This window comes from Morganella morganii, assembly GCF_019242955.1.
GTDB classification, from domain to species: domain Bacteria; phylum Pseudomonadota; class Gammaproteobacteria; order Enterobacterales; family Enterobacteriaceae; genus Morganella; species Morganella sibonii.
The window spans coordinates 1903155-2825900 of the sequence record NZ_CP066129.1 but is presented as its reverse complement, the minus strand read 5'-3'; the positions used below and the strand labels follow the sequence as shown (position 1 = coordinate 2825900).

The 922746-nt window shown below is 49.6% G+C and carries 899 protein-coding genes, 6 tRNA genes, 17 pseudogenes and 1 other annotated feature (2 of these 923 running past the window's edge); of the genes and pseudogenes, 527 read left to right on the top strand and 395 right to left on the bottom strand.

What is annotated here, in order from left to right:
* Positions 1-31, top strand: partial view of a YybH family protein gene (locus JC793_RS13385; protein WP_218426406.1) — the 3' portion only. The gene continues 590 nt to the left of window position 1, outside the view; the window shows 31 of its 621 coding nt (coding positions 591-621); the start codon falls outside the window, past its left edge; the stop codon is at positions 29-31.
* Between the two features lie 153 nt (positions 32-184).
* On the opposite strand, the gene JC793_RS13380 is transcribed toward JC793_RS13385, so the two are convergent.
* The 4 genes from JC793_RS13380 to ydeE all read right to left on the bottom strand — a co-directional run bounded on the left by JC793_RS13380 (position 185) and on the right by ydeE (position 4939).
* On the bottom strand, positions 185-1117 hold the full coding sequence (locus JC793_RS13380; protein WP_218426405.1) for a fatty acid desaturase family protein: 933 nt from the start codon (positions 1115-1117) through the stop codon (positions 185-187).
* Positions 1117-2463, bottom strand: coding sequence for a B12-binding domain-containing radical SAM protein (locus JC793_RS13375; protein WP_247717254.1), 1347 nt, complete (start codon positions 2461-2463; stop codon positions 1117-1119). Before JC793_RS13375 ends, JC793_RS13380 begins: the two co-directional genes overlap by 1 nt.
* 82 nt (positions 2464-2545) lie before the next feature.
* Entirely contained in the window at positions 2546-3583 is a 1038-nt protein-coding gene (locus tag JC793_RS13370) for a methyltransferase (RefSeq protein WP_218426404.1), read from the bottom strand.
* A gap of 174 nt (positions 3584-3757) precedes the next feature.
* A complete protein-coding gene (gene ydeE, locus JC793_RS13365) occupies positions 3758-4939 on the bottom strand; it encodes an efflux MFS transporter YdeE (protein ID WP_166708194.1) in 1182 nt (393 codons plus the stop codon).
* Between the two features lie 406 nt (positions 4940-5345).
* Between ydeE and JC793_RS13360 the strand changes: the two genes are divergently transcribed.
* A complete protein-coding gene (locus tag JC793_RS13360; RefSeq protein WP_218426403.1) occupies positions 5346-6002 on the top strand; it encodes a hypothetical protein in 657 nt (218 codons plus the stop codon).
* Between the two features lie 57 nt (positions 6003-6059).
* Here the strand turns inward: JC793_RS13360 and rcnR are convergent, their stop codons facing one another.
* On the bottom strand, positions 6060-6332 hold the full coding sequence (gene rcnR, locus JC793_RS13355) for a Ni(II)/Co(II)-binding transcriptional repressor RcnR (RefSeq protein WP_004238006.1): 273 nt from the start codon (positions 6330-6332) through the stop codon (positions 6060-6062).
* A gap of 142 nt (positions 6333-6474) precedes the next feature.
* On the opposite strand from rcnR, the gene JC793_RS13350 reads away from it, so the two are divergent.
* The 3 genes from JC793_RS13350 (at position 6475) to JC793_RS13340 (ending at position 8646) form a co-directional block, all read left to right on the top strand.
* Complete coding sequence (locus JC793_RS13350; RefSeq protein ID WP_218426402.1) at positions 6475-7320, top strand: nickel/cobalt efflux transporter; 846 nt, start codon at positions 6475-6477, stop codon at positions 7318-7320.
* 251 nt (positions 7321-7571) lie between these two features.
* Complete coding sequence (cspE, locus tag JC793_RS13345; protein ID WP_046894884.1) at positions 7572-7784, top strand: transcription antiterminator/RNA stability regulator CspE; 213 nt, start codon at positions 7572-7574, stop codon at positions 7782-7784.
* Between the two features lie 127 nt (positions 7785-7911).
* Complete coding sequence (locus JC793_RS13340) at positions 7912-8646, top strand: class I SAM-dependent methyltransferase (protein WP_218426401.1); 735 nt, start codon at positions 7912-7914, stop codon at positions 8644-8646.
* 28 nt (positions 8647-8674) lie between these two features.
* Here JC793_RS13340 and JC793_RS13335 read toward each other — a convergent pair whose 3' ends face one another.
* Positions 8675-9226, bottom strand: coding sequence for a DedA family protein (locus JC793_RS13335; protein WP_218426400.1), 552 nt, complete (start codon positions 9224-9226; stop codon positions 8675-8677).
* 12 nt (positions 9227-9238) lie between these two features.
* Positions 9239-9916, bottom strand: coding sequence for a DUF1345 domain-containing protein (locus tag JC793_RS13330; RefSeq protein ID WP_046894887.1), 678 nt, complete (start codon positions 9914-9916; stop codon positions 9239-9241).
* A 125-nt stretch (positions 9917-10041) separates the two neighbouring features.
* Between JC793_RS13330 and JC793_RS13325 the strand changes: the two genes are divergently transcribed.
* The 4 genes from JC793_RS13325 to JC793_RS13310 all read left to right on the top strand — a co-directional run bounded on the left by JC793_RS13325 (position 10042) and on the right by JC793_RS13310 (position 13083).
* A complete protein-coding gene (locus tag JC793_RS13325) occupies positions 10042-10794 on the top strand; it encodes a TSUP family transporter (protein ID WP_243846837.1) in 753 nt (250 codons plus the stop codon).
* Positions 10795-10808: 14 nt separating this feature from the next.
* Entirely contained in the window at positions 10809-11243 is a 435-nt protein-coding gene (locus JC793_RS13320) for a hypothetical protein (protein ID WP_218426399.1), read from the top strand.
* Between the two features lie 438 nt (positions 11244-11681).
* The gene (locus JC793_RS13315) at positions 11682-12158 is read left to right on the top strand and encodes a cold-shock protein (protein WP_046894891.1); all 477 of its coding nucleotides are present in this window, start codon (positions 11682-11684) and stop codon (positions 12156-12158) included.
* Positions 12159-12618: 460 nt separating this feature from the next.
* Positions 12619-13083 carry an OB-fold protein gene (locus JC793_RS13310; RefSeq protein ID WP_218426398.1) on the top strand — a complete coding sequence of 155 codons (465 nt, stop codon included), beginning with the start codon at positions 12619-12621 and terminating at the stop codon, positions 13081-13083.
* A gap of 280 nt (positions 13084-13363) precedes the next feature.
* Here JC793_RS13310 and JC793_RS13305 read toward each other — a convergent pair.
* The 4 genes and pseudogenes from JC793_RS13305 to JC793_RS13290 all read right to left on the bottom strand — a co-directional run bounded on the left by JC793_RS13305 (position 13364) and on the right by JC793_RS13290 (position 16463).
* A pseudogene (locus JC793_RS13305) lies at positions 13364-13976 on the bottom strand (pyridoxamine 5'-phosphate oxidase family protein).
* Between the two features lie 310 nt (positions 13977-14286).
* Positions 14287-14363, bottom strand: a tRNA-Pro gene (locus JC793_RS13300).
* Positions 14364-14438: 75 nt separating this feature from the next.
* Entirely contained in the window at positions 14439-16208 is a 1770-nt protein-coding gene (gene yejM / locus JC793_RS13295) for an LPS biosynthesis-modulating metalloenzyme YejM (protein ID WP_218426397.1), read from the bottom strand.
* A 27-nt stretch (positions 16209-16235) separates the two neighbouring features.
* Complete coding sequence (locus JC793_RS13290; RefSeq protein ID WP_046894895.1) at positions 16236-16463, bottom strand: YejL family protein; 228 nt, start codon at positions 16461-16463, stop codon at positions 16236-16238.
* 232 nt (positions 16464-16695) lie between these two features.
* Between JC793_RS13290 and yejK the strand changes: the two genes are divergently transcribed.
* Positions 16696-17700 (top strand): nucleoid-associated protein YejK, encoded by a 1005-nt coding sequence (yejK, locus tag JC793_RS13285; RefSeq protein ID WP_025152633.1) that lies wholly within the window; start codon positions 16696-16698, stop codon positions 17698-17700.
* A 217-nt stretch (positions 17701-17917) separates the two neighbouring features.
* Positions 17918-18691: a hypothetical protein gene (locus JC793_RS13280; RefSeq protein WP_218426396.1), complete on the top strand. Its 774-nt coding sequence runs from the start codon at positions 17918-17920 to the stop codon at positions 18689-18691.
* Positions 18692-18725: 34 nt separating this feature from the next.
* Here JC793_RS13280 and JC793_RS13275 read toward each other — a convergent pair whose 3' ends face one another.
* From JC793_RS13275 to JC793_RS13240, 8 genes are all read right to left on the bottom strand, one after another.
* Positions 18726-18944, bottom strand: a complete 219-nt coding sequence (locus tag JC793_RS13275; protein ID WP_045138417.1) for an ogr/Delta-like zinc finger family protein — start codon at positions 18942-18944, stop codon at positions 18726-18728.
* An 82-nt stretch (positions 18945-19026) separates the two neighbouring features.
* Entirely contained in the window at positions 19027-20136 is a 1110-nt protein-coding gene (locus JC793_RS13270; protein WP_218426395.1) for a phage late control D family protein, read from the bottom strand.
* Complete coding sequence (locus tag JC793_RS13265) at positions 20133-20615, bottom strand: phage tail protein (RefSeq protein ID WP_036415915.1); 483 nt, start codon at positions 20613-20615, stop codon at positions 20133-20135. Before JC793_RS13265 ends, JC793_RS13270 begins: the two co-directional genes overlap by 4 nt.
* Positions 20616-20623: 8 nt before the next feature.
* Positions 20624-23437 (bottom strand): phage tail tape measure protein, encoded by a 2814-nt coding sequence (locus JC793_RS13260; RefSeq protein ID WP_218426394.1) that lies wholly within the window; start codon positions 23435-23437, stop codon positions 20624-20626.
* Positions 23434-23550 (bottom strand): GpE family phage tail protein, encoded by a 117-nt coding sequence (locus JC793_RS13255; RefSeq protein ID WP_052927965.1) that lies wholly within the window; start codon positions 23548-23550, stop codon positions 23434-23436. The genes JC793_RS13260 and JC793_RS13255 overlap by 4 nt, the downstream gene beginning before the upstream one ends.
* 14 nt (positions 23551-23564) lie before the next feature.
* Positions 23565-23873 (bottom strand): phage tail assembly protein, encoded by a 309-nt coding sequence (locus tag JC793_RS13250; protein WP_218426393.1) that lies wholly within the window; start codon positions 23871-23873, stop codon positions 23565-23567.
* Between the two features lie 14 nt (positions 23874-23887).
* Positions 23888-24403 (bottom strand): phage major tail tube protein, encoded by a 516-nt coding sequence (locus tag JC793_RS13245; protein ID WP_218426392.1) that lies wholly within the window; start codon positions 24401-24403, stop codon positions 23888-23890.
* Positions 24404-24405: 2 nt separating this feature from the next.
* Positions 24406-25578, bottom strand: coding sequence for a phage tail sheath protein (locus JC793_RS13240; protein WP_218426391.1), 1173 nt, complete (start codon positions 25576-25578; stop codon positions 24406-24408).
* Between the two features lie 171 nt (positions 25579-25749).
* On the opposite strand from JC793_RS13240, the gene JC793_RS13235 reads away from it, so the two are divergent.
* The gene (locus JC793_RS13235; protein WP_218426390.1) at positions 25750-26748 is read left to right on the top strand and encodes an acyltransferase family protein; all 999 of its coding nucleotides are present in this window, start codon (positions 25750-25752) and stop codon (positions 26746-26748) included.
* A gap of 14 nt (positions 26749-26762) precedes the next feature.
* On the opposite strand, the gene JC793_RS13230 is transcribed toward JC793_RS13235, so the two are convergent.
* The 16 genes from JC793_RS13230 to JC793_RS13155 form a co-directional block, all read right to left on the bottom strand.
* Complete coding sequence (locus JC793_RS13230; protein ID WP_218426389.1) at positions 26763-27308, bottom strand: tail fiber assembly protein; 546 nt, start codon at positions 27306-27308, stop codon at positions 26763-26765.
* Positions 27309-27312: 4 nt separating this feature from the next.
* The gene (locus JC793_RS19645) at positions 27313-28665 is read right to left on the bottom strand and encodes a phage tail protein (protein WP_247717253.1); all 1353 of its coding nucleotides are present in this window, start codon (positions 28663-28665) and stop codon (positions 27313-27315) included.
* Positions 28662-29270, bottom strand: a complete 609-nt coding sequence (locus tag JC793_RS13220; protein WP_218426388.1) for a phage tail protein I — start codon at positions 29268-29270, stop codon at positions 28662-28664. The genes JC793_RS19645 and JC793_RS13220 overlap by 4 nt, the downstream gene beginning before the upstream one ends.
* Positions 29263-30171, bottom strand: a complete 909-nt coding sequence (locus JC793_RS13215) for a baseplate assembly protein (protein WP_218426387.1) — start codon at positions 30169-30171, stop codon at positions 29263-29265. The genes JC793_RS13220 and JC793_RS13215 overlap by 8 nt, the downstream gene beginning before the upstream one ends.
* Positions 30172-30173: 2 nt before the next feature.
* Positions 30174-30515: a GPW/gp25 family protein gene (locus JC793_RS13210; RefSeq protein ID WP_218426386.1), complete on the bottom strand. Its 342-nt coding sequence runs from the start codon at positions 30513-30515 to the stop codon at positions 30174-30176.
* Positions 30512-31150 carry a phage baseplate assembly protein V gene (locus JC793_RS13205; protein WP_218426385.1) on the bottom strand — a complete coding sequence of 213 codons (639 nt, stop codon included), beginning with the start codon at positions 31148-31150 and terminating at the stop codon, positions 30512-30514. Before JC793_RS13205 ends, JC793_RS13210 begins: the two co-directional genes overlap by 4 nt.
* 69 nt (positions 31151-31219) lie before the next feature.
* The gene (locus JC793_RS13200) at positions 31220-31837 is read right to left on the bottom strand and encodes a phage virion morphogenesis protein (RefSeq protein WP_218426384.1); all 618 of its coding nucleotides are present in this window, start codon (positions 31835-31837) and stop codon (positions 31220-31222) included.
* Positions 31824-32261 (bottom strand): phage tail protein, encoded by a 438-nt coding sequence (locus tag JC793_RS13195; RefSeq protein WP_218426383.1) that lies wholly within the window; start codon positions 32259-32261, stop codon positions 31824-31826. The genes JC793_RS13200 and JC793_RS13195 overlap by 14 nt, the downstream gene beginning before the upstream one ends.
* A complete protein-coding gene (locus JC793_RS13190) occupies positions 32239-32787 on the bottom strand; it encodes a DUF2570 domain-containing protein (protein ID WP_218426382.1) in 549 nt (182 codons plus the stop codon). The genes JC793_RS13195 and JC793_RS13190 overlap by 23 nt, the downstream gene beginning before the upstream one ends.
* Positions 32784-33209 (bottom strand): structural protein, encoded by a 426-nt coding sequence (locus tag JC793_RS13185; RefSeq protein WP_218426381.1) that lies wholly within the window; start codon positions 33207-33209, stop codon positions 32784-32786. Before JC793_RS13185 ends, JC793_RS13190 begins: the two co-directional genes overlap by 4 nt.
* Positions 33210-33212: 3 nt before the next feature.
* Positions 33213-33530, bottom strand: coding sequence for a phage holin, lambda family (locus JC793_RS13180; protein ID WP_171819740.1), 318 nt, complete (start codon positions 33528-33530; stop codon positions 33213-33215).
* 20 nt (positions 33531-33550) lie between these two features.
* Positions 33551-33754 (bottom strand): tail protein X, encoded by a 204-nt coding sequence (locus tag JC793_RS13175; protein WP_052925957.1) that lies wholly within the window; start codon positions 33752-33754, stop codon positions 33551-33553.
* Positions 33751-34215, bottom strand: a complete 465-nt coding sequence (locus tag JC793_RS13170; protein WP_218426380.1) for a head completion/stabilization protein — start codon at positions 34213-34215, stop codon at positions 33751-33753. The genes JC793_RS13175 and JC793_RS13170 overlap by 4 nt, the downstream gene beginning before the upstream one ends.
* A 48-nt stretch (positions 34216-34263) precedes the next feature.
* Positions 34264-34977, bottom strand: a complete 714-nt coding sequence (gpM, locus tag JC793_RS13165) for a phage terminase small subunit (RefSeq protein WP_218426379.1) — start codon at positions 34975-34977, stop codon at positions 34264-34266.
* A complete protein-coding gene (locus JC793_RS13160) occupies positions 34977-36065 on the bottom strand; it encodes a phage major capsid protein, P2 family (protein WP_101924432.1) in 1089 nt (362 codons plus the stop codon). The genes gpM and JC793_RS13160 overlap by 1 nt, the downstream gene beginning before the upstream one ends.
* 31 nt (positions 36066-36096) lie before the next feature.
* On the bottom strand, positions 36097-36936 hold the full coding sequence (locus JC793_RS13155; RefSeq protein ID WP_218426378.1) for a GPO family capsid scaffolding protein: 840 nt from the start codon (positions 36934-36936) through the stop codon (positions 36097-36099).
* A 153-nt stretch (positions 36937-37089) separates the two neighbouring features.
* Here JC793_RS13155 and JC793_RS13150 point away from each other — a divergent pair, with 153 nt between their 5' ends.
* The 5 genes from JC793_RS13150 to JC793_RS13130 all read left to right on the top strand — a co-directional run bounded on the left by JC793_RS13150 (position 37090) and on the right by JC793_RS13130 (position 43109).
* On the top strand, positions 37090-38847 hold the full coding sequence (locus JC793_RS13150; RefSeq protein ID WP_218426377.1) for a terminase ATPase subunit family protein: 1758 nt from the start codon (positions 37090-37092) through the stop codon (positions 38845-38847).
* Positions 38847-39866: a phage portal protein gene (locus tag JC793_RS13145; RefSeq protein WP_218426376.1), complete on the top strand. Its 1020-nt coding sequence runs from the start codon at positions 38847-38849 to the stop codon at positions 39864-39866. The genes JC793_RS13150 and JC793_RS13145 overlap by 1 nt, the downstream gene beginning before the upstream one ends.
* An 826-nt stretch (positions 39867-40692) precedes the next feature.
* Complete coding sequence (locus JC793_RS13140; RefSeq protein ID WP_218426375.1) at positions 40693-41532, top strand: TIR domain-containing protein; 840 nt, start codon at positions 40693-40695, stop codon at positions 41530-41532.
* Positions 41533-41662: 130 nt separating this feature from the next.
* Positions 41663-42217 (top strand): TIR domain-containing protein, encoded by a 555-nt coding sequence (locus tag JC793_RS13135; RefSeq protein ID WP_247717252.1) that lies wholly within the window; start codon positions 41663-41665, stop codon positions 42215-42217.
* Positions 42218-42272: 55 nt separating this feature from the next.
* The gene (locus JC793_RS13130) at positions 42273-43109 is read left to right on the top strand and encodes a macro domain-containing protein (RefSeq protein WP_218426374.1); all 837 of its coding nucleotides are present in this window, start codon (positions 42273-42275) and stop codon (positions 43107-43109) included.
* Positions 43110-43241: 132 nt separating this feature from the next.
* Here JC793_RS13130 and JC793_RS13125 read toward each other — a convergent pair whose 3' ends face one another.
* The 8 genes from JC793_RS13125 to JC793_RS13090 form a co-directional block, all read right to left on the bottom strand.
* A complete protein-coding gene (locus JC793_RS13125) occupies positions 43242-45545 on the bottom strand; it encodes a replication endonuclease (RefSeq protein WP_218426373.1) in 2304 nt (767 codons plus the stop codon).
* Positions 45542-45865, bottom strand: a complete 324-nt coding sequence (locus JC793_RS13120) for a DUF5405 family protein (RefSeq protein ID WP_218426372.1) — start codon at positions 45863-45865, stop codon at positions 45542-45544. The genes JC793_RS13125 and JC793_RS13120 overlap by 4 nt, the downstream gene beginning before the upstream one ends.
* A complete protein-coding gene (locus JC793_RS13115; RefSeq protein ID WP_218426371.1) occupies positions 45862-46674 on the bottom strand; it encodes a Dam family site-specific DNA-(adenine-N6)-methyltransferase in 813 nt (270 codons plus the stop codon). Before JC793_RS13115 ends, JC793_RS13120 begins: the two co-directional genes overlap by 4 nt.
* Before the next feature lie 96 nt (positions 46675-46770).
* Complete coding sequence (locus JC793_RS13110; protein ID WP_218426370.1) at positions 46771-47346, bottom strand: hypothetical protein; 576 nt, start codon at positions 47344-47346, stop codon at positions 46771-46773.
* Between the two features lies 1 nt (position 47347).
* Positions 47348-47569, bottom strand: a complete 222-nt coding sequence (locus JC793_RS13105) for a TraR/DksA family transcriptional regulator (protein WP_218426369.1) — start codon at positions 47567-47569, stop codon at positions 47348-47350.
* Complete coding sequence (locus JC793_RS13100) at positions 47562-47783, bottom strand: DUF2732 family protein (RefSeq protein ID WP_045138030.1); 222 nt, start codon at positions 47781-47783, stop codon at positions 47562-47564. The genes JC793_RS13105 and JC793_RS13100 overlap by 8 nt, the downstream gene beginning before the upstream one ends.
* Before the next feature lie 68 nt (positions 47784-47851).
* Complete coding sequence (locus JC793_RS13095; RefSeq protein ID WP_218426368.1) at positions 47852-48247, bottom strand: DUF5347 family protein; 396 nt, start codon at positions 48245-48247, stop codon at positions 47852-47854.
* Positions 48248-48465: 218 nt separating this feature from the next.
* Entirely contained in the window at positions 48466-48762 is a 297-nt protein-coding gene (locus JC793_RS13090) for a Cox family DNA-binding protein (RefSeq protein WP_218426367.1), read from the bottom strand.
* 102 nt (positions 48763-48864) lie between these two features.
* Between JC793_RS13090 and JC793_RS13085 the strand changes: the two genes are divergently transcribed.
* Both JC793_RS13085 and JC793_RS13080 read left to right on the top strand, forming a co-directional pair.
* On the top strand, positions 48865-49164 hold the full coding sequence (locus JC793_RS13085; protein WP_052925942.1) for a helix-turn-helix transcriptional regulator: 300 nt from the start codon (positions 48865-48867) through the stop codon (positions 49162-49164).
* Positions 49165-49230: 66 nt separating this feature from the next.
* On the top strand, positions 49231-50211 hold the full coding sequence (locus JC793_RS13080) for a phage integrase (RefSeq protein ID WP_045138027.1): 981 nt from the start codon (positions 49231-49233) through the stop codon (positions 50209-50211).
* 177 nt (positions 50212-50388) lie between these two features.
* On the opposite strand, the gene rplY is transcribed toward JC793_RS13080, so the two are convergent.
* Both rplY and radD read right to left on the bottom strand, forming a co-directional pair.
* Positions 50389-50670, bottom strand: coding sequence for a 50S ribosomal protein L25 (rplY, locus tag JC793_RS13075; RefSeq protein ID WP_046894897.1), 282 nt, complete (start codon positions 50668-50670; stop codon positions 50389-50391).
* Positions 50671-50842: 172 nt separating this feature from the next.
* Entirely contained in the window at positions 50843-52603 is a 1761-nt protein-coding gene (gene radD / locus JC793_RS13070) for a DNA repair helicase RadD (RefSeq protein ID WP_166708182.1), read from the bottom strand.
* A gap of 232 nt (positions 52604-52835) precedes the next feature.
* Here radD and rsuA point away from each other — a divergent pair, with 232 nt between their 5' ends.
* The 3 genes from rsuA (at position 52836) to JC793_RS13055 (ending at position 55609) form a co-directional block, all read left to right on the top strand.
* A complete protein-coding gene (gene rsuA, locus JC793_RS13065; protein WP_166708181.1) occupies positions 52836-53531 on the top strand; it encodes a 16S rRNA pseudouridine(516) synthase RsuA in 696 nt (231 codons plus the stop codon).
* A gap of 36 nt (positions 53532-53567) precedes the next feature.
* Entirely contained in the window at positions 53568-54752 is a 1185-nt protein-coding gene (locus JC793_RS13060) for a Bcr/CflA family multidrug efflux MFS transporter (protein WP_046894900.1), read from the top strand.
* 512 nt (positions 54753-55264) lie between these two features.
* Entirely contained in the window at positions 55265-55609 is a 345-nt protein-coding gene (locus JC793_RS13055) for a YejG family protein (protein ID WP_046894901.1), read from the top strand.
* Positions 55610-55722: 113 nt separating this feature from the next.
* On the opposite strand, the gene mepS is transcribed toward JC793_RS13055, so the two are convergent.
* Together mepS and JC793_RS13045 are read right to left on the bottom strand one after the other, a co-directional pair.
* A complete protein-coding gene (gene mepS / locus JC793_RS13050; RefSeq protein ID WP_107678733.1) occupies positions 55723-56277 on the bottom strand; it encodes a bifunctional murein DD-endopeptidase/murein LD-carboxypeptidase in 555 nt (184 codons plus the stop codon).
* A 327-nt stretch (positions 56278-56604) separates the two neighbouring features.
* Positions 56605-57324 carry a phosphatase PAP2 family protein gene (locus tag JC793_RS13045; RefSeq protein WP_166708180.1) on the bottom strand — a complete coding sequence of 240 codons (720 nt, stop codon included), beginning with the start codon at positions 57322-57324 and terminating at the stop codon, positions 56605-56607.
* A gap of 358 nt (positions 57325-57682) precedes the next feature.
* Here JC793_RS13045 and JC793_RS13040 point away from each other — a divergent pair, with 358 nt between their 5' ends.
* Complete coding sequence (locus JC793_RS13040; protein ID WP_046894903.1) at positions 57683-58012, top strand: type 1 fimbrial protein; 330 nt, start codon at positions 57683-57685, stop codon at positions 58010-58012.
* A 177-nt stretch (positions 58013-58189) separates the two neighbouring features.
* Positions 58190-58528 carry a type 1 fimbrial protein gene (locus JC793_RS13035; RefSeq protein ID WP_218426366.1) on the top strand — a complete coding sequence of 113 codons (339 nt, stop codon included), beginning with the start codon at positions 58190-58192 and terminating at the stop codon, positions 58526-58528.
* Positions 58529-58618: 90 nt separating this feature from the next.
* Here the strand turns inward: JC793_RS13035 and yeiP are convergent, their stop codons facing one another.
* From yeiP to JC793_RS13020, 3 genes are all read right to left on the bottom strand, one after another.
* Positions 58619-59191, bottom strand: coding sequence for an elongation factor P-like protein YeiP (gene yeiP, locus JC793_RS13030; protein WP_046894905.1), 573 nt, complete (start codon positions 59189-59191; stop codon positions 58619-58621).
* Between the two features lie 151 nt (positions 59192-59342).
* Positions 59343-60590 carry a tryptophan permease gene (gene mtr / locus JC793_RS13025; protein WP_218426365.1) on the bottom strand — a complete coding sequence of 416 codons (1248 nt, stop codon included), beginning with the start codon at positions 60588-60590 and terminating at the stop codon, positions 59343-59345.
* 157 nt (positions 60591-60747) lie between these two features.
* Entirely contained in the window at positions 60748-61170 is a 423-nt protein-coding gene (locus tag JC793_RS13020; RefSeq protein WP_218426364.1) for a nucleotide triphosphate diphosphatase NUDT15, read from the bottom strand.
* A gap of 238 nt (positions 61171-61408) precedes the next feature.
* Between JC793_RS13020 and fruK the strand changes: the two genes are divergently transcribed.
* Complete coding sequence (gene fruK / locus JC793_RS13015) at positions 61409-62347, top strand: 1-phosphofructokinase (RefSeq protein WP_046894908.1); 939 nt, start codon at positions 61409-61411, stop codon at positions 62345-62347.
* A gap of 6 nt (positions 62348-62353) precedes the next feature.
* On the opposite strand, the gene nfo is transcribed toward fruK, so the two are convergent.
* Together nfo and JC793_RS13005 are read right to left on the bottom strand one after the other, a co-directional pair.
* The gene (gene nfo / locus JC793_RS13010) at positions 62354-63196 is read right to left on the bottom strand and encodes a deoxyribonuclease IV (RefSeq protein WP_218426363.1); all 843 of its coding nucleotides are present in this window, start codon (positions 63194-63196) and stop codon (positions 62354-62356) included.
* A gap of 106 nt (positions 63197-63302) precedes the next feature.
* Positions 63303-64391 (bottom strand): YeiH family protein, encoded by a 1089-nt coding sequence (locus JC793_RS13005; protein WP_046894910.1) that lies wholly within the window; start codon positions 64389-64391, stop codon positions 63303-63305.
* Between the two features lie 181 nt (positions 64392-64572).
* Between JC793_RS13005 and yieE the strand changes: the two genes are divergently transcribed.
* From yieE to JC793_RS12955, 10 genes are all read left to right on the top strand, one after another.
* Positions 64573-65439, top strand: a complete 867-nt coding sequence (gene yieE / locus JC793_RS13000) for a DNA-binding transcriptional regulator YeiE (RefSeq protein ID WP_046894911.1) — start codon at positions 64573-64575, stop codon at positions 65437-65439.
* A 187-nt stretch (positions 65440-65626) separates the two neighbouring features.
* A complete protein-coding gene (locus JC793_RS12995; protein ID WP_166708176.1) occupies positions 65627-67108 on the top strand; it encodes an amino acid permease in 1482 nt (493 codons plus the stop codon).
* A gap of 335 nt (positions 67109-67443) precedes the next feature.
* Positions 67444-68535 (top strand): ABC transporter substrate-binding protein, encoded by a 1092-nt coding sequence (locus JC793_RS12990; protein WP_208323379.1) that lies wholly within the window; start codon positions 67444-67446, stop codon positions 68533-68535.
* A 28-nt stretch (positions 68536-68563) separates the two neighbouring features.
* Positions 68564-69661, top strand: coding sequence for a FecCD family ABC transporter permease (locus tag JC793_RS12985; protein WP_046894914.1), 1098 nt, complete (start codon positions 68564-68566; stop codon positions 69659-69661).
* Between the two features lies 1 nt (position 69662).
* Positions 69663-70481, top strand: a complete 819-nt coding sequence (locus tag JC793_RS12980; RefSeq protein WP_052925936.1) for an ABC transporter ATP-binding protein — start codon at positions 69663-69665, stop codon at positions 70479-70481.
* A gap of 277 nt (positions 70482-70758) precedes the next feature.
* Complete coding sequence (locus JC793_RS12975) at positions 70759-72732, top strand: ligand-gated channel protein (protein ID WP_218426362.1); 1974 nt, start codon at positions 70759-70761, stop codon at positions 72730-72732.
* A 582-nt stretch (positions 72733-73314) separates the two neighbouring features.
* Positions 73315-74694, top strand: coding sequence for an APC family permease (locus JC793_RS12970; RefSeq protein WP_046894917.1), 1380 nt, complete (start codon positions 73315-73317; stop codon positions 74692-74694).
* A gap of 131 nt (positions 74695-74825) precedes the next feature.
* Positions 74826-75611, top strand: a complete 786-nt coding sequence (locus JC793_RS12965) for a sulfite exporter TauE/SafE family protein (protein WP_166708174.1) — start codon at positions 74826-74828, stop codon at positions 75609-75611.
* 112 nt (positions 75612-75723) lie between these two features.
* A complete protein-coding gene (dld, locus tag JC793_RS12960) occupies positions 75724-77469 on the top strand; it encodes a D-lactate dehydrogenase (protein ID WP_112549516.1) in 1746 nt (581 codons plus the stop codon).
* 139 nt (positions 77470-77608) lie between these two features.
* Complete coding sequence (locus tag JC793_RS12955; RefSeq protein ID WP_046894920.1) at positions 77609-77905, top strand: hypothetical protein; 297 nt, start codon at positions 77609-77611, stop codon at positions 77903-77905.
* A 39-nt stretch (positions 77906-77944) separates the two neighbouring features.
* Here JC793_RS12955 and sbcB read toward each other — a convergent pair whose 3' ends face one another.
* Complete coding sequence (gene sbcB, locus JC793_RS12950; protein ID WP_218426361.1) at positions 77945-79363, bottom strand: exodeoxyribonuclease I; 1419 nt, start codon at positions 79361-79363, stop codon at positions 77945-77947.
* A 277-nt stretch (positions 79364-79640) separates the two neighbouring features.
* On the opposite strand from sbcB, the gene tmaR reads away from it, so the two are divergent.
* Positions 79641-79967, top strand: coding sequence for a PTS system regulator TmaR (gene tmaR, locus JC793_RS12945; RefSeq protein WP_025154524.1), 327 nt, complete (start codon positions 79641-79643; stop codon positions 79965-79967).
* Between the two features lie 52 nt (positions 79968-80019).
* Here tmaR and JC793_RS12940 read toward each other — a convergent pair whose 3' ends face one another.
* The 3 genes from JC793_RS12940 to rne all read right to left on the bottom strand — a co-directional run bounded on the left by JC793_RS12940 (position 80020) and on the right by rne (position 84316).
* On the bottom strand, positions 80020-80364 hold the full coding sequence (locus JC793_RS12940) for a type II toxin-antitoxin system YafO family toxin (RefSeq protein WP_348770438.1): 345 nt from the start codon (positions 80362-80364) through the stop codon (positions 80020-80022).
* Between the two features lie 47 nt (positions 80365-80411).
* Positions 80412-81023 (bottom strand): iron-sulfur cluster assembly scaffold protein SufA, encoded by a 612-nt coding sequence (locus JC793_RS12935; RefSeq protein ID WP_218426360.1) that lies wholly within the window; start codon positions 81021-81023, stop codon positions 80412-80414.
* 164 nt (positions 81024-81187) lie between these two features.
* Entirely contained in the window at positions 81188-84316 is a 3129-nt protein-coding gene (gene rne / locus JC793_RS12930) for a ribonuclease E (protein WP_218426359.1), read from the bottom strand.
* A 533-nt stretch (positions 84317-84849) separates the two neighbouring features.
* Between rne and rluC the strand changes: the two genes are divergently transcribed.
* The gene (gene rluC, locus JC793_RS12925; protein ID WP_046894923.1) at positions 84850-85809 is read left to right on the top strand and encodes a 23S rRNA pseudouridine(955/2504/2580) synthase RluC; all 960 of its coding nucleotides are present in this window, start codon (positions 84850-84852) and stop codon (positions 85807-85809) included.
* Between the two features lie 82 nt (positions 85810-85891).
* Here rluC and JC793_RS12920 read toward each other — a convergent pair whose 3' ends face one another.
* Positions 85892-86218, bottom strand: a complete 327-nt coding sequence (locus tag JC793_RS12920) for a hypothetical protein (RefSeq protein ID WP_046894924.1) — start codon at positions 86216-86218, stop codon at positions 85892-85894.
* Between the two features lie 39 nt (positions 86219-86257).
* On the bottom strand, positions 86258-86848 hold the full coding sequence (locus JC793_RS12915) for a Maf family protein (RefSeq protein ID WP_046894925.1): 591 nt from the start codon (positions 86846-86848) through the stop codon (positions 86258-86260).
* A gap of 154 nt (positions 86849-87002) precedes the next feature.
* Between JC793_RS12915 and yceD the strand changes: the two genes are divergently transcribed.
* From yceD to umoD, 20 genes are all read left to right on the top strand, one after another.
* Entirely contained in the window at positions 87003-87527 is a 525-nt protein-coding gene (gene yceD, locus JC793_RS12910) for a 23S rRNA accumulation protein YceD (protein WP_052925930.1), read from the top strand.
* Between the two features lie 12 nt (positions 87528-87539).
* The gene (rpmF, locus tag JC793_RS12905) at positions 87540-87710 is read left to right on the top strand and encodes a 50S ribosomal protein L32 (protein WP_004240653.1); all 171 of its coding nucleotides are present in this window, start codon (positions 87540-87542) and stop codon (positions 87708-87710) included.
* Positions 87711-87737: 27 nt separating this feature from the next.
* The gene (gene plsX / locus JC793_RS12900; protein ID WP_166708168.1) at positions 87738-88784 is read left to right on the top strand and encodes a phosphate acyltransferase PlsX; all 1047 of its coding nucleotides are present in this window, start codon (positions 87738-87740) and stop codon (positions 88782-88784) included.
* 5 nt (positions 88785-88789) lie between these two features.
* Positions 88790-89743 carry a beta-ketoacyl-ACP synthase III gene (locus JC793_RS12895; RefSeq protein WP_046894928.1) on the top strand — a complete coding sequence of 318 codons (954 nt, stop codon included), beginning with the start codon at positions 88790-88792 and terminating at the stop codon, positions 89741-89743.
* A gap of 19 nt (positions 89744-89762) precedes the next feature.
* Complete coding sequence (gene fabD, locus JC793_RS12890) at positions 89763-90695, top strand: ACP S-malonyltransferase (RefSeq protein WP_166708166.1); 933 nt, start codon at positions 89763-89765, stop codon at positions 90693-90695.
* Positions 90696-90702: 7 nt separating this feature from the next.
* Positions 90703-91437, top strand: coding sequence for a 3-oxoacyl-ACP reductase FabG (gene fabG, locus JC793_RS12885; RefSeq protein WP_166709001.1), 735 nt, complete (start codon positions 90703-90705; stop codon positions 91435-91437).
* Positions 91438-91592: 155 nt separating this feature from the next.
* The gene (acpP, locus tag JC793_RS12880; protein WP_004238075.1) at positions 91593-91829 is read left to right on the top strand and encodes an acyl carrier protein; all 237 of its coding nucleotides are present in this window, start codon (positions 91593-91595) and stop codon (positions 91827-91829) included.
* A gap of 65 nt (positions 91830-91894) precedes the next feature.
* Positions 91895-93139, top strand: coding sequence for a beta-ketoacyl-ACP synthase II (gene fabF / locus JC793_RS12875; protein WP_046894930.1), 1245 nt, complete (start codon positions 91895-91897; stop codon positions 93137-93139).
* A gap of 160 nt (positions 93140-93299) precedes the next feature.
* The gene (gene pabC / locus JC793_RS12870) at positions 93300-94139 is read left to right on the top strand and encodes an aminodeoxychorismate lyase (protein ID WP_166708165.1); all 840 of its coding nucleotides are present in this window, start codon (positions 93300-93302) and stop codon (positions 94137-94139) included.
* A gap of 20 nt (positions 94140-94159) precedes the next feature.
* Entirely contained in the window at positions 94160-95182 is a 1023-nt protein-coding gene (gene mltG / locus JC793_RS12865) for an endolytic transglycosylase MltG (protein WP_046894932.1), read from the top strand.
* Positions 95179-95817, top strand: coding sequence for a dTMP kinase (gene tmk, locus JC793_RS12860; protein ID WP_166708164.1), 639 nt, complete (start codon positions 95179-95181; stop codon positions 95815-95817). The genes mltG and tmk overlap by 4 nt, the downstream gene beginning before the upstream one ends.
* Positions 95817-96815, top strand: coding sequence for a DNA polymerase III subunit delta' (holB, locus tag JC793_RS12855; RefSeq protein WP_218426358.1), 999 nt, complete (start codon positions 95817-95819; stop codon positions 96813-96815). The genes tmk and holB overlap by 1 nt, the downstream gene beginning before the upstream one ends.
* Positions 96816-96825: 10 nt before the next feature.
* A complete protein-coding gene (locus tag JC793_RS12850; RefSeq protein WP_046894935.1) occupies positions 96826-97605 on the top strand; it encodes a metal-dependent hydrolase in 780 nt (259 codons plus the stop codon).
* Positions 97606-97648: 43 nt separating this feature from the next.
* Positions 97649-97999, top strand: coding sequence for a purine nucleoside phosphoramidase (gene hinT, locus JC793_RS12845; protein ID WP_046894936.1), 351 nt, complete (start codon positions 97649-97651; stop codon positions 97997-97999).
* 21 nt (positions 98000-98020) lie between these two features.
* The gene (gene lpoB, locus JC793_RS12840; protein WP_107678714.1) at positions 98021-98605 is read left to right on the top strand and encodes a penicillin-binding protein activator LpoB; all 585 of its coding nucleotides are present in this window, start codon (positions 98021-98023) and stop codon (positions 98603-98605) included.
* On the top strand, positions 98595-99437 hold the full coding sequence (locus JC793_RS12835) for a protein kinase family protein (RefSeq protein WP_166708162.1): 843 nt from the start codon (positions 98595-98597) through the stop codon (positions 99435-99437). Before lpoB ends, JC793_RS12835 begins: the two co-directional genes overlap by 11 nt.
* Before the next feature lie 18 nt (positions 99438-99455).
* Positions 99456-100478: a beta-N-acetylhexosaminidase gene (nagZ, locus tag JC793_RS12830; protein ID WP_166708161.1), complete on the top strand. Its 1023-nt coding sequence runs from the start codon at positions 99456-99458 to the stop codon at positions 100476-100478.
* A complete protein-coding gene (gene ycfP / locus JC793_RS12825) occupies positions 100475-101023 on the top strand; it encodes an alpha/beta hydrolase YcfP (protein ID WP_218426357.1) in 549 nt (182 codons plus the stop codon). The genes nagZ and ycfP overlap by 4 nt, the downstream gene beginning before the upstream one ends.
* Before the next feature lie 434 nt (positions 101024-101457).
* A complete protein-coding gene (locus JC793_RS12820; RefSeq protein WP_107678711.1) occupies positions 101458-102762 on the top strand; it encodes an NAD(P)/FAD-dependent oxidoreductase in 1305 nt (434 codons plus the stop codon).
* A gap of 399 nt (positions 102763-103161) precedes the next feature.
* Positions 103162-103650: a UmoD family flagellar biogenesis regulator gene (gene umoD, locus JC793_RS12815; protein WP_107678710.1), complete on the top strand. Its 489-nt coding sequence runs from the start codon at positions 103162-103164 to the stop codon at positions 103648-103650.
* 81 nt (positions 103651-103731) lie between these two features.
* Here umoD and JC793_RS12810 read toward each other — a convergent pair whose 3' ends face one another.
* On the bottom strand, positions 103732-104901 hold the full coding sequence (locus JC793_RS12810) for a pyridoxal phosphate-dependent aminotransferase (protein ID WP_218426356.1): 1170 nt from the start codon (positions 104899-104901) through the stop codon (positions 103732-103734).
* A 168-nt stretch (positions 104902-105069) separates the two neighbouring features.
* Positions 105070-108510, bottom strand: coding sequence for a transcription-repair coupling factor (gene mfd / locus JC793_RS12805; RefSeq protein WP_218428439.1), 3441 nt, complete (start codon positions 108508-108510; stop codon positions 105070-105072).
* A gap of 239 nt (positions 108511-108749) precedes the next feature.
* On the opposite strand from mfd, the gene lolC reads away from it, so the two are divergent.
* The 9 genes from lolC (at position 108750) to JC793_RS12760 (ending at position 119160) form a co-directional block, all read left to right on the top strand.
* A complete protein-coding gene (lolC, locus tag JC793_RS12800) occupies positions 108750-109952 on the top strand; it encodes a lipoprotein-releasing ABC transporter permease subunit LolC (RefSeq protein WP_046894944.1) in 1203 nt (400 codons plus the stop codon).
* Positions 109945-110640, top strand: coding sequence for a lipoprotein-releasing ABC transporter ATP-binding protein LolD (lolD, locus tag JC793_RS12795; RefSeq protein WP_218426355.1), 696 nt, complete (start codon positions 109945-109947; stop codon positions 110638-110640). Before lolC ends, lolD begins: the two co-directional genes overlap by 8 nt.
* The gene (lolE, locus tag JC793_RS12790; protein WP_046894946.1) at positions 110637-111884 is read left to right on the top strand and encodes a lipoprotein-releasing ABC transporter permease subunit LolE; all 1248 of its coding nucleotides are present in this window, start codon (positions 110637-110639) and stop codon (positions 111882-111884) included. Before lolD ends, lolE begins: the two co-directional genes overlap by 4 nt.
* 114 nt (positions 111885-111998) lie before the next feature.
* The gene (gene cobB, locus JC793_RS12785; RefSeq protein WP_052925968.1) at positions 111999-112847 is read left to right on the top strand and encodes a Sir2 family NAD+-dependent deacetylase; all 849 of its coding nucleotides are present in this window, start codon (positions 111999-112001) and stop codon (positions 112845-112847) included.
* Positions 112848-112898: 51 nt separating this feature from the next.
* On the top strand, positions 112899-114131 hold the full coding sequence (gene pepT / locus JC793_RS12780; RefSeq protein ID WP_182107949.1) for a peptidase T: 1233 nt from the start codon (positions 112899-112901) through the stop codon (positions 114129-114131).
* A gap of 264 nt (positions 114132-114395) precedes the next feature.
* Complete coding sequence (locus tag JC793_RS12775; RefSeq protein ID WP_218426354.1) at positions 114396-114968, top strand: fimbrial protein; 573 nt, start codon at positions 114396-114398, stop codon at positions 114966-114968.
* A 157-nt stretch (positions 114969-115125) separates the two neighbouring features.
* Positions 115126-115686 carry a fimbrial biogenesis chaperone gene (locus tag JC793_RS12770; protein ID WP_247717250.1) on the top strand — a complete coding sequence of 187 codons (561 nt, stop codon included), beginning with the start codon at positions 115126-115128 and terminating at the stop codon, positions 115684-115686.
* Positions 115687-115817: 131 nt separating this feature from the next.
* The gene (locus JC793_RS12765) at positions 115818-118097 is read left to right on the top strand and encodes a fimbria/pilus outer membrane usher protein (protein ID WP_247717249.1); all 2280 of its coding nucleotides are present in this window, start codon (positions 115818-115820) and stop codon (positions 118095-118097) included.
* A gap of 7 nt (positions 118098-118104) precedes the next feature.
* A complete protein-coding gene (locus tag JC793_RS12760) occupies positions 118105-119160 on the top strand; it encodes a fimbrial protein (RefSeq protein WP_247717248.1) in 1056 nt (351 codons plus the stop codon).
* Between the two features lie 63 nt (positions 119161-119223).
* Here JC793_RS12760 and JC793_RS12755 read toward each other — a convergent pair whose 3' ends face one another.
* From JC793_RS12755 to rluE, 8 genes are all read right to left on the bottom strand, one after another.
* Complete coding sequence (locus JC793_RS12755; RefSeq protein ID WP_218426352.1) at positions 119224-120345, bottom strand: ribosomal protein uL16 3-hydroxylase; 1122 nt, start codon at positions 120343-120345, stop codon at positions 119224-119226.
* Positions 120346-120456: 111 nt separating this feature from the next.
* The gene (gene phoQ, locus JC793_RS12750; protein ID WP_046894952.1) at positions 120457-121926 is read right to left on the bottom strand and encodes a two-component system sensor histidine kinase PhoQ; all 1470 of its coding nucleotides are present in this window, start codon (positions 121924-121926) and stop codon (positions 120457-120459) included.
* A 32-nt stretch (positions 121927-121958) separates the two neighbouring features.
* Positions 121959-122633: a two-component system response regulator PhoP gene (gene phoP, locus JC793_RS12745; protein WP_046894953.1), complete on the bottom strand. Its 675-nt coding sequence runs from the start codon at positions 122631-122633 to the stop codon at positions 121959-121961.
* A gap of 173 nt (positions 122634-122806) precedes the next feature.
* Positions 122807-124174 (bottom strand): adenylosuccinate lyase, encoded by a 1368-nt coding sequence (gene purB, locus JC793_RS12740; RefSeq protein WP_218426351.1) that lies wholly within the window; start codon positions 124172-124174, stop codon positions 122807-122809.
* 21 nt (positions 124175-124195) lie between these two features.
* The gene (hflD, locus tag JC793_RS12735; protein WP_046894955.1) at positions 124196-124825 is read right to left on the bottom strand and encodes a high frequency lysogenization protein HflD; all 630 of its coding nucleotides are present in this window, start codon (positions 124823-124825) and stop codon (positions 124196-124198) included.
* A 2-nt stretch (positions 124826-124827) separates the two neighbouring features.
* Positions 124828-125931, bottom strand: a complete 1104-nt coding sequence (gene mnmA / locus JC793_RS12730) for a tRNA 2-thiouridine(34) synthase MnmA (RefSeq protein WP_004238115.1) — start codon at positions 125929-125931, stop codon at positions 124828-124830.
* A gap of 171 nt (positions 125932-126102) precedes the next feature.
* The gene (locus tag JC793_RS12725; RefSeq protein ID WP_046894956.1) at positions 126103-126570 is read right to left on the bottom strand and encodes an NUDIX domain-containing protein; all 468 of its coding nucleotides are present in this window, start codon (positions 126568-126570) and stop codon (positions 126103-126105) included.
* Positions 126560-127132, bottom strand: coding sequence for a 23S rRNA pseudouridine(2457) synthase RluE (gene rluE / locus JC793_RS12720; protein ID WP_247717373.1), 573 nt, complete (start codon positions 127130-127132; stop codon positions 126560-126562). The genes JC793_RS12725 and rluE overlap by 11 nt, the downstream gene beginning before the upstream one ends.
* A gap of 215 nt (positions 127133-127347) precedes the next feature.
* Here rluE and icd point away from each other — a divergent pair, with 215 nt between their 5' ends.
* Positions 127348-128601, top strand: coding sequence for an NADP-dependent isocitrate dehydrogenase (icd, locus tag JC793_RS12715; protein ID WP_046894958.1), 1254 nt, complete (start codon positions 127348-127350; stop codon positions 128599-128601).
* Between the two features lie 275 nt (positions 128602-128876).
* Here the strand turns inward: icd and JC793_RS12710 are convergent, their stop codons facing one another.
* The 6 genes from JC793_RS12710 to JC793_RS12685 all read right to left on the bottom strand — a co-directional run bounded on the left by JC793_RS12710 (position 128877) and on the right by JC793_RS12685 (position 134390).
* The gene (locus JC793_RS12710) at positions 128877-129632 is read right to left on the bottom strand and encodes a hypothetical protein (RefSeq protein WP_218426350.1); all 756 of its coding nucleotides are present in this window, start codon (positions 129630-129632) and stop codon (positions 128877-128879) included.
* On the bottom strand, positions 129629-131269 hold the full coding sequence (locus JC793_RS12705) for an RNA-directed DNA polymerase (protein WP_247717247.1): 1641 nt from the start codon (positions 131267-131269) through the stop codon (positions 129629-129631). Before JC793_RS12705 ends, JC793_RS12710 begins: the two co-directional genes overlap by 4 nt.
* A 458-nt stretch (positions 131270-131727) precedes the next feature.
* Positions 131728-132861 carry a site-specific integrase gene (locus JC793_RS12700; protein WP_218426349.1) on the bottom strand — a complete coding sequence of 378 codons (1134 nt, stop codon included), beginning with the start codon at positions 132859-132861 and terminating at the stop codon, positions 131728-131730.
* Positions 132836-133087 carry an excisionase gene (locus tag JC793_RS12695; RefSeq protein ID WP_071992669.1) on the bottom strand — a complete coding sequence of 84 codons (252 nt, stop codon included), beginning with the start codon at positions 133085-133087 and terminating at the stop codon, positions 132836-132838. The genes JC793_RS12700 and JC793_RS12695 overlap by 26 nt, the downstream gene beginning before the upstream one ends.
* 292 nt (positions 133088-133379) lie before the next feature.
* Positions 133380-133589 (bottom strand): hypothetical protein, encoded by a 210-nt coding sequence (locus JC793_RS12690; protein ID WP_218426348.1) that lies wholly within the window; start codon positions 133587-133589, stop codon positions 133380-133382.
* A 114-nt stretch (positions 133590-133703) separates the two neighbouring features.
* Positions 133704-134390: a LexA family transcriptional regulator gene (locus tag JC793_RS12685; protein ID WP_247717246.1), complete on the bottom strand. Its 687-nt coding sequence runs from the start codon at positions 134388-134390 to the stop codon at positions 133704-133706.
* Between the two features lie 103 nt (positions 134391-134493).
* Between JC793_RS12685 and JC793_RS12680 the strand changes: the two genes are divergently transcribed.
* From JC793_RS12680 to JC793_RS12640, 10 genes and pseudogenes are all read left to right on the top strand, one after another.
* Positions 134494-134739, top strand: a complete 246-nt coding sequence (locus tag JC793_RS12680; RefSeq protein WP_111759650.1) for a transcriptional regulator — start codon at positions 134494-134496, stop codon at positions 134737-134739.
* A 38-nt stretch (positions 134740-134777) separates the two neighbouring features.
* On the top strand, positions 134778-135233 hold the full coding sequence (locus tag JC793_RS12675; protein ID WP_025155134.1) for a YmfL family putative regulatory protein: 456 nt from the start codon (positions 134778-134780) through the stop codon (positions 135231-135233).
* Positions 135234-135296: 63 nt separating this feature from the next.
* Positions 135297-135488: a hypothetical protein gene (locus JC793_RS12670; protein WP_036422703.1), complete on the top strand. Its 192-nt coding sequence runs from the start codon at positions 135297-135299 to the stop codon at positions 135486-135488.
* Positions 135485-135673 carry a DUF4222 domain-containing protein gene (locus tag JC793_RS12665; RefSeq protein WP_218426346.1) on the top strand — a complete coding sequence of 63 codons (189 nt, stop codon included), beginning with the start codon at positions 135485-135487 and terminating at the stop codon, positions 135671-135673. Before JC793_RS12670 ends, JC793_RS12665 begins: the two co-directional genes overlap by 4 nt.
* Entirely contained in the window at positions 135670-136557 is an 888-nt protein-coding gene (locus tag JC793_RS12660) for a helix-turn-helix domain-containing protein (RefSeq protein WP_218426345.1), read from the top strand. The genes JC793_RS12665 and JC793_RS12660 overlap by 4 nt, the downstream gene beginning before the upstream one ends.
* Positions 136554-136802, top strand: a complete 249-nt coding sequence (locus tag JC793_RS12655) for a hypothetical protein (protein ID WP_218426344.1) — start codon at positions 136554-136556, stop codon at positions 136800-136802. Before JC793_RS12660 ends, JC793_RS12655 begins: the two co-directional genes overlap by 4 nt.
* A pseudogene (locus tag JC793_RS12650) lies at positions 136802-137806 on the top strand (DNA cytosine methyltransferase); the annotation flags it as partial. The gene JC793_RS12655 and the pseudogene JC793_RS12650, both read left to right, overlap by 1 nt.
* A gap of 84 nt (positions 137807-137890) precedes the next feature.
* Positions 137891-138538, top strand: a complete 648-nt coding sequence (locus tag JC793_RS19635; RefSeq protein WP_282102753.1) for a phage N-6-adenine-methyltransferase — start codon at positions 137891-137893, stop codon at positions 138536-138538.
* On the top strand, positions 138538-139554 hold the full coding sequence (locus tag JC793_RS12645) for a DUF968 domain-containing protein (protein WP_218426343.1): 1017 nt from the start codon (positions 138538-138540) through the stop codon (positions 139552-139554). The genes JC793_RS19635 and JC793_RS12645 overlap by 1 nt, the downstream gene beginning before the upstream one ends.
* 30 nt (positions 139555-139584) lie before the next feature.
* Positions 139585-140025: an antiterminator Q family protein gene (locus JC793_RS12640; protein WP_218426342.1), complete on the top strand. Its 441-nt coding sequence runs from the start codon at positions 139585-139587 to the stop codon at positions 140023-140025.
* A gap of 488 nt (positions 140026-140513) precedes the next feature.
* Here JC793_RS12640 and JC793_RS12635 read toward each other — a convergent pair whose 3' ends face one another.
* Positions 140514-140657 carry a hypothetical protein gene (locus tag JC793_RS12635; protein ID WP_218426341.1) on the bottom strand — a complete coding sequence of 48 codons (144 nt, stop codon included), beginning with the start codon at positions 140655-140657 and terminating at the stop codon, positions 140514-140516.
* A 704-nt stretch (positions 140658-141361) separates the two neighbouring features.
* On the opposite strand from JC793_RS12635, the gene JC793_RS12630 reads away from it, so the two are divergent.
* From JC793_RS12630 to JC793_RS12615, 4 genes are read left to right on the top strand one after another with little or no spacing between them, the layout of a single operon-like run.
* Positions 141362-141553, top strand: a complete 192-nt coding sequence (locus JC793_RS12630; protein ID WP_218426340.1) for a phage holin family protein — start codon at positions 141362-141364, stop codon at positions 141551-141553.
* Complete coding sequence (locus JC793_RS12625; protein ID WP_218426339.1) at positions 141546-142022, top strand: lysozyme; 477 nt, start codon at positions 141546-141548, stop codon at positions 142020-142022. The genes JC793_RS12630 and JC793_RS12625 overlap by 8 nt, the downstream gene beginning before the upstream one ends.
* On the top strand, positions 142022-142162 hold the full coding sequence (locus tag JC793_RS12620) for a hypothetical protein (RefSeq protein WP_193829441.1): 141 nt from the start codon (positions 142022-142024) through the stop codon (positions 142160-142162). The genes JC793_RS12625 and JC793_RS12620 overlap by 1 nt, the downstream gene beginning before the upstream one ends.
* On the top strand, positions 142159-142686 hold the full coding sequence (locus JC793_RS12615; protein WP_247717245.1) for a hypothetical protein: 528 nt from the start codon (positions 142159-142161) through the stop codon (positions 142684-142686). Before JC793_RS12620 ends, JC793_RS12615 begins: the two co-directional genes overlap by 4 nt.
* Positions 142687-142735: 49 nt before the next feature.
* Here JC793_RS12615 and JC793_RS12610 read toward each other — a convergent pair whose 3' ends face one another.
* A complete protein-coding gene (locus JC793_RS12610) occupies positions 142736-143314 on the bottom strand; it encodes a hypothetical protein (RefSeq protein ID WP_218426338.1) in 579 nt (192 codons plus the stop codon).
* Positions 143315-143546: 232 nt separating this feature from the next.
* On the opposite strand from JC793_RS12610, the gene JC793_RS12605 reads away from it, so the two are divergent.
* The 25 genes from JC793_RS12605 to JC793_RS12485 all read left to right on the top strand — a co-directional run bounded on the left by JC793_RS12605 (position 143547) and on the right by JC793_RS12485 (position 164593).
* Positions 143547-143900: an HNH endonuclease gene (locus tag JC793_RS12605; protein ID WP_218426337.1), complete on the top strand. Its 354-nt coding sequence runs from the start codon at positions 143547-143549 to the stop codon at positions 143898-143900.
* Between the two features lie 145 nt (positions 143901-144045).
* Entirely contained in the window at positions 144046-144516 is a 471-nt protein-coding gene (locus JC793_RS12600; RefSeq protein ID WP_218426336.1) for a phage terminase small subunit P27 family, read from the top strand.
* A 3-nt stretch (positions 144517-144519) separates the two neighbouring features.
* The gene (locus JC793_RS12595; protein WP_218426335.1) at positions 144520-146250 is read left to right on the top strand and encodes a terminase large subunit; all 1731 of its coding nucleotides are present in this window, start codon (positions 144520-144522) and stop codon (positions 146248-146250) included.
* 9 nt (positions 146251-146259) lie between these two features.
* A complete protein-coding gene (locus tag JC793_RS12590; protein ID WP_024473752.1) occupies positions 146260-146439 on the top strand; it encodes a hypothetical protein in 180 nt (59 codons plus the stop codon).
* On the top strand, positions 146439-147659 hold the full coding sequence (locus JC793_RS12585) for a phage portal protein (protein ID WP_218426334.1): 1221 nt from the start codon (positions 146439-146441) through the stop codon (positions 147657-147659). The genes JC793_RS12590 and JC793_RS12585 overlap by 1 nt, the downstream gene beginning before the upstream one ends.
* Positions 147649-148299 (top strand): HK97 family phage prohead protease, encoded by a 651-nt coding sequence (locus tag JC793_RS12580; protein WP_218428429.1) that lies wholly within the window; start codon positions 147649-147651, stop codon positions 148297-148299. The genes JC793_RS12585 and JC793_RS12580 overlap by 11 nt, the downstream gene beginning before the upstream one ends.
* Before the next feature lie 9 nt (positions 148300-148308).
* Positions 148309-149520: a phage major capsid protein gene (locus JC793_RS12575; RefSeq protein WP_218426333.1), complete on the top strand. Its 1212-nt coding sequence runs from the start codon at positions 148309-148311 to the stop codon at positions 149518-149520.
* A 41-nt stretch (positions 149521-149561) separates the two neighbouring features.
* Entirely contained in the window at positions 149562-149867 is a 306-nt protein-coding gene (locus tag JC793_RS12570; RefSeq protein WP_218426332.1) for a head-tail connector protein, read from the top strand.
* Positions 149867-150193 (top strand): phage head closure protein, encoded by a 327-nt coding sequence (locus JC793_RS12565; protein ID WP_126323663.1) that lies wholly within the window; start codon positions 149867-149869, stop codon positions 150191-150193. Before JC793_RS12570 ends, JC793_RS12565 begins: the two co-directional genes overlap by 1 nt.
* Positions 150180-150569, top strand: a complete 390-nt coding sequence (locus JC793_RS12560) for a hypothetical protein (protein WP_218426331.1) — start codon at positions 150180-150182, stop codon at positions 150567-150569. Before JC793_RS12565 ends, JC793_RS12560 begins: the two co-directional genes overlap by 14 nt.
* Positions 150569-150967: an HK97-gp10 family putative phage morphogenesis protein gene (locus JC793_RS12555; protein WP_218428427.1), complete on the top strand. Its 399-nt coding sequence runs from the start codon at positions 150569-150571 to the stop codon at positions 150965-150967. The genes JC793_RS12560 and JC793_RS12555 overlap by 1 nt, the downstream gene beginning before the upstream one ends.
* Positions 150968-150977: 10 nt before the next feature.
* Positions 150978-151460, top strand: a complete 483-nt coding sequence (locus tag JC793_RS12550) for a major tail shaft subunit (protein WP_036424883.1) — start codon at positions 150978-150980, stop codon at positions 151458-151460.
* Complete coding sequence (locus tag JC793_RS12545; RefSeq protein WP_036424891.1) at positions 151460-151810, top strand: phage tail protein; 351 nt, start codon at positions 151460-151462, stop codon at positions 151808-151810. The genes JC793_RS12550 and JC793_RS12545 overlap by 1 nt, the downstream gene beginning before the upstream one ends.
* An 11-nt stretch (positions 151811-151821) precedes the next feature.
* Positions 151822-152049, top strand: a complete 228-nt coding sequence (locus tag JC793_RS12540) for a hypothetical protein (RefSeq protein ID WP_036424893.1) — start codon at positions 151822-151824, stop codon at positions 152047-152049.
* Positions 152050-155352, top strand: coding sequence for a phage tail tape measure protein (locus JC793_RS12535; RefSeq protein ID WP_218426330.1), 3303 nt, complete (start codon positions 152050-152052; stop codon positions 155350-155352).
* Positions 155349-155684, top strand: a complete 336-nt coding sequence (locus tag JC793_RS12530) for a phage tail protein (RefSeq protein WP_218426329.1) — start codon at positions 155349-155351, stop codon at positions 155682-155684. The genes JC793_RS12535 and JC793_RS12530 overlap by 4 nt, the downstream gene beginning before the upstream one ends.
* Positions 155681-156439 carry a phage minor tail protein L gene (locus JC793_RS12525; protein ID WP_218426328.1) on the top strand — a complete coding sequence of 253 codons (759 nt, stop codon included), beginning with the start codon at positions 155681-155683 and terminating at the stop codon, positions 156437-156439. The genes JC793_RS12530 and JC793_RS12525 overlap by 4 nt, the downstream gene beginning before the upstream one ends.
* Positions 156440-156441: 2 nt before the next feature.
* A complete protein-coding gene (locus JC793_RS12520; protein WP_218428426.1) occupies positions 156442-157146 on the top strand; it encodes a C40 family peptidase in 705 nt (234 codons plus the stop codon).
* A 52-nt stretch (positions 157147-157198) separates the two neighbouring features.
* Positions 157199-157780, top strand: coding sequence for a zinc ribbon domain-containing protein (locus JC793_RS12515; RefSeq protein WP_218426327.1), 582 nt, complete (start codon positions 157199-157201; stop codon positions 157778-157780).
* Between the two features lie 32 nt (positions 157781-157812).
* The gene (locus JC793_RS12510) at positions 157813-158424 is read left to right on the top strand and encodes a tail assembly protein (RefSeq protein WP_218426326.1); all 612 of its coding nucleotides are present in this window, start codon (positions 157813-157815) and stop codon (positions 158422-158424) included.
* Positions 158425-158456: 32 nt separating this feature from the next.
* Entirely contained in the window at positions 158457-161636 is a 3180-nt protein-coding gene (locus JC793_RS12505) for a TipJ family phage tail tip protein (protein WP_218426325.1), read from the top strand.
* A 5-nt stretch (positions 161637-161641) separates the two neighbouring features.
* Positions 161642-161923, top strand: a complete 282-nt coding sequence (locus JC793_RS12500; RefSeq protein WP_218426324.1) for a hypothetical protein — start codon at positions 161642-161644, stop codon at positions 161921-161923.
* 241 nt (positions 161924-162164) lie between these two features.
* The gene (locus JC793_RS12495) at positions 162165-162848 is read left to right on the top strand and encodes a hypothetical protein (RefSeq protein WP_218426323.1); all 684 of its coding nucleotides are present in this window, start codon (positions 162165-162167) and stop codon (positions 162846-162848) included.
* A 53-nt stretch (positions 162849-162901) separates the two neighbouring features.
* Positions 162902-163834, top strand: a complete 933-nt coding sequence (locus JC793_RS12490) for a hypothetical protein (RefSeq protein WP_218426322.1) — start codon at positions 162902-162904, stop codon at positions 163832-163834.
* A 225-nt stretch (positions 163835-164059) separates the two neighbouring features.
* Positions 164060-164593, top strand: a complete 534-nt coding sequence (locus JC793_RS12485; RefSeq protein WP_218426321.1) for a phage tail fiber protein — start codon at positions 164060-164062, stop codon at positions 164591-164593.
* Between the two features lie 96 nt (positions 164594-164689).
* Here the strand turns inward: JC793_RS12485 and JC793_RS12480 are convergent, their stop codons facing one another.
* Positions 164690-165463, bottom strand: coding sequence for a hypothetical protein (locus JC793_RS12480; protein ID WP_218426320.1), 774 nt, complete (start codon positions 165461-165463; stop codon positions 164690-164692).
* A 17-nt stretch (positions 165464-165480) separates the two neighbouring features.
* Positions 165481-166530, bottom strand: coding sequence for a hypothetical protein (locus tag JC793_RS12475; RefSeq protein WP_218426319.1), 1050 nt, complete (start codon positions 166528-166530; stop codon positions 165481-165483).
* Positions 166531-166976: 446 nt separating this feature from the next.
* On the opposite strand from JC793_RS12475, the gene umuD reads away from it, so the two are divergent.
* The 3 genes and pseudogenes from umuD to JC793_RS12460 all read left to right on the top strand — a co-directional run.
* Positions 166977-167393, top strand: coding sequence for a translesion error-prone DNA polymerase V autoproteolytic subunit (umuD, locus tag JC793_RS12470; protein ID WP_218426318.1), 417 nt, complete (start codon positions 166977-166979; stop codon positions 167391-167393).
* On the top strand, positions 167393-168655 hold the full coding sequence (umuC, locus tag JC793_RS12465) for a translesion error-prone DNA polymerase V subunit UmuC (protein WP_218426317.1): 1263 nt from the start codon (positions 167393-167395) through the stop codon (positions 168653-168655). Before umuD ends, umuC begins: the two co-directional genes overlap by 1 nt.
* Before the next feature lie 198 nt (positions 168656-168853).
* Positions 168854-169021, top strand: a pseudogene (locus JC793_RS12460) (isocitrate/isopropylmalate family dehydrogenase); the annotation flags it as partial.
* A gap of 250 nt (positions 169022-169271) precedes the next feature.
* Here the strand turns inward: JC793_RS12460 and JC793_RS12455 are convergent.
* Positions 169272-170465 (bottom strand): MFS transporter, encoded by a 1194-nt coding sequence (locus tag JC793_RS12455; protein WP_072868877.1) that lies wholly within the window; start codon positions 170463-170465, stop codon positions 169272-169274.
* A gap of 141 nt (positions 170466-170606) precedes the next feature.
* Positions 170607-171743, bottom strand: coding sequence for an alpha/beta hydrolase (locus JC793_RS12450; RefSeq protein WP_218426316.1), 1137 nt, complete (start codon positions 171741-171743; stop codon positions 170607-170609).
* A gap of 173 nt (positions 171744-171916) precedes the next feature.
* Here JC793_RS12450 and JC793_RS12445 point away from each other — a divergent pair, with 173 nt between their 5' ends.
* A complete protein-coding gene (locus JC793_RS12445; RefSeq protein ID WP_096747033.1) occupies positions 171917-172801 on the top strand; it encodes a LysR family transcriptional regulator in 885 nt (294 codons plus the stop codon).
* Positions 172802-172912: 111 nt separating this feature from the next.
* On the opposite strand, the gene JC793_RS12440 is transcribed toward JC793_RS12445, so the two are convergent.
* The 3 genes from JC793_RS12440 to JC793_RS12430 all read right to left on the bottom strand — a co-directional run bounded on the left by JC793_RS12440 (position 172913) and on the right by JC793_RS12430 (position 174553).
* Complete coding sequence (locus JC793_RS12440) at positions 172913-174040, bottom strand: site-specific integrase (RefSeq protein ID WP_218426315.1); 1128 nt, start codon at positions 174038-174040, stop codon at positions 172913-172915.
* Complete coding sequence (locus tag JC793_RS12435; RefSeq protein WP_071997735.1) at positions 174021-174263, bottom strand: excisionase; 243 nt, start codon at positions 174261-174263, stop codon at positions 174021-174023. The genes JC793_RS12440 and JC793_RS12435 overlap by 20 nt, the downstream gene beginning before the upstream one ends.
* Positions 174264-174325: 62 nt before the next feature.
* Positions 174326-174553: a hypothetical protein gene (locus JC793_RS12430; RefSeq protein WP_015422824.1), complete on the bottom strand. Its 228-nt coding sequence runs from the start codon at positions 174551-174553 to the stop codon at positions 174326-174328.
* A gap of 487 nt (positions 174554-175040) precedes the next feature.
* Between JC793_RS12430 and JC793_RS12425 the strand changes: the two genes are divergently transcribed.
* A complete protein-coding gene (locus tag JC793_RS12425) occupies positions 175041-175529 on the top strand; it encodes a hypothetical protein (protein ID WP_109882391.1) in 489 nt (162 codons plus the stop codon).
* 225 nt (positions 175530-175754) lie between these two features.
* On the opposite strand, the gene JC793_RS12420 is transcribed toward JC793_RS12425, so the two are convergent.
* Positions 175755-175967, bottom strand: coding sequence for a hypothetical protein (locus tag JC793_RS12420; protein WP_218426314.1), 213 nt, complete (start codon positions 175965-175967; stop codon positions 175755-175757).
* A 157-nt stretch (positions 175968-176124) separates the two neighbouring features.
* Positions 176125-176772 carry a LexA family protein gene (locus JC793_RS12415; protein ID WP_218426313.1) on the bottom strand — a complete coding sequence of 216 codons (648 nt, stop codon included), beginning with the start codon at positions 176770-176772 and terminating at the stop codon, positions 176125-176127.
* Between the two features lie 101 nt (positions 176773-176873).
* Between JC793_RS12415 and JC793_RS12410 the strand changes: the two genes are divergently transcribed.
* The 11 genes and pseudogenes from JC793_RS12410 to ymcF (JC793_RS19630) form a co-directional block, all read left to right on the top strand.
* Positions 176874-177074 (top strand): Cro/CI family transcriptional regulator, encoded by a 201-nt coding sequence (locus tag JC793_RS12410; protein ID WP_218426312.1) that lies wholly within the window; start codon positions 176874-176876, stop codon positions 177072-177074.
* A gap of 29 nt (positions 177075-177103) precedes the next feature.
* A complete protein-coding gene (locus tag JC793_RS12405) occupies positions 177104-177568 on the top strand; it encodes a YmfL family putative regulatory protein (RefSeq protein ID WP_218426311.1) in 465 nt (154 codons plus the stop codon).
* 63 nt (positions 177569-177631) lie between these two features.
* Entirely contained in the window at positions 177632-177832 is a 201-nt protein-coding gene (locus tag JC793_RS12400) for a hypothetical protein (RefSeq protein ID WP_148042439.1), read from the top strand.
* The gene (locus JC793_RS12395; RefSeq protein ID WP_046025054.1) at positions 177825-178019 is read left to right on the top strand and encodes a DUF4222 domain-containing protein; all 195 of its coding nucleotides are present in this window, start codon (positions 177825-177827) and stop codon (positions 178017-178019) included. Before JC793_RS12400 ends, JC793_RS12395 begins: the two co-directional genes overlap by 8 nt.
* Positions 178016-178900, top strand: a complete 885-nt coding sequence (locus JC793_RS12390) for a helix-turn-helix domain-containing protein (RefSeq protein WP_214188554.1) — start codon at positions 178016-178018, stop codon at positions 178898-178900. The genes JC793_RS12395 and JC793_RS12390 overlap by 4 nt, the downstream gene beginning before the upstream one ends.
* Complete coding sequence (locus tag JC793_RS12385) at positions 178900-179295, top strand: SGNH/GDSL hydrolase family protein (protein WP_218426310.1); 396 nt, start codon at positions 178900-178902, stop codon at positions 179293-179295. Before JC793_RS12390 ends, JC793_RS12385 begins: the two co-directional genes overlap by 1 nt.
* A 42-nt stretch (positions 179296-179337) precedes the next feature.
* On the top strand, positions 179338-180129 hold the full coding sequence (locus JC793_RS12380) for a KilA-N domain-containing protein (RefSeq protein ID WP_109882464.1): 792 nt from the start codon (positions 179338-179340) through the stop codon (positions 180127-180129).
* On the top strand, positions 180129-181145 hold the full coding sequence (locus JC793_RS12375; RefSeq protein WP_218426309.1) for a DUF968 domain-containing protein: 1017 nt from the start codon (positions 180129-180131) through the stop codon (positions 181143-181145). Before JC793_RS12380 ends, JC793_RS12375 begins: the two co-directional genes overlap by 1 nt.
* 30 nt (positions 181146-181175) lie before the next feature.
* Positions 181176-181613: an antiterminator Q family protein gene (locus tag JC793_RS12370; protein WP_087769948.1), complete on the top strand. Its 438-nt coding sequence runs from the start codon at positions 181176-181178 to the stop codon at positions 181611-181613.
* Between the two features lie 376 nt (positions 181614-181989).
* On the top strand, positions 181990-182202 hold the full coding sequence (cspE, locus tag JC793_RS12365) for a transcription antiterminator/RNA stability regulator CspE (RefSeq protein ID WP_046025049.1): 213 nt from the start codon (positions 181990-181992) through the stop codon (positions 182200-182202).
* Positions 182186-182332 (top strand): annotated as a pseudogene (gene ymcF, locus JC793_RS19630) (cold shock small protein YmcF); the annotation flags it as partial. The gene cspE (JC793_RS12365) and the pseudogene ymcF (JC793_RS19630), both read left to right, overlap by 17 nt.
* A gap of 924 nt (positions 182333-183256) precedes the next feature.
* Here the strand turns inward: ymcF (JC793_RS19630) and JC793_RS12360 are convergent.
* Positions 183257-183838 (bottom strand): cytochrome b/b6 domain-containing protein, encoded by a 582-nt coding sequence (locus tag JC793_RS12360; protein ID WP_046894999.1) that lies wholly within the window; start codon positions 183836-183838, stop codon positions 183257-183259.
* Between the two features lie 808 nt (positions 183839-184646).
* On the opposite strand from JC793_RS12360, the gene JC793_RS12355 reads away from it, so the two are divergent.
* A complete protein-coding gene (locus JC793_RS12355; protein ID WP_247717244.1) occupies positions 184647-185264 on the top strand; it encodes a DNA methyltransferase in 618 nt (205 codons plus the stop codon).
* Here JC793_RS12355 and JC793_RS12350 read toward each other — a convergent pair.
* Positions 185216-185533: a hypothetical protein gene (locus tag JC793_RS12350; protein ID WP_107678686.1), complete on the bottom strand. Its 318-nt coding sequence runs from the start codon at positions 185531-185533 to the stop codon at positions 185216-185218. The two genes, JC793_RS12355 and JC793_RS12350, sit on opposite strands and share 49 nt — an antisense overlap.
* Positions 185534-186203: 670 nt before the next feature.
* On the opposite strand from JC793_RS12350, the gene JC793_RS12345 reads away from it, so the two are divergent.
* The 29 genes from JC793_RS12345 (at position 186204) to JC793_RS19625 (ending at position 208649) form a co-directional block, all read left to right on the top strand.
* On the top strand, positions 186204-186395 hold the full coding sequence (locus JC793_RS12345; protein ID WP_004240322.1) for a phage holin family protein: 192 nt from the start codon (positions 186204-186206) through the stop codon (positions 186393-186395).
* The gene (locus tag JC793_RS12340; RefSeq protein WP_111759703.1) at positions 186388-186864 is read left to right on the top strand and encodes a lysozyme; all 477 of its coding nucleotides are present in this window, start codon (positions 186388-186390) and stop codon (positions 186862-186864) included. The genes JC793_RS12345 and JC793_RS12340 overlap by 8 nt, the downstream gene beginning before the upstream one ends.
* Positions 186846-187004: a hypothetical protein gene (locus JC793_RS12335; protein WP_181257571.1), complete on the top strand. Its 159-nt coding sequence runs from the start codon at positions 186846-186848 to the stop codon at positions 187002-187004. The genes JC793_RS12340 and JC793_RS12335 overlap by 19 nt, the downstream gene beginning before the upstream one ends.
* Positions 187001-187378 (top strand): hypothetical protein, encoded by a 378-nt coding sequence (locus JC793_RS12330; RefSeq protein WP_107678684.1) that lies wholly within the window; start codon positions 187001-187003, stop codon positions 187376-187378. Before JC793_RS12335 ends, JC793_RS12330 begins: the two co-directional genes overlap by 4 nt.
* Positions 187296-187529, top strand: a complete 234-nt coding sequence (lysC, locus tag JC793_RS19830; RefSeq protein WP_431739788.1) for an Rz1-like lysis system protein LysC — start codon at positions 187296-187298, stop codon at positions 187527-187529. The genes JC793_RS12330 and lysC (JC793_RS19830) overlap by 83 nt, the downstream gene beginning before the upstream one ends.
* A gap of 454 nt (positions 187530-187983) precedes the next feature.
* Positions 187984-188295 (top strand): hypothetical protein, encoded by a 312-nt coding sequence (locus JC793_RS12325; protein WP_107678682.1) that lies wholly within the window; start codon positions 187984-187986, stop codon positions 188293-188295.
* 44 nt (positions 188296-188339) lie between these two features.
* On the top strand, positions 188340-188693 hold the full coding sequence (locus JC793_RS12320) for an HNH endonuclease (protein WP_107678681.1): 354 nt from the start codon (positions 188340-188342) through the stop codon (positions 188691-188693).
* Positions 188694-188839: 146 nt separating this feature from the next.
* Positions 188840-189313 carry a phage terminase small subunit P27 family gene (locus JC793_RS12315; protein WP_046025040.1) on the top strand — a complete coding sequence of 158 codons (474 nt, stop codon included), beginning with the start codon at positions 188840-188842 and terminating at the stop codon, positions 189311-189313.
* 3 nt (positions 189314-189316) lie between these two features.
* Positions 189317-191047 (top strand): terminase large subunit, encoded by a 1731-nt coding sequence (locus tag JC793_RS12310; RefSeq protein WP_218426308.1) that lies wholly within the window; start codon positions 189317-189319, stop codon positions 191045-191047.
* Positions 191044-191205, top strand: a complete 162-nt coding sequence (locus tag JC793_RS12305; protein WP_218426307.1) for a hypothetical protein — start codon at positions 191044-191046, stop codon at positions 191203-191205. The genes JC793_RS12310 and JC793_RS12305 overlap by 4 nt, the downstream gene beginning before the upstream one ends.
* The gene (locus tag JC793_RS12300; protein WP_218426306.1) at positions 191195-192418 is read left to right on the top strand and encodes a phage portal protein; all 1224 of its coding nucleotides are present in this window, start codon (positions 191195-191197) and stop codon (positions 192416-192418) included. Before JC793_RS12305 ends, JC793_RS12300 begins: the two co-directional genes overlap by 11 nt.
* Positions 192408-193016, top strand: a complete 609-nt coding sequence (locus JC793_RS12295; RefSeq protein WP_004239758.1) for an HK97 family phage prohead protease — start codon at positions 192408-192410, stop codon at positions 193014-193016. The genes JC793_RS12300 and JC793_RS12295 overlap by 11 nt, the downstream gene beginning before the upstream one ends.
* 9 nt (positions 193017-193025) lie before the next feature.
* Entirely contained in the window at positions 193026-194243 is a 1218-nt protein-coding gene (locus JC793_RS12290; protein WP_186749078.1) for a phage major capsid protein, read from the top strand.
* A gap of 86 nt (positions 194244-194329) precedes the next feature.
* Positions 194330-194632 carry a head-tail connector protein gene (locus JC793_RS12285; RefSeq protein WP_004239763.1) on the top strand — a complete coding sequence of 101 codons (303 nt, stop codon included), beginning with the start codon at positions 194330-194332 and terminating at the stop codon, positions 194630-194632.
* Between the two features lie 10 nt (positions 194633-194642).
* Complete coding sequence (locus JC793_RS12280) at positions 194643-194966, top strand: phage head closure protein (RefSeq protein ID WP_186749077.1); 324 nt, start codon at positions 194643-194645, stop codon at positions 194964-194966.
* Positions 194959-195408 (top strand): HK97-gp10 family putative phage morphogenesis protein, encoded by a 450-nt coding sequence (locus JC793_RS12275; RefSeq protein ID WP_218426305.1) that lies wholly within the window; start codon positions 194959-194961, stop codon positions 195406-195408. Before JC793_RS12280 ends, JC793_RS12275 begins: the two co-directional genes overlap by 8 nt.
* Entirely contained in the window at positions 195405-195740 is a 336-nt protein-coding gene (locus JC793_RS12270; protein ID WP_025154456.1) for a hypothetical protein, read from the top strand. Before JC793_RS12275 ends, JC793_RS12270 begins: the two co-directional genes overlap by 4 nt.
* Before the next feature lie 59 nt (positions 195741-195799).
* Complete coding sequence (locus JC793_RS12265) at positions 195800-196267, top strand: phage tail tube protein (protein ID WP_098935582.1); 468 nt, start codon at positions 195800-195802, stop codon at positions 196265-196267.
* 69 nt (positions 196268-196336) lie between these two features.
* Positions 196337-196654 carry a phage tail assembly chaperone gene (locus tag JC793_RS12260; RefSeq protein ID WP_046025123.1) on the top strand — a complete coding sequence of 106 codons (318 nt, stop codon included), beginning with the start codon at positions 196337-196339 and terminating at the stop codon, positions 196652-196654.
* Positions 196655-196677: 23 nt separating this feature from the next.
* Positions 196678-196950: a phage tail assembly protein T gene (locus JC793_RS12255; protein WP_416381810.1), complete on the top strand. Its 273-nt coding sequence runs from the start codon at positions 196678-196680 to the stop codon at positions 196948-196950.
* 25 nt (positions 196951-196975) lie between these two features.
* Positions 196976-200236: a phage tail tape measure protein gene (locus JC793_RS12250; RefSeq protein ID WP_218426304.1), complete on the top strand. Its 3261-nt coding sequence runs from the start codon at positions 196976-196978 to the stop codon at positions 200234-200236.
* On the top strand, positions 200233-200568 hold the full coding sequence (locus JC793_RS12245) for a phage tail protein (protein WP_182090130.1): 336 nt from the start codon (positions 200233-200235) through the stop codon (positions 200566-200568). Before JC793_RS12250 ends, JC793_RS12245 begins: the two co-directional genes overlap by 4 nt.
* The gene (locus JC793_RS12240; protein WP_218426303.1) at positions 200565-201323 is read left to right on the top strand and encodes a phage minor tail protein L; all 759 of its coding nucleotides are present in this window, start codon (positions 200565-200567) and stop codon (positions 201321-201323) included. Before JC793_RS12245 ends, JC793_RS12240 begins: the two co-directional genes overlap by 4 nt.
* Before the next feature lie 2 nt (positions 201324-201325).
* A complete protein-coding gene (locus JC793_RS12235) occupies positions 201326-202027 on the top strand; it encodes a C40 family peptidase (RefSeq protein WP_218428424.1) in 702 nt (233 codons plus the stop codon).
* A 32-nt stretch (positions 202028-202059) separates the two neighbouring features.
* On the top strand, positions 202060-202662 hold the full coding sequence (locus JC793_RS12230; RefSeq protein WP_049245947.1) for a tail assembly protein: 603 nt from the start codon (positions 202060-202062) through the stop codon (positions 202660-202662).
* A 33-nt stretch (positions 202663-202695) separates the two neighbouring features.
* A complete protein-coding gene (locus JC793_RS12225) occupies positions 202696-205866 on the top strand; it encodes a TipJ family phage tail tip protein (RefSeq protein WP_218426302.1) in 3171 nt (1056 codons plus the stop codon).
* Positions 205867-205883: 17 nt separating this feature from the next.
* Entirely contained in the window at positions 205884-206207 is a 324-nt protein-coding gene (locus tag JC793_RS12220) for a hypothetical protein (protein ID WP_218426301.1), read from the top strand.
* 2 nt (positions 206208-206209) lie between these two features.
* Complete coding sequence (locus tag JC793_RS12215; protein WP_218426300.1) at positions 206210-206878, top strand: hypothetical protein; 669 nt, start codon at positions 206210-206212, stop codon at positions 206876-206878.
* Between the two features lie 55 nt (positions 206879-206933).
* Positions 206934-208649, top strand: a complete 1716-nt coding sequence (locus tag JC793_RS19625; RefSeq protein ID WP_247717243.1) for a phage tail fiber protein — start codon at positions 206934-206936, stop codon at positions 208647-208649.
* A gap of 105 nt (positions 208650-208754) precedes the next feature.
* Here the strand turns inward: JC793_RS19625 and JC793_RS12205 are convergent, their stop codons facing one another.
* Positions 208755-209156: a hypothetical protein gene (locus JC793_RS12205; RefSeq protein ID WP_218426299.1), complete on the bottom strand. Its 402-nt coding sequence runs from the start codon at positions 209154-209156 to the stop codon at positions 208755-208757.
* A 225-nt stretch (positions 209157-209381) separates the two neighbouring features.
* On the bottom strand, positions 209382-210458 hold the full coding sequence (locus JC793_RS12200; protein ID WP_218426298.1) for a hypothetical protein: 1077 nt from the start codon (positions 210456-210458) through the stop codon (positions 209382-209384).
* A gap of 235 nt (positions 210459-210693) precedes the next feature.
* On the opposite strand from JC793_RS12200, the gene JC793_RS12195 reads away from it, so the two are divergent.
* Both JC793_RS12195 and JC793_RS12190 read left to right on the top strand, forming a co-directional pair.
* Complete coding sequence (locus JC793_RS12195; RefSeq protein WP_218426297.1) at positions 210694-211050, top strand: MmcQ/YjbR family DNA-binding protein; 357 nt, start codon at positions 210694-210696, stop codon at positions 211048-211050.
* 213 nt (positions 211051-211263) lie between these two features.
* Positions 211264-211722 (top strand): Hsp20 family protein, encoded by a 459-nt coding sequence (locus tag JC793_RS12190; protein WP_218426296.1) that lies wholly within the window; start codon positions 211264-211266, stop codon positions 211720-211722.
* 392 nt (positions 211723-212114) lie between these two features.
* Here JC793_RS12190 and JC793_RS12185 read toward each other — a convergent pair whose 3' ends face one another.
* Entirely contained in the window at positions 212115-212321 is a 207-nt protein-coding gene (locus JC793_RS12185) for a thiamine biosynthesis protein ApbE (protein ID WP_166708145.1), read from the bottom strand.
* Between the two features lie 245 nt (positions 212322-212566).
* On the bottom strand, positions 212567-212947 hold the full coding sequence (locus JC793_RS12180; RefSeq protein ID WP_218426295.1) for a winged helix-turn-helix transcriptional regulator: 381 nt from the start codon (positions 212945-212947) through the stop codon (positions 212567-212569).
* Positions 212948-213036: 89 nt separating this feature from the next.
* Between JC793_RS12180 and JC793_RS12175 the strand changes: the two genes are divergently transcribed.
* The 6 genes from JC793_RS12175 (at position 213037) to JC793_RS12150 (ending at position 217991) form a co-directional block, all read left to right on the top strand.
* Positions 213037-213885: an SDR family oxidoreductase gene (locus tag JC793_RS12175; protein WP_218426294.1), complete on the top strand. Its 849-nt coding sequence runs from the start codon at positions 213037-213039 to the stop codon at positions 213883-213885.
* A 417-nt stretch (positions 213886-214302) separates the two neighbouring features.
* Positions 214303-214575: a helix-turn-helix domain-containing protein gene (locus JC793_RS12170; protein WP_247716637.1), complete on the top strand. Its 273-nt coding sequence runs from the start codon at positions 214303-214305 to the stop codon at positions 214573-214575.
* Positions 214576-215072: 497 nt separating this feature from the next.
* On the top strand, positions 215073-216119 hold the full coding sequence (locus tag JC793_RS12165; RefSeq protein ID WP_218426293.1) for an ABC transporter substrate-binding protein: 1047 nt from the start codon (positions 215073-215075) through the stop codon (positions 216117-216119).
* Positions 216119-216832 carry a substrate-binding domain-containing protein gene (locus tag JC793_RS12160; RefSeq protein WP_218426292.1) on the top strand — a complete coding sequence of 238 codons (714 nt, stop codon included), beginning with the start codon at positions 216119-216121 and terminating at the stop codon, positions 216830-216832. The genes JC793_RS12165 and JC793_RS12160 overlap by 1 nt, the downstream gene beginning before the upstream one ends.
* A gap of 102 nt (positions 216833-216934) precedes the next feature.
* Entirely contained in the window at positions 216935-217498 is a 564-nt protein-coding gene (locus JC793_RS12155; RefSeq protein WP_218426291.1) for an RBBP9/YdeN family alpha/beta hydrolase, read from the top strand.
* A 34-nt stretch (positions 217499-217532) separates the two neighbouring features.
* Complete coding sequence (locus JC793_RS12150; RefSeq protein WP_218426290.1) at positions 217533-217991, top strand: NUDIX hydrolase; 459 nt, start codon at positions 217533-217535, stop codon at positions 217989-217991.
* Between the two features lie 97 nt (positions 217992-218088).
* Here the strand turns inward: JC793_RS12150 and JC793_RS12145 are convergent, their stop codons facing one another.
* On the bottom strand, positions 218089-218388 hold the full coding sequence (locus JC793_RS12145) for a hypothetical protein (protein ID WP_166708140.1): 300 nt from the start codon (positions 218386-218388) through the stop codon (positions 218089-218091).
* 282 nt (positions 218389-218670) lie between these two features.
* Here JC793_RS12145 and JC793_RS12140 point away from each other — a divergent pair, with 282 nt between their 5' ends.
* The 7 genes and pseudogenes from JC793_RS12140 (at position 218671) to JC793_RS12110 (ending at position 223250) form a co-directional block, all read left to right on the top strand.
* A complete protein-coding gene (locus JC793_RS12140; protein ID WP_218426289.1) occupies positions 218671-219006 on the top strand; it encodes a metalloregulator ArsR/SmtB family transcription factor in 336 nt (111 codons plus the stop codon).
* 108 nt (positions 219007-219114) lie between these two features.
* Positions 219115-220403 (top strand): annotated as a pseudogene (locus JC793_RS12135) (arsenic transporter).
* Between the two features lie 213 nt (positions 220404-220616).
* Positions 220617-221012, top strand: coding sequence for a hypothetical protein (locus JC793_RS19620; protein ID WP_247717242.1), 396 nt, complete (start codon positions 220617-220619; stop codon positions 221010-221012).
* 166 nt (positions 221013-221178) lie between these two features.
* A complete protein-coding gene (locus tag JC793_RS12125; RefSeq protein WP_046893968.1) occupies positions 221179-221400 on the top strand; it encodes an HP1242/YdcH family protein in 222 nt (73 codons plus the stop codon).
* A gap of 88 nt (positions 221401-221488) precedes the next feature.
* Positions 221489-221959 carry a GNAT family N-acetyltransferase gene (locus JC793_RS12120; RefSeq protein WP_247717241.1) on the top strand — a complete coding sequence of 157 codons (471 nt, stop codon included), beginning with the start codon at positions 221489-221491 and terminating at the stop codon, positions 221957-221959.
* A gap of 120 nt (positions 221960-222079) precedes the next feature.
* Positions 222080-222271, top strand: a complete 192-nt coding sequence (locus JC793_RS12115; protein WP_046893969.1) for a YegP family protein — start codon at positions 222080-222082, stop codon at positions 222269-222271.
* Positions 222272-222443: 172 nt separating this feature from the next.
* Positions 222444-223250: a sulfite exporter TauE/SafE family protein gene (locus JC793_RS12110; RefSeq protein ID WP_247717240.1), complete on the top strand. Its 807-nt coding sequence runs from the start codon at positions 222444-222446 to the stop codon at positions 223248-223250.
* A 362-nt stretch (positions 223251-223612) separates the two neighbouring features.
* Here the strand turns inward: JC793_RS12110 and JC793_RS12105 are convergent, their stop codons facing one another.
* From JC793_RS12105 to JC793_RS12095, 3 genes are all read right to left on the bottom strand, one after another.
* The gene (locus tag JC793_RS12105) at positions 223613-223831 is read right to left on the bottom strand and encodes a hypothetical protein (RefSeq protein ID WP_218426286.1); all 219 of its coding nucleotides are present in this window, start codon (positions 223829-223831) and stop codon (positions 223613-223615) included.
* A gap of 245 nt (positions 223832-224076) precedes the next feature.
* Positions 224077-224247, bottom strand: a complete 171-nt coding sequence (locus tag JC793_RS12100; RefSeq protein WP_181257579.1) for a hypothetical protein — start codon at positions 224245-224247, stop codon at positions 224077-224079.
* Between the two features lie 173 nt (positions 224248-224420).
* On the bottom strand, positions 224421-224855 hold the full coding sequence (locus JC793_RS12095) for a hypothetical protein (RefSeq protein ID WP_218426285.1): 435 nt from the start codon (positions 224853-224855) through the stop codon (positions 224421-224423).
* A gap of 164 nt (positions 224856-225019) precedes the next feature.
* On the opposite strand from JC793_RS12095, the gene JC793_RS12090 reads away from it, so the two are divergent.
* Positions 225020-226291 carry a M24 family metallopeptidase gene (locus tag JC793_RS12090; RefSeq protein WP_112549531.1) on the top strand — a complete coding sequence of 424 codons (1272 nt, stop codon included), beginning with the start codon at positions 225020-225022 and terminating at the stop codon, positions 226289-226291.
* A 33-nt stretch (positions 226292-226324) separates the two neighbouring features.
* Entirely contained in the window at positions 226325-226987 is a 663-nt protein-coding gene (locus JC793_RS12085; RefSeq protein ID WP_247717239.1) for a CerR family C-terminal domain-containing protein, read from the top strand.
* 44 nt (positions 226988-227031) lie between these two features.
* On the opposite strand, the gene nlpA is transcribed toward JC793_RS12085, so the two are convergent.
* The gene (gene nlpA, locus JC793_RS12080; RefSeq protein WP_107678919.1) at positions 227032-227847 is read right to left on the bottom strand and encodes a lipoprotein NlpA; all 816 of its coding nucleotides are present in this window, start codon (positions 227845-227847) and stop codon (positions 227032-227034) included.
* Positions 227848-228313: 466 nt separating this feature from the next.
* On the opposite strand from nlpA, the gene JC793_RS12075 reads away from it, so the two are divergent.
* Entirely contained in the window at positions 228314-228529 is a 216-nt protein-coding gene (locus JC793_RS12075) for a hypothetical protein (protein WP_247717238.1), read from the top strand.
* A 41-nt stretch (positions 228530-228570) separates the two neighbouring features.
* On the opposite strand, the gene JC793_RS12070 is transcribed toward JC793_RS12075, so the two are convergent.
* Together JC793_RS12070 and JC793_RS12065 are read right to left on the bottom strand one after the other, a co-directional pair.
* A complete protein-coding gene (locus JC793_RS12070) occupies positions 228571-228903 on the bottom strand; it encodes a hypothetical protein (RefSeq protein ID WP_247717237.1) in 333 nt (110 codons plus the stop codon).
* 144 nt (positions 228904-229047) lie between these two features.
* The gene (locus JC793_RS12065; protein WP_052927002.1) at positions 229048-229755 is read right to left on the bottom strand and encodes a LexA family protein; all 708 of its coding nucleotides are present in this window, start codon (positions 229753-229755) and stop codon (positions 229048-229050) included.
* Between the two features lie 874 nt (positions 229756-230629).
* Here JC793_RS12065 and JC793_RS12060 point away from each other — a divergent pair.
* Genes JC793_RS12060 through lysC (JC793_RS12040) form a run of 5 tightly spaced genes read left to right on the top strand, consistent with a single transcriptional unit; the run spans position 230630 to position 231967 of the window.
* Positions 230630-230821, top strand: a complete 192-nt coding sequence (locus JC793_RS12060) for a phage holin family protein (protein WP_046893979.1) — start codon at positions 230630-230632, stop codon at positions 230819-230821.
* Positions 230814-231290 (top strand): lysozyme, encoded by a 477-nt coding sequence (locus JC793_RS12055; protein ID WP_112549535.1) that lies wholly within the window; start codon positions 230814-230816, stop codon positions 231288-231290. The genes JC793_RS12060 and JC793_RS12055 overlap by 8 nt, the downstream gene beginning before the upstream one ends.
* Complete coding sequence (locus tag JC793_RS12050) at positions 231272-231430, top strand: hypothetical protein (RefSeq protein ID WP_166708131.1); 159 nt, start codon at positions 231272-231274, stop codon at positions 231428-231430. Before JC793_RS12055 ends, JC793_RS12050 begins: the two co-directional genes overlap by 19 nt.
* A complete protein-coding gene (locus tag JC793_RS12045; protein ID WP_166708130.1) occupies positions 231427-231804 on the top strand; it encodes a hypothetical protein in 378 nt (125 codons plus the stop codon). The genes JC793_RS12050 and JC793_RS12045 overlap by 4 nt, the downstream gene beginning before the upstream one ends.
* Complete coding sequence (lysC, locus tag JC793_RS12040) at positions 231767-231967, top strand: Rz1-like lysis system protein LysC (protein WP_218426283.1); 201 nt, start codon at positions 231767-231769, stop codon at positions 231965-231967. The genes JC793_RS12045 and lysC (JC793_RS12040) overlap by 38 nt, the downstream gene beginning before the upstream one ends.
* 819 nt (positions 231968-232786) lie before the next feature.
* On the opposite strand, the gene JC793_RS12035 is transcribed toward lysC (JC793_RS12040), so the two are convergent.
* Positions 232787-232861, bottom strand: a tRNA-Arg gene (locus tag JC793_RS12035).
* A 197-nt stretch (positions 232862-233058) separates the two neighbouring features.
* Complete coding sequence (gene dsdC / locus JC793_RS12030; RefSeq protein ID WP_218426282.1) at positions 233059-234018, bottom strand: DNA-binding transcriptional regulator DsdC; 960 nt, start codon at positions 234016-234018, stop codon at positions 233059-233061.
* A gap of 218 nt (positions 234019-234236) precedes the next feature.
* On the opposite strand from dsdC, the gene dsdX reads away from it, so the two are divergent.
* Positions 234237-235574: a D-serine transporter DsdX gene (gene dsdX / locus JC793_RS12025; protein WP_052927009.1), complete on the top strand. Its 1338-nt coding sequence runs from the start codon at positions 234237-234239 to the stop codon at positions 235572-235574.
* 12 nt (positions 235575-235586) lie between these two features.
* Entirely contained in the window at positions 235587-236921 is a 1335-nt protein-coding gene (gene dsdA / locus JC793_RS12020; protein WP_218428418.1) for a D-serine ammonia-lyase, read from the top strand.
* A 65-nt stretch (positions 236922-236986) separates the two neighbouring features.
* Here the strand turns inward: dsdA and proC are convergent, their stop codons facing one another.
* On the bottom strand, positions 236987-237796 hold the full coding sequence (proC, locus tag JC793_RS12015) for a pyrroline-5-carboxylate reductase (RefSeq protein ID WP_218426281.1): 810 nt from the start codon (positions 237794-237796) through the stop codon (positions 236987-236989).
* 182 nt (positions 237797-237978) lie between these two features.
* Between proC and mlaA the strand changes: the two genes are divergently transcribed.
* On the top strand, positions 237979-238737 hold the full coding sequence (mlaA, locus tag JC793_RS12010) for a phospholipid-binding lipoprotein MlaA (RefSeq protein WP_052927011.1): 759 nt from the start codon (positions 237979-237981) through the stop codon (positions 238735-238737).
* Between the two features lie 72 nt (positions 238738-238809).
* Here the strand turns inward: mlaA and fadL are convergent, their stop codons facing one another.
* The gene (fadL, locus tag JC793_RS12005) at positions 238810-240150 is read right to left on the bottom strand and encodes a long-chain fatty acid transporter FadL (protein WP_218426280.1); all 1341 of its coding nucleotides are present in this window, start codon (positions 240148-240150) and stop codon (positions 238810-238812) included.
* 393 nt (positions 240151-240543) lie between these two features.
* Between fadL and JC793_RS12000 the strand changes: the two genes are divergently transcribed.
* From JC793_RS12000 to sixA, 4 genes are all read left to right on the top strand, one after another.
* Complete coding sequence (locus JC793_RS12000) at positions 240544-240786, top strand: YfcZ/YiiS family protein (protein ID WP_247717086.1); 243 nt, start codon at positions 240544-240546, stop codon at positions 240784-240786.
* Between the two features lie 211 nt (positions 240787-240997).
* Complete coding sequence (gene fadI / locus JC793_RS11995) at positions 240998-242290, top strand: acetyl-CoA C-acyltransferase FadI (protein WP_218426279.1); 1293 nt, start codon at positions 240998-241000, stop codon at positions 242288-242290.
* A 12-nt stretch (positions 242291-242302) separates the two neighbouring features.
* The gene (gene fadJ, locus JC793_RS11990) at positions 242303-244456 is read left to right on the top strand and encodes a fatty acid oxidation complex subunit alpha FadJ (protein ID WP_218426278.1); all 2154 of its coding nucleotides are present in this window, start codon (positions 242303-242305) and stop codon (positions 244454-244456) included.
* A gap of 235 nt (positions 244457-244691) precedes the next feature.
* On the top strand, positions 244692-245162 hold the full coding sequence (gene sixA / locus JC793_RS11985) for a phosphohistidine phosphatase SixA (protein ID WP_112550617.1): 471 nt from the start codon (positions 244692-244694) through the stop codon (positions 245160-245162).
* Here the strand turns inward: sixA and smrB are convergent, their stop codons facing one another.
* Positions 245163-245708 (bottom strand): endonuclease SmrB, encoded by a 546-nt coding sequence (gene smrB, locus JC793_RS11980; RefSeq protein WP_218426277.1) that lies wholly within the window; start codon positions 245706-245708, stop codon positions 245163-245165.
* A 194-nt stretch (positions 245709-245902) separates the two neighbouring features.
* Between smrB and prmB the strand changes: the two genes are divergently transcribed.
* The 7 genes from prmB (at position 245903) to JC793_RS11945 (ending at position 250927) form a co-directional block, all read left to right on the top strand.
* Positions 245903-246832 (top strand): 50S ribosomal protein L3 N(5)-glutamine methyltransferase, encoded by a 930-nt coding sequence (gene prmB / locus JC793_RS11975; RefSeq protein WP_046893992.1) that lies wholly within the window; start codon positions 245903-245905, stop codon positions 246830-246832.
* A gap of 79 nt (positions 246833-246911) precedes the next feature.
* Positions 246912-248000, top strand: coding sequence for a chorismate synthase (gene aroC, locus JC793_RS11970; protein ID WP_052927016.1), 1089 nt, complete (start codon positions 246912-246914; stop codon positions 247998-248000).
* A 52-nt stretch (positions 248001-248052) separates the two neighbouring features.
* Complete coding sequence (locus JC793_RS11965; protein WP_046893994.1) at positions 248053-248853, top strand: sulfite exporter TauE/SafE family protein; 801 nt, start codon at positions 248053-248055, stop codon at positions 248851-248853.
* Between the two features lie 25 nt (positions 248854-248878).
* A complete protein-coding gene (locus JC793_RS11960) occupies positions 248879-249430 on the top strand; it encodes an elongation factor P hydroxylase (protein WP_046893995.1) in 552 nt (183 codons plus the stop codon).
* Positions 249431-249466: 36 nt separating this feature from the next.
* Entirely contained in the window at positions 249467-249748 is a 282-nt protein-coding gene (locus JC793_RS11955; RefSeq protein ID WP_046893996.1) for a YfcL family protein, read from the top strand.
* Positions 249745-250272: a GNAT family N-acetyltransferase gene (locus JC793_RS11950; protein ID WP_218426276.1), complete on the top strand. Its 528-nt coding sequence runs from the start codon at positions 249745-249747 to the stop codon at positions 250270-250272. Before JC793_RS11955 ends, JC793_RS11950 begins: the two co-directional genes overlap by 4 nt.
* 391 nt (positions 250273-250663) lie before the next feature.
* The gene (locus JC793_RS11945; protein ID WP_046893998.1) at positions 250664-250927 is read left to right on the top strand and encodes a hypothetical protein; all 264 of its coding nucleotides are present in this window, start codon (positions 250664-250666) and stop codon (positions 250925-250927) included.
* A gap of 96 nt (positions 250928-251023) precedes the next feature.
* On the opposite strand, the gene glsA is transcribed toward JC793_RS11945, so the two are convergent.
* Both glsA and mnmC read right to left on the bottom strand, forming a co-directional pair.
* The gene (glsA, locus tag JC793_RS11940) at positions 251024-252061 is read right to left on the bottom strand and encodes a glutaminase A (RefSeq protein ID WP_218426275.1); all 1038 of its coding nucleotides are present in this window, start codon (positions 252059-252061) and stop codon (positions 251024-251026) included.
* A gap of 244 nt (positions 252062-252305) precedes the next feature.
* Positions 252306-254333, bottom strand: coding sequence for a bifunctional tRNA (5-methylaminomethyl-2-thiouridine)(34)-methyltransferase MnmC2/FAD-dependent 5-carboxymethylaminomethyl-2-thiouridine(34) oxidoreductase MnmC1 (gene mnmC / locus JC793_RS11935; RefSeq protein ID WP_218426274.1), 2028 nt, complete (start codon positions 254331-254333; stop codon positions 252306-252308).
* A gap of 195 nt (positions 254334-254528) precedes the next feature.
* Here mnmC and fabB point away from each other — a divergent pair, with 195 nt between their 5' ends.
* The 3 genes from fabB (at position 254529) to JC793_RS11920 (ending at position 257568) form a co-directional block, all read left to right on the top strand.
* Positions 254529-255743, top strand: a complete 1215-nt coding sequence (gene fabB / locus JC793_RS11930; RefSeq protein ID WP_107678898.1) for a beta-ketoacyl-ACP synthase I — start codon at positions 254529-254531, stop codon at positions 255741-255743.
* A 118-nt stretch (positions 255744-255861) separates the two neighbouring features.
* Entirely contained in the window at positions 255862-256131 is a 270-nt protein-coding gene (locus tag JC793_RS11925; RefSeq protein WP_045138115.1) for a YjbD family protein, read from the top strand.
* A 201-nt stretch (positions 256132-256332) separates the two neighbouring features.
* Positions 256333-257568: a colicin-like pore-forming protein gene (locus JC793_RS11920; RefSeq protein ID WP_218426273.1), complete on the top strand. Its 1236-nt coding sequence runs from the start codon at positions 256333-256335 to the stop codon at positions 257566-257568.
* 20 nt (positions 257569-257588) lie between these two features.
* Here JC793_RS11920 and JC793_RS19900 read toward each other — a convergent pair whose 3' ends face one another.
* Positions 257589-257897, bottom strand: coding sequence for a colicin E1 family microcin immunity protein (locus JC793_RS19900; RefSeq protein WP_489886181.1), 309 nt, complete (start codon positions 257895-257897; stop codon positions 257589-257591).
* A gap of 298 nt (positions 257898-258195) precedes the next feature.
* On the bottom strand, positions 258196-259125 hold the full coding sequence (locus JC793_RS11915; protein WP_218426272.1) for a DMT family transporter: 930 nt from the start codon (positions 259123-259125) through the stop codon (positions 258196-258198).
* Positions 259126-259226: 101 nt separating this feature from the next.
* Between JC793_RS11915 and JC793_RS11910 the strand changes: the two genes are divergently transcribed.
* The 11 genes from JC793_RS11910 to JC793_RS11860 all read left to right on the top strand — a co-directional run bounded on the left by JC793_RS11910 (position 259227) and on the right by JC793_RS11860 (position 269751).
* Positions 259227-260003, top strand: a complete 777-nt coding sequence (locus tag JC793_RS11910) for an AraC family transcriptional regulator (RefSeq protein ID WP_054426298.1) — start codon at positions 259227-259229, stop codon at positions 260001-260003.
* A 145-nt stretch (positions 260004-260148) separates the two neighbouring features.
* Entirely contained in the window at positions 260149-261279 is a 1131-nt protein-coding gene (gene pdxB / locus JC793_RS11905; RefSeq protein WP_218426271.1) for a 4-phosphoerythronate dehydrogenase PdxB, read from the top strand.
* Between the two features lie 80 nt (positions 261280-261359).
* Positions 261360-262370 (top strand): aspartate-semialdehyde dehydrogenase, encoded by a 1011-nt coding sequence (locus JC793_RS11900; protein ID WP_182106706.1) that lies wholly within the window; start codon positions 261360-261362, stop codon positions 262368-262370.
* Positions 262370-263191, top strand: a complete 822-nt coding sequence (truA, locus tag JC793_RS11895) for a tRNA pseudouridine(38-40) synthase TruA (RefSeq protein ID WP_052927026.1) — start codon at positions 262370-262372, stop codon at positions 263189-263191. The genes JC793_RS11900 and truA overlap by 1 nt, the downstream gene beginning before the upstream one ends.
* Positions 263192-263236: 45 nt before the next feature.
* The gene (locus JC793_RS11890; RefSeq protein WP_166708114.1) at positions 263237-263908 is read left to right on the top strand and encodes a DedA family protein; all 672 of its coding nucleotides are present in this window, start codon (positions 263237-263239) and stop codon (positions 263906-263908) included.
* 101 nt (positions 263909-264009) lie between these two features.
* On the top strand, positions 264010-264960 hold the full coding sequence (gene accD / locus JC793_RS11885) for an acetyl-CoA carboxylase, carboxyltransferase subunit beta (protein WP_218426270.1): 951 nt from the start codon (positions 264010-264012) through the stop codon (positions 264958-264960).
* Complete coding sequence (gene folC, locus JC793_RS11880; protein ID WP_218426269.1) at positions 264953-266251, top strand: bifunctional tetrahydrofolate synthase/dihydrofolate synthase; 1299 nt, start codon at positions 264953-264955, stop codon at positions 266249-266251. Before accD ends, folC begins: the two co-directional genes overlap by 8 nt.
* Positions 266241-266915 carry a cell division protein DedD gene (dedD, locus tag JC793_RS11875; protein WP_166708112.1) on the top strand — a complete coding sequence of 225 codons (675 nt, stop codon included), beginning with the start codon at positions 266241-266243 and terminating at the stop codon, positions 266913-266915. Before folC ends, dedD begins: the two co-directional genes overlap by 11 nt.
* Positions 266916-267094: 179 nt before the next feature.
* Positions 267095-267601: a colicin V production protein gene (gene cvpA, locus JC793_RS11870; RefSeq protein WP_004235126.1), complete on the top strand. Its 507-nt coding sequence runs from the start codon at positions 267095-267097 to the stop codon at positions 267599-267601.
* Between the two features lie 15 nt (positions 267602-267616).
* Positions 267617-269134, top strand: coding sequence for an amidophosphoribosyltransferase (gene purF, locus JC793_RS11865; protein WP_046893326.1), 1518 nt, complete (start codon positions 267617-267619; stop codon positions 269132-269134).
* A gap of 23 nt (positions 269135-269157) precedes the next feature.
* Complete coding sequence (locus tag JC793_RS11860) at positions 269158-269751, top strand: UbiX family flavin prenyltransferase (RefSeq protein WP_218426268.1); 594 nt, start codon at positions 269158-269160, stop codon at positions 269749-269751.
* Between the two features lie 40 nt (positions 269752-269791).
* Here the strand turns inward: JC793_RS11860 and JC793_RS11855 are convergent, their stop codons facing one another.
* Positions 269792-270703 (bottom strand): TIGR01777 family oxidoreductase, encoded by a 912-nt coding sequence (locus JC793_RS11855; protein WP_218426267.1) that lies wholly within the window; start codon positions 270701-270703, stop codon positions 269792-269794.
* Positions 270704-270962: 259 nt separating this feature from the next.
* On the opposite strand from JC793_RS11855, the gene yfcD reads away from it, so the two are divergent.
* The 6 genes from yfcD (at position 270963) to JC793_RS11825 (ending at position 277067) form a co-directional block, all read left to right on the top strand.
* Positions 270963-271538: an NUDIX hydrolase YfcD gene (gene yfcD / locus JC793_RS11850; protein WP_166708110.1), complete on the top strand. Its 576-nt coding sequence runs from the start codon at positions 270963-270965 to the stop codon at positions 271536-271538.
* Between the two features lie 403 nt (positions 271539-271941).
* Entirely contained in the window at positions 271942-274023 is a 2082-nt protein-coding gene (locus JC793_RS11845) for a M48 family metalloprotease (protein ID WP_218426266.1), read from the top strand.
* 121 nt (positions 274024-274144) lie between these two features.
* Positions 274145-274840, top strand: coding sequence for an RraA family protein (locus JC793_RS11840; protein WP_218426265.1), 696 nt, complete (start codon positions 274145-274147; stop codon positions 274838-274840).
* Between the two features lie 19 nt (positions 274841-274859).
* Positions 274860-275384 (top strand): type 2 periplasmic-binding domain-containing protein, encoded by a 525-nt coding sequence (locus JC793_RS11835; protein ID WP_218426264.1) that lies wholly within the window; start codon positions 274860-274862, stop codon positions 275382-275384.
* Between the two features lie 24 nt (positions 275385-275408).
* On the top strand, positions 275409-275807 hold the full coding sequence (locus JC793_RS11830; protein WP_218426263.1) for a cupin domain-containing protein: 399 nt from the start codon (positions 275409-275411) through the stop codon (positions 275805-275807).
* 21 nt (positions 275808-275828) lie between these two features.
* Positions 275829-277067 (top strand): 3-deoxy-7-phosphoheptulonate synthase, encoded by a 1239-nt coding sequence (locus tag JC793_RS11825; RefSeq protein WP_218426262.1) that lies wholly within the window; start codon positions 275829-275831, stop codon positions 277065-277067.
* Between the two features lie 62 nt (positions 277068-277129).
* On the opposite strand, the gene pta is transcribed toward JC793_RS11825, so the two are convergent.
* On the bottom strand, positions 277130-279277 hold the full coding sequence (gene pta / locus JC793_RS11820; RefSeq protein WP_182106726.1) for a phosphate acetyltransferase: 2148 nt from the start codon (positions 279275-279277) through the stop codon (positions 277130-277132).
* Positions 279278-279349: 72 nt separating this feature from the next.
* Positions 279350-280552, bottom strand: coding sequence for an acetate kinase (locus JC793_RS11815; RefSeq protein WP_046893317.1), 1203 nt, complete (start codon positions 280550-280552; stop codon positions 279350-279352).
* A gap of 367 nt (positions 280553-280919) precedes the next feature.
* Here JC793_RS11815 and yfbV point away from each other — a divergent pair, with 367 nt between their 5' ends.
* The 4 genes from yfbV (at position 280920) to JC793_RS11795 (ending at position 284732) form a co-directional block, all read left to right on the top strand.
* The gene (gene yfbV / locus JC793_RS11810; RefSeq protein ID WP_218426261.1) at positions 280920-281375 is read left to right on the top strand and encodes a terminus macrodomain insulation protein YfbV; all 456 of its coding nucleotides are present in this window, start codon (positions 280920-280922) and stop codon (positions 281373-281375) included.
* Between the two features lie 214 nt (positions 281376-281589).
* The gene (locus JC793_RS11805; protein WP_046893316.1) at positions 281590-282084 is read left to right on the top strand and encodes a YfbU family protein; all 495 of its coding nucleotides are present in this window, start codon (positions 281590-281592) and stop codon (positions 282082-282084) included.
* A 29-nt stretch (positions 282085-282113) separates the two neighbouring features.
* Positions 282114-282782: a sugar phosphatase gene (locus tag JC793_RS11800; protein ID WP_166708104.1), complete on the top strand. Its 669-nt coding sequence runs from the start codon at positions 282114-282116 to the stop codon at positions 282780-282782.
* Between the two features lie 120 nt (positions 282783-282902).
* Positions 282903-284732, top strand: coding sequence for an SLC13 family permease (locus tag JC793_RS11795; RefSeq protein WP_046893344.1), 1830 nt, complete (start codon positions 282903-282905; stop codon positions 284730-284732).
* Here JC793_RS11795 and JC793_RS11790 read toward each other — a convergent pair.
* From JC793_RS11790 to JC793_RS11780, 3 genes are all read right to left on the bottom strand, one after another.
* Positions 284715-285098, bottom strand: coding sequence for a nuclear transport factor 2 family protein (locus tag JC793_RS11790; protein ID WP_218426260.1), 384 nt, complete (start codon positions 285096-285098; stop codon positions 284715-284717). The two genes, JC793_RS11795 and JC793_RS11790, sit on opposite strands and share 18 nt — an antisense overlap.
* An 18-nt stretch (positions 285099-285116) precedes the next feature.
* Positions 285117-285698, bottom strand: coding sequence for a 5'-deoxynucleotidase (yfbR, locus tag JC793_RS11785; protein ID WP_004235147.1), 582 nt, complete (start codon positions 285696-285698; stop codon positions 285117-285119).
* A 114-nt stretch (positions 285699-285812) separates the two neighbouring features.
* Complete coding sequence (locus tag JC793_RS11780) at positions 285813-287027, bottom strand: pyridoxal phosphate-dependent aminotransferase (RefSeq protein ID WP_046893313.1); 1215 nt, start codon at positions 287025-287027, stop codon at positions 285813-285815.
* Between the two features lie 739 nt (positions 287028-287766).
* On the opposite strand from JC793_RS11780, the gene hexA reads away from it, so the two are divergent.
* The 14 genes from hexA (at position 287767) to nuoN (ending at position 304275) form a co-directional block, all read left to right on the top strand.
* On the top strand, positions 287767-288678 hold the full coding sequence (gene hexA, locus JC793_RS11775) for a transcriptional regulator HexA (RefSeq protein WP_046893312.1): 912 nt from the start codon (positions 287767-287769) through the stop codon (positions 288676-288678).
* Between the two features lie 677 nt (positions 288679-289355).
* Complete coding sequence (locus JC793_RS11770) at positions 289356-289802, top strand: NADH-quinone oxidoreductase subunit A (protein ID WP_046893311.1); 447 nt, start codon at positions 289356-289358, stop codon at positions 289800-289802.
* Positions 289803-289820: 18 nt separating this feature from the next.
* Positions 289821-290495: a NuoB/complex I 20 kDa subunit family protein gene (locus tag JC793_RS11765; protein WP_046893310.1), complete on the top strand. Its 675-nt coding sequence runs from the start codon at positions 289821-289823 to the stop codon at positions 290493-290495.
* Between the two features lie 78 nt (positions 290496-290573).
* Positions 290574-292370, top strand: a complete 1797-nt coding sequence (gene nuoC / locus JC793_RS11760; RefSeq protein WP_025154951.1) for an NADH-quinone oxidoreductase subunit C/D — start codon at positions 290574-290576, stop codon at positions 292368-292370.
* A 2-nt stretch (positions 292371-292372) separates the two neighbouring features.
* The gene (nuoE, locus tag JC793_RS11755; RefSeq protein WP_004235157.1) at positions 292373-292921 is read left to right on the top strand and encodes an NADH-quinone oxidoreductase subunit NuoE; all 549 of its coding nucleotides are present in this window, start codon (positions 292373-292375) and stop codon (positions 292919-292921) included.
* Positions 292918-294270, top strand: coding sequence for an NADH-quinone oxidoreductase subunit NuoF (nuoF, locus tag JC793_RS11750; RefSeq protein WP_046893309.1), 1353 nt, complete (start codon positions 292918-292920; stop codon positions 294268-294270). The genes nuoE and nuoF overlap by 4 nt, the downstream gene beginning before the upstream one ends.
* A 50-nt stretch (positions 294271-294320) precedes the next feature.
* Complete coding sequence (gene nuoG, locus JC793_RS11745; RefSeq protein ID WP_218426259.1) at positions 294321-297053, top strand: NADH-quinone oxidoreductase subunit NuoG; 2733 nt, start codon at positions 294321-294323, stop codon at positions 297051-297053.
* Positions 297050-298027 (top strand): NADH-quinone oxidoreductase subunit NuoH, encoded by a 978-nt coding sequence (gene nuoH, locus JC793_RS11740; protein WP_107678884.1) that lies wholly within the window; start codon positions 297050-297052, stop codon positions 298025-298027. The genes nuoG and nuoH overlap by 4 nt, the downstream gene beginning before the upstream one ends.
* A gap of 14 nt (positions 298028-298041) precedes the next feature.
* Entirely contained in the window at positions 298042-298584 is a 543-nt protein-coding gene (gene nuoI, locus JC793_RS11735; protein ID WP_046893306.1) for an NADH-quinone oxidoreductase subunit NuoI, read from the top strand.
* A 13-nt stretch (positions 298585-298597) separates the two neighbouring features.
* Positions 298598-299134 carry an NADH-quinone oxidoreductase subunit J gene (gene nuoJ / locus JC793_RS11730; protein WP_218426258.1) on the top strand — a complete coding sequence of 179 codons (537 nt, stop codon included), beginning with the start codon at positions 298598-298600 and terminating at the stop codon, positions 299132-299134.
* A complete protein-coding gene (nuoK, locus tag JC793_RS11725) occupies positions 299131-299433 on the top strand; it encodes an NADH-quinone oxidoreductase subunit NuoK (protein ID WP_004235168.1) in 303 nt (100 codons plus the stop codon). The genes nuoJ and nuoK overlap by 4 nt, the downstream gene beginning before the upstream one ends.
* Positions 299430-301271 (top strand): NADH-quinone oxidoreductase subunit L, encoded by a 1842-nt coding sequence (nuoL, locus tag JC793_RS11720; RefSeq protein ID WP_182106736.1) that lies wholly within the window; start codon positions 299430-299432, stop codon positions 301269-301271. Before nuoK ends, nuoL begins: the two co-directional genes overlap by 4 nt.
* 19 nt (positions 301272-301290) lie before the next feature.
* Positions 301291-302811: an NADH-quinone oxidoreductase subunit M gene (nuoM, locus tag JC793_RS11715; RefSeq protein ID WP_218426257.1), complete on the top strand. Its 1521-nt coding sequence runs from the start codon at positions 301291-301293 to the stop codon at positions 302809-302811.
* Positions 302812-302817: 6 nt separating this feature from the next.
* On the top strand, positions 302818-304275 hold the full coding sequence (gene nuoN, locus JC793_RS11710) for an NADH-quinone oxidoreductase subunit NuoN (RefSeq protein WP_218426256.1): 1458 nt from the start codon (positions 302818-302820) through the stop codon (positions 304273-304275).
* Positions 304276-304351: 76 nt separating this feature from the next.
* Here the strand turns inward: nuoN and JC793_RS11705 are convergent, their stop codons facing one another.
* Positions 304352-305338: an alpha-xenorhabdolysin family binary toxin subunit B gene (locus JC793_RS11705; protein ID WP_166708098.1), complete on the bottom strand. Its 987-nt coding sequence runs from the start codon at positions 305336-305338 to the stop codon at positions 304352-304354.
* 13 nt (positions 305339-305351) lie between these two features.
* A complete protein-coding gene (locus tag JC793_RS11700; RefSeq protein WP_218426255.1) occupies positions 305352-306551 on the bottom strand; it encodes an alpha-xenorhabdolysin family binary toxin subunit A in 1200 nt (399 codons plus the stop codon).
* Positions 306552-306735: 184 nt separating this feature from the next.
* Here JC793_RS11700 and JC793_RS11695 point away from each other — a divergent pair, with 184 nt between their 5' ends.
* From JC793_RS11695 to menE, 6 genes are all read left to right on the top strand, one after another.
* Positions 306736-308067, top strand: coding sequence for an isochorismate synthase (locus tag JC793_RS11695; RefSeq protein ID WP_218426254.1), 1332 nt, complete (start codon positions 306736-306738; stop codon positions 308065-308067).
* Positions 308068-308193: 126 nt separating this feature from the next.
* Entirely contained in the window at positions 308194-309864 is a 1671-nt protein-coding gene (gene menD / locus JC793_RS11690; protein WP_218426253.1) for a 2-succinyl-5-enolpyruvyl-6-hydroxy-3-cyclohexene-1-carboxylic-acid synthase, read from the top strand.
* The gene (menH, locus tag JC793_RS11685; protein WP_218426252.1) at positions 309861-310634 is read left to right on the top strand and encodes a 2-succinyl-6-hydroxy-2,4-cyclohexadiene-1-carboxylate synthase; all 774 of its coding nucleotides are present in this window, start codon (positions 309861-309863) and stop codon (positions 310632-310634) included. The genes menD and menH overlap by 4 nt, the downstream gene beginning before the upstream one ends.
* Before the next feature lie 14 nt (positions 310635-310648).
* Entirely contained in the window at positions 310649-311506 is an 858-nt protein-coding gene (menB, locus tag JC793_RS11680; protein WP_004235182.1) for a 1,4-dihydroxy-2-naphthoyl-CoA synthase, read from the top strand.
* Positions 311506-312477, top strand: a complete 972-nt coding sequence (gene menC, locus JC793_RS11675) for an o-succinylbenzoate synthase (protein ID WP_166708092.1) — start codon at positions 311506-311508, stop codon at positions 312475-312477. The genes menB and menC overlap by 1 nt, the downstream gene beginning before the upstream one ends.
* Positions 312477-313868: an o-succinylbenzoate--CoA ligase gene (menE, locus tag JC793_RS11670; protein WP_218426251.1), complete on the top strand. Its 1392-nt coding sequence runs from the start codon at positions 312477-312479 to the stop codon at positions 313866-313868. Before menC ends, menE begins: the two co-directional genes overlap by 1 nt.
* Before the next feature lie 61 nt (positions 313869-313929).
* Here menE and JC793_RS11665 read toward each other — a convergent pair whose 3' ends face one another.
* A complete protein-coding gene (locus tag JC793_RS11665) occupies positions 313930-315372 on the bottom strand; it encodes a catalase (RefSeq protein WP_218426250.1) in 1443 nt (480 codons plus the stop codon).
* 297 nt (positions 315373-315669) lie between these two features.
* On the opposite strand from JC793_RS11665, the gene JC793_RS11660 reads away from it, so the two are divergent.
* Entirely contained in the window at positions 315670-316209 is a 540-nt protein-coding gene (locus JC793_RS11660) for a YfaZ family outer membrane protein (RefSeq protein ID WP_046893342.1), read from the top strand.
* 227 nt (positions 316210-316436) lie between these two features.
* Here the strand turns inward: JC793_RS11660 and satP are convergent, their stop codons facing one another.
* Positions 316437-317006 (bottom strand): acetate uptake transporter, encoded by a 570-nt coding sequence (satP, locus tag JC793_RS11655; protein WP_046893294.1) that lies wholly within the window; start codon positions 317004-317006, stop codon positions 316437-316439.
* Positions 317007-317919: 913 nt separating this feature from the next.
* Between satP and JC793_RS11650 the strand changes: the two genes are divergently transcribed.
* Positions 317920-318120: a hypothetical protein gene (locus tag JC793_RS11650; RefSeq protein WP_004235196.1), complete on the top strand. Its 201-nt coding sequence runs from the start codon at positions 317920-317922 to the stop codon at positions 318118-318120.
* Positions 318121-318272: 152 nt separating this feature from the next.
* Complete coding sequence (locus JC793_RS11645) at positions 318273-318461, top strand: hypothetical protein (protein ID WP_166708090.1); 189 nt, start codon at positions 318273-318275, stop codon at positions 318459-318461.
* 6 nt (positions 318462-318467) lie between these two features.
* Here the strand turns inward: JC793_RS11645 and JC793_RS19615 are convergent, their stop codons facing one another.
* Positions 318468-318530, bottom strand: a complete 63-nt coding sequence (locus tag JC793_RS19615; RefSeq protein WP_489886180.1) for a GhoT/OrtT family toxin — start codon at positions 318528-318530, stop codon at positions 318468-318470.
* Positions 318531-319714: 1184 nt separating this feature from the next.
* On the opposite strand from JC793_RS19615, the gene JC793_RS11635 reads away from it, so the two are divergent.
* The gene (locus tag JC793_RS11635; protein WP_054425894.1) at positions 319715-321169 is read left to right on the top strand and encodes an alanine/glycine:cation symporter family protein; all 1455 of its coding nucleotides are present in this window, start codon (positions 319715-319717) and stop codon (positions 321167-321169) included.
* Between the two features lie 163 nt (positions 321170-321332).
* On the top strand, positions 321333-321983 hold the full coding sequence (locus JC793_RS11630) for a CatB-related O-acetyltransferase (protein ID WP_218426249.1): 651 nt from the start codon (positions 321333-321335) through the stop codon (positions 321981-321983).
* Positions 321984-322018: 35 nt separating this feature from the next.
* On the opposite strand, the gene JC793_RS11625 is transcribed toward JC793_RS11630, so the two are convergent.
* Positions 322019-322630 (bottom strand): glutathione S-transferase family protein, encoded by a 612-nt coding sequence (locus tag JC793_RS11625; protein ID WP_218426248.1) that lies wholly within the window; start codon positions 322628-322630, stop codon positions 322019-322021.
* A 193-nt stretch (positions 322631-322823) separates the two neighbouring features.
* Here JC793_RS11625 and JC793_RS11620 point away from each other — a divergent pair, with 193 nt between their 5' ends.
* Complete coding sequence (locus tag JC793_RS11620) at positions 322824-323657, top strand: N-acetylmuramoyl-L-alanine amidase (RefSeq protein WP_218426247.1); 834 nt, start codon at positions 322824-322826, stop codon at positions 323655-323657.
* Between the two features lie 82 nt (positions 323658-323739).
* Complete coding sequence (locus JC793_RS11615) at positions 323740-324426, top strand: ankyrin repeat domain-containing protein (protein WP_218426246.1); 687 nt, start codon at positions 323740-323742, stop codon at positions 324424-324426.
* A 72-nt stretch (positions 324427-324498) separates the two neighbouring features.
* Here JC793_RS11615 and brnQ read toward each other — a convergent pair whose 3' ends face one another.
* From brnQ to JC793_RS11600, 3 genes are all read right to left on the bottom strand, one after another.
* Positions 324499-325821: a branched-chain amino acid transport system II carrier protein gene (gene brnQ, locus JC793_RS11610; RefSeq protein WP_218426245.1), complete on the bottom strand. Its 1323-nt coding sequence runs from the start codon at positions 325819-325821 to the stop codon at positions 324499-324501.
* A 157-nt stretch (positions 325822-325978) separates the two neighbouring features.
* Positions 325979-326785 (bottom strand): sugar-phosphatase, encoded by an 807-nt coding sequence (gene yidA, locus JC793_RS11605; RefSeq protein ID WP_218426244.1) that lies wholly within the window; start codon positions 326783-326785, stop codon positions 325979-325981.
* Positions 326786-326919: 134 nt separating this feature from the next.
* A complete protein-coding gene (locus tag JC793_RS11600; protein ID WP_046893286.1) occupies positions 326920-327303 on the bottom strand; it encodes a helix-turn-helix domain-containing protein in 384 nt (127 codons plus the stop codon).
* A gap of 206 nt (positions 327304-327509) precedes the next feature.
* Here JC793_RS11600 and mgrB point away from each other — a divergent pair, with 206 nt between their 5' ends.
* Both mgrB and JC793_RS11590 read left to right on the top strand, forming a co-directional pair.
* Positions 327510-327656 (top strand): PhoP/PhoQ regulatory lipoprotein MgrB, encoded by a 147-nt coding sequence (gene mgrB, locus JC793_RS11595; protein WP_025154858.1) that lies wholly within the window; start codon positions 327510-327512, stop codon positions 327654-327656.
* A 139-nt stretch (positions 327657-327795) separates the two neighbouring features.
* Positions 327796-329196: an amino acid permease gene (locus JC793_RS11590; protein WP_107678867.1), complete on the top strand. Its 1401-nt coding sequence runs from the start codon at positions 327796-327798 to the stop codon at positions 329194-329196.
* 63 nt (positions 329197-329259) lie between these two features.
* On the opposite strand, the gene pagP is transcribed toward JC793_RS11590, so the two are convergent.
* Complete coding sequence (pagP, locus tag JC793_RS11585) at positions 329260-329865, bottom strand: lipid IV(A) palmitoyltransferase PagP (protein WP_046893284.1); 606 nt, start codon at positions 329863-329865, stop codon at positions 329260-329262.
* 479 nt (positions 329866-330344) lie between these two features.
* On the opposite strand from pagP, the gene cspE (JC793_RS11580) reads away from it, so the two are divergent.
* The 3 genes from cspE (JC793_RS11580) (at position 330345) to rluF (ending at position 332517) form a co-directional block, all read left to right on the top strand.
* Positions 330345-330554: a transcription antiterminator/RNA stability regulator CspE gene (gene cspE, locus JC793_RS11580; protein WP_004239901.1), complete on the top strand. Its 210-nt coding sequence runs from the start codon at positions 330345-330347 to the stop codon at positions 330552-330554.
* A gap of 220 nt (positions 330555-330774) precedes the next feature.
* Positions 330775-331572: a bifunctional hydroxymethylpyrimidine kinase/phosphomethylpyrimidine kinase gene (thiD, locus tag JC793_RS11575; protein WP_230061137.1), complete on the top strand. Its 798-nt coding sequence runs from the start codon at positions 330775-330777 to the stop codon at positions 331570-331572.
* A gap of 48 nt (positions 331573-331620) precedes the next feature.
* Complete coding sequence (gene rluF / locus JC793_RS11570) at positions 331621-332517, top strand: 23S rRNA pseudouridine(2604) synthase RluF (RefSeq protein ID WP_166708084.1); 897 nt, start codon at positions 331621-331623, stop codon at positions 332515-332517.
* A gap of 206 nt (positions 332518-332723) precedes the next feature.
* Here the strand turns inward: rluF and fbaB are convergent, their stop codons facing one another.
* The 3 genes from fbaB to trhP all read right to left on the bottom strand — a co-directional run bounded on the left by fbaB (position 332724) and on the right by trhP (position 336364).
* On the bottom strand, positions 332724-333773 hold the full coding sequence (fbaB, locus tag JC793_RS11565) for a class I fructose-bisphosphate aldolase (RefSeq protein ID WP_004235228.1): 1050 nt from the start codon (positions 333771-333773) through the stop codon (positions 332724-332726).
* Positions 333774-333836: 63 nt separating this feature from the next.
* Complete coding sequence (gene yegS, locus JC793_RS11560) at positions 333837-334730, bottom strand: lipid kinase YegS (protein ID WP_218426243.1); 894 nt, start codon at positions 334728-334730, stop codon at positions 333837-333839.
* Between the two features lie 248 nt (positions 334731-334978).
* Positions 334979-336364 (bottom strand): prephenate-dependent tRNA uridine(34) hydroxylase TrhP, encoded by a 1386-nt coding sequence (gene trhP / locus JC793_RS11555; protein ID WP_046893279.1) that lies wholly within the window; start codon positions 336362-336364, stop codon positions 334979-334981.
* Positions 336365-336582: 218 nt separating this feature from the next.
* Here trhP and JC793_RS11550 point away from each other — a divergent pair, with 218 nt between their 5' ends.
* Complete coding sequence (locus tag JC793_RS11550; protein WP_166708082.1) at positions 336583-337344, top strand: hypothetical protein; 762 nt, start codon at positions 336583-336585, stop codon at positions 337342-337344.
* Positions 337345-337567: 223 nt separating this feature from the next.
* Here the strand turns inward: JC793_RS11550 and baeR are convergent, their stop codons facing one another.
* The 5 genes from baeR to JC793_RS11525 are packed head-to-tail and all read right to left on the bottom strand — an operon-like array spanning position 337568 to position 347106.
* Positions 337568-338287, bottom strand: a complete 720-nt coding sequence (gene baeR / locus JC793_RS11545; RefSeq protein WP_218426242.1) for an envelope stress response regulator BaeR — start codon at positions 338285-338287, stop codon at positions 337568-337570.
* 14 nt (positions 338288-338301) lie between these two features.
* Complete coding sequence (gene baeS, locus JC793_RS11540; RefSeq protein ID WP_218426241.1) at positions 338302-339663, bottom strand: envelope stress sensor histidine kinase BaeS; 1362 nt, start codon at positions 339661-339663, stop codon at positions 338302-338304.
* The gene (mdtC, locus tag JC793_RS11535; RefSeq protein ID WP_046893275.1) at positions 339660-342752 is read right to left on the bottom strand and encodes a multidrug efflux RND transporter permease subunit MdtC; all 3093 of its coding nucleotides are present in this window, start codon (positions 342750-342752) and stop codon (positions 339660-339662) included. The genes baeS and mdtC overlap by 4 nt, the downstream gene beginning before the upstream one ends.
* Positions 342749-345889, bottom strand: a complete 3141-nt coding sequence (locus JC793_RS11530; RefSeq protein WP_046893274.1) for an MdtB/MuxB family multidrug efflux RND transporter permease subunit — start codon at positions 345887-345889, stop codon at positions 342749-342751. The genes mdtC and JC793_RS11530 overlap by 4 nt, the downstream gene beginning before the upstream one ends.
* Positions 345889-347106, bottom strand: a complete 1218-nt coding sequence (locus JC793_RS11525) for an MdtA/MuxA family multidrug efflux RND transporter periplasmic adaptor subunit (protein WP_218426240.1) — start codon at positions 347104-347106, stop codon at positions 345889-345891. The genes JC793_RS11530 and JC793_RS11525 overlap by 1 nt, the downstream gene beginning before the upstream one ends.
* 288 nt (positions 347107-347394) lie before the next feature.
* On the opposite strand from JC793_RS11525, the gene JC793_RS11520 reads away from it, so the two are divergent.
* Positions 347395-347754: a hypothetical protein gene (locus tag JC793_RS11520; protein WP_004235239.1), complete on the top strand. Its 360-nt coding sequence runs from the start codon at positions 347395-347397 to the stop codon at positions 347752-347754.
* A gap of 49 nt (positions 347755-347803) precedes the next feature.
* Here the strand turns inward: JC793_RS11520 and phoC are convergent, their stop codons facing one another.
* Positions 347804-348553: an acid phosphatase PhoC gene (gene phoC / locus JC793_RS11515; protein WP_166708078.1), complete on the bottom strand. Its 750-nt coding sequence runs from the start codon at positions 348551-348553 to the stop codon at positions 347804-347806.
* A 401-nt stretch (positions 348554-348954) separates the two neighbouring features.
* On the opposite strand from phoC, the gene JC793_RS11510 reads away from it, so the two are divergent.
* On the top strand, positions 348955-349377 hold the full coding sequence (locus tag JC793_RS11510; protein WP_166708077.1) for a DoxX family protein: 423 nt from the start codon (positions 348955-348957) through the stop codon (positions 349375-349377).
* A gap of 70 nt (positions 349378-349447) precedes the next feature.
* Here JC793_RS11510 and JC793_RS11505 read toward each other — a convergent pair whose 3' ends face one another.
* The 5 genes and pseudogenes from JC793_RS11505 to speG form a co-directional block, all read right to left on the bottom strand.
* A complete protein-coding gene (locus JC793_RS11505) occupies positions 349448-350797 on the bottom strand; it encodes an MFS transporter (RefSeq protein WP_054424029.1) in 1350 nt (449 codons plus the stop codon).
* Between the two features lie 671 nt (positions 350798-351468).
* A pseudogene (gene mgtE, locus JC793_RS11500) lies at positions 351469-352933 on the bottom strand (magnesium transporter).
* A 57-nt stretch (positions 352934-352990) separates the two neighbouring features.
* Positions 352991-354523, bottom strand: coding sequence for an exopolyphosphatase (ppx, locus tag JC793_RS11495; protein WP_182106786.1), 1533 nt, complete (start codon positions 354521-354523; stop codon positions 352991-352993).
* A gap of 11 nt (positions 354524-354534) precedes the next feature.
* Complete coding sequence (gene ppk1, locus JC793_RS11490; RefSeq protein WP_107678855.1) at positions 354535-356607, bottom strand: polyphosphate kinase 1; 2073 nt, start codon at positions 356605-356607, stop codon at positions 354535-354537.
* Between the two features lie 54 nt (positions 356608-356661).
* The gene (gene speG, locus JC793_RS11485) at positions 356662-357264 is read right to left on the bottom strand and encodes a spermidine N1-acetyltransferase (RefSeq protein WP_218426239.1); all 603 of its coding nucleotides are present in this window, start codon (positions 357262-357264) and stop codon (positions 356662-356664) included.
* 205 nt (positions 357265-357469) lie between these two features.
* Between speG and JC793_RS11480 the strand changes: the two genes are divergently transcribed.
* On the top strand, positions 357470-357772 hold the full coding sequence (locus JC793_RS11480) for a helix-hairpin-helix domain-containing protein (protein WP_218426238.1): 303 nt from the start codon (positions 357470-357472) through the stop codon (positions 357770-357772).
* Here JC793_RS11480 and JC793_RS11475 read toward each other — a convergent pair whose 3' ends face one another.
* The 4 genes from JC793_RS11475 to purM form a co-directional block, all read right to left on the bottom strand.
* On the bottom strand, positions 357773-358378 hold the full coding sequence (locus JC793_RS11475; protein ID WP_046893264.1) for a DUF4276 family protein: 606 nt from the start codon (positions 358376-358378) through the stop codon (positions 357773-357775).
* A gap of 3 nt (positions 358379-358381) precedes the next feature.
* Complete coding sequence (locus JC793_RS11470) at positions 358382-359515, bottom strand: AAA family ATPase (RefSeq protein WP_046893263.1); 1134 nt, start codon at positions 359513-359515, stop codon at positions 358382-358384.
* Positions 359516-359748: 233 nt separating this feature from the next.
* Positions 359749-360387, bottom strand: coding sequence for a phosphoribosylglycinamide formyltransferase (gene purN, locus JC793_RS11465; RefSeq protein ID WP_218426237.1), 639 nt, complete (start codon positions 360385-360387; stop codon positions 359749-359751).
* The gene (gene purM, locus JC793_RS11460; RefSeq protein WP_166708071.1) at positions 360387-361427 is read right to left on the bottom strand and encodes a phosphoribosylformylglycinamidine cyclo-ligase; all 1041 of its coding nucleotides are present in this window, start codon (positions 361425-361427) and stop codon (positions 360387-360389) included. The genes purN and purM overlap by 1 nt, the downstream gene beginning before the upstream one ends.
* A gap of 253 nt (positions 361428-361680) precedes the next feature.
* Here purM and upp point away from each other — a divergent pair, with 253 nt between their 5' ends.
* On the top strand, positions 361681-362307 hold the full coding sequence (gene upp / locus JC793_RS11455; protein WP_046893261.1) for a uracil phosphoribosyltransferase: 627 nt from the start codon (positions 361681-361683) through the stop codon (positions 362305-362307).
* Positions 362308-362375: 68 nt separating this feature from the next.
* On the top strand, positions 362376-363668 hold the full coding sequence (gene uraA / locus JC793_RS11450) for a uracil permease (RefSeq protein ID WP_046893260.1): 1293 nt from the start codon (positions 362376-362378) through the stop codon (positions 363666-363668).
* A gap of 45 nt (positions 363669-363713) precedes the next feature.
* Here the strand turns inward: uraA and JC793_RS11445 are convergent, their stop codons facing one another.
* The 3 genes from JC793_RS11445 to JC793_RS11435 form a co-directional block, all read right to left on the bottom strand.
* Positions 363714-364640, bottom strand: a complete 927-nt coding sequence (locus JC793_RS11445; protein ID WP_218426236.1) for a two-partner secretion domain-containing protein — start codon at positions 364638-364640, stop codon at positions 363714-363716.
* A gap of 93 nt (positions 364641-364733) precedes the next feature.
* Positions 364734-365504: a two-partner secretion domain-containing protein gene (locus tag JC793_RS11440; protein ID WP_218426235.1), complete on the bottom strand. Its 771-nt coding sequence runs from the start codon at positions 365502-365504 to the stop codon at positions 364734-364736.
* Positions 365505-365642: 138 nt separating this feature from the next.
* The gene (locus JC793_RS11435) at positions 365643-366461 is read right to left on the bottom strand and encodes a two-partner secretion domain-containing protein (RefSeq protein ID WP_218426234.1); all 819 of its coding nucleotides are present in this window, start codon (positions 366459-366461) and stop codon (positions 365643-365645) included.
* Positions 366462-367251: 790 nt separating this feature from the next.
* Here JC793_RS11435 and hda point away from each other — a divergent pair.
* Entirely contained in the window at positions 367252-367968 is a 717-nt protein-coding gene (gene hda / locus JC793_RS11430) for a DnaA inactivator Hda (RefSeq protein WP_112550905.1), read from the top strand.
* A 3-nt stretch (positions 367969-367971) separates the two neighbouring features.
* Here the strand turns inward: hda and JC793_RS11425 are convergent, their stop codons facing one another.
* The 7 genes from JC793_RS11425 to bepA all read right to left on the bottom strand — a co-directional run bounded on the left by JC793_RS11425 (position 367972) and on the right by bepA (position 374884).
* On the bottom strand, positions 367972-368364 hold the full coding sequence (locus JC793_RS11425) for a hypothetical protein (RefSeq protein ID WP_166708066.1): 393 nt from the start codon (positions 368362-368364) through the stop codon (positions 367972-367974).
* Positions 368357-369688: a dual specificity protein phosphatase family protein gene (locus JC793_RS11420; protein WP_218426233.1), complete on the bottom strand. Its 1332-nt coding sequence runs from the start codon at positions 369686-369688 to the stop codon at positions 368357-368359. Before JC793_RS11420 ends, JC793_RS11425 begins: the two co-directional genes overlap by 8 nt.
* 68 nt (positions 369689-369756) lie before the next feature.
* Complete coding sequence (locus tag JC793_RS11415; RefSeq protein WP_218426232.1) at positions 369757-371523, bottom strand: bifunctional alpha/beta hydrolase/class I SAM-dependent methyltransferase; 1767 nt, start codon at positions 371521-371523, stop codon at positions 369757-369759.
* A gap of 2 nt (positions 371524-371525) precedes the next feature.
* A complete protein-coding gene (locus JC793_RS11410; protein WP_218426231.1) occupies positions 371526-372155 on the bottom strand; it encodes a CDP-alcohol phosphatidyltransferase family protein in 630 nt (209 codons plus the stop codon).
* Between the two features lie 191 nt (positions 372156-372346).
* Positions 372347-372910 (bottom strand): two-partner secretion domain-containing protein, encoded by a 564-nt coding sequence (locus tag JC793_RS11405; RefSeq protein WP_218426230.1) that lies wholly within the window; start codon positions 372908-372910, stop codon positions 372347-372349.
* Positions 372911-373055: 145 nt separating this feature from the next.
* Positions 373056-373409: an arsenate reductase (glutaredoxin) gene (gene arsC / locus JC793_RS11400; protein ID WP_166708061.1), complete on the bottom strand. Its 354-nt coding sequence runs from the start codon at positions 373407-373409 to the stop codon at positions 373056-373058.
* Between the two features lie 11 nt (positions 373410-373420).
* On the bottom strand, positions 373421-374884 hold the full coding sequence (gene bepA, locus JC793_RS11395) for a beta-barrel assembly-enhancing protease (protein WP_107678846.1): 1464 nt from the start codon (positions 374882-374884) through the stop codon (positions 373421-373423).
* Between the two features lie 136 nt (positions 374885-375020).
* Between bepA and JC793_RS11390 the strand changes: the two genes are divergently transcribed.
* A complete protein-coding gene (locus JC793_RS11390) occupies positions 375021-376115 on the top strand; it encodes an AI-2E family transporter (protein ID WP_218426229.1) in 1095 nt (364 codons plus the stop codon).
* Between the two features lie 85 nt (positions 376116-376200).
* Here the strand turns inward: JC793_RS11390 and JC793_RS11385 are convergent, their stop codons facing one another.
* Positions 376201-377505 carry a filamentous hemagglutinin N-terminal domain-containing protein gene (locus tag JC793_RS11385; protein WP_247717370.1) on the bottom strand — a complete coding sequence of 435 codons (1305 nt, stop codon included), beginning with the start codon at positions 377503-377505 and terminating at the stop codon, positions 376201-376203.
* On the opposite strand from JC793_RS11385, the gene JC793_RS19610 reads away from it, so the two are divergent.
* Entirely contained in the window at positions 377459-377749 is a 291-nt protein-coding gene (locus JC793_RS19610; protein ID WP_247717377.1) for a hypothetical protein, read from the top strand. The genes JC793_RS11385 and JC793_RS19610 overlap by 47 nt on opposite strands.
* 63 nt (positions 377750-377812) lie before the next feature.
* Here the strand turns inward: JC793_RS19610 and bcp are convergent, their stop codons facing one another.
* Both bcp and JC793_RS11375 read right to left on the bottom strand, forming a co-directional pair.
* Positions 377813-378283 (bottom strand): thioredoxin-dependent thiol peroxidase, encoded by a 471-nt coding sequence (bcp, locus tag JC793_RS11380; protein WP_166708058.1) that lies wholly within the window; start codon positions 378281-378283, stop codon positions 377813-377815.
* A gap of 38 nt (positions 378284-378321) precedes the next feature.
* Positions 378322-378864: an ACT domain-containing protein gene (locus JC793_RS11375; protein ID WP_218426227.1), complete on the bottom strand. Its 543-nt coding sequence runs from the start codon at positions 378862-378864 to the stop codon at positions 378322-378324.
* 317 nt (positions 378865-379181) lie between these two features.
* On the opposite strand from JC793_RS11375, the gene dapA reads away from it, so the two are divergent.
* From dapA to JC793_RS11360, 3 genes are all read left to right on the top strand, one after another.
* Positions 379182-380081, top strand: coding sequence for a 4-hydroxy-tetrahydrodipicolinate synthase (gene dapA, locus JC793_RS11370; protein ID WP_046893247.1), 900 nt, complete (start codon positions 379182-379184; stop codon positions 380079-380081).
* A gap of 17 nt (positions 380082-380098) precedes the next feature.
* Positions 380099-381148: an outer membrane protein assembly factor BamC gene (gene bamC / locus JC793_RS11365; protein ID WP_166708056.1), complete on the top strand. Its 1050-nt coding sequence runs from the start codon at positions 380099-380101 to the stop codon at positions 381146-381148.
* A 276-nt stretch (positions 381149-381424) separates the two neighbouring features.
* The gene (locus tag JC793_RS11360; protein WP_218426226.1) at positions 381425-382447 is read left to right on the top strand and encodes a glycosyltransferase; all 1023 of its coding nucleotides are present in this window, start codon (positions 381425-381427) and stop codon (positions 382445-382447) included.
* A 185-nt stretch (positions 382448-382632) separates the two neighbouring features.
* Here the strand turns inward: JC793_RS11360 and JC793_RS11355 are convergent, their stop codons facing one another.
* On the bottom strand, positions 382633-383787 hold the full coding sequence (locus tag JC793_RS11355) for an MFS transporter (RefSeq protein WP_218426225.1): 1155 nt from the start codon (positions 383785-383787) through the stop codon (positions 382633-382635).
* 51 nt (positions 383788-383838) lie between these two features.
* Complete coding sequence (locus JC793_RS11350) at positions 383839-384636, bottom strand: inositol monophosphatase family protein (RefSeq protein WP_218426224.1); 798 nt, start codon at positions 384634-384636, stop codon at positions 383839-383841.
* Positions 384637-384722: 86 nt separating this feature from the next.
* Between JC793_RS11350 and JC793_RS11345 the strand changes: the two genes are divergently transcribed.
* The 5 genes from JC793_RS11345 (at position 384723) to JC793_RS11325 (ending at position 389995) form a co-directional block, all read left to right on the top strand.
* Positions 384723-385493 carry a DeoR/GlpR family DNA-binding transcription regulator gene (locus tag JC793_RS11345; RefSeq protein ID WP_218426223.1) on the top strand — a complete coding sequence of 257 codons (771 nt, stop codon included), beginning with the start codon at positions 384723-384725 and terminating at the stop codon, positions 385491-385493.
* 165 nt (positions 385494-385658) lie between these two features.
* On the top strand, positions 385659-386372 hold the full coding sequence (gene purC, locus JC793_RS11340; protein ID WP_052927072.1) for a phosphoribosylaminoimidazolesuccinocarboxamide synthase: 714 nt from the start codon (positions 385659-385661) through the stop codon (positions 386370-386372).
* Between the two features lie 163 nt (positions 386373-386535).
* Complete coding sequence (ypfJ, locus tag JC793_RS11335; RefSeq protein ID WP_218426222.1) at positions 386536-387423, top strand: KPN_02809 family neutral zinc metallopeptidase; 888 nt, start codon at positions 386536-386538, stop codon at positions 387421-387423.
* Between the two features lie 103 nt (positions 387424-387526).
* Complete coding sequence (locus tag JC793_RS11330; RefSeq protein WP_046893238.1) at positions 387527-387979, top strand: DUF441 domain-containing protein; 453 nt, start codon at positions 387527-387529, stop codon at positions 387977-387979.
* A 9-nt stretch (positions 387980-387988) separates the two neighbouring features.
* Positions 387989-389995, top strand: a complete 2007-nt coding sequence (locus JC793_RS11325) for a tRNA(Met) cytidine acetyltransferase TmcA (protein WP_218426221.1) — start codon at positions 387989-387991, stop codon at positions 389993-389995.
* On the opposite strand, the gene JC793_RS11320 is transcribed toward JC793_RS11325, so the two are convergent.
* Positions 389982-390179 (bottom strand): YpfN family protein, encoded by a 198-nt coding sequence (locus tag JC793_RS11320; protein ID WP_046893236.1) that lies wholly within the window; start codon positions 390177-390179, stop codon positions 389982-389984. The genes JC793_RS11325 and JC793_RS11320 overlap by 14 nt on opposite strands.
* A 797-nt stretch (positions 390180-390976) precedes the next feature.
* Here JC793_RS11320 and JC793_RS11315 point away from each other — a divergent pair.
* The 14 genes from JC793_RS11315 to lpxL all read left to right on the top strand — a co-directional run bounded on the left by JC793_RS11315 (position 390977) and on the right by lpxL (position 402141).
* Positions 390977-391495, top strand: a complete 519-nt coding sequence (locus JC793_RS11315; RefSeq protein WP_218426220.1) for an Hcp family type VI secretion system effector — start codon at positions 390977-390979, stop codon at positions 391493-391495.
* Between the two features lie 101 nt (positions 391496-391596).
* Positions 391597-393600, top strand: a complete 2004-nt coding sequence (locus JC793_RS11310; protein WP_218426219.1) for a type VI secretion system Vgr family protein — start codon at positions 391597-391599, stop codon at positions 393598-393600.
* Complete coding sequence (locus JC793_RS11305) at positions 393587-394393, top strand: DUF4123 domain-containing protein (protein ID WP_166708048.1); 807 nt, start codon at positions 393587-393589, stop codon at positions 394391-394393. The genes JC793_RS11310 and JC793_RS11305 overlap by 14 nt, the downstream gene beginning before the upstream one ends.
* A 191-nt stretch (positions 394394-394584) precedes the next feature.
* Entirely contained in the window at positions 394585-396159 is a 1575-nt protein-coding gene (locus tag JC793_RS11300; protein ID WP_218426218.1) for an S-type pyocin domain-containing protein, read from the top strand.
* Entirely contained in the window at positions 396156-396452 is a 297-nt protein-coding gene (locus tag JC793_RS11295) for a hypothetical protein (RefSeq protein WP_247717236.1), read from the top strand. The genes JC793_RS11300 and JC793_RS11295 overlap by 4 nt, the downstream gene beginning before the upstream one ends.
* Positions 396453-396706: 254 nt before the next feature.
* Positions 396707-397405 carry an S-type pyocin domain-containing protein gene (locus JC793_RS11290; RefSeq protein ID WP_218426217.1) on the top strand — a complete coding sequence of 233 codons (699 nt, stop codon included), beginning with the start codon at positions 396707-396709 and terminating at the stop codon, positions 397403-397405.
* Positions 397402-397905 (top strand): hypothetical protein, encoded by a 504-nt coding sequence (locus tag JC793_RS11285; RefSeq protein ID WP_218426216.1) that lies wholly within the window; start codon positions 397402-397404, stop codon positions 397903-397905. Before JC793_RS11290 ends, JC793_RS11285 begins: the two co-directional genes overlap by 4 nt.
* A gap of 218 nt (positions 397906-398123) precedes the next feature.
* Positions 398124-398696, top strand: coding sequence for an S-type pyocin domain-containing protein (locus JC793_RS11280; protein WP_218426215.1), 573 nt, complete (start codon positions 398124-398126; stop codon positions 398694-398696).
* Positions 398689-399009, top strand: coding sequence for a hypothetical protein (locus JC793_RS11275; RefSeq protein ID WP_218426214.1), 321 nt, complete (start codon positions 398689-398691; stop codon positions 399007-399009). Before JC793_RS11280 ends, JC793_RS11275 begins: the two co-directional genes overlap by 8 nt.
* Positions 399010-399168: 159 nt before the next feature.
* The gene (locus JC793_RS19745) at positions 399169-399291 is read left to right on the top strand and encodes a hypothetical protein (RefSeq protein ID WP_282102733.1); all 123 of its coding nucleotides are present in this window, start codon (positions 399169-399171) and stop codon (positions 399289-399291) included.
* Positions 399292-399372: 81 nt separating this feature from the next.
* Positions 399373-399759, top strand: a complete 387-nt coding sequence (locus JC793_RS11270; protein ID WP_218426213.1) for a hypothetical protein — start codon at positions 399373-399375, stop codon at positions 399757-399759.
* A gap of 1013 nt (positions 399760-400772) precedes the next feature.
* Complete coding sequence (gene cspE, locus JC793_RS11265; RefSeq protein WP_107679770.1) at positions 400773-400985, top strand: transcription antiterminator/RNA stability regulator CspE; 213 nt, start codon at positions 400773-400775, stop codon at positions 400983-400985.
* A 9-nt stretch (positions 400986-400994) separates the two neighbouring features.
* A complete protein-coding gene (ymcF, locus tag JC793_RS19605; RefSeq protein WP_375546406.1) occupies positions 400995-401135 on the top strand; it encodes a cold shock small protein YmcF in 141 nt (46 codons plus the stop codon).
* A gap of 76 nt (positions 401136-401211) precedes the next feature.
* A complete protein-coding gene (gene lpxL, locus JC793_RS11260) occupies positions 401212-402141 on the top strand; it encodes an LpxL/LpxP family Kdo(2)-lipid IV(A) lauroyl/palmitoleoyl acyltransferase (protein ID WP_218426212.1) in 930 nt (309 codons plus the stop codon).
* Positions 402142-402390: 249 nt separating this feature from the next.
* Here the strand turns inward: lpxL and JC793_RS19740 are convergent, their stop codons facing one another.
* Positions 402391-402513 (bottom strand): hypothetical protein, encoded by a 123-nt coding sequence (locus JC793_RS19740; RefSeq protein ID WP_282102732.1) that lies wholly within the window; start codon positions 402511-402513, stop codon positions 402391-402393.
* 522 nt (positions 402514-403035) lie between these two features.
* Between JC793_RS19740 and mdlC the strand changes: the two genes are divergently transcribed.
* Positions 403036-404664, top strand: coding sequence for a benzoylformate decarboxylase (gene mdlC, locus JC793_RS11255; RefSeq protein ID WP_218426211.1), 1629 nt, complete (start codon positions 403036-403038; stop codon positions 404662-404664).
* A 184-nt stretch (positions 404665-404848) separates the two neighbouring features.
* Entirely contained in the window at positions 404849-405262 is a 414-nt protein-coding gene (locus tag JC793_RS11250; protein WP_052926815.1) for a DUF454 family protein, read from the top strand.
* On the opposite strand, the gene JC793_RS11245 is transcribed toward JC793_RS11250, so the two are convergent.
* The 3 genes from JC793_RS11245 to JC793_RS11235 are packed head-to-tail and all read right to left on the bottom strand — an operon-like array spanning position 405259 to position 407456.
* The gene (locus tag JC793_RS11245; RefSeq protein ID WP_218426210.1) at positions 405259-405936 is read right to left on the bottom strand and encodes a M15 family metallopeptidase; all 678 of its coding nucleotides are present in this window, start codon (positions 405934-405936) and stop codon (positions 405259-405261) included. The two genes, JC793_RS11250 and JC793_RS11245, sit on opposite strands and share 4 nt — an antisense overlap.
* Positions 405933-407063, bottom strand: coding sequence for a succinyl-diaminopimelate desuccinylase (gene dapE / locus JC793_RS11240; protein ID WP_218426209.1), 1131 nt, complete (start codon positions 407061-407063; stop codon positions 405933-405935). The genes JC793_RS11245 and dapE overlap by 4 nt, the downstream gene beginning before the upstream one ends.
* Positions 407064-407078: 15 nt before the next feature.
* A complete protein-coding gene (locus JC793_RS11235) occupies positions 407079-407456 on the bottom strand; it encodes an ArsC family reductase (protein ID WP_166708990.1) in 378 nt (125 codons plus the stop codon).
* A gap of 162 nt (positions 407457-407618) precedes the next feature.
* On the opposite strand from JC793_RS11235, the gene JC793_RS11230 reads away from it, so the two are divergent.
* Positions 407619-408176, top strand: coding sequence for a hypothetical protein (locus JC793_RS11230; RefSeq protein ID WP_046893587.1), 558 nt, complete (start codon positions 407619-407621; stop codon positions 408174-408176).
* 29 nt (positions 408177-408205) lie between these two features.
* On the opposite strand, the gene JC793_RS11225 is transcribed toward JC793_RS11230, so the two are convergent.
* Entirely contained in the window at positions 408206-408835 is a 630-nt protein-coding gene (locus tag JC793_RS11225) for a LuxR C-terminal-related transcriptional regulator (protein WP_046893586.1), read from the bottom strand.
* 453 nt (positions 408836-409288) lie between these two features.
* On the opposite strand from JC793_RS11225, the gene maeB reads away from it, so the two are divergent.
* From maeB to htpX, 3 genes are all read left to right on the top strand, one after another.
* On the top strand, positions 409289-411568 hold the full coding sequence (gene maeB, locus JC793_RS11220) for an NADP-dependent oxaloacetate-decarboxylating malate dehydrogenase (protein WP_218426208.1): 2280 nt from the start codon (positions 409289-409291) through the stop codon (positions 411566-411568).
* A gap of 52 nt (positions 411569-411620) precedes the next feature.
* Positions 411621-412010: a VOC family protein gene (locus tag JC793_RS11215; protein WP_218426207.1), complete on the top strand. Its 390-nt coding sequence runs from the start codon at positions 411621-411623 to the stop codon at positions 412008-412010.
* Between the two features lie 341 nt (positions 412011-412351).
* Entirely contained in the window at positions 412352-413233 is an 882-nt protein-coding gene (gene htpX / locus JC793_RS11210; RefSeq protein WP_046893583.1) for a protease HtpX, read from the top strand.
* Between the two features lie 151 nt (positions 413234-413384).
* Here the strand turns inward: htpX and JC793_RS11205 are convergent, their stop codons facing one another.
* From JC793_RS11205 to hxpB, 3 genes are all read right to left on the bottom strand, one after another.
* Positions 413385-414779 (bottom strand): L-cystine transporter, encoded by a 1395-nt coding sequence (locus tag JC793_RS11205; protein ID WP_046893582.1) that lies wholly within the window; start codon positions 414777-414779, stop codon positions 413385-413387.
* A gap of 234 nt (positions 414780-415013) precedes the next feature.
* A complete protein-coding gene (locus JC793_RS11200) occupies positions 415014-415571 on the bottom strand; it encodes a metal-dependent hydrolase (RefSeq protein ID WP_046893581.1) in 558 nt (185 codons plus the stop codon).
* A 220-nt stretch (positions 415572-415791) separates the two neighbouring features.
* Positions 415792-416457: a hexitol phosphatase HxpB gene (hxpB, locus tag JC793_RS11195; RefSeq protein ID WP_046893580.1), complete on the bottom strand. Its 666-nt coding sequence runs from the start codon at positions 416455-416457 to the stop codon at positions 415792-415794.
* Between the two features lie 180 nt (positions 416458-416637).
* Between hxpB and JC793_RS11190 the strand changes: the two genes are divergently transcribed.
* Positions 416638-417177, top strand: a complete 540-nt coding sequence (locus tag JC793_RS11190; protein ID WP_046893579.1) for a YniB family protein — start codon at positions 416638-416640, stop codon at positions 417175-417177.
* A gap of 68 nt (positions 417178-417245) precedes the next feature.
* On the opposite strand, the gene JC793_RS11185 is transcribed toward JC793_RS11190, so the two are convergent.
* From JC793_RS11185 to JC793_RS11165, 5 genes are all read right to left on the bottom strand, one after another.
* Positions 417246-418109: a fructosamine kinase family protein gene (locus JC793_RS11185; RefSeq protein WP_046893578.1), complete on the bottom strand. Its 864-nt coding sequence runs from the start codon at positions 418107-418109 to the stop codon at positions 417246-417248.
* Positions 418110-418303: 194 nt separating this feature from the next.
* On the bottom strand, positions 418304-419158 hold the full coding sequence (locus tag JC793_RS11180; protein WP_218426206.1) for a metal ABC transporter permease: 855 nt from the start codon (positions 419156-419158) through the stop codon (positions 418304-418306).
* Positions 419155-420030 (bottom strand): metal ABC transporter permease, encoded by an 876-nt coding sequence (locus JC793_RS11175; RefSeq protein ID WP_218426205.1) that lies wholly within the window; start codon positions 420028-420030, stop codon positions 419155-419157. The genes JC793_RS11180 and JC793_RS11175 overlap by 4 nt, the downstream gene beginning before the upstream one ends.
* Positions 420027-420911, bottom strand: coding sequence for a manganese/iron ABC transporter ATP-binding protein (locus JC793_RS11170; RefSeq protein WP_218426204.1), 885 nt, complete (start codon positions 420909-420911; stop codon positions 420027-420029). Before JC793_RS11170 ends, JC793_RS11175 begins: the two co-directional genes overlap by 4 nt.
* Complete coding sequence (locus JC793_RS11165) at positions 420908-421837, bottom strand: metal ABC transporter substrate-binding protein (protein WP_247717235.1); 930 nt, start codon at positions 421835-421837, stop codon at positions 420908-420910. Before JC793_RS11165 ends, JC793_RS11170 begins: the two co-directional genes overlap by 4 nt.
* Positions 421838-422074: 237 nt before the next feature.
* Here JC793_RS11165 and JC793_RS11160 point away from each other — a divergent pair, with 237 nt between their 5' ends.
* The gene (locus JC793_RS11160) at positions 422075-422761 is read left to right on the top strand and encodes a transglycosylase SLT domain-containing protein (protein ID WP_218426203.1); all 687 of its coding nucleotides are present in this window, start codon (positions 422075-422077) and stop codon (positions 422759-422761) included.
* Here JC793_RS11160 and JC793_RS11155 read toward each other — a convergent pair.
* Complete coding sequence (locus JC793_RS11155) at positions 422734-422886, bottom strand: hypothetical protein (protein ID WP_218426202.1); 153 nt, start codon at positions 422884-422886, stop codon at positions 422734-422736. The two genes, JC793_RS11160 and JC793_RS11155, sit on opposite strands and share 28 nt — an antisense overlap.
* A 688-nt stretch (positions 422887-423574) precedes the next feature.
* Between JC793_RS11155 and thrS the strand changes: the two genes are divergently transcribed.
* From thrS to lplA, 19 genes and pseudogenes are all read left to right on the top strand, one after another.
* Complete coding sequence (gene thrS, locus JC793_RS11150; protein WP_218426201.1) at positions 423575-425506, top strand: threonine--tRNA ligase; 1932 nt, start codon at positions 423575-423577, stop codon at positions 425504-425506.
* Between the two features lie 3 nt (positions 425507-425509).
* A complete protein-coding gene (gene infC / locus JC793_RS11145; protein ID WP_072056868.1) occupies positions 425510-426049 on the top strand; it encodes a translation initiation factor IF-3 in 540 nt (179 codons plus the stop codon).
* A gap of 91 nt (positions 426050-426140) precedes the next feature.
* Entirely contained in the window at positions 426141-426338 is a 198-nt protein-coding gene (gene rpmI, locus JC793_RS11140; RefSeq protein ID WP_004235358.1) for a 50S ribosomal protein L35, read from the top strand.
* A gap of 40 nt (positions 426339-426378) precedes the next feature.
* Positions 426379-426735 carry a 50S ribosomal protein L20 gene (gene rplT, locus JC793_RS11135; protein ID WP_004235362.1) on the top strand — a complete coding sequence of 119 codons (357 nt, stop codon included), beginning with the start codon at positions 426379-426381 and terminating at the stop codon, positions 426733-426735.
* A 142-nt stretch (positions 426736-426877) separates the two neighbouring features.
* Positions 426878-427003, top strand: a sequence feature (Phe leader region).
* Positions 427004-427099: 96 nt separating this feature from the next.
* Positions 427100-428083, top strand: coding sequence for a phenylalanine--tRNA ligase subunit alpha (gene pheS / locus JC793_RS11130; protein WP_052926825.1), 984 nt, complete (start codon positions 427100-427102; stop codon positions 428081-428083).
* Between the two features lie 14 nt (positions 428084-428097).
* Entirely contained in the window at positions 428098-430485 is a 2388-nt protein-coding gene (gene pheT / locus JC793_RS11125; RefSeq protein WP_218426200.1) for a phenylalanine--tRNA ligase subunit beta, read from the top strand.
* A gap of 4 nt (positions 430486-430489) precedes the next feature.
* The gene (ihfA, locus tag JC793_RS11120; RefSeq protein WP_004235369.1) at positions 430490-430786 is read left to right on the top strand and encodes an integration host factor subunit alpha; all 297 of its coding nucleotides are present in this window, start codon (positions 430490-430492) and stop codon (positions 430784-430786) included.
* Positions 430787-430897: 111 nt separating this feature from the next.
* Positions 430898-431908 (top strand): vitamin B12 ABC transporter permease BtuC, encoded by a 1011-nt coding sequence (gene btuC / locus JC793_RS11115; protein WP_072125171.1) that lies wholly within the window; start codon positions 430898-430900, stop codon positions 431906-431908.
* A complete protein-coding gene (locus JC793_RS11110; RefSeq protein WP_218426199.1) occupies positions 431908-432681 on the top strand; it encodes a vitamin B12 ABC transporter ATP-binding protein BtuD in 774 nt (257 codons plus the stop codon). Before btuC ends, JC793_RS11110 begins: the two co-directional genes overlap by 1 nt.
* Positions 432682-432824: 143 nt before the next feature.
* The gene (arnB, locus tag JC793_RS11105; protein WP_208323166.1) at positions 432825-433970 is read left to right on the top strand and encodes a UDP-4-amino-4-deoxy-L-arabinose aminotransferase; all 1146 of its coding nucleotides are present in this window, start codon (positions 432825-432827) and stop codon (positions 433968-433970) included.
* Entirely contained in the window at positions 433971-434960 is a 990-nt protein-coding gene (arnC, locus tag JC793_RS11100) for an undecaprenyl-phosphate 4-deoxy-4-formamido-L-arabinose transferase (protein WP_218426198.1), read from the top strand. It abuts the gene before it with no gap.
* Positions 434960-436945 carry a bifunctional UDP-4-amino-4-deoxy-L-arabinose formyltransferase/UDP-glucuronic acid oxidase ArnA gene (gene arnA, locus JC793_RS11095; protein WP_218426197.1) on the top strand — a complete coding sequence of 662 codons (1986 nt, stop codon included), beginning with the start codon at positions 434960-434962 and terminating at the stop codon, positions 436943-436945. Before arnC ends, arnA begins: the two co-directional genes overlap by 1 nt.
* Positions 436945-437838, top strand: coding sequence for a 4-deoxy-4-formamido-L-arabinose-phosphoundecaprenol deformylase (arnD, locus tag JC793_RS11090; protein ID WP_107679755.1), 894 nt, complete (start codon positions 436945-436947; stop codon positions 437836-437838). The genes arnA and arnD overlap by 1 nt, the downstream gene beginning before the upstream one ends.
* 6 nt (positions 437839-437844) lie before the next feature.
* On the top strand, positions 437845-439506 hold the full coding sequence (arnT, locus tag JC793_RS11085) for a lipid IV(A) 4-amino-4-deoxy-L-arabinosyltransferase (RefSeq protein ID WP_166708029.1): 1662 nt from the start codon (positions 437845-437847) through the stop codon (positions 439504-439506).
* 6 nt (positions 439507-439512) lie between these two features.
* Entirely contained in the window at positions 439513-439863 is a 351-nt protein-coding gene (gene arnE, locus JC793_RS11080; RefSeq protein WP_218428412.1) for a 4-amino-4-deoxy-L-arabinose-phosphoundecaprenol flippase subunit ArnE, read from the top strand.
* Positions 439860-440255, top strand: a complete 396-nt coding sequence (arnF, locus tag JC793_RS11075) for a 4-amino-4-deoxy-L-arabinose-phosphoundecaprenol flippase subunit ArnF (RefSeq protein WP_218428410.1) — start codon at positions 439860-439862, stop codon at positions 440253-440255. The genes arnE and arnF overlap by 4 nt, the downstream gene beginning before the upstream one ends.
* A gap of 195 nt (positions 440256-440450) precedes the next feature.
* Positions 440451-442148: a lipid IV(A) 4-amino-4-deoxy-L-arabinosyltransferase gene (arnT, locus tag JC793_RS11070; protein WP_218426196.1), complete on the top strand. Its 1698-nt coding sequence runs from the start codon at positions 440451-440453 to the stop codon at positions 442146-442148.
* Positions 442149-442239: 91 nt separating this feature from the next.
* On the top strand, positions 442240-442725 hold the full coding sequence (locus tag JC793_RS11065; RefSeq protein ID WP_052926832.1) for a C40 family peptidase: 486 nt from the start codon (positions 442240-442242) through the stop codon (positions 442723-442725).
* 56 nt (positions 442726-442781) lie between these two features.
* Positions 442782-443799, top strand: a pseudogene (lplA, locus tag JC793_RS11060) (lipoate--protein ligase).
* A 51-nt stretch (positions 443800-443850) separates the two neighbouring features.
* Here lplA and JC793_RS11055 read toward each other — a convergent pair.
* Positions 443851-444219, bottom strand: coding sequence for a helix-turn-helix domain-containing protein (locus JC793_RS11055; RefSeq protein ID WP_004235398.1), 369 nt, complete (start codon positions 444217-444219; stop codon positions 443851-443853).
* 241 nt (positions 444220-444460) lie between these two features.
* Here JC793_RS11055 and JC793_RS11050 point away from each other — a divergent pair, with 241 nt between their 5' ends.
* Positions 444461-445087: a hypothetical protein gene (locus JC793_RS11050; RefSeq protein ID WP_243846823.1), complete on the top strand. Its 627-nt coding sequence runs from the start codon at positions 444461-444463 to the stop codon at positions 445085-445087.
* On the opposite strand, the gene JC793_RS11045 is transcribed toward JC793_RS11050, so the two are convergent.
* From JC793_RS11045 to ppsR, 7 genes are all read right to left on the bottom strand, one after another.
* A complete protein-coding gene (locus JC793_RS11045; protein WP_218426195.1) occupies positions 445084-445884 on the bottom strand; it encodes a heme ABC transporter ATP-binding protein in 801 nt (266 codons plus the stop codon). The genes JC793_RS11050 and JC793_RS11045 overlap by 4 nt on opposite strands.
* Before the next feature lies 1 nt (position 445885).
* A complete protein-coding gene (locus JC793_RS11040; RefSeq protein WP_112550736.1) occupies positions 445886-446878 on the bottom strand; it encodes a FecCD family ABC transporter permease in 993 nt (330 codons plus the stop codon).
* Positions 446875-447702, bottom strand: a complete 828-nt coding sequence (locus JC793_RS11035) for a heme/hemin ABC transporter substrate-binding protein (protein WP_218426194.1) — start codon at positions 447700-447702, stop codon at positions 446875-446877. Before JC793_RS11035 ends, JC793_RS11040 begins: the two co-directional genes overlap by 4 nt.
* Entirely contained in the window at positions 447699-448766 is a 1068-nt protein-coding gene (locus JC793_RS11030; RefSeq protein WP_182106895.1) for a hemin-degrading factor, read from the bottom strand. Before JC793_RS11030 ends, JC793_RS11035 begins: the two co-directional genes overlap by 4 nt.
* A gap of 107 nt (positions 448767-448873) precedes the next feature.
* Entirely contained in the window at positions 448874-449062 is a 189-nt protein-coding gene (gene hemP / locus JC793_RS11025) for a hemin uptake protein HemP (protein ID WP_046893622.1), read from the bottom strand.
* Between the two features lie 362 nt (positions 449063-449424).
* The gene (locus JC793_RS11020; RefSeq protein WP_046893553.1) at positions 449425-450474 is read right to left on the bottom strand and encodes a 3-deoxy-7-phosphoheptulonate synthase; all 1050 of its coding nucleotides are present in this window, start codon (positions 450472-450474) and stop codon (positions 449425-449427) included.
* A 146-nt stretch (positions 450475-450620) separates the two neighbouring features.
* Positions 450621-451484 (bottom strand): posphoenolpyruvate synthetase regulatory kinase/phosphorylase PpsR, encoded by an 864-nt coding sequence (gene ppsR, locus JC793_RS11015; protein WP_046893552.1) that lies wholly within the window; start codon positions 451482-451484, stop codon positions 450621-450623.
* Positions 451485-451702: 218 nt separating this feature from the next.
* On the opposite strand from ppsR, the gene ppsA reads away from it, so the two are divergent.
* The gene (gene ppsA / locus JC793_RS11010) at positions 451703-454081 is read left to right on the top strand and encodes a phosphoenolpyruvate synthase (protein ID WP_046893551.1); all 2379 of its coding nucleotides are present in this window, start codon (positions 451703-451705) and stop codon (positions 454079-454081) included.
* Between the two features lie 474 nt (positions 454082-454555).
* Here ppsA and ydiK read toward each other — a convergent pair whose 3' ends face one another.
* A complete protein-coding gene (ydiK, locus tag JC793_RS11005; RefSeq protein ID WP_052927527.1) occupies positions 454556-455671 on the bottom strand; it encodes an AI-2E family transporter YdiK in 1116 nt (371 codons plus the stop codon).
* Between the two features lie 209 nt (positions 455672-455880).
* On the opposite strand from ydiK, the gene ydiJ reads away from it, so the two are divergent.
* The 9 genes and pseudogenes from ydiJ to JC793_RS10960 all read left to right on the top strand — a co-directional run bounded on the left by ydiJ (position 455881) and on the right by JC793_RS10960 (position 466554).
* A complete protein-coding gene (gene ydiJ, locus JC793_RS11000; protein WP_218426193.1) occupies positions 455881-458949 on the top strand; it encodes a D-2-hydroxyglutarate dehydrogenase YdiJ in 3069 nt (1022 codons plus the stop codon).
* Positions 458950-458984: 35 nt separating this feature from the next.
* Positions 458985-459410 carry a hotdog fold thioesterase gene (locus JC793_RS10995; protein WP_046893549.1) on the top strand — a complete coding sequence of 142 codons (426 nt, stop codon included), beginning with the start codon at positions 458985-458987 and terminating at the stop codon, positions 459408-459410.
* 338 nt (positions 459411-459748) lie between these two features.
* Positions 459749-460129, top strand: coding sequence for a Fe-S cluster assembly scaffold SufA (gene sufA / locus JC793_RS10990; protein WP_127376853.1), 381 nt, complete (start codon positions 459749-459751; stop codon positions 460127-460129).
* 15 nt (positions 460130-460144) lie between these two features.
* Positions 460145-461629 (top strand): Fe-S cluster assembly protein SufB, encoded by a 1485-nt coding sequence (gene sufB / locus JC793_RS10985; protein ID WP_166708011.1) that lies wholly within the window; start codon positions 460145-460147, stop codon positions 461627-461629.
* A 51-nt stretch (positions 461630-461680) separates the two neighbouring features.
* On the top strand, positions 461681-462427 hold the full coding sequence (sufC, locus tag JC793_RS10980) for a Fe-S cluster assembly ATPase SufC (protein WP_046893546.1): 747 nt from the start codon (positions 461681-461683) through the stop codon (positions 462425-462427).
* Positions 462402-463709, top strand: a complete 1308-nt coding sequence (gene sufD, locus JC793_RS10975; RefSeq protein WP_218426192.1) for a Fe-S cluster assembly protein SufD — start codon at positions 462402-462404, stop codon at positions 463707-463709. The genes sufC and sufD overlap by 26 nt, the downstream gene beginning before the upstream one ends.
* Positions 463706-464945: pseudogene (gene sufS, locus JC793_RS10970) on the top strand (cysteine desulfurase SufS). Before sufD ends, sufS begins: the two are co-directional and overlap by 4 nt.
* Positions 464946-464953: 8 nt before the next feature.
* Positions 464954-465373 carry a cysteine desulfuration protein SufE gene (sufE, locus tag JC793_RS10965; protein ID WP_046893543.1) on the top strand — a complete coding sequence of 140 codons (420 nt, stop codon included), beginning with the start codon at positions 464954-464956 and terminating at the stop codon, positions 465371-465373.
* 98 nt (positions 465374-465471) lie between these two features.
* Positions 465472-466554 (top strand): L,D-transpeptidase family protein, encoded by a 1083-nt coding sequence (locus JC793_RS10960; protein WP_218426191.1) that lies wholly within the window; start codon positions 465472-465474, stop codon positions 466552-466554.
* Positions 466555-466710: 156 nt separating this feature from the next.
* Here the strand turns inward: JC793_RS10960 and JC793_RS10955 are convergent, their stop codons facing one another.
* From JC793_RS10955 to JC793_RS10935, 5 genes are all read right to left on the bottom strand, one after another.
* Entirely contained in the window at positions 466711-466947 is a 237-nt protein-coding gene (locus JC793_RS10955) for a major outer membrane lipoprotein (RefSeq protein ID WP_004239093.1), read from the bottom strand.
* Between the two features lie 325 nt (positions 466948-467272).
* Positions 467273-468685 (bottom strand): pyruvate kinase PykF, encoded by a 1413-nt coding sequence (gene pykF, locus JC793_RS10950; RefSeq protein WP_166708002.1) that lies wholly within the window; start codon positions 468683-468685, stop codon positions 467273-467275.
* Positions 468686-469074: 389 nt separating this feature from the next.
* A tRNA-Val gene (locus JC793_RS10945) sits at positions 469075-469151 on the bottom strand.
* Between the two features lie 29 nt (positions 469152-469180).
* Positions 469181-469257: transfer RNA gene (locus JC793_RS10940), tRNA-Val, on the bottom strand.
* A gap of 145 nt (positions 469258-469402) precedes the next feature.
* Positions 469403-470776, bottom strand: a complete 1374-nt coding sequence (locus JC793_RS10935) for an MATE family efflux transporter (protein WP_218426190.1) — start codon at positions 470774-470776, stop codon at positions 469403-469405.
* Between the two features lie 212 nt (positions 470777-470988).
* Here JC793_RS10935 and JC793_RS10930 point away from each other — a divergent pair, with 212 nt between their 5' ends.
* On the top strand, positions 470989-471654 hold the full coding sequence (locus tag JC793_RS10930; RefSeq protein WP_166707999.1) for a riboflavin synthase subunit alpha: 666 nt from the start codon (positions 470989-470991) through the stop codon (positions 471652-471654).
* A gap of 109 nt (positions 471655-471763) precedes the next feature.
* On the opposite strand, the gene cfa is transcribed toward JC793_RS10930, so the two are convergent.
* Positions 471764-472927 carry a cyclopropane fatty acyl phospholipid synthase gene (gene cfa, locus JC793_RS10925; RefSeq protein ID WP_046893539.1) on the bottom strand — a complete coding sequence of 388 codons (1164 nt, stop codon included), beginning with the start codon at positions 472925-472927 and terminating at the stop codon, positions 471764-471766.
* A gap of 265 nt (positions 472928-473192) precedes the next feature.
* Positions 473193-474347, bottom strand: a complete 1155-nt coding sequence (gene punC / locus JC793_RS10920) for a purine nucleoside transporter PunC (protein ID WP_046893619.1) — start codon at positions 474345-474347, stop codon at positions 473193-473195.
* A gap of 178 nt (positions 474348-474525) precedes the next feature.
* On the opposite strand from punC, the gene punR reads away from it, so the two are divergent.
* Positions 474526-475428, top strand: a complete 903-nt coding sequence (punR, locus tag JC793_RS10915) for a DNA-binding transcriptional activator PunR (protein WP_046893538.1) — start codon at positions 474526-474528, stop codon at positions 475426-475428.
* A gap of 3 nt (positions 475429-475431) precedes the next feature.
* Here punR and purR read toward each other — a convergent pair whose 3' ends face one another.
* Positions 475432-476457 carry an HTH-type transcriptional repressor PurR gene (purR, locus tag JC793_RS10910; protein ID WP_046893537.1) on the bottom strand — a complete coding sequence of 342 codons (1026 nt, stop codon included), beginning with the start codon at positions 476455-476457 and terminating at the stop codon, positions 475432-475434.
* Positions 476458-476733: 276 nt separating this feature from the next.
* Here purR and cydH point away from each other — a divergent pair, with 276 nt between their 5' ends.
* The gene (cydH, locus tag JC793_RS19825) at positions 476734-476817 is read left to right on the top strand and encodes a cytochrome bd-I oxidase subunit CydH (protein ID WP_107679736.1); all 84 of its coding nucleotides are present in this window, start codon (positions 476734-476736) and stop codon (positions 476815-476817) included.
* A 111-nt stretch (positions 476818-476928) separates the two neighbouring features.
* Here the strand turns inward: cydH and sodB are convergent, their stop codons facing one another.
* The gene (gene sodB / locus JC793_RS10900) at positions 476929-477507 is read right to left on the bottom strand and encodes a superoxide dismutase [Fe] (protein ID WP_046893536.1); all 579 of its coding nucleotides are present in this window, start codon (positions 477505-477507) and stop codon (positions 476929-476931) included.
* 390 nt (positions 477508-477897) lie between these two features.
* On the opposite strand from sodB, the gene JC793_RS10895 reads away from it, so the two are divergent.
* The gene (locus tag JC793_RS10895) at positions 477898-478161 is read left to right on the top strand and encodes a hypothetical protein (protein ID WP_247717234.1); all 264 of its coding nucleotides are present in this window, start codon (positions 477898-477900) and stop codon (positions 478159-478161) included.
* A gap of 126 nt (positions 478162-478287) precedes the next feature.
* A complete protein-coding gene (locus tag JC793_RS10890; protein WP_054425183.1) occupies positions 478288-478827 on the top strand; it encodes a DUF2058 domain-containing protein in 540 nt (179 codons plus the stop codon).
* A gap of 24 nt (positions 478828-478851) precedes the next feature.
* Here the strand turns inward: JC793_RS10890 and JC793_RS10885 are convergent, their stop codons facing one another.
* Positions 478852-479550 carry an RluA family pseudouridine synthase gene (locus JC793_RS10885; protein WP_218426189.1) on the bottom strand — a complete coding sequence of 233 codons (699 nt, stop codon included), beginning with the start codon at positions 479548-479550 and terminating at the stop codon, positions 478852-478854.
* Positions 479551-479730: 180 nt separating this feature from the next.
* On the opposite strand from JC793_RS10885, the gene JC793_RS10880 reads away from it, so the two are divergent.
* Positions 479731-480126 carry an anti-virulence regulator CigR family protein gene (locus JC793_RS10880; RefSeq protein WP_243847026.1) on the top strand — a complete coding sequence of 132 codons (396 nt, stop codon included), beginning with the start codon at positions 479731-479733 and terminating at the stop codon, positions 480124-480126.
* 67 nt (positions 480127-480193) lie between these two features.
* Here JC793_RS10880 and rhtB read toward each other — a convergent pair whose 3' ends face one another.
* On the bottom strand, positions 480194-480814 hold the full coding sequence (rhtB, locus tag JC793_RS10875) for a homoserine/homoserine lactone efflux protein (protein WP_166707991.1): 621 nt from the start codon (positions 480812-480814) through the stop codon (positions 480194-480196).
* A gap of 339 nt (positions 480815-481153) precedes the next feature.
* Here rhtB and JC793_RS10870 point away from each other — a divergent pair, with 339 nt between their 5' ends.
* Together JC793_RS10870 and JC793_RS10865 are read left to right on the top strand one after the other, a co-directional pair.
* Complete coding sequence (locus JC793_RS10870; protein ID WP_107679729.1) at positions 481154-481495, top strand: Grx4 family monothiol glutaredoxin; 342 nt, start codon at positions 481154-481156, stop codon at positions 481493-481495.
* 242 nt (positions 481496-481737) lie between these two features.
* A complete protein-coding gene (locus JC793_RS10865) occupies positions 481738-482412 on the top strand; it encodes a hypothetical protein (protein ID WP_218426188.1) in 675 nt (224 codons plus the stop codon).
* A 42-nt stretch (positions 482413-482454) separates the two neighbouring features.
* On the opposite strand, the gene rnt is transcribed toward JC793_RS10865, so the two are convergent.
* Both rnt and gloA read right to left on the bottom strand, forming a co-directional pair.
* Positions 482455-483099 carry a ribonuclease T gene (gene rnt / locus JC793_RS10860; RefSeq protein WP_166707988.1) on the bottom strand — a complete coding sequence of 215 codons (645 nt, stop codon included), beginning with the start codon at positions 483097-483099 and terminating at the stop codon, positions 482455-482457.
* Between the two features lie 119 nt (positions 483100-483218).
* On the bottom strand, positions 483219-483626 hold the full coding sequence (gloA, locus tag JC793_RS10855; RefSeq protein WP_218426187.1) for a lactoylglutathione lyase: 408 nt from the start codon (positions 483624-483626) through the stop codon (positions 483219-483221).
* 152 nt (positions 483627-483778) lie between these two features.
* Here gloA and JC793_RS10850 point away from each other — a divergent pair, with 152 nt between their 5' ends.
* Positions 483779-484015 carry a DUF1289 domain-containing protein gene (locus tag JC793_RS10850; protein WP_046893528.1) on the top strand — a complete coding sequence of 79 codons (237 nt, stop codon included), beginning with the start codon at positions 483779-483781 and terminating at the stop codon, positions 484013-484015.
* Positions 484016-484531: 516 nt separating this feature from the next.
* Positions 484532-484966 (top strand): transcriptional regulator SlyA, encoded by a 435-nt coding sequence (slyA, locus tag JC793_RS10845; RefSeq protein WP_046893527.1) that lies wholly within the window; start codon positions 484532-484534, stop codon positions 484964-484966.
* Between the two features lie 59 nt (positions 484967-485025).
* On the opposite strand, the gene JC793_RS10840 is transcribed toward slyA, so the two are convergent.
* A complete protein-coding gene (locus tag JC793_RS10840; protein ID WP_046893526.1) occupies positions 485026-485493 on the bottom strand; it encodes an outer membrane lipoprotein in 468 nt (155 codons plus the stop codon).
* A 320-nt stretch (positions 485494-485813) separates the two neighbouring features.
* Here JC793_RS10840 and anmK point away from each other — a divergent pair, with 320 nt between their 5' ends.
* The 4 genes from anmK to pdxY all read left to right on the top strand — a co-directional run bounded on the left by anmK (position 485814) and on the right by pdxY (position 490021).
* Positions 485814-486932, top strand: coding sequence for an anhydro-N-acetylmuramic acid kinase (anmK, locus tag JC793_RS10835; protein ID WP_218426186.1), 1119 nt, complete (start codon positions 485814-485816; stop codon positions 486930-486932).
* Positions 486933-486979: 47 nt separating this feature from the next.
* Complete coding sequence (gene pdxH, locus JC793_RS10830; RefSeq protein WP_046893524.1) at positions 486980-487630, top strand: pyridoxamine 5'-phosphate oxidase; 651 nt, start codon at positions 486980-486982, stop codon at positions 487628-487630.
* Positions 487631-487765: 135 nt separating this feature from the next.
* A complete protein-coding gene (tyrS, locus tag JC793_RS10825) occupies positions 487766-489040 on the top strand; it encodes a tyrosine--tRNA ligase (protein WP_166707983.1) in 1275 nt (424 codons plus the stop codon).
* A gap of 114 nt (positions 489041-489154) precedes the next feature.
* Complete coding sequence (pdxY, locus tag JC793_RS10820) at positions 489155-490021, top strand: pyridoxal kinase PdxY (protein WP_218426185.1); 867 nt, start codon at positions 489155-489157, stop codon at positions 490019-490021.
* A gap of 76 nt (positions 490022-490097) precedes the next feature.
* On the opposite strand, the gene gstA is transcribed toward pdxY, so the two are convergent.
* Positions 490098-490703 (bottom strand): glutathione transferase GstA, encoded by a 606-nt coding sequence (gene gstA / locus JC793_RS10815; protein ID WP_052927539.1) that lies wholly within the window; start codon positions 490701-490703, stop codon positions 490098-490100.
* Positions 490704-490900: 197 nt separating this feature from the next.
* On the opposite strand from gstA, the gene JC793_RS10810 reads away from it, so the two are divergent.
* Entirely contained in the window at positions 490901-491824 is a 924-nt protein-coding gene (locus JC793_RS10810; protein WP_112550728.1) for a Gfo/Idh/MocA family protein, read from the top strand.
* A gap of 188 nt (positions 491825-492012) precedes the next feature.
* Here the strand turns inward: JC793_RS10810 and fabI are convergent, their stop codons facing one another.
* The 7 genes from fabI to pspF all read right to left on the bottom strand — a co-directional run bounded on the left by fabI (position 492013) and on the right by pspF (position 499326).
* Positions 492013-492801, bottom strand: coding sequence for an enoyl-ACP reductase FabI (gene fabI, locus JC793_RS10805; RefSeq protein WP_046893519.1), 789 nt, complete (start codon positions 492799-492801; stop codon positions 492013-492015).
* A 138-nt stretch (positions 492802-492939) separates the two neighbouring features.
* Positions 492940-493749: a putrescine export ABC transporter ATP-binding protein SapF gene (sapF, locus tag JC793_RS10800; RefSeq protein ID WP_046893518.1), complete on the bottom strand. Its 810-nt coding sequence runs from the start codon at positions 493747-493749 to the stop codon at positions 492940-492942.
* Positions 493749-494741, bottom strand: a complete 993-nt coding sequence (sapD, locus tag JC793_RS10795) for a putrescine export ABC transporter ATP-binding protein SapD (RefSeq protein ID WP_046893517.1) — start codon at positions 494739-494741, stop codon at positions 493749-493751. Before sapD ends, sapF begins: the two co-directional genes overlap by 1 nt.
* A complete protein-coding gene (sapC, locus tag JC793_RS10790) occupies positions 494741-495631 on the bottom strand; it encodes a putrescine export ABC transporter permease SapC (protein ID WP_046893516.1) in 891 nt (296 codons plus the stop codon). The genes sapD and sapC overlap by 1 nt, the downstream gene beginning before the upstream one ends.
* A complete protein-coding gene (sapB, locus tag JC793_RS10785; protein ID WP_046893515.1) occupies positions 495618-496583 on the bottom strand; it encodes a putrescine export ABC transporter permease SapB in 966 nt (321 codons plus the stop codon). Before sapB ends, sapC begins: the two co-directional genes overlap by 14 nt.
* Entirely contained in the window at positions 496580-498268 is a 1689-nt protein-coding gene (gene sapA, locus JC793_RS10780) for an ABC transporter substrate-binding protein SapA (protein WP_166707978.1), read from the bottom strand. Before sapA ends, sapB begins: the two co-directional genes overlap by 4 nt.
* 71 nt (positions 498269-498339) lie before the next feature.
* On the bottom strand, positions 498340-499326 hold the full coding sequence (gene pspF, locus JC793_RS10775; protein WP_218426184.1) for a phage shock protein operon transcriptional activator: 987 nt from the start codon (positions 499324-499326) through the stop codon (positions 498340-498342).
* Positions 499327-499499: 173 nt separating this feature from the next.
* On the opposite strand from pspF, the gene pspA reads away from it, so the two are divergent.
* The 7 genes from pspA to tyrR all read left to right on the top strand — a co-directional run bounded on the left by pspA (position 499500) and on the right by tyrR (position 505418).
* Entirely contained in the window at positions 499500-500174 is a 675-nt protein-coding gene (gene pspA, locus JC793_RS10770) for a phage shock protein PspA (protein ID WP_046893513.1), read from the top strand.
* Between the two features lie 45 nt (positions 500175-500219).
* Positions 500220-500441 (top strand): envelope stress response membrane protein PspB, encoded by a 222-nt coding sequence (pspB, locus tag JC793_RS10765; RefSeq protein WP_024473219.1) that lies wholly within the window; start codon positions 500220-500222, stop codon positions 500439-500441.
* Complete coding sequence (gene pspC, locus JC793_RS10760; protein ID WP_046893512.1) at positions 500441-500794, top strand: envelope stress response membrane protein PspC; 354 nt, start codon at positions 500441-500443, stop codon at positions 500792-500794. The genes pspB and pspC overlap by 1 nt, the downstream gene beginning before the upstream one ends.
* 20 nt (positions 500795-500814) lie before the next feature.
* On the top strand, positions 500815-501051 hold the full coding sequence (locus JC793_RS10755; protein ID WP_166707976.1) for a phage shock protein PspD: 237 nt from the start codon (positions 500815-500817) through the stop codon (positions 501049-501051).
* Complete coding sequence (locus JC793_RS10750) at positions 501032-502429, top strand: YcjX family GTP-binding protein (RefSeq protein WP_218426183.1); 1398 nt, start codon at positions 501032-501034, stop codon at positions 502427-502429. Before JC793_RS10755 ends, JC793_RS10750 begins: the two co-directional genes overlap by 20 nt.
* Entirely contained in the window at positions 502426-503496 is a 1071-nt protein-coding gene (locus JC793_RS10745) for a YcjF family protein (protein ID WP_218426182.1), read from the top strand. Before JC793_RS10750 ends, JC793_RS10745 begins: the two co-directional genes overlap by 4 nt.
* Before the next feature lie 335 nt (positions 503497-503831).
* A complete protein-coding gene (tyrR, locus tag JC793_RS10740; protein WP_046893508.1) occupies positions 503832-505418 on the top strand; it encodes a transcriptional regulator TyrR in 1587 nt (528 codons plus the stop codon).
* Between the two features lie 70 nt (positions 505419-505488).
* On the opposite strand, the gene tpx is transcribed toward tyrR, so the two are convergent.
* A complete protein-coding gene (gene tpx / locus JC793_RS10735; protein WP_052927546.1) occupies positions 505489-505992 on the bottom strand; it encodes a thiol peroxidase in 504 nt (167 codons plus the stop codon).
* Positions 505993-506154: 162 nt separating this feature from the next.
* Here tpx and JC793_RS10730 point away from each other — a divergent pair, with 162 nt between their 5' ends.
* Positions 506155-507789, top strand: a complete 1635-nt coding sequence (locus JC793_RS10730; RefSeq protein WP_218426181.1) for a peptide ABC transporter substrate-binding protein — start codon at positions 506155-506157, stop codon at positions 507787-507789.
* An 85-nt stretch (positions 507790-507874) separates the two neighbouring features.
* On the top strand, positions 507875-508858 hold the full coding sequence (zntB, locus tag JC793_RS10725) for a zinc transporter ZntB (protein WP_046893505.1): 984 nt from the start codon (positions 507875-507877) through the stop codon (positions 508856-508858).
* Positions 508859-509154: 296 nt separating this feature from the next.
* On the opposite strand, the gene ttcA is transcribed toward zntB, so the two are convergent.
* The 4 genes from ttcA to JC793_RS10705 all read right to left on the bottom strand — a co-directional run bounded on the left by ttcA (position 509155) and on the right by JC793_RS10705 (position 512312).
* Complete coding sequence (ttcA, locus tag JC793_RS10720) at positions 509155-510081, bottom strand: tRNA 2-thiocytidine(32) synthetase TtcA (RefSeq protein WP_218426180.1); 927 nt, start codon at positions 510079-510081, stop codon at positions 509155-509157.
* Positions 510082-510268: 187 nt separating this feature from the next.
* Complete coding sequence (locus tag JC793_RS10715) at positions 510269-510610, bottom strand: helix-turn-helix domain-containing protein (protein WP_218426179.1); 342 nt, start codon at positions 510608-510610, stop codon at positions 510269-510271.
* 44 nt (positions 510611-510654) lie between these two features.
* Entirely contained in the window at positions 510655-511032 is a 378-nt protein-coding gene (locus JC793_RS10710) for a helix-turn-helix domain-containing protein (protein WP_071243245.1), read from the bottom strand.
* A 935-nt stretch (positions 511033-511967) separates the two neighbouring features.
* Complete coding sequence (locus JC793_RS10705) at positions 511968-512312, bottom strand: hypothetical protein (RefSeq protein WP_218426178.1); 345 nt, start codon at positions 512310-512312, stop codon at positions 511968-511970.
* Positions 512313-512785: 473 nt separating this feature from the next.
* Here JC793_RS10705 and JC793_RS10700 point away from each other — a divergent pair, with 473 nt between their 5' ends.
* Positions 512786-513385, top strand: coding sequence for a pentapeptide repeat-containing protein (locus JC793_RS10700; RefSeq protein WP_218426177.1), 600 nt, complete (start codon positions 512786-512788; stop codon positions 513383-513385).
* A gap of 200 nt (positions 513386-513585) precedes the next feature.
* Positions 513586-514113, top strand: coding sequence for a hypothetical protein (locus tag JC793_RS10695; RefSeq protein ID WP_247717233.1), 528 nt, complete (start codon positions 513586-513588; stop codon positions 514111-514113).
* 38 nt (positions 514114-514151) lie between these two features.
* Here JC793_RS10695 and JC793_RS10690 read toward each other — a convergent pair whose 3' ends face one another.
* Positions 514152-514718 (bottom strand): class IV adenylate cyclase, encoded by a 567-nt coding sequence (locus JC793_RS10690; RefSeq protein WP_166707969.1) that lies wholly within the window; start codon positions 514716-514718, stop codon positions 514152-514154.
* 185 nt (positions 514719-514903) lie between these two features.
* Between JC793_RS10690 and JC793_RS10685 the strand changes: the two genes are divergently transcribed.
* Both JC793_RS10685 and JC793_RS10680 read left to right on the top strand, forming a co-directional pair.
* Positions 514904-516196: an HAD family hydrolase gene (locus JC793_RS10685; protein WP_218426175.1), complete on the top strand. Its 1293-nt coding sequence runs from the start codon at positions 514904-514906 to the stop codon at positions 516194-516196.
* A 97-nt stretch (positions 516197-516293) separates the two neighbouring features.
* Positions 516294-516497, top strand: a complete 204-nt coding sequence (locus JC793_RS10680) for a hypothetical protein (protein ID WP_107679709.1) — start codon at positions 516294-516296, stop codon at positions 516495-516497.
* Between the two features lie 52 nt (positions 516498-516549).
* On the opposite strand, the gene JC793_RS10675 is transcribed toward JC793_RS10680, so the two are convergent.
* On the bottom strand, positions 516550-518118 hold the full coding sequence (locus JC793_RS10675; protein ID WP_218426174.1) for an ATP-binding cassette domain-containing protein: 1569 nt from the start codon (positions 518116-518118) through the stop codon (positions 516550-516552).
* A gap of 359 nt (positions 518119-518477) precedes the next feature.
* On the opposite strand from JC793_RS10675, the gene JC793_RS10670 reads away from it, so the two are divergent.
* From JC793_RS10670 to JC793_RS10655, 4 genes are all read left to right on the top strand, one after another.
* The gene (locus tag JC793_RS10670; protein WP_247717232.1) at positions 518478-518921 is read left to right on the top strand and encodes a hypothetical protein; all 444 of its coding nucleotides are present in this window, start codon (positions 518478-518480) and stop codon (positions 518919-518921) included.
* Positions 518922-519045: 124 nt separating this feature from the next.
* Positions 519046-520266: a sugar transporter gene (locus tag JC793_RS10665; RefSeq protein ID WP_218426173.1), complete on the top strand. Its 1221-nt coding sequence runs from the start codon at positions 519046-519048 to the stop codon at positions 520264-520266.
* A 95-nt stretch (positions 520267-520361) separates the two neighbouring features.
* Positions 520362-520694 carry an SMR family transporter gene (locus JC793_RS10660; RefSeq protein ID WP_107679706.1) on the top strand — a complete coding sequence of 111 codons (333 nt, stop codon included), beginning with the start codon at positions 520362-520364 and terminating at the stop codon, positions 520692-520694.
* Positions 520695-520723: 29 nt separating this feature from the next.
* Complete coding sequence (locus JC793_RS10655; RefSeq protein ID WP_218426172.1) at positions 520724-521029, top strand: putative hemolysin; 306 nt, start codon at positions 520724-520726, stop codon at positions 521027-521029.
* A gap of 55 nt (positions 521030-521084) precedes the next feature.
* Here JC793_RS10655 and dsbB read toward each other — a convergent pair whose 3' ends face one another.
* Entirely contained in the window at positions 521085-521615 is a 531-nt protein-coding gene (gene dsbB / locus JC793_RS10650) for a disulfide bond formation protein DsbB (protein ID WP_107679704.1), read from the bottom strand.
* A 158-nt stretch (positions 521616-521773) separates the two neighbouring features.
* Complete coding sequence (gene nhaB / locus JC793_RS10645; protein WP_166707963.1) at positions 521774-523321, bottom strand: sodium/proton antiporter NhaB; 1548 nt, start codon at positions 523319-523321, stop codon at positions 521774-521776.
* Positions 523322-523562: 241 nt separating this feature from the next.
* On the opposite strand from nhaB, the gene fadR reads away from it, so the two are divergent.
* Positions 523563-524276 carry a fatty acid metabolism transcriptional regulator FadR gene (fadR, locus tag JC793_RS10640; RefSeq protein WP_046893491.1) on the top strand — a complete coding sequence of 238 codons (714 nt, stop codon included), beginning with the start codon at positions 523563-523565 and terminating at the stop codon, positions 524274-524276.
* A gap of 59 nt (positions 524277-524335) precedes the next feature.
* Here fadR and JC793_RS10635 read toward each other — a convergent pair whose 3' ends face one another.
* On the bottom strand, positions 524336-525193 hold the full coding sequence (locus tag JC793_RS10635; RefSeq protein WP_218426171.1) for an alpha/beta fold hydrolase: 858 nt from the start codon (positions 525191-525193) through the stop codon (positions 524336-524338).
* Positions 525194-525589: 396 nt separating this feature from the next.
* On the opposite strand from JC793_RS10635, the gene JC793_RS10630 reads away from it, so the two are divergent.
* The 5 genes from JC793_RS10630 to JC793_RS10610 all read left to right on the top strand — a co-directional run bounded on the left by JC793_RS10630 (position 525590) and on the right by JC793_RS10610 (position 531952).
* A complete protein-coding gene (locus JC793_RS10630; RefSeq protein WP_218426170.1) occupies positions 525590-526888 on the top strand; it encodes a D-amino acid dehydrogenase in 1299 nt (432 codons plus the stop codon).
* Positions 526889-526914: 26 nt separating this feature from the next.
* Positions 526915-527985: an alanine racemase gene (alr, locus tag JC793_RS10625; RefSeq protein ID WP_218426169.1), complete on the top strand. Its 1071-nt coding sequence runs from the start codon at positions 526915-526917 to the stop codon at positions 527983-527985.
* Between the two features lie 96 nt (positions 527986-528081).
* Complete coding sequence (hypF, locus tag JC793_RS10620) at positions 528082-530376, top strand: carbamoyltransferase HypF (protein WP_218428408.1); 2295 nt, start codon at positions 528082-528084, stop codon at positions 530374-530376.
* A 133-nt stretch (positions 530377-530509) separates the two neighbouring features.
* Entirely contained in the window at positions 530510-531268 is a 759-nt protein-coding gene (locus JC793_RS10615) for a MipA/OmpV family protein (RefSeq protein ID WP_046893486.1), read from the top strand.
* A 54-nt stretch (positions 531269-531322) separates the two neighbouring features.
* Positions 531323-531952: a YiiX family permuted papain-like enzyme gene (locus tag JC793_RS10610; RefSeq protein ID WP_182106978.1), complete on the top strand. Its 630-nt coding sequence runs from the start codon at positions 531323-531325 to the stop codon at positions 531950-531952.
* A gap of 35 nt (positions 531953-531987) precedes the next feature.
* Here the strand turns inward: JC793_RS10610 and JC793_RS10605 are convergent.
* The 4 genes and pseudogenes from JC793_RS10605 to gapA all read right to left on the bottom strand — a co-directional run.
* A pseudogene (locus JC793_RS10605) lies at positions 531988-532185 on the bottom strand (D-hexose-6-phosphate mutarotase); the annotation flags it as partial.
* 29 nt (positions 532186-532214) lie between these two features.
* The gene (locus tag JC793_RS10600) at positions 532215-533096 is read right to left on the bottom strand and encodes a D-hexose-6-phosphate mutarotase (protein ID WP_052927559.1); all 882 of its coding nucleotides are present in this window, start codon (positions 533094-533096) and stop codon (positions 532215-532217) included.
* 202 nt (positions 533097-533298) lie between these two features.
* A complete protein-coding gene (locus JC793_RS10595; RefSeq protein ID WP_218426168.1) occupies positions 533299-534117 on the bottom strand; it encodes a hypothetical protein in 819 nt (272 codons plus the stop codon).
* Positions 534118-534277: 160 nt separating this feature from the next.
* Complete coding sequence (gene gapA, locus JC793_RS10590; RefSeq protein WP_052927560.1) at positions 534278-535273, bottom strand: glyceraldehyde-3-phosphate dehydrogenase; 996 nt, start codon at positions 535271-535273, stop codon at positions 534278-534280.
* A gap of 329 nt (positions 535274-535602) precedes the next feature.
* Between gapA and msrB the strand changes: the two genes are divergently transcribed.
* On the top strand, positions 535603-536016 hold the full coding sequence (msrB, locus tag JC793_RS10585) for a peptide-methionine (R)-S-oxide reductase MsrB (protein WP_004235540.1): 414 nt from the start codon (positions 535603-535605) through the stop codon (positions 536014-536016).
* A gap of 104 nt (positions 536017-536120) precedes the next feature.
* Positions 536121-536396 (top strand): YeaC family protein, encoded by a 276-nt coding sequence (locus tag JC793_RS10580; protein WP_046893482.1) that lies wholly within the window; start codon positions 536121-536123, stop codon positions 536394-536396.
* Between the two features lie 42 nt (positions 536397-536438).
* Here the strand turns inward: JC793_RS10580 and pncA are convergent, their stop codons facing one another.
* The 3 genes from pncA to sppA all read right to left on the bottom strand — a co-directional run bounded on the left by pncA (position 536439) and on the right by sppA (position 540075).
* Entirely contained in the window at positions 536439-537077 is a 639-nt protein-coding gene (gene pncA, locus JC793_RS10575) for a bifunctional nicotinamidase/pyrazinamidase (RefSeq protein ID WP_218426167.1), read from the bottom strand.
* A 10-nt stretch (positions 537078-537087) separates the two neighbouring features.
* Entirely contained in the window at positions 537088-538107 is a 1020-nt protein-coding gene (ansA, locus tag JC793_RS10570) for an asparaginase (protein ID WP_046893480.1), read from the bottom strand.
* A 105-nt stretch (positions 538108-538212) separates the two neighbouring features.
* A complete protein-coding gene (sppA, locus tag JC793_RS10565; RefSeq protein WP_218426166.1) occupies positions 538213-540075 on the bottom strand; it encodes a signal peptide peptidase SppA in 1863 nt (620 codons plus the stop codon).
* 162 nt (positions 540076-540237) lie between these two features.
* On the opposite strand from sppA, the gene JC793_RS10560 reads away from it, so the two are divergent.
* Genes JC793_RS10560 through JC793_RS10550 form a run of 3 tightly spaced genes read left to right on the top strand, consistent with a single transcriptional unit; the run spans position 540238 to position 543828 of the window.
* Positions 540238-540789 carry an NAD(P)H nitroreductase gene (locus JC793_RS10560; protein ID WP_046893478.1) on the top strand — a complete coding sequence of 184 codons (552 nt, stop codon included), beginning with the start codon at positions 540238-540240 and terminating at the stop codon, positions 540787-540789.
* A 28-nt stretch (positions 540790-540817) separates the two neighbouring features.
* A complete protein-coding gene (selD, locus tag JC793_RS10555; RefSeq protein ID WP_431739819.1) occupies positions 540818-541861 on the top strand; it encodes a selenide, water dikinase SelD in 1044 nt (347 codons plus the stop codon).
* 2 nt (positions 541862-541863) lie between these two features.
* Positions 541864-543828 (top strand): DNA topoisomerase III, encoded by a 1965-nt coding sequence (locus JC793_RS10550; RefSeq protein WP_218426165.1) that lies wholly within the window; start codon positions 541864-541866, stop codon positions 543826-543828.
* A gap of 31 nt (positions 543829-543859) precedes the next feature.
* On the opposite strand, the gene xthA is transcribed toward JC793_RS10550, so the two are convergent.
* Entirely contained in the window at positions 543860-544669 is an 810-nt protein-coding gene (xthA, locus tag JC793_RS10545; protein WP_218426164.1) for an exodeoxyribonuclease III, read from the bottom strand.
* Between the two features lie 415 nt (positions 544670-545084).
* On the opposite strand from xthA, the gene JC793_RS10540 reads away from it, so the two are divergent.
* Complete coding sequence (locus JC793_RS10540; protein ID WP_218426163.1) at positions 545085-545948, top strand: helix-turn-helix domain-containing protein; 864 nt, start codon at positions 545085-545087, stop codon at positions 545946-545948.
* A 16-nt stretch (positions 545949-545964) separates the two neighbouring features.
* On the opposite strand, the gene JC793_RS10535 is transcribed toward JC793_RS10540, so the two are convergent.
* From JC793_RS10535 to JC793_RS10525, 3 genes are all read right to left on the bottom strand, one after another.
* Positions 545965-546049: transfer RNA gene (locus JC793_RS10535), tRNA-Tyr, on the bottom strand.
* A gap of 158 nt (positions 546050-546207) precedes the next feature.
* Positions 546208-547056 carry a formyltetrahydrofolate deformylase gene (purU, locus tag JC793_RS10530; RefSeq protein ID WP_046893474.1) on the bottom strand — a complete coding sequence of 283 codons (849 nt, stop codon included), beginning with the start codon at positions 547054-547056 and terminating at the stop codon, positions 546208-546210.
* A 65-nt stretch (positions 547057-547121) separates the two neighbouring features.
* A complete protein-coding gene (locus JC793_RS10525; RefSeq protein WP_218426162.1) occupies positions 547122-547598 on the bottom strand; it encodes a YchJ family metal-binding protein in 477 nt (158 codons plus the stop codon).
* A 168-nt stretch (positions 547599-547766) separates the two neighbouring features.
* On the opposite strand from JC793_RS10525, the gene rssB reads away from it, so the two are divergent.
* The 4 genes from rssB (at position 547767) to JC793_RS10505 (ending at position 552251) form a co-directional block, all read left to right on the top strand.
* Positions 547767-548795 (top strand): two-component system response regulator RssB, encoded by a 1029-nt coding sequence (gene rssB, locus JC793_RS10520; RefSeq protein WP_218426161.1) that lies wholly within the window; start codon positions 547767-547769, stop codon positions 548793-548795.
* A gap of 162 nt (positions 548796-548957) precedes the next feature.
* Positions 548958-549863, top strand: a complete 906-nt coding sequence (galU, locus tag JC793_RS10515; RefSeq protein ID WP_107680248.1) for a UTP--glucose-1-phosphate uridylyltransferase GalU — start codon at positions 548958-548960, stop codon at positions 549861-549863.
* Between the two features lie 22 nt (positions 549864-549885).
* Positions 549886-551229 carry a UDP-glucose dehydrogenase family protein gene (locus JC793_RS10510; protein ID WP_107680247.1) on the top strand — a complete coding sequence of 448 codons (1344 nt, stop codon included), beginning with the start codon at positions 549886-549888 and terminating at the stop codon, positions 551227-551229.
* 8 nt (positions 551230-551237) lie between these two features.
* Entirely contained in the window at positions 551238-552251 is a 1014-nt protein-coding gene (locus JC793_RS10505) for an NAD-dependent epimerase (protein ID WP_218426160.1), read from the top strand.
* 118 nt (positions 552252-552369) lie between these two features.
* On the opposite strand, the gene JC793_RS10500 is transcribed toward JC793_RS10505, so the two are convergent.
* Positions 552370-552780, bottom strand: coding sequence for an H-NS family histone-like protein (locus tag JC793_RS10500; protein WP_046893468.1), 411 nt, complete (start codon positions 552778-552780; stop codon positions 552370-552372).
* A gap of 499 nt (positions 552781-553279) precedes the next feature.
* Here JC793_RS10500 and JC793_RS10495 point away from each other — a divergent pair, with 499 nt between their 5' ends.
* Positions 553280-553882: a thymidine kinase gene (locus JC793_RS10495; protein ID WP_112550031.1), complete on the top strand. Its 603-nt coding sequence runs from the start codon at positions 553280-553282 to the stop codon at positions 553880-553882.
* Between the two features lie 350 nt (positions 553883-554232).
* On the opposite strand, the gene adhE is transcribed toward JC793_RS10495, so the two are convergent.
* A complete protein-coding gene (gene adhE / locus JC793_RS10490) occupies positions 554233-556893 on the bottom strand; it encodes a bifunctional acetaldehyde-CoA/alcohol dehydrogenase (protein WP_218426159.1) in 2661 nt (886 codons plus the stop codon).
* A 556-nt stretch (positions 556894-557449) separates the two neighbouring features.
* Here adhE and JC793_RS10485 point away from each other — a divergent pair.
* Complete coding sequence (locus JC793_RS10485; RefSeq protein ID WP_046893465.1) at positions 557450-558097, top strand: YchE family NAAT transporter; 648 nt, start codon at positions 557450-557452, stop codon at positions 558095-558097.
* A gap of 53 nt (positions 558098-558150) precedes the next feature.
* Here JC793_RS10485 and JC793_RS10480 read toward each other — a convergent pair whose 3' ends face one another.
* From JC793_RS10480 to JC793_RS10460, 5 genes are all read right to left on the bottom strand, one after another.
* A complete protein-coding gene (locus JC793_RS10480; protein WP_218426158.1) occupies positions 558151-558876 on the bottom strand; it encodes an ABC transporter ATP-binding protein in 726 nt (241 codons plus the stop codon).
* Positions 558863-559711 carry an ABC transporter ATP-binding protein gene (locus tag JC793_RS10475; protein ID WP_218426157.1) on the bottom strand — a complete coding sequence of 283 codons (849 nt, stop codon included), beginning with the start codon at positions 559709-559711 and terminating at the stop codon, positions 558863-558865. The genes JC793_RS10480 and JC793_RS10475 overlap by 14 nt, the downstream gene beginning before the upstream one ends.
* Positions 559704-560528, bottom strand: coding sequence for an ABC transporter permease (locus JC793_RS10470; RefSeq protein WP_046893462.1), 825 nt, complete (start codon positions 560526-560528; stop codon positions 559704-559706). Before JC793_RS10470 ends, JC793_RS10475 begins: the two co-directional genes overlap by 8 nt.
* Positions 560525-561571 carry an ABC transporter permease gene (locus tag JC793_RS10465; RefSeq protein WP_218426156.1) on the bottom strand — a complete coding sequence of 349 codons (1047 nt, stop codon included), beginning with the start codon at positions 561569-561571 and terminating at the stop codon, positions 560525-560527. The genes JC793_RS10470 and JC793_RS10465 overlap by 4 nt, the downstream gene beginning before the upstream one ends.
* A 79-nt stretch (positions 561572-561650) precedes the next feature.
* Positions 561651-563219, bottom strand: coding sequence for an ABC transporter substrate-binding protein (locus JC793_RS10460; RefSeq protein WP_218426155.1), 1569 nt, complete (start codon positions 563217-563219; stop codon positions 561651-561653).
* A gap of 739 nt (positions 563220-563958) precedes the next feature.
* On the opposite strand from JC793_RS10460, the gene JC793_RS10455 reads away from it, so the two are divergent.
* The 8 genes from JC793_RS10455 to JC793_RS10420 all read left to right on the top strand — a co-directional run bounded on the left by JC793_RS10455 (position 563959) and on the right by JC793_RS10420 (position 572297).
* Positions 563959-565590 (top strand): ABC transporter substrate-binding protein, encoded by a 1632-nt coding sequence (locus JC793_RS10455; RefSeq protein ID WP_218426154.1) that lies wholly within the window; start codon positions 563959-563961, stop codon positions 565588-565590.
* A 120-nt stretch (positions 565591-565710) separates the two neighbouring features.
* Positions 565711-567351, top strand: a complete 1641-nt coding sequence (gene oppA, locus JC793_RS10450; protein WP_046893612.1) for an oligopeptide ABC transporter substrate-binding protein OppA — start codon at positions 565711-565713, stop codon at positions 567349-567351.
* 78 nt (positions 567352-567429) lie between these two features.
* Positions 567430-568350, top strand: a complete 921-nt coding sequence (gene oppB, locus JC793_RS10445) for an oligopeptide ABC transporter permease OppB (RefSeq protein WP_107680240.1) — start codon at positions 567430-567432, stop codon at positions 568348-568350.
* 14 nt (positions 568351-568364) lie between these two features.
* Entirely contained in the window at positions 568365-569273 is a 909-nt protein-coding gene (oppC, locus tag JC793_RS10440) for an oligopeptide ABC transporter permease OppC (RefSeq protein WP_046893457.1), read from the top strand.
* A gap of 11 nt (positions 569274-569284) precedes the next feature.
* Complete coding sequence (locus JC793_RS10435; RefSeq protein ID WP_112549576.1) at positions 569285-570259, top strand: ABC transporter ATP-binding protein; 975 nt, start codon at positions 569285-569287, stop codon at positions 570257-570259.
* Complete coding sequence (oppF, locus tag JC793_RS10430) at positions 570259-571257, top strand: murein tripeptide/oligopeptide ABC transporter ATP binding protein OppF (protein WP_218426153.1); 999 nt, start codon at positions 570259-570261, stop codon at positions 571255-571257. Before JC793_RS10435 ends, oppF begins: the two co-directional genes overlap by 1 nt.
* 230 nt (positions 571258-571487) lie before the next feature.
* Positions 571488-571712, top strand: a complete 225-nt coding sequence (locus tag JC793_RS10425) for a hypothetical protein (RefSeq protein ID WP_046893454.1) — start codon at positions 571488-571490, stop codon at positions 571710-571712.
* A gap of 27 nt (positions 571713-571739) precedes the next feature.
* Positions 571740-572297, top strand: coding sequence for a helix-turn-helix transcriptional regulator (locus JC793_RS10420; RefSeq protein ID WP_218426152.1), 558 nt, complete (start codon positions 571740-571742; stop codon positions 572295-572297).
* A gap of 20 nt (positions 572298-572317) precedes the next feature.
* Here JC793_RS10420 and JC793_RS10415 read toward each other — a convergent pair whose 3' ends face one another.
* Positions 572318-572650: an HI1450 family dsDNA-mimic protein gene (locus tag JC793_RS10415; protein WP_046893452.1), complete on the bottom strand. Its 333-nt coding sequence runs from the start codon at positions 572648-572650 to the stop codon at positions 572318-572320.
* 68 nt (positions 572651-572718) lie between these two features.
* Positions 572719-574177 (bottom strand): annotated as a pseudogene (gene cls, locus JC793_RS10410) (cardiolipin synthase).
* 254 nt (positions 574178-574431) lie between these two features.
* On the opposite strand from cls, the gene JC793_RS10405 reads away from it, so the two are divergent.
* Entirely contained in the window at positions 574432-574611 is a 180-nt protein-coding gene (locus JC793_RS10405) for a YciY family protein (protein WP_046893450.1), read from the top strand.
* 118 nt (positions 574612-574729) lie between these two features.
* On the top strand, positions 574730-575464 hold the full coding sequence (locus tag JC793_RS10400) for a TonB family protein (RefSeq protein WP_166707940.1): 735 nt from the start codon (positions 574730-574732) through the stop codon (positions 575462-575464).
* 55 nt (positions 575465-575519) lie between these two features.
* On the opposite strand, the gene JC793_RS10395 is transcribed toward JC793_RS10400, so the two are convergent.
* The 4 genes from JC793_RS10395 to JC793_RS10380 form a co-directional block, all read right to left on the bottom strand.
* Entirely contained in the window at positions 575520-576302 is a 783-nt protein-coding gene (locus tag JC793_RS10395) for a bestrophin-like domain (protein WP_166707939.1), read from the bottom strand.
* 128 nt (positions 576303-576430) lie between these two features.
* On the bottom strand, positions 576431-577804 hold the full coding sequence (gene dbpA, locus JC793_RS10390; RefSeq protein ID WP_046893447.1) for an ATP-dependent RNA helicase DbpA: 1374 nt from the start codon (positions 577802-577804) through the stop codon (positions 576431-576433).
* Between the two features lie 136 nt (positions 577805-577940).
* Positions 577941-578381 carry an acyl-CoA thioester hydrolase YciA gene (gene yciA / locus JC793_RS10385; RefSeq protein ID WP_046893446.1) on the bottom strand — a complete coding sequence of 147 codons (441 nt, stop codon included), beginning with the start codon at positions 578379-578381 and terminating at the stop codon, positions 577941-577943.
* A 69-nt stretch (positions 578382-578450) separates the two neighbouring features.
* On the bottom strand, positions 578451-578990 hold the full coding sequence (locus JC793_RS10380) for a septation protein A (RefSeq protein WP_046893445.1): 540 nt from the start codon (positions 578988-578990) through the stop codon (positions 578451-578453).
* A gap of 217 nt (positions 578991-579207) precedes the next feature.
* On the opposite strand from JC793_RS10380, the gene JC793_RS10375 reads away from it, so the two are divergent.
* The gene (locus JC793_RS10375; RefSeq protein WP_247717230.1) at positions 579208-580965 is read left to right on the top strand and encodes a SulP family inorganic anion transporter; all 1758 of its coding nucleotides are present in this window, start codon (positions 579208-579210) and stop codon (positions 580963-580965) included.
* On the opposite strand, the gene qseC is transcribed toward JC793_RS10375, so the two are convergent.
* Both qseC and qseB read right to left on the bottom strand, forming a co-directional pair.
* Positions 580955-582301, bottom strand: a complete 1347-nt coding sequence (qseC, locus tag JC793_RS10370; RefSeq protein ID WP_218428403.1) for a quorum sensing histidine kinase QseC — start codon at positions 582299-582301, stop codon at positions 580955-580957. The genes JC793_RS10375 and qseC overlap by 11 nt on opposite strands.
* Positions 582288-582959 carry a quorum sensing response regulator transcription factor QseB gene (gene qseB, locus JC793_RS10365; protein ID WP_218426151.1) on the bottom strand — a complete coding sequence of 224 codons (672 nt, stop codon included), beginning with the start codon at positions 582957-582959 and terminating at the stop codon, positions 582288-582290. Before qseB ends, qseC begins: the two co-directional genes overlap by 14 nt.
* Positions 582960-584089: 1130 nt before the next feature.
* Here qseB and JC793_RS10360 point away from each other — a divergent pair.
* The 10 genes from JC793_RS10360 to JC793_RS10315 all read left to right on the top strand — a co-directional run bounded on the left by JC793_RS10360 (position 584090) and on the right by JC793_RS10315 (position 592357).
* The gene (locus JC793_RS10360; RefSeq protein WP_182105475.1) at positions 584090-584641 is read left to right on the top strand and encodes a fimbrial protein; all 552 of its coding nucleotides are present in this window, start codon (positions 584090-584092) and stop codon (positions 584639-584641) included.
* A 91-nt stretch (positions 584642-584732) separates the two neighbouring features.
* Positions 584733-585389, top strand: coding sequence for a fimbrial biogenesis chaperone (locus JC793_RS10355; RefSeq protein WP_348772312.1), 657 nt, complete (start codon positions 584733-584735; stop codon positions 585387-585389).
* A complete protein-coding gene (locus JC793_RS10350) occupies positions 585367-585936 on the top strand; it encodes a hypothetical protein (protein WP_218426149.1) in 570 nt (189 codons plus the stop codon). The genes JC793_RS10355 and JC793_RS10350 overlap by 23 nt, the downstream gene beginning before the upstream one ends.
* Before the next feature lie 3 nt (positions 585937-585939).
* On the top strand, positions 585940-586488 hold the full coding sequence (locus JC793_RS10345) for a fimbrial protein (protein ID WP_218426148.1): 549 nt from the start codon (positions 585940-585942) through the stop codon (positions 586486-586488).
* Positions 586489-586501: 13 nt separating this feature from the next.
* Complete coding sequence (locus JC793_RS10340; RefSeq protein ID WP_218426147.1) at positions 586502-587218, top strand: fimbrial biogenesis chaperone; 717 nt, start codon at positions 586502-586504, stop codon at positions 587216-587218.
* Positions 587219-587222: 4 nt separating this feature from the next.
* Complete coding sequence (locus JC793_RS10335; RefSeq protein WP_218426146.1) at positions 587223-587984, top strand: fimbrial biogenesis chaperone; 762 nt, start codon at positions 587223-587225, stop codon at positions 587982-587984.
* Between the two features lie 40 nt (positions 587985-588024).
* On the top strand, positions 588025-590583 hold the full coding sequence (locus JC793_RS10330) for a fimbria/pilus outer membrane usher protein (protein ID WP_218426145.1): 2559 nt from the start codon (positions 588025-588027) through the stop codon (positions 590581-590583).
* A gap of 48 nt (positions 590584-590631) precedes the next feature.
* Entirely contained in the window at positions 590632-591276 is a 645-nt protein-coding gene (locus tag JC793_RS10325) for a hypothetical protein (protein ID WP_218426144.1), read from the top strand.
* On the top strand, positions 591242-591769 hold the full coding sequence (locus tag JC793_RS10320; RefSeq protein WP_218426143.1) for a hypothetical protein: 528 nt from the start codon (positions 591242-591244) through the stop codon (positions 591767-591769). Before JC793_RS10325 ends, JC793_RS10320 begins: the two co-directional genes overlap by 35 nt.
* A 168-nt stretch (positions 591770-591937) precedes the next feature.
* The gene (locus tag JC793_RS10315) at positions 591938-592357 is read left to right on the top strand and encodes a YgiW/YdeI family stress tolerance OB fold protein (protein ID WP_348772300.1); all 420 of its coding nucleotides are present in this window, start codon (positions 591938-591940) and stop codon (positions 592355-592357) included.
* Positions 592358-592392: 35 nt separating this feature from the next.
* On the opposite strand, the gene JC793_RS10310 is transcribed toward JC793_RS10315, so the two are convergent.
* Both JC793_RS10310 and JC793_RS10305 read right to left on the bottom strand, forming a co-directional pair.
* The gene (locus JC793_RS10310) at positions 592393-593274 is read right to left on the bottom strand and encodes an aminoglycoside 6-adenylyltransferase (RefSeq protein ID WP_218426142.1); all 882 of its coding nucleotides are present in this window, start codon (positions 593272-593274) and stop codon (positions 592393-592395) included.
* Positions 593275-593283: 9 nt separating this feature from the next.
* Positions 593284-594060 (bottom strand): YciC family protein, encoded by a 777-nt coding sequence (locus tag JC793_RS10305; protein WP_166707928.1) that lies wholly within the window; start codon positions 594058-594060, stop codon positions 593284-593286.
* A 425-nt stretch (positions 594061-594485) separates the two neighbouring features.
* Here JC793_RS10305 and ompW point away from each other — a divergent pair, with 425 nt between their 5' ends.
* Entirely contained in the window at positions 594486-595121 is a 636-nt protein-coding gene (gene ompW, locus JC793_RS10300) for an outer membrane protein OmpW (protein WP_046893438.1), read from the top strand.
* A gap of 80 nt (positions 595122-595201) precedes the next feature.
* Here ompW and JC793_RS10295 read toward each other — a convergent pair whose 3' ends face one another.
* The 6 genes and pseudogenes from JC793_RS10295 to JC793_RS10265 all read right to left on the bottom strand — a co-directional run bounded on the left by JC793_RS10295 (position 595202) and on the right by JC793_RS10265 (position 602213).
* Positions 595202-595516 carry a BON domain-containing protein gene (locus JC793_RS10295; RefSeq protein WP_107680228.1) on the bottom strand — a complete coding sequence of 105 codons (315 nt, stop codon included), beginning with the start codon at positions 595514-595516 and terminating at the stop codon, positions 595202-595204.
* Positions 595517-595640: 124 nt separating this feature from the next.
* A pseudogene (trpA, locus tag JC793_RS10290) lies at positions 595641-596446 on the bottom strand (tryptophan synthase subunit alpha).
* Complete coding sequence (gene trpB, locus JC793_RS10285) at positions 596446-597636, bottom strand: tryptophan synthase subunit beta (RefSeq protein ID WP_052927582.1); 1191 nt, start codon at positions 597634-597636, stop codon at positions 596446-596448. Before trpB ends, trpA begins: the two are co-directional and overlap by 1 nt.
* Positions 597637-597669: 33 nt before the next feature.
* The gene (gene trpCF, locus JC793_RS10280; protein ID WP_218426141.1) at positions 597670-599037 is read right to left on the bottom strand and encodes a bifunctional indole-3-glycerol-phosphate synthase TrpC/phosphoribosylanthranilate isomerase TrpF; all 1368 of its coding nucleotides are present in this window, start codon (positions 599035-599037) and stop codon (positions 597670-597672) included.
* 3 nt (positions 599038-599040) lie between these two features.
* A pseudogene (trpD, locus tag JC793_RS19600) lies at positions 599041-600663 on the bottom strand (bifunctional anthranilate synthase glutamate amidotransferase component TrpG/anthranilate phosphoribosyltransferase TrpD).
* Positions 600663-602213, bottom strand: a complete 1551-nt coding sequence (locus JC793_RS10265; protein ID WP_166707924.1) for an anthranilate synthase component 1 — start codon at positions 602211-602213, stop codon at positions 600663-600665. Before JC793_RS10265 ends, trpD begins: the two are co-directional and overlap by 1 nt.
* A 337-nt stretch (positions 602214-602550) precedes the next feature.
* Here JC793_RS10265 and rnm point away from each other — a divergent pair, with 337 nt between their 5' ends.
* From rnm to JC793_RS10245, 4 genes are all read left to right on the top strand, one after another.
* Positions 602551-603420: an RNase RNM gene (gene rnm / locus JC793_RS10260; protein ID WP_218428399.1), complete on the top strand. Its 870-nt coding sequence runs from the start codon at positions 602551-602553 to the stop codon at positions 603418-603420.
* A gap of 13 nt (positions 603421-603433) precedes the next feature.
* The gene (locus JC793_RS10255; protein ID WP_054423742.1) at positions 603434-604054 is read left to right on the top strand and encodes an L-threonylcarbamoyladenylate synthase; all 621 of its coding nucleotides are present in this window, start codon (positions 603434-603436) and stop codon (positions 604052-604054) included.
* A 110-nt stretch (positions 604055-604164) separates the two neighbouring features.
* Positions 604165-605097: a 23S rRNA pseudouridine(2605) synthase RluB gene (rluB, locus tag JC793_RS10250; protein WP_046893429.1), complete on the top strand. Its 933-nt coding sequence runs from the start codon at positions 604165-604167 to the stop codon at positions 605095-605097.
* A gap of 189 nt (positions 605098-605286) precedes the next feature.
* Positions 605287-606234 carry a hypothetical protein gene (locus JC793_RS10245; protein ID WP_218426140.1) on the top strand — a complete coding sequence of 316 codons (948 nt, stop codon included), beginning with the start codon at positions 605287-605289 and terminating at the stop codon, positions 606232-606234.
* 15 nt (positions 606235-606249) lie between these two features.
* On the opposite strand, the gene JC793_RS10240 is transcribed toward JC793_RS10245, so the two are convergent.
* Positions 606250-607032, bottom strand: coding sequence for a YciK family oxidoreductase (locus tag JC793_RS10240; protein ID WP_218426139.1), 783 nt, complete (start codon positions 607030-607032; stop codon positions 606250-606252).
* A 179-nt stretch (positions 607033-607211) separates the two neighbouring features.
* Here JC793_RS10240 and sohB point away from each other — a divergent pair, with 179 nt between their 5' ends.
* On the top strand, positions 607212-608264 hold the full coding sequence (gene sohB, locus JC793_RS10235) for a protease SohB (protein ID WP_046893611.1): 1053 nt from the start codon (positions 607212-607214) through the stop codon (positions 608262-608264).
* Between the two features lie 87 nt (positions 608265-608351).
* Here the strand turns inward: sohB and JC793_RS10230 are convergent, their stop codons facing one another.
* On the bottom strand, positions 608352-608603 hold the full coding sequence (locus JC793_RS10230) for a YciN family protein (RefSeq protein WP_046893426.1): 252 nt from the start codon (positions 608601-608603) through the stop codon (positions 608352-608354).
* A gap of 287 nt (positions 608604-608890) precedes the next feature.
* Between JC793_RS10230 and topA the strand changes: the two genes are divergently transcribed.
* The 4 genes from topA to acnA all read left to right on the top strand — a co-directional run bounded on the left by topA (position 608891) and on the right by acnA (position 616071).
* Positions 608891-611479 carry a type I DNA topoisomerase gene (topA, locus tag JC793_RS10225; RefSeq protein ID WP_166707921.1) on the top strand — a complete coding sequence of 863 codons (2589 nt, stop codon included), beginning with the start codon at positions 608891-608893 and terminating at the stop codon, positions 611477-611479.
* Between the two features lie 368 nt (positions 611480-611847).
* Positions 611848-612822: an HTH-type transcriptional regulator CysB gene (gene cysB, locus JC793_RS10220; RefSeq protein ID WP_046893425.1), complete on the top strand. Its 975-nt coding sequence runs from the start codon at positions 611848-611850 to the stop codon at positions 612820-612822.
* A 22-nt stretch (positions 612823-612844) separates the two neighbouring features.
* A complete protein-coding gene (locus JC793_RS10215) occupies positions 612845-613252 on the top strand; it encodes a hypothetical protein (RefSeq protein WP_182108181.1) in 408 nt (135 codons plus the stop codon).
* A 146-nt stretch (positions 613253-613398) separates the two neighbouring features.
* Positions 613399-616071 carry an aconitate hydratase AcnA gene (gene acnA / locus JC793_RS10210; protein WP_218426138.1) on the top strand — a complete coding sequence of 891 codons (2673 nt, stop codon included), beginning with the start codon at positions 613399-613401 and terminating at the stop codon, positions 616069-616071.
* A 75-nt stretch (positions 616072-616146) separates the two neighbouring features.
* Here acnA and ribA read toward each other — a convergent pair whose 3' ends face one another.
* On the bottom strand, positions 616147-616755 hold the full coding sequence (ribA, locus tag JC793_RS10205; protein WP_024473150.1) for a GTP cyclohydrolase II: 609 nt from the start codon (positions 616753-616755) through the stop codon (positions 616147-616149).
* 200 nt (positions 616756-616955) lie between these two features.
* Here ribA and JC793_RS10200 point away from each other — a divergent pair, with 200 nt between their 5' ends.
* The 5 genes from JC793_RS10200 (at position 616956) to yciH (ending at position 620495) form a co-directional block, all read left to right on the top strand.
* On the top strand, positions 616956-617690 hold the full coding sequence (locus JC793_RS10200; protein WP_218426137.1) for a phosphatase PAP2 family protein: 735 nt from the start codon (positions 616956-616958) through the stop codon (positions 617688-617690).
* Between the two features lie 186 nt (positions 617691-617876).
* On the top strand, positions 617877-618182 hold the full coding sequence (locus JC793_RS10195; protein ID WP_015422730.1) for a LapA family protein: 306 nt from the start codon (positions 617877-617879) through the stop codon (positions 618180-618182).
* A 5-nt stretch (positions 618183-618187) separates the two neighbouring features.
* Positions 618188-619357 (top strand): lipopolysaccharide assembly protein LapB, encoded by a 1170-nt coding sequence (lapB, locus tag JC793_RS10190; protein WP_218426136.1) that lies wholly within the window; start codon positions 618188-618190, stop codon positions 619355-619357.
* Between the two features lie 78 nt (positions 619358-619435).
* Entirely contained in the window at positions 619436-620170 is a 735-nt protein-coding gene (gene pyrF / locus JC793_RS10185; RefSeq protein WP_218426135.1) for an orotidine-5'-phosphate decarboxylase, read from the top strand.
* A gap of 1 nt (position 620171) precedes the next feature.
* The gene (gene yciH, locus JC793_RS10180; RefSeq protein WP_046893419.1) at positions 620172-620495 is read left to right on the top strand and encodes a stress response translation initiation inhibitor YciH; all 324 of its coding nucleotides are present in this window, start codon (positions 620172-620174) and stop codon (positions 620493-620495) included.
* Between the two features lie 58 nt (positions 620496-620553).
* Here yciH and JC793_RS10175 read toward each other — a convergent pair whose 3' ends face one another.
* The 8 genes from JC793_RS10175 to rsxA form a co-directional block, all read right to left on the bottom strand.
* Positions 620554-622491: an exoribonuclease II gene (locus JC793_RS10175; RefSeq protein WP_166707870.1), complete on the bottom strand. Its 1938-nt coding sequence runs from the start codon at positions 622489-622491 to the stop codon at positions 620554-620556.
* Between the two features lie 101 nt (positions 622492-622592).
* Positions 622593-623234 (bottom strand): endonuclease III, encoded by a 642-nt coding sequence (gene nth / locus JC793_RS10170; RefSeq protein WP_218426134.1) that lies wholly within the window; start codon positions 623232-623234, stop codon positions 622593-622595.
* Between the two features lie 64 nt (positions 623235-623298).
* Positions 623299-624003, bottom strand: a complete 705-nt coding sequence (locus JC793_RS10165) for an electron transport complex subunit E (RefSeq protein ID WP_046893416.1) — start codon at positions 624001-624003, stop codon at positions 623299-623301.
* Positions 624003-624629 (bottom strand): electron transport complex subunit RsxG, encoded by a 627-nt coding sequence (gene rsxG / locus JC793_RS10160; protein ID WP_046893415.1) that lies wholly within the window; start codon positions 624627-624629, stop codon positions 624003-624005. The genes JC793_RS10165 and rsxG overlap by 1 nt, the downstream gene beginning before the upstream one ends.
* Entirely contained in the window at positions 624626-625720 is a 1095-nt protein-coding gene (gene rsxD, locus JC793_RS10155; RefSeq protein WP_218426133.1) for an electron transport complex subunit RsxD, read from the bottom strand. The genes rsxG and rsxD overlap by 4 nt, the downstream gene beginning before the upstream one ends.
* A 15-nt stretch (positions 625721-625735) precedes the next feature.
* Positions 625736-628186: an electron transport complex subunit RsxC gene (gene rsxC, locus JC793_RS10150; RefSeq protein ID WP_218426132.1), complete on the bottom strand. Its 2451-nt coding sequence runs from the start codon at positions 628184-628186 to the stop codon at positions 625736-625738.
* A 5-nt stretch (positions 628187-628191) separates the two neighbouring features.
* Positions 628192-628800 (bottom strand): electron transport complex subunit RsxB, encoded by a 609-nt coding sequence (gene rsxB / locus JC793_RS10145; RefSeq protein WP_046893412.1) that lies wholly within the window; start codon positions 628798-628800, stop codon positions 628192-628194.
* Complete coding sequence (rsxA, locus tag JC793_RS10140; protein WP_046893411.1) at positions 628800-629381, bottom strand: electron transport complex subunit RsxA; 582 nt, start codon at positions 629379-629381, stop codon at positions 628800-628802. Before rsxA ends, rsxB begins: the two co-directional genes overlap by 1 nt.
* 283 nt (positions 629382-629664) lie before the next feature.
* On the opposite strand from rsxA, the gene JC793_RS10135 reads away from it, so the two are divergent.
* Genes JC793_RS10135 through JC793_RS10125 form a run of 3 tightly spaced genes read left to right on the top strand, consistent with a single transcriptional unit; the run spans position 629665 to position 632883 of the window.
* Positions 629665-630705 (top strand): oxidoreductase, encoded by a 1041-nt coding sequence (locus JC793_RS10135; RefSeq protein ID WP_107680263.1) that lies wholly within the window; start codon positions 629665-629667, stop codon positions 630703-630705.
* Between the two features lie 43 nt (positions 630706-630748).
* Positions 630749-631738 carry a bile acid:sodium symporter family protein gene (locus JC793_RS10130; protein WP_046893409.1) on the top strand — a complete coding sequence of 330 codons (990 nt, stop codon included), beginning with the start codon at positions 630749-630751 and terminating at the stop codon, positions 631736-631738.
* Between the two features lie 2 nt (positions 631739-631740).
* On the top strand, positions 631741-632883 hold the full coding sequence (locus JC793_RS10125) for a TPM domain-containing protein (RefSeq protein ID WP_218426131.1): 1143 nt from the start codon (positions 631741-631743) through the stop codon (positions 632881-632883).
* Positions 632884-633025: 142 nt separating this feature from the next.
* Here the strand turns inward: JC793_RS10125 and JC793_RS10120 are convergent, their stop codons facing one another.
* From JC793_RS10120 to manA, 4 genes are all read right to left on the bottom strand, one after another.
* A complete protein-coding gene (locus tag JC793_RS10120; RefSeq protein ID WP_218426130.1) occupies positions 633026-635830 on the bottom strand; it encodes an RHS repeat protein in 2805 nt (934 codons plus the stop codon).
* Between the two features lie 283 nt (positions 635831-636113).
* The gene (gene add, locus JC793_RS10115) at positions 636114-637121 is read right to left on the bottom strand and encodes an adenosine deaminase (protein ID WP_218426129.1); all 1008 of its coding nucleotides are present in this window, start codon (positions 637119-637121) and stop codon (positions 636114-636116) included.
* A 77-nt stretch (positions 637122-637198) separates the two neighbouring features.
* A complete protein-coding gene (locus tag JC793_RS10110; RefSeq protein ID WP_218426128.1) occupies positions 637199-638797 on the bottom strand; it encodes a YdgA family protein in 1599 nt (532 codons plus the stop codon).
* 107 nt (positions 638798-638904) lie between these two features.
* Positions 638905-640080: a mannose-6-phosphate isomerase gene (gene manA / locus JC793_RS10105; RefSeq protein ID WP_218426127.1), complete on the bottom strand. Its 1176-nt coding sequence runs from the start codon at positions 640078-640080 to the stop codon at positions 638905-638907.
* 173 nt (positions 640081-640253) lie between these two features.
* Here manA and fumC point away from each other — a divergent pair, with 173 nt between their 5' ends.
* Positions 640254-641648 (top strand): class II fumarate hydratase, encoded by a 1395-nt coding sequence (fumC, locus tag JC793_RS10100; protein ID WP_107680268.1) that lies wholly within the window; start codon positions 640254-640256, stop codon positions 641646-641648.
* A gap of 58 nt (positions 641649-641706) precedes the next feature.
* Here the strand turns inward: fumC and tus are convergent, their stop codons facing one another.
* Together tus and JC793_RS10090 are read right to left on the bottom strand one after the other, a co-directional pair.
* A complete protein-coding gene (gene tus, locus JC793_RS10095) occupies positions 641707-642630 on the bottom strand; it encodes a DNA replication terminus site-binding protein (protein WP_243846809.1) in 924 nt (307 codons plus the stop codon).
* A 1713-nt stretch (positions 642631-644343) separates the two neighbouring features.
* A complete protein-coding gene (locus JC793_RS10090) occupies positions 644344-645597 on the bottom strand; it encodes an MFS transporter (RefSeq protein WP_218426126.1) in 1254 nt (417 codons plus the stop codon).
* A gap of 106 nt (positions 645598-645703) precedes the next feature.
* On the opposite strand from JC793_RS10090, the gene JC793_RS10085 reads away from it, so the two are divergent.
* The 4 genes and pseudogenes from JC793_RS10085 (at position 645704) to bioD (ending at position 649566) form a co-directional block, all read left to right on the top strand.
* A complete protein-coding gene (locus tag JC793_RS10085; protein ID WP_182108102.1) occupies positions 645704-646606 on the top strand; it encodes a LysR family transcriptional regulator in 903 nt (300 codons plus the stop codon).
* Positions 646607-646631: 25 nt separating this feature from the next.
* Entirely contained in the window at positions 646632-647402 is a 771-nt protein-coding gene (locus tag JC793_RS10080; protein WP_218426125.1) for an N-acetylmuramoyl-L-alanine amidase-like domain-containing protein, read from the top strand.
* Positions 647403-647500: 98 nt separating this feature from the next.
* Positions 647501-648701 (top strand): annotated as a pseudogene (gene mlc, locus JC793_RS10075) (sugar metabolism global transcriptional regulator Mlc).
* A gap of 175 nt (positions 648702-648876) precedes the next feature.
* A complete protein-coding gene (gene bioD / locus JC793_RS10070) occupies positions 648877-649566 on the top strand; it encodes a dethiobiotin synthase (RefSeq protein ID WP_107680273.1) in 690 nt (229 codons plus the stop codon).
* 231 nt (positions 649567-649797) lie between these two features.
* Here the strand turns inward: bioD and JC793_RS10065 are convergent, their stop codons facing one another.
* The 3 genes and pseudogenes from JC793_RS10065 to ydfG all read right to left on the bottom strand — a co-directional run bounded on the left by JC793_RS10065 (position 649798) and on the right by ydfG (position 651336).
* On the bottom strand, positions 649798-650031 hold the full coding sequence (locus tag JC793_RS10065) for a DUF1161 domain-containing protein (protein WP_046893398.1): 234 nt from the start codon (positions 650029-650031) through the stop codon (positions 649798-649800).
* Between the two features lie 19 nt (positions 650032-650050).
* Positions 650051-650416 carry a DUF1283 family protein gene (locus JC793_RS10060; RefSeq protein ID WP_218426124.1) on the bottom strand — a complete coding sequence of 122 codons (366 nt, stop codon included), beginning with the start codon at positions 650414-650416 and terminating at the stop codon, positions 650051-650053.
* Positions 650417-650585: 169 nt separating this feature from the next.
* A pseudogene (gene ydfG, locus JC793_RS10055) lies at positions 650586-651336 on the bottom strand (bifunctional NADP-dependent 3-hydroxy acid dehydrogenase/3-hydroxypropionate dehydrogenase YdfG).
* A 99-nt stretch (positions 651337-651435) separates the two neighbouring features.
* Between ydfG and JC793_RS10050 the strand changes: the two are divergent.
* A complete protein-coding gene (locus JC793_RS10050; RefSeq protein ID WP_218428397.1) occupies positions 651436-651942 on the top strand; it encodes a GFA family protein in 507 nt (168 codons plus the stop codon).
* A gap of 58 nt (positions 651943-652000) precedes the next feature.
* Here JC793_RS10050 and JC793_RS10045 read toward each other — a convergent pair whose 3' ends face one another.
* From JC793_RS10045 to prpB, 3 genes are read right to left on the bottom strand one after another with little or no spacing between them, the layout of a single operon-like run.
* The gene (locus JC793_RS10045; RefSeq protein WP_218426123.1) at positions 652001-653452 is read right to left on the bottom strand and encodes a bifunctional 2-methylcitrate dehydratase/aconitate hydratase; all 1452 of its coding nucleotides are present in this window, start codon (positions 653450-653452) and stop codon (positions 652001-652003) included.
* A 25-nt stretch (positions 653453-653477) separates the two neighbouring features.
* Complete coding sequence (gene prpC, locus JC793_RS10040; protein ID WP_166707857.1) at positions 653478-654641, bottom strand: bifunctional 2-methylcitrate synthase/citrate synthase; 1164 nt, start codon at positions 654639-654641, stop codon at positions 653478-653480.
* A gap of 60 nt (positions 654642-654701) precedes the next feature.
* Positions 654702-655586, bottom strand: coding sequence for a methylisocitrate lyase (gene prpB, locus JC793_RS10035; protein WP_046893394.1), 885 nt, complete (start codon positions 655584-655586; stop codon positions 654702-654704).
* A 273-nt stretch (positions 655587-655859) separates the two neighbouring features.
* Between prpB and prpR the strand changes: the two genes are divergently transcribed.
* From prpR to JC793_RS10015, 4 genes are all read left to right on the top strand, one after another.
* Positions 655860-657473 carry a propionate catabolism operon regulatory protein PrpR gene (prpR, locus tag JC793_RS10030; protein WP_112550441.1) on the top strand — a complete coding sequence of 538 codons (1614 nt, stop codon included), beginning with the start codon at positions 655860-655862 and terminating at the stop codon, positions 657471-657473.
* Between the two features lie 118 nt (positions 657474-657591).
* Positions 657592-658227, top strand: a complete 636-nt coding sequence (gene alkB, locus JC793_RS10025) for a DNA oxidative demethylase AlkB (protein WP_218426122.1) — start codon at positions 657592-657594, stop codon at positions 658225-658227.
* A 12-nt stretch (positions 658228-658239) separates the two neighbouring features.
* Complete coding sequence (gene ada, locus JC793_RS10020) at positions 658240-659322, top strand: bifunctional DNA-binding transcriptional regulator/O6-methylguanine-DNA methyltransferase Ada (protein WP_218426121.1); 1083 nt, start codon at positions 658240-658242, stop codon at positions 659320-659322.
* A 14-nt stretch (positions 659323-659336) separates the two neighbouring features.
* Positions 659337-660350, top strand: coding sequence for a hypothetical protein (locus tag JC793_RS10015; protein ID WP_218426120.1), 1014 nt, complete (start codon positions 659337-659339; stop codon positions 660348-660350).
* 53 nt (positions 660351-660403) lie between these two features.
* Here the strand turns inward: JC793_RS10015 and JC793_RS10010 are convergent, their stop codons facing one another.
* The 4 genes from JC793_RS10010 to JC793_RS09990 form a co-directional block, all read right to left on the bottom strand.
* Entirely contained in the window at positions 660404-662137 is a 1734-nt protein-coding gene (locus JC793_RS10010) for an ABC-F family ATP-binding cassette domain-containing protein (RefSeq protein WP_218426119.1), read from the bottom strand.
* 298 nt (positions 662138-662435) lie between these two features.
* Positions 662436-663479, bottom strand: coding sequence for a GNAT family N-acetyltransferase (locus JC793_RS19820; protein ID WP_431739818.1), 1044 nt, complete (start codon positions 663477-663479; stop codon positions 662436-662438).
* The gene (locus JC793_RS09995) at positions 663466-664512 is read right to left on the bottom strand and encodes an agmatine deiminase family protein (protein ID WP_218426118.1); all 1047 of its coding nucleotides are present in this window, start codon (positions 664510-664512) and stop codon (positions 663466-663468) included. Before JC793_RS09995 ends, JC793_RS19820 begins: the two co-directional genes overlap by 14 nt.
* Before the next feature lie 10 nt (positions 664513-664522).
* Positions 664523-665251: a GNAT family N-acetyltransferase gene (locus JC793_RS09990; RefSeq protein WP_247717228.1), complete on the bottom strand. Its 729-nt coding sequence runs from the start codon at positions 665249-665251 to the stop codon at positions 664523-664525.
* An 80-nt stretch (positions 665252-665331) separates the two neighbouring features.
* Here JC793_RS09990 and JC793_RS09985 point away from each other — a divergent pair, with 80 nt between their 5' ends.
* Positions 665332-665922, top strand: coding sequence for a TetR/AcrR family transcriptional regulator (locus tag JC793_RS09985; protein WP_218426117.1), 591 nt, complete (start codon positions 665332-665334; stop codon positions 665920-665922).
* Between the two features lies 1 nt (position 665923).
* On the opposite strand, the gene JC793_RS09980 is transcribed toward JC793_RS09985, so the two are convergent.
* The 3 genes from JC793_RS09980 to JC793_RS09970 are packed head-to-tail and all read right to left on the bottom strand — an operon-like array spanning position 665924 to position 667884.
* Positions 665924-666409: a GNAT family N-acetyltransferase gene (locus tag JC793_RS09980; RefSeq protein WP_218426116.1), complete on the bottom strand. Its 486-nt coding sequence runs from the start codon at positions 666407-666409 to the stop codon at positions 665924-665926.
* Positions 666406-666984 (bottom strand): TetR/AcrR family transcriptional regulator, encoded by a 579-nt coding sequence (locus JC793_RS09975; protein WP_218426115.1) that lies wholly within the window; start codon positions 666982-666984, stop codon positions 666406-666408. The genes JC793_RS09980 and JC793_RS09975 overlap by 4 nt, the downstream gene beginning before the upstream one ends.
* A 12-nt stretch (positions 666985-666996) precedes the next feature.
* Positions 666997-667884 (bottom strand): SDR family oxidoreductase, encoded by an 888-nt coding sequence (locus JC793_RS09970; protein WP_218426114.1) that lies wholly within the window; start codon positions 667882-667884, stop codon positions 666997-666999.
* A 162-nt stretch (positions 667885-668046) separates the two neighbouring features.
* Here JC793_RS09970 and JC793_RS09965 point away from each other — a divergent pair, with 162 nt between their 5' ends.
* On the top strand, positions 668047-668601 hold the full coding sequence (locus tag JC793_RS09965) for a dihydrofolate reductase family protein (RefSeq protein ID WP_218426113.1): 555 nt from the start codon (positions 668047-668049) through the stop codon (positions 668599-668601).
* Here the strand turns inward: JC793_RS09965 and JC793_RS09960 are convergent.
* Both JC793_RS09960 and JC793_RS09955 read right to left on the bottom strand, forming a co-directional pair.
* A complete protein-coding gene (locus JC793_RS09960; RefSeq protein ID WP_218426112.1) occupies positions 668583-669353 on the bottom strand; it encodes a class I SAM-dependent methyltransferase in 771 nt (256 codons plus the stop codon). The genes JC793_RS09965 and JC793_RS09960 overlap by 19 nt on opposite strands.
* Entirely contained in the window at positions 669353-670120 is a 768-nt protein-coding gene (locus tag JC793_RS09955) for a class I SAM-dependent methyltransferase (protein WP_218426111.1), read from the bottom strand. The genes JC793_RS09960 and JC793_RS09955 overlap by 1 nt, the downstream gene beginning before the upstream one ends.
* 163 nt (positions 670121-670283) lie before the next feature.
* On the opposite strand from JC793_RS09955, the gene JC793_RS09950 reads away from it, so the two are divergent.
* Complete coding sequence (locus tag JC793_RS09950) at positions 670284-671549, top strand: YnfA family protein (protein ID WP_218426110.1); 1266 nt, start codon at positions 670284-670286, stop codon at positions 671547-671549.
* Positions 671549-672856, top strand: coding sequence for a beta propeller repeat protein (locus JC793_RS09945; RefSeq protein WP_218426109.1), 1308 nt, complete (start codon positions 671549-671551; stop codon positions 672854-672856). Before JC793_RS09950 ends, JC793_RS09945 begins: the two co-directional genes overlap by 1 nt.
* A 42-nt stretch (positions 672857-672898) precedes the next feature.
* Here the strand turns inward: JC793_RS09945 and JC793_RS09940 are convergent, their stop codons facing one another.
* The 3 genes from JC793_RS09940 to JC793_RS09930 all read right to left on the bottom strand — a co-directional run bounded on the left by JC793_RS09940 (position 672899) and on the right by JC793_RS09930 (position 675304).
* On the bottom strand, positions 672899-674086 hold the full coding sequence (locus tag JC793_RS09940) for an MFS transporter (RefSeq protein ID WP_218426108.1): 1188 nt from the start codon (positions 674084-674086) through the stop codon (positions 672899-672901).
* Positions 674087-674177: 91 nt separating this feature from the next.
* Positions 674178-674600, bottom strand: coding sequence for a MerR family transcriptional regulator (locus JC793_RS09935; protein ID WP_054425746.1), 423 nt, complete (start codon positions 674598-674600; stop codon positions 674178-674180).
* Positions 674597-675304, bottom strand: a complete 708-nt coding sequence (locus JC793_RS09930; RefSeq protein ID WP_107680293.1) for a GNAT family N-acetyltransferase — start codon at positions 675302-675304, stop codon at positions 674597-674599. The genes JC793_RS09935 and JC793_RS09930 overlap by 4 nt, the downstream gene beginning before the upstream one ends.
* 577 nt (positions 675305-675881) lie before the next feature.
* On the opposite strand from JC793_RS09930, the gene JC793_RS09925 reads away from it, so the two are divergent.
* The 3 genes from JC793_RS09925 to JC793_RS09915 are packed head-to-tail and all read left to right on the top strand — an operon-like array spanning position 675882 to position 678553.
* Positions 675882-676811, top strand: a complete 930-nt coding sequence (locus JC793_RS09925; protein WP_247717227.1) for a FecCD family ABC transporter permease — start codon at positions 675882-675884, stop codon at positions 676809-676811.
* 1 nt (position 676812) lies between these two features.
* Positions 676813-677553, top strand: a complete 741-nt coding sequence (locus JC793_RS09920; protein ID WP_218426106.1) for an ABC transporter ATP-binding protein — start codon at positions 676813-676815, stop codon at positions 677551-677553.
* A gap of 13 nt (positions 677554-677566) precedes the next feature.
* A complete protein-coding gene (locus tag JC793_RS09915) occupies positions 677567-678553 on the top strand; it encodes an ABC transporter substrate-binding protein (RefSeq protein ID WP_218426105.1) in 987 nt (328 codons plus the stop codon).
* 62 nt (positions 678554-678615) lie between these two features.
* Here the strand turns inward: JC793_RS09915 and JC793_RS09910 are convergent, their stop codons facing one another.
* From JC793_RS09910 to JC793_RS09895, 4 genes are all read right to left on the bottom strand, one after another.
* Complete coding sequence (locus JC793_RS09910) at positions 678616-678927, bottom strand: AzlD domain-containing protein (protein WP_049245779.1); 312 nt, start codon at positions 678925-678927, stop codon at positions 678616-678618.
* Positions 678924-679631 carry an AzlC family ABC transporter permease gene (locus JC793_RS09905; RefSeq protein ID WP_166707836.1) on the bottom strand — a complete coding sequence of 236 codons (708 nt, stop codon included), beginning with the start codon at positions 679629-679631 and terminating at the stop codon, positions 678924-678926. Before JC793_RS09905 ends, JC793_RS09910 begins: the two co-directional genes overlap by 4 nt.
* A gap of 86 nt (positions 679632-679717) precedes the next feature.
* Positions 679718-680554: an AraC family transcriptional regulator gene (locus tag JC793_RS09900; RefSeq protein ID WP_052927628.1), complete on the bottom strand. Its 837-nt coding sequence runs from the start codon at positions 680552-680554 to the stop codon at positions 679718-679720.
* An 88-nt stretch (positions 680555-680642) separates the two neighbouring features.
* Complete coding sequence (locus tag JC793_RS09895) at positions 680643-681047, bottom strand: NUDIX hydrolase (protein WP_218426104.1); 405 nt, start codon at positions 681045-681047, stop codon at positions 680643-680645.
* A 214-nt stretch (positions 681048-681261) separates the two neighbouring features.
* Here JC793_RS09895 and JC793_RS09890 point away from each other — a divergent pair, with 214 nt between their 5' ends.
* Complete coding sequence (locus tag JC793_RS09890) at positions 681262-682437, top strand: MFS transporter (RefSeq protein ID WP_166707834.1); 1176 nt, start codon at positions 681262-681264, stop codon at positions 682435-682437.
* On the opposite strand, the gene JC793_RS09885 is transcribed toward JC793_RS09890, so the two are convergent.
* Positions 682434-683342 carry a LysR family transcriptional regulator gene (locus JC793_RS09885; protein ID WP_166707833.1) on the bottom strand — a complete coding sequence of 303 codons (909 nt, stop codon included), beginning with the start codon at positions 683340-683342 and terminating at the stop codon, positions 682434-682436. The genes JC793_RS09890 and JC793_RS09885 overlap by 4 nt on opposite strands.
* 100 nt (positions 683343-683442) lie before the next feature.
* Here JC793_RS09885 and JC793_RS09880 point away from each other — a divergent pair, with 100 nt between their 5' ends.
* The gene (locus JC793_RS09880; RefSeq protein ID WP_046893371.1) at positions 683443-684285 is read left to right on the top strand and encodes a PhzF family phenazine biosynthesis protein; all 843 of its coding nucleotides are present in this window, start codon (positions 683443-683445) and stop codon (positions 684283-684285) included.
* A gap of 27 nt (positions 684286-684312) precedes the next feature.
* Positions 684313-685170, top strand: coding sequence for a PhzF family phenazine biosynthesis protein (locus tag JC793_RS09875; RefSeq protein ID WP_166707832.1), 858 nt, complete (start codon positions 684313-684315; stop codon positions 685168-685170).
* A 34-nt stretch (positions 685171-685204) separates the two neighbouring features.
* Here the strand turns inward: JC793_RS09875 and JC793_RS09870 are convergent, their stop codons facing one another.
* On the bottom strand, positions 685205-685819 hold the full coding sequence (locus JC793_RS09870; protein WP_166707831.1) for a TetR/AcrR family transcriptional regulator: 615 nt from the start codon (positions 685817-685819) through the stop codon (positions 685205-685207).
* Between the two features lie 94 nt (positions 685820-685913).
* Here JC793_RS09870 and JC793_RS09865 point away from each other — a divergent pair, with 94 nt between their 5' ends.
* Positions 685914-686699 carry a DJ-1/PfpI family protein gene (locus JC793_RS09865; protein WP_218426103.1) on the top strand — a complete coding sequence of 262 codons (786 nt, stop codon included), beginning with the start codon at positions 685914-685916 and terminating at the stop codon, positions 686697-686699.
* On the opposite strand, the gene JC793_RS09860 is transcribed toward JC793_RS09865, so the two are convergent.
* The 4 genes from JC793_RS09860 to JC793_RS09845 form a co-directional block, all read right to left on the bottom strand.
* Complete coding sequence (locus JC793_RS09860; protein ID WP_218426102.1) at positions 686690-687757, bottom strand: alpha/beta hydrolase family protein; 1068 nt, start codon at positions 687755-687757, stop codon at positions 686690-686692. The genes JC793_RS09865 and JC793_RS09860 overlap by 10 nt on opposite strands.
* Before the next feature lie 4 nt (positions 687758-687761).
* Positions 687762-688223 carry a GNAT family N-acetyltransferase gene (locus tag JC793_RS09855; RefSeq protein WP_218426101.1) on the bottom strand — a complete coding sequence of 154 codons (462 nt, stop codon included), beginning with the start codon at positions 688221-688223 and terminating at the stop codon, positions 687762-687764.
* On the bottom strand, positions 688195-689490 hold the full coding sequence (locus JC793_RS09850; protein ID WP_247717226.1) for a serine hydrolase domain-containing protein: 1296 nt from the start codon (positions 689488-689490) through the stop codon (positions 688195-688197). The genes JC793_RS09855 and JC793_RS09850 overlap by 29 nt, the downstream gene beginning before the upstream one ends.
* Positions 689491-689604: 114 nt before the next feature.
* On the bottom strand, positions 689605-690507 hold the full coding sequence (locus tag JC793_RS09845; protein WP_046893366.1) for a LysR substrate-binding domain-containing protein: 903 nt from the start codon (positions 690505-690507) through the stop codon (positions 689605-689607).
* A gap of 117 nt (positions 690508-690624) precedes the next feature.
* Between JC793_RS09845 and JC793_RS09840 the strand changes: the two genes are divergently transcribed.
* Both JC793_RS09840 and pip read left to right on the top strand, forming a co-directional pair.
* Complete coding sequence (locus tag JC793_RS09840) at positions 690625-691812, top strand: MFS transporter (protein WP_218426100.1); 1188 nt, start codon at positions 690625-690627, stop codon at positions 691810-691812.
* 122 nt (positions 691813-691934) lie between these two features.
* Entirely contained in the window at positions 691935-692906 is a 972-nt protein-coding gene (gene pip / locus JC793_RS09835; protein ID WP_218426099.1) for a prolyl aminopeptidase, read from the top strand.
* A gap of 40 nt (positions 692907-692946) precedes the next feature.
* Here the strand turns inward: pip and JC793_RS09830 are convergent, their stop codons facing one another.
* Entirely contained in the window at positions 692947-693744 is a 798-nt protein-coding gene (locus JC793_RS09830; RefSeq protein WP_218426098.1) for a helix-turn-helix transcriptional regulator, read from the bottom strand.
* A gap of 134 nt (positions 693745-693878) precedes the next feature.
* On the opposite strand from JC793_RS09830, the gene JC793_RS09825 reads away from it, so the two are divergent.
* Both JC793_RS09825 and JC793_RS09820 read left to right on the top strand, forming a co-directional pair.
* The gene (locus JC793_RS09825) at positions 693879-695300 is read left to right on the top strand and encodes an MFS transporter (RefSeq protein WP_218426097.1); all 1422 of its coding nucleotides are present in this window, start codon (positions 693879-693881) and stop codon (positions 695298-695300) included.
* A gap of 108 nt (positions 695301-695408) precedes the next feature.
* Positions 695409-695807, top strand: a complete 399-nt coding sequence (locus JC793_RS09820) for a VOC family protein (RefSeq protein WP_431739817.1) — start codon at positions 695409-695411, stop codon at positions 695805-695807.
* Here the strand turns inward: JC793_RS09820 and JC793_RS09815 are convergent.
* A complete protein-coding gene (locus JC793_RS09815; RefSeq protein ID WP_218426096.1) occupies positions 695760-696980 on the bottom strand; it encodes an MFS transporter in 1221 nt (406 codons plus the stop codon). The genes JC793_RS09820 and JC793_RS09815 overlap by 48 nt on opposite strands.
* A gap of 96 nt (positions 696981-697076) precedes the next feature.
* On the opposite strand from JC793_RS09815, the gene JC793_RS09810 reads away from it, so the two are divergent.
* From JC793_RS09810 to JC793_RS09790, 5 genes are all read left to right on the top strand, one after another.
* Positions 697077-698024, top strand: a complete 948-nt coding sequence (locus tag JC793_RS09810) for a LysR family transcriptional regulator (RefSeq protein ID WP_046893360.1) — start codon at positions 697077-697079, stop codon at positions 698022-698024.
* 3 nt (positions 698025-698027) lie between these two features.
* Complete coding sequence (locus tag JC793_RS09805) at positions 698028-698486, top strand: nucleoside deaminase (RefSeq protein WP_166707822.1); 459 nt, start codon at positions 698028-698030, stop codon at positions 698484-698486.
* A 255-nt stretch (positions 698487-698741) separates the two neighbouring features.
* Entirely contained in the window at positions 698742-699890 is a 1149-nt protein-coding gene (locus JC793_RS09800; RefSeq protein WP_218426095.1) for an MFS transporter, read from the top strand.
* A 132-nt stretch (positions 699891-700022) separates the two neighbouring features.
* Positions 700023-702182: a TonB-dependent receptor gene (locus tag JC793_RS09795; protein ID WP_218426094.1), complete on the top strand. Its 2160-nt coding sequence runs from the start codon at positions 700023-700025 to the stop codon at positions 702180-702182.
* A gap of 13 nt (positions 702183-702195) precedes the next feature.
* The gene (locus tag JC793_RS09790) at positions 702196-703188 is read left to right on the top strand and encodes an ABC transporter substrate-binding protein (protein ID WP_218426093.1); all 993 of its coding nucleotides are present in this window, start codon (positions 702196-702198) and stop codon (positions 703186-703188) included.
* A 46-nt stretch (positions 703189-703234) separates the two neighbouring features.
* Here the strand turns inward: JC793_RS09790 and JC793_RS09785 are convergent, their stop codons facing one another.
* Positions 703235-704452, bottom strand: a complete 1218-nt coding sequence (locus tag JC793_RS09785; protein ID WP_218426092.1) for a hypothetical protein — start codon at positions 704450-704452, stop codon at positions 703235-703237.
* Between the two features lie 102 nt (positions 704453-704554).
* Positions 704555-705076 carry a GNAT family N-acetyltransferase gene (locus JC793_RS09780; RefSeq protein ID WP_218426091.1) on the bottom strand — a complete coding sequence of 174 codons (522 nt, stop codon included), beginning with the start codon at positions 705074-705076 and terminating at the stop codon, positions 704555-704557.
* 292 nt (positions 705077-705368) lie between these two features.
* On the opposite strand from JC793_RS09780, the gene JC793_RS09775 reads away from it, so the two are divergent.
* Positions 705369-705959, top strand: coding sequence for a phosphatase PAP2 family protein (locus JC793_RS09775; RefSeq protein WP_052927640.1), 591 nt, complete (start codon positions 705369-705371; stop codon positions 705957-705959).
* A 148-nt stretch (positions 705960-706107) separates the two neighbouring features.
* Here the strand turns inward: JC793_RS09775 and metC are convergent, their stop codons facing one another.
* Positions 706108-707283 carry a cystathionine beta-lyase gene (gene metC, locus JC793_RS09770; RefSeq protein WP_046893353.1) on the bottom strand — a complete coding sequence of 392 codons (1176 nt, stop codon included), beginning with the start codon at positions 707281-707283 and terminating at the stop codon, positions 706108-706110.
* Between the two features lie 40 nt (positions 707284-707323).
* On the bottom strand, positions 707324-708610 hold the full coding sequence (locus JC793_RS09765; RefSeq protein ID WP_166707816.1) for an amino acid permease: 1287 nt from the start codon (positions 708608-708610) through the stop codon (positions 707324-707326).
* 137 nt (positions 708611-708747) lie between these two features.
* On the opposite strand from JC793_RS09765, the gene JC793_RS09760 reads away from it, so the two are divergent.
* Positions 708748-709737, top strand: a complete 990-nt coding sequence (locus JC793_RS09760; protein ID WP_052927643.1) for a LysR family transcriptional regulator — start codon at positions 708748-708750, stop codon at positions 709735-709737.
* Here the strand turns inward: JC793_RS09760 and JC793_RS09755 are convergent.
* On the bottom strand, positions 709707-710360 hold the full coding sequence (locus JC793_RS09755) for a GNAT family N-acetyltransferase (RefSeq protein ID WP_218426090.1): 654 nt from the start codon (positions 710358-710360) through the stop codon (positions 709707-709709). The two genes, JC793_RS09760 and JC793_RS09755, sit on opposite strands and share 31 nt — an antisense overlap.
* 153 nt (positions 710361-710513) lie before the next feature.
* Here JC793_RS09755 and JC793_RS09750 point away from each other — a divergent pair, with 153 nt between their 5' ends.
* The 11 genes from JC793_RS09750 to JC793_RS09700 all read left to right on the top strand — a co-directional run bounded on the left by JC793_RS09750 (position 710514) and on the right by JC793_RS09700 (position 721232).
* A complete protein-coding gene (locus tag JC793_RS09750) occupies positions 710514-711101 on the top strand; it encodes an NUDIX hydrolase (RefSeq protein ID WP_218426089.1) in 588 nt (195 codons plus the stop codon).
* Complete coding sequence (locus tag JC793_RS09745) at positions 711098-711601, top strand: DUF4274 domain-containing protein (protein WP_218426088.1); 504 nt, start codon at positions 711098-711100, stop codon at positions 711599-711601. The genes JC793_RS09750 and JC793_RS09745 overlap by 4 nt, the downstream gene beginning before the upstream one ends.
* A 51-nt stretch (positions 711602-711652) precedes the next feature.
* Positions 711653-712195, top strand: coding sequence for a DUF3828 domain-containing protein (locus JC793_RS09740; RefSeq protein WP_243846801.1), 543 nt, complete (start codon positions 711653-711655; stop codon positions 712193-712195).
* Between the two features lie 588 nt (positions 712196-712783).
* Positions 712784-714778 (top strand): type VI secretion system Vgr family protein, encoded by a 1995-nt coding sequence (locus JC793_RS09735; protein ID WP_218426087.1) that lies wholly within the window; start codon positions 712784-712786, stop codon positions 714776-714778.
* Positions 714778-715578: a DUF4123 domain-containing protein gene (locus tag JC793_RS09730; RefSeq protein ID WP_218426086.1), complete on the top strand. Its 801-nt coding sequence runs from the start codon at positions 714778-714780 to the stop codon at positions 715576-715578. The genes JC793_RS09735 and JC793_RS09730 overlap by 1 nt, the downstream gene beginning before the upstream one ends.
* The gene (locus tag JC793_RS09725) at positions 715568-717502 is read left to right on the top strand and encodes a lipase family protein (RefSeq protein ID WP_218426085.1); all 1935 of its coding nucleotides are present in this window, start codon (positions 715568-715570) and stop codon (positions 717500-717502) included. The genes JC793_RS09730 and JC793_RS09725 overlap by 11 nt, the downstream gene beginning before the upstream one ends.
* Positions 717486-718268 carry a hypothetical protein gene (locus tag JC793_RS09720; protein WP_218426084.1) on the top strand — a complete coding sequence of 261 codons (783 nt, stop codon included), beginning with the start codon at positions 717486-717488 and terminating at the stop codon, positions 718266-718268. Before JC793_RS09725 ends, JC793_RS09720 begins: the two co-directional genes overlap by 17 nt.
* Positions 718269-718521: 253 nt before the next feature.
* Positions 718522-719055 (top strand): hypothetical protein, encoded by a 534-nt coding sequence (locus JC793_RS09715; RefSeq protein ID WP_218426083.1) that lies wholly within the window; start codon positions 718522-718524, stop codon positions 719053-719055.
* Positions 719056-719178: 123 nt separating this feature from the next.
* Entirely contained in the window at positions 719179-719448 is a 270-nt protein-coding gene (locus JC793_RS09710; protein WP_218426082.1) for a PAAR domain-containing protein, read from the top strand.
* 189 nt (positions 719449-719637) lie between these two features.
* Positions 719638-720543, top strand: coding sequence for a DMT family transporter (locus JC793_RS09705; RefSeq protein ID WP_166707807.1), 906 nt, complete (start codon positions 719638-719640; stop codon positions 720541-720543).
* Between the two features lie 197 nt (positions 720544-720740).
* Positions 720741-721232 (top strand): P-loop nucleotide/nucleoside kinase family protein, encoded by a 492-nt coding sequence (locus JC793_RS09700; protein WP_218426081.1) that lies wholly within the window; start codon positions 720741-720743, stop codon positions 721230-721232.
* Here JC793_RS09700 and JC793_RS09695 read toward each other — a convergent pair.
* Positions 721219-721839, bottom strand: coding sequence for a TetR/AcrR family transcriptional regulator (locus JC793_RS09695; protein WP_247709655.1), 621 nt, complete (start codon positions 721837-721839; stop codon positions 721219-721221). The genes JC793_RS09700 and JC793_RS09695 overlap by 14 nt on opposite strands.
* Before the next feature lie 173 nt (positions 721840-722012).
* Between JC793_RS09695 and sugE the strand changes: the two genes are divergently transcribed.
* Positions 722013-722333: a quaternary ammonium compound efflux SMR transporter SugE gene (gene sugE / locus JC793_RS09690; protein WP_107679160.1), complete on the top strand. Its 321-nt coding sequence runs from the start codon at positions 722013-722015 to the stop codon at positions 722331-722333.
* Between the two features lie 225 nt (positions 722334-722558).
* Here sugE and JC793_RS09685 read toward each other — a convergent pair whose 3' ends face one another.
* From JC793_RS09685 to JC793_RS09675, 3 genes are all read right to left on the bottom strand, one after another.
* The gene (locus JC793_RS09685; protein ID WP_004237600.1) at positions 722559-723014 is read right to left on the bottom strand and encodes an Lrp/AsnC family transcriptional regulator; all 456 of its coding nucleotides are present in this window, start codon (positions 723012-723014) and stop codon (positions 722559-722561) included.
* Positions 723015-723242: 228 nt separating this feature from the next.
* Complete coding sequence (locus JC793_RS09680) at positions 723243-724850, bottom strand: ABC-F family ATPase (protein WP_107679159.1); 1608 nt, start codon at positions 724848-724850, stop codon at positions 723243-723245.
* A 118-nt stretch (positions 724851-724968) separates the two neighbouring features.
* Positions 724969-725421, bottom strand: coding sequence for a hypothetical protein (locus JC793_RS09675; protein WP_218426080.1), 453 nt, complete (start codon positions 725419-725421; stop codon positions 724969-724971).
* A 115-nt stretch (positions 725422-725536) separates the two neighbouring features.
* Here JC793_RS09675 and JC793_RS09670 point away from each other — a divergent pair, with 115 nt between their 5' ends.
* The 15 genes from JC793_RS09670 (at position 725537) to JC793_RS09605 (ending at position 741312) form a co-directional block, all read left to right on the top strand.
* A complete protein-coding gene (locus JC793_RS09670) occupies positions 725537-726280 on the top strand; it encodes a DUF4184 family protein (RefSeq protein WP_218426079.1) in 744 nt (247 codons plus the stop codon).
* A gap of 63 nt (positions 726281-726343) precedes the next feature.
* Positions 726344-726808, top strand: coding sequence for a YaiI/YqxD family protein (locus JC793_RS09665; protein WP_218426078.1), 465 nt, complete (start codon positions 726344-726346; stop codon positions 726806-726808).
* A gap of 365 nt (positions 726809-727173) precedes the next feature.
* Positions 727174-728598 carry an NAD(P)/FAD-dependent oxidoreductase gene (locus JC793_RS09660; RefSeq protein ID WP_046892098.1) on the top strand — a complete coding sequence of 475 codons (1425 nt, stop codon included), beginning with the start codon at positions 727174-727176 and terminating at the stop codon, positions 728596-728598.
* A gap of 40 nt (positions 728599-728638) precedes the next feature.
* A complete protein-coding gene (locus JC793_RS09655; protein WP_046892099.1) occupies positions 728639-729127 on the top strand; it encodes a RidA family protein in 489 nt (162 codons plus the stop codon).
* Between the two features lie 552 nt (positions 729128-729679).
* A complete protein-coding gene (locus tag JC793_RS09650; protein WP_046895402.1) occupies positions 729680-730198 on the top strand; it encodes an Hcp family type VI secretion system effector in 519 nt (172 codons plus the stop codon).
* Between the two features lie 101 nt (positions 730199-730299).
* Positions 730300-732294 (top strand): type VI secretion system Vgr family protein, encoded by a 1995-nt coding sequence (locus tag JC793_RS09645; RefSeq protein ID WP_218426077.1) that lies wholly within the window; start codon positions 730300-730302, stop codon positions 732292-732294.
* Positions 732294-733094: a DUF4123 domain-containing protein gene (locus tag JC793_RS09640; RefSeq protein ID WP_218426076.1), complete on the top strand. Its 801-nt coding sequence runs from the start codon at positions 732294-732296 to the stop codon at positions 733092-733094. The genes JC793_RS09645 and JC793_RS09640 overlap by 1 nt, the downstream gene beginning before the upstream one ends.
* Positions 733084-734208 (top strand): lipase family protein, encoded by a 1125-nt coding sequence (locus JC793_RS19595; RefSeq protein WP_247717225.1) that lies wholly within the window; start codon positions 733084-733086, stop codon positions 734206-734208. Before JC793_RS09640 ends, JC793_RS19595 begins: the two co-directional genes overlap by 11 nt.
* A gap of 20 nt (positions 734209-734228) precedes the next feature.
* Positions 734229-734906, top strand: coding sequence for a hypothetical protein (locus tag JC793_RS19590; RefSeq protein WP_247717224.1), 678 nt, complete (start codon positions 734229-734231; stop codon positions 734904-734906).
* Complete coding sequence (locus JC793_RS09630; RefSeq protein WP_218426075.1) at positions 734887-735651, top strand: hypothetical protein; 765 nt, start codon at positions 734887-734889, stop codon at positions 735649-735651. The genes JC793_RS19590 and JC793_RS09630 overlap by 20 nt, the downstream gene beginning before the upstream one ends.
* A complete protein-coding gene (locus JC793_RS09625; protein ID WP_218426074.1) occupies positions 735632-736369 on the top strand; it encodes a hypothetical protein in 738 nt (245 codons plus the stop codon). Before JC793_RS09630 ends, JC793_RS09625 begins: the two co-directional genes overlap by 20 nt.
* Positions 736370-736594: 225 nt before the next feature.
* The gene (locus JC793_RS09620; protein WP_218426073.1) at positions 736595-737020 is read left to right on the top strand and encodes an STM0539 family protein; all 426 of its coding nucleotides are present in this window, start codon (positions 736595-736597) and stop codon (positions 737018-737020) included.
* Between the two features lie 409 nt (positions 737021-737429).
* Positions 737430-739817 carry a DMSO/selenate family reductase complex A subunit gene (locus JC793_RS09615; RefSeq protein ID WP_218426072.1) on the top strand — a complete coding sequence of 796 codons (2388 nt, stop codon included), beginning with the start codon at positions 737430-737432 and terminating at the stop codon, positions 739815-739817.
* Positions 739814-740443: a DMSO/selenate family reductase complex B subunit gene (locus JC793_RS09610; RefSeq protein WP_218426071.1), complete on the top strand. Its 630-nt coding sequence runs from the start codon at positions 739814-739816 to the stop codon at positions 740441-740443. Before JC793_RS09615 ends, JC793_RS09610 begins: the two co-directional genes overlap by 4 nt.
* Positions 740440-741312 carry a dimethyl sulfoxide reductase anchor subunit family protein gene (locus tag JC793_RS09605; protein ID WP_218426070.1) on the top strand — a complete coding sequence of 291 codons (873 nt, stop codon included), beginning with the start codon at positions 740440-740442 and terminating at the stop codon, positions 741310-741312. The genes JC793_RS09610 and JC793_RS09605 overlap by 4 nt, the downstream gene beginning before the upstream one ends.
* A gap of 192 nt (positions 741313-741504) precedes the next feature.
* Here the strand turns inward: JC793_RS09605 and JC793_RS09600 are convergent, their stop codons facing one another.
* From JC793_RS09600 to JC793_RS09575, 6 genes are all read right to left on the bottom strand, one after another.
* On the bottom strand, positions 741505-741918 hold the full coding sequence (locus tag JC793_RS09600; protein WP_218426069.1) for a hypothetical protein: 414 nt from the start codon (positions 741916-741918) through the stop codon (positions 741505-741507).
* 42 nt (positions 741919-741960) lie between these two features.
* Positions 741961-745047, bottom strand: coding sequence for an efflux RND transporter permease subunit (locus tag JC793_RS09595; protein ID WP_218426068.1), 3087 nt, complete (start codon positions 745045-745047; stop codon positions 741961-741963).
* Positions 745044-746141, bottom strand: coding sequence for an efflux RND transporter periplasmic adaptor subunit (locus JC793_RS09590; protein WP_218426067.1), 1098 nt, complete (start codon positions 746139-746141; stop codon positions 745044-745046). The genes JC793_RS09595 and JC793_RS09590 overlap by 4 nt, the downstream gene beginning before the upstream one ends.
* An 81-nt stretch (positions 746142-746222) precedes the next feature.
* Positions 746223-747326 carry a hypothetical protein gene (locus JC793_RS09585; RefSeq protein WP_218426066.1) on the bottom strand — a complete coding sequence of 368 codons (1104 nt, stop codon included), beginning with the start codon at positions 747324-747326 and terminating at the stop codon, positions 746223-746225.
* 17 nt (positions 747327-747343) lie between these two features.
* The gene (locus JC793_RS09580; protein ID WP_218426065.1) at positions 747344-748501 is read right to left on the bottom strand and encodes an ABC transporter substrate-binding protein; all 1158 of its coding nucleotides are present in this window, start codon (positions 748499-748501) and stop codon (positions 747344-747346) included.
* 13 nt (positions 748502-748514) lie between these two features.
* Positions 748515-750668, bottom strand: coding sequence for a TonB-dependent siderophore receptor (locus JC793_RS09575; RefSeq protein ID WP_218426064.1), 2154 nt, complete (start codon positions 750666-750668; stop codon positions 748515-748517).
* A gap of 162 nt (positions 750669-750830) precedes the next feature.
* On the opposite strand from JC793_RS09575, the gene JC793_RS09570 reads away from it, so the two are divergent.
* Positions 750831-751436 carry a rhomboid family intramembrane serine protease gene (locus JC793_RS09570; protein WP_218426063.1) on the top strand — a complete coding sequence of 202 codons (606 nt, stop codon included), beginning with the start codon at positions 750831-750833 and terminating at the stop codon, positions 751434-751436.
* 33 nt (positions 751437-751469) lie between these two features.
* Here the strand turns inward: JC793_RS09570 and JC793_RS09565 are convergent, their stop codons facing one another.
* On the bottom strand, positions 751470-751931 hold the full coding sequence (locus JC793_RS09565; RefSeq protein ID WP_166707793.1) for a YehS family protein: 462 nt from the start codon (positions 751929-751931) through the stop codon (positions 751470-751472).
* 140 nt (positions 751932-752071) lie between these two features.
* Here JC793_RS09565 and JC793_RS09560 point away from each other — a divergent pair, with 140 nt between their 5' ends.
* Both JC793_RS09560 and JC793_RS09555 read left to right on the top strand, forming a co-directional pair.
* Positions 752072-753469, top strand: coding sequence for an amidohydrolase (locus JC793_RS09560; RefSeq protein ID WP_054424882.1), 1398 nt, complete (start codon positions 752072-752074; stop codon positions 753467-753469).
* Complete coding sequence (locus JC793_RS09555; protein ID WP_218426062.1) at positions 753466-754296, top strand: HAD family hydrolase; 831 nt, start codon at positions 753466-753468, stop codon at positions 754294-754296. The genes JC793_RS09560 and JC793_RS09555 overlap by 4 nt, the downstream gene beginning before the upstream one ends.
* A 46-nt stretch (positions 754297-754342) precedes the next feature.
* On the opposite strand, the gene JC793_RS09550 is transcribed toward JC793_RS09555, so the two are convergent.
* From JC793_RS09550 to JC793_RS09540, 3 genes are all read right to left on the bottom strand, one after another.
* Positions 754343-754657, bottom strand: coding sequence for a DMT family transporter (locus tag JC793_RS09550; protein WP_218426061.1), 315 nt, complete (start codon positions 754655-754657; stop codon positions 754343-754345).
* Positions 754657-755328, bottom strand: a complete 672-nt coding sequence (locus JC793_RS09545) for a glutathione S-transferase family protein (protein WP_218426060.1) — start codon at positions 755326-755328, stop codon at positions 754657-754659. The genes JC793_RS09550 and JC793_RS09545 overlap by 1 nt, the downstream gene beginning before the upstream one ends.
* A 90-nt stretch (positions 755329-755418) precedes the next feature.
* On the bottom strand, positions 755419-755862 hold the full coding sequence (locus JC793_RS09540) for a MarR family winged helix-turn-helix transcriptional regulator (RefSeq protein ID WP_218426059.1): 444 nt from the start codon (positions 755860-755862) through the stop codon (positions 755419-755421).
* Positions 755863-756030: 168 nt separating this feature from the next.
* On the opposite strand from JC793_RS09540, the gene JC793_RS09535 reads away from it, so the two are divergent.
* The 4 genes from JC793_RS09535 to JC793_RS09520 all read left to right on the top strand — a co-directional run bounded on the left by JC793_RS09535 (position 756031) and on the right by JC793_RS09520 (position 760268).
* Positions 756031-756960: a Dyp-type peroxidase gene (locus tag JC793_RS09535; RefSeq protein ID WP_052927833.1), complete on the top strand. Its 930-nt coding sequence runs from the start codon at positions 756031-756033 to the stop codon at positions 756958-756960.
* A 132-nt stretch (positions 756961-757092) separates the two neighbouring features.
* Positions 757093-758445, top strand: coding sequence for a molecular chaperone (yegD, locus tag JC793_RS09530; RefSeq protein WP_218428310.1), 1353 nt, complete (start codon positions 757093-757095; stop codon positions 758443-758445).
* A 37-nt stretch (positions 758446-758482) separates the two neighbouring features.
* The gene (locus tag JC793_RS09525) at positions 758483-759079 is read left to right on the top strand and encodes a TetR/AcrR family transcriptional regulator (protein WP_218428308.1); all 597 of its coding nucleotides are present in this window, start codon (positions 758483-758485) and stop codon (positions 759077-759079) included.
* A 73-nt stretch (positions 759080-759152) separates the two neighbouring features.
* Positions 759153-760268: an alkene reductase gene (locus JC793_RS09520; protein WP_052927832.1), complete on the top strand. Its 1116-nt coding sequence runs from the start codon at positions 759153-759155 to the stop codon at positions 760266-760268.
* 38 nt (positions 760269-760306) lie between these two features.
* On the opposite strand, the gene JC793_RS09515 is transcribed toward JC793_RS09520, so the two are convergent.
* The 10 genes from JC793_RS09515 to JC793_RS09470 all read right to left on the bottom strand — a co-directional run bounded on the left by JC793_RS09515 (position 760307) and on the right by JC793_RS09470 (position 772137).
* On the bottom strand, positions 760307-761053 hold the full coding sequence (locus tag JC793_RS09515; RefSeq protein WP_218428307.1) for an ABC transporter ATP-binding protein: 747 nt from the start codon (positions 761051-761053) through the stop codon (positions 760307-760309).
* Positions 761050-762033 carry a FecCD family ABC transporter permease gene (locus JC793_RS09510; RefSeq protein ID WP_230058722.1) on the bottom strand — a complete coding sequence of 328 codons (984 nt, stop codon included), beginning with the start codon at positions 762031-762033 and terminating at the stop codon, positions 761050-761052. Before JC793_RS09510 ends, JC793_RS09515 begins: the two co-directional genes overlap by 4 nt.
* Complete coding sequence (locus JC793_RS09505) at positions 762030-762941, bottom strand: ABC transporter substrate-binding protein (protein WP_166707782.1); 912 nt, start codon at positions 762939-762941, stop codon at positions 762030-762032. Before JC793_RS09505 ends, JC793_RS09510 begins: the two co-directional genes overlap by 4 nt.
* 9 nt (positions 762942-762950) lie before the next feature.
* Entirely contained in the window at positions 762951-765101 is a 2151-nt protein-coding gene (locus tag JC793_RS09500; RefSeq protein ID WP_218428305.1) for a TonB-dependent receptor plug domain-containing protein, read from the bottom strand.
* Between the two features lie 305 nt (positions 765102-765406).
* A complete protein-coding gene (locus JC793_RS09495) occupies positions 765407-766183 on the bottom strand; it encodes a sugar isomerase domain-containing protein (RefSeq protein ID WP_218428303.1) in 777 nt (258 codons plus the stop codon).
* A 2-nt stretch (positions 766184-766185) separates the two neighbouring features.
* On the bottom strand, positions 766186-767334 hold the full coding sequence (locus JC793_RS09490; RefSeq protein ID WP_218428301.1) for an N-acetylglucosamine-6-phosphate deacetylase: 1149 nt from the start codon (positions 767332-767334) through the stop codon (positions 766186-766188).
* Positions 767328-768107 (bottom strand): glucosamine-6-phosphate deaminase, encoded by a 780-nt coding sequence (locus JC793_RS09485; protein WP_247717351.1) that lies wholly within the window; start codon positions 768105-768107, stop codon positions 767328-767330. The genes JC793_RS09490 and JC793_RS09485 overlap by 7 nt, the downstream gene beginning before the upstream one ends.
* On the bottom strand, positions 768097-769380 hold the full coding sequence (locus JC793_RS09480) for a hypothetical protein (protein WP_218428299.1): 1284 nt from the start codon (positions 769378-769380) through the stop codon (positions 768097-768099). Before JC793_RS09480 ends, JC793_RS09485 begins: the two co-directional genes overlap by 11 nt.
* Positions 769377-770645, bottom strand: a complete 1269-nt coding sequence (locus tag JC793_RS09475; protein ID WP_218428297.1) for an AGE family epimerase/isomerase — start codon at positions 770643-770645, stop codon at positions 769377-769379. The genes JC793_RS09480 and JC793_RS09475 overlap by 4 nt, the downstream gene beginning before the upstream one ends.
* 1 nt (position 770646) lies before the next feature.
* A complete protein-coding gene (locus JC793_RS09470) occupies positions 770647-772137 on the bottom strand; it encodes a sodium:solute symporter family protein (RefSeq protein WP_218428295.1) in 1491 nt (496 codons plus the stop codon).
* A 333-nt stretch (positions 772138-772470) separates the two neighbouring features.
* On the opposite strand from JC793_RS09470, the gene JC793_RS09465 reads away from it, so the two are divergent.
* Positions 772471-773622 carry an ROK family protein gene (locus tag JC793_RS09465; RefSeq protein ID WP_218428293.1) on the top strand — a complete coding sequence of 384 codons (1152 nt, stop codon included), beginning with the start codon at positions 772471-772473 and terminating at the stop codon, positions 773620-773622.
* Here JC793_RS09465 and JC793_RS09460 read toward each other — a convergent pair whose 3' ends face one another.
* The gene (locus JC793_RS09460; protein ID WP_052927821.1) at positions 773623-774153 is read right to left on the bottom strand and encodes a beta/gamma crystallin family protein; all 531 of its coding nucleotides are present in this window, start codon (positions 774151-774153) and stop codon (positions 773623-773625) included. It lies immediately after the preceding gene.
* Positions 774154-774360: 207 nt separating this feature from the next.
* On the opposite strand from JC793_RS09460, the gene JC793_RS09455 reads away from it, so the two are divergent.
* Positions 774361-775353 carry a YeeE/YedE family protein gene (locus JC793_RS09455; protein WP_218428291.1) on the top strand — a complete coding sequence of 331 codons (993 nt, stop codon included), beginning with the start codon at positions 774361-774363 and terminating at the stop codon, positions 775351-775353.
* 8 nt (positions 775354-775361) lie between these two features.
* Positions 775362-776732, top strand: coding sequence for a rhodanese-like domain-containing protein (locus JC793_RS09450; RefSeq protein ID WP_218428289.1), 1371 nt, complete (start codon positions 775362-775364; stop codon positions 776730-776732).
* Between the two features lie 56 nt (positions 776733-776788).
* Here JC793_RS09450 and JC793_RS09445 read toward each other — a convergent pair whose 3' ends face one another.
* Both JC793_RS09445 and JC793_RS09440 read right to left on the bottom strand, forming a co-directional pair.
* Positions 776789-777052, bottom strand: a complete 264-nt coding sequence (locus JC793_RS09445) for a VF530 family protein (RefSeq protein WP_107679124.1) — start codon at positions 777050-777052, stop codon at positions 776789-776791.
* 90 nt (positions 777053-777142) lie between these two features.
* A complete protein-coding gene (locus tag JC793_RS09440; RefSeq protein WP_166707771.1) occupies positions 777143-777613 on the bottom strand; it encodes a toxin-antitoxin system YwqK family antitoxin in 471 nt (156 codons plus the stop codon).
* Positions 777614-777884: 271 nt separating this feature from the next.
* Between JC793_RS09440 and JC793_RS09435 the strand changes: the two genes are divergently transcribed.
* The 3 genes from JC793_RS09435 to JC793_RS19585 all read left to right on the top strand — a co-directional run bounded on the left by JC793_RS09435 (position 777885) and on the right by JC793_RS19585 (position 780345).
* Positions 777885-778376, top strand: coding sequence for a hypothetical protein (locus JC793_RS09435; RefSeq protein WP_166707770.1), 492 nt, complete (start codon positions 777885-777887; stop codon positions 778374-778376).
* A 295-nt stretch (positions 778377-778671) separates the two neighbouring features.
* Positions 778672-779793: a ribosomal protein uL16 3-hydroxylase gene (locus JC793_RS09430; RefSeq protein ID WP_218428288.1), complete on the top strand. Its 1122-nt coding sequence runs from the start codon at positions 778672-778674 to the stop codon at positions 779791-779793.
* A gap of 144 nt (positions 779794-779937) precedes the next feature.
* Positions 779938-780345 (top strand): hypothetical protein, encoded by a 408-nt coding sequence (locus tag JC793_RS19585; protein ID WP_247717350.1) that lies wholly within the window; start codon positions 779938-779940, stop codon positions 780343-780345.
* 22 nt (positions 780346-780367) lie between these two features.
* On the opposite strand, the gene JC793_RS09420 is transcribed toward JC793_RS19585, so the two are convergent.
* The 3 genes from JC793_RS09420 to JC793_RS09410 form a co-directional block, all read right to left on the bottom strand.
* Entirely contained in the window at positions 780368-780844 is a 477-nt protein-coding gene (locus tag JC793_RS09420; RefSeq protein WP_218428286.1) for a GNAT family N-acetyltransferase, read from the bottom strand.
* 82 nt (positions 780845-780926) lie between these two features.
* Positions 780927-783623 carry a magnesium-translocating P-type ATPase gene (mgtA, locus tag JC793_RS09415; protein ID WP_218428285.1) on the bottom strand — a complete coding sequence of 899 codons (2697 nt, stop codon included), beginning with the start codon at positions 783621-783623 and terminating at the stop codon, positions 780927-780929.
* Between the two features lie 740 nt (positions 783624-784363).
* Complete coding sequence (locus JC793_RS09410) at positions 784364-785701, bottom strand: aminotransferase-like domain-containing protein (RefSeq protein ID WP_218428387.1); 1338 nt, start codon at positions 785699-785701, stop codon at positions 784364-784366.
* An 87-nt stretch (positions 785702-785788) separates the two neighbouring features.
* Here JC793_RS09410 and JC793_RS09405 point away from each other — a divergent pair, with 87 nt between their 5' ends.
* Together JC793_RS09405 and JC793_RS09400 are read left to right on the top strand one after the other, a co-directional pair.
* The gene (locus JC793_RS09405; RefSeq protein WP_218428283.1) at positions 785789-786673 is read left to right on the top strand and encodes a DMT family transporter; all 885 of its coding nucleotides are present in this window, start codon (positions 785789-785791) and stop codon (positions 786671-786673) included.
* 230 nt (positions 786674-786903) lie between these two features.
* Positions 786904-787772 (top strand): annotated as a pseudogene (locus JC793_RS09400) (YopJ/AvrA family T3SS effector serine/threonine acetyltransferase).
* Between the two features lie 225 nt (positions 787773-787997).
* On the opposite strand, the gene JC793_RS09395 reads toward JC793_RS09400, so the two are convergent.
* From JC793_RS09395 to malI, 9 genes are all read right to left on the bottom strand, one after another.
* A complete protein-coding gene (locus tag JC793_RS09395; protein ID WP_218428281.1) occupies positions 787998-789140 on the bottom strand; it encodes an MFS transporter in 1143 nt (380 codons plus the stop codon).
* Positions 789140-790063, bottom strand: coding sequence for an aKG-HExxH-type peptide beta-hydroxylase (locus JC793_RS09390; RefSeq protein ID WP_218428280.1), 924 nt, complete (start codon positions 790061-790063; stop codon positions 789140-789142). Before JC793_RS09390 ends, JC793_RS09395 begins: the two co-directional genes overlap by 1 nt.
* A 393-nt stretch (positions 790064-790456) precedes the next feature.
* A complete protein-coding gene (locus tag JC793_RS09385) occupies positions 790457-791482 on the bottom strand; it encodes a threonine aldolase family protein (RefSeq protein ID WP_218428278.1) in 1026 nt (341 codons plus the stop codon).
* 69 nt (positions 791483-791551) lie between these two features.
* Positions 791552-792208: a Crp/Fnr family transcriptional regulator gene (locus tag JC793_RS09380; RefSeq protein WP_046892142.1), complete on the bottom strand. Its 657-nt coding sequence runs from the start codon at positions 792206-792208 to the stop codon at positions 791552-791554.
* 124 nt (positions 792209-792332) lie between these two features.
* Positions 792333-793580 (bottom strand): adenosylhomocysteinase, encoded by a 1248-nt coding sequence (locus JC793_RS09375; RefSeq protein ID WP_166707760.1) that lies wholly within the window; start codon positions 793578-793580, stop codon positions 792333-792335.
* A gap of 119 nt (positions 793581-793699) precedes the next feature.
* The gene (locus JC793_RS09370) at positions 793700-794161 is read right to left on the bottom strand and encodes an NUDIX hydrolase (protein ID WP_166707759.1); all 462 of its coding nucleotides are present in this window, start codon (positions 794159-794161) and stop codon (positions 793700-793702) included.
* Between the two features lie 17 nt (positions 794162-794178).
* A complete protein-coding gene (locus JC793_RS09365; RefSeq protein WP_166707758.1) occupies positions 794179-795084 on the bottom strand; it encodes an AEC family transporter in 906 nt (301 codons plus the stop codon).
* A gap of 151 nt (positions 795085-795235) precedes the next feature.
* Complete coding sequence (locus JC793_RS09360) at positions 795236-795805, bottom strand: hypothetical protein (RefSeq protein ID WP_218428276.1); 570 nt, start codon at positions 795803-795805, stop codon at positions 795236-795238.
* A gap of 5 nt (positions 795806-795810) precedes the next feature.
* Positions 795811-796839: a Mal regulon transcriptional regulator MalI gene (gene malI / locus JC793_RS09355; RefSeq protein WP_218428274.1), complete on the bottom strand. Its 1029-nt coding sequence runs from the start codon at positions 796837-796839 to the stop codon at positions 795811-795813.
* Between the two features lie 195 nt (positions 796840-797034).
* On the opposite strand from malI, the gene malX reads away from it, so the two are divergent.
* Positions 797035-798651: a maltose/glucose-specific PTS transporter subunit IIBC gene (gene malX, locus JC793_RS09350; RefSeq protein WP_182107061.1), complete on the top strand. Its 1617-nt coding sequence runs from the start codon at positions 797035-797037 to the stop codon at positions 798649-798651.
* Between the two features lie 50 nt (positions 798652-798701).
* A complete protein-coding gene (locus JC793_RS09345) occupies positions 798702-799874 on the top strand; it encodes a MalY/PatB family protein (protein WP_218428273.1) in 1173 nt (390 codons plus the stop codon).
* Between the two features lie 37 nt (positions 799875-799911).
* Here the strand turns inward: JC793_RS09345 and JC793_RS09340 are convergent, their stop codons facing one another.
* The 3 genes from JC793_RS09340 to JC793_RS09330 all read right to left on the bottom strand — a co-directional run bounded on the left by JC793_RS09340 (position 799912) and on the right by JC793_RS09330 (position 802123).
* On the bottom strand, positions 799912-800076 hold the full coding sequence (locus JC793_RS09340) for a hypothetical protein (RefSeq protein WP_166707754.1): 165 nt from the start codon (positions 800074-800076) through the stop codon (positions 799912-799914).
* A gap of 1 nt (position 800077) precedes the next feature.
* Positions 800078-800872 carry a PadR family transcriptional regulator gene (locus tag JC793_RS09335; RefSeq protein ID WP_218428271.1) on the bottom strand — a complete coding sequence of 265 codons (795 nt, stop codon included), beginning with the start codon at positions 800870-800872 and terminating at the stop codon, positions 800078-800080.
* 240 nt (positions 800873-801112) lie between these two features.
* Positions 801113-802123, bottom strand: a complete 1011-nt coding sequence (locus JC793_RS09330) for an NAD(P)H-quinone oxidoreductase (protein WP_046892150.1) — start codon at positions 802121-802123, stop codon at positions 801113-801115.
* 495 nt (positions 802124-802618) lie between these two features.
* On the opposite strand from JC793_RS09330, the gene fnr reads away from it, so the two are divergent.
* Positions 802619-803377 carry a fumarate/nitrate reduction transcriptional regulator Fnr gene (fnr, locus tag JC793_RS09325; protein WP_004237544.1) on the top strand — a complete coding sequence of 253 codons (759 nt, stop codon included), beginning with the start codon at positions 802619-802621 and terminating at the stop codon, positions 803375-803377.
* A 143-nt stretch (positions 803378-803520) separates the two neighbouring features.
* Positions 803521-804468, top strand: a complete 948-nt coding sequence (uspE, locus tag JC793_RS09320) for a universal stress protein UspE (RefSeq protein ID WP_046892151.1) — start codon at positions 803521-803523, stop codon at positions 804466-804468.
* A gap of 58 nt (positions 804469-804526) precedes the next feature.
* Here the strand turns inward: uspE and JC793_RS09315 are convergent, their stop codons facing one another.
* The 3 genes from JC793_RS09315 to pntA form a co-directional block, all read right to left on the bottom strand.
* Positions 804527-804970, bottom strand: coding sequence for a YfjT/YkfB family phage-associated protein (locus tag JC793_RS09315; RefSeq protein ID WP_025153253.1), 444 nt, complete (start codon positions 804968-804970; stop codon positions 804527-804529).
* A gap of 79 nt (positions 804971-805049) precedes the next feature.
* Positions 805050-806441, bottom strand: coding sequence for a Re/Si-specific NAD(P)(+) transhydrogenase subunit beta (gene pntB / locus JC793_RS09310; RefSeq protein WP_046892650.1), 1392 nt, complete (start codon positions 806439-806441; stop codon positions 805050-805052).
* Positions 806442-806446: 5 nt separating this feature from the next.
* On the bottom strand, positions 806447-807976 hold the full coding sequence (gene pntA / locus JC793_RS09305) for a Re/Si-specific NAD(P)(+) transhydrogenase subunit alpha (RefSeq protein WP_218428269.1): 1530 nt from the start codon (positions 807974-807976) through the stop codon (positions 806447-806449).
* Between the two features lie 392 nt (positions 807977-808368).
* On the opposite strand from pntA, the gene ydgH reads away from it, so the two are divergent.
* Positions 808369-809325 carry a DUF1471 family protein YdgH gene (gene ydgH / locus JC793_RS09300; protein WP_052927805.1) on the top strand — a complete coding sequence of 319 codons (957 nt, stop codon included), beginning with the start codon at positions 808369-808371 and terminating at the stop codon, positions 809323-809325.
* Positions 809326-809590: 265 nt separating this feature from the next.
* Positions 809591-810982 carry an amino acid permease gene (locus JC793_RS09295; RefSeq protein ID WP_046892154.1) on the top strand — a complete coding sequence of 464 codons (1392 nt, stop codon included), beginning with the start codon at positions 809591-809593 and terminating at the stop codon, positions 810980-810982.
* A gap of 250 nt (positions 810983-811232) precedes the next feature.
* Here the strand turns inward: JC793_RS09295 and hrpA are convergent, their stop codons facing one another.
* The gene (gene hrpA, locus JC793_RS09290; protein WP_218428267.1) at positions 811233-815204 is read right to left on the bottom strand and encodes an ATP-dependent RNA helicase HrpA; all 3972 of its coding nucleotides are present in this window, start codon (positions 815202-815204) and stop codon (positions 811233-811235) included.
* Between the two features lie 186 nt (positions 815205-815390).
* Between hrpA and JC793_RS09285 the strand changes: the two genes are divergently transcribed.
* Positions 815391-815996, top strand: a complete 606-nt coding sequence (locus JC793_RS09285; RefSeq protein ID WP_046892156.1) for an FMN-dependent NADH-azoreductase — start codon at positions 815391-815393, stop codon at positions 815994-815996.
* An 86-nt stretch (positions 815997-816082) separates the two neighbouring features.
* Here JC793_RS09285 and JC793_RS09280 read toward each other — a convergent pair whose 3' ends face one another.
* From JC793_RS09280 to JC793_RS09270, 3 genes are read right to left on the bottom strand one after another with little or no spacing between them, the layout of a single operon-like run.
* A complete protein-coding gene (locus JC793_RS09280) occupies positions 816083-816421 on the bottom strand; it encodes a YdbL family probable chaperone protein (protein ID WP_046892157.1) in 339 nt (112 codons plus the stop codon).
* A gap of 8 nt (positions 816422-816429) precedes the next feature.
* Positions 816430-816621 carry a YnbE family lipoprotein gene (locus JC793_RS09275; RefSeq protein WP_004237534.1) on the bottom strand — a complete coding sequence of 64 codons (192 nt, stop codon included), beginning with the start codon at positions 816619-816621 and terminating at the stop codon, positions 816430-816432.
* A complete protein-coding gene (locus JC793_RS09270; RefSeq protein ID WP_218428266.1) occupies positions 816618-819248 on the bottom strand; it encodes a YdbH family protein in 2631 nt (876 codons plus the stop codon). Before JC793_RS09270 ends, JC793_RS09275 begins: the two co-directional genes overlap by 4 nt.
* Before the next feature lie 153 nt (positions 819249-819401).
* On the opposite strand from JC793_RS09270, the gene JC793_RS09265 reads away from it, so the two are divergent.
* The 3 genes from JC793_RS09265 (at position 819402) to JC793_RS09255 (ending at position 821851) form a co-directional block, all read left to right on the top strand.
* Positions 819402-820403, top strand: coding sequence for a 2-hydroxyacid dehydrogenase (locus JC793_RS09265; protein WP_046892159.1), 1002 nt, complete (start codon positions 819402-819404; stop codon positions 820401-820403).
* Positions 820404-820973: 570 nt separating this feature from the next.
* Complete coding sequence (locus JC793_RS09260; RefSeq protein ID WP_208323159.1) at positions 820974-821294, top strand: hypothetical protein; 321 nt, start codon at positions 820974-820976, stop codon at positions 821292-821294.
* 275 nt (positions 821295-821569) lie between these two features.
* Entirely contained in the window at positions 821570-821851 is a 282-nt protein-coding gene (locus JC793_RS09255; protein WP_218428264.1) for a hypothetical protein, read from the top strand.
* 1 nt (position 821852) lies between these two features.
* Here JC793_RS09255 and ytfE read toward each other — a convergent pair whose 3' ends face one another.
* Genes ytfE through norV form a run of 3 tightly spaced genes read right to left on the bottom strand, consistent with a single transcriptional unit; the run spans position 821853 to position 825188 of the window.
* Complete coding sequence (gene ytfE / locus JC793_RS09250; protein WP_046892160.1) at positions 821853-822515, bottom strand: iron-sulfur cluster repair protein YtfE; 663 nt, start codon at positions 822513-822515, stop codon at positions 821853-821855.
* Positions 822516-822552: 37 nt separating this feature from the next.
* A complete protein-coding gene (norW, locus tag JC793_RS09245; protein ID WP_218428262.1) occupies positions 822553-823689 on the bottom strand; it encodes an NADH:flavorubredoxin reductase NorW in 1137 nt (378 codons plus the stop codon).
* Positions 823686-825188: an anaerobic nitric oxide reductase flavorubredoxin gene (gene norV, locus JC793_RS09240; protein ID WP_218428260.1), complete on the bottom strand. Its 1503-nt coding sequence runs from the start codon at positions 825186-825188 to the stop codon at positions 823686-823688. Before norV ends, norW begins: the two co-directional genes overlap by 4 nt.
* A 179-nt stretch (positions 825189-825367) precedes the next feature.
* Here norV and norR point away from each other — a divergent pair, with 179 nt between their 5' ends.
* Positions 825368-826891, top strand: a complete 1524-nt coding sequence (gene norR / locus JC793_RS09235) for a nitric oxide reductase transcriptional regulator NorR (RefSeq protein WP_218428258.1) — start codon at positions 825368-825370, stop codon at positions 826889-826891.
* Between the two features lie 109 nt (positions 826892-827000).
* Complete coding sequence (locus JC793_RS09230; protein WP_218428257.1) at positions 827001-829040, top strand: TonB-dependent receptor family protein; 2040 nt, start codon at positions 827001-827003, stop codon at positions 829038-829040.
* Positions 829041-829258: 218 nt separating this feature from the next.
* Here JC793_RS09230 and JC793_RS09225 read toward each other — a convergent pair whose 3' ends face one another.
* On the bottom strand, positions 829259-829975 hold the full coding sequence (locus JC793_RS09225) for a Crp/Fnr family transcriptional regulator (RefSeq protein ID WP_046892165.1): 717 nt from the start codon (positions 829973-829975) through the stop codon (positions 829259-829261).
* 96 nt (positions 829976-830071) lie between these two features.
* On the opposite strand from JC793_RS09225, the gene JC793_RS09220 reads away from it, so the two are divergent.
* The 5 genes from JC793_RS09220 to JC793_RS09200 are packed head-to-tail and all read left to right on the top strand — an operon-like array spanning position 830072 to position 834070.
* On the top strand, positions 830072-831154 hold the full coding sequence (locus tag JC793_RS09220) for an ABC transporter substrate-binding protein (protein WP_218428255.1): 1083 nt from the start codon (positions 830072-830074) through the stop codon (positions 831152-831154).
* A complete protein-coding gene (locus JC793_RS09215) occupies positions 831154-832173 on the top strand; it encodes a FecCD family ABC transporter permease (RefSeq protein WP_046892653.1) in 1020 nt (339 codons plus the stop codon). The genes JC793_RS09220 and JC793_RS09215 overlap by 1 nt, the downstream gene beginning before the upstream one ends.
* Positions 832170-832910, top strand: a complete 741-nt coding sequence (locus JC793_RS09210) for an ABC transporter ATP-binding protein (RefSeq protein WP_166707742.1) — start codon at positions 832170-832172, stop codon at positions 832908-832910. The genes JC793_RS09215 and JC793_RS09210 overlap by 4 nt, the downstream gene beginning before the upstream one ends.
* A gap of 38 nt (positions 832911-832948) precedes the next feature.
* A complete protein-coding gene (locus JC793_RS09205; protein WP_054426332.1) occupies positions 832949-833296 on the top strand; it encodes a cupin domain-containing protein in 348 nt (115 codons plus the stop codon).
* 3 nt (positions 833297-833299) lie between these two features.
* Positions 833300-834070, top strand: a complete 771-nt coding sequence (locus tag JC793_RS09200) for a class I SAM-dependent methyltransferase (RefSeq protein WP_080947966.1) — start codon at positions 833300-833302, stop codon at positions 834068-834070.
* A gap of 78 nt (positions 834071-834148) precedes the next feature.
* Here JC793_RS09200 and JC793_RS09195 read toward each other — a convergent pair whose 3' ends face one another.
* From JC793_RS09195 to JC793_RS09170, 6 genes are all read right to left on the bottom strand, one after another.
* Positions 834149-834571 (bottom strand): putative T6SS immunity periplasmic lipoprotein, encoded by a 423-nt coding sequence (locus JC793_RS09195; protein ID WP_348772310.1) that lies wholly within the window; start codon positions 834569-834571, stop codon positions 834149-834151.
* A 7-nt stretch (positions 834572-834578) separates the two neighbouring features.
* Positions 834579-835136, bottom strand: a complete 558-nt coding sequence (locus JC793_RS09190; RefSeq protein WP_046892170.1) for an eCIS core domain-containing protein — start codon at positions 835134-835136, stop codon at positions 834579-834581.
* Positions 835137-835320: 184 nt separating this feature from the next.
* Entirely contained in the window at positions 835321-835767 is a 447-nt protein-coding gene (gene ycgN, locus JC793_RS09185) for a cysteine cluster protein YcgN (protein ID WP_046892171.1), read from the bottom strand.
* Positions 835768-835801: 34 nt separating this feature from the next.
* Positions 835802-836458: a fumarylacetoacetate hydrolase family protein gene (locus JC793_RS09180; protein ID WP_046892172.1), complete on the bottom strand. Its 657-nt coding sequence runs from the start codon at positions 836456-836458 to the stop codon at positions 835802-835804.
* Positions 836459-836492: 34 nt separating this feature from the next.
* A complete protein-coding gene (locus JC793_RS09175; protein WP_218428252.1) occupies positions 836493-837587 on the bottom strand; it encodes a lytic murein transglycosylase in 1095 nt (364 codons plus the stop codon).
* A 37-nt stretch (positions 837588-837624) separates the two neighbouring features.
* The gene (locus JC793_RS09170) at positions 837625-837909 is read right to left on the bottom strand and encodes a YcgL domain-containing protein (protein WP_046892174.1); all 285 of its coding nucleotides are present in this window, start codon (positions 837907-837909) and stop codon (positions 837625-837627) included.
* A gap of 159 nt (positions 837910-838068) precedes the next feature.
* On the opposite strand from JC793_RS09170, the gene minC reads away from it, so the two are divergent.
* From minC to minE, 3 genes are read left to right on the top strand one after another with little or no spacing between them, the layout of a single operon-like run.
* Complete coding sequence (minC, locus tag JC793_RS09165) at positions 838069-838779, top strand: septum site-determining protein MinC (RefSeq protein ID WP_046892175.1); 711 nt, start codon at positions 838069-838071, stop codon at positions 838777-838779.
* Positions 838780-838801: 22 nt separating this feature from the next.
* A complete protein-coding gene (gene minD / locus JC793_RS09160) occupies positions 838802-839614 on the top strand; it encodes a septum site-determining protein MinD (protein WP_166707736.1) in 813 nt (270 codons plus the stop codon).
* 3 nt (positions 839615-839617) lie between these two features.
* Complete coding sequence (minE, locus tag JC793_RS09155) at positions 839618-839905, top strand: cell division topological specificity factor MinE (protein WP_046892177.1); 288 nt, start codon at positions 839618-839620, stop codon at positions 839903-839905.
* A gap of 57 nt (positions 839906-839962) precedes the next feature.
* Here minE and rnd read toward each other — a convergent pair whose 3' ends face one another.
* The 4 genes from rnd to JC793_RS09135 all read right to left on the bottom strand — a co-directional run bounded on the left by rnd (position 839963) and on the right by JC793_RS09135 (position 845994).
* Positions 839963-841108, bottom strand: coding sequence for a ribonuclease D (rnd, locus tag JC793_RS09150; protein WP_218428250.1), 1146 nt, complete (start codon positions 841106-841108; stop codon positions 839963-839965).
* A gap of 151 nt (positions 841109-841259) precedes the next feature.
* Positions 841260-842951, bottom strand: a complete 1692-nt coding sequence (fadD, locus tag JC793_RS09145; RefSeq protein WP_166707734.1) for a long-chain-fatty-acid--CoA ligase FadD — start codon at positions 842949-842951, stop codon at positions 841260-841262.
* A gap of 304 nt (positions 842952-843255) precedes the next feature.
* The gene (locus tag JC793_RS09140) at positions 843256-843846 is read right to left on the bottom strand and encodes a Slp family lipoprotein (RefSeq protein WP_046892180.1); all 591 of its coding nucleotides are present in this window, start codon (positions 843844-843846) and stop codon (positions 843256-843258) included.
* Positions 843847-843978: 132 nt separating this feature from the next.
* Entirely contained in the window at positions 843979-845994 is a 2016-nt protein-coding gene (locus JC793_RS09135) for an autotransporter domain-containing protein (protein WP_218428248.1), read from the bottom strand.
* Positions 845995-847939: 1945 nt separating this feature from the next.
* Between JC793_RS09135 and JC793_RS09130 the strand changes: the two genes are divergently transcribed.
* The 7 genes from JC793_RS09130 to JC793_RS09100 all read left to right on the top strand — a co-directional run bounded on the left by JC793_RS09130 (position 847940) and on the right by JC793_RS09100 (position 859650).
* Positions 847940-850621 (top strand): BapA/Bap/LapF family prefix-like domain-containing protein, encoded by a 2682-nt coding sequence (locus tag JC793_RS09130; RefSeq protein WP_218428246.1) that lies wholly within the window; start codon positions 847940-847942, stop codon positions 850619-850621.
* Positions 850622-850684: 63 nt separating this feature from the next.
* Complete coding sequence (locus tag JC793_RS09125; RefSeq protein WP_166707731.1) at positions 850685-852271, top strand: TolC family outer membrane protein; 1587 nt, start codon at positions 850685-850687, stop codon at positions 852269-852271.
* Positions 852272-852285: 14 nt separating this feature from the next.
* The gene (locus JC793_RS09120) at positions 852286-854430 is read left to right on the top strand and encodes a type I secretion system permease/ATPase (RefSeq protein WP_247717349.1); all 2145 of its coding nucleotides are present in this window, start codon (positions 852286-852288) and stop codon (positions 854428-854430) included.
* Between the two features lie 11 nt (positions 854431-854441).
* Positions 854442-855695: an HlyD family type I secretion periplasmic adaptor subunit gene (locus tag JC793_RS09115; RefSeq protein ID WP_107679084.1), complete on the top strand. Its 1254-nt coding sequence runs from the start codon at positions 854442-854444 to the stop codon at positions 855693-855695.
* Between the two features lie 52 nt (positions 855696-855747).
* Entirely contained in the window at positions 855748-856170 is a 423-nt protein-coding gene (locus JC793_RS09110; protein ID WP_348772311.1) for a phage tail assembly chaperone, read from the top strand.
* A gap of 380 nt (positions 856171-856550) precedes the next feature.
* Positions 856551-858191: a phage tail family protein gene (locus JC793_RS09105; protein ID WP_218428242.1), complete on the top strand. Its 1641-nt coding sequence runs from the start codon at positions 856551-856553 to the stop codon at positions 858189-858191.
* Positions 858145-859650, top strand: coding sequence for a phage tail protein (locus JC793_RS09100; RefSeq protein ID WP_218428240.1), 1506 nt, complete (start codon positions 858145-858147; stop codon positions 859648-859650). The genes JC793_RS09105 and JC793_RS09100 overlap by 47 nt, the downstream gene beginning before the upstream one ends.
* Positions 859651-859890: 240 nt before the next feature.
* On the opposite strand, the gene tsaB is transcribed toward JC793_RS09100, so the two are convergent.
* Positions 859891-860592: a tRNA (adenosine(37)-N6)-threonylcarbamoyltransferase complex dimerization subunit type 1 TsaB gene (gene tsaB / locus JC793_RS09095; RefSeq protein WP_218428239.1), complete on the bottom strand. Its 702-nt coding sequence runs from the start codon at positions 860590-860592 to the stop codon at positions 859891-859893.
* An 84-nt stretch (positions 860593-860676) separates the two neighbouring features.
* Positions 860677-862602 carry a DNA repair helicase YoaA gene (gene yoaA / locus JC793_RS09090; RefSeq protein ID WP_218428237.1) on the bottom strand — a complete coding sequence of 642 codons (1926 nt, stop codon included), beginning with the start codon at positions 862600-862602 and terminating at the stop codon, positions 860677-860679.
* Positions 862603-862702: 100 nt separating this feature from the next.
* Here yoaA and JC793_RS09085 point away from each other — a divergent pair, with 100 nt between their 5' ends.
* Positions 862703-863047, top strand: a complete 345-nt coding sequence (locus JC793_RS09085; RefSeq protein WP_004237501.1) for a RidA family protein — start codon at positions 862703-862705, stop codon at positions 863045-863047.
* A gap of 167 nt (positions 863048-863214) precedes the next feature.
* Here the strand turns inward: JC793_RS09085 and lsrK are convergent, their stop codons facing one another.
* Both lsrK and lsrR read right to left on the bottom strand, forming a co-directional pair.
* Positions 863215-864810 carry an autoinducer-2 kinase gene (gene lsrK / locus JC793_RS09080; protein ID WP_182107907.1) on the bottom strand — a complete coding sequence of 532 codons (1596 nt, stop codon included), beginning with the start codon at positions 864808-864810 and terminating at the stop codon, positions 863215-863217.
* Positions 864811-864912: 102 nt separating this feature from the next.
* Positions 864913-865863, bottom strand: coding sequence for a transcriptional regulator LsrR (gene lsrR / locus JC793_RS09075; protein WP_046892655.1), 951 nt, complete (start codon positions 865861-865863; stop codon positions 864913-864915).
* A 307-nt stretch (positions 865864-866170) separates the two neighbouring features.
* Here lsrR and lsrA point away from each other — a divergent pair, with 307 nt between their 5' ends.
* The 6 genes from lsrA to lsrG all read left to right on the top strand — a co-directional run bounded on the left by lsrA (position 866171) and on the right by lsrG (position 872040).
* Positions 866171-867733: an autoinducer 2 ABC transporter ATP-binding protein LsrA gene (gene lsrA, locus JC793_RS09070; protein ID WP_107679078.1), complete on the top strand. Its 1563-nt coding sequence runs from the start codon at positions 866171-866173 to the stop codon at positions 867731-867733.
* The gene (gene lsrC / locus JC793_RS09065; RefSeq protein WP_046892191.1) at positions 867727-868731 is read left to right on the top strand and encodes an autoinducer 2 ABC transporter permease LsrC; all 1005 of its coding nucleotides are present in this window, start codon (positions 867727-867729) and stop codon (positions 868729-868731) included. Before lsrA ends, lsrC begins: the two co-directional genes overlap by 7 nt.
* The gene (lsrD, locus tag JC793_RS09060; RefSeq protein ID WP_107679076.1) at positions 868728-869732 is read left to right on the top strand and encodes an autoinducer 2 ABC transporter permease LsrD; all 1005 of its coding nucleotides are present in this window, start codon (positions 868728-868730) and stop codon (positions 869730-869732) included. The genes lsrC and lsrD overlap by 4 nt, the downstream gene beginning before the upstream one ends.
* A gap of 41 nt (positions 869733-869773) precedes the next feature.
* A complete protein-coding gene (gene lsrB, locus JC793_RS09055) occupies positions 869774-870790 on the top strand; it encodes an autoinducer 2 ABC transporter substrate-binding protein LsrB (protein WP_107679167.1) in 1017 nt (338 codons plus the stop codon).
* A gap of 65 nt (positions 870791-870855) precedes the next feature.
* On the top strand, positions 870856-871737 hold the full coding sequence (gene lsrF, locus JC793_RS09050; RefSeq protein WP_218428235.1) for a 3-hydroxy-5-phosphonooxypentane-2,4-dione thiolase: 882 nt from the start codon (positions 870856-870858) through the stop codon (positions 871735-871737).
* Between the two features lie 3 nt (positions 871738-871740).
* Positions 871741-872040, top strand: a complete 300-nt coding sequence (gene lsrG / locus JC793_RS09045) for a (4S)-4-hydroxy-5-phosphonooxypentane-2,3-dione isomerase (protein ID WP_004239424.1) — start codon at positions 871741-871743, stop codon at positions 872038-872040.
* A gap of 184 nt (positions 872041-872224) precedes the next feature.
* On the opposite strand, the gene JC793_RS09040 is transcribed toward lsrG, so the two are convergent.
* The gene (locus JC793_RS09040) at positions 872225-872515 is read right to left on the bottom strand and encodes a hypothetical protein (protein WP_166708966.1); all 291 of its coding nucleotides are present in this window, start codon (positions 872513-872515) and stop codon (positions 872225-872227) included.
* Between the two features lie 282 nt (positions 872516-872797).
* Between JC793_RS09040 and JC793_RS09035 the strand changes: the two genes are divergently transcribed.
* The gene (locus tag JC793_RS09035; protein ID WP_218428233.1) at positions 872798-873655 is read left to right on the top strand and encodes a hypothetical protein; all 858 of its coding nucleotides are present in this window, start codon (positions 872798-872800) and stop codon (positions 873653-873655) included.
* Between the two features lie 27 nt (positions 873656-873682).
* Here JC793_RS09035 and msrQ read toward each other — a convergent pair whose 3' ends face one another.
* From msrQ to zwf, 10 genes are all read right to left on the bottom strand, one after another.
* Positions 873683-874297 (bottom strand): protein-methionine-sulfoxide reductase heme-binding subunit MsrQ, encoded by a 615-nt coding sequence (msrQ, locus tag JC793_RS09030; protein WP_218428232.1) that lies wholly within the window; start codon positions 874295-874297, stop codon positions 873683-873685.
* Positions 874297-875301, bottom strand: coding sequence for a protein-methionine-sulfoxide reductase catalytic subunit MsrP (gene msrP, locus JC793_RS09025; RefSeq protein WP_046892197.1), 1005 nt, complete (start codon positions 875299-875301; stop codon positions 874297-874299). Before msrP ends, msrQ begins: the two co-directional genes overlap by 1 nt.
* A 96-nt stretch (positions 875302-875397) precedes the next feature.
* Entirely contained in the window at positions 875398-876774 is a 1377-nt protein-coding gene (locus tag JC793_RS09020; protein ID WP_218428230.1) for an ATP-binding protein, read from the bottom strand.
* Positions 876771-877439, bottom strand: a complete 669-nt coding sequence (locus JC793_RS09015) for a heavy metal response regulator transcription factor (protein WP_214095261.1) — start codon at positions 877437-877439, stop codon at positions 876771-876773. The genes JC793_RS09020 and JC793_RS09015 overlap by 4 nt, the downstream gene beginning before the upstream one ends.
* Before the next feature lie 118 nt (positions 877440-877557).
* The gene (locus JC793_RS09010; protein ID WP_218428228.1) at positions 877558-878490 is read right to left on the bottom strand and encodes a nucleoside hydrolase; all 933 of its coding nucleotides are present in this window, start codon (positions 878488-878490) and stop codon (positions 877558-877560) included.
* Between the two features lie 50 nt (positions 878491-878540).
* On the bottom strand, positions 878541-879734 hold the full coding sequence (locus tag JC793_RS09005) for a NupC/NupG family nucleoside CNT transporter (protein WP_107679069.1): 1194 nt from the start codon (positions 879732-879734) through the stop codon (positions 878541-878543).
* Between the two features lie 55 nt (positions 879735-879789).
* Positions 879790-880989 (bottom strand): PfkB family carbohydrate kinase, encoded by a 1200-nt coding sequence (locus JC793_RS09000; protein ID WP_166707719.1) that lies wholly within the window; start codon positions 880987-880989, stop codon positions 879790-879792.
* Between the two features lie 324 nt (positions 880990-881313).
* On the bottom strand, positions 881314-881646 hold the full coding sequence (gene mdtI, locus JC793_RS08995) for a multidrug/spermidine efflux SMR transporter subunit MdtI (RefSeq protein ID WP_166707718.1): 333 nt from the start codon (positions 881644-881646) through the stop codon (positions 881314-881316).
* A 1-nt stretch (position 881647) separates the two neighbouring features.
* On the bottom strand, positions 881648-882037 hold the full coding sequence (mdtJ, locus tag JC793_RS08990; RefSeq protein ID WP_166707717.1) for a multidrug/spermidine efflux SMR transporter subunit MdtJ: 390 nt from the start codon (positions 882035-882037) through the stop codon (positions 881648-881650).
* Positions 882038-882544: 507 nt separating this feature from the next.
* Complete coding sequence (zwf, locus tag JC793_RS08985) at positions 882545-884020, bottom strand: glucose-6-phosphate dehydrogenase (RefSeq protein ID WP_166707716.1); 1476 nt, start codon at positions 884018-884020, stop codon at positions 882545-882547.
* Between the two features lie 330 nt (positions 884021-884350).
* Between zwf and JC793_RS08980 the strand changes: the two are divergent.
* Positions 884351-885200: pseudogene (locus JC793_RS08980) on the top strand (MurR/RpiR family transcriptional regulator).
* Between the two features lie 253 nt (positions 885201-885453).
* Positions 885454-886896 carry a pyruvate kinase gene (pyk, locus tag JC793_RS08975; RefSeq protein ID WP_218428226.1) on the top strand — a complete coding sequence of 481 codons (1443 nt, stop codon included), beginning with the start codon at positions 885454-885456 and terminating at the stop codon, positions 886894-886896.
* A gap of 99 nt (positions 886897-886995) precedes the next feature.
* On the opposite strand, the gene eruA is transcribed toward pyk, so the two are convergent.
* The 4 genes from eruA to znuA all read right to left on the bottom strand — a co-directional run bounded on the left by eruA (position 886996) and on the right by znuA (position 894933).
* On the bottom strand, positions 886996-891030 hold the full coding sequence (eruA, locus tag JC793_RS08970; RefSeq protein ID WP_218428224.1) for an NACHT domain-containing antiphage protein EruA: 4035 nt from the start codon (positions 891028-891030) through the stop codon (positions 886996-886998).
* A 455-nt stretch (positions 891031-891485) separates the two neighbouring features.
* On the bottom strand, positions 891486-892466 hold the full coding sequence (lpxM, locus tag JC793_RS08965) for a lauroyl-Kdo(2)-lipid IV(A) myristoyltransferase (RefSeq protein WP_166707712.1): 981 nt from the start codon (positions 892464-892466) through the stop codon (positions 891486-891488).
* Between the two features lie 159 nt (positions 892467-892625).
* Entirely contained in the window at positions 892626-893996 is a 1371-nt protein-coding gene (gene mepM / locus JC793_RS08960) for a murein DD-endopeptidase MepM (RefSeq protein ID WP_218428385.1), read from the bottom strand.
* A 25-nt stretch (positions 893997-894021) separates the two neighbouring features.
* Complete coding sequence (znuA, locus tag JC793_RS08955; RefSeq protein ID WP_166707711.1) at positions 894022-894933, bottom strand: zinc ABC transporter substrate-binding protein ZnuA; 912 nt, start codon at positions 894931-894933, stop codon at positions 894022-894024.
* 76 nt (positions 894934-895009) lie between these two features.
* On the opposite strand from znuA, the gene znuC reads away from it, so the two are divergent.
* Complete coding sequence (gene znuC, locus JC793_RS08950; RefSeq protein ID WP_218428222.1) at positions 895010-895819, top strand: zinc ABC transporter ATP-binding protein ZnuC; 810 nt, start codon at positions 895010-895012, stop codon at positions 895817-895819.
* Entirely contained in the window at positions 895812-896597 is a 786-nt protein-coding gene (gene znuB, locus JC793_RS08945) for a zinc ABC transporter permease subunit ZnuB (protein WP_036414719.1), read from the top strand. The genes znuC and znuB overlap by 8 nt, the downstream gene beginning before the upstream one ends.
* Positions 896598-896692: 95 nt before the next feature.
* Here znuB and JC793_RS08940 read toward each other — a convergent pair whose 3' ends face one another.
* The 7 genes from JC793_RS08940 to aspS form a co-directional block, all read right to left on the bottom strand.
* Positions 896693-897427, bottom strand: a complete 735-nt coding sequence (locus JC793_RS08940) for a type 1 glutamine amidotransferase (protein WP_218428220.1) — start codon at positions 897425-897427, stop codon at positions 896693-896695.
* Positions 897428-897638: 211 nt separating this feature from the next.
* Positions 897639-898649, bottom strand: coding sequence for a Holliday junction branch migration DNA helicase RuvB (gene ruvB, locus JC793_RS08935; protein WP_052927480.1), 1011 nt, complete (start codon positions 898647-898649; stop codon positions 897639-897641).
* Between the two features lie 37 nt (positions 898650-898686).
* Complete coding sequence (gene ruvA / locus JC793_RS08930) at positions 898687-899301, bottom strand: Holliday junction branch migration protein RuvA (protein ID WP_046892214.1); 615 nt, start codon at positions 899299-899301, stop codon at positions 898687-898689.
* A 99-nt stretch (positions 899302-899400) separates the two neighbouring features.
* Complete coding sequence (ruvC, locus tag JC793_RS08925; protein ID WP_004237294.1) at positions 899401-899925, bottom strand: crossover junction endodeoxyribonuclease RuvC; 525 nt, start codon at positions 899923-899925, stop codon at positions 899401-899403.
* A gap of 89 nt (positions 899926-900014) precedes the next feature.
* Positions 900015-900758, bottom strand: a complete 744-nt coding sequence (locus JC793_RS08920; RefSeq protein ID WP_046892215.1) for a YebC/PmpR family DNA-binding transcriptional regulator — start codon at positions 900756-900758, stop codon at positions 900015-900017.
* A 51-nt stretch (positions 900759-900809) separates the two neighbouring features.
* The gene (gene nudB, locus JC793_RS08915) at positions 900810-901262 is read right to left on the bottom strand and encodes a dihydroneopterin triphosphate diphosphatase (RefSeq protein WP_046892216.1); all 453 of its coding nucleotides are present in this window, start codon (positions 901260-901262) and stop codon (positions 900810-900812) included.
* A gap of 5 nt (positions 901263-901267) precedes the next feature.
* On the bottom strand, positions 901268-903037 hold the full coding sequence (aspS, locus tag JC793_RS08910; RefSeq protein ID WP_166707707.1) for an aspartate--tRNA ligase: 1770 nt from the start codon (positions 903035-903037) through the stop codon (positions 901268-901270).
* A 257-nt stretch (positions 903038-903294) separates the two neighbouring features.
* On the opposite strand from aspS, the gene JC793_RS08905 reads away from it, so the two are divergent.
* The 4 genes and pseudogenes from JC793_RS08905 to JC793_RS08890 all read left to right on the top strand — a co-directional run bounded on the left by JC793_RS08905 (position 903295) and on the right by JC793_RS08890 (position 905956).
* A complete protein-coding gene (locus JC793_RS08905; protein WP_046892218.1) occupies positions 903295-903693 on the top strand; it encodes an MAPEG family protein in 399 nt (132 codons plus the stop codon).
* A gap of 84 nt (positions 903694-903777) precedes the next feature.
* Positions 903778-904543 (top strand): annotated as a pseudogene (cmoA, locus tag JC793_RS08900) (carboxy-S-adenosyl-L-methionine synthase CmoA).
* The gene (cmoB, locus tag JC793_RS08895; protein WP_218428219.1) at positions 904536-905510 is read left to right on the top strand and encodes a tRNA 5-methoxyuridine(34)/uridine 5-oxyacetic acid(34) synthase CmoB; all 975 of its coding nucleotides are present in this window, start codon (positions 904536-904538) and stop codon (positions 905508-905510) included. Before cmoA ends, cmoB begins: the two are co-directional and overlap by 8 nt.
* Before the next feature lie 119 nt (positions 905511-905629).
* Positions 905630-905956 (top strand): hypothetical protein, encoded by a 327-nt coding sequence (locus JC793_RS08890; protein ID WP_218428217.1) that lies wholly within the window; start codon positions 905630-905632, stop codon positions 905954-905956.
* Between the two features lie 60 nt (positions 905957-906016).
* Here JC793_RS08890 and cutC read toward each other — a convergent pair whose 3' ends face one another.
* Positions 906017-906769: a copper homeostasis protein CutC gene (gene cutC, locus JC793_RS08885; protein ID WP_218428215.1), complete on the bottom strand. Its 753-nt coding sequence runs from the start codon at positions 906767-906769 to the stop codon at positions 906017-906019.
* 161 nt (positions 906770-906930) lie between these two features.
* The gene (locus tag JC793_RS08880) at positions 906931-907485 is read right to left on the bottom strand and encodes a VOC family protein (RefSeq protein WP_218428213.1); all 555 of its coding nucleotides are present in this window, start codon (positions 907483-907485) and stop codon (positions 906931-906933) included.
* Between the two features lie 168 nt (positions 907486-907653).
* On the opposite strand from JC793_RS08880, the gene argS reads away from it, so the two are divergent.
* A complete protein-coding gene (gene argS / locus JC793_RS08875) occupies positions 907654-909384 on the top strand; it encodes an arginine--tRNA ligase (protein WP_218428211.1) in 1731 nt (576 codons plus the stop codon).
* A 73-nt stretch (positions 909385-909457) separates the two neighbouring features.
* Here argS and JC793_RS08870 read toward each other — a convergent pair whose 3' ends face one another.
* Entirely contained in the window at positions 909458-910333 is an 876-nt protein-coding gene (locus JC793_RS08870) for a leucine-rich repeat domain-containing protein (RefSeq protein ID WP_218428209.1), read from the bottom strand.
* Between the two features lie 166 nt (positions 910334-910499).
* On the opposite strand from JC793_RS08870, the gene JC793_RS08865 reads away from it, so the two are divergent.
* The gene (locus JC793_RS08865; RefSeq protein WP_218428208.1) at positions 910500-911192 is read left to right on the top strand and encodes a hypothetical protein; all 693 of its coding nucleotides are present in this window, start codon (positions 910500-910502) and stop codon (positions 911190-911192) included.
* 63 nt (positions 911193-911255) lie between these two features.
* Here the strand turns inward: JC793_RS08865 and uhpC are convergent, their stop codons facing one another.
* The 3 genes from uhpC to rimJ form a co-directional block, all read right to left on the bottom strand.
* The gene (uhpC, locus tag JC793_RS08860; RefSeq protein ID WP_218428206.1) at positions 911256-912602 is read right to left on the bottom strand and encodes an MFS transporter family glucose-6-phosphate receptor UhpC; all 1347 of its coding nucleotides are present in this window, start codon (positions 912600-912602) and stop codon (positions 911256-911258) included.
* 511 nt (positions 912603-913113) lie between these two features.
* Entirely contained in the window at positions 913114-914649 is a 1536-nt protein-coding gene (gene murJ, locus JC793_RS08855) for a murein biosynthesis integral membrane protein MurJ (RefSeq protein WP_218428204.1), read from the bottom strand.
* A gap of 74 nt (positions 914650-914723) precedes the next feature.
* Entirely contained in the window at positions 914724-915308 is a 585-nt protein-coding gene (rimJ, locus tag JC793_RS08850) for a ribosomal protein S5-alanine N-acetyltransferase (RefSeq protein ID WP_046892661.1), read from the bottom strand.
* A gap of 167 nt (positions 915309-915475) precedes the next feature.
* On the opposite strand from rimJ, the gene mdtH reads away from it, so the two are divergent.
* The 3 genes from mdtH to JC793_RS08835 all read left to right on the top strand — a co-directional run bounded on the left by mdtH (position 915476) and on the right by JC793_RS08835 (position 918983).
* Positions 915476-916675: a multidrug efflux MFS transporter MdtH gene (gene mdtH, locus JC793_RS08845; protein ID WP_052927473.1), complete on the top strand. Its 1200-nt coding sequence runs from the start codon at positions 915476-915478 to the stop codon at positions 916673-916675.
* A gap of 64 nt (positions 916676-916739) precedes the next feature.
* Positions 916740-917297 carry a lipoprotein gene (locus tag JC793_RS08840; RefSeq protein WP_046892226.1) on the top strand — a complete coding sequence of 186 codons (558 nt, stop codon included), beginning with the start codon at positions 916740-916742 and terminating at the stop codon, positions 917295-917297.
* Positions 917298-917669: 372 nt separating this feature from the next.
* Positions 917670-918983 carry a CitMHS family transporter gene (locus tag JC793_RS08835; protein WP_166707697.1) on the top strand — a complete coding sequence of 438 codons (1314 nt, stop codon included), beginning with the start codon at positions 917670-917672 and terminating at the stop codon, positions 918981-918983.
* A 62-nt stretch (positions 918984-919045) separates the two neighbouring features.
* Here the strand turns inward: JC793_RS08835 and JC793_RS08830 are convergent, their stop codons facing one another.
* Together JC793_RS08830 and ghrA are read right to left on the bottom strand one after the other, a co-directional pair.
* Positions 919046-919606: a TorD/DmsD family molecular chaperone gene (locus tag JC793_RS08830; protein WP_166707696.1), complete on the bottom strand. Its 561-nt coding sequence runs from the start codon at positions 919604-919606 to the stop codon at positions 919046-919048.
* Between the two features lie 63 nt (positions 919607-919669).
* Complete coding sequence (gene ghrA / locus JC793_RS08825; RefSeq protein ID WP_166707695.1) at positions 919670-920611, bottom strand: glyoxylate/hydroxypyruvate reductase GhrA; 942 nt, start codon at positions 920609-920611, stop codon at positions 919670-919672.
* 336 nt (positions 920612-920947) lie between these two features.
* Between ghrA and JC793_RS08820 the strand changes: the two genes are divergently transcribed.
* Positions 920948-921037: transfer RNA gene (locus JC793_RS08820), tRNA-Ser, on the top strand.
* A gap of 268 nt (positions 921038-921305) precedes the next feature.
* Positions 921306-922746: the 5' portion of a C4-dicarboxylic acid transporter DauA gene (gene dauA / locus JC793_RS08815; protein ID WP_046892230.1), read on the top strand. The gene runs 281 nt beyond the window's last position; the window shows 1441 of its 1722 coding nt (coding positions 1-1441); its start codon is at positions 921306-921308; its stop codon lies beyond the right edge, outside the window.

Here is a 922746-nt window from a genome sequence, read left to right as displayed (position 1 = left end):
ACCGCAGGCAGACGCCGGGAAGAAACAATAGTTTAATAAAAAAGCAGGTTATGTCGCTCGCCGGGTAACGGGCAGGTGAACGAAAAGCATGCGCGTCATGGATGACGCGCCTGAGCTTACAGGGATGTATTTACAGCGACTTTTCGTTTTGCCCGTTATCAGACGTTTCACGGACTGACAGAAATCACCGTCTTTTTTCTTCTTCCGGCGGAAATACAAAATTCAGATCTGCCGGTGCTCCCATCTGCGGTGCAGGCCGCACGCCATAGCGCCACATAGTGAAATAGACACGCCAGAAAGTCGGACGCGGCTGGTCATCCACCAGCGACGGCAGTTCATACCACGGTGCCTGCGGGTGCTGGTGGTGAGCGAGATGGCAGTGATAATTCAGTGCCAGCCAGCGGGAAACCGGCAGTACTTTCAGGTTCCACGCACCGTTCATCACATCGCGGGGGCTCCAGGCGTGATCCGCATATTGCAGTGCTGACCAGTGCAGTGCAAAAGCCCACAGGCAGAGCAGATAACCGGTCACACTTAAGTCCAGCACCCAAAACAGCAATGCCTGCCAGAGAAACGCACCGAGCAGTTCACTCCAGATGGTCAGCGGCGGCAGTTTTGCCAGTTCCGGGACTTGTGAGCCGAATCCCAGCGCCGGTGCGATTTTAGTGACAAACAGCCGGGAGCGGTAGACGCCCGGTGCAATAAACCAGATCAGATTACCCAGCAGCACACAAAAATAGTACAGCCCGAGCAGATTTCCGCCGTACATCCAGACATTACGCAGCCAGCGCGGCTGGCCCGGCAGATAATAATCATACAGCTCTTTATCTGTCCGGTTATTTTTATGGTGATTCAGGTGTGCGCGGCGTTGCAGGGTAAAGGAGGTCGGAAATGCCCATGCGGCAATAATCCCGATAGCCCGGTTACCGGCAGCAGAGCGGGCGGCCACGCCATGTACCGCTTCATGCAGAATGGCAAACGGCATATTGTTGATCAGCATAAAACCGATCAGCGCGGGCAGGGCATAATACCAGGCGAGGTGACTGACTCCCCATAAACAGGCCGCTGCTGCGGTCATCGAAAAAATCAGCAGAATACTGTTGAGTAAAAGACGCATCAGTCTGTTTTCCTTGTGTTATTTATCACTACTGCCGGGTTGAACAACCCGGTTTTTTCATGGCGTAACCGGCGGGCATACAGCCGGAAGCCCAGATTGGCCGCCAGACGGATAAAACGGCAGCCCGGGCGGCGGAATACCCGGCGCAGAATGGCTGTCAGGCGGTATGTTTCCCGCCAGGCTTCGTGCAGCAGGGATTGCAGGGTTTCCGGTGACATATTTTGCGGCTGAAAAACCACATGTTCGTTGTCATACAGACTCAGATCCTGCGTGATTAACCGGTTTTCTTCTGCCATCCTTTGCCACAGACGCGTACCCGGCAGCGGTGTGAGGACGGAAAAACGTACCAGATCCAGCCCGAGGCTGGGGATCTGCCGTATCGTGTCACGGATACTTTCCGGTGTATCTTCATCAAACCCGAGCACAAAACAGCCGAGTGCGGCAATCCGGTTATCGCGCAGCCGCCGGATCTGACGGCGGTATTCACTGACCTGGTTACAATTCTTGCCGGTGGCCGCCATGGTGTGCTGACTGAGGTTTTCCAGCCCGATAAGCAACCCTTCACAGCCGCTGTCACGCAGCGCCCGGAATACCTCGTCGTCATCTGTCACATTCAGCGTCGCCAGTCCTGACCAGCGGATTTTCAGCGGAATCAGCGCCCGGAACAGTTCCAGGCTGTACTGCCGGTTGGCATACAGGTTCGGATCGATAAATATCCAGCGGCGTTTGCCGCTTTGCTTTATTTCATCAATGACTTCGGCGACCGGACGTGCCGTGCCTTTTCGTCCCCACTGATGTTGCACAGAACAGAATTCACAGGCGAGCGGACAGCCCCGGTCAGCAATAATGGTGGCAATATTCATATAGGCGCGGGGTGGCAGCAGATCACGGTGCGGTACCGGCCCCGGCAGAAAGCCGCGTTCCGGCCGGTGCTGATAGCGCGGTTGCGGATGTCCGTCAGCCATGTCCTGCAAAAACTGCGGCCAGATATATTCACCGGCACCGATCAGTACGGTATCCGCATGCTGTGAGGCTTCATCGGGCTGCAATGTGGCATGTGCGCCACCCATTGCGGTCCTTGCCCCGCATTCACGCCAGTAGCTGCACAGCGCATAAGCCCGGGGAGAGGAGGAGGCTGTGGCGGTGACCACCACGAGATCAAAATCTCCGGTGGTGACGGGCGGGGAAACGCCTTCATCACAGAGGGTCAGTTGCACATTCAGGTGTGGGGGAACCAGAGCGGCGAGGGTGATAAGCGTCAGCGGGGCATAGCTGATCGCCACGGAAAATGCACTTTTCCGGTAGCGGTAAGTCCTGTCAAACGGCAAAATCAGTAATATTCGCACCGGTGCTTCCTGCTCCGCAGATGACATATGGTCTTTCACAATGGCACAGCACGCACCGGGACGCACTGTGCCGGATCAAAGATCAGGCCGTAACGACCTCAAGGACAGAGATATAGCATTCTGTCGGGATGAGACGGTTTATTTTCAGTCCGGCTTCAGCCAGCAGTGCCTCAAATTCCGGAATTGTGCGCTCACCACCACCGGGCAGAATAGCCATACAAAGTATCCCCATACCGTAATGGGCTGACGGGTTGGTTTCCGGATGCACAATGGATTCGATAATCAGCAGTTTACTGTCCGGTTTCATGGCGTTGCGGCAATTTTTCAGTACGGCGAGGGCATTGGTATCATCCTGATTAAAAATGACTTTTTTCAGCAGATACATATCCGCCTGCGGCACGGATTTAAAAAAATCACCGCCGTTCAGCGACCAGCGGGAATCATCCCCCAGCTGAGACAGATATTTATCTGATACCACATGCGGGCTGTCAAACAGGGTGGCGGTCAGTGTCGGGTCACTGCGTAAAATCCGCAGCAGCAGAGAACCTTCACCGCCACCGATATCGGCGATATGACACGCTGACGGGAAGTTATAAGCCCAGGTCACAAAATAGTTTTCCATCTCCGACAGGGCGGACATCCCGGACGGGAAATTATAGCTGTCGTCACAGTTGGGTTTGGTGGCCTGATATTCATAGAAGGTTTTGCCGAACAGTTTTTTAAAGTTCAGTTCGCCCCGGACCGATTCATTAAGCTGACCGATGGTTGACCAGTACGTATTGTCAGTCAGTGTCAGTACCGCATCCCGCTGTGAACAGGGGTGATCCCTGCGGAGAAATTCCGCATCAGGAGAAAGCCGGTAATCATCATTACCTGTACCGGTGAAAATACCGTTCAGCGCCAGCATCCGCAGTATACGGCGCAGATTATCCGGGTCCGAGCCGGTGCGTTCTGCCAGTACAGCGACAGAGAGCGGGCCGTCAGCCAGATGGTCGGCAATATTCAGCTCTGCCGCAACCCGCAGACAACCGGGCAGCGCCAGCCCGAGGGTGGCATTCAGGATACGGATGACGGATTGCTCTTCCGCCGGACTCATCAAATCCGGTTCAGTATAAGACATAGCGGTAACTCCTTTCAGACATGAAATAACAGGACTGGTCAGAGTGCCTGCTGAGGCATACAGCACTCTCTATGTTAAGTGAAACTAAACAATAGAGGGAGGATAGCTCAGCAGCAGGAAATTACCGTATCGGAATATGAAGTATTATTAATTAATGATAAGTTAATCAACTATTCAGTTGTGAATGAATCTGTTTCTGCTGATCCGCAGACCCCGCATCATACATAACCAGGCGCAGGCCGAAACCCCGATCAGCAGCAGCCACAGGGTGTTTGGCGGGAAATAGGTCAGCACACCACCGGTGAGCAGCGGGTTAAATGCACCGCCGAGCCAGCCGAGGGATTGTGCGGAAAAGTAACTGGATTTCATGCCGTCGGGAGCAATGTTATCGATCAGCATATATTCTCCCGGTGCATAAATCAGTTCGCCGAGAGTAAAGACAAAAGCGGCCAATCCCCAGAAGACAAGATTACTGCCTGACATCATAAATCCGGCGAGTCCGCCCATAAAAAAGAGAGTACCGAGTGTCATCAGTTTTTGCAGATTTTCCGTGCTGATCCGGCGGCCGACCATGTATTGCAGTGAAACCACAACGGCAGCATTGACCGGCAGAACCACACCGATCACCTTTTCCGCCAGCGTGGAATCAGCCACTGTCAGAACATACTGGGAAATACAGGCGGAAAACGAACCGAACACCAGTGAGCCCATAAAAGCAGATAGCGTGAACCAGAGCAGCGCTTTATCGTGCAGCATCACAGAAGGCTGCCAGGCAGTGCTGTTGCTGCCGGAGGCGGAAGGCGGCACACTGCGGACAAAGCGCTGAATAAAGAATATCGGAAATGAGGCGGTACAGGCTGCCAGCCAGAACGGCAGATCTGCACTGTACATCAGCAGTCCGGTACCGATTGGCGGGCCGACAGTCCAGCCCATATTGACGAAGGTATAGTTCAGGGAAAAAACTTTGGTTTTACGTGCGGGCGGCAGCGTATCGGCGAAATAGGCTTTCAGCACTGTGGCAAATACAGAATAGGCGCAGTTAATCAGTGAAAAGAAGACGACGACCAGCGCGATATTGTGTGTCAGCGGAATGGCAATAAAACCAGCGATATAAACCACAATTGCCATCAGCATATAACGCTTTTTATCAAATTTATCGGCAATAATGCCAAAGCCAAGACTGAACAGTACACCGGTTGTCAGGGCGACAGTCAGTGCAACCCCCACCTGATCTACCGCCATGCCATACTGCCGGCTGAGATAAATCGCCATAAACGGGATAGTGGCACCCCGTCCGATAGTAATTAAAAATGAGGAAGCGAGCAGAGCAATAGTGGAACGGGTGGCGGCTTGCATGGTGACATTCTCAGTATTTTTATTTTAATTGTAATATTCACGTAATCAATATCATGCAAATCCGGCGCTGTACAGTGCCTTCAGGTCGTGGCAGCACAGTGTGCACCGGTCGTTTTCACAACCCGTCTGAAACCATATTGACCGGCGTTAAACTGTCCGCGAAGTTCTGTCAGTGTTTTTATCTCCTGCCTCCGCTTTATAAAGAATAGTCCTGGTTAGTAATACCCAGGTTTTTTATACGCTATTATTTTCTGCGGATGACAACGGTATTTTTATACCGGCAAAAATATTAAAAATGTGTCACCGGGTACCGGCAGATAGTGTTGTTGTCTTTATTTCAGGCAGAAAAAATTTGTTTTGTTTCCGGCATTGAGTCAGGAGTCAATATTTTAACAAGGGGATATCAATGCGGGATTTTGATGAGATATCCGGTCAATACAGCGATTTTAACTCTCCGCTCAGCGACGGGGAATTTTTTGCAATACCGGCGGAGGCTGACTTACCGGAAGGTGTAAAACCGGTGATTGATGTATCTGCCGGGCTGTGTATCGGTTATTTGTACGGGATGAATCAAACTTATCATCTTTATGATATCAGAGGACATTATCAGGCGATGTATGTGTTACCGCAGGGATCAGCATTATTTGACCCGCTGGATCTCCTTCTGGTCAGCGGTGTTGTGACCGGACCGGGCGGGCAGGCCGCTTTTCTGACTCGTAACGGTACGACCAGGATAGTCCGCAGCGGCAGTTCAGTACTGAATATACAGATGATCCCGGCACTGAAGAGCAGGCTGAATCCGGATAGTTCAGAAAAGGTAAAATATTCGCTTCCGGCAGCTCGTGCCATGGCAGACAGAAGTCGTTATATTCCTGATTATATTATAAAAACAACCATTAAAAATGGTAATAAAACTAAATTAACCACAGAAAAAAATGAAGAAGACCCGCTTATCTGTTTGCTGAAAATTAAAAAATACAGTCATAACGGGCAGTATCAGGACATAAGCCTGAGGGTTATTTTTGATGCAGGGAAAAAAATGATAAAAGAATTTAATTATTAAATGATGGTTAATTTGCCGGCGGTGATGACTGTTACACATCACCGTTATTTTCCCGTATTACTTAATATAAGAATCCAGCACTTTCAGGACAATATCCAGGTCACCCTGACGCTTTTCCTCATCTTCCTCATGGACCACGTGTTCAATCAGATGGCCTTTAATTACTTCCCGCATTAATCCGTTTACCGCCCCCCGGATAGCCGCAATTTGTTGCAGTACAGCGGAGCACTCATGTGGTTCATCAAGCATTTTTTTCAGTGAGTTGACCTGCCCCTGAATTTTACTGGCGCGGTTCTGAAGTTTCTGTCTGTCCCTGATGGTATGTGACATGGCAACCCCGTGAAATAAGGTGAAAAGAAAGTGACCGGCAAAATAGTAGCATCTCCTTGGTACAAAGAGGTAGTGTAATTATACTGGGGGGGAGTATACTGCGGTCATGCTTTCTTCATTATGAAAACAGGGAATACACGTCATGACTGATTTTTCCGCTCTGTTACAGCAGGGTAATGCCTGGCTTTTTATTCCCGGCGCGATTGCGCTGGGCGCGTTGCACGGCCTGGAGCCGGGGCACTCAAAAACCATGATGGCTGCTTTTATTATTGCGGTAAAAGGGACGGTCAGACAGGCAGTGATGCTCGGCCTGGCAGCGACGTTATCACATACGCTGATTGTCTGGCTGATTGCTCTCGGCGGGATGTATATCAGTACCCGCTTTACACCGGAAGCGGTAGAGCCGTGGCTGCAGATGGTATCGGCGGTGATTATTCTGGCAACGGCATTCTGGATGTTTATGCGGACATATCGTGGTGAAAAAAACTGGCTGACGGAAATACAGCAGGAAAATCATACGCATCATCACGATCACGACCACGGTCACGACCACGGTCACGTCCATCACGATCACGACCATCACCACGACAACCATCATGATGATGAATATCAGGATGCTCATGCCAGAGCGCATGCCCGTGAAATCAAAACCCGTTTTACCGGCGGTAAAGCCACAAACAGTCAGGTTTTGCTGTTCGGGTTGACCGGAGGGTTAATTCCGTGCCCGGCGGCGATTACGGTTCTGCTGATTTGTCTTCAGCTGAAAGCTTTTACCTTGGGGGCAACTATGGTGCTCAGTTTCAGTATCGGACTGGCACTGACACTGGTTACTGTCGGTGTGGTGACTGCCGTGGGTTTACGCCAGGTCAGCCGCCGCTGGCAGGGGCTGGGCGATATTGCCAAAAAAGCACCGTATTTCTCAGCGGCGCTGATTGCACTGGTCGGGCTTTACATGGGGATTCACGGCTATATGGGGCTGGCAGAGTGATGTCATTACTGTGCTGTATTTTGAGATAAATAAAAAAGAGCTTGCCGGATAACAAAATATATGGCTTAATATCGGCATTGGTTTGGAAGTACAGACCTATTTATGTCAGTCCGATTTTAAGTTGTTCTCCGTCAAGCGTTATCCAAGATACCACTTCATAGCGAATTCCTTCTGATAGTTCCCATAAGTAAAAACGTAATCAAACCGCTTATATGCCCTACGGCAACAAAATTTATTAAAGGAAATTCAATATGTCTGCAACAATTACTGGTACCGTAAAATGGTTTAACGATGATAAAGGTTTTGGCTTTATCACTCCTGCTGACGGCAGCAAAGACGTGTTTGTTCACTTCTCTGCAATCCAGAGCGACAACTTCAAATCTCTGGCAGAAGGCCAGCAGGTTTCTTTCACCATCGAAAATGGTATGAAAGGCCCGGCTGCGGCTAACGTGGTTGCACTGTAATCACTGCTGCTCAGGCACAGATTTTAAAAACCTCACTCCGGTGAGGTTTTTTTATGTCCGGAAAACAGACAGTGGCGAAAATAAGGAAATTATGAATATAATTTGCTCATAATTTAAGGGGTAATTTATGTCTCAAAATATTTATGATAATCCGGATTTTTTTGCCGGTTATGCCACGCTGCCACGTTCAGCAGAAGGGCTGGATGGTGCACCGGAATGGACTGCTATGCAGGAATTGCTGCCGTCACTGACCGGAAAATCGGTTATCGACCTGGGCTGCGGGTATGGCTGGTTCTGCCGCTGGGCAAGAGCACAGGGAGCAGCCCGGGTAACCGGTTTTGATCTGTCAGAGAAAATGCTGGCCAAAGCGGCGTCGATGACCTCTGATTCGGAGATTACCTACCTGCGGGCTGATCTTGAGACATTATCATTACCTGCCACACAAAGTGATGTGATTTACAGCTCTTTGGCGCTGCATTATGTGCACGATATCCCGGCACTTTTTGCCACGCTGTATCAGGCTCTGGTCCCGGGCGGTAATCTGGTTTTCTCCGCAGAACACCCGATTTACACAGCTCCCGTTATTCAAAACTGGTGTACTGACAGTGCCGGTAATAAAGCCTGGCCGGTCAATCAGTATCAGCAGGAAGGCGTCAGGCTCAGCAACTGGTTTGCTGACGGGGTGGAAAAACAGCACCGAAAATTATCCACCTGGATAAATATGCTGATTGCCGCCGGATTTGAAATCCGCGGGATAAATGAGTGGGGACCATCAGCAGAACAAATTGCCGCCAATCCGGCACTGGATGAAGAAAAAGAACGGCCGATGATCTTTCTGCTTAGTGCCCGCAAGCCGGAATAACGGCGGACGGGCAGGTCAGTGCCGGATTTTACAGTTTTAACTTGTGCTTTCTTATCAGCATAAACAGACCGGCAACTGCCGCGAGGATAAGGAACCAGGCCAGGTAAGTATGCAGCGGCAGGGCAAGGATTGCGGCGCTGATAAAATATCCGGCAGACACAATGACACTTCCCCATATTGCCCCGCCGAGAATATTCAGCACAAAAAATTTCAGCGGATTAATACCGGCGGCACCGATAATTACGGGGCCGATCGTTCTTAATCCGTACGCAAAACGGACTCCGATAATGACCAGATTTTCGCGGCGGTGAATAATCCGTTGCAGGCGGGCTATTTTGTCCGTGTGTTTATGAATTCGGGGCAGTATCCGGTTTCCGGCAAAATAGCCGGTCATGAACAGAAGGTTATCACTGATAATTCCGCCCAGTGCGGCTGCCAGCATCACTTTCGGGTAGGATAATAACTGATGGTGTGCTGCGATGCCGGATAAAAATGCGGCGGTTTCCCCTTCGATCATTGTACCGAAAAAGGTTGCCCAATAGCCGTATTCTGAAATCCAGTGCGACAGCAATGTATCCATCAGCGGTCCCGTTTAAAATAAACCGGCAGAAATATTAATGCATAATCCCAATATCGCCATATTAAAAATAAAGGAGACAATGGATTGCATTAATACAGCACGGCGCATCGGTGAAGAGGCAATTTCCACATCTGCTGTTTGTGAAGCGACAGCAATCGTAAATGAAAAATACATAAAATCAGAGTAGCCCGGTTCAGCGGGTTTGTCCGGAAATAATAACCACGGGGTATCCTGCTGCGGATTATTGTAATAAAGATGTGCGTAGTGCATGGTAAATCCGGCCGGCAATAACAGCCATGAAGAAACTAATGTGGATGCCGTCAAAATATACTGAACGGCTTTATCATTGCCGGTCAGATTACCGTGTCCGCCGAGAGCAAAAAAGAGCACCAGTAAACTGACACAACACCCGGCAAGCAGGAAAAACATCACCATACGGGCACTTTCATCCTCAATTTTGGTCAGCTTACGGATATCTTTTACTTTTTTATTGATGATCCGTTCAAAGAGAAATAACAGATATATCCAGGAAAATGCATTCCAGCTGAGGATCAGGCACATCAGTGCGCTTTGCACAGGCAGCAGTGCAAAAAATGTCACAAATGCGACCAGCAGGGAGATAATAAAACGCGGACGCGAGTGAAAAGCATGTCGAAAAATATGAGTAATGCGAATACCGTAGCGCAACATATTAGTACCCTGTTTAGTATGATGACGAGTTATTATACCAAATATCCGGCAGCAGGGGCGGTATCACTTTTTCAGGTGTGTGCTTTTTATATACTGATTATCCCTATAATTTAAAGTGTCTTTCCATGAGCATAACATTTCTTATTGTCATGTTTTTTGTTGCCGTGGCTGCCGGATTTATCAATGTGGTGTCCGGCGGCGGTGGTTTTCTTTCTATTACGGCGCTTCTGATCTCCGGGTTACCGCCTGCTAACGCGTTGGCAACAAATAAGATGCAGGCATTGGGTAGTTCATTAACATCCGGAATTTATTTTTTACGTCAGGGGCGGATTGATTTAAAAAATAACAAATGGGTATTTATTACCACTTTTTTTGGTGCCGCAGCGGGAACGATTTTTGTGCAGTTTATTGATCCGACTTTTCTGAAAAAATTACTGCCGGGATTAATTATCGGGGTCACGCTGTACTTTATTTTTGCCCCTGATATCACTAAATCCAAAGAAAAACAGCGTGTTTCTTTTTTCATGTTTTCATTTATCTGCGGCGGTGGTGTCGGGTTTTATGACGGATTTTTAGGTGCCGGTGCCGGGACATTTTATACCATCAGTTATATGCTGCTGTTAGGATACAGGATCGATAAAGCACAGATTCACTCTAATTTTCTGAACCTGGCCTCCAATACCTCATCCGTTATCTTTTTTATCGCCGGGGGTAAAATGATGTGGTCGCTGGGATTGCTGATGTTTGCCGGACAGGCTATCGGGGCGCGGCTGGGAGCCGGGGTTGTGCTGAGTTCCGGACTGAAAGTGATAAAACCGATGATTATTCTGGTTTCTGCCGGGATCAGTACCAAAATGTTATTTGATATGTATTTTTAACAGGGAACAGGACAATGATGAACAATGTCATTATCAAAGCAGGGATGTTATTTTTTTCTCTCTTTCTTTTCAGTTCTGCACAGGCAGATACAGCAACAACAGGTAAAAAAACGGCCGGAGAATACGATGCACTTCAGGCGATGATCATTAAAAATGAAAGTCAGCTGCTGCCTATCCGGTTTGATGTTTATACCCTTCTGACGGAAGTCACCCGTGAGAATAACGTGATTATCCTGAATTATCAGGTTACCGGATTGCCGCCTGAATTATTCAGAGAAGAGCAGGCGATAAATAAAATGCAGGGCATCCTGACAGGAAAATATTGTCAGGATTCAGCGATCATGCGGTTATGGCAACTGGCATTTCCCGCCGGGCTGCAGCATAACTATTTTTCGGGCGGAACCCGGGTTATGCAGATAAATCTCAAACCATCAGATTGCCGGGCGTAAATTTGTCCGGTTGTTTTTCTGTATCACTGTAAAATTTAATAATCATTTTGCGGTTATAGCGGGGCGGTGCAGGCGGACATCTTATTTTCCGCAGCACCCGTATGGCATCCCGTGCGGTACATTTATCATCACAGGTGTTTTGGGTTATTTTTACCGGATAGGCTCTTCCGGCCGTATCTGTCCGGTAAATAAGATGAATTTCACCGTCGCCGGGTTGCCCGGCAATATCTTCGGGGGTTAGCTGCCCGCTGTATTTGCACTGCCCGATCGCGGTAATATCAATTTTCGCCTGTGCGGCAGACGTGGTTATTTTTTATCCATTGATACCCCGGTAAGCATCATAATGACAGCTCAGACCAAAGGCGTGGTCTGCGCAGGCATTGTGTTCTATACTGCGCGCTGTAACAACTCAGAAGATAATTGATTAAGCAGGTGGTAATGGCGATGAACGGAACAATCACAACGTGGTTTGAAGATAAGGGTTTTGGGTTTATCAAAGATGAAAACGGTGATAACCGTTATTTTCATGTGGTTAAGGTCGCCAATCCTGACCTGATTAAGAAAAATGCCGCCGTGACATTTGAGCCCACTACCAATAACAAAGGGCTGTCAGCCTATGCGGTAAAAGTGGTACCGGAAAGTAAATACATTTTTATCGCCGGCGAGCGTATTAAACTGACAGCCATTAAATCTTTCGTGGTCTACAGCGAAGAAGAAGCAAATACCGGGATTGATAAAGATAATGTGGTTCTGTCTGTCGGAATACTGATGAACAGTATCAGACCAAAATCCGACGCTCCGGCTGAAACACGCACACTGAAAAAACTGGCGATAACCACACAACACGGAACCACACTGATTTTTTCAGAAGATGAAATAGATATTGATGAAACGGTGAAAATGCTTAAGGTGTGATTGTCTGCAGATGACAGGTACAAAAAAACCAACCGCAGCAGGTTGGTTTTCTTAAACCGGCTAAAGCCGAAATCCAAACAGACCGCTCCGGCGGTTTTTTTGTACCCGGAGCTCAGATATCAGCAATCAATTTTATAAAACTCTGTAAACGTCACTTATGAGTAGTGCTGATAGAAATTTATATAAGTTTTACACGTTTACGCTTTATACACATGAAGAAAGAATGATGATAATAGTGTATCTGAAAAACTATCCTTCTTAATAATAGTCAACTTCCGGGCTGGCAGGATTTTTCTTATTTTAAATAACCGGATGAAACGCTACAATTTTAGGAGATTTTTTTGTTTATCTTGTTTGAATATGATTTTTAAATAAAAATACGCTCATAAATGATATCGGTGAGCCGACTTATTTAATTAATGAATTTATTGTTAAGGTTGTGTTTTATAAAGGGATTTATATGAAAAACAAAATATTGCTGCTGACCATAATTACATTATTATCGGGATGCAAAATAAATGACGCTATTCGCTCAGTTAATAGTGCTGTAAACCAAATATCCCCTTCGGTGGATTCAACAGTAATTAAAACTACTTATTCAGAAGTATGTAAGGACTTTGATGATAATGAAATATCAGCGAAGCAAAAATGGAGAGGGAAGTGGGTCATCTTCGAAGGAAAGGTGAACACTATCACAAGTTTAGAAGAGGTAGTCAGATATGATCTCTATAAACCAACTCCGCCTAAAGTGGTCGCTATTAAATTTAATAATAAAGATGCTGCCTCATATACGTTAAAACCAAGTGAAGAAAAGAATGTTCTTAAAATTAAAAAAGGACAAACTGCAAAAATAAAAGGTGAGATTACGGATATCACCGATGCACTTGGTTGCCTGATTCTCTTGGATAATGGAACAATTCAGTAGTTAGCAGTGTAAGTTAATGCTGTCCATATACAGAGAGTGAAGAAAGGGAAAAGGTCAGAAGATAAAAAAAGCCCGGTAATCAACCGGGCAAATAAATTAATGCAATAAAGTAGTACTAGGTGGCAGGTAATATATTCGATATGAGTTAAATGAATCCTGAACAGAACGTTACTAATAGCGGTGAATAATACTTTTGCAGACATTTTTAATGCAAATATTAAAATAAAGAAAAATCAAGCTATTGATTTTTTACTTTACCAATAATCCTACCCTGTACTATTCAGTACAGGGTTTTCGCTATCCGTGACGGCAGCTCTGCATCATACGCATCACCATCGAATTCGTCACGGCTGATGGATTTGAGAATCTGCCCCGGTGGCGGAATTTTTCCCTTTTCTGCCGGATATTTACTCTGCCACAATCCGGAGCGGATCAGGGCACGTCCGCACTGAAAAAAGACCCGTTCCACACGGATACGCAGTACCGAACGTGGCAGTACACCGTTTACACTGAATTGTGCCAGAATCTCTGAATCAATGATAATTTCCGCTGTACCGTTGATACGCAGGGTTTCGTTTACTTCTGGTATCAGAAGTAGTAATGCAATCTGATTGTTTTCCAGCAGGTTACGCATACTGTCAATACGGTTATTTCCGCGCCGGTCTGGTAACAACAGTGTATGCTCATCTTCAATCACTAAAAATCCCGGTGCATCCCCCGGGGGAAACATCCATCCCATCGGAGCCGCAGGTAGCAATTGCCAGAAATGGTGAGGATTCAATATAAGGCCGGTACAGAGGGTGAATATAATTCACTTCTTTCAATAAAGAGGCTTCTGCCGGTTTACCGTAAAGTGCTTCAAGCTCTTCTGTGTTTTTGATTTTGTTCGTCATACCGCTATCTCCGGTTCAGTGCTGACCGTGTTTACTTTAAGCCGGCTGACTAATCAAATAATGAAGATTACATTAATTCGGATCATCCCCCTTGTCCGTTTTTTTGCTCATAGCGGACCATGCAGCGACAGCTGGTACAAAATGAAGCGTGAAATGCTGTCACCGGCATACACAATTTTAGTCAGCAGCCGGTGGGAAAGGGTGAAATCGCAGCTGTATTCAGTCGGTGGTTTTACCATTATTTTACCATCGGTATTTTGACAGGCACAAAAAAACCAACCCTAACAGGTTGGTTTTCTTATAAAAATGCTGGTCGGCATGACAGGATTTGAACCTGCGACCCCCGACACCCCATGACGGTGCGCTACCAAGCTGCGCTACATGCCGAATGATGTCTATACTACTGTTTTCTTTGATTAAAGCAAGACAGAGCTGTCCGGTTGTGCTTTTTTTATCCTGCCGTTAATGGGTATCGATAAAGCGCTTCTGCTCTGTAAGAACCTGCAGCAATTCAGCCATATCCGGCTTGGCGTTACGGATTTTTTCATCATCCTCACCAAAGCGCTGATATTTGCCCTGGGATGTCAGCAGCGATGCTGTGTCCGGTTTGATAATCACCAGATTGCTGTTATCCCCGGTAAATATCCAGGGCTTACGCCGTACAGCAGTGAAGAGGTCATCTCCCTGTGTGTATTCTCCGGGCGGGTTACTGACGTGCAGCAGGCGCTGCATCAGGGTTGCCATAATATCCGGGTGTGCGGTCAGTTTGCTGATGGTTTGCGCTGGTGTATCCGGCCAGTGAACGATCAGCGGAACGCGCAACTGGTCACGGTTAAATTTACCGTCAGTAACCCAGTTATCCTGCAGTTTTTCCACGCTGTCACCGGTACCGGCGGTGATGACGATAACGGTTTTATCCCACTCGCCGCGTACACGGATATCCTGAATCAGTGCGTCCAGCGTGTTATCAATATTTGTCATATCCGGGGCGGAATGACCGTCCGGTAACGGGGTGCTGAGGTTAATCAGCGCAAACCACGGCTGATCTTTACGGGTCTGTTTCAGCCAGAGTGACCAGCGTTCTGCCACATCCGCAGAGGCGGTGGCTGTCCCGCGGTTGTCCTGCCCGTCACGCAGCGGCGGCAGGCTGTAATCCGCCAGCAGGGCATAGCGGAAGAGCGGGGAGGCAAAGTTTTCCGTTGAGAAGAATCCGGTCTGATAATTCTGCGCACTCAGTGCAGACATCAGTGCAGACGGGATACGTCCGTTCAGGATGCCGTCATAATAGGTACCGGAAATGCCGTAATAGAGCCCGAATTGTGCCCGTTCCGGATTGATTTCACTGCTGTAGTGCTGTGTGAATTGCGTGCTTTCCTGTGCAAACCGGTTCAGATTCGGCATTGCCTTATCAATATCTTCCCGGCTCAGCGAGGTGAGGGTGATAAGCAGTAAATTGTAGCCGCTGCCGCTGTCTGCATAGGTCAGTTTGTTGATCGGGTATTCAACACCCTGCGCGGTCGGGTCGCCGTGCAGCAACAGTTGCTGTTCATAACTGGTGCTGTCGAGCAGGCCGTGACGCTCCAGGAATTTACGTGCCGTCATCGGATAAGACACCGGCAGGTTATAGCGCTGCATGGTGACCGGACGATAGAAATTAGCATCCGCCCAGATATACATAATATGGGAGGTAATAAAGGCGGTGATAAAGACCACTGCAACGGGTTTACCAAATTTTTGCCGGTTGAGGCTGCGCAGTTTCTGCCAGCTCCAGGTACCGAACAACATCTCGATCAGGAAAATGACCGGGATCGCAATAAAGATAAACTGCCAGCGCCGTGCCATTTCCCCCTGTTCCGGGTTGACGACAAGATCCCAGACAACCGGGTTTAAATGCAGGCGGAACTGTTCATAAATGCCGATATCAAACAGCAGCAGTGTCAGCCCCGCTGTACCGAGCGCGGCGGATAAAAAGCGCAGCAGCCGTTGTGACATCACCACAAACGTGAGCGGGAACACAATCAGCAGATACAGGGCGAAGGCCAGGAAACTGAAATGTCCCAGCCAGCTGGTGATGGCGTAAATACGGCCAATCAGGGTGTCCGGCCAGTCAGAAATAAACAGGTAACGGCTGCTGAGTGCGAGACTCAGCAGAATATTAAACAGGGTGAACCAGTGCCCCCAGCTTATCATCTGGGAGACTTTGTCACCGTATTTCGGACGATACGTTACCATAGAGTTTCGTCGTCAGCCGGAATGCGGTCAGTGCGCTTTATCTTCACTGACGGAAGATTGCAGGGCGCGGGCGAAGGATTCAGCAATATTTGCGCGTTGTGACGGCGCAACACTGGTATTGATGAGATTGGTCACCATATTTCCTAACACCATAAGAGAAAGGTCGGTCGGTGTCCGGTTTTTTTCCAGCACACTGACCAGCTCAGCCAGTAACTTTTCAACGTGTTCATCACTGTAGCGGGATGATTGCGGCATAAACGTAGATATCCTGATTGTACAAAGCTCTATATCATAACTGATGAGCGGCCGTATTTCTGCTTTTTGCGGAAAATTATTTCAATTATGGGTCCGGTTACGCAGGTAACCGGTCAATTTCAGTATGCGCGCCGCGGATTATCCTGTCTTGTCACATTCTCCTGTGAATGTGACTTGCGCACAGATTGCAACGATGTTTGAATACGCGCAAACGAGGCCGAAGGAGTTAAAGATGAGTCTGGATATCATTCAGATTGCGTTACATCAGCTGATTAAACGCGATGAACAGACACTGGAAGTGGTGCTGCGGGACACACCACTGGAAAAAACCGCCATTGTTGAGGAAATGATGGCTGAACTGCACCGGGTCTACAGCGCGAAAAGCAAAGCGTACGGTGTATTTAATGAAGAGAGCGAACTATCAGCGGCGCTGCGTCTGCAGCGGCAGGGGGAGGAAGAGTTTCATGCCTTTACCCGCGCGGCAACCGTACGCCTGAAGGATGAGCTGGCGAAATATCCGTTTGCCCAGGGCGGCGTGGTGTTATTTGCTCACTACCGTTATCTGGCGGTGGAATATCTGCTGGTGGCGGTACTCGACAACTGCCAGAGCATGCTGGTGAATGAGAGCCTGGAGCTCAACAGCACCCATTATCTGGATATCCCGCATGCGGATATCATTGCCCGCATTGATCTGACCGAATGGGAAACCAATCCGGAGTCCAGCCGTTACCTGACATTCCTTAAAGGTCGTGTCGGGCGTAAAGTGTCCGATTTCTTTATGGATTTTCTCGGTGCCGCTGAGGGCTTTAATGCCAAAATCCAGAACAAAGGATTGCTGCAGGCACTGGATGATTACTGTGAGGAAGCACAGGCGGATAAACAGGAGCGTCAGTCTTACCGCAAACAGGTATTTGATTACTGCACGGAGCAGTTGCAGAGCGGTGAAGAGATTCAGCTGACCGAACTGTCCGCAGAACTGCCGCCGCTGGGTGAGCAGAGTTTTGCGCAGTTTACACAGGAAAAAGAGTACGGTCTGGAAGACTCTTTCCCGGCTGATCGCAGCACATTGCGTCAGCTGACAAAATTTGCCGGCAGTGGCGGCGGGCTGACCATTAATTTTGATGCGATGTTGCTGGGTGAGCGGATTTTCTGGGATGCGGCCACGGATACCCTGACCATTAAAGGAACTCCGCCGAATCTGCGGGATCAGTTACAGCGCCGTGGTAATAAAGGGTAGTAAGGGCAGAAATAAATAACGCCGCAAAAGCGGCGTGTAAGTAGTGACTTATCTGCATGAAACAAAAGGATTTGTTTCTGGCGATGTCCACATCGCGACCACATTCGGCATTATATAGATCAAAGCCCCGATGTCTGGGGCTTTACTTTTCCACCTATCGCCTGTTCAATGAACCCCATCCTTGATTGTTTAACTTTTCTTAACCGATGGTGACTATATGGCTGATATTATTTTAGGCTTGGCGCTTCTTTCCCTTTTGGCTTTTGTTATCGGAATTATAAAACCGCAGATCGTAAAAATGCCAAACAGAAAAAAAGTGTCAATTTTTTATCTTGGTGGTTTTTTGGTCATGGCTATGATTGCCGGGGCGCTTTTCCCTGATGTAAAAAATGAGCCTCAGTCCTCACAGGAACAGCAGACGGAAAAGGTACCGGCTAAACCAGCAGAGACTGTATCGGTCGAATCTGCACAACAGGCTACCAATGCTCAGACATCTGTTGATAGTGATCTGTGCAAATCAGATTACAAAACTGCACTTGATGCATTCACCGATCTCGGTGATTACTATGCTGATAATAATTCATTGGAAATTATCAGTGAAGCCCCACTTCACATACGGCTTTCTAATTTAGCAGTACAGGGCGATCACCCTGATGTTAAAGAATTGATGGTAAAACGCGCCGTTATTTATGGGATATATCGGTCTTTCATTCATACAAATAAGGATGAAGTGACAGTTACCTCATACCTCATTGACATGAACAATAAGAAAAAATTACCCAGCTCACCAGAATACAGTGTGAAAATAACCAAAAAACAGGCTCTGGATATCATAAAAAAATATCTTCTGGTGCAGGATTACAGCGATTTAATTGCTAAGGATGGATATGGTTGTTCTTTCTCTGAAGATTTTAACCGGGTCAGATTTAACGATCAGAATGAAAATGAGTTTAACGCGTTCTTTAGTGACTTATCATCCGCAAAAAAATAATACGAACAGCCCCGGAATCCGGGGCTTTGTTTTATTAAAAACTGAGCGATACCTGCTTATTATCCCCGGGATGCGGAATAGCCGCTTCAATGAGATTAGGCTTTGTAATGAACCGCGAAAGAGATTCATGACTGACGAACGTTGCACCACAATTAATATTCATGCATTGGTTATAACGTTCTTTCGTTTCGGTGGTGACATCGCGGGAACTGCGGGTGCGGGCAAGTTCGCCGCAAAGAGGACATTTCATCATGATTGACTTACCTTTTATCATCATGTTGATATTGTAATAATTATAGCAATCACTGGTGATTTAATCAGTATTATTTTGAGTTTTATCCGTCACCCATTTCGACATCAGAGATTTTCACTTCAAATTCCAGTGCAGATGTAAACCCGCTGTCATTCAGGGAGTGCGACACTTTCGTCAGTATCCATTCTGCGCCGTCAATTTCCGGCTTAAATCCCTGAACTTTAACCGGCATTTCCGGGTAAATATCCGCCCGGCCTTTTGCCAGCTGGAGAGACAACGATGCAACGCCGCGCTGCATTTTTCCCCAGGCGGCTTTCGCTGCCCGTTCAGCATTATTTTTGTTCGCGTAAGTGTGTGAAAGCGTCAGCACATTCCCCTCGTCACCGACCAGATAATCCCCTTGCGGTTCATCCGGTTTTTTAATTTTCTCCGGGCTTTTCTTTTTGGTCTTCCGCTTGCGTTTAACTTTAACCTCGTCTTTTTTCTTCGGCTTGCGGGTGTTCAGCCATGAGGCGATAACGCCGGTGTATGCGCCACGGTCGGCCAGTGAAAAGCGGTAGCCGTCACCGACGGACCGGGTGATCAGCAGCGCCGGGATCAGTTTGCCGGACGCGGTTTTTCCGCTGCCCTGCGGCATAAACAGTAACTGGCCGTTTTTTATGGCCGCAACAGCTCCCTCCTGTTTGCCGAGCCGCGCCAGAAAGGAGCCGTCTGATTCGTTGGTCTGGTCGATATGGGCGATTTTAATCTCAGCGAGTTTCTTCTCGATCACCGGCTCTACGTTATTCCGCTTTGCAATGGTGGTGATGATGTCGCCCAGCGTTTTTTCGTGATAGGAAACCTCGCGCTTTGCGTTCAGTGACGAACGGAAATCCGCACTACGCCCGCGTATGGTCAGCTTGTCAGGCGGTCCGCTGTGCTCTATTTCATCAACGGTAAATTTACCCTTAAAAATCAGCGGTTCATTCTTCCAGCCTAAGTGCAGCGATAATACCTCGCCGCGCTTCGGCAGCATCATTTTGCCGTCGGCATCATCGATCTCAATGTCCAGCTGGTCGGCCTCAAATCCGCGGTTATCCGTCAGTGACAGGGAAATCAGCCGCCCCTGAATCCGCTCATTGATGTTGACGGACCCGGCGGAAAGCGAATATGCCGGGGCGCACTCGGTACCGGTGAGAAAAAAATCCGTCATGATAATAACCCTGTAATGCTGTCAGAAATTTTATTACCCATGCCGCTGATTGTGTCAGTCAGTGAGTCAAGCTGTGCGCTGATATCACCGAACATTTCAGACAGCGATTCATCAACGCGGGTGAGCTTGATGGTAAAATCTATCTTTCTGGCTGCACTGTCGTGGAAAAATTCACTTTTATTTTTGCTGATGGACTCAATAACATACATCCCGTAAATGGTTCCCTCGCCGCCGATAAACGACCAGGCTTTTCCGCTGTCGGCCATGGCTTCCAGCGCCATCATGGAAAACTTACCGCCGCTGATTTCCGGGCAGAGTGTGCCGGACAGGGTAATCGGATCATTGGACAGCCCCAAAAATTGCCAGGACGGACGCTTTCCGACCCGGCTGTTATACGCAAACCGGTATTGTTTTTCTTCCTGCATTCCCTGAAACGGCACGGTTCGCAGCTCAAACACGAACAGACCGAGTGCAGCCATCGCCATAATTAAAACTCCTCTGTGTCACTGTACCCGCTGCGGCGGCTGGCCTGCTGTCGGCGGGCGTGCGCATCCAGCTGGCGGGCAACCTCGCGGGCGATATCCTGTGCGGAATGCGCCGGTGTCGGGTAGATGTTGATGATCGGCGCGGCGTTCTGCTGTGACGAATACGCGCTGCTGACAGAACCGCCGGCGGTTTGTGCCGGTGCCGCCGCTATCGGCTGTGAAAGGGTGCTCAGTGCCAGCATTGCCAGTGCTGCCGTATTTTTCCGTCCGGTCACATTTGCCGGGCCGTCCACCACTTCCGGCCCGTTCTCACCAACAATACCCCACTGACCGCGCGGAATACGTCCGCCGGAATCATAAGCTCCGGCGTACTTTTTCGGCTGAATGCTCCAGTTGGCATTACGGATGCCGCCGGACATGGTGGTCTTCTGCGTGGCGTCCACGGCGTTAACAAATTTCGGGTCTTTTTTGGCTTCGATTAACCAGTCCGGCGTGAGGGCATCTTTTGCCATCTGTTTAAGTTCGCCGAACTTATTTTTTAACTCCGTCCATTTTTCGTTAATACCGTTGATAACGCTGTCTATCATGTCAGATGCGGCCTGCTTCATGGTGGCCGGGAGGTTCTGAATATCCGTGATGATTTGATCCCACTTGGTTTTGATGGTGGTTTTCACTGTTTCCCACAGATCTGACATGTATTTCCTGATGCCGTCCCAGTTTTTATAAATCAGTCCGACAAGAGTGTAGTTCAGGAAATAATTTTTTATTCCCTCCCATGCTCTGCTGATGATGTTGCTTATCCATTTCCATGCATCCGAACAGGCGTTATTGATACTTGTCCACATGTCGCTGAAATACGCAGATATAGAGTCACAGGCAGATGAAAATATCCGGACTGTACCCGCCCACATGTTTTTAACGAAAGCGGCGACAGTGTCCCAGTTTTTATATATCACATAGGCAAGCCCGGCGATCACGGCGGCGGCAAGAAACAGCGGGTTCGTCAGTAGGGCTTTGCCAACACCGAATAAGGCCATACCGACGGCTTTCAGCCCTTTAGCCAGCAGGCCAAACGCACCGGCACCCTTTATGCCGAGAACTGACATACTGAGTTTCAGCATTGCCACCGGGCCAAGCATCGCGGCCAGCATCAGAACAATCGCGCCGCCCACGGCGAGGATCACGCCCAGCGCCAGTGCAATTTTCGTCAGTGTGTTCGCCAGTTCCGGATTTCGTTTCGCCCAGTCCCCGACCTTACTGATAATCTCGGTAATGGATTTCGCGATATCCCGCAGCGGGCTGTCAACACCGCCGAATATCTGGATACCGACATCTTCCCATGCTGAGGTGAGGTTTTTTAAATCACCGTCAAGGTTATCGGTCATGGTATCGGCCACTTTCTGAGCTTCACCTTTGGCCGCTTTGACTTCGGCGATCATTTTTTGCAGCTCGCCGCTGCCTGCCTGGTCTGTCAGTACTGACAGGGCGGAGAATGCTTCCTCACCCGCAATGTGTTTGAAGTACCCGGCGCGTTGCGCGGTACCCATTTTCTTTGTCTTTTTATCCAGATCAGCAAGGATTTCAGGCAGGCCGCGTAAGTTGCCCTTGGCATCCCGTGTCTTGATGTTCAGTTCTTCCAGTGCGTCAGCGGCCTGTTTTGGCGGCTCAGCGAGGCGACCGAGAATGGATCGCAGACTGGTACCGGCCATACTGCCCTGAATACCGGCATCACCCAGCTTACCGGCGGCAACAGCGGCGGTTTCCAGATCCACACCCAGCCCGGATGCGACCGGCGCGACATATTTCATCGTGTCGCCCAACATATTCAGGTTGGTGTTTGACCGGGTAAAGGTGGCAACGAGCGTATCACTGACGCGGTTCATTTCGTCAGAGTTCAGCTTGAACCCGGTCAGGATGTTTGACCCGATATCGGCTGTGGTGGCAAGGTCGATATCACCGGCAAGTGACATTGACAGGGTGCCTTTCATAGCGTTCTGTATCTGCTCTGGTTTAAATCCGGCCATGGCATAGAATGACTGCCCCTGTGCCACTTCGTTTGCCGTGAATGCGGTAGTTGCCCCCAGTTGTCGCGCCTGTTCCCGCAGTGCTTTATACTCTTCCGAGTTTTTATCCAGCCGTGTTAATGCCTGCACTTTTGACATCCCGGTTTCAAACTCATAGCCCGGCGCCATAAATTTCTTCCCGGCATATAACGCTGCACCGCCGGTCGCCATCGCTGCCGCGCCGGTACCGGCCATTTTATTCCGGACATCCATCGTTTTCTGATAGCTGCCTTTGGCCGCTGCCATCCGGCGCTCTTGTTCGGCGCTGCGGCGCAGCTGCTGCTCCTGCCGTTGCAGTTGCTGAGTGGTGCGGGCAATGTCGCTGTTCAGGCGGCGCTGTGCCTGTCCGAGTTGGGTTGTCGAGATGCCGTTAGCCTGTAAGGCGGTGCGCTGTTGCTGGGTGGATCGCTGTAGTTGTTCAAACCGGTTTTTCAGTTGACCAGCTTCACGCTGCGCGCGCTTGAGTGCTTCTGCCTGTTGCCGGGTCGGATTGCCGGAGGCGTTCATTTCGCGGGCGAGGGCGGCGGCGCGTTGTGTTGCCGCCTGATAGGCCTGCTGGGTCTCGGTGAGTTGCTGTTTTGTTTTTCGGAAGCCGTCAATTTGTCCGGCCTGACGGTTCAGGTCTTTCAGTGCATCGCGGGACTGGCGGACAGCGCCCGCCAGTCGTTTGTTGGATTCCTGCGCACTGCGGAACGGCCGGGTTAATTTATCGACGGCATTTAACACGACCTGTAAACGGAGGTTTCTGCTCATTCACTGTTACCGCTGCGTTTGTAAGCGTGATAACGCCATTCAATTAATTCTGTCAGACTCATGTCCGCCGTGGCGGCAGGTGTCCAGTGAAAAATGGTGGCAATATCTGCCACCAAATCATCGACTGTCAGTCTTGGGGGTAATTGTTCTGCATCGACTTCGGCAGCAAAAAATTAACCACCTCGATTGACATATTGAGCAGGTCACCCGGCGTCATCGCACCGATTTCCGGCTTCGTCAGTGACGGGTCCGTGATACGCGGTAATACCTCGGTCATGGAGATGACATCCATTTCCATCAGTACCTGTAAACGGACACCACGCAATTCGCCGGTTTTAGGCTTGCGGACAGTGACACGGGTGATTTCTGTTTCACCGCGTTTGATGGGTTCATCCAGTTCAACAACCGCCGATGTTTTATTAACGTATTCAGTCATTTATATTTTTCCTGTTACAGCCCGATAGCGGCGCGTTGTTCTGCCAGACGGTCAACACCATCTACTTTTTCAACCATATTGACGACATCAATCTCAATGAGATCAGCACCGTTCCAGACCAGACGGTAATAGGTCGGTTTAAAGCTGAATTTCACCTGAGTGTTATCGCCCTGTTTGGCACTGCCCGGGTCGATTTCAGATAAACGCCCACGTACCACCACCTCACAGGCGGTTACCTCGCCGGTGTCGTCGCGCTGATAGGCCCCGGCAAATCGCAGCGGCACACCGTCAATTTCGGCAATGCCCCACTGCTTATAGAGTTGCGCTTCCATACCGCCGAGGGTCATTTCCATTCCCAGCGCATCATCTTCAAGCCCTAAATCAACGTGGGCGGCACCGTTCATGCCGCCTGCACGGTAGGCCTCAAGTTTGCGGGTCAGTTTTGGCAGGGTGATTTCTTCGGCTTTTCCCTGCCAGTTGTCGCCGTTAAAAAACATATTCATGTTTTTCAGTTTATGCGGTAAGGCCATGATTACCCCTTAATCTTTGATGCGAAATCCATCAGGTATCTGTCGGTGATACGCTGACGCAGTTTGATATTTTCAGCCGGTGGTACCGGTGTGTAGTCATAATCAATCGCTAACTGCCCGTCTTTCAGCTCTTCTTTGCTGTTGGCATCGGGATCAAACCAGCACTCACCGCCGAGTAAATAACCCTGAGTCGTCAGGCTGCGCATTTTGGCGTTGATACCGTCGATCATGTCTTTGACCAGTGTCGGGGTCATCGGTTTATCAACCGCCCACATGTGCGCCTCTGCCATGGTGTCGGCCAGTACCTGCGCGGTGCGGGTGTAGTTTTCAAAGGCAAACAGCGGATCATCGGAACAGGTGCGGGAACCCCAGAAACGAAAACCGTCTTCACGGATCAGGGTGGTGATGTCGTTTTCATTCAGCAGACCGGCGTCGGTTGCCGGGTCCTGCAATTCCCACGATACATCTGCGGAAATACCGGTTACACCATTTACCCCGATGTTTGACAGGGTTTTGTGCCAGCCGATTTCTTCGTCAATTTTTGCACGCAGTCCCAGCGCCCGCGCTGTTGCGTAAGCGGTGGCCTCTGCACTTTTGACGGAATCCCACGACAGAAAATCAGGGTAGATCAGCATCAGTTCACGCTGGCTGAAGTTTTTGCGGTAGTCCAGTACTTCCGGAATGGTCTGGCAGCCGTAGGCGCTGGCATAGGCAAATGCTCTCAGCGTCTGAGCAATTGGGACCAGTTTTGATGTGACCGCCTGCGTGTCATGCCCAGGAACACCAACAATACGCGGTTTAACACCGGTATGTGCTTTTGCGACGAGCAGTGCCTGCATGCCGGTTTTACGTCCGTCGTCCGTCGTGCCGCCGATAATATTTGAAGTGGTTTCGGCTTCGCTTTCACCCTGTTCAACGCGGACAACAACTGTTACCGGTTTTGTCTGGTCGCTGATTGCCTGGAGTGAGTGCGCCAGCGTGCCGGTATCCCCGGCCTTGCCGAGCGCGGAACGGATATCCGTCACCAGAACGGGTTTGTTCAGAGGGAATTGTTTTGCGTCCGCATCGTCAGCGGTACAGACCATGCCGACAATTGCCGTACTGACCGTGCGGATAGGGCGAGTGCCGTCATTAATTTCAATGACCCGCACGCCGTGATGATAATCTTGTGCCATAGAAAGAAGCTCCTCTTTTTGGTGCTTTCTATGGTGTTATTGATATGGCGTGATGTCGTGTTGTTGGTGTTGTAGGAGTGGGTTGTACAACAACGGGATCTTTCTTTTCAGACGGCAAGGCCAAGTGAATGGCGTTTGGCATATTCCTAGTGAAAGTTGATGAGGGTTTACGTGAATGACCGGCATTGTAATCTTCCTGAAAACCTTGGTTTTATCATCACCTATCTGCATAATAACTACATACTGGAAAAATGGATTCAAGCTATAATGATTGATAAAAATGCAACAATAAATGTAAAAGCTATTGCAATAATGATGGTTCTATTTGGACACTTGGTTGGAGCCAAGAGAACTGAGTTAAGTGGGGCATGGGAAATCATTGCAACGTGCGGTGTTGCTTTGTTCCTCTTTATATCTGGATATGGTTTGTATAAATCGTTTGAGTCAAAGGGGTTTCAAGGTTTTTGGGTAAGCAAATTTAAAAAAATTTATGTGCCGTTTGTTATAGCAACATTTTTTGTTGGTGGTTCTAGAGGATTTTGGGGCGATAGATGGTCAGAAATGCTAGAAACAGTCTTATTCCTAAACCTCAAACTTACCGTTGATGGCACAATGTGGTACATATATTACATTGTTATTTGGTATTTTGCTTTCTATCTGATATTTAGTTTATTAAAGACTAATTTATTGAGGTTAATGGTGTTAGCTGCATTATCCTTTGTGTTGTTTAATATACCTGAGCAATTAAGTGATACGTATCGAATAGCCATTCCGTTATTTCGCTGGCATGCATTTTCATTTACTATTGGCGTTGCAGTTGCAATGTTAAAGCCGATAAAAAGAAGTTGGCTTCTTATATTGGGATGCATTCTGTTTTTAATATTTTCATATCTGTTGAGTCGTTATTTATTCAATCGTGAATTGTTGGTTGCTACTGTTACTATATCTGCTCCAGCTATAATATTTATTGTGGCTGCGTTAAATATTCATATCAAACCATTAGCTTTTATTGGCGGGCTGAGTTATGAACTTTATCTTTTTGAGGGAGCTTTCCGGTGGAATACGTTTTCTCCTGATAAATTTTCAAGTGGCGTTATTTTTTTCCTGATAACACTATCATGCGCATATCTTTTAAAAGTATCACTTAAAAATATCAAGGCCCTAAATTAGGGCCTTGAAATACATTAATCATTTGGTGGCTTAGGCCACTGAATGTTTGATGTATTTGAAGTTTTTATATTTAAAATAACATCAAGATAATCCAGCCAGGCGTTTAACAGTACCTTTTCGTTTTCCATGATGCGACCAAGCGCAAGTTTTGTTTGCAGTATCTGTGTATTAGCGTTGACTTCTGAAATTAGATATTGTTTTTGAGCATCTGCAGCCGCGATATCAGCAGCCTTTTTTTCCGCCTTATCTGTCTCCCACTTTTTGCCGTTCCACTTCGGAAAATCTACACCCGGTGCAATAGTGGTTACATTGTCCGGTAGTTCACCCAATTCAATAATCTCAGATTTCTGCGCTGTGGTGGTGTTATATACTTTTTTTCCACGGTGATCAGGAACAAGAACCCACGTGCCATTCTGCTCACAAGGCCAGAATTCCGGCTGTGCTTCCGGTTTAACTCGCAGCGCATTAGCTGGCGCAAAGGAATTTTTGTTCGCATAATCAGACCCGGTGAACGGGTGTAACGGATGCTCATGGTTGAAATAATAATTAATCACAGTCATCTGATTACACTCCTAAGTAAATTGCGAGAGTTATACCGATATCGAGCGGTTTGAATTCCGGCCCGGTTGGAACCTGATTTGCGGCATTCAGTTCTACTGTATTTGTTTTTTGAAGCTCTGCGCCTGGTGGCAGGCCAACCGCCCCCGCAGTCGTACTGTATTCCCGTGTGGTTATTGCATCATTAGCCCCGCCCAGCGGCCACATAATTTCCGGTGAACCACCTCCGGAAGAAAATACCCTCTGCCTGAAATAAACGCCCCCCGTCAGGTTACGCATTTCATCCCGGATAACCGCTCCGGGGATCCGGCTGGTACCATTAACAGGCCGTAAAAATGGGGTGCGTCCGTCAGACTGTTTAATATTCGGAAGGTTTATTTTTCCTCCGGATTCAGATATTCCCCAGTCTGATTTTAATTGCGCCGGAAGTGATTTAAGCGCCTGCCCCTGCGGTGATGTAATATCAAAACGATCTCCGTTTACCGAATACCACTTAGCCGGTAGTTGTGTTGCTCTGTGTGGAAACTCTCCGAAAATACCAATTGGTGTTTTGTCAGATTCCAGCATTACCGGAATTCCGTTCACCGTTACTTTTTCTTCTACCCGTAAAGTGACATTCGTTTTTGTATTTGCGAAAGTAAGGCTGTTTGTTCCCTGCGACCCAAAACCGATATAGGCGATGCGGTCTCCTCCGGCCATAAATTCCATGTAATTCGCAGAATCTTTCTCCGGCGCCTCAAATACCAGCCCCCGTCCGTCATACTTAATTCGTACTACCCCTGTAATGCTACCGCCGGTTTTATCATATTTATTATTTAATCCCTCAGTGACCGATTTTTTTGTTGCATAAGTCTCGGCTGCTTTTTTCTCTGATGCCTGAATTGCGGCATCAATACTTTTTGTCACATACTCCCGCGTTGCCAGCACCACGGACGGATCGACTTTCAGGGTGATAGCCTGTGTGCTGCTGACCATCAGCACCATCTGAATAACCTGTGTTCGGCCAGATCCCTCCTGTAAATTCGGCTTGTAGGTTTCCGGGGCGTTGCCGACCGCTATCAGACCGCCGTTATCATCAAACAGGCCGATTTCACGGATAAACCAGCCGCCCTCATTTTCAGGGATCACCTGTTCGGCAATGATGAAATTCGGGTTTTTCTCGTCAATAGATACCTGATTGACTGCCGCCCGGCGGGTTTCGCGGATTAACTTTGTCTGTGCCGGGTCAGGAACCGGCAGCGTGCCGCCGCCGTCACCGACCGCCATAGCGGAAATATTCATCTGCGTACCCAGCGCGACAGCATTCGCCAGCTGTGCCGCGCCGTAGTTCGTCAGGATAGCGAAATACTTTGCTGTCATGGGTTTACTCTCACTTTATCAATGGTTATCAGGGCTGCGCCAAAATAGTCTGCGCTTTCCACCCGGACGGTTTCCGGGATATACGGATAAACAGTCAGCGTGTCGCCGGTATTGGTGGCGGCACCGCAGTAAAAATGTCCGGATGTACTCAGGTTGATAGACAACCCCAGCAGGTGACGGCTGACGGGTTTTGCGTCGAATATCAGGCGTTCAAGTTCGTAATAGGTTTCTTCTGTGATACCGCTTTCCGACACGCCTACCGTCAGGCGGAATGTCCCGTTCCGGTCACCGGTTTTCCACCACTCAGTAACGCTGATCAGATAACCCAGCGGTTCCACGACACGCCGCAGCGCCCCGATGGTGCCCTTATGTTTATGAACGAACATGGAGGATTGGATAACGTCCCTTTTTGTCCGCTCCGGCCAGTCAGCATCCCAGCGGTCAACCGACCACGCCCACGCCAGATACGGCAGCAGATGCACCGGACAGGTATCAGGATTGATCAGGGTTTTTATCGGTACCGGCACGCGCTGGATTTCTGCACAGGCTTCGGCGGCAGCAAGTTCCAGCGGGCTGGAACCGGTCGGCAGCAGGCGGCTACTCATCAGAACCCCCGACCGTGACGGTCACGTCGGTACAAAATGACGCCTGTGTATTACTGATCACGATATCTTTTGCCGGGCTGTTCAGTTCAACACGCTGAACCCCCTCAACATGCAGGGCGGCGTAAATGGCCGACAGCCGGATATCACGCCCGATGCGGTGCTGCTCTTTCACATACCGGGCGATCTGTTCACGGGCTGCGGCCTCAATCGGTTCGGATTCGGGTGTCGGGAACAGATACAGCACGGCTTCAACCGTATAATTCACAATTTCAACGGACTGCACGGTAACGCGGTCAGCCACCGGTCGCACATTCTCATCATTCAGCGCCTTATCAACGAGGGTCAGCAGCTCCGCCGGTGCGGTGCCGTCACCCTCGCGTGACAGCACACTGACGGTCACACAGGCAGGCTCCGGACTGATGGCCGAAGCATCCGCTACCAGCCCGGAAGCGCTGCGTGCATGAAAAACATAAGCGCCGACCGGCCCGGCAACACTCATCCCTTCAAACGCCTGCGGGATGCGCATCCGGAAATCAGAATCCGATTCATAAACGGCCGGCAGTGGCGGGATCACGGTGTCGTCAGCCTCCCGGATAACCAGCCGTGGCACGTTGTTGTTCGCGCCCAGCTGATCCAAATCTGCCCCGTAGGCATAAGCCACCATACAGGCGCGGGCGGCTTCATTGACGCGCTGGCGCAGCAGTAATTCCCGGTAGGCATTTTCCTGTAACAGCTTGGTCAGCGGCTCGGATTCCAGTTGCAGCACACGGGCGACCGGCTCCCGCTGTTCTTCCGGCAGTGCGGCCAGCAGTGCGGCTTTACGCTCAGTGAAAATCTGTTCGAAATCTAACGTTTCGAGCACGTCCGGCGGCGGTAACTGGCTGATGTCGATGGTTGGCATGATTACCTCAGTGGCACGGAAAATGAAAACGGCTGGCCGGTTCCGGCGTACACCCCGGACAGGTCGATCACAATGCTGCCCGGCTGCGGGGACGAAATTGTCAGTTGCTGAATCTGAATCCGCGGTTCCCAACGCAGCAGGGCGGAATAGCAGGCAGACATCAGTTGCAGCCGCAGCGCTTTGTTATCCGGCTGATCAGTCAGGCGGAACAGCAGGGTTCCGTAGGTGCGCCGGGCAATACGGGAACCGACCGGCGTCATCAGAATGTCGCGCACCGACTGGCGGAGATGCTCAATATCGGTGATACCGCTGCCGGTCAGGGCGTTAAATCCGTAATATTTCATTGCGGACCATCCGTCCGGCTTCCGCCGCGCTCTACGCCGCCGTGGTTATGTTTATCAATCACCACGCCGTTTGAGGAGAATGTCCCACCAGTGTGTTTAAAGCTGCCGGTCATCTCGCCGCCTTTCATTACGTTCAGCGTGGCGCAGGTCAGGTTGTCAGAGCAGATAACAGTCGGGGTGATAAACCGGATATTTTCACTGGCATTCACAATCACGACCGGCGAGGTCGCTGTGATACTTTCTCCGGCCTCAATTAATGCGGTTTTGATGCCGGTCGCAATCAGTGCGCCGGTCTCCGGTTCGTACTCGATAACCGCGCCGTCAGGGTAGGTAACGTGGTTTGCCGTCAGTGAGGTGGTCGGTTCGCTATGCTCATCAGAAAAAATTCCCGGCAGCACAACCGCCGTGGTCAGTTCGCCGCCGACAGAGAGGATCACCACCTGTTCACCGACAGACGGCATCCAACTGCTGCGGGCGGTTCCGGCACGCAGTGTCACAACCGGCAACCAGTCTGTTTCCAGATCGCCGGTCTGCACACGACAGCCGCGACCGGCCTTAACAGCGGTGACAACGCCGGTTCGGATAATATTTCTGATCAGGCGGAAGAGTTCCGCGATTTGGGTGTTTGCGCTCATGGGGACAGCCTGCCACCGAACCGGGGATTAATGCACCGGCTCCGTGTTGTATGTCCGTCAGATACAACATCAGGATGCGAGGAAGTCGATAATGGCCGCTTCAATCCGCCGGGCATCATCCGGCGAGAAGCCCAGCAGTTCACGCTGCGGATACTGAATATCAAGGTTGCGTAACCGTTCTTTCTGACCGAACTGGTGTACTGCGGCAATGTTAGCGGCGGCAGGGGCAAAGAAGATCGCCGCCTCGTTTTCATTGGAGAACACGCGCATATAACGGACGGTTGCCAGGCGTTTAAACATGCGGGTCTGTTTGCTTTTACCTTTGACTTTTATCCTGTCTTTTTTAATGGCCGTGAACCGCTGAATATCACCTTTGCGGAATGAGCGCTGCGCATTCTTATCAATGTCAGTGCCGGTGATCAGACGCTTGTTCTGCTGCCAGTTCTTCAGCCGCCGTTCGCGCCCGCGCCAGATAAAACGCATTTCCCGCTGTACGGTAATAAATTGTGCCTTACGCCGGGTATAGGCGCTGCCGTCCGGGTTTTTCTGTTCACGGATGCGGGCTATATGGCTTTTGCGCAGATCACGGACAATCGCCCGTGACAGCTTTTTCCGTTCGGCAGGACTGACCCGGGCCAGCAGCCCGGCGAGTTCATGATTCAGGGCATCAAGACTATTTTCTGACATTCAGGTATTCCCAGCTGTCCATCGGGTTTTCCGGCTCCGGCACCGCTTCAACGCGATACGCGCCGTCCTGTACAGAAACAATAATTCGCTCTGTCAGCTTCAGGTCAATGCTGATGTTGGCGGTCTGACTGTTGAGAATATCAGCCTCAAAGCGTATACCGTTGGCGCGTTTGTCCGGGTTGGCGAGAATATCCGGCTGGTGCTGTTTTACCCATTCGACCATCACGGCAAACACAATATTCTGATCACCGGGAAAGGCTTCAAGAATAATATTCAGGCTGTAAATGTATTCGTAGGAGAGCGACGGTTCATTGGTGGCAAAAATGCCGCCGTCATCCACGAACAGATACAGTTTTTCCGGGTTCTCTTTCAGGTACGGAATCTTCCGGCACAGGGTGTCTTTAATGCTGTTGAGTTTGTTCATGCTGTCTTGCCTTTTCGGCGGCGCGGATGCCGTCCAGTTGCGTGTTTGCCTCATCCAGATCCGCGATCAGCAAATCAATCCACAACGGCAGTTCGCAGTAAGTCAGAGTCCGGGCGGCAGGGACGGCGGCACCGGTTTTGTCAGCGAGTCCGGAAGCGGGGTGCATTGTGCGGGCACGTAGACGGTGCGTGTCGCGGAGCAGGCCGTCAGAAACAGCGTGAGGCACAGGCAGACCACAGGTCGGCGTGTTTTTAAGAATGGTGCGGTATTCAATCTGGCGCTCCTCCGAGGCGGCACGCTGCGTGATGTTATTCTGCGTTGCCGCCTGCGCTATCCGGTTAAAGCGGTTAAATTCAAATGACTGCGCGGCGATAATCCCGGCCTGCCGGTCGAGGTCTTTTTTCAGCGCAGCGTTTTCACCGGCCAGCCGTCCGGCTTTGTCGTAGTAATGCTTCAGGCTGAATGATAATAAGCCCGCAATCAGCAGGCTGAATAACAGCGTGATAATGCGGGCTTTGGTGGTCATAACAGTGCGTACGCCTTTTCAAATACAGCATCGGCGTATGGTTGTGAGGCATTTTCGACCTGAATGATGGCCTTTGCCATCGCGACAGTGGTGTTTTTGTCGTGCAGATCTAAACAGACATCACGGCGGAAGCCGGTCTCTTTACAGACGCGGGTAATATAGTTTTCAGTGTGATTATTATCCGCAGCCGGTGCCCAGCGTTCGATAATCTCTTCCACGGTATCAATTTTTCCGCATCCCATCCCCGGTTTTCCCTGGTATTTTGAGTAGGTGCGTAACAGTTTCATCAGGGCACGGAGGCCATATTCAGGCGAAATAAACGTACAAAACTGACTGTCAGTCTGTACACCGGCCAAACCCTGCCATTTCGATTTACTGTGCCGGATATTGCCCGGATTATTATTTCGGATACCTCGTGACATGAATCAGTCTCCCAGTCGTTTATTAATCATGCGGTGTGCAATGTCGCGTATCTTCTCAACACCTAAAAACCCGACCGCACCGCCAATCATGCCGCTGGCACCGTTCGGAATACCTATAAACTCCGCGCCGCTGATAATCGCCCATGACAGCGCACCGCACAGCAGGCATTCAGCCCACTTGTTTTTACGGGTGTCACCATCATAAATCAGGCACGCATAGCGGATGAAAATAGCTATCGCCACGCCGGACAGCTGCGGCCAGGCGTTTTTGAGTGTGTCGAGAATGTCAGCCCAGTGTTCTTTCATCGTTTTCATACCCATCCCCCTTTGTGGAGGTGTTATTAATCCCAAAGCCGGATCATTGTTTTTTGCGGCTGCTCCGCCACATCCGGCAGCTCAACCGGTGTCCCGTGCGGTAACACGGCACCGTGACCGGCAAGCCCCGGGTTCAGTTCCAGTGTCCGTTCAACGACACCGGCCGTCTGCCCGAGCACCCGGAAGCACAGGGCATCAAGGGTTTCCCCCTGTAACGCAAAGACGTTCATATCAGTTCACAGATGTTGTGCGATTCACCTTTGATACGCTGGATAGCCCACTGCATATCACGGTGCAGGTCATCCACCGTTTCACTCAGGGCGGCGGCTTTCTTTTCGCCGCTGTCGGTGGTGTCAGTGTCGCGGTAACGCTCAGTCAGTGTCGCTTTTGCCCCGCTGTATACCGCCCGGCGGTAAAGCAGCATCAGTTCACTGTCGTTATTGATGTGGTCGGCCGGTACCGCCTCCAGTGAGGCAAACCCGGCGGCAATCTGTGACTGTTTCCAGCCTGCCAGCTCGCAGTTGACTTCCGTTATGGCGTTGACCAGTGCGTGCCGTAACCGTTCTGTGGTCACTTTGCCGTCCGTCAGCATGGACTGCTGATAATTCCGCAGACTGATATCCGGGAAAAAATCCCCGCTGTTGAGTGTTTCGTCCGGTATGTCTGTTGTTTTGTCTGATGTGAAGTCCATCGGTTACCCCGTAAAAGGTGGGCGGTGGACAGCGGATAAGCCGGTCGGCTACTCCGCTGTGCCGCCCCGGCGCTGTGGCTCGTTCTGTTGTGCCGCGTCGCGTTCTTCCTGCTGTTTTGCGATCAGCTTTTCCAGCTGGCGCAAATCCTGCTTAACGCCGACACGGTCATATAATTCAAGTGCCCGTAACCATGAACAGGTGGCAGGCTGTAAATACCCGTCATCACGCTGTGCATAGCCCAGCCATTTCAGGAGATTTGCCCGGACCTGATCCGGCATGTCTTCTTCCCCGGTCAGGTTCAGGGTCCGGGTCAGCACATCCAGCGGTACCGGGGTTTTGGCGGCGTACAGCTTTTCCGCCATATCCGCGATTTCTTCCGCAATAGCACACCCGGTTGTCCGGGTGTGGTTTTCCGGCATTTTCAGGCCGTGGCGCAGGGCGTAGTCCGCAATATCCAGTGCGCCGTGAAAGTCTCCGGCATCAATCCGCCAGAGCATCACGCGCATCAGTACATCGTCCTGCTGCCCGCTGCCGGAAGCCAGAATGCCGCCGACCCACGGCGCGTAATTCGGCAGCATTTCCCGCTTCACAGCAGCTTTGCGCTCAAATGACTGGATGCGCTTCAGCCTGCGGCGGTCAGCGTTCATCATCAGTGTCATCTGTGTGTAAGCCGTGCCGGTCTGTGTCTGCGGGTTGCGCTGCTGTGCATCCTGCTGCGCACTGACCCGCATCACATGACGGCGGAAAATACTGCCGCCCATTATTCGCCGCCCTCTTTGCCTGTATCACCGGTGTCCGGCGTGTCCGGCTTTTGGGTGCCGTTCTGCATCTGAATGTTTTCGATCAGTGCGGTACCGCGATAATCCTCAACAACATAGGCCTCATTGACGGATTCGTAGTTCTCAATCCGGTCACGTTTCGGGTTGTCGATGATGTGGCGGCGGCGGGTTTCGCTCTGCCAGTAAATAGACAGGTTATCCAGACGGGTGATAAACAGGGCGTTTTCCGGGAAGTACGGCGCACGCACGGCCTGTAACCCGCCGATGCGTTTCTGGCTGATAATCAGGTCAGCGGCCAGTTTTTCACTGTTTTCCTGCTCTTTATTGACCAGCGGGAAATATTTGTCGGATAACAGTTTGCGCCCGCAGATAACCACCAGTTCAGTGTCATCGCGGTACTCTTCGTCGATAACCTCATCAACGGCGCTCATCACGAGTGCATCAAGGTTATTGAAATCACCGCCTTTACCTACGCGGATCACGGCGGAAATCACGTTACCGGCATCGTCTCTGACATCACTGATTACATGCGCTTCTGCATCGGTGCGGACCTTTTGCAGCCAGCCGATATTGACGTCTTCCAGCATTTTGTTTGCAGTACGGTCGGATTTTTTGGCACGGTGTGTACCGTTAAAGCCAATCATGATGCGGTCAAGCGCCTGACGGCGGATAATGGCATTACGGATACGCAGCTGAAAATCTTTGAACTTCGCCCACAGATCCAGTTTCTGGTAGGTCAGTGCGGTGTCATAGTTGGTCTGCTGACACACATACTCAATGTCGGTCATCTCAGACGGATCGGTCGCTTCGCGATCTTCTTTTGTGGTATCCGTGGTTCCGGCGATAGTGGAGCCGACGCCCAGCCCGATAACCTGGCCTGTTTTTTCCGGAACCGGGACAATATTCACAAGGCCGAGGAATGCCGCAGACTGCTGAACGTTATCTTCCAGCGTCTGTGCGACTGACGGGGTGATTTCAACCTTGCTGGTCAGTTCCTCAACCGGCACTTCATACAGTGCAGACAGTCGCATCAGGTAGTCGTTAAATTTAAAGCGGGTCTCTTTTTTCATGTTCTCTTTCTCAGATTTGGTGAGGCCGGGATCAGCAGTCCGTCAGCAGTTCTTCCGGCTGTGTGCCGTTATTGCCGAGTGACACCGGGCGCTTATGGCCGTTGTTATCCTGCTGGCTCAGCTGCGTTTTCAGTTCACTGAGTTCTTTTTTCAACGCGTCCAGTTCCGCCGGTTCTTCCGGTTCATCCACCGTAAGTGAGGTTGTTTTCAGTGCGGCAACATCCGTCTGAATGGTTTCAACGGCTTTGGCGATCAGTTCGACGCTCCGGTGAACATCATGAAAACGGGCATCGTCCTGTTTATTTCTTCCGCTCAGTGTTTCGGCGATGCGGCTGAACAGGGACGGGACTTTCGGCTCTTCCGGTTTTTCGTCGGTGAACTCAATTAATGTCTCTTCCGCCAGGGTGATCACGTTGTCTTTCGCCTGCTTACGATCTGAGAACGGGCTTTCCCCGCCGTTCTGACTGAATTGCAACATCTGCGTGCCGAGGCTGGCCGGGTTATCCGTCACCGCCAGCCCGACGAGGTAGGCAGAACCGGTATCCGCAAATTTCGGGGCGATTTCAGCAGAGGTGTACACTTTCTGACGCTTTTTATTCATTTCGATCAGGTCGGCTGTCGGTTTCAGCGTGGCATACAGGGCTAATTTTCCTTTGAGCGCACCGTCCTGAATCTCTTCGGTATACACCGATTCGACATCCCCCAGTCTCGGCATGTAGGACATGTTGAGGTGATCAATATTAATGCGCGCCCCGTAGACGTTCGGGTCGTAGTTTTTTTCGATATCGGTCAGCCAGCTGCGCTGTACGGTGCGGCCATCAGTGGTGGCACCCTCTGTACAGATACGCACCGGCTTTGATTTTGCTGTCATGGGAATGACTCCATCAGTCAGGACGGGATTGTCAGTAATGATGGGGCTATGGTTCCGGTGAATTGCTGCGGAAACAATGAAAGGCTGTTGTACCACTGCGGTATACAACAGAACGGCAGGGCGCGTGGGAAGTGCGGCCAGTAATCTGGCGGCATGGAAACGATAACCGTATTTGACTCACGCAAAAAGGCCATGCACCTGTATTTCAGCGGCTACCGTATTGCACGGATAGCGGAAATGCTGGGTGAGAAAGCCTCAACGATTCACAGCTGGAAGCGCCGCGACCAGTGGGACGACATCACGCCTTTTGACCGGGTGGAGTTCACTATTGAAGCGCGGCTGTGCCAGCTTATCGCTAAAGAAAGCAAAGAGGGCAAGGATTACAAAGAGATTGACCTGTTAGGCCGTCAGCTGGAGCGTGCCGCCAAAATCCGGCGCTATCAGAACGGCGGCAATGAAACCGATCTCAACCCGAAACTGGCGAACCGCAACGCCGGTGAACGTAAGGCCCCGGAAAAAAACGTATTCAGTGACGAACAGATCGAAAAGCTGGAACAGATTTTCATGGGGAACATGTTTGAGTATCAGAAAAACTGGTACCGCGCCGGGGCGCAGAACCGCATCCGCGACATCCTCAAATCCCGCCAGATAGGGGCGACCTACTACTTTGCCCGCGAAGCCTTTATGGATGCGCTGCTGACCGGACGCAATCAGATATTTCTTTCCGCCAGTAAGGCACAGGCGCATGTATTCAAACAGTACATCATTGAGATTGCCCGCGAGGTCGATGTTGACCTGAAAGGCGACCCGATTGTTTTGCCGAACGGTGCCACCCTGTATTTCCTCGGTACCAATGCTCGGACCGCACAAAGTTATCACGGCAATCTTTACCTGGATGAATATTTCTGGATACCGAAATTTCAGGAACTGCGCAAAGTCGCCTCCGGCATGGCGATGCACAAAAAATGGCGGCAGACCTATTTTTCCACGCCGTCCAGTCTGACCCACAGCGCGTACCCGTTCTGGTCAGGAAAACTGTTTAACCGGGGCCGCGCAAAGGCTGATCACGTGGATATTGATATCAGCCATGCGGCATTACGTGACGGCCGGTTGTGTGAGGATGGTCAGTGGCGGCAGATTGTCACCGTTGAAGACGCGGTACGCGGCGGCTGTGACCTGTTCGATATCGCACAGTTGCGCCTTGAATACAGCCCGGATGAATATCAGAACCTGCTGATGTGTGACTTTGTGGACGATATCGCGTCCATTTTCTCGCTGGAACTAATGCAGAGTTGCCTGGTTGATTCATGGGATGTGTGGGAGGACTTTCAGCCGGAACTGTACCGGCCATACGGTCACCGGCCTGTCTGGATCGGCTATGACCCGGCAAAAGGTACTGAGGGCGGCGACAGTGCCGGGTGTGTGGTGATCGCACCGCCGGTGATGTTCGGCGGCGCGTTCCGCATTCTTGAGCGCCACCAGTGGCGCGGGATGGATTTCCGCGCTCAGGCGGAAGCCATCAAACAACTGACCGAACGTTATAACGTGGAATACATCGGTATCGACAGTACCGGGATCGGCCACGGTGTTTACAAATCGGTGCAGGAGTTTTTCCCGCAGGTGCGGGAGTTCGTCTATAACCCGGCGGTAAAAAACGCCCTGGTGCTGAAAGCATGGGATGTCATCAACAGCGGACGCCTTGAGTTCGACGCCGGAGACCGGGACGTCATTCAGTCGTTTATGTCTATCCGCCGCTCAACCACCGCCAGCGGCAACCGCCCGACCTATGAAGCCAGCCGCAGCGAGGACGCCAGCCATGCGGATCTCGCCTGGGCGGCAATGCACGCCCTGTATAACGAACCTATCACAGGTGAAAACACTCAACATCATAATATCGTGGAGCTTTATTAATGAGCCGCAGAAACAAAAACAAACAGCATAAACAACAGAATACCGGCGGCGTGGAGGCGTTCACGTTCGGCGAGCCGGTTTCGGTGCTCGACAGCCGCGAGATTTATGATTACCTGGAGTGTGTCCGGATGGAGCACTGGTATGAACCGCCGCTGAGTTTTAACGGGCTGTCCAAAGCGTTCCGGGCCGCACCGCATCACAGCAGCGCAATCTATGTGAAACGTAACATACTGACCAGCACCTTTATCCCGCACCCGCTGTTAGACCGGAAAACCTTTGACAGTTTCGCGCTGGATTTTCTGATGTTCGGTAACGCCTACGTTGAAACCCGTTACAACCGCCTCGGCGGCATCCTGCGGTTTGACCACGCCCCGGCCAAATACACCCGGCGCGGGATTGACGGGGATCAGTACTGGTTCACCAAATACGGCTATGAGAGTGAGCCGTACCCGTTTGAACCCGGCGCGGTGTTTCACCTGATTGAACCGGATGTGAATCAGGAACTGTACGGCCTGCCGGAATATCTGGCCGCTCTGCCGTCAACCCTGCTGAACGAATCCGCCACGCTGTTCCGCCGCCGGTATTATCTTAACGGCAGTCACGCCGGGTACATCATGTATATCAGTGATTCTTCCCAAACGCCGGGTGATATCGACAACATCCGTAAAGCGGTACGCAGCAGCAAAGGACCCGGCAACTTCCGCAACCTGTTCCTGTATGCCCCGAACGGGAAGAAAGACGGGATTCAGATCATGCCGCTCAGTGAAGTTGCCGCCAAGGATGAATTTCTGAATATCAAGAACGTCAGCCGTGATGACATGCTGGCTGCCCACCGCGTACCGCCGCAACTGATGGGCATCCTGCCGCAGAACACCGGCGGCTTCGGTGATGTGGAAAAGGCAGCAAAGGTGTTTGTCCGCAATGAACTGATGCCGCTACAGGCCAAGATGAAACAGCTGAATGACTGGTGCGGCGAAGAGGTGATCCGGTTTGAGGATTACCGGTTGCCGGAAGATTAATCACAATACAAACACAGGAACCGCCGGCAGGCGGTTTTTTTACGTCCGTACATGATGAAGATCGGCGTTACCAATAATAATAGCGCCCCAATATATTATACAAAACCTGCTGCCGGAATACGAATTTGCCGGATTTCGCCCCTCTGAAACCATCCGTTATACCGCCTGTATCGCACTGTGCGACGACCTGAAAAAAGATAACCCGTGCCACCTCTTTTTGTTTTTAACGCCGCCATGCCAGGGAAATTTGCGACAACCGGGAAGCGGATAAACATGCCGCCGCGCAATCGTAGCCCCGCCACGCCTGCCCACTAAATGCATCGGTTTTCATGCACCCGCAAGGGAGTTGATGAAGCCCGCTGGATATGTGGGCTATACGTGGATCCCGATCAGTCTCCGTTCATGCAATTTTTGATGGTTCTTGCATAAATTAGTACAGAAGCCCGCATGAATGAAAATATGTCGTAATCTAACAGGTCAGTTTTGTACTGAAAACAGAAACTGTAAGCCCTTAGTATTGGTGGTTAGTGCAATAATCTTACTCGTGAAATATAAGGTCGTCATTAGTTGGTGACTTAAAGAGTAATTTACTATTTAATGGTTTTTTTTAGTTTAAAGTGTTATTTATTTTTTGTTTTATTGTGTTTTATTCTTCGGTAATGTGGTGTTTTAACTATCAATTAAGTGCGTATAAGAAGTTATTAAAATAAATATTTTGTGTGTAGATCACAGATATTTAATTGTTTTTTTTGTATTTTACGTAGTGCAATAATATATTTATGGTAGGCTATTTGTGAGTGATTTTTAAATTGAAAGGTGGGATTTCATGAATTATTATCATATTGTTGTTGAAACGAATGATAGAGATGATAAAAAAAAATTTATAACGTTATTTGAATACGATAGAGTAGACCTTGATGAAATTAAGAATGATGTAGTAAAACCATATATTTTAAAAGAGGAAATATATATCGACGGAGCATATTTAAAGAGTGAGAATATTCGCTCTTTAAAAATAAAAAAATCTGAGAGAAAATCATCAGAATTAACTAGAATTGCAAATGATAATGTTCCAGATAATTTCTTTGTTTTTATTACTACTGAGAATGTAATACTCGGGGACGGTTATACTGATGATATAACAAGAGACCTTGTCAAAGAATTAAAGGATAATATAGAGTCCTCATCAAAAAAAGAAGCTACGCCATTAAATTTAAATAATAATAAAAAGATATTCGTTGTACATGGGCATGATCATTTTGCAAAATCTGAAATGGCTAGATTTTTAGATAAAGCAGGATTAGAGCCAATTATTTTACATGAACAAGCAAGTTCAAGTAGTACGATAATTGAGAAGATAGAGGCTAATAGTGATATTGGTTATGCAGTTATTCTATATACGCCATGTGATATAGGATCAATAAAAACTGATAATCCAGAATTAAAAGCTAGAGCTAGGCAAAATGTCGTTTTCGAGCATGGTTATTTTATCGGTCGTTTAGGAAGGTCTAGAGTTTCAGCTCTTCTGGTCAATGGTGTCGAAACTCCAAATGATATTAGTGGTGTTGTTTATATTGATTTAGACTTACGTGGTGCTTGGAAACTTGATTTGGCTAGAGAGTTGAAAGCAGCTGGGTATATAATTGATCATGACTCATTGATGTAATTAATGATTATTTTTTATGATATTTTTTATATATTAATGTGTTCGTGGATTAAACGCTATTTAGCAATAGTGTTGTTCAATAAAAATTTTATTTAGTGTGATATTTTTATCATGATGGAGAATTGTAAAAATGAATGGAAATTACTGTGCATTTTATGTTGCAGAACCTTTCAGCGAAAGTGCTCTTGGTGCTAATGCTACCAAAGATTTTGTTTACTATAATACCTTAAGAATGTGGAAAGGGGCTGAGCCAACTTTTCCTTTTAGTAATTCACACGCTACAACTTATAATGTCCGTGATGGGAGTGACTGGGTACGGACTTTGATGCCTCGTCTCAGAGAGCGTTTACGAAACTCAAAAAATATTATTTTGTTTTTAAGTGATAGGACAATAAATTCTCGCGCATTGAAAGAAGAAATTGATTACGGAATTAATACATTGGGTCTTCCTGTGATTGTTATATATCCTGACTATGAAACTAAGGAAAGTTTATTGAATAACAATAAGTTAAAGCAAAAAATAAGAAACTTATGGTCTAATATACCTATATTTAGAGACTCTATGGATAAAGTCCCCACTATACACATACCGATGAAAAAAGATCTTATTAGATTGACGCTTTCTGATCGTGATTTTATGGTAAAATCAAAAGTTTCTCCAGGCATATTTAGGTATCCAGTATAACATAATTTAAGTTTTCTCTGTAGAGTTTCCGGTTTAGATTATTATAGGAGTACTAATGGCTAAGGTCAGTTTTTGTAATAGACAGGTTTTTAATGAGTTTAAAGGATATGCATCATTATTATCTGGTTTTATAGGTGCTTTTGTGATTTTTGTTGATATTCCCACAGATAATAAAATCATGACGGGAGTGGGATGCATTATAGTGCTTTTCATTGGGTATATTTATCTTTGGTGTAAAGCTAACAATTTACGAGAAATCACTTTAACAATCGATGAGAGTAAAGTTGTTATTAAAACAGGAGATATTTTTGAGCAAGAAGAACTTAAGGTTATTCCATTTAATGAATACTTTGATACTCAAGTTGATGGACGAATTATTGCTGAGGCTAGCCTTAATGGGTGTTTTATTAAAAACCATATTGATTGCACAGTGAGTGAATTAGATGCTTATATAAGTAATTATAAATTTGATACTAATGAGATAAAGGAATTTAATATAGATAGAGATGAGGGGAAAAAACAAAAATTTGAAGTTGGTACTATATGTGTTTATGGTGATTACATTCTTACTGCGCTCTCTAAATTTAATAAATACAATGAAGCTCATCTCACCATGCCCGAGTATTTAGAATTTTTGATAAATTTCTGGGATAAAATAAATCGTGTTTATGCACTAAAAAGTGTTTCTGTACCTATATTTGGGTCTGGGCTTACTAGAATAAAAGGCCATAAGGCTATTGATGAACAAGATTTATTGAAGATAATGCTATGGACTTTCAGAATAAGTGAGATGAGATTTAAACACCCAGCAAAATTAACAATAATGATACACGAAGATAAAATAGAAAAAGTAAATCTTTTAGAGCTAAAGATAGCTAGGAATGGTTTGTAGTTTAATTAATGATGCATGTTGTCAATGTGATTGCATGCGTTTTTTTATAATTTTATCGTTGTTTTCTATATGAGTAAAATTATAGCATTAGATATAAATTAATATTTATTAGTTATTATAAATTTAATTTAGCTACTTTCGTCCCCTCATTTTCTTAACCCGCACCAATATTGACGCCGCTTTCTGCTCTCGTTTAACGGCCTGCTGCCGTTCTCTGACTGCTTTTACCTCATCGCGCAGCTCCAGCCGCATCCGGCCATCACGGAACAACAATTTTTGATCACCGTAATCAACGGTCATGCCCCGAATAAACATCATCATCAGCCCGTCCGCTGGCATTTCATGCCCCATTGCGGCCGTGAATTTCTGTATTTCCGGGATAAATGTGATTTCTTTGTCGCTTAAAGTGATGCGGGAATTAACCCGTTTGGCGATTTGTGCCGGTTTTACGTCTTGTGCTGCTTTCTCAGCGGCTTTATCACTGAGGCATGAACCCCACGGTTTTATTTGGTAAACCCCCGCCACGCCGTAGTTTGGCGCTAAATCTGGCGATTTATCGCCATCGGTTGAGATCACCGATCCACAGTTATTGACAGGACTCCGAGGGTCGGCGATGCCGCCCTTTAAAAGATTAAAATCAAAACCAACGGCAACCGGTGCCGGGTTTTGACTATCGCGTTTTTTAACAATCTGGTATTTACGTTCGCGGGTTTTGACGACATCACCGCCAAAAACAGGGGAGTAGATCCCGAATACTTCCGGGACTTCTTCGTCGTACTGGTTCAGCCGATCAGCGGCGCGTCTCGCGACTCTGACCGTTTGCAGGTCACGCGGGGTGCATGGGCCACCCTGAGAAAGGATGTATTCATCAAAAAAGCCTTTATCGGCGGCAAACCTGACCTTTTCCGCCACATCACCGATCTGCTCTGCGATAGAAACACCGCGCAACTTGCGGCACTCGCGGTAAGCCCCCTTTGACGGCAGGTTATAAAACTGAAACTGAGGAATGCGCCATGTTGCCGCCCATGCGGTCACGGCGGCGGCGGTATCACTCAGCGGTTTTCCGGTGTCATTATCGATTTCACCATCCAGTGCGTAACCGTCGATATTCTTAGAAATATACTTCGCGATATAACTGACCGCGCCGCCACGGTTCATGTGTTCACACTTAAACCGGTGTTTTTGTGCGCCTTGCTCTTTCCCGTCAACAGCAAGGGCTTTTTTGCGCATAATGTCGATAACCTGCGCACGGCTGGCTTTGTCAGTGAACAACAATAAATGCCAGTGCGGAGTACCATCATGATGCGGCTCAACAACGCGAATACCGTAGACTTTGAGTCCGTAATCCTTGAAAGCTGTCCGTATTTTCGACCAGACACGAACAAGATATGCCTGTCCGTTCTTTGGTGTGTAAGCCTCTTTTGACCAGTTATGATTAATAATGGCCTTTTTCTCGTCTTTCTTACCGGTAACCTTTGTCGGATGGTACTTTGACGGTGTTGTGATGGTAACAAACATGCCAATATCACCGCGTTGCATAGCCACTCTTTCAATGCCGGCGATCTGTGCCATAAGTTCCATACGGCGAATTTCAGGGTTGGAAATACTCCCCATCACTTTTTCAAACAGATCAAACCGCTCACCCGTCTCAGTGTCTTCAATATCCATCTGTTTCAGATATTCTTCGTTCGCTTTACGCTGGGCGCGGACTTCATTAATTGCCTGACGGCTGGCATACGGACGCTTATTCTTGTTGACGGCCATAACGGCAATCAGCAGCGACTCACGCCAGCGGGCACGGTGCGCCCGTAAACGTCGGTACCAGAAATCATCATTCACCAGACGGGCAAGCGCAGAATGGATATTTTTTTCACTAATTGAGCCTTTCAGATACCGGCTGTAGTGAAGCGGGGTAATATGCAGTTCTTTGGCATCAGCAGCCATGTGCCCGTATATTTCATACAGGTACTTAAATTTAAATATGGCACCATCACCAATTTCGCCAACTTTGTCGATCAACTGCTGACAGCGTTCAAAAAATACTTTCGCCAGTTGCTTTGCCAGTAATTTAACGGCCTTGTCGGATAACTCCGGTAGCGCATTAAACTGATCCATATGACGCACTGAAAATCGGTCATTAACGGCATTAACTCGCGGAAGTATTTCCCGATAAAATTTGAAATACAGATATCTGTGAGCCTCTAACAGCCCCTTTTCTTCGTAAATACTTTCATAGCGCTTACGGAACGGAAAACGCAGCATGCGCGGCAAGCGCTCAATTTCATCCTGCAAATCCTGATTTTGTTTCAGTTGTACAGGCGTTAACGGCTGTTCAAAACCCAGCACCGCTTCATGTCGCTTTTTGTTCCATTCATGCACAAAAACCGCCGGTTCCGGCGGCGGCTGCACACTGAAATCAATGACTTTTCCGGTCATGGCCGATCACCAACCGGCATTTCCCGGAGTACAGACAGCGCTGTCTGACAGCGTTTCACTATCATTTCGCTGAAAAGCAAATACTCATCCAGTGTTTTTACCGGTTTATCTTTCGGCCTGATAACCTGCATGGCGACAAGGTCAGCAACCATAACGACAGAGTTGTCATACCGGGAAACCAACGACCAGCTATTGTTTTCAAGATCAGCCTCAATCAGCGCATATGCCGGAAGTGATGCGTGCTCTTCCGGCAGTCGGCGGACTATAGCGTAGCGGGTATCAGTAATATAAATGCCGTTGCGCGGGTCGGTGATACTCATTGGCAACCACCCAGCACAGCAATAATTTCAGGTGCTTTCTTCCGGTTACCATTGGCCGCAATGGTGCGCGGTGCTTCTATTACGTGGATAGTGAAGCCTAAATCCGCATACAGCTCTTTTGCTGCCAGTGAATTCGATACTGTGACCGGGTTACCCTGAATATCATTCAAATCTTTCAGGGCAAAGGCCAGTGCTTCATTGTCGCTATCCGTGAATCCGTCAGCGTGATATTGAGTGAAATTTTTCCCCATGTACGGAGGGTCGCAATACACACCGTCACCAAAATCGACCAGCGATAACGTGTCCTGCCATACGAGGTGCTGGATGTTGGCTTTTACTGCTTTGGCAGCAAATGCGCGGATTTCTTTCTCAGGGAAGTATGGTTTTTTATAATTTCCACGCGGTGCATTAAAATCGCCTTTCTGGTTGTAACGACACAGTCCGTTATAACAGTGACGGTTTAAGTAAATAAAATAAGCGGCAATAGCTACATTTGGCAGCGCTGATTTAGCCTTATTAAAAAAATCTCTTTCCTCGTAATAACCTGGTTCACACAGTTCGATCTCGAATAAATCCTTTGCCGTCTCTAAAACCCGGTTGGTTTTAAATGATGCGATTTCGCGATACATAGTGATTAAATCATTATTCACATCTGCAATTAAATACTGCTCATAGTCAGTATTCATCATTACAGCACAAGAACCGGCGAACGGCTCAACGAGGCGTTCTGTTTTTGGCAGGTGCGGACGTAACAGATCCATAATGCCGACTTTTGAACCCGCCCATTTCAAAATAGTTTTTTCAATCATATCGCAGTTCCTTACTTATTTATTTTTCGCATATTTTTATTTCTGTAATGTCCGGGGTATCATCCGTTACCGGAATTCAGATAAAAAAAGGAACAGTCATGATGCTTCCACCCGTCCGGAACCCTGCTTTTTTGACTCCGTCAACTGCGCCTCAAGGCGAAGTAAGGCTTTTATCAACATACGATATGCTCCGTGCCTGCGACGCTTTCCTGGCTTTATCTTCATGCCGGATAAAAGAGCGCTGGATTCCATCAGAAGATTATCGAAATGAGTTGGCCCGGCTTCTAAAACAAAGCTGTCCTGATAAGTGGACAGAGCACGGAGAATGGACAGCGCTAATACAGCGCGAATACCAAAACGTGTTCCGCAATTGTGTGTATTACCGTACAAGCGAATCGGCATACTGGAACACGAAGGAAGAGCTAGAGTCAGATATTCATAATTCGATTCTGGCGTCGAAACAGACTGTTCTTCTGTTCTCGGAAGGAAAAATGGAAGCAGCTCCTGCAAGGACAGACGTTTTTGCAGTGCAGGACAACATGGGAGATTTTCTTGGCTCATTACTGGCGGGTAAAATAAATCCTGTATGGATAATGACGGCTGACACGGAAAAAACTCTGCGTAATCAGAGCGAAACATTCCTAGGTAGTATGTCGTCTTTTTAGTGGTCATTTCACACGCTCCGGTAATGTTTGTTTTTCAGTTCATCAATTGCCTGGCAATCAATGCACATGGTGCAACCGAGCACAGCGCGGCGGCGTGGCTCAGGGATTGGTTTACCGCACCCCTCACATTCAAACGCGGACACACCCGCAGCAGTGATACGGGCGGCGGCTATCTGGCTTTCAAGCACAAGCGCGGCGTGGTCATTGGCGCGGTCGATTTCGTCAGACATGGTTCAGCTCTCCCGCTTCGTTTTCGATACGGTCAGCCTCACCATTGAGCAGGTGATAAATTTCAGTTGGTGTCATTTTCTGTCTTAACGCTTTATGGGAAATGGTGCGCAAACGACCGGCAAACCCATCAAGCAAGGTTTTGCGCTCGTCTTCGCGGTTGGCTTTGATATTTTCAGCTACAGGGGTGAATATTGGTTCCGGAATTGATTTCATTTTAAAACCTCATTTTTAGGTAATAAAAAGCCCTGACCGGTTAAGGTCATTTTCTTTTTGGTCAATATTTAAATCGGGTATGAAATATTTTTCGGCATTAATGCCGTTAGTGACTTTATTTTATTAATAGCAATAATTAATTGCTGTTTTTCCTCTTTTGTCAGGTCTGCATATTTCCTTTCTTTATTACCCAATTCAGCAAGAAAGAAAATCATGTCTAACATTCGTTTATCTGACAGTCGCATGTATTCAATAAATCCGGTCAGTTCGCTATTATCCGGATTATCCTGTTCGTTTTTGAAAAAAACAGTTGTCCGCAATGCCCCGGCCTCTGTCAGTTTTTCTGTTCTTTCAGAAAATGACATACCGTTATTTTTGTAACTCTTAACGCCAGCCAGTGAACGATTAATATCTTCACTCTGTAACCGTGATGTAATATCAATTAATTCAGCTGTTGCACGCATAAGCCACCGCCGTTATTTCTTATCGAACAATGAATCTATAAAACCTGTCGCCTGTGCCAGTGCGTCAAACTTCCCGAACGAATGACAGCTATCATCCCCATCAGACAAGGTGACGTGATACTGCGTTATTTTCCGTGCCGCGTTACGCGGTAGGGTGATAATAATAAATCCGCGATATGCTTGGCTGTGTGTGCTGATTTGCCTGACCATAGCCAACCTCAACTAATCTGCGGTTTACCGAGACCCAGCCACACAAGCCAGCCGTTTCGGATTTCGTCGGGCAGAGTGGCACGCGCGAGATCCATGCCCTCATTCCAGGCTGAAACACTGATGTAATATTCGTTACGACTACCGTCCGGTTTTTTCATTGTCACATAAGGCAATTTCCCTGCCTTGCGCATATCAGAAACAGCCTGTGCTGTTTTGCCGATCATTTCTGCAAACCGGGCTTCGGTCACATAATCCGCAGAACCTGCTTTCAATGCAGCGGCAACCTTTACGTTTTCCTTTGTCATCTGTTAACCTCTCTTGCTGTGGCTCTTTGTAGCCCCCTTGCGCTCGCTGCTGCTCTGGTGGCTGGTTTCAATTCACTTATAAAATAAGAGAGTTCTAATATTATGTCAACATTCGATAGAGAGAAATTAAAACTGATCCGAGAATCTGAGAGATTAAATGTCAAGCAGGTTGCTGAGATGATTGGTGTTAATTATGTTACTTATCATGGATATGAGAGCGGAAAGGCAAAGATGTCGCTAGAGTCAGCAATGAAGTTTTTTTCAATCCCCATATTTCGAAAATATATGACATGGTTCATGTTTGATGAAATCAATCCCGAAGCTGGTCAGATAGCACCGGTCCTCGCACACAGTGGGCAAGACGAAACAATGTCACGCCGCTCAGACAAGAAAACTGGTTAACAATACATCTCGATTTTTGTGAATTTATTGATTCACAAAGTCTTTGCACCCTCGGAGGGCTTTCTTATGTCAATTAAGAAACTCGAAGATGGTCGCTATGAAGTGGACATTCGTCCGACTGGCCGCAACGGAAAGCGTGTCAGACGGAAATTTGATAAGAAGTTTGAAGCCGTTAATTATGAACGGTACGTGATGGCCAACCACTCGAAAGAGTGGGCGCCGAAGTTAACCGACAATCGCCTGTTAAGCGAAATAGCGCAACAATGGTGGGATTTATTTGGGAGTCATCTCGATCATGGACGAGATCAAAAGAACAGAATTGATATGTTTTGCCGCGTGATGTCAGACCCTGCAACACCAAAAATAGACAAATCACTTATATCCCAGTATTGCCAGATACGCACGGCTCACGGGGTTAAAGCGTCGTCGATTAATCGTGAAATTACCGCAGTGCGCGGCATTTTTACGTATTTAATTGATGCTGGTCTTTATCTCGGCGAACACCCTTTCAGCGGTTATAAGAAGCTGAAAGAGCAGGCCACGGAAATGTCATATCTGACGGATGATGATGTCAGCAGATTGCTGACTAACCTTAGTGGTGATGATTATAACATTGCCGTTCTTTGCCTCAGTACCGGTGCCCGGTGGAGTGAAGCAACCAGGTTAAAGCGGGAACATGTGATTCAGAATAAGGTACGTTTTACATTTACGAAAACCCGCAAGCCCCGGATTGTACCAATTTCTGATGATGTTGCTGACATGATATGTGATGGTAAAAACGGGCTATTATTCCCTGATATTTCGTATCAGCGCTTCCGGAAAATTTTAAAGGAAGTGAAGCCGACGTTACCGGGCGGGCAGGCAACACACGTTCTGAGACACACGTTTGCAACACATTTTATGATGAACGGCGGCAGTATCCTGACACTACAGCGATTGCTGGGACATGCCAATCTATCTCAGACGATGACATATGCACACTTTGCCCCGGATTTTCTACAGGATGCAATTGACCTTAATCCGCTGAAAGGTAAATGTAGAGTTTAGATAAAAGTGTCCACACGGTGTCCACAGACAGGCCATTTAGTGCCCTCTGTGGCACCTTACAGCTCTATGATAACCCTATGTTTTTATTGGAGAGGCGGGGTATATCAGAAATAAATAACGCCGCAAAAGCGGCGTTATTTACTCGGCGTCCCGATTAAAGCTCGATAGGTGGCGTAATTAAGCGCGCAGGAAATCGATGTGTGTCAGTTTTGGCTTGAACGGATGACGCTGTACAGCCTGTACTTTCACTTTGGTTTCTTTACCATCGATAACCAGGTTCAGAACTTCGTAAAATTCTGGTTTAGCTTCCTGGTTGATCAGGATGTCGTGATCCAGTTCGATGGAAACAGGTTCCTGGTTGCCACCATAAACGATAGCAGGGAACTTGTTTGCGCGGCGCAGGCGGCGGCTCGCACCCTTACCCTGCTCTTTACGTAATTCAGCATTGATAGTTAACATAGCTTTTCTCTTTAACAAGAGTAAAAAAAATCTCTGCTACAGGCGACCCAGCAGCAAAGTCGGTATTTGGCTCCGGCAGGGTTACCCCCGGTGAAGCGGCGTGCATTTTACCGAAAATGCGGACAAACGGCAAACGAAACCCGGTATAAAACCCAAAAAGCAGCACTCAGGGTTATGCCAGACTGTCGGATTTACGGAATCGCCCCTGATAATCAAAGATTTTTTCCCGGATCTGCCAGAAGTTATCTTTTTTGCGTGAAACAATGAAATCCGGGTAACGCAGCAATACCTGCTGACGGATCACCGATTCTGCATCCTGCCACTGAAAGGGTACACCGGGCGCGCGCAGATGCTGTGCCAGAAACTGTTTCTCGAAGACAAAACGTTGTGCCGGTGTGGTCAGCCGGAAACGCTCACTGACGGTGGTGCCGTCCTCATCGTAATAATTGATGGTCAGCCATTCACCGCGGTTATCCTGTCCGGCTGAGAGCGCCATACCACCACAGCGCAGTACCAGCGCATCTTTCAGACGCAGTGCAGCTTTCAGCATGTCATCCGGATCACTGAGAACTTCATCGCAGTGACAGCAGCGCCGTGCGGCAATATCATTTTCTCCGTTACAGGACGGGCAGAGTTTAAAACGGAAACGGAAATCACACTGATGCCGGGCGGATTCATCATCCGCATCAATAATTCCCTGGCAGCGGCGGCCGTAGTGTTCGATGATATGGCCGTCATCGGTACATAATCCCCAGAACAGGTTGGCAAAGCCGCATAACGGGCAAAATACCTGCACCGGCTGGCTTTTGCTGTTTGGTTTATGATTGCCGACTTCCGGCATATAGAGGTCATGCGGATTTCCGGCGTAATCGAGGATCAGACACTCCGTTTTCCCGGGGGACAGGCGCAGCCCGCGTCCGGCGATTTGCTGGTAGAGGCTGACAGATTCGGTCGGGCGCAAAATGGCAATCACATCCACATGCGGGGCATCAAACCCGGTGGTGAGAACGGAAACGTTGACCAGATAATGCAGTTTCCGTGCTTTGAAATCGCGGATAATCGTTTCCCGGTCTGCGGACGGGGTATCCGCACTGACCAGCGCAGCTTCACCGGGCGGGAGCAGTGACACAATTTCTGCTGCGTGCTCCACGGTGGCAGCGAAGATCATGCAGCCCTGCCGGGGCGCGGCATACTCAATAATCTGGCGGACAATACGCGGTGTGATGCGCTTTTGTTTTTTCACTTCCCGCGCCAGCACCTGCGAGTCAAACATGCCGGCGGCACTGACCGGTACCTGTGAAAAATCATATTGCAGCACGGGCATGTCCAGCCGTTGCGGCGGAACGAGATACTGATGGCTGACCATATAGCGCAGCGGCAGTTCATAGATACAATCGCGGAAGAAGCAGGTATGATCGCCGCGGATCATACCATGATAGTGATACTGATAGATCCAGCCGCTGCCCAGCCGGTACGGGGTGGCGGTCAGGCCGAGAATACGCAGGGCCGGGTTATTCTTTTGCAGATGCTGTATTACCTGCTGATACTGGCTGTCTTCGCTGAGGCTGATCCGGTGGCACTCATCAATAATCAGCAGGGAAAATTTACCGTCAAAATCGGCGGTATTACGGGCGACAGACTGCACACTGCCGAAGATGACTTTCTGTGAGGACTCTTTTTGTGATAATCCGGCTGAATAGATACCTGCATCTAACCCGTAAGCCTGATATTTACTGTGATTCTGCTCCACCAGCTCTTTGACATGCGCCAGCACCAGCACACGGCCGTGTGCCAGCCGGGCCAGTTCAGCGATCACCAGGCTTTTTCCCGCTCCGGTGGGCAGGACAATCACTGCGGGTGTTGTGTGTTTGCGGAAATAGAGCAGGGTGGCATCGACAGCCTCCTGCTGATAAGGTCGCAGGGTAAACGTCACAGGAACTCCGGCGGAACAGACAAAAAACAGGGTGTCAGCATATCACACTTTGGGCGCGACAATTGACTGCATGGCGGAGGATAAACAGCGGAACCGCCGTCAGAAAGGCACTGTGATGTTGATGGTTTGTTGTTATAATGATTACTGTGGTTATTATCGAACCAAATTCTTTCATTTTATCTGCTTATCTGCCGGCAGTCCGCTGCGGGCACGTCAGGTTTAAGAGACATTCATGCGATTAGATAAATTTCTTGCCCATCAGATGGGTATCAGCCGGAACCTCGTGGCCAGAGAGCTGCGTGCGGGAATGGTGACTGTGGATGGTGACGTCGTGAAAAACGGCGCACTGAAAGTCAGCGCGGAAAATGAAGTGGCGTATGACGGCAATGTGATGACACACGTCACCGGGCCGCGCTATTTTATGCTGAATAAGCCGCAGGGCTATGTCTGCTCAACGGATGATCCGGTTAACCCGACCATTCTCTATTTTATCGATGAACCGGTTGCCCATAAACTGCATGCCGCCGGACGGCTGGATATCGATACCACCGGGCTTGTGCTGATGACCGATGACGGTCAGTGGTCGCACCGTATTACCTCGCCGAAACATCACTGTGAGAAAACCTATCGTGTCACACTGGCGGAGCCGGTGGCGGACACGACCGCAGCCCTGTTTGAACAGGGAGTGATGCTGAACGGTGAGCAGCATCCGACCAAACCGGCAAAACTTGAGATTATCACGCCTCAGGATGTGCGGCTGACGATTTCAGAAGGACGTTACCATCAGGTCAAACGTATGTTTGCCGCTGCCGGTAATCATGTGGACGAACTGCACCGCGAGCGTATCGGCGGCATTGTGCTGGATGACAGCCTGGCGCCGGGAGAATACCGTCCGCTGACTGACGAAGAGATTCAGTCGGTTCTCTGAACACCTTTTTACTGAATTGAATACGGAGTAACAGGCGTGCAAGTGCAACGTTCGGCCTATTTCGGCCTGATTTTTATTCTGGGTCTGTTATCGATGCTGATGCCGCTGGCTATCGATATGTATCTGCCAAGCATGCCGACCATCGCCCGTGACTTTGGTGTCACTGAGGGCGACGTCCAGATGACCCTCAACAGTTATCTGATAGGCTTTGCCGCCGGGCAGCTGGTGTATGGCCCGATGGCGGATGCACTCGGCCGCAAGCCGGTGATCCTCGGGGGAACCCTGATTTTTGCTCTGGCCTCGGCAGGTTGTGCGATGTCGCAGGATATCGGTACGTTTATCGGCATGCGCGGGCTGCACGGCTTTGCTGCTGCCGCGGCAAGTGTGGTAATCAACGCCCTGATGCGGGATATGTTCACCAAAGATGAGTTTTCCCGCAGTATGTCGTTTGTGGTGCTGGTGATGACCGTGGCACCGCTGCTGGCACCGATCATGGGCGGCATGATGATGCTCTGGTTCAGCTGGCACGCGATTTTCTGGACAATCATGATTGCCGCGCTGATCGCCGCACTGCTGGTGTTGTTCTTTATCCGTGAAACCCTGCCGAAAGAGCGTCGTCAGCCGTTCCGTCTGCGGATCATGCTCGGTCAGTTTGTGACCTTGTTCCGCCAGAAGCGTGTGCTGTGTTATATGGTGGCATCCGGTTTTTCATTTGCCGGGATGTTCTCCTTTTTATCAGCCGGATCATTCGTTTACATTCAGCTCTACGGGCTGACAGAGCTGGAATTCGGCTACTGCTTTGCACTGAATATCGTTTTCCTCTTTATTATGACCACCATCAACAGCCGCTATGTCCGCCGTTTTGGTGCGCTGAATATGCTGCGCACCGGGCTGGTGGTACAACTGCTGGCCGGATGCTGGCTGTTGCTGGCCGCATCAGCAGACCTTGGTTTTGTTGCCATTATGATTGGCGTGGCCTGCTATGTGGGGAACATTGCCATGATCACATCCAATGCGATGGCGGTGATTCTGGATGATTATCCGCATATGGCAGGGACAGCCTCATCGCTGGCGGGAGTACTGCGGTTTGGTATCGGTGCGGGAGTAGGTGCTGTGGTGGCGTCGTTTGATATGACAACCGTCTGGCCGATGGTCGGCGCGATGGCGCTCTGTATTCTGGTTGCTGCATCACTGGTATTGTACGCACGGCGTTTTGCCTGATTTCCTTTCTCTGCTGCCGGTCCGGAATTTACCGGGCCGGTCATTTCTGTAATATCAGTAATAGTCGAATGATTACCCCGGACAACTACTCAGTCATCATTTGGTTGATCTGAATCATGAAAAGTTACATTAATGTGAATTTCGTTTCATGACGGACAACCATGCTGAACACGCCGCTATTTTTCGTTAATTGTATAATTAACTGATATTTAATCATATTTACAGGTGGTCGAATGATGAATACATGGAATGATATCCTTATTCATTCAACTTCAGCTATATGATATAAAATAAATCAGTTGAGAAAATTAACAAAACAGTATACAAATAGAGGCAATTGGATTGATGTTGTTAACAACCGGCAGAAAAGTACTGAATACGTTTATGCCGGATCGGGAGTAAGTCGCCGTTTTTTCATCATCCGTGAACAGTGAATGTTCGTTAATTTCGAGGGATTGGGTCGGAAATTTTATTGAAGATGATTCACCGGCACAGTATGACAGGATAATAGTGTGAATAGTAATGCGCTTTCAGTTGTTTCCCGCCTGCCACAGCATTACCGGCTTTCCGGTCATGATGACGGCCGCCGGTTAGAGGCGTTACCGGAACCTTTGCAGAGCAGGGAAGACAGCCTGACCGGTTTAAAATTACTGAGTCACGGCCACCATTCAACATATGATGCCCTGTGCGCCATCCGGTCGCATCTGGAAGGATTGCAGATTGACAGTCTGATCCTGACCTGGGAAGGGGAGCCGTGCCTGTTTTTACACAGTGATGATGAGAGCACGGCAATGTGTGCCCTGAAAACCGCAGGGGCAGCCATTGCAGAGAATATTTCTGCCCGTTACCCTTTCTGATGTGTAACACCGCCGGTCTGACAGCCGGCTCCGGTAAAATGCAGATACAAAAAAAGCTTCCTGAAAAGGAAGCTTTTTCTTTTTAAATAATACACTGCAAGGGAGTGAATGTATTATTTAATTAAACGGCGTCCGTCGTAGTAACGGTTATTCCAGTATTTATCTGTCATGTTGGAGACGATAACACCGTTTGATGTGGATGCATGGACAAATTTGTCATTACCGACATAAATACCGACATGGCGCTGACGTTTTCCGGTTTTAAATAACACCAGGTCACCGGCCTGCAGTTTGGCACGTTTTACGCTGGTGCCGACAGACTGTTGTTCTGCTGTTGAACGCGGCAGTTCCATACCGAACTGGTCGAGGAAAGTCTGGCGGACAAATGCGGAGCAGTCGATACCTGAACGGGTTGTGCCGCCGAGACGGTAAGCCACACCTTTCCAGCTGGCATACTGAGACATCAGTTTGGATTTAACATCGACATTATTGACTAACTGTTCGAATTCATCCTGAGACGCTTGCAAAATAAAATTGTTTGTACGGGTTTCAGATTGAACTTGACGGGCTGAATTTGGAGATGTACTGCATGCTGACAATGTCGCCGCGATAATCAATGCCGGAACAATCCGGGTGATATATCTCAGAATCGGTTGAGATGTGACCATGTGTGAGTTTTCCCTTGCATTCCTTATGTGACGAATGTCACTTTAAAAACAAAACATATTTACACTAATTAAATCCACGCGGGTGCACAATATGTTTATTCTAAAAACGTGCGGAACGGCACGTTTAATATCAATGAACAATTTATGAAAAGAGATTAATCAACCATCCGTAACGATCTAATTACTGGCAAAATTAATCAATTCCTAATAATTGGACGAATTGATACTACATAAAGGGGCCGGAAATGGCGAGGGAAAAAACCGGTTATTTACAAAACCTTAAACTTGTCAGTAAGGTAATCTGATTAGGATGTCCGGAATGTTTCACTAATGTGAAATTTTCTTTGTAATATCGGATAACCGGGGCATGTGGCGTACCAGAAAATTTACACACCGGTCACCCGCAGGTGTCAGTAAAATCCAGGGAAGTGTAATTAATGTCAATGACAGCGAACCGGCCATAATATCGCTGAACCAGTGTGCACCTGCCATTATCCGTGGCAGGGAAAAAATAATCACCAGCAAAACAGCGGCAGAAAAATAACGGAATCCGGCATAACGCCAGACAAACGCGGCAAAAATCATCAGCATCAGACCGTGATCACCCGGAAAACTGCTTTTTGATGCATCTTTTGTAAAGATTCCGGTGATATCACTGACGCGGTGAACCGAATCGAGCATCAGAGTCGGGCTGTAACGGTTAAACGGAATTGCCTGCCCGGCCTGGTTAATCAGCACTGCACTTACCACCATCACAATCCCCGCCATCACCAGTCTGCGTTTACCGGCGCTGTCCTGTTTACGGAAAGCGGTGTAATAGATCAGTCCCATCAGCAGAAGCGCAGCCAGGTCAAATGCACGGTTATTAATAACGGCAATAAATACGGCCAGAGAATGGTTACCGGCAAGCGGGATATTAAAAAAACGGAAGACAGTATGGTCGGGTGTTGCCCACAAACCGTGATCAACCGGCAGGTACCAGGAAAGAAACAGCATAACCCCGCTGAGGCTGACAAAAAACGGACGAGTGAAGCGCTGCACTGCCATAACAAAACCTGAAGATAATTAAATAGTTTAGCAAAAGTTTTGCCTCAGTCTGCCAGAAACGCGGGGATGAGTTTATACATAAAAAGGGAAAAGGATAATGTTGCTTTTATGTAAATATTGTTATTTATTGGTTAATGTCTATAATCATGGCAGACGAGGGTGGAATAGTTAATAAAGTCATATTATTATCATGATATAAGAAATTACAGTATATAATTCTGTCATCATGCTAAAAACACGGCTGTTTGTTATATCTCAGTAAAGATTAGTGACCTATTGTCGATAAAGAATAAGCGAATATTTTTCATCCCGCGGTAAACGGGTTGCTTCCGCGAATACTTATCCGAAGAGGTTCGTTATGAAAAAGCTACAGTTCTTTATTGCTGCTGCAGGTTTATTAATGAGCAGCGTTACGGCAGCGGCTGAAAGTGAAAGCCGCTCAGTATCCGGTGTGATCACTTTCCATGGTGCAATTGTTGAAGGTCCCTGCACAATGGACTTTAATATCAATGATATCAGCTCCCGCTGTTACCGTTCAGGAATGAAAAAAGAACAACTGAATACTCAGACTATCACCCGCAATACCCGATCCGTGTCCGACCTGATACCGGCCAATATGGGGGAAGCAAAACTTCACTGGCTGGACAGCAGAAAGCAATTAGCGATGGTTGTTGTCAGTTATCTTTAATGAAGACAGCGCCCCGCAATCAATGCATACCGGAGAAACCGGTGAAAATCGTGTGACGTACCACACCACGATGCCGGTTTTCGCTTCTTTTTTTGTGCCGGGCGCGTTATAACAAGTACAGCGGTAACGTTAACACGCTGGTCGTCAGTCCGACGGAACAACAGTGAGGTGCCTGTGATGAATCATCTTAAGGCTATTTTCAGTGGTATGTTGTTTAGCTTGTCAGTTATCCTGCCGGGAGCGGCATCCGGTATCAGCGAAGGGACAATTCTGCTCTCCGGCAGTGTGGTGAATACCGCCTGCGAAGTCAGTGTCCTGACGGCGGAGAAACCGCAGGATAGTCAGCCGTCATTTGAATACCGTTGCCTGCGCAACGGCGAACCCGTCAGCATGCAGGACAACACAGCAGAAGGTGAACTTGCTCAGGGACGTCTGCCGCAATCGATGGGGCGCACGTCTTACTCTGTCCTGAATGAAGATCGCCGGGAAGCGTATCTGCGGGTGGATTACTTCTGAGGGATGCGAATGGACGGCGGGTCAGCCGGTTTCCGCTGAGAGCAGAAAACCGGTAACCCGGTAACAGGCAGTTTTTACCGGCTGCGGGAATTAATCCGCGCGGCCCATATAACGACGTTCCGCAATATGGATGCGGATTTTTTCACCGTTACTCAGGTATTCAGGCACCTGGATCACCAGCCCGGTCGGCAGGGTTGCCGGTTTGGTCCGCGCACTGGCGGATGCCCCTTTGATACCAGGGGTGGTTTCAATGATTTCCATATCAACAGTCTGCGGCAGTTCCAGTGCCAGCACCTGGCCGTCCATTGTCAGTACCTGCATACCCGGCAGACCTTCCTCAGGAATAAACAGCAGTTCTTCTTCGATCTGATCTTTTTTCAGCGGATAAGGCGTGAAGTCTTCATCATCCATAAAGACATATTCATCGCCATCAACATAAGAGAGCTGAACAGCGCGGCGGGTCAGGGTGATCGTGTCGATAATATCATCGCCTTTAAAACGCTCTTCCACTTTCTGTCCGGTGCGGACATCGGTAAAACGCATTTTATACAGGGTGCTGGCCCCGCGGGCACTCGGCGTCTGGACATCGATATCTTTGACCATCAGCAGCTTACCGTTATAGCTTACTGCGGTTCCGCGTTTAATTTCATTGGCCTTTGCCATAATTTGTCCCGTTACATAAGTAATATCAATAGTAAAGCAGGCCTTCAGACCTGCGGATTGGCGACAAAATTACTCGCAGTTTTTCCAATGTGCAAGCCAAAATTAGCACACCCGCGCAGAGAAATGCTGCGGGTGTGCTGTCAGGATTAAATCAGCGGTAAACCGGCAGGAGATCCATCATGGACAAAATATGTGTCACGGCGTTGAGAAGCCCGAACACAATGATAAAGATGATCATCGCATTACCGCCCGGCACACGGTAGGCTGCCTCCGGGAAGCGGCGGCGGGTGGCTTTTGCCATCAGCGCGGGAACAATGACCGCCCAGATAGTGGCTGCCAGCCCGGCATAACCGATGGCATACAGGAAACCGTTCGGGTACAGCACCGCCAGAATCGCAGGCGGAACAAAGGTAAACACAGCAGATTTCAGGCGGCCGGTGCCGTTATCCTTAAATTTAAAGAAGTCCGCGATATAATCAAACAGCCCCAGAGAGACTCCCAGGAATGAGCTGGCCAGCGCCATATAACTGAATGCATTGAGTAACTGCACGGTGGTATCACTGCTGATTGCGGCTTTCATCTGATTTAACAGTGCGGTGATATTGCCGCCTTCCGCGATAATCTGCTTAAAGTTTTCCCGCGGGACGTTACCCTGGGCGGCTAACTGCCATAAGATATAGATCACCAGCGAAATCAGGGAGCCGATAAGCAGGCTGCGGACCACGGATTTCGCATCATTACGGTAGTATTTTACCAGCCCCGGGACGTTACCGTGGAAACCGAATGACGTCAGCAGGAACGGAAGTGCCACCAGCGCATACGGCAGATACCGGGCTTCCGGCTCCTGCGTGTTAAATAACACCGCGGTTTTCACTTCAGTGATCATTCCTCCTGCGGACATCACGAAAGCAATCACCATACCGCCGATCAGAATGGTACACAGGCGATCTACCGCTTTGGTTGAGATCCAGACAATGACAGCCACCACAACGGCAAAGAAAATGCCGCTCATGGCGGGCGTGATATCAAGCCCGCGTGCTGTCAGGTTTTCCTGCAGCATCGAACCGCCTGCCGAAATATAGGCATAAGTCAGAATATAGAGCACAAAAGCAATCGACAGACCGTTAATCACCGACCAGCCGTTACCCAGCAGATCTTTGGTAATCGTGTGAAAGCTGGAACCGGACGGATAATTCAGGTTCGCCTCAAGGATCATCAGTCCGGAGGTATACATACAGAACCAGGTGTAAATCAGCAGCAGGACAGAGCCTGTAAACCAGACACCGGCCGTCATCACAGGGATGGAAAACATGCCTGCACCGACAGCGGTACCGGCGATAATCATGGCACCGCCCAGGACGGAAGGGCGTTTGGTTTGTGTTATTGCGTCGCTGCTCATTAAATCCTCCGGTTACTCAGCTCCGTGTACTAGCTTGATGATACGGCGGCAAAAAAAGGTTGTAAAGCGGATAAACCGATAAATCAGCGTAATTGTGTGTGATTGAGTGATAAATAAGCAATTGCCGCGCCGGATGTCCGGTACGGCAGATAACAGATTATTTTGTCAGATAAAACTGACTGGTCCGCCACAGATGAATAGCATTGCGGCTGGCCTCAAAATGCGGCTCCGGCAGATTATCCGGAGAACACCAGATAATGCCGTCAAATTTATCCGGTTCCTGAATAACCGGCAGGGTGTCGCTGTCATACTGCGCCAGCAGGCAGACAGATACCGTGTGTTTACCTTCTGCCTGATAGGTTTCCAGGTTATTGCACAGCCCGATGACTTTGGGATCAGTGAGAGTAATGCCGATCTCTTCCTGAATTTCGCGGACAGCACAGGCCTCAAATGTTTCACCGGGATCAACATGTCCCCCGAAAATGGACCAGTAAGGCGCATGTTTACCGCTGCGTTTACCCAGCAGCACCTCACCTTTGCTGTTCACAATAACCACTCCGGTACCGACGACGACAGGCATTATTTTTTCCTTCTTTTTAATCAGATTGCGGGCGCTATGGTACACTGCCGCCCGCCGGAGTGACAGCCTGTCTGTTTTTGACAGCCTCTTCCTGCAAATTGAATGATTCAGAGCATAGAATATCCGCGTGTGTGTGTTATAACTGAAACGATTCAAAAGCGGTTATTGTATCCTGCCGCACAATATTACTAATGATTATAACCCGTTAGCCAAAAATAACAGAGGGAGCACCCGGCTGATGACCCGTCGAGTAGCCACAATTACCTTAAATCCGGCCTATGACCTTGTCGGGATGTGTCCGTCCCTTGTCCCGGGCGAGGTGAACCGTGTCAGAACGGTCGGGTTACATCCTGCGGGAAAAGGCATTAATGTTGCCAAAGTCCTGCGTGACCTCGGTGTGGATGTGACTGTCAGCGGCTTTCTGGGGAAAGATAATCAGGAAGAGTTCCAGCATTTCTTCAGTGAAAACGGGCTGGCAAACCGCTTCCATGTGATTCCGGGACGCACCCGGATCAATGTGAAACTGACCGAAAACAGCGGCTCGGTAACGGATCTGAATTTTTCCGGTTTCCGTATCACTGAAAGCGAGTGGCAGAAGTTTATGGCGGATTCGCTGACCTGGCTCGGACAGTTCGACATGGTGGTCGTCAGCGGCAGCCTGCCGGAAGGGGTGGACCCCGCGTGGTTTACCACCTGGATGAGCCGCCTGCGCCAGCTGTGCCCGTGCATTATTTTTGACAGCAGCCGTGAGGCGCTGGTGGCCGGCCTGAAAGCCACGCCGTGGCTGGTGAAACCCAACCGCCATGAGCTTGAAATCTGGGCGGGGAAACCGCTGCCGGAGCTGAAAGATGTGATTCATGCCGCGCATGCCCTGCGTGATAAAGGGATCGCCCATGTGGTGATTTCACTGGGGCAGGAGGGGGCACTGTGGGTGAATGCGTCCGGCGCCTGGCGTGCACTGCCGCCGCACTGTGAGGTAATCAGTACAGTCGGGGCAGGGGATTCGATGGTCGGCGGCCTGGTTTACGGTCTGCTGATGAGTCAGAGCAGTGAACACACGCTGCGTATGGCTACTGCGGTGTCTGCACTGGCAGTGAGCCAGCCCGGCGTCGGTGTCCGTGACCGTGCCGAACTGGCGGCGATGATGGCAAAAATCAAACTCAGCCCGGTGGTATAAACCGGGTTATTTTGCCAGCGATTTCAGCCAGGCAATTTCCTGTGCCCAGATGTCCGGATTCACGGTTTCCAGCACCAGCGGGATGCCGTCAAACCGGTTATCTTTCATAATAAATTCAAACGGTGCATTACCGATTTTACCCTGACCGAGACTGTCGTGGCGGTCAACGCGGCTGGCAAATTCGCTTTTGGCATCATTCAGGTGCATGCCTTTCAGATACTCAAATCCGACGATGCTTTCAAATTCCGCAAATGTGGCTTTGCAGGTGTCCTGTGTCCGCAGATCATACCCGGCGGCAAATGCGTGGCAGGTATCAATACAGACACCAACACGGGATTTATCCTCCACACCCTCAATAATGGCGGCCAGTTGCTCAAAGCGGAACCCGAGATTACTGCCTTGCCCGGCGGTATTTTCAATCACGGCAATTACGCCGCGGGTTTTATCCAGCGCGATGTTAATTGATTCTGCTATCCGTGCCAGACACGCTTTTTCTTCAATCTTATTCAGGTGACTGCCGGGATGGAAATTCAGCCGGTCGATACCGAGCTGTTCGCAGCGCTGTAATTCATCAATAAACGCCTCACGGGATTTCTCCAGTGCTTCCGTTTCCGGATGCCCGAGGTTAATCAGATAGCTGTCGTGGGGCAGGATCTGCCCGTGGCTGTAGCCGTATTTTTTGCAATTGGCCTTAAAGGCGGCGATGACGTTTTCAGACAGGGGGGCGGCTTTCCACTGGCGCTGGTTTTTGGTGAACAGGGCAAATGCGGTTGCCCCCAGTTCATGCGCCCGGATAACCGCCTGATCAACACCACCGGCGGCGCTGACATGTGCTCCGACATATTTCATTGGTTTTTCTCCTTCTTTGGTGCCGATTATGGCATAAGGAACCGGAGAATGCAGTGACAGGATATCCCGGCCGCACAACCGGGATATCACAGAAAGAAAGGCAGGATCAGCCGGTGATCAGCGGGATAAGCAGATTGATTGCCGCGCCGCCGCCAATCAGCCAGACGAACAGTACCAGTGCCATCAGCATCGGTTTGATACCGGCCTGGCGGATTGCGCTGACATGCGTGGTCAGACCGAGTGCCACCATCGCCATCGCCAGCAGAATGGTATCGAGAACGATAATCTGGCGGACAATCACCTCCGGGATCAGATGGAAAGAGTTAAATCCGGCCACCAGGATAAAGAAGACGGCAAACCACGGAATGGTGATTTTGGATTTTTCTTTCGCTGCACCTCCGGCGCTGCTTTTCTGACGGCTCAGATACTGCGACAGGATTAGCAGGAACGGCGCCAGCATCATCACGCGGATCATTTTGCTGATCACGGCACTGTTTTCCGCATCCGGGCTGATGGTGTGACCAATCGCCACCACCTGAGCCACTTCATGCACGGAAGACCCGGCATACACCCCGAAACTCATGTCGGTGAACGGCAGCCAGCCCAGTGCGGCATTGAGATGGAACAACCACGGGTACAGGAAGATACCGATGGTACCGAAAATAACCACGGTGGAGACGGCAACCGCCACTTTACTTGCCGGTGCTTTCACGACCGGTTCAGTTGCCATCACTGCCGCCGCGCCGCAGATACTGCTGCCGGCACCAATCAGAATGACGGTTTCTCTGTCCAGCCCGAACCATTTACGGCCGATATACATGGCGATCAGGAAGGTGCTGGTCAGCATTACCGCATCAATAATCACGCCGCTGATCCCGACATCAGCAATTTGCTGGAACGTCAGACGGAAGCCATACAGGATGATCCCCGCCCGTAAAAAATAGTGTTTGGCAAAACCCACCCCGGCTTCGCACTGCGGTCTGATATGCGGATAAACAGTGTTGCCGGCGATAATTCCCAGCAAAATAGCCAGTGTCAGTGCGCCCAGTCCGAGGTTGATAAACCAGGGCATTTCCCCGAGCAGCATCGAGGCAGTGGTCAGAACCCCTGCCAGGACAAAGCCCGGAAGCAGTCTCAGCCACATCGGTTTTGCTGTATGGCGGGCTTTTTCAGATTTGATATGACTTTCAGACATAAGTAACTCACAAAAAGGAATAACAATGTGCAAAGCATAGCGGAAAGCGTAATATTTTTAAAATTGATAATAATTCTATAATTAATCTAAAAATCAGGTTAGCGGTAATGGCAATGTTAAATTATAAGTATAATGTTAATATGATGATAATAATCGGAATGAAATAAGGGAGCGCTTTGCCATGCGCATCACACTGAGACAGCTCGAAGTCTTTACAGAAGTTCAGAAGTCCGGTTCGACGACACAAGCTTCCCAGCAGTTAGCGCTTTCACAGTCCGCCGTGAGTGCCTCTCTGACGGATCTGGAAAATCAGCTCAATGTTCAGCTGTTCGACCGGGTCGGTAAACGCCTGGTGACCAATGAACACGGGCGGCTGCTGTACCCGAAAGCCATTGCCCTGCTGGAGCAGGCCGGTGAAATTGAACAGCTGTTTAAATCCGATGCGGGAGCACTGCGTTTTGCTGCCAGCACCACCATCGGCAACTATATGCTGCCGGAAATGCTGGGGGCATACCGTGCGGTACATGAAAATACGCCGGTTGAATTATTCATCTCTAATACTGAGGAAGTGATTAAAGCCGTGCTGGAGTTTCGTGCGGATATGGGGCTTATCGAAGGTGTCTGCCATTCACCGGAACTGATTACAGAGCCCTGGCTGGAAGATGAACTGGTGATCTTCTGCAGTCCGGATAATCCGCTCAGCGGGAAGAGTAATGTTACGCCGGACGACCTGAAAAATGTGGCCTGGGTTCTGCGTGAACGCGGTTCCGGTACCCGGGAAGTGCTGGATCAGATTCTTTTCAACCGTTTGCCGGGTTTCCGTGTGGAAATGGAGCTGGGAAATTCCGAGGCCGTCAAACACGCGGTGCGTTTCGGCCGCGGGGTCAGTTGTCTGTCCCGGCGGGTGATTGCGGAACAGCTGGATAACGGGCTGCTGTCTGAAGTGAAAATCCGCGGACTGAATCTGAACCGCACCCTTTTCCGGATCTATCACCGCCAGAAACATATCTCCAACGCGCTTAATACCTTCCTGACCTATTGCCGCTGATGCGGCATCTGTTTCTTCTGCCGCCGGTTTCCGGCGGGCAGCGGAGGCAATTATAAGCCGGGTGCTTATAATTCCGCATCGATTATGCAGGTATCTTATAATGCCGCATATTTGCTGGGTACTGCCCGGGGATTTCGCTACAATCACGCTCAGTGGATGAAAAATAACTACATGAAACAGGATTGTAATGTCTCAGCAAGCAAATCAAACCGCGGGTGAACAACCGCAGACACTGCGCCGTGAATTAAAAGCGCGCCATCTGGCGATGATTGCCATCGGCGGATCTATCGGTACCGGGCTGTTTGTCGCCTCCGGTGCCACCGTCGCCCAGGCCGGTCCCGGCGGGGCACTGTTAACGTATGCCATTATCGGTCTGATGGTTTATTTCCTGATGACCAGCCTTGGTGAACTCGCGGCCTATATGCCGGTATCGGGTTCCTTTGCCACCTACGGCGCCAAATATGTGGATGAAGGTTTCGGTTTCGCACTGGGCTGGAACTACTGGTACAACTGGGCGGTGACTATCGCGGTTGACCTCGTGGCGGCACAGCTGGTGATGACCTACTGGTTCCCGGCGGATCAGATCCCGGGCTGGGTCTGGAGTGCGGCGTTCCTGGCCATCATGTTCCTGCTTAACTTTATCTCTGTAAAAGGGTTCGGTGAGGCGGAATACTGGTTCTCCTTAATTAAGGTCAGTACCGTTATCCTGTTTATTATTGTCGGTGTGATGATGATCACCGGTATCATGAAAGGCGGGGAAGGGGCCGGCTGGCACAACTGGACTATCGGTGAGGCACCGTTCAAAGGCGGGTTTGCCGCGATGATCGGGGTGGCGATGATTGTCGGTTTCTCCTTCCAGGGAACTGAACTTATCGGTATCGCTGCCGGTGAATCCAAAGATCCGGCTAAAAATATTCCGAAAGCAGTGCGCAAAGTGTTCTGGCGTATCCTGCTGTTCTATGTGCTGGCGATTCTGGTGATCAGTCTGATTATCCCGTACACCGACCCGAACCTGCTGCGTAATGATGAAACCGATATCAGCGTCAGCCCGTTCACCCTGGTGTTTGAACGCGCCGGTCTGCTCTCTGCGGCAGCGGTGATGAATGCGGTTATTCTGACAGCGGTACTGTCTGCGGGTAACTCCGGGATGTATGCGTCCACCCGTATGCTGTACACACTGGCAAAATCCGGTAAGGCACCGAAATTGTTCGGTAAATTGTCCAAAGGCGGTGTGCCGCGTAACGCACTGATTGCCACGACTGTGATCGCCGCACTCTGTTTCCTGACATCGATGTTCGGTAACCAGTCTGTCTATCTGTGGCTGCTGAATGCTTCGGGGATGACCGGCTTTATCGCCTGGCTGGGGATTGCTATCAGTCACTACCGTTTCCGTAAGGGCTATATTAAGCAGGGTTATGACCTGAACGATTTACCGTACCGCTCCGGTTTCTTCCCGGTCGGCCCGATCTTCGCCTTTATCCTGTGTCTGACCATTACTCTCGGCCAGAACTACGAAGCGTTCCTTCAGGATCAGATTGACTGGGTCGGTGTGGTCGCGACGTATATCGGTCTGCCGTTGTTCTTCGCTATCTGGTTTGGTTATAAAATTGTTAAGCGTACTAAGTTTGTCCGCTACGGCGAAATGGACTTTCCTGCCAGTCATAAATAACCCGGTTTTGTGACAGATAACGTAAATTGATAAAAAACCTGACTATGTTGGTCAGGTTTTTTTTATGTTTATCGTTACCGGTTTTGCACGGGCATCATCGGGGTTGAAACTACATTTATTCGTTAAGTCAGTCGTTTTATCTGCGTACTAAGCGTATTTCCTTTAGATAATCTTTCGATATATCGATAACTCCCGGTGATAACGAATATTGTAATGAGGAAGATAATTATTCCGTATTGATAAGAGTTCTTATTTGCTTTATTGTTAACGCCAATTTCTGACAGATAACAGGAGTCGGTAACGTGAAATTAGTATCTGTAGCAAAAGGGCTGACCATGAGCCTGGCAGCAGGGGCTGTTCTGATGAGCAGCGCAGCATGGGCAGAAACGGTGGTTGACGCCGCAGGCCGTACAGTGGAAGTACCGGAAAAAGTGGAGCGCATCCTGTTAGGGGAAGGGCGTATGATCCACGCGGTGGCATTGCTGGAAGGGGATAAACCGCTGGCACGTATTGCAGGCTGGCAGGGTGACTTCCGCAAACTCGACCCGCAGTCTTATGCTGTCTACAAAGCTAAATTCCCGGAAATCGACAAGATCCCGCTGATTGGTAATACCACGGCTGACAGCGTCAGTGCAGAAAAAGTATTAACCCTCAATCCGGATGTGGCTATTTTTGGTCTGGCCGGTCACGGACCGGGTAAAAACAGTGAACTGGTTGGTCAGCTGGAAAAAGCGGGCGTGCCGGTTGTATTTGTGGATTTCCGCAACGAACCGCTGAAAAACACCCTGCCGGGTATGCGTGTGCTGGGTAAAGTGCTGCACCGTGAAGAAAAAGCCAAAGCCTTTGAAGATTTCTATCAGAAACAGATGAAGTTAGTCACCGATGTGACAGACAACATCCCGGAAGACAAAAAACCGACTGTCTTTATTGATCTGCGTGCCGGTTCTTTCCCTGACTGCTGCGGTACAGCCGGTAACGGTAACCTCGGTAACTTTATCGATGTCGCGGGCGGTAAAAATATCGCCAAAGATGTTCTGCCGACTCCGCTGGGCACGATGAACCTGGAAAAAGTGATTGCGGTTGATCCGGATATTTATCTGGTGAGCGGCGCGAAAGCACCGGGCAGCACCGATGCGGGCGTTCAGCTGGGTGCTCAGGCGACAGAAGCCGATGCAAAAAACAGCCTGAAAGCCATTACAGAACGTCAGGGTATCAATACGCTGACGGCGGTGAAAGAAGGGCGTGACTATGCGGTCTGGCACAACTATTATAACTCACCTTATAACGTGATTGCCGCCCAGGTCTTTGCCAAGTGGTTCTATCCGGAGCAGTTTAAAGATCTTGATCCGAAGAAAACCATGGATGACATGTACAGTCAGTTCCTGGCTGTCGAACCAACCGGAACATACTGGGTCAGCGGTAAATAATTTTAAGTAGTCAGCAGGTATTTGAATAATGAGTATTACCACAGAAGCAATGCTACAGACCAAGCCGGAACAGGCAGACGGTGAATTAAGCTGTGATGTGAAATCACATTACCGGCGTTTACTGCGCAGGCGGCTGATGTGGATGTTTGCGGTGGTTGCGGTAATACTCTGTACGGTGGTGCTCGATTTTACCATGGGCCCTTCCGGGCTGACCCTCGATGCGCTCTGGCAGACCCTCGTGTCGCCGGAAAGCGTGTCGGCGGGCACCCGTGTGATTGTCTGGGAAATCCGTCTGCCTTACGCCCTGATGGCGGTGGTGGTCGGTATGTCCCTCGGCCTTGCCGGGGCAGAAATGCAGACCATCCTCAATAACCCGCTGGCAAGTCCGTTTACCCTCGGCGTCTCCAACGCCGCATCGTTTGGTGCGGCGCTGGCGATAGTCCTCGGGATCGGTATTCCCGGCGTGCCGGATCAGTGGTTTGTCTCCGCGAACGCCTTTATTTTTGCCCTGTTTTCCGCGCTGATGCTTGACGGCATCACCCGCTGGACACGTGTGGCAACCTCCGGTGTGGTGTTATTCGGTATTGCTATGGTCTTTACCTTTAACGCACTGGTTTCAATGATGCAGTTTATCGCCACAGAAGACACCTTACAGGGTCTGGTTTTCTGGACGATGGGCAGCCTGGCGCGCGCCACCTGGGTGAAACTGGGTGTGATGACGCTGGCATTTGCCATCCTGCTGCCGCTCTCCATGAGTAACTCGTGGAAGCTGACCGCACTGCGCCTGGGTGAAGACCGGGCTGTCAGTTTCGGGATTAATGTGCGCCGTCTGCGTCTCGGCACGTTGCTGCGCATCAGTATCCTGACTGCACTGGCAGTGGCCTTTGTCGGTCCGATTGCCTTTATCGGCCTGGTCGCACCGCATATTGCCCGTATGATGTTTGGCGAGGATCACCGTTTCTATCTGCCTGCCAGTGCGTTAATCGGGGCGCTGGTATTGTCGATGGCGTCCATTGCCTCGAAAAACCTGATTCCGGGTGTGATTATTCCGGTTGGTATTGTGACATCACTGGTAGGTGTGCCGTTCTTCCTGAGCATGATCCTGCGTCATAAAGGGAGCATGTAAGATGGATTTGAATGCAATGTCTGCTCAGAGCGGGTTACAGATTAAACACTTCAATGCCGGTTATCCGAAACGGAAAATCATTGAAGATCTGAGTGTTGAACCACTGCCGCATGGTAAAATTACTGTGCTGCTCGGGCCGAACGGCAGCGGAAAGTCCACGCTTCTGCGCTCTCTGGCCGGACTGAATAAAGCCGAAGGGCAGTTACTGCTCGACGGACATGACCTGATGCGGATGAATTTTGCCGAGCGCGCGAAGCAGGTGGTTTATCTGCCGCAGACACTGCCTGCGGGTGTGCATCTGCATGTACTGGAATCAGTCATTGTTGCACAGCGGGCATCCGGCGGTGTGTCAGACCGGGACAGTGAGCAGGAAGTTATGTCTCTGCTGTCACAACTGGGCATTGAACATCTGGCGCTGCATTATCTGGATCAGTTATCCGGTGGTCAGAAACAATTAGTCGGACTGGCACAATCATTAATCCGCCAGCCGGAACTGTTATTACTGGATGAGCCGTTAAGCGCACTGGATTTAAATTATCAGTATCACGTCATGGATTTGGTTCGTCGTGAAACACAACGCCGGAATATCATTACGGTAGTGGTTGTCCATGATATTAATATCGCACTGCGTCACGGCGATCATATATTAATGCTGAAAGACGGAAATTTAATTGCGGAAGGTGACCCGGAATCTGTTATTACTCCGGATAGCCTGGCAACAGTTTATGGCGTACGCGGTCGTATTGAGCACTGCTCACAGGCTGTGCCGCATGTTGTGATTGATGGTCTGGTGCCGCGGGCAGTTGCATCGCTGGCATAATAAAACCGGTTTATATTACATATTCTTTTTTATTCTCTGCGGAATATATTTTCGCAGAGGATGATTATCTGCATATCGTATATATTTTTATGCGCTGATAATACATTGTTTTCTGTATAGTTTGATTTATAAAAACAAATAGCCTTATAAAAGGTAATAATAAAATAATGTCTGATGCCTGAAATGGCAGGGTCGTTATTATTAAAAAAGGGATATAAATCCCTGAGAGCAAATGTCGATTGTCCATAAATATATTATCTCTTGGAGAATCAAAAGAATGGTTATTTTTTCAAAACGAAAAGTGGCGGTATGTGTTATGGCAGCACTCGCCGCTCAGGTGATGGCTGCTCAGGCTGCAAATAAAGAAGACGTGATTATGGTCACCACCGCATCCGGCTTCCAGCAGAAAATTGAGGATGCTGCGGCGACTATCTCCGTTGTTTCACGCGAACAGCTGGAAGATAAAGCGTACCGTGATGTGACCGATGCACTGAAAGATGTGCCGGGCGTTGTGGTTACCGGTGGCGGCAGTTCTTCTGATATCAGTATCCGCGGAATGGACCCGAAATACACCATGATCCTTGTGGACGGAAAACGGGTTGCCAGCCGTGAAACGCGCCCTAATAGTGATAACTCCGGTATTGAACAGGGATGGTTACCGCCGCTGACTGCGATTGATCGTATTGAAGTGGTACGCGGGCCAATGTCGTCACTGTATGGTTCGGATGCCATGGGCGGGGTTATCAATATTATCACGCGGAAAGCACAGGGTGAGTGGCATGCGAGTGTCCGGACAGATGCAACTATTACCGAACGCAAAGACAGCGGTAACACCGGACAGGGCAGTTTCTTCGCCGCCGGTCCGCTGGTGGATAACCTGCTGAGCATGAAAGTGAATGGCCAGTATTCTCATCGCGGGGAAGATAATTTTTCAAGCGGTTTTAACCGCCAGATCATGACCAGCGGCGGCGGTACACTGACATTAACGCCGGATGAGCAGAACAGCATCGATTTTGATTTCAAAAAAGATAATCAGCACCGTGATTCCCGCTGGGAAAAAAGTGCGTCAGAATCCAGTAAAAAGAAAAAATCCAGCAGTTTCAGCAAGTATGAAATGACGCAGTATGCGATTACCCATGACGGTAACTATGACTGGGGCAGCATGAACAGCTATGTTCAGCGTAATGAAACCAAGAACCCGGGCCGTAATATGGAGTATTACGACACCATCGCCCGTAACCAGACGGTTATGCCGCTCGGCGATCATATGCTGAGCCTCGGTGGTCAGTATCGTTTCGAAGAGCTGAAAGATAAAGGCAACAAACTGGATGGTAATAAGCTCGATCGCTACAGCTGGGCGCTGTTCGCGGAAGATGACTGGGCGCTGACCAATGATTTCACTCTGACCGGCGGCCTGCGCATGGATAAGGATGAAAACTACGGAACACACTGGACACCGCGTGTCTACGGTGTATGGCATCTGGATGAAAGCTGGACTGTGAAAGGTGGTGTGTCTACCGGTTACCGTTCACCGGATCTGCGTCAGGCAACGGCATCGTGGGGACAGGCAACCGGCGGCGGTAACTCAAATGCGGTTATTTTCGGTAATCCGGATCTGAAGCCAGAGAAAAGTGTTACCGAAGAGATCAGTGTGCTGTGGAATAATCAGGATGATCTCAATATGAGCCTGACAGTCTTTAACACTGACTTTAAAGATAAGATCACTGAAACCCGCCTTTGCGGCACAGGCGCAGAAAGAAAATGTACATTAGCTGATGGACGCGGCGAGTTATATGACTTTGTGAGCGAACGTGAAAACGTTGATAAAGCCAATATGCGCGGTGTTGAAGCGATTATGAACTGGCAGATTGTTGAGTCTGTTGATTTAACGGCTAACTATACCTTTACTGATTCTGAACAGAAGAGCGGTAAATTTAAAGGTAAACCGCTGAATAAGACACCAAAACATATGGCTAACGCCACACTGAACTGGGATACCACACAGGATATCAAAACCTGGAGCCGGGTTAACTTCCGCGGTAAAACGTCTGATTACCTGTCCCGTACCAGCATGGCAACAGGAACCGGCTCTTATGCTACCGTGGATATCGGCGGCAGCTATCAGCTGAATAAAGACCTGAACTTTGTGGCGGGTGTGTATAACGTACTGGATCGCCGTATCAATAATGAAAATTACGGTGCCACACTCGACGGCCGCCGTTACAACATCGGTCTGAACTATAATTTCTGATGTAACTATCATTCATTATTATGTGTCGGAAAACGGCGCCCTTTCCCGGGCGCCGTATTTTTTTATGGCAGGCAGAGTGACTGAAAAATACACGAACAGCCGGATTTTTTAACGTTTCGGCTATAAATATTCAAAGTTTCGTCACGGAAATTCTGCTGCTAAACCGGTATGGAAAAAAATTGCCTGATAAGGGCGAACAAAGCTTGAAATTTATGACCGGGGGGTGCAGAATGCGCCATCCAAAAAAATAACTGATGCATTTATACGCATCGGTTTTTTTTTTGCACTAAAATATTGTCACCGACAAAAAAAGGGGCCGATAGGCCGGATAACTGTTTACTGAATTACACCGGACGATAAACACCGGTATGAGGATGCGATAAATGGCGCAATTTTTCACTTTTGCACCTGTGCCAATCGGCACTGGCTGCTGCAACGATGACTACGGAGCACGGCGCTCCTGCTCTGCACTCCAAACCCCTTCTTACTTCACTGCCTACAGGCAGATGCGAAGTCTTCCCGGTAACACGCCATCTGATAGTAGTATCAGTATGATTGTCGGTGTTACGGGAGGATTCGCTCATGTCGCATAATTCTGCAATTGATATTGGCCTGAACCGTACAGCTGCCAATAACCGCGTACAACTCGCAAAAACACTGACACTCGTCCAGGTCGTTATGATGGGGCTTGCTTACCTGCAGCCGATGACCATCTTTGATACCTTCGGGATCGTGTCCGAAATTACCAGCGGTCATGTTGCGACGTCTTATGCTATCGCACTGACAGCCATTCTTTTTACTGCGCTGAGTTACGGAAAACTGGTTAAACGGTTCCCGTCCGCCGGCTCGGCGTATACCTATGCCCAGAAATCCATGAGCCCGCATATCGGCTTTATGGTCGGCTGGTCATCACTGCTGGACTACCTGTTCATGCCGATGATCAACATTCTGCTGGCAAAAATTTATCTTCAGGCTATCTTCCCGGACTGTCCGCCATGGATCTTTGTCGCCGGTCTGGTATTCCTGATGACATTATTTAATCTGCGCGGCATCAATGTCGTGGCAAACCTCAATACCGGAATTGTCGTGGTACAGGTTGCTGTGATGATTGTGTTTGTCGGTCTGCTGATCCGTGGCGTGTCTGCGGGTGAAGGGGCGGGTACGCTGCTCTCTTTCCGTCCGTTTGCCTCCATTGATGCGGAAATGATCCCGATGATAAGCGGGGCGACGATACTGTGCTTCTCCTTCTTAGGGTTTGACGGTATCAGCTCCCTGTCAGAAGAAACACCGAATGCCGGGAAAGTGATCCCGAAAGCGATTTTCCTGACCGCACTGATTGGTGGTCTGATCTTTATCGCGGTGTCTTATTTCCTGCAACTCTATTTCCCGGATGTGTCCCGTTTCAACAATCCGGAAGAGTCACAGCCTGAAATTATGTACATGGTAGCCGGTGCCTTTTTCCAGTCCATCATTCTGGTGTTCTCCTGCGTGACCGTACTGGCTTCCGGTATGGCTGCACAGGCAGGGGTATCCCGTCTGATGTATGTCATGGGCCGCGATGGTGTGTTCCCGGAGAAATTCTTCGGCTACGTACATCCGAAATGGCGCACCCCGGCACTGAACGTGATGCTGGTGGGCGTTCTGGCGCTGAGTGCGGTCTGGTTTGACCTGGTCACTGCAACTGCGCTGATTAACTTCGGTGCACTGGTGGCGTTTACCTTCGTTAACCTGTCGGTGATTTCACAGTTCTATATCCGCGAGCGCCGCAACAAGACGCTGGGCGACCAGATCAACTACCTGCTGCTGCCGATTATCGGTGCTGCGACAGTCACGGTACTCTGGTTCAACCTCGATGCGAAATCGATGGAATTAGGACTGAGCTGGGGCGCACTGGGTCTGATCTATATGTTATGGCTGACCCGCCGCTTCCGCCGTCCGATGCCGCAGATGCCGGAACAGTAAGTTTTAAGCAGTTTTTTATCCCGGAAACGGCGCACAGTTTGATTCTGTGCGCCGTTTTTTTATATGCAATAAGGTATAGTAACCCGCTGAAAGTACAGTAAATCATAAAAGATAATGATTAAGGGATACGGATGTATATTGAACACAGCCTGATGGCTGATTATTTTTATGCGGGGCTGGCACTGCTGGTGATCGCATCTTTTGTGGCCGGGTATATTGATTCTATCGCAGGCGGTGCGGGTCTGATTCTGATCCCTGCTTTTATGCTGACCGGCCTGCCGCCGCATATGGCACTGGGTCAGGAAAAGCTGGTGAGCTCTGTCGGTACACTGGCGGCAATTTCAAACTTTATCAAAAACAAATCCGTTTACTGGCAGATAATTCCGGCCGGGATTGTTTCATCGTTCTTCGGCGCCTGGGTGGGCGCGAAGGCGATTATTTATCTGCCGTCTGAAACGATTACCTACATTATTATCTGTATGCTGCCGATCGGCCTGCTGGCCGCTTTCTTTAAAGGGAAACTCGGTGGCGCACAGCAGGGTAATGCGGTACGTAAATCTGTCTGGCTGGTCTTTTTTACCTGTTTTATTGTCGGTTTTTATGACGGCTTTTTCGGGCCGGGCACCGGCAGTATCTTTATTATCTGTCTGTTTCTGATCAACAACCTGGATTTACTGAAATCCTCCGCCACCTCGAAAATCTTTAATCTGGCATCTAACGTCGGCGGGCTGGTCGCCTTTATTATGGCCGGGCATATCGCGTTTCTGCTCAGTATACCGATGATTGCTGCCAGTCTGCTCGGAAATCATCTCGGCAGTCAGCATGCCATCCGTACCAATGGTGAAATTGTCCGCAAAATACTGATCCTGACCGTCGGAATTATGATGGTAACGCTGCTGATCAATCTGTTTAAATAAACCGGTTTCGTGGTTAATCTGTTAAATTTGTTAAAAATAGTATTTGTATTATAAATAAGATAAGAGGCATAATTACTTAATGAACAATAAGTAATCTGAATCGGGGGAAAGTATGATCAACAGTCAGCAACCTGACAGCGCACGTCTTATTCAGGCACTGACAGATATTGTCAGTCATAAACATATTTTAACGGAGCCGCGTAAGACGGAGCGATACCGCAAGGGTTTCCGCTCCGGTGAGGGCAGTGCGCTGGCGGTGGTGTTCCCGGGCACGCTGTATGAACTGTGGCAGGTGTTTAAAGCCACGGTAGAAGCTGACAGAATTGTGATCATGCAGGCGGCCAATACCGGTTTGACAGAGGGGTCCACGCCGAGCGGGGATGATTATGACCGTGAGATCGTCATTATCAGCACATTGCGCCTCGATAAGATTCAGGTACTGACAAAACAGCAGCAGGTTGTGGCGTTACCCGGCAGTACCCTGTGGCATCTGGAAAAAGTCCTGAAACCGCTGGGCCGTGAGCCGCATTCGGTGATTGGCTCTTCCTGTATCGGGGCATCTGTGGTCGGCGGGATTTGTAATAATTCCGGCGGTTCACTGGTGCAGCGGGGACCGGCTTATACCGAACTCGCGCTGTACGGCCGTGTTAATGCGGACGGCACCGCAGAACTGGTAAACCATCTGGGAATTGATTTAGGTTCGTCCCCGGAAGAGATTCTGAATTGTCTGGAATACCGCCGCTATCAGGAGGCGGATATTGAGGATACGGATAAACCGGCGTCTGATCATGACTATCATCAGCGTATCCGCGATGTGGATGCAGACACGCCGTCCCGTTTCAATGCCGATGAACGCCGCCTGTTTGAAGCCTCCGGTTGTGCCGGTAAGCTGGTGGTGTTTGCGGTGCGCCTGGATACGTTCCCGTCCCAGGGTGAAAATAAAGTCTTCTATATCGGCACCAATACCCCGTCGGTACTGGAAGATATCCGCCGCCATATTCTCGCCAGCTTTAAACATCTGCCGGTGGCAGGGGAATATATGCACCGCGAGTGTTATGACATCGCGAAAGTCTACGGTAAAGACAGCTTCCTGACGATTGATAAACTCGGTACCGAAAAAATGCCGAAACTGTTCACTATCAAAGGACGGATGGATGCGATCTTCAATAAAATCCCGCTGCTGCCGAAAAACCTGATCGACCGCACAATGCAGTTATTCAGCCATTTATGGCCGAACCATCTGCCGCGCCGGATGGAAGAGTACCGTGATAAATATGAACATCACCTGATGCTGAAAATGGCCGGTGAAGGCATTGATGAAGCCCGCAGCTGGCTGAGCAGTTTCTTTGAAAATGCAGAAGGCGGCTTCTTTGAGTGTGATGCCAAAGAGGGCGCGGATGCTTTCCTGCACCGTTTTGTGGCCGCCGGTGCCGCTATCCGTTATCACGCGGTCAACAGCAGTAAGGTGGAGGATATCCTGGCGCTGGATATTGCGCTGCGCCGTAATGATCAGGCGTGGCTGGAAGTTCTGCCGCCGGAAATTGAGAGCAAACTGGTGCATAAACTCTACTACGGACATTTTTTATGCCACGTTTTCCATCAGGATTATATTGTGAAGAAAGGTGTGGACCCGCACGCACTGAAAGAAGAGATGCTGAAAATTCTGAACACACGCGGGGCGGAATATCCGGCAGAACATAATGTCGGCCATCTGTATAAAGCCAAACCACAGCTGAAAGCCTTCTATAAAGCGACGGACCCGACCAATACCCTGAATCCGGGATTGGGTAAAACCAGTAAATTAAAATACTGGGGTGAAGGGCACGAAGGATGTGGCTGTAGTCAGCATCAGAAATAACTGTTCTGAAGAATGAAAATCTGCAAAATCCGGTTATGTCTGTAACCGGATTTTTTCATTAATTTTCCGGATAAATCAGTAATGTTAATAAGGGATTAATTTTATTATAATCAGCTTTTCTCCCTGTTTACTGGTCACTATGTTTAAAAGACTCAAAAATGCCTTCGGCAAAGCGGTTCAGGTCAAATGCCATAAAGCAGAGGTTTTGCATAACCTCAGTTCGGATGAGCGCGCGCTGATTATCTATATTCTGAATGCCCGTGATGAAAATGTCAGTATCGGCATCAAGCACAGCAGTGCTGATTCACTGATCACCAAAGGGGTGCTGAAGGAACTGGGACGGGATACTGAGAGCCGCACACGGCTGGTATCTGTTTGTCCGAAGTACAGGGAATCCCTGTGCCGGGTGTTTTATACCTCGAATAAAGCGGGATAATATTATTGCCGGGAGTGCTGCTCCCGGCGGTCTGTCTGCTTACTCCGCCAGTCGTTGCGCGTACTGTACCAACTTCTTCAGCAACTCTGTCTTATTCGCATCATGCTGATATTCCTGCATCATTTCACCGATCTGTTCAAAATAACGCGTTAAATTATCCTGACTGAATACCTCACGGCGATGGGCAAGCCAGCGCTGCTGCTCCTGTTCATCCAGCGTACCCGGGAAATTCCGTGCACGGTAGCGGAACAGTAATTCCGGCAGACGCGCATCCTGATAGCTCAATGCCAGCGCAGGCAGATTTTTCGGATCGGTTTCGCGGATAATGGTCATTGCGGCTTTATCTGAGTCACTGAAAAAGCCCTGGTAAATCATGCGATCCACATCATTCTGCGGCGGGAACTCACGCGGTTGTGCGAAAACGGCCACCACTTTCTCGCGGATCTCCGGATGCTGATGCAGCAGTTCCGCATTGCGGGCACACACATCTTTGTCGAGTCCGATACGCTGTGCATCCTGCGGGCGCAGGGTATTTTCCGGCGCCAGGATCGGGCATTTATTAATATGCACCAGCTTGAGCGGTACCGGAGATGCGCCGTCCGGCAGTTCATCACGGCGGGTATACAGGTGTTCACGCAGGGTATCCGCATCCAGCGTCAGCAGCGGGGTCAGATCACCGGCCAGGTCGCACATAATCACGGCATTGCGGTTATCCGGGTGCCATGCCAGCGGAGCCACCAGGCTGGTATTGGCCCGGACCGCACCGAACATACCGGAGATATGCACCAGCGGCTTCATGGACGGAATATCAATCAGAGCGGCAAGTTTGCGTTTGTCGCGCAGACTGAAGAAATAATCAAACAGACGCGGCTGAGCGCCCCGTAACTGTTTTGCCATGGCGATGGTGGCATACACGTCAGCCATCGCATCGTGGGCATTTTCGTGGGCGATGCCGTTTGCGGCCGTCAGATGCTCCAGCTTAAAGCTTGGCAGGCCTTCGTCATTCTCCGGCCAGTTTGTACCGTCGGGACGCAGCGCGTAACAGGCGCGGGTGATATCAATCAGATCCCAGCGGGAATTGCGGTTCATCCAGCTGTAGGCATACGGGTCGTAAAAATTCCGGTAAAAAATATTACGGGTGACTTCATCATCAAAACGAATACTGTTATAGCCGAGAATACAGGTATCCGGTTGTGTAAAGGTGTCATGAATCAGTCTGGCAAACTGCGCCTCATTAACACCTTTCTGCAACGCTTCCTGCGGCGTGATACCGGTTATCATCACGGCGGCGGGTTGCGGCAGGTAGTCATCCGCCGGGGCGCAGTAGGCGATTACAGGATCGGCGATAATATTGAATTCACTGTCAGTGCGGACACCGGCAAACTGCGCCGGACGGTCACCGGCAGGATCCTGCCCGAAGGTTTCGTAATCGTGAAAGAAAAATTGTGCTGAAGACACCGTATGGCCCGTTTTCTGATAAATGATGGGCTACAGGGTAACAAATCGGGAACAAAATACCAATTTCAGTACTGGTTATCCCTGTCATGTTATCCGATAGCAGATCGCACAAAATTGCGGTATTTTGTGCGGAATGTCTGCCAGCTGAAACAATTCCGCACAGAAATACGCTACACTGAATAAAACTGACGAAAACCGGCGGAAGTGCTTGTCGGCAGTCATGGTTAACCTGTATTGTTTAATGAATCACATTTCAGATATGACTAAGGGTAGAATAATGGACAACACAACCAAGCCTTCCTTTCACAATGTCCTGGAGTTCGTTCGTATGTTTCGCCGTAAAAATAAAATATTGCGTGAAATAACTGACAACGAAAAGAAAATCCGTGATAACCAGAAACGTGTACTTCTGCTTGATAACCTGAGTGATTACATCAAGCCGGGTATGTCCATTGAAGATATCCAGGCCATCATTGCCAATATGCGCAGTGACTACGAAGATCGTGTGGATGAGTACATCATCAAGAATGCGGATCTGTCAAAAGAGCGCCGTGAAATCTCCAGAGAGCTCAAAGCGATGGGCGATATCAAAGATATTAAGTAATCGCATAATCACAACCACAGAAACCGTGAATGGCAGCATTCGCGGTTTTTTTTTAACTGTTCTGAAACTCTTCTGCCCGTCGTTCCAATTCAGACATATAAGATGTTCTGGCTTTTTCGTGGCCGTCAGGGCTCATAACACTGATGATTTGAATGTTATCGTAATCGAGCCAATGCCTTGAAAATACAAGGTAATGATTGGAATGTCTGTCAATCTGTGCTTTGTTTTTTTTCCATCCGGGTTCTGACGGTAATCGGATATGTAGTTTATAGACGAAAGAATCACACAACCGGGGATTACTTTCCCATTGACCCTCATTACCGAAATGATCAGGTAAAATCTGTGAGTTCTTCCAGGCTTCTAAAGCTTTAGCGTAACTGTTTGCGATATCCGGCATCTCTACATCAGAATGAACACTCACTATGCAAGGCATCAGTGTTACTCCTATACCGGGAGTTTGAGTTTTTTGTGTTCAGCAGCAATCCAGGAACGGACTTCGTTATCACCCGGCATATCTGTTAAATGCACTGTATTTTCAGGAGGCATGCTTTGTTCAATGAGTGACAATGTATCTCTGAGGATAAATTCACTTTGTGCGACCGCACGACCGAAGCGAAGCAGATTAGCTTTATATTGTGCTTGCTGTCCGGGGTTACCGGGGAACGTTTTACTGAGGTTATCATTTGCCATTACAAGCCGGATGGCTTCTTTAACGCGCATATGATGTTTAAGACCATCAGCGCACAAACGTTTCATTCGCGGAGTGAATGCAAAAAGGGCACCTTTTCCCCGGTTTTGTCTGTCTTGTACGGCTGCATTCAGAAGTGATCGCTGATGTTCATTGATCTGATTAAGATAATCAGCAGCATCTTCAAGCGGCAGGAAAACGACGCCACCCGGAAGATTAAATGTGAGCGAGGCCGCCACATTATGGTTTGTACTTATTTCCACTGCGGTTACGGGTAAGGTTGTGCTTTGTGCAGGGACAGGAGCGAGCGAAGCCATAAGGCTTGCCACGATAGCTGTAACGGTTGTCTGGGTTGTCTTTTTTACCATGCTGTTTCTCCTGTTACTTCAGAGTCACTGACAAGCAGGACTCTCAAGACGTCATTAGTATAATTGAAAGCCAGCTTCGTATAAAGAACCATCAGTTACCGGTCTTTTCCGGAAATAAAAAATGGCTTCCCGGAGGAAGCCATTTTCAGTTCAGCGATACATTATCAGAGCAGTGTTTTTGATGGCTCTGAAGCTGCATGGTTAGTCGCGGCATGACCACCTGCACCGTGCAGGGAATAGGCTTCGCGGTCTTCACGCTGATATTCAGTGATAGCAAAGGCTTCGCCGGTGGTTGCCGGAGCAGGCGCTTTGGTCATCGGTGAATACGCGTGGCGTCCGGCCACAACGACGGCTGTTTCAGAAACCGGTGCTGCCACAGGAGCTGTGACAGGCTCAGCAACCGGTTCAGGCTCTGTAATCACTTCAGGCTCGGCAATCACTTCAGGTTCTGTAATGGCTTCCGGTTCTGCGGCGGCGATTGGCGCTGCCGGTTCAGCCGTAACGATATCAGTTACTGCCGGTTCATCAGCCACAACTTCTGTGGTTTCCTGAGCAGGCATTTCTTCCGGTACGGTAACCTGAGGCGCTTCAGAAGCGATTGTCAGAGAGAACTGTTCCGCCACAACCGTGGCTTCTGTCGTTTCAGCAACAATCTGAGTGACAACTGCCGCTTCTGTCACTATCGCGGTGACTTCCGGAGCCGCTTCTGTCATTTCCTGTTCCGCAGGTACAGCAGGTGTCACAACCGGATACTGAACCCACACTTTACCGGAGGCCAGCTCAGGAGAGAACACAGCCATTTCCAGCGGAACCGGGGATTGCGTCAGCTGACGGTCTTCGCGGTAACGGCGGCGGCGCTGACCACTCACACGCAGATGGCGTGGTGAACGGCGGGAGCGGCGCGGCAGAATGTTATCGCTGTGCGTTTCATCACCATTGTTTTCAGCCGCGGCCGGTACGTCTGTATCCGCCGGGACTGCCGCAGGTGCAGTGTCGGTTACAGCCGGAACGGAAGCTGCAACAGCCGGTTCAGTTTGTGTTGCGCCATCCGTAATACGGACAGAGCCGTTCAGCTGGCGGCGGTTACGGCGCTGACGAACCGGTGTTGGTGCATCATCATCTTCCGTATTACCGTCGCTGTTCAGGGCATCCTGATCTTCCTGCTGCGCATGCAGTTTTTTCGCATCCTGCTGAGTACGCTTCTCTTCCTGACGACGGCGCTGACGCTCTGCACGCTGTTCGCGGCGTAATTGCTGCTGCGCTTCGCGGGCGGCCAGTTCTTCCGGTGTCAGATCTTCGTTCGGCGTATTCTGATTACGACCTTTACGCGGCTCATTTACCGTATCACGGTCACGCTTGTTACGTGATTCGTTATCACTGCGTTCGCCGCGCTCAGGGCGGTCAGTACGTTCGGTGCGTTCACCGTTGCGATCATTACGGTCGCGGCGGTTACGGCGCTGTTTGTTACGGTCATTCCCGCCGCGGCGGTTATTGTTGTCGTTACTCTGCTTTTTCTCTTTCTGTTCAGTTTCTTCCTGCACAACAGGTGCGGAACCGAACAGTTTTTTGATGAGACGGCTGAAGAAACCACCTTCAGAAGCAGCAGGTGCCTGCTTGTCCTGACGGTTATCACGTTTGCTTTCCGGTTTGCGGGCAGCGGCGGACTGTGCCGGTACCGGTGCGTCGGAAGTAATAGCAAAGGCATTGATGGCCGGTTGCTCCGGCGCACGGCGTTCCTGAGTTTCCTCTTCTTCACCGGCAGCGGATTCCGCTTCGTATTTCTCCGGCAGGCGATAGCTCAGGGTACCGATCTCATCACCTTTACGGACACGGACCACGCGGAAGTGCGGGGTTTCCATCTGATTGTTCGGCACGATAATCACGCTGACGCCCGCCTGGCGTGCTTCAATTGCACTGACGGCCTGGCGTTTTTCGTTCAGCAGATAAGACGCCACCGGAACAGGGACGATTGCGTGTACCTGATGGGTGTTCTCTTTCAGCGCTTCTTCTTCAATCAGGCGCAGAATGGAGAGCGCCAGTGATTCGTTATCACGCACAGTCCCGGTGCCGCTGCATCGCGGACACACATGATGGCTTGATTCACCCAGTGACGGGCTCAGGCGCTGACGGGACATCTCCAGCAGACCAAAGCGGGAAATACGGCCGATCTGGATACGGGCGCGATCCTGACGTACCGCCTCGCGCATCCGGTTTTCCACTTCGCGCTGATGACGGACCGGCGTCATATCGATAAAGTCGATAACAATCAGGCCGCCGAGGTCACGCAGGCGCAGCTGGCGGGCAATTTCATCTGCCGCTTCCAGGTTGGTGTTAAATGCGGTTTCTTCGATATCACCGCCGCGTGTTGAACGGGAGGAGTTGATATCGATAGCGGTCAGGGCTTCGGTGGTGTCGATAACAATCGCACCGCCGGACGGCAGACGGACTTCGCGCTGGAAAGCGGATTCAATCTGCGATTCAATCTGATAATGACTGAACAGCGGCACTTCGCCCTGGTACAGTTTGATTTTGCTGGCGAAATCCGCACGACCGATAGCGGTGATGTGCTTGCGTGCCAGTTCCAGAATTTTCGGGTTATCGATGAGGATTTCACCGATGTCCGGGCGCAGATAATCACGGAACGCGCGGACGATAACATTACTTTCCTGATGGATCAGGAACGGAGCAGGGCGGCCTTCAGCAACTTTTTTGATGGCTTCCCAGTGCTTGATACGGTATTCGAGATCCCAGCGCAGGGCATCGGCAGATTTACCCACACCGGCGGTGCGGACAATCAGACCCATACCATCCGGGATATCCAGTGCGGACAGGGCTTCTTTCAGCTCGGTGCGATCATCCCCTTCGATACGGCGGGAAATACCGCCGGCACGCGGGTTATTCGGCATCAGAACCAGATAACTGCCGGCCAGACTGATAAAGGTGGTGAGTGCCGCGCCTTTATTACCGCGCTCTTCCTTGTCGACCTGAACAATGACTTCCTGACCTTCTTTCAGGACATCTTTGATATTCGGACGGCCGGAGGCGTGGTAATTAGCAGGGAAATACTCGCGGGCAATTTCTTTGACGGGAAGGAAACCGTGACGCTCTGCGCCATAGTCAACAAAAGCAGCTTCTAAACTCGGTTCAATACGGGTGATTTTCCCTTTATAGATGTTTGCTTTTTTTTGTTCGTGACCGGGGCTTTCGATATCCAGATCATACAACCGCTGCCCGTCGACAAGGGCAACACGCAACTCTTCCTGCTGAGTTGCGTTGATTAACATTCTTTTCATTATAATTTACTCAATCTTTTCATTTAATTAGTGCGCTGCGGGCAATTTCGTTGCTACCGGAACCGATGACCTCGTGGCTTTTACCGCACCGTCAGCCTCCCGGCTGTCGATCGTATAGAGGTGCAAATTGTGTCGGTGAGGTTCAGTCTTGTCTGAATCCCCGTTGCCGGCTGAAAATCACGTTTATACGTGATACCGGCCCGGTAAGCTGCAACCCGCAGCCCGCTGATTATCTGACCGGAAATAACGTCTTACGCCATTGCTGCGTTGTCATCGGTCAGACAAATATAAAATATCTGCTTTGCCAAAATCGGCGCATGCATTATTCCATTGCCGGTGTGGTTATAGCAAGGTGACATTGCATGTTTCGGTGAAAATTATGCAGAAATTTGTTAATGACGTTAATCCTTGGTCTTTTTCCGGAAAAAATGGGAAAATAGCCGCGTAAAACATTGATGCACATTTGCCGCCTGTTTCACCGGATAACGATCCCGGTTTGCGGAGCAACGGTTCAGAGGATAGCCCCCCGTTTCATGAAAACTGATAATCAGACAGTTCAATTTGTTGTTGTGTCCGGCGATGAAGCCGGCCAGCGTATTGATAATTTTCTGCTCGCGCGCCTCAAAGGGGTACCGAAGAGCATGATTTACCGCATCATCCGTAAAGGGGAAGTGCGCGTAAATAAAGGCCGGATAAAACCGGAATACAAAATTGCGGACGGGGACAGCATCCGTATTCCGCCGGTGCGTGTGGCAGAGAAAAATGATGCGCCGGTATCAGCGAAACTGGATAAAGTATCCGCACTCGCAGAGTGTGTATTGTATGAAGATGATCATATTCTGGTGATTAATAAACCGGCGGGAACGGCGGTGCACGGCGGCAGCGGTCTGAGTTTCGGCGTGATTGAGGCAATGCGGGCGCTGCGTCCTGACGCACGTTTCCTGGAGCTGGTGCACCGGCTCGACCGTGATACCTCCGGTATTCTGCTGATCGCCAAAAAGCGTTCCGCGCTGCGGGCGCTGCATGAACAACTGCGTCTGAAACAGATGCAGAAAGATTATCTGGCACTGGTGCGCGGTCAGTGGCAATCTTCCGTAAAAGTGGTGCAGGCACCGCTGCTGAAAAATATTCTCCAGAGCGGCGAACGCGTGGTGAAAGTCAGCCCGGAAGGAAAACCATCAGAAACCCGTTTTAAAGTGGAAGAGCGCTTTGATTCGGCCACGCTGGTTAAAGCCAGTCCGGTGACCGGACGCACGCATCAGATCCGCGTGCATACGCTTCATGCGGGGCACCCTATCGCATTTGATAACCGTTACGGTGATGCACAGTTTGATGCACAACTGAAAGGGACGGGCCTGAACCGGCTGTTTTTACATGCGGCGGCACTCGCTTTTACACATCCGTCTACCGGAGAGGCGATGCGCCTTCAGGCGCCGTTAGATGAAAAGCTGCGTCATTGTCTGACTGTGCTGCGGTCGAAACAGGCAAAATAAGCAGAGTGCAGACCCCGTTATAAAGAACCCGCGACGAACGCGGGTTTTTTCTTAAATTGGCAGTATCGACGACATGCGGTGGTTACTTTGTCTGCACACCGATAATTTTAGTGGTGCAGTTCTGGGCAATTTCACCGATAGCCTGCGAATCCTGTTCTGTCAGTTTCTGACCTTTGCGGATCTGATCATCCAGTTTGGTCAGCCCGTCTTTACCGAATTTTGCCAGGGAGTTGTCATAGACACACTCACAGACTTCCGGGACTTTACTGCGGTTGTCCGGGTTTTTCAGGTTGGTCACAGCGCCTTTTGTACAGTCGGCAACAAACGTTGTTTTGTCCGCCAGTGACGGGGCAGCCAGGCCGGCTGCGCTGAACAGCAGCGTTGCGGCAGCGATCATTTTCAGCTTCATGTCAGTTCCTTAACAGTCATCGGATACCCCGGATAAAGGTCAGCGGGGTATCCGCAGTGGGTTGTATCCGGCCTGAATCAGTAATTCAGTCAGGCGGATCAGCGGTAATCCTATCAGTGTATTAGGGTCATCTCCCTGCAGTTTTTTAAATAAGGCGATTCCTAATCCTTCGGATTTAAAACTGCCGGCACACTGATAAGGCGTTTCCGCCAGCAGATAAGCGCGGATTTCGTCATCTTCCAGTGTACGGAAATATACGTGGTAAGGTTCACATATCGTGTGATCTTCTCCGGTGGCACTGTTGTACAGGCTCAGTCCGGTATAAAAGGTGATGCGCTGACCGGAAGCTTTGCGCAGTTGTGCAAACGCCGCATCATAGTGATGTGGTTTGCCGGTAATTTCCCCGTCCAGCACACAGACCTGATCAGATCCGATAATCAGGCTGTCCGGGTATTGCTGTGTCAGCGAGCGGGCTTTTTCGCGGGCCAGGCGCATGACCAGCGATTGTGCGTCTTCTGCCGGGTACGGGGTTTCATCTGTGCCGGGGGCGGCGGAGACAAACGGCACGCCGAGTTTCTCCAGCAGGGCTTTGCGGTACAGGGAGGTGGAGGCCAGAACCAGTGAGATCATAAATATTCCGAAAATCGTGGTAAAAAGAATAAACTCATTCTAAACTATGCGCCGCTTATTGAGTGTATTTTTAGCGGGAAGGCAGGTTACCGCCCTCTTTGCTGTCTATATTTTCTTTGACTATATCGTCTTACGAATATAAGATGCGCGCCTTATGCAAAAGATAAAATTACCTCTGACTATTGATGCAAAGCGCGCCGCGCAGAAGCGCCTGGATTACCGGGGGTGCTATGCACCTGAGCAGGTTACGCGGTTAGCCGAATCGGTAGTCAGTGTGGACAGCGACGTTGATGTTGATTTGACGTTTGAAATCGATCCGCAGCGTCTGACAGTCATTAAGGGAACAGCAGAAACTGATGTTTCACTTGAGTGTCAGCGGTGTGGTAACATCTTCCCGCTTCATGTCCGCGCAACGTATTGTTTCAGCCCGGTTGTCAGCGATGAACAGGCTGAGGCATTACCGGAAGAGTATGAGCCAATTGACGTAAGTGATTTTGGTGAGACAGATTTACTGGCAATGATTGAAGATGAATTAATTCTTTCTCTGCCTGTGGTTCCGGTACATGATTCTGAACACTGTGAAGTGTCCGACGCGGTGAAAGTCTTTGGTGAGCTTCCTCCGGAAGCAGAAAAGCCAAATCCGTTTGCTGCATTAGCCAGTTTAAAGAAAAGTACTTAAGGAGTAAGGTCAATGGCCGTACAACAAAATAAACCAACTCGTTCCAAACGTGGTATGCGTCGCTCTCATGACGCACTGTCAGCAACTCTGGTTTCTGTTGACAAAACCTCTGGTGAAACTCATCTGCGTCACCATGTGACCGCTGATGGTTACTACCGTGGTCGTAAGGTAATCAACAAGTAATCTGCTGCTTTTAAGCACGTTGATATCTTGACTAATCTAACCATCGCGTTAGATGCCATGGGTGGGGATATCGGCCCCCATGTCACAGTGCCTGCCTCGCTGCAGGCACTGGCATCTAATCCAAAGCTCACCCTGTTGCTGGTCGGGCACCCTGATTCCATTTCTCCTCTGCTTGCAAACCAGAATGCTGAGCTGCTCACTCGTCTGCGGGTGATTCCTGCCTATGAGACGATTGCCGGTGATGCCAAACCTTCTCAGGCTATCCGCCAGAGTAAAGGCACATCCATGCGTATCGCGCTGGAACTGGTGAAAGAGGGGGAGGCACAGGCGTGCGTCAGTGCCGGAAACACCGGGGCGCTGATGGGGCTGGCAAAACTGATGCTGAAATCCATTGAAGGCATCGAGCGTCCTGCACTGATGACCGTGGTGCCGAATCAGAAGAAAGGCAAAACGGTATTGCTTGATCTGGGCGCAAACGCGGAGTGCAGCAGTGAGATGCTGGTGCAGTTTGCTGTCATGGGCGCGGTGATGGCAGAAGATGTGGCCGGGATTCCTCATCCGCGTGTGGCATTACTGAACATCGGTGAAGAAGAAACCAAGGGACTCGACAATATCCGCGAAGCAGCCACGGTGCTGAAATCGATACCGGACATCAATTATATCGGCTATGCAGAAGGTAATGAACTGCTGACCGGTAAAACGGATGTACTGGTCTGTGACGGCTTCGCGGGTAACGTTACCCTGAAAACCATGGAAGGGGTGATTCGTGTGATCCTTTCTATGTTTAAATCACAGAATGAAGGCAAATCGTCATCTCTGCTGTACAGAGCTGTGAAGAAAGTCGTGAAGAAAGTGGTGACAAAATGGCTGAATAAACGCTTCAGTCACCTGAACCCCGACCAGTATAACGGCGCTTCTCTGTTAGGATTACGCGGCATTGTGATTAAAAGTCACGGTGCGGCGAATGTAAGTGCATTCAACGCTGCCATTACGCAGGCGGTTCAGACCGTTGAAAAGCAGGTGCCGGAACGAATCGCATCTCGCCTTGCTATGGTATTACCTAAGAGTAACTAACTAATATGTATACAAAAATTTTAGGAACCGGGAGCTATCTTCCTGCACAAATCCGCACAAATGCTGATCTGGAAAAAATGGTCGACACAACCGATGAGTGGATTGTTACTCGTACGGGTATCCGCGAGCGCCGTCTGGCCGGTGATGATGAAACCGTTGTCACGATGGGCCACCAGGCAGCGCTGAACGCACTGGATATGGCAGGTATTCCTGCCGGTGATATCGATCTGATTGTCGTGGGTACCACGTCTTCCACTCACGGTTTCCCGAGTGCCGCCTGCGAAATCCAGAAACTGCTGGGTATCGACAGCTGTATCTCCTTTGATGTGGCTGCGGCATGTGCCGGTTTCAGCTACGCCATCAGTGTGGTGGATCAATTCATTAAAACCGGTATGGCGAAAAAAGCCCTGGTTATCGGTTCAGATGTTCTGGCGAAAACGCTGGACCCTCAAGATCGCGGTACCGTTATCCTGTTTGGTGACGGCGCGGGTGCTTTTGTGGTTGAAGCGTCTGAAGAACCGGGCATTCTCTCCACCCATCTGCATGCGGACGGCCGTTACGGCGATCTGCTGACATTACCGAATAAAGATCGCAAAGACAGCGAAAAACCGGCGTACCTGACGATGGCGGGTAACGAAGTGTTCCGCGTGGCGGTCCGTGAATTAGCCAACGTCGTTGAAGAAGCGCTGGTGGCGAACAATATCGACAAATCAGAACTCGACTGGCTGGTGCCGCATCAGGCAAACCTGCGCATTATCAGTGCCACCGCAAAAAAATTAAATATGGGCATGGATAAAGTCGTTGTCACCCTGGATCGCCACGGCAACACCTCTGCGGCCTCTGTACCGACTGCTTTCGATGAAGCCGTTCGTGACGGGCGCATCAAACGCGGTCAGCTGATTCTGATTGAAGCCTTCGGCGGCGGTTTCGCCTGGGGTTCTGCTTTAATTCGTTTTTAATTTTTCAGGAAGCTAAATCATGTCTGCATATGCAATGGTATTTCCGGGACAGGGTTCTCAGTCAGTCGGTATGCTGGCTGACCTCGCGGCAAATTTTCCGGTCGTGGAGGCAACCTTTGCCGAAGCATCCGCTGAACTGGGCTATGACTTATGGGCACTCGTTCAGAACGGACCGGAAGAAGAGCTGAATAAAACCTGGCAGACCCAGCCGGCGCTGCTGGCGGCCTCTGTGGCCATCTGGCGCGTCTGGCAGGAAAAGAACGGCGCAATGCCTGCCATGATGGCCGGTCACAGCCTGGGTGAATACTCCGCGCTGGTGTGTGCCGGTGTGATCGATTTTAAAGAAGCCATCAGACTGGTCGAATTACGCGGCCGTCTGATGCAGGAAGCGGTTCCTGCCGGTACCGGTGCGATGTACGCGATCATCGGTCTGGAAAATGACGCCATTGCCAAAGCCTGTGAAGATGCTGCACAGGGGCAGGTGGTATCACCGGTTAATTTTAACTCACCGGGTCAGGTGGTTATCGCCGGTGAGAAAGACGCGGTTGAGCGTGCCGGGGCCTTATGTAAGGAAGCCGGTGCAAAACGTGCACTGCCGTTATCGGTCAGTGTGCCGTCACATTGTGCATTAATGAAGCCGGCTGCTGATAAATTAGCCGTTGCGCTAAAAAATATCACATTTAACACACCAATCTTTTCTGTTGTGAACAATGTTGATGTTAAGATAGAGACTTCCGCCGATGCAATTCGTGATGCATTAGTCCGTCAGCTTTATAATCCGGTACGCTGGACCGAAACTGTTGAGTTTATGGCCGCGCAGGGTGTTGAAGATCTGCTGGAAGCGGGGCCGGGCAAAGTACTGACCGGGCTGACTAAGCGTATTGTGAAAACATTAACATCATCTGCTGTCAATGATATGTCATCATTGGAAACAGCACTTGAAAATCGCTGAGGTTGAGATGAGCTTTGAAGGTAAAATTGCCCTTGTCACCGGTGCGAGCCGCGGAATCGGCCGTGCAATTGCTGAGAAATTAGCAGCACGCGGTGCAACTGTGATTGGTACTGCAACCAGCGAAAGCGGTGCGGCAGCTATCAGTGAATACTTAGGCGCAAAGGGTAAAGGCCTTGCGCTGAACGTGACCGACAGCGCATCCATTGACCATGTATTAGAAAATATTCGCACTGAGTTTGGCGAAATCGATATTTTGGTTAATAATGCAGGTATCACACGTGACAACTTACTGATGCGTATGAAAGACGACGAGTGGCAGGATATCCTGGACACTAACCTTTCATCCGTGTTCCGTCTGTCCAAAGCAGTTATGCGCGCCATGATGAAAAAACGTTGCGGGCGCATCATCACCATCGGTTCTGTTGTCGGAACGATGGGAAATGCCGGACAGGCTAACTATGCGGCGGCGAAAGCCGGGCTGATTGGTTTCAGTAAATCACTCGCCCGTGAAGTTGCGTCGCGCGGTATCACCGTCAACGTCGTTGCCCCGGGTTTTATCGAAACCGATATGACTCGTGCATTGACAGACGACCAGCGTGCAGGCATTTTATCTCAGGTTCCTGCTAACCGTTTGGGTGATGCTGAAGAGATTGCCAGTGCTGTAGCCTTCTTAGCTTCTGATGAAGCGGCTTACATCACAGGCGAGACATTGCATGTCAATGGTGGCATGTACATGATTTAATGTTTGAGCTAACCATTTGCCGTTTTTGTGTAAACGCACGCAAAAGTGAGTATTTATATGGTTAGACCAGCCGGGATTGGGTTGCATCTTTTCCTGTATTTTATAAACTACGAAAACCATCGCATATAGCGAGTTTTGATAGGAAATTTAATAGTATGAGCGCTATCGAAGAACGTGTTAAGAAAATCATCGTTGAACAACTGGGTGTTAAAGAGGAAGAAGTAAAAAACGAAGCTTCATTCGTTGATGACTTAGGCGCTGATTCTCTTGACACAGTTGAGCTGGTGATGGCTCTGGAAGAAGAGTTCGACATCGAAATCCCAGACGAAGAAGCAGAAAAAATCACAACTGTACAGGCTGCTATTGACTACGTTGAGAACGCAGGCAAGTAAGCATCCCTCATGTCCAGGCGGTCACCCGACCGCCTTGTTTCTTTTATTTTCCCCGGAGGATAAGCGTGTCTAAGCGTCGTGTAGTTGTGACCGGACTTGGCATGTTATCTCCTGTCGGTAATACAGTCGATTCATCCTGGAAAGCTGTGTGTGCCGGGCAGAGTGGTATCAGCCTGATTGATCATTTTGACACCTCAAACCATGCGACCAAATTCGCGGGTATGGTAAAAGATTTCAATCACGAAGATTTTAATATTTCGCGCAAAGATGCCCGGAAGATGGATCTCTTCATTCAATACGGTATTGCAGCCGGTATCCGTGCAATAGAGGATTCCGGACTTGAAGTAACAGAAGCCAATGCAACCCGTATCGGTGCTGCGATTGGTTCTGGTATTGGTGGTCTCGGACTGATTGAAGAAAACTGCGCTTCTCTGGCAGCAGGCGGCCCGCGTAAAGTGAGTCCGTTCTTTGTCCCGTCAACTATCATCAATATGGTTGCCGGACATCTGAGCATTATGTACGGTCTGCGCGGACCAAGTATCTCCATTGCCACTGCCTGTACATCCGGCGTGCATAATATCGGGCACGCGGCCCGGATTATCGCTTACGGTGATGCAGATGTCATGGTTGCCGGTGGTACTGAAAAAGCCAGCACACCATTAGGTGTTGCCGGATTCGGTGCTGCACGTGCCTTATCCACCAATAATGATAATCCTCAGGGCGCAAGCCGTCCGTGGGATAAAGATCGTGACGGGTTTGTGCTGGGAGACGGTGCCGGTATGCTGGTGCTGGAAGAGTACGAACACGCGAAAAACCGCGGTGCGAAAATCTACGCGGAACTGGTCGGTTTCGGGATGAGCAGCGATGCTTATCACATGACATCACCACCGGAAAACGGTGACGGTGCCGCACTGGCCATGGCAAACGCGATTCAGGATGCGGGCATCCCTGCTGACAGCATCGGCTATATTAATGCTCACGGTACATCCACCTCTGCGGGTGATGTGGCGGAAGCAAAAGCCGTTGAAACGGTATTTGGTGAAGGAACGAAGGTTCTGGTCAGTTCAACCAAATCCATGACCGGTCACCTGCTGGGTGCCGCCGGTGCAGTGGAATCCATTTTCACTATTCTGGCTCTGCGTGATCAGATTATACCGCCGACCATCAACCTGGATAATCAGGATGATGCGGTCTGCAAACTCGACTTTGTACCGGGCAAAGCCCGCAAAGTGGAAGGTATGGAATACGCACTCTGTAACTCTTTCGGCTTCGGCGGAACCAACGGTTCCCTGATTTTCCGTAAGATCTGAGTCTGTTTTCTGAGGAAAAAGCGCCATGACGGCGCTTTTTTTTTTACCTGATGCATCCGTTATCGTGCTTTTGCACAAAAATCACAGCTGTACTATTATACAGGTCTGTCCGGATACTGAATAACGATTAAATAATAATCGTTAAAACAATGAGTTGGCTATGACACAACAGGCGCATTACTGGGTTAATGGTGTACCGCAGCACACGATTGCAATTTCTGATCGCAGTGTGCAGTTTGGTGACGGCTGTTTTACCACAATGCGTATTGTGAACAGCAAACCGGCATTACTGACACGCCATCTGCGCCGGTTACAGGATGGCTGCGCAGGGCTGGGACTGACACCGCCGGATGAATCACTGCTGATCGAATGGATCATGCAGGCCGCAGACGGCAGCACCGATGCTGTGCTGAAAGTGATTATCTCCGCCGGTGAGCAGGGGCGCGGTTATCTGCGTGCGGATGTACCGCCGGTGGTGATCCTGATCCGTTCTGTTTACCCGGCCAATTATCCGGCATTGCAGGAGAACGGGTTATCGCTGGTAAAAAGCCCGGTACCGTTGTCCGTTAATCCGTATCTGGCCGGTATCAAACACCTGAACCGGCTGGAACAGGTGCTTATCCGCCGGTATGTGGCAGAACAGCAGGCAGATGAAGCCATTGTCTGTGATACTGACGGTATTCTGACCGAAGGATGCAGTGCCAATCTGTTCTGGCGCTGCGGTGATGATGTATTTACGCCGTCACTGAACAAATGCGGCGTGGCTGGTGTGATGCGCGCGCATATCATGGATGTACTGAAAAGCAGCCGTTACCGCTGTTATGAAACCGAACGTTTTCCGCAGGTGCTGGCAAAAGCAGATGAAGTGATTATGTGCAATGCGCTGATGCCGGTGATGCCGGTCAATGAGATCCGTGCGGATGACCGTCATCACTGGCGGTATACGTCCCGTTCACTTTTTACCCTGCTTTTGCCGCACTGTCCGGCAGCAATACCCTGAACGAACAGAGTTAATGACTGATGAAAAAAACACGGATTTTCCTTGTGACATTTTTGGTGCTGCTTGCGGTTGCAGGCGGCGTGGCGTATTGGCTTTATCACCAGGTGGACGCTTTTTCCGGACAAAAAATTTCCGTTACTGAAGAGACGATTTTCACTATCCCGCCGGGCACCGGCCGGGTGGCGCTGGAGAAAAAACTGGCGGAAAGCGGGATTATCCCGGAATCACATAACTATGACTGGCTGCTGCAACTGGAGCCGGATCTGGCAAAAATCAAAGCGGGCACATACCGCCTGACGCCGGATATGACCGTCAGAAGCATGCTGCAACTGTTTGTCAGCGGTAAAGAGGCACAGTTCAGCATCCGTTTTGTTGAAGGCAGTAAATTGGCGGACTGGCAAAAAATTCTGTCGGAAGCGCCTTACCTGAAACAGACCCTCGCGGATTTACCGGCGGATAAACTGACAGAGATGCTCGGCCTGCCTGCCGGGAGTCACCTCGAAGGGCGTTTTTATCCGGATACCTATCTTTATACCGCCGGAACGGAAGACAGCCAGATTCTGAAACGGGCGCACCAGCAGATGGAAACAAAGCTGGCGGCGGCCTGGAAAACCCGTAACACCGACTTACCGTATGCCGATCCGTATGAAATGCTGATCATGGCCTCGCTGATTGAAAAAGAGACCGGTGTGGACGGCGAACGCAAAAAAGTGGCCTCGGTCTTTATGAACCGGCTGAAACTGAAAATGCGCCTGCAAACTGACCCGACCGTTATTTACGGTATGGGGGAACGTTATCAGGGCACGATTTACCGCAGCGATCTGGCGCGGGCAACGCCGTATAATACCTATCAGATTGACGGCATGCCGCCGACGCCTATCGCCATGCCGGGCAGTGCTTCACTGGAAGCGGCAGCCAGACCGGACACTACCGGTTACCTTTACTTTGTCGCAGACGGTAAAGGCGGACATGTATTTACCACAAACCTGCGGGATCACAACCGGGCGGTTGCGGATTACCGTAACGGATTAAAAAAACAATGACAGGCAAATTTATTGTAATTGAAGGGCTTGAAGGTGCCGGGAAAACCACGGCGCGTCAGGTGATTGTTGATACACTGCATGAAAACGGCATTACGGATCTGATCTATACCCGTGAGCCGGGCGGCACGCCGCTGGCAGAAAAACTGCGTACGCTGATTAAAGACGGGATCGACGGCGAAACCGTCACCGATAAAGCTGAAGTGCTGATGTTATACGCTGCCCGTATTCAGCTGGTGGAAAATGTCATCAAACCGGCACTGGCGCGGGGACAATGGGTGATCGGTGATCGCCATGACCTGTCCTCTCAGGCCTACCAGGGCGGCGGACGCGGTATTGACCGCAAGCTGATGCAGTCACTGCGTGATACGGTGCTGGGGGATTTTTATCCTGACTTTACGCTGTATCTCGATCTGCCGCCGGAAACCGGCTTATCCCGTGCCCGCAGCCGGGGCGACCTGGACAGAATTGAGCAGGAATCGCTGGATTTCTTCCGTCGTACCCGCGCCCGTTATCTGGAACTGGCCGAATCTGACCCGCGCATTGTTACCGTTGATGCATCGCAATCAATGGATAATGTCCATCAATCTATCCGCACTGCGGTGCGGGATTGGCTGGCACAGCAAAAAGAGGCGTAATGAACTGGTATCCGTGGCTTAATCCTGTTTACCGTCAGCTGGCAACCGCGTGGTTGTCCGGCCAGGGGCATCATGCGCTTCTGCTGTACGGTATTCCCGGCACCGGCACCGACGAGCTGGCCTATGCCCTGACACGTCTGCGGATGTGTCAGCAGCCGCAGGGCATCAAAAGCTGCGGGGAGTGCCACAGTTGTAAACTGATGCTGGCAGGCACACATCCGGATTTTTATCTGCTGCAGCCGGAAAAAGGCAAATCCACCTCCGGTGTTGATATCGTGCGCGCCGTGACAGAAAAACTGCATGACCACGCTCAGCAGGGCGGCGCCAAACTGGTTCATATTCCGCAGGCGGAACTGCTGACGGAAGCGGCCGCCAACGCCTTACTGAAAACCCTGGAAGAGCCGACAGAGAACACCTGGTTTGTGTTACAGAGCCAGGGGGCGGAACAATTACTGCCGACACTGCGCAGCCGCTGTTTTGCGTATCACCTGGCACCACCGTCACCGGATACCGGCTTACAGTGGTTGCAGCGCGAACATCCGCAGTCCGATGCGGTTTCCCGTCAGACGGCACTGAATCTCTGCCATAATGCCCCGGCAGCAGCACTGCTGCTGCTGACAACCGCTGACTGGCAAAACCGGCTGAACCTGTTCACGCAACTGGCCGCATCAGTACGCAGCGGGGACTTTTTATCGCTGTTATCTGAACTGAATCATCAGGATGCGGAAAAGCGCATCAGCTGGCTGACAACCCTGTTTATGGATGCGGTAAAATATCAGCAGAATATGGCTCCCGCCTGTCTGAATCAGGATCAGTCAGCTCTTATCGCACAACTGGCGGCACATTACAGCAGCGCGCATTTACTGAGTGCGGCGGAAAGCTGGCTGACCTGCCGCCACCGGCTGATGACTATCACCGGGGTCAATCAGGAGCTGCTGCTGACAGAACAATTGTTACACCAGGAAACGCTGTTTTCTGCACCACCTCATTTAAAATAACAGGTTAATTATGTTTTTAGTCGATTCCCACTGCCACCTCGATTGTCTGGATTATGAAAAACGGCACGAGAGTGTGGATGATGTTATGCAAAAAGCCGCACAGCGTGATGTGAAATATGCGCTGGCGGTTGCGACAACCCTGCCGGGGTATACCAAAATGCGTGAGCTGATTGGCGAACGCCCGGATGTGGCCTTTTCCTGTGGTATTCATCCGCTGAATCTGGATGAGCCGTATGATTTCACACTGCTGCGCGAACTGGCTGCGGATAAACGTGTGGTGGCACTCGGCGAAACCGGGCTGGATTACTACTATCAGAAAGAGAATGCGGCGCTTCAGCGTGATGTTTTCCGTGAGCATATCCGCATCGGACGCGAGCTGAATAAACCGGTCATTGTGCATACCCGCGATGCCCGTGAAGATACCCTGGCGATTATCCGCGAAGAACAGGCCGGGGAGTGCGGCGGCGTGTTACACTGCTTTACCGAGGACAAAGAGACGGCAACGGCACTGCTGGATGAAGGTTTTTATATCTCCTTTTCCGGTATCGTGACCTTCCGCAACGCAGAACAGATCCGCGAAGCCGCACGGATTGTGCCGCTGGATCGTATTCTGGTGGAAACGGACTCACCTTATCTGGCACCGGTACCGTTCCGCGGTAAAGAGAACCAGCCCGCTTACGTACGTGATGTGGCGGAGTATATGGCGGTATTAAAAGGGGTGAGCGTTGAGGCGCTTGCTGAGATCACCACTGACAATTTCAGCCGTCTGTTTCAGGTGTCAGTCCGGTAAATACGGACCCGTCTGTCAGGCTGATTAATTACAGGAGCAGGTTATGGCCGAAGAAACTATTTTTAGTAAAATTATTCGTCGTGAAATTCCGTCTGATATCGTTTATCAGGATGACAGCGTCACGGCGTTCCGTGATATTTCCCCGCAGGCACCGACGCATATTCTGATTATTCCCAATCATCTTATTCCTACCGTGAATGATGTCACTGCGGAAGATGAACAGGTTCTGGGTCATATGATCACCGTGGCAGCCAAAATCGCGCAGCAGGAAGGGATTGCGGATGACGGCTACCGCCTGATAATGAACTGCAACCGCCACGGCGGTCAGGAAGTGTTCCATATTCATATGCATCTGGTCGGCGGCCGTCATCTGGGGCCGATGCTGGCAAAATAACCGGCAGACAGGAGAATCGTGATGAAACGTCTTTTATGTGTGATTGCCTCTGTCTGGCTGCTGGCCGGGTGTCCTTCAATGGCACCGGTAACACCTCCGGCTCCGGTGGATACGGTAACACCTCCGCCTGCGGATACCACACCGCCGCCGCTGCCGCCGTCAGATACGGTGCCTGTGCCGCCGAAAATGAAAAAAATTGAATGGGAACAGAGCATCACACCGCTGGTTAATCAGATGGTGCACAGTGACGGCGTGAATCAGGGCAGCACACTGCTGGTCAATAAAGTCGGTAATAAGACCAACAGCAGCCTGCAAACCAATGTCGCGACCGGTGCTCTGATGAATACCATCGGAAAAACCGGGGTGCTGAATGTGATCCCGGCCGGTGCGGTCAGCAGTGCTATGTCAGTGCTTGGTATGGGGGATAACGACACACTGACTCTGCGCAGCAAAGCTATCGGTCTGGCGCGTTACCTGAATGCCGACTATGTGCTGTACAGTGTGGTGACCGGCACCCGCGATGCCCGTCAGATGGAAATGCAGCTGATGTCTGTCAGCAGCGGTGAAATCATCTGGTCCGGTAAGGGCGCGGTGCTTGAGCAGTAACAGCGCGTTACTGTTATGTCTCGCTGAACACTTTCCCGCACTGCCGGCCGGCGGCTGGACAATCCGTCCGCTGAACGGACTGACACGGGAAAGTGTCAGTATTGAACAAAATGATGTATTTCTGATTGGCAGAGCGCAGACGGCACACAGTGCGGATATCGGTGTCAGCCGTCAGAAAGAGGCACGTATTCTGCACCGGTTGCGTGACAGCGGGCTGGCGCCGCGTGTGGCGGGCTTCAGCCACGGCTGGTTGCTGCTGTACCGGGTGGCGGGGAAAACTCTGCCGCCGGAACAGATGCAGGAACCGGCGTTTATGCCGCAACTGGCGGCGCTGGTCAGCCGTTTGCATAACCAGCCGCAGACCGGTTACCGTCTGCCGCTCAAAGCGCAGGCAGACCGCCATTTTCATCTGACGGACAAACGCCGCCGCACACCACAGCTGCTGCGCATCCACAGTCACTTTATGCGCGAAGCGGAACCACAGCCGCTGAAACTCGCCCCTGCACATATGGATATCCATCCCGGTAATATCGTGACCGCAGCGGGTGATCTGCATCTGATTGACTGGGAATACGCCGCTGACACGGATATCGGCCTCTCTCTCGCCACACTTTTTCGTGCCAATAACTGGTCATTGACGTTAATTCACACTTTTCTGCGTTATTATTCTGCTTATCACTGTCCGCAGCGCGTACTGGCGCAGACCTGCCGCTGGCAGGCACGGGCAGATTATATGATGGTTATGTGGTTTGAGAGCCGCTGGGGACAAACCGGCGACCCGCAGTTTCTGCAATACCCGGCCGCGCTGAAAGCCGCCGCCGGGCTCAGGTAAATATAACGAGGTGTCACCATGGGTCCTGTAATGTTAGATGTTGAAGGGTATGAGCTGGACAGCGAAGAGCGCGAAATTCTGCGCCACCCTTCTGTCGGGGGCGTGATTCTTTTTACCCGTAATTTCCATGACACGGCACAGCTGCGTGAACTGACGCGGCAGATCCGTGAAGCCACCCGCGATAACCGTGTGGTGATTGCGGTTGATCAGGAAGGCGGACGCGTTCAGCGGTTTAAAGAGGGTTTTACCCGTCTGCCGGCGGCGCAATCTTTTGCACTGCTGAATGACCCGCTCACCGGCTCTGCGATGGCAGAAGAAGCGGGCTGGCTGATGGCGGCGGAAATGATCGCCATGGATATTGATATCAGTTTTGCGCCGGTGCTGGATCTGGGGCATGGCAGCGCGGCTATCGGCTCGCGTGCGTTCCATGAGGACGGCGATATTGCGGCGCAGATGGCGGAGCGTTTTGTGCGCGGTATGCGCAGCGCCGGAATGTCGAGTACCGGTAAACACTTCCCCGGACACGGCGCGGTCAGTGCGGATTCCCACAAAGAAACGCCGCGTGATGAACGCGACCCGGCGGTGATCCGCGGTAAAGACATGGCGATTTTCCGTGAATTTATCCAGCGCGGGCTGCTCGATGCCGTCATGCCTGCTCATGTGATTTACACTCAGATTGATGATCGTCCGGCCAGCGGCTCGCCGTACTGGCTGAAATCGGTTCTGCGTCAGCAGCTCGGGTTTGATGGGGTGATTTTCTCGGATGACCTGTCAATGGAAGGGGCGGCGGTCATGGGCGGTTATGCCGAACGCGGTCAGGCATCACTGGATGCGGGCTGCGATATGATCCTGGTCTGTAATAACCGTAAAGGTGCTGTGACTATCCTTGATAATTTGCCTGTTATCACGGCACAACGTATTGATAAGTTGTATCATCGGGGTAAAGGTTATGATCTGGCCGAATTGCAGCGCAGTGAGCGCTGGCAGCAGGCGAACAAAACCCTATCCGTATTACACGAACAATGGCAGGAGCGAGCATGATTATTTATCTTCATGGATTTGATTCAACCAGCCCGGGCAATCATGAAAAAGTGATGCAACTGAAATTTGCGGACCCGGATGTCCGTTTTATCAGTTACAGCACACTGCATCCGCGTTATGACATGAAATATCTGCTGACCGAAGTGGATAAAGCGGTAAAACAGAGCGAAGGTCCGGCCATTGTGCTGGGCGTGGGGCTGGGAGGCTTCTGGGCTGAACGTGTCGGCTACCTGTGCGGAATTCGTCAGGTGATGGTGAACCCGAACCTGTTCCCGTATGAAAATATGGAAGGCAAAATCGACCGCCCGGAAGAGTATCTGGATATCATGACCAAGTGTATTTCGGATTTCCGCACCCTGAACCGGCAGAACTGCCTGGTGTTGTTGTCCCGCAATGATGAGGCACTGGATAGTCAGCGTGCGCATGATACTTTATCGCCTTACTACCAGGTTATCTGGGATGAAGAGCAGGCTCATAAATTTAAAGATCTGTCCCGTCATTTACAGGAAATCAAAGAGTTTAAAACACCGTTTAAAAAAGCCTGATATCAGTAAAATGACCGTGCCTGCTGAAGGCGCGGTTTTTTTACGCCTCAACTGAAGCGATTCCTGTCTCAAAACTGCCTTCCCTGTGCGGTATCTCTTACGTATCTTTCCTGTCATTGCGCTATATCAATAACTTTCTGCTGGTGGATCAGCAAGATAACAGGCTTTTTCCATGGGTGACTGTGAAAAGTTAATCCGGTGATTAAAGAAAACATCAGAGGTAAACCAAAAGTAAAATATTCTTGTTAACTTTAAAATAATGTTTGCATTTTACCGCCGGATTACCCAAAATTTGATTATGATCAAATATGGTATGACCAAATTACCTGTTGTGGTATACCATGGTGTGACACGATTCAGTTTTGTCTGATGTTATCTCACTGTTTTTCCTGAAGAGCCCTGAGATAACGTTAGATTATTTTTCAGAGGATGTTATGACTACACCGAATACGAAGATTGTGATTATCGGCGGTGGCGCAGGCGGGCTGGAACTGGCAACGCAGCTCGGCCACAAACTGGGTAAGAAGAAAAAAGCGGAAATCACTCTGGTCGATCGCAACAGCAGCCACCTGTGGAAACCGCTGTTACACGAAGTGGCGACCGGTTCTCTGGATGACGGCGTGGATGCCCTGAGCTACCTGGCACACGCCCGCAATCACTATTTTAATTTCCAGCTGGGCTCTATGACCGGACTGGATCGCGACAGCAAAAATATCACCCTGGCGGAAATCCGTGATAACAACGGTGACCTGCTGGTACCGGAACGTAACCTGGATTATGACATCCTGGTAATGGCGCTGGGCAGTACTTCCAACGATTTCGGGACGCCGGGGATCAAAGAGAACTGTATCTTCCTCGACAGTCCGTCACAGGCAAAACGTTTCCATAATGAGATGCTGAACCTGTTCCTGAAATATTCCGCCAGCCACGGCGAAGGCGAAAAAGTGAATATCGCCATTGTCGGCGGCGGTGCGACCGGGGTGGAATTGTCCGCAGAACTGTATAACGCCGTTGAGCAGCTCCACAGCTACGGTTTTAAAGGTCTGAACACGGATGCGCTGAATGTGACACTGGTGGAGGCGGGTGAGCGTATCCTGCCTGCACTGCCGCCGAAAATTGCCGGTGCAGCACATCAGGAACTGAGCAAGCTGGGCGTAAGAGTCATGACACAGACTATGGTCACCAGTGCCGATGAATCCGGCCTGAACACCAAAGATGGTGAGCATATTACCGCGAGCCTGATGGTCTGGGCTGCCGGTATCAAGGCGCCGGATTTCCTGAAAGAGATCGGCGGACTGGAAACTAACCGCATCAATCAGCTGATGGTCAAACCAACGCTCCGGACCACCCGCGATGATGCGATTTTTGCTATCGGCGACTGCTCATCCTGCCCGAAAAAAGAGGGCGGATTTGTTCCGCCGCGCGCACAGTCAGCACACCAGATGGCCACCCGCTGCTATCACAACATCCTTGCGGTGCTTAATGATAAGCCGCTGAAGGATTATGTGTTTAAAGATCACGGCTCTCTGGTCTCTCTGTCCCGTTTCAGTACGGTCGGCAGTCTGATGGGGAACCTGATGCGCGGAAATATGATGATTGAAGGGCGGATTGCCCGTGTGATGTATATTTCATTGTACCGTATGCACCAGATAGCACTGCACGGTTATATAAAAACCGGGCTGATGATGCTGGTCGGCGGAATAAACCGGATTATCCGGCCGCGGCTGAAACTGCATTAATTTGATCTCCGCTAAAAATGACGCCTCCGGGCGTCATTTTTTATCAGTAAGAAACCCTGCTGACCACAAGGAAATACAGATCGCTCAAATTTGAGGCAGCACAAAAAAGGTATTATTAAACAGGCGCTCAGTATCATCACTAACAGATAATTCCGGTAGTAATGAACAAAATAAGGCAGATACTGCTCATTTATTAATGAATGTTGATCGTTGTCAGTACACACACAGCCGTATTGAATTAATAAATTACAGGGACAAGATTTTAATTCAATATTATTTAACCTTTATTTAGCGGCACTGAAGGAATATAGCACGACAGATAAACAGTTAAAAAATACCCCCCGTTGTGCGATAGGAATAATCCTAATAATTACCGTTGGATATTTAGATAATTTGACAATGAATAAAACTAAATGGAAACCGTTATCACGAATAACTGTTACAGGGCTCGGGCTTCTTTTTGTTATTTTTGCGGTAATTATTTCCCTTGCTGTGATAAAACATAAACGTCCCGCTGTTGCTGAGGTTCTTTCATCAGAACCGATTACGGCGACGATACCGGTGCGCCACGAATACTGTGACCTGACAACCATGCCGGGGCCGTATAAACGGGAGCTTCTGGATATCGTTCACCCGACAGAACAGGTGTGTACCCCGTATCTGCTGTATGAAACACTGCTGCATGAACCGAAGGTGTACGGCGGCCCGACATACCGCTCCTGCACCACGGCGTACACTTATGAGCAGCGGGTTATCGGCTACGATGTAGTATATAAAATTAACAATACCGTCGGTAAGGTCAGAATCAATTATAATCCCGGTGATGCGATGCCGGTGGATAATTCAGGGCGGCTGATCATTTTACCGGGGCTGGATAGCGTAAAATAAATTGTGCAGCGGACAAAAAAAGAAAATACCGGTTTATTCAGTAAACCGGTATCAGTCAATTTTATTTAATATAACCGGAAATTAAACCCAGCCTTTCTGGCGGAACTGTTTTAATACCGCAACGAATTGCTGCATCTCTTCCGGTGTCCCTAATGTCAGGCGGCTCCAGCCGGTAACCGGCGGAAATTCACGGCCGACCATAATATGGTTCTCTTTCATCCGCTGCTGATAGATTTTTACATCCCCGTCCACTTTGTGGAAGATAAAATTAGCCTGTGATGGTGCATAAGGCAGGTTTAATTCTTTCAGTGCGGCCACCACAATTTCCCGTGCTACATCTGTTGAATGGCGGCTGTAATCAATAAACGGTTTATCATTCAGGGATGCCAGTGCGGAAACAGCGCCTGCTATATTAGTATTATCGATAGAATTGAAATTATTTATCTGTTCTGTCACTGCCGGTACGGCAATACCATAACCGACACGAAGTCCGGCCAGGGCAAATATTTTTGAGAATGTCCGGGTCACAATAATATTGGATTTACCGGCAGACACCCATTCAACCGCACTTTTAAATTGCGGGTCAGATACAAATTCTGCATAAGCCTCATCAATAATAAAATTCTGCTGTGGCGGAGCCTGATTAACCCACTGCGCGAGTTGTGAGGCCGGGGTGATCATGGCAGTCGGGTTATTCGGATTACAGATATAGATAACGGAATGACCGGCAAAGTTATCCGCAATTGCCTGCATCGCGGTGAGGTCGAAAGAGAGATCGGCTTTCAGCGGGACTTTGACAATATTCACACCCAGCGGCTCAGCATACAGTTCGGCATAATTAAAGGTCGGGTCCGGAACAATCAGTTGTACCGGCTGCTGTTTTTTCTGTGCTTCCGCCACCAGCATCTGCACTGCTGCCTGAATGGTTTCTGATGACCCGTTTCCGAGGCTGATGTGTTCTGGCGTCAGTGAGAAATGCGCGGCGATTTGTTCAATCAGCGCTTCGCGGGCAGCATCCGGATAACGGAACGCGCCGGGAAGTGCATTGATAATCGCCTGACGGGCTTTCGGCGACATCCCCAAAGAGTTTTCATTGAAGTTCAGCAGCAGCGGATTTTCTGCACTGAGCGGCGCGGCTTTAACAGCGGGAGAAACGGTATCAGTGGCGGCATGACCGGTACTGATCAGAGAAGCAGCGGTTAAGCCGCCGAGTGCGATCCCTGTTGATTTCAGAAACGAACGACGATCCATAGTATTTACCCTGTTGTTGTCATTATATTTTGGTAAATACTAACCGAACTAACAATCTCCTTGCAAATTAATATTCACAATAAGTGGATTTTTATTCATTTTGGCAGGTGCCGGCCGAAACCGGCACCTGCCTGATAGTGAGGATGTTGTGCGTGAGGATGTTGTGCGTTATGCAGGATGAGCGGCAAAGGCCGTCAGTAAATCTGCAACAAACTCAATACGTTTGGTACGATCGGTCAGGTCACAGATAAACTTCAGTTTTGACGGACCGTCCAGCCGGTACTGTTTCGGGTTGTTTTGCAGCAGCCCGATAAGGTAAGCAGGATCGACATGGTTTTTCTCACTGAATTCGATAAAACCGCCTTTCTCCTGTGCTTCAATCCGGCGTATCCCGAGTTGCTGCGCCTGTAAGCGCAAACCGGCAGCCGCCAGCAGGTGGCGTCCGGCATCGGGCAGCAGGCCGAAACGGTCAATCAGCTCAATCTTCAGTTCTGTCAGTTCGGTATCACTGCGCGCACTGGCAATCCGCTTATAGAAGGAAAGGCGCATACTGACATCCGGCAGATAATCGTCCGGCAGCAGAGCAGGCATGCGAAGCTCCACTTCGGTCTGATTTTGGGTGAGATCTTCCAGCGACGGCTCTTTGCCGTTTTTCAGGGAATCGACTGCGCTTTCCAGCAATTCCATATAAAGGGTGAAACCGATGCTGGCCATCTGGCCGCTCTGGTCATCCCCCAGCAATTCACCCGCACCACGGATTTCCAGGTCGTGTGTGGCGAGCGCAAACCCGGCGCCCAGATCTTCCAGCGAGGCGATAGCTTCCAGACGTTTATGGGCATCGGTGGTCATCGCTTTCGGATGTGGTGTCAGCAGATAGGCATAGGCCTGATGGTGTGAACGCCCGACACGGCCGCGCAACTGATGCAGCTGTGCCAGCCCGAAATGATCGGCCCGTTCGATGATAATGGTATTGGCGCTGGGAATATCGATACCGGTTTCAATAATCGTGGTGCATACCAGGACATTAAAACGCTGGTGGTGGAAATCAGTCATCACCCGTTCCAGTTCACGCTCACGCATCTGTCCGTGGCCGATCGCCACACGGGCTTCCGGCACCAGCTCCGCAATACGGTCACGGGCTTTTTCAATGTTTTCCACATCGTTGTAGAGATAATAGACCTGACCGCCGCGCAATACCTCACGCAGAATCGCCTCCCGCACCACCAGCTCATCATACTGACGGACAAAGGTTTTCACCGCCAGCCGTCTTGCTGGTGGTGTGGCGATAATAGAGAGGTCACGCATGCCGCTCATCGCCATATTCAGGGTGCGCGGGATCGGTGTGGCGGTGAGGGTCAGGATATCCACATTGGCCCGCATGGCCTTAATACGTTCTTTATGACGGACGCCGAAACGGTGTTCTTCATCCACCACCAGCAGGCCGAGATCATGCCAGTGCACATCACTCTGCAACAGCTTGTGTGTGCCGATAATGATGTCCACCTTGCCTTCTTTGGTATCATCCAGCACCTGTTGCTGCTCTTTGGCGCTGCGGAAACGGGAAAGGACCTCAATCCGCACCGGCCAGTTGGCGAAACGGTCACGGAAGTTATCATAATGCTGCTGCGCCAGCAGGGTGGTCGGAACCAGCACGGCCACCTGCTTGTGGTTATTGACGGCGAGGAACGCCGCCCGCATCGCGACCTCGGTTTTACCGAAACCGACATCACCGCACACCAGCCTGTCCATTGCCACCGGCTGGCACATATCGCTCAGCACGGCGTTGATAGCCTGTTCCTGGTCTGCGGTGGTTTCAAACGGAAAAGACTGACAAAATTCGCGGTATTGTTCGCGATCATGCTTAAACGCGAAACCGGGTTTGACGGCCCGTTGTGCATAAATATCCAGTAACTGAGCGGCCACATCGCGGACTTTTTCCGCCGCTTTCTGACGGGCTTTGCTCCACGCCTCGCCCCCGAGTTTATGCAGCGGTGCGCTTTCATCCGCGCCCCCGGCATAACGGCTGATCAGATGCAGGGACGATACAGGCACATACAGTTTGTCTTCCCCGGCGTAAGTGAGGATCAGGTATTCTGCTTTGATCCCTCCGGCTTCCAGAGTGGTTAATCCCTGATAACGGCCGACACCGTGCTCCAGATGCACCACCGGCTGGCCGGGGCGCAGTTCCGCAAGGTTGCGGATCAGCGTGTCTGTATTAATCGTGCGGCGCGTGTCCTGACGGCGGCGCACCACGCGCTCACCCAGCATATCGCTTTCACAAATCAGGACGCGCTGACGCTCATTATCAACAAAACCGTGCTCGGCAGCGCCGATCATGACATAAATACCCGGTACGGTTGCATCCTGCAAACTGCGGATTTCCGCCGGTTTGATTTTGATCCGCGCCAGCAGTTCCTGCACACTTTCGCGGCGTCCCTCACTTTCCACCGAGAAAATCACGGCAGCGTCTGTGCTTTCCAGGAAACGGCGCAGCGGATCAAGCGGGGATTTCAGCTGCGGATTGACTTTCAGATCCGGCAGCGGGGTGTAGCCGAGGTTAGTATTAGCGGCTTTGCGCGGCAGTTTGTCATTATTAAGCTGCACACGCGGCAGCGTTTTCATCTGCTGATTGAGTTCTTCCGGTGTCAGCCACAGTTGTGACGGCGGCAGCAATGGCCGCATCGGGTCGACACCCCGGCTTTCAAAGCGCTGCTGTACATCGCGGCGGAAGCGGTCGGCGGACTCCTGCAAATCCTGGGTAACCAGCAGCGTGTTGTCAGGCAGATAATCAAATAACGGTACCAGCGGTGCGGTGAAAAACAGCGGCTGCCAGTATTCAATCCCGGCGGGCAGCGTACCTTTGCTGACCTGCTGATAAATATGTTCCGGATCACGGCGCACTTCGAAGATTTCCCGCCACTGACTGCGGAACTGTTCTATGGCATCTTTATCCGTCGGGAACTCATGGGCGGGCAGCAGATTGATCGCGTTCACTTCATCCAGTGTACGCTGGGTATCAACATCAAAGGTGCGCAGGCTGTCGATTTCATCATCAAAGAAATCAATCCGGAACGGCAGTTCGCTGCCCATCGGGAACAGATCCAGTAATGCGCCGCGAATCGCAAACTCGCCGTGCTCCAGCACCTGTTCCACACTGCGGTAACCGCCCTGAACCAGCTCTTCACGCAGCTTATCCCGCGACAGTTTTTCCCCTTTTGCCATCACCAGTGCATGGCTGGTGAGAAATTCAGGCGGACACACTTTTTGCATTAATGTATTGACCGGCAGAATCAGTGCGCCTTTTTCCAGGGTTGGCAGACGGTATAAGGTGGATAACCGGTTGGAGATAATCTCCTGGTGCGGTGAAAAACTGTCATACGGCAGGGTTTCCCAGTCGGCGAGGGTTTCTGCCGGCTGTGCGGTAAACTGGCGGATTTCATCCCGCAACCGCAGGGCATTCTGCATATCGCGGGTGACCAGGATGACGGGGCCGTCGTGTTGTTCAATTATCGACGCGGCTTCCACCGCACAGGCTGCACCGGTCATCTCACCGAGCTGGCGGGTATCTGCGGCACGGGCCGGAAGTTCATAACGTGTTTTCAGCGACATTCGGTTTTCCATCGGGCTGCGTGTTTCTGTCAGGTAACAAGGTTCTGCCATACCGGAGTGGCTTGTCCGGGCAATAAAAGGCCGCCGCGCCGCCGGTTCAGAGGTGGTCTGATACCGGCAACACGCTGACCGTCAATGAAAAAAAACTGCCGCAAACGGGCGGGAGTGGTTCCATTCATCAACCGGAGCCTTTATTATCCCTGAACACTTCGCTTTGGCAACAGGGGCGTTCAGATTTCATGTTTCAGTCTGTCTCATTTTTAATCGGTCTGCGTTACATGCGGGGGCGGGGCACAGATCGCTTTGCCCGTTTCGTATCGCTGCTTTCCGCCATCGGCATCACGCTGGGGGTGACAGCACTTATCACCGTGACATCCGTGATGAACGGTTTTGAACGCTCATTACAGCAGAGTATTCTCAATTTTATGCCGCAGGCAGTGATCACCACCGGAAACGGCGTGCTGGACCCGCAGGTGCATCCGGTATCACAATTAGCCGGGCTGCGCGATGTGGTGAAAACCGCACCTATTGTGACCGGCGACGTGGTATTGCAGAGCACCGGCAATGTGGGGATCGCCTCCGTGACCGGGATTGACCCGCAGGGGGATGAGCCGCTGCTGGATTATCTGGTGAATACCCGGCCGTCTGACCTGGCGGCAGGACAATATCATGTGGTGGTCGGCGAGGGCGTGGCGAAACGCATGGGGCTTAAGCGCGGGGATAGTGTCCGTATCCTGGTGCCGAATGTGTCACAGCTGACGCCGATGGGCCGCATCCCGAGCCAGCGTCTGTTTACCGTCGCGGGCTTTTTCTCCTCCGGCAGTGAATCCGATAACACTCAGGTACTGATGAATCAGGAAGATGCGGCGCGTCTGATGCGCTATCCGGCGGGCAGTATCACCGGCTGGCGTCTTTATCTGTCACAGCCGTTGCAGGTGGACAGCCTCAGTCAGCAGACATTGCCGGAAGGGCTGGTCTGGACAGACTGGCGCGTACAGAAAGGCGAGTTTTTCCAGGCGGTGCGCATGGAGAAAAATATGATGGGGCTGCTGCTCAGCCTGATTATTGCCGTGGCCGCATTTAATATCATTACCTCACTGGCCTTGCTGGTGATGGAAAAACAGACCGAAGTTGCCATCCTGAAAACCCTGGGTATGACACGCGGTAAAATTATGCTGATCTTTATGATCCAGGGGGCAGGCGCGGGGATTCTCGGCTCAGTGATCGGCGTCCTGCTGGGCACGCTGCTCTCTTCACAACTGAATATTCTGATGCCGCTGCTGGGGCTGATCCCGAAAGGAATCGCCCTGCCGACGGTGATTGAGCCGCTGCGCGTGATAACCATCGGCGCGGCAGCCATGCTTATCTCTTTATTATCCACACTCTGGCCTGCGTGGCGGGCGGCAGCGGTACAACCCGCGGAGGCTTTACGTTATGAGTGAGTTATTACTGGCATGTCGTCAGTTATGCAAATCCTATCATGAGGGCACAGTGGAAACTGATGTCCTGAAACAGGTCAATTTTGAACTCCGGCAAGGGGATATGCTGGCGATTGTCGGCAGCTCCGGTTCGGGGAAAAGTACACTGCTGCATCTGCTCGGCGGGCTGGATTCCCCGACCTCCGGTGAGGTGATTTTTAACGGCACCGCACTCTCCGCCATGAGCCAGAATGCGCTGTCTGCACTACGTAATGCCGAAATGGGTTTTATTTACCAGTTTCACCATCTGCTGCCGGATTTTACGGCGGCGGAAAACGTGGCGATGCCGCTGCTGATCGGCGGCATGGCGCGGGATAAAGCCCTGGCACAGGCGGGGGATATGCTGGAACGTGTCGGTGTGGCAGCGCGTGCGCATCATCGTCCGTCTGAACTTTCCGGCGGGGAGCGCCAGCGGGTGGCGATTGCCCGTGCGCTGGTGAACAAGCCGTCGCTGGTGCTGGCGGATGAACCGACCGGCAACCTGGATCAGCGCAATGCGCAAAGTATTTTTGATCTGTTATCCGAACTGAATCAGACACTCGGCACGGCGTTTCTGGTGGTGACTCACGATCTCTCTCTGGCGGCGAAAATGGGGCGTCAGATGGAAATGCGTGACGGTATTCTGAATGCACAGCCGGAGACGGCGCTATGAATGCATTACCGCTGTCATTACTGACTGCGCTGCGTTTCAGCAAAGGGCGGAAACGGGCGGGAATGGTCTCGCTGATTTCCGTGATTTCCACTCTGGGGATCACGCTCGGGGTGGCGGTACTGATTATCGGGCTGAGCGCCATGAACGGCTTTGAGCGCGAGCTGGAGAACCGGGTGCTTTCCGTTGTGCCGCAGGGACAGATTTCCACCGTTGAGCAGCCGTTTGACACCTGGGCGCAGAGCCTGCTGCGGATAAAAAATACCCCCGGTGTGGTCGCGGCCAGCCCGTATATCGAGTTTACCGGACTGGCGGAGAAAGGCAGTAAATTACAGGCGATGCAGCTGATGGGAGTGGATCCGGCCACTCAGCCGGCGGTCAGCGGGCTGCCGGAGTTTGTCGCGGATAATGCCTGGGCCGGATTTCAGGCCGGGAAAAGTCAGATAATCCTCGGTGACGGCGCGGCAAAATCGCTCGGCGTTGCACCGGGAGAATGGCTCACTATCATGATCCCGAATCATGACAGCACTGAGCGCCTGTTACAGCCGAAACGCATCCGTTTGCAGGTTGCTGGTGTTTTTCGTCTGAGCGGTATGCTGGATCACCGGCTGGCGCTGATCCCGCTGGCGGATGCGCAGCAGTATCTGGATTACGGCGAGGGTGTCACCGGTATCGAAATCCGTACGGATAATGTTTTCAATGCCAATGATATTGTTCTGCGGGCGGCAGAAGCCAGCCGTGAACACGTTTTCTATAAAAGCTGGATCAACGAATACGGTTACATGTACAGCGACATTCAGTTAGTGCGCAGTATTATGTATCTGGCGATGATTCTGGTGATTGGCGTGGCGTGCTTTAATATTGTTTCTACCCTGATTATTGCGGTAAAAGACAAAAGCGGTGATATCGCCATTCTGCGCACGCTGGGGGCAAAAGACAGCCTGATCCGCGCCATTTTCCTCTGGTACGGGCTGCTGACCGGTATGGTCGGCTGTATCAGCGGGGCGGTACTGGGCACGCTGGCGGCGCTGAATCTGACACCGCTTATCCGGGGCGTTGAGTGGCTTATCGGACATAAACTGCTGTCCGGAGATGTCTATTTTATTGATTTTCTGCCGTCGGAACTGCGGCTGACAGATCTGCTGTATGTGGTCTTAACCACCATTGTACTGAGTCTGCTGGCAAGCTGGTATCCGGCGAGACGCGCCTGCCGTCTTGAACCGGCGCGTATTCTGAGCGGGCAGTAAAACCCGCATAAATTGAAAGGATTTTTTGAATCCGAAGTTTTGAAACCGAAGTTTTGAAACCGAAGTGCAGATGCATTACCCTGAACGGAGACAGTGATGAACAAAGGCCGGATGATGCGCAGAACGCACCGATTAAGAAAATTACGCAAACAGCGGCGGATCCTGCGCCAGCGTTTTCACTTACGCTTTTTCTATCGCGACAAATGGATGGCCGGGAAAATGGATCAGTTTAAACCGAAAATTGTTGTGCTGACGGGGGCGGGAATTTCTGCCGAATCCGGTATCCGGACATTCCGTTCGGAAGACGGGCTGTGGGAAGAGCACAACATCGAAGATGTGGCGACACCGGAAGGTTACGCCCGTAATCCGCGTCTGGTGCAGCAGTTTTATAATGATCGCCGCCGTCAGTTACAGTCCCCGGACGTGCAGCCGAACCCGGCACATCTAGCACTGGCGGAGCTGGAACAGGTTCTGGGGGATAACTTCCTGCTGGTTACCCAGAATATTGATAACCTGCATGAACGCGCAGGCAGTCAGCGGATCATTCATATGCACGGCGAACTGCTGAAAATCCGCTGTGCCATGTCCGGCCAGGTACAGTCGTGTACCGGTGATCTGTCAGCCGATGAGCGTTGTCACTGCTGCCAGTTCCCGTCACCGCTGCGGCCGCATATTGTCTGGTTTGGTGAAATGCCGTTCGGTATGGATGAAATCTATCAGGCGCTGAATGAGGCCGATATTTTTATCGCCATCGGCACTTCCGGACATGTTTATCCGGCTGCCGGGTTTGTTCATGAGGCACGGTTGTGCGGGGCGCATACTGTCGAGCTTAATCTGGAGCCGAGCAAGGTACAGAGTGAGTTTGAGGAGTGTCACTACGGACCTGCCGGACAGGTGGTACCGGAGTATGTCCGTCAGTTACTGGCGCAGATTAACAACACTAAATCTGATTTGACGCAATAACTCAATTTATGTTTCCCCGATAATAGGAAATCAATGTTATTGGGGGAACACATGGATAAGTTATTAGAGCGCTTTTTCGGTTATGTCTCTTTTGACACGCAGTCGAAGCCATCAGCGAAACTGACGCCGAGCAGCGATGGTCAGTTAAGGCTGGCGCGTGCTCTGGAAAAAGAGCTGAAAACGCTGGGGTTATCAGATGTCTCGCTGGATGACAACGGCTGTGTGATGGCCACACTACCGGCGAATGTTGACTGGCCGGTACCGGTCATTGGTTTTATTTCTCACCTTGATACCTCACCGGATTTCTCCGGGCGTAATGTGAATCCTCAGGTTCTGGAAAATTACCGCGGCGGTGATATCGCCCTGGGTATCGGTGATGAGGTGTTGTCACCGGTTATGTTCCCGGTACTGCATACCATGCTGGGCAAAACCCTGATTATGACCGACGGGAAAACCCTGCTGGGCGCGGATGACAAAGCGGGTATTGCGGAAATTATCACCGCGATGGTCCGTCTGAAAAACAGTGATATTCCGCACGGGGATATCCGTATTGCGTTCACGCCGGATGAAGAAATCGGCCGCGGCGCGCAGTATGTGGATCTGAAAAAATTCGGTGCGCAGTGGGCCTATACCGTTGATGGCGGTGGTGTCGGTGAACTGGAATACGAGAACTTCAATGCGGCGGCGGTGTCCATCCGTATTGAGGGGAATAATGTGCATCCGGGCAGTGCCAAAGGCGTGATGGTGAATGCGCTGTCACTGGCAACCCGCATCCACAGCGAATTACCGCCGGAAGAAACCCCTGAAAATACCGAGGGTTATGAGGGTTTCTATCATCTGCAAAGTATTAAAGGTACTGTCGAACGCGCGGAAATGCACTATATCATCCGTGATTTTGACCGTAACAACTTTGAAAAACGCAAAAGTAATATCATTGCTATTGCGGAAAAAGTCGGTAAAGGCCTGCATCCGGACTGCTATATCGAGCTGACGATTGATGACAGCTATTACAATATGCGCGACCATGTGGTGAAACACCCGCATGTGATTGAACTGGCGAAACAAGCCATGATTGACTGCGATATTGAACCGGATATCAAACCGATCCGCGGCGGTACTGACGGCGCACAGCTCTCTTATCGCGGCCTGCCGTGCCCGAACCTGTTCACCGGCGGTTATAACTTCCACAGTAAACATGAGTTTATTTCACTGGAAGGCATGGAACAGGCGGTTTCCGTGATTATGCGGATTGCAGAATTAACGGCACTGGATATGAAGAAATAAATAATATCAATACCAATTAAATATCAATAAGCCACCTTAATAAAGGTGGCTTTTTTATTAAATAAATAAATTAATAAATGGAGTAAGATCTCTCCCGGTAGTGTGATGTCTTTTATTCGTCATTATCTTATTTTTGTTTTGTATTTGTTTAACTGTTGCTGATATGGTTTTATGCCTGTCAGATCTCAGTGCAATATAATTCTTGTTATATAATTTATGTCATTAAAATTATATATAGTTGATATACTTTAAAGGTAATTATTTATGTCTTCGTTGAAAAATAAATTATTTATTTCTTCTTTATTTTTACTGTCAGTTAATTCATTCGCAGCAGATGTTGGAATTAGAGGTGAGCAAGAAAATAAAGACCCTGTTGAAATTGAAGGAAGTATTTCATTTAAAGGTGAAATCACAGATTCAAGCTGTGATATCACTCAAAAGGATATTGAGGTAGATCTCGGAAGTCATTCCGCAGTATTGCTGAAAAATAAAGATGACATGACGCCGGCAGAGCAGTTTAATATTGACATAACAAATTGTTCATTATCCATGACGTTCTTAAAAATTAACATGACCGGCTCTGCGCATAAAGATAATGCCGCACTGTTTGCACTGGATGCAGATGATAGAAGTGCCGGTAATGTCGGTATCGTGATTACCAATATTGCCGGTACCGGTAATCACCCGGTAAACCCTGCGGGCGGCGATCGCAATATTACGCTGAGAAATGATTCACGGGACTACACACTGACCTACAGCGCAGCCTACCAGGCAACTGGTCTGGCAACCCCGGGGACGGGTAATGCTACCATTAATTACACCGTTTCTTACGAGTAACAGTTGATACCGGCGGCAATCATTATTGCCGCCACGGATAATGTGCACCATGAAAAATTATTTCACTTTTTTTATTCTTATATACCTTGTAATAAGCCAGGCAACCGCAGCGGTCGTCGTTGGCGGAACCCGGTTTATTTATCCGCAGGATAAAAAAATGATCGCTGTTCCTGTTGATAATACCGATAAAAAAGCAGCTTACTTAATTCAGGGCTGGGTTGAAAAAGAGGACGGTATAACAAAGAGTAAGGACTTTATTCTCACACCGGCTCTCTTTCAGCTGGATGCGGGGAAAAAAGGTATCCTGCGTGTTATCGTTAAAAACCCCGCTTTTCCGGATGACAGAGAAACATTGCTCTGGCTGAATGTCAGGGGTATTCCGGAAACAGAAGAACACAGGAAAAATAAGCTTCAGGTTGTCATCAATTCAAAGTTTAAATTTTTCTACCGGCCTGAAAGTCTGACTGAACCTGACTATAACAATCTGAGGTATGAGCGAAAAGGTAATAAAATAAATATCATTAATAACACCCCTTTTCACATTACTGTCAGAGATGTTACTGTTAATAATAAAGAACATACCGTTTCAGATATGATTGTCCCGTTTGAATCGCTCACTGTACCGGTAACTGCAATCCATAATAAAGACAAGATCACAATCAGCTATATTTCTGACTTCGGCGGAATTATTTCCAAACCTGTGACGTTTAAAAAATAATAATACTATGCAATTAAGAACACCGTATTTTTTTCTTCTGGTGGCACTTCCGGCTTTTTTTTTCCGCAAAGATATCTGCCGCGCCATATTTTAATCCGGCAGCGCTTGGCCTGAACGGCGATGAACCGCTGATGAACCCTGCACAGTTTCAGTATTTGCGTGAGCGGCAGTTTCAGGAAGAAGGGCGCTATTTTGTCACCGTCAGGGTTAATCAGCAGACTGTCAGCGGGCAGTGGCTGGAATTCCGGTATCAGCCGCAACAAAAAATGCTGTTGCCGGCGTTAACCCGCAGACAGTGGCTGGTATGGGGATTACGTTCTGATGCATCACCTGCTTTTGCCGCAACAGATCATACTGAACAGATTAAGGATATCGCCGCTCTGGTCAGTGGTGTCACGCTGCATTTTGACGCTGCACAGCAGGTGCTGGATATTACGATTCCGCAGCGGTTTTTTCTGACGGATGAACAGCGGGGGGCTGATGCTGCGTTATGGGAGCCGGGCATCACCGCATTTATGCTTAATTATGATTATCGCTTCTCCCGCAACAGCAGCCGGTTCAGCCACACCACCGGACATACCCTGTCACTGAAAAGTGGTTTCAATGCCGGATTCTGGCGGCTGCGTCATCACAGCAGAGCAGAGCACCGGAACGGAAAAATGACATGGCAGTCAGAGCGTTTACGGATGTACCGCGCTATTGCGCCCTGGCGCAGTGAGTTACAGCTGGGGGACGTGTTCAGTGGTGATGTGCTGTTTGACAGCAGGGTATTCAGGGGGATCAGGCTGACCTCACAAAGCGATATGCATCCGCTGAATCAGCAGGGCTATGCGCCGGTTATCCGTGGTATCGCCGGACAGAGTGCGGAACTGACCATCAGGCAGCAGGGTGTCGTTATCCGCCGGGAGTCGCTGCCCGCCGGTGAATTTGTGATTGATGATCTGAATAATGCGTATCAGGGCACTGCGCTGGATATCACGCTGGAGGAAGCGGACGGTACTGTGCAGTATTTTACACAGTACGGAACGTCCGTACCGGTTATGCAGCGGGAAGGTCAGCTGAAATATACTCTGGATGCCGGAAAGCACAACCGGTACAGGAATAGCAACAAAAAATTGTTTATGCAGGGTACTGCGGCGTACGGCATCAATTCCTTTTTGACATTATATGGTGGTGGTTATGCGGCATCTCATGCCCTGAGCAGCGGGGTCGGGGCGGGGCTGAATATGGGCGCGGCCGGCGGGATTTCCGCTGATATTCTGATGCGGCACACAGAGGCAAAACAGAATCCCCGTTACCGGATCAATTATCAGACTTTTTTTCCGCTGACCGGAACACTGCTTAATACCGGCGCAGCAAGTGAACAACACTCACGGCAATGGCAGACCCGGCTGGTACAGCCGTTACCGGGAGACAACGGTGCGGTATCGTCAGGATATAATTATAACCGCACGGGGCACAGCGGGCGCGGAGACCGGACACTGATAAGCAGGGATGCCGGCTACTTCAGCCATATCGGCCGGGTGCATTACGGTGTGAATGCTCAGTACCGTACCGGTGGTCATTACCGTAAAGCCGATAAACGGGTGTCTGTTTCATTGTCAGTACCACTGGATTTTGCCGGCCAGCAGGCCCGCAGTCACTTTCATTATCACCATCAGGCAGGAAAATCATCTTTTCAGTCATCAGCAAATGGCCTGACGGGGGATGAACAACGTCTCGGGTATTCAGTCACTCACCGGTATCAGCAGCAGGATGCTGTTCACCATAAGAGTGCGGAATTGCGCTGGCGGCATGACCTGGCCGATATCCGCGGCAGTATCAATCACAGCCGCGATCACAACATGCTGAGCGGGAATGTTCAGGGCGGGCTGATTATTCACGAAAAAGGCATCACCTTGTCACGTCCGCTCGGGGAAACCAACGGTCTGGCAGATACCGGCACTGCCGCCGGAGTCCGTATAGCATCACGGTCAGCCGCACGGACTGACCGTACGGGGTTCAGTGTCATTCCTCATCTGAGTCATTACCATCAGAATATTATCCGTATCGATCCGGAAACGTTGCCGGATAATGCCGATGCGGATAATCCGGTCGTGCAGGTGATCCCGTCTAAAGGTGCGGTGGTGCCTGTCCGTTTTGCGGTGAACAGCGGCTTTCGTGCAATTTTCGCGCTGCGGACCCCCGGGGGCGTGGTGCCGTTTGCGGCACGGATACAGGTGAAAAAAACAGACGGCAGCACCGTCAGCGGCATTACCGGTGAAGACGGGGAGGTGTATCTCAGCGGATTACCGGTGCAGGGGCGTTTACAGGCGGTCTGGGGAAAAGGAATGTACAGGCAGTGTGAAGCAGATTTTACTATTCCGCCGGAGCAGCAGGGACTGATAACTCTCCCGCTGATATGCCGGTAAAGGAGCAATGATGTTTTTTCAGTTCAGAATACTATGTGGTGCCGGTTTCTTTTTCTGGCTGACAGCAGGGGGAGTTTTATCTGCTTCAGCCGGGGAAACCTGTGTACTGATAACACCGGAGGCGACTATTCATATACCCGGCAACGTTATCAACGCGGCGGATAATATCCCTGTCGGCGGACAGATCGGAGAAACCATTTTCTCTGACAGTATTGATGCCTATCAGTGCCGGATTGAACCGGGTAAAACGATTGAATTTGTGCTGGTGGGCGGTATACCGGGTAATAAAATACAGCACGCCTCAGGGCAAACAATCTATGAACTTCCCGGTGGTATTGGTTACAGCCTGGGAGCGGTGGCGGAGCATCCGGAATGTATGAAGTCGTCACATTATGTGGATGGCCGTGACTCACCGGACAACAACAGTGCCAATAAACGGTTGTGTACGATCAGCAGCGGGATGAAGCCGTCTCAGTCATACCGGGTGCGGGTTATGGTCACTCTTTATAAGCTGAAACCGCAAATAACGGCACATCATCCCGGCGGCTATCTGGGGCAGCTCTCAATGCGTGTTGACGGACAGTGGCCGTGGGAAAGGTATCATATTGTTGAATCCAGGTTACATCTGGGCGAATTTACGGTCAGGCAACATTCCTGCGATCTTGATCCGCAGACGGAAACCGATGTGGATTTAGGTACCGTATCGCGGACAGATTTCAGCGGTAAAGGCTCTGTTGCCCCGGGGAGTGTCCGCAATCTGACGATCGCACTGCAATGCAGCAAACTGATACGGGCGGACATTCGCCTGACCGGCAATGTATTTGCCGCGAAAAACAGCCCGGGAACACTGAAGCTGACGCGACAAAAAGGCAGTGCAGCCGGTGTGGGGGTCAGGCTGCTGCACAATGGCAGACCGGTTACGTTCGGGGAATCGCTTTTATTTGATGAGATAACAGCACAGCGGGCAGAGCTCCGGCTACAGGCTGCGTTTGTGCAGACACGGGATATTATTGAGCCGGGAACGGCAGAGACTATCCTGCATTACACTATCCGCTATCAGTAAAAAAACGCCACGTGATATCACGTGGCGTTTTTATCTGAACGGTGAACAGGGTTTTATTGCTGATTAATCATCAAAATACCAGTAACCGCTATTGATCAGGACAGTCAGCAGCGTCACAAATTCCGGATCGCTGATAGCATCCCCCAGCATAGCAGCAGTCACTTCATCATACTGGCAGAGTACGTCTGCGGCTTCAATATGCGGGGTTTTCAGGGCTTCGCCGTTAACGAAACAGGTATCACCGACACGCAGTACACGCAGACCGTTCAGGCGGAACAGGGATTCGCCCTGAGACAGCAGTTCCTGAATTTCATCCGGGCTGTATGACGGCTCCGGTGGTGCCAGATCCAGCTCATGGCGGGACTGGGAAATAAACTCCCCGAACCACTGACGGAACACATCCGGCTGGTCGAGTAAATCCTGCATCATACCGTGCAGCTTGGTCAGTTCACCCTGCTGAATTAATGCCGGATTATCGCGGAACGCCAGATCCGGATCACTGTAGCGGTAACTGCCCAGCTCATTGGCAATGATATAATCGGCAAAGCCGCTGAACAGTTCACGGGCATTCGGTGCACGGAAACCGACGGAATAGTTCAGTGATTCCTCAATGGCATAGCCTTCATGCGGGAATCCGGGCGGAATATAGAGGATATCGCCTGGTACCATTTCTTCATCAATGATAGCGTCAAACGGATCGACCTGTAACAGATCCGGATGTGGCGCGTGCTGTTTCATCGGGATTTTTTCCCCGACACGCCAGCGGCGGCGCCCCTGACCCTGGATAATAAACACATCATACTGATCCAGATGCGGACCCACACCGCCGCCCGGAACAGAATAAGAGATCATCAGGTCATCCATGCGCCAGTCAGACAGACAGCGGAACGGCTTCATCAGCGCGGCAGACGGGAAATGCCAGTGATCAACGGCCTGAACCAGGATTGACCAGTCTTTCTCTCCCAGTCCGTCAAATTCCTGAAACGGCCCGTGGCGCACATCCCACTTGCCATTGAAGCGGGTGACCATACGGCTGTCGATTTCATTTTCCATCGCCAGTCCCGCCAGTTCATCCGGGGAAATCGTGTCGCGGAAATTGCGGAAACCACCTTTGATCAGTAACGGACGTTTTTGCCAGTGGCTTTCCATAAAGGTCTGCCAGTCTAAATTCAGTTCATAATCCATGTAGTCGTCCTCAATAAACGCCGTGATCAGGCAGATGAAGGGAGTATAACGGAAAAAGACACGTTTTATTCATGCCTGTACTGATAAATTACGTGCCCGGCAGACTGATTATCAGTCCGTGTTTTCGTCGTGAACCGCCTGGCGGCGGAAAGTCACGGTAATACGGGCGCCGCCCAGCGGACTGTCGGTGACAACCGCACCGCCGTCATACTGCTCCAGAATATCGGTGACAATCGCCAGGCCCAGCCCCTGTCCCGGGCGCAGAGTATCAACACGCTGCCCGCGGCTGAAAATCAGTTCCCGTTTCTCTTCCGGCACACCCGGACCATCATCATCGACGATCAGAATAACGGCATCATGCTGCCACTGTGCTGTCACCTCGACAAACTCCAGACAGTATTTGCAGGCGTTCTCCATGATATTTCCCATGACTTCCATAAAGTCATTCTGCTGTCCCAGCCAGGTAATATCCGGCGGAATATCAACAGTAATATCCACCCCTTTGCGCTGATACACTTTACTGAGCGCGCTGGCGAGGCTGTCAATCAGGGCGGGTACGGAAGAAATATCCCGCATCAGCACGGTATTATCACCGCCGATGCTGGCACGGTGCAGATAATATCCGACCTGCTGGGAAATTCGTCCTATTTGTTCGAGCATAACCGGCTCGGCGGTTTCAATTGTCATGTCTTTGCCGCTGCGCAGCGAACGCAGGGTGCTTTGCAGCACTGCCAGCGGGGTTTTCAGGCTGTGGGTCAGATCAGAAAGTGTCCGCTGATACCGGGTGTAGCGTTCCCGTTCGCTGTGCAGCAACAGATTCAGGTTACGCACCAGTCCGCGCAGTTCGCTGGGTGGTGTTTCATCCAGATCTTCCCGCTCACCTTTTTCGAGGGCGCTGATTTGCCCGCTGAGCGCATTGATCGGCCGCAGGCTCCAGTGTGCCGCCAGCCAGATCAGCGGTGTGAGCAGGAACAGGTTGGCCAGCACCACATAGCCGAACCACTCCCAGACACGGAATGTTTTTTGCAGATTCTGCGGGATGGTATCAACCACGACAATCGTCAGCGGGGGCAGGGTATCGGTTTTGCCGTAACGGCTGACCGATACGGAGTGGATCATCCGGCCATCATGATCATCATCGAGGTCATTAATCCGGATATCTTCCGTGGCAAAAAGCGGGGTATTAACCAGCAGCGATTTGGTGGCATCCAGCGAGGTATTCAGATCATACAATCCCTCTTTGGTCAGCCATTTGGCCGGAATCACTTTTTCCAGTGCATCGATATGATACTGCCGCCATAGCAGATTCTGATTATCGTCATAAATCAGTACCACAGACGGGGCATTCAGTGAGAAATTCGGCGGAAAACGGATATTGAGTTTTCCGTTATCCCACTGCGACAGGCTGTAAAACAGATTACTCTGGCTGCGCAGCATGGTGTAGGTGGTTTTATCAAAACTGACCAGATAACCGACCAGCGCCACCGCACCGTAAGAGAGTGTCATCGCGAGGATCACAGCAAATGTTGCCAGTAAAAACCGGGTCCGCAGAGAAAAAGGGCGCGTTTTTCGCCTGGTCATGCGCAATACCTCAGTGGTTGAAGCGGCGTCTGTTACTTCCCGGCGTCAAAGCGGTAGCCCTGTCCGCGGACAGTGATAATGGCATCAATATCGGTAAATGCCTGAATTTTTTTGCGCAGACGTCCCATCAGCACATCAATGGTATGACTTTCACGCAGTTCGGCATCCGGATAGAGCTGGCGCATCAGGGAATCTTTACTGACAACCTTACCATTATTGCGCATCAGTGTTTCAATAATCGTGTATTCAAATGCGGTCAGTTTGACGGTATTACCGTCAACCAGGAATTCTTTGCGGGAAAGATCGATAACAAAAATACCCAGTTCCAGTGTCTGGGAGGCAAGGCCGCTGTTACGGCGCATCAGTGCCTGCATGCGTGCGACAATCTCTTCCAGCTGGAAAGGTTTGGTAACATAATCATCCGCCCCGGCATTCAGTGCGGCGACTTTTTCCTGCCAGCTTTCACGGGCGGTCAGTACCATAATCGGAATTTTGACCTGCTGCTGACGCCAGCGGGCGATCATTACCATACCGTCCTCACCGGGCAGACCGAGGTCAACTACAGCGATATCCGGCTGACTTTCCTGAAGAAAATAATCTGCTTCTTTTGAATCTTCGGCCGCATCAACCTGGTGGCCGAGGTCGCGGATCTGAACCGTCAGATGGTGACGGAGTAAGTTGTTATCTTCCACGATGAGTACACGCATACACAATTCCTTACAAAGACAGATATCCGAACAAATAACGATGTGAATTGTAACAGTTTACATGAAGGCGGGGGAACTTGTACGTCAAATAATACGTCAGATATGCGTTTAATCATAAAAAAAGAGGCAGATATTCTCTGCCTCCGTGTTATTAATTATTAGTATATTAACTATTACAACTCGTCTGCCAGACGGACAGCATCACCGAGATAATTTTCCGGGGTCAGGGTTTTCAGCCGGGCTTTTTCTGCGTCAGGCAGATCCAGTCCGTCGATAAACACCTGCATCGCCTGAGCATCAACACGCTTGCCGCGGGTCAGCTCTTTGAGCTTTTCATACGGCTTTTCGATACCGTAGCGGCGCATTACTGTCTGAATCGGCTCCGCCAGCACTTCCCAGTTCTGATCCAGCTCGTCGCGCAGATGTTTTTCGTTCACTTCCAGCTTGCTCAGACCTTTTTGTGTGGACTGATAGGCAATCAGCGAGTAACCGATCCCCACACCCAGGTTACGCAGTACGGTGGAGTCTGTCAGGTCGCGCTGCCAGCGGGATACCGGCAGCTTGGTTGCCAGGTGGCCGAGTACCGCGTTTGCCAGACCCAGGTTGCCTTCTGAGTTTTCAAAATCAATCGGGTTGACTTTATGCGGCATGGTGGATGAACCGATTTCACCGGCGATCGTTTTCTGTTTAAAGTGATTCAGGGCAATGTAACCCCAGATATCACGGTCGAAATCGATCAGGATCGTGTTAAAGCGCGCCACGCAGTCAAAGAACTCAGCAATATAGTCATGCGGCTCAATTTGTGTGGTGTACGGGTTCCACTGAATACCCAGCGAGGTCACAAAATCGCCGCTGAATTTATGCCAGTCAATATCCGGGTAAGCCGATAAGTGAGCATTGTAGTTACCGACAGCCCCGTTGATTTTGCCGAGGATCTCTGTCTGCTGTAACTGGCGGTACTGACGCTCCATCCGGTAGGCCACGTTGGCAAACTCTTTACCGACGGTACTTGGTGTGGCTGGTTGTCCGTGAGTACGGGACAGCAGCGGCAGGTCGCGGTAATCCGCCGCCATTGCGCGGACAGTATCAATCATCTGACGCCATGCCGGCAGCAGCACGGTTTCGCGGGCAGTACTGAGCATCAGTGCGTGAGAGAGGTTATTGATATCTTCGGATGTGCAGGCGAAATGGATAAATTCAGACACAGCGTGCAGTGCAGGCACGGCTTCGGCTTTCTCTTTGAGGAAATACTCCACCGCTTTCACATCATGGTTGGTGGTGCGCTCAATTTCTTTGATCCGCATTGCGTCGTTTTCGCTGAAATTCGCGACAATTGCATCCAGGTAAGCGATTGCGTCGTCATCAAAAGCCGGAACTTCCGGGATGTCTGCACACGCGGCCAGTTTTTGTAACCAACGCACTTCGACCTGTACACGGAATTTCAGTAAGCCGTACTCACTGAAAATATCGCGCAGCGCGCGTGTTTTGTCACCATAACGGCCATCGACAGGGGAAACGGCGGTAAGTGAGGATAATTCCATTGGTTGCAACTCCCGGTAATTTTAGTGTTGAGCGAGAAGATATTTGGCTGTGTCCACCAGACGTGAACGGGAAAACAGCAGCTGTAAACGGTTACCGCCGACCTGACGCCAGAGCACGGCGCTGCGGATACCGCTCAGTAACAGCGAGCGGACTTTAGCCTGAATAAGGGTATTACGCAGGATCTCCGGCGAGCCGGTCACCTGGATGCGCGGACCGAGACTGCTGATGTTGTCCACATAGATACCGGCGATGGTATTGAGCATAGCTTCCTGTGACAAACCGAAATGGTCGCGCTGGTGTTCAAGGTTATCAATACGGCGGCCGAGTTCGTCCATCGCCCCCGGCGCTTTATACAGTCGGCGCTCCAGCAGCATCACACCCAGCATATAGCGGGTCAGCTCGGCATTCAGCCCCTGAGTACCGGTCATATTAAACATCCCGGCGAATACGGACAGGCCGGTATGCAGATTCTGTACATTGTCGCCGTAGACATTGAGGACGGAAGACGGATTATTATTGATGACGCTGTTGATCATCACATCAACCGCGTCGTTATCAGTCTGACCTTCATGCGCCAGTTGTTGTACCAGGCGCGCGGCCTGGCAGATACCGCCCAGGGCGAGGGTTATGTCTTCATAATTTTTAGCCATAATCACTCCGTAATACGCGCTTCAATGACGCCGCCGCCCAGGCAGACTTCATCCTGATAAAAAACAGCGGACTGACCCGGGGTGACCGCAGCAACCGGGTTATCAAACCGGACACTGATTTTGTCATCACCAAGCGGGGTGACAGTACAGGGGATATCTTCCTGACGGTAACGGGTTTTCACCACACAGCGCATTGGCTGTGTCAGCGGCTCACGTGATACCCAGTCCAGCTGCTGCGCGATAAGCCCGGCAGACATCAGACGCGGGTGTTCATGGCCCTGCGCAACAATCAGAATATTATTTTCAACGTCTTTGTCGACAACATACCACGGCTCATCTGAACCTTCACGGGTTCCGCCGATTTTCAGCCCTTTGCGCTGACCGAGGGTATGATACATCAGCCCGTCATGCTGACCGATCTCCTGACCATCAACGGTCATAATCGGGCCGGGTTTAGCCGGCAGGTAACGGGCGAGGAAGTCACGGAACTTGCGCTCACCGATAAAACAGATCCCGGTGGAATCTTTTTTCTTCGCGGTGATAAGACCTAATTGTTCCGCAATGCGGCGGACTTCCGGTTTTTCCAGCTCCCCGACCGGGAACAGGCTTTGTGCCACCTGGTCGTGACTCAGTGTATACAGGAAGTAGCTCTGATCTTTGTTGCTGTCCAGGCCGCGCAGTAACTGCGTGGTACCGTTAATATCGCGGCGGCGCACATAATGGCCGGTGGCGATATAATCAGCCCCGAGATCTTCTGCGGCATATTCCAGGAACGCTTTGAATTTGATTTCTTTGTTGCACAGAATATCCGGGTTCGGTGTGCGTCCCGCTTTATATTCTTCCAGGAAATGCTCAAACACATTATCCCAGTATTCCGCCGCGAAGTTGATCGTCAGCAGTTCAATGCCGAGTTTATCACATACCGCCTGCGCATCCGCCAGGTCAGCGGCGGCGGAACAATACTCGGTATCATCATCCTCTTCCCAGTTCTTCATAAACAGCCCGGTCACCTGATAACCCTGCTGTTGCAGTAAATAGGCTGAGACGGAGGAATCCACACCGCCGGACATTCCGACGATGACTTTTTTCTGGCTGTTATCTGACATGGCTGATCTCGCGGCGATTCGGTCTGCCCCGCAAACAGGTTATGCGAAGAAGAACCGGGGAAAAAAACAAGCGCCGTACTTTACCATGATACGTACAGCGGCGCATCACTCAGGTGCGGGATCGGCACTTTTTTCGCAAAGTATTTTCCGCAGTCTGTTCCCCGCCATGTATTACGGCGCGACCGGTTCCCCGAATGCGTCGCCGAATGTTCCCAGCAGAGACAGCGGTTGCGGCTCAGCGGCAAACCAGGCAAACATACTCTCTTTGACCAGCGGGGAGCGCAGTATCGTGCTGTGAATAATGTCATCGGCACTGACCCAGTGGCAGCAATCAATATCGCTGTCCTGCGGGCGCGTCTCACATTCATCGTCCAGCAGCACGCGGAACAGAAAACGGATAAACGGTGTACCGTCCGGCGCAACCCACTGATGAATTTTCAGCAGTGCATCGGGGGTGGCACGGATACCGGTCTCCTCATACAGTTCGCGCTCTGCGGCGGCAATCAGGGATTCTCCGGCTTCCAGATGCCCGGCGGGCTGATTCCAGGTCGCTTTACCGTTAACCGTCTCTTCCACCACCAGAAATTTCTCACCGGCGCTGACCAGGCAGGCCACGGTAATATGGGGCTTAAATGTCATTAATACTTCTCCAGTCACCGGGTTTCAGTGCGTCCAGGGTATAGTCACCGACCTGCCAGCGGATAAGGCGCAGAGTCGGATGTCCGATATGTGCGGTCATCCGTCGCACCTGGCGGTTACGGCCTTCTCTGAGTGTCAGTTTCAGCCAGGTAACGGGGATAGATTTACGCTCACGGATAGGCGGATTACGCGGCCACAGCCATTCAGGCTCAGCAACAATCTCCGCCCCTGCCGGGCGGGTCGGGCCATCATTCAGAGTGATACCGTTACGTAACTGATTCAGCGCATCCTCATCCGGGATCCCTTCCACCTGAGCGTAATACACTTTCTCTGCTTTATGATCAGGCTGTGTCAGCCGGGCCTGCAACACACCGTCATTAGTCAGGATTAATAAACCTTCGCTGTCGCGATCCAGACGACCGGCGGCATAAATATCTTTGATCGGAATATAGTCCTTCAGCGTATTCTGCCCGGGTTCACCGGTAAATTGCGGCAGTACATCAAACGGCTTGTTAAACAAAACCATTTTACGCGGACCGCGCTGACGGGCAGGCTTATTCAGATGGCGCTGTGCCGCCGGGTGTGAATGTTTTTTTTTCGGTCGTACGGATTCGGGGAGTTTTGACAGCCATGATATCTTTTTTTAAAAAAAATGAGACTTACATTATAGCTTAAAACAGTTAGGATTTGCGTGATGCAATTATTCAAGTAGTATTGACAGGGCCATTACAAAAAATTAACAAAGCATTGCGCTTACATAACATTAAGGAGAGGTTGATGGAAAGCAAAGTAGTTGTTCCGGCGAAAGGCGCTAAAATCACCATTGACGCACAAGGCAAATTAATCGTTCCGGACAATCCGGTTATCCCGTTTATTGAAGGGGACGGAATCGGGGCTGATGTAACGCCTGTAATGATTAAAGTTGTTGATGCTGCTGTAAAAAAAGCCTACGGCGGTAAGCGTGAAATCTCCTGGATGGAAATCTACACCGGTGAGAAATCCACAAAACTGTATGGCAGTGATGTCTGGCTGCCGGATGAAACCCTCGATTATATCCGTGACTACCGCGTGGCTATCAAAGGCCCTCTGACCACCCCGGTCGGCGGCGGTATCCGCTCCCTGAACGTGGCACTGCGCCAGATCCTCGATTTGTATGTTTGTCTGCGTCCGGTACGTTACTATGCCGGCACCCCGAGCCCGGTAAAACAACCTGAACTGACTGATATGGTGATTTTCCGTGAAAACGCGGAAGACATCTACGCCGGTATCGAGTGGAAAGCCGGTTCTGCGGAAGCTGATAAAGTGATTAAATTCCTGCAGGACGAAATGGGCGTAACCAAGATCCGCTTCCCGCAGGATTGCGGTATCGGTATCAAACCGTGCTCTGAAGAAGGAACAAAACGTCTGGTTCGCGCAGCGATTAACTACGCGATTGATAACGACCGTGATTCCGTCACCCTGGTTCATAAAGGCAACATTATGAAGTTCACCGAAGGTGCCTTCAAAGACTGGGGATACGAACTGGCACGTGAAGAGTTCGGCGGTGAATTACTGGACGGCGGCCCGTGGTTAAGCCTGAAAAACCCGAAAACCGGCAAACAGATCATTATCAAAGATGTGATTGCGGATGCATTCCTGCAACAAATCCTGCTGCGTCCGGCAGAATATGACGTTATCGCCTGTATGAACCTCAACGGCGACTATATTTCTGATGCCCTGGCAGCACAGGTCGGCGGTATCGGTATCGCACCGGGCGCCAACATCGGTGATGAATGCGCACTGTTCGAAGCCACCCACGGCACCGCACCAAAATACGCCGGCCAGGACAAAGTCAACCCTGGCTCAGAAATCCTCTCTGCCGAGATGATGCTGCGCCACATGGGCTGGTTTGAGGCTGCTGACTTAATCGTTAAAGGAATGGAAGGGGCAATCGCTGCCAAGACTGTCACTTACGATTTCGAACGTCTGATGGAAGGCGCTAAACTCCTGAAATGCTCAGAGTTTGGTGACGCAATCATCAAACACATGTAATTAAGTTTACAGTGAAATAATTAACGGGAACTTATTAGTTCCCGTTCTTTTTTTTAACCACTGAAAATCTTCCCCAAAACCTCCCCAAAACTCCTCCCCAAAACGGTATAAAATTTGTACGGTTTTTGGTGTGTTTAAGATTAAGATGAGTGAGGTTTTAAGTAAGCAAGGCTGCTTTGAGTGAGGAGAAGAAATTAGCATATCTATTAAAGTGGCTAAATTTAGCCATCCACTACAGACTGTGAAGGCATTGCACTTATGCTCATTTCGTAGATTCACTCCCCTAATTTGTATGCATAATCACCCACAATTGACGAAAACAACTCCAACAACTCTAACTTAGTTCTTCCAGAAGCTGTTATGCTAACTAATTCATTGAAATCAATTTCAATGTATTTATTTGCTCTAGGGTTCAATAGAACACCTGTCTTCCATTCATCCGCACCACCCTCAATTGATGATAAGAAACTCAATAGCCAGTAAATTAAAATCTGCCGGTAATCAGAAGACGAAAAATTTCTATTTGTACATTTTACTTCGATCAGCCGCTGGCCGATTGAAAAATCTCCTTGACCTTGTGCTATCCATTGAAATCCAGGAATGATGGGAGACCTAATTACATTACTATCACTCCATTCATTACTCAAATATCTTAGTGATTTTGTTAGATTAGTAGCGGTTTTGTTAGCTATTTCAATCTCAATATCTGATAAATTATCAGGTAAAACTGCATCAAAATACCTTGATTGCCGACTCGAGGCGATAGACAAACACTCATTCCAATCTTTATTCTTTTCTTCAAGCATTTGCTCTGCTCTTACATAAGCAACTTCAAATAGCATAGCTGCATTTGTATCTATTCCTACCAACATACTTTCATCAATAATCGTACAACCGGGTATAGGTTGTGCCTCGCGATTGAGATGTGCAACGATTGCCGGTAACAATTGTGGAAATAACAAATCACAGATACCGGGAATATCTCGCGCTACAGTTCTGGGATCTTTGACAGGTAACCTTAAAAATCTCATTTATTCTCAGCCCCTTTGCACCAATTAATAAATATTTCACAAAATGATGCTTTTCCTTTCTGTTCAATTCCTAATGACCAAGAGTTAGGTATTGATTTTATTACTTGGTCCCTAAAATGCTTTCCATCATCACTAAATTTATATGATGCGAGCCAAAGTATTCTTTGTACTTCCGGTGTCAATTTTGACCACTTATTTCTCTCAGAAATGAATGAAGGTCTATCTTTCCAATTTCTTATACAATCAAGACACGCTCTTTTAATTGTTTCAGATGAGCTTTCATTTAATAAACTATGAACGTAGGCAGCTCGATTATTTGTTCGAACTACTCTGAGAGAACGTAAATAATGCAAACAGTTCGCTTCTGGTAGCAGTAGATGCTCAGAGTGCACAACAATATCATCTACCATCCTATCAAGCTCTTGATAGATAGAAGAATACTGTTCATCATTCCTAATAGAAATCACACCTTTAATAATTGTAGAAAATGAACTTCTAAAGGAATGTAAATTTTCTGAAGAGAGTAATGTCTTACATAACTGTAATGCTAAATCTGGCTCATGAAATTTCAATGTTCTACTTATTTGATTAACTAAAAAAGTGTCTGGCTGACTTTTATGGATCTCTAAATTAAGTAAGGATTGTACATTTAGTTTCTCGACAGTTTCAACTAGTTCATCATAATCAGAAACAGGATTGTCTGAATAGGGGTCAAAATGTAAGTCAATTTTTTTGAGTTTACTAGATTTATCATCATCAACAAACAATTGTGTATAAACAAAGTTTTTATAGTGTTGGGCTTTTAAAATTGTTGTTTTAGTTCTGTTTAATGACAGTCCATAATCTGCCAAAGCGTTCGACAGAATTGAAATAGCACGATACGCTTCAGCTTGATTACTGGAAATAATGGTAAAATCATCTACATACCTATGCCACTTAAGTTTTGATGATGTCAAAAGTTGGTCAACTGAGGTCATTAGCAACTCGGCTAATACTCTTGAACATTGCCCTCCGACTGGTAAGCCAAATGATCTACCAGCTGACAACTGACTTAACAATCTATCTATTTGAGTTGCAACTGTAGAACCTTCACCAAATAAATCATTAATACAATTTTCGATACGATGATGATAAATATGCTCGTAAAAATTTGATATATCTGTTTGGATAACAACAGCCTCGTCATTAATTAATTCTGGATCATTAATTGTTGCTTCTTTATATGCCCTCCATGACTTGTCTCTATCAAATAGGTTCTCACCAGTTTCTATGTAACGATATGAGTGTGCATTTGGATTTCTTTTTGATTCATTTATTTCTGCAATCGCGATAGCCAGACCATTAAGATATATATTCCAAAATGGATGTATCTTTGTTGAAATTCTAAAGCCGCTAGCACCAGTTGGCGAAAGCAATCTCTCCGAGTAAACTTGAATTTCATTCAATGAATTTCTTGCATTCTTTTTACCATCTTTTTCAAGTCTTTTAAAGAAATCAAAAGCTATATTTGCTATCTGTGTTTTTGACTCTGAAATGAAAACGGTATCGATATCAAAAGGCAACATGTCATTGTCGCCGTGAGCGCCAACATCTTCAATGGCTCTTATAAAGTGTTCAAGTTTCACTGTATTCATCATCCCCACCGACTCATTAAATGCATTCATATTCAGATATAACAAGTTAAATTATGACAAGATTCATAATTAGGCAAGTTACTTATTCTCCTTGAAACTAAAAACTCCTTTTCCTGACTACAATCCGATACAACGTCAGATACTTTGATTGTTATCAATGATAATAATTTACCTTATGAATTATTTTAAAATATACCTTCTAAAGGTAATAATTTTAAAATTCAAGTATGGTAGCCCATTGAATGAAGCAACTGTATCTTAGAGCGCGTACAGTCAAGAATCCTCGCTTAAGGTGATGGCGGGTAACAACTTCTGACAACTCACTCCCATCACCTACTGACTAACCTGTTCCCAGTTGATCAACACTTTTTGATGTCAGCAATGTCCGTCCGTTTCTGGCACAACGCTGACATACAATTTGAAAGGCAGATATATGAACTAAACTATGGGTCAGAAAAATATTATATCAACACTCTTATCCAATCTTTGCCACGATCGTCATGATATTTATCGGTTTGTTGCTGGTTTTTATGACCCAACAGATTTTTGGTGTTAATTCCCTGTTGTCGATATAAACGTTCAGATAATGACCGCATTTCATGAAAAGTTGGTGCTGCACCTTCATCCCATTTTATTCCGCATTTATCCCTCGCTTTCCGGAAAGTTGTAGTCAGGGTATTGGCTGTTACTTTTTCTCCTTTTTGCGCCTGTGATGTGGTGTGCTGATAATGAACCAGGTATTTACTGACAACACGATCCCGGCAGAAAGCAATCACTTCGCGTAATGACATACCTATCGCCTGGCATCTCAGTGAGAGGGGGATAGCCAATTTTACGCCGGTCTTTTCCTGCTCAATGTGGAGCATGTCGTCCCATACATCCGAAAACTTCATATCAGAAATATCTCCCAAGCGCTGTCCCGTTACGACAGCCAACAGCATTCCGCATCTGAGATAGTGTGGGTAATGCTCCGCCTGGCTGAATATCGCCTGCCATTCTTCCAGTGAAAGCCGTTCGCGTTTTATTCTGTTTCGTGGTTGTTTGGTTGCCTGCGCCGGGTTATATCCCGGAGGAACATGGCCTGCATGCTGGGCTTCTTTGAATACGTCGATCAGCACCATTCTGACAACCTGAGCCATTCGGTTATGGCCGGCCGCTTTAACCTGATTTGTGATTTCAGCTATTTCCAATGCAGTAATATCTTTAAGTTTCAGCATGCCGCAGTGTTCCCGGAATAAATTTACCGGTTTGTTTTTCTGCTTCAGTGAATTAGGTTTTAGTTCACCTTCACGTACTCGTTCGTTCTGAATTTCCAGATATTTATCAAGCCACACGCTGACACTGATCCCGTGTCTGGCGTTTTTAATTCCTGACAGGCGATCATTGATACTCAGTATTTGTTTTGTTTGTTGTTCAGCAATTATCATATTTGCCTGAATAGCGACTTCCTTTGCTTCTTTCTCATCGGTACCCAGGCTGTGAAATTTACCTGTCAACGGATGTTTGTACTGCCAGTATGTCTTGTTGTTTCGCTTATCAAGTTTGCAGTACAAATTAGGGACAATAATATTATGAGAGCGTGGTCTCGCAGCCATCAGACAAAATCCTTCTTAACATATCGCCAGAATTGCCCGGTAATTGAGGTTTTGAAATAATTCCGACATAACGTGCGTCACGATCTACCATCCATTTTTTACCGACTTTTAAAGCTGGTGGTACCATCATGTGAGATTTCGCATATTTATATAATGTTCGCCTGCTCGGAGCCTCATCACCAAACTCATGTTCTGCCCACGCTTCAAGATCTACCATTCTTGACATAGTTTTCTCTCCACACAATTTAGATAATAAAAAGCCGTTACTTTTTATAAGTAATTAATTCCCTGGTGTTGGAATGATGGTTATTTCTTTTTTATTATTCACAAAAATAAGTCCACCAGCGGTCAGGCAAGGTATCTATCCGGCAGGACGATTTATGCCGGTGGACTTATGTTTGTAAAAAATGGCGGCCGGCTGGTGGAATGTACTGTGGTATGCACGGCCACTAATGGTATTGCATGGTTATTGTTATGGGGTCGTTTACTCTTCACACCGTTATTCAGATACGCAGCCGTTACTGCGGTTGTACTGTTAAAGCACAGCGGTCTTCCCACTTGATGATATCTTCATCGAGTCGACTAATGGTGCGTTCGTGGTCGCGGAGCTCTCTGTCACGTTCTGCACGTAGTGATTGCAGCTTTTGAAGCGCCTGGGCTTTTTCGGTGATCCACAGTGCGACATCGTCGGCGGACATATTGCTGGTGATGGTAGGTTCTGTTTGCATGGCTAATCTCCTGTCTTCGTTGAAAACAAGAATGCAACCAAAAGTAGATGATGTCAACTACTAAAAGTAGAAAATGAGGGCGTAAAAAAACCAGCATAGGCTGGTTTTCTGTATTTATGAGAAGTATTTAATGTTCATCGGTATACTAATCAATAGTTTGCCGTGGAAATATAATTCATGCATTTCATGTTCTTCGATGTGAAAAGGCGGATAAAAGTCATTGTCGGATATAACGGCCAGTTTGCGGCCTTTAACTTTTTGTAGGCGTTTGATGAACGTTGATCCTTCAAAATTAAAGACATAGATACCATCGCCAGTAAACTGTCCGACTTTAGTATCAATAAACAGCAAATCCTTCGGGTTCAGGGTCGGTGTCATGCTGTCACCATCCGCATTGATAATGACCACACCTTCAAGCGTCCGGCGGCCAAACATTTCATAGATGCGGTCCTGCGGGATCTCGATTGACCTGATCACTTCCGGGAAGGGATTGTTGATGTAGCCATTCCCAGCGGATGCAAATGCCTCGATTTGCCTCACTGTAACAGTATCTGTAGCCATCTTGTCGACCGTTCCATCCGCTCGCACACCATAATCAAGATACACAGGTGTCGACTTAACAACTTCAGCCACTCGCTCCATTTTGTCGTCACGAGGCTTGGCAGATCCCAGGGTATACCGGCGCGCCATTTCATACGTAACGCCTACACCCTCGGATAGTTGTTTAACGTCAACCCCCGCTTCAGTCATGCGCTGCACCAGTCGGTCAGCAAAGCTTTTGTATTTCGGAGTTTCTACCATAGGTAGAAGTCTATCCATTACATCCAAAACTGTCATTTCTATTATAAGTTGCCTTTATTATCTACTTTAAGTAGTATTAATTTATTGATAACAGGAGGCGCGAATGCAACAACAAAGCATTACAGAAAAGGCAATTGAAGCGGTGGGGTCACCATCAGCGGTGTCCCGGATGTTCGGGTTTAAATCACCTCAGTCTGTATTTAACTGGATCAAGAACAACCAGGTTCCGGCTGAAAGGGTTATCCACCTGTGCGAACTGGGTAACTGGGTGATAACGCCAAACCAATTGCGTCCGGATCTCTATCCAAATGTGTCGGATGGATTGCCAAACGATACCAAAACCATCTGACTCAGGTAACTACAACCCAACCTGCAAGCGAGTAGGCAATGAAGAATGAATCACTGAAAGAAGTCGTAAGAGAGATGTGCAGCGCTACTAATGGTGGGCGCGAAGTTATGGCCGGTGCGCTTGGTATGTCTGCCACGTCGTTCAATAACCGATTTTATGAGAAGAACGGCTGCCGGTTCTTCGATCACCACGACCTGATGACGATGCAGGAAGTCTCCGGTACGAAACTGTATGCCGAATATGTTGCAACAGAATCTGAAATGCTGCTGGTGGAAAGAATCAATCCGGATGATCTGGATGAGCCCGAATTATTTCGCCTGCATAGCAAGGTAGCTGCTAATCAGGGGGCACTGGCTGTGTTTATGGATAAATCACTGGAAGACGGGCAGGTAGACAGCGAAGAAGAAAAACAACTGAAAAAACTGTTGGATCGGACTGTGGCGACAGGGAGGACATTTATCTATGCATTCATTAAGTACCACAAGAAAGGGTGAAGCCGAGAGTATACGGCTCTCGGCTTCGGTCGCGCTATATCAATTGTGTGAAGAGATAAACGCATGAGCAGATTAACTCATTTGGCAGGCTTTGCGCAACTCCGCGTTGCTCCTGTTAAGGGTGGAAAAGACCCTGCCGCATTTGTTTATACGGTAAGAGTACCGGAAGGTTTCTCGGAAACAAACTACCAGTTTGTGAAGTGGGCGGTAGGTGATTTTAACCGTCTGGGTAAGACAGCAGGAGCCTCGGCATGAAAGAAACAGCTGACAATCTTGATCGGTATTACACCGACAGCCGCGGGCGGAAAGTTCATGTTGTCCGGTTTGACCGGCAAAACAGCCGGGTGATTTTCATGCGTGACGGTTATGAACATCCGTGCTTTGAACCTCTGAAAACCTTTCAGGAGCGGTATACACGCGTGGGTGAGGTGAAACCATGAGTATGATTTTAACCGCGCGCGCCTTGCAGATAAAAACCGGCAACGCGCTGCGCAAACTGGTGCTGGTCAAGCTGGCGGATAACGCTAACGACCAGGGTGAATCGTGGCCGTCTGTGCCGTACATCGCTGAGCAGTGCGAAATGTCAGAGCGCTCAGTACAGAACCACATTAACGCCCTGGTGGAAATGGGGCTGGTTCGTATCGAATCCCGTAAATCGGCCAACGGTCTGAATCAGTCAAATATCTATCATCTGCGTCTGAATGCTGCCGCCGTGAGTGGTGAATCTCCTGCACCATATGGTGCAAATCCTGCGGGGGTAAGTGGTGCAAATGGTTCCGGGACTGGTGCAGCAAATTCACCAGGTGGTGCAACTGGTTCCGATAGTGGTGCAGGAGCTGCACCCAGAATCAGTCATGATCCAGTCATAGATCCAGATAATAAAAATATTAATCCTGTTCGCGGAAAAGCCAAAAGCAAAACCGCAATGCCGGAAAGCTTTGAGCTGGGTTGTGATCATGCTGCAAAAGCTGAGGCATCCGGGCTGGATGTTCAGGACGAGTTTCAGAAGTTCAGCGACTACCACGCCAGCAAGGGTACGAAATACACCGACTGGCACCGCGCATTCAGCTACTGGCTTGGACAGGCTGCCAACTTCAAACGCAGAGCCGCCGGAAACAGCACTAACTCCGTAGAGCGTGACGAGGCATTCACCCGTCTGATCGGCTCCCGTTCAAAACCACGTAACCGCACCGAGGAAATCGCACTGGAAATGGCCGGGAAAACCGGCATCCGGACTCAGACCGAGTTTATGGGTCGCAAGACGTGGATTGATATCTGGAAACAGGCCGCAGAACAAGCCGCAAAAGAACGGGAGGCAGCATGATCATGCGCTCAGAAAGCAAAGAGATTTACGGTGTGAGTGTGGTTCCTGTGATGGCGGTTCTGCACCGTTTTATCCGGTGGTGGGCATTGCGTGACCTGAAACGTGCCTGGTCAGATGATCGTTTTTTTGAAAAGCACATTCAGCGCCGCGGCTGGCTGCATATTGCGGACGCGTTCACATTCCACAGCCGTTACCAGCGCCTGCGTGAAGCGGTGAAAACCCACCAGAACAAGGGGTCTATCTGATGAGCCTGACTTACGGATCTGTATGCTCCGGCATCGAGGCCGCTTCGGTCGCCTGGGAGCCTGTCGGAATGAAGCCTCTCTGGTTCAGCGAAATTGAACCGTTCCCGTCTGCCGTACTGGCTGCACACTGGCCGCAGGTGGATAACCTGGGTGATATGACAAAACTTGCCGCGGCGGTTCGTGTCGGTGATGTACCCGCGCCGGATCTGCTGGTGGGCGGTACACCGTGCCAGGCATTCAGTATTTCCGGTATGCGTGGCGGAATGAGTGACGAACGTGGGAAATTAACACTTTCATATGTTGAGTTGGCTGATGCTATTGATGATAAAAGAGAAGAAAACAATGAACGGCCGGCGATCATCGTATGGGAAAACGTGAAAGGGGTTCTCAGCAGTGAAGATAACGCATTCGGATGTTTTATTGCCGGTCTGGCTGGAGAAGATGAACCGCTTGAACCTGGTGCGCGACCTGAACATGGAAAATCAAACCAATTCTGGACGTGGAATAAAAAAACCAGTCAGCACGTTGCGAGCTGGCCGGTCGCTGGTTGTGTTATTGGACCAAAAAGAACTGTCGCGTGGCGGGTGCTCAATGCTAAATATCTCGGAGTCGCCCAGGGTCGACCACGGGTATTCGTTATCGCGAGTGCTGGAGAAGGATTCAGTCCAACTGAAGTATTACTTGAGTACCAGAGCATGCAGGGGGATTGTTCTGAGAGCCGCGAGGCGAGGAAAAGTCATACCGGTAAAGTTGGAATCTGCCCTGAAAAAACAGGCATCACAATCTACAGAATAAGGTCATTTGGTGAATACGTTGAATCCGACCACGCATCGACATTAAAAGCCCGTGACCACAAAGACAGTACCGACCTCATTGTTACAGAAGATGGCGTTCGTCGCCTGACCCCTGTCGAGTGTGAACGCCTGCAGGGATTTCCTGATAATCACACCAGAATCAGTTGGCGTGGTAAAGATGCTGCTGACTGCCCGGATGGTCCGCGTTACCGCGCTATCGGTAACAGCATGGCGGTACCGGTTATGCGCTGGATTGGTGAACGTATCCTTGCCGCGCTGCCGGAAACCCAGGATCTGCGCTCAGATTACGTGATTGCACTGGACGAATTGCGTAATAAACCTGCTCACATGCTGAAAGAGGTCGGTGACCAGTGGCGGACGCCTGATGCGCTGTACTGGGGTATCAACGCGAAGTTCGGCCCGTTCACTCTCGACCTGTTTACTGATGGTCAGAACAGCAAATGCCCAGACTATTACACCGCCGAAGATAACGCACTGATACAGGACTGGTCAGAAAAACTGAAAGAGCTGGGCGGTGCAGCATACGGCAATCCGCCATATTCCCGCAGTAGTTACCACGACAAACAGGCCGTAACTGGTGTTCGTAACATCATGGAGCACGCTCAGGCTATGCGTGAGAAAGATGGCCGGTATGTTTTCCTGCTGAAAGCGGCAACGAGCGAAGTGTGGTGGCCGGAATGGGCTGATCACGTTGCATTCATCCGTGGTCGTATCGGGTTCGATTTACCGGACTGGTTTGTGCCGGCGAACGAAAAACAGAAACCGTCAGGTGCTTTCTTTGCCGGTGCAGTCGTCATTCTAGATAAGGACTGGCAGGGAGACAAAATCAGTTACATCAGCCGCGACAAACTGATCGCTATCGGCGAACTGTTTATGCGGCAGGCACACTGGCTGGTGGAGAAAACAGGGGAGGCTGCGTGATGAATTACCTGTTAACCGGCTTTGTCCAGAAAGATGCCCGGATACTGATGTTTAATCCGGGGGCGGAGATCGGCAATTTCCTGGATGGCGCCCGTTATGTTGTGAGTGCAGCTCCCCGTTCAATGGATGGCATTCCGTCCGGCCGCGTTCCGGCAGATGCGCAGCCGCTGCTGACAGATGAGCGGGTGCTTCGTTTCCTGGATAATCCAGCCGTGATAAAAGCCGCCGGCGGACTATCCGGATCCCGTCACTACGTTAAATCAGTTGGCTACTGCCAGATTAACGATCCGGAAAACCCTTATCACCACCACGAACTGACCATGACCCGCCACAAAGATGGTTTTATCCGGACATGCTGGCACCATGACAACATCCTGCGGGCGAGTGATGTCCACCAGCAGCAGGCGGACGAAATTCTGTTACACAACCAACGGGCGTTTGTGGCACGCAGCATCTTTACCGATCTGCGGCTGCCGGCCGGTCATCTTCTTAATCCTTCCGATTTGTTCACCTGGTCGGTGATGCGCCGCGTCAGTGATCATCTTCCGGCCTTTATCAGTTCCTACATTCTGATGCAGAAACCGGAGGAAGAGATAACCGGCACCATGACAGAGCATTCCATTGTCCATCAACCGCGTTCACACAGCCGGATTGTTCATGACATCGTCGAGCAGATAAAACCGGTCGTTGTTCCTGAGATAGAACCGGAGCCGCCAGCAAGTTTTATGCGGATCCCGAAGTTAAAGCGCTGGGAGTGTCTGAAATACCTGCAGTGGGTGAAAAGCCAGCCATGTTGTGTGTGCGGTCACCAGGCGGACGACCCGCATCACATCATCGGTCATGGCATCGGCGGTACCGGTACAAAAGCACACGACATTTTCACCATCCCGCTGTGTCGCATTCACCATGACGAGTTGCATCGGGATCCGGCAGCATGGGAAGCAAAGCACGGCAGCCAGCTGGAGTTGTTATTTAAGTTTATGAACCGGTCATACGGGATCGGCGTTTTTGGTTAATGCGCTGTACGGAGCGCGGAGAGATAAACGATGAGAGATATTCAGATTGCATTAGACCGCTGGGGCGGATGGGCTTCATCAGACAACTGCGGAGTGGACTACTCACACATAGCAGCAGGATTTAAAGGGCTTATTGCCAGTGACAGGTCGGAGCGCGAGTCATGCAGTGATCACGATGGCCGAGTTATCGACCAGGCAATCACTAAGTTGAAAACCGTCAGAAAAGATGAAGAGCTTGATTTGGTTGTTGCTCATTATATGTACGGGGTATCAAAGCGTGCGATAGCCCGTAAATGGAAACTGAGCGAGGGTCGCATACGTCAGATGCTTCAGGTTGCTGAGGGGTTTATCGATGGTTATCTGTATGCCACCGGTGCAGTTCTTGATATGGATTTAGAGATAGAAAAAGCCAGGGTAATAAATTGCAGTAAAAAAGTATTAGTGCGCTACGCAAATTCGGTGCTACTGTGATAAGAGTGATTCCTATGTCACATTGCTTATAAACAGAAACCTCGCAATTGCGGGGTTTTTTAGTTATGGATTTGGCTTAGTTATTTATTTTTTATATACTCTGATAATGCGTTGTTTTCGCCTGAAAAGCTGTTAAAAATAACTCTGATGGGTATATGGATTATTTTTTAGCACCGCCCGATAGTGGTAGCAGAGCGGTTTTACACAAAAAAACATGCAAGAAACTACAACAGGTGAAAGGGGCTGAGTACATCGGGTACTACCTCGGGGAGTACCGAGCTATTAGGCATGCGGAAATCATCGCAAAAGATGCCGTTATCTTATGCCCTGCATGCTTGAGTCATAATGACAGTAAAGCAAATGATAACTTTCAGGTTCAACTCTCCGGAATTTCCGGATAGTTCACATGTTCGGTTATTCCGAACAACTCAATTAAAGGCAAAAAAGCCCTGATCAATTAGTCAGGGCTTGCATTTTAGGTAGAAGTATCAAGCTTTATGGGTATCAGCTTTTTTCCGTTTATCTGGGAAAACAAATAAACCACCTGTTGGGTGATAAATCCGTTTTCCGTTTTTTGTGATGTAAGGGGTGTAAACCAGGTCATCATCTGGGTTTGAGGTATTATTACTCATATTTCCGTACTCCGGGTCATTGAATGGCGTCCATTTACACGAAGCGGAAAACTGCATATACTAAGTTCGCATTTGAGAAAAGCAGTTCACAGCTAGTTTGAGCGACACCTAAAACTCAAAACTCTGTACAGATCAGACCGATTGGCATTGGCGTGTCAGTCGGTTTTTTTTCTGTACGTCATGTAACCAAAGTAAAGGAAAACTCCCTCAAATTCAAGTGAATAAAGTAACGAGCTTTTGTGGATAACTTGAGGATAGTTACCCTCCAACAGAGTGGGAAGTACTGTGAACACTGGTAAAATGAAACTGTGCCTACCCTATTACGCAGACTGATAATTCTAGGAAAATGCGATTTGTTTGACGTTTTATTAATCGTTTTGTCAATTAACTTGACGCTGAAAAATAAATCAGGTATGCAAAGTGCAGTATATCTATTTTGGTAGCCCCTAATTAAATAGATAAAGCATAAAAAGGTCGCTCAGGCGGCCTTTTTTATTGCCTACAACAATAAGAGCATTGGAATACGACAGGCTCATTACCTAATCCGTATTCGGCCACAGTGCTCTTCTTATTGCTTTCCCGCTGCTGGTGGGATTATCCGAACAATGCCGCAGCCACCTCACTTTAACCGTCTGTAACAATATAAACCGGTTGCGGCATTCTCCTATCAATTCACACACGGAACACTCCGCAGGGGGTGGAAAATGCGTATGTCCGATAAATATTCCAGCCCTGCGGCGTATGCGTGGGGTGTCTTTACTGCTGCTTTTGGTGCCCTGTCTCTGGATCAGTGGGCTATCGTTGCCGGGATCATCTGTACTGTCGGGACGTTCCTGGTGAACTGGTATTACAAACGCAAAGAATTCCAGCTGAAAGCCGGAGAGCATCATGAATAACCGATTATATAAAAAAGTAATGGCCGCTTGTGCTGCTGGCGCGATTGCCGGTGCGCTGGTGCTGATTCCCGCTTATGAGGGTGTCGAGTATACACCTTATCGTGATGTGGCCGGAGTGCTCACCGTATGTTACGGTCACACCGGCAGTGATATTCAGCCTGGCAAGTTGTATACGGATGCTGAGTGTAAAGCGCTGCTGCATGACGACCTGACGAAAGTCCGGTATGCGGTTGACCCAATGATAAAAGTGCCGATTGACGACAACACCCGGGCGGCGCTCTACTCATTTGCATATAACGTCGGCCCCGGCGCGTTCTCACGTTCTACTATGCTGCGGAAACTCAATGCCGGTGATATTGTCGGTGCATGTGACGAGATGAAGCGCTGGACGTTTGCCGGTGGTAAGCGGTGGCAGGGGCTGATTAACCGGCGCGAGACGGAGAAAGCGATATGTCACGGAACCCCATAATGCTGATCATCATCGCGATCATTCTTCTGACGGCCTGCCTGCTGGCGGGCTGTTATCTGTATTCACTGCCGAATCACTGTAAGTCGCTGGTGGGTAACCCGCTGGACGGCGTGATTCATTATGAGTGTGAAGCGCCATGAAAAGAGTAATTACTGTGTTGCTCAACGGCTGGCTGTGGGCTGTGGTGTTCTTCGGGTTATGGATGTTCAGCTTACTGTCAGCAGAACAATCGGAAAGCCAACACAAAGACAAGGTTATCACTGACCAGCAAAAGCTGATTGATAATGCTTATACCAGTATCGATATTTTTAATCATGCCGCTGCAGCAAATGCCAGCAGGAATATGCAGGCAGAAGCCAAATCACAGGAGAAGCAGATTGAATACCGCACCATCATCCGGAAAGAACCTACCTGTAATCTGTATATTCCTCAGTCTGTTTCTGACGGGCTGCTCAGCCACGTCTATGCCGTCCGTGAATCAGCAATGCGTTCCGCTCCCGGCATCGCTGACACAACCGGTACTGGCGCCGCTACCACCCGCCGACTGACATATTGTCAGGCAGTCGAATGGATAGAACCCCTGCTGACGGCGCTGGATAAGGCGAACGGGCAGTTGATGGATATCTACAATGTGGATACAAAGAGAAACGGGCAAAAGCGATAACTAACTATAAACCCTGTTAAAAAATACATTTTTAATTAGGATATCAAAATTATTTTATGAGGGAGTAAATATCAAAAGTATAAATAGAAGTAATAAATTCAGACTTTACTGTTATCGAATGACGAGTTTTTGTGTATTTAGATGGGAATTTTTCTAGTTTTTCTAAAATATGGATATAATTATCTATATCGTCTGAGTTTCGCTGTAAAAATTTAACATCACCAACAGGTGGTTTTTTGTGCATCACTCTTTGCTGAATAATGTGAACGAAATGACTTGTTTGATTAGATACACTCCGAGTTAAGTCAGAGATAATACTGTTTTGTATTGCTGGAATAGCTAAATCTTTTGGGTAGTGATGTTTAAACTCAATAGTAGCAATTAAACTAGAGTCTTCTTTGGTCAATTTATAAAGAGATAAATCTACTGCACCATACTTATTTTTTGGGTGTTCAGTTATAGCTAAATAATTTGAATTTTTATTAATAACAAGGCTAATTTCGTCTCGAATTTGGTTTTCATGCTTTCGGTTGTAAAAATATAAATTAAGATTGAGTAGTTTTTGAAAAATATGTGGATTTTTTATTGCTTCAGTTAAAATGGAAATAATGGTATCAGTCTGTGGCATTTTCAATAGTATCTTGTTTTAAATGGTGTTTAAATTTTAGCATTATAATTAATAAATAATAGAGGGTAATATAAAAATAACTACGAAATTGTCGGTCCACTATACATCATTGACATGATGTTATTCCGGTGGTTATTTCCTGGTGATGATATATATGAGATGTAAATGGGATTACCTAAAGATTTTCAGTATCTCGCCTCGCTAAATAGCGAGGCTTTTATTTGGAGGTGCTATGCCACCACGCATCCCCCGCGCCTGCCGCAAGCGAGGCTGCGCAAAGACAACAACAGACCGCAGCGGATACTGCGAAGAGCACCGGAATACAGGCTGGGAGAGCCACCAGCAGGGCAAGAGCAGACACGAACGTGGCTACGGTACCAAGTGGGATAAGTTGCGCACCGCAGTCCTGAGCAGAGATAAACACTTGTGCCAGCAGTGCCTGCGCGAGCGCAGGGCAACTGAAGCAAAGACAGTCGACCACATCACACCCAAAGCGCATGGGGGAACCGATGCAGAAAGCAACCTGCAAAGCCTGTGCTGGCCCTGCCACTACCGGAAGACGGCAACAGAACGTAATCGAGGCTGAATCGCAGCAATGTACAGGGGAGGGGGAGGTCAAATCCCTGCCGCCCACGGCCAGAGGACCGCCGCCTTACCTCTTTTCAGATCGCCGCAGGTTAGAAAACTTTTTTCCGGGATACCCGGATGGGAATCAATAGGAGAAAACGATTATGTCGGGACCACCGAAAACCCCGTCGCACCTGCGTTTGATCAAGGGGAACCCATCAAAACGCCCGATCAATAAAAAAGAACCGAAACCACCTTCAGGGGTACCCCCAACACCGAAGCATTTTACCAAGCAGGGGAAATACTGGTTTAAGCGAATCGGGGAAGAACTCGATGCCATGGGCGTGATGAGCACGATGGATGCCAAGGCGCTGGAACTGCTGATCGAGGCATACACCGAATACCGGCAGCACTGCGATACCCTGGACGAACAAGGCTATACCTACACCACTGAAAGCGAAGGCGGCACGCTGATAAAAGCACACCCGGTGGCGGCGATGAAAGCCGATGCCTGGAAACGGATCCGGGCAATGCTGGGTGAATTTGGTATGACTCCGGCAGCCCGCTCGAAGGTAACGATTAACACACCAGCCGAAGAAGACCCTTTCGAGGCATTTATGAAAAAGCGCAAATGATGAATGGCAACCGTAGCAGATGGGATCCGGTACGCCGAACAGGTAGTTGCCGGAGAAATAGTTACGGGCGAACTGATACGCCTGGCGTGTCAGCGGTTTCTTGATGATTTGGAGCGTGGCCCTGAGCGCGACATCTTTTTCATTGAAGAACGCGCCCAGCATATTCTGGATTTTTACCAGTTTGTCCCGCACGTCAAAGGGGCGCTGGCAGGTAAGCCGATTGAGCTGATGCCGTGGCATACCTTTATTCTGATTAATATCTTTGGCTTTGTGATCCCGCTGGTTGATGAACTCAGCGGAGAGGCTCAGTACGATGATGACGGCGATCCGGTACTGGTTCGCCGTTTCCGGACAGCCTATAACGAAGTGGCGCGTAAAAACGCCAAATCCACCCTTTCATCCGGTATCGGCCTGTACATGACCGGTGCTGACGGTGAGGGTGGCGCCGAGGTTTACTCTGCGGCCACAACCCGTGACCAGGCCCGTATCGTGTTTGAAGATGCGAAAAACATGATCAAAAAGGCCAAAGGTTCACTCGGCCGCCTGTTTGAATTTAATAAGCTGGCGATTTACCAGGAGCGGTCTGCATCCAAATTTGAACCGCTTTCCAGTGATGCAAACAACCTCGATGGCCTGAATATTCACTGCGGCATTGTGGACGAACTTCACGCCCACAAAACCCGTGATGTGTGGGATGTTCTGGAAACCGGGACCGGTGCCCGCCTGCAATCCCTGCTGTTTGCGATCACCACAGCGGGATTTAACCGCGAGGGCATCTGCTACGAACTGCGGGATTACGCCATCAAGGTACTGCGGGGCGTAGTGGAGGATGACACTTTTTTCGCGGCCATTTACACGCTGGATAAAGATGATGAACCGTTCGATGAGTCTGTCTGGATAAAGGCTAATCCGGGGCTGGGTGTCTGTAAACGCTTTGATGATATGCGCCGCCTGGCGAAAAAAGCCAAAGAGCAGATTGCCGCCCGGCCTAACTTTCTGACCAAACACCTCAATATGTGGGTTAACGCGGAGTCGATCTGGATGGACTCAGGAAAATGGGACAACTGCCCTGAAAACGCGCCGGATGATGAACTGAAGAATTACCCGGTCTGGGTCGGTGTTGACCTTGCAAATAAAATCGACGTGGCCGCAGCGATTAAGGTTTATGAAGATCCGCGCGGGCAGGTGCATGTTAAGTGCAAATTCTGGCTTCCGGAAGACAGGATAGAGACAGCACCGAACCATATTGCGGAACTGTACCATAAATGGGCGGCTGCCGGGCATCTTGAACTGACGGACGGTGAGGTCATCGATCATGACATTATCAAGTCGGACATCATGGCGTGGTGTGATGGCGAGGAAGTACGTGAACTCGGGTTTGACCCGTGGAGCGCTGTGCAGTTCTCCCGCCGCCTGGCGGAAGAGGGGATCCCGCTGGTGGAAGTGGCGCAGACGGTAAAAAACATGTCTGAATCCATGAAAACAGTACAGGCCGATGTATATTCCGGCAAATTCCACCACGATCACAACCCGATGATGTCCTGGATGATGTCGAACGTGACCGTAAAACCGGATAAAAACGACAACATCTTCCCGAATAAATCGACACCGGAAAACAAAATCGACGGACCGATCGCGCTGTTTACGGCCAAATCACGCCAGATGGTGAATGGCGGGGAGCAGGAACAAAGTCTGTCCGATGTTTTATCTTCCAGGGGCTTACGCTCACTCTGAGGAAATCCAATGAAATTACTGACTATTACCGCCCTGCTGGTGGGGATTGCGGGTGCCTGTCTGCTGGCGTTCGGTGCCTGGCTGCTGATGCCTGCCGCCGGGTTTATCACTGCCGGCGGTTTATGCCTGCTCTGGTCATATCTGGTATCAAAATCAGCGGGAAGCCTGAATAACAACGGAGGATCATAATGTTCTTTCCCGGTTTATTCAGAAAATCCGATACGGGTATGAGTTCATCAGAACTCAGCGAAGTGATCGGTCTGACCTATGACACCTATACCGGCCGCCGCGTCAGTCCGCAACTGGCGATGCAACTCACTGCGGTATTCAGCTGCGTTCGTGTGCTGGCCGAATCTGTCGGCATGCTGCCGTGCTCTCTTTATGAGCAGCTTGACAGAGGAAACCGGCGGGCGGTACGTGAGCGGCTGAACAAACTGCTGTCAACCAAACCCAACAACTACATGACACCGCAGGAATTCTGGGAATTACTGATCGCCTGTCTGTGTCTGCGTGGCAATTTTTATGCTTATAAAGTCAAAGCGCTCGGTGAGGTAGTGGAGCTGCTGCCGCTGGAACCGTCCTCGGTTACACCAAAACTGAACAGTAAGTGGGAGCCGGAATATCAGGTTACTTTTCCGGACGGAAAGCGCGATACGCTGACACAGGATGATATCTGGCATGTACGGATTTTCACCCTGGACGGATTAACCGGACTCAGCCCGATCGCGTATGCAAAACAGGCTGTCGGTCTGGGGCTGGCAACGGAGGAGCATGGCTCACGTCTGTTCGGGAACGGTGCGGTAACCAGTGGCGTTCTGCAGACCGACCAGTACCTGAAAGACGATGCCTGGGAGCGGCTGAAAACTGACTTTGAAAACCGGCATCAGGGGCTGGCGAATGCGCACAAACCCATGATCCTTGAGATGGGTCTGAAATGGCAGCAAATCAGCATGACATCAGAAGATGCGCAGTTTCTTGAAACCCGCAAATTCCAGCTTGAGGAAATTTGCCGTATTTTCCGTGTTCCGCTGCACATGATCCAGAACACCGACCGGGCAACGTTCAACAACATTGAAAACCTCGGGATCGGATTTATTAACTATTCCCTGGTGCCATACCTCACCCGCATTGAACAGCGCATTAATGTCGGGCTGGTAAAACCGTCAAAACAGGGCGTTTTTTACGCAAAATTCAACACCGGAGCATTGTTGCGCGGTGATATGAAGTCACGGTTTGACGCTTATGCCACCGGTATTAACTGGGGGATCTATTCGCCCAATGAATGCCGGGAGCTGGAAGAGCTCAACCCGCGTGATGGCGGTGATATCTGGCTGACACCGATGAACATGACCACAAAACCGGAGAGCTCCCCGGAAAAAGAGGAAAAGCAGCATGTCGATGATGACTAAACAGCGGCTGGATATACCGCTGAAAATAAAGTCGGTCACTGAAACCGGCGAGTTTGAAGGGTACGGATCGGTTTTCGGCGTGAAGGACAGCTACAGCGATATTGTCGTACCCGGCGCTTTTCAGGCATCACTGAATGAATGGCGGGAGAAGGGCAGTCTTCCGGCCATGCTCTGGCAGCACCAGATTTCCGAACCGGTCGGTGTGTATACCGAAATGCAGGAGGATGACACCGGCCTGTATGTCAAAGGGCGGTTACTTATCGAGGATGACCCGCTGTCTAAACGGGCTCATGCACATCTGAAGGCAGGATCATTATCCGGCCTTTCTATTGGCTACATCCTGAAAGACTGGGAGTACGACCGGAATAAAGGTGCTTTTCTCCTGAAAGAAATTGATCTGTGGGAAGTGAGCCTGGTGACCTTCCCGTCCAATGATGAAGCCCGGGTCAGTGATGTTAAATCTGCATTTGCCCGTGGTGACATCCCGTCACAAAAAAGTATTGAGCGCGTCCTGCGTGATGTCGGACTGTCGCGGACACAGGCTAAGGCATTTATGGCCGACGGCTACCATGCTCTCTCTCTGCGTGACGCAGAGGAAGATGCACTGGAAACACTTAAATCCATTAATTTTAATCAGTAAGGGGCTGTTATGGCTGTTGATCATAAAGATGTAAGCGAAGTGGCAAAAGAACTGAAATCTTCATTTGAAGAGTTTCAGAAAAAAAATGACAAGCGTATTGATGCCATCGAATCAGAAAAAGGCAAACTGGCGGAATCGGTGGACACCCTGAACGGAAAATTATCCGAGCTGGATGAACTGAAATCGTCACTGGAAGCAGAGCTGGCGGCTGTGAAACGTCCGGGCGGTGGTGTGGCAAACAAAGATGTCGCCGAACACAAAAGCGCATTTGGGCTCTTTGTCCGCAAGGGTAAAGACGATGGCCTGGCTGAACTGGAACAGAAAGCGATGCAGATTGGCTCTGATCCGGACGGAGGTTATGCGGTACCGGAAGAACTGGATCGCAATATTATTTCTGCTCTGCGTGACGAAGTCGTTATGCGTCAGGAATGTAATGTTGTCCCGGTCGGCACCCCGAGCTACAAGCGCCTGGTGAATAAAGGTGGAACAAGCAGTGGCTGGGTCGGCGAAACGGATGCCCGTCCGGAAACCAACACGTCAAAAATCGGTATCGTTGAACCGGTGTGGGGTGAGATTTACGGTAATCCGGCGGCGACCCAAACTATGCTGGATGATGCCTTTTTCAACGTTGAGCAGTTTATTACTGATGAACTGACAATTGAATTCGCTGAGCAGGAAGAAGCGGCATTCACCAACGGTGACGGCAGCAAAAAACCGAAAGGGCTGCTGGCTTACGGCAGTGATGATAAAGGCGATAAAGATCGCGAATGGGGCAAGTTACAGCACCTGTTGCTGAAAAAACCGGACGAACTGACCGCCGACGAAGTGATGCAGCTGGTTTATACCCTGCGCAAGCCATACCGTAACGGTGCTAAGTTTATGATGAATAACAGTACGTTATTCAAAGTGCGCACCCTGAAAGATTCCCAGGGCAACTACCTGTGGCAGCCTGGTCTGCAACTGGGGCAGCCGTCCGCATTACTGGGCTACGGTATTGCAGAGAATGAGCAGTTTGCTGATATGGCTGCCGGTGCTGCTCCGCTGGCGTTCGGTAATTTCAAGCGCTGCTACACCATCCTGGATCGTATCGGTATCCGTATGCTGCGCGACCCGTACACTAATAAGCCGTTTGTACACTTCTATACCACGAAACGTGTCGGCAGCATGATGGTGGACAGTAACGCGGTGAAATTACTGAAAGCCGCAGCCGGTACGAAGTAATCAGTCACGGCGGCAGAAATGCCGCCATTTCCGGAGGTTTCATGCCATTACCGACAATTGAAGATCTGCGCCTGCAATGCCGTATTGATACGGAAGAAGAGGATCCGCTTCTGCTCGGCTATCTTGCTGCGGCAAAAGAAAAAGCAGAAAACTATCTGAACCGGAAATTGTATGACGATGCTGTTCCCGGCAGTGATCCGGACGGAATGGATATCACACCAGTTATCCGTCTGACACTGATGCTGGTGGTTGGTTTCTGGTATGACACCCGGGAACTGAAAAAGTTACCGCAAGGCTTTTATGACCTGCTCTGTGATTATCGTTTTTCACCAATGAGGGAAAAATAATGCTGGCAGGAGAACTCAACAAGCGCATCACCCTGTACCGGCCGGAGGTAGTGACCGGTGATCTTGGTGATTCTCGTACCGAACTGACGAAAGTCATCACGGTGTGGGCCAAAGCCGAGGCGATATCCAACCGTAAAATCCGGACAGCAGAGCAGGATCAGGTCATCGAAACCATGCAGTTTACTGCGCGGCCACGCGCGGATGTGCAAATCGACTGGGTGATTGAATACCAGAACCGGTTTTTTACCGTCCGTGCCTGTGACCGTAACGACCCTGCAAAGCTGATTATTACCACGGAGGCAGACATACGACATGATCGAAAGTGACCTTAAGTCGTCTCTTTCCGCTATCACCGCAATGCCCGTTTTCCCCCTGTTATTACCGAAAGATGCACAGGAAGGTATCACCTTTCAGCGCATCAGTGATCCGCGATATTCCACCGGTATGGTCACCACTCATCTTATCGTGGCGCGTTTTCAAATCAGTATTCACGTGCTGAATGATTACGGAAAAGCCCTGCTGCTGGATAAAGCCATCCGTGATGCCTGGGAGCCAATCCAGCATGGTTACATCGGTAATTACCCGGTGCAGACCGTGCAGCGTGGTGGCTTTCAGCAGGAACGGGAAGAGCTGACAAACAACACTGTCCGCTGGTCGGTAATGCGGGATTTCATCATCACTTATCCGGAGGATGCCGTGTGATAACCAGAATCGAAGTTACGGGGCTGGAAGAACTCGGGCGCCGGTTACAGCAGGTCGAAACCGCGCTGAAAACCAAAATACTGCGTTCCGCCGGTCGTGAGGCAATGCAGGTTGTGAAAGAGGATATGGAGCAGCATGCCGGATTTGACCCGAAGGGGAAAGGAAAGCATATGCGGGAAAATATCACCCTGAAAACAACCGGGGTCAAAGGGACTAACGGTGGTGTGATGGTCACTGTCGGTCCGGCAAAAGACCACTACATGAAAGCCAGGGCGCAGGAGTTCGGTACCGTGAAACAGGTAGCAAAACCGTTTATCCGTCCGGCGCTGGATTACAACAAACGCGCGGTTCTGAAAGTGCTGACACAGCAGATCCGCAATGCACTCTCTGAGTATTAAAGGAGCAATTATGGCTGACAATAAAACCTCACCGGAATACGCGAAGTTACCCGCCGGTACCGTGGTGAAATACGGGAAACCCGGCGATACCGTGGAAGCAATGAAACCACTGATTAACTGTAAGGCGCTGGGCGCTACCGGGCAGTCCGGCAGCTTTGTGGACGTCACCACTCTGATCGACACATCCAAGCAGTTTATTTCTGACCTGCCGGAAGGGCCTGAGAAATCCCTGGGGTTTATTGATGACCCGGAAAATGAAGATTTCGCAGCGTTCCTGAACGCAGCGGAAAAACGCGAAACGGTGCAATTTTACTTTGCTCTGCCGAACAAACGCACGGCAACCATGCTGTTATCGCTGTCAGGTTGGGAGATGAATGACGTTTCTGCCCCGGCAAACGAAGCAATTCAGATCACGGTAAAAGGCAAACAGAATAACCTGACATGGGGTGTTGCAGGTGCTGCGGGTGATCAGACCAAAGGAGCAACGAAATAATGAAAGGCCTGAAAGCATCACTGCTGGCGGCAAAGCCGGAAATCCGTGAAGTGGAAATCCTCTGCGGGGTTAAGGTAAATATCCGCCGTATGACCGCCAATGAGCTGATTACCCTGGAGCAGGAAGTCGCCGATCTGAACATGGACGGTAAAGTGCGCGAAGCTTCTCTGATGAACGTCGATATGCTGCTGAACTGCATTGTTGATGACGGCGGTAAACCGGTTGATAAATCACTGCTGCCGACCGCTGATGAAATGGTGAATGTTCATGACAACGCCATTCTGATCGATGCCATTAATATCGTGAAACGCCACTCTGTCGGTACACTTGAAGAGGCAAAAAAAAACTGACGGACAGCCCGTTGCTTTTCTTTGCTCACCAACTCGCGGAAGAGCTCAAAGAAATTGACCCCTACCGCGTACTCAGCCTGCCGGCATCCACGCTTCTTGGCTGGCAGGCATACTTCTCACTGAAAGCAGAACAGACCGGAACAGCGGATACCTCACAGGATAATCCGTCAGCACCGGAAACGCCGCCGTCACCGGTGGAACAGCAATGTGCTGATATCATGAAAATTATCGGAGGATAGATGTCAAACCTTGCAGATCTGCGTGTCGGCCTGCTGCTGAACGATGCCAGTTTCCGTTCAAACATCAGCAACGCAATGAACCATGCCGGGCGTGAAACAAAACGCTTTTCTGATAAGGCAAAGCGGGACGCAAAAGGCGTTGAGGATAGTTTTAACGGCATCAGCAAAAGCGTCACCAATGTGGCCGGTAAACTGGCATTACTGGCCGGTGGCGGGTTATCTATCGGCAGCATTCTGTCTGTTTCACGCCAGTACAGTCAGGCGTTATCTGATCTCAGCGCTATCACCGGCGCATCTGCCGAACAGATGAAGCGCTATGATGATGCCGCCCGCAGCATGGGGCGAACCACTGAATTTGGCGCCACTAAAGTTGCTGATGCAATGAAGTTGCTGGCCTCTGCAAAACCGGCGTTGCTGAAAACGGCCGGCGCACTGGAAGAGGTAACCGCGAAATCTATCACGCTGGCTCAGGCTTCAGGTGTCGATCTCGCAGATGCGGCCAAATCCCTGTCTTTGAGCCTTAACCAGTACGGGGCATCGGCATTATCAGCGGAGCGTTACATTAACGTGCTGGCTGCCGGGGCGAAATACGGCGCATCTGAAATCAGTGAAACCTCACAGGCCGTTAAAACCTCCGGCACTGTGGCCGCACAGGCCGGGATCAGCTTTGAAGAACTGAATGCCGCGATTCAGGTACTGGCCGACAAGGGCATCAAAGGTGCCGAGGCCGGACGGATGCTGCGTAACGTGATCCTCGTTCTTGAGCGCTCAGCCGATAAGTCACTGCGGCCATCTGTTGTCGGGCTGGGTGCTGCACTGGATAACCTGGATAAAAAGAACTATTCAACCACAGCGTCAGTGAAGCTTTTCGGCAGAGCAAACGTGAGTGCGGCAGTTAACCTGCGTGAAAACACAGACAAACTGAAAGAACTCACCGCGGCACTGACCGGCACAGACACTGCGTATGAGCAGGCAAATATCAGGGCGAATAACCTGAACGGGGATCTGGAATTACTGGCAACCTCATTTGAGGGACTGGCACTCTCTGTGGGTCATAGCACTGACGGGCCGATAAGATCAGGTATTCAGAATGTCACTGCCGCGGTGAATGGACTGACGGATAATTTCTCAACATTAGCCAGTATTGTTACATATGCAGTTTTGCCGGTTATGGCATCCAGAATGACCCTGGGTTTACAGGAGCAGGTTAAGAGTTGGTACAGCTTAGAGTCTGCAACCAGGAGCACAGCAAAAGCACAGGCTGAGGCATCACGAAAAGCTATTACTGATATAGACAAGGAAATAAGCAGTATTAATGAAAGAGGGAGGGTATTAACTCAGAAGCGGAAGTTGGCAATAAAAGAAGGCACTGAACTTAGCGGTTTTAAAGAAAAGCGTTTGTCACTGGAGCGCCAGGAATCGGAGCTACTTAAGCAGCGTGAAATCCATACGTGCAGGCTGTCTGTTGCCACTAATCAGCTCTCAATTAGCCAGCGTGCACTGACTGTATCAGCATCAGCGATGCGAGGGGTTTATTCTGCGTTAGGCGGGCCTGTTGGTGTAATTACTATAGCGGCTTCTGCGCTGTATTATTTTCATAACAAAGCACAGGAAGCCAGACGAAGTGCAACCGACCTAAAAAATGCAATTATTGAAACCACAGATGCATTGATGCAGCTGTCAACCACTCAGCTTGAAGTAAAGGTTATTGATTTTAAGCAGGCATTCCTGGAGCAAAAAAATCAGGTTGCAGAAATTACCTCCGAGTTAGAGCAGGTAAAAATGCACCGTGAGGTGACGGACGGATTTTGGGGGGCTGGCGGAACAAATAAAAGGCGTGATGAAAAAATAGCACGCCTGAGTGCAGATCTTGAAAATGCGACAAATAAATTATACGACGTTGATGGTATTAATTTAAAAAATGCTGAAACCGCTCTGGAAAGGCTAAGGTCCGGAGAAAAGCCTGCGGTCAAAAAGAAGGAGGATGATAACCCGCCACCAGAGGAGCCAGTTGTCTCTACCGGTACCAATGAATTACCCGATACCAAATCAGGTAAAAAAGAGCTTAATCAATACAAGCAGTTGCGTCATCAGATTGAGTCAGAACATGCAACCAGCCTTGAAAAGATTTCCCTGAGTGAATCGGAAACCCTGGACAAACTGAAAGAGCTGCACAAATCAGGAGGCATGTCTCAGAAAGAGATGAACCGGCTTTCGCTTATCAGCGCTGAAAATTATCAGCGGCAACGGGTTATTCTGGCTGAAAAATATTCTCCGACGGCGGCTATGCTACGTGAGGAAGGCGAAGCAAATAAAGAGCTTAAGTCCCTGCTTGAATCACGCCTGCTGACTGAAGAAGAGTATAAACGCGCCCGTCTTCAGCTGACACAAACCAGTCAGCGCGACCGGTTGTCGCAACAGGCAGAAGATTTAGCCTTGCCGAATATCTCACTCGCCGGTGAAGTTGATCCTGTTGTGCAACTGCGTAATCAACTGGAAGAACAAAAGGCGCTTTATCAGGCGTATTACCGTGATGGTGTCATCAACAAAGAGCGGTATGAAGCGCTGGTGGCACAGGCATCTGAGAAATCAAAAGAGGCTCAGATTCAGGCTGCCAAGGAATTGTATGCTGGTCAGGGTACCTGGCAGAAGATGCAGATTAACCTTATTGATGCTGTCGAGCAGAAAACAGCGGGTTCCCTGGCCGGAATGCTGATAGGAACAAAGGGTTTTTCGGAGGGCTTACGCGAGCTTTCTGCATCGCTGGCGGAGTCTATCATTCAGGATCTGATAAAAATTGCGATTCAGGGGCAGATAACAAATGCCATTACCGGATTGTTCGGTGGGTTTGGTGGCGGTACTGCTAACGGGTCTACAGTACCGATGCCGCCAAAAAACATTTCAGTCATGCCACACGCCAAAGGTGGGGTACATAACTCCCCGGGATTAAGTCAGTACAGCAATCAGGTTGTCAGCAGCCCGACACTGTTTGCTTTCGCCAAAGGCGGAGCACCGAATGCCGGGCTGATGGGCGAAGCCGGACCGGAAGCTATTATGCCGCTAAAGCGCGGCCCGGACGGAAATCTCGGCGTTAGAATGTATGGCGGAAATGGTGACACCGCCGCGCCAGTGGTCCATATCCATATTGACGGTGAAGGAAATCAGCAGGTTCAGGCATCCGGTGGTTATGAGCAGTTCGGCAGGGAAGTTGGGCAATTTGTTGACCAGCGCTTTCGCAGACTGATGGACAAGGAAACGCGACCATCTGGTTCAGTCTGGAATCTGGTTAAGGGGGGAAGATGATAGAAGTATTCATCTGGAGTCCGCGCCTGAATCCGCAGAGTGATATTTCGTTCCGCATCCGCAAAGCAAAATTCGGGGATGGTTATGAACAGGTTTGCGGTGATGGCATTAACCCCCGCAGTCAGAAGTGGTCACTGAATTTCACCGGGACGGAAAGCTACATCCTGCCTATCCGTGATTTTATTGACCGGCACGGCGGCATCCGTGCTTTCCAGTGGAAACCACCACTGGAAGATATCGGATTGTATCGCTGTGATGATCCGAAGCTCACCCCGCTCGGTGGCGACAACTACTCACTCTCTCTCACTTTTATTCAGGCATTTAAACCATGATCACAAGCGATTATCAGAAGCTGGAACCGGGTAATACTGTCCGGCTTTTTGAGGTTGATGGTTCCGCGTTCGGCGCGCCGGATGTTTTGCGGTTTCATGCTTACAACATTCCTCACACGGAAGCAGAGATTACGGCGGCCGACGGGGACCCTGAAAAGCTCCCGGCAAAATCCATCTGGTGGCAGGGCGAAGAGTACCGTGCCTGGCCGGTGCAGATCGAGGGGTTGGAAGCATCAACAACCGGTTCAGGTGCACAGCCGAAGTTATCGGTGGCAAATCTGGACGGTTCTGTCACTGCACTGTGTCTGGCCTACGATGACATGCTGAAAGCGAAAGTCACGATACATGATACCCTGGCGCACTATCTGGATGCTGATAATTTCCCGGACGGTAATCCGTCAGCAGATCCGACACAGGAAAAAGTCTCGGTCTTTTATATCGACAGCAAATCATCGGAAACCAACGAAGTTATCGAGTTTGAATTAGCCAGCCCGATGGATTTACAGGGGGTGCTGATCCCTACCCGGCAACTGCATTCAATGTGTACCTGGTGCATGCGCGGAAAATACAAATCCGGTGACGGTTGTGATTATGCCGGGCAGAACGGGTATTTTGACAAACACGGCAACCGTGTGGATGACCCGGCACAGGATCAGTGCAGCGGTATGCTGAATACCGGCTGCTTTCCCCGTTTCGGGAAAAATAATCCGATCCCGTTCGGTGGCTTTCCGGGAACCTCATTACTGAGGAAATAATGATGCGTAAAAACATTCAGGCTGCCATTTTTGCCCACACAGAACGTGAATACCCCCGCGAGTGCTGCGGGGTGATCGCCCAAAAATCCAGAGTGGGAAAATACTTTCCCTGCCGCAATATCGCGGCTACGCCGGAAGAGCACTTCGTATTATCGCCGGAGGACTTCGCGGCTGCGGAGGACTGGGGAACGGTGATCGGTATTGTCCACAGTCACCCGAATGCCACCACCCAGCCGTCAGAACTGGATAAAGCCCAGTGTGATGCCCTCGGTGTGCCGTGGTATATCGTCAGCTGGCCGGAGGGGGATTTGCGGACTGTTCAGCCGCGCGGCGAGCTGCCATTACTTGGTCGGCCGTTTGTGCTCGGGTTTACCGACTGCTGGGGGCTGGTAATGAGCTGGTTCCGGCAGGAACGCGGCATTGAACTGCCGGATTACCGGGTGGATTATCATTGGTGGGAGCAGGGCGAAAACCGTTATACCGATAACTGGCAGGAAGCCGGATTTATTCAGGTTGATGCTCCGCAGCCAGGCGATTTGATCGTGATGCAGGTACAGGCACCGATCGCCAATCATGCTGGTATTCTGTTGGATGATAATATGCTGCTGCATCATTTATACGGACACCTGAGTCAGCGGGTACCATATGGAGGTTACTGGCGTGATCGCACAGTTATGGTACTGAGACACAAAATATTCATGACATAGTCGGAGTGAGGATATAACATTATTTTTATTTGCTGATCATGCTGAGGAAGTAATGAAAGTTATTGGCTATATTCTTATGATTGCTGGATTGATAGCAATGGTTTTTGCAATAAACATGGACGTTTCAGTGTCCACTTACGGCGGTAGGGTTAACAACATAGGTTTAATGTCTGACAGACAAAATTATCTCATATTCAGTGCGGTAATATTTCTTGCAGGGGTTATTTTAACAATATTCGGTAGCAAGAATGGGCAGTCTTCTGGTGTTGATGACATTAAGTGCAAATACTGCGCGGAGTTAATAAAACCAGATGCAGTTATTTGTAAGCATTGTGGCAAAGAGGTTGAAAAAATAAAAGTAACTGATACCACTGCTTTCAAATTTACCCCCACTGAAAACGATAGAGTATTCTCATTCAGAGATTGGCCACCAGAGATTTTTATTACAAATGGTGAGATAAATAAAAATACTGTCTATCAGTTTATTTACGAATTGAAAAAATCAAATCCCAAATTAGATCCGCCGGGTATAGCGATGAAGTTCTTCAGAGATTTTTCATCCATAGAAAAAGGATTGCCTGATAATTTAACGGATGAGTTTAAGGAATTAAGAAAATCAGCATTGCAACAATAACCCGCTCCGGCGGGTTTTTTTATGGGGTAAATATGTCAAAGGAAATAATGGCAAAAATAGAGTTGAGCGGTGTGCTGGGTAAAACATTCGGTAAAACACATCAGCGTCTTGTCAGTACCACGTCCGAAGCCGTCCGTGCGCTGTGCTGCACCATCTCTGGATTTGAGCAGTTCCTGAATACCAGCAAATCCCGCGGCTTAACTTATGCGGTATTTCGCGGAAAAAAGAATATCGGGGTGGATGACCTCGGTTTTCCGGTGACTGATGATGTTATCCGGATTGTACCGGTGGTGATCGGCAGCAAGAGCGGTGGATTATTTCAGACCATATTCGGTGCTGTGCTGGTGGCCGCTGCGGTGTGGATGGGGCCGGGTGGTATTGCTGCCGCTTTTGGTGCTGGCGGCATGGTTGGCTTTATGGCCACAACCGGCGCAGCGATGATGCTGGGCGGCATCATTCAGATGTTGTCCCCGCAGCCAAACGGGATCGCCATGAAAGACCAGGGCGAAAACAAACCGTCCTATGCGTTCGGCGCGCCGGTGAACACCGTTTCTCAGGGTTACCCGGTACCGATCGGTTACGGTAAGCGCCGCATCGGCGGAGCTGTTATTTCAGCCGGTATTTACGTCGAAGATCAGCAGTAATCCTTTCTCAGTTTTTCAGCAGGAAATCCACAATGACACAAATCACAGGCCGCAAAGGTGGCGGCGGCAGCCCGCGCACGCCCGTCGAACAGCCGGACGACTTACAGTCCGTTGCCAAAGCCAAATTGCTGATCGCTCTCGGTGAAGGTGAATTTGCCGGTGAGCTGACTGGAAAAAATATCTTTCTGGACGGTACACCGCTGCTGAATGCTGACGGGTCGGAAAACTTTCCCGGTGTGGTGTGGGAATACCGCCCGGGCACCCAGGCGCAAACCTATATTCAGGGGATGCCGGCGGCGGAGAATGAAATCACTGTTGGTACCACTGTGCAGAGCAGCACGCCGTGGGCACATGCATTCACCAATCCGCAGTTGTCCGCTGTCCGTGTCCGCCTGAAATGGCCGTCCCTGTTCCATCAGGAGGATAACGGGGATATGGTCGGCAACGAGGTGAAATACGCCATTGATTTACAGACGGACGGCGGCAGCTGGGAAACTGTTGTGGACGGCCGGGTTAAGGGTAAAACCACCTCAGGCTATGAGCGCACCCATCGTATTGATCTGCCGCAGTCTGCCACATCCTGGACACTGCGGGTGCGGAAAATCACAGAGGATGCCAACAGCGCCAAAATAGGCGACACCGTGGTGTTACAGAGTTACACCGAGGTGATTGATGCCAAACTGACTTATCCGCATACCGCACTGCTGTATATCGAGTTTGATTCAAAGCAGTTTAACGGCTCTATCCCGCAGGTCACCTGTGAGCCGAAAATGCGGGTTATCCGCGTACCGTCAAACTATGATCCGGAGCGCCGGACGTATTCCGGTACCTGGGATGGTTCGTTTAAGTGGGCATGGACCAATAACCCCGCCTGGATATTTTACGATATTGTGGTTTCCGATCGCTTCGGACTCGGTGACCGCATCAAAATGCAGAATATCGATAAATGGGAACTGTACCGCGTTGCGCAGTATTGTGACCAGCCGGTACCGGACGGCAAGGGCGGCAGCGGTACTGAGCCGCGCTATATCTGTGATGTGTATGTGCAGGATCGTAATGAAGCCTATACCGTACTGCGTGACTTTGCAGCCATCTTCAGGGGAATGACCTACTGGGGCGGCAACCAGATTATCACCCTGGCGGATATGCCCCGGGATATTGATTACAGCTACACCAAAGCCAACGTACTCGACGGGAAGTTCACCTATTCCGGCAGCAGCAGTAAAGCCCGTTATTCCTCGGCACTGGTGTCGTACTCGGATCCGCTGAACGGTTATGCTGATGCGATGGAGCCGGTGTTTGAAAATGAACTGGTTTACCGGTTCGGCTTTAATCAGCTGGAAATGACGGCAATTGGTTGTACCCGTCAATCAGAGGCCAACCGCAAAGGCCGCTGGGGCATCTTCACCAACAACAAAGACCGCGTGGTGACATTCGGTGTGGGGCTGGACGGCAATATCCCGCAGCCGGGCTACATCATTGCGGTGGCGGATGAAAACCTGTCCGGGAAAGTGACCGGCGGCCGCGTCAGTGCGGTGAATGGCCGGAGTATCACACTCGACCGTAAACCGGATGCCGCGGCGGGTGACCGGCTGATGCTGAATCTGCCGTCCGGCAAATCACAGGCCCGTACCATTCAGATGCTCACGGATAACGTGATAACCGTTACCACGGAATACAGTGAAACGCCGGAACCAGAGTGCGTCTGGGTGACAGAATCAGATGAACTGTACGCCCAGCAGTACCGGGTGGTGAGTGTGACCGAAAATGACGATGGCACATTCACGATATCGGCGGCGATGCATGATCCGGACAAATACGACCGGATAGATACCGGCGCGGTACTCGATGAGCGGCCAGTCAGTGTTATTCCGCCCGGCAACCAGTTCCCGCCGAAAGATATCACTATCAGCTCTTATTCTGTTGTTAACCAGGGGATCAGCATTGAAACCATGCAGGTTACCTGGTCACCGGCAGAGAACGCGATTGCTTATGAGGCGCAGTGGCGGCGTGATGACGGCAACTGGATCAATGTGCCGCGCAATGCCACGACTTCATTTGACGTGCCCGGGGTCTATTCAGGCCGCTATCTGGTGCGGGTCAGGGCGATAAATGCAGCGGAAATCTCCAGCGGCTGGGGGTATTCAGAGGAAACCCGGCTGACCGGCAAGGTGGGTGATCCGCCGATGCCGCTGAACTTCCGGGCGTCCACGCTGGTATTCGGGATCAAACTGAACTGGGAGTTCGGGAAATTCACGGAAGATACCCTGAAAACTGAAATTCAGTACAGCAAAACCAACGATGGTCAGAATCTGTTACTGCTGGCCGATGTGCCGTACCCGTCCCGCTCTCATGAGCTTGCCGGTCTGGCCGCCGGTACCGCGTTTTATTTCCGCGCCCGCCTGGTAGATAAAACCGGAAATCAGTCCCCCTGGACTGAGTTTGTGCGTGGTGTGGCCGAGTTTGATGCATCAACCATTATTGATGAAGTGGCCGCCGGGCTGGGTGACTCACAAATCATCAAGGACCTGCAATCTCAGGCTGATGACAACTTCGAAGCTATCATCAACAACGCCAACAACGCTTATGGCCAGTGGAATTATTGGCAGCGCGAAACCGGTTCGATGAAAGCCGAAATTATCGAAGTCCGCAACTACACGGTTACAGAAACAACGGCACTTGCGGAGAAAGTGGATGCGGTTAAGGTGACTGCAGACGACAGTTTCGCCATGGCTCAGAACTCTATCCGCGCACAGTGGGATATGGCATCAGGTCAGGCATCGGTGGTTCACGATATGAAAGTCCGGATCCATTACAACGGTGAGGACTATTCCGCCGGCATGGTTATCGGGGCCGAGCTGAAAGGCGGTGAGGTGAACACGCTTATCGGCTTTAACGCGCAGAAGTTCGCATTTTATAACCCGTCCAGTAAGTCGATGGATCTGTTTATGTACATGGATGGAGGACAGATCTTTATGCGTGAGGCGTTCATTAATCAGGCCTGGCTTAATGAAGTTGTCGTTACTGACAAATTGCAGTCGGAGAACTATGTAACGGGTAAAGCCGGATTCCTGATTGATGCGAAAACCGGAAAAACAGAAATAAATGGGTCGGATGCTTCTGGTGGCCGAATGGAAATTAAGAATGACCAAATCCGCGTGTGGGATGAAAAAGGTCGCCTGCGGGTCGAAATCGGAAGATTAACAGGGTGAATATCATGAAATATAAATTGCTTATTTTATCTGTGGTTGTCTTGTCTGCCGCCGGATGCGCTGTCAGTACGCCGGTGATTACGGATGTGGATTGTGTTGCATGGTACCGGGAGGCTACTTTCCCGAATCCGGTTCACAAACTGCACCTGGTAAAAAAGAAAAACGACAACAAACGGCACCAGAACACCATTTGGTATAAACAATCAGGCCTGAGCGGGGTTAAATTCTCCGGCGGCTGGATTCCGGAAAGCGTACTGGAGGGAATGGAATGTCGGCATTCGGAATAAGGGCTTTTGATGACCTGGGGCGCGATACCGTGCACATGGTATCGAATTTTGTACAACCAATACTGACAATAACCGGCAGTGGCTCCAAAACCTATGAAATGCCACCTGGTAGTAAGTTATATGCATTCCCCACAACGGGGATATGGGGTGCTTTTAATATGACGGTATCCGGCAACACGGTAACGTGGTCTGCAATTCAGTCGCCACTGAGGGTGATGATTGTGTTTTCTCTGGGGGCGATATGACATTCGGTTTTTCGGTACGCGATGAAACCGGCAAAACTATGTTTACCCCGAATGGTGAATGTTATGTTTTCTATGCAAAATATAATGTCGGTTCGGGGGCGTCCGGAGAAACAAAAACAGATACAGGAATATCGGTAAGTGCAGATCCGCAGCCGTTATTTTTTGTTATCAGCTCCTATATACACCGTGATCCGCAAGTCAGTAATATTCCGCTCGGTGAATTATCTGTCGGGAATTACTATAATCAGAATAATGCTCCTAATCATGTGATCACAGCATCCGGTAATAAATCTGTTGTCTATGTCTTTATGCCCGGATGGTGGGTAGAGCGTAAATACGGATCTCAGAAATGGGGCGCGCGATTTTATGATGAAAACGGGAAAGTCAGCTGGTGTGGCTGGCAAAAACCTCTGCAAATAGCCGGATATATCCCGCCAGACCCCGGCAGCCCACACACGTTAAAAACAGCGACCTGTGCGGTAATGATGCGCTCACTGGGTCATGCCTCACTGTACGTACCTTCAATCGACCGTGATTTTTTGGTGAAATTTCACATGACTGCTTCTGCTATGAACGGCAGAACAGAACAATTATGGCAGATCGTAGGCCGGGGTGGTGGCTCAGGCGCATGGGGGTATACCGGTGATATTCCGTACATAGACAGTGCAATTTACGAATAATCTCAAATAACCGCTCCGGCGGTTTTTTTTCGTCTGAAATTTAAGGAAACCCCATGATTTACACAGACGGTACTATAGCCATTAAAACCGGTTCACCGATTGTGACCGGCACCGGTACGCAGTGGAAAAAGAACATTCACGGTGTGGCACCTGGCCAACTCATCAGTATCGAGAACGGCACCGCACCATTCAGCATGATGATCCGCGCGGTAAACAGTGATACCGAACTGGTGTTGTCATTCAATGCTCCGGTGACGCTCAGCGGCGCGAAATACTCCATCGCCACCACGGTACCGGATACCATTTCAGATGCAGCCCGCACCATGTCAGCCAATCAGGGCTATATTGTGTATTTTCTCCGGGCAATGCAGCAGTGGATGACAGACACCGGCCAGGTGGAAATTGAGCTGCCGAACGGACAGAAGGTGACGCTGGAGGATGTAAAAGGGCTGGCTTCACAGGAATGGGTCAAAACTGTGTTGTTTGGCGTGGGTGACAAAACGGCAAAAGCCTCCGGGATAATGAATCCCGATAATACAATGTGGTGGGGTGCGCATAATGATAATCTGTATGCGAAGCAAGATGGAAAAAATTATAATGTTTTACAGATAGATAAAAATGATGCAGTAACTGTAATGGGGAAACTGGACTTAAAATCATTAGGGCATTACACATCCTTCAAAATGTGGAGATTGGATAATACAGGTGTTTTATTACAGACGAGTCCATATAAAGAGGGAATTGATGGTAGTTCCTCTATCACGTTAGTAGAGCAGGATTCAGCAGGTAAAAATGTTAATTCCTGGACATTTGCAAGAGAGGGAAATGGAGGAACTGTTGCATCAAGACAATGGGTTAATAAATTTGCATCTGTAAATAGCGATTCATCGAATAGATTCACCTCACCGGGTATGGGAGCTGGTTTTATTGCGCGTGATGATGGGCGTTTGGGATTATATAATTACATTGTTGGTGGATACCCGTAGAGTTTTCAATTACCAGAGATGCTCAGTTTTATGGTTCAGTTAAATCTATTAGTCAAACAGGCACAAATACCAACTTTGAAGCAAGTTCTCCGGATAATAAGCGAAAAGGTAGGTTTATGGGCGTATAATAGCCCGGAGGGTGGGTCTAACGGACAATGCCTGATAGCAGCATATAGCAATGGGTCATGGAGCAATATTCAATTACAGGATGTCGGGTCTGGAAAAATGGCTGTCATTGGTGGCAATACTGCATTTGATGGCAGTGGCTATCTTAAAAGGTCATCCCCTATCATCCAAATATTTCCGGATGGTAATTACGACACCAACGATGAATCCGCTGGTGCAGAAGTCCGCCGTACCGGCACCGGCCAATATCACATTACCGGCATTCTCGGTTATAACTCAGATGGTGCATGGGGCGTAAACGGTGGTATCTCGGTACCGAAAGACAATAACAGCCTTGAGCTGGTTTACGTTGCTGATCGCGTTCTGGAAGACGGCAGTATCATCATCGAAACCTGTCACCGTCAGCACGCGCATTTACCGAAACGTTTCCAGAACTGGCGACTGAAAGAAGTCACCCCGGAAGGTGAACGCATTTTCTATCAGGACGGCGAACCGTGTGATCTCCCGGAATCAACCCGTCTCGATGTTCGAGTGGAAATGCCGCAGGGCTCTGTGTGGAATGTGAAGCAGCGTGAACTGGCCGAGCGTGAAGCGCAGGAAGCAGCAGAGCAGGGCGTAGACTCAGAGGAATAAGACGAAGCCGCGCTGGTGGATGTATAGTGCGGCAATCCGGACAGGCTGTTCTGTACCAGTAACGGCCTGTTGTAATTTATGCGGATCAGGTGAGACTTACTTTTTTTGGGCGAAAGCATCTATATAGTCAATCGTAATATCGATACTGGACGGTGCTGCTTGTAACTCTGCACGAACATCCGGATTTGAGAGGCAGTCTTTCGAATGCAGCAAACTGCCAAATATCTGAGTTGGAAATAAGGTGGTTTTAGGTTCTGGAATCACATTTACAATACTAATCATGTCTTGTGGATGTTTAAATATTGTATTCTTGTCTTTAATTTTATTATCATCAAATAGGGCTTGATTGCTGTGCCATGCAACTGACTTAAGTCCGAAAAGGCATTCAAGGTTTACTGTTGAAATGCCTTTCAATGAAATTCTTGATGATTTTATAAATTCATACACCTCGTCATCAAGTAAAATAGCAGAAAAATTTGATATACCTTGGCCTGTTTTGATCGGGGTGATATGAGGTCTTTTGGCAAGAGCAGTATCGAAGTAATCCGGCTTCCTAGAGAAAAGTTCTATTTGAGCAGGCACGTTTGATACACGACTGTCTTCAGGTTGGATGAAACGATAGGCAGAACCTCCTGTATTACTCCCTCTGTATACTTTTCCCTCATAACCATGTTCTGAGATATAATCCCATAAATGACCGTAAAATTCGTCATTTGTACTTTCAGTTATAAGAACTATATCGAGATCAACGGTTGCTCTGAAGCTGGCACCAATATTTTCAAAGTTTAATACACATGCATTACCACCGATAAGAATATAATCATCAGCGTATTGCTGCATATACTCGGTTAAAAAATTTTCACCTTCCATACTGAATTCCTTTTTTATTAATCTTTAAGATTAGAGTACACTTGCTCTTCAAGTTCAACATATGATGATTTCACCCTCAAATCGGCTGTGTTTAACCTCGAAAAAAGAAGAAAAACTTTATTCAACGCATCATTTTGAATGGCTGGCTGGTAAGGGAAAATTTGAAGCATTACAAAGCCTTCAATATGAGTATGGTAATACTCAGCATCATTTAACACGTTAAGTATTTTAAAAAAATAGTCGCCTTTCATAGTCGCCGGTGTTATAGGTCTCATATATCTGTCTTTGTCCGTCAAACACCTTCCCAAAAAAGGTCTGGATGGTGAGCCTAGAAGAGTATACCGTGATAGAGCAGATTCTCCTGAAAGAAAAACTTTTTCAGCGTTAAGTGTTTCATGTCTGACAGGGACAAATCCCGTAGAGAGAGGAGAAATTCTGTGCCGATAATGGTTCCAAACTTTTTTCCGCGATTCTATAAACTGAAAATGCGAACTGCGTCCATATGAAGTTTCAGATATTAATTTATGAGATAAAAGCTCTTTAACAGCTCGAGAAAAAGCCATTTTTGATACTTCAAGCAGCTCTAAAATATCAAAGCTGTTAAAACCATCATCAAAATAACCTGAAAGATAGTAGGTCAACAGGTATGAAGGAATAATACCATAGCTGCTTTCGGTATCGACCCAGCGCTCGGGAATAGCGTCTTTCGTTTCACTCTGAAGCATCAGAGACGGCATTGAAACATAACGTCCAGGAATGATTAACCCATTTTTTAGTTGTTTAGATATGTTTTTTAACTCAAAAGTTAGTTCTGATGTCACTATAATTAATGATAAATCTGACTTTGCCTCTAGCCTTCTGAGATGTACAAAATTATTAGACACCAGTAGCTCGGGATCTTCTGTTGTCAAAGCCATAAACTCTCTGTCATCGATACTTACGATGCTCAAAGTAGCGCTTTTTCTTAGTTGAAATGGAAGATGTTCATCCATTCCCTGTAAAATTTTCGTATTGATCAGAAATGATGACTCAATATATTTAAGTGCATCAGCTAACAAATTCTTCATCTCATCGCCTCAGTAATGCCTTCACTAAGAGTAACGCATATGCGTTACTAAATCAAAGGACTAGGAGGTTTTATTTAATCTTATGTTTTTATTGGTTATTTTTTAAAAATAAATCTTATATTCATTGTCGAGCGATCGAATGCTAATTAATGCGTTACTTAATTTTTCTTGCCCAGTTTATGGAGAAATCCCCATTGGGATCGGGGTTATAGGTGACTTTGGGCGGCCACCCAAAGTCAATGACACTATTTTGCTTGTAGAGTATTAATTGTACACGATAACATAATCATAAGTAGTTATGTCAGTTCTTCGCTCATAACGGACTGCCGGATTTGATTTCTACGAGTAATGCATGTGACGCATAAGATTAGTAAAAATCAGATTGATGAGATAGCCAAACTTCTCTATCATTAACTGTATATACGTACAGTTAATCGGCTTTGAGTATGAAACTTGTCAAGATCAACGATGATACAATTCTGACATTGCCTCTGTTCCTGGAACATGTCGCCGCTGGGTTCCCGTCACCGGCGGCGGACTATATCGAGGATCGCATAAACCTGAACAGTGAACTGATCCGACATCCGGAAAGTACTTACCTGCTCAGGGTTGAAGGTAGTTCGATGATAGATGCAAATATCTTTGATGGCGATGTGGTTATCGTGGACAGCGCGGTAACCGCCGCTGAAGGCGATATAGTAATTGCTAGTTTTGAAGGTGAGTTTACTGTCAAAAAATTGCAGCTGTCTCCGGTACCCATGCTGATCCCGATGAATCCCGATTATCAGCCTATCGCAATCAGCAGTGAGCAGGATTTGCAGATCTTCGGTGTGGTCACCTACATCATCCACCGGGCGCGGTAATGTTTGCGCTGGTGGATGTAAACAGCTTTTACGCCAGCTGTGAAAGAGTATTCCGGCCAGACCTGACAGGCAAGCCGGTTATCGTTCTGAGTAATAACGATGGCTGCGTGATTGCCCGATCAGCAGAGGCGAAAGCCCTCGGTATCAAAATGGGGGCACTGTATTATGAATGCCGCGCCTTTTGTCACAAAAATAATGTGGCAGTATTCAGTTCAAATTATGCGTTGTACGGTGATATGAGCAGCCGTGTGATGACATTGCTCTCATCCTTCGCGCCCGCCACAGAAATCTATTCTATCGATGAAGCCTTTCTTGATTTTACCGGCATGACCAGGACATTCAGCCTGGAGGATTACGGCCGTGAGATACAGGCGGCCATTCTGCAGAAAACACACCTTCCGGTCGGTGTTGGTATTGCACCGACAAAGACACTCGCAAAACTCGCCAACCACGCAGCAAAAACATGGAAAAAAACCGGCGGGGTAGTCGACCTTTCTGATCCGCTGCGCCAGCGTAAATTGCTGGCTTTGATACCGGTCAGTGAGGTATGGGGTATCGGCAGGCGCATATCTGCCAGGATGAATACAATGGGTATCAGTACGGCATTAGATTTGGCGAACGCCGCACCGGCGACTATCCGTAAAACCTTTGGTGTTATCACAGAGCGCACGCTGCGGGAGCTGAACGGGGAACCCTGTATTGAGCTGGAAGAAGTCAGAAAGGTGAAACAGCAGATCCTCTGCTCTCGGTCATTCGGTACCAAAGTGACAGACATTGTAACCATGAGAAAGGCCGTGTGTGAATATGCCGAGCGGTCAGCCGAAAAACTCCGGGAAGAAAAACAACGCTGCCGGATGATCGGGCTGTTTGTGCAGACCAGCAGACACGCTAACGGACCGGACTATGCGAACAGTGCAAACATTTCACTCGAGTATCCCAGCTGTGACACGCGGGACATCATTAATGCCGCCATGAGAGCACTGGATAGTATCTGGTGTGACGGGTACCGGTATTATAAAGTAGGCATCATCCTGTCAGATTTCACGGATTCAGCCGTCACTCAGTTCGATATGTTCGCCACCCGGCAGCCATTCAAAAACAGCGACGAGCTGATGAAGACCATCGACACGATAAATAACAGCGGGCTGGGTCGTGTGTGGTTTGCCGGTAAAGGCAGCGACAGTGGGTACAGGATGAAGCGCGAAATGTTGTCACCGGCATACACGACAAATTTCAGTCAGTTGCCGGTGGTGAAAAGTTAATATGTCCAGTTAGGCAATGAAGTGCGTTGAGATGGAATAAGTTTTTTTACGAGCCAATGATTGAAAATACATTCCCCAAAACTATCTGCTGAATATTGTAAAAACAATAGGTTAGCCACAACATTCAAATACCAGAAAGGGTGTGATTATTAATGGCTTTTAATAATAGAATTATGTAGTTATATTGATTCTTAGTATCTACTGCTGCGCCACATGGGCTGGTTTGAGGCTGCTGACTTAATCGTTAAAGGAATGGAAGGGGCAATCGCTGCCAAGACCGTCACTTACGATTTCGAACGTCTGATGGAAGGCGCTAAGTTGCTGAAATGCTCAGAGTTTGGTGACGCAATCATCAAACACATGTAATTAAGTTTACAGTGAAATAATTAACGGGAACTTATTAGTTCCCGTTTTTTACTGTTCAGTCTGAAACGGTTATCAAAAAGTTTGCAAAATGATTTAGCAAAACGGTATGAAATTTGTACGGTTTGTGATGTGTTTAAGATTCAGGTGAGTAGGGGTTTTAAGCAAGTATGGCTGCTTTGAGCGAATAGCAAACTTTCGGCTCTCTGCCATATGCCACAATTAAGATCACACCTGGAATAAATGGATTGTGCTAGTGCGCTTTACTGTTTTGAAGATATGTGACGTAAGTAATCGCTGCCGCCCCCAGCAGTAATAACCCACTCAGGCCGAAAGCACTTTGCCATCCCAGACTGTCGAATACCACTCCTCCTGCCGTTGAACCAAGTGCAATCGAAAGCTGGATCACCGCAACCATGAGACCACCACCCGCCTCAGCATCTTCGGGCAGCGCCCGTGCAATCCATGTCCACCATCCCGTTGGTGCAGCCGTGGCCAGTAACCCCCACAGGCTTAGTAAAACGGTAACCGCCCAGATGCTGTGTCCGAACAGCAATAATGTACCGGCTACCGTTGCCATAAGCAGAGGGATCATTATTAATATTTGATACAACCAGGCATTCAGGAATGTCGATACGGCTAATGTGCCGACAAAACCTGCTGCGCCTATTGCGAGCAAAATCAGAGAGAGCCCGGCAGGACCTACGTTGGTCACGGTCTCAAGAAAGGGGCGCACATAGGTAAATAAGGCAAACTGCCCAATAAAGAAGAGACCGCAGGCCAGCAGTCCTGTTAGTACAATGGCGTCTCTGAACAGACGAAGCAGAGTTCCCTGTGGCTTTTGTTTTTTATCGCTTTCCATAGTGGGCAGGCTGACCCATTGCCAGATAAACGCGGCTATCGCCAGGGGGACGATGCATAAAAAGGCCCCACGCCAGCCGACAGTTGTCCCCAGATAGCTACCAAGTGGCGCAGCCACAACGGTAGCCAGCGCGTTCCCGCCATTAAAAATCGCCAGTGCACGGGGAACCTGATGCTGCGGCACGAGCCGAATGGCGGTTGCAGCTGAGAGTGACCAGAATCCACCGATGGCGACGCCAATCAGGGCTCTCCCCAGCATATAAACCGGATAGCTGGGTGCCATGGCGATAACCAATCCAGATATGGCCATCAGGACGGTTAGCCCCAGCAGAAGATATTTACGATTCAAATCTCCGGCGATATGGGAGATAGTCAGGCTGGTCAGTACCGCCAGCGCGCCAGATATTGCAATTCCTTGGCCTGCCAGGCCTTCCGTGATGTGCAGCTCGCTGGCAATAGGCGTCAGTAGGCTGACCGGCATAAATTCGGAAGCGATTAGTACAAAAACGCAGAGCGTCATGGCAAACACGCCACTCCAGTGCGCATCTGTTTTCTTAGGTGATCTTTTAAGACTTATTATGGACATTATCAGCATCTCTTTATATGGACGTGACGAGATTCAGCAGCAGCCGGGACAAACACTATTCAGAGAATAACGAGAACATGCGGATGAGAATGGGGAGCTGACGATTAAAACCGCCTGCAATCAGCAGGCAGTTTCAGGTCGTTATCTTAAGTTAGCTTTGAAAAACTGCTCAAATTTAGCGAACGGGATCTTGCCCGCAACGTTATCGTACAAATCAACGTGGTTTGCCCCCGAAACAATCACCAGCTCTTTCTCTTTACTGCCAATGGCCTTAAAGGCATCTTCAGCAAAATAGCGTGAGTGGGCCTTTTCGCCGGTCACAATAAGTGTAGGGATAGTGACTTCATTGGCGTAACTCAGCAACGGCATATTCATAAATGACAGCGGCATCGTCGCATTCCAGGCCCCGGTTGAATTGACCGAACGCACATGGAAACCACGCGGCATGCGATAATAATCAAAGAACTCTTTCAAAACAGCATGAGGATTGGCAGGTAACGTTTCCGGCAAAACACGATCCGATGCACTGACGTTACCCTTCTCATCAACATTAATGTCATGGCCGCCGGGTGCGTAAGTGCCATTTTCCGCATCCTTCCAACGCTGTGCGTTCAGATGCTGTAGTACGGTGCGACGATCTTTAGTGGAATAGCGGTCTTTACCATCACCCACACCATGCCCCATCGCACGGCTCATGTCATACATCACGCTGGTCGCCACCGCTTTCACACGGGTATCCATTGCGGCGTCGTTTAAGGCCATGCCGCCCCAACCGCAAATACCGAGCAGCCCGATACGATTGCGATCCACCTCTTTTTGCAGACCTAAGAAGTCAACTGCCGCGCTAAAATCCTCTGTATTAATATCCGGAGAGGCGACATTACGTGGAGAGCCACCGCTTTCTCCCGTATACGAAGGGTCAAACGCCAGGGTAATAAACCCCTGTTCAGCCAGCGTTTGTGCATACAGGCCGCTAGATTGCTCTTTCACTGCGCCGAAAGGCCCACTAACGGCAATGGCCGCCAGCTTACGCTCACTACGATCCTTAGGGATGTAGAGATCCCCCACTAAAGTGATCCCGTAACGGTTCTGAAAGGTCACTTTACGGTGATCCACTTTCGTGCTTTCTGGGAATGTTTTATCCCATTTTTCGACCAGCGAAACAGGCGCGTTCGGATTAGTTGTATCTGCATAACTCATATTTGTGACTCCACTTAATGATGCACATAACAGTATGGCAGGTATCGCAGTTGCCAGTTTTTGAGTGAAAGCAGTCATCAAAACTCCCCTTATAAAACGTGATTGAAACAGGTTTCATACGGACAACACTGCTGTGCTTTGTAGCAATGCACTCATTATAGTTAGCGGAAATAGTGCTGATTAGAGGGAGGAAAGTGCTAGGATTAATACCATATTGTTCTAAATTAAGAAGTGGTTTCGGGAGCGGAATGATGGCGAAACGGGAAAACTATAACGATTTGTACCTGTTCATGCAGGTAGTACGGGAAGGGAGCTTTACAGCCGCAGCACATCGCCTTGGCCTGGCACAATCAGGAATAAGTCGTTCAGTACGGGAACTTGAAGAACGGCTGGGCGTTCAGCTCCTGGTACGCACCACGCGCAGATTATCTCTCACCCATGCCGGTGAAAAGCTCTACCGGACCATTGAAGCAGGATTCGACGCTTTAGATATGGGGCTGGACACGCTGGCTCATTATCGCCAGTCCCCATCGGGGACGGTACGCATCAATGCCAGTCAGCATGCTATTGATAAATTGCTTCTGCCAAAGCTTGCGGTGTTTAAGAAGAGCTACCCGGATATCCGACTTGAACTTATTAGCGAAAGCCGATTTGTCGATATTATTGCCGAGAGGTTTGATGCGGGTGTTCGCCTGGGGCCTGAAGTAGGTAGTGGCATGGTTGCTGTGCGTATTTCCCCTGACATGGAGATGGCTGTTGTCGGCACGCCTGATCATTTTCGTCGCTATGGCTTTCCGCAAGCCCCCGCAGATTTAGCGGTTCATCCCTGCATCGCTTATCAGTTTGGCGACGGGAAACTGTACTCGTGGGAACTTCACCATAACGGTAAAAAAATCACCCATCGGCCGCAAGGGCAGTGGATTTTCGCTGACAGCTATATGGAGGCCAAAGCAGCCAGGCTGGGCCTGGGATTGGCTTATGTTCCCGAAGAGTTGGTATCTGATGATTTAGAACAGGGTTCGCTCATCAGAGTTTTACAACGTTACAGCCAACGCCTGGAAGGCTCATTTCTATATTATCCGCACCGCAATGTGTCGCCTGCTCTGCGAGCAGTTATCGATACGTTGAGAATTTAGGACTGAGGACGAGCTTATACACATGTAAGGGTAAAAGGTCCTCTTTTGGCACAAAGCTGATATGCAGTTTGAAAGGCAGATATACGAATTCAACTATGGGCCAATAAAATATCAGATCAAGACCTTTATCCAATCTTTGCCACGATCATCATGATATTTATCGGTTTGTTGCTGGTTTTTATGACCCAACAGGTTTTTGGTATTAATTCCCTGTTCCCGGTATAAACGCTCCGATAATGACCGCATTTCATGAAATGTTGCCGGTGTTCCTTCTCCCCAATCGATGTCGGTTTTATCCCTGGCTTTTTTAAAGTTGGTGGTCAGGGTATTTGCGGTTACCTGTCCGCCGGGCTGTGACTGTGATGTGTTTCGTGTGTAGTGGACTAAATATTTACTGACATACAGATCACGGCATCCGGCAATCACATCCCGCAGACTGATATTGAGTGCCTGACACCGGAGGGATAGGGGGATAGCAAGCCGTGTTCCGGTTTTTTGCTGGATGACATGCAGATGATCATCCCATATATCACGGAATTTCATTTCTGAAATATCACCGAGGCGCTGTCCGGTAACAACAGCCAGTAACATAGCATTTCCGAGATATTTATGGTCCTTACAGGCGATATCATAAATTTTCAGCCATTCTTCCAGGCTAAGTCGTTGCCGGGTTACCTTTCGTCGTGGTTGCTTTGTTGCGAGGGCTGGGTTATATCCGGGCGGAACTTCACCGGCATGCTGTGCTTCTTTGAATACATCGATTAACACCGAACGGACAACCTGAGCCATCCGGTGCTGACCACTGGCCTTATACTGATCCAGAATATCGGCAATATCACGGGCATCGACTGCCGGTAATGGCTTTTGTGACAACGCATGACGCATCAGTGCAACAGGTTTCTGTTTTTGTTTAAAGGTATTCTGTTTTATTTCACCGTCTGTCAGACGCTCCGCCTGGATTATCTGGTACCGATCCAGCCAGGTATTAACCGTGATTTCTTTGCCTTTTATTTTCGCCATCCGATCACTAATTGCCATTACCTGACGGCTTCGCTGTTCAGCCAGCCGCAGATTAGCCTCAACCGCAATTATTTTGGCCTCTTCCTCATTGTCACCGAGATAATGAAATTTCCCAGTGACGGGATGTCTGTAGCGCCAGTACACCTTGCTGGTTTTCCTGCTGAAAAACGGGTACAGGTTGGGGATAGTGATATTATTTTTACGGGGTCTGGCAGCCATCAGTTAAAATCCTTTGCAGCCTGGGATTGTCACTTTTGCTGATCACCGGTGAGATTAAATTACCGACTAGTTCGGCATCTTCTCTCACGCGCCAAATACCACCTTCTTTCTGTGCCGGTGGGAAAAATAGACCACATCGGGCGTACCGCTGTAATGTTCCCAGTTTAGGCGGGCGGCTCCTGTACCGGTCTTCTGCCCATTCATCCAAAGTTAACATTTTCATAGTCACACTCTGCACATCACCGTATACGATTAAGACTGTTCAGATATAAGAAGAGCGTAGCTTCAGTGAATATTTCTTTTTTTAATAGTGTCTTTTATTGCTTTTTTTATAGCCTCTGTAGTCGTCCCTTCGCTGGCAATATGTTCACCGATTTTTTCTAAAAAAGAGGCTATATAAGGTGCATTTTCAGGTATGTTGAATTCCTTACTTACCTCAACATTAATGCAGGGCGCTTCATTTAAAGTCACTGTAATATTAATCTTAACACTTGGCTTATCCTGTTCTGACATGATGTATATCCTCTTTAAAATAAAGATTATATATTTTATTAAACTAATTTATTCTCTGGTGCGGGCAGTAAAATACCGTCGGTTAAAGCGGCATAAAATAATTAATCTTTGAATTTACCGGTATAGGTTTTGAATATCGGTTTTTAAACACACCGGTATCTAACCCGGAGAGAAACTCCGGGACATTGATCATACGGTTATTCTCGCTCATCGCGTTTTTCCTTTCGTTGTCTCTTCACACAAAGATAAGTCCACCGGCGGTCAGGCAAGGTATCTATCCGGCAGGACGATTTACACCGGTGGACTTATATTTGTAAAAAGTGGCGGCCGAGTGGTGGACTGCACCGTGTTATGCACGGCCGCTAATGATGCTGCATCGTTATTGTTATGGGGTCGTCTCTCTTCACAATATTCGGGCCCGGTTGTTTAACCACCTCGGGCGGCGGTGGTATCTTGGTGTTCTCACACAACCAAGAGAATAGTTTTTATGGCCGCTTTTGATCGCAATCTTCAACTTAAAATTCTGGAACTTGCAGTAGAGGAATATCCGGAGCAAATAAACTCAATACCTTTAGAGTTATCTTCTCTGGATGATAAAACTCTATTACAAAATATTGCTTACCTCAGAGATGAGGGGTTAATCCTGGGCGGAATCGAGGAATCATTTGATGGTATTGAACCAGCATTAGATCTCATTTCTGCCACGAATGATGCTGTTAATTTACTTAGTGATGAAGGCAGCATCTCCGCCTCTTTAAAAATTGTTACTGTAAAATTGCATGATGAAACTTTATCTGCACTGCGTGAGTTCATTGCCCAGAACGTTCCTGACCCAGAAGAAAGGAAAGGGTATTTGCAGCGCTTAAAAGAGCTTCCCGCTGACGCCACAAAACACATCGTGCTTCAACTATTGGGTAAGGGGCTGAATCAGATACCGGACGCAATTCAGTGGCTACAAACAGTGCTCCGTTCTTAACAAACTCGCTTTCTTCATGGTGTTTTTCAAACTTCACCCAACCGACAGTTTCATGTAACTCTAACCAAAAATCATCATGGGTATTGTCGGTTGACAGCGTTAATGCGTTCTTATGGAAAACCAAGGAGTAAATTCTTAGTTTCCGCGGATCGCTTGCAACATTGTCCACGTCTATCTCCCCACACTAATTGACACTCTTCACACAGTTATTCAGATATGCAGCCGTTACTGCGGTTGTACTGTTAAAGCACAGAAGTCTTCCCATCTGGCGATGTCTTCATCGAGGCGGGCCATAGTGCGCTCGTGGTCACGTATCTCTCTTTGGCGCTCAGCACGGAGTGATTGCAGTTTTTGAAGCGCCCGGGCTTTTTCAGTAATCCACGCTGCAACTTCGTCTGCTGACATGTTGTTGGTGGTGATGATTGGTTCGGTTTGCATATAGACTCCACTAATTGTTAAGTGTTCTGTTGTCTGCATGCTTATAATATTAGTTAACTTACATTCCGTGTCAAGAAGAAAAATAAGCTTACTAATATTATTTTCGTGGGCACAAAAAAATCCCGCAAAGAGGGCGGGATTGAACGGATGTGGAATATTAGTCTAAGTTTATGATTATTTGCTTAACTTGGCCTATAAGTCGGCAATTGCCGTTAACTGGTATTGGGTTAAATTGGGGGTTAAGGGGCGCAAGATACCTATTGGGGCCATCTATAATGAATTTTTTTATGGTGGCCTCATTGGATTCATTTAATTGCGCGATAATTATCTTATTGTTCATTTCTTCAACAAATCCAAAATCGGGATCAACTACAACAATTGCCCCCTCAGGAATACTAAGATCACCTGATGTTGATGTCATTGACTGCCCCTTAACAATTAATGCAAAGGCGTTACCGCTTACTTTTGCTGATGTATCAACATATTGAAGAGAATTAGCATCTGGGTGATTAATAACCTCAGTCCAGTTTCCTGCCTGAACCCAAGAAATCACCGGAATTTGAGCGTAATGATTGCCATATGGTGGAAACGGAAGATCTAGTTCACCTTCACCCAAAAGCAGCCATTGAGGTGAACAACGAAGCACAGCAGATAATTTTAAAAGATTTTCACTGGACAGCCCTGTGGAATCACCTTCCCATTGGGTAACTGCCGATGCCGAGATACCCACACACTCGGCGACATCTCTCTGGGTCATTTTAAGCTGACGCCTTCTAAATTTGATTCTCTCGCCGAGCGTATTCATAAACTTTCTCCGTCTTATTCATGTAAGCAAGCTTACATTTTATTGACGTAAGTATCTTGCAAGTTTATATTGTAAGTATGCTAACTTTTAAGGGGTGATACATGCATAAAAATCAAGTTTTAGCCTATTTCGGTGGAACAACTAAAACGGCATTTGTTTTGGGAATTTCCCATAGCGCGGTGTGTCAGTGGGTATCCGTTGTTCCGGAAAAACAAGCTTTGAAAATTGAGCGGCTCACAAACGGAAAACTCAAGTACAACCCTGCACTTTATCAGCATAGCAGCACGGAAAAGCACGGTTAACTACAACCCAATCTGAAAGTGAGTAGGCAATGAAAAACAAATCCCTGAAAGAAGTTGTAAGAGAGATGTGCAGTCTGGTCCCCGGCGGACGTGATGCAATGGCCGGTTCCCTCGGCTTGTCCCTGACGTCATTCAATAACCGGTTTTATGAGAAAAACGGCTGCCGGTTCTTTGATCACCATGACCTGATGGTGATGCAGGAAGTCTCCGGAACTGTGCTGTATGCCGAATACGTCGCGGCAGAATCCGGAATGCTGCTGGTGGACAGTCCGAAAAAAAGTGAAATCGGCCGTACTGACTTATACGAAAAGAGCGTCAGGGCATCCGTTATGCGCGGGGCTGTGGACCTGTGTATCAGTAAGGCTATTGAGGACGGAGAAATAACCACAGGAGAAGCGGATGCAATACGGACTGCACACTACAGAGACATGCAGGCCAGAACAGATGAGGTTGAATCCACGATTATTTTATTTACCCGGACTCAGAAAGGGTGAAGCCGGGAGTATACGGCTCCCGGCTTCGATCGCGCCATATCAATTGTGTGAAGAGATAAACGCATGAGCAGATTAACTCATTCAATACCGGAAAGGCAATTCAAATGCATTGTTACCGGCAGTGAACCACTTCGTTATGTGGAAAGCATACCGGGTGGCGGCACAGCCGACAACTACCGGAAAAAACCGGAAGTGGTAGACCGGCAAAAGGTGGAGGCCAGCTGGTCACAGTTTTATTACCGCAGCGGAGGTCAGGATGCCTGAAGAAACAGCTGACAATCTGAACCGGTATTACACCGATAAGCGGGGACGGAAAGTTCACGTTATCCGGTACGACCGGGAGAACAGCCGGGTGATTTTCATGCGTGACGGTTATGAGCACCCGTGCTTTGAACCGCTGAAAATCTTTCAGGAACGGTATACACGCTGTCCGGATGAGGTGAAACCATGAGCATGATTTTAACTGCACGGGCTTTGCAGATAAAAACAGGCAACCCGCTGCGAAAACTGGTACTGGTCAAACTGGCGGACAATGCCAACGACCAGGGGGAATCATGGCCGTCTGTGCCGTACATTGCTGAGCAGTGTGAAATATCGGAACGCTCAGTGCAGAACCACATCAATGCCCTGGTGAAAATGGGGCTGGTTCGTGTTGAGTCACGAAAATCGGCCAACGGTCTGAACCAGTCAAATATTTATCATCTGTGCCTGAATGCTACCGCTGTGAGTGGTGAATCTCCTGCACCCTGTGGTGCAAATCCTGCGGGGGTGAGTGGTGCAAATGGTTCCCGGACTGGTGCAGCAGATGCACCGGGTGGTGCAAATGGTTCCGGTAGTGGTGCAGGAGCTGCACCCGGAATCAGTCATGATCCAGTCATAGATCCAGATAATAAAAATATTAATCCTGTTCGCGGGAAAGCCAAAAGCAAAACCGTAATGCCGGAAAACTTTGCACCGACACCAGAACACATTGAGCAGGCCAAAGCCGCCGGTCTGGACATTCAGGACGAGTTTCAGAAGTTCAGCGATTACCACGCCAGCAAGGGTACGCAGTATGTCTGCTGGAACTCCGGTTTCAGATACTGGCTGAATACGGCCGCCGGATTTAAACGCTCTGCGGACTCAAAGAACATCGACACCACCGAGTGCGATGAAGTCTTCAGAAAAATGTTCTCATCCTCCGACTGGAAGCCAGAAAACCGCGTACAGGAGCTGGTCGCAAAACACAAATCCTACATTGGGCGGATGAATGAAATTGCCGGACGAGCAGCATTTCGCGGGTACTGGAAACAGGCCACAGAGCAGGCCGCAAAAGAACGGGAGGCTGCGTGATGATGCTTTACACCCGAATTGCGGCAGAGGAACCGGCCGGAACTGAAATCACCTCCGGGTACATCATGGAGAAATACGGCGTATCACGCAGTATCAGCCAGTCAGCTGTCAGGGTTTTAGCGAAGATTGAAGCGGTCACGCCGACCCGGTGGCGGGGGAATGACCGGATGGCTTTCCGGGTATTGCCGGATGCACAGGAGAAAGTCCGTGAATATGAGGAACTGGTGGCAGCCTGTCGGCGGGGAGTAAAAAAGGTCCGCTGTACGGACCCGGTACCGGAAGAGAACCGGGCCACTCTCACCGAACGGGAATTTGTATCCGTCTATAACCGGTTGTTTACGGCCTTCACGGCAAAGCAGCGGGAACTGAGAAGAAAAAACGGTCTGGCGATGTGAGGCGCAGTATACGGCTGCGCTTAATGAGCGGAGAGATAAACGATGAGCAATCTGATTATTGTTGACGGTATTAATGTGCGCCGGGACATGGCCGGTCGCTATTGCCTGAATGATTTACACCGTGCCGCCGGGGGTGAAGAGCGCCATAAGCCATCTAACTTTATGCGGATGGAATCAACACAGGCATTGTGTTCAGAAATCGACCGATGCTCAGATATGAGCATCGCCTCTGTAAACACCATTCGCGGCGGTACGGAGCAGGGGACATATGTTGCCCGTGAGGTTGTTTATGCCTATGCCATGTGGATAAGCCCGCTGTTCAACCTGAAGGTTATCCGCACGTTCGATGCGGTGGCCGGAACACAGCAGGCGGTACAGCTGGCCGATAAGGTACAGGCAGGCGCTATCCTGCTGGAGTCTATGGCGAAAACGCTGAATCTGTCGAATTCCTCAAAACTGGGCGGGTATCAGAAACTGCAAAAAATGGCTGGTCTTCCGGATCTGGCTCCCTCCTATGCGATTGATGCACCGGCGGGTGCGGTAGATGGCTCCAGCAGACCGACAACCTCTCTGACTACGCTGCTGAAAAATCACAATGCCGCATTGTCTGCGACCAGAGCATACAAACGTCTTGCTGAACTGGGGATTGTCGAACAGAAAGCCCGTCCGGGTTCGAAGGGAACACAAAAACTGTTCTGGTCTGTTACATCAAAGGGGCTTCTGTACGGCAAAAATATCACATCTCCGGCGAACCCGAGGGAAACGCAGCCGCATTTCTTTGAGAGCAAATCAGCGGAACTGCTGGCACTGATGATGACTCCGGCGGTGGCCTGATGAATTACCTGTTAACCGGCTTTGTTCAGAAAGATACCCGGATCCTGATGTTTAATCCCGGTGCTGAGATTTGCAACTTCCGGAACGGTGCCCGTTATGTTGTGAGTGCGGCTCCCCGTTCAATGGATGGCATTCCGTCCGGCCGCGTTCCTGCAGATGCACAGCCGCTGCTGACAGATGAGCGGGTACTGCGTTTCCTGGACAATCCCGCCGTGGTAAAAGCTGCCGGTGGTTTACAGGGATTTCGTCATTACGTTTCATCAGTAAATCATTGCCAGATTGACGACGAAGCAGATCCGTATCATCACCATGAACTGACCATGACCCGCCACAAAGACGGTTTTATCCGGACGTGCTGGCATCATGACAATATTCTCAGGAAGGGAGAGTACTGCCAGCAGCAGGCGGACAAAATTCTGTTACGCAACCAGCGGGCATTTGTGGCGCAGAGCATATTTATCGATTTACGGTTGCCCGGCGATCATCTTCTGAATCCTTCCGATTTGTTCACCTGGTCTGTGATGCATCGTGTCAGTGAGCATCTTCCGGCCTTCATCTGTTCTTACATTCTGATGCAGTCACCGGAAGAAGAGATAACCGGCACCATGACGGAGCATTCCATCGTTCACCGGACGCGCTCACACAGCCGGATTGTTCAGGACATCGTTGAGCAGATAAAACCTGTCATTGTTCCTGATATAGAGCCGGAACCACCAGCAAGTTTTATGCGGATCCCGAAGTTAAAGCGCTGGGAGTGTCCGAAGTACCTGCAATGGGTGAAGAGTCAGCCGTGTTGCGTATGTGGTCAGCAGGCAGATGACCCGCATCACATCATCGGGCACGGCACCGGCGGTACCGGTACAAAGGCACACGACATTTTTACCATCCCGCTGTGCCGTATTCACCATGACGAGTTACACCGGGATGTGAACGCCTGGGAGCGGAAACACGGCAGCCAGCTGGAGTTGTTATTTAAGTTTATGAACCGGTCATACGGGATCGGTGTTTTTGGTTAATGCGCTGTACGGAGTGCGGAGAGATAAACGATGAGCAATATTCAGATGATATTAGAACGCTGGGGGGCATGGGTTGCGGATAACCCGGAATCTGTAACCTGGTCATCAATTGCCGCCGGGTTTAAAGGGCTTATCCCCGTAAAGGTTAAGAGTCGTCAGCAATGTACTGATAATGATGCACTGGTGATATCCGGCATTATGGCAAAACTGAACATCCGCAACAGCGATATGCATGATCTGCTTTTTGATTACTATGTTTTCGGTAAGACGTTTATTCAGTTGGCCAAGAAATACGGGTGCTCAGACACTCACATAGGGAAAAAACTCCAGAAGGCAGAAGGGCTGGTGGAAGGAATGCTCATAATGGGAGATATAAAACTGGAAATGGACGGTACATCACATCGTGGAGGTATGCGGACATTTATGAACAAATTACATGATTTAAAAATTAATACTTTACGATCGTAAAAAAGACGCTATTGTGATCAGAGTTATTTCTGTGTCTTATTGATTATGAACTGAAACCCCCGTTTTTACGGGGTTTTTTTATGTTGATAAACAGATAAGATAAGTTGTTAAAATCAGTTGTGGTTTACGTGTGGTGATACGTAACATTTGAGGGATAAAATAATATAATTTGCTATATGTGAACATCTGTGGCTTAATGATCTCACTGGTTTGGAAGTACAGGCCTATTTATGCTAGTCAGTTTAAAGTCGTTCACCATTTAGCGTTATCCTCGATACCACTTCATTGCGAATTCCTTCTAATTAATTCCCATAAGTAAAAATAAAAAACAAACCGCATATGCCTTATGGCAATCAAAAAAATTAAAGGAAATTCTATGTCTAATACAATGACTGGTTCAGTAAAATGGTTTAACGATGATAAAGGTTTTGGCTTCATTACTCCTAAAGATGGTAGTAAGGATGTTTTTGTTCATTTCTCTGCAATTCAGAGTGATAACTTCAAATCCTTAATCGAAGGTCAGGAGGTATCATTTACCATGGAAAACGGAATGAAAGGTCCTGCCGCTGGTAATGTGGTGGCGCTTTAAAGACAATATAATCATTGCTTTCTATTTTAAATGCCCATGCTGTAGCGGTTCACAATACCGAACATCACAATTTGATATTTCATTAAGTAACCCGCATGGAGCAAGATGTATTTTTTGCAAAAGTGTGATGAAAGCAGAAACCAACTAAGCATTAAATAGTCAATTATTTTAAACCTCGCAATGTCGGGGTTTTTTGTTATCTGGTACAATAGGCAGTCTGTTTTTTGAGAAAGAGCTATAATACCAGGATCGCCTTACCTCATTGCTATTAATAGTAAATCTTGCAAGTGCGGGTTATTACTTAAAATAAATGTGGTATCCAACTGGAATATTTTCCTAAGGAAATACCTGTGAATAGAAAAACTATTTTCAGTTATGCTCTTATGTTTACTAAAAACCTTTTTATTGTCGTACTGCTGCTTTTAGTTGTTTTTGCAATGGTGAATGGGTTTAAGTGATTTTCTTACGGTGTTGACTGAAGAATTATGAGCCTCACTTCGGTGGGGCTTTTTTATATCTCTAATTTGTAACGATAACTCACAGATTCAACTCTCAGGAATTTACAGATAGTTTACATGTTTGGTTATTCCGAACACCTGATTACCATGCTATTGAGTTTTGGTTCGTAGTACTCAATATATTAAAATTCCGATCACAATGGCATTTAAGGATTACACCCGTTAGTGGGGGTAGTCTGTCAGCACCAGCACTGCGGTGGAAAAGGGCTGACCTGTCGGCGCGTGCCGCTGCAAAGGGGGGTAGTTATTATGGCGAACCGAGTGAATTAGAGGGCACTGGTATTTAAGAGCTGTCAGAAATGCTCAGGTCATGGGGAGAAATGAGAGTCGTTGTCGGTGGATTATCAGGCGATAAAACATCTGATACCAAATATAAGTGGACTTGGCGAAGTAATTGGAAGCCGTTTTATGATGATTTGGTTGGCAAGTACCATATTGAGTAAAATTGTTGTTTTGATATGTAACATTATGACATTTAACTGGCTGTTTATTACGGACAGTTTTTTTGACAAACTGCCCGTTTGGTTTCAGAGGGATTACTGATGATTATTTTTTGATTTTTTGTACCATAGAAAAAAATGGATAAGTCCAAATCCACCATGTCCATAGATATATATTTCTATTAGCACGGTTAATGATTTATGGATGTTTCTCGCCTCTAATGCTGATGGTGAATGCTGTAACCATAAAAAAAACCATATTATTCCTGATATGATGACTATCGATAATGCCCCGAGTCCCAATCCCTGAACTACGGCGGCCAACCCCCTTGGAGCGCTGTCTGGTAGCTTTAGCTTCATCAGTTGTTTTATATCATTTTTCAATGGGACAATATCTCCCCAAAGATAGGGATAAAAATACCGCATTCCCCTTTCATGGAGGCATACAATAATTAAGAGTAATGTAATGAAAAATAAGCAAAAACCAATAGTGATATGAGCCCATGTGAAAAAATAAGTCCAATCCAGCGGAGGTATAACAGGGGATTTTGTGCCTTTCATCCAATTACTGATAATGATTTGCGCCAAAACAAAAATCAGGACTGCACAATGCAACAATCGTACTTTACGTGATTGATACAGGCTGAAAAAATACCATATTTCTCTTGTCAGATTCATATATGCCCCAAAATCGAATAATAAACATATGTAATATATCATTCCTGCCAGATAAATGAGGTAATGTTGTGCATAATTCCATGTTGTCCGAAAGTGCCTTATTATATTCCGATAGTGGGATTTCTATACATATTCACACTACGCAAATTCTAAACCGCGCACTCGCGGGTTTTTTTATTACATGAAATAAATATAAGACTTGCTGTTACTTTTAGTCAGAGTTACATGTGTAGTTATGCACAATAACTGACCGAAGTTATAAAATGTCATTTTAAAACAGAGTGATATGACAACAGCGGCGGAGGTGTTACCAGGCGGAATTTTCTCTGTCAGCGATGCGGCTGCCTTGTCAGGGCTTCCCATGCCGCGTTGCCGACTTCTTCTTACTCAGTTCAGCCTTGCCGGTCTTTTGAAAGACTGCGGCAACGGTGAGTGATTCAAACGACTTTAAACTGTGAAATGGGCGGCTGGTGGGGGTTGGTAGCACCTTCCCAGCCATTCACTCGTTATAGCGATCACGGATAAACCAAAGGCCCACTACTTGTTTGCACAAAGCAAAGTGAGCTTAACAAAAAAGATTACCCTGATCTATGAAAAACACTGTTAATTTAAACAGTGTTAATTTGGTTAACGACGACTCACTCAGCTATATCAAAACCCTTCCGGTCCATGGCGGTAGCAAAACAAAGAAAGCCTGCGTTGTTTTTCCCCGTCTACTGAGCGGGTTCTGTTTGCAGAGCACTATCAGGGACAGGTAAAAGGAAGAGGCAGTGAGTACCATCAGCGGCGGAATGAATTAAAGAAAAATGTGTTTAACCCGCTGATTGAGTATTTCCGGCAGGCGCGTGATGCATTGGGTATCACGGCAAAAGAAATTGACCAGGCAACCGGCAAGCAGATGTCGTCACATTGGTTCGGGTATAGTCAGTGGCAGTTACCGAATGAAGTGGATTACCGAAAATTACAGGCACTTTTTCAGAGGAAAGCCGCAGAGTGTCAGCGAAATAACCCTTCATGCCGTGAACATGATGATCTGGTCAGTGAGCTGCGCACCCTCCGGCGTGAATATTACGAACTGTCAGATCAGTATCAGTTGTTGCGCCGTTACTTCATGGTATCAGTTGATGTGACTTATACCGATGTGTGGACATTTCCGCCGGTTCAGTATTACCCCGGAAAGCACCCCTGTGAAAAACCGGCCGCAATGATGGAGCACATCATAAAAGCTAGCAGCCGGGAAGGTGATCTGGTCGCTGATTTCTTTATGGGATCAGGGGCGACACTGAAAGCACCCCTGAAGTACAACCGCCGCGTTCTGGGTGTGGAAATGGAAGCGGAGCGGTTTGAGCGGACGAAGCGGGAACTGACAGATATCGCTTATTTGCATTCAAAAGTAACGTGGGCTACACCGTTCACAACTAAATGAGAATCGATTTCTGTCTTTATCACTTTTACAGCCTTGTTTTGTGCGGCGCAATATGATGCTGCATTTTTAATTGCCTGAGCTTCTGCGCCACTTTGTCTACCGGCGGCCGGAGCTGACTCCACGGAGGCCAGGTAATGACCATCGTCTGTTTTTTGAATATCGGACTGATATGTCAGGCCTAATCCATTAAATTTGGTATTGTCATTTTTAACTGCGCAGCCACTTAAAAGGAAACCAAGGACAATAGGTATTACGATTGATTTTTTCATTTGCTGAATCCGTTTCAATTTAAAATGTCTGTGGATTATACAAAACAAACGTAAATGAAATCTAAACATATATATCATTGCACATGGTGTATATAAGGATGCGTTAAGCTTCAACTCTCCGGAATGTCCGGATAGTTCACATGTTCGGTTGTTCCAGCTGAATATTAGTAGCGATGGCCCTGTTAGCGCATAGCAGCCTGGCTGAGCTAAATCAGGCTCTCATTTCAGACAAAAAAAAAGCCGGTTTGGGAATAACCGGCATAAATAATAAACGATATTATTTTCATATAAATTCAGGTTTTTGTTACCTTATCATTATAGCCTGAAAATACGTATTTATCCGTGATAAGTTTGAAAAACGATTAAGCATGTGAACATGTCTTTTCTCGACTTATCTATCAGATATTTATTGTGTGAATTAAAAAAAACGTATTACAAAGGTCGCCATGTGCGGCCTTTTTTATTGTCCGCAACAATAAGAGCATTGGAATACGACAGGCTCATTATCTAATCCGTATTCGGTCTCAGTGCTCTTCTTATTGCTTTCCCGCCGCTGGTGGGATTCCGAATAATGCCGCAGCCACCTCACTTTAACCTGTTTAAAACATATAACCCGGTTGCGGCATTACCCCTATCACTCAACATACGGAACACTCCGCAGGGGGTGGATATGCGCATGTCTGACAAATATTCCAGCCCTACAGCATACGCCTGGGGACTTATAACCTCTGCTTTTGGCGTTTTATCTCTGGACCAGTGGGCTATTGTTGCCGGGATCATCTGTACTGTCGGTACGTTCCTGGTGAACTGGTATTACAAACGGAAGGAATTTCAGTTGAAAGCCGGAGAACATCATGAATAAGCGATTGGTTAAAAAGGTCATGGCTGCTTGTACTGCTGGGGCAATTGCCGGTGCGCTGGTGCTGATCCCCGTATATGAAGGTGTTGAGTATACGCCTTATCGTGATGTGGCCGGAGTGCTCACCGTATGTTATGGCCATACCGGCAGTGATATTCAGCCCGGCAAGCTGTACACGGACGCTGAATGCAAGGCCCTGTTGCACGACGACCTGACGAAAGTCCGGCGCGCGGTTGATCCTATGATCAAAGTGCCGATTGATGACAATACCCGGGCGGCCATCTATTCATTTGTCTACAACGTCGGCCCCGGCGCGTTCTCGCGCTCCACTATGCTGCGCAAACTCAATGCCGGTGATATCGCCGGTGCGTGTGACGAAATGAAACGCTGGACATTTGCCGGTGGCAAGCAGTGGCACGGACTGATTAACCGGCGGGATACGGAGAACGCGGTATGCCACGGAACCCCTTAACGTTGATCATCATTGCTATCATCCTGCTGACTACTGCTCTGCTGTCGGTTTGTTATCTGTATTCACTCCCGAATCACTGTAAGCCTCTGCCGGGTAACCCGCTGGGCGGTGTGATCCATTATAAGTGTGAAGCGTTATGAACCGGAAAGAAGCGGTAATTGCCGCGCTGTTTATTGCTGCCGCCTGGTGGGTATATGACACCTACCGAGATAACCAACAGCTGAAAGTGAGTAACACAGTACTCTCAGGCCAGTTATCAGCACAGCAGGCGATAAACACCATTACGCTTTCAGCCGTTGCCATCAGACACCGCGCAGCACTCGACAACATCAAAGCCAAACGGGCCGAGGACACAGAGCATGTCAAAGTTAAGACTGTTATCAAAACTGTTTTCAAAGACAGTGAATGCGCTGCTGCTCCTGTTCCCGCTGATGCTGTCAGTGAGTTGCGCAGATACGCGACCGGAATTAATACCCGCGCCGGTGGTGCCGCTTCCGCCGCAACTGACCGCTGATTGTGAGCAGGTAGATATACCGGATGATCTGACGTTCGGTGGTGCCGTAGAGCTGCTGGCTGATGCTATGAAATACATTGCCAACTGCAATCACGATAAACGGGCAATACGGGAGATTGAAGCGGAGAGGCAAAAAAAAGCCCCAGAATAAAGGGGCGCATATGGAATATTAGAGAAGTAGTTATTGTTATTTTCGTACTGAGTATACCCTCAGAACTTCCGTAATTTCAATTCGATTAAAAAATCAAAAAAAAGCCCTGTAAAACAGGGCGGTAAGGCAATTGAAGAAGAATATTTACTCTAACTACGATGTTCAATATACAGGCTGCTTCGCGTACTAATCAACAACACTTGATTATAAGGATTTCGAGGCTCGCTGTATTAAGGTTTTCGGCAAATCAGGGATGCATATGCAAATTATTTATCCTGCTGACTAACCACATAATTATACAGCAACACTTCAATAGACCGCCCTGCGGTCTATTTATTGCCTGTATTTTATAAAACTCCGCATACGTCGCTTACGAGTGGCGTTGATAGAGGTTTATGCAAGTCTGCCGCCATCATGTAGTATCGGGGTACATGCCACAACGGTGAGGAATTGTATGATTCTGCATAATGTGCTTAAAACTATATACATAGACAATGGCGACAATGATTTTTTGAAATATGAAATCATGGGGGAGCACGGTGGCGATGTAACAATAGCGATCGTATCAGCAGAAATTAAGTCAGTAGTTGGCGGAATAGAGTGTTATCTGTGGGCTAAAGTCGGAGAGCTAACATTTGAGTACCTTGATCCGCTAAAGAGAGGATCATTCCAGCAGACTGTAGCAATGGAATCTCCGCCGGGGAGAAGTATCAGCACCGTAATGCGGGAATGCAAAAAACACAGAGCTACCTGGCAAAGACCGTAACAAATACATAACCCGCTCCGGCGGGTTTTTTATTGGGGAAATCTATGCCACCACGTATACCACGCGCCTGTCGCAAGCGAGGCTGCGCAAAGACAACCACAGACCGCAGCGGATACTGCGAAGAACACCGCAATACAGGGTGGGAGAACCACCAGCAGGGCAGGAGCCGACACGAACGCGGGTACGGTACAAAGTGGGACCGTCTGCGTACTGGGGTGCTGAACAGGGATAAACATCTGTGCCAGCAATGTCTGCGTGAAGGCCGGGCAACTGAAGCAAAGACAGTCGACCACATCACTCCGAAAGCACATGGGGGTACCGATGCGGAAAGCAACCTGCAAAGCCTGTGCTGGCCATGTCACTACCGGAAGACGGCAACTGAACGCAATCGCGGCTGAACCGCTGCAATGCACAGGGGAGGGGGAGGTCAAATCTCTGCCGCTCCACCGCCAGAGGACCGCCGCCTTGCCTTTTTTCACATCGCCGCAGGTTAGAAAACTTTTTTTGGGGTTCCCCCAGCATGTATTAACAGGAGATATCTATTATGTCAGGACCACCAAGAACCCCGACACATCTGCGTTTGGTCAGGGGTAACCCATCAAAACGCCCGATCAATAAAAAAGAACCAAAACCACCGTCAGGGGTACCCCCAACTCCGAAGCATTTTTCTAAACAGGAAAAATACTGGTTCAGGCGGATGGCCGAAGAACTTAATGATATCGGCGTAATTACCAGACTTGACGGGATGGCACTGGAATTAATGATCGGCGCATACATCGAGTGGCGCCATCACCGTGATGTGATCGCTGAAGTCGGGGAGTCTTATCAGACCACGACCAGTACGGGTGACATTATTATCCGGGCGCATCCGCAGGTGGCTATGCGGGACCGGGCATTTAACAATATCTGCAAAATGATGTCAGAGTTTGGTATCACTCCGGCATCCCGGGCCAAGGTATCCGGTAACACACCAGCCGAAGAAGACCCTTTCGAGGCATTTCTGAAACAAAGAAAATGATGAATGGCAACCGTAGCAGACGGGATCCGGTACGCCGAGCAGGTGGTTGCCGGAGAAATAGTTACGGGCGAACTGATATGCCTGGCGTGTCAGCGGTTTCTTGATGATCTGGAATACGGCCCTGAGCGCGGTATTTATTTCATGGAGGAACGCGCCCGGCATATTCTGGATTTTTACCGGTTCGTCCCGCATGTCAAAGGGGCGCTGGCAGGTAAGCCGATTGAGCTGATGCCGTGGCATACCTTTATTCTGATTAATATTTTTGGTTTTGTGATCCCGCTGGTTGATGAACTCACCGGGGCGGTTCAGTACGATGATGACGGTGAGCCGGTGCTGGTTCGTCGCTTCCGGACGGCCTATAACGAAGTTGCGCGTAAAAACGCTAAATCCACCCTCTCATCCGGTATCGGCCTGTACATGACCGGCGCTGACGGTGAGGGTGGCGCCGAGGTTTACTCGGCTGCGACCACCCGTGACCAGGCCCGTATTGTGTTTGAAGATGCAAAAAATATGGTCAAAAAGGCCAAAAGCTCACTCGGCCGCCTGTTTGAATTTAACAAGCTGGCGATTTACCAGGAGCGGTCTGCATCCAACTTTGAGCCGCTGTCCAGTGACGCAAATAACCTCGACGGCCTGAATATTCACTGCGGCATTGTGGACGAACTTCATGCCCACAAAACCCGTGATGTGTGGGATGTGCTGGAAACCGCGACCGGTGCCCGTCTTCAATCCCTGCTGTTTGCGATCACCACAGCGGGATTTAACCGCGAGGGCATCTGCTACGAACTGCGGGATTACGCCATCAAGGTGCTGCGGGGCGTGGTGGAGGATGACACCTTTTTCGCGGCAATTTACACACCGGATGAGGATGATGACCCGTTCGATGAAAGCATCTGGATAAAAGCTAATCCGGGGCTGGGTGTCTGTAAGCGTTTTGACGATATGCGCCGCCTGGCGAAAAAGGCAAAAGAGCAGATTGCGGCCCGGCCTAATTTCCTGACCAAGCACCTCAATATGTGGGTGAATGCCGAATCCGCCTGGATGGATACCGGTAAGTGGGACAGCTGCCCTGAAAATGCGCCGGATGATGAGCTGAAAAATTACCCGGTCTGGGTTGGTGTGGATCTGTCAAACAAAATCGATGTGACCGCAGCCGTTAAAGTGTATGAGGATCCGCGCGGACAACTGCATATGAAGTGCAAATTCTGGCTGCCGGAGGACAGAGTAGTGACTGCACCGAAGCATATCGCTGACCTGTACCGGAAATGGGGAGCTGCTGGTTATCTTGAACTGACGGACGGTGAGGTTGTCGATCACGACATCATCAAAGCCGATATTCTGGCATGGTGCGAAGGTGAGGATTTACGTGAACTCGGTTTTGACCCGTGGAGTGCCGTTCAGTTCTCCCGCCGCCTGGCGGAAGAAGGTATTCCGCTGGTGGAGGTGGCGCAGACGGTGAAAAACCTGTCTGAATCGATGAAAACCGTTCAGGCCGATGTATATTCCGGCAAATTTCACCATGACCACAACCCGGTAATGTCCTGGATGATGTCTAACGTGACGGTAAAACCGGACAGAAATGACAACATTTTCCCGAACAAATCGACACCGGAAAACAAAATTGACGGGCCGTTTGCCCTGTTTACTGCCAAATCACGCCAGATGGTGAACGGCGGGGACAGCAGCGACTTCCTTTCCTCTCTGGATCCTGACGAAGAAATTCTATTCCTATGAAAAACATACTTCTTGATCTCACCGCCCTGACAGGTTTCGGCGCGGTGCTGGCAGGCTGTTACCTGAAATACGGTCTGTCGGATTCTCTGGTGATTGGCGGGTCAGCAATGGTTATCTATTCACTGGCTGTGGCCATGAGGGGGAAACGTGCTTCTTGATGCATTATTCCGCGATACACCGACCAGTATTGAGAATCCGGCGGTACCCATCAGTGCAGATTCTGTTGATGCAGATGGTCTGTTCAAAGCAGATGTGTATGTCAGCCCGGAAACCTCGATGAAACTGGCTGCTGTATATGCTTGTATTTATGTTCTTTCTTCCTCAATAGCACAGATGCCGCTGCATGTGATGCGCAGAACCGGCGATAAGGTTGAGACTGCCCGCGATCATCCTGTGTTTCACCTTGTTCACGATGAGCCGAACGAATGGCAGACCAGTTATAAATGGCGGGAAACCAAAGAGCGCCATATTCTCGGCTGGGGAAACGGCTACACGCAGGTGATCCGTAACAGTCGCGGTGAGGTGACCAGTCTGGAAGCCTGTATGCCGTGGGAAACCGCACTGCTTAACACAGGTGGCCGGTATACCTACGGTGTTTATAACGAACAGGGGAATTTTGCTGTCAGTCCGGATGACATGATCCACATCCGGGCGCTGGGTAATAACCAGCGGATGGGGCTCAGTCCGATAGTGCAGCATGCGGAAACCATCGGCATGGGGATGTCCGGTCAGAAATACACCAGTTCTTTCTTCGGCGGTAATGCCCGTCCGGCCGGTATCGTCTCAGTGAAAGGGGAGTTACAGAAAGACGGGTGGCTCAGACTGAAAGATATGTGGCAGAAAGCGTCTGCAGCGCTGCGCAGTCAGGAAAACAAAACCATGCTGTTGCCTGCTGACCTGGATTACAAAGCCCTGACCGTTTCCCCGGTGGATGCTCAGTTGATCGATATGCTGAAGCTGAACCGCTCCATGATTGCCGGGATTTTTAACGTACCGGCACACATGATCAATGATCTGGAAAAGGCGACATTCTCCAACATTTCTGAACAATCCATTCAGTTTGTCCGGCATACGATCATGCCGTGGGTGGTGAACTGGGAACAGGAGCTTAACAGGCGGTTGTTCACCCGGCAGGAGCGCTGCGCCGGATTTTATGTCCGGTTTAATCTGGCCGGATTACTGCGCGGAACCCCGAGAGAGCGGGCTGAATTCTATCATTATGCCATTACTGACGGCTGGATGAGCCGGAATGAGGCACGGGCATTTGAGGATATGAACCCGGTTGACGGACTGGATGAGATGCTGGTCAGCGTTAATGCCGCACAACCGGACGGCAGTAAATCAGAAGGTGGTGAAAAAGATGAGCAGTAATGAAAGAGAAACCCGCAGCTACAGCGGTGAGATCCGGGCCGCTCCGGGGGAAGAGGATAAACCGGCCCACATTATCGGTCTGGCTTCGGTGTTTAACTCCCTGTCCGAGCCGATGTGGGGATTCCGCGAAATTATTAAACCCGGCGCATTTGACGATGTGTTGAATGATGATGTGCGGGCGCTGTTCAATCATGACCGCAATTATATCCTCGGCCGGTCTGCTTCCGGAACGTTATCGCTGAGTATCAGCGAACAGGGACTGGCCTACGATATTACGGTGCCGGATACACAAACTATCCGGGACCTTGTGGTTGCTCCGATGTTACGTGGGGATGTCAGTCAGAGTTCGTTCGCGTTCAGCGTGGCGGTGAACGGCGATGACTGGTATCAGGATGATGACGGCATGGTTGTCCGTGAAATTCACCGGATCTCCCGTCTCTATGATGTCAGTCCGGTGACTTATCCGGCCTATCTGGCCGCAAATTCAACCGTGCGGTCAATGGAGGCGTGGAAAGAAGCACGCGACAGCGGCGGTATAGCCAAAGCTGTCAATGAAAAACTGGCGCGTGAGCGTCTTCTCACTTTAATGAATGTATAAGGCAATTCTATGAAACTTCATGAATTAAAACAGAAACGTAATACCATCGCCACCGAAATGCGTGCAATCCATGAAAAGGTCGGTGACGGTGTTATGACCGAAGAACAGCGTGCGGAGTGGAATAAGGCCAAAACAGAGTTTGATCGTCTGAATGAACAAATTGCCCGTGAAGAGGAACTGCGTGCGGCAGATCAGGCTTTTGTGGATGATCAGGAGCCGGAACAGCGCGGAAAACAGAACGGTAATCCGGAAAGTGAAGCCGCAGAGCGCCGCGCAGCGGCATTTGACCGCTTTCTCCGCCATGGTTTCGGTGAGCTGACAGCAGAAGAACGTCAGGCCGTGAGGGAATTACGGGCTCAGGGAACATCCCCGGATGAGAAAGGGGGCTATACCGTCCCGGTTAAGATGCTGAACAAAGTTGTTGAGCAGATGAAAGCCTACGGCGGGATTGTCTCGGTTTCTCATGTTCTGCCGACGGCGGACGGCCAGGATATTACCTGGTCAACATCGGACGGCACAGCGGAGGAAGGTGAACTGCTGGGGGAAAACACCGCTGCCAGTGAACAGGATGTGGAATTCGGCACCGCCATTCTCGGTGCCAAAAAATTGTCTTCCAAAATTATCCGTGTATCAAATGAGTTGCTGCAGGACAGCGGGATCAATATTGAATCCTACCTTGCCGCCCGTATCGCGCAGCGTATCGGCCGTGGTGAGGCTAAATACCTGGTGAAAGGTACCGGTGCCGGTACGCCGGTGCAGCCGAAAGGCCTGGATGTTTCCGTGACAGGCACGGTAAACGCGAAAACAGCCGCATTCAGCTGGAAAGACATCAACGCGCTGAAACACGCCATTGATCCGGCGTACCGCAACAGCCCTAAGTTCCGGCTGGCCTTTAATGACAGCACCCTGAAAGTGCTCACGGAAATGGAGGATGGTAACAAGCGTCCGCTGTGGCTGCCGGAAATCACCGGTGTTGCTCCCGCGACAATTCTGGGTATGCCGTATGTGATTGATCAGGCGGTTGACAGTATGGAAGCCGGTAAAAAATTTATCTTCTGTGGTGATTTTGACCGTTTTATTGTCCGCCGTGTCACTTATATGACGCTGAAACGTCTGGTCGAGCGTTATGCTGAATTTGACCAGACCGCGTTTCTGGCGTTTCACCGCTTTGACTGTTGTCTGGAAGATACCTCAGCGATTAAGGCGCTGGTGGCAAAAGCTGCCTGATAGTCATACCGTTGCAATCCTGTGTGCCGCTTAACTGCGGTTTTTTTGTGCCTGCGGTCTGAAGCGGCCGCAGGCATGGGGGAAATATGCCGTTACCGACACTCGAAAAACTGAGAATGCAGTGCCGTATTGATGAGGATAATGACCTTGAGGATGAGTTGCTTCTGACTTACCTGGGGGCGGCCGTGAAGCGGGCTGAAAATTATATTAACCGTCATCTTTATGACACAGAGGTTCCTGCATCAGATCCGGACGGATTACCGGTTACGGATGATATAGAACTGGCCCTGCTGGTCTGCGTTGGTTACCTGTATGAATCACGGGAAAATGCGGCAATACCGGCGGGCTTCTTTCTGCTGCTTGAACCGTACAGGTTCATCAATTTATAGGGAGCGCACTGTGCAGGCCGGAAGATTAAGGCATCGCGTCACATTTCAGCGTGCTGAACGGGTTATCTTACCGTCCGGCCAGCGTGAAAACCAATGGCTGCCCGTTGCCGTAACCTGGGCGGAAGTCAGACCCGTCAATGGCCGGGAACTGCTGACCGCCGGAGCGGAAATGTCAGAAATAACGGTCCGCGTATGGATGCGGTACCGGCCGGATATTCATCCTGCATGCCGGATGGTATATCGCGGTCAGGTCTACGATATTCAGGCTGTGATCCCGGATGTGAAATTTACCCGGCTGGAACTGCTGTGTAAACAGGGGGTGAAAGATGGCTGATATGGGGCTGGATTTGTCCGGTTTTGCTGAACTATCCCGTGATCTGGAATCACTCAGCCGGGCTGAAAATACCCGTGTGCTGCGGGAGGCTGCGAAAGCCGCAGCGGATATGCTGCGGGATGAGGTCCGGCAGAGTGCACCCCGCAGAACCGGCAGGTTAGTGCGTAATATCGTTACCGGCGGTCAGCGGAGCCGTTATAAAGGTGAGGTTGTCTCGGGGGTGTACATCCGGGGAACCAACGCCGCAGGAACCAACAGTGATAACACACTGAAAACGGACGATCCGCGTAATGCGTTTTACTGGCGCTTTCTGGAAAACGGTACATCAAAAATGGCACCACAACCCTTTATACGCCCGGCATTTGACGGTAAGGCGGATGAGGCCGCGGATCTGGCGCTGAGCAAACTCAGTCAGGCTATCGATAAGGTGCTGAGCGGATGAAAGAATCTGATTTGTTTTCTTTGCTTGCCCCGGTGCTGCCGGGCAGGGTTTTCCCGTATGTGGCTCCGCAGGATGAACCCAAAATTCAGCCGCCGTGGTGTGTTTTTTCACTTTATGATACCGGCGGCGATGTGCTGTGCGGCCGTGCTGAGACAATGACCAATATCCAGATTGATGTGTATGCAAAAACCATCGATGAAGCCCGCCGGATCCGTGAACTGTCTGTTGCTGCTGTTTCTCCGCTTTCACCGGCGGAGTTCACAGAAAAGCAGGGCTATGAAGCGGATACCTCGCTTTACCGGGCCACGCTGGAGTGTCAGGTCTGGCAATAACGTAATCTTGAACAACAAGCTGCTGCGGCAGCTTTTTTTATGCTTACAGGAAAATAATCATGCCGAGCAAATATGAAAAAACGCAGGGCACGAAAATCAGTATTTCAAAGCTGCCTGCAACAGAAGTGAACCCCGCATCCGCAGAATTTCTGCCGCTGGCCTGTGCGGCCAAAGAGATCAGTTATACCGGTGGTCAGAAGTCGGATATTGATGTCACAACCCTGTGCTCAACGGAGCAGGAAATGACCAACGGGCTGGCCTCTCCGGGGGAAATCACGATCTCCGGTAACTGGTCACCGGATGAAGGCCAGGAAGTTCTGCGTACTGCCTATGACAAAGATACTATTCATGCGTTCAAAGTGGAATTTCCGTCAGGTAATGGTTATGCCTTCCTGGCAGAAGTCCGTCAGAACAGCTGGAGTGCGGCAACCAGCGGGCTGGTCACCGCGTCTTTCACGCTGCGCATGAAAGGTAAGCCTGTTCCGCTGAAAAATGGGGCGGTAACTGAGCCGGGAAAGAGGGAATAAGCCGTGGCGAATCCGAAACTGTCATTAAAAGAACTGGCACTCAGTCCAAAAAACGCCTTCCGTTCAAAGATGGTGAAGGTACCTGAATGGAGCGGAGTCACCGTTATTCTGCGGGAACCGTCTTCGGCAGCCTGGCTCAGATGGCGTGAGCTGATGAATACCGGCGCAGACGGTGATGAAAAATTGTCAGAGGCAGAACAGGCGCAGCGCAATCTGCGTGCAGATGTGGTGATGTTTTCTGATGTGCTGCTGGATGAAGATAAAGAGCGGGTGTTCAGTGATGACGACACTGAAGAAGTGATGGCTGTTTACGGGCCGGTTCATGCCCGTTTACTGAAACAGGCGCTTGACCTGATGACCACGCCGGATGAAGCGGAAAAAAAGTAGCACAGCCCGGGATGTTTTTTCTGATGACACTGGCGCTCCGGATGGGGCGTACAGTGGATGAACTGACCAGAACGATGAGCGCCGGTGAGCTGACCATGTGGATGGCTTTTGACCGCCTCAGTCCGATCGGGGACATCCGCAGTGACATACAGACGGCCCATATTGTCTCATCGCTGTACGGCGCACAGGGCGGCAAACTCAGCCTGAATGATGCGATGCTGCAATGGGGAAAAACGGGTAACGGTGAGGCAGATGACGGGCTGGAGGGTTTTCTGAAATCGGTATCTGAAACCTGATTGTACTGACATAGCAGAGGACGTAATGGCAAAGCTTCGTGAGCTTATTATTAAAATATCGGCAAATTCCTCCTCGTTTCAGTCTGAAATAGCGCGCGCCTCACGGATGGGGGAGAACTATTACCGGACGCTGGAGCAGGGCGGACGCAAAGCAGCATCGGCATCACGCGAAACGAAACGGGCAATCAGTGAACTGAATAATGAACTGTCATCAATAAAATCCACGGTAACCGGTGTAATGGGGGGCATGGCCGGTGCTTTTGCCACGCAGCAGCTTATCAGTTATGCCGATACCTGGAGTCAGTTAAGCGGCCGTCTGAAACTGGCCTCTGTGTCTGCGGAGGATTTCAGCCGTGCTCAGCAGGAACTGATGTCACTGAGCCAGCGTACCGGCACGTCACTGGCGGCAAATACCAACCTGTATGCCCGTATTGCACAGTCGATGCGTGATGCGGGTTATGCCTCGGGGGATGTGGCAAAAGTCACTGAAACCATCGCAACTTCACTGAAGCTGTCCGGTGCAAGCACCGAAGAAGCCAGCTCTGTTATTACTCAACTCAGTCAGGCACTGGCTTCCGGTGTTCTGCGCGGTGAAGAATTTAACGCGGTGATGGAGAACGGCGGACGGCTGGCAAAACTGCTGGCTGACGGGATGGGGACCACCATCGGCGGGCTGCGCGATATGGCGCAGAGCGGGCAGCTGACCACGGATAAAATCGTCCCGATCCTGACAAATACGGAGCAACTCAGAAAAGAATTTGAGCAGTTACCGCAGACCGTCAGTATGGCTTCGCAAAAGGTGGAAAACGCCTTTATGGCGTGGGTGGGCGGGGCTAATGAGGCATCTGGTGCAACCAGCACACTGACCGGGGCACTGAATGGTATTGCAGGAAATATAGATACCATCGCCACTGTTGCAGGGGCACTGGTCGGGGTTGGCCTGGCACGGTATTTCGGTGGACTGACCGCCAGCGTGGTTAAAGCATCCTCCGGGGTGGTCAGTGCCGCAAAAGGCGAGGTCGCTCTTGCGCAGGCCCAGCTGCGCGGGACACAAATTGCGGTTGCCAGAGCGCGTGCGGCAGAGTACCGGGCACAAAAATCACTGGCAGCTGCACGCGGAACCGATGCGCAGGCAGGCGCAGAAAAGCGGCTTGCCGCTGTACAGGCATCCGTTACACGCAATATTAACGCCCGCAATATCGCACAAAACAACCTGAATAACGTCACATCTGTCGGTTCACGTCTTCTTGGTGGTGCGCTGGGGCTGGTCGGTGGTATTCCGGGGCTGGTGATGCTGGGTGCCGGTGCCTGGTACACCATGTACCAGAAGCAGGAACAGGCAAGACAGTCCGCACTTGAATACGCCGCCACCATTGACCAGGTTCGTGCCAATCTTAATAAAATGACGCTGCCGGAAACCGCTGATAACTCTGGTAAAACCAAAGAATCGCTGGCGGTGCAAAATAAACTGGTTGATGAGCAGCGTCAGAAAGTCGAGAGATTAAAATCAGCGATAGCAGGATATCAGCAGATGCTGGCCTCACCCGGCCCCAGCATCAACGGCTATCTGATTAATCATCTGATCAGTCAGGAGGATGCGGTTAAATCCCTGGCGGCTGCGCAGGGTGAACTTTCTGTTGAACAGAGCAGGCTCAATGAGCTGAGCAAAAAATCGGAAGAGATTCAGTCAGCACTGAAGGCGGTCGAAAGTCAGCGTGATTTTCTTATTCGTCAGCAGTCTGCTGCCCAGAATAATATGCGTCATTCATTACTGATGGTGAATGCGGAGCATAGCGAATTTAACCGGATAATGTCTGCCGGAAATCAGATCCTGACTAACCGCCTGGCTCTGGTTAACAGCCCGATGCGTATCCCGGCAGCGCCTCTCAGCGAAAAACAGCAGGATTTCATTCAAAAATCAGAGCGGGACAAAGAACTGTCCGCACTGACCGGGGAAGCCCGTGTTATCCGGCAGGCTGAGTTTGCCGCAGATGATATCGGTCTGCTGAATAAACCTGAATTTGCCGATAACCGGCAGAAGTATATTGATAATCAGGTGGCAGCCTACCGGAATCAGGAAAAGCTGAGTAAGGAACTGAAAGCGGGTAAAAGTGCTCAGAGTGCTTTCAATAAAGAGCAGAAAGAAGCGGAACGTCAGGCGGAGCAGTATGCCCGTAAAATGGCGGATCTGAGTGTGGCCACGGAGGTTCAGAAAGTCAGAGCCTCGCAGGGAGAGAAGGCCGCGGAGCTGTATGCGGCTGCGCATGAGGCCGGTACCAAATGGACGGATGAGCAGCGAAAAGCGATCCGCGCATCCTCTGTTGCCCTGGCGGAGTGGACACAAAAGGCCGATGAGGCGGTCAGAAAGCAGCGTGAAATGGATGATGCGCTGAAAGCGATGCGTGACGGAGCCCGGAAATTCAGTGACGAAGCGGAGCAAATTGATAAAACCCGGGGAATGGGCGGAAACCGGCGCAGTCTTTACGATGAGCGTCAGCAGATTGATCGTGTTTATGCCAAATCTGATCAGGGAAAAAGTGCGACCGAAGCTTATAACCGGGAGATTGATGCGCTCAACCTGAAATATCAGAAAATAAAGGAGGTTCAGTCTGACTGGACCAGCGGGGTTACCCGGGGGATGGAAGACTGGGTTGCTGAGGCCGGAGATTATGCGGAGCAAACCGCATCAGCAGTGCAGAGCGCCATGGGCGGTATGGTGAATAACATCACTGACATGCTGAACGGAAATAAAGCCAGCTGGCGCGACTGGTCAATAGATGTCCTTAAATCCATCCAGAAAATACTGGTCAACGCTGCCATCGTGAACAGCCTGAAATCCATGTCAGATGCCGGTGGCTGGATTGGTGCTGTCGGTAACTTCCTGGGAGGTGCCGCGGCAAATGCCAAAGGCGGAGTTTATAACTCCCCGGGCCTGAGTGCGTACAGTAATCAGATAGTCAGCACACCGACTTATTTTGCGTTTGCCAAAGGTGCCGGGCTGATGGGTGAGGCCGGACCGGAAGCGATTATGCCGTTAACACGGGCGGCGGATGGCTCTCTCGGTGTCCGGGCGATCGGCAGAAATCAGAATACCGGTTCTGCAGCACCACAGGTGTTTATTACCATTGACAGTAACGGCAGCAGCCAGACGCAGTCGTCAGCTGGTTATGAACAGTTTGGCCGGGAGATTGGGCAGTATGTAGACCAGCGTTACCGGGCGCTGATTAATACAGACCTGCGGCCCGGCGGTGCCATCTGGTCGGTTGCGAAAGGGGGCCGTCAATGATTGAAATTTTCACCTGGTGTCCCCGTGTTAATCCCACGGAGGACATCACCTATAAAACCCGCAGGGTGAAGTTCGGTGATGGTTATGAGCAGGTGTCCGGTGACGGTATTAACGCCCGCAGCCAGAAGTGGTCACTGGAATTTACCGGTCGCGGGGAGTATATCGCGGCTATCCGTCAGTTTATCGACCGTCACGGCGGCATAAAGGCTTTTCAGTGGAAACCCCCGCTTGAGCCGGTCGGTCTGTACCGGTGCGACGAGCATAAGCTCACCCCGCTCGGCGGTGACAACTATTCACTTTCTCTCACTTTTACCCAGGCATTTAAACCATGATCACAAATGACTACCAGAAGCTGGAACCGGGTAATGCCGTCCGGCTTTTTGAGGTTGACGGTACCGCATTCGGTGCGCCGGATATTTTGCGGTTCCATGCATACAACATCCCACATACAGAGGCAGAAATTACAGCCGCCGGTGGTGATCCGGAAAAATTACCGGCGAAATCCATCTGGTGGCAGGGAGAGGAGTATCGGGCCTGGCCTGCGCAGATTGAAGGGATAGAGGCATCCACCACCGGATCCGGCGCACAGCCGAAGTTATCGGTGGCAAACCTCGACGGTTCAATCACCGCGCTGTGTCTGGCATACGATGACATGCTGAAAGCGAAAGTCACGATACACGACACCCTGGCACACTATCTGGATGCGGCGAATTTTCCGGATGGCAACCCGGCGGCAGATCCTACCCAGGAAAAAGTCTCGGTCTTTTATATCGACAGCAAATCCTCAGAAACTAACGAAGTTATCGGGTTTGAATTAGCCAGCCCGATGGATTTGCAGGGGGTGCTGATCCCGACGCGGCAACTGCATGCAATGTGTACCTGGTGCATACGCGGCAAATACAAATCCGGTGACGGCTGTGATTATGCCGGGCAGAACGGGTATTTTGACAAATACGGCAACCGCGTGGATGACCCGGCACAGGATCAGTGCAGCGGCATGCTGAATACCGGTTGCTTTCCCCGTTTCGGGAAAAATAATCCGATCCCGTTCGGCGGCTTTCCGGGAACCTCATTACTGAGGAAATAATGATGCGTAAAAACATTCAGGCAGCTATTTTTGCACACGCAGAATGTGAATATCCCCGCGAGTGCTGCGGAGTAATAGCGCAAAAATCCCGTGTGGTGAAATACTTTCCCTGCCGCAATATCGCGGCTACGCCGGAAGAGCATTTTGTATTATCGCCGGAGGATTACGCGGCTGCTGAGGATTGGGGTACGGTGACCGGTATTGTGCACAGTCACCCGGATGCTACCACTCGGCCGTCAGAACTTGATAAAGCACACTGTGATGCTCTCGGTGTGCCGTGGTATATCGTCAGCTGGCCGGAGGGGGATCTGCGGACTGTTCAGCCACGCGGTGAGCTGCCATTACTCGGTCGGCCGTTTGTGCTCGGGTTTACCGACTGCTGGGGGCTGGTCATGAGCTGGTTCCGGCAGGAACGTGGCATTGAACTGCCGGATTACCGGGTGGATTACCCCTGGTGGGAGCAGGGTGAGAACCGTTACGCCGATAACTGGCGGGAAGCGGGATTTATTCAGGTTGACGACCCGCAACCCGGTAATGTCATCGTGATGCAGGTACAGGCACCGGTTGCCAATCATGCCGGTATTTTATTGCCTGACAACATGCTTCTGCATCACTTATACGGTCACCTGAGTCAGCGGGTGCCGTATGGTGGTTACTGGCGTGACCGTACAGTGATGGTACTGCGTCATGAGCAACTGATATGACCCGCTCCGGCGGCTTTTTTTACGGGTGAAATATGTCACAGGAAATTATGGTGAAAATTGTACTCGGCGGTGTGCTGGGTAAAACCTTTGGCAAAATACATCAGCGCCTGGTCAGCACAACCTCCGAAGCGGTCCGTGCTTTATGCTGCACAATTCCCGGGTTTGAACGCTATCTGAATACCAGTAAATCCCGCGGCTTAACGTATGCGGTATTTCGAGGTAAAAAAAATATCGGGGTGGATGACCTCGTTTTTCCGGTGACGGATGATGTTATCCGGATTGTGCCTGTTGTGATCGGCAGCAAACGCGGGGGATTGCTGCAGGTTATTTTCGGCGCGGTGATGGTGGCTGCTGCGTTCTGGACAGGCGGTGCGTCAGTGGCGGCATGGGGAGCGATGCATACCGGGCTGGCCATGACCGGCGTATCCATGATGCTGGGCGGTATAATCCAGATGTTGTCCCCGCAGCCGGGCGGACTTGCCATGAAAGACCAGGGCGAAAATAAGCCATCATATGCATTCGGTGCGCCGGTGAACACCGTTTCTCAGGGCTATCCGGTACCGATCGGTTATGGTAAGCGCCGCATAGGCGGCGCGGTTATCTCAGCCGGAATTTACGTCGAAGATCAGCAGTAACTTTCCCTTCAGTTATTCAGCAGGAAATCCACAATGACACAAATCACAGGCCGCAAAGGTGGCGGTGGCAGCCCGCGCACGCCCGTCGAACAACCGGATGATTTACAGTCCGTTGCCAAAGCTAAATTGCTGATCGCTCTCGGGGAAGGTGAATTTGCCGGTGAGCTGACCGGGAAGAATATCTTTCTGGATGGTACGCCGCTGCTGAACGCTGACGGGTCGGAAAACTTTCCCGGTGTGGTGTGGGAATACCGCCCCGGTACCCAGGCGCAAACCTATATTCAGGGGATGCCGGCGGCGGAGAATGAAATCACGGTTGGTACCACCATGCAGAGCAGCACACCGTGGGCGCATGCGTTTACTAACCCGCAGTTGTCTGCGGTCCGCGTCCGCCTGAAATGGCCGTCCCTGTTCCGCCAGGAGGATAACGGGGATATGGTCGGTAACGAGGTGAAATACGCCATTGATCTGCAAACTGACGGTGGTAGTTGGAAAACCGTTGTGGACGGACGGGTGAAGGGCAAAACCACGTCAGGTTATGAGCGGACTCATCGTATTGATCTGCCGCAGTCGGCCACATCGTGGACACTGCGGGTGCGGAAAATCACTGAAGATGCCAACAGTGCCAAAATCGGTGACACCATGGTGCTGCAGAGTTACACCGAGGTGATTGATGCCAAATTGAGGTATCCGCATACCGCGCTGTTGTATATTGAGTTTGACTCAAAACAGTTTAACGGCTCTATCCCGCAGGTCACCTGTGAGCCGAAAATGCGTATTATCCGTGTACCGTCAAACTATGACCCGGGGCACCGGACATATTCTGGTACCTGGGACGGTTCGTTTAAATGGGCATGGACTAATAACCCGGCCTGGATATTTTACGATATCGTGGTTTCCGATCGCTTCGGCCTCGGCGACCGCATCAAAATGCAGAATATCGATAAGTGGGAGCTGTACCGGGTTGCGCAGTATTGTGATCAGCTGGTGCCGGATGGTAAGGGCGGCAGCGGTACCGAACCGCGTTATGTCTGTGACGTGTATGTGCAGGATCGCAATGAAGCCTATACCGTGCTGCGTGATTTTTCTGCCATTTTCCGGGGTATGATCTACTGGGGCGGCAACCAGATTATCACCCTGGCGGATATGCCGCGTGATATTGATTACAGCTACACCAAAGCCAACGTGCTCGACGGTCGTTTCACCTATTCCGGCAGCAGCAGTAAGGCCCGTTATTCCTCTGCACTGGTGTCGTACTCAGATCCGCTGAACGGTTATGCCGATGCGATGGAGCCGGTGTTTGAAAATGAGCTGGTTTACCGGTTCGGTTTTAATCAGCTGGAAATGACCGCTATCGGCTGTACCCGCCAGTCAGAGGCCAACCGCAAAGGCCGTTGGGGCATCCTCACCAACAACAAAGACCGCGTAGTGACATTCGGTGTGGGACTGGACGGCAATATCCCGCAGCCGGGCTACATCATTGCGGTGGCGGATGAAAACCTGTCCGGGAAAGTCACCGGCGGCCGCGTCAGGGCTGTGAATGGCCGGAGTATCACACTCGACCGCAAACCGGATGCCGCGCCGGGTGACCGGCTGATGCTGAACCTGCCGTCCGGTAAATCACAGGCCCGCACCATTCAGATGGTCACGGATAACGTGCTCACCGTTACCACGGAATACAGCGAAACGCCGGAACCGGAATGTGTCTGGGTGACGGAGTCAGACGAGCTGTACGCCCAGCAGTACCGGGTGGTGAGCGTGACTGAAAATGATGACGGCACGTTCACGATATCGGCGGCGATGCATGATCCGGACAAGTACGACCGGATAGACACCGGCGCGGTGCTCGATGAACGGCCAATCAGTGTTATTCCGCCAGGTAACCAGTTCCCGCCGAAAGATATCACCATCAGCTCTTACTCTGTCGTTAACCAGGGGATCAGCGTCGAAACCATGCAGGTTACCTGGTCACCGGCAGAGAACGCGATTGCCTACGAGGCGCAGTGGCGGCGTGATGACGGCAACTGGATCAATGTGCCGCGCAATGCCACCACCTCGTTTGACGTGGCCGGGGTGTATTCAGGCCGCTACCTGGTACGGGTCAGGGCGATTAACGCGGCGGAAATTTCCAGCGGCTGGGGATATTCAGAGGAGACCCGGCTGACCGGGAAAGTGGGTGATCCGCCGATGCCGCTGAACTTCCGGGCATCCACACTGGTATTCGGGATCAAACTGAACTGGGAGTTCGGGAAATTCACGGAGGACACCCTGAAAACTGAAATTCAGTACAGCAAAACCAACGATGGTCAGAATCTGTTACTGCTGGCCGATGTGCCGTACCCGTCCCGCTCTCATGAGCTTGCCGGTCTGGCCGCCGGTACCGCGTTTTATTTCCGTGCCCGCCTGGTAGATAAAACCGGCAATCAGTCCCCCTGGACTGAGTTTGTGCGCGGTGTGGCCGAGTTCGACGCATCGACCATTATTGATGAAGTGGCTGCCGGACTGGGTGATTCCCAAATCATCAAAGACCTGCAGTCGCAGGCGGATGATAACTTCGAGGCCATCATCAATAACGCCAACAACGCATACGGACAGTGGGGCTACTGGCAGCGCGAAACCGGTTCGATGAAAGCCGAAATTATCGAAGTCCGCAACTACACCGTCACTGAAACCACCGCACTTGCAGAGAAACTGGATGCAGTTAAGGTGACCGCAGACGACAGCTTTGCCATCGCACAGAACTCTATCCGCGCGCAGTGGGACATGGCCGCCGGTGAAGCATCAGTGGTTCACGATATGAAAGTCCGCATTCATTACAACGGTGAGGACTATTCCGCCGGTATGGTCATCGGAGCAGAGTTGAAAGGCGGAGAGGTGAACACGCTTATCGGTTTTAACGCACAGAAATTCGCGTTTTATAACCCGTCCAGCAAATCCATGGATCTGTTTATGTACATGGAGGGCGGGCAGATCTTTATGCGTGAAGCATTTATCAATAAGGCCTGGCTTAATGAAGTTGTCGTTACTGACAAAATGCAGTCGGAGAACTATGTGCCGGGTAAACAGGGTTTTATTCTGGATGCAAAAACAAACAAATTTGAAATGAACTCAAATGATAGAAGCGGTGGGTTAACTTTTGATGGTTCAGGTCTTTATTTACGGGACGAACACGGAAATCTAAAAATAGAAATAGCACTGAAATAGCAAACCGGAATTAATATATGGCGAAGAAACCCGTTTTTAATGTATATTACGATACCGGTGAGATAGATAATATTATAGATTCTCTTGTATTTGTTATTCACTCGGAAAAGGTTGATTTTTCAAAAACAAGTATGTCGTTTGACAGTCGTTACCTGAAAGGTGGTGAAAGGATAATAGCCGTTCCTATAGTGACTCATCGTTCAGAAATGAATGGAAATTACCCTACGGTAACAAATGTAAAAGTAAACGGTAACACGGTAACGTGGGCATATGAGCATGACAGCGGTATGGCAAGTGCCACGGTGCCGATAATTCACGTATTTAAACTGATGGGGAGGTGACCGTGAGGCCTGTTATATCCGTGAATGGCGCCGAGGTCGGAATATTATCATCAGTCACCTACGTACTTGAAAAAATACTGGATATGAGTAAGGAGGGCATTAAAGAGCCTGGCCTGTATGATTTTTTACGTGCTGAGTACAACGTTATATACCCAGAAATGTGGGACAGGTATATTATTTTTCATCGGGATGCGCGAACTACGGGTATTGGTTCTAATATGGTTCGTCACGGATGGGATATTAAAAAGTTGAGGTTTCTGTCAGCCGAATCAGTGAATATCTATATATACAGACCAATAGTAGCCTCAGATATAGATACGAAAACTAAAGTGAATATTTTTAATGAAGAAAATAAACTATTTTACTCATCAGGAAAATTTCCGCTCCGGATAAAAACAATCATATCAGATCTGACGTATGCCGGAACGATACTGGACCCACAGAAACCACTAGATTACCGCAGTGGGCATACGGGCTGTATGGTGCTCAGTTATATCTCAACATCATTTGAAATCAGTTTCGGCGGCTTCGTATTTGGCTACGGGGTAACCCGTGACGGTTATGTAACGAGAGCATCAAATCTGGTCGGTCTTGGCGGAGGGGGCGCGTATGCGAATGATATAGGTTGCATTGTTGCTTATGCCCCTGATGCATATCCGCGATGGAAATGAATAACCAAAATAACCGCTCCGGCGGTTTTTTTATGCCTGAATTTAAGGATACCCCATGATTTATACAGACGGCACCATAACCATTAACACCGGTTCACCGATTGTGACCGGCACCGGTACACAGTGGAAAAAGAATATTCACGGTGTGGCTCCCGGCCAGCTCATCAGCATCGAGAACGGCACAGCGTCGGTCAGCATGATGATTCGCGCGGTAAACAGCGATACCGAACTGGTGTTGTCATTCAATGCCCCGGTGACGCTCAGCAGCGCGAAATACTCCATCGCCACCACGGTACCGGATACCATTTCAGATGCGGCCCGCACCATGTCAGCCAATCAGGGCTATATCGTTTACTTTCTCCAGGCAATGCAGCAGTGGATGACAGACACCGGCCAGGTGGAAATTGAACTGCCGAACGGTCAGAAGGTGACGCTGGAGGATGTAACAGGGCTGGCTTCACAGGAATGGGTCAAAACTGTATTGTTTGGTGTGGGTGACAAAACGGCAAAAGCATCCGGGATAATGAATCCCGATAATACAATGTGGTGGGGTGCGCATAATGATAATCTGTATGCGAAGCAAGATGGAAAAAATTATAATGTTTTACAGATAGATAAAAATGATGCAGTAACTGTAATGGGGAAACTGGACTTAAAATCATTAGGGCATTACACATCCTTCAAAATGTGGAGATTGGATAATACAGGTGTTTTATTACAGACGAGTCCATATAAAGAGGGAATTGATGGTAGTTCCTCTATCACGTTAGTAGAGCAGGATTCAGCAGGTAAAAATGTTAATTCCTGGACATTTGCAAGAGAGGGAAATGGAGGAACTGTTGCATCAAGACAATGGGTTAATAAATTTGCATCTGTAAATAGCGATTCATCGAATAGATTCACCTCACCGGGTATGGGAGCTGGTTTTATTGCGCGTGATGATGGGCGTTTGGGATTATATAATTACATTGTTGGTGGATACTCCGTAGAGTTTTCAATTACCAGAGATGCTCAGTTTTATGGTTCAGTTAAATCTATTAGTCAAACAGGCACAAATACCAACTTTGAAGCAAGTTCTCCGGATAATAAGCGAAAGGTAGGTTTATGGGCGTATAATAGCCCGGAGGGTGGGTCTAACGGACAATGCCTGATAGCAGCATATAGCAATGGGTCATGGAGCAATATTCAATTACAGGATGTCGGGTCTGGAAAAATGGCTGTCATTGGTGGCAATACTGCATTTGATGGCAGTGGCTATCTTAAAAGGTCATCCCCTATCATCCAAATATTTCCGGATGGTAATTACGACACCAACGATGAATCCGCTGGTGCAGAAGTCCGCCGTACCGGCACCGGCCAATATCACATTACCGGCATTCTCGGTTATAACTCAGATGGTGCATGGGGCGTAAACGGTGGTATCTCGGTACCGAAAGACAATAACGGCCTTGAACTGGTTTATGTAGATGACCGCGTACTGGAAGACGGCAGTATCATCATCGAAACCTGTCACCGGCAGCATGCGCACTTACCGGAGCGTTTCCAGAACTGGCGGCTGAAAGAGATCACCCCGGAAGGTGAGCGAGTTTTCTATCAGGACGGCGAACCGTGTGATCTGCCGGAATCAACCCGCCTCGATGTTCGTGTTGAAATGCCGCAGGGCTCAGTGTGGAATGTGAAGCAGTGTGAACTGGCTGAACAGATGGAGCGTGAGCAGGCAGAACGTGAAGTACAGGGAGCAGCAGAGCAGGCCGGAGACTCAGAGGAATAAAACAAAGCCGCGCTGGTGGATGTCCGGCGTGGCAATCCGGACAGACCGTTCTGTGCCAGGATCAGGCGTTATGAAAAAAGTAATAAGTAATTTCGAGTCAGGTCATTAGTATTCAAAGGAAACTCCAGTCATAGCTTTTAAGAATCGGCAAAGGTCATTCCCAGCATCCTCAATCGTATGAAAACTAGCAGAGTCTACACATCCGGATTCTCGCTCATTAAGATGCGCAATGAATGCTGGTGTTGGATCTTGTCCTGTTAAGCTTCTGAATCTGACAGCATCAACACGCCAGCGATACATTTCTCCATACCGCTGAACTCCCCTGATACCTGTGCTGGTGTTGCTCGTTGCTTTAATGGAAATTGACATAACGGATTTTCTATTACGTGGAATGGCAGTCATCACTGCATAGTTTTCGTAAAATTTTTCTGCGCATTTTATAGCAGAATCGCTACTGCTTTGATAGCAGTGTTTATTATAGTTTGCTGCTGTAATTTCATCCCACAAGAGACAGCCGCTCCTCGCCCGCAGCGGACCTTCAATGTCACGTGTCCGTCTGCTATGTGCCAGGAGCAGACATTACTAGCATCAGTCTATATTAATCAACTGGGAGAAGGCCATGACGAACGAGAAAAAGAGGCCTTCCACCCTCAGTAATGATCTACGCACTGAACCAAACGCGAACTTAACTTAACTTATTCAAGTATAAAAACAATATGAAGAAATTAATCATCAATCTTGATTAAAGCTGCCTTCCTTTTGTTGCAGAATATATATGAGTTGTTCTGAAAGTTTGATATCTCCCATGATTTGAGCGGCTTGTGCTCCGATACGATATAGATTCCAAGGGCAGTCGCTTTTAATCACCTTTTTAAGGTAGGGATTAATCCATTTCCAAAGCTGTTTGTTTTTGAAATCAAGATGTTCTATTTGGATATTGTCATTCAATTTCAATGCTTTTTCATGCTGTTGAATAACAAGCTTTGTGGCGTTCATCAAAATAAATTTACTTAAATTGACTTGAAGCCATTGCTGGTCTTCATAGACGCTGCTCTCAAACAGAGGAATAATTTGTTGCATTGATTTTTCAGCCTGATCTGTGCAGCCGGCTTCAAGGCGCTTTTCTAGCAAGGCGTCTAGCTTACTACATTTGTCCCGTAGTGAACCGTTTTGAATGGTTAAATCTGTCAACATTTGTAAGGCTTGTATTTCTCCTTGTGTATTACCTCTATCTCTTTCCATATAGCGCCATGTGGATAGGTTTTGAGCGTTCCATTGCGTCTGCTGCTCTTTCCAAATGTCAATGAGCTCAGACATGGCCTCGTGTTCTTTAAGCTGATTCAAAATCTCAATACACTCCTGAATGTCTCTCAGCTTGTAAACGTCACGTTCGCGTTTTGGTCGTCCTGCTTCAAATCCACAATGACAGTCAAAATTGGCTTCTTTGACCTGCTCAAATAACAACTGATCAGCATCATGGCCGTAGGCTTGCAACAACTGGACTAAAATCTCTACGGTACTGCCTATACCTTGAAAACTATTTGTCTTGCGGTCTTTAATTTCTTCTTTCAGTAAATTGCGAATGAGTTCTTCTACACCTTCTTGGCCATCTAATTCAGGCGTAAACTGTAAACCACGTGCAATATGATGCCTAGCATCATAGTTGGCATCGTAAGTTCCGTAATCTTTGTGTTGTGCTTTACAGTAAGTGTAGGGAGTTAAATCACCTGTTTTCAATATCTCTAAAACTTCTTGGCGATATTTGTTGATGATGGCTTGCGTTATTTTGTAAAAATTATCTAGAGGCATAGGAAGAAACACCATTTAGTTTTTTATAAGACAAACTGTACACTTTGGTGATTGGTTTGCCAAGTTCAGCCAAAACTACCAAGATTTAAGCGCTAGTTGTCATCTGGTATGGTCTTAAAACCCGCAATCACGGGTTTTTTATACGTGATGTTCATCAATTTCCTTATTAACAACTTGCCCGGATGTCATATCAGGCGTTAACTATAGCGATTGATGGTTTGCTTAAGGTACTGGTATGAAAAAGAACGATCTGATTGATTATATTCAGCATAACTACGGCACACCCCCTGATTATCCGTGGATTAAATATCCGGATTATGCCGTATTCAGGCACCGGGGGAATGCCAGGTGGTTTGCTCTTATTATGTCAGTATCTGCTGATAAAATAGGTGCCGGAGATGCAAAGACTATGGCGGATATTATTAATGTTAAGGTCGCGCCCGAACTGGTGGGTTCTCTCCGCTTAAAGGAGGGCGTCTATCCTGCGTATCATATGAACAAAGAACATTGGGTTACAATAATACTGGATGACAAGTTTAACAGCGGGGAACTGAAATCACTGATTGATGATAGTTACAGACTGACGCAATAAGCGTTATATGTGTATCACATTATTTATAAGCTAACATCCCGTATTTACGGGATTTTTTTGTTATACATCTCATTCTGTAAAGAAGCGTAAACTATATATTGAAAATTCAGACACTATCCTTATATAGATAACGTACCCGGATAAGAGTAATTACCGGATAAGAAAAGCAGTGGTATATAATCAATAGTAAATTGAAATACTGAAGGAGGAATTATGCAGAACATTAGTTCTTTTTCATTATTTCCGGCATTATCTGACAGCTTGCTGTCAACGCGTTTTGATCAGATGGATCGTTTATTCAGCCAGCTTACGGGCAACAGACCAATAACCTCAGAACATCCGTACAATCTGAAGCAATTAAATGATGCGCGATATCAGCTGACGGTTAGTGTTCCCGGCTACAGGGAAGATGAGCTTGAGGTATCACTGAAAGGAGGCAAGCTCAGTATTCAGGGCAAACAGCCTGCTGAAGTGGTTAATGAATCAGAGAAATGGGTACATCAGGGGATAGTAAAAAGCCAGTTTTCATTAGAATTTAACCTTGGTAAGAATGTTAAAATCCAAAATGCAGAGTTATCCTGCGGATTATTGACATTGGATATAGAGTATGAAATTCCGGAAGAAGAAAAACCACAGTTAATCGCTATTGAAAATAAAGATACCAAGGCTTAATTTTTGATTCTGTTTACCCTGTGGAAACTGTCAGACCGGCGGGTTCCGCAGGGCTTGAAAATGACAATATTGATACGATATATATAGTGCGCTGTTGTTAATAGTATTTATGTGGATTAAAGGTATATATAACAACAGTGCAAGCCTCACTTCGGTGAGGCTTTGAGATTGCTGACAAAGCAGGATAAAACGTGGTTTTTCCTGCTTTGTGTTATCAGCCGAAAATCAATAAATTGATTTTCCTGGTTTATTTTTACAACCTCTGTTGGTCGTCGCCAACCCCTGCGGGTTTGTCAACGGCCAGAAGCCTCACTTCGGTGAGGCTTTTTTATTATCAGATTATCTGTTTTTAGTGATGTGATAATTTTGTTTTTATATGCAGGGTAAACAAGTCAAATAGCTTTGCTTATTGATTTTTCGACAGCTCTGCACTCAGGGCTGATTCCATCGACCTGATCTATTTTCCCGGGCTGGTTCCCTTCCGGTGTATCCATTTTAATAACGCATACATTTTGTTCCGGCTGGTGCCTGGTTTTTGGTGAACAGCCCGCTACCAGGAAAAAGGAGACGACAAATAATAATGCCTTGGTTTTGTGCATATAAACAGTCCTGTATTGCAAAGTGTCAGTGCTTAATGCTATCAGAGTAACAGCATGAAATAAAAAATATTTTATACATTCTGACTCATTTTAACGCCTTTAAAACATATCACCCGGTTACGGTATTTTCCTGTTAATTATCCGGCGGCGGATAATTAACAGAAAAGCGAGTACTGAAAGACATTCAGCGGATGCAAAGCAGCCGGAATAATGCCTGACGACCGGAGCATCAGCAGCGTAAATCACTATACTGTTTTGCTTTCCTTTTGCGCCAGTATGTCCGGAAGATTTATTTCTATCCAGTCTGCCAGCATAGCGACTTTTTCACTTATCTGTTCACCGGAACCGGTCAGTGTATATTCGACGTGGGGCGGTAATACCGGATATGACATGCGATTAATAAAGCCATCCTGTTCCAGCGCCTGTAACGACTGAGCTAACATTTTCTCACTTATTCCGCCAATTTTGCGTCGTAAGTCGCTGAAACGGTGTGTCCCGTCACGAAGGGAAATTAAAATCAGTATCCCCCAGCGGCTTGTTACATGTTTAAGAATTTCCCGGGAAGGGCACTGCGCGGCAAATAAATTACCGTCGCGTAACTGTTGGGATAATGTTGAAACTGCCACGTTACACTTACCTTTTTGTATGTACTTACTTTAAGTAAGTCTAGGTGTTATGTTAACGAAACACAAGTGATACATTAAGGAGCTATCTTATGATTGCGATTACCGGTGCGACAGGCCTCCTGGGCCAGCATGTTATTGAAAATCTTCTGCAAACAGTCCCGGCAGGCCAGATTGTGGCGATTGTCCGTAATCCGGCAAAAGGTGCATCCCTGAGCCGGAAAGGCATTTCTGTACGTCAGGCTGATTACAATGATGAAGCATCATTAATCAGGGCGTTACAGGGGATTGAGAAACTGCTTCTGATTTCCTCCAGCGAAATCGGGCAGCGTGTCACGCAGCATCGTAATGTGATTAATGCTGCAAAATCAGCCAATGTGAAATTTATTGCCTATACCAGTTTGTTACATGCCGATACCTCTCCGCTGGGTTTGCATACTGAGCATGTGGAAACAGAAAAAATGCTGGCTGATTCCGGTATCCTGTATACCCTTTTGCGCAATGGCTGGTATACGGAAAACTATCTGGCCAGTGTGCCTGCTGCGCTTGAGCATGGTGTCTTTATTGGTGCGGCCGGAGACGGAAAAATCGCTTCCGCTGCCAGAGCTGATTATGCGGCAGCTGCAGCCCGTGTTATCAGTGAAGACGGGCATGCGGGTAAGGTGTATGAGCTTGCCGGAGATGAGGCATGGACATTAAGCGACCTGGCGAAAGAACTGACTGAACAGAGCGGAAAGAATGTTGTGTATCAGAACTTAAGTCAGGCTGATTTTGTTGCTGCACTGAAAAATGCAGGCCTACCTGATGAGCTGTCTGAAATGCTTGCTGACTCTGATGTTGGTGCGTCCGGAGGAGGATTATTCGATGATAGTCATACTCTGAGCAAACTGATCGGGCGGCCAACAATAACACTTGCTGAGAGCATCAAAAGTATTCTGTAACTTCTCTTCCGGCAGAGTTTCTGCAGGCGCAGAGTACGGTATTTGCTGGTGGTAAATAAACACGATAACCGATGGCTATTATTAAAGCAGATACAACTGAAAAGAAAAAATAGCCCGGCTATTGCCGGGCAAATTAATAATGGAAGGGATACTTATGACTTCTGCAACCGAATATACCTGCCGAAAGTTAAACGAAATATAAACAAGTATAATTACCTGGCATCAGATTTGTAATTAAGTCTAATGTGGCGGATTCATCTTTTTATTGGTCATTAAGTTATAATCATAGATTTTTTGCAATAAATATCTTTCATTGGCAAATTATTATTCTGATTTGTTGATTTTTTGTCGATGGTTTTGTTTGTCAGTCAGCATATTATGCTTTACCCTTAATATATGTTTATTAGGAGGTTCATAATGAAAGATATTAATTTTATTGTAGGGCAGAACATCCGCGACTTAAGACACCGTAACGGCTTGACTACTAAGATGTTAGCCAAAATGTTGGGAGTATCACAACAACAGTTGTCAAGGTATGAACGGGGTGTTAATAAAATAGATGTCAGTGTTGTATTTAAGATAATAAATATATTTCACGTATCCTATGAATATCTGTTTCCTGAAACTGAGAATGATTATACTGAATCAATAAAAAGCTCCTTTGTCTATATGGAGCCTTTGGCAATCTGATAATACAGAAGGTATAGTCACAATGTTATTTATTACTAAAAAATAATGAGTATCATTCTTATTAAAATATAAGCAAAGTTATCTCTGACTATTCTCTTCGTGATGATGGTGCTGTGACAGTTATCAGCCGGGGTCGGGATACGAATAACAACAAATAGAAAGAGAGTACCGGAAAGGTCTGTTTTGTTAACTCTGCCGATACAGGAGCGTTGCAGATATCTTTCTCCGGATCTTTCTGTGGTGGTTATAACCTTATTAAGCTTGATGATAACTATCAGTATTCATTATAACCCGCTTCGGCGGGTTTTTATCGGGAAAATCTGTGCTGTCGTATCCCCTGCGCCTGCCGCAAATGTGGCTGCACAAAGATTATCACTGAACGTAGTGAGTACGGCACAGAAGATAGTATCTTTGCATGCCAATACCCCCCCGGAAACAGTTGACCCATAAAACCATCCGATATATAACCAGATATATATCGATTCCGGTGGGTAATAATGATGAAAAAGTATCTGATTGGTTTTATTGCTGTCGTTTTTTCATTTTCGGGCCAGGCGGCGAGAGAGTTTACAGATCAGCTGGGGTGCAAGGTTATTATTGATGATCATGTTGAGCGGGTGGCTGTTCTTCAGCATCAGACACTGAATTTACTGGTTCAGCTGGATGCGACGGACAAAATTGTGGGCGTGATGGGAAACTGGCGTGAGCAGCTTGGTCAAAATTATGAACGGCTGGTACCTGAATTAGTGAAAGTGCCCAATGTTGGTGATCTGAAAAGTGTCAATCTGGAAAGTCTGGTGCAGCTGAAACCGCAGGTGGTTTTTGTCACTAATTATGCGCCACAGGAAATGATCGATAAAATCACGCAGGTAGGTATTCCGGTTGTCGCCATTTCACTGCAGAAAGACAACAGCAGCCACGCCAAAAATAATGTGAATCCTGAGCTTGATAATGAAGAGCAAGCCTGCAATGACGGGTTGAAGGAAGGAATTACCCTGATTGGTGATATTGTTAATAAGCCGGACAATGCAAAAGAGCTGATTAAACAAACCTTTGACAGTAGAAATATAGTAATCCAACGTCTGAAAGATATTCCTGAAAATCAGCGTGTTCGTGCTTATATGGCTAATCCTGATTTAACCACTTACGGCTCAGGAAAATATACCGGTTTAATGATGCAGCATGCCGGCGCAATGAATGTCGCCGCCGCGACCATTAAAGGGTATAAACAGGTTTCTCTCGAGCAGGTTATCAGCTGGAACCCCGAAGTTATTTTTGTTCAGGATCGCTACCCTGGTGTTGTTGACGAAATTAATAATGATCCCCGCTGGTTGGTTATTGATGCAGTGAAAAATAAACGTGTTTATTTAATGCCGGAATATGCCAAAGCCTGGGGATATCCGATGCCGGAAGCGATGGCAATCGGTGAATTATGGATGGCTGCTAAATTGTATCCGCAGAAATTTGCCGATATTGATGTGGATGCGAAGGTGAATAACTGGTATCAGAAATTCTATCGTACTCACTATCAGGGTAGTCATTAATGCATATTATGGCGGCCGGCAGTCTGCGGGGAGTACTGACTGCTATTTTGGCCCGTTATTCCGGTAATAAAATACCACCGGTAACCTGTGATTTTGGTCCGGCCGGTTTATTGCGGAAAAAAATTGAATCCGGGGTAAAGTGCGATCTGTTTTTGTCTGCGGATCGGACACATCCGGAAGCATTACTCCGGAATAAGGTAGCATTCAGGGTTGAGCCTTTTATTGTCAATTACTTAGGAATTACTACCACCACTGAATTAGCCGGACAGTATCCTGACTGGCAGCAATTACTTCGTGCACCGGATTTAATTATCGGTACTTCCACGCCGGTTGATGACCCCTGCGGCGATTATGTGGTGCAGCTTTATTCTGAACTCAGTAAAACCGATCCGGAACTGGCGAAGAATATCCGTAATCGTACACGACATCTGGCGGGCGGAAAAAATTCTCCGGTGATCCCTGCGGGACAAATGGCCTCTCAGTGGCTGATTCATTCTCATCAGGCAGATATATTTATTGGTTACCGGCACTATCAGAAAAAAGCGTCAGAACTTCCCGGGCTGGCGACAATAGCTATCCCGGAGGCGCATAATATCAAAGCAATATATTGTATGGCCTTAATATCACCGGTAGCACAGACCTTTGCTGATTATCTGTTACAGACTGAATCACAACAGATTTTTATTGAAAATGGTTTTATGTCTCTTAGCTGAAGAAACTAAAAAAGCGGCTAAAAATATGACAGAAAATGTTATAGTAAAACAGCCGGATAAAACCAATATGTTAAGAATTCAACCTGAAGACCGGGGCTGAGAGTGAAAGGAAAAAACGTTATTATTGTTCACGGTTATACTGCATCACCGGCAGATAACTGGTTTCCGTGGTTAAAAAAAGAGCTGGAATTGCTTGGTGCCACAGTTGCCGTTCCTGCGATGCCGGAACCGCATTCTCCTGATCCGCAAAAATGGCAGCAATGCCTTATCAGCAACAATATAACAGCGGATGAAAATACGATTTTTGTCGGGCACAGTCTTGGTTGTATTACTGTATTGCGATATATCGCTGAACATATTCCTGAAGGGACAAAACCGGGTGGCTATATTTTAGTCTCCGGTTTTGATTGCAGTCAGGAGACACTACCTGAGCTGGATGCTCATGTTCAGTATCCTCTGAATTATACTAAACTGACTGATATTTCCGGTAAACGAATATCAGTCATATCGTCTGACGATTGGGTGGTCAGCCCGCAGGCATCTGTAATGCTGGCGGAGTCGTTGCAGACTCAGGTTATTATTGAAAACAACGCCGGACATTTTCTGGACAGGGAAGGGTATACGGAGTTTCCGGCGCTGCTTAATATATTCAGGACTGTTTTTTGATCCGGGAAGAATACAGTGTGGTTTGGTACAAATAATGAAAATAAGGCCTTCAGCAAGATTCTTCATCTTAAACAAACAAAATGAAATATTATTATTTCATTTTCGGTTTAACAGCGGTGCTCTGTCAGGTGAATCATACTGGGCGACACCGGGCGGAGGGCTTGAACCGGGTGAAACCTATGAACAGGCTGCATGCAGGGAGCTCAGGGAAGAAACCGGAATTATCCGCGATAAATTTGGTGCTGTGGCAGCGGAAAACACATTTCCGATGCTTTTGCCAAATGGCGAAACAGTGATGGCAGAGGAGCGATTTTATCTGGTCAATGTCAGTGATGAAGAACTGAATTTTTCTGACTGGACTACGCAGGAAAAAGAGGTAATAAATGACCACAAGTGGTGGGCGTTAAGTGAGCTTGCGGAAACAGAGCAACAGATTTTTCCCGTTGAAATTATTGTGCGGATTTTAAGCGAATACACCTCTGGTGAGAAATAAAAATAATGATAAAAGAAATCCGCCAACAGATGGCGGATTTCCTTCTTGTACACAGAAAAACCCCGGCTATGCCGGGGGATATTTATTGATTTTAACGTCAGTCAATGACTTTTATTTTTAAAGGGCGGAATTTGCTGTAACACCATAATCCGATGAAAATCATTGTTCCGAAAACAGCAGTAAATACACCAATAAAAGCCACCCCGATAAGCAGGGAAGCCGGCAGAGCCGCGATACCTGTGATTAACTCACCATTTACCAGAACAGTACCGTAGCCAAACGCCCCCATAATGCCTGAAAGCAGTGAAATAAATATCATCGGAATGCTTAGCCCTATCAGGATCAGTTTGTATATTACGGATGCATTTACCTGCTTTTCGTTCACTGAGGTGCTCATTATATTTCCTGACGTAATATGAATTGGTAAGTTCTGATGTTAAGGCTATCTGTCGCCATCACAAAACAACGCTCCTGATTAGGGATAACATGATCTTAGCGTATATACGACAGTTCTGTCACTATTCCGGTGGCTGAGTGCAGTCAGGCAGAGTGGCTGGTAATGAGGTAATAATATAAGCCCGCACAGATCCATGCTATGGATGGTTTTCTGTTATATATGTTTTGACGTATGTGTTTATTCGGGAGTATATTAGTCCGCAGTAATTATGCAGGAGTGGATATGGAATCGTTACAACTGTTTAAGATATTAAGTGACCGGACAAGGCTGGATATCATATTGCTGCTCAAAGCATCAGGTGAACTGTGTGTTTGTGATATTTACACCGCGTTAAACCTGTCCCAGCCGAAAACTTCACGACATCTTGCTATGCTCAGGGAATCAGGATTATTGCTCGATTCCAGGCACGGGAAATGGGTTCATTACCGGTTATCACCCGCTTTGTTGCCCTGGGTCAGAAATATTATCGATGTTGCGTTCAGTACAGAAAAAAACAGGGTGTCACACCTTTTGAAAGTAATAACCGATAAAACGTCATCCGGATATTGTTCCGGCTGATTTTTTTAAATTAACATATGTGTTTTTTCATATGTGTTTGTTGCGGTGAAAAATGTTTTTCCTGTATTTGGTGTTTACGGTACGGATAGTTCCCTGAAAGAGGTTTTTATGTTTATTGCGGCATTAATATTTATTCTGACCATTGCATTTGTTATCTGGCAGCCCAAAGGACTGAGCATAGGCTGGAGTGCGGCTGCCGGTGCATTGGCTGCATTATTATCCGGGGTGATAACCGTTCAGGATATCCCGGCTGTCTGGAATATCGTCTGGAATGCAACGGGCACATTTGTTGCTGTTATTATTATCAGTCTTATTCTGGATGAAAGCGGATTTTTTGAATGGGCGGCGCTTCATGTGGCAAAGTGGGGCGGGGAAAAGGTAAATTATTATTCAGTTATATTATCCTGCTCGGTGCATGTGTTGCGGCCTTATTTGCTAATGACGGGGCGGCTCTGATATTAACGCCTGTCGTTATTGCTATGTTACTGGCTCTGGGGTTCAGTAAGGGCACAACGCTGGCCTTTGTGATGGCTGCGGGATTTATTGCCGATACTGCAAGTTTACCGCTGATAGTGTCAAATCTGGTGAATATTGTCTCCGCTGATTTCTTTAAGATCGGATTTACGGAATATGCGTCGGTCATGGTGCCGGTGGATATTGCCGCTATTATTGCAACACTTGTTATGCTGCACTGGTTCTTTCGCCGGGATATTCCAAAACACTACGATACGTCAAAACTGAATACCCCCGCATCGGCGATCAAAGATCTGAAAACATTTAAAGCGGGATGGTTTGTTCTGGTTTTACTGCTTATCGGTTTTTTTGTTCTCGAACCGCTTGGTATTCCGGTTAGTGTTATTGCGGCGATTGGTGCATTCGTTTTATGGTTGGTGGCATCACAGGGAAAAATGATTAATACCCGGAAAGTATTGCGCGGTGCTCCGTGGCAAATAGTTATTTTCTCACTGGGTATGTACCTTGTTGTATATGGCCTGAAAAATGCGGGGCTCACAGATTACCTGTCAGAAATATTTAATTATCTTGCAGACAAGGGTATATGGGCTGCAACACTCGGAACGGGTTATATCATCGCTTTTTTATCTTCTGTGATGAACAATATGCCAACCGTTCTTGTCGGTGCATTATCGGTTGAAGGCAGTAATGTGACAGGTCTTGTTCAGGAAGCGATGATATACGCGAATGTTATCGGTGCAGATTTGGGACCTAAAATTACCCCGATCGGGAGCCTGGCAACATTATTGTGGCTGCATGTTCTGTCTCAGAAAAATATGGCGGTTACATGGGGGTATTACTTTAAAACAGGCGTTATTATGACCATTCCTGTTTTAACGGTGACCTTAGTGGCTCTGGTCATCAGGTTGTCTTTACTGAATTAATGCAAATTATTTTCATAAGACAATCAACTGCGATAGAAACTAAATATAGTTGTTTCTTTTATTAATGCAAAAAATGACGGGAAAATTGATTTTATATTTCACTTAGTCTCAGGTGGTATTATCAGTTAATAACGGTATGTTATTTTTCACTACATTTACATATAAAATAATCTTATGTAATAATGCCGGGGTCAATTATCAGGAATTAACCTTATGCATTATGTAGTTATATCTCATCTGTCATTATGTCTGCTTGTTGGTTGTGCTGAGGCAGGAAATAAAAGTCACTCTGAACTAACGATAGCCACCAAAAAAACACCCGATAATCGTATAAATAATACCACCGGTAAGCCTGGCTATATGCTTGCCGGTCGTTCGAAATTCGAGCAGGATGCAGAAAAAAGCCAAAATAAACTGAATGAAATTTTTAAAGCCGGACTAAAAGAAAGCAAAAATACCGGTATCGATAGTGATTTTTCTTATAAACCCAATGAGTTTCCTTCCTATACTTATGGCCGGTATGCGGCGCCGGAGTTTGTCTGGAATAGTGAAAAGCAGACTTACGAAGTAAAACCATCAGCACGTATGACCTTCACAATAAGACCCTGATTTACTGCCGGTTGTGCCGGAGCTGAATCTTCGTGAAGGCAGGCAGCGAAAAACGGATACGGTATTAAACCACAAACCAATGTCAAATTTTCAGCGTCTGATCTTTGATTTGCAGGCGGAAATCGCAGATGATGATTATATAGTCACTGACAGGAGGTAAATTGTTATGTTTCCGGAATACCGTGATTTAATTTCCCATCTTCGCCAGAATAACCTTGAGTTCCGCACGTTGTTTGATAAACACAATCAACTCGATCATGAAATAGCCCGGCTGGAAAAGTCAGACAGAAGTGGCTACAGTGAGGAAGTGGTGGAACTGAAAAAACAAAAATTACGCCTGAAAGAAGAGATCCACCAGCTTCTGAAAAATCCGCCGGAAGATGACTGAATTTCCCTTATATGCCATCGGTTTATCCGGTGGCTTTTTGTTTCAGGCTTAATAATACGGGGGAAAGAGGATGATTCATTACCGGCAGATGGAAAATAGGGACTGCGGAAAGGTTGCTGCATTATTACAGGAAAACGCACAGTCACGGCAGGGGGGATTATTGGGAGAATACCCGCTGAAAAAAGTTGAAACGATGTTTGCGCATGCACTGACAGTGATTATTGCTCAGGACGATGACGTGATTGCAGGTGTGGTATTCAGTTTCCCGGTGCAGTCCGCACAAATATCCCCGGTGACCGCACTGATCTCACAGCAATTTGGTGAACTGCTGGAAAATAACTGGTTTTATGGCCCGGTCTGTATCGCAAAGGATTATCGCGGACAGGGGATTTTATCGGCATTATATAAACAGGTGTGCGCGGAAAACAGCGGAAAGCCGGTTGCATTTATTAATCAGGATAATGAGCGCTCTGTTCGTGCGCATCTGAAATCCGGCATGAGAGAAGCAGGGCATTTTATCTGTAATGAGACCCCGTATTTACTGATGATTGGCCGCTGAATATCATCGGGAATTATCTTTTATGGTTTTTATTTCCTGTTTTTACGTATCAGTGACTATACTGAAATCGTCATTATGATTTGCCGTATTAACATGATTTTTCAACCTGAGGAGCTTGTTATGGGGTATTACGAGTTAAAAAAATCGACCAAAGATGTATCACAGCCGTACTATTTTGTCCTGAAAGCCGGTAACCATGAAATTATCGCCACCAGCGAGATGTATGCATCAAAGCAGGGGGCGCTGAATGGTATTGCCTCCGTGCAGAAAAATGGTCCTTCTGAAGAGATTAAAGACCTGACCGGTAAATAAAATAAGCAGCAGAATTAATAAGGCTCCTGAACACATCAGTGAGCCTTTTCTTTTTTACGACGCTGAAGCCATCCTGGCTGAAATACAATACCGGTTGTCCTGCATGCAAAAGCGAACTCCCCGCGGGCTGTTTATAGTAAAGGCAACGATTATGTTAAGCGGGGCTGTTTCTGTGTTTCTACTCTTATTTGCGTGTGGCTGTCTTGTCGGGTCAACAACCGTGTTATTCGGTTTCGGCGGCGGATTCTTTATTGTTCCTCTGCTTTATGCGCTGTTAACGGCGACTGCTGACAGTCATACCGCTGCTGCGGCCATGCATATTGCCGTGGCCACGTCTACCTGCGTGATGATATTCAGCTCATCAATGGCGACACTTCGTCAGCATCGCGCAGGAATGATTAACTGGCCACAGGTACGTCCGCTGGCAGGTTATATTGCCGCCGGTGCCGTCGCAGGCGCGCTGATGGCGATCGCAGTTCAGGGGGAGTGGGTCAGATGGATTTTTATTGCGTACCTTGCCATTACCATTCTGGACAGCATTTTCCGTCCCGGATTTATGACACAGTCAGCTTCTCATTTGCGGGAAATGCCGGCGGGTGCCACTGCGGCAGCCGGTACTGTCATTGGTGTTGTGGCTGCCTTTCTGGGTGTGGGGGGCAGTGTTATGACGGTACCGCTGATGCGCCGCCGTGGTGCGGAAATGGCACAGGCGACCGCCATGGCAAACCCGTTATCTTTGCCGATGGCACTGACCGGTACACTGACTTATATTCTTCTGGCCCGCAATGAAACATCGGAATTCGGCAGCGGATTTGCCGGTTATGTGGATATTCAGGCCTTTGTTTTACTGATTGCCGGCTCCTGGCTGGGGCAAAAACTCTGTGCTCCGCTGATTGGTCGTATCCCGGACCGATTCTATGCCAAATCTTATCTGGCTTTGCTGATATTTGTACTGCTGGTTATGATCATTGTGCAGTAAACCGGATATCTCCGCCGAAAAATAATGATATGAAGCGAAACGGTATCTTATCTGTTACCATCCGATTTTGTGATCTATCAGCTTTACTTATGTCTTTGGATGTCTTTAAATATCTTCGGGTTCTTTGTTTGTCAGATACTAAGCAAGGTTTACAGGAGACTCGATCATGTCACCAATGACGAAAAGTACGATGGTATACCCTACTGGTTTCTTCACCTGCATCGCGCTCATTATCTTTGTTATTGCGTTAGCAGTTTGATGACGGGTAATTAAGATGAAAGGAAAACCTCCCGTATGACGGGAGGTTTTTTTACGGCCCGGTATGGCGCCGGTTTAATCCGCGGATAACACCGTTATCATAATCAGATTGCGCTCTGTTTTTCCTCTTTAACTTTTTTTGCTTTTTTTCCTTTCTCACTTTTTACTTTTGCTTCGTGTTTTACGGCTTTAGCATGACTGTCCGCTTTAGTGGCGGTAATACCTGAATGTGCCGCAGAAACTGCCGGTGCGGATGTCGATGCCATTGCACCGAAAGAGAATAAACCGGCCAGCGTTGCAACAATAAGAGCTGAATGTTTCATTATGATATCCTCAGGATTACGGGAGTATTTATACCTGCTCAGCGGGTATGGATGAAACATATTCCTGTTTTTTTCGCCGCACAACGGGATATACATAAACAGCGGCAATATTTTCAAATCCCCGGAAAACTGACAAATACTGATATTTCGCTATAGGTTTTATTTATAAAAAATCACTTGTTAATCAATTTATTAGCCTGTTTTTATTTGTAAAATAAACGAATCATCAACAAAAAATAAATTTATTATTTGTCCGCATTCAGTTTTTTTTGTAATTCAGTTGTCAGCCTGATCAGGTGCGTCTTGTCTTTTTCTGAAAGGTATGTTGTGTATTTATCTGCAAAGCGGTTAATACGCTCCATTCCTTTGATGATCTTTTCAGCGGCTTTATCTATATCGTGTTGATTTGTATTCATTGCCTTTTCCTTTTCAATAGCGGTGTTATTACTATTATCAGAAAAAATAGTGATTAATAGCTTAAATTGAATTAATCCGGTTCATCATAAAGAATTAAGGGAGTCTTCATTTTATTTTTTCCGGAGAGGATTATTGTGAAAAGTTAAATAAGAAAATCCGCTCCGGAATACGATCAGGAGGCGTTTTTTTCTTCATCCGTCAGCTTAAATTTACCGGACATCACATCGAATACCAGTTGATCAGGTTGCATATCGGGATGGTCACATACATAGGCTTTCACTGCCCCTGTTCTTTTCGGGGCAATAAAACCGGCCAGTTCCCGGAAAATACGTTTTTCCACATTGCATAATCCGCCTTCGCGCATTTCCATCGGGTGAACGAGCACCGCGTAGCGGGGACTGAATATTTTTTTCCACAGCGGCAGCGGGGAGGTCAGGCGTGAAACCGTCTTTTGCAGTGTTTTGGCGGCAGAGAGCATATCCCCGACCAGCAACCGGTTTGTGGTAAAGGGCGTTTCCGGTATCCCCGTCATTTCACGGTGTGTTCTGACATCACGGACGACAATTTTGTCCTGATAGAGCAGGATATAAAGGTAAAATATATTCATAAGTCACTTTCCGGGCTGATATTGTTATCAGATCAATTTTAAATCTGCTGATAAAACAATCCATTACTTTTTTCTCAGGTGTTGATCCGGATCTTGTCATTGACGGATTTCAGATCATTCACTACGATATTAATTCATTCAAATGAATTAAATATAGGTGGGTTATGAAAACGATTAATACTGCAATACCGGCCGGTTTCTCTTTACAGGAGCGGGATCGCCGCTGGAACCTGGCGCGCGACATCATGCGCCGGCGCAATCTGGATGTTCTGATTGTTTACGGTGACCGGGAATCGGCTGCACCGGCCCCGTTTTGTGTGGATCACTATTTTACGAATGATCGTCTTGGCTCTGTGGTGATTTTTTATCAGGATAATGACCCCGTTGTCGTGACATTTGCGCCGATGATGATTGCTGACCATATGCAGGCCGCAATGCGAGGGGACAATCAGTGGTTGTCCCCGTCACAGATTATGGTCGGCAAAACCGGGCGTAATATCGGTGCGCTGCTCAGGGAAATGAATGTCCCGGCGGCGGCACAAATCGGCGTGATCGGGCTGGAGCCGTATCCGCCGTTCTATTTTGATGGTGCAATGCCGTTTAATACCCTGACCGGGATTAAAGAAGCGTACCCGCAGGCGGCGATCGTGCCGGTCTATCGTGACTTTTTTGTCCGCGCATCAGTGAAAAGTGAAGAAGAACTTGCTCATATCCGTCATGCTGCGGCGATTGGTGAAGCCATGAGTGAAGCGATGCGGGTGACTGCTGTACCGGGAAACAGCGAGGCGGATATTGCGGCGGCAGTGACCGCCACCTGTTTATCCGCGGGTGGTTTTACCGCTGAGATTCTGATGGGATCCGGTCCGGAATATATCGGCTGGGGTCAGCCGGCCTGGCAGTACCGTTCACAGAAACCAAGAGAGATTGTGTCAGGTGATATTGTATTGTCCGAAATTTTTGCACTGTACGGAATGTATGAAACCCAGCATCAGGCAGCCGTTGCGGTCGGAAAAATCCATCCGCAGCTGGAAAAAGCAGCTCTGGTCGCCAGAGAGTGTTATGACATTGGGGTGTCATATCTGAAAGAGGGTGTGACATTCGGGGAAGTGGTGGATGAAATGGAAAAACCATTGCTGGCTTCCGGCGGCTGGCATGTGCATCCGCTCATTCACAGCATCAATCCGTATGGCCCGATCGGGTTCGGTACTGCGCCGGGTATTGAGTCTCTGCCGCTGGTATCCCGTTACCGTAAAGTGGAACGTTTGCCGAATCCCGGACGGGAGCTGGTGCTGAAAGCGGGAATGAGTTTTGCATTTGAACCTAACTGTGCCTTTGGCTATCATCTGTGTAACCTTGGCGGCACGGTGATTGTCGGGAAAAACGGCGGAATTGAGCTTAATGATAATTCCACCCGGCTGATGCGTGCTGATCTCTGATTATACCGGTGAATGCCGCAGATGACGGATAAGATGAATAAACATGCGCTCTCCTCAGAGCAGACCAAAGAGAAACTGATACAGGCGGGCGTCCGCCTGTTTGCCCTGAGCGGCGTCAGCGGTGTCCGGACCCGGCAGCTGGCGGAGGAGGCGGGTGTGAATCAGTCGGCTATTCCTTATCATATGGGGGGAAAGTCGGGTGTATATGCGGCGGTGATCCGTAAAATCACAGATGATCTGGCGGCAGTCACGGATGTCAGCGGGATTGATGCCGCCACGGCAGCATTGATGGTACAGGCGCATCCCGGTAAAACAGCACTGAAAACGGTTCTGACCAGTATGGTTACCGGGCTGTGCAGAGCACTGCTGTCGCCGGAGCATGCGCTGTATGCCACACTGATTTTGCGGGAACAACTGGAGCAGACTGAAAATTATAATGTGATTTATCAGTCCTTTATCGAACCATTTCATGAACAGCTCACCCGTCTGGTACAGCTTGCGGATGTACAGGCAGATACAAAAACAGCGATTATCAGGGCACATGCACTGATAGGACAGATTCTGGGATTCGTGGTGGCGCAGAAAGCCTATCTTCGCCGCAGTGAAGAAAAATCAGTCAGTGAGGATTCACTGACAGCCATTACCGGACAGATTGTGCTGCTTTCATGCCGTGCACTGGGACTGGATCAGGAGTGAGAAATCGTGCCGGACGGTGTCCGGCACTCTTAAGTTTGTTGTCATTACCAGCCGGGAACAGCCCCGCCGTTAAACAGGGTTTCAGCGGCCTTTGCTACTTCCGGTGACTGATAAGCTTTGATAAATTTCTGCACATTCTCTGCGTCTTTATTATCCTCACGGGTGACAATAATATTGACGTACGGCGATTCTTTATCTTCGATAAACACACTGTCTTTTACCGGAGATAAACCGGTCTGCTGAAGATAGGTGGTGCTGATAATCGCCACAGTCACTTTCGGATCTTTAATCACCCTTGGTAACTGGGCACCTTCCAGCTCCATGATATTCAGTTGCAGCGGATTTTCGGTAATATCAAGCGCGGTAGGTAACAAACCGGTACCGGACTTTAATTTAATCAGCTTCTCTTTTTCCATTAATAATAATGCGCGACCCAGGTTTGTCGGGTCATTCGGCATAGCGATAGTATCGCCGGTTTTTAATTCACTGATATTGCTGATTTTATCGGAATAACCGGCCATCGGAAATACAAAGGTATTCCCCACTGCGACCAGATTATAGCCCCGTGCATTATTGTCCTGAGCCAGGAACGGACGATGCTGGAAAACGTTGGCATCGAGGTCACCGTTGGCTGTCGGATCATTCGGTAACAGGGAGCCGCTGAAGCCGACCAGTTCGACATCCAGTCCGTATTTTTCTCTGGCCACTTTTTTGGCAACCTCTGCCACATCCTGCTCGGCGCCATTAATCACACCGACTTTAATTTTTGTCATGTCAGTTGTGCCCTTATCACAACCCGACAGTAAAAATCCCAGCGCTAAAACAGCACCGGAAAAAAACAGAGAAAATTGTTTTTTCATTATGTTCACCATTCTGTTTACTGAAAGTATGTCTCAGTAAATAGCGGCAAAATGAAAGAAAGGTCAACGGGGAGGGTGATGCAAAAATTTCATCTTGACAGAAAAAAAAAAAAGCCCGCAATCCGCGGGCATAATCACAACATTTCTTCAGGGTACTCTCTACTTGGATGAACTTACTATACCGGAGCGGATGTGTAGTAGTGTCCGGCTTTTTAAAGTCTGGTTAATGTATTATCGGGATTTGTCAGTGAATGATGACAAAATGTGACAAAGGACACGTTAATATTTGAAAGTTATTATGATGAGAAAAAAAGAATATAGCACACCGGAAAAAGGTTGCTGTATTGATCAAATACGCAGTTACTGACCTGTTCCGGAAAATATATTCCGTTATACTCATTTCGGAAGCCTGCACAATGATAAGTAATGCATATTGTTATTTATCAATGATAAATGGAGAAATAATATGCCAAATAAAATCTTTTCACCAAAATATAATCCTGTTGAGCGGGTGGCTTTTGATATGGCACTGGCTCTTGCATCAAAAATGGAAGCAGTTAATACACCTGCACAATTAATGGACGAGATTGCGGCACTGTATCCGGAATGCTACAAAGTTGCTGATAATCAACGTAAGCGGGAGTATCTCGGATCACATGTAAAACTGCATTCGGTCGGATAATGTGATAAACGCCGGGGGCCCCGGCGTTTATCTGTCACTGTTCATACTTTCGCAGTAACGCCGTATCCGGACTTTGGTTTTGACGGATAGCGGCTGGCGGAATACAGCGATGTGCTTGTCAGGCAGCAACTGCCGGCAGAATTCACAGTATAAGTGCGGCGAACTGAGAGCGCTTTTGTGACTCTGTTCATTGGCTGCCTGTTCAGCGATAAAACAGGTTCTTCCTGAATGCGCTCTCCGTTAATGTGCTCTCCGTTAATATGTTCCCCGCTGAGGGCGGCTTTCAGCTCTTTGTTAAGCTGGTACTCTGCCTGTAATTGCTGTCTGCGGGCAGACCGGCGGGCTCTGGCGCAATGATATCCGCGGCAACTCATTTCTGTCTCCTTTACCTTTCTGAACATCAATACTAATAAAAATACTATTAGTATTATTCAGGCATGATACCTGTCACTGCAAAATAACTACCATAAGTATTATATTTATCCGGAAAATGCCCTCTGCCGGGAGGGTGAAGATAATTACAGCTTCATCATCATCTGAACGGCAACACCGATAATTTTGCAGTCACCGTTGACTTTCATCGCAGGCCACGTCGGGTTAAGTCCTTTCAGATACCAGTTGCCACCGTCGATAACCAGTTTTTTGAATGTGGCTTCGTTAGAATCTGTCAGTTTTGCGACGACCAGGCTGCCGTTTTCAGAATCTTTGCCGGTATCAATAAGGATCAGCGAGCCGTCAGGTACGCTTTTACCGGTCGGGGCTGTCATGGAATCCCCTTCGACCCTCAGCCAGAATGCAGCACCCTGAACATGGGTTTCCGATTCATACCATTCATCGATTTGATCCAGGCAGTAGGCTTCATTTGCTTCATTCCAGGCACCCGCCTGTACCCAACTTATCACCGGGTATCGGGGGGAGGGCTTGTAAGGCCGCAAGCCGGAAATATTGCTGTCAATAGCAGCGCTCAGCGCCTGTGCCTCAGTGGCAAGAGACGGGCTGAAATCTGAAATCGGGACATTAAGTTGTGAGGAAAAAACACTAGCTGTCTGTAAATTCAATGCGTTACGGCCGTTAAGATAGTGACCGACGGCGCCCTGGCTGATATTCAGTATGTCAGCAATGCTCTGCTGGGTGATACCCAGCTCTTTTTTCTTTGACTCATACAAAGCTTTCAGTCTTCGGCAGTCTGCCAGCTGTTCTGTCGTCAGTTGTCGTTTTTCATTCATACTATAGTAATACCAAAAATCAAATTTTTGTCAATACTAAAGATATTGACATATTTAATAGTTATGGTATTATTATATCCATCAACAGATGATGTTGTACCGCTCTTTAACAGTCTGCGCTGAAAAATGCGCACAAACCCGGGAAGCATACCGTTGTGTATTTCCGGGGCAGGTATACGAAACGCATCGCCATCAAACATGAGTCCCGCAAACGGGATTATTGCCGGTATTATCCGGCAACATTTATATTCAATTTATTTAAATTTCCCTGACAATTATTTATATTTTATAACTATCGGTATAGTGCTGTTTAATACAGTGCACTGCTGATTATTTATAGGGTAATATTACGGAGGATGTCCTTATGACTGAGGAAAAATTTAAAATATATACCGATATTATCCGGGCCTGCCGGGACTATGAATATTTTACTAATAGTGATGCTGCGCAATATACCGGAACATCTGAAATTTTTATCCGGACATATACTACAATTTTGCATAAAATCGGCAGTCTGGTAAAAGTGGGAATGGTTAAACAGGGTCGGCATTATATTCCGCAATATGCTGTGGCACAGGACGCTGTCACGCGCCTGTACCGCTACGTTCGTGAAATCAGAGGTGAGCCTGAGCCGAATCCGGTAATGAAATGTCCGTCAAAAGGAATGAAGAGAATTAAATTTTGCGGAAAAACTGTCAGTAAAGCCTATATCTCTCCGGGATTCGGACGTTCTGCGATTACGGATATTGATTCCCGGTTAAAGGCCGTCAGAAATAAAGAGCCGGAAACAACGGTGCATTAGTTTTTATATTTAATCCATTATCTGAATTTACCTTTCAATAATATTTACGGAACACTCTGCAAGGGAGTGTATATGAGCATGTCAGATAAATATTCCGGGCCCGCAGCATATACCTGGGGGCTTATTACTTCTGTTCTGGGAGTGTTATCGCTGGATCAGTGGGCAGTCCTTATCGGGATTGTCTGTACCATTGGTACATTTTTTATCAATTGGTATTACCGGCGGAAAGAGTATCAGATAAAAGCCGGAGAACATCATGAATAATAATCTGAGCAAAAAAGCAGCTGCCGCCGCTGCAGGCGGTGCTGTTGCCGCTGCCCTGGTACTGATCACGGCCTATGAGGGGGTGGAATATAAACCTTACCGTGATGTGGCCGGAGTACTGACTGTCTGTTACGGGCATACCGGCGGTGATATTCAGACGGGAAAAATTTATACGGCTGATGAGTGCCGGGCGCTGCTGCACCGTGACCTTGAGAAAGTCCGCCGTGCTGTTGATCCGATGATTAAAGTCCCGGTTGACGATACAACCAGAGCCGCCATCTATTCTTTCGTGTATAACACCGGCCCCGGTGCATTCTCGCGTTCCGCGATGCTGCGTAAACTCAATGCCGGTGATATCGCCGGTGCGTGTGACGAAATGAAGCGCTGGACATTTGCGGGCGGTAAGCAGTGGCAGGGGCTGATTAACCGGCGCGAAACGGAGAATGCGGTATGTCGTGCAACCCTGTAGTGCTGATTATTGCCGCCATCATCTTACTGACAACCTGTCTGCTGGCAGGTTGTTATCTGTATTCACTTCCGGATTACTGCCGGCCTCTGCCGGGACATCCGCAGGCAGAAGTCATTCATTATCAGTGTGAAACATCATGAATATCCTGACAAAAATAGTGTCCGGTATCTGCATTGTGATATTGACCGGCCTGTTGCTGACCCTGCATCTGTACGGTGGCCTGAAAGACAACTACCGGGTACTAAAGGATAAATATGACCAGCAGCTGGCGGTCAATCATCTGACGCGGACAGCATTTATGGCCGGACACCGTATTGCACTCAGTAATATCCGGGTAAAGCAGGCGGAGGAAGCGGAACACATCAATGTTAAGACAATTATCAAAACAGAACTTAAAGAGAGTGAATGCGCTGCTGCTCCTGTTCCTGATGGTGTCACTGGCGGGTTGCAGCAATACGAAAGAGATATTCGTACCCGTGCCGTCAGTACCGGTTCCGGCTCATCTTCTCGCTGACTGCCCGCTGCCGGTTATCCCGGATGAACTGACTTACGGTGGCGCGATCCTGCTGCTGACCGATGCCATGAAATCAATTGCAGGCTGCAATCACGATAAGCAGGCAATACGTGAGTTTGAATATATGCGGGCGTCCGGAGCGGATTATAAGGTATCTCAATAATACTGTATATTTAAACAGTTCAATATTGAACAATGTTATTTGAGGATTAAAAAATGACAGAAGTAAAAAAGGGAACGTGTTGTGAGAATGGTCAGACAGTTATCAAGGTAATTGTTAACAACTGCTGTAAATGCGGATGTGAGTGTGAATGTCCGGAGCCGGAAAAACCGAAACCGACGTGTCCGCCGGAGCCGACATGTCCGCCGGTAACACCAACGTGTACATGTCCACCGATCACAACTCCGTCAGTGACAACCCCGAGGGCAACAACTCCGTGGGTGACAACCCCTGAAGTGACAACACCGGAGCCAGAAATTCCGACATACACAACACCACAATGGCCGCCGGTAACATACCCGAAAGTAACAACATCGGAATACCCAATACCTGTCGGAACAAACCCGCCGTAATGCAGTAGTATTTTTTAACTCTTTTCGCATAACGCCTCGCTAAATAGCGGGGCTTTTTTATGAATAACCCACAAGGTTAGATAGTTTTTCTTTGACCGGAGGTGAGCCGCTGGTAAATACCGGCCTATCTTGTCTGCAGGGAACAGTCCGGTTGTGACTCAATGTATTTCACTAATGCATTCGCAGGATGATTAAAAATACTCGCAGAACCTTACTGAAAGTCGAACCTGAGAAATCCTGTTATGAGCCGATGACATGGGTTCGCTCCTGCCCGTCTTTTCGGTACTGGAAACGACAGATTTTTCCGCCATCTTTTGAGATGAAAAGAAACAGCCCGCTACCAGCTGATAATCGGTATGATTTTTTTGGGGGTTTTGGTAACGGAGGGTAATGCGAGGTTACTCGGTCTTGGTGTCCCCTGCAGGAATCGAACCTGCAATTAGCCCTTAGGAGGGGCTTGTTATATCCATTTAACTAAGAGGACATGATGCCCGGCTGTATAGCCGGATTTACGGCGGGTCATATGTTACCGCTCAACCCCGTATTCTATCAAGTCTTTATTTCCGCTTTGTTTTTTCCGGTTTCCGGTTACTGGTGTATTTTTTGCCGGATACATCTGTTCAGGGTGTACAGATTGTGTACATTATTTGCGGAATGCCGGAGAACGGACGGTTCTCCCGGCTATCTTTTGGTAACCTGTTGTTTTAGCCACTGAATAAAGATATCTGCTTTCGGGTTACGCTTGTCGCCGAGCATCGCAAAATAATATCGCTGCCGGCATGTCAGTGAAATATCCCCGAAAGGCATCACCAGCATTTTGCTCTTAATACGTTTTTCCACCAGTTGCTTACGTCCCATCGCGACACCGGCATGATTCATCGCGGCCACAATTGCCAGGTCTGAACGATCAAAACAGAGATTACGCCGGTGAGGGAATAAATCAGGCTGATAGTGTTCACTCCACGCTTTCCATTCGTCGTAATCGGAGTTACTGCTCCATGCCTGGCGGTCATGTAATAACATGCAGTTCCTGAGCTGATGAAGATTGTTATGCAGATCATAACGCTCTGCATATTCGGGGCTGCATACCGGCACAATGGATTCTGACATCAAATCTTCGCAATAGAGATTCGGTCTTGACATATCATCGTAATAAATTGCGATATCAATACCATAGCCGCGAAAATTAACCTCGTCATTACCTGTTAACAGGTTCAGCTGAATAGCGGGGTACTGCTCTGTAAAATCCGCTATGCCCGGAATCAGCCAGCATTGTGCGAGTGACGGGCGGGAATAAACGGTTAATTCACCGGAGATTTCCTGATTCTTGATATCAATAATTTCCTGGTTGATATCATCCAGGTTTTTTCGTAAGGCCCAGTATATACGCTCACCATCTGACGTGAGTTCAATACGGCGGTGAAAACGTTCAAATAACCGGAAGCCCAGTTCGCTTTCAAGCATATTGATGCGGTGACTGACCGCACCGGGTGTCAGCGCCAGTTCCTGTGCTGCCAGTGCAAATGAGCTGTGCCGTGCCGCAGCTTCAAACGTATGCAGGCGTGATAACTGATGACTCGATACCCGTTTGTTTCGCCGCAGGAATCCTGATGGTTCATACGGATTCATATTCGATGTCATATCATCTCTCTTTTTTATTATGCGGACGTATTTTTCATAAAGAATACCGCGCTTAAGATGAATTGATATGATGCAATTCACGAAAAAATTACTTAATTTGACGAATATCACGCATTTGGATTAACTGAGCTAACCCAACGCCCCGCTTTCATCGTTTGTCACCCCTGAATATTTATTATCCAATAAAACCACAACAACAATACAGTCAGGGGTAGGATATGGACTCTACAATGTGGATGATCGGTACGCTGGTTTTCAGTATCTTGCTGATCATTATTTCAATTATTAAATTTAAGTTTCACCCGTTTTTAGCACTGCTGCTCACCAGCTTTTTTGTCGGGATCGCCATGAAAATGAATCCGCTGGAGATGGTCAGTGCCATCGAAGACGGGATTGGCGGGACACTCGGATTTTTGGCGGCGATTATCGGACTGGGAACGATACTCGGAAAGATGATGGAAATATCCGGCGCTGCCGAGCGAATCGGGATTACGCTGGAAAAATGCCGCTGGTTAAGCCCCGATGTCACCATGATCCTTATCGGTCTTATCTGTGGTATCACGCTGTTTGTCGAGGTCGGGGTTGTATTGCTTATCCCGCTGGCGTTTTCGATCGCCAAAAAAACAAATACGTCATTATTAAAACTGGCGATTCCGTTATGCACCGCGCTGATGGCCGTGCACTGTATTATTCCGCCGCACCCGGCGGCGTTGTTTGTCACGAATGAACTCGGTGCGGATATCGGAACGGTGATTGTGGCCGGGTTAGCTGTGGGGTTGGTTGCATCGCTGATTGGCGGGCCGTTGTTCCTGAAATTCCTTGGCGATCGTTTACCGTTCAAGGTCGTACCGGCTGCGTTTGCTGACCTGAAGGTACGTGAAGAAAAAGACTTACCGTCATTAGGTGCATCGTTATTTACGGTTCTGCTGCCGATTGTGCTCATGCTGGTTAAAACAACCGCAGATCTGAACATGAGTAAAGATAATCCGTTACTCACCTTTTTACAGTTTATCGGTAATCCGATAACCGCCATGTTTATCGCTGCGTTTGCCGCTTATTACATGCTGGGTATCCGCCGCAATATGGGAATGAGCGTTCTGCTCAGTAAGACGGAAGAGAGCTTTAGCTCGATTGCAAATATCTTATTAATCATCGGGGCCGGTGGTGCATTCAACGGCATCCTGAAAGGCAGCGGACTGAGTGATTCTCTGGCACTGGTGTTGTCCGGTATCGATATGCACCCGATTTTACTGGCCTGGCTGGTGGCTATTATTCTTCATGCCGCAGTCGGCTCTGCCACTGTCGCTATGATGGGCGCAACCGCGATTGTGGCTCCGCTGATGCCGCTGTATCCCCATATCAGCCCTGAAATTATGACCCTGGCTATCGGCTCCGGGGCAATCGGCTGCACCATCGTGACCGATTCCTTATTCTGGCTGGTGAAACAATATTGTAATGCCACGCTGTCTGAAACATTCCGTTATTACAGTGTCGCCACGCTGATTGCGTCAGTTGTCGCGCTGGCAGGCACCTTTGCACTTTCATTTGTGATTTAAAAGAGACTAATGATGACTCAGATTAATATTGAAAAGCTTATTGCTGATTACCCTTTGGTACAGGAACTGATTGATTTAAAACCGGTTACATGGTTTAACCCTGCTGTGACCACCACAGAAGCTGGTTTACCGTACGTGGGATTGACGATTGACGATGTAAAGGATGCGGAAGCCCGCTTAAACCGCTTTGCCCCGTATCTGATGAAAGCATTTCCTGAAACGCAGGCTATGCAGGGCATTATTGAGTCTGACACAGTTGCGATTCCTGATATGCAGGCCGCTCTTGAGGCGCGTTATCAGACACCGGTAGCCGGAAAAATGTTTCTTAAGAAAGACAGCCATCTGCCGATTTCCGGCTCGATAAAAGCGCGCGGCGGTATCTATGAAGTGCTTACCCATGCGGAAAAACTAGCGCTGGAAGCAGGGTTACTGTCAACCGGTGACGATTATGCGGTGTTATTCTCTGAAAAATTCCGGCAGTTTTTCAGTCAATATCGTATTGCCGTCGGGTCAACGGGTAACTTAGGGATGTCCATCGGTATTATGAGTGCAAAACTTGGCTTCAGTGTCAGTGTGCACATGTCTGCGGATGCCAGACAATGGAAAAAAGACAAATTACGCTCACATGGTGTGAATGTTGTTGAATATGAACAGGATTACAGCATTGCGGTGGAGCAGGGGCGCAAAGAGGCAGAAAAAGATCCATCCTGTTTCTTTATCGATGATGAAAACTCCGTCACGCTCTTTTTAGGTTATGCGGTTGCGGGTCTGCGGCTGAAAAAACAATTTGCTGAAAAGGGAATGACAGTCGATGAACAGCATCCGCTGTTTGTGTATTTACCCTGCGGTGTCGGCGGAGGCCCCGGCGGTGTTGCGTTCGGGTTAAAACTGGCATTTGGTGATGCGGTGCATTGCCTGTTTGCTGAACCGACACATTCGCCGTGTATGCTGCTTGGGGTGCATACCGGTCTTCATGATGCTATTTCGGTTCAGGAAATCGGCATTGATAATATTACCGCGGCGGACGGTCTGGCGGTCGGCCGGGCATCGGGATTTGTCGGCCGGGCAATGGAACGGCTGCTCGACGGCTATTACACGATTGACGACGCAGAAATGTATAACCTGTTGGGGTTACTTGATCAGACCGAAGCGATCAGGCTGGAGCCTTCTGCTTTAGCGGGTATGCCGGGGTGCATGCATGTGACCCGGAATGAAGCGTATTTACAGGCTAATGCGCTGACACCGGAAGTGATGGCAAATGCCACGCATCTGGTCTGGGCAACCGGCGGCGGAATGGTTCCTGAGGATGAAATGGCGAAATATTTATCTCAGGCCAAAAGCAACTGATAACGTGGTGATAGTCTGAACAGACCGGAACCGGTGCAATAAATGCCGGTTCCGGTATCCGGTGATTATTTCCGGCTCATTTCCTGTGATTTTTCGATCGCACTGCGGACACCGGCGATAACGGACTGACGCAGACCGGTTTCCTCCAGTTTTATTACCGCTTCAATCGTGGTACCGCCGGGAGAGCAGACCATATCTTTCAGTTCACCCGGATGTTTACCGGTTTCCAGCACCATTTTGGCAGCCCCCATCACGGTTTGTGCCGCAAACTCATAGGCCTGTTTGCGCGGCATTCCACCTGCCACTGCCGCATCGGACATCGCTTCAATAAACATAAAAACATAAGCGGGAGCGGAGCCGCTGACACCGATAACGGCATCAATCAGTGATTCCGGAACCCGTTCGGCACGGCCGAAACTGCGGCACAGCGACATAACCAGCTCAGTTTCTTCATCAGACAGAAAAGAATTGACGGTGACTGATGTCATACCTGCATTGACCAGAGCGGGGGTGTTCGGCATCAGGCGGACAACTTTGGCCTGTGACGGCAGAGCAGCTTCCAGGATTTCCAGTGTGACACCGGCGGCCATCGAAACAATAAGGGTATTCTGTTTCAGGCAGGGCGAAATATCCCGTAATACGCCGGGTACGGCATACGGTTTTACACCTATAAAAATAATATCGGATTGTTCCGCTACACGCTGAGCGTGCGATTCACCATGAACACCGAATTCCTGAGCCACACGGTCAGTACTGGCCGGGCTGTGGTTATGCACAAAAACAGTATCAGGGCTGATAATTTTTCCTGAAATCAGGCCATTAAGGATTGCTTTTCCCATATTTCCGCAACCAATAAATCCGATTTTTTTATTCATGATGGCTCCTGTATTGCCTGTAAAGACTGACCGGAAGAGCAGGATACCACTCTGCGGCGCCGGGGTAACCCGGTAATTTAGGCATGATTTACATACACAAATATACAAAATCCGGGTAATATTGACCTATTATAGATACGTGAAAGTGTAAAATTTGCTCACGTTTTGGCATGGAGAATCATATGAAGTATCAGGTTAGTGGCCTGACACTTGCTGCGGTGCTGCTGATTGGCGGGTGCGCAAGTTCGGATCAGACACCGGGAACGCGCAGTGATCCGCTTGAAGGGTTTAACCGCACAATGTTCGATTTTAACTATAATGTGCTGGATCCTTATGTGCTCAGACCTGTTGCGATGGCGTGGCGTGATTATGTGCCGGAACCGGCACGAAACGGTACCATCAACTTCCTCGGCAATCTCGAAGAACCGGCCAGTATGGTCAACAATTTTCTGCGCGGTGATTTTTATCAGGGATTCAAGCATTTTAACCGCTTTTTCCTGAATACGGTCTTCGGACTGGGCGGCCTGATTGATGTTGCGTCGATGGCGAACCCTGAGCTGGCAAAAACAGAACCTGCCCGTTTTGGTAATACCTTAGGAAACTACGGCGTCGGGTACGGGCCTTATGTGGTTATCCCTGGCTATGGCGGCTGGACTCCGCGTGTGGATGGTGGTGACTGGCTGGATACCACGTATCCGATGCTGAGTTATCTGACTATCTGGATGGGGGTCGGTAAATGGGCTATCGAAGGTATTGATAACCGTGCACAGGCACTGGATGCGGAAGGTGTGCTGCATAATTCCAGCGATCCGTATCTGATGATGCGTGAAGCCTATTTCCAGCGTAACGATTTCCTGGCGTCAGGCGGAGAACTGAAGGTACAGGAAAACCCGAACGCGGCAGCGATTGCGGATGATTTGGATTCTATCGACAGCGAATAATGTGCCGGTACAGATAAAGAAAAAGTTCTGGTCAGTGACCAGAACTTTTTTTATGTACGCAACCGGGAAAAATCAGAAGCTGTAGTTAAAGTTAACGCCGTATAACCAGGCTTTACCGGAGGAGCTGAATTCGTAATTAGGCATTTGCAGGTTCGGATTACCTAATTTACCGCCGATAGCTGCAAGCTGATCTTTACTCATCAGTGGTTCAGAAATATCGACTTTACGTCCGTGCATGTAGGCAACACCGACATCAACAGAGGCATCTTTGTTGAAGGCGTAGGTTGAACCCAGGCTGAACCAGATACGATCCTGATCCGGAATAGAGATGGAACGGTTATTCGCCGGAACCGGACTGTCATCAAAGGCAATACCACCACGGAAGGTCCAGTTATCATCGTGATAATAGGTGGTACCTAATGCTACACGGTACGCATTTTTAAAGCCTTCATGCTTTTCAAACAGAACGCCGCCGTTTCCTTTATCCGTTGCTTTCAGCTCCTGGAATGAATCCCAGCCGGTGTAAGCAAAGGTATAGTGAACAGCCCATTTTGGTGCAACACGATGATAAGCAGAGAGCTCCCAGATATCCGGTAAATTCAGATCCAGTTTACCCTTGGTGGAACGGTCAAGCAGACCCGGAATATTTTGGGTGAAATCACCATCTTTAAATTTCACGGTGACTTTGGAACGGTAAGTCAGGCTGAAACGGTTGTTTTTATCCAGTTCATATAACATACCGGCATTCCAGCCGTAGCCCCAGCCGTCACCTTTGAGTTTGGCAAGATTTGAGTTCGCAGGAATTTTTGCCAATGCCGGGTTTTTGGTGATCCCGGCTGCAACCCGGCCTAATTCACCGGTATGACGGGAAATTTCCGCATCGGCGTAAACCGCATTCAGCCCCAGACCAAAACTGAAATTGTCATTCAGACGGTAAGCACCCGCGACGTTAAAGTTAGCGGTAACGAGATCAGTTTTACCGCCGATGGCACCGGCGGAGTAGTTATCTTTGAACTCAGTTGCCAGACCGAAGTTTGTGGTGGTTGATGCGCCGACTGACCATTTTTCATTAATCGGCAAAATAAAATGCAGGTTCGGGACAACTGCGCTTGGTGCAATATCTTTGGCATCAGTGCTGTTGCCGGTCAGCGGGGACTTTCCGCTGATATCCACTGACGGGTTGATCAGGATCGCACCGGCGGACATGGACGGACGATCAAATAATGTCATTGCTGCCGGGTTGCGGCTGCCGACACTGGCATCATCTGCCACGGCACCTTCCCCTGAAAACGCACGTCCGAGTGCAGACGTGGAATATTCATTTAATTGAAAACCCGCAGCAAAAGCGTGTGTTGCTGTTAATGAAACTGCCACTGCCAATGCTGAACGAGTGAACAGGTTTTTCTGGTTCATGACCAAAACCCTCTTGTTTATTTTGTTTATGTACTACTTTGGTAGTCAGAAGTAGCGCTGGATTGTATGTTTGCTTGTGGATATGACAAATCAGACCAGTTGAGAGAGTATAGAATCAGTACACTTAAATGTTATTTTTTTGTACTGAAATAAGCGGATTGAGATGCAAAAATGCGATTTAGATTACAATATTTTAACATTTATGGTTTTTTTAAGGCCGAAAAGTGGCTTTAGCCCGAGTAGATCAAACATTAGATTGAATTATTATGGTTTACTTTGATAAATGGTATGATTCAGTACTAATACTGCAGGCTATTTTTAACTAACGGGAGACTGAAATGGCTGACGAAAAAAAAACTGTGCAGCGCAGAAGAAACCTCAGCATGCTGCTGTGTGGATGTAGGCACTATTATTGATAACGAAAGCTGCACCTCTTCTTTCGAGCGCGTATTTGCATCTAAAGCCGATGCTGAGCAGATGATGGCAACACTGACTGCCAAAGCAAATGCAGCTGCATCTGAACCATGCAAAATCCACAGCGAATATAAAGAAACGGCTGACGGCGTTGAGCTGAAAGCGGATTTCACTTTCAGCTGCCAGGCTGAAACATTGATCTTTGAACTGGGTCTGCGTTAATTCATCAGAATAATACGCAAACTGAATTCAGGCCTCCGGTAAATACGGGGGCCTTTTTTATTACCTTCTGCTATACAAAAAGTTTATTTCCCTGAGCAACCTCGCACTTTTCAGTTATTCACATTGCGTGAATGCAACATGATGTTAACAATATCATCAGGTCAGACCACCGGCGGTTCGTGATAACCTCTCATCATGTAAGGATGAACGAATGAAGCAGGCACAGGCAGAGCGTATTGCAATTGTTGACGGATTACGGACACCGTTTGCCCGTCAGTCCACGGTATACCGTGATATTCCTGCGGTTGAACTGGGCCGGGCTGTGGTGCAGGAACTTCTTTTCCGTCAGTCATTTCCGGCAGAACTGGTTGATCTTGTCGTTTTCGGTCAGGTGATACAAATGCCTGCCGCACCCAATATCGCCCGCGAAATTGTTCTCAGTGCCGGATTGCCGGTGACAACAGATGCGTACTCGGTGACCCGCGCCTGCGCCACCAGTTTTCAGGCGATTGCCAATGCGGCGCAGGCAATACAATGCGGGCAGAGTCAGATAGCGGTGGCGGGCGGGGCGGACTCGGCGTCTGTCCTGCCGATTGGCGTGTCACGCAAACTGGCAGGGGTATTACTGGATCTCAGTAAAGCCCGGACAGTCTCTCAGAAGCTCCGGTTACTGGCGGCTCTGCGGCCGCGGGACCTTCTGCCTGTGGCTCCGGCGGTGGCTGAATATTCCACCGGTCTGCGTATGGGCGATACTGCCGAACAGATGGCGAAGCGTTACCATATCAGCCGTGAAGCGCAGGATGCGTTTGCGCATCAGTCACATCTGGCTGCCACACAGGCGTGGACATCCGGTGTGCTGCGCGATGAAGTGATGATCGCCCGTTTTCCGCCGTTCAGTCAGATCTGTGAAGAAGACAATACATTACGGAAAAATTCGCTGGCCGGCAGTTATGCCCAACTGAAACCGGCATTTGATAAACGCCACGGCACAGTCACCGCAGCAAACAGCACGCCACTGACAGACGGTGCGGCCGCTGTGCTGATGATGACAGAAAACCGCGCCCGGGAACTCGGGCTGACCCCGCTGGGGTTTCTGCGCAGCTATGCATTTACGGGCAATACCGTTCAGGAAGATATGCTGCTGGGGCCATCATATGCTGCCCCGCAGGCACTTGATCGTGCCGGGCTGGCATTATCCGACCTGACGCTGATTGATATGCATGAAGCGTTTGCCGCTCAGGTTCTGACTAATCTGCATTGTTTTGCCAGCGGGGACTTTGCCCGTGACAAACTCAACCGGACATCGGCAATTGGTGAAGTGGACCCGGCGCGGTTTAATGTGCTCGGCGGATCGATTGCTTACGGACACCCTTTTGCGGCAACCGGTGCCCGGATGGTGACACAGACACTGCGGGAACTGAAGCGGCGGGGTGGCGGTTTTGCAATGACTACGGCTTGTGCCGCGGGCGGTCTTGGTGTGGCGATGATCTGGGAAACGGAATAAGACGGGAGACTGATGATGACACAGCATGATGAAACACCTTCTGCTTTCCGCCTGACAGTGCGTCCGGATCACACCGGCGTTATCACCATTGATGTCCCCGGTGAGAAAGTAAATACCCTGAAGGCTGAATTCGCTGAACAGTTCGAAGCGGTGCTGCGGGATGCCCGCAAAATTCCGGGACTGCGGGCGATGGTGATTATCTCCGGCAAGCCGGATACCTTTATTGCCGGGGCGGATATTCATATGATTGCCGGGTGTACTGAGGCTTCACAGGCTCAGGCGCTTTCTGAATCCGGGCAACGGTTATTTAATCTGATTGAAAATTATCCGCTGCCGGTTGTTGCCGCTATTCACGGCAGTTGTCTCGGAGGCGGGCTGGAACTGGCTATGGCCTGCCGCAGTCGTGTTGTCTCTGACAGCGATAAAACCCGGCTCGGTCTGCCGGAAGTTCAGCTGGGGCTGTTGCCCGGTTCCGGCGGTACACAGCGTCTTCCTGCACTGATCGGGCTGACGGCGGCTCTGGATATGATGCTGACCGGGCGGCAGTTGCGGACAAAACAAGCCGTTAAAATACGGCTGGCCGATGATATTGTACCGCCGGAAATTTTACTGGAAACAGCGGTTGCCCGCGCATTGTCGGCAAATCCTGCACAGCGTGCTCCGGTGCCGTTCCGGCAAAAAATAATGAAAATGAAAGGGATACGGGATATCCTTTTCCGTATAATCCGCAAACAGGTTCGCCGCCGCACCTGCGGGCACTATCCGGCGGCTGAGCAGATTATTGATGTGGTACAGTGCGGACAGGAAAAAGGGCGGGATGCCGGGTTTAACGCCGAGGCGGCTGCATTTGGTAAACTGGCGGTCACACCGGTATCCGGCGCACTCCGCCATCTCTTTTTTGCCTCAACAGCGCTGAAAAAAGATATAGCGGATGGCGTAAAACCAGCAGAATTACACCATGTGGCAGTGCTGGGTGGCGGGCTGATGGGCGCCGGAATAGCCGCAATCACCTGCCAGCGTGCCGGGTTGCCGGTCAGAATTAAAGATGTTTCACAAGAGGGGGTCAGTAAAGCACTGGCCTTTTTCTGGCAGCATCTGAGCAGGCAGGTGAAACGCAGACGTCTTTCCCCGCGTGAGCGGACACAACTGATGCACGGAATGACCGGCACCACGGATTACAGAGGATTTCACCGTATTGATTTTGTGGCGGAAGCGGTTTTTGAATCCCTGTCACTCAAACAGCAAATGATCGCGGAAACAGAAGCCGTGACATCTCCGGATACTATTTTTGCCTCGAATACCTCGTCACTGCCCATTCGTGATATTGCTGCAAAGGCGTTACGACCTGAAAAAATCATCGGACTGCACTATTTCAGCCCGGCCGAAAAAATGCCGCTGGCGGAAATTATTCCTCATGAGGGCACCGATGCAATAACACTGGCGACCACATTGCAACTGGCGCGCAAACAGGGAAAAACAGCGATTGTGGTCGGCGATAAAGCCGGATTTTATGTTAACCGCATCCTGGCGCCGTATATTACGGAAGCACTGCATTGTCTGGTTGAAGGTGAACCGGCAGAAAAAATCGACAAGGCACTGACAGATTTCGGCTTTCCGTTAGGGCCGGTAGCACTGCTGGATGAAGTGGGGATCGATGTCGGCACCAAAATTATGCCGGTACTGGAGACCGCATTTGGTGAGCGGTTTGCACTGCCGCCGCAGCTGGATGCCCTTTTCCGCGATAACCGTCTGGGGAAGAAAAACAAACGCGGTTTTTATGATTACACACCAGTACCGTGGTGGAAACGCTGTGGCCGGAAGACACCGCGTAAAGCTGACAAACAGATCTATCCGCTGCTGGGTATTACCGTGCGGGAACGCCTGACACCACAGGAAATCACAGAGCGCTGCCTGATGATGATGCTCAATGAAGCCGTGAGGGCACTGGATGAACAGGTTATCCGTTCCCCGGCAGACGGCGATATCGGCGCGGTCTTCGGTATCGGTTTTCCGCCGTTCCTTGGCGGGCCGTTTTACTATATGGACAGCCTGTCCGCAGCCGTTATGACAGAAAAACTGACAGCACTGGCTGCCCGTTACGGTGACCGTTTCATACCGTGTAAGGCGTTACGGCAACGTGCAGCGGATAAGCGCCGGTTTTACTGAGAAATTACGGTGAGACGACAGTGAATTGTTTTATTTTTCTGAACAGGTTCTGAACAAAATTCAGGTTTATCTCTGTGCTGAATCATTTTAATTATGATTAATTTGAGGCAGAATGCCTCTCATCTCCCCTGACGGGGACGCAGAAATAACGATAATTTTAAACAGATCATTCTTTGATGTGATACGGCCCGGGGATTCAGCTATGACCGTATCCGTCCTGTTCAGACGGTGACATATGCAAGTATTTATTATGCGACATGGCGATGCTGCTTTGCAGGCCGCCAGTGATTCAGTACGACCCCTTACCGGGAAAGGGATAACCGATTCCCGCAACATGGCAAAATGGCTTGCCGGGCAGGATATCCTGACAGATACCGTTCTGGTCAGTCCGTATCTGCGGGCAGAGCAGACACTGACCGAAATTCGTGATGATCTCAATTTACCGGCGCAGGAAGAGGTAATGCCGGGACTGACTCCTTCAGGAAATGCGGAAAGCGTGGCGGATTATATCCGCTATCTGGCGGAGGAAGGACGCAAAGGGGTGCTGGTGGTATCGCATCTGCCGCTGGTCGGTTATCTGGTGGCGGCATTGTGTCCGCAGGAGACGGCACCGATGTTTGCAACATCCTCTGTTGCCTGTATCGAACTGGATAATAACGGACGCGGCACACTGCTCTGGCACCGCGGTCCCGGACAGACTGACTGATTACTCGCGCCGGGCGGTTTCAGCAATTTCAATCAGCAGCAGTAATGCCGCAGTACCGCCCCATTCCTTGGGTGCCTGGTGAAAGGCAATCACATCCGGGTGTTGTGCCAGCCATAATGGTGTCTGTTGTTTCAGGACATGTTTTCCGTGCCCGTGCATAATACAGACACAATAGGTGTTTTCACGGCGGGCCGCGGCTATCAGTGCACCAATTTCCTGTTTGGCCTGAAGCTGGGTCAGTCCGTGCAGATCCAAAAACAGTTCCGGTACGTAATCTCCGCGCCGCAGTTTTTTCAGCTCATACGGGCTGGCATTTTCCCGCAGATAACGCGCAGGGCCGTCCATATCCAGGTTCGGGCGGTATTCATCAGAGAAATAAAAACTGGCATCAACCTGGTCCCGCAACAGCCGTTCCGGCGCAATTTTTGTCACACCGGCCCGTGATTTCGGGTGCACCACAATATCCTGTCTGATTTTACGCGTCCCGCTGATGGCCTCTTTAAACAGATTCAGGTCATCATCAGTCAGGGGTGTCTTCTTTTTCATAACATCTCATCACTGATTATTTTCCATAGTGTAACCGATTTTTTTAAGGATGTTGACGCTATACTGCCGGTCACAACTGACAAAAACTGCCGGAAAATTGCCGTGCATTTCACAAGATATGCTGATTTAGCAGCGACTTCATGGCAAACTACGCTATCAGATATTTTCTTTTGTTTTACCCCGCCGGAGGCACTTTGGATAAAATTTACGTTGATGAAGCCGTCAGTGAGCTTCACACGCTGCAGGATATACTGCGCTGGGCAATGAGCCGTTTTAATGCCGCGAACATCTACTATGGCCACGGCACAGATAATGCCTGGGATGAAGCCCTCCAGCTGGTACTGCCGACACTGTTTCTGCCTCTGGATTTACCCGCTGAGCTGTATCAGTCACGACTGACTTCCTCAGAGCGTCACCGCATTGTTGAACGTGTGCTGCGCCGGATCACCGAGCGTGTGCCGGTGCCGTATCTGACCAACCGGTCCTGGTTCTGCGGTCACGAATTTTATGTTGATGAGCGCGTGCTGATCCCGCGTTCACCGATTGGTGAGCTGATTAATAATCACTTTGCCGGTTTACTGGATTCCGAACCGGAAGCAATTCTGGATCTGTGTACCGGCAGCGGCTGTATCGCAATTGCCTGCGCTTATGAGTTCCCGGACGCAGAAGTCGATGCGGCAGACATTTCCGCCGATGTGCTGGAAGTCACAGAAATGAACATTGAAAATCACGGGTTATCTCATCGTGTCGTTCCGATGCGTTCAGATTTGTTTAACGATCTGCCGGCAGTGAAGTATGACCTGATTGTCACCAATCCGCCGTATGTCGATGCGGAAGACATGAGTGATTTACCGGATGAATTCCGCGTTGAGCCTGAACTGGCGCTGGCTGCAGGCAGTGATGGTCTGAAACTGGTTCGCCGTATTCTCGCAAATGCCCCGGATTATATGTCAGAAGATGCGGTGCTGATTTGTGAAGTCGGTAACAGTCAGGTACATCTGATGGCCGAATTCCCGGAAGTGCCGTTTATCTGGCTGTCGTTTGAAAACGGGGGTGACGGTGTCTTTATGTTAACTCGTGATCAATTAGCAGAACATCATGACGCTTTTAAACTTTTCAAATAACCGTTCCTCATGTAGGAATAGAAGCATAAAAACAGGTTAAAACCATTCACTTGCACACAATCAGAGACAGGAAAACACGATGGCCGGAAACAGTATCGGCGAACTTTTTCGCGTAACCACCTTTGGTGAATCACATGGCCCGGCGCTGGGTTGTATTGTTGACGGCGTCCCGCCGGGACTGGCGCTGACAGAAGCTGATATGCAGATTGATCTCGATCGCCGCCGTCCGGGCACATCGCGCTATACCACACAGCGTCGTGAGCCGGATCAGGTCAGAATTCTGTCAGGGGTATTTGAAGGAAAAACCACCGGAACCAGTATCGGACTGCTGATTGAAAATACCGATCAGCGCTCACAGGATTACGGTGCCATCAAAGATCTCTTCCGGCCGGGACATGCGGATTACACGTATGAGCAGAAGTACGGCTTTCGTGATTACCGCGGCGGCGGTCGCTCATCAGCCCGTGAAACGGCAATGCGCGTGGCGGCGGGGGCTATCGCTAAAAAGTATCTGCACGAAAAATTCGGTGTGACAGTCCGTGCCTGCCTGACTCAGATGGGGGATATTAAATGTGATATCCGCGACTGGGCTCTGGCAGAGCAAAATCCGTTTTTCTGTCCTGATGAACGTCAGCTGGAGGCGCTGGATGAATTACTGCGCGGCCTGAAAAAAGAAGGGGATTCCATCGGTGCGAAAGTCACGGTTGTGGCGGAAAACGTCCCGGCGGGTCTGGGTGAACCGGTCTTTGATCGTCTTGATGCGGATCTGGCGCATGCGCTGATGAGTATCAATGCGGTAAAAGGTGTTGAAATCGGAGACGGCTTCGGCGTGGTTAACCTCAAAGGCAGCGAAAACCGGGATGAAATCTATCAGACCGGTTTTACCAGCAATCACGCGGGCGGCATTCTCGGCGGCATCAGCAGCGGCCAGCCAATCATCGCACATATTGCCCTGAAACCGACATCGTCGATTACCGTTCCCGGTAATACGCTGAACCGGCAGGGCGAAGAGGTGGCTATGATCACCAAAGGGCGTCATGACCCCTGTGTCGGGATACGTGCTGTGCCGATTGCCGAAGCGATGACAGCGATAGTGCTGCTCGATCACCTTCTGCGTCACCGCGGACAATGTGCGGATGTCACACCGCCGTTACCGGCCTGGTCATGATTTAAACTGGCGTCCCGGGTATTGCGCCCGGGATTTTATTGGCAGGTAAAAAATGGAATGGTTTCAGTTCGGTGTTGAAATCTATGTATTGCTGTTCTTTGTTGCTCTGATTGCCGGATTTATTGATGCAATCGCCGGCGGAGGCGGGTTACTGACAATCCCGGCATTGCTGGCTGTCGGCGTACCGCCGGTGCAGGCTCTGGCGACCAACAAATTGCAGGCGGTCGGCGGCTCTTTTTCTGCCAGTTTCTATTTTGTCCGGCGCAAAGCGGTGGATCTTGCCGGGCAGCGGGTTCCGATAGTGATGACGCTGATTGGCGCAGTTATCGGTTCCGGGCTGGTGCAGTTTGTGAATCCGGAATTTCTCCGTCAGTTGCTGCCGCTGCTGGTTATTGCCATCGGTCTCTATTTCCTGCTGACGCCGTCCATTGGTGCTGCGGATCAGAAACAGCGCCTGATGCCGTTTGCCTTCGGCTGTACCGCCGGTATCGGGATCGGTTTTTATGACGGCGTTTTCGGCCCGGGGGCAGGCTCTTTCTACGCGCTGGCGTATGTGACACTGGCCGGTTTTAACCTGGCGAAAGCCACGGCACACGCCAAAGTCCTCAATTTTGCATCCAACGTCGGGTCACTCTCATTCTTTATTTTCAGCGGTCACGTTATCTGGCTGATGGGCTTTGCCATGCTGGGCGGACAACTTATCGGTGCACGCCTCGGTGCCCGTATGGTGCTGAGCCGCGGACAAAAACTGATCCGCCCGATGCTGGTAACTGTCTCTTTCCTGATGAGCATCAAACTGCTTTATGACAATCACGGTGATACTATCAGTACGTGGCTGTCTCAGCTTTCTTAATTTTTATTAGTGGTTTATATAATCAATGAGTACACATCAATATCAGCAACTGATTGAAATTTTTGATAACGAATTTCTCGCTGATTTCAATACCCGCCTGATTAAAGGCGACGATGAGCCGATTTATCTGCCCGCAGATGATGAAGCGCCTTATAACCGTATCGTGTTTGCTCACGGCTTTTATGCCAGTGCGATCCATGAAATATCGCACTGGTGTATAGCCGGGAAAGAGCGCAGAAAGCTGGTGGATTTTGGTTACTGGTACTGCCCGGACGGGCGGGACGCACAAACGCAGTCAGAATTTGAGGTCGTGGAAATAAAACCGCAGGCACTGGACTGGTTATTTTGTCAGGCTGCCGGTTATCCGTTTAACGTCAGTTGTGACAATCTTGACGGCGATTTCGAGCCTGATCGCGTCAAATTCCGGCGTATTGTTCACGGGCAGGTGATGGAATATCTGGCGCAGAACTCAATACCCCCTCGTGCAGCAAGGTTTATTAATGCCCTGCAATCGTTTTACAATACGCCGCCGCTGACTGCGGACCAATTTCCATGGCCGGAAGATCCGTTTGCCTGACAAACGATTCCGGTGACTGAACTTTAAGGAACAAACATGCTTGCGGATTATGAAACGCGTATCCTCGCCCAGATTGATGACATGGTTGAACATGCCACAGACGATGAACTGTTTGCGGGTGGCTATCTGCAGGGGCATCTGACCCTCGCGGTGGCAGAACTGGAACAGTCGGGTGATCACTCCGTTGAGGCACTTCACAACCGGGTGGAGGAGAGTATCCGTCAGGCAATCAGCGCCGGAGAGCTGACACCGCCGGATCAGGTGCTGGTGCTGGAAACCTGGAAACGCCTGCTGAAAAGCGCGCAGGAGCAGGAATGACAGATAAAGCGCAATACCGCATCCGCCAGGCCCGTCCGGCGGACGCCGCATTGTTACCGGATGTGGAATCGTCTGCCGGCGCGTTATTTGCAACTGCCCCGGGGTATGAGTGGATAGCCCGCAGCGAAGGCCATTCCGAAACGGCATTCCGCAATTTTATCGCCAACGGTAATGCGTGGGTGGCGGCGGACAATCAGGATCAACCGGCCGGGTTTGTGCTTGTTTCCAATCTCGGTACCGGACTGCATATTGATGAGCTTTCTGTCTCTGCGGCGCATCAGCGTCAGGGGCTGGGACGACAGCTGATTGAGCGGGTGAAGAGTGTGGCACTGGCACGCGGTTGTGCGGCAGTAACACTGACCACATTCCGTGATGTGGTATGGAATCGTCCTTATTATGAACATCTTGGTTTTGAAGTATGCGATGTTTCCCGTGCTCCGGCACTGGAAGCGATTATGCTGAAAGAAGCAGAATACGGACTGCAGTTCTGTGATCGTTGTGCCATGATTTACCGGTTTTTCTAAAAAAGTTAAATATCGCACGTAAAAAGAAAAGGTCGCTCCGGTATGCGGCCTTTTTTATTTATGGCGGATTAAGAAACTGATTATTAAGTTATTAACAGATAATAATAAAAGATCTTGAGATTGTGACATTAATGGCGAAAATAGTGCCGCTTTTGTCTGTCTCCGGTATGTATTTCATCATCTTTATATAGATTTTTCTGTTTAACAGAATGATTTTAAATAATGTTTCTGATATCTGAATGGTGATTTTTTCTGAGGCAGTTGTTTCTTTTTGTTGCGTCAACGTCAACAACTACGCAGAGATGTTGAGTAAATAGCAATAACTATTAACTTGCTATTAACATTTGTTGTGTCAGAATGTGTCTGTCCCCATAAAACACAGGTATTGATTATGTTTGAATTACAACCGAAAAACACAGCACAACAGGCTGTGACTATTTACACCAAGATAGCGGTTGCTGCGGTGGTATTGCTGGCACTGTTATTTTCTTTCTGGTTTAAACTTGACGGAATGAGCGTTATTGAAAGAGCAGTCCCTTCCATCGGTATGATTTTATTTACCGGATTAATAATTTTTAATGCCAAACGGGAATTAGATTCGCTGTACCGTTCAGAGGATAAATGTGCGAAAAATGCAGTTGCTCTGAACGCCTGACAGAAACGGTATCGCGTGACGCGGACTGATAAATATAAAGCAGAGACGATCATGGATCATCAGCAGTAATGCTGATGATCCTTTTTTTATGCAAAATTATTTGTACAAATCAGCCCCGGTTTCCTGAGCAATATAACCGATAGCCGCCTGTGCCCTGACACTGTTACCTGCTTTATCCAGCGGCGGGGAATAGACCGCGACGGCGTATTTACCCGGAACCACGGCCAGAATTCCGCCGCCGACACCACTTTTCGCCGGGATGCCGACCTGATATAACCAGGTGCCGGAACCGTCATACAGCCCGGCAATAGCCATCTCTGCCAGAACTTTGCCGGTGTTTTCCGCGCTCAGCAACTGTTTGCCGTTGTACGGGGATTTGCCCTGATTGGCCAGCACCGCACCCATTTTGGCGAGATCAACGGTAGTGGCATCCACTGAACACTGGCGGGTATAGAGATCAACCGCCTCATCTGGATTGCCGTATAACATGCCGTAGGACTGCATCAGCCGCGCTAGTGCCTGGTTGTGCTGATTGGTTTCTGATTCAGAGCGGTACACTTCATCATTCACCGTCAGTTTGGTATCGGCGAACGCTTCCATGTTTTCCATAATCTGCTGCCAGCGGTCATCCGGATTTTTGGCCTTGATCAGACTGACGGCACTGATAGCCCCGGCATTGACCAGCGGGTTCTGCGGGCGATCCGGACGCAGTTCAATCGCCAGACCGGAGTTAAACGGCAGTCCTGTGGCGTTAGCACCCAGTTTTTCGAGAACCACTTCTGACCCCTGCTGATTCATCACCAGCGCGAGGGTAAAGACTTTTGACAGCGACTCAAGAGGAAACAGCGCGTCTTTATCCCCGGCGCTGTAGATTTTTCCGTCTACCGTGGCAATAACAACGGCGTAATTATCGGGGCTGTATTTGGCGAGTGCCGGGATGTAATCCGCCACATCACCGGCTTTTTCGGTTTTGAATTTCTGATACGCCTGCTCAACGATCGTATCGTACTGAATAGCATTGCTTTGAATAACATTGCTGTGAATAGCATTATCGGGAATATTATTGTTCTTTGCGTAAGCAGAGGTGACACAAAACAGCGAAAAGGTTAAGGCAATAACTATTTTATTCTTCATAATCTTCTCCGGTTAGTATTTCCGGATGAAGCGTATAGGTGCACTGACTTTTCTGTAAATTGATCATTGGGCAAGAGAAATTGCCGCTGACAGGTGAACTGCACCGGTTTTCGTGAGAAAGCACACAAAATGACCCGGGTTTGTGGCAGTGATCAATAAAGTCCGGCGATGATATTTTGCGTTATCGCCGGAAAAATTATCAATAATGTGACGGGGACCGGCTCTGTGGCCGGTCAGGTGCGGATTATGACTTTTGCGGCAGCGGGCGGCCTTTCAGCAATTTTCGGACATGGAAACGGGCGGGATGAATGGCGGCCAGTGTTTCATCATCCAGGGGAAGCGCTTCATCAAAAATCTGTGCCGCGAGTACCTCTGCGGCCAGCGGGGCGGTGCATAATCCCCGTGAACCGAGTGCCGCCAGCAGAAACAGCTGTGGCTGATGCGGCACACTGCATACGGAGTCAGGTGCGGATTTTTGTTCATCCAGATGTGCATAACATACTGCTATTTTTTCAAAATCGGGAACATTTCCGGCCAGCGGCAGGTGATCGCGCAGTGAGCAGCGGATCCCCTGACGGGATGCTCCGGCGCTGATATCCACCGTCTGCGGCCAGCTGACATCCGGCAGTGACGTAAGCAGCCGCTGTTTATTCGCCGTTTGTTCCTCTTCGCGATATTCCGTTCCGGTATCATTACGCTGGTGGCTGGCACCGATGCAGTGCAGGCCGTCAGCCGGATTCACCGGGGTCAGATACCCCTCATAACACAGCACTTTTTTCAGCCCGGCAATGGCGGGAACAGACGGGACATGGCTGACCTGACCACGTACCGGTGTGACCGGCAGCGGGGCGGTCTGCGGGAACTGACTGATACAATGGCCGTTGGCCAGTACCACCACATCGGCCTCTGTCGTGCTGTCACCGGCAAAGCGAAGCTGCCAGCCCTGTCCGGCGGGGATTAATTCTTTTACTTCACAGCCGAAATTCAGGTGAAGCCCCTCTTTTTGTGCCAGCGCTGCGGTATTGCGCACCAGTTCCTGCGGGCAGAGCCAGCCGCCCTGCGGATAATGCAGGCCGTCAAAATTGACATCCGTTCCGGCAAGTGCAGAAAGCTGTTCCCGTGACAAGCGCTGCACCATCTCATCCGGCCATGTGACAGATGAAATATTATTGATTTTTTTACTGCTTTTTTCGTGATACATCAGCTGAATCACACCGCACCAGTCATGGTCATATTTCACACCCTGAGCTGACAGCGCATCATATGTACGGCGGGCAAACGGGAAAGCGGCGGTAAAAAAACGTTCAGGCGGATCATCCCGGCCGGTCAGCAGCGGATAAAGTGCGCCCTGGCGGTTACCGGAGGCATTAAGTGCCAGTGCGTTATCCGCACAATATAAGGAAACCTCCGCACCACGGCGGAGCAGGGCGAGGGACGTGAGAACCCCGGCGATCCCGCCGCCGATGACGGCTATCTTCTGCCGCGCGGCGGCCGGGTGGCGATCAAACCACGGCGTTGCAGATGATACTGCTTCACGGGGATTCACCCCGGCAAGACATTCACGTTTATGTGCAAACCCTTTGCGGCGCTCAACGCTGAACCCGGCCTGCTGCAAACCACGGCGCACGAATCCGGCAGCGGTAAAGGTGGCAAAGGTGCCGCCGGGACGGGAAAAACGGATCATCAGATCAAACAGAGACTGCTGCCACATATCCGGGTTTTTGGACGGAGCAAAACCGTCGAGAAACCAGGCGTCAATTTTGTTATCCAGCGCGTGAGTAAGAGAAGGAAGCAGCTCGTTGACATCCCCCAGCCATAAATCGAGCGTAATTTCTCCGCCGGACAGCTGAATACGGTGGCAACCCGGCAATGGCTGCGGCCACTGAGCGCACAGTTGTAAGGAGAAATCAGCGAACTCCGGCCAGTGCCGGTGGGCGGCCTGTAAATCGGCCACCGTCAGAGGAAATTTTTCAAAGCTGATAAAGTGCAGGCGTCTCAGCGGATGCCCGGGATGGGCAGTGCGGAATGCCAGGAAGCTCTGCCACAGCGTGAGAAAATTCAGTCCGGTACCGAACCCGGTTTCGGCCACGGTGCAGACCGGGGTGGTCATCTGTGCAAACCTGCCCGGAAAACCGTTTCCGTTAAGAAACACATAGCGGGTTTCCGCCAGTCCGTCGTCGTTCGAAAAATAGACGTCATCAAAATGTTGCGAAACAGGTGTACCCTGTTCATTCCAGGTTAAATGTGCAGTTTCAATTGCGGTTTTTTTCACGTTACGGCCTGAGGATTCTGTTCGGTTTTTCCTGATTTTACTCCGCTTTGCGTTGTACTGCCATGCCGGATGTGACACAGGACAATATCGGTATGTAAAGATGCGAAAAAACGTCTGATCGGACTTGTTCAGCTTACATGTGTAAGCTAAAGTAACGCTAAAATCCCGTACTACTTAAAATGACAGAGGTATTGAATGAAGCGTGCAGTAATCACTGGTCTGGGGATTATCTCAAGTATCGGTAATAACCGGGAGGAAGTACTGGCTTCTTTGAGAGAAGGTCGTTCCGGGATCACATTCTCAGAAGAATTTAAAGAGATCGGGATGCGCAGCCAGGTTTGGGGTAATGTCAAACTGGATACTGCGGGTCTTATTGATCGTAAAACTGTCCGTTTCATGAGTGATGCATCTATCTATGCGTATCTTTCCATGGAGCAGGCTATTGCAGACTCCGGTTTGACAGAAGAGCAGGTATCTCACTACCGTACCGGTGTGGTTGCCGGTTCCGGCGGCGGCTCCCCGCGCACCCAGGCTATCGCGGCTGACGGCATGCGTGCCAAAGGTCTGCGTGGTGTCGGTCCTTATCTGGTACCGCGTGCAATGGCATCCGGTGTGTCTGCAAACCTGGCAACACCATTTAAAATCAAAGGTGTGAACTACTCTATCAGTTCTGCCTGCTCCACGTCCGCACACTGTATCGGCCACGCGGTGGAACTGATCCAGCTGGGTAAACAGGATGTGGTGTTTGCCGGCGGCGGTGAAGAACTGTGCTGGGAAATGAGCTGCGAATTTGACGCGATGGGCGCACTGTCCACTAAATATAACGAAACACCGGACAAAGCATCCCGTACTTATGATCAGGGCCGTGACGGCTTCGTGATCGCAGGCGGCGGCGGTATGGTCGTGGTGGAAGAGCTGGAGCACGCGCTGGCACGCGGCGCACATATCTACGCGGAAGTGGTCGGCTACGGCGCGACCTCTGACGGCGCGGACATGGTTGCCCCGTCCGGTGAAGGTGCGGCCCGCTGCATGCAGATGGCAATGCACGGCCTGGATACACCGGTTGATTACATCAACACCCACGGTACATCCACACCGGTTGGTGACACCAAAGAGCTGGAAGCGATCCGCGAAGTATTCGGTGATCACACGCCGGCACTGTCAGCAACCAAAGCGATGACCGGTCACTCACTGGGTGCGGCAGGTGTTCACGAGGCTATCTACAGCCTGCTGATGCTGGAGCACGGCTTTATCGCGCCGAGCATCAACGTGGAAGAGCTCGACGAGAAAGCGGAAGGCATGGCGATTATCACCGAACCGACCGAACGTGAACTGACCACAGTGATGTCCAACAGCTTCGGTTTCGGCGGTACTAACGCCACACTGGTAATGCGCAAATATCAGAACTGATTTTATTCTGATTATCAAATAAATGCCCCGGTTTAATCACCGGGGCATTTTCTTTTGCGGTAAAGTCTGTCAGGGTGTAACAGTGTTGTTTATCCTTTTACTGTCACAGGGGTAATAAATGAAAAAACTGACTATCGCAGAGATGACTGAGCCGCAAAAAATCCGTGTCCGTACCCGGCTGGCTCAGGAACAAAAGAAACTGGGGCGTCCGCTGACCAATGCGGAGCAGAATAAAGTCAAAGATCAGATTATCACTGAGATTTCCAAAGAAGTTGATGCCGCTGCCGCAAAAGTCAGAGCGCAGAAAAAAAAGGATAAAATCAAACCCGGCAGCGGAACAGAAACATATAGCTGGTCAGCGAAAACGCATACGCGGGGATTGCGCTGAGCCTTTCTGATAATTTTTATCTGTTTTAATTACAATAACCGCCACCCGGCGGTTTTTATATCCCGCCTTGTTGCCTTATTTTATAAGATACAGACCTGATTAATTTTAGTTTTAATAAACAACATATTCCTGAATTACAGTGAAAAACACGGCCGGGAGCCGATTTGTATTCACTGCGCATCTTTATAAAAGGAATATGTTATGACGAATCGATACGAAGACACCACACCGTTTGAGCGTGATGTGATGACCTCCATGGGGTATCACTGGAAAGGAGAGGGCTGGCAAAAAGCATCAGACAATGGTGAGACTATGATTGTTACCGGATGGACCGGGGATATCCCGGCAGACAGCGGCAGGATAACGCATATCTGGGATCAGAATATTGCGGATATGAACACATCCCCGAATCCTGTATGGGATGATGCCGATGATGGCTGGATGCATCCGGTGGATGAAGAAATCAGAAAGGAACGCCGTGAAGGGTCGGCAAGGAAATTAGAATACTTAACAAAACTTGAAGAAAATATAAATAAAGATATCAGTGAAATAATAAGAAAGATAACTGAGATAAATGAAAAAATAAAGAACGCAAGTGATGTTTTAGAAAATGCCACACTAAAACTCATTATGAAAAAATTCCAGTTACAAAAAGAGAAGATAATTAATTTACTGAATGAAGCAAGAAAAAGAAAATCTGATGCAGAAAGAAAAAGATTAAGTGATGAGGCTTGGTTTTATAACAGTGAGCTTAACAGGCGTATGCAGGATAAAACCCATGGTGAGATAAAAACGGAATGGGAAAAAGGAAAAAGTATAACAAAAGAAATTGTTTTACAGGATAAGAGGATAAAAGCAGCAGAAAATGACGTAATAAAAGAAGAAGATGAATTTAGTCAGGTTAAAACAGCCGTAAAATTTACAGCAGATTTTTATAAAGAAGTATCCAGTGTATACGGCGATAAGGCGGAACAATTAGCTGGCGCTCTGGCTGAGCAGGCAAAAGGGAAAAAAATTCGTAATATTGATGATGCATTGAAAGCTTATGAAAAATATAGAAATAATTTTAATCAGAAAATTAATTCTGAAGATCGCAGGGCTATTGTCGCGGCGTTAGAGTCAATCAATTCAGCAGAAATCGCAAAAAGTTTTACGAAATTCAGCAAGGGTATGGGGGTTCTGAGTCATGCGATCAATGCATTTGATTGGGTCGGTGAATTGATTAAATCTGTAAAAACAGATAATTGGCGGCCATTTTTTGTTAAAACTGAAGTTATCGTAGCCGGGAATGCTGCGACAGTCGTAGTTGCATTTATCTTCAGCGTATTGCTGGGCAATCCCGTCGGCCTTATAGGCTATGGCTTGATAATGGCCGGCACCGGAGTATTGATTGATGATGAACTGGCTGAAAAGGCTAATCTGTTTTGGGGGATTTAATTTATAAAAACAGAGGCTGCCTATTTCTGTGGTAGCCTTTTTATAAGAATAGTAATAATAAAAATTATTATTATAGGCAATGATAGTAAAAATACAGAACAACCATAAATGGCTAATAAACCAGTTTTTCCCGGTGTATCAATGAAAAAACCACTTTTCCAGAATTGTGGTGTCGTGAATTTAAGGAAAAAGTATTCAGTTATCCATTTTGCAACAGGATAAAAAATAAATCCAAATATGGATAAGAGCAAAAAGATTAGTCTGTATTTAAAATTATCATTCCAGCAATAGTAAAAAAAAACAGAAGTATAAAACCATCCCCAGCACATATTTTGAATATAATATTTTTTAGTCACTGTATGGTATTCCGTCGTTTAGTGTGCCATTGGCAGGACTTTAACATAGTCATATATGATAATAAGAATCAATACCGATACTGTTTTATCACTTTGTGACAGAGGTGAAAAACTACAAAGATGCCCGAAAATAGCGTAATACAAATAAGGCATTGATAAAGTTATTAAAACAGGGATAACAACAAAAGAAAGTTATATGATTCATCAATGAGTTAATGCTTTTCATTTTTGTTGATTATCCCTGAATACCGGGCCCTGATTTTGTTTTTATCTATTCCCCGGCCTCACACTTCTGCGGCTGCGGTTTCCTGCTTTTGCGGCGGATAATTTGTGTCAGCGGTGTGCGCAGACGCTGCGCCATAATGACCCCGATCAGTACCACGCCGCCGCCGATAATATGGTAGCTGTGCAGCTCTTCTTTCAGGAAGACAGCGGCGATAATGGCGGTCAGTACCGGCGCCAGGTTCATAAAGACAGACGCGGCGTTGGCACCCAGGCGGGTTACGCCCAGTATCCACAGCAGCGGTGCAAAGATAGAAGCCGCAATCCCCGCATACAGCACCAGCCCGATATTATCGCTGTTCAGTGCCACATCACCGGCGCTGAGGAAAACCGGGATCAGCAGCAGCACGCCAAAGACAATCTGCATATACAGGGAGTGAATACTTGAAAGCGGGATCGCCCAGCGTTTGGTCAGTACGCCGTAGAAAGCATAAGCCAGACCGGCGATAAACATCAGCATTTCACCCTGTCCCAGTCCCTGATGCAGTAAATCTGCCGGATGTCCTTTACTGATAAGCCAGGTCAGGCCGCTCAGGGAGAGGATTGTCCCCAGCACAATACCGATGGTCGGCGCGATCCGCAGTACCGGAATACTTAACACCACGGTCAGCAGCGGGATCAGCGAGGTGATAATTCCCATAAAGGTTGCACTGACGGTATACGCCGCGTAATACGCCAGGCTCTGATACAGCCCCATGCCGAGAAAACCGAGGACAAACAGCTTCCACGCATGTTGTTTGATCACCGCGCGCTGCTGCCAGACCGGTATGATCAGGAACGGCGTCATCACGGCGAGTGCCAGTGCCCAGCGGTAAAAGGAAATCGCGCCGGGGGCGATGGCACCGGCGGCCAGTTTATTCACCACGGCGTTCACAGACCAGATTAATACAGCCCCGAGGGGTAAAAGCAGGTTTTTCATTCTTAAACTCATTTTCATTATCAGGCAGGTGATGTAGTGTAGTCTGTCTTAATTATTCTATATAACGATATCCCGCCAATTTATAGAGAGGATCTGACAAGATGGCCCGTAAGTCAGATATTTCATCACTGGGCGTGAAAGATCCGGTGACATTAATCTGCCGTCACGAACAGTTTTATTCGGAAACGGAGTTTGCCCTTCATCATCATCCCTTTGGCCAGCTGTTGTATGTCGCCAGCGGTGTGATGGAAATGACCGTTGAGGGGCAGCGCTATCTGGCCCCGGCCGGGTTTTGTATCTGGATCCCGCCGGGAACGGAACATGCCAGTTATAACAAAGCCTGCGCCTCTTTCAAAATTATTGATATTTCACCGCAGTGGGCACCGCAGTTACCGCAGATGGCATGTGTGATAGAACTGACACCGATCTTCAGCGCCGTGATGCAGGATTTGTTCAGCCGTGAAGTCCGTGAGCCGGAAACAGAGGCAGACAGGCGGCTGTCATTGGTGCTGACTGATCAGCTTATGTTGTCGCGCTGCCAGCCGACTTATCTGCCGGTCACGGATGATAAACTGCTGGCGCCGGTGCTCAGTGCACTTGAGAGCGACCCGTCTGATAATACCTCGCTGGCGGAGTGGGCGGTGCGGCGTTTTACCTCGGAGCGGACACTGTCACGGCGCTGTCAGCAGAAACTGGGAATGTCATTCAGCGAATGGCGTCAGCGCCTGCGTTTTCTGCGGGCGGTGGCGTTATTACAGGAAGGCCGCAGCGTGCAGAATGTCGCGCTGGATGTGGGTTACAGCTCATCCTCTGCCTTTATTGCGATGTTCTCTCAACTGGCGGGGGTGACACCGGAACGTTTCCGTCATCAGCCTTAATTGCTTTCTTTAGCAACAATCGGTGTTCCGGGCGTAGGTTTTATCCCGCAGAAGTGGCAAAATAGCGGCCATCCGTTTCAATTCCGGTTGTGCCGCCGTACCGACAGGTCTCCGCCGGCCGCCGGCAGATATGAAGGTGAAGCCCGTGAAAATCGTTGTAGATGAGAATATGCCTTACGCCGAAACCCTGTTTTCCCGTCTCGGGGATGTGGTGGCGGTGCCGGGACGTCCGTTACCGGACGGGGTGCTGGATGATGCTGACGCGCTGATGGTGCGTTCTGTCACGAAAGTGAATGCGCAACTGCTGGAAAATACCCCGGTGAAATTCACCGGTACCGCAACCGCCGGTTTTGACCATGTGGATAAAGCCTGGCTGGCAGAGCAGGGGATCGGTTTTTCTTCCGCGCCGGGCTGTAACGCGATTGCGGTGGTGGAATATGTGTTTTCCGCCCTGATGCTGCTGGCGGAGCGCGACAGCTTTCAGCTGACGGATAAAACTGTCGGGATTATCGGTGCCGGGAATGTCGGCGGCCGTCTGGCAAAACGTCTGGAAGCGCTGGGTGTCAATATTCTTATCTGTGACCCGCCGCGTGCGGATAACGGTGATGCCGGTGAATTTTATGATATCGATACGCTGGTGGCACAGGCTGATATCCTGACATTCCATACCCCGCTGAATAAATCCGGGCCGTACACCACGCTGCATCTGATGGATGAAATCCGTCTTAATGCGATGAAAGACAACGGTATTCTGATTAACGCCAGCCGTGGTGCGGTGGTGGATAATCAGGCGCTGTTGTCGGTCCTGGCAGGCGGCAAGCCGCTGAGTGTGGTGCTGGATGTGTGGGAGCCGGAGCCTGATCTGTCGCAGGAACTGCTCTCGCTGGCAGATATCGGTACGCCGCATATTGCCGGTTATACTCTTGAAGGCAAGGCGCGCGGTACCACGCAGGTATTTGAGGCGTTCGCGGATTTCACCGGGCAGCCGCAGCAGGTTGCACTGGCGGAACTGTTACCGGCACCGGAATTCGGCTGTATTACGCTGTCAGGTAAAGTAACGCAAAGTATTCTCAAACGTTTAATGCATCTGGTTTATGATGTCCGTCGTGATGATGCGGCGTTACGTGCAGTCGCCGGGGTGCCGGGTGAGTTTGATAAACTGCGTAAGTTTTATCCTGATCGCCGTGAGTGGTCATCACTGACTGTTATTTGTGATGATGCGCAGAGTGCGGCACTGTTGTCTGATCTGGGTTTCACGGCAGAGTACCGCGCATAACATTATTTATTCATTATTTTTCATCATTTTTTCTGACTGTGCCGCACTGATGCGGTGCAGTTTTTGTTCCGGAGATAACTATGTCAGAAGGCTGGAATATTGCCGTATTGGGTGCGACCGGTGCAGTCGGCCGCGCGGTGGTGTCATTACTGGAAGAGCGTGAATTTCCGGTGGGAGAGTTACATTTACTGGCCGGAGAGCGCAGCGCGGGAGAATCGGTGCGCATGAACGGCAAAAGCTATCTGGTCACTGACGCCCGTGATTTTGACTGGTCGCAGGTTCAGCTGGCCTTTTTCATGGCCGGCGCAGAAGCCACGGAGGCTTATTATGAAGCCGCCACGGACAGCGGATGCATTGTGATTGACAGCAGCGGTCTGTTTGCGCTGGAGCCGGATGTGCCGCTGGTGGTGCCGTCGGTGAACCCGCAGGCACTGAGCGAATACCGCAACCGTAACCTGATTGCGCTGGCAGACAGCACCGTCAGCCAGTTACTGACCGCTATCCGTCCGCTGGTGGAAAGCGCAGGGTTATCCCGCATCAATCTGACCAACCTGTTTTCCGTATCCCGTTTCGGGAAAAGTGCGGTGGAAGAACTGGCCGGTGAGTGTGCCAAACTCCTCAACGGCATCCCGCCGGAAGCCGGTCGTTTCAGTAAACAGCTGGCGTTTAACCTGCTGCCGCTGCTGACCGATGAGCAGGGCAGTGTGTCAGAAGAGCGCCGTATCGCGGAAGAAACCCGCAAAGTGTTACAGGATGCCGGTCTGCCGATCAGCGTGAGCTGTGTGCAGTCCCCGGTGTTCTACGGTAACGCGCAGATTGTGCAGCTGGAAACACTGCGCCCGCTCGGCAGTGAGGAAGCACGCGATGAACTGGAGCGTGCAGAGGATATTCAGCTTTCTGAAGAGCAGGAATTCCCGACTCAGGTCACGGATGCGTCCGGTAACCATCTGCTGAATATTGGTTGTCTGCGAAATGATTACGGCATCCCGGAAATCCTGCATTTCTGGTCGGTGGCCGATAACGTGCAGTTCGGCGGCGCACTGATGGCGGTCGAAATTGCCGAGCGTCTGACGCAGGAGCAGTTTTACTGATGTCAGAGGTGATTTTACCGGCGGATGAGGGTAAAACCACGGTCGCGCTGGGCATTGAATATGACGGCAGCCGCTATTACGGCTGGCAGCGTCAGTCAGAAGTTGCGAGTGTGCAGGGCTGTCTGGAAAAAGCGCTGTCAAAAGTGGCCGCAGAGCCGGTATCGGTTTTCTGTGCGGGCCGGACAGATGCCGGAGTTCATGCTACCGGCCAGGTGGTGCATTTCCACACCGCAGCTGTCCGCAAAGATGCGGCCTGGACGATGGGGGTGAATACTCATCTGCCGTCTGATATCGCGGTGCGCTGGGTCAAAACGGTGCCGGAAAGTTTTCATGCCCGGTTCAGTGCCACGGCGCGGCGTTACCGGTATGTGATTTTTAATCACCGTTTTCGTCCGGCTATTTTAAGTAAAGGCGTAACCCACTTTCACTATCCGCTGGATGAAAAGCGGATGCATGAAGCGGCACAGAGCCTGCTCGGGGAGAATGACTTTTCTTCTTTCCGCGCGTCGCAGTGCCAGTCCAGAAGTCCGTGGCGTAATGTGATGCATGTGAATGTCACCCGTCAGGGACAGTATGTGATTGTGGATATCAAAGCGAACGCGTTTGTGCATCATATGGTGCGCAATATTACCGGTGCTCTGCTGGAGGTCGGCTGCGGTAATCTGCCGGTCAGCCGGATGGCGGAACTGCTGGCACTGAAAGATCGCACTCAGGCGCCGGCAACAGCACCGGCAGAAGGGTTGTATCTGGTTTCGGTGGATTATCCGGAAGAATTTGCCCTGCCGTCACCGGCGATGGGGCCGCTTTTCCTGGCAGATTAATTTATTGGCCGGATAAGCAGAAGGCTGCGTCCGGCGGGGTGAAATATGGAATATATTCAATATCTTATCGATTTTATTCTGCACATTGATGTGCATATGAAGGACATGGTGGCAGATTACGGAATCTGGGTTTATGCGATTTTATTCCTGATCCTGTTTTGTGAGACCGGGCTTGTGGTCACGCCGTTCCTGCCGGGTGATTCTCTGCTGTTTGTGGCAGGGACACTGGCAGCACTGCCGTCTAACGACCTGAATATTCATATCATGGTGCTGCTGATGATTACGGCGGCGATTATTGGTGACGCAGTTAACTATACGATCGGACACTTTTTCGGGGAGCGGCTTTTCCGCAACCCGGACTCGAAAATCTTCCGTCAGAGTCACCTGCGAAAGACCCATGCGTTCTTTGAAACCCATGGCGGTAAAGCAATTATTCTGGCGCGATTTGTTCCGATCGTGCGGACATTTGCCCCGTTTGTTGCCGGTATGAGTAAGATGTCTTACCGCCACTTTGCGATGTTTAACGTTATCGGTGCGATTGTATGGGTGGTATTATTTGCCTATGCAGGGTATATCTTCGGGGAAACGAAGATTGTGCAGGAAAACTTGAAATTACTTATCGTGGCGATTATTTTCATCTCCATATTGCCCGGTATTATCGAGGTATGGCGTCACCGCCGTGCGGCGAAAAAAGCACAGAAACGTGATGACGCCTGAGTGGTTTGAGCAGTTTTTTATCCACAGTGCATAAGCAATGTGGTTTAATGGCAGATAATAATTACACTGGCTGAGCCAGATTTCAGACGGAAAGGTCATTAATGAGCTGGATTGAAAAAATTCTGAATAAGACCCCAATGAACCAGACACGCAAGGCGAGCATTCCTGAAGGTGTCTGGACGAAGTGTGACAGTTGTGGTCAGGTACTGTACCGCCAGGAGGTGGAACGTAATCTTGAGGTGTGTCCTAAGTGTGACCATCACATGCGGATCCCTGCACGTGCGCGCCTGATGGCGTTTCTGGATGAAGGCAGCACCACGGAACTGGGTACTGATCTGGAACCGAAAGACGTCCTGAAATTCCGTGATTCCAAAAAATACAAAGACCGTCTGGTCTCCGCACAGAAAACAACCGGGGAAAAAGAAGCCCTGATTGCGATGAAAGGCACTCTGAAAACCATGCCGGTTGTTGCGGCAGCGTTTGAATTTGCCTTTATCGGCGGTTCAATGTCCTCGGTTGTCGGTGCTCGGTTTGTCCGCGCGGCGGAACAGGCGCTGGAAGATAACTGCCCGCTGGTCTGCTTTTCCGCAAGCGGCGGCGCACGTATGCAGGAAGCGCTGATGTCGCTGATGCAGATGGCCAAAACCAGTGCGGCACTGGCCAAAATGCAGGAGCGCGGTCTGCCGTATATCTCTGTGCTGACTGACCCGACCATGGGCGGCGTTTCCGCAAGTCTGGCAATGCTGGGTGATATTAATATCGCCGAGCCGAAAGCCCTGATCGGTTTTGCCGGTCCGCGCGTTATCGAACAGACTGTCCGTGAAAAATTACCGCCGGGATTCCAGCGCAGTGAGTTCCTGATAGAAAAAGGGGCGATTGATATGATTGTCCGCCGTCCGGAAATGCGTGATACCGTCGCGGAAATTCTGTCAAAACTGACTAACTATCAGTTCCCGCAGGAAGATGAAATCATTGAAATCCTGACTGCGGATGAACCTGATGCCGACTTATCTTCCGAAACAGAGACTGATGTCAAAAAACACGATGTCTGATAAGCGAGAAAGACCAACAGCCGCGTCATCAATGATGACGTGGCTTTCTTATCTGGGTGATCTGCATACGCAGGTTATTGATATGGGACTGGAACGTGTCGGTGCGGTGGCAGATATCATGAATCTGCGCTATCCCGCCCCGAAAGTCATTACGGTTTCAGGGACTAACGGCAAAGGCACCACCTGCCACACACTCGAATCCATCCTGCTGGCAGCAGGGTTACGGGTGGGTGTGTACAGTTCCCCGCATCTGGTGAATTACACCGAACGGGTGCGGATTCAGGGACAAAACCCGCCGGAAGCTGATTTCTGCCGTGTCTTTGCGGATATTGACACGCAGCGCGGTGACATCACGCTCACCTATTTTGAAGCGGGTACACTGGCGGCATTGCAGTTGTTCCGCGAAGCCAATCTTGATGTGGTGATTCTGGAAGTCGGCCTCGGCGGGCGTCTGGATGCCACCAATATTGTCGATTCTCATATTACGGCGATCACCAGTATCGCACTGGATCACACCGACTGGCTCGGCGCTGACCGCGAGCATATCGCCCGCGAAAAAGCCGGGATTTTCCGTCCACACTGCGTGGCGGTGATCGGTGAACCGGATGCGCCTTATACCATTGCTGACGTGGCAAACAAGCTGGAAACCTCACTGTTCTGCCGTGCTGATGACTGGTCTTATACGGAGCAGGGTGACCACTGGACGTGGCAGTGTGAGGATGAAACCCTCGAAAATCTGCCGCTGCCGAATGTGCCGCTGGCGAACGCCGCGACAGCACTTGCGGTGATCCACAATCTGCGTCAGGTGAAAGACAAAACCGGCCGCGCCATCACCCGTGAGGCGATTGATACCGGGCTGCGTCAGGCACAACTGCCGGGCCGCTTCCAGATTGTCTCACAAAAACCGCTGACGGTGCTGGATGTGGCGCATAACCCGCATGCCGCCGGTTATCTGGTGTCAAAACTGGCACAGTTGCCGCGCACTGCGCAGAGCCGCGTCCGTGCGGTGATCGGTATGCTGGGCGATAAAGATATCAAAGGCACCCTGGCGGTGCTGAGTGAACAGGTGACGGACTGGTATGTCGCGCCGCTGACAGAACTGCGCGGTGCGCCGGCAGAACAGCTGGCAGAGCACCTGACCGACCCGCAGCAGTTTGCGGATGTGGAAAGCGCATGGGAACAGGCGCGCCGTGATGCTTCCCCGGACGATATTGTGGTGGTGTGCGGATCATTCCACACCGTGGCGCATGTCATGGACGTTTTAGCGAAGGAAGGTGCGGGTGGCCAGTAAATTTCAGAATCGCTTAGTCGGAACTATTATCCTGGTGGCGGTGGGTGTGATTGTCCTGCCGGTGCTGCTGGACGGCGATAAGAAATATAACGAAGACCAGTTCGCAGCCATCCCGCTTATCCCGAAAGAGGGTGAGCAGGATGAGATTGATGCGGTAAATCCGATCAATCAGACTATGCCGACCATGCCCTCAGAAGGGGCATCCAGTGCCATGATTACCGAAGCGGCACAAACCGGGACACAAGTCCCGGCAGAAGAATTGCCGGGCGGCAGTACAACCTCCAACGTACCGCCGGGAGCCGATCCGCTGCCGCCGGTAGTGATCCCGGATAAACAGCCGCCGAAACCGGAACCTAAGCCAGAACCAAAACCTGAGCCGAAACCGGAACCAAAACCCGGGCCGAAGCCGGAACCAAAACCGGAAAAAGCCCCTCAGGGACAGGCTTATGTTGTGCAGCTGGGGGCATTATCTAATGCCCGCAAGGTTGAGGAGATTGTGGCCACGCTGCGGTTGTCCGGTTATCAGGTTTACACGGTGCCGCGCGGCAAACTGACGCTGATTATGGTCGGGCCGTCAGCCTCACAGGCAGAGCTGAAGTCCTCGCTGGGGGAACTGAGGCAGCTGACCGGGCTGGATGGCAGGGTACAGGCTTATAAACCGTAGCGAATTTAAGGTATTAGCAGTATCCGTTAATAAAAATAGTTAACTCTTTGCGGCGATTATAATTTTTTATTTCGCCGCAATTTATTTTCGGACAGAGCAAAAATCCGTTACGCAAACGTTTTCGTTTTCTGTTAGAATGCGCCCGTCACTGATGCCGGGGCATCAATTTGGATAGTGATATGGTTTGGATTGATTACGCAATTATTGCAATTATTGCTTTCTCGGCATTAGTCAGCCTGGTTCGTGGTTTCGTTCGTGAAGCCTTATCGTTAGTGACCTGGGTCTGTGCGTTTTATGTGGCCAGTGAGTTTTTCCCGCTGCTGGCGGACTATTTTACGCGCTTTGATGACCCGCTGGTCCGCAACGGAATCGCTATCGCGATTTTATTTGTTGCGACACTGATTGTCGGCTCGGTGATTAACCATGTTATCGGTTCACTGGTTCAGCGGACAGGCTTATCAGGCACAGATCGTGTTCTCGGGGTTTGTTTTGGTGCTCTGCGCGGGGTGCTGATCGTGGCGGCGATTTTGTTCTTCCTCGACAGCTTCACGCAGATGAGTCAGAGCAGCGACTGGCAGCAGTCACAACTCATTCCCCAATTCAGTCATGTTATCAGGTGGTTCTTTGACTACCTCCAGAATGCGTCAAGTTTCCTGCCGGAGAATTTTCCTTCTCCGCCCGGCTGATGAGGAAAAAACTACATGTGTGGTATTGTTGGTATCGTTGGTTTTACGCAAGTCAATCAATCAATTTATGACGCGCTCACGGTGTTACAGCACCGGGGCCAGGATGCAGCCGGTATCGCAACCATTGACAGTAACAATGGTTTCCGGCTCCGTAAAGCCAACGGACTGGTGAAAGATGTTTTCGAAACCCGCCATATGCTGCGTTTGCAGGGTACACTCGGGATTGGCCATGTCCGTTACCCGACCGCAGGCAGCTCCAGTGCATCGGAAGCACAGCCTTTTTATGTTAATTCACCTTTCGGTATCACCCTGGCGCATAACGGTAATCTGACCAATGCACACACGCTGAAGCAGCAGCTGTTTGAAACGGCCCGCCGCCATGTCAATACCACCTCTGATTCTGAAATCCTGCTCAACGTGCTGGCGTATGAGCTGGATCGCTTCGATGCTCACCCGCTGGAGCCGGATAATATTTTTGCCGCCGTCAGTGCGATGCACAGTAAAATCCGCGGCGCGTATGCCTGTGTGGCACTGATTATCGGGCACGGCCTGCTGGCGTTCCGTGACCCGAACGGTATCCGTCCGCTGGTGCTCGGCAAACGTGCCCTGAATGACGGCCGCGAAGAGTATATGGTGGCCTCTGAAAGTGTCGCACTGGACACCCTCGGTTTTGAATATCTGCGCGATGTGGCACCGGGTGAAGCGGTTTACATCACCGAAACCGGGCAGCTCTATACCCGTCAGTGCGCGGCAAATCCGTCACTGACGCCGTGCCTGTTTGAATTTGTCTATTTCGCCCGTCCGGATTCCGTTATCGATAAAGTTTCTGTCTACAATGCCCGCCTGCGTATGGGGCAGAAGCTGGGGGCCAAAATTGCCCGTGAGTGGGAAGATCTGGATATCGATGTGGTGATCCCGATTCCGGAAACCTCAATGGACAGCGCGCTGGAAATCGCCCATATGCTGAATAAGCCGTACCGCCAGGGGTTTGTGAAAAACCGCTATGTGGGACGTACTTTTATCATGCCGGGTCAGCAGGAGCGGAAAAAATCAGTCCGCCGTAAACTCAACGCCAACCGTACCGAATTCAAAGGAAAAAATGTGCTGCTGGTGGATGACTCCATCGTGCGCGGTACCACCTCAGAACAGATTGTGGAACTGGCACGCGAAGCCGGCGCGAAGAAGGTCTATTTTGCCTCTGCGGCACCGGAAGTGCGTTTCCCGAATGTCTACGGTATCGACATGCCGAATGCCAACGAGTTAATCGCGCACGGCCGTGAATCCGATGAAATCTGCCGTCTGATTGGCGCGGACGCGCTGATTTTCCAGGATCTGAGTGACCTTATTGATGCTGTGCGTGAAGAGAACCCGGATATCCGTGGTCTTGAGGCATCTGTATTTGATGGTATCTATGTCACCAAAGATATCGACCAGGATTATCTCGATTATGTGGAAAACCTGCGCAGAGATGATGAATTAAAGTTGCGGGATCATAACGAAATTGAGAACCTTGAGATATATAATGAGGGTTAATCTCTTTTTTGTCGGGTGATGTTATGAAAAAACTGATTGTGGGGCTGACCGGCGCAAGTGGTGCAGTTTATGGTGTGCGTCTGCTGGAGGTCCTGCAAACGGTGCCGGAGGTGGAAACCCACCTGATTGTCAGTCAGGCGGCACGGCAGACACTGGCGCTGGAAACGGCGTACAGTCTGCGTGACGTGCAGGCTCTGGCGGATGTGGTGCATGATGAGCGCGATATCGCTGCGAGTATCTCCTCCGGCTCTGTCAAAACACTGGGGATGGTTATTCTGCCGTGTTCGGTGAAAACCCTGTCGGGGATTGTGCACAGTTACACAGACACTCTGGTGACCCGGGCGGCAGATGTGGTGCTCAAGGAAGGACGTAAGCTGGTGCTGGGGGTTCGTGAAACACCGCTGCATCTCGGACATCTGCGGCTGATGACACAGGCGGCTGAAATCGGCGCGGTCATTATGCCGCCGATGCCTGCATTTTATCATCAGCCGGAAACCGTGCAGGATATTATCGACCAGACGGTCAACCGCGTGCTTGATCAGTTTGATATTGCATTACCGGAAGATTTATTTGCCCGCTGGAGCGGGGCGAAAAATCCCCGTTCTGCACAGCCGTAACCTGCAATCCCGGCCGTTTTATCACCGGCCGGGATCTGCACTAATAGTCCGCCGGGCTATCCAGTAAATCCCGCAGAGCGTCTTCCAGATTAATAAACTGACAGCCGAATCCGGCGTCTTCCAGCCGTTTCGGCAGTGCATTTTGTCCGCCCAGTACCAGTACCGCAGCTTCTCCCATCAGTGCTTTAACCACAAATGACGGAACCCGCAGCAGATGCGGGCGGTGCAGGATCTGCGCCAGTACGGCCGCAAACTGCTCATTATGGGACGGATAGGGGGCAGTCATATTGAACGGGCCGTTCTGTGCCGGGTCATCGAGCAGAAACAGAATGGCGCTGACCATATCACGGATGTGGATCCACGGCATATACTGACGGCCGTTGCCGGCAGGGCCGCCAAGACCGGCGCGGTATACCGGCAGCAGTTTCGCCAGCGCGCCGCCTTCCGGTGACAGCACAATTCCGGTGCGCAGCAGACAGACCCGGGTTTTCTCACTTTGTGCTTTCATCGCCAGAGCTTCCCAGCGGTCGCATAAGGTGTGGGTGAATTCCGGATGCGGCTCGTCGTCCTCCGTTACCACTGTTTGCCCCTGATCACCATACCAGCCCACGGCAGAGCCGGAGAGAAACACCGCAGGTGGCGTCTCACTGGCATTGATCAGTTCACTGAGCCGTTCGGTTATCAGCCAGCGGCTTTCACATAACCGCTTTTTCTGCTCTTCACTCCAGCGTTTATCTGCGATAGGCTCACCGGCAAGATTAATGACCGCATCAATATCATTAAGATGTGTTATTTCATTGAGTGAGCTGAGATTTTCTGCAGCCGAGCAAAAACGGGAATAGACTTTCTGCGGTGAGCGGCTCAGAACCACCACCTGATATTTCCGGGCAATCAGTGCCTGTACCAGCGGGGTGCCGATAAGCCCGGTACCGCCTGTGACCAGAATACGCATAGTTGCTCCTTCTGCCGGTAGGTTTCACTGACTATAGCAGTTTTTGCGGCCGGGGGATGTGATCGGCAAGAAAGAAAAACAATCATAGAACCGCTATCAATTCTTGATATACTGCTTTAACGACCATAATGGCACACTATCATTATTAGTTTGGTATATAAAAGCAGTATAAAACAGGGCCTGCGGATTGCCGGCGTGTGTCATTGAAAAAAACAGAAGCAGCATCTGTAATGCTGATAAAAAAAGAAAAGGTTAGAGGATGGAACAAGAAAGCGCTATCGAGTGGGTGGACGTGGTCGATGAGAATAATGATGTCATCGGTCAGGCGACACGCGAGCAGATGCGGGCGGAAAACCTGCGTCACCGGGCTACCTACATTGTTGTGCATGACGGCATGGGAAAAATTCTTGTTCAGCGCCGGACTGAGCACAAAGATTTCTGCCCGGGTCTGCTGGATGCCACAGCAGGTGGTGTGGTGCAGCAGGGTGAACTGATGCTTGATTCTGCCCGGCGCGAAGCGGAGGAAGAACTCGGGATTGCCGGTGTGCCGTTTGCCGAGCACGGCCTGTTTTATTATGAAGAGCCCATCTGCCGTGTCTGGGGCGGGTTATTCAGCTGTGTGACACACGGCCCGTTCGCGCTTCAGGAAAGTGAAGTATCAGAAGTGACCTGGCTGACGCCGGCGGAAATCACGGCCCGCTGTGACGAATTTACCGCAGACTCACTGAAAGCGCTTTCACTCTGGCTGACGCGCAATAATCAGAATTATACCCCGGCAGAGCCGCAAAAGGCGGCGGTAATATCTGAAACTGAAATGAGCAGTGACAGCGAATAAAAAAGAATAAAAACCGGAAAAGCCTGCAATATGCAGGCTTTTTTATATTTAAAATACGGTAAAATAAAAGGCTGGCAGTAAATATATCGAAAAAAAAGAATATTACCAGATGCATTTTAAATATAATTTATGTTATTCCTGCTATTGAACATCAGCATTTTTCCGCAAAATATTATTGCAAATATAAACAATAATCTCATAATATTTATCAGCTATGGTTTTTATATTATCTCGTAAATCATCTGTTTATATATCAATGGTAAATTTAATTAACGCATTGAAAAATAGTATATTTTATATTCTTACATAATCAGGTTGTTAACAGGGATATAAATAATAACGACCGGTAATAGGAATTATCCGGAAGTGGCCGGGAAAATAAAATACAAACCAAAAGAGAATAATGATGAAAAATAAATTAGCAGGATGGCTGTTGTTATTACCACTGCTTCTCACCGCATGGGGTGCATTTCAGTATTGGCGGATCAGTGATGAATATCAGGCTTACCAATATGTCATGGCTGATAAAGCGGAACTTCAGCGTCTGATTGCAGAAGACCCTGATACACAAATTACCTACGATGACGGGGAAACGGTTTCTGCCGGTCAGCATCTGGGCATGATTAACCGTGAGCTGAGTAAATACAGCAGCGAAATTGCCATGATCCTGGCCCGGGCTGTGGTCAGTAAGGGGACTATCGTCACCGGGATTTTATCCCTGCTGTTTGGCGCCGGGGCAATTTATCTCTGCATCAGCAGCGGCCGGGCTGCCCGCCGCTCCCGCGATGCTCTGCTGAAAGTCTTTGCCCGCTGCCGTAAACTGCTGCCGTTTATTCTGACCGGACAGATGACACTGGTCGGTCTGAGTATTATTTGTGTGATGGCTTATGAAGCTTTGTGGTTTGCCGGTAATTTCGTGATGAGAGGCGGTGGTGCGAAAATCATGATCTTTATTCTGATCAGTATTGTGCTGATCATCTGGTATATCATCAAGGGTCTGTTTAAGCTGCGCAAGAGTTTCGCTATGTTCCGCAGTGAGCCGTCTGATGTGACCGGGCATGCTGTCAGCCGTGAGGAAGCGCCGGGGCTGTGGCAGTGGGTGGATGAGATTGCTGCCAGAGTCGGCACAACACCACCGGATCATATTATTGCGGGTATGACGGAATGCTTCTATGTGACATCCCACAGCATTAATCTGAATGAAAATCAGCTGATTGAAGGGAAAACGCTGTACTTCCCGCTGCTTTATTCCGCGCTGCTCAACCGGGAAGAAGCCAGTGCGGTTATCGGTCACGAGCTGGGGCATTTTACCGGCGAAGATACCACGTACAGTCTGAACTTTGCGCCGATCTATGCCGGGATGAGCCACAGTATTTCGCTGGTGGCGAATGAGGTGCAGGATTATTACAGTAAAGTGATTATGAGCCCGTCCGTGTATCTCGGGATCTTCTTCCTCGAACAGTTTGATTTTGCGGTCAGCCACTGGAGCCGTATCCGTGAACTGGAAGCGGATAAAGCCGGGGCATCGGTCAGTTCACCGGCAGCAGTATCCTCATCACTGTTGCGTATTTCTGCGGTCAGTGACGTGATTTCTGAAACACTGGGTGAGCTGTATGAAGGCACTCTGAAAACGGATGATCTGCTGCCGGTGGTAATGGCACGCCTGCGTGAGCGTGGTGTACCGGAGGCCGGGCAGTTCCTGAATGAGGCAACCAGTCACCCGAGCGACAGCCATCCGCAAACCCGTACCCGTATTGAAGCGCTGTCTCAGGATATCAGCGATGACCTGCTGGCCGCCGCTTCCCGTGAAGTGCAGTCAGATGATTACGCCAATATTGCGGATCTGTTCACGGATGCCAAAGCCATTTCGATGTCACTGACTGCGTCACTTTCCGGCATGGTCGCTGAGTACACCACACAGCGGACAGCAGCATTGGAAACCATGCTGCATGAATCCGATGCTGCAGATGAAGTGATTATCACTGAGCAGCGGAAAGTATTCCGGATGATGTTTATTTTTGGTCTGGTGGTTGTGGCCGGGATGGGAATTGCCACTGTGAAACTCGGTGCGGAAAACCTGGTAAAATCCGGCACGGTTCACGGTTTCTGGCTGTTGCTGTTGTTTTGGGGCGTTGCCTTTCTGTACCGCAAAAAAGGGAAAACGCCACTGTTTGCTTTCCGCCATGGTCAGCTGGTCAGTGATAAACTGACACAGGCATATCCGCTGCATTACATTGTCGACTATGACATCACGGAAGCCTCCGGTGTGGCGATACTTACTTTGCATGTGGCGGATGGTGCACCGGCCCCGGTCCCGGCTGTAAAAAGCCGTTTATTTAAATATGATGCCAAAAAGCGGAAATTGATTATTCTGCTGGCCGGTATCCGTATCTGGCAGGGGAAATCATTATCTTTGCAGGATTTATCAAATCTGGTACACAGTCAGTTACAGATAGCGCACGTAAAACATGAATTACGGCAGTAATTATTTTCTGCTGAAACAGACAGAACCGCCGCAAGGCGGTTTTTTTTTTAAGATGACTGAATAATTAATAGCAATTACAACTGACTCTTTTTTTTATTATCGTGTATTCCGGAGGTAAGGAATGCATAAGATAAATACAGTATTAACAGACAAGATTAAGTCCCTTAAAATAAGCACATCAACATTCGTTGATATTATGGACGGGCTTAAAACCGGCAGTGTATTAAGTCATCAGTTACAATCACAGAACCTAACGGATTATTATCTTGCCGGACAGGCTTATACTGTGCAATGGAAAATTGTCCGCAAGAGTAATCATATTCTTGAACCGTTTCCGTCAACCTGGGAACAGGTGAAGGATTTTTTAGTGCCTGAATTATACGCTGCGGAAAACCTGATTTATGTTGCCGGCAGCGGAGAATGCATCTGTGATGCGGCATTAGCGGGCGGGATGAGTTGTACCTATTTTGAAAAGCTGGGTTTCAGCGGCGTGATAACCGGAGGTGCCGTCAGGGATGGTCAGGATCTTAACACACTTTCCATACCGGTTATTGCCACGAATTTAACGCCGACAGATACCCAGGGCGCATATTATGTATCTGAAACCGGCGGCAGTTGCCGGATAGAGCAGGTAACAATTCACACCGGTGATCTGATTATTGCGGATATTAATGGTGTGGTGGTAATACCTTACCATGATATTGATACTGTAATCAGTAAAGCGATTGAAATAACAGAGATTGAAAATAACATGCTGGAAAAAATACGGCACGGAGAACGGTTGCCGGATTTAATCAGTATCACAGGAAGAATATAAATTCAGAAGGAAATAAAAATTGTTAACTATTCATACACTCGGTCCGAACGGAACGAACTGCGAAAAAGCAGCGCATCACTGGCTGAGTGAAAATAATATTAAAGGCAATGTGAAGTTATATCCGACATTGGAGTCAGCCACTGAATGTGTCAGGCAGGATAAGGATGGTGTTCTGCTCGGCTGTATTGTATACCCCGATTTACATAATATCGTTTTCCGGAACTTAACCTGGCTGGAATTAAAAGCCTGTTTTGTGCTGGACACACACAATATGTTATTTGCCTCACGTCATACTGATTATAACGATATCCGCCATGTGGGATCACATCCGGCACCACAGCACTTATTTGCTGAGCTGCCGCTGCTGAATAAAGAGGTACGGAAAACCTTATTTACCTCCAACAGTGAGTCCGGTGTGCAGTGTGCTCACGGCGCGGTGGATGGCTGCATTACCACACTCACCACAGCACAAAAATACCATCTGCATATCCTGCATGACTTTGGCCCTGTACCGATGGGCTTTTCTATTCATGCCCCTAAATAATCGGTTAACACTCAGGAGTGTATTATGAGTTTAATTCCCGGAAATGAACTGCTTTCCTATGATATGGATTTAACCCGCAAAGAGGGAGAAGAAAGCAAGATACAGGCTAAATTTATCCACGGTACCGCATTTACCATGACGTTCTGGTCATTTAAGCCGGGAGCCGTGATCCCGGAGCATCAGCATGAACACGAAACCCTGACAACCGTGCTGTCAGGCTCTCTGCGGCTGACCGTGGATGGCAAAACTGTGATCCTGAAAGCCGGTGATTCCGGACTGGTGCCGTCCTGGTCAGTTCATGATGCGGAAGTACTCGAAGAGTCCGAGGTTATCGATGTGTATACCCCGGTGCGGGAAGATTATGTCGCACGTCAGGAGGGGCGGCTTGAAACTTATCTCGCCACCTCACAGGAACGAAAATAACAGGGATTCAGGGAGCAGAGTGTGAAAAAACAACAGGACGGGCACCCGCTGTGGTTGCCTTCCTTATGGATACATTTCCCGGCATTGCAGCAGCCGGAATATCCGGAACTGTCAGCGGTCAGCTATGTGGTGCAGCAGTTGCAGACGGCACCGCCGCTGGTTACCACCGCAGAAATTATCTCTCTGAGACAGGCGCTGGCGAAAGTCAGCGCGGGGCAGGGAATTGTACTGCAGTGCGGGGATTGTGCGGAATCCTTTGCCGGTTGCCGGGAGGATGTGCTGACAAACTGGACTGATACTGTCAGCACGATGTCGGGAATTATCAGTGACGGATTTTCTTTGCCGGTTCTGAAAATAGGGCGGATTGCAGGGCAGTATGCCAAACCGCGCAGCAGTCCGGATGAAACCCGCAACAGCGTGACGCTGCCGAGTTACCGCGGGGATATCATCAACGGCCACGGGTTTACTGCCGCTGCGCGTATCCCGGCACCGGAACGGATGCTGAATGCGTATTATCGTGCGGCAGTGACACTGAATGCCCTGCACGGCAGTGAACGGGAAGCAGAGGAGGCTGACCCGTTATTCGCACCGTTTTATGTCAGCCACGAAGCGCTGTTGCTGAACTATGACAGCGCATTGACCCGTATCAGCCCGGCAGACAACCTGTGGTACAACTGTGCGGCGCATACCGTCTGGCTGGGGGATCGCACCAGTGAACCTTCTCAGGCGCATGTACAGTATCTGCGGGGTATTGAAAACCCGATCGGTATCAAATGCGGGCCGTCAATGACCGGCGAAAAACTGGCACAGCTGCTGGAGTTACTGGACCCGGGCAATCAGCCGGGCAAAATTATGCTGATTATCCGGATGGGCGCTGACCAGATTACGGAAAAACTGCCGCCGCTTATCCGGGAAGTTTCAGCGCGGAAAACCCCGGTTATCTGGCTGACAGATCCGATGCACGGTAATACCCGCAGTACCGCTGAGGGTCTGAAAACCCGTGATTTTCCGGTGATCTGTGAGGAGATAAGATTGTTTGTGCAGCTTATCAGAGAGGCCGGTCTGTATCCCGGTGGTCTGCATCTGGAAATGACGGGGCAGGCGGTGACAGAATGTACCGGCGGGCCGCAGGCGCTGACCGATAAGGATATCGGGCAGTGTTATGAGTCGCTCTGTGATCCGCGGCTGAACCGGGAGCAGTCAGTTGCCCTGGCGCGGGTGGCAGCAGGATACCGGCAGAGTGATAAACAGGAAGGATAAAAAAAATCCCGGCGGGGAAACCCGGCCGGGATTTTTGTCTGTAACTTTTCAGTCAGCAGAACTTATTTTTTCTTCGCTTCATCCTGCGCTGCCTGAATAGCAGTCAGTGCGATGGTGTACGCGATATCGTCAACTAACGCACCACGGGACAGGTCGTTAACCGGCTTGCGCATACCCTGCAGCATTGGTCCGATAGAGACCAGGTCTGCTGAACGCTGAACCGCTTTGTAAGTGGTGTTACCGGTGTTCAGGTCAGGGAAGATGAAGACGTTTGCTTTACCTGCAACCGGAGAATCCGGTGCTTTGGTTTTCGCAACGTCAGCCATCACGGCGGCGTCGTACTGTAACGGACCGTCGATGCACAGATCAGGACGTTTTTCTTTGGCGATACGGGTCGCTTCGCGGACTTTCTCAACATCGTCACCCTGGCCGGAAGTCCCGGTAGAGTAAGAGATCATCGCAACGCGCGGATCGATACCGAATGCTTTCACAGAGTCAGCAGACTGAATCGCGATTTCTGCCAGCTGTTCAGGGTTCGGATCCGGGTTAATTGCGCAGTCACCGTAGACCAGAACTTCTTCAGGCATCAGCATAAAGAAGACAGAAGATACCAGTGAGCTGCCCGGTGCGGTTTTGATTAACTGTAACGGCGGACGAATGGTATTTGCGGTGGTGTGAACAGCACCGGAAACCAGGCCGTCAACTTTATCCTGCTCCAGCATCATCGTACCCAGTACGACGTTGTCCTGTAACTGCTCGCGGGCAACGACTTCGGTCATGCCTTTGTTTTTACGCAGTTCAACCAGACGCGGCACATACAGCTCACGGATGTCAGCCGGGTTAACCAGTTCGATACCGGTACCCAGAGTCACGCCCTGTGCAGCAGCAACGCGGCGGATTTCTTCCGGATCGCCTAACAGCACGCAGGTCGCCAGACCACGTTCAGCACAGATAGCTGCTGCTTTGATAGTACGCGGCTCATCACCTTCAGGCAGAACAACGCGTTTTTTCGCTTTGCGTGCCAGTTCGGTTAACAGGTAACGGAATGCCGGTGGTGACAGACGGTTAGGACGCTCAGAATCAGCAACCAGAGAATCGATCCATTTGGTATCGATGTGGCTTGCCACGTAGTTCTGAACCAGTTCGATGCGCTCACGGTCATCAGCAGGGACTTCCAGGCTGAAGCTTTGCAGGTTCAGCGAGGTCTGCCAGGTGTTGGTGTTCACAGTGAAAATCGGCAGGCCGGTTTCGAACGCACGTTCGCACAGTTTGGCAATGCTGTCATCGATCGGATAACCGCCGGTCAGCAGGATCGCACCGATTTCCACGCCGTTCATCGCTGCCAGGCAGGCAGAAACCAGCACGTCAGGACGATCAGCGGAAGTCACCAGCAGAGAACCCGGACGGAAGTGCTCCAGCATGTTAGGAATGCTGCGTGCACAGAATGTCACAGATTTGATGCGGCGGGTTTTGATGTCGCCTTCGTTGATGATTTTTGCGCCCAGGTGGTTCGCCATGTCGACTGCACGGGTGGCAATCAGTTCGAAATTCCACGGTACACTGCCGACAACCGGCAGAGGCAGGGATTGCAGATCATCCGTGCTCAGGTGAGCGATAGTGGCTTTGGATGAATCATCAAAGATTTCAGACAGGTCAGGACGGGTACGGCCCTGCTCATCAACCGGCGCGTTAACTTTGTTAACGATAACGCCGGCGATGTTGGTGTTCTTGTGACCACCGAATTCGTTGCGGATCAGTTCCAGACGCTCTTTGATTTCCGCTGCGCTGTCATTGCCCGGTGCTGTCACGAACACGATTTCCGCACCCAGAGTCTGGGCGATATCGTAGTTCAGGGACTGTGCATGCGGGTAGTTGCGGGTTGGTACCAGACCTTCAATCAGGATCACTTCCGCACCCTGAGTGTGCTCGTGGTAACGCGCAACGATTTCTTCCATCAGAATGTCTTTCTGATTCGTGGTCAGCATGGTTTCCACATAATCCATATCCAGCGGCTCTGCCATTTTCAGGGAAGAGTGAGCGCGTAAGATTTGGGTGGTCTGATCTTCAATACCTGCACGGCGCGGCTGTGCAACCGGTTTGAAGAAGCTCAGGCTGACGCCTTTCTGTTCCATTGAGCGGACAACCCCGAGGCTGACGCTGCTTAAGCCGACACTGGTGCCGGTAGGAATGAGGATAATAGTACGGGACACATGAACCTCTTATTTTTTCACAATTCGGTGTTCAAAATAAATCCGCCGGCAATGGCCGGCGGAGAGCAAAGATTATGCAGTCAGACGCGCTGCATCCTGTGCGATGACTAATTCTTCGTTAGTCGGGATCACCAGGGCAATGCTGCTGTCATCAGTGGTGATTTTGCCTGCGTTACCGAAACGGGCAGCCAGGTTACGTTCGTGGTCCAGTTTGAAGCCCAGCAGAGCCAGTTTCTCCAGAGTGTGTTCACGAACCATTGCTGCGTTTTCACCGATACCGCCGGTGAAGATGATAGCGTCCAGACGACCTTCCATCAGTGTCGCGTAACCACCGACGTATTTCGCCAGACGGTGGCAGAATACATTCATTGCACGGGTCGCGTCAGCTTGTTTACCGTAGTTTTCTTCAACATAACGGCAGTCGCTGGTGACTTCGGTCAGACCCTGCAGGCCGGATTCTTTGGTCAGCATTTTGTTGATTTCTTCAACGCTCATGCCCATTGAATCATGCAGGTGGAAAATGATAGCCGGGTCGATATCACCGGAACGGGTACCCATGACCAGACCTTCCAGCGGAGTCAGACCCATAGAGGTGTCGACGCACTCGCCGTTAACGATAGCTGCAACAGAACCACCGTTACCTAAGTGGCAGGTGATCACGTTCAGTTCTTCAACCGGTTTGTTCAGCATTTTAGCGGCTTCACGGCTGACGAAATAGTGGCTTGTACCGTGGAAACCATAGCGGCGGATACCGTGGTCTTTGTACAGGCTGTACGGCAGGGCATACAGGTAAGCTTCTTCAGGCATAGTCTGATGGAAAGCGGTATCGAAAACACCGACGTTTTTATCAGCCAGGTGAGGGAAGGCTTTCAGTGCTTCTTCCACGCCTAACAGGTTAGCCGGGTTGTGCAGTGGTGCAAATGCTGAGCACTCTTCCATTGCTTTAACAACTTCGTCAGTGACGATAACAGAGTGAGCGAATTTCTCACCGCCGTGAACCAGACGGTGGCCGATGCAGCCGATCTGTGCTGACAGCTCAGGTTTGTCGCCCATGATATCTTTCACGATGAAACGCAGAGCTTCGCTGTGAGCAGCGCCCGCGCCTAACTGTGCTTCGTGTTTAGCACCATCCATTTTCCACTTGATACGTGCTTCCGGCAGGTTAAAGCATTCTGCCAGACCCGTCAGATATTCATCACCAGTTGTAGGGTCAATGATCGCAAATTTCAGTGAAGAACTACCGCAGTTAAGTACCAGTACCAGCTTACTTGACATGGAATTACCTATAATCTTGTTGTGGATAAGTCTTATGTGTTAAGACAGTGGTTAAAACGTAATCTAACTAAGCGTAGCGCAATATTTCAGCGCCGTTCATGATTAACATCATGCAATTTTTATATTGAACGATAAATCATCGCTGCAATCTGTTGTCTGAGGCGTGATGGCGTAAAAACACACATTTTGCCCTTGAAAAAGGCCGCATCAGACAAAATAATTAACTCAGGATTATTTCACCGTGATTAAACGGGCGTAGCATACCCGCAGATGACAGCAATTTCAAAATATACTTAATCCTACAAAAATATTTTGACTGAATGTAGCCATATTTTAATTATTATGTTTTTTATTGATTGAGGTCATAATGCCTGATAACACACCGGCAAAACCGGGTCTGTTCCGCGCACTGCGTCTCGGTAAACGTTACGCCGCCACCTGGCCGGCCGTGAAGCAGCTCACCCCGGTTTTCCCGGAGAATCGTGTCATAAAATCCACGCAGTTCGGTATCCGTTTTATGCCGCCGTTGTCGGTGTTTACCCTGACATGGCAGATAGCGCTCGGCGGGGCGTTAGGGCCTGCTGTTGCCACCGCACTGTTTGCCTGCTCGCTGCCTTTGCAGGGGCTGTGGTGGCTGGGCCGCCGTGCCGCCACACCATTACCGGCCGGGCTGCTCAGCTGGTTTTATGAAATCCGCGCAAAGTTTGCCGAAGCCGGTATTGCGATTGCACCGGTCGAAGGCACACCCGATTATATGGCACTGGCGGAGTTACTGAAACGCGCTTTTAAGCAACTGGACAACTCTTTCCTGGATGACCTGTAAGTGCCGCTGTTTTCCGCCCGTTTCCGCGGGCGGCATAACCGCTTCCTTTATTAATCGATTCAGCTTACGTAACTCCCTGTTTTTCCTCTCCGTAAAATTACCCGGCCGAAATCCCCCGCTGAGATCAAAAAAGGTGTGTATTTCACTATCTTATAGATTTGAGTAATGCGATGATTCTGACCATACCCCGGATTACTTTTTCAGGAGATACACCATGGAAATGACCAATGCACAACGCCTTATCCTTTCTAACCAGTATAAAATGATGGCTATGCTGGACCCGGATAATGCCGAGCGCTACCGCCGCCAGCAGACGATTATTGAGCGCGGCTTCGGACTGCAGATGCGCGAACTGGATCGCGATTTCGGTGAGCTGCCGGAAGAAATCTGCCGTCGTGTGATTGATATGATGGAAATGTACCACGCACTGCGTATCTCCTTCGACAACCTGAAAGAAGCAAAAGATATCGACCAGCGCCGTATCCACTTCTTAGGTTTTGATGCGGCAACAGAAGCACGTTATTTAAGTTATGTACGTTTTCTGGTAAATACGGAAGGACGTTACACCCACTTTGACAGCGGCAGCCACGGTTTTAACTCCCAGACACCAATGTGGGATAAATACGTCCGTATGCTGGGTGCATGGCATAACTGTCCGCGCCAGTACCACCTGAGTGAAGTGGAAATTAATCAGATCCTTAACGCATAACATTCCGGTATCCGCACGGCGAGGCACGCATGACACTGACTGCAAAAGGCTTTTTGTTTGATCTGGACGGCACACTGGCGGATTCTCTGCATGTGGTGGAGCGTGCCTGGCTGGCATTTGCCCGTCGTACCGGTGCGGATGAGGATGAAGTTAAGCATTTTATTCACGGCAAACCGGCGGTTGAATCTATCCGCCATTTTCTGCCGGATGCGGATGAAAGCGAAATCGCCGCACAGCTGGCGTGGGTGACAGAGCAGGAGATCAGGGAGAGTGACCAGGTCACAGACCTGCCCGGTGCGCAGGCGCTGCTGGCGCGTCTGGTTTCCCTTGAAATTCCGTGGGCGATAGTCACTTCCGGTTCAGTGGCGATAGCCCGTCCGCGTCACAGTGCGGCGAATCTGCCGGAGCCGGATGCCTGGGTGACAGCCGATAATATCACCCGCGGTAAACCGGACCCGCAACCCTACCTGCTGGGTGCGGAAAAGCTCGGGCTGGCACCCCGTGACTGTTTTGTGTTTGAGGATGCCACCGCCGGTCTGCTCTCCGGGCTGGATGCCGGTTGTCAGGTAATTGCCGTACATGTCCCGGCCGGAACACCGCGCACGGATGAACTGGCGATGCGGGTGGATTCACTGACAGAAATAGAGATTCAGAAAGCGGCGGACGGCACGGTGACGCTGACCCGTCGTCCCGGCTGACCGCCGGTAAACATGCGGCGCAGTACCCGGTCAGACGATGAAGAACCCCGGGGCTGTGCATTAACAGAAAACGATGAGACAGGATGTTCGCTGTCCGGGCATTGACGAAAGAGGACGTTGGTGAATACGGAACTCGTGTGGGTGCTGACCCTGCTGTTTATCGCCATTGTTTTATTTACCACCAACAAGGTCCGGATGGATGTTGTGGCGTTGCTGGTGATCACCGCCTTCGTACTCAGCGGTACGCTTACCGTTAATGAAGCCGTTGCCGGTTTCAGTGATCCCAATATTCTGCTGATTGCCGCCCTGTTTGTTATCGGGGAGGGGCTGGTGCGTACCGGGGTTGCCTATCAGATGGGTGACTGGCTGGTGCGGGTGGCCGGCTCCGGCGAAACCCGTCTGCTGGTGTTCCTTATGGTCAGTGTTGCCGGGCTCGGCGCGTTTATGAGTTCGACCGGCGTGGTGGCTATCTTTATCCCTGTTGTGCTCAGTGTCTCCGCACGTATGAAAATCCCGCCTTCCCGGCTGATGATGCCGCTCGGCTTTGCCGGGCTTATCAGCGGTATGATGACGCTGGTGGCGACACCGCCGAACATGGTGGTGAACAGTGTCCTGGAAATGGAAGGTATCAAAGGCTTTCATTTCTTCTCGGTTACCCCTATCGGATTACTGATCCTGCTGGCCGGTGTCGGCTATATGCTGATTGCCCGCCGCTGGCTGGGCAGCAAACAGCCGGAGAAAGCAGGGGACAATGTACAGCGTACCTTTCGTGACCTGATCCGCGACTACAAACTGAGCGGCCGTGCGCGGCGTCTTGCTGTCCGTAACGGCTCGCCGCTGATTGGCAAAACGCTCGATGAACTGCACCTGCGTACCCGTTACGGTGCCAATGTGGTGGGGATTGAGCGCTGGCGGCGTTTCCGGCGGGTGATGGTCGGTGCAACCGGCGGTATGGAACTGCGTGACCGTGATGTACTGCTGATTGATATGTCGGCCAGTGATATGGATCTGCGCGAATTTTGTGCCGAACAGATGCTGGAACCGATGATCCTGCGCGGTGAATATTTCTCTGAACACTCCCGCAACGTGGGGATGGCGGAAGTCTCCCTGAATCCTGAAAGTGAACTTATCGGCAAAAGCCTGCGGGATATCGGTTTCCGTACCCGTTACGGCCTGAATGTGCTGGGGTTGCGGCGGGGCGGCTCTGCCCTTGACGGCAATATTGTGGATGAGCCGCTGCAACTCGGGGATATTCTGCTGGTGGTCGGCGACTGGAAAATTATCCGCGCGCTGGCGACCAAACGGCGTCACTTTATTGTGCTGAATCTGGCAGCGGAAGCGGAAGCTGTGGTGCCGGCAGCATCTCAGGCACCGCATGCCCTGTTTTGTCTGGCGCTGATGGTGGCGATGATGGTCACCAATGAAATCCCGAATTTTATTGCGGCACTGATTGCCTGCCTGCTGATGGGGAAATTCCGCTGTATCGATATGGAAAGTGCGTACCGCTCAATTCACTGGCCGAGCATCATTCTGATTGTGGGGATGATGCCGTTTGCGCTGGCGTTACAGAAAACCGGCGGTATCACGCTGATTGTCAGCGGGCTGATGGATGTCGCAGGTGATCTGGGGCCGCATGTCATGCTGACAGCGCTGTTTGTGCTGTGCGCCACGATTGGCCTGTTTATCTCGAATACCGCAACCGCCGTTCTGATGGCACCGATTGCTATTCAGGCCGCGTATGAAATGCAGGTATCGCCGCTGCCGTTTGCGATGGTGGTGGGGGTGGCGGCGTCGGCGGCCTTTATGACGCCGGTGTCATCACCGGTCAATACGCTGGTGCTCGGGCCGGGAAATTACACCTTCGGGGATTTCGTCAAAATCGGCGTGCCGTTTACGCTGGTGGTGATGGCAATCAGTATCGCGGTGATCCCGTTACTCTTCCCGTTCTGACGGCGTGCCCTGATGAAAACGCAGTTGCCAGATATCCGGGGCGGTTTCTGTCCACAGGGATGAGCGGTTCGTTTCTCTGATACAGCGGCCTCCGGCCAGCTGAAAGCTGCGGTAGGTTATTAACACACAATTGTCGCTGATTTGTGAACAGCGATAATCACCGGAATAGATGTGCTGTGCATGCTGTACCGGTGATAACAGGTCATTCAGTGTGTCGTCTTTGTCAGCGGATACACCTGAGCGGCAAAATTCAAAGAATGCCGGATGCAGCAGGACTGAGAGCGTCTGATAATCCCCTCTGTACCACGGACGGTGCAACCGTTTCTCCTGACGAATCAGTTTTCTGAATAATTCTGTTTCATGCATAAACAAGTATCCCGTTCGTTACTGACTGATCTCATCCAGTGACAGACTGAAGCCGGGAATAAACACGTCGCGGAAATAATCCATTTCCGGGCTGCGGCGTTCTTCCAGGGTTTTTTCCAGCCGGGCTTTCGCCAGATGAAACTCGGTATTGCCTGCACCAATCTCTTCCAGACACTTGAGATAAGCACACAGGGCATCTGCCTGTTTGACGATTGCTGCATCTTCCGGTGAATGCGCGTCTTCATCAATCAGCGGGGCAAAATCTGCCTGTAATTCTTCGGGGATCATGGCAATCAGTTTCTTTTGTGCCATCCGTTCGATTTTTTTGTATTCATGCGCAATCTGCGGATTGTAATACTTGATAGGCGTCGGCAGGTCACCGGTGATCACTTCGCTGGCATCATGGTACATCGCCAGCAGGGCGATTTTTTCCGGGTTGAGTGTACCGCCGAATTTGCGGTTTTTAATCACGGCCAGCGCATGTGCCACAAACGCCACCTGGAGACTGTGCTCAGAGACGTTTTCCTGAATCACATTGCGCATCAGCGGCCAGCGGGTGATCAGTTTCAGACGGGAAAGGTGGGCAAAAAAGTAACTCATAGACAACATTCCTGACAGCAATCTGTTGATAATAAGAGCGGATATTCTGCGGTGTTCCGGGCGGGATGTAAATAAAAACGGCTTCCCGGGGGAAGCCGTTGACAGCAGAAACGATTACTGACGGTAGTGGGAGAGGAAACGCCCGAAGCGGTTAATTGCCATCTCCAGATCGTCCTCACGCGGTAGTGTCACGATACGGAAATGGTTCGGTTCCGGCCAGTTAAAGGCAGTACCCTGTACCAGCAGCACTTTTTCCTGTAACAGCAGGTCGAGGATCATTTTCTGGTCATCGTGAATATTAAAGCGTTTGGCATCAAATTTCGGGAACATATAGAGTGCGCCCATCGGTTTGACACACGAGCAGCCCGGTATCTGGTTAATCAGTTCCCAGGCTTTGTTGCGCTGTTCATACAGACGGCCGCCGGGATGAATAAACTCGTTGATACTCTGATAACCGCCGATAGCGGTCTGGATAGCATGCTGCATCGGCACGTTGGCGCACAGACGCATAGACGCAAGCATTTCCAGCCCTTCGATATACCCTTTGGCGTGTTTCTTCGGTCCGTTCAGCACCATCCAGCCCTGACGGAAACCGGCGATACGGTAGGTTTTTGACAGGCCGTTAAAAGTCACGGTCAGCAGATCCGGTGCCATTGCCGCAATTGAGTGGTGGACAGCATCGTCATACAGAATTTTGTCGTAGATTTCGTCAGCAAAGATGATCAGATCATTCTGACGGGCGATTTCGACGATCTCCTGTAACAGGTCTTTACTGTAGACAGCACCGGTCGGGTTGTTCGGGTTAATCACCACAATACCGCGGGTGCGCGGAGTGATTTTCTTTTTGATGTCTTCGATATCCGGCATCCAGCCCTGTTCTTCGTCACACATATAGTGCACGGCAGTACCGCCGGAAAGAGAGACAGCACCTGTCCATAACGGATAATCCGGTGCCGGCACCAGCATTTCATCCCCGTTATTCAGCAGTGCCTGCATGGACTGCACAATCAGTTCAGAAACACCGTTACCGATATAGACATCTTCCACGGTCATATCGCGCATGCCGCGTTCCTGATAGAACTGGACAATGGCTTTACGGGCAGAATAGAGGCCTTTTGAATCGCTGTAACCCTGGGAGCTTGGTAAATTACGGATAACATCAACCAGAATTTCGTCCGGGGCATCAAAACCAAACGGCGCCGGGTTACCGATATTCAGTTTGAGAACTTTCTGGCCTTCCTCTTCGAGACGTTTAGCCTCTTTGAGCACCGGCCCGCGAATGTCGTAACAGACATTATCGAGTTTGTTGGATTTCTTTATTATATTCATCTGTTCAGGACCTTAGCGCGTTAATCTTGGATTTAATCAGGCAAAACCCGTTATAACCCACTGTACTCTTACCGTCAGGGCTTTTGAAGCCGGTAAACGTCTTTTGGTGAAAAACAACAGAATTTGTTTTGGAAAGGATCTGGAGTGCCGGTTAATTATTGATATGTCGGAGTATTATTCTTATTTTTGCGCTTAATGCGGATGTTGTGACTGGCGTGTGGGTGGTTACGGAGTTTTGTAAAGTTATCTATCGGAAGATCATAATTAGTAAAGTAATACAGTGTTTTTACTAAATGGTCAGCAGTTGTTGAAATTGTATAATCTTTTCTTATATATTAACCTATGATGCTGGTAATTATTAGTAGTATAACTAATGAGATTTCACGGCATGATCTGGTTTTAAGAGTATTTGACCTTAAATTTGCAGAATAATCAGATTTATCTTGCAGCAGGACGAATTCGCAGCATGCATTTTTATAAGTTACAAATTGTCTTGTTTCGCAATGTTTGGAAAACAATGCTGTAAGTTACGAAAAATTTGCGTGTTTGTATAGCAGGCCTGCTGTTTTACCATGCTGCATTACATAATGGAGTTACTCACAGTTACGTATTTTTGTTAGTGTTAGTTATGTTTTACTCTACCCTGATATATAGGGTAATGTCTTAGTTGGCTAAGCTATTTTTCATGCCAATAAACACCAGGTAGTTATTAAAAATCAAAATTAGTGAAGAAAAAACAATGATAAATTCAAACCGTCCAGTGTTAAATTTGGATCTCGACCTGCTGCGGACATTTGTGGCAGTCGCAGATCTGAACACCTTCGCGGCGGCAGCAGCGGCAGTATGCCGTACTCAGTCTGCCGTCAGTCAGCAAATGCAGCGTCTCGAGCAACTCGTCGGGCGCGAACTGTTTGCGCGTCATGGCCGTAACAAGTTACTGACCGATCACGGGTTACAACTGTTAGGTTATGCCCGTCAAATCCTGCGTGCAAATGATGATGCCACCGCATCACTGGCATACAACGATGCAGAAGGGGAGTTACGCATCGGGGCATCCGATGATTCCGTTGACTCACTGCTGCCTTTCTTACTCAACCGTATTGCTTCGGTATACCCGCGTATGGCCGTTGATGTCCGCATCAAACGCAGCCAGTACATTGAAGGTATGCTGGATAACCATGAAATTGATCTGGCGCTGACCACCGCGCGTATCGCCCATCACCCGCGTACTGCCCTGCGTACCGCACCGGTATTGTGGCACTGTGCGCCTGATTTCCAGTTACAGCCGAATGAGCCGATTCCGCTGGTGGTGATGGATGAAACTAACCCGTTCCGCCATCTCGCGGCGGAAACACTGGATGAGGCAGGGGTACCGTGGCGTGTTGCTTATGAAGCCGCATCACTTTCTGCTGTCCGTGCAGCCGTGAATGCTGAAGTCGGGATCACCGCCCGTCCGCTGGAAATGCAGAATGCCGACCTGCGCATTCTGAGTGTCAGCGAAGGGCTGCCGCGCCTGCCGGAAATTCAGTACTGGTTATACCGTAACAGTGACGAGCAGAGCGAGTCAGTGCTGACAGTGTACCAGGCTATTGAAAACAAAAAGACACCGTATACCGTCACACCGGCGGACGATGATAAAGCAGCAGAGTAATGCTGTGATAATCTGACGCGGAACAGACATAATTTGTGACAGTCAGACACACCGCCGGGGGATAATTTCCCCCGGCTTTTTTGTATCCTCTCCCCCCGTACGGAAATCTCATATAAATGTTAACAGCATCACGCCGTGTTCAGGTTTTTGATGTTGTTTTAAGCGCCGTATCGCAGTTTTGTTTACTTGTTTGTTACAATGTTAACAAAACACATGTTCTGTGATTGCCAAAATTAACAGCGCTCATTACATTGCAATAAAACTTTGTTAAAAACCTGACTATATTTATCAGGTTTTTATAAATGGTTATGAATTAATCATTTGTTAAATAATTTTCAGCCAAACTGTGATTGAGATCATAAATATTGACCCTGTTTACCGATGGAAAGACAGGTTTTTCCTGAGATAATGGGTTAGTAAAAGCGATGTATCCGTTAATATAATAAAGTTAATTTTCAATTTGGTTACTTACTGACACGTTTTAGCGATAAAGTCGCACGACGGGTTAATCTTAAGTTGATAGTTTGTAACAAAATCTGGAAGAGCGGGGAACAATCCGGGTGACCGGCTTTCTCATCACGATAAGTGTTGTATCCGCCATTAAGTTGTTCCTCTCGTGTGTCGCTGTGGTGCTGTATGCAGGTACGGCAGGCAACACCACCTTTAATGAGTAAGCAATGAGTATGTCAACAGCCACTGAAGTTCTGGCCCATAACTGGGCATTTGCCATCTATCTTTTAGGTGCTCTCGGGTTATGTGCATTTATGTTGCTGGGCGCCCGTTATCTCGGGGGCCGTGCAAAAGCACGCGCCAAACATCTCCCTTACGAATCAGGTATTGACTCGGTCGGCAGCGCACGTCTGCGGATGTCTGCGAAGTTCTACCTGGTTGCCATGTTTTTCGTGATTTTCGATGTTGAAGCCTTATACCTGTTTGCCTGGTCTGTTTCGGTCAGAGAAACAGGCTGGATAGGGTTCACCGAAGCCGCAATCTTTATTCTGGTGTTATTGGCAGGGCTTTTCTATCTGGCACGTATCGGCGCGCTGGACTGGACACCTGTACGTTCACGCCGCGAGGTAAAACACCCGAGCGTTGTGAACAAAATCAATAACAATCAACCGTAGTCAATAGTGAGGCACAAGATGGATTATACGCTCACCCGCATCGATCCAAACGGTGAGAATGACCGTTATCCCCTGCAAAAACAAGAGGTTGTCAGTGACCCGCTTGAGCAGCACGTTCACCGCAGCGTGTATATGGGGAAACTCGAACATGCATTACACGATATGGTTAACTGGGGCCGTAAAAACTCCCTGTGGCCGTTTAACTTCGGTCTTTCCTGCTGTTACGTAGAGATGGTGACCTCCTTCACGGCAGTACATGACGTCGCCCGTTTTGGTGCGGAAGTACTGCGTGCCTCGCCGCGTCAGGCGGACTTTATGGTTGTGGCCGGAACCTGCTTTACCAAAATGGCTCCGGTTATTCAGCGTCTGTATGACCAGATGCTGGAACCGAAATGGGTTATCTCCATGGGCGCCTGTGCCAACTCCGGTGGTATGTATGACATTTACTCCGTAGTACAGGGTGTCGATAAATTCATTCCGGTGGATGTGTATATCCCAGGCTGCCCGCCGCGTCCTGAAGCTTATATGCAGGCGCTGATGCTGTTACAGGAATCTATCGGAAAAGAGCGCCGCCCGCTGTCGTGGGTGGTGGGTGATCAGGGTGTTTACCGCGCCAATATGCAGTCAGAAAAAGAACGAAAACGCGGTGAACGGATTGCAGTAACAAACCTGCGCTCCCCGGACGAAATTTAAGGCTTTCGGGCCACCGGGCGCAATATTTGCAATGTGTTGCGTCCATTGAACCCTGAACAACTGTTGTGGTGAAGAATGATGACAGAAAGTAATACGCAGACCGCACAGCGTCCCGCGTGGCAGACTCATGATTACCTGGATGATCCGGTTATTGAGGAACTGCGCCGTAAGTTCGGTCCTGACGCATTTACGGTTCAGCCGACACGTACCGGGATGCCGGTCGTCTGGGTGAAGCGTGAGCAGCTTCTGGAAGTACTGTTTTATCTTAAGTCGCTGCCGAAACCGTATGTGATGCTGTTCGATCTGCACGGGACGGATGAGCGCCAGCGCACCCATCGCGAAGGTCTGCCTGCGGCGGACTATTCCGTGTTTTATCACCTGATTTCCATTGAGCGTAACCGCGATATCATGCTCAAAGTGGCGCTGAGTGAAAACGACCTGCATGTGCCGACGGTGATCTCCGCGTTCCCGAATGCGAACTGGTATGAGCGCGAAACCTGGGAAATGTTCGGCATTATTATCGACGGGCACCCGAATCTGCGCCGCATTATGATGCCGCCGACCTGGGAAGGGCATCCGCTGCGTAAAGATTACCCGGCGCGGGCAACGGAATTTGATCCGTTTGTTCTGACCAAACAGAAAGAAGATCTGGAAATGGAGGCGCTGACCTTCAAACCGGAAGAGTGGGGCATGAAACGCGGCAATGAGAACGAGGACTTTATGTTCCTGAACCTCGGCCCGAACCACCCGTCTTCCCACGGTGCATTCCGTATCATCTTGCAGCTCGACGGTGAAGAGATTGTCGACTGTGTGCCGGATATCGGTTATCACCATCGCGGTGCGGAAAAAATGGGTGAGCGTCAGTCATGGCACAGCTACATTCCGTACACCGATCGCATCGAATACCTCGGCGGCTGCGTCAACGAAATGCCGTATGTGCTGGCGGTGGAAAAACTGGCGGGGATTGAGGTTCCGGCACGTGTGGATGTGATCCGCGTGATGCTGTCAGAACTGTTCCGCATTAACAGTCACTTGCTGTATATCAGTACGTTCATTCAGGATACCGGGGCGATGACGCCGGTCTTCTTTGCCTTTACCGACCGCCAGAAGATTTATGATGTGGTGGAAGCCATTACCGGTTTCCGTATGCATCCGGCCTGGTTCCGTATCGGCGGTGTGGCGCACGATCTGCCGAAAGGCTGGGATCGCCTGCTGCGTGATTTCCTCGACTGGATGCCGAAACGCCTGGAATCCTATGTCACTGCCGCACTGAAAAACTCCATTCTCAAAGGCCGTTCTGTCGGCGTGGCGGCATACAACGCGAAAGAAGCGCTCGACTGGGGCGTAACCGGTGCCGGTTTACGTGCGACCGGGATTGACTTTGACGTGCGTAAATGGCGTCCGTACTCCGGTTATGAGAATTTCGATTTTGAAGTGCCTGTTGCCGCCAACGGCGACTGTTATGACCGTGTGATGCTGAAAGTAGAAGAAGTGCGCCAGAGTCTGCGCATTCTGGAACAGTGCCTGAAAAACATGCCGGAAGGGCCGTTCAAAGCGGATCACCCGCTGACCACGCCGCCGCCGAAAGAGCGCACCTTACAGCACATTGAAACCATGATTAACCATTTCCTCCAGGTGTCATGGGGTCCGGTGATGCCGGCTCAGGAATCATTCCAGATGATTGAGGCGACAAAAGGAATTAACAGCTATTACCTGACCAGTGACGGCAGCACCATGAGTTACCGTACCCGAATCCGTACACCAAGTTATGCCCATCTGCAGCAGATCCCGTCAGTGATCAGCGGCAGTCTGGTGTCTGACCTGATTGTGTACCTCGGAAGTATCGATTTCGTTATGTCGGATGTGGATCGCTGATTATGCAAGAACTGAACCCTGAAGCAAAAAAAGCACTGCAAGGCGCAGTGAATGCGGCGCAGCCAGCCGGAAAACAACCTGATTTTGTGCTGAGTGACGAAGAGCGCGCCGAAATCGAAGCGGAAAAACACCATTATGAAGATCCGCGTGCCGCCTCTATCGAAGCGCTGAAAATTGTCCAGAAACACCGTGGCTGGGTGGAAGACGGCGCGATTTACGCCATCAGCGATGTGCTGGGTATCCCGGCAAGTGACGTGGAAGGTGTGGCGACATTCTACAGCCAGATCTACCGCCAGCCGGTCGGCCGTCATGTGATCCGTTACTGTGACAGCGTGGTGTGCCACATCACCGGTTATCAGGGGATCAAGGCCGCACTTGAGCGCAAACTGAATATTCAGCCGGGACAGACAACCGCCGACGGCCGCTTTACGCTGCTGCCGACCTGCTGCCTCGGAAACTGTGACAAAGGGCCGACCATGATGGTTGATGAAGATACCCACAGTCACGTGACGCCTGAAGCCATTGAAACGTTACTGGAGCAGTATCCATGACAGTGAAAACGGTTTGCCGTACTGCGGAAACCCATCCTCTCACCTGGCGGTTGCGTGATGACCATCAGCCGGTGTGGCTGGATGAATACCGCAGTAAAAACGGTTATGCGGGGGCGGAACGCGCCCTGAAAGGCATGGCACCGGATGAGATCACCGGTCTCGTCAAAGACGCGGGTCTGAAGGGCCGCGGCGGTGCGGGGTTCTCCACGGGTCTGAAGTGGAGCCTGATGCCGAAAGACGAGAGCATGAATATCCGTTACCTGCTGTGTAACGCCGATGAAATGGAACCGGGGACCTACAAAGACCGGCTCCTGATGGAACAACTGCCGCACCTGCTGGTGGAAGGGATGCTGATCAGTGCCTTTGCCCTGAAAGCATACCGGGGCTATATCTTCCTGCGCGGCGAGTACATTGAGGCAGCGAAACACCTGCGTCACGCCATTGAAGAAGCGAAAGCCGCCGGTCTGCTGGGAAAAAATATCCTCGGCAGCGGGTTTGATTTCGAGCTGTTTGTGCACACCGGTGCCGGGCGTTATATCTGCGGGGAAGAAACCGCACTGATTAACTCCCTGGAAGGCCGCCGCGCCAATCCGCGCTCCAAACCGCCGTTCCCGGCCAGTTCCGGGGTATGGGGAAAACCGACCTGTGTCAACAACGTCGAAACCCTGTGTAACGTGCCGGCGATTCTGGCGCACGGCAAAGAGTGGTATATCGGTCTGAGTGAAGGCAAAAGCACCGATGCCGGGACCAAGCTGATGGGCTTTTCCGGCCGGGTGAAAAATCCGGGTGTCTGGGAACTGCCGTTCGGCACCACTGCCCGCGAGATCCTGGAGGATTACGCCGGGGGTATGCGTGACGGACTGACCTTAAAAGCCTGGCAGCCGGGCGGTGCGGGAACGGATTTTCTGACACAGGATCATCTTGATTTACCAATGGATTTCGAACATATCGGCAAAGCAGGCAGCCGTCTGGGAACGGCGCTGGCGATGGCGGTGGATAATGAAATCAACATGGTGTCACTGACCCGTAACCTCGAAGAATTTTTTGCCCGTGAATCCTGCGGCTGGTGTACACCGTGCCGTGACGGATTGCCGTGGAGCGTGAAAATTCTGCGCGCAATAGAAAAAGGGGAAGGCCAGCCGGGAGACATTGAGACATTAGAGCAATTATGTCGTTTCCTCGGACCGGGTAAAACCTTCTGCGCACACGCGCCGGGCGCGGTAGAGCCGTTACAGAGTGCGATCAAATATTTCCGTGATGAGTTTGAAGCGGGGATCGTACAGCCGGTTTACGGCAACGTGCAGACCATTGCCGGGATACAGCCGAACCTGCTGAAGCAGCGCTGGTGATCCCTTACGGATTTTTCGTTTAACGCCTGCATAGCAGGCCTTTTGGAAGCATGCTGACTATGGCTACAATACATGTAGACGGCAAAGAATATGAAGTCGACGGGGCGGATAACCTGCTGCATGCCTGTCTTTCGCTCGGACTTGATATTCCCTATTTTTGCTGGCATCCGGCGCTGGGAAGCGTCGGCGCTTGCCGCCAGTGTGCGGTAAAGCAATATCAGAATGCCGATGACACCCGTGGTCGTCTGGTAATGTCATGTATGACACCGGCACAGGACGGCACCTTTATCTCGATTGATGATGAAGAAGCCAGACAGTTCCGGGAAAGTGTGGTGGAGTGGCTGATGACCAACCACCCGCACGATTGTCCTGTCTGTGAAGAGGGCGGTAACTGCCATCTTCAGGATATGACCGTCATGACCGGGCATTCAGTGCGCAAATACCGCTTCACAAAACGTACTCATCACAATCAGGAGCTGGGGCCGTTTGTTGCACATGAAATGAACCGCTGTATCGCCTGTTACCGTTGTGTCCGTTACTACAAAGATTATGCGGATGGTACGGATTTCGGGGTTTACGGCGCACACGACAACGTGTACTTCGGGCGTCCGGAAAGCGGCACACTGGAAAGTGAATTCTCCGGTAACCTGGTGGAGATCTGCCCGACCGGGGTCTTTACCGATAAAACGCACTCTGAACGTTATAACCGAAAATGGGATATGCAGTTTGCACCGAGCGTCTGCCAGCAGTGCAGCGTCGGCTGTAACATCAGCCCGGGCGAGCGTTACGGCGAACTGCGCCGTATCGAAAACCGTTATAACGGCACCATCAACCATTACTTCCTCTGTGATAAAGGCCGCTTCGGTTACGGTTATGTCAACCGTGATGACCGTCCGCGTCAGCCGCAGCAGCGTCGTGGTGATGACTGGCTCACGATCAATGCGGAGCAGGCGGAACGTGCCGCGGCAGATATGCTGTATCACGCGAAACGCACTATCGGTATCGGTTCGCCGCGTGCCAGCGTGGAAAGCAACTTTGCACTGCGTGAACTGGTCGGGGCGGAAAACTTCTTCAGCGGCCTGTCAGCCGGTGAGCAGCACCGCCTGGAAATGATGCTGGAAATCTTACAGCAGGGCGGTATCTATACCCCGTCACTGCGTGAGATGGAAAACTATGATGCCGTGCTGGTGCTGGGGGAGGATCTGACCCAGACCGCTGCCCGCGTGGCGCTCTCTGTCCGTCAGGCCGTGAAGGGCAAAGCCCGTGAAATGGCCGCCGCACAGAAAGTGGCGGACTGGCAGATTGCCGCTATCCAGAATATCGGCCAGCGTGCGAAATACCCGCTGTTTGTCACGGCGGCAGATACCACCCGTCTGGCGGATGTGGCCGCGCTGCACTACAACGCACCTGTGGATGATCAGGCGCGTCTGGGCTTTGCCGTCGCGAATATCATTGATAACACGGCACCGGCAGTGACGGATTTACCGGCTGATGTGAAAGCACAGGCGGAAATGATTGCACAGGCACTGAGTGGTGCGAAAAAACCGCTGATTATCAGCGGCAGCAATCCCGGCAGTGATGCATTGATTCAGGCGGCGGCAAACGTAGCCTGGGCACTGAAAGATAAAGGCATTGACGCCGGACTGACCTTTGTCGGTGCGGAAGCCAACAGCTTTGGTGCCGCGATGACAGAAGCACAGCCGCTGGATAAAGCACTGGCTCTGCTGGCAGACGGCAGTGCGGATACCGTGGTGGTGATGGAAAACGACCTTTACCGCCATGCGGATAAAGCCGCCGTTGATCGTGCTCTGGACGCCGCTGCGAATGTGATTGTGCTGGATCATCAGCGCACTGACATCATGGATAAAGCCTCACTGATCCTCTCCGCCAGCAGTTTTGCGGAAAGTGACGGTACGCTCATCAACCACGAAGGCCGCGCGCAGCGCTTCTTCCAGGTCTATGAGCCATCCTTCTACGACAAATCCATTATTATGCATGAAAGCTGGCGCTGGCTGACCGCGCTGTACAACGACCTGAATGAAAATACCCGTGACTGGTCACAGCTGGATCATGTGATTGATGCCTGCATTGAACAAATGCCGCACCTGGCCGGTATCAAAGATGCCGCACCGGATGCCTCATTCCGTATCCGCGGACAGAAACTGGCCCGTGAGCCGCACCGTTACAGCGGGCGTACTGCGATGCTGGCCAATGTCAGTGTTCATGAGCAGCGTCAGCCGCAGGATAAAGACACGGCGTTTGCCTTCTCGATGGAAGGGAACAACAGCCCGTCAGCGCCGCGTCAGCAAATTCCGTTTGCCTGGGCGCCGGGCTGGAACTCACCGCAGGCATGGAACAAATTCCAGGCAGAAGTGGGTGGTCATCTGCGTTTCGGTGATCCGGGTGTGCGTCTGTTCAGCGAAAAAGACGGTGGTATGGATTATTTCAGCACCATCCCGGCTGCATTTGCACCGCAGCAGAATGTCTGGACAGTTGCGCCGTATTATCACCTGTTCGGCAGTGAAGAGTTATCACAGCGCTCACCGGTGATTCAGGAGCGTATGACGGAAAGCTATGTGATGCTGAATGCTCAGGATGCACAGCAGCTGAATGTGGCGGAAGGTCAGATTCTGTCGGTACAACTGACTGACAGCGCGCTGACACTGCCGGTACGTATCAGCACACAGCTGGCCGCCGGACAAATCGGTCTGCCGTTGGGGATGCCGGGTATTTCACCGGTACTGGCGGGTGCGTCGGTTAATCTGCAGGAGGTGGCACAATGAGCAGCTGGTTTACACCTGAATTAATCGATGTGCTGATTAATATTCTCAAAGCCATTGTGATCCTGCTGGTGGTCGTGACCTGCGGTGCCTTTATGAGCTTCGGGGAACGCCGCCTGCTGGGGCTGTTCCAGAACCGTTACGGGCCGAACCGTGTGGGCTGGGGCGGGTCGCTCCAGCTGGTCGCGGACATGATCAAAATGTTCTTTAAAGAGGACTGGACACCGAAATTCGCTGACCGCTTTATCTTCACTCTGGCACCGATGGTGGCATTTACCTCGCTGTTGCTGGCCTTTGCGATTGTGCCGGTCAGCCCTGACTGGGTGGTGGCGGATCTCAATATCGGGATTCTGTTCTTCCTGATGCTGGCGGGCCTGGCCGTGTATGCCGTGCTGTTCGCGGGCTGGTCGAGTAACAACAAATACTCGCTGCTCGGGGCGATGCGTGCGTCGGCTCAGACGGTCAGTTATGAAGTGTTCCTTGGTCTGTCGGTTCTCGGTGTGGTGGCGCAGGCGGGGTCGTTTAACCTGCTGGATATCGTCAACTCCCAGAGCACGGTATGGAACGTCATTCCGCAGATTTTAGGCTTTATCACTTTTGCGATTGCGGGCGTGGCCGTATGTCACCGTCACCCGTTTGACCAGCCGGAAGCCGAACAGGAACTGGCGGACGGTTATCACATTGAATATTCGGGGATGAAGTTCGGTCTGTTCTTCGTCGGGGAATATATCGGTATTGTGACAGTTTCCGCCCTGATTGTGACGCTGTTCTTCGGGGGCTGGCACGGACCTTTCCTGCCGCCGTTTGTCTGGTTCGCGTTAAAAACCGCTTTCTTTATGATGATGTTTATCCTGATCCGTGCGTCGCTGCCGCGTCCGCGTTATGACCAGGTGATGTCATTCGGCTGGAAAGTGTGTCTGCCGCTGACACTGATAAACCTGCTGGTGACAGCAGCCGTGATCCTGATAGCTCAATAAGGGGTGATTGAACCATGACATTGAAAGAGTTAGTGGTTGGTTTCGCCACCCAGGTACGCAGTATTTGGATGATAGGGCTTCATGCCTTCCATAAACGCGAAACCCAGATGTACCCGGAAGAGCCGGTTTACCTGCCGCCGCGCTACCGCGGCCGGATTGTGCTGACGCGCGACCCGGACGGTGAGGAGCGCTGTGTCGCCTGTAACCTGTGCGCCGCGGTCTGTCCGGTCGGCTGTATCTCGCTGCAAAAGGCAGAACAGGAAGACGGCCGCTGGTATCCGGAATTTTTCCGCATCAACTTCTCACGCTGCATTTTCTGCGGATTATGCGAAGAAGCCTGCCCGACCACCGCAATCCAGTTAACGCCGGATTTCGAACTGGGTGAGTTTAAGCGCCAGGATCTGGTGTATGAAAAAGAAGATTTATTAATCTCCGGTCCGGGTAAATATCCTGACTATAACTTCTATCACAAAACCGGGATGGCGGTTGCGGGCAAAGCCAAAGGCGAAGCCGACAACGAAGCCAAGCCGATTGATGTGAAAAGTCTGCTGCCATAAGGGGAGAATAACGATGGAAATTACCTTTTATGTTGCCGGACTGATCGCCATTCTGGCCACGCTGTGTGTGATCACACAGACCAACCCGGTGCATGCGCTGCTGTATCTGATCACCTCGCTGCTGGCACTCTCTGCGGTCTTCTTTGCCCTCGGTGCGTATTTCGCCGGTGCTCTGGAGATTATCGTCTACGCGGGTGCCATCATGGTGCTGTTCGTGTTTGTGGTGATGATGCTCAACCTCGGGCGGGCGGTTGTTGACCAGGAACGCAAATGGTTGTCCCCGTCCGTCTGGATGGGGCCGGGCCTGCTCTCGGCGGTTCTGCTCGGCGTGATGATCTACGGTATCCGCTCACTGAGTGATAACGGTATCGCCGGTGACGTTGTCACTGCAAAACAGGTGGGTATCAGTCTGTTCGGCCCGTATGTTCTGGTGGTTGAGCTTGCCTCTTTCCTGCTGCTGGCGGGTCTGGTGGTGGCATACCATATCGGGCGTGACGAAAAAGCGGGCGGCGATCTTGTCAGTCAGCGCAACTCGGAGGAAAAAGCATGATCCCTCTGCACCACGGATTAATTCTCGCGGCTGTGCTCTTCATCCTCGGTTTCACCTGTCTGGTGATCCGCCGCAATCTGCTGTTTATGCTGATTGGCCTGGAAGTGATGATCAACGCGGCGGCTCTGGCGTTTGTCGTCGGCGGCAGTTACTGGAACCAGCCGGACGGACAGGTGATGTATATCCTGGCCATCAGTCTGGCGGCGGCTGAAGCGAGTATCGGGCTGGCACTGTTGCTGCAATTGCATCGTCAGCGTCAGGATCTGGATATTGATAAAGTCAGTGAGATGCGCGGATGAACTTACTCTTTTTAACCATTTTGCTGCCGCTGATTGGCTTTCTGTTATTAGCCTTTTCACGCGGCCGCTGGTCAGAAAATGTGTCAGCCACCATCGGCACCGGGTCGGTGGGACTGGCGGCACTCACGGCGCTGTGGGCGGGGATGGATTTCTTCGCTAACGGCGGCGGGGTGTATCAGCAGACACTGTGGACATGGATGGATACCGCTTCCTTTTCCATCCCGGTCACCCTGGTACTGGACGGCCTGTCGCTGACCATGCTGGGTGTGGTCACCGGGGTTGGCTTCCTGATCCACATGTATGCCTCCTGGTATATGCGCGGTGAGGAGGGGTATTCCCGCTTCTTCGCTTATACCAACCTGTTTATCGCCAGTATGGTGATTCTGGTACTGGCCGATAACATGCTGCTGATGTATCTCGGCTGGGAAGGGGTGGGGCTGTGCAGTTATCTGCTGATCGGCTTCTATTACACCAATCCGGCCAACGGTGCGGCGGCGATGAAAGCTTTTATCGTGACCCGTATCGGTGATGTGTTCCTGGCGATCGGTATGTTTATTCTGTGGGATAAACTGGGCACGCTGAGCTTCCGTGAACTGGCGGTTCTGGCTCCGCAGCATATCGCAGCGGGCTCCGACCTGATTTTTTGGGCGACACTGATGATCCTCGGCGGTGCGGTTGGTAAATCCGCGCAGTTACCACTCCAGACCTGGCTTGCGGATGCAATGGCCGGTCCGACACCGGTTTCGGCACTGATCCACGCCGCGACCATGGTAACCGCGGGTGTGTATCTGATTGCCCGTACCCACGAGCTGTTCCTGTTATCACCGGAAGTGCTGCATTTAGTCGGCGTGGTCGGTGCTGTCACCTTGGTGATGGCCGGTTTTGCCGCACTGGTGCAGACGGATATCAAACGTGTTCTCGCGTACTCCACCATGAGCCAGATTGGTTATATGTTCCTGGCGCTCGGTGTGCAGGCGTGGGATGCGGCGATTTTCCACCTGATGACCCATGCATTCTTCAAAGCCCTGTTATTCCTGGCCTCCGGCTCAGTGATCCTGGCCTGTCACCACGAGCAGAACATCTTTAAGATGGGCGGACTGCGGAAAAAAATTCCGTTTGTCTATCTCTGCTTCCTGGTCGGCGGTGCCGCACTGGCCGCGCTGCCGCTTATCACCGCCGGTTTCTACAGTAAAGATGAAATCCTGTGGGGTGCCGTGGTTCAGGGGCAGAATCCGCTGTTTATCGCCGGTCTGGTCGGTGCCTTTATGACATCCCTCTATACCTTCCGGATGATTTTCATCGTGTTCCACGGTAAAGAGCATACACAGGCGCATGCGGTGAAAGGCTTTACGCATACTTTCCCGTTACTGGTGCTGATGGTGCTGTCCACCGCAGCCGGTGCCTTTATCCCGCAGCCGCTGCACGGCGTGTTCCCGGCGGAAACCCTGACCGGTTCTGCTGACGGCAAACTGACCACCGAAATTATCTCCGGTGTGGTTGCTGTGGCGGGGATTGTGCTGGCCGCAATGCTCTGGCTGGGACGCCGCACGCTGGTGACAGCGATCGCGAATTCCGCGCCGGGACGCTTCTTCTCGGCCTGGTGGTTCCGCGCATGGGGCTTTGATGACCTGTATGATGCGATTTTTGTTAAGCCGTTTAAAGCGGTGGGCTGGTTACTGCAAAGTGATCCGCTGAACAGCCTGATGAATCTGCCTGCGCTGTTTGCCCGCTGGAGTAACAAAGGACTGAGCCTGAGTGAAAACGGACAGGTCCGCTGGTATATCGCCTCTATGGGGCTGGGTGCAGTGCTGGTTCTCGCTCTGCTGTTTTTGGTTTAAATAAGGGACACATTGCGCCATGCTATTACCCTGGCTGATTTTACTTCCCTTCATCGGCGGCCTGCTGTGCTGGCAGGCTGAGCGCTTCGGCACAAAGTTGCCGCGCTGGATCGCGCTGCTGGCGATGGGGATTACGTTATTCCTTTCTCTGTATCTGTGGATGCAGGGGAATTACAGCTTAGTTAACCCGAAAGGTCTTCCGGACTGGCAGGAGCAGTATTTCCTGGAGTGGATACCGCGTTTCGGCATTAATATTCATCTGGCTCTGGATGGCCTGTCACTGCTGATGGTGGTGCTGACCGCACTGCTCGGCCTGCTGGCTATCCTTTGTTCCTGGGGTGAAAACCAGCCGTATCAGGGCTTCTTCCATCTTAACCTGCTGTGGATACTCGGCGGTGTGATGGGCGTGTTCCTGGCGATGGATCTTTTCCTGTTCTTCTTCTTCTGGGAAATGATGCTGGTGCCGATGTACTTCCTGATCGCACTCTGGGGACACAGCGGTTCAGACGGCAAAACCCGTATCGGGGCGGCAACCAAGTTCTTCATCTATACCCAGGCGAGTGGTCTGGTGATGCTGATTGCCATTATGGCACTGGCGATTGTTCACCAGAACGCCACCGGTCAGTGGAGCTTCGCGTATGAAGATCTGCTGAATACACCGATGAGCTATGGTGTGCAGTATATGCTGATGCTGGGCTTCTTTATCGCGTTCGCGGTTAAGATGCCGGTGGTGCCGCTGCACGGCTGGCTGCCGGATGCCCACAGTCAGGCGCCGACAGCCGGTTCCGTCGACCTGGCGGGGATTCTGCTGAAAACCGCGGCTTATGGTCTGCTGCGTTTCAGTCTGCCGCTGTTCCCGGAAGCCTCTGCGGACTTCACACCAATCGCGATGTGGCTGGGTGTCGCCGGTATCTTCTACGGCGCGTGGATGGCCTTTAAACAGACGGATATCAAGCGTCTTATCGCCTACACCAGTGTCTCGCATATGGGTTTTGTGCTGATTGCGATTTACTCGGCAAGTATGCTGGCGTATCAGGGCGCGGTGATGCAGATGATTGCACACGGTCTGTCCGCGGCGGGTCTGTTTATTCTGTGCGGTCAGTTATATGAGCGCCTCGGTACCCGTGATATGCGGCAGATGGGCGGTCTGTGGAAGCGGATTAAGTTCCTGCCTGCGCTGTCACTGTTCTTTGCGGTGGCGACGCTCGGGATGCCGGGCACCGGTAACTTCGTCGGTGAGTTTATGATCCTGTTCGGCAGCTTCGGCAGCTACACCCTGATCACTGTGATTTCCTCGGCAGGTCTGGTGTTTGCCTCCGTCTACGCGCTGTGGATGATGCAGCAGGCGTATTACGGCGCACCGAAGTCTGAAGAGCCTATCGCGGGCATGAATCTGCGTGAATTTTCCATCGTGATGCTGCTGGTGGTCTTACTGGTGATTCTGGGTGTTTACCCGCAACCGGTGCTGGATACCTCGTCAGCGGCGATGGCAAATATTCAGCAGTGGTACACTGCTTCAATTTCAAATACAGGGTTGTAACGCGCCATGACAATAACTCCTCAACAACTGATCGCACTCTCACCACTGCTGATTATCGGGTTGACAGTGGTGGTTGTGATGCTGTCCATTGCGTGGCGACGCGATCACTTTATTAATGCCACACTGACCGTCATTGGTCTGAACCTTGCGCTGCTGTCTCTGTACTTTGTCGGACAGCAGCAGCCGATGGATGTGACACCGCTGGTGCATATCGACGGCTACAGCATGTTTTACACCGGGCTTATCCTGATTTCGTCACTGGCCACCACGACCTTTGCCTATTCGTGGCTGGAGACCTATCCGGATAACAAAGAAGAGTTCTATCTGCTGGTACTGATTGCCACGCTCGGCGGCATCCTGCTGTCGGGGGCGGATCACCTGGCGTCCTTCTTTATCGGGATTGAACTGCTGACGCTGCCGCTGTTCGGGCTGATCGGTTATGCCTTCCGTCAGAAACGCTCACTGGAAGCATCCATCAAATATATGCTGATGTCAGCGGCGGCCTCGTCTTTCCTGCTGTTCGGGATGGCGCTGCTGTACGCGGAATCCGGTGACTTATCATTTGAAGGATTAGGCCGCAGTCTGGCGGACAGTCAGATTCATCAGCCGCTGGTACTGACCGGACTGGGCATGATGATTGTCGGTATCGGCTTTAAACTGTCACTGTTTCCGTTCCAGTTATGGACACCGGATGTGTATCAGGGAGCACCGGCACCGGTTTCCACTTTCCTGGCGACGGCCAGCAAAATCGGGATTTTTGCCACGGTGCTGCGCCTGCTGGTACTGGCACCGATGGCGGATTCCGGGACATTGCAGATTGTTCTGACGGTGATTGCGATTGCCTCTATCCTGTTCGGTAACCTGATGGCGATCACCCAGAACAGCATCAAACGGATGCTGGGGTATTCGTCCATTGCCCACCTCGGGTATCTGCTGGTAGCCTTTATCGCGGTGAATGATCCGAAACTGGCGGAAGAGACTGCCGGAATCTATCTGGCCGGTTATCTGTTTGCCAGCCTCGGTGCGTTCGGTGTGGTCAGTCTGATGTCCAGTCCGTACACCGGGCCGGATGCGGATTCCCTGCATGCTTATCGTGGTCTGTTCTGGCGTAAGCCGGTGCTGGCAGCGGTAATGACTGTGATGATGCTGTCACTGGCCGGGATACCGATGACATTCGGTTTTATCGGTAAGTTCTATGTGGTGGCAACCGCCGTGAATGCAGAACTGTGGTGGCTGACGGCGGCGGTGGTACTCGGCAGTGCAATCGGTCTGTACTACTATCTGCGTATGATGATCAGTCTGTATATCCGCGGTTCGGAATCCCCGGCGCGTATGGCGCCGTCCAACTGGGCGATGAGTGCAGGCGGTATTGTGGTGCTGCTCTCCGCGATTATCGTGTTTGTGCTCGGTGTCTGGCCGCAGCCGTTTATCACACTGACCGGATACGCGGTACTGAGTTACTGATCATCGTTGTGAGCAGGGTTCTGAACACTGTTCTGAGTTCTGACAGAAAAACCGGGCTGCAGTCAGCCCGGTTTTTTTATGCCATACCGATAAATGCCGAAAAATAGCGGCGGTGCGCCAGAATAACCGTATCCAGGCCGGGCAGCGGGGTACTCTGACTGAAATAAGGCTCATACTGCCGGACATTTTGCAGCCAGAATAACAGCACCGCACTGATCAGGTTGTTAAACTTTCTCAGTTTTGGCAGCAATGCCAGCGCATTATTGATTTCCTGCATATGATCCTGTGATTGTTTCAGGTCTTTTTTCAGATTACGGATAAGTTTACTGAGGTCATAGATCCGCTGGCTGAGTGTTGTCCGGGTTTCCACCAGCTGAACATAACTCAGACCTTCGGTTAATGAGCTAATAACTGCTGAAATAACCCGCTGCAATTCATCCATAATAAACCGCTCTGATGAGGATAGTTCGACATCTTTCAGCTGCTCGGCGGTTGGCAGTGTGGTTGTACCGAAGATAGATTGTAATCCGCGCTGATGAATAATCTCTTCAGACTGAATAATGACGGCCAGTTTCTCTTCCCAATAGAGTTTATCGCTGCTGAATTTATCAATATCCGGCAGTGCATTGCTGATTGCTTTGTCCAGACAGGACTGATGATGGAATAACCCGCCCTGCAGCAGCGGAATAGCGGCGGAATCAAATTCAGTATTAAACAGGGTATTGATACGGTTCACTGAGTGATAAATCATATTTATCTGGCAGGTTAAGAAATCATAAATTTGTTTCTCATGAGGAAGTACCTGAATATTTATACCTGCATCAGGAGAAAGTGTGCTGAATAAATTTTCCAGGTCAAAATTATGAAGCTGAGAATAGATAACGGCAGATTCAGCGGAAATCATGCCCAGAATTCTGTTTTGCCATTTTTTTATATCACGGATCTGAAAATGCAAATCTGCTGCGGGCAGGGATAATGTTTCCGCGTTATTGCTGATATCATGACTTCCGGCTCTCATCTGTGCCAGGGTAATATGTTCAGGGTTAATGTCAGAATGTGTCATATTTATTTCCTTATCATGCGGCCAGATTTGCGGTATCAAAAATAGCAATGAGTTCTTTTGCATAACCACGGACCCGCTGCCAGGGGAGGGTGATTTTTTTCAGCTGCAATGAAAACTGTAAAAGGCTGTATGCATCATTTATCTGCATAAAGGTATTCAGCGATTCACTGATTTCAGTCAGCATGACCTGCCACATAAAATCCAGATGGTCGAGCGCAACATGCGCATCAGCAAAATAACCGTCCAGCGTATTGAGTTCTTTATCCAGTTTAATAATCAGTTTTTGTATGTTTTGCTGAGTGATAATTTGTTCTTCCAGCTCCGCCACCTCCTCAATCATTTTATTTTTCCGCCGTCTGACCTGTTCGGCACGGTAGCCGAAAATACCCCCGGTGATGAGAAGCCCGATGATCCCGCCGACAAGGCCGGAGAAGGAGAGCTTAACGAACTGATTGTATTCCCGCTTCAGGATCTCAATCTCATCTCTTCTGACTCTGATTTCTGCCTGCAATTCAGACGTGGCACCGCTGTTCTGATTTTTTAACAGTACTTTTTGCTTCCGTTTCACTTCATAAATCAGCGACGGAATCTCATTGCCGGAATCATCAAGGCCCCCGATAAGTTCCAGCCGGAATCGTGCGATAATATTTTTTACCCGTTGTGTTTTTTTTCTTTCCTCAGCAATATCATCCCGCATGGTGGTTAATATTTTTGTCAGTTCACCGGAAATAACCTGATCCTGCCTTTTGTAAATAATGTTTTTCAGATTTTCCGGCGGCGTGTCCTGCATGACGATTTTTGCCTGATTAATGATCGGCATTTCGTTTATCGCATTCAGAATATAATTTCCGGTTGTCGTGATACCGGCACCGGCAATTTCAAGATCAATCGCCTGTTGCTTGGTCATGGATTCAACATGTTCCCAGCTCAGTGCATGCTGATGAATATGGGAAAACAAACGCTGAATATTATGCGGCTCAAATCCCGGCAGTTCAGTATCGCGGTAGCCGATAAACTCAATAACATCTTCCGTTTCTTTGGGTAGTGTCATTCCGTAATTAATATAACGCTTGATCTGAACCAAATCATTATGTGTAAAGATACCCGCGGGCCGGAAAGTATCTTCATCTTCATTCAGAAGTAATTTTAATGTGGCAGTACCTATTTCATCAGTTGTAATAATCCGGTCAGCCGGCATGGTTTGTGTATGCATAAATATCTCCCTGTCATGAGATACATAACCCGGTGGTTAATGGGGCCGAAAAAGTATCGGTTTCAGCATTAATTGCTTAAAATGCACAGTAGTGACAAGGATAAAAAAGAAGGGTGGTTTTAATAATTTTTATCTCACCGTATAATCACGATGACCCGCGCATTTTGCATATCCGGAGCAAGCAGTGACTCTTTTTTCTGATTTTATTTCTCAGGTCTGTACTGAAATAACGCATAACAAAAATAAACCCGATGGTATTTATCAGTATGCGGTGACATTACCGCCGTCACTGGCGGATGCATTACCGCAGTCAGCCCTGACCGGCTGGCTGAGTGCACAAACCTGCCGGCCGCAGTTTTACTGGCAGCACCGCGACGGAACGGAAACCGCGGCAGTGTGCGGGGAAGTGTGCCGTTTTACCCATATCAGCGATGCCCAGGCACTGCTGGATACCTTACCGGCAGACAGCCAAATCAGGATCTGGGGGCTGAACAGCTGGCAGTTTGATACACCGGCCCCGGTGCGGGGCACCGGCGGCAGTTATCTGTTTGTTCCCCGTGCAGAGCTGCGTCAAACCGGCAGCGGGACACAATTTCTGGTGAATATTGACGGCAGCCGCCCGCCGGAAGAGACACTGACATTTCTGCGCTCGCTGGTCTGGCAGGTAACCCCTCCTGTGCTGAACAGCACGGTTATCAGTGCCCGGCACTCTCCGGATGAAGCCGGATGGACACAACTGGTCACGGATGCGGTGACGGCCATCAGCGGCGGACAGATGGAAAAAGTGGTCACCGCCCGCAAAACCTCGCTGGCACTGTCTGCGCCAGTCTCACCGGCGGCCTTTATGCAGGCCAGCTGTGACTGTAATCACCACTGTTATCACTATATGCTGGTCACCGGCCCGGACAGTGCGTTTGTGGCCTCACCGCCGGAACGGCTCTATTTCAGGGCAGGTGAGCAGTTATATACTGAGGCACTGGCGGGAACCGTGGCCAATTACCCGGAAGATGAACGTGCGGCAGAGGCCGCACAGTGGCTTCTTTCTGATAAAAAGAATGTGCATGAAAACAGTGTGGTGGTTGATGATATTTGTCAGCGCCTGAAAGGCGCGGTCAGCACACTGGATGTGAGTGCGGCGGAGGTTATCCGTCTGCGCAAAGTTCAGCATCTTTACCGTGTTATTTCTGCCACGTTATATGCCCCCCGTGACAGCGATTGTTTACAGCGGCTTCAGCCGACTGCCGCCGTTGCCGGTCTGCCGCGCAGTGCCGCGATGACATTTTTACGGGATAACGAACCGTTTGACCGCGACTGGTATGCAGGCAGCGGCGGTTATTGCAGCCCGTCCCGCAGTGAATTTGCGGTTTCTCTGCGCTGTGCGAAAATCAGCGGCAGCCGGGTGGATTTATATGCCGGCGCGGGTATTGTTGCCGGTTCTGATCCGCAGGCGGAGTGGAGCGAAATTGAAAATAAAGCAGCAGGTCTGAGAACATTGCTGGAGAGCGAGACACACTGATTGTGCCATTTTCTGCTTGCCGGGGCAGAAATCATGAAATAATCCACCGGTTTATTGAACTACATTAAAGTATTTCCTGAGTCAGTCCGTAGACTACGGAAAACTACAGGTCAGGAAAGGTGAGCTATGTCAAACAGTGCATTGAACCGTCGATGGGCGGAGGTGATTTTGGAGGCGCTCAGCCGTCACGGGCTGCGTCATATCTGTATCGCACCGGGTTCACGGTCAACACCCCTGACACTGGCCGCCGCCGCCAATGACAAATTTGTCTGCCACACCCATTTTGATGAACGCGGACTTGCGCATCTGGCACTGGGGCTGGCAAAAAGCACCCGGCTGCCGGTGGCGGTGATTGTCACCTCCGGTACGGCTGTGGCAAATCTGTATCCGGCACTGATTGAAGCCGGACTGACCGGTGAGCGTCTTGTTTTCCTGACCGCGGATCGTCCGCCGGAACTGATAGACTGCGGCGCTAACCAGGCTATCCGCCAGCCAGGTATTTTTTCATCCCATCCGTTTGCTTCGCTGGCACTGCCGCGTCCGGTATTTGATATCCCGGCATCCTGGCTGGTTTCCTCCCTCGATGACATTATGAACCGTCTGCATCACGGTGCGGCGCATATCAATTGCCCGTTTGCCGAACCGCTGTATGACGATGACGGACAAACCGGCAAAGACTGGCAGGCTCAGCTCGGTAACTGGTGGCAGAGTGATAAGCCCTGGTTACAGCAGACCCGCTGTACCTCTGTGATCAGCGTGGATGACTGGTTTTTCTGGCGGCAGAAAAAAGGGGTGATTATTGCCGGGCGCATGCAGGCCGCGGAAGGAAAACAGTTACGTCAGTGGGCGGAATGCCTCGGCTGGCCGCTGATCAGTGATGTGCTTTCCCAGACAGGACAGTTGTTGCCGCATGCGGATCTCTGGCTGGCATCCCCGCGCTACCGTGAAGTTCTGGCACAGGCGGATGTGGTTATCCAGTTCGGATCAAGCCTGACCGGTAAACGGCTGTTGCAGTGGCAGGCCGCCTGCACCCCGCCGGAATACTGGATTGTGGATACCATCCCGGGACGGCTGGACCCGGCAAATCACCGGGGCCGCAAATTTGAATGCAGTGTCAGTGAATGGCTGGATGACCATCCGGCTCAGATGCGCACACCGTGGGCACCGCAGCTGACGGAATGGACACAGACACTGAACACACAGGTGACAGAAACCCTGGGTGACGGCTGGGGTGAGGCGCAGATTGCCTGCCGCCTGCCGGAACTGCTGCCGCCGCAGGGGGTATTATTTGCCGGTAACAGCCTGATTGTCCGTCTGATTGATGCCTTTGCTCAGCTGCCGTGCGGCTATCCGGTGTACAGTAACCGGGGCGCGAGCGGTATCGACGGGCTGATTTCCACGGCTGCCGGTGTTCAGCGCGGCAGTGCCAAACCGGCACTCGCTGTCGTCGGGGATATCTCCGCGCTGTATGATCTCAACAGCCTGGCGCTGCTGCGTTATACCTCCGGGCCGTTTGTGCTGCTGATCGTCAATAACAACGGCGGACAGATTTTCTCCATGCTGCCGACACCCGAACAGGAGCGTCAGCGCTTCTACTGTATGCCACAGTCGGTCAGTTTTGCCGGTGCCGCACAGATGTTCGGCCTCAGCTACAGTGCCCCGCAGGACTGGCCGTCACTGAAAGCGGCGGTCAGCAAAGCCTGGTCACAGCACTCTGCCACGGTTATTGAAGTAGTGACAAACGGTGATGAGGGGGCAAAATACCTTCAGCAACTGGTACGTGAGGCCGCACAATGACGGTTCTGGCGGCACAGCGCTGTAACGCTGACTGGCCCGGCCCGTGGCTGGTCTGGCTGCACGGTCTGTGGGGCAATAAAGAAGAGTGGCTTCCGGCGGCAGAAGCGGCCGGACATTATCCCTCATTACTGATTGATTTACCGGGCCACGGCGGCTCGCAATCCATCCGCGCAAAAACCTTTCCGCATGTCACTCAGCTGATCACCGCTACCCTTGCTGCACATCAGATTCAGGACTACTGGCTGATCGGTTACTCGCTCGGCGGGCGGCTGGCGATGTATCACGCTGCATACGGTGATCCGGCAGGATTGCGCGGGCTGATTATTGAAGCCGGGAATCCCGGCCTTGCCACACTGGACGAGCGCAATGCCCGGCTGCTGCACGATAACCGGCAGGCACAACAGTTACGTGAACGCCCGCTGGCGTCGTTCCTGTATGACTGGTATCGTCAGGGCGTTTTTGCTGATCTCAATGAGGTTCAGCGGCAGCAGCGGGTGGAACAGCATCTGCATCATAACGCCTTTGCGGTTGCGGACATGCTCTCGGACACCTCCCTCGGGCACCAGCCGCAACTGGCAGAAAAGCTGCACGCCCTGAATCTGCCGCTGCTCTATCTCTGCGGTGAACAGGACAGCAAATTCCGCGCCATCGCAGAGGCACACCATTTTCCGTTACGGACTATCCGATATGCCGGGCATAACACCCATCAGGCTAATCCCGCCGCGTTTGCGGAGGCAGTCCGGACATTTTTATCATTACATTCTGTTTAAAGGAACTCACCGCTATGATGTATCCGAGCGAAGAAAAGCTCTCTGCCCCGGTTGAATGGGTCGACTGCACCGGCGATTATCAGGATATTCTGTTTCATAAATCAAAAGACGGTATCGCCAAAATCACCATTAACCGTCCGCAGGTGCGCAACGCGTTCCGTCCGTTAACGGTGAAAGAGATGATCAGCGCGCTGGCGAATGCCCGTTATGATGACGGCATCGGCACCATTATTTTTACCGGACAGGGCGAAAAAGCGTTCTGTGCGGGCGGTGACCAGAAGATCCGCGGTGACTACGGCGGCTACCGCGATGACAGCGGCACACATCATCTGAATGTTCTCGATTTACAGCGCGATATCCGCACCTGTCCGAAGCCGGTTGTGGCCATGGTTGCCGGTTACGCTATCGGCGGCGGCCATGTGCTGCACATGATCTGTGACCTGACCATCGCGGCGGATAATGCGGTATTCGGTCAGACCGGGCCGAAAGTCGGTTCGTTTGACGGCGGCTGGGGTGCCTCTTATATGGCGCGGATTGTCGGCCAGAAAAAAGCCCGTGAAATCTGGTTCCTGTGCCGTCAGTACAATGCACAGGAAGCGCTGGATATGGGACTGGTCAATACCGTCGTGCCTTATGCCGATCTGGAAAAAGAAACCGTGCGCTGGTGTCGTGAGATGCTGGAAAACAGCCCGATGGCGCTGCGCTGCCTGAAAGCGGCACTCAATGCGGATTGTGACGGTCAGTCCGGTTTACAGGAGCTGGCGGGTAATGCCACCATGCTCTTCTACATGACCGAAGAAGGTCAGGAAGGGCGTAACGCATTCAACGAAAAACGCTCACCGGATTTCTCTAAATTCAAACGTAACCCGTAATGCGCCACGCCACACTGTACAGCTTCAGCCTGCCGATGGAGGCAGGCGTTATTCTGCGTAATCAGCGCCTGAAAACCCGCGACGGACTGCTGGTCTGTCTGCGGGAGGATGGTCGTGAAGGATGGGGGGAAATCTCCCCGCTGCCGGAATTCAGTCATGAAACGCTTGCGGAGGCACAACAGGCGGCAGAGCAGTGGATTGCTGCCTGGTGTCAGGGCGGCATACCGGCGGAAAGCCCGCTGCCGTCAGCGGCGTTCGGCCTGAGTTGTGCGCTCGCCGAGCTGGACGGCACACTGCCGCAGCTTCTCAACACCCGTAAAGCACCACTCTGTACCGGTGATCCGGATGATTTGATCCTTGCTCTCGATGCCATGGACGGTGAGAAAATCGCCAAAGTGAAAGTCGGGCTGTATGAGGCGGTCCGGGACGGGATGGTGGTGAACCTGCTGCTGGAGGCGGTGCCGGATCTGCGTCTGCGTCTGGATGCCAACCGCAGCTGGACCCGCGCCAAAGCGGACGGTTTTGCAAAATATGTGGCACCGGAACACCGTGCCCGGATCGATTTCCTGGAAGAGCCGTGCAAAACACCCGAAGAATCACTGCGTTATGCTCAGGACACCGGAATTGCGATCGCCTGGGATGAATCTGTCCGTGAGCCGGGGTTTACGGTAAAAGCAGAGCCCGGCGTGGCAGCGATTGTTATCAAACCCACACTGACAGGCAGTATCGCCCGCTGTCGTGAACTGATTACGGCGGCACACCGGGAAGGATTGCAGGCCGTGATCAGCTCCTCGCTGGAGAGCAGTTTTGGCCTGACACAACTGGCCCGTCTTGCGGGGCACCTGACCCCGGATACTCTGCCGGGGCTGGACACGCTCTCCCTGATGCAATCACAACTGGTCCGGCCGTGGCCGGGCAGCACACTGGCACTGATAACCGCAGAACAACTCACTCAGACAGGACAATGGTAATGACGGCTGCACAATGGCCGTGGGTTGCACATGCGCAGCAGACGCCGGATAAAACGGCGCTGCGCTGTGCGGACTCATCGCTGACATGGACAGAGCTGACGAACCGGATCGATGCGCGCGCCGCCGGTTTTTATCAGCAGGGATTGCGGGAAAGTAACTGCGTGGTGCTGCGCGGCAAAAACAGCACAGAACTGGTCATCGCTTTTCTGGCGCTGCTGCGCTGCGGGGCGGTCACTCTGACACTCAATCCGGGGCTGCCGCGTGAGTTGCAGGCAGAATTGGTCACGTCACTGGATGCGGATTTTTTGTGCGACCTGAGTGACGGCACAGTGGTACTGCCGCTGAAAACCCTTGATCCGTGCCTGAACGGTGCGCAGGCACCGGAAGTGATCCCGCATCCGAAACGGCTGGCAACACTGATACTGACATCCGGCTCCACCGGATTGCCGAAAGCGATCGCCCATCGTCCGGTGGCGCATTTCGCGGCGGCGCAGGGCGTGGTATCACTGCTGAATTATCAGGCGGGTGACAGCTGGCTGTTATCGCTGCCGCTGTATCATGTCTCCGGACAGGGGATTCTCTGGCGCTGGCTGTTACAGGGCGGGGAAATGGTGGTACGGGCAGACGGTGAAACACTGGAAGAATCACTGCGCGGATGTACTCACGCGTCCCTGGTACCGACACAACTCTGGCGTCTGCTGCAATCACCTGAAACCCTGCCGCCGCTGCGTGATGTTCTGCTCGGCGGAGCGGCTATCCCTGTTGCGCTGACGGAAGCTGCGGAAGCCCGGGGTATCCGCTGCTGGTGCGGTTACGGCATGACAGAGTTTGCCTCAACAGTCTGTGCCAAACGGGCGGACGGCAAACCGGGTGTCGGAAATCCGCTGTCCGGCAAAGACATCCGCACGGATGAACAGCAGCAGATCCTGATCAAAGGTGACAGTTTTGCCGCCGGTGTCTGGCTGAACGGTGCACTGCATACACTGCTTTCTTACGACGGCTGGTATCCGACCGGCGACAAAGGTCATATGGCGGAGGGGGAACTGGTGATCGACGGACGGCTGGATAATCTTTTCTGCTGCGGCGGCGAGAACGTACAGCCGGAAGTAACAGAAAAACAGCTGATGCATTATCCGCTGATCACGGAATGTCTGGTGGTGCCCGTCAGCAGTGACGAGTTCGGTGCTGTCCCGGTGTATCTCATCCGTGATTATGATGACTGGACAGCGGAACAACGGCAGCATTTCAGTGAGTGGTGTCAGGCGGAACTGCCTGCGTTTATGCGTCCGGCGGCCTGTTATGCATTACCGGAAACGGATGCGGGCAGCGGCATAAAACGTACCCGCGCACCGCTGATTCAGATGGCGCAGGATCGTTTTCATATCCGCTGAATTCATATAAAAAAACCGCTGCGGTCACTGACGGCAGCGGTTTTGTCATGTTATCACACGATTATTTTTTCAGTTTCGCGATGGCCGCTTCCACACCGGCACCGTATTCCGGATGCACCTGTTTAAACAGTGCTATCTGGCGGGCCTGTGTTTCTTCGGCGGCCTGAACCAGCTCACCGGCGATACGGGCAAACATGCGCTGATGCTCGGCATCACTGAGCAGTTCATACAGTGCGCGCGGCTGGCTGAAGTAATCCGCGTCTTCACGGTGATTCCAGTGGTCGGCGGCACCGTCGACAGACAGCGGCGGCTCGCTGAAATCAGGCTGTTCCTGAAAAAGACCGGCGCTGTTCGGCTCGTAAGTTTCAGTATTACCGCTGTTGCCGTCGATACGCATTGCACCGTCACGGTGATAATTATGGAACGGGCAGCGTGGTTTATTCACCGGGATCTGATGGTGGTTAACACCTAAGCGGTAGCGGTGAGCATCGCCGTAGGAGAACAGACGCCCCTGCAACATTTTGTCCGGAGAGAATCCAATACCGGGAACGACGTTGGCCGGGCTGAATGCCGCCTGTTCCACATCGGAGAAATAGTTTTCCGGGTTACGGTTCAGCTCAAAATAACCGACATCCATCAGCGGATAATCCGCATGCGGCCACACTTTGGTCAGATCAAACGGGTTGTACGGAACTTTTGCTGCTTCAGCTTCCGGCATCACCTGAATTTGCAGGTTCCAGCGCGGATAATCCCCTTTTTCAATCGCATTGAATAGGTCACGCTGTGAACTTTCACGATCTTTCCCGATTAACTGTTCTGCCTCATCATCCATCAGGTTGGCAATACCCTGCTGGCAGCGGAAGTGGAATTTTACCCAGAAACGCTCATTGTTGCCGCTGATAAAGCTGTAAGTATGGCTGCCGAAACCGTGCATATTGCGGTAGCTCTGCGGCAGACCACGGTCACTGACATCAATCGTCAGCTGGTGGAGGGATTCAGGCAGGTGAGAAAAGAAATCCCACTTATATGCCATATTGCGCAGGTTAGTGCGCGGGTCACGTTTTACAACGTGGTTCAGATCCGGGAATTTCAGCGGGTCGCGCAGGTAGAACACCGGGGTGTTGTTACCCACCATATCCCAGTTACCTTCCTCGGTATAAAATTTCAGGGCAAAACCGCGGATATCCCGCTCCGCATCTGCCGCACCGCGCTCACCGGCAACGGTGGAGAAACGGGCAAACATGTCGGTTTTTTTGCCGACCTGAGAGAAAATTTTTGCACGGGTATAACGGGTAATATCATGGGTAACTGTAAATGTACCGAATGCACCGGAGCCTTTGGCGTGCATACGGCGCTCAGGGATTACTTCACGGTCAAAATGTGCCAGTTTTTCCAGGAACCAGACATCCTGTAGCAGCATCGGACCGCGTTTTCCGGCAGTCATGACATTATTGTTATCAACGACGGGTGCGCCCGCGGCCGTTGTTAATCCTTTCTTCTTCATCACATATCTCCAGTCGGTAAAGGAAAAAAACGCTGATATGCAGAATTTGGCGCGATGTGCAAAATCAGCATGTTAAGTCATAAGCTGTATTGTGCATTGTTGTTTTTATCTGAATGTATGACTTGGTATAAAATATAGCACTGTCATAAAAAGAATGCGTCGATTTGATGAATTGGTGTGACCTATTGATTGTGTATATAGATAACTTTACATAAAAATCAGAATATTAACTTTCAAATGGTGACAGTTTCGGGGAAAATGCCGAAAACCCTGTCTTATTTTAAGTGGTGGCAAAAAATGAAAAAATATAAAGCAGCTGTGGCTGCAACACTGATGCTCGCGGCGGGCGCGGCAAATGCAATCTCAATGGATGTTCAGGCCGGTAAAAAATATACTGATATTAATATCGGTGTCGGCGACCCGTACTCCGGACTGTCATTTGACGGTAACTGGGCACGCAGTGATCACCAGGGGCAGTTAGGCGGCGCACGTGCTAAATTTGCATTCCCGCTGGGGCCGGTTTCCGCCAGTGTCGGCGGTAAAGCAATTTATCTCGATCCGGAAGTGGGTAAAAAAGGAATGGCTGTCGCACCGGGTGTTGGTGTGGCATGGAGCATTCTGCCGTCAGTCCGCGTTTACGGTGAATTTTACGGCGCACCGTCAGGTCTGACATCCGGTAATGATTCTTATAAAGAAGCTGATGTGGGCGCAAACTGGACAGTATTTGCACCACTGAATGTTAAAGCGGGTTATCGTAAGATTGAAGTTGAATCTAACAGCGGCCATGAAAACCGCATTGCAGACGGCGCTTATCTGGGCGCGGGTCTGAGTTTCTGATCCCCTTGTTGCAGACAACAAAAAACCCGTTCTGTGAACGGGTTTCAGGCCGTTGACAAACCCGCAGGGGTTGGCGACGACCGACAGAGGTTGTAAAAATAAACCAGGAAAATCAATTTATTGATTTTCGGCTGATAACACAAAGCAGGAAAAACCGCGTTTTATCCTGCTTTGTCAGCAATCTCAACCCGTTCAGTGAACGGGTTTTTTTATATAAAAAACTGTTATCAGGCGTGACGCCCGCCGACAGGTAAAATCGTCCGGCCGTACTGCTCATTCAGTACTTCAGCCATTGCCAGATAAAATGCGGTTGCACCACATAAAATACCTTCATAACCGGCAATTTTCAGTAATGCGGCATTACCGGTAGCATTACCGATAACGAGCAGGGCAAATAAAATCACCAGCAGGAAGAAAACCGCACGCAGCGCGAGGTTTGCTTTCAGAGTGGCAAGAAACATAAAGAATGAGAAAATACCCCACAGTGCCAGATAAACAGCCAGGAACTCATGGCTGGTTGCCTCACCGAATCCCATTGACGGCATTAACAGTATGCCGACCAGACTTATCCAGAAAAAGCCGTACGAAGTAAAGGCTGTCGCACCAAAAGTATTTCCTTTCTTATATTCGAAAATACCGGCGATGACCTGCGCAATACCACCGTAGAAAATCCCCATGCTCAGAATAACAGAAGCCATCGGGAAGAATCCGGCGTTGTGGACATTCAGCAGGATAGTCGTCATACCAAATCCCAGTAAGCCCAGCGGGCCTGGATTCGCAATACGGTCAGAGCTCATAGAACCTCAATCAGATAAATAAAAGAGAGACACACTATTCAAAGGCGCGGATGATAAGGGGAAATGTACAGAAATACAACTATAAAAAACTGATTTTTGCAGGGTAAATGTTAAATATTAATATATTGTAAAACAAGATGTCTTGTTTACGACAGATTTGTTTAAAATTATGGCAGTTGAGGGAAGAGCTGCGGTCAGGATAAAGAATCTTTTTACCGGTAATATGCGTATTCTTATTATGATTAGGCAAAATTACGATGATATGTTTTATAATCTTATATAAATGGAATAGAAGAATGACGAATAATTTTATGGCGTTATTTGTCTGTTGCTGATATTAATAAAAATATAGTTAACCATAATGAAGAAATTACCCATTAAAAGAGTATAGCATATCGGTTAATACTTATATCCTTATATTGTGTAAATACCCTTATTTCCACATAAAGAGTAAAGGAATAATGTGAATCACTGTCTGTTTAATCGGTATTGATATTTTATGTGATTATAATAATCCATAAATGAGTATGGTGAAGTGATTTAATATATTTTATTACCAGGTAAAAAAGGGTGTTATTTATGCAGGTGAAAATTTATAAATTTATGTATTTTAATAGCGAAAAAGCACAAGTCGCATGATATAGTATTAACCCATAAGAAACAAAAAGTTAACAATTTGCAAGAGTAATAATGTGGATCTATCATAACTTATTGATACCAAACATTTTTGTTTTTTCCTGAAAATATTCTCCGGAATAATATGTTTTTCTTTGAACATTAAACGCAATGTGACGATAATAAATCACAGGGAATTTTAGATAATTCTTACCGGGGTGCAGTCAACAGCAATGCCGGGATGCCATACGTAAAGACAGAACGGCAGTAGTTATATTAAAAATAAATAGGCATAAATATGATTTCAGAACGAGTTAGCGACGCATATGTTTATGGCGAAATTTGCCAGGCAATCGGCAGAGCCGCTGTCCTTTTATGCAAAAGCGGTGAGCCTGTCACCAAAGAAGCCATTCAGGTGATGCTGGAAATATATTGGGAACAGCAGAACGATGATTTTATGAATGTCATCTATGAAAAAGCTATCAATGCACTGGATTGATGGTTACCAGCCCTGATTCTGAATAAAGGAGAACTCAGCCGCATAATCTCTCCCTTTTTGTGGTTGCGGTTCTCTTTTATAATGTCCGCATAATAATTATCTTCCGGGAGTATCAGGTTTCACATACGTTCTCTTTCTCAGCAGAGGTATGTATGAAATCACCACAATCCGGTTCGTTCCGTGTTTTCCTTACCCGCCGTATCCGCCGTCGTATTTGTCAGCGCGGTTATGCACTGGCGCCTGAAATAAATGTACTGTGGCAGCAGCACGGCAGTTCTCTGACATGGGGGCGGCTGATATTTTTGTGTCTTGTGGTGACTGCGGGAATAGTATGGCTCTGAACGCAGTCAGAACAGCGAGAATAAAATCACCACCGGCAGTGACATCGGCCAGGTGAGTGCTATCAGCAGGCAACTGAGCAGGCGGAAAAACGGATTCGGATCTTTTGTCAGAAAAAAAAGTCAGAATGAATGAAAAAAGACCACCTGTCGCGTAGATAGTCAGTAAAATTTGTGCAGAGGACATAACGGTTACATTAGTTAAACTGATGCGGCTAGTGTACCTTACCCGCGGCGATAAATCATGACGGATCTGCTGCCGGCACCGGAATTTCTGCGATTTTCCGTGCCGGCAGCTGTGTTTTTTTACCCGGCGGATAAGAAAATGCTCCCGGAAGGGAGCAAAAAGAAAGAAAAAATAACGAAGAAATGCACGATTATCTGTTCTGATAATAATGATTAATAACAAAATTACCACACTGTTATTCCTGCCTTTATGCTAAATATCAGGCGGGATCACATTTTCACAGATTGCAATCAGACAGGGCAGACAAAAAAATTGCCGGTCAGCTGACCGGCAAAAAAATATTAAGAGCAATGTATACAATCCGGTATATAACAGATTATATAACGCTATGTTAGCGGAAACCGGTCAGCTGCGAAAGCTTTTTTTCACCGGAGTGTGTCGCAGAGCAAAGTTTGGCGCGGAATCAGGCTCTGCCTGCGATGGGCAGCAGTATCAGACTGGCGGGAGGCTGCGGCAGAGGGTCGCTCCCGGTTATTAAATACGTTATTTTATTACGGGTAACCGGAATGTTTATATCGCATTTAACCGTTTTTATTATTTATTTTTATTTCCAGGATGATGAACATTATTCTTTTTCGTTAATTTAACCAGTAATTAATGAATAAATTTTATTTTTTATTCAATCATGTGTTTTAATTTATGGCGGGATAATAAAATGTGGTGGTAAATTGAAAGTATAAATAAACTAATAGGAGATAAAGTAACGACTATCATAAGTAATTGTAGTTAAAGTGATTTTTTGTTTATTTTTGATAGTTGATTATTGAAGTAATCGTTCGGATTAATCGTTGTATTAATGCGAAAAATTAACGTTAATTAATAGAGTGAAAAAAAAGGAATAAAAAAATATACAGAGAAATATTTCTTATGGTAAAGTCGGGCTGATTCTTAATAAGAGGTGTCTTTTTTTTAAACAATTACCGTCAGATATGACAATACGGATATTACCTGTCATTCGTTAAGGGGCTTGTTCGCCGCAAATCAGCACAGCAATATAAGAGGTATAACTTTGACCGATATAATTAATACATTAAACGGACTACTCTGGAACCACCTGCTCATCTATTTATTACTGGGTATCGGACTGTACTTCACATTTCGTACCGGATTTATCCAATTCCGTCACTTCGGACACATGTTCAGCGTGCTAAAGCACAGTAAGAAATCGGATAAATCCGGCATTTCCCCGTTTCAGGCACTGTGTACAAGTCTGGCTGCACGGGTGGGGACCGGGAACCTGACCGGGGTGGCGATCGCCCTGACCGCGGGTGGTCCCGGCGCTATCTTCTGGATGTGGGTTGTCGCGCTGATCGGTATGGCGACATCCTTTATTGAAAGTACGCTTGCCCAGCTTTATAAAACCCGTGACGATCAGGGGAATTATCGCGGTGGTCCGGCGTATTATATGGAACGCGGACTGAAAGCCCGCTGGATGGGCGTGCTGTTCTCAATCTTCCTGATTATCGCATTCGGACTGGTCTTTAATGCCGTTCAGGCAAACTCGATTGCTCAGGCGTCCAAAATGGCCTTTGGCGCGGATGCCGGTTATGTCGGTGCCGGTCTGGTGGTTATCTGTGGTGTGATCATTTTCGGCGGCCTGCGCTCCATTGCCCGGGTGGCGGAGCTGGTGGTACCGGTGATGGCGGTTGCGTATCTCATTCTCGCCTTCTGGGTGATGGGGCATTATGCAGAACGCCTGCCGGAAATTTTTATGCTGATTATCAAAAGTGCTTTCGGATTACAGGAGGCGGTTTCCGGTGCTGTCGGTTATGGTGTGGCACAGGCCATGATTAACGGCGTACAGCGTGGTTTGTTCTCGAATGAGGCAGGCATGGGCTCCGCCCCGAACGCTGCAGCGTCTGCGGCACCATTTCCGCCGCATCCTGTTTCTCAGGGGTATGTGCAGATGCTGGGGGTCTTTATGGACACACTGGTTATCTGCAGCGCTACCGCGATGATTATTCTCTCCTCCGGTGTGCTGGACAATCCGCAGGGGGATATCAACGGTATTGAGATCACGCAACTGGCACTGAGTTCGGTTGTCGGCAGCTGGGGTTCTGTCTTTGTGGCCGTGGCTATCTTCTTCTTTGCGTTTACCTCCATTATTGCCAATTACGCCTATGCGGAAAGCAATATGGTGTTCCTCGAGCACAAACACACCAAAGGGCTGTTTGTCCTGCGCCTGGCTTCGCTGGGTATGGTGATGTTCGGGGCATTGTCAGAAATGCCGCTGGTCTGGAAAATGGCTGATTTCTCGATGGGACTGATGGCGGTGACAAACCTGATTGCTATCCTGTTGTTGTCCGGCGTTGCATTTAAGCTGGCGAAAGATTATAACCAACAGCGCAAAACGGGGAAATTACCGCAGTTTGATATCAACCTTTATCCTGAAATTCGTAAACAGGTTGAAGACGGCATCTGGGAAGAAACACCGGAACCGCTGGTTGAACAAAAGGTTAACTGACGACAACACCCGCTTTTGCGGGTGTTTTTCTGTATGGGAGAGAATAATGGATAATCCCCGGCTGAAACGGGCGAGGATAACCCGGTGTGATGTGCTTTGAACGCGGGTACATCACCACAGAGCAGCGTTCTGTGGTAACTATTCATCAATAATGAGATTTACCATGAAACAAAAACATTGGTCCGTTTGTGAACGGTTGCATGAAACGGTCACAAATCCGAATATTCATATCAAAGGCACTCACAGCTATTACAGCGACTGCTGGGATAAAGGGTTTGAAGCCTCCGTTGTCCGTTATTTACAGGGCGATGAAATAAGCCGTGACTGGCAGCTCAGCTGGAAAGTGGATGAGTTGTATATCGGGGATTATGTCTGCATCGGTGCAGAAGCCGTGATCCTGATGGGCGGTAATCATACACACCGCCATGACTGGTTCAGCCTGTATCCGTTTCCGGATATCATTGATGAGGCTTATATAGGCAAAGGGGATACCCGGATTGGTGACGGTGCCTGGATAGGCATGCGGGCGATGATTATGCCCGGTGTGACTATCGGTGAGGGCGCGGTGATTGCGGCAAACAGTGTGGTTGTCCGCGATGTGCCGCCATATGCGATTGCCGGCGGTAATCCGGCTGCCGTTATCCGCAGCCGGTTTGATGAAAATATTGTCACGGAGTTACTGTCGCTGTCCCTCTATGACTGGCCGCAGGCGAAGTTTGATGCGCTGAGACCGCTGATTTGCTCCGCAGATCTGGCCGGGCTGAAAGCGGCATCAGAACAGTATGACAGGGCACAAAACAGCACTCAGCCGTAAATAGATGATTGAATACCCGCCGCGGCGGGTATTTTTTATCGTGCGTTTTCAGCTGCCTGTTGCTCCCGCTGACGGGCGCGTTGCAGTGCCGGACGCTTCTCCAGTGCCTCAGTGTAGTGCACAAGATCCTCTGACAATACAAAACCCAGCATCATGGCCCAGCGTGAGATATGAAATAAGAAAATATCCGCCACAGAAAAATCATCGTTACACAGCCATGTTTTTCCGCAGATCTCTTGTTCAATGACCTTAATGGCCCGCAGAAAATCCTCTTTTGCCGGTTCGATAGCAGCCGGTTGCCGCATAGTTTCCGGTAAGACCACGGCATGTTTCAGTATGATCCAGAGGGGGCTTTCCAGTTCCGAAATAATATAGGCGAGCCACTGGTTTACTATGGCCTGTTTTTTTATATCCTGCGGGTAAAAACGTCCGTTACCGTAAGTTTGCGCGAGGTAAATGCAGATGGCGGAGGATTCAAAAATGACCAGCCCGTTATCAGACAGTGCAAGGACTTTCTGATTTTTACCCGGAATCTGTTTTCCGGCAGACATTACATCGGTAAAGTGACACTGATAATCAAGACTCAGCTCTTCTGCCATCCAGGTGGCGCGGATGGAGCGCGACTTCGGGTAAGTGTAAATATCCATTTCATTCTCCGCGTGAATAAAAATCCGAAAAACCTCATGATGATTCGTTTTCAGAGCATAGCACTACCGCAATGAAGTCGTCATAATATACTGCTGTGACATAATGTTCGTTATGAATAATACGATCGTGATATTTCCCGGAAAGGGGCTGTACCGGCACAGTGCCGGATAAAATTGTACAGGATAAAGAAAGATGTGGCGTAGCGTGTGTCTGGTGTGTGCACTGATACTGACAGGATGCAGTAATCAGAGCCGGTATATTGATCATGGTGAATTTATTGTCGATCAGCGGAATATCAAAGAGCCGTGGTTATCCAAACCGAATAATTATCTGGTTTTTCATTATACCGCGCTGAATGATGAGGCATCGCTGCGGGTGCTGACCGCCGGCGGGGTGAGTGTTCAGTATCTGGTGCCGACAATACCGGCGGTGCGTGATGGTAAGCCGGTGGTATTGCAGCTGGTGCCGGAAGGCAGTGAAGCGTGGCATGCCGGAAAGAGTTACTGGCGCGGTGAAAGCAGTCTGAATAAAAGCTCAGTCGGTGTGGAGATTGTTAATCCCGGTACAGTGAAAATGTCTGTCGGGCAGCGCTGGGTGCCGTATCAGACAGCCCAGATAGACCTGATTGTAAAACTGGCACAGGATGTGATCGCGCGGCATAACATTGCACCGCAAAATGTGGTGGGACACAGTGATATTGCACCGCAGCGTAAACTGGACCCGGGGCCGATGTTCCCGTGGGAATATCTGGCGAAACGCGGGATCGGCGCCTGGCCGGACGCATCTGATGTAAAACATTTTCTCGGAAACCGGCATCCGTCGGATAAAATCAATGCCGGAGAGTTACAGCAGGCACTGAAAAAATATGGCTATGAAATCACCGTAACCGGCAAAATGGATGGTAAAACCCGCAATGTTATCAAAGCATTCCAGATGCATTTCCGCTCTCATAAAGTAAACGGTGAGGCGGACGCGGAAACACTGGCTCTGGTGAAAGCCCTTCTGAAAAAATACGGCGCACAATAACCCTGTTATCTGTCAGGTGAAAAATCATGCTGTTTTGTTATGGTATGAGTATTCACAGGATCAGCACAACAGGAGTGGCAGAATGAAAAAACGCATTCTGAGTGCCGGCAGGCTGATCGGGCTATCCGGTATTATTTTTTTCTCACTGATAACAATGGCAACAGGTATGACAAAAACAGACCGGCCTGATCTGGTTACCGCAGCGGAAAAGGGTGATCTTAATACGGTTCAGCAGTTAATCAGACAGGGCGGCGATATTGAGCAGCGTGATAACCGCCTGCGTACACCGCTGATGGCAGCAGTACACGGTAACCGCACAGAGGTGGCCCGCTATCTGATAGAACAGGGTGCTGATGTGAATGCCGCAGATGCTATTATGGACACGCCGTATTTATATGCCGGTGCACGCGGATTACAGGATATTCTGGAAATGACACTCAGTCACGGGGCCGATCTGAAAAGCACGAACCGTTATGGCGGTACTGCGCTGATCCCCGCATCAGAGCGCGGTCATGTCAAAACAGTGAAGACACTGATTGATGCAGGAGTGAATGTTAATCATGTTAATAATCTTGGCTGGACCGCGCTGATTGAAGCGATCATTCTCGGTGACGGCAGTCAGAAATATGCGGATATTGTCACTTTACTGATTGAGGGCGGTGCAGATGTTAATCTGCCGGATGCTGCCGGAGATTCACCACTGACTCTGGCAAAACGTCATGGCTACCGTAATCTGGCCGCTATTCTGGAACGGGCAGCGGCACACTAAACAGTAACGTAATAAATAACGGCATAATAAATAACGAAAAAAAAGCCCGGTCAGCGAACCGGGCTTTTTATATCATGCGGCCGTATCCGGCTGCATTTTTGCCGGTTTCATATTGCCGGCAACGAAAGAGATGATAAAGGCAATCACGCCCGGCAGTAACCAGCCGATCCCTTCCTTAAACAGCGGCATCCGGTGTAACACATCCAGGACGTTCTCACTGAGCAGGCCGATATTATTCAGTGTGTCGAAAGCACTCATCACAACCAGTACCGCGACAGTGAAACCGTAGGTAAAGCGCGGATTACGCATTTTACGGCGGGCAAACTGCAGGAAGACCAGTGCAACGGTGGTCGGGTAGATCAGCAGCAGTACCGGGATGGTGACGCGCAGCAGGGTATCCAGGCCGAATGTGGACACGATTGTGGTCAGCAGTGTGGATACCACCACCCAGAAGCGGTAATCCAGCCGGCGGTTGAATGTCGCGAAGAAATCCGCACAGGCACTGGTTACACCGACAAAGGTGGTCATACTGGCGAGCAGCACAATGCCGCACATCAGCCAGGTGCCGAGCGCGCCGTAAAGGACATCGACATAGCGGGAGAAAATCTGTCCGCCGTTGGTGGCGGTCTGTGACACCATGTCACTGGTTGCGCCCAGATAGAACAGGCAGATGTAGAGTGCAGCCAGCAGGCCGACAGCAATCAGCCCGGCTTTGATGGTAATGATCACCACCTCCTGCGGCGAGGTGATTCCGCGTGATGCGAGAGCACGGGCAACAATACCGCCGAACGCCATTGCGGACAGCACATCCATGGTCTGATAACCATCAACAATGCCGGAGAAGAAGGCAAAATCCACATACTGATTGATCGGTTCATTGATCGGGGAAAGTGGCGTGCGCACCACAGCGATCCCCACTGCGACCAGGAGAAACAGCAGTGCCGGGGTCATGAACTTACCGATAGCACTGATCATCGTTCCCTGTTTGAGCATAAAGAACATGGAAACGAAGTTAAAGACAAAGGCAAAAATCAGATGGCTGGCCGTGCTTTTCTCAACCAGACCGAGCGGCAGAAAACCCAGCTCATACGCGGTATTGGTCACACGCGGCATGGCGAAAGTCGAACCGAGGATCAGATAGAGTGCCACCCAGAATGTCACTGAAACCCAGCGCGGCAGATCGACTGATAACCGCTCACCACGGCCTTTGGCCGCAACGGTAATCAGGGTGATAAACGGCAGAACCACACCGGTGACGATAAATCCGAGGGAGGCACTGAACCAGTCAGTCCCTGAGTGATAGCCCGCCATCGGCGGAAAAATTATGTTGCCCGCACCCAGGAAAAGTGCAAAAACCATCATCCCGAGAACGAGCATGTCTTTTGTTGAAAACATAAAACAACCTGTACATGTTAAAATTAAATACTGTGATTTAGTTATTTTTTAAATGAAACAGTTAAAATAGTAACAAAATGCAGGTTGATTGAAAGACTCAAAAGAGTAAACGGGACAAATTCATTAATTAGGGGAATTTGAAAAAATATAATCCCGGTTACACAAATTTTTCTATGGCAGCCGCCACACCATCTTCATCATTAGAGGTCGTCACAAATCCGGCTTTTTGCTTAATGTGGTCAGCCGCATTGCCCATGGCAACACCCACACCAGCGTACTCCAGCATAGAAATATCATTGTTCTGATCGCCGATACACATGACTTTGTCCGGTGTCAGCCCCAGTTTTTCGGTAATTAGCGCCACGGCCCGGCCTTTGGTGGCACTTTTTGCAGAAATCTCCACAAAATGCGGTGCTGTCCGCAGAATATTGTAACTGTCAAACGAAACCTGCGGGATATAACCGGCTGCTTCATTCAGACGTACAGGGTTATCAACCATCATAAATTTGCTGAACTGCATTTCGCTGTCCATTTCCGCCAGCGGGCAGTAGTGCAGTGGTGTCCGAGTCAGGTAAGCATCCATCAGGGTGTAGTGGCTGATATCGCGGTTGGTGGTAAACATCTCACCATTACTCAGTACATGGAAATGGACGTTTATATCGCGGGCCAGTGCCTCAAAATAGCGGTAATCCTCAAAATCCATCAGTGTTTCAATCACCGGCTCGCCGGTTTCAGCGTCGTGAATAACCGCGCCGTTATTGCTGATGCAGTAATGATCTGCTTTATCCAGCCCGAGTTCCCTCAGATAGGGCAGAATGCCGTTAAACGGGCGGCCGGATGTCAGGATGATATGCAGACCTTTTTCTTTTGCGCGGGTAACAGCAGCACTGACTGCGGGGGTAATCTGATGGTGAGCATTAAGCAGGGTGCCATCGAGGTCAATGGCGATAAGTTTTACAGACATGCTGGCTCCTGAAACAGCGGAATGCACCACTGATTGTACTGCGGCAGGGATTTGCCCTGCCGATCTGAATGCTGAATATGATAGTTGAAATCATATGGCTAAATATAGTTCTGTTATTAATTGTTTAAGTTGCCTTAGTTACAGTCATGACTGAAATGCCACGGCTCTTTGATATCCAGGGTGATATCAGGATTCTGGCGGTAGTCGTAGGGGGTGATGTTATATTCTTTGCGAAACATATAGGTAAAATGAGATTGCGACCCGAAACCGAAATCAAGGGCAATATCAAAGATAGTCTGTTCACTCTGGCGCAGGGCGTTAACAGCACCGGCCAGACGACGCTGGCGAATGTACTTGCCGAGAGAGATGCCGGCAACTTCTTTGAAGATCTTCTGCATATGCCAGAGCGAGTACCCGGAATAGGCAGCCAGTTCTTCGAGGTGGATAACACGACCCGTGTGGTTTTCTATCCATTTACTAAGAGCGCACACAAGTGCGACGTGATTATCTTGCGGCATGACGATTTCGACTCAGTTTCAGGGTTTTCCAAGTATACAAGTTTATTTCATTATGACAAAACAGGGTGTTATCTGTTTATGCGCTTCCTGCTGATGAAATGAATTTTTTTGTGAAACAGCACCCTCTATCCGCTAAAGTATGTGCCGGTACCCGAATGTAACGAACTCTTTTAAACAGGTATAAATCAGATGAAAATAGGCAAAACATGAAAAAAATCATAATTATCCTGCTGCTGATTGTCGCCGGTGTGTTTTTTTATATCGCGGCCCTCGATAAGTATTGTGATCAGCGCGAGGATTTTATGCTGGGAATCTGTGAGATTACGAAATTTATTCCGTCAGACAAGGGCTGAGTTTTGCCTTTTCCCTCTGATTATCTTGTTGCTAACGGTATTCAAGGCAGCAAAATGATGTTTTAATAACGGCCTTAAACTTTTCAGGATGCAGCGATGCACAACGCAGAATAATAATATAGCCGTTACAGAGGATATAATGTCAGAAGTACAGCAGGAGCAGACGCTCAAGCGCGGTTTAAAAAACAGACACATACAGCTTATCGCATTGGGTGGTGCTGTGGGGACGGGGCTGTTTCTGGGAACAGCAACAACGATTCAGATGGCGGGGCCTTCTGTCCTGCTCGGCTATGCAGTTGCCGGGTTTATTGCATTTCTGATCATGCGCCAGCTTGGCGAAATGGTGGCGGAAGAACCGGTTACCGGGTCATTCAGCCACTTTGCGCATAAATACTGGTGTGGTTTTGCCGGTTTCTTATCCGGCTGGAACTACTGGGCGATGTTTGTTCTGGTCGGTATGGCCGAACTGACCGCAGTCGGTGAGTATATTAAATTCTGGTGGGACGTCCCGACCTGGATTTCTGCCGCTGTTTTCTTTGTGCTGATAAACCTGATAAACCTGGTGAATGTTAAGGTTTACGGGGAAACTGAATTCTGGTTTGCCATGATCAAAGTGGTGGCCATTCTCGGTATGATTGCCTTTGGTGCTTATCTGCTGATCAGCGGTAGCGGCGGCCCGCAGGCGTCAGTCAGTAACCTCTGGGAGTTCGGCGGGTTTATGCCGCACGGCTGGGGTGGTCTGATCTTCGCGATGGCAATCATCATGTTCTCCTTCGGCGGCCTTGAACTGGTCGGTCTGGCGGCAGCAGAGGCGGAAAACCCGCGCTACAGTATTCCGAAAGCCATTAATCAGGTGGTTTATCGTATCCTGATTTTCTATATCGGCTCTATTACCGTTATCCTCTCACTCTATCCGTGGACAAAAATTGTCGAGAACGTCAGCCCGTTTGTGCTGATCTTCCGTGAAATCGGCCATACCTTTGGTGCGGCGGATTCGTTACAGGGGAATATCAATCTGTGGATTGCCCATGTGCTGAACGTGGTGGTACTGACCGCTGCACTCTCTGTATACAACAGCGGTGTTTACAGTAACAGCCGGATGCTCTACAGCCTGGCACGTCAGGGAAATGCGCCTTCATTCCTGCAACGTATCAGCCCGCGTGGTGTACCGGTTAACTCGATTATTCTGTCCGGCCTGGTCACCTCTGCGGGGATACTGATCAACTACCTCCTGCCGAAAGAGGCGTTCTCCCTGCTGATGTCGCTGGTGGTCACCACACTGGTGATTAACTGGATTATGATTTGTATCTCTAACCTGAAATTCCGTCAGGCGAAGATGAAAGAGGGCGTGGAGCCGTTCTTTAAGGCGCTGTGGTATCCGTGGGGCAACTATATCTGTCTTGCATTCCTGGCCTTTATCCTGGTGCTGATTGCGCTGATGGACGGTCTGCGGATTTCTGTGATCCTGCTGCCGTTCTGGATTGCTTTCCTGTGGCTGACATATCGTTATTATGAGCGCCGCCGTGCAGCGAAAGCCTAATCATTCTTTCGGACAATAAAAAAACCGGGGATTTTTCCCCGGTTTTTTTATGTTCAGCAAGACTTAAAACTGCCAGCGGGCCCACATAAACAGGACGTTACCGTTATTGTAGGTACCGGGAATATAGGTCGCCTGAATCGCCAGACGGTTATATTCCACGGAAGCCAGCGGCAGCGGTACCGGGATCGGAATATAGTGATAATCATCCCGCGCGGTCACACCAATCGTAAAGCCGACACCGGCTTTGAAGCCATCCTGCCCCTGCGGCATCCACATCTTCTGGAATCCGTAACCGACGATAGGTTCCCATTTGTTGTGTGAATCCTTAAATGCCATGGCGTACAGACTGTGCCAGTCGTTATCCTCATCATAGTAGGATTTGCCGAACCCGGCTCCCCACGGCTTTTCATTGTAGGTATCGGTTTTTTCTTTGTCGTAGGTCAGACGGTTATGCCAGGTCCAGAACGGGACATAGAGATCGTACTGGTCTGATTGCCAGACATTGGTGACATTGCGTTTAAATGTGCCCCAGAGTCCTTCTGAAGTTGCCGCATCATTGGTGACGCTGTCATTTTTTTGTGTGTCCTGTTCCTGCGCTGCTGCGGGCTGTGAAACCATCAGCAGGGAGGTAAGCGTCAGGGCGCCGGCCGTGCTTAAAGAAAGCTTCATGAATAACTCCTGGTGTGACGATAATCATTTATCCTAAAACGATTATTCTGCTCATAACAAAGAATTCGAATTAATAGATAACAATTATAATAACATAGATTTCATATTGTTTTTATACTGCTGATACGGCTTAAATCTAAACAAAATATCAATGAAGAGCGGTAATAAGCAGATTCTTAGTATGGAAATAATGAAGCAAGACAGCTTATCGTTCTTGCAGGAAAAGAACAAAGTTGTAATTTCTTTATATGTTTAAACACAAGCGGTTATCAATTTTGCGTATAAATTTATCGGAACATGTTATTAATATTTCTAAATATGTGCACCAGATCTTCCCGCTGAAAAAATCGCTTGATTTCCGACCTGTCCTATGTGATAACTCAAATGGGTAAACGAGGTACGCTTCTGTTTTTTAAGCAGTAACGACTAGTTTGTATATCGCCGGTTATCGGCAAATTTGTAGGATAGGAATTTTATCAATGGCTAAACTTAAAGGCACTGTTAAGTGGTTTAACGAATCAAAAGGTTTTGGTTTCATCACTCCAGCTGATGGCAGCAAAGACGTGTTCGTTCACTTCTCTGCAATCATGACCGATGGTTTCAAAACACTTGCTGAAGGCCAACAAGTTGAATTTGAAGTGCAGGATGGTCCTAAAGGCCCAGCTGCTGCCAACGTCACTAAAGCATAATTATCTCCGGCAGCACTGCCTCTGATAGTTGGTTTTACCAGCGTGGTTAACGCGACAGCCTGATAGCCGTTTAATAACGAGTGTATATCACTGACGCAAATTCAGACCCTGTGCCCTTGCGGGCATGGGGTTTTTTATTGCCTGTTCTGCGGTGGTTTCCTGTCACCGGATGCGTATAATTCACTATACAGAGCGCCACAGCAAAACAGGAGATATCAGGGTGAGAATCAACGCATTAACCATTGCAGGAACCGACCCGAGCGGCGGTGCGGGTATTCAGGCGGATTTAAAAACCTTTTCCGCACTGGGCGTTTACGGCACCACGGTGATGACAGCGCTGGTGGCACAAAATACCTGCGGCGTGAACTCAGTCCATTCTGTTCCGCCTGAGTTTATCGGGGCGCAACTGGATGCGGTACTGACGGATGTCAGAATTGACAGTGCCAAGATTGGCATGTTGTCTGACGGCGGCGTGATCCGCATTGTGGCTGAAAAACTGCGTCAGTACCCGGTGCCGTATGTGGTACTGGATACGGTGATGCTGGCGAAAAGCGGTGATCCGCTGCTGAAAGCTGATGCGGTTGATTTACTGATCTCTGAATTATTACCCCATGTTTCGATTATCACTCCCAATCTTCCCGAAGCGGCCGCGTTGCTGAAAACAGCAGTTGCCACAGATGAAAAAATGATGCAGCAGCAGGGCGAGGCGCTTATGGCTGCCGGGGCAAACGCGGTACTGCTGAAAGGCGGTCATCTGGATAACGCCGAAAGCCCTGACTGGCTGTTTCTGCCGGAAGGCCGCCACCGCTTTACCTCTGTCCGTATCCCGACCAAAAACAGTCACGGCACCGGCTGCACATTATCGGCGGCAATGGCAGCACTGCGGCCGCAGTGTGCGGACTGGGCGGAAACTACGGAGGCCGCAAAACAGTATCTGCACGGAGCACTGGCTGCGGCAGATAGTCTCGAAGTAGGGCACGGACATGGTCCGGTTCACCATTTTTATCAGTGGTGGTGATATCGCACGGTAATTCGTGTATATTGCGCGCTTTTCAGGGGGGAAGATATGGAAACGGGTTCATCTGTGCGTCTTAATAAATACATCAGCGAAAGCGGCATCTGCTCCCGCCGGGATGCAGACCGCTATATTGAGCAGGGATTAGTCCTGATCAACGGCAAACGTGCGGCTATCGGCTCACAAGTGGTGCCGGGGGATGTGGTTAAAGTCAACGGTCAGCTGATTGAGGCGCGGGAGCAGGATGATCTGGTTCTGATTGCCCTCAATAAACCGGTGGGTATTGTCAGTACCACCGATGAGGGTGAGAAAGACAATATTGTTGATTTCGTCAATCACAGCACCCGTATCTTCCCTATCGGCCGCCTGGATAAAGACTCTCAGGGGTTGATTTTCCTGACCAACCACGGCGATCTGGTGAATAAAATTCTGCGTGCCGGAAATGACCACCAGAAAGAGTATGTGGTAACGGTCAATAAACCAGTCACGGATGATTTTATCCGTGGTATGGCGGCAGGTGTGCCGATCCTCGGTACGGTAACCAAAAAATGCAAAGTGAAGCAGGAAGCGCCGTTTGTTTTCCGCATCACACTGGTTCAGGGTCTGAACCGTCAGATCCGCCGGATGTGTGAACATTTCGGCTATGAAGTGACGAAACTCGAGCGCGTCCGTATCATGAATATCAGCCTGACCGGGATTCCGGTGGGCGAATGGCGTGATTTAACGGATGATGAGCTGGTTGAGCTCTTTGATGCGATTGAAAAATCCTCATCCGAAGATAAAAAAGCCAAAAAACCGGCCGCGAAACCGCAGAAGCGCGATAACAAAATCAGGGTTGCTCCGCCGGTTTATCCGGGGTCAGACAAACAGCAGAAGAAGAAAGAAAGCAGCAGCGATAATAACCGCCAGCGCTTTGCACAGGCAGGGCGGAAGAAGAAGAAAAGATAATTATCTGTCTGCTGAAAAGTGATCTGCAGTACAGGTAATAATGCGATAACGGGCAGGCGGACGAAAAGCATGCGCGTCATGGATGACGCGCCTGAGCTTACAGGGATGTATTTACAGCGGCTTTTCGTTTTGCCCGTTATCAGCAGCTCCCCGGAACAAACAGGGAGCGCAAAAAAATCAGGCCGGTTATCCGGCCTGTTCTGCATTTAAGCAATCGTCACTTTCTTATCGAGATACACATCCTGTACTGCATTAATCAGTGCCACCCCGTCTTTCATCGATTTCTTAAAGGCTTTACGGCCGAGGATCAGCCCCATACCGCCGGCACGTTTGTTGATCACCGCAGTACGGACGGCATCCGCGAGGTCATTATTACCGGATGCACCGCCGGAGTTAATCAGCCCCGCACGGCCCATATAGCAGTTCGCCAGCTGATAACGGACCAGATCAATCGGGTTATCGGTGGTCAGTGTGCTGTAAACGCGTTCATCAGTATGGCTGAAACCGATAGCTTTAAAGCCGCCGTTGTTTTCCGCCATCTTCTGTTTGACGATATCTGCGCCGATTGTCGCCGCAAGGTGGTTTGCCTGGCCGGTTAAATCCGCGCTGGCATGATAATCCACACCATCTTTTTTGAATGCCGGGTTACGCAGGTAAGCCCACAATACCGTGACCATTCCCAGTTCATGCGCACGTTCAAAAGCTGCTGAGATTTCCTCAATCTGACGGCGGGATTCCGGTGAACCGAAATAAATTGTCGCCCCGACAGCCACTGCACCCATTTCAAACGCCTGCTCAACACTGGCGTACAGTGTCTGATCATACTGCGCAGGCAGGCTGAGGGTTTCATTGTGGTTGATTTTGACGAGGAACGGGATGCGGTGTGCATAACGGCGGGCAACAGAAGCCAGTACGCCGTAAGTGGATGCCACACAGTTACAGCCCGCTTCGATAGCCAGCTCAACAATATTTTTCGGATCAAAATAGAGCGGATTGGCCGCAAAAGAGGCCGCGGCAGAGTGTTCTACGCCCTGATCCACCGGCAGGATGGAAAGATAACCGGTTCCCGCCAGACGACCGTGATTAAACAGCGACTGCATAGAGCGCAGCACGGTATTCGGCCGGTTATTGTCAATCATCACGCGGGTGACAAAGTCATCGCCCGGCAGATAGAGATTGTCTTTGGGAATAGTGGTGCAGGTGTGTTCAAGAAGAGATGATGCATCATTGCCTAACAACTTAACGATATCAGTCATGGTATGTAAACTCCGATTCCTGTAGCGTGTTATAAAATTGTCACGGATTGTCGTGGATTGTGTTTAAGATAACAACCCGCAGTGTGGCGGTAACCGGCACTGGATCGCTTCAGGCAGCACGGAAAAGGTGAATTGCTGACCAGTCAGCGGTTCGCCATCGAGATTAAACACCATCTCATGTGCCGCGCTGATGGTGATCCGTCTGCTGCTTTTCATAATGACGCCTTCCGCTTCACCGTCATTAAACAGGCTGTTCCAGAGTGAACGCGGCCAGTTGCGTTCCGGCAGGATACTCAGGTTCAGCAGCCCGTCATTGATCCGCGCATCCGGGCACAGCTTGTGTCCGCCGCCCGCCTGGCAGCCGTTGCCGACACCAATCACCAGTGCGTCATCCTGCCAGTGGAAATCATCACAGCTGATGGTGCAGTGATCGGCTTTCAGTAAATCGCTGCGGGTCAGTCCGTGGAGAAAATAAGCGGCGCCGCCGAAGGTGCTTTTCAGCGCTTCCGGGGTATTGGTGGTGATTTTCGGGCCGAACCCGCCGGTGGCCATATTGATGAAATAGTGAGATTCATTGATGCAGCCGATATCGATAGCGATGGAACTGCCTTTTGCAGCCAGAAGCAGGGCTTTGGTTTTATCTGCCGGAATACCTGCCGCAGCGGCAAAATCATTAGCGGTGCCGAGCGGCAGAATGCCGAGAACAGGACGCTCCTCAGCCGGATATGACATCAGTGCGCTGCATACGGCATTAATTGTGCCGTCACCCCCCGCGGCAATCACGGTTGCTGCGTTCAGGTGGTGCGCTTCGCGGACAAAGCGCGGAATATCCTCCGCTTCCCATGTCACCCGCACCTGAATATCTTCACCGCTGTCCCGCAGGCAGCTGACAGCCTGACGAATACCATCATCACCGGCACGTTTTCCGTTAAGAATCACTATATGCGTTTCCGCCATATTACTCTCCGCGTTCAGATTTCGTCTTTTAAAGATAACAAACACGGACGGATTCTGCCGGGAAAAAAGGGCGGAGAAAAAGGGAAGGGCACAAAAAAGAAAAGGTTGGCTCAAGGGAGATTGAGCCAACCAAGGAGGTGGTTCCTGGTATTACATGTTGCGTTTTAGTTCTTTATTTTCCTGTCCGATATTACGAAACAACGGAAGTGATTGTTGTGATCGGATTCGAAAATTCGGAATTTTCCCTGTTACAGAGCCGCAGCGTCGGTAAATTCCGGCATATGCGGATTACGGGTGCTGGTACCCTGTAAGTTACGGATCAGCAATGCAAATTCCAGGTTCACATCATCCGGTACCGGCAGATAAACAATATGACCGTTACCCGGTGCGACATCCGTGGCTTCCCCTTTGCGGTTATTCATGGCATCGAGGGTAAAGCTGATATTACCGTTTGGCGTCATCAGTTCCAGGCTGTCACCGACAGAGAATTTGTTTTTGACATCCACTTCGGCCAGGCCGTTCACGCGGTTGCCGGTAAACTCGCCGACAAACTGCTGGGAATCAGAAACAGAATAGCCGTACTCATAAGTCTGATAAGAATCATGGGTATGACGGCGCAGGAACCCTTCGGTATAACCGCGGTGTGCCAGGCCTTCCAGCGTGGTCAGCAGTGACGGATCAAACGGTTTTCCGGCAACGGCATCATCAATAGCACGACGGTAAACCTGTGCGGTGCGCGCGCAGTAATAGAAGGATTTGGTACGGCCTTCGATTTTCAGGGAGTGAACACCCATCTTCGTCAGGTTTTCGACATGTTCGATAGCCCGCAGATCTTTGGAGTTCATAATATACGTGCCGTGCTCATCTTCGAACGCGGTCATATATTCACCCGGGCGCTGTGCTTCCTCAATCAGGAATACTTTATCAGTCGGTGCGCCAACGCCGAGAGTCGGCTCAATATTTTTCACCGGGATAGGTTCCTGCTTGTGAACAATATTGCCGATCACATCTTCTTTGCCTTCTTCCACTTTATATTCCCAGCGGCAGGCATTGGTGCAGGTTCCCTGGTTAGGGTCGCGTTTGTTAATATAACCGGAAAGCAGGCAGCGGCCGGAGTAGGCCATGCACAGTGCGCCGTGGACAAATACTTCCAGCTCCATATCAGGCACATTTTTGCGGATATCAGCGATTTCATCGAGGGACAGTTCACGGGACAGGATAACCCGGGTCAGACCCATCTGACGCCAGAATTTCACGGTTGCCCAGTTCACGGCGTTGGCCTGAACGGATAAATGAATATCCATCTGCGGGAAATGTTCGCGCACCATCATGATCAGACCGGGATCGGACATAATCAGGGCGTCCGGACCCATGGCAATCACCGGCTCCAGGTCACGGATAAAGGTTTTCAGTTTGGCGTTATGCGGGGCGATATTCACCACGACATAGAATCTTTTACCCAGTTCGTGGGCTTCCTGAATGCCTTTGGCGAGGTTTTCGTGGTTAAATTCGTTGTTACGGACACGCAGGCTGTAACGCGGCTGTCCGGCATAAACCGCATCCGCACCGTAGGCGAACGCATAGCGCATATTCTTCAGCGAGCCTGCCGGAGAGAGTAATTCGGGTGTAAACATAATGTATTCCGATCTGAGTTCAAGTCAGAACCTTCCCCTGCGGGGGAGGCGTAATCAAGGCGATGGATTCTAGCGCGTCATCCGCCCGGTATCAAATGAATTACTGAAAATGGCATGAATATCGGATAACGATTTGATATAGTTTCGTTAAATTCAGTGACGCGGCGGAAAATCTCCGCTGCGTTATCATTTACTATAGTCTGTTACAGCGTGGATACATGGAAAAACGTCATATTGCAGTCTGGATTGGTCTGGTTCTTAACCTGATTTTCCTGGGGATTATTGCTTATATTCCGTCGGCACTTGAGCCGTACCGGGATCAGCTGGATTATCAGACACAACAACTGATCGAAGTCTTACCGTACGTGAAAATTCTGATGACCGGCGGGATCGCGGCACAGCTTATCAGTCTGGCATCTCTGCGTAACCAGCCGAAATTGGGTCTGATTTTCGCTATGATCGGCGGTATTATTTTTGTTCCGCTGGGCTTTATCTTTATCGTCGGTTATCTCTACGACTATAACCGCGTGGTCTACAGTTCACTGAAAAGTGTCCCGAAACTGGCGCAGTTACCGTTTGAGGTTCTGCTGAAATTCAATAAACAGCGTCAGGTCAGCATGGCTGCGATGTATGCGGTGCTCGGTGTGGTGCTGCTGGTTATCGGTATGGACTTCGGCGGTATCATGGTTGCGGTGGGGATTGTGCTGATGATTAACGCGCGGCGTATCCAGTATTATCCGATGCTGGCGATTGTCGGTGATAATCTTCTGTTTACCCCGGGGCAGTATGCGGTCTGTTATGAAGCACCGCTGAGTGCATTCACCGTGATAACAGACAACCGTTCTGCACTGAAACTGCATATCAGAACCGCTGAACTGGATCGGACATTCCGTATTGCAAAAGCGGATTTATTGCAGGATGAGCAAAATACGCTCGATAAAATCCTGGCGCGGCTGAAGCGTCCGTCAGTTATTCAGTAACCAGAAAAACAATAAACGGCGGATATTCCGCCGTTTCAGGCCGTTGACAAACCCGCAGGGATTGGCGACGACTGACAGAGGTTGTAAAAATAAACCAGGAAAATCAATTTATTGATTTTCGGCTGATAACACAAAGCAGGAAAAACCACGTTTTATCCTGCATTGTCAGCAATCTCAAATGGCGGATATTCCGCCGTTTTTTGTCTCTGTCAGATAACCGCCGTCAGAGAATGGTGGCGGCGATAATCTCAGCGGGGCCGCCTTCCCAGCGGTAGCCTAATCCGTACACCGAATGAATAAAATCACGGTCACTTTCCAGCTGTCCGAGCTTGCGGCGCAGATTTTTGATGTGGCTGTCGATGGTGCGGTCGGTCACCACGCGGTAATCATCGTACAGATTATCCAGTAACTGGTTACGGGACAGCACAGTGCCCGGGTGTGACACCATCGTGCGCAGCAGGCGGAATTCGACCTGAGTGAGATCCAGACTCTGGGTCCCGAAACGCACCTGATAATTTACTTCATCAATAACCAGGGTGTCAGATTTATCTTCTGACGTTTCGTGACTGCGCTGACAGCGGCGCAGAATGGTTTTGATCCGCGCCACAACCTCACGCGGGCTGTAAGGCTTGCAGACATAATCATCGGCACCGATTTCCAGTCCCAGCAGGCGGTCAATCTCTTCCGTTTTCGCCGTCACCATCATGACGGGCACATCGCTGAACTGACGGATCTCTCGGCAGAGTGTCAGGCCGTCTTTCTCCGGCAGCATCAGATCCAGCAAAATCAGATCCGGATGATGTGCCTTAACCCAGTCTGTCACTTCACCGCCGCGTGCCAGCCAGTGTGTACGGTAATGTGCGGCGTGCAGATAATCTGTCAGTAACTGAGCCAGTTTCGGCTCATCTTCCACAATAAGAATCAGTTCGGCATGTTGTTCCATGCGGTAAACTCCTGTCAGTCAGGGCGGGGCAGAGTCAGCGTAATCGTCACGCCGCCGAGCGGGGATGCGGATGCACTGATCTGCCCGTGATGCGCTTCCGCTATTTTATCACAGATCGCAAGGCCGAGCCCGGAGCCGCCGCTGGCTCGGTTGCGGGAGGATTCACTGCGGTAGAAGCGTTCAAAAATCTGTGAGAACTGTTCTTCAGTCAGCCCCGGTGCACTGTCTGACCAATCGATCCGGATCTGTGTTTCATCCTGCTGTCCGCGTACCATAATCTGTCCGCCGCTGTCGGTATAACGCAGGCTGTTTTCCAGCAGATTATGGAACAGCTGGCCGAGCCGCGCGTCATCGCCGAAAATCATCAGCGTGTCCGGCAGTTCAGTGGTTACGGTGAGATTTTTTTCCTGCAACCGGTGACGGAAAACGCCGATGGAACGGCTGATCACATCGCTCAGGTTACATAACTCTTTACGGTAAGAGAGTGACCCGCTGTCGGATAATGAGAGCTGATGCAGGTCACTGACCAGTTTTGTCAGTGTCTGAACTTCCGCCAGCAGAGATGCGAGAGTTTCCGGTGTCGGCTGGCGTATTCCGTCCTGAAGGGCTTCCAGTTCGCCCTGCAATACGGCCAGCGGGGTACGCAGTTCGTGTGACACATCCGCCATATAGTCGCGGCGCATCAGTTCATTTTTCTCCAGCGCGGAGGCGAGCTGATTAAAATCATTCGCCAGTTGTGCAATTTCATCCTTACCGTGAACCGGTACACGGCTGCTGAAATTGCCCGCTGCCAGCTGATGTGTGCCTTCCGCCAGCCGTTTGACGGGCCGCAGAAAGCCGCGTGTCAGCAGCCAGGTCACCACAAGGGTGACCAGCAGCACCAGCGCCGACACTATCCAGCTGGTACGCGCCTGCTGATGTGAAAAGCTCTGATCGGCAGCGCGGTTGATATTATCATCTGCCGGCATCACCACCCAGCCGACAATATCGCCGTTATATCTGACCGGTTTGCGGTAGAGTTCACCCTGCGGTACCGGACCGTGCCCGAACAGACGCTGATCATCTTCACCCAGCAGCCAGAAACGCATTTTCCAGCCGCGCTCCATATGCTGCATATGACGGTCGGTATCCAGCGCCCGCAGTGCCTGCATAAATCCGCGCTGATTATTACGCAGAAAATACCAGCTGCCGTAATCGGCATATTGTTCAGCGACAACATCAGCGATCAGTTCTGTCCGGTCTTCGGCAGAGCGCTGGAGATAGCCGAGAAAGCCCTGCTCAAAACTGAAGCGGATAGCCAGATGCATGGTCAGTACCACCAGCATGCAGGTGGCAAAAATGGCGAGAAACAGTTTGTGACCAATACCGGTTTTCATGTATTTCCCTCCGTGTTCAGAACAGGCTGTCCGGTTGATTCTCCGGTTTTTTTGCGGCGCAGCCGGTCAAAAAACAGGTAAATCACCGGGGTGGTATACAATGTCAGGATCTGGCTGACCAGCAACCCGCCGACCACCGTGATGCCGAGCGGCTGACGCAGTTCCGCCCCGTCACCGCTGCCGAGTGCCAGCGGCAGTGCACCGAACAGGGCAGCCAGTGTGGTCATCAGGATCGGGCGGAAACGCAGAAGACAGGCCTGAAAAATCGCATCCCGTGCATTTTGCCCGCCGCGCTGGGCAGCAATGGCGAAGTCCACCATGATAATGGCGTTTTTCTTCACAATCCCGATCAGCAGCATGATACCTATCAGGGCAATCAGGCTGAACGGTGTATCAAAAAACTTCAGCGCAAGCAGTGCGCCGACGCCCGCGGAGGGCAGGGTGGATAAGATGGTCAGCGGATGAATAAAGCTTTCATACAGCATACCGAGCACCAGATACACGGTAATAACAGCGGCGATAATCAGCAGTACCTGGGACTGTAATGTCTCCTGAAATAACTGTGCGGTTCCGGCAAACGACCCGCGCACCCCGGATGGCACACCCAGCTCCACCATGGTGCGTTCGACCGCAGTTACCGCATCTGACAGAGAATACCCCTGCGCCACGTCAAAGCCGATTGTTGACGCCGCCGACAGCCCCTGATGGTTTACACTCAGCGGCGCATTCGCCGGGCGCCATTGTGCAAAATACGCCAGCGGAACCGGTTGTCCCTCTTTATTGATAACAAACATCTTATCCAGTGCGCTGACATCCTGCGTATATTGCGGCGCAACTTCCATCACCACTTTGTACTGATTCAGAGGCTCATAAATCGTGGAGATCTGCCGCTGACCGAAGGCGTTATTGAGCAGGTTATTGGCATCATTCACGCTGATCCCGAGCTGTGCCATCACATCGCGGTCATAAGTCAGCGCCATCTCCGCGCCTTTGTCCTCTTTATCCGAGTTGACATCGGCCAGCTGCGGCAGTTCACCGAGTGCCTTGCGGATTTTCGGCTCCCATTCGCGCAGCAGGGATAAATCATCCGCCAGCAGGGAGTACTGATAACTGGAGTTGGACTGACGGCCGCCCGCCCGCACATCCTGCACCGGGATCAGAAACAGGTTGGCACCCGGTTCATCCGCGAGGGTCACACGCAGCCGGTTTATCACATCCTGGGCGCTGTCTGTCCGCTCATCCAGCGGATTGAGGGAGATAAACATAAACCCGCTGTTCACCCGGCCGCCGCCGGTAAAACCGGTGACGCTGGCGACATCTTTATCACTGTGAATACGCTGCATAAAGGTGCGCATTTTCTGCTCCATCGACTGGAACGAAATGCTCTGGTCAGCGCGGACAAAGCCCAGCAGGCGCCCGGTATCCTGATCCGGGAAAAAGGTTTTTGGTACGGAGATATAGAGCCAGACCGCCAGGGCAATGGTGCCGGTGAAAATCAGCAGCACCCAGCGGCTGTGTGCCAGTACTACGGTCAGGCTGCGTCCGTACCATTGCTGAATACGGAACAGGAGCCTGCCCGCGCCGCGTTTGCGCTCACGTGCCGGAGCCGCGCGGTTTTTCAGCAGATAGGCGCAGAGCATCGGGGTGAGTGTCAGGGAGATCACCAGCGAGATAGCAATAGCCGTGGTCAGCGTGATGGCGAACTCGCGGAACAGCCGCCCGACAAGGCCATCCATCAGCAGCAGCGGGATAAACACCGCCACCAGGGAAATACTCATCGAAAGCACGGTGAAACCGACTTCGCTGACCCCTTTGAGCGCCGCTTCTTTGGGTTTCAGGCCGTTTTCAATATGACGGGCGATATTCTCCAGCACCACAATGGCATCATCCACCACAAAGCCGGTGGCGACGGTCAGCGCCATCAGTGACAGGTTATTGAGGCTGAACCCGCACAGATACATGGCGCTGAAAGTACCGATAAGGGAAACAGGCACGGCCAGCGCCGGGATAATGGTGGCGCGGCCGGAGCGCAGAAACAGGAAGACCACCAGGATCACCAGCCCTACCGCAATGGTCAGGGCGCGCTCCACTTCGGTCAGTGAGGCACGGATGGTCGGTGTGCGATCCTGCGCGACCTGCATATCCACGCTGGCGGGAATGGCATCCTGTAATACCGGCAGCTGTTCACGGATACGGGCTACGGTGGCGATGATATTGGCACCGGCTTCACGGCGGATCACCAGCAGAATAGCAGGCTTGCCGTTGCTCATCCCGGCCGCGCGGACGTTCTGTACCGAGTCTTTCACTGTGGCGACATCGGCCAGGCGTACTGCCGCGCCGTCATTGTAATGCACAATCAGCGGACGATAATCATCCGCGGTTTTCAGTTCGCTGTTACTGCCAATTTGCCAGCGGCGCTCATTGTCAGATACGGAACCCTGCGGGCGCAGCACGTTGGCATCAGCAATCGCCTTGCGTACGCTGTCGAGGGAAACGCCCTGGTTAAACAGCTGTGACGGATTGAGTTCCACCCGCACGGCAGGCAGTGAACCGCCGCCGACAGAAACCTCGCTCACGCCCTCAATCTGCGACAGGCGCTGTGCCAGCCGGGTGGAGGCGATATCATAGAGTTTGCCGGTATCGAGCGTGTCTGATGTCAGCGTCAGGATCATAATAGGCGCATCGGACGGGTTGGATTTATAGTAACGCGGCCGTGACGGCATCCCGGACGGCAGCAGGTTTTGTGCGGCATTCAGTGCCGCCTGCACATCACGGGCGGCGCCGTTGATATCACGGTTAAGCTCAAATTCCAGGGTGATACTGGTGCTGCCGAGCGAACTGGATGATGTCATTTCTGACACCCCGGCTATCTGCCCGAGTGAGCGTTCCAGCGGCGTGGCGACAGACGATGCCATGGTTTCCGGTGATGCGCCCGGCAGTGACGCCGAGATATTGATCACCGGATAATCCACCTGCGGCAGCGGTGCCACCGGCAGAAACAGGAAGCTTATTGCCCCGCACAGCGTGATGGCGAGGCTTATCAGCGTTGTGGCCACCGGACGGGCGATAAACAGGGCGAACAGCCTCATGATGAGGCTCCTGTGTTGTCGCTTTCCGGGGTAAACCGAGCGTGATCGCGCCAGTGTGACAGGCGGTCAAACAGCAGGTAAATCACCGGGGTGGTAAAGAGGGTCAGGATCTGGCTCATAATCAGCCCGCCGACCATACAGACCCCCAGCGGCTGGCGCAGTTCGGCACCGACCCCGGTACTGAGCATCAGCGGTACCGCGCCGAACAGTGCGGCCATGGTGGTCATCAGGATCGGACGGAAACGCAGGAGACAGGCCTGATAGATAGCATCATACGGTGACAGTCCCTGTTCGCGTTCTGCGGCGAGGGCGAAGTCAATCATCATAATGGCGTTTTTCTTCACTATCCCTATCAGCAGAATAATACCGATAATCGCGATGACATCCAGCTCATTGCCCGCCATGATCAGCGCCAGCAGCGCACCGACCCCGGCAGTGGGCAGGGTGGAGAGGATGGTAATCGGGTGAATAAAACTCTCATACAGAATACCGAGCACAATGTACATTGCCACTACGGCGGCGAGGATCAGCCACAATGTGCCGGAGAGGGCATTTTCAAAGGCGAGGGTCGCGCCCTGGAATTGGGTGGTGATATCTTTCGGCAGACCGATACGCTGCTCTGCTGATTTCACCGCGTTCACCGCCGCTTCCAGTGAACCACCCGCCGGGATATTAAAGGAGAAAGTGGCGGACGGGAACTGAGCCAGATGGTTAATGGCCAGCGGCCCGAAGCGCTGCGAAACAGTGGCAAACGCTGATAACGGCACGGAATTGCCGTCTTTGTTGGTCAGACGGATACTGTTGAGGGCGTCCGCACCCGGTGTCAGCGCGGTATTATTCTCCAGCACTACCCGGTACTGGCTGGCCTGGGTATAAATCGTGGAGATCAGCCGCTGACCAAACGCATTGTACAGCGCGTTATCAATATTGGTCATGGTCAGCCCCAGTCGTGAGGCTGTGTCGCGGTCAATATCGATATAAGCCACCAGTCCTTTGTTCTGCCAGTCATTACCGGTATCGGTCAGGGCATCGCTGCTCTCTAATTCTGTCATCAGACGCGGCACCCACAGATCCAGCTCCTCAAGGGAGTTCGCCTGTAAGGTGAACTGATATTGGGTGCGGGAAGTCTGGGTATCGATAGTCAGATCCTGGGATGGCTGGAGATACAGCTTCACGCCGGGCAGGGTATCTGCTTTTTCCTGTAACCGCGTGATGATAGCTTCGGCGCGGTCAGCCCGCTCAGACAGCGGTTTCAGCGTGATTTGCAGACGTCCGGTGTTAAGAGTGGCGTTGCTGCCGTCGATACCGGCAAATGCCGCGATATTTGCGACCGCCGGGTCATCCGCCAGCAGACGGCTGACCGCCTGCTGTTTCTCACTCATCGCCTGAAACGACACAGATTGCGGCGCTTCCAGCGTGCCCTGGATAAGCCCGTTATCCTGAACCGGGAAAAAGCCTTTCGGAATAAACAGATAAAGAATAACGGTGATCGCCATAGTGCTGAACGCAACGCCGAGCGTCAGCCACTGATGGCGTAATACCCATGTCAGCCAGCGGCCGTAACCGGCAATCACCCGCTCAAAAAAGCGTTCGGTGGCGAGATTGAAACGGTTATGACGCTGTGCGGATTCCGGTTTCAGGAACCGGGCGCACATCATCGGTGTCAGCGTCAGCGATACCACACCGGAAATCAGGATTGCCACGGCGAGGGTGATGGCAAATTCGCGGAACAGGCGGCCGACAATATCCCCCATAAATAACAGGGGAATTAACACGGCGATCAGCGAGAAGGTCAGCGAGATAATGGTAAAACCAATCTCACCGGCACCTTTCAGGGCAGCGGTCAGCGGTTTGTCACCTTTTTCCAGATAGCGGGCGATATTCTCCACTACCACAATCGCATCATCCACCACAAAGCCGGTGGCGATAGTCAGCGCCATTAGCGTCAGGTTATTGACAGAAAAGCCGCAGAAATACATCACCGCAAACGTACCGACGAGCGAGAGCGGTACGGCCACCCCGGGGATCAGCGTCGCGGCCATATTGCGCAGGAACAGGTACATCACCATGATCACCAGCGCGATCGCTAAAAACAGTTCAAACTGCACATCTTTAACCGAGGCGCGGATAGCATCTGTCCGGTCAGTCAGAACCGTCACTGTCACGGATTCCGGCAGGGTTTCCACCAGTTCCGGGATCAGAGCGCGAATGGTATCGGTGGTGGCAATCACGTTTGCGCCGGGCTGGCGCTGCACATTAATCACGATGGCCTGTTTGTCATTGACCCAGGCACCTAATTGCGTATTTTCCGGCCCCTCCTGAACAGTTGCCACATCGCGCAGGCGAATCGGAGCGTTATTTTTGTAGCTGACAATCAGGTTCTGATAATCTTCCGCCGATTTCATCTGGTCGTTGGCGGACAGTGTTACAGAGCGTGCCGGGCCGTCGAGGCTCCCTTTGGCGGAGTTGACGTTGGCGTTATTAATCGCGGTGCGGATAGTTTCGCTGTCCAGCCCGTAAGCGGCAACCGCATTGGCATTCAGCTGAACCCGCACGGCAGGGCGCTGACCGCCCGCCAGTGTCACCAGCCCGACTCCCTCAACCTGTGAGATTTTCTGGGCGATGCGGTTCTCCACCATATCCTGTAACCGGGTCATCGGCATGGCATCGGAGGTGACGGCAAGGGTCAGTACCGGCGGATCGGCCGGGTTGACTTTGCTGTAAATCGGCGGATAAGGCAGATCATTCGGCAGCAGGTTGGTTGCTGCATTGATGGACGCCTGCACTTCCTGCACCGCCACATCCAGCGGCAGAGAAAGCTGGAACATCAGGGTGATCACCGAAGCGCCGCCCGAGCTTTGCGATGACATCTGTTTCAGGCCGGACATCTGCCCGAACTGGCGCTCAAGCGGTGCGGTCACCGCGGAGGTCATCACATCCGGACTGGCGCCGGGATAGAGTGTCACCACGCGGATAGTCGGGTAATCCACTTCCGGCAGCGAAGAGACCGGCAGCATGCGGTAACCGACAATCCCTGCCAGCAGGATCGCCAGCATAAACAGGCTGGTGGCAACCGGACGCAGGATAAACAGGCGGGACGGTCCGCCGGCACGGGTTTCAGGGTTGTTTCCGGACATCAGGCCTTATCTCCGGCTGCGGCTTTTTTCTGGCCGGACACCACTTCCACCTGTGCACCATCGGTCAGACGGTCAATCCCGTCGGTTACCAGGGTATCACCGGTACTGACGCCGCTTTTGATCACCACGCGCTCCGGCGTCTGTAATTCCACATCCACAATCTGTTTGCGGACTTTATTGTCTGCCTCCAGAAGCCAGACATAATTACCTTCTGTTCCCATCTGCAATGCGGCATTCGGGATCACCACGGCATTCTCCAGCTGTCCGACCTGCAACAGCACATTGACAAACTGATTCGGGAACAGCAGGTCGTCATCATTGGTAAACCGCGCTTTGGCTTTTACCGTACCGGTGGCTGCATCGATCTGGTTATCCAGTGTCAGCAGTTTGCCTTGCGCCAGCCGGATGCTGTTATCTTTGCTCAGTGCGGTGACCGCAAGATCCGGCAGGGTGCGCTGCGCCATACGGATCAGCGGGATATCATTCTCCGGGACGGTAAACAGCACATCGGCAGGTGCTGTCTGGTTGATCACCACCAGCGGCATAGCGGTTCCGGCAGTAATAAAGTTTCCGGTATCCACCTGACGCAGCCCCATTTTTCCGCTGATGGGCGCGGTGATACGGCTGTAGGTCAGTTGCAGCTTCGCGCTGTCGATAGCGGCCTGATCCACCTTAATACCGGCTTCTGCCGATTTAACCAGCGCCTGCTGGGTATCGAGTTCCTGCTGTGAAATCACATGGGTGGCGGCGAGTTTCTGATAGCGGCTCAGGTCACGGCGGGCATTGGCGAGCGTGGCCTGATCTTTGGCTAATTGTCCCTGCGCCTGCGCCAGCTGGATCTCAAACGGACGCGGATCAATAGTGAACAGCAGATCACCGGCATTCACTTTTTGCCCTTCCTCAAAATGAATCTGCATCAGCTGGCCTTCCACGCGGCTGGTAACGGTGACGGAGTTGGCGGCCTGAACGGTACCGAGTGCAGATAATGTCCGCGGAATAGTCTCAGAAACCGCTTTCGCCACCTGTACCGGTGCCAGCGGCGGGCGGCCCGGACGGTTGCTGTTTTTACCTGCGGATGCGCCCGGTTTACCGGCAGCCGGCGGAGTGGCCGGTGCCGCAGAGTTAAAGTAATGATAGGTGCCGTAACCGGCTGCGCCCAGAAGGAGAACGGCAATCGTAATGCCTGTGCGTTTCTTTCTCTTTTGTACATTATTCATTATCGGATTACTCATCATTCCTTTTTACCCGGCGCTGGCCGGGGTACGCGTAAGGGCACAAAACAGCCTGAATTATGATGGTGATAGTGTACCGGTAAATCTGATCGTAAAAATGGAAGAATTGTGAAAATAACGTTGATACAGGTAAATATACGTGGTTTCAGCAGTGGTCGCTGTTTATGTCAGTCACTTTATCATCCCTTAAGGAAATATTACCGGCACGGTTTACTCAGTTTATGATGTACAGTAACATTACGCATTCTTAACAAGCTGATAATACGCACTATAATGATGAAAAACAGACTTATTCTTGTCTCTGCACTGCTGCTATCCGGCTGTTCTTCTGTCTGGGTGGAAGTCCCGGGCGGCTCCGAATACACACGGGCAGAAGCAAATGCATTTTGTGAACCGGAATCACATAAGCTCTATCCGGTCAAAAATGAAGTTGCCCAGCGCAGTGTCATGCGGGATGTGGAGAAACGCTGCAAAAAGGATGATGACTGCGGTAACAGCAAAACCTATAAAGAGCAGACACCGGTAACGGAAAGTTATGTGATGGATGTGAATGAAGACAGCCGCAACCGCTATTTCTACAGCTGCATGAAAACAAAAGGCTGGGATCGGGAAGACCGCTGGATGTGGGAATAACAGGGAATATCAGGGCAGATATTGCACTGCCCTGACCAAATATCACCGCTTATTTCTGTGATTTTTGCGCAAATTCCTGTTTGGCTTTCGCTAACTGCGCCTGAAATGCCGGGTCGGAATGTAATGTCGCGACAGCAGCTGATCCGACAATCCGCGCGGCATCCACGTCACTCTGCCAGTGATAGCCGCAAATGACACGGCTCTGTCCGAGCTGATAACCCCGTTCCAGAATCGCATCCTGATTTGCCGGATTCACTTCTGCCAGCACTAATGCCGTTGCCCAGCCGATAGAGGTATGACCGGACGGGTAAGATCCGTTAGTGGAGAGTTTTTTCTGATCTTTGGTATTACAGGTTTCTGTGCCGTAAAACGCAAACGGCCGGATACGCATGTAATGCTCTTTGGCGGAGCGGGTAGCGAGATCACCGGCATCCTCAATCATATTAGTCAGCAGTTTATACAGCTCCGGAGAATCCTTTTCCGTTATCGGATAACCGAACGCTCCTGAAAATGCGGTTGCTACCCCGCCCGCTGCCAGATCAGCATCTGCCTGTGCCTGTTTTCCGCGTTCGGTATTGCGCAGCATACGGCCTTTTTCATACATCGCCTGGTCATTTAAGAACAGAATACTGCCGACTTCCGGCGGCGGCGGCAGCAGCTTCAGGCTGTCGATAGCCTGTTCATTTTTCAGATAATATAAATCCGGCTTGGTGGTGGCATCGTTGCCCGCCGGGATCGCAGCCAGTGCGGAAAGGGAAAACAGTGAGAACAGGCAACCGGCGATAATATTCTTCTTCATGACATCTCCTTATCAGATACAACAGTATTACTCAGAAACCTGTTTGCCAGTGTAGGGCGGAGATATGCAAATTGATGTTAACTCTTTCAAAAAAGTGTGACAAAACAGACGGAAGACAGGTAAGTATTTTTGATGATGATTTTCAGATAATTTGATGAAAACAGCACGATTTTTGTTAACGGACTGATAAATAAGACCGGGTTGATATCATTGAAAAAGATAACACACAGATATTATAAGAGAATATAAAGGATCAGAGTTTGTTTCTGTCATCATATTATTAACAATTAAAATGAATGAAATTTTCCGGTTTTCACCATCAATGAATGTTGCTGCTACCGCTTTGCGTATCACTGCGTATACTCACAATGAGTAAGATTCTCATTCAACGGGGGTATATTATGACAGGGGTAATCAACAGGCTGTTATCGCACGACGATGCCGGGAAATTATTACTGCGGCTGGCGGTCGGCGGATTAATGTTGTTTCACGGTATCGGTAAACTACTGACCGGCGCAGCGGGGATAAAAGGGTTACTGGCCTCGTTCGGGTTACCGGAATTTATCGCTTACGGGACTTATTTCGGGGAAATCGTCGCACCGGTCTTTATTATTCTCGGTATTCTGACACGGCCGTCCGCGCTGCTGGTTTCTTTCACCATGGTAGTTGCCTGGCTGATGATCGGCGTGAGCAAAACGTTTGTGCTTGACCCGACAGGGGCATGGGCGATTGAAAGCCTGATGTACTTCTTTATCAGTGGTATTGCACTGGCCTTTATCGGTCCGGGGAAATATTCAGTGATGAAGAATCCGGCCTGGCGCTGATTCAGAAGACACCGGAGACAGAAAGAAAAAGGGCGGAAAATGATCCGCCCTTATCGTTTTACCGGTTTCGTTATGACTGCTGTGCCGCGACAGTTTTCATATTCTGCGTTTTACGCGCTGTCCAGCCTTTATGAGCCAGCGGTAAAAAGCCGATAAGAATCGCCAGTACTGACACGCCCGCCACATAATACGCCGGTGCCATTGCACTTTTCTGTAACCAGGCGCCGGTCAGCATCGGGGTTAAGCCGCCGAATACCGCGTAAGCCATGTTGTAGGCAAAGGACAAGCCGGAGAAACGGATTGCCGGCGGAAATGCCCGGGTACTGATAATTGGCGTGGTGGCAATCGCACCGACAAAAAAGCCCATCACCGCATAGTTAATCACCAGTGATGCTGCCGCGATATCCGGTGACAGTGCGCTGTAGAAGTGGAACGCGGTGATCGCTAATCCGCCCCAGGACAATGCCAGTGTCACACGGCTGCCGATCTTGTCTTCCAGCCAGCCCCAGAAAATACAGCCGAGGGTCAGTGTCAGTGTGGCGACACAGTTCGCCTGCAATGACAGTGTGCGATCAATACCGTACATCTTTTCCACCACAACTGACGGGGTCATCAGGATGATCACCACGATAGCGGTAGATAATGACCAGGTCAGCCCTGCGGTAACAAAACAGGCCATTTTGTGGTTTTTCAGGACGGTTTTCACAGGCATTTCTTCGGACAATGTCCGTTTGGCGGCCATTTCTTTAAAAATCGGCGTTTCCTGCAAAAAGCGGCGCAGATAAACAGAAATCAGGCCGAACACACCACCGAGGATAAACGGAATACGCCATGCCCATGCAGTCACTTCCGCCGCAGTATAAGAAGCCTGAACCGCGATAGCGACCAGCGAGCCGAGCAGGATACCGCCGGTAATCCCGGAGGTCAGCGTACCGACACCCAGCCCGTAGCGCTGTTCCGGTGTGTGCTCCGCGATAAATACCCATGCACCCGGCATCTCACCGCCGATAGCCGCACCCTGTAAAATCCGCATCAGCAGTAACAGGACAGGTGCTGCCACACCGATGCTTTCATAGGTCGGCAGCATACCGATGACCAGCGTCGGAACGGCCATCAGGAAGATACTCAGGGTAAACATGCGCTTGCGGCCGATAATATCGCCGAAGTGCGCCATAATAATCCCGCCGAGCGGGCGCGCCAGGTAACCGGCGGCAAAAATTCCCAGTGTTTTCATCTGGGCGATAAACTCATTATCACCCGGGAAAAACAGGTGGGTTAGTGTACCGGTAAAAAACACAAATATGACAAAATCATAGAATTCAAGCGTGCCGCCGAGGGAAGATAATCCCAGTGTTTTATAATCGTTTTTATTTAATGGCCTTGCCTGAGGCTGACTTAATGGCGATGTATCGGTTGTCATAATTATGTCCTTTTATTTACTCATTTATTCAATGACGGGGGTCGTGTCATTTTTTTTTCTCATTTGTATTTCCCAAAAGAGAGGTAGCGGCAACACTATCCCGGTTATCTCAACGATAGCCGGAAATAAAAAACAGGAATTGTCTGTTACCGGAGGGTATGCTTTGTTATAGCAAGAAGTTCCGTATATTGTAAACAGCACCGGCAAAAACAAGATGTATATTCTTGTTGTATGTTTTAAGCTGAAATATTGAACTAAATATGATTTGCGTCACGGATGATAACGTTAAGGAATCAGGAATGACAGCATATTATGAAAACCGGGAGAGATAATCAGCGGAATAATTGAGGTTTCGGCCCTTATTATTATTTACCCGAAATACTGGTTTATAAAACAGGATTAATGATCTTATATGAATAAGGCTTATCAATATACTCATGAGTGAATAGCGGTAAATAAATATAAATAAGTGTGAGCAGCATGATGATTATTTCAAAGTAATAGCCGGGAATTGATCATATTCACCGGATATTGTCAGTCCGGCATCATAATCCACTGTGTTGTGGTGACGGCGAAGATACGGGAATACAGCGGAAAGAGACAAAAACGGCCACGGAGAGCTGAAGTAACACTTCTCTTTCCGTGGCCGCAGCCGGTTATCTGAGCAAAAATCAGACCAGGAACAGGGTGGCAAGACCTAAAAAGATGAAAAATCCGCCGGTATCGGTGATCGCGGTGATCATCACGCTGGCACCGAGTGCCGGGTCGCGGCCGAGCTTCATCATTGTCAGCGGGATCAGCACACCCATCATGGCGGCCATCAGCAGGTTAAGCACCATGGCCAGTGTCATCACCGCCCCCATGGCAATATCGCCGTAGAGCAGATACGTGACCACCCCCATAATCCCGCCCCAGACGACGCCGTTGATAAGGGCGACGCCCAGTTCACGCAGCATCAGGAAAGAGAAACTGCCGTGCTGGATTTGGTGCAGAGCCAGTGCACGGACAATCATCGTGATGGTCTGGTTACCGGTATTACCGCCGATACCGGCGACAATCGGCATCAGGGTGGCAAGTGCGACCAGCTGCGAGATAGTGTCCTCAAACACACCAATCACACGGGAGGCCACAAAGGCTGTACAGAGGTTAATTGCCAGCCACGCCCAGCGGTTTTTTACCGCCTGGCCGACAGGCGCAAACACATCCTCTTCAGGGCTTAACCCCCCCCATACGACGGATGTTTTCCTCGCTTTCTTCGTTGAGGTTATCAACGATATCCTCAACGGTCAGACGTCCGAGCAGCCGCCCGTTATTATCGACGACGGCGGCGGAGATTAAGTCATAACGTTCGAACGCGCCGGAGGCATCTTCGCCTTTTTCATCCGGCAGGAAGGTGACCGGGCTGGTTTTCATCACATCAGAAACCAGTTTATCCGGTGACTGGGTCAGAATAGTGGTCAGCGGCAGCTCACCCTGCAAAATATTATTGCTGTCGATAACAAAGATTTTATCCGTGGCTTCCGGGATGTTGCTGCGGTAGCGCAGAAAACGCTGAACCGTTTTCAGCGGGACATTGCCGCGCACGGTGACAAACTCAAAGTCCATCATCTGCCCGATACTGTCCGCCGGATACTGAAGAACCGTACGGATGCGGTTGCGCAGACTTGGTTCCAGATAGGTCAGCAGGCGGCGCATGGTATCGCGCGGCAGGTGCTCGGCGATATAGGCCTGCTCATCCACATGCAGGGTGGCGACGGCGCGCAGCAGCTCTTTGTCTGACATATCTTTAATCAGACTGTCCCACACGGAAACAGAGGCTTCCACCAGCACTTCCCCGCGCTGATGGTTATCAATCAGGTGCCAGAGCGCAAGACGCTCATCATAGGGCAGGGCTTCCAGCATATCCGCAAGGTCAGCGGCGTGGAGATCTGTCAGCAGATTTTTGACTAATTTTGATTTTGAATGCAGCTCATCATCACTGAGCCTGGCATGTTCATCGGCGGTGCCCAGAATGGTTTCCACAAACTGTGAGTCGTTGAGGAACAGGGGCAAAACCTGCTGACGAATGTGTGCCAGCCGCTGGGAATGCGGATTGACCGGTGATGAGTTATCAATGGAGAAACTGTGTTCAGACATGATTTTCCTTTACACATAAAACTTTAAACAAATAAGACTGGCCGGGGATTCTCCCTGTTAGACGTCTTCTTCTTTTATACCGAGGTGCCAGCCGGGCACATCATCCCAGTAAGCCTGCTCTTTTTCCAGATCAAGCTGCATTAATGTATTGATAGTCAGATAGTGGCGCGGAAAAAACAGTGTCCAGTGTCCTTCATTGGTTTCCAGGCGCAATGTTGCACGCTTGGTGGTGGATTGACGCTGATTATTCAGTAAGACCGCGAGACGCAGGATCTGTATCAGGGGGATGACCTGTTTACGTTTAAACAGTGTGAACTTCGGGATATCGTCACTCTTTACTGCTTTGCGGTGATAACGCACCAGCGTGGCAAGCAGAAGCTGCTGCTCCTGAGTGAATCCCGGTAAATTGGTATTCTGCAGAATATAGGCCGAATGGCGGTGCAGGCCTGACAGGTTGATACTCAGCCCGACTTCGTGCAGCCAGACCGCCCAGACAAGAATCGCTTCCTGCTGCGGATCAACCAGGGACGGATTCTGCTCCGCCCATTGCCGGTACAGGTTTTTCATGGTGGTCAGGACACGCAGTACCTGGGCGTTGTCCACATTGTAATGTTCCACCAGGCTTTGTGCGGTGCGCTGGCGGATATCCTGATGACGGAAACGGCCTTCCATCTCATACAGTACCCCTTCGCGCAGGGCACCGGCAGACAGACGCAGTTCCGTAATTTCCAGTGCGTCAAACAGACCGCATAAAATCGCCAGACCCGGCACAAACACTTTTTTGCGATCGTCAGACAGGCCCGGTAAATTCAGGGCATCAAACCGCTTATAACGCAGTACCTGTTTGACCAGCATTTCCAGACGGACAGGGGTGATAATACCGTCCCGCTCACCCAGTTCACGCAGGATCTCACAAGCCGCCTTAATCGTACCGGAGGCACCGAGACACACATCCCAGCCCTGCACACGGAACGCAATGGCCAGGTTTTCCAGTTTGGAAACCGCCATCAGGCGGGCGCGGTTGAAACTGGCTTCGGTGATTTTGCCGTCCGGAAAAAACTGGCGGCTGAAACTGACACACCCCATACGGCGGCTTTCAATTAAAATCGGCTCAAAACGTTCGCCGATCACCAGCTCCGTCGAGCCGCCGCCGATATCTATCACCAGTTTGCGGCCTTTTTCCGGCTGTGTGTGTTCAACGCCCATAAAAATCAGGCGTGCTTCCTCGTGACCGGAAATAATTTCAATCGGGTAGGGGATCACCGCCGCAGCACGTTCGACAAACTCATGCGCGTTGACTGCCTCACGCAGACTGTGCGTCCCGACAATCGTGACCTGCGCGGCGGGAAAGCCCTGAAGACGTTCGGCAAACAGCGCCAGACAAGCCAGCCCGCGCGCCATGGCTTCTTCACTCAGTTCATTCTGATCATTTAAACCTTCAGCCAGATACACCCGCTGCTTCAGGCGGCTGAGAACCTGGAGTGCGCCGTTGACAATACGGGCAATTACCATATGAAAGCTGTTTGACCCGAGGTCGATGGCTGCAATTTCCAGCGGACGATCTTTTTCAGTGATCAGTGATAATGGCATGAACGGACCTTTTAGTTATCCGGTTGTTCCAGGGAACGAATGTAGTCATAAACCGCCATCTGCGAGCGGACTTTCCGCTTGTTGCCGCGCGGCACATAATGGTTGGACATCTCTTTATCGAGATAACGTGCCTTCTCATTATCACTGAACTGAATATCCAGAATATCGAGCACCCGGCGGCGCAGTACCGGGTCGAGCAGGCGCACAGCCACTTCAATCCGGTAATCGATATTGCGGGTCATCCAGTCAGCAGAGGAGAGATAGACTTTTTCATCCCCTTTGTTGGTGAACACATACACCCTGTCATGCTCCAGGAAACGGTCAACGATACTGGTCACCTGGATATTCTCACTGTACGGCACCTGTCCCGGTACCAGTGCACACATGCCGCGCACCAGCAGACGGATTTTTACCCCGGCTTCGGAGGCATCATACAGACGCTCACTCAGTTGCTTATCTACCAGATTATTGATTTTCAGCGTGATTCCGGCATCATAACCGGCCAGTGCATTGGCAATTTCATCATCAATCAGCTGATTCAGCATCGCCCGTGAATTCTGCGGGGACACCATCAGGTTATCAAACGTGACCGGCCGGTACGGGTTTTCAATAAAGTTGAACACACGCCGGACTTCATTGGTGATCTCTTCATTGGCGGTCAGCAGTGAATAGTCCGTGTAGATACGCGCGGTTTTTTCGTTGAAGTTACCGGTGCCGATATGGGCGTAACGGCGGATCACATCCCCGTCTTCCAGCCGCGAGATAATAAACAGCTTGGCGTGGATTTTCAGCCCCGGCGCGGAGAAAATAACATGTACGCCGGCTGCCGTCAGGTGCCGCGCCCAGTGAATATTTGCTTCTTCATCAAAACGTGCCTGTAATTCCACCACCACGGTCACTTTTTTGCCGTTGTGCGCCGCGTGGATCATGGAATCGATAATGCGGGAATCCTTGGCGACACGGTAGATATTCATCTTGATGGAAATTACGCTCGGGTCAAAAGAGGCCTGACGCAGCAGTTCCAGCACATGTTCAAATGTGTGATACGGATAATAGAGCAGCACATCCCGCTCACGGATAGCATCAAACCCGTTACGGTGATGATCAAACCAGACATGACGCAGTCGCGGCAGCGGCTTGTTTAATAAATTCTTATTACCTTCATTCGGGAAGCGGATGAAGTCTTTAAAGTTATGGTAGCGCCCGCCTGCAATTACGGAGTCATCATTGGTCAGGCCGAGTTTTTCACGCAGCAGGGTCACCATTTCATCCGGCATATCGCGCTGATAAACAAAGCGCACCGGCTCGGCGGTCAGACGCTGTTTCAGCGTGGAAGACATCATCTCCAGCATCCCGGATTCCATCTCAGTGGCGAGGTCATACTCCGCATCACGCGTCATTTTCATGGAATAGGCATTGAGGGCATCGAAATCAAAAAAGCCCTTGAAGATTTCATCCAGACAGTAGCGCAGGATATTGTCGATAAGGATCATCGACTGGCGGCGGCGGCCGTTTTCTGTCGGCAGATTGACAAAGCGCGGCACTTTATCGGACGGAATTTCCAGCAGCGCATAGCGGGTCTCACGACCGGATTTGACAATCTCCACCACCAGATAGGTGTAATCATCTTTGAGGAATTCGACCAGATCGGTGCTGGTCTGGATCATAATCGGCGTGATGTGCTGGCGCAGATGCTGGCGGAAATACTGACGCAGCCAGATTTGCTGTTTCGGCGAAATCTGACGTTCGTTGATCAGGAAAATCTGATTACGGGCCATTTCCAGCAGCAGGTCGTTATACAGGGTATCAAATGCCTGATCCTGTTTTGCCACTTTGTTTTCAATTTTACGCAGCAGATGACGACCGCTGGCTCCGGAACCGCGTTGTTCCTCATTAATCAGGATGCGGCGTTTAACATCCGCGTAGCGGACTTTGTAAAACTCATCCAGGTTATTTGAGTAAATGCCCAGAAAACGCATACGCTCGATCAGCGGGTTGCGTTTGTCGGCGGCCTCCTGAAGAACCCGTTCGTTGAACGACAGCCAACTGAGTTCTTTTTCCATATAGAGCCTATCTTGGGACATTGTTACTCCGGAACGGGTTACGCTGAATCTGGGTTGAACACAGTGTACAGTTTACTAAAAAAACATTACAGGTTCTGCTTTACGCGGGCATTTTTTTTCAACGTAGCTTTCCGCATCCGCTGATTTATTTTTCATCACCAGATATTCCGGCTGAAAAATACACATACGGATCGCGGTGCGGTATTCGCCGTTGACGAAAAACTCATCAATTAACTGACCTTCGGTATGGAAGCCGAGCTTTTTATAAATATGGATCGCTTTTTCATTCTCCACATCCACAATCAGATACAGTTTATATAAGTTGAGAACAGAAAATGCATAATCCATGGCAAGACGGGCAGCGCGCGAGGCAAATCCGTGTCCCTGATGTGCCGGGGCGATAATGATCTGAAATTCAGCGCGGCGGTGCACATGATTGATTTCCACCAGTTCCACCAGCCCGACTTTGGTGCCGTCGCTTTCGACAATAAAACGGCGCTCTGATTGATCGTGGATATGTTTGTCGTATAAATCACTTAATTCAATGAAAGCTTCATACGGCTCCTCAAACCAATAACGCATAATGCTGGCGTTATTATCCATCTGATGAACAAACGCTAAATCTTCACGCTCAAGCGGACGCAGTTTTACAGGCGGAACAGCAGTGCCACCGGACATAAATCACCTCAGTATTGATTGTATTTTCTTGTTCAGTGTAACACATAACAGAAACGGAATTATCCGGGGATCGGTTTTTCCGCGTCATTACAGGGGCGGGCGTGTAAAATTATGACAATTACCTGTTATTTGAGTACCGGCTGCTGCTGACTGATGATAAAGTATGTGACAATACGCAGATGACTAATAAATACCGGATATTCCCATGAACCCGACAAAAGTGTGCCGCACCCGTCTTAATGCGCTTACCGACCTGCCGAATATCGGTGAGGCGATGGCGGAAGATCTGCGTCTGTTGGGATATGAAACACCGCAGGATATTACCGGTTCAGATCCGGTCATTATGTATGAAATGCTCTGCGCGGTAACCGGTGTCCGTCAGGATCCCTGTGTCATTGATGTATTCTGGTCAGTCACTGATTTTCTGGCCGGGCAACCGGCACAGCCGTGGTGGAATTATACCGGACAGCGCAAAGCGTATCTTAATGATATGGCAAAACTGCGGTAGTTATGAATTAACCTGGCTGATAATACGGTTAATCGTCATAAGCGCAGTACACAGGCTGGGTGAATGCGCTTTCGCTCTGTCAATATCCCAGCTTTCCTGAACAAAACGGGTCAGAAGCGTATTGTAAGACAGCCCGACTTTTGAGGCTGCCCCTTTTTTGGGCGGAATACCTTTGCGTATATCCGCATTTTTGGACAGCTTCGCCAGGTTTATTATTTTCTCTTTGGGATCAAGTAAATCATCCGGTGACCGGCAGATTTTGTCACCTGAAATATTCAGAAACGTACTCAGCCCTTCGCGATCAGCTAAAATCCAGCTTTCGATTTCCCGTACCGGAATAATAATGTCCAGGCTTTTGCTTTTATTTTTTATCTCTTTTTCTATTGAGGATCGGAATTTGTTAATATCGGTTTGTAAATCTGAATCAAAAACAACCAGTACATTATGAAGGTAAGATAATTCATTGAATTTATGAATGTTATTTTTCAGATAACCACAGCCTTGCTTCCCTAATTTAAATGGGATATCGATGCCGCTGACAGAAGAGAGTATTTTGACCATAACTTCTTCTGTTAAAATATCTTCTGTCGCGATCGAAATTTTCATTCATTATATCTCTGACATTTTTCTGATATTGGCAGGTACTGTCAGCGGTAACATAATTTCTGCGGCAGTTAATCCTGCGCGCATTGCGGCGAGTTCGTCATCATCCGGAGAGCGTGCAGTCGTACCGTTCTCAGAGGGCAGAAGCAGGATAATATCATTGCCGTCTATATTGTTGCTTAACAGCGAAACACTGTGCGTGCTGATAAGGATCTGTTTTTGATTCCTGGCTCCTTTCAGCGTATTTTCAATTACTTCAGGGATATACCGGACAATTTCATTATTCAGAGAAAGTTCCGGTTCTTCCAGCAGGAGCAATTGTCTTTTTTCAAGAAGTGACCACATCAGGCCAATCAGTCTCAGGGTACCGTCAGAAAACTGATCTTCTTTCTGCCAGCCGGCATTAGGACGCCAGTGATCGTAACGGGCTTCGAGATGCGGTTGTCCGGAACTGTCACGCTCAAAGCGGAGTTCTTTAAATTGCGGCACAGCAATAGACAAACCGGCCTGAATTTTTTTCAGCCACGAATCCCGGGTTTTGGCATTCGTATTAGCCAGACGATCTAAAAATCCCTGACCAAAAGGATCATCTTCAATTTTGGTGATACCAATTTCTTTGGCAAACTTAAGTAACTGAGGAACAATATGCAGATATGTGACAGATGCGAAAAACTGAGCGACAGGCCGGAATGGCTGATTAGCTAAAATTTGTTCCAGATGCGTTTGTGTCAGCTGTATCTCATCAGATTGATCATTGGAGTTCGGCCGGGACAATATAGACTCATTATTAAGAGTGACATTTTCACTGGTAATATGAATCAATTGTTTTCCTTTACCGGATGCTTTGAATTTTAATTCATACACCCATTCATTATTATCGTCTGATAAATTCAGAATAATAGCTACTTCAGTATCATTACGTGCCTGAAGGCAACGTAATTTAGTGATACCGCCCCGGTCGTTAACCGCTTTCTGTAAGCCGCCGCCATCCTTGCAAAGGTCACTCATAAAACGAAAAACATCCAGAAAGTTAGATTTACCCACGGCATTAGGACCGATGATATATACCCGATCATTCATATTGATATCGATATTCCGGAAATTTTTCCAGTTTTTCAGACGGACTCGGGTAATTTTCATGGTCATACCTTCAGGGTTATGTCATTCAGATAACAGCAATTATTGCAGTCTGAATTAAAATTTGTCAAACAAGAGTATTGTTACCTGTTGGTAGCAACAACATAGCACTATGCTGCCGGATTATCGGGGATGGAAGATAAAGTTGTGAGCATTATTCCAACAAAAAAAGAAATTACGGGAATAAAAGAGAATAAGTATAGATAAATGGCCCGCATGTCAGCGGGGCATTTATTTTATGAATGGAAACCGTCCGGCGACAGCAGCTGCTCATCCAGATACACACCATCTTCCTGCAACAGTAAACGCCCCTGCACATACCAGTTAACGACCTGCGGATAAATGCGGTGTTCTTCCTGCTGTATCCGTGCGGTGAGGGTTTCTTCGGTATCACCGGGCTGAACCGCAATGCGTGCCTGCAAAATGACCGGCCCGCCGTCCAGCTCTTCCGTCACGAAATGGACAGAAGTACCGTGTTCAGCGTCCCCGTTTTCCAGGACTTTACGGTGCGTGTGCAGACCCGGATATTTCGGCAGCAGAGAGGGGTGGATATTCAGCATTCTGCCGTGATAGTGACGGACAAAAGCTGGTGTCAGAATCCGCATATATCCGGCGAGAATAATGACATCAGGGCGGTATTCATCAATCTGATCCTGTAGTGCGGCATCGAAATCATCCCGTGAAGGGAAATCCGCCTGGCGGAGTGACTGAGCGGGAATTCCGGCATTCTGAGCCCGGATTAACCCGTAAGCGTCTGCTTTATTACTGAATACTGCGACAATTTCCGCATTGAGACTGTGTGAATTGCAGGCGTCAATTAACGCCTGCAAATTACTGCCGCTGCCGGAAATCAGGACAACAAGGCGTTTCTTCATCAGCGGATGATAACCTGCGGCTCATCTTCACGGCACACCGCGATATCACCAATCAGCCATGCATTCTCACCGGCTTCAGTCAGCAGGGCGAGTGCAGCCGGTACAGCGGAGGCAGGCAGTGCGATCACCATACCGACACCACAGTTAAAGGTGCGGTACATTTCATAATCATCAACATTGCCGGCCTGTTGCAGCCAGTTAAAGACGGATGGCCACTGCCAGGAGGCCGCATCAATCCGCGCCTGAGTACAGGCCGGTAACACACGCGGGATATTCTCCCAGAAACCGCCGCCGGTCAGGTGCGCAATCGCGTGGACATCGGTATTTTCAATCAGCTTCAGTACAGATTTGACATAGATTTTGGTCGGTGCCAGCAGATGGTCGGCCAGGGATTTGCCGTCAAGCTCTGTTGTCGCAGGGTCAGTCTTGCTGACTTCCAGGATTTTGCGGATCAGGGAATAGCCGTTGGAGTGCGGGCCGCTGGATGCCAGCGCGATCAGCACATCACCGGCACGAACTTTGCTGCCGTCAATAATTTCTGATTTTTCCGCCACACCGACACAGAACCCGGCCACGTCATAATCATTACCGTGATACATGCCCGGCATTTCAGCGGTTTCGCCGCCGACCAGTGCACAGCCTGCCTGCTTACAGCCTTCGGCAATACCGGTGACCACACGGGCGGCGGTGTCGACATCCAGTTTACCGGTCGCGTAATAGTCGAGGAAGAAGAGGGGCTCAGCACCGGCGACCACCAGGTCGTTCACGCACATAGCAACGAGGTCGATACCGATAGTGTCATGGCGTGCCAGATCCATGGCCAGGCGCAGCTTGGTGCCGACGCCGTCAGTGCCGGAAACCAGCACCGGCTCTTTATATTTCTGCGGTACCGCACACAGCGCACCGAAACCACCCAGTCCGCCCATCACTTCAGGACGGCGTGTCTCTTTGACAACATGCTTAATACGGGAAACTAAGGCATTACCGGCATCAATATCAACACCGGCATCTTTGTAACTCAGGGAAGTTTTGTCAGTCACTGCGGCCCCCAACGGCGATTGCAAGTAAGTGGGTGAATCGAAAACGCGGCTATTCTAACAGGCCACGCAAACGTTTGCGAGAGGATTTACGCCGGATTTTGTCAAAATGCGTCAGTTCACACTTATTCATGTAACGAACATGAAACGCGTGATAATTGACTATAATCAACAAATCAAGGGTGGCGCAACAGCAGAAAAGCGGTATAATCTCGCGATTTTTTTGTCCGCCAGGGCTTACACAGTAGGAGAACCCATGAAAGTCACCGAGGTAAAACACCCGCTCGTTAAACACAAACTTGGCCTGATGCGAGATCATGATATAAGCACAAAACGCTTTCGTGAACTGGCCTCAGAAGTCGGTAGCCTGCTGACCTATGAAGCAACTTCAGACTTAGAAACTGAGAAAGTGACAATTGACGGCTGGTGTGGTCCGGTCGAAATTGAACAAATCAAGGGTAAAAAGATTACCGTCGTACCTATCCTGCGTGCGGGTATCGGTATGATGAACGGTGTGCTGGAAAGTATCCCGAGTGCCCGTATCAGTGTTGTCGGTGTTTACCGTGATGAAGAGACACTGGAGCCGGTACCGTACTTCCAGAAATTAGCCTCTAATATTGAAGAACGCATGGCGCTGGTGGTTGACCCGATGCTGGCAACCGGCGGCTCGATGATCGCCACTATCGATCTGCTGAAAAAAGCAGGCTGCACCGCGATTAAAATCCTCGTACTGGTTGCTGCACCGGAAGGTCTGAAAGCACTGGAAAAAGCCCATCCGGATGTTGAGCTGTACACGGCATCCGTTGACGATCACCTCAACGAGCACGGTTACATTGTACCGGGCCTGGGTGATGCGGGCGATAAGATATTTGGTACGAAATAAGTTAATGAGCCGACTTGATAGTCGGCTTTTTTTTGGCATATCCCTGAGTAATCATTAAGAGGTTTAAGATGACGCGCCGCGTTATTGAAGTCGATGAACGCCCACCACTGCTGGTCACCATTCCGTTAAGTTTACAGCACCTGTTTGCGATGTTTGGTGCAACGGTTCTGGTGCCGATTCTGTTTCAGGTAAACCCGGCCACGATCCTGTTATTTAACGGTATCGGGACGCTGCTGTATCTGTTTATCTGTAAAGGAAAAATCCCGGCATACCTGGGCTCCAGCTTTGCCTTTATTTCACCGGTGCTGATTTTACTGCCGCTCGGGTATGAGCTTGCCCTCGGCGGGTTTATCATCTGCGGGCTGTTATTTATGCTGGTGGCGGGGATTGTCAAAATCGCCGGACGCGGCTGGATCAATGTGTTGTTCCCGCCTGCGGCGATGGGCGCAATTGTTGCGGTCATCGGTCTTGAGCTGGCCGGTACTGCTGCCGGTATGGCCGGGCTGAAATTTGAAAACGGCGCAACGCCGGACAGCACCACGCTGATTATCTCCCTGACCACTCTCGGGGTAACGATTCTCGGTTCTGTGGTGTTCCGCGGCTTCCTGGCGATTATCCCGATCCTTATCGGGGTACTGACCGGTTATGCGCTGGCCTTCTTTATGGGCGCGGTGGATTTAACCCCGGTGAGTGAAGCGCCGTGGTTTGCGCTGCCGACTTTCTATACACCGCGTTTTGAGTGGTTTGCTATTCTGACCATCTTACCGGCCGCGCTGGTGGTTATTGCCGAGCACGTCGGTCATCTGGTCGTGACGGCGAACATCGTCAAACGTGACCTGATGAAAGATCCCGGTCTGCACCGCTCTATGTTTGCCAACGGCTTCTCGACGGTACTGTCCGGCTTCTTCGGCTCCACACCTAATACCACGTACGGTGAAAATATCGGCGTGATGGCGATTACCAAAGTGTACAGCTCCTGGGTTATCGGCGGGGCGGCGATACTGGCGATTCTGCTCTCCTGCGTCGGTAAACTGGCCGCTGCGATTGCCGCTGTGCCGGTTCCGGTGATGGGCGGGGTATCACTGCTGCTGTACGGGGTTATCGGTGCATCCGGTATCCGTGTGCTGATTGATTCCAAAGTGGATTATAACAAGCCGCAAAACCTGATTCTGACCGCAGTTATCCTGATTATCGGGGTCAGCGGGGCGACTATTCATATCGGCGCGGCTGAACTGAAAGGTATGGCACTGGCAACGGTTGTCGGGATTGGTCTGGCACTGGTGTTCCGTCTGGTGAATATTATCCGCCCGGAAGAGCGGGTGGTGGACGTGAATCTGGATGAAGTGAAGAAAGATAACTGATACCGTATCGGAGAAGTACAGGGTACTTCTCCGGTGTTATTTATATTATTCAATATTGACTGTACTTATTTTGTTTCCAAAAAAATCGTGTTTTTCACGTGATTTAAAAATATCACTATTTTTGTATTTGATATTATATTTCCCCTTAAAATCCATGTCGCCCCGGTATGCTATCTTTCCCGTACCACCGGTGATGATGCCTGTATTTTCTATTGATACATCTGTTGTTTCGAAATCCATGTCGCCGATTATTTTCCCGGAGTTTTTGAATTTTACTCCGATCAGTTTAGCACTTAGTAAACCGGCATGTATTTCAGTATCTTTGTTAATCGTGATTTTAGGTGCGCCGGGATATTTATCATAGGTATCTGAGATTGTCTCAATATGAAGGTTGTTTGCATATAATTTACTTTTATCCATATTGATATTACTGCTGATTAATGTTGTGTTATCAAAGTTACCACGACGCTTTGCGCCGGATATATTCAGTTCACCGCCATTATGCTCTATCTGTCCGGGCCAGATATCATCCCAGTCATCAACAGGGCTTTTCATCCGGCCCGTAATAAGATGGTTATATATCGTGCCTGATATCTTAAATTTATTGCTTATGGTAATTCCGTTAGGATTAATAATAAAAAGATGAGCCTTATTATGGGTGACTCTGATATCACCTTCCAGGCGGGAAATATCATCAGAAACAACCTCGGTAATGATATAGCGGGCATTGATTTTATTATTTATTTTTAAACCATTGAGGCCAACATTGAACTGTTCAAAAGTGACATGGGATTCACGGTCGTCACCTTTTTGTTTCAGTATCAGTTCGGGTTTTTTATCACCGGCAATAATTTCAGCTGCCTGGTTTTTGATTTTTATTACATGGCCTGAAGGGTAGGTATATACTGAGCCTGCAGTTGTATCGCAAGTAAAAATCAGAGCGGATAGTAATAGTGCTTTTTTATTAATCATTATTTATTCCTTGGCATAAAAGAGGGGAATCCCCCTCTTTAAATAGAGATTCTAAATGCTATAAATTCTCATCATAATTGTTAGTGTAATTAATCAGAACTCTTTATTGTTCGTATTGACCATGTAGCCATTATTTACAATTTTTGATTTTAAATGTATACCTGCTATTCTGCCTTCGATTCTGCCATTATTCGTCATGTCAGTTTCCATCAGGTTCAGGTCAATATCTCCTGCATGTACTATTGATTGTTCATCAATCATTATATTGCTTCTCTCTGGTGATTCATACGTCATTTGAGTAATGCTATCAAACCGAAAATGGTCAGCGGTAACATAACTGCTGGTAATATCAATGTTTTTGCTGCTGACTCTTAATTTTTCAGCAATTTTATTTTTAATATTTCTGATTATCAATTTATTATCACCTGAAGAGCGTCCGATAATATGGTCATCAGAAATCTTCTCAATTCCGACGACCAGGTTGGCAGAGGCAGTATTTAAGAAGCTGCAATCAGCTTGACAAACAATACCGTTAGGATTAACCAATGTGAATTTAGCTTTTTTCCCTTCAATGCGGATCTCACCATTAAGTTCAGAGGGTGACTGAGAAATAACTTCATTAATAATCGTGTCAGCCCCGATGTGGTTATTGAAAGTCATACCTTCGCTACCAACATTAAATTTGTCATAGCTAATGTGTGACAAGTTTGAATTATCTTTTTCTGAAATAGTAACCACACTCTTATTTTCGTGATGGCTGAGTTTCGCAGTATTATTCACAATACTTATGTCTGTCGTATTTGCCAGAGCAAGTGATAATGGTGATAAAACTAAAATTGAGAGTAACAGTCCATTTTTTTTCATGGTATATCCTTTTGTTTTATTTCGGGTCTTAGTGTATTTTTATCACAAAAAATGTTGGGTTGTGACAAAAAAATATGATGGTGACGATAATATGGTTTTTATTTTAAATTTAATTAAAAATATGTGGCATATGGGTTTTTAGAAAATTATATTTTGTCTATTTCCGGTGAATTTAGTATTTATATTGTTGATTTTTGATCCGCTATTGCCGGTGATGTTTCCATTATTTACAATGTCCGAGAATAATAACTTAGCATCTATTTTCCCGCTGACTATTCCATTGTTTACAAAATTAGTCTCCAGTATTCTGATATTAATTTCATCGGCTTCTATCTTTGATTGTTTGTCAATCGTTATTTTCGCCCTTGATAGTGTGTTATTTAGATAGTTGTAAGTATTATAGATAGAAATTTCATCAGCAGTTATATGGCTTTTTTCTATTTCAATATTGGGACTATCAAGAATTAATTTTTCTGCGATTTTTTTTGTTGTATTTTTAATTACTAATTTATTTTTACGGGCAAATCCCCCGATAATGCGATACGGAGTAAGCATTTTTCCTCCGACAACCAAATTCGCAGAGGTAGTATTTATGAAATGACAACCGGAGTTACACACAATGCCGTTTGGATTGACCAATGTGAATTTAGCTTTTTTCCCTTCAATGCGGATCTCACCATTCAGTTCAGAGGCAGACTGAGAAACTACTTCATTAATAATCGTGTCAGCCCCGATGTGGTTATTGAAAGTCAAACCTTCGCTGCCGACATTAAATTTATCATATTTAATATGCGATAAGTTTGAATTTTCTTTTTCTGAAATAGTAACCACACTCTTATTTTCGTGATAACTGAGTTTAGCAGTGTTATTTACAATACTTATGTCTGTCGTATTTGTCAGAGCAAATGATAATGGTGACAAAACTAAAATTGAAAGTAATAGTCCATTCTTTTTCATGATATTTCCTTATGTTGAATTGAGCGTATTTTTTACCACAAACAGACGAGTTGTTGTAATTAAATAATTGGAATATAAACCATATGGTTATTATTTTAAATTTAATGGTTTTTTATTCTTGTGATGTATACATTCTTTAAATTCATCATTATCTGTCACATAATTAATATCTATTTTGATGTCGTTATTAGGCATTTACTCAGGGAGCATGCTGTGATTTTTTTTGGCAGGAATGTTGCGGGAATAAACAGCCAGTCCGGGAAGGTAAGTATCTTTGTTATTTTCTGATTTTGAGTTTCTGCATTGTTAAATAACAGATCGGAATGTGTTAATGAAGTGGATGTTAATGAATTAAGAATGTTTTATCTTTAATCAGATACTTCAATCAGCAGTGTTGTTATTTTTTGTGGTACTTCTGTCAGTAAAAAAATTTTATTGAATCCAATATTAACATGGCTGTAAGCAATGCCATTATTAATAAATGTACTGTTTACAGCGTTTGGATTTCCTGATGATTTTTTGAACGATATCTCCATTACAGACATCCTTGTATAATATTTGTGTATTATGCGGATATTAATTTATCAGCCCCGGGGTCAGATAAAATATCAGTAATCATTTGAATCACGCAGGTGAGGGTGTTTTATGTAATCATCTGCATTTTGAATTATAAGTTGTGAAACGTTACAAAAAAGAATTGTTGCAATTTTCTGCATCCGGTGAGGTTTTGCCGGGAACGGGTTCATTTAGCCGGTGAATTTATGTTAAACTAGTCATGTTTGTTCACCCGTTGGCCGAGGTAACTCTGAACACGCCATCACAACTGTCACTACCGCTCTCTCTTCCTGATGATGAGACTTTCAACAGTTTCTACGCGGGGGAAAATGCATCGTTGTTATCCGCTATTCAGACGGCGATCAATCAGCCGCACGGCAGCTATCTCTATTTCTGGTCCCGCGACGGGGGCGGCAAAAGCCACCTGCTACATGCCGCCTGTGCGGAAGTCTCTTCCAAAGACAGGGCGGTAGGGTATGTCCCGCTGGATAAACGCGCCTGGTTTGTGCCGGATGTACTGGAGGGGATGGAGCATCTGTCGCTGGTCTGCATTGATAATGTGCAGTGCATTGCCGGTGATGAAGAGTGGGAAATGGCGCTGTTTAATCTCTATAACCGGATTCTTGAAACCGGCAGAACCTGTCTGCTTATCACCGGTGACCGGCCGCCGCGGCAGATCCCGCTGCAATTACCCGATCTGGCTTCCCGGCTGGACTGGGGGCAGATTTACAAACTGCATCCGCTCAGTGATGACGAAAAAATTCAGGCACTGCAGTTGCGGGCAAAGCTGCGCGGCTTTGAACTGCCGGAAGATGTCGGGCGCTTTATCTTAAAACGCCTCGACCGTCAGATGCGCACACTGTTTGATATGCTGGACAGGCTCGATCACGCGTCAATTGTCGCGCAGCGCAAACTGACGATCCCGTTTGTCAAAGATATCCTGCGGTTATGATTGTCAGTTAAGTAACGCGATGATGGTGACTCCCCACTGAAGTACCATGCAGAGTGAGCCTTGCTGGAACAGCCGCTTTGTGCCGCGCCAGCGTTGCGAATAGTCAGTATGATGTGCTCTGCCCGGAAACAGCGTGGTCAGCGATTCATCAAAAACGCCGGTATCGTCAGATTGGGCAAGGCGGCGGAACAGATGATGATCCAGCCACAGACGGAAGATAAAATACGCGCTGCACAGCAAAAACAAAATTCCCGCCGCCATCGGATACTCACCGGAAAATCCCGAAATATAAAGTAAAAACTGTGTCAGAAAGGCCAGTAACGACAATGCAGCCAGGAAACGCCAGCCTGCGGTAAAAATGATAATAATCTGTTCATCATGAGGTCTGTTATTCATTGTTTTTTCCGTAACGCGCTGCCCAGCGGGTCAGGGCGGCAATTGTCTGTTCCCGCAGAACAATCTGCGGCCGGGCCTGTCTGACCGCGGCCAGTGCCTGTTCCACATTGTCTGCCAGTCCGGCGCGTATCAGCCACGCGACCACGACCGTGGTACTGCGGGTGTAACCCAGTTTGCAGTGTACATAAACCTGGCCGGAGTGTGCCAGGCGGCTGAGATTATTCACTGCGGATTCGATCTGTTCCTCTGTCAGCGGAAACAAATCCAGCTGCGGCTGACAGTGATAAGCCAGCCCGGCAGTATAGCGGCTGCGGGGAAACTCTCCGGTCATATCGAGTACGGCGGATGCGGCCAGTGGTGCCGCCGGATAACCTCCCAGCGCAATATACTCATTCACTATACTGGTGTGACGGCACTGTTTTGCATACCAGTAATAACTGATCTGCGCCGCAAGCCGGTAAGGGAGCAGCAGGAGTGCCGCAGACGGTGAAATCCGTCCGGCACTGTCTTTTTGAAATACAGAAGCGCCGGCACCGAGATAACCCGCTGTGATACATAAAAATGTCAGCGCAGGCCATAACAACCACCAGCCCTGACCACCGATAACAACTGCCGCGATGGTCAGCACCAGCGAAATAATGGCGTACCGTCCGGCCAGCTGATAACCCCGGCGGATACGGTGCGGTGACCACTGCCAGCGTGTGCGGATAGGAAGAAGATAACTTATCACCACACCGGCGGCGGCACCGGTGATCACATCAATAAAATGGTGCTGCCAGGTTGTCAGCACAGATATTAAGATCAGAATTGACCACAGATGCAGAAACCAGCGCCACTTCTGCGGTGTGTGAGCGCGGAAACGCAGCCACAGCAGCCACAGCAGAATAATATGCAGCGAGGGAGCCTGGTTAAATGGCAGATCAAACATCTCAAGCTGATCAAACATCCATCCGGCGGTCCCGTCCGTCTGCGGGCGGGGAAAACTGAATTTCAGCGGGAACAGCAGAAATCCGGCACAGGCCACCAGTGACGCGCCCACCAGCCGAAGCCCGTGGATACACTGTTCGCGCAGAGAAGTGCAGATGAACAGGGATAATCCGTAGAAGAGATCGATGCTCCAGTACGGAATAATCGTCCACGGCAGAAACGGAATGTGTGTTTCCCAGCCGAAAGCAAAAGAAGGCACTGACGGCAGCGAAGCCGTATAAGTATTGACCTGCCCGTAGGTCAGAAAGAAGAAAGGTGCCAGAAACAGCAGCCAGAGCAGAGCAAATCCCCACCGTTTACGGCGGGAGGCAGGCAGCGGCAGTGCGGCATCAGCCATAGTTTTTCATTCCCTGTAAAACAGAAGATGCGCGGCAGGGCGCATCTTCATCAGTAGTATGACAACAATCAGCGGCGTCTGGCGACTGAGACACTGAAAATACCCCAGTTATCAATCAGCTGATCCAGTTTTTCAAACCCGGCTTCATCGACCAGTGCATCCATTTCCCCCTGGCTGCGGCAGCGCATGACCCAGGCTTTGCCGCCCTGGTGGCTCGGCAGTACGCGGGCTATCATCTCAACCTGCGGGTGCCACGGTTGGCAGGTGTAAACAAGATAACCACCGCTTTCAATGGCCTGCGCCAGCCCGGCGAGGGAATCACGCAGCAGGTGGTTTTCCGGGAACAGTTCATATAATCCGCTTACCACACCGAGGGTCGGCTTTGGTGTGACCGCCGCTAAATCCGCAGTATCAAAGGCATTACCCTCTTCAAAACGGATTTTGTTTTCCAGGAAACGTTCTTTGATTTGCAAACGTCCCTGTTCCACGTTGATCGTGCTGTAATCGCGCATCAGAACAGATTCTATCCGGCTGTAATCATTTATCGCATCAAAGAGATAACGACCCTGTCCGGCAGCGATATCCATAATCCGTACCGGCTGCCCGGCGTCCTGTAATGTCCGGATAGTACGGCGCAGGATTTTCTCAATATTCACTTTGCGCTGGCGAATTCCCTGCCAGCCGATGCTGTTAAGATACTGACGGTCAACTATCCGGCCGAAAATTCCTTTGCCCTGAGCCTGGTTACGGTAGACATAATCCAGTGTGGAACCGGAATCGAATCCTTTGTCATAACCGATACTGACCCCTTCCGAGGCTTTTCCGAGGGTGGACATCGCTTTGCTGAGCAGTTTATAGCCGATATTTTTCGGGCAGTACTCCGGCAGCGGCGCCTGTAATTCACGATAAGCATCCGCTCCGGCGCTGCATACATCTTCAAACCGGTAGTCGTGCTGATAGCGCGGCTGCTCAAACAGCGTGGTGACAAAGCGGCGGATTTCTGCCAGCGGGATATGGCGATCTTTTTCGCCCAGGGTATCGTGATAGAACCCCGGCAGAATATGTTTTTCTTTATACGGGGTGTTGAGCCGCGCATAGAACTGATCTTGCGGCTTTCTGTGTACCACATGGTCACTGCCGGAGATAAACAGCTGTGTCGGTACGGTGATTGCGGCGGCATCCGCCACCAGTCTGTCAGCCGTCTTGTAGAGTTCCAGCAGGATATTGACGGCAATCGGCCGGGTGATTAAAGGATCGCGCTCAAAGGAGGCGATGCGCACCGGGTCGTGGGTCAGGAATTTGGCTTTGACATAAGAGTTAACATAAAACAACCCGCGTATTTTCTGCATCAGCGCCAGCCCGCTGCGGGCAAACGGCACATAAAGTTTGACTTTAAAAGCCGGTGAGGCCAGAACCAGCCCGCGGATTTTCGGTGCAAAATCATGCACCCAGCCGCTCAGTGTGACTGCGCCGACACTTTGTCCGAGCACAACCATGTTTTCGACCGGAATTTCATATTCGGATGAAATGAAATTGATAAATTCATTGATATCACTGATAGATGTGCCCATCGACGGGCTGTAGCCTCTCGGACCGTCATTACGGCCATGACCACGGGCATCCCAGGCAAATACGGCGAAATCAGGTAATGACAATTCATCCGCCAGATGTGCGACGCGGCCTGAATGCTCATGACCCCGGTGAAACAGCACAATGGCTTTCTTTTCCGCTGTCGCGGAAGGCCAGTAACGGAAAAATAACCGCTGCTGATCACTGGTGGTGAAATGAGATTCAACAGATTCACGCTGAGTCGGATAATCAGAAGATACACTCATAATCAGTCCTTTTGAGATGCGCTTTGTTGCGCAGATTCCTGCAACGCACGCCGGATACGGTGATAGCAGGTGAGAAACAGCAGGGCGGCAAAGACCGCAAACAGTACCGGAAAGAGAACGGAATCAAGGGACGCAGGGAAGAGTGCTGCCCATAACCCCAGAGCGCCGAACAAAAAGGCGCGGTCACTTTTTCCGGCAGGGCCGTCATAGCGGCGTGATGCCCCGATAGTTTGTGCCAGTACACCGGTAAATTCAGTCAGTACAGAGAGAAACAGGATCAGCAGTATCCAGATGGCTGAACCCGGGAACAGCAGGACAAACGGGAAGTAAAGTATTGTATCGGATATCACGTCGCTCAGTTCATTGAGGATCGCGCCGAAGCGGCTTTTCTGGTGATGTTCACGCGCCAGCATACCGTCAATGGCATTCAGCGCCATCCGGATAAACAGAACCGGCGGCAGAATAAGAAACAGGCGCGGATCGGGAAACAGAATCAGTATGAAACCGGTGAGCAGGGAAAGAAACATTGCTGCCAGCGTGACCTGGTTGGCGGTGATCCCGGCATTAAACAGGCGGGCGACAACGGGACGCAGTAAGTTCTGAAATTTTGGTTTTAAATCATAAATGGTCATTTTTTTCCCTGATAATACACAGTCAGTTATCCATATTATCAATACGTTATTCTGTGATCGCTGCAATAAGAGTTTTCTTAAGTTAATGTAGCATGATGACGGAACTGTGTTGTTACAGAGTAGGACAGTCAGGGACGGGGAAAGTTTCGGATAAAAGAATTACCGCCGTTAATACGGCGGTATAGCAGGGATCAGCGTGAGGTGATCAGGGAAATATTCTGACGGATATCCGTCAGGCGATCTGAGTCAGTCAGTGGCTTGCGGGCCTTGAAAATGACATCGTTACCTTGTGCGGTATTGATAACGACGGGCAGCGTTTTGCGGTGAGAATAGAGTGATGTATTGGTTGAGCTGCATGCCAGGCACACCACACCATTCGGGTTGACGATCAGCAGGCTGGCCTTGCCGCCTTTAATAAAGGTATTACCGCGCAGACGGCTTTTATTTCCCCCGATCACCTCATTAATAATAGTTTTGGCGTTGTCCTCATTATCGATAGTCAAACCTATTTTGCCGACATTATAGTCGGTGAAAATATTGTGGGAAATGCCGCGGCGATTCGGAGAATTAATGGACAGAATCGGTTTTTGATCGGGGCCCGTGGTCAGGGATGTTTCAATTTCCGGGTTAACCGGGGCCACACTGATTTTATCACCATTCTTGTAGGCGTATTCTGTCAGTTGCTGCCCGGCAACGGACTGGGCGGAAAATAATGCAGCAGAAATTAATGATAACGCAGTCAATGTCTTTTTCATGATTTATTCCTTTAATCATTATATTACGTGTTGATAACCGACGGGATTGTAACAGTCGTAATAAATGACGATTTCATAAAAAGAACATGGCGGATTTATATACGGGCGAGTATCCCCGGCGGGCACCGGGGACGGAAAGTCAGGCTCAGAGAATCTCCAGCACCTGCTCCGGCGGACGGCCGAGGCGGGCTTGTTTGCCTTTAATCACCACCGGGCGCTCAATCAGTTTCGGGTTGTCATGCATTGCCTGAATCAGTGCTTCCTGATCGGTGACGGCGGCCAGTCCCAGTTCACTGTAAAGTGCTTCTTTGGTGCGCATCAGTTTGCGGGCATCATCAAATTTCAGCTCGCGGAGCACGGTTTTGATTTCCGCCACTGACGGCGGCGTGTCCAGATAGAGCACTACCACCGGTGATACCCCGTTTTCTTCCAGCAATGCCAGGGTTTCACGGCTTTTCGAGCAGCGCGGGTTGTGCCAGATAGCGACAGTATCAGTCATCGTATTCCTCATTATTTAAATTGTTTGAATTGCAGCTGTAACTGGCGGATCTGGTCAATCCGCGCATCATAGCGGGCCTGATCATAACTGCCGGGTTTGGCCTGCCTGGCGGCTTCGGTCAGGCTGCGGATAGCGCCGTCAAAATTCCCCATTAAGTTCTGATATTCCGCACGGGCAGCCAGTTCATCCGCCCGGCGCCCGGCTTTCCCGCCTGCTTCGGCCAGCAGATCCCAGCCGCTCGGATCTGACGGATGGTCAAAGGTGTAATTGCGCAGAATCCGGGTCGCTTTATCATATTGTTTATTCTGAATATAGGCGTTACCGAGGTTTATCTGATACACCGAATTACCCGGTTCACGCTTCAGGGCATTTTCCAGCCGGGTTACCGCCTGCGATGTTCTGTTCAGACCGATATCGACGTCCGTCATCACATCAATAAACCAGACATTCTCCGGGTCTGCCGCCAGTAATTTCGTCAGAATTTGTGAGGCAGGCTCATATTTGTTGTCACGGTAAAGCAGAATGGCGCGGGCATAGTCAGCCGCCATTTGTTCCTTACTGTTACCTTTGCTGTAGTTTTCGATCATCTGATCAGTGGCATTGCGCAGCGGTTGTCCGCCGTACATCGCCATCGCCCGGGCGCGGGCCAGCAGGAAGTCAAAGGATTGCGGCGGGTTTTTGCGCGGCATCTGTCCGGCGCGGCTGCGTGCATCGGCCAGACGGCTGTCCGGCAGGGGGTGGGTCAGCAGCATTTCCGGCGGCTTGGAGCTGTAGCGGGACATATCCACCATGATGGTCATAAAATCCGGCATACCCTGCGGATCAAACCCGGCACGGCTCAGTGTACCCATACCGATACGGTCCGCTTCCTGCTCGTTGGATTGTGTAAAGCTGATCATATTCTGCTGGATCCCGGCCATGGTGGAAGTCATGGCAGCTGCCCCGACCGGGGTGCCGGTCATCAGCAGCAGGATAGAGCCCAGTGTGGCTGCCCAGGCCAGCGGTGCTTTGTTCTGCTGATCTTCCATCATCCTTGCCAGATGGCGCTGGGTGACGTGGGCGATTTCGTGCGCCATCACGGAGGCCAGCTCACTCTCTGTCAGACTGTAGCGGAACAGTGACGTGTGCAGCACCACATTACCGCCGAAGAATGCAAAGGCGTTAATATTCGGATTGGCAATCAGGAAAAAGTTAAACGGGGTTTTGACCGAATCCGCGTTTGAGACTAAACGCTGGCCGAGTTTATTGATATATTGCAGTAAAACAGGATCATAGACCATCGGGGAACTGCTGCGGATCATCCGCAGATAAAAATCCCCCATCAGATTTTCCTGTCCGATACTGAGCGTACCGCCGGCAGTGGTGCCGATTTCCGGTAACGCATCTTCAACGGCCGCCTGTGCGGCAGGCAGAACCGGGAAGGTCAGAGCAAGACTCAGTAAGACGGCTAACGGTTTTTTCAGAAACGTATTCATAGGATGACGCTTTCCCCGTTGATTATCACTGGTAATAATTCGTGTATCATAGCAAACACTCAAGTAAAATCCTCACACAGTCTGCCCGGTGGGCAGGATTTGTCATATTTTTGCCGCTAACCCCGGGAGCAGAGTCATGTTAGATTTAATCATTCAGTGGTACCGACGGCGTTTTGCCGATCCGCAGGCAGTTGCTTTGACCGTGATTTTACTGGCGGGTTTCGGAATTATTTATTTTTTCAGCGGTATCTTAGCGCCGCTGCTGGTGGCGATTGTGCTGGCATATCTGCTGGAGTGGCCTATCCATCAGATGGAAAAGCGCGGCTGCTCGCGCAAACCGGCGATTATGCTGATCCTGACCCTGTTTATCGGCATCAGTGTGCTGGTGATCTTTATTCTTGCACCAACGGTCTGGGGGCAGGGGCGTAATCTGCTGCTGGATATGCCGACGATGTTCAGCCGTTTCAATGAGTTTGCCCGTGAACTGCCGAACCGTTTCCCGGCTCTGATGGATGTCGGGCTGATGGATATGATCCTCGATAATGCCCGCAGTAAGCTGCTCTCAGTCGGGGATTCGGTGGTGAAAATGTCACTGGCATCGCTGGTGGGATTACTGACAATGACGATTTATCTGATTCTGGTGCCGCTGATGGTGTTCTTTTTACTGAAAGATAAAGAACAGCTGCTGCGCGGTTTTCAGCGCATTCTGCCACGTAACCGTTCACTGGCCGGGAAAGTGTGGGTGGAAATGAATCAGCAGATCTCCAACTATATCCGCGGCAAAGTGACGGAGATGATTATTGTCGGTGTTTGTACTTATATTGTCTTCGCAGTGGTCGGTCTGAACTATGCGCTGCTGCTGGGTGTACTGGTGGGATTGTCTGTCCTTATCCCGTATGTGGGTGCAGTGATTGTGACAGTGCCGGTAATTCTGGTCGGGTTGTTCCAGTGGGGACTGGATTCTGATTTCTGGACGATGTTTATCGCCTATCTGGTGGTACAGGGTCTGGACAGCAATATTCTGGTGCCGGTTCTGTTTTCCGAAGCGGTGAATCTTCATCCGCTGGTGATTATTCTGTCCATTATTATTTTCGGCGGATTGTGGGGATTCTGGGGCGTCTTTTTTGCAATTCCGCTGGCGACGCTGATTAAAGCAGTGATCAATGTCTGGCCGGAGGAAAAAATAGTGCAGGAACCCATTTTGGATAGCACACCTCCGGAACAGAAGTAATATTGTCAGAATAAAACAGTCAATTGAGAAAGACACCTGAAGTGACCCCGATAACCGGGCAACCAGTTATCGGGATTTTTTGGTGTTACAGCGGATTTAACTCATGGCCATTGACGTTGTTTGCTGCTTCGTTATGATTGACACGAAATTGGTATTTTGGATCACCGGTCAAATCATTTTCAGGGGAGCTTGCCATTAAACCCACCTCACCGGTCATTTTGAAATGTTGACGGATCGCCATTGAACCGGAATTACTGAAATTGGCATGCATCGCATCATAATCGAAAGTTTTTGTGATTAATGACGAAGATTTTCCTGTATTGACAAAGTAAAACCCGTCGCCCGGTGTGTGTATGACAATGTTATCGGCAGTAATTTTCCCTGTATTTTTCAGGTGATTTTTATTAAGTCCTTTCATCGTGGCAAGAATACTTTTTTCATTATTGAAATATTTAAACACCACGGGATTATATGATGTTACATTCAGGCCCTTTGCAGAAAGGGAACCGGAGTTAGTAAACTGGTTTGAACCGTATAAATTAATATTAACATGCCCGGCTGCGACTACTTTCGTATTCTCAAATATACTGTTTCTCATGTTAATAGTCAGATATTTGGCACGGAGTGGCGTGTAGTACCGCATATTAAACTGACTGTGCAGAAGATTAATATATGCAGATCCTGCGTTAATTTCACCCTCTTTGTTAATAAAACTGTCTTCGGCCGATATATATAGTTTTGCAGGTGTCAGAACAGAGTCGTAGTCAATGGTTATTTCCCCGGCCGGCTGCCACTTTTTTTCTTTCACATACCGGTTATGAAATGCTGTTATCAGACTGGTATCTTTAATTTCCGGTTTGTAGTTGTTATCCTGAATACGGTTTACCGGCTTATAAGCATACTTGTACCCGGTGAAACCACTCATGAGTACTAATGCGTCAGGAGCCAACTTAGAATTTTTTATTTTGATATTTTTGGCGAAATCATTCATAACAAGCGTACGGTTTTCTACCGTGGTATTAAAATACGCAATATCGCCCGTTATATTGCTGTATCCTGCCATTTTATCATTTTCATAGATAATTTTACCGGTCGCTTTAACGAATGCATTAACATTCGTGACATCGCACTGATTGCAGTTAATGCCGTTCGGGTTAGCAATGATCAGGGTGGCTTTATTAGCCAGTACGTTAATATTGCCGCGCAGCCGGGTAATATCCGGACCGGTTACTTCATTAATAATTGTCTGTGCGGCATTCTTATTATCAATATTCAGGCCACGCCGGCCCACATTGAATTCCGTAAAATAGTTATGGGAAATACCATTGGCATCCGGTGCGGTAATGGAGAGTGTCGGTTTCTTTGTATCTTTCGGAATACGGATGTTCACGCCTTCTGAGCGCTCATCAACGGTAATTTTAAAGCCTTTCTTTTTGTATTCAAATTCCGTCACCGGGGCGGCAAAAGCAACCACAGGGGTGAGTGTCAGTATAGCAGCGGTGAGTCGTGTTATTTTCATTCAGAATCCTTTTCAGAGAGGTGACATCATGTCGTCCGGAAAGAAACTAGCACAGTGTGACTGGCGGGGAATATCAGGAATCGACACTATCGTGCATATCATCCTGTATGGTTGAAAAATAAAAAAAACACCACGGTAAGATGGTGTTTCTCAGAAAAAACGGTAAACCGCCGGGGAATCAGCTGTGCGTTTTCAGATACTCAAGCACGACCTGGTCGTGGTCGCTGGTTTTGAACTTATCAAAAACATGCTCGACTTTACCGTCAGTGCCGATCAAGAAGCTGATGCGGTGAATACCGTCATAGGTTTTCCCCATAAACTGTTTTTCACCCCAGACACCGAATGCTTCGGCAACGGTGTGATCTTCATCTGACAGCAGTGTAAAATTGAGTAACTCTTTTTCCGCGAAACGGGACAATTTTTCGGGTTTGTCTGTGCTGATCCCCAATACTTCAACATTGAACTGTTTCAGTTCATCCATATTGTCGCGCAGACCGCATGCCTGGACAGTACAGCCCGGCGTCATGGCCTTGGGATAAAAATACACCAGCACACGCTGACCGGCATAATCGGCCAGGCTGATTAATTCACCATCCTGGTCGGGAAGGCTGAACAGGGGCGCCTTATCTCCGGCGTTCAATGGGCTCATTACACACTCTCCGTAAACGTAATAATCAACACAAAAAATTAATGATTCATCAGGGTAATAGTGCCTTCGGCCTGTAGTTCAGCACAAAGACGTGAAAACTGCTGTTGCAATACCGTGTTGTTCTCCCCTGTCGGGTGATGCGCGGTAATCTGAATTTCCAGCAGTACTGCGTCTGTCTCCTCATCCGGCCGGGTTTTGGACACCAGTTCGGCCAGGGTGTAATCCAGTCTCATAAACAAATTGGTAAAGCGTTCCACCAATCCTGCGGCATCGGGCACGGTGACCTGTGCGCTGACGCCGGTGGTGGCTGCAGGCTGATGCCCGCGCTGTGTCCGCTTCATGACGGTCAGCAGGTCAAGCTCTGCCGCCAGTACCGGCAGGGTGGCCTCCAGCATGGCGATGGCATTCCAGCTGCCTGACAACATCATTATAAACGTGAACTCCTCACCGAAAATGGCCAGACGGCTGTCTTCGATATTACAGTCACACTCTCCGGCGTGACGGGTAATCGCATTGACAATCCCTGCGCGATCCCGTCCCAGTGCAGTGATAACCAGATATTGCTGATCGCGTTGCGGCAAACCCTCATTCCTCTTCATGACACCGTGAATGTGTTAAACATAAAGAAAGATAAGGCTGATAGCAATAACCTGTTGTGTACTCTGCGGTAATAATAAAATGATTGCGGCATATCAAACCTGCCGGATACAGACACGCTATCATGTGTTCCGCCGTTTAACCGGCGAAAAAAGCGGACATTATTACTTCTTTTTAAGGTGTGCCGCCGGGTATTAACAAAATTCATTAAAAACGTACAGTTAGGGTGTTTTTTTCTGCGCCCTGAACAAGTACCATTAAAATGTTGTCCTATATTTATCCGATTATGAGGGTTTCGTACATGTCACACATAAATGACGTTTTAAAAGGCAGTATTGTTGCGATGGTTACACCACTGGATACACAGGGTCGTGTTGACAAAGCGGGGCTCCGGAAATTAGTGGATTACCATGTCGCGGCAGGCACGTCCGCCATTGTGGCTGTCGGAACCACCGGGGAATCCGCCACACTGTCACATCAGGAGCATGTGGATGTGGTGCTGGCGACGCTGGAGTTCGCGGAAGGCCGTATCCCGGTTATTGCCGGTACCGGTGCGAACGCAACCAATGAGGCAGTCTGGTTTACTGAACAATTTGAGAACAGTGGTGTGGCGGCATGCCTGACTGTTACCCCGTATTACAATCGTCCGTCACAGGAAGGTCTGTATCAGCACTTTAAAGTGATTTCAGAGAATACCGCATTACCGCAAATTCTGTATAATGTGCCAACGCGCACCGGCTGTGATATGTTACCTGCCACAGTTGCCCGTCTGGCAAAACTGGACAATATTGCGGCAATTAAAGAAGCGACCGGGAACTTAAGTCGTGTGAATGAAATCAAAACCCTGGTGAATGATGAAAACTTCATTCTGCTCAGCGGTGATGACGCGTCAGCACTGGATTTCACCCTCCTGGGCGGTAAAGGTGTGATTTCTGTGACAGCCAACGTGGCTGCGGCAGAAATGGCACAGATGTTTGATCTTGCCCTGCGCGGGGATTTTGATCGTGCACGTGTGATTAACAATCAACTGATGGACCTGCATCACACATTATTCTGTGAGCCAAGCCCGTCACCGGTAAAATGGGCCTGTCATCAGCTGGGTCTGATCGCGGAGCAGACACTGCGTCTGCCGCTGTTACCGCTCACGGAAGCGGGGCAGAATACGGTCGGCCGCGCCATGAAGACGGCGGGCATACGATAATATTTTAGGGAATCTGAATGGCAACACTACTGCAAAAATCAAAGGTTACGAAGCTCGCTGGTCTTTCCGTGGTCTTATTACTGGCAGCCTGCTCCGGCGATCAGCACTACAAGCGCCAGGTCAGCGGCGATACTTCGTACCTGGATGCGCCGCAGTTACAGGCGCTGAATGTTCCTCAGGGAATGATCCTGCCGCTGCAGAGCGGTCAGTATGACATTCCTCAGGTTAAGCAGGATGGTGCGACCGGTCTGGCGCTGGACATCCGTCCGCCGGTACAGACTGTCAGCCTGTTAGCAGGTTCCCGTACGGAAACAGCAGGAGATGCAAGCCGTCTTCTGCTGGAGAATTCAGCGGAAAACAAAACACTGTGGGCACAGATCAACCGCGTTCTGGCTGACCGCTCAGTACCTGTCAGCCAGCGCGATGAAGCCGGCGGCGTGATTGTCACGGACTGGATTGTGTGGCAGCGTGCGGATGAAGATCTGCCGTTACAGTCCCGTCAGCGTATCAAAATTGAACCGGCCGGTTCACAGGTGGCGGTTGTTGTGACCAGTGAAGGTCTGAAGCAGGGTGAAAACCCGGTAACAGATAAAACGGAAATTACCCGTTATAACAACCTGACGCTCAACGAGCTGGTTGACGGCCTTGACCGTATGCGTAATGCCGCACGTCAGGACACCAACGCGTCACAGTATGCTGCTCCGGACGTTCAGAGCGGCAGCGATAAAACCGGCCTGCCGCAGATTATTGTCCGCGCACCGTTTGATGTGGTCTGGTCCCGTCTGCCGGTTGTGCTGGAAAGTGTCGGCATGAAAATGGGTGATCGCACCCGTTCCACCGGTAATATTGAAGTGACATACAAAGGCCTGAGCTCAGCAGAATGGAGCAGCCTGGGTATCGACGATCCGTCAGTAGCTGAAGGTGATTATACCTTACAGGTTGGTGACCTGGATAACCGCAGCAGCCTGCAGTTTATCAGTTCCAAAGGGAAACCGCTGACACAGAAAGAAAATGATGAAATGGTGAAAGCACTGGAAGCGGCATTCAGCAAATCATCTGTAAAATAATATAATTTCGCTATCTGAATAGCGTAAATATTATTATTAATACCGGTCATTATAAATGGCCGGTATTTTTTTATGCAGTTATTATCTTGTAATAAATTGATACACAACATAATAATTTTTAAGATAATTTTTTATTTTTTCTGACTGCTATATCGCATTATTAGCCACGTTTATACCTGACTCACCGGTTATATTTAAAAATTATATGTATTTTATCCGGGTATTCAGCTGCATTGTCCGCAGAATACCTGGCTATCCGGAATTGACAGGGCTGACATGGATTTACCTTCGGACTCTTCACAACCTTTACTGAGCATTGTTGTTGCGGTCTATAACGGGGAAAAATTTCTTCCTCAGTTTTTTGATTGCCTGCTGAAACAAACACTTCCCGGCTGGGAGCTGATTCTCGTCAATGACGGCTCAAAAGATAATACGGATGCGGTGCTGCGTGAATGGCAGGATAAATTCCCGTCAGTCATCATTCTGGAACAGCAAAATCAGGGTGTTTCTGTGGCACGAAATACCGGTTTTGCTGCGGCAAAAGGAAAGTACATCACGTTTCCGGATATTGACGATGTGATTCATTCTCAGATGTATGGTCGTTTGCTGGAGATTGCCCTTGCCGGTCAGCTGGATGTGGCAACCTGTAACGGCACCTATGTGTATGAGGACGGGCGCGAACCGCGGCCGATTTTCCCGCCTGATCGTTTGCGTTCCACCGGGGTTATTTCCGGGCCGGACTGGCTGAAACGGGCACTTAACTCCCGCAAATTCCTGCATGTGACCTGGCTGAATCTGTATCGTACTGATTTTCTGCGTGAACAGGGCTACTACTTTGAGCCCGGTCTGCATCATCAGGACATTCCCTGGACAACCGAACTGCTGATGACGGCAGAGCGGGTGGAATATATTGATGAGCGTTACTACGATTATCTGATCCATTCCGCTTCGGTGTCACATACGCCGCCGGATGACAGAATCCGTGTGCGGACAATCCATAATTACATGAAAATTCTGGAAATGCTGAATGATATCAATCAGCGTCATGCGGATGTGGTAAAACAGATCCCTGCCTGTCACTGGCAGATTTCCAAAGAAGGTCTGGGAATTTTGCATACCATCAGTGAGATAGAATCGCCGGATGTGAAACAGAGCGTTGTACGTGAACTGTTTAATCGCGGGATCTGGTCACTGATTTGGGATAACGCCAAAGATTTGCGCCTGCGCTGGCGGCTGGCACGCCGTTACCCGCGTCTGAAAGCGATTCTGAAAGAAGAAAATGAAGCAACACCGGTCTGATGACCGGTGTTCAGGGCGTTGACAAACCCGCAGGGATTGGCGGCGACCGCCAGAGGTTGTAAAAATAAACCAGGAAAATCAATTTATTGATTTTCGGCTGATAACACAAAGCAGGAAAAACCGCGTTTTATCCTGCTTTGTCAGCAATCTCAACACCGGTCTGATGACCGGTGTTTTTACATCCGTTACATCCGGACTTTCCGCGACAGTAATGCGACAAGCAATAACAGCGCAACCACAGCCAGCAGTGCGGCAGGCAGGGTGAAGCGGTAAGCGATCAGTCCGACAGATGCCGGTCCCGCCAGAATACCGAGATAGCCCAGAGTAGTTACCGCAGGAACTGCAACAGCCTGAGGCATACTGGTCTGGCGGCCGATAGCAGAAAACATCACCGGCACCACGTTGGCGCACCCCAGCCCGATCAGCCCGTAACCGGTGAGTGCCATCAGCCAGTTTTCGCTCAGCACACTCAGCAGCAGACCACCGGCGGCCAGCAGTGCGCCCCACAGTACCACCTGCGGTCGTCCGAGTACCGCCACAATTTTATCGCCGGTCAGCCGCCCGAGAGACATCAGTACGGCAAAGCAGGCAAAGCCCAGCCCGCCCATGCTTTCCGGCACATTACGGTACTCGGTCAGGAAAACCGCACTCCAGTCCAGCACGCTGCCTTCGGCCAGAAAGGTGGCGAAGCAGATAATACCTATCAGTAATACCGCGCCACGCGGCACCGCAAATGCCGGGCCTTCCGACGGCCAGGCGTAATTGAGCATACCTTTATAGCTGAAAGCCAGAAGCAGAAGGCAAATCACCATCACGGCAGCGGCTGCCTGCAATGCACCCATCCCGGCCAGCATAAAACCACTCATTGCCCCCGCACCGGCAATGCCGCCGATACTGTAAAACCCGTGAAAGCCCGACATCATCGGCCTTGGGGCTGCTTTTTCAACAATAATAGCCTGAATATTCATGGCGCAATCGGTGATCCCGATCCCCATACCGAAAACGACCAGTGTCAGAGCCAGTAACCCGGTATGGTTAATTTCCGCCAGCAGCGGCAGGGTAACACTGAGCAACATAACGGAAACTGTCATTACTTTACGGCAACCGAAACGGGTGGTCAGCACGCCGGTCAGCGGCATGGCCACCAGTGCGCCGCCGCCGAGACAGAGCAGTAATAATCCGAGAACTCCGTCATTTACCCCGGTGTTCAGTTTGGCAAACGGCACCAGTGCCGCCCAGGCTGCCGAAGCAAAACCGGCGACAAAAAAGAGGGCGCGGGTGGCCATCTGTTCCCGTCCGGCCGGTACGGCAGCAGCAGATACAGCAGTTACTTCACTCATTACTAACAACCTTTGTCATACGCATTTATAATCCGAATCATTATATGATGATTAATCATTTTTGTTCAGAATAGTCAAAACCTGCTGATGAAGACGCGGACAACCACTGGCAAGAACAGCACCACCCTGTATGGCTGGTCCGCCGTCAAGGGTTGTCACACAACCGCCGGCCTGTTCAATGATCGGAATAAACGCCGCAATATCATATGGCTGCAGGGCATAATCAAAACAGAGATCAATTTTACCGGCAGCCACCATCGCCATGGCATAACATTCACCGCCGAAACGGGTCATTAAGACGTTGTTCATCAGGTCCGCCAGCCGGATTTCCGGGAAGCGGGATATCGGCTCCGGTGAATTGGTATGCAGAATGGCATTGGCCAGAGTGATATTTTTGCGGGTATTCATCACAAATGTTCCGTGCGGACTGCTGTGCCAGCTGCGTTCGCCATCCGCCCAGAAACGCTCGCCGGTATAGGGCTGGCTCATCATTCCCATCACAGGCTTGCCGCAGCAGGTTAATCCGATCAGGGTTCCCCAGACCGGTAAACCGAGCATAAACGGGCGGGTGCCGTCCACCGGGTCGAGAATCCACTGATAATCGCCTTCGCCGCTCAGACCGAATTCCTCCCCCAGAATACTGTGCTGCGGATAAACAGCGGTGATCATTTCCCGCAGTGCGATTTCAGCCTGTCTGTCCGCATCCGTTACCGGATCAAAACTGACGCCTTCTTTAACTTTGGTATCGACGGACAGTGTGTGCCCGGGTAAAAATCGCGGTAACGTTTCTTGTGCCGCACGGTTGGCTAACTGATGAAAAAATGCGATATCAGGATGATGTGTGTTCACAGAATGACCTCAGCAGTGACAGGGTTTTGATTGACCCGGGATGATTGCCCGTTTATGATGCTTTATGCAATATAAAGGAGAAATTAATGCTCGATTATGCAGCTTTTCCGGAGCAACGGCAAGCCCTGATCCGGACGTTATTACAGAGTGAAGGCCGGGTACAGTGCAGTACGCTGGTGGAACAGCTTGGTGTATCAGAGCACACTATCCGCCGTGATTTGCAGGTTCTGGCAAATGAAGGACTCTGCAAACGGGTTTACGGCGGTGCGGTCAGCGTACTTGGTGATGTGCCGGATTTTCAGCAGAGGATCGGGCAGAACAACGCAGAAAAAGAAAAAATTTCGCTCGGTTGTGCGGGATTGATCCGTAATCACACGACCGTTTTTCTGGATGGCGGCAGTCAGAACCTGCTGCTGGCGCAGCATATGCCGGCGAATTTATCCCTGACGGTGATAACGCACAGTCCGGCCATTGCTGCCGTGCTGAGTGATTACCCGGATTTTGAGCTGATTGTGCTGGGCGGAAAACTGCACCGTGCATCCGGAACCTGCATCGGGGCACAGGCACTGGAGCAGTTGTCTTATCTGAATATCGATCTCTGCTTTCCCGGCGGATGCGCACTGGATGCAGACAGCGGCCTGACAGTTACCGGGTTTGAAGAGGCTGCCTTTAAACGGGCACTGATAAAGCAGAGCAGCCGGGTCGTGGCCGGTCTGACCGGTGATAAACTCGGTCGTATTGCACCTTACCGCGTGGCGGCGTGTGAGGAACTGGATCACGTGGTACTCACCCGGGACGTTCCGCAATCTGCCCGTGACCTGCTGGCCGCACGGGGCTTATCCCTCATCATGGTGTAAACGGGCGTAATAATAATGATTTGAATTATCCCTGTGTTATCGGTCACCGGGATGAGGAAAGTTGTATTTTCTCTTACGCAAACGATTGCTTATTGTGTCATTCTGAGGGAGAATAATCTGCGTCAGGCGATACGCCTATTATTAATCCTGTCTGGAGAGTGCAAGATGCAAAAACATGCTGAACTGTATCGTGGGAAAGCCAAAACGGTCTACACCACGGATAATCCCGATCTGCTGATTCTGGAATTTCGTAATGATACATCGGCACTGGATGGTGAGCGCATCGAGCAGTTTGATCGCAAGGGCATGGTTAATAATAAGTTCAACCACTTTATCATGAGCAAACTGGAAGCGGCGGGTATCCCGACGCAGATGGAGCGTCTGTTATCGGATACCGAAGTTCTGGTGAAAAAGCTGGATATGGTGCCGGTGGAGTGTGTGATCCGCAACCGTGCCGCCGGTTCGCTGGTAAAACGGCTCGGGGTGGAAGAGGGGATCGTGCTGAACCCGCCAATCTTCGATTTATTCCTGAAAAACGACGCCAAACATGACCCGATGATCAATGAATCCTACTGTGAAACCTTCGGCTGGGTCAGTCAGGAAAACCTCGCGGAAATGAAACGCCTGAGCTACATCGCCAATGATGTCTTATCCCGCCTGTTTGATGAAGCCGGGCTTATCCTGGTGGATTTCAAACTGGAATTCGGCCTGTATAAAGGTCAGGTCGTGCTCGGGGATGAGTTTTCACCGGACGGCAGCCGTCTGTGGGACAAAGAAACCCTGGATAAAATGGATAAAGACCGTTTTCGTCAGAGCCTGGGCGGCCTGATTGAAGCCTATGAAGAAGTGGCACGCCGTCTGGGTGTGAAACTGGACTAATCATTGACTCAATGAATGCATTGCCGGTGATAACCAGACCCGCGTATCACCGGCTTTAAGCCTCTTTATTACTCCCCTGAAAGAAAGAAGCATTTTTCCTCACTTCATTTTCTCTGTACTATGTAGTTATCCGACTATTATCCGATATAAGCTGAGAATCATCATGCGTTGGCAAGGGCGTCGCCAGAGCGACAATATTGAAGACCGCCGCAGTGCCGGTGGCAGAATTCCGGGCGGCTCCGCCGGCGGGCCGCGTATTCCGTTGCCGCGCGGCAAGGCAGGACTGGTTGTGGTCGTCATCGTGGTGGTGGCCGGTTTTTACGGCATTGACCTGACCGGCCTGGTGACCGGTGACCCGGTCAGTACCGGGCAGACCACCTCACAGCAGCGTCCGGCACAGAACAGTGCGCAGGAGCAGAAACAGGCGGAATTTACCGGCGTGATGCTGGCGGAAACCGAAGCGGTCTGGGGACAAAAATTTGCACAGATGAACCGTCAGTACCGTGAGCCGAAACTGGTGCTGTACCGCGGTGCCACACCGACAGGCTGTGGTGCGGGGCAGGCGGTAATGGGGCCGTTTTATTGTCCGGCTGATCAGAAAGTCTATATCGACCTCTCTTTCTATGACGATATGCGCACCAAATTAGGAGCGGGCGGGGATTTCGCACAGGGCTATGTGGTGGCGCATGAAGTGGGACACCATGTGCAGCATCTGCTGGGAATTGACCGTCAGGTGCGTGAGCGCCAGCAGCGCAGCAGTCAGAAAGAGGCAAACCGCCTGTCAGTAAAAATGGAATTACAGGCTGACTGTTTTGCCGGGATCTGGGGCCATGAGATGGAGAAAGCCGGGATACTTGAAAACGGCGATCTGGAAAATGCTCTGAATGCGGCACAGGCTATCGGTGATGACCGTCTGCAGAAACAGAGTCAGGGACGGGTTATTCCGGACAGCTTCACACACGGGACATCTGCACAGCGTTATGAGTGGTTTAAACGTGGTTTTGACAGCGGCAATATCGCGCAATGTGATACCTTTTCCGCACTGAAATAAATGGTTCTGCCGGTTTTCCCTGCAAAACCGGCAGAGTTTGATTATCATAGTGTAACGGCATACTATTGGCGCCTTTCATTCTCCCCGACACGCAGGATCTGATATGAGTAATATTGACCCGACCCTGATTATCCTCCTGGTCTTAGCCGGGCTCGGGCTTATCAGTAACAACATGACGGTAACCCTGGCTCTCCTCTTTCTGCTTGCGGTACGCATCACGCCGCTTAACGGATATTTTCCGTTTGTGGAAAAATACGGCCTCAAGCTGGGAATACTCATTCTGACAGTGGGTGTGATGGCACCGATTGCCAGCGGTAAGATCAGCGCCAACGATGTCTTAAGCTCTTTTCTGAACTGGAAATCTATCCTGGCGATAGTGATAGGTATTCTGGTGTCCTGGCTCGGCAGCCGCGGGGTAACCCTGATGAGTAATCAGCCGTCTACGGTCGCCGGGTTACTGGTGGGGACGATTATCGGTGTTGCGCTGTTCAGGGGGGTGCCGGTCGGGCCGCTGATTGCGGCGGGGATACTGTCACTGCTTATTGGTAAGATGTAGCGCCTTTTCATGCTGCCCGCACTGTTTCATGCCTGTACAGAACAGCTCCGCACACAGGGTATCCGCCGTCTGTGGGTATTGAGCGGCAGTGACCACTGGTGTGAATCCTGCCTGCGGGAGATCAGAGAAGCGGCTCCCGGTGACTGGCCGGTGATTTCCGCTGAATTGCCGGACAGCATTCCGGCGGGAAAAGCCCGTCTGCTGCCGGGACAGGAGTTCCTCCACGGTGTGTTCGATGCCCGGCGCGGACTTCACAGTGAAGCACTGGCCATGCTGACAGGCACACTACAGGCCGGCAGCTGGCTGATCCTGCTGCTGCCGCCGGAATCGCAGTGGCAGACCCGGCCGGATGACGACAGTCTGCGCTGGAATGACGGCGGACAGATGATCCCCGCACCGCACTTTATGCGCCACTTCGCCCGAACACTCATCCATCCTGCTCATCTCTGCCGGTATGAAAACCGGCCGTTTGACATACCGCTGTTACCGCCGCAACCAGCGTGGCTGCCGCCGGACGGTACCCCGACACCGGCACAGCAGCAGATACTGGATCAACTCCGCAGAGCGGAAAGCGGTATTTTCTGCCTGACGGCGGCAAGAGGGCGCGGAAAATCCGCGGTGGCCGGGTTATTTCTGGCAGACACGCCGGGCCGTCATCTGTTGTGTGCCCCAGCGAAAGTCTCGGTCACTGTCATACAACGTTATCTCGATCATTCACAGCAAACGGAATTTATCTCCCCCGATAATTTACTGATACTGACGGAAACAGCAGATACCAGCGCTTACGGCTGGCTGGTGATCGACGAGGCCGCGATGATCCCGCTGCCGCTGCTCACCCGGTTTGCCACTGTATTTCCCCGCATACTGCTGCTGACCACCGTTCAGGGTTATGAAGGCACCGGACGCGGATTTCTGCTGAAATTTTGTCATTCACTGCCGCAGTTTACTGCACTGACGCTGACACAGCCGGTACGCTGGGCGGAGCATGATCCGGCGGAAGCCTGGCTGGATGAGGCGCTGCTGCTGACGGAACCGGCGGAAAAAATCACACCGGCGGGTGAGTGTGAATATCTGTCCGTAACACAGCAGGCGTTATGTGATGACCCTGATTTACTCTCCGGGTTTTACGGCCTGCTGACTGCAGCCCATTACCGGACATCCCCGTTGGATCTGCGGCGGCTGGCGGATGCTCCCGGACAGCATTTCGCGTTATTCCGCAACCGGCAGCAGGTGACAGCAGCGCTCTGGCTGACAGACGAGGGTGGATTATCTGCGGAACTGACACAATCTGTCTGGGCAGGTACCCGGCGACCGCGCGGAAACCTGCTGGCACAATCGCTCGCCGCACACAGTTATTTTCCGCAGGCGGCACAACTGCGTTCGCGGCGTATCAGCCGGATTGCGGTACATGCAGGCTACCGGCGCAATGCGCTGGGACGTCAGTTATTACAGCGGGCGGCTGAGGCGGCAAAAAACAGTGGCATGGACTATCTGTCAGTCAGCTTCGGCTATACCCCGGAACTGGCTGCATTCTGGTCATCCTGCGGCTTTCGTTTTGTCCGCACCGGCACACATACGGAAGCGGTCAGCGGATGTTACACCGCCATGCTGTTACTGCCGCTGACTCCGGCCGGACAGGCACTGGCAGATGCCGCAGAACATCAGTTTGCCCGTGACTGCGCCGTTTATTCTCAGATATGGGGATTTTCGCCGGTGCTGCCGGTACAGGCAGAATCACTCAATGAACAGGAATGGCGGATGCTGGCCGGGTTTGCGTATGCCGCCAAACCACAGGCGGTGGCAGAGCCTGCACTCGTACTTCTGCAAAGGGAATACCCGGCACAGACAGCGGAATTGTCACAGTTGCTGTCCGGTAAACCGGAAATGCTGAAAGCGCGGAATATCAGCGGGAAAAAGGCGTTACTTGATGCGTTGCGGCAGGAAACAGCGACAGTATTACAGAAACTGCGCCCGCAATGGGCGCAGCAGACAGCGGCGGAAATCAGGGCTTTTTAGGTTTGTTATCCGGCCAGTCATCCTCATCATCCCACTGCGCATTATTATCGCGGTGAGGCGGCAGCTCCCGCCGGTTTTGCAGATATTTTGTATGATCCACGCGTTTGAGATCTTTAATCGCGTTCAGGATCACGCCGACGAACAACACCAGGATGACCCACCAGTAGTCTGCTAACCAATGCATTTGTTGTTACCTTTTTTATCCATATCGTCAGTATACAGCCCGGCTGTCAGACGTCTGATTTTGTGAAAACCAGGCAGGTTATCTCTCCCAGTGATATAAGGTTATCATACTCACCATACACTGAATAATATTTCTTAATTCCTCCTGATATCCGTTTACGTTCATTGTGCTTCACAACTAACCGCAGCGGCTCCGGATTGAACGATATTTCCGGCCGAAGCGTAAATGAGCTGATTAAGAATGTTTCCGGGGCAGATATTGCTGACGTTTTAATATATTAAAATAAAATAGTTATCTTTATATTTATAAAAACCGCAAATAAATCAGCATAATATTTCACCTTAACGCCTTTATGCTTTATTTTTCAGAACAAAAATACAGAGGACTTTTCTTTTTTGTCAGTACTGTGATTTTTATTATTGCTGTTCAATGAGTTACCGTTAATTTGTATTTGGTTACATATTTATTTTTGTGATCACAAGGTAAATTCCAATTTTCTTTTTTATTTTCAGTTGGTTGAGTTTGTATGTTAAAAAATATGAGTATTTGTGTTTTTTGTGATCTGACATATTTCACTGCATCAACCGATCATTCGTGCCCCTGCTGGTCAGATATCCTGTTTTTGCAACGATTTTAACTTAAGTGACTGATCCTGTGAGATACAGCTCCTCCTGCGACCTTTACAGACCGGTAAGTGAAACTTATGATTTAAGCATTATCACCATGCGCACTGGCTGATGACGAAGTCACTCGTCCGGTAACGACTTGTTACCTGTTAATAAATAAGGAATTTTATCATGCCAACTCCATGCTATATCTCCATCGAAGGTAAAACTCAGGGCAATATCACTGCCGGTGCGTTTACCGCTGAATCCGTCGGCAATATCTACGTGCAGGGTCATGAAGATGAGATGCTGGTACAGCAGTTTGACCATGTCGTTACCGTTCCGACCGACCCGCAGTCCGGTCAGCCATCCGGCCAGCGTGCGCACCGTCCGTTTAAATTCACCGTCGCACTGAACAAAGCCGTTCCGCTGCTGTACAACGCCCTGGCGGCCGGTGAAATGCTGCCGAAAGTGCAGCTGAAATGGTACCGTACCTCGGTTGAAGGCAAGCAGGAGCATTTCTTCACCACCTCACTGGAAGATGCGACCATCGTCAACATCGACTGCAAAATGCCGCACTGCCAGGATCCGCAAAAAACGGATTACACCCAACTGATCGAAGTGTCACTCTCTTACCGCAAAATCGACTGGGAACACACCGTCGCAGGCACCTCCGGTGCTGACGACTGGCGTGCACCAATCGAAGCGTAATGAATGCAGCCCGGCCGGTATCAGATCGACCGGGCTGCTTTTATTTTCTCTGCGGACACAAAAACCATCGCTGTCCGTGACAGTTACTGTACGGAGGCGTTGTGATACCTTCCATTTCTGATCTGCTGCCGGGGCGTTCCGGACTGGTCTTTACCTGTAAAATCGGGCGATTGCCGGAAAATACCTTTCAGGTCACTGAATTTACACTTAATGAGGAAATATCCTCGTTATTTACTTTATCGGTTTCCGTCGTCAGCCTGCTGCCGTCAGTCCGTTTTAAAGAATGTCTCGGTATGGCGGCCTCGCTGACGGTCACCCGTGACGGTATTAAAGTCCGCACCGTGCAGGGGCTGCTGGCCTCTGCGGAACAGGGTAATACTGACGGCAACAAAACCTGGTATCACTTTCTGATCCGCCCTGAAATGTGGATCATGACGCTGAATCAGGACAGCCGTATCTTCCGGGAACAATCGGTGCCGGAGATTCTGGCCATTCTGCTGAAAGAAGCCCATGTCAAAAACGACCTGAAATTTTATCAGGATGAGCTTCATCAGCAGCGGGAATACATTACTCAGAAGCGGGAATCCGCGTATGAATTCTGGTGCCGTCTGGCCTTCGAGGAAGGAATTAATTTCTGGTTTGAGGACGGCCCGAAACTGTTTTACAGCGATAACCACCTCGGCATGACCGCCGGTATTCACCTGACCTACAACCCGCAGGCCGATACCGATATCCGTGACAGCACAGCGTTCTCCTGGTGCTACGCCGAACAGCTGTGCAGTGATGTGCATATCCAGAAAGATTACAATCCGGATCGCCCGTCTTATCCGTTTCAGCATGAAGTCACCGGTGAAGTACACAAACAGCATCCGGTATATGAAAGTTATGGCCGCTACCGTGATGATGAAACCGGCAAACCGTTCACCCAACTGCGCTATGAGCAATCCCAGAACCCGCGCCAAACCGGGACGGCAGGCACCAACTGCTTTGCCCTGAGACCCGGCAAGGTTTTCTCCCTGAAAAATCACCCCTCCGCCGACATGAATACGGCCTGGCAGGTGATCAGCGTCAGTCATCGTGGTGTACAGCCGCTGGCAGATAACAGTGGCGGTGAAGGAACCACATTCAGCAACACCGTGCAGTTTATCCCCGGTACTCAGGAATGGCGTCCGCCGTTCCGCTATAAACCGACAGCAGACGGCGACGAGCTGGCAACAGTGGTCGGCCCGTCCGGCGAAGAAATTTACACCAATGAACAAGGCGCGGTGAAAGTGTATTTTCACTGGGATCGCCGGGGTAACCCGGATCATAGTGCCTCCTGCTGGCTGCGGGTAGCACACGGCTGGAACGGTAACGGTTACGGGTTTATGTCGGTACCGCGTATCGGACAGGAAGTGATCGTTTCATACCTTAACGATGATATTGATAAACCCATTATTACCGGCTGCACTTATAACGGACGCAATAATCCGCCGCTGAACCTGCCGCAAGAGAAAACCCGGACCACATTCCGCACACAGACCCATAAAGGTGACGGATTTAATGAACTGCGTTTTGAGGATGAGGCCGGGCAGGAAGAAGTGTATATCCATGCGCAGAAAGATATGAATACGCATGTTGAGAATGATGCCACCTGGCATATACAGCATGATTTAAAGCGGCGGATTGATAACAACAGCCACACCGAACTGACCGGTGATGAGCATGTCATTATCAACGGCTCGCAAAAACACCAGACTACCGGGGATGTCTCGCTGCATATCAAAGGGGAACAGCACACCCGTGCGGATAAAAATCTGGTGACCGAAAGCGGACAGCAGACGCATCATCTCAGCGACGGAAAAATCATTATAGAAGCCGGAACAGAAATCACCCTCAAAGTCGGCGACAGTTTTATCCGCATCACGCCGGGAGCGATTTTCACCTCCGGTAATCTGAATGTCGGTGACAGCGCTCCCGGCAACGGTGTACCGGTCAGACTGATGCCGCCGGAGGGCGTTCCTCCGGCCCCGGAACCGTATCCGGTGAAAAAATACTGCGCGGTGGCCGCACAGACTGAAGGAAGCTGGGTTATCAAATCCGGAGGCGGAAATGGAAAAACGTAACTGGACACAATGGCTGACTGAAACTGATCCGATGCGGGTATATCTGATGGTGAATGTACAGGCAAAACCGAACCCGGTTGAAATACTGTATGCAAATGACTGGATTGAGGATGCATTCCGTATCTATGACAATACGCCGCTGGCACATATTGCAGAGCAGGGGCCTTGGCTGATTCTGCTGAAACCATCATCATATCAGGCACTCGGAAGATTAACCGATACTGGTGTTTTCAGCGATCTTTCATGGGGCTGGGCATACCGCAGCGGCCAGTCCTTACAGGATAACCTTGATCACTGGTGCAGGCGGCAAATTGTTACCCTGAAAGAGCATCAGGTTATTCTCCGTCTTGCGGACAGCCGGATAGCCTCTGTTTTGATACCGGAAATGAATAAGGACGACTGGCGGATACTGATGACACCGGTAAAACGGTTGTTAATAAGTACACCGGAACTGAATGAATTTCATTCACCGGTTACAGATTCTGATTTGCCTGTACCGGAAATACAACACCTTCCGTTTGAACTGAAGTCTCATCTTGTCAGAGCGTGGCAAAATTCACCACAGGCGCTGATATTTTATGCGGATAATATCGCCTGTGAATTGTGGGAAAATAAACCGGAAACTGCATTGATACTGGATACACCGGAAGGGATGCTGATGCAGCGTCTGGCGGTATGGCTGAAACAGCAGTTAGCTCTGCTGACCGATATTAATTACCTGACATATGATGATTTTATCCGGCACGCACAATACCGGGAATGGATACCGGCAGCAGACGGAGGAATCGCATGAGTGATATCAGAGACTGTATTAACTGTGAAAATTACCGCTACTGGCTGGAAATTCAGTTGGTTGATGATGCCGGGCATCCGCTGGATAACATGTCTTTCACACTAAAAGAGCGGGGAACGGATAAATCGCTTTCCGGCGTGACTGATGGGCAGGGATTGTTCCGGGTTGATGGATTATCCGCACGTCCGGTGATGGTGACAATTAATGCACAAGATCTGGCAGATAAACTGACAACCAGTATGCCGTTGCAGTCAGTATACTACCCGGATGATTCACTGAAAAATTGGTGCCGGACACAGGGATATATTCTCAGTGAGCACAATAATGCAGGGATGTTCAATACGGTACTACCTGAACGTGTTTATGACATGTCCCCGGCGCAAATAGCCCGGTTGCATGAATATTCAGCTTGTCATAACGGATATACTTTTGTCTGGCCGTATAATCAGCGACGGGTGGTTATCATCCGGCGTATCACGGAAAAAGTGTTTGCCAAATCTGTTCTGCGGGGAGCAGGAAATACGGATGCAGGGACCGCACCGGAAATGCTGGATAACTTCGGCCGGCACAGTCACGCCAGGAAAGCAGAACAAACCGAACCCGTTCAGGCCGGATTCCCGCTGGTGTACCTTGCGGAGATGATAATCAGTGCGATAGTCGGGGGCGCTGTTTATAACCAGACAACACAAAACACCCGCCGGAATGATGACGACTTATTTTCACCCGGCAGTGCAGCCCGGAGTGAAAAATCACAGCGTAATTTTATGCTGACATTGGTGAACAATGCACTGCCGGTCGGCGTTCTGATGGCCAATTACTATGAAGGCGACTCGCTGACTTATGAGGACCTGGCAGAAAAAGCCCGCGCCGGGGGCACAGCGACGACCCGCGTCCGGATCAGATATCAGGAAAATACAGAAACCGGTCGTCCGGATGTGATGTCTTTCGCAACAGAAGGTAATAACGACCAGGTACGGGTGCGTATGGGGGAAAAAGCCCCGGAATTTGAGGCAAACGAAATCCGGAACAGCAGTCATGCATACCGTTCTTCAGACGGTCTGCCGACCCCGCAATCACTGGCGACGATTTATAAATTCACACTGGATGATGGGCATATTCTGTATCTCGGTGTGGGTACAGACAATAAATTTGTGGAGCTGACTTCCTCAACTCATCCTGATGACTTTGGGGGCAGAGGCTGGCATACTGGCGGTGATATTGAGCCGGTCGATGTGCCGACGAATACCGGCAATCACAACCCCTATATTCCGGAACGACCGGACAGCTCCGGCGGGTTTCAGGCGCATGATGATAACGGCCCGGTCATTCTGACCACGCCGGCACCTGGGGAACAGGATTTTAATGATTACATTCTGATCACACCAGTTGCTGACATACCAGTTATTTATGTGTATTTAAGTGAAAGCGCAGGCGATAGTAAAGATAAGCTATTAAATCCAGATTGGACAAATCATGGATTTAAACATTTCCCTCAAAAAAATATGACTTGGAATGATATAGTTAAGTCAACAAAATCAGGCCCAGCAAAATATATCCCTGGGATTAACATAGAAGAACTAGAGCGATCTGTATACAAAACAGGCCAACCAGTTACAAATGGTAAAACATGGAAAATTGAAGATACAGGTAGAATTATTGGTGCCAGTGAAGGAAAAGAAAGTCGATGGATTAGGGTCGAATATAGTAGTGGCACTATTCATGGACATCCAATTTCTTTAAATGAATTCAGGAAACTATCAAAATGATTAATATTGATTTTTCAAAAAAAAATGGAAGCGTAGTATTTGATGATTTTAATATATCCGAAAATATTGCTTTAAGTGAACAATTAGATGAATTAAAAGAAGATATGCTACAAGTTTCATTCCCAAGTGGCTACATTTTAGATATCGGATGGAGACCATCATTTGAAATAAATGGTTCTTTTAAATTATTACTTATTAAAGATTACATATGGGATAACCCCATTTATTCTGATTCACCCTCTAACATTTCCGAATTAAAAAAATCAATTGAAATAGCAATATCAAAAATATAACTAAATCCCTCTCTTTTCTTCCAGGTGGAGAAGTAAAGAGAGGTATATATTCTTTATCAGGCACAAATTTCTTCAACAGAGGGCGATAACGATCAGGTCCGGGTGCGAATGGGAGAAAAACCCCGGAATTTGAAGCAAACGAAATTTGGGGAAGCAGTCAGGCATACCGTTCTTCAGACGGTCTGCCGACCCCGCAATCACTGGCGACGATTTATAAATTCACACTGGATGATGGGCATATTCTGTATCCCGGTGTGGGTACAGACAATAAATTTGTTGAGCTGGCCTCCTCAACCCATCCGGATGACTTCGGAGGCAGAGGCTGGCATACTGGCGGTGATATTGAGCCGGTCGATGTGCCGACGAATACCGGCAATCACAACCCTTATATTCCGGAACGACCGGACAGCTCCGGCGGGTTTCAGGCGCATGATGATAACGGCCCGGTCATTCTGACCACTCCGGCACCGGAGGATCCGGACTTTAATGATTACATCCTGATCACACCAGTTGCTGACATACCAGCTATTTATGTGTATTTGAGTGAAGAACTACCAGGATTAAATAGGCCAGCAAGAGATGCTTCATCCGATTATCCTCCTAATCAGGCTGTTCTTGACAAGATGAATGATCCTAAATATCAAGATTTATTAAATAATGATAACTATGATTGCTCTGAAATTGCTGATAGATTACTGGAAGCCGCAGATGGTGCAGGGTATATTATTGAAGTTCAGCCAGTAGATAAATTTGGTGAAATTACCATTCTCGAAAATGGTGTTAGTAAAGCTGATATGACATATCACCAAGTATATACTGATGGTAAGTATATTTATGACCCTAGGTTGTCAAAACAAGCCATTCCTAAAGGCGATTGGGAAAAACATATAAAAAGCATGAACAATGATAATCCTTTTATCATTTCAAATAAACCAAAAGGATTAAATAGATGATTGGTGAAAAAAACACAGGCAGTGAAGTAATCGAAGTTATAAAAAAATATGTTGTTATTGAGTGGCGAAATGTGGACATCCGCTTTATAAAAAGGAGTATTAACCCTCTGGATATTCTTTGCACTGACACCTATGTATATGATGGGGTTAATATCCTTCCATCAACAAATTTTTGTATCAATAGTAATTTCGAACCAATTGACTTCATAAAAATACTAGGAGATTCCGTAAATTCATTTATTGGTAAACTACCATGGACTTTATTTGGGTTTAAAAAAAGAAACAATCAGTATAACTGGACTATTTCTCCATTAATAGCTACAGAGAAAAAACTTAAAGACTATGCTAATTTAGAGGGAATACCTTTAAAACTATACTTTGAGAAATACCACCCAGAATATGGCCAACTTGCTTTTGCTGATATCCCATTATTGGCTAAACATATAGATAAATGCTTGGCTAAATATTTTGAACCGATCGATTACAACAAAATTTATTAATTGCATAATTTTGATAAAATACTTCAATATTGAGGTGGTGTTCAACGGAATAGTTTCTTACGTAGAATCAAAACTGGGAAAAAGCCCCGGAATTTGAGGCAAACGAAATCCGGAACAGCAGTCAGGCATACCGTTCTTCAGACGGTCTGCCGAGCCCGTAATCACTGGCGACGATTTATAAATTCACACTGGATGATGGGCATATTCTGTATCCCTGTGTGGGTACAGACAATAAATTTGTTGAGCTGACCTCCTCAACCCATCAGGATGAGTTCGGGGGCAGGGGCTGGCATACAGGCGGTGATATTGAGCCGGTCGATGTGCCGACGAATACCGGCAATCACAACCCCTATATTCCGGAACGACCGGACAGCTCCGGCGGGTTTCAGGCGCATGATGATAACGGCCCGGTCATTCTGACCACACCGGCACCGGAGGATCTGGACTTTAATGATTACATCCTGATCACACCAGTTGCTGATATACCGGCGATTTATGTGTATTTGAGTGAAAAAGGTAAAAGAACAAAAAATAGATTACCCGAAGGAAAAAATGGTGACAATGGCCCCGCTAATGACGTATTAGAAAAAAGGCATCCGGAGACAAATGAATTACAACAACTACGAAGATATGATTCCGAAGGGAAACCAATAAAAGATATTGATTTTGGACATGATCATGGAGCTGGAGATCCTCACGCACATGATTGGGTTTATCCATCAGAACAAGCGCCAAATAAAATTCGGTTAGATGGACGGCCATTAAAAACAGGAGAAACAATAAATGACTAATTTATTAAATATGCATGATTTATCTATTGTTGGCGTTGCGTACAATAAAACAAAAAATGAATTAATATTCAACATTGATGATGATTCAATCATTATATTTTGTGATGTATTTCATTGGGACTTAACGTCATTCGAGATGCAAAACATAATATTTGAAATATCTATTTATAAAAAAATCCCTGACTTACTTGTTGATGAGTATGGATTGCAAAAAGGAATGCCAAATAATTTTAATTTGTACCATATTAATTCAAGCTCAGGACTAAGTGGCATCGTAATTTCAAAAAAAATTAATCTTATAAAAGAAAAGTAATAAATTATTTAAAGACAATCAACTTTATTATCATATAAGGTTGATTGTTATCGCTACCATAACGCCCATGTGTTAACTAAAAAATACATCGTCAAGGGAACGAAGACCTGGATCCGGATTAGGTATCAGGAAAATACAGAAACCGGTTGTCCGGATGTGATGTCTTTCGCGACAGAGGACGATAATGATCAGGCCCTGGTGTTCATGATGTGGTTTTACCTGAAAACATTAAAGCACGGGGATATTTACCTGATGGAACTGAAGTTTCTTCAGACATGGTAAGGGTTGTTGTAAAACCAGATGGTTCCGTTAGAACATCCTTTCCATTTAATTCATCACATCCTAACTAAATAAGGATTTTTCATGACGTTACCAAATAATCCAGCTAAAAAACCAGGCATACCATCAGGTGATTCATTCACACAAGACTGGATATATGAATTACCTGAAGAATTTCGCACAAAAGAATGGCTAAATAAGTATGTTATCCATTACTTAAATGATGACTATAATTTTTTTGAAAAAAATGAATTGATGAGGTTGATTCTAGACATCACAAATGATTTATTAAGTTATGGAGATTCTGATACTGACGCGGTTATAATTAATGCATTAAAATTACTGTCTGATAATTACATGTCACATTTGGAGTTAATACAATACTGGTCTTTAGATGATGAGCCTCTTGAGGATTGTTTTATATTAACACCTAAAATAAGAAGCATTGTGAAAAGTAAAAATAATATCTAGAGTCATATTTATACTGGAGATTTAATTCTTGCCCAAAAGGGCAGGGAAAGTCAGTCACCTGGTTGGAGCAGTTTGACAAGAGGAAGAGAAAAGTTAAGGAACGGCAATGATAGCCCGCTCTTTTTTCTACTGGATTATGCTATTTCCGAACATAACCTAATTGTCTGGTCGATGCGTCCCTGCGAAAGTTTATTCACCAGAACAAGCGCTCAATAAAATTCGGTTGGATGGAAGGCCACTAAGAGCAGAAGAAGAAATAAATGACTGGTATATTAGATATGCATGATTTATCTATTATTGGAGTTGCATACAATAAAACAAAAAATGAATTAACTTTTAACATTGACGATAATTAAATTATCATTTTTTGTGATGTATTTCATTGAGATTTAACATCTTTTGAGATGCGGAATATAATATTTGAGATATCTGTTTATAAAAATATCCCTGATTTACTTGTTGATGAGTATGGATTACAAAAATGAATGCCAAATGATTTTAATTTATACCATGTTAATTCAAGCTCAGGGATAAGTGGCATTGTGATTTCAAAAAAATTAACTTTATAAAATAAAAATAATAAAACTATGGTTTTGGGAAGAAATCAATAAAATTTATTTATGAATGCATTACGGCCGTAAAAAATGCACTTATGATAAGAATTATTTCTGTTTCGTATTACTTATAAATTGAAACCTCCATGTTCACTTTTTTCTTTATGCCGGTAAACAGATAAGACAAATTGCTAAAATTAGTCGTAATTTATGTGTATTGATACGTAATATCTGAGAATAAAATAATAAAGTTTGCTATTTGTGATCATCTGTGGCTCAATGGCGTCACTGGTTTGGAAGTACAGGCCTATTTATGCTGGTCAGTTTAAAGTCGTTCACCATTTAGCGTTATCCCCGATACCACTTCATTGCGAATTCCTTCTAATTAATTCCCATAAGTAAAAATAAAAAACAAACCTCATATGCCTTATGGCAATCAAAAAAATTAAAGGAAATTCTATGTCTGATACAATGACTGGTTCAGTAAAATGGTTTAACGAATCGAAAGGTTTTGGCTTCATCACTCCGGCTGACGGCAGCAAAGATGTGTTTGTTCACTTCTCTGCGATCCGGGGCGACAGCTTCAGAACATTATATGAAGGTCAGAATGTTACCTTCAATGTTGAAGACGGGGCAAAAGGTCCGTCTGCAGCAAATGTGGTGGGGCTCTGAGGCGCACCGATGATTATCACACTGTTTCTTCAGTGTCCCTGTTGCTGCGGAACACAATACCGAACTTCGCACTTTGATGTTTCTGCATCAAATCCGTATGGTGCAAAATGCATTTTTTGTAAAACGGTAATGTTGTTGTCTGAGCAATAGAAAAGACTAAATTCCGGGGCCTGATAATATTATCGGGCCTTTTTATTATGTAGTCATTATTACGTATCGGAAAAAAATGTATTCTCTGAATAATTTTTCTGTCAGGCTTCTTCACCCAAGGTACATTTTAACCTGGTTCGGCATTCTATTGCTTTTTTGTCTGGTTCAGATGCCTTATCCGTGGCTTGTGTTTTTAGGCGATAAGTTAGGCCGTTTTTCAGGTTTATTCCTGAAAAGGCGGGTATCTATAATTAAAAAAAATTTAGAATTATGTTTTCCGGATAAAAATAAAATCCAGATAGAGAGTATGATCGCAAGTAATCTGTCATCTTTGGGAATTGCATTATTTGAAACAGGTATTGCCTGGTTCTGGAATGACAAAAGAATTAATGCAATATTCAGAGTAACTGGCGGTGATAATTTCAATGATGCATATGACAGGAATAATGGTGTTTTAATTATTGGTATCCATTCTATGTCGCTGGAGCTTGGGGGCAGGGTTATGGGGCTGTGTTTTCCTGTAAATGCTATGTATCGTCCGCACAACAATAAAGCAATGGAGTATATACAGACAAGGTGCCGCAGCCGCTCCGGAAACGGGATGATTGACCGGAAAAATTTGAAGTTTATGGTATCCGAATTAAAGCGCGGCCAGGCAATCTGGTTTGCACCTGATCAGGATTTTGGCGCTAAAGGCACTATTTTTGCTCCTTTTTTCTCGGTAGCTGAGGCTTCGACATCCAAAGGTGTTTCAACCATTGTCAAATTATCACGGTCACCGATATTGACTGCAACAATGATAAGAAATAACGAGAATAATAAGAAACCTTACGAATTAATAATTGGCAAAGAAATTAATGAGTTTTCGTCTGGTGATGACGCGATTGATGCCTGCAGGCTGAATCAAATTATAGAGACAGAAATTATGCGTGCACCAGAGCAATACTTGTGGGCACACAGAAGGTTTAAGACCAGACCTCCGGGAGAAAGTTCTCTGTACAAATAAGTTACAAAGATTGCCGTTGAGTGCCTCCTGTATCACATCGCTTATAAACTGCGGTACAGGGTAATGAATACGCATTATACCCGTCCGGGGAGATGTATCTCTCCGGGGCAGGCGTTGAAAAAAGTCAGCCAAAGGCAGAGTCATTGTATGGTGAAGTATGCTTTGGTGAGTTCAGGCAATTCGTACACTCAGGCTGCGTGTAAATGATCAGTGCATTTGCTGTTACTTTTTTATTTATTAACAGCCGGATTAAAAACCGATACCTGTCGCTATCCCCACAGAAGTTCCTTCCGAACCTCCGGATGCCCCGACACCAACTCCCGCACAACCTGACAGCAGAATAGCGGCAATAAAGGCGAATATTTTCAGCATACGGCCTCCGCACATAAATAGTCTGAATAATCCGGATAGTATACCGAAAATAAAAAAAAGCTCTCTGCATCCGCGGAGAGCTGAAAAAAACAAGAATAACCAATTGGTACCACGGGGCAGACAATAACAGTTCCGGGTTAAACGATACTGTAACGGATTCATAAACAGGCAGCATGTTATCGCTTTGTTCACTCTCAATCGGCTCCGGCAGGTGTATTGCTCTGACTTTTTATGAGTCTGTTATCTGGTCTTACCTCTATCTTTCTGCTTTATATCAGAAATAATGATTCTGCTGCCCGGATAATCTGTGGCAACGGTACAAGGCCGGTGTTTGATCTTTATTTTTCGCTGTAATAGAGTCTCAGTATCTGCATTTTCCGGTTTCTTTAATCTTTTTTATCTTTATTTGTTATTGTTATTTAAGTAAAAAATAGCATCGGCAGATAAATCCATCCGCATATCTTTTTTCATTCGCCGGTATGTTCAGTACCGGGGGAATAATAATTTCACGGGAGCATGACAATGGGAAAAACAATCCGTCAGGTGACGTTTGAATTACTCCGGCAACTGAATATCACGACTGTTTTTGGTAATCCCGGTTCGACAGAGGAAACGTTCCTGAAGAACTTTCCGGCGGATTTCCGTTATATCCAGACGCTGCATGAATCCTCCGCCGTAGCGGCGGCTGATGGCTATGCGCAATCCACCCGCAATGTTGCACTGGTGAATGTGCATACATCCGCCGGGCTGAGCAATGCGATGAGTAATATCCTCACCGCGTATATGAACCGCACACCGCTGATTATCACTGCCGGTAACCAGACACGCGACATGCTGCTGATGGAGCCGTGGCTGACCAATATTAAACCGGAAACATTGCCGGAGCCGTGGGTGAAATGGAGTTACCAGCCGGTGAGGGCGGAAGATGTTCCGGCAGCCTTTATGCGGGCGTATGCCATGGCGCTGCAACCGCCGGCAGGGCCGGTCTTTTTATCGATCCCGCTGGATGACTGGGATAAACCGGCGGAATCGGATAGTGCGGTTGTGCGCACCGTCTCTCACCGGGTCAGTGCTGATCCGGTGAGAATGCGTGAGTTTGCACAGCGCGTGTCAGAGGCGAAAAACCCGGTACTGATTTACGGTTCATCCCTTGCGCGGGGAGAGGGCTGGGATGCCGGCATCCGGCTGGCGGAAAAACTGAATATCCCGGTGTATTCAGCTCCGGCCTCAGAACGGCCGCCGTTTCCGGAGTCTCACCCGTTGTATGCCGGGGGGTTACCGTTTGCGATGAAACCGCTTTCGGATAAGCTTGCCGGTCATGATGTGGCACTGATAATCGGTGCGCCGGTTTTCCGGTATTATCCGTATGTGGCCGGTGACTATATCCCGGCGGGACTGCAATTGCTGCATATCACTGACGACCCGCAGGAAGCAGGCCGGGCACCGGTCGGGGATAGCCTGCTGAGTGACGCGGTACTGGCGGTTGAACAGTTAACGGAACGGGTGACAGCTCGTCCGGCACGGACAGCCGCCATCAGTAAACAACCGCACGGGATGGCACCGCATCCTGCCGCACCGGAACCGGTATCTGACGGGCTGCTGAGTGCTTCACAGCTGTTTCGTGCAGTCAGAAGCGCCGTACCGGAAGATACCATTCTGACCGAAGAATCCCCCTCTAACCTCGGGGAACTCCATGCGGCGTGGCCGGTGGATAAACCGGATTCATTCTATACCTTTGCCAGCGGATCACTCGGCTGGACACTACCGGCCAGCGCGGGGATTGCGCTTGGCGAACGGGACAGCGGGCGTAACCGGCCGGTGGTGGCGATTATCGGTGACGGTTCTATGCAATACTCTGTGCAGGGATTATGGACTGCCGCACAGCATCAGTTGCCGATCCTGTTTGTCATTCCGGAAAACGGCCAGTACGGTATTCTGAAATCATTTGCCGTGCTGGAAGACACGCCGGGTGTGCCGGGGCTGGATATTCCGGGACTGGATATTGCTGCGCTTGCCACCGGTTATGGCTGTACGGCGGTCAGGGCAACAACCGAAAATGACGTGATCGCAGCCTGCAAAGCCGCACTGCAACGTAAAGGACCGACCGTACTTGCTGTGCCGATCCGGCCGTCGGTACCGCCGCTGATGTGACAGCAGTATCAATCATTTGATTGTTTACCGGTAATAATACGGGAAGCAGCCTGAACGGCTCTCTGTGCGGAACAGAGTGCCGTTTTGTCAGCGGATTAACATTTGTGGTCACAAGGCAGTTGAATAAGGTGTTACACAACGATAACATTGAGTTGCATTCTCATTACCGGAAGACCAGAAACTCATGCCGTTCACCCGTATACTGCTGCTGTTATCAGGCTGGATTGCCGTCATACTGGCAACCCTGGGTGTCGTGCTGCCGGTATTGCCGACAACGCCGTTTCTGTTGCTGGCGGCATGGTGTTTTTCCCGCTCATCTCCCCGGTTCCATCACTGGTTGCTGTACCGTTCCTGGTTCGGCGGGTATATCCGTCACTGGCAGACACACAAAGGCCTGCCGCGTAAAGCAAAACGGCGGGCGGTGGTGGTCATTCTGCTGACGTTCGCGGTATCACTCTGGCTGGTGAAACTGATTTATATCCGCCTGTTGCTGCTGTGTATTCTGGTCTGGCTGCTGATTTTTATGCTGCGCCTGCCGGAAACAGAGGAAATGACGCCGGAGAATCCCCCGGCGCCGGAGGATAAATCCCCGGACTAATCGTTTTCCGGTAATTTAACATACTGCTGATAAACAGAGTCAAGGTTCGCCAGTAACCATGTTTTCCCGGCAATATCCTGCGTCTCCAGTACCCGCGCCAGTGTCTCCGGGGTATACAGTTGCTCTGCTTCATAAGAGAGCGGCCAGTAGCTGATATGCCAGGGTTCATAGGCCACTCCGCCGGTCTGACGCTGTGTGAACGGCAGATAAAAATCAAACTGTGCCATATTGTCCGCCAGCCAGGCGGAAAGGGCGGCAAAATAGCCGCCTTCCTCATACTCCCAAGGCTCGAGCTGAAGGGCGGTGTCAGCAGGCAGACGGAACGGATCGTAATAATCGACCTCGGTTCCCCAGTGATGACGGCTGGCCCCCGGAATGGCAGACCAGCGCAGAATCGCCTGACAGCGTTCTGCCTCTGACAGTCCGGAGACATCCAGCGGACGGTTTTCAGCATCATTAACAGTGCGGATACCCGCAAATTTTTCATTCCAGATAATCTGCTGGCGGGAAAAATCCCGGAAAGAACTGGCGGGCATCAGTTTAAACCCGGCGGTTGCTGCCGCTTTCTGCATGGCGAGGAACGCTTTGGTGGCATTAAATTGCAGATGATGATTACCGGCAAAATTAATGACATGATCACGGGTTTGCCCGGTCAGCATTTCAAACGTCATCATAGCAGGATCTGCTCCATAATCCGTTGATAGATACGGCTGAGTTGCTGCAAATCAGCGGCACTGACGCATTCATTCACTTTATGAATAGTGGCGTTGATTGGCCCCAGCTCTACAACCTGTGTGCCCATCCGCGCAATAAAGCGCCCGTCAGAGGTTCCGCCGCCGGTGGAGAGTTCCGGCGTCAGATTACAGTACTGGCCGATGGCATGACTGACGGCATCTGTCAGCGGACCTTCCGGTGTCAGGAACGGGTGACCGGATAATGACCAGGTAATCGTGTGTTTAAGCTGGTGTTTTTCCAGCAATGCCGCAATCCGGGCTTTCAGTGACTCAGCGGTGGATTCGGTGCTGAAGCGGAAATTGAACTGAATAAACAGATCACCGGGAATGATATTGTTACTGCCGGTACCGGCACGGATATTAGCTATCTGCATGCTGGTCGGCGGGAAGAACTGATTGCCGCTGTCCCAGTGCTCAGCCACCAGATCCTGTATAAACGGTGCGGCGCGGTGAACCGGGTTATCGGCCAGATGCGGATACGCCACATGGCCCTGGGTGCCGTGAATAGTCAGATTGGCGGTAACGGAGCCCCGGCGGCCATTTTTAATCATATCCCCTAATTGTGATTGACTTGATGGCTCACCGACCAGGCAATATTCCACCTTTTCATGGCGTGCCATCAGGGTTTCCACCACTTTTACCGTACCGTTGACGGCTGAAGCTTCTTCATCAGAGGTGATCAGAAAAGCAAGGCGGCCGGGATAGTCCGGATAACGTTCAGTAAAACGTTCGGCAGCGACAATCATTGCTGCCAGTGAGCCTTTCATATCGGCGGCTCCGCGCCCGTACAGCATGCCGTCAATCAGCGCCGGTTCAAACGGCGGGGTGCGCCAGTGGCTGAGGTCACCCGGCGGTACCACATCGGTGTGACCGGCAAAGGCGAGGGTTGTACCGTTACCGCCACGGTATGCCCAGAAATTTTGTGTATCACCGAATGGCATCGGTTCGACGGTAAAACCGGCGGCGATAAGACGTTCGGTCATCAGCGCCTGACAACCGCTATCGTCCGGGCTGACGGATTCCCGGCTGATAAGCTGTTTTGCCAGATCTGTTACAGGACAATGCATGGTGTTTCCTTTGTATCAGGCAGGGAGGCTGAAGAACTGCTGATAATCATCAGCTTTAAAACCAAGGTGATAACGGCCGTCCGGAGAGACGAGTACCGGGCGTTTGATAAGCGCCGGTTTTTCTGACATCAGGCGGACTGCGGACTGCTCATCCGTTACCGCGTCCTGCTCAGCTTTATCCAGCTGACGCCAGGTGGTTCCGCGTTTGTTGAGCAGCAGCGTCCAGTCAATATGACGGGCAAACTCACTCAGAAGTTCCGTATCCGCACCATCCTGACGGTAGTCATGAAACGCATAAGCTATCTGATGGCTGTCCAGCCACGCACGGGCTTTTTTCATCGTGTCGCAGTTTTTGATCCCGAAAATCCGGCAGACGGAGGTTGTATTTTTCATCATTTATCCTTTGTCGTGAACACGAAAAATAGCATAATGCGGGAATTTGATGCAGTTATCCAGAATCTTACGTGCAGAGAGTATTCGATAAATGCAAAAAAGTGGGGTAGCATTACGCCATAACCATGACAAAAACATCCGGAAGATGTTGAGACAGGATCGATGAAAGAGTACTTAGCCGGAAGCACGCTGTTATTTGCCAGCTTTACCCTTGCGGGACAAACGGACGTGTATCTTAATGAACTTCAGCTCAAATTTACCGAAAACAGTGAACTGTGCCTGGATGAACACAAATGGCCGCAGTTCAGCTCAAGTCAGTCAGAACCATGGATGATTTCACGGCTGAATGCGCTGGCTTCCGTCGGTTTTATCCGTGCGACCATCAAATCGTCCGGCGTGGAATACCAACTGACAGAAAAAGGGCAGGAAGCCTGGCTGCCGCATGAGGATTTTTGTTACGGCGCACTGCGTATCAGTAAAATCAAAGCGATTGAACCGCAGAGCGACGGGATCAGCACCGTGTATTTTTATTATGGTGTGACCGGTATGCCGGACTGGGCGCGTGATAAAAATATCCGCTACGCCTACAGCGAGGTGGATACTATTCTTCGTGGTATGAATAAAGAAGTCATCCAGGTTGATGTCCGTGAAAATCCGGACGGTACGCTGGAACTGCTCAATTACCCGACACCTGCGAGTATCGACGAAGAAAGCGAATAACCCCCGGACAGCTATTCCGGGGATCACTCTCAGCGGGGCAGCCGGTATTTCAGATAGAGCAGGCTGGCCGCAAGTCGTGTGGACACATTCAGTTTTTTCAGAATATTGCGGATGTGCACCTTTACTGTCTCTTCCGAAATAAACAGCGCCCGTGCAATCTCCTTATTTTTCATCCCGCAGGCCAGCTCTTTGAGCACATCAGCTTCCCGTTGTGTCAGATAACTGACCGGGTCGTGATAGTGTTCACGTTCCTGCAAAATTTTATAAATGGCCTCACTGAAAATCTTTTTTCCTTTAAAGGCATTTTTAATCTGACTTAATAAATAATCAACATCGCAATTCTTTAGTAAATAACCATCAGCTCCGGCATCAATAGCTGCGTATATATCATTTCGTTCCCGGGATTGTGAAAACACCAGGATATAGCTGGATATTTTCTTGTGGCGTAATTTTTTGATGAAATCAATACCGGAAAAAGCACGGATATTAATATCTAATATAATCATTCTGGGGGTGTGCTGATGGATATGACTGAACAAGCCATTGTTGTCAGTGAATTCCGGCATAATGGTTAACGCATAATCCGGCTGTAAAAGCATTTTAAAACCATAGCGTAACAACGGATGGTCATCAATAACCATAATCGTGTGATGGGGCATAGAGTTCTCCCTTGCCGGGTAGGTGGTATAAGATAGTTTTAATTAAAATAATTTAATTTATGTATTAATTATTAAAACAAAAAATATATACTGCTCGCCAAGACAGTTAATTTTTACGCAAAAGTGTTATATGTGCAAATAACAAAGTATTTAAAAATAATAATATCCCTAATAACATAAAGCATATTATAGGGGGAAGATTAGCGGTTTAAGACAGGAGGATATAATTGGCGGTATAACGGGATAAGGTCACTATAATCAGTTAACCAATAAGCGATATGTTGTTTTTTTCAACAGGCTCTGCACATTAACTACATGAATATTACACTTTTTTCACTATTCCGCTATTTATCAGTATACTGTTTATGTAGCGCTGAATAATGTGGCCGGCGGCCGATCTTATGCCGCTGACCCGCCCTGACCCTGTTATTAATGCCTGTAAAGGATCCTGAAATGGACGAACAATTAAAACAAAGTGCTCTTGAGTTTCATCAGTTTCCGTCTCCCGGTAAAATTACCGTCACCCCGACCAAACCGCTGACGACCCAGCGTGACCTGGCACTGGCCTATTCGCCCGGTGTTGCGGCTCCCTGCCTGGAAATTGCGGAAGATCCGCTGGCGGCTTACAAATATACCGCCAAAGGTAATCTGGTGGCGGTGATTTCCAACGGCAGTGCAGTGCTGGGCCTCGGTAATATCGGGGCACTGGCCGGTAAGCCGGTGATGGAAGGAAAAGGTGTCTTATTTAAAAAATTCTCCGGCGTGGATGTCTTTGATATTGAAGTCAATGAATCCGACCCGGACAAGCTGGTGGATATCATCGCTTCCCTGGAGCCGACATTCGGCGGCATCAACCTGGAAGATATCAAAGCACCGGAATGTTTCTATATTGAAAAGAAACTGCGCGAACGCATGAAAATTCCGGTCTTCCATGATGATCAGCACGGTACAGCGATTATCAGCACCGCTGCGGTACTGAACGGGCTGCGTATCGTTAATAAAGCGATCGGTGATGTCCGTCTGGTGGTCTCCGGTGCCGGGGCTGCATCTGTCGCCTGTATGAACCTGATGGTGCTGCTGGGACTGAAACGCGACAATATTATTGTCTGTGATTCCAAAGGGGTTATCTATAAAGGCCGCGAAGCCGATATGGCGGAAACCAAAGCAGCGTATGCCATTGATGATAACGGCATGCGCACCCTGGCGGATGCTATGCCGGGCGCGGATATTTTCCTCGGTTGTTCCGGTCCCGGCGTGCTGACGCCGGAAATGGTCAAAGGTATGGCGCGTGATCCGCTGATTCTGGCGCTGGCGAACCCGGAACCGGAAATCCTGCCGCCGCTGGCACTGGCAGTGCGTCCGGACGCTATTATCTGCACCGGACGTTCGGATTACCCGAACCAGGTAAATAATGTGCTTTGCTTCCCGTTCATTTTCCGCGGTGCTCTGGATGTCGGCGCAACGGCAATTAATGAAGAGATGAAACTGGCGTGTGTGAAAGCGATTGCTGACCTGGCGCTGGCTGAGCAGAGTGAGCAGGTAGCCTCCGCATACGGCGGACAGGAGTTATCATTCGGCCGCGAATATATTATCCCGAAACCGTTTGATCCGCGTCTTATCCTGAAAATCGCCCCGGCGGTCGCCAAAGCGGCGATGGAAACCGGGGTAGCGACACGTCCGATTGAGGATTTCAGTGTTTATCTGGAACATCTCAATGAATTTGTCTACAAAACCACACTGTTTATGAAGCCGATTTTCTCCATGGCACGCAAAGATCGCAAACGCATCGTGCTGGCTGAAGGGGAAGAGCCGCGTATGTTGCATGCGACCCAGGAACTGGTCAGCATGGGACTCGCGTATCCGATCCTGATTGGTCGTCCGGATGTGATTGAAATGCGGATCAAGAAACTGGGACTGCAAATTGTGCCGGGGCAGGATTTTGAAATCGTAAATAATGAAAGTGACCCGCGTTTTGCCGAGTACTGGCAGGAATATTATCAGCGGATGAAACGCAAAGGCGTGACGCAGGAACAGGCCCGCCGTGCCATTATCACTAACCCGACCAGCATCGGTGCCATTATGGTGCATCGTGGTGAGGCGGATGGCATGATCTGCGGGATAGTCGGGGATTATCACGAACACTACCGGATTGTGGAAAATGTATTTGGTTTCCATGAGGGGGTGCATACCGCCGGGGCAATGAATGCTCTCAGTCTGCCGACAGGAAATACCTTTATCGCGGATACTTATGTACATGATGATCCGACGGCAGAGCAACTGGCTGAAATCACCCTGATGGCCGCCGCCGCGGTACGCCGGTTTGGTATTGAGCCGAAAGTGGCACTGCTGTCGCGTTCCAGCTTCGGTTCATGTCCGTCACCGTCCGCGGAGAAAATGCGCGATACGCTGGCACTGATCCGTGAGCGGGAACCATCACTGGAAATTGACGGGGAAATGCACGGCGACGCGGCACTGGTGGAAGCTATCCGCCGTGATCTGATGCCGGACAGCCCGCTGAGAGGTGCGGCAAACCTGCTGATTATGCCGAACGGGGAAGCTGCACGCATCAGTTATAACCTGCTGCGTGTAACCACTTCTGAGGGGGTGACAGTCGGGCCGGTACTGATGGGGATTAATAAACCGGTACATATTCTGACTTCTATTTCCTCTGTGCGGCGTATTGTCAATATGGTCGCGCTGGCAGCGGTGGAAGCGCAGACTCAGCCACTGTAACACGAAGCAGTAAATCAGACGCCCCGGCAACGGGGCGTCATACAGGAAACGTATGCTGAAGATTGAAAAAGTGGATCATATCGCAGTGATTGCCTCTGATCTCAACGCCAGTCTGGCATTTTATTGTGATGTGCTGGGAATGACGGTGCTCAGTGAGCACTACCGTGCGGAACGGGATTCTTACAAGGTGGATCTGGCGCTGAACGGGGAGTATCTGCTGGAACTCTTTACCTTTCCGGCAAGCCCGGCGCGGGTGACACAACCGGAAGCCTGCGGGTTGCGTCATCTGGCATTTTCTGTCCGCGACCTGAGGGCATGGGAAGCGCATCTGAAAAAAGCGGGTGTCCGTTGTGACAGCATCCGCACTGATGAATATACCGGTAAATCCTTTTTCTTCTGCTTTGATCCGGACAATCTGCCGGTGGAGTTTTATACCCGCTGACGGATAAAAAAAAGCCAGCACGATGGCTGGCTGAGAAACTTCGAAATACTGGAAGCAATGTGAGCAATGTCGTTTGCCAATACCTTAGTAATTTACTCAGGTATCGACAACGAGAATGATAATTTTTCCCATTTAAAAAGTAAAGTGTTTTTTTGATAAAATATGATGATTATCTGCACTGCAAACCGGATCGCACAAAACAGCAAAAAAATGACTTATTAAAATTAAGTGTAAAGTTGTTTAATAATCAAAGTTATTACGTTAACAAGCCTTGAAATATGGCAAAATATCCCTATTTTTGAAGCATATGATGAGCACACTCTTTAAAGGATCGTACTGATATGATGCGAATTGCATTATTTTTACTCACAAACCTCGCTGTCATGGTCGTTTTCGGCATTATTCTGTCGCTGACCGGCGTTCAGAGTCAAAGTGTGACCGGACTGATGATTATGGCCGGGTTATTTGGCTTCGGTGGCGCATTTGTGTCTCTGCTGATGTCAAAATGGATGGCGCTGCGTTCTGTCGGCGGGCAGGTCATAACGAACCCGTCCACACAAACCGAACGCTGGCTGGTGGAAACGGTACGCCGTCAGGCCCAGCAGGCCGGTATCGGCATGCCGGAAGTGGCGATTTATCATGCGCCGGATATTAACGCCTTTGCAACCGGTGCCCGCCGTGATGCATCGCTGGTGGCCGTCAGTACCGGGTTACTGGAAAATATGAGCCGCGACGAGGCGGAGGCAGTTATCGCCCATGAAATCAGCCATATCGCGAATGGTGACATGGTGACCATGACGCTGTTACAGGGCGTGGTAAACACCTTTGTTATCTTTATTTCCCGCATCCTGGCACAACTGGCGGCTGGTTTTATGTCAAACAATAATGACGAAAACGCCGGCAGCCAGGGCAACCCGATGATTTATTTTGCGGTATCTATGGTACTGGAAATTGTCTTCGGTATTCTGGCCAGCATTATCACCATGTGGTTCTCCCGCCGCCGTGAGTTTTATGCGGATGCGGGTTCGGCAAATCTGGTCGGGCGCGAGAAAATGATCGCTGCACTGCAACGCCTGAAAACCAGTTACGAACCGCAGGAAGAGGGCAGTATGATGGCATTTTGTATCAATGGCCGTAATAAATCATTCAGCGAGCTGTTTTTATCCCACCCGCCGCTGGATAAGCGTATTGAAGCACTGCGCAGCGGTGAGTTCCTGAATTAATCAGTTCCGGATAATAAAAAGGCTGTAACGCTCTGCGTTGCAGCCTTTTTTATGCCTGTTTGCATAACATCTGCGATGTACATAAAAAATCCCGCATTCATTGGCTGAATACGGGATTTTCTGTTATCTGACGATAATCAGCGGCGGGATATTATCCCTGCTGTAAATCTTCGTCGTTATCATTATCGAACAGTGTTTTATCTGTCTGCCCCAGGATCTGGCTGGTGACTGTACCTGCGGTCATGGAACCACTGACGTTCAGCGCGGTACGACCCATATCAATCAGCGGCTCAACAGAGATCAGCAGGGCGACCAGGGTGACCGGCAGACCCATCGCAGGCAGGACGATCAGTGCTGCGAAAGTCGCACCGCCGCCGACACCGGCAACACCGGCAGAGCTGACTGTCACAATACCGACCAGTGTGGCAATCCACAGCGGGTCAAACGGGTTGATACCGGCGATAGGTGCAACCATAACAGCCAGCATAGCCGGGTAAATCCCTGCACAGCCGTTCTGACCGATGGTGGTACCAAAGGAGGCGGCGAATCCGGCGATGGAGTCAGGAATACCGATACGACGGGTTTGCGCTTCCACACTCAGCGGAATACTGGCCGCACTTGAACGGCTGGTAAAGGCGAAAGTCAGTACCGGTGCGATTTTACGGAAGAAACGCAGCGGATTGATACCGGCAATACCGACAATCAGGCCGTGAACCACAAACATCAGCAGGATAGCGATATAAGAGGCAACCACAAAAGTGCCTAATTTAATGATGTCCTGAATATTTGAACCGGCAACGACTTTGGTCATCAGTGCAAATACACCGTACGGGGTAAAGCGCATGACCAGACGAACCAGTTTCATCACCCATGCCTGGAGGATATCAATTGCTCCGAGCACTTTGGCTCCGCGCTCTTCGTTGTCTTTGATCAGCTGAAGTGCGGCAACACCCATAAAGGCGGCAAAAATCACCACGCTGATAATCGAGGTCGGATTAGCACCGGTCAGGTCAGCAAACGGGTTTTTCGGAATAAAGGACAGAATAAGCTGTGGCACGGTCAGATCAGAGACTTTGCCTGCATACTGCGATTCCAGCTGGGTCAGGCGCGCGGTTTCTTTCACACCCTGAACGAGTCCGTCTGCGGTCAGACCGAAAGCAAGTGTAACCAGAATACCGATCAATGCGGCAATCGCCGTGGTGATCAGCAGGGTGCCGATAGTCAGTACGCTGATTTTACCCAGTGATGATGCCTGATGCAGGCGGGCAACCGCGCTGAGGATAGAGGCGAACACCAGCGGCATGATGACCATCTGCAACAGCTTCACGTAGCCGTTACCGACGATATCAAACCATGGCAGTGCCTGTTTTACAGCATCATGTTCTGTCCCGTAGAATGCATTCAGCCCGAGGCCGAACAGGACACCGATCACCAGACCGGTGAGTACCTTTTTGGAAAGACTCCAGTTTTTATTGCTGCAGAGCTTCATCAGCATCAGCAGCAGAATAACGAATATGGCGAGATTGCTGATTAATGGAAAGTTCATCCCGGTCTCCGATACCTGTTGGTATGTTGTTATAGTGTGTTGATTACATCGCATACAGTTGTGCAAATGCAGGAACTGTAAAAGATTCGTTATAGATTAACAGGAGTTTTCCGCATCACTTATAACGAATCTGAATTATTTATAGCTATATTGTAGATCACAGGGAATGATTTGACATGAATAGTCACTAAACAGACTATTTTCTATAGCGATGGGTTATATAAAATCCGTTTCTTATAGCACGGCGTTTATCTGCGCCAGCACCAGCTCCCGCACATGAGCCCACCAGGTTTCCCAGTGTGCGGGCAAATAAAATGAGGCCAGCAGTACAATCAGCGCCACACTGCGCTCTGCCCGTTTATTGCCGCTGCTGCCCAGCAACGGAATACAAAAACGCCAGCGCACCGGCCATAACAGCGGAATTCCGGCTGTCGTCAGCATATCGCCTGCCAGATGGCTCAGATACCCGACAATGACTGCCTGGTAAAAATCGGCCGGAACAGACCAGCTGACCGGCAGTTGTGTGCGGAATAAAATAACACCGGTCAGAATGGCCAGCAGGCTGTGCGTGAACCCCCGGTGACCGCACAGGCGGGAAACCGGCACAGAAATAAAACGAACCCACTGACCCAGCATGGACTTCGGGTGATCGATATCCGGCAGCAGTGCTCCGGCCAGGGCGCCGGGGATCAGGTGCAGCCAGTCCCCCTGACTGATATCAGGCGAAATCTGAAGCTGATGAACCATCACTACAGAAGCGACAGAGAAAAGCAGGTGACCCTCAGCCGTCATGATACCGGGTAAATACTCAGGTGTTTATTTATACAGTGTTACAGTATAAAGTTTTTTATGTCGCCCGGCCAGAGGGTAAGAAAGAAAAAGGCTTATTTATTAATGGATAACTATGGAATATTTCACTAACGGAGCAGGGCGGGCAATTTCCCGCCACACTGTTATCAGAAAAACACCATCAGCAAAACGTTATCAGCAAAACGTTATCAGCAAAACGTTATCAGCGAACCATCGCAGCCGTCAGTTCATTGAGTGACGACAACCGGTAATCTGCCAGCGACCAGCGCGGATCTGCCGCCATTTCAGCAGCCGGTACCACAATGGATCGCATCCGGGCCGCCTTACAGGCGATCATGCCGTTAACGGAATCCTCCAGCGCAACGCACTGCACCGGCGGAACACCCAGCGCCTCCGCTGCGTTCAGATAAACCTGCGGGTGCGGCTTGCTGTATGGCAGATCACCGGCAGAAACCACAGCATCAAAATAATGGCGGATGTTAAACATTTCCAGTACGGATTCCAGCATGTAGAGCGGTGATGCGGACGCCAGAGCGATTTTCAGGCCCTGTGACTGACACAGAGAGAGCGCATGTTCCACGCCGGGCAGAAGCGGACGCTCTTTTTCCACCATCGCGATAGTGGAATCAATAATCCGCTGAGTGACATCCTGTTTTGACGGTGTCTGCCACGGTGAGATGTGATACCACAACTCCACGACCTGATCGATACGCAGACCCAGCATATCGGGCAGTTTATCCCGCAGTGACATATCCAGGCCGATGTCGCTGAAAACCTGATTTTCACTCTGAAGCCAGAACGGCTCAGAATCAATCAGTAAACCATCCATATCAAAAATAGCGGCCTGTACCGGTAAGGTGTGGGACATAGTGTATGCTCCTGATATCCTGCAATGAATTAAAACATCCTCTGATTGTAACAAGCCGTGGCGGAGAGTTCATTAAGTGACTTAATAATTTACGGGGTAAAAAAGTCCGGAATAATGATAATGATCTTCTCCTGACTTCTGCGCTATGATTACTGAGAAAATATCAAATGAGGAAAGCGCATGACGCTGCAACAAGCCCGCTGGGTTGCTGTATTTAAACGGGTGGCAGGCTGGGTGGTTTTTATTCCGGCACTGATCTCAACTATCGTTTCTTTACTGAAACTGGCTCATCAGCAGAGTACCGGCAGTGATAAAATTAATGCGGTTATCGGGGACTTTATTAATGTGGTGACGGAAATGATCCGTGTAAATACACCTTTTCTGAACACATTCTGGAACAACTCTCCCGTACCGGATAAATTACTCGGTTTTGAGGGTCATAATCTGAGTTTTTTACTGATTTATATCCTGATATTTGTCGGGCTGGCACTGAGTGCTTCCGGTATCCGGATGTCCAGACAAGTCCGGTTTATTCGTGAGAATATCGAAGATCAGGCGATTATTGAGAATGCCAGAGAGAGCGGAAAAACACCTGCGGATTTAATCGCCAAAATTCGCATTCCGAATCACACCATTTTCCGGCAAATTTTTGTGCTGTATGTACTGCCGGTATTTATCGGCGCCATTGCGTGGTTCTTAATTAAATTTCTGAACTGGTAAACAGAGTTATCTGAAAAAATACCCCGCAGGATCGCTGACGGGGTATTTTTTTTATCCGGAAAACGGGGTTATCCCGCGAGAATATCGTCAATAATAGCCTGAGCGCTCTGGTAATAACGGTCACCGAATAAGTGACTGCGATGAAGCTGGTAATAGAGCTGATACAGCGGCTGGCGCTCTAAGAAACCACTCTCCAGAGGCCAGACCTGCTGATAGCCGTCGAGGATCTGCATCGGCAGTTCAGGGAAAAACGAGAGCATTGCCAGATCACACTCACGATCACCCCAGTAACAGGCGGGGTCAAATGCGACAGTTCTTCCGTCAGCGACAGCCGCACAGTTTGATGGCCACAAATCACCATGGAGCAGAGAAGGTTGCGGCTGGTGGTTTGCCAGTTTTTGCTGCACACGCTGAATAATGTTGTCGATATCGCCGAAGATAATGCCTTTTTCTTTCGCCAGCTGTAATTGCCAGCCAATCCGTTTTTCGGCAAAGAAAGAGGCCCATTTTTTATCCCAGGCATTCGGCTGCGGATTAGTACCCAGCAGGTTATCTTCATCGAAACCATAGCGGGGCTGTTCATGCCACTGGTGCAGACGCGCCAGCTGCTGCCCGAACATATACGCGGAATGGGAATCAAAAGGTTTCAGCGGCAGATATTCCATAATCAGAAAGCTGACATCTTTTGCCGACCCGACGCCATATACAGCGGGAGTTGTCAGTGTGCTGCTGCGGCTGAGAGCATCAAGCTGTTCGGCCTCAGTTTTGAATACCTGCAACATGTCACGCCGGTTGTATTTGATGAAAACCGGGTGATCGCCGTAACGGGCACTCCGGGAAAAGTGAATTTCACCGCCATTGAGCTGTTTCTTGTCAGAGAACGAGTGTTCGCCGAAATGTTCACTGAGTATACGTCCTGCTGCCTGCCACATGAGCCACCCCACTAAGCCGTCTATCAGTCAGTCTATCTTACCGCCGGAAAATAAAAGAAAAAAGCGGACATCTCACACAAATTACACAGTAACCGCAGGGAAATACAGAAAAGGACAAAAACAGAGGGTTGTTTCGGAAGAGTCCGGATGCGGGAGATATTCCGGTAACAGAATATCCCCCGTTATGCAGAGGGTCAGGCAACCTGTCTGCGGCGTTTCAGCGCGGATAACCGTAACTGATTATAAATCAGTGCCAGCACAAAATAGAGTGCCTGCACCAGTACAATACAGGCACCGGTAGCTCCGTCAATATGGAAGCTGACAACCGTACCGATATAACTCGAACTGACAGAAACCAGAATTGCCACCAGAATCATTTTGCCGAAACTGCGGCACAGCAGAAAGGCGATGATACCCGGCGAGATGAGCATGGCAATCACCAGAATGATCCCGACGGCCTGCAGAGAGGCAACGATAGTCAGCGCCAGCAGTGACAGCAGCCCGTAATGCAGCAGACGAACCGGCAGGCCGATAACCCGTGCCTGGTTGGGGTCAAAGCAGTACAGCATGAAATCTTTATATTTCACCATCAGTACAACCATCGTCAGCCCGGCGATAACCAGGGTCTGGCGCAGTTCAGCCTGTGTGATCCCGAGGATATTACCGAACAGAATATGTGTCAGGTGCTGTTCGGTATCAATGCGGGTAAACAGCACCAGTCCAAGCGCAAACATACCGGAGAAGACAATACCCATGACGGTATCTTCTTTGATTCTGCTGTGTTCTTTCAGATAGCCGGTGGCAAAGGCACAGAAAAGCCCGGAAATAAATGCGCCGATAATCAGCGGAATGCCCATCACAAATGCCATTACTATGCCCGGCAGAACGGCATGAGAAATAGCATCCCCCATCAGTGACCAGCCTTTGAGCACCAGAAAGCAGGAGAGAACAGCACAGACCGCACCGGTCAGAATAGCGGCCAGCATAGCCCGCTGCATAAACGGGAAAGCAAACGGGTCAATAAACAATGAGGTCAGAAAATCACTCATGAGTTTGCCTCCTGACGCAGTTTTGCTGATTCACGGCGGGCACGGCGGCGGGCAGATAACATGCCGTGTTTTGGCGCAAAGAAGAAAGCGATCAGGAAAATAATTGTCTGCAGGGTCACAATCATGCCGCCGGTGGCTCCGTTCAGAAAATAACTGATATAGGCACCGGTACTGCTGGTCACTGCCCCTAAAATAACAGCGATGATCAGTAGTTTTTTAAATTGATCCGTTAACAGATAGGCGGTAGCTCCGGGGGTGATGACCATCGCAATGACCAGAATCGCCCCGACAGTCTGAAGTGCAGCGACAGTACAGGCGCTGAGCAGGGTAAAGAAGATAATTTTCAGTGCCAGCGGGTTCAGACCGATAGAGCGGGCATGTGTTTCATCGAAAAAGACCACCAGCAGATCTTTCCAGATAAACATCAGCACGAGGAAAGAAACAGCAATAATAATTTCCACCTGCAGCATGTCTTCATCCGCAATCCCGAGAATATTTCCCATGATGATAGTCTGCACATTCACAGAGGTCGGGTTCAGGGAGACGATCAGCAGACCGGCGGCAAAGAAAGTGGAAAATATAAACCCGATCACAGCATCTTCCCGCAGCCTGGTCAGATGGCGGACAAACGTCATGGAAAGAGCGGCCAGCATACCGGTGAAAAATGCGCCGACAGAGTAAGGAAAACCGAGGGCGTAAGCCCCCGCGACACCCGGAACCACGGAGTGGGAGAGGGCATCCCCCATCAGCGACCAGCCTTTGAGCATCAGGTAAGCAGACAGAAAGGCACACACGGCACCGACAATGCCGCTCACCCAGATAGCTTTCACCATATAATTGTATTCAAACGGCTGGAGTAACAGCTCTGTCATGGCTGCTCGTCCTTACTGCCGGTTTTCACCGTCAGATTATCCTGATGGCCGTAGAAGACAGCGGCGCGTTCGTCGTCGGTAATCACCGTCAGTGAACGCGGGTCGTCATCGTCATGCAGATCCGGACCAGACAGGTTGATATGGCGCAGCACACCACCGAATGTTTTTTCCAGGTTTTTCTGCGTGAATGTGGTGGCGGTCGGGCCGCTGTCGAGCACAGTACGGTTTATCAGGATCACATGATCACAGAATTCAGGGACGCTGCCGAGGTTGTGGGTGGATACCAGCACCAGATGCCCCTCTTCACGCAGTGAACGCAGTAAATCAATAATGGCATTCTCTGTTTTGACATCCACACCGGTAAACGGCTCATCCAGCAGCAGGACTTTTCCGTTTTGTGCGAGGGCGCGAGCCAGAAACACACGTTTTTTCTGTCCGCCGGAGAGTTCGCCTATCTGCCGGTGACCCAGACCGGTAAGGCCGACGCGTTCCAGGGCGTCGGCGACAGCTTTCTTATCCTCTTTGCCGGGAATTCGCAGAAAACCCATTTTGCCGTAACGGCCCATCATCACGACATCAGAGACCAGAACCGGGAAGTTCCAGTCCACTTCTTCTGTCTGCGGAACATAGGCAATCACATTTTTTTTCAGCGCGGCACGTACCGGTTCATCATTCAGTGTCACCCGCCCCTGTGTCGGCGTGACCAGCCCCATAATGGTTTTGAACAGGGTGGACTTACCGCTGCCGTTAATACCGACGAGCGCACAGATAGAACCGCCTTCTATGCTGAAGCTGGCATCAAAAATGGCGGTATGACCATTGTTATAGGTGACAGTGGCGTTATCGACAACCAGCTGTGGCTTGCTGAACTGAGCACTCATTGATGAAATCCTTTGGCGATAGTATTTACAGTAGTATTGAGCAGATCAATATAGGTCGGAACCGGGCCGTCAGCGGCGGACAGGGAATCCACATACAGTACACCGCCGTATTCTGCGCCGGTTTCTTTGGCAACCTGTTTCGCCGGTTTGTCAGAGATAGTACTTTCGCTGAATACAACCGGGATTTTATATTTGCGTACGGTATCAATCATATGACGCACCTGCTGTGGTGAGCCTTGCTCTTCTGCGTTAATCGGCCACAGATAGACCTCCTGAAAACCGTAATCATTGGCCAGATAACTGAACGCACCCTCACTGGTTGCCAGCCAGCGCTGGTTTTCAGGGATATTGGCCAGACGGGCACGCAGCGGGGCATCAAGCGCTTTTATTTTTGCCGCATACGCTGCCGCGTTTTTATTATAGGTTTCCGCATTGGCCGGGTCATGTTTTACCAGTGCGGCACGAATATTTTCGATGTACATCAGGGCGTTGGTCGGGGACATCCAGGCATGCGGGTTCGGATTACCGTTATACGCACCGCCGCGGATAGAATTTGGTGTAATTCCCTCAGTAATGACAACCGCCGGGACATCCTGTAAATTTTCAAAGAAGCGTTCAAACCAGCGCTCCAGATTCAGACCGTTCCACAGAATCAGGTCAGCATCCTGTGCGCGCATGATGTCTTTCGGGGTCGGCTGGTAATCATGGATTTCCGCACCGGGTTTGGTGATTGATTCCACAACAGCAGCATCACCGGCCACGTTTTGCGCCATATCCTGAATGATGGTGAAAGTGGTAACGACTTTGAATTTTTTCTCTGCCGCAGCGGAATATCCGCTGACAGCACACAGTGTCAGCAGCAACACAGCATGCCGGAAGATCTGTGTCAGGGACGGAAAGGAAAACGTATTTTGTTTTTTGTTCATTTTATCAGCCTGCCTGGTTAAAGTGTGACAATCACTAAGGATATCGTTGATGATAATGATTATCAATATCATTTGAGGTTGTCAAGCACTTCCGTAATATCTTTATAACATTCAGTACGATCGATTCACACTATGCTATGAATCACATAAAATGTAAAAGTTAAGTAAACTCCTTTTGGTTTATGTGTGTTTTCAGTATTCTTAGCTTCGTCAGAATGCCGGATAAAGGGTAACAGAGTGAAAAAAACCGTTAGTGTGATTGCTTTAGCATTATTGTTGGCGGGCTGCTCAGGAAGCAGCGAACAAAACCGCACCAATTACGGCTCCGGCGGCTGGATAACACCGCCATCTTCCGGCATTACTGATTCTTCCGTTTATCCGGTAAAGGGCAGTGGTGTCTATCCTGCAACCCCGTTTGATCAGTTTATCCGCCAGGCATCTAACCGCTATGAGGTCGATGAAACGCTGATCCGTGCCATTATTGAGGTTGAATCCTCTTACCGGCCTGAGGTTATCAGTAAATCCAATGCCGTTGGCCTGATGCAGATTAAAGCCTCTACGGCCGGACGCGATGCTTATCGTGTAAAAGGCCGTAACGGCGAACCGAGCACCCGTGATTTACTGGACCCGCAAACCAATATCGATATCGGCACAACCTATATCCGGATTATCCGTGACCAGCATCTGGCCGGCATTACCGACCCGCAAACACTCAATTACGCAACGATTGTCTCCTACGTTAACGGCGCCGGAGCTTTACTGCGCACGTTTGATAACAACCGTGCACTGGCGATTGAAAAAATCAATACGCTGTCAGCCGATGAATTTTATGAGCATGTACAGAGTAAACACCCTGCATCACAGGCTCCGCGTTATCTGTGGAAAGTGAAAAATGCTTACCGCGCCCTGGCGATGGCTGACTGATCTTCTGACTTCCCCTTCATAAATACCGCCTCCGTTGCAGATGCTGCGCCGCAGTGTGAATCTGCAACGGAAGCGTCCTGCTGAATTTCCCCTGCAATAAATCCGGTCTGCTGTTTCTGTATCACGTGCCTGTTCCCTGTGAATAAAAAGCATACGATTTACGCCGGTAATAATGAAGAAAAGAATGAGAGGGAATGGGGAATTGCGAGTTATGCGGAATAATGAAAAAAAAGCCCTGATTCAGGATCAGGGCAATAAAAATACCAAAAGTTCACTTATCTCTACTACGGCCGGAGTATAACGGACAATATTTTACAATTGGTGAATTAACAATGATAAATTGTATCAATGTTTTACCTGATCGTTCCGCAAAATAAATGATTGTGCCGGACAAAATAACGTGGTGAATTTTAAAAATGAACTGAAGGCATTTGACTCATTAGCGGAAGATAATCCGGTTCTTCCCTGAAAGCGGGCTGCGGCAGATTTTCACAACGGCATGGTGCCGTACAGAAAATGATTTAAAATCTGCCGCAGATGCTGTTTTAAAAAGGAAATGTTCATAATTTCTGCATACTTTGTGACACCGCACACTTTTTCAGATACCTGGTCACATAAACCTATTAATCCTTATTTGCTGTGCTAGTATGGATTTCGAGTTCCGGCAAGGGCGCCCGGCAGATTATTATCCGCAGGTGTGACCCGGCTTGCAATGTACGCAAGAAATTGCCGGTAACGTACTGAAAATCAAATAAATGAGATTTCTATATGTGATCTTACGTATGGGTCACCACTGTAGATAAGGATTTAAAAATGCCTGTAATTACTCTTCCTGACGGCAGTCAGCGCCAGTTTAACCATCCTGTTTCTGTCCTTGATGTTGCGAATGATATCGGTGCCGGTCTGGCGAAAGCCTGCATCGCCGGTCGTGTTAACGGTACGCTGGTCGATGCCTGCGATATGATCGAACACGATGCCACGTTAGCCATTATCACCGCCAAAGACGAGGAAGGACTGGAAATCATCCGCCACTCCTGTGCTCACCTGTTAGGTCATGCTATCAAACAATTATGGCCGAACACCCGCATGGCGATTGGTCCGGTCATCGATAACGGTTTCTATTATGACGTTGACCTCGATGTGTCTCTGACCCAGGAAGACCTGGAGAAACTCGAACAGCGGATGACGGAACTCGCCAAAAAAGATTATGACGTGGTGAAAAAACGCGTCACATGGAGCGAGGCCCGCGAGACGTTCGTTTCCCGTGGTGAAGATTACAAGGTTGAAATTCTGGACGAGAATATCGGTCAGGATGAGCATCCTGCACTGTATTTCCATGAAGAATATATCGATATGTGCCGTGGTCCGCACGTACCGAATATGCGTTTCTGCCATAGCTTCAAATTACAGAAAGTGGCCGGTGCCTACTGGCGCGGCGACAGCGAAAACAAAATGCTGCAACGCATTTACGGTACCGCGTGGGGCGATAAGAAGCAGTTAGCTGCCTATCTCCAGCGCCTGGAAGAAGCCGCAAAACGCGATCACCGTAAAATCGGTAAGCAGCTTGACCTGTATCATATGCAGGAAGAAGCGCCGGGTATGGCGTTCTGGCATAATGACGGCTGGACAATTTTCCGTGAACTGGAAGTGTTCGTCCGTGTGAAACTGAAAGAGTACGATTACCAGGAAGTAAAAGGTCCGTTTATGATGGACCGCGTTCTGTGGGAAAAAACAGGACACTGGGAAAACTACAAAGAGCATATGTTCACAACTTCTTCTGAAAACCGTGAATATTGCATTAAGCCGATGAACTGTCCGGGTCATATCCAGATCTTTAATCAGGGTCTGCGTTCTTACCGTGATCTGCCGCTGCGTATGGCAGAGTTCGGCAGCTGCCACCGTAACGAATCTTCCGGTGCACTGCATGGTCTGATGCGTGTCCGCGGCTTTACTCAGGATGATGCACATATCTTCTGTACAGAAGAGCAGGTGATGGACGAAGTCAGTGCCTGTATCCGTATGGTCTATGACATGTACTCCACTTTCGGCTTTAAAAAGATTGTGGTTAAACTGTCCACCCGTCCGGAAAAACGCATCGGTTCTGATGTCCAGTGGGATAAAGCCGAAGCTGACCTGGCAAGCGCACTGAAAGAAAACAACATTGAATTCGAATATCTGCCGGGCGAGGGTGCCTTCTACGGGCCGAAAATTGAATTTACTTTGTATGATTGTTTGGATCGTGCATGGCAATGTGGTACAGTGCAGCTCGATTTCTCTCTGCCGGCTCGTCTGGGTGCAACTTACGTTGCCGAAAACAATGAACGCGTTACCCCGGTGATGATTCACCGCGCGATTTTAGGCTCAATGGAGCGCTTCATTGGTATCCTGACTGAAGAAACTGCCGGTTTCTTCCCGACATGGTTAGCGCCTAACCAGGTAGTGGTAATGAATATCACTGATTCTCAGGCCGATTATGTTCAGAAAGTCGTCAAAGAACTGCAGGATGCCGGAATTCGTGCAAAAGCAGACTTGAGAAATGAGAAAATTGGCTTTAAAATTCGCGAACACACGCTACGTCGTGTTCCGTATATGCTGGTCTGCGGTGATAAAGAGATGGAAACAGGCGAGGTGTCTGTTCGTACCCGTCGCGGCAAGGATCTTGGCAGCATAAACGTGAGCGAATTTAAAGACGCACTGCTTGAAGAAATTCGCAGTCGCAGAATTGAAGAACAACCGGAGGAATAAGGTATTAAAGGCGGAAAAAGAATTCAAACAGCACGTCCGAACCGTATCAATGCGGAAATCCGTGTCAATGAAGTTCGTTTAACTGGTCTTGAAGGTGAACAGCTTGGTGTTGTGAGCCTGAAAGAAGCTCTTGAGAAAGCCGAGGAAGCCGGGGTTGATTTAGTTGAAATCAGCCCTAATGCCGAACCGCCCGTTTGCCGTATCATGGATTACGGCAAATTCCTCTACGAGAAAAGCAAATCGGCTAAAGAGCAGAAGAAGAAACAAAAAGTTATTCAGGTTAAGGAAATTAAATTCCGTCCTGGCACAGATGAAGGCGACTATCAGGTCAAACTACGCAACCTGATTCGTTTTCTTGAAGATGGCGATAAAGCCAAAATCACACTGCGGTTCCGTGGTCGTGAAATGGCGCACCAGCAGATTGGTATTGAAGTGCTTAACCGCATCAAAGAAGATCTGAGTGAATTAGCTTCCGTCGAATCCTTCCCGTCGAAGATCGAAGGTCGCCAGATGATCATGGTGCTCGCTCCTAAGAAGAAGTAGTCCGGCAATCCAAGTAATAAATGCCGGGGGCAACCCCGGCTTTTATTCGCCGGATTAATTCGTTGTTTAACAATGCGAAGTGGAAATAAAAATGCCAAAGATTAAAACTGTACGTGGTGCAGCTAAGCGTTTCAAAAAAACCGCTAAAGGTGGTTTCAAACGTAAGCATGCTAACCTCCGTCATATCCTGACTAAAAAATCAACTAAGCGTAAACGTCATTTACGTCCGAAAGGTATGGTCTCCAAAGGGGATCTGGGTTTAGTTGTCGCTTGCCTGCCATACGCATAAGCAAGTTTTTTAGCAAAGTTTACGACTTTAGGAGATTAGTATGGCTCGTGTAAAACGTGGTGTCATTGCTCGCGCACGTCACAAAAAAATTCTGAAACAAGCGAAAGGTTACTACGGTGCCCGTTCGCGCGTTTATCGTGTTGCCTTCCAGGCAGTAATCAAAGCTGGTCAGTATGCTTACCGTGACCGTCGTCAGCGTAAGCGTCAGTTCCGTCAGCTGTGGATTGCACGTATCAACGCAGCAGCTCGTCAGAATGGTCTGTCTTACAGCCGTTTCATCAACGGTCTGAAAAAGGCATCCATCGAAATCGATCGTAAGATCTTAGCCGATATCGCTGTATTCGATAAAGCCGCATTTACTGCGCTGGTCGAAAAAGCAAAAGGCGCTCTGGCGTAATTGTTCAGACAAAAGAGGGAGCTTGCTCCCTCTTTTGCTGTCCGGCAGAAAAAATCTGCAGAATAAATAATTTGTCATTGTATATCCTTACGGTTTTCGCGTAATATGAATAAATACATCCTGTTAACTGACAAATAGTTGAGAAAATGAATAATATCGTTTCTTTCCGCTTCTTTTTTTACTTTAGCGCCTGAACTCAGGGGGCTTTGCGCGTAAAAAAGAAACGAAAAGTAACGCCGTAAGCCTCCAGTATGGAGGCTTTTTTGTTTCAGGGGTTTGCCGGAACGGGTGAGACAATCACGTCCGGCAGCACCGTCGTCATTCGTCATAATTGAAGACCACAGGGTCAGAGGAATAGGAAAACATGCCACATCTCGCTGAACTGGTTGCTCAGGCAAAAGCAGCCGTCGAAGAGGCAAAGGATGTTGCAGCGCTGGAATCGGTACGTGTTGAATACCTGGGTAAAAAAGGGCATTTAACCTTACAGATGCAATCGCTGCGGGATCTGCCGCCGGAAGATCGTCCTGCTGCGGGTGCAGTGATTAACGAAGCCAAACAAGAGGTTCAGACAGCACTGAATGCCCGTAAAGATTCCCTGGAATCTGCGGCACTGAATGCCCGTCTGTCCGCTGAGCGGATTGATGTCTCGCTGCCGGGACGCCGCATGGAAAACGGCGGCCTGCATCCGGTTACCCGTACCATTGAGCGTATCGAAACCTTTTTCGGCGAACTGGGCTTTTCTGTCGAATCCGGCCCTGAAATTGAAGACGACTATCATAACTTTGATGCACTGAATATTCCGGCGCACCATCCGGCGCGTGCTGACCACGATACGTTCTGGTTTGATGCCAAACGTCTGCTGCGTACGCAGACATCCGGTGTGCAGATCCGTACGATGAAAGATAAACAGCCGCCAATCCGCATTATCGCGCCGGGCCGCGTTTACCGTAATGACTACGACCAGACCCATACCCCGATGTTCCATCAGACAGAAGGCCTGATTGTGGATACTGATATCAGTTTCACCAATCTCAAAGGTACGCTGCATGATTTCCTGAATCATTTCTTTGAAGAAGAAGTGCAGGTGCGTTTCCGTCCGTCCTACTTCCCGTTCACTGAACCTTCTGCGGAAGTGGATGTGATGGGTAAAAACGGCAAATGGCTGGAAGTGCTGGGTTGCGGGATGGTTCACCCGAATGTGCTGCGCAATGTCGGCATTGACCCGGAAATTTACTCCGGTTTCGCCTTTGGTATGGGAATGGAGCGCCTGACTATGCTTCGCTACGGCGTGAGCGATTTACGCGCATTCTTCGAAAATGACCTTCGTTTCCTCAAGCAATTCAAATAAGGCGGGATACTCTCATGAAATTCAGTGAACTCTGGTTACGCGAATGGGTAAACCCGGCTGTCAGCAGCGACGCGTTATCTGATCAGATTACCATGGCCGGCCTGGAAGTGGACGGCACAGAAGCCGTTGCCGGTCAGTTTAACGGTGTGATTATCGGTGAAGTGGTTGAGTGCGGACAGCACCCGAACGCCGATAAACTGCGGGTGACAAAAGTAAATACCGGCGGTGACCGCCTGCTTGATATCGTCTGCGGCGCGCCAAACTGCCGTCAGGGCCTGCGTGTGGCTGTTGCAACAGTTGGAGCGGTCTTACCGGGTGATTTCAAAATCAAAGCGGCCAAACTGCGCGGTGAGCCGTCTGAAGGGATGCTCTGCTCATTCTCCGAGCTGGGGATCAGTGCAGATCACAGCGGTATTATTGAATTACCGGCAGATGCGCCAATCGGTACTGATCTGCGCGAATACATGAAGCTGGATGATACTGCTGTTGAAATCAGCATCACGCCAAACCGTGCGGACTGCCTGAGCATCCGTGGCGTGGCCCGTGATGTGGCTGTTATCAATAAAATGGATTATCAGGCACCGGATATGTCACCGGTTGCTGCTGTTCATCAGGAGACGTTCCCGATCCGCGTTGATGCGCCGCATGCGTGTCCGCGTTTTACCGGTCGTGTGATTAAAAACGTTGATGTGACAGCAAAAACGCCGCTGTGGATGGTGGAAAAACTGCGTCGCGGCGGTATCCGTTCTATCGACCCGGTCGTGGATATCACTAACTACGTTCTGCTGGAACTGGGTCAGCCGCAGCATGCCTACGATCTGGATACCCTTGAGGGTGAACTGATTGTCCGTATGGCTGAGCAGGGTGAGAAACTGACGTTGCTGGACGGTAACGAAGTCACGCTGACTGACAACATTCTGGTGATTGCAGATCGCCGCGGCGCGCTGGGCATGGCCGGTATTTTCGGCGGTGAGCACTCCGGTGTGTCTGATACCACCAAAAATATCCTGCTGGAAACGGCGTTCTTCAACCCGCTGGCTATCACCGGCCGTGCACGTCAGTATGGTCTGCATACCGATGCTTCGCACCGTTTCGAACGTGGTGTTGACCCGAAATTACAGCGTATTGCCGCTGAACGTACCACGCGCCTGATTCTGGAAATCTGCGGTGGTGAGCCGGGCGAAATTATTGAAGTTGTTTCTGAAGCGGATTTACCAAAAACGGCAACTATCACGCTGACCCGTAACAAACTTGACCGTCTGATTGGTCACCATGTGGATGATGCACAGGTGACTGATATCCTGACCCGTCTGGGCTGCGATGTGAAAACCGCACAGGATCAGTGGCAGGTGACTGCACCGTCATGGCGTTTTGATATGGAAATCGAGGAAGATCTGGTGGAAGAAGTGGCCCGTATTTACGGCTACAACAATATCCCTGATGTTCCGCTGCGTGCTGACCTGATCATGACCTCCCGCCATGAAGCGCATCTGCCGCTTAAGCGCGTGAAAACACTGATGGTTGACCGTGGTTTCCAGGAAGCGATTACTTACAGCTTTGTCGATCCGAAGACTCAGGCTCTGCTGCACCCGGCACAGGATGCGATTATTCTGCCGAACCCGATTTCTGCGGATATGTCAGCCATGCGTCTGTCATTGCTGACCGGCCTGTTAAGCACTGTTGTGTACAACCAGAACCGTCAGCAGAGCCGTGTCCGCCTGTTTGAATCCGGTTTACGCTTTGTTCCGGATGCTGCCGCAGACCTCGGGATCCGTCAGGAAACCATGCTGGCAGGCGTTATCGCCGGTAACCGTCATGAGGAACACTGGTCATCGGAAAAACAGGTCGTTGATTTTTATGATTTAAAAGGTGATCTGGAAGCCATTTTAGAATTGACTGGTAAATTAGATCGTGTATCGTTTAAAGCAACGACGAATCCGGCCCTCCATCCGGGACAAGGTGCTGAGATTTATCTGGAAGATGAGCATATTGGTTATATCGGTGTGGTTCATCCGGAACTGGAGAAAAAACTGGATCTCAACGGCCGTACGGTTGTCTTTGAAATCCGCTGGGACGCACTGACAAACCGTATTATTCCTGAAGCTGAAGCAATTTCACGCTTCCCTGCGAACCGCCGGGATATCGCCATCGTTGTGCCGGAAAACGTCGCTGCTGAAGACATTCTGAATGAATGTAAAAAAGTTGGCGTAAATCAGTTAGTTGGCATAAACTTATTTGACGTGTACTGTGGTAAGGGTGTTGCTGAGGGTTATAAGAGTCTGGCGATCAGTCTGACCTTACAGGATACAGAGCGTACACTTGAAGAAGATGAAATTGCAGCAACCGTAAACAAATGCGTTGCCGCGTTGCAACAGCGATTTAAAGCATCCTTGAGGGACTAAACCTATGGCGCTTACTAAAGCTGAAATGTCAGAAAATCTGTCGGAAAAACTGGACCTGAGCAAACGCGATGCGAAGGACCTGGTTGAACTGTTTTTTGAAGAGGTACGCCGTTCTCTTGAGAATGGTGAGCAGGTGAAATTATCCGGTTTCGGAAATTTTGATCTGCGGGACAAGAATCAGCGTCCGGGCCGTAACCCGAAAACGGGTGAAGATATTCCTATCACAGCCCGTCGTGTTGTCACTTTCCGCCCGGGGCAGAAGTTGAAAGCCAAGGTCGAAAAATCGACACCGAAAGAGTAAGACCTGAAACGACCTCGTATGAGGTCGTTTTCTTTTCTGTGGTTTGTCAGACATTAACGTCGTTCTGACTCAGGTATACTGCCTCCCGTCTTTAATAATGACAGGGATCTCATGCATATTCACAACCCCATCACAAAGCTGGTACAGACGCGGAAAAAGCGGGATGTACAGCGCATCATTTTTCTTTCCGTTACGTTACTTATCATGATCACTGTTGCACTCTGTGCCGGTGAGATGTGGATTTTACCGGACCAGTGGTTATCTGAAACCGCACAGCTGTTTGTCTGGGATCTGCGTTTTCCGCGTGTACTGGCCGTGATTGCGGTGGGGGCCGGGCTGGCGATGGCCGGTGCGGTGATGCAGGCTATTTTTGAAAATCCGCTGGCAGAACCCGGATTGCTCGGCGTGAGTAATGGCGCCGGGGTGTTTGTTGTTTTTATCGTTCTGTTTTTCAAGGGTATGCCACCACTGTGGGTGCTCGGGGGCGGGGCGGTGATCGGGGCAACGCTGCTGACGCTGATTTTACTTTATTTTGCCCATTTCCGGCGGCTGAGTAACAGTCAGCTGTTACTGGTCGGGGTGGCGCTCGGGGTTATCTGCGGCGCATTTATGACCTGGATGGTGTATTTCAGTACCAGTCTGGATTTACGCCAGCTGATGTACTGGATGATGGGCAGTTTTTCCGGGGCTGACTGGCGGCTGAGTCCGCTGCTGGCGGCCATTGCGGTGGTGGCTGTGTGGCTGCTGTGGCAGGCACCGGTACTTAATTATCTCGCGCTGGGAGAGGTGAATGCCCAGCAGCTCGGGGTATCCGCGCACCGCTGGCGTAATGTGTTTATTATCGCCGTCGGGTTGCTGATCGGCCTGAGTGTGGCAGTGGCCGGGGCTATCAGTTTTATCGGGCTGATTATCCCGCATATGCTGAGGCTGATGGGAATTACTGATCACCGTACATTATTACCCGCCTGTGCGTTATTCGGCGCGGTCAGCCTGCTGCTGGCAGATTTATGCTCGCGGCTGATTTTATCAAATGCAGAAATTCCGATTGGTGTGGTGACCGCGACTATCGGTGCACCGGCCTTTATTTATCTGCTGACCCGGCATCACGGAGGACGGCGCTGATGGAAAAATGTTTACTTGATGTCAGTGCTGTCCGTGTCGGCCGCCGTTTGTCCTGTGATGCACTGCAATTTTTCGCCGGACAGCAGATTCACCTGCTGGGGCCGAACGGTTCCGGTAAGAGCACTCTGCTGGCGGCACTGGCGGATGCCGTGCGCTATGACGGGCAAATCTGCTATCGCGGCACAGATTTAAAAACGATCCCCAAACGGCAGCAGGCGCAGTTTCGTGCTTATCTGACGCAAACCACCGATGGTGTGCCGGTCATGACAGTATTTCAGTATCTGCAACTCTATATGCCGGCAGTGCAGGAAAATACACAACTTATTTATCAGCTGTGCGGTGATTTTCAGCTGGAGCAGTTATTACCGCGCATGCTGACGCAATTATCCGGCGGCGAATGGCAGCGGGTGAAAATAGCGGCAATATTTCTGCAATTATGGAATACGGATGATTTATCCGGAAAATACCTGCTGCTGGATGAGCCGCGTAATCATCTGGATATTACCCAGCAGGCGATGCTGGATAAATGGATAGCCCGGTTTTGTGAGCAGCGCGGTACGATTATTACCAGCGGTCATGATTTAAACCACAGCTATCTGCACGCCGATGCGGTGGTGCTGCTTAAAGGTGGTCAGTTACTTGCGGCCGGTGAAACTCAGGTAATTATGACAGAAGATATTTTGAGCGAACTTTTTCAGTCTGAAATAAAAAGTATCAGGCCGGCACAAGAAACTCATTGGCAAATAACAGATTGGCATCAACATCACCGCTGATTTTTGTTATGCTGTCACATAAATTTGTTGTTATGTAGTCGACGTAAAGATTAAGAATTGTTTAAACGAAACCCTGGTGTTGAGCGTCAATTGAATCAATTCAGGATATAATCATCACTTCCGATTCTTATTAGGTTGTATTTATGCTTGAGTTTCTTCCGTTTTCCCGGCCTGCTATCGGGGAGTCAGAAATCGCCGCTGTTGAAAAAGTACTGCGTTCCGGCTGGATTACGACCGGCCCGCAGAATCAGCAACTGGAAGCGGATTTCTGTCAGCGTTTCGGCTGTAAACACGCCATCGCTCTGGCATCAGCAACCGCGGGTATGCATGTTGCACTGATGGCACTGGGTGTCGGCCCGGGGGATGAGGTGATCACACCTTCTCAGACCTGGGTTTCCACTATCAATATGATTGAGCTGCTCGGTGCGGTGCCGGTGATGATTGATATTGACCGCGATACGCTGATGATTCAGCCGGATGCTGTACGCGCAGCCATTACACCGAAAACCAAAGTAATTATTCCGGTTCATTATGCCGGAGCTCCCTGTGATTTAGTTGCTTTACGTGCGATTGCACAGGAACATAATGTTTTCCTTCTGGAAGACGCCGCACATGCCGTCGGCACCCGTTACCGGGATGAATGGATCGGCGAAAGCGGTACGGCGATTTTCTCTTTCCACGCGATTAAAAACGTCACCTGTGCGGAAGGCGGATTAATTGCCACAGATGATGATGAACTTGCACAGCGTATCCGCTGTCTTAAATTCCACGGGCTGGGTGTGGATGCGTTTGATCGTCAGATGCAGGGGCGCAAGCCGCAGGCTGAAGTGGTCGAACCGGGGTTTAAATATAACCTGTCAGATATCCATGCGGCGATTGCGGTGGTGCAACTGAGCCGGATGGACGAGCTGAATGCGCGCCGTGCACACCTGGCACAGCTTTACCGCGAAGCCCTGGACGGACTGCCGGTTAAATTGTTATCCGTGCCGGATTACCCGCATCTGCATGCTAATCATCTGCTGATGATCCGTGTGGATAAAGCAGTCTGCGGCATCGATCGCGATACCTTTATGGAGCAGTTAAAAGCGGTCAATATCGGGACGGGCCTGCATTTCCGTGCAGCGCATACCCAGAAATATTACCGGGAACGGTACCCGTCATTATCACTGCCGGACTCGGAGTGGAACACCGCGACATTATGTTCGCTGCCGTTCTTCCCGGATATGAAAGACAGTGATGTGACCCGTGTGACAGACGCAATCAAAGCTATTCTTGCGGAGCAGAAATAAGTGTCATTTAACGAAATTAAAAAAGTCTCAGTCGTGATTCCGGTATACAACGAGGAAGAAAGCCTGCCTCAGTTGCTGGAACGTACAATCAAATCCTGTCAGTCACTGAAACAAGCCTATGAAATTGTACTGGTGGATGACGGCAGCCGCGACCGTTCAGCGGAAATGCTGACACAGGCGGCGGAAATTCCGGAAAACCATGTGGTTGCTGTTCTGCTGAACCGTAACTACGGCCAGCACTCTGCGATTATGGCCGGATTCAGACAGGCGGACGGTGATCTGGTGATCACCATGGATGCGGATTTACAGAATCCGCCGGAAGAAATTCCGCGTCTGGTTGAGAAAGCGGAAGAGGGTTATGACGTGGTCGGCACACGCCGTGCTAACCGTCAGGACTCCTGGTTCCGTAAAACGGCCTCAAAAATGATCAACAAAATGATCATCGCCGCAACCGGCAGTGCCATGGGTGATTACGGCTGCATGCTGCGCGCCTATCGCCGTCATATCATTGACGCCATGTTACAGTGCCATGAGCGCAGTACATTTATCCCGATTCTGGCGAACACGTTTGCCCGTAAAACGATTGAAATTGATGTTAAACACGCAGAGCGTGAATTCGGCGACTCAAAATACAGTTTCCTTAAACTGATCAATCTGATGTATGACCTGCTGACCTGCCTGACGACCGCACCGCTGCGCCTGTTAAGCATCGTCGGCAGTATCATAGCCGCGTCCGGTTTCCTGCTGGCGCTGTTACTGATTATCCTGCGCGTGGCCTTCGGCGCGCTGTGGGCAGCAGAAGGGGTGTTTACCCTGTTCGCTATCTTATTCATGTTTATCGGCGCACAATTCGTGGCAATGGGTCTGCTCGGGGAATATATCGGGCGGATTTATAACGATGTTCGTGCACGTCCCCGGTATTTTATTCAAAAAGTGGTCGGCGCTCAGGCGAAAGAGACCAGCGAAACTGAAACTCAGGAAAAAAACTAATGAAAGCAATCGTATTTGCCTACCATGATATTGGTTGTGTCGGATTGAAGGCCCTGAAACAAGCGGGCTTTGATATTCAGGCCGTCTTTACCCATACGGACGACCCGGGTGAAAACCATTTCTTTTCATCGGTAGCCCGCGTCAGCGCGGACATGGAACTGCCGGTTTATGCCCCTGAAAACGTTAACCACCCGCTGTGGGTGGATCGCATCCGTGAGCTGAAACCGGATGTTATTTTCTCTTTCTACTACCGCGATATGCTGAGCGAAGAGATTCTGGCGCTGGCACCGAAAGGCGCATTCAACCTGCACGGTTCTCTTCTGCCGAAATACCGCGGCCGCGCGCCAATCAACTGGGCTGTTCTTAACGGTGAAACCGAAACCGGTGTCACTCTGCACAAAATGGTCGCCAAAGCGGATGCCGGTGATATCGTTGCGCAGGAAAAAGTCACTATCGGTGCGGATGACACTTCTCTGATTGTTCACGGTAAAGTCCGTGAAGCGGCAGAAATTCTGCTGAATAAAACATTACCGCTGATTGAGGCCGGTACTTACAAAACCACCGCGCAGGATGAATCTCAGGCAACGTATTTCGGCCGCCGTTGTGCGGAAGATGGCCTGATTGACTGGAACCAGCCTGCGGCACAGATCCACAACCTGGTCCGTGCAGTGACTGAACCGTATCCGGGTGCATTTACCTTCCTGGGTGAGCGCAAAATGATCATCTGGCGCAGCCGCGTGCTGACCGACAACAAAGGCAAGCGTCCGGGAACCGTTATTTCTGCCGAGCCGCTGGTAATTGCCTGCGGAAACGGCGCGCTGGAAGTGATCAGCGGTCAGGGCGAATCCGGCCTGTATGTGCAGGGTACCCGTCTGGCAGCGGAAATGGGCATTGTGACCGATGTCCGCGTCGGACCGAAAGCCACTGCTCAGGTTGCCCGCCGTAAGCGTGTTCTGATCCTGGGTGTGAACGGTTTTATCGGTAACCATCTGACTGAGCGTCTGCTGGAAGACGGCAACTATGATATCTACGGTATGGATATCAGCTCTTCCGCGATTGACCGTTTCATCGGTGATGAGCGTTTCCACTTTATCGAAGGGGATGTCAGCATCCACACCGAGTGGATTGAGTATCACATCAAAAAATGTGATGTCATTCTGCCGCTGGTGGCAATCGCCACGCCAATCGAATACACCCGTAACCCGCTGCGTGTGTTCGAGCTGGACTTCGAAGAAAACCTGAAAATCGTCCGTTACTGCGCAAAATACAACAAACGGATCATCTTCCCGTCCACCTCTGAAGTGTACGGCATGTGTGATGACAAAGAGTTCGACGAAGACAATTCACGCCTGATTGTCGGCCCAATCAATAAACAGCGCTGGATCTACTCTGTTTCCAAACAGCTGCTTGACCGGGTTATCTGGGCATACGGTGCGAAAGAAGGTCTGAAATTCACACTGTTCCGTCCGTTCAACTGGATGGGACCGCGTCTGGACAGCCTGAATTCTGCGCGCATCGGCAGCTCCCGTGCTATCACACAGCTGATCCTGAACCTGGTGGAAGGGTCACCAATCAAACTGGTTGACGGTGGTGAGCAGAAACGCTGCTTCACTGATATCCATGACGGTATCGAAGCCCTGTTCCGTATCATTGAAAACCGTGACGGTAAATGTGACGGTCAGATTATCAACATCGGTAACCCGGTGAACGAAGCGAGTATCCGCGAACTGGCAGAAATGCTGCTCGATTGCTTCGAAAAACATCCGCTGCGTGACAACTTCCCGCCGTTTGCCGGCTTCCGTAAAATCGAAAGCAGCACCTATTACGGTAAAGGTTACCAGGATGTGGAACACCGTAAACCAAGCATTAAAAACGCGGAGCGTTTACTGGACTGGAAACCGACTATCGACACCCGCCAGACTGTGGAAGAAACACTCGATTTCTTCCTGCGCGGTGCGGTTGAAGAGCTGAGGAATGACGAGTAATGAGAAATGTCGGCCTGCGGGTTGACGTGGATACCTACCGCGGCACACTGGAAGGTGTGCCGCAGTTACTGAAGGTATTTGCGCAGCACGATATTAAAGCCAGTTTTTTCTTTAGCGTCGGGCCGGATAATATGGGGCGTCACTTGTGGCGCCTTTTGCGTCCTAAGTTTCTGTGGAAAATGCTGCGCTCCAATGCGGCTTCATTGTATGGCCTTGATATTCTGCTGGCCGGTACGGCATGGCCGGGTAAGAAAATTGCCCGTGACCTGGGGTATCTGATGAAGCAGACGCTGGATGCCGGTCATGAGGTTGGTTTGCACGCCTGGGATCATCAGGGCTGGCAGGCAAAAATCGGCCGCTGGACACCGGAACAAATCACCGAACAGATCCGCCTGGGTACAGATGCGTTATCACAGGCGACCGGACAGCCGGTGCAGTGCTCCGCTGTTGCGGGCTGGCGTGCGGATGAGCGGGTGATTGAAGCCAAGCAGGCATTTGGTTTTGCATATAACAGCGATTGCCGGGGGACGCATCCGTTTCGTCCGCTTCTTGCAGACGGGACTACCGGAACCGTGCAGATTCCTGTTACACTGCCGACCTATGATGAAGTGGTTGGGCCGCAGGTGGCTGATGCGGATTTTAATGACTTTATCCTCGATGCCATCAGACGGGATCAGGGCGTGCCGGTCTATACTATCCACACAGAAGTGGAAGGGATGTCCAAAGCCGCGCAGTTTGAAGCATTACTGGAACGGATTAAAAATGAGGATTTCCGCTTTTGTCCGCTCAGTGAACTGCTGCCGTCTGATTTATCAACATTACCGACAGGCAAAGTGGTCCGGGGGGATTTCCCCGGCCGGGAAGGCTGGCTGGGCTGCCAACAAGAGGGATAGCATTGCATGCTGAATAACCGGGCGAGTAAAATCGGAGCCTTTCTGCTGGCTCTTTTTTTCGTGTTAACTTACCTTTTCCCTATCAATGATCGTCTGCTCTGGCATCCGGATGAAACCCGGTATGCGGAAATCAGCCGTGAAATGGTGACACAGGGTGACTGGGTTGTCCCCAAATTACTCGATCTGCGTTATTTTGAAAAACCGGTGGCCGGTTACTGGGTGAATAACATCAGCCAGCTGGTCTTCGGTCATACCAATTTTGCTGTCCGTGCCGGCTCCGTATTCAGTGTCCTTATCAGCACGCTGCTGGTTTACTGGATGACTTTGCTGATGTGGCGCAACCGCCATACCGCGTTTGTTGCGTCGCTGGTCTTTATCTCCATGTTTCTGGTGTTCAGTGTCGGTACATACAGTGTGCTTGACCCGATGTTTGCCATGTGGGTGGTGGCCTCGATGGCCTTCAGCTTCAGGGCACTGAAAGCCGAAAATCTGAAAACCAGGATAACCTCCTGGTGCCTGCTGGGTTTGTCCTGCGGTATGGGATTTATGACCAAAGGCTTTCTCGCACTGGCTATTCCGGTGGTGGCGATGCTGCCGGTCATGCTGTACCAGCGGCGTTTCACTGAATTACTGAAGTTCGGTCCGCTGGCCGTGATCTGTGCTGTACTGATCAGCCTGCCGTGGGCGATAGCGGTACATCAGCAGGAGCCGGATTACTGGCGCTATTTTATTGTGGTGGAGCATTTCCAGCGTTTCTCCGGTGAAGATGCCCAGCACGCCTCGCCGGTCTGGTATTACATTCCGGTGATCCTGCTCGGCTGTCTGCCGTGGCTGGCGCTGCTGCCGGGAGCATTGTCCAAAGGCTGGAAAGAGCGGCGTAATAATCCGCCGATGTTCTTCCTGTTCTGCTGGTTTGTTGCCCCGTTCCTGCTGTTCAGTATTGCCAAAGGCAAACTGCCGACATACATGCTGCCGCTGATGGCGCCTCTGGCAGTAATGATCGCCAAATACGGCGTTGACTGTGTCCGCAAACACCGGATGCGGGCGTTACAGGCGAACGGTATTCTGAATCTGGCTTTTGGTGCTGTCGCTGTCGCCGGACTGATCGTGGCCAGTTATCTGGTCAAAAAACCGATTTATCAGCCGGATGAATGGTCCAAAGTGGTGCTGGGTATTGTCGCCTTTACTATCTGGGGCATCATCGGCTATCTCTGTTATCTGCTGAAAGCAAAACACTGGCTGTGGGCAGCTTCCTGCTCGCTGGTGGTCAGTTTGATCTTCGGCAGCGCAGTGCCGGATCGCTCAGTGGATTCAAAACTGCCGCAGCTCTTTATCCGCCAGAATATGGCCGATCTGGAAAAGAGCCCGTTTATTGTCAGTAACAGCGTCGGTATCGGCGCCGGGCTGGCGTGGGAACTGAAACGCGGAGACATTTACCTGCTGAATAATTCCGGTGAGCTGACTTACGGTCTGAAATATCCGGACAGTGAATACCGCCTTCTGAAGGATGCAAATTTCGCAGAATGGCTGGCGGAAACCCGTAAAAAGGGGCAGGTCGCACTGCTGGTAACAGATAAAAATGATACCTACGATGCCAAACTGCCGCCGGCAGACAAGCGCACCGAAAACAGCCGGATGACGCTCTATATCTACGATAAACAGCCATAAGGTGTGATAGTGTTCGGGCAAATCGTCTTACTGATTATTGTGAGTTTTCTCACCTGCGGCGGCCAGATCTGCCAAAAACAGGCAGTGGATGTCTGGCAGGCCGCGCAGGAAAATGCGAAGCGCAAGGGGCTGTACTGGCTGGCATTGGCGGTATTTCTGCTTGGCCTGGGGATGCTGCTGTGGCTGAAATTATTGCAGGTGATGCCGCTGAATATTGCTTATCCTATGCTGAGTATCAATTTTGTGGTGGTTACGCTGGTGGCTCAGTTTTTGTATGGTGAGCGGGTGACCTGTAAACACTGGTGCGGTGTGGCTGCGATTGTCACCGGCGTGATTCTGATGGGAGCCGGACACTGATGCGCGGATATCTCTGGGTACTCGGCAGTGTACTGTTTGTTACCGCAGCACAATTGCTGCTGAAACTGGGTGTGACGCAGTTACCGGATATTGCGCTGAGTTCACAGTGGCTGGATATCAGCCTTCTGTTATCGCAATGGCAGCCGTTTGCTATCGTGTTCGCCGGATTGGCCGGGTATGTCATGTCGATGGTGTGCTGGCTGCTTGCACTGCGGGATTTGCCGCTCAATAAAGCCTATCCGCTTATCAGCCTGAGTTATGTGTTTGTCTATCTGCTGGCGGCATTCCTGCCCTGGTTTAATGAAGGTGTCTCGCTGATCAAAAGTATCGGTATTATTTTTATTCTGTTTGGTGTGCGTCTGATCCACAGTAAAGAAAAACCCGCCGTATAATCATAATACGGCTTAGTGTTTTATTAAGCCGTCATTAAACGGTTAAGCCTGTATTAATCCCTCCGTTTTTTCTTTGTTGTATAAACAAAATATCCTGTTACACCGTGAATTATTTTCCCGTACCCGGGTCTTAATGGAGGTAACAGAGATGATTACCTTATTGTTATCAGATCGTATCTTTGTCCGGAGGTGGTATTGGACATTACCAGCCGTAAGTCCGTGTTTAATGTGGCGTATCCGTCAGCTGCAATGTGGACTGTATTATTCCTGCTGTTTATTGCGGTAACCTATTTTTTACCTCTGGAATTCCGGGCACTATGGCAGCCCGATGAAACCCGCTATGCTGAAATCAGCCGGGAAATGCTGGCTGATGGTAACTGGGTTGTACCTCACCTGCTGGATATCCGCTATTTTGAAAAGCCGGTGGCGGGTTACTGGGTGAATAATATCAGTCAGATGCTGTTCGGGCATACTCAGTTCGCTGTCCGTTTTGGTGTTCTTTTCTCAACCATGGTCAGTACATTGCTGGTTTACCGGCTGGCAATGAAAATGTGGGATGAAAAGGTGATTGCCCGCACTGCTGCGTTCCTGTACGCCAGTATGTTACTGGTACTGGCGCTCGGCACATACAGCACGCTGGACCCGATTCTGACGATGTGGATCACACTGGTGATTTATCTCAGTTACGGGCTGACAACAGCGCAGACGCGCGGTGCGTTGCTGGGGTACTGGGTTGCCTTCGGGCTGGCCTGTGGTATGGCGCTGATGACAAAAGGTTTTCTGGCTCTGGTATTACCGGTTATTGCGCTGATCCCGGTACATATTTTCTACCGCCGTTTAAAAATAATGCTCTGTTATTGCTGGGCGGGAATTGCGGCGGCCGGGCTTATCACACTGCCGTGGGCAATTGCGGTGTATCATGCCGAGCCGGATTTCTGGCGTTATTTTGTGGTGGTTGAGCATTTACAGCGTTTTATGAGTAAAGAGGCGCAAAACCTCTCCCCGTTCTGGTTTTTCATCCCGATTTTGTTTGCCGGTGTATTACCCTGGAGCGGTTTTTTATTCGGGGCATTAAAACAGGGCTGGCAGCAGCGCCGGGAAAATAAACCGCTGTTTTTCCTGCTGTGCTGGACCGTATTGCCATTCTTATTTTTCAGTATCGCCAAAGGGAAATTACTGACCTATATTCTGCCGGTCATTGCGCCGCTGACTATTCTGATGGCGGCTTATATTCATACATTGATAAAGAAACAGGCTGTTACAGCATTTAAACTGAATGCGGTGATTAATATCATTTTCGGCTGTTGCGCGGTCATTGCGCTGCTGGTGATCAATAATCTGGAAAATACCCTGGTTTATTCTGCCGCTGAACGGGGTAAATTTACCGGCGCTATTGCGATTTTTCTGTTCTGGATTGCGGTTTCGGTGGTTACTCTGATAAAAGGCTGCCGCTACTGGCTGCTGGCGGCATTTTGTACTGTTGCTATCAGCCTGTCGGTCAGTTCGCTGTTACCGGGCCGGACTGAACGGGCGAATTTACCGCAGATTTTTATTCAGAATAATATCGCACTGCTGAAGGATGCCCGTTATATCCTGGTCAACAGTGTCGGGATCGGGACATCAGCGGCCTGGGAATTACAGCGCAGTGATATTTATATGTTTGATCGTCCGGGAGAGCTGAAATACGGGCTGAGTGATTTATATCCGGATACCAAATCAAAGTTTATCAGCCATGAGAATTTTGAATCCTGGCTGGAAAATGCCCGTAAAACCGGTAATGTCGCGCTGATCCTGCGTGACCGTCACGGGGTGGATGAAAATGATGTTTCTCCGGCGGATGAATTTATCACTGACGATAATCTGACATTACTTTATTACCGGAAAATGCCGTAATACCCTGTAAAATACGTCAAATATTGACTTTCACCCGCAGATATTAATACAGTAATGCGGGTTGAAGGTCAGCTGTACCGGGGATAATACAATGAAAATGATATTCCGCTCTCTGCTTTTTATTTGTGTATTAGCCGTTGTCGGCTGTTCATCGACACCGCGTAAATATCATGCACCTCCGATCAAAACGGAATTATCAGATCCGATTATGGTTATCGCCCAATTGCGGGAACAATTATCGCAATGGTACGGTACGCCTTATCATTATGGCGGAATGGATATAAACGGCATCGATTGTTCCGGTTTTGTCTACCGGACTTTTAACGACCGCTTTGCGATTTCACTCCCGCGCACCACCAAAGCCCAGACAACATACGGTACCCGGATTGATGCTGAAGATTTACAACCCGGCGACCTGGTATTTTTTAAAACCGGCGGTGGTGAAAACGGGTTACATGTCGGTATTTATGATTCTGACCGCGCCTTTATTCACGCCTCTACCAGTAAGGGCGTGATGCGTTCCAGCCTTGATAACGTTTACTGGAAAAAAGTCTTCTGGCAGGCGCGCAGGCTTTAAAATTACCCGGATAAGTATGCTATCTTAACGGCAGCCTATTTTTTCCGGGGAACACTATGTCGTCACTTCGTCTTTTTATTTCTGATTCCTGCGATCCGTGGTTCAACCTTGCCGTTGAAGAGTGTATTTTCCGTCAGATGCCCGCTGACCAGCGCGTGTTATTTTTATGGCGTAATAATGACACTGTCGTTATCGGACTGGCACAAAACCCGTGGAAGGAATGCAATACCCGCAAAATGGAATCCGATCATATTAAATTAGCCCGGCGCAGCAGCGGTGGCGGGGCGGTATTCCAAGATATGGGAAATACAAATTTCACCTTTATGGCCGGGAAGCCGGAATATGATAAAACGGTTTCGACCAATATTATTCTTGACGGGTTATCCCGGCTCGGGATTTCGGTGTCGGCATCCGGCCGTAATGATCTGGTGGTCAACAGTGAAGACGGTGAGCGGAAAATTTCCGGTTCGGCGTATCGTGAAACCAAAGATCGCGGTTTCCACCACGGCACTGTGTTAATTAATGCTGACCTGAGCCGCCTGGCGGATTACCTCAACCCGGACCCGAAAAAACTGCAGGCCAAAGGGATCACTTCTGTCCGTTCACGGGTCACTAATCTGGCGGAAATTGTGCCGGGAATTGACCATGAGCAGGTCTGCGAATCGATTAAAGCCGCATTCTTTGATTATTACGGCGAGACGGTACAGGAAGAACGGATTTCGCCGGATTCACTTCCCGATTTACCCGGATTTGCAGAGACATTTGCCAGACAAAGCAGCTGGGACTGGAATTTTGGTAATGCACCGGCTTTCAGTCATCTGCTGGATACCCGCTTTAAGTGGGGGGGGGATTGAGCTGCATTTCGATGTGGAACGGGGCATTATCAGCCGGGCACAGATTTTTACTGATAGTCTCGACCCGGCACCGCTGGAACAACTGGCACAGTTGCTGACAGGTCAGCAATACAGTGCTGCTGCGGTGAAGGCCGTCTTCTCCGGCCTGATTGCCGGTTATCCGGATATGCACAGCGAACTGGTGCAGTTGCGGGATTGGCTGGTAACAGAACTTAAATAAAAAAATATCCCCGTCCGGCGTTTGTGGCAGACGGGGATACTTTTCAGATTCTTAGTGTGAACCACATTCCATAAAACAGCGGGGTTCCGGCAGCTGGCCGTGGTCACGGAATTTTGCCGGTGTGGTGTTGAAATGTTTTTTAAAGATACGGGTAAATGTTGCCTGTGAGCTGAAACCATACTGTAACGCGATGTCCAGAATAGACATATCGTTATCGCGCAGAGACTTCGCAGCTTCCAGCAGACGGCGCTTACGGACATACTCACCTAATGTGCATCCCTTAATATCTTTGAAAATACGCTGGAGATGCCATTTTGAATAACCGCTCTTATCCGCAATCGTATCAATCTTGATCCCTTCATTGCGCTGTAACTGGGTTTCCAGCCATTTGATAATATCGTTAACTACACTTTCTGACATGTTCACCTCCCAATATCGGGCTTACAATCTATAAATTCTAATAATCACATATGTTATTAACCGTATTTTATGAATTTTCCAAGAATTGTGTAGGCAAATCGTGCCTTTCATGATTGAGAATCATTATCAGACCAATAGATGAAACCTATTGTTTTATCGCCAGCAGATAGCACCATATGTCACCAATTCTGAATTCATAATCGATAGAATCTGCCGATTACAAATATAATTCAGGATACTTATGTCACAGCAATTTCGGTTTCTTTTCGGGGCAATGGGACGTTTTTTTATGCTGGCGCTGATCATGGCTGCCAGTACCAGTTTGTTGTTTATCGATATTCTGGTTCTTAAGAATGATTTGGGTGAAAACTCGGTGACCGAAATTGTCGCCGAGGTGATGTTGCTGGCAGTGATTGTACTGTTTTTCCGCAAAGGGTTGCGGGAGCCGGAGGACAGAGCGGGATTTTTCCTGATTGCCGGTTTTTTTGCCAGCATGCTGATCAGGGAATTGGATCAGATTTTTGATTATATTTCTCACGGAGCGTGGTTCTGGTTTGCCGTTCCGGTCTCACTGGCTGCGATCCTTTATGCATTCCTGCATCCGCGGACTGCAATCAACGGATTGTACCGTTTTGTCTCTCATCCGTCGTACGGCATGATGGTTACAGGTCTGCTGGTGGTACTGGTATTTTCCCGTCTGTTTGGTATGGGAATTTTATGGCGCGGTATGATGGGCGATGATTTTAACCGGCTGGTAAAAAATCTGGCTGAAGAAGGCTGTGAGTTGCTCGGATATACGTTATGCCTGCTTTCAGCAATCACTTTTTGCCGCAAACAACGTGTTACGGCAAAAAGCGAAGAGCATTAAGGCGCAAGTAGCACGGCGTTATTGCCGGTCAGCGGATGGCGGAGCGTTATCAGATTTACCTGATAGGTCTCCGTCAGTACGGATTGTTGCAATACGTCGGAGGGTGTTCCCCGGCTGATAACGCGTCCGTTATCCAGCATTATGATGTGATCCGCATATAAAGAGGCGAGATTCAGGTCATGCAGAATACAGCAGACGGCCAGAGAGGTTGTGCTTGCCCGTTTTTTCAGCATTCGCATCAGGCGCTGCTGGTGGTGAAGATCCAGAGCGGAGGTCGGTTCATCCAGCAATAACAGGCGGGGGATCGGTAAACTGGGATTCAGTTGCATCAGCGCCCTTGCCAGATGAACCCGCTGTTGCTCACCACCGGAAAGCTGATACCAGCGCTTCTCCAGCAATGATTCACAGGCTGTCAGGTGTATCACCTCATCAATGGTTTCCCGGCGGGTAAACGGACTGCATAAATCCCCGAGTGCGATAATATCCCTGACCAGGAAAGGGGCTGAGATAACACTTTGTTGTGTCATTACCGCTCTGATCTGTGCCAGCGCTTCAGAAGACCATGAGGATATGGGTTTTCCGCGCAGCAGAATCTGTCCGCTGTCACAGGGATAATAGCCGCTGAGTAAGCGAAGAAGTGTTGATTTCCCCGCGCCATTCGGGCCGCTGATAGCCGTGACCGTTCCGCAGTGCAATGTCAGGGATATATCACTGATCACCGGTTGTCCGCCGCGGGAGAAACAGATATTTTCTGCATCCAGAACGGGTGGCAGGGTATTCGGGGTTATAGGTGACATATCATTCCTTCACAGAGAAAACCAGCCAGAGAAAATAAGGTGCACCGAGTAATCCGGTCAGAAGCCCGACCGGAATTTCCGCCGGTACAGCCAGTGTGCGGGCGAGCGTATCAGAGAGCAATAACAGCAGTGCACCGCCCAGAGCGGATGTTACCAGCAGAAGACGATGATGCCAGCCGAAAATCATACGCATCAGGTGAGGGATCACCAGGCCGATAAAACCGATAATCCCGCACAGCGCGACAGCAATACCGGTGAGCAGTGCACTGACCAGCAGTACATATTGTTGTATCCGGCGGACATTGACCCCGGCATAATGTGCTTCTTCTTCTCCCAGTTGGATCATATCCAGCGGACGTGACAGCAGGAACGCGGCACAAAAAACCGGAAGAGCCAGTCCGATTGCGGGCAGTAACAGCACCCAGCTGATATGCCCGGTGTTACCCATCATCCAGAGTGAAAACTGGCGTAATTCTTTATCATCACTCAGATAATTGAGTACACCGACAAAGGACATGCTGATGGCATTGACGGCAATACCGCACAGCAGCAGGCGCAGTAGTGGCTGACGGCGGCGGTTAAGCAGAAAAATCAGGCCGCTGACGCAAAGCGCGCCGCTGAATGCGGTAAAAATATGCAGGTATAGTGCGACCGGACCGCTCAGATAAGGTGCGATAAAGACAATCCCCAGCGCCACCGCAACGGCAGCACCGCTGCTGATCCCGAGTAAGCCGGGGTCTGCCAGCGGATTACGGAACAGCCCCTGCAATAATACCCCTGCTGTTGCCAGAGCCATGCCCGCCAGAACTGCCAGCACAATCCGCGGCAGACGGACCGTTAACCAGATTTGCCAGAGCTGCTGCGTGATTTCCCCGCGCAGGTATGCACTGACGGAAACCGGTAATCCGCCGGTGTTCATGGCGGTAAATATCATCACCATCAGCATAAAACAGAGGCACAGGTGGCGCAGGTGAAAACCGGGTTGATTACTCATAATACAGCGGCTGCCTCCATCGCTTTACGTAACTGGTACAGCGTTTCCGGGGTCTGTAATCCGAAGCCGAGAAACCCCATATCATCAGCCACAAGCACCCGCTGATGTTCTCCCGCAGGTGTCTGAGCCAGTCCCGGTAACTGCCACAGCATATCGGTGCTGCCGATGGAGGCCAGGCCGCTGCGGGTGATCACGACTAAGTCAGGTCGGGCGGCAATCATGCCTTCTGCGGAAAGCGGGCGGTAACGCCGGAAAGAGGCTGCGGCATTTTGCCCGCCTGCGCTGCGGATAAGCATGTCAGCGGCGGTATCTGTACCGGCTGCCAGTGGTGAGGTACCGGTGTGGCTGAGCAGAAACAGAACATTAACCGCCAGCGGTGTTTGTGGTACGGCATCCAGCTTACGGTTAATTTCATCAGTCAGTGCGGCTGCCGCGGATTGTAAAGCCAGCGCCTCTGCGATCTGCCTGACCTTTACGGCTATGGACGGAAGCCCGGCGGCTGCGCTCACGGTAATAACAGGAATACCCGCGGCACTGACCTGAGATAATACAGCAGAGGGATATGCCAGTTCACTGGCGAGGATCATAGCGGGCTGAAGTGACAGTAATCCCTCCGCATTCAGCAGCCGCAAATAGCCGACATCCGGTAATTGCTGAACTGCCGGAGGATGTTCGCTGGTGGTATCGCGGGCAATCACCCGGTCACCTGCACCGAGTGCAAAGACAATCTCTGTCACGTCACCGCCGAGAGTGATAATGCCGCCCTGTGCACTGAGCGCAGAGGGACAAAGGCAGAATAACAGGATCAGTACATATTTTTTCATGCGGCTGCCTCACCGCTGCTGTCTGTCAGCAACGCGTTAACCTGAGTGAGCCAGACGGTTTGTTCCGGCCGGCCTTCAGTGCGTTGTCCGAACAATTGCGCGATAGCCTGACCGTTTTTGTCAAATAATTCCAGACTGGTAACAACACCGTCTTTGGTGGGTTTACGGGTTATCCAGGATTCCGTAATGGCGGATTCGATCAGATGGAGGGTGAACGACGGATTGAAGATATTGATCCAGTGCTGTCCGTCGCGGGGGCTGATATACGGCTCCGACCGTGCAACGGCACCTGTAAAAATCTGCACACATCCGCGGTTGGCGACAAAGATCATAATATCATTCTGCTTTTCGGTGCACTGTGCCAGCAGTCGTGATAACGCACTGTTATCCACCCGCTGTGCCAGTGTGTTATCTACACAGCGAAATGCTTGTAAGCGGCTGATATTAAACTTTTTAAGCAGGACAAAAAACTGATGAACATCGGTCATTTTCTGCCAGTGGCGGGTAAATTCGGCCTGCTGTTCCGGTGTCAGTGATGCCTGCGCGGGAATGACAGCCGGTTCCGGGATAACCGGCGGGTTATCATATGCGGCAAACTGTGCTGTCAGGTAGTGCCAGACGCCCATATCTGTATTGCCGGTAGTATAAATCTTGTGGACAGCATCACCGTGGCGATCAAAAAACTGGAGACTGTGCCGCAGGCCGCGCGGAGTATTTTCCGCAAATGCAAATACTGTCTGCCACTGCGACAGGAAGAAGCGTAAATCCAGCCCGTACGGGTTCAGCAGCAGGCAGGCGTGTTCCCCGAATTCCGCATTATCATAGGTACCGGAATGTTCATGAACAGCATGATCATTACGGGTGATACCTCTGAGTTCCCCTGCGGTGGCCAGTACACGAAAAATAGCAGGGATATCCGGTGTAAGACGGCAGGCATCATAACCGGCCCGGCAGTGTGCCAGTTCCGCCTCGGATATTGCCATGGCTGCAGCAATATCACGGGCATGAATAAGATGTCCCTGTTCTTTCAGGGCGAGATAGCGGGAAAGTGTTTCATTGTGCATGGCAGATCCTTACTTTTTTGTGATCGGCGCCGGACCGGCGCAGACCGGATAATCAATGTCAAAAAGTAAGCTGGCTGCCTTAAGGATGCAGGTGGCTGGCCTGTATGTTATTTGGTCAGAATGAGTTTTCCGTTTTTTGTGCGGCGCAGATGATATTCCTCATTCTGATGACGGATGATAATGCGCTGTTGCGGTCCCAGGAGTGCCTCACTGCTGATAACCGTGATTTTATCTGTTGCTGTGTTGTTATACCCGGCAAGTGAGGGTAAGGGAAAATGTTTATTATTTTCAGTCATATGATTCTATTTGATATCAATTATCATTCGCGAATTATTATCAGCAGGTGGCGGAACCTGTTCAAGTGATTTTTATCCGGCAGAGGAATTTACACAGAAAAAGTGAGCTGTATCTCAACTATATGGGGCAGGAATGATAATTTCAGGTGATGAATAAAACAGGATGCGGAAGCATCCTGTCAGGCCGTTGACAAACCCGCAGGGATTGGCGACGACCGGCAGAGGTTGTAAAAATAAACCAGGAAAATCAATTTATTGATTTTCGGCTGATAACACAACGCAGGAAAAACCACGTTTTATCCTGCGTTGTCAGCAATCTCACAGGATGCGGGAGCATCCTGTTTTACAATAAAAGAAGCGGATTAACAGAAGCGGGCATCTGCCGCATCAGCCAGAATATCCAGCATGGTGACGGTGTCAGACCAGCTCAGGCACGGATCAGTAATCGACTGTCCGTAAACCGGTGCTTTATGGTTTACCAGTTTCTGAGTGCCTTCCTGGATAAAGCTTTCGGCCATCACACCGGCGATAGCCCGGGAGCCGTCTTTAATCTGCTGTGCGACATCACGGGCAACATCCAGCTGACGGCGATGGATTTTCTGACAATTGCCGTGGCTGAAATCAATGATCAGATGTTCCGGCAGATCAAACTGGCGCAACTGGTCACAGGCATGTGCAATATCACCGGCAGAATAGTTCGGTGTTTTGCCGCCGCGCATAATAATATGCCCGAACGGGTTACCTCTGGTCTGGTAAATCGTCATTTGTCCGTCTTTATCCGGGGACAGGAACATATGACCGGCCTGTGCGGCACGAATGGCATCAATGGCAATTTTGATATTGCCGTCTGTCCCGTTTTTGAAGCCGACCGGGCAGGAGAGCGCCGAGGCCATTTCGCGGTGGATCTGGCTTTCCGTGGTACGGGCGCCGATAGCCCCCCAGCTGATCAGATCCGCAATATACTGCCCGGTGACCATATCGAGAAACTCAGTGGCTGTCGGGACATTCAGTGCGTTAACGTCGATCAGCAGTTTCCGTGCCAGGCGGATACCTTCATTAACCTGGCAGGAATTATCCAGACGCGGGTCTGAAATCAGGCCTTTCCAGCCGACAACCGTACGCGGTTTTTCAAAATAGGTACGCATTACGATTTCAAGGCGTGAACTGTATGCAGGCAGCAGTTCGCTCAGACGCTGCGCGTAATCCAGCGCGGCGATTGGATCATGCACGGAGCAGGGGCCGACAATCACCAGCAGACGCGGGTCATCGCCGGTTAAAATGCGTTCAATTCGGTTGCGTGACGTTGTCACATTTTTGTTTATTGCTTCTGTGGCCGGAAACTCACCGGCCAGCGCAGACGGGGTAATCAGTTTGTCTATTGCCCGCGTGCGCAGTTCATCCGTTTTTTCCATAGATTAATGCTGTCTCTGAATTTGTTCAGTTGCTGTGTGAAACCACAGTGATACCGATCACAATAAACGAAAACGTGATGATTACAAGATGCAATTGCAGAAAGCGGATCACCGGGTGAGATGATCCACTTAACCGTTTCCGCCTGTCAGAACATGCGGCGGTTTAATCCGAGAGAATCGATGATTTTTGTTGATATCTCTTCGACAGAATAGTTAGTGGTATTGAGGTAACTGATTTTGTGTTTGCGGTAGAGTGCTTCGACCTCTGCCAGTTCCATCCGGCACTGACGGATTGAGGCGTAGCGGCTGTTCTCCCGGCGTTCTTCCCGGATAGCGGCCAGGCGCTCGGGATCAATGGTCAGACCGAATAACTTTTTATTATACGGTTTGAGGGCTGCGGGCAGCTGAAGATTATCCATATCATCCGCCGTAAACGGATAGTTGGCGGCCTGGATACCGAACTGCATCGCCAGATACAGACTGGTCGGGGTTTTACCGCAGCGGGAAACGCCGAGCAGAATCACCTGAGCCTGATCCATATTGCGCAGGGAAACGCCGTCATCATGCGCCAGTGCGAAATCAATCGCGGCGATACGGGCATCATACTGGCTCAGATTACGCTTGGATAAACCGTGGGTCCGGTTGAATATCGGCTGCGGCTCCATCTGAATCTCTTTCTGAATCGGGGCGACCAGAGTCTGCACAATATCCTGGCAGCAACCCTGACTGCCGGTGATAGCCTCACGCACGTCCTGACAGATAATGGAGTAGAACACCAGCGGACGTAACCCGGTGGTTTCAAAAATGGTATCGATTTTTTGTCTGATTTCCAGCGCACGCTCCACGGTTGCCACAAAAGGCAGGGTGTAAGCGATAATATCAATAGGGAACTGTGACAATACGGCATGACCTAATACTTCCGCCGTAATTGCCGTACCGTCAGAAATAAAGAAGACACTCCGTGTTTCTTTATTCTGTGTATCAGAAGATGAGCCGGTTGTGATAGACATGTTATTTATTTTCCTATGTTTTTTGCTGAATCGATAATCCGGAGCAACGGCACAAATAAATTAAAACATGATTATAAAGGATAAAAAAATATTGTAATCGGGTTGATCGATTCACCTGTCTATATTCTTACAAACATTGTGATAATCTGTTTCTGATGCTCAGCAGAGCCCGTATTTCCGATTTTACCTTCTTTTGAATGTTAAAAGGATTGCTTGCAATGTCCAACAATGGTCAAACCCCGTGTAATGTACTTTGGTATAACCAATTAGGTATGAATGACGTACCCCGTGTCGGTGGTAAAAATGCGTCTTTAGGCGAAATGATAACCAATCTTTCCGGATTAGGCGTGTCTGTTCCCAATGGTTTTGCCACCACGGCACAGGCCTTCAATGACTTTCTTGAGCAAAGTGGCGTCAACCAGCGCATTTATGAGCTGCTGGATAAAACGGATATTGACGATGTCAACCAGCTGGCGAAAGCAGGTGCGCAGATCCGCGCATGGGTAATCGATACCCCGTTCTCCGCTGAATTTGAACAGGATATCCGCCTAGCGTATGAACAGCTGTCCGAAGGTGAGAAAGGCGCATCTTTTGCTGTGCGTTCTTCCGCAACGGCTGAAGATATGCCGGATGCCTCCTTCGCGGGACAGCAGGAAACCTTCTTAAACGTGCAGGGCATTGATGCGATCATGGTCGCTATCAAGCACGTATTTGCTTCATTATTTAATGACCGCGCGATTTCTTATCGTGTGCATCAGGGTTATGACCACCGCGGCGTTGCACTGTCTGCCGGTATTCAGCGCATGGTACGTTCTGACCTCGCATCGTCAGGTGTGATGTTCACCATCGATACCGAATCCGGTTTTGACCAGGTTGTCTTTATCACATCCGCTTACGGGCTGGGTGAAATGGTGGTGCAGGGTGCGGTAAACCCGGATGAGTTTTATGTTCACAAACCAACCCTGGAAAAAGGCCGTCCGGCCATTGTCCGCCGTACTATGGGTTCCAAGAAAATCCAGATGGTTTATGCGGATGACACCAGCCACGGCAAACAGGTACGTATTGAAGATGTGGATGCGGAGAAATGCAAACGTTTCTCACTGACCGACAGCGAAGTGGAAGAACTGGCAAAACAGGCCGTGACCATTGAAAAACACTACGGTCGTCCGATGGATATCGAGTGGGCAAAAGACGGTAATAACGGCAAGCTGTATATCGTACAGGCGCGTCCGGAAACTGTCCGTTCCAATCAGCAGGTGATGGAACGTTATCAGCTGAACGGCCAGAGCAATGTGCTGGTCGAAGGTCGTGCAATCGGTCACCGTATCGGTGCCGGTGCGGTAAAAGTTATTCATGATCTGAGCCAGATGGATCGTATTCAGCCGGGTGATGTGTTAGTCACTGATATGACTGACCCGGACTGGGAACCGATCATGAAGAAAGCGGCGGCGATTGTGACTAACCGCGGCGGCCGTACCTGCCACGCTGCAATTATTGCCCGTGAGCTGGGTATTCCGGCAGTTGTCGGCTGTGGTGATGCCACCGAGCTTCTGAAAGAAGGCCAGGAAGTGACGGTCTCCTGTTCTGAAGGGGATACCGGTTATGTGTATGGCGGCAAACTGGATTTTGACATCCACTCTTCCGAAATCGACACAATGCCGGAAGTCGGCACCAAAATCATGATGAACGTCGGTAACCCGGATCGCGCATTTGACTTTGCCTGTCTGCCGCATGAGGGTGTCGGTCTGGCGCGTCTGGAATTTATCATCAACCGTATGATTGGTGTGCACCCGCGTGCACTGCTGGAATTTGATCAGCAGACTCCGGAATTGCAGGCTGAAATCCGCAGCATGATGCAGGGCTATGATGATCCGGTCGAGTTCTACATCGGTCGCCTGGTTGAAGGGATTGCCACGATTGCGGCAGCTTTCTATCCGAAGAAAGTCATTGTTCGTCTGTCTGACTTTAAATCAAACGAATATGCCAACCTGGTCGGCGGGGATATTTACGAGCCGGATGAAGAAAACCCGATGCTGGGCTTCCGTGGTGCCGGCCGTTATGTGCATGATGATTTCCGTGACTGTTTCGCGCTGGAATGTGAAGCGGTGAAGCGTGTGCGTAATGACATGGATCTGACGAATGTCGAAGTGATGATTCCGTTTGTCCGTACGGTGGCACAGGCAGAAGCTGTGGTTAATGAGCTGGCGGTTCATGGTCTGAAACGCGGCGAAAACGGCCTGCGTTTGATTATGATGTGTGAAATTCCGTCCAATGCCCTGCTGGCAGATCAGTTCCTTGAGTATTTCGACGGCTTCTCTATCGGTTCCAACGATATGACTCAGCTGACACTGGGTCTGGATCGTGACTCCGGTGTGGTGTCCACGCTGTTTGATGAGCGTAATGACGCAGTGAAAGCCCTGCTGTCGATGGCTATCAAAGCGGCGAAAGCACGTAATAAATATGTGGGAATCTGTGGTCAGGGACCATCCGACCATCAGGATTTTGCCGCCTGGCTGATGGAGCAGGGGATCGACAGTGTTTCTCTTAATCCGGATACTGTAGTGAAAACCTGGATTTCATTAGCAGAAAATTGTTGATTCAATCATTTTAAATGATTAAAAGCCCGGATTGTTTCGGGCTTTTTTTTATCATTCAATGTTAGAATGTCTGAGCGCATTTAAGGCAAATCAAAACAAAACCAAATGAGCTATCCTGAATTACAGGCAAAAAAAAAGCCTATCATGGGCTGACAGGCAAAGACTACACACAGCAATATTTATATTCGGAAGGTATCATTGTAATGAATAACAATACCTTTTAATTCGTTACTTGATGGCTGATATATTAAAATAATTAAGATATGCCTGCATTAAGAATTGTCTCAATATATATATTTACTGTTTGTTAGATAAGTGAAATATATTCAGAACCTCTGTCTGCAGGCGGAATAAGTCGGGTGACGACATACTGAAGTATATTAATATTTCAAATTATTAATGTTATTTATGAAGAGTAATTGAATAATTAATTAAATATATCAAAGGTGCATTTCTGCACCTTTGATTAAAAACTTATTCTTTTTCCGAGAGTTGTTCTTCCATATAAGCGCGAACCTCAGTCAAATCGTCCGACGGCTTAGGTACATCATTCATCCATGCTTTCAACAGGGTATAGGAAACCGCCAGTACGACAGGGCCGATAAAGAGCCCGATCATGCCGAGTGATAACATCCCCCCGATAACCCCGGTCAGAATCAGTATCATCGGTAAATCAGCCCCCATTTTAATGAGATAAGGGCGAAGCACGCCATCCATGGTGGCAACAATGCCCGACCAGACAATCATCACCACCGCCCAGGTGGTATCACCGGTCCAGAACAGATAAATGACGGACGGGATCATAATCAGCAGCGGGCCGAGCTGCGCCACACAGCAGATAAAGATAAGGACTGTCAGGATGGCGGCAAACGGCACACCGGCCAGCCCCAGCCCCAGTCCGCCGATAATAGCCTGGGTTAATGCGGTTACCACGACGCCCAGTGCGACGGCCCGCACAGACATTGCAGCCAGCAGTACGGCGGCATCACCGCGCATACCGGCCAGACGAAGGGCAAAATGGCGAAAGCCGCGCATAGCCTCTTCTCCCTGAAGGTAGAGCAGGCCGCTGAACAGCAGCATAATCGCCAGGTGGAACAGGAACTTACCTGCACTCAGCAGCTGTGTCAGGAACCAGGCCGCGCCCTGTCCGAGATAGGGCTGGATTTTCGCCATCATGGCATTGCCGCCGCTGGCGACCAGGCTTGTCCAGCTGGCAAACAGTTTCGGCCCGATAACCGGGACGGAATCCAGCCAGTAGAGTTCCGGCAGTGTCAGTTGCCCCGGAGATTTCACCCAGCGCATCAGCGGTTCACTGTTCTCGACAATACTGTTAATCAGCAGTGCCAGCGGAAAAACAAACAGCAGAATAATCAGCATGACCATAACGGATGCCGCTATCCAGCGGCTGTTACGGACACGGCGGCGGATAGCGGTATAAACCGGCCAGGTGGCAATGACTATCATACCTGCCCAGATGAAGCCGGGAAGGAACGGACTTAATACCCAGAAACTAACGGCAATGAGAATGGATATCGCTGCAACGGCGAATATTAGTTTAGGTAAATCATAACCCGGTTGCGATTTTTCCACGGATAAGTTTCCCTTTGTAAATGAATTAACTGGTTGTTCCCGATAAAGGAGCGCAAATATTGCGTTATTTTATTGCAGGCGCAAAATGAATACATTGTGTGTTAAGGTGAATATTCTCTCATGAATCATGCATCAGAATGAAGAGTTAACCACATAATTATATTGTCAGATTTGCAATGTGACCATTTATGATAAAAGAGCCGCAGATAATGATCCCACGATTAACGCACTCCCCTCAGGTAAGCCCGGCGGTTGAACGTTATATTCACGCCCTCAATGAAAGCGGATTTACCGGTGATACCACCACCCGCTACGGTGATCGCCTGACACTCGCTACCGATAACAGTATTTATCAGCTTCTGCCTCAGGCAATCGTTTTCCCGCGTTCGACCGCTGATGTGATTCTGGTGATGCGTCTTGCTGCACAGGATGAATACCAGTCGGTTACTTTTACCCCGCGCGGCGGTGGTACGGGCACCAATGGTCAGTCGCTGAATAACGGGGTGGTCATCGATTTATCCCGCTATATGAACCGTATTCTGGAAATTAATCCGGAACAGGGCTGGGTGCGGGCGGAAGCGGGTGTGATTAAAGATCAGCTCAATGCGTATCTGAAACCTTACGGCTATTTTTTCGCGCCGGAGTTATCCACCTCCAACCGGGCCACCCTCGGCGGGATGATTAACACCGATGCTTCCGGCCAGGGCTCACTGGTGTACGGAAAAACGTCAGACCATGTGCTGGGGCTGCGTTCGGTACTGCTCAACGGTGATCTGCTGGATACCGCGCCGCTGCCGGTCAGTGAGGCACGGCGCTGCGCGCAGGAGGAGAGTGCAGCCGGGGGACTTTACCGCACCACGCTGGAAAGCTGCGAAACCCACCGGCAGACCATTTTGGACAGCTTTCCGAAGCTTAACCGTTTTCTGACCGGTTATGACCTGCGCCATGTCTTCAGTGATGATATGCAGACCTTTGATCTGACGCGTATCCTGACCGGCTCGGAAGGCACACTGGCGGTGATCACTGAGGCAAAACTCAATATCACGCCGATCCCGAAAGTGCGCCGCCTGGTGAATGTCAAATATGATGCATTTGATTCCGCGCTGCGCAATGCGCCGTTTATGGTGGCGGCTCAGGCGCTGTCAGTGGAAACCGTGGATTCAAAAGTGCTGAATCTGGCGCGGGAAGATATCGTCTGGCATTCCGTCAGTGAACTGATCACGGATGTGCCGGATAAAACCCTGGCGGGGCTGAATATCGTTGAATTCTGCGGTGACGATGAAGCGCTGATTGACGGGCAGGTTACGTCACTGTGTGAACGCCTGGATTCATTAATGGCCAATAATGAAGCGGGTGTGATTGGGTATCAGGTCTGCCGTGAGCTGAGTGGTATTGAGCGTATTTATGCAATGCGCAAGAAAGCGGTGGGATTGCTCGGTAACAGTAAAGGGGCGGCAAAACCGATTCCGTTTGTCGAAGATACCTGTGTTCCGCCGGAACATCTGGCGGATTACATCACTGAATTTCGTGCGTTGCTGGACAGCCATCATCTGGAATACGGCATGTTTGGTCATGTGGATGCAGGCGTATTGCATGTGCGCCCGGCACTGGATATGTGCTCACCGGAACAGGAAATGCTGATGAAGCAGATTTCCGATGATATCGTCGCGCTGACCGCCAAATACGGCGGTTTACTGTGGGGGGAGCACGGCAAAGGGTTCCGCGCGCAGTACAGTGAGGCTTTTTTCGGTGACACGCTGTACCGCGAACTGCGTCGTATCAAAGGGGCATTTGACCCGGAAAACCGGCTCAATCCCGGCAAAATCTGTGCGCCTTTAACCTGTGATGCACCGATGATGCAGGTGGATGCAGTTAAACGCGGTACGTATGACAGAACGATCCCTGTTGAAGTCAGAAATACCTTTTCCGGCGCGATGAACTGCAACGGTAACGGACTGTGTTTTAACTTTGATGTCAAAAGCCCGATGTGTCCGTCAATGAAAGTGACACAATCCCGTTTTCATTCGCCGAAAGGCCGTGCCGGATTGGTACGCGAATGGCTTCGGCTGCTGGCGGAGCAGGGTACGGACCCGGCATTATTATCACAGGCAGTACCGCAGAGCCGGATCTCTCTGCGTGGCTTGATTGAGAAAATCGGCAATACGCGGCGGGCATCACGCGGAGAATATGATTTTTCCCATGAAGTGAAAGAATCGATGTCCGGCTGCCTGGCCTGTAAAGCCTGTTCCACACAATGCCCGATCAAAATTGATGTGCCGGAATTCCGCACCCGTTTTCTGGCGTTGTATCACGGACGCTATCTGCGCCCGCTGCGTGACCATCTGGTGGCGAATGTGGAAGCCGGTGCACCGCTGATGGCGAAAGCACCGAAGGTATTTAACTTTTTCCTGAAACAGCCGTGGGTGCAGAAACTCAGTGAAAAAACGGTGGGTATGACGGATTTACCGCTGCTGTCATCACCGTCACTGAAACAACAGCTGGCGGGCAGTAAAGCCGTTTCTGTCACACTGGAAATGCTGGAAAGCATGAGTGAGGAGCAGCGGCGTGCCGGGCGCTATCTTTTTATTGTTCAGGACCCGTTCACCAGCTACTTTGATGCAAAAGTGGTGGCTGACTTTGCCGCGCTGACGGAAAAACTGGGTTTTCAGCCGGTGCTGCTGCCGTTCAGCCCGAACGGAAAAGCACAGCATATTAAAGGTTTTCTCGCCCGGTTTGCCCGGACAGCAAACAAAACCGCCGATTTTCTCAACCGGGTCGCCCGGCTCGGCTGCCCGATGGCGGGTGTCGATCCGGCACTGGTGCTCTGCTACCGCGATGAATACAAAACGGTGCTGCCGCCGGAAAAACAGCAGTTCCGCGTGATGTTAGTTCATGAATTTCTGGCAGAATATGCGGATTCTCTGCCGGTGAATGATGTCAGTGTGAATACTCCCCCCTGGTATCTGTTCAGCCACTGTACCGAGTCCACCGCGCTGCCGGACAGCGTGAAAACCTGGCAGAATCTGTTCAGCCGTTTCGGTTCGTCACTGCAATCCGTCAGCACCGGCTGTTGCGGAATGGCGGGAACCTACGGCCATGAAATGCCGAATCTGGCGCGCTCAAAGGGGATCTATCAGCTCTCCTGGGCTCAGCCGTATCAGTCACTGCCGTCAGAACGTTGCCTGACCACCGGATACTCCTGTCGCAGCCAGGTGAAACGGATGGAAGGTAAAGTCATGCTGCACCCGTTGCAGGCGCTGCTGACACTGGTATCCTGACAGCAGGATAAAAACATGACGCGGAGAGCTTATTAATGATATGGAAACGACCTGCAACACCGGCAGAACTGAATCGCATCTCGGAAGGGAATATGCTCAGTCATCTGGGCATTGTCTTTACAGCGGTGGAGCCGGAACAGCTGATCGCCGTGATGCCGGTTGATGACCGGACCAAACAGCCGCATGGCCTGCTGCACGGCGGGGCATCAGTGGTACTGGCGGAAAGTCTCGGCTCGGTAGCCGGTTATCTGTGCAGTGAAGGGGATGAAACGGTAGTCGGTGTTGAGATTAATGCTAATCATGTCCGTGCGGTGCGCAGTGGTGTTGTTACCGGTTATTGTAAGGCGGTACATCTCGGGCGTAATCAGCAGGTCTGGTCGATAGAGATTTTTGATGAGCAGCAGCGTTTATGCTGTATCTCCCGGTTGACCACTGCCATTCTGCGCGGAACCGGAAATTAACATCTGAGTAACATTTCAGCCGGTGCAGTGTGAATTTCACCCGGAATCACGTTGCGCCGGCTTCTCTCTGTAAAAGTCGCATTTATAATATTCCTTTTGTGCCATCAGCAATGTACTGAACAGTACGGTAATAAGCATTTATCATTGATAAATAATCTCTTTTACAAACAATGAATTAATTCACTTTCCGCTCAAAAATGATAACGCTTGTCTGATATGCTTGTCTATTATTTAATCAATAATCGGAATATCCTTTCAAAGCAAGTGGTTGAAGTGAGAAATATTATCATTAACATGGTGTTTACGGAGAGCTCCCGTCGAATTTTATGAGGTCAATAATGACAACACACAGCACAAACCCGGTGGAAACTTTTTCACTGAATGATAACGACTGGACAGGGATCACGCTGACAGCGGCCGCTGCAAAACAGATTGTGACACTGATGAATAACACCCCGGACAGTATCGGGCTTTGCCTGAGTGTCAAACAGTCCGGTTGTGCCGGGTTTGGTTATGTTTTCGAAATGATTAATCAGGCGGATGCAGACGACATGCTGTTTGAGCGCGATGGCGCCCGGCTGTATGTTCCGCGCAAAGCCATGCCGTTTATTGACGGTACGGAAGTGGATTTTGTCCGCGAAGGGCTGAATCAGATATTTAAATTCAATAATCCGAAAGCTCAGCATGCCTGCGGGTGTGGTGAAAGCTTCGGGGTTTAAGAGCGAAGCCATATTATGTCTCAGAGCAATGCAGAGATTGGTGAAGACGTTCAGACCTGGCTGAATGACGGGCGCTATAAAGAGGGCTTCTTCACTAACGTCGCCACGGATGAACTGGCAAAAGGGATCAATGAAAATGTGATCCGCGCCATTTCCGCCAAACGAAATGAACCGGAGTGGATGCTCAATTTCCGGCTGGAGGCTTTTCAGCACTGGCTCGGTATGGAAGAACCACACTGGCTGAAAGCGAAGTATCCGCATCTGGATTATCAGGATTACAGCTATTATTCCGCGCCGTCATGCGGTGCGTGTGACGATACCTGCGGTTCACAGCCGGGGGCGGTGCAAAGCCCGGCAGACAGCTTCCTGACCAGTGAAGTGGAAGAAGCATTTGAAAAACTCGGTGTGCCGGTCCGTGAAGGACAGGCGGTGGCGGTGGATGCGATTTTTGACTCCGTTTCCGTTTCCACCACTTACCGTGATGAACTGAAGAAACACGGTGTGATTTTCTGCTCGTTCGGGGAAGCGATTCATGATTATCCGGAACTGGTGCAGAAATACCTTGGTACCGTGGTTTCAAGCCACGATAACTTTTTTGCGGCGCTCAATGCGGCGGTGGCTTCTGACGGCACATTTGTTTATATCCCGAAAGGGGTGCGGTGCCCGATGGAATTATCCACCTATTTCCGTATCAACGCCGCCAAAACCGGCCAGTTTGAACGCACGATTCTGATCGCCGATGAAGGCAGCTATGTCAGTTATATCGAAGGCTGCTCCGCACCGGTACGTGATACCTACCAGCTGCATGCCGCTGTTGTGGAAGTGATTATCCATAAAGATGCGGAAGTCAAATATTCCACCGTCCAAAACTGGTTCTCCGGTGGTGATACCGAAGGCGGGATACTCAACTTCGTCACTAAGCGGGCACTGTGTGAGGGCGAAAATTCCAAAATGTCGTGGACGCAGTCTGAAACCGGCTCGGCCATTACCTGGAAATACCCGAGTGTGATCCTCAAAGGGGACAATTCAGTCGGTGAGTTTTTCTCTGTTGCACTGACCAACGGCACACAGCAGGCGGACACCGGCACCAAGATGATCCACATCGGCCGTAATACCAAATCCACTATTATCTCGAAAGGGATTTCCGCCGGGAAAAGCCAGAACAGCTACCGCGGGCTGGTGAAGGTACTGCCGGGAGCAGAAAACGCCCGTAACTTTACCCAGTGTGACTCGATGCTTATCGGTACAGAGTGCGGCGCACACACGTTCCCGTATGTGGAAGTGATGAATAACAGCGCGCAGCTGGAGCATGAGGCTACCACCTCGCGTATCGGCGAAGATCAGCTGTTTTACTGCTTACAGCGCGGGATCAGCGAAGATGATGCCATCTCAATGATTGTTAATGGTTTTTGTAAAGATGTGTTCTCTGAATTGCCGCTGGAATTTGCCGTTGAAGCGCAAAAACTGCTGGCGATAAGCCTGGAACACAGTGTGGGTTAATACATCAGAATCAGCGCCTGCGGGATAACCGGCAGGACGGAGTAGTACATTATGTTAAGCGTAAAAGATTTGCATGTCAGCGTGGAAGGTAACGAAATCCTCAAAGGGTTATCACTGGATGTGAAACCGGGGGAAATCCACGCCATTATGGGGCCGAACGGTTCCGGTAAAAGCACCCTGTCTGCCACACTGGCCGGCCGGGAAGAGTATGAAATTGACAGCGGATCAGTCACATTTAAAGGTAAAGACCTGCTGGATCTGGCACCGGAAGACCGTGCCGGTGAAGGGATTTTCCTTGCTTTTCAGTATCCGGTGGAAATTCCGGGTGTGAGCAACCAGTTTTTCCTGCAAACCGCAGTGAATGCGGTGCGCGAATACCGCGGTGAAGAGGCGCTGGATCGCTTTGATTTCGCGGATTTTATCGAAGATAAAATTGAACTGCTGAATATGCCGCAGGATCTGCTGACGCGTGCCGTGAACGTCGGGTTCTCCGGCGGTGAGAAAAAACGTAACGATATCCTGCAAATGGCCGCTCTTGAGCCGTCACTCTGCATTCTGGATGAAACGGATTCCGGGCTGGATATCGATGCCCTGAAAACCGTGGCGAACGGGGTAAACCAGTTACGCAGTCCGGATCGCGCTTTTATTATTGTTACCCACTACCAGCGCATCCTGGATTATGTAAAGCCGGATTTTGTTCACGTGCTGTATCAGGGCAAAATTATTAAATCCGGTGATTTCTCACTGGCGAAAAAACTGGAGGAGCAGGGATATGGCTGGCTTATTGACCAACAGTGAACGTGCGCTGAAACGCCGTGAGGTCAGTGAGCGCAATCTGGCCGCGATGAGCCGGATCGGTCAGCTTGTCGCACAGCGCCCGCTGTCCGGACATGCGGCACAGCACTGGCAGCAGGCACAAAAAACCGGCTTCCCGGCATTTCATCAGGAAGACTGGCACTATACCTCTCTGGATGTACTTCTGGCGGCTGATTATCAGCAGCAGACCGGCACACTGAATACGTTACCGGACGCGGTGCTGACCTCACTGAATGCATACCGCATCGTGCTGGCGGACGGCGTTTTTGCGCCGCAGTGGAGTGATACGGATACAGGTGTATTTGAATTGACGGTGGCGGATAATCGCAGTGAATTTCCTGAGCCGGTTAACGGGGAGATTTTCCTGCATCTGACCGAAAGTCTGGCGCAGTCGCCGCTGATGATCCGCGTAAAATCGGGTGCACAGGCGGAAAAACCCCTGTATATCGTCAATATCTCAACGGCACATAATGATGTGCTGAATATGAATCACAGCCGTTATCACCTGGATATCGGTGCGAATGCGTCAGTGTCTGTGATTGAGCACTTTATCAGCCCGGATGAGCAATCAGCGCATTTCACCGGCGCACGGATGACTGCCGCTATTGGTGAAAACAGTGATTTCCGTCACCTGAAACTGGGATTTGAAAATCCGCAGGCGTACCATTTCGCCCATAATGATTTGGTCATTGCCGCACATGCCCGTGTCGAAAGCACCAGTTTTCTGCTCGGCGGCAAACTGACACGGCATCACACCAGCACGCAGCTTAACGGCGAAGGTATTGTGCTGGCCATGAACAGTCTGGTGTTGCCGAAACATGGTGAAATCGCGGATACCCGTACCTATCTGGAGCATAACAAAGGGTATTGTGAAAGCCGCCAGCGCCATAAAACGATTGTGATGGACAACAGCCGGGCGGTGTTTAACGGCATGATCAAAGTGGCACCGCATGCGCTGAAAACCGACGGTCAGATGACCAACAATAACCTGCTGCTGGGCCGGAAAGCGGAAATCGATACCAAACCGCAGCTGGAAATCTATGCGGATGATGTGAAATGCAGCCACGGTGCGACGGTCGGCCGTATTGATGAGGAGCAGCTGTTTTATCTGCGTACCCGCGGGATCGCCGAAAAAGCCGCGAAGCAGATGATCATCCTCGCGTTTGCGGCAGAACTGACCGATGCGGTCAGTGATGAGTCTCTCAATGATGTGGTGATGGCGCGTATCCGTCAGTCGCTGGATCAGGGGGATAAACAGCCATGAGTTATCCTGTGCAGCAATTACGGGCCGACTTCCCGGTGCTGGCCGGGGAGGTGAACGGTAAACCGCTGGTCTATCTTGACAGCGCTGCCAGTGCCCAGAAACCACAACAGGTGATTGATGCGGTGAGTGATTTTACCGCTCACCATTATGCCGCGGTTCACCGCGGCATTCACACCTTAAGTGCAGAGGCAACGGCCGCCACGGAAGCGGTGCGTCAGAAAGCGGCAGCGTTTATCAACGCGCCGCAGACGGAAGAAATTATCTTTGTCAAAGGTACCACCGAAGCCATCAATCTGGTGGCGGACAGCTTTGGCCGTGCGTTCTGTAATGATGGTGACAACATCATTATTACGGAGATGGAGCATCACGCCAATATTGTGCCCTGGTATATGCTGGCGGAGAGTGCAGGGATTGAGATCCGTGTGCTGCCGATGGCAGATGACGGCACTCTGATCCTGAGCAAACTGCCGGAACTGATCGACAACCGCACCCGGCTGCTGAGTTTTACGCATCTCTCTAATGTCCTTGGTACGGTGAATCCGGTGAAAGCGATTATTGCGCAGGCGCGGGAACTGAGCCGTGCCGCCGGGGGGGGAACTGGCGGTGCTGGTGGACGGCGCCCAGGGCGCAATGCATCAGCCGGTGGATGTGCAGGCGCTGGATTGCGATTTTTATGCCTTCTCCGGTCATAAACTGTACGGACCGACCGGCATTGGTATTTTGTGGGGACGTAAATCCCTGCTGGATATGATGCCGCCGCGCGAAGGCGGTGGTGCGATGATCGCGGATGTCAGCCTGACAAACGGCATTACATATGCGGATGTACCGTGGCGTTTCGAAGCGGGTACGCCGAATATTCAGGGGATTATCGGCCTGGGGGCCGCGCTGGATTATCTGAACGCTGCCGGTATGGCGGAGATAGCCGCGTATGAGCACACACTCATGCAGTATGCACTGACCCGTCTGACAGAGGTTCCCGGTATTATTCTGTATGGTAATGCACAGCGGGAAGGGGTGATCGCCTTTAACCTCGGTAAGCATCATGCCTTTGATACCGGTGCGTTTCTGGATCGTTACGGTGTGGCTGTCCGCACAGGGCATCACTGCGCACAACCACTGCTGGCACATTATGGTGTCAGTGCTATGTGCCGTGCTTCACTGGCGCTCTACACCACCGAAGCAGACATTGATATACTGACGGACGCACTGAAACGTACCGCAAAACTGCTGGGTTAAGGATTCTGATGAAAATTTCGTTGCCGGATCAGGCAAAATTACTGCGCAACTTCTCCCGTTGCCATGACTGGGAAGAACGTTATCTGTATCTGATTGAGCTGGGAGAAAAGTTACCGGCACTGACAGAAGCACAACGGCAACCGCAGTATAAAATATCGGGCTGTCAGAGTCAGGTCTGGATCATCATGCAGCAGGATGAGGAAGGGCGCGTCTGGTTCGCCGGTGACAGCGACGCTGCTATCGTTAAGGGCCTGGTGGCGCTGGTTATCGCGCTGTATCAGGGAAAATTGCCGGCAGAAATCCGTGAACTGGATATCGCACACATCTTCTCGGAACTGGCACTTTCTGTCCATCTGACCCCCTCCCGTACTCAGGGACTGAACGCCATGGTCAGAACAATCATACAAAACACGCAGCAAATGAGATAAAACATCGTTCCCTTTTACTTACTCTGCTAATAATATATTACCTGGCGTGGCCGGCAGACGGCCACGTATTTTTTTATACCATCAGCTGAGGATCTGGAATGAAACGAATTCTCCCGTTGCTGGGCGGGCTGTTGTTAGCGGTAACTGCGCTGACAGCCCGGGCAACTGAATATCAACTCCCTGCGGATAAGAGCCGGGTCATCGGCGAAAACGTCACCTATGTTGTTCCGGATGACGGACGCTCGCTGGAAGCGATTGCGGCAGAATACGGCATCGGCCTGCTGGCGATGCTGGAAGCCAACCCGGGGACAGATCCGTATCTGCCGAAGCCGGGCAGTGAACTGATTATCCCGTCACAGCTGATCCTGCCGGATACACCGCATCAGGGCATTGTGATTAACCTGGCGGAACTGCGCCTGTTCTATTATCCGAAAGGCACTAACACCGTGCGGGTCTATCCGATTGGTATCGGCCAGCTGGGGCGTGATACACCGATCATGACCACCTCAGTTTCCCAGTTGATCAAAGATCCGACCTGGACGCCGACCACGAATATCCGCAAAGCTTATGCCGCACAGGGGATCACCTTACCGGCAGTTGTTCCTGCAGGGCCGGAAAACCCGATGGGGCTGTTTGCACTACGTCTGGCGCATGGTCGCGGTGAATACCTGATCCACGGTACTAACGCGGACTTTGGTATCGGTATGCGTGTCAGCTCCGGCTGTATCCGCCTGCGTCCGGATGATATTGAAGCGCTGTTTAAAACCATTCCGAAAGGGACCCGGGTTCAGATCGTTAATGAGCCGGTGAAATATACTGTTGAGCCGGATGGCCAGCGTTATGTGGAAGTGCATCAGCCGCTGTCCCGTAATAAGAACGACGATCCGCAGACCATGCCGATTACCCGTTCAGCCGGACTGACCAGCTTTATCCAGTCTCCGGACACCAACAGTGCCATTGTTGAGCAGGCGATTGCACGTCGTTCCGGTATGCCGGTCAATGTCAGCCGTGATGCGCAGTATAAGCAGGAAGCGGTACCGGCAGAGAAAACCAACTTTGCACCGGTGGAAATGGACGAAGAAGCGGAAGTAAAAGCACTGAATCTGCAACCGGCTGATTTTGCGCCGGGTCAGTTAACCCAGCCGGGCCCGATTGTCAGTGAGGAAAAAAGCGCGGAGTAATCACCCGTGATATCTCTGTGACAGACAAAACCGCTTCCGTTTGTGAGGCGGTTTTTTTTATGTCTGTCATTTGTATATGAGCATAAATGACAGACATAAAAAATGGCGTAGCATAATTTATGCTACGCCATCTGTTCTTCAGGCAGTGATTACAAATTATTTTTTGTAAGAACGAACCTGGTTGTCTAAGCGCTGGTTAGCGCGTGCTGCTTCGTCTTTAGCCTGCTGAACATCAGCACGGATGGCGTTAACATCGTTGCTCAGTTGATCAACTTTGGCATTCAGCGTCTTAACGTCGTTGTCCAGTTGGTCAAATTTAGCGTTAGAAGAACAACCTGCTAATAATGCAGAAGCTAAAACTACAGCACCTAATACAATCTTAGAACGACCCATTTTAATACCCTCTAGATTAAAGTTAATCACCAAGTAGCAGTAATGATATTACACATTTCAATAGGGAAAGAGAATAGAAATTCAGCGTTTACAAAGATAATTTTCCTGAAACCGCAAAATAAATCAAAAAAAAACGGCAATTGCGTAATTCTCAACCAAATAATCTGATGCGGGGCCAGATAAGACAGCGCGGTATCATCCCGTATTCAGAAAGCGGCAATTATTCTGCGGCCGGTTGCTTCATTTCATGTTCTCTTACAGTTTAGAATAAAAAAAGCACCCGTGCAGCGGGTGCTCTTATTAATTCAGATAATGCTGAAAAATATTACAGTAATTGTACCGATGAGGTATTGGTGGTGCCGCTCGGAACCAATGCACCGGATACCATTACCACAATCTCACCGTTGGTGGCCAGACCGCTTTCCAGCGCGGCTTCACGGCCGATACGGTAGAAATCATCGGTTGATAAGATTTCGCTGACCAGTTTGGTGGTCACGCCTTTCACCAGCAGTAACTGACGGGCAGTGGTTTCGTTGGTGGTCAGTGCCAGAATAGGGGCTTTCGGGAAGTATTTGCGGACAGACTTCGCGGATTTACCGCCTGCGGTTGCCACAACGATCAGCGGAGCATCCAGGTTTTCTGACATTTCCACCGCGCCGCGGCAGACTGCTTCAGTAACACGCAGCTTTTTACCGGCCGGTAAATCGCCGAGACGGCTGTGCATCACACGATCAGTACGTTCGCAGATAGTAGCCATGATACTGACGGCTTCAACCGGATATTTTCCTTTCGCACTTTCACCGGACAGCATGACCGCATCGGTACCGTCGAGGATGGCGTTGGCAACGTCACCGGCTTCCGCACGGGTAGGGCGCGGGTTTTTGATCATGGAATCGAGCATTTGTGTTGCGGTAATGACCACTTTGCGGGCGGTATTACATTTTTCGATCATCAGTTTCTGCGCGAAAATCACTTCTTCAACCGGGATTTCAACACCCAGGTCACCACGGGCAACCATGATACCGTCGGAAGCTTCGAGGATTTCATCGAAGTTGTTCATCCCTTCCTGGTTTTCAATCTTGGAGATGATCTGGATATGTTCGCCGCCGTTGGCTTTCAGGTGAGCACGGATTTCGTCAACATCGGAACGTTTACGGATAAAGGAAGCCGCAACGAAATCAACATTCTGCTGACAACCGAAAATCAGATCCTGTTTATCTTTTTCTGCCAGGGCCGGCAGGCCGATAGACACATTCGGCAGGTTAACCCCTTTGTTTTCACCGAGGTCACCGTTGTTCAGAACTTCACAGATAACTTCTGTTGCGGTGGTTTCTTTCACACGCATGCCGATCAGGCCGTCATCGACCAGAACGATATTGCCCGGTTTCAGATCCTGCGCGAAACCCGCGTAGGTGACAGCAACACGCTCAGTGTTACCGATGACAGATTTATCTGTGGTGAAAGTAAAGGTCTGACCCGCAACCAGCGGAGCATCATTGCCGCCTTCCAGTTTGATGGTACGGATTTCCGGGCCTTTGGTATCCAGTAAAATGGCTGCTTTCTTGCCGGTACGTGCACAGACAGCACGCAGATTTTTGATGCGCTGACCATGTTCTTCGTAATCGCCGTGGGAGAAGTTCAGACGCATAACGTTCATGCCTGCGTCTAACAGTGCTTCGAGTTTCTCTTCTGATTCGGTTTTAGGTCCGATAGTACAAACAATTTTCGTCTTTTTCATGACAGCCCATCTACAGTTATTGAGAGTAAATAGTGAACAATCGCCTGATTACACACCATACGGTAAGAATAGGCAATTGTCGGTATCCCCGGTTATTAAAATTAGTCGTTTTTGTAAAAAAACAGATTCAGTATAGCGTGTTTTTTATTGCGCCTCTCTGTTTCAGCGCTTGTAAATCAGTAAGCTGAATCCATTCAACAATCATGTAGGCATTATAGAGGGTTATTAGTGTGATTTGAATCATAAAATCAGAAATAAATTAACATTTTTGCGTTAACGCAAGAAATCAGCCGTATTGATACGCATAAGTACAGTGAAAACAGAAGAGGGTAACTGATTAAAACTAAATGAACTACTGAAGAGGGAGAGAAAACGGAACTGCTGAGAAATGGTGCGTCCAAGTGGACTCGAACCACCGACCCCCACCATGTCAAGGTGGTGCTCTAACCAACTGAGCTATGGACGCACTGTGTGATAATTGCTTTGCGAAGTAAATGGTGCGTCCAAGTGGACTCGAACCACCGACCCCCACCATGTCAAGGTGGTGCTCTAACCAACTGAGCTATGGACGCATTCTTTAATATCTTCGCTGACAACGGGGACGAATATTAACGATCAGAGCCGGTTCTTGCAAGGGGAAAAACACATTTTCTTGTCCGACTGCTCGTATTTAATGCTATCGGACTGAAAACTGTGCATTTCCCCCGTCAAAAGCCGTTAACGACCGGCGCGTTGCAGGATAAAACTGTCCGGCTGTTTCTGTAACCACAGGATACGGCATGCCATACCGATAGCCGCGGCGGTTAATCCGATAATAAAACCGATCCAGAACCCGGCCGGGCCCATCGCCGGAACCACCAGATCAGTCAGACCGAGGAGATAACCGGACGGCAGGCCGAGAACCCAGTAAGCCGTAAAGGTAATATAGAAGATGGCGCGTGTGTCTTTATAGCCACGCAGCACACCGGCACCGATCACCTGAACGGAATCCGACAACTGGTAAATACCGGCAAACAGCATCAGGCCGGAGGCCATAATCACCACTTCCGGATTATCGTTATACAGCAGGGCGATAGGCTCACGGAACAGCACGGTAAAGAGCGCCGTCACAGCGGCTATCATCAGCCCGACACCCAGCCCGGTATAGGCGGAAACCCGTGCTTTCTCCGTGGAATTTTTCCCGAGGTTAAAACCGATGCGGATAGTAGTGGCGATCCCCAGCGAAATCGGGAACATAAACATCAGCGAGCTGAAGTTCAGGGCGATCTGATGTCCGGCTACAGCGGTAACACCTAATGGTGCAACCAGCAGGGCAACGATGGCAAACAGCGTGACCTCAAAGAACAGCGCCAGGGCAATCGGCAGACCGAGCTGTGTGATCCGCTTCATTACCGCCCAGTCCGGCGGGGTAAATCGGCTTTTCGGCTGCACATCGCGCTGTGAACGGGCATGTTTCACATACCAGCGCATAAACAGGAACATCGCCCAGAACACCGACGCGGTCGCCACACCACACCCGACACCGCCGAGAGCCGGCGCGCCGAATTTCCCGTAAATAAAGATATAGTTGACCGGAATATTGACCAGCAGGCCGAGAAAACCAATCACCATCCCCGGTTTGGTTTTCGACAAGCCTTCACACTGACTGCGCAGCACCTGATAAAACAGGTAACCCGGCGCACCCCACATAATAGCGTGAGTGAACCCGACCGCTTTTTCAGCCAGAACCGGGTCAATATGCGGCATATTTTCAATAATATAGCGGCTGTTATAGAGCACCGCGATGACCAGGACGGATAAAAATGCCGCCAGCCACATACCCTGACGGATCTGATTGGCAATCACCGGACGGCGGCCGGAACCGTTAAGCTGCGCAACCACCGGCGTCAGCGCCATCAGCAGGCCGTGGCCGAACAGGATCGCGGGAAGCCAGATAGAGGTACCGACAGCCACGGCGGACATGTCTGTCGCACTGACTCTGCCGGCCATCACTGTGTCAACCACGCCCATCGCCGTTTGTGTAAATTGCGCGATAATAACGGGAATACCAAGAGCCAGCAAAGTACGCGCTTCTTTTAAATACTTCTGCACGTAATACACCTTATTTATTCTGATAAAAGGAGGAGGAAAGACGTTCCGGGATTCGTAAACTAATTACCGGATCAAGCGGAAAAGTCATTCTAGCGATTAATCAAATACAAGCCAATACAATTAAATGTGCGGGATACCACGGGAAGGGCTGTTTAATTTTTTGTTTCAGGATAAACTGCATAAATCTATCCGAATACTGACTGGAGATCCGCATGTTTACCGGGATTGTACAAGGCACAGGCCCCGTCGTCGCCATCGAAGAAAAAGAAAACTTTCGTACCCACACCGTGAAATTCCCGCCTGAAATGCTGGCCGGGATAGAGACGGGCGCATCAGTGGCGCATAACGGCTGCTGTCTGACAGTCACAAAAATAGACGGGGATTTAATCAGCTTTGATCTGGTTAAGGAAACCTTAAGACTGACCAACCTCGGCAGTGTCAAAAGCGGTGATATCGTCAATCTGGAAAGAGCGGCAAAATACGGTGATGAAATCGGCGGGCATATTATGTCCGGTCATATTGTGACCACGGCGGAAATTGCCAAAATTTTTGTCTCTGAAAATAATTATCAGATCTGGCTGCGCATCGAAGATAAATCGCTGATGAAATATATTCTGCACAAAGGGTTTGTCGGTATCGACGGAATCAGCCTGACTATCGGGGATGTGGTTAATAACCGTTTCTGTGTGCATCTGATCCCGGAAACCCGTGAGCGCACCACACTGGGCAAAAAACGGCTGGGTGATAAAGTGAATATTGAGCTTGATCCGCAGACGCAGGCTATTGTCGATACCACGGAGCGGGTACTGGCGCAGAAAATGCAGCAATTGCAGGAAAGTCTGATCCCGGCAGCAGAAACTGAAAAACCGCAAATCTGATGTGATTCAGATAAAAAAATCCGGTGCTGATTATTGTCAGACCGGATTTTTTATTACGGATAGTTTATTACGGACAGTTTATTACGGACAGTTTATTGAGGGCACGAAATCAGCGCGGAACGCGTAATCCGCCCTCACAGCCCTGCGGGCTCCATAATATCTGCCACAGCTGGATATCTCGGGCACGGAATGCACCGGCACAGGCATTGAGATAATAAGTGAACATCCGTTTAAAGCGCGGGGTGTAATTACTTTCCAGTGACGGCCAGGCAGCCTGAAAACGGGAATACCACGCCATCAGTGTCCGGTCATAGTCTGCCCCGAAATTGTGCCAGTCTTCCATCACCAGTTTATTTTCACTGCTGTCGCCGATATTCTGAACTGACGGCAGACAGCCGTTCGGGAAAATATATTTACCAATCCAGGCATCGACATTCACTTTATTACGGTTTGAACCGATGGTATGCAGTAAAAATAATCCGTCCGGTTTCAGGTTACGCCGGACCACATCAAAATAGGTGGCGTAATTTTTCGGACCGACGTGCTCAAACATCCCGACAGAGACAATTCTGTCATACTGCTCATGCAGATCGCGGTAATCTTCCAGGATAATATTAACATTAAGATCCGCACAGCGTGCCTGCGCATATTTCTGCTGTTCGGCGGAAATCGTCACACCGGTCACGGACACGTCAAAATGTTTCGCGGCATATGCGGCGAGTCCGCCCCAGCCGCAGCCGATATCCAGCAGTTGCATGCCCGGTTTCAGCTGTAATTTTTCACAGATGAGATGCAGTTTCTGCTCCTGCGCCTGTGCCAGATTGGCGGGGTCATCGCTGAGACCTTTCCAGTAACCGCAGGAGTACTGCATATAAGGGTCGAGCATCAGCTCAAACAGGTCATTACCCAGATCATAATGCTCTTCACCGACAATCCGTGCCCGTTTTTTGGTTTGCAGGTTACGCATACGGGCCATGGCGATTTTTATAATATCGTTGATATTCTGCGGCAGTTTATTTTCCAGCCCGGCACGCAATACCCGCTGAAAGAAAATATCTAACCGCTCACAGTCCCACCAGCCGTCCATATAACTTTCACCCAGTCCCATCGAGCCTTGTTGTAATACCCGTTTAAAGAACTGGTTGTTATGTACCTGAATATCGAAAGGGCGGGAACCATTAACTTCAATGCCGGCTTCGTCTAAAAGATCGGAGGCAATCCGCTGCCAGGAATCGGCAGGCGTTTTTTGATTTTCGACACAATCAGAACTCATATTATCTCCAATTTTTATCAAAGCGGGATTCTGAGTGCTTTATTTATGACGTTTTGCGCGGGAACAACAGAACCGGTGTGATTGGCCGTCATCGGGTGACAGTCTGCGTATTAACGTAATCGTTAAGACAAAAACAAAGCTCAAAATCCGGATTCAGAACGAATTGTCTGAAAAGTATAGGAGCCTGAGATTAAAATTCAATGGCAAAAAAGGCCGTACATGAGTACGGCCTTTAATTAGGAATATTCTTAATTGCTGCTTCAATCTATTGATTTTGTTCCGCAATAGTCACGGAGGTACGTGAAGAGCGGCGCTGGATAATATAACCGCCGATAGTCAGCACCACGGTTGCAGCCATCACGGCGGTGGTGGAGAGCAGGGGTTCGTGCATCAGCGCAGAGACCAGGAAACTGATCGCGGAGCATAAACCAAGCTGAATCGCATTCTGTAATGCCGCCGCTTTACCGCTGTGTTCCGGGTAAACCGCCAGGGCGTTTGATACCGCAATCGGGTAAGACGCACCGTTCATTGCCGCCATAAAGCAGAACGGGATCAGAATCGCCACCAGTGACGGGTTACTGAATTTTGCCATAGCATACAGACCCACCATGCTGACGGCATAACCGGCCAGCAGGAACGGCAGCAGTGTTTTGCCGTTAATCCGTGACAGCAGGGCACGGCAACCGTAGCCGCCGACCATAAAGGCGATAGTCTGCGGGATATAGCTCAGGCCGATATCATTCGGGTTATAACCCATATCACGCAGGATAAACGGTGAGCCGGTCAGCCAGGCAAAGAAACCGGCGCTGCATGCGGCATAAATCAGTACGTTACCGCTGTATACCGGCGATTTCAGCAGACGGAAAAATGAGATTTTCTGTTTTTCTGTTTTGGCGGTATCCGGTGTGATGTGATGTTTTTCTTTCAGCATCAGAGTCGGGATCAGCACCAGCAGCGTGATGCCGCCGAGCACGAGGAAAATTTCGTGCCAGCCGCCGTGATTGAGCAGCCATGCGCCGAGTAACGGTGCCAGCGCCGGAGAGAGTGCCACCAGCGGCATAATAGCGGCAAAAACACGCTGTGCGCGGTGATCATCATAACGATCGATAACCAGCGCCTGCCAGGTGACCGCCGCAGAGCAGACACTTACGGCCTGCACAAAACGAAGTAATAATAATTGCGCCGGGGTGGTTACCCAGATCATTGCCAGACAGCTCAGGGCAAACAGCCCGAGGCCCATCAGCAGAACCGGTTTACGGCCGATTTTATCGGAGAGCGGTCCCCATAACAGCTGGCCGATGGCAAAGCCGACCAGGAAAATACTCAGACTGGCGCTGATAGCGCTGGCAGTGGAGTTCAGAGATTCCTGCATCATACCGAATGCAGGCAGATACATATCAATCGCGAGGTAACCCAGCATGCTGAGCCCGGCGAGATAAAAGAGAAAGCCGCGGGAAGGCGATGTGTTGACTGTCACAGAAAAATACCTGAATGTTAAATAAGTGTAATGCGTGAGTTGTTATTTTAACTATTCGAGTTTTTCTTTGTAAAACGTTATTATTTGCACATTGCTGTGAAATTTTTTGAAAGGAAGGATTATGTGGTCAGAATATACACTGGATGTGGTGGATGCGGTGGCACGGACAGGCAGTTTCAGTGCGGCGGCAGAGGAACTGCACCGGGTACCTTCCGCTATCAGCTACAGCGTGCGCCAGCTGGAAGAGTGGCTGGCGGTTCCGCTGTTTGAACGGCGTCACCGGGATGTTGAACTGACACCTGCCGGTGTGCTGTTTGTCAAAGAAGCGCGTGATGTCATCAAAAAAATGAAATCCACACGTCACCAGTGCCAGATGATTGCCAACGGCTGGCGCGGACAGTTCAGTATCGCTGTTGACTGTATCGTAAAACCGGAACGAATAACGCGACTTCTGCTGGATTTTTATCATCATTTTCCGGATATCGAATTGTATATTTATCCGGAGGTGTTTAACGGTGTGTGGGATGCGCTGGTGGACAGACGGGTGGATGTGGCTATCGGTGCGACACGCGCATCCCCTATCGGTGAGCGTTACAACTTCCGTGATATGGGATTTTTGCCGTGGCGTGCGGTGGTCAGTCCGGCACATCCGCTGGCATCTGCCGGTCATGTTCTGACCAATGAGGAGATGGTGCCGTACCCGAGCTTATGTCTGGAAGATACCTCACGTTCCCTGCCGAAACGCGATACCTGGGCACTGGATAATCAGCGCCGTCTGGTGGTACCGGACTGGGATCGCGGGATTGCCTGTGTGGAAGCCGGTCTGTGTGCGGCGATGATGCCCGCACACCGTGCCGACCCGCTGATTGCGCAAGGCCGGCTGACAGCGCTGAAGATTGAACAGCCGCTGCCGGACAGCCCGTGCTGCATCACCTGGGTGGATAAGGATACTTCACCGGCACTGAGCTGGCTGCTTGATTATCTCGGAGACAGCGAAACACTCAATGCCGAATGGCTGAGATGATCGTCAGCGGCGGTAGTCGATAAACGGACCATCCGCCACGGAGCGGCGTTCGACCAGACGCGGATGCACCTCAATGGTCTGCGCGTCTTCGCGTTTGTTGACGATACGGTCGAGCAGCATGGTCAGCGCCATCTGTCCCAGACGCTCTTTCGGCTGGTGGATGGTCGTCAGGGCAGGCGTGAAGTAGCGGGCGTTGCGGATATTGTCATACCCGATCACAGAAATATCCTGCGGTACACGCAGTCCCAGTTCATCGGCGGCACAAATTGCGCCCATGGCCATGGCATCACCACCGCAGAATACCGCGGTCGGCCGCTGTTTACCGGACAAAATCTGTGTCATCGCCCGGTAGCCGGAATCCGGTTCAAAATCACCCTGGACGACCCATTCATCACGCACAGTAATTCCGGCTTCTTTCATTGCCTTACTGAATCCTTCCAGACGGTTGCCGCCGGTATTACGTTCAAGCGGCCCCGGAATGACCGCGATATCGCGGTGACCGCGTTCAATCAGGTAACGTCCGGCAAGATAACCGCCGTGCAGGGCGTTATCGATAATCGCATCGGTGAAATCCCCGCGCGCTTTGCCCCAGTCCATCACCACCATCGGAATATTGCGGTAGCCTTCCAGCATGGTAATAAGCTTATCCGGATACTCTGAACACATGACCAGCAGACCATCGACGCGCTTTTGTGCCAGCATCGCCAGATAGGCTTTCTGCTTGTCAGGATTATTATGTGAGTTGCACAGCACCAGGGTATAGCCTTTGCTGTAGCAGCTGTTTTCCACCGCCTCAATCACTTCCGCGAAATACGGGGCTTCACTGGAGGTGGCCAGCAGACCAATCGATTTGGTGTTATTGACTTTCAGACTGCGCGCCACGGCGCTCGGTGAATAGTGCAGTTCTTTGATTGCAGCCCAGACAGCCGCCTTCGTTTCTTCCGCAACGAAACGGGTATTATTAATGACATGGGAGACGGTTGTGGTGGAGACGCCCGAGCGCTTAGCCACATCTTTAATCGTTGCCATGATGAAAACAACTCCTGACCTGCCGGTCTGTATTTTATTATTCGGTTAATCGATTGCTATTATAGTGCCATTATGCAGTAACAATAGAAAAATTTCTGTAAAAACAGGCATTGTTGTCTGATCCGGGTCAAAAGTAAAAAATATTACCTGTGCTATGGTTATTGATATGGTCAGCTATTCGGGTTTTCCGGTCAGACCATCCGTTTTAATTATTTTGATGATTCAGGATGTCAGGTAGTCATCATTGGTCACTAAGCAGCTATTTTGGAGATAAGAATGGATACAGATCTGAAATATGGTTTGTCAACAGCGGTTGCAGCACTGGTTATGATCGTACTGTTTTCAATAATGCTTTTCTGATATACCCCATACAGTACAAAAGGGCGGAAAATTCCGCCCTTTTTTGATCAACTGTTTTTAATCAACAGTTTTTGAATAACTGTTTTTGAACAACAGTCTTTTGTTCCCGGATTACGCCAGGTTTTCTTCCGCAAATTTCCAGTTCACTAATGCCCAGAAGTTTTCCAGGTATTTAGGACGGGCATTACGGTAGTCGATATAATAAGCATGTTCCCAGACATCGACGGTTAAGATTGGTTTATCGTTACCGCTGACCGGGGTTGCCGCGTTAGAGGTATTCACGATAGCCAGGCTGCCGTCTGCTTTTTTCACCAGCCATGTCCAGCCGGCACCGAAGTTTTTCACTGCGGCATCGGTAAACTGCTGTTTAAATTCAGCAAATGAACCGAATGTGCTGTTAATGGCGTCAGCGATTTTACCGGTCGGCTCGCCACCGGCGTTTGGTGCCAGGCAGTGCCAGTAGAACGTGTGGTTCCAGACCTGGGCGGCGTTATTGAAGATACCGGCATCAGAGGTTTTGATAATCTCTTCCAGTGACTTACCTTCAAATGCGGTGCCTTTGATCAGGTTATTCAGATTAACCACATAAGTGTTGTGGTGTTTGCCGTAGTGGTATTCCAGTGTTTCTTCAGAAATATGTGGCTCTAATGCATTTTTTGCATAAGGCAGTGCAGGTAATTCAAACGACATTGCATTCTCCTTGTTAAGGTTGAGTCAGTAACCTCATCACAGATGGATTACTGTTATTATTCTGCGAATTATCTTAACAAGTTTTGTCATAAAAAACAGCGTGAAATACCATGGATGATATTATTCACATGGTGAAAGATAAAATTGCCCACAGGATGATATCTGTCACGATAAAAGCGATTAGCAGGGTGTACAGCTTATGGCAGCAGATCCAGTTATAGAGTCGTTTCATTCTGTTTTCTCCGTATAACTGCGGAAATATAAATATAACGGATTTACGGGCTGAAATCCGGGCAAACTGAGTAATTTATACCGGAAACGTGACTACAGCAGTTGTTTGTCAATCGCCGGAAGACCCTTTACAATTCCCGCTATGACGAAAGGACAATAATGATCATTATGCTGGCAGATTATATTTTTCGTGCAATACAAAACGATACTGATTGTGACGTTATTTGTGATCATTCTCAGAAAGATGAACCGGCTGAAGTGATCAGGCGTGTCCGCCGGTGGCAGTTCCGGGACGGTATTGAGCTGATGTGCAGTGAAGAGACAGAAACTGCGGTACAGACAGGGGATGAACAGTGCCCGGAGCAGTGGATAGTCTGGTCTGTCACCCGGGATACAGAAAAAAAAAGTATCACCGCAGCATAAAGAATTTTTCAGTCTGTGCCGGCAGCGCTATTGGCTGAAAATACAGATGGCCTGATGTGCCGGATACAATCCTGAAAATTACCGGTATAATTACCCGTAATTATTAAACTGATTCAGAAAAAGAATATGACAAAACTCACGTTGCAGGAACAAATGCTGAAAGCCGGATTGGTGACCAGCAAAAAAATGGACAAAGTCCGCAGAACGGCAAAAAAATCCCGTGTTCAGGCCCGCGAAGCCAGAGAAGCGGTGGAAGAAAATAAAAAAGCGCAGCTTGAGCGCGATAAACAGCTGAGTGAGCAGCAAAAACAGGCTGTCTTATCCCGAGAATATAAAGCACAGGTGAAACAGCTGATTGAAATGAACCGGATCATTATTTCAAAAGGCAATATTGATTTTAATTTCACCGACAGCAATGTGATCAAAAGTATCACCGTAGATAAAACCACCCAGTCTCAGCTGATCAGCGGTCGTCTGGCCATTGCCCGGTTAAGCACAGAAAACAGCGGCGTCAGTGAATATGCCATTATTCCGGCGGTTGTTGCGGATAAAATCACACAACGTGATACGGAAAGCATTGTCCTGAATAATGCGCTGGCACAGGATGAAGCGGATGAAGACGATCCGTATGCTGATTTTAAAATCCCGGATGATTTGATGTGGTGATCCGCATTTGCCTGCTTTTCCTGTTCAGAACGGGCAGGGACTGCGGGCATTTACCGGTTCGCCGCTGACCGGATGAACAAAATCCAGTTCACCGGCATGCAGCATCAGCCGCGGAATATTTCCGGTGCCCGGTAACTCTTTTCCGCCGTAGAGATCGCATCCTAAAATCGGATGGCCCAGATACTGACAATGGATACGGAGCTGATGCGTGCGGCCGGTTTCAGGTGTCAGTTTCACCCGGGTGACCGGCAGAGACACCCCGTTTTCTGTTTTATAATAAAAACGGTCAGTCACCTGATAACGTGAGCGGGCCGGTTTTCCCCGGACAGCACATATTGTCATGCGCGGAAACAGCGCCGGATCTTTGGCAATCGCCGCATCAATCATTCCCTCATTGTTACTCAGATGCCCGCACAGCAGGGCGCTGTAGCCTTTCTGTACTGCACGCTGACTGAACTGACGGCAAAGTGCGGCATTAATTTCTTTATTGCGGGCAACCACCAGCAGCCCGGACGTACCGAAATCCAGCCGGTGCACCAGGGCACAGCCGGGAAACAGCTGTACCAGCCGGTAATGCACGGAATCCAGATTTTGCGGATTTTTTCCCGAAAGACTGAGCAGCCCTGCGGGTTTGTTAATCAGCAGCAGGTGTTCATCCTGATACAGAATATCAATCTGTTCCGGGCATGGCGGGGCAATAAAGGTATCGGTAATGTCAGACATCGGGCTATCCGGGTAAAAAGCGGAAAGGGATGATAACGAATTTTCAGTGCGGTGGCGAATCATGTTGTCCGGATATCCTATTGCGTAATTTTGCGGAATGATCCACGCTTATTACCAGTATAAATACGCAGAGGTTGTGCTATGCGCAGATTCACACAGGTATGCCATGCAGTACTGTTAATGACCGGACTTTTAGCGGTGCCGGTATCGTCTTATGCGGACCGGGATCATGATAAAAGACACGGTCACCGGTATGAGCATAATCATGGTCATTATAAGCACAGAGATAATCATTACCGTAAGTACAAAAACGATCTGACTTACGCACAGGCACGCTGGCTGGCGTCAAAAAACGGATTGGTCGGATATCATTCATTACCGCCGGGAATTGCGAAAAACCTCGCCAGAGGAAAACCGCTCCCTCCGGGTATTGCAAAACGCGCGGTACCTGCGCACATGCGTGACCGGCTGCCGCATTACCCGGGTTATGAGTGGAAAATAGCCGGTGACGATTTAGTGCTTATTGCACTGAGCACCGCGGTGGTGACCTACATTATTAATGATGTTTTTGAGTAGTCGTTTTTGATTAGTATTTTTTGAGTAGTACTATAACGTCCCGCAAACCGGCGGGACGTATTTCTGCTCAGGCAGGACGGGTAAAGGCGAGCAGAGCACCGACCAGCATAAATAATGATCCGAACACTTTATTCATTGCACGGTTCTGTTCCGGGCTTTTGATAAATACAGCAATTTTCCGTGCCAGCACGGCATAGCCGGTCATAACAATAGTATCAGCAATAACAGAGGTTATTCCTAATATCAGATACTGTATCAGCTGCGGCTGATGGGGAATAATAAACTGCGGAAACAGCGCTGCGAGAAAGACAATGCTTTTGGGATTCGAAATATTCACCAGCACGCTATTCTGATACAGCTTTTTGCGTGACTGTGTTGCTGTCAGTGTGCTGAGCGCAATAGTGCCTGCCGCCCGCCACTGGCAGACTCCCAGCCAGATAAGATAGGCCGCCCCGGCCCATTTCAGTATTTCAAATGCAAGAACTGACTGTGACAATAATGTGCCGAGCCCGACACCGACCAGAATAATCAGCAGCAATAACCCTGTCTGTAATCCGGCAATGGCCGCGACGGCTCCCCGGTAACCGTGATTGACAGACGTTGTCATGCTGTTAATCGCACCTGAACCGGGGGACAGACTGACAATAACGGACGTCATCAGATAGGCAAACCACCACTCAAAGGTCATTTCGGGCTCATCAGATTATTAACAGAAAAAGAATATCCGGATTATGGCATTGTCAGGTGAGGTAAAAAATGATGAACGTCTTGTTTTCAGGAGGAAAATACGGGTGATGATGGGTTTAATGCCGTATTTTCTCTGTTTTTCTTTTGTGCGGCACCCTGATGGTGCGCAGGTCTGTTTTACCGCAACTGTCGTTCTGTATTAATCTGAGTTATACAGGACAAAAATACGCCCGGCTGATTTTAACAGTATGTTAAAAGCAATACCACTTTTCACTGCAAAGTGGTATTCTGCGCGTATGTTAACACCGGTCTAACCGATCTGAAGTGAAGGACGTTTTACATGACGACGACTATTGAAAAAATCGAACGCCAGATTAAAGAAAACCCGATTCTGCTGTATATGAAAGGCTCCCCGAAGCTGCCGAGCTGCGGTTTCTCCGCACAGGCGGTACAGGCGCTGGCTGCCTGTGAAGAGCGTTTTGCTTATGTGGATATTCTGCAGAATCCGGATATCCGTGCTGAATTACCAAAATACGCTAACTGGCCGACCTTCCCGCAACTGTGGGTTGACGGTGAGCTGGTCGGCGGTTGTGACATCATTATGGAGATGTTCCAGCGCGGTGAATTACAGACACTGATTAAAGAAACCGCAGCAAAATACCGGACTGAAAACGAAGAATAATCACGTCCAGTACTACTTATTGAAGCCCCGCAGGGTAAACCTGCGGGGCTTTTGTCTTTCTGATGGCGGCGAAATGAAAGTTGTTAATGCGATTATTTTCTAGAGTGGCGGCATAGATAACACTAAAAGAAGGAAGAAAAATGAACGGATTTAATAACAAAACAGAGGCTAATACCGTCTGGTACGTTAATATGCACAGCGTGGAAGTACCGGTAAAGCCGGATGTTCCTTCCGCATTGAGTATGCAACTGACAGAGTTGAAAAATAATGCGGCTGAATTTTTTACTGCGGCTAAATGCAGCATCAGTAATGTAGCGAACAAATTTGGTGACTGGGTTAAACGCGTGTTTATCTGCACGGACTTCCGTTCATCTGACGCCGGTAAACCTGCGGATAGTTTGTTACCGGAAAAAACAGAGAGTCCGGAACAGCAATTAGCGAAGTTGTATGAACTTGCACAGCCAGATTTAATAAAAACATACGATGAAAGACTGTTGAATCAGATTGACGAGATGAGTAAAAAAATTGAAAGTAAAACACAAATCAGCAAAAGTGAACTGACTGATATATCAAAGAATAATAACCTTGGATTGCGACATATTATGACAGCACTGCGAGGCATAAAGGGCTTTCAGAATCTGCCGCTGTTATCAGATAACGCAAAGAACATTTATGAAATCAAACTTAAATTTGACGGACTTAAAGAAGGTGTGGAATTCAGTCAGTTAGGGTCGGTGGGTGACGATAGCCCTGTCATGAACGCTGTCGATAATAAGAATTTCACTAAAGAATTTAAATCTCAGATAACCGAGATTTTCAGTCAGATCCGTGAAAATATTATCCCGCCGCTGGCATTACTGGCGTCCGGTTCTCCGGTAATATCGGCTGAAATGCAGCATGACGGAGAGAATCAGTAACAGTAAAATAGTGTACCTGCGGTATAATCCGCAGGTATCCGATCAATTACTGTCTGCCGCAGGCGGCCAGCCGCCCAGTTTTTTCCAGCGGTTAACGATGTCACAAAAGAGCAGGGAGGTGCGATCGGTATCATACGCCGCGCCGTGAGCCTGTTTACTGTCAAACGGGATACCGGCGGCGATACAGGCTTTTGCCAGAATCGTCTGTCCCAGTGATAATCCGCTTAATGCCGCCGTATCAAAGGTGGCAAACGGGTGGAACGGATTACGTTTCAGTCCGCAGCGTGCTGCGGCTGCCATCACAAAACTGTGATCAAAATTCGCATTGTGCGCCACGATAATCGCCCGCTTGCAATCCGCATCTTTCATGCCTTTGCGCACCATTTTAAAAATGGCATGCAGAGCCTCATATTCAGTGACCGCATTACGCTCCGGATCTGCCGGATTAATCCCGGTGAACGCCAGTGCGGCAGGATCAAGATTTGCACCCTCAAAAGGCTGCACATTGAATTCAAGCCGCTGATCCGGCATCAGCCAGCCGTTATGATCCATTTTGACGGTAATGGCAGCGATTTCCAGCATACCATCGGTTGCGGCATTAAAACCGCCGGTTTCAACATCGATAACGACGGGATAATACCCGCGGAAACGTGCGCTCAGAGCATTGTGATTTTGATTTTCAGACATGGGACTCTTAATTAAACGAACAAAACGCACTATTCTAGCGCGGCTTGCCGGCAGGAGAAAGGGCTGTTCAGTGCTGCGCCGGAAAAGAAGGATCGTTCTGATCCTTCTTACAGGGGGAATCAGTTACCGAGTGCAGCTCCGGCACTTTTATTTTCAATTAATTCAATCTTATAACCATTAGGGTCTTCCACGAAGGCGATAATGGTGGTGCCGCCCTTAACCGGACCGGCTTCACGGGTCACATTGCCGCCCGCTTTACGGATGGCATCGCAGGTCGCCGCGACATCATCCACGCCGAGCGCGATATGGCCGAATGCCGTTCCCATCTCATAGGAATCCGTACCCCAGTTATAGGTCAGTTCAATCACGGAACCTTCACTTTCGTCACTGTAGCCCACGAACGCCAGTGAATATTTGTATTCCGGGTTTTCACTGGTGCGCAGTAAACGCATGCCGAGAACCTTGGTGTAAAAATCGACGGAACGTTGCATATCACCCACGCGGAGCATGGTATGGAGTACACGCATAAAGTAACCTCTCAGAGTGCTTTCAGTTATTTATCAGTAATGGCTCACACTATAACGTGATAATTGACTACAATTCAAATTATCAGGATGCTGATGGTTACAGGATAACCATTACCTGTCCGGCAGGGCATCAGACAAAAGGACATCAGCCGATGGCAGAACAACTTCACTTTTTTGATATCCCGTCACCGTGTGTGGGGATATGTCAGCTGAATGAAAAAGGGTATTGCCGGGGATGCTACCGGAGCCGTGATGAGCGCTTTCAGTGGCTGTCGATGAGTAATGCGCAAAAAGAAAATATTATCCGTTTGTGTCGTCAGCGTCGCTACAGAGCGGCTAAAGGTGAAACTCCGCCGGAATCACCGTCCGGACAGTTAGATCTATTTTAATTAAATAATTGCAAATCTATATATTAGCCTTGAATTAATATAGTGGGGTTATTTAGTGTTGTTGATTTATATATTATAGAAATAATGTTTTTTGTCGCATTTGAATTTATAATCAAGAGTGAAATTATATAAACACAATATAAAATTATTGTGATGCGGGTGGGTGGCTCAATATAATAGTAACCTCATGTTTAATAAGATTAATTACATGAAATAAATTATTTTTTGTTAAAAATAAAATGGTGGTTATGTAAAAAAATATAGATCCCGGCAGTGATGATCGCTATTCTTAATCCCGAACAAGTTCATCAACTTAATCAATTAAATTTGTATAAAAAGCTAACTATTTCATGGCAATAAAAATGGTTATGAAATAGTCATGAACTGTTTTTGTTACGCAGCAATATTGCGTCGCTGTTAATGAACACAATAGTGCCGCGTTTCTTTTTATTGGGTGATTGAAAGACATGAGGGCGTGTTTATACGTCCGTACCGTATTCACATAAGGAGAAATTTGTGGAGTTAACATTGGGATCAGACTTAGCGAGGTTAGTGCGGATATGGCGATCACTGATTGACCACCGGCTCAAACCACTGAAACTCACACAGACACACTGGATTACACTCTACAATATCAGCCTGCTGCCGCCGGATCAGTCTCAGATTCAGCTGGCGAAAGCGATCGGTATTGAACAGCCTTCGCTGGTCCGCACGCTGGATCAGCTGGAAGAAAAACAATTAATCACACGGCATATCTGTATTAATGACCGCAGAGCGAAACGGATAAAACTGACGGAGGAGTCCGAACCCTTTATCCGTGAAGTGGATGCGGTGATTGAAAAAACACGGCGTGAAATTCTGGGCGGAATTACACAGGATGAATTATATACACTGGCGGAGATTGTCAGGAAACTGGAAAATAATATTGTGCAGCTGCATAACCGTAATTAATGTCAGGTAATAAAAAAGGCGAAACGGGTGTTTCGCCTTTTACCGGTAAACCGGGAAAATTAACGCGGAGATACGGTATAGGTTGAACCGGATTTCGCGATACGCACACGCTGACCGACGGAGAACGGAGTTTTACCTTGTTTTTGTACAACAACAATGATTTCGCCGTTATCCTGTTTCAGTTCGAGTTCAACACCGGATGTGTTGTTCATCGATGCCTGAACGTTCTGGCCTGCAACACCACCGGCAATAGCCCCTGCTGCGGTAGCCAGAGTCTGGCCGGTACCGCCGCCGATTGTGCTGCCTAAAATACCACCCAGAATTGCACCACCTGCCGCACCGAGGATATTTTCGTCACTGCCGCCCTGAATAGTCACCGGACGGGCGCTCATTACTGTACCATAGGTAACGGTCTGAACACGTTTCGCCTGGTCTGCACTATAAGTGTCACCACTGAGTGTGTCCATATTCACACAACCGGAAAGTGCCACGACGGTAAATACACCGACGAGAAAACGCTTATACATACTTAACTCCTGATTATTGTATTCACAGATTCAGATGTGTTCATTATCTGCAGTGTAATATTTTACCTATTATCGCAGAATAATTTTGCATTAAAAATGTTTTATTTGCACCTTACATTAGGAACAGCTTAAAGCCAAATGTTCCGGCGGCAAGGTAAATCGTCTTATTTCACAAATGTGAGGTGTGCATCAGAACAGGGATTAAGTAGGGTCACGATGCGAAAAGGGATGAATCTGCGGGGCACCCTGATTATAGTAATCACACCGGAATATGAATATTATATTTTTATCAGATGGTTATTGATTAAAAGGAATCGGTTATGCGTTCGGGACGTTATATCGGCGTGATGTCAGGAACCAGCCTTGACGGGGTGGATGTTGTGCTGGCCGCGATTAATGATTCAGTGGTTGCGCAGCAGGCGGCGTACTCGCATCCGTTTCCGCCCGCGCTGAAAACGCGCATACTGGCGGTATGTCAGGGGCAGCAGACAACGCTGTCGGAAATCGGCCGTCTGGATTATGAACTGGGTACACTGTTTGCTGATGCCATCCGCGGTCTGCTGGCACAAACCCGGCTGAATCCGCAGGATATTGCCGGTATCGGTTGTCACGGACAGACCGTCTGGCATGAGCCGGACAGCGACACTCCGTTTACCCTGCAACTCGGGGATAACAACCGGGTTGCCGCGCTGACTAATATCATGACGGTCGGGGATTTCCGCCGCCGTGACATGGCTTATGGCGGACAGGGGGCACCGCTGGTGCCTGCATTTCATCAGGCGGTGCTCGGTGTACCGGATGAAAAACGGATTATCCTGAATATCGGCGGGATCGCCAATATCACGACGCTGATCCCGGGGGCGGAGGTCAGAGGGTATGACACCGGTCCGGGCAATATGCTGATGGACAGCTGGACATGGCGGCACCGTGCGGCACCGTATGATAAAGACGGTGAATGGGCAAAAACAGGGTGCATCAATGAGGATTTACTGGCACATATGCTGGGTGATCCCTATTTCCGCCGTCCGGCACCAAAAAGTACCGGCCGTGAATATTTCAATACGCAGTGGCTGACCAGGCAGCTGGATAAATTTCCGGGCCTGAAACCGGAAGATGTGCAGGCAACTCTGCTGGCGCTGACGACGGTCAGTATCAGTGAACAGGTCACACTGTGCGGCGGCTGCGAACGCCTGCTGGTATGCGGCGGTGGTGCACGTAATCCGCAGATCATGGCGCAGTTGTCAGCACAACTGCCGGGTACTGAAGTGAGCCCGACCGATAAATACGGCCTGAGCGGTGATGATATGGAAGCCCTGGCATTTGCCTGGCTGGCCGCGCGGACACTGGCCGGTGAACCCGGCAATCTGCCGTCGGTCACCGGTGCAGACAGAGAAACCGTACTGGGTGCGGTATATCCCGTTATCCGTCAGTGGCCGTAATAAAAGATTACACACAGTTATTCAAAAGAATTAAGAGGATAAAAGGCATGTCAGACGAGTTTACGGACGTTGCTTCACTGCGGCGTGAATACACCAAAGGGGGATTGCGCCGCCGTGATCTCAGTGATGAACCGCTGGAAATGTTTGAACGCTGGCTCAAACAGGCGTGCGAGGCCAGACTGACTGACCCGACCGCGATGTGTGTGGCCACCGTGGATGAAACCGGTCAGCCGTATCAGCGCATTGTGCTGCTTAAGCACTTTGATAAAGACGGGCTGATTTTCTATACCAACATGGGCAGCCGCAAGGCACAGCATCTGGCAAAAAATCCGAAAATCAGTGTGCATTTCCCGTGGTACAGCCTGGACAGACAAGTCTGCTTCCTGGGGGAAGTGGAGCGTTTATCGACACTGGAAGTGGTAAAATATTTCCACAGCCGTCCGAAAGACAGTCAGATAGCCGCCTGGGCATCACAGCAATCCTCGCGGATTTCTGCCCGCGGAATTCTGGAAGGTAAATTTCTTGAACTGAAACAAAAATTTAAGCAGGGTGATGTACCGCTGCCAAGCTTCTGGGGCGGGTTCCGGATTAAATTTAATTCGGTTGAATTCTGGCAGGGCGGTGAACACCGTCTGCATGACCGTTTTCTGTATACCCGTACCGCAGACGGCTGGGACATTGACCGCCTTGCGCCGTAACCGGTTGTTACCGGAATTTCTTCTGCAAAATCATTTTAATTGCTGGCACTTCACGGAGTGCCGCTTTATGCTATAGCCTTCATATTTCTAATCCACTATTTTTGCATAGACAAAACAGAACTGACGGAGTCATTGATGTCTGGTACGAACCTGATAAAACAACTGCAAGAGCGGGGCCTCATTGCCCAGGTTACGGATGAAAAAGCGTTAGCTGAGAGACTGGCGCAGGGCCCGATCTCCCTCTATTGCGGTTTCGATCCGACCGCTGACAGCTTGCATTTGGGCCACCTGGTTCCGTTGCTGTGCTTAAAGCGTTTCCAGTTAGCCGGTCACCGTCCGGTGGCGCTGGTTGGTGGGGCCACGGGGCTGATTGGCGATCCGAGCTTCAAAGCAACGGAACGCAAACTGAATACACAGGATACGGTTCACGGCTGGGTGGATAAAATCCGTCAGCAGGTTTCTCCGTTCCTCGATTTTGACTGCGGTAAGAACAGCGCCATCGCGGCAAACAACTATGACTGGTTCGGTTCTATGGATGTGCTGACCTTCCTGCGTGACATCGGTAAACACTTCTCTGTGAACCAGATGATCAACAAGGAAGCGGTTAAACAGCGCCTGAACCGGGATGACGTCGGGATTTCGTTCACCGAATTCTCCTACAACCTGTTACAGGGTTATGACTTCGCCCGTCTGAATAAAGATCACGGTGTTGAACTGCAAATCGGCGGTTCCGATCAGTGGGGTAACATCACCTCCGGTATCGATTTAACCCGTCGTCTGAACCAGCAGCAGGCCTGGGGTCTGACGGTTCCGCTGATCACCAAATCTGACGGCACCAAATTCGGTAAAACTGAAGGCGGCGCGGTATGGCTGGATCCGAAGAAAACCAGTCCGTACAAATTCTATCAGTTCTGGATCAACACGGCAGATGCGGATGTATACCGTTTCCTCAAATTCTTCACCTTTATGAGCCTCGAAGATATCGATGCACTGGAAGCGGAAGACAAGGCCAGCGGCAAAGCACCGCGTGCTCAGTATGTTCTGGCAGAACTGGTGACAAAACTGGTTCACGGCGAAGCGGGTCTGACGGCAGCACAGCGTATTACTGACAGCCTGTTCAACGGTGATATCTCCAACCTGACCGAAGATGACTTCGCGCAGCTGGCACAGGACGGCATGCCGCATATTGAACCGGACAGCGATGCGGATTTACAACAGGCGCTGGTGCTTGCGGAACTGGTTCCGTCACGCGGCCAGGCCCGTACCATGATCGGCTCCAACGCAGTATCACTCAACGGTGAAAAACAGTCAGATGCGGAATACCGCTTCACTGACAGCGACAAGTTATTCGGCCGTTACACATTGCTGCGCCGCGGTAAAAAACATTACTGTCTGATCTGCTGGAAATAATAGTTTACGGTAAACAAGGGCAACGAAAGTTGCCCTTTTTGATCTGTCAGCAAGATCTTTTCTGCTTCACAGAATATGATATGCGCAGTAATAATAAAAAATCAGGTTGTATCAATGAAAAATATTCTCTCTATCCAATCCCATGTTGTGTATGGTCATGCCGGTAACAGTGCGGCTGAATTCCCGATGCGCCGCATGGGTGTTAATGTCTGGCCGCTTAATACCGTCCAGTTTTCTAATCACACACAGTATGCACAAGGCTGGACCGGCTGCGTGATGAGCGCAGAGCACATCACGGAGATTGTGGACGGCATTGATAAAATCGATCAGCTGACCCGCTGTGATGCGGTACTCAGCGGCTACCTCGGCTCAGCAGAGCAGGGTAAACGTATCCTGGATGTGGTGAAAAAAGTCAAAACCCGTAATCCGCAGGCATGGTATTTCTGTGATCCGGTCATGGGGCATCCGGAAAAAGGCTGTATCGTGGCGCCGGGTGTGGCAGATTTTCTGTGTCAGGAAGCGCTGGCAGTCAGCGATATGATCGCACCGAACCTGCTTGAGCTGGAAACCCTGAGCGGACAAACCATTCATAATGTGGATGAAGCCGTTGCCGCTGCCCGTGAACTGTGCAAAAAAGGGCCGCGTCTGGTGCTGGTCAAGCACCTGTCCCGAGCCGGTTACCGCGCCGACCGCTTTGAAATGATTCTGGTCACCGCCGATCACGCCTGGCATGTCAGCCGTCCGCTGGTGGACTTCGGCGAACGTCAGCCGGTGGGTGTGGGTGATTTAACCAGTGGTCTGATGCTGGTGAACCTGCTGAAAGGTGAAGAACTGCCGAAGGCTCTGGAACATGTGGCCGCCGCTGTGTATGAAGTGATGCTGAAAACCAAAACCATGAATGAGTACGAACTGCAACTGGTTGCGGCTCAGGATGAAATGGTACTTCCGGTGCACAAATTCTGTTCGGAACAGATCGACTGAACCGGTCTGCACACCGTATCAGCATAAAGAAAACGCCGGATTATCCGGCGTTTTTTGTCTCTGTATATCAGAACGATTAAATCAGACCTTCCGCTTCCATCGCATCCTGCACATGCGGGCGGTGCGCAATTTTCGCCAGGTAAGCCTGTAAATGCGGATACGGCTCCAGTGAAATCTTCAGGTGCGGCGCCCAGCCGCAGACGGTAAACAGATAAGCATCGGCTACGGTAAAATTGTTGCCGGTAATATACGGGCTTTTCGCCAGCACGCTGTCCACATAAGCAAACTTATTCGTCAGATTACGCAGCGCAATCGGCCGGTAATCTTCCGGCGTTTCCGGCGAGAACAGCGGGCCGTAGCTTTTATGCACTTCGCTGGCAATATAGTTAAGCCATTCAATCTGATGATAGCGCTCCATCGTTCCCGCCGGGGCAATCAGCTTGCGATCCGGTTTCTGATCAGCAAGATACTGCACAATAGCCACACCTTCTGTCAGCAGCTGACTGTCACTGATACTCAGCGCGGGGACTTGTCCTTTCGGATTAATTTTCAGGTAGTCATCACCGTTTTCGGTTTTCTTCTCTTTCAGATTGACACGAACCAGTGAAAAATCCAGGCCGGTTTCACGCAAAATAATATGGGGTGATAGTGCACAACTTCCCGGGGTATAGAACAATTGCATGGTATGCTCCTTAGTTAAAACAAAAGAACGGACATGGCGGTATTTGATGAAGTATAGACCGGTATTCGCGGGCGTAATGTATTCCGGGTGCGAATTATGTGTTGGTTAACCCCATCTTTCCATATAATCGCCACAGATTCAATTTGTGAGAAGACTTTGTAATTCATTGTTACAAAACAATAAAAGGTAAAGCACATATGAAAAAAATCCGTATCGGTGTCGCCGGGCTGGGCGGAATAGCACAAAAAGCGTATTTACCAGTTCTGACCAGAACGGATAACTGGGTGCTGTCCGGCGGGTTCTCGCCGAATCAGGAAAAAGCCCGTCAGGTCTGTGATGCTTACCGGTTTCCGCTGTTTCCGTCACTCCGCGCACTGGCAGAACAGTGTGACGCGGTATTTGTGCACAGCAGTACAGAGAGTCATTTTCAGGTTGTCAGTGAACTGCTGAATGCGGGTTGTCATGTTTGTGTTGATAAGCCGCTGGCGGCAACGTATGAGCAGTCAGAAGCGCTTGTCAGTCTGGCAGAGAAAAAACAGCGGGCGCTGATGGTGAGCTTTAACCGCCGTTTCTCACCGTTTTATCTGCAACTCAGGGAGCAAATTGCCGGAAAAACCGCATCCATCCGCATGGAAAAACACCGCAGCAACAGTGTCGGCCCGAACGATGTCCGTTTTACAGTGACAGATGACTACTTACATATCGCAGATACCCTGCTGTGGCTGGGACGGGACGGGAATGCCGTACTGAAAAGCGGGCATATGCAGGTAAATGAGGCCAATCAGCTGCTGTATGCTGAACACCATTTACAGACCGGCAACGGCGCGTGGCTGACAGCATCCATGCACCGCTGTGCGGCGAGTCAGCGGGAGCAGGTCAGTGTGACGGGGCGTGACGGCTGTTATCAGGTAACGGATATGACTCACTGGCGCAGTGAAACCGCCGCCGGGATACAGGAACAGCATCCGAAGGCGTGGGAGCCGCTGCTGGTTCAGCGCGGGTTTGACGGTGCGGTGCGGCACTTTATTGAATCTGTTGCCAATCAGACACAACCGCTGGTCAGCGGCGAAGAGGCGCTTTATGCTCAGCGGCTGACAGAAGCGTTACTGACAGACAGGTAATTGAAAGACGTATTTTCTGAAAGCGCGGAGAGCAGCAGATAACAGGCAAAACGAAAAGACGCTGTAAACACTTCCCTGTGCGCTCAGGCGCGTCATCCATGACGCGCATGCTTTTCGTCCGCTTGCCTGTTATCTGCTGACTGATTTGTCCGGCGGTGATCTTAATGAAAAACCGGACAGAAGCCGTATTATTTCAGTTCCAGCTCATTCATTGCCGCGATACTGAAACCGCCGTCAACGTGCAGTATTTCACCGGTGATACCGCCTGCCAGATCAGAACACAGGAACGCTGCCGCGTTACCCACATCTTCGGTGGTGACTGTACGGCGCAGCGGAGTAACTGCTTCGCAGTGTGACAACATTTTACGGAAATCTTTAATCCCGGATGCCGCCAGTGTCCGGATAGGACCGGCAGAAACCGCATTAACACGGATTGTTTCTTTCCCCATCGCATTCGCCATATAACGGACGTTCGCTTCCAGAGAGGCTTTTGCAAGACCCATGGTGTTGTAGTTAGGGATAGCGCGTTCCGCACCCAGATAAGAGAGTGTGAGAAGGGCAGAGTTCGGGTTCAGCATACTGCGGCAGGCTTTTGCCATCGCCACAAAGCTGTATGCGCTGATGTCGTGGGCAATGCGGAAGCCTTCACGGGTCACCGCATCCACATAATCGCCGTCTAACTGATCCGCCGGTGCAAAGCCGATGGAGTGAACAAAACCGTCAAATTTCGGCCAGACTTTGGCTAACTCAGTGAACAGATTTCCGATGCTTTCATCTTCTGCCACATCACAAGGCAGAACGACGGAGGAACCCAGAGACTGAGCGAACTCTTCAACACGGGGCTTCAGCTTGTCATTCTGATAAGTGAAAGCAAGTTCGGCCCCCTGTTCACGCATTGCTTTGGCAATACCGTAAGCAATCGATAATTTGCTTGCAACCCCTGTGATCAGGATGCGTTTACCGGTCATAAAACCCATAGCAGTTTCCTTGTGTGTTCTCTGTCACCCTCTGTGCCGCACATCCGGCAGGTGACGCGGTTATAAAAAATCCGGCGGATATTAACAGATTACCGGAAATTAAGATGTAACCGGCCTGAACTATCAGAACTGCGGAAGTTAATCCACATCCTGACGCCAGGCCTCGGCGGACAATGCTTCACCAAAATGGCTGGTGATAAGACGACGCGTCACATCGTGCAGCGGTGATGCCAGCACTTCCGCAGTGTTACCGCGCTCGACGACTTCGCCGTTATGCATCACCAGTATCTGGTCACTGACATGTTTTGCCATGCCCAGATGCTGTGTGACATAAATATAGGCAATTTTCTGCGTTTCCTGGAGTTCCAGGATCAGATTAATAATTTGTGAACGTAATGACATATCCAGAGACGCCAGTGCTTCATCCGCCACAATCACTTCCGGCTGCAAAATCAGGGCGCGGGCGAGTGCTACGCGCTGCTTTTGTCCGGAGGCCAGCATGTGCGGATAATAATCCGCGTGATCAGGCAGCAGACCGACCTGACGCAGTGTCGCGTTAATACGCAGACGGCGTCCGGTGGCATCCAGATCAGTATTGAGCATCAGCGGCAGCTCGAGAATCTGCCCGGTACGCTGACGCGGATTGAGTGAGGTGGCCGGGTCCTGGAATATCATCCGGATACGCTGGCTGCGGTAACTGTAATCACCGAACGTCAGCTTGTGTTTGTCGATCAAAATTTCCCCGCCGCTCGGCTCAATCATACCGGATAACATCCGGGCCAGAGTGGATTTTCCGGAGCCGTTTGCGCCGGTAATCGCGAGTGTCTGGCCGGGTTGCAGTGTAAAACTGACCGGTTTGACCGCTTCAAGCCGGTGACGGCGGAAAAAGCCATCCCGGTAACGGAACGTTTTGCTCAGATTTTTAACTTCCAGCAGCGGACCGGGCATTATACGTCCTCCATATTCAGCGGGAAGTGGCAGGCAAAACTGCGGTTTTTGACGGTCCGCAGACGCGGTGCATCAATGCACACTTTCTGGGCATACGGACAGCGTGGCCCCAGACGGCAGCCGACCGGCAGATGCTCCAGTGACGGTATCGCTCCCGGCAGGGTATTCAGACGACATTTGTGCGCCAGCGGCTTCTCAAAATCAGGGATAGCCCGCATCAGAGCCTGAGTATACGGATGATGCGGTTTGAGCAGCAGGTCATCCGGCTCGGCGCTCTCCACTGTCTGTCCGCAGTAGAGCACATTAATACGATCAACCAGCTGGCTCATTAACTGCAAATCGTGGCTGATCAGCAGAATCGTCATATTGTTGTTCTGGTTCAGCCGGGTCAGCAGACGGAAAATCTGTGCCTGTGTATCGGGTTCCATGGCGTTGGTCGGCTCATCGGCGATCAGCAGGCGTGGCTGATTGGCCAGGGCGATGGCAATCATCACCTTCTGGCATTCTCCCTCGGTCAGTTCATAGGGATAACTGCTCATCACATCTTTGTGATCTTTAATACCGACGCGGTGCAGCAGCTCAATCGCACGGCGTTTGCGCCAGTGAAAGCGTTGCCACCAGCGGCCTTTGTAAGTCCAGCCGGGGATGGTCTGAATCAGTTGTTTACCGATATTTTCTGACGGATCCAGGCAGGATTGCGGCTCCTGGAAAATCATCGACACATTATGGCCAATCACCCGGCGGCGCTGACGGGGGGAGAGTTTCAGTAAATCGATATCATTAAAGCGGAACCGGTCAGCGGTTACCCGCAGATTATCTTTGGTAATACCGGCAATCGCTTTGGCGATCAGGCTCTTACCCGAACCGGATTCCCCGGCAAGCCCGCGGAACTCGCCCTCGGTCAGGGACAGTGTCACACGATCAACGGCCTTGACCGGCCCGGCAGCTGTCATAAATTCAATGGTTAAATTGCGGATATCCAGTAACGGCATTATTCAACTCCCGCATTAATGGCGCGCTGTAATCCGGTGCCGAGCAGATTTACCAGCAATACACTGATAAGTATAGCGGTTCCCGGCAGGAGTACCGTCCAGGGGGCGACATAAATCAGTTCCAGCGAATCCCCGAGCATAGCTCCCCATTCCGGTGACGGCAGTTGTGCCCCCAGCTCCAGAAAACCGAGTGCGGCAATATCCAGAATGGCAATAGACAGGGCGCGCGTCAGTTCGGTAACGGTTACCGCACTGATATTCGGCAGTACAGTGTGTATAAGAATATTGAGATTGGAGGCGCCGTCGAGGCGGGCGGCAATCACATATTCCTTATCAAGCTCATCATGTACTGCGATATAAATCATCCGCACAATACGGGGCAGCAGTGCCAGCGCCACGGCGATCATCGCGTGACTGAGACTGGCACCGAAAAATGCCACAACAATAATCGCCAGCAGCAGAGAAGGCAGTGCCAGCAGGGTATCAAACATATGATTAAAGATGGCGGAGCGCAGACCGGAGGTCATTCCCGCGAGACAGCCGATAATAATACCGGCGACAGTGGCGGTGACAGTGACCAGCAATGCGCCGCCGAAAGTCGATTGTGTGCCGAGGATAAGACGGCTGAAAATATCGCGGCCGAGATCGTCCGTACCGAGGAAGAATGCGACATTCCCGTAATGGGACCAGGACGGCGGTAATAACTGGTGGCCGGCAAACTGCTGATCGAGGGCATAAGGTGCTATCCAGGAGCCGGCGATTGACAGCGCAATCAGAAACAGTACTCCGTAAAAGCCGATCATTGCCGGAATATCTGCGGTGAAATGCTGCCAGATAACCCGCCCCGGGGACGGCATCCGGTCTTCACGGTAGAAATTATCTGAAGGCATACCATTCCTTATGTTTCAGCGGGCTGCTGACGGCGCCCAGAATATCTGACAGCATATTGACAATAATCACCATGGCACCGACCAGCATGACACCGGCAGAAATCGCGGCAAAGTCCTGCTGGCGGATAGCGGTGATCAGCCAGCGGCCGATCCCCGGCCAGTTAAACACCACTTCCGTCACCATTGCCAGCGTCAGCATGGTGGAGAACTGCAACCCGAGTTTCGGGATCACCGGCGGCAGCGCATTATGCAGCAGGTGGCGGCGGATAATCGTCAGACGTGATAACCCGCGGATAGCGGCGGCCTTAATATAGTTCTGGCTGATAATCTCTTCGGTACTGGTACGCATCAGGCGGATAACTTCAGTCATCGGCGCGATGGAAAGGGTGATCACCGGCAGCACCATATGGGACAGCACATTGAGGATCATCGCCTGCCGGTACGGTGAATCGGACAGCCAGGCATCGATCACCGCAAATCCGGTGACCGGTGTTAAATCATACAGCAGGTCAATACGTCCTGAGACCGGCAGCCAGTCCAGCCGCAGAGAGAAGAACAGCGTGAGCAGCAGCGCCAGCCCGAATACCGGAACCGAAAAACCGACCAGGGCAAAGGTGCTGATGGTGATATCCGCCATCTTATTGCGCCAGACCCCGGCGATAATCCCGGCAGGAATGCCGATCACCAGCGCCAGCATGAACGCCAGACCGCACAGCTCCAGTGTGGCGGGCAGTACCGCCCATAACTGCTGGCTGATCGGTTCACCATTAATGACTGAACTGCCGAAATCCCATGAAAACAGGCTCTTATAATAGAACAGCACCGCATCTGTCAGAGACGCGCCGCTTAGTGGTGCGTTGGCCGGAAAATAACTCAGGCTGAAACTGAGAACAGACAGAAAGCAGAGAGTGATCAGCACCAGCAGCAGACGGCGAAGAATAAAAATGATCATGGTTTATCCTCCGGTTCCGGCGCATCCCCGGTATCACGGTAAACCCCCGCAAAGGAGGTATTGCCGAACGCGCTGAGCACCAGCCCTTTGATATCATAGCGGAATGCCTGCAAACGCAGGGAATAAGCCAGCGGCAGCACCGGCAGATCCTGTGCCAGAATCTGCTGTGCCTGGTGATAATACTCTATCCGGCTGCTCAGTTGCTGTTCAAGCAGCGCCTGGTGGATCACATCATCAAATTCCGGGGAACACCAGTGGCTCAGGTTGGTTTGCGAGCCGATGGCCGCACAGCTGAGCAGCGGGCGGAAAAAACTGTCCGGGTCATTACTGTCGGTTGACCAGCCCGCAAGCGTAATATCATGGCTGCGATCCATCAGGCTGTTTTCCTGAAAACGCCCCTCAACCGGGCGGATGTTCATTTTAATCCCGGCACGGGCCAAGTCAGCCTGAATCAGCTCGGCCATTTTCAGCGGGCTGGGGTTATAAGACTGCGAAGCGGTCGGCACCCAGAGATTCAGTGTGATATCGCTGAGTCCCAGTTCACTGAGCATCGCTTTTGCTTTTTCCGGATTATATTCCGTGACACGGGCCTGGTTATCATACGCCCAGGAAACGCGCGGCAGGATAGAGGCGGCGGTTTCCGCCGTGCCGTAATAGATGGATTTCATCAGGCGCTCATTATTAATCGCGTATGCAATCGCACGGCGTGCCTGAGGATTATTAAACGGGGGTTTGCTGGTGTTAAACGCCAGATACGCGATATTCATCCCCGGGCGCAGCATCAGACTCAGGCGCGGATCATCACGCAGTACCTGCAACTGACTTGCGGCGGGATAGGCCAGCACATCACACTCGCCGGTGATCAGTTTTGACATTCTGCCGGTACCGCCCGCCCCGAGATCAACCACCACTTCCTGCATGCGGGGTTTCCCCTTGCGGTAATTGTCATGGCGTTGCAGACGGACAAACTGACCGCTCTGGTAATCATCCAGATAATACGGCCCGGTCCCGACCGGTTTCCAGTCGAGCTGCTCCTGACGGCGGGTTTTCAGCAGGTTATCGGCATACTCTTTGGACAGGATGGGGGCGTAATGGGTTGCCAGGTGCCACAGAAAAGAGGCATCCGGGGTATTCAGTTTAAATTCAACGGTGTGGTTATTGATTTTGCGGATGGATTTAACGTTGGACGCGAACTGGAGGCTGTCAAAATAGGGATAACGCCCGCCGTTGACATAGTGATACGGATTCTGTTTATCCACCACGCGGGAAAAGCTGAACACCACATCATCCGCATTCATTTTACGGGTCGGTTTGAACCAGTCTGTGGTCTGAAAATCGGTATCACGGCGCAGATAAAAACGGTAAGTCGCACCGTTATCCAGTACGGTCCAGCGGGCGGCCAGTTCCGGGATCAGGCGGTAAGTGTAAGGGTCAACATCCAGCAGGCGGTCGTAAATCTGTGCTGCCAGCGGTTCGACAATCAGCCCGCTGCTGGCCAGCTGCGGGTTAAATGTACTGATGTTGCCGTTCACACAGTAGACAAAACCGGTATCGCGGACAGGCGGCAGTGCGGCGGTCTGAGCCGTTACCGGTTTTACCGGCTGGTCTGTCTGCGGGGCGGGGGCGGCGGCAAAGCCTGAAACAGGCAGGAGAACCGCGCATGCCCGGATAATCCAATGGCGCATAAATCAGTTACCGTTAAAAATGAACAGGGTATTGTATCGCAATTTGTGAGACTAACCAAAAACGAAAGCATTTAATCCGGCTGCGGGCTGCCGGCATGCTTTTTCAGTAATCCGCGAAACTGATGATAGGTCAGATTCAGCAATTGTGCTGCTTCGCGCTGATTAAATTGTGCACGTTGCAGCGCGGCATCCAGCGCGTCTTTCTCCTGCGTGTGCTGCCACTGTTTCAGGGAAAACGGCAGCGGCGGCAAAGGCGGCTCCCCGGTATCCGGCGCATGAGACTGAGTGGTGACAAACGGATTGATCACCAGTTCCGCCAGCAGTCCGGTGGTATCTCCCTGGCGGTACAATGACCGTTCAATCACATTTTTCAGCTCACGGATGTTGCCCGGCCAGTGATAGCTCTGCATCTGCTGTAATGCATGCGGGGAAAAACCGGCAAAAAAAGGCGTGCCCATCTCCTGACACATCTGCACGGCAAAATGACCGGCGAGTTCGGTCAGATCGCGCGGACGCTCACGCAGCGGCGGGATATTAACGACATCAAAGGCCAGGCGATCGAGTAAATCCGCGCGAAACTTTCCCTCTGCCGCCAGTGCAGGCAGATCCGCGTTGGTGGCACAGACAATCCGCACATCCGCTTTCAGTGTCTGCTGCCCGCCGACACGCTCAAATTCCCCGTATTCAATCACCCGCAGCAATTTTTCCTGTACTGTAAGCGGTGCTGTACCCAACTCATCAAGAAACAGTGTTCCGCCATCCGCCCGTTCAAAACGTCCCTGATGGCGGCGCTGCGCACCCGTAAATGCCCCGGATTCATGACCGAACAGCTCGGAATCAAGTAAATTATCGTTCAGTGCCGCACAATTAAGCGCAATAAACGGCTCATCCCAGCGGGGGGAGAGATAATGAAGACGATGGGCAAATAACTCTTTACCGGTGCCGCGTTCACCGCAAATCAGTACCGGACGGGCAATTTTTGCCAGCTGTGAGACTTTTTCCAGCGCATCGAGAAAGTTGTTATCGATACCGATCAGGGTTTCAGTGTTATTTTTCATGATTAATTTGACCATTAAATGGTTAATGTGACCACTCTACAAAAAGTCAGGACAAAAGGGAAATAAATAAATCCGATAAAAAACAAAAGGATAAAAATATTCACAGAATTGGCACGCATCTTGTAATAGTAATCGTGTCATAAGACATAATTGCTGATAAAAGGACATCAATCATGGGAATTTTTTCACGTTTTGCCGATATCATTAACGCCAACGTTGCATCGCTGCTGGATAAAGCGGAAGATCCGCAGAAAATGATCCGCCTGATGATTCAGGAAATGGAAGATATGCTGGTGGAAATCCGCTCCACCTCTGCCCGCACACTGGCGGAACGCAAAAATCTGTCACGTCAGATTGAAGGCGGTGAGCGTCAGGTGAGTGACTGGCAGGAAAAAGCGGAACTGGCGATTGTCAAAGGGAAAGAAGATCTGGCGCGTGCCGCACTGCTGGAAAAACAGCGTGTGGAAAGCCATGTCGATACCCTGCGCCATGAGCTGATTATTCTGGACGAAACTATCGCCCGGCTGAAAAATGAAATTAACGAACTGGAACAAAAACTGACCGAAACCCGTGCCCGCCAGCAATCCATGGTGGTGCGTCACGAAGCGGCAAAATCGTCCCGTGCGGTGCGCCGTCAGCTCGACAGCGGCCGGATGGACGAAGCAATGGCCCGCTTTGAGCAGTTTGAAGCGCGGATTGACCACATGGAAGGCGAAGCCGCAAGCTATGGTCTGGGGAAAGAAAAATCACTGGAACAGCAGTTTGCCGAACTGAAAGCAGAAGATGAGATCAGCGCACAAATCGCGGCCATCAAAGCACGTCTTGAAAAAGAAGAGAAGGGCGAATAAGGTCGGTACAGGCTTTCCTGAATTAATACCATTAAGGACAAACATATGGCATTTGTATTTTTAGGTATACCACTGACAATTTTTGTGTTGTTCGTGCTGCCGATCTGGTTATGGCTGCACTATAACAGTCAGCGGGGAAGCCGGGCCGGTGAATTCGAAACCCGCCGCCTTGCGGCGCTGGCGGAAAATGCTCAGCAGATGGAAGCACGGATTAAAACCCTGGAAGCGATTCTGGATGCGGAAAATCCGGGCTGGAGGCAATCATAATGGAATTTCAGTCACGTAAACTGTACCGCTATCCGGATGACGGTATGTTCCGGGGCGTATGTGCCGGTATTGCCAACTATTTTGAGGTTCCGGCCTGGATGATCCGCATTATCGCGGTGGTTGCGACATTTACCGGCTTCTTCTGGCTGACTATCACCCTCTATATTTTACTGGGGATGGTACTGCCGGTGGTGCCGCGTGATTATCCCGGCCGTGATGGCGGACCGAATGCCGCCATGCTGCTGGAGCAGACGGAACGCAGTCTGGCACGCACTGAAAAACGGGTCCGCGACATTGAGCGCTATGTAACATCGGAACAATATGCTCTCAACCGCCGCTTCCGTGATTTGTAACCGGACAAACGGAGAATACGATGAAATGGCCGGATAAACACACGCTGCTGCGTGCCGGAAAAACCGGGGCGCAGCTGTTAACCACGGCAGCGCTGGCGGCTGCACCTGCCGGTATTGCAGGTGTGATTCTGAAATCAGTTACCCGTCCGGCCTTGCGCGGGGCGGCAATACTGGTACTGGAACCTGTTATCCGTGCCGGTATGAAAAAAGTCATTGGCCGTTTTACACCGGAGAATTATGAAACGTCTGCAAAATGAGCTGAGCGCCCTCGTTAACCGCGGGCTGGATCGTCATCTTCGTCTTGCCGTTACCGGATTGAGCCGCAGCGGCAAGACCGCGTTTATTACCTCGTTTGTTAATCAGCTGATGAATGTACAGAGCGGCGCACGTCTGCCGCTGTTTTCGGCTGCCCGTGACGGGCGCATTCTCGGCGTAAAACGGATCCCGCAGCGGGACCTGGGGGTTCCGCGCTTTGCTTATGATGAGGGGCTTGCCTCACTGTACGGCACGCCGCCGGACTGGCCGGTACCGACGCGCGGTGTCAGCGAAATCCGTCTGAAACTGCGCTACCGCACGCAGGACAGCCTGCTGCGTCATTTTAAGGAAACGTCCTCGCTCTATCTGGAAATCGTTGATTATCCGGGAGAGTGGCTGCTGGATCTGCCGATGCTGGAACAGGATTACCTGACCTGGTCGCAGCAGATGAAAACGCTGCTCAAAGGTGAGCGGGGCGAATGGGCGGAGCCGTGGCTGGCACTGTGCCGTCAGCTTGACCCGGATGCTCCTGCGGATGAACAGCAGCTGGCGGCAATCGCACAGGCGTATACGGACTACCTTCACCGCTGCAAAGCGGCGGGATTTCACTTTATCCAGCCCGGCCGTTTTGTGCTGCCGGGAGATATGGCCGGTGCACCGGGGCTGCAATTTTTCCCGTTTATCACCGACCTGATGCCCGACCCGTCCCGGCTCGCCAAAGCGGCGAAAAGCAGTGTGCTCGGCATGCTGCGTGACCGTTATCAATACTATTGTGACCATGTGGTCAAAGGTTTCTATAAACACTATTTTCAGCATTTCGACCGCCAGGTTGTGCTGGTGGACTGCCTGACCCCGCTTAACAGCGGGCCGCAGGCGTTTACGGATATGCGCCTGGCGCTGACCCAGCTGATGCAGAGTTTCCATTACGGCAAACGCACATTATTACGCCGTCTGTTTTCCCCCTGTATTGATAAACTGCTGTTCGCCGCCAGCAAAGCGGATCATGTCACCGCTGACCAGCATGCGAACCTTGTTGCGCTGCTTCAGCAGCTGACGCAGTCAGCCTGGCAGCAGGCTGCTTTTGAGGGGATTAAAATGGACTGCACCGGGCTGGCCTCGGTACAGGCTACTGAATACGGCATGGTGATGCATAACGGGGAAAAAATGCCGGCACTGAAAGGTACCCGGCTGGCAGACAACGCCCCGCTGACGTTCTATCCGGGCGAAGTGCCGAAGCGGTTGCCGGATGCAGACTTCTGGCAGCAGCAGGGGTTTCAGTTTGAATCTTTCCGGCCGTTACCGATGCGGATGGATACACCGCTGCCGCATATCCGGATGGACAGCGCGATGGAGTTTTTACTGGGAGATAAACTGTCATGAGTGAGCCGATAAAATCCCGGATTGATTTTGAGGAAGCGCCGTTAGCGCCGCCGGTACAGGAAACGTTAAAACCGGCACAACAGTTTGCGGACGATGACAGCATACAGTTTGAACGCGCGGAATTCACGGCGGAACAGGAGTCAGAAGGGGAAGCAGAAGCCCTGCTTATTCAGGCACTGAAACCCCGGCGCAGCCTGTGGCGTAAACTGGTGTTTGTCGCGGGTGGATTGCTGGGGATCAGCGCCGTCGCACAACTGATTCAGTGGGTGAATGATGCGTGGACAGGTAATGACTGGACTGCCCTCGGCGGGATCGCCGCGACGTTTCTGGTGCTGATTGCCGCGGCCGGGTCTGTTATCACGGAATGGCGGCGCATGTACCGCCTGCGTCAGCGCGCCACAGAGCGTGAAGCGGCAGAAGAGCTGCTGCAAAGCCACCGTATCGGTGACGGACGCGCATTTTGCGAAAAACTGGCAAAACAGGCCAATATCCCGTCACACCATCCGGCGTTACAGCAATGGCAGAGCCTGTTACAGAGCAGCCATAACGATCGCGAAGTGGTGACGCTTTACTGTCAGATTGTTCAGCCGGTGACCGATGAACAGGCGCGCCGGGTGATCAGCCGTTTTGCGGCGGAATCCGCGCTGATGATTGCTGTCAGTCCGCTGGCACTGGTGGATATGGCCTTTATTGCCTGGCGTAATATCCGGCTGATCAACCAGGTGGCGGCGATTTACGGTATTGAACTGGGCTATTACAGTCGTCTGCGTCTGTTTAAACTGGTTCTGCTGAATATTGCTTTCGCGGGGGCCTCCGAGCTTATCCGTGAGGTGGGAATGGACTGGCTTTCTCAGGACATCACCGCACGGTTATCTGCCCGTGCGGCGCAGGGTATGGGAGCCGGGCTGCTGACTGCCCGTCTGGGGATCAAGGCGATGGAGTTATGCCGTCCGCTGCCCTGGACCACAACGGATAAACCTAAACTGATGGATTTCCGTAAACAGTTGTTACAGCAGCTTAAACAGGCCGTCCCGAAAGGGAAAAGTGCGGAAAAATCCGCCCTGTAACCGATAACCCGGCCGGATGTGCATTTTGTGATGTCATCCGGCTTTTTTATGCAGAAATCTCTGTCACGTCACTGTTTTTTTCACAACAATCCCGCTATGCTCCCAACGTGTCACCGTACCACCTCTCCGGCGCGGTTTGCCGTCCGCGCTGAATAAAACGTCATTAACCGACTGACATATCTGTACTTTCATTGCCTTTTCACACGGAACTGTGGATAAACACCGCAGGAACGCATTTATTGTGTCAACAAATCGTGACAGTTTTCATTTTATACCGTAAAATCAGTTTCAATTAACGGGAAAATAATAACTTAAGTGTAAATAGGATCGTAACGATGCGATTGGAAGTAATTTGCCAGGACCGAATCGGACTGACGCGGGAGTTATTGGATCTGCTGGTATTGCAAAATATCGACCTCAAGGGTATTGAAATTGCCCGTAACGGCCGGATATACCTCAATTTTATGCAGATAGATTTTTCTGTGTTTCAGTCCCTGATGGCTGAGATCCGCCGGATTCCGGGCGTGGTGGATGTCAGAACTGTTCACTTTATGCCGTCTGAGCGCGAACAGCGCGCGATGTGGGCATTACTCGAATCTCTGGAAGACCCGATTTTATCCCTCGATCTGCGCGGGAATATCGAACTGGCCAACAGCGCGGCACTCTCCCTGTTTGCCACCACTGAAGAGCGCATCCGCCAGCGTAACATCACCTATTATTTCAGCCAGTTCAACTTCACCCGCTGGATTGAGGATGATGAACCCGCGCCGTACAAAGAAACCATCAGCCTCAAGGGGCGTTCTTACACGCTGAGTGTGACGCCGATTAACTTTGATGAGAAAGATGATGCCTCTGCCACGATCGGTGCGGTTGTGCTGCTGCGCACGGTCAGTGAGAGTGTCAGCGGGCAGAAACGCCGTATGCAGGTGATGCATTCCGGCAGTTTTGATGATCTGGTGGCGAAAAGCGCCAAAATGCGCCACGTGGTTGAACAGGCGCAGCGCATGGCAAAAATGGACTCCCCGCTGCTGCTGGTCGGCGAAACCGGTACCGGGAAAGATGTGTTTGCCAAAGCCTGTCATCTCTACAGCGTGCGCGGCAATCAGCCGTTTCTCGGGCTGAACTGTGCCTCGATGCCGGATGATGTGGTGGAAACCGAGCTGTTCGGTTATGCCGCCGGTGCTTATGCCAACAGTACGGAACCGAAAAAGGGCTTTTTTGAGCAGGCCAACGGCGGGACCGTCCTGCTGGATGAAATCGCGGAAATGTCTCCGCAGATGCAGATCAAACTGCTGCGTTTCCTGAATGACGGTACATTCCGCCGTGTCGGGGAAGAGCATGAAGTCAAAGTGGATGTCCGGGTTATCTGTGCGACCCAGAAAAATCTGCTGGAACTGGTAAAAGAAGGCAAGTTCCGTGAGGATCTCTATTACCGCCTCAATGTGCTGACGCTGACCATTCCGCCGCTGCGTGAGCATCAGGAAGATATCCTGCCGCTGACCCGTGATTTCGTGAAGCGTTTCTCTGAGGAGCAGGGTTGTGAGGAGCCGCGTCTTGCACCGGAACTGGGACAATTTCTCTGTGCCTATCACTGGCCGGGCAACGTCCGCCAGCTGCGTAATGTGATTTATCAGGCACTCTCTTCACTGGAAGGCGCACTGCTGCGTCCGCAGGATATCGTTCTGCCGGAGCTGGAAGCAGAAATTGGTTTCAGTGAGGATATTCTCAGCGGGTCGCTGGATGATATCACCAAACGGTTTGAATGCTCTGTACTGACACGGCTTTACCGTCACTATCCGAGTACACGCAAACTGGCGAAACGTCTGAATGTCTCACATACCGCTATCGCCAACAAGCTGCGTGAATACGGGCTGAGCCAGCGGCGCGGTGCGGCAAAAGAGGATGAGGGTGAAGAGGAATAATTCACTCCCGCAATAAAAAATAACCCCGCGGCCGTCACCGGCAGCGGGGTTTTTTACAGATACGGGTAACTTATTTCAGTGCATTCAGCGCGCTGTCATAATCCGGCTCTTCTGTAATTTCACCAACCAGCTGGCTGTAGATCACAGTGTCGTTTTCATCCAGCACGATCACCGCACGGGCACACAGACCGGCCAGCGGGCCGCTGCCGATACCGACGCCGTAATTCTCACGGAATTCCGGGTCACGCAGGGTGGAGAGCATCACCACATTCTCAATACCTTCCGCGCCGCAGAAGCGGGACTGAGCAAACGGCAGATCCGCGGAAATACATAACACCACGGTATTGGAAAGTTTTGCGGCAGTTTCATTAAATTTGCGCACAGACGTGGCGCAGACACCGGTGTCCACACTCGGGAAAATATTGAGGATCTTACGCTTTCCGGCGAATTTGGTGAGCTGGACATCTGACAGATCATTAGCGACTAATTTGAATGGTACGGCTTTCTCACCGGCACGCGGAAGTGCGCCGTAAACCAGAACATCATTACCCTGAAGTTTTACAGTTTGTGTCATTTTTATCATCCTCTGAACGGGCTCATAATTGTTGGTATCAAAAATACCTTGCAGGTGTATTCTCACCGGATATCGTTAATTAAAATGTAATATCCGGTTGTTGTGTTTCGGTAATCATCAGATAATCTATCGGTTTACCATTTTTAATACAAGGCGTCCGTTATGCTCAGGCCGGCAAAATTTTCCCGTTCCGCACTTCTTGCCGGAACGTTTTTCACTTTTTCTTCTCTGTTTTGTGCAACAGCGGCGGAGATCCCCGCAGGAACACAGCTGGCAAAAGAACAATCTGTTTATCGTCATCTGAAAGATGAACCCGCATCTCTGGACCCGATTAAAGCAGTCGGACTGACCGAGGCTCAGATTCTGCGCGATTTATTCGAAGGGCTGACCAGTCAGGGAGCGGACGGTAAACCGGTGCCCGGTGTCGCGCTTTCGTGGGAAACCCGCAATAACCAGGTATGGACATTCCGCCTGCGTGACGATGCCCGCTGGTCAGACGGCTCACCGGTAACGGCACAGGACTTTGTTTACAGCTGGCAGCGGCTGGTGAACCCGGAGAACCTTTCGACATTTGCCTGGTTTGCACCGCTGGCCGGGATTAAAAATTCACAGGCGATTATCGACGGCAAAATGCAGCCGGAAGCTCTCGGCGTGGAAGCGGCTGATGCCCGGACACTGCGGGTTACGTTAGATCGCCCTGTGCCGTATTTTCCGAACTTAGCGGCGAATTTCAGCCTTTTCCCGGTACATCGCGCCACGGTGGAGAAATACGGTGATAACTGGATCCGCACCGGGCATCTGGTCGGTAACGGCGCGTTTGTTCTGCATGACCGTGTGGTGAATGAAAAAATTGTCCTGACACCCAATAAGCATTACTGGGATCACAAACACACAGTACTGACATCGGTCACCTTTGTGCCGATTAACCATGAATCTCAGGCCACCAAGCGCTATCTGGCCAATGATCTGGACATCACGGAATCGTTCCCGAAAAATCAGTATCAGAAACTGAAAAAGGCGATCCCCGATCAGATTTATATTCCGGATCAGCTCGGTACCTATTATTACGCCTTTAACACGCAGCGCGCACCGACGAATGACCCGCGTGTGCGGCAGGCACTCTCCATGACTATTGACCGTGCGGTGATCGCGGAGAAAGTGCTTGGCACCGGTGAAAAACCGGCCTGGCATTTTACGCCGGATGTCACTGCCGGATTTACACCGGAGCCGGGTCTGTACCAGAAATTCACACAGGATGAACTCGACAGCCAGGCGAAAACCCTGCTGGCCGCCGCCGGTTACGGCCCGCATAATCCGCTGAAATTATCCCTGCTGTATAACAGCTCAGAAAATCATCAGAAAATTGCGATTGCAGTCGGGTCGATGTGGAAGAAAAAACTGGGCGCGGAAGTGAAACTGGTTAACCAGGAATGGAAAACGTATATCGACAGCCGCAATACCGGTAATTTTGACGTGATCCGCGCCTCCTGGGTCGGGGACTATAACGAACCGTCAACGTTTCTGTCTCTGCTGACCAGCACACACAGCGGTAATATCGCGCAGTATCATAATGAAAAATATGATGCTCTGCTGAAAACGGCGGCGCTGGAAACGGATGATAACGCACGTAATACGGATTATAACGACGCCGAAAAACTGCTGGCGGAAGATATGCCGATAGCGCCGATCTATCAGTACACCAACGGCCGTCTTATCAAACCGTGGCTGAAAGGATATCCGGTCAATAATCCGGAAGATGTGGCATACAGCCATAATCTCTATATCATCAGACACTAAGCCTGCTTCCGGAGCCTGCTGCTGAACGCGGCAGACTCCGGCTGAACACACTCATCAGCTGTTTTATGAACAACGGGGAGGACGCATGGGCGCTTTGTACGGTTCTGCTTTTCAGGGAACAGATCCCATCTGCCGGGTACAGTTTGACGGAGAGGGCGGTTGCACGCCGGTGGATGTCAACGCCGTTGCCGGGATAAAAGAACCGGTGTGGCTGCATCTGGACTATTTATCCGCGGATAACCAGCGCTGGCTGCGTGAAACGGAACTGCTGCCGCCGCAGGCGCGTGACGGGCTGACAAACAATGTTATCCGCCCCAGGACACTCCGTATTGGTGAGGGTGCATTAATTACCCTGCAAACCATCAACAACAATGACGGTGACCGGCCTGACCAGCTGGTGGCATTCCGTATCTGGATTTGCGGCAGTTATATTATTTCCACCCGCCACCGTAAAGTGCACTCCATCCAGACGATTCAGGACGATTTACAGAACGGGGAAGGGGTAAAAAATACCGGTGAATGGCTGGCGGAAGCGGCATTTTGTATCACGGATGAAGTGGCGGATTTTATTGAAGATCTGCACGATACCCTGATTGATATGGAAGATGCGATACTCGATCAGCATATTCCGGCACGCGGTGAACTGGCCCTGCTGCGCAAACAGCTGATTATATTGCGCCGCTACATGGCGCCGCAGCGTGATGTGTTTTCACGGCTGGCCTCTGAGCGTTATACCTGGCTTTCAGAACAGGACAGACATCAGCTGACGGATGTCAGTGACCGGCTGGGGCGGATTATTGACGATATCGACTCCTGTATCGCGCGGACATCGGTTATCTCGGATGAAATCACCAATATGATGGCGGATGCCATGAACCGCCGTACCTACACCATGTCGCTGCTGGCGATGGTATTTCTGCCGACGACGTTTCTGACCGGACTGTTCGGGGTTAACCTCGGCGGTATCCCGGGCGGGGATTTTCCGTTTGCTTTCAGTTTGTTCTGCGTGGGACTGGCGGGTGTTATCGGATTTGTTGCCTGGTGGTTACGTAAGAGTAACTGGTTGTAAAAACGTGTATTTTTATATGATTTTACGTACCGGACTTGAGATATATCAAGAAACGGCGCGCCCGGTTAGGGCACTATTACTCCCGCAGGTGAATACAACGTTGAGCGATGAACGTTGTGCTCCATAATTGTAGTTTTTCTCATATTGAGTTCTTATACAGAATATTGACCATTATCATGCCGGTGTATTTTATACATCGGTTTTTTTTTGCCTGAAAAACACAGATGCAAATGCGCCCTGCTGACAGGGCGATATTCAGGCCGCACCCTCCGTGGCGCGGCAGTATGACGGGGCGTTTATTTTACTTCCGTCACATCCAGACGTAATTCTGTAAAATCCGGACCTTCGCTGTCGTCATCCTCATCTTCCCATACCGGCTGAACAGGCAGTGTTTCGCGGTCAAACGCAAGATCACCACCGTCAACGACCTCACTGCCGTGATGGATAGATTTAAAATCGAATAATTCAGTGTCACATAAATGGGATGGTACGACATTTTGTGTGGCGCGGAACATGGTTTCAATCCGGCCGGGATAGCGTTTGTCCCAGTCGCGCAGCAGATCTTTGATCACCTGGCGCTGAAGGTTCGGCTGAGAGCCGCACAGGTTACACGGAATGATCGGGAAGCCTTTAGCTTCGGCAAAACGCTCAATATCTTTCTCGCGGCAATAGGCCAGCGGGCGGATCACCACGTGTTTACCGTCGTCACTCATCAGCTTAGGCGGCATACCTTTGAGTTTTCCGCCGTAAAACATGTTCAGGAACAGGGTTTGCAAAATATCGTCACGATGATGACCGAGCGCGATTTTGGTTGCACCGAGCTCAGTCGCGGTGCGGTACAGAATACCGCGGCGCAGACGGGAGCAGAGAGAACAGGTGGTTTTCCCCTCCGGAATTTTTTCTTTCACAATCCCGTAGGTATTTTCTTCCACGATTTTGTATTCAACGCCCAGTTTTTCCAGGTATTCCGGCAAAATATGCTCCGGAAAGCCCGGTTGTTTCTGATCGAGATTCACTGCAATCAGGGAAAAACGGATTGGCGCACTCTGTTGCAGGCTCTGCAGAATGGAAAGCAGGGTATAGCTGTCTTTACCGCCGGACAGACAAACCATAATCCGGTCGCCGTCCTCAATCATATTAAAATCTGCGATCGCTTTGCCGGTATGGCTGCGCAGACGCTTTTGCAACTTATTGATGTTGTACTGTTCTTTCGGTGTATTCATGTCTTACTGTTCTTAACGGGTTTGGCTGATGCCTGTGTCAGGCTGCACGGCAACGGAAATCTGAAATAAGGACGCAATGATAGCAGAAGGACGGGGGATTCGGATACGTATGGATTAAAAAGGATGACAGCCCGGAACGGAATGATCCGGGATGACGGGGACGGGCTGTTGATTGTGACTGATGTTATTATTTTTTGCTGCGGTTTTTACCTCTGTTTCTGTTCTTCATATCAATTGTGATGATGTCGTAGTCAGTTTCACAACTCTTTTTCTCTTTATAATTAAGTTTCCTGAGTTTGTTATTATTTTCGATGCAGTCAATAAAAAAGCTTTTTACATCGACATTAAATAAAAAAGAAAGCTGTAACAGTGTGCTTGCTCTTATATTGGTCACACCCTGTTCATAACGGGATATCTGCTGCTGACTTAACCCTAATAATTCGGCCAGTGCTTTACCGGAAAGACCTGATGATTTTCTCCGCTTCATAATTTGCTGGCCGATAAAGAGACTGATTTCTCTCTCATCCATACGATATGCCCTTAAATAAAATGCTGTGTGTAGTGATAAATTTATTAATTATGTTTATATTGTTCAAATGTTCCCAAATAACTGCTGTCAGTATATATATTCAGATGGTTTGACATATGGGATAATAGTTTCTTGGCGTCAGGATCTCTGTTTAATATAAATAATACTCTGTGAATGAACTTTTCCGGAGATATATTAAAAATCCGCAGAATTAATATTAGTGTATCCAGAGGAATAGCACTGTCACCGTTCTCATAACGGGATATCTGCTGTTGTGATAATTTTATTATTGAACCTAATTCATAGCCGGTGATGCCTTTTGATTTTCGTAATGTTTTAATTTCCTGTCCTATAACGGTATGAAGTTCCTTTTTAAAAATTTGGTGCTGACAGCTAAGGTCGCGGTAATTATCGGGGTGCATAAAGATACCATCAGGACGTCATTAAGATAAATGTATATTTTAAATGCTACAATATAAGATACCAGTAGTAAGAGACAAACTGTATATTGCGCATAATAGGCAAGCCTTATAACTGTTGTCAATAAATAAAATTTGCAATAAAAATGAACAAATAAATAATAAGTGAAATTTAAAACTGAAAAGAGTCAGATATTGAATGCGGGATAAGAAAGGAAATGTCTGATGTATTGAATATGATATCCTTTTGATATGTAAAATAAAATATAAGTGCAGACGGGTAATCGGACAAATAACTATTCAATGTTGTAATTATACTCACCAAAAGAGTTAAGTTAAGAGGTGTTCAATATGATGATATTCTTTTTATCAATATTATAATTGGATATGTCAATTTTTAAACCGAAATTATTGTTTTTGATAGGCGATAATCTTTACATAAACAAAACTAAAGGAGGTTTTGCGGATATCTTACCGTACCTTTATGCGTCAAAAAAGGACACATGGCTGTATAAAACCGATATCCGGACTGTGATTGAAAAGATATCGGCGAAATCATCAATATCTTTAGGTTTAATTTCTTAATGTTTTGTTTTTTCTTGCTTTTATGAGTCAATGTATAGCCGAAAAATATCTTTTATTTCATTGTGTTGATGATGATAATTTCTTTTTTTCTCTCCGGGCGACATCAGTATGAATCAGGAAATTGTTTATCAAAAATAATAATTCGTTATAAACAGGAGAAATTAAACGCTTGTTTATATCAAAACCGAAACAATTATAACAACAATGAAACCTTTTCAGATAAGGATAATAAAAACCTGTCATATTATTCGCTATTACCTGTCATTGGTTGTCAGGGGCGACTTTTCCGTATCTCCGGGATGTATGTTATGGCTGACAGCCGGTTACGGCAGCAGCCATAGAACGGATAAAAATTAAGCATGTTTTTGCATAACAGAATTGAGCGTTTTAACGACAAGCAGATTGCCGTTTTTCAGTGCGGCATAGTTTTCCTTTATTTCGGAAGCCGCATATGCACGAATTTCATTATTCAGATACTCAATCAGCTCAGTTTTACAATCCTTATTTGATTTGTCCAATGCGGAAAAAGGCGTACTGAGATCTTTATTATCTTCAATCAGCCGCTGAAGGAGTGATTTATCTGCTGCCCGGTCAAAATACTGATTGACAGAAATACCCCGCTCAAGGCCGGTCAGTTTCATCACCATCAGGGTTAATCTGGAACATACAGAATAAACAGTTTTATCACTGACAGACATACTTACCTCATTTACGGAAACCTTAAGATTTATGCTGGTGTGAAAGTTTACAGTATTTCTTTTTTTTTAAAAGGTAGAATAATCTGAATGTTATGTAAAAAAATCAAATTAGGCATATGAAGATTACGTATTGCCGCGTAATATCCGGTTGTTTACGTAGTATTTTTTATCATAAAGGAATAAACGAGTGATGAAGAGAAGAGTGAGTATATTGATGGTTCTGACCTTATCCGGATGTGCATCAACGGCTATACCACCGGAGCAATCTGAAAAAAAATAAAGACGATCCGTACAAAAACAGTACTGTAAATACTATCCGGGAAAACCAGGAGATATACAGAGAGCAACTTAGGTCAAAAGGTATTTATTAATCGTTTTATGGTGACAGAGAAAATGCGAATGGCACTATGCGTTATATTTTAATCATAATTTAATGTACGAAACAGACAGCAATATATCAGCGGAGATGAAGCATGGCAGATATCACAAATAAACAGGAATATACCGGCATCCGGTTTGAAAATACGGATTTAAGTGATCAGACAATCAGTGGCGTGATATTTGAAGACTGCACCTTTACCCGCTGTGATTTCAGCTCGGGCGTGGCGGACCGGTGTCGTTTTATCGACTGTGTGTTTATGCAGTGCAATCTGAGTTTACTGGCTGTGCCCGAAACCCGCTTTTCCGGCACGGAATTTAACGGGACAAAAATGACCGGCATTGACTGGACAAGAGCACACTGGCCGAAATTTGATTTCTATTCTCAGCTTGTGTTTAAAGAATGTATCCTGGACAGCAATAACTTTTTTGACCTCAGTTTGCATGAGTCTCATTTTGAATCCTGCCGGATCCATAATGCAGATTTCAGACAGGCGGAGCTGAATAAATCCGTTATACAGGATTGCGATTTAACCGATAGCCTGTTTATGCATACCAATCTGGAAGAGGCGGATTTTACCGGTTCTCACTCTTTCTGCATCGATATCCGTGAAAACAAAACCGCCAAAGCGACATTCTCTTCTTATGAAGCGCTGAACCTGCTGCGGGTTCTTGATATCCGCCTGTCTGATTAAATTGTGCAAAGTCGTGTATATGAGACAGATATCTGCTGAATAAAGCGTATAATTACGCAGTAACATCTTCATCAAATCTGATTTTGATGAATAAAGCGGCAGTAAGGCTTCTGGTCAGTTGCCGGTCTTTGATATGATCGGTAACAAATCACTCAATGTATATGGGCGGGACAATGAGAAAATTTATCATATCAGGGGTTATGGCCGTATTATTATCCGGCTGTGCAGGTACAGGTAGTCAGACACCGGAAGCACCCTGGGGCTTTACATGGGGGCAGACTCCCGCAGAATTAAAAGCACTGAATCTTGATGAGTTTGATTGCACAACAACCCGTGATGGCGGACAGTTATGCAGCGCTCTGGAATCACCGGATGTTAAAAAACAATTCTTTATGCTGGTCTTCTCACCGGAAGGGCAGAAATTAAATGCCATATCCCGTTTCGGTGTCTGGAATCATGACCAGACAGCATTGCTGAATGAATATGATAACGTTAATGCGGAAATGGAAAAAATCTACGGCAAACCGGCCGGGGTAAATGAAGAATATGACCGCAAAACACCGTTCCTGGAAAAAGTCGCCAAAGGAAAAATCGGGCAGTTTAAGCGCAAATATGAATCAAAAGATACCGACGTTGTGGTGGGTGTGGTCAGCAACGCCAATCTGGTACAGATAAATGATGAAAAAGATGTCACTTATACTGTGCTGACCATGTATACACTGAAATAAACCGGTATCAGCGGTGCTGAATATGAATATGAATATGATTATGATTCAGCACCGTTATTTTTTTGCATAGCACTCACCAGTTGTTTATAACTTTGCTTTTCAATCATATCATCCGTCAATCCGAATTCTGCGGCTGTCTCCCGCAGTTGTTCCCTGTATCCGGTTAATTTAGTTTCATCGTGCGTCATAATGGCAAATTCGGCAAACCAGCCTGCGCCGTTAATATGATCCAGTGTGATATGAATATCTCCGAGAAACCAGACACTGCGGGTTTTGGTTAAGGTCATTGTGCAGCGGTAACCCAGTGTTTCCAGCATATTTCTGACATGCTTGTCGTCATCAATATTTATAGCTTTGCATTCACTGGCGGCGGGGCCTTTCACTATCCACAGCTTAATACCCGAGGGGGTCATTGTTCTGACCGACATACTGACATTACCGTCTGCCAGATGTGTTTGCGGTGTGTCGAAAAACCAGTCCGTTTCTTCGTTATTCACCACAAAAGGCTCTGCATGCATTGTGCTTAATTGTGATAAAAAAGCACTATGATCAGCCAGGTGATATTTTATTTCCGCTTCATATTTACCATCAAAGTGATTACTCATGAATTTATCCGCTGTAAATAACCGGTTTGTGACTGACCTGATAATATCACGTAACCGGAGGAACAGATCGGGTAAAAGAATGTGATCAATTTCGCTTAATGCCATCTGTTGCTGATTTTTGATACAGCAAAAAAATAGCCTGTGGTATCCCTTTATCAGTTTTTTTATTTCAAAGGGGATTATCAATGAAATTTACTAATCGTTACAGTGCCATTGCACTGGCTGTTGGTCTGCTGACGCTGAATATGACTGCACAGGCTGAAACTGTGTCGCTGAATGCAACCGTTGCATCGCAGACGGCAGCAGAAACACAGGTTTTACAGCAGGGACAATGGGACAATTTTAATAAGCAGCGTCTGGACGCCATGATTGCAAAAGCAAAACAATCACCGGCACATACCTATTATTCAGTCTTTGATTTTGATAACACTACGGCATTTCTGGACATTGAAGAAGCGGTGATGATTTATCAGCTTGAACACCTGTTATTTGCCATGACGCCGCAGGAACTGAAATCCGTTATTTTCAAAGATATTCCGGCGTCAGATTTCTCTGCTGATTTTAATAATAAAGACGGTAAGCCGGTCAATATTGGCAAGGTTGGCGCCGATATTCTGGAAAGCTACCAGTGGCTGTATGATAATTATGACGGACTGAAAGGTGATAAGCCGCTGTCCGAAATCAAAAAATCACCGCATTATCAGAACTTCATCACCAAGATGCGTTATTTATATGCGGCTATCGGCGGAACATTTGATCATGCTGTTTCCTATCCGTGGGTCACCTATTTATTTATGAATATGACACCGGAGCAGGTTGCGGATATTACCGCGAAAACCATCGAATGGCAGAAATCAGAGCCGGTTGAAGGTGTGGTATGGGAAAGTCCGGCATCATTGCCGGGACAGGCCGGGGTTGTTGAGATTGACTGGCATAATGGCTTCCGCCTGGTGCCGGAAATGCAGGATCTGTATCAGCAGCTGCAAAAATCCGGTATTGATGTGTATGTGATTTCTGCGTCAAACCTTGAAGTGATTAAATCGATTGTCACACAACCGCCGTATTCCGTGCCGGAATCTCAGGTATTTGCCATGCATTTGCTGCGCACCGGCGATAATAAACTGACATCCGACCTGGACCCGGCGTATCCGCAGACTCAGGGTAAAGGAAAAACAGAGACTATCCGTAAATTTATTCAGGATAAATATGCCGGTAAAGGGCCGTTATTAGTCGCCGGTGACAGTGAGGGCGACCAGAATATGATGTCCGATTTCCCGGATACGGAGGTCGTACTGATTATTAACCGCCTGCGCTCACCGGATACCATCATCGGTCAGTTATCAAAACAGGCCGTTAAAGAACATGGTCAGAAAGACGCCAAAGTATTATTGCAGGGACGTAATGACAGCACCGGCGTATTTGTACCGTCACAACTTCATACACCATTGGGTGCGAAAGAAGGGCGGGCGTTAAAATAACAGCCGGTTTGGTCAGTTTAAGGAAATACTGATAACCCCGGCCGGTAATACACATTATGATAGTAAAAAATGACTATTTCAGGGATGTCAGAAAGGTATGGATAAATATATTGTGTGTTATGAAGGTCTGGGGTTAACCGGCTCGGTATTGTTCCGCAGCCAGGTGGCAATCAATACCGATATCAGCAGAACAGAAGCAGAACGTTTTATTGCGCTGTTTCATAATGCCGCTGCCGCAGATGCGGTAAAGCATAATATTAACGCAGCACGTTATGTCATTGTGAATATCTGCAAACTGTAAAAACGAAATACGGCGGGGCTGCCGCCGTATTCTTTTCTCAGGATATCTTTTCTCAGGATAATGTCAGTGTATGGGTAATGGCACAATTTTCAGTAAACGCCTCATCATGACTGACCAGCAATAATGCGCCCTTATAACTGCGCAGCACATTTTCCAGTAATAGCCGCGAATCGAGATCCAGATGATTATCCGGTTCATCCAGCAGCAAAATATCCGGCAAAGGTTCGGATAACGTCAATGCCAGCAGGGTCACTTTCAGTTGTTCGCCGCCGCTTAATTGTGACAGCGGAATTAATCCCTTATCCCCCCTGATCCGCAATGCACCAAGGTGTGTCCGCCAGGTTTGCGCCGGAATGGCCGGATCAAATTCACACAGTGCTTCTGTGACCGGCAGTGACTTATTCAGCAACGCCAGGTGCTGATCCAGATAACGCAGACGGCCGTGCAGGGAATACTGCCCGGATTTGGCGGTCAGCAGTCCGGCCAGCACTTTCAGTAAGGTGGATTTCCCGCAGCCGTTACGTCCGGCAATATGCCAGTGTTCACCACCGGAAATAGTCAGTGACAGCGGCTCTTGTGTCCCGAACGGCAAAATCAGATCCGCGGCATTTATCCGCACCCGCTTTTGCTCCCCGGTGTAATTAAACGCCAGCATCTGCGGGGTGATATGTTCTATTTTCTCATTCACTTCCCGGCGCTGAGTGTCCAGCTGAGTCATAACCCGTTCATGACGGCCGGTGATTTTTGACTGTTGTTTCTCCGCTTTATTCTTTTTCATATCCAGCAGCAGAGCTGAGGAAGAGCCGGATGAGCGTACTTTTTCACCCTGGCGGCGGCGCTGTGCTTTCTTTTCCAGCGCGCACTGTAACGCTGTTTTTTCCCTGTTCAGTTGCGACTGAAGCTGCTTTTCCGCATTTTGCAGCGCACTGAGCTGAAAGGCTTTCTGCTCTGCATAATGAGTATAATTGCCGCCGTACTCTTCGAGTGCGGAGGGGGTGAGTTCAAAGATCCGCTGCATGGTATCCAGTAAACGCCGCTCGTGGCTGATAACCAGTGCCCCGGCAGGGTGATTCAGCAGTTGTTCACTCAGCCAGCGGCGTCCGGCTGCATCCAGGTGGTTTCCGGGTTCATCAAGTAACAGGAACGCGCCCGGTTGCAAAAAGGCACGGCAGAGCGCCAGCCGGGTCTGTTCACCGCCGCTCAGGCTTGTACAGGGTGTTTCCGGCGGGAGGTGTGCCAGCTGTGCGCTTTCCAGCAGAGATTGCTGCTGTCGCGGCATGTCCCATTTATCGGCCAGAAAATCGTAATCGTCCGGTGTGGCTGTGCCGTTCTCAGTACGGCGGATGGCCGCCTGAATGCCGGTGATCCCGAGTGCGTCCGACAGAGTGATACCGGAAAGGCGGGTCAGCTGCGGCACATAATAAAACGGTACCTGCCAGCGGACAGTGCCGGAAGCCGGTTGCCGCTGCTGCGCAAGCAGTGACATCAGCACGGATTTACCGCGTCCGTTATGGCCGGTCAGCCCCTGAACCTGACGGGTTAATGTGCCGCTGATGTTGTCAAACAGCGGAATATCGTTAAATGTCACTGATAAGTGAGAAAAATGGCATTGTACGGACATACAAAAGCTCCTGAATAAACAGGGGCAGGCGGATATACCGGATAAAAAAGAAAACGATGATGAGGATAGCTGCCTGCCCGATATCAAAACAGCGCATTCGTAAAAATGCGGATGATACAGCAATGGGATTCAGGCAATTAAATCATGTCGGCAGACATCCTCAGGGGAAATGAACTGCGGCAATGGTGACAAATAAACAGCGGATTGTAAACCCCCTCTTATATTTCCGGATACCGTAAAGCATTCAGACAGTATTTTTCCCGGAATCTTACTGTCAACCGGCGATATTTTCGTTATCCTGTCCGGCCTTAATCATTTTTTATTTTTCCGGCAGCGGATATTCAGTAACAGGATGGGTTATGAATTCAGCAGAAACAGTCTATCAGGTTGATCAGAAACGCAGGATTATCACCTGTGTTATTACATTCTTTGTAGTCATTGTTCTTTATATTGCACTGGCGTATTTATTTCAGACCCGGATGCCGGGCGTGGCAGCTGCGCTGGGTCTGACCGTGTATGTTTATATTGCACAATTTCCGGTGATTAAAGTGTACGGCGATAAGCTGACCTCCAAAATTGCTGTCGGTAAAGTGGTGTCTATGCCGTTTGACGGCGGGCATTTCTCCTTACAGGAAGTGAAAGGGCTGAAAGCGTTAATGGTCTCTTTTTCCACGGATTCCTGTATTCTGAGCTACCATCCGGCAAACAGCCGCCGTGTCCGGATTGTCGGGCCGACACTGAAAAAAGAACAGTTAAAAGCTATTTTTGATGCTATTCCGGCGGCGTCAAAACGCGCGTTATAATACGGTTGCCCGGTTATGATTCCGGGCACTCCCCGCATTTCCCGTAAAAATCATATGTGTTAACATGGTCACACTTTTCCGCTAAAAGCTGTATCGATACAGCTGCCTCGTACGGAGGATCATCATGACTGAAACCCTGTCAAGAAATCAGGCCTGGCTGCGGGTTATTGTGCTTGCCGTGGCGGCATTTGTGTTTAATACCACTGAATTTATTCCGGTTGCACTGCTGAGTGATATCTCGGCGGGCTTTGCGATGCAACCCGCACAGACCGGACTGATGATCACTATTTATGCCTGGGTGGTGGCGCTGGCGTCGTTACCGCTGATGCTGCTGACGGCACGTATTGAACGGCGGAAATTACTGCTCTGGCTGTTTACGGTGTTTGTGATAAGTCACATTGTGTCGGGACTGGCGCAGCGTTTTGATGTGCTGGTGGTCAGCCGGATAGGTGTGGCGCTGGCACACGCGGTGTTCTGGTCGATCACAGCCTCTCTGGCGGTCAGAGTAGCACCGCCCGGTAAAAAATCCCAGGCGCTGGGACTGCTGGCAACCGGTACGGCACTGGCAACGGTTCTGGGGCTGCCAATCGGCCGTGTTATCGGGCAGTGGGTCGGCTGGCGGATGACGTTCTTTTGTATCGGGGGTCTGGCGCTGATTACGATGGCGGCGATGGCGCGTTTTCTTCCGCTGTTACCGAGTGAGCATTCCGGTTCACTGAAAAGTATACCGGTTCTGTTCAGACGGCCTGCTTTAGTGGGGATTTTTGTCCTGACAGCGATTGTGGTGACGGGGCATTTCACGGCATATAACTATATTGAGCCGTTTGTGCAGACTGTGGCCGGGAAATCACAGGATTTCGCCACGCTGTTTCTGCTGATTTTCGGTGCGGCGGGGATTATCGGCAGTGTTATTTTCAGCCGCTATAATACCCGGCTGCCGCTGGTGTTTCTGCCTGCGGCGATCACATTATTAACCGTGTGTCTGATGCTGCTGATGACCAGCCGTATGAATGACACCTGGCTGATTGTCCTCGGGATTGTCTGGGGGATCGGCATGATGTGTACCGGGCTGGGGTTACAGGTCAAAGTGATTGATTTGTCACCTGATGCAACCGATCTGGCGATGTCTGTTTATTCGGGCATTTTTAATATCGGTATCGGCGGCGGGGCGCTGCTGGGTAATCAGGTCATTATGCATATGGGTATGGAACAGATAGGGTATGCGGGTGCCGTATTTGCTGTGGCGGGTGTGCTTATCTCGTTCTTTGTATTCAGCCGTTACCGGGCACTGTTTATTCAGAGGCCGAAGGCGGAGAGCCGCATTACCTCTCACAATCCGTCATAAATAAATATAATCCCGCACCTTTTTATTGCGGGATTTTTTCTGATTTCTTTATACTGTCCGCCATACTGAATGACAAAGATATTAACGGGTGATTTATGAATGGGTTATTATGGCTGACACTGGCCGTGGGGGCAGAAGTCATTGCCACCTCCATGTTACGGGCAGCAGACGGTTTTACCCGGCTGATTCCGTCGGTCGTGGTGGTGATCGGCTATTGTGTGTCGTTCTGGGCGCTGTCTCAGGTGGTGCGGATGATGCCGCTGGGGATTGCTTATGCTATCTGGTCCGGGATGGGTATTGTCATTGTCTCTGCCGCCGCCTATTTTATCTATCACCAGAAACTGGATTTACCCGCAGTTATCGGGATGGCTCTCATTATTGCGGGTGTATTAGTGATAAATTTATTCTCGAAAAGCAGTGTTCACTGAGCTGCATCCGCAGCTATGAGGCCATAATCATGATATCAGTTCCATTTTTCCGCCGGCCGGGGCGGGTATTGTGCAGTGTTATTGTTGCGGCAGCAGCATTTGCCGCCGGTTGCAGCAGTTCACCGGATACGGTGCAGCAGAAACAGATCCCGCGTTATCAGCAGCCGTTAATTGATTTAACCGAGGATGCCCGGGCCAGTTGCAGCTATGCGGGCGGAACACCGTCACTTATCCGCGAGCTGAACGGCGCACAGACACCGGGCTGCCAGTTTGCCAACGGTAAGCGATGCAGCCAGCAATCGCTGCTTTCCGGCAGTTGCGGGGCGGTATTGTGATTGATACAAAACAGCCGCATCATACGGATGCGGCTGCTATTGATGATGCTGGCGATCAGAACAGACGGCGCGGCTGTTTGCGGTGAATAAACTGGGATAACAGTACCAGAGCACTGATAAGCAGATACACAACAAAAATACCGATAAGCCATTGCGGCATATCCAGTTTCAGGAACACCCACTGCTGAACAGAGCAGTCACCGGATGCTTCAAACACCGACGGCAGCCAGGTATTGAGCGGCAGCCATTCCGGGAAATTCACAAAGAAATCACAGGTATTGAACGGGGACGGGTAGAGCTGGATCATGGTGTGTTCCCATGACAGCTGTAATCCGGCAATACCGCTGTAAATCCACAGGGCAATGGCCAGCCAGCGGATAATGACGCTGCGCGGCGCTATCCAGCCGATAAAACCGGCAAACGCGATACCGAGAACAGCGATACGTTCATAAATACACATCACACACGGCTGTAATCCCATTCCGTGCTGAAAGAACAGGGCGATACCGTCGAGCGCCAGTGCGGAAATCATCAGTAAAAACCATGCACTGCGGCCCCGCGAACACTCATAAAGGTAAGTCAGCATAATTGTATCCGGTTTATCCGATTAAGAAGAAACAGACTAACGCAGCGACTGTACGATAAAAATTACAGCGACGCATCCCTTTTCCGCTTTTGTCACTGACAGAAATAAAAAAACCGGAATAACACGGTTATTCCGGTTAGTGCAATGTAAAAACGTGGTTACGGCAGTGTGATCACACCATTCGCAGCCATCCATTCTGAAACAGGCACCAGCCATAATTCAACGCCGAAGAAACCGACCAGCGTCATCACAATGGTGTAAGGCAGGGCCATGATCACCATTTTCCCGTAGGAAAGGCGGATCAGCGGAGCCAGCGCCGAAGTCAGCAGGAACAGGAATGCGGCCTGGCCGTTTGGTGTTGCCACTGACGGCAGGTTTGTCCCGGTATTGATAGCGACCGCCAGATATTCATACTGTGTATAGGATACCAGTCCGGCTTTCATTGCCGTCATCGCCTCATTGATATACACCGTGCCGACAAAGACGTTATCTGATACCGCCGAGAGCAGGCCGTTGAACAGATAGAACAGCGACAACTGCGAGGACGGATCTGAACTGAGAACGAACTGGATAAACGGTGTGAATAATTTCTGATCAACAATCACCGCGACAACAGAGAAGAACACGGTCAGCAGGGCGGTAAACGGCAGTGCTTCCTCAAAGGCTTCACCCAGAGCATGCTCTTCGGTGATCCCGCAAAATGCGGTCGCGAGAATGATGACAGACAAACCAATCAGCCCGACTTCGGCCAGATGAAAGGCCAGTGCGGCGATCAGCCAGATACCGATAAGGCCCTGAACGATCAGCTGCATTTTTTCCTGTTTGGTCCGGCGTGCCGCGGATTTTTGTGCATTATCCTCAAGTACTGCTCTGACCCGTTCCGGCAGTTCCGCACCGTAACCGAACAGTTTAAAGCGTTCCACCAGATAACAGACCAGCAGACCACAGACAAATACCGGAATAGTCACCGGCGCCATGCGCAGGAAGAAATTCACGAAATCCCATCCGGCATGTTTGGCAATGATCAGGTTTTGCGGTTCACCCACCATGGTCATCACGCCGCCCAGTGCAGTACCGATACCGGCATGCATCATCAGGCTGCGCAGGAAAGCGCGGAATTGATCCAGCGTCTGGCGTTTTTCGGTGCTGTCGATAAATCCGTCATCACTGAGAGTGACTGTTTCTTTTCCCGAAGAGGCATACTGATGATAAATCGCGTAAAACCCGACGGACACACTGATCACGACGGCAATAACCGTCAGTGCATCCAGAAACGCGGATAAAAATGCGCTGGCCAGGCAGAACGCAAGTGAAAGCGCGCGTTTGGACCGGATAGAAAGGAGCAGTTTGGTAAACAGAAACAGCAGGAGCTGCTTCATAAAGTAAATCCCGGCAACCATAAAGATCAGCAGCAGGATAACCTCAAGGTTATTCATTATCTCATGGCTGATTTGTGCCGGTGATGTCATCCCGATCAGCACCGCCTCAATCGCCAGCAGACCGCCGGGTTGCAGCGGATAGCATTTCAGCGCCATCGCAAGGGTAAAAATAAATTCAATAACCAGCAGCCAGCCGGCGGTAAAAGGGTCAATAAAGAAGTAAACAACCGGATTTATAATTAAAAAAAGAATAATAGCAAGCTTATACCAGTCAGGGGAGTGACCCATGAAGTTCTTCAGGAAGGCCTGCCGCATTGATATTTCCATTATTGCTGTGTGTCCTCCGCAGGGGGGTGAAAAAACGATCCGCGTATAACTACAGTGCTTTATACTACGCCGGTATTCTGAATTTATTAAGAATTTAAATCAACTGATGGTTACCGGTTGCACCATTATGATTTATGACCGGATTCACTCTTTCGCAAGCTGATTGCTATATCGTGGCGCCGCATTCTGTTATCATCCGGATAATTGAAAGGTTAATTAATTGCTTTGGACGAAGTCACCTATGGTAATCAAGGCGCAGAGCCCTGCGGGGTTTGCAGAAGAGTATATTATTGAAAGTATCTGGAATAATCGTTTCCCGCCGGGCTCTATTTTACCCGCAGAGCGTGAATTATCCGAACTGATTGGTGTGACCCGTACGACACTGCGTGAAGTGTTACAGCGCCTGGCCAGAGATGGCTGGCTGACCATTCAGCACGGTAAGCCGACAAAAATTAATAATTTCTGGGAAACCTCCGGACTGAATATCCTGGAAACGATTGCCCGTCTCGATCACGAAAGTGCGCCGAAACTGATTGAGAATCTGCTGGCCGCCCGGACAAACATTGCGTCTATTTTTATCCGTACCGCGTTTCGCAATAACCCTGAGCAATCACTGGAAATCCTCAGTGCCGAAAATGAGCCGGATGATAACTCTGATGCCTTCAGCCAGTATGATTATGATGTATTCCGCGGTCTGGCTTTTGCTTCCGGTAACCCGATTTACGGTCTGATCCTTAACGGACTGAAAGGGTTATATACCCGTGTCGGCCGTTTCTATTTTGCGAGCCCGGAAGCCCGCAAACTGGCACGTAATTTTTACCGGCAGCTGACCGGTCTGTGCCGTGAAAAGGCTTATGATAAGGTACTGGATTGTGTCCGCAGCTACGGTAAAGAGAGCGGCACTATCTGGCAGACGATGCAGAGCGGCATCGTGCAGGATCTGAATCCGCAGTAACGCAGGATGAACATAATAAAAACCGGCGCAGTGAACAAAACTGCGCCGGTTTTTTATTGTCAGCGGGCCAGTGCCTGCAATATCGCCTGTGATTGTGTCCAGAGCAGGGAGCCGCCTTCTTCCGCAAACAGATGATGTTCCGCCCGGGGGAAACGCCCGGCCAGGATTCTACCGCCATCCGGGGAGTGTACGGTGCTGGTATCTTTTTCGCCGTACCACAGGGAAACCGGACAGGTAATGTGTTCCGGTGTAAATCCCCACTCCTGCATTGCGAGCAGCAGATCCTGTGTATAGCCTTCATTACCCTGAGAAAATGCTTCCGCCATACATTGCCGGTAAGCCGGTAAAAAATCCGCTGTCTGATAAACGGCCAGATCCGTTTTTCCGCTGTAATTCAGAATGAAATTCATCAGCCAGTCTGCGGTGATATTGTCCCGCACCCATGCCGCGAACCCGTCAGGCTGCGTTCTTGCGTGAGTCTGCATATCAATCACATCCGCAGATAACAGGGCCCGTGTTGCCGGGTAACCGAGCTGATCCTGTCCTGAGATCAGCGCCAGCGCGGAAACGTCCGCATAACAGGCCAGCGCCATGGCATAAACCGCGCCCTGAGAGAATCCGGCTGCACGGAATCGCGGATACCCCAGTGACTGCATCAGAAAAGTGACATCCGCGGCAAAGGACTTCAGGGATTTTCCGGCATCAGGAGAGGAATCACCCAGTCCGGGGCGATCCGGGGTGATTAGCCGGATATTTTCATGTTCAAGGTACGAAAGACCAAAGCCGAGTGAGCCGCTCATTCCTGCGCCGGTACAGAATACAACCGGAATACCGGTTTCCGGACCGGAATCATACCAGCTGAAGCGGCGGCCGCCGGGTAAGATGGTGATGTTTTTGCGTTGGTTTTTAATATTCATTGTCATTAACCGGAAAATATGCCGGAAGGCATAAAAAATAAGGAAGTGATTCTGATAAATAACTGTCATAACGAAAATATACAGGTTATTTATTCAGTCTGGTGTCATCGGCAACAAAGACGGGAGTCAGGTTGCGTTTCGCGATGAGTTCACAGCGGTGTTTGTGACAGATAGTGGGCATACTATTTAACAAATGCTTGTATTACAAGATAATAAAACAATTTTCAGATAAAAGAATCATTTAATTAATGAGTTAAGTGATTAAAAAAAACACTGTTTTGTGACCGGCTGCAAAGAAACAGACTTAATATGATATGAGGGGATTCCGCTATGTTGGCAAAATGTTTCTGAAATATTATGCTGATGCTAATGTTAAATTAAATAAAAGGCAGCAATATGAACATTGTCATCCTGGGAAGTGGTGTTATCGGTGTCACAACCGCCTGGTATCTCGCGCAGAAAGGGCACAATGTGACTGTCATCGACAGGCAACCGGCCGCGGCGGAGGAGACCAGTTTCGGTAATGCCGGTCAGATATCCCCCGGCTATGCCACTCCGTGGGGCGCACCGGGTATACCGCTGAAAGCCGTGAAATGGATGTTTGAAAAGCATGCGCCGCTGGCCATCAGACCGGACGGTTCGCTGTTCCAGTTGCGCTGGATGTGGCAGATGCTGCGTAATTGCGGTGCTGATTATTATGTAATGAATAAAAGCCGTATGGTGCGAATTGCGGAATACAGTCGTGACTGCCTGAAAACGCTGCGCGCGGAAACCGGATTGCAGTATGAGGGGCGTCAGGGCGGCACATTACAACTGTTCCGTACGCAGAAACAACTGGATAACGCCGCCAATGATATTGCTGTCCTGAAACAGGAGGGGGTGCCGTACCGCCTGCTGAGTGTCTGCGAACTGCATGAGGCGGAACCGGCTCTGGCCCATGCGGAACATAAACTGGCGGGTGGACTGCAACTGCCGAATGACGAAACCGGGGATTGCAATCTCTTTACCAAACGTCTGGCGGAGATGGCGCGGCAGGCTGGGGTAAAATTCCGTTTCGGCGTGAATATCCATCGTCTGCAATTCAGCGGTGACCGCGTCAGCGGGGTGATTTGTGATGAGGAAGTGATCACCGGCGATCAGTATGTGGTGGCGCTGGGATCATACTCAACTAAATTACTGCACGGACATATCGCCATTCCGGTGTATCCGCTGAAAGGCTATTCGCTGACTATGCCGATCATTGATGAAAGCCGCGCTCCGGCATCGACTGTGCTGGATGAAACCTACAAAATCGCCGTAACCCGTTTTGATCAGCGTATTCGTGTCGGGGGCATGGCGGAAGTGGTCGGTTTTAATCTGGATATTGTCAAACGGCGCTGCGAAACACTGAAAATGGTAGTTCAGGATCTTTACGGCGGCGGCGGGGATATCCGCAAAGCAACGTTCTGGACCGGTCTGCGCCCGATGACACCGGACGGTACGCCGATTGTCGGCCCGACCGCGTACAGCAATCTGTTCCTCAACACAGGACACGGTACGCTTGGCTGGACAATGGCCTGCGGCAGCGGGCAGTTGCTCGCCGATATTATGTCCGGTGACAAACCGGCTATCCGTGCGGATGATCTCGCGGTTTCCCGTTACCTGAACGGGTTTAAAACCCGGCTGGTGATCCCGCAGCAGTTGCATACGGCCTGAATAAAACAATAAGGAATGGTGATGGTATGCCTCGTCCGATACAGGCAGTGATTGACAGTGAAGCGGTCCGCTATAACCTGGCTCAGGTAAAAGAACGGGTCAGTCCGTCCCGGATGTGGGCGGTGGTGAAAGCAGACGCATACGGGCACGGCATTGAGCGGATTTTTCCTGCTCTGGCACAGGCGGAGGGTATTGCGCTGCTGGATTTCAGTGAGGCGGCGAAAGTCCGGGAACTGGGCTGGGAAAAACCGGTTCTGCTGCTGGAGGGATTTTTTCAGCCGCAGGATCTGTCTCTGATTGACCATTTGCAGTTATCAACATCGGTACACAGCGAATGGCAGATAGATGCCATTGAGGAAGCCACGTTTATTCATCCTCTGAATGTGTATCTGAAACTGAACAGCGGGATGAACCGGCTGGGCTTTTCACCGGCGGCGTATCTGAATGCACTCCAGCGCCTGAAAGCCTTGCCGCAGGTCGGCAGTATCACACTGATGAGTCATTTTGCGGACGCCGATTTAACTGCCGGGATCCGTAAGCAGATGTCGCGAATTGCTCTGTTCAGTTCGCTGAATTTACCGCAGTGCCTGGCAAATTCCGCAGCGGCTATGTGGGAGCCGGAAGTCCGTGCAGATGAAGTACGCTGCGGTATTATTCTTTATGGTGTATCACCAGGCGGTAACAGTGCGGATATTGCAGAGTTCGGCCTGAAACCGGCGATGACACTGCGCAGTGAAATTATTGCTGTTCATGATATTGAGGCTGGTGAAACCGTCGGCTACGGAAGCCGTTTTACCGCACAGAAACCTATGCGGATTGCCACTATCGCCTGCGGTTATGCCGATGGTTATCCCCGTCATGCGCCGGATGGCACCCCGGTCTGGATTGCCGGTCAGCGCTGCCCGCTGGCCGGACGCATATCTATGGATATGCTGACGGCGGATATCACCCATTGCCCGGAAGCGGATATCGGTACACCGGTTGAATTGTGGGGTGCTAATCTTCCGGTGGATGATGTTGCGCAATATGCCGGGACTATCGGCTACGAATTGCTGACGGCACTGGCACGGCGGGTACCAGTGGTCACCGCCGGGTAATTATACGTCTTTCCGGCTGTTTTTATGATCCTGATAAATACCCGGCCACGCGGAGCGCAGTAAACTGTGGCGGTTGAAATCAGTCAGGAGCGCGTTATGCAGGCGGGTGTGGAAATCCGGGTGAAGGGAAAAGTCCAGGGGGTCGGGTTTCGTCCGGCGGTCTGGCAGATAGCTCATCAGATGGGATTGTGCGGAGATGTCAGCAATGACAGTGAAGGGGTGCTTATTCACCTGCCGGCAGATGCGGATATCGCCGGTTTTATCCGCCGGTTACAGGCTCAGTGTCCGCCGCTGGCAAGAATCGACCATATCGGGCAGCAGGATTATACTTTTGAACAGCGTCCGGCGGCATTCACCATTACGGCCAGCGGGCAGGGTGAAATGGATACGGAGATCATTCCGGATGCAGCCACCTGTGATGCCTGCCTCCGTGAATTGTTTGATCCGGAAAACCGCCGTTACCGCTATCCCTTTATTAACTGCACGCATTGCGGACCCCGTTTTACGATTATCCGCGGGATGCCGTATGACCGTCCGAACACAGCCATGTCAGTTTTCCCGTTTTGTCCGGTGTGTCAGCACGAATACAGTGACCCGGCGGATCGCCGCTTTCATGCCCAACCCAACGCCTGTCCGGATTGCGGTCCGCATATCTGGCTGGCTGACCCGCAGCAGCAGATTACTGCCCGTTTTGATGATGCATTAGCAGCTGCTGTCCGCTTACTGAAAGACGGAAAAATTCTGGCGATGCAGGGACTGGGTGGTTTTCATCTGGTGGCGGATGCTCAAAACAGTGATGCGGTGTCTGCATTGAGAGCCCGCAAACACCGGCCTGCCAAGCCGTTTGCGGTGATGCTCCCGTCTGTTGACTGGCTGGCGGAATGCGCAGAACACCAGCCGGACGCCGGCCTGATAACCTTACTGAAAAGCCCGGCAGCACCGATAGTGCTGACAGATGAACCGGGCCTGTCCGCTGCATTATCACCGCTGGTCGCGCCGGGATTGTGTGAAACCGGCATTATGCTGCCCTCTAATCCGTTACAGCATCTGTTATTGCATGATATTCAGCGCCCGCTGATTATGACGTCCGGTAACGCATCGGGCCATACACCGGCGCTGGGTCACGCGGCGGCATTTGAACAACTCAGTACCATTGCGGATGCTTTTCTCCTGCATAACCGCGAGATTATTCAGCGTGCGGATGATTCAATCGTCCGTTATCAGCCCGGTGATATTCAGGTGATACGGCGCGCACGCGGCTATGTGCCTGATGCAATCGACGTCAGTGCGGTGACAGGCCAAAATCCGCCTGCCGTAGTGGCGCTGGGCGGTGATCTGAAAAATACCTTCTGTCTGCTGCATCACCATCAGATAATTACCGGACCGCATTTGGGCGATTTGTCCGATCTCTCCGTACAGGGGCAACTTGAAGCGTCTCTGACACTGTTCGAACAGATTTATCAGATCCGGCCGCAGGCGATTGCCGGGGATGCTCATCCGGGCTATATCAGCCATCAGAAGGGCATTGCCATGGCGCAGGCACGCGGGGTGCCGTTTATTCCGGTTTACCATCATCACGCCCATATTGCTGCCTGTCTGGCAGAGCACGGCTGGCGTCCGCAAGATGGCGAAGTGGCGGGGATCGCGCTGGATGGTTTGGGATACGGCGCGGATGACACATTATGGGGCGGTGAAATTCTGGCGGGTGATTACCGGCAGATGATCCGCACCGGCGGATTACCCGCAGTGAGTTTACCCGGCGGTGATAAAGCCGCGGTACAGCCGTGGCGTAATCTGCTGGCACATCTGCATCACGCCGGACTATGGCCATCGTCACCACTGGCCGCCCGGCTGGCCGGAAAAAATACGTCATTACTGCTCAAAGCGATTGAACAGGATCTTAACGCACCGAAAGCCTCTTCCTGCGGGCGGTTGTTTGATGCCGCCGCCTGTGCACTCGGGCTGACAGCTGATCAGATAAGCTGGGAAGGGGAAGCGGCCTGTGCGCTGGAAGCGTGTTCGTTACAGTGTCACAATCAGGATGTACTTACTACCGGCGACACATTACCGCTGACGACGGATAACATCATTGCTTTACGCCCGCTCTGGCAGATGCTGGCGGATGAGACGCTGACCGTACCGGAAAGAGCATTCCGTTTTCATGTACTGCTGGCGAATACATTGGCGGGGCTGGCCGATGATACGGCAACCCGGCGGAAGACGAATACGGTTGTACTCTCCGGCGGCGTATTTAATAACCGCCTGCTGCGTCGTTTCATTAAGAGCGGATTAAATCACAGACAGGTACTCGAACCCCGGCAACTGCCGTGCGGGGACGGCGGGATAGCGGCCGGACAGGCGCTGATCGCGGCAATCGCATTAGGTCACTGAAACCGGCGGCACAATTTGGCACAGTAAATATTTGTAATTTTTGTCATCGCTGAATTATCATTCACCGTAATATATTCGCCCCGCGAACATTTGTTGCGGTGATTTGCACATGAATTTAACTCAGGAAATGATAATGCATAAGAAATCAGCCGGCCTGGTCAGCCTCGGAATGTTAACGATCATGTCAGCCTCTGCCTTTGCAGACGACGGAAAATGGTCTGTCGGTGCGTCTGTTCTGTATCAGGAGCAGGCATACCGCGGTACAAAATCCTCTGACAAGTTTATGCCGGTTCCGATGGTTAACTATGAGGGTAAGAACTTTTATTTTCATACATTAGCGACCGGTTATTATCTGTGGAACGACAAAAAAGATCAGCTGTCCGTTGACCTGTTCTACTATCCGCAGGCATACCGTGCCAAAGATAATAAAGATTCCCGTATGCGCAAGCTGGATAACCGCCGCGATACGGCGATGGCCGGGTTTAGCTACCGCCATCACGAAGAGTGGGGTACTTTGCGTACCAACTTCTCCGGGGATATCCTGGGTAAAAGTGATGGTATGCGTTTTGATGCCGCATATCTCTACGGATTTGAGGGTGACTCATGGTCTGTTCAGCCGGGCGTCGGTGTTATCTGGTCAAGTGAAAAACAGAACCGTTATGAATACGGGATCACCGATTCAGAATCCCGCCGCAGCGGTCTGGATGAATACCGTCCGGGCAGCAGCTGGACACCGTATATTGAAGTCACCGGTCATTATCAGTTTGATGAAAACTGGTCTGCCTTCGCGATGGGCCGTATCGACCTGTTACCAAGCGAAGCCAAAGACAGCCCGATGGTGGATAAAAAATACACCTCTATCCTGTGGACGGGCGTAACTTATACTTTCTGATAATTCAGTGGTATAACAGAACTGCACCTGACTGTTGTCCGGTGCAGTTTTTTTATGGCTGAAACCCTGCCGGAGGTTTTTGTGGTCAGAGTATTGCGTTATTTTCTGATATTGCTCTGTTGTGCGGTGCCTGCGGTATATGCCTGGCAGCCGCAGCAGGGCGATATTATTTTTCATACCTCGCGCTCCTCCCAGAGCCTGGCTATACAAAAAGCGACCGGTTCGGTATACAGCCATATGGGCATTATTCTGCTGCGTGACGGAAAACCGTATGTGTATGAGGCGGCAAAAACTGTCCGCTTTACACCGCTGGCACAGTGGATTGCACGCGGCACCGGCAGCCGTTATGTGGTGAAACGGCTGAAAAAGCCGCTGAGTGCATCACAGCAACAGCAGTTATACCGGCAGGCACTTCATTATCAGTCACGGCCTTATGATCTGACCTTTTCATGGGATGATGAGCGGATTTACTGTTCTGAACTGGTCTGGAAAATTTATAAACATGCACTGAATACAGAAGTCGGTCAGTTACAGACTTTGCGGGAGTTTGATTTATCCTCACCGGAAGTACAGGCGAAGATGAAAGAACGGTACGGAGAGCATATTCCGCTGAATGAAACGGTGATTTCACCGGTGGCGATGTTTGATTCACCGCTGCTGACAACAGTATATGAAAGCCGGTAACCATTCACCGGCTTTATAAGCCTCTTAACAGCCCGTCAGCCGATTTTCGGGTTCAGGCGGATACGGACAGAGAGATGAGACGGTTTGTCGCCCTGCGGTGCCATAGGGCGGTTAATCCGCGCACTTTCGACACACACCATCGTTTTATAACCGTCATCGGGCATATCGGCCATTGAGGCGGATAATGCCGCGCCCGGGTTCCGGGATACCACATCACTGTGATGAAAATGCAGCACTATCCTTATAATGTCTGAACAGTCCGTCAGCCGATTTTCGGGTTCAGGCGGATACGGACAGAGAGATGAGACGGTTTATCGCCCTGCGGTGCCATAGGGCGGTTAATCCGCGCACTTTCGACACACACCATGGTTTTATAACCGTCATCGGGCATATCGGCCATTGAGGCGGATAATGCCGCGCCCGGGTTCCAACAGACCACATCACTGTGATGAAAATGCACCACTTCAATATGACGTTTTAATTTCTTATCATGAATATACGTGGATTGCTCCGGCTCGGTATAGATACGGTCTGTACGGCCATTGAACACCAGTTTTGTCTCTTCCGTATACTCTTCGCGCTGTGACAGATTATCCAGCAGATGCTGACCCAGCCCGCTGACACTGACCTGCGCAATATCCCCGACAGTAAAATAGGTATGCAGCGCAGCAGTTGCCTGATACTGACCGTAGGCTTCCAGTTCAACCTCACAGGTTTCCCCCAGACGGATACGGGCGATCAGCGTGAATTCATGCGGCCATATTTTGCGGGTTTCCGCACTGTCGCGCAGGGTAAAGGTCAGAAATACACCTTCTTCATTTTCATTATGAGCGGTGAACTCCCACTGCATAATGCGGGCAAAACCATGAGAGGGTGCCTGCACAGGGCCGAACCACGGCCAGCAGATCGGTATCCCGCCGCGGACAGCCACGCCCGGGGTAAATGCGCTGTTCTCACTGAGCCATAACCCCGGCTGTTCTGAACCGGCCGGTTGCCATGCCAGTACCTGTGCTCCCTGAAAACTGACGGCTGCACGGACTTTCGGATGGTCGATCACAATAACCGGCAGTTCCCCGATCTGACGCTGAGACAGCGAAGGGGTGATCGGACTGGTAACCGGTAACGCAAGAAGGCGCTCAATCATAATTTACCCTTTTGTAATAAAAACAGGACATTTACTCTGTACTTTACGACTGTTTACCACAAAAAAAAAGAGCCGCAAAAGCGGCTCAGGCCGTTGACAAACCCGGAGGGATTGGTGACGACCGGCAGAGGTTGTAAAAATAAACCAGAGAAATCAATTTATCGATTTTCGGCTGATGACATAAAACAGTAAAAACCACGTTTTATCCTGCTTTGTCAGAAATCTCAGCCGTAAAAGCGGCTCCGGGGACGTCATGCCGGATTGATATATTATCAAAGCAAGCATAGAAAAGATGATGTGAAAGATCTGAAAAACTCTGTTCACTCAGTGAAGTGCCGCCGGTATTACTCATGATACTTTCATTTTTATAATGCGCGGCCATCACTTGATCGGTCAGTGTACGGTGCCTCCGGTTTGCTGCACTACGAAGTATCCCAAGTTTTTCCGGTGTAATGCAGATCTCTTTATTCTGAGTATTTTCTGCCGGTTTTACGGTAACAATATACTTGTCCTCATAACGGGAAGGATTTCTCCTGGCCAGACAAAAGCCCTGTTCTGCCATCTCAAGCACCATTTGTATGGTGTCTGCACTTTTTTGTGAAAGCACGCTTTCGGATGACAGATATTTATCCTGTTGTTTTTTGAGAATATTATATGCCGTTTGTGCTGAGGAAGATGAGGTCTTCAATACGGACAATTTACCGATGGATGGTGCCGTCTGATAGTTTTCTGACGAAACGGGTTCAATTTTATCCGGCAATGTGAAGTTGATTTCTTTTGCGCACGCTGTTAGTCGAGACGTCAGATAACATTCGGGCATAATGCAGGTCAGTGCAATTAATTGTTCACAGACTTTCCGGATATTATGGTCTTTCTGTGTATGACATCCGGTTGAGAATGTTTTGACATTATTAATAACGGAAGCGAGGTTGTCTTTCAGATGGCTGAAAACAGGGTGATTTTCAGTACAGCTTTCTGCATGTAATGGCTGATATTTCGGAGCATGGAATATTTTTATCACGGTTACTTTCCTGTTTATGGTAGTCACCGGAAAAATAATATGAAACAAGTAACGAAGTGTATTTAAAGATATCACCATTTAAATCTGCATGATGCTGTCACGATGTACAAAATAAAAAATGGCCGCAATCGCGGCCATTTCAGAGAACGTGAGTGCAGACTTATTTGGAGATGTGTGCAATCAGATCCAGAACTTTATGAGAATAACCGGTTTCGTTGTCATACCAGGAAACCAGTTTCACAAAGTTGTCGTTCAGTGCGATACCGGCTTTGGCATCGAATACAGAAGTCAGTACTTCGCCGTTGAAGTCAGTGGAAACCACGTCATCTTCGGTGTAACCCATCACGCCTTTCAGTTCGCCAGCTGCAGCCGCTTTGATTGCTTCGCAGATTTCAGCGTAGGTTGCTGATTTTTCCAGACGGACAGTCAGGTCAACAACAGAAACGTTAGGGGTAGGAACACGGAAAGACATACCGGTCAGTTTACCGTTCAGTGCAGGGATAACTTTGCCCACTGCTTTTGCTGCGCCGGTAGAAGACGGGATGATGTTCTGGGATGCACCGCGGCCGCCGCGCCAGTCTTTATGAGAAGGACCGTCAACGGTTTTCTGAGTGGCTGTGGTGGCGTGAACAGTGGTCATCAGACCTTCAACGATACCGAACTTGTCGTTGATGACTTTTGCCAGTGGTGCCAGGCAGTTAGTGGTACAGGATGCGTTAGAGACGATTTCCTGGCCCGCGTAATCTTTGTGGTTAACACCCATAACAAACATCGGGGTTGCATCTTTGGAAGGGCCGGTCAGAACAACTTTCTTCGCGCCTGCCTGGATGTGTTTACGTGCAGTTTCGTCAGTCAGGAACAGACCGGTTGCTTCAGCAACAATATCAACACCGGCTTCGTTCCACTTCAGGTTTGCAGGGTCACGCTCGGCGGTAACGCGGATAGTTTTACCATTAACAACCAGATGGCCATCTTTCACTTCAACGGTTCCGTTAAAACGGCCGTGAGTTGAGTCGTACTTCAGCATGTATGCCATGTAATCTGCATCGAGCAGGTCGTTGATTGCAACGATTTCGATATCTGAACGCTCTTGTGCAGCACGGAATACGATACGGCCGATACGACCAAAACCATTAATACCTACTTTGATAGTCATAGTATTACCACCAGCTATTTGTTAGTGAATTAAAGTTGCTACTAAAGTTACCAAAACCTTGCCAGCCGTCAAGCGGAATCGTGTCAATTAATGTCATTTAACATTTGATCTGCTCAACAAATCGCCACTTTCAGTAAATTTGTCGCCGCTATTATCGGGAGTTACCGGAATAAAGACAGCGTGTATGGGGCATAAATGTGAAGAATGTCACAAATAAGTGGTGTCAATGCTGACATGACAAGTTTAGAATAACATCCGGTCATTTGATGTTAATTTTTTGTTATTCTGTATTCTGACTGACCCTGCACAATAATGATAAGGATTCAGCTATGTCCGGGACTGATAAAAAGCGGGATACACCCGCTGAGCTGACAGAGATTCAGCGCTATGTCACACAGGAAGCGGGAACTGAGCACCCGTTTACCGGCCGCCTGCTCTATAATGAGAAACAGGGGGTATATCGTTGTATTTGTTGCGGTTCTCCGCTTTTTTATTCGGATACCAAGTTTGATGCCGGTTGCGGCTGGCCGAGTTTTTATGAACCGGTCAGCAAAAGTGCAGTCCGGTATATTGACGATACCTCACATGGCATGCATCGTATTGAGACCCGCTGCGGTCATTGTGATGCTCATCTGGGGCATGTTTTTCCTGACGGGCCGGCCCCGACAGGGCAGCGTTATTGTATTAATTCAGCATCCCTGAGTTTTGAAGATGAAAAAACAAAAGCGATAACAAACGGTTAGTTTGGTTATATTGAAATTTAACATTTGTATAACGATAGAAAAAACGATTCAGCTTCTGATGTGATAAAAACGTAAAATCAGACGCTTTTCGGGGAAGGAAGAGTATGGAAATTGATAATTTATTGTCTGCCATGACGCCGGAAGTGTACGGCCGCCTGGTGACAGCGGTTGAACTGGGTAAATGGGCGGACGGTGTACCACTGACGGAATCCCAGAAAAACAGCAGTCTGCAACTGGTGATGTTATGGCAGTCCCGGCATAATGCTGACCCTGCGCATATGACGGTCGGTACTGACGGGGAGATCAGCCTGAAAAGCAAACAGGAACTGAAAGCGCTGTTTACCGACACGCACCTTGCCACACTGAAGCCGCAGGACTGAAGATAAAACGGGACAGTGCTTGCTGTCCCGTCATGACGATCGCTATTCTTTTTCGCCGCAGAACTGAGCTGCTGTCTGCAAAACCGCTCCGGCGTTTTCCATCTCTGTCAGTGCCTTGAGACTGTCTTCTGCCTGTAAATTAACCCCCCGGCAGCCGTCCGTAATCACGGTGACGGCAAATCCTGCCGCCAGTGCATCCAGCACCGTAAATTTCACACAGTAATCAGTGGCGATCCCCAGTACCGTGAGATGCGTGATGTGCTGTTCTGTCAGCAGCGGCAGCAGGGCGGTCGGCTCCCGGTGGTCGTTATCATAAAACGCACTGTAGCTGTCCACCGCCGGGTTTTCACCTTTATAAATAATATGGGTGATGGCATGTTTATTCAGGTCAGGATGAAAATCAGCTCCCGCCGTGTTCTGCACACAATGTACCGGCCACCAGACCTGCGGCAGCCCGTTCAGTTCACCGCATTCACCAATTACTGTCCCGGAATTGACCGCGAAGCTGAGGTGGTTTGCCGGGTGCCAGTCCTGACTGGCGATCACCGGGATACCCTGCTGCTGACAGCGGGTTATCATCCGGTTTGCTGTGCGGATCACGGTATCACTGTCGCGGACAGCCAGACTGCCGCCCTGACAAAAATCATTCTGGATATCCACCAGAAGCAGTGCCGGTTTCATTGCAGACTCCTCAGTTATCGTTATAGCTCAGCTCACCGCGCAGATCCTGCTGCATCAGAATGCGGATTTCGTCGCTGGTGTAATCCTGACTGAGCAGATAATGCAGCTTGGTCAGTGCCGCTTCGAACGTCATATCAAAACCGCTGATCACACCGGCTTCCGCCAGGGCATGACCGGTGGCATAACCGCCCATATTGACACGGCCGGAAATACACTGTGTCAGGTTGATCACAATGATACCGCGTTCGGTAGCTTCCCGCAGAGCGGTGAGCAGTTTCGGATGCTGCGGGGCGTTACCGACGCCGTAAGAGCGGATAATCAGTGCTTTGACCGGCTGTTGCAGAATGTTATTGACCACATCCACTGACAGCCCCGGATACACCGTTACCACGCCGATAGGCTGCGGAGTGATGTTATGCAGTGTGAACGGTGCGGTGTTCTGCGGCAGCGGGTGAGTGTTGAGATTCCGGATATTAATCCCGGCTTCCATCAGCGGCGGGTAGTTCGGGGAAGTAAAGGCCGCAAAGCCGTCAGCATGTGCTTTGACGGTGCGGTTACCCCGGTATAACCGGTTATTAAAAAATAATCCCACTTCATTAACCGGATAATTAGCCGCCAGATAAAGGGCATTAAGCAGATTGATCTGACCGTCAGAGCGCAGCGCTTCAAGCGGAATTTGTGACCCTGTCACAATGACCGGCTTGGTCAGATTCTCAAACATAAAGGAGAGTGCGGAGGCGGTAAACGCCATGGTATCCGTACCATGCAGGATAACGAAACCATCATAACGGTCATACTGGGCTTTGATATCATCCGCGATACACTGCCAGTCATCCGGCGTCATATCGGACGAGTCAATCAGCGGCTGGTGTTCGGTAATGGTAAAATCCGGCATCTCCGGACGGAAAAATTCCGGCATTTTGGCTACCTGGCGCTGAAGGTGGCCGGATACAGGGATATAGCCCTGCGCCGAGTGCTGCATACCGATAGTCCCGCCGGTATAGACCACATAAATGGATTTCTTTTGCATGTTACTGCTCTTAACGATGAGTACAGGGAAGGAAATTATAGGGGCTTCAGAAATAAAAAAAAGCCTGTTCGTCACGAACAGGCTTCTGAGAGTAAAGAATAAAACTTATTGAATATTGGTGCAATTTAAGCAGAACGCATAACGGTACTGCGGATCAGTCAGCATTTTCATAAAGGATGCCTGCTGTGTCAGCTGTGCACCGACCGGAGCCGGGATCATTCCCTGAAGGGAAGACGGCAGGGTGACTTTCACATTCCCGGCGGTTTCCGCAAGCAGTTTGTCGATAAAGGTCATTTCCGGCTGCATCCAGTTGAGAACCGGCTGCTCAACAGAGGCCAGCTCTGCCGCTTTGGCGACGGCGTCATCAAAATCACCGAGTTTATCAACCAGACCGTTAGCTTTGGCATCCGTACCGACCCAGACACGACCCTGGGCAATTTTATCCACCTCTTCCGGTGTTTTATGGCGTGATTTGGCAACGAGGTTAATAAAATTACTGTACCCGTTTTCGATATAAAGCTGCATCAGTTCTGAGAATTCCGGTGTCAGCGCTTTGGTCACACTGGTATCTGCCAGCGGTGAAGTGGAAACACCGTCGGTATGTACACCGATTTCACTCAGGGTGTTTTCAAACGTGGTGACCACACCGAAGATACCGATGGAGCCGGTAATCGTACTCGGGGACGCAATGATGTAGTTCGCCGGGGTTGAAATCCAGTAGCCGCCGGAAGCGGCCAGTCCGCCCATGGAAACCACCACGGATTTACCGCTTTGTTTCAGTGCCGCGACTTCCGCACGGATCTGATCGGATGCGGTGACACTGCCGCCCGGGCTGTTCACCCGCAGTACCAGCGCTTTTATTTCCGGGTCCAGACGGGCTTCACGGATTTGTGCGGCGATGGTATCACCACCGGCCATTCCCGGTGCATCCGGGCCGTCAACGATGGCACCCTGAACTACGATCACGGCGATATTGCCGGTGGTTTTACCCTGTGGTACGCCGATATTCATGTTTTTGGCATACTCGGCAAACGGAATGGCATTGATGGTGTTGTTTTGTTTATCCCAGCCGAATGTTTTGGACATTTCTGCCTCAAACACGTTAGCCGGCATAATCTCATCAACCAGTTTTTGTGTGACAGCATAACCGGCATTATCGCCTTTCGCGGCTTTCATCAGTGCCAGCATCTGCTGTGCGCCCGGGAAAATCGTATCCCTGGCGGTTTTGCGGTTCTCCGCAAGGGTGGTGAGATAATTATCCCACAGCACGCTGATAAAACGCTGTGTGGATTCACGGGCTTCCGGCGACATATCGTTACGCATCATCGGTTCAACCGCTGATTTATAAGTGCCGACGCGGAAGATATGTGTTTTCACCTTCAGCATTTCCAGCAATTCGTTATAATACAGCGTATTGGTGGCAAAGCCGTAGATACCGACGCTGCCCTGCGGCGGCATGTATATCTTGTCTGCATAAGAGGCCAGATAATATTGAGATTGGTTATAGTTGCCGCTGACGGCGTAAACCCGCTTACCCTGTTTGCGGAATTCAGTAATGGCTTTGCCGATATACTGAAGTGACGGCTGATCAGCACCGACGAAATCATCCAGTTTCAGGATCATTCCGGTGATGTCCGGGTCAGTGGCGGCGGTACGGATAGTTTCCACCACGTCAAACAGGGAGTTTTCCTGTAACTGACCGGAAGACGCCCCGAGCAGCTGAAGTGAAAGGCTTTCCAGCGGACTGTTACGGGTCAGCTGATCGACGACAACGCCGGAGAGATTTACATATAATGCACCGGGTTCACGGCTGACCTGAGCATCCTGCTCTGTCAGCAGTGCATAGGTTCCGGCGGCAAGCAGCAGTATAATGATAAAAAGGACATTGGCGGCAAGCTGACGCACAAAATTCAGTATTCGCCAGCTCCATTTAAATATTCCGGCAATGATAGTCCATAAAGTATGCATGACGGCTCCAAAGACAAAGATGTCCTGCTATCGTAAAGAGGATGTGCGGATTTGTCAGCCTGAAAACGACACATTGCGGAAAATATAAGCAGTTAAGCAATCTATCCTTAAAAATAGTGAAAAAAGTGGTAGCTTATTAGCGACTAAAAAAGGGGAAAACCGATGGATGCACTGACATTATTACTCAACCGCCGTTCTGCTTCCCGCCTGACCACACCTGCACCTGAAGGCGAAGCATTAAAAAATATTCTCAATGCCGGGATGCGTGCGCCGGATCATGGCGCGTTACAGCCCTGGCATTTTATCGTGATGCAGGGTGACGGCATCACCAAATTCAGTCAGTTGCTCGAAAATGCGGCAAAAACAGCCGGACTCGGACCGGAAGTGGAAGAAAAAGCCCGCAACGCGCCATTACGTGCGCCGCTGATTATCACGGTTATCGCGAAAGTGAAGCCGGAACATAAAGTTCCCGGATGGGAGCAGGTTGTGGCGGCGGGCTGTTCGGTTCATGCGATGCAGATGGCTGCTGTGGCTCAGGGCTTCGGCGGGATCTGGCGTACCGGTGCGTGGACAAAAGATCCGGTGGTCCGGGAAGGCCTGGGATGTGAGGAGCACGATAAAATTGTCGGCTTTCTGTATCTCGGCACTCCGGCACTGAAAGCGCCTGCCAAAGTGGCGGCACCGGATCTGACACCGTTTGTCACGTATTTCTGAGCGGACTGACGCTAACAAGGAGACTATCATGTCAGAAGCGGTGCGTTTAACGCAATACAGTCACGGCGCGGGTTGCGGCTGTAAAATTTCCCCGAAAGTGCTCGATACCATCCTGCACAGTGAGCAGGCAAAATTTATCGACCCGAATCTGCTGGTCGGTAATGAGTCCCGTGATGATGCGGCGGTGTATGATATCGGCAACGGGACCGGCATCATCAGTACCACCGATTTCTTTATGCCGATTGTGGATGACCCGTATGATTTCGGACGTATCGCAGCCACCAACGCCATCAGTGATATTTATGCCATGGGCGGCAAGCCGATTATGGCAATTGCGATCCTCGGCTGGCCGATTGCCAAACTGGCTCCCGAAATCGCACAGCAGGTGATTGAGGGCGGACGTGCGGTCTGCCGTGATGCCGGTATTTCACTGGCAGGCGGGCACTCCATTGATGCGCCTGAGCCGATTTTCGGCCTGGCGGTCACCGGTATCGTCCCGACAGATAAAATCAAACAAAATAACCGCGCGAAAGCCGGTTGCCGGCTGCTGCTGACCAAACCGCTGGGTATCGGCATTCTGACGACGGCTGAAAAACAGAGCAAACTTCGTCCTGAACATAAACATCTGGCGCGTGACACTATGTGTCAGCTCAACAAGCCGGGTGCGGATTTCTCTGAAATTGACGGTGTAAAAGCAATGACAGACGTGACCGGATTCGGTCTGCTCGGCCACCTGAGTGAAATTTGTCAGGGTTCCGGTTTGCAGGCCATCATTCACACCGATTCTGTTCCGGTGCTGCCGGGTGTCTATGATTATATCGCACAGGGCTGTTGCCCGGGCGGTACACAGCGTAACTTTGACAGCTACGGTCACCTTATCGGTGAAATGACCGATGTACAACGCAAACTGCTGTGTGATCCGCAGACATCCGGCGGCCTGCTGCTGGCGGTCGATCCGGCGGCGCGTGAGGAAGTGGAGGCGGTTGCCCGCAAATACGGCCTGACATTAAGCCCGGTCGGTGAACTGACTGAGCCGGACCCGTCCCGTGCACTGATTGAAGTCACCGCATAAACATGCGTTTGTTTATTGCCGAAAAGCCCAGCCTCGCCCGTGCGATTGCGGATGTATTACCCAAACCGCACCAGCGGGGGGACGGCTTTATCCGCTGCGGTCAGAATGACTGCGTGACCTGGTGTGTCGGCCACCTGCTGGAACAGGCAGAGCCGGATGCCTATGATCCGCGTTACGCCCGCTGGAACCTGGCTGACCTGCCGATTATCCCGCAAAAATGGATCCTCAGACCCCGCGACTCAGTAGCGAAACAGCTGCGCACTATCGGTACGCTGCTCAGTTCTGCCACCGAAGTTATCCACGCCGGAGACCCCGATCGAGAAGGGCAACTGCTGGTGGATGAGGTTCTGGATTTCCTGGAGTTACCGCCGGAAAAACGACAGCAGGTACAACGTTGTCTGGTCAATGATCTTAACCCGCAGGCGGTAACACGGGCGGTGGATAAAATGCGTTCCAACCGTGATTTTATCCCGCTGTGTGTTTCGGCACTGGCTCGGTCACGGGCCGACTGGCTCTACGGTATCAATATGACGCGCGCCTACACCATTCTCGGCCGCAATGCCGGGTATAATGGTGTGCTCTCGGTCGGCCGTGTGCAGACCCCGGTACTCGGGCTGGTGGTGCGTCGCGACGAAGAAATTGAAAACTTTGTGCCGCGGGATTTCTTTGAGGTAAGGGCACATATTGTCACCCCGGCAGATGAACGTTTTACGGCGATGTGGGTGCCGAGCGACGCCTGTCAGGACTATCAGGATGAAGAAGGGCGTCTGACTCACCGGCCGCTGGCGGAACATGTGGTCAGCCGCATTACCGGTAAACCGGCCTATGTGACGGATTTTCAGGATAAAACCGAAAATGAGGTCGCGCCGCTGCCATTTTCATTATCCGCCTTACAGATTGAGGCTGCCAAACGCTACGGGCTGAGTGCCCAAGCGGTGCTGGATGTCTGCCAGCGTTTGTATGAAACCCACAAACTGATTACCTATCCCCGTTCGGACAGCCGTCATCTGCCGGAAGAGCATTTTGCCGGGCGTCACAGTGTACTTAACGCCATTTCTGTACATACCCCGCATCTGCTTCCGCAGGATAACCTTGATGATTCGCTGCGTAACCGCTGCTGGGACGATAAAAAGGTGGATGCGCACCACGCCATCATTCCGACGGCAAAATCGGTCTCCGTGTCACTCAGTGAGAATGAAGCCAATATCTACGAGTTGATTGCACGTCAGTATCTGATGCAGTTTATGCCGGATGCGCAATACCGCAAATGTGTGATTGAACTGGATATCGCTAACGGTAAATTTGTGGCAAAAGCACGTTTTCTTTCTCAGGCGGGCTGGCGGACCATGCTGGGCGCCAAAGAGCGTGACGAGGAAAACGAAGGAACTCCGCTGCCGCTCCTGACCAAAGGGGACGAGCTCCTGTGCGAACGCGGTGAAGTGGTTGAACGCCAGACTCAGCCGCCGAGGCCGTTTACGGATGCCACGCTGCTGTCCGCCATGACCGGGATTGCCCGGTTCGTGAAAGATAAATCCCTGAAAAAAGTGTTGCGTGAAACGGATGGCCTGGGAACAGAAGCGACCCGTGCCGGGATTATCGAACTGCTGTTCCGCCGTGAGTTTCTGTATAAAAAAGGGCGGAATATTCACTCATCACCGGCGGGACGGGCGCTGATTCATGTTTTGCCTGAAATGGCGACATTACCGGATATGACCGCACACTGGGAATCCACACTGACGCAAATCAGCGAAAAACAGTACCGCTATCAGGATTTTATGGTGCCGTTATCCGAAACGCTGACCGGACTGATAAACCAGGCCAGACAGAACCGGAATGTCCGCGCTTTCCGTGATTTACCGCCGCCGCCACAGGCAAAAAAAGCGGGGGCAAAAGGAAAGGGGAAAACGGCCGCGAAGGGCAAAGGAAAGTCAGGCGGGAAAAAAGCGCCGCCACAGGAAGAAGAATAAAAAATGTCCCGCATTGGCGGGACATTTTGTATCAGCGGGTCAGATCAAACTCCGCCCAGATTGGCGCGTGATCAGACGGTTTTTCCATACCGCGGATCTCATAATCAATACCTGTGGCGGTACAGCGCGGCGCCAGCCCGGAACTTGCCAGAATCAGGTCAATCCGCAGACCCCGGTTGTCATCAAAACCGCGGGAACGGTAGTCAAACCATGAGAAACGGTCATCTGCATCCGGATACATGGCGCGGTAGGTGTCAGTCAGCCCCCAGCCGAGCAGGCGATCCATCCACTCCCGCTCTTCCGGCAGGAAAGAACATTTGCCGGTCTTCAGCCAGCGTTTGCGGTTAGTATCACCAATTCCGATATCAATATCCTGCGGGCTGATATTCATATCGCCCATAATAACAATCGGATCCTGATTCGACCGCCCGGACAGGTAGTCCTGTAAATCCTGATAGAATTTAGTTTTCGCCGGGAATTTCAGCGGGTGATCACGGCTTTCTCCCTGGGGGAAATAACCGTTAATCACTGTCAGTACCCCGGCCGGGGTATCAATATCCGCCATAATCAGACGGCGCTGGGCATCTTCATCATCCCCTGCGAAGCCTTTGCGTACGGCAACAGGCTCTGCTTTGGTCAGCAGGGCGACACCGTAATGGGATTTCTGGCCGTGATAAAAAATGTGGTAACCGAGATGTTTCAGGTCATCGAGCGGGAACATATCGTCATGAACTTTGGTTTCCTGGAGGCCGATAACATCAGGCTGATGCTGTGCGATAATCGCTTCCAGCTGGTGAGGCCGGGCTCTTAACCCGTTAATGTTAAAAGAGACAAACTTCATAGAATTCCAACCGGTTGATGAGTTAACAACAAAAGAGTAACAGATTGCAGAAAAAAAGTAACCCGTCAGAAGAATAATAAAAACCGGTATGCCAGGCAGGAATTAATATGTCTCAATTTTTAATTGGCAAAATAAACAGCATTAATAATGATTATTCTTGCTTCAGCAAAGTGAAATGAAAAGGGGGTAATAAAAATCGGAAGGAAGATTTTTGTATTTATGTATTAATCTTTAAAATGAAATCTAATAAAACAGAATAATAAAAATATAATGTTGTATTATTATTGTTGTATGAGTTTTAACGAAAATCGTATTTTAACTCTTTGTTTAAGAAAAAAACACCAGAAATAAAGTCGTTATATATCAATAAGTAATTATTTAACTGATTATTTACTACAGCACAGGAATCGACATTATGTTTTTTTCAAGGAAGTTAGAGGCCTTTATGGCTGTTGTTGAATACGGCTCGCTCAGCAAAGCAGCAAAAGTGATGAACAGGACAACACCGCCGGTGGCGAAATCGATCAAGGATTTTGAGATTTCACTGGGTAAGCGTCTATTTAAACGTGAAAAATTCGGTATGAGTCTGACGCGTGAAGGTATGGAGCTGTACAATGACCTTAAAGATCTCTATATGCAGGAAAAAGAGATCACTAAAAAACATATCAGCGGAACGGTATGTAATAAGGTGAATATATTTTATGACTGGGGTAAAAGTAAATATATCGGTGCGTTATACAGTGCTGCATTTAAAGCCGGTATACAAATTAATATATTCCGTTTCCATTATGATTGTATTGATGAAATAAATGATTTCGAGGGGAATACACTGATACTTTCCTCAGAGCCGGTTGTCAGTGAACGTTTTGCACTGCTGCGTCATTTACCGCAGGGGCAGATCGGAATTTGCTGCCGCCGTTCGCTGTTTCAGGCCTGTGATAATAATTTGCAAACATTATTATCCTGCTGTGTCTGGTTATGCGAGCCGTTGTTATATGAAAGCCCGCTGCTGAAAATAATGCTGCAGCAGCATGATGAGCAAAGTAAACATGAACATGTGCATCTGATTGATAATGTGAACAGTTATCTGCATCTGCTGATTGACGGAGATTATCTCTGCTTTATTGATGAGCAGCCGAAAACACTGCCGTACAGTGACGAACTCATTTTCCTGCCGTTGTCGCAGACTGAAGCGGAAAATCATTGTTATCTGTACAAATCGAAGTCACATGCGAGTGTGCTGAATAAGGTTATGGATTGTATTGAGAATATGAAATAACAGGAGAGAAGAGAGATGGTGGTGGGAGAAGGATTCGAACCTTCGAAGTCTGTGACGGCAGATTTACAGTCTGCTCCCTTTGGCCGCTTGGGTATCCCACCAATAATCAAATTGTCTGTCCGTTCAGCTGTTGCCTTGGGACGGGCTGCATAATAGCAAATATGCGGGCGCTGTAAAGTAAAAAAAGAGAAAAAATGAATGGCCGTTGTTTTTTTGCCCGAAGTGCACGTTATGCGTGCAACTTCAGGCAATTAAGCCGTTATAAAATCACAGTACGGTTACCGTAAACGAATACTCGTTGTGTCAGTACACGGCCCAGGGCATGGCTGAGTACGTTTTTTTCGACATCACGGCCGGCCATTACCATGTCATCGGCACTGTAGGTGTGATCGACATTAATCACGCTCTGATGAATGATCGGACCTTCGTCGAGGTTATCATTCACATAGTGTGCCGTAGCACCGATAATCTTCACGCCGCGCTCATAAGCCTGATGATAAGGCCGTGCGCCGATAAAGGCCGGCAGGAAGGAGTGGTGGATGTTGATAATCTGGTTCGGGTAGTGCTGAACAAACGCCGGGGTCAGCACACGCATGTATTTTGCCAGCACCACGTAATCAGGCTGATACTGATCGATCTGCTGAATGATCTGCATATCATGCTGCTCACGGGTTAACCCGTCGTGGCTGATATGATGGAACGGAATACCAAACTGTGTGACCAGGTGAGATAACACATCGTGATTGCCGATAACTGCCGCGATTTCGACATCCAGGCCGCCGTAGGCGCTTTTCATCAGGATATCACCGAGGCAGTGTGCCTCTTTGGTCACCATAATAACAATACGGCGGCGTCCGGCAGTGGTTAACTCGCGGGTGGAGCCTTTCGGCAGAGCATCATCAAGGTCGGCCAGCAGGGTTTCATCGTTAAAAATCCCTTCCAGCTCGGTACGCATAAAAAAGCGCCCGGTGCGGTGATCAACGAATTCATTGTTCTGGACAATATTCAGCTGATGCTTGTAACAAATATTGGTGATCTTGGCGATAAGACCTTTTGCGTCAGGGCAAATGGTTCGCAGAATCTTTCTCTGACTCGTCTGGTGTTGCATGGAAGGTGTGGATCCTTAATAACTGATGTCGGTGATGTTTGTTTACAGGAGGTGCCTGTCCGGTATCAGGCACAACATTTTTTGTATTTTTTTCCGGAGCCGCAGGGGCAGGGATCATTACGGCCGGTCTGAGGTTTAACACCGTCGAGGTACATCCAGCAGCCGTCAGTCAGGCGAAAACGGGACCGTTCGTGAATGAATTGTTTATCTTCGGACTTTTTATCAATAAAGCAAGCACAAAATTCAACGAAAGCCTCGTCCGGTGCGGTGCCGGGCTGAAAATCAATAACATTCAGCCCCAGCCATTCCGTTTCACCGAACCCGGCGATCAGTTCTGCCCGCAACGCTTCCGCCCGCTCCGGCGGATACCATGTCCGGATCAGATGATCGGCATTATGTGTGACAAACGCACTGTAACGTGAACGCATCAGCGCACGCGCATCCGGGGCACTGAGTGCACCGGAAAGATAAGGCTGACAACACTGTGGGAATGTAGCTCCGCTGCCGCACGGACAAGGATCTGTTTCTGTAAAATGAGACATAATTATCAAATAATGTGTTCAGGGTAAATAATCGTAAGGAACAGGGTTCTGATGCTACCGGAAATACAGATCACACGCTATCCTTAATCACAGGAGCAGTGCGGGAGCAACGTTATCACCGGTGTTCCGGGTAATCTGTAGTGTGTGGCCGGGTGAAAAGAGGATGCGATGAAACAAGCACTGGACGGAAAACGATTGTTAGTCATCGATGACGACCCGGTATTCAATATGGCGTTGTCATCTTATTTACGCCTTCTCGGTGCCACAGTACTCTCCGCCGGTGACGGTGCCCGGGCATGGGCATATATAGAAGAGGGCTTTCAGCCGGAGCTGATTTTCTGCGATCTGAATATGCCGGTGATGACCGGTGCGGAATTTATCGCACGTTTACAGTCTGAATTACCGGCGGTTCCGGTGATTGTTATTTCCGCGACACAAAAAATGTCCGATATTGATGAAGTGCTGCGCCTGGGGGCAAAGGATGTTTTGTTAAAGCCGCTGAGCAGGCTGGAAGAAGTAAAAAAATTGTGTCTGTCGCATTTGTACCCGTCATTTTTCTCACCGGGCGTGCTGGAAAACAATGATCTGTCCGGGATCTGGGCTCAGCTGCAACATAATGTGGATGATGTTTTACGTTTATTAAAACAACTGAATCCGCCACCGAGCCAGGTGCTGGCAAATTATCAGATCCGTTACGCGCAATTATCCGATACCTGCCGGGCCGGACTGGTATTTGACGTAGCTGAATTTTCGGATAATGAAGTGGCGTTTTATTGCCTTGATATCAGTCAGAATACCGGCAACGGTCCGCTGATGGCGATGTTAATCCGCGTGATTTTTAACGATCTGCTTAAACGTTATATTCATAATCACCACCGGAAATTACCGAGTATGACCGCTATTCTGAATAAGCTGAACCGTTTATTGCAGGAGGCCGGTATTCCGGGACAACTGCCGCTGCTGCTGGGGTATTATCACACGCGGCGTAAGTCAGTATTATTATCCAGCGCCGGTATCAGTGCGGAATTACGCTCTGACAACCATGTTATCCGTATTAACAGAGGGATTCCGCTGGGCACACTCTCTTCCGTTTATTCCAGTCAGATAAGCGAATTCAGCCGTCATCTGCAATGCCGGATCTGGAACAGCAGCAGCCAGATTAAATTAAGCCTGACGCCCGGACCACATCAGGGATAATTGCCGGGCTTTACCAACCCGTTCAGATATTAAACATCTCTTAACACTAAACCGCATTTACACGGAACAGAGTATTTATCCCTGAAAATTAGCTGGTATACTCAGTCTCATTATTTTTTATAAATCGCGTATTTATTCTGTTTATGCGCATGAGGATGATGTATGTCAGTGCAGAAAAATAAGGTACACAAGGCTGTGATCCCGGTTGCAGGATTAGGAACACGTATGCTTCCGGCCACAAAAGCGATTCCGAAAGAAATGCTGCCGCTGGTGGATAAACCGCTTATCCAGTATGTGGTTAATGAGTGTATCGCGGCGGGGATCACCGAAATTATTTTAGTGACCCACTCATCAAAAAACTCCATTGAAAACCATTTCGATACCAGTTTTGAACTGGAAGCCATCCTGGAAAAACGCGTTAAACGTCAGTTGCTGGAAGAAGTTCAGTCAATCTGTCCGCGTCATGTCACTATCATGCAGACCCGCCAGGGCATCGCCAAAGGGCTCGGCCATGCGGTGTTATGCGCGAAGCCGATGATTGGTGATGAGCCGTTTGCGGTGGTATTACCGGATGTCATCATTGATGAACACAGTACTGACCTGACAAAATTCAACCTCAGAGAAATGATTGCACGTTATGAAGAGCACGGTGCAAGCCAGGTCATGGTCGATCCTGTTCCGCAGGAAATGGTGTCAAACTATGGCGTGGTGGATTGCCACGGTGAAAGCCTGGCTGCCGGCGAAAGCAAGCCGATGTTTGCGGTGGTGGAAAAACCGGAACCGGCCAAAGCACCGTCAAATATGTCTATCGTCGGCCGTTATGTGCTGTCTCAGGATATCTGGCCGCTGCTGGGGAAAACCGCACCGGGTGCCGGTGATGAGATCCAGCTGACGGATGCGATCGCGATGCTGATTGAAAAAAATCCGGTGGAAGCATACCGCCTGGTAGGCCGCAGCCATGACTGTGGTGACAAAATGGGTTATATGAAAGCCTTTGTCGAATACAGCATGCGTCATAAGCACCTGGGCCGTGAATTCTCAGACTGGCTGAAAACATTACAGAATTAATAATTGTTGCAATAGGTGAACTATGAAAGTAACCGTATTTGGAATCGGGTATGTCGGCCTGGTGCAGGCGACAGTACTGGCGGAAGTCGGCCATGATGTAATGTGTGTCGATGTTGATGCAAAAAAAGTGGAAAACCTGAAAAATGGTGTTATCCCGATTTTTGAACCGGGCCTGGCGCCGCTGGTGAAGAAAAACTATGAAGAAGGCCGTTTAAGCTTTACCACCGACGCGGAAAAGGGTGTGGCTCACGGTACACTGCAATTTATTGCGGTCGGCACACCGCCTGACGAAGACGGCTCAGCCGATCTGCAATATGTGACCGCCGTTGCCCGCACCATCGCACAGCATATGCAGGACTACAAAGTGGTTATCGACAAATCCACTGTACCTGTCGGTACCGCAGACAAAGTCAATGCCACCATCAAAGCCGCGCTGGCTGAACGTGGTGCGGATATTGCCTATGACGTGGTGTCCAATCCGGAATTCCTGAAGGAAGGGGCGGCAGTCGCTGACTGTATGCGTCCTGAGCGTATTGTTATCGGTTGTGATAATGAGCGTGTTGTCGATATTATCCGTGAACTGTATGAGCCGTTTAACCGCAACCATGACCGGATGATCGTCATGGATATCCGCAGTGCGGAGCTGACCAAATACGCGGCAAACTGCATGCTGGCCACGAAAATCAGCTTTATGAATGAAATCTCCAACCTGGCGGAAATGCTGGGTGCGGATATTGAAAATGTGCGCCAGGGTATCGGTTCTGATTCCCGCATCGGTTATCACTTTATTTACCCGGGCTGCGGCTACGGCGGCTCCTGCTTCCCGAAAGATGTACAGGCTCTGATCCGTACAGCAGAGCATATCGGCTTTACGCCGCGCATTCTGCGTGCGGTGGAAGAAGTGAACGAACAGCAGAAATACAAACTGCCGTCCTTTATCAAACGTCATTTCGGTGAAAACCTGAAGGGTAAAACCTTTGCGGTATGGGGGCTTTCCTTTAAACCGAATACGGATGATATGCGTGAGGCATCCAGCCGTATCCTGTTACAGGAATTATGGGCAGCCGGTGCCAAAATTCAGGCATATGACCCGGAAGCCATGCAGGAAGCACAGCGTATTTTCGGGCAGCGTGATGACCTGGCACTGATGGGGACGAAAGAAGCGGCACTGCACAATGCGGATGCACTGGTTATCTGCACGGAATGGCAGAGTTTCCGCGCGCCGGACTTTGACGTTATCAAAGCAGGCCTGAAGACGCCGGTTATTTTTGACGGACGCAACCTTTATGACCCGGAACGTTTAGAAAATCGCGGCTTTATCTATTATGGTATAGGTCGTGGTGCTTCCATTAATCCGGTAATTTGAGTCTGAATATGAAAATACTTGTAACCGGTGCGGCCGGTTTTATTGGTTATCATGTCTCGCAGCGCCTGCTTGAGCAGGGGCACGAGGTTGTCGGTGCCGATAACCTGAATGACTATTATGATGTTAATCTCAAGCAGGCCCGTCTTGATCTGTTATTACCGCATCCGCAATTTCATTTTTTTAAAATGGATTTGTCGGAGAAAACGGCAGTCAGTGAACTGTTTGCCGCGCAAAAATTTGAACGGGTGATCCACCTTGCGGCACAGCCGGGTGTACGTTACTCGATTCAGAATCCGATGGCGTATATTGATGCGAATATTCTGGGGCATATGAATATCCTGGAAGGATGCCGTCATAATAACGTCGGGCATCTGATTTATTCCTCCTCAAGTTCCGTATACGGGCTGAACCGTAAGCAGCCGTTCTCTGTTGAGGATGATGTGGATCATCCGGTTTCGTTGTATGCGGCGACGAAAAAAGCCAATGAACTGATGTCTCACAGTTATTCGCATCTTTATCAGTTACCGACAACCGGTTTGCGCTTCTTTACGGTTTACGGCCCGTGGGGGCGCCCGGATATGGCGTTATTTAAGTTTGTTAAAGCCATGCTGGACGGAAAACCGATCGATGTATATAACCACGGCAATATGGTGCGCGATTTCACCTATGTCGGTGATATTGCTGAAGCGGTGGTGCGTCTGGTGAATGTGATTCCGGCAGCTGACAGCGACTGGACGGTGGAAGAGGGACTGAAATCAGCCAGTTCTGCACCGTACAAAATTTATAATGTCGGTAACGGTCAGCCGACCCGGTTGGGTGATTTTATTCAGGCGATTGAAACCGCACTGGATATTAAAGCCAATAAACACTATATGGATATGCAGGATGGTGACGTGTTATCCACCTGTGCAGACTCCTCCGAATTGTATAAAACGATTGGTTTCTCACCGGATACACCGGTTAATTACGGTGTACAGCAGTTTGTTGACTGGTATATGTCGTTTTATCACGGTAAAAAGTAAATAACAGCAGCGGTTATAAGTATAAAAAAGGAGGCGAAAGCCTCCTTTTTTCTGTCAGGCTGACCGGCGGATATAAAAAAAGCCCTTCAGGGAAGGGCTTTTTGTCAGGTGTAATCGCTTACTTGATTAAGAAATCGTTCAGAGATTTGCCTTCGTTATCGATAGCCTGTTTGATCACAGCTGGTGTGCGACCCTGGCCGGTCCAGGTTTTGCTTTCACCGTTTTCATCGATATATTCATATTTGGCCGGGCGCTGAGCACGCTTGGATTTGCGTGTTGCTTTGCCTGTACCCATAGACTGAATTAATTCTTCCGGATTGATATTCTGCTTTTCAAGCAGCTGACGGAACTCTTCTAATTTACGGGTGCGCTCTTCTTCTTTAGCCTGAGCCTGAGATTCTTCCAGACGACGTTCTTCTACAACAGAAGTCAGTTTTTCCAGAATTTCTTCTAAAACTTCTAAGCTGGATTCTCTCGCCTGAGCGCGAAGAGTACGGATATTATTAAATGGCTTCAAAGATTCACTCATAATCCTGGTCTCAAATTAAATGTTGGCTGATGTATAGTTAATAATAGATTGCTATTTAAAAATCTGCAATAGCAAATTTCGGAGTAAGGTTAAAACACATTTTTTTTAAAAGCAATTATTTCTGAGGAATAATAAGGGTGTTTTTGGGTTTTCGTTTAAATTTGATAAGGGGACGGGGTGAAAATGCGTTGATGTTCAGCATCTTCATAAAAATTGTTCATAAATGAGGTAGGGAATACAAATTATATTTAACCTTGTCTTATGTAAAGAAACGTTATTCTTCGGCCCCGGTATAATGAAAAACAGGATAAAGCGAAGGGTTGCTGATAACAACAGTGAATATCCGTCATGTAACCATGCCTTGCGTGAATTTACAGTTGCAATGAATTCAGGATATTGAGCATGCGATCCGGGCATGTGTTAAATACAGATTGCGCTGTTTTTAACACTAATGTGTTAGTATTGTCGCAGATCTTGATTGTGTAAGGGGAGAGAGCCGGTGGCTCAGCTTTATTTTTATTACTCCGCAATGAACGCGGGAAAATCGACTGCATTACTGCAGTCATCCTATAACTATAACGAACGCGGTATGCGCACGCTGATATTTACCGCAGAGATAGACGACCGCTACGAACAGAGCAGAGTCACCTCACGTATCGGCCTGAGCGCGGACGCACGGGTATTTGGTACTGAGACTGATGTCAGCACGGTTATTATCCGTGAACATCAGCAGGCGCCCGTACACTGCGTCTTAATCGATGAATGCCAGTTTCTGACCAAAGCACAGGTGGAACAGCTGTGTTATATCGTCGATGACATTGATATTCCTGTTCTGTGCTACGGATTACGCACAGACTTTAAAGGTGAATTATTCAGCGGAAGCCATTATTTATTGGCGTGGGCGGATAAATTAGTTGAATTAAAAACAATTTGTTATTGCGGGCGGAAAGCCAGCCGGGTTTTACGTTATGACGGACAGGGCAGAGTCATGGCGGACGGCGCACAAATTGACATCGGTGGTAATGAAAAATATGTATCGGTCTGCCGCAAGCATTACAATGAAGCGATACGTGAAGTAAAAGCAGCAGAATATCGGTCATAAAACAGGGAAGTCTCTCTGTTATACAAAAAAGTGCCGGACGTCATTGTCCGGTTTTTTTATATCCGCTGCGGATTACCGGGGATATCAAAAAACAGCAGGAGCAGTTTGTGCAGGAAAGTGATTAGGCGGTATTTGAGTCAGCAGGGATAAAATCGCGGTAAATAGCGGCGGTGGCTGCATCAGTTTCGTGACCGGTATTAAGTGAAATATTAAAGACCGGCGACAGCGGGAAACATGATCAAAAGTGAAGAGCAGTTAATACAGAGACAATTATTTAATTATTATTATGGGATAAATATAAAAAAGCCCTCCGGAGAGGGCTTTGCGGTTATTATTTACCGGATTGATGACTATTTCTTAGCATTTCGTTTGGCAACCGGTTTAGGCGCCGCAACAGGAACGGATTCGTCATAGGTACGGCCGTAATATGTATCCAGCATAATTTGTTTTAATTCAGCAATCAGCGGATAACGCGGGTTCGCACCGGTACACTGGTCATCAAAGGCATCTTCTGACAGTTTATCCAGCTTCGCCAGGAACTCGGCTTCCGGTACCCCGGCTTCACGGATAGATTTCGGAATGCCCAGAGACGCTTTGATTTCATCCAGCCAGACCAGCAGTTTTTCAATCTTCTGCGCAGTACGGTCACCGGCAGCACTCAGTTGCAGGTGATCTGCAATTTCCGCGTAGCGGCGGCGTGCCTGCGGACGGTCATACTGACTGAATGCAGTCTGTTTGGTCGGATTATCTGTGGCGTTATAACGAATGACGTTACAGATAAGCAGGGCGTTAGCCAGGCCGTGCGGAATATGGAACTCTGAACCCAGTTTATGGGCCATGGAGTGACAGACACCGAGGAAGGCGTTGGCAAACGCGATACCGGCGATAGTTGCGGCATTATGCACACGCTCACGGGCAACCGGGTTCTTCGCACCTTCGTGATAGCTGGCCGGTAAAAACTCTTTCAGTAGTTTCAGCGCCTGCAATGCCTGGCCGTCAGAGAACTCGTTTGCCAGTACCGATACATACGCTTCCAGCGCATGGGTGACCGCATCCAGCCCGCCGAACGCGGTAAGGGATTTCGGCATGTTCATCACCAGGTTGGCATCAACAATAGCCATATCCGGCGTCAGGGCATAGTCTGCCAGCGGGTATTTCTGGCCGGTGGTATCGTCAGTCACGACGGCAAACGGAGTGACTTCCGAACCGGTACCGGAGGTGGTGGTGATCGCGACCATTTTCGCTTTCACACCCATTTTCGGGAATTTATAGATACGTTTACGGATATCCATAAAGCGCAGTGCCAGTTCCTCAAAGTGAGTTTCCGGATGCTCATACATCACCCACATGATTTTGGCCGCATCCATCGGGGAACCGCCGCCGAGGGCAATAATCACGTCCGGTTTGAAGCTGTTCATCTGCTCCGCACCTTTGCGGACGACGGAAAGTGTCGGGTCGGCTTCCACTTCAAAGAATATTTCCACTTCCATGCCGTAGGATTTCAGCACACGGGTGACTTCATCCACATAGCCGTTATTGAACAGATAGCCGTCAGTTACGATAAATGCACGTTTCGCACCGTCACCGGCGATCTCTTCCAGGGCAACCGGCAGAGAACCGCGGCGGAAATAGATAGATTTCGGAAGTTTATGCCACAACATATTTTCAGCTCGTTTTGCCACGGTTTTGGTGTTGATCAGGTGTTTCGGCCCGACGTTTTCGGAAATGGAGTTACCACCCCAGGAACCGCAGCCCAGCGTCAGTGACGGAGACAGTTTGAAGTTATACAGATCGCCGATCCCGCCTTGTGACGCAGGGGTATTGATAAGAATACGTGCGGTTTTCATCTTCTCGCCGAAGAATTTAACGCGTTCCGGCTGGTTGTCCTGATCGGTATATAAGCAGGAGGTGTGGCCGATCCCGCCCATTTCCACCAGTTTTTCCGCCTTGACCACCGCATCTTCAAAATCTTTGCCGCGGTACATTGCCAGCAGCGGAGAGAGTTTTTCGTGAGCAAACGGCTCTGATTCATCCGCCACGGAGACAGCACCGATCAGAATTTTGGTCCAGGAAGGGACTTCAATACCGGCCATTTCAGCAATTTTTACCGCAGACTGACCGACAATTTTCGCATTCAGCCCGCCGTTGAGCAGAATGATGTCCTGAACGGCTTTCAGTTCTTTGCCTTTCAGAATATAGCCGCCGTGGGTTTCAAAACGTTCTTTGACCTGCTCATAAACATCATCGACAACAATAACGGATTGCTCAGAGGCACAAATCACGCCGTTATCGAATGTTTTGGACATCAGAATAGAGGCTACCGCACGTTTGATATCAGCCGTTTCATCGATCACCACAGGGGTATTACCCGCACCGACACCGATAGCCGGTTTACCGGAACTGTAGGCGGCTTTCACCATACCCGGCCCGCCGGTGGCGAGGATCAGGTTAGTATCCGGGTGGTGCATCAAGGCATTGGATAATTCAACAGACGGCTCGTCAATCCAGCCGATAATATCTTTCGGGGCACCGGCGGCAACAGCAGCTTTGAGGACAATCTCAGCGGCTCTGTTCGTGGCTTTTTTAGCACGCGGATGCGGGGAGAAAATGATCCCGTTACGGGTTTTCAGGCTGATCAGTGCTTTAAAGATAGCAGTGGAGGTCGGGTTAGTGGTCGGGACGATACCGCAGATAATACCGATAGGCTCTGCGATAGTGATGGTGCCGAAAGTCGGGTCTTCCGATAAGATGCCGCAGGTTTTTTCATCGCGGTAGGCATTATAGATATATTCAGAAGCAAAATGGTTTTTAATCACTTTATCTTCAATAATCCCCATACCGGATTCTTCGACCGCCAGTTTTGCCAGCGGGATACGGGCATCGGCAGCAGCGAGTGCCGCAGCCCGGAAGATGGCATCCACCTGCTCCTGGGAGAAACCGGCAAACTCGCGCTGAGCTTTCTTCACGCGGGCAACTAATTCATTGAGTTCGGTAACGTTCGTTACGGCCATACAGATCACTCCTGATAAATTGTTAAACTTTTTAAGCAAATCAGCGGATTGATACGATTTGATTATAGCGGTGATATCTTCCGGTAACTAAATTGATTTTGCCGGTAACATAATGCAGATATGCCCGCTGATTTGCTTAAAAAGCCCGTCAGGTCTTTCTGTTCGCATTATAGTTGAATCGATTCAACTGTAATGAAAGCAGCTTAACATTCGGGGGAAATATTAAAGTGATCCAAATCACAAATATACCAAGCTGACACCATTCAGCATGAGTCAAAACAGGAACAACACGTCGTAACAAGAACGATATCGGGTTTCAATTTTACAGAGGAACTGATGATTGCCTGAAATTCAGGCAAAAATAAGGCGATATAACTGTATCGTATCAGCGGGCGGCGGAAAATATTCTGTGCAAAGCAATTCCTTTTCCTGCACATTCAACGGTATGATGTCTGTGTTAATAATCACATTTATAATTATTACAACCCTTTTGGCGACAGACTGCGGTTAATATCGGCAGGCTGTTACTGTTTTATCATCAGGTTGAGGATCGTTTGTGGGCAACACCTTGCTGGATTTTTCCGGTTATTTAAAATTTTTTGTCGGCTTATTTGCTTTAGTTAACCCGGTGGGTATTTTGCCGGTCTTTATGAGCATGACAAATTATCAGACTGCCGCAGTACGCAATAAAACCAACATGATTGCGAACTTTTCGGTGGCCGTGATTTTGTGTATATCACTTTTGGTCGGCGATAAGATCCTCATTATGTTCGGCATTTCCATCGAATCTTTCCGGATAGCAGGGGGGACATTGATTGTCCTTATTGCGATGTCCATGATCAGCGGTAAGCTGGGGGAAGATAAGCAGAATAAGCAGGAGCAGTCAGAAACGGCAATCCGCGACAATATCGGGGTGGTGCCGCTGGCGCTGCCGCTGATGGCGGGACCGGGTGCGATTAGTTCCTGTGTGGTCTGGAGTGCCCGCTGGCAGGGCTGGCAGAATTTTTTCGGGCTGGCACTGACCAGTATCCTGTTTGCGTTCTGCTGCTGGCTGCTGTTCCGCTCAGCGGGATTGTGGGTGAAATATCTCGGACAAACCGGTATCAACGTCGTCACCCGTATTATGGGGCTGATGCTGATGTCATTAGGTATTGAGCTGATTATTACCGGCATGAAAATGAGTTTTCCCGGATTATTGTCATAATCATGCAGTTCATTATTATCAGAACGGGGCCAATGGCCCCGTTTTTACATCTCTCAGTTTTCCATTCGGTGATCGCCGCGCAGCAGTGCAGCGCGATCAAATTCTCGTTCAATCTTCCCGTTTGCCATAAACGCTGCACGATCTGACATATGCGCCACCACATCAGCATCATGGCTGACCAGCAAATACGTCATGCCGTGCGCGGTTTTCAGGTGATTAAGCAAATTGAGAATTTCCGCCTGCACGGACATATCGAGTGCGGAAGTCGGCTCATCGAGTAACAGGATCTGCGGGCGTAACATCAGTGCCCGGGCGATGGCGATGCGCTGGCGCTGGCCGCCGGAGAGCTGATGCGGATAACGCTGTGCAACATCCGGCGGCAGTCCGACAGACGTTATCGCCTCTGTCACACGGCTCTCTATGTTATTTTCCCTGTGAATATGCAATGGTTCCGAAAGTGCTTTGTGAATGGTATGGAACGGATGCAGAGACGCATAAGGATCCTGGAATACCATCTGCACATTGCGGCGCAAAGCACCCTGATAACGTTGTCCGGGGTGGATATGTTGCGACAGCAGCTGAACGCCGCCCAGCCATTCACGCTGTAATCCGGCAATTACCCGCAGAATCGTGGATTTTCCGCAGCCGGACTCGCCGATAAGACTGAATGTCTCTCCGGCGCAGAGGTGAAAACCGGCCTTGCGGACAACCTGTCGCGGACCGAAACTGACAGAAAGATTATTCACCTCAATAATCGGCGCTGCATTATTTTCCGGCATGATGTGTCTCCTGAGTCAGTAACACCTGTAAAGCAGTGCGATCCAATACCGGTAAATCGGTGCCGTAGGTTTGTGCATCCGGGCGGCAGGTCCATAACGTCCGGGTGTAGGGATGTGTTGCCTGCGGCAGTTGTGCGGCGGGCAGCTCATCCACCTGCTGACCCTGATACATCACCATAACGCGCTGGCAATGAGCGGCTACCAGCGGTAAATCATGGCTTATCAGCAACAGTCCCATATTGCGTTCCTCACACTGGCTGACAATCAGTTCCAGAATCTGGTGCCGCAGCCGGGCATCCAGTGCAGAGGTCGGTTCATCAGCAATTAAAACAGACGGATTGTTAATCAGGGCAATGGCAATCATCGCGCGCTGTCCCATCCCGCCGGAAAGCTGCCCCGGATAGCGGGAAAGCGCCTGCTCAGATAAGCCGGCAGCGCGGGCTATCTCATACACCCGGTCGCGGCGGTCAGATTTATTCAGCGTCTGGTGGCGCAGCAGTGATTCCTCAATTTGCTGATACAGATTTCTGACCGGATTCAGCGCATAACGCGGGTCCTGCATGATCATCGCGATATCGTTCCCGCGCAGTGCCGCCCACTGTTTTTCCCGCAGGGAAAGCAGGGAGGTCTGACGGAATGTCAGCGTATCCGCACTGACAATCCCGGGTTTGCGCACCAATCCCATCAGGGCTCTGGCTGTCATGGATTTACCGGAACCGGACTCCCCGACCAGTGCCAGCCGTTCCTGCCCCAGGGTAAATGAAACCTTTTTTACCACTTGTGCGCGGGGATAATCCACACACAGATTGCTGACACAAATAAGCGGCTCAGTCATGTTGCGGCTCCATAATATCCCGTAAACCATCACCCAGCAGATTGAATGCCATGCCGGCAATCAGAATCGCCGCGCCGGGTACGGCGGCTATCCACCACTGGTCAAAAATAACCTGCATACCATCAGCAATCATCGCACCCCATTCCGCCATCGGCGGTTGTGCACCCAGTCCGAGGAAACCCAGACCGGCGGCAGCCAGAATAATGGTGGCGAGATCCAGCGCCAGCCGGACGATGGCTGACGGCAGACAGAGCGGTAAAATATGTCCCCATAACAGACGCAGACCACGGATCCCCAGCATTTCCGCGCTGGCCAGATAATCGCTGTTGCGCAAATGGCGGATTTCGCTGCGCGCCTGACGGGCATAGGCGGGCCAGGAGGTCAGGGCGAGCGCCAGTGCGCCGTTAATCAGGCCAGGGCCGAGAATGGCAACAAACGCAAAGGCGAGGATCAGACGCGGCATCGACATCACGATATCAGTAAACCGCATCAGGATGGTTTCGACCCAGCGGCCGTAAAAACCCGCCAGAATACCGATCAATAACCCGGCGGGCAGGGTGATTGCCGCGACCAGCCCGACCAGCCCAAACATCGGACGTGTGCCGTAAATCAGGCGGGAGAGCACATCACGTCCGTAGCTGTCCGTACCGAGCCAGTGCTGTGCATCGGGTGCCATCAGGCGCTGTGCCGGGTTTTGCAGTACCGGGTCATAGGGGGCGAGCCACGGCGCAAATAGTGCCACCAGCAGCAGAAACAAAATAATCAGGGTGCCCGTCAGGGCGGACGGGGATCGGCGGATTTTCGGCAGTAATGTCATGATTTCACCCGCGGATCAGTTAAACGCACAATCATATCGGTTACGTTATTGATAAAGATAAAGCAGATACCGATAACCAGTGTCCCGCCCATTACGGCGGTGGTATCTCCGGCAAACAGGGCGGCGGTCAGATAGCGGCCGATGCCGGGCCATGAAAAGACGGTTTCTGTCAGCACCGCACCTTCCAGCATACCGGTGTAGGCCAGTGCTATCACGGTGATCAGGGTACCGCGGATATTCGGCAACACATGGCGGAACAATACCTGCATTTCGGTATTGCCCTTGGCACGTGCCAGCGTGACATACTCTTTGTTCATTTCACTCAGGCAGGCGGCGCGCGTCAGCCGGGTGATCCCCGCCAGACAAAAATAAGCCAGCAATGATACCGGCAGGATCAGGTGTGCCACCGCATTAGTAAACGCCCCCGGGTCATCTGACAACCAGGTGTCGATCAGCACAAAACCGGTTTTCGCCTCAACAGTATACTGGTAGATATCGTCCAGCCGTCCCGGTCCGGGACTCCATTGCAGCGTGGCGTAGAACAGCAGCAGCATCAGCAGCCCCAGCCAGAAAACCGGCACCGAGTTTCCGAGGAGCGTCAGGGTGCGGATGATAAAATCAAACGGGGTACCTGCATAACGGGCGCACAGCGTACCGCAGAGGATCCCGAGTACAGCACCAATCAGCAGCGCCAGCGTTGCCAGTTCAATGGTAGCGGGCAGCGTGGTCAGCACGCCGTCAAACACCGGCTGTCCCATCGAGGAGGCCATACCGAGATCGCCGTGCAGCAGGCGTTCCGCATAATGCCAGAACTGGATATAGACGGGCTGATCCAGCCCCAGTTCCAGCCGGACCTGTTCATAGGTTTCATGGCTGGCGTGATCGCCGACAATTTGTAACACCCGGTCAACCGGAGAAAGTGCCGACAATGCAAAGGTGATCACCAGTAAGCCAAGCAGTGTCAGAGCCAGCGTAAAAAGACCCTGAAGCGTCACACGCAGGGTATGGCGAAACAGTGTGCCGGCAGGGGAAATATCGGACATACAGCAGTTCCTGAATAAAAACAAAACACACAGACCCCGTCAGCTGTACTGACGGGGTTATAACCGGAAAATCAGCGGATTATTTGGTGACTCTGTCGTAATACACCATATCGGCATTCAGTCCCTGCTGATAGCCTTTCACATTATCCCGCAGCACGACCTGATTTTGTCCCTGAGCCATAAAGACATACGGAGAACTGCGCTGTAACTCTTCCTGCATGGCGGTATACATTTGTGCGCGTTTTGCTTTATCCGGCTCAGCGACGGCTTTCAGCGTGGTTTGTGATAACTGCGGAATATCCCAGCCGTTCAGCCACGCCACGGTGCTGCTCTTACCGTCATTAAAGGCAAAGGCGCTGGCGTTGGAATGGGCATCAAAATAATCCGGGATCCAGAAACGGATGGCCGCCTGATGCTGACGTGCGCGTACACGGGAATAGACCTGGCTGCCCGCAGCCGGTAATAATTCCACTTTGATACCGCCCTGGGCAAAGCTGGCCTGAAGAGACTGGGCAATAGTGATATACGGCGGTTTGTTTTCCACATCGAGGGTGAAGTGTGCATCTTTAATGCCGGCTTTTGCCAGAATTTCTTTGGCTTTGGCGGGATCAAATTTATACGGGTTATTTTCCAGTGCGCCCGGTAAACCGACCGGCAGGAAACTCTGATGAATAAAATACTGGCCTTTCAGTAAATCACGGGTAATACCTTCGTAATCGACCAGATAACGGGCGGCTTCCCACAGAGCCGGATTTTTCAGCAGCGGATTAGCACTATTGCCGGTATTAAAGGCCATATAATCCTGTTCGGCGGACGGAATATTTTCAACCCGCACCCCGGCACTGTTTTTCAGTGCGGCGGTCTGGTCAGCACCGAGCTCACGGGCAATATCGGCATCACCCTGCTGAATCAGCAGACGGCGGGAGGCCGGGTCCGGCACGTTTTTAATAATAATGGACGGAATTTTTGCTGTACCGGTGGATACATTCGGGTTGGCGGCCATCACAATCGCCTGGTTCGGCTGATACACTTTCAGGGAATAAGCGCCGCTGCCGGCAGAGTGCATTTTCAGCCAGGCATTACCGAAGTCATTATTCTTAATATTCGGTGTCACCAGTTTTTCATCCACCACAGACGCTATCGGGGTGGATAACAGGTTCAGTGCCACGTCCGGACTGATATCCGCACTCCATTTTATCTTCAGAGTGCGGTCGCCGGTTTTTTCAAACTGCTGCGCGATATTCTCTTTATTCCAGCCGAGGATATTAAGAATAAACGCCGGTGACTTATTCATGATCACGGCACGCTGATAAGAGAAAATAATATCTTCCGGACGTACCGGGTTGCCGGAGGCAAATTTTGCATTCTCTTTAATTCTGACCGTCAGGGTTTTATTGGCTGCGTCTGCCTGCCAGTCTTCCAGCAAAATGGCATCAAGCTGTTCAGGATTATCCCGGTTCGGCTGTACCAGACGCTGATATAAGCTGGGGACGGTCTGGATACTGGAAAGTTCATTACTCTCTGCCGGGTCAAGGCTGACAATGTCATCCAGGCTCTGGACCACAATTAAGGTATTCGGTGGTGTGGCGGCAAATGCGGAGACGGAAAAGAGCAGAGCCAGTGACGCTGCCGGATATATTTTTTTCATATATTTCCCCTGAAAGCGGTGTTATTGATTTTTTTAATACTGACACGTTAAAAAAAACAGTGGTGTTTTGCAAAGTCTGTTAAGTGCTTGTTTATAACTTTTCGTTATAGATAAAGTTAATCATAGTCTGAAATTCCTGTCCGGGAGATTTCACCGGCAAAAAAAGCAAAAAAACAGTTGTAATATAACAACAGGTTATCAGCTCATAAAAAACGGCACTAAAAACAGACAGAATTGGTAAATAGGGTCACCCGTACAATCCTGTTGTAAACGGGTATAACAGATAAAGGTGGTTAAATAAACAACAGAAACGATATTTGCAGTCAATGGATTATTTCCGGTACTCACCGGATTGATATTTCAGCGGATTTTTTTACTTTACTCTTTTTATTTACAGTTGTTTTTTAATTGGTTGTTAATATTTAATCAGCTAAAACTGTGATAGAGGCAGGGTTTTTATCTGGAAAAATTGCTTTTTGTTAATTAAATGTTTACTTTTTTATCCGGGCCGGACAAAACAGCCCGGTCACAAGCAGCTATGGGTCAATGTTTTATTTCAGCGGCAGAAAAATGCTGTTTACAGATAAAAACAATCACTGCCCCGGAATATGTACATCAGGCCGGAAAACAGCACAGATAAACAGGCTGAACCCGTCGCTGACGGCACTTATAAATAAAGCATTTGCGATTTTTTAATCACGTTGTTCATTTAACAGGTGTTATTCAGAAGGGACGGAAGATGAAAAAACACACTATTGCTGTTTCTCTCATGCAGGCGCTGCTGCTGAGTGCATTCTCTTATTCCGCAGGGGCGGCGGACGTCCCGCCGGGAACTAAACTGGCGGAAAAACAGGTTATTGTTATCAATAACGGAACTGAACCGGTGTCACTCGATCCGCATAAGGTGGAAGGTGTGCCGGAATCCAATATTATTCTCAATCTGCTGGAAGGGCTGGTGTCCTCTGACAGTGATGGTCATATCGTACCCGGGGTGGCAGAAAGCTGGTCATCGCCGGATAATCTTACCTGGACATTCACACTGCGGCCGGATGCAAAGTGGAGCGACGGCTCGCCGGTGACTGCACACGACTTTGTCTACAGCTGGCGGCGGTTGGCTGACCCGAAAACCGCATCACCTTACGGCAGCTATCTGCATTATGCCTATGTCGAAAATGTCGATGATATTATCAGCGGTAAAAAACCACCGGAAAGCCTCGGTGTCAAAGCGGTTGATGACAGAACGTTTCAGGTTCAGCTGACTCAGCCGGTGCCGTATTTCCCGGATATGCTGACCCATACCGCACTGAAACCGGTGCCGAAAGGGGCGATTGAACAGTTTGGCGATAAATGGACATCTGCCGGGAAATTTACCGGTAACGGCGCATATACACTTTCCGCGTGGAATGTGAATGAACGGCTGGTACTGAAACGCAACCCGCAATACTGGAACGATAAAGAAACCGTTATTGAGCAGGCAACATTTCTGCCGATCCAGTCAGAAACCAGTGATATTAACCGTTACCGTGCCGGTGAAATTGATGTTACCAACAGTGCGGTTCCGCCGGTTTTATTTTCCAAACTGAAAAAAGAGATCCCGGCGCAGGTGCGGATTTCCCCGTATTTATGCACGTTCTATTATGAAATAAATAATACCGCGGCACCGTTTACTGACCCGAAAGTGCGTGAAGCCGTTAAACTGGGACTGGATCGCGATATTATCACGCATAAAATCATGGGGCAGGGGCAAATTCCCGCATTTGGCTTTACGCCGCATTATATTAACGGCGGCCATTTTACCACACCGGACTGGGCATCCCTGACGCAGGAACAGCGCAATGAAAAAGGGCGCAAACTGCTGGAAGAAGCCGGTTACAGCGAAAAAAATCCGCTGACCTTCGAATTGCTCTATAACACGTCTGATCAGAATAAACAGCAGGCAATTGCTGCCGCTTCTATGTGGCAGAAAAATCTCGGTGCCAAAGTGGTGCTGAAGAATCAGGAATGGAAAACGTCTAATCAGAATCGTCATGAAGGGAATTATCAGGTGGCCCGGGCGACCTGGTGCGCGGATTATAATGAGCCGTCTTCATTTCTGAACATTTTCCTGTCAGACAGCAGTAATAACACCAGTTTCTACCGGAATACCGGATTTGACAGCGCAATGCAGCGTGCTTTGCTGGCAACGGATGAAAAAACGCGTCAATCCGCTTATCAGGAGGCAGAAACTCAGTTAGATCAGGACTCTGCACTGATTCCTGTTTACTACCGCGTGAGTGTCCGGCTGATAAAACCATCAGTCGGCGGAATTACCGGCAATGACCCGCTTGATTATATGGATATTAAGCGCTTATATATGGTAGAAACATATTAATAATAAAAATTTGCACTCACTGAGTGCGAAAAAAATGAAGGTGCGGAAGATAAAACGAAAAGCACCGGATAAAAATGCAACAAACGCAAAACACATTCGTCAATGGGGAGTTTATGTAAGATGGTTAATTCAACGAAAAAAACACTGCTGGCACTCAGTGTGGTTGCAGCGATGGGGATGGGTATTGGTACACAGGCGTTTGCTGCGGATGTACCGGCCGGTGTTCAGCTGGCAGAAAAGCAGGATTTCATCCGGAATAACGGCTCTGAGCCGCAGTCCCTTGATCCGCATAAAGTGGAAGGGGTGCCGGAAGCCAATATTATCCGTGACCTGATGGAAGGTATTACCCTGGAAGGGCCAAGTGGTGAAATTCTGCCGGGCTCAGCAATTTCCTGGGAAAATAAAGATTTTAAAGTCTGGACGTTCAAAATCCGCGAGGATGCGAAGTGGTCCAACGGCGATCCGGTCACCGCACAGGATTTCGTCTACAGCTGGCGCCGCCTGGCTGATCCGAATACCGCCTCACCGTATGCCAGTTATCTCCAGTATGCACACGTGGTCAATATTGATGATGTTATTGCCGGGAAGAAAAAACCGGAAGAACTGGGCATCAAAGCGCTGGATGATAAAACCCTTGAGCTGACGCTCTCCGAAGAAGTCCCGTATATTCCGAAACTGCTGGCACATAACTCCATGTCTCCGGTGCATCCGGCCACTGTTGAAAAGTTCGGTGATAAATGGACGCAGCCCGGCAATTATGTCAGTAACGGCGCATACACTCTGAAAGACTGGGTAGTGAACGAAAAAATTGAACTGACCCGTAACCCGAAATACTGGGATAACGAAAAAACGGTTATCAATAATGTCCGTTTCCTGCCGATTTCGTCCGAAGTTACCGATGTTAACCGCTACCGCAGCGGTGAAATCGACATGACCTATAACAACCTGCCGATTGAACTGTTCCAGAAACTGAAAAAAGAAATCCCGGACGAACTGCGTATTTCGCCGTATATGTGTACCTATTACTACGAAATTAATAACGATAAAGCGCCGTTTGATAATCCGAAAGTCCGCGAAGCTCTGAAACTGAGCCTTGACCGCGACATCATGGTGAATAAAGTCAAAGCGCAGGGGGATACCCCGGCATTTGGTTTCACACCACCGTTTGCGGATGGCATGTCAGCCAAAGAGCCTGAGTGGTTCGCGAATATGACACAGGATCAGCGTAACGAAAAAGCACGTAAACTGCTGGAAGAAGCCGGGTTTAATAAAGATAATCCGCTGAAATTCAATCTGCTGTATAACACGTCTGATCTGCATAAGAAAATGGCGATCGCCGCATCATCTATCTGGAAGAAAAACCTCGGTGCGGAAGTTCAGCTGGTTAACCAGGAGTGGAAAACGTTCCTCGATACCCGTCATCAGGGAACCTATGATGTTGCCCGTGCCGCATGGTGTGCGGATTATAACGAACCGTCTTCATTCCTGAATATGGTTCTCTCTTACAGCAGCACCAACACACCGCATTATAAGAGTGCGGAGTTTGATAAGCTGATGAAACAATCCCTTCAGGTGAAAACCGATGCGGAACGTGCGCAGATCTACCAGCAGGCGGAAGCTCAGCTGGATAAAGACTCTGCCATCGTGCCTGTCTATTACTATGTCAGTACCCGTTTAGTGAAACCGTACGTGGGTGGCTATACCGGAAAAGATCCGCTGGATCACTTCCACACCAAAAACTTATATATGATTAAAAAATAATACCGACGGTTGGCCGCCCTGCGAAGGGCGGCCTGTGTAGTGTGTACCCCGGGAGCGGGTACTGTATAGGAACGGGCAATGTTTAAGTTTATTCTTCGCCGTATACTCGAGGCGATCCCGACGCTTTTTGTGTTAATTACGATATCTTTCTTTATGATGCGTCTGGCTCCGGGCAGCCCATTTACCGGTGAGCGTAAATTGCCGCCGGAAGTGATGGCGAATATTGAAGCCAAATACCATCTTAATGATCCGATTCATGTTCAGTATTTTGATTATTTAGTTCAGTTATCAAAAGGGGACTTCGGGCCTTCCTTTAAATATAAAGATTACTCGGTTAATGACCTGGTGGCGTCTGCGTTTCCGGTCTCTGCAAAACTCGGGCTGGCAGCCTTTGTGCTGGCACTGATTGTGGGGGTCAGTGCCGGTGTGATAGCCGCACTGAATCAGAATACCAAATGGGACTATACCGTCATGGGCTTTGCCATGACCGGGGTGGTTATCCCCAGCTTTGTGGTGGCGCCGCTGCTGGTCCTTGTCTTTGCCATCCATCTGCACTGGCTGCCGGGCGGCGGCTGGAACGGCGGGCAGCTCAGCAATATCATTCTGCCGATGGTCGCGCTGTCACTGGCCTACATTGCCAGTATCTCGCGTATTATGCGCAGCTCGATGATTGAGGTGATGCACTCCAACTTTATCCGTACCGCGCGGGCCAAAGGATTGCCGATGCGTAAGATTGTCTGGCGGCATGCGCTGCGCCCGGCACTGTTACCGGTGGTTTCCTATATGGGACCGGCGTTTGTGGGGATTATCACGGGTTCGATGGTGATTGAGACGATTTTCGGTTTGCCGGGTGTGGGACAGTTATTTGTCAACGGCGCGCTGAACCGGGATTACTCCCTGGTACTGAGCCTGACCATCCTGGTCGGTGCACTGACCATCGCCTTTAACTGTATCGTTGACGTGCTGTATGCCGTTATCGATCCGAAAATCCGTTATTAGTCCCGGAGCACGCTATGTTACCGAATGAAAAAAACCGCGAAGCTCTGGAAAATTTTACGGAGCAGCTTGATGTCGAAGGACGCAGCCTGTGGGCGGATGCCCGCCGCCGCTTTATGCATAACAAAGCCGCGATCACCAGCCTGTGTCTGTTGTTTTTAATTACCCTGTTTGTCATTTTTATGCCTGTGCTGTCGGAGTTCGCCTATGACGATACCGACTGGGGCATGATGTCCGCGGCACCGGATATGGAGAGCGGCCACTATTTTGGTACCGATTCCTCCGGCCGTGACCTGCTGGTGCGTGTGGCTATCGGCGGCCGTATCTCGCTGATGGTGGGACTGGCGGCTGCGCTGGTGGCGGTACTGGTGGGCACACTGTATGGTGCGATGTCCGGCTATGTCGGCGGCAAAACCGACTCTGTTATGATGCGTGTGCTGGAAATCCTTAACTCCTTCCCGTTTATGTTCTTTGTTATCCTGCTGGTGACCTTCTTTGGCCAGAATATTTTTCTGATCTTTGTCGCTATCGGTATGGTTTCCTGGCTGGATATGGCGCGTATTGTGCGTGGCCAGACCCTGAGCCTGAAGAGCAAAGAATTTATTGAGGCGGCGAAAGTGTGTGGTGTGCCGACACGCAATATCATTCTGCGTCATATTGTCCCGAACGTGCTGGGTGTGGTGGTGGTTTACGCCTCACTGCTGGTGCCGAGTATGATCCTGTTTGAATCCTTCCTCAGCTTCCTCGGGCTGGGTACACAGGAGCCGTTAAGCAGTTGGGGCGCACTGCTCAATGATGGTGCTAACTCAATGGAGGTTTCGCCCTGGTTACTGATGTTCCCGGCAGCATTCCTGGTGGTAACTCTGTTTTGTTTCAACTTTATCGGTGACGGGCTGCGTGATGCCCTTGACCCGAAAGATCGCTGAGGAGGCCGCCAATGACTCAATTATTACAGGTTAACGACCTGAACGTGACATTCAAAACGCCGGACGGCGATGTCACTGCCGTGAACAAACTTAACTTTTCGCTGTCCGCAGGTGAGACACTCGGGATTGTCGGTGAATCCGGCTCCGGTAAGTCACAGACAGCGTTTGCACTGATGGGACTGCTGGCGCGCAATGGCGTGGTCAGCGGCTCTGCGGTGTTTAACGGGCGTGAAATTCTCAATCTGAAAGAGAAAGCACTGAACAAAATGCGGGCCGAAGAGATTTCCATGATCTTCCAGGATCCGATGACGTCGCTCAATCCGTACATGAAAGTCAGCAAACAGCTGACAGAAGTGCTGATGCTGCATAAAGGCCTGAGTGCGCATGATGCTTTTGAGGAATCCGTCCGGATGCTGGATGCGGTGAAAATGCCGGAAGCCCGTAAACGGATGAATATGTACCCGCATGAATTCTCCGGCGGAATGCGTCAGCGCGTGATGATTGCTATGGCGCTGCTGTGCAAACCGAAGCTGCTGATTGCCGATGAACCGACCACTGCGCTGGATGTGACGGTGCAGGCGCAAATCATGACGCTGCTGAATGAGCTGAAGAGCGAATTCAATACCGCAATTATTATGATCACCCATGACCTCGGTGTGGTGGCCGGTATCTGTGACAAGGTACTGGTGATGTATGCCGGGCGCACGATGGAATACGGTACTGCCCGCGATGTGTTTTATCATCCGTCGCATCCGTATTCTATCGGGTTGCTCAGAGCCGTTCCGCGTCTTGACGGACCGGAGGACAGTGAGCTTGCCACTATTCCGGGTAATCCGCCTAACCTGCTGCGTCTCCCTGCCGGGTGTCCGTTCCGTCCGCGCTGTCAGTATGCGACTGATGAATGTGTGCGGAATGAACCGCCGTTACAGGCATTTTCTCAGGGCCGTTTGCGTGCCTGCTTCAGAACTGCGGAGGAGTTGGCGTAATGACACATTCAGAACGTCCGGTTTTGCTGGAAATTGAAGATTTAAAAGTCCATTTTTCCATCAGAGATAATAAACAGTGGTTCTGGCAACCGGCCAAAAGCCTGAAAGCGGTGGATGGTGTGACTGTCCGCCTCTATGAGGGGGAAACGCTCGGGGTGGTCGGGGAATCCGGCTGCGGAAAATCCACCTTTGCGCGTGCCATTATCGGCCTGGTGAAATCCACCGCCGGGCGGGTAACCTGGCTGGGTAGAAACCTCAGCGGGATGAGCGAAAAAGACTGGCACAATGTCCGTAATGATATCCAGATGATTTTCCAGGACCCGCTGGCGTCACTCAATCCGCGTATGACTATCGGTGATATTATCGCGGAGCCGCTGCGGACATACTATCCGTCAATGAGCAAGACGGAAGTGGCAGACAAAGTTAAAGCCATGATGATGAAAGTCGGGCTGCTGCCGAACCTGGTGAACCGCTATCCGCATGAGTTTTCCGGCGGGCAGTGTCAGCGTATCGGGATCGCCCGCGCGCTGATCCTCGAACCGAAACTGGTTATCTGTGATGAACCGGTTTCAGCGCTGGATGTGTCTATCCAGGCTCAGGTGGTGAACCTGCTGAAAGAATTACAGCGGGAGATGGGGTTGTCCCTTATTTTTATCGCTCACGACCTGGCCGTGGTGAAACACATTTCTGACCGCGTGCTGGTGATGTATCTCGGTCATGCAGTGGAACTCGGCACCTATGATGAGGTGTATCACAACCCGCTGCATCCGTATACCAAAGCGCTGATGTCTGCGGTACCGGTCCCTGACCCGGATAAAGAGCAGAATAAAACGATTCAGCTGCTGGAAGGCGAACTGCCGTCGCCGATCAACCCGCCGTCCGGTTGTGTCTTCCGCACCCGCTGCCCGCTGGCGGACAGCGAATGCGCAAGAACCCGTCCGCTTCTGGAAGGTAGTTTCCGCCATGCGGTCTCCTGCCTGAAGGTTGATCCGCTGTAAATGCAGTCAATCTGTTAATCGTATTTTTACGACAAAGCGCCCGGTAAGGGCGCTTTTTTTTCATCATCACATCCTGGTTTTCCATCCCAGCCGCAAAATCTGAAGCAGCCCGTTTCCGGATATTGCAAACCGTCTGCCTGTTCCGTTATTTAAAAGCACACCGGTTTTCCGGTAAAGCGATAATACGATGTTGACGAACGTCAACACATAAACTACAGTAGGTGCAGGAAATGAAAAAACACCCGGATAAACATATTCAGTCTGCGATTGAATATGCGTTGTTGCAGGGATGGATGTGGATTGCTCCGGGGAATTCCTCTCATGCATTTTGCCGGTTACGGTGCGGGTCACCGTATGATGAACACCGGCAGCATCAGATGAGTGTCTGGTCAACGCCGCGGAATCCGGAAAACCATGCAAAGCAAATCAGACGAAAAGTGGATGCCTGTCAGTGAAAACAGGCAGAAGGAAAGGGGAAAACGATGGCACTGTATAATTTTACACTGACGCTGTCCGGAGTGACGGCGGATACAAAAAATCTGGAAGATGCCTTGTTTGAAAGCGGCTGTGATGATGCCTTACTCTGTTTTTACGGTAAATCAGTCTATCTTGAGTTTGACCGTGAAGCGCCGTCACTGGATTACGCTATCCGTACTGCTGTGGAGGATGCGGAATCAGCCGGTGTGAATGCGCGGGTGGAATCAGTGGATTCAGCGGTTGTCGGCCTGAGTGATATTGCAGAACTGACCGGCATGTCGCGTCAGGCAATCGCCTTACTTAAGGATGGCACCCGTGGTCCGGGAACCTTTCCGGGACCGGTGCAGCGGTTGCGCGGACAATCCCCGCTGTGGGACTGGGCGGCCGTTGCGGCCTGGCTGACAGCACAGGGGCGGCTGGATACGTACTCTGAGCTGGCAGAAAATGCAAAAGTGATCAGTAAATGGAATGTGGCATTGCGGGCAGGAGCCGCAGAAGATCCTGCCGAAATTGAGGTTATTACACGATCACTGATTGCAAGACGGGAAAAATGCCGCTGCTGACAGACTGACCGGCAGGGAATTTATTCCCGCCAGCGGACTGCGTACTCCGGTGAACCGGTAAAATGACGGGAAATCAGTACTCTGGCAAAAATCTGGTCGATGTCTGCATTCTCATCGGGTGCCAGGCCGATAACCACTTCGGCACATGCCGGATTTTGTGCCAGAAACGGTGCGAATTCTGACCAGTCATTACCGGCCGGAACAATTTCGGCGCCGCCGATCTCTTCAAACTGAAGGTTGAACAGCAGAACGTCTGCCGGGTCAAGGTTATCCATTGCCTGCTCCAGAAACAGGTCATAGGCCATTTCAATGGTTTCCTGTTCGCTGAGGAGGCGGGGCTGAGAGGTACTCATAAGTCAGATTATATTCCGGTGATCCCCCGCCGTGTTATACCGGCGGGGATGATAAAGGGAGCAGTTTATCACAGCAGCGGACTGAAGAAATAACATAACCGCTCGAGTATCCGGTTTGTCAGCGGGCGTTTTTCCCATTCGGTGTAATCGAGGCGGGTAGCGCGCGAAATATAGTCATTCTGGACAATATTCAGGTCACCGGCAAAACTTTCATCGTCGATAACGGCGGTAATTTCAAAGTTCAGCCACAGGCTGCGCATATCCAGGTTTACGGAGCCGACCATACTGAGCTGGTCATCCACGAGAACACTTTTCGTGTGCAGCAGGCCATCTTCGAACAGATAAATTTCCACACCGGCTTCCAGCAGTTCGGTATAAAACGCACGGCTTGCCCAGCGGACGAGGAACGAGTCATTGAGACGCGGCATCACAATGGCGACACGTACGCCCCGCATGGCAGCGGTACAGATAGCGTGCATCAGGTCATCACTCGGTACAAAATACGGTGTGGTGAAGGTCAGACGCTCCTGTGCGGCGAAAATGGCCGTCATCAGAGATTGCTGAATTAGTTCTTCGGGAAACCGGGCCGGAGGCGACAATATTCACAGTATGGCCGCTGTCTTTTTCAAACGGCATTTCAATATCATCAGGCGGAGGCGGTAACCGGCGTTCGCCGCGTTCCATTTCCCAGTCAAGTGCATAGATAATGCCGAACAGAGTGGTCACAGGGCCTTCCATACGGACAAGAATATCAACCCACTCACCGACACCGGCATCCTGCTTAAAGTAACGCGGATCGACCATATTCATACTGCCGGTGTATGAAATATAGTTATCGATGGTGATAATTTTCCGGTGCTGGCGCAAATCCATCCGGCGCAGAGCAAAACGCAGAACATTCACCGGCAGAGCTTCGACAAACTCGATCCCGGCGTCCCGCATCATTTTCGGATAATCATGGCGGAAGAAGTGCCAGCTGCCGGCGGAATCAACCATAATCCGGCATTTTACGCCCCGTTTTGCGGCGGCGAGCAGGGCATTGGTGACATTGTCCACGTCACCGCCGGGTTTCCAGATGTAAAACACCATATCAATGCTGTGTTTTGCATTATCGATATCTTTTACAATCTGGCGTAATGAATCTTCACAGGTGGTAAACAGCTGTATCTGGTTACCTTTTACCCCCGGTATACCCTGACGATGTTCGATCAGCTGAAACAGCGGGGCAGCCTGAGTACTGTTTTCGGTGGCAAAAATATGTTTTGACCGGCGCAGATTTTCAACCCAGCCGGAAACAGACGGCCACATTCCTTTTGCCTGTTCAACGCGGCGGCGGCCGAGATGCAGCTCACCAAAGGCGAGATAAGCGATTATCCCGATAAAGGGCAGGATATAAATGATCAGTAACCAGGTCATGGTCGATGTCACCGGGCGGCGTTTATACATCACGCGGACAGAGATACCGGCCACCAGCAGCCAGTAGAAAAGAATACTCAGCCAATATAACAGCGTATAAAAGGTCGACATAGGTATTATCTTTCCCTAAAAATAAGGTTCGCAGACAAGACAGGCACAGAATCTGATTGATACTCCACCGGAAAATGTATCAGAAAGCTTTCTGTAATGCTGCTATATTTGTGATTTAAGTCAGTTTAACCCCTTTTTTCCGGCAATGTTTGCGGATATTGCGGGAAAGCGGTTGGTTATTGTGTCAGGCAGTTTATAATAATCGCCCTTATTATTAGCTTATTTTTTTCACACAGTCTAAAAAGGGTTTAGTTATGAGACACAGCAGACCGGAAGTTGCACGTTGGCGTATGTTACGGCAGGCAACCCGTCGTCGTCGTCGCTGGCTGGAAAGTCAGTCACGGCGGAATATCCGGATTTTCGCCCTGCGTAAGCTGGATATCGCGAGACAGCGCCGTTCGCTGTTGTTTGCTCAGACCGGATTAAGCCACTAAGAGTGACCATCAGCACGATAAGTGACAATGGTTGCATCTTTCTTATTGAAACTGATTGCTATTTGCATTTACACTAGTGACCATTGTCATTATTAGTTGCTTATAAGATTGTATTGATATGTCTATTTTTCGCTGGGTCAGCTGGCCGATTCTCATTTCACTTTGTCTGCACGCTTCTGTGGCTGCGGCGATTTACTACAACATAAATAAGGAAGCTGAGGATGAGCCGAAAGTACTGATGGTGGAGATGGCGGCTTTTGCGCCTGCACCGGCAGCTGCTGTGGCTGAACCTCAGCCGGAACCTGAACCGGAGCCCGAGCCTGAACCAGAGCCGGAGCCTGAACCGGTAGTGAAGCCGGTTATTGAAAAACCGGTGGAAAAGAAACCGGTTGAGAAAAAACCAAAACCAAAACCGAAAAAAGAGAAAAAAATTGAGAAACCTGCCGTAAAACCGGCAGAAACCAAAGCACCGGTATCCGATAAGCCTCTGTTCAGTGGTACGCCGGATGGTCAGCAGAACGAGAAAAAAGCCCCCGCAGGTCCCGTGGGAAATGTGGCTTCTGCCGGACAAAGTGATATTGGCGGTGGTGATCCGAAAGCGTTAAGCCGTGCTGATCCGGTTTATCCGGCACGGGCACGCAGCCTGGGTAAAGAAGGGAAGGTACGGGTCAGATTTGATGTTGATACCGATGGTCGTATTGAGAATATCGATATTATCGAAGCATCACCGAAAAATATGTTTGAACGTGAAGTCCGTAACGCAATGCGTAAATGGCGTTACGAGAAAAAACCTAAGAAAGGTATGACGACAACCATTATTTTCCGGATCGACGGCAAGACCACCATTCAGTGATCTGATAAAAAAGAAAACCCGGTACCTGAAAGATGCCGGGTTTTTTGTTTCAGCTTTATTTTGCCGGGAAAATATCGCTGCGTAAATTTATCAGGTTATCCGGTACAACATGTATAACCCCTTCACCCGGAATATCAATTTCTGCAATCATAAACAATGCCATGGTTGTCAGCAGCGGCAGGATTAAAATCATAATATTATTGCCGCGTAACCCGCGGATATTATACCCGATCAGCACATTGGCACTGACCGCAAATAAAATCAGTAATACCCAGGCAGCTCCCGGAATCTGATAACGCCAGCTGGCCATGGTTTTCTCTTCGGAAACATAGAGATCACTGAAAGCGGTCAGCACAGAGGCAATCACCGGATTTGGTGTGGTGCGGGCTTGAGATGCAGCGAGTTCCCAGAGAGAAGACTGTGCATCGAGGGAGATATCCCGCCATTTTTCATTTTTTGCCTGCGATCCGCCGTTAAAGAAATCGATACGGGCATCAATATACGTGCCAAGCAGGGTATTGGCACGCAGTGTATTTTCCGGAGACAGTAATTGTGCCCGCTGGAATGCATTACCGATGGCAATAGCTTCGTTTTCTTCCATTTGTTCGCGGTTATTATAGCCGCCGATAGAAATCGTCAGTAAAAAGCCGATTAATAAACCCAGCAGAGATAATACGGCGCCGAGAACAATTTTGGTTTCATCATCCGCTAATTCAGTTTTTCCGTGGCGTTTTCTGAACAGGTATTTTCCGGCATAAGCCGAACCGACAGATAAAATAAAAATAACAACAAACAAAATAACGGAATCAGAGACTAAAGCATTAAACAGCGCAGCCATACAGAGACCCTTTAACAGAAAAACTCAGCAGAAAGCTGAGATACAGGTGGAATAAAGCCGGCCTGAAAAGGCCGGCCGGATACAAAACCGTTATATCATCCGCTGACGGGAAATGCGGTCCTTTCTGATTATTTCAGCAGTCTGACTCTGACAGCCTTACCTTTGATTTTACCCTGCTGAAGCAGTTTGCGTGCCTGCTGTGCAATACCCTGACGTACCGCGACATAAGCATGCATCGGGTGGATCACGATTTTGCCGATATCTTCGCCGTTCAGCCCCATATCACCGGTCATCGCGCCGAGAATATCCCCCGGACGGATTTTGGCTTTTTTGCCGCCGTCGATACACAATGTTGCCATTGCCGCATCCAGCGGAGTGATCCGCAGACCGGCCGGGATCGGCTGCCAGTTCAGTTTCATATGCAGCATTTCTTCCAGTGCATTCGCACGGACGGCTTCTTCCGGTGCGCACAGACTGATTGCCAGCCCGCTTTCACCGGCACGGGCAGTACGGCCGATGCGGTGGATATGCACTTCCGGGTCCCATGCCAGTTCGTAGTTGATCACCAGCTCCAGCGCTTTGATATCCAGCCCGCGGGAGGCCACATCCGTGGCGACAAGCACACGGCTGCTGCCGTTGGCAAAGCGGATTAAGGTCTGATCGCGTTCGCGCTGCTCCATATCACCGTGCAGCACCAGAACACTCTGTCCGCTGCTTTCAAGGGCTTCAAATACATCCTGACAATCTTTTTTGGTGTTACAGAACACCACGCAGGAGGCCGGCTGTTCACGGCTCAGTAATTTTTGTAACAGCTCAGTTTTGCCGCGGCGCGACACTTCATAAAATTGCTGTTCAACGGCAGGCAGTTCATCCGTGCTGTCGGTTTCGATAGTTTGCGGGTCGCGCTGAAAACGGCGGCTGACAGCGGCGATTTCATCCGGCCAGGTGGCGGAAAACAGCAGTGTCTGACGTTCTTCCGGTGTCCGGGAGAGAATGTCGGCGATATCGTCAGAGAATCCCATATCCAGCATACGATCCGCTTCATCCAGCACCAGTGTGCGGACAGCATCAAGGTGCAGGGTATCTTTGTTCAGATGGTCAATCAGACGGCCGGGAGTAGCCACAATGATGTGCGGCGGGTGGATCAGGGAATCGCGCTGGGCACCGAACGGTACGCCGCCGCATAAAGTCAGAATTTTGACATTCGGCAGATAACGGGCCAGACGGCGTAACTCACCGGCGACCTGGTCCGCGAGTTCACGGGTCGGACACAGAACCAGTGCCTGAGTCATAAATTGTCCGGCATCGATATGCTGTAACAGCCCCAGACCGAATGCAGCCGTTTTCCCGCTGCCGGTTCTGGCCTGCGCACGGACATCTTTCCCCGCCAGAATAGCCGGTAATGCGGCGGCCTGAACGGGCGTCATGGTCAGATAACCCAGTTCATTCAGGTTGGTAATTTGTTCTGCGGGAAGTGCATTAAGTTCAGCAAATGAGGTCACGATGAAAATTCCGGATTAAATATTAAGAGAGATTTCCGGCAATGATACTATTACCGGGCGCCGGTGTCGCGGGGAACCTGCGCTTTATCCCGGCAGACAAAACGGCCACTCAGAAGAGTGGCCGGTATGAAAGGTGTTATTTTAAATCACTGTTACTGCTGTCTAACTGAAAATGACGTTTTCCGTCAGGCAGCGGGCGGGGACGGTTTTCCGCATCCACCGCAACATAACTGAAGACAGCTTCTGTTGCGCGGTAACGGTCACCGATAGGGTCAGTGGCGACTTTTTTCACCCAGACCTCGACTTTTACCGTCATGGATGAATTACCGGTTTTCAGGCAGCGCGCATAACAGCAGACCACATCACCGACAGCCACAGAGCGCAGGAAGGTAATGCCGTCGACGCGGACTGTCACCACGCGTCCGAGTGCTATCTCTTTGGCCAGAATAGCGCCGCCGATATCCATCTGCGACATCAGCCAGCCGCCGAAGATATCCCCGTTGGCATTGGTGTCTGTCGGCATGGTTAAGGTGCGCAGCACCAGTTCCCCGTTGGGTAAACATTGTTGTTGAGTCATGAGAAACACTTACATCCGTTTAACGAAAAAGGATACCGGCGGAAACAAACCGATATCCGGTTGATTTTATTATTTTTCTTCTTCCCGTGGCAGATGACGGTAAATATATACCACACTGGCAACGGTAAATACCAGTGTTACAGCGGTCAGACCAAAGACTTTGAAGTTCATCCAGGTATCCATCGATAACCAGAAGGCGACATACACATTCACCGCCGCACAGACGATAAAGAAGAGTGCCCAGGCCAGATTCAGACGCTGCCAGACCTGTGGCGGGAGCGTCAGCTCTTTGCCCAGCATCTTCTGAATCAGCGGCTTACCGAAGATAAACTGACCGCCCAGTAAAACGAGGGCAAACAACGCATAAATAATCGTCACTTTCCATTTGATAAACTGCGGATCATGGAACACGATGGTCAGTGTGCCGAAGACAGCCACAATCACAAAGGTGATAACGGCAGATTTCTCCAGATGTTTATACATGAACCAGCGCACAGCCAGCGCCACCGCTGAGGCGGCGATTAAGGCACCGGAGGCGTAATAGATATCCACGGTTTTATATATGGCAAAAAAGATAACCAGCGGGATAAAGTCGAGTAGTTGCTTCATAATTGAGTCTGTCCGAAATTTAAATTTATTTTAAGCACGTGGCATCCAGTCGCTTATTTTTAAAGAAAAAAAATATATTACAATTGATTTTGCAATATTTTACCATAAGACGCGGTCTGACTATCTTCTTTATCCGCGTTCGGTTATAAATCAGTTTAACTATTAGCAGTAAAATTAAATTGTACATCTTAATACGATATTTTTATAAGGGGCGATAATGCAGTCGAGCCGACTTTTGCGCTGGATGCCGGGACTTTCTGTTTTTCTGCACTATGAACGAAAAAATCTGCGCTTTGATATCCGTGCGGGGCTTTCTGTCGCGGCCGTGGCATTACCGGTGGCTATCGCTTACACGGGGCTGATGGGCATTAATGCGATTGTCGGCCTCTATGCCTGTATCCTGCCGATGATGACGTATGCACTGTTCGGCTCTTCCCGGCAACTGATTGTCGGGCCGGATGCGGCGACCTGTGCGGTGATTGCGGCAGCAATTATCCCGCTGGCAAAAGGCGATCCCGACACGCTGTGGCAACTGGCGATCATCATGACACTGATGACCGGTGTCTGGTGTCTCATTGCCGGGCATTTTAAACTCGCCGCATTTGCGGATTTTTTATCACAGCCGATTTTGCAGGGGCTGCTCAACGGTGTGGCGGTGACGATTATTGTCGGGCAGATAGGAAATGTGCTCGGGCTGGATGAACTGCCGTCCCAGCTGATTGAGTGTCTGGTGGCGCTGCCTGACCATATGCACCTTCTGCATATGCCGACCCTGATCCTCTCCGGTGCCAGTCTGGCGGCGCTGATTTTATTGCGGGCCGTCCGCCGTAACTGGCCGGGACCGCTGATTGTGATGACAATTGCCACACTGATCAGTGCGAAACTGGATTTTGCCTCTATGGGGATTGCGGTAGTCGGTAATCTCGGTAACGGACTGCCGCATATTAAAATGCCGTCGTTTGATCCCGGCCTGCTGCGTGAACTGGTGATCCCGTCTCTGAACCTTGCGGTGATCAGTATTGTCAGCTTTATGATGACGGTACGCAGTTTTGCCGAGAAAAACGGCTATACCATCGATGTGGATCAGGAGTTGCGGGCACAGGGCTACATCAACATTGCTTCCGGATTATCCCAGGGTTTTGCGGTCAGTGCCGCAACCAGCCGTACTGCGGTCAACGATGCCTCCGGCGGTAAAACACAGATGGTGTCCCTGATCGCTGCCGGATTGATCGCGCTGGTGCTGTTTTTCCTGACCGGGTTCCTCGGACATATCCCGCTGGCAACGCTCGGAGTGGTACTAATTTATTCTTCCTGGTCGATGTTCAGCATCCGTCAGATTTTCTCTTTCCGTAAGCGGAATAAATCAGCATTCACACTGGCACTGTTTACTCTCGTCGCGGTGCTGGTGGTGGGGCTGATCAACGGTATCGGTTTTGCGGTTCTGCTGGGACTGGTGCAGTTCCTGCGCACGGTTTTCCGTCCGACAGATCAGTTGCTGGGTGTGGATGAGCAGGGGATGATTCATTCTATCAATAACAGTAACGTCGATATCAATCAGGTCGACGGATTAGTGATGTACCGCTTTAACTCGCCGCTGACCTATTTCAACGTTGCTTATTTTAAAAAGCGGGTGTTACAGGTGGTGAATACCGCACCAAAACGTCCCGGCTGGATCGCGGTGGATGCAACGGTCAGCTTTATCAATAACGACATGAGTGTGTTCAGTACACTGAATGAGCTGGTGACAGAGCTGAAAATCAAAGGTGTCACACTGATCCTGGCCGGACGGCGCACCGAACTGACGCGTTGGGTGTCCGAAAACAAAATCAAACGTAATGATGATGATTTGATTATTGTGCCGGATCTTTATTTCGCCATCCGGCTGATTCAGAGTAAACAGCAGGGCCGCATCAAAGCGATAGAAGAGGCGATGGAGCAGGCTGAGGAGGGAGCGGAAAAACCGCTCACCACCTGATTTCAGCAATAAACCCGCCTTGCGGGCTGCGGCGGAACTGTATGGTCATGTGATGCAGTTCCGCAATCCGTTTAACGATAGATAACCCCAGGCCGCTGCCGGTTTTTTCCTGTCCCGGCGGCCGGTAAAAACGCTCTCCCAGCCGGGCCAGTGTCTCATCACTGACGCCCGGCCCGTCATCCTCAATCACTAACTGCTTCGCTGTCAGTATCAGCTGAACAGTGCCGCCTGTTTTGCCGTAGCGGACAGCATTGTGCAGCAGATTACGCAGCATTACGGTCAGCAGCAGTTGTTCGCCGCGGACGGATAATTCCGGTGGGGAAATATCAGTGATCACACTGACCTGATGTTCCGCAGCCTCTGCCGCGGTCTGAGCAACAGCGTCTCCGATAATAACTGACCAGCGCTGCTCTGTGTTTTCTGCCGGATGTGATTGTGATTCCAGCCGCGAGAGAGTCAGCAATTGATCCACCAGGCGGGTGGCACGGTCAATGCCGGTGATCAGATTTGCGGTGACGTGTTCCCGTGTGGCGGGGTCATCTCCGGCTATCTGCATCACTTCAGACTGAACTTTGAGTGCAGCCAGCGGGCTGCGCAGTTCATGCGCTGCATCAGAGGTAAAGCGGCTCTCCCGCTCCCGCAGGTCGCGGATACGCAGAAATAATCCGTTCAGTGCATCCAGCATCGGACTGACCTCTTTCGGCAGTACCGGCGGGGTCAGCGGTGTGAGTTCTGCCGGGCTGCGGCGTTGTAACTGTCGCGCCAGCAGGCGCAGCGGGGTCAGTGCGCGGGTCAGCAGCCACAAAAACAACAACAGCATCAGCGGCAGTGCCACCAGCCACGGAACGGCCTGCGCGGTAATAATGGTCAGCCCCATATCTTCACGGTATTCCCATTCCTGGCCGACCACGATGATATAGCGGCCATCAGCAGAGGGCAGCTGTACAAAGCGCCACTGGTCGTTGTCATCTGTCAGTGTCCCGTCACGAAAACCGTTTTTCCTGTCAGAAAACGGAATTTTCCGGCCGTTTTCGCCGTCATCCAGTACCCGTTCGCCCTGCGGGGTAAAAATAGCAAAAGCGAGCGCATCATCATCCTGCTTTCCCCGGTTGCCGGAGAGCATCTTTTTCGTTTTCTGAATAGCGGATGACGGAAATGCCAGTCCGGAAGGCAGGACTGACAGGCGTTTGGCAAAGGCAATTTGTTGTGTATCGAATAATTCATTGATGGATTTTGTGGTCTGCATCCAGGCAAACACACTGGCGATACCCCATGTCAGCAGGGTAAGCAGCAACAGTAGCCCGCCAAGCCGCAGGCGCAGACTATACGTTTTCATCATTTTTCCCCGCGACATACCCGACGCCATGAATGGTTTTGATAAACCCGCGTCCCAGTTTACGGCGCAGATGATGAATATGCACCTCAACGGCATTACTGGAAACATCCTCATCCCAGTTATACAGTTTCTCTTCAATCATTGCGCGGGACAGCACTTTCTGAGGATTACGAAGAAACAGCGCCAGCAGCGCCAGTTCTTTGCCTTTCAGTGATACCGGTACACCGCCGCAGGTGACAGTCATGGCTACCGGATCCATCTCCACGTCGCCGAGCACCAGTTTTTCAGAAACCTGTCCGTAGCGGCGGCGGATCAGCGCCTGTAGCCGTGCGGCAACTTCCGCCAGTGCAAACGGTTTGCACAGATAATCATCCGCGCCCTGCTGCAAACCACTGACCCGCTGTTCAAGGGCATCGCGGGCGGTCAGGATTAGTACCGGTTCGTCGCGCCCCTCTGCCCGCCACTGCTTCAGTATGTCGATCCCGTCAATACCGGGCAGGGAGAGATCAAGGATCACCGCATCATAAGGGGCAGAATAGAGTGCCTGCTGACCGGTTTGTCCGTCGGTAAACCAGTCCGGGGTAAAACCGAGCCTGCTCAGGCCGATTTTCAGCCCGTCGCCAATCAGCCGGTCATCTTCAATTAATAAAATTCGCATTATATTTGTCCGTTATGGTACCTCTGTGTATGGCTCCAGGACTGAAAGCCATTGTTCAGGTATCGGGTTACTATCTGTATCGTAGTATATATCCGGAATGCTGTTGTATACCGTTATTCATTCAAACTGCAGATCCACCGGTGGTGTCCATCCCGCCGGGCTCCGTCTGCTTTACTCCTGCCGTCTGCCTGTATCCTGAGTGAGGTTGGGTATAAAGGCTTAAACACGTTTATGATATGTATAAATATACCCGGAAGGTGAAGAAACAGAAATGTATATCTGAAATATTAATGAAATATATATCGTTAAACTATCTTATTTATTTTATGGAATACTATAGAATGCACTTTCCATATCGGCACTGATTAGTATTGCCACCTGAGTAATATCAGCTTGTTTGAATTTCCCATATAAATCTTACTCGTTTTCAAACCCTGTTTATAAACACGTTAAATGACACGTCAATAATAGACGGTTTTTTAATATTAAAACCGTCAGTTGCTAATGATCATACTCATTATAAGATGGAAAAGGCATGCTCAGGGAGCAAAAGCAACCTGTTTTTTATATTGATGTCAGTCGGAATAAGTCATTGTGCCAGGTAAATATACTTATTTAGGGAGGCCAATGAATTTTATCTATCACATTGATTTTATTTAATTATTTTAATTACTTGGTAAATTATCTTTATGTTATAAAAAGAATTATTTATTTTTATTAAATGAAAATAGTCTCACGGGTACTACTATATGTGCATTTTATAATACATTTTTAGAGTTATTAACTGGTTGTTGATTTGTTTTTGGTTTTTTATTTAAATAAACGTAGTGTTGGTTACTTGATATGTAGTAAATATCACTTTATACTCTACCAAATCAAAATGCTTTAGTAATAAATCATAACGTTAAGATTGTTTGCACCGGGTTGAAATCCCGGGTTTTATGCAATAAAAAATATTCTTATTTTGTTTCGTTAAAAAGTATTTTTAATATTATTTTCGTTGTTTTAAATAATATCTTATTGCTGTACAAAACATCTGCCAGCTATTGAAGGGAAATATTGTTACTCTAAAATTGCGGTGGGTAATCAGAAAGCCTAATGTGGCGACCGTTATATACTTTGGAAAACATATGAAACTGAAAAAATTAGCTATTTTAACCACTGCAAGTCTGTTTGCATTTGTGTCTGCTCAGTCTTTAGCACAGCAAAATGCGACAGTCACTTTTACAGGGGCGATTGCTAATGCTACCTGTGATGTTAGTGCATCTCAAAAAAATATTGACCTTGGTACTCATGCAGCAAAATCAGTAACAGACATTGCTGTACCTCTGGCAACTAAAAACTTTAATTTAACATTGAATAACTGCAGTGATGCATCAACTGATCCGTTAGGTGTTCCGTTAGTTGTTGTAACTGCAGGCAATAGCTTAGCAGGGCACTCAGATTTATTTGCGGATACAAATGCTACCCAGATTGGTGTTAAATTATCTGCAACTGACGGTGATGACCAGAAAGTAGTATTAAAAACGAACGACAGAACCTCTCTTGATAAAATTAAATTCACAGGTAAAGGTGACTACAATCTGCCAGTGGATGCGGCATTATTCGCAACTGTGGCCGGCGTAGCACTGAAGCCTCAGATGCTGAATGTGCCTGTTACATTTAGTGTTGCATATAACTGATTTATAAGTCATTAACAACTATCAGGAGCAGGTAACAAAGGTTTTTTGTTACCTGTTCTTTTAGGGGATTATATGATTTTTTTTTAAAAAAATTATAATTGCCGGATTTGTTTTATTTTCATCATCTGCATTTTCAGGTGTCGGGTTAAACCAGACACGAATTATTATTGATGGTAATGAAAACAGTGCATCGGTCGTAGCGAGAAATACTGATGATTCACCTTATTTGGTTGCGAACTATATTACAGAATTAGTGAATGCTAAACCGGTAGGTAATGATTTTTTTATTATCACCCCTCAGGTTTTTAAACTTGATGCCAATTCATTAAATACAATAAAAGTTCAGGCTATACCCGGGATGTTTCCTTCTGATCGTGAATCAATGTATTATTTCCACTCCCGAAATGTTCCGGCAACTAACGGGCAGTCAGGGGTGAAAGTAGGTCTGGAAAATATTATTAAAGTCTTTTACCGGCCGGCTGGTTTAACGATGACCTCGAAAGACGCATATGCCGAACTGGATATAAAATCTGATATTAATGGTATTAAGGTGATCAATGGTTCACCTTACTTTATCAACTTGCAAAAAATAAAAATAAATAATGATGCGATAAAATTAAATTCTGACAGCAGTATTATTGCACCTTATTCTGAAGCAAATTATATGACAGCGAACAAATCAGGTCAGGCAACATGGGTTGTCATTAATGAACTTGGTGGTACAGATGAATACTCAAAGAATTTTTAATATTTTCTTTCTGTTGCTGATTGTTTCTCTGCATCCTGTGGCAGGCTATTCTGCAGGTGGAAGTCATGTTGTATTTAAAACAAGAGTCGTTGTCGGAACCTGTGAATTTGATGAAAGTAATGATTTTAATAAAAATGTTAATCTGACAAAGATAAATTACCTTATGGTCAGCGATGTTGAAAAAACAGAAATCAAAAAACCAATTATTACTGAAACATTTACCTATACGGTAAAATGTAAGAACTTTCCGTCAGGAAGTCTGAAAGACATAAAGATTCAGATGTTACCTGCAAATAATACTGACGCTGAAAATGGTATTTATTTTAGTCATAATGATGAAACGCAGACTGGTTTTATCCTGAAAGCATGTGACAGTAATAATAAAAACTGTCAGAACAGTGATGCTAATAATGGTGTTGCTGTATTTCAAAGCGACTCAGATGATGTAATTGCTATTAACTATCATGTCAGTCTGGTGAAACGAAAATCAGGTGTTTCTCCTGGAATATCAACAGCATCTGTCAGCCTTATTTATCTCCAGGATTAAATCATGAAGATCAGAATAAAACAAAAATTATATGTAATGCTATTGGCTGCTTTATCCTGTGTTTCATCTTCACAGGGAAGCAGTAGTATAACTTATAATTTTTCTGTTTTATTTCTGGCTAAAACCTGTGATGTTTCGGTGGAAAATGAGATTGCAATTGAAAATTTACCGGGGACTGGCATTGTGACTAATAGTTCTATTATAAATGATACTGCAACAGCAGATGTAAAATTAAGTCTGAAAAATTGTACGTCTCCTGATATTACAGGCTCTAAAGTCTATATTTCACAAGGTAATACACTTACCGGAACAATGGATTTTTTCAATGATAATCCGGCAGGTATTATAGGGTTACAATTGACTGATGGTAATTTTGTTTTCAGTAAAACAGCAACCGCACTGCCGGAAGATAAATCTGTTGTCTGGCGGAATATTGCATCTGTCGCAGAAACTAAAACAATAAAAGCCCGCCTGCGATGTAAGACCGCCGGGTGCAAGCCACAGGAAGGTAATTTTTCAGCATCAGTAACATTTAATTATTATATTGATTAATAAAGGAAATTAAATGAAAGTACATACCGCCTTATTCGCCTGTTTTGTCAGCTTACTTATGGTAAGTCAGGGCGTATTCGCCGGTGTGTCTCTGGACAGAACCCGGATCATTTTCAATGAATCGGATAAAAATCAGACGATCAGTGTAATGAATGACAGTGATAATTTGTATCTTGTTCAGAATACTATTCTTACCGATTATACAGATGAGCACAGTGAATCCGTCCGGCAGTTTGTCACGATCCCCCCATTAGCCCGTCTGGAAAAACAATCGAATAATGCTATCAGGATTTTACCTAAAAATTTAAGTTCACAACCGGCAGACAGGGAATCACTCTTTTTTTTCGTGGTTAATTTTATTCCGGAAGGAAAGCGGGCAGAGTCGGGTGACAAAGAAATTGCGATAAATTTTAATATTGCAACAAAGATGATAATTAAAGTTTTTTACCGGCCTGACACTATTTCCGGTGATGTGGATGATTTTGCCGGTGCACTGATATTTCAGATGTCAGGAAAACAATTAGTGATAAAAAATCCGTCAGGATATTATTATACGCTGGAGTTTCTCAGTCTGGACGGGCAACGTTACCAGGCAGAACGCGCGCCGATGATTGCGCCTTTTTCATCTCTTGAACTGCCAGTTTCAACGAATGCGGATAAAGCACAATGGCGGGTAATTAATGATTTCGGAGGTTCCTCTGAACTATTTACTGCTGAAATTAAGATATAACAATATGAAAAATAACCAGATAAAAAAATCATTTGTTTTTTTTACTCTATTAATATTGCTGACTGCCTTTATTCATCCGGGCTATGCATCCACAGGGTTTAAGTTTCCTTTAAAACGTTATGTCTATCCTGAAAGTAACAAAAACGGAATCAGCATTACTTTGTCGAACAATACAGATATTCCTTATCTGATAGAATCATGGGTGGCTTCAGCTGATAATAAAACATACTTACCGGTTAATAACATCCCGGATGATAAAGTGCCGTTTATTATTTTACCTCCTTTGAAGCAAATTAATGCTCACACTGAATTCAGCTGGAGCATACGTCGTACCGGTGTTATTGTTAACGGAGAACCGTTACCGGATGATCGTGAGTCATTATTTTGGATTGGTATGAAAGCGATTCCGTCAGAGAGTAAAGACAAAAATAATGGTGTTTTTTTTAAAGTATCCCCTGAGTTTTATTTCAAATTACTTTACCGGCCAAAATCAATTGAGCATGTCAGGCTGCAGGATGCCGAAGATTCATTGGTTATTACACGCATCGGTAACCAGCTATCTGTTAACAATCCTTCACCATTATTTATAACGTTTGATCAGCTTCTTGTCGGTACGACTGAACTGAAGAATGGGGATGCACTGATAACAATAAAACCATTCTCAGTACGGATGATTGATTTACCTGAAAGCCAAAAAAATAAAGTTATTACCTGGCGGATTAGTGATGAAAATTTATTTGAGCTTACTACACATACTGTTAAATAAGACAGAGTTAATTGGGTGATACAGTTCAGGACATAGCAAAATGGAAATAATAAAAATACGTCAAATAAAGACTAACCTATTGTTTTGTTGTGTAGTATCAGTATTCCCTGCACATTCTGCAACTGAGACTTATTTTGATCCAAATCTTCTGATGAATGGTACAGGAATTGACAGTTCACAGATTAATCTGGAGCAATATGAGAAAGGAAACCCTATTTCTCAGGGTACTTATAATATGATGGTTTCTGTCAACAGCCAGACTGTCGGGGAACGTGATGTCAACTTTGCCGCTGACAACGGACAAAAAATCGTTCCTGAATTTACTGTTGATGAATTTTATGCGCTGGGTGTTAATACCAGTGCGATTCCTGCATTTAAAAATATTCCGCCGGATCAAAAAATCACAAACCTGGCTGAATATATCCCGGATGCTTTTGTTTCTTTTGATTTAAAAAACCTGACAGTCAATGTGTCTGTCCCTCAGATAGCTATGCGGTCCACCAGTTTTGATATATTAGAAACGGACCTGTTAGATGAGGGTATTAATGCGCTGACATTAAATTATTTTATGAATTATGGCAAAACAACACAGTCAGGTAATTCAGTGGCAGGCTCAGGCGGTAATGATACCTTTTTTACAAACGTAAATGCCGGTGTTAATTTCGGTGCCTGGCGGGTCAGAACGAATTATGCTTATAACTACTCACGTGGTGAATCCGGAAACTCATCATCATCAGACTTCTCAGGTACACATATCTATCGCGCCATTTTAAACCTGAAATCAACATTTAAAGCAGGGCAGATAACGACCGGGAGTGAAATATTTGAAAGTATTCCGATGAAAGGGCTTACTCTCGCATCCAATGAGCAGATGGAACCGGGAAACCGGCGTGGATTCGCCCCGGTAGTTACCGGAACAGCTAATACTAATGCAACAGTTACTGTCAGACAAAACGGAATGGTTGTTTACCAGACATTTGTCCCGCCCGGACAGTTCCGCCTTGATGATATTCCTTCCGGCGGTACAGCGGGGGATATGGAAGTTACTATTGAGGAAGATAACGGATCAAAACGGGTATTTACACAGGCATATTCGTCTTTGCCGGTAATGCTGCGTCCCGGTACTTACCGCTATGAGATAAGCGCGGGTGAGTATGATGGTCATCTGACGGAAGGCTCCCGCCGGCAGCGTTTTTTTCTCGGTACACTCAGTTACGGATTACCTGAAAATGTTACCCTGTACGGGGGAACACTGCTGGCACAGGATTATCAGTCTGCGTCTGCCGGTATTGGCCTTTCATTAGGTATGGCAGGAGCATTATCTGTTGATGGTATACATGCAAGAACCACAATTGCAGATAACGATTACAGCGGAGAGTCTTACCGGGTACGCTATTCAAAAAGTATGTTATCAACCGGTACATCGTTTGATTTAACGGCGATGCGTTACAGCACTAAAGACTATTATAGTTTTTCTGATTTTAATAACTCAGGGTATATGCTGAAAAGTGATCTTGCTCCCTGGCTGACAGGCAGAGCACGTTATAGTTTTCAGACATCAATTACCCAATCTTTGAAAGAATACGGAACAATCAGCCTGAGAGCGACCAAAAATACATATTGGAACGAACAGGACTCTAATACTAATTTATCTGTATCATATAATACCAATATTAAGGGTATTAACTATGACCTGAGTTATAACATAGACCGTATAAAAACAGATAATAATGGCTGGCCGGAAAATCGCTGGGTTGCACTAAATGTTAACATACCGTTTAGTATATTTTCTAACAACGCAACTGTCAGGAATATGTCTGCCAGTTATAGTTTTATGCGGGACAATAATAATAAAACAACGCAACAGCTGGGTGTGACCGACAGCGCTTTTGATAATAAATTATCTTACGGAATATACCAAAATCTGAACAGTGATGGTAATCAGTACAGCGCCGGCACAAATGCATCTTACAATGGTGATATTGTAAATATAGCAGGAGGGTACAGCTATTCTGAAGATTCTCAGAGCCTGTCCGTTAATATGTCCGGCGGGCTTGTTGCACACGGTGACGGAGTGACCTTATCACGTACTCTCGGGAACACCGTCGCTGTTATCAGTGCGGATGGCGCAGAGTCAGCACAGCTTAACGGTAATTCATCATTTGACCGGTTTGGTAATACTGTGGTGCCTTATCTTAATGGTTTTAATGCTAATCAGATAAATGTTAATGTTGATACACTGCCTGAAAATGTCACGTTCAAAGAAACAGCAATGACAATTTATCCGACAGACGGCGCTGTTGTTAAACGTAAATTTAATACTAAAATTGGTTATCAGGTGTTGCTGGCACTGTCTCCGGCAGGAAAACAGCCGCCATTTGGCGCTATTGCACGGTTAAATAAGACGGATGATGATATCAATACCGGAATTGTGGGAAACCATTCTCAGCTATATATGAACGGATTACCAGCTTCAGGCGAAATATTTATCAGATGGGGGACGGGAGATCAACAATGTACTGTCCGTTTTAACAGAATAGATAAAATCGAAACCTCAGAACAGATACCAATCAGGATGCTGGATATTCCATGTGTATAAATAAATGGTGTGGTTTATTTTGTCATTCTCATATTACCGGGAGGGGAAATGATATTTAAACAATATATTTATAAGATATTAATAGGTGTGGGAGGGATTTTGTTATTATCCCCTTCCTTTGCTATTAATTATATTCCATCGGGGGCGTCAGGATATCTTGGGTATTATCCGGTAAATAGCGTTAAGATAGCTATAAATGATAAGGGTGTTAGTTCTATTGTGCCTTATTATAATTCGATGGGGGTCAGCTCTATTATGGGGCGATGTTCGACATTTGCAAATATTAATTCTGAACAAGCTGGTGCTATCGAATCTGTGCCATATCAATCTGATGTATATGGGTTTAAGTTTTATAACAGTAGTAAGCCTGATAGTAGTGATTATATTTTAGCAGCGCCTGATGCTCTGTTTGACACGCGCTATCTTTCCTGGCACAGTGGCGGGCAAACTATTTATGGAACTGCTGTTTTCAGAAATTCAAAACTATCAGGTTCAGTCCCGGATAATACTTATCTTTCAGGACCACTGTGTATAAATACCTATTATCCTGAACTGCAGGGAAGAAGTTCAATGACTATTACAGGGTTGCATCTTTATGCGGTAGGAAATATTGAGCCGGGAAAATATTTTATGAAAAAAAGTATATACGGTATAGGACATGGTGCTACACGGCAGGGACCCTGCAAAAGATAGTTCAGAAAAGATAAATTTTTCATCTTCAGATGCGATTGAAGTATTACAGACATGCGATATTACACCAACGACCTCAACAAACATTATGTTTTCTAATCAACTAACGAAAACATACCCGACTGCAACTCTGCTTGAAAGTTCACCGGCAGGAATTATCTTTAATTGTAATCAAAATGGAGTAAGCGGTATTTTTCTGCGTCCGAGAAATCCGCTGGTAACAACATCGAATACCGGAATGTCATTGACGCCGGGTAAATCAACGACCACAATTTCACCTTATATCGTGACATCACGGGATACAACAGCGAGAAACAATGCGCTATGTAACGATAATGCAGCCGGAGCATTAAAATATTTCAATAAAAACGATCTTAATGCGGTGACGATGAATACTCAAAATCTGCTGACGTATTACTTTAATCTGTGTGCTAAGGGTGAAATTAAGGCGGATATTTATACCGGCAGTATGGATGTTCAGATAATGGTACAATAATTTTTATTTTTATGAGTACACAGACCTGGTGATTTTTTCTGGTGATTGTTATCAGTTTTATGTAAACCGGAAATTTAATGGAAAATGGACTATCTTTAAGATCCTGTTAAGAATTTAATGATTAACTATATCCCATGAAGCAACATTGCTTCCTTATACAGGAGATAAATGATGAAAAAATTACCTGCATTCGCATTACTTGCTACTTTACTGGCTGGGTCAGCCGGTTCCGTTTTTGCAGCAAACGGCGGTTTTGAAGGTCCCGGTTCGGCGACGGCGGCAACGACGGTCACAACAGGACAAAATGGCGGCTTCAGCGGCCCTGACGCCCGTAAAATGACCGTTGCGGATGCACTGAAATTATCTGATGATGCGCCGGTTATGCTGCGCGGTACGATTGTCCGCCAGCTGGATAACAAACATTATGAATTTAAAGATAACACCGGCACTATCCGTGCTGAAATTTCCCCGAAACGCTGGAACGGACTGAAAGTTACACCTCAGGATGAAATTGAGGTCGAAGGGGAAATCGATAAAGAATGGAATAAAACCGAACTGGATGTGAAAGCCGTGCGCAAAGTACAGTAATGACCACAGCAAACACACCGGATAATCAGGCCATATTATTGGCCTGATTTTTTACCAATCCGGGCGGTTTTATAAATTTTGCGGAGATAATGAACAGACGCGTCGCATTCCTGTGTGTTGATTTCAAACCCGGATGTTTCTGCCGTCACTGTCTGATATTCGCGGAACAGTTCACACATCAGAAATAACGCCCGCCAGTTATTTTCCGGATCTGCATCAGAATAGGTATCGAGAACGGCCTGCATTTCATCTGTGGTCAGGTAACGGGATAAATATTTTCCGTTTTTTCCGGTGGACAGATTAAACCCGCAGGTACAACCAATTTTCCAGTCCAGCATCTGCATAAAAACCGGGCGTATAACATCTTCTGTCATTGCTTTGGCGCAGGTTATTTCATGTCTTGCCAGACCTTTGGCCACATTTGTGGCACACCACCAGAATTCATTGGCGGTTTCGGCAAATAAACGGGCATCGGGTGGTGTGATAAAATAACTGCTTTCATCTGCCGGGGCTGTGTCAGCAAAGAGACCGTCTTTATCTGCGAGAGGAATGGTCAGGCTGTCGTGTCTGTAATCTGAGGCGAAATGCGTCAGCGGAAACAGTGTCAGGTCTATCCGGTGACCATCCTCATATATCATCAGCAGGGTATACGCCGCACGGGGCGGCATACCTTCATTGCCCAAAAGCATGTCATCAGGGCATTGCTGTAATACCGGAATACCGAAAAAGGATTTCCGCAGGGCGGGAAACTTTGCAGCCTCAATATTGTGTACAAAAAAGACAATATCGAAGTCCTGATATTTATCGGCAGCAACCTGTTTATTTGCCCGTGACCCGTTCAGAATAGCCGCGCGGATATTATCATCAGCACGGACATAATCCTGAATTGCCCGGTAAATATCATTATCGGTGCGCATATGTCCGCCTTACTGATAGTCGCTGACAGACTGTGATTGTGTAAATAACTGGTAGAACCGGAACAGATAAATAATGACCAGTCCGCTGATGACATTATTAATAAACAGAATAAGGGTCATCAGAATATGTTCATTGGCTATAGGAAGTTTACTAAGAAACACTACGGATGCCTGTTTCAGGGCAAACCAGATTAGAATAGCAGGCAGAAGTACTCTGATATTTTTCAGTGCAATATTCCCGCTGATTTTTATGGCGGTAAATACGCTGTTCTTTTCGGTGAACATAATGATCGGTGCCAGCGCCAGTAACATCGCCAGAATTAATCCCGGCAGATACATGGCGACCAGTCCGAGCGCAATCACCAGTGAACAGATCAGCAGCAGTACCAGCATGCGCGGAATGCGTCCGGCAGATCCGGTGATTGCCTGTAAAGCGGAAACAGATTGTCCCTGTGATGCACTGAAAATCAGGAAAATCATGGCAGTCACGAAGACCGCATTACCCAGCAGGGAGCTGAAGATAGTGCCCAGACCGGTTTTCAGCATCTGCCACTGGTCATCGGAGGTCAGTGTTGCAACTGCCCGCTGAAATCCGCCGGAACCCTCGGTGGCATAGGTGGTTTCCAGGGCGCGGATAAGTGCCAGCCCGTTGGAATTCCAGGTCAGCAGCACATTGAGCCCGACAGTAACTGCGGCGGTGAGCAGCGAAATAATCAGAACGGACATCAGCTGATTGCGGAAAAAATTAAGGCTGTCACGGGCGAGAACCGGCACCGGCATGGACATGGAACAACTCCTGTAAAGCGTGGAATAAAAATATGGGTGCAATTGTAAAACAGTATGGCGGGAATTGTAACCTGTTCGTCAGGCGGAAATACAGTGATCAGACGGAATATCAGGAAATATAAAACGTAAAAATCACATATCATTAACAATAGTAATACAAATTTTTTCTGATGAACACTACGTGATATGTTTTATAAATTGACATAAAACTGAAAAAGACTGATTGCAGTAAAAATGAAAAATGCCGTTTTTGATATATATCAATAAATGAAAGTATCACCATGGAATAATAATTTAGATCTTTGCGTAAAATGTGATTTTTATTTAAATGTTGTGATCTGTCTTAGATCATAATTCGATTTAAGGTTGTATATTTCAAACTGTACTTATTGTGTTTTTTTTTTTTTTTTAGGATGGGATAGATAATGAAAAAACTTTCTGCAGTGTGTTTAGCACTGGCAACTGTTTTACCGTCAGTTTCAATGGCACACCAGGCCGGTGATTTTATCGTGCGTGGTGGTACTGCGACTGTGCGTCCGAATGTCAGCTCCGATAATGTTCTGGGCTTTGGTTCTTTTGAAGCAAATAATAATACCCAGTTAGGTTTAACGTTCAGTTATATGATCACCGATAATATCGGTGTGGAATTACTGGCTGCTACACCGTTTGAGCATAAAATTTCTGTTCCGGCAGCAGGTGAAATTGCAACAGCCAAACATTTACCGCCAACCTTAATGGCACAGTATTATTTTCGTACCCCGGAAGATAAACTGCGTCCGTATTTAGGTGTGGGTGTTAACTATACCTTCTTCTTTGATGAAGGATTTAACGATACCGGTAAAGGCGCAGGTTTAAGCGACCTGAGTATGAGCAGTTCATGGGGTGTGGCGGCACAGGCTGGTCTGGATTATGAATTAGACCAGAACTGGATGCTGAACGCTTCTCTCTGGTGGATGAACATCAAAACAGATGTTGATTTCAAAGCCGGTGGTGCCAACCAGTCTTATAAAACGAACCTCGACCCGTGGGTATTCATGTTCGGTGTCGGTTACAAATTCTGATAATCCCCCTTATCAGCATCATAAAAAATGGCGCAATAATAATTGCGCCATTTTTATATCCGGTAATCTGTTATTCAGAGTCACCGCAACTTCATGGAGTTAATCACAACCTGTACACCCGGCACTTTGCGCGCGGTATTTACTGCCAGGTTGGCTTCTTTCTCTGAAGAGACAAATCCGCTCAGCTGCACTTTACCTTTAAACGTTTCCACGCTGATTTGAGTGGATTTTATACCTTTCTCACCCAGCAGGGCTGTTTTTACTTTGGTGGTGATGACGGAATCATCAAAATAGCCCCCGGTACCTTCACTGGTGGAAGTCGGGGCACAGGCGGACAGGGTGAAAGCCATAAACATGACAACAAAAAATGAGGTAACTAATTTCATGTACTTCATGATGTTCTCCTAATTACCGGCACGGATAGCAGAATAATATGTGCCTGACCCTTTTAGTATTAATGAAAACCAAATGTTTCTCAACAAAAAATAACCCGCTGTTAACAGCGGGCCGGGTGAAAACTTATAATTGCGTTGCGTTTTTCATTTTCTGCGTAAATTCCCGCAGTTTCTGACACATCACAGGGACATTATCCAGATTTGCGGCGATGATTTTTACCACAGCCGAGCCGGAAATTGCCCCGGCGGCACCATTGCGCAATGATTCCTGCACTTGTTCCGGTTCGGAGATCCCGAATCCCTGAACCGGCGGGGCGGCATTCAGTGCGGTCAGTTTTGCGGTCAGGTCGGCCAGGGATTTCTCCGCCCGCTTTTCTGTCCCGGTCACACCGGCACGGGAGAGCAGGTAGGTATACCTTTTCCGGCGGCAGCCAGTGTTTCCAGTAACTTATCATCCGCATCCGGCGGGCAGATAAAGACCGGTGCGATATTATTTGCCAGTGCGGCATCACGGAACGGCTGAGATTCATGCAGCGGCACATCGGCGATCAGCACGGAATCCACACCGGCGTTTGCAGCGGTTTCATAAAACTGTTCAATGCCGTTATGAAACACCAGATTGGCATACATCAGCAGCCCCACCGGCAGTTCAGGATACTTTGCACGGATTTGTGAAATCAGTTCAAAGCAGCGTGCCGGGGTCATACCGGCGGCAAAGGCGCGCAGGTTAGCATCCTGAATCACCGGGCCGTCTGCCAGCGGGTCAGAAAACGGAATGCCGATTTCCAGAGCATCGGCACCACCGGCCACCAGCGCATCGATAATTTGCAGGGAAACGTCAGCAGACGGATCACCCAGAGTGACAAACGGGATAAACGCACCCTGATTACGGGACTGCAAACGCTGAAAAAGTTGTTCATACCGGCTCATCAGAAATCACCTCTTGCTTTAAAAATGTCATAAACAGTGAAAATATCTTTGTCTCCGCGACCGGAAATATTGACGATAAGAATTTGTTCTTTCTCCGGATTTTCACGGATCATTTTCAGTGCGTGTGCCAGGGCATGGGAGGATTCCAGCGCCGGGATAATGCCTTCCTGACGGCTCAGGGTTTTGAATGCGTCCAGTGCCTCATCATCGGTGGCGGAAACATAATCCGCCCGGCCGATAGCATTCAGATATGCGTGCTGCGGCCCGACAGACGGGAAGTCCAGACCGGCGGAGATAGAGTAAGATTCCTCGATCTGACCGTCTTCTGTCTGCATCATCGGTGATTTCATACCGAAGTAGATACCAATGCGGCCATGTTTGAGTGGTGCACCGTGTTCGCCGGTTTCAATGCCGTGTCCTGCCGGTTCGACACCGATCAGGGCAACAGATTCATCCGGAATAAACCCGGCAAACGCACCGATGGCGTTTGAACCGCCGCCGATACAGGCGATCACCGCATCCGGCAGGCGGCCTTCGCGGGTGAGGATCTGCGCGCGGGCTTCATCACCGATCATACGCTGAAATTCGCGGACAATAGTCGGGTACGGATGCGGGCCGGCCGCTGTGCCTAATAAATAGTGCGCACGGTCATAGTTGCCGCTCCAGTCGCGCAGTGCCTCATTACAGGCATCTTTCAGGGTGGCGGAGCCGCTGTGTACCGGAATGACTTCCGCGCCCATCAGCCGCATACGGAATACGTTTGGTGACTGACGTTCCACGTCTTTTGCACCCATATACACGCGGCATTTCAGGCCGAGCAGTGCGCTGGCCAGTGCGGCTGCCACACCGTGTTGTCCGGCACCGGTTTCGGCAATAATTTCGGTTTTACCCATCCGTTTTGCCAGCAGTGCCTGGCCGAGTACCTGGTTGGTTTTGTGCGCGCCGCCGTGCAGTAAATCTTCACGCTTCAGATACAGTTTGGTTTTGCTGCCTGCCGTCAGGTTTTTGCACAGCGTCAGGGCAGTCGGCCGTCCGGCATAGTTTTGCAGCAGATCGGTAAATTCACGCTGAAATTCCGGGTCTTCCTGAGCAGCAATAAAGGCATCTTCGAGCTGATCGAGAGCCGGGATTAAAATCTGCGGCACAAACTGCCCGCCGAATTCACCAAAGTAGGGATTTAATTTACTCATTGTTTTCTGATCCTTTTTCTTTTCAGTCGTCAGTCAGGCAACTTGCTGATGTAATTGATTAAATATTTGACGGAGTTTCTCTGCATCTTTAATACCGGGGGCGGACTCCGCACCGGAGTTAAAATCCAGCCCGGCGGCACCGGAGGCGGCTGCGGAGACACAATTTTCCGCATTCAGCCCGCCTGCGAGGGTAAAAGGTACCGGCAGTGAGGGCGGCAGGGTCTGCCAGTTGAACGTCTGCCCGGTACCGCCTTTGCCGTTATCCAGCACCAGCCGCACCACGCCGTCCGGAACGGTGATGTCCGAACCGTGAGACATATCCAGCGCTTTCCAGATCTCACACGTCGCCGGGAGATGTAATCGCAGCAGCGCGATATCATGTTCATCCTCATCACCGTGTAACTGAACAGCGTGCAGTTTCAGGCGGCGTGCAACGGCAGCGATATCTGCCGGGTCGTGGTTGCGGAATACGCCGATATACGCCAGCGGTGCTCCGTGCATCACCTCTGCGGCCTGAGTTTCATCCACATAACGCGGCGATTTGCCGACAAAAATCAGTCCGCCGAAAGCCGCACCGGCATCATAAGCTGCACGGGCATCTTCCGCGCGGGTCAGGCCGCAGACTTTGTGTTCGCCGTAAATCAGGCGGCGGATAGCCAGATCCAAATCCGGCTGCGCCATAATGGCACTGCCGATCAGGAATCCGTCAGCATGCGGGCGTAATTCGCGGATATGCTGATGTGTGGTAATGCCGGATTCACTGATAACAATGCGGTCAGCAGGGATGTGCGGGGCAAAATCCGCAGTCCGGCGGCGATCAATGGACAGGTCACGCAGATCACGGTTATTAATACCGATAACCTGCGCATCCAGGGCAACAGCGCGGCTCAGTTCTTCTTCCGTACTGACTTCTGTCAGCACCCCCATATTGAGGGAGTGTGCCAGTGTGGACAATGAGTGATAGTCCGCATCATTTAGCACCGAGAGCATCAGCAGGATCGCATCCGCGCCGTAGTGACGGGCGAGATACACCTGATAAGCATCAATAATAAAGTCTTTGCACAAGACCGGCTGTGTGATCAGTGCGCGCACCTGCCGCAGATAGTCATGTTGTCCCTGAAAATACTTTTCGTCCGTCAGTACCGACACTGCGGAGGCATACGGGGCATAAGCCGCCGCGATTTCACTGAGATTAAAATCCTGACGAATCAGCCCTTTGGACGGAGATGCTTTTTTACACTCCAGAATAAAGGCGGTGTCCGCATCGCGCAGTGCCTGATAAAAATCGCGGTCACTCAGCGGCAGGTTATCCGCGAAGCTCAGTAACGGCTCCTGTTTTTTCCGTGCAATCAGGGAAATACGTTTGTCATTCACGATTTGTTCTAATACGGTGCCTTTCATGGTTTATCCTCTCGCGGCCAGGGCGGTGACGCGCTCAAAGGCGTTACCACTGCGGATCATTGCCAGCGCATGCTGTGCATTATCCTGTAAATCTTCGTTATCATTGAGTTTCATCAGCAGGGCGACATTGGCGGCCACCGCATGACTCTGGGCTGCTGTGCCTTCTCCCTGCAATAACCGGGTCAGCAACTGACGGTTTTCTTCCGGGGTGCCGCCGCGCAGTTCCCGCATGTCATAACCCGGCAGGCCGAAGTCTTCTGTGGTCAGGCGGTATTCACGGATCTCCCCGTGATGCAGCTCGGCCACCTGCGTCGGCGCATGCAGGGAGACTTCATCCATCCCGCCGCTGTGCACCACGGCGGCGCGCTGATAGCCGAGAACTTTCAGGGTTTCCGCGACAGGCCGGATCAGCGCCGGGCTGTACACGCCAATCAGGGCAACCGGTGGCCGGGCCGGGTTGATCAGCGGGCCGAGGACATTAAATAATGTACGGGTTTTCAGCTGCTGACGCACCGGTGCGGCGAAACGGAAGCCGTCGTGATAGTGCGGGGCAAACAGAAAACAGACACCGACATCATCCAGTGCGCTGCGGGATACATCCGCCGGGGTATCCAGTGCGATCCCGAACGCGTTCAGTAAATCGGAAGAACCGGTTTTACTTGATACGCTGCGGCTGCCGTGTTTGGCGACTTTGATCCCGCAGGCTGCCGCCACAAAAGCACTGGCCGTAGAGATATTGATACTGTCAGAGGCATCACCGCCGGTACCGACAATATCACTGAAACGGTAATCCGGGCGCGGGAAGGCACGCGCATTGTTCAGACAGGCCTGCGCGGCACCGGCGATTTCATCCGGTTGTTCACCGCGCATTTTCATGCTGATCAGAGCCGCCGCCAGCTGGGTTTCACTCAGCTCACCCCGGATGATGGCGGAAAATAATTCCCGGCTTTCTGCCAGTGTCAGTGTTTCGCCCCGGTAAAGTTTTTCAAATAATGTTTGCATCTCTCTGTTCCTTAATCTGTTTTTTTATCTGTTTTTCAGGTTGAGTTATGCCTGTGCCCACGCCAGGGTATTGGCCAGCAGGGCTGCACCGTCCGGTGTCAGAACGGATTCGGGATGAAACTGTAAACCGCAGACTTTGTCCTGTTCATGGCGGACGGCCATCACAATATTGTCGCTGGTGGCACACACGGTCAGTGTTTCCGGGATGATTTCTGCCGCCAGGGAGTGATAGCGTGCCACTTTCATCGGGTTCGGCAGACCGGAAAACATGGATTGCTCATCGTGATGCAACTGGCTGGCTTTACCGTGAAGCACCGCACCGGCGTGGCTGACTTTGCCGCCGTAGGCCTCCACAATGGCCTGATGCCCCAGACAAATACCGATCACCGGATAACGGCCTCTGACACGGCTCAGCACGTCCGGCTGGCATCCGGCATCTGCTGGCTTTCCCGGTCCCGGAGAGAGCACCAGTACCGGATTTTCCATTGTTTCCAGGGCGGCAAGAATGACATCCGCCGGTACACGGTTACGGTAAATCACCACCTGATGCCCCTGAGCACGGAACTGATCGGCCAGGTTATAAGTAAAGGAATCGACATTATCGAGCAGTAAAATATCAGCCATCAGAATGTCTCCTCTGCATGATGGGCGCGGGTGATGGCGCGGATCACCGCGCGGGCTTTGTTGCGGTTTTCATCGGCTTCCGCCTGCGGGTCGGAATCCAGAACCACGCCGCCGCCGGCCTGCACTGTGGCAATACCGTTTTCGACATAGGCAGAGCGGATGACGATACAGGTATCAAACGTGGTATCGCCGCGAAAATAGCCGACTGCGCCGCCGTAGCTGCCGCGGCGGACTTTTTCTGCCTGTGCAATCAGTTCCATTGCGCGGACTTTTGGTGCGCCGGTGAGTGTACCCATGTTCATGCAGGCCTGATAGGCATGAAAAATATCAAGGTCACCACGTAATTCGCCGGTGACACGGGATACCAGATGCATAACAAAGGCATAGCGATCCACTTTGGTCAGTTCCGCCACACTGCGGCTGCCCGGACGGCAGATACGGGCGAGGTCGTTGCGGGCCAGATCCACCAGCATGAAATGCTCAGCCAGCTCTTTCTGGTCAGTACGCAGATCCAGCTCCAGACGGCTGTCTTTATCGGCATCGACTGAACCGTCTGCTGACAGACCGCGCGGACGGGTGCCGGCAATCGGGTAGATTTCAATCTGATTGGTCAGCGGGTCATATTTCAGGGCACTTTCCGGCGATGCACCGAACAGGGTGAAATCCGCATCCTGCATAAAGAACAGGTACGGGCTCGGATTACGGGTTTTCAGTTCGCGGTAAGCGGCCATCGGAGACGGACACGGTAACTGAAAGCGGCGTGACGGCACGACCTGGAAAATATCACCCTGAACGATGGACTGTTTTAACTGATTAACGATAGTGCAGAAATCCGCATCTGAATGTGACGTTGTCACGTTGATGTCAACCGGTGCGACAGTGCCGGATGCGGTTACCGGTTGTGCCAGTGCGGTTAATATCTGCTGATGCTGCTCAGTCAGGCGGGCTTGTTCTGTTGCATCCGCTGTAAAAGTCAGGGAGATGAGCTCGCTGGTCTGCTGCTGGTGATCGATGGTCAGCAGCGTTTCTGCCAGATAAAAGCAGTAATCCGGACAGCGGTTGGTGCGCTCAACCGCCGGCAGTGCTTCAAATGCAGCGACCAGGTCATAACTGAACAGTCCGCCGCAAAACAGGGTGTGTCGCTCATCTGCCTGTGACGGCAGATTCATCAGAGTACGCAGCACATCAAAGACAGAGGCGGCACGCAGACGGGTATCTTCATCCGCATAAGCATCCGGGGCCGTGAAGTGCAGTGTCAGCGTGTTCCCGCTGATTGTTCCGGCGGACAGGCGATCCTGTAATACCGGCAGCAGTGCCGCGCCATTGGCGGTCAGGGCTTCTGCGGTCACGGTGTGTCCGGTACAGCGGATACGCAGCGCGCTGTGCAGAACCAGCATGCTTTTTAAGTTTGCTCTGGACGCGATTTCGGCGGATTCTAATAACAGCGTTGCAGGGCGCTGTGCACAAAGTGCGGTAAATACCGCCGCCGGGTCGGGCTGATAAGCCGGATAATCTGTCCGGATATGTTGTCTGAAAATCGTGCTGACCATAATAATTACCTTGCTAAGTGAATTTTTGCCATAAAAAAACCCGCCACGGGGGCGGGTTCTGTGCTTTGGTACAGCCGGTTAACTGACATGCACGCACAACCATTCCGCCCGACGGGAAAGATTGCGCCACCAACGATTGTTCAGTTTGTGCATGTTCATGGGATGTCCTTAGTATAAACAGTGATTACAGATAACTCGTTCTGCGTACTAGTTAACTAGATCGAGATTGGTGTGTCAAGGCTTTTTGTGGAATACTGTGCTGCCCGCAAAAAGGCGGGTGATGAAATGTCATGAGGTCACCTCAGACAAAGCGTTGTCAGAACAGAAGGGAGACGCGATGGAGCCGGAAAATACAGGTCTCGACCTGTCGTGCTATGATTTACACAGCCATACCACTGCGTCAGACGGCATGCTGACACCGGAGCAGTTACTGGACAGAGCCGTTGAGATGGGCGTGACCGTGCTGGCAATTACCGATCACGACACCACGGATGCACTTCCGGCGGCGCATCATTATCAGCAGGCAAATAATTTGCCGCTAAAAGTGATTAATGGTGTTGAAATATCAACACTTTGGGAACATCATGAGATCCATATTGTCGGACTGAATATTGATATTACCCATCCGGCAATGACAGAATTACTGGCGCAGCAGTCAGCGCGGCGCCGGGCACGCGGCATGCTTATCAGTGAACGGCTGGCAAAGGCCGGGATTGAAGGCACCTGGGAAGAGGCGAATGCGCTGGCTCAGGGCGGAGAAGTCACCCGCGGACATTTCGCCCGGGTATTGATTGCCCGCGGCGTGGAACCGACGATTCCGAAGGTGTTCAAACGCTATCTTGCCCGCAACAAAACCGGCTATGTGCCGCCGCAGTGGTGTGATATTCCTGATGCGGTGAAAGCGGTTCATGCCGCCGGCGGGCAGGCGGTGCTGGCACATCCCGGGCGTTATGGTTTATCTGCAAAGTGGCTTAAACGTCTGTGCGGTTTCTTTAAACAGGCCGGGGGCGATGCCATGGAAGTGGCGCAGTGTCAGCAGGCTCCGGATGAGCGCCGGACACTGGCGCAGTATGCCGTAACATACGAATTAAAAGCCTCCCAGGGCTCCGATTTTCATCAGCCGTGTTCGTGGATAGAACTGGGCCGTAAATTGTGGTTGCCGGGTGATGTGATACCAATCTGGCAGGATTGGTCATTGAAGGATTAACAGAGGAAACAACATGGGCCAGATGTTTTATATCCATCCGGATAACCCGCAGGCACGCCTGATTAGCCAGAGCGTGGATATTTTTAATAAAGGCGGTGTGGTGATTTACCCGACCGACTCCGGTTATGCCATCGGCTGCCGCCTGGAAGATAAAGATGCGTTACAACGGATCTGCCGCCTGCGTCAGATAGACAGTAACCATAACTTTACCCTGATGTGCCGTGATTTATCGGATATCTCCACGTATGCGCATGTGGATAATACTGTATTCCGTTTAATCAAAAATAATACGCCGGGCAATTACACCTTTATTCTGCGGGCGACAAAAGAAGTACCGCGCCGTCTGATGAGTGAAAAACGTAAAACTATCGGTCTGCGTATTCCGTCGAATCCGATTGCGATGGATTTACTTGCCGCAATGGGACAGCCGCTGATGTCGGCCAGTCTGATTCTGCCGGGTAATGATTTTGCGGAATCTGACCCGGAAGAAATTAATGATACCCTGGGCAAACAGGTTGACCTGGTGATCCACGGTGGTTATATCGGTCAGCAGCCGACCACAGTAATCGATCTGACTGACGACGTACCGGTGGTGGTGCGTGAAGGAACCGGAGATGTCACGCCGTTCCGGTGATTGCGGTGAGCGTCAGATGTGTAAAATGCGTTAGCGCCGTGCATTAACCTGTGTATAATGCTGCGGTTGATTTTTATGACGCCTGTGAAGGCGACAGCAGAGGGTGCTCAATGAGCCAGAAAACAGAAAAGTTACAAAAGGTGTTAGCGCATGCAGGGCATGGCTCACGCCGCGAAATTGAAAGTTATATCGAAGCGGGCCGTATCTCTATTGATGGCAAAACCGCCACACTGGGTGACCGTATCGATGTTAATACCAACGCCAAAATCCGCCTTGACGGCCGGGTTTTAGGTATCAAAGATGCACAGAAAAACCCGTGCCGGGTGCTGGCTTATTATAAGCCGGAAGGGGAATTATGTACCCGCCACGACCCGGACGGCCGTCCGACGGTTTTCGATCGTCTGCCGCGCATTCAGGGAGCCCGCTGGATTGCGGTCGGCCGCCTGGATGTGAATACCAGTGGTCTGCTGCTGTTCACGACTGACGGGGAACTGGCAAACCGCCTGATGCACCCGAGCCGTGAAGTGGAGCGTGAATACGCGGTCCGCGTTTTCGGTGAAGTTGATGATGCCAAACGCAATCAGCTGCTTAAGGGCGTTCAGCTGGAAGATGGTCCGGCCTCGTTCCGTTCACTGAAATTCAAGGGCGGGGAAGGTATCAACCAGTGGTTTAACGTCTCGCTGACAGAGGGGCGTAACCGCGAGGTCCGCCGGATGTGGGAAGCGGTCGGTGTGCAGGTCAGCCGCCTGATCCGTGTCCGTTATGGTGATATCGATCTGCCTAAAGCGCTGCCCCGCGGCGGCTGGGTGGAACTGAACCTGGAAAAAACCAACTATCTGCGGGAACTGGTGGGCCTGTCACCGGAAACCACCACGAAGGTTTCAGTGGAAAGTGATAAACGCCGGATCAAAGCGAATCAGATTCGCCGTGCGGTAAAACGTCACTCACAAATAGGCACCACCGCATCAAAACGTAATTCCGGGCGTCCGGCATCAAGCCGACAGGGCACCGGAAATACACAGAAACGCCGTACCGGTAAATAATAATCCGGTGATATAAAACCGGTATTTCTGTTATTTCAGTCTGAATCCGCGTTTATAAACGTCCTGTGTTCAAAACACGGGACGTTTTTTTACAGGGATCATGCAAATACCTGCCGGGTGAGTTAAAATAATCAAAACACTATTTTCCGCCGGTGAATAACCGGAAAACAGCGGTTTCTCTGCGAGGAGATGATTATTGCGATAACCCGATGCGGTCTGTTAACGCTCATCTTTCTGCTTTCCGGATGCGGTGACGGAACACAGCGTGATACGCCAGAGCTGAGCCGGTATTACTACAGTAATATTACCGGGGATGACCTGTTTTTTACGGTAAACGGAAAAAGTTATCATCTTGCACACGATTCGGAGGGAATTACGTATCTGCCCTCCGGTCTGAATAAGCTGGAGACCCCGCAGGGACAGCAGATTTCCTTTCTGGCGTATCCCGGGAACAGCGGCGGAATCCTGAATCCGTCCCGTGCCCGTTATTATTCTTACACCATCCATGACGGTGATACATTGTATTCGCCGCAGTTTAACTCTCTTATTAAGACGTTTAAATTTGACGGCCATTATTATCAGGGGCCATTGCAGACCAGCAATGCAGAAATTATCGATAATAATATGTTTAAATGCCGTTATTTTTCTGATATTCCCGATATTAAGGCCGTTCTGGATAAATTTGTCGCCGGTGAAAAGGGAATGGTAACCGTCTGTATGAATGAGAAAGAGTTTCGCCGCTTTCTGGAATACAACCCGCGCGGTGTCAGTTCATTGCCTGATGACACGGTGATCAGGCCGGAACAGGATGCGGATATCAATAATCATATCCGCCTGCGCGACATTCAGTTTCAGGATCCGGAATTGCGTCAGGCTGCGGCGGAAATAACCGGGATTATGGCGGAGTTTCAGAATCAGACGGATGTGACCAGAAAATATGAAATATACAGCCGTTATCACAGGGTACTGATGCGGATGGCAAACTATTACCGTCAGTTATTACTGCACAGTGATAAAGAGAATAAAACGGATAAAGAAGAGAGCCGGAAATTCAGTGATTTCATACAGGAAACCGGTGAGATATTTGGTGCCGGGGTTTTATTGCTGAAAGCGGATGACGCGTCCCCGGCACACTGACGTTACTGTCTTCTGTTACTCCGCCGGTCCGGCTTTGCGGCCCGGCTGCGCATCATAGCTGATCCCGTTCTTACCGGCGCTGTCGTCACACATCACATATAAATAGGTCGGCATAATATCCGCCGGGGTTTTCAGTTTTTCTGACGCCTCATCCGGGAATGCGCCCGCACGCATGGATGTACGGGTGCCGCCGGGGTTAATGCAGCTGACGCGCAGGCCGGTACCTTCATATTCCTGCGCCAGAACCTGCATCATACCTTCAGTGGCAAATTTGGAGACGGCATACGCCCCCCATCCGGCACGGCCTTCGCGGCCGACACTTGATGATGTGAATACCAGCGAGCTTTGCGGGGATTTCAGCAGCAGCGGTAACAGTGCCTGTGTCAGTATAAAGGTACCGTTGACATTCACCTGCATCACATCCTGCCATAACGCTGCCGGCTGTTCTGTGAACGGGGCGACCACGCCCAGAATTCCGGCATTGTGCAGCACACCGTCCAGACGCGGAATTTCCTGTTCCAGCATCGCCGCAAACTCACGGCCCTGCGCTTCTGTCAGCGTCAGCAAATCCTGATGAAAGATACGGGGTGTTGTTTTATAACGCTGGGCAATTTCATCGCGGACAGCCTGTAATTTGGATTCTGTCCGGCCGGTCAGAATCAGTTCCGCACCGTAGCAGGCATAGGTCAGGGCGGCTTCACGGCCGATTCCGTCACCGGCACCGGTTATCAGTATGATTTTATTTTTCAGTGCATCAGGGGAGGACGGGGAAAAGCGGGATACATCATTATTATGCATGGTGATAACTCCGGAAAAACGAATGGACGGATATCACATCTCTGAGAGGGTGTGAATCCGTTTTCATCATACCGTCCTCAGGGCGTGATTGCCATCAAGGGTTACAAAACTAGTTGAGCATTTATCAAATTTTTTAGTTAAAATAGCTCCATTCAATTTAACAGCATTAAGGTGTGCCGGTGGAGTTTCTCTCACAATACGGTTTGTTTCTTGCGGAAACCGTAACTATTGTTCTGGCAATCATTGCCATTGTCGTGTTTTTTGTCATGCTCAGTATCCGTAAAGGGCAGTCTTTAGGTAAATTACGTCTGACTGATCTGGGTGAAAATTACCGTGACAGACAGCGTGAAATGCAACATGCGCGCATGAGCGAAGCAGAGCAGAAAGTCTGGAATAAAGCGTTTAAAAAACAACAGAAAAACGAAGATAAAAAAGACAAAAATAACGCCAAAAACGGGCAGACCCGCCTGCGCAAATCCTGCATCTATGTGGTCGATTTTAAAGGCAGCCTGGATGCTCACGAAGTGGAATCGCTGCGCGAGGAAATCACGATTATTCTGTCTGTGGCCGAACCGGGCCTGGATGAAGTCCTGGTGCGTCTGGAAAGTCCGGGCGGACTGGTACATGCCTATGGTCTGGCAGCAGCTCAGCTGACCCGTCTGCGCGAGAAAAATATCCGTATCACCATCGCGGTGGATAAAGTTGCAGCCAGCGGTGGTTATATGATGGCGTGTGTGGCGGATAAAATTGTGGCGGCACCGTTTGCCATCCTGGGATCGATTGGTGTGGTGGCTCAGGTGCCTAACATCCATCGTCTGCTGAAGAAAAATGATATTGATGTGGAAATGCATACTGCTGGTCAATATAAGCGCACGCTGACATTCATCGGACAAAATACCGATGAAGGCCGTGAGAAATTCCGCCAGGAGCTGGATGAAACGCACGTTTTGTTCAAAAACTTTGTCTCTCAGAACCGTCCGTCCCTGGATATTGAAAAAGTGGCGACCGGTGAGCACTGGTACGGTACTCAGGCGAAAGAGCTGGGACTGGTTGATGAACTGGCAGTGAGTGATGATTTAATTGTTGCGGCAATTCCGGATCACGAAGTTATTCAGGTACGTTATTTCCGCCGTAAGCGTCTTATCGATAAAATCACCCAGAGTGTGATGATGAGCGCGGACCGTCTTATTCTCCGCTGGTGGCAGCGCGGGAACGGACCGGTCGGAAAATAACCGGCGCAGTATAAATAACGGCAGCGAAAGCTGCCGTTATTCTTTGCAGATTATTATTCTGCCGGTGATTATTCCGGCGGCCTCCGGTTAATCTGCCAAATGATATTGTTCTGACAGAACGTGAGCGAGATGTTTAAACATATTAAAGACGGCCGCACTTTTGAGTGTCGGCAGGCCCTGGTCGTCTAAAAAGTATTCACCTTTAAAAACCAATACGCCGGATTTCTGTTCAACATCATCAGCCTGCATGCCTTCCAGAAAATCCTCATGTTCCTGTATGATTTTATTGGCTTTTTCTAACAGCTCTGGCTTACTGATGGCGATGGTTTCTTTTTGCATTCTGTGAACTCCTTTGAAAAATAATTTGTTGCGCATCACTATTTATCAGGTAGAGTGTGAACTTTTCAAGAGCCCCGCAAACTGGCGGGAAGACTATTTGCGTAATACACTCCGGTGACGGCGATATTAAAAATACATCATTTCCTGACAGATGTTTTGAGTTGAAACAAAGCATTAGTATAAAAAGAGTTGATCTATTACGAAAGTGCCTCAATATAAAAGGCAGTGTATTTGACGCAAAAATTGGCGTTTTTATAATCGCCCCGAAAATTTAGGTAATGATAATTATGGGTAAAGCTCTTGTCATCGTGGAGTCCCCGGCAAAAGCCAAAACGATTAACAAGTATCTCGGCAAAGACTACGTGGTGAAATCCAGCGTCGGTCATATCCGGGATCTGCCGACGAGTGGTTCAGCGAGCCGTAAACCCGCTGCTGCAGGCGATAAAACGAAAAAAGTTAAAAAAGACGAACGCACAGCGCTGGTCAGCCGGATGGGTGTTGACCCGTACCACGGCTGGGAAGCGAATTATCAGATTCTGCCGGGTAAAGAGAAGGTTGTTTCTGAGTTACAGCACCTGGCCGCCGATGCATCACACATCTATCTCGCAACGGACCTTGACCGCGAAGGGGAAGCCATTGCGTGGCACCTGCGGGAAGTGATAGGTGGTGACGACAGTCGTTTCAGCCGGGTTGTCTTTAACGAAATCACCAAAAATGCGATAAGCCAGGCGTTTGAGCAGCCGGGCGAACTGAATATTGATCGGGTGAATGCCCAGCAGGCGCGCCGCTTTATGGATCGCGTTGTGGGTTATATGGTTTCTCCGCTGCTGTGGAAGAAAATTGCCCGTGGTTTATCTGCCGGTCGTGTGCAGTCCGTCGCAGTGCGTCTGATTGTTGAGCGCGAGCGCGAAATCAAAGCGTTTGTGCCGGAAGAATACTGGCAGATCCACGCACTGCTGTCTGATAAAAACGATCAGCTGCGCATGGAAGTCGCGCAGGAAAACGGAAAAACCTTTAAAGCAGTCAATGAGAAACAGGCACTGGCGGCTGTCAGCAAGTTACAGGCTGCCACCTTCAAAATTACTGACCGTGAAGACCGTCCGACGTCCAGCAAGCCGGGGGCACCGTTTATTACCTCCACACTTCAGCAGGCCGCGAGTACCCGCCTGAGCTTTGGTGTGAAAAAAACCATGATGATGGCACAGCGTCTGTATGAAGCCGGTCACATCACTTATATGCGTACCGATTCCACCAACCTGAGCCAGGATGCTATTACGATGGCGCGTGACTATATCACTGAGAATTTCGGTGATAAATATCTGCCTGCCTCACCGAATCTGTACAGCAACAAAGAGAACTCCCAGGAAGCGCACGAAGCTATCCGTCCGTCTGATATCGCAGTAACGGAAGAGATGCTTAAGGATATGGAGCCGGATGCACGCCGCCTGTATCAGCTTATCTGGCGTCAGTTTGTCGCGTGTCAGATGACACCGGCTAAATACGATTCCACCACACTGACCGCGGAAGCGGGCGATTTCACACTGAAAGCCAAAGGACGCACGCTGCGTTTTGACGGCTGGACCAAAGTGATGCCTGCGCTGCGTAAGAATGATGAAGATAATACCCTGCCTGCGATTGCACCGGGGACAATCATGACACGTGAAGCGATCGATCCTGTGCAGCACTTCACCAAGCCGCCGGCGCGTTTCAGTGAAGCGTCGCTGGTTAAAGAGCTGGAAAAACGCGGTATCGGGCGTCCGTCCACCTATGCGTCAATTATTTCCACCATTCAGGATCGCGGTTATGTGAAAGTGGAAAACCGCCGTTTCTATGCCGAGAAAATGGGTGAGATTGTCACCGATCGTCTCGAAGAAACGTTTGCGGAACTGATGAACTACGATTTTACCGCGCGGATGGAAAACCAGCTCGACCATATCGCCAACAATGAAGCGAAATGGAAATCCGTCCTGGATGAATTCTTTGCCGATTTCAGCAAACAGCTGGATAACGCGGGCAAAGATCCGGAAGAAGGCGGCATGCGGACGAACCCGATGATCATCACCTCGATCATTTGTCCGACCTGTTCCCGTCCGATGGGGATACGTACTGCTTCCACCGGGGTATTCCTTGGTTGTTCCGGTTATGCACTGCCGCCGAAAGAGCGCTGCAAGCAGACTATCAACCTGATCCCGGAACATGAAATCCTCAATATCCTTGAAGGGGATGATGCGGAAACCAATGCACTGCGTGCCCGCCGCCGCTGCCCGAAATGCGGCACCGCGATGGACAGCTACCTGATCGACACCAGCCGTAAACTGCATGTCTGCGGTAATAACCCGGAATGTGAAGGGTACGAAGTCGAAGAGGGTGAATTCCGCATTAAAGGGTATGACGGCCCGGTTGTTGAGTGTGAAAAATGCGGTTCTGAAATGCACCTGAAAATGGGGCGTTTCGGTAAATACATGGGTTGTACCAACGACGAATGTAAAAATACCCGCAAAATTCTGCGTAACGGCGAAGTGGCTCCGCCGAAAGAAGATCCGGTCCCGTTACCGGAACTGCCGTGCGAGAAGTCAGATGCATACTTTGTATTGCGTGATGGTGCAGCCGGTATCTTCCTGGCGGCACATAACTTCCCGAAATCACGGGAAACCCGTGCACCTCAGGTGGCAGAACTGGTTCGCTTTAAAGATCGCCTGTCTGAGAAAATGCGTTACCTGGCTGATGCGCCGGTCGCTGATCCGGACGGCAATCCGACAACGGTCCGCTGGAGCCGTAAAACCAAACAGCAGTATGTGGCATCCGATAAAGACGGCAAAGCGACCGGCTGGTCTGCATTCTATATCGACGGCAAATGGGTTGAGAAAGCCAAATAATCTGTCGTTATAACGTTCTGCTGTCACAATAATAAAAACCGGTCAGGAATTTTCCTGACCGGTTTTTTTATGCCGGAAACAGTGATCTGACGGTGTATTGTACGGCAGACAGTGATTAATAGCTTTTTGTTATAAGCATTGATGAAAACGGCCTAAGAAGAGGGGGCCGCGATTTTCCGTACTTTTCCGCGCGAAGCGCTGTATAAGGGTATTAGCCTGTTATATTTTGACTGGTGTCAGTGCAGTTTTTGTTATATCGTCGAAGAATAGAATAACGTTATAACAATTTGCTCACTTATTCTTTTTAGTAATAATAAAGATGAAAAAGAAGTAAGCAATGTCAAACCTGCACGGAAAGGAATAAGCGGATGAAATTACAGCAGCTGCGCTATATTGTGGAAGTGGTTAATCACAATCTGAATGTCTCCTCGACTGCTGAGGGGCTGTACACATCACAACCCGGTATCAGTAAGCAGATACGGATGCTGGAAGATGAGCTGGGTATGCAGATTTTTGCCCGCAGCGGTAAACATCTGACGCATGTGACACCTGCCGGGGAGTCGGTTATCCGTATCTCCCGCGAGGTGCTGGCAAAAATTGATGCCATCAAAGCGGTTGCCAGCGAACACACTTATCCGGAGCAGGGAACGCTGAGTATCGCCACGACGCATACCCAGGCGCGTTATGCACTGCCGCCGGTGATTAAAGGCTTTATCGAGCGTTATCCTCACGTTTCTCTGCATATGCATCAGGGGACGCCGACACAGATCGCAGAGGATGTCTGCAAGGGCAACAGCGATTTTGCTATCGCGACAGAAGCGCTGCATTTGTACAACGATTTGATTATGCTGCCGTGCTACCGGTGGAACCGGGCTGTGGTAGTCCGCCGTGATCACCCGCTGGCGCAGCGGCGTGATCTGACCATCGCTGATATCGCGGAATATGAAATTGTCACCTATACCCACGGTTTTACCGGGCGTTCAGAACTGGACAACACCTTTGAAAAACAGGGGCTGAAGCCGAAAGTGGTCTTTACCGCCACGGATGCGGATGTGATTAAAACCTATGTCCGCCTCGGGCTCGGGATCGGGATTATTGCCAGCATGGCGGTTGACCCGGAGACCGATAAAGACCTCGTCAGTATCGATATGCGGGATAAATTCAGTTACAGCACCACAAAAATCGGTTTCCGGCGCGGCAGTTTCCTGAGAACGTATATGTATGATTTTATGTGGCGTTTCGCACCGCATCTGACGCGGGATGTGGTGGATAAAGCGATTGCGCTGCGTAATAATGAAGACATCGAAGCTATGTTTAAAGACATTTCGCTGCCGATCGTCTGAATACACATTATCAGGGGAACTGATGACAAAATTATCCGTACTGACGGGTGTTGTTCTGCTTGCTGCCGGGTTGTTTCCGGCGGCAGTTTCTGCATCCGCAACACCGGCCGCACCCGTCTGCAAAGAAACGGTGCGTGACCCGGAAAGCTATGATTCAACAGATGAATGTTACTACAAAAACAGTAATCTGGTGCAGACTTACGGGATCTACCGCAGCACAACCGGAGAACCGAAAAACCTGACAGAAAAACTGACTCCGGGCACAGATCGCGCTTTCACGGATTATGGTGATACGGTCAGTCTGGAATATAAATGGCAGGGTAACAATCACCTGACGGTGACTCAGTTATTTAACGGTGGTCTGGATACGATCACATTTGAGGATGACGGGCAGGGAACCCGGGTTATCACGGCGTACAGCCCGGATTAATTATCCTGCAAAATTGTTAGTTTTAGTTACATTGAATTAACAATTTGTGTGGCTGACCCCGCAAAGAATACGGGAATATGGTATCTTTATAATGAAAATAATAAGGAAGATACCTGTTTAACCCGTACACTCTGTGTGGAGGCGTTATGTCGTTAACCTTAAAGCAACAGTGTGAAACCCTGCTGACGGCGGGCGGAAAGCACTACCATATCTATGATCTCTCCCGCCTGGCAGAACAGCTCGGCAATATCAGTAAACTCCCTAAATCCCTGAAAGTTCTGGCTGAAAACCTGTTGCGTAATCTCGACGGTGACAGCGTACAGGTGCGTGATTTACAGGCGCTGATTGACTGGCAGAAAACCGGCTCGGCTGACCATGAAATCGCTTTCCGGCCTGCCCGTGTCCTGATGCAGGATTTTACCGGTGTCCCGGCCGTAGTCGATCTGGCGGCGATGCGCCAGGCTATCCGTGTGCTGGGCGGCGAGGAAAGCAAGGTGAATCCTCTGTCACCGGTCGACCTGGTTATTGACCACTCGGTGATGGTGGATGAGTATGCCAGTGAGCAGGCATTTGCCGATAACGTGGCGATTGAAATGTCACGTAATAACGAACGCTACCGCTTCCTGCGCTGGGGACAGCAGGCATTTGACCGTTTTCGTGTGGTGCCGCCGGGTACCGGGATCTGCCATCAGGTTAACCTCGAGTACCTCGGGAAATCAGTCTGGTATGAAACCCGTGACGGTAAAACCTATGCCTATCCGGATACCCTGGTCGGGACAGATTCCCACACCACGATGATTAACGGCCTCGGGGTGCTGGGCTGGGGTGTGGGCGGTATTGAGGCGGAAGCGGCTATGCTCGGACAGCCGGTGTCGATGCTGATCCCGGATGTGGTCGGCTTTAAACTTACCGGCCGTTTGCGTGAGGGGATCACGGCTACCGACCTGGTACTGACAGTGACACAAATGCTGCGCAAACACGGTGTGGTGGGCAAATTTGTTGAGTTCTGGGGGGACGGTCTGGCGCAGTTACCGCTGGCTGACCGTGCCACCATCGCTAATATGTCACCGGAGTATGGCGCGACCTGCGGTTTCTTCCCGGTGGATGATGTCACACTCGGCTACATGCGTCTGACCGGCCGCAGTGATGAAGAAATCGCGTTGGTGGAAGCTTACTGTAAAACACAGGGCTTGTGGCGTCACGAGGGCGATGAGCCGCGCTTTACCTCCGGGCTGGCGCTGGATCTGGCGGAGGTGCAGACCAGCCTCGCCGGACCGAAACGTCCGCAGGACAGAGTCGTGCTGGCGCAGGTGCCGGGCGCGTTTCAGGCTGCGGTTGATCTGGAACTGAATAAAAAATCACCGGCGGCGAAGGTTCCGGTTTCTCTGCACGGTGACGATTTTACCCTTGAAGACGGCGCGGTGGTGATCGCCGCTATCACGTCCTGTACCAACACATCGAACCCGGGTGTACTGATGACCGCCGGTCTGCTGGCAAAAAATGCGGCAGAAAAAGGGCTGACCCGTAAACCGTGGGTGAAAACGTCCCTTGCGCCGGGTTCGAAAGTGGTAACCGATTATCTGAATGCTGCCGGATTCACGCCATATCTGGATCAACTGGGATTTAATCTTGTCGGTTATGGTTGTACTACCTGTATCGGTAACTCCGGACCGCTGGATGCGGAAATTGAAACTGCCATCAAAGGTCATGATCTGACGGTCGGTGCGGTGTTATCCGGTAACCGTAACTTTGAAGGGCGCATCCATCCGCTGGTGAAAACCAACTGGCTGGCGTCTCCGCCGCTGGTGGTGGCTTATGCACTGGCCGGTAATCTGCACTGTAATCTCGAAACCGATCCGCTGGGTTATGATAAACAGGGCAAGCCGGTGCTGTTAAAAGATATCTGGCCGGATAATGCCGCGATCGCCGCCGCGGTGGAAAAAGTGAAAACGGAGATGTTCCGCAAAGAGTATTCCGCAGTCTTTGACGGAGATGAGCAGTGGCAGTCACTGCCGGTGGAAAATACCCCGACTTACCAGTGGCAGCCGGATTCCGCCTATATCCGCCATCCGCCGTATTTTGAGGGCATGCCGGTTGCACCGGCACCGGTGAAAGATGTGAAACAGGCGCGTATCCTGGCGATCCTCGGCGACTCTGTGACCACTGACCATATTTCTCCGGCGGGGAATATCAAAGCAGACAGTCCGGCGGGACGTTATTTACAGGCACTCGGTGTGAAACCGGCCGATTTTAACTCCTACGGCTCGCGACGCGGTAACCATGAAGTGATGGTACGCGGGACATTTGCCAATATCCGCATCCGCAATGAAATGGTGCCGGGCACAGAGGGCGGATTTACCCGTCATATACCGACCGGGGAAACACTGGCTATTTTTGATGCCGCAATGCGTTATCAGGCGTCAGGAACGCCGCTGGTGGTGATTGCAGGTAAAGAGTACGGTTCCGGCTCCAGCCGTGACTGGGCGGCGAAAGGAACCAATCTGCTGGGTGTGAGAGTGGTGCTGACGGAATCCTATGAACGCATTCACCGCTCCAACCTGATCGGTATGGGGATTCTGCCGCTGGAGTTTCCGGCAGGAACGGATCGCCGCACACTGGGGCTGACCGGAGATGAACTGATTGATGTCAGCGGCCTGGACAGCGTCACACCGAAACAGATTGTGCCGGTGAAAATCACGTATGCAGACGGACGGGTGACTGAACTGAATGCGCTGTGCCGTATCGATACGCAGACTGAGCTGGAATATTACCGCCACGGCGGCATCCTCTGTTATGTGATCCGCCAGATGCTGGCGTAACGTTAGTCAGGCGGATAAAAAAACAAAGCGCGGTATTTTTGCCGCGCTTTTCTGTTTTTACTTTTTGCAGGTGAATCAGTGATTACAGCCCGGAGACTGGCACAGCATATGTCCCATTTTCTCCGCTTTGGTATCCAGATAATGGGCATTAGCCGGATTACGGCCGACAATCAGCGGCACACGTTCAGTAATGTTGATACCGGCCTGAGTCAGAATCTCGACTTTTTCCGGGTTATTGGTCAGCAGGCGGATGGCGTGCACATCCAGTAATTTGTACATATCAGCACACAGCGTGAAATCACGTTCATCCGGTGCAAATCCCAGCTTCTGGTTTGCTTCAACGGTATCCAGCCCGGTATCCTGTAACGCATAGGCACGGATTTTATTCAGCAGACCAATATTACGGCCTTCCTGACGGTGATACAGCAACACACCACGGCCTTCTTCTGAGATCTGCTTTAACGCGGCTTCCAGCTGGAAACCACAGTCACAGCGCAGGCTGAACAGAGCATCACCGGTTAAACATTCCGAATGGACACGGGATAACACCGGCTCATCACCGCTGATATCACCGAACACCAGCGCCACGTGATCGTGACCGGTGGCGATTTCTTCAAATCCGACCATTAAAAACTCCCCGAACGGGGTAGGTAATTTTGCCTGTGCGACACGTTTTAACTGCAACTCTTTATTCATGATTTATTAACTCATTGATATAAATATCTTTATTTAAACGCACATAATCGTATTGGCGATGTTATTATCTGCGTTGCCCGGGAAGTGAAACTGACATTTCTTTTCCGGGTCAAATAACTGAACATGACCATAGTAGTACATCAGTTTGACAAAATAATATTTATTTTTAACGGAATGATTTAACCCGGATGAAAAACCTGACAAAACCCTTTATCGCCGCTGTCATATTACTGATGCTGGTACCGCTGGTGACACTGCTGACCGGCTGGCGCTGGCAGCCATCGGGTGACGATGACCTGCTGCGCGGCCTGCGGTATCTGACTGACACGGCGGCGTATCCGACGGGAATCATCGTATCACTCATCTTTTGTTTTCTGTTTGTCCGTTTGTATCGCGGCAGCAAAAAACAGGCACTGCGTGCAGCCGCCGCCATTCTGGTGGTTGTGGCCGCCGGGCAGGGCGTGAAAGTGGCGATGAAAAACACGCTTCAGGAGCCGCGGCCTTATGTGGTTTGGCTGGCACAACAGGGTATTGCATCAGAGAAAGTGTTTTATGACCTTTCCCGGCCGGAGCGGGCGCAGTTGCTGAAAAATACTCTTAAAAATCATTACCGCGTACCGGGCTGGCTGCTGAAACACTGGAAAAGTGAAACCGGTTATGCTTTTCCGTCCGGTCATGCATTGTTTGCAAGTGCCTGGGCGCTGATACTCTTTGTATTTTTCAGTGTTCAGGGACGCCGCGGGCTGGCCGGCGTGATCCTGCTGTGGGGCATTCTGGCAGAGTACAGCAGGCTGGCGCTGGGGATGCACTGGCCGTCCGATATCATTATGTCGGTGATTATTAATGCAATACTGGCAGGGCTGTTTTTCCTCTGGCTCAGTAAACAGGATCAAAATGGCATGCAGCCGCCGCCACTGGCCTGAAATCATGTTATTATGGGCGGTGTGGAACCGGTTGCCGGTAATCTGTGCGGATACCGGCAGAAAAGCGAAAAAAACTCGGGAACACAACAAATTACTTTTATTCTCCCCGGGGTAAATGGTAACTTAAGGGGTTAGTGCGTCTGCAAGGAGCAGGCGTGAAATGCAAGCCTGATAATAGGAACGCCGGTGAAATATTTTCTGATTTTTATCCTTGTACTGGTGGTTTTCATCATTTCGGTGACACTGGGCGCAAATAACGATCAGGTAGTCACATTTAATTATCTGATTGCGCAGGGACAGTATTCTGTATCCACCTTGCTGGCCGTGCTGTTTGGTATCGGTTTCGTGCTGGGCTGGATTGTCTGCGGTCTGTTTTATTTACGTCTGCGGTTATCGCTGGCACGTGCCCGGCACCGGATCAAGCGTCTGGAAGCTGACCAGACGGTGCAGTCTTCCGGTTCGGTTGCGCTGCGGGACACCACTAAGGAATAAGCATTATGCTTGAGCTGTTGTTTCTTCTGTTGCCCATTGCTGCCGCATATGGCTGGTATATGGGGCGGCGCAGCGCGCAGCAGAATCAACAACAACATGCGGATCGCCTGTCACGTGACTATGTGGCAGGCGTAAACTTTTTGCTGTCCGATCAGCAGGATAAAGCAGTTGATCTGTTCCTCGACATGCTGAAAGAGGACAGTTCCGCATTTGAAGCACATCTGACGCTCGGCAACCTGTTCCGTTCGCGCGGTGAAGTGGAACGCGCCATCCGCATCCATCAGTCACTGATGGAAAGCGCCTCTCTCTCTTATGACCAGCGTCTCCTCGCCACGCAGCAGCTGGGTCGCGATTATGTGGCCGCCGGGGTGTATGACCGGGCAGAAGCCCTGTTTTTACAGCTGATTGATGAGGCGGATTTCCGGCAAAGCGCACTTCAGTCGCTGTTATCCATTTATCAGTCCACCAGTGACTGGAGCAAAGCCATCGATATCGGCGAAAAGCTGCTGAAACAGGGAGATACCGGTCAGCGGGAAAATATCGCTAACTTCTACTGTGAACAGGCATTGCAGGCACTGGGCAGTGATAACACTGACGGGGCATTTGCGTATCTGGCCAAAGCAGCCGGAGCGGATAAAAACTGCGCCCGGGTGTCGATTATGCAGGGGCGTATTCATATTGAACGGGCGGAATACAGCAAAGCCGTTGCTGTGCTTAAGCGGGTGTTTGAGCAGGACAAAGAAATGGTCAGTGAAACGCTGCCGATGCTGGAAACCTGTTACATCCATCTTGATCAGCCGGCGGAATGGGCGGAATATCTGCTGCTCTGCTCGGATGAAAATATCGGTGCGATTGCCGAACTCTATCTTGCGGATATTATTGAACAGCAGGAAGGGCCGGAAATGGCGATCACCTATGTTAACCGCCAGTTACAGCGCCATCCGACCATGCGCCTGTTCTGCCGTCTGATGGAATATTATCTGTCAGAAGCGGAGGAAGGCCGTGCCAAAGACAGTCTGGCTCTGCTGCGGAACATGGTCGGCGAGCAAATCCGGACCAAACCGGATTACCGCTGCGGTAAATGCGGATTTACATCGCATGCCCTGTACTGGCATTGTCCGTCCTGCCGGTCATGGGATACTATCAAGCCTATCAGAGGGCTGGACGGGCAGTGACAACGTCACGTTTATCCGTAATTTATTTACCCGTTTTTATTTACCCGTATAAATTCACCAACCACAGGTAATCAATTCATGACATCTCTTTCTTCGCATACAGGCCGTGCAGATATCGCATCGCCTGTTATTGTTGCGCTCGATTACGACAACCCGGATGATGCGCTGGCCTTTGCAGACCGTATTGATCCGGCACAGTGCCGTCTGAAAGTCGGTAAAGAGCTGTTTACCTTCTGCGGGCCTGAGTGTGTCCGGGCATTGCAGCAGCGCGGATTTGAGGTCTTTCTTGATCTGAAATTCCATGATATCCCGAATACAGCAGCGCATGCGGTACGGGCGGCGGCTGAACTGGGGGTATGGATGGTTAATGTCCATGCGGCAGGCGGCGAGCGGATGATGACAGCAGCAAAAGAGATCCTGCTGCCGTACGGCAACGATGCGCCTTTGCTGATTGCAGTGACGGTACTGACCAGCATGGAGCAGTCCGACCTGGCCGGAACCGGCATTGATGCCACACCGGCAGAGCACGCGCTGCGCCTCGCAAAATTAACACAAAACTGCGGATTGGATGGTGTGGTGTGCTCCGCTCATGAAGCCAAAATGATGAAAGAAACCCTGGGCCGGGAATTTAAGCTGGTCACGCCGGGGATCCGGCCGCAAGGCAGTGATGCCGGTGATCAGCGCCGCATCATGACACCGCGGCAGGCCGTCAGTGCCGGGGTGGATTATATGGTTATCGGACGGCCGATCACCCGCAGTGATGATCCGCAGGCCGCATTGCAGGCAATTAATGCTTCTGTGGGAGTATTATAAGATGGACAATAATTCACGCCTGGTCTATTCCACAGACAGTGGCCGTATTGATGAGCCGGAAGTAAAAGCGGAGCGCCCGAAAGGCGACGGTATTGTCCGTATTCAGCGGCAGACCAGCGGCCGCAAAGGCAAAGGTGTATGTCTGATCACCGGTATTGATCTGGATGATGCGGCGCTGGGCAAACTGGCCGCCGATCTGAAAAAACGCTGCGGCTGCGGCGGTTCGCTGAAAGACGGCATCATTGAAATTCAGGGTGATAAACGCGATTTACTGAAGCAACTGCTGGAAGATAAAGGCTTTAAAGTCAAACTGGCGGGTGGCTGATCAGTGAGCAGGGCGTCCGTTGCGGACGCCCTGTGTATTTAGTGACTCCGGTACCGGATCAGAGCGGCCGGGCCAGAATACTGCGGGTTTCCATCTTCACTTCCTCTATTTTCACCGGAATGATGTCATTGAGGCGGTAACGGACTTCACCTTTGATCAGCACTGAGCCGGTTTCCTGGCTGCACTGGAGTTCATCTTTGACCGGATGGATAAAGGTACCCGGGATAAAGGCGACTGCGCCGTTATCTGTCAGGCGGACACGGACACCGCCGCGGGTGATATCAATGATCTCCGCCGGGAACGCGGTATCTGTACCGGCATACGGTTGCAGGTAGCGGGCATATAACCAGTCACCGACATCACGCTCTGCCATACGGTTGGCGCGGCGGCGTTCTGCCAGATGTTCGGCCAGATCCTCAGCCGGTTTCTCCGCAGACTGACCGGCGATAATGGCTTTCAGCAGGCGGTGGTTAACAATATCACTGTATTTGCGGATAGGGGATGTCCAGGTGGCATAACCATTCAGTCCCAGGCCGAAGTGCGGGCCTTTCTCCATGCGGACTTCTGCAAAGGTCTGGAAGCGGCGGATACGGCTGTCGAGGAATTGCGTCGGCTGGTTATCAAGCTCCCGGCGCAGACGGCAGAAACCATCCAGTGTCAGCAGTTCTTCTTCATTGAAATGAATGCCGTTTTCAGCGAGCAGGGCAACAGCCTGGCTGATTGTCAGCGGATCAAGCCCTGTGTGTACGTTATAGACACCAAAACCAAGTTTCTTATCCAGCACCTCTGCGGCGCAGATATTGGCGGTGATCATCGCCTCTTCCACAATGCGGTTGGCACTGCGGCGCTGTTCAGCCACGATATCCGTCACCACACCGTTTTCATCAAGAATAAAGCGGTAATCAGGGCGATCTTTAAAGACCAGTGCATGGGTTTCACGCCAGTGATGGCGGCGCTGATACATATCCTGCAACAGGGAAATCTGACGGCGGATAGTCTCATCAGGGGTTACCCGGTCAGCCACACCTTCCAGCAGATCAGAGATATCGTCATAAGCCAGCTTGGCTTTGGATTCAACCCAGGCAGCGAAGAACACGGCATCATCTGCCAGAGAACCATCTTCATTTATGGAGACCTGACACACCAGTGCCGGACGGCGCACATGCGGATGCAGCGAACACAGGTCATCAGACAGATTGCGCGGCAGCATCGGGATATTGAAGCCCGGCAGATAGTTGGTGAAGGCGCGTTTACGGGCAATGGCATCCAATTCGCTGCCGGCCGGGATATAGCTGGTCGGATCGGCAATGGCAATGGTCAGCTGAAGCTGATTGTTATCACTGGTAGTGATATAAAGCGCATCATCCATATCTTCGGTGGATGCACTGTCGATAGTCACGAAATCCAGATGAGTCAGATCAGTACGCGGCAGATTATCATCAGCCATGGCCACGTCAACCGGCTCCGGCTCTTTCAGTGCGTGCTGATGGCGGGTCAGGGTTACCCACCACGGCGCGTAATGGTCATCCGCATCAGTGATAAACCCGGTGATTTCTGCATGGAAGCTGCGATCACCTTTCAGCGGGTGGCGGCGCATTTCCGCAACGGCCCAGTCGCCCTGACGGAATTCATGATCAACCCCTTTTGCCGGACGGCAGGGAATGGAATCTTTTAACAGCGGATGATCGGGAATTATCCAGAGACGGTCATCATTTTCTTTGCGCTGCACGCGGCCGACAAATCTGTCCAGAAACGGGGTGACGAGAGCTTCCGGCTCTGCCACATCTTTATTATTCACGGTGTGAATAGCAGCAGTGATGCGATCGCCGTGCATGACTTTTTTCATCTGCGGCGGCGGAATAAAATAGGATTTTTGTCCGTCAACTTCCAGGAAACCGTAGCCTTTATCGGTACTTTTTACGATCCCTTCGACACGTAATGTTTTATCGTGGAGCTGTTGTTTTAGCTGAGCTAACAGCGGGTTATCTTGAAACATAGGTTCCCGTACTGGTTGGGTGAGCAAATTTATGGTTATTTTTACGCGAATTTACGCTGCCCGCAAGCACAGAGGGCAATTTCTGTTTAAAGTGCAGCAGATTAATCTTCCGGATACACTTTTTCGCTGAATTCACACAGATCTTCAATGATGCATGAACCGCAGCGGGGTTTGCGGGCAATGCAGGTGTAACGCCCGTGCAGTATAAACCAGTGATGGCAGTCGACTTTAAATTCTGCCGGTACAACCCGCAATAATTTTTGTTCCACCTCATCCACGTTCTTGCCGGGGGCAAATTTTGTGCGGTTGCAGACACGAAAAATATGGGTATCAACCGCAATGGTCGGCCAGCCGAATGCGGTATTGAGTACCACATTGGCGGTTTTGCGTCCCACTCCCGGCAGGGCTTCCAGTGCTGCTCTGTCTTCCGGAACTTCGCCGTTATACAGTTCAACCAGCATCCGGCAGGTTTTTATCACATTCTCTGCTTTGGTATTAAATAACCCGATGGTTTTAATGTAGGTCTTCACCCCATCCACACCGAGATCCAGGATGGCCTGCGGCGTATTGGCAACGGCATACAGCGGGCGGGTGGCTTTATTGACGCTGACATCGGTTGCCTGGGCGGATAATAAGACGGAGATCAGTAATTCAAACGGAGAATCAAACAGCAGTTCAGTGGTGGGTTGCGGGTTGTTGTCCCGCAGGCGGGTCAGAATTTCAATACGTTTTTCTTTATTCATAACGACATTGGCTCATTGATGATAAAAGCAAACTCCCGGGAAAGGAGCCTGCTTTATTATACAGTTATTTGACCAGATGGCTTCCGCATCCTTTTTCTGTTTCGTATTGTGCGGCAGCGGGCGCATTTTTGCGCTTTTTCATTTTTTCATCAATAAGATACTTGCCCGCCAGCATTAAGCCAAGTCCGATAAACGCGCCCGGCGGCAGCATCGCCAGCAGGAACGGGGTATCGAGATGTAACACATCGACACGCAGGACTTTAGCCCAGTCACCGAGCAGCAGATCAGCACCGTCAAACAGTGTCCCGTTGCCCAGGATCTCACGCATGGCGCCGAGCACAAACAGTGCGGCGGTGGCGCCGAGCCCCATGGCCAGGCCATCAATGGCAGAAGGGTAAACCGCGTTTTTGGCGGCAAAGGCTTCAGCGCGGCCAATGACAATACAGTTGGTCACAATCAGCGGGATAAAGATACCGAGTGACTGATATAAGCCGAAGGCATAGGCATTGATCAGCAATTGTACCGCCGTTACCACAGAGGCAATCAGCATCACATAGATAGGAATACGGATTTCTGACGGGATCCAGCGGCGCAGTGCGGAGACTGCCACGTTAGTGCAAATCAGCACCAGTGTGGTCGCCAGTCCGAGTCCCAGTGCGTTGGTGACGGTGGAAGAGACCGCCAGCAGCGGACACAATCCCAGCACCTGGACCAGTGCTGAGTTATTTTTCCATAATCCGTCAGCAAATAACCCTTTAATCTGACTCATTATTCAGCTCCGCATTGAGGTAAGGTATTCAGTTGCGGCGGCAGGGTCTGCATATAATCCGCCGTCACGCGGACTGCGTTGACAACCGCCCGTGGGGTAATGGTGGCACCGGTAAACTGATCGATATCACCGCCGTCTTTTTTCACTGCCCAGTGCGGGTCTTTGGCGGATTCAACATGTCTGCCGCTCAGTGTGGTGATCCAGTCTGAAATCCGGGTATCAATTTTATCACCCAGCCCCGGTGTCTCTTTATGTTCCGTTACGCGGGAGCCGAGCACCGTCCGGTTAAAATCAGCCGCAACCAGCAGCTGAATATTCCCGGAATAGCCGTCAGGCGCGGTGGATTCGAGAACAGCGGCAACTGGTGTTCCGTCTTTACGGGCAATATACAGCCGGTGCGGCAGTTCATTGCCCAGTGCAGGGTCGGTGACCAGATAACACTCTGCAATCACATCATTATTATAAACCGATTCCGGCAGGATTTCGGCAAACAGTGCTTTTTGCTGTGCCGCCGCCTGTTTATCAATTTCCGGCTTTGTCAGCGTATAAACAAATCCGCTCAATCCGGTGGTTCCGGCGGCAAACAGGGCGAGGATCAAGCCGTAACGGCGTAATGTGGCAATCATTTATTCCCCCGTTTGTGCCCGTAAACACGCGGTTGTGTGTAGGTATCGATCAGCGGCACGGTGATATTGGCCAGCAGGACGGCAAACGCCACGGCATCCGGATAACCGCCGTAAACGCGGATAATCCACAGCAGAAGGCCGATCAGCATCCCGTATATCAGACGGCCGCGCGGCGTGGTGGAGGCGGTAACCGGGTCGGTGGCAATAAAGAATGCCCCGAGCATGGAAGCGCCGGAAAACAGCTGAATAACCGGAGAGCTGAAGTGTGATGAATCAATCAGATAGCCGACAGCAGACAGGACGGCCAGCGTGCCCAGCATCGATACCGGGATTTGCCATGCAATCACGTTGCGGTTGAGCAGAATACAGCCGCCGATCAGATAGCCGATATTCACCCATTGCCAGCCGATACCGGCAACAGAGCCCTGTAAAACAGGTTGTGTCAGAATATCGGACATCTCACGGGTCAGCAGTCCGGTTTTGAAACTGTCGAGCGGCGTCGCCTGACTCATGCCATCCGCGCCGGCACGTAACTGCTCCGGTGTCAGGCCGTTATCAGATAACCCGGTAAAAATCATATGCAGACTGTCACTGACCGAAACCGGTGTGATTTGCAGGCTTTCCGGCGGCAGCCAGCTGGTCATCTGAACCGGGAAGGAGATCAGCAGTACCACATAACCGACCATCGCCGGGTTAAACGGGTTTTGCCCGAGACCGCCATACAGATGTTTGGCAATAATCACGGCAAAAAATGTACCGATAACAATCAACCACCAGGGCGCGAGCGGCGGGATACTGACAGCCAGCAGCATGGCAGTGACCAGCGCGGAGTTATCTTTGAGATACGGCATCACCGGTTGATTGCGCAGGCGGATCGCGATACTTTCGGTTACCAGCGCGGTCGTCACTGCAATCAGAACCTGAATCAGTGTGCCGACCCCGAAGAACCAGAGTTGTGCGGCAATCCCCGGAATCATGGCTATCACCACCCACAGCATGATGGCGGAGGTGTTGTCATGGTTATGAGTAAACGGTGATCCCGCAATTTTCAGACGGTGCGGGGCGTTTGAGGAAACGGGCCTAAATTTCATGCTTATTTCGCTTCATTAATCAGTGGTTTCTTCAGAATGTTGTGCTGCCGCCTGTGCGGCTTTCTTTGCCTTGGCACGGGCGATAGCGGCAGCTACAGCGGCTTTACGCGGATCGGTTTCTGTCTCCGCTGCCGGTTGTGCGGTGTCTGCCGGTGCGTCTGCGGCCTGAGCGGCTTTCTTCGCTTTGGCGCGGGCGATAGCGGCGGCTACAGCCGCTTTACGCGGATCGGTTTCTGTCTCTGCCGCCGGTTGTGCAGTATCCGCCGGTGCGTCTGCGGCCTGAGCTGCTTTCTTTGCCTTGGCACGGGCAATGGCCGCTGCTACGGCAGCTTTACGCGGATCGGTTTCTGTCTCTGCCGGTTGTGCGGTGTCTGCCGGTGCTTCTGCGGCCTGAGCAGCTTTTTTCGCTTTGGCACGGGCAATAGCCGCCGCGACAGCAGCTTTACGCGGATCAGTTTCTGTTTCCGCTGCCGGTTGTGCTGTGTCTGCCGGTGCGTTTGCGGCCTGAGCGGCTTTCTTCGCTTTGGCTCGGGCGATAGCAGCGGCTACAGCGGCTTTACGCGGATCGGTTTCTGTCTCCGCTGCCGGTTGTGTGGTGTCTGCCGGTGCGTCTGCGGCCTGAGCGGCTTTCTTCGCTTTGGCTCGGGCGATAGCAGCGGCTACAGCGGCTTTACGCGGATCGGTTTCCGTTTCCGCAGCCGGTTGTGCGGTATCCGCCGGTGCGTCTGCGGCCTGCGCGGCTTTCTTCGCTTTGGCGCGGGCGAGGGCGGCGGCTACAGCAGCTTTGCGCGGATCAGTTTCCGTTTCCGCAGCCGGTTGTACGGTTTCTGTCTGAGCGGCTTTTTCTGCCTGACGAGCCCGTGCCTGTGCTTTGCGTGCTTCACGGGCGGCAATGGCAGCGCTGTTATCCGGCAATGCGGAAGGATTGACTGAAATTGTCATTCCCGCACTGCTGTCTTTGGCTTTTACGCGGGCAAGTGCGGCACTGATTGCTGCACTGTCTTTCTCATCCACCTGAACAGCCGCACTTTTGTGGCGGGCTTCACGGGCTTCTTTTTCCCGCGCCATTCGTGCCTGTTTGGCTTCAAAGCGGATTTTGGCATCGGCAGCGCGTTGTGCTTCTTCGCGGATCTCAATAATTTGGGCTTTTTCCTGCCGGTAATATTGTACCAGCGGGATATTACTCGGGCAGACCCAGGCACAGGCTCCGCATTCTATACAATCAAACAGATGATGCTGTTCCGCTTTTTCGTGTTCGTTACCTTTACTGAACCAGTAGAGCTGCTGCGGCAGCAATCCTGCCGGACAGGCATCCACACAGTGACTGCAACGGATGCAGGCTTCTTCCGGTGCAGCCGGTTCCATTTCGTTTGTGGTCGGCGCAAGAATACAGTTAGTGATTTTTACCACCGGCACATCAAGATCCGGCAGTGTAAAGCCCATCAGCGGGCCGCCCATCACAACCATCTGTTCATGTTGCGGATGAAAACCGGCCTGTTGCAGCAGGAAACGGATCGGAGTCCCCAGACGGGTCCAGAAATTCCCCGGTGATTCGACGGCTTCTCCGGTTACCGTCACCACGCGCTGAATCAGTGGTTCGCCGTCAGTAATCGCGCGTTTGATGGCAACAACGGTTCCGACGTTCTGCATCAGTACGCCGATATCAGAGGAACGCCCGCCGGACGGCACTTCGCGGCCGGTAAGGATTTTGGTCAGCTGTTTGGCACCGCCGGACGGGTATTTGGTCGGGATCACCCGCACAAAAATCTGTTTTTCCCCGTCAGTGACATCCCGCAGTGCGGCAATCGCCTCCGGTTTGTTATCTTCTATGCCGATAAGCACCTGTTCCGGTTCCAGAAGGTGCATCAGAATACGGATACCGGTAAGAATTTCACCGGCATGCTCCTGCATCAGACGGTCATCAGCCGTAATATAGGGTTCACATTCAGCCGCATTGATAATCAGGGTGCGGATAAGATCACCACCGCCTTTCAGTTTATTCGCGGTCGGAAAGCCTGCACCGCCGAGACCGGCAATTCCGGCCTGATGAATGCGGTCAGTCAGTTCTGTTTTGGCGAGCGATGTGAAATCCGTTGTTTTTTCTGCCGGATACGGGGTATCCAGCCCGTCAGTCCGGATACGGACACACGGCGCGGTCAATCCGGACGGATGCGCGGTCACGCAAGGCTCCACGGCTGTAACAGTGCCGGAGGATGAAGCATGAACCGGCAGGCTGCGGCCGGTTCCGCGTGTCAGCGGCTGACCTTTCAGAACATGGTCGCCGGGGCTGACCAGCACATCGCCTTCGTTCCCGATATGCTGTTGTAACGGAATGATAAGTTCTTCAGGTACCGGACATAGCCGCATCGGTGTCCGGGAGGACTGTAATTTCATTTCCGGCGGATGAATGCCGCCGTCAAAATCCCATACCCGGTCTTTTTTCAGAAAGTTGAGCAAATTGAACATAAAACTTACGACGCCTCAATCTGAACGGGTTTGACAGGTGTACCGGTGGTATCCGCCGGAATATTTCTGACCGGAATCGTGTTTAAGTCCCACTTCCAGTTACGCGGGGTGACAGCGACCGGGATCATCTCGATGCAATCTGTCGGGCAGGGTGCGACACATAAATCACAGCCGGTACAGAGGTTTTCAACCACGGTATGCATCGCGCGGGTGGCACCGATAATGGCATCCACCGGACACGCCTGAATACATTTGGTGCAGCCGATGCACTGGTCTTCATGAATAAAGGCCACCTTACGCACCGGATTAAGCACAGCGTCGTCGCCGTCGAGCGGTTGCGGATCCACACCCAGCATATCCGCCAGTTTCAGCATCACCTGTTCGCCGCCGGGAGCACAGCGGTTTATTGCGCCGCCATTGGCAACGGACTCCGCATAAGGACGGCAGCCGGGAAAACCACACTGCCCGCACTGACTCTGCGGCAGAATGTCATCAATTTTATCCACAATGGGATCTTCCTCCACTTTAAAGCGGCGGGAGGCATAACCCAGTATCAGGCCAAATGCCAGACCCAGCAGACTGAGTACGGCAACGGCAATCCAAATCATTGTCATCAGAATTTCACCAGACCACTAAAGCCCATAAAGGCCAGAGACATCAGACCGGCAGTGACCAGCCCGATAGACGCCCCGCGGAAAGGCGCAGGCACATCAGCCGTTGCCAGACGTTCGCGGATAGCGGCGAACAGCACCATCACCAGAGAGAAACCGGCTGCCGCACCAAAGCCGTAAACGGCGGATTGCAGAAAATTATGGGACAGGTTGATGTTCAGCAGTGCCACACCGAGTACGGCACAGTTGGTGGTGATCAGCGGAAGGAATATCCCGAGCAGGCGGTAGAGCGCCGGGCTGGTTTTACGCACCACCATTTCGGTGAACTGCACCACCACAGCGATCACCAGAATAAAGCTCAGTGTGCGCAGATAGAGAATATCCAGCGGGATAAGGATAAAGGTATCCATCAGCCACGAGCAGACAGAGGCGAGCGTCATCACAAACGTGGTCGCAAACCCCATGCCAATCGCGGTTTCCAGTTTTTTGGACACCCCCATAAAGGGGCATAATCCTAAGAATTTGACGAGTACGAAGTTATTAACCAGCACCGTCCCGACAAAAAGTAATAAGTAGTCAGCCATTGCAATGCCCAAAGCGAGTCATTCAAAACATTCAAATAAACAGATAAAAACCCGGGTTCCCCGGTAAGCGGGGTGAATAATAGCAATCCCCGGGCATCCGGGGTTATCGGGATTGTGTGAAAGGGCAGATAACTGTGTGTATCAGAATGAAAAAGCGGCAAAACTGATGAAAACCGGGCGCATTATTTGCGTCACGGAATCAGTTAGTGGTACTTTTCAGGAGGATGACAAATTCTGAAAGCATGTTTTTATCCGTTAACATGACAATCCCCCGGAGGGAGTGATGACGAAAATACTGAAAGTGGGCCTGATCGGATACGGTTTTGCCGGAAAAACATTCCATGCACCGTTTATTGTGAATAATGCCAACATGGAACTGGCTAAAGTCGCGAGCAGTGATGCCGCAAAAGTACATGCGGATTACCCGGATGTGCAGGTTGTCGCCACTCCGGAAGATATTTTTGCTGATCCGGCGATTGATCTCGTCGTGATCCCGACGCCGAACGACACACATTTCCCGCTGGCCCGGATGGCACTGGCGGCCGGTAAGCACGTTGTGGTGGATAAACCGTTTACCCTGACCTCCGAAGAGGCGTTTACCCTGGCAAAACAGGCAGATGATGCCGGTCTGATCTTGTCCGTCTACCATAACCGCCGTTTTGACTCCGGTTATCTGACACTGAAATCCCTGTTTGAAAGTAAAAAACTCGGGGATATCAAATATTTTGAAGTCCATTTTGACCGCTATCGCCCGCAGCCGCAAAAACGCTGGCGTGAAGCGGCTGCGTTGGGCAGTGGTATCTGGTATGACCTGGGGTCACATCTGATTGATCAGGCACTGCAGTTTTTCGGCAAACCGGAAGCGATCACCGCCGATCTGGGTATGATCCGGCCGGGTTCTGAAGCTGTGGATTATTTCCATGCGCAACTGCACTATCCGGATGTGAAAGTGATACTGCATGCCACCACTGTCGCGGCAGCGGAATCTCCGGTGTATATCGTTCACGGTATGAAAGGCAGCTACGTGAAGTACGGGCTTGATCCGCAGGAAAATGCGCTGAAAGCAGGGCAGATGCCGGTCGGTGTGAACTGGGGTCATGACGATCGTGACGGTGAACTGAGCTTATCACCGGATGGCATTGAAGTGATCACGGAAAGTTACCCGAACAAAGCCGGTCACTACGGCCGTTATTACGCAGAAGTGGCAGAGGCAATTATCAATAATGGTCCGAACCCGGTTACCGCTCATGAAGGCGCGGAAATTATCCGTATTATTGAGGCCGGTATGGAATCACATAAGACCGGACGGACTGTGACGCTGTAACAAACAATTATTTAATTTTAATGCAGACAAAAGTGAATAACGCATGACAAACTGGTGGCAGAAACTGCGGTTAGATCCGTTCCTGGTCATAATGATCACGGTTGTTATTTTGGCGTCACTCTTTCCGGCTACCGGTAATGTGGCAACCGGATTCCGCTATCTGACCACCGCTGCGATTGCGTTACTGTTCTTCTTCCACGGCGCCAAACTTTCGCGGGAAGCGATTGTGACGGGGATGGGGCACTGGCGTCTGCATCTGATGGTATTTTCCAGTACTTTTATCCTCTTTCCGCTGCTGGGGCTGGGTTTGCAGTTTCTGGTACCGGAGTGGATGTCACCAACCATTTACATGGGTTTCTTATACTTATGTGCCTTACCGGCAACGGTACAATCCGCCATTGCCTTTACGTCTGTTGCGGGTGGTAATGTCGCTGCGGCGATTTGCAGTGCATCCGCCTCCAGTATTCTCGGCGTTTTCTTATCACCGGTGATTATCGGTTTTATGATGGAAACACAAGGCGCGCATGATCTCGATACACTGGGCGCTATCCGTTCTATTCTGCTGCAACTGATGCTGCCGTTTGTGGTCGGGCATCTCTCCCGTCCGCTGATCGGTAAGTGGGTGGATCGCAACAAAAAAATCATCAATAAAACAGACCGGACCTCTATTCTGCTGGTGGTGTATGTCGCTTTCAGTGAAGCTGTGGCCGAGGGGATCTGGCAGCAGATCGACGCAATGTCTATTCTGCAGATTGCAGTGGTGTCGTGCGGGCTGCTGGCGATTGTGCTGGTGATCAACGTGTACGGTGCACGGGCACTGGGCTTTAATAAGGCCGATGAAATCACCATTGTGTTCTGCGGCTCGAAGAAAAGCCTGGCAAACGGTGTGCCGATGGCAAACGTGATGTTCCCGCCTGCGGTAGTCGGTATTCTGGTACTGCCGCTGATGCTGTTTCATCAGATTCAGCTGATGGTGTGCGCGGTGATGGCGGCGCGCTATGCGCGGCAGGGAAAAGAACATTCACAGGAGTAATTATGAACAGGGTTATGGCAGGATGCCTTGTACTTCTTTTCATCAGTTTCTTTGCCCGTGCAGATATGCAGCCGCTGCCGGAACTGAAACGGGAACGGGTTATTGATAGCACCGGTCTTCTGACCCGCCCGCAATTCGCACAGCTTAACCGGCAGCTCACTGAGTACGAACTGAGCCGCAATGACGGCAGTCAGTTCGTGGTGTTTATTGTGCCGTCAACCGGCGGGGAAAGTATTGAGACCTTTGCCCACCGTGCATTCAATACCTGGAAAATCGGCCGCAAAGGTCAGAATAACGGGCTGTTGCTGGTTGTGGCTGTTAATGACCGCAATCTGCGCTTTGAAATAGGTTACGGCCTGGAAGGTATTCTGCCGGATGTCTCCGCAGGTCGTATTATCCGTCACCGCATCACCCCTGAATTTAAAAATGGCCATTATTTTACGGGGATTGAAGCAGGTGTGACCGATGCCATTGATATTATCAGCGGAAATGAACCGGGATATATCACATCAGAGACATCCGGAACAGAAGCATTAAAACTCAAACGACTGATGATTATTTATATTCTGACCTTTATTACGGTGTATCTCTGGTCATTATTTATTGGTTCTCCCCGCCGTAAAAAAAGGATAGAAAAGCAGGTTCTTAAAGATATTGAATATCTGAGAGAAGAATACGCGAAATCCAAAAGCAAGAAGAAACGTCAGCCCGGGCGGGCAATACACCTTACTCAGAAACGCCTGACAGCATTTTTGCAGTATAAATATATTTATCCGGCGCCGCTCGGCCATACTGTGAGCGTGTTATTTTATTCCGTTCTGATTTTTATAATGACACGGGTTCTGGCAGACGGAGATCCTGATCCGGACGCATTATTTATCAGTATAATGATCCTCGTTTTTCTTAATGTATTTGGCTCACTGTTTCTGTGTTTTTTGTTATATGCATTCATTCCGGGATACCGTATTCAGGAAGCGGAAATGCGGAAATTAACCGGTGTTATGGCCGGGGCAGGAGGCGGATACTCATCCGGTTCTGACGGTGGCAGTTACAGCAGCAGCTCCGGCGGCAGTTCAGGAAGCAGCGGATCTTCCGGTGGCGGAGGTGGCAGCAGTGGCGGCGGTGGTGCTTCGGGGAGTTGGTAACGGGAAATACCGGGCGGCTCTTTCTGACCGCCCGGTACCAGGAAAACAGCCTTGTTTATCACATTGCCATCCTGGCGGACTTTAACAACAATACAGTCTGTATAAACAATATAATAGCCTGCATAGTGTTAATAAATGACACTCACTTCCAGCGCGGACTCTTGATAAGAGACGACGCTCCGTGTGTGAACGTTTTTTTCTGCTCTGCAAAGCGATGATAGAAATCAGCACTTTTTGCAGTATAAGCAAGATAACGGGTTGCTGTCGTAAAAGAGTCTGCATTTCTCACAGCGTCCAGACTTCCCCGGGCACGTCGTTGTTTGATCGTTTCTTCGGGTTCTCCTCTGCCGGCCTGTAGTTTTTCTGGATCAAGAAGGGCGAGCATAGCATTTAAATCATGATATCCCTCATTTTTTGCCACCCCGATATAGGCCATATCTTCCGTGTCCAGGCGGAGGTGAGACATTTCATGAATCAAAATATGCGCTAAATGGTCAACACCCAGTGTTTCATTTTTTTTGACTTTTTCCAGTACATCAGTATATGAATTTATGTAAATTTTCTCCCCCCGCTGAAATGCCTGCATATTGGCTTCAGCTGCCACAGTCCCCGATTTCTCTCCGGATGCGGTTGTCTTCAGCGGTGAATACCGGACATTTCTTTTCGTATCCAGTTTGTTTATTCCCTCTGACACATTTTTTATTTGTGTCTTCCATATACCCAGTTTTTCTTCTCCCATATGCTGCCCGAAAAATGTCTTATAGATATCTAACGCAACGTCATTATTAGATGTGTTATTTAAAAATTTCTCAGCAGCTGATAATTGTTCCGCAGCTAAATATTTAGCTTCTTTGATATAGGTTCTGCCGATCGCCTGCTGAGATTTTTCCTCAGTTGGTGCAAGTCCGTTCGTATCAAAAAATCTCAGAGGATTATTCCGTACCATCCTGAACAGATTCAGCCCGTCCATTGTTCCCGCAGGATCCGCACTCAGCCATCTTCCCGCCCACGGCTGGTAGTACCGGTAACCATAGTAGTACAGTCCGGTGGCGTCCCGCTCTTTGCCTGAGTAACGCACAGTTTTGTACTCTGCTTCTGCCACGCTGCGGGCGGTCCACACTGCAGTGCCGCCGTACGGGTAGTACTCCTCCATACTGATAATATTTCCCTTACCATCCAGCTCCAGACCGCTGCTGCCGATCAGATTGCTGTAGCTCCAGCGCATCTGGTCATCGCCATTCTCCCGGTGTAAAAGGCGTATCTGCCCCGTGTCCCCCGCGATAATCACCTGCAGGCTCTCCGTTTGCGTATCTCCGGCTTTTATCGTGCGCAGCTCCAGACCCGGCAGATATTGCACCCGCTGCGTCTGTGTGCTGCTGCCTGTTTTCTGCCTGCTGACTTTCAGGATGCGCCGGCTGTCCGCATCATAGCGGTAGATTTCGCTGTCATCTGCATCTCCGTTCCGCACGACCGGCGTCACCTTCAGCAGCTTGTTGCGCGGTGTCCAGTCCAGACGCTGTCCCGGCTGCAGCTGTTTCTGCTGGCCACCGTTGGTGAACAGCGCGTCCACGTCTGCCGGATTTTCCGTCAGGGTGCTCAGTACTCCCCGGTTACTTCGGTTACTTATGGTGATTTTGGTTGTGTAACTGTTGTTTGCCGCCGGTGCGCGGTGGCTTATCTGCGTCAGATTACCGGCTGTATCGTAGGTATACCTGCGGGTATAGTTCGTGTATGCGCTGCTGTCTGCGGGAAGGGGAACGGTCAGAGGCGGTAATCCGCTGCCCTGCTGACCGGCATTTGCCATTTCACGTCCGGTGGCGCTGATCAGCTGGTACAGGCTGTCGTAGGCGTATGTGTTTTCCGGTACTACTTTCTGATTGCGCCAGAAACGGGTCTCTTCGGCGTCATTGGTTACTTTCAGAACGTTACCCACAGGGTCATATTCATAGCGCAGATCCTGCAGTATCTTCAGTCCGGCGGCATGTCCGGCCGGGCGTTCCGTTTTGATGCCGTTCAGGCGTTGCGTTTCCGGTTCGTACGAGTATGTGGTTATCACGCCGTTGCCGTGCTCTTCACGCAGTTTCTGTCCGGCGGCCGAGTACGTCAGGGATGCCACGATAACCTTCTCCGTTCCCCCCTTCAGCGTCAGCCAGCTGCCCGACAGCAGACCTGCCACATCGTACGCCATCCGCTGCATATTGCCCTGTGCATCGGTGGTGGTCAGTATGGAGCCGGTGGTGTCTGCGGTGGTCAGAGTGGTCCGTGCGTCATTGTCCAGCAGGTTGTTCCATACCGGTACATTTTCTCCCTGCCAGTCAGCCATCGTGTCAGAGTTATCCGCATTCTTCAGCAGCCGCCGGGTGACGGAGAGTGGCACGCCGGTCAGAGCAATGCTGTTTGTCTGCTCCAGTCCCGCGGTATCGTAATGACTGATAAGCTGACCGGCGAGATTCAGAGCTTTCTCTGCATCCGTATTACCGGCATAGACGAAACGCTCCGTGATACAGGCGGCTCCACCGTTGGTCTGCTCTGTAATACTTAACGGGCGTCCGGCCAGGGATGCATCCTCATACTGCCAGGTGCGGGTTACGGCCTGACGCCGGTCATCAGTACCGTTGTCTGCGGTACCGATGTTATTGACCGCAATAAAGGGGCGTCCGGCAACGTCGTTAAGGCTGACGGTGATACCGTTGTCTGCCCCCTGTGTACGCAGGACGCCTCCGCGCAGATCTGTCCGGTAAGTGAAGTTCGCCAGTCCGGCCTCAGCCAGGCGCGGGTCGGCGCTCTGCGTCAGGAAGCCCCGGGCATCGTACTGATGGCGGGTTATGCGCTCCGTGGTGATGTCCGGCGACTCAGGGTGGCGGTGGTACGCGATATTGAGAATGGTCTGACCACGGTTGTTGAGAACCGTGACCGCCGGGGTCTTACTGAACAGTGATGTGTTCATGATATTCTCCTGTTTAGATTAGGCAGCCGTTCAGGCTGCAAAGAAAAGTATACAGCAATCAGGAGAAAGTGTGGGGAAACTACGGGTGTGCAGATTTTATTTTCAGTTATTGCGAACCGGGTGGGATAAACACGGGTTCGTTATCACTTAATGTGAGCCGGAAATGGCGCTGATTTACGGGGGGACGATTACGGGCTGCTGCATATAGCTGTATTAACCCGAAATCCCCCGGGGTAAATATCCGGCTTCCGGGGGATTTATAAGTTGTCTGGCAGGCAGGCGCTTAATGACTGCGTTTAGCCGCCATATCTCTCAGTGCCGCTTTTTCTTCCGCGGATAAAAAGGCAATTTCCAGTCCGTTGATTTGTGCCTGTTCAATCTCAGTACGGGTCAGACCGGCAGCCGGTGCGGCAACATTGTATTCATGGGCAATCTCAATACCTTCAACTGCCGGGTCATCCGTGTTAATGGTGGCGGCAATGCCATGTGCCAGGAATTGCTTCAGCGGATGGGCGGCCAGCGACGGTACTGTACTGGTCTGAATATTGGACGTCAGGCAGGATTCCATACCGATGCGGTGCTCTGCCAGATAATCCATCAGCGCCGGGTCTTCAATCGCCATCACGCCGTGGCCGATACGCTGTGCACCCAGGTCGCGGATCGCCTGCCAGATACTGGCGGCACCGGCCGCTTCCCCGGCGTGTGCGGTGATTGCCCAGTTTACATCGCGGGCTTTGCGGAAGTGATCGGTAAATAAATCGCCGGGATAACCGGATTCGTCACCGGCAATATCCAGTGCCACAATCCGCTCGTGATGAGCGAGCAGGGCATTCAGTTCTTCATGACAGGCATCAGTACCGAATGTCCGGCTCAGAATACCAATCATATTAATCCGCACCGGATTGTTACGGACTTCAGATGCCACCCCATCCAGAACGGCTTCCACCACGCCTTCAACAGGCAGGTTATGTTTCATTGCCATATAGTAAGGGGAAAAGCGCAATTCAGCATAATCCAGCCCGGCACTGACAGCATCCTGTACGTTTTCTGCGGCTACGCGGCGGCAGGCGTCCAGGTCGGCCAGTACGGAAACGCCCCAGTCCAGTTTACTCAGAAACTGCACCAGGTCAGGTTCATTACTCATTACCTGCACATGCGGGCGCAGTGCTTCAGTCTCATAAGCGGGCAGCGGGAGATTGTACTGACGGGCCAGATCCAGAATGGTGGACAGGCGGATATTGCCGTCCAGATGGCGGTGCAGATCGGTCAGGGGGAGTGAACGGTTAATCATTGCGGAATTCCTCAGATGATAAAAAGCCAGTCTGACGACTGGCTTTTGTCTGATCAACAGATAATAACAGTGTGAAATTACTGTGCAGCAGGTGCCGCAGCAGCATCAGCAGCCGGTTCTTCACCGATAGTCACTTCTTCTGTGACATCACCGTTAGGATCTATTTCAATAGCTTCTTCCTCATAACCTTCGTCGTCACCGCTGTTATCGCTCAGTGCGCCGTACTGGTCATATTTTTCCAGGAATTCAGCAACGGTGTATTTCTTACCGTTGAAATCGATATTGTTGTTGCTGTATTTCAGATCCATGGTGATCGCTTTATCAGTGACTTTCACGATTTCCATCATGGCACCCATGCTGGCCATCTGAGCAACACCCTGTTCACCCTGTTCTTTGGCTTCTTTGGCGCCCATGCCCTGAGACTGCATTGCAACACCAACGAAATCAGTCAGCATTGATTTGGACAGATCCATATTGAAACCGAACTCTTTCACCAGAACCGGCAGGGCTTTTTCAAAGCTTGATGCCTTTTCCAGTGCTTTAAAGCTATCGGCATTCAGTGCATTAAAGGTCACGTTCAGATTGACTTTTGACTCACCGCCGCTGTTTTTCCAGCTCAGAGGTGCGATAGCGAAAGACGGGCTGTATTTGAACAGACCCAGCGCATTGGATTTCATTTTCTCATCCAGTGCTGCCATTTTTTCTTCATCGAAATCTTCGGTGTACATCGATTCAGACATCTTGGTGTACTCTTCGAGAGATGCCATCAGCGTATTTGCTGAAGTTGCATCCAGATCTTTCAGAGAACCTTTCAGGCTGATAGCGCCGAGGTCGATATCACGGTAGCTCAGTGAACCGAGGCTGTAATCAACATCTGCAGTCAGTTTGTTATCTTTGCTGCCGGATGTGCCGTTCATTTTCAGGTCTTTCAGAGAAACGGTGTCGCTGTAATTAACAACCGCTAACTCTTTCAGGCTCAGATTCTGGTCACCCAGGTAGAAATAGCTGTCACCGGATTTGGACACATCGCTGTCGAAAGACAGGCCTTTCAGAACCATACTTTCGCGCTCACCTTTACGGTAAGTCAGTTCATCGCTGCTGCCTTTGCCTTTAACGTTTTTGAATTCTTTATCGAATTTAACGTTCAGATCAGCACCGGAGAATGCGAGCTCTTCACCGTCTTTCTTGTAGTTGATTTTGCTGACAGCAAGATCAATGTCGAAACTCTGGTCGTAGCTGACACGGGTATCGGTGACAACAGGGGATTTACCACCGGTGATGTCGAAGGCCGGCTTGGTGACGTCATTGTTTTCCAGCTCAGTATGGATTGCTGCCATATTTGGCGAGAACACCATGCTCTTCAGCTGAGATAACGGGAAAGGACCGTGATCGATAGTATTCAGAAGAACAACTTCTTCACCGGCACCTGAGGTATCACCGCTTTTTTTCGTTTCTTTGAGGACCAGTTTGACATCTGAGCTGAAAATGCCGCGTGAAAAATCTTTGGCGGTCAGCGTAACAGGGATGTCAGGGTACTTATCCTTGATTAATTTATTCGCTTTGGCGATATAAGCATCGAGGTTTGCTTCAATTGTCTTACCGGTCTGCCATGAAGCCACACCCCATGCGGCGCCTAATGCGACAATAACGCCAACAGCAACTAACGACTTTTTCATAGAGAAATCCATCCTTTATATGCGATTTATTTTGCAGGTTTTCGCACAGTATCAAAATTAACGGGCAGTTAACCAACTGACTGCCCGGAGAAAATTAGAGAAGTTACTTACACGGCATTATAAACGCGGGCAATGATTCCTTCACCATCTATTTTAAACTTTCTTTCTATAGCAGAAAGAAAAACAGATTCACCTGAGATAACTCTTAATTTTTGTATTTCGGTAGTGATAACCGCTTGACCTTCCACACAAAAAAGAATATTAGCACTGTTGTTCTCAATATTCATTTCCTGATTACGCATTTTCATGATTGAAAAAGAAAAGTCATCAACAGGGATCGGGAAAATTTCTGTGTTGTTAATATGTTCCGGCTGCATAAATAAACTTTTTGCGTGTTTCGGTACAAAATCAAGATTATTCAGCAATTCACCGACATCAATATGCTTTTGTGTCAGTCCGGCGCGTAACACATTATCTGAGTTAGCCATCACCTCCAGTGCGGTTCCTTCCAGATAAGCATGCGGTGTGCGGGCATACAGGAACATCGCTTCACCGGGCTTCAGCTCAACAACATTGAGCAGCAAGGGGGTGAAAAGACCATTATCGTCAGAATAAAATTCTGTCATCTTACGGATGGTATCCCACGGTTCACCGCGGCGGCTGTTCAGTGCGGATTTCAGTACGCCGATTGCCCGTTCTTTGGTTTCTCCGCTCATAGAGAGCAGGCGGGTAAATAAAGCAGACAGTTGTTCTTCTGACGGCGAGGCAATAAAGCGTTCGATGGCCGGATGTGCCGGGGCGACTTCACTGAGCAGCTCAGCCATTTCCGCCAGCGGACGAAAAGCATTCATCGCACGGAACGGGGTGAGGGCATAAACCAGCTCAGGCTTATGGTTATCATCCTTATAATTGCGGACTGGCGAATCGAGTGCGATTCCGGCCTCGTTTTCACGGGCAAACCCGGCTTCTGCAGCGGCTTTGTCCGGATGAACCTGTACCGACAGCGGCTGAGCGGCACTCAGTACTTTAAACAGAAACGGCAGCCGGTGAAAACGGCGGTTAATTTCGGTCCCCAGTGCTGACTGCGGATTACCGGCAATAAAATCATATAAAGAGCAGGTGTTGCCGCGGGTGTCAGTCACTACCGAACTGGCTTTCGGATGTGCGCCCATCCACAATTCTGCCATCGGCTGCTTGTCAGGGTTCGGGTAGCCGTACATTTCTGTCATCGCGGTATGGCTTCCCCAGTCATAAAATTGCACCTGATTCTGCATTTTTAACATAGCAACGCTCTCTTTTTAAACAGTTAACAATAAGGTAGTAACAATAAAGCAATAACTCCGCCCGGATCGCATAATCGGAAATGAAAGTGTGGCAAGATATGCCCGTTTTCAGAGTCTATCTGTAACTTTCGGGATTTGAAATCCATTTTATTTTGTGTGCTAAGGAGAGACTAATGGCAGCCACGCGTATTGAAAAAGACTCAATGGGCCCTATCGATGTTCCTGCGGACAAATTGTGGGGCGCTCAGACTCAACGTTCTTTAGAGCATTTCCGTATTTCAGTTGAAAAAATGCCTGCGGATCTGATTGCTGCGCTGGCTATTACAAAAAAAGCAGCGGCAGCTGTCAACTGTGATCTGGGACTGCTGGCGAAAGAGCGGGCGGATGCAATCATTGCCGCCGCGGATGAAGTTCTTGCCGGTAAGCACCCTGAAGAGTTTCCGCTGGCTATCTGGCAGACCGGTTCCGGCACACAAAGTAACATGAATATGAATGAGGTGCTGGCAAACCGTGCCAGTGAAATCCTCGGCGGGCAGCGCGGCGGTGAGCGTATCGTCCACCCGAATGATGATGTGAATAAAAGCCAGAGTTCTAACGACGTATTCCCGACAGCGATGCATGTCGCTGCAGTGATTGCGGTCAGCACTCAGCTGATCCCTGAATTGAAATCTCTGCACCGTGTCCTGGCAGAAAAAGCGGAAGCCTACCGCGATATCGTTAAAATCGGCCGTACTCACTTACAGGACGCCACACCGCTGACATTGGGTCAGGAAATTTCCGGCTGGGCGGCAATGCTGCAATATAACCTGAAACATCTGGAAAACAGCCTGCCGCATCTGAGCGAGCTGGCTCTCGGTGGTACAGCGGTCGGTACCGGCCTGAATACTCATCCGGAGTATGCCGTACGTGTGGCGAAGAAAATCGCTGAACTGTCCGGTCAGCCGTTTGTGACTGCACCGAATAAATTTGAGGCACTGGCCACCTGTGATGCGCTGGTTCATGCCCATGGTGCACTGAAAGGGCTGGCAGCCTCACTGATGAAGATCGCCAATGATGTCCGCTGGCTGGCATCCGGTCCGCGCTGCGGCATCGGTGAAATTGCCATTCCGGAAAACGAACCGGGCAGCTCTATCATGCCGGGTAAAGTGAATCCGACACAGTGTGAAGCGATGACGATGCTGTGCGCGCAGGTGATGGGGAATGATGTGGCGGTCAATATCGGCGGGGCATCCGGTAATTTTGAACTGAATGTGTTCCGTCCGATGGTAATCCACAACTTCCTGCAATCTGTCCGTCTGCTGGCTGACGGCATGCGCAGCTTTAATGAGCACTGTGCGGTGGGTATTGAACCGAACCGTGAGCGGATCAGTCAGTTGCTGAATGAATCACTGATGCTGGTAACGGCGCTGAATACCCATATCGGCTATGACAAAGCAGCCGAAATCGCGAAAAAAGCCCATAAAGAAGGCCTGACGCTGAAAGCATCCGCAATGAAGCTGGGTTATCTGACTGAAGCGGAATTTGATGCGTGGGTTCGTCCGGAAGAGATGGTCGGCAGCATGAAGTAATCCGTCGTTACGGGTAGTCCTTACATATAGCAGGAACGGAGCCATGACGGCTCCGTTTTTACATCACTTCCATATATAAATGCAGTCTCGGTATCACAGAAATTAATTTTTGTGCTTTCGGCCTGTGACGGATCTTAATATTTTCTGCATCATAATCCGGCAAGACGCCGGTGATCGGTTTTTCATCATTCTCATCACAAAATACAATCAGCGGAGATGCACAGGCGTATTGCACCTGCTTTTGTGCTTCGCTGTACCAGACCCGTGCGATGGGTTGTACTTTTACCGGTCGCTTGATTTTCAGTACCGCATCTTCCGGTACCTGTTTTAATGCGGAAATCTCTTTTGCCAGATATGATTGCCGTTCTTCGCGTGTCAGAGACTGAATGGCGCGCGGTTTCTGGTATTGCTCCTCCAGTTGAGATAACAATGTGTTGCGATCGACCTTCTGGATAATATGCTTGTTGGCCCAGCCAAACCGGACAGAAGTGGGGGAGGTGACAGACTGGATTTGCCGGTAGGCATTCAGTGTAATTAATCCCTTTATCTGGTTGTGTACGAACTCAAACCGCTGCGTTTTATCTACGCCGGATGTTTCTGTCACGATAGCAGCCAATAGTTTTTTCAGACGGTTCACTTCAGCAAGTTGTTGCTGTACCGCTTTCCGGTGTGAAGGAGAGAGTGTGATCAGCAGTACACCGGGCAAACGAATGGCAGATTTACTGCTGATTGTCTGGTCATTATCAAAAATAAATAAACGCTGATAGTGGGACAGTGCCAGAGAAACGGCATCCTCACCACTGACAGGAATGACAGAAATGGTGTTGACGGTGTTATTTTCTTCGCCTTTCAGGATCTCCGGCAACTGATAAACTTCAGCGGTACGCGCCGAATCCAGCCGGATAGTTTTGCACAAGGTATTCAGAGCTGATTCCAGTTGATTAAAGCAGTCCGTAAGCGACATTCTTGCGTCATATCTCATACATCACCTTTTAGTTACAACATACAAATGTGTTTATACCAGATTAGTTCAGCATTGTGCTTTGTACAAGAGAATTTTGTCTCGCATGGAAGAAGGGAAGAAGGGAAGAAGGGAAGAAAAGGGCGTAATGGTAATGTTATTTGGTTTTTATCGAATATATATAGCCAGCTCACTAAAACATAAGAACCTGTGAAAATGTCTGATCCTGAACTGCCGGGATGGCAGGCTGCCGTGGTTGTTTACCACCGGTTTTATTATCACCGTTAACCCACATAAACGTGGGTTAATGGTAAAACTTAGTGAGTATTTATATGAACAACCCTGTTTATTTGTACTGTATAAAATAAACGAATAAATAATGTTTGTTCATGACGGACAATAATATTGTCTGCTGTTATCACAGCATGTGGCAATAGGGTTTATCTTTAGGACATGTATCATAAACATACTGAGCCGATTTCGGCTCCCAGACATCAGGTTTTGGTTCATCATTTTTATGATCAGTAAAATAGCTATTAACCATTAATGAACTACTTAAAATAAGTGTCAGCATAAAAATTCCTCGCTATATTATATGGCAGGTTAATTTCACCAGATGACGGAACAACACTCAGGTGAAACTATATCGCAGAATTCAAATAATTTGTTACCGATTTTATTATCACCGTTAACCCACATAAACGTGGGTTAATGGTAAAGCTCAGTGAGTTTTTATATGAACAATCTTGCTTATTTGTACCATATAGAATAAACGAATAAACAATGCCTGTTCATGATTGGTAGTAATATTACCCGCTGTTATTTCATTGTTCGCAATAGGGTTTAGTGCATACATCATTAATATATTGAGCCGATTTCGGCTCCCAGACATCAGGTTTTGGTTCATCATTTTTATGATCAGTAAAATAGCTATTAATCATTAATGAACTACTTAATATAAGTGTCAGCATAAAAATTCCTCGTTATATTATATGGCAGATTAATTCCACCAGATGACGGAACAATACTCAGGAGCAACGATATCGCAGGATTCAAATGATTCTGCAGAAGAAAGAAATAATGTACCAGTTAATAAAAGTGCGAGCATAATAATCTCTTTTCTGTGATTGTAAGGTATAACACCTGTATATAGTGTTGTATCGGTTATGGCGTGCAACGCAGGTATTGTTTATTGAAACTGAACTCTATCTGTGGTGTGGTAACCTGGTCGTGACAAATAACAACGTTCGATGGTGGTGGGGGTGCGCGCCACGCATTAGAAGGTGCCGGTGGGGACATCATCAGGGCAGAACTTAATAGCAGAGTCAGCATATGAACCTCATTTTTCTGTTGATGGAAAAGAGAATGTGTGGAACACGTATAACTGTAGTCGTATGTGTAAGAGAATTGAATTAACCTGATGAGTTATTTTTAATTTAATATAAATGAAAAACTACGGGACTATTTATATAGATAATGAAAAATAAAGCAGCCACTTTTATGAAATAAAAGTGGCTGAAGATTTAAAAAATAAATTATGACAAGTTATCAATTTCTTTGGAGATACAACGTAATAATGGTGTTGCAGTACTTCTGATCAAGTTTAATTACAAAGTGAAGTATATTTAACCTTAAAACACAAATAGTATATGCTGAAAAATCAGAATATAAAATTAACCTGTTGAGGTATTTTATATGACATAAAAATTAATTATCTGACTATATTTTTATGTATCATGAATGTGCATGTTTGTTCAGATACAGCGCAATCAGCACACCCGTTGCCAGCATAGCAGCGATAAACCAGCCGATGCCATTCCAGTGCCAGTAAGACCAGAAAACGCCCCCCAAAGTACCGGCAATACTGGAGCCGCCATAATAGGAAAACAGATAGAGGGAAGATGCCTGAGCCCTGGCACGTCGTGCACGGCGTCCGACCCAGCTGCTGGTGACAGAATGAGCGGCAAAAAATCCGGTGGTCAGCACCAGCATACCGGCAAGCACAGCCGTCAGTGAGCTGCCGAGAGTGATGAGAATGCCGGCCAGCATCAGAGAAACCGCGCCAATCAATACTTTTCCGTAACCGTATTTACGCGTCAGTGTACCGGCTTTAGAGGCACTGTAAGTTCCTGATAAATAGACGATGGATAGCATGCCGACAACGGCCTGGCTGAAATAATACGGCGGTTCCATCAGCCGGTAACCGATATAATTAAACAGGGTAACAAAGCTGCCCATAATAATAAAACCAATGGCAAACAGCCATGGCAGCCCGTCATCCCGGCAGTGCAGAATCAGGTATTTCCACAGACTCTTCGGTTTTAGCGAACTGGCCCGGAAATGACGTGACGGCGGCAGTAACCGCCAGAATAAAAATGCACCTATCAGGGAAAATGTGCCGAGTACCAGAACGGCAATCCGCCAGCTGGCATAATCCGCAATCACTCCGGTGATCAGGCGTCCGCTCATGCCGCCGATAGAGTTTCCGCTGATATATAATCCCATGGAGAGGGCGACATAGCTGGGATGAATTTCCTCACTGAGATAGGTCATAGCCACAGCTGCAACACCGCTGAGTGATAATCCGACAAGTGAACGGACAATCAGAATACCCGCCCAACTGGTGGTGAAGGCGCTGAGCAGTGTAAAAATGGCGGCGCAGGTCAGGGATATCACCATGACGTTTTTACGGCCGACTGCATCCGACAACGGGCCGGTGATCAACAGTCCGACCGCCATAAATCCGGTGGCAAGTGACAACGATAAACTGGCCTGTGCCGGTGATACAGAAAAATCCTCTGACAATAACGGCAGGATCGGCTGTACAAAATAGAGCAGGGCAAATGTTGCCAGACCGACCATAAAAAAGGAAAGTGTGACACGCAGATACAGTTTGTCGTCACGCTGGATATAGTGCTGTTTTGTCTGATTCTCCTGCACCGGGGAACTCATCCGGCTATCAGTTATCAGTTTATTCTCATCTGTCATACACTTATCTCAGCATCTTGTCATAAAACAAAGCATAAAAAGATGCTGGTGTTTTGTCTAATATATTAATACTCTTGATTGATATGTTTTACGACTCAATGAGGGAATAATGATCGAATTCCGCCATCTGCGCTATTTTATCGCTGTCGCTGAAGAGCTCCATTTCGGCCGGGCGGCAGAGCGTCTTAATATCTCTCAGCCTCCGCTCAGTCAGCAGATTCAGGCACTTGAGAATGCGATACCGGCTAAACTGCTGGCACGGAACAACCGGAATGTCAGTCTGACACCGGCCGGGGAAATGTTTTTGCGCGAAGCTTATCAGATTCGTACTCAGGTTGAGGCCGCCGTTGAAAAAGCAGCCAGAATGGATCGCGGGGAACTGGGGGAAGTCTCTGTCGGCTTTACCTCCACGACACCTTTTATGCGTCATATCACCGCCACATTTCGTCAGTATCGGGAAATGTACCCTGATGTGGCTATTCATATGCATCAGATGAATACCAAGCAGCAGATTAATCCGCTGCTGAGCGGCAGGATCGATTTCGGTGTGATGCGCAATACCCAACTACCGGATAACCTGGTTCATGAACTGCTGTTTAAAGAACGGTTTATGCTGGCCGTCTATGATGATCATCCGCTGATGAAATACCTAAAATCAGGTATTTCCCTGGATATGCTGAGTGGCGTACCATTGGTTTTCTTTGAACGGGATGTGGGCACGGCGCTGTATGATGAAATCATCAATTTGCTGAAAGGTGCGGGTGTCACACCGGTAATAGCCCAGGAAGCCGGTGAGGCAATGACGATTCTGGGATTGGTCTCCGCCGGGTTAGGTGTGTCGCTGGTGACGGAATCATTTACCAGAATGAAAGTCGATGGTGTCCGCTATATTCATTTAGCTGAAAATCAGGCATTTTCTGAAGTCTGGCTGGTGTATCATAAGCACAATACACTTTCTCCGGCCGGTCAGCGGCTGATTGCCATGCTGAAAAACAATGTGTTCCGCTGAGCGGATTTGATTATCAGGAGTTCGGATGTTCCGGCGATACCGGTTTCTTACTGCGACTGCATTTCTTTTTCTTTTATATACAGGCACAACAGGTGCTGCGGTATCGCTCAGCCATTTTTATCAGCCGGATGGTTCACGTAAGATCACTGCTGAAAATATTACTGCGCTGACCGGACAGTTTCTGGGTGTACCTTACCGCGCGGGTCAGTTGATCGGCTCACCGCAATCACCGGAAATTCTGGTGGCTGACCTGAACGCCCTCGATTGTTTCACTTTTCTGGATTACACCGAAGCACTGAAACGCAGCCCGCAGAAGCAGGATTTCCGTAACAGACTAATGCACATACGTTATAAAAACGGGGAAGTGAGTTATTATCAGCGCCGTCATTTTATGTCGGACTGGGTCAGTGCACCACAGCCTGTTGCACAGGATATTACCCGGCAACTTTCACCGGATTATCGTGTGACACATAAGATACTGAATCAGAAGAAAAATGGCTCCCGTTATATCGACGATCTCCCGGTCACATCGCGGGATGTTGCCTGGCTGCCGGTTACCGCGCTGACACCTGCCGTGTTTTCTCAGTTGCAGACCGGTGATTATATCGGCATTTATTCTGCCAGCCCCGGGCTGGATGTGTCTCATGCCGGGGTTATTATCCGGACACCAGCCGGACTGTTTTTACGCAATGCATCATCAAAACGGAATGAACAACGGGTGATTGATTCCCCGTTACCGGAATATCTTCATAATAAAAAAGGAATTGTGGTTTATCGTTCCGCTTTTACGCCCTGACTGTGAATTAATTCACAATTTTACGTGAAGCCACTTACTAAGTGTGTATTTATTCGGATAATTAAGATCTTAGCATCATAAACTCAGGATTATTATTGGTGAAACCTTCAGCGCAGCCCGGCCATATTGACCATATAAAGCAAACCAATATGGGGGTTGTGTACCGTTATATTGATCGTGAAGGCCCTGTTTCCCGTATTTCTCTCTCAAAAAAAACCGGGCTGGCACCGGCAAGTATCACGAAAATAACCCGTGAACTGATGGATGCACATCTGGTCCGGGAAACGGAGTTTCCGGGATTAGGCTTTCGCGGCCGTCCCGCAGTAGGGCTGAAAACAGATTGTGACGGCTGGCATTTTTTATGTATTCGTATTAACCGGGGCGAACTGGTTTTCGCCCTGCGGGAACTGAGCGGAAAATTGCTGGCCGAGGACATTATTGATTTTCCGGCTGGTGACCGGGATTTTGTCACACTGTTTCTGGCACAGGTCGATGCCTTCTTTTCCCGCAACCATCAGATAACTGAGCGGCTCACGGCAATTGCTATCACCACCGATGCGATTGTCGATCCTGCAAACGGTATTATCCGCCATTCTCCTTATTATCAGCTGACGGATTTGCCGGTAGCGGACATTCTTTACCAGCATACCGGGATGCCGGTATTTCTTCAGCACGGTATTTCAGCCTGGTCTCTGGCGGAATATTTTTTTTGGTGCGGCCAAAGAGTGTAAAAATATCATCCAGCTGGTCATTGATGAAAATGTCGGTGCCGCGATTATAACGGACGGCGCACTGCTGCATGCCGGAAGCCACAGCACCGCGGAAATCGGTCACACTCAAATCAATGCTCAGGGTAAACACTGTTATTGCGGTAACCGCGGTTGCCTGGAAACGGAAATTGGTCTGCACCATGTACTGGAAACGGCGGCTCAGTTTTTGGATACGCCGGACGGGCAATTGCCGACCGCCGGAATGCTGTGTCGTGCAGCACTGGATGGTGACACGGCGGCCGGTGCATTGATAGAGCAGGTGGGACAGCATATCGGGGATATCGCGGCAGTGATGGTCAATATCTTTAATCCGGAGATTATTCTGATTGGCTCACCGTTAAACCCTGCATCGTCTGTGCTGTTTCCTGCTATCCGGGCCCGGATCACGCAGCGGGCTCTGCCGGCATTCAGCCGGGAACTGACAATGACTTCATGTGAATTTACTAATTGCGGGACATTACCCGGCGCAGCTTTAATTAAAGAGGCGTTGTATAACGGCTCACTTCTTATCAAACTGATGGATGGTTAAGTAATTCTGTAGTGTTCATCTTTGACATAAAACAAATAAATGACAGGGATTTGTTTATGAAAACAGGATTTTCGCAAAAAATTGCGCTGGCGCAAGCCTGATATAAACCGGATGTCTTACACTGCTTCCGTTATCAATTTTGATACGCACCTCTTGATATAACGGAAAAACATCTATGTTAAGGCGCTTGTTTATAACCGGCACAGATACGAATATCGGCAAAACTGTTGCGACGCGGGCTTTACTGCAAGCCATCAACCGCCTGGGTAAATCTGTCGTTGGCTATAAACCAATCGCGACAGAATACCACGACACACTTAACGGCAAACGTAACCGTGACGCAATGATCCTGCATGACTCATCATCTGTTGATGTTTCTTATCAGGATATCAACCCGGTAATGCTGGAAAGTAATTATGGTCAGACGACCACTGAAGTTCAGTTTTCTGCGTTATCACAGGGACTGGAAAAATTAAGTCATCTGGCGGATCAGGTTGTGGTGGAAGGGAACGGCGGATGGCGTTATTTACTGAATAACGAGACTTTTTTATCCGATTGGGTGAAAAAAGAAAAATTGCCGGTGATCATGGTCGTCGGGATCCAATCCGGTTGTGTGAACCATGCATTGTTAACTGCTGAAGCCATTAAAAATGATGGTCTGGAGATTATCGGCTGGATTGCAAACCGGATAAACCCGGGGTTGTCACACTATGCACAGGTAATGGATCGCTTACTGACACATTTACCGGCACCACTGCTGGGCGAGATCCCGTATCTGCTGCGTCCGGAAGAACGCGAGTTGTCGCATTACCTCAATGAAGAGCAGATTGAGATGCTCTGGGGTGAAGCATTAGCGGCATCCTGAATCTCCGGTCAAATACAAAAGGGCTGATAAATCAGCCCTTGAGATTGCTGACAAAGCAGGATAAAACGTGGTTTTTCCTGCTTTGTGTTATCAGCCGAAAATCAATAAATTGATTTTCCTGGTTTATTTTTACAACCTCTGTCGGTCGTCGCCAACCCCTGCGGGTTTGTCAACGGCCTGAAGGGCTGATAAATCAGCCCTTTTTTATGGTCAAAACCTGACAGCGAGTTATTATTTACGCAGATAAATAATATTCTGAGTTTCGTTGTCGCAGTTACCCACAACCTGACCTTCTGCCTGTGCCGCTTCTTCAGCCGGAACCACAGTCAGCGTAAAACCGTCAGCAGGAACACCATTGCTGATGATTTTCTGCGAAATTTCCTCAGTCACACTTTCACATGATGCCTGCGCCATGACAGGTGCAACGGCAAAGAGAACAGCACTGAGCGCAATCAGTTTTTTCATCATTTATCCTTAAATGTATTTATTTCCAGCCAGTGGAAACTTCACGCCCTGTATTTGCATCAAGGCATCTCAGCGTATTAGGTTCCCAATACGCGGTAACAACCGAACTTTTTAAGCATGCATCTTCAGCATCAATAGCACGGTCAACTTTATCGAACTCTTTTTCAGCACGGCGGTTGACCTTCTGACGCAGAGAGCGGGTATCATCCCATTGCTCTTTTTCCTGACGTGCTCTCTCTTTTTCAAGCGCAGTATCGCCGCCACTGATAACACAGGTACTGCCCGGGCTGCAATTTGTTGTCGCGGCGCCTGCCTGTGCTGCAAACATGAAAGGAGCAGCAAAGGCGGTCGCGATAAACCACTTTTTGAGCATGGAGTTAGTCATTGTCGTGTTTTCCTCAAAGTTCAAAACCTGCAAACGTCATTTTGATCGTGTGCATTATAGCAAAGTCTGTTTATGCACCAATAAAAGACAACGTTTTTCGGTGATAATTTCAGGTAATTTAATAAAATTACCTGATTATACGGATACCGGCTTATTTTTTGTGGTCGTTTCAGCCTTCGCGGTGCACATTCAGCCCGGCGAATGACTGACAGACCGGCATCATTTCCATAGTATTAATATTTACGTGCGGCGGCAACGTTGCAACCCAGAAAACCGCTTCCGCGATATCATCCGGCATCAGCGGATCAGCGTCTTTATAGGTATTTGCCGCTTTTCCCTCATCCCCGCGATAACGAATCCCGGAAAATTCTGTACCACCGACCATGCCCGGTTCAATATCTGTCACACGGATTTTTTTTACCGAACAGATCAGCGCGCAGCGCCAAACTGAACTGACGGACAAAGGCTTTGGTTCCGCAGTAAACGTTACCGCCGGCATACGGCCATGACCCGGCCGTTGAACCTAAATTAATGATATGACCCCGGTTTCTTTCCACCATGCCCGGCAGAATCGCACGGGTCATATGCAGCAGTCCCTTGATATTGGTATCCACCACCACATCCCATTCTGCGGGATTGCCTTTATCAACGGTTTCCATGCCCAGAGCCAGACCGGCGTTATTTACCAGAACATCGATTTCACGCAGGGATTCCGGCAGTGAGTTGATCACATTATCGACAGCCGGGCTGTCTGTCATATCCAGAGCCAGCGGGAAAAATTTGTTTCCGAACTCTTTTTGCAGTTTCGCCAGGCGTTCAATGCGGCGGCCGGTGCCGATAACAGTATGGCCGTTCTCAATAAATTTGCGGGCAAATGCCTCACCAAAACCTGCGGTTGCACCTGTAATTAAAACAATCATCACATACTCCGAATCTGTCAGCGGGAAACCCCGGAAAAGTAATAATAACCATGGCGATAGAATACCGGTGGTAATATCGTGATAGTGTACCGTGTCTGCATGACAGAAAGCGGGTCACAGATTCCGTTTTTCAGTTTTCATTACGGAAAAACACTGAAGTTAATCAACAACAACCTGATTATTCACAGGAGACGGAAAATGGTTAAGGGTCAATGTTTGTGCGGTAACGTAACAGTCTCTGTACCTCAGGCGGTACACGATATTTCTGTCTGCCATTGCGGTATGTGCAGAAAATGGAATGGCGCGCCTTTTATGTCCGTGGATTGCGGCAGCGATGTCACTCTCAGCGGTGAAGAATATATTACCCGTTATCACTCCTCGGAGTGGGGCGATCGTTGCTTTTGCCGCGAGTGCGGAACACACCTGTTTTATTATCTGAAACCGGCCGATCAATATTATGTCTCTGCGGCATTACTGGGGGAGACACAGGAATCCCGCCTGGCAATGCAGATTTACACTGACAGCAAACCGGCGTATTACAATTTTGCAGAAAAAACACCGATGCTGACGGAGCAGGATATTCTGGCGATGTTCGGCGCAGAATAAAACAGAAAGCGGATACCGGGGTATCCGCTTCGTTTTTCTGCGTTGCCGGGCAGAGAAATTAAATAACAAACAGATCCATAAAGTCGCTGACTGACATGGTTTCGAGTGTTTTACGGTCACGGGCCGCATTCAGAATGCGCTGCTGCTGTGCTTCCGGGAACATCCGCGCCAGGTTGGTGCGGAATTTCGCCAGCAGCAGCGGAATGCCTTCCTCACGACGGCGGGCGTGCCCGACCGGATATTCCACCACGACCTCATCCAGCACAGTACCGTCTTTCAGCGTTACAGTCAGGGCGTTGGCGATAGAGCGTTTTTCCGGATCATGGTAATCACGGGTAAACGCAGTATCTTCCTCACAGTGAATACGGGCGCGCAGTGCATCAATACGGCTGTCTGACGCGATACCATCCTCATAATCCGCGGCAGTCAGACGGCCGAAGATCAGCGGAACCGCCACCATATACTGGATACAGTGGTCGCGGTCAGCCGGGTTATTCAGCGGGCCGTGTTTGTCGATAATACGGATACAGGCTTCATGAGTACGGATAGTGACGTTCTCAATATCATCTGCCGTTTTACCCAGTGCCGCCAGTTTGTGGTGCAGTGTCATCGCCGCTTCAACGGCCGTCTGAGAGTGGAATTCGGCCGGGAATGAAATCTTGAACAGCACGTTTTCCATCACATAAGAGCCGTAATCACGCTGGAATTTAAACGGTTTACCGTCAAACAGAACATCATAGAAACCCCAGATTTTAGCTGTCAGCACCGTCGGATAACCCATTTCGCCTTTCTGAGCGAACAGCGCCAGACGTACCGCACGGGATGTGGCATCACCGGCAGCCCAGGATTTACGTGAACCGGTATTCGGTGCATGGCGGTAGGTACGCAGAGACTGACCATCCACCCATGCATGAGAAACCGCGCTTAATAACTGCTCACGATCCAGCCCCAGCATTTCACCGACAACGGCAGTGGAGGCGACTTTCACCAGCACAACGTGGTCAAGACCGACTTTATTGAATGAGTTTTCCAGTGCCAGACAGCCCTGAATTTCATGGGCTTTGATCATGGCCGTCAGCACGCGTTTCAGCGGCAGCGGCGCTTTACCTTTGGCAATCGCTTCACGGGACAACCAGTCTGCGACCGCCAGGATACCGCCGAGGTTATCAGAAGGGTGTCCCCATTCCGCAGCCAGCCAGGTGTCGTTGAAATCCAGCCAGCGGATCATCGCACCGATATTGAAAGCGGCCTGCACCGGATCAAGCTGGAATTGTGTCCCGGGGACTTTGGCGCCGTTCGGGACAATGGTTCCCGGCACAACAGGGCCGAGCATTTTTCTGCACGCCGGATATTCCAGGGCTTCCAGACCGCAACCCAGGGTATCCAGGAAGCAGTGATACGCAGTGTCATAAGCGCGATCACTGCTGATATCCATATTCAGAACGTAATCAGTGATGTCCTGAATGACCTTGTCGTACTCTTGATGCTGCGGGGTAAAAGATGCTGACATACGTTATTTCCTTTTTAATTAATTATTAGCGCGCTTTAAGGGGTACAAAGGTCTGGTTTTCCGGTCCGGTGTAATTGGCGGACGGACGAATAATTTTATTATCCAGACGCTGTTCAATGATGTGTGCAGCCCAGCCTGCGGAACGGGCAATAACAAAAATCGGGGTAAACATCGCTGTTGGTACTCCCATCAGGTGATACGCCACCGCTGAGAACCAGTCGAGGTTCGGGAACATCTTCTTGTGCTGAGACATCACGGATTCAATACGATCCGCGATATCAAACAGACGGAAATCTTTCGCTTCTTCGGATAACTCACGGGAAATCGCTTTGATGACCTGGTGGCGCGGGTCAGCAATGGTATACACCGGATGACCGAAACCCATTACCACTTCACTGCGGGTAAGACGGGCGAGAATATCGGCCTGCGCTTCATCCGGTGAGCTGTAACGTTTCTGAGTCTCCAGTGATACTTCGTTGGCGCCGCCGTGTTTTGGCCCGCGCAATGCGGCAATTGCACCGGTGATGGACGAATAAAAATCGGTTCCGGTTCCGGCGATAACACGGGCAGCAAATGTGGAGGCGTTAAACTCATGTTCTGCATAGAGAATGAACGAGGAGTTCATAAAACGCACCCAGTTTTCAGACGGTTTTTTGCCGTGCAGCAGATGCAGGAAATGGCCGCCGCAGGTGTCGTCATCCGTTTCGGTATCAATGCGGCGATCATTAAACGCATAGTGATACCAGTAAAGCAGCATGGAGGTCAGGGAAGAGAGCAGGCGATCGGCGATATCACGGGCACCGGATAACGGATGGCCTTCTTTCTCCGGCAGAACGCAACCCATAATGGACACGCCGGTACGCAGCACGTCCATCGGGTGGGCAGAGGCAGGCAGTGCTTCCAGGGCTTTTTTCACACTGTGCGGCAGGCCGCGCAGTGATTTCAGTTTTGCCTTGTAGGCGGCCAGTTCCGCCGCGTTAGGCAGTTTCTCGTGGATCAGAAGATGAGCGACTTCTTCAAAATCACATTGCGTGGCTAAATCCAGAATGTCGTAACCGCGGTAGTGCAGGTCGTTCCCATTAATCCCCACAGTACAGAGTGCAGTATTGCCGGCAGCAACGCCGGACAATGCGACGGATTTTTTGCCTTTCTTCAGTGCAGGTTCAGGTTTGCTAAGTTGTTCATTCATAACGGGTGATCCTTATTATTATAGTGAGTGTACAACCTGCTTCGCGTTATCTTTCAGAGGTTATTTTTTCTGCGAAAACAGTGCGTCGAGCTTATCTTCATAATCGTAGTAGTTAATGCTTTGGTATAATTCATCACGGGTCTGCATCTGTGAAATCAGGCTCTGTTGCGAACCTTCACGGCGCAGGGTGTTATAGACATTCTCAGCCGCTTTATTCATCGCCCGGAAGGCCGTAAGCGGATACAGCGCGATAGCGATATTCACACTGCGCAGCTCATCCAGGGTAAACAGCGGTGTTTTGCCGAATTCAGTGATGTTTGCCAGTACCGGCACGCTGATTTTGTCAGTGAACAGGCGATACATTGCCAGTTCGGTAATGGCTTCCGGGAACAGCATATCGGCACCGGCATCAATGTAAGCCTGTGCGCGCTCGAGGGCAGATTCCAGACCTTCGACCGCCAGTGCATCAGTACGCGCCATGACCACGAAATTCTCGTCAGTCCGTGCATCGACAGCAGCTTTAATGCGATCAACCATTTCCTGTTTCGATACGATTTCTTTGTTCGGGCGGTGACCACAGCGTTTTGCCCCCACCTGGTCTTCAATGTGCATCCCGGCAGCTCCGGCTTTGATCAGAGATTTCACGGTACGCACCACGTTAAAGGCGGACGGGCCGAAACCGATATCCGCATCCACCAGCAGCGGGAGATCACACACATCAGTAATACGGCGGACATCCGTCAGTACATCATCCAGAGTGGAAATACCCAGGTCAGGGATACCCAGAGAGCCTGCGGCAACACCGCCGCCGGAGAGATAAATTGCTTTATAACCCGCACGTTTTGCCAGAAGTGCATGGTTGGCATTAATAGCGCCGACCAGCTGTAACGGGGATTCAGACTGTACAGCGTCGCGGAATGCGCGTCCTGCGGAATAAAGTGCCATATATTCACCTTGTTATTAGTTTGATACTCAGATGTTATAAAGCAATCGCTATGCCAATCAGCCGGGTATGGTCACTAAAACGCGAGGTGTATCACATCTTTGGCTTGTTTATCCTGTCATTACGTTACTCACTATAGAATTTGCTGATTCTGTCTGACAAGCGTGATGTTAGCGAACTGTGATGGTGATGCTATTTATGTTTCAAAATGGCTGCTATGGTGTTTCATGAAATAAATATGAAACATATGAAACATATGAAACAGGGAGAAGCTGATGGCTCAGAATAACAAACCGGTGATCTGGACGGTCTCCATCTCACGTCTTTTTACCCTGTTCCGCGATATCAGCCCTGAGTTCAGTGCCCGCGCCAGCATCAGTGCGATTAATCTGGGGTTTGATGCGGCGGTGGAGGCAATCCGCGAACGTCTCAAAACCGAACGCTGTGATGCGATCGTCAGTGCGGGTTCTAACGGTGCGTACCTGAAGCAGCATTTACCCGTGCCGGTGATTGTCGCCGCCCCCGGCGGGTTCGATATCATGCATGCGCTGGCCCGGGCCCGGCAGCTCAGTCAGCGTATCGGCCTCATTTATTACCGCAATACGTTTCCCGCACTGGAATCGCTGGCACAAAGTTTCGGTATGCAGATTGAACAACGCAGTTATGTGACCGCAGAGGATGCGCGGGCAGCCTGTCATGCCCTGAAAGCAGACGGTATTTCTGTGGTGGTGGGAGCCGGGCTGATTACCGATATCGCAGCGGAGTGCGGCATGACCTGCATTTTCATTTATTCCAATGATGCTGTCCGCCGCGCATTCACCGATGCTATAGAACTGACGCGCATCCGCGACCAGCCGCAGAACATGCCGCTGCCGGTCGCGGGCTCCCTGAATGTCCGCCATACACTGAATGATATTCTCGGTACATCGCCGGTGATGGAACAGGTGCGTGAAACCATTACTTTGTTCGGGCGCTCAAAAGCAACAGTGATGATCCAGGGAGAAAGCGGTACCGGTAAAGAGATGGCCGCGCAGGCTATTCATCATGAATATACCCTGTTTCACAAACATAAGCGGATGAAACGCGCGGCACCATTTGTGGCCGTTAACTGCGGGGCAATCCCGGAAAGTCTGCTGGAGGCGGAACTGTTTGGTTATGAGGAGGGCGCATTTACCGGCTCGCGGCGGGGTGGTCGTGCCGGGTTATTTGAGGCAGCGGATGGCGGCACACTGTTTCTGGATGAAATCGGTGAAATGCCGGTTTCTCTGCAAACCCGGCTGCTGCGGGTGCTGGAAGATCGCGCCATTGTGCGTATCGGCGGCTATAAACCGATAACGGTGGATGTGCGGGTTATCTGTGCGACTCACAATGACCTGGATAACCGGGTGGCAGAGGGTACATTCCGGGCGGATCTGTTTTACCGGCTGGGGGTGTTGCGCCTGCAACTGCCGGCACTGCGCGACCGGGGGGCGGATATTCTGCTGCTGACTGAAAAGCTGCTGAAACTGGCGTTTGCTGAGCTTGATCTGCCGCTGCACCGCGGCCATTTGCAGCAGATCCTGGCGTGCAGTGACTTTTTTTATCACTACCGCTGGCCGGGAAATGCCCGCGAACTGCGTAATCTGATGGAACGGGTCGCGCTGTATTGCAGTGCTTATCCGGATAAAATTATTACCGAATCATTATTACTGAAACTCTCTCCCGAGCGGCGCACAGCGATGTCACCCGTACCGTTGCCGGATAGCCCGCCGGAGCCGCAAAATACCGCCACTGCAACAGAAGCGGTGGCCCGTTTCCGTGGTGATCGCCGGGCGGCGGCAGACTGGCTGGGTATCAGCCGCACCACGTTATGGCGCCGCCTGAAACAGGAACAGAGCACTTCATCCTGACTGATTCCCGCCTTATACTGAGCCTCAGAATTGAAAAGCAAGAGCCGGAGTGTTTGTCTGTATCCGGCCTGCAATACTGTCATCACCGGAAAGACACAGGAAACAGGACGGAGGCGTTATGTCAGATCTCTTTGCTCACGATGAACCGCTTGCCGTGGCACCCGATGCGTATCTGCTGAAGGGTTTTCTCAGTGACGGGGATGAGATGCTGCTGGCTGAAATCAGCCGTCTGACCGCCATTTCGCCGTTCCGCCATATGCAGACGCCCGGCGGATACCGGATGTCTGCCGCGATGAGCAGTTGTGGTACATACGGCTGGGTTTCTGATGCCAAAGGCTACCGCTATTCTCAGACCGATCCGCTGACCGGCAATCCCTGGCCGCCGCTGCCTGATGCATTTTTGTCACTGTCACAGCAGGCAGCTGAACGGGCAGGATTCCGGGAATTCTTGCCGGACAGTTGTCTGATTAACTGTTACACGCCGGGCGCCGGCATGTCTCTGCATCAGGACAGGGACGAGCCGGATCGCCGTCAGCCGATTGTGTCATTTTCACTCGGGCTGCCGGTGCAGTTTCAGTTCGGCGGCAGTGAACGGCATCATCCTCTGAAGACTTTCGCGCTTGAGCACGGTGATGTGCTGGTGTGGGGCGGCCGTTCCCGTCTGAATTACCATGCTGTCCGTCCGGTAAGAGCCGGGGTGCATCCGCTTGCGGGCGCCCGGCGGTTTAATCTGACTTTCCGCTGTGCGCGGTAACGGAGAAACAGGATGACAAAACAGACAAGACTGTCAGACGATGCGTGCTGGGCAGCCCTGGCCGCCAGGGATAAAACCGCGGACCCGTTGTTTGTGTATGCGGTAAAAACCACACAGACATGGGGATTTCCGTCAACGGTTGTGCGCCTGCCGAAACGGGAAAATACCGAATTTTTCGCCACCCCGGCAGAAGCGGAGGCTCACGGTTACCGCGCCGGAAAACGCTGTCAGCGCAGCGGTGATGCCATGACACAGCGCCATGCTGATCAGGTGGTGCTGGCCTGCCGCGAACTGGAAACACGAATCGACAACGGTGATCCTCTGCCGTCACTGCCGGAACTGGCCGCACTGTGCGGTGTGAGTCAGTTTCATTTTCACCGCATTTTCCGGTCACACACCGGACTGACACCGGCGGCGTGGGCAAAAGCGTATCGCGGGGAAAAACTGCGGGAGCAACTGATAAAACAGCCGACAATCACCGGAGCAATCGCCGAATCAGGCTTCAGTTCCGGCAGCCGGTTTTATGAATCATCGGGTACACTGCTCGGCATGACCCCTAAAAGCTGGCGCGCAGGCGGCAAAGGGACACGAATTTTCTTTGCACTTGCCATCTGTGCGCTGGGGGATATCCTGGTGGCACAGAGTGAAAAAGGCATTTGCGCCATTCTGCTGGGGGATGATGCGGAAGCGCTGTTACGGGATTTAGAGGATCAGTTTCCCAACGCGGAACTGGTCGGCGGTGACGCACAGTTTGAACAGGTTGTTTCACGGGTCATCGGATTTGTGGAAGCACCGTCCTCCGGGCTGGATCTGCCGCTGGATATCCGGGGAACCGCATTCCAGCGCCGTGTCTGGCAGGCATTGCAGTCCATTCCGGCCGGAACGACGGTCAGTTACCGGGAGATTGCGGAGCGGATCGGTTCCCCGAAAGCCGTCAGAGCGGTCGCCGGTGCCTGTGCGGCAAACTGCCTGGCCGTGGCGATCCCGTGCCACCGGGTGGTGAGAACCGGCGGGGAACTCGCGGGTTACCGCTGGGGGATCGAACGGAAAAAACGTCTGTTGCAGCGCGAGGCATTGCAGCAGGAAATTGATTAAAAGAAGGAATACGGATGCGTTTTCGCATAACAGCATTACGGAACAGTTTATTTTTTGCCGCGCTGCCGGTGATCGCCGCTGCTGCACCTGCAACGGCTGAAGTCACCGCAGACGAAGACGGAACCCTTGCGGCATCAGCTTCCGGCTCGCTGTTTGACTGTGACCGGGAACTGATAAAGCTGATTGCGGGCAGTAATCACGCGCTTGTCCGTGCGGAAAAGGTCACCGCAGACAAGCTGGGGATTTATGTTGAAAACAGGGATATTAATGAGCTGGCTATTCAGCTCTCTGATACACGGCAAAAGCCTTCTCAGGCGTCACCGGGCGCCGGGCAGCTGGGCTGGGTGACTTACAATATCAAAGACAATACCCTGACGGCGACAGGGGCAGATATTGAACATCCTGTCCCGCTGACATTCAGTGCTGTACAGGGAGAGCAGCTGCAATCCTGTCTGAAAAAAGAGAAAACGTGTCAGCAGATCCTCAGTACACTCCGGCTGACACCGTTTATTGCGATGTCGCCGGAATGGCGTGTCACCGGTAAGGGACGGGCATACTTCCATGCTGCACCGGCGCAACAGTGCCGTGATGATAATACGTTTGTGGTGCCGGGGGATGTACTTCAGGTTACCGGCTTGCGGGCAACCGAACCGGTGAAAGGGGAAAAAGAAAGCTGGCTGCTGGTGGCTTACGGTAATACGCAGGGCTGGATTAATGTTAACCGGCTGGAGTCACAGGACGATCTGTGCGGTGCGGCCACCGAAAAAGCGGATAAACAGTATCAGGCGGGCCTGAAAAACAATAAGCCTTCCTCATATAAATACAGTGTGACACAAAAACGCCTGCGCTTTTATGATGCACCGGATAAAAAATGCAGCACAAACGCCGCGGATTATGTGGTGAAAGATGATGCGGTCTGGGTCGACCGGCCACAGCCGTATCAGGGGTTTGTTCATGGCCGTTATATTCACCCGGCGACCGGCAAAGTCACGGAAGGGTGGCTGGAAGCGGGCGGGCTGAAAAAATAAATCAAAAAAGGCCGTTACAAAAAACGTAACGGCCTGCGTTTATTATGGCTGTGTTACAGCCCCAGCTCATCCCGCAATTGCGCAATCTGTTCGCGCCACTGCTGTTGCAGCGCCGGTTTCTGATGTGCAGGTTTACGCTGTAAATCTGCCGCCAGTTTTTCCTCCAGTGAAATCAGCGCCGCCAGTGAATCCTCTTCATCACAGACAGGGACTGACGGCTCAGGAGCTGCCGGTAATGCACTGTTGACGAAATCCGTATTCAGGGCGCGGATAGCATCATAGACCTGATCCAAATCGTGGTATTCCGTCAGCCGGTTACCATCGATATACCAGAAACGGTTACAGCTTTTTTCGATCAGTTCCCGGTCGTGGCTGACCAGAATCAATCCGCCCTCAAACCGGCTGATTTCCTCCGCCAGCGCCAGTTTTCCGTCCATATCCAGGTGGTTGGTCGGTTCATCCAGCATCAGCAGGGAATAATTGGCCAGACTCAGTCCGACAAACAACAGCCGTGCCCGTTCACCGCCGCTCAGTGCTGAAACCGCCTGCTGATGGCGCAGATACGGGAAACCGGCGCTGATCAGCGCCATTTTCCGCTGCTCATCAATCAGTGACGCGAATGGCTTCAGTGCATCCGTCAGTGAATCACTGTCATTCAATTGCGCCAGTTTCTGGTCGTAATACCCCAAATGCACACGGGGATGCAGCACCAGCGGGCTGTCCGGCAGTGTTACCTCCGGTTTCTGAGACTGTGACCAGATCATCCGCAGCAGTGAGGATTTCCCGGTACCGTTCGCCCCCATGACCGCAATGCGATCACCGGATTTCACCGACACATTGTCTGTCACATACAATGGCGGACAGTTCTCTGCCGGAACGACAGATAACTGATTAAAGGCACACAGCCGGTCTGCCCGTAAAGCATCTCCGGTCAGTTTCAGTTGCCACTGACTGCCGATAGCCAGCTCAACCTGGTCATCCTGCAACCGGTCTATCTGCTTTTCCATCTGCTTGGCTTTGCGGGAAAGCGCTTCGTTATCATACACTTTCCCCCATATCGCCAGTCGTTTGGCACTCACTGCAATGCGGTCGATCTCTTTCTGCTGCGCGTTGTGGCGGTGCTCATCGCTTTCATCCTGTTGCGCCAGAGCTTCCCGCGCCAGTGTGCAGGGCAGACGAAACACCGAAACGTTACCGTCCCGCAGCACCCAGGTGCAGTTGGTGACGTGATCCAGCAGGGCGTTATCGTGAGAAACCAGGATAAAGCTGCCGCGCCAGTTTTTCAGGAACTGCTCCAGCCACAGAATGGTCGGCAGATCCAGGTGGTTACTCGGTTCATCCAGCAATAATAAATCAGGCTGGCTGATCAGCGCCCTGGCCAGTAACAGCCGGGTATGCTGGCCGCCGCTCAGCGCGGTGACCGGTAACTGCCACTGTGCGGGATCAAACCCCATCTCTGTCAGCAGCATTTCTGCCCGCCACATTTCGGACAGATGCTGTTCCGCCGGTAATTTCTCCAGCACAGCATCCGCCAGTGACAGGGTATTCAGCGATTCCGGCAGATGCTGCTCGATATACGCCATAACGACGCGGTTTGCCGGGGTAATCGTCCCCTCATCCGGCGACAGCTGACCGGACAACAGTTTCATCAGGGTACTTTTTCCGCAGCCGTTATGACCAATCAGACCGATTTTCTCCCCCTGATTCAGGGCGACAGAAATATCGGTTAACAGCGGAGTGTGACCGGGATGGAATGACAGATTACGGGTTGATAATAATGTGCTCATAGCTTACTCAAATTTCAGGCATAACAATGCCATGGGTCATAAAATGCGATAACCCTGTAAGCTGAGGAAGGATGTTAAATTCAGTAAAGCTTCACTCAGGCAGGATTAACGCACAGCGTTAACAGAAAAGCCTGAGTTCTGACGATTACCAAAGAAATGTGAGAATTTAATCACATAACTTAACACCATAATTAGCCTCCTTATTTATTCTCTGAGTTTACGGATGCGTCCATCATACCATTGCGGATGAATGGCAGACAACGGCGGAACTTAATCTGCCTTAAGTTCCGCATATTGTTTAAGGTAATGCCGCAAACAACCGGGCATAAATCTGCTGCACGGTGTCGTGTTTTTTCCGGTTATAATCCATTGTGATGCTGACGCCGTCTTTTGCCGCCATTTTGCTTTGCGCATAGTCAGCCCGGTCGTCCGGATGGGTTATCAGCCAGTTGCGGAACAGAATATGGCGCAGATGCTCCGGGCAGCGCGGGGCAAACACATGCAGATTGATTTGCGGATTATCCCGTTTCAGCATCCGGTGCTGATACCATGAAGGTTCACGGACGGTGTGTTCATAGCCGTCTGCAATCAGCGCAGGAAGCCAGTCAGTTTCATCAGCCGGGTCAGCAACAATCAAATCGATATCAATCACCGGTTTGGCCGCCAGTCCGGGAACTGCCGTCGAGCCGACATGTTCAATGTGCAACGCTTTATCACCGAGCACATCCAGAATACGTTGCTTTTCCTGCGCATAAACGGCAGGCCAGGCGGGATCATATTCACTGACAGTAATCACCACTGTGCGGGGTTTTCCGGTAACCAGCGGATTTTCATCCGGGTCACTGTCCGCAAATATCATGACATCCCGCCGTTCCTGCGCTGACAGCAGCAGTGCCGGGCGGAACATATCACAATGCGGGATACCGTCCTCATCATAAACATCAGAACAGACGGTAAAGCCGCATTTTTTATAGAACGCGGTCAGATGCGCCTGGGCACTGATATTAATTTGCCGTGTCCCGAAATGCCGGTATACCGCCTGAACGGCGGCATCCATCAGCGGATAGCCCAGCTTCTGCCCGCGAAATAACGGATTAATGACCACACGGCCGATAGCTGCCGGTGCCGTACTGTGTTCCGGCGGCAGAATACGGCAGCAGGCCATGATCTCTCCGTCCTGCTCTGCCCAAACATGCAGTGCCGTGAGATCGGCTCCGTCCGGATCGAGATAACAGCAGGTCTGTTCAACCACAAATACCGCGCTGCGCAGCGCCAGCAGGCGGTAGAGTATCTGCGGGGAGAGGTCGTGCAGGGCGGCTGTCTGCCAGCTAACTGATGTCATGTGTCTGTCCGTCTGTATTAAAGGAAGTAAAATCCGGCTGCTGCATGGTCACACAGTGGATACCGCCGCCGCCGGACGCAATTGCATCAATGTTCACCTGAACCACAACCCGTCCGGGATAGAGTGCTGCCAGTAATTGTGCAGCCTGCTCATCTGCGGCGCTGTCACCGAACTCCGGCACAATAATACCGCCGTTGCAGGGGTAATAATTGATGTAACCGGCAGCAAAATAAGGCGATTTCATCCGGTCAACCCGTGTGGTGAGCGGATTACTGAGGATATGAATCTCATCAATCAGATTAGTATGTTGCTTCACGGCATACAGAGAAGCGGCGTGATCGCGGGTGACTTCATACTCAAATGACTGCGGATTATTTTCCATCGCGATAACCAGTGATTTTTCACTGACAAACCGGGCATAAAAATCAATATGTGCATCAGTAATATCATGATTACGGATACCATTCAGCCAGATAATGGTTTTCAGTCCGAGATCGTGCGACAACCACTGTTCCGTCTGCTGACGGCTGACACCCGGATTGCGGTTATCATTGAGAATGGCACTGCGGGTAAAAATACCGGTACCGCTTCCGTTAACCTCAATGGCTCCGCCCTCCAGTGTCAGCGGGCTGATATGAAGCGGCAATCCGGTGTATTCAGCCATCACCGCAGCGACTCCGGCATCCCGTTTTACAGGCTGTTTTTTGCCCCAGCCGTTAAAATTAAAACTGACGGCAGCAGGGCGTTTTGTTGCGGTGTCATACACAAAGTTTGCGCCACTGTCGCGCAGCCAGATATCATCGAGCGGGCACTCAATATAAGTGACAGCGTCACCCATCAGTTGTTGTGCTGCTTTTTTATTTTTGCGGGTAACCAGCAGATTCACCGGCTCAAAGCGGGCAATTGCCAGCGCAAGCACCGCCTGATTACGGCAGACTTTTTCCGCTAAAGAGGCAGACCAGATGGACGCGTCTGCACCGAACGCCATCCAGGTCGCGGCGTGCGGTAAGTGTTCAGAAGGCATAATAAACATAATTAACCCATTATATTATCGGTAAGGCCATGTAATACCAGCCGTAAATATCCATATAGCGTTTTGTGGTGTGCGAGGTTTCGTATTTCACGTCCTGAAAACCACGACGCAGATACAATTCCCTGGCTTTTGTATTTAAGTCAGAAACATACAGTGATAACCGGGTAATGGCCGGGTCCGCCCGTAATTGAGTGGTGATCTTATCCAGAATCTGATTGCCGATCCCTGTGCCGCGCAGTGATTCGTCCACACACAGGTAAGATAAATAGGCAGTATCCGCTGCCGGAATATGGACAAACATCTGAAAAATCCGGCGGATTTTCAAAAAAGGGATAAAACCGGCTTTGCGCAGAATCGCCAGAGAAGAAACCGGTGCCGGAGCATTTTCGGGCGGATGTTTAACACCGTAAGTCAGCCCGTAGGCAGCAACCAGCTTACCGTTGCGTTTTACCTGAAAGTGGCGGTCGTACGGATCACTGAGCCCGCGCTGCCAGAACATCGCCAGCACGGCCTGACGCTGCGCTTCCGGCATGTTACGGATTGTTTTGAATTTGGACGAAAATGCCTGATAGAACAGAGCGGCAGCAGGCTCCAGCCCGGCGTCATCCAGATATTCAGTCACCAGCCCGGTTTCATCCAGATATTCAGTCACCAGCCCGGTTTCATCCGGATATTCAGTCACCAGGTCGTTCTGATCCGCATCAGCGGTACTGTTTTTTCTTATGGTTGTCATCATCATGGGTACTGTAAATGTGGTATTATAATAGATAGAGTAATCAGTCTAATTTCTATTATCCGGTTTTTCGGAGACACTTCCTTATGGAAAAATTAACGGAAAAGCAGCAGCGTAAACGCCGTCAGATCCTTGACGCTGCAATGCATTGTTTTATCGCAAAAGGTTTTCATTCCACGTCGACGGCAGAGATTTGTAAAGCCGCCGGAATGAGTCCCGGGAACCTGTTCCATTACTACCCGAATAAATACGCCATTATTGAGGCCATCGCAGAACTGGATGAGGATGACCACAAGGTGATTCTGAACATCGGTGATGAGCAGGGGCATGCGGCCGATATTATTGAAAAAATGATAACGGCATTGATTATGTTGTACAGTGAGCCGGGTTATACCCGCCTCAGCCTGGAAATCATCACCGAGGCGAGCCGTAATCCGGATCTGAATACGGCATTTGTCGCGAATGAACAGCGGCTGCACGCAAAATTCTGTGATGTGCTGCAACGCGGTATCGCCGCCGGTGAAATTGATTCACAACTGAATCCGGCACAAACCGCATCCTGGCTGCTGGTTATGGCGGACGGTACACTGGGGCGGGAACTGATGGAGCCGGAATTCAGCAGGGCGGTATTTCTCAGCGGGCTGCGGGTGTTGCTGAGAAAAGCACTGAAGCCCTGAGTCATTCTTCTCTGACCTGCCGCTGCATAACCGTGACAAGTTCGTCACTGATCACATCATCATACATGGCCTGCCAGCCCATCCGGGCATACATGGCCTGTTTATCCGGCGTATAGAGATTCAGTGCCGCCAGATGGCGCTCTCCGGCGGCGGTAAATACCGCCTGTGTCAGCGCGCTGCCGAGACCTTGTCCGCGGGCGGCGGGCAGGGTGTAAATCTCTCCCGCCCACCAGTCCGCATTGGCCATCCGGCAGGTTTTCAGCTCCCGCCAGATCAGGCTGGCAGTGCCCGACAGCGCGCCGTTTTTATCTGTGGCGGCAAACAGCATTTCGCCGTTATCACCGTTCGCCCGTTTAATCAGACGTGCCAGGATAATCTCCGGTGTCTGCCACTGCGGCAGTTCCTGCCATTCCTGATGTAAAACCTGAGCAATGCTTTCCAGCAGCGGTAAATCACCGGGCAGGCCGGTAACAGGGTGGATATTCATGATGATGATACTCCGGGGTGTCCGATAAGTTCGGTAATTAAGGCCAGTACCGGCTGAAACAGCTCCCGGCTCTGTTCAAACGTATAATCTGTCCGGCGGATTGCCACCGTATGACCATGCAGTGCATCTGCCAGCAGATGCAAAACAGCAGTCTGTCGTGTTTCACTCAGCCCGCAGGGGGCAATAATACGCAGGTAGCGCTGACGGAAACAGCCCGACGGACCATCACTGTTCAGCGACAGCAGAATATCCAGCAGATCACTGTAAATATAGAGCAGATGCAGATAACTTTCTGCCAGCCGCTGAAGCTCCTGTTGTACCGGCGCCTGTCCTGATGGCTGATAAATGTCGTCCACCAGTGCGGTGGCGAGAGATTCCAGCAACTGCTGTTTATTACGGAAGTAATAATAAATCGCCATCGGATCGACCTGTAATTGTGCGGCAAGCGCACGGATCGAAGGAACTTTTCCCTGTTCCTGTAATAATTTTCCGGCTTCAGACAGAATATTTTCTGCGGTCAGTTTGCTGCCCCGGTGAGCGGGTCGTCCGCAGGGGGGTAATCGGGAAGATGTCATGTGTTGCCTCTGTCAGCGGAAACGGTGCCGGTATTTACGGATAAAATCGGTCACGGACATCGGTTTTTTTCCGGTAATGGCTGTAAAATTATCAAAGGTGGTTCCGGTGCCCGGAATCCGGAATTCACTGAAGGCGATATAATGATCATAAATACTTTTCATATAAGCCGGATCAAGCCCCTGTTTCAGTGCAAATTCACGAAACACCTCCGGTGATAATGCCTCATACCGGTAATCAATACCGGTGATTTCGCTGATGATCGCGGCAATTTCATGATAGTTTTTGGCATCGTAACCCAGCCGGTACACCCGGTTGCGGTGCTCTGCGGGAGCAGATAAACAGGCGGCAGCCACTTCCGCCACATCCTCGCAGGATACCCAGCTCAGCGTGGCATTGCCGAAATAATCACTCAGTACACCAGCCGGATGCTGATTATCACCCTGATAACCCAGTAAATTCTGCATATAGGACTCAGGACGCAGATGCGTATAATCAAATCCTGCCCATTCAATATAACGTTCGATCAGCTGATGCCACGCCCAGTGGGCCACACGGGTATTATCATCGCCGCAGGCACCGAGGTGAACAATGTGGCGGACACCGGATTTACGCGCCTCATCGATAAAGATTTTGCTCTGTTCCAGCATGGCGAGGGTATAACCGGTCATCATAAAAACCGTATCCACACCGTGCAGTGCCGGCAACAGTGATGCCGGATCATCATAATCAAAATAACGTACCGGCAGGCCGCTGTCTGCAAGCTTTTGCGGTTCACGGGCAGCCAAAATAATATTCACATTTCCGCGTTCGCGCAGGCACTGTATCAGCAGCGTTCCCACCTGACCGGTTGCCCCGGTGACCAGTACCGTTTGTTTTGCCGCAGCTGTTTGTCCGATCATATCTTCCGCCTGTTTTTAATGATTTTTTAATCGTATTTTGTTTTTGCCGGTTGACGTTAACCATATCAGCCCGCTAAGCTGTGTAAACATATTCTACAGTGTAGAATTAATGCAAAGCACAATAATACACTCTCCTGTTAATCCGTCATTAAGGAATCAGCTATGCGTCATATTATTTATATTGCCACCAGTCTGGACGGCTATATTGCCGATGCACAGGATAAGCTGGACTGGCTGTTTGCCGTACCGAATCCGGAGCAGGACGATATGGGGTTTGCTGCGTTTATGCAGCGGGTTGATGCCGTGGTGATGGGGCGGAAAACGTTTGATACCGTCTGTGCGTTTGATGGTGAGTGGCCATATGGTAAACCGGTTTTTGTGCTGTCCCGCTCGCTGACGGTATTACCGGAGAAAACAGCGGGTAACGCAGTATATCTGGTGGAGGGGGAGATTGACGCTGTGCTGGCGGATATTCACCGTGCGGGATATAACACACTCTATATTGACGGCGGAACGGCAGCGAAACAGTGCTTGGCCGCCGATCTGATTGACGAAATGGTCATAACCACAGTCCCGGTACTGCTGGGCGGCGGCACGCCGTTATTTGGTTCTCTGCCGTTGCCGCTGCAGTTTGTTCATATCAGTACAGAACAGTATTTTAATTATATGGTGAAAAATACCTGGTACCGCCGGCGGGATCAGGCTGCACAAGCCTGATTACACTGCGGGTGCCCCAGTTCAAACACCATTTCACGGGAATCCGGACTGAACGGGCTGAAACGGTGGTCGCCGTAAATATGACGAACCATCAGCCCGCTGAATGTCACGGCTTCTGTAATTTCAGCGGCAGAAGGGAAAGTAATATCCGATTCAGCGCGGTAAATCCGGCCATTCTCACCGATCTGATAAAAGGTCTGATAGCGGATAACACCGTTGTGCTCTGACACATCATTCCAGGATATCACGTCACCGAATTTATCACTGCGCTGAACTTCCCGGCTCAGTTCCGGCGTCCATTCCCGCCACTCCTCCGTGGCCGGATTGCGGCTGTCAAACAGTACAATACCGTCCCGGCTTAAATGGCGCTGTATATTCTGCAAAGCGGCAATACGCTGTTCACGGGACAAAAAAACCTGGAATGCATGACCGGATAAGATAATCAGGTCATAAGTCATGCCGGTATCCAGTGTTTCCGCAGATGCCTGCAACCAGCTGACGTGGTCAGTTTTTTTCTGTGCGATGGCCAGCATGGCAGCCGCCGGGTCAGCGCCGGTCAGGATCTTATGCGGATATTTTTCCGCAATAGATGCCATCAGTGTGCCGGTTCCGCAACCCAGATCCAAAATCCGCCCCGCAGTGGCCGCCCGGGTGAGATACATATCAAAATCGGCCCGCCACTCATTGTCCATATCATAAAATTGCGCCAGTTCAGGATCGCGGTAAAGCGGGTCATCGTATGGTGTAGTCATTAATTATTTGTCCTTGCGCCGGGTTTGCGGGCGCTGAGCAATAAAAACGGCGCATAACGGTTAAATATGTCTGTTTCGGGACGAACGTCCAGCCACTTCTGCGGAATTTTCGGTTCCTGTAAGGCGCGGAGTTCAAACCCTGCATCCAGCAGTGCAGTGACATAGCTTTGTACTGTCCGGTGATATTTCACCACATCGTCCACAAACCAGTGTGTCAGACGGCGGGATTCATCCTGATAATTATCCACCGGCATACAGACAAACCGGCCATGTTCATCTTTTTGATATGAAGAAGCAAAAGCAGTACACATCGGATGCTCCACAGAGAAAACAAAATATCCGCCGGGCTGCAACCGTGTATATATGTCGTTTGCCAGTGCAGTGAAGTCAGCAATGTAATGAATGGCCAGAGAAGAAACAATAATATCAAAATTTTTCAGCGCAGCAGGTAAACAGGTCATTGAACTGTGCAGGTAGCGGATATGCGGATCATTTGTCAGTTTTTGCGCTTCCGTAAACATTTTTTCCGACAACTCTATGCCGGTAACGGATGCCGCGCCGCCTTGTCTGGCATAACGGGCAAAATCGCCGAAGCCACTGCCAAGGTCAAGCACCTGTTTATGCTTCAGACAGGGAAGTAACGCGCGCAGCGCAGGTACTTCCAGAATACCATTCAGACCGGTATCGTTCTGACGCAGAAGGCGATAGTTTTCAAAGAAAACAGGATCATCATAAACATTATTTTTTGCATGACGGAATTCAGACATCGTTTCTCCTTAGCATTTTCACTCCGACACTAACCTGAAACACTGAGAAATACCTTAAAAACTTGCCGTTCTGATGAAGTGTGGCCTGTAAGGTTCCCTGATATACGCTGAAAAGATAAACTAAGGTTAATTTATCTGTTATTACCGGGTGTATTTTCTGTTTATGAAAAAAGTCTGTTTTTTTGATCTTCCCTTTGTCCGGCAGGATCACAACGCTAAACCGGAACATAATTACCGCCGTATCCTGGCGGGTGACTACGTGTTTTATACCTTTGCTTCTCAGTTCAGTGACAAAGCCGTGCTGAAAAAATTGCAGGAGGGGGACCGGGTCTTTATCGGCGCCCGTCCGCTGGCTGACGGCAGTTACTGGCTGCACTGGCTGGTATCGCCGGAGCACGGTAATCTGGAACCGGTGACAGAGGGCACCGGTAATCTGCGTAACCTGAAAAAACTGGCACTTTCCCTGGCGATGGTTATTTTATCTGTCTGGCTGTTTTTCACACAACTTTCGGGTGTGATTGCCGCGCTGATACTGATGCTCGTTTTCGGCGCTGGATTATGGATGCTGGCATCGTCAGTTCAGGCACTGCTGGTGACCAACAGCAGAACCATGAAGCATCTGCTCAACGGCCTGACACAGATTAAAGCGGGGAATACCGGTATGTGTTCTCAGGCTGAATATCTGCTGCCCGGCACAACGAAAAGCACACGGCACCGGAAGCCGGGGGATGAAAAACGTTTCAACGAACTGGATTCGGTCCGCCCGGAAGATTACCGCCATGCGGAAAACCTGACACTGGCCGGCGTGCAGGGAACCGTTACCGATCTCCGTTCTGTCCGCGATTTTACCGGCAGCGGTAAATCCCGCCGCGACTATATTGAATATTATTTTTTGTGCAGCGGCGTTCCGTTCACACTGCGTAACTATTACAGCTCAATGACAGAAGATATCAATCCGCTGTTTTTCCGCAGCCATCCGTTTTTTATTGCCGCGGATGATCCTGTCAATCTGATTGTCAATCAGCAGAAAGGTGTCATTACCGGTCTTTATAATGAACGTGATCACAGTGCTTACCTTAAACCGGACGGCATGGCGATATCCTCACAGCAGGTGAAACTGATGTATAAGGTGTTTACCGGTATTTTCCTGGTGATGATGCTGCTGATGATGATTTTTATATTCAATGATTTGTGGAGTATTAAAGGCACCCCGGATAAATGGGACTGGCTGCATGCCGCAAAATCACTGGGTGGTATGGCACTGATGTTTATGATGATTATCAGCGGGATTCTGCTGCTGGTTGAAGTGGTGACGCTGCTTGTGCGGAAAAATTCAGCAGGAGCGGCCCGTTTTGTTTTTGTCAGGCAGATGCTGATACAGCTCAGAATCCGGAACGGCAAAAACACAGTTGTACAGGAAATTAACTGATGTTTGCAGACGGACGCACCCGGATTACGCTTCTGACCATTGTGTTTATAACGTCACTGATGCTGACGTTTTCAGATACGTTTTTTTCAGCACCGGACAGAAAACGCATCCGCAGCTATCAGCCGGAAAAAGAGACGGTAAAATTATCCTCACGGGTCATCAGCTCTTTTCAGAACGGAGTGATGATAACCGGCGTCAGAGATGCCATGCGGGTTGATTTGGAGAGCTGTGACAGGGAAACCCGCACGTGCCGCCACAGTAAAAATGTGGGTTTTGATCCGGCAAAAGACACGGACATTCCGCTGCTGAACCTGAAAATATCGCCGGATAAAAAAGCGATCAGTGATTATCTGGAAAAACAGACCTATGAACTGAGACGCAGTGAAGTCTACGGCAGCAGACCGCTGGTGCCGGTAACCTATATTATGACGGAGCAGGACGGCGATTTACGGGTCAGTGCCATGTTTATGGGACGGGCAGAAAGCCAGGCCTGTGATAAGCAGGGGCGGTGCCTGATCCTGTTTCAGGATTACGGATCGTACAAAAATTATGTTTTCTATTCCGGGGATGGTGGTCAGAACTGGCGCTGGTTATCGCAGTGGCAGATGCCGGAAGTCGCGGGTGATGCAAAGATTATCGCCGTTACCGCGCCGGGCAGCGGACTTATGGTTCAGAACAACACACTCTATCAGACCCGTGATTACGGACAAAACTGGCGCCTGTTGTTCAGTATGAACCACCGTAAAAAAAGAACCACCGACCGTTACGCGCAACGGTATGTCAGCCTGAAAAGCATTTACTGGCACTACAACGGTAACGGGCAGGTCGCGGCATGGATGGCGGATGAAAGAAACGACCCGGAAAATGTTGCCCTGGTCTGCTTCAATACCCGGACACTGAAAACGGAGTCTGATCTGCTTATCCCGGGGGAGATAGGTGCGCTGGACAGCACAACCGGCGGTGAATTTTATTTCACACTGACAGAAAAAGAGCGCAGGCGTCAGAGTGTGAATCATCTGAACTGTAACGGGGATTATTCGCCGGTTCTGGAAACCGGCGGCAGTTATATTTCCGGTTTGTATGCCGGCACTGATTTACTGATAGCTGAGTTACATTCAGACACCCGGGTATCGGATGATGGCGGGCAGAACTGGAATACCGCAGCGGCACTCACGAAAGCATACGGGGAAACCGCGTTATTTGATAAATGGCACAACCGCCTGTTTTATTTTCCTGACGGTAATTACAGCAGTACCCCGAAAGGAAACCGTGACGGACTGGAGTATGCCACCTCACCTGTGCAGTAAACACATCCGCCGCTGTTTGTAACGACAGCGGCGGAGCAATCGTCAGGCTGTATTTTCCGCCGGGGATTCATTCATACTGCGGCGCAGTAAAAACATCACCACCAGAATCACAATTCCGGTTGCCAGCCCCGCAACATTCACGGAGTACCAGCCTGCATAATAAAAAGCGAATCCTGCCAGTAAACTGCCGAGAGCGCCGAAACTGAAGATAAGAAAATCGGTCGCGCCCTGGATTTTTGCCCGCTCATTACCGGTATAAGTGCGGGGAAGCAGATGCGTGGTGCTGATCAGAATGAAGTTCCAGGCCAGTCCCAGAGACGTCATGGCAATCAGGAAATGGGCATAACTGTTGCCGGTCAGGCTGACGGCATTACTGATTAACAGACAAATCACGCCCAGCCAGACAAAACATTTTACCCCGAGGCGGCTGATTAACTGACCGGTAAAGAAAGAAGGCGCAAACATCCCCAGAATGTGACACTGAAATACAAAGGCGATTGCCGGGAACTCAAATCCCTGTGCTTTCATTGCCAGCGGGAACGCGCCGACCATATACACCACTAATGCATATCCGGCACCACTGACCACCGCGATCAGGATCAGCAGCGGCTGGGAATATAACTGCCGGTACGGCCGGTTTGCCGTGGTATTACCTGCCTGAGCGGGAAGCTGAGCTTTCAGCGGTAAGAATGTCAGCAGCACAAAGGCCATGATATAAATGGCGGTCAGTGCCCCGAAAGTACCGAGAAACGGATAAGCCGCCACCAGTGTCCGGGTGGACATCGCCAGTGACGGGCCGACGAGTACGGCAATAATCCCGCCGCTCATCACCACACCAATCGCTTTTGCCCGCAACGCGGCAGGGGCTTCCTCCAGCGCGGCAAAACGGTATTGCTGGGCGGTACCGATGGCAATACCGGTAAAAAACGTTCCCGCAGAGAACAGCAGCATATTGTGTGTATAAATACCGGCAATCGCCAGTAATGCACCGGTCAGCCCCCCGATATTGCCGAGAATAAACCCAGCGCGGCGGCCGAATCGCATCATAAAGTGAGCCATCGGTACTGAGGCAGAAATCAGTCCGATATATTGCGCCAGCAGCGGGATCGTGGCATGCGCCGGATCGTCTGCCAGCTGTGCCCCGATAAGGACGGCAACGGAGAGCACCAGAGCATTCCCGGTGGTAAACAGCGCTAAGGCGGCTGAGAGCCAATAAACAGAACGTGGCATAATAATTCCTTATTATTCAATATGAAAAATGAATAATGACATCAGACGGAAATCAGTATGCCGGATGATACAACTTCAAGCTGACTTTAAGTCAAGCGGGTTTTTTCACCGTTTTGTTTCTGTTTTTTTTCAGGCTGACACTCAGGATTTTGCGGAACTTCGGACAGGCCAGATGATTTTCCGCCGGGCACTGTTCAATATGCAGCAGCCCCTGTTTCAGATTCTGTAATTCACGGATTTTCTGGTCAATCTCAGTGATTTTTGCCTGAATTGCCGTCCTTTCGATACCTTTTGACGGCAGTTCACTGAGCATCACGGCAATTTCATCCAGTGAAAAATGCCCCTGTCTGGCGAGAATGATCAGCGACAGCCGCGTCAGCACTTCTTCATCATAAATACGGGTCAGTCCCTTGCGCCCGGCGGGCGTGATCAGCCCCTTGCTTTCATAATAGCGGATAGTGGCGGTTGTCAGGCCGGTCAGCTCTGCGACGCGGCCGATATCAATCATTTTCATAATGCATCACGCAGTGACGCCAGAGAGCGGATTTGTTTGCCGTCAGGCGTAAAATTATCTGCTGACAGCCACTGTTCCATCGCCCGGTTAACAACCGGCCATTCGCTGTCAATGACGGAGAACCATTCGGTATCACGGGTGCGGCCTTTGACAACTCTGGCCTGACGGAAACAGCCTTCATACTGAAAACCCAGGCGCAGTGCCGCATGACGGGAAGGGGCGTTGAGGCTGTCACATTTCCACTCATAGCGGCGGTAACCGAGGGTATCAAATACATATTTCATCAGCAGCCAGTGGGCTTCTGTGGACATCACCGTACCGCTGAGCAGCGGGGAAAAATGCACATGACCGACTTCGGTAACACCGTTTTTCTCATCTGTCCGCATCAGGGAAAAGACACCAACGGCCTTGCCGGTCTGTTTATCCGTGATGGTGAAAAACAGCGGGTCTGAGGATTGCGCATTTTTTTCAATGCGGGCGCGGTACTCAGCCGCATCCTGCGGCGGTTCATCCGGCAGCCAGGTCCAGTGACGTCCGTCCGGGGCGAGTGAAAATGCCCGGTAAAGGTCATCCGCATGTGCAGGACTGAGCGGGTCTATCCGGCAGTGGCGGCCTTCCGCACTGATACGGGCAGGGTAAGGACGGCCGTTCCAGTCCGGGACGATATCACCGACAGTTTGTCCGAATGTGTTTATCTGACTCATTGATTGTTTCTCCGCGCTGTTTTGCTTTCCTGTACTGTAATATGCTGAACGGGATGAGAAAAGAGCCGGTTTTTTTAAATTTAAGAGAACCACTTCAGATACACGTAAACAGATGAATGCGGTTTATGTATTGATGTTATCCGGAAAAATCATGTTGATGCGGTAAAATAGTCTTGTTCAGATAAATAAAAACACCGGAAATACACCCGTGTTCTATTCTGTATTAATCAGATACAGATCATTAAATATGAATATTTACGGATTATTTCACGCAATATACTCTGGGGGAGTACATTATCACGCCGGGTTCTTCGCTATAATCGGATTAATTAATAACAGCAGAGACTCAGCGGCAGATTACTGCAATATTTCGTTATCATAATGTAATATTTTAGTAAATACGTTAACAGTCTCTGACCTGATGAAATACAGGTTAACCATGATGAGTGATATAGCCAGCGCAACAACCGTTCGGCGTAAAGAGAAGCTGAATTTCCGGAATGTATCACAATTTTTTATCTGCCTGTCTGTATTGCTTGGCGCTATGTTTTTTTCACTGTTCTATGGCAGTGTGAATATGGAATTTCACCAGAAACTGAATACAGTCATCAGCATTATTACCGGCAGTATAAACAGTGATGACCTGCTGCCGTATGAAACCATCATTTATAATATCCGTCTGCCCCGGATTATCCTTGTGGCGATTACCGGTGCATCCCTGTCGCTGGTGGGAATACTGATGCAGACGATAACCCGTAATGAGCTGGCTGACCCGTATATTCTCGGGGTTTCCTCCGGTGCCAGCGCGGGGGCGGTATCAGCCATTGTGCTCGGATTATTTGCCTTTATGTCGCCTTACAATGTGTATATCGGGGCATTTGCAGGCGGATTGATATCTACCGCTATTATTGTCTTATTTAATTTTAAAAAGAGTAACATGACCAATCTTGTACTGATAGGGATTGGTATTTCCAGTTTATTCTCTGCTATTACTACCGCCATTATTTATTTATCCAAAAATGAAAGTCAGGTTAAAAGCGCCATGTTCTGGATGCTGGGCAGTTTTTCCGGTATTAAATGGTCTTATATTCCGCTGCCGCTGGTGGCATTGATTGCAGTATTAATTTTTTGTCTGTTATTCAGTAATGTGCTTGATACGTTATTACTGGGTGCGGATGCATCAGCCCAATTAGGCGTGAATGTGGGTGCTATCAAGCTGGGAGTGATTATTTTATCATCATTTGTGGTGTCTATTATTGTTGCTAATGTCGGCGTCATCGCTTTTATCGGCCTTATTATTCCGCATATTGTCCGTAATACAATCTCTGTAAAGCATTTTAAATTATCACTCTATTCCTGTCTGGTCGGTGGTGCATTTCTGGTGGTTATTGACACCATTTCCCGCAGCTGGTTTAAACCGGAGGAGATCCCGGTCGGCATTCTGACCTCACTGATTGGTGCGCCGCTGTTTGTGTATATCATTATTAAAGCGAACAGGAGCCGGTAACGTGAGCACTGTTGATATTACTGACCTGAGTTATAACGGGATACTGAAAGATATTAATTTATCATTTTCCGGGAAAAGAGTGATTGGTATTGTCGGGCCCAACGGTTCCGGAAAAACAACCTTACTGAGACATATTTACCGGGATATTAAAACACGGGGAACTGTTTTCTTTGATAATACCGATATCGCTCAATTTTCCATCAAATCACTTGCACGCAATATCTCGGTACTGACGCAGTTTAATGATCAGGTGGAAGGCAAACTGACCATTGAAGAAATCGTGGTGATGGGGCGGATGCCGTATAAAAAACATTATGCGGATTACAGCGACCGGGATTTTGTGATTGCAGATAACTACATGGCATTGTTTGGTCTGCAAAAAATGAAAAATAAAGAGTATCACGCACTGTCCGGCGGTGAAAAACAACGGGTGATGCTGGCGAAATGCTTTTCCCAGGAAACCGATATTATGATTCTGGATGAACCGACCAACCATCTGGATATCCGCTATAAAGTGGAAGTGATGAAAGCGCTGGCTGCATCAGAATCTACCGTGATAATGACCATTCACGATATTAATTTGTCTGCAAAATACTGTCAGTATCTGATCCTGATGAATGAAGGTCAGATTTATGCTCAGGGTACACCGGCGGAAGTATTAACCCGGGAGTGCCTTCTCGATGTATTTGGTGTGGAATTTACGGTATTACCGGTCGACGATCGTGTCGCTATATTTTTATAATCCGGATGAGGGAATGATGAAAAAATTATTATTGAGTACCTTAGTTATCTCCGCGCTGTTTTCTGCAACAGCAAACGCTGAAAATAAAATCGATCAGGCTTATGTCCCGGTTGAATTCAGTGCAAAACTGGATGGCAATGAATATCATTTTAAACCTGAGCAATCCCCGCAGCGTATTGTGTCTCTGAGTCAGATCACCACCGAAATGCTGCTGGCGCTGGATTTGGGTGATCGCATGGTCGGTACTGCTTTCCTGGAAGAGCCGATTTATCCGCCGGTAAAAGCAGCGTATGACAAAATTCCTGTTCTGGCGGAAAAATGGCCGTCTTACGAAGTTTTTATGTCCGTTAAACCGGATTTTGCGACCGGCTGGGCAAACTCGTTCTCAAAACTGGCACTGGAAGCCAATAAAATTGTACCGGAAGGCGTTGCCGTTTATGTACCGGAATCCATGACATCACCGAAAGCAGATGTGAATACCTATTTTAACGATATGCTGAAATTTGGTGAGATCTTCGGTGTGCAAGAGACGGCTGAAAAATACGTGGCGGGAGAGAAAGAAAAACTGAAGACGGTTATCAGTCAGATTCAGCGCTATCCGGAAAAAACCGCCTTTATTTTTGATTCTCAGGACGGTAAACCGTATACCTTCTTTGATGGTTATACGACGGAGATGCTGAAACTGATCTCCGTTAAAAATATTTTTGCCGGTAAAAATACCGGAAAAACCTGGGCGGTCGGTAACTGGGAAGATGTGATCATGTCTGATCCGGAAGTAATCATCATTCCTGTTTATAAGGGCTTCCGTAATGACGATGATTATGACCAGAAAGTATCATTTATCGAATCCATGCCGGAAATGCAGGGCGTAAAAGCCGTGAAAAATAAAAACTATATTAAAGTTAATTTATCTGAATTAGTTCCGGGCCCGCGTTCGATTGATATTTTGCCGGTACTGGCAAAAGAAATTCACGAAAACAGTAAATCACAAAAACAATAATCCACAAAAACAGTAATAATGACGAATGTCCGCACCGGTTTCAGGTGCGGACTGTTAAACCATCAGAACAGATAAATCAGGGTGTAGAAAAATACCAGTGTCAGTACGACAGTCAGCAGAGTATTTTTAATCAGCCGTGCCGCAATAATACAAAACAGCGTACCCCATAAATACGGATTATCACTGATATCGCGGAATTGCTGTTCCTCTAATAATACAATCGGCGCGCAGATAGCCACCAGCAGGCAGGGTGCGGAATAAGTCAGTGCCTGCTGAATAAAAACCGGCAACCGCAGTGGTAATCCCGGGATCAGAAAAATAAAGCGCAGTGAGAATAACATCAGTGTCAGTGCGAATATTAATCCCCAGCTCATTTTACATCCCCCCATTTACGTCCCAGCAGAACGGCCAGCAGCATGGCACTGACCCCGGCAATTACCGCGCTGCCCTGAATACCGGCCTGGGTCAGAATAATCGTGACGACAAAGGAGAAGAGTGCCCCGGCAAGTGCGCTTTTGGATTTGATCAGCGGGACCACAATCGCCAGCAGAGTCGCCACCACCGAAAAGTCGAGCCGGAGCTGGCTCAGGTCACTGATGCTGTGTGCCAGCACAATACCGAGGATACTGACCAGCACCCAGACCAGATAAAAACTGAGCCCGGCACCGAACAGATAGGCAAAACTCAGGCGCTGACGCCCGGCGACACTGACAGCAAACAGTTCATCCGTCAGTAAAAAACCGATACCGGCCCGTTGCAGCGGAGAGAACGGCCGTACATGCGGGCGCAGTGTCAGCCCGTACAGCAGATGTTGCGAGGTGATAAAAAAGACGGAAACGAGAATAGTGATCACACCTGCACCACTGTTAAGCAGGCCGAGCGTCACCAGCTGGGCGGCACCGGCAAATACCATGGCGGACATCGCCACACTTTGCGCAAAGGTCAGGCCGCTGTCCACCGCCATTGATCCGGCGAGGATCGCCCACGGCACCACGGCCAGGTTGAGCGGGGTCATATGCAGTGCACCGGTGAAAAAGTCTTTCAGCGGCGCGGCGGGTAATGCAGTTGTGGTTGTCATTTTTTATTATCCGTACAGCGTAAAACAGTCCGGATACTCTGCCATGACGCGGCAGCAAAAAGATTGTACAAAATTGTTCAGCAGGCTCAGCGGTGCTGCATAAATTTGCCCGGCGAGACGCCCATCGCCCGTTTAAAATGACGGGTAAAATGGCTTTGATCGGTAAACCCGCACTGCAAAGAGACATCCGCCGGGCGGCCGCCGGTTTGCAGCAGTTGCCGTGCTTTGCGCAGACGTGCCTGAATCAGCCAGGCATGAGGCGGCATGCCGTAACGCCGGCGGAACTGGCGCAAAAAATACCACGGGCTGAGATTGGCCATCGCGGCCAGTTCATCCAGTGAATAATCAGTTTCCGGATGACTGTTCATCATTTCGGCAATATGCTGCAAACGCTGACCCGCCGGGGTGATCTCCGCCGGACGGAACCCTTTTTTATTGTGGCGGGTGATAAGCCAGGCCAGTGTTGAGAGCAGCAGAGAGCCTTTCAGCAGCCGGTTATCCGGTTTCATCAGGACATCAAACAGCAAGCGCAGTTGTGCGGCCAGGCCGGGGTCATGCACTACGGCGTGAGAAAACCAGGGCACAAAGCCCTGATCGGCAGATTTGAGATCCTGCATCAGCGTGTTCAGCATCTCCGGTGTCGGGTAAATCGCGCGGTAGGCCCAGCCGCTTTCCAGCGCGGCAGAACCGGTGTGAATTTCATCGGAATTCACCAGAATGATATCGCCGGTCGGGGCATAATGATTACTGCCGGTGCGGAAAAACTGCTGAACACCTTCTTCAATCACGCCGATACAAAACCCTTCGTGGGTATGACGGCTGAATTTTTGCTGATAGTAACGGGCAGAGATCATCCCCAGACCATAAAAATCGTCCAGATGAAAATAGTCCGCCTGTTCGCGGGAATGTCCGTCACTCTGCATGGTGTGTCCTGCTCTGCTTTTACTGTAACCGGTTATTATCGCGCGGCTTTACGCTCTGTCTTGTACAAAATTGCTCAGTTGCGGTATATCAGCCGATCAGTTTTCGTGCTGCCAGGTCGTTGATAATCAGTGCGGCCACCAGGGAACAACGGGGCAGATCGCGGCTGTCCAGCCAGTCCAGCTCAGCAATTTCTGCCGCCGGTTGCAATTCGCCGGTAAATTCCGCCTGATAACAGCGGATACGTACCTGTGTACCGTCCTGTTTGCCATCCGCCTGTCCGGTGAATTCTCCGTAAAACGTAATGGTGTCCGGTTTCAGGGTGACCGTCAGCTCCTCATCAATTTCACGGCACAGCGCCTGTTCATCAGTTTCACCGGCTTCACGTTTGCCGCCCGGCGCGTAGAACAGAGTTTTGTTATGGGAGCGTACCATCGCCACTTTGCCGTCTTTCAGGGTGATTAACGCCAGTTTATCGATCATTTTTGCGCTCATCGCAGTTCCTTTATCACCGGGGTGAATGTGTGCTTTGCAGCCATTATGACACTGTGCGTTCCGGTCAGTGTCAACTTTTTTGCTACTGACAGTTTCCGTGACTGATCTTCCGTGCGGATCGCAGATTTGGCAGGATAAGCACCGGATATATCCGCACTTTTAATTCACATTATTTATATCAGGGACACACATCGTGTCTCCTGCGGGTATCTCTATGAAAAATAACGTTATGCTGATTTTACTTTCTCTGTCACTGGCGGTGTTTGGTGTCATTACCACTGAAGTGGCGGTGATAGGTCTGCTGCCGCAACTGACGGAACAACTACAGATCACGGCACCACAGGTCGGTTTCCTGGTCAGTATCTATGCGGTGGTGGTGGCCATTACCGGGCCTGCCATCACGCTGATGCTGGGACGCTATAACCGCAAAACAGTTTTACTGGTGATTATGGCGATCTTTATTGTTTCCAATATCGCATATGCTATTACGCATCAGTATGATGTAATTCTGTTTTTCCGTATTCTGCCTGCGCTGACACACGCGGTATTTTTTGCCATTGCGCTGGTGGTGGCGGCTAATGTGGTCCCGCCTGCACGATCTGCTCATGCGATTGCAATTGTGTTTTCCGGGGTGGCTGTCGGTATGGTACTGGGGATGCCGCTCAGTGCTTTTATTGCGGAAATTTTCACACTCAGTGCGGCGTTCTGGTTCGGAGCGCTGACCAGTGTGGTCGCTTTTACGGGGATCGCGCTGTTTGTGCCGTCACTGCCGGTGACACAGGCGCTGAAAGTGAAGGAACAGCTGGCGATTCTGCAACGCCGGGACGTGTGGCTGAGTATTGCAGCAGTGACGCTGATCTTTTCTGCGATGTTTGCAGGGTTCAGCTATATCGCCGATTATCTCGTCACAATTACCGGTTTTTCCAATAATATGACCAGCGCGTTACTGGTGGTGTTCGGTATCAGCGGCTATTTCGGTAACTTTATTTTCAGCCGCTATTTGCAGCGTAATGTCATTAAAACCACGTCATTGTATCCGCTGCTGTTTATCCTGATTTACCTGGCCGTCTGGTTGTGCGGTACTTCGCCGCGGCTGATGGTGCCGGTGGTGGTGCTCTGGGGAATACTGCATACATCCGGGCTGATCGTCAGCCAGACCTGGCTGCTGCGTGAGGCCGGAAATACACCGGAATTTGCCAACAGCCTGTATATCGGTTTTTCCAATCTCGGGATCACCCTGGGGGCGATAGCAGGCGGGCGAATGATCCGCAGTTTTGGTGTCGACACTATTATCTGGGCAGGAATTGTATTTGCCGCGGCGGCGTTTATCACGGTACGACTGAAAGTCCGGCAGCAGGCGGCGGCACACACCATCTGCCGCGCCGGTTAATCAAACGCACCCCGGCGGGCAGCAGCCAGCAGGGCATCTGTCACACAGCGGGTTCTGGCCGGTAACTGCGGCATCTGCGGCCGGAGAATATGCACCGGGGTCTGTGCGCCGTCACAGGCGGGAAGTACCCGGCATAGCGACCCGTCAGCCAGATAATCACCGATCATCCATAACGGCAGCTGGGCGATTCCGTGTCCGCCCAGTACCGCAGCCAGCATGGCATCACCATCCGCCAGTTCATAAAACGGCGGCGGGATGATACGTAAAAGCTGCCCGTTATTATGCAGTGACCAGTAAAACGGCTTATCGCGGCGGAATCCGGTAATACAGCGGTGCTGCATCAGTTCACCGGTATCCGCCGGCGTACCTGCCCGCGCCAGATAATCCGGCGCGGCACATAACACCGAGGTCTGAGTAGTCAGCTGCCGGGCAACCAGATGGCTGCTGTCAGGCGGTTCACCGATGCGGATTGCCAGATCAACGCCTTCTTCCGCCAGGTCAATAAACCGTTCACGGAAAGAGACACTCATCATCAGTTGCGGATGCTGAGCCATCAGTTTTTCCAGTACCGGCATCACCCGGCGGCGGCCGAATGCGGCGGGTAAATCAATCCGTAACCGGCCGCTCAGGGTCGTTTGCTGCTCACTGATTTCATCTTCCGCCTCGCCGAGAATGGCAAGTGCCGACAGGCAGCGGGTCAGATAGCGTTCTCCTGCCGGGGTCAGGGTAATACGGCGGTTACCGCGCTGAAACAAACTGACACCAAGCGCGGCCTCCAGCTGGCTTATCCGTTTACCGGCGGCTGATTTTGTGATCCCCAGTTTGTCTGCTGCCGCCGTAAAACTGCCGCTCTGAGCGGCGGCCACAAAGGCGGTAATACCGGAAAAAGAATCTGTTTTCTGCATAATCAGTTTTTACTGTGATTGCTAATCGTTTCATCATAAGCGTTTTCTGTGATAAAAATCATCTTGTCTGCTCTGTTACCACATAAAAAGGATAATAACGTTGAATACCCGTACTTATCAGTTTTACCAGGTTGATGTTTTTTCTGATGTCCCGCTGCTGGGGAATGCCCTCGCGGTGGTGGTTGATGCGGATGATATGACGGATGAAGAAATGCACCGTTTTGCCCGCTGGACAAATCTCAGTGAAACCACGTTTCTGCTGAAACCGCAGGATCCGCAGGCGGATTACCGTGTCCGTATCTTCACGCCGGACGGCGAACTGCCGTTTGCCGGGCATCCAACCCTGGGCACCTGTTATGTCTGGCGCGAAACGCAGCAGTTTACAGAGACACGCGATATCATTCAGGAGTGCGGTGTCGGTCCGGTGACGATCCGTCAGCAGGATAACCGGCTGGCATTTGCCGCACCCGCGTTGCTGCGCGGCGGGGATACTGATCCGCAGCAGGTGGCTTATATTGTCAAAGCGCTGGGGCTGCGTGATGAAGATGTGGTGCGCACCGCCTGGGTTGATAACGGCCCCGGATGGATTGGGCTGCAACTGACGTCCGTGGAGAAAGTGCTGGCTGCGAAGCCGGATTATTCTCTGCTGAAGGGGTACGATATCGGTCTTTGCGCGTTGTATGATGACCAGAACGGGCCGGTTGCACTGGAAGTGCGTGCATTATGCTGTTCTTTATCAGAAGAAGACCCGGTGACCGGCAGTCTTAATGCTTCGCTTGCTCAGTGGCTGATCGGCGAAGGTATTTTACCGGAGCGCTATGTGGCCGGTCAGGGGCAGGTTATCAACCGTGACGGCAAAATATTTGTCACTAAGGAAGCGGGACAGGTATGGGTTGCCGGAGATGTGACCTGTGTAATCACCGGACAAGCAACTCTGCGCTGACCGAAGCTGAATTAAAGGATATTAACCGTGAACAGTAAAACCCATCCTTTTTATCAGGTTGATGTATTTTCTGACGTTCCGCTGCTGGGGAATGCTCTGGCCGTTGTGGCGGATGCGGATGATCTGAGCGATGAAGAAATGCACCGTTTTGCCCGCTGGACAAACCTCAGTGAAACCACATTCCTGCTGAAACCTCAGAATCCGCAGGCGGATTACCGTGTCCGTATCTTCACGCCGGACGGCGAACTGCCGTTTGCCGGACATCCGACCCTGGGCAGTTGTCATGTCTGGAAGCAGCATACCGGATTCAGTGAAACGCGGGATATCATTCAGGAATGTGCCGCCGGGCTTATCACACTGCGTCAGTCTGAACAGGGAACCGCCTTTGCCGCACCGCCGATGATTAATGAACGGGTTATGACAGAAGACGAGTGCAATACGGTTGCGCTGGCTTACGGCATCCCCCGCAGTGCTATTTTACAGGCAAAATATATTGATAACGGCCCGGCATGGACCGGAGTTGAAGTGGATTCCGTTGCCCGTCTGCTGGCGATCACGCCGGATTACGGCCTGCTCAGCCAGTCAGGGAATAAGGCATTGTATAAAATCGGCGTGTGTGCCCGATATCCGGCGGGCAGCGAAGCATTACTTGCGGTAAGAGCATTTATTAACCGCAGAGGGGCGGAAGATCCGGTCACCGGCAGTCTGAACGCGGCGCTGGCACAGTGGCTTATCAGCAACGGCACATTACCGGCGCACTATCTGGCGCGTCAGGGCGAAAGTGTGAAACGTGACGGCTGGCTGAGTGTCCGGCAGGATGCGGACGGAATTTGGGTCGGCGGTGCGGTGACCGGTTGTATCCGGGGACAGGTGTCACTGCGCTGAAATAATGTTACTAAACAAAGTCACCGGCCGGGGATTATTCCGCCGGTGATTTCAGTGCCGGTTGCAGTACGCTCTGACCGGCACGTACCATCTCCGCCAGTTGATCCGCGCTTTCACCGGCCCGGGCGCGCAGGGAAATACTGTGCAGAAAAGCCGTCAGTGTTTTTGCCAGCAGCGGGGCGGAATCCGGATCGCGCAGTGCGTTTTTCTCTTCATTCAGGCAATCCAGCACCATCATTTCCTGTGCCGCAATCACTTCCTGAAGGCGTTTGCGGATCGCCGGGTCATTCACTTCGGCAGCTGCTGTCGATAACACCATACATCCGGCCGGGCCATGCTCTCCGGTATACAGCGTGACGGTGGCCTGTAACCAGCGGGTCAGACGGGCAGCCAGCGGCTCTCCGGGAGTGCGCGGTGCCAGCGCAGCGGTGTAATGCGCCTGTGCTGTCTCACCGAATCTGTCCATCGCCAGCTGATAAAGCCGCTCTTTATTACCGAAAGCGGCGTAGAGGCTGGGTTTTTTCATCCCCGTTTCTGCGGCCAGTTCATCAAGAGAAGTCGCGGTATAGCCTTTGCGCCAGAACTGCGCCATGATTTTATCCAGTGCGGCGGCACTGTCGTAATTCCGTGGTCTGCCTTTTTGTGCCATTTTATTACCGATCAGTATAAAAACATTTTACATCATTGTACCGCATGTATTATTTTACCGATTAGTAAATAAATGCCATTCACGGAGTATTCTGATGTCTGATCATGATTATGCGGTTGATACGATTTACGGGTTGAGCACGCCCTCCATTCAGGCTCTGGTTGCGGCCGGACGTGCATCACAGCCTGCATTGCTGAAAGTCGGGATTTTTGTTTGCCCGGGCTATATGCCGATGGATATCAACGGCGCACAGTCCGTTTTTACGATCGCCGGGGCGGAAATCTGTTTTATCTGGAAACGCCGCGAACTGGTGGAGGGGTATATCGGCTGGCCGACAATGCCGACAATGACGTTCGATGAGTGTCCGGACGATCTGGATGTGCTGGTAACCGGGATGGTTCCGCCGGAAGTGATTGAAGACCCGGAAGTCATCCGCTTTTTTGCGCAGGCAGGCAAGAAGGCAAAATACGTTATCGGCACCTGCTACGGGTCATTGATGCTGGGTACTGCCGGGTTGCTCGAGGGTAAAAGGGCAACCAGTAACAGCAATGTGGTGCCGATGCTGCCGGATGTCGGCGCTGTCGCGGTCGGCGGCAGTGATGTGGTGATCGACGGGACAATATATACCTCCGGCCCGGCGACCGGCTCTTTTGATGCTTCACTGCTGGTGCTGAAAGCGCTGCGGGGTGAGGAGATGGCTGCGCTGGTTGAACTGGCGATTGAATACGATCCGCGTCCGCCGTTCCGCACCGGGTCACCGGAACTTGCGGGGCCGGAAATGACCGCCATTTCGCAAAGTATGACTGCACCACTGAACCGTCAATACCACGACGCCGCGAAGCGGGGATATGCCCGCTTTCAGCAGATGATTCAGGACTGACAAGCCGGATAATAGGCTGTTAAATCCGGGGTTTTGTTTTTGATCCAGTCAGTGATCAGAGACAATGCCCCGGGATAATAGGCTTCCCGTCCGGCGTACAGGAACTGCCACTGACGCAGTACCGGCCAGTCGCTGCTGAGCTGATAATTAAATGCCGGGGATTGTAATAAACCATGCCCGGCCTGCGGAAAGACAATAACGTTTGCCTGCGGGTTATTTTTCAGAAGAGACTGATAACGGCAGGCGTTCGGCAGGGCATCCACGTTGAGATCCTCCGCACCCCATACGGCCAGCACCCGGCCGTTCATCTGCGGGATCGCCGGTGAAGCATCACTCAGGTAATTTTTGACCACAAACGCAAAGCGATCCGGTGTCATATCACTGCGCTCTGCCGGGTCTTCTGAGCCGCCGGCACCAAATATCCGGTCATTATCCGCCTGTTCCGCGGCCAGCAATTGTGTTATTTCTTCCGGCGATTTTCCCTGCTGTGCGTAGCGCAGTCTCTGATAAAACTGCCCCTGGTCCCGCCAGTTCACGGCACCGCCGATAATTACGGAAAAGGCGGGCTGTGATTGTGCCGCCGCCACCGGAATCACCCATCCGGCCTGAGAAAAGCCGAGAAAACCAATCTGCACCGGGGTGTTCTGATAGCGGGACTGCATCAGCGACAGAGCTGCTACCGCCTCCTCAGCGCGATCATCCATGGACTGATGCAGCCAGTTTCCCTGACTGTTGCCGGTGCCGGCTTTATCCCAGGAAAATACCGCAACACCGGCATCCAACAGGGCGTTAAATAACGGGTTATATCCGTTGTCTGAGTACCGGTCCTGAGGACCATCACCATGAATAATCACAGCAACCGCCGCCGGCTGTCCGTTACCGGGCAGCAGCAGGGTGCCGGAAAGGGTATTTCCCTGTGAGGTAAAGGTCAGCTCTTTGGTAATGGCATTATCGAAATCAAAATCATCAAGATGACTGGTAAAGAACAATATCAGCCCGGCAGTCAGTAACAGCAGAGCGAGCCCGGTAAGCGTCCGGCGGATATAACGCGCTATCATGTTGTTACTCTTCTTCTTCGGATAAAAGAAAATCCCATTGCGCGAACGGTGTAAATCCGCTCTGTTGCGCGAGGATCAGGGAAGATATGTTATCGGTCTGGCAGCGGTACTGCGGTTTTAAACCCGCCTCAAGAATAACCCGGTTCAGTGCCAGCAATGCCTGACGGGCAAATCCTTGTCTGCGGTAACGGGGATCGGTCAGTACACCGATATCCTGCAATAACGAATCTTCCCACTGACAGGCACTGGCGGCGGCAACCAGCCGGCCTTCCGCAAAAACACCTGTGACCCGCGGATGCGTCAGTTCCACTCCGGCGATATCCGCATCTTCATCATTATTCCGGGCACAAAATTGCGCAAAAATATCCCGGTCTGCTTCTGTCAGCATGCGGACATTACCCGGGATCACAGCACCTTTCTGAGCTGCTTCCGCAGCTTCAGTCAGATAAAAAAAACTGATCCGCATACTGCCAGCGAAGCCCGGCCTGTTCCGCAAGAGAAAGAAATTCATCCCGTGATACCGGCTGTTCCGGGGTCAGCGCAAGCTGTTGTGCCAGTTCAGCAGAAATATGAATACGGTTATGCCCCGGTTGCCGTAACCACAGCGCATCATAGCCGGTTTCCAAATCAGTTCTGCACATCAGCCGCCATAAGGCGGATTCTGCCAGTACTTCGCCACGCAGGTATTCCGCATCCCAGTGGTCAGTGATAACTGCAGGGAATGCCGGGCTGAGAAAAGCCGCTGCGGCTGCCCTGGCTAGTGTTTCGGTATCACACTCTTCACTGTTGGATAAAACAACGATGGTGGTATCAGATTTTGTCAGCCGGATAAAGTATGTGCTGGTTCCCATCCAGCCTCCGGCATGTTCCAGACTCAGTTCACCGAAATGCTGCAGGGTATATAACCCGGCTGCATAAGGTTCATAGTCTGTAACGGCCGCGCCGTTTTCTGTCTGCGGGGAGAGCGTTTCTGTCATCTGCTGTATCAGTGCAGAGCCGCCGACACGGGCGGTGCGGTAGTTTTCACCCCATTTCATCAAATCAGTCGCGCAGGAATGCACCGCACCGTCACCGGTATGTGTCCACGGACTTTCGGAAATCCGCCACTGACCGGCGGCTTTGCCGTAACCGGTTGCAATGGTTTGCGGTGCCGGATATTGCTCAACAATAAAGGTCTTATCCATCGCCAGCGGTGCAAAAATCCGCTCACGGGCAAAATCAGCAAACGACTGCCCGCTGACCCGCTCAATAATCTGCGATAACAAAAAATAGCCGGTATTACTGTAATCATGGCGGGTACCGGGCGGAAAATCTGCCTCAGTCTGACTGACCAGGTCAGCCAGGGTTTCCTGCGGTGTCAGCGGATCATAAAAACCCACTTTGCGGGCAAACGCGAGATCCATATAGTCCTTCAGCCCGGAGGTATGGTGCAGGAGATGGCGCAATGTTACCGGACGGGCGTATTCACCCAGCTCAGGCAAAACGGATAAAACGGAATCACTGAGGGAAATCTTACCTTCCTGAACCAGCAACAGCAGCGAAAAAGCAGCGAACTGCTTGGAAACGGAGGCTAAATTAAAAATAGTCTCCGGTGCTACCGGCGTGCGGGTTGCCACATCCGCCATACCCCGGCAGCTGTGCCACGTTGCACCATTATCAGTATGGACCATGACGATAACACCGGGTTCATCCGGTGAAAAGCCCGCTGTCAGCGCATTCAGTGCCGTTTGCATTGTCGGTTCTCTCTTATTTTTACAGGGCAGATTTATTTTAAGACTAAATGTGCTGAAAAATATTGTCGAGCGGATCCGGTGCCGTATCATCAATGGCTTAAGGTAGTGTTCAGATTAACCGGCCTGCATGAAACTCCGGCTGTGTTGCAGAACAAAATCGATAAAACAGCGCAGACGGGGAGAAAGTGCCTGACTCCGGTAATAAACCGCATTAACCGGCTGTTTATGCTCATAGGTATACGACGTCAGAATCTGACGGAATTCGCCGTTTTCACGCATTTCATGGGTTACAAAATCGGAAATACAGGCAATCCCCGCACCGGAACGCGCCAGGTTACAGATAATTTCGCCGCTGCCTGCCGCCAGTGATGGCGTAATTTTCAGTCCTTTTTTGTTGCCGTTATACAGCGGCCAGATATTCAGATTTTCCGGCGCGATAAATCCCAGCAGGGTGTGCTGTGCCAGATCTTCTGGTGTTTTCGGCTCACCGTATTGCTGAAGATAGCGGGGGCTGGCCAGAACCCGCTGGCGGGTATATCCCATCAGCGTGGCGTGCAGAGACGAATCGGCCAGCGGGCCGAAACGGAATGCAATATCCGTCTGTTTTTCCAGTAAATTGGTAATGCCTTCAAAGTTAGTCAGTTCAAGGCGGATTTGCGGATAACGTTCATGGAATTGTGTGACCAGCGGTGCAATCACATGGAGCTGAACAGGCGTTGAAGCATCGACCCGCAAAGTGCCGGAAGGAATTTCTTTGTGGTTCATCAGCACATCTTCCGCTTCCTGTGCCAGTTGTACCACATCGCGTGCTTTTTGCAGAAACAGCGCGCCTTCCTCAGTCAGTTTCAGCCGCCGCGTGGTGCGGTAAAGCAGGGTGCTGTTCATCTTTTCTTCAAGGCGCAGCAGGGCACGGCTGACCGCTGAAACCGTCAATCCGCTCTGCGCGGCGGCGGCAGTCACTGAGCCGCAGTCAATCACCGCGATAAATGCCCGCATTTCTTCCAGTGTGATTTTCATTATTGCGTTTTACTCAATTGTTTTTTGCAGATTAACGGCTGTTCCCGCGAAAATCAATGTGGCAGAATCGCCGTCCTGACAACACAGTGACGTTGTTTTTTTTATTCTGAGGACATTATGCGAACAAATACTGCTCTGTTATCCCTGTCTGTCGGCGCGTTTGCCATCGGGGCAACGGAATTTTCCCCGATGGGAATGCTGCCGGAAATTGCCGGATCACTGGGTGTTTCTATTCCTGCCGCCGGTATGCTGGTGGTGGTATATGCACTGGGTGTGATGCTGGGGGCACCGGTGATGACACTGCTGCTGATCCGCCGTTCGCCGAAAGCCGCGCTGATTTTTCTGATGAGCATTTTTACAGCAGGCAATGTGATGTCAGCGCTGGCGCCGGATTATAATACGCTGCTGCTCGCCCGCTTTATCACCAGTCTGAATCACGGTGCATTCTTCGGAATTGGTGCCATGGTGGCAACCCGTGTGGTGGCAAAAGGTAAAGAAGCAGGGGCAATAGCAGGTATGTTTATGGGACTGACCATTGCCAATATCGGCGGTGTTCCGGCAATTACTAAATTGTCCCAGATACTGGGCTGGCGGGAATCGTTCTTTGTGGTCAGTCTCCTCGGCCTGCTGACAATGGCGGCGCTGCTGCGATCACTGCCGCGTAATATGCAGGGTCAAGCGCTCAATCTGCGCCGTGAATTGCAGGTACTGACCCGTCCGGCGGTATTACTGGCAATGCTGTGTACGGTACTGGGTGCCAGTGCCATGTTTACGTTTTATACCTATATTGCACCTGCGCTGACCTTTATTTCCGCAGTACCGGAAACACAGATCAGTATGATGCTGATACTGGTCGGGCTGGGCTTTACGCTGGGTAACTATCTGGGCGGTGTATGGGCAAACCGTTCGGTCTCCCGCACGTTATACGGATTATTCGCACTGCTGGCACTGACGATGGTCCTGTTTCCGCTGATGGCTCGTGACAGTGTCACGTCCGGAATTATGCTGGTTATCTGGGGCGCGGCCAGTTTTGGGATAGTCCCGCCGCTTCAGGTAAAAGTCATGCAGGTCGCATCAGAGGCGCAGGCATTGGCATCTTCCGTTAATATCGGCGCGTTTAACCTCGGTAATGCGGTTGGTGCTGCGCTGGGGGCTTCAGTGCTGGCAAACGGCGGCGATTATGCCGGTGTCAGTTATGCCGGTGCAGCAGTGGCCGCCGCCGGATTAGTGGTGTTGCGGATAACGTTACGCCGGAAAAAACCACAGATTACCGTGTCAGATACGGAGCAATGCACGACGCTCTGAACGCATTAAACACGTCAGATATCAGGGCAGCCTGTGGTGTAATCACCACAGGCTGCTTGTCTTTTATGCAGGTTATTGATTAGGATGGTAAGTTCTGTTGACTGATAACCGGTGGTTTTGCAATGACAACATCTTCTGATACTACACTGCGTACGTTATATCCGGCCATTGAGCCTTATGAAACCGGGTTTCTCGATGTTGGTCATGGTCACCGGATCTATTACGAACGAGCCGGTACACCCGGCGCGAAACCGGCTGTTTTTCTGCACGGCGGACCGGGCGGCGGGATCAGCCCTGAATACCGGCGCTATTTTGATCCTGCCCGTTATGATGTGCTGCTGTTTGACCAGCGCGGATGCGGGCGTTCAACACCGCATGCTGAAATCGCGCATAACACAACGTGGGATCTGACGGATGATATTGAGCGGCTGAGAAAACATATTGGTGTCAGCAAATGGCTGGTATTCGGCGGCTCCTGGGGGTCATCACTGGCGCTGGCATACAGTGAAACGTATCCGCAGCAGGTGAGTGAAATTATTTTGCGCGGTGTATATACCGTGACACAGTCAGAGCTGGACTGGTATTACCAATTTGGTGTTTCTCAGATGTTCCCTGAAGAGTGGGAAGCCTTTCTGGCTCCGGTTCCGGTGCAGGAGCGGCACAATATGATCGCTGCCTACCGTAAGCTGCTGACTGATGATGATATTCAGGTTCAGTTAACGGCAGCCAAAGCCTGGACCTTGTGGGAAGGGAAAACCACCACATTGTTACCGGATGCAGGACATCTGGACGAATTTACCGATGACCATTTCGCCATCGCATTTGCCCGGCTGGAAAATCACTATTTTTATCACCGGTGCTGGCTGGAGGAAGGGCAGTTACTGCGCGATATTCACCGGTTACACGGTATTCCGGGCATTATTGTTCACGGTCGTTATGATATGCCGTGCCCGGCAACCTTTGCCAGGCATCTTCACAAAGCCTGGCCGGGTTCGGTACTGCACCTGATTGAAGGTGCGGGGCATGCGATGTCTGAACCGGGCATCCGGGATCAGTTACTGCGGGCAACCGACCATTTTGCAGCGGCATGCTGATAATCCCTGTGGCATTACTGCCTGCCGCCGCGTCTGTGCTTTAATCCTCACCGGTTACCGGGGTGTACACCAGTAACCGGTTGGATTTATCAATATCAAATGTCAGTGAGGCATACTCATAAGTTTCCCGTCTGCCGCTGAACTCGATTTCACGGATACCGTTACAGGGCTGATAGATCTCGTGTTTATTCCACAATTTGTCAAAAACAGGGGATTCCTGACATAACGCGGCGATCATCCGCTGAATATTCGGGTCATGTTTGGTTCTGGCATAATCACGGCGGAAACTGGCCAGCAGACGCTGAGCATCCGTTTCCCAGTCCGTAAACCGGATCTGATAGCGGGAATCGGTAAACAGTAAATACAAAAAGTTACACATCCCGGGCTGAGCATCAGAGAAGTGCAGATAACGATCTGCTTTTTCATTATAGGCCAGTACATCCCAGTGCAGATTCAGCACATAGCAGAGATAATTATCCGGAAAATCGTCCAGCATCCGGGTGATAACCGGCGGCACCTGATGTTCGGTATCACCGGACGCTTCGGGTGCCCGCTGATGGGCCAGCAGATACAGATGCTGGCGTTCTGCTTCATTCAGGCGCAATGTCCGTGACAGGTTATCCAGAAAGCGGGCGGATACGCCGATTTCACGTCCCTGTTCCAGCCAGGTATACCAGGTCAGACCCACGCCGGCGAGTGCCGCTACTTCTTCACGGCGTAAACCCGGAGTACGGCGGCGTGACGTGTGCGGCAGTCCCACACATCCGGGGGTCAGGCTTTCCCGTTTTGTCCGTAAAAAATCGGCCAGTTCCGGCCGTGTGCGCGGATTGTCACTCATGAGCAGATGCCTTATGTTATGTTGCCTTTAGTGCCTGTTATTAATAGTAATAGTATAAACTGTTAAATTGTAACAGGATAACGGCCTGATTATAGTCTCATTCCTGCTTTTAAAAATGGCAAAATGAGAAAAACATGAATCAGCAACAACGTATCGCACTGTTTGTATTAGTCCTCGCCGGATTTGTCACCATTTTTGATCTGTTTGTCGTCAATGTGGCGATTGTCAGTATAGAACGCGACTTACAGGCCGGTTTCACGGAGCTGACACTGATTATTGCCGGTTATGAACTGGCATTCGGTCTTCTGCTGATCACCGGCGGACGGCTGGGGGATATTTACGGACGCCGCCGGTTATATCAGGCCGGAATGGCCTTTTTCACGCTGGCCTCCTTATTGTGTGCCGTCGCACCGACCGCGTTATTACTGGTGACTGCCCGGTTTATTCAGGGACTGGCGGCCGCATTATTGTTCCCGCAGGTGTATGCCGGCATTCGCCTGAATTTTGATGAAACACAGGCCGGAAAAGCCTTCGGCTGGCTGGGCATGACCCTGGGGCTGGCCGCAATTGCCGGTCAGGCGCTGGGAGGCTGGCTCATCACACTGAATCTGGCTGATATGGGCTGGCGGCTGATTTTTCTGGTTAATCTCCCTGTCGGTATACTTGCACTGGTGTTATCCCGCTATTTACAGGAAGGCCGTGCACCCGGGAAATTAACCACGGATTGGCCGGGTGTGCTGTTATCGGCCACAGGTATTACCGCATTTCTGCTACCGCTTCTGATGTTACCGGTGTGGGGCCTGACACTTTCCGGTGCCGGATTGCTGCTTACGGGTATGGTTCTGTTGTTCTATTTTGTCCGTTATGAGCAGTATTTATCACGCACCGGACAAACGCCGCTGTTTGATATTGCTGTACTGAGTAACCGACCGTTTGTTACCGGCACTGCTGTCGTGTTGTGTGTTTATGCCACCTCATCGGCATTTCCGCTGATACTCTCCCTGTTACTGCAAAACGGTATGGGTGCCACACCGCTGGAAGCCGGGCTGATTTTTGTGCCGTCCAGTATCGGCTTTGTTATTGCCTCCTTTATCACACCACGAATGACGATCAGGCTGGGCGAACCGGTGATTTATTACGGTGCATTAGGGTATGCCGCCAGTTACCTGCTATTAATTGCCGGACTGAATATTTTACCGCAAAGCACAACCAGTGCTGTACTCAGCCTGTTTCTGTTTTTGGTCGGGTTCACTCAGGGCATGATTATGACCCCGATGCTGAATATTGTGCTGTCCCGGGTTACGCCCGCACAGGCCGGAATGGCATCCGGACTGACGGCCACATTACAACAAATTGGTGCGGCAGCCGGTGCAACCGCAGTATCGGTTATTTTGCAGTTTTCGCTCAGGCACAGCGGAGATACCGTACTGTTATCTGCTCCTGCCGCGGTTTACAGTGTCAGTCTCGGGTTTAATGTCCTGATGGCACTCTGCGCCGCACTTCTGATTTACCGGCTGACGCGCGTCCGTAAACCAGAAATAATCTCCCGTCAGTAACTCATCATTACGGATGTATTAAAAAAAGAAAATACCCTCAATTGTGTATTTTCAGTCAGTGTGATACCACGTAATGTACGAATAACCGCAAATACAGGGAGCTGTCTGATGATTACTGTTTCACATCTTGACCATCTGGTTCTGACCGTGGCTGATATCGAAAAAACCTGCGATTTTTACCGCCGGGTACTGGGGTTTTCTGTTGTAACATTTCGCGGGGATCGCAAAGCGCTGGTGTTTGGCCGGCAGAAAATTAATTTACATCAGGCAGGAAATGAATTTCTGCCGAATGCGGATAAACCCGTCCCCGGTTCCGCCGACCTCTGTTTTCTTACCGGAACCCCGGTTGAACAAACGCTGGCGCATCTGGCAAAAGAGAACGTTGTTACGGAAGAGGGGCCGGTGGAGCGCACAGGTGCAACCGGCCCGATAATATCGGTCTATTTCCGTGACCCGGATTTAAACCTGATTGAGATTGGTCTGCCGCTCACGTCCCGTACGGTATAAGCGGATAACAAAACCGGAAACCAGTATCAGTACCATGGCGGAACAGGCCAGTGCCGCCATGATATTTTCCTGCAGGGAGAATACCGATACCATCATACCGCCGGCGGCGGAACCGGCAGCAATTCCGGTGTTAAAAAAGGCGATATAGAGAGAGCCGGTGATTTCAATCGCCTGCGCGCTGTAGCGGATCATCCAGTTCATCAGAGTGACAGATACGCCGCCATATACCACGCCCCAGAGAGTGAGAATGATGATATGGAATACCGGGATTGCAGGCAGCAGGAGCAGCCCGGCTAAACTTAAAGCAATGCCGCTGGTAATACAGAATATGGCACTGAATAAATGACGTCCGGATAATAATCCCAGTATGAAATTACCGGCAATACCGGCAATACCGTACAGCGCCAGTAACCCGCTGAGTTCATGCGCCTGTAATTGCGGATCCCTTTGCAGAACAGGCCGGATAAAGGTAAATGCCATAAAGTGGGCCGTCACCAGAAGTAACGTGATTAACAGTCCGGTCCGGATAGCCGGGCGGCGGAGTTGCATCAGAAAATCGCGGACAACCGGTGCCTGAACCGGTGGCAGAGACGGCAGGCTCAGCATCAGCAGTAATACCATAAGGGAAAACAAACCCATGATGCCAAACACGCCACGCCAGCCAACCCATTCGCCGAGGATCACACCAAGCGGAATTCCCAGAACAGATGCAGCGGCGACACCGGCAAATATCAGAGAGGTTGCCAGTGATGTATGGCGGGAAGCAACCAGTCTGGCAGCTATCCCTCCGGCGATTGCCCAGATCCCGCCGATACTTATCCCGACTATTATCCGGGCGGCCACCAGAACAGAAAAATGAGAAGCGGTGGCAGCACAGATATTCGCGGCCATCAGGAATGCCATGAGGAGCATCAGCAACCAGCGGCGGTTCAGGCGTCCGGTGAACAAGATAATCAGTGGTGAACAGAGTGCAGCCACCAGAGCCGGAATCGTTAACATCAGACTGACATGAGCCTGCGGCACATGAAACTCAGCCGCGACAGGCGTCAGTAATCCGACCGGCAGCATCTCCGTGGTGACCACGGCAAAGGTTGCCAGTGTCAGCGCAACAACAGAAAACCATCCCCGGCGGGCAGATGGTAATGAAAGAGATAAACAATGACTGTCTGACATACATTCCTCACAGTAATAACTTTACTTGAGAAGAGAGTCTATATGCGCCAGTATGACAGATAAATATCATCTTTGGCGTAACATCCGGGACAAATCGTGGCAGATAAAAACAGTTTATTACTGGATAACTTATTTGATGTACTTGTTTTTGTCCGGGTCAGTGAAACCGGTAATTTTACGGCAGCAGCCGGGAAGTTGCAGATTTCCCGTTCTGCCGCCGGAAAATGTCTTCAGCGCCTGGAAAACCGGGTCAGTACGCGTCTGCTTCACCGGACCACGCGGCGTTTGCGTCTGACTGAGGAGGGAGAGCGCTTTTACCTGCATGCCAAACGAATATTATCCGAAGTGGATGATGCAGAAAATGCGCTGTATGAAGGAAGAAAAACACCCTCCGGAACATTGCGGATCGCTGTTCCTGTGGTCTTTGGCCGTAATTATGTGATGCCGGTGATACATCAGTATGCCGCACAATGGCCGGACGTTGATATTGATGTCAGTTTCTCAGATGATTACTGTGACCTCGTTCAGGAAGGGATTGATGTGGCAGTGCGTATCGGCGGTAATGATGACAGCCGCCTGGTGCGTAAGGTTCTGGCTCCTCACCGGCTGATCACCTGTGCATCGCCGGGTTACCTGGCACAGCATGGCATACCGGAAACACCGGAACAATTGACAGAACATGCGTGTCTGGTTTTCCGCCACCGGGGACGAAATGTTCCCTGGCAGTTTATGCGGGACAGAGAAACGCAGCTATACCCGGTTACCGGCAGGTACAGCCTGGGAGATACCGGTGCGGTACTTGATACGGCTCTGACGGATGGCGGAATTTGCCAGCTGGGTGCTTTTCTGGCGGGGCCTCAGATAGCGAAAGGAACACTACAGCCGGTACTGACCGCATTTACACCCCGGGGTGAACCGGTGTGTGCGGTGTATCCGTCAAAACAATTTCTGGCACCGAAAGTCCGCGAATTTCTCAATACACTGGAAACTCAATGGCAGGGGAAAGCGGTATGGGAATCCCCGGCCATCAACCATAAGGAATAACTGATGACAGATAGTGAATTTCTGACTCAGGCGATAGCGCTGGCACGCCGGAATGCCGAAAAAGGCGGCCGCCCGTTTGGTGCTGTTGTGGTCAGAGACGGGCAAATTGTCGGTGAAGGGGTTAATCAAATGTCTGAACTGCATGATCCGACAGCCCACGCTGAATTGCTGGCATTGCGTCATGCTGGCAAAAATCTTCAGCAGACCCGGCTGGAGGATTGTGTGGTGTATGCCAGCGGGCAACCTTGTCCGATGTGCCTGGCCGCGATGCGGATGGCGGGCGTAACCCGCGCTGTATATGCGTATTCCAATGCAGATGCGGAACCTTACGGTCTGTCAACAGCATCAATCGCGCTGGCGTTGCGGGCTGATCCGCATGAGCAGCCCGGTTTTTCGTTTACGCAGCAAAAACCGGAAGATCAACCGTCTCTTTATGAGTTCTGGCAGCAAAAACAAAACTAGTCATTTCCCCGGATGCCGCTGGGTTTCCGGTGGCGGATATCCCTGATATCATATCCGCCGGTATCTTCTGCCGCTTTGCACTTTCCTTCCTTCATTTGCGTCTGTTTTACATCCTCTTATTTATCCTCCGGAACATACTGCTTTTTATCAGCAGTCCGTCATCCGTCTGCCTGTCATTTCGCCTGATTTATCTTCCCCTGGTTTGTGAATTCAATCCATAACCCGTTTATTTTCATTTTGTTATACAGGATTCTTATGATTTCACCTTATACCTTGCCCGTACTGGCGCTGACAGTATTTTTTACTGGGGTTACCGAATTTATGGTTTCACCAATGCTGACACCGCTGGCAGCGGCATTTGATGTCACACCGGCACAAGCGTCGTGGCTGATTGCGGTGTATACCTTATCGTATGCCGTGGCCGCGCCGGTGCTGGGGCGTTTATCGGACCGGGTCAGCCGTGATCGGATGTTACGTACCGCATTGCTGTTGTTTGTGGCGGATGGCATTGCCCTGGCAACAGCACCGTGTTTCAGTGTGGCTGTCGGACTGCGTATTCTGGGCGGACTGGCGTCTGCGGCACTGATTCCGTCAGTGTTTGCGCTGATTGCAGAGCAATTCCCGCCTGACAGGCAGGCTTCCGCGATGGGATTTGTGATGACAGGCATGACCGCCGGAATTATCTCCGGCCCGGCAATTGCCGGATGGCTGACATCCGGTATCGGCTGGTATGCACCTTTTCTGCTGACTGCCGCAGGGAGTTTGATTATGTGGATAGCCTGCTGTTTTTTATTACCCGGCATCAGCAGGATTTCCGCTCAACCGGTAGCATCATTACCGCGAAAAGATTATTCACCGGCATTATTGGGCCTGATCACCGCCAAAGGTCTGTGGAACGGGACTGCGGTGGTGTTATTTGTCCTCAGTGGTGAATGGCTGCGGCACCGTTTCGGGCTGAATACAGAAACTATCGGTCTGATCAGCATCATATTCGGCGGCGGATTATTAACCGGAAATATTTTGTTGCCGTTTTTCCGGCGTTTAAGCGCTACAGATACCCGCTTGTTGCTGATCAGCCTGATAGTGATGAGTACCATGATTGCCGGGTTTATCAGCGGAGCGGGCGGACTGACCGGGATGATGTTGTGGATGCTGCTGCAGGGGTGTGCACTGGGGATTGCGGCTCCTGTCAGCACAGCAATCATTGCGGAGCAGGCCGGAACACGCAAAGGAGAGGCACTGGCATTATCAGAAAGTCTGAATAACCTGAGTATCTTTATTCTGTTGCCGGTAACAGCAGCACATCAGAACAGTCAGATGTTATTACCCGCCGTTACTGCATTATTATGTTGCGCAACAGCATTGACGGGGTACATTCTCAGCCCGATATATTGTAAAAAGTAATAATAACGAGAGAAATTATCTCTTCCGGAACTCATTGATACTGATCACGTTTACCTGAAGCGAAAATCAATATCATTTACGTTATATAAAATAATATACAATGATAACAGTAAAACGATAACGGATGGTTCCATGACTAAAAAATATATTTCGCGGGCATTACTGCCTGCGCTGATTTCTGTTGCTCTTTTTCCGGCACAGCAGGCACTGGCAGATACCATTATTGTGACGGATAAACCCTCTCATATCACTCCGCAAACACAGGCCGGTGCCGGTTTTGTGGCGACTGATATTGATATGGGGCCGCTCGGCACCAGGCAGTGGCTGGATATTCCCTACAGCAGCAATACGGTCAGCGAAGCAATGATCCGCAATCAGCAAAGTAAAAGTGTCAGTGAAATGCTGAAATATCTGCCGTCTTCCCAGATGCAGGCACGCGGCGGCATGGATGTGGGCCGTCCGCAGAGCCGGGGAATGCAGGGCAGCGTGGTGGAAAACAGCAGACTGAATGGCCTGAATATTGTTTCAACCACTGCGTTTCCGGTCGAAATGCTGGAACGGCTGGATGCCGTGAACAGCCTGACCGGTGCAATTTACGGCCCGGCCAGTCCTTCCGGTCAGTTTAATTTTATCTCCAAACGGCCGGTACAGGAGCCGCTGCGCCGGGTCACGGTGGGGTATCAGAACCGCAATGCTTACAGTGCTCACCTGGATCTCGGCGGCCAGGTAGATGAAGAAAAAACGTTCGGCTATCGCCTGAATTTGCTGGATGAAGAGGGTGAAGGCTATGTCCGGAACAGTAAGATCCGCCGTCAGCTGGCCGCTGTTGCCCTGGACTGGCAGATCCGGCCGGGAACACAGATACAGCTGGATGCCAGTCACTATCATTTTGTTACCAAAGGATTTCCCGGCAGCTTTGGTTACGGCCCGGATATAGATTTGCCGAATGCACCTGACAGCAGCAATCCTGATCTTGCACTTAATACCGCCGGTAATGACCTGACGACAGACTCGGTCAGCACCCGGTTTACCCACTATATGAATGATGACTGGTCATTGAGCGGCGGTATCGGCTATCAGCAGGCAGATCGGGCAATGCGTTCCGTTTCATCTCAGATTCTGGACAGCAAAGGGACTATCAGCCGTTCGATCACGGACTCTCCGGCGGCCGGTCGTTTCCGCGTTCTGAGTAACAATCTCGCCCTGAACGGTCAGTTTGATACCGGTACGGTAAATCATGATGTGGCGCTCGCCACCACCGGTTATACCTGGTCAATTTACAGTGCCAAAGAGCGGGGGACAACCTTTCCGCTCGGCAATACCAATATGTATGATCCGTCATCCATGACCGAACCTTCTGATGGCCGTATCAGAACCGGCGGGGAACGTTACAAAGCCAGTGAGAATCAGCAGCAGAGCATCATCATTGGTGACACTGTCACATTTAATCCGCAATGGTCTGCCATGGTGTATGTCAGTCAGAGCCGGATCACGACCCGTAACTTCGATAAGCAGGGACACAAAACTGACCGCGATCAGCAGACCGGCACCAGCCCGAATATGGCGCTGATGTATAAAATCACGCCGGATGTGATGACCTATATCAGTTATGCCGATTCGCTCCAGCCGGGGGATACCGCGCCGGATGATGACAAAGTCAAAAACCGGGGTGAAACACTCAGCCCGTACCGCAGCACCCAATATGAATGGGGTATTAAAGCCAATACCGGTAATATGAACCTGAGTGCCGCCGTTTTCCGCCTCAAACGGCCGTTTGCCTATACCGATAGTGATCAGGTCTTTAAAAAGCAGGGCGAACAGGTCAATGATGGTCTGGAACTGACCGCCACAGGTAATGTCTGGCAGGGGCTGAATATTTACAGCGGTGTTACGTTCCTGAAAGCAGAACTCACGGATACCGGCAATAACAAAACAGAGGATAAACGGGTTGTCGGCGTGCCGAAGGTGCAGGCAAATCTGCTGGCGGAATACAGTCTGCCGTCTGTCCCGCAGTGGGTATACAGTGCCAATATTCATTACACCGGAAAACGGGCGGCCAATGATACCAACACCAGTTGGGCAGACAGCTACACCACGCTGGATCTCGGTGCCCGTTATACCACTCAGATAGAAAATGTGCCGGTCACGCTGCGGATCTCTGCGGATAACGTCACCAACGAGCATTATTGGGCGTCTATTTTCCCCGGCAACAGTAACGGTAAAAATGGCGGCGCCAATGCCTTTACAGGTGCAGGCCGTGAGTTCCGTGCCACAGTATCATTTGATTTTTAACGGAGGCAGCGTGATGCGGCATTATTTATCAGCGTTATGTCTGTTATTCGTCAGTACCTGTGTATTCAGTGCCCCTGCGGATATTGCGCCGGAACCGGCACTGCGGATAGCAACACCGTGGCCGGCACAAAATGCGATCATTATGATGCTGGGGTACGGCGGTAATATCACCGGAACCTCACGGATTGCCAAACAGATCCCGCTGTTCCGCCAGATGTTGCCGCAGATTGATAATGTGCCGGTCATCGGTACAACCGGCGGGAATGAGCTGAATATTGAACAAATCCTGAGTCTGCGGACAGATATTTTATTTATCCATGACGGGATACGCGTTCCGCAACAGGAGGTACTGGCTCAGGCCGGTGTCCGCGTGCTGTCTTTTAAAGCCAATAGCATGGATGCACTGCGGGAGCGGGTAATGCTGACCGGTGAAGCGCTCGGCCCGGATGCAGCGGCAAAGGCGGCACACTATGAACGCTACTTCCGTGACAATATCCGCAGGGTACAGGAACGGCTGAAAAACGTTCCTGATTCTGCCCGTCTGCGGGTGTATCACAGCATGGGTAATCCGCTGTACACCTCCGGACGACCGTCGCTCAATCAGGACTGGATGGATTTGGCCGGTGCGGTTAATGTGGCGGAAAACTGGTTTCCCGCACACAGCAGTGCTAACGGCGAAGTGTCATCAGAGCAGATTATTGCGGCTGACCCGCAGGTGATTATTGCGATGAACCGGCGGGATGCTGAGTTTATTCAGTCATCGCCGCAGTGGCAGTCCATTGATGCGGTGCGTAGCGGGCGGGTATATACCAATCCGCGCGGGATGTTCTGGTGGTGCCGCGAAACATCAGAGCAGGCATTGCAGTTTCTCTGGCTGGCCACCGTGCTGTATCCGGATGCGTTTGCAGATATTGATATGAGAAATGAAACAGCCGCCTTTTATCAGACATTTTATGGCATTACGCTGACTCAGCAGCAGATCACTGACATTCTGCAACCGGAGTAATCCGGATATACCGTCACCGGTTTTCCGGTGACGGTAATGTCAGATTTTACACTTTCACAAACTCAACATGCTGCAATAATCCGCCGCCGGAGAGTGAACGATCCTCATGGAATGTCAGCACAATATCACCTTCTTCCAGGTGCAGTTGTGTTTCGCGGTAAATCACCGGGCCGTAATTTGAGCCGGACTTATACGGTGTCAGTACCGTTTTGGTTAAATCGGTCAGATGGGCATCGGTGACGATTTTTCCGGCCTGTTCGATCCGCAGTTGTGTTTCATAATCAAAACTGAGGGAATTGGTCATATAGGCATAATATAGCCGGATATGGTACAGACCGGCACTTCTGACCGGTAATCTGACCGGGTCACCGCTTCTGTCATAGCTGCGGGGTTCGGCGGCAGACAAGTAGTTATAGCTGCCGTCAGCGGAAGAATTACCGTCCGTCAAAAACAGATTGCCGAGATAAACCGTATGATTTTCACCATCAACCGGATTAGCGCTGATATCGCCGCGCTCACGGCAGACACGGGTGGGTTTTTGCTGCGCACCGTAAGTCAGGTGCTCCTGAATATTGGTATAACCGGATGTCCAGTAAATGACGGAGCGTTTGGCCTGACTTTCCGGATCATAAAAATCATCATTTTCGGTGTAATTATTGATCTCTGCCGTCAGCACATCCTTAAACATAATATCGGCCTGTTCTGTCAGAGCCTTACTGTATTTTTCCAGAACATCAGAGGCATATCCCCAGCTTTTGCCGAATACCAGAGTATCGCGTAGTGTGAAAAAATAGAGCAGGCAGGACAGGGCACATACACCGCACAACCGGACAATTCCTCTGCTTTTTGCGGTATTAATGCTGAGAATGCACAGACGGCGCATATCCGCGACAGCAATTTCATTGCGCACCACAATCAGCTGCCGCGCTTCTTCTGTCGGCGAATTTTGCCAGGAACTGATTGCATCCTGTAAACTTTCGGCATCTTTGCGGACAGCCTGGTATTCCGATTCCAGCCATTCTGAGGTATTTTTCATCAGTGTTTCCTGAATGATCCCGATAACATCCACTTCTTTTGGTTCTGTCATTTTTTTATATACCAGCTTCAGCACCATACTGAGGATCGTGGTGGCAATTCCCTGCGGTGAAATCGCGGAAGCGGAAAAAGAGGCAGGCGGGATCATATTTAATGCCTGTAACGTCAGCATATGTAACGGTGGCTGGGTGCTTTCTGCGGCAAGGTGAAGAGCAGAAATCTGAGTCATAATGTTTCTCCGGCAGATAATAAACAGATAAGGGAAAATCAGTTTATGGCTGCTTATCTGCCGGTGACAGACGCATTTTTATCAGATTTATGAGAAACGCTATTACAGTGGTTTTTCCATAATCAGCAGGCGTGAGGATTGCTGTTCTGTCATGAACGGCAGAGAGCCGGTCACGGTCATTCCCTGTGACTGATAAAAATGCCGGGCGCCGGTGTTATTTTCTAAAACCTCCAGCCACAGACATGCCTGAAGGCGGGAACGGGCAATATCCTCAGCCAGCGTGAATGCGCTGCTTCCGTATCCTTTTCCGGTTTCATCCGGTAAAAAATAGAGTTTATTGAGCAGCATTCCGCTGTACGTTTTTCCGGTTACCGGACTGTTTTCGGTCAGTTTGCAAAATCCGGTAATGGTATTGCCGCTACAAATGAAAAACCAGGATACCCCGGTATTTTCCATACTCTGTGCAATAACCTGCGGGTGATATTCACTGTCCAGATAAGCATTCAGCTCTGTTTCTGAATCCCAATAAGCAGAAAAATGATGGCGGTAAGCGGAATATCCGATGTTGCTGAGTGCAGTAATCTCATCCGGTGTCACTGCCCGCAGTGTGAGAGTGGTTGTCATAAAGGGTACCCGTTGGTTTTATGCTTTTAAAACAGTCTGCCGGATAAATTACACCGGAACCTGAAGGATTTATAAAATATTATCCGTCAAATCAATATTTTGACGCCTTTTAACCGAAAATTTAGGAATTTTCCTTATTGTGATTTATTTCTGTAACTAATTGATATTGTTTATATATTATAATTCAACATAAAATAACACGATAGTATTTCGGGCATTGGTATGCTAAAACACGGTGTGCTGAAAATCAGAAAAGCAGTTTAATTGATTTTTTTTAAAAGGAAATTTTCAGATGATGTTTATCGACAGGGTTATTCACCTGGTGCTCAGTGGTATTATTATCGTAGGTGTTTATCAGTTTTATTTCTTTACGCAGCGTCATATGGTCAGGCCGGTTAAAACATTTAACTCTGCACTGGATGAAAAAATTCCTTTCTGGCCCTGGTGGTCCTGGATATACAGCTTTCTTTATTATCCGGCGATTCTCTATCTGAACTGGATCATTCAGGATTCACGTCAGTTTATCATCATCGTATTCAGCTATGTTATTCTGCTGCTGATGCAGATGTTTTTCTTTGTGGTGTATCCGGTTGCCACGCCGCCGCACTGGCGTGAAATGAATAAAGGGAAGAAAGCCTCTGAAAAATTCCTGCTGTTTGTGCAGAAATTTGATGATACATCCAACTGTTTCCCGAGCATGCATGTCTCTGTTGCCACATTAACCGCACTGCTGGCGTATGCCACACTCGGACCATGGGTATTCATGTTCCCGCTGTTAATCGCGTTATCCTGCATGTTCACCAAACAGCATTATATTATTGATTTACCGGCAGGTGCGGTACTCGGCTGGCTGGCGTATCAATGTTATGTCGTATTAATATAATTTGTCGTTTAACGAACAATTATAAATACCCTCAATGATTTAATTGCCGCACGCTGTGCGGCATTTTTTTATCCGGATTCCGGACAGAGAAAAACCTGCAAAAAATGCAGGTTTTCCGGTATACAGTGCTGTTTCTTCCGGCAGAATATCAATGCGCCATGCGTGCAAATCCGTCAGCCAGATCCTGCTTCAGATCATTAACATCCTCCAGTCCGATTTGCAGACGGAGTGTCCGCCCGCCGGGATTCCACTCTGTAACGGTACGGTATTCCGCACAATCAAACGGGGTGATCAGGCTTTCAAAACCGCCCCAGGAGTAGCCCATTCCGAAAATGGAAAGCCCGTCCAGCAACCTGCCGATATCATCCTGCGTATATTTCGGGTCAAGTACCACCGAGAATAGTCCGGACGAGCCGGTGAAATCGCGTTTCCAGATTTCGTGCCCCGGGCAATCCTCAAAGGCCGGATGCAGCACGCGGATCACTTCCGGGCGGGCTTTCAGCCAGTGCGCGATGTCCAGCGCCCGTGACTGGGCTTCTTTCAGACGGATTGACAGCGTACGCAACCCGCGCAGTGCCAGGAAACAATCTTCCGCACCCGGCAGCATCGCCATCAAATCATAGGTTTCCCGCAGTTTCGGCCACCATTCCGCGTTAGCAGACACAATCCCCATCAGCAGGTCAGAATGACCGCCCAGATATTTGGTTCCGGCTTCAAGGGAGAGATCACAGCCCATATCATGAGCCCGGAAAAACAGCGGCGTTGCCCAGGTATTATCAATAATCGTCGCGATTTTGTATTTTTTCGCCACCGCGGTGATGGCGGGCACATCCTGAACCTCAAAACTCTGGGAGCCGGGGGATTCCAGGAAAATCGTGCTGGTGTTACTTTTGATCAGCGTTTCAATATCACTGCCGATCATCGGGTCGTAATAGGTGATGGTGATCCCCATTTTTTCCAGCAGACCGCGGCAAAAGTTACGGGTCGGGCGGTAGACACTGTCCGGCATCAGCAGGTTATCGCCGCTTTTCAGCGTGGTCAGCAGCGCCAGCACAATGGCACCTAATCCGGACGGTGACAGCACGGTTCCTTCGGCACCCGCGAGGGCGCTCCAGGATTGCTCGAGGTTTTTGATGGTCGGCGTACCGGCGGTACCGTAGTTAAATTCAGCCCGGTTATTCAGCAGAGCATCCATCGTCGGGAAAACCACGGTAGATCCCCGGTAAACCGGAGCATTAACAAAACCGGATTGTGACGCCGGGTCACGCCCCAGCTGCGTTATTTGTGTATCAATATGAAAATCTGAAACGGTTTTTTTAGTCATAACATCCTCACGCGTAATACGTCGTTATTCATTTACAGCGTTATTCGAAAAACTTAAAGAACGGGGAGAGACACAACAGCACGCCGAAGAAAATAATAAACCAGACTGTTGCCCCTTTGAATTTATGTAATACCGGCACACGGTAAACCAGATAGCACGGGATCAGGCAGGAAACCACGCCGAATAACGGCCCGCCGAGCTGCATAAAGAAGAGAATAGAGAAGCGGGTGGAAACCCAGAACCACAGGGACAGAATCACGCCGATACATACACCGTAATGCAGCACGGTCTGATTAATACGCTCCTGCGGCATAAAGCGGGTAAGAATATTCACCACAATCCCTTTAATCGCCTCCTGGAATCCGAGATAAATACCAAGGAACGCGGTCAGAATGGCGAAAATATTCAGCATTGCCGTCATCACTTTAACAACCGCGCCCGGAATGACCTGTGCTGCGATCGCCAGCGCCGAGATATTCTGTTCAAATGCGGAGACAGCCTGGTCATGGCTGATTGAGAACGTAAACGAGAACGCAAAGAACAGAACCGCAACCGCCAGGATGATATACGCCACCCGGTTTGCGCGTACTGCACGGTAAGTCGCGATCCGCTTATCTTTCTCCACTCTGCGGTAAGCAATGTTCATCGGGCTTAAAATCTGTACAAACAGAATGGAGAACAGAGTAAACGGCAGTGTCAGGAACACATCCCGCAGGAACGGCAGAAAGTCCGGAAACGCGCTGATATTGGCAAAGTTCCAGTAAGGTACCATCACAATACCGAGTAACACGATAATCCCGAATTTTACTATGACCATCGGGCCGGACACCTTAAATAACAGGCGTTCCCCCTGAGCGGCAATCGCCACCAGAACCGTCAGGATAATCAGTCCGTACCATACCGAATCGGATAACAATCCTTCCGTTAACCCGAATGTTTTAATATAAGATGCACTGTCAAAGGTTACGGCGAGTGAATAGGAGAACATGCCGTGCAGCAGCATCAGGAAATAGGCAATACCCAGGGCTACCCCCCAGTTTTTCCCCAGATACTGTGTGATAACGCTGGCATAATCCTCACATTCTTCGGATTCGGATAATGTCCGCAGATATAAATTTTGCAGCCAGTAAATTGCCGGATAGGACAATAATGTGGCGGCTATAAAGACCCAGATACCTTTAATACCGATCTGAACCGGCATAAAAACAATCCCTGAACCGATTGCCATCCCGATACATAATACAACCCATCCGGCGTCATATTTGGTAAAGGGGATCTTTTTTAAATCACTATTTGCATTTGCACCTGTCTGAATGCTGTCTTGCATAGTCAATTCCTCAACGTTATAGATTTAATTATTTAAAAAGTCAGGAACAACGTGAATATATTTATGTTGTATGGATACAGTGTTATAAAACCGTTGTTATAGTAAGGGGTAATACGCAGGCTGAACAGGGTACGACTATGCTAATAAATAAAAACACTTTTGCGTTTAAAGCAAAAATTGACAGCTACGCGATTTTTCGCCATCTGGAGCTGTTTATTAAAATTGTGGAGTGCAACAGTTTCAGCGGTGCGGCACGAAAACTCAACGTCACGCCGTCCTCTGTCAGCCGCGGCCTGCAGCAACTGGAGGAACAATTAGGCGTGGTATTGCTGAAACGAACTACCCGTAATTTTATTCTGACCGAAGCAGGTCGTTATTTATTGCAGAGGGCGCAACAGTTACTGTCTGATCTCGATGATTCATTAGTAAATACGGCGAGTTTTTATCAGCACGCGCAGGGACAGTTAAAAATAACCTGTTCAATTGCATTCGGTGTCTGCCATTTAATGCGGCTTTACAGTGAATACCGGGAAATAAATCCGCAGGTCAGCTTATCGGTAGATCTGAACGATGCATTAATTAATTTAAATGAAACTGACTTTGATATTGCATTACGGATCACCAGTCATCCGCCGGAAAATTTTGCATTACGAAAACTGTGTAATATAAATTGGGTCTATTGCGGCAGCCGTCATTATTTTGAACAAAACGGAATTCCGCAGTCACCGGCAGATATTGCCCGTCATAATTGTTTAATTAATCCGAATATTCCGGATACCTGGCGGATGAATGATAAGGACGGGGTGGCGTATCCGCTGGCTATTAACAATATGATTGAGGTAAACAGCAGCCTGGGATTACTGGAGGCGGCGCGCTGTCATCAGGGTATTGTCTGTCTGCCGACCTATATGCTGGGAAATTATATTGATAACGGCGAGTTATTGCCGGTATTGCTGGACTATAACCCGAAAACCACGCCGTTCGCGCTGTATGCCCTTTACAACCCGGCACACACGCATGCCCCGAAGATCCGTACGTTTATTGATTTTCTGGCGGATAAGCTTCCGCTCAACCCGCCGTGGGACAGCTGGATGTATCAGGACAGTGCAGGTAGCTCACCGGCATAAACATAATAGGTTTCTGTTACATCATGGCCGCCCCAGTCATAGGCTTGGGCGGCGATACGCTGTAATCCTTTGTGCTCATAAAAACCGAAATCAGAATCACTGTCTGTCCAGAGAAAATAACGGGTAGCCCGCTTATCCTGCAGATAATTCATCGCCAATTGCCAGAGGCGGTTGCCGATACCTTGTCCGCGGAAGCGGGAATCGATCATAAATAAATTCAGTGAGGCATCAAAATTCCCTTCACAGGAAGCCAGCAGCCCGCCGTTGATAATCAGGGTATTCAGATACATATCAAACAGTGTTTCTTCCTGCGGCTCACGGGTGATAATGTTTTTCAGGGCAGAATACTGGCGGGTTTTGGCGCGGACTTTTTCCCGCAGATCGGCGGCGGCCGTGACAGCCATAATACCGGCGATGATGTTATTATCATCACGCACCACAAATATCCGCGTTGAGGTCAGAATGACATCATCCAGTAAAAATTCCGCCATCGGCAGAACTTTCTCTTTCGGAATCCAGCTGCGGTAATCCCAGGTGGTGATAATTAATTCATTAATTTGTGCAATATCTGCATCAGAAATGGTATGTAACTCGCTGTAACTCAATGCCTGAGTGTCACTCATGCAATCCGCCTTATGGGTGAGATGTCCGTGGCAGATTATATCGTCAGCATTATTATGCCTGCAAATAATGTCACCCGCTTTGCCATTGCCGGAGGCAGATAAAGCGATTACAGTGTTGCGCATACCCGCAATTTTGCTCACATCCGGTGAACTATGACTTCCGAACAGGATACAGTCCATATTATTGATACCATCACGCTTTCCGATAACTGGTATATCCTCAAAAAATATGTTGTTGATTATCTGCGCCGTGACGGCACCTGTCAGCGCCTGGAGCGGGAAGTTTATGATCGTGGCAACGGCGCGGTGATCCTGCTTTATAACCGTCAGAAAAACAGCGTTATTCTGATCCGCCAGTTCCGCCTGCCGGTATACGTCAACGGCCATGATGGCTTTCTGATTGAGGCCGCCGCCGGTCTGCTGGAAGAGCAGGACCCGGTATCCCGCATTAAAGCAGAAGCGGAAGAGGAAACCGGTTTTCGCATCACCGATGTTGAAAAAGTCTTTGAGGCTTTTATGAGCCCCGGCTCAGTGACCGAAAAGCTTTACTTTTTTATTGCCGAATATCAGGACAACAACCGGCAAAGTGACGGTGGCGGTCTGCCGGAAGAGGGCGAAGATGTGGAAGTGCTGGAAATGCCGTTCCCGGAAGCCCTTGCCGCGATCCGCAATGGTGAAATAATTGACGGCAAAACGATAATGCTGTTACAGCATCTGGCACTGTCGGGGAGAATGGCATGACGGATGACGAAAAAGAGCAAAAAGAAGCGCAATTGGTCCGCGATTTTCTGGCGAACGCAACGCCGGAACAGCGGCACTTATTTATCGCCCGTTCCAATTATGACAGTAATTATGATGCACTGAACGAACTCGCGGCGGACCCGCAGCTTGATCGGGCATCCGCACTGCTGATGTACTGGTCTTTGGGGGCCGCCTGGTATGTTCAGTATGGCCATGATGATGACGTACCGGACTATTCACGGCACAGCCTCGCGTTGATCAGGTTAATTGAAACCCGCTATTCTGCGGGATTTTATGCCGATCATGGTATCTGGTTTGACCCGATGCAGTCAGAGGGCGGAAGGCCGGATGATTACCCTGATCTGCCGGTCAGACGGCCTGTACCTGACATCATGTGCATCGCCGCACCCGGTGATGTGTATGTTGATTTGGATGATGAGAATTATGATGAAGGCTTACCATTACCGCTGGCAGAACAGGTGTATGCACTCTATGAATAGCATCTGCTGATGCATTCTTTCCCTGCGGGCGTTATGTGAAGGAAAACAATCATGAAAACAATCATGAAAACCGCAAAATATCTTACGCTGGTATTGTCCCTGCTGTTGCCGTTATCTGCCGGTGCCGGAAAGACATCACCGGCGATATTATCACCGGAAGAGGTGGTGCTCGATTTCTACCGCCTCAACTTGCAGGATCCGCCTTCTGACGGCTATACGCAGAGTGAAGCGCTGTATGTCAGCCCGTCATTACAGGTAAGTATCAATGATTCCCTCAGTTGTAATTTCGACGGTCCTGACACGGATCAGGCGTTTTGTGACCAGCCGCGCCCCTGCAAAGAAACGGCACATAATGTAATGTGTCTGTGGGGGGATTATTGGGTGGAAAACGATGTCAATTATTACACCAAGTCACAGGATTATCCGGACTCATGGATAACAGAGCGGGCGGCTCATACAGAATCACAATCCGCTGATACCGCCACTGTACGCATTACGCTGGGGAAAGCGCCGGAGCCGTTACGGTCATTCCGGGTAAAATTGATTCTGACCGGCGGACAATGGAAAATTGATAATATTGTGATGATGGAATGACACCGGTGTTCTGATACGTTTTGTGCATAAAATAAGTAAACAGATAAATTCACCTTTTTTACGCTTTTTTCTTATTTTATCCGAAATGAAAAAATGAAGCGTGTTTCTCCGCACATTTTATTTTTGAAATTTATTTTTATAATTCAGGGTATTATGGTAATAAAATATTTTATTACATATTTTATTTTCGTGAGAATAAACTGAATTTATATTTAATCTTTATTTACAAAGAGTTATTTTGAATTGTAAGTAATCCCGCCAGTTACCTCCGGATTTGTACGATATTAACACCTGTTTTTGTGGGTAATTCATCCTGCTGTAAGTATAATTTCCTGTTTTTTCATTAAATTCAAACTAAAGATAAATATGCTGTGAGATGCAGAGGCTTTCCTGTACTTTACATATTGTTAAGTGAATTTTATGATTTTACCGTTGTTATCCTGTGTGACGACATTACTCGTCCGGTCACATTATTCCGGCCCGGTCATTATTACTACCGGGCCGTTCTGTTTTGTTTCCGGGGCCGGTTCGCTGCAGCCCTGCGGTAGCTATATTCCGGACCCGGCGATTCTGATTTATGGGGGAGCAGTGACACCATCTATTTCTGATCTGTTACCGGAAAAATCCGGGCTGATTTTTACCTGCAAAATAGGCCGGTTACCGGAGCAGACCTTTCAGGTCACCGAATTTTCCCTCAGCGAATCCCTTTCCTCACTGTTTTCACTGACCATCAGCGCAGTCAGTCTGCTGCCGTCCGTGACGTTTGAGGAGCATTTAGGCTCCGCCGCCTCACTGACAGTCACCCGTGACGGTATTAAAATCCGTACCGTACAGGGGCTTTTGGCCTCTGCGGAACAGGGTAATACTGACGGCAACAAAACCTGGTATCACTTTCTGATCCGCCCTGAAATGTGGATTATGACGCTCAATCAGGACAGCCGTATCTTCCGGGAACAATCGGTGCCGGAAGTGCTGGCGACGCTGCTTAAAGAAGCGCATGTCAAAAATGACCTGAAATTCTATCAGGACGAGTTACACCAAAAGCGGGAATACATTACTCAGAAGCGGGAATCCGCGTATGAATTCTGGTGCCGTCTGGCCTTCGAGGAAGGTATCAACTTCTGGTTTGAGGACGGCCCGAAACTGTTTTACAGCGATAACCACCTCGGTATGACTGCCGGTATCAACCTGATCTATAACCCGCAGGCCGATACCGATATCCGTGACAGCACGGCGTTCTCCTGGCGCTACGCCGAACAGCTGTGCAGTGATGTGCATATCCAGAAAGATTACAATCCGGATCGCCCGTCTTATCCGTTTCAGCATGAAGTCACCGGTGAAGTACACAAACAGCATCCGGTATATGAAAGTTATGGCCGCTACCGTGATGATGAAACCGGTAAGCCGTTCACACAACTGCGTTATGAGCAGTCGCAGAACCAGCGTCAGACCGGCACGGCGGGCACCAACTGCTTTGCGCTGATGCCGGGTAAAATCTTTGCCCTGCAAAACCATCCGTCGGATGCGATGAATCAGTCGTGGCAGGTGATCACGGTTAACCATCGCGGCGTACAGCCGCTGGCCGATAACAGCGGCGGCGAAGGCACCACATTCAGTAACACCGTGCAGTTTATCCCCGGTACACAGGAATGGCGGCCACCGTTCCGTTTCCGCCCGCAGGCTGATGGTAACGAGTTGGCTACCGTGGCCGGCCCGGACGGCGAAGAGATTTACACCAACAAGCACGGCGCCGTAAAAGTGTATTTTCACTGGGATCGCTATGCTAACCCCGATCACAGTGCCTCTTGCTGGGTACGGGTGGCACACGGCTGGAACGGTAACGGTTACGGGTTTATGTCGGTACCGCGTATCGGACAGGAAGTGATCGTTTCATACCTTAACGGTGATATTGATAAACCCATTATTACCGGCTGCACCTATAACGGACGCAATAATCCGCCGCTGAACCTGCCGCAGGAGAAAACCCGGACCACATTCCGCACACAAACCCATAAAGGTGACGGATTTAATGAACTGCGTTTTGAGGATGAAGCCGGGCAGGAAGAAGTGTATATCCATGCGCAGAAAGATATGAATGCGCATGTTGAGAATGATGCCACCTGGCATATACAGCATGATTTAAAGCGGCGGATTGATAACAACAGTCACACCGAACTGACCGGTGATGAACATGTCATTATCAACGGCTCACAAAAACACCAGACCAGCGGGGATGTCTCGCTGCATATCAAAGGGGAACAGCACACCCGCGCGGATAAAAATCTGGTGACTGAAAGCGGACAGCAGACGCATCATCTCAGCGACGGAAAAATCATTATAGAAGCGGGAACAGAAATCACCCTCAAAGTCGGCGACAGTTTTATCCGCATCACGCCGGGGGCGATTTTCACCTCCGGTAATCTGAATGTCGGTGACAGCGCTCCCGGCAACGGTGTGCCGGTCAGACTGATGCCGCCGGACGGGGTTCCTCCGGCCCCGGAACCGTATCCGGTGAAAAAATACTGTGCGGCCGCCGCACAGCATTCCGGCAGCATGCTGATTAAACCCGCGGAGGAAGAGTGATGGCGATGACCTGGCGCGAGTGGATGGCGAATGTCAGACAGGGTGATGTGTATTTTCTGCTCAACAGACTGGCACACCCGGACCCGACCGATCTTTTTTACCGTAATGACTGGATTGATGAGGCCATTCCGTTGTATGCCGGAACGCCGTTATCTCATCTGGGCACCACCGGACCCTGGCTTGTCAGAGCAAAATGGGAGACACTCTCCGGAATGGCTGAACAACTTGATACTATGCCATTCTCAGATAACAGTTGGGGCTGGGCATATCACAGCATGAACAACTGGGAAGAGCAGGTGGCACACTGGCAAAAATATCAGTTGATATGGTTTGAGGAGGAGGAACGGGTTTTACGCCTGTTTGATCCAAGAGTGGCGGGAGTGCTGATCCCGGCCTGCAAACCTGCGGACTGGGCATCTCTGCTGATGCCGCTGGCTGATTGCTGTATTCCGTCACCGCAGGGAAACAAGGTCATTAACCGCCTGCTTTCCGCCGGTAATTCCCCTGTGCCATCACGATTTGAGCCGGGAGTGCATCTGAAGGAAGCATGGAATCAGTCTGCTCAGGCACGCAAAAATGTGGCAGATAATTTTCAGATCACTTTCTGGGAAGCATACCCGGATCTGGCGTTAGCACTTGATGAACCACCGGGGCGTCTTCTTTCTCTGATTAACTGCAGTATGGATGACTATGAGAATGATCTCGTGGATGTCGTCTGGCTGAGAAATGACATGTTTCTCCGGTATCTGAAGAATAATAACCTTATTGAAAACTATCCGGGGACAGCCGATGCAATCTGAAAATGCAGAGTCAGTACAACGTAATGACCCGTACTGCACAAATTGTAATGCCCGAAAGGCGTGGATTGAAATTGTTCTGGTTGATGAACTGAATCGCCCGGTCGCCGGTATCCCTTACACATTAGCTGTTTCAGGCGGAGAAATACGGCCCGGAATATCGGGGCCGGACGGACTGATTCGGGAAGAAAACCTGCCGCTAACCTCTGTGATACTCAAAACAGACGCACAAAAACTGACGGATGAGATGGAAAACAGGCTCCTGCGCGAAGGGCGCGGGGCAGAGCATTCAGAAGTAAAGGCTCTCGCTGCACTCAATAATCACGGTTACCGTTATGCCGTTATCGGCGAGTTATGTGACCGGGCACCGGATATTGAAAACTGGAATAAAGAAGCCTTTGGTTTACCCCGTTATCATTTTAAAAGTGAAACTGATTTTCCGGGGATACGATTTTCCGGGAACGACTTTAACCGCCGCCATATCATTGAAATCTGCCCGTTCAGAGCCTGGTCTCTGATTCTTAACCATACCACGATGTATGATCTGGTGAATGCCCACAACCTGGCGTTTCTGGCGTTGATGGCCTATCAGGATGAAATCATGCTGGACCCGGATGCACCGGAGACCGATATGCGGCCATCGCTCGATATCAAAAATACGGTAACCTCCTTTTTCTATAACACCTGCTTTGATTTGTCTGATATTCCGTCGTTTGAGGACGTTCGCCGGTTTTATGGCATTGCGACAGACGTCCCGTTTCGTGAACGCTATTACCCAGCGGTATTCCTGGACAGCTCACAATCTGAAAACAGGGAATTTTTCGAGCACGACACCCAGATGTTCTTTGTGGAAAACAATACCCAGATTATTGCCGCCTGGCGGGGAACCGCCGGAAAACGGGACCTGGTGACCGATGCCTCTTACCTGCCTGTACCGTATTCGGGAGTGGAAGATTCCAAAGCCCATTACGGATTTTTAAATGCCTACCGGTGTATGGAGAAGTATTTTAAGGAAAAGCTGCAGTCAATTGCTACTGCTGCTCGCGATAAAAAATTATTCATTTGCGCTCATAGCCTGGGGGGAACAGCCGCATTACTGCATGCTGCTGACTTAAAAGCCAACTTACCAGTCGTTTATACTTACGGGATGCCTCGGGTCTTTACCAAAACAGCAGTCACAGAACTCAAGGATATCAACCATTTCCGGCATGTAAATGATGCGGACGCAGTCACGACAGTACCGTCAGATACCAATATGGATAACTGGTTTTTTGAACTCTGGGGGCCATTCGGTGTGATTTTGGGGATGGCCTGGACTATTGCAACGGCACCGACTCTGCCGATACAGAAAAGTCTGCCGGAGTTTGGGGAAGTTTTCTGGCACCACGGCAAAACTGTCTCCTTCTTTCAGGCCAGACAAATTGGTGAGGCATACCTGCCTGCCGGCAAAGGGTCTGCAATGACACGCGCCCGCTGGCGATTTAATTCAGGATATAAATTTTATCTGGTGCCGGATATCCGAAAAGATCTGGACGAAAAATTAAGGCAGCAGCAGGAATACCTGATCAGTACCATTGATAAAAACGTACTGGAAAACATTTTCCCTCAGCATACTAACCCGAATCTTGACAGCGTGATGTTCAGCTTCCTCGACCATTCCATGGTCAGCAACTATATGTCGCTTATCAGTAATCAGGTGCTGAGACAACTCGATGAAAACAACACACCGTATGCAAAAAGAAAGCGCGATGATTTTATTTCAAAAATCGATCACAGTGATGCCTATCCGCCGAATGTGGAACGAAATAATACCTTTATCCACCTGGAAAGTGTCCTCGGCGAGCTGTTTAAACATCAGCACAGTAACGCGGTCAGCCAGACCGCACTGACCCGCTTTACGGAGAAAGCCCATGAGTTTACAAACTAATTTACATCTTACTGCATTATTGCCTGCGGTGATCCTTATCGGTTGTTCTTACAGTACGACCTTATCCCCGCCCGCAGACAGCCGGAATATTCATTTTTCCGCCACCGTACCGGCTGATTTGGAATCGCTGCCGTTATCAGCCATGTATCGCTCAAAAAAGTGTACCCGAACCCGGACAAGCGGCAGTGGTAAATCCTATGAAGTCCCTGGGTTTAACAGTACCAAATACCCGCTGTCCGTCACCGCGAGCGGTGATGTGACTGCGGATATTCCGGTAAATGGCGGCGGATATTGTGACTGGCAACTCAGTAACATTAAATTTGAAGTACAACTAAAAAATCCACAGATGATTGACTCAGAGATTGTGGATAATTTTGGTTTTGAAACTATATTTATTATCGATAATAATGCTCCTCAGGCATTTAATGGAGGTTATATACCACACAGGGGGGATTTCAGTGAAACTCTTTTATTATTTCCATTTATGCGTGAGTTTTTTCTTGATGGGCATAAAAAATCATTTTTAATAGTATCTGATCAAACATCGAAAACATATCGATTATCCGGAGCAAATAATATTCATCTTATCGTGAATTATGAAAGAGATATGATGAGCTATTGGACAGATATTAAGGAAAAAAAAGAAGGAAACAGAACAGTCATTACTTATCCGAATGGTGAAGAAGAGCGAAAATCAAAAAGCTATCCCGACTATAAAAAACTGCTGAAAATCTATGAAGAGCGTAAGAATCATGTTCAGCGCTAATCAGGCATCAGCCGGAAATAAACTCACTGTTACGGTGTTATTGTTGCCGGTAATACTTACCGGCTGTTCTTACAGTACGACCTTATCCCCGCCCACAGACAGCCGGAATATTCATTTTTCTGCCACCGTTCCGGCAGACCTGGAATCACTGCCATTATCCGCTATGTACCGCTCGAAAAAGTGTACCCGAACCCGGACAAGCGGCAGCGGTAAATCCTATGAAGTCCCGGGGTTTAACAGTGCCAAATATCCGTTGTCTGTCACAGCAAACGGAGATGTTACCGCAGATATCCCTGTCAGTGGCGGCGGATATTGTGATTGGCAGCTTAGTAACATTAAATTTGAAGTACAACTAAAAAATCCACAGATGATTGACTCAGAGATTGTGGATAATTTTGGTTTTGAAACTATATTTATTATCGATAATAATGCTCCTCAGGCATTTAATGGAGGATATGTACCACATAAAGGGGATTTCAGAGAGTCTCTGCTACTATTCCCTCTAATCCGTGAACGATTCCTCGGCAAGCATGAAAAAATATTCTGGCTGATAGGTAAAAGTGATACGCTGACCTACCGCTTATCAGGTACTGATAATGTTCATCTGACCGTAAATTATGAAAGGGATATGCTCAGCCGCTGGACGGGGGTTAAAGAAAAAAAAGAAGGTAACTCGCCCATCATGACCTATCCGAATGGTGAAATAGACCCTGACACGGAGATTTTACCCGACTATAAAAAACTGCTGAAAATCTATGAAGAGCGTAAGAATCATATTCAGCGCTAATCAGGCGTCAGCCGGATATACACTGATGCACGGATTTTGTGTTCCGGGTGTTGTTGGCGAAAATAGCGGATATATAAATGAACAACACGCATATATTTCATATAGGACAAGATAAGAGAAGCGATGAGAGGCAAAATAAAAAACCGGAAAATTATTCTGAAAAATGATACCACGAATACAAACGGAACCGTATTAACCGGCCGGTCTGCGGCAAAGCAAAAAAATGAAATTGCCTGCTGGGGCGATTCAGTTTATTGCCCTGCATGTGACTCTACCGGCGTTATTGCGGAAGGGGATGACATGATGAAAATAGAAGGTGTTCCTGTCGCGCTGGAAGGTCACCGGGTGGACTGCGGTTGCTCCGGCGGATGTGTGCTGGTTGCCGCGGAATAATAAATGCGGGTTTGTGTATTGATCTTTTCCCTTCTTTCAAACCGGGTGTAAACTGGCACAAAAGTACGGATTGCATGAGAGCTGGCCGCCAGCGGGTGTCCGGCATATTATTCCGGTTATGATAATATAAAAACAGGAGCCGCACGCGGGGTACCGATGTGTACTGCCGTGAAGTGGTCACAGGATATTATGGCTTTACGGGAAAAAGACAATGCCATCGCCATCACCGGCCTGGTCATTTTAACACTGATCTGGAGTTACAGCTGGATCGCGATGAAGCAGGTTACGCACTATATCGGTGCGTTTGACTTCACAGCGATGCGCTGTGTGTTCAGCGCCATTATGTTATTACTGGTGTTGTATATCCGGGCCCGTGCGACGGGGCGGAAAATCGGCTTAACCCCATTCCGCTATACACTGGGTATTGCCGTTCTCCAGACCTGCGGTATGGTCGGGCTGGCACAGTGGGCGCTGGTCAGCGGCGGTGCGGGAAAGGTGGCGATCCTCAGTTATACCATGCCGTTCTGGGTGGTGATTATGGCCGCCATGCTGCTGGGTGAGCGGATGCGCCGTCTTCAGTATGCCGCAATTTCTGTTGCCGCCGCCGGGCTGCTGTGTGTGATCCAGCCCTGGACCCTCGATTTTGCCTCCATGAAAAGTGCTTTTCTGGCCGTGTCATCCGGGATCAGCTGGGGAGCCAGCGCGATTGTGGCGAAAAAACTCTACAACCGTTATCCGCAGGTGGATTTACTTTCTCTCACCACCTGGCAGATGGTGTATGCCGCGGTTATTATGACAGTCGTGGCATTGCTGGTGCCGCAGCGGGCGATTGACTGGCAGCCGTATGTTTTCTGGGCGCTGAGTTACAGTGCTATCCTGGCGACCGCCGTTGCCTGGAGTTTATGGCTGTTTGTGCTGAGAAAATTACCTGCGGGTATTGCCAGCCTGAGCACACTGGCGGTGCCGGTTTGTGGTGTGCTGTTCTCATGGTGGCTGCTGGGTGAGGAGCCGGGCAGCACAGAAACCGCAGGGATTGTGATGATTGTGCTGGCGCTGGCGGTGATAAGTATCAAACGGACGAAAAAAACTGCCTGACATCTGCATCAGACTCTGCTAAAACAGTTTTACTGAAATGATGAATATTTCAAACAGGTAAACAGCATGAATCCATACAGCACATCCGGCATGATGATTATCTCCGCACCATAGCGGGGGATGTGCTGTATTCAGAACCCGCCGTCTGAGCGGGTTTTTTATTGCTCTCTCAGCGGTATAACAGACAGGGAGCAATTATGTCAGAAATACAATCCGGCACCGGACTCCATTTCCTCTGCGGCAAAATCGCCTCAGGGAAATCGACACTGGCGCAACAGTTAGTCCGCGAAACACAGGCAGTCCTGTTGTCTGAGGATACCTGGCTGGCAACACTTTACCCGGGGGAAATTTTACAGCTGACGGATTACATTGAAAAAAGCCGTCTTCTGAAGTCCGCCCTGGAGCCGCATCTGGTGACATTATTACAGAAAGGAATAACTCTGGTGCTGGATTTTCCGGCGAATACCCCCGTGCAGCGCCGGTGGCTGAAAGGGCTGGCAGAGCAGGCCGGGTGCCGCTATTGCTGTCATGTTCTGGATGTCAGTGATGAAGAGTGCAAACGGCGGCTGGCCACACGGAACCTGAGCGGGGAAAACCCGTTTACCACCTCAGCGGAGCAGTTTGATCTGATTACAGCGCACTTCAGCTATCCGTCAGAAGAAGAGGGGTTAGTCATCAGCCGCCGCTGAATCTCTTAAGCTGATCGGCCAGCAGCGTTTTGACCAGCCAGATAGCTTCTTCGCTGATTTTTGTTTTTAATGCCGGGTCATTAAACATCATCAGACACAATGATTCGGTTGCGCCGAAAATCATCACCGATGTCCATTCCGGAATCCGGAAATTTTCCGGCAGCCAGCGCTGCAATGCGCGTTGCAGGATCTGACAGAAAAAGTCCTGCACTTCACGGCTGATCCCCGCATATTCCGGGTACGCTTTCAGTGCCGCCACGGTGGCATTGAATGCTTCACCGTCCTCTGCCATCACATCAAAATAAGTTGTGATAAAAACGGAAATGGCCTGATCGAGATCCGCTATCGGCTGCTCCATTCCGGCATTCATCCGTTCGGTCAGCACATCATCACTGTATTTGAACAACGCATGCAGCAGGGACTTGCGGTTACCGAAATGTTTGTAGGTCACCGGCTTGGTTACACCTGCTTTTTCCGCAAGGGTAATCAGTGTCAGTGCATCGGTGCCTTCAGCCAGGATAATGGCATTGGCGACATTAAGCAGTTGTATCTGGCGCTCATCGCGCTGTAAACGTCCGGACAAATCTGCCTCCTCATTGATAATCATGTCGTTTTGCCTGCCGGAAAGTGTACCACAGAGTTCAGGGTTCCGGTGAACGGACAGAAACGATCGAAAAAAGATCAGAAAAGTATTTACAAGTTACTAAAGGTAACATATAACTATACCAAAGGTAACTTATAACGGTTTCACCTGCAACCAAAAATCAGTGAGGATGTACCATGCCGTGGATTTTATTAATTACAGCCGGATTATTTGAAATTGTCTGGGCGTTTACCATGAAGCAATCAGAGGGCTTTACCAAATTAGGGCCGTCAGTAATCACCATTATTGCGATGCTGATAAGCTTCGGACTGCTGGCGATGGCCATGCGGGCACTGCCTCTGGGTACGGCTTACACCATCTGGACCGGGATCGGCGCAATCGGTGCGTTTATTGTCGGGATAGTGGTGCTGGGCGAACCGGCAAACCTGATGAGGATTGTGGCGGGGGTATTAATCATTTCCGGTCTGGTGATGATGAAATTAGCCAGCCCGGCATAACAATATTCAGTACTGTGTTGATTGCCGGCAGATATTGCCGGCTGAGATTTCAGACAAAGCAGGATAAAACGTGGTTTTTCCTGCTTTGTGTTATCAGCCGAAAGTGTTATCAGCCGAAAATCAATAAATTGATTTTCCTAGTTTATTTTTACAACCTCTGACGGTCGTCACCAACCCCTGCGGGTTTGTCAACGGCCTGAGCCGGCAATATTGCCGGCTTTTTTATTACAGAAGGGGCAGCTCACGCGCCGGGATCACATCTTTCATGACCAGGGTGGATGTCAGGCGCTGTACGCCGGGCATAGCGGCCAGCCGGCTGTCATATAATTTCTGAAATGCATCGATATCTTTGACCACGACCGTCAGCATATAGTCCGGATCACCAAACAACCGTTTGGCTTCAATAATTTGCGGGATGTCCGCCACCGCCGTCTCAAATTTACTCATACTCTCCTGGTTGCCGTCTTTCATCGTGACAAACACCAGTGCGGAGAAATTCAGCCCCAGTACGCGCGGATCAAGCTGTGCCCGGTAATCGCAGATCGCGCCGGATTGTTCCAGCGCCTTCAGCCGCCGGTGGCAGGGGGACAAACTCAGGCCCACGCGATCTGCCAGCTCAGTGACAGTTAATCGCCCGTCGAGTTGTAATTCAGAAAGAATCTTCCTGTCAAAGCTGTCCATTGGTGATTTTCTCCCTCAAATAAGGTAAATCAGGGTCTGATTAGCAAGCACATTCTACCCGAATACAGATATTCTTCCTATTAGTTTCCGGTACAGGACAGAGGTATACGGAGACTGGTTTCTGAAAAATGTCAGATATGCCGGCAACCGCCCCCGCCGGATCTGACGAAAACAAAAAGCCCCGTTTCATGGCTCTGAAACGGGGCTTTTCTTATGGCTGAGCGGGGATCAGTTATTTTCTGATTCAATACCGCGGCTGCGCAGGTATTCATCGTAACTGCCGGTAAAGTCGGTGACTTTTTCCGGTGTGATTTCGATAATACGGGTCGCCAGCGAGCTGACAAACTCACGGTCATGGGAAACGAACACTAATGTACCCTGATATAACTCTAGAGCCATATTCAGGGATTCAATGGATTCCATGTCGAGGTGGTTAGTCGGTTCATCCATGATCAGGATATTGGGCTTGCTCATCATCAGCTTACCGAATAACATCCGGCCTTTTTCACCACCGGATAAAACCTGTACCGATTTTTTGATGTCATCCTGTGAGAACAACAGGCGGCCCAGCACACTGCGGACAGACTGTTCATCATCACCCGGCTGCATCCACAGGCTCATCCAGTCAAAAACGGTCATATCGACTTCAAAATCTGTCGCGTGATCCTGCGCGTAATAACCGATGTTCGCGTTTTCGGACCATTTATAACGGCCGGTATCCGGGGTCAGTTCGCCGACGAGGGTTTTCAGGAAAGTGGATTTACCCACACCGTTCATACCCAGAACCGCGACTTTTTCACCCACTTCCATCATCATATTGATGTTTTTGAACAGCGGGGCGTTGCCGTCATAGCCTTTGGACAGGTTTTCCACTTCCAGCGCATTACGGAACAATTTTTTATCCTGCTCGAAACGGATAAACGGGTTCTGACGGCTGGAGGCTTTAATCTCGGTCAGCTGAATTTTTTCAATCTGTTTGGCGCGGGATGTTGCCTGACGGGACTTGGAGGCATTTGCACTGAACCGGCTGACAAATGACTGTAATTCATTAATCTGGGCTTTCTTCTTCGCGTTATCCGCTAACAGGCGCTCACGGGCCTGGGTGGCGGCAAACATATATTCATCATAGTTACCCGGATGCACATTCAGGCTGCCGTAATCCAGGTCGGCCATGTGTGTGCACACCATATTCAGGAAGTGGCGGTCATGGGAAATGATGATCATGGTGCTGTTACGCGCATTCAGCGTCTGTTCCAGCCAGCGGATGGTATCGATATCCAGGTTGTTCGTCGGTTCGTCGAGCAGCAGAATATCCGGGTCGGCAAACAGAGCCTGTGCCAGCAGCACACGCAGTTTCCAGCCGGGGGCTACTTCACTCATCGGGCCGTTATGCTGTTCCAGCGGGATACCCACACCCAGCAGTAATTCACCGGCGCGGGATTCCACCGTGTAGCCGTCCATTTCAGCAAACTGCACTTCGAGATCCGCCACACGCATACCGTCTTCTTCGCTCATCTCAGGCAGGCTGTAGATGCGGTCACGTTCCTGTTTGACTTCCCACAGTTCAGTGTGACCCATAATAACCGTATCGAGCACAGAAAACTCTTCATAGGCGAACTGATCCTGTTTCAGTTTACCCAGACGTTCGTTAGGGTCGAGAAACACGTTGCCGCTGCTCGGCGCGAGATCACCACCGAGAATTTTCATAAAGGTGGATTTACCGCTGCCGTTTGCGCCGATCAGGCCATAGCGGTTACCGCCGCCGAATTTGACGGATATATTTTCAAACAGTGGCTTGGCGCCGAACTGCATCGTAATATTGTTGCTGATTAACAAGACGAATACTCATAAGTTGAAAGAGAAAAATAAACGGCGGGCATTATGCCACAGATGGGCGGCGAGGCACAGATGTATAAAAAAAGGGCGGTGACACAGAATGCCACCGCAGCAGGTATTATTGTGAATTCGGGTCCATAGCATAGATTTCACCGGACTTATCCTCCGGCAGGCCGTAATTCAGGACATCATAGATACCCAAATCGGTTTTGCAGACCTTTTTATTGATGACTTTATCGCCTTTATAGACCGCCAGACCGGTAAACTCCCAGCCGCGTCCCATGCCGCTGTATACCACATAGTTAAACGGACCGTTTTCAAAACGGATATAGGCAGAGCCGCCGCCGATAAAGGCCGTTTGTCCGACATAAACGCCATTTTTCGCATTGCCTTTCACCGGCAGAGTGATCTCCGGTTTTGCCAGAGTGCCGTAGCGGTATGCCGGTGTTTTTCCTTTCTCAACAACCACACTGACATATTTATTATTTTCCAGCTGGCAGGTAAACTCCTGAGCCAGCGCGGGGGCGGATAGCAACCCTGTTACAACCATCCCGGTAAGATATTTTTTCATTTTTCTGCCTTTACAGGTTATTGTCCGGAGTCCGGCGTATTATTCATTTTTCTGACGGACTATTTATTAACATAAAAATGAATTAATTTCCGGTTTTCCGGAGCAGGATAAGTATATGCCATGGACTTTCTCACATCCGGCAGTCGTCTTTCCGCTGAAACAGTCCCGTTTCGGCCGGTGGCTGAATCTGCCCGCATTGATTACGGGCAGTGTATCACCGGATTTGCTGTATTCTGCCGGGATGTACCGCGCAGCTGATGAGGCGCATCATTTTGCCGGCTGGTTTTATACCGGGCTGCCGGTATGTCTGGCTGTTTTGCTGATTTTTCATTTGTTGTCCGCGCCGCTGAAAATACTGTTACCGTTTCCGGTGACTGATCCGCTGACCCGTTCTCTGCGGGAAAATATGATTATCCTGCTGTCTTTATTTATTGGCGCTGCCACGCACATTATCTGGGATGGCTTTACCCATGAAACCGGCACGATGGTGCGTGCACTGTCTGTTTTGCAGGTGCCGCTGCTGCACGGTATGACAGACGGGCAGGAGATTGCGGTTTATAAAGTGTTGCAGCATCTGGGATCACTGATTGGTGCGGGTTATCTCTGCCTGAAATTCGCTCAGTATCAGCGGGCACTGCCGGATACGGAGAAACGCGGAAACCTTATCAGGCTGATCCGTCTGATTGGCATCGCGGTTCTGGCGGCACTTTGTACGATACCTCTGGCGTACCATCTGGCACAGACAACCGCCGGTTTGCATATGAATCGTTTTGTATTTTATGAATTATCACTTTCGGTATCGTTTTTTTCCGGTTTTGTTGTCCTGGCGGCACTTTTTTTGGTGATCAGAAAACGTTAATGCATGATGTCGTGTGTTATGATCGCGGATTACATTTTGTTGCAGTACTGAGGAAAATAAACCGTGGCGATTTGGGTGGATGCGGACGCCTGTCCGAAAGTTATCAAAGAGATCCTTTACCGGGCGGCGGATCGCGAAAAAACGGATGTGACCTTTGTGGCCAATCAGCGGCTGGTGGTTCCGCCGTCGCCGTTTTTAAAAACATTGCAGGTCTCTGCCGGGTTTGATGTGGCCGATAATGAAATTGTCCGCCGTGTGCAGGCAGATGACCTTGTTGTTACCGCCGATATTCCGCTTGCGGCTGAAGTGCTGGAGAAGGGCGCGGTGGCTCTGAATCCGCGCGGTGAACGTTACTCCCCGGCGACTATCCGGGAGCGTCTGACTATGCGTGATTTTATGGACACCATGCGGGCTTCCGGTATTCAGACCGGTGGTCCGGCAGCGCTGAATCAGCGGGATCGCCAGCTGTTTGCCAATGAGCTGGATAAGTGGTTTTTACAGCGTAAAAAACGCGCACCCTCTGCCTGATTACCTCCTCATAATTAATATCGTTATAAAACGGCAGATGTCACAGTGACATCTGCCGTTTTATTTTTGTCCGCAATGTAACAACATCTTAAAAAAGCGTACTACTTAGCCTTATCCACCATAATAACAAGGGTTTATAATATTTACCGCTGATTTCATCTCAGAAGATCCGGCCTGAATCCTGTCTGTCACCTCGTAAAATCCGACACTTTGTATCGTGTATTCCTGATAAAGCTTATCTTAAGTATCGTTATTATTAACATCGCACTATATTCATTAACATTATAATGATAGTTGTTATAATTAGTGTGCTACTTAATTAAAAAAATGCCACACAAATATTACAGATAATGATGAGGCTTTAGATGAAAATCTCACGCAGAAAGTTAATTTTAGGGGTTGGTGCTGCCGGCGTTCTGGCAGGTGGTGCTTCAGTATTAGTTCCTATGGTTCGCCGTGACGGTAAATTTGTGGAATCGGCTTCACGCGCAAAACATGTCGACGGCACCGAAGGTGCATTACCGAAAGAGTCCGATGCCGTCATTATCGGCGGCGGCATGATGGGGATCATGACAGCGATTAACCTGGCGGAAAGAGGCATGAGCGTCACCGTCCTGGAAAAAGGTGAAATCGCCGGTGAGCAATCCGGACGTGCTTACAGCCAGATCATCAGTTACAAAACATCCAAAGAAATTTTCCCGCTGCACCATTACGGCAAAATCTTATGGCGCGGTATGAACGAAAAAATCGGGGCGGATACCAGCTATCGTACCCAGGGCCGTGTTGAGGTGCCGTCAAGTGCGGAAGATCTCGAAAAATCACAGGCCTGGGTTGAGAATGCCAAAGAGTGGGCCGCTGATTTTGAAGCGCCGCTCAATACCCGCTTTATTCAGGGTGACGAACTGAAAAAACGTCTGGTTGATGCCAAAACAGACTGGCCGGTTGCCGGTTTTGAAGAAGATTCAGGCAGTGTTGATCCGGAAACCGGTGTACCGGTTCTGGCACAGTATGCCAAATCCCTGGGTGTTAAAATCTACACTAACTGCGCGGTCCGTGGTATCGAAACTGCCGGTGGTAAAGTCTCTGATGTGGTCACAGAGAAGGGTGCAATCAAAACCTCTCATGTGGTGCTGACCGGCGGTATCTGGTCACGCCTGTTTATGGGTAACCTGGGAATTGATATCCCGACACTCAACGTTTATCTGTCACAACAGCGTGTTTCCGGCGTTCCGGGTGCACCACGCGGTAACGTGCATCTGCCGAGCGGCATTCACTTCCGCGAGCAGGCTGACGGTACTTATGCCGTGGCACCGCGTATCTTCACCAGCTCAGTGGTAAAAGACAGCTTCCTGCTGGGACCTAAGTTTATGCATCTGCTGGGCGGCGGTGAATTACCGCTGGAATTCTCTGTCGGTGAAGATCTGTTCAACTCCTTCAAAATGGCCACATCCTGGAATCTGGATGAAGCCACGCCGTTCGAGACTTACCGTATCGCGACAGCCACACAGAATACCGAACATCTGGATGCGGTATTTGCCCGCATGAAAGCGGAATTCCCTGTATTTGAACAATCGAAAGTCGTTGAACGCTGGGGCGCGGTCGTCGCACCAACCTACGATGAACTGCCGATTATTTCCGAAGTGAAAGAATATCCGGGTCTGGTAATCAATACCGCGACCGTCTGGGGTATGACGGAAGGTCCTGCATCCGGTGAAATTACCGCGGACATCGTCACCGGTAAAAAACCGGTTATTGACCCGGCTCCGTTTAGTCTTTCACGTTTTAGTTAATTTTTTGATTACTTACGTTGATACTATTAAGAGGCTTAATATGCGTTATAAAAGTTTACTGTTAGCTCTTCCGCTGGTTTGGGGCGCGGCACACGCGTCAGAAGGTGTTGTTCATCATAAACTGAACGGTATGCCTATTTCTGAATCTGTGGAAATCAGCAGCAGCAAAGATATTATTTTCCTCAGCGGCAAAGTACCGACCAAAATTTCCAAAGACGCACCGGAAGGTGTTCTGGCGTCATACGGTAATACTGAAGCACAGACCATCAATATCATGGAACAGATCAAGGCTCACCTGGCTGAGTTAGGTCTGGAAATGAAAGACGTGGTAAAAATGCAGGTATTCCTGGTCGGCGGTGAAGAGACTAACGGTACTATGGATTTCGCGGGCTTTATGGCCGGTTATTCCAAATACTATAACGACAAAGATTCCGGTAATAAATTACCGGCACGTACCACTGTTCAGGTTTCTAAATTAGCAAACCCGGCATGGCGTGTTGAGATCGAAGTAACAGCTGTTCGTCCGTAATAGTATCAGCGGGTTAACTGCGGGTTTGCATCCGGAAGGGGCAAACCCGTTTTTTATTGCAATAGAATAAAAACAAAACAGCAGAATATGGTGTTTTTATCCATTTATATTGTGCCCAGCAGAATAAAAAATCCGGTCATTTTGTATAATTTTTCAGGATGATATTTTTATTGTTATTATTCAGTTTGTTACGTGATATTTGTATTTGGTTAAATATTTATTTTTGTGATCATAAAGGGAATAGCTGTTTTCTTTATATTTTACAAAATGTTAGTTCATTATGTTAAAAAATATGATTGTTTGTCTTTTTTCTGATCTGACATATTTCACTGTATCAACCTGACACATGAGTCCCTGTAAGTCAGATATCCTGTTTTTGCGACGATTTTAACTTAAGTAACAGATCCTGTCAGATACAGCCCTTCTTCCGGTCTTTACAGACCAGTAAGTAAAATTTACCATTCAGTTTATTATCACCATGCGCACTGGCTGATGACGAAGTCACTCGTCCGGTAACGACTTGTTACCTGTTAATAAATAAGGAATTTTATCATGCCAACTCCATGCTATATCTCCATCGAAGGTAAAACTCAGGGCAATATCACTGCCGGTGCGTTTACCGCTGAATCCGTCGGCAATATCTACGTGCAGGGTCATGAAGATGAGATGCTGGTGCAGCAGTTTGATCATATCGTTACCGTGCCGACCGACCCGCAATCCGGTCAGCCGTCCGGCCAGCGTGCGCACCGTCCGTTTAAATTCACCGTCGCACTGAACAAAGCCGTTCCGCTGCTGTACAACGCCCTGGCCGCGGGTGAAATGCTGCCGAAAGTGCAGCTGAAATGGTACCGCACCTCGGTTGAAGGCAAGCAGGAGCATTTCTTTACCACCTCACTGGAAGATGCGACCATCGTCAATATCGACTGTAAAATGCCGCACTGCCAGGATCCGCAAAAAACGGATTACACCCAACTGATCGAAGTGTCACTCTCTTACCGCAAAATCGACTGGGAACACACCGTCGCAGGCACCTCCGGTGCTGACGACTGGCGTGCACCAATCGAAGCGTAATGAATGCAGCCCGGCCGGTATCAGATCGACCGGGTTGCTTTTATTTTCTCTGCGGACACAAAAGCTATCGCTGTCCGTGACAGTTACTGTACGGAGGCGTTGTGATACCTTCCATTTCTGATCTGCTGCCGGGGCGTTCCGGACTGGTCTTTACCTGTCAAATCGGGCGACTGCCGGAAAATACCTTTCAGGTCACTGAATTTACACTTAATGAGGAAATATCCTCGTTATTTACTTTGTCGGTTTCCGTCGTCAGCCTGCTGCCGTCAGTCCGTTTTAAAGAATGTCTCGGTATGGCGGCCTCACTGACAGTGACCCGTAACGGTACCCGCATCCGCACTGTGCAGGGATTGCTGGCCTCCGCTGAACAGGGTAATACTGACGGCAATAAGACCTGGTATCACTTCATTATCCGCCCGGAAATGTGGATCATGACGCTCAATCAGGACAGTCGTATCTTCCGGGAACAATCGGTGCCGGAAGTGCTGGCGACGCTGCTTAAAGAAGCGCATGTCAAAAACGACCTGAAATTCTATCAGGACGAGTTACACCAAAAGCGGGAATTCATTACTCAGAAGCGGGAATCCGCGTATGATTTCTGGTGTCGTCTGGCCTTTGAGGAGGGCATTAATTTCTGGTTCGAGGAAGGCCCGAAACTGTTTTACAGCGACAACCACCTCGGTATGACTGCCGGTATCAAACTGATCTATAACCCGCAGGCCGATACCGATATCCGTGACAGCACGGCGTTCTCCTGGCGCTACGCCGAACAGCTGTGCAGTGATGTGCATATTCAGAAAGATTACAATCCGGATCGCCCGTCTTATCCGTTTCAGCATGAAGTCACCGGTGAAGTACACAAACAGCATCCGGTATATGAAAGTTATGGCCGCTACCGTGATGATGAAACCGGTAAGCCGTTCACACAACTGCGTTATGAGCAGTCGCAGAACCAGCGTCAGACCGGCACGGCGGGCACCAACTGCTTTGCGCTGATGCCGGGTAAAATCTTTGCCCTGCAAAACCATCCGTCGGATGTGATGAATCAGTCGTGGCAGGTGATCACGGTTAACCATCACGGTGTGCAGCCGCTGGCCGATAACAGTGGCGGTGAAGGAACCACATTCAGTAACACTGTGCAGTTTATCCCCGGTACACAGGAATGGCGGCCGCCGTTCCGTTTCCGCCCGCAGGCTGATGGTAACGAGTTGGCTACCGTGGCCGGCCCGGACGGCGAAGAGATTTACACCAACGAGCACGGCGCCGTAAAAGTGTATTTTCACTGGGATCGCTATGCTAACCCCGATCACAGTGCCTCTTGCTGGGTACGGGTGGCACACGGCTGGAACGGCAACGGTTACGGGTTTATGTCGGTACCGCGTATCGGACAGGAAGTGATCGTTTCATACCTTAACGGTGATATTGATAAACCGATTATTACCGGCTGCACCTATAACGGACGCAATAATCCGCCGCTGAACCTGCCGCAGGAGAAAACCCGGACCACATTCCGCACACAAACCCATAAAGGTGACGGATTTAATGAACTGCGTTTTGAGGATGAGGCCGGGCAGGAAGAAGTGTATATCCATGCGCAGAAAGATATGAATGCGCATGTTGAGAATGATGCCACCTGGCATATACAGCATGATTTAAAGCGGCGGATTGATAACAACAGTCACACCGAACTGACCGGTGATGAACATGTCATTATCAACGGCTCACAAAAACACCAGACCAGCGGGGATGTCTCGCTGCATATCAAAGGGGAACAGCACACCCGTGCGGATAAAAATCTGGTGACCGAAAGCGGACAGCAGACGCATCATCTCAGCGACGGAAAAATCATTATAGAAGCCGGAACAGAAATCACCCTCAAAGTCGGCGACAGTTTTATCCGCATCACGCCGGGGGCGATTTTCACCTCCGGTAATCTGAATGTCGGTGACAGCGCTCCCGGCAACGGTGTGCCGGTCAGACTGATGCCGCCGGACGGGGTTCCTCCGGCCCCGGAACCGTATCCGGTGAAAAAATACTGTGCGGCCGCCGCGCAGCATTCCGGCAGCATGCTGATTAAACCCGCGGAGGAAGAGTGATGTCGATGACCTGGCGCGAGTGGGTAACCCGGACAAGCGGAGGTACTGTCTGGTTTTTGTTGAATAAACTGGCTCAGCCGGACCCGGTTGCACAGTTTTATGCCGCTGACTGGGTTGAGGATGCGTATCCGCTCTATGCAGGAACACCATTATCTCATCTGAGAGAGCAGGGACCATGGTTAATAAAAGTGAAATGGCAGAATCTGGGTAGTCTGGCAAAAACGCTGGATACCGGCCCGTTCTCCGGACCGGGGTGGGGATGGGCATATCACAGCGCAGGAGCATACGACGATCAGATAATGCATTGGCAAAGACAGCATCTTGTGATATTTCAGGGAGAAGAGCGGATTTTCCGTTTATTCGATAACCGAATTGCAGGTGCATTAATACCGGCGTTCACATTTACTGATTGGTCATATTTACTGATGCCGGTGAGTGATTGCTTAATTCCATCTCTGGCTGAAAATAACTACGTATGTCGTCCTCCGGAAGCGGAGAAGAAGATTAATCTCTATCCCCATAAACTGGGAGAGCATCTTGCAGTCGCCTGGAAAAACTCTGTACAGTTTCGTGTAAATACGGTGGATAATTTTTATATTCAATTCTGGGAAACACATACAGATCTGGCTGTGACATTAGAAGACCCGGAAGGTAAGCTGGTCAGGCTGATTAACCAATGTATGGATTATTATCAGGCTGACCTTGTTGATATCGAATATCTGACAAATGACCTGTTTATTCGTTACCTGAAACAGAATAACCTTATCGGAAACGGGCAGGATGCTGAATATGCAATATAATGATGGCTATTGCGCGGATTGTAACAAACATAAAGCATGGATTGAAATTGTCCTTGTCGATGAACTGAATCAGCCGGTTGCGGGAATGCCATATACATTAAAAATATATAATGGTGAAAAAAGAACCGGAATAACAGATGCTAACGGTTTTATCCGTGAGGAGAATCTGCCGCCGACAGGAGGTGGTTTTTCTGTAGATGCACAGTCTCTCGCTGATGAAATGGAGCAAAGACCGTTAAGGGTTAACCGTAGCAGGCGGGCATCAAAAGCAATGTATGATGCCGAAAAGCGGCATGATTTTTATCGTTATGTCACAATTGGCAGACTGTGTGATTCAATACCCAAAATTGAAAACTGGCAAGAGCCTGAACCACCGGCATATCATTTTCAATCTAAAAACCCAAAAGGAATTTTTGTTAATTTTGATAATCGCCGGTTAGTATTTGAAATCTGTCCTTTCAGAGCGTGGTCATTTCTTTTGCATCACCAGAAAGAGTATTCAATTGTTAATGCCTGTAATTTAAGTATTCTTTCTGTTCTGGCTTATGCCAGTCTGAAAGCGAATGATGCTGAAGACCCAAGTGAAAGCAACTATCGGGGATCGATAGAAGACGTATTTTTGAATCAGTTTTTTGATTTATCGAAGATACCAACGCAGTTTGAAAGCCGTAATTTTACGCCTGTTGTGTATGACGTACCGTTTAGTGATAGATATACAGAAATTGAATTTTTTGACTCAAAAAAAGACTTAGATACACAACTGTTTTTTATTGCCAATAAGAATGAAATGATTATTGCCTGGCGCGGGACAGCAGGAATAACGGATCTTAAAACTGACATGACGTTCAAACCCGTGCAATTAGACAGCAATATGGGTGTATCCGGATATGTTCACACCGGTTTTTATCAGGCGTTTAAGGTAATAGATAAGAAATATAAACTCAGAAATGATGCTGAGGACACGGGAGGGAAAAACATATTAGACTACATGGTTTCACTAAGTAAAGACAGAAAACTGTTTATAGCAGGACATAGCCTTGGCGGGTGCCTGGCATTACTTACCGCCATCAAAATGAGAGAAAAAAAACCGGTATTGTATAGCCAAGAGTATTAACCCTATCTGTCGGAAAACAGTTGGATGATATCGTTCATCACCGCCATGTTAATCAGGATGATTTAGTACCCGGATTACCATTTGAACAAAATATGAATAACGATCTTTTTGTGAACGATCATGATTTTGCAGGGTATTCATATGAAGTAATGCTGGTATTAATGAATGTTAATCCACAAATGATTATTCCAAATAAATTAATACGTAGTTTAAAAAATAAAGATGATATCTATATTCATCACGGAAGCCCTACGCATTTTTATGAAAAAACGGTTTCCAGCTATAAGTTTAACTTCTATGGGGATGGCATACCGATCAGTGTGAAAGAAAAACTCTATCTGGTATCCGAGTTATTACCTGATAATGCGTATAAATCAAAATACTTCGAACTTTACCGGATACCACGGAACTCAGACACTAATCCATTTGGAACGGCTGACCATTCATCCGTAAAATATACTGATTTTATTATTAAGCGATTAGCCGCTTTGTTAAGCGACAATAAAATGAGTGATTCTGCTTACGAAATAAGATTAGAATTTGAACGTCAAAAGGCTAATTTTAGGAATACCTATTCTGAAAACCAATATTTATTTGATCTGGATTTAATGTTGTCTGATACATTATTGCCGACATTGTTAACTCCGGAGGGGATTACATCCTTAAAAAGGTATAAAGATGAAACAAAAAATAATTAAGAGAATAATTATCGCTATCCCTGTACTTCTTTTGATAAAGTGCAGTGGTGTCGTTGATGACATTCTAGGGAGTCAATTTCCGCTCAACATTCGTAATGACGGCAATAATATAAAAGTACATATAAATGATATAAAAGACTCGGTGGTGAGTGTTGAAGCAACATACCTGTCAAAAAAGTGCACTACCGCACATTTGAATGCAGCATATACAAAAATATCTTACTCCTCTGATGAAATAAGTGTTAATGTTAATAACATTGAAAATAATAATGGTATTACTACCTTTACTGTACCTATTAATGGGGGGGGGTGGTGTAACTGGCATCTAACTAAAATGTATATAACGCCAACTCCACTTGAAAATATTGCTGACACATCAACATCTATCGTGATTAACGTTACAAAAACAGACACTAACTCTATTTCATATGATGTGTCACTAGCTCCGATTGTACAAAAAAGAAATAACACAAGAGACGAATTTTATTATATATTATCAAATCGAGGGTTAAAGGAGATATCTAATCATAAAAATGGAAACATATATATATATGCTGAATTAAAAAAAGAATTATTAACTGAATCATTGATTGATGAAGGTTTTGTCATTTTCCCTAATGGTAAAAAAATAGATTACACTGGGAATAAAAGGTTGTTTTTCCCTAAATTTGATACAATTGTAGAAAATAGCATCTTAAAAGATAAGATTCTCGTTGATAAAAAAAATGAAACGAAAAATAATTAAGTGGGTTATCATAGCTATTCCTATACTACTCTTAATAAAGTGTAGTGGGGGGGTTGATGATGTTCTAGGGAGTCAATTCCCTCTTGATGTTAATAATGATGGTGATAGTATAAAAGTACATGTAAATGAGATAAATAATATTGATGTAAAAGTTAAGGCAATATACTTATCCAGAAGATGTACTACTGCACATTTAAATGCAGCATATACAAAAATATCTTACTCTTCTGATAAAATTAGTGTGAAAATTGATAAATCTGAAAATAACAATAGCGTTGCTACTTTTACCATGCCTATTAATGGTGGGGGATGGTGTAACTGGAGTTTGTCTAAAATATACATAACACCAAAACAAAAAAACATCCTATCAAATACATCTTCATTCCTTCTTGTCAATGTGTCCGATACGGACTCCAGTCGTGTTTTCTATGATGTTTTTCTTGCCCCAGTCATCTTGAAATATAATAGTGGAATGATTGACAAATATTATTTAGTTTCCAATAACAATGAAGAGTATATTTCAAATTATAAGGATGGAGAGATTGAAGTTGATTTAAGATCAAAAAATGAGCTGCTGACATATTCTCTTGTGGATGAAGGAGTTGTTATTTTTCCAAATGGTGTTAAGAAAAATTATAAAGGTTCTGGTAAGTTGACATCTCCGGAGTTCAATGAGATTTTGGAAAATAGTATTTTAAATGAAAAGAAAAATAACTAAGCGATTAATTGTAACTATTAACCACATGAATTTACAAGATAAAATGGCGAGAAAGAAAGTAAAGCAATGCGTTACCCAATTATAAAAAATTACTGAAATTCCGTGAAGAGCGTAAAAATAATGTTCAGCGTTAATCCGTCATCAGCCGGTAACAATTCCTAACTGCATTATCTGTTCTGATACCATCATAAACGATTATCGACAATTATTTAATGAGGACAAATTGTGAAACTGAGTACTATCCCAACGTTATTATGTTCAATATTACTGATTTCTGTTCCGGTTAAGGCCGAGGACTTCTCGGCAAAGCATCCGAATTCAAGTGCAGCGCTATTCAGTTCGGCGGTTATCAGCGGAGTTATACTTCTGCCGTTGCTTATTCCGGCGCAGATAGTGGTTGAATCTGTTCAGTTCAGCGAAAAAGATAAAACCACAACTATCACCGGAACAACAAAGAATAATGAAAAGGCAGCCCTGGTTGTTGCCACCGAAAAATTAGAAAAAAAACCGGTAAAACCCAGGGATATACTTACGCTGGAGCCGGCAGAAGAAGGGGCTGGTAACTACCTGAAAAAGGACGGTGCCGTAATTTCTCATATGATCAGTCAGGATGAACAAAATCTGTCATATCAGGGCAGGATGTCTCAGTAAAAAAGAAAAATAAATGGTCGGCTCTTCACACAGAAGGAGAGCTGGTTGTAAGAGGGCCTTTCTGATAACGAAAGGCTCTCCTCTGGTTAAGTTTAAGGGTAACTACGGTGGATAATTTTTATATTCAGTTCCGGGAATTCAGTAATAAGAATCTGTACTATCATAACTGTTATAACATATTGATTTAACGTCGTTATCCCACTCTGTCTTCTTTGTGTCTGAATTGTCTTTTTGAGACAACGAAACTCTGCCCCGGCTCCGCTTTTCACTATAAAATCGCACCAGGTGGTTTCACATGTCTGCGATTCGATATAAACCCACACCTCTTATAGGGTCTTGATATGAATCAATAAGGTCAGACCATCCGCTTTTATGATGATCTGTAATTAAAGAGCGATGTGAGATCATTATGACAACTAAAACAACAGCAGGTGACTGCGGCGGGCTGCCTGTCAGCCGGCGCAGGTTTATGCAGGCGGGAGCGGCACTGGTTACTCTGCCGTTTATGACCGCGGGGGCAGGTGCAGCAGCGGATGACAGCTTACCGCAGGTGTCATCAGGTGATACGGGGGCTGATGTTATCGCGACCTGCAGCACGTTTGACTGCGGCGGAAAATGCGATATCCGCGCCCATGTGAAAGAAGGTATCGTCACGCGGATCACCACGCGGCCTGATGCTGATTTGGATGAAGAGATGCCGGTGATGCGGGCGTGTGTCCGTGGCCGTGGTTACCGGAAATTTGTTTATCATGCCGATCGGCTGAAATACCCGATGAAGCGGGTCGGTAAGCGGGGTGAGGGAAAGTTTGAGCGGATCAGCTGGGATGAGGCCACCACACTGATTGCGGACAATATCACCCGTCTGACACAAAAACACGGTGCCGCCAGCCGTTTTCTCACCGTCAACACTGCCGTTACCGGGGGAGTTTTCTCCGGTGATACCATGCTGAAAAAACTGTTTAATCTGACCGGCGGGTATCTGCCGTACTATCATTCCGTCAGTCTCGGCAATACCGTTAAAGTCACCCCGTATACATACGGCGTTGCCAAAACCGGCAGTTCAATGGACACGCTGGCACATACGCCGCTGGTGATCCTGTGGGGACATAACCCGAATGAAACGATTTTTGGACACTCCAATCACTATTATCAGAAGATGAAACAGAACGGCACCAAATTTATTGTTGTCGACCCGCGCTATTCTGATACCGCGCAGTCACTGGCTGATCAGTGGATTCCGTTGTTGCCGACTACCGATAACGCGCTGATGGATGCCATGATGTATGTGATTATCACGGAAAATCTTCAGGATCAGGCGTTTATCGATAAATATGTTATCGGTTTCGATGAACACCATATGCCGGAAGGTGTGCCGCCGGGGGAATCGCTGGTGTTCTATCTGACCGGCAGGAAAGACGGCATTGAGAAAACACCGGAATGGGCGGAAAAAATCACCCGTGTTCCGGCCAATACCATCCGTCAGCTGGCGCGGGAATATGCTATGACCAAACCGGCAGCGCTGATCCAGGGCTGGGGGCCGCAGCGTCATATCTGCGGCGAGCGCAGTGCACGCGGCTCCACATTGCTGGCGGCGATCACCGGTAATGTCGGAAAAGAGGGCGCGTGGGCGGCAGGTTACGGTGGTATCGGTAACCGTGTTTCTATGCACGGGCCGGATACCGGGGAAAACCCGGTCAAAGCACAGATTTCCATTATGAACTGGATGCAGGCCGTTGAGGATGCAGGCAAAGTACGGCCGGAAGACGGGCTTCTCGGTACGGATAAGCTCGATACCAACATCAAAATGATTTTCTCGCTGGCGGGTAACTATCTGGTAAACCAGAACCCGGATGTAAATGCAGCGGCAAAATTACTGGCTGATGAATCCAAAGCTGAATTTATCGTGGTCAGTGATTTGTATATGTCGCCGTCCGCGAAATATGCCGATTTACTGCTGCCGGAAACCAGCTTTATGGAGCGCTGGAATATCGGTGATACCTGGGGCACCGGCAGTTACTTTATTTTATCTGAAAAACTGATTGAACCGGCCTTTGAACGCCGTTCAGATTATGAATGGATCAGCGAAGTTGCTGAGAAAATGGGGGTTAAAGAGGCACTGACAGAAGGACGCAGCGAGAAAGAGTGGATTGCGTATCTGGTCGGAATGAACAAAGCCCGCTTCCCTGAGCGGCCTGATTTCCCGGATTTTGAGGAATTACAGAAAACCCGGCGTTATCTGTTTAAAGATAAGCCGTTTATTGCCTTTGAGGAGAATATCCGCGATCCGGACAATAATCCGTTCCCGACCCCATCCGGTAAAATCGAAATTTTCTCCAAACGGTTGTATGACATGCAAAATCCGGATATTCCGGCGCTTTCGCATTATGTCCCGGCTATTGAGGGGCCGCAGGATGCACTGACAGAAAAATATCCGCTCCAGATGCTGACCTGGAAAGGGCGTAACCGCGCCAACTCCACTCAGTTTGCCAATCCGTGGTTACAGGAAGTGCAGGGACAGGCGCTGTGGATTAACCCGGTTGACGCAGAAAAACGCGGTATTAACGCGGGAGATATGGTCAGGATCTATAACGATCGCGGTATTTCTCAGATACCGGCACTGATCACTCAGCGGATTATTCCCGGCGTGGTTGGTATGCAGGCCGGAGCCTGGTGGGACCCGGATGAAAACGGCGTTGACCACGGCGGATGCCCGAATGTGCTGACATCCGCGCGGATGACACCGCTGGCGCACGGGAACTCGCACCTTACTGTTCTGGTGGAGGTAAGCAAAGCATGAGTGATTTTAACGATTATCCGCCGGTCAGTGATGAGCAGCTCGGTTTTTTTATTGATTCTTCCCGCTGTTCCGGTTGTAAAGCCTGTCAGGTGGCGTGCAAAGATAAAAATAATCTGGAAGCCGGCCGTAAATTCCGCCGGGTGTATGAAATTCAGGGCGGCGGATTTGCGCCGAATGGCCAGGGCGGCTATGAAAACAATGTATTTTCTTACACGCTGACCATTTCCTGTAACCACTGTGCAGACCCGGTTTGTGTGAAAAACTGCCCGACCACCGCTATGCATAAGCGTCCCGGAGACGGCATTGTACGGGTCGATACCGGTAAGTGTGTTGGCTGCGGCTATTGTGCCTGGTCCTGTCCTTACGGCGCACCACAGATGAATAAAGAGGCGGGCCAGATGTCAAAATGTGATTTTTGCGTCGATCTGCTGGCAGAAGGAAAAAATCCGATCTGTGTCGATACCTGTCCGCTGAATGCCATAAAATTCGGTAAAATCCGCGAACTCCGCGAAAAATACGGCCATCTCAGTCAGGTTCAGGGACTACCGGATTTCACTGTCACCAACCCGAACCTGGTTATCAAACCGCACAAAGGCGCGCTGAACAAAGGGGAGGCAACATCATGAGTGAATGGCCGTTAGTGGCGTTTACCCTGCTGGTGCAGAGCTCTGCGGGGATGGTGATTTTTATTGCTGTGTTTTTCTGTTACCTCGAAAAAGCACTTGGTAATCCGCGTGCCGTCCGGGCAATCAAGCCGGTTCTGCTGATCGCCGCCATTCTCGGGTGCTTCGGGTTACTGGCATCAACACTGCATATGGGGTATCCGTGGAATGCGTTTCACGCGCTGCGTCATATCAGCACTTCGTGGCTGAGCCGTGAAGTGGTGTTTGCCGCGCTCTATCTGGGTGCACTGTGCCTGTACACGTTATATGTGCTGATCACAGGGCGGATGAACAGAACAATCACGGCGCTGATTGGTTTACTTGGATTAATTGATATCTACTGTATGGCATCGCTGTATTACAACACCGCGATGATGACATGGATGCATATCAATACTTATATCCTGTTTTTCTGTTCTGTTTTTGCTGCCGGCGGGTCACTGGCGCTGGGGATGACTGCTGTACGGGTAAAATCCCTGATTGACGGAACAACCGCGGTCAGGATCACCGGTACGGCACTGGCGCTGATTTTTATTGCGGTAGCGGTAAAAATGGCGGCACAGCCATTCTTTACCGAATGGTTATCCGCAGCGGCACAAAAAAGTGACAGCGTCACGTTTCCGCACTCACCGCTGGTGGCATACAGCAGTACATACAGCCTGCGGATTATCGCCGGTGCACTGTCTGTCAGCGGTATTTTATTCACCGGACTGAGCCTGCTGCGGATGCGCAGTGCCGTTCTGAGTAGTGGTATGCCGCTGATCCTGCTGGGTTCATTACTGATTTTCAGCGGTGAAATTCTCAGCCGGTTTGCGTTTTTTATTGTCGGATAAGTGATACAGAAAAGGCCTTCGGATGAAGGCCTTAGTCAGTCGTGCTATCCGCTCACGGCTTTCCGGTGGTTGAGCGGCTATCACTTCCTGTAATGTTTTCATTATATGATTCAATATTCCGGTGTATTTAACTGACAGCCCGTAATTTACGGCACACCGGACAGGAAAAAAAGACCGGAACAGGTAACTGTGTCAATACCCCGTCTCCGCCTCAATATCCAGCACTGTACCATCTTGCTTTTCGGTAAAAAGATACCGGTATTCTTCAATGGCCACACGGTGAGTAACCGTGATTTCCAGTTTACCCGGTGACAACCAGTGATATCGGATCTCTGCATCCGCCGTCTGATAGGTCATGTCTTTTGCGGGCAGAGATTTTTTCAGATCATCCGGCTGATAAAAATCGTTCCGGTAACGGGAATAGACTCCGCGGATATTTTGTTTAATAAAGAAACAGCGGTATGTGTTCAGTCCGTCATAGACTTCGCCTTCATTAAGCTGGCGGCATGACGCATACAGATTATCTTGTGTCTTCTCCGCATAACCGGCGAAGGCGGGCAACAATAAAAACAGTGCAAAAACAGAGAACAGCCGGTGTTTTATCATGATATTTCTCTCCCTGAATAACCGGCTGATCGTAACACAGCTTTACCACTCCTTCACATCCCGGTCGGCTTTGGTGACTGAGGTCAGTGTTGCCAGGCGTGGTAATAATGCTTTTTTCAGATCATCGATAAAGGTATAAATCACCGGCACAAACAGCAGACTGAGAATGGTGGAGCTTATCAGCCCGCCGATAACGGCAATTGCCATCGGTGCGCGGAACCCGGCATCGGCGCCGGAGGTCAGCACCAGCGGGATCATTCCGGCTATCATGGCCAGCGTGGTCATAATTATCGGACGGACGCGCTCACGTCCCGCGTCTTTTATTGCCTGCTCACGGCTGAGTCCGGCACGCTCTTTTTCCAGAATAAACTCCACCAGCAGAATGGAGTTTTTGGTCACAATCCCCATCAGCATCAGAATGCCGATAATGACCGGCAGATCGATCATTGCACCATACAGCACAAGGGCGATGATCGCACCGCCGGCAGAAAACGGCAGGGCCGCAAGGATGGTGACCGGCTGGAGAAAATCTTTAAACAGAACAATCAGAATCGCCAGCACCAGCAGAACACTGAACAGCATGGTGGTACTGAAACGCATAAACATATCATTCATATATTCCATATCACCGTATTCCAGTTGTGACACTGTCACTGGCAGGTTCTGATATTCAGGCAGAGCCATTACGGCATCCAGTGCTTCACCCAATGATAAGCCGGTCAGATTAGCCTCAACCGACATTTTACGGGCCCGGTTTATCCGGTCGATCTGTGCAGGGCCATCACTGAAATCAATGGTTGCCACAGACTTCAGCGGTACATTTCCCTGAGCCGTACTTCTGACCGGTAAATCATTCAGCACACGGATATCATTACGCTGGTATTCCGGTAAAACCACCTGCAACGCGAGTTGCCTGTCCGGAAGATTGAATTTCGCACTGCGGGAACCGGATTCCCCCATTGTGGCTATCCGCAGCGTATCAGCGATTTCACTGACATTCACACCGGTTCGCCCCGGGCCGTCAGGCCGAGGAGTGACAATCAGCTCTTTGCGCAGCAAGGGTTTTATCACCTGAACATTACTGAACCCGGGCAGGCGGGCAATACCGTTACGCAACTGCTGCATGGCACTCTCCAGCGCTGCCGGATCGGTGCCGGTAAAGACCAGCGAAAACTCTTTACCGCCGTTACTGTTACTGAAGTTATAGCGGGCATCCGGCATTTCACTGAACAACGGAGCAATTGCACGCTCAAATTCTTTCTGTGACAGCTCACGATCACCGGGATCAACCAGTGTCAGAATAATCTCGCCCTTGTGTTGTGCGATACCGTCCGCATCGTCCGCCACACCGGCAATGGTGTAGACAGATTTGATCTCCGGCCGGTCTTTCAGGGAGGTGGTCAGTGCCTGCAGGCGTTGCTGTGTCTGTTCAGCCGGTGTGCCGGGTGGTAATTCCACCTCAATCTGTGTCACACTGATATCGCCCTCCGGCATAAAACCGACAGGCAGCAAGGTGACGGATGCCACTGAGCCTGTCAGGAAGATGACTGCCAGTGCCAGCGCGGTTTTCCGGTGTTTCAGGGTCGCTGATAATAATCCGGTGTATTTTTCTGTCCAGCGGGGCACGACCGGCTCTGCATGTGACTTTTTGGCCGGCAGCAGGACATATGCGGCCATCAGCGGGGTGATAAGACGCGCTACCAGCAGAGAAGACAGTACCGCCGCAGACACAGTCACGCCGAACGGTACAAAATATTTACCGACAAACCCGCCGATAAAACTGACCGGCAGGAAAACGGCCACAATGGTCAGCGTAATCGCAACAATCGCGAAGCCGATAGCATCTGATGCTTTAAGCGCCGCAAGATACGGGCGTTCGCCGCGCTCGATGTATTTCTGGATATTTTCGACTTCCACAATCGCATCATCCACCAGAATGCCGATCACCAGTGTCAGTGCAAGCAGGGTGATGCTGTTGAGGCTGTAATCAAACAATGCCAGCACAAAAAATGCCGGTAATATGGATAACGGCAGCGCGACAGCCGCAACCAGTGTTGCCCGCCAGCTTTTCAGGAAGAAAAAGACAATCACGACGGTCAGGAACGCGCCCTCCAGCAACGTCTTAATCGTCAGCTGATAACTGGTTTCGGTATAGGTTACGGTGGATGAGATCAGTTCAATGGTCAGTTCAGGATGTTTTGCGGCGATCTCCGTCAGAGCCGCATCCACCTGTTCCGCGACGGCAACATCACTGGCACCTTTGGCACGGAATACAGCAAACCCGGCCACATCCCGGCCGTTAAGCTGCGAAATGCTGCGGGTGGTTTTTTGTCCGTTATAAATCTCTGCAATATCACCCAGCTTTATCCATTGTTCATTATCTGCGGGTAACTGAATGTTTTTTATATCATCAACAGATGCTTTTTCACCCAAAACGCGGATGGTATGGGCAAGCGCGTTGTATTGTGATGAACCGCCGGCTGCGTTCTGATGCACACCGCGCAGCCATTCATTCACGGTGGTCACTGACAGATTCAGGGCAGAGAGTTTGTCTGCATCCGGTTCAATACGGATCACCCGGTCCGCGCCGCCCTGACGGCTGACTTTCTGTACCCCGGGTAACATAATCAGCTGTTTACTGATGGTGTCATCGATAAACCAGGAGAGATCCGCCGCCGGAACGGTATCGGATGACACGGCATAACGCAGTATGGCTCCGCCCTCGACATCTATCCGGTTAATCAGCGGTTCATCAATACTTTGCGGTAATTCTCCGCGGATTTGCGAGATCTGCTCACGGACATCATTGGTGGCAATATACGGATCAACATCCAGATTAAATTCCACCGTTGTGGATGAAATTCCCTCAGTCACGGAAGAAGAAATATGACGGATACCGGGGATCCCGGAAACGGCCCGTTCGACCTGTTTGGTCACCGCATTTTCCAGTTCAGATGGTGAAGAGCCATCCTGAGTGACTGTCACTGTCACAACCGGGAAGTTAATCACCGGATTGGCTGTTACCGGCAGCTGTACAAAGGAAAACAGCCCGGCCACGGTCAGTGCCAGAAAAATAACGATAACCGGGATCGGGCGGGTGATCGCCCAGGAAGAGAGTTGTAATTTCATTTTGCAGCCTTCACCGGTGTAACGGTATCATTATCTGTCAGAAATGCCTGCGCATTAACCACCACATCCGCATCCGGCGGAAGCGGGCTGAGAATAGCAATCTGTCCGTTATTAATGACGCCGGTCTGCACCGGCAACTGCATCACTTTATTTTTTTTCACGATAAACACCGAGCGCTCACCGGTTTTACCGGTGCGCACCGCACTGTAAGGAAGACTTTGGTATTCACGGGATGCGGCGGTGTATGTCAGCACACCGGTTTGTCCCTGGCGCAGAGCAGTGAGTGATTCTCCGTCCGCAACCGTAACGCGCACACGGCCGGATTGTGTTAATGAGGAGAGTACCGGTGAAATAAACCGGACAGTGCCGCTCAGTTGCCGGTTATTCGCCGTTTTCAGTGTGACAGGTACGGTTTCCTGCATTTGCGCCAGTTCATCGGCACCTGCCGTGGCCTCAAATTCTATCTCTCCGTTTTCGATCATCTTAAACAGCAGGCTGTTATCAGACAGCATGCCCTGTACCGCATGGCGTTCACTGATGATACCGGCCGCCGGCGCATAGATTTTTGATTTATCTTCCTGACTTTTTTCCCGTGCCAGTTGCGCCTGCAACTGACGCAGCTCAGCCTGTCCGGCATCAACCTGTGCCCGCAGTGCTTTGGTATCTGATTTGGCTTTCTCAAATTCGCTGGCAGAAATCACACCACTGTGTGCCAGTTTGGTCATCCGGCTCAGATCGCGCTGAGATTGCTCTGCCAGCACGCCTTGCTGCCGGATGTAAGCTGCGGCTTTTTCTGTTTCCGCCTGTAGCTGGCGGACAGATGCACTTTGTAATGGTGATTCCAGCGTTGCCAGCAGTTGATTTTTCTCCACCCGCTGGCCTTCCTCCGCAAATACAGCCGTCACCGCCTGTTGTTGCAGCGGTGAGCCGATGGCGATTTCATTTTTAGCCACAAACCGCCCCGGCAGTGTGATCACCGGGGCAGAGCGTATCAGTTGCGGATGAGTCACACTGATCCGTATTTCATCAGCCCGGCAGGCAAGCGATACAGAAGAGAGCAAGAGTGTGGTGACTATCAGAATACAGTTTTTCATCGTGGTACAATTTCCGTCCCGGAGAGTTGCCCGATAAAATAAACTAAATAGTCTGACTTTCCTTAAACCCGCGTTAAGCCGTTATTTTTCGTTAAGCTGAATTAAGCCTGGTGCTATCCATGCGGTGCGCCCGCCGACCGTGGCACTGCGGTGCAGTGCGGTGTGGCTGAGACAAAATGCACTGATACCGGCAAATTCCTGCGAATACCAGGCACCGCCGCGCATAAGTGCCCGCTCTCCGTAATTACGCAGATAGATTTGATCACTTCGCGGCCTTTCTTCGTATGGGGCGAGCCCGTTCAGTTGCAGCAGATGCGGCGCGGGCAGATTATCCGTAGTTTCCATGCTGAAAAACGGGCCGTCGAGCAATCCCGGCGGGTAGCTGTTATCTCCGGGATCGCCGTTATAACAGGTAATATTGCCGGACAGCAGTGATGTGCCGCCGTTACCGGTCAGACAGGCGGACGGCGAATCATATTTTGCTGTTCCGTGAATTCCCGGCTCACAATATTGTCCGCTCTGCATATTCACTGACTGCCATAACAGCGGCGCATCTGCCGGTAATACGCTGATATCATTATCCCGCACAAGCTGAATTTCGCCTGCCATCAGGCGGACGCCGGTCTGCCATTCCCACAGGTTTCCGCAAAGGTCGCTGATCCCGGTCAGTTGCTGATTATGATACCAGTCCGGATGAGGAGAACCGGTCAGTGTATTAGCTTCTCCGCTGAGATCACCGGCGGGTTTACCGTCAATCCGTACCGCACGTTGTTCCGGGTGACGCAGACTGCGGCCATAATCGGTATTACCGTCCGGAATAACATTCTGCTGATCAATACAATGCATCAGTGCTGCCCATTCCGCATTACTGCTGAGATGAAATCCCGGTCCGGTTTGCTGTGCCAGCAGGCGGAATTCCGGCAAATTCAGATGGCAGGCCGGTGCTTTTCCGGGCTGACTGATAAGCTCGCCGTCATGCAGGCTGCCCGGGTAGCAGGCGTAGAAAAAGGCATCAATTATCTGTCCGTTCACACAAAATGCCGGATGCGGAGCCGAAAGGTCATCGCGGTAAATCTGATACATAAAATTCGGCTGGCCTTTGGCGGAATAAATGACTGTCCGCCGCCCCTGACTCTCTTTCTCTGTTTTGGCCCGCAGTGCATCGGGTGAAAAAATCATTGTCATCAATATTATCCTTATCGTTATGATTCAGGGTGCAGTGATACCCAGTAACCCGGCTGCCACGGCACCGGCAGAAACTGCCGGTAAAAGGCGCGGAATACCGCATCAGCATCAATATCTGCAAACAATACCGGATGCAGCCAGGTTGCGAATTTCAGTACTGCAATAAAGCCGAAAGGGCTGTCGTAGAAAGCGTGCCAGATGGCATAACATTCCCGCTGTTGTACTGCGTCCAGGGTTTTGAAAGCAGGGCGCTGCATCAGGATCGCAAGCTGTTTTTCCGCCACAGCAAGATCAGCCCCGGGGCCAAGTCCCACCCAGTCACCGCCGGGGTTATAGCTCTGCCATTGTCCGCCGGTGACAATCACCTTTTCCGGGCGGGTATGAATGATAGTTTCCTGGTTGAGCGTCCCGTAGGTACCGTGAATATATTCAGCACCGATATTCTTCCCGCCCGCACAGGTCAGAAATTCAGCCAGATTGCCGTTGCCGTAGGCATAACAGCATTCCGCGCTGAATCCGGCCGCGCGCTCCAGTAAAACCGGTACCGGCCGGTAAGGTGCTGCGGCCAGACGGGAGGTTACGACGGAAAGGTGTGAGTGAATAAAGGCGATTATCTCAGCAGCTCTGTCCGGAACGCCAAGGATCCCGCCCATAATGGCGATACTGCGTGGTGTGTTTTTCAGCGGGCTGATGCTCATATCCAGCACAGCAATCTGTATACCGGCACGTTCCAGGAGTGCCGTGATCCCGCCTGTTTCCATTGCGGAAAATGTGCCGGTAGTGACAAAAATAATGTCAGGATGCAGATCAACAATGGTTTCACTGTTTGCCTGTGCCCCGGCCAGAGGAGAAAGATGCGGCAGGGCAGCAAGTGCCGGAAATGCCCGGCAGTATTGCTGATAACTCAGTTCGTCCGCATGGCGGAATGCAGCAGGAATGGCCGCCAATTTTTCCGTCAGTTGTTTTCCTGCCAGTGAGGCATAAAGAAACATCAGAGAGGCATCCGCCACATAGATCCGCTGCGGTACAACAGAGCAGTCGATCCGGCGACCGCGGATATCGGTAATAACCTGTTGTTCTGTTTTTCCCGGCGCGGCGGATAATCCGCCCGGCAGTGCCGCCAGGGCAGAAAATACCAGGCCGTGTTTCAGCAGACATCGTTTCAGCTGATCCATAGTATCTCCGGCCTCAGAAGAAATAATTGAGAGTGGCAACAACCGTGCGGTCATTACCGATACTGCAATAGGTTGAACTGGTGCAGCCCGCCACATAAGACGTATTGGTGATATTGCTGATGGTCACACCCAGCTCCATTCCGCTCAGCTGCGGTGTCAGCGCATCCATCTGGTAGCGCAGGCTGAGATCACCCAGCCAGACGGCCGGTACGGTAAAGCTGTTGGTGTTATCCCCCTGAGTCGCACCGAGATAGCGGACACCGGCGCCGATCAGCGCACCGTCAAGATAGCGGCCGTGAAAACGGTAATCCGCCCAGAGTGAACCGCTGTGACGCGGGACCTGAACAGGGCGTTTGTTCAGTACGGAGCTGTCATCCGATTCGGTGATCACATTATCGGTAAAGGCATAACCGAGCATAATATTAAGTGACGGTGTCACGGCCATACGGCTTTCGAATTCAAGACCGCGTGAGCGGACTTTGCCGGTCTGATTATAGTAATCCGGGTTTTTCGGGTTATGAGTGGTGACATTTTTTTGGGTCAGTTCATACACCGCGAGACTTGCCATGATATCGCCGTTATCACTGAGGTATTTTATCCCGGCTTCTGTCTGGTCAGATTCTGTCGGCACAAATGGATTGCCGTCCGCATCGGTTCCCAATACCGGGTCAAAGCTGTCGGAGATGCTTATCCAGGGAGAGAAACCACTGTCGAAAGTGTAAGTCAGCCCCGCGCGGTGACTGTAAGCCGAGGTATCACTTTTTTCTGTTGTCCCGCTGAGGCGATTTGTGGTTTTCAGTGAGGAATCATCATAACGGCCGCTTAAAATCAGGCTCCATTGCTGCCAGCGTAAATGATCCTGCACATAAACGCCGTAGCGCCGGTAAGTTTGTCCGGTGGACGTGGATGATGTCATCTGCGGCGTAAACTGCGGGCGGTAGTCAGCACTGTAAGGATCAAATGTCACCGTTTGAGAGCCTGACCAGTCTTTGTCGAGTTTTCCGGTCTGAAGATCAAAACCGGTCAGAATTTCATGAGATACAGGGCCGGTGACAGCTTTGTAAATCAGCTGATTATCCGCCGCCAGGGTCCGGGCGCGGGACGGGGAATCCTGATACACCGCCGTCAGCAGGCGGTTATCCTGCACAAATCCGCGGGTAAAATCACGGCGGACACGGGATTTCACATCGGCATAACGGAGATTTTGTTTCAGCGTCAGCGAATCTGAAACCTGCCAGTTAACCAGTGACGTGACGGATTGCTGTGTGCGCCCCGATTTTTCATGATCCGGATTACTGTAGTTACGGTGTCTGTCCAAAGAGCCATACGAATTAGGCTGCAGACCGAGTGCGGCGGCAGGAAGGGTGTTGTAGTAACCGGTATAAGGATCATGCTGATAGACACCGGCCACTGTCCAGTTCAGGTTATTCAGAGGACGCCAGGTGACTGAGGGGGCTATCAGATAGCGGGACTGTTTTGTATTTTCAATCTGTGAACCGGAAGAGGCCGCTGAACCGGTCATCCGGTAAAGCCAGGTTTCTTCCTCATTCAGTGCACCGGTGCTGTCAAACCGCAGTGCATTGTTATCATAATTGCCGCTCTGAAACTGAATCTGATGAGATTCCTCCGCCTGCGGCAGCCGGGATTGCATATTGATCACGCCGCCGGCACCGCCCTGACCATACAACGCAGATGAGGGGCCGTGAACGGCCTCAACACTTTCGAGCAGCCAGGAATCCACCTGAGCGCCCCAAATCCCGCTGTTACCCGCAACCCGCAGGCCGTCGAGATAATAATCCGCGTCAAAGCCGCGCATTTTGGAAAAATCAATACTGTTACCGAAACCCCCGAATTTTTCACTGGTCACCCCGGCGCTGTAGCGCAGCGCTTTACTGAGGGATTCACCCGGCAGGGTATCAAGCTGATCACGGCGGATCACTGATACAAACTGCGGTGTTTCAGCCAGTAAGGCAGAGCCTTTTGTGGCCGCAGACTGACGGAGAGCACCATAACCGCGCGGTTCATAATGTTCATCATCCGCCGCCGTGACATAGACAACGTCTTCCGCTTCAGCATAAACAACCGGAACAGACAGAAATGAGACAGAGAAAACAGACGTAATAACAGATTGAATAACAACAGGGTAAGAACTCAGTAATCGGCGCATAGAGATTTTCTCAGTTGATCGGAACAGCTGAAGCATATACATCGACCGACCCTCAGTCAATAATGATGGTAATTATTTTCATTTGCATTTAAAAATTCAGGATGGAAGCGGCGGGAAATTTCGCTATAGTGGGGCGGATTCCATCACCCAACGGATCGGGAAATGACAAACAATACATTGAATAACACAGAACAGACCGCACAAAGCGGTATCAAAATCTATCTGAGGAACGGACTGTATTTCGTGCTGTTTTTAATCGCCGTACAGTTGCTGACTACCCTGACCGGTGGCGGCTTAACCGCGCTGGGCATTGAACCGCGTACCGTCAACGGGCTGTTCGGTATTTTCTTCGCACCCTTTATTCACAGCAGCTGGGGGCATTTGTTCAGCAATCTGCCGCCGCTGGTTATCCTCAGTGTGTTACTGATGATCCCGTCGGTGAAACATTATATTAAGGCATCTCTGTTTATTATTATCGTCGGCGGGTTGCTGGTCTGGTTATTCGGCCGGACGGCGGTGCATGTGGGTGCGAGCGGCTGGATCTTCGGGTTGTGGGCGCTGCTGATTTATCAGGGAATTTTCCGCCGTAAACCGCTGGATATTATTATCGGTATTGTGGTGCTGATTTATTACGGGGGCATGATCAGCGGACTGTTTCCGGGACAGCAGTTTGTCTCTGTTGAATCCCATCTGAGCGGCGCGGTGGCAGGTGTTTTATTCGGCTGGCTGCAATACCGTAAACGGAAACAGACAGCCGCACGGACATAAATGCGGAGAAACTCCGCATTTATTCACGGGTCATCAGCCGCGCAGGCGGGATGTTAATCCTTTCAGGAAATAACGCAGCAGCTGATCACCGCAGTCGCGGTAATTTTTATGATCCGGGTTACGGAACAGGGCGCTGATTTCCGGTTTTGAGACCCGGAAGTCGGCACGCCGGAAAATATCTTCCATATCCGTATCCTTCAGTTCAAATGCAACGCGCATTTTTTTCAGGATAATATTATTGGTCAGGCGGGCATCCACCGCCGGTGCCGGGCGGCTTTCATCTTTGCCGCGGCGGAAAATAATCAGTCCGTTAAGAAAATGGCCGGTCACGTTATCATCACAAATCTGATAATCCGCATCGTCTTCTTTTTTCAGCCAGTCGCTCATCTGCGCTTTGGTGACAGTTAATCCGGCAAGTCCGGTGATTTCGGCCATTTTTGCATCACTCAGATCCAGCATATAGCGGACACTGCGCAGAACATAGTTATTCAGCATAAACAGGGGGTATCCATGGAGGGAATTATAAACCCTGCAATACTAGTGATTATCCGCCCGCATTTCAATGAAATCCGCCGGTTGGTAGTGGATTAATGCCGGTGATATAGTAGATCTTTCCGTTCAGCTATGAGGTTACTATGTCACTGTCCCGCACGTTTACCGCCACACTGCTTGCTGCTGCCTGTTCTGCTTATGCCGCCGGCCCGGCCGATTTAATGATAACGGACGGCACTGTGCTGACCATGAATCCGGATAATACGGTTTATGAGCACGGCACCGTGGTGGTCAGTGACGGCAAAATTGTGGCTGTCGGCGGACCGGAACTGACAACGAAGTATCAGGCAAAAAAAGTGCTGGATGTGAACGGCGATATCGTCATGCCGGGGCTGATAAATACCCATACTCACGGTTCCATGACGGTTTTCCGTTCCCTCGGGGATGATGTGCCGGATCGCCTGCACCGCTATATTTTCCCGCTGGAAAACAAGCTGGTGTCCCGTGAGATGGTACGCACCGGTGCCAATCTTGCCAATATCGAAATGATTAAAGGCGGTGTGACTACCTACGCCGATATGTATTATTTCGAGGATGAAGTGGCCAAAACCGTGGATAAAGCGGGTTTACGCGCCGTACTGGGTGAAACAATTATTAATTTCCCTGTCGCGGATGCACAGACACCGGAAGAAGGGATTGCCTATGCCGTGCGCTTTATCAAAGAATATAAAGATCATCCGCGTATCACACCGGCGTTTGCCCCGCATGCCCCGTATACCAACACCACTGAAAACTTACAGAAAATCGCAGCGTTGTCCGAAGAGCTGAATGTGCCGGTGATGATCCATCTGGCAGAAACTGATCGCGAAAAAGAAGAGATCGCCAAACGCACCGGCGGAAAAAGCCCGGTGCAGTATATGGCAGATATCGGCGTGCTGAATAAGCGCCTGCTGGCAGCGCATGTCATTATGGCGGATGATAATGACCTGAATTTGCTGAAAAAATATGATGTCGGGGTGGCTCACAATATCAGTGCAAATACCAAATCGGCCAAAGGCGTGGCACCGGTCACGCAGATGCTGGAAAAAGGTATCCGTACCGGTCTCGGCACTGACGGACCGATGTCCTCTAATACACTGACGACCATGAATGAACTCAACCTGGTCGGTAAAATTCATAAACTGGAAACTCAAAACCGGGCGGCCATGCCGCCGCTGACCGTGGTTGAAATGGCGACCATGGGATCAGCAAGGGCTCTCCATATGGATGATAAAATCGGATCACTGGAAACCGGAAAACTGGCGGATATCATCGTGGTCGATACCAAAGCCCCGAATATGGTACCGGTATACAGCCCGTATGCCGCCCTGGTTTACGGCGCAAACGGTGCCAATGTCCGCCATACCATTGTCGACGGCGTGATCCTGATGGAAGACCGGCAGTTACTGACTGTCAATGAAAATGAGATTATTCAGGATGCACAGCGTTTTGCGGAGAAAGTCCGTGAAACTGTGCGCGCTTCAGGGGAAGAGGTGAAATGACAAAAAAACTTAAATGTGCGCTGATTTATGATTTTGACGGCACTCTGGCGGAAGGTGATTGTCCGGAGCACGGTCTGATGCCCGCGCTGGGTATCAGTGATACTCAGGCATTCTGGCGGGAAGTGAAGCGGTTTGCCAAAGCGGATGATGGTGACGAAATTCTGTCCTATATGGGGTTACTGGCTGCGAAAGCCAATATCCGGCAGTCATCTGAATTGAGTGCTGAGAATCTGAAGAAACACGGCAAAACCATTCCGCTGTTTCCCGGCGTTACCGAATGGTTCAGCCGTATCAATGCCTGGGCGCATGAACAGGGACTGGACCCGGAACACTATATTTTATCCAGCGGGCTGGACGGCATGATCCGCGGCACCGCTATCGGCCATGAATTCCGGGATATTTTTGCCTGCAAATATCACTATTCCGCGGACGGAAAAACAGCGTTATGGCCGGCGCAGGCCATCAATTACACCACCAAAACCCAGTTTTTATTCCGGATAAACAAAGGAATACATAACTCCTGGGATAACGTTGCGGTAAATCAGTTTATCGAGCAGGAAGAGCGCGAAGTACAGTTCCGTCATATGATCTATTTCGGTGATGGTGATACCGATATCCCGGCCATGAAAATGGTGCGTTATCAGGGCGGTTTCTCGCTGGCGGTGTTTGACCAGAAGAAATGGGGCAATCCGGAGACACAACAGAAAGTCGGCAAGCTGATTGCGGAGGAGCGGGCAAACTATGTGGTACCCGCAAACTACGAGGAAGGCAGCCAGCTGGATGTGACCGTGAAAGGGCTGTTACAGCTGTTCCGCCGTAAGCGCTGAGCACAACGTCTGCGGCCCGGTAAATCCGGCGCCGCAGGCAGTCAGCTTATTTAACCAGTTTCAGACCGATAACCCCGGTCACTGTCAGAGTGATAAAAAACAGCCGCTGCAGAGAAAACGGCTCTTTAAACCAGAGCACACCGGTCACACACAAACCAATAGCCCCGATGGCTGTCCAGAGAATATAGGTCGTACCAAGCGGCAGCGTTTTCAGTGCCTGTGCCAGCAGGAAAATACTGATCAGGGCAGAGGCAACCGCCAGCACGCTGGCCGTCAGTTTTGTCCAGCCATCGTTCAGCTTCAGCGAAATGCCCATCACAATCTCAAACAGTGACGCGGCAAGCAGATACACCCACACCATTACTGATTCCCTGCCGGTGCAATAAACGTGACGCTGTCACGTATCATATTCACATTAATCGCTTCTTTTACCGCCGGACGGGCAGATAACGCCGTCAGCCACGCCATCACGGCAGGGAAAGCAGACAGATCCAAATCCAGCTCATGCCAGGTACGTAACCAGGAAAATGCCGCCATATCGGCGATAGTGTAAGTATCACCGGCCAGATAAGGCGATATCTGCAATTGTTTCTCCACAACACCGAGCAGACGCAGTGTTTCTTTACGGTAACGTGCCAGTGCTTCTTCATTACGGGTTTTGGACCCGTGCAGGAACCACCACAACTGACCCATCATCGGGCCGATACCGCCAATCTGGAAATGCAGCCACTGCTGAACCTGACATTGTTCTTTCAGGGAATCAGGCTTAAACAGCGGATATTTATCAGATAGCCGGGTAAGAATAGCACCGGATTCAAACAGCGTGATACCCGCCGCGTGATCAACAATGGCGGGGATTTTTCCGTTCGGATTAATCGCCAGAAAGGCAGGCTGATGCTGTTCACCGGCAGATAAATCCACAAAACGCCGCTCAAACGGAATACCTGCTTCGTGCAGGAACAGGGCGACTTTCAGGCCGTTCGGGGTATCAGCGGTGTAAAACGTGATATCCGGTTTTTTTGATACAGTCATGGTGACTCCGTTTCAGATAAATACATAGTTGCAAATGCAATCGTTGTATTTGCAACTATAATCCTGTTTATCCGACAACACAAGCCGCTGTCATTCTGCTGACTGTGCTTTTCCGGCCACCGCAGTAAACAACGCCGTCATACGGGTAATATCATCTTCACTGAACTGACTGAGGAAATCCGCTTTGATCACCGCCTGATACACCACCCACATTTCTTTTCTCAGCGCTCTGCCTTTTTCTGTAATAGTGGCAAAAGCGGCACGCCGGTCACTGTCAGAGCGGGAGCGGGTAACCAGGTTTTCTTTCTCCAGCCGGTCAATCAGCCGGGTCAGGTTATAGCGTTCAATAGCCAGTACATCTGCCAGTTCATTCATCCGCCGCGTGCCGTTTTCACCGCTTTCCAGCCCCCACAGCACATCATACCAGGCATAAACCGGCAGCCCGGCCTGTGACAATGCAGTTTCAATGTTGCGGATCAGCAGCCGGTGAGCACGGACAAACGCAAACCAGGGATCGGGCAGATTCGGGGTCATAAGGGTTTTCCTGTTAAAAGACATGATTGCAAATGCAATTATACAGACGGAATCAATATGCGGAGAATATTTTTACCCGGTTACCGTCCGGAACCTGTTAATTGGTGTACCATAACATCAGATATTATTCAGAATATGAAATCAGAATAAGAAATGTACGGAGAAAGTATGAAATACCAAAATGTGACCGACACGCCCGGTGAGAATTCCTATTTCCTCGTTTTTAATCTGACAGATACCCCGCAAACCCGGGAAAAGGTGGTTACTCTGTGTAATAACCTGTCCGGTATTCTGCGCAGCATCCGTAACCGCTTTCCGAAACTGGAAGTCAGTTGTGTGATGGGCTTCGGGGCGGATGCCTGGCAAAAATTGTTTCCGGATGCGGGCAAACCCCGTGAACTGAATACCTTTGAAGCGATTAAAGGACCGCGCTTTACCGCCGTATCCACCCCCGGTGATATCTTCTTTCATATCCGCGCCCTGAATGTGTCCGCCTGTTACGAGCTGGGTTCCATCATCAGCCGTGCTCTGAGCGGTGCAGTGACCTGTGAGGATGAAGTTCACGGTTTCCGTTATATGGACGGACGCGCGATTATCGGCTTTGTCGACGGGACAGAAAACCCGGAATTTGAGGATGAACGCAAAGAATATGCGGTTATCGGCGACGAAGATCCGGGATTTGCCGGCGGCAGTTATGCGTTTGTTCAGAAATATATTCACGATATGGATGCATGGCAGAACCTGAGCACCGAAGACCAGGAAAAAGTTATCGGTCGTCATAAATTTAATGATGTCGAACTGACGGATGAGCAGAAAATCCCTGGCTCCCATAATGTGGTGACCAATATTCAGGACGAAGAGGGTAATGACCTGAAAATTGTCCGTGCCAATATGCCGTTCTCCAATCCGGCCAAAAATGAGCATGGTACCTATTTTATCGGCTATGCCCGCTATTTCGCCACCACCCGGCGGATGCTGGAAAATATGTTTGCCGGGAAAGAAACCGGTGCGACCGATGAATTACTGAAATTCAGTACTGCCGTGACCGGCACGCTGTTCTTTATTCCGTCTCCGGCCATGCTGGATGATGTTGAATAACTGACCTGATCCGGGGGATCACTCCCGGATCAGTTTTCCCGACTGATATTCCCGCGTTTTTTATTGGTATTTCCCCGTTGTCTGCGGTAAAGTTTCCGGCTTTTTTCCGGCATGGCAAACAGCGGAGGCATTATGTTTATTGGTTTTGATTACGGAACATCCAACTGCTCAGTGGCAGTAATGAAAGAGGGCACTCCGGTGTTATTACCACTGGAGGGGGATAATGTCTATATTCCGTCCACCCTGTGTGCACCGACACGCGAATCCGTATCTGAACACCTGTTCCGTCACCGTAATATTGCGCCGTCAGATAATACCGGCGAACAACTATTACGCCGTTCTGTTGCTTTTAACCGTGAGGAAGGGATTGAACTGGTGCCGGAAGATATTCTGTTCGGCCAGTCGGCGCTGGAACTCTATCTCAGTGATCCGCGTGATGTTTATTACGTCAAATCCCCGAAATCCTTTCTCGGTGCCTCCGGATTGCATGATGTGCAAATCAGTTTCTTTGAGGATCTGGTCTGCGCCATGATGGCGAATATTAAGTCTCAGGCTGAGCTGTCCACACAGCAAATGATCACAGAAACCGTGATCGGCAGACCGGTTAACTTCCACGGGCTGGGTGGTGAAAACGCGAATAAGCAGGCGGAAGCCATTCTTCTGCGGGCCGCAAAACGGGCCGGTTTTCAGGAGGTGACCTTTCAGTTTGAACCGGTGGCTGCCGGGCTGGAATATGAATCGGTGCTGAATAATGATCAGACGGTGCTGGTGGTCGATATCGGCGGCGGTACCACGGACTGTTCACTTATCCGCATGGGGCCGGGTTACCGGGGACAGGCAGATCGCACCGGCAGCCTGCTGGCACACAGCGGACAGCGGGTCGGCGGAAACGACCTTGATATTTATCTGGCCTTTAAACAACTGATGCCGCTGTTCGGCATGAAGAGCCGCGCAGCCTCCGGTATTGAAATGCCGCTGATGCAATTCTGGAACCCGATCGCCATTAATAACGTCGAAGCACAAAAAGAGTTCTATTCGCGTCAGAATCTCACGCTGTTACAGCAGCTGAAACGGGATGCGGCAGAACCGGAAAAACTGCAGCGTTTGCTGGACGTATATAACCAGAGCCTGGGTTACAGTATTGTCCGCCGGGCGGAAGAGGCGAAAATCGCGCTTTCCGCCTCACCGCAATACCGTGCGGCTATCCGCCTGCTCAGTGAAACACTGGAAACGGAGATCAGCGCGGCGGAGATGGAGGAATCCATCGCCTCTCCGAAAGATAAAATGATTTCCCTGGTGAATGATGCGGTACAACAGGGCGGTGCAACACCGGATGCTATTTTTATCACCGGCGGCTCAGGGCGTTCACCGGTATTATGCCGTGCCATTGAAGCTCAGTTGCCGGGAATTCCGGTTGTCAGAGGGAATGACTTCGGCTCGGTAACCGCCGGTCTGGCACGCTGGGGCGAAATTTGTTTTAAATAAACTTGCAACAGACCGGTCGGTCTATTAGAGTATCGCCATGAACAAACATACTGAACACGATACCCGCGAACATCTTCTGGCCACCGGCGAACGCCTGTGTCTTCAGCACGGCTTTACCGGCATGGGACTCAGCGAACTGCTGAAAACAGCCGGGGTGCCAAAGGGATCGTTTTATCATTATTTCCGCTCCAAGGAGTTATTCGGCGTTGTTATGCTGGAACGCTATTATGAAGATTACCTGGAGCGCCTGACCGGGCATTTTGAGCACGGGGCGGGGGATTACCGTGATCGGTTTCTCGCGTATTATGGTGATATTCTGAAAAATGCCTGTCAGCACAGTCATATTCAGGGCTGTCTGACGGTTAAATTATCTGCTGAAGTGTGTGATTTATCGGAAGATATGAATGCTGCAATGGATAAGGGCGTCAGTAAAGTGATCGCGCTGCTGGCGCAGAGCCTGGAAAACGGAAAGAAAGAGAAATCACTGACGTTTGAGCGGGATGCACAGCACACCGCACAGGTACTTTATTCACTGTGGCTGGGGGCAAATCTGCAGGCAAAAATTTCCCGCAGTACCGCGCCGCTGGAAAGTGCGCTGGCCCATGTTGAAACACTGATTACCGCGCCTGAGTAACTATTTTATATACGTCACGACAGGCGTTTTTATTTATCTGAACACTAGTCGACTGGTCTAATCCGGAGATATTATGTCACAACATCCATCGTCACAGAAAAAGCTGTTTACCCCGCTGAAAGTGGGGGCGTTTACCGCACCTAACCGCGTCTTTATGGCACCGCTGACCCGGCTGCGCAGTATCGAACCCGGTGATATTCCGACTCCGCTGATGGGCGAGTATTACCGCCAGCGTGCCGGTGCCGGGCTGATTATCTCGGAAGCCACCCAGATTTCCGCACAAGCCAAAGGCTATGCCGGTGCACCGGGGCTGCACAGCCCGGAACAGATTGCGGCCTGGAAAAAAATCACGGCAGGTGTGCATGAAGCCGGCGGCCATATTGCTGTCCAGTTATGGCATACCGGGCGGATTTCCCATAACAGTATCCAGCCGGGACAACAGGCACCGGTAGCACCATCTGCTATCAGCGCCGGTACCCGCACCTCACTGCGTGATGAGAATGGTCACGCTATCCGTGTCGATACTTCCATGCCGCGCGCACTGGAAACCAGTGAGATCCCGGGGATTGTGAATGATTTCCGTCAGGCGGTTGCCAATGCGCGCGAGGCCGGTTTTGACATGGCAGAACTGCATTCCGCTCACGGTTATCTGTTGCATCAGTTCTTATCACCGGATGCCAACCATCGTACCGATCAGTACGGCGGCAGCCGTGAAAACCGCGCCCGTCTGGTGCTGGAAGTCGTGGATGCGGTGTGTGCGGAATGGGGGCCGGAGCATATCGGTATCCGTGTGTCACCGATTGGTTCATTCCAGAATATGAGCAACGGCCCGGATGAAGAAGCAGATGCTCTGTATCTGATTGAAGAGCTGAATAAACGTAATATCGCCTATCTGCATATGTCTGAGCCGGACTGGGCAGGCGGCCAGCCGTACAGCGAAGATTTCCGCCGCAAGGTGCGTTCTCTGTTCCGTGGCGTGATCATCGGTGCCGGTGCTTATACTCCGGAAAAAGCCGAAGATCTGATTGAAAAAGGGTTGATTGATGCAGTGGCATTTGGCCGCGATTATATCGCCAATCCGGATCTGGCGGCACGTCTGGCGAAAAAAGTACCGCTGAACCCGCAGCGCCCGGAATCCTTCTACGGCGGTGGTGCCGAAGGCTATACCGATTACCCGTTTATGGCATAACAGATAATAACCCGGCAGCAAACCGCGCCGGGTTATTTTTATGGCCGGATAATTGTATGTGCATACACCGTACTGAAGCCGTCCATCTCTATTTTGCGGAATTCCACATCAAAGACTTCATTTAATAATGAGGATTCCAGCAGTTCGGCGGATGAACCGAAATAGCGTAATTGTCCCTGTGATAACACAATAACTGATTCAAAATAGCGGAATACCATATCCAGTTCGTGCAGACACACTACCACCAGTTTTTCTTTTCCCTGAGCCGTTAAATCCTCAATCAGCTGCATGCGGTGTTTTATATCCAGTGCAGCCCCCGGTTCATCGGCAAATATCACCGGCGGGTCACACATCAGTGCCATTGCGGTAAGTACCCGGCTTTTTTCCCCTCCCGATAATATATGCCAGTGTTTATCCAGTAACGGCTGTAATTCATATTTCCGGCAGGCGGATGCTTTTGCTGTTTTCGGATCAGATGCCCGCTCTGCGGCCAGCGAAATTAATTCATCTGTCCGCTGATCCCAGCAGGGATTAAAACTCTGCGGGATAAGGCCGATTTTCCGCATCCGCGCAGCGCCTTTATAACGGCTGATATTTTTCCCGTCCAGTATCACGGCACTGAATACCTCCGGGGTCAGCCCGGATAATGCTTTTATCAGCGTGGATTTACCGGAGCCGTTCGGGCCGATAAGCGCAATACTGCCTCTGGCGGGTAAATGCAGGGAATCAATCGTCAGTATTGTTTTATCCTGTTTACGGACATTGAGGTTATTCACTGTGATCATGATTTTCTCACCCGTTTCGCCAGCAGATAAATAAAGAAAGGGCCGCCGATAAAGGCGGTGATCAGCCCGAGCGGTATTTCTCCCGGCGGCAGCAGGCTGCGCGATAATGCATCGGAAAACATCACCAGTGCCGCACCAATTACCGCAGAGGCGGGCAGAACATATTTATGGCGGGCACCGGTCTGCCAGCGGGCAATATGCGGGGCAATCAGTCCGATAAAGCCGACAACACCGCCGAGTGACACGGCAATCGCCACAATGGCGGATCCGGCAATTAAGGCCAGCACGGTAAACCGTTCAACCGATAAGCCGAAACTCATTGCCATTGTTCTGTCCAGTCCCATTAAATCCAGCCCGTCAGATAACAGATAAACAGATAGCAAAACTGACACGAGGGTTAATATCAGGCTGATAATCAAACCGTCACCGGACGGCGTTTGTATTCCGCCCAGAATCCAGCTTAATACCACCTGGAGGCTGGTGCTTTCATCGGATAACGCCATCATCATAAATGAACGGGCGGCATTTAACACCGCACTGACAGCCACCCCGGTTAATAACAGCGTGGCGGTATCCAGTGACCCGGCAATCCGCGAGACGGATAACACAATAAATATCGCCGCCAGTGCGCCGCTGAACGCAAATAACGGCAGTGATACCGCCAGCGGTAATCCGAGCGGGACTAATAATGCAATGGTTCCGCCGATCGCCGCACCGCCGGAAGATCCTAATAACCAGGGTTCTGCCAGCGGATTACGGAATACCCCCTGAAAAATAGCGCCGCTTAATCCCAGTAATGCGCCGGTAAATCCGGCAGTAATCACACGCGGTAAACGCCATTCTGTTAACAGGCGGGATGTCAGATCATCACTGTAAAACAGGGCGCTGAGCACTTTCAGCGGACTTTCCCAGGTGTGACCCGCACAGGCTGAAAAAATAAATGCAGCGAAAAGGATGAATAACAGGCTGACAATTTTCACTGTTTCAGACTCCATTTTTCAAATATGTCAGACATATATTCAATACCGTCAATAATCCGGGGGCCGGGAATAAGCACATAGGCACTTTTTACCGGATAAATATCGTTGTTTTTTACCGCTTTCATTTGTGACCAGCCGGGAAGTGCCAGTAAATTACGGATTTTATCTCCGGTGATGGTGTACAGAATAATATCAGGATCGGCGGCGATGATGGCTTCCGGTGATACCTGTTTCAGCGCCGGTCCGGCCTGTTTATATTCCTCCAGCGCCAGCGTTCCGCCCGCTTTTAAAACAGAATCTGCGGTATATCCGGGGGTTTTCTTATATGCCTGCGGCCGGGCAACCAGTAATAACCCGTTACTGACCTGACCGGTGATCATAATAACCCTTGGTGCCCGGTAACCGGGCGGTTTTTGCTGAACAGTGTGCAGCCGCTGTTCCATTTCTGCCGCCACCTGTTCACCTTTTTCCGTTGTTTTGGTGACCTGCGCCACCAGGCGGATATTGCGGATAATCTCCTCAATACTGTTTCCTTCCAGCACCAGTACAGGAATACCGAATTTACGCAGTGGTATTAATAATTGATGTGTCGCCTGGCGGGCAGGGGTCATAATCACCAGATCCGGTTTCTGTTCAATGATCCGTTCCAGGGAAAAACCGAGACGGCCGCCGATTAACGGTTTATTTTTGATTTCATCCGGGAAATAGGTATAGGCATCAATACCGGCGATATTGTCAGCCAGTCCGAGGATGGCCACAATTTCGGTATTTGATGAAAAGATAGTCACAATACGCTGCGGTTTTTCGCTCAGTGTGACCGGCGCAGATAATTGCGCCATCATACTGAAAGCAGGCAGAGCATGGCACAGGGCCATGCTCAGTGTGATGATAATAATCAGGACTTTCATTGTTGCCGGTTAAAAACGGTATGTCACACCGGCAATAAATGACCGGCCGGGCATAGAGGTTCCCGGACTGCCGTTGGATTTTGACGGCAGCATAATATACGGGTCTTCATCCAGGGCAAAAAAGACCGGATGTTCGTTTTTATCCAGAATATTGTCTATCCGTCCGTACAGCGTCAGCGACTGGCTGATATCCACATCTGCCTGAAGATTCCAGACCATAAATGGTGATTTACGCATGACATATGAGGAATAAGGGCGGATCTCCGGAATAATTCCTTCTTCGGTTTTATACCACATCGGCCCGCGCAGAATTCCCTGTAACTGAATGCTCCACGGATAACGGGCATTGGTAAAATAAAGCTCGTTAATAAATGCAGCCTGGTACTGATACATGCGCTGAACTTTATTACTGTTATTGGTCGCGGTTATTTTGGCACCTTTATCTTCCATATCGAAATTCCAGCTGCCGTTTAAACGCATGACCCAATCCCAGTCTGTCTGCCAGTCAAATACACGGTTAACCGTGGCATGGCTGTTAATTTCCAGTCCGCGCACCACAATATCATCGTCGCTGTTGGCATACTGATAAACATTCGGCGCCAGAACGTTGGTCTGTATTCTGTTCTGAATGGTATTCTGAAACAGGGCAATATCCACGGAATTCAGGGAGTCACCGAGTGTCGCGCCCACTTCAAACTGACGGTTACTTTCCGCTTTCAGGGAACTGTTTCCCAGATATTGCGTGCCGGACAGCGTAATATAATCCGCGCCCAGCTGTGTGGCGGTCGGCGCACGGTAACCGGTGGCGACAGAGGATTTCAGGTTCAGCCAGTCATTGACCTGATAGTTGGTACCGAGACTCCAGGTTAACTGATTATATGAGGCGCTGCCGGTGAACTGATTATCCAGGTTCGGGGTTTTATCAAAATTGGTTTTCCCGTAGGTATAACGCATCCCGCCGCGGATTATCCAGCTGTCATCAAATAAACTCTGCCGGTCATCAAAATAAACGGCATACTGATTTTCAGTCTGATTATTATCGTACGGTGCCGATTGTTTTACCGGGTTGCCGCTGACACTGACCTGATCACGTTCTGAACGCAGACGGCTGTATTCATAATCAACGCCTAATAACAGATCGTTCTGCTCATGGAGTTTTATTACCGGCTGGAATTTCACGCCGTAAATATCCAGCTGACGACGGTTATGATCACTGCGGGTTTTCGCTGTCAGCGGTGATGCCCAGCGGAAATTATCCACGTCCTGCACAAAATAGGCATGGCTGTTCATTCTGAAAATACTGTCGTCGGTGCCGTTTTTCCAGACCACATCCGCCGAGCGGTTATAACGGGTATCTTTGGCGTAAATATTCCCGGTTGAACCACGGAAACCGCCGTCATAAATACCGTCTGTCCGCAGTGATACATCGAGCAGGTTACTTTCGTTAATCTTCCAGCCTAAATTACCGCTTAAACCAAAACGTTCCCAGTTGGTATTTTCCTGTTTGCTGCCGCCTTTCCCGGAATGGTAATCATCACGGCGGCCGGCTTCAAACCCGACATAGCCGTAAATATCGCCGTCATCATTCTGAAAACCATAGCCGCCGTAGGTCTGTGCCAGTCCCCATGAACCGGTTTCCGCTGAAATTTTCCCGCCTTCGTCGGTTAATCCGTTTTTCAGGAAAATATTAATCACGCCGCCCATTGCCTGAGAGCCGTAAATAACCGAAGAGGGCCCGCGGATAACTTCAATCCGGCTGACATCTTTCGGTGATAATTTGGATAAGTTGGCGGTTCCCGCACGGCGGCCGTTAACTAATACCAGCACCTGCCCGGCAAAATCTTTTCCCTGGCCATCTGTTGCAGCGCCGCGGATATTAATGGATGTCTGCCCGGGACTCCATTCACTGAAAAAACCGACACTGTTTTGTGCCAGTAATTCAGTCAGACTTTCCGCCCGTGAGCGTTCAATCTGATCACTGTCAATAACCTGCGTGGTGACGGTGGATTTTCGCTGTTGTTCTTCACGGCCTGACGCGGTGACAATTAACGTATCACCGCTTTCTGTATCCTGTTTTACTGTATTTTCCGCCCCGGCGGATAATTGTGAATATGACAGGATCAGTGAAACCAGCGCCAGTTTCCTGCTGTTTATTTTCATTTTTTAAAACTCATTTTTATATAATGCCTGACCAAGACACCGGTTATATCCGGTGTATTCCCTGAAATAATTTTTCTGAAACAAATAACATCAAGTGTTAATGAGATCCGTTTTCATCTTAAGAAAACAGGGCAGGCTAAGTCACTAAAAAATATGACTAATCGTCTGAAACGGGAAAGTGGTCAAGATAATTGAAAACAAACCGTTACAATCACGCCGGGAGATAATAAGAAAGGTGAGCAGATGTTGAAAATATGCTGCATTGTTAAAACCCGGCGGCACCGGAACGATACCGCCGGATAAGGCTACAATAAGCGGATGCGGTGCCGGAAGCGATCAATAAACTGCTGATTCCAGTCATCGCCGCCGGTGGCATTGCCGCTTTTCCAGATTGGCGGTTCGATGCCTTGCTGTGCCAGCAGATTTACCGTTTCGGTTATCAGAGCATTCAGAAGAAAAGCATTGGCAAAGGTGGACATCGCCGCCACCTGCTGAGTTATCCCCGGGATCTGCATAACCGCATCACCGACCTGAACCTGTGAATCCAGCACCAGGTCGGCAATATCACACAGGTTCTGTCCCGAAGGGTGGCGCGCGGGGTGATCTGCCGGTGTTTCCCCGGCGTGGGCAACCGACGTTACTGCTATCACCGTCACCCCGCGCTTTTTCGCTTCAAGGGCAATATCAATGACAGAGGCATTAATACCATACGCATTGATAAGCACCATCACTTCCCCGGTCTGCACCGGGTTGTTATTCATCACAATCCTGCCGAAGCCCGGCAGCCGTTCAACCGCCATTGAGCGCAGTGCGCCGTTTGTTAGCAGCGTACCTTCATCAAGGATCGGATTAATATGCATCAGCCCCCCGGCGCGGAAAAAAACTTCCTGGGGGCCGAGGTTGGAATGTCCGCCGGATGCCGCAACGTGGATCAGGTTATCCCGTGTTATCTGCTCCGCCAGCAGGGCGGCAGCCTGCGGTAACGTCTCACGGTTACTGTCCAGCACGATGTGCAGATGTGCGGTAATTTTGCTGAGATATTCCGCGGATAATGCCAGCGGATCAGTTGTTGTATTTATCATCGTTATGCGCGGTAAACCGCCTCCCCCTGAAGATACGTTTCCAGCACCTGCAATGTGCTGCCCCGGATATCAAGTACCACGATATCCGCCCGTTTTCCGGCCGTGAGTGTGCCTCTGTCTGCCAGTCCGAGGAACGCGGCCGGGTTTTCAGCGGCATAACGCCAGGCGTGTTCTGCGTCACTCAGTCCGCTGCGGATCAGAAAACTGACACAATCCAGAGCGGATTGCGCCGAGCCTGCCAGCAGTTCTTCATTCGCAGCAAGATGCAGACGGCCTTGCTCTGTCAGCACCACATCACCGCCGATATGGGTGTGATAACGGCCCGGTGCCATACCGCCGAATGCCGTGGTATCGCTGGTCAGCAGAATTTTTCCCTGTTTGGCGCGCAGGATCACTTTGATCAGTGACGGCGGCAGATGAAAACCATCAGTAATAATGCCGCTCCACAGGTTGTCTTCCGCCAGCTGTGCCCAGATGGGGTTATGGTGGCGGTGCATCTGCAATTCACAGCCGTTGCCGAGGTGAGTGGACATTGTCGCGCCCAGTTCTGCGGCGCGGCGGATTTGCTCCGGTGTTGCTGCGGTATGGCCGATGGAGACACGGATATTGTTATCCGTACAAAAGCGGATAGTGTCTGCCAGCCCGTCTTCCTGTTCAGGAGAGAGTGTCAGTATCCGCAGCAATCCCTGTGATAAATCATGCCACTGCCGGACTTTTTCAGCATCGCAGTGCTGCACACAGGCTTTATCGTGCGCACCGCGCGGACCGCTGACCGGTGAAATAAACGGTCCTTCCAGATGAATACCTGCTGTGGAGGCCCGAATCCGGGGATCAGCGGCACAAAAGACAGCAAAATCAGACATCAGCTGTGAAATCGCACTATCGCTGTTGGTGATAATGGTCGGGCACAGGCTGGTCACCCCTTTCTGATATAATTTTTCGTAACTGTGGCGGACATCATCCCGGTGCAGCGGCAGGGTGTTGTAATCCGTTCCCGCGTAACCGTTGACCTGCAAATCCGTCAGTCCGGCGGCGACATACGGCAGATTTTCCGGAGTATCAGTATGCAGGGGCTCAATACCGGAGATAACACCGTTATCCGCCGTGACAGTAACCGGCTTGCCGTTCAGGGTTTTAGCGCGGATCAGCATAAGTCCGCTCCTGAATCTTTATCCAGATAAAGGAAAGCACTGTTGTGACGGCGCAGAATGGTTGCCGGCAGCTCTTCACTGACAGGATCATGGATCATCCGCGTAACAGCCTGCCGCTTGGTTGCGGCCGGTACCACACATACCATATGGCGGGCACTGACCAGTGCAGGAATTGTCAGTGTCAGGGCATACATCGGGACATCATCTGTCCGCGCAAAGCAGCCGTCGTTGACCTGTTGCTGACGGCACTGTTCATCCAGTTGCACCCGTTTGACAATGTCGCTGTCACTGAAATCCGCCACCCACGGATCATTAAAGGCAATATGACCGTTTTCGCCGACACCCAGACACACCAGATCCACCGGCGCGGCGGAAAGCAGTTCCGCATAGCGGCGGCATTCCGCGTCACTGTCCGTGGCATGCGCCCGGATAAAATGCGTTGCCGCCGGTTTTACCGCATCAAACAGATGTTCCTGAATATAGTGACTGAACGCCTGCGGTGCGCCCGGCGGCAGACCGATATATTCATCCATATGAAATGCCGTCACTTTTGACCAGTCAATTTCCGGAAATGATTGCAGGTGCTGCAAAAATTCATTCTGCGAGGGCGCAGAGGCAAAAATAATACGGACTTCCGGCTGTGATGCCTGACACTGAACAATAATATCGCGGGCTTTTTCTGCCGCCGCACGTCCCATCGCATCACGGTTTGCATAAACAGCATAGTGCAGCAGGTCTTTCTGACCGGCAGTAACAAGAGAATCAGTCATCATTATTTTCCTCCGACAGGCGGAATAACGCCTCTGTAAAAAGGTGCTCCGCCTGCGGCGCAAACGGGGCATCAAGATAAAAGTAGTATGCGGAATCGTGTGGCTCATAACCGCCTTCGGCAATCTGGCGGGCTGACGGCAGATAACCGGCCATACCGTTGCTGTAGCCGATCCCCAGGAAATATTTCCCTTTGGTGCGTAATAATTGCTGGTAGTGATTAACGACTTCCGCACTGACCGTCAGCAATTTCAGCTGTGGTGAAATATGCAGGCAGGACAGAGTGATGGTTTGTTTCGCACGCAGGGGGATCCCGCGTTCTGTTTGTTCCAGTTTGGTCACCGCCCATTCATGTTCAATACTGTCCGGCGCATGAGTATCACGGAACTGAATCAGTTGTTCTGTGTTCATGACAGGCTGTAATGGCAGCGACACCCGGCGGTGGCGGAAAGACGGCGGTGATGTCAGCGGAAAGTACTGTAAATCCGGTTGTTGCAATGCATCCAGGAAGAGCGCCGCCAGCTGTTTTCCGCAGGTTTCCATCTGCGCGTAATCCCCGCGGTAAAACTGCCCGTCACGGACCAGGGCCGGACGCAGATCCCCGCAGAACCCTTGCAGCAACATACATACAGCGCCCGGGAAGGCGGTTTCAATCTCATCACAGACCACGCCCGGATATTCACCGGACAGTATATTGTCGCCGGTGATGGTCGGGTGACACTGGTTATGCACCAGCACCGCGCAGACCTTTTGATCCGTATTAGTAAATCTCACCAGCGTGGCGATGGTATCTGCGGGTTCATCCGGATTTGGTGCCATGGTGATCTCACCGCTGACCATCAGCCGCCGGTGCACGGCCAAAGGACAGGGGGATTCGGTAATGTGTGCTGTCACCGGCTGTCCGGCCGCAAGTGCTGTCTGCAGACCGGTAATAACCTGCTGTGTGATAAAGGCATTGTATTGCGGGTCACATTCGCCCAGCTGCGGCGAGTGAGTGTCAGCAGTCTGCGGTGTACTGTGGCTGTGAGTGGCTGACAGGATCAGATCCAGTCCGGCCAGTTCCGGTATGTCTGCCAGTGCCGTGCGGATCTGCCGGTTGAGGTTATCACCGGCAAACAACAGTTCGAGACTGACAACAGCATGCTGCCGGTTCAGGATAAAACAGCGGGCATACAGCGGCATGCCAATCTGTGTACAGGGCTGTTTCCGGAACGCAAATCCGCCTAATTTCACCGGCAGTGACGGTGTGATATCCGTTTTACTGACGCCGAGTATCATGATAATGACCCGCACAGTGACACAATCAGTTGCAGATTGCGCATGATATGGAACGGATCTTTTACCGGCAACGCTACCACCTTGTTCAGCGGGGCACCTTTGCGATCACGGATTTGTGTCCATTCTCCCTGTTCCCGGTTCGGGAAGGTGTCCAGCACATAGTCTGCCGTCTGCTGATAGAGACTGAAAAATTGCGGATCGTTACTCTGATCAGCCATCAGCAGCAGGGTGTACAGCGCTTCCGAATGTACCCACCAGATTTTACTGCTCCACGTATCTGTTATCAGGGTTTCATACAGATCGCCGCCAAGCAGACGCCCGGCAGGCGGAGAGCCGTCCGCCAGGGTGTAGCGGAACAGCCCGCCGTATTTCTCATCCCAGCCCATATGCCACATCAGCGGGGTAATTTTCGCAATGGCGGGCAAATACGTCTCTGTCTCACCAAGCAGTTGCGCGGCATGGAAGCAGAACCACATATTTTCCAGGGTGTGGCCCGGTGTTTTATGACGGGCGAGCAGGGTATCGCGGTACTCAGGCGTTACTTTCATCTCCAGCGGGATCAGTGTTTCCGGGTCGTGAAACTCCGTAAAAATCCGCTCAAGGCTGCGCCGTGTCAGGGTTGTCAGCCGTGAAAGCGCCGGGTGCTGATAACGGAGAGCATAACGCAGCAACTCCGTCACCGTTCCCAGCATAATCATTTCATAGGCGTACGGTTCAAAACCCGGCGGCGCGGGATACGGCTCACTCCGTACCCGGCCTGATGCCAGCCGCCGGCTGACATTGTCATACAGTACCAGCGCATGCTCAAAATACCGGTTTTCACCGGAAACAAAGGCATATTCACACAGGCCGATCACGACAAAACAATCGGCATAAAACGACGTGTCATACCCCTCGCCCGGTTTCATTTCCAGCTTATTACCACGGCGATCCAGCAAAAAGGCACAATGGCCGTTATCGAGAAAAGCGTGGTTCAGCAAAAAATCTGCCGTTTGTTTTGCATGCGCCAGCAGGGGGGCGGCATCCCCCTGACATAACCCGCTGCGGATCAGCGACACCTGACGGCTTTCATTCCACAAAAAACGCCCCTGTGACCAGGTAAACTTGTTTTCACTCAGCAGTGTGCTGCCGTCATTACTGAAGCAGGTAAACACGCCGCCGGAATCCGTATCAACCGCCCGCAGCCAGAACGGTAAAATGTTCTGTTCCAGCTCCTGCTGCCATAAAGCGCGGCATTGTGCTTTCTGTTGCGTGGTTAATCCCATATCAGTGACCTCCGTCGCGGCTCAGTTTATGCATCAGGGCATCCACTTCCGGTTTTACCGGATTTTTGCGCGCCACAATGGCTGCAAGGGTAAAGAACACCAGCGAACAGAAGACCGGGCCACCGACAGACAATGCCATAGACGGATCAGTCACAAACAGTTTGGTACCGGCAAAGACGGCCAGACCAATCAGCATGGATGTGATAGCGATTTTCGGCCCGCAATGTTTATAGAATGGCAGCAGACCCAGAACCATCGGAATGGAGGCCGGACCGATTAACCCGCCGAACCACACCACGATCAGCCCGATAATGCCGCCGAAGTGCTCCTGATTCAGCGCCAGGATAATCGTGCAGAGGGTAAAGGTGAATGTGACGGTACGCGCCATCCACAGCGGCGTTTCACCGTTGGCTTTTTTCACTCTTTTCGAGATCAGCGGCAGGATATCCCGTGATAAGACAGAACTGATCGCATTGGCATCAGAAGCCACCATCGACAACGTTGCGGCAAACATAGAGGCAAGGATCACACCGACAAACCCGGCAGGCAGATATTTCAGCGTCAGCATGGAATAGATTTGTGTCTGCTCACCGTGCGGAACATCCGGGATCAGCAGCGGGGCGGCCCACATCGGTGCAAACAGGATCAGCGGCCAGATAAGATAAAGCGACGCGGACAGGATCATCGCGCGGCGTGCCTGCTTACCGTCCGGCGAGGCAATAAAGCGGGACGCGAGGTTCCAGGTGCCGCCGTTATAACTGAGGAAACAGACAAACGCGAAACTGGCAAAAAACAGCGGGCTGTACTGACCATTAAACCAGTCACTGTGACCGGCCGGGAGTCTGTCCCACATATCCAGATAGTTGGTGCCGATATCACCCAGCTGTGACTGCACAACGAAAAACATGACGATCCCGGCGGCAACTCCGACCAGGAACTGGAAAAAGTCATTCATGGTATCGGCCCACAACCCGCCGACGGTGACGTAGATCATCGCCACCACACCGGAAATCAGCACACCATAAATGATCGGAATACCGGTAAAACCATAGAACAGCACGCCGATCGCCGCATATTTCCCTGCCGTATCCAGCAGTTTCAGCAGTACGCCCAGCCAGGCAATCAGCTGCTGGGTTTTGATATCGTAGCGGACTTTGAGGTATTCCGTCGGTGACTGAATCTGTAACGCATCACGTAACCGGGCCCAGCGGGGAACAATCAGCCACGCACCCAGCAGACAGGCAATAGTCACGTTCAGCGCCCACCAGACATACAGGTTAAACCCGGTCGCATAGGCAAGGGCGGCATAACCGGTAAACACCACTCCGGAATACCCCGACACATGATGAGAAATCCCGGCCAGCCACCAGGGCAGACCACCGCCCGCGACATAAAAATCCTTGGTGCCTTTGACACGACGGTACGCATTTAAGCCGATACCAATCATGATAATGAAGAAAAGTGAGAGTGTTATCCAGTCCGGCGTTTGCATCTTATTGATTCCTTATAATTATTTTGTCATCAACATCTACAGTAAAAACGGGGATTGCGGGTACAGGTATAAAATAAATCATCGGCAGCAGGGTACTGCTTATCCTGACTGTACATTAATAACGCACGCTGTAAATATATTTAATTTCACTGTATGTTATTAATACGATCTGACTCACAATTCAACAACACACGCAGGGCGCATCAACGGCGATTTATCCGGCAGATAATGTGTGATACATATAGGATAATCACATCACCTGCTCTTGACTTATCAGGTAAACAGCTGAAAATCAGTCTGTTCCTCACTCACTGAACCGGAAAACAGCTTATTATGGTGAAACCGTCTCTTTCGTCAGAACGCAAACAGCATCTGTTCCGGCAAATCCTGGACGCATATAAAGCGCAGACGCTGATCACCCGTAAAGGGCTCGCGATCACCAATGCATTGCGTCCGGCTACCGTGACACAGCTGGTCGGCGAAATGATTCAATCCGGTATTATTTCTGAAGATACCGTAAATCACCAATCCGGTCCCGGACGCCCGGAGGTCGGCATTATTCCGGATTTCCGGTTGCTGACCGCTATTTTTATCTGTATCGACGCCAGGAATATCACGGCATCGCTGGTGGATATCCGGGGCGTGGTACTCGCAGGTGCGCATCAGCCGGTTCATGATGACAATGCTGACAGCGAAACACTCCTGAACTGCTTCCGGACACTGATAAACCGTCTGCTGCAAAATTGCCGGGCGGATACGCGGGTGCAGGGGATTATTATTTCGCTGCCCGGCGTCATGGACGCGGAGCATGGCCACTGGCTTTACACCAACCGCTGGCCGAAAGCACGCCATATGGATTTATCACAACTGACAACGGAATTTTCCATTCCGGTCAGTCTGGTGAAAAACTTACAGGCGGAACTGAATGCCTTTATCCTCGAAAATGACGAACTGTCGGCCAAACGCGTGCTGTATGTGCACTGGGGGGAAGGGATTGGTGCTGCGAGTTATTCAAAACAGCAGATTAACGCTAATCCGCAGGGACTGTTCGGTGAGCTCGGACAACTGACATTCGGGGATTCACATACCATTGAACAGATGTTTTCCCTGTCGGCACTGCGTGGTGTGCTGAGTCAGACGCTGACCGGCGACTTAAGTAATGAACGGGCAGCCGCAAAAACATTACAGCATGCCGATATTATGGCGGTACCGTGTCTGAAAAATGCAGCGGATATCTGGAGCCGGGTGCTGGCAAATATCTATTTCATCCTGTTTCCTGATGTCATTATTTTCTCCGGCCCGTTCACGCACAATGAGGCGTTATTCCGTGAAATAACAACCGGGTTCAGTCAGCATGTACCGGAATATTTTGAACAGAACGTCACATTCACCATTAACCATAAATCGTATATGAATGAAATGAACGGTGCATTATCACCGTTCTTTGATGGGCTGGTGGCGGAATATTGCCGTCAGGGAAGTTAATCAGCGCCGGGTTATAATCTTAACGGAGTTGATTTTTTTACCGTAATTAAGCACATTCTTTTTCCCGCTCGTTTCCGTGTGATATTCACCGGTGAAATTTTTACCTTCATAGAAACGTACCTGCCAGCCGGACGGAATAATTACCGAAGAGAGGGTACCGTCAAAATCGGAGTGATATAAATCAGGAATATCTTCGCTGATCTCCAGATAGTTTCCCCGCTGCCAATTTTCCGCATAGATAATTACGGTTTTGCGTAACTCTTTCTCTCTGGTAATTAATTTACTTGCCGAGCACTTTGCTTCTGTCTCCCGGCAGAAAATACTGTCGTCACCCTGAACCAACTGACAGCGGTGTGACACACTTTTCCGTGCCAGTGCTTCTGTTACGCCGGCCTCAATATGCATATCAGAAAAGGGTGATAACCGGCAGATAAAAATAGTCTCTGGTTCATAACGATAACCGCCGTGTCCTCCGCTGCGGGCAGACACAACCGCAGAAAATAATATCAATAACAATGTCAGCTTTTTCATGATGTTCCCTGCTGTTTAAAGTCAGAACAGAGTAAGAGAGTGTTCACTGCCGGGACAGCAGATATATCTGATAAGGTTCTGTTCCGGCTCCGGGAATACCAAAATTTTGTGATAACACGCCTTAACTTGATTTTGCGCCATAACGGAGAATAATGGGGCGGATAACATTACAGATACACGCAGTTGTTTATTCCCCGGGGTTTCTTCATGGTCAGTGGTTTATTTATCGGCATCCTGTTCGGCGGGTTGCTTCAGTCAGGTCAGTTCTGTTTTGTTTCCGGGTTCCGGAACATTCTTTACCAGCGAAATACCCGGTTCCTCACTGCATTGCTGATTGCCGTCACTATTCAGTCTGTTGGTTTCTTTGCCCTGGAATCCGCCGGGTTATTACACATACCGGAAGGAAATCTGCCGATCACAGCGACACTTGCCGGTGGTTTTATATTCGGTGCGGGGATGGTTCTGGCCGGTTGTTGCGGCAGCGGTGCCTGGTTCCGTTCCGGTGAAGGATTAACCGGGACCTGGATTGCCTTATTTTCGTTTGTTGTCACCATGGCCGCCGCTCAGAAAGGCAGCCTGAAACATTGGTTTGAACCGTTATTACAACATCCCGCGCAACCGGACACGATTTATAAAACCCTGAATATTTCCCCGTGGTTCCTGGTGGCTTTTTTAATTATTCTCACCGCCGGATTACTGATTTATCAGCATTATCATCCCCGTTATACACCACCGTCACAGAACCGGTTTAATTATCTGCCGCTGAACATTACCGGTATTTTAATCGGTATTCTCGGGATTATTGCCTGGATTTTCAGTGCCGAAGCCGGCCGTAATTTCGGCTATGGTGTCGCTGTTCCTTCCGGCAATGTTGTTCAATATCTGGTGACCGGACAACAGCGTTATTTTAACTGGGGAACACTGTTTGTAATCGGTATTTTCACCGGTTCGATGATAAGCGCGATTATCCGCAAAGAATTCAGATTAACACTTCCGCCGGATGGTATCACCGTCGTCAAACGCCTGTTTGGCGGTATTATTATGGGGGCGGGCGCCACACTGGCCGGCGGGTGTACTGTCACGAACTCTCTTGTGGCGACTGCTTATTTTTCCTGGCAGGGATGGATTTCCACCTTCACCATTATGGCCGGTGTCTGGATCACCAGTTATTTCTTCCGTTCAGGGCAATGTCGTTTGTAGGATCATATATGAAAATAAAATCACTCTTTTTTCTGTTACCGTTATTACTGTCCGGTTGTGATCAGACCGTAGTAAAAGAGATCGGCATTGAGGAATTGTCAGAGAACCTGAACAATCCGGAATACCTTATTATTGATACCCGGCCGGACAGTTTATATTTTGGCTTCAAAGATAAAGGTGCTGCCCGCGGCGGTCATATCAAAGGTGCGATGCAGTTTACCACCGGCTGGCTGGATTTTATTGACGAAGATAAATTCGATAATTTTCTGGCAGAAAAGGGGATTTCGAAAGAAAAAACCCTGGTATTTTATGACAGTGACCCGGATTCACTGGAAAGAATTACCGCTGAATTTGCCGCCAAAGGTTTTCAGGTCAGGGCATTTAAATCGTTTATCCAATACAGCAATTCTGATCTGCCGATGGATAAATACCCGAACTATTTTCTGAGTGTTTCGCCCGCCTGGCTTCAGGCCGCTCTTAACGGCGAAAAACCGGAAAGTTATACTCATGATCAGAAGCCGGTAATATTTGAAGTGTCATGGGGCGATGCGGAACAGTCAAAATCTTATTCGACCCATATTAAAGGGGCATTCCATTTTAATACCGACTGGATAGAAAACGGACCGGTCTGGAATTTATCCGAACCGGAGGTTATCAAAAATAACCTGCTGAAAAACGGTATCCGCAAAGATACCCCGGTGGTCGTATATTCTGAAAATCAGATGGCAGCATTGCGGGTATTATGGGCGCTGAAATGGGCAGGTGTTGAGGATGTCCGTTTCCTGAACGGTGGTTTAAATGTCTGGATGGATGCGGAATTACCAACCGAAACTACGCTGAATATTCCGGTACCGGTTGCGGATTTCGGTGCAGAAATACCGGTTAATCCGCAGGTCACTATCGCCATGCCGGCGGAAGCCATACAGGCTCAGAAATCCGGTCTTAAGCTTATCAGCAACCGGACATGGGATGAATATACCGGCAAAATCTCCGGCTATGACTATATTCCGCGCAAAGGTGAACCGGCGGGCGCAATATGGGGGTTTGGCGGTAAAAATGCGAATGATATGTCCGACTATTATGACCCGGACGGCACATTGCGTAATCCGGAAGAAATTTTTGCCTTATGGAAAACACAGGGTATCGAACCGACCGATCAGGTTGCGTTTTACTGCGGCACCGGCTGGCGGGCAAGTGTTTCCTGGTTTATGACTCAACTGGCGGGCTGGGAAAACAGCCGGATTTATGACGGCGGCTGGAATGCCTGGCAGATGGACCCGGCATTACCGGTATTAAATAATATTCAGAGCCAAAAACCGGCGGCACTGAATGATTATGGTGAAATAATCAAAAAACCGGGACAATCCTGTAAAAGCTGATTTAACCGGAAAACCGGTTTCCGGAGAAATAACGGAAGCCGGTATTTACCGGCTATTTACCATGGGCTATCCGGCCAGATACTGTCTGTTTTATTATCAGCATCATCCAGAGAATCGAGATATAAATTCTCAACCTCCGTCCGGGCCCAGGGAGTACGGCGAAGAAATTTCAGGCTTGATTTCACACTCGGATCATTTTTAAAGCAGTTAATCCGGATTAACTGACTCAGCTTTACCCAGCCATATTTTTCCACCAATGCATTAACCTGCATTTCGAGGGTAACGCCATGCAGCGGGTCTTTGGAAGTGTGGGCTGTCATAAATAAATATCCTGTTATTTGCCTGATCCGGGAAGAATACCGTAAACTCCGGGGTATGACAATTATCCCTCCCGGCAGACTCATTCCGTATTACTTCAGGATCTGCATTCTTCCGTTAGTCACCTTACCTTCACTGACTAATTTTCCGGCAGTATCAAATTGTTTAACTGTACCGGTAAAGGCACCGTTTTCCATTGTACCTTGTATATAGACCCCATTACTGGCGGAGTCGTGATAATACTTGAACGGGCCATATAACCGCCCGTCACGGACAGTTATTTCACTTTTTAAATTACCATTTTGCAGATAATTTTTCACAACGCCGTTAACTTTACAGTTTTTCAGCGGCATGGTCATTTGTGGTCTTCCGCCGCCATAATAGGCATAGATATAACGGTCATAGCAGCCATTTTTTACCCGGGATTTAAACCTGATAGTCCCGTCATTATAGTGGCGCAGATATTCACCATCTTTTGTTCCCGCAGGTACAGGCGGAACCTGAAGTTCAGTACCTTCCATCGATTGAAAATTTTTCAGGGAGATTTCAGGGCCGCTGCTCATTGATTCACACGCGGACAGTAATAATACAGAACTTAATATTAAAGGCAGAGTAATACGCATAATAATCCTCGCGACAGCATAAATAAAAGTACGTATATATTTGTAATAACTGAAAAATATCGTTCCGATGTTCAGAATAGAGCGGACAAACGGCGCTGACTATAGGAAAGGGATTACTGGCTGGCTGTTTTATATTGATGCTGATGACTGATAAGATATCTATCAGAAAAGTTAAACGGATTTAATTACCACAAAAGAGAGAACAGGGCAGATGAATCTAAAAAAGCAGGCAGCGAACCGTCTTATTTTTGTACTCTCATGTCTGTTTATCGCAGGATGCAAACCGGATACGTTGTCAGAGCAGTCTCAAAAAATCCGTCAGTTTGACGGAGTTTATGTATGCAGCATAAGCAAGTCATTTAATCAAATCGCAATTGAGCAGAAAAATAAACACGTTTTTCCGTCTGTCATGGTGAAAACTACGATTACGGTTAAAGACGGAGTTATGACAATTCACGGTATGAAATCAGGTGATTACGTTTCTCACAAAATGTCAGTCACTGAGCCGCCGGTTACCGACGACGGCCGCGTACTGCATTCAGAAGTGGAACTTCGTTATAAAGATGGAACTATACAGGAGGACTTCACAAAGAAATATGGTACGGCATCAGTATCTGAAGGTGATCCGTTTGATAAAGGATTTATGCAGCAACTCAGTAGTTGCAGGTTATCGCCGGATGGGGTGATCCCAAGCCAAAGATAACAGGTGATACAGGGTTTAGTCTGATAAGCTCAGATTTATCAAAGCCCTATATCATTTAACATAATATACATTATGCGAACCAAGGTATGAACTAACGAAATCCGGCTCTCCGACTGGATAATCATGTTGATTCCTTTATCCCTGATAACGGCTTTTTGTCTCTGCTCATCCGGCAACTGATCACCGCGGGCTTTCTTTATCCGCCCACGTTCCTTTTTTATTGACCCCAAACAAAAATATGACAGCGCATTACTTCTATAATTATCCGCTTATTCACTCATATAGATGTGGTCACATGGTTAACAAACTGAATCTTAACTGGCCTGAATTTTTAGAAAAATACTGGCAGAAAAAACCCGTTGTATTGAAAAATGCATTTCCTGATTTTGCCGACCCTATCACGCCCGATGAACTGGCCGGTCTGGCCATGGAGCCGGAAGTTGACAGTCGCCTGGTCAGTTTCATTGATAACAAATGGGAAGCGAGTCACGGCCCGTTTGAGGACTACAGCGGATTAGGTGAAAAAGGATGGTCACTGCTGGTACAGGCTGTCAACCATTGGCATATGCCTGCCGCTGAATTGGTGAAACCGTTCCGGGTACTGCCTGAGTGGCGTCTTGATGATCTGATGATTTCCTATTCAGTACCAGGCGGTGGTGTCGGGCCGCATATTGATAACTATGATGTTTTCATTATCCAGGGCATGGGCCGCCGCCGCTGGCGTGTGGGTGACGCCCTTCCCATGCGTCAGTTCTGCGCTCACCCGGCATTACTGCATGTCGACCCGTTTGAGCCGATTATTGATGTGGAAATGGCACCGGGCGATATTCTGTATATTCCGCCGGGATTCCCTCACGATGGTTTCACTTTTGAAGATACCATGAATTATTCTGTCGGCTTTCGCGGACCGACCGGTCGTGATCTGCTGAGCAGCTTTGCAGACTACGCACTGGAACAGGATCTGGGTGGCGTCAATTATGGCGATCCTGACCTGACAGTACGTGAAAACTCAGGCTCAATGGAATCTTATGAGGTTGAGCGCCTGCGTGCCATGATGATTGAAATGATCAACAAGCCCGGTGATTTTGAACAGTGGTTAGGCCGTTTTGCAACTACCCCGCGGCATGAGCTGGATATTGCACCTCCGGAACCACCGTATCAGCCTGAAGACGTGTTGAACGCTCTGAATGCCGGTGAAAAACTGATACGACTGAGCGGGCTGCGTGTTATGCGCATCGGTGAACGTTTCTTTGTTAATACCGAAGGCTGGATGACCGCAGAAATTAAAGGTGCAGATACATTGTGCCGGTTAACCGAAGTCGGTGTGAATGAACTCGGTGAAGCACTGGAGAACCCGGGTTTTGTTGCGGAATTAACCGAATTTATCAATCAGGGATATTGGTATTTCGAAGAATAAATCACATCTGCCTGACAAGATAAAACACCTGCTGACGGGTGTTTTATCTCAACACGCTAAAAAACTCTCGTTCACTACGCTCAGCCATGATAGATTGGCCGGATTGTCCATCCCAAAATATTTCCTTTTTTATGAGATAGTTCAATGAGTAAGAGTGGCAGAAACTATACAAAAGAAAAAATAAGACAGCGCCATATAGCAAATAAAAAAAGACAACACCCTATTCGTCTTTTTATCAGAAGTTGGGATTTTTGGGGTAAATCCTTCCTTGGCCTTTTGGTTTTTGGCATGTTTATTTATTCATTAAATGATAATGTAACCATTCATTTTTTATGGATAATCTATGCCTGCATTTGCTTACCTTTATTTCCGTTTGCTAAAAAATGCAGTGATGATGTCCTTCGTCATTATTTTTCAGAATCAACATTTGAGGATGTTATTAATGGCAGCAGCCCCCGGGGGATTGGCGCATTGTATCTGATACTTATTATTCCGTTTATCATTCCGCTGGCAGCGGGATATTTTGTATATCAGATTATAAATTACAAATGAACTTTGTCGCCATTGAATCATGTCATCCTGAATGCTCTGAAAATAACCGGAACCGCCGGAAATCCACACCATCATAGATAACAGAGCCATCCGGCTGAAATCCGTAACGAGTTATAAACCGGGAAACTTTCCGGGATAACGGTAATAAAATGGTGATACTCGTTAAGTGCATTTCAGTAAATGCATGGCGGATAATTTCATCACAGATGACCTTTCCCGTTCCCCAGAAATCAGGATGAAGAACCAGCGCAAGATCAGCGTCATCGCCTTCTTTCTGAAGCCCTCCCCAGCCTGCGAATACACCGTCGATCACAAATGCCCGGGGGCCGTATCCGTTTATGTCCCACTGTGCGTCTTTTTCTTTTGCCCAGCTGAGACTTTTTTCATCATCAAAATCCGGGGAGCCCAGCGGCATTTGCTGTAAAACTTTCGGGTGATTATTCAGTGCGGTAATATCGGCTGGTTTAATCTGAGCGAGCCGTTTAAATTCTAAGTGCATAGTATTCCTTTTATTTTGATGCTCTGATTGTACCTGTTATTCAGCAAAAATCAGCTGAATAACAGATATAAAGCATCTTAACTTACAGCCACATTCCGAAACGGCGGATATAAATACCCTTCATGATTTGCGCCAGACCGCAGTAACTGACCAGTGTAGCGGCGAGCCACGGGAAATATTCCCACGGTAACGGCGCCAGTCCGATATAACTTCCGATGGGTGAAAACGGCAGCCAGATCCCGATGGCCATAACAAGCCCGGTAACCAATAATACCGGCAGTGTTGCCGTGCTCTGAATAAACGGAATCCGCTGTGTTCTCAGCATATGAACGACCAGCGTTTGTGATAATAATCCCTCAACAAACCAGCCGGAATGGAATAAGACCTGGCTGTCAGGACTGTTTGCCCCGAAAACAAACCATAATAATGCAAAGGTGGTGATATCAAATACGGATGATGTCGGGCCAATCCAAATCATAAAGCGCCGGATATTACCTGCATCCCATTTGCGGGGTTTGCGCAGGAATTCTTTATCCATTTTATCCCACGGTAATGCCAGCTGGGACATATCATAAAGCAGATTCTGAATCAGCAGCTGGATGGCCAGCATCGGCAGGAACGGAATAAAAGCACTGGCGATAAGAACAGAAAAAACATTACCAAAGTTTGAACTGGCAGTCATATTCAGATATTTAATAATATTACCGAATGTCTCTCGCCCTTTAATGACGCCCTCCTCCAGAACCATCAGATCTTTTTCCAGCAAAATAATATCCGCTGATTCTTTGGCAATATCCGTTCCGCTGTCTACGGAAATACCGACATCCGCGTCCCGCAGTGCCGGTGCATCATTGATTCCGTCCCCGAGAAAACCAACAGTATGACCGGCGGATTGTAAAACACGGACCAGTGCTGATTTTTGCAGCGGTGTCAGTTTACAGAAAATAGTGTGTGTTTGTGCCACCTGTTTCAGCTCTTCATCACTGAGATGTGCCAGCTGATCACCACTGATACTCATCGAAGCATCTAATCCGACTTCGCGGCAGATTTTCGCTGTGACAACCGCATTATCCCCGGTCAGCACTTTTACTGTTACTCCGTTATGTTTCAGTGCTTTCAGGGCTTTTGCCGCGCTGTCTTTTGGCGGGTCAAGGAAGGTCAGAATTCCGCATAAAATCATATTCTGTTCATTGTCTGCAGAGAGCGGCAACTCCTGCTCTTTACTGTCCAGAACCCTCTCGGCAAGCAGCAGAACTCTGAATCCGGTCTCATTATAATGATTAACCAATGCCATAACGGCCTGTTTTTTCTCATCATCTGCCGGTGAAATATGATTACCTGTCCGGATCAGAGAGCAGCATGCCAGCATCTCTTCCGCCGCGCCTTTACAGATAAGCAACGCCGTACCATCCGGTTTTCTCACCGAAACAGACAGACGTCTGCGGACAAAATCAAACGGCAGTTCATCAATTTTCTGATAACTGTGCAGAGATTCCGTTTCGGCTTTACCGCGTCCGAAACGGATGATCGCCTGATCCATCAGGTTACGTGTGCCGCTCTGATGAAAACTGTTCAGCCATGCCAGTCCCAGTATGGCTTCATCGGAACGCCCCTCCGTATCGAGGTGATGTTCGAGGATAATATTATCCTGTGTCAGTGTCCCTGTTTTATCCGTGCACAGGATATCCATAGCACCAAAGTTTTGTATTGCATTCAGCCGCTTGACGATAACTTTCCGCCGTGACATCGCAATTGCACCTTTTGCCAGGTTGGAACTGACAATCATCGGCAGCATTTCCGGCGTTAATCCGACCGCGACGGCAAGCGCAAAGAGTGTGGCATCAAACCAGTCGCCTTTGGTAAATCCGTTAATCAGCAGGACAACCGGCACCATCACTAACATAAAGCGGATCAGCAGGATACTGACACTGTTCACACCACGGTCAAATGACGTTTGTGAGCGTGTGCCGGCAATGGATTTCGCCAGTGAGCCAAAATAGGTTTTGTCACCGGTGGCGACCACAATACCCAGCGCCGTGCCGCTGGCCACATTGGTGCCCATCAGACAAATATTGCCCGATTCTGTCAGCAGCTGGTCATTTTCCGTTATCGTTGTTGCATCTTTCTCATGAATATCACCCTGAGTATCATATTTTTCCACCGGAACTGATTCCCCGGTCAGAATAGCCTGGCTGATAAAAAGATCACGGGAACGGAGCAGCCGTAAATCCGCCGGGATCATATCTCCGGCACTCAGAACCACAATATCCCCCGGAACCAGACATTTCACCGGCAGCTCAATCCGGACAGATCGCCCTTTTTTACGCCGGAGTACTGTTGCGGTGGTTTTTACCAGAGATTTAAGGGCTTCTGCGGCTTTATTAGTCCGGTATTCCTGCCAGAAACGCAGTATCACACTCAGAAAAACCATCGTTCCGATAATGACAACGCCCGTAAGGTCGGTTTCTTCACCCTGTTGCAGGGGGACCAGATAATCGGTCATAAAACTGATCACGGCCAGCGCCAATAACACATAAATAAACGGATTATGAAACGCGGAAATGAACTGAATAAAAGCGGGAGGTGCTTTGTCATGAGCCACCACGTTTTCCTGATGTTCTATCAGGCGGTCAAGGGCATCAAATTCATCCAGCCCCAGCATATCAGAATGTAGTTCTGTTAACGTTTCATCTGGTGTTTTTGCGGCAAATATTGCCGCCGGGAAAATATTCTTATCGCGCACAGCAGGTGTGACAGTGCGGTTAACTTTGACAGTCATGGTACGATTCCTTTTATTACCTCAGATAAACTGAGTAATTTATTCTCGCCGGACTGTCTGACTTAACAGTTAATTTAAATAAACTATCATGACAACTGACAGTCCGGAGAATGATGTATTCCGGGCCCGGGTGGTGTGTCCATATATTCCTTATCAGCAAAAAATAGCCTGTACGCATATTCAGAAATGAATGCATACTGTAAATTTTTAATAAAAAGCCGTGCCCTTCCTTTCTGAATAAACGGAATAGCAAAATAGTGTGCACAAGCACGGCAATTTAAATTGAGTTAACCGAAATAACAATCAGTCAGGAGGGAATAACGCCAGCATATAGAGATTCATGATAAATCCGTCCTTTCGGGCTTATCTTACTAAAAGATAAGCTAAATTAAATCAGGAAGTACCATTTACAGAGAGAGGTACTGCCGCAGTATTACTGCCGGCAGTCAGAGGAAAACAGATGTACCGGCAGGATCAATATATTTTGATAAATAATCTATGACTGTCCAATGACGTGTTCTCCGCAAGAAATAATCACCCAAAGTATATTCCTGTGAAATCACAAAGTAAATCGTTTTCTCTGAGGAGAAAACAATATACAGAATAGTATTGTTTAATTAAACAACGTGCTGATTTAACAGATTATCTGTTATGAAATAGCATTCCATTTATTATAAATATCCGGTCTGACAATCTGCCGGATATAATTTTCCCGGTTGACCGGGCTGTAACCCGATACATTATAAATCCATCAGATAGGTAATAGTGTCTCTGATTGTTATCAGAGCATATTCCAGATCATCATACGGCAGTGTGCTGACGGCAACACGGATGGCCTGCGGGACATCGCGGGTTACGGCATAGGATTCAGCCGGACTGACAGCAATATCAGCTGCTCTCAGGCGGCTGATAACCGCATCACAGCGCACATTTTCCGGTAACGGGAGCCACAAAAAATAACCGGCCGGATGTGCAAGATGCGGTAAATCCGCAAAAATCCGGCTGACAATTTTTTGCCGGGCTTTGGCATCGCGACGCTTTTTCTGCTCCAGTTTTTCAACCTCACCCTGCTCCAGCCACTCACGGACAATACCGGTCATCAGTGCCGGTGTGTTCCAGGTGGTAATGCGGATGATTTTTTCCAGAGCAGCGACATGAGCCGGAGGCGCAATAACCAGCCCGACCCGCAGACCGGTAGCGATATTTTTGGAAAATCCGGTGGCATAAAACGTGATATCCGGAGCCAGTTCTGCCAGCGGCGCCGGTGCCGGTTTTTGCAGAAAAGCATAAGAGCCGTCTTCGATCAGAAAGAACCGGTTTTCCCGGGCAAGGTTTATCAGCTTTTTACGTGATGTCAGATCCATTACCCAGCCAAGCGGGTTATGCAGTGTTGGCATGGTGAAATAGCCGCGGATTTTCCGCCGGCGGCACAATTGTGCCAGTGCAGCCAGATCGGGACCTTCAGGGGTGACTGGTACCGGAACCAATTCGATATGACAGGTTTGTGCCAGTGCTTTAAAGCCCGGATAAGTCAGTGCATCTGTTGCAATCACATCACCCGGACTGAACATACCCAGTACAACAGAGGCCAGACCGTGCTGGGCACCGCTGACCATAACAACCGTATCCGGGTCAACGGCAGAAAAACCGCGTAATTTCAGATGATCGGCAACAACGTTTCTCTCCTGCCGCCGCCCGGCATGCGGAAGATAATGCAACAGACTTTCGAGGTCACCGCTCATGGATAGCTGGCGCAAGGTGCGGCGCAGTAATGCGGTTTGTCCTGTGATTTCCGGATAGATAAAGTTAAGGTCATACATTACCGGTGTGACATCACATTCGATACCGGTAACCGGTAATAAACTGATATCTCTGACAAATGTTCCGCGCCCGGTTTCGCCGCTGACCAATCCCTGATTGATCAGCTCCTGATATACACGTGACGCTGTCACTAATGATATCCCTTCCTGAGCAGCAAAAGCACGGTGCGTCGGCAGTTGTGTTCCGGCTGCCAGTTCGCCGCTGCGGATACGGGCAGAAAGGGTATCGACATATTGTTTATAACGCGGCGTTGCCATACCGAATGTATCCATGACAATTTTTTGATTGTCATGATTATCCGCATTACGCTCTGCGATAACAAGATGTAATTGACGGAGTACAAGATGGATAATGCAATGACAACCGTTTCCCGTTCAGCACGCGGCTGGATCAACGGATTTATCGGTGTGCTGATTTTCAGCGGCTCCCTGCCCGCCACCAAAGCGGGTATAAGCGGTTTTACACCGGATTTCCTGACAACGTCACGTGCGGCGATTGCCGGTATCGCCGCTGTGATCATTTTAGCTGTACTACGCCAGCGTTTACCTGCCGCGAAATACCTGCTGTCGCTGATCGTTGTGGCCGCGGGTGTTGTTATCGGCTTTCCGTTACTGACGGCTCTTGCTCTTCAGCATGTCAGTTCGGCTCACTCTATTGTGTATCTGGGATTACTACCGCTGGCGACAGCACTGTTTGGTGTACTGCGCAGCAATGAACGCCCGCGCCCGGCGTTCTGGTTTTTTTCTGTCCTTGGCAGTTTGTTTGTCATGGGATTTGCCTTATTTCAGGGCGGTGAAAGCACACTGACCGGGGATCTGTATATGATTGCGGCCGTATTGTTGTGCGGATTGGGTTATGCGGAAGGCGCCCGCCTTTCCCGGCCACTCGGCAGCTGGCAGGTGATCTGCTGGGCACTGGTACTTTCTCTGCCGCTGATGCTGATCCTGAGTATTGTTTTTCTGCCGGTGTCATTCAGCGGAATACCGCCGCAAGCCTGGGGCGGACTGATTTATGTTTCCCTGTTCAGTATGCTGATTGGTTTTTTCTTCTGGTACCGGGGTCTGGCAGAAGGCGGTATTACCGGTGTCAGTCAGTTACAGCTGTTACAACCGTTTTTTGGTCTGGTACTTTCCGCGTGGTTACTGGATGAAACGGTCAGTTCAGTGATGATTGCCTCAACCTGCGGGGTAATTGCCTGTGTTGCCGGTTCAAAACGGTTTTTCCGGTAATCGCAACGAACGGACTATTTTCTGAAAATTAACAGCAGAACGGTGTATTTATTGAAAGTTATGCATTTTGCCTGCGTTATCCTGAGAGCTGACAGAGTGGGGTAGTGGCCGGGTAGCTGCGATAACTGCCAACTTTTACCCATCAACGATTGGACGTCTTATTGCAAGGTACCGTTTATCCGGAATATAAAATTCATATCGCTGTTAATTCTCTGAATAAGGATGTATAAATGATTGGACCATTATCACAAATAAATTCTCTCGGTGGTTTATCAAAAAATGAGACCAGCTATTTCATCAGTAATGAAGAACTTCAAAATATCATAGTACAGTTGGAAACTGATATGGCGGATGGTTCCTGGTCCCATAAAGATTATTCAAATATGGATATAAAAATCATGCCCGCATTGGTAATGCAGGCAAACAATAAATTCCCTGAAATGAATCTTAATTTTGTTAAGTCGCCACAGGACCTTTCTATAGAAATAAAAAACACAATAGAGCATGGAGTTGAATCTTCCCGATTCATAATTAATATGGGGGAGGATGGAATACATTTTAGTGTAATTGATTACAAAAATATAAATGGAAAAACATCTCTGATATTGTTTGAACCAGCAAACTTTAACAGTATGGGGCCAGCGATGCTGGCATTTAGGACAAAAATGGCCATCGAGCGTTATCAATTACCTGATTGCCATTTCTCCATGGTGGAAATGGATATTCAGCGCAGCTCATCTGAATGTGGTATTTTCAGTCTGGCACTGGCAAAAAAAACTTTACACAGAGAGGGGAAGCCTGTTAAAAATACATGAAGATAATATCAAGGGTACATTAAGTGATAGTGAAATGCCTTTACCCCACGATAAACTGGACCTGTATCTCCCGGTAACCTTTTACAAACATACTCAGGGTAAAAGACGCCTTAATGAATATTTAAATACTAACTCTCAGGGAGTTGGTACTGTTATCAACAAAAAAAAATGAAACTATCCTTAACAGGTTTGATAATAATCAAACTGTTATAGACGGAAAGAACTTGTCAGTTTCGGCGCATAAAAAGAGAATAACTGAATATAAAACACTTCTCAAATCATAATGTACTTTGGAAATCTTAATCACCAAAGGAGCTAAGTTGAAAAATGAAACGGATCTGGGATATTGATGAACTGGCTGAACACTGGAGTCTGAGGTTTGACGAAACCCGACTGCTAAAAACCAAGCCCGCCAGAAACCACCTGCCATTTGCTGTTCAGCTTAAGTTTTATCAGAACACAGGACGTTTTCCTTCGACAATTAATGAAATAGGTATTCCGCTAAGAACTTACAGGTAACCTTTTCTTTTTTGTGATCCAAGTATACCGGCAACAAGCAGATACAGAGTAATAACCAGCGGTAAAAACAGCACTGAATCACTGTAAACTGCCGCTGTGATTGCTGCACCGATCGCCAGTGAAATACCGGAAATCCCGTCGAGGACAGCGATTCTCCGGGGGGAATCCGCCGATGTAATCAGGGTATCGATACCCGCCCCGTAAAACATTTCCAGCAGTGTTACGCCGGTCACGATCAATAACAGACCGGAAAGTTCCGCGATACCGGAAAACCACGGAATAAACAGAATAATACAGAGCCCGGTTGCCGCCATCAGTGAGGTAATAATGCCCCAGTTTTCAGTGAAGTAACGGTATACCGGAAGCTGTCCGGCGATAATAACCAGTGTGTTAAACAGCAAAACAGGCCCAATCAGATGCTCGTTCCCCGATTGGATCAATTCCAGTGGCACAATCACCTCAAAACTGTAATACAACATAGCAAAAATAATGCTGGTCACAGAAATCAGAACGGTATCTCTGCCGGTGAGATCAGTAAAATGAAAAAAATAAAAATGGCTTTCCGGTTTACCGGGACAAGAGCGCAACCCGGCAGAAAATACAATGCCGCACGTAAAAACTCCTGTCAGGATGAGTAATGCATAAGCAAAAGGCAGTGAGAAAAAGACAAACAGCGTAATCAGAACCGGGGCAATGGCAGCACCGGTATTATTCAGTGTCATTCGCACCGAAAAACTCTCACTGATATTTTGAGAGGTGGCTTTAATATAGTACTTTGCCGCCACAGAAAATACGGAGGTGGCGATGCCATTTGCCAGCATCACCAAACCACAGATGTAAAATGTTTGTCCGGTAAAAAGAAATGACAGCGAAAGCAGTTTAAACAACAGTGAAAAGATAATGGTTTTTTTGCTGTCAAACCGGCTGATCAGCGGAATAATAAAAAAATACGTTAATGAGAATGACCAGAATTTTATCGTGCCGAGATACAGAATCTCTTTTTCACTGAGCGTTTTCCCCGCGAAATAGAGTAGCGCCAGCGGCATCAGCAGCCCGGAACCCAGCGCATTAAAGAAAAAGCAGATATTAATCGCCCTGCTTTTCCGTTCAAAAATCGCCCGGTAAATAAGCATCAGCGGAGATTCCAGCGCTGACAGATGGCAGTAAAAATCTGTTTTCCGGTTTCAGTCAGTATGGCATGTTGTCTGACAATGTCCGCGGTATCCCGGAGTTTCTCAAGATTACTGCTCAGTCTGTCATAATATTCCGGTTCCGGGGTATCGTCGCTGTTGCGGATAATTTCAGAAAATACATAGCAGATCCGGGATAAAACGAACAGTGCATGAAAAATACCGATCATCGGACGGTCATCATCACGCAGTGGCGCCGCAAATACCTCATCAACCCGGTTAAGCACCAGAGGATCATCCGCATTGAGGATATTCAGTGCAGTATGGCCGCACTCATGAGCCAGGATATCAATATAATAAGCGACGGAATGTGACGGGTGGACATAAGCAAACATCATCCCCCACATATAAAAATTAGTACCGGAGCGCATAAAGCGGGTGTTGTCCGTACTTTCCTGTGTCAGGTATATCTGGTGAATAAACCGGTTAATTTCATTTGCGGTTTCCGGCGCACAGCGATGAATAACGGACAATGCCTGTGTTATTTTCTCTGTTTCCGCTGTTGCCAATACCTGGTCATCGCAGTACCCGAAGCCAAGCTGTTTATCATCACGGATAATTTTCAGTATCATCTGTTTTGCCGGTGAATTACCGGCAGATGTCAGTGGCGAAATAACCAGCGGCAATGGTGTTTTCGTTCTCAGCAACTGGTTAAGATAATTGACAGCATTCGCATGTTCATCATCCGTGGCATATTTACCGGCAATATAATGAATAGCACAGTTTTGCCACGATAACGGGACATCTTTATTTACCTCAGGTAAATTATAATATGATAACAAATAATTAAGTGACTTATATATTTCATCAGAAAAATATTGATAGGCATCCTGATGAGAATAGTCAGGGAAAGTCAGATTGATCATATAATAGCGTCCGTCAGATGGATAAACCACACCCGGACTGACAGGCATGGTTTATCAATTAGTTAATTGCATTTTTATTTACTGAATGACCATCCTGATAATGGTGATTTTATTTTCAATAATTTACTTTTCATCTAATTTTTTCATTATATTCATTCCTTATAAATAACGGGTTATATAAAAATGTACTGTGCACTCAGATTGCCTTTAAACCCTAGAATAAAAATAGAGATTAAAAAACACTTTTTTTAATTAGTGTTATTTTCCTGAATCAATATCACGGAAAAAAGAGAAAATAATTATGGAATAAATAATATCCATTATATGAGATATAAAAAAACCACGCTGTGTTTTCACCGCGTGGTTTTATCAGTACCGAAATTATCCCGCCATTCAGATCAATGACAAGAATGTCTGTTTAAAATCATCAATATCATGCTGTGTGGTTGCCCACGAGGTACACAGACGCAGACAGGATTTTCCCTGCTCCTGCAGTAACGTTTCATGGAAAACAAACTGTTTTTTCAGCTTTTCTGCCAGTACTGACGGCAGAATAACAAAGACCTGGTTGGATTCCGGCGGGGCGAGGAACGTAAAGCCCTGCTCCGTAAAGAATCCGGCCAGTTGGCCTGCCATACTGTTAAGATGTTTGCCCAGTGCGAAATAGAGGTCATCCGTAAACAGCGCCTGAAACTGTGCGCCCAGCAGCCAGCCTTTTGCCTGCAAACCGCCCTTTTGTTTTATACTGAAACGGAAATCCGCTTTCAGCGCCGGATTACTGATCACCAGAGCTTCTGCCGCAATCGCGCCGATTTTAGTACCGCCGATATAGAACGCGTCTGTCAGTGCCGCGATATCTTCAATCGTCAGGTCACTTTGTGCGGACATCAGTCCTGATGCCAGACGTGCACCATCGAGATAGAGCCATAAGCCATGTTCATCACAGAAACGACGTAATGCCTGTATCTCTGCTTTGCGGTATACCGTACCGATTTCGGTGGAATTGGTGATATAAACCAGCTTCGGCTGAACCCAGTGTTCATCATTATGTTCGGCAATGACCGGTTTAAGATGATCGGGTGTCAGTTTTCCGTCCGGAGAAAATACAGTGATGACTTTATGGCCGGTAGCTTCGATTGCACCGGTTTCATGCGTGGCAATATGACCGGTACTGACTGAAATCACTGCCTGATGCGGACGCAGAAAGTGAGAAATGGCCGTCAGGTTGGTAATAGTCCCGCCGTTAAAGAAATGGATATCTGCCTGTGGCTGACCAATCCGCTGCTTAATCAGCGTGGCGGCAGCACCACATAAATCATCTGTGCCGTAACCATTATGGCGGTGGCCTGCTGTGTCAGTAATGGCTTTTAAAACAGCCGGATGTGCAACTTCATTATAATCATTCTGAAAACGGTACATATGCTCCTCCGATAGTGTGCAGTAATACTATGCTGATACTTACCGGCGCACAATGGCACGAACCGCAGATCAATCCGGATTTACCAGCCCGATCACACCTTCACTGAGGGTAATTTTCCCCTGTGTTTTCAGACGCAGCAAAACTTTATCCGTATGACGCCGGGAAGTGCCGAGAATGCTGGCCAGCATGTCGCGGGGAAGATGGATCTGATGACCGCTGATTTGTGTCAGCATATAGAGCAGATTGTTTTCAATGGAATCAACAGCATTCATCAGCCGTTGCTCACCATTGATAAGACAGCGTTTTGCCAGCTGGCGGTTAAGCAGCAGGGATAACCGGTGATCCTGCGACAGCCAGGTCAGAAATACGGTTGCCGGCATCCGCAGTACACGGCAGTCTGATAACGCTATCACGTCATAACGGTATGCCTGCTGACAAATCGCTTCCATTTCCCCGAGAAATTCGCCACGGTAACAGAATGTCAGCCCGACCTGTTTACCATTTTCCGCCTGCTTATTAACAATAAACTCGCCGTCCAGAATGATATAAACCGCCTGAGCCGGATCACCCTGGCAAATCAGGTTTTGTCCGTTATAAATATGCAATGTGGTTACACTGTTTCTGACAACCTCCGGGGCATCACGGAACAGGCCGTCTGCCTCGGGCAGAAGCTCTTCTTCGCTGAATTTCAGCCATAATTCACGAAACGGGGTAGTATTTTGCATGTACGGGTATTTGTCAGAACGGAATAATCAGTGGATAAACGTTAGCATGGTTAACAACGGGTTTGAACAGATAGTTTAGCACTGGTTTTACGGGCTGCGGCTGACCGGCAGCCCGTAAGCCGGATTACTTCAGTTCGTAACCGTTCAGATATTGCTGCTGTTTTGTGGTCAGATTATCGAGTGAAACGCCCATGTCCTGTAATTTCAATGCGGCGACCTCGCGGTCAATTTCATCACTGACGTCGTACACTTTTGCTTCCAGGTCATGGCTGAGCAGATACTCGGCGCTGAGTGCCTGGAGGGCAAAACTCATATCCATAATCTCTGCCGGATGCCCGTCCGCACAGGCGATATTGACCAGCGCACCACGGCCTAACAGATAGAGTGTGCGGCCATTTTTCAGGGTATAACCTTCGATATTCTCGCGGGCAATTGTGACATTGTCACTTAACTGCTGAAGATCGGTCAGCTTGATTTCGTCCTCAAAGTGTCCGGTATTGCTGATGATGGCACCCTCTTTCATCAGGCTGAAATGCTCTGATGTCAGCACGTCACAGCAGCCGGTTGCAGTGATAAAGATATCACCCAGCGGCGCTGCCGCAGACATGGTCATTACCGCGAAACCGTCCATTTTTGCTTCGAGGGCTTTTATCGGATCCACTTCTGTGACAATCACTTCCGCGCCCAGCCCTTTCGCCCGCATGGCGCAGCCTTTACCGCACCAGCCGTAGCCGGCGACGACCACGGTTTTCCCGGCAATAACCAGGTTGGTGGTGCGCATAATGCCGTCAAACGTGGATTGTCCGGTACCGTAGCGGTTATCAAACAGGTGTTTGGACTGTGCGCCGTTAATCGATAAAACCGGGAAATTCAGTGCGCCGTTTTTTTCGCGGGCAACCGCACGCAGAACACCGGTGGTGGTCTCTTCACAGGCACCGATCGTGTGTTTTGCATATTCCGGATACAGGCTGTGCAGTTCATGCACCAGATCACCACCGTCATCAATAACAATGTGCGGTTCGCAGGCCAGTGTCTGCTTTACAAAGTTGCGGTACGCTTCCGCATCCGCGCCGTGGATGGCAAATGTATGGATTCCGCTGACAACCAGTGCCGCGACAATATCATCTTTGGTCGACATCGGGTTGCTGCCGGTGACAGATACCTCAGCGCCGCCTGCGGCGAGAACGCGTGCCAGATAGGCGGTTTTCGCTTCCAGGTGGATAGAGAGCGCGATACGTTTTCCGGCAAACGGCTGTTCTTTGGTAAAACGCTGTTCCAGTGCGCGTAACAGCGGCATATGAGCGCGAACCCAGGCAATTTTTTGCTCGCCCTGCGGTGCTGATGAGAGATCTTTATAAATACTGGTGACCATGGCAACTCCTGCATACGTCTTTTATAACGGGATAAGCCACAGTAACCGGAGGTTCCGGGTGTCTCCAGGGCATTTGCCCTGAATCCGCAAAAAAAAGGTCTCCGTATAAAATACCGTGATCAGCGGCGTGCCTGCACCATAGCAATCAGTCCGCAGATATCCTGAGGGACATTGTCCGTTTTCAGGATTTCGTCCGGTGTCATCCACTGAAATTCAGGATACGGCGTTGCAGCTTCATCCAGCGGGCGGCACCAGTACACCATATCAATATGCCAGTGCTCCCCGGTTTTTTTATCCGGGATAAATTCTTTCAGAATCGCCATCGGCAGTGGCAGCACACCGGTTTCCGGCAGTGGTGTGATAAATTGCTGCGCCTGAGTATCCCGGCTGATAATCCGGCATTCCAGCCCGGTTTCTTCACGAATTTCACGCAATACGGCGTCCTGCGGTTCTTCATTTTCTTCAATATGCCCGCCGGGCGGCAGCCAGATACCCAGTTTCGGGTGAAAATGGAGTAAAAAACGTCCGCGGCTGTCACTCACCAGGCCGGAGGCGGTAAAATGTTTGATAACAGAAGGCATAATGTTTCTCAGGTTATTCAGGTGATCATAGTCAGAACCACCGGAAGCGTCAGTACGGCAACCATGGTCTGAAACGTGATAATTCCCGCCATCAGCTGACTGTCACCGCCGAGCTGGCGCGATAAAATATAGGCGGTCGGTGCCGTCGGAATGGCAAAAAAGATCACAAACAGCTGATATTCAAGTTGGGTTAATCCGGTCACTGCGGCCACAGCAATTGCCAGTAACGGCATAATACACAGGCGGACTACGCTGTTCAGGCTGATTTTCAGTGCGGAATAGCGGATAGTGGCAACCTGCAATGCCGCCCCGACGCACAACAGTCCCAGCGGCAGACTGGCACCGGCCAGCAGTCTGGCAAGCTGCCCTGTGTTATACGGCAGACCAATGCCGCTGACATTCAGCAGCATCCCGATAATACAGGAAATAATCAGCGGGTTTGTCAGAACCGGTAACAGCAGCCGGCGCAGTGATAACTGCTTAAGTTCAGATAACGCGACCACTGAAATGATATTACACAGCGGAACCAGCACCGCGAGGATCACCGCCGCCACAGCCATTCCTGACGGACCATAGAAATCGTTAACGATGGATAACCCGAGATAGGTATTAAATCGGATCGCGCCCTGAAGCAGCACACCGAATTCTGCCGTTGGTATTCCGCGAAAACGCCTGACGACAGCAAAGGCGGCAGTGGCCAGACCGAGCATAATGACCAGTGCGGCAGCCAGTTTCGGAAGTTGCGGGTTATCCAGCGGCGCAACCGCGAGGCTGTTGATCAGCAGCGCCGGAAATAAAATATAGTAATTCAGCTTTTCCGCGCCGTTCCAGAATCCGGCATCAAAAACCGGCCTCCGCTTCAGAATACAGCCGAGCAGAATCAGCGCAAACAACGGCCATAATGTCATCAGAATTGCGAACATCAGCAGAGATCCGGCAGGAAAGTGGTTGTCGCATCATAACAGGAACAACGGGTTACGCGAGCAGCAGTGCCGGATTTGTATTGCTGATCGCGTTTTTACATTTTACCTGCCGCAGCGCATAAAACGCACTACGTTTTACCGGGGTTATATGTTAGTTCCCGGCGGGAGTGATCACCTGATAGGTGCAGCTGAATGCGGCTTTCTGGATACGGTAACTGTCCTGCGGATCATGGCGGGAGCGGAGCAGCACATCACCTTTCATCACCCGCTGTTTTTCGCCCCAGGGCGCAATAATCACAAACGGTTCTTCCTGTGTGATGACCAGATAATCCATCGGCTCTCCCTGAGGCCGGAAGCGCTGCCGGTTTTCGTTGTCAGGCAGTGTCAGCGCACTGCCGTAGCGACGGGTAAATGCCGTTTTTTTCACCAGAATTTCTTCATTACCGGTGGCTTCGCAGATATTCTGCACCACCCAATCCCCGGCTTCAGCCGGTTTTGAGCGGGTTTCTTCACCTTCACCGCGGATAATGGTCACGACAATTTCACAGGGGACCGCAGGCCGGGCAAGCACTTCGCGGGTTTTACGGGCAATGCCGGTACGCTCACCCGCATCTGCAAATAATTGACTGCGATCCTGAACCGGCAGCAACTGTAAATCGTCCGCCGGTGCAGAAAACGCCGGCAGCGTCAGGAACAGCAGTCCGGAAAGCGTCTTGTGCATGGTCATTATCCGTTAAGCTGAGTAAATCCGGGTGACAATGTCACGCTGGCAGGTGGTGAATTATCCCCGCCGACCCGCCGCAGAAGACGGGTTGCGGCACTGCGTCCGACATCCCGCGACGGCTGGGTGATAAAGGCAACGGGGATGTCATACAGGGCTTCACTGCCGATATCATCAAATCCCACGAGGGCGATTTCCTGCGTAAAATAACTTTCGTTATCCCCCTGCCTGACGGTGTTACCGGTACTCAGTGCGGCAAAATATGCCCCGAGCGCCGTACCGGTGTTGTGACAGACTATCGCACTGACTTTGGGGTACTGATACATAAATCCGGAAACACTGCGGATAATATTCTGCTGTTTGTTGTCTGTTTCCACAATCCATTCCGGGCGGAACGGCAACCCGTACTGCACGAGTGTTGAGCAGTAGCCGCCGACCCGTTCGGCGCGGGTGAGTGAATCGCTTTCACCGCCGAAATAGGCAATCTGCCGGTGACCGTTTTTGATCAGATACTCGGTCGCCATCCTGGCGGCAGAGGCGTTATCCGGGCGGACAACATCGATACCGGAGAATTCACTGGCCCGGGCGGCACATACCATCGGGATCTGATAATGATTTACCCGCTCAACCACCTCATTGGTGAGAAATTTACCGCCGCCGGCAACAACACCATCCACGCCGTAGCGGATCAGACTGTCCAGCGAACGGGCAAATCCGGCAGCGGAATTACCGCTCTGGGTCAGAAAGACCTGTTTGCCCTGCGTTTCCGCATATTCGCTGACCCCGGCGGCGACCTCCGCATAAAACGGCTCCGTAATATCTTTAACAATCAAACCAATCACATTGGAGATGTTATCCCGCAATGTGGCGGCCTGCTGGTTGCGGACATACCCCAGCTCTTCAATTGCCGCATTGACTTTATCCGCGGTTTTCCGCGAGATCCGCCCTTTTCCGCTGAGTACCAGTGACACCGTGGTGACGGAGACACCTGCCTGCTGCGCCACATCAACTATCGTGACTTTTCTGAGATTCATAACGCCGGATACTTCCTTACGCTCAGGATACTGCACCGAATTTTACACAAAATCCGATAAAACGTTTTATCTATTTCTGAAATATGGTTGCTGTGTCATGTTTATTTTTTGTGATCGGGCAACTATTATAATTTGGTAAAACGTTTTATCTTATTTTACCTTCACAACACCACACTGACATTTACAGGATACCGTATGAGTAGCCAACCAAAACAAAAAGTCACGCTCTGGGAGTTTTTCCAGGGACTGGGCAAAACCTTTATGCTGCCTGTCGCGCTGCTCTCGTTCTGCGGGATCATCCTCGGCATCGGCAGTTCACTCAGCAGCCGCGATGTACTGACACTGCTGCCGTTTCTCGATCACACCGTATTCCAGTTACTATTCACCTGGATGAGCAAAATCGGCTCATTTGCCTTCAGTTTCCTGCCGGTGATGTTTGCCATCGCCATTCCGCTGGGGCTGGCACGTGAAAACAAAGGTGTGGCCGCTTTCGCCGGGTTTGTCGGTTTTGCGGTGTTTAACCTCGCGACTAACTTCTATCTCACTGCCGCCGATATTTTACCGACCACGGACCCGGCGATTCTGAAGGCTCACAACATCCGTGATGTGCTGGGTATTCAGTCTATCGACAGCGGTATTCTCGGTGCGGTTATCGTCGGTATTATTGTTTATATGCTGCATGAACGTTTTAATACCATCCGCCTGCCGGATGCACTGGCGTTCTTTGGCGGGACACGTTTTGTGCCGATTATCACCACCCTGGTGCTTGGTCTGTGCGGCCTGCTGGTTCCGCTGATCTGGCCGTGGTTTGCGATGGGTATTAACGGATTAGGTAAACTGATTCAGAGTGCCGGCGCTTTCGGGCCGATGATTTTCGGCTCCGGTGAACGGTTGTTACTGCCTTTTGGTCTTCACCATATTCTGGTGGCTCTGATCCGCTTTACTGAAGCGGGCGGCACCATGGAAGTGTGCGGTAATACCGTTAACGGCGCGCTGACGATCTTCCAGGCGCAGCTTTCCTGTCCGGATACACAGGGCTTTGCGGCCAGCGCCACTCAGTTCCTGTCTCAGGGTAAAATGCCGGCCTTCCTCGGTGGTCTGCCGGGCGCTGCATTAGCCATGTATCACTGTGCTCATCCTGAAAATCGTCATAAAATTAAGGGATTGCTGATTTCCGGTGTGGTCGCCTGTGTTATCGGCGGCACAACAGAACCGCTGGAATTCCTGTTCCTGTTTGTTGCTCCGTTCCTGTATCTGATCCACGCGATTCTGACCGGTCTGGGCTTTACCGTGATGGCTGTTACCGGCGTCACCATTGGTAATACCGACGGTAACCTGATTGACTTTGTGGTCTTCGGTATCCTCCACGGCATCCAGACCAAATGGTATATGGTGCCGGTTGTGGCCTTTATCTGGTTTGCTTCTTATTATGCGATTTTTCGTTTCGCCATTACCCGCTTTAACATCAAAACACCGGGCCGCGATACGGATACCAAAGAAAGTGCACCGGCAACCGGCAGTTCAGCAGGGAAATCCGGCTACGATGTGCCTGCGATTCTGGCCGCGCTGGGCGGGAAAGAGAATATTATTTCACTGGATAACTGTATCACCCGTCTGCGGATGTCCGTTCAGGATATGAGCAAAGTGGATGACGCGCAGCTCAAAGCATTGCGGGCAATCGGCGTTGTCCATCTTAATGAGCATAATTTGCAGGTTGTTATCGGCCCGCAGGTTCAGTCTGTTAAAGATGAACTGGAAAAGCTGATGAAATCCGCGTCTGATTCCGCTCAGCCGGAACCGCAAAACGCCTGATAACTTTCACCGCACTGTCTGACAGTGCGGTTTTTCTTTCCGGAGAAACTATGTCCTTTCACTTTTCTGTTCCGGTTGATCGCCACGGTACTTACTGCACACAATGGGATTTTGTGCAGGATCGTTTCGGTCAGGCCGATTTACTGCCTTTTACCATCTCAGATATGGATTTCGTCACCGCGCCGGTGATCCTGAAAGCAATTTCAGAGCGTACCGCACACGGTGTATTCGGCTACAGCCGCTGGCAGCACCGGGATTTTCTCAGCGCCATCGCACACTGGTTTTCATCCCGTTTTCAGGCGCAGATTGATACTCAGGCGCTGGTGTACGGGCCGTCAGTCATCTACATGGTCAGTCAGATGATCCGCCTGTGGTCGCAACCCGGTGACGGTGTGGTGGTGCATACGCCCGCCTATGATGCATTTTATAAGACGATTACCGGCAATCAGCGTACTGTGGTTCCCTGCCCGCTGCAAAAAACGGCGGAGGGCTGGTGGTGTGATATGAATGTGCTGGAATCCCTGCTTGCAAAGCCGGAGACGCGGATTCTGCTGTTATGCAGCCCGCATAACCCGACCGGGAAAGTCTGGACGCGCGATGAGCTGACCACCATGGCTGAATTGTGTGAGCGGCATAATGTGCGGGTGATCAGTGATGAAATTCATATGGATCTGTGCCGTGCACCGCATCAGCACACGCCGTGGTCTGAAACAGGACGCGGGGAATGGGCGCTATTCACCTCGGCATCCAAATCCTTTAATATTCCGGCACTGACCGGTGCTTACGGGCTGATTTCAGATACCGCCTCCCGTGAAGCCTATTTTCATCAGCTGAAAGCCTGTGACGGGCTATCTTCCCCTGCGGTTCTGGCGGTTATCGCGCATATAGCGGCATACCGTGACGGCGCACCGTGGCTTGATGAGCTGCGTGATTATCTCTTTGCTAATCTGGACTATATAAAGCAGCGGCTGGATGCGGAACTGCCGGAACTGAACTGGCAGGTGCCGGAATCGACCTATCTGGCGTGGATAGATCTGAACCCGCTGAATATTGATGATGATGCTCTGCAACATACCCTGATTACGCGGGAAAAAGTGGCGATCATGCCGGGATATACCTACGGGGAAGAAGGACGCGGATTTTTGCGTCTGAATGCCGGATGCCCGCGTGATAAACTCACCGCAGGCATGGATAAATTAATTCGCGCGCTGAAATCACGCTGATTTTTTGCACGACCCGGGCGCATTCTCTGCGCCCCGGTTATTCGTGTTTGCCGACCTTGTTGCGCAAGGCGCGGCGTAAATAGGAAAACGGTAAGCTGGGACACGGTTTATCTGCGGGTCTGCCGGTGTTCACCGCTTCCTGTTTTTCATCCTGAACCGGTTTTTCCGGCGGGATCTTTCCGGAGGTGGTGTTTTCCGCCATGTTATTCCCCTTCTTTGCTGAGTGCGTCGTTGACCGCTTCTATTTTCCGTACTGCATCATTAAGAATATCGGCGATCTGACCGAGCTTGGTTTCATCCAGTTCACTGGTGACCAGTTTATGGCGCAGCAGTGCCCGTAAATTCCCCAGCGCCTGTTCGATTTCATCGGATAACAGCGAACCGCGGCGGAAAGATTTGGTTTCCTGTAAGCGTTGTGCAATCTGTTCCAGAACATCAGTGTTCTCTTCCAGATGCATTTTACCTTCCGGTGTCAGGCTGTAGCTTTTACGGCCGTTCCCGGTGTTTTCCGCCACAATCAGCTGCTGGTCTTCGAGCAGTGTCAGTGTCGGATAAATCACGCCCGGACTTGGTGTATAGAGGCCGGAAGTCAGCTGGCCGATGGATTTGATTAATTCGTAACCGTGGCTTGGTTTCTGGTTAAGATTCGCCAGCATCATGATGCGCAGATCACCGTGATCAAGCAGACGACGCAGGCCCTTCCCGCGGCCGCGGTGACGACCGTGTTCGCGCTCTTCGCGGCAACCGTGTCCGTGATGCTCATGATGATCACCGTGACAGCCGTGTTCGTGATGTTCGCCGTGTCCATGGTGGTCACCATGACAGCAATGACCGCGATGTTCACCGTGAGCACGACGCTCGCCGTGACCATGATGCTCGCCGCAGCAACGGTGTCCGTCCTGCCCGTGGTGTTCCCCGTGGCGGCCGCCATGGCCCCCGTGACGCTGACGCCCTTCCTGTGAATCACAGGCACGATGGCGTAATGCATGAAGAAACATAGTAAATTCCTTTTGTGATATAGAGTGATAATCAGCAAAATCAGTTTTTAGATATATCTGTTTTGCCTTCAGGAACTACTATAGTCCTCCGGTATGGAAAGATCAAATTAGATATATCTAAAACAGCACGATTTGTATTTTAACGGGAATGATTATCACTATCAGAGTATAGCAGGAAGTGACCTGCACTATCAGCAAATGGTGCGAAACAGGCTGACAGTGCAGATATAAAAGAAAAAATCAGAAGTCCGGATTAATCAGAACAATTTTTCCGGTTAAATCACCGGATTCCATCAGCTGGTGGGCTTTTGCCGCGTCTGCAAGGTTAAACGTATAGTTTACCAGTGGTTTGACTTTTCCCGACCGCAGCAGCGGCCAGACTTTATGGGCAAGATCACGGGCAATGACGGCTTTCTCTTCCGGTGTCCGCGCCCGCAGTGTTGAGCCGGTATGCAGCAGGCGTTTTACCATCAGCGGCATCAGATTCAGGTTTTGCGGGTTACCGCGCATCAGGCCGATCTGGATAATTCGTCCGCCTTTGGCCGCAACCTCATAGTTTTTGCTGACATAATCACCACCGATAAGGTCAACAACCATGTTCACGCCCTGTCCGCCGGTCAGTTCCGGAATAACCTGCGCAAAATCGTCTTCGCGGTAATTAATGACGTGATCTGCCCCCAGTTGCCGGGCAAGCTCCGCTTTTTCAGCCGTGCCGACAGTGGTGTATACCGTAGCGCCAAAGGCTTTTGCCAGCATAATCGCCACACTGCCGATACCGGAGGTACCGCCGTGGATAAGCACACTCTCTTCACTTTGCAGTTTGCCGGTCTGGAAGACATTCGCCCATACCGTGAAGAAGTTTTCCGGAATGGCCGCGGCTTCGGTGTAGCTCAGGTTTTCCAGCGGCAGTGCGATGCTGTCATGGACCAGACAATATTCTGCATATCCTCCGCCCGCAACCAGCGCACAGACTTTATCGCCGACCTGGCGGCGTTTGCATTCATCCCCGACCGCCACGACTTCACCTGCGATTTCCAGTCCCGGAACCGGCGATGCATCCGGAGGCGGCGGATAACTGCCCTGACGCTGGAACACATCAGGCCGGTTGACACCGGCGGCGGCCACTTTAACCAGCAGGTATTCTCCCTGTACCTTCGGCAACGGCATCTCAATTGCCTGTAATACTTCCGGGCCGCCGGGCCGGGTAATATCAATTGCCATCATCGATTCAGGTAATGCATATGACATCATTACTTTTCCTTAAACAGTCCCGGTTTTGTAATGCCTGTCGTTTTATGACGAATCAGGTTCATTACAGTTTCAGCATAATGCAGCGTATCAAAGATAGCACTGCACGATTATGACGGTGTATTATGTCCGGCACTCTCTTTTTTATATTTTTTATCCGTGCGGAATAATGGTTTTTTCGTTATTTATTTGTGATTGTTTTTAATGTATCACACTATTTTATAACGCAGGAAGAACGCTTTATTCATATTTCACCTGCCTGTTAACATGCAGATGGCAGAAAATTGACCTGCGTTCAGGCTCTCTGTTATTTTAAACCGGATTATTGAGAGTTTAATCAAATAATTCACATTATGACATCACGAAAAAAGCATAATATGTCAATATTATGCCCCTGTTTTTAGCCCGGTATGACGATATTTAAACTCAGACCACTTACCACTTTTGGTAGTCTGTGATAAAATTGATTCAAATCAATATTATTTCAAGAGCAAGCCTATGATCCCGGAAAAACGTGTAGTACGTAGAATTCAATCAGGTGGCTGCGCGATCCACTGCCAGGATTGCAGCATCAGCCAGCTTTGCATCCCGTTCACGCTGAATGAGCATGAGCTGGATCAGCTCGACAATATTATCGAGCGCAAAAAGCCTATCCAGAAAGGTCAGGCACTGTTTAAAGCCGGAGATGAGCTGAAATCACTGTATGCAATCCGCTCCGGGACCATCAAAAGCTATACTATCACCGAAGAAGGTGATGAGCAGATCACCGGCTTCCATCTTGCCGGCGACCTGGTCGGTTTTGATGCCATTATCAATACCGAGCATCCGAGTTTTGCCCAGGCACTGGAAACATCCATGGTCTGCGAGATTCCGTATGAAACGCTGGATGACCTGTCCGGTAAAATGCCGAACCTGCGTCAGCAGATGATGCGCCTGATGAGCGGCGAAATTAAAGGCGACCAGGAAATGATCCTGCTGCTGTCCAAAAAGAATGCGGAAGAGCGTCTGGCGGCCTTTATTTATAACCTGTCACGCCGTTTTGCCCAGCGCGGTTTCTCCCCGCGTGAATTCCGCCTGACGATGACCCGTGGTGATATCGGTAACTATCTGGGTCTGACCGTTGAAACCATCAGCCGTCTGCTGGGTCGTTTCCAGAAGAGCGGAATGCTGGCAGTAAAAGGCAAATATATCACCATCGAAGATATGGAACAGCTGGCTGCACTGGCCGGTAAAGTGCCTGCACTGCCGCAGGACTAGTAATCTCTCTCCCGGCAACATTTTTGGCTGCCGTAAAACGCATCAGACCGGTTTATTTCGGTCTGGTGCGAATATTTCCTACATTCCTGCTCCTGTTTGGTTTATCTTTATAGATACGTATCCAGCCCCGCGAGGAGAGATGAATGTCTGAATATCAGAACCTCTTAGTTGCAATAGACCCCAATCAGGATGATCAGCCGGCATTACGGCGTGCGGTATATATCGTGCAACGCAATGGCGGACGCATCAAAGCTTTCTTACCTATCTATGATCTGTCATACGATATGACTACCCTGTTGTCCCCCGAAGAACGGGATGCAATGCGTAAAGGGGTAATTGCCCAGCGTTGCGCGTGGATCAAACAGCAGGCGCGTTACTATCTGGAAGCCGGTATCGATATCGAAGTGAAAGTGGTATGGCATAACCGGCCTTATGAGGCGATTATCAGAGAAGTTGTCAGCGGTGGTCATGATTTGCTGCTGAAAATGGCACACCAGAACGATAAGTTTGAATCGCTGATTTTCACCCCGCTGGACTGGCAGCTTCTGCGTAAATGTCCGTGTCCTGTCTGGATGGTTAAAGATAAAGTCTGGCCGGAACAGGGTTCTGTTGTGGTCGGTGTCAATCTGTCCAATGAAGAATCGTACCATGATGCACTGAATCTCAAACTGGTCTCGCTGACACAGGATCTCGCGAAACGGATTGTAAAAGACCCGGCCATCCATCTGGTCAGCGCTTATCCGGTAGCGCCGATTAATATCGCTATCGAATTACCGGATTTTGACCCGAATACTTACAACAACGCACTGCGCGGCCAGCATCTTATCGCGATGAAAGAGCTGCGCCAGCAATTCTCCGTCGGCGAAGAATACACTCATGTTTATGAAGGATTACCGGAGAAAGTGATCCCGGAAGTGTGCGGTGAGCTGAATGCCGGGGTGGTGGTATTGGGAATTATCGGCCGGACCGGTATTTCGGCTGCATTCCTCGGTAATACGGCTGAACATGTCATTGACCATCTGAAGTGTGATTTGCTGGCCGTAAAACCGGACGGTTTTGTTTGTCCGATAGATACCAGTGATGATGATTAATCCTGTCTCCCGCAGAGGCCACGGCTTCTGCGGGAATTTTCTGCGCGTTCTGCGATAATCAGAACAGTGGCGCACACATCCCGTCACCGAGCACTTTTTTCACGTTCTTCTTATTCGGTTTAAATTCGCCGACTACTTTATTATCGGAATAAACCTTAAACTCCGTGGCTTTACTGAGCGCTTCTGTCAGATTGGTCCAGGCCGCAGCACCGGCGCGGTTCTTAGTGCTGTCCGGTACAAAATACGCTTCGTCGTCGATCAGAAATTCAATCTGCCCTTCCACTTCATGATCACCGGCGGAAATATCAATACTGTGATCGATTGAATTTTCATAATCCTCCGGGTCCGCCCCGACGTTACAGGCAACGACAACGGTCACGCCGGTGTCATTACTGATCCCGTACTCAATAAACCCCTGGCCGAAACCGGATGTCCAGATATTCGGAATGGCTAATGCGGAAGCAGAGAAGAGAAAGAGTGAAACGGCCATCATTTTTTTCATTAATCTGAATCCTCTGAGTGAAAAAAAGGCGGGTAACGCATTTACCCGCCTTGTGCATTTTATGCTTTTTTTACCCGGATTACAGTGCGCGCAGAATGGCGTCACAGCTGGCTTTGGCATCGCCAAACAGCATCTGGGTGTTTTCTTTGAAGAACAGCGGGTTCTGAACCCCGGCATAACCGGTATTCATTGAACGTTTGAAGACAATCACGTTCTGCGCTTTCCACACTTCCAGAACCGGCATCCCGGCAATCGGGCTGTTCGGATCTTCCAGCGCTGCCGGGTTAACGGTGTCGTTCGCGCCAATCACCAGTACCACGTCAGTGTCTTTGAAATCATCGTTGATTTCGTCCATTTCCAGCACGATATCGTAAGGTACTTTTGCTTCAGCCAGCAGGACGTTCATGTGCCCCGGCAGACGGCCGGCAACCGGATGGATACCGAAACGCACTTCAATCCCTTTGTCACGCAGTTTCTGGGTGATGTCGTGAACCGGATACTGAGCCTGGGCTACCGCCATACCATATCCCGGGGTGATGATGACAGAACTTGCGCCTTTCAGCATTTCCGCCACATCTTCCGCGCTGATTTCACGGTGCTCGCCCTGCTCTTCATCACCGGATGAAACAGTACCGTCAGTACCGAAACCACCGGCAATGACGCTGACAAAGGAGCGGTTCATCGCCTTACACATAATGTAAGACAGGATCGCACCGGAAGAACCGACCAGCGCACCGGTAACAATCAGCAGGTCGTTGCTGAGCATAAAGCCCGCCGCCGCCGCTGCCCAGCCGGAATACGAGTTCAGCATAGAAACCACAACCGGCATATCCGCACCGCCGATAGACGCCACGAGGTGCCAGCCGAAAGCCAGTGCAATCACCGTCATCAGGATCAGCGTGAAGACCTGTAAACCGGTGCTGTCAGTTTTGACAAAGGTCCATAACAGCAGGAAAGAAACAACCAGTGCCGCCAGATTCAGTTTGTGGCGGTTAGGCAGCATCAGCGGTTTTGAGGATAATTTTCCGCATAATTTGCCGTAAGCAACAATAGAACCGGTGAAGGTCACCGCACCGATAAAGATGCCGAGGAACACTTCTGTCAGGTGAATGTTATTCATCACCGCAGAGGTCAGTGCCTGGTTGTGATCCATATAGCTGTTGAAACCGACCAGTACCGCCGCCAGGCCCACAAAGCTGTGCAGGATAGCAACCAGTTCCGGCATTTCGGTCATTTCGACTTTACGTGCCAGACGAATACCAATCACCGCACCAATCACCATGGCAACAATAATCCAGCCGATATTGGCAGAATACGGCCCGAAGATAGTGGCAACCAGCGCGATAGCCATACCGGTAATACCCAGCAGGTTACCCCGTTGTGAGGTTTCATGGCGGGATAACCCGGCCAGACTGAAAATAAATAAGATTGCGGCAACAATATATGCCGCTGTAACGACTCCGCCTGACATATTCATTACCCCTTACGAAACATTTTAAGCATACGCTGTGTGACGGTGAATCCGCCGAAAATATTGATACTGGCGATCAGTACCGCAATAAAGGAGAAGAATGTCACCCAGCCGCCGCTGCCGATTTGCAGCAGTGCGCCGACAACGATGATCCCCGAAATTGCGTTGGTCACCGCCATCAGCGGGGTATGCAGCGCATGGCTGACATTCCAGACCACGTAATAGCCGACCACACAGGAGAGTGCAAACACAGTAAAGTGGGACAGGAACTCCGGCGGAGCCACATTCGCCAGCCAGGAGAACAGGATAAACGCCAGTGCCATCAGGCCGTATTTCAGCCATGGTGACATCGGTTTTTCCGGTTTTTTCTCTGCTTTGACAGCGGCCGGTTTTGCCTGCGGCTGTGCAGATACCTGAATCGGCGGTGCAGGCCAGGTGATTTCACCGGCTTTCACTACTGTCAGACCACGGATCACCACATCATCAAAATCAATGTTGATCTGCCCGTCTTTCTCTTTACACATCAGCTTCATCAGGTTCACCAGGTTGGTGCCGTAAAGCTGGGATGATTGTGTGGCAAGACGTGCCGCCAGGTCAGTATAACCGATGATTTTGACACCGTTTTCGGTGGTGTGGATTTCTCCCGGCACAGTCAGTTCGCAGTTACCGCCGTTCTGAGCCGCCAGGTCAACAATCACGCTGCCTGATTTCATCGACTCAACCATTTCTCTGGTGATGAGTTTCGGTGCCGGTCTGCCCGGAATCAGTGCGGTGGTGACAATGATATCCACCTCTCTGGCCTGATCCGCGAACAGTGCCATCTCTGCCTTAATAAAGGCCTCAGACATGACTTTCGCATAACCGTCACCGCTGCCGGCATTTTCTTCGAAATCGAGTTCGAGGAATTCGGCACCCATACTTTTCACCTGTTCTTTAACTTCAGGGCGGGTATCAAAGGCACGGACAACCGCTCCCAGGCTGCCTGCCGCACCGATTGCGGCCAGACCGGCAACACCGGCACCGATAACCAGTACTTTGGCCGGCGGTACTTTACCGGCGGCAGTGATCTGTCCGGTAAAGAAACGGCCGAAAGCATTGGCAGCTTCCACAATCGCACGGTAACCGGCGATGTTGGCCATAGAGCTGAGTGCATCCAGCGACTGGGCGCGGGAAATACGCGGCACCGAATCCATCGCAAAGACATTAACCCCCTGCGCGGCCAGTTTTTCCATCAGCTGCGGGTTCTGGGCAGGCCAGATAAAGCTGACCAGAGAACTGCCCGCCTTCATCAGCGGAATTTCATCATCCTGAGGGGCGTTCACTTTAAAAATAAGGTCTGATTGCCAGGCTTCCTGTGTGCTGACAATATCAGCACCGGCTTCGCGGTAAGCGTTGTCATCAAAACTGGCAAGATGACCGGCTCCTGTTTCAACAGCCACATCAAATCCGAGTTTTTTCAGTTGTATTACTGTTGCCGGCGTGGCGGCGACCCGGGTTTCACCAGACTGTCGCTCTTTTGGTACACCAATACGCATAATGTTCCCTTATATAAGCTCAAGTGTTTTACGGATGATTGGTCAGACATGTGCGTAAAAAAACAACCATTTGCACAAATTCAGATCAAAAGCACCCTTTTATCCGATATGTCCTAATAAGCTACTGAAAAATGTGATATCGATCCATCTAATTTGTTTGCCGGATGAAATTAAAACGGCATTTATCCGACCGGAAAAATTTTTTGCCGATAAATGACTATGATTGCATAAATTTATGGTAAAAATAGCTGTATGATTAACAGTCGTTAGATTGCACGATAAATTAAAGCGACAACAAGCACAAATACATGTCATAATTGTGCGGCCAGGATATAAAATTTACAGGTTCAGCACGTTATGAATATTAATTGCGCAAGGCGGAAGGATTTTGTATGAAGCTGAAAACAACGGTCATCGCATCTGCGATGTTTTTTTCATTTACCAGTCTGCTCCCCGCTCAGGCGGCACAGGAATTAACACCGGAACAGGCCGCTCAGTACCAGCCTTTCGAGCGGATTGCAGTTACAGGGCGTTTTAATGCTATTTATGAAGCCGCAGCTGCCGTTTCGCGTAAAGCAGACAAAATGGGTGCCGATGCTTTCTATATCCAGAGCCTCGATGATCTGAACAACAACGGTAATATGCGCGTTGTTGCAGATGTTTACCACCGCGATGCACCACCGGCCGAGAAAAAAGGCTACCGTCAGTTCCGTGGTGTCAATGAATTACCTGAAAAAGACGCGGTTGGTCTTCAGCCATTTGATACCGTGACTGTCAGCGGCTTTTTTGCCAACAGTCCTGACCTGAACGATGCTATCGCCAAAGAAGCAGTGAAAAAAGGTGCCGCTTCTTTCTTTATCGTCCGTAATATTTTCACCAACGATGGCGGAAACCAGCTGGTCACAGCATATGTCTATAAAGCCGATGCACCAAAACGTGTATTGCAGACAGAAGAAGCGCTGATCCCTGCGGATTCTGATGCCGGTCGTGCAGCACTGGCTGCCGGCGGCGAAGCAGCCAAACAGGTTGAAATTCCGGGCGTGGCCTCTTCCACAGATACTGCCGGTAATAATGTCGGTCGTTTCTTTGAAACCCAGTCTTCCCGCAGCGGCCGTTATACCGTCACTCTGCCGGACGGCACTCAGGTTCAGGAACTGAACAAAGCATCAGCCGCGGTAATGGCACCGTTTGACAGTGTCACCTTCACCGGTTACTACACCACGTCACCGGAAGTCTCCTATCAGGTTGCCAAGCGTGCAGCCGCCAAAGGGGCAAAATATTACCACATCACCCGCCAGTGGCAGTCCAGCGGCGGTAACGTAACTATCAGCGCCGACTTATACAAATAATCACGGTCTGACGGTTCACCGGAAAAAAGCGTATCTCTGATACGCTTTTTTTATAGCTTCAGCCTGAGGTATTAACACTTTCACTACATTCCTCTGCCGTCGTTCTGATATACAGCAAATATGCATAATATAATGCAATTAATGCATGATTAAACATTGCATATCCCGCCGACTCTCCGTACAATCAGCGCCAATTTTTGCGTATTCAGTCAGATTGACTGCATGAATAACCTGCTTAACGCATCAGATTTACCGGGAAGGTCTTTTGGATAAAAAACTCAGTTTAACCGCGCTTACCGCTTTAGTGCTCAGTTCTATGGTCGGCGCCGGTGTGTTTAGTCTTCCGCAGAATATGGCCGAAGTGGCCAGTCCGGCTGCACTTATTATCGGCTGGTCAATTACCGGTGTCGGTATCCTCTTTCTTGCTTTTGCTCTGCTGCTGCTCTCCCGGCTGCGTCCTGATCTGGACGGCGGTATTTTTACCTATGCCAAAGACGGTTTTGGTGAACTGATCGGTTTCTGCTCAGCCTGGGGATACTGGCTGTGTGCGGTGATCGCTAACGTCTCTTATCTGGTCATTGTATTTGCAGCGTTCAGCTTTTTTACCGATACCCCGGACAGCATCATTTTCGGTGACGGAAATACCTGGCAGGCGCTGATTGGGGAATCCATTCTGCTGTGGTTTGTCCATTGTCTGGTTCTGCGCGGTGTACAAACTGCTGCCGGTATCAATAAGCTGGCGACATTCGCCAAACTGGTTCCGCTCGGACTGTTTATCGTGCTGGCAGTGATCGCGTTCCGCTGGGATACATTCCATCTTGATTTCACCGGTGTGGATCTTGGTGTTCCGGTGTGGCAGCAGGTGAAAGATACCATGCTGATCACGCTGTGGGTGTTTATCGGGATTGAGGGCGCTGTTGTGGTTTCCGCCCGCGCCCGCCGCCGTAAAGATGTCGGTCTGGCCACGATGATGGCGGTGATTTCCGCGCTGACGATTTATATCCTGGTTACCCTGCTGTCAATGGGGGTTGTTGCCCGCCCGGAACTGGCAGAAATGCGTAATCCGTCGATGGCGACACTGATGGTGAGCCTGATTGGCGGCAGCGGTGAGATTATTATTGCAGCGGGTCTGATTATTTCTGTCTGCGGTGCTTACCTGAGCTGGACCATTATGGCCGCGGAAGTCCCGTTTATCGCGGCACTGCATGGCTCTTTCCCGTCACCGTTTAAAAAACAGAATGCGAATAATGCCCCCTCTTCATCTTTGTGGATGACCAACGGTGCTGTACAGCTTGCACTGGTGCTGATCTGGCTCAGCGGCAGTAATTACAATACGCTGCTGACCATTGCTTCTGAAATGATTCTGGTGCCTTATTTCCTGGTCGGTGCATTTCTGGTAAAAACCGCCCTGAAAATGAAGAAACCGGCACTGCTCGGTGTAGGTATGATCGCCGCACTGTATGGGCTGTGGCTGATTTATGCATCCGGTATTATCAATCTCATGCTGTCTGTTGTGCTCTATGCGCCGGGTATTCTGGTGTTCCTGTATGCTCTGAAAAACCGTGAGATAAAAACCACGCTGCATTTTATCGAGTGGAGCATTATTGCTGCTCTGCTGATAGCCGCCGTTCCTGCGCTCTGGTATTTGGTGCGCTGAAGACACGAAAATATGAGCCGGTCACTGACCGGCTTTTTTGTCTCCTCCCCCGTATCCCGCGAATGCTTTCTGCTGAATAAAGACAACACTGATGCTTCCTGCGGCGTATCTGTAATAAAACACTCTGTATGTTGTAACTAAATAGAGATGGATACACGATAAACAAAAAGAAAACGGGCGATGATATGCCCGTTTATTACTATAATTATTAATACTGGATAAATAAACAGTATACCGTAAAAACGGCACTTTACCCGCTGATTTGTTCCATTGCCTGAATAATCCGCTTATCTGAAACCGGATAAGGCGTACCCAATTGCTGGGCAAACAGACTGATGCGCAGCTCTTCTATCATCCAGCGTACGGCCTCTGCTTCCGGTCTGCGTTTCTCCACCGGCGACAGCTTGCCCTGCCACTGTTTCCACAGATTCTGAACATGCTCAATCTTACTCATGTTCGCCCTGTCACGGTTAACATCAGACACCAGTTTTTCGATACGCCGCTCTATCCCCTGTAAGTAGCGCAGGATATCCGGCAGACGCTGCCAGCCGTGAGCGGTAACAAAGCCCGGGAAGACCAGCCCGCTCATCTGTGCTTTGATATCAGAGAGCGCAAATGCCATCTGCATATCTATCCGCCCTTTCAGGCGTTTATTGATAGCAAACGTCGTGGTCAGGATTTGTTCCACCAGCTTCGCAATACCGGCAACCGTTTCATTCAGCTCTGCCCGGACAAATTCCTGTAACTGAGCGAATTTATCCTCCTGCCAGACCACACCGCCGTATTGCGCTATCAGTTTATCGACACCACAGGCGATACAGTCATCGATCAGATCCAGCACTTTACCGTACGGGTTAAAATACAGCCCCAGTTTGGCTTTGTTCGGTAATTTTTCATGCAGATATTTGATCGGTGACGGAATGTTCAGCAGCAATAAACGCCGCGTTCCCGCCTGCATCGCCAGCTGCTGTTCAAATTCCGTTTCAAAGACCTTAATCCCGACACTCTGTTTTTCATCCACCAGCGCCGGGTAGGCTTTTACCGCATAACCACCGCGCTTTTGTTCGTAACAACCGGGGATATCGCCGAAACGCCAGATATGCGCACCGCTTTGTTCGATACCGTCATCCACCACATCAGATAACGTCTGCTGTACCTGCTCTTTCAGGCTCAGTTTCAGTGCCTCAAGATCATAACCTTCGGCCAGTTTTTTCTGTTTATCTCCCGTGATACGGAAAGTCATTTTCAGGTGTGAAGGAATTTGCTCCAGTTGCCAGGATTCGCGATCAACGGTCACACCGGTCATACGGCGCAGTTCCCGTTCCAGTGCATCCAGTAATGTACCCTGCGGCTCAGGTACCCGCTCCATAAATGCTCCCGCATAGTTCGGCGCAGGCACAAAATTACGGCGTACCGGTTTCGGCAGAGATTTGATGAGTGCGATAACCAATTCTTCACGCAGTCCCGGAATTTGCCAGTCAAATCCTTCCGGACTGACCTGGTTAAGTACCGGCAGCGGGATGTGTACGGTCACGCCATCCGCTTCCGTTCCCGGCTCAAACTGATAGCTCAGTCGGAATTTCAGATCCCCCTGATACCAGTAATTCGGATAATCCTGCGCGGTCACCTGGTTAGCATCAGAGCGGATCAGCATATTTTTCTCATAATTGAGAAAATCCGGTTTCTGTAACCGTTCCCGTTTCCACCAGTTATCAAAGTGCTGTGACGAGATAATATCCGGCGGCAGACGGGTATCGTAGAAACTGAACAGGGTTTCGTCATCCACGAGGATATCGCGGCGCCGGGATTTGTGTTCCAGCTCCTCCACTTCGTTGCGCAGTGTCTGGTTTTCCCGGAAGAAAGCATGGCGGGTCTGCCAGTCACCTTCCACCAGAGCATGACGGATAAAGAGTTCGCGGCACAACACCGGGTCGATATTGCCGTAATTGACCGGACGTCCTGCCACCACCGGCAGCCCGTACAGCGTGACTTTTTCCGTCGCCATCACCGCGCCCTGTGATTTCTCCCAGTGCGGTTCGCTGTAGTGGTATTTCACCAGATGCGGCGCCAGCGGCTCTATCCATTCCGGTTCAATTTTGGCGGCAATACGCCCCCATAACCGGCTGGTTTCGACCAGTTCCGCCACCATCACCCATTTTGGCGGTTTCTTAAATAATCCCGAGCCCGGGAAGACAGAGAAACGTGCATTACGCGCCCCGGTGAACTCCTGTTTTTCCGTGTCTTTCTGCCCGATATGAGATAGCAGACCACTCAGAAGTGACAGATGCACGCTGCGGTAATCCGCCGGTTCGCTGTTAACCGGTATTCCCTGCTCTTTTACCACCTGGCGCAGCTGGGTATACACATCCTGCCATTCACGGATACGCAGATAGTTGAGGAATTCCTGACGACACTGTTTACGCAGCTGAGAGTTAGACAGCACCTTCTGCTGCTCTTTCAGGTAGTTCCACAAATTCACAAAAGCAATAAAGTCGGATTCTTTATCCGCAAAGCGGCGGTGTTTCTCATCAGAAGCCTGTTGTTTCTCCATCGGACGCTCACGCGGATCCTGGATAGAGAGCGCCGCGGCGATCACCATGGTTTCACGCACCGCACCATGATTACGGGCTTCCAGTACCATCCGTGCCAGACGCGGGTCAATCGGCAGTTTTGCCAGCTGACGCCCGGTTTGTGTCAGATGATAATGCCCTTCCGCGGAGGTTTTACCGTCGATAGCACCCAGTTCTTCCAGCAGTTTTACACCATCCTGAATATTGCGTTTGTCCGGCGCTTCCACAAACGGGAAAGCGGCGATATCACCCAGTCCGATCGCCGTCATTTGCAGAATAACGGAAGCCAGGTTGGTACGCAGAATTTCAGGGTCGGTAAATTCCGGCCGTGACAGAAAATCATCCTCAGAATAGAGGCGGATGCAGATCCCGTCAGAAACACGTCCGCAGCGCCCTTTCCGCTGATTTGCCGATGCCTGTGAAATCGGCTCTATCGGCAGACGCTGAACTTTTGTCCGGTAGCTGTAACGGCTGATACGGGCAAAGCCGGTATCAATCACATATTTGATACCGGGAACCGTCAGTGAGGTTTCCGCCACGTTGGTGGCCAGCACGATACGGCGGCCGGTGTGCGGCTGAAAAATCCGGTTCTGTTCACTGTTGGAAAGACGGGCGAACAGCGGCAGTACTTCGGTATGGCGTAAATCAGCTTTATTCAGGGCATCGGCGGTTTCACGGATTTCCCGTTCCCCGCTCATAAAGATAAGGATATCCCCGGCGCTTTCACGTCCCAGCTCATGTACCGCATCCAGAATGCCTTGTGTCAGATCGCGATCAGTATCGTTCTCTTCCCCCATGACCGGACGATAACGGACTTCCACCGGATAGGTACGGCCGGAGACTTCAATAACCGGCGCATTACCGAAATGACGGGAAAACCGTTCCGGATCAATGGTTGCTGACGTAATGATCACTTTCAGATCCGGACGTTTCGGCAGCAGCTGACGCAGATACCCCAGGATAAAATCAATATTCAGGCTGCGTTCGTGCGCTTCATCGATGATGATGGTGTCATATTGCAGCAGCAGCTTATCCTGCTGTAATTCAGCCAGCAGAATACCGTCCGTCATCAGCTTAATCAGTGAATTATCACCGACCTGATCACTGAAACGGACTTTATAGCCCACGGCACCGCCAAGGGGAACTTTCAGTTCATCCGCGATACGGGAAGCCACGGTTCTTGCTGCCAGGCGGCGCGGCTGGGTGTGACCGATAAATCCGGTAATACCGCGCCCGAGCTCCAGACAGATTTTCGGGATCTGCGTGGTTTTCCCGGAACCGGTTTCCCCTGCGATGATCACCACCTGATGGTCGCGGATCGCGTTATAAATGGCCTCACGCTTCTGTGAAACCGGCAGATTATCCGGATACGTAATCTCCGGCCGGTTAGCAATACGCAGCTCAGTCCGGCTGATACCGCGCAGCATCTCATCCTGTAATCCCGCCAGTACCTTCTGCTGAGATTCCGGGTTGCGGATCTTCGCCACACCCGCCAGCCGTTTACGGAACTGGTGCTGCTCCCGCAGCGATAAATGGGGGATTAATTGTTTTAATTCATTAAGAAGGGAATTCACCTTGCTGTCCTTCTGATAGGTAATAGATTGCCGTCGATACGGTTTGACTTTTTGTGCGGCGGGTTTCCCCTTTATCATTGTTATCCCGTTTTCGGAGTAACACACACCGCCCGTCTTTATTAAACTTGCCGCATCCGGACATTGTCAGATTTTTTGATGCTATGCGCCGAATTTATCCGCTGTTCTTTATACAGCGGTTTTCTTACACTATTCACGTAATAAATCACGTAATAAATAAGCTGAATCACAATAACAAGGTTTACTATGCAAAAAGTTCTCGTTCTGAAATCCAGTATTCTTGCGGACTACTCTCACACCAACAAAATGGCGGATTATTTTATCGGACAATGGCGGAAAAATCATGCAGATGATGCGATCACTGTCCGTGATCTGAGTGCTGAGCCGGTACCGGTTCTGGATAATGAAATTGTTTCCGGCATGCATGCACCGGCAGGCGGCACCTTAACACAGCGCCAGCTGTCTGCAAATGCGTTACAGACTGAACTGATTGATGAGCTTTTTGCACACGACGTTATCGTATTCACCGCGCCAATGTATAACTTCACCGTACCGACACAAATGAAAACCTATCTGGATTTCATCGCCTCTGCCGGTAAAACGTTCCGTTATACCGAAAACGGTGCCGAAGGTCTGGTGAAAGGTAAGCGCGCGATTGTCCTGACTGCGCGCGGCGGCTTCCACCGCGATCTGACTTCTGATCTGATTGTGCCGTTTATGAAACAGTTCCTGGGTTTTATCGGTATCAGCGATATTGAGTTTATTTATGCCGAAGGTGTCTCGATGGGTGAGGATTTTGCCGAAAAAGCACAGCAGAATGCCCGTCAGTGTGTTGAAGCACTTTCCGCATAACCGGATAACAACATAAAAACAGGCTGTATCATCATTAATCATCCTTGTTCCGCGCCGGCTTATCCGGCGCTTTTTTTTTACATCTGTTACTCTTTCTTCAGCCATTTACCGTTGATACCAAGCACATATTCGCCCTGCGGCGCACGTGCCACCAGTTTCTGACCGGCGATTTTTGCCACTTCTTCAGCCTTCATCCGGTTAGTTTGTGCCAGCTCTGTGTATTTTTGTGTCCGTGCCGTATTAATCTCTTTCACCAGACCACTGACATCCTGCCGTGACGACGCCTGCTCCACTGCTGCGATATAACCGCTGAATGTTTCCCCCACCAGCCCCTGCTGTTTGGCTTCATCCAGTGTCAGCGCAAACGCTGAGGTGCTGATCAGTAATGTCAGTGCGGCCAGCCCGCCGTTAATGAATTTACGCATTATTCACCTCAAAATATCGCTGAGTTATTTTTCAGCAAATCTTCAACCTGACGGTCAATTTTAACATTAATTTCATGTTCAATTTTGACGTTCATATTGATATCGATGGGTTTATCCGGTGTCGCAACCTCCACCCGGAGACACCCGTTAAGTGCGATAATCATCAGCGGTAATACCGCACCTGCTATCCATTTTTTCATTCTGACTCCGTCGGATATGACTCCTGATTCTGTGAAATACTCTTTTCCAGCCAGGCTTCCAGATTGCTGCCGAAACGCAGACTGCGCCATAGCTGAAACACATTTTCCTCATGCCGGTAATTCAGGTTTACCGCCCGCCGCGCATCCAGTACCGGATTATACCCGGAAACCACCGATGACATTGTCAGTACCCCCAGGTTGGTCAGATTAACATCCGTCCGCACCCGTTTCATCACCAGATAATCCAGCCAGTTAATGGCGGTGCCTGCTGAAATATTGTTTTCACTGACCGATTCAACAAACTGATTATCCAGATTGAGGGTCAGCGGTTCGTCGTTTTCCACCCAGCCGTTATGCACAATCCACTGCGGATTATCAATATAAAACGGCAATTCCCCGCTGATACTGCCCTCAAGGGAAAACTGTGTCACCTTCAGGGTATTGATCAGCGGCCCGGTATTCAGTTTATCCAGCTTTATCACCGCCGCGGTTTTCTGCGGAATAGTCAGCGACGGCATAGTGACCTGCCCGCCCAGCACATCCAGACTGACACCGGACAGTTCCAGCGGATAGGCATCATCGTACGGATAATAACCCTGAAGATCCGCTTTAATACCGGTCACTTCAAACAGGTTATTCACCCGCGCAATACGCAGCATCACCGGGGTTTTGCTGCCGAGCTGCCAGCGGCTGTCCGCCAGACGCCACGGCAGTACAAAATCAACACCATCCACTTCGCCGTCTTTCAGCCACATCCCCGCCTGTTTGACCACCCAGTGCCCGCCGGCCACAAAACCCTGGCCCGGTGCGGCGGAATACGCTGCCTGAGCATAGAACACACCATTACGCAGAGTGATCCCCAGATCAGCCGGGATCAGCGTCTGAAATGCCCGCATATCCTGCTCCGGCCAGCGTGCCTCGCCACGCAGACGAACACCGTCCCAGCGGCTCCAATACTGTATCGGCCCGATATTTTTTCCGGCTGACAGTGTTCCTTTAACTGAAAAATCGCGGGGATCACGGCCATCCAGCGCCATATCGAAAGTGGCAGACGGCAGATAACTGCTGTCCACACGGATTTTACGCGTGGTCAGCTGTACTTTACCCGACAGTTTCTGTTTCCCCTCTGTCCGGGTCCAGACCAGCGGGGATAACAGTGTCAGCGCCGGCGTATCCATCGACATCATACCGTAGCGGATACCGCTGAATCCCGTATTCAGCTTTCTGATACGGATTTCCTCGTCCAGCCAGGAACCCGCACCGGAGAATGTCCAGTCCGCATTCAGCGGTTTCATCCGGCCTTTTCCCCAGATTTGCCAGTACCAGCGCCCGCTGTCCGGCAGAAATTCCCGCGCCTGGCCTTTCATCTGAAAACGGTAGCGTCCCAGTTCCGGATTATTTACCGTCACAATAGCATCCAGCGGCCCGGAGATCCCTTTCTGTGACAACGAGGTTCCCGCCAGCGGCAGGCGCAGCTCTTCCACCAGAAAATCCGGGCTGAGCTGCCCGCGGGCCCGTACCAGAGCCCCGGAACGTAACCTGACCACCGGATCGGCAATCGTGCCGGTCAGTACCGCCGGAACACGCCCGGCCGCCCACATATCATTATGATTGACCCGCCCGGCCAGTTCGAAAGGAACCGTAAACTCAGCCAGCGGCAGCGGTGTTTCCGGTAATTGCAGTACCATCGTGCCTTTGCCGCGTACGCCCTGCGTGGTGACCGCAATCCGGGCACTCAGCCGCATATCTGCCGGTGGCGCCAGCCAGTTTTTCAGCTCCGCACTGAACGTCCCCCGCAGCGGTTGTTCCCATTCATCCCAGCGCCACTCTCCGTTTTTAATCAGAAGGCTGTCTGCGGCAGCTTCCCAGGGAATATTCAGCAGCACGGCCTGTGACCCGGCTTCACGCAGCGTCAGCGTACCCTGCCGCCCCTGCCAGTCAAAAGTCACTGCCAGCGGCTGCGGCCGGGCGGTCGTATCAACGGCAGCCTGTAACGTTCCTTTCTCCGGCAGAGAGGCGGTATTCAGAGGCAGTGTCAGCGCGCCGCTGAGCGCAAATTTTTCATCACCGATCACCGCATTTAATTGCGACAGGGTTACATTCAGCTCAGGATCAATCGTCAGTTCTGCCTGAATATTCTCTCCCTGATAACTCAGATGCTGCCCGCGTCCGGGTGTGGTTGTCAGGCTCAGTTTCCCCTGATACGCCTGCCAGGGAGCCGGAATGACTTTACCGGCGGTCAGTGTCACCGGTGATAATTGCGACAGCAGAGCGCCAATATCAACCGGTGTGCTGTTTGTTTCTTCCGGCACAGAAGGTAATTTCTGAATACAGTCCGCATCACTGGTTACTGAACCGGCATCAATCAGCCAGCGGCCGCCGCGCTGATAATGAAGCGACAGATTTTCTCCGCCGGCCAGCCTGCACGTATTACTGCCGATAGCTGCTTCTTCTATATAGAGACCGCCTGCACGAATTTTTGGCTGAGAAAGTGACAGCGTCACACCGTCCGGTAACGAGGACTTCACCACGGCGGGCAGCCAGCGCGGAATGGTCAGCCAGGCGGCAGAGAGGATAATGACCAGCAGAACAAGCAGTACCACCAGCACTTTCAGTAATTTTTTCATAGACCTCAGAGGTGCAGTTCTCCGGTTACAGTGACATCAACTAAGCGTTATACTGTAGTCAGTAAATTTCAACCCTTTCTGAACACAGGTTCACCCTATTTTGTCAGGGCTATCCGGTTTAGTGTAGCGATTTATTTTAGCAGAGGAACTCCGATGAAAATCGTCAGTTACAGTACCAAGCATTACGACAGCAAACATATGGATTTGATTAATCAGGATCCGCGCTTTCAGTATGATATCGAATATTTCGATTTCCCGCTGACACAACAGACAGCAAAAAACGCCGTGGGCGCTGATGCGGTCTGTATTTTTGTCAATGATGATGCGAACCGGGAAGTATTACAGGAACTGGCAGATCTCAATATCAGAATCCTCGCACTGCGCTGTGCCGGCTTTAATAACGTGGATTTGGCGGCCGCTCAGGAGCTGGGGATACAGGTTGTCCGCGTACCCGCCTATTCTCCGGAAGCCGTGGCAGAGCACGCCGTCGGGATGATGCTGAGTCTGAACCGCCGTATTCACCGTGCATATCAGCGTACCCGTGATGCCAATTTTTCTCTCGAAGGCCTGACCGGCTTTAATATGCATAACCGTACCGCCGGTGTGGTCGGCACCGGAAAAATCGGGCTGGCCGTGCTGCGGATTTTAAAAGGGTTCGGTATGCGTCTGCTGGTGTCTGATCCTTATCCTAACCAGGCTGCACTGGATCTGGGTGCGGAGTATGTCGATCTGAACACGCTGTTTGCACAGTCTGATGTGATTTCTCTTCATTGTCCGCTGACACCGGAAAATCATCATCTGCTGAATGAAACCGCATTCGCCAAAATGAAAGATGGCGTGATGATCATCAATACCAGCCGCGGTGCGTTAATTGATTCCGCTGCCGCCATTAATGCCCTCAAACAGCAGAAAATTGGTGCGCTGGGCATGGATGTTTATGAAAATGAACGGGATTTATTCTTTGAAGACAAATCAAATGATGTCATTCAGGATGATATCTTCCGCCGCCTCTCCTCCTGCCATAATGTCCTTTTTACCGGTCATCAGGCATTTCTGACGGAAGAAGCGCTGCTGAGCATCAGCGAAACCACGCTGGAAAATATCACCAGCCTCTATAAAGGCGAAACATGTTGTAATGTTGTGTTACAAAATTAGCACCAGATACACAGAACATTACAATTTAATTGCCGGAATTTTATCCTGAATTCCGGCAATTTTTTTACAAAAAAACCAAAAAACATAAACTTATATGAAGTCATTAAGTTTATTCTTAATTTTGATCCTCTCAATTTTTGATGCTAACATCCCCCTCCGTTGTTTGATGAGATTTTCTCAACAATCACGGTAACTGACACACCTTTCATATCTGGTCAGATTCAGGAAGGAATATAGTCAGGATAAAAAAAAAGCCCCGGAACGGGGCGGACAGGATATAGATATTGAATAATGTATTCTTATTTTAATGCCTGCATTATAAAACACACTTGATAAACAAATCCTAAATAAAATGAACGCAACGAACAGATACCTTATTTATGATGAGTGGCTATTTGTTACAGTTTCGTTTAATTATATTGATGTAATATTTTAAATATAAAGTAAGCCGCAGCGATCATATACTTTAATTAACTATTAACTATCATTCGTGATGTTATCTGCTGATGTATCCCTCATATTATTAATACGGGATATTTTCTGCCGGTATCGAATACAGAGAGTAAAATTATGTCTATATTAAGTCGTTTAGTTTTAGTAGCAGGTATTGCATTATCTTTTGTTGCACACAGCGAGTCATTACAAGGCCAGCAAGGCGGTACAATCACATTCAACGGACTGCTGACTGAAGCCCCGTGCACCTATCAGATATCAGACAATAACGTAAATGCTGAATGTTACCGCTCCGGTGAAATCAGTAAGTTCAGCAGCCGTCTTCAGGCGGGTAATACGCTCAGTAATGACTTAATTCCGGATAATATCGGTGAGGTTAATGTTACCCCTGTTCCGTCTGATTCAGGAAAACATATCGTTACTGTAAGCTATCGCTGATTCGGCAAAGATATACAACACAGCAAATATAAAAAATAACGGGATTACTGATAATTATATCAACCCGTAAAACAAAAAATAATAACTATTGATGAAAATTAAAATCAAACACCTCCGGGTGTTTGATTTTTCATTTATAACAACCCTCGTTATTCATTCCTCCGTCATACGCAAAACAATCAGATTCAGCCGGTAGTGCGAATCTCAGTTACATGATAACGTATCACTTAAATCAAGGAATTTTAATGATACCGGTAAAGGAGATAACCTCACTGATGAATAGTCATCTGACCGCTTTATTGCAGCATCTGAAAACTGCCGGGCAATCCGCCGCCACTGAGCCGCAAGTCACTTTTACCCGTGATGAACTGAATATGCTTATCCGTGCACTCACTGCGCATACCGCAGCACCCGCAGCCTCACTGATTATTACTGACTGTGAGTCCGGTGCCGTCAGTCATGCGATTAATTACGGCTGGAGTGAAGAAGAAAAACAACGGACGGAACAACAAGGCGGACAATATATCCCGTTGTTCCGTCATGATATCAGCGACTGATTTATTCCCCGGCCAGCGCGCGCGGGAACAATAAGTTATTTTCCAGGCTGATGTGCTCCATTAAATCATCAATAAAGGTATTGATGCCATTGTACAGAACCCGCCAGGTCGTACAGGCTTCTTCCGGCGGTGTGACATTGCCGGTGATAAACTTAATCACCTCCACAATATCCCCCGCATCATCATGTTCTGCTTCCATCACCTGTACCGGCCCTGCCGCCTGCGGCCCCATACCATTGCAGATCATCGGAAACAGGACCTGCTCCTCTTTCATCATATGGGAAGTCAGTTCATCATGCAGTGCGGTCAGTTGCCGGGCCAGTCCCTTCGGTACGCTGGCTTTGGCCGCATGTACCCGCTCCACTTTTTCAGCCTGTAAAATCAGTTCCGGTAACTGAGCCCGGTGGCGATCGTGATAACGGGTAATAATAAAGGCGATAATGTCGTTCAGCGGGGCTTTCCGCCAGTCCTGCGCCGGTGCTTCATCTTTCAGTGCAAGTAACGCCTGTTCAATTTCATCAATATTCAGGGATTTTTTCTCTGCCGCTTTTTCCAGGGTGCGTTTGCCCCCGCAACAGAAATCCAGATCATAACGGCGGAACAGCGCTGATGCGCCATTTACAGACAGAGCCAGTTCACCCAGGGTTTTTTCACGTAATGTCATTTTTATTACCTCAGAATTCAGTCAGAAAACGTGATGATCAGTGCTGCGGCAGCTGACGTAACAGCGAAAAAGCGTCACTGAGTTTTTCTTCCGTTACCGCAAACGCATGCAGATTTCCGGCGCTGTCATGGCCTTTGGCGGTCATCCCGCTGCGGCTGATATCAATGCTCCACTGCAGATCCGGATGATGGAAATCCCCGGCAAGCTGTACCGGCAGATCCGGCGTTTTCACCCGGATAAGCATCGGTGGCAGAGCCAGTTTTCCTTGTCCGCCGGTCAGATTCTTCGCCAGGCAGACGGCACTGAGCATAATCGGCTGCAGATACTGCATGACTTTACCGTCAATTTCCGCGCAATCGCCGAGGGCATAAATATCCGGGTCGGATGTCTGTAAGGCACTGTCTGTCACAATACCGCGCCGGACAGTCAGCCCGGCCATCTCTGCCAGTGAGGTATCCGGTTTCAGGCCGGTGGCGGCAATCACCACATCCGCACGGGTTATACAATCATGATCAAAGCGGGCTTCGGTGCCGTCTTCCGTTTTTATCAGTGACTGCAATTGTGTTCCGGTCAGCACCCGTACCCCGGAGGCAGACAGGGTATGACGCAGACGACTGCTGAGCTCAGCCGGCATCAGTGATGATAAAATGCTGGCGGCCATATCGGCCAGAATGACGGTTTTACCGGCCCGGCAGAAATCCATCGCCAGTTCAGTACCGATAAGACCGCTGCCGAGGATCAGTACCCGCTGTGCGCTGCGCAGTTGTGTTTCGTGCTGCTGAAAATCTTCCCGGCTGTTCAGTGTCACCATCAGTTCATTACCGGGCACCGGCGGGCGGCACGGCGTTGCCCCTGTCGCCAGCACCAGTTTGTCATAGTGCCATTGCTGCTGATCACTGCCGATAAGATGCTGTTGTGCATCAATACTGCTTATCCGGGTATGCGGGAACAGCGCCACATTATATTGCTGTGCGAATGCCTGTGCTGTTTGCTTTGTCAGATCAGCCGCACATTGATTCTGACTGATCACATGGCTTAAATCCGGTTTGTTATACTCATCGATACTGTCTGCCGCAATCACTGTCAGCGGTACCTCTGCATCGGTTTTACGGATATTTTTTACCAGCTGGCGGGCAGCAAAGCCCCCGCCGATAATCACAATACCTGCGCTCATGCCGCCTCCGTCGCCAGGATATCAAACACATCTTTGCCGAGAGAGCATTCCGGACACAGGAAATTATCCGGCACGCAAGACCACGGTGTACCCGGTGCCACATCCTGCATCGGCTCACCTTTTTCCGGATCATAAATCCACTGACATACGCTGCACTGCATGCACGGTCCCAAATCCTGCGAAGTTACATTAGTGACGCTGTCACATGGTTTTGTTTCTTCTGTTTCAGCTGTAATTGCTGCCGGTGGCGGTGTGACCGCTTTTGGTGCCGGTGCCGCCGGTCTGCTGACAGCCGGTAATATCCCGGTGGCCCACTGGCGCGCCAGGTCGCGTCCGTACTGACGGCACTCTTCAAGGGTATTCAGATCAGGACGCCATTTTGCTTTCATCGACATGGTGGTTTCGAAACCGGCATCCATCAGCCGGGTCTGCACACGGTCAACCGCGCCGCCATTCCAGCCGTAACTGCCGAAAGCGGCTGCTTTTTTATTACGGAACCGCAGACCGGTTAATTCTTCCAGCATGGCCGCAATTTTCGGCATCATGACATTATTCATCGTGGATGAACCCACCAGCGCCCCTTTTGAACGGAAAACACTGGTGATAATGTCATTCTTGTCGCTGCGGGCAACGTTAAAGATTTTCACCGCCACATCCGGGTCCGCTTCATTAATACCCTGAGCAATCGCATCCGCCATCATGCGGGTGTTGTTGGACATGGTGTCGTAAAAAATAGTGATACGATCTTCCTGATAATCCGCCGCCCATTTCAGATACCACTCCACGATTTGGGTCGGATTATCACGCCAGACCACGCCGTGTGATGTTGCAATCATATTCACCGGCAACCCGAAACCGAGGATTTCAGTAATTTTCGGTGTCACCAGGCGGCTGAACGGCGTCAGAATGTTGGCATAGTAACGCTGGCACTGTTCAAACAGCTCGGTCTGATCCACTTCGTCATTAAACAGGCGTTCATCACAATAGTGCTGACCGAACGCATCATTACTGAACAGGATGGCATCACCGGTCAGGTAGGTCATCATACTGTCCGGCCAGTGCAGCATCGGGGTTTCAACAAAGATCAGTTGTTTACCGTTGCCGATATCCAGCGTATCCCCCGTTTTCACCACATTAAAATTCCATTCAGGATGATGATGATGACCGTTAATGGAATCAATGGCATTTTCAGTACAGTAGATCGGGGTATCCGGAATCGCCGCCATCAGCTCGGTTAATGCCCCGGCATGATCTTCCTCCGCATGGTTAATCACAATGTAATCAATATCGTTCAGGTCGATTTGTGTCTGTAAATGCTGCACAAACTCACGGCTGAATTTGTGGTCAACCGTATCAATCAGGACATTTTTTCCTTCGCGGATCAGATAGCTGTTATAACTGCTGCCGAGCAGGGTTTTATATTCTGTTCCGTGGAAGTCGCGTACTTCCCAGTCACGTTGTCCGACCCAATGCACATTATTTTTTACATGAATAGCCATTTGATATTTACCTTCTGTTTTTATGCTTCGTTACAGAGAGATAATCAATTTGCGTGCCAACTTTTACTGCATTGTTTTATAAGGATTTTAAATTTCATCACAAAAAATACATGTCAAAATGACTATGAAAAAAACTGTCAATATGACATTGTATTGTCTTAATGACAGCGGAGGACAGCATGGGATTTTCAGTCGACGTACTCACCGGCATTGCTATTGCCTTACAGCGGGATATCGGCCATCAGGATCGCTTTCAGCGCCTGGTATCCACACTGCGCCGGGTGCTGAATTGTGATGCGGCCGCACTGCTGCGCTATGAATCACATCAGTTTATTCCGCTGGCGATTGACGGGCTGTCGCCGGATGTTCTCGGCCGTCGTTTCCGGCTGGAAGCGCATCCCCGGCTGGAGGCAATTGCCCGCGCCGGAGATATTGTCCGTTTTCCGGCTGACAGCCACCTGCCCGACCCTTATGACGGGCTGATCCCGGATCATGTCCATCTGAAAGTTCATGCCTGCGCTGGTCTGCCGCTGTTTGCCGGACAAAATCTTATCGGCGCCCTGACACTCGACAGCCTCGCACCGGATCAGTTTGATACGTTCAGTGATGAGGAATTGCGGCTGATTGCCGCCCTGACCGCCGGGGCGCTCAATAATGCCCTGCTGATAGGCCAGCTTGAGGCTCAGCAACTGGCTTTCAGTTCCTCCGCCGGGCTGGCGGCCGGTAAAACCGGCGGGCAAACCGATATTATCGGCCTGTCGCCCTGCATGATGCAGTTAAAGAAAGAGATCGCTATTGTGGCCGGTGCTGATATGAATGTGCTGGTCAGCGGCGAAACCGGTACCGGTAAAGAGCTGGTGGTGCAGTCCATTCACGAATTATCCGCCCGCCGTGATCACCCGCTGGTTTATCTTAACTGTGCGGCCCTGCCGGAAACCGTCGCGGAAAGTGAGCTGTTCGGTCATGTCAAAGGCGCATTTACCGGGGCTATCAGCAACCGCAGCGGGAAATTTGAAATGGCGGATAACGGTACGCTGTTTCTGGATGAAATCGGTGAGTTGTCACCGGCTTTGCAGGCCAAACTGCTGCGGGTATTACAGTACGGTGATATCCAGCGGGTTGGCGATGACCGGCCGCTGCGGGTGAATGTCCGCGTGCTGGCGGCCACTAACCGGGATTTGCGGGCAGAAGTCGCAGCCGGTCATTTCCGGGCTGACCTCTTCCACCGGCTCAGTATCTTCCCGTTACAGGTACCGCCGCTGCGGGAGCGCCATGAGGACATTCTGCTGCTGACCGGCTATTTCTGTGAACGCTACCGTCAGACATTCGGTCTGCCGCAGGTGGTGATAAGCCCGGCGCTGCGTCTGGCGCTGCTGCACTACAACTGGCCGGGTAATGTGCGGGAGCTGGAGCATGCCGTGCACCGCGCCATTGTTCTGGCACGGGCCACCGGCAGCAGTGATGAGCTGCTGTTGCAGCCTCATCATTTTTCACCGGAGGAAACCGCTGAACCGGCTGTCAGCCATCAGCTTTCCGCGGAAGAAGCCGATCAGGATCTGCGCAGTGCCACCGATACCTTTCAGGCGGGACTCATCCGCACAGCCCTTGCCCGCAGTGACGGCAGCTGGGCAGCCGCAGCCCGCAGTCTCGGGATTGATGCCGGAAATCTGCACCGGCTGGCAAAACGTCTGGGGCTGAAATAATCCCCGGACGGGATTTTTTGACAAATGTCATAGGGTCAGCCGCATTTTCTGCACTATGTTATGCCCTTAAATGAAAATGATAACCATTCTATTTAAGAGGTCAGGGATAATGCAGAACAGACTCACCCGCCGCAGGCTGACACACTGCCTCGCGCTCTCACTCACTGCCGGTGTCACCGCTGCGGCAGCGGCACCCGCACCGGACACCATTGTTGTCACCGCCGGAAAACAAAGCCGTCTCGCACCGGATGCCGCTCAGGAACGAGAGAAACTGGAAAATGTCGCGGGCGGCACCAACCTGATTATGGTCGAAAAAGATACCCGCCTGGCCACACTGCATGATGCGCTGGATTATCAGCCCGGTGTGCTGGTACAGAATTTCTTCGGCGGTATCGACCAGCCGCGTCTGAATATCCGCGGCTCCGGGGTGCAAAGTGCGCCGCTGGCACGCGGTATTTTACTGATGCAGGACGGATTGCCGGTCACCGATGCTGACGGCAGTTTCCATATCAGCACACTGGAAATGCGGGATGCACGGATGATCAGCGTCCGGCGCGGTGCAAACAGCCTTAATCCGCAGAGTAACAGCCTGGGCGGTGAGCTGGATCTGATCTCCTATACCGGCCGCGACGAAGGCGGACGTTTGCGCTATGAATACGGGTCACATGGCCGTGAGGGCTTACAAACCGCATTCGGCGGCGTATCGGATGACGGTCGTTTCGACGGGCGTATCAATTTCACTTACGACCATTTTGACGGTTATCGTAAACATTCCTCATCACAACGCAAAACGGTACGCGGTAACTTTGGTTATACCGGCGATAATTTTGAAAACCGCACTTCTCTGAACTGGACAGATCTGCGTTTTGATGTCGCAGGCCCGGTTTCCGAAGCGGTGCTCGACAGTGATCCGACTGAAGTTTACCCGATGGTCTGGCTGCGCGATCCGCACCGTAATGTGGAGCAGTTCCGTGCGGCCAACCGTTCTGACTGGCAGATTGATAATCAGCGCATCAGTGCCGGTGTCTGGTATATCCGCACCCATGATAATTTCACCACCCCGGCCTATTACCGTTTCAGTCAGAGCCACAGCGAAGGGATGCAACTGAGCTGGCAGATGGAAACCGAGCCGGTTTCCTGGCGGACAGCACTGGCAGCCGATCATATGAGTCTGGAAACGGATCTGATGCAGAACCGGCGCGGCACACCGATGGACAAAACACCAATCGGGAAATTTGACGGCAAAGCAGACAATATCTATGCCTCTGCCGGTGCCGGTATTCATCTGACACCGGATCTGACACTGAATCTGGATCTCAAAGCCACACATGCCCGGCGTGATACCGAAAAACGGAACAGTTCCGTTTCACTGGATCAGAGCTGGACATTCTGGACACCGAAAGCCGGTGTTATCTGGCGTCCGGCGGATAATCAGCGCTGGTTTGCCAACGTCAGCGCCAGTCAGGAACCTGCGACGTTCCATGAAATTATTAACTCCTCAGACGGTCGTCTGACAAAACTGAACCCGCAGAAAGGCGTCACTTTCGAAATCGGCGGCGATGGTGATTTTACTGAACAACTGAAATGGAATGTGGCGCTCTACCGCAGTTTCATTAAGGATGAATACATCACAACCTATGATTCAGACGGTAATATCACCGGGGTCTTTAACTATGCCGCCAAAACCCGCCATCAGGGGCTGGAAGCCGGTATTAACGGCGTGATCCCGGCCGGTCCGGGAGATGTGGAATATAAACTGGCCTGGACCTGGAATGATTTCCGCTTTATGGGCGGTGAATATAACGGCAACTATATCGCCGGTATTCCGCGTAATATTGTCTCGGCGGAAGTGCTGTACCGAATCGGCGACTGGCGTTTCGGCCCGAATATTCACTGGGCACCGACCGACATGGCTGTCGATCACGAAAACCACCTTGAGATTCAGAAACGCAAACACTATGCCGTGCTCGGTCTGCGGGGCACTTACCAGCCTGCGGATAACTGGTCACTCTACATGTCGATGGATAACCTGACTAACGAGCACTACGCCACCACGTCAGTGGCGAACCGTACGGTTACAGCCAAAGACAGTACGCTGTTCCCGGGAATGGGATTCAGTGTCAACGGCGGTATTACGTATAATTTCTGATCACATCATATAAAAAATCCCCGCCCGGCGGGGATTTCAGGCCGTTGACAACCCCGCAAGGGTTGGCGACGACCGACAGAGGTTGTAAAAATAAACCAGGAAAATCAATTTATTGATTTTCGGCTGATAACACAAAGCAGGAAAAACCACGTTTTATCCTGCTTTGCCTGCAATCTCAAATCCCCGCCCGGAAATCCGGACGGGGATTTTTTTATTTCTCAGAACGGGCGCTGCGCCGGGATCGCCAGTTCCGCCAGATAGGATTCATTGGTGATCCGTACCGCGTCTTTATCAATCCCGATAAACGCTTTCTGCCGCCAGCCGGAAAACAGACGGCTGAGTGTTTCATAGCGGACGCCTAATTTTGCGGCCAGTTGCCCGCGCGATAACGGCAGCACCACACAATCCGATTGCTGGCACCGTTTCAGATCCAGCAGATAGGCGGCCAGCCGCTGCTCCGCCGAGCTGGAGGTCAGCCAGTCGATATGGTTGATATTTTCATACAGCTTCAGGCTGAACCGTGACAATAACTGCGCCATAATGGCCGGACAGGCATGACACAGACGTAAAATCGCCTGTTTATCCAGCATCAGCGCGCTGCTGTCCGCTCTCGCCCGCAGGCTCATCGGGAAGCGGTTATGCGGCATAAAGACCGCGGCAATCGCCACCAGCTCACCCGCCGTAAACATACCGAACACTTTTTCCTCACCCGACCAGGTATGGCGGAAAACATCAATCTGCCCGCTGATGATCAGCGGACAGGCTTTTACCGTTTCACCTTCACGGCTGATCAGCTCCCCCGCCGCAAACTGACGATACGTACTGTCTGCCAGAACCAGCGCCAGAGCATCTTCCTCTGCCGCCTGAAATAACGGGCATGACCGGAGGATCGCCATTTGCTGTGCGGGGGCAAGGGTCTTTTTGACAAATGTCATAGGGTTTTCCTCTCAGTGCAGCCAGAATAAATGCAATTATAAATGATAACCAATCGCATTATCAATTTAATCATAAAATAAAAGGCGAATAACCTTATGATTAGTAATAGGTTTGCATTACTCCCGGCGCTGATTTTTACCTGCACAACAGCAGCTTATGCCACAAAAGGTGCCGTACATTTCACCGATATGTCACAGCAGAAAATTGAACTGGCCGCCCCGGCAGAACGGATTGTGGTAATTCCCATTCCGGCTGCATCCATGCTGGTCAGTGTTGACGAAAGCAGTAAACGGCTCGCCGGTATGCATCCGTTTGCCGGTGTCGCAGCCCGCGACGGCATGCTCAGCGTGATGTTTCCGGATGTACTCTCCGTACGCAGTGATATGGTGGGAAATGATTTTGCCCCGAATGTTGAAGCGCTGATCTCCGTTAATCCGGATCTGGTCTGGCAGTGGGGACACCGTGGCGATGACATTATCACGCCGATGCGCAACGCCGGTTTGACGGTCGCCACACTGGATTACGGCAAAGAAGCCTATACACAGGAATGGTTAACGCTGATGGGGAAAACCCTCGGCAAAGAAACCAAAACAGCTGACCTGATCGCCTGGCGTAAACAGGTGATCAATCAGCTGGAAAACAGCGTTGCCGCCATTCCGGAAGACAAACAGCCGCGTGTGCTCTATCTGTCCCATTTTAAACAAAGCATTCAGACATTCGGCGCCACCTCTCATAACAATGCCGATTTTGCACTCGCCGGTGGTGTCAGCCTCAACCGTGATCTGACCGGGCCGCGCACCCTGAATATCGAACAGATTCTGGTGTGGGACCCGGACATTATCCTGCTGGGAAATTTTGAGGCCGGACTGGCTCCCGCTGATATTTATAACAACCCGATGCTCAGTGATGTGACTGCGGTAAAAAACAAACGTGTCTATAAACTGCCGATCGGCGGTTTTATCTGGGATGCGCCGAATCAGGAAACACCGCTGTACTGGCAGTGGCTGTCTCAGATTTTCCATCCGGAAACAGCATCGTTTCCGCTGCGGGAAGAGATCCGCAAACGCTATCTGCAACTCTACGGTTACTCCCTCACTGAAGCAGAAACAGACCGTATTCTGCAACTCGGCCTGAACCGGGATGGCCGTGATTACCTGACACTAATGGGACGTCCGTGATGCGAAACGTTCGTTTACAATGGTGCCTGCTGTCCGCCCTGTTATTGCTGACCATACTGCTTGCTCTGTGTGCCGGGCGCTATGCAGTTTCTGTTACAGCCGTTTTGCAGATCCTGGCGGATACGCTGTCCGGACGCAGTCCGTCTGCGGAGTACAGCCGCACGGCTGAAAATGTGGTGCTGTATGTCCGTTTACCGCGCATTCTGATTGCCGGACTGGCCGGTGCCGGGCTCGCCGTTGCCGGAGCAGCATTGCAGGGCATCTTCCGCAACCCGCTGGTCGGACCGCAGATTATCGGCGTTTCATCCGGTGCGGCACTGGGCGGTGCGCTGGCTCTGCTGCTTTTTTCCTCTCTGTTTATCACCATCAGTTTTGCCTTTCTCGGCGGCCTGCTGGCCATTGTGCTGGTTTTTCTGCTGGGGCTGAACCGGCACGGCAGCAGTCTGCTGATGCTGATCCTCGCAGGCGTTATTATTAATGCATTTTTTGCCGCACTGATCTCGCTGATCACCTATTTTGCTGATCCGAATAATACCCTGCAAACCATCGTCTTCTGGCTGATGGGGAGTTTTGCCACCGCGACCTATCTGAAAGTCAGTGTATTGCTGCCGGTTGTTATCATTGCAGGCGGGATTATTTTTGCTCTGCGCTTCCGTATCAATGTGCTGTCGCTCGGCGAAGAAAATGCTCAGGCGCTGGGACTGCCGGTCACGGCAACCCGCTGGACTATACTTATCTGTGTGACGCTTATCACCAGTGCCACCGTTGCCGTTTCCGGCACCATCGGCTGGGTCGGGCTGATTATCCCGCATATCGCGCGGTTAATCAGCGGGCATGACCATCGCGTCCTTTTGCCTGCCAGTGCCCTGACCGGCGCGATTTACCTGATCGCGGTCGATACTCTGGCGCGCAGTATGACCAGTGCGGAAATTCCGCTGAGTGTTATCACCGCACTGATCGGGGCCCCTGTTTTCGCCCTGCTCATTCACTCCATGAATAAAAAGGTGGCCGACCTGTGATCCATGTTAATCAGCTCAGTTACCACACCGGCAAACGCCCGTTATTTGACGGACTCACGTTCCGTCAGCCACCGGGAAGCATCGCCGCGGTTCTCGGCCCGAACGGCCGCGGGAAAACAACGCTGCTGCGTCTGCTGCTCAATCTTCAGAAAGGGGCAAAGGGTGATGTACTGCTCAATGCTCCGGCCGCTTATGTCCCGCAGCTCAGCGGTGCACTGTTTAATTACTCTGTCCGCACGATGGTCAGCCTCGGCCGTATCCGTCATCTGCCCTGGTATGCATCCCCCTCCCGGCGTGACCATGACATCACAGAGCAGGCGATGGCCGACCTCGGATTAACCCGGTTTGCGGACACCTCATTTAACCTGCTAAGCGGTGGTGAAAAGCAGATGGTGATGATTGCCCGCGCCCTGGCCGGTGAACCGGAAATTCTGATTCTGGATGAACCGACTTCCGCACTGGATCTGGCTAACCAGGACACCGTTCTCTCCGTTCTGAAAATGCTGGCCGCCGAGCGCGGTAAAACCATCTTATTTACCAGTCATTACCCGCAGCATGCCCTGCATATTGCGGATTATTCATTGTTACTGTTTGACGGCACACAGGCGCAGTTTGGCCGGACATCCGCACTGCTGACTGAAGAGAATTTGGGAACGCTGTATCAGCTTCCGGTTTCCGTTGTGCCGGTTAACCACCGGCAGCGGCAGACCTGCGGGGTTATCCCCCTGTTCCGCTGAACCTATTTATTACCTGATTAACCATAAGGATACACATTATGAGCAATAACACGATTACCCCGGCAGAAGCATTAGTGATCGCAGACCTGGTGAACTACACCGAACAGGGTATTTCCAGCCGGGTTCTCGCCAAAAACGGCGGCGGTAATATCACTCTGTTTGCCTTTGATAAAGGTCAGGCGCTCTCTGAACACAGCGCCCCGTTTGATGCCATTGTGATGATTGCTGAAGGCTCACTGATCCTGACCATTGCCGGAAAACCGGTAACAGCAAAACCCGGAGATATTGTCCGCATGCCGGCCAATATCCCTCATGCCGTGGATGCGCCGGAGCAGGCAAAAATGCTGCTGGTGATGTTACGTGAACCGGAAAACAAACAGGACTGAATGATGGAAAGCACACACACCGGCCATGAAGCCGGACACAAATTTCTGGCTCGTCTGGGTAAAAAACGTCTGCGTCCGGGAGGCCGTACCGCCACCGAATGGCTGCTGACACACAGCGGATTGCAGGCGGACAGCCGTGTTCTGGAGATCGCCTGTAACATGGGTACCACCGCGATTGAAATCGCACAGCGTTTTCAGTGTCATATTACCGGTATTGATATGGATAAACAGGCACTTGCCAATGCCCGGAAAAATATCCTCGATAACGGTTTATCCCATCTCATTACAGTACAGGAAGCGGATGCCTCAAAGCTGCCGTTCCCGGATAATCACTTTGATGTGGTGATCAATGAAGCCATGCTGACCATGTATGCGGATAAAGCCAAAGCCCGTCTGTTACAGGAATATCTGCGGGTGCTGAAACCCGGCGGACGGCTGCTGACCCACGATATTGCGCTGACAGAACGCCGGGAGGATGAGTGTGTCACACAGGATATGCAGGCTGCCATTCATGTCAAAGCACAGCCGATGCTGAGTGATGACTGGCTGGCACTGTTTCTCAATGCCGGTTTCCGTGATGTGATCCGTTCTGAAGGCGCGATGACACTGATGACCCCCAAAGGCATGCTGCACGATGAGGGTCTTTCCGGTACCCTGAAAATTATCCGCAACGCCCTGAAAAAAGAGAACCGCCCGCAGTTTTTACAGATGTTCCGCCACTTCCGGCAGAACCGCGACAGACTGAGGTATATTGCGGTTGTCAGTACAAAATAATAAGCAGTGAATAATGTCGTGAATATGTCGTGAAAATGAAAACCACCGGATTTGTTAAGTCCGGTGGTTTTGCATAAATTACCTGTTTAAAACATCAACAGCTTGTTTATCACCGTCGATATCTTTAATGAAAAATGTAACTCCAATCGATCGCCGGTGAGGATTAATTTTTTTTGCCTGCTTTTTCTGTAAAACAGTTGAAGCCGTATACGCATACTTTCCATTATCATGATACTGAATATCAGGTGCAGGTAAACATTTGTTTTCATCTAATTTAACAGGGCCGGCACTATAATCTATATCAGCGATGGTCTTTTGTTCTTTAAAATCAAATACATTAATATATGTAATAAATTCATCATCAGATGTATTTGGGGTTTTAACACATAACTTACCAGCACTCATACTGACGTCACCGTTGACTATTAATGGTCTTGGGTCATTCGCATGCCAGCATCCGCCCAACAGAAATACCAAAGGAATAATTATAAATTTGTGCATAGCAATCCTACAAAATAGTTTTCGGCAGCGTTGAACGATATAAATCCATGATGGTATCCGGATTTACCTTACCGTTAAATCCAATATAGTTTGCCTGTATGCCATTGATAAACTCTCTGACTCCAAATGTTTTTAAGACAAAATAGTCAGCAACCACATTGGCTTGTGCTTCCATGCCGAAATCACTTAACTTACTTTTGGCATTAAGTGAATAACTATAATTGGCAAAATTACTAAACAGCCCTCTTGTTCTGACCCACATCCCATTCTGATGCTGCCATACATGAGTAAGCTCATGCATAAAAAGATGTTTGAATTCAACTCGTTCTTCTGAAAAATCATGTCTGTAGAGACGTTCTCTAAAATAAATATCCCCATTAGGAGCCATTGCTACATTATCCGGCTGCATACCGAACGGAAGATAACTATCACAATGAACCCAGACATTATAGGACATTGAGCTGCCAAATATAGTTTTAGCCATTGCCATTTCACCGAGCGTTATTTGTCTCAGCATCGGTTCTTTTATTTCTTTCTTTTTATTTTCCTGCGTAATAATACCCATACAAACTCTATTTATATATTACTGCCTCCTCACATATAGCCCGGATTACGCATGAATTCCATAACTTATTCTGCTATGCCGATGATAGTCTGTTTATTAAGAATAATAACCAACCGGATTCCGGATTATACCGTTCCGGACTACAATATATTCATCCGGAACAGTATCATTGCTGACGTATAACTTAGATCCCGCCTTCCGGCTTATTCAGAATATGGTCTTCCCAGTTCTGTACCACACTTTCTGTGACGGCTATATGGCGGACGGTAATGCCTTTCTGGTGCATCAGGGATTTGGAGCCGCTGATTAACGGGTGCCAGGGTAATAACGGTTTGCCTTCCATGACCAGGCGGTAAGCGCAGGTCATCGGCAGCCAGGCGTCAAATGTCGGCAGGTTTTCCCGCGTCAGTTTGATGCAGTCCGGCTCATAACGGAAACGATCTTCATAATGACGGCACTGACAGCTTTTAATATCGAGCTGGTTACAGGCCACATCGGTGAAATAAATTTCATCGGTGTCTGCGTCCATCAGTTTCTGCAAACAGCATTGTCCGCAGCCATCACACAGTGATTCCCACTCTTCGTCACTCATTTCATCGAGGGTTTTCACCGTCCAGAATGGTTGAGACATATTCTTTTTTCCTTTAACTTCGTGGCTGACCGTTTCAGATAATCCGCGTGGTCAGCGTATGATCATTTACCGAGATTTTCAGCATATCGCCCGATACCAGTGGTCCGACACCGTCCGGTGTGCCGGTCAGGATAATATCCCCCGGACGCAGCGTGAAATAGCGGGACATATAACTTATCAGTGGTATCACCGGTGTCAGCATTTCGCGGGTATTCCCCTGCTGGCGTAACTCATTATTAATAGTCAGGCTCAGGGTGACATTCTGCGGATCAGGGAATTCATTGACCGGAATAAATCCGGATACCGGCGCAGAGCCGTCAAATGCCTTACTTTTTTCCCACGGCTGCCCTGCTGCTTTTAATTTCATCTGCACATCACGCAGCGTTAAATCCAGCGCAACACCAAACCCGGCAATAGCACGGGCGCAGCGATCTTCATTAGCCTGTTTCAGCGGCGCACCGATCAGAACAGCCAGTTCAGTTTCATGATGCACTTCGCCGAACTCTTTCGGGATGGCGACCGGCTGACGCAGGTCGCACAGTGCCGTTTCAGGTTTAATAAAAAGAAGGGGTTCCGCGGATGCCTGTGATTTCATCTCCGCAACATGCTTTGCATAATTCAGCCCCACACATACCACTTTCCCGACCGGGAAGTCCAGGAGAGCCCCCTGCCAGTCACGATGCTGATACATAGTCTTACCCCTTTAATTTATTATTCTGATGACATCAGCGGATTTCCGCGCCGACATTATCCGCCATCAGCGAAACGCTGAGAGCGAAGAAATATGAGCGGTTCCAGTGCATGATGGTAATAAAGTTTTGCGTGACCAGATACACCCGTTCCTGCTTATCTTCCGGTACGACTAACCACATCGGGGTAGTTTCCGGCAGATTTGCCTGTGCCGGGAGTGTTACCCCCAGTGCTTTCCATTGCGCCAGTGTTTTGCTCTGGTTTTTCTTTGTACCTTCAATGCTGCGGTCAAACCCGGCAGGAACAGACACTTCATATCCCCACGGCAGCCCTTTTATCCAGCCTTCTGCAGCCAGATAATTGGCAGTGGAGGCAAATACATCCGCTTTGTTATTCCAGATATCGACCATACCGTCGCCGTCACCATCCACCGCGTAAGTCAGATAGCTGGACGGCATAAACTGGTTCTGCCCCATAGCGCCGGCCCAGGAGCCTTTCAGCTGCTGATCCGCCGGAATATGCCCCTGGTCGATAATCTGTAATGCCGCGATAAACTGCTTAACAAACATCTCTTCACGGCGGCCTTCAAACGCCAGGGTTGCCAGAGCCGAGATCACATCCTCTTTACCCTGATAACGGCCGAAACCGCTTTCCAGCCCCCACAGAGAAACAATATATTCCTGTGGTACGCCGTAACGCTGACTGATACCGGATAACAGCGCCGCATTGGCATCATGCTGTTTTACTGCGGCACTGACAGCGCCGCGGGTGACACGACGGGACAGATAATCATCCAGCGTGACTTTTTTCTCCGGCTGGTTTTTATCAGACGTTATAACACGTTCGATAAAATGAAAATTCTCAAAAGCACGGGTCAGAGTGGATTCTTTAATACCTTCCTGACGAGCCATCGCTTTCAGTTGTTCAGCATACGCCGGGAATTGTTCTGCTGTCCGTGAGTCAGCCGGAAATTCCCGCTGTAAATCCGCCACGGACAGACGTGCCGCAGTCGTCTGCTGTGCGGCGGGCTCTGCGGCGAGTAATTTTGCCGGTGATACCGGGTCCTGAGATGCACTGCATGCCGTCAGCGATGCCGTAATAATCACGGCGCTTAATAATGTCAGGCGCATAGCGATATCCTTTCTGTTTATTCCGCAGGGATTTTTATTAGGATTTATCCTGAATATTCAGTGTGTCCCGGTATTCTGACAGCAGATCTTCCACCGGTGGCGGGAACTGCAGATAATAACCGGCGGCGATCAGTTCCTGCTTCACTTTTTCAATATCCGCATTGGCCAGTTTATCGCGGTTTGCAAGGTTGATCAGCATGCTGAAGGCCGGCTTGCCGAAACTTTTCAGCAACTCTTCCGGTACACGGGAAAAATCATCTTTCTTTTCGATGAACAGATAAGTTTGATCGCGGTTCGGACTTCTGTAAATTGCACACAACATTGGAATTATCCCGTTTAAATCAAATCGTGACTTGCCAGTAAATGGCACTAACTATAACATGCTATTGTTTTTGATAATATCGTTACCCGGCATTGCGTTACTGCAATGCAATTTATATATGGCTGAATACCGGGCCGCTAATTATACTGAGTCGGACAGATGTCGCCAATTGACCTTAAAGGCAGTAACTTCACACTTTCGGTTCTTCATCTGAATAATGAAGATCCTCAGATTATTGAACAGGCTGTGCGCGAAAAAGTCAGCCAGGCGCCGGCTTTTTTCCAAAATGCCCCTGTGGTGCTGAATGTCAGTCAGATTTCATCCGGCACGAACCTGAAAATTATCTGCCGTGCCGTTACCGACGCCGGTTTGCGGATTGTCGGGATCAGCGGTTGTCAGAATGAGAAAATGCGCAAAGCAGCAACCCGCAGCGGGTTCCCCCTGCTCAATGAGGGTAAGAGTGCCCGTGTTGCTGAACCGGAAATACCGGAACCTGAAACCCCGGCAGTGTCATCCCCTGCCGCCGCAGATTCCGCCTGCCGGAAGACCCGGCTGATTAATGTCCCCGTCCGCTCCGGGCAGCGTATTTATGCCCCGAACAGTGATCTTATCGTGACTGCCAATGTCAGTGCGGGCGCAGAACTCATTGCAGACGGTAATATTCATATTTACGGGCTGATGCGCGGACGCGTATTAGCCGGCGCGGCAGGCGATACAGAAAGTCAGGTTTTCTGTACCCATCTGCATGCGGAACTGGTTTCTATCGCCGGACAATATTGGCTGAGTGATCAAATCCCGGGCGAATTTGCCGGGAAAGCGGCCAAACTCAGTCTGGTTAATAATGAACTCACTATCAACAATCTAATATAGACCTTTAACAAGGAATAATTCCATGGCACGCATTTTAGTTGTTACTTCAGGTAAAGGTGGCGTAGGCAAAACCACTTCCAGCGCGGCCATAGCGACCGGCCTTGCCCAGAAAGGAAAGAAAACCGTTGTGATCGATTTCGATATCGGTCTGCGTAACCTTGACTTAATCATGGGGTGTGAGCGTCGCGTCGTGTATGACTTCGTGAACGTTATTCAGGGCGATGCCACACTGAATCAGGCGCTTATCAAAGATAAGCGGACTGATAATTTATTTATCCTGCCTGCGTCGCAGACCCGTGATAAAGATGCACTGACCCGTGAAGGCGTGGAAAAAGTACTGAATGAGTTAGGTGAAATGAATTTTGATTTCATCCTCTGTGACTCACCGGCTGGTATTGAGAGCGGCGCACTGATGGCGCTCTATTTTGCTGATGAGGCAATCATTACCACCAACCCTGAAGTTTCATCTGTCCGCGACTCTGACCGTATTCTCGGGATTCTGTCATCCAAATCCCGTCGTGCGGAACAGGGACAGGAGCCGATTAAAGAGCATCTGCTGCTTACCCGTTATAATCCGGGCCGTGTCAGCCGTGGTGATATGCTGAGTATGGAAGATGTGCTGGAGATCCTGTGCATTCCGCTCATCGGTGTGATTCCGGAAGATCAGTCTGTCCTGCGTTCATCCAACCAGGGTGAGCCGGTTATTCTGGATCAGGAGTCTGACGCCGGTAAGGCGTATGACGATACCGTTGCCCGTATTCTGGGTGAAGATCGTCCTTTCCGTTTCATTGAGGAAGAGAAAAAAGGTTTCTTAAAACGCTTATTCGGGGGGTAAACCATGGCGCTGTTAGACTTCTTCCTGTCGAGAAAAAAACCGACAGCTAATATTGCAAAAGAACGTTTGCAAATCATTGTTGCAGAGCGTCGCCGCGGTGAATCTGAACCGAATTACCTTCCGGATCTGAAACGCGACTTACTGGCAGTTATCTGCAAGTATGTTCAGGTCGATCCGGAGATGCTGTCTGTCCAGTTTGAGCAGAAAGGCGATGATATTTCTGTTCTGGAACTGAACGTCACGTTGCCTGAGGGCGAAGAAGGCACGAAGAAAGACGAGACGGTAAAATAAAGAATCGTTACTGTAACTGATAACACGGCGGGTATATCCCGCCGTGTTTTTTGCTGTCTATTCCCCGCAGGCAGCCCCTGCCTCAACGGCGGTAACCACATCTGCCAGTGCATTTTCCAGCAACGGTTTACGCCAGCCGCTCAGCAGCTCCGGCACTTCGGATGAGGTTCTGAATCCCCACATTTTATTCAGATACTGATTGATCTGACGGCGTGATGCCAGCAGTTCCGGGCTGAATTGTTCCGCATCACTCAGCTCGTTAATACGCGCTTTAATCGCCTTAAAGGTTTTGCGGTATAACGGATGATCGGACACATTTTCCACCGGTGCCGGATAATCTGTCTCATCCAGTGCACGGCTCTCTTCCGTTAATGCCAGCAGACGTCTGCCGTGACAACGGATTTCCTGTCCGGTCAGGCCCAGCCCGTCCAGCTCACCCAGTGATGATGGCATATAGCGCGCCACTTTCCAGAGATGCTCTTCACGCACCACAAAGTTTACCGCCATATCGCGCTGACGCGCCTGTTCCAGCCGCCATTGTGCCAGTTTCTGTAAACAGGCCAGCTGCTGAGGACGCAGTTGCGCGGCACCGCTGAAATCACGGTAGGCTTCCGCCGGGTCAGTCTGTACAATACGGCGCTGTGCCATCATCGCACACTCTTCTTCCGCTGATGCCAGGTAACCGGCTGCACGGACTTTTTCTGTCAGTTTTTCAGCCAGCGGCAGCAGGTAAAAGACATCTGCGGCGGCATATTCACACTGTTTTTCTGTCAGCGGACGCGCCAGCCAGTCAGTCCGGGACTCACTTTTATCCAGGCTGACACCGAGATAGGTTTCCACCAGCGTGGCAAATCCGCAGGAAAGCGGATGACCGGTAAATGCAGCCAGTACCTGGGTATCCACCAGCGGTTGCGGTACACACGCCATACTGTTGAAAAAGACTTCGATATCCTCACTGCCGGCATGGAGATATTTGATCATCTCCGGCGCAGTCAGTAATGTTTTCAGCGGCGACCAGTCCGTGATCCCCAGCGGATCGACCAGCGCGAGATGCTCCCCGTCATAAAGCTGAACCAGACCGAGATGCGGATAATAGGTCCGGATCCGGACAAATTCGGTGTCCAGAGCAAGATAAGGTTTGCCTGTAACCTGCGCACAATAGGCAGCCAGGTGTGTATCGCTGGTAATCAACTGATAATTCAAAACGACTTCTCTTAGTCTTTAACGACATGGTTAAGTGATGTGATACAGAATAATTCATCAGATCAGGATAATTCAATCAATAGTCACAACAGGACTGATAATAATAACGCCGGTAAATACCGGCGTTATTATTCTGCGGTCTGATGCCGTGTCATGCAACCGGCTGAACATCCGTTTTGTGCTTTTCCTCATCACGAAGCTCGCGACGCAGAATTTTGCCCACATTGGATTTCGGTAATTCATCACGAAACTCAATGATTTTCGGGACCTTATAGCCGGTCAGATAGCGCCGGCAGTGCAGGCGCAGCTCATCTTCTGTCAGTGATTTATCTTTGCGGACAACAAAAATTTTCACGGCCTCACCGGAGCTTTCACTCTCCACACCGATAGCGGCACACTCCAGCACAGCCGGATGCAGCATGACCGCATCTTCAACTTCATTCGGGTAGACATTGAAGCCGGAAACCAGAATCATGTCTTTTTTGCGATCAACAATATGCAGAAAACCATTTTCATCAAACTGTGCGATATCCCCGGTAGCAACCCAGCCATCTTTCAGCACTTCGGCGGTGGCATCCGGGCGATTCCAGTACCCTTTCATGACCTGAGGACCCCGGACCCACATTTCCCCCGGCTGCCCTTCGTGCACATCCGTGCCGTCATCATCCAGCAGACGGATTTCTGTGGACGGCACCGGGAAACCGATACTGCCGCTGTAACTCTTCAGGTTATGCGGATTACCGGCCACCAGCGGAGAGCACTCTGTCAGCCCGTAGCCTTCCAGCAGATGCTTGCCGGTCAGTTTTTCCCAGTTTTCCGCCACTGCTTTCTGCACCGGCATACCGCCGCCGACAGAGAGGTTCAGTGTGGAAAAATCAAGTTTGTGAAACTCCGGATTGTTGACCCAGGCATTAAACAGCGTATTGACCCCGGTGATCGCCGTAAACGGATATTTAGCCAGCTCTTTGATCGTCCCGCTGACATCCCGCGGATTAGTGATAAGCAGGTTACGGCCGCCGATTTCAATAAACAGCAGACAGTTCACGGTCAGTGCAAATACATGATAAAGCGGCAGCGCTGTGACAACCAGTTCTTTGCCGACTTTCAGTTCCGGAATATACGCCGCGCGCGCCTGTTCGAGGTTAGCCAGCATATTGCGGTGAGTCAGCATCGCGCCTTTGGCCACACCGGTGGTACCGCCGGTGTATTGCAGAAATGCCAGGTCTTCACGGTGGATTTCCGGCTTCACATACTGCATACGGTAGCCCTGATGGATAGCGCGGCGGAATGAGATAGCATCCGGCAGGTTATATTTCGGTACCAGCCGTTTGATATATTTGACCACAAAGTCCACCAGCGTGGCTTTCGGGCGTGAAAGCTGATCCCCCATACGGGTCAGGATCACATGACGGACCGTGGTGTTATAAACAATTTTTTCGAGGGTGTGTGCAAAATTGGAGACAATCACAATCGCGGCACAGCCGCTGTCATTTAACTGGTGTTCTAACTCTCTTGGTGTATAGAGGGGATTGACATTTACCACTACCATCCCTGCCCGCAGAATACCGAACAGCGCTATCGGATATTGCAGTAAGTTCGGCATCATCAGCGCGATGCGATCCCCTTTTTTCAGCCCCAGTCCGTTTTGCAGGTAAGCGGCAAATGCACGGCTTCGCTCTTCCAGTTTCCGGTAGGTCATCACCTCGCCCATATTGATAAAGGCGGGCTGGTCCGCAAAGCGCGATACCGCATTCTCCAGCATCTCTGCCATCGAGGCATAGGTGTCAGGATTGATATCTGCCGGGACATCTTCCGGATAGTGTTTAAGCCAGACTCTTTCCAAGGTTTTACTCCTGATTATTACTGCTCATCTCATAACCCGCTGGTGTTAACAAATTATTTACATAAACAAAGTATTTACATAAAACGGCGTTTTCCGGTAATTTTTCTGTTTCAGGTTGAGAGTCACATCACTAATTTGTTTTATAAAGCCAGATAACAATCGAGGCGGCAAATGCCGCCTCTTAATTTATTAGTTGTAACGCGCTGAAAATAATCATTCAGGCTTATCGCTACCGGCGGGATTATACACTTAAATCCGCCTTTATGCTGAACTTTAAGGTTACCATACCCGCAAATCCGCGCGATTAAGGGACTAAATAATCCTGCACCACTGCCGGTCCAGGCGGATAGTACCAGCCGCCGCCATAGTAACCACCACCGTAGTAGCCGTTATGCCAGCGCCACGGATCCGGCCCGTACACCGGCGGCGGCATAATCACCTGCCGGGCCTGGTGCCAGCGCTGGAAACCGGTGACATCAATAACCGGGAATGTGTACGGAACGTCGCCGATTTTACCGGTTTTCGTGCCGTTCATCAGCCCGACCACCGTGACATACTGATCACGGAAGTTATCCGGCTCCATAAAGCTGTTGATCCGGGCATATATCCGCCCGGTGATGGTTGAACCGAGGAATGGCGCACCGGTGCTGTTCAGCGGCATAACCGCGATTTCCAGCTGTGTCATATCCGGCTGATTCTGCACGCTGAGTACACGGCCGCCGAAACGCGCCTCCATTCCTTTATAGGCCTGTGGTGCTTTCTGAACGGCCTGAAAATCGGTCAGCATCGTGGTCCCGCTGCCTTTAATAGACTCCGGGACCGTGGCGCAGCCGGTCAGCGCCAGTGATATAATCACAACACCATATTTCAGACTGCTCCGTAAGCGATTCATCATGATGTGAGCTCCTGTGACGGATGGTATCCGTCAATTATGACTGATGATTGCCGGTTCAACAATTAATGCAGGCTATTTTTTGGTGTGGTGACCACAGGATGATCACCATGAATACAATAAGATTTATCACACTCAGAAAGAATAGTTGGCACCAAACGTGTAATTGATGGCGTTATTGTTATTACCTTCATGGCTGTAATTAATTGTTCCGAATACATTCAGGTCATCGGTCAATGCTGCAGTAGCACCTAATTTTACAGAAGTCCGGTTTTTTTCCGGTTTTTTGCCTGTACGGGTAAATGATGTTTCTGTACCGTTAAGCGCTCCGCTGACACTCATCGCGTCATCCTGTAAATGATGGTGATACTTTATTTCAAAATAAGGGTTCACCGGCAGGGAATGAGTACTGATATTCCATCCTCCGCTTACCACATGCCGTTCCTGTTTCTGAGAGCTGAAGTGCATTGCGGTACTGCTGCCTGAGTTTTCGCGGAAACCGTCAACTTTGTATTTATCGTATTGATAACCAATCACAGGGCCGGTGGTGATATTATCCGTCAGGTTGTAGTTATAACCCGCATTGAGTGACACCCCAAATCCTGTAGCGTTTGTTTTTCCGTTTTCTGTCCGCGTTGCTTTGCCTAACTGTATATCACGTTTGATATTATCCAGACTCAGGCTGCCAAAACGGGCACTCATATTACCCCATAAGCCATTATCCGCAGAGGATTGTATAAACAGCGATGCAACCACACCGCGGGAATCATACCGGTACTGGTCATTAACTTTATAATCGCCGTCTGATGCACTTATCATTCCGCCATAAGCAAATGCCGGTGATTCCTGAACGGAAAAGCCAACGTTAAGATCATTAGCGGTTTCCCGGCCACTCAGATCCATCCTGTTTCCCTGTGCTGATTTAGCGCTTCCGCTGAACCCGCCAAACACATTAAGTTTATTATTTCCGGGGTTATTACGTAAATTTTGTAACTGCCCATCCAGGAACGATTGGTGAGTGGCGTTGAGGTTCTCTAATGATTTCGATAAGGAAGTTGCAAAATAAGGGGCATCGACAATAGAGGCGATATATTGTGCGATAAGCGCATGACCTTCAGGGCTGGGGTGAAACCAGTCAGAGAATAAATATACCTTATCATCATGATAAGTCTCTGCACCTTCCTTACAATGAAAAGAACGGACACCGATTTGACACACAGGAACCAGAACATCATCAAAGCCATATTCTTTTCCTGACAGAATAATCTCGTCAAATAGTGTTTCAACATCAGCCCATATAATATTGCCGTGTAATTTGGACAACCCTTTTTCCATAGTATGGTTAAATTGTCCGGTAATTCTGTTTTCAACATCGGTTACCAACTGCTGATACGCATTAACAACAGAACGCGGAATTGGTAATCCGTTTTTATCTAATACCGCTTTAAAGGCATCAACAATATATTCTCTGCGTTGTTTTTCACTGCTGATTTCACCTTTGTTTTTTAGTTCATCATTCATTTGTTTGTAGAATTTTTGAGCGTTGAATTTGTCACCCAAAGCATCCTCAGCAAAGCTGAACAGCGAAACTGATGTCCACGGAGATAAACCAGCTTTTGGAATGTTAGGTGCAATAACATACCCTGCCCCTGCATCTAATAATTTTTTGACACTGGCAACAGCAAGATCCGGCGATGGTGAAATTAAATAATCCTCACCCTTATGCAGCAAACCATGAAAATCTAATTTTTTAACGCTGTTAACTATGTTATACGAAATATCATTGGCGCCAATCCATACAACATACAGGCCATTTTTGTCCGCACGTCCGTTGTTTCTGCTCAGATAGAAATCGATCTGCTGTTCACTGGTGCGAATAGATGCCGGAGATAATTTATCTGCTGTGGCACCGCCTTCAGCATAATTATCGCCGCCAAAATTAGAGGGGATGAATGGTTTATTCAGATAATATTCAGACAATATTTCATTGTATAATTTACTGTGAGAGCCAGCCAGGTATCTGCTGTCATTACCTCTGTTCCCTCCGTCACTCATACTGTCACCGATGACGATAAAGGAGTCAAAAGCAAACGCGTTGAAGCCGGATAATAAAAAAACAAGTGTTGCTGAATAAGCTAAATTTCCTTTCATGATAATCCTTGTAGTAAATGATGTGACTTTAAAAATAACGAGCAGTACAGAAAAAGGTAATACTGATATTATTTTGTATATTTGTTTGTAATAAAAGTGTGAATTTTGTTGTTATTTTTATCAGCTTCCTGATGAGTTATTTGTTGCAAAAGACGTATGTAAGCAGATGACATTAATAATATTTAGTAAAGAAACACACCACTAATCTCACAGGAATAATAAAAATCATCAGAATGGTGTATAACTATCTGTTTATTATCATTATGTCGAAATAATGAATATCAGAGATATAGTCTGATAGTTGTTTTCTGCTCAGATGTAATAATAGTGTCACTGATTTTAGATTATCCACATAAGAATAAAATATGAGTTAATATACCTACACAGGGAGTTCGGGTTGAACATGATTTTTTCTTTTGTTTGAAGCTAACGTCCGGTAGACCTGAAAATAATATTAATATTCAATCAATTATAAAATGGCGCACACGCATTCTTTATATATACTTCTGTGATACCTGTTAAAAACACATAGCAGCAAAAAGTAACACACGTGATAGTAACCCACGTGTAAATATTAATTTAAAATTAGAAATTATAGTTATCAACCAGCTTACCAGGCTAAAACAAGTCACAATGAGTATCCAATGATTGAAAAACCTTACCTTCCGGAAAAAAAGAGTGCCGAAAATGAAATTAAACTTAACTATTTTTTGGCAGAGTATAAATTCAGTGATGATTAAATGCAGATTATTCTCATGCAGCGGACATGATAAAATAAACACAGCAGCAGAACATCCTAAATAATATAAAATCACGACCGACTCTGATATAGAAATTAACGGTATCTTCCGACGAAACAGAACCGGTAATATCACGTATTACAAATGAAAGATAAAATACGCGGTATGAAATTTTCATATATTAAAAAATAACCTGAAAATGAAAACACCAGGGCTGAAAAAAGGTTTTCTGAAACCAGTCCGGAAAATCATACCATGAAAGCGTTTTTCGCAAAAATTCGGGCCGGTTCATTGTTGCCCGCTATCCGTATACGATACCAATAACTGATGCAGGTAATTCTCCGCAGGATAGTTTTGCATCAGCCTTTATTCACTGCTCTGTCTGTACCGGCTTCTGATTCAGCCTTATTACGTCAGTTATACAAGGCAAAGCCGAATATTTTTTCTTCCCCTCTCTTCTTTTGTATATATTTTAATCGGCCGGTTATCATGGATTCATCCATTCGGCTGAGCCGTGAACACTATTAATAAAAGCCCTGCCCCTGATATCCCGGCTCCTTTTTTTCGGGATAACCACCTCCGCCTCAATTAACTAAAGTAAAGGTGAAAACTATAGTAATTATTACGTAATAAAATATGAGCACACACACCAATATATACAAATAAAATGTTCACAAATGACAAGGCAAATAACATCACATCCGGAAAAATACATCTCACATTAAAATAACATTCAGAAATAATAATAGGTACATATACATAGATGCACTAACGATATTCAGTAAACACAAGATAGCACAAGATAATTAGGACGTTTCTCATAAAAAAAATAAACACCTGAAAAGTAACAAGTCATGTTCACCGAACTGATTTGGAATATCAGCTATCCGGTTTGTTTCGGGTCGTATCTCTGGCGATGGCGGGCAAAATACCTGCAATTATATGAGTTATATTTGGTTTTGATTTGTTGCTTATAACGCCATATGGATATATTTAATTTCTTCATTTACAATAATTCACACTTCATAATAATTATTCGCATCAAGTTGATTCCTGTAATAATTATGAATTTTGTGCGTAGTGTTACTAATCCATGATTTGAATATTTTGTCGTTTGTTTATTTTCACTAACAGAGCCGGCGGAACCACATCGCCATACGTTTTTATTGACTCTAAACAACGAATAACTGTACTAGGTAGAAACGATGAATAAAATCGATGTTTTTTCAAAAGCAGGAAAGGAACTGACATACAGCAATGCTAATGTCATCAAAGTTCCGCAGCCCGGCGCAATCGTAAAGGTAAATATACCTACGAATTCAATTTCCGGAGCAGTAAAGTCAGGTAATAACTTAGTCATTCTTCAAAAAAATGGTGAAAAAATCACTCTTGAAGATTTTTTCCCGGCTGGCGGAAATGCTGAGCCGACTAAATTAGTTATTGCTGATGGTGAATACCTGTATCAGGCTAATTATGATTCAGATAATTTCTCCGGACTTGAATTCTCAGCTGTCAGCAGCATGGATGAGGTTATCAGCGGTGAAGGTACCGATCAGGGGGTAAACCCTGCAGTATGGATCGTTCCTTTAGTTGTTGCCGGTGTTGCCGGAATTGCGATTGCAGCCAGTAACAGCGGCGGCGGTGGTGGCGGCGGCGGTGGCAGTACAAAACCTGTAACTCCTGTCAATCCGGATGATAAGAGCCAGGCAAAATTTGACGAGCAAGTCGCTAAAACTAAAGCTGAGTTGACTGTCACTAAACTGGATGCCCTGAAAGCCGCTGTTGAAGCATTGAAAGCTGAACCTACGGCAGAAAATCTTGCAAAAGTTCAGAATGCTAAAGCAGCGTTAGCCGAAGAATTAGCTGCTCTTCAGACGAAAGTCACTGCTTTTGAAGTATTAACCAAAGCAGCAGCAGAAAATAAACTGAATACCACTGAAGCAAAAGCACTGCTGGAAAAAATTGCTTCAGAAATGGGTGATGCAACAACAGTATCAGAGAATGCCGATACTATTGCAAAAGTAGTATCAGATCTGCTGGATTATGTTAGTGGTCTGGATACTGCTTTCACTACCATGAAAGACGTTCTTGCTGCATCTGAAGCCGCTAAAACTCAGCCTTCTGATACAAATGTACAGTCTGTGCGGGAAGCACTGGCTGCATTGCAGAGCAAACTGGCTGAACTTAAAGCAGGACTGGAAATCAGCCTGAAAGCGGCAGCTGAAAAAGGAATTGCAACAGATACGTTAAAAGCACAGGCTGATGCAGCTCTTAATAAGGTTGAAAGTGAAATCGGGACGATCACTTCTAACCTGGAAATTGCAGAAGCTAATCTGGCTGCCGTCAATGACGCATTTGCCAAAGTGACTGCTTATAACGAGAAAGTATTAGCTGCTGAAAACAAAGTTAAAGAAGCTAACCTTGCTGTTGAAGCGGCGAAAAATGCCAAAGAACAGGCTATTAAATCAAACAGCCTTGATAAAGTTGATGAAATCAATGCGCAAATCAAAGCGGCTAACGACGATCTCATCAATGCCAAGCAGGCACTTAATGAGCTGACGACAGCCCGTGAAGATGCAATCAAAGCGATTGAGAAAATCAGCCCGGATGTTGCTGCCAGCCATAAACCGAATACTGATAATCTGAAAGACGTTAGTGTAACGCCTTCAGAACCGATTGAGAAAGGTATCATTGTTAAAGAAGCAAAAGGTATTTTTGAGGCAATCAAAGATGGCCTGGCTTCACTCAAAGATTTGGCAAACAGTGAATTCAAAGAATTTGTTGATAAAGTTCTTGCATCCAAACCTGTTGAAGTTATCAAAGACATGATTCAGGGTGCAAAAGATGCTATTTCTAATATCGGCAGCACTATCTGGACCGCAATTAAAGCACCAGTTGAAGCCTTTAAAGCAGGTTTTAAAGGTGTAAAAGACTTTATTTCAGAAACCGGCAACATTATCAAATCTGGTATCAAATTTGGTATTGATGCTGTGAAAGAAGCCATTTCCGGCGGATTTAAAATTTTCAAAGATGGCATCTCTGATGTTTATCAGGCAGTGAAGAAAACGGCTCTTGATGCAATCAAAGATATGAAATTTACTGATTGGATTAACCCGATAAAAGTAATTGGTTTAGGTAAAGACATCGTTATCAGCGGTATTAAAGCAGGCATCAAAGCTACCTGGGATGCAGTTAAAGCAATTCCCGGCAAAGGATTCGAATTTGTTGTTCAGAAAATAAAAGACGGCGCAAAACTGATTAGTGATCATGTTTCAACTCAGTTCGGCACTGTGAAAGATTCTGTACAGGAAATTGTCAAAATTTTACACACTGCTTTTATTAAAAATCCGATCGATACCTTCGTTAAGCCTGTCATTGATGCGCTTAACCCGTTCAAAGCTATTCCGAAATGGGGTTCAATTATTATTGAATCCATTAAAGATGGTATTGATATCCTGAAATCGCTTAAAGATATTCCGGGTAAAGGTATTGAAATTATTAAAGATATGATCAGTGATATTCTGGGCTCCTCCAAAGGCGATAAAGTCTCTGAAGGTGACGGAAATGAAATTAAGGCATTCCTGAAAGAAATCACAGATGCTCTGGAAACCCACACTGATGAAGTTGCTAAAGTCAGTGATGGTAAAGCAGCTGATGAAATCAAAGTGACTGATGAAGTTAAAGCTGCTGATGAAGTTAAAGAACCGGCATTCGAATTAAACGAACTGCTGTCTGAAAACAATACCGGTATCAATCTGGATGCAATTGCACCTAAAGAAGAAACCGTAAATGTTTCAGTACCTTCTGAAGCACAGGCAGAAACACAAGTATTTGTGAATCAGCCAATGATTGATGATCAGGCTAACCTCGTGAGTATGGTTGCTTAATGTAATATCAGATAATACCCTGCATAAGGAATATGCAGGGTATTATAAACCCAGCTCAATCTGATGAAACGTATGAAATTTTGTAAAGTCCGCTATCTGTCTGCTTTAGTCACAATAATATTTCATAGTCAGTCTTTTGGTAACAATGATACTTTTTATCCGGTAACATTTGATGCTAACGGAAAAAAGACAGCACTGGTATTTGGTGTTTTTTCTAAATCCGGCTCAGACTCAAATTCAAACTCAGATGAAAATAATAATCTCTCTGCAAATACACAATTAAACACATCTCCCGGCATGTTAAATAGCCCGCGTTATTTGAATCAGAATACAAATTCTGATAAATCTGAACAAAATAGTGAAATTGACGTTGCATCCCTGCCGGGATATCAGCAGATACCCACACTAAAAAATACCGGGCCGGCAGGTAATTACGGGAATGTTGATATCCGCTCAATTGTGGATATGGCCATTTCCTGGCACCCTGCTATTAAACGTTCAGGCCGCGAAGTTGAAAGAGCCAAAGAAGCGATTGAAGAAGCTAATTCAGCTTATTACCCGTCATTAAATATGGGGGTAAAAACCGGCCTGGAACAAAACGATTATGGTAACGGAAATGATCGCTCGAATAAAATCACTGTTGCTGCTGAACAGATGATCTATGATTTCGGAAAAACCAAAACAAAAGTATCATTAAATGAATTAAATACGGTTTACTCAGAATATGAACTGGAAAAAGAAATTAATGATATTGCATACCAGACGGTAAACGCCTATTTGCAGGTAGTAAAGTATAAACAACTTATTGAAATTGCTGATGAGCAATTATCCGGCTTTGCTAAAATTAATGAGATCGCCAAAAAACGAACGGCTCTGGGTGCCAGTGCAGAGTCAGACTACTCACAATCAAAAGTCAGACTGGCATCTTCGGTATCACAGCTGAATGACTATAAATCCCAGTATAACCGCTGGAGTGCCACCCTGAATAACATGGTTAACAAAAGTATTTCAGACAAAATTGTTATCCGCTTTCCTGATGAATTACAATCGTCCTGCACAATGCGTATGGATGAAGCATTTTCATCTCCGATGATTCGCATTGCGGAATCGCAGGTAAGTGTTGCCAGAAAACAAATCGAATTAGCAAAATCTGAACATTACCCGACAATTTCACTGAATCCATTCTATGAATATGAGATAGAAGACAGGAACAGCAATAGTTACTCTAACCGGAATAAAGATAAATTTGGTGTTTATCTTAATGTAAAAGCACCATTATATCAGGGAGGCGCAATATCATCCCGTGTCCGGCAAGCAGAACAGGCATTATATGCTGCCAATAACAATTTAGAAAATGAATATACTAACTCACGGTTAAAAATATCTGAATCATCCAGTCAGGTTGAAAACGCCAAACTGAGTTTACAGGCCAAATTAAACCGGGCAACCGAATCTATACGCACGCGTGATTTATATATGATGCAATATGAACAATTAGGAACCCGCTCTTTTACGGATTTAATCAGTGCGGAATCAGAAATCCATCAAACAAAAATGGACATTATTAACAGTGAATACAACATTGCCAGTTTTTCTGTCGAATGTTTATACCAGACAGGTACATTGGCACAAAATTTCTCTAAATTCTAATGAAGGATTAAACTGTGAGTGTCGATTTTCTTGATGATGTCATTGACAATAAACAAGCTGAAAAACAACATTATTATGAAAGCTGGCGTAAAGCCATTATTCAGATAGCACACTATTACCGCTTAAACATATCAGAACAAAATATCCTGATTACGTCTTTATGGAGTAAAGACATGCAGGAAACAGCGGTAATCCGTATGATGACCAAACAAGCCGGATTATCATATAAATTTAATGCTGTCAAAAAATATAAATTTAACACCTGGCTCTTTCCTCAGGTAATTGAATTTAATGACGGTCAGCTGGCGTTATTAAAAAATATTGATAATAACGGTAATCTGGTTATCTCTTATGTCGAGGATGACGGATTAATATCTGTCCTGTCCCGCAGTGAGCTGGAAGAAAAAGCTTCACGGATAGTGACATTAAGACCGGTGAAAAATGCGGCAGACCCGCGTATTGATGATTATGTAAAACCAACTGAAAAATACTGGGTCTGGAAAATAATTTTTGCAGATATGAAGCCTTATTACTTTGTGATTCTGGGCTCCTTGTTTGTCAATATACTCGGTTTGGCCGGTATTACTTATTCTATGCAGACGTATGACCGGATCATACCCGCGCAATCATATCCGACCATGTGGGTTCTGTTTTCGGGTGTTGTACTTGCCTTTATTTTTGATTTTACCTTAAGGCTGCTGCGTTACAGCGTTGTCGATATTCTGGGCAAACGCGCTGATTTAGTAATTTCTGACCGTGTATTCGGTCGTTCATTACGGATTAAAAACGGATTCCGCCCGAAATCGACAGGAACATTTATTTCCCAGTTACGGGAATTAGAACAAGTCCGCGAGATGATGACATCGTCAACCGTTGTTGCCATCGCTGACCTGCCCTTCTTCTTCTTATTTCTGGCTGTCATTTATTCCCTCGGCGGAATAGTTTTCGTCGTTCCGCTGGCCGGCATGATCCTGATGGTATTACCCGGCTTTTTCGCACAGAAAAAACTGGCAGTACTGGCTAACTCAGCAATGCGTGAATCCAGTCTGCGCAACGCGATGCTGGTGGAAACCGTACAGGGACTGGATGATATTAAATTCTTACAGGCAGAACACCGTTTCCAGCAGCAATGGCTGCATTACACCAAAACAACGGCTGAAAATAGTCTTGAGCTGAAACACCTGACGCATAAGCTGACATCATGGTCATATCTGATACAAAATGCCGTGTTTGTCTGCGTGGTTCTGGTAGGCACACCGCTGGTTATGGATGGTGAATTGTCAACGGGGGCACTGGTTGCTTCATCTATTCTGAGTTCACGTATGATGGCGCCTATTTCTCAGATCGCCGGTATTCTGACCCGCTGGCAACAAACAAAAGTCGCGATGTCGGGCCTGGACAGTATTATGCAGTTACCGGTTGATCATCCTGAAAATACAAAGATGGTGCATCGCCCTTCATTAACCGGTCAGTATTCTGTCCGTGATGCTTCCTTTGTTCACAATCAGGAAAGTAAACGCATTGCGATCAAAGTGACAAAACTGGATATCTCACCGGGTGAAAAAATTGCACTGCTCGGTCGTAACGGTTCAGGCAAATCATCCTTACTCAGTGCTCTGGCGGGTATGATGATCCAACTGGATGGTGAAATTACACTTGATCACCTGAATATCAGCAATATTGACCCTGCCGATTTACGCAGAGACATTGGTTATTTAACACAAAATTCGCGCTTGTTTTACGGTACTATCCGGGAAAATATTACATTAGGCATGCCGGTTGCTGAAGATAGTGAAATTATTGATGCTATCCGCCTGACTGGTGCTATTAACTTTATTAATCAGCTTCCTGATGGCTTGGATTATGTTATTCAGGAAGGCGGCAGCGGATTATCAGGCGGACAACAGCAGACACTTTTATTAACAAGATTAGTGTTACGGAACCCTAATATTATTTTACTGGATGAACCAACAGCAGCTTTAGATGAAGTTACTGAAAAAGAGTTCGTTGATAATATGAAATCCTGGCTGAGTGGTAAAACAGTCATTATTGCCACACATCGCAGAAAAATCCTTGAATTAGTTGATCGTGTAATAGTCGTTTCGCAGGGAGAAATCCTTATGGATAAACATAAAAGTGATGTTGCAGCTTCGATTTAACAGGTGACAATATGAAAAAATCATTATTCAAAAACATATCGTCATTTATAAGAGATGTTTTTATGAAAAATAGTACATCTCACAGTTATGACGGTGTTGATGAATTTTCACATGATGAAGGTAAGGATGTTACTGCAAGCCGTGCGGCAACTATATTATTTTCCATTATGGGTTTTTTATCCGTTTTTTTAATCTGGAGTGCCTTATTTAATATAGATGAAGTTTCAAAAGGCAATGGTAAAGTCATTCCAAGCTCAAAAGAGAAAATTATCCAGTCAATGGATGGCGGGATTCTCGAGAATATTCATGTAAAAGAAGGACAAATTGTTGATGCCGGTCAGATTTTAGTTCAGCTTGATATTACACGGACACAATCTACGGTTGCAGAGTCAGAATCAAAATACCGTGCATTACTGGCCCAGCAATCCCGGCTGTATGCCGAAGTAAATAAAGTTCCGTTAGTATTTCCGTCAGAATTAGATGAATTTACTGAATTAACCGGTGCGGAAAAACGGCTTTATGATTCACGGCGGCAGCAATTTGAAACGTCCATGAAAAATATCAGGGATTCAAAATCATTGCTGAACCGTGAGTTAGCGATCAATTCCAGGCTGGCAAAAGAAGGCGCATCAAGTACCGTAGATGTTATCCGCTTAAAAAAACAGCTTGTTGATCTAAGCATGAAAGAGTCTGAACTCCTTTCTGATTACTATGTCAGATCACGGGAAGAACTGTCCAAGGTTTCTGCTGAGATAGGTTCATTGTCTCAGATTATACTCGGACGTAAGGATATGTTATCGAAATCAACTATCCGCTCTCCTGTCCGGGGCGTTGTCAAAAATATTGAAATTAATACTATTGGTGGTGTTGTGCCACCAAATGGCGAGTTAATGAATATTGTTCCGCTGGATGATAATCTATTAATAGAAGCCCAGATATCACCACGGGATATTGCATTTATTCATCCCGGACAAGCTGCAAAAGTAAAGATTACTGCATATGATTATTCAATTTATGGAGGACTGGATGGCGAAGTAGTTACTATTTCACCAGACACGATTAAAGATGAACAAAAACCGGATCTTGTTTATTATCGTGTTTATATCAAAACCGATAAGGATTATCTGATAACAGATAGTGCAAAGCAGTATTTTATTACACCCGGAATGGTAGCCAGTGTTGATATCCGAACCGGAAATAAAACTGTTTTGCAATACTTAATTAAACCATTCAATAAAATAAATGAAGCTCTCAGAGAGCGGTAACAGGTAAATATCATGAGTAATAAAAACACTGAGTTCAAAGAAATCACTGTAGCTGAAAAAAAAATTCTTCATCATTAAACTTGATCCGTGGAGACGTTTAACGTTTATTGCTGATTTCCAGAAAGACTTTTTGATTCCTGTCATCAACAGTATCGGTGAAGAAAAAATCAGCGGTATGTTAAATAACAGCAATGCTGCAGACTTTGACTTTATGTCAGTTATTACATCATTATCTGGTGTTATCGATGGCAGTACCATTGAAAAATGGACAAAACGTATCTTAAATGAAGGTCTTGTTATCTACTTACGGGATGATGAAAAGAAAGCGAAGCTGGCTTTTGTTGAGCTGAATGATTTTTTCACTAACCCGATAGATATTCTGATGTTAATGAAAGAAGCGATTATGTTTAACCTTGAAGGCGTTACTGACTTATTTAGTAACTTCAAACAATCTCCGACACTGGCTGAAGGCTAAGAACAGACTAAAGCTAAGACAAAACCATCATAAATAAAAATCCCGGCAGAGAAAACCCCTGCCGGGATTTTATTATTTATCTGCATCTTAAATACTCCCTTCCCTCTGAAAAATGAAGTCCGTTCAAAACAACCAGTTTCGTTATAAGTGATATATTTTTTAGTTTTACTAATGCATGTAATAAAACCAGACCCAATGACATTATCAGCACTTTGAGCTGAATAAAAAACATTTAATAATTATGATGCTCTAATATAGCATATATCATGTATTCAATTACACGACGTTTACTAACGTTAAGCTGTTATCGTATAATTTAATTTGCTGTATCTGTTTCTATTTTTTATCTTATAAAACATATATTTCAAAGGGCCTTTACCATGACCAACATCCTAAGTACAGATGGCTACTCAGCCAATTCGTCTGATGGCGAAAATAAAGTAAACAAAAATAAAAAAGTGGGAGACTATGATGAAAACGGAATAGTGTCGGATAAGAGCACGTATTCATCTATTGATAACATCAGCAATCTTGCCAATAAAATCATTGCTGAAGGTGAAAACAAATCCGTACTGACAAACACCCGTTCATCACTGAAAAATGCATTTCCGGCAACCGGAAATACGGATACTGCCAATACAGCACGCTCATCTTCACCAGCTGAAGAAATTAAACCTGCTGGTAAAACAGAGACCGATTCAGCTAAAAATGCCGATATCAGTAGTTTCAGTGAATCAGAATCAGCGGTAACTGAACCGGTATTTATTTATGATTCTGTAAAAAGCAACCATGCAAATATTTCAGCTGATTTCGTCCCGGATGCAACAAGCTCCGTCACGCCTGATAATCTGGCTGGTACCACAATACCGGATATGGCCGCTGTCAATACGAATTCAAACGATCCCGTATCCACGACAGAGGTATTATCCGGATCTGAAGTAAATAACAATACTGCTCAGTCAGGTGCTTCAGATGCAACTGTCACACCAGAAAAAACAGAACCTGCATCGACCTCTCTTTCTGATATCATCAATGGTATTAAAAATTTATTATCCGGCCTTGATGGTTCATTCCTTTCCAATTTAAAAGCCCTGCTATCAAATGCGGTTAATATTATTAAACCGGTTAAGGACTTTATTGGTAACATCAGTGAAAAATTAAAAGGTATTCTTGATGGTGGTATCTTTAAACTGCCTGCAAAGATACTGGAGTTCTTTAAGAGTGATTTTAGTAAAATCCTTGAACTCCCTAAAAATATACTGAAATTTATTTCAGATAAACTCAAGCCGGTTCTGGATGGCAGCATTTTAAAATTACCATCAAAAATCATTGAGTTTGTTAAAAGTAACTTTGATAAACTATTTGAATTACCAAAAAAACTGATTTCATCTGTTACTGAAAAAATAAAATCTGTTTTTGATGATGGCATTTTTAAATTACCATCAAAAATTATTGAATTTATTAAGTCTATAACGGGTAAGTTCACTGACTCTTCAGATAAGCCTGTTGCATTCGGTATGGCAAAAGCCGCAGCTGAAGAAAGCAGCCCGCTGAAGCTTCCGGCGAAAATTTTAGAATTTATCAAAACCAATTTTGGTAAGTTATTTGAGCTGCCGAAAAAACTGCTTACATCTGTCACCGAAAAAATCAAATCTGTTTTCGATGGCGGTATCTTCAAGTTACCATCAAAAATTATCGAATTTGCAAAAGAAAATTTTGGTAAGTTATTTGAATTACCGAAAAAACTGATCTCATCTGTTATTGAAAAAATCAAGTCTGTTTTTGATGGCGGTATCTTCAAGTTACCATCAAAAATTATCGAATTTGTAAAAGAAAATTTTGGTAAATTATTTGAATTACCAAAAAAATTGATTTCCTCTGTCATTGATAAAATTAAACCTGCTTCCGAAGGCGGCATTGAAAAATCACCATCAAAAATTATCGAATTTATTAAAACAAATTTCGGTAAGTTATTTGAATTACCAAAAAAACTGCTCACATCGGTTACCGAAAAAAATTAAATCCATTTTCGATGGCGGCATCTTCAAGTTACCATCAAAAATCATTGAATTTGCTAAAGAAAACTTCGGTAAATTATTTGAATTACCGAAAAAACTGATTTCATCTGTCACCGAAAAAATCAAATCTGTTTTCGATGGCGGCATCTTAAAATTACCAACAAAAATTATTGATATTGTTAAATCTGCATTTGGTAAAGTACTTGAACTGCCGAAGACAATTGTTAAGTTTATCAGTGACATCCCGAAATCAATTGGTTCAATCAGTGACAAAACCTCAGGTTTAATCAGTAAAGTTATCGGTAATATTGAAAATAACATTAAAACCATTGCTGATTCCATGGCAAATACTGCTCACAATATTACCTCTGCACTTCTGAAAGGCACAGTGGGTAATTTTAATGAGTTCGTATCAACCATTGGTGGTTCAATTGATAATGTCATTAAAAGTCTTTTTGGTAATATCGGTACATTCTTCAGCAGCCTTCATGAAACCGTATTTAATGTCATTAAAGGAATGGGTGAAAGTACATCTTTCATCACGACGGGTATTAAAAACTTCTTTGACAACATGACAGAAAGTGCCACAACAAACGTAGGCAAAATTACCAATCTGATCAGTGATATTGTTACTAAAGTAACAACCGGCATTGACAGTATCGTTAATTCAACAAGTAATGGTTTCAGTAAATTTGTCGAAGGGATTAACAGTGTTGTGAATTCGTTTAGTGACGGATTTGGTAAACTGACCGGCGGTATTGATAGCCTGGTCAATACACTGAGTAATGCCTTTACTAAAATTATCACCGGTACACAAAGCGTTATTGATGTTATCAGTAAAGGTGTGAAGACATTTGATGATGTGATGAAAGTTGTCGCCGGTACCATTGAAACAGTCAAAGATATTCCGATTATCGGTACCTCAATCACCTTAATTGACGATGCAATTAAAGGTCTGTTTAAACTCGCTAATCCGATTGAAGGTATCAAAAAAATCATTGATATGGTTAAAGAGTTATTGCCATTAATCAAACCATTCTTACCGGGCGGAAAATCTTCTGCACCAATGGAAAAAGCAGCGATCGAAGAGAAGCATCATGATAATGAGATGGTTAAATCTTTCGCAGAAAAAGCAGCCTTTGGTGAAACACATGAAGATACCCTGCTCGGCAAGCTGTTAGCGGATAAAGCTGTTCAGGATAAATCAGCAATGTCTGACTTAACTGAAATGACAGCAGACCATGTATCTTCAGCAGATAATGCAATGCCTGATATGTTGTCAGACAGCGATCTGCTCATTGATAATGGTCATGGTCATATTTCAACTGAATTGTTAGGGCCGGCGGAGCAGGTTGCATTCAGTTCTGTTTCTGCAGAAACTGATGTCACTGAAGTCAGCCACAGCGATCTTATCAATAACCTCTTTAACCAGGATAATCAGCACCTTGCGTTAGTTGCCTGATAACAGATATTGATCGGGGTCTGATTTCTGTACTGAACTGAAATCAGACCTTTTAATACTGTTTCCTGAATTTAAACAGTCTTATCTAATCCCCCTCAGTGGCAACTATGCTGACACTGAGGGGCACATCAGGCCTGATCCGCCACTGAAGAATATCGCTTTCACTGACACAAATCTGAACACTCCGGCTGTCGCTTTCTGCGGATTCAGGCGAAATTGCGATCAACCTGTTTTTTTACGTTATTCCCGGCCCGGTAATTTCTTCCAGGTCACTTCGTTGCGCAGATACACCGGCTCCGCCGATTCAGGGGCAGATGTTTCCCCGCGGTGCAGTGCGTTCAGTGCCGGCGGCAGCATATCCTGTGCATGCGGCAGGGTAATCTCTGTCATCAGCGTCTTAATGGTCAGTGCTTCCTGCATCTGCGGATATGCGGCCCAGCCGGTACCGGCCAGTCCCCACTCACCGGAAAGTTCAGCGCAGCGGGTGACAAAATCAGCCGGTTTCAGCACTGCTTCCGCCAGTTCCTGCCGGAAAATCCCCTGCTCATCCCGGACATAGGCGGCACAGTAGACTTCATCCATACGGGCATCGATGGCGACCAGTACCCGGGAAAGCCCGGAGGTACGGAAAACACCTTCCGCCATGGTTTCCAGTGATGAGACACCGATCATCGGCAGTTCAGCGCCCAGCGCCAGTCCCTGAGCTATCCCCACACCAATCCGGACACCGGTAAAACTGCCCGGCCCCTGACCAAAAGCCAGCGCATCAAGATCACGGAGAGTGAGATTCTGCGCAGCCAGTACCGCCTGCACCATCGGCAGGATACGCTGTGTGTGTTCGCGGGGGGTGACGGCGAAATCGGCAGTGATCTCACCATTGTTGTAAAGCGCAACAGAACAGGCTTCTGTTGCCGTATCTAAGGCTAAAATTCGGCTGGACATGCCATAACTCCGGCAAATAAATAAGGTTTATGGTAACAAAAAAATCACCATAACAGTGACTTTTATTGCAAAACGGATTCAGTTTTAGTCTGCGGTGCGGCGCTGTGACTGCCGGGCTGCCAGGAACTCCGCCGCTTTGGTCAGTGAGCGTGTCCGCGGCGACGGCGGCAGACTTTTCAGGAATATTTCCCCGTAAGGCCGCATAACTATCCGGTTGTCGCAGATCACAATCACGCCGTAATCCTCCGTGTCACGGATAAGCCGCCCGACCCCCTGTTTGAGGCTGATAACCGCATCCGGGATCTGAACATCACGGAACGGGTCACCGCCGCGTACCTGGCAATCCTCCATCCTGGCTTTCAGCAGCGGATCATCCGGCGCGGTAAACGGCAGTTTATCGATGATAACGCAGGTCAGCGCATCGCCCCGCACATCCACCCCTTCCCAGAAACTGGCGGTTGCCACCAGCAGTGCATTACCGGAGGAGATAAACTCACTGAGCAGTTGCGTTTTGCTGGTTTCCCCCTGCACCAGAACCGGCAGTGTCAGCGACTGACGGAATTCAGCAGCGAGATCCCGCATCATCTGATGTGAGGTACATAAAAAGAAACAGCGGCCGCGGTTGTGGTTGATCAGCGGCCGCAACTGTTCCGCCAGCTGTTTTGCCGCGCCGTACTGATTCGGGGACGGCAGAAAACGCGGCACACAGAGCAGTGTCTGTTCCTGATAATTAAACGGGCTCGGCAGGATCAGCATTTCGGCATGATCAAGCCCGAGACGGCGGGTAAAATGGTGCAAATCGTCATTCACCGACAATGTAGCCGAGGTGAATACCCACGCCATCTTCTGACTGCTCATCATTTCACGGAATTTGTCTTCCACGGTCAGCGGTGTCAGCGCCAGCAGGAAATGGCGGCCATAGCTTTCAAACCAGTAGCTGTAACCGGGGATGGAAACATCTTTCAGCCGTTTGAGGCGGTTGCGGTACAGGGTCGCCCGTTCGAATGCGGCATCCAGCATCGCGGAACGGCCGAGGGAGAGTTTCATTACGTCATAACAGAGTTCCAGTGCATCATCGAGCAGCGTGAGTGCCCGCTGAAACTGCGGCTGTGCCAGCAGTTCGCGCAGATTACCGCGAAAACCGGTATCGCCGAGTGCCAGCCGGAAATCCTGAACACTCATGGTCAGGCGGTCGGCACATTTCTGTAACTGCGCCTGGTCACGCAGTTCACTGCGGTAAGCTAATGTGATATCGCGGGTAAGATCAAATAACTGACGGCTGCTGAGCTGCTGACCGAAATACTGACTGGCAATATCCGGGATCTGATGTGCCTCATCGAAAATAATCACATCCGCTTCGGGGATAAGTTCCCCGAAACCGGTATCTTTTACCACGCGATCCGCCATAAACAGGTGATGGTTTACCACCACCACATCCGCGTCCAGCGCCTTGCGCCGGGCTTTCAGTACAAAGCACTCTTTATACTGCGGGCAGTCGCTGCCGAGGCAGTTATCGTTGGTACTGGTGATCAGCGGCCAGACCGGGCTGTCTTCCGGAATATCATGGCAGGTGGTGATATCCCCCAGCTCAGTCACACTTGCCCAGCGCCGTGCGGCCACTATCTGCGTGAGGGTTTCCGGCTCCATATTAATATCGCCGAGGGTCTGTTGCTCCAGCCGCTCCAGACAGAGATAGTTTGAACGCCCTTTAAGCAGTGCCACTTTACCGTCATAGTCCAGTGCCTGAACAATTGTGGGGAGATCGCGGTTATAGAGCTGATCCTGCAACGCCTTGGAACCGGTGGAGACAATCGTTTTCTTTCCGGCACGCAATGCAGGCACCAGATAGGCGAAGGTTTTGCCGGTCCCGGTTCCGGCTTCCGCCACCAGTTGCCCCTGCGTTTCAATTATCCGGCTGATCGCTGCCGACATCGTCACCTGGGCTTCCCTCGGCTGAAAACCTGGAATGACACGGGCTAAGCGGCCGTTTTTTGCAAAATCGTCTGACACGCGCGTTCTCTTCTGACAAAATAGGCGGTAATTATGCCAAGGCTTGAGCAATAGCACCACCTTGCCGTGTAAGAAACTGGATATATTTACAGGAGAGAGAATGACAATTCAGCGAATTGATCCGGAAGACCGCTGGTCTGAAGCGGTAGTACACAACAACACCGTTTATTACACCAGTGTTCCGGAAGATCTGAGCGGCGATATCACCGCCCAGACCACCAGTGCCCTGCACGCAATTGATAAAATTCTGGCACGCGCCGGTTCAGATAAAAGCAAAATCCTCGATGCGACCATTTTCCTCGCAGATAAAGCGGATTTTGCCGGTATGAATACCGCCTGGGATGCATGGGTCGCGAAAGGCAGTGCACCGGTTCGCTGTACCGTGGAAGCGGCACTGATGCACCCGGATTATAAAGTCGAAATTAAAGTTATAGCAGCAGTCTGAGTGCTGAGAAAAGCACTGCCGGTCAGGTACTGAGCCGGTAACGGGCAAAGGAAACGAAAAGCATGCGAGCCATGGATGGCGAGCCTGAGCGTACAGGGACTGTATTCACAGCGACTTTTCGTTTTTGCCCGTTAACGGCACTCTCCGGAGCCGGATAATACCCCCGGTTATTTCAGCCCCGGAGCCTTCCACATCGATGTCGTCAGGCCGGAATCCACCAGCGTAAGCTGATCCGCATACACCTTCTGCCAGTTCTGTTTTGCCTTATCATAAACCTCCCGGTGCGCCGGATTTGGCTGATACTCATGCTGCCACTGCACCAGACGCTCACCTGCCGTCACCATATCATCATATAACCCGACACCCGCTCCGGCGGCGATCGCACATCCCAGTGCTGTGGCTTCTTTGACCACCGGCACCCGTACCGGCACCCCGGTAACATCCGCCAGGATCTGACTCCATAATTTGCCTTTCGAACCGCCGCCCGCGAATACCAGTGAATCCGCTTTCACGCCGCTGAATTTGGCAATCAGATCGAGGTTCAGGGAGGAAACGATCGCGGCGTTCTCTTCAAGTGCACGGAACAGCGAAGCCTTATTACTCTTTTCCGCATCAATAGAGAGGTTAATAAAGGAAGGCGCGGCGTGATACCAGGATTTAAAGCGCATCACATCGGAAAAAATCGGCATGATGCCATGAGAACCGGCGGGAACACGGGCCGCCATATCTTCCAGTAAGGAGTAAGTGTCCACACCGAGGCGTTCGGCAATAATTTTTTCTTCAGCGCAGAACGCATCACGGAACCAGCGCATAGTCAGACCGGTAAAGAAACTGATGGATTCCGCCTGCACCATCCCGGGGATAACATGCGGGTTGATACGGGTATTCATATCCGGATCGGTAACCGGTGCGGGCAGGTTTACCACCTGCTGCCAGAACGTGCCGCCGAGTACTGCCGTCTGTCCGGCTCTGACCACGCCCAGCCCGAGACAACCCAGCTGAACATCCCCGCCACCCATCACCACCGGCGTGCCTTCCGCCAGACCGGATTCTCTGGCAGCGTTTGCCGTGATATAGCCCAGTACTGTACCGGTTTCTTTGACCGGTGAAAGAATATCCGCACGCAGTCCGGCCATTTCCAGCAGCCCCGGCCGCCAGTCGCGGGTTTTCAGATCAAGCATCCCTGTTGTGCCGGCATTGGAGGGATCAACGGCCAGCTCGCCGGTCAGTTTGCAGGCCAGCCAGTCGCTGATCATCGTGAGCGTGCCCGCCTGCCGGTAGATATCCGGCCGGTGATGTGCCAGCCACAGCAAACGCGGCATCGCACCGAGGGCTAAGGTTTGGCCTGAGCACTGGTAAACATCATATTCAAAAGTATTATCGTACAGTTCTTTTAATTCACTGACTTCATGGCTTGAGCGCGCGTCCACGTTGGCGCAGGCCCAGATCGGTTCGCCGTTGCGGTCATACAGCACAATCCCCTCACGCATCGAGCAGGCTGCCACACCGGCGATCGCGGAGGCGGGTAAACCGGCATTTTTCAGTGCCAGCGCAATACAATGGCACGCCAGCTGCCAGTTCACCGGCAGATCAAACTCCATCGAACCCGGCACATCCGGCAGCTCGTTATGCCGCCACTCCGCCTGCCCGACCGCTATCTGGTTACCGTGAAGATCAAAAATAACGGCCCTGATACTGCCTGTTCCCGCATCCAGCGCCATCAGGTATTTTTCTGATGAGCCGCTGCCCGTAATCTGATTCATGTCGCCATCCTCACAAATTAAATTGGACCGATACCGTTACACCATGAAATACAGCGTGATTTTTCGTCTGCGGGGCAGTCAGTGCATAAGGTTAATAATGCATCAGGTTAATAATGTCAGCATTACCCGCGCCGTCTGCTCGTCCGTTACCAGGGAATTGATATAACCCCCCAGCAGTGCCGCCACAATCACCTCGGCTTTTTCCTCACCGCCCGCCACCCCGACAACTGTCGGGATGTTTTTCAGCTCTGCGGGTGTGATACCGATAAGTTCGCGGTGCATCTCAACCTCTTCTGTCAGTTCCCCTTCGCGGCCGATAAAGTAGCCGAGAATATCCCCGACCGCTCCCCGCCGTGCCAGCATCAGCTGTTCACCACTGCTGATATAGCCGGAACGCATAATGGTGGCATCCTGTTTCTGATTCACCGCGCCCAGGCCGACCACCGCGATATCCGCCGCGCTGGCCGCCATCAACACATCCTGCACGCTGCGTTCCTGCCGGAATGTCGCGGCTACCGCGGCATTCGATGCCCGCAGCGGTGCCGGGATAATGCTGACCGGACAATTGGCATCCAGCTGGCCGATACCGGTCATATACTGTCCGACACCGCCGGAGAGTGTCACCAGACGGATCTGCTGTGAAGAGACAAACCCGCTCAGATGCTGCAATGTCGCCATTGCCGCTTCCCCGAACCCGACAGCCAGCAACTGGCCGGGCGAAAGCTGTGACATCAGCAGATGTGCACCGGCCACGCCGAGACGGGTGTGGATCTCCGGGCCGTTCAGCGCCGGGAGAATGCGAATTTGTTTTAACGAAAATCTTTTTTTCAGGATATCTTCAAGTTCAAGGCAGCCTTCAAACCGGGAATTTATCTGTACCCGGATGACGCCGGACTGACGTCCTTTTTCGAGCAAACGCGAAACTTTCAGCCGTGTCAGACCGAGCAGATCCCCGATATCTCCCTGTGTGAGACCATCGTGGTAATAAAACCAGGCAATACGGGCCAATAACTCTTCTTCATTCATACTAAGTCCTGAGGCGTCATAGTCCATCGAAGAAACGGAGCTTACCGGGGCTGCTTTCGTGTTTTTTGAAACTGTTGTCATGTGAACTTTTGTTTTCCGTTTTTACAGATAAGCACCTTTTACAGAAATCTGCCAGAGGTGCGGGCCAAAATTTTGAACAAATTCTAACGCAGATCTGATTTTTTCACAAAATATGGCCGAAATATTGTCTTATTTGATTTTTATGGCTTACATTTATGAACAAATGTGTTTATAAATTATAAATGTTCATTTTTGATGTTTTCTTCATCACATAACATCCGGCAGCAATACCCATAACACCAGAGGTGCCGTTATGTCAGAGAAGCAACACCCGATTCAGCCGCTGCTCACCGCCCGCGGCATAGCCAAACAGTTCTCCGGTGTGGTTGTCCTTAAACACATCGATTTCACACTGTTGCCGGGACAGGTTCACGCATTGCTGGGCGGCAACGGCGCGGGAAAATCCACGCTGATGAAAATTATTGCAGGGATTGAACAGCCTGATGCCGGCACCCTGATGCTGGAAGGTCAGGAGGTATCGCACCTGACACCGGCGAAAGCTCATCAGCTCGGACTGTATCTGGTGCCGCAGGAGCCGCTGCTGTTCCCGAATCTGTCAGTACAGGAAAATATTTTGTTCCGACTGCCGAAACATCAGGCGGGCAAAGCCAAATTACAGCAGATGCTGACATCACTGCGCTGTAATTTTGATCTCAGTGCCCGGGCGGGCAGCCTGAATGTGGCGGATCAGCAACTGGTGGAGATCATGCGCGGCCTGATGCGTGACTCCCGGATTCTGATCCTGGATGAACCCACCGCCTCGCTGACCCCGGCTGAAACCGAACGCCTGTTTGATCGGGTGCGGGAATTACAGCAACAGGGTGTCGGGATTGTCTTTATCTCTCATAAATTGCCGGAAATCCATGCGATTGCGGATTATCTCAGCGTGATGCGCGACGGTAATATCGCCCTGGCCGGTCCGGCAAAACAATTTTCCACAGATGAAATTATTCAGGCGATCACGCCGGAAGCGAAGAAAAAGCCGCTGTCAGAGACACAGAAGCTCTGGCTGGATCTGTCTGCCACCCGTAATAATCCGCAGGATGATACGCCGGTGCTGGACGTCCGCAATGCCTGCGGCGAAGGATTCCGTCATATCAGTTTTGTTGTCAACCCGGGGGAAGTGGTCGGACTGGCCGGCGTCGTCGGCGCCGGCCGGACCGAACTCGCTGAAACATTATACGGGCTGCGCCCGCTGATCGCCGGTGAGGTTTTCCTCAACGGTGAAAATCTGCGCGGTGTCAGCAGTGAAAAACGCCTCACCCGGGGGCTGGTCTGTTTACCTGAAGACCGTCAGGCCTCCGGACTTTTCCTTGACGCCCCGCTCACCTGGAATATCGGTGCGCTGGTACACAACCACCAGGGACTGCTGGTAAACCGCTCGCGTGATGATGCATTGCTCGAACGTTACCGACGCGCGCTCAATATCAAATTCAGTGACGGACAACAGATCGTGCGTACGCTGTCCGGCGGTAATCAGCAAAAGATTCTGATTGCCAAATGCCTGGAAGCCAATCCGTCACTGCTGATTATTGACGAACCGACGCGCGGGGTCGATGTCGGCGCCCGTAATGATATTTATCAGCTGATACAAAGCATCGCACAGCAAAATGTGGCGATTTTACTGATTTCCTCTGACCTCGATGAAGTGGTGGCGCTGGCTGACCGCGTACTGGTCATGCATCAGGGCGAGTTCTCCGGGGAATTGCAGCACGACGAGCTGAATACCGACACCATTATGCATATGGCGTTCGGTGAGCACCGCCCGCAAAAAGAAACAGAAAGCAGCCCGTTACAGGAGGCCGCATCATGCTGAAATATATTCAGAATAACCGTGAAGTCACCGCACTGCTGGCCATCCTCTGTCTGTTTGTGCTGCTCGGCGGTATGGAAACCCGCTACTTCAGCCTGCAAACCGTCACCATGATTTTCGGCAGTGCCCAGATCCAGATGCTGCTGGCTATCGGTGCCACACTGGTGATGCTGACCCGTAATATTGACGTATCTGTCGGCTCCACCACCGGGTTATGTGCGGTGATTGTCGGGATCTCACTGAATGCCGGACTGCCCCTCACTGTGGCGATCCTGCTGACCGTTGCCGCCGGGCTGCTGGCCGGGTTGTTCAACGGTATCCTGGTCACCTGGCTGCGGATACCCGCCATTGTTGCCACCCTTGGTACTCTCGGTCTGTATCGCGGCATTATGCTGTTACTCACCGGCGGTAAATGGATTGAAGGTTTACCCGCAGAACTGAAAGATCTGTCAAAACCGGTCTTCCTCGGGCTGTCACCGATTGGCTGGTTTATTATTCTGCTGATTATTCTGATGACCCTGTTCCTGTCCCGTACCACTGCCGGACGCGGTTTCTATGCCACCGGCGATAACTTGCAGGGTGCACGCCAGTTGGGTGTTCCGGTTGACCGTACCCGCATCATTGCCTTCTCGGTAAACGGCATGATGGCGGCGCTCGCGGGAATTGTGTTCGCCTCACAAATCGGCTTTATTCCGAATCAGACCGGTAACGGCCTGGAAATGAAAGCCATCGCCGCCTGTGTGCTGGGCGGGATCAGCCTGCTCGGCGGAACCGGAACTATTGCGGGTGCTATCCTCGGTGCTTACTTTATGACTCAAATCGACAGCGTGCTGGTGCTGCTTAAACTGCCGGCCTGGTGGAATGACTTTATCGCCGGATTTGTATTACTCGCTGTTCTGGTCTTTGACGGTCGTCTGCGTGTGGCACTGGAGAAAAACCTCCGCGCCCAGCGCTATGCACGGTTCCTTAATCCTTCCGCGCAGCAGGAGGCGAAAAAATGAGTATCACCAAACGTTACGGCTGGGAAATTGCTCTCGCGCTGCTGATAGTTCTGGAAATCCTGTTATTCGGTATGGGTAACCCGCGTCTGCTGGATGTCAATGTACTGCTGTTCAGTACCAGTGACTTTATCTGTATCGGCCTGGTCGCACTGCCGCTGACGCTGGTGATTGTCAGCGGCGGTATGGATATCTCCTTCGGCTCCACCATCGGGCTGACGGCCATTGTGCTCGGCATACTCAATCAGGCGGGTGTGCCGATGATTGCCGCGATCCCGCTGACTCTTCTGACCGGCGCATTGTGCGGTCTGATTAACGCGCTGCTGATCCTGTTTACCGGTGTTAACCCGCTGGTGATTACACTCGGCACCATGTATCTGTTCGGCGGCTGCGCCCTGCTGCTCTCCGGGTTATCCGGCGCGACCGGTTTTGAAGGTATCGGCGGCTTCCCGATGGCCTTTACTGACTTTGCCAATCTCGACCTGTTAGGTATTCCGCTGCCGCTGATTATTTTTGCCCTGTGTGTGCTGGTGTTCTGGTTTTATCTGCACCGCACCCATCCGGGCCGCAATGTCTTTTTAATCGGACAGAATGCCCGTGTCGCCCGTTACAGCGCGTTCCCGGTGACACGCACTATTTGTCTGCTGTATGCGATGGTCGGCGTCTCCGCTGCACTCGCGTCCGTCATTTTAGTGTCCTATTTCGGCTCTGCCCGTGCGGATCTCGGGGCATCGTTCCTGATGCCTGCGATCACCGCTGTTGTTCTGGGTGGCGCCAATATTTACGGCGGTTCCGGCTCTGTATTAGGCACCGCGCTGGCTGTTTTGCTGATCGGCTTTTTACAGCAGGGATTGCAGATGATCGGCGTACCGAATCAGGTCTCCAGTGCACTTTCGGGTGCGCTGCTTATTGTTGCCGTTGTTGGTCGTTCCGTTTCTTTACACCGACATCACATCCTTGGCTGGTGGGCGCGTAAACGCAACAGGCAATTCGTATCAGAGTAAAACACGTTTGTTATCACAGATTTGACGAAATGGAGAAAACCATGAAACCCATCATGAAAAAACTGGCGCTCGCCACTGCATTAAGTCTCGCATGTGTTTCCTGGGCGAATGCAGCAGAAAAAGTCGCCTTTATTCCTAAACTTGTCGGTGTCGGCTTCTTTACCAGCGGCGGCCAGGGTGCTGTGGAAGCCGGGAAAAAACTCGGTATCGATGTCACCTATGACGGCCCGACCGAGCCGAGTGTGTCCGGTCAGGTACAGCTGATCAACAACTTTGTTAACCGCGGTTATGACGCGATTATTGTCTCCGCTGTCTCGCCGGACGGATTATGCCCGTCCCTGAAGCGAGCTATGCAGCGCGGCGTGAAAGTGCTGACCTGGGATTCCGATACCAACCCGGAGTGCCGTTCCATTTATATTGACCAGGGCACACCAAAACAGCTCGGCAGCATTCTGGTGGATATGGCCGCGGATCAGGTGAAAAAAGAAAAAGCCAAAGTGGCCTTCTTCTATTCCAGCCCGACGGTGACAGACCAGAACCAGTGGGTCAAAGAAGCAAAAGCGAAAATCGAAGCTGAGCATCCGGGCTGGGAAGTGGTTACCACTCAATACGGTTATAACGATGCCACCAAATCCTTACAGACAGCAGAAGGTATTCTCAATGCCTGGAGTGATCTGGATGTGATTATCGCACCGGACGCCAACGCTCTGCCGGCGGCGGCACAGGCCAAAGAGAACCTGAAGCGCAATGATGTGGCGGTTGTCGGGTTCAGTACCCCGAACGTGATGCGTCCGTATGTGGAACGCGGCACAGTTAACCAGTTCGCGTTATGGGATGTGGTCAAACAAGGCGAAATTTCTGTCGCCGTGGCTGATGCACTGATGAAGAAAGGCGAACTGAATGTCGGCGATAAGATCACCGTCGACGGTGTGGGTGAAGTCGAAGTCTCCCCGAACAGTGTTCAGGGTTATGACTACGAAGCAAAAGGCAACGGAATTGTGGTACTGCCTGAGCGCGTTATCTTCACCAAAGAAAATATTAACAACTATGATTTCTGATGTAGTTGCTGATTTAACCAGTGGCGCGGACCCCCTCCGCGCCTGTTTAACCAGGGGAGAATTCCATGGCTGATTTAGATGATATCCGTGACGGCAAAGACTTCGGGCTTAACACGCCGCAAAAAAATACCCTTTATACCCTCAAAGGCTGCGGTTCGCTGGATTGGGGTATGCAGTCGCGTCTGGCCCGTATTTTTAATCCGCAGGACAATAAAACGGTCATGCTGGCCTTTGACCACGGCTATTTCCAGGGGCCGACCACCGGCCTTGAGCGGATTGATATTAATATCGCCCCGCTCTTTGAACACACTGATGTGCTGATGTGTACCCGCGGCATACTGCGCTCACAGGTGCCGGTCGCGACCAATAAACCGGTTGTTCTGCGGGCATCCGGCGCTAACTCCATCCTGACGGAGCTCTCCAACGAAGCCGTTGCGGTAGCGATGGATGACGCGGTTCGTCTGAATGTGTCCGCGGTTGCAGCTCAGGTGTATATCGGAACAGAGCATGAGCACCAGTCCATCAAAAACATCATCAAAATGGTGGATGCGGGGATGCGTGTCGGTATGCCGGTAATGGCGGTAACCGGGGTGGGTAAAGATATGGCGCGTGACCAGCGTTATTTCTCTCTCGCCAGCCGTATTGCTGCTGAGATGGGCGCCAATATCATCAAAACCTACTTTGTTGAAGAAGGTTTTGAGCGCATCACTGCCGGTTGTCCGGTACCGATTGTCATTGCGGGCGGTAAAAAGCTGCCGGAAAACGAAGCACTCGATATGTGTTTCCGCGCCATTGACCAGGGCGCATCCGGGGTGGATATGGGCCGGAATATCTTCCAGTCCGAAGACCCGGTTGCCATGATGAAAGCGATCCGTGCCGTTGTGCATGGCGGTGAAAGTGCCGCACAGGCTTATCAGCTGTTCCTGAGCGAAAAGAACAAGGGGTAAATTTTGAACGTAACATTAGTGGAAATTAATGTGAAACCCGGCAAAGTGGACGAGTTTATTGCCGTTTTCCGTGAAAATCATCTGGGATCGGTAAAAGAGCCCGGTAACCTGCGTTTTGATGTGTTACAGGACCCGGAAGTGGAAACCCGCTTTTATATCTATGAAGCCTATGCCGATGATGCGGCCGTGGCGGCACATAAGAAAACCCCGCACTATTTACAGTGTGTGGAAAAGCTGGAAGACCTGATGACCGGCCCGCGTAAGAAAACGGTATTTATCGGTCTGATGCCGGAAGTGAAATAAGCGTACCGTCTTTATTCCGTTAAGTGACCGCATAACGGCGGTCACTTTTTTGTATTGATTATTCATTGTTTTATTATTATGGATAGTTACTTATCTTATTTGTTTTATCTTCTCCGGAAATCGGATTAATAAAATATAATAAGCGTACTCACAGTTGCATTCAAAAATAACAAGCATGTATTTTTTAATCTATCTCATATTTCCCTTCTGACATAAAATCAGGCTCAATCCATTTCGGTCCTTTCATATAATGGCCGCCTTTATCTCCTCCGCACATTATTTTTTCTTCATTCAGAAGCCGGTGCGTTTCGCGGAGAATCATAATATTACACGCCTCATATTTATCCGGGCCATTATGAAGATAAAAAAAACGATCTATTGCCGGGTAAATAAGACCGCTTTCACGCCTGGCAACCAGAAACAGGATAACATCTTCCATCGATTCATTTTTTACCATTTCATTGTAATTTATCATTATTTTACACCATTCATTATGAATATGATGCATCCGCCATCTCATGCATATTATCAGCAGTATTACGTTCAAATCCGCTGATATATAATTTTACCTGGTGATTCTTTTCCGGACAATACTGAAACACGTTAACCCGGCCTCCTGAAAAGATTATTTCAACGAGTATCATTAAGACAGCAGAATAAATAACACCGATTATCTTATTGTCTGGTTGCCTGAACGGAATAAGTCCCTTACCATCGATGATAAATCAATCAGGATTCAGGGCTTTCCGGAGATATCATGAAAAAACTCACTGTAACCAGTTCAGTTCTGCCTTTGGCGCTATTTTCCGCTGTTTTCGCCCCGCCGTCTTATGCGGCAGAGACGGACTGTAAACCGATGTCTGAACAGACCCGGCTTAATCATATGAGAATGATGGGGCTTTCTTATCTGAACGGCCCGGTAAAATCGACCTCTATGATGACAACAGCCGGGCAGCAGGACAGCGGTACTCAGATTTTTTCTGCCAGCAATATTACACTGTCACCCTGCGGGCAGATCACTCACTATGATTTCACCCGCAGAAGTATGCAATACGATATGATCTTTGATTTACGGGTGACCGGGGCGGAAACTACTGATGAGATCAGTATGGAATACCGCTTTTCTGCTGATTATATCGGTAAAAAAAAAACGCGCCCGACTATCAGCCGGATTTTTCTGTCCAAAGATGCACAACAGGTTATCACCGGCTACCGGACAGATAATTTTATCGAGGGTAACAGTACCATCATGACCGAGAAAGGCACCGTGGAATACCGCGATGGCAATATACATTCGGTTCTGATAAACAGTGAAATTCTCGCCAAATCCTACAATCTGAATTTTGATTATGATAAAGCAGACCGGCTGACCCGTATTTACACCACACCAATTCCTCTCAGTGACTTTAATTTCACCTACAATGAGAAAGGTGGCCTGGATAAAGGGACAGAAAGAACGGAATCCACCGGAATCGTAACCGGTAATGATATTCAGTGTACTGAATGGGATACGTACCAGAACTGTACCGCCGGTCTCTGGCTCCGGCATATTAACGGCGAACCTGCCGGTGAAGTCCCTTTCCGTACCACTTATGAGTATTACAGTAATAAATAACAGCAGAATACAATTAACATAATCGCATTACCCGATTTTATCGGGTAATGCCTGTTCTTTACTTCGCTGCTGCCGGCGGTGACAGTACGCCAGAATAACCAGTACCAGGTAAATGGCCGGTTCAGGTGTATCAGTCTTCGCTGCCAGAATATAGTGCGTAATCACAATGAACAGCAGCGGATACAGCAGATTATGGATCCGTTTCCACCACCGGCCTGATAACCTGCGTATCCGGTCAGATGATGTCACCGCCATCAGACACAGAATGAACCAGCCCGCCGCACCGAGATTAAGATAAAAGCGGGACACTATCTCACTGAAAAAGAGTGCCGTATTTTCTGCGCCTATTTCAAGAAAAAAATAACTGGCCAGATGCAGCGTTGCCCAGAAAAAACACCATAATCCGAGTAATTTTCTCACCTGATATAAACTGTTCATCTTAAAATAAAAAGCGATCACCGGTATCACTGCGATAATAATCACTAAACGAAGTGCTGTAATACCGGTAAAATGCTGAATATCTTTTGCCGGATCCGCCCCCAGCGCCCCGTAATTAACAGCATAAATAAGCCATACCAGCGGCAATATTGCCGTCAGATGAAAAAAGAGATTAACAAACGGGTAACGGAATAATTTCATCATCAGAAATATCTCCGCAGATCCATCCCTTTATATAATTCCGCCACGTCTTCTGCATAACCGTTAAACAGTAATGTCGGTTGCCGTGTTGTTCTGCCTAACCCTCCGGAGCCGATAAAACGTTCTGTGGCCTGCGACCAGCGCGGATGATCAACCTGCGGGTTTACATTGGCATAAAAACCATATTCACGGGGTGCTGAAAGATTCCATGTGGTCGGCGGCACAGATTCTGTCAGGCGGATTTTAACAATGGATTTTATGCCTTTAAAACCATATTTCCACGGCACCACCAGCCGGACAGGCGCACCATTTTGTTTCGGCAGTTCTTTTCCGTAAACACCTGTTGCCATCAGCGTCAGAGGATGAAGCGCTTCATCCAGGCGTAACCCTTCAATATACGGATACTGAAGCCCGCCCCCGGTAAAGCGGCTCTTTTGGCCGGGCATTTGTTCCGGGGCATACACCGTCTCAAAAGCAACATATTTCGCTTTGCTGTTCGGTTCCGCTGATAATAATAAATCTCTCAGAGGAAAACCGACCCACGGAATAACCATTGACCATGCTTCCACACAGCGCATCCGGTAAATACGCTCTTCGGCCTGAAATTTATGGCGGATCTCATCGGCATTTAATACCAGAGGCCGGTTAACTTCCCCTTCAATCGTCAGTGTCCATTCATCCGTTTTCAGGGTATGTGCGTTTTCAGCCGGGTCCGATTTATTCAGGCCGAATTCATAGAAATTATTATAACCGGTCACTTTATCTTCCGGCGTTAATACCAGGCCGGACTGATACTGTTCAGGTTTTGTATAACTGAGGTCTTTTAAGATTGTCTCCGGAACTCCGGGCTTATCATCGCCGGAAAACCACGAAAACAGACCGGCGCTGACTGACGGGCTGACCATTAATCCGGCAGTACCGGCACCTAATAACTTAAGCAGATTCCTGCGCTTCATCATAAATACAGATTCCGGTGTAATCTCAGATGATCGTATTATTTTTTTCATGATGAGTCCCTGTATTCAAAAAACACGGTAATAACATTCCGTAACTGTTATACCGCATAATCTGAATTTAAAGCTGACAGGACGATGACAAATTTGTCATGAAAGGGACTGAATATCCGGGAAAATTAAGGTTACCGTATTATATGAGCCGGTACGTTCAAATCTGACCTCACCTGAATGCAGTTCTGTTATTGCCTGAACAATCGATAAGCCCAACCCGCTGCCTTCGGACGTTCTCGCATTATCTCCGCGCCAGAAACGGGTAAAGACCTGTTCACTGTTTTCAATAACATCCCCTTCATTCATCACTGAAATGACGGTGCTGCCATGAATTTTTTCCGCAAGAGCAATAACCTCTGTATTGTTATATGAATATTTAATCGCGTTTGACACCACATTAATCATAATCTGCATCAGCAAGACCCTGTCTGCTGACACCGTCACATCCGGTATTTTATTAATTAACCGGATACTTTTCTCATCCGCATAAAATGCCAGTAATTCATAAATATCCTCAACCAGCTCAGAAACAACGACAGGCTCCCGTTTCAGAATAATATTTTTATTCTCTGCTCTGGCGATAAACAGAATGTTTTGTATTATTTTTGCCAGTTTATCCAGTTCTTCTGTATTACTGGCGATAATCGCTTCATACTCATCCGCAGTGCGTGTTTTTTGCAATGTGATTTCATTCTGAATTTTAATGGCATTAATGGGTGTTCTTAATTCATGCGCTAAATCATCCGCAAGTTGTGTCAGCCGGGCAAAATCATTTTTCAGCCGTGAACGCATGATATTCAGTGAATCGCCCAGGCTTTTCAGTTCATCCGGTAACCGGCTGATATCCACTGTCAGTCCCAGAGAGTGCAGGTCTGTTTTCGCAGTGATCCGGCTGAGATGTGCAATATCCTGCAATCCCCGGCGGATAAGCCATATACTGAAGACGACCATCAGGAGGATAGCGATAACGGAAACAATCAGGCTTTGCTGTAAATATCCGCGTAAAACACTGCTGCGATCAACAGAACGCTTTGCCAGCGTGACATATAACTTACCTTCGGGGGCCTCAGTCTCAAAATTAATCACGGAAACCGGCATGTTATCATCGGTATTTTGGTATGAGATTGAAGGCGTTTCCTGATTATCCGGATAATTAAGTTTGTCCCGGGTATTCAGGATGATCTCCGGGTTGGTATCCACAATCACACGATTATCAGCATCCGTTATCTTAATAACGTCCTGCCGCATATCCATCATCCGCCGGAAATAAACAGGCAACGATTTAATATCAATACCACTGACAATCAGTTTAGCCAGTTGATCGGCCCGGTTAATCAGGATGTCATCATCTTTTGAGGCAAGTTCATTTTTCAGAGAGTGATAAAGGATCAGTGTGACAAACCCGGCGTTTGCCACCATCAGTAATATAAATAATGAGACAATTTTAAATCTCAGTGAGCGTATTTTCATCATTCAGATCCGTTCAGGCGGTATCCCATACCACGGACAGTTTCAATTAATTTACGATCATGACCGTCATCTATTTTTTTTCTGAGCCGCCGGACAGCCACATCGACAATATTGGTATCACTCTCAAAATCCATTCCCCACACCTCACCGGCAATCAGAGTTCTGGGCAGGATCTCCCCGGAATGCAGCGCAAAAAAGAGCAACAGAGAATATTCCTGACGTGTCAGCGATATTTTCAGTCCTGCCCGCTGTACATCATGACAGGTAAGATCAATGCTGAGATCGGCGATTTCAATCATCCTGGAATCAGGCTGACAGGTACGCAGCTGATTCCGGACTCTTGCCAGTAATTCGGAGAATGAAAACGGTTTAACCAGATAATCATTCGCTCCCAGTTCCAGTCCTTTTACCCGGTCAGCAACCGCATCCCTGGCCGTCAGACAAATAACCGGTACCATTTTGGAGGTTCTCAATATTCTCAGCACTTCCCAGCCATCCATACCGGGCAACATAATATCAAGAATAACCAGCCGGTAATTATTTTCCAGAGCGAGATACAATCCATCCCGGCCATCCGCAGTGATATCAACAATAAACCCGGCTTCCTCTAATCCTTTTTTAACCCAGCTGCCGGTTTTTTCATGATCTTCAATCAGTAATATTTTCATTTTTATAATCCGGAATTTTTTTCTGGTACATCCTGCATCAGTGTATTTTAATTCCGGACATAAAAAAACAACAGGTCAGTGCCACGCCCGAACGTGGCACCTCAGACCCGTTATCTGATTATAATGACAGAATCCGTTCCGCTATCAGCGACATCAGCACATCTGCCTGCACATCAGTGATGATCGTGGTATTAATATGAGGCTCATCGATACGGCACTGCTTTTCAGCACCGCTCTGCACATCCGGCACAATTGCATGGCTGAAGCCAAAGAGCCTGCGTGACTCATATTCAATATCAACATGTCCGCTGACCCCTGAAAAAATATCAGGGCGGATTAAATACGCAATCACACAAGGATCATGCAGGAAAGGATCAAATTCCGCATATCCGCGCGCCATTTTTGCTGCGATTCCGGCAATAGCGCCGCCCTGCTCTAATTCCCGGCATAACCCCGCCCGGATATCCGCTTTGTGGGTCACATCCAGCCCCAGCATGGTAATATGCTCTGCGCTGTCAAAAACGATATGTGCCGCATGCGGGTCGACATAGAAATTAAATTCCGCGGCCGGCGTGATATTTCCGCGGCGAAATGCTGCGCCTCCCATCAGAACGATATCTTTCACATTATCTCTGAGCCCCGGCTCTTTCAGCATTGCCATTGCAATATTGGTCAGCGGAGCTGTCGGGCACAGTGTGACTTCACCGGGATTGGACATCACGGTATCAATAATAAAATCCACCGCGTGTTTTTCCGGATAACGGTAAGGGGATTCAGGTAATGTTACGCCCGCCAGACCGTCGCTGCCGTGTACGGCTGTTTTGTTTCCCCGCCGTGCCAGCAGAGGACGCCCGCAGCCTTTGGCCAGTGGTATATCCGGACGCGACACAAGTGCGAGTATCCTGCGGGCGTTTTCATAAACCTTATCCGGCTCAACGTTACCGGCCACTGTTGTGATCCCCAGAACCTCAATTTCAGGAGAAGCCAGTGCAAGCAGAATCGCAATAGCATCATCCACACCCGGATCACAATCCATAATAATTTTCGTCATATAACCTCTCCTCTGATCACTCATATGATGTACTTAATGACAATACAGTCTTAACTCTGTCCTGCAAAAATACCGGCCATTGTCGCTGACAGGCAACTGACCAGTGTTGAGCCGATAATCAGCCGGAACGTATTTGCCGCTATTATTTTTCCGTGTTTTTTGCTAATCGCGGAAACGCAGCCGATAATCATTCCCACCGAGCCGAAATTCGCAAATGAAATCAGAAAAACAGACATAATAGTTTCTGTTCTCAGGCTGAGATCGTCTATTTTTATATAGTCAATCATTGCCACAAATTCATTGGCCAGCACCTTTGTGGCAATAATCTGCCCGAGCCGGATGCTGTCCTCCCACGGCACTCCCAGCACAAAAGCAAGCGGTGAAAAAATATAACCGAGGATACCCTGAAAACTTATCCCTGCAATGTGTAAAAACACATCATTTAATAAACTGATTAACGCAATAAACCCCAGAATAATAGGAACTATCGCCAGGATAAGTTTAAAACCATCCTGCATATGTTCGGTTATCACCTCAAAAAAGCTGTGCCGTTCATCGTTCACACCGGAAAAATTCTCCGGAATATCGACCGGGTCACCGGGATTAATAACAGAAACGATAACAAATGTACTGAAAAAATTCAGGCACACACCGATAATAACAAACTGCGGTGATATCATTTGTGTATAAGCACCCAATATTGCGATATCGACTGTTGATAAAGAACACGCCGCAATGGTATACATCTGCGGTTTTGTCAGATTGGGTATATATTCTTTTATCGATACATAAACTGCCATCATACCTACCGCAACAGCACTGACAGCGGAAAAGGACTCAAGCTTGCCGACTTTCGCTATTTTATTAATAAGATAGCCGATAGTGATAATAATTAATCTGAGAATACCAAAATATTTTAAGATCCCGATAACAGCACAAATAAATACCAGCGGCATCAGTGCGGCAATAACAAATATTATGGGTTTTTTAGCCGTAATATCACCGAATACAAAATCTATCCCCTTGTTAGCATGATAAATCAAATACTCAATACCACCCGATGCAGTATGAAGTATTGCCAGTCCGGCAGAGGTATGCAGAAGTGCATAAGCCACCGCGCCTTCCAGTAATAACAATACTATTATCGGAACACATTTTCGTTTGATATCTCCGGCCTTAAAACTGACAGAAGCCGCTGCAATAAAAATTACGATAAGGCTGATAATGAAAATTAAATACTTCATAAAAACCCCGGTCATCTTTTATATTAGTTGTATGGATTATTTATGTGATATTCCTTTACATACATTCCTTTTTCAGTCTGACTTCAACACTGCTCCCGGACGGCATAGACGACGCACCTTTTTTTTCAACCGCCAGCGATGCGTACGCGACTGCAAATTTCACCGCCTCATCCATATTCCGGCCTTCGACCAGTCTGGCTGCCAGCGCCCCCGTGAAAGCATCACCGGCGCCGCTGGTATCAACCACAGACGCATTTATCGCGTTGTAATGTTTCATCACCGAACCGTTAAAATACAGCGCACCGTTATCACCAAGCGTCATAATGATCTCTTTCACGCCCAGAGCATGTATTACTCTTATAGCCTGTTCTGCAGAATACAGATTACTGATTTTAATACCTGATATAAGTTCCGCTTCTGTCCCGTTAGGTATTAATAAATCTACCGAGGATAAATACGGAATAATATCCTGTGAATATGGCGCCGGATTAATAATGACATAGCAACCACACATTTTTGCCATCTCAACAGCAAAAAGGGTAATATCCATATTATTCTCAAGCTGAGTAAGAAATATTTTTGCAGACTTCAGGTTGTTAATATCTGATAATATTTCTGATTTCGTTATCGTGGCATTGGCCCCCTGATCAATAATAATGCTGTTATTACCGGTAAGGCTTTCAACCATCACCAATGCGCTGCCGGTTTTTGTCTTAATATCCTTAATTAAAGTATATGATCCTATCTTAGTGGAACTGAAGTATTTTTCCGCATCCGTACCGAATGCATCATCGCCCACTTTAACAAAAAGATGTACATGACTGTTTAGTTCTGATGCTGCAATAGCCTGATTAGCCCCTTTACCTCCCGGATAAAAACGGGTTGATATTGCCCTGACTGTCTCGCCGACAGACGGAAATCGTTCAACTTCAGTAACCACATCTAAATTAAATGATCCGAGGATATATAACAGACATTTATTTTCACTTATCTTTCTCTTATCCTGACTCACAGATTCAACATTAAAAACCCTGGCTTCATTAACTGTTCTGTTTATAACCTCTTCCGGATTGTTTTTCTGTAATTTAACACCGCCATGAAACTTGGTTGCCACACCTGATAATTGTAATTCACCGATATAGCGCCTTATTGTTCTTTCAGAAACATGCAGCAGAGCACTGAGTTCTTTTACATAAACAACATTATCTTTAATTAGTTTATTCCGGATAAAGGCAAGACTGTTTTTTTTCTTCATACAGTTCCTCATTTTTTTAGATTAGTGTTTTCTCCCGATAATTCTGTCTGCACTGTCACGTTTATTGTCCGGATTCGGACAATTTGCTGTCCGTTTTTATCAGAGCCTGACAATTTAACCGTAAAATAAATAGTGAAATGAAAATTAATCTGTATATCTGGTTATGAGGATATGGATACGTGATTATACGTATCTGACAGTATGACTGAAGATGTCTGAAAAGGTGTAATTTTTTACTGACATAAAAAATCCGGAAATACAGATGTATTTCCGGATTCAGATAACAACAGGATCGCCGTGCGGATCCTTAATTGCCGGTGACAATCAGGCAAACTTAATCATCACCATTCCCAGCAGAAGCAGAATAATCCCGCCCCAGCCTTTGTAATTCAGGCGCTGGTTAAACAAAATCCAGCCTGCGGCCACGGTTGCCACAATACCGAATGCCCCCCACAGCGCATACGCAACAGAAAGTTCGATACCGCGGACAGCCAGTGCCAGACAACTGAACGCGCCTAATACCGCCAGCAGCGATAAAATACCCAGCCACGGACGTTTAAAGCCGTTTGACATTTTGAGCAGGATATTCGCCAGAATTTCCAGTACCACGGCCAGCAGCAAAAATGCCCCATGCCACCATTCAAATGTCGGTAACATATTACGCCCCTTTCAGCATCTCATTCAGCGGCGTACGAACCGGTTTGGCTGCAGGCTGTTTTTTCTGTACTTTTTTGGTGCCGTATTTAATCAGCGTGATCCCGGCAATTAACAGCGTCAGACCACCCAGTTTCAGTGGTGACAGTGATTCATGGAACCACATTACACTGAAAGCGGTAATGAAGAGGATACCAATCCCTTCCCACAGCGCATAAGCCACTCCGAGAGCAACTTTTTTCACCGCCATGGAGAGCAGAATATAAGAGGAGGCAATCATGATATACATCACAATCATTCCCGCGCTGCCGCCGGAAACACTCGCGTATTTCATCGACAAGGTACCGATCACTTCGGTAATAATGGCTAAGCCTAAAAACATCCAGTAAATCATAGTTATTTCTCCTGATGGACAACGCATACAGGTCATCAGCACAAAACAGAAAGTTTGCGTGACTGAGTGCGTTTATCGCGAAACGAAAACGTTAAATGTAACGATGTGACCAAAAACGCAGGTGCGCTTGGTTCGTCAGACGAAAAGAGAAATAGCTATAACTCGCCGTACCAGTAGTGTTCGCTTGATACGATAGCGGAAAGGAAAAGTACATGGGTAGAACGTCGGATTTTAATCCTGCTACTACTGTCGCTTTGCATGATGTCTTATTCTTTTGTCTGTCCCCGGGCGGGTGACAACAATGAAAGAATCCTCCGGTTATTAATATTCATATTATTTTTAGCACAAGTAACCGTTTTCAGCAATGGTGCCGTGCGGTATTTTTAAGTAAATAATTTTATTTTTTAGACAGTTATAAAAAATGACCACCTTCTTATTCAGAAGATGGTCATAATTACGCAAATATTGAACCGGTTAACTACCTTTATTGATACCGCAGATGGATAATTATTCCACTTCGTTCCAGGCGTGACCGTCACGGGCCATCATGGCGATAGACGCAATTGGCCCCCAGCTGCCAGCCTGATAAGGTTTCGGTGGTTCATTATCCAGCGCCCATGCGTGCATAATAGAATCCACCCATTTCCAGGCTTCCTCCACCTCATCACGACGGACAAACAGCGCCTGAATACCGCGCATGGCTTCCAGCAGCAGACGCTCATAAGCATCCGCAATATGCGTCTGGTTAAACGTCTCCGAGAAACTCAGATCCAGTTTGGTGGTTTGCAGGCGGTGTTTGTGATCCAGTCCGGGTGCTTTATTCAGCACTTCGATATCAATACCTTCATCCGGCTGCAGACGGATAGTCAGCTTATTCGGCGGCAGATGCTGATAGGTTTCGTTGAAAATATTCAGGGACGGTTGTTTGAAATAAACCACCACTTCCGAACATTTTGACGGCATCCGTTTTCCGGTACGCAGATAGAACGGCACGCCTGACCAGCGCCAGTCGTCGATATCAGCACGGATAGCAACGAAGGTTTCTGTCTGGCTGACGGTATTTGCGCCCTCTTCATCCAGATAACCCGGCACTTTTTCACCGTGAACAAACCCGCCGGTATACTGCCCGCGCACTGTTTTCTCGCGGACATTCGTAATATCAATCGTCCGCAGCGAGCGCAGCACTTTGACTTTCTCATCGCGGATACGGTCGCTGGTCAGATCATCCGGCGGTGACATGGCAATCATGGTCAGGATTTGCAGCAGATGGCTCTGCACCATATCCCGCATCTGTCCCGCTTTATCAAAGTAACCCCAGCGCCCCTCAATCCCCACTTCCTCCGCCACCGTGATCTGGACGTGGTCGATGGTGCGGTTATCCCAGTTATTCACAAACAGGGAGTTGGCAAAACGCAGTGCCAGCAGGTTCAGGACGGTTTCTTTGCCGAGATAATGGTCGATACGGTAAATCTGGCTCTCTTTAAAATATTTCGCCACTTCAGTATTGATCGCCTGCGATGAGGCCAGATCATTACCCAGCGGTTTTTCCATCACCACACGGCTCGGCTCTTTGTTCAGATGCGCTTCGCCCAGCCCTTTGCACATGGCGCTGAACGTTCCCGGCGGCATGGCGAAATAATAGACAGCGGTATTTTTGTTTTCCGCAATAATATTGGCGAGGCTTTTGAAATGAGAGGTCTCATTCACATCGAGATTACAGAACAGCAGACGTGCACTGAATCGATCCCATAACTCCGGATCTAATTCTTCGTTGAGGAAGGTATTGAACGCATCTTCAACAAATTTCTGATACGCCTCACGGGACCAGTCCGCCCGGCCTGCACCGATAATCCGGGTGTCCGGATGAATATTACCCGCTTTTTCAAGCTGATATAAAGACGGGAGTAACTTGCGGCGTGCGAGGTCGCCTTTGGTACCGAAAATGACCAAATCACAAGCGGGAGCCGTTGCTGTCAGCGCCATAGAAAACCTCTCCTCGTGGCTGTGGGATTGTAATTTTGTTACAGAGATAACGAATAATGTACTCGTTTGCGCCCGGCCAGTAAACATAAATGCGGGCCACCGCACATTCTGACAGGCTTGTACGGCAGCGCTTTCCGGGTGCAATTTTGTAATTTAATTACTTTTTTGATGCAAACTTACTGAAATGAAAATCAGACACCGGTCAAACTTTCAAAAAAAAGCCGCTTTCAGGGGGATTTCCCCTCTGTATCACCGTGACTTACGTAGTATATTTTCAAAAAATGAAGGTGGCCGGTGTGTCACACAGATCAATATAAAAGGCACGATGGCATGAATATTTTAGACCGGCTCCGTAACAGTCTGGATTACCTGAGTAAATCGGAAAAAAAAAGTTGCAGAGACGATCCTCGGCGCACCGCAGATAGCTATTCATTCCAGCATAGCCACACTGGCCAAAATGGCGGATGTCAGCGAACCGACCGTTAACCGGTTCTGCCGCCGCCTGGATACCAAAGGCTTTCCTGATTTTAAACTGCTGCTGGCACAAAGCCTGGCAAACGGCACACCGTATGTCAGCCGCAATGTGGATGAAAATGATTCGGTTGAGGCATACACCGGTAAAATCTTTGAATCCGCCATGGCCGGCCTGGATGCAGTCAGAAGCACCCTCGATATGCTGACCATCAACCGCGCCGTGGATTGCCTGACTCAGGCCCGGAAAATTGCTTTTTTCGGCCTGGGTGCCTCTGCAGCAGTAGCCCATGACGCGATGAATAAGTTTTTCCGTTTCAATATCCCGGTAATTTATTCTGACGACGTGGTAATGCAGCGCATGAGCTGTATCAACAGTACCGAGGGAGATGTGGTGGTATTAATTTCTCATACCGGCCGGACCAAAAACCTGGTTGAGATAGCCCGTATCGCCCGCGAAAACGATGCCACCGTGATCGCCATCACCTCCGAGAACTCCCCGCTCGCTGCGGAAGCCTCACTGACCATCATTCTCAATGTGCCGGAAGACACGGATATTTATATGCCGATGATCTCCCGCCTGGCGCAGCTGACCATTATTGATGTGCTTGCCACCGGTTTTACCCTGCGCCGCGGCCCTAAATTCCGCGATAACCTGCGCCGGGTCAAAGAAGCCCTGAAAGACTCCCGCATCGACAAACTCCGTTGATTTTTAACCATTTGTGTCAATTTGACACATTTACTGCTGCCGGGTGTAATGACCATCACGAATTAGTAACATAACGGATGGTAGGATAACGTCTGACTCACTGTTTTGCGTTTGCTGACTCGATTTTTATTTTAAATACGCGATAATCAGACAGGAGTGAATCGATTTTACACTTTTCTGCCGGGACGGATTTCCCCGGCAGGGAGTTTTTTATCAACACCATTTCACCTTATTCAGGTCAACGGAGTAATTTATGTCAATACGCCTCAGAAGAACGAAAATCGTAACGACCCTGGGTCCCGCCACCGATCGCGATAACAACCTTGAAAAAATCATCCGTGCCGGTGCCAATGTGGTTCGTATGAACTTTTCTCACGGCAGCCCGGAAGATCACGTTGAACGTGCGAATAAAGTCCGTGAAATCGCTGCCCGCCTCGGCGTTCAGGTCGCTATCCTTGGTGATCTCCAGGGACCGAAAATCCGTGTGTCCACCTTTAAAAATAATAAAGTCCTGCTGAATGTCGGTGATAAATTTGTTCTGGATGCGGAACTGGGCAAAGGCGAAGGCACCAGTGAACACGTCGGGATCGACTATAAAAAGCTGCCGGAAGATGTGGTGGCAGATGACATCCTGTTACTCGATGATGGCCGCGTGCAGCTGAAAGTCCTGGATGTTAAAGGCACCAAAATCATGACAGAAGTCACCGTCGGTGGTTTGCTGTCCAATAATAAAGGTATCAACAAACTCGGCGGCGGATTGTCTGCCGACGCGCTGACAGAAAAAGATAAAGAAGATATCAAAACAGCCGCCCGTATTAATGTTGATTACCTTGCAGTTTCCTTCCCGCGCAGCGCGGAAGATCTGCACTACGCCCGCCGTCTCGCCCGCGATGCCGGTTGTGAGGCAATGATTGTCTCCAAAGTGGAACGCGCAGAAGCCGTCGCCACTGACCAGGTTATGGATGAAATCATTCTCGCATCTGATGTGGTGATGGTTGCACGTGGTGACCTCGGTGTGGAAATCGGTGATCCGGAGCTGGTCGGCGTCCAGAAAAAGCTGATTCGTCGTAGTCGTCAACTGAATCGTGTCGTGATCACAGCAACCCAGATGATGGAATCTATGATCACTAATCCGATGCCGACCCGTGCGGAAGTCATGGACGTGGCAAACGCCGTGCTCGACGGTACGGATGCGGTGATGCTCTCTGCGGAAACCGCGGCCGGTCAGTATCCTGCTGAAACGGTGGAAGCCATGGCGCGGGTTTGTCTGGGTGCGGAGAAAATGCCGAATGTGAATATCTCCAAACACCGTCTGGATATGACCTTCGACAATCCGGAAGAAGCGATTGCGATGTCCACCATGTACGCAGCAAACCACCTTAACGGCGTGAAAGCGATTATTGCCATGACCGAATCCGGCCGTACCGCGCGTATGATGTCCCGCATCAGCTCCGGCCTGCCGATCTTCGCCATGTCCCGCCATGAAAAAACTCTGAATCAGTGCTCACTGTACCGTGGTGTCACCCCGGTATTCTGCAGCACCCACACCGATGGCCTGGCTGCGGTCACTGAAGCTATCAGCCGCCTGAAAGAAAAAGGCTATCTGTGCACCGGCGACCTGGTTATGGTCACCCAGGGCGACCAGATGGGCCTGGTCGGCAGCACCAATACCAGCCGTATTCTTGAAGTGAAGTAATTTTCTTCAGACAAAACTGAAACCGCCTGTCTGGTGATGGGCGGTTTTTTTTTAGTTTCTTGCTATCCAATGGTTTAATTTTGGTATGGGCACGAAATACTAAATTTTCTTTGAAACATCCAAGACAAAAATATCGATAAGACCACGTAGCTCATAAGGCAATTCAGATTCAATTTTCATTTTCAACTCAGTTGCTGTTTTGATCCCATGATGTATTTTTCCTGCTATTTTCTCATTTTTACCAAACCAGAGAACTAAAAAAATACCTTGTTGTTCTGCTGCCGGGTGAATTGAATAACGTTCATACAATTGCTTTTCGGCAGCCGTGTATAATTCTCGATGCCACTGCCCTTTTACTTCTGTAACCAGCAACCGTTTTCTTCCATTTACAATTCCGGATGCTGTAAAATCACTTCGGTTATGTGATTTTAGTTGATGCTCCAGTGTTACAGCTATATTTTTATGTTCAAGCTTCAAACTAAGTCTCTCAGCAATAATCTCTGTTGATTTTACTTCATCTAAACGTACTCCATTTTCATAAAAACGATCTGCTGAATTGAATTCACCACCATCAATTGATTTTTGAAAATTGGTTAATTCCTGTAGCACTACCTTTCTGATCCCCTCTACACTAATAACTTCATTTTTGTCTAAGTAGCTCACCACTTCTTTAGCAGATGGCGGTTTAAAATCGAGTAGTAATTTTTTTCTGCGTTGAGAAGCTAGTATACTTTGTAGCTCACTCCGGGAATTTAGAAACCGTTTATCATTAAGTAATCTCATTAGTACAGGTATAGCGTTATCTGGATTATCAGAATTAATATTCCATATTAATTCTGTTAAAAACCGATATGCTGTTTCCGCTTTAGGGCTATGTGTTCCCCACGAACTTGGTAATTCTACAACCGGCCATTGCTCATAGAATGCGTCTAATACTTTTTCAATTTTATCAGATGTCAGTTTAGGCCATCCCTGAAACTCATTTTGGTTTATTCGTCCACTTTTATGATGCAATAGTAGTAAATTATCTTTATCTTCCGTGAAAAACTCCCAATGGGATTCATGCGTTTTTTCAATAAAACAAAACTCTCTGAGTATCCAAAAATACAACTCTGACTTTACCTGTTCATCTGTTGATTTTTTTATCCATTTTTGCTCTGAATCATACACATACTGTCTAATTATTTCTTTTAACTGGTCTCTACAGCCATGATTAACTGCTATTTCAAAAATCCTGTCTACTAAATTTATTGGAAGGCCTTTGAATTCTAAAAGCCATTTTATTGACAGGTCGCCTTGTAATTCAGAAAAAACATCATAAGATTGAAGGATTTCAACATTAGTATGCTCAAATCTTTCAGATAACTGTGGCTCTATATAATTACAAATAAACTGAACTTTAGAATCATATCCAATAAATAAAATATCTGTGACCTCTTTTTTTAATTTTTCATATTCTTCTTTTGATACAGGTTTATAGCGAAAATTAAAAGTAGACTGTAGTGCAAATAATATATTTCCAGGAACACTATCAAGGCTACCCTGATTACGTAAAATAACTAAACAAGCTGCAAACCATATTAATTCTAATGAAGACCGTTTTGACGCACACCTTAATTTAGCAATTTCTTGTAAAGTTGGTGTAATAGATGAAATATAATCAATACAGTTCGTTAATGCCTGTGTGATTAATTTTTCATTACCGACCTCTTCCTTTATTTTTTCAGGATAAAACAGAATTAATTCAGAAAATCTTTCCAGACACCCAAGATGCCGGCCACTAGCAATCAATGGTAAATTATTATTAATAAATTCAATACCCAGCCTATTTATTTCATTCTTCCTTTTCTCACACCTCTTTCTTTTTCTTCTAAATTTAATATCGCATTTAAAGCTACCCACCTTACCAGACTTAAATACCTTATTAAAAAATGCCCAATGTCGCATGAATTCGGGCTTAACCAAAGCTTGCTGCCTAAGCATATGTCGAATAAATTTAACTTCATTTAAATCATCATTTTTATATAGTGGATGACTGACAATAAAGCCTCTCCATAATTCCGCATTATTAATATCAAATGCCATTGATAATATAAACAAAATGTCATCTTTTAAGATAATTAGTCCAGAATGAGATTGAAATCCCGAACTAAAATAGTGAACTTTTAAATTCCATATTTCTTTTTGATCAGTAATCTCAGAAAAAACATGTGTCAATATGCCCTGTCTTAACGCCGTATCTGTCTGTAAAACATGTACAGCTTTACTGTCTTTAGTCAGGATTCTTTCATGATAATGAAGATTTTTCACCCAACTCCAGATTTGTATCGGGTCATAAGGGGCCGGAATTAATTCAAAGTAACGATCCATTACCATTCCGATAATTTTACTTATTCCATTGCGACAATCACAATTGTATGATTCACTCCCACAGACACAAGCTAGTTTAGCTGTTAATTCATTAAGCAAGATCTCAAGAAAATCAGCAGGGAAAAGTGAAATTAAACGCCTAATAAAGTAACGCTTCCCTAACTCACCGTCATATCTTGTTTTATGATCCGGGTAAAGATGAGCGCATACTCTTAAATATCCACAAATATTTTTAAAGCCTACTTTATAAACACCTATTTTTTCTATAATAGTTGATATCATAGATAATGATATATTACTGGATTCAAAAATTAAAATACCAAAAATATCGAATAAGTTATAATCTTTAGTGTTAACCAAACAAGCTAATGCTGACATTCTTGTATATTCAGTTTCACTATCACTCACTACGACCTGTGTTAGTTCTGTTACCAAATCAGAGGCTATCGGTGAATCTACTAATAAATCAAGAAGTAAGTCATGTAAATGCCCATCTTTGTGATTAATTAAAATAGATTTAATTTCATCCAGAATATCTGGTGTAAAAAAATCTGAAACGCTAAATCGACGAAAATAATCGCCTCTTCGAAAATAAGGATCAGTATCTTCAAGCTGTTTTAATTTGTGAATAAGCTGTCTTTTAGAAGAACTCTCAAGCTGAGAAGGATCTCCATTAGCCAGAACAGCGTAGGCATCAAGATCGATAATAGTTTCCTGAATTATTTTATTCCCCAGCGTAGCCATCCATCCAAGAAGCCCTCTGAGCTCATCTCTTGATACACCATTAGGAGCAATCAAAGATAAACATTCTGATAACTTCAAGGGTTTTTCCAGTGTGGCTATTCTGCTGACTAAGTAGCTGGCAGCGCAATATTCAGCAACAATTTTATGAACAGGTCGGTGTTGATTTTCATCAGCACCTGGCATAAATAATCTGGTTGATAGAACCTTATGTACATTATCGTCATCAACCAGTGATGATAACGCAGGATACAAACGATTTTCTGTTGCTTCAGATGTATTGACACCTTCAGCTCCGGATAATAGTAATTTAGTGAAAATCTCTGATGATAACGATATTTTTTTCGATATCTGAAGAGTATTTGAGACTTTTAAAATGCGACTATTAGCCTCTTTCGCTAATCGTTCAACTGCCATACTAAAGATAGATTTTTTGTCTGTAAAATGCTTATTACTTTCAAAATAAGCATCAGAAAATAATTTTAAAAATTGAGGGTTCGGTAATAGCATCCCCAGATTAAAACGATAAATTTCTTCCTGAAATGAACCAAAATCAGCACTACCTGTATAATTTTCAAAAAGTTGTCGTTGTTCATCTGAACTAAACTCATTAAGACGAACAATCTCCGGGGTTGAACCTAAAAATTGCTCAAAAGCGGTTGTCGAAGCTTGCTCCCATTCACTGGAACGACTCGACATAATCACTAACGTAGGTTTTAGCTTGTAAACAGCTCCCAATAATCTATAAATTCCTGATTTTTCAATTGTCGCAATTTCATCAACTGCGTCAACTACCAAAGGACCATTGTCAGCACTGGTAGCATCATTATACATTAATACTGATGCACTCAATGGACGAACACTGAGCTTACGCGCCAAACTCGCCATCAATTCTGTTTTACCAGCACCCGGCTCTGCCAGCACCACTATATACCGAAAATTTTCCAGTAACTCACGCTCAGTGAATACATGGCCACTATTCTGTGCAATTAGTGTACGTTCAAGGTAAAAATATTTATTCATGGTTACAATGTAATAAGCATGTCATCTACTTAAATACCGGCTTATCTTTATTTCCGGTCCCTATAAATTCTTCGATATTACCATAGTTATTCCGAAAAAAAGGCGAGTTGATATCCACTATATGAAACCATGTAGTTAATACTGTTAGGGAATAATGACTATGCCATATGCAATGCATTGAAATATAACTGATTGTAAATATTATCGTTATATATCACCCGAATTTTTCAGATGTAGTGAGGTGAGGGACATATATCCGGATAGGTAAATACAGGGCAGACTTTGCCATTGAACCCGACCAGTTTGTCAGGAAACCGGCGGGTGGAGCAATATTGTATTACTCTGGGTTACAGGTTGACAATTAACACACTGAAAACGATGAGGAAATGTGAATAAACTATCCGGAATTATATTAAAAATCACCAATGTGATTAGGAACAAAAAATTGCCCCGTCTCAGGGCAATTCTTTGTGTTTATAGATTTTATACGGCTCTTCTTCGCCGTCTTTGCGGGTTTTCAGCAGTTTCAGAATCCAGGTGTATTGTTCTATATTCGGTCGTACCAACGCTTCCACTTCTTCGTTCATGCGGCGGGCGATATACGGGTCATCCTGTCCGTCAATGTCATCCATCGGCGGGCGGACGTGGATATGGAACTGGTGATTTTTATGATCGTACACCGGAAACAGCGGGACAATTGCCGCTTTGCAGACTTTCATCAGCCGGCCGATAGCAGGCAGTGTGGCTTTATAGGTACTGAAGAACGGGACAAACTCACTGTGCTCTTCACCGTGATCCTGATCCGGCAGATAGTAGCCGCTGTAACCATTACGTACGCTGGCGATAAACGGTTTAATACCAGCCTCGCGGGAGTGCAGGCGGCCGCCGAAGTGAACGCGGGCTTTATTCCACAGGTAATCTGCCACCGGATTTTTCTGGTGATGGAACATGCCCGCCACTTTATTTCCCTGCGCAGCAAACAGCATCGCCGGTAAATCAATCGCCCAGCCGTGCGGCACCATAAAGATGATATTGCGCCCTTCTGCCTGTAACCCGTCAATAATGTCCTGTCCGTGAACCTGCGTGCGGGAAATCACCCGCTGCGGATTGCGCAGACACAATTCCGCCAGCATCACAAAGGCGTGCGGTGCACTGGCAAACATCTCATCCGTGATCCGTTCCCGCTCCGCTTTCGGCATATCCGGGAAACAGTAATACAGATTGATCAGTGCCCGGCGGCGTCCGCCTTTGGCAAAACGTCCGGCAATCCGGCCCACGCCGGCCAGCATCGGGTCACGTAATTTAACCGGCAGGTAGCTCAGACCGGCCAGTGCGCCTGCCGCAACCCACATACCCCAGTATTTCGGGTGCAGGTAGTGGCGGTGAAATGTCGGGATATAGCCCGCTTTGCTGTCTGTATCATTTTCTTTATACACAGAGGGATACCAGTATTAAATTAAGCTTATTTATCATGATATTATAGATATCGTGATCTATTATTATTGATTATCTGAACTCAGAAGTACATTAAAATTCTGCATTCTGAAAATGCGCCGGACGGGTTTTCTTCATACCCGTCCGGCGAAATGAGAGGATTAGTCAAGTGTCAGCTGAGGACGGTATTGTTTGACCAGCGCCAGATAACCGGTGCGATCTTTGCCGGTCAGACCGCCTGAACGCGGCAGTTTTGCGGTCAGCGGGTTCACCGCCTGCTGTCCGTTCCAGACCTCAAAGTGCAGATGTGGTCCGGTTGAACGGCCGGTGTTACCGGATAATCCGACTTTATCACCGCGTTTCACTTTCTGACCCGGTTTGACCAGCAGTTTGCGCATGTGCATATAACGGGTGGTAAACTGGCGTCCGTGACGGATAGCCACGAAATTTCCCGCCGCACCGCTGTATTTCGCCACAACCACTTCGCCGTCACCGACAGCCAGCACCGGTGTGCCGACCGGCATCGCGAAATCGACCCCTTTATGCGGCGCAACACGCCCGGTAACCGGGTTTACACGACGCGGATTAAAGTGTGAGGACACACGAAATTGTCTTGTTGTCGGGAAACGCAGGAAACCGCGCTCCAGGCCATCACCTTTGGCATCATAAAAACGGCCGTCTTCTGCACGGAATGCATAATAATCTCGTCCGTTAGTATGCAGGCGTACCGCCAGCATCTGGCTCTGTTCCTGTTTACCGTCGAGCATTTCACGGGACGTCAGCACCGTGAAACGATCACCATTTTTCACTTTACGGACATCAACCTGCCACTGTAACGCCTTGGAAATATCACGGACTTCACTGCGGGTCAGTCCCGCTTTTGACGCACTGGCATTCAGGCTGCCGCTGACTTTGCCGGTCAGGCGTTTAGTCTGCCATTCCCCTTCGCGCATCTCTTTGGTTTCTTTGAAGCCGTTGCCGCTGCGGGCATAAGTGCGGGTTTCACGGCGGTTCACCGCCCAGCTCAGGGATTTCAGTTCACCGTCTTCATTCAGTTCCCAGGCAAGGGTCTGCCCGATTTGCAGGTTACGTAACCCTTTATACTGATTGGACAATAATGCCACATCAGAAGCGTCTATCCCGTATTGGGTCAGGATAGCAGACAGGCTGTCGCCACTGGCAACCGTGTATTCAAGTGAGGTCGGGATAACGGTATCGGTCGGGGAGGATTCATCGATATCATCAGATTCTTTGGCAAGACCTTCATCCGGCAGCTGATCACTGCTGTCGGTGATAATATCGTCGGTATCAGTGTCCGTGCCGGTTTCTGTCTGCGTGACAGCAGCATCCGCCGGCGGCGCATAATCGAGTTCTATATATTGTTCAGTATCAGCAGTCCGCTCATGGTATACAGCAAACGGGTGCCAGACAGCGACACCCAGTGTTGCGGCAGTTAACATCCCCAGCATCATCCGATGTGCTTTGGGTAACTGGTTGTATACCAGAACGGCGGATTTTGCCAGTTGCTGCAATTGCACGCGTTCTGTTCCTTATTTATTACTCCAGGCAGGATGCGTACTGTGCTGATAACCGTGACAGGAAATTAGTATAACCGTCACGATCCACTGCAATTCCGCTGCCCAGCGGGTCAAGGACGCCCATTTTCGCGTTCGTCCCTTTGGCCACCGCTTTTATGACTGCCGGCCTGAACTGCGGCTCAGCAAACACACACAAGGCGTTTTGCTCAGCCAGCTTTAATCTGATGTTATTGAGTGTCTGCGCACCCGGCTGAATTTCAGGGTTGACCGTAAAGTGCCCGGAAGGCGAAAGATCAAAACGTTTTTCAAAATAACCATAGGCGTCATGAAAAACAAAATACCCGTGTGTTTTCACCGGTGCCAGCTGCTGAGCAATATTCTTCTCAGTTTCAGTAAGTTGTCCATTGAATTTACGCAGGTTTACGTCCAGCACAGATTTTTTATCCGGATAACTCACCAGGAGTTTATTATACACTGCCTGAGCGGTCTGCCGGGCAATATCCGGCGACATCCACAGGTGCATATTGTACTCTCCGTGGTGGTGATGACCGTCCTCGTCGTGAGCATCATCTTCATCGTTTTTCAGCAATAATGGTCTGACCGACTCAAGTTCACTGATAACAACCTGTTTTTGCTCCGGAACAGCTGAAAGCGGCTTTTGCAGGAAGGTTTCCAGCTCCGGCCCGACCCAGACAACCAAATCCGCTGACCGGATTTTTTTCAGATCAGAGGGTTTGAGTGCATAATCATGCGGAGATGCGCCATCCGGCAGTAAAATCTGTGTGTCCGTGACACCGTCTGCAATTGCAGCGGTAATTAACCCGACAGGACGTACTGATGTTAACACATCTGCGCTGGCGGTTTGTGCGGCCAGACTCAAAAAAGTAGCAATAAACGCTGTTTTTATTCCGTGCCGTGATGAGTGCGACATAATGGAAACTCCGTGACATGATGGTGAGAATGTTATATTATAACGTTTCATTCATTCTGCAAGATAATAATTTGTTATGTCAACACTTATCGCGGTAAATGATGTTTCTGTCGCTTTCGGTACGAATACAGTACTGGAGGACATTTCATTTACACTATCCCCGGGCAAAATTATCACCCTTCTCGGGCCGAACGGCGCGGGAAAATCCACCATTGTCCGCGTGGTTCTCGGTCTTACCGAACCGACTTCCGGCTCCGTCACCCGCGCGCCGGGGCTGACGGTCGGTTATGTACCACAAAAACTCTATCTTGACCCGACAATGCCGCTGACGGTCATCCGTTTTCTGCAGCTGAAACGCGGTGCCGGCAAAGATGAGTGTCTGGCGGCACTTGAGCGGGTCAATGCCGCCCACCTGACCGGCAAACCGATGCAGCGTCTGTCCGGCGGTGAAATGCAGCGCGTGCTGCTGGCCCGTGCCCTGCTCGTCCGGCCGCAGTTGCTGGTGCTGGATGAACCGACTCAGGGTGTGGATGTCAACGGTCAGGTGGCACTGTATGATTTGATCACCCGCCTGCGCGATGAGCTTAACTGCGCGGTACTGATGGTTTCCCATGATCTGCATCTGGTGATGGCAAAAACAGATACCGTGCTGTGTATCAACCGCCATATCTGCTGCTCCGGTGAGCCGGATATCGTGGCCGCTCATCCGGAATTCACGGCCATGTTCGGCACCCGTGCCGCGACACAGATCGGCGTGTATCGTCATCATCACAATCACAGCCATGAAAACGGCAGTGCGGTATTGTCGCCGTCTGCCCCCTGCTGCGGGAATCATGCCCCGGCAGATACCTCTGTAAAACCCGCCCCGGAGTGCCGCCATGATTGAATTACTGTTACCGGGCTGGCTTGCCGGGATACTGCTGGCGATAGCAGCCGGTCCGCTCGGCTCTTTTGTGGTCTGGCGGCGGATGTCCTATTTCGGGGATACCCTGGCACACGCCTCGCTGCTCGGGGTCGCGTTTGGTCTGCTGCTGAATGTCAGTCCGTTTTATGCGGTAATTGCCGTGACGCTGATACTGGCGATGCTGCTGGTCTGGCTGGAACGCCGTCCGCAGCTGGCGGTGGATACACTGCTGGGTATTATGGCGCACAGTGCGCTGTCTCTCGGCCTGGTGGTGGTCAGCCTGATGTCGAATGTGCGGGTTGATCTGATGGCGTATCTGTTCGGTGATCTGCTCTCGGTAACTTACGAGGATCTGCTGCCGATTGCAGTGGGTGTCACGATTGTTACCGGGTTGCTGATGTGGCAGTGGCGTAATCTGCTCTCGCTGACAATCAGCCCGGAGCTGGCGTTTGTCGACGGTATCAATCCCGGCAGACTGCGGATGATGCTGATGCTGGTTACCGCGCTGACTATCGGCCTTGCCATGAAGTTTGTCGGTGCTCTGATAATCACCTCTCTGCTGATTATTCCTGCCGCGGCTGCCCGCCGCTTTGCACGGACACCGGAACAGATGGCCGCAGGTGCAGTTGTTACAGGGATGATATCTATCACCGGCGGTTTAGCCTTCTCCGCCTTTTACGATACCCCGGCAGGTCCGTCCGTGGTGCTGTGTGCTGCCTGCTGCTTTATTCTCAGCCTGCTGGTGAAACCGCATAATTAATTGTATATACAGCGTTAATTTCATATACAGAAAAAGCCCTGATTTTCAGGGCTTTTTATTTTTTCTCGTACCGTGTTATTACACTATTTCTGATATTACCGGACTTTCGGTTTCACCGGTTTCACACTCAGTACCAGCTTGTCGAGAAACGTGATGAGTTTTTCATTCATTTCACTGTAGCTGTGGCGGCGGATTGCACTTGGTGTATCGACAAAACGGAATCCGGAGGCAGATTTCAGATCATCTTCCCCGTTAAGGATAAGGTATTCGGCCACATCACGGGTCAGTTCCATATGGCACTGGAAGCCGTAAACGCGTTTGGTATATTCAATAATCTGACGCGGACAACCGGCACTGAAAGCCATAATCTGCGCATCGTCAGTTAACCCCGGCATATCATAATGCCAGTGCCCCACACCCAGAGAATCACCGAAATGAGAAAACAGCTGGCTGCGTTTTCCTGCATTGGTCATATGAATAGTGAACTTGCCGAATTCTTTCTCCGGGCTCTGTGTATACGGCGCGCCTAATGCCTCACCGATAAGCTGAGCCCCGAGGCAGACCCCGATAACCACTTTATTTGAATTGATAGCATTGGCGATAAATGCCTGCTCTTTTTTGGAATCAAAATAAGGACATTCCGCGGTGGTGGTTTCCGGATTTTGCGGGCCGCCCATTACAATCAGAAAATCAATTCCGCCGATACTGTCCGGTAATTTATCACCTTCATACAGACGGGTGAATGTGACATCGTAATTGTTCTTCCTTGCCCAATATTCATAGGCGCCCGGTGCTTCAAAGTAGTCATGAATAATAAAATGAACGCGCATAGTCGGTTCCTTTTCCCTTTAACGAAATCATCCTTGTACATTACAGGGTTAAGGCAATGCATACCAATTTTTAAATGTCGAAAAACAACCAATTACAGGGAAATCATCCCGGATTATTCCCCAAAAAAGCCATTTAATTATCACTTGGCAAAATGATAAGCATATTATGTTTACCGGAGAAAATTACGGCCGGAATAAACCGGCCGGATTATTAATCATTTCCGTTATGTTCAATGCCGAAATGACGATAGGCATGTACGGTGGCAAGCCGTCCGCGCGGTGTTCGCTGAATAAAGCCCTGCTGGATTAAGAAAGGCTCGATCACATCTTCAATCGTTTCCCGCTCTTCACCAATAGCCGCAGCCAGATTATCCAGTCCGACCGGGCCACCCATAAATTTATCGATAATAGTGACCAGCAATTTGCGATCCAGATAATCAAATCCGGCTGAATCCACATTCAGCATATCCAGCGCCTGACCGGCAATCAGCCCGTCAATACCGCCGTCACCTTTCACCTGAGCAAAATCACGCACCCGGCGCAGCAGACGGTTGGTGATACGCGGTGTGCCGCGGGAACGCATGGCAATCTGGCGGGCGCCGTCATCCGAGATATCCAGCCCCATATAGCGGGCACTGCGGCTGACAATATGCTGCAGATCATCGGTGTTATAAAACTCCAGACGCTGCACAATACCGAAACGGTCACGCAGCGGTGATGTCAGTGAACCGGCGCGGGTGGTTGCACCTATCAGGGTAAACGGCGGCAGATCGATTTTAATGGAGCGGGCGGCAGGCCCTTCTCCGATCATAATATCCAGCTGGTAATCTTCCATCGCCGGATAAAGAATTTCCTCCACCACCGGGGACAGGCGGTGGATTTCATCGATAAATAAGACATCATGGGGTTCGAGGTTGGTCAGCATCGCCGCCAGATCACCGGCTTTTTCCAGTACCGGCCCGGAGGTGGTACGCAGATTGACGCCCATCTCATTGGCGACAATATTCGCCAGCGTGGTCTTTCCGAGCCCCGGCGGGCCGAAAATCAGCAGATGATCGAGTGCATCCCCGCGCTGCCGGGCGGCCTCGATAAAAATTTCCATCTGTGAACAGACCTGCGGCTGACCCACATATTCCGCCAGTAATTTTGGCCGGATAGCGCGATCCACCACCTCATCATCCGGCAGTGTTTCCGCCGTAATCAGTCTGTCAGCTTCAATCATGACCTGTCACCCCGTTGTGTCATCATCGTATGTATCGTTACAGTGCGGCGCGCAGTGCTTCGCGGATCAGCGTTTCGCTGTCTGAACCGGCTTTCGACACCTTCGCAATCATCCGGCTGGCTTCCGGCGGTTTGTACCCCAGAGAAATCAGTGCCTCGATGGCCTCAGACTCGGCATCCGCCTGACTGTTACCCGCCTGCTGACTGGCCGGGAGCGACATTTCCGCATCACGGAACAGGTCACCGTTAAGCCCTTTGAAACGGTCTTTCATTTCCACGACCAGACGCTCGGCCGTTTTCTTACCGACGCCCGGCAGTTTAATTAACTGTGCCACGGCACCCTGCTCGATCGCCGCCACAAACTGCTGTGCCGACATACCGGAGAGAATGGCCAGTGCCAGTTTCGGGCCGACGCCGTTTACTTTGATTAATTCACGGAACAGTGCGCGTTCCTGCTTATCATTAAAGCCGTACAGCAGTTGTGCATCTTCCCGCACAATAAACTGTGTGAATAAAATGGCTTCCTGACCGGCATCCGGCAGTTCATAGAAACAGGTCATCGGCATATGGACTTCATAACCCACGCCGTTGGTTTCCAGTAATACGACAGGCGGCTGTTTTTCCAGCACAATACCTCTTAAACGACCGATCACGCGCGTCTCCTTTATGATTCCGGCAGAGCCTGTTTATAGCATAAAAAAAGCTGGACGTATATCCAGCCATCAGAAAATCACGGGTATCTGCGACAGCGGTTACTCTTTGAGCCGTCCGCGCGCCATGACCAGACGGGGTTGTCCCATCTGCACCAGGTTTTGGTTGAAATGACAGTGTGTGATAGCAATCGCCAGCGCATCTGCTGCGTCCGCCTGCGGTGCCGCTGACAGTTTCAGTATCGAGCGCACCATATGCTGCACCTGTGCTTTTTCCGCCGCACCGGTGCCGGTGACGGTTTGTTTCACCTGGCGCGCCGCGTACTCGAATACCGGCAGATTATTATTCACCGCCGCAAGGATAGCCACACCGCGGGCCTGTCCCAGTTTCAGGGCGGAATCGGCATTTTTGGCCATAAAGACCTGCTCGATGGCAAAACAATCCGGCTGATACTGTGTGATTATTTCACTGACACCGGCGTATATTTTGCCCAGCCGGGACGGGAGATCATCCACCTGTGTGCGGATACAACCGCTGCCGATATAAAGCAGACGGCGTCCCTGCTGGCGGATAACACCATAACCGGTTACCCGCGATCCGGGGTCAATACCGAGAATAATTGCCATAGGAGGACCGTATTGTCACAACAGGAAAAAAGAAAGAAAACAGAGGGATGCGCACAACGGCGCATCCTCTGCGGAGTGAGTGACGGAAATTACAGCAGCGCTGCAACTTCGTCTGAGATATCGCCGTTGTGGTAGACTTCCTGCACATCGTCAGAGTCTTCCAGCATATCGATAAGGCGCATCAGTTTTGGTGCGGTTTCCGCATCCAGATCCGCTTTGGTGGACGGGATCATCGATACTTCGGCAGATTCCGCTTTGAAACCGGCTGCGTCCATCGCGTCTTTCACATCACCCAGAATTTCCCAGGCAGTGTAAACGTCGATAGCGCCGTCATCAAAGGTTTCAACGTCATCAGCACCGGCTTCCAGCGCCGCATCCATTACCGCATCTTCATCCAGACCCGGTGCATAGGAAATAATACCTTTGCGGGTAAACAGATAAGCCACAGAACCGTCTGTTCCCAGGTTCCCGCCGGTTTTGGTGAACGCGTGGCGGACATCAGAAACCGTACGTTTACGGTTATCGGTCAGGCATTCCACCATGACAGCAGTACCGCCCGGGCCGTAACCTTCGTATACGATGGATTCCATGTTATCGTTTTCATCATTACCCGCCCCGCGTGCAATCGCACGGTTCAGGGTATCGCGGGTCATGTTATTTGCTAACGCTTTATCCACTGCCGCACGCAGACGTGGGTTAGATGCAGGATCAGGACCACCAATGCGCGACGCCGTGACTAATTCACGAATGATTTTCGTGAAAATTTTACCGCGCTTCGCATCTTGCGCGGCCTTGCGGTGTTTGGTGTTGGCCCATTTACTATGACCTGCCATTCTCTAATCTCCAGATTAAGTCTTACGACGTTCATTCATTTAAATCCGCTGTCACTGCGGAAGAACACACTGACGAACGAATTCTTCAATTGCTTCCCCGTTACTGGGCGAGATGGTTTTACCGGCGGCATCCGCTGCCGGTAACCATTCATACGCCAGATGCTCCGTTAAGGGAACCGCTCTCGGCGCGGGTAAGCATAACACAAACCAGTGTTCCGTATTGTGCGTCACGTCCGGTGCATACCGGTGACGGAAATGCGGAAAAATGGTATAGCGGACGGTACGCTGACAATCCGTCAGCCGCAGCCCTTCCGCAAGAATATCAATACCGGTTTCTTCTTTTACTTCCCGCAGTGCCGCATCGCGGGGAGTTTCTTCCGGTTCCAGACTGCCGGTGACGGACTGCCAGAAAGCAGGATCGTCACGGCGCTGTAACATCAGAACACGCCCCGTTTCCTGCTCACAGATAACCACCAGCACAGATTCAGGGCGCTTAAAAGCCATCAGATTCAGTCACTCTCTTTCTGAGTTACTGCAATCGCCAGTTCTTTCAGGGCATCGTCATTCGCGAAGCTCGGTGCATCTGTCATCAGACAGGCAGCAGCCGTGGTTTTCGGGAACGCGATAACATCACGGATATTTTCAGTACCGGTCAGCAGCATCACCAGACGGTCAAGACCAAATGCCAGACCCGCATGCGGTGGTGTGCCGTATTGTAAAGCATCGAGCAGGAAGCCGAATTTGCGGCGCTGTTCTTCCGGGGTGATCCCCAGAATACCGAAGACCGTCTGCTGCATTTCGTTACGGTGGATACGGACAGAGCCGCCGCCCACTTCATAACCGTTGATAACCATATCATAGGCGTTAGCGATCGCCTCTTCCGGTGCATTTTTCAGCTCTTCCGGTGACATGTCACGCGGTGAGGTGAACGGATGGTGCATTGCGGTCAGGCCGCCTTCGCCGTCATCCTCAAACATCGGGAAGTCTATCACCCACAGCGGGCGCCAGCTGTTCAGGTCGGTCAGGTTCAGATCACGGCCGGTTTTCAGACGCAGCGCGCCCATTGCATCGGTCACAGTGCCTTTCGCGCCTGCGCCGAAGAAAATGATGTCGCCGGTCTGTGCATCTGTGCGCTCCAGAATAGCTTCAACGGTTTCTGCAGTCAGGAATTTGGCGACCGGAGACTGAACACCCTCAATACCGGCAGAGCGATCGTTCACTTTCATCCACGCCAAACCTTTCGCGCCGTAGATACCGACAAATTTACCGTATTCATCAATCTGTTTGCGGGTCATTTCCGCGCCGCCGGTGACACACAGTGCCGCAACACGGCCTTTCGGATCATTTGCCGCGTCAGCAAATACCGAGAATTCAGAATTTTTCACCAGGTCGGCGATATCAGTCAGTTCCAGCGGGTTACGTAAATCCGGCTTATCAGAACCAAAGCGGCGCATCGCTTCCGCGAATGTCATCACCGGGAAATCGCCCAGTTCAACATTGATGATTTCATTCCACAGTAAGCGGATCATGCGTTCCATCGTTGCACGAACCTGATCAGCGGTCATGAAAGAGGTTTCCACATCGATCTGAGTGAATTCCGGCTGACGGTCAGCACGTAAATCTTCATCACGGAAACATTTTACGATCTGATAATAACGGTCAAATCCGGACATCATCAGAAGTTGTTTGAACAGTTGCGGAGACTGCGGCAGCGCGTAGAATTTGCCCTTGTGCACACGGCTCGGCACCAGGTAGTCACGGGCACCTTCCGGTGTGGCTTTGGTCAGCATCGGGGTTTCGATATCGAGGAACCCTTCGCTGTCCATGAAGCGGCGGACAAAACCGGTGATGCGTGCACGGGTTTTCAGGCGGTTCGCCATTTCGCTGCGGCGCAGGTCGAGATAGCGGTATTTCAGACGCATCTCTTCGGTATTTTCATGGTTGCTGTCGAGCGGTAACGGCTCAGAGCGGTTAAAAATAGTCAGGCCATCTGCATGCACTTCCACACTGCCGGTCGCCATCTCTTTATTAATTTGATTTTCAGGTCGCGCGCGGACAATTCCGGTAATCTGAATACAGAATTCATTCCGTAATTCAGACGCTTTGGCAAATGCTTCTTTTTGATCGGGATCGAAGAAAACCTGAACGATGCCTTCACGGTCACGCATATCGATAAAAATCAAACCCCCGAGATCACGACGACGGTTTACCCAACCACTAAGGGTTACTTTTTGATCGATGTGAGCACTGTTGAGCTGCCCACAATAATTAGTACGCATACGATATCCTTTTGTCCGCTATTGTGCGTTTCTGCAAAATTTTGGCATGGTTCTTTATGAAGAAATGTCAAAAAGGCGATCATTATAGTGGAAAATTCCTGATGAGATAAGAGCAAACCGCACATCTGCCACAGAGAATTTAGACACTAATTGATAATTTTCAAATAATTCAGTATGCATTAATATTAAAGATTGTGTTACCCGCTGCTTTGAGGTTTATCATTATTTTGCTGTTTCAATTGGCCATGGAGTAAAAAATGGTTAGTTCCCTTTATATTGTACTGGGTGCGCTGTTAATCATTAAACTATCACTCGATGTGATTAAACTGCGGACACTTTACCGCGTTGCCTATGGTGACGGCGGATTTTACGAATTACAGACGGCTATCCGTGTGCAGGGCAATGCGGTTGAGTATATCCCCGTTGCACTCCTGCTCTTACTGGTAATGGAGCAGAACGGCGCCCTGGTGTGGATGGTGCATATCTGCGGGATCATTCTGATTGCCGGCCGTCTTTTTCACTCTTACGGATTAAAACACCGCGAGAACCGCTGGCGGCGGACCGGAATGGCGGCAACCTTTATATCCATGATCCTGATGGTGATAGCGAATATCTGGTATCTGCCGTGGCAGCAGATTTTTTCGCCGTACATGTAACCACACACGCCGGGACATAACACTTTCTGCGCCGGGTCACCTCTGTTAGAATGCGCGCATCTTTTTGTATTGCAGATCTGTGTTATGTCCAAAGAAATTCCGAATCCGCAGCAGGATACTCTGTTTGCGGCACCCATTGCCCGCCTTGGTGACTGGACGTTTGATGAGAAAGTCGCGGATGTTTTTCCCGATATGATCAAACGCTCAATTCCGGGCTATTCCAATATCATTGCCATGATTGGCATGCTGGCCGGTCGTTTTGTCACGCCGGGCAGTCAGGTTTATGACCTCGGCTGTTCCCGTGCCGCCGCCACGCTTTCTATCCGTCCGAATATTGCGGATAAACCCGGCTGCCGGATTATCGCCGTGGATAATTCCGCACCGATGGTGGAACACGCGCGCCGTCATGTGGAAAGTTATAAATCCCCTGTTCCTGTGGAAGTCACTGAAGGTGATATCCGCCATATTGCGATTGAGAATGCCTCAATGGTGGTACTTAATTTTACCCTGCAATTTCTGGCGCCGGATGACCGCACTGCTCTGCTGAAAAAAAATCTATCAGGGATTGCTGCCGGGCGGCGTACTGGTGTTATCGGAAAAATTCAGTTTTGAAGATGCGCAGATCGGTGATTTGCTGTTCAGCATGCACCACGATTTCAAACGCGCCAACGGTTACAGCGAACTGGAAATCAGCCAGAAGCGCACCATGCTGGAAGATGTGATGCTGACTGACAGTGTGGAAACCCACAAAGCACGGCTGAAATCCGCCGGTTTTGAGCATTGCGAAGTCTGGTTCCAGTGCTTTAACTTCGGGTCGCTGCTGGCGGTAAAAGAGAATAATCATGATTGATTTCGGCAATTTTTATCAGTTAATTGCAAAAAATGAGCGTCTGAGTCACTGGCTGGAAACGCTGCCCGCGCAGATAGCAAAATGGAATAAAGAGTCCCTGCACGGCTATTATCCGGGCTGGGTAAAAACCATTGAAAATCTGCCGGACATGACGCCGGATACACTGGATCTGAAAACCGGTGTCACCGCTCAGCGCTCGCAGCCGCTGACTGACGGGGAAACCCGCCGTATCACCAATATTCTGCGCAACCTGATGCCGTGGCGCAAAGGTCCGTTCTCACTTTACGGGGTGGAAATTGATACCGAATGGCGTTCAGATCTGAAGTGGGATCGCGTTCTGCCGCATTTATCCCCGCTGGCCGGACGTACTATTCTCGATGTCGGTTGCGGCAGTGGTTATCACATGTGGCGCATGGCCGGTGAAGGCGCGGAACTGGTGGTCGGCATAGACCCGACTCAGCTTTTCCTCTGCCAGTTTGAGGCGGTGCGCAAGCTGCTCGGCAATGATCAGCGCGTCCATCTGCTGCCGCTGGGAATTCAGGAACTGCCGGCACTTCAGGCCTTTGATACCGTGTTCTCCATGGGGGTGCTTTATCACCGCCGCTCCCCGCTCGACCACCTCTGGCAGCTGAAGGATCAGCTGGTTTTCGGCGGTGAACTGGTGCTGGAAAGTATCGTTGTCGAAGGTGATGAACATCAGTGTCTGATCCCGGGCGAGCGCTACGCGCAGATGAGTAACGTCTACTTTATCCCGTCGGCAAAAATGCTGGCAGTCTGGCTGGAAAAGTGCGGTTTCACCAATATCCGGATCACGGATGAGTCTGTCACCACCACTGATGAACAGCGCCGCACAGAGTGGATGATCAACGAATCTCTCGCGGATTTCCTCAATCCGGACGACCCGTCACTGACCGTTGAAGGCTATCCGGCACCGCGTCGTGCGGTTCTGATTGCCGAAAAGCCATAATCACTCGGGTCAACAGGGCAATAATTACCTGTCCATCGGATAATAATTGCCCCGAATTGTTTTGTGGTTTATTTTTCTTTATTTTTTTCAATAAGATTGAATAAGATAAAGAGGAAACTATGGAATATTCTGTATTAGTAACATTTGACCTGGCTTACTGCAAAAGTCCTGAATATGACCTGATGAAATCAGTATTGATAGACACAATGAAATTTAAAACCACCTCCAAGGCTTCTGGTGCCGAACTGCCTGGAAATACCTACCTGGGTGAAGTTAATATTCATCTATCCGGAACAACCCCGGACTCACTTAACAACGGCGCAAGAGAAGCCTTAGATAAGGTATCAAATACGCTGCGTAAAGCAGCACAGGGTGCCAACATAACCGGTAAATTTTATGCAATCGCATCACCAAAGGGTTTTACAACTGACTACTGTTCACGCTGAAAAACCGGCCGGATTAAATATCAGGAAGCGCTTAATATCCATTAAGCGCCTCTTCTTTTTTCAGTGCACCACCATACTGTGCAGATCCAATACCCCTTTCATTGCCTCGACGGTGTCCCCGTCCACACAGGTGTGGGTAAATTCATCGGCTTCACTGTCACTGCCCATCGCCACCCCGACTTTGCGGTAGCGCATCGTCGACTGTTTGGTTTTTGAGGCCGAGCTGTGTACTTCCTGAATACCGATATCAAGGAACTTCTGAATATTTGCCAGCCGCACACCGGCACCGGCCATAATCACCGGCCCCTGACTGGCCTCCTGTAACTCTTTGAGCAGTGTCAGCCCCAGTTCCGCACTCAGTTGCTGGCCGGATGTCAGAATACGGCTCACCCCCAGATCGGTCAGTTGCTGCAATGCCAGCATCGGGTTGGCACACATATCAAAGGCTCTGTGGAAAGTGACCGCCATATCGCCTGACAGTTTGCACAGCATCTTCATCCGCGGCAGATCAACATGCCCGTCCTCATCCAGAATACCGGTGACCACCCCGGGAAATCCCAGGTCGCGGATCTTGGCGATATCATTTTTCATCACCGCAAATTCGGAGGCTGTATAGCAAAAATCACCACTGCGCGGACGGAGGATCGGGTGAACCGGTATCCGCAGCCGGTCGATAGTCTGTTTCAGCATGCCCCAGCTGGGGGTCAGCCCGCCCTCTGACGGCGCGGCACACAATTCAATCCGGTCAGCGCCGGCTTTTTCCGCAGTGAGGGCACATTCCACGCTGTAACAACAAATTTCCAGTTTCGCCATTGATTAGCCTCATCACTTAATTTCGCAGGTAAATATATCTCGTAAACGATTCAGTCATCCTGAGATACACTATTACATGTAATTTAGATTAATGAATTGTTAAATATCACAAGATGCAAAATATCCGGATGATTAGTACAGAGAAATGTCAGAATTGCAGGTTACCGCTCACTTTCAACAATTTCCTGTAACGTAAACGGGTGGAATTTAATTGTTACAGTGTCACGACTGACCGCCAGTGTCGGATTCGGCAGCCTTTCCTGCTCTCCCCGCGGATGGCTGGCCTTTGTGGTTACCCCCGCCGGTAACGGCGACGGCAGGAGTGCGGCAGCGCGTTCTGTCAGTGTCTGCGGATCGCCCGGCAGCACCAGTTCGATATGTTCCCATCCCTGATGTGCGTACTGTTTGCCTTTCGGGAACGGCAGTTCCACCACCGGAATTTGCCAGTGCAGCAGTGTCAGCGGCTCATGCAGCAAAAACAGGTAGATCGGACGACCGTTAATCTGATTATCAGATAACACCGTACCGCATTCGCGGAACCCGGCCAGCCATTGCTCTGCCAGTGCCGTATCATGAGTCCGCAGCGAGATATGGTCGGCCTGATACTGAGTGAGGTCGAGCTGCAAATCATCCGCAAACTGTTGTATCTTTCCGGCAAACACCGGCAGTTCTGCTGTCAGACCGGCAAGGGATGCTGTCTGTATTCTGTTTTTCATTATGATCCCCTGTGAGAATTCATCCGCAAAGGCGCCGATAGTAGCATGAGACCCTGTTTTTGTGGTATAAAACCAGCCAAATTTCACGACAACACCCCGCCCGGATGAGCCCGCTCCTCCGCTGCTGTTTCCGGGGTGTCATTTTGTTCTTTAAATTAAGGTAACCCGGTGAATATTCAGGCAATTCTTTCAGATAAGATCCAGCAGGCTCTTATCAGCGCAGGTGCACCACTTGATTGTGATGCTATCGTTAAGCAGTCCGCCAAAGCACAGTTTGGTGACTACCAGGCCAATGGTGTGATGGCTGCTGCGAAAAAAATGGGCATGCCGCCCCGACAGCTCGCTGAGAAAGTAATTGAACTGCTTGATCTCGACGGAATTGCCGACAAAACCGAAATCGCCGGTCCCGGATTTATCAATATTTTCCTGTCTCCGGCCTGGCTGACCGCTCAGCTGGAAACCGCACTGGCTGACGATAAACTGGGTCTTACCCCTGTTAAACCAATGACGATTGCCATTGACTACTCTGCCCCGAACGTAGCCAAACAGATGCACGTCGGCCATTTGCGCTCCACCATCATCGGTGATGCGGCAGCGCGTACCCAGGAATATCTGGGTCATAAAGTGATCCGCTGTAACCATGTCGGTGACTGGGGCACACAGTTCGGCATGCTTATCGCATACCTCGAAAAAATGCAGAATGAAGATGCCGGCGATATGGCACTGGCTGACCTGGAAGCATTTTACCGCGAAGCGAAAAAACATTACGACGAAGACGAAGTGTTTGCTGAGCGTGCACGCGGTTATGTCGTCAAATTGCAGGGCGGCGATGAATACTGCCGTACCATGTGGCGTAAGCTGGTGGATATCACCATGCAGCAGAACCAGGAAACCTATAACCGCCTGAATGTCACCCTGACTGAAGACGATGTCATGGGTGAAAGCCTGTATAACGACATGCTGCCGGGCATCGTCAGTGACCTGATGAACCGCGGTATCGCCGAAGAGAGCGAAGGCGCAATCGTCGTGTATCTCGATGAATTCAAAAATAAAGAAGGTGAACCGATGGGGGTGATTATCCGCAAGAAAGATGGCGGATATCTCTACACCACCACTGATATTGCCTGTGCGAAATACCGCCATGATGTGCTGCATGCCGACCGCGTTCTCTATTACATTGACTCCCGCCAGCACCAGCATCTGATGCAGGCGTGGACCATCGTCCGCAAAGCCGGTTATATCCCTGATAGCATGACACTGGAACACCACATGTTCGGCATGATGCTCGGCAAAGACGGCAAACCGTTCAAAACCCGCGCAGGCGGTACTATCCGCCTGTCTGATCTGCTGGATGAAGCTGTTGAGCGCGCAGAAAAACTGATCCGCGAGAAAAACAGTGACATGCCGGAAGATGAGCTGAAACAGCTGGCGGAAGTGGTCGGTATCGGCGCGGTGAAATACGCGGATCTGTCAAAAAGCCGTACCACCGACTATATCTTCGACTGGGACAACATGCTGGCCTTTGAAGGTAACACCGCACCGTATATGCAGTATGCGTATACCCGTGTGGCATCCGTTTTCAAACGCGCGGATATTGATGCAGATAGTCTGACACAGCCGATCATCCTGACTGACGACCGTGAGCGCCAGCTGGCGGCACGTCTGTTACAGTTTGAGGAAACCATTACTGCTGTTGCCCGTGAAGGCCTGCCGCATATGATGTGCAGCTACCTGTATGATCTGGCGGGTCTGTTCTCCGGTTTCTACGAACACTGCCCGATTCTGGCGGCAGAAAGCGAAGAACTGCGTCAGAGCCGCCTGAAACTGGCGCTGCTGACACAGAAAACCCTGAAAGCCGGTCTGGATACCCTGGGTATCGGTACTGTCGAAAAAATGTAATTCCGGCATTTCCTGTTATTATTTCTGCAAAAAAGGAACCATCCGGTTCCTTTTTTATTGTCTTCTGAATCTGTTACAACAAGACCCGGCACCCTGCCGCCTGTAATTTTTCTGCCACCGGCGGAACAGCAGAAAAACAATTCCAGCGCAAATCCAGTTTACGCAGCTGTGTAAGTTCTGCCAGGCTGTCCGGTAATGCACTCAGCTGATTAGCACGCAGATCCAGATATAACAGAGATGATAATTCCCCGGTATTTTCCGGTAGTTTTTTCAGTGCATTAAAACGCAGATTCAGCGTAGTCAGTTGCTGTAACCGGCTTATTTCCGGCGAAATACATGCCACCCGGTTATTATTCAGATCAAGAATTTCCAGCGCTGTCACAGCAGCGATTTCATCCGGAATTTCGGTTATCTGATTATTCATCAGGTGCATTTCACGGGTGTTTTTCAGTCCGCTGACCGCCGCAGATAATGCCGTGATCTGATTATTATAGAGCCGGATTTCTTCCATTTTCTCCATGTCAGAAAACCATTCCGGTATTGCCGTCAGATGATTATCTGTTGCATTAAAATAACGCAGATTTTTCAGTCCGGAAAATGATGACGGCAATCTGCTGTATCCGTTTTCACTGAGATAAAGATATTGCAGCTGATGCAGTTCACCGATTTCCGGCGGAACATTCGCGATACAATTATGTCCCAGATCCAGCATTTCACAGGCCGACAGTTGTGCAATATCCGCCGGAATGACAGCCAGCTGATTACAGGAGAGGTTCAGTACCTGCAATGAAATACAGTGGCGCAGCGCTGCCGGATATTCCGTAAGCTGATTGTTATACGCACTGATAACCTTCCGGGCATACGGCGGTGTGATAAACATATCAATTGAAGTATAACCGCCGTTATCCAGGTTAAGTTCAGCATCAGAAACAGTGTGTTGGTGCAGCATAATAAAACTCCGGCGTCAGCAGTAACAATCAGTATTTTTGTCATAATAACACTGTTGTCAGTCACCCTGTCTTACATTCTTTCCGGCAGGTACGGTTATGCCATTTTGATATCCCTGCTGTGAAATAGCGAATGCTATGCTCCCCTGATAAATAACAGGAGGGATTATGGCAGATAATAAAATCTGTTTTTCTGATGTGAAAATGGCCGGGAATGCCGGGAATACAGAAATAATTACCGCAGCGGGTAAAACTGTATATGGTTTTACCGGTGATAATGATTCAGATAACTACGGGCTGTTAACCGCACTGTTCCAGCTGCGTTACTTCGCCAGCAGCGTTATTTACCGGCAGCAGACCGATGATATTCACCTGACATTCAGGAATTGCACAGAATACAGCCCGGTTGTACGGGAACTGAAGACGGATAACTATATTATTCCCGCCGGTGATATTGCCGATCGTTTCCGGCCGTTTGTTCATGACCATCCGGTCGTGTTTCTCGACCCGCCGGTTGATGATGTTGCTGCTGCCATAGCAGATAAAGGGTTAAATACTGCCGCTCAGGGACTTTTCTCGATGGTGGTATTAATCCGGCGTATTATCAGCAGTTACAGCAAATTCAGTAAAAGTGAAAAACCGGAAGAAATTAACGGTCTCGTATTTATCGCTATGCCGGAACGTCATCTGAATATTCTGTGGCATGAGCACTGCATCCCATTACTGCAGGCGACATTTCCGCAAACTGTTTTTTACCTGACAACACAGTCTCCGGTGATATTATCACAACTTAACGACGGTGAAGCATACCGGTTATTCCGTGACAGCGGAGAGATTATCCGCACACAGAAATACAGCTGATTTCCGGACATAAAAAAGCCTGATGGTTTATCATCAGGCTCCGTACACTATATTATCAGTTTGTTACTTTGTGATTATACTGTTTTTCTGCAATTTCTTTGCTTTTGCTGATTGCAGTTGCATAGCAATAAACAGCAGTACCACAAGCACCACAGACAATATCAGTAACAACCCGTAGAATCCGTTCCACTGATACCCCTCAATCACTTTGGACAGCGGATAACCGGCAGCAGATGCCCCGATATAGGCAAATAAGCTGACAAATCCGGTTGATGCGCCGGACGCATATTTGTGTGAGTTTTCTGCGGCAGCCATCGCAATCAGGAACTGCGGCCCGAAAATAAAGAAACCGGTCATGAAGAACAACGCGGAGAACACATATTTACTGTCGATCGGAACAGCCCATAAACATACTGCTGAGATGATAATACCCAGGGTATAAATCACGTTCATCTGTGAACGGTTACCCTTAAATAATAAATCCGATCCCCAGCCGGCGACAATCGCACCAAAGAAACCGCCGATTTCAAACATCATTACCGTGGCATTTGCGGTCAGCAAATCATAATGATGCGTTTCAATCAGGTATAAGTTACCCCAGTCATTAATCCCGGTACGGATGACATAAATTACCGCATATGAAAGCGCCAGTACCCAAATGATCTTATTTTTAAAAATATATTCTTTGAGGATAGTCCAGCGCGATAAACCAAGCCCCTGCTCTTCATGGGCAATTTCCACCTGGTCGTTACGCCATTCACCGACAGTCGGCAGTCCCATTGAGCGCGGACGGTCACGCAATAAGAAGCAAAGCAGCAGGCCGACAACAATCGCGATTACCCCCGGAATAATCATTCCGTAACGCCAGCCCAGCCACAACGCCACACTTCCGGACAAAATCGGAATAATAGCACCACCGATATTATGGGATGTATTCCAGATTGACCACCAGAAACCCCGTTCATTACGGGAATACCAGGTATTCAGTATTTTAGAACATGGCGGCCAGCCCCAGCCCTGAAAGAACGCATTCACCATCCATAAGGCAATAAATACCGGAATAGAGGATGTTAAGCCAAATAAAATATTCACCACACCGGTCATAATAAGACCTAATCCCATAAACCAGCGCGGATTTGAACGGTCACCGATAATACCGGAAAGAAATTTGGATGCCCCGTAAGTTAAATAGAAGGCCGTTCCCACCATCCCGATATCTGCTTTGGTTATTCCCAGATCAGACAGCATTTCCGGCATGACAAAGTTAAAACTCTTTCTGGTGAAATAAAAAACCGCATAACCGATATAACTGACGATCATCAGATGCAAACGCCAGTAACGGTATGTTTTGTCGATTTCATTTTTACTCATGGTAACCGGTTTATCCGGCGATTCAGAAAATATAGCCATTACGTTCTCCGTACTGCAATTATCAGTAGTGATTAGTTTTTATATGTCATTATCATGAGTTGTTATCAGTAAATAACTCACTGTTTCTCAACAGAGCGTACTGTTTTATTACAGGCGGGAAGCGAAAGACGTGACGATATTCAAGTTATACGGTAAACACGGTAATCAGCCTTAATTATGATTCTGTACAGTGAAATATGATTTCCTGTTATTTTGTGTCACTTATGACACATATCAGATAATGATATTATTATTTCATTATTGATATTATTTTTATCTGCCGCTGTTACATCTGATGATGCATTAACTGATATTTTACGGGACACAATCTGATTTTTGAGCTGAATCGATAAAGCCATGAAACTAAATATATTTTTTGCAATGATAATCAGCCAGATACAAAAGCATAATCTAAAATCAGAAGATTAATAACATTAATATGTTAATTATTCAGGCGGGAAATACAAAAACGGGGCTGTTATCAGCCCCGTCGGAATGAGATAAAAACGGCTTATAAGCTGCGCTGTGCAAAGTCCCGCAAGCGGAAACCCAGCGCGTATAGTGCTGCAAAATACGCACCGGCACCGGCTATCACCACGCCCATCAGGCGCAGCATCCGCATCAGCATATTGCCTTGTGACCATTCCGGCATCAGATACATCATACCAACCAGTACCGCAGCCATAAACAGCATCGCGATCACCAGTTTAAGGAAGAATTTTCCCCAGCCCGGTAACGGAGTGAAAATATTTTGCTTACGCAGTTGCCAGTAAAGTAACGAGGCGTTGAAACAGGCCGCAATACCAATCGACAGTGCCAGACCGGCGTGTTTAAACGGCCCGATAAACGCCAGGTTCATCAGTTGTGTCAGGATCAGCGTGGCAATCGCAATTTTAACCGGTGTTTTGATGTTCTGGCGGGAGTAGAACCCCGGTGCCAGCACTTTAATTACAATCATCCCCATCAGACCAACGCAGTAAGCCATCAGCGCCTGCTGTGTCATCAGGGCATCAAATGCGGTGAAATTTTTGTACTGGAACAGACTGACAGTCAGCGCTTCCGCCAGAATGGCCAGCGCCACCGCACATGGCAGAGCGAGCAGGAAGCAGAGACGCAATCCCCAGTCCATCAGTTTGCGGTATTCGGTGGTGTCGCCTTTGGAGAAGCTTTTCGCCAGTGACGGCAGCAGGATCGTACCCAGTGCCACCCCGAGCACACCGGACGGCAGTTCCATCAGACGGTCGGCGTAATACATCCAGGAAACTGAACCGGACACCAGAAATGAGGCAAAAATCGTGTTGATAATCAGTGAAATCTGACTGACCGAGACGCCGAGGATCGCCGGCCCCATCAGTTTCATCACCCGCCAGACCCCGCTGTTACGGAAAGAAACTCTCGGCAGCACCAGCATACCGATTTTTTTCAGGTGCGGCAGCTGATAGGCAATCTGCAATACTCCGCCAGCCAGTACCGCCCACGCCAGCGCCATAATCGGCGGATTAAAGTACGGTGCGGCAAATAACGCAAACCCGATCATACTGACGTTCAGCAGAGTCGGTGCAAACGCCGGGACCGAAAAACGGTTCCAGGTATTGAGTACGCCCCCCGCCAGTGAGGCAATGGAGATCAGAAAGATATACGGGAAAGTGACTTTCAGCAGATTGGTGGTCAGTGTGAATTTATCCTGATCACCGGTAAACCCGGGGGCGGTAACATAGATAATCCACGGCGCGGCGAGTATCCCGAGTACCGTGACCACGGCCAGGAACAGTGTCAGCATCCCGGAGACATAGGCAATAAAGGTACGGGTGGCTTCATCACCCTGCTGGGTTTTATATTCGGATAAAATCGGCACGAAAGCCTGGGAGAATGCCCCTTCGGCAAAAATCCGCCGCAGCAGATTCGGCAGTTTAAAGGCGACAAAGAAGGCATCGGCGGCCATCGATGCCCCGAAAATCCGGGCGATAATGGCATCGCGGATAAAGCCGAGTACGCGCGAAAACATCGTCATTGAGCTGACGGCGGCGAGAGATTTCAATAAATTCATGCTGAATGTGCTGGTCAGATAACAAAGGCGGAAATAGTATCACGATAACGCGGGCGGAACAGAAAAACCCGCCGTTATCGTGGCTTAACCCAGTCAGGAGTGGTCAGAGCGGTCAGAACATGGTCGCGCCACCGGCCGTTAATCATCAGATACTCCTTTGCATAGCCCTCTTTTTCAAACCCGAGCCGGGCGAGGAGCTGCCCGCTGCGCTGATTATGGGGCATATAGTTTGCCATAATCCGGTGCATGCCCTGCTGGCGCTGCATATAGCGAAGAGTCGGTTCCAGCGCTTCCTGCATATAATGCTGTCCCTGCCATTTTTCCCCCAGCGAATAGCCGAGAAAACAGGCATGAAATACGCCGCGGATAACATTACTGTAGTTCGCCACGCCCATGACCTCATTTTCCGCTTTATCCAGCAGCAGAAAATGAAATGCGGTGCCCTGCCGGTGCATATCTGTCATCAGCTGTAAGCGCGACGACCAGCCGGAAGGATGATAATGGCTGCGGTCGCGCAGAGGCTCCCATGGCTTCAGAAATTCTTCATTATCACAGTAATATTCACTGATGCGGTACGCGTCCCGCTCATGAGCCAGACGAACCACCATTCTGTCCGTGTTAAAACGAAGCTGCGGCGTATTCGCGCGATAGCCGAACAACATAATTCCTCTCTCAGAAGGCCGTAATCAAGGTGTGCTTAACCACGTTCCGTCGATAAAAAAATATCATCCTGAATTCTCTGTCATCACGGGCGGAATAAGCAGAGAATAGAAAGTGTAATCATCTCCCTTTTTTCTATTCCTTTCAATATTTAATGTGGTGCTGAATGTCACTTGTCAGACAAGCCCGGACACTGGGTAAGTACTGGTTGCTGGTGGATAACCTGCTGGTTGTTCTCGGCTTCTTTGTGGTCTTTCCGCTGATCTCCATCCGCTTTGTTGAGCAACTCGGCTGGGCGGGGATTGTGGTCGGGTTTGCACTGGGGCTGCGTCAGTTTGTCCAGCAGGGGCTGGGAATTTTCGGCGGTGCCATTGCTGACCGTTTCGGCGCCAAACCGATGATCGTCATCGGTATGTTTCTCCGTGCCGGCGGCTTCGCGCTGATGGCCATGGCCGATGAGCCGTGGATACTCTGGCTGTCCTGTGTCCTTTCCGCCATCGGCGGTACACTGTTTGACCCGCCGCGCACCGCGCTGGTGATCAAACTGACCCGTCCGTATGAACGCGGCCGTTTTTACTCCCTGCTGCTGATGCAGGACAGTGCCGGTGCGGTGATCGGAGCACTGCTCGGCAGCTGGCTGCTTATCTATGATTTTCATCTGGTCTGCTGGGTGGGCGCGGCAATTTTTATCATCACCGCACTGTGTAACGCCTGGTTACTGCCCGCTTACCGCATCTCCACCACCCGCACACCGGTCAGAGAGGGTCTGACCCGCGTACTGCGCGATAAACGCTTCTCCCGCTATGTGCTGACACTGACCGGCTACTTTATTCTCTCCGTGCAGGTGATGCTGATGTTCCCGATTATTGTCAACGAACTGGCGGGCACCCCGGCAGCGGTGAAATGGATGTATGCCATTGAGGCCGCCTTATCACTGACGCTCCTCTATCCGCTGGCACGCTGGAGTGAAAAACGTTTCCGGCTGGAAACCCGTCTGATGGCCGGGTTATTCCTGATGAGCCTGAGCATGTTCCCGGTCGCACTGACACATTCACTGCATGTATTGTTTGCGATTATCTGTTTGTTCTATTTAGGATCGGTGATCGCCGAACCGGCACGGGAGACACTCAGTGCTTCACTGGCTGATCCGCGTGCACGCGGCAGTTACATGGGCTTCAGCCGTCTCGGGCTGGCATTCGGCGGTGCCATCGGCTATACCGGCGGCGGCTGGCTGTATGACTTGGGTAAAGAAATGCAATTACCTGAACTTCCCTGGTTTTTACTCGGTACAATCGGTCTGATTACACTGACTGCACTCTACCGCCAGTTTAACCCGAAGAAGATAAGCCCGGCCGTATTAAATTGATCCGGATATTTTGGATTTGCCGCAGCACAGGTTAGTATCGGGTGGTATACAACAGGAGATACTGATGAGATTATTCCTTTTTACCGCGGCACTGGTCGCAGCAACCGTTTTAACGGGCTGCGATAAGTTAACTGAAATCAGTGTCAGTGAAGAGACGATAAACAGTGCAGTGGCTGAAAATATCCGGCTGAACAAACAGATTGGTATGGACGGTGTGGCAGATGCGGATTTTACCCTGGAAAAACTGCTCACCGAGATTGGCCGGGAAGAGCCGGGTAAAGTCAAACTGACCGCAATCGGCTCGCTGAAGCTGGTGTCACTGTTCGGTTCGCGTGATTTTACCATTTCAATGACCCTCAGTGCCGCACCGTATTTTGATGCCGCCGGGGGGGCAATTTATATGCGTGATATTGAAATCACCAATTACACACTGGACCCGGATAAATGGGATACCCTGATTTCCGCGCTGATCCCCTACCTCAATCATACACTGAGCACCTTTTTCAATATTACCCCCGTCTATGTGCTGAACGCAGATAATACTGCCGAAGCGGCGGCGAAAAAGTTTGCCAAAGGCATTGAAATCCGTCCGGGCCGGATAGTTATCCCGTTAACGGAATAACCTTTGATAAAAATTTTTAATTGTGCCCGTAAATTATTAATTCACTAAATTATGATACCGTTCCTTAACTATCCCGCCGGGAACGGTATTATTTTCCTGTTCTGCAAAAGAATGTGACGAAAATTCAAAGCATACGAAAAAATACCGGGCCATCTGATTCTGACACTTCCGCAATACTCTCCCCGAAAATAAGAATGAAATGCTGTTTTATCTGCTGTCGCAGATAAAATTAATTTGTGATTGACCGCTTTTTTCTGAATCTGCCGCCTCCTTTTTTGATGATATATTTCACAATTCATAAACATTTTTAACATCATGCTTCTTCATTTCAGTAACATCAGAAAATAATCATTTCCGGATAAGGATCATCTGATGCTGACACTGATTGGACTGCTGATCATCGTAACGATTGTTATTTTGCTGATGACAGGAAAAACCAGCCCTGTTATTGCCATGTCTGTTATTCCCCTGTTTGGTGCCCTGCTGGCGGGTTATTCCCTGACTGACATTACCGCGTTTTTTGATTACGGCATCAAAAAAGTCGCAAATGTCGCGGTGATGTTTCTGTTTGCCATTCTGTTTTTCAGCATTATGAAAGATCTGCATATTTTCAATCCGTTTATCCGCCTGATGATCGGGCTGACGCGGGGAAGTGTGGTCATTGTGGCTATGGTGACGGCCCTGGTGGCGGCCGTTGTTCATCTTGACGGCTCCGGCGCGGCTACTTTTCTGATTATCATTCCGGCATTTTTGCCCATCTACCGGCGGCTGGGTATGAGCCCGTATCTGATGCTGTTACTGATGTGTATGAGTATGGGGGTCATGAATATGGTGCCGTGGGGCGGACCGCTCGGCCGGGCATCAGCCGTGACCGGTATTTCCGCCTCTGCTCTGTGGCAGCCGCTGATCCCGGTGCAAATCATCGGTATTACCGCATCGGTGCTGGTTGCCGCCCTGTTCGGCCTGCGGGAAAAACACCGTATCGCCCGTGCAGCACAATACGGCACCACGCCGTATGAACAGGATTCTCTTCTTGAACTGTATGATGAGGCTGATAACGAACAGGGTACTGAAAAACCACAACGGTTCCTTATCAATATGTTGCTGATCCTGCTGGCGATCCTCAGTCTGGCACTGGGGTGGCTGGCCGCTCCCTATATTTTTATGCTGGCGCTTTCTGCCGCTCTTATCATCAATTACCCGAAACCAAAGGACCAGGTTGCGGCGATTAACCATCATGCCCCGCAGGCATTATCTATGGCGGCAATTATTCTTTCTGCCGGGGTATTTCTGGGAATTATGGATAAAGGCGGTATGCTGGAATCTGTCGCCAAAGACCTGCTGCTGATTATTCCGGAACATCTGGCTTCTGAATTTCATATCATTATCGGGATGATTGGCGTGCCGCTGGATATATTTACCAGTACCGACGCCTATTATTTTGCGCTGCTGCCGATTGTCCGTGATGTGGTGGCTTCCGCAGGTATCCCGCCGGCGGATGTGGTGTATGCCATGGCCATCGGTAATAACGCCGGTACGTTTGTCAGCCCGTTTTCACCTGCGGTCTGGCTGGCAGTGGGGATCGCCGGTGTGGATATGGGACGCCATCTGCGTTACTCCTTCTTCTGGATCTGGCTGTTCAGCTTTGTCACGCTGGCAGCAGGCTGGTTTCTGGGGTTGTTCTGAGCCTGATACAAAAAGCCCGGTCATCTGACCGGGCCGGGAATAACACGTGACAACGTCACATATCAGTCATTATTTTCTTCGTCTTCTTCGTCTTCAGTCAATTCTTCATACAATGCTGACAATGCTTCGCGGGTCAGGATCGCCAGCGTGCGGTAAAACCCGTGTTGTGCATGAGATTCAACTTTCCCGAGGAATGCATCACTCCACGGCAGCAGATAATCCGCGAACAACGCTGTCTGGGCGCTGACTTCATCTTCCTGTGCCTGATCTTCCAGCCAGGATGCCGCCAGCAGCAGAGAACCGAAGCTGTCTGTTACGGCGTCTGTCAGCGGCATACCGCGTTCACTGAGAAACTGACGCACCTCACTCTCCGGTTCACCGGTATACTCTGACCGGTGCTGAGCCACCGCCCCGTCAGTAAATAACTGCTGATAATCCGCCGTCAGTTCAGCGGTATCACAATGCTCAGCCAGTCTGGTCAGCAGCGCATCCTGTTCCAGCGGCCAGTGAGCTTTCAGCTGCCCCTGTTTAATCATCGTCAGAACCGGTGCCAGCACAGGATCAGCCGGCACGCGGTTAAACAGGGTTCCGAGCAGGCGGCAGACCAGCGAAAATTCATTCATACTTCAAATCCTTATTAACTGAGTTGCCGCTATTGTCCGGATTGTCTTTATCGCTGTAAAGAATTAATACCCCAGCTCCATATTTACCACACCGTGCGGTGCTTCGCCCCGCTCAATCCGCTCAATATTGGTGACAATGGCTTTCATTGCCTCTGACGGAATAGTGAATGCGGCAATATGCGGTGTGACATCCACTCTCGGATGTGTCCAGAACGGGTGCATTTCCGGCAGCGGCTCGGTGGCGAAGACGTCCAGGCTGGCACCGGCAATCTGCCCGTCATCAATCGCTTCGAGCAGATCGTTATCCACCAGATGGGAACCGCGCGCCAGATTAATCAAGTAAGAACTCTGCGGCAGCTTACTGAACAGCGACTGATTGAGGATACCGCGCGTCTGCGGTGTATCCGGCAGCAGGTTGATCAGCAGACGGCTGTGACTTAAGAATTCATCCAGCTGATCGTTGCCGTGGAAACCGGTTACGCCCGGGATCTGTTTCGGTGTCCGGCTCCAGCCATGGACTTTAAATCCGAACTCCGCGAGTTTTTCCGCTACTGAACGGCCGAGAACGCCGGTTCCCAGCACTCCGATTTCAAACTCATCAAACGTAAACGCCGGTTGCGCTTTCCAGATACGCTGCTCCTGCTGACGTTTATAAATATCCATTTTGCGGAAATACCACAGCGCTTTGGCAACTGCGTACTCCTGCATCTGCGCCCCCATCCCGGTATCTTCAAGGCGGATCACCGGCACCCCGGCAGGCAGTGTGCCCGGGTTCGCCTGCTCCTGCTTCAGAATGGCATCCACGCCGGCACCCAGTGCAAAGACACCTTTCATCGTCGTCCGCCCCGCCAGGCACTCACGCGGTGGCAACCACACCAGCGCATAATCCGCCGGTTGGTTATCACCCGGCACCCATTTACGGATATCGGCCTGCGGCAGGTGTTTTTTCATGCCGTTGATCCACAGCTCTGAGTCAAAAAAAGGATGGTAGAAAATAATATTCATGCGGCGCTCCTCTGTTTTTTTACCAGCCTGATAGGATTACGGAAAGAATTCAAGCCCCGGAGAGATTTTCACCTCGTTAAAATGTTGTTATTGTTAACTGACCTGCATAATTTTCCGGCAGATGATTTACTGCTGAAAAAAATTTGCCGGTCACTTTTTATGCGGCCGGTACTGTATTTTTACTGAAACCGCTATGTTAATCACCAATATGCTGTTTTTTTAATTAAACGAACGGAAAAACACATTTTTTTTCACAGAGTGTATTGACGGGTTACACCGCTTCCCCTATAGTAGCGCCCCGTTGCAGCGAGATATCAACGCAACGAACAGTACCCCGGTGAGATGTCCGAGTGGCTGAAGGAGCACGCCTGGAAAGTGTGTATGCGCGAAAGTGCATCGAGGGTTCGAATCCCTCTCTCACCGCCATCTTAAGAGAAGAGCCTGCTGAGCAATCAGCAGGCTTTTTTCGTTTCTGTCTTTTCTTTTTTTATACTGCTATCCCTGTCAATAACAGAATATCCTGTTTTATTACATCTTAACTTCTTCATATTTTTGATTTTATTTTAATATCCGCTATTGTATACAACGTCATTTGATGTATCTCAGCTAAATCTCTCCCTGTTTTGCGTACACTAGTGCGCTTTGGCGTCTCCCTATTTTTTTCATATGACTCAGAGGTGACAGTTGTCCGGAAATGAAAATTTCAACATTTAAAGGATTATCTCTTTTTTCTGCATTAATTGACTCATGCTGGAAACAGCCTTACTCCGTTTCCCGTCTGATAAAAGATACCATTGCCGGTATCACCGTCGGGATTATTGCTATCCCGCTGGCCATGGCACTGGCTATCGGCAGTGGTGTGGCACCGCAATATGGTCTGTATACCGCCGCTATCGCCGGTATTGTCATTGCGGTAACCGGTGGCTCCCGTTTCAGTGTTTCAGGACCAACCGCAGCATTTGTGGTGATCCTCTACCCCGTTTCCCAGCAGTTCGGACTGGGCGGCTTACTGATAGCCACGCTGATGTCCGGGATTATCCTGCTGGCGATGGGCCTCGCGCGTTTCGGTAAACTCATTGAATATATTCCGATTTCCGTGGTGCTCGGTTTCACCTCGGGGATTGCGATCACTATCGCCACCATGCAGGTGAAAGATTTTTTCGGCCTGACCATGGCGTATGTGCCGGAAAACTATGTGGATAAGGTGATCGCCCTCGTTAAAGCGATGCCGACCATTAATCTGTCCGATACCCTGATCGGTGTGACCACCCTGCTGGTGCTGATCTACTGGCCGAAACTGAAACTGCGCCTGCCCGGCCACCTGCCCGCCGTGATTGCCGGGATGCTGGTCATGCTGCTGCTGTCAATGTTCGGTATGGACGCCGCCACCATCGGTTCCCGCTTCAGTTATACCCTGGCGGACGGCACGCAGGGCGCGGGTATCCCGCCGATTCTGCCGCAATTTATCCTGCCGTGGAATTTACCGACCCCGGACGGCAAAGAATTTGTATTCAGCTGGGCCACGATTACAGCACTGATGCCTGCGGCGTTTTCGATGGCAATGCTCGGCGCGATTGAATCGCTGCTTTGTGCCGTCGTGCTCGACGGGATGACCGGCAAGAAGCATAACTCTAACGGGGAATTGCTGGGTCAGGGGCTGGGTAATATCACCGCGCCGTTTTTCGGCGGTATCACCGCCACTGCCGCGATTGCCCGCTCTGCCGCTAACGTGCGCGCCGGAGCCACATCGCCTGTCTCGGCCATTATCCACTCCCTGCTGGTTCTGCTGACCCTGCTGGTTCTGGCACCACTGCTCTCTTATCTGCCGCTGGCCGCGATGTCAGCCCTGCTGCTGATGGTGGCCTGGAATATGAGTGAAGCAGCAAAAGTGATTGAGCTTATCCGCCGCGCACCGAAAGACGATATTATCGTGCTGCTGCTGTGCCTGAGCCTCACCGTGCTGTTTGATATGGTGATCGCCATCAGTGTCGGGATTGTGCTGGCTTCACTGCTGTTTATGCGCCGTATCGCTAATATGACGCGCCTGAGTGAATCCTCTTATACTGATCACGATAAAGGTCTGCTGGTTGTCCGTATTAACGGCCCGCTGTTCTTTGCTGCCGCGGAACGGATTT

Excerpts from the sequence above, each read along its gene's own strand:
- ppsR (WP_046893552.1), bottom strand. The coding sequence starts at position 451,484 with ATGTCTATCACAACCGGCTCATCTTCTGATACACAGAATAAAGAAACA.
- JC793_RS13020 (WP_218426364.1), bottom strand. The coding sequence starts at position 61,170 with ATGCCTGTCGTCGTCGGTACCGGAGTGGTTATTGTGAACAGCAAAGGT.
- adhE (WP_218426159.1), bottom strand. The coding sequence starts at position 556,893 with ATGGCCGTAACGAACGTTACCGAACTCAATGAATTAGTTGCCCGCGTG.
- mdtJ (WP_166707717.1), bottom strand. The coding sequence starts at position 882,037 with ATGATTTACTGGATGTTTTTAGGCTTAGCCATTATTACCGAAGTGATC.
- JC793_RS11965 (WP_046893994.1), top strand. The coding sequence starts at position 248,053 with ATGGAATGGTTTCAGTTCGGTGTTGAAATCTATGTATTGCTGTTCTTT.
- JC793_RS12370 (WP_087769948.1), top strand. The coding sequence starts at position 181,176 with ATGAGCAATATTCAGATGATATTAGAACGCTGGGGGGCATGGGTTGCG.
- JC793_RS12490 (WP_218426322.1), top strand. The coding sequence starts at position 162,902 with ATGATTTACACAGACGGTACTATAGCCATTAAAACCGGTTCACCGATT.
- lsrK (WP_182107907.1), bottom strand. The coding sequence starts at position 864,810 with ATGAATCAGATTACGGGCAGCGGCTCATCAGAAAAATACCTGATGGCG.
- lsrR (WP_046892655.1), bottom strand. The coding sequence starts at position 865,863 with ATGGACTATGACGCCTCAGGACTTAGTATGAATGAAGAAGAGTTATTG.
- JC793_RS10460 (WP_218426155.1), bottom strand. The coding sequence starts at position 563,219 with ATGAAAAAAATATATCCGGCAGCGTCACTGGCTCTGCTCTTTTCCGTC.
- hinT (WP_046894936.1), top strand. The coding sequence starts at position 97,649 with ATGGCCGAAGAAACTATTTTTAGTAAAATTATTCGTCGTGAAATTCCG.
- tmk (WP_166708164.1), top strand. The coding sequence starts at position 95,179 with ATGACAGGCAAATTTATTGTAATTGAAGGGCTTGAAGGTGCCGGGAAA.
- JC793_RS08880 (WP_218428213.1), bottom strand. The coding sequence starts at position 907,485 with ATGAAAAACAGAATACAGACAGCATCCCTTGCCGGTCTGACAGCAGAA.
- JC793_RS10395 (WP_166707939.1), bottom strand. The coding sequence starts at position 576,302 with ATGGCTGCGCTGTTTAATGCTTTAGTCTCTGATTCCGTTATTTTGTTT.
- JC793_RS12645 (WP_218426343.1), top strand. The coding sequence starts at position 138,538 with ATGAATTACCTGTTAACCGGCTTTGTCCAGAAAGATGCCCGGATACTG.
- JC793_RS11200 (WP_046893581.1), bottom strand. The coding sequence starts at position 415,571 with ATGACGGCTGAGGGTCACCTGCTTTTCTCTGTCGCTTCTGTAGTGATG.
- purN (WP_218426237.1), bottom strand. The coding sequence starts at position 360,387 with ATGAAGAAACGCCTTGTTGTCCTGATTTCCGGCAGCGGCAGTAATTTG.
- rnt (WP_166707988.1), bottom strand. The coding sequence starts at position 483,099 with ATGTCTGAAAATCAAAATCACAATGCTCTGAGCGCACGTTTCCGCGGG.
- hemP (WP_046893622.1), bottom strand. The coding sequence starts at position 449,062 with ATGACTGAAAATAATAAACATTTTCCCTTACCCTCACTTGCCGGGTAT.
- yeiP (WP_046894905.1), bottom strand. The coding sequence starts at position 59,191 with ATGGCAAAGGCCAATGAAATTAAACGCGGAACCGCAGTAAGCTATAAC.
- hflD (WP_046894955.1), bottom strand. The coding sequence starts at position 124,825 with ATGGCTAAAAATTATGAAGACATAACCCTCGCCCTGGGCGGTATCTGC.
- JC793_RS13210 (WP_218426386.1), bottom strand. The coding sequence starts at position 30,515 with ATGAAATATTACGGATTTAACGCCCTGACCGGCAGCGGTATCACCGAT.
- JC793_RS12760 (WP_247717248.1), top strand. The coding sequence starts at position 118,105 with ATGATGTTTTTTCAGTTCAGAATACTATGTGGTGCCGGTTTCTTTTTC.
- JC793_RS12350 (WP_107678686.1), bottom strand. The coding sequence starts at position 185,533 with ATGAAAAAATCAATCGTAATACCTATTGTCCTTGGTTTCCTTTTAAGT.
- ansA (WP_046893480.1), bottom strand. The coding sequence starts at position 538,107 with ATGCAAAAGAAATCCATTTATGTGGTCTATACCGGCGGGACTATCGGT.
- JC793_RS11910 (WP_054426298.1), top strand. The coding sequence starts at position 259,227 with ATGGCCCGTAAGTCAGATATTTCATCACTGGGCGTGAAAGATCCGGTG.
- minC (WP_046892175.1), top strand. The coding sequence starts at position 838,069 with ATGTCGCCAATTGACCTTAAAGGCAGTAACTTCACACTTTCGGTTCTT.
- fbaB (WP_004235228.1), bottom strand. The coding sequence starts at position 333,773 with ATGACTGATATCGTTAAGTTGTTAGGCAATGATGCATCATCTCTTCTT.
- JC793_RS11770 (WP_046893311.1), top strand. The coding sequence starts at position 289,356 with ATGAGTATGTCAACAGCCACTGAAGTTCTGGCCCATAACTGGGCATTT.
- galU (WP_107680248.1), top strand. The coding sequence starts at position 548,958 with ATGTCAGTGCAGAAAAATAAGGTACACAAGGCTGTGATCCCGGTTGCA.
- JC793_RS13310 (WP_218426398.1), top strand. The coding sequence starts at position 12,619 with ATGAAAAACAAAATATTGCTGCTGACCATAATTACATTATTATCGGGA.
- JC793_RS09590 (WP_218426067.1), bottom strand. The coding sequence starts at position 746,141 with ATGAAAAACTGTATTCTGATAGTCACCACACTCTTGCTCTCTTCTGTA.
- ruvC (WP_004237294.1), bottom strand. The coding sequence starts at position 899,925 with ATGGCAATTATTCTCGGTATTGACCCCGGATCGCGGGTAACCGGTTAT.
- bepA (WP_107678846.1), bottom strand. The coding sequence starts at position 374,884 with ATGAATACGTTTCTGAAAAAACCGTTAGCCGTCTTACTGAGTCTTGCT.
- JC793_RS09385 (WP_218428278.1), bottom strand. The coding sequence starts at position 791,482 with ATGTACCGTTTTCAGAATGATTATAATGAAGTTGCACATCCGGCTGTT.
- JC793_RS12660 (WP_218426345.1), top strand. The coding sequence starts at position 135,670 with ATGAGTATGATTTTAACCGCGCGCGCCTTGCAGATAAAAACCGGCAAC.
- JC793_RS12685 (WP_247717246.1), bottom strand. The coding sequence starts at position 134,390 with ATGGTAGAAACTCCGAAATACAAAAGCTTTGCTGACCGACTGGTGCAG.
- JC793_RS09450 (WP_218428289.1), top strand. The coding sequence starts at position 775,362 with ATGAAAATAAAATCACTCTTTTTTCTGTTACCGTTATTACTGTCCGGT.
- JC793_RS11040 (WP_112550736.1), bottom strand. The coding sequence starts at position 446,878 with ATGAGTAATCAACCCGGTTTTCACCTGCGCCACCTGTGCCTCTGTTTT.
- JC793_RS19745 (WP_282102733.1), top strand. The coding sequence starts at position 399,169 with ATGTCTTTCGCGACAGAGGACGATAATGATCAGGCCCTGGTGTTCATG.
- JC793_RS12095 (WP_218426285.1), bottom strand. The coding sequence starts at position 224,855 with ATGAATATATTTTACCTTTATATCCTGCTCTATCAGGACAAAATTGTC.
- JC793_RS09565 (WP_166707793.1), bottom strand. The coding sequence starts at position 751,931 with ATGCTGAATAACTATGTTCTGCGCAGTGTCCGCTATATGCTGGATCTG.
- JC793_RS11235 (WP_166708990.1), bottom strand. The coding sequence starts at position 407,456 with ATGAAAAATACAACCTCCGTCTGCCGGATTTTCGGGATCAAAAACTGC.
- JC793_RS09570 (WP_218426063.1), top strand. The coding sequence starts at position 750,831 with ATGACAAACAATACATTGAATAACACAGAACAGACCGCACAAAGCGGT.
- btuC (WP_072125171.1), top strand. The coding sequence starts at position 430,898 with ATGCATATTCACAACCCCATCACAAAGCTGGTACAGACGCGGAAAAAG.
- JC793_RS13245 (WP_218426392.1), bottom strand. The coding sequence starts at position 24,403 with ATGGCCTTACCGCATAAACTGAAAAACATGAATATGTTTTTTAACGGC.
- JC793_RS13145 (WP_218426376.1), top strand. The coding sequence starts at position 38,847 with ATGAGCCGCAGAAACAAAAACAAACAGCATAAACAACAGAATACCGGC.
- JC793_RS12045 (WP_166708130.1), top strand. The coding sequence starts at position 231,427 with ATGAATATCCTGACAAAAATAGTGTCCGGTATCTGCATTGTGATATTG.
- tpx (WP_052927546.1), bottom strand. The coding sequence starts at position 505,992 with ATGACACAAACTGTAAAACTTCAGGGTAATGATGTTCTGGTTTACGGC.
- JC793_RS12535 (WP_218426330.1), top strand. The coding sequence starts at position 152,050 with ATGTCAAACCTTGCAGATCTGCGTGTCGGCCTGCTGCTGAACGATGCC.
- JC793_RS09980 (WP_218426116.1), bottom strand. The coding sequence starts at position 666,409 with ATGAATATCCACCCTGTTACCGGCCTGCCCGGTGATTTACCGCTGCTG.
- fadI (WP_218426279.1), top strand. The coding sequence starts at position 240,998 with ATGAAGCAGGCACAGGCAGAGCGTATTGCAATTGTTGACGGATTACGG.
- JC793_RS12315 (WP_046025040.1), top strand. The coding sequence starts at position 188,840 with ATGTCAGGACCACCAAGAACCCCGACACATCTGCGTTTGGTCAGGGGT.
- pepT (WP_182107949.1), top strand. The coding sequence starts at position 112,899 with ATGGATAAGTTATTAGAGCGCTTTTTCGGTTATGTCTCTTTTGACACG.
- norR (WP_218428258.1), top strand. The coding sequence starts at position 825,368 with ATGGGATTTTCAGTCGACGTACTCACCGGCATTGCTATTGCCTTACAG.
- JC793_RS09085 (WP_004237501.1), top strand. The coding sequence starts at position 862,703 with ATGACAATTCAGCGAATTGATCCGGAAGACCGCTGGTCTGAAGCGGTA.
- hrpA (WP_218428267.1), bottom strand. The coding sequence starts at position 815,204 with ATGATAAAGGGGAAACCCGCCGCACAAAAAGTCAAACCGTATCGACGG.
- JC793_RS10510 (WP_107680247.1), top strand. The coding sequence starts at position 549,886 with ATGAAAGTAACCGTATTTGGAATCGGGTATGTCGGCCTGGTGCAGGCG.
- prpR (WP_112550441.1), top strand. The coding sequence starts at position 655,860 with ATGGCTCAGAATAACAAACCGGTGATCTGGACGGTCTCCATCTCACGT.
- JC793_RS12680 (WP_111759650.1), top strand. The coding sequence starts at position 134,494 with ATGCAACAACAAAGCATTACAGAAAAGGCAATTGAAGCGGTGGGGTCA.
- ruvB (WP_052927480.1), bottom strand. The coding sequence starts at position 898,649 with ATGATTGAAGCTGACAGACTGATTACGGCGGAAACACTGCCGGATGAT.
- pheS (WP_052926825.1), top strand. The coding sequence starts at position 427,100 with ATGCCACATCTCGCTGAACTGGTTGCTCAGGCAAAAGCAGCCGTCGAA.
- JC793_RS11860 (WP_218426268.1), top strand. The coding sequence starts at position 269,158 with ATGAAAAAACTGATTGTGGGGCTGACCGGCGCAAGTGGTGCAGTTTAT.
- JC793_RS13100 (WP_045138030.1), bottom strand. The coding sequence starts at position 47,783 with ATGAAATCAATTCCGGAACCAATATTCACCCCTGTAGCTGAAAATATC.
- hypF (WP_218428408.1), top strand. The coding sequence starts at position 528,082 with ATGCAGGCGGGTGTGGAAATCCGGGTGAAGGGAAAAGTCCAGGGGGTC.
- JC793_RS11050 (WP_243846823.1), top strand. The coding sequence starts at position 444,461 with ATGTCACAGCAATTTCGGTTTCTTTTCGGGGCAATGGGACGTTTTTTT.
- JC793_RS10060 (WP_218426124.1), bottom strand. The coding sequence starts at position 650,416 with ATGACTAACTCCATGCTCAAAAAGTGGTTTATCGCGACCGCCTTTGCT.
- nuoF (WP_046893309.1), top strand. The coding sequence starts at position 292,918 with ATGACAGTGAAAACGGTTTGCCGTACTGCGGAAACCCATCCTCTCACC.
- hexA (WP_046893312.1), top strand. The coding sequence starts at position 287,767 with ATGATAAATTCAAACCGTCCAGTGTTAAATTTGGATCTCGACCTGCTG.
- JC793_RS11410 (WP_218426231.1), bottom strand. The coding sequence starts at position 372,155 with ATGACCATTTATGATTTAAAACCAAAATTTCAGAACTTACTGCGTCCC.
- rssB (WP_218426161.1), top strand. The coding sequence starts at position 547,767 with ATGAAACAAGCACTGGACGGAAAACGATTGTTAGTCATCGATGACGAC.
- JC793_RS12625 (WP_218426339.1), top strand. The coding sequence starts at position 141,546 with ATGAATAACCGATTATATAAAAAAGTAATGGCCGCTTGTGCTGCTGGC.
- trpCF (WP_218426141.1), bottom strand. The coding sequence starts at position 599,037 with ATGAAAGGCACCGTATTAGAACAAATCGTGAATGACAAACGTATTTCC.
- JC793_RS11920 (WP_218426273.1), top strand. The coding sequence starts at position 256,333 with ATGACGAATCGATACGAAGACACCACACCGTTTGAGCGTGATGTGATG.
- JC793_RS12170 (WP_247716637.1), top strand. The coding sequence starts at position 214,303 with ATGAAAGATATTAATTTTATTGTAGGGCAGAACATCCGCGACTTAAGA.
- lsrC (WP_046892191.1), top strand. The coding sequence starts at position 867,727 with ATGCTGAAATATATTCAGAATAACCGTGAAGTCACCGCACTGCTGGCC.
- JC793_RS09785 (WP_218426092.1), bottom strand. The coding sequence starts at position 704,452 with ATGACTCAGATTTCTGCTCTTCACCTTGCCGCAGAAAGCACCCAGCCA.
- JC793_RS12335 (WP_181257571.1), top strand. The coding sequence starts at position 186,846 with ATGCCACGGAACCCCTTAACGTTGATCATCATTGCTATCATCCTGCTG.
- selD (WP_431739819.1), top strand. The coding sequence starts at position 540,818 with ATGTCAGAAGCGGTGCGTTTAACGCAATACAGTCACGGCGCGGGTTGC.
- JC793_RS09580 (WP_218426065.1), bottom strand. The coding sequence starts at position 748,501 with ATGGATCAGCTGAAACGATGTCTGCTGAAACACGGCCTGGTATTTTCT.
- JC793_RS09755 (WP_218426090.1), bottom strand. The coding sequence starts at position 710,360 with ATGAGTGACACTCAGGCATTGAGTTACAGCGAGTTACATACCATTTCT.
- JC793_RS13140 (WP_218426375.1), top strand. The coding sequence starts at position 40,693 with ATGAATTATTATCATATTGTTGTTGAAACGAATGATAGAGATGATAAA.
- JC793_RS09595 (WP_218426068.1), bottom strand. The coding sequence starts at position 745,047 with ATGAAATTACAACTCTCTTCCTGGGCGATCACCCGCCCGATCCCGGTT.
- JC793_RS11625 (WP_218426248.1), bottom strand. The coding sequence starts at position 322,630 with ATGGATATTTACACTTACCCGAAGTCGCGCTCCATCCGCGCCACCTGG.
- JC793_RS10930 (WP_166707999.1), top strand. The coding sequence starts at position 470,989 with ATGTTTACCGGGATTGTACAAGGCACAGGCCCCGTCGTCGCCATCGAA.
- JC793_RS11180 (WP_218426206.1), bottom strand. The coding sequence starts at position 419,158 with ATGAGTGATTTTCTGACCTCATTGTTTATTGACCCGTTTGCTTTCCCG.
- JC793_RS11045 (WP_218426195.1), bottom strand. The coding sequence starts at position 445,884 with ATGTCACCTATAACCCCGAATACCCTGCCACCCGTTCTGGATGCAGAA.
- JC793_RS12420 (WP_218426314.1), bottom strand. The coding sequence starts at position 175,967 with ATGCAAACCGAACCAATCATCACCACCAACAACATGTCAGCAGACGAA.
- rluB (WP_046893429.1), top strand. The coding sequence starts at position 604,165 with ATGAGCCAGAAAACAGAAAAGTTACAAAAGGTGTTAGCGCATGCAGGG.
- truA (WP_052927026.1), top strand. The coding sequence starts at position 262,370 with ATGTCAGAGGTGATTTTACCGGCGGATGAGGGTAAAACCACGGTCGCG.
- JC793_RS12615 (WP_247717245.1), top strand. The coding sequence starts at position 142,159 with ATGAAAAGAGTAATTACTGTGTTGCTCAACGGCTGGCTGTGGGCTGTG.
- JC793_RS10335 (WP_218426146.1), top strand. The coding sequence starts at position 587,223 with ATGAAAAATAACCAGATAAAAAAATCATTTGTTTTTTTTACTCTATTA.
- JC793_RS09945 (WP_218426109.1), top strand. The coding sequence starts at position 671,549 with ATGTTTGCAGACGGACGCACCCGGATTACGCTTCTGACCATTGTGTTT.
- JC793_RS11660 (WP_046893342.1), top strand. The coding sequence starts at position 315,670 with ATGAAAAAATATAAAGCAGCTGTGGCTGCAACACTGATGCTCGCGGCG.
- cydH (WP_107679736.1), top strand. The coding sequence starts at position 476,734 with ATGGATACAGATCTGAAATATGGTTTGTCAACAGCGGTTGCAGCACTG.
- JC793_RS10200 (WP_218426137.1), top strand. The coding sequence starts at position 616,956 with ATGAAAAACCTGACAAAACCCTTTATCGCCGCTGTCATATTACTGATG.
- sugE (WP_107679160.1), top strand. The coding sequence starts at position 722,013 with ATGCCGTGGATTTTATTAATTACAGCCGGATTATTTGAAATTGTCTGG.
- menE (WP_218426251.1), top strand. The coding sequence starts at position 312,477 with ATGACGGCTGCACAATGGCCGTGGGTTGCACATGCGCAGCAGACGCCG.
- JC793_RS09360 (WP_218428276.1), bottom strand. The coding sequence starts at position 795,805 with ATGCACAAGACGCTTTCCGGACTGCTGTTCCTGACGCTGCCGGCGTTT.
- ompW (WP_046893438.1), top strand. The coding sequence starts at position 594,486 with ATGAAAAAACTTTCTGCAGTGTGTTTAGCACTGGCAACTGTTTTACCG.
- JC793_RS09600 (WP_218426069.1), bottom strand. The coding sequence starts at position 741,918 with ATGATAAAACACCGGCTGTTCTCTGTTTTTGCACTGTTTTTATTGTTG.
- JC793_RS09955 (WP_218426111.1), bottom strand. The coding sequence starts at position 670,120 with ATGTCTGAATTCCGTCATGCAAAAAATAATGTTTATGATGATCCTGTT.
- JC793_RS10500 (WP_046893468.1), bottom strand. The coding sequence starts at position 552,780 with ATGAGTGAATCTTTGAAGCCATTTAATAATATCCGTACTCTTCGCGCT.
- JC793_RS10345 (WP_218426148.1), top strand. The coding sequence starts at position 585,940 with ATGAAGATCAGAATAAAACAAAAATTATATGTAATGCTATTGGCTGCT.
- JC793_RS12695 (WP_071992669.1), bottom strand. The coding sequence starts at position 133,087 with ATGTCAAGAATGGTAGATCTTGAAGCGTGGGCAGAACATGAGTTTGGT.
- arnT (WP_166708029.1), top strand. The coding sequence starts at position 437,845 with ATGCTGAATAACCGGGCGAGTAAAATCGGAGCCTTTCTGCTGGCTCTT.
- tyrS (WP_166707983.1), top strand. The coding sequence starts at position 487,766 with ATGTCTGGTACGAACCTGATAAAACAACTGCAAGAGCGGGGCCTCATT.
- JC793_RS12380 (WP_109882464.1), top strand. The coding sequence starts at position 179,338 with ATGAGCAATCTGATTATTGTTGACGGTATTAATGTGCGCCGGGACATG.
- mdlC (WP_218426211.1), top strand. The coding sequence starts at position 403,036 with ATGGGAAAAACAATCCGTCAGGTGACGTTTGAATTACTCCGGCAACTG.
- manA (WP_218426127.1), bottom strand. The coding sequence starts at position 640,080 with ATGTTAAAAATGCAGAATCAGGTGCAATTTTATGACTGGGGAAGCCAT.
- arnD (WP_107679755.1), top strand. The coding sequence starts at position 436,945 with ATGAGAAATGTCGGCCTGCGGGTTGACGTGGATACCTACCGCGGCACA.
- purR (WP_046893537.1), bottom strand. The coding sequence starts at position 476,457 with ATGGCAACGATTAAAGATGTGGCTAAGCGCTCGGGCGTCTCCACCACA.
- JC793_RS08870 (WP_218428209.1), bottom strand. The coding sequence starts at position 910,333 with ATGCTGCACCAACACACTGTTTCTGATGCTGAACTTAACCTGGATAAC.
- JC793_RS09215 (WP_046892653.1), top strand. The coding sequence starts at position 831,154 with ATGCGAAACGTTCGTTTACAATGGTGCCTGCTGTCCGCCCTGTTATTG.
- JC793_RS09995 (WP_218426118.1), bottom strand. The coding sequence starts at position 664,512 with ATGTTTATTATGCCTTCTGAACACTTACCGCACGCCGCGACCTGGATG.
- pyk (WP_218428226.1), top strand. The coding sequence starts at position 885,454 with ATGTCAATACGCCTCAGAAGAACGAAAATCGTAACGACCCTGGGTCCC.
- JC793_RS10635 (WP_218426171.1), bottom strand. The coding sequence starts at position 525,193 with ATGAATATTAAAAACCAACGCAAAAACATCACCATCTTACCCGGCGGC.
- JC793_RS12050 (WP_166708131.1), top strand. The coding sequence starts at position 231,272 with ATGTCGTGCAACCCTGTAGTGCTGATTATTGCCGCCATCATCTTACTG.
- JC793_RS09440 (WP_166707771.1), bottom strand. The coding sequence starts at position 777,613 with ATGAGCAGCGGCCCTGAAATCTCCCTGAAAAATTTTCAATCGATGGAA.
- JC793_RS11325 (WP_218426221.1), top strand. The coding sequence starts at position 387,989 with ATGCTGCCCGCACTGTTTCATGCCTGTACAGAACAGCTCCGCACACAG.
- minE (WP_046892177.1), top strand. The coding sequence starts at position 839,618 with ATGGCGCTGTTAGACTTCTTCCTGTCGAGAAAAAAACCGACAGCTAAT.
- rnm (WP_218428399.1), top strand. The coding sequence starts at position 602,551 with ATGGAGCCGGAAAATACAGGTCTCGACCTGTCGTGCTATGATTTACAC.
- JC793_RS09430 (WP_218428288.1), top strand. The coding sequence starts at position 778,672 with ATGGTTAACAAACTGAATCTTAACTGGCCTGAATTTTTAGAAAAATAC.
- JC793_RS12410 (WP_218426312.1), top strand. The coding sequence starts at position 176,874 with ATGCATAAAAATCAAGTTTTAGCCTATTTCGGTGGAACAACTAAAACG.
- JC793_RS10050 (WP_218428397.1), top strand. The coding sequence starts at position 651,436 with ATGACAGAAAGCGGGTCACAGATTCCGTTTTTCAGTTTTCATTACGGA.
- JC793_RS09990 (WP_247717228.1), bottom strand. The coding sequence starts at position 665,251 with ATGATGATGACAACCATAAGAAAAAACAGTACCGCTGATGCGGATCAG.
- menC (WP_166708092.1), top strand. The coding sequence starts at position 311,506 with ATGCGCCACGCCACACTGTACAGCTTCAGCCTGCCGATGGAGGCAGGC.
- JC793_RS09550 (WP_218426061.1), bottom strand. The coding sequence starts at position 754,657 with ATGGTGTGGGTGTATCTGCTTGCCGCGTCACTGTTTGAGATTGTGATG.
- JC793_RS11925 (WP_045138115.1), top strand. The coding sequence starts at position 255,862 with ATGAAAAAACTGACTATCGCAGAGATGACTGAGCCGCAAAAAATCCGT.
- JC793_RS13190 (WP_218426382.1), bottom strand. The coding sequence starts at position 32,787 with ATGACCACCAAAGCCCGCATTATCACGCTGTTATTCAGCCTGCTGATT.
- lsrD (WP_107679076.1), top strand. The coding sequence starts at position 868,728 with ATGAGTATCACCAAACGTTACGGCTGGGAAATTGCTCTCGCGCTGCTG.
- JC793_RS11390 (WP_218426229.1), top strand. The coding sequence starts at position 375,021 with ATGTTAGATTTAATCATTCAGTGGTACCGACGGCGTTTTGCCGATCCG.
- ymcF (WP_375546406.1), top strand. The coding sequence starts at position 400,995 with ATGATTATCACACTGTTTCTTCAGTGTCCCTGTTGCTGCGGAACACAA.
- JC793_RS13035 (WP_218426366.1), top strand. The coding sequence starts at position 58,190 with ATGAATCATCTTAAGGCTATTTTCAGTGGTATGTTGTTTAGCTTGTCA.
- dld (WP_112549516.1), top strand. The coding sequence starts at position 75,724 with ATGATCAACAGTCAGCAACCTGACAGCGCACGTCTTATTCAGGCACTG.
- JC793_RS11960 (WP_046893995.1), top strand. The coding sequence starts at position 248,879 with ATGAGTACACATCAATATCAGCAACTGATTGAAATTTTTGATAACGAA.
- JC793_RS10330 (WP_218426145.1), top strand. The coding sequence starts at position 588,025 with ATGGAAATAATAAAAATACGTCAAATAAAGACTAACCTATTGTTTTGT.
- JC793_RS10315 (WP_348772300.1), top strand. The coding sequence starts at position 591,938 with ATGATGAAAAAATTACCTGCATTCGCATTACTTGCTACTTTACTGGCT.
- pheT (WP_218426200.1), top strand. The coding sequence starts at position 428,098 with ATGAAATTCAGTGAACTCTGGTTACGCGAATGGGTAAACCCGGCTGTC.
- JC793_RS19620 (WP_247717242.1), top strand. The coding sequence starts at position 220,617 with ATGCATTATGTAGTTATATCTCATCTGTCATTATGTCTGCTTGTTGGT.
- JC793_RS09705 (WP_166707807.1), top strand. The coding sequence starts at position 719,638 with ATGGCTTTACGGGAAAAAGACAATGCCATCGCCATCACCGGCCTGGTC.
- dapE (WP_218426209.1), bottom strand. The coding sequence starts at position 407,063 with ATGCATTGTCCTGTAACAGATCTGGCAAAACAGCTTATCAGCCGGGAA.
- JC793_RS12275 (WP_218426305.1), top strand. The coding sequence starts at position 194,959 with ATGGCTGATATGGGGCTGGATTTGTCCGGTTTTGCTGAACTATCCCGT.
- punC (WP_046893619.1), bottom strand. The coding sequence starts at position 474,347 with ATGCTGGGTTACCTCGCGATTGATATGTATCTGCCTGCATTCGGTATG.
- sppA (WP_218426166.1), bottom strand. The coding sequence starts at position 540,075 with ATGCATACTTTATGGACTATCATTGCCGGAATATTTAAATGGAGCTGG.
- JC793_RS13275 (WP_045138417.1), bottom strand. The coding sequence starts at position 18,944 with ATGATGAAATGTCCTCTTTGCGGCGAACTTGCCCGCACCCGCAGTTCC.
- JC793_RS12285 (WP_004239763.1), top strand. The coding sequence starts at position 194,330 with ATGCCGTTACCGACACTCGAAAAACTGAGAATGCAGTGCCGTATTGAT.
- JC793_RS13180 (WP_171819740.1), bottom strand. The coding sequence starts at position 33,530 with ATGGGTATGAAAACGATGAAAGAACACTGGGCTGACATTCTCGACACA.
- JC793_RS11830 (WP_218426263.1), top strand. The coding sequence starts at position 275,409 with ATGAGTTTAATTCCCGGAAATGAACTGCTTTCCTATGATATGGATTTA.
- JC793_RS10540 (WP_218426163.1), top strand. The coding sequence starts at position 545,085 with ATGTTTTTTTCAAGGAAGTTAGAGGCCTTTATGGCTGTTGTTGAATAC.
- JC793_RS10305 (WP_166707928.1), bottom strand. The coding sequence starts at position 594,060 with ATGTCCATGCCGGTGCCGGTTCTCGCCCGTGACAGCCTTAATTTTTTC.
- acnA (WP_218426138.1), top strand. The coding sequence starts at position 613,399 with ATGTCGTTAACCTTAAAGCAACAGTGTGAAACCCTGCTGACGGCGGGC.
- JC793_RS13175 (WP_052925957.1), bottom strand. The coding sequence starts at position 33,754 with ATGAACGTCTTTGCGTTACAGGGGGAAACCCTTGATGCCCTGTGCTTC.
- lolE (WP_046894946.1), top strand. The coding sequence starts at position 110,637 with ATGAATGCATTACCGCTGTCATTACTGACTGCGCTGCGTTTCAGCAAA.
- JC793_RS10380 (WP_046893445.1), bottom strand. The coding sequence starts at position 578,990 with ATGAAGCAACTACTCGACTTTATCCCGCTGGTTATCTTTTTTGCCATA.
- JC793_RS11035 (WP_218426194.1), bottom strand. The coding sequence starts at position 447,702 with ATGAAAAAATATGTACTGATCCTGTTATTCTGCCTTTGTCCCTCTGCG.
- JC793_RS19820 (WP_431739818.1), bottom strand. The coding sequence starts at position 663,479 with ATGACATCAGTTAGCTGGCAGACAGCCGCCCTGCACGACCTCTCCCCG.
- nuoG (WP_218426259.1), top strand. The coding sequence starts at position 294,321 with ATGCTGACTATGGCTACAATACATGTAGACGGCAAAGAATATGAAGTC.
- rpmI (WP_004235358.1), top strand. The coding sequence starts at position 426,141 with ATGCCAAAGATTAAAACTGTACGTGGTGCAGCTAAGCGTTTCAAAAAA.
- menH (WP_218426252.1), top strand. The coding sequence starts at position 309,861 with ATGACGGTTCTGGCGGCACAGCGCTGTAACGCTGACTGGCCCGGCCCG.
- ada (WP_218426121.1), top strand. The coding sequence starts at position 658,240 with ATGACAAAACAGACAAGACTGTCAGACGATGCGTGCTGGGCAGCCCTG.
- JC793_RS12705 (WP_247717247.1), bottom strand. The coding sequence starts at position 131,269 with ATGATGAATACAGTGAAACTTGAACACTTTATAAGAGCCATTGAAGAT.
- JC793_RS09650 (WP_046895402.1), top strand. The coding sequence starts at position 729,680 with ATGCCAACTCCATGCTATATCTCCATCGAAGGTAAAACTCAGGGCAAT.
- JC793_RS10265 (WP_166707924.1), bottom strand. The coding sequence starts at position 602,213 with ATGGTCAGCACGATTTTCAGACAACATATCCGGACAGATTATCCGGCT.
- punR (WP_046893538.1), top strand. The coding sequence starts at position 474,526 with ATGTGGTCAGAATATACACTGGATGTGGTGGATGCGGTGGCACGGACA.
- prpB (WP_046893394.1), bottom strand. The coding sequence starts at position 655,586 with ATGGCACTTTATTCCGCAGGACGCGCATTCCGCGACGCTGTACAGTCT.
- mgtA (WP_218428285.1), bottom strand. The coding sequence starts at position 783,623 with ATGACTGTCAAAGTTAACCGCACTGTCACACCTGCTGTGCGCGATAAG.
- gstA (WP_052927539.1), bottom strand. The coding sequence starts at position 490,703 with ATGCAATTGTTCTATACCCCGGGAAGTTGTGCACTATCACCCCATATT.
- baeR (WP_218426242.1), bottom strand. The coding sequence starts at position 338,287 with ATGGAACAACATGCCGAACTGATTCTTATTGTGGAAGATGAGCCGAAA.
- JC793_RS09465 (WP_218428293.1), top strand. The coding sequence starts at position 772,471 with ATGGTGAAACCGTCTCTTTCGTCAGAACGCAAACAGCATCTGTTCCGG.
- JC793_RS10755 (WP_166707976.1), top strand. The coding sequence starts at position 500,815 with ATGAAATGGCCGGATAAACACACGCTGCTGCGTGCCGGAAAAACCGGG.
- bcp (WP_166708058.1), bottom strand. The coding sequence starts at position 378,283 with ATGAGCCCATTGAACGCCGGAGATAAGGCGCCCCTGTTCAGCCTTCCC.
- JC793_RS10680 (WP_107679709.1), top strand. The coding sequence starts at position 516,294 with ATGGATAAATATATTGTGTGTTATGAAGGTCTGGGGTTAACCGGCTCG.
- JC793_RS10870 (WP_107679729.1), top strand. The coding sequence starts at position 481,154 with ATGACGACGACTATTGAAAAAATCGAACGCCAGATTAAAGAAAACCCG.
- JC793_RS09035 (WP_218428233.1), top strand. The coding sequence starts at position 872,798 with ATGAAAAAACTCACTGTAACCAGTTCAGTTCTGCCTTTGGCGCTATTT.
- JC793_RS12235 (WP_218428424.1), top strand. The coding sequence starts at position 201,326 with ATGCGTAAAAACATTCAGGCAGCTATTTTTGCACACGCAGAATGTGAA.
- oppB (WP_107680240.1), top strand. The coding sequence starts at position 567,430 with ATGTTTAAGTTTATTCTTCGCCGTATACTCGAGGCGATCCCGACGCTT.
- JC793_RS12375 (WP_218426309.1), top strand. The coding sequence starts at position 180,129 with ATGAATTACCTGTTAACCGGCTTTGTTCAGAAAGATACCCGGATCCTG.
- JC793_RS09010 (WP_218428228.1), bottom strand. The coding sequence starts at position 878,490 with ATGACGAAAATTATTATGGATTGTGATCCGGGTGTGGATGATGCTATT.
- JC793_RS11320 (WP_046893236.1), bottom strand. The coding sequence starts at position 390,179 with ATGCATTGGTTAGCAGACTACTGGTGGGTCATCCTGGTGTTGTTCGTC.
- pspB (WP_024473219.1), top strand. The coding sequence starts at position 500,220 with ATGGCATTTGTATTTTTAGGTATACCACTGACAATTTTTGTGTTGTTC.
- JC793_RS12850 (WP_046894935.1), top strand. The coding sequence starts at position 96,826 with ATGTTTTTAGTCGATTCCCACTGCCACCTCGATTGTCTGGATTATGAA.
- JC793_RS09505 (WP_166707782.1), bottom strand. The coding sequence starts at position 762,941 with ATGAAAGTCCTGATTATTATCATCACACTGAGCATGGCCCTGTGCCAT.
- folC (WP_218426269.1), top strand. The coding sequence starts at position 264,953 with ATGTCTGATAAGCGAGAAAGACCAACAGCCGCGTCATCAATGATGACG.
- JC793_RS10065 (WP_046893398.1), bottom strand. The coding sequence starts at position 650,031 with ATGAAAAAACTGATTGCGCTCAGTGCTGTTCTCTTTGCCGTTGCACCT.
- JC793_RS11520 (WP_004235239.1), top strand. The coding sequence starts at position 347,395 with ATGATGAAAAACAGACTTATTCTTGTCTCTGCACTGCTGCTATCCGGC.
- JC793_RS10255 (WP_054423742.1), top strand. The coding sequence starts at position 603,434 with ATGGGCCAGATGTTTTATATCCATCCGGATAACCCGCAGGCACGCCTG.
- JC793_RS11855 (WP_218426267.1), bottom strand. The coding sequence starts at position 270,703 with ATGCGTATTCTGGTCACAGGCGGTACCGGGCTTATCGGCACCCCGCTG.
- JC793_RS10705 (WP_218426178.1), bottom strand. The coding sequence starts at position 512,312 with ATGTCTGTCAGTGATAAAACTGTTTATTCTGTATGTTCCAGATTAACC.
- JC793_RS13005 (WP_046894910.1), bottom strand. The coding sequence starts at position 64,391 with ATGTCTGAAAGTCATATCAAATCTGAAAAAGCCCGCCATACAGCAAAA.
- JC793_RS11845 (WP_218426266.1), top strand. The coding sequence starts at position 271,942 with ATGATGAAAAATAAATTAGCAGGATGGCTGTTGTTATTACCACTGCTT.
- JC793_RS12895 (WP_046894928.1), top strand. The coding sequence starts at position 88,790 with ATGTATACAAAAATTTTAGGAACCGGGAGCTATCTTCCTGCACAAATC.
- baeS (WP_218426241.1), bottom strand. The coding sequence starts at position 339,663 with ATGAAAACCGGTATTGGTCACAAACTGTTTCTCGCCATTTTTGCCACC.
- JC793_RS11950 (WP_218426276.1), top strand. The coding sequence starts at position 249,745 with ATGACAGATAAAGCGCAATACCGCATCCGCCAGGCCCGTCCGGCGGAC.
- pspC (WP_046893512.1), top strand. The coding sequence starts at position 500,441 with ATGGAATTTCAGTCACGTAAACTGTACCGCTATCCGGATGACGGTATG.
- rhtB (WP_166707991.1), bottom strand. The coding sequence starts at position 480,814 with ATGACCTTTGAGTGGTGGTTTGCCTATCTGATGACGTCCGTTATTGTC.
- nuoC (WP_025154951.1), top strand. The coding sequence starts at position 290,574 with ATGACAGAAAGTAATACGCAGACCGCACAGCGTCCCGCGTGGCAGACT.
- cvpA (WP_004235126.1), top strand. The coding sequence starts at position 267,095 with ATGGTTTGGATTGATTACGCAATTATTGCAATTATTGCTTTCTCGGCA.
- JC793_RS13085 (WP_052925942.1), top strand. The coding sequence starts at position 48,865 with ATGTCAACATTCGATAGAGAGAAATTAAAACTGATCCGAGAATCTGAG.
- JC793_RS12440 (WP_218426315.1), bottom strand. The coding sequence starts at position 174,040 with ATGGCTGCCAGACCCCGTAAAAATAATATCACTATCCCCAACCTGTAC.
- JC793_RS12245 (WP_182090130.1), top strand. The coding sequence starts at position 200,233 with ATGATTGAAATTTTCACCTGGTGTCCCCGTGTTAATCCCACGGAGGAC.
- JC793_RS11420 (WP_218426233.1), bottom strand. The coding sequence starts at position 369,688 with ATGGCTGATGCCGCACTGCCGCTGCCTGCCTCCCGCCGTAAACGGTGG.
- JC793_RS10865 (WP_218426188.1), top strand. The coding sequence starts at position 481,738 with ATGCAACTGACAGAGTTGAAAAATAATGCGGCTGAATTTTTTACTGCG.
- JC793_RS09390 (WP_218428280.1), bottom strand. The coding sequence starts at position 790,063 with ATGATCAATCTGACTTTCCCTGACTATTCTCATCAGGATGCCTATCAA.
- JC793_RS10675 (WP_218426174.1), bottom strand. The coding sequence starts at position 518,118 with ATGTCCGTACAATGCCATTTTTCTCACTTATCAGTGACATTTAACGAT.
- norV (WP_218428260.1), bottom strand. The coding sequence starts at position 825,188 with ATGGCTATTCATGTAAAAAATAATGTGCATTGGGTCGGACAACGTGAC.
- JC793_RS12165 (WP_218426293.1), top strand. The coding sequence starts at position 215,073 with ATGATGAAAAAGTATCTGATTGGTTTTATTGCTGTCGTTTTTTCATTT.
- JC793_RS12115 (WP_046893969.1), top strand. The coding sequence starts at position 222,080 with ATGGGGTATTACGAGTTAAAAAAATCGACCAAAGATGTATCACAGCCG.
- JC793_RS10715 (WP_218426179.1), bottom strand. The coding sequence starts at position 510,610 with ATGGATGAGAGAGAAATCAGTCTCTTTATCGGCCAGCAAATTATGAAG.
- JC793_RS12770 (WP_247717250.1), top strand. The coding sequence starts at position 115,126 with ATGATCGCTGTTCCTGTTGATAATACCGATAAAAAAGCAGCTTACTTA.
- pykF (WP_166708002.1), bottom strand. The coding sequence starts at position 468,685 with ATGAAAAAGACGAAAATTGTTTGTACTATCGGACCTAAAACCGAATCA.
- sufE (WP_046893543.1), top strand. The coding sequence starts at position 464,954 with ATGAAAATTTCGTTGCCGGATCAGGCAAAATTACTGCGCAACTTCTCC.
- JC793_RS13335 (WP_218426400.1), bottom strand. The coding sequence starts at position 9,226 with ATGGATACATTGCTGTCGCACTGGATTTCAGAATACGGCTATTGGGCA.
- JC793_RS11505 (WP_054424029.1), bottom strand. The coding sequence starts at position 350,797 with ATGACAACCGATACATCGCCATTAAGTCAGCCTCAGGCAAGGCCATTA.
- prpC (WP_166707857.1), bottom strand. The coding sequence starts at position 654,641 with ATGAATGAACAACTTAGCAAACCTGAACCTGCACTGAAGAAAGGCAAA.
- JC793_RS12390 (WP_214188554.1), top strand. The coding sequence starts at position 178,016 with ATGAGCATGATTTTAACTGCACGGGCTTTGCAGATAAAAACAGGCAAC.
- JC793_RS11270 (WP_218426213.1), top strand. The coding sequence starts at position 399,373 with ATGACGTTACCAAATAATCCAGCTAAAAAACCAGGCATACCATCAGGT.
- oppF (WP_218426153.1), top strand. The coding sequence starts at position 570,259 with ATGACACATTCAGAACGTCCGGTTTTGCTGGAAATTGAAGATTTAAAA.
- JC793_RS10455 (WP_218426154.1), top strand. The coding sequence starts at position 563,959 with ATGAAAAAACACACTATTGCTGTTTCTCTCATGCAGGCGCTGCTGCTG.
- dsdX (WP_052927009.1), top strand. The coding sequence starts at position 234,237 with ATGGACTCTACAATGTGGATGATCGGTACGCTGGTTTTCAGTATCTTG.
- JC793_RS10360 (WP_182105475.1), top strand. The coding sequence starts at position 584,090 with ATGAAACTGAAAAAATTAGCTATTTTAACCACTGCAAGTCTGTTTGCA.
- nuoH (WP_107678884.1), top strand. The coding sequence starts at position 297,050 with ATGAGCAGCTGGTTTACACCTGAATTAATCGATGTGCTGATTAATATT.
- fruK (WP_046894908.1), top strand. The coding sequence starts at position 61,409 with ATGACCCGTCGAGTAGCCACAATTACCTTAAATCCGGCCTATGACCTT.
- JC793_RS10475 (WP_218426157.1), bottom strand. The coding sequence starts at position 559,711 with ATGACTGAGCCGCTTATTTGTGTCAGCAATCTGTGTGTGGATTATCCC.
- JC793_RS11245 (WP_218426210.1), bottom strand. The coding sequence starts at position 405,936 with ATGATGACGTTTGAAATGCTGACCGGGCAAACCCGTGATCATGTCATT.
- JC793_RS12935 (WP_218426360.1), bottom strand. The coding sequence starts at position 81,023 with ATGGTAAAAAAGACAACCCAGACAACCGTTACAGCTATCGTGGCAAGC.
- JC793_RS09190 (WP_046892170.1), bottom strand. The coding sequence starts at position 835,136 with ATGGGTATTATTACGCAGGAAAATAAAAAGAAAGAAATAAAAGAACCG.
- JC793_RS19740 (WP_282102732.1), bottom strand. The coding sequence starts at position 402,513 with ATGCTGAAAATATTCGCCTTTATTGCCGCTATTCTGCTGTCAGGTTGT.
- JC793_RS11700 (WP_218426255.1), bottom strand. The coding sequence starts at position 306,551 with ATGCATACACAAACCATGCCGGCTGACCGGATTATTACAACTGATGAA.
- JC793_RS10400 (WP_166707940.1), top strand. The coding sequence starts at position 574,730 with ATGTCTATTTTTCGCTGGGTCAGCTGGCCGATTCTCATTTCACTTTGT.
- JC793_RS09775 (WP_052927640.1), top strand. The coding sequence starts at position 705,369 with ATGATGTTTATCGACAGGGTTATTCACCTGGTGCTCAGTGGTATTATT.
- JC793_RS09900 (WP_052927628.1), bottom strand. The coding sequence starts at position 680,554 with ATGCAGAGTGACGGACATTCCCGCGAACAGGCGGACTATTTTCATCTG.
- JC793_RS11360 (WP_218426226.1), top strand. The coding sequence starts at position 381,425 with ATGGATTTACCTTCGGACTCTTCACAACCTTTACTGAGCATTGTTGTT.
- cysB (WP_046893425.1), top strand. The coding sequence starts at position 611,848 with ATGAAATTACAGCAGCTGCGCTATATTGTGGAAGTGGTTAATCACAAT.
- JC793_RS09555 (WP_218426062.1), top strand. The coding sequence starts at position 753,466 with ATGACAAAAAAACTTAAATGTGCGCTGATTTATGATTTTGACGGCACT.
- nuoI (WP_046893306.1), top strand. The coding sequence starts at position 298,042 with ATGACATTGAAAGAGTTAGTGGTTGGTTTCGCCACCCAGGTACGCAGT.
- thrS (WP_218426201.1), top strand. The coding sequence starts at position 423,575 with ATGCCTGTAATTACTCTTCCTGACGGCAGTCAGCGCCAGTTTAACCAT.
- JC793_RS13160 (WP_101924432.1), bottom strand. The coding sequence starts at position 36,065 with ATGAAAAAAGAGACCCGCTTTAAATTTAACGACTACCTGATGCGACTG.
- trpB (WP_052927582.1), bottom strand. The coding sequence starts at position 597,636 with ATGAGTAAATTAAATCCCTACTTTGGTGAATTCGGCGGGCAGTTTGTG.
- ycgN (WP_046892171.1), bottom strand. The coding sequence starts at position 835,767 with ATGTCTCAACCATTCTGGACGGTGAAAACCCTCGATGAAATGAGTGAC.
- JC793_RS10960 (WP_218426191.1), top strand. The coding sequence starts at position 465,472 with ATGAAACGAATTCTCCCGTTGCTGGGCGGGCTGTTGTTAGCGGTAACT.
- pip (WP_218426099.1), top strand. The coding sequence starts at position 691,935 with ATGACAACATCTTCTGATACTACACTGCGTACGTTATATCCGGCCATT.
- JC793_RS08830 (WP_166707696.1), bottom strand. The coding sequence starts at position 919,606 with ATGAATGAATTTTCGCTGGTCTGCCGCCTGCTCGGAACCCTGTTTAAC.
- JC793_RS11295 (WP_247717236.1), top strand. The coding sequence starts at position 396,156 with ATGATTAATATTGATTTTTCAAAAAAAAATGGAAGCGTAGTATTTGAT.
- JC793_RS09225 (WP_046892165.1), bottom strand. The coding sequence starts at position 829,975 with ATGACATTTGTCAAAAAGACCCTTGCCCCCGCACAGCAAATGGCGATC.
- norW (WP_218428262.1), bottom strand. The coding sequence starts at position 823,689 with ATGAGCGCAGGTATTGTGATTATCGGCGGGGGCTTTGCTGCCCGCCAG.
- cutC (WP_218428215.1), bottom strand. The coding sequence starts at position 906,769 with ATGGCGAAACTGGAAATTTGTTGTTACAGCGTGGAATGTGCCCTCACT.
- JC793_RS10615 (WP_046893486.1), top strand. The coding sequence starts at position 530,510 with ATGCATAAGAAATCAGCCGGCCTGGTCAGCCTCGGAATGTTAACGATC.
- JC793_RS12725 (WP_046894956.1), bottom strand. The coding sequence starts at position 126,570 with ATGACATTTAAGCCCCATATTACCGTGGCCTGCCTGGTCAGCGCCGGT.
- JC793_RS09195 (WP_348772310.1), bottom strand. The coding sequence starts at position 834,571 with ATGCACAAATTTATAATTATTCCTTTGGTATTTCTGTTGGGCGGATGC.
- JC793_RS08840 (WP_046892226.1), top strand. The coding sequence starts at position 916,740 with ATGAGATTATTCCTTTTTACCGCGGCACTGGTCGCAGCAACCGTTTTA.
- JC793_RS11600 (WP_046893286.1), bottom strand. The coding sequence starts at position 327,303 with ATGCCGCAAGATAATCACGTCGCACTTGTGTGCGCTCTTAGTAAATGG.
- JC793_RS09930 (WP_107680293.1), bottom strand. The coding sequence starts at position 675,304 with ATGAGTCAGATAAACACATTCGGACAAACTGTCGGTGATATCGTCCCG.
- JC793_RS09285 (WP_046892156.1), top strand. The coding sequence starts at position 815,391 with ATGCAAAAAGTTCTCGTTCTGAAATCCAGTATTCTTGCGGACTACTCT.
- JC793_RS12250 (WP_218426304.1), top strand. The coding sequence starts at position 196,976 with ATGGCAAAGCTTCGTGAGCTTATTATTAAAATATCGGCAAATTCCTCC.
- JC793_RS09260 (WP_208323159.1), top strand. The coding sequence starts at position 820,974 with ATGTCTATATTAAGTCGTTTAGTTTTAGTAGCAGGTATTGCATTATCT.
- JC793_RS11355 (WP_218426225.1), bottom strand. The coding sequence starts at position 383,787 with ATGAGTGAAGTAACTGCTGTATCTGCTGCTGCCGTACCGGCCGGACGG.
- JC793_RS09585 (WP_218426066.1), bottom strand. The coding sequence starts at position 747,326 with ATGACAATGATTTTTTCACCCGATGCACTGCGGGCCAAAACAGAGAAA.
- JC793_RS12175 (WP_218426294.1), top strand. The coding sequence starts at position 213,037 with ATGATTGCGATTACCGGTGCGACAGGCCTCCTGGGCCAGCATGTTATT.
- JC793_RS12530 (WP_218426329.1), top strand. The coding sequence starts at position 155,349 with ATGATAGAAGTATTCATCTGGAGTCCGCGCCTGAATCCGCAGAGTGAT.
- JC793_RS12640 (WP_218426342.1), top strand. The coding sequence starts at position 139,585 with ATGAGAGATATTCAGATTGCATTAGACCGCTGGGGCGGATGGGCTTCA.
- JC793_RS13290 (WP_046894895.1), bottom strand. The coding sequence starts at position 16,463 with ATGCCGCAATCATCCCGCTACAGTGATGAACACGTTGAAAAGTTACTG.
- JC793_RS12100 (WP_181257579.1), bottom strand. The coding sequence starts at position 224,247 with ATGAATACAAATCAACACGATATAGATAAAGCCGCTGAAAAGATCATC.
- uraA (WP_046893260.1), top strand. The coding sequence starts at position 362,376 with ATGACGCGCCGCGTTATTGAAGTCGATGAACGCCCACCACTGCTGGTC.
- JC793_RS12290 (WP_186749078.1), top strand. The coding sequence starts at position 193,026 with ATGAAACTTCATGAATTAAAACAGAAACGTAATACCATCGCCACCGAA.
- qseB (WP_218426151.1), bottom strand. The coding sequence starts at position 582,959 with ATGCGAATTTTATTAATTGAAGATGACCGGCTGATTGGCGACGGGCTG.
- ttcA (WP_218426180.1), bottom strand. The coding sequence starts at position 510,081 with ATGAATACACCGAAAGAACAGTACAACATCAATAAGTTGCAAAAGCGT.
- JC793_RS09205 (WP_054426332.1), top strand. The coding sequence starts at position 832,949 with ATGAGCAATAACACGATTACCCCGGCAGAAGCATTAGTGATCGCAGAC.
- JC793_RS12405 (WP_218426311.1), top strand. The coding sequence starts at position 177,104 with ATGAAAAACAAATCCCTGAAAGAAGTTGTAAGAGAGATGTGCAGTCTG.
- JC793_RS09515 (WP_218428307.1), bottom strand. The coding sequence starts at position 761,053 with ATGATCACAGTGAATAACCTCAATGTCCGTAAACAGGATAAAACAATA.
- acpP (WP_004238075.1), top strand. The coding sequence starts at position 91,593 with ATGAGCGCTATCGAAGAACGTGTTAAGAAAATCATCGTTGAACAACTG.
- mltG (WP_046894932.1), top strand. The coding sequence starts at position 94,160 with ATGAAAAAAACACGGATTTTCCTTGTGACATTTTTGGTGCTGCTTGCG.
- yciH (WP_046893419.1), top strand. The coding sequence starts at position 620,172 with ATGGACAATAATTCACGCCTGGTCTATTCCACAGACAGTGGCCGTATT.
- JC793_RS12765 (WP_247717249.1), top strand. The coding sequence starts at position 115,818 with ATGAACCCTGCACAGTTTCAGTATTTGCGTGAGCGGCAGTTTCAGGAA.
- JC793_RS12455 (WP_072868877.1), bottom strand. The coding sequence starts at position 170,465 with ATGTCCATAATAAGTCTTAAAAGATCACCTAAGAAAACAGATGCGCAC.
- JC793_RS12090 (WP_112549531.1), top strand. The coding sequence starts at position 225,020 with ATGAAAACGATTAATACTGCAATACCGGCCGGTTTCTCTTTACAGGAG.
- JC793_RS13280 (WP_218426396.1), top strand. The coding sequence starts at position 17,918 with ATGGCTGATATTATTTTAGGCTTGGCGCTTCTTTCCCTTTTGGCTTTT.
- JC793_RS12565 (WP_126323663.1), top strand. The coding sequence starts at position 149,867 with ATGCTGGCAGGAGAACTCAACAAGCGCATCACCCTGTACCGGCCGGAG.
- JC793_RS09985 (WP_218426117.1), top strand. The coding sequence starts at position 665,332 with ATGGAAAAATTAACGGAAAAGCAGCAGCGTAAACGCCGTCAGATCCTT.
- JC793_RS11445 (WP_218426236.1), bottom strand. The coding sequence starts at position 364,640 with ATGATTAATAAAAAAGCACTATTACTATCCGCTCTGATTTTTACTTGC.
- JC793_RS10325 (WP_218426144.1), top strand. The coding sequence starts at position 590,632 with ATGATATTTAAACAATATATTTATAAGATATTAATAGGTGTGGGAGGG.
- JC793_RS12480 (WP_218426320.1), bottom strand. The coding sequence starts at position 165,463 with ATGGAAGGTGAAAATTTTTTAACCGAGTATATGCAGCAATACGCTGAT.
- JC793_RS09015 (WP_214095261.1), bottom strand. The coding sequence starts at position 877,439 with ATGAAAATATTACTGATTGAAGATCATGAAAAAACCGGCAGCTGGGTT.
- ytfE (WP_046892160.1), bottom strand. The coding sequence starts at position 822,515 with ATGACATTACGTGAAAAAACCCTGGGTGAACTGGCTCTGTCTGTAAAT.
- JC793_RS12525 (WP_218426328.1), top strand. The coding sequence starts at position 155,681 with ATGATCACAAGCGATTATCAGAAGCTGGAACCGGGTAATACTGTCCGG.
- JC793_RS10110 (WP_218426128.1), bottom strand. The coding sequence starts at position 638,797 with ATGAAAAAGTCGTTAGTTGCTGTTGGCGTTATTGTCGCATTAGGCGCC.
- JC793_RS09395 (WP_218428281.1), bottom strand. The coding sequence starts at position 789,140 with ATGCTTATTTACCGGGCGATTTTTGAACGGAAAAGCAGGGCGATTAAT.
- JC793_RS19595 (WP_247717225.1), top strand. The coding sequence starts at position 733,084 with ATGCAATATAATGATGGCTATTGCGCGGATTGTAACAAACATAAAGCA.
- pagP (WP_046893284.1), bottom strand. The coding sequence starts at position 329,865 with ATGAAGCTTTCTTTAAGCACGGCCGGCGCCCTGACGCTTACCTCCCTG.
- JC793_RS10480 (WP_218426158.1), bottom strand. The coding sequence starts at position 558,876 with ATGCCGGAAAATAATGCAGCGCCGATTATTGAGGTGAATAATCTTTCT.
- JC793_RS11900 (WP_182106706.1), top strand. The coding sequence starts at position 261,360 with ATGTCAGAAGGCTGGAATATTGCCGTATTGGGTGCGACCGGTGCAGTC.
- JC793_RS11165 (WP_247717235.1), bottom strand. The coding sequence starts at position 421,837 with ATGAACAAAAAACAAAATACGTTTTCCTTTCCGTCCCTGACACAGATC.
- znuB (WP_036414719.1), top strand. The coding sequence starts at position 895,812 with ATGATTGAATTACTGTTACCGGGCTGGCTTGCCGGGATACTGCTGGCG.
- JC793_RS11300 (WP_218426218.1), top strand. The coding sequence starts at position 394,585 with ATGGTGACAATTAATGCACAAGATCTGGCAGATAAACTGACAACCAGT.
- nuoJ (WP_218426258.1), top strand. The coding sequence starts at position 298,598 with ATGGAAATTACCTTTTATGTTGCCGGACTGATCGCCATTCTGGCCACG.
- JC793_RS12190 (WP_218426296.1), top strand. The coding sequence starts at position 211,264 with ATGCAGAACATTAGTTCTTTTTCATTATTTCCGGCATTATCTGACAGC.
- lolD (WP_218426355.1), top strand. The coding sequence starts at position 109,945 with ATGAGTGAGTTATTACTGGCATGTCGTCAGTTATGCAAATCCTATCAT.
- rsxD (WP_218426133.1), bottom strand. The coding sequence starts at position 625,720 with ATGAAATTTAGGCCCGTTTCCTCAAACGCCCCGCACCGTCTGAAAATT.
- JC793_RS10745 (WP_218426182.1), top strand. The coding sequence starts at position 502,426 with ATGAGTGAGCCGATAAAATCCCGGATTGATTTTGAGGAAGCGCCGTTA.
- JC793_RS10125 (WP_218426131.1), top strand. The coding sequence starts at position 631,741 with ATGAACAGGGTTATGGCAGGATGCCTTGTACTTCTTTTCATCAGTTTC.
- JC793_RS09825 (WP_218426097.1), top strand. The coding sequence starts at position 693,879 with ATGAATCAGCAACAACGTATCGCACTGTTTGTATTAGTCCTCGCCGGA.
- JC793_RS10215 (WP_182108181.1), top strand. The coding sequence starts at position 612,845 with ATGACAAAATTATCCGTACTGACGGGTGTTGTTCTGCTTGCTGCCGGG.
- JC793_RS11405 (WP_218426230.1), bottom strand. The coding sequence starts at position 372,910 with ATGAAAAAGACATTGACTGCGTTATCATTAATTTCTGCTGCATTATTT.
- JC793_RS11415 (WP_218426232.1), bottom strand. The coding sequence starts at position 371,523 with ATGAGTGTATCTTCTGATTATCCGACTCAGCGTGAATCTGTTGAATCT.
- lpoB (WP_107678714.1), top strand. The coding sequence starts at position 98,021 with ATGAAACGTCTTTTATGTGTGATTGCCTCTGTCTGGCTGCTGGCCGGG.
- JC793_RS09615 (WP_218426072.1), top strand. The coding sequence starts at position 737,430 with ATGACAACTAAAACAACAGCAGGTGACTGCGGCGGGCTGCCTGTCAGC.
- alr (WP_218426169.1), top strand. The coding sequence starts at position 526,915 with ATGCCTCGTCCGATACAGGCAGTGATTGACAGTGAAGCGGTCCGCTAT.
- JC793_RS09865 (WP_218426103.1), top strand. The coding sequence starts at position 685,914 with ATGTCTGATCATGATTATGCGGTTGATACGATTTACGGGTTGAGCACG.
- JC793_RS12940 (WP_348770438.1), bottom strand. The coding sequence starts at position 80,364 with ATGCCGGATATCGCAAACAGTTACGCTAAAGCTTTAGAAGCCTGGAAG.
- JC793_RS12515 (WP_218426327.1), top strand. The coding sequence starts at position 157,199 with ATGAAAGTTATTGGCTATATTCTTATGATTGCTGGATTGATAGCAATG.
- JC793_RS09885 (WP_166707833.1), bottom strand. The coding sequence starts at position 683,342 with ATGCAGAAAACAGATTCTTTTTCCGGTATTACCGCCTTTGTGGCCGCC.
- bamC (WP_166708056.1), top strand. The coding sequence starts at position 380,099 with ATGGCAACACTACTGCAAAAATCAAAGGTTACGAAGCTCGCTGGTCTT.
- JC793_RS10525 (WP_218426162.1), bottom strand. The coding sequence starts at position 547,598 with ATGTCTCATTTTACAGAAACAGATCCTTGTCCGTGCGGCAGCGGAGCT.
- JC793_RS12485 (WP_218426321.1), top strand. The coding sequence starts at position 164,060 with ATGGCTGTCATTGGTGGCAATACTGCATTTGATGGCAGTGGCTATCTT.
- JC793_RS09175 (WP_218428252.1), bottom strand. The coding sequence starts at position 837,587 with ATGCGCCTGACATTATTAAGCGCCGTGATTATTACGGCATCGCTGACG.
- JC793_RS10135 (WP_107680263.1), top strand. The coding sequence starts at position 629,665 with ATGACGAAAATACTGAAAGTGGGCCTGATCGGATACGGTTTTGCCGGA.
- JC793_RS09200 (WP_080947966.1), top strand. The coding sequence starts at position 833,300 with ATGGAAAGCACACACACCGGCCATGAAGCCGGACACAAATTTCTGGCT.
- JC793_RS12320 (WP_107678681.1), top strand. The coding sequence starts at position 188,340 with ATGCCACCACGTATACCACGCGCCTGTCGCAAGCGAGGCTGCGCAAAG.
- JC793_RS09330 (WP_046892150.1), bottom strand. The coding sequence starts at position 802,123 with ATGATGTCATATGCATTACCTGAATCGATGATGGCAATTGATATTACC.
- fadJ (WP_218426278.1), top strand. The coding sequence starts at position 242,303 with ATGATGACACAGCATGATGAAACACCTTCTGCTTTCCGCCTGACAGTG.
- JC793_RS09850 (WP_247717226.1), bottom strand. The coding sequence starts at position 689,490 with ATGCAAACGGCACTGAATGCGCTGACAGCGGGCTTTTCACCGGATGAA.
- rsxA (WP_046893411.1), bottom strand. The coding sequence starts at position 629,381 with ATGGCTGACTACTTATTACTTTTTGTCGGGACGGTGCTGGTTAATAAC.
- JC793_RS11175 (WP_218426205.1), bottom strand. The coding sequence starts at position 420,030 with ATGACAGAGCTGTTACTCCAGCCGTTTGAATACAATTATATGGTGAAA.
- JC793_RS13220 (WP_218426388.1), bottom strand. The coding sequence starts at position 29,270 with ATGAGTAGCCGCCTGCTGCCGACCGGTTCCAGCCCGCTGGAACTTGCT.
- purC (WP_052927072.1), top strand. The coding sequence starts at position 385,659 with ATGCAAAAACATGCTGAACTGTATCGTGGGAAAGCCAAAACGGTCTAC.
- JC793_RS09905 (WP_166707836.1), bottom strand. The coding sequence starts at position 679,631 with ATGACAACCACAACTGCATTACCCGCCGCGCCGCTGAAAGACTTTTTC.
- yejK (WP_025152633.1), top strand. The coding sequence starts at position 16,696 with ATGAGTCTGGATATCATTCAGATTGCGTTACATCAGCTGATTAAACGC.
- JC793_RS09745 (WP_218426088.1), top strand. The coding sequence starts at position 711,098 with ATGACGGATGACGAAAAAGAGCAAAAAGAAGCGCAATTGGTCCGCGAT.
- JC793_RS09730 (WP_218426086.1), top strand. The coding sequence starts at position 714,778 with ATGGCGATGACCTGGCGCGAGTGGATGGCGAATGTCAGACAGGGTGAT.
- JC793_RS10895 (WP_247717234.1), top strand. The coding sequence starts at position 477,898 with ATGATCATTATGCTGGCAGATTATATTTTTCGTGCAATACAAAACGAT.
- JC793_RS12220 (WP_218426301.1), top strand. The coding sequence starts at position 205,884 with ATGGCGAAGAAACCCGTTTTTAATGTATATTACGATACCGGTGAGATA.
- hxpB (WP_046893580.1), bottom strand. The coding sequence starts at position 416,457 with ATGTCCCACACCTTACCGGTACAGGCCGCTATTTTTGATATGGATGGT.
- JC793_RS09560 (WP_054424882.1), top strand. The coding sequence starts at position 752,072 with ATGTCACTGTCCCGCACGTTTACCGCCACACTGCTTGCTGCTGCCTGT.
- JC793_RS11475 (WP_046893264.1), bottom strand. The coding sequence starts at position 358,378 with ATGAAAATTTCGATCGCGACAGAAGATATTTTAACAGAAGAAGTTATG.
- JC793_RS12345 (WP_004240322.1), top strand. The coding sequence starts at position 186,204 with ATGCGCATGTCTGACAAATATTCCAGCCCTACAGCATACGCCTGGGGA.
- JC793_RS10465 (WP_218426156.1), bottom strand. The coding sequence starts at position 561,571 with ATGTCCGATATTTCCCCTGCCGGCACACTGTTTCGCCATACCCTGCGT.
- JC793_RS10295 (WP_107680228.1), bottom strand. The coding sequence starts at position 595,516 with ATGAAGTACATGAAATTAGTTACCTCATTTTTTGTTGTCATGTTTATG.
- JC793_RS09870 (WP_166707831.1), bottom strand. The coding sequence starts at position 685,819 with ATGGCACAAAAAGGCAGACCACGGAATTACGACAGTGCCGCCGCACTG.
- JC793_RS11780 (WP_046893313.1), bottom strand. The coding sequence starts at position 287,027 with ATGAATATAATAAAGAAATCCAACAAACTCGATAATGTCTGTTACGAC.
- ihfA (WP_004235369.1), top strand. The coding sequence starts at position 430,490 with ATGGCGCTTACTAAAGCTGAAATGTCAGAAAATCTGTCGGAAAAACTG.
- JC793_RS12270 (WP_025154456.1), top strand. The coding sequence starts at position 195,405 with ATGAAAGAATCTGATTTGTTTTCTTTGCTTGCCCCGGTGCTGCCGGGC.
- ydeE (WP_166708194.1), bottom strand. The coding sequence starts at position 4,939 with ATGCAAGCCGCCACCCGTTCCACTATTGCTCTGCTCGCTTCCTCATTT.
- JC793_RS12425 (WP_109882391.1), top strand. The coding sequence starts at position 175,041 with ATGGCCGCTTTTGATCGCAATCTTCAACTTAAAATTCTGGAACTTGCA.
- JC793_RS13330 (WP_046894887.1), bottom strand. The coding sequence starts at position 9,916 with ATGTTGCGCTACGGTATTCGCATTACTCATATTTTTCGACATGCTTTT.
- sapB (WP_046893515.1), bottom strand. The coding sequence starts at position 496,583 with ATGATCATTTTTATTCTTCGCCGTCTGCTGCTGGTGCTGATCACTCTC.
- JC793_RS12920 (WP_046894924.1), bottom strand. The coding sequence starts at position 86,218 with ATGAAGCTGAAAATGATCGCTGCCGCAACGCTGCTGTTCAGCGCAGCC.
- ghrA (WP_166707695.1), bottom strand. The coding sequence starts at position 920,611 with ATGAATATTATTTTCTACCATCCTTTTTTTGACTCAGAGCTGTGGATC.
- JC793_RS12970 (WP_046894917.1), top strand. The coding sequence starts at position 73,315 with ATGTCGCATAATTCTGCAATTGATATTGGCCTGAACCGTACAGCTGCC.
- JC793_RS09710 (WP_218426082.1), top strand. The coding sequence starts at position 719,179 with ATGAGAGGCAAAATAAAAAACCGGAAAATTATTCTGAAAAATGATACC.
- JC793_RS13360 (WP_218426403.1), top strand. The coding sequence starts at position 5,346 with ATGCGGGATTTTGATGAGATATCCGGTCAATACAGCGATTTTAACTCT.
- JC793_RS10420 (WP_218426152.1), top strand. The coding sequence starts at position 571,740 with ATGGCACTGTATAATTTTACACTGACGCTGTCCGGAGTGACGGCGGAT.
- JC793_RS11225 (WP_046893586.1), bottom strand. The coding sequence starts at position 408,835 with ATGCCCCATCACACGATTATGGTTATTGATGACCATCCGTTGTTACGC.
- JC793_RS13130 (WP_218426374.1), top strand. The coding sequence starts at position 42,273 with ATGGCTAAGGTCAGTTTTTGTAATAGACAGGTTTTTAATGAGTTTAAA.
- JC793_RS13110 (WP_218426370.1), bottom strand. The coding sequence starts at position 47,346 with ATGACCACTAAAAAGACGACATACTACCTAGGAATGTTTCGCTCTGAT.
- JC793_RS12105 (WP_218426286.1), bottom strand. The coding sequence starts at position 223,831 with ATGAAACATTCAGCTCTTATTGTTGCAACGCTGGCCGGTTTATTCTCT.
- JC793_RS12195 (WP_218426297.1), top strand. The coding sequence starts at position 210,694 with ATGAAAAAGAACGATCTGATTGATTATATTCAGCATAACTACGGCACA.
- JC793_RS12075 (WP_247717238.1), top strand. The coding sequence starts at position 228,314 with ATGCCAAATAAAATCTTTTCACCAAAATATAATCCTGTTGAGCGGGTG.
- JC793_RS11590 (WP_107678867.1), top strand. The coding sequence starts at position 327,796 with ATGTCAGAAGTACAGCAGGAGCAGACGCTCAAGCGCGGTTTAAAAAAC.
- JC793_RS10120 (WP_218426130.1), bottom strand. The coding sequence starts at position 635,830 with ATGAACACATCACTGTTCAGTAAGACCCCGGCGGTCACGGTTCTCAAC.
- holB (WP_218426358.1), top strand. The coding sequence starts at position 95,817 with ATGAACTGGTATCCGTGGCTTAATCCTGTTTACCGTCAGCTGGCAACC.
- JC793_RS13340 (WP_218426401.1), top strand. The coding sequence starts at position 7,912 with ATGTCTCAAAATATTTATGATAATCCGGATTTTTTTGCCGGTTATGCC.
- JC793_RS11815 (WP_046893317.1), bottom strand. The coding sequence starts at position 280,552 with ATGTCAAGTAAGCTGGTACTGGTACTTAACTGCGGTAGTTCTTCACTG.
- cobB (WP_052925968.1), top strand. The coding sequence starts at position 111,999 with ATGCGCAGAACGCACCGATTAAGAAAATTACGCAAACAGCGGCGGATC.
- mlaA (WP_052927011.1), top strand. The coding sequence starts at position 237,979 with ATGAAGTATCAGGTTAGTGGCCTGACACTTGCTGCGGTGCTGCTGATT.
- JC793_RS10810 (WP_112550728.1), top strand. The coding sequence starts at position 490,901 with ATGAAAAAAATCCGTATCGGTGTCGCCGGGCTGGGCGGAATAGCACAA.
- purF (WP_046893326.1), top strand. The coding sequence starts at position 267,617 with ATGTGTGGTATTGTTGGTATCGTTGGTTTTACGCAAGTCAATCAATCA.
- nagZ (WP_166708161.1), top strand. The coding sequence starts at position 99,456 with ATGGGTCCTGTAATGTTAGATGTTGAAGGGTATGAGCTGGACAGCGAA.
- JC793_RS09135 (WP_218428248.1), bottom strand. The coding sequence starts at position 845,994 with ATGAAAGGAAATTTAGCTTATTCAGCAACACTTGTTTTTTTATTATCC.
- JC793_RS13260 (WP_218426394.1), bottom strand. The coding sequence starts at position 23,437 with ATGAGCAGAAACCTCCGTTTACAGGTCGTGTTAAATGCCGTCGATAAA.
- JC793_RS12635 (WP_218426341.1), bottom strand. The coding sequence starts at position 140,657 with ATGAGTAATAATACCTCAAACCCAGATGATGACCTGGTTTACACCCCT.
- JC793_RS09255 (WP_218428264.1), top strand. The coding sequence starts at position 821,570 with ATGAATAGTCATCTGACCGCTTTATTGCAGCATCTGAAAACTGCCGGG.
- JC793_RS12620 (WP_193829441.1), top strand. The coding sequence starts at position 142,022 with ATGCTGATCATCATCGCGATCATTCTTCTGACGGCCTGCCTGCTGGCG.
- JC793_RS12610 (WP_218426338.1), bottom strand. The coding sequence starts at position 143,314 with ATGCCACAGACTGATACCATTATTTCCATTTTAACTGAAGCAATAAAA.
- JC793_RS19610 (WP_247717377.1), top strand. The coding sequence starts at position 377,459 with ATGGAGAGTGTCGGTTTCTTTGTATCTTTCGGAATACGGATGTTCACG.
- JC793_RS09800 (WP_218426095.1), top strand. The coding sequence starts at position 698,742 with ATGATTTCACCTTATACCTTGCCCGTACTGGCGCTGACAGTATTTTTT.
- JC793_RS12445 (WP_096747033.1), top strand. The coding sequence starts at position 171,917 with ATGGCGAAACGGGAAAACTATAACGATTTGTACCTGTTCATGCAGGTA.
- JC793_RS10700 (WP_218426177.1), top strand. The coding sequence starts at position 512,786 with ATGGCAGATATCACAAATAAACAGGAATATACCGGCATCCGGTTTGAA.
- JC793_RS11915 (WP_218426272.1), bottom strand. The coding sequence starts at position 259,125 with ATGAAAAACCTGCTTTTACCCCTCGGGGCTGTATTAATCTGGTCTGTG.
- yfcD (WP_166708110.1), top strand. The coding sequence starts at position 270,963 with ATGGAACAAGAAAGCGCTATCGAGTGGGTGGACGTGGTCGATGAGAAT.
- JC793_RS13250 (WP_218426393.1), bottom strand. The coding sequence starts at position 23,873 with ATGACTGAATACGTTAATAAAACATCGGCGGTTGTTGAACTGGATGAA.
- JC793_RS13105 (WP_218426369.1), bottom strand. The coding sequence starts at position 47,569 with ATGTCTGACGAAATCGACCGCGCCAATGACCACGCCGCGCTTGTGCTT.
- JC793_RS09475 (WP_218428297.1), bottom strand. The coding sequence starts at position 770,645 with ATGGGATTAACCACGCAACAGAAAGCACAATGCCGCGCTTTATGGCAG.
- JC793_RS10560 (WP_046893478.1), top strand. The coding sequence starts at position 540,238 with ATGGATGCACTGACATTATTACTCAACCGCCGTTCTGCTTCCCGCCTG.
- pdxY (WP_218426185.1), top strand. The coding sequence starts at position 489,155 with ATGAAAAATATTCTCTCTATCCAATCCCATGTTGTGTATGGTCATGCC.
- JC793_RS09760 (WP_052927643.1), top strand. The coding sequence starts at position 708,748 with ATGCTAATAAATAAAAACACTTTTGCGTTTAAAGCAAAAATTGACAGC.
- JC793_RS10600 (WP_052927559.1), bottom strand. The coding sequence starts at position 533,096 with ATGATTGAGCGCCTTCTTGCGTTACCGGTTACCAGTCCGATCACCCCT.
- JC793_RS10630 (WP_218426170.1), top strand. The coding sequence starts at position 525,590 with ATGAACATTGTCATCCTGGGAAGTGGTGTTATCGGTGTCACAACCGCC.
- JC793_RS11665 (WP_218426250.1), bottom strand. The coding sequence starts at position 315,372 with ATGAAGAAGAAAGGATTAACAACGGCCGCGGGCGCACCCGTCGTTGAT.
- JC793_RS13120 (WP_218426372.1), bottom strand. The coding sequence starts at position 45,865 with ATGAGTATCACCGACCCGCGCAACGGCATTTATATTACTGATACCCGC.
- JC793_RS12595 (WP_218426335.1), top strand. The coding sequence starts at position 144,520 with ATGGCAACCGTAGCAGATGGGATCCGGTACGCCGAACAGGTAGTTGCC.
- oppA (WP_046893612.1), top strand. The coding sequence starts at position 565,711 with ATGGTTAATTCAACGAAAAAAACACTGCTGGCACTCAGTGTGGTTGCA.
- JC793_RS12255 (WP_416381810.1), top strand. The coding sequence starts at position 196,678 with ATGACACTGGCGCTCCGGATGGGGCGTACAGTGGATGAACTGACCAGA.
- JC793_RS09125 (WP_166707731.1), top strand. The coding sequence starts at position 850,685 with ATGAAACGTATGAAATTTTGTAAAGTCCGCTATCTGTCTGCTTTAGTC.
- JC793_RS11065 (WP_052926832.1), top strand. The coding sequence starts at position 442,240 with ATGAAAATGATATTCCGCTCTCTGCTTTTTATTTGTGTATTAGCCGTT.
- JC793_RS09545 (WP_218426060.1), bottom strand. The coding sequence starts at position 755,328 with ATGACTGTATCAAAAAAACCGGATATCACGTTTTACACCGCTGATACC.
- JC793_RS19900 (WP_489886181.1), bottom strand. The coding sequence starts at position 257,897 with ATGTGCTGGGGATGGTTTTATACTTCTGTTTTTTTTTACTATTGCTGG.
- JC793_RS09410 (WP_218428387.1), bottom strand. The coding sequence starts at position 785,701 with ATGGCAACGCCGCGTTATAAACAATATGTCGATACCCTTTCTGCCCGT.
- JC793_RS09315 (WP_025153253.1), bottom strand. The coding sequence starts at position 804,970 with ATGAAAAAAATGATGGCCGTTTCACTCTTTCTCTTCTCTGCTTCCGCA.
- aspS (WP_166707707.1), bottom strand. The coding sequence starts at position 903,037 with ATGCGTACTAATTATTGTGGGCAGCTCAACAGTGCTCACATCGATCAA.
- zntB (WP_046893505.1), top strand. The coding sequence starts at position 507,875 with ATGGGCGCTTTGTACGGTTCTGCTTTTCAGGGAACAGATCCCATCTGC.
- rsxB (WP_046893412.1), bottom strand. The coding sequence starts at position 628,800 with ATGACAATGATTTGGATTGCCGTTGCCGTACTCAGTCTGCTGGGTCTG.
- mepS (WP_107678733.1), bottom strand. The coding sequence starts at position 56,277 with ATGGTCACATCTCAACCGATTCTGAGATATATCACCCGGATTGTTCCG.
- JC793_RS19585 (WP_247717350.1), top strand. The coding sequence starts at position 779,938 with ATGAGTAAGAGTGGCAGAAACTATACAAAAGAAAAAATAAGACAGCGC.
- JC793_RS09405 (WP_218428283.1), top strand. The coding sequence starts at position 785,789 with ATGGATAATGCAATGACAACCGTTTCCCGTTCAGCACGCGGCTGGATC.
- JC793_RS10310 (WP_218426142.1), bottom strand. The coding sequence starts at position 593,274 with ATGCGCACCGATAATGATATTTACCGGGCAATTCAGGATTATGTCCGT.
- JC793_RS12200 (WP_218426298.1), bottom strand. The coding sequence starts at position 210,458 with ATGCCTCTAGATAATTTTTACAAAATAACGCAAGCCATCATCAACAAA.
- JC793_RS09795 (WP_218426094.1), top strand. The coding sequence starts at position 700,023 with ATGACTAAAAAATATATTTCGCGGGCATTACTGCCTGCGCTGATTTCT.
- JC793_RS12395 (WP_046025054.1), top strand. The coding sequence starts at position 177,825 with ATGCCTGAAGAAACAGCTGACAATCTGAACCGGTATTACACCGATAAG.
- nuoN (WP_218426256.1), top strand. The coding sequence starts at position 302,818 with ATGACAATAACTCCTCAACAACTGATCGCACTCTCACCACTGCTGATT.
- nth (WP_218426134.1), bottom strand. The coding sequence starts at position 623,234 with ATGAATAAAGAAAAACGTATTGAAATTCTGACCCGCCTGCGGGACAAC.
- speG (WP_218426239.1), bottom strand. The coding sequence starts at position 357,264 with ATGTCCGGTGGCACTGCTGTTCCGCCTGTAAAACTGCGTCCGCTTGAG.
- arsC (WP_166708061.1), bottom strand. The coding sequence starts at position 373,409 with ATGACTGATACTGTCGCTATCTGGCACAACCCGCGCTGCTCGAAAAGC.
- JC793_RS10995 (WP_046893549.1), top strand. The coding sequence starts at position 458,985 with ATGATATGGAAACGACCTGCAACACCGGCAGAACTGAATCGCATCTCG.
- JC793_RS13205 (WP_218426385.1), bottom strand. The coding sequence starts at position 31,150 with ATGAGCGCAAACACCCAAATCGCGGAACTCTTCCGCCTGATCAGAAAT.
- yfbR (WP_004235147.1), bottom strand. The coding sequence starts at position 285,698 with ATGAGTTACTTTTTTGCCCACCTTTCCCGTCTGAAACTGATCACCCGC.
- JC793_RS12585 (WP_218426334.1), top strand. The coding sequence starts at position 146,439 with ATGTTCTTTCCCGGTTTATTCAGAAAATCCGATACGGGTATGAGTTCA.
- JC793_RS09380 (WP_046892142.1), bottom strand. The coding sequence starts at position 792,208 with ATGCAAAATACTACCCCGTTTCGTGAATTATGGCTGAAATTCAGCGAA.
- JC793_RS11250 (WP_052926815.1), top strand. The coding sequence starts at position 404,849 with ATGCCGTTCACCCGTATACTGCTGCTGTTATCAGGCTGGATTGCCGTC.
- gloA (WP_218426187.1), bottom strand. The coding sequence starts at position 483,626 with ATGCGTGTACTCCATACCATGCTCCGCGTGGGTGATATGCAACGTTCC.
- JC793_RS12125 (WP_046893968.1), top strand. The coding sequence starts at position 221,179 with ATGTTTCCGGAATACCGTGATTTAATTTCCCATCTTCGCCAGAATAAC.
- sufD (WP_218426192.1), top strand. The coding sequence starts at position 462,402 with ATGGCTGGCTTATTGACCAACAGTGAACGTGCGCTGAAACGCCGTGAG.
- JC793_RS10090 (WP_218426126.1), bottom strand. The coding sequence starts at position 645,597 with ATGACAGATGAGAATAAACTGATAACTGATAGCCGGATGAGTTCCCCG.
- tsaB (WP_218428239.1), bottom strand. The coding sequence starts at position 860,592 with ATGTCCAGCCGAATTTTAGCCTTAGATACGGCAACAGAAGCCTGTTCT.
- JC793_RS09375 (WP_166707760.1), bottom strand. The coding sequence starts at position 793,580 with ATGGTCACCAGTATTTATAAAGATCTCTCATCAGCACCGCAGGGCGAG.
- ppx (WP_182106786.1), bottom strand. The coding sequence starts at position 354,523 with ATGCCATTATCACTGATCACTGAAAAAGATCGTCCGCTGGAAATTGCA.
- JC793_RS13150 (WP_218426377.1), top strand. The coding sequence starts at position 37,090 with ATGGAAACGATAACCGTATTTGACTCACGCAAAAAGGCCATGCACCTG.
- JC793_RS12655 (WP_218426344.1), top strand. The coding sequence starts at position 136,554 with ATGATCATGCGCTCAGAAAGCAAAGAGATTTACGGTGTGAGTGTGGTT.
- JC793_RS09895 (WP_218426104.1), bottom strand. The coding sequence starts at position 681,047 with ATGAGCGCAAAAATGATCGATAAACTGGCGTTAATCACCCTGAAAGAC.
- JC793_RS12975 (WP_218426362.1), top strand. The coding sequence starts at position 70,759 with ATGGTTATTTTTTCAAAACGAAAAGTGGCGGTATGTGTTATGGCAGCA.
- JC793_RS13240 (WP_218426391.1), bottom strand. The coding sequence starts at position 25,578 with ATGGCACAAGATTATCATCACGGCGTGCGGGTCATTGAAATTAATGAC.
- JC793_RS12575 (WP_218426333.1), top strand. The coding sequence starts at position 148,309 with ATGGCTGTTGATCATAAAGATGTAAGCGAAGTGGCAAAAGAACTGAAA.
- JC793_RS12995 (WP_166708176.1), top strand. The coding sequence starts at position 65,627 with ATGTCTCAGCAAGCAAATCAAACCGCGGGTGAACAACCGCAGACACTG.
- JC793_RS09780 (WP_218426091.1), bottom strand. The coding sequence starts at position 705,076 with ATGACAACCACTCTCACACTGCGGGCAGTGACACCGGATGAGATTACT.
- JC793_RS09890 (WP_166707834.1), top strand. The coding sequence starts at position 681,262 with ATGAAAAATAACGTTATGCTGATTTTACTTTCTCTGTCACTGGCGGTG.
- JC793_RS09975 (WP_218426115.1), bottom strand. The coding sequence starts at position 666,984 with ATGACATCTTCCCGATTACCCCCCTGCGGACGACCCGCTCACCGGGGC.
- JC793_RS09220 (WP_218428255.1), top strand. The coding sequence starts at position 830,072 with ATGATTAGTAATAGGTTTGCATTACTCCCGGCGCTGATTTTTACCTGC.
- metC (WP_046893353.1), bottom strand. The coding sequence starts at position 707,283 with ATGACTAAAAAAACCGTTTCAGATTTTCATATTGATACACAAATAACG.
- murJ (WP_218428204.1), bottom strand. The coding sequence starts at position 914,649 with ATGAATTTATTGAAATCTCTCGCCGCCGTCAGCTCAATGACGATGTTT.
- JC793_RS09640 (WP_218426076.1), top strand. The coding sequence starts at position 732,294 with ATGTCGATGACCTGGCGCGAGTGGGTAACCCGGACAAGCGGAGGTACT.
- JC793_RS11435 (WP_218426234.1), bottom strand. The coding sequence starts at position 366,461 with ATGAAAAAGAATGGACTATTACTTTCAATTTTAGTTTTGTCACCATTA.
- JC793_RS10375 (WP_247717230.1), top strand. The coding sequence starts at position 579,208 with ATGCAGTCGAGCCGACTTTTGCGCTGGATGCCGGGACTTTCTGTTTTT.
- tyrR (WP_046893508.1), top strand. The coding sequence starts at position 503,832 with ATGCGATTGGAAGTAATTTGCCAGGACCGAATCGGACTGACGCGGGAG.
- fnr (WP_004237544.1), top strand. The coding sequence starts at position 802,619 with ATGATCCCGGAAAAACGTGTAGTACGTAGAATTCAATCAGGTGGCTGC.
- arnA (WP_218426197.1), top strand. The coding sequence starts at position 434,960 with ATGAAAGCAATCGTATTTGCCTACCATGATATTGGTTGTGTCGGATTG.
- JC793_RS11840 (WP_218426265.1), top strand. The coding sequence starts at position 274,145 with ATGCATAAGATAAATACAGTATTAACAGACAAGATTAAGTCCCTTAAA.
- JC793_RS10405 (WP_046893450.1), top strand. The coding sequence starts at position 574,432 with ATGAGACACAGCAGACCGGAAGTTGCACGTTGGCGTATGTTACGGCAG.
- sufC (WP_046893546.1), top strand. The coding sequence starts at position 461,681 with ATGTTAAGCGTAAAAGATTTGCATGTCAGCGTGGAAGGTAACGAAATC.
- JC793_RS09915 (WP_218426105.1), top strand. The coding sequence starts at position 677,567 with ATGATGAAAAAATTATTATTGAGTACCTTAGTTATCTCCGCGCTGTTT.
- JC793_RS09790 (WP_218426093.1), top strand. The coding sequence starts at position 702,196 with ATGCGGCATTATTTATCAGCGTTATGTCTGTTATTCGTCAGTACCTGT.
- JC793_RS09655 (WP_046892099.1), top strand. The coding sequence starts at position 728,639 with ATGCGTTATAAAAGTTTACTGTTAGCTCTTCCGCTGGTTTGGGGCGCG.
- yceD (WP_052925930.1), top strand. The coding sequence starts at position 87,003 with ATGCAAAAGATAAAATTACCTCTGACTATTGATGCAAAGCGCGCCGCG.
- JC793_RS09485 (WP_247717351.1), bottom strand. The coding sequence starts at position 768,107 with ATGATGACTGATTCTCTTGTTACTGCCGGTCAGAAAGACCTGCTGCAC.
- menD (WP_218426253.1), top strand. The coding sequence starts at position 308,194 with ATGTCAAACAGTGCATTGAACCGTCGATGGGCGGAGGTGATTTTGGAG.
- JC793_RS09610 (WP_218426071.1), top strand. The coding sequence starts at position 739,814 with ATGAGTGATTTTAACGATTATCCGCCGGTCAGTGATGAGCAGCTCGGT.
- cfa (WP_046893539.1), bottom strand. The coding sequence starts at position 472,927 with ATGAGTTCTGATTGTGTCGAAAATCAAAAAACGCCTGCCGATTCCTGG.
- JC793_RS09040 (WP_166708966.1), bottom strand. The coding sequence starts at position 872,515 with ATGATAAATTACAATGAAATGGTAAAAAATGAATCGATGGAAGATGTT.
- sufB (WP_166708011.1), top strand. The coding sequence starts at position 460,145 with ATGTCTCAGAGCAATGCAGAGATTGGTGAAGACGTTCAGACCTGGCTG.
- JC793_RS09490 (WP_218428301.1), bottom strand. The coding sequence starts at position 767,334 with ATGCTGATCCGCGCTAAAACCCTGAACGGCAAGCCGGTTACTGTCACG.
- JC793_RS12145 (WP_166708140.1), bottom strand. The coding sequence starts at position 218,388 with ATGAGCACCTCAGTGAACGAAAAGCAGGTAAATGCATCCGTAATATAC.
- accD (WP_218426270.1), top strand. The coding sequence starts at position 264,010 with ATGAGCTGGATTGAAAAAATTCTGAATAAGACCCCAATGAACCAGACA.
- JC793_RS09180 (WP_046892172.1), bottom strand. The coding sequence starts at position 836,458 with ATGTATCAGCATCGTGACTGGCAGGGGGCTCTCCTGGACTTCCCGGTC.
- ydgH (WP_052927805.1), top strand. The coding sequence starts at position 808,369 with ATGAAGCTGAAAACAACGGTCATCGCATCTGCGATGTTTTTTTCATTT.
- JC793_RS10245 (WP_218426140.1), top strand. The coding sequence starts at position 605,287 with ATGATTATTGCGATAACCCGATGCGGTCTGTTAACGCTCATCTTTCTG.
- JC793_RS10175 (WP_166707870.1), bottom strand. The coding sequence starts at position 622,491 with ATGTTTCAAGATAACCCGCTGTTAGCTCAGCTAAAACAACAGCTCCAC.
- purU (WP_046893474.1), bottom strand. The coding sequence starts at position 547,056 with ATGCAACACCAGACGAGTCAGAGAAAGATTCTGCGAACCATTTGCCCT.
- JC793_RS09470 (WP_218428295.1), bottom strand. The coding sequence starts at position 772,137 with ATGCAAACGCCGGACTGGATAACACTCTCACTTTTCTTCATTATCATG.
- JC793_RS11790 (WP_218426260.1), bottom strand. The coding sequence starts at position 285,098 with ATGCATGAAACAGAATTATTCAGAAAACTGATTCGTCAGGAGAAACGG.
- oppC (WP_046893457.1), top strand. The coding sequence starts at position 568,365 with ATGTTACCGAATGAAAAAAACCGCGAAGCTCTGGAAAATTTTACGGAG.
- nhaB (WP_166707963.1), bottom strand. The coding sequence starts at position 523,321 with ATGGAAATATCAATGCGGCAGGCCTTCCTGAAGAACTTCATGGGTCAC.
- JC793_RS10710 (WP_071243245.1), bottom strand. The coding sequence starts at position 511,032 with ATGCACCCCGATAATTACCGCGACCTTAGCTGTCAGCACCAAATTTTT.
- JC793_RS09500 (WP_218428305.1), bottom strand. The coding sequence starts at position 765,101 with ATGAAAATAAACAGCAGGAAACTGGCGCTGGTTTCACTGATCCTGTCA.
- sufA (WP_127376853.1), top strand. The coding sequence starts at position 459,749 with ATGACAACACACAGCACAAACCCGGTGGAAACTTTTTCACTGAATGAT.
- fabD (WP_166708166.1), top strand. The coding sequence starts at position 89,763 with ATGTCTGCATATGCAATGGTATTTCCGGGACAGGGTTCTCAGTCAGTC.
- JC793_RS11525 (WP_218426240.1), bottom strand. The coding sequence starts at position 347,106 with ATGAATAATGTACAAAAGAGAAAGAAACGCACAGGCATTACGATTGCC.
- zwf (WP_166707716.1), bottom strand. The coding sequence starts at position 884,020 with ATGGCGCTGACAGCAACGGCTCCCGCTTGTGATTTGGTCATTTTCGGT.
- JC793_RS12690 (WP_218426348.1), bottom strand. The coding sequence starts at position 133,589 with ATGCAAACAGAACCTACCATCACCAGCAATATGTCCGCCGACGATGTC.
- lsrA (WP_107679078.1), top strand. The coding sequence starts at position 866,171 with ATGTCAGAGAAGCAACACCCGATTCAGCCGCTGCTCACCGCCCGCGGC.
- umuD (WP_218426318.1), top strand. The coding sequence starts at position 166,977 with ATGAAACTTGTCAAGATCAACGATGATACAATTCTGACATTGCCTCTG.
- JC793_RS10695 (WP_247717233.1), top strand. The coding sequence starts at position 513,586 with ATGGCCGTATTATTATCCGGCTGTGCAGGTACAGGTAGTCAGACACCG.
- JC793_RS10580 (WP_046893482.1), top strand. The coding sequence starts at position 536,121 with ATGGAAATTGATAATTTATTGTCTGCCATGACGCCGGAAGTGTACGGC.
- JC793_RS10470 (WP_046893462.1), bottom strand. The coding sequence starts at position 560,528 with ATGACATTACTGCCGAAAATCCGCCGATCCCCGTCCGCCCTGACGGGC.
- phoP (WP_046894953.1), bottom strand. The coding sequence starts at position 122,633 with ATGCGTGTACTCATCGTGGAAGATAACAACTTACTCCGTCACCATCTG.
- lsrF (WP_218428235.1), top strand. The coding sequence starts at position 870,856 with ATGGCTGATTTAGATGATATCCGTGACGGCAAAGACTTCGGGCTTAAC.
- rpmF (WP_004240653.1), top strand. The coding sequence starts at position 87,540 with ATGGCCGTACAACAAAATAAACCAACTCGTTCCAAACGTGGTATGCGT.
- JC793_RS11890 (WP_166708114.1), top strand. The coding sequence starts at position 263,237 with ATGGAATATATTCAATATCTTATCGATTTTATTCTGCACATTGATGTG.
- JC793_RS11765 (WP_046893310.1), top strand. The coding sequence starts at position 289,821 with ATGGATTATACGCTCACCCGCATCGATCCAAACGGTGAGAATGACCGT.
- rsxG (WP_046893415.1), bottom strand. The coding sequence starts at position 624,629 with ATGATTGCCACATTACGCCGTTACGGCTTGATCCTCGCCCTGTTTGCC.
- pdxH (WP_046893524.1), top strand. The coding sequence starts at position 486,980 with ATGTCAGACGAGTTTACGGACGTTGCTTCACTGCGGCGTGAATACACC.
- malX (WP_182107061.1), top strand. The coding sequence starts at position 797,035 with ATGAGTAGCCAACCAAAACAAAAAGTCACGCTCTGGGAGTTTTTCCAG.
- rsuA (WP_166708181.1), top strand. The coding sequence starts at position 52,836 with ATGCGATTAGATAAATTTCTTGCCCATCAGATGGGTATCAGCCGGAAC.
- JC793_RS10660 (WP_107679706.1), top strand. The coding sequence starts at position 520,362 with ATGAATGGGTTATTATGGCTGACACTGGCCGTGGGGGCAGAAGTCATT.
- qseC (WP_218428403.1), bottom strand. The coding sequence starts at position 582,301 with ATGAAAACGTATAGTCTGCGCCTGCGGCTTGGCGGGCTACTGTTGCTG.
- lsrB (WP_107679167.1), top strand. The coding sequence starts at position 869,774 with ATGAAACCCATCATGAAAAAACTGGCGCTCGCCACTGCATTAAGTCTC.
- JC793_RS11190 (WP_046893579.1), top strand. The coding sequence starts at position 416,638 with ATGACGCTGCAACAAGCCCGCTGGGTTGCTGTATTTAAACGGGTGGCA.
- cspE (WP_046025049.1), top strand. The coding sequence starts at position 181,990 with ATGTCTAATACAATGACTGGTTCAGTAAAATGGTTTAACGATGATAAA.
- JC793_RS13265 (WP_036415915.1), bottom strand. The coding sequence starts at position 20,615 with ATGGCTGCACTCGGTCTGTTCGTGTTTGAGCTGCGAACCGTGCCGTTT.
- alkB (WP_218426122.1), top strand. The coding sequence starts at position 657,592 with ATGTCAGATCTCTTTGCTCACGATGAACCGCTTGCCGTGGCACCCGAT.
- JC793_RS09495 (WP_218428303.1), bottom strand. The coding sequence starts at position 766,183 with ATGATAAATACAACAACTGATCCGCTGGCATTATCCGCGGAATATCTC.
- dsdC (WP_218426282.1), bottom strand. The coding sequence starts at position 234,018 with ATGACATCGAATATGAATCCGTATGAACCATCAGGATTCCTGCGGCGA.
- JC793_RS10130 (WP_046893409.1), top strand. The coding sequence starts at position 630,749 with ATGACAAACTGGTGGCAGAAACTGCGGTTAGATCCGTTCCTGGTCATA.
- yciA (WP_046893446.1), bottom strand. The coding sequence starts at position 578,381 with ATGACTCAACAACAATGTTTACCCAACGGGGAACTGGTGCTGCGCACC.
- JC793_RS12265 (WP_098935582.1), top strand. The coding sequence starts at position 195,800 with ATGCCGAGCAAATATGAAAAAACGCAGGGCACGAAAATCAGTATTTCA.
- JC793_RS11620 (WP_218426247.1), top strand. The coding sequence starts at position 322,824 with ATGTGGCGTAGCGTGTGTCTGGTGTGTGCACTGATACTGACAGGATGC.
- eruA (WP_218428224.1), bottom strand. The coding sequence starts at position 891,030 with ATGAATAAATATTTTTACCTTGAACGTACACTAATTGCACAGAATAGT.
- satP (WP_046893294.1), bottom strand. The coding sequence starts at position 317,006 with ATGAGCTCTGACCGTATTGCGAATCCAGGCCCGCTGGGCTTACTGGGA.
- ppk1 (WP_107678855.1), bottom strand. The coding sequence starts at position 356,607 with ATGTCCCAAGATAGGCTCTATATGGAAAAAGAACTCAGTTGGCTGTCG.
- JC793_RS11945 (WP_046893998.1), top strand. The coding sequence starts at position 250,664 with ATGTTTGAATTACAACCGAAAAACACAGCACAACAGGCTGTGACTATT.
- JC793_RS13350 (WP_218426402.1), top strand. The coding sequence starts at position 6,475 with ATGACTGATTTTTCCGCTCTGTTACAGCAGGGTAATGCCTGGCTTTTT.
- pspA (WP_046893513.1), top strand. The coding sequence starts at position 499,500 with ATGGGAATTTTTTCACGTTTTGCCGATATCATTAACGCCAACGTTGCA.
- JC793_RS10880 (WP_243847026.1), top strand. The coding sequence starts at position 479,731 with ATGACCGGACTTTTAGCGGTGCCGGTATCGTCTTATGCGGACCGGGAT.
- JC793_RS11440 (WP_218426235.1), bottom strand. The coding sequence starts at position 365,504 with ATGAAAAAAAATGGACTGTTACTCTCAATTTTAGTTTTATCACCATTA.
- JC793_RS10890 (WP_054425183.1), top strand. The coding sequence starts at position 478,288 with ATGACAAAACTCACGTTGCAGGAACAAATGCTGAAAGCCGGATTGGTG.
- JC793_RS11055 (WP_004235398.1), bottom strand. The coding sequence starts at position 444,219 with ATGTCAGAAAGTGTAGTTAACGATATTATCAAATGGCTGGAAACCCAG.
- JC793_RS09630 (WP_218426075.1), top strand. The coding sequence starts at position 734,887 with ATGAAACAAAAAATAATTAAGAGAATAATTATCGCTATCCCTGTACTT.
- JC793_RS10340 (WP_218426147.1), top strand. The coding sequence starts at position 586,502 with ATGAAAGTACATACCGCCTTATTCGCCTGTTTTGTCAGCTTACTTATG.
- JC793_RS12475 (WP_218426319.1), bottom strand. The coding sequence starts at position 166,530 with ATGAAGAATTTGTTAGCTGATGCACTTAAATATATTGAGTCATCATTT.
- dsbB (WP_107679704.1), bottom strand. The coding sequence starts at position 521,615 with ATGCTGACTTACCTTTATGAGTGTTCGCGGGGCCGCAGTGCATGGTTT.
- JC793_RS19645 (WP_247717253.1), bottom strand. The coding sequence starts at position 28,665 with ATGACAGCAAAGTATTTCGCTATCCTGACGAACTACGGCGCGGCACAG.
- JC793_RS09455 (WP_218428291.1), top strand. The coding sequence starts at position 774,361 with ATGGTCAGTGGTTTATTTATCGGCATCCTGTTCGGCGGGTTGCTTCAG.
- JC793_RS13320 (WP_218426399.1), top strand. The coding sequence starts at position 10,809 with ATGATGAACAATGTCATTATCAAAGCAGGGATGTTATTTTTTTCTCTC.
- msrP (WP_046892197.1), bottom strand. The coding sequence starts at position 875,301 with ATGAAAAAAATAATACGATCATCTGAGATTACACCGGAATCTGTATTT.
- JC793_RS12120 (WP_247717241.1), top strand. The coding sequence starts at position 221,489 with ATGGAAAATAGGGACTGCGGAAAGGTTGCTGCATTATTACAGGAAAAC.
- sixA (WP_112550617.1), top strand. The coding sequence starts at position 244,692 with ATGCAAGTATTTATTATGCGACATGGCGATGCTGCTTTGCAGGCCGCC.
- JC793_RS12990 (WP_208323379.1), top strand. The coding sequence starts at position 67,444 with ATGAGCCTGGCAGCAGGGGCTGTTCTGATGAGCAGCGCAGCATGGGCA.
- JC793_RS12310 (WP_218426308.1), top strand. The coding sequence starts at position 189,317 with ATGGCAACCGTAGCAGACGGGATCCGGTACGCCGAGCAGGTGGTTGCC.
- JC793_RS09005 (WP_107679069.1), bottom strand. The coding sequence starts at position 879,734 with ATGAAGTATTTAATTTTCATTATCAGCCTTATCGTAATTTTTATTGCA.
- JC793_RS10230 (WP_046893426.1), bottom strand. The coding sequence starts at position 608,603 with ATGCAAAAAGAAACCATCGCCATCAGTAAGCCAGAGCTGTTAGAAAAA.
- yfbV (WP_218426261.1), top strand. The coding sequence starts at position 280,920 with ATGCCTGATAACACACCGGCAAAACCGGGTCTGTTCCGCGCACTGCGT.
- JC793_RS10320 (WP_218426143.1), top strand. The coding sequence starts at position 591,242 with ATGGTGCTACACGGCAGGGACCCTGCAAAAGATAGTTCAGAAAAGATA.
- pspF (WP_218426184.1), bottom strand. The coding sequence starts at position 499,326 with ATGAAAAATAACACTGAAACCCTGATCGGTATCGATAACAACTTTCTC.
- JC793_RS10080 (WP_218426125.1), top strand. The coding sequence starts at position 646,632 with ATGTTCCGGCGATACCGGTTTCTTACTGCGACTGCATTTCTTTTTCTT.
- JC793_RS12225 (WP_218426302.1), top strand. The coding sequence starts at position 202,696 with ATGACACAAATCACAGGCCGCAAAGGTGGCGGTGGCAGCCCGCGCACG.
- tus (WP_243846809.1), bottom strand. The coding sequence starts at position 642,630 with ATGAGATATGACGCAAGAATGTCGCTTACGGACTGCTTTAATCAACTG.
- glsA (WP_218426275.1), bottom strand. The coding sequence starts at position 252,061 with ATGAAGAATAAAATAGTTATTGCCTTAACCTTTTCGCTGTTTTGTGTC.
- yegS (WP_218426243.1), bottom strand. The coding sequence starts at position 334,730 with ATGGCGGAAACGCATATAGTGATTCTTAACGGAAAACGTGCCGGTGAT.
- JC793_RS12980 (WP_052925936.1), top strand. The coding sequence starts at position 69,663 with ATGGATTTGAATGCAATGTCTGCTCAGAGCGGGTTACAGATTAAACAC.
- JC793_RS13230 (WP_218426389.1), bottom strand. The coding sequence starts at position 27,308 with ATGACTGTGATTAATTATTATTTCAACCATGAGCATCCGTTACACCCG.
- JC793_RS12295 (WP_004239758.1), top strand. The coding sequence starts at position 192,408 with ATGAGCAGTAATGAAAGAGAAACCCGCAGCTACAGCGGTGAGATCCGG.
- topA (WP_166707921.1), top strand. The coding sequence starts at position 608,891 with ATGGGTAAAGCTCTTGTCATCGTGGAGTCCCCGGCAAAAGCCAAAACG.
- gapA (WP_052927560.1), bottom strand. The coding sequence starts at position 535,273 with ATGACTATCAAAGTAGGTATTAATGGTTTTGGTCGTATCGGCCGTATC.
- JC793_RS12085 (WP_247717239.1), top strand. The coding sequence starts at position 226,325 with ATGAATAAACATGCGCTCTCCTCAGAGCAGACCAAAGAGAAACTGATA.
- JC793_RS12160 (WP_218426292.1), top strand. The coding sequence starts at position 216,119 with ATGCATATTATGGCGGCCGGCAGTCTGCGGGGAGTACTGACTGCTATT.
- JC793_RS12630 (WP_218426340.1), top strand. The coding sequence starts at position 141,362 with ATGCGTATGTCCGATAAATATTCCAGCCCTGCGGCGTATGCGTGGGGT.
- JC793_RS13090 (WP_218426367.1), bottom strand. The coding sequence starts at position 48,762 with ATGACAAAGGAAAACGTAAAGGTTGCCGCTGCATTGAAAGCAGGTTCT.
- JC793_RS11530 (WP_046893274.1), bottom strand. The coding sequence starts at position 345,889 with ATGTCCGGAAACAACCCTGAAACCCGTGCCGGCGGACCGTCCCGCCTG.
- JC793_RS12755 (WP_218426352.1), bottom strand. The coding sequence starts at position 120,345 with ATGGATTATGAACTGAATTTAGACTGGCAGACCTTTATGGAAAGCCAC.
- znuC (WP_218428222.1), top strand. The coding sequence starts at position 895,010 with ATGTCAACACTTATCGCGGTAAATGATGTTTCTGTCGCTTTCGGTACG.
- mtr (WP_218426365.1), bottom strand. The coding sequence starts at position 60,590 with ATGAGCAGCGACGCAATAACACAAACCAAACGCCCTTCCGTCCTGGGC.
- cspE (WP_107679770.1), top strand. The coding sequence starts at position 400,773 with ATGTCTGATACAATGACTGGTTCAGTAAAATGGTTTAACGAATCGAAA.
- dapA (WP_046893247.1), top strand. The coding sequence starts at position 379,182 with ATGTCACACATAAATGACGTTTTAAAAGGCAGTATTGTTGCGATGGTT.
- JC793_RS10665 (WP_218426173.1), top strand. The coding sequence starts at position 519,046 with ATGACTGAAACCCTGTCAAGAAATCAGGCCTGGCTGCGGGTTATTGTG.
- ppsA (WP_046893551.1), top strand. The coding sequence starts at position 451,703 with ATGTCCAACAATGGTCAAACCCCGTGTAATGTACTTTGGTATAACCAA.
- rplY (WP_046894897.1), bottom strand. The coding sequence starts at position 50,670 with ATGTTAACTATCAATGCTGAATTACGTAAAGAGCAGGGTAAGGGTGCG.
- JC793_RS13045 (WP_166708180.1), bottom strand. The coding sequence starts at position 57,324 with ATGGCAGTGCAGCGCTTCACTCGTCCGTTTTTTGTCAGCCTCAGCGGG.
- mnmA (WP_004238115.1), bottom strand. The coding sequence starts at position 125,931 with ATGTCAGATAACAGCCAGAAAAAAGTCATCGTCGGAATGTCCGGCGGT.
- pncA (WP_218426167.1), bottom strand. The coding sequence starts at position 537,077 with ATGAAACCGGCACTGCTTCTGGTGGATATCCAGAATGATTTTTGTCAG.
- JC793_RS13125 (WP_218426373.1), bottom strand. The coding sequence starts at position 45,545 with ATGACCGGAAAAGTCATTGATTTCAGTGTGCAGCCGCCGCCGGAACCG.
- JC793_RS10685 (WP_218426175.1), top strand. The coding sequence starts at position 514,904 with ATGAAATTTACTAATCGTTACAGTGCCATTGCACTGGCTGTTGGTCTG.
- nfo (WP_218426363.1), bottom strand. The coding sequence starts at position 63,196 with ATGAAATATGTCGGAGCACATGTCAGCGCCGCCGGTGGTGTTGATCAG.
- JC793_RS08865 (WP_218428208.1), top strand. The coding sequence starts at position 910,500 with ATGGCAGATAATAAAATCTGTTTTTCTGATGTGAAAATGGCCGGGAAT.
- JC793_RS10165 (WP_046893416.1), bottom strand. The coding sequence starts at position 624,003 with ATGAGTCAGATTAAAGGGTTATTTGCTGACGGATTATGGAAAAATAAC.
- mgrB (WP_025154858.1), top strand. The coding sequence starts at position 327,510 with ATGAAAAAAATCATAATTATCCTGCTGCTGATTGTCGCCGGTGTGTTT.
- JC793_RS09765 (WP_166707816.1), bottom strand. The coding sequence starts at position 708,610 with ATGCAAGACAGCATTCAGACAGGTGCAAATGCAAATAGTGATTTAAAA.
- JC793_RS08905 (WP_046892218.1), top strand. The coding sequence starts at position 903,295 with ATGGTTAGTTCCCTTTATATTGTACTGGGTGCGCTGTTAATCATTAAA.
- smrB (WP_218426277.1), bottom strand. The coding sequence starts at position 245,708 with ATGAAAAAGAAGACACCCCTGACTGATGATGACCTGAATCTGTTTAAA.
- nudB (WP_046892216.1), bottom strand. The coding sequence starts at position 901,262 with ATGGCTTTTAAGCGCCCTGAATCTGTGCTGGTGGTTATCTGTGAGCAG.
- JC793_RS12330 (WP_107678684.1), top strand. The coding sequence starts at position 187,001 with ATGAACCGGAAAGAAGCGGTAATTGCCGCGCTGTTTATTGCTGCCGCC.
- JC793_RS11275 (WP_218426214.1), top strand. The coding sequence starts at position 398,689 with ATGACTAATTTATTAAATATGCATGATTTATCTATTGTTGGCGTTGCG.
- fabI (WP_046893519.1), bottom strand. The coding sequence starts at position 492,801 with ATGGGTTTTATGACCGGTAAACGCATCCTGATCACAGGGGTTGCAAGC.
- JC793_RS09340 (WP_166707754.1), bottom strand. The coding sequence starts at position 800,076 with ATGGCGGAAAACACCACCTCCGGAAAGATCCCGCCGGAAAAACCGGTT.
- JC793_RS10240 (WP_218426139.1), bottom strand. The coding sequence starts at position 607,032 with ATGCATAATAATGATGTATCCCGCTTTTCCCCGTCCTCCCCTGATGCA.
- JC793_RS11030 (WP_182106895.1), bottom strand. The coding sequence starts at position 448,766 with ATGCACAATGAAACACTTTCCCGCTATCTCGCCCTGAAAGAACAGGGA.
- purB (WP_218426351.1), bottom strand. The coding sequence starts at position 124,174 with ATGGAATTATCCTCACTTACCGCCGTTTCCCCTGTCGATGGCCGTTAT.
- JC793_RS12305 (WP_218426307.1), top strand. The coding sequence starts at position 191,044 with ATGAAAAACATACTTCTTGATCTCACCGCCCTGACAGGTTTCGGCGCG.
- JC793_RS12505 (WP_218426325.1), top strand. The coding sequence starts at position 158,457 with ATGACACAAATCACAGGCCGCAAAGGTGGCGGCGGCAGCCCGCGCACG.
- lysC (WP_431739788.1), top strand. The coding sequence starts at position 187,296 with ATGCTGTCAGTGAGTTGCGCAGATACGCGACCGGAATTAATACCCGCG.
- JC793_RS08835 (WP_166707697.1), top strand. The coding sequence starts at position 917,670 with ATGCTGACACTGATTGGACTGCTGATCATCGTAACGATTGTTATTTTG.
- add (WP_218426129.1), bottom strand. The coding sequence starts at position 637,121 with ATGATTAACCGTTCACTCCCCCTGACCGATCTGCACCGCCATCTGGAC.
- ydiJ (WP_218426193.1), top strand. The coding sequence starts at position 455,881 with ATGATCCCACGATTAACGCACTCCCCTCAGGTAAGCCCGGCGGTTGAA.
- JC793_RS09950 (WP_218426110.1), top strand. The coding sequence starts at position 670,284 with ATGAAAAAAGTCTGTTTTTTTGATCTTCCCTTTGTCCGGCAGGATCAC.
- JC793_RS11020 (WP_046893553.1), bottom strand. The coding sequence starts at position 450,474 with ATGGAAAAAACGGATGAACTGCGCACGCGGGCAATAGACAAACTGATT.
- cmoB (WP_218428219.1), top strand. The coding sequence starts at position 904,536 with ATGATTGATTTCGGCAATTTTTATCAGTTAATTGCAAAAAATGAGCGT.
- JC793_RS09520 (WP_052927832.1), top strand. The coding sequence starts at position 759,153 with ATGTCACAACATCCATCGTCACAGAAAAAGCTGTTTACCCCGCTGAAA.
- JC793_RS09805 (WP_166707822.1), top strand. The coding sequence starts at position 698,028 with ATGACAGATAGTGAATTTCTGACTCAGGCGATAGCGCTGGCACGCCGG.
- JC793_RS09525 (WP_218428308.1), top strand. The coding sequence starts at position 758,483 with ATGAACAAACATACTGAACACGATACCCGCGAACATCTTCTGGCCACC.
- JC793_RS09270 (WP_218428266.1), bottom strand. The coding sequence starts at position 819,248 with ATGAAAAAATTACTGAAAGTGCTGGTGGTACTGCTTGTTCTGCTGGTC.
- JC793_RS09815 (WP_218426096.1), bottom strand. The coding sequence starts at position 696,980 with ATGTCAGACAGTCATTGTTTATCTCTTTCATTACCATCTGCCCGCCGG.
- JC793_RS09845 (WP_046893366.1), bottom strand. The coding sequence starts at position 690,507 with ATGAAAATCACACTGGAAGAAATGCGGGCATTTATCGCGGTGATTGAC.
- JC793_RS12550 (WP_036424883.1), top strand. The coding sequence starts at position 150,978 with ATGGCTGACAATAAAACCTCACCGGAATACGCGAAGTTACCCGCCGGT.
- JC793_RS11645 (WP_166708090.1), top strand. The coding sequence starts at position 318,273 with ATGAAATCACCACAATCCGGTTCGTTCCGTGTTTTCCTTACCCGCCGT.
- JC793_RS12150 (WP_218426290.1), top strand. The coding sequence starts at position 217,533 with ATGAAAATAAGGCCTTCAGCAAGATTCTTCATCTTAAACAAACAAAAT.
- JC793_RS12430 (WP_015422824.1), bottom strand. The coding sequence starts at position 174,553 with ATGTCAGAACAGGATAAGCCAAGTGTTAAGATTAATATTACAGTGACT.
- pyrF (WP_218426135.1), top strand. The coding sequence starts at position 619,436 with ATGACATCTCTTTCTTCGCATACAGGCCGTGCAGATATCGCATCGCCT.
- JC793_RS13325 (WP_243846837.1), top strand. The coding sequence starts at position 10,042 with ATGAGCATAACATTTCTTATTGTCATGTTTTTTGTTGCCGTGGCTGCC.
- JC793_RS12325 (WP_107678682.1), top strand. The coding sequence starts at position 187,984 with ATGATTCTGCATAATGTGCTTAAAACTATATACATAGACAATGGCGAC.
- JC793_RS09275 (WP_004237534.1), bottom strand. The coding sequence starts at position 816,621 with ATGAAAAAATGGATAGCAGGTGCGGTATTACCGCTGATGATTATCGCA.
- phoQ (WP_046894952.1), bottom strand. The coding sequence starts at position 121,926 with ATGACCAGGCGAAAAACGCGCCCTTTTTCTCTGCGGACCCGGTTTTTA.
- JC793_RS11305 (WP_166708048.1), top strand. The coding sequence starts at position 393,587 with ATGGAAAAACGTAACTGGACACAATGGCTGACTGAAACTGATCCGATG.
- JC793_RS11170 (WP_218426204.1), bottom strand. The coding sequence starts at position 420,911 with ATGAGTGCTCAGTTCAGCAAGCCACAGCTGGTTGTCGATAACGCCACT.
- yegD (WP_218428310.1), top strand. The coding sequence starts at position 757,093 with ATGTTTATTGGTTTTGATTACGGAACATCCAACTGCTCAGTGGCAGTA.
- trhP (WP_046893279.1), bottom strand. The coding sequence starts at position 336,364 with ATGTTTACACCCGAATTACTCTCTCCGGCAGGCTCGCTGAAGAATATG.
- JC793_RS12955 (WP_046894920.1), top strand. The coding sequence starts at position 77,609 with ATGTTTAAAAGACTCAAAAATGCCTTCGGCAAAGCGGTTCAGGTCAAA.
- JC793_RS11425 (WP_166708066.1), bottom strand. The coding sequence starts at position 368,364 with ATGAATAACAGACCTCATGATGAACAGATTATTATCATTTTTACCGCA.
- JC793_RS19625 (WP_247717243.1), top strand. The coding sequence starts at position 206,934 with ATGATTTATACAGACGGCACCATAACCATTAACACCGGTTCACCGATT.
- sapF (WP_046893518.1), bottom strand. The coding sequence starts at position 493,749 with ATGCCCGGTCCGCTGCTGGAAGTTAAAAATCTGAGCAAAACGTTCCGT.
- JC793_RS09265 (WP_046892159.1), top strand. The coding sequence starts at position 819,402 with ATGAAAATCGTCAGTTACAGTACCAAGCATTACGACAGCAAACATATG.
- JC793_RS12810 (WP_218426356.1), bottom strand. The coding sequence starts at position 104,901 with ATGGATCGTCGTTCGTTTCTGAAATCAACAGGGATCGCACTCGGCGGC.
- JC793_RS10850 (WP_046893528.1), top strand. The coding sequence starts at position 483,779 with ATGGCAGAACAACTTCACTTTTTTGATATCCCGTCACCGTGTGTGGGG.
- JC793_RS09370 (WP_166707759.1), bottom strand. The coding sequence starts at position 794,161 with ATGCCTTCTGTTATCAAACATTTTACCGCCTCCGGCCTGGTGAGTGAC.
- JC793_RS11330 (WP_046893238.1), top strand. The coding sequence starts at position 387,527 with ATGAGTAATATTGACCCGACCCTGATTATCCTCCTGGTCTTAGCCGGG.
- JC793_RS12710 (WP_218426350.1), bottom strand. The coding sequence starts at position 129,632 with ATGAGATTTTTAAGGTTACCTGTCAAAGATCCCAGAACTGTAGCGCGA.
- upp (WP_046893261.1), top strand. The coding sequence starts at position 361,681 with ATGAAAGTCACCGAGGTAAAACACCCGCTCGTTAAACACAAACTTGGC.
- znuA (WP_166707711.1), bottom strand. The coding sequence starts at position 894,933 with ATGTCGCACTCATCACGGCACGGAATAAAAACAGCGTTTATTGCTACT.
- JC793_RS11550 (WP_166708082.1), top strand. The coding sequence starts at position 336,583 with ATGGAAAAACGTCATATTGCAGTCTGGATTGGTCTGGTTCTTAACCTG.
- fadL (WP_218426280.1), bottom strand. The coding sequence starts at position 240,150 with ATGAACCAGAAAAACCTGTTCACTCGTTCAGCATTGGCAGTGGCAGTT.
- JC793_RS11185 (WP_046893578.1), bottom strand. The coding sequence starts at position 418,109 with ATGTGGCAGGCAGCAGGACGTATACTCAGTGAACATTTCGGCGAACAC.
- JC793_RS09170 (WP_046892174.1), bottom strand. The coding sequence starts at position 837,909 with ATGTTGTGTGCAATTTACAGAAGTCCGAACCGCGATCAAACTTATCTG.
- JC793_RS09740 (WP_243846801.1), top strand. The coding sequence starts at position 711,653 with ATGAAAACAATCATGAAAACCGCAAAATATCTTACGCTGGTATTGTCC.
- JC793_RS12435 (WP_071997735.1), bottom strand. The coding sequence starts at position 174,263 with ATGAAAATGTTAACTTTGGATGAATGGGCAGAAGACCGGTACAGGAGC.
- JC793_RS11345 (WP_218426223.1), top strand. The coding sequence starts at position 384,723 with ATGCTCGATTATGCAGCTTTTCCGGAGCAACGGCAAGCCCTGATCCGG.
- JC793_RS09140 (WP_046892180.1), bottom strand. The coding sequence starts at position 843,846 with ATGATGAATCGCTTACGGAGCAGTCTGAAATATGGTGTTGTGATTATA.
- maeB (WP_218426208.1), top strand. The coding sequence starts at position 409,289 with ATGGACGAACAATTAAAACAAAGTGCTCTTGAGTTTCATCAGTTTCCG.
- JC793_RS12065 (WP_052927002.1), bottom strand. The coding sequence starts at position 229,755 with ATGAATGAAAAACGACAACTGACGACAGAACAGCTGGCAGACTGCCGA.
- JC793_RS13270 (WP_218426395.1), bottom strand. The coding sequence starts at position 20,136 with ATGACGGATTTTTTTCTCACCGGTACCGAGTGCGCCCCGGCATATTCG.
- JC793_RS10690 (WP_166707969.1), bottom strand. The coding sequence starts at position 514,718 with ATGAGTAATCACTTTGATGGTAAATATGAAGCGGAAATAAAATATCAC.
- JC793_RS10610 (WP_182106978.1), top strand. The coding sequence starts at position 531,323 with ATGGCTGAAACCCTGCCGGAGGTTTTTGTGGTCAGAGTATTGCGTTAT.
- ypfJ (WP_218426222.1), top strand. The coding sequence starts at position 386,536 with ATGCGTTGGCAAGGGCGTCGCCAGAGCGACAATATTGAAGACCGCCGC.
- icd (WP_046894958.1), top strand. The coding sequence starts at position 127,348 with ATGGAAAGCAAAGTAGTTGTTCCGGCGAAAGGCGCTAAAATCACCATT.
- JC793_RS09965 (WP_218426113.1), top strand. The coding sequence starts at position 668,047 with ATGCGTCATATTATTTATATTGCCACCAGTCTGGACGGCTATATTGCC.
- JC793_RS09105 (WP_218428242.1), top strand. The coding sequence starts at position 856,551 with ATGACCAACATCCTAAGTACAGATGGCTACTCAGCCAATTCGTCTGAT.
- uhpC (WP_218428206.1), bottom strand. The coding sequence starts at position 912,602 with ATGGCTATATTTTCTGAATCGCCGGATAAACCGGTTACCATGAGTAAA.
- msrQ (WP_218428232.1), bottom strand. The coding sequence starts at position 874,297 with ATGATGAAATTATTCCGTTACCCGTTTGTTAATCTCTTTTTTCATCTG.
- JC793_RS12985 (WP_046894914.1), top strand. The coding sequence starts at position 68,564 with ATGAGTATTACCACAGAAGCAATGCTACAGACCAAGCCGGAACAGGCA.
- JC793_RS12665 (WP_218426346.1), top strand. The coding sequence starts at position 135,485 with ATGAAAGAAACAGCTGACAATCTTGATCGGTATTACACCGACAGCCGC.
- ycfP (WP_218426357.1), top strand. The coding sequence starts at position 100,475 with ATGATTATTTATCTTCATGGATTTGATTCAACCAGCCCGGGCAATCAT.
- JC793_RS12500 (WP_218426324.1), top strand. The coding sequence starts at position 161,642 with ATGAAATATAAATTGCTTATTTTATCTGTGGTTGTCTTGTCTGCCGCC.
- JC793_RS09335 (WP_218428271.1), bottom strand. The coding sequence starts at position 800,872 with ATGTTTCTTCATGCATTACGCCATCGTGCCTGTGATTCACAGGAAGGG.
- cspE (WP_004239901.1), top strand. The coding sequence starts at position 330,345 with ATGGCTAAACTTAAAGGCACTGTTAAGTGGTTTAACGAATCAAAAGGT.
- JC793_RS10350 (WP_218426149.1), top strand. The coding sequence starts at position 585,367 with ATGAATACTCAAAGAATTTTTAATATTTTCTTTCTGTTGCTGATTGTT.
- JC793_RS11205 (WP_046893582.1), bottom strand. The coding sequence starts at position 414,779 with ATGAACTTTCCATTAATCAGCAATCTCGCCATATTCGTTATTCTGCTG.
- umuC (WP_218426317.1), top strand. The coding sequence starts at position 167,393 with ATGTTTGCGCTGGTGGATGTAAACAGCTTTTACGCCAGCTGTGAAAGA.
- JC793_RS10435 (WP_112549576.1), top strand. The coding sequence starts at position 569,285 with ATGACTCAATTATTACAGGTTAACGACCTGAACGTGACATTCAAAACG.
- phoC (WP_166708078.1), bottom strand. The coding sequence starts at position 348,553 with ATGAAGAAGAATATTATCGCCGGTTGCCTGTTCTCACTGTTTTCCCTT.
- menB (WP_004235182.1), top strand. The coding sequence starts at position 310,649 with ATGATGTATCCGAGCGAAGAAAAGCTCTCTGCCCCGGTTGAATGGGTC.
- JC793_RS12240 (WP_218426303.1), top strand. The coding sequence starts at position 200,565 with ATGATCACAAATGACTACCAGAAGCTGGAACCGGGTAATGCCGTCCGG.
- JC793_RS09675 (WP_218426080.1), bottom strand. The coding sequence starts at position 725,421 with ATGAAAAAATATCTTACCGGGATGGTTGTAACAGGGTTGCTATCCGCC.
- JC793_RS11480 (WP_218426238.1), top strand. The coding sequence starts at position 357,470 with ATGAACCCGACAAAAGTGTGCCGCACCCGTCTTAATGCGCTTACCGAC.
- JC793_RS09700 (WP_218426081.1), top strand. The coding sequence starts at position 720,741 with ATGTCAGAAATACAATCCGGCACCGGACTCCATTTCCTCTGCGGCAAA.
- JC793_RS09830 (WP_218426098.1), bottom strand. The coding sequence starts at position 693,744 with ATGAGTGACAATCCGCGCACACGGCCGGAACTGGCCGATTTTTTACGG.
- JC793_RS13370 (WP_218426404.1), bottom strand. The coding sequence starts at position 3,583 with ATGTCTTATACTGAACCGGATTTGATGAGTCCGGCGGAAGAGCAATCC.
- JC793_RS09000 (WP_166707719.1), bottom strand. The coding sequence starts at position 880,989 with ATGAAGAAAAAAAACAGTCTTGCCTTTATCCGGAATAAACTAATTAAA.
- yieE (WP_046894911.1), top strand. The coding sequence starts at position 64,573 with ATGCGCATCACACTGAGACAGCTCGAAGTCTTTACAGAAGTTCAGAAG.
- JC793_RS13200 (WP_218426384.1), bottom strand. The coding sequence starts at position 31,837 with ATGTCAGAAAATAGTCTTGATGCCCTGAATCATGAACTCGCCGGGCTG.
- JC793_RS09625 (WP_218426074.1), top strand. The coding sequence starts at position 735,632 with ATGAAACGAAAAATAATTAAGTGGGTTATCATAGCTATTCCTATACTA.
- arnB (WP_208323166.1), top strand. The coding sequence starts at position 432,825 with ATGCTTGAGTTTCTTCCGTTTTCCCGGCCTGCTATCGGGGAGTCAGAA.
- JC793_RS11510 (WP_166708077.1), top strand. The coding sequence starts at position 348,955 with ATGACAGGGGTAATCAACAGGCTGTTATCGCACGACGATGCCGGGAAA.
- anmK (WP_218426186.1), top strand. The coding sequence starts at position 485,814 with ATGCGTTCGGGACGTTATATCGGCGTGATGTCAGGAACCAGCCTTGAC.
- JC793_RS11800 (WP_166708104.1), top strand. The coding sequence starts at position 282,114 with ATGACACTGACTGCAAAAGGCTTTTTGTTTGATCTGGACGGCACACTG.
- JC793_RS09910 (WP_049245779.1), bottom strand. The coding sequence starts at position 678,927 with ATGAGCTGGGGATTAATATTCGCACTGACACTGATGTTATTCTCACTG.
- JC793_RS12570 (WP_218426332.1), top strand. The coding sequence starts at position 149,562 with ATGCCATTACCGACAATTGAAGATCTGCGCCTGCAATGCCGTATTGAT.
- uspE (WP_046892151.1), top strand. The coding sequence starts at position 803,521 with ATGTCTGAATATCAGAACCTCTTAGTTGCAATAGACCCCAATCAGGAT.
- JC793_RS10550 (WP_218426165.1), top strand. The coding sequence starts at position 541,864 with ATGCGTTTGTTTATTGCCGAAAAGCCCAGCCTCGCCCGTGCGATTGCG.
- mdtI (WP_166707718.1), bottom strand. The coding sequence starts at position 881,646 with ATGTTACCGACATTTGAATGGTGGCATGGGGCATTTTTGCTGCTGGCC.
- JC793_RS09860 (WP_218426102.1), bottom strand. The coding sequence starts at position 687,757 with ATGATAGCGCGTTATATCCGCCGGACGCTTACCGGGCTCGCTCTGCTG.
- JC793_RS13195 (WP_218426383.1), bottom strand. The coding sequence starts at position 32,261 with ATGAACAAACTCAACAGCATTAAAGACACCCTGTGCCGGAAGATTCCG.
- fadR (WP_046893491.1), top strand. The coding sequence starts at position 523,563 with ATGGTAATCAAGGCGCAGAGCCCTGCGGGGTTTGCAGAAGAGTATATT.
- aroC (WP_052927016.1), top strand. The coding sequence starts at position 246,912 with ATGGCCGGAAACAGTATCGGCGAACTTTTTCGCGTAACCACCTTTGGT.
- rcnR (WP_004238006.1), bottom strand. The coding sequence starts at position 6,332 with ATGTCACATACCATCAGGGACAGACAGAAACTTCAGAACCGCGCCAGT.
- lolC (WP_046894944.1), top strand. The coding sequence starts at position 108,750 with ATGTTTCAGTCTGTCTCATTTTTAATCGGTCTGCGTTACATGCGGGGG.
- rplT (WP_004235362.1), top strand. The coding sequence starts at position 426,379 with ATGGCTCGTGTAAAACGTGGTGTCATTGCTCGCGCACGTCACAAAAAA.
- nuoE (WP_004235157.1), top strand. The coding sequence starts at position 292,373 with ATGCAAGAACTGAACCCTGAAGCAAAAAAAGCACTGCAAGGCGCAGTG.
- JC793_RS10840 (WP_046893526.1), bottom strand. The coding sequence starts at position 485,493 with ATGTATAAGCGTTTTCTCGTCGGTGTATTTACCGTCGTGGCACTTTCC.
- JC793_RS09660 (WP_046892098.1), top strand. The coding sequence starts at position 727,174 with ATGAAAATCTCACGCAGAAAGTTAATTTTAGGGGTTGGTGCTGCCGGC.
- JC793_RS12580 (WP_218428429.1), top strand. The coding sequence starts at position 147,649 with ATGATGACTAAACAGCGGCTGGATATACCGCTGAAAATAAAGTCGGTC.
- JC793_RS09115 (WP_107679084.1), top strand. The coding sequence starts at position 854,442 with ATGAAAAAATCATTATTCAAAAACATATCGTCATTTATAAGAGATGTT.
- JC793_RS09435 (WP_166707770.1), top strand. The coding sequence starts at position 777,885 with ATGAATCTAAAAAAGCAGGCAGCGAACCGTCTTATTTTTGTACTCTCA.
- JC793_RS12260 (WP_046025123.1), top strand. The coding sequence starts at position 196,337 with ATGGTGAAGGTACCTGAATGGAGCGGAGTCACCGTTATTCTGCGGGAA.
- JC793_RS12385 (WP_218426310.1), top strand. The coding sequence starts at position 178,900 with ATGATGCTTTACACCCGAATTGCGGCAGAGGAACCGGCCGGAACTGAA.
- nuoM (WP_218426257.1), top strand. The coding sequence starts at position 301,291 with ATGCTATTACCCTGGCTGATTTTACTTCCCTTCATCGGCGGCCTGCTG.
- JC793_RS09365 (WP_166707758.1), bottom strand. The coding sequence starts at position 795,084 with ATGTTCGCAATTCTGATGACATTATGGCCGTTGTTTGCGCTGATTCTG.
- yidA (WP_218426244.1), bottom strand. The coding sequence starts at position 326,785 with ATGTCTGTAAAACTTATCGCCATTGACCTCGATGGCACCCTGCTTAAT.
- JC793_RS09840 (WP_218426100.1), top strand. The coding sequence starts at position 690,625 with ATGCGAACAAATACTGCTCTGTTATCCCTGTCTGTCGGCGCGTTTGCC.
- JC793_RS13215 (WP_218426387.1), bottom strand. The coding sequence starts at position 30,171 with ATGCCAACCATCGACATCAGCCAGTTACCGCCGCCGGACGTGCTCGAA.
- mfd (WP_218428439.1), bottom strand. The coding sequence starts at position 108,510 with ATGTCGCTGAAAACACGTTATGAACTTCCGGCCCGTGCCGCAGATACC.
- JC793_RS11650 (WP_004235196.1), top strand. The coding sequence starts at position 317,920 with ATGATTTCAGAACGAGTTAGCGACGCATATGTTTATGGCGAAATTTGC.
- JC793_RS11230 (WP_046893587.1), top strand. The coding sequence starts at position 407,619 with ATGAAAGAGTACTTAGCCGGAAGCACGCTGTTATTTGCCAGCTTTACC.
- lpxL (WP_218426212.1), top strand. The coding sequence starts at position 401,212 with ATGTATTCTCTGAATAATTTTTCTGTCAGGCTTCTTCACCCAAGGTAC.
- JC793_RS12340 (WP_111759703.1), top strand. The coding sequence starts at position 186,388 with ATGAATAAGCGATTGGTTAAAAAGGTCATGGCTGCTTGTACTGCTGGG.
- JC793_RS09820 (WP_431739817.1), top strand. The coding sequence starts at position 695,409 with ATGATTACTGTTTCACATCTTGACCATCTGGTTCTGACCGTGGCTGAT.
- JC793_RS08920 (WP_046892215.1), bottom strand. The coding sequence starts at position 900,758 with ATGGCAGGTCATAGTAAATGGGCCAACACCAAACACCGCAAGGCCGCG.
- JC793_RS09280 (WP_046892157.1), bottom strand. The coding sequence starts at position 816,421 with ATGCGTAAATTCATTAACGGCGGGCTGGCCGCACTGACATTACTGATC.
- JC793_RS13040 (WP_046894903.1), top strand. The coding sequence starts at position 57,683 with ATGAAAAAGCTACAGTTCTTTATTGCTGCTGCAGGTTTATTAATGAGC.
- gpM (WP_218426379.1), bottom strand. The coding sequence starts at position 34,977 with ATGGGCGGCAGTATTTTCCGCCGTCATGTGATGCGGGTCAGTGCGCAG.
- JC793_RS13115 (WP_218426371.1), bottom strand. The coding sequence starts at position 46,674 with ATGATTGAAAAAACTATTTTGAAATGGGCGGGTTCAAAAGTCGGCATT.
- JC793_RS12965 (WP_166708174.1), top strand. The coding sequence starts at position 74,826 with ATGTATATTGAACACAGCCTGATGGCTGATTATTTTTATGCGGGGCTG.
- JC793_RS09670 (WP_218426079.1), top strand. The coding sequence starts at position 725,537 with ATGCCATGGACTTTCTCACATCCGGCAGTCGTCTTTCCGCTGAAACAG.
- JC793_RS12700 (WP_218426349.1), bottom strand. The coding sequence starts at position 132,861 with ATGGCTGCGAGACCACGCTCTCATAATATTATTGTCCCTAATTTGTAC.
- JC793_RS09935 (WP_054425746.1), bottom strand. The coding sequence starts at position 674,600 with ATGAAAATGATTGATATCGGCCGCGTCGCAGAGCTGACCGGCCTGACA.
- JC793_RS12510 (WP_218426326.1), top strand. The coding sequence starts at position 157,813 with ATGTCAAAGGAAATAATGGCAAAAATAGAGTTGAGCGGTGTGCTGGGT.
- JC793_RS11630 (WP_218426249.1), top strand. The coding sequence starts at position 321,333 with ATGAAACAAAAACATTGGTCCGTTTGTGAACGGTTGCATGAAACGGTC.
- JC793_RS09695 (WP_247709655.1), bottom strand. The coding sequence starts at position 721,839 with ATGATTATCAATGAGGAGGCAGATTTGTCCGGACGTTTACAGCGCGAT.
- JC793_RS09855 (WP_218426101.1), bottom strand. The coding sequence starts at position 688,223 with ATGCGGATCAGTTTTTTTTATCTGACTGAAGCTGCGGAAGCAGCTCAG.
- JC793_RS09960 (WP_218426112.1), bottom strand. The coding sequence starts at position 669,353 with ATGACTACACCATACGATGACCCGCTTTACCGCGATCCTGAACTGGCG.
- JC793_RS13080 (WP_045138027.1), top strand. The coding sequence starts at position 49,231 with ATGTCAATTAAGAAACTCGAAGATGGTCGCTATGAAGTGGACATTCGT.
- JC793_RS10505 (WP_218426160.1), top strand. The coding sequence starts at position 551,238 with ATGAAAATACTTGTAACCGGTGCGGCCGGTTTTATTGGTTATCATGTC.
- JC793_RS11805 (WP_046893316.1), top strand. The coding sequence starts at position 281,590 with ATGGAAATGACCAATGCACAACGCCTTATCCTTTCTAACCAGTATAAA.
- JC793_RS11315 (WP_218426220.1), top strand. The coding sequence starts at position 390,977 with ATGCCAACTCCATGCTATATCTCCATCGAAGGTAAAACTCAGGGCAAT.
- fabB (WP_107678898.1), top strand. The coding sequence starts at position 254,529 with ATGAAGCGTGCAGTAATCACTGGTCTGGGGATTATCTCAAGTATCGGT.
- JC793_RS09720 (WP_218426084.1), top strand. The coding sequence starts at position 717,486 with ATGAGTTTACAAACTAATTTACATCTTACTGCATTATTGCCTGCGGTG.
- msrB (WP_004235540.1), top strand. The coding sequence starts at position 535,603 with ATGTCCGGGACTGATAAAAAGCGGGATACACCCGCTGAGCTGACAGAG.
- pntA (WP_218428269.1), bottom strand. The coding sequence starts at position 807,976 with ATGCGTATTGGTGTACCAAAAGAGCGACAGTCTGGTGAAACCCGGGTC.
- JC793_RS09230 (WP_218428257.1), top strand. The coding sequence starts at position 827,001 with ATGCAGAACAGACTCACCCGCCGCAGGCTGACACACTGCCTCGCGCTC.
- mdtC (WP_046893275.1), bottom strand. The coding sequence starts at position 342,752 with ATGAGGCTGTTCGCCCTGTTTATCGCCCGTCCGGTGGCCACAACGCTG.
- JC793_RS09940 (WP_218426108.1), bottom strand. The coding sequence starts at position 674,086 with ATGCCACGTTCTGTTTATTGGCTCTCAGCCGCCTTAGCGCTGTTTACC.
- JC793_RS11470 (WP_046893263.1), bottom strand. The coding sequence starts at position 359,515 with ATGAAAATTACCCGAGTCCGTCTGAAAAACTGGAAAAATTTCCGGAAT.
- JC793_RS09540 (WP_218426059.1), bottom strand. The coding sequence starts at position 755,862 with ATGACCCCGAATCTGCCCGATCCCTGGTTTGCGTTTGTCCGTGCTCAC.
- JC793_RS13170 (WP_218426380.1), bottom strand. The coding sequence starts at position 34,215 with ATGGACTTCACATCAGACAAAACAACAGACATACCGGACGAAACACTC.
- umoD (WP_107678710.1), top strand. The coding sequence starts at position 103,162 with ATGAATAAAACTAAATGGAAACCGTTATCACGAATAACTGTTACAGGG.
- JC793_RS12070 (WP_247717237.1), bottom strand. The coding sequence starts at position 228,903 with ATGAGTTGCCGCGGATATCATTGCGCCAGAGCCCGCCGGTCTGCCCGC.
- minD (WP_166707736.1), top strand. The coding sequence starts at position 838,802 with ATGGCACGCATTTTAGTTGTTACTTCAGGTAAAGGTGGCGTAGGCAAA.
- JC793_RS09925 (WP_247717227.1), top strand. The coding sequence starts at position 675,882 with ATGGAATTTCACCAGAAACTGAATACAGTCATCAGCATTATTACCGGC.
- JC793_RS10955 (WP_004239093.1), bottom strand. The coding sequence starts at position 466,947 with ATGGGTCGTTCTAAGATTGTATTAGGTGCTGTAGTTTTAGCTTCTGCA.
- JC793_RS12450 (WP_218426316.1), bottom strand. The coding sequence starts at position 171,743 with ATGACTGCTTTCACTCAAAAACTGGCAACTGCGATACCTGCCATACTG.
- JC793_RS09020 (WP_218428230.1), bottom strand. The coding sequence starts at position 876,774 with ATGATGAAAATACGCTCACTGAGATTTAAAATTGTCTCATTATTTATA.
- JC793_RS10730 (WP_218426181.1), top strand. The coding sequence starts at position 506,155 with ATGCTCAGGCCGGCAAAATTTTCCCGTTCCGCACTTCTTGCCGGAACG.
- JC793_RS10010 (WP_218426119.1), bottom strand. The coding sequence starts at position 662,137 with ATGAGCACATTATTATCAACCCGTAATCTGTCATTCCATCCCGGTCAC.
- sapA (WP_166707978.1), bottom strand. The coding sequence starts at position 498,268 with ATGCGCCATTGGATTATCCGGGCATGCGCGGTTCTCCTGCCTGTTTCA.
- JC793_RS09750 (WP_218426089.1), top strand. The coding sequence starts at position 710,514 with ATGACTTCCGAACAGGATACAGTCCATATTATTGATACCATCACGCTT.
- lapB (WP_218426136.1), top strand. The coding sequence starts at position 618,188 with ATGCTTGAGCTGTTGTTTCTTCTGTTGCCCATTGCTGCCGCATATGGC.
- JC793_RS09605 (WP_218426070.1), top strand. The coding sequence starts at position 740,440 with ATGAGTGAATGGCCGTTAGTGGCGTTTACCCTGCTGGTGCAGAGCTCT.
- nuoK (WP_004235168.1), top strand. The coding sequence starts at position 299,131 with ATGATCCCTCTGCACCACGGATTAATTCTCGCGGCTGTGCTCTTCATC.
- xthA (WP_218426164.1), bottom strand. The coding sequence starts at position 544,669 with ATGAAGTTTGTCTCTTTTAACATTAACGGGTTAAGAGCCCGGCCTCAC.
- fumC (WP_107680268.1), top strand. The coding sequence starts at position 640,254 with ATGGCAGCCACGCGTATTGAAAAAGACTCAATGGGCCCTATCGATGTT.
- rluC (WP_046894923.1), top strand. The coding sequence starts at position 84,850 with ATGAAAACTGATAATCAGACAGTTCAATTTGTTGTTGTGTCCGGCGAT.
- malI (WP_218428274.1), bottom strand. The coding sequence starts at position 796,839 with ATGAATCTCAGAAAAGTCACGATAGTTGATGTGGCGCAGCAGGCAGGT.
- JC793_RS10425 (WP_046893454.1), top strand. The coding sequence starts at position 571,488 with ATGAAAAAACACCCGGATAAACATATTCAGTCTGCGATTGAATATGCG.
- nuoL (WP_182106736.1), top strand. The coding sequence starts at position 299,430 with ATGAACTTACTCTTTTTAACCATTTTGCTGCCGCTGATTGGCTTTCTG.
- JC793_RS09420 (WP_218428286.1), bottom strand. The coding sequence starts at position 780,844 with ATGCACTTAGAATTTAAACGGCTCGCTCAGATTAAACCAGCCGATATT.
- JC793_RS12360 (WP_046894999.1), bottom strand. The coding sequence starts at position 183,838 with ATGAATCTGACAAGAGAAATATGGTATTTTTTCAGCCTGTATCAATCA.
- JC793_RS11705 (WP_166708098.1), bottom strand. The coding sequence starts at position 305,338 with ATGACACATTCTGACATTAACCCTGAACATATTACCCTGGCACAGATG.
- JC793_RS09970 (WP_218426114.1), bottom strand. The coding sequence starts at position 667,884 with ATGATCGGACAAACAGCTGCGGCAAAACAAACGGTACTGGTCACCGGG.
- pntB (WP_046892650.1), bottom strand. The coding sequence starts at position 806,441 with ATGTCAGGCGGAGTCGTTACAGCGGCATATATTGTTGCCGCAATCTTA.
- JC793_RS12670 (WP_036422703.1), top strand. The coding sequence starts at position 135,297 with ATGAGCAGATTAACTCATTTGGCAGGCTTTGCGCAACTCCGCGTTGCT.
- nlpA (WP_107678919.1), bottom strand. The coding sequence starts at position 227,847 with ATGAAAAAACAATTTTCTCTGTTTTTTTCCGGTGCTGTTTTAGCGCTG.
- sapC (WP_046893516.1), bottom strand. The coding sequence starts at position 495,631 with ATGCCTTCAGATAATTTCTACCGTGAAGACCGGATGCCGTCCCCGGGG.
- JC793_RS13380 (WP_218426405.1), bottom strand. The coding sequence starts at position 1,117 with ATGCGTCTTTTACTCAACAGTATTCTGCTGATTTTTTCGATGACCGCA.
- sodB (WP_046893536.1), bottom strand. The coding sequence starts at position 477,507 with ATGTCGTTTGAATTACCTGCACTGCCTTATGCAAAAAATGCATTAGAG.
- JC793_RS08890 (WP_218428217.1), top strand. The coding sequence starts at position 905,630 with ATGGAATATTCTGTATTAGTAACATTTGACCTGGCTTACTGCAAAAGT.
- JC793_RS12590 (WP_024473752.1), top strand. The coding sequence starts at position 146,260 with ATGAAATTACTGACTATTACCGCCCTGCTGGTGGGGATTGCGGGTGCC.
- JC793_RS09535 (WP_052927833.1), top strand. The coding sequence starts at position 756,031 with ATGAAATACCAAAATGTGACCGACACGCCCGGTGAGAATTCCTATTTC.
- JC793_RS10670 (WP_247717232.1), top strand. The coding sequence starts at position 518,478 with ATGAATTCAGCAGAAACAGTCTATCAGGTTGATCAGAAACGCAGGATT.
- JC793_RS12600 (WP_218426336.1), top strand. The coding sequence starts at position 144,046 with ATGTCGGGACCACCGAAAACCCCGTCGCACCTGCGTTTGATCAAGGGG.
- brnQ (WP_218426245.1), bottom strand. The coding sequence starts at position 325,821 with ATGTTTTCAACAAAAGACATGCTCGTTCTCGGGATGATGGTTTTTGCA.
- JC793_RS09480 (WP_218428299.1), bottom strand. The coding sequence starts at position 769,380 with ATGATACTCGGCGTCAGTAAAACGGATATCACACCGTCACTGCCGGTG.
- JC793_RS12495 (WP_218426323.1), top strand. The coding sequence starts at position 162,165 with ATGACATTCGGTTTTTCGGTACGCGATGAAACCGGCAAAACTATGTTT.
- JC793_RS13095 (WP_218426368.1), bottom strand. The coding sequence starts at position 48,247 with ATGCGTGCAACAGCTGAATTAATTGATATTACATCACGGTTACAGAGT.
- JC793_RS10015 (WP_218426120.1), top strand. The coding sequence starts at position 659,337 with ATGCGTTTTCGCATAACAGCATTACGGAACAGTTTATTTTTTGCCGCG.
- JC793_RS09130 (WP_218428246.1), top strand. The coding sequence starts at position 847,940 with ATGAATAAAATCGATGTTTTTTCAAAAGCAGGAAAGGAACTGACATAC.
- JC793_RS09725 (WP_218426085.1), top strand. The coding sequence starts at position 715,568 with ATGCAATCTGAAAATGCAGAGTCAGTACAACGTAATGACCCGTACTGC.
- JC793_RS13185 (WP_218426381.1), bottom strand. The coding sequence starts at position 33,209 with ATGTCACGAGGTATCCGAAATAATAATCCGGGCAATATCCGGCACAGT.
- JC793_RS13315 (WP_046894891.1), top strand. The coding sequence starts at position 11,682 with ATGGCGATGAACGGAACAATCACAACGTGGTTTGAAGATAAGGGTTTT.
- bioD (WP_107680273.1), top strand. The coding sequence starts at position 648,877 with ATGTTAAGGCGCTTGTTTATAACCGGCACAGATACGAATATCGGCAAA.
- JC793_RS12915 (WP_046894925.1), bottom strand. The coding sequence starts at position 86,848 with ATGATCTCACTGGTTCTGGCCTCCACCTCCCTGTACCGCAAAGCCCTG.
- JC793_RS09685 (WP_004237600.1), bottom strand. The coding sequence starts at position 723,014 with ATGGACAGCTTTGACAGGAAGATTCTTTCTGAATTACAACTCGACGGG.
- JC793_RS12560 (WP_218426331.1), top strand. The coding sequence starts at position 150,180 with ATGATCGAAAGTGACCTTAAGTCGTCTCTTTCCGCTATCACCGCAATG.
- JC793_RS11110 (WP_218426199.1), top strand. The coding sequence starts at position 431,908 with ATGGAAAAATGTTTACTTGATGTCAGTGCTGTCCGTGTCGGCCGCCGT.
- JC793_RS13155 (WP_218426378.1), bottom strand. The coding sequence starts at position 36,936 with ATGACAGCAAAATCAAAGCCGGTGCGTATCTGTACAGAGGGTGCCACC.
- mdtH (WP_052927473.1), top strand. The coding sequence starts at position 915,476 with ATGTCACTTGTCAGACAAGCCCGGACACTGGGTAAGTACTGGTTGCTG.
- JC793_RS12415 (WP_218426313.1), bottom strand. The coding sequence starts at position 176,772 with ATGAATACGCTCGGCGAGAGAATCAAATTTAGAAGGCGTCAGCTTAAA.
- JC793_RS10750 (WP_218426183.1), top strand. The coding sequence starts at position 501,032 with ATGAAACGTCTGCAAAATGAGCTGAGCGCCCTCGTTAACCGCGGGCTG.
- JC793_RS12520 (WP_218428426.1), top strand. The coding sequence starts at position 156,442 with ATGCGTAAAAACATTCAGGCTGCCATTTTTGCCCACACAGAACGTGAA.
- JC793_RS12140 (WP_218426289.1), top strand. The coding sequence starts at position 218,671 with ATGGAATCGTTACAACTGTTTAAGATATTAAGTGACCGGACAAGGCTG.
- JC793_RS10415 (WP_046893452.1), bottom strand. The coding sequence starts at position 572,650 with ATGAGTACCTCTCAGCCCCGCCTCCTCAGCGAACAGGAAACCATTGAA.
- yejM (WP_218426397.1), bottom strand. The coding sequence starts at position 16,208 with ATGGTAACGTATCGTCCGAAATACGGTGACAAAGTCTCCCAGATGATA.
- proC (WP_218426281.1), bottom strand. The coding sequence starts at position 237,796 with ATGAATAAAAAAATCGGATTTATTGGTTGCGGAAATATGGGAAAAGCA.
- rne (WP_218426359.1), bottom strand. The coding sequence starts at position 84,316 with ATGAAAAGAATGTTAATCAACGCAACTCAGCAGGAAGAGTTGCGTGTT.
- JC793_RS12055 (WP_112549535.1), top strand. The coding sequence starts at position 230,814 with ATGAATAATAATCTGAGCAAAAAAGCAGCTGCCGCCGCTGCAGGCGGT.
- JC793_RS12820 (WP_107678711.1), top strand. The coding sequence starts at position 101,458 with ATGACTACACCGAATACGAAGATTGTGATTATCGGCGGTGGCGCAGGC.
- JC793_RS10885 (WP_218426189.1), bottom strand. The coding sequence starts at position 479,550 with ATGTCTGACATTACCGATACCTTTATTGCCCCGCCATGCCCGGAACAG.
- JC793_RS11285 (WP_218426216.1), top strand. The coding sequence starts at position 397,402 with ATGATTGGTGAAAAAAACACAGGCAGTGAAGTAATCGAAGTTATAAAA.
- fabG (WP_166709001.1), top strand. The coding sequence starts at position 90,703 with ATGAGCTTTGAAGGTAAAATTGCCCTTGTCACCGGTGCGAGCCGCGGA.
- JC793_RS09345 (WP_218428273.1), top strand. The coding sequence starts at position 798,702 with ATGTCCTTTCACTTTTCTGTTCCGGTTGATCGCCACGGTACTTACTGC.
- JC793_RS12060 (WP_046893979.1), top strand. The coding sequence starts at position 230,630 with ATGAGCATGTCAGATAAATATTCCGGGCCCGCAGCATATACCTGGGGG.
- JC793_RS09445 (WP_107679124.1), bottom strand. The coding sequence starts at position 777,052 with ATGACAGCCCACACTTCCAAAGACCCGCTGCATGGCGTTACCCTCGAA.
- JC793_RS11615 (WP_218426246.1), top strand. The coding sequence starts at position 323,740 with ATGAAAAAACGCATTCTGAGTGCCGGCAGGCTGATCGGGCTATCCGGT.
- JC793_RS10655 (WP_218426172.1), top strand. The coding sequence starts at position 520,724 with ATGATATCAGTTCCATTTTTCCGCCGGCCGGGGCGGGTATTGTGCAGT.
- JC793_RS08940 (WP_218428220.1), bottom strand. The coding sequence starts at position 897,427 with ATGCGCGTTCATTTTATTATTCATGACTACTTTGAAGCACCGGGCGCC.
- pabC (WP_166708165.1), top strand. The coding sequence starts at position 93,300 with ATGACACAACAGGCGCATTACTGGGTTAATGGTGTACCGCAGCACACG.
- JC793_RS12400 (WP_148042439.1), top strand. The coding sequence starts at position 177,632 with ATGAGCAGATTAACTCATTCAATACCGGAAAGGCAATTCAAATGCATT.
- rluF (WP_166708084.1), top strand. The coding sequence starts at position 331,621 with ATGGAAACGGGTTCATCTGTGCGTCTTAATAAATACATCAGCGAAAGC.
- JC793_RS11215 (WP_218426207.1), top strand. The coding sequence starts at position 411,621 with ATGCTGAAGATTGAAAAAGTGGATCATATCGCAGTGATTGCCTCTGAT.
- htpX (WP_046893583.1), top strand. The coding sequence starts at position 412,352 with ATGATGCGAATTGCATTATTTTTACTCACAAACCTCGCTGTCATGGTC.
- JC793_RS10045 (WP_218426123.1), bottom strand. The coding sequence starts at position 653,452 with ATGTCAGCATCTTTTACCCCGCAGCATCAAGAGTACGACAAGGTCATT.
- tmaR (WP_025154524.1), top strand. The coding sequence starts at position 79,641 with ATGGACAACACAACCAAGCCTTCCTTTCACAATGTCCTGGAGTTCGTT.
- JC793_RS09460 (WP_052927821.1), bottom strand. The coding sequence starts at position 774,153 with ATGAAAAAGCTGACATTGTTATTGATATTATTTTCTGCGGTTGTGTCT.
- JC793_RS12545 (WP_036424891.1), top strand. The coding sequence starts at position 151,460 with ATGAAAGGCCTGAAAGCATCACTGCTGGCGGCAAAGCCGGAAATCCGT.
- cspE (WP_046894884.1), top strand. The coding sequence starts at position 7,572 with ATGTCTGCAACAATTACTGGTACCGTAAAATGGTTTAACGATGATAAA.
- JC793_RS12675 (WP_025155134.1), top strand. The coding sequence starts at position 134,778 with ATGAAGAATGAATCACTGAAAGAAGTCGTAAGAGAGATGTGCAGCGCT.
- dsdA (WP_218428418.1), top strand. The coding sequence starts at position 235,587 with ATGACTCAGATTAATATTGAAAAGCTTATTGCTGATTACCCTTTGGTA.
- rsxC (WP_218426132.1), bottom strand. The coding sequence starts at position 628,186 with ATGTTCAATTTGCTCAACTTTCTGAAAAAAGACCGGGTATGGGATTTT.
- JC793_RS13135 (WP_247717252.1), top strand. The coding sequence starts at position 41,663 with ATGAATGGAAATTACTGTGCATTTTATGTTGCAGAACCTTTCAGCGAA.
- JC793_RS11955 (WP_046893996.1), top strand. The coding sequence starts at position 249,467 with ATGCTTGCGGATTATGAAACGCGTATCCTCGCCCAGATTGATGACATG.
- JC793_RS12605 (WP_218426337.1), top strand. The coding sequence starts at position 143,547 with ATGCCACCACGCATCCCCCGCGCCTGCCGCAAGCGAGGCTGCGCAAAG.
- JC793_RS09575 (WP_218426064.1), bottom strand. The coding sequence starts at position 750,668 with ATGCGCCGATTACTGAGTTCTTACCCTGTTGTTATTCAATCTGTTATT.
- JC793_RS12230 (WP_049245947.1), top strand. The coding sequence starts at position 202,060 with ATGTCACAGGAAATTATGGTGAAAATTGTACTCGGCGGTGTGCTGGGT.
- JC793_RS12185 (WP_166708145.1), bottom strand. The coding sequence starts at position 212,321 with ATGCACAAAACCAAGGCATTATTATTTGTCGTCTCCTTTTTCCTGGTA.
- sapD (WP_046893517.1), bottom strand. The coding sequence starts at position 494,741 with ATGCCGTTACTGGATATCCGCAATTTAACCATTGAATTTATGACAGCT.
- JC793_RS12775 (WP_218426354.1), top strand. The coding sequence starts at position 114,396 with ATGTCTTCGTTGAAAAATAAATTATTTATTTCTTCTTTATTTTTACTG.